At 47.3% G+C, this 922,746-nt stretch carries 766 protein-coding genes, 13 pseudogenes and 1 riboswitch (2 of these 780 cut by a window edge); of the genes and pseudogenes, 340 read left to right on the top strand and 439 right to left on the bottom strand.

All coding sequences use genetic code 11. The features are described from left to right. Nucleotides 1-507 carry the 5' portion of a CIS tube protein gene (locus tag SPB21_RS13355; protein WP_499062339.1) on the bottom strand. It extends 150 nt beyond the left edge of the window, so the window shows 507 of its 657 coding nt (coding positions 1-507); the start codon lies at nt 505-507; its stop codon lies beyond the left edge, outside the window. A 272-nt stretch (nt 508-779) separates the two neighbouring features. Then, nucleotides 780-2,759: an eCIS core domain-containing protein gene (locus SPB21_RS13350; protein ID WP_499866811.1), complete on the bottom strand. Its 1,980-nt coding sequence runs from the start codon at nt 2,757-2,759 to the stop codon at nt 780-782. Between the two features lie 411 nt (nt 2,760-3,170). Here SPB21_RS13350 and SPB21_RS13345 point away from each other — a divergent pair, with 411 nt between their 5' ends. After that, complete coding sequence (locus SPB21_RS13345) at nt 3,171-3,704, top strand: TetR/AcrR family transcriptional regulator (RefSeq protein ID WP_163698189.1); 534 nt, start codon at nt 3,171-3,173, stop codon at nt 3,702-3,704. Between the two features lie 135 nt (nt 3,705-3,839). Next, complete coding sequence (locus SPB21_RS13340; RefSeq protein WP_163668127.1) at nt 3,840-4,283, top strand: DoxX protein; 444 nt, start codon at nt 3,840-3,842, stop codon at nt 4,281-4,283. A gap of 77 nt (nt 4,284-4,360) precedes the next feature. On the opposite strand, the gene SPB21_RS13335 is transcribed toward SPB21_RS13340, so the two are convergent. The 18 genes and pseudogenes from SPB21_RS13335 to SPB21_RS13250 all read right to left on the bottom strand — a co-directional run bounded on the left by SPB21_RS13335 (nt 4,361) and on the right by SPB21_RS13250 (nt 21,471). After that, the gene (locus SPB21_RS13335; protein WP_499866810.1) at nt 4,361-6,289 is read right to left on the bottom strand and encodes an eCIS core domain-containing protein; all 1,929 of its coding nucleotides are present in this window, start codon (nt 6,287-6,289) and stop codon (nt 4,361-4,363) included. Continuing rightward, on the bottom strand, nt 6,282-6,674 hold the full coding sequence (locus SPB21_RS13330) for a hypothetical protein (protein ID WP_499866809.1): 393 nt from the start codon (nt 6,672-6,674) through the stop codon (nt 6,282-6,284). The genes SPB21_RS13335 and SPB21_RS13330 overlap by 8 nt, the downstream gene beginning before the upstream one ends. Then, a complete protein-coding gene (locus SPB21_RS13325) occupies nt 6,671-8,671 on the bottom strand; it encodes an ATP-binding protein (protein WP_499866808.1) in 2,001 nt (666 codons plus the stop codon). Before SPB21_RS13325 ends, SPB21_RS13330 begins: the two co-directional genes overlap by 4 nt. After that, nucleotides 8,668-9,900 carry a Pvc16 family protein gene (locus tag SPB21_RS13320; RefSeq protein ID WP_499062346.1) on the bottom strand — a complete coding sequence of 411 codons (1,233 nt, stop codon included), beginning with the start codon at nt 9,898-9,900 and terminating at the stop codon, nt 8,668-8,670. Before SPB21_RS13320 ends, SPB21_RS13325 begins: the two co-directional genes overlap by 4 nt. Before the next feature lie 3 nt (nt 9,901-9,903). Continuing rightward, nucleotides 9,904-10,755 (bottom strand): hypothetical protein, encoded by an 852-nt coding sequence (locus SPB21_RS13315; RefSeq protein ID WP_163695916.1) that lies wholly within the window; start codon nt 10,753-10,755, stop codon nt 9,904-9,906. Then, nucleotides 10,752-11,486: a T4 family baseplate hub assembly chaperone gene (locus SPB21_RS13310; RefSeq protein ID WP_499866807.1), complete on the bottom strand. Its 735-nt coding sequence runs from the start codon at nt 11,484-11,486 to the stop codon at nt 10,752-10,754. The genes SPB21_RS13315 and SPB21_RS13310 overlap by 4 nt, the downstream gene beginning before the upstream one ends. Nucleotides 11,487-11,492: 6 nt before the next feature. Next, the gene (locus tag SPB21_RS13305; RefSeq protein ID WP_006514820.1) at nt 11,493-12,014 is read right to left on the bottom strand and encodes a phage tail protein; all 522 of its coding nucleotides are present in this window, start codon (nt 12,012-12,014) and stop codon (nt 11,493-11,495) included. A 15-nt stretch (nt 12,015-12,029) separates the two neighbouring features. Continuing rightward, on the bottom strand, nt 12,030-13,961 hold the full coding sequence (locus SPB21_RS13300) for a phage tail sheath C-terminal domain-containing protein (protein ID WP_499866806.1): 1,932 nt from the start codon (nt 13,959-13,961) through the stop codon (nt 12,030-12,032). A 327-nt stretch (nt 13,962-14,288) separates the two neighbouring features. Then, on the bottom strand, nt 14,289-14,510 hold the full coding sequence (locus SPB21_RS13295; protein ID WP_499866805.1) for a hypothetical protein: 222 nt from the start codon (nt 14,508-14,510) through the stop codon (nt 14,289-14,291). A gap of 694 nt (nt 14,511-15,204) precedes the next feature. Further along, complete coding sequence (locus SPB21_RS13290; protein ID WP_250564776.1) at nt 15,205-15,747, bottom strand: DUF4253 domain-containing protein; 543 nt, start codon at nt 15,745-15,747, stop codon at nt 15,205-15,207. Between the two features lie 24 nt (nt 15,748-15,771). Next, nucleotides 15,772-15,870, bottom strand: a pseudogene (locus tag SPB21_RS13285) (toxin-antitoxin system toxin component, PIN family protein); the annotation flags it as partial. 148 nt (nt 15,871-16,018) lie between these two features. Further along, complete coding sequence (locus SPB21_RS13280; protein ID WP_163659687.1) at nt 16,019-16,561, bottom strand: opioid growth factor receptor-related protein; 543 nt, start codon at nt 16,559-16,561, stop codon at nt 16,019-16,021. Nucleotides 16,562-16,691: 130 nt separating this feature from the next. Beyond that, on the bottom strand, nt 16,692-16,895 hold the full coding sequence (locus tag SPB21_RS13275; protein ID WP_163659689.1) for a hypothetical protein: 204 nt from the start codon (nt 16,893-16,895) through the stop codon (nt 16,692-16,694). Nucleotides 16,896-16,961: 66 nt separating this feature from the next. Further along, a complete protein-coding gene (locus tag SPB21_RS13270) occupies nt 16,962-17,129 on the bottom strand; it encodes a PCP reductase family protein (protein ID WP_163659691.1) in 168 nt (55 codons plus the stop codon). A 158-nt stretch (nt 17,130-17,287) separates the two neighbouring features. After that, nucleotides 17,288-18,298: a hypothetical protein gene (locus SPB21_RS13265; RefSeq protein WP_499866804.1), complete on the bottom strand. Its 1,011-nt coding sequence runs from the start codon at nt 18,296-18,298 to the stop codon at nt 17,288-17,290. A gap of 198 nt (nt 18,299-18,496) precedes the next feature. Further along, complete coding sequence (locus SPB21_RS13260; RefSeq protein ID WP_499866803.1) at nt 18,497-18,907, bottom strand: DJ-1/PfpI family protein; 411 nt, start codon at nt 18,905-18,907, stop codon at nt 18,497-18,499. Next, entirely contained in the window at nt 18,814-19,122 is a 309-nt protein-coding gene (locus SPB21_RS13255; RefSeq protein WP_499868765.1) for a type 1 glutamine amidotransferase family protein, read from the bottom strand. Before SPB21_RS13255 ends, SPB21_RS13260 begins: the two co-directional genes overlap by 94 nt. 42 nt (nt 19,123-19,164) lie before the next feature. Next, the gene (locus tag SPB21_RS13250) at nt 19,165-21,471 is read right to left on the bottom strand and encodes a WD40/YVTN/BNR-like repeat-containing protein (RefSeq protein ID WP_499866802.1); all 2,307 of its coding nucleotides are present in this window, start codon (nt 21,469-21,471) and stop codon (nt 19,165-19,167) included. A 504-nt stretch (nt 21,472-21,975) separates the two neighbouring features. On the opposite strand from SPB21_RS13250, the gene SPB21_RS13245 reads away from it, so the two are divergent. The 3 genes from SPB21_RS13245 to SPB21_RS13235 all read left to right on the top strand — a co-directional run bounded on the left by SPB21_RS13245 (nt 21,976) and on the right by SPB21_RS13235 (nt 24,938). Beyond that, entirely contained in the window at nt 21,976-22,752 is a 777-nt protein-coding gene (locus SPB21_RS13245; protein ID WP_163661645.1) for a PspA/IM30 family protein, read from the top strand. 87 nt (nt 22,753-22,839) lie between these two features. Then, nucleotides 22,840-24,024, top strand: a complete 1,185-nt coding sequence (locus SPB21_RS13240; RefSeq protein ID WP_499062355.1) for an LL-diaminopimelate aminotransferase — start codon at nt 22,840-22,842, stop codon at nt 24,022-24,024. Between the two features lie 293 nt (nt 24,025-24,317). After that, on the top strand, nt 24,318-24,938 hold the full coding sequence (locus SPB21_RS13235) for a response regulator (protein ID WP_499866801.1): 621 nt from the start codon (nt 24,318-24,320) through the stop codon (nt 24,936-24,938). Here SPB21_RS13235 and SPB21_RS13230 read toward each other — a convergent pair. The 5 genes from SPB21_RS13230 to dacB all read right to left on the bottom strand — a co-directional run bounded on the left by SPB21_RS13230 (nt 24,896) and on the right by dacB (nt 32,850). Next, entirely contained in the window at nt 24,896-25,102 is a 207-nt protein-coding gene (locus SPB21_RS13230; protein ID WP_163659700.1) for a hypothetical protein, read from the bottom strand. The genes SPB21_RS13235 and SPB21_RS13230 overlap by 43 nt on opposite strands. Before the next feature lie 319 nt (nt 25,103-25,421). Continuing rightward, nucleotides 25,422-25,763, bottom strand: a complete 342-nt coding sequence (locus SPB21_RS13225) for a hypothetical protein (RefSeq protein ID WP_499866799.1) — start codon at nt 25,761-25,763, stop codon at nt 25,422-25,424. Between the two features lie 639 nt (nt 25,764-26,402). Next, nucleotides 26,403-27,893 carry an Asp-tRNA(Asn)/Glu-tRNA(Gln) amidotransferase subunit GatB gene (gatB, locus tag SPB21_RS13220; RefSeq protein ID WP_499866798.1) on the bottom strand — a complete coding sequence of 497 codons (1,491 nt, stop codon included), beginning with the start codon at nt 27,891-27,893 and terminating at the stop codon, nt 26,403-26,405. A gap of 123 nt (nt 27,894-28,016) precedes the next feature. Then, a complete protein-coding gene (locus SPB21_RS13215; protein ID WP_163695899.1) occupies nt 28,017-31,250 on the bottom strand; it encodes a glycoside hydrolase family 15 protein in 3,234 nt (1,077 codons plus the stop codon). Nucleotides 31,251-31,452: 202 nt separating this feature from the next. Next, nucleotides 31,453-32,850, bottom strand: a complete 1,398-nt coding sequence (gene dacB / locus SPB21_RS13210; protein ID WP_499866797.1) for a D-alanyl-D-alanine carboxypeptidase/D-alanyl-D-alanine endopeptidase — start codon at nt 32,848-32,850, stop codon at nt 31,453-31,455. Nucleotides 32,851-32,909: 59 nt separating this feature from the next. On the opposite strand from dacB, the gene SPB21_RS13205 reads away from it, so the two are divergent. The 5 genes from SPB21_RS13205 (at nt 32,910) to SPB21_RS13185 (ending at nt 39,026) form a co-directional block, all read left to right on the top strand. Next, nucleotides 32,910-33,485, top strand: coding sequence for a Uma2 family endonuclease (locus tag SPB21_RS13205; protein ID WP_499866796.1), 576 nt, complete (start codon nt 32,910-32,912; stop codon nt 33,483-33,485). Between the two features lie 1,080 nt (nt 33,486-34,565). Next, nucleotides 34,566-35,444 carry a hypothetical protein gene (locus SPB21_RS13200; RefSeq protein WP_499866795.1) on the top strand — a complete coding sequence of 293 codons (879 nt, stop codon included), beginning with the start codon at nt 34,566-34,568 and terminating at the stop codon, nt 35,442-35,444. A 4-nt stretch (nt 35,445-35,448) separates the two neighbouring features. Then, nucleotides 35,449-36,756 (top strand): YcaO-like family protein, encoded by a 1,308-nt coding sequence (locus tag SPB21_RS13195; protein ID WP_499866794.1) that lies wholly within the window; start codon nt 35,449-35,451, stop codon nt 36,754-36,756. Between the two features lie 145 nt (nt 36,757-36,901). Next, nucleotides 36,902-37,813: a SagB/ThcOx family dehydrogenase gene (locus SPB21_RS13190; protein ID WP_499866793.1), complete on the top strand. Its 912-nt coding sequence runs from the start codon at nt 36,902-36,904 to the stop codon at nt 37,811-37,813. A 16-nt stretch (nt 37,814-37,829) separates the two neighbouring features. Continuing rightward, nucleotides 37,830-39,026, top strand: a complete 1,197-nt coding sequence (locus tag SPB21_RS13185) for a hypothetical protein (protein ID WP_499866792.1) — start codon at nt 37,830-37,832, stop codon at nt 39,024-39,026. Nucleotides 39,027-39,108: 82 nt separating this feature from the next. Here SPB21_RS13185 and SPB21_RS13180 read toward each other — a convergent pair whose 3' ends face one another. From SPB21_RS13180 to fraC, 3 genes are all read right to left on the bottom strand, one after another. Further along, on the bottom strand, nt 39,109-39,891 hold the full coding sequence (locus SPB21_RS13180) for an ABC transporter permease (protein ID WP_163664253.1): 783 nt from the start codon (nt 39,889-39,891) through the stop codon (nt 39,109-39,111). A gap of 72 nt (nt 39,892-39,963) precedes the next feature. Next, nucleotides 39,964-40,959, bottom strand: coding sequence for a DUF5357 family protein (locus SPB21_RS13175; RefSeq protein WP_163664255.1), 996 nt, complete (start codon nt 40,957-40,959; stop codon nt 39,964-39,966). Continuing rightward, complete coding sequence (gene fraC / locus SPB21_RS13170) at nt 40,956-41,525, bottom strand: filament integrity protein FraC (protein ID WP_163664257.1); 570 nt, start codon at nt 41,523-41,525, stop codon at nt 40,956-40,958. Before fraC ends, SPB21_RS13175 begins: the two co-directional genes overlap by 4 nt. Before the next feature lie 177 nt (nt 41,526-41,702). On the opposite strand from fraC, the gene SPB21_RS13165 reads away from it, so the two are divergent. Both SPB21_RS13165 and grxC read left to right on the top strand, forming a co-directional pair. After that, nucleotides 41,703-42,836 (top strand): cob(I)yrinic acid a,c-diamide adenosyltransferase, encoded by a 1,134-nt coding sequence (locus SPB21_RS13165; protein ID WP_163671647.1) that lies wholly within the window; start codon nt 41,703-41,705, stop codon nt 42,834-42,836. A gap of 89 nt (nt 42,837-42,925) precedes the next feature. Further along, entirely contained in the window at nt 42,926-43,192 is a 267-nt protein-coding gene (gene grxC, locus SPB21_RS13160) for a glutaredoxin 3 (RefSeq protein ID WP_163664259.1), read from the top strand. A gap of 64 nt (nt 43,193-43,256) precedes the next feature. On the opposite strand, the gene SPB21_RS13155 is transcribed toward grxC, so the two are convergent. The 3 genes from SPB21_RS13155 to SPB21_RS13145 all read right to left on the bottom strand — a co-directional run bounded on the left by SPB21_RS13155 (nt 43,257) and on the right by SPB21_RS13145 (nt 45,707). Beyond that, a complete protein-coding gene (locus SPB21_RS13155; RefSeq protein WP_006514800.1) occupies nt 43,257-43,535 on the bottom strand; it encodes a hypothetical protein in 279 nt (92 codons plus the stop codon). 255 nt (nt 43,536-43,790) lie between these two features. Beyond that, nucleotides 43,791-44,063 (bottom strand): hypothetical protein, encoded by a 273-nt coding sequence (locus SPB21_RS13150; RefSeq protein WP_006514799.1) that lies wholly within the window; start codon nt 44,061-44,063, stop codon nt 43,791-43,793. A 399-nt stretch (nt 44,064-44,462) separates the two neighbouring features. After that, nucleotides 44,463-45,707 carry an FAD-dependent hydroxylase gene (locus SPB21_RS13145; RefSeq protein ID WP_499062365.1) on the bottom strand — a complete coding sequence of 415 codons (1,245 nt, stop codon included), beginning with the start codon at nt 45,705-45,707 and terminating at the stop codon, nt 44,463-44,465. Nucleotides 45,708-46,133: 426 nt separating this feature from the next. Between SPB21_RS13145 and SPB21_RS13140 the strand changes: the two genes are divergently transcribed. Then, complete coding sequence (locus SPB21_RS13140) at nt 46,134-48,506, top strand: tetratricopeptide repeat protein (RefSeq protein ID WP_499866791.1); 2,373 nt, start codon at nt 46,134-46,136, stop codon at nt 48,504-48,506. Nucleotides 48,507-48,897: 391 nt separating this feature from the next. Here SPB21_RS13140 and SPB21_RS13135 read toward each other — a convergent pair whose 3' ends face one another. Next, the gene (locus tag SPB21_RS13135) at nt 48,898-49,137 is read right to left on the bottom strand and encodes a hypothetical protein (protein ID WP_036020012.1); all 240 of its coding nucleotides are present in this window, start codon (nt 49,135-49,137) and stop codon (nt 48,898-48,900) included. Nucleotides 49,138-49,485: 348 nt separating this feature from the next. Here SPB21_RS13135 and SPB21_RS13130 point away from each other — a divergent pair. After that, nucleotides 49,486-49,914: pseudogene (locus SPB21_RS13130) on the top strand (transposase); the annotation flags it as partial. Nucleotides 49,915-50,236: 322 nt separating this feature from the next. On the opposite strand, the gene SPB21_RS13125 reads toward SPB21_RS13130, so the two are convergent. From SPB21_RS13125 to SPB21_RS13105, 5 genes are all read right to left on the bottom strand, one after another. Beyond that, a complete protein-coding gene (locus tag SPB21_RS13125) occupies nt 50,237-52,573 on the bottom strand; it encodes an NACHT domain-containing protein (RefSeq protein WP_499866790.1) in 2,337 nt (778 codons plus the stop codon). Nucleotides 52,574-53,901: 1,328 nt separating this feature from the next. Continuing rightward, a complete protein-coding gene (locus SPB21_RS13120; RefSeq protein WP_499866789.1) occupies nt 53,902-55,050 on the bottom strand; it encodes an ABC transporter permease in 1,149 nt (382 codons plus the stop codon). Nucleotides 55,051-55,112: 62 nt separating this feature from the next. Beyond that, nucleotides 55,113-55,982, bottom strand: a complete 870-nt coding sequence (gene argB / locus SPB21_RS13115) for an acetylglutamate kinase (protein ID WP_163664270.1) — start codon at nt 55,980-55,982, stop codon at nt 55,113-55,115. A gap of 61 nt (nt 55,983-56,043) precedes the next feature. Continuing rightward, complete coding sequence (locus SPB21_RS13110; RefSeq protein WP_490793481.1) at nt 56,044-56,610, bottom strand: shikimate kinase; 567 nt, start codon at nt 56,608-56,610, stop codon at nt 56,044-56,046. 51 nt (nt 56,611-56,661) lie between these two features. Next, nucleotides 56,662-57,243 (bottom strand): DUF3038 domain-containing protein, encoded by a 582-nt coding sequence (locus SPB21_RS13105; RefSeq protein ID WP_163664274.1) that lies wholly within the window; start codon nt 57,241-57,243, stop codon nt 56,662-56,664. Nucleotides 57,244-57,444: 201 nt separating this feature from the next. Here SPB21_RS13105 and SPB21_RS13100 point away from each other — a divergent pair, with 201 nt between their 5' ends. From SPB21_RS13100 to SPB21_RS13055, 10 genes are all read left to right on the top strand, one after another. Further along, nucleotides 57,445-58,683 (top strand): tetratricopeptide repeat protein, encoded by a 1,239-nt coding sequence (locus SPB21_RS13100; RefSeq protein ID WP_499866788.1) that lies wholly within the window; start codon nt 57,445-57,447, stop codon nt 58,681-58,683. Nucleotides 58,684-58,909: 226 nt separating this feature from the next. Beyond that, the gene (locus tag SPB21_RS13095; protein WP_163699508.1) at nt 58,910-60,331 is read left to right on the top strand and encodes a hypothetical protein; all 1,422 of its coding nucleotides are present in this window, start codon (nt 58,910-58,912) and stop codon (nt 60,329-60,331) included. Nucleotides 60,332-60,474: 143 nt separating this feature from the next. Next, on the top strand, nt 60,475-61,800 hold the full coding sequence (locus SPB21_RS13090) for an FxLYD domain-containing protein (RefSeq protein ID WP_499866787.1): 1,326 nt from the start codon (nt 60,475-60,477) through the stop codon (nt 61,798-61,800). 208 nt (nt 61,801-62,008) lie between these two features. After that, entirely contained in the window at nt 62,009-63,520 is a 1,512-nt protein-coding gene (locus SPB21_RS13085) for a UbiD family decarboxylase (RefSeq protein ID WP_006514782.1), read from the top strand. 58 nt (nt 63,521-63,578) lie between these two features. Continuing rightward, nucleotides 63,579-64,523 (top strand): bestrophin family protein, encoded by a 945-nt coding sequence (locus SPB21_RS13080; RefSeq protein ID WP_163664283.1) that lies wholly within the window; start codon nt 63,579-63,581, stop codon nt 64,521-64,523. Between the two features lie 501 nt (nt 64,524-65,024). Continuing rightward, entirely contained in the window at nt 65,025-67,076 is a 2,052-nt protein-coding gene (locus SPB21_RS13075; protein WP_163664285.1) for a c-type heme family protein, read from the top strand. A gap of 81 nt (nt 67,077-67,157) precedes the next feature. Next, a complete protein-coding gene (locus tag SPB21_RS13070) occupies nt 67,158-68,507 on the top strand; it encodes a response regulator (RefSeq protein ID WP_163664287.1) in 1,350 nt (449 codons plus the stop codon). A gap of 481 nt (nt 68,508-68,988) precedes the next feature. Then, the gene (locus SPB21_RS13065) at nt 68,989-69,540 is read left to right on the top strand and encodes a ferric reductase-like transmembrane domain-containing protein (RefSeq protein ID WP_250564925.1); all 552 of its coding nucleotides are present in this window, start codon (nt 68,989-68,991) and stop codon (nt 69,538-69,540) included. Between the two features lie 220 nt (nt 69,541-69,760). Next, nucleotides 69,761-70,945, top strand: a complete 1,185-nt coding sequence (locus tag SPB21_RS13060) for a WD40 repeat domain-containing protein (RefSeq protein WP_163664289.1) — start codon at nt 69,761-69,763, stop codon at nt 70,943-70,945. Nucleotides 70,946-71,108: 163 nt separating this feature from the next. After that, a complete protein-coding gene (locus tag SPB21_RS13055; RefSeq protein ID WP_163664291.1) occupies nt 71,109-71,435 on the top strand; it encodes a CU044_2847 family protein in 327 nt (108 codons plus the stop codon). Nucleotides 71,436-71,486: 51 nt separating this feature from the next. Here SPB21_RS13055 and SPB21_RS13050 read toward each other — a convergent pair whose 3' ends face one another. The 6 genes from SPB21_RS13050 to SPB21_RS13025 form a co-directional block, all read right to left on the bottom strand. Continuing rightward, the gene (locus tag SPB21_RS13050; protein ID WP_499866134.1) at nt 71,487-72,578 is read right to left on the bottom strand and encodes an IS481 family transposase; all 1,092 of its coding nucleotides are present in this window, start codon (nt 72,576-72,578) and stop codon (nt 71,487-71,489) included. A 57-nt stretch (nt 72,579-72,635) separates the two neighbouring features. Further along, entirely contained in the window at nt 72,636-72,797 is a 162-nt protein-coding gene (locus SPB21_RS13045) for a hypothetical protein (RefSeq protein WP_499866785.1), read from the bottom strand. 52 nt (nt 72,798-72,849) lie between these two features. After that, nucleotides 72,850-75,480 carry a DUF4132 domain-containing protein gene (locus tag SPB21_RS13040; protein ID WP_499866784.1) on the bottom strand — a complete coding sequence of 877 codons (2,631 nt, stop codon included), beginning with the start codon at nt 75,478-75,480 and terminating at the stop codon, nt 72,850-72,852. Between the two features lie 14 nt (nt 75,481-75,494). Beyond that, on the bottom strand, nt 75,495-75,890 hold the full coding sequence (locus tag SPB21_RS13035) for a hypothetical protein (RefSeq protein WP_163664296.1): 396 nt from the start codon (nt 75,888-75,890) through the stop codon (nt 75,495-75,497). A gap of 101 nt (nt 75,891-75,991) precedes the next feature. Beyond that, nucleotides 75,992-78,865, bottom strand: coding sequence for a tetratricopeptide repeat protein (locus SPB21_RS13030; RefSeq protein WP_499866783.1), 2,874 nt, complete (start codon nt 78,863-78,865; stop codon nt 75,992-75,994). 87 nt (nt 78,866-78,952) lie between these two features. Beyond that, nucleotides 78,953-79,498 (bottom strand): pentapeptide repeat-containing protein, encoded by a 546-nt coding sequence (locus SPB21_RS13025; protein ID WP_163664300.1) that lies wholly within the window; start codon nt 79,496-79,498, stop codon nt 78,953-78,955. A gap of 231 nt (nt 79,499-79,729) precedes the next feature. Here SPB21_RS13025 and SPB21_RS13020 point away from each other — a divergent pair, with 231 nt between their 5' ends. Beyond that, entirely contained in the window at nt 79,730-81,250 is a 1,521-nt protein-coding gene (locus SPB21_RS13020) for a SagB/ThcOx family dehydrogenase (RefSeq protein WP_499866782.1), read from the top strand. Nucleotides 81,251-81,303: 53 nt separating this feature from the next. On the opposite strand, the gene SPB21_RS13015 is transcribed toward SPB21_RS13020, so the two are convergent. From SPB21_RS13015 to SPB21_RS13005, 3 genes are all read right to left on the bottom strand, one after another. Further along, complete coding sequence (locus SPB21_RS13015; protein WP_163664304.1) at nt 81,304-82,176, bottom strand: NAD(P)-dependent oxidoreductase; 873 nt, start codon at nt 82,174-82,176, stop codon at nt 81,304-81,306. A 115-nt stretch (nt 82,177-82,291) separates the two neighbouring features. Continuing rightward, entirely contained in the window at nt 82,292-82,513 is a 222-nt protein-coding gene (locus tag SPB21_RS13010; RefSeq protein ID WP_499866781.1) for a hypothetical protein, read from the bottom strand. 162 nt (nt 82,514-82,675) lie between these two features. Beyond that, nucleotides 82,676-83,593 (bottom strand): formylglycine-generating enzyme family protein, encoded by a 918-nt coding sequence (locus SPB21_RS13005; protein ID WP_499866780.1) that lies wholly within the window; start codon nt 83,591-83,593, stop codon nt 82,676-82,678. 466 nt (nt 83,594-84,059) lie between these two features. Between SPB21_RS13005 and SPB21_RS13000 the strand changes: the two genes are divergently transcribed. Further along, a complete protein-coding gene (locus SPB21_RS13000; protein ID WP_499866779.1) occupies nt 84,060-84,671 on the top strand; it encodes a cysteine dioxygenase family protein in 612 nt (203 codons plus the stop codon). A gap of 111 nt (nt 84,672-84,782) precedes the next feature. On the opposite strand, the gene cutA is transcribed toward SPB21_RS13000, so the two are convergent. After that, nucleotides 84,783-85,124: a divalent-cation tolerance protein CutA gene (cutA, locus tag SPB21_RS12995; RefSeq protein WP_006514764.1), complete on the bottom strand. Its 342-nt coding sequence runs from the start codon at nt 85,122-85,124 to the stop codon at nt 84,783-84,785. A 41-nt stretch (nt 85,125-85,165) separates the two neighbouring features. Further along, nucleotides 85,166-86,095, bottom strand: a complete 930-nt coding sequence (locus SPB21_RS12990; protein ID WP_163664312.1) for a pentapeptide repeat-containing protein — start codon at nt 86,093-86,095, stop codon at nt 85,166-85,168. Nucleotides 86,096-86,414: 319 nt separating this feature from the next. Between SPB21_RS12990 and SPB21_RS12985 the strand changes: the two genes are divergently transcribed. The 7 genes from SPB21_RS12985 to SPB21_RS12955 all read left to right on the top strand — a co-directional run bounded on the left by SPB21_RS12985 (nt 86,415) and on the right by SPB21_RS12955 (nt 94,711). After that, the gene (locus SPB21_RS12985) at nt 86,415-86,843 is read left to right on the top strand and encodes a hypothetical protein (RefSeq protein WP_499866778.1); all 429 of its coding nucleotides are present in this window, start codon (nt 86,415-86,417) and stop codon (nt 86,841-86,843) included. A 326-nt stretch (nt 86,844-87,169) separates the two neighbouring features. Further along, nucleotides 87,170-88,726: an FAD-dependent oxidoreductase gene (locus tag SPB21_RS12980; RefSeq protein ID WP_499866777.1), complete on the top strand. Its 1,557-nt coding sequence runs from the start codon at nt 87,170-87,172 to the stop codon at nt 88,724-88,726. Nucleotides 88,727-88,922: 196 nt separating this feature from the next. Then, nucleotides 88,923-89,741: a SirB1 family protein gene (locus tag SPB21_RS12975; RefSeq protein WP_348917952.1), complete on the top strand. Its 819-nt coding sequence runs from the start codon at nt 88,923-88,925 to the stop codon at nt 89,739-89,741. Between the two features lie 137 nt (nt 89,742-89,878). Continuing rightward, the gene (gene hisA, locus SPB21_RS12970; protein WP_163664317.1) at nt 89,879-90,652 is read left to right on the top strand and encodes a 1-(5-phosphoribosyl)-5-[(5-phosphoribosylamino)methylideneamino]imidazole-4-carboxamide isomerase; all 774 of its coding nucleotides are present in this window, start codon (nt 89,879-89,881) and stop codon (nt 90,650-90,652) included. A 534-nt stretch (nt 90,653-91,186) separates the two neighbouring features. Next, nucleotides 91,187-91,840, top strand: a complete 654-nt coding sequence (locus SPB21_RS12965) for a hypothetical protein (RefSeq protein WP_163664319.1) — start codon at nt 91,187-91,189, stop codon at nt 91,838-91,840. Between the two features lie 656 nt (nt 91,841-92,496). Continuing rightward, a complete protein-coding gene (hpsE, locus tag SPB21_RS12960) occupies nt 92,497-93,546 on the top strand; it encodes a hormogonium polysaccharide biosynthesis glycosyltransferase HpsE (protein WP_499866776.1) in 1,050 nt (349 codons plus the stop codon). Between the two features lie 157 nt (nt 93,547-93,703). Further along, nucleotides 93,704-94,711: a glycosyltransferase gene (locus SPB21_RS12955; RefSeq protein ID WP_499060812.1), complete on the top strand. Its 1,008-nt coding sequence runs from the start codon at nt 93,704-93,706 to the stop codon at nt 94,709-94,711. Between the two features lie 42 nt (nt 94,712-94,753). On the opposite strand, the gene SPB21_RS12950 is transcribed toward SPB21_RS12955, so the two are convergent. From SPB21_RS12950 to ndhL, 13 genes are all read right to left on the bottom strand, one after another. Continuing rightward, nucleotides 94,754-95,728 carry a glycosyltransferase family 2 protein gene (locus tag SPB21_RS12950; RefSeq protein WP_163664325.1) on the bottom strand — a complete coding sequence of 325 codons (975 nt, stop codon included), beginning with the start codon at nt 95,726-95,728 and terminating at the stop codon, nt 94,754-94,756. A gap of 133 nt (nt 95,729-95,861) precedes the next feature. Beyond that, nucleotides 95,862-97,091, bottom strand: a complete 1,230-nt coding sequence (locus SPB21_RS12945; protein WP_163699479.1) for a glycosyltransferase family 4 protein — start codon at nt 97,089-97,091, stop codon at nt 95,862-95,864. Nucleotides 97,092-97,170: 79 nt separating this feature from the next. Then, entirely contained in the window at nt 97,171-97,938 is a 768-nt protein-coding gene (locus SPB21_RS12940; RefSeq protein ID WP_163699478.1) for a hypothetical protein, read from the bottom strand. Nucleotides 97,939-98,222: 284 nt separating this feature from the next. Then, on the bottom strand, nt 98,223-99,224 hold the full coding sequence (locus SPB21_RS12935) for a sulfotransferase family protein (RefSeq protein ID WP_499866775.1): 1,002 nt from the start codon (nt 99,222-99,224) through the stop codon (nt 98,223-98,225). A gap of 2 nt (nt 99,225-99,226) precedes the next feature. After that, the gene (locus tag SPB21_RS12930) at nt 99,227-100,444 is read right to left on the bottom strand and encodes a polysaccharide pyruvyl transferase family protein (RefSeq protein ID WP_163699474.1); all 1,218 of its coding nucleotides are present in this window, start codon (nt 100,442-100,444) and stop codon (nt 99,227-99,229) included. 18 nt (nt 100,445-100,462) lie between these two features. Then, nucleotides 100,463-101,323 carry an O-fucosyltransferase family protein gene (locus SPB21_RS12925; protein WP_163664335.1) on the bottom strand — a complete coding sequence of 287 codons (861 nt, stop codon included), beginning with the start codon at nt 101,321-101,323 and terminating at the stop codon, nt 100,463-100,465. A 169-nt stretch (nt 101,324-101,492) separates the two neighbouring features. Continuing rightward, nucleotides 101,493-105,116, bottom strand: a complete 3,624-nt coding sequence (locus tag SPB21_RS12920) for a beta strand repeat-containing protein (protein WP_499866773.1) — start codon at nt 105,114-105,116, stop codon at nt 101,493-101,495. A 57-nt stretch (nt 105,117-105,173) separates the two neighbouring features. After that, the gene (locus SPB21_RS12915) at nt 105,174-107,252 is read right to left on the bottom strand and encodes an OmpA family protein (RefSeq protein ID WP_499866772.1); all 2,079 of its coding nucleotides are present in this window, start codon (nt 107,250-107,252) and stop codon (nt 105,174-105,176) included. Continuing rightward, nucleotides 107,252-110,761, bottom strand: coding sequence for a TonB-dependent receptor (locus tag SPB21_RS12910; RefSeq protein ID WP_499866771.1), 3,510 nt, complete (start codon nt 110,759-110,761; stop codon nt 107,252-107,254). The genes SPB21_RS12915 and SPB21_RS12910 overlap by 1 nt, the downstream gene beginning before the upstream one ends. After that, the gene (locus SPB21_RS12905; RefSeq protein ID WP_499866769.1) at nt 110,761-111,735 is read right to left on the bottom strand and encodes a hypothetical protein; all 975 of its coding nucleotides are present in this window, start codon (nt 111,733-111,735) and stop codon (nt 110,761-110,763) included. The genes SPB21_RS12910 and SPB21_RS12905 overlap by 1 nt, the downstream gene beginning before the upstream one ends. 716 nt (nt 111,736-112,451) lie before the next feature. Next, nucleotides 112,452-113,249, bottom strand: a complete 798-nt coding sequence (trpA, locus tag SPB21_RS12900; protein WP_163668793.1) for a tryptophan synthase subunit alpha — start codon at nt 113,247-113,249, stop codon at nt 112,452-112,454. Between the two features lie 55 nt (nt 113,250-113,304). Further along, complete coding sequence (locus tag SPB21_RS12895) at nt 113,305-113,622, bottom strand: DUF3007 family protein (RefSeq protein ID WP_163668791.1); 318 nt, start codon at nt 113,620-113,622, stop codon at nt 113,305-113,307. A gap of 2 nt (nt 113,623-113,624) precedes the next feature. Then, nucleotides 113,625-113,855 carry an NAD(P)H-quinone oxidoreductase subunit L gene (ndhL, locus tag SPB21_RS12890; protein WP_006514742.1) on the bottom strand — a complete coding sequence of 77 codons (231 nt, stop codon included), beginning with the start codon at nt 113,853-113,855 and terminating at the stop codon, nt 113,625-113,627. Nucleotides 113,856-114,715: 860 nt separating this feature from the next. Between ndhL and SPB21_RS12885 the strand changes: the two genes are divergently transcribed. Further along, nucleotides 114,716-116,065 carry a Sll1247 family protein gene (locus tag SPB21_RS12885; RefSeq protein ID WP_499866768.1) on the top strand — a complete coding sequence of 450 codons (1,350 nt, stop codon included), beginning with the start codon at nt 114,716-114,718 and terminating at the stop codon, nt 116,063-116,065. Between the two features lie 44 nt (nt 116,066-116,109). Here the strand turns inward: SPB21_RS12885 and larC are convergent, their stop codons facing one another. Further along, complete coding sequence (gene larC, locus SPB21_RS12880; protein ID WP_499866767.1) at nt 116,110-117,486, bottom strand: nickel pincer cofactor biosynthesis protein LarC; 1,377 nt, start codon at nt 117,484-117,486, stop codon at nt 116,110-116,112. Nucleotides 117,487-118,036: 550 nt separating this feature from the next. Between larC and SPB21_RS12875 the strand changes: the two genes are divergently transcribed. Further along, nucleotides 118,037-119,359 carry a HetZ-related protein gene (locus SPB21_RS12875; RefSeq protein WP_163700677.1) on the top strand — a complete coding sequence of 441 codons (1,323 nt, stop codon included), beginning with the start codon at nt 118,037-118,039 and terminating at the stop codon, nt 119,357-119,359. A 293-nt stretch (nt 119,360-119,652) separates the two neighbouring features. Here SPB21_RS12875 and SPB21_RS12870 read toward each other — a convergent pair whose 3' ends face one another. Next, nucleotides 119,653-120,375, bottom strand: coding sequence for a response regulator transcription factor (locus tag SPB21_RS12870; RefSeq protein WP_006514738.1), 723 nt, complete (start codon nt 120,373-120,375; stop codon nt 119,653-119,655). Nucleotides 120,376-121,021: 646 nt separating this feature from the next. On the opposite strand from SPB21_RS12870, the gene SPB21_RS12865 reads away from it, so the two are divergent. After that, nucleotides 121,022-121,645, top strand: coding sequence for a CPP1-like family protein (locus SPB21_RS12865; RefSeq protein WP_163668783.1), 624 nt, complete (start codon nt 121,022-121,024; stop codon nt 121,643-121,645). 172 nt (nt 121,646-121,817) lie between these two features. Here the strand turns inward: SPB21_RS12865 and SPB21_RS12860 are convergent, their stop codons facing one another. Both SPB21_RS12860 and SPB21_RS12855 read right to left on the bottom strand, forming a co-directional pair. Beyond that, entirely contained in the window at nt 121,818-122,627 is an 810-nt protein-coding gene (locus SPB21_RS12860) for a hypothetical protein (protein ID WP_163668781.1), read from the bottom strand. A 223-nt stretch (nt 122,628-122,850) separates the two neighbouring features. Next, complete coding sequence (locus tag SPB21_RS12855; protein ID WP_163700671.1) at nt 122,851-123,939, bottom strand: Gfo/Idh/MocA family protein; 1,089 nt, start codon at nt 123,937-123,939, stop codon at nt 122,851-122,853. 154 nt (nt 123,940-124,093) lie between these two features. Between SPB21_RS12855 and SPB21_RS12850 the strand changes: the two genes are divergently transcribed. Then, on the top strand, nt 124,094-124,468 hold the full coding sequence (locus SPB21_RS12850) for a hypothetical protein (RefSeq protein WP_163668777.1): 375 nt from the start codon (nt 124,094-124,096) through the stop codon (nt 124,466-124,468). A gap of 194 nt (nt 124,469-124,662) precedes the next feature. Here the strand turns inward: SPB21_RS12850 and SPB21_RS12845 are convergent, their stop codons facing one another. The 5 genes from SPB21_RS12845 to SPB21_RS12825 form a co-directional block, all read right to left on the bottom strand. Continuing rightward, nucleotides 124,663-125,523 carry a tetratricopeptide repeat protein gene (locus tag SPB21_RS12845; protein ID WP_163668775.1) on the bottom strand — a complete coding sequence of 287 codons (861 nt, stop codon included), beginning with the start codon at nt 125,521-125,523 and terminating at the stop codon, nt 124,663-124,665. Between the two features lie 158 nt (nt 125,524-125,681). Then, complete coding sequence (locus SPB21_RS12840; RefSeq protein WP_490793660.1) at nt 125,682-126,398, bottom strand: ABC transporter ATP-binding protein; 717 nt, start codon at nt 126,396-126,398, stop codon at nt 125,682-125,684. Nucleotides 126,399-126,412: 14 nt separating this feature from the next. Beyond that, nucleotides 126,413-127,639: an ABC transporter permease gene (locus SPB21_RS12835; protein WP_163668770.1), complete on the bottom strand. Its 1,227-nt coding sequence runs from the start codon at nt 127,637-127,639 to the stop codon at nt 126,413-126,415. A gap of 157 nt (nt 127,640-127,796) precedes the next feature. Further along, a complete protein-coding gene (locus SPB21_RS12830) occupies nt 127,797-129,086 on the bottom strand; it encodes a glucose-1-phosphate adenylyltransferase (protein WP_163668768.1) in 1,290 nt (429 codons plus the stop codon). A gap of 426 nt (nt 129,087-129,512) precedes the next feature. Further along, entirely contained in the window at nt 129,513-130,895 is a 1,383-nt protein-coding gene (locus tag SPB21_RS12825; RefSeq protein ID WP_499060821.1) for a serine hydrolase, read from the bottom strand. 425 nt (nt 130,896-131,320) lie between these two features. On the opposite strand from SPB21_RS12825, the gene gatA reads away from it, so the two are divergent. The 3 genes from gatA (at nt 131,321) to ilvC (ending at nt 135,420) form a co-directional block, all read left to right on the top strand. Next, the gene (gene gatA, locus SPB21_RS12820; RefSeq protein WP_006514728.1) at nt 131,321-132,766 is read left to right on the top strand and encodes an Asp-tRNA(Asn)/Glu-tRNA(Gln) amidotransferase subunit GatA; all 1,446 of its coding nucleotides are present in this window, start codon (nt 131,321-131,323) and stop codon (nt 132,764-132,766) included. Nucleotides 132,767-133,228: 462 nt separating this feature from the next. After that, nucleotides 133,229-134,095: an Npun_F0296 family exosortase-dependent surface protein gene (locus SPB21_RS12815; RefSeq protein WP_163668762.1), complete on the top strand. Its 867-nt coding sequence runs from the start codon at nt 133,229-133,231 to the stop codon at nt 134,093-134,095. Between the two features lie 329 nt (nt 134,096-134,424). Continuing rightward, nucleotides 134,425-135,420 carry a ketol-acid reductoisomerase gene (gene ilvC / locus SPB21_RS12810; RefSeq protein WP_163668760.1) on the top strand — a complete coding sequence of 332 codons (996 nt, stop codon included), beginning with the start codon at nt 134,425-134,427 and terminating at the stop codon, nt 135,418-135,420. 169 nt (nt 135,421-135,589) lie between these two features. Here ilvC and SPB21_RS12805 read toward each other — a convergent pair whose 3' ends face one another. Together SPB21_RS12805 and SPB21_RS12800 are read right to left on the bottom strand one after the other, a co-directional pair. Further along, nucleotides 135,590-135,760, bottom strand: coding sequence for a hypothetical protein (locus tag SPB21_RS12805; RefSeq protein ID WP_163668758.1), 171 nt, complete (start codon nt 135,758-135,760; stop codon nt 135,590-135,592). 181 nt (nt 135,761-135,941) lie between these two features. Then, nucleotides 135,942-136,784, bottom strand: a complete 843-nt coding sequence (locus SPB21_RS12800) for an Npun_F0296 family exosortase-dependent surface protein (RefSeq protein WP_163700768.1) — start codon at nt 136,782-136,784, stop codon at nt 135,942-135,944. Nucleotides 136,785-137,445: 661 nt separating this feature from the next. Here SPB21_RS12800 and SPB21_RS12795 point away from each other — a divergent pair. The 3 genes from SPB21_RS12795 (at nt 137,446) to SPB21_RS12785 (ending at nt 140,094) form a co-directional block, all read left to right on the top strand. After that, nucleotides 137,446-138,816: a hypothetical protein gene (locus SPB21_RS12795; protein ID WP_499866766.1), complete on the top strand. Its 1,371-nt coding sequence runs from the start codon at nt 137,446-137,448 to the stop codon at nt 138,814-138,816. Between the two features lie 31 nt (nt 138,817-138,847). Further along, entirely contained in the window at nt 138,848-139,378 is a 531-nt protein-coding gene (locus SPB21_RS12790; protein WP_163668752.1) for a hypothetical protein, read from the top strand. Between the two features lie 68 nt (nt 139,379-139,446). Further along, the gene (locus SPB21_RS12785; protein WP_499866765.1) at nt 139,447-140,094 is read left to right on the top strand and encodes a hypothetical protein; all 648 of its coding nucleotides are present in this window, start codon (nt 139,447-139,449) and stop codon (nt 140,092-140,094) included. A 189-nt stretch (nt 140,095-140,283) separates the two neighbouring features. Here SPB21_RS12785 and SPB21_RS12780 read toward each other — a convergent pair whose 3' ends face one another. The 3 genes from SPB21_RS12780 to hisH form a co-directional block, all read right to left on the bottom strand. Further along, a complete protein-coding gene (locus tag SPB21_RS12780; protein WP_163668748.1) occupies nt 140,284-140,487 on the bottom strand; it encodes a hypothetical protein in 204 nt (67 codons plus the stop codon). Between the two features lie 98 nt (nt 140,488-140,585). Then, complete coding sequence (locus SPB21_RS12775; protein WP_163668746.1) at nt 140,586-141,305, bottom strand: M15 family metallopeptidase; 720 nt, start codon at nt 141,303-141,305, stop codon at nt 140,586-140,588. Nucleotides 141,306-141,310: 5 nt separating this feature from the next. After that, nucleotides 141,311-141,949 carry an imidazole glycerol phosphate synthase subunit HisH gene (gene hisH, locus SPB21_RS12770; RefSeq protein WP_499060267.1) on the bottom strand — a complete coding sequence of 213 codons (639 nt, stop codon included), beginning with the start codon at nt 141,947-141,949 and terminating at the stop codon, nt 141,311-141,313. A gap of 123 nt (nt 141,950-142,072) precedes the next feature. Here hisH and SPB21_RS12765 point away from each other — a divergent pair, with 123 nt between their 5' ends. The 4 genes from SPB21_RS12765 (at nt 142,073) to SPB21_RS12750 (ending at nt 147,133) form a co-directional block, all read left to right on the top strand. Beyond that, nucleotides 142,073-142,576, top strand: coding sequence for a pyroglutamyl-peptidase I family protein (locus SPB21_RS12765; RefSeq protein WP_163668742.1), 504 nt, complete (start codon nt 142,073-142,075; stop codon nt 142,574-142,576). An 89-nt stretch (nt 142,577-142,665) separates the two neighbouring features. Then, complete coding sequence (locus SPB21_RS12760; RefSeq protein WP_163668740.1) at nt 142,666-143,997, top strand: DUF3370 domain-containing protein; 1,332 nt, start codon at nt 142,666-142,668, stop codon at nt 143,995-143,997. A gap of 319 nt (nt 143,998-144,316) precedes the next feature. Further along, complete coding sequence (locus SPB21_RS12755; protein ID WP_163700775.1) at nt 144,317-145,633, top strand: response regulator; 1,317 nt, start codon at nt 144,317-144,319, stop codon at nt 145,631-145,633. Nucleotides 145,634-145,753: 120 nt separating this feature from the next. Next, entirely contained in the window at nt 145,754-147,133 is a 1,380-nt protein-coding gene (locus SPB21_RS12750; protein WP_499866764.1) for an Hpt domain-containing protein, read from the top strand. A gap of 184 nt (nt 147,134-147,317) precedes the next feature. On the opposite strand, the gene SPB21_RS12745 is transcribed toward SPB21_RS12750, so the two are convergent. From SPB21_RS12745 to SPB21_RS12730, 4 genes are all read right to left on the bottom strand, one after another. Continuing rightward, on the bottom strand, nt 147,318-147,953 hold the full coding sequence (locus SPB21_RS12745; RefSeq protein WP_499866763.1) for a DUF938 domain-containing protein: 636 nt from the start codon (nt 147,951-147,953) through the stop codon (nt 147,318-147,320). Between the two features lie 129 nt (nt 147,954-148,082). After that, nucleotides 148,083-150,083, bottom strand: a complete 2,001-nt coding sequence (locus SPB21_RS12740) for a dynamin family protein (protein ID WP_499866762.1) — start codon at nt 150,081-150,083, stop codon at nt 148,083-148,085. A gap of 175 nt (nt 150,084-150,258) precedes the next feature. Further along, nucleotides 150,259-151,767 carry a GMC oxidoreductase gene (locus tag SPB21_RS12735; protein WP_163668730.1) on the bottom strand — a complete coding sequence of 503 codons (1,509 nt, stop codon included), beginning with the start codon at nt 151,765-151,767 and terminating at the stop codon, nt 150,259-150,261. A 28-nt stretch (nt 151,768-151,795) separates the two neighbouring features. Continuing rightward, the gene (locus SPB21_RS12730) at nt 151,796-151,933 is read right to left on the bottom strand and encodes a hypothetical protein (protein WP_006514708.1); all 138 of its coding nucleotides are present in this window, start codon (nt 151,931-151,933) and stop codon (nt 151,796-151,798) included. Nucleotides 151,934-152,411: 478 nt separating this feature from the next. Between SPB21_RS12730 and SPB21_RS12725 the strand changes: the two genes are divergently transcribed. Beyond that, a complete protein-coding gene (locus SPB21_RS12725) occupies nt 152,412-153,197 on the top strand; it encodes a superoxide dismutase (RefSeq protein ID WP_163668728.1) in 786 nt (261 codons plus the stop codon). 101 nt (nt 153,198-153,298) lie between these two features. On the opposite strand, the gene SPB21_RS12720 is transcribed toward SPB21_RS12725, so the two are convergent. Further along, nucleotides 153,299-154,822, bottom strand: coding sequence for a phosphomannomutase/phosphoglucomutase (locus SPB21_RS12720; protein WP_163697613.1), 1,524 nt, complete (start codon nt 154,820-154,822; stop codon nt 153,299-153,301). Between the two features lie 268 nt (nt 154,823-155,090). On the opposite strand from SPB21_RS12720, the gene SPB21_RS12715 reads away from it, so the two are divergent. From SPB21_RS12715 to SPB21_RS12705, 3 genes are all read left to right on the top strand, one after another. Beyond that, nucleotides 155,091-155,666 (top strand): TetR/AcrR family transcriptional regulator, encoded by a 576-nt coding sequence (locus SPB21_RS12715; RefSeq protein WP_163697615.1) that lies wholly within the window; start codon nt 155,091-155,093, stop codon nt 155,664-155,666. A gap of 67 nt (nt 155,667-155,733) precedes the next feature. Then, nucleotides 155,734-156,516: an SDR family NAD(P)-dependent oxidoreductase gene (locus SPB21_RS12710; RefSeq protein WP_163668722.1), complete on the top strand. Its 783-nt coding sequence runs from the start codon at nt 155,734-155,736 to the stop codon at nt 156,514-156,516. Nucleotides 156,517-156,634: 118 nt separating this feature from the next. Beyond that, nucleotides 156,635-157,288, top strand: coding sequence for a cupin domain-containing protein (locus SPB21_RS12705; protein ID WP_499866761.1), 654 nt, complete (start codon nt 156,635-156,637; stop codon nt 157,286-157,288). Between the two features lie 57 nt (nt 157,289-157,345). Here SPB21_RS12705 and SPB21_RS12700 read toward each other — a convergent pair whose 3' ends face one another. From SPB21_RS12700 to SPB21_RS12685, 4 genes and pseudogenes are all read right to left on the bottom strand, one after another. Then, nucleotides 157,346-157,927 (bottom strand): antibiotic biosynthesis monooxygenase, encoded by a 582-nt coding sequence (locus SPB21_RS12700; protein ID WP_163697620.1) that lies wholly within the window; start codon nt 157,925-157,927, stop codon nt 157,346-157,348. A 144-nt stretch (nt 157,928-158,071) separates the two neighbouring features. Further along, nucleotides 158,072-158,359 (bottom strand): CDGSH iron-sulfur domain-containing protein, encoded by a 288-nt coding sequence (locus SPB21_RS12695; RefSeq protein WP_490795765.1) that lies wholly within the window; start codon nt 158,357-158,359, stop codon nt 158,072-158,074. Nucleotides 158,360-158,505: 146 nt separating this feature from the next. After that, nucleotides 158,506-158,652: pseudogene (locus tag SPB21_RS12690) on the bottom strand (ArsR family transcriptional regulator); the annotation flags it as partial. Nucleotides 158,653-158,796: 144 nt separating this feature from the next. Then, on the bottom strand, nt 158,797-159,351 hold the full coding sequence (locus SPB21_RS12685) for an NUDIX hydrolase (RefSeq protein WP_499866760.1): 555 nt from the start codon (nt 159,349-159,351) through the stop codon (nt 158,797-158,799). Between the two features lie 96 nt (nt 159,352-159,447). Between SPB21_RS12685 and SPB21_RS12680 the strand changes: the two genes are divergently transcribed. The 4 genes from SPB21_RS12680 (at nt 159,448) to SPB21_RS12665 (ending at nt 161,254) form a co-directional block, all read left to right on the top strand. Continuing rightward, entirely contained in the window at nt 159,448-159,864 is a 417-nt protein-coding gene (locus SPB21_RS12680) for a YeeE/YedE family protein (protein ID WP_163697622.1), read from the top strand. Nucleotides 159,865-159,869: 5 nt separating this feature from the next. Beyond that, nucleotides 159,870-160,316 carry a DUF6691 family protein gene (locus tag SPB21_RS12675; protein ID WP_250565118.1) on the top strand — a complete coding sequence of 149 codons (447 nt, stop codon included), beginning with the start codon at nt 159,870-159,872 and terminating at the stop codon, nt 160,314-160,316. Between the two features lie 259 nt (nt 160,317-160,575). Continuing rightward, a complete protein-coding gene (locus SPB21_RS12670; RefSeq protein WP_163668712.1) occupies nt 160,576-160,992 on the top strand; it encodes a DUF302 domain-containing protein in 417 nt (138 codons plus the stop codon). Nucleotides 160,993-161,035: 43 nt separating this feature from the next. Further along, nucleotides 161,036-161,254 carry a YgaP family membrane protein gene (locus SPB21_RS12665; protein ID WP_163668710.1) on the top strand — a complete coding sequence of 73 codons (219 nt, stop codon included), beginning with the start codon at nt 161,036-161,038 and terminating at the stop codon, nt 161,252-161,254. Nucleotides 161,255-161,762: 508 nt separating this feature from the next. On the opposite strand, the gene SPB21_RS12660 is transcribed toward SPB21_RS12665, so the two are convergent. From SPB21_RS12660 to SPB21_RS12650, 3 genes are all read right to left on the bottom strand, one after another. Beyond that, nucleotides 161,763-162,479 carry a hypothetical protein gene (locus tag SPB21_RS12660; protein ID WP_499866759.1) on the bottom strand — a complete coding sequence of 239 codons (717 nt, stop codon included), beginning with the start codon at nt 162,477-162,479 and terminating at the stop codon, nt 161,763-161,765. A gap of 135 nt (nt 162,480-162,614) precedes the next feature. Next, nucleotides 162,615-162,821, bottom strand: a complete 207-nt coding sequence (locus tag SPB21_RS12655; protein WP_163668706.1) for a DUF6444 domain-containing protein — start codon at nt 162,819-162,821, stop codon at nt 162,615-162,617. Between the two features lie 95 nt (nt 162,822-162,916). After that, nucleotides 162,917-164,125: a pentapeptide repeat-containing protein gene (locus SPB21_RS12650; RefSeq protein ID WP_163697633.1), complete on the bottom strand. Its 1,209-nt coding sequence runs from the start codon at nt 164,123-164,125 to the stop codon at nt 162,917-162,919. A 177-nt stretch (nt 164,126-164,302) separates the two neighbouring features. On the opposite strand from SPB21_RS12650, the gene SPB21_RS12645 reads away from it, so the two are divergent. The 4 genes from SPB21_RS12645 to SPB21_RS12630 all read left to right on the top strand — a co-directional run bounded on the left by SPB21_RS12645 (nt 164,303) and on the right by SPB21_RS12630 (nt 169,662). Continuing rightward, nucleotides 164,303-165,976: a tetratricopeptide repeat protein gene (locus tag SPB21_RS12645; RefSeq protein WP_499866758.1), complete on the top strand. Its 1,674-nt coding sequence runs from the start codon at nt 164,303-164,305 to the stop codon at nt 165,974-165,976. Between the two features lie 300 nt (nt 165,977-166,276). After that, nucleotides 166,277-168,544 carry an eCIS core domain-containing protein gene (locus tag SPB21_RS12640; protein ID WP_499866757.1) on the top strand — a complete coding sequence of 756 codons (2,268 nt, stop codon included), beginning with the start codon at nt 166,277-166,279 and terminating at the stop codon, nt 168,542-168,544. 106 nt (nt 168,545-168,650) lie between these two features. After that, entirely contained in the window at nt 168,651-169,142 is a 492-nt protein-coding gene (locus SPB21_RS12635; protein WP_499866755.1) for a hypothetical protein, read from the top strand. Between the two features lie 19 nt (nt 169,143-169,161). Beyond that, nucleotides 169,162-169,662, top strand: coding sequence for a hypothetical protein (locus SPB21_RS12630; RefSeq protein ID WP_499866754.1), 501 nt, complete (start codon nt 169,162-169,164; stop codon nt 169,660-169,662). Nucleotides 169,663-169,813: 151 nt separating this feature from the next. On the opposite strand, the gene SPB21_RS12625 is transcribed toward SPB21_RS12630, so the two are convergent. Continuing rightward, complete coding sequence (locus tag SPB21_RS12625; RefSeq protein WP_499866753.1) at nt 169,814-171,598, bottom strand: eCIS core domain-containing protein; 1,785 nt, start codon at nt 171,596-171,598, stop codon at nt 169,814-169,816. Between the two features lie 301 nt (nt 171,599-171,899). Between SPB21_RS12625 and SPB21_RS12620 the strand changes: the two genes are divergently transcribed. After that, complete coding sequence (locus tag SPB21_RS12620) at nt 171,900-174,173, top strand: substrate-binding domain-containing protein (protein WP_499866752.1); 2,274 nt, start codon at nt 171,900-171,902, stop codon at nt 174,171-174,173. Nucleotides 174,174-174,264: 91 nt separating this feature from the next. On the opposite strand, the gene SPB21_RS12615 is transcribed toward SPB21_RS12620, so the two are convergent. Next, nucleotides 174,265-176,052: a hydantoinase B/oxoprolinase family protein gene (locus SPB21_RS12615; protein ID WP_499866751.1), complete on the bottom strand. Its 1,788-nt coding sequence runs from the start codon at nt 176,050-176,052 to the stop codon at nt 174,265-174,267. A 77-nt stretch (nt 176,053-176,129) separates the two neighbouring features. Continuing rightward, entirely contained in the window at nt 176,130-178,250 is a 2,121-nt protein-coding gene (locus SPB21_RS12610) for a hydantoinase/oxoprolinase family protein (RefSeq protein WP_499866750.1), read from the bottom strand. Nucleotides 178,251-178,429: 179 nt separating this feature from the next. Here SPB21_RS12610 and SPB21_RS12605 point away from each other — a divergent pair, with 179 nt between their 5' ends. Beyond that, entirely contained in the window at nt 178,430-179,689 is a 1,260-nt protein-coding gene (locus tag SPB21_RS12605) for a Zn-dependent hydrolase (RefSeq protein ID WP_250565115.1), read from the top strand. A 190-nt stretch (nt 179,690-179,879) separates the two neighbouring features. After that, nucleotides 179,880-182,048 carry a response regulator gene (locus SPB21_RS12600; RefSeq protein WP_499866749.1) on the top strand — a complete coding sequence of 723 codons (2,169 nt, stop codon included), beginning with the start codon at nt 179,880-179,882 and terminating at the stop codon, nt 182,046-182,048. 52 nt (nt 182,049-182,100) lie between these two features. Here the strand turns inward: SPB21_RS12600 and SPB21_RS12595 are convergent, their stop codons facing one another. From SPB21_RS12595 to SPB21_RS12530, 14 genes and pseudogenes are all read right to left on the bottom strand, one after another. Next, a complete protein-coding gene (locus SPB21_RS12595; RefSeq protein WP_163668685.1) occupies nt 182,101-182,886 on the bottom strand; it encodes a PEP-CTERM sorting domain-containing protein in 786 nt (261 codons plus the stop codon). A gap of 317 nt (nt 182,887-183,203) precedes the next feature. After that, nucleotides 183,204-184,172: a lysylphosphatidylglycerol synthase transmembrane domain-containing protein gene (locus SPB21_RS12590; RefSeq protein WP_499866747.1), complete on the bottom strand. Its 969-nt coding sequence runs from the start codon at nt 184,170-184,172 to the stop codon at nt 183,204-183,206. Nucleotides 184,173-184,279: 107 nt separating this feature from the next. Continuing rightward, complete coding sequence (locus SPB21_RS12585) at nt 184,280-187,606, bottom strand: ArnT family glycosyltransferase (RefSeq protein ID WP_499866746.1); 3,327 nt, start codon at nt 187,604-187,606, stop codon at nt 184,280-184,282. Then, nucleotides 187,599-189,218, bottom strand: coding sequence for a tetratricopeptide repeat protein (locus SPB21_RS12580; protein WP_499866745.1), 1,620 nt, complete (start codon nt 189,216-189,218; stop codon nt 187,599-187,601). Before SPB21_RS12580 ends, SPB21_RS12585 begins: the two co-directional genes overlap by 8 nt. Continuing rightward, entirely contained in the window at nt 189,215-190,546 is a 1,332-nt protein-coding gene (locus tag SPB21_RS12575; RefSeq protein WP_499866744.1) for an efflux RND transporter periplasmic adaptor subunit, read from the bottom strand. Before SPB21_RS12575 ends, SPB21_RS12580 begins: the two co-directional genes overlap by 4 nt. Nucleotides 190,547-190,779: 233 nt before the next feature. After that, nucleotides 190,780-191,967: a glycosyltransferase family 4 protein gene (locus tag SPB21_RS12570; RefSeq protein ID WP_499866743.1), complete on the bottom strand. Its 1,188-nt coding sequence runs from the start codon at nt 191,965-191,967 to the stop codon at nt 190,780-190,782. Nucleotides 191,968-192,125: 158 nt separating this feature from the next. Beyond that, nucleotides 192,126-193,013 (bottom strand): glycosyltransferase family 2 protein, encoded by an 888-nt coding sequence (locus SPB21_RS12565; RefSeq protein WP_499866742.1) that lies wholly within the window; start codon nt 193,011-193,013, stop codon nt 192,126-192,128. 785 nt (nt 193,014-193,798) lie between these two features. Next, a complete protein-coding gene (locus SPB21_RS12560; protein WP_499866741.1) occupies nt 193,799-196,453 on the bottom strand; it encodes a fimbria/pilus outer membrane usher protein in 2,655 nt (884 codons plus the stop codon). A gap of 24 nt (nt 196,454-196,477) precedes the next feature. Then, a complete protein-coding gene (locus SPB21_RS12555; protein WP_499866740.1) occupies nt 196,478-197,233 on the bottom strand; it encodes a fimbrial biogenesis chaperone in 756 nt (251 codons plus the stop codon). A gap of 2 nt (nt 197,234-197,235) precedes the next feature. Beyond that, the gene (locus SPB21_RS12550) at nt 197,236-197,682 is read right to left on the bottom strand and encodes a hypothetical protein (protein ID WP_499866739.1); all 447 of its coding nucleotides are present in this window, start codon (nt 197,680-197,682) and stop codon (nt 197,236-197,238) included. Between the two features lie 63 nt (nt 197,683-197,745). Beyond that, complete coding sequence (locus SPB21_RS12545; protein WP_163668656.1) at nt 197,746-198,255, bottom strand: hypothetical protein; 510 nt, start codon at nt 198,253-198,255, stop codon at nt 197,746-197,748. Nucleotides 198,256-198,895: 640 nt separating this feature from the next. Next, a pseudogene (locus SPB21_RS12540) lies at nt 198,896-199,324 on the bottom strand (DUF8737 domain-containing protein); the annotation flags it as partial. Between the two features lie 104 nt (nt 199,325-199,428). Continuing rightward, entirely contained in the window at nt 199,429-199,896 is a 468-nt protein-coding gene (locus SPB21_RS12535) for a MarR family winged helix-turn-helix transcriptional regulator (protein ID WP_499866738.1), read from the bottom strand. A 222-nt stretch (nt 199,897-200,118) separates the two neighbouring features. After that, complete coding sequence (locus tag SPB21_RS12530) at nt 200,119-200,424, bottom strand: hypothetical protein (RefSeq protein ID WP_163700008.1); 306 nt, start codon at nt 200,422-200,424, stop codon at nt 200,119-200,121. 248 nt (nt 200,425-200,672) lie between these two features. On the opposite strand from SPB21_RS12530, the gene SPB21_RS12525 reads away from it, so the two are divergent. After that, the gene (locus tag SPB21_RS12525; RefSeq protein WP_499866737.1) at nt 200,673-202,466 is read left to right on the top strand and encodes a response regulator; all 1,794 of its coding nucleotides are present in this window, start codon (nt 200,673-200,675) and stop codon (nt 202,464-202,466) included. A gap of 30 nt (nt 202,467-202,496) precedes the next feature. Here the strand turns inward: SPB21_RS12525 and SPB21_RS12520 are convergent, their stop codons facing one another. After that, entirely contained in the window at nt 202,497-202,892 is a 396-nt protein-coding gene (locus SPB21_RS12520) for a hypothetical protein (protein ID WP_499866736.1), read from the bottom strand. Nucleotides 202,893-203,104: 212 nt separating this feature from the next. Between SPB21_RS12520 and SPB21_RS12515 the strand changes: the two genes are divergently transcribed. Next, nucleotides 203,105-205,018: a PAS domain-containing sensor histidine kinase gene (locus SPB21_RS12515; protein ID WP_499060216.1), complete on the top strand. Its 1,914-nt coding sequence runs from the start codon at nt 203,105-203,107 to the stop codon at nt 205,016-205,018. Nucleotides 205,019-205,029: 11 nt separating this feature from the next. Continuing rightward, complete coding sequence (locus SPB21_RS12510) at nt 205,030-205,410, top strand: response regulator (protein WP_163668647.1); 381 nt, start codon at nt 205,030-205,032, stop codon at nt 205,408-205,410. A 43-nt stretch (nt 205,411-205,453) separates the two neighbouring features. On the opposite strand, the gene SPB21_RS12505 is transcribed toward SPB21_RS12510, so the two are convergent. The 4 genes from SPB21_RS12505 to SPB21_RS12490 all read right to left on the bottom strand — a co-directional run bounded on the left by SPB21_RS12505 (nt 205,454) and on the right by SPB21_RS12490 (nt 212,610). Beyond that, nucleotides 205,454-205,822, bottom strand: a complete 369-nt coding sequence (locus SPB21_RS12505) for a response regulator (protein WP_163668645.1) — start codon at nt 205,820-205,822, stop codon at nt 205,454-205,456. Nucleotides 205,823-205,957: 135 nt separating this feature from the next. Continuing rightward, complete coding sequence (locus tag SPB21_RS12500) at nt 205,958-209,632, bottom strand: response regulator (RefSeq protein WP_499866735.1); 3,675 nt, start codon at nt 209,630-209,632, stop codon at nt 205,958-205,960. Between the two features lie 20 nt (nt 209,633-209,652). After that, complete coding sequence (locus tag SPB21_RS12495; protein ID WP_490794313.1) at nt 209,653-212,070, bottom strand: response regulator; 2,418 nt, start codon at nt 212,068-212,070, stop codon at nt 209,653-209,655. 303 nt (nt 212,071-212,373) lie between these two features. Next, nucleotides 212,374-212,610 carry a hypothetical protein gene (locus SPB21_RS12490; RefSeq protein WP_163668639.1) on the bottom strand — a complete coding sequence of 79 codons (237 nt, stop codon included), beginning with the start codon at nt 212,608-212,610 and terminating at the stop codon, nt 212,374-212,376. A gap of 374 nt (nt 212,611-212,984) precedes the next feature. On the opposite strand from SPB21_RS12490, the gene SPB21_RS12485 reads away from it, so the two are divergent. Next, a complete protein-coding gene (locus tag SPB21_RS12485; RefSeq protein ID WP_163668637.1) occupies nt 212,985-213,644 on the top strand; it encodes a GerMN domain-containing protein in 660 nt (219 codons plus the stop codon). A gap of 91 nt (nt 213,645-213,735) precedes the next feature. Here the strand turns inward: SPB21_RS12485 and SPB21_RS12480 are convergent, their stop codons facing one another. The 6 genes from SPB21_RS12480 to SPB21_RS12455 form a co-directional block, all read right to left on the bottom strand. Further along, on the bottom strand, nt 213,736-214,464 hold the full coding sequence (locus tag SPB21_RS12480) for an LOG family protein (protein ID WP_499060210.1): 729 nt from the start codon (nt 214,462-214,464) through the stop codon (nt 213,736-213,738). 27 nt (nt 214,465-214,491) lie between these two features. Next, the gene (locus SPB21_RS12475; protein ID WP_499866733.1) at nt 214,492-215,646 is read right to left on the bottom strand and encodes a hypothetical protein; all 1,155 of its coding nucleotides are present in this window, start codon (nt 215,644-215,646) and stop codon (nt 214,492-214,494) included. 401 nt (nt 215,647-216,047) lie between these two features. Next, nucleotides 216,048-216,515, bottom strand: coding sequence for an Hsp20/alpha crystallin family protein (locus SPB21_RS12470; RefSeq protein ID WP_499060208.1), 468 nt, complete (start codon nt 216,513-216,515; stop codon nt 216,048-216,050). Nucleotides 216,516-216,746: 231 nt separating this feature from the next. After that, the gene (locus tag SPB21_RS12465) at nt 216,747-218,303 is read right to left on the bottom strand and encodes a bifunctional aminoglycoside phosphotransferase/ATP-binding protein (protein WP_499866731.1); all 1,557 of its coding nucleotides are present in this window, start codon (nt 218,301-218,303) and stop codon (nt 216,747-216,749) included. Nucleotides 218,304-218,531: 228 nt separating this feature from the next. Further along, nucleotides 218,532-218,951, bottom strand: coding sequence for a response regulator (locus tag SPB21_RS12460; RefSeq protein ID WP_163668626.1), 420 nt, complete (start codon nt 218,949-218,951; stop codon nt 218,532-218,534). Between the two features lie 2 nt (nt 218,952-218,953). Next, nucleotides 218,954-221,512 carry an HWE histidine kinase domain-containing protein gene (locus tag SPB21_RS12455; RefSeq protein ID WP_499866729.1) on the bottom strand — a complete coding sequence of 853 codons (2,559 nt, stop codon included), beginning with the start codon at nt 221,510-221,512 and terminating at the stop codon, nt 218,954-218,956. Nucleotides 221,513-222,081: 569 nt separating this feature from the next. Between SPB21_RS12455 and SPB21_RS12450 the strand changes: the two genes are divergently transcribed. After that, entirely contained in the window at nt 222,082-226,284 is a 4,203-nt protein-coding gene (locus tag SPB21_RS12450; protein ID WP_499866727.1) for a chemotaxis protein CheB, read from the top strand. Between the two features lie 335 nt (nt 226,285-226,619). Here SPB21_RS12450 and SPB21_RS12445 read toward each other — a convergent pair whose 3' ends face one another. After that, nucleotides 226,620-227,045, bottom strand: coding sequence for a response regulator (locus tag SPB21_RS12445; protein WP_499060200.1), 426 nt, complete (start codon nt 227,043-227,045; stop codon nt 226,620-226,622). 17 nt (nt 227,046-227,062) lie between these two features. Next, nucleotides 227,063-228,247, bottom strand: coding sequence for a PAS domain-containing protein (locus tag SPB21_RS12440; RefSeq protein ID WP_499060198.1), 1,185 nt, complete (start codon nt 228,245-228,247; stop codon nt 227,063-227,065). A 1,063-nt stretch (nt 228,248-229,310) separates the two neighbouring features. Here SPB21_RS12440 and SPB21_RS12435 point away from each other — a divergent pair. The 4 genes from SPB21_RS12435 (at nt 229,311) to SPB21_RS12420 (ending at nt 235,587) form a co-directional block, all read left to right on the top strand. Next, on the top strand, nt 229,311-229,643 hold the full coding sequence (locus SPB21_RS12435; protein WP_163668610.1) for a hypothetical protein: 333 nt from the start codon (nt 229,311-229,313) through the stop codon (nt 229,641-229,643). A 340-nt stretch (nt 229,644-229,983) separates the two neighbouring features. Continuing rightward, complete coding sequence (locus SPB21_RS12430; RefSeq protein ID WP_250565113.1) at nt 229,984-230,646, top strand: potassium channel family protein; 663 nt, start codon at nt 229,984-229,986, stop codon at nt 230,644-230,646. A 163-nt stretch (nt 230,647-230,809) separates the two neighbouring features. After that, on the top strand, nt 230,810-232,315 hold the full coding sequence (locus SPB21_RS12425; RefSeq protein WP_499866726.1) for an efflux RND transporter periplasmic adaptor subunit: 1,506 nt from the start codon (nt 230,810-230,812) through the stop codon (nt 232,313-232,315). 5 nt (nt 232,316-232,320) lie between these two features. Beyond that, the gene (locus SPB21_RS12420) at nt 232,321-235,587 is read left to right on the top strand and encodes an efflux RND transporter permease subunit (RefSeq protein WP_499866725.1); all 3,267 of its coding nucleotides are present in this window, start codon (nt 232,321-232,323) and stop codon (nt 235,585-235,587) included. Nucleotides 235,588-235,694: 107 nt separating this feature from the next. On the opposite strand, the gene SPB21_RS12415 is transcribed toward SPB21_RS12420, so the two are convergent. Continuing rightward, nucleotides 235,695-235,943, bottom strand: a complete 249-nt coding sequence (locus SPB21_RS12415; RefSeq protein ID WP_499866724.1) for a hypothetical protein — start codon at nt 235,941-235,943, stop codon at nt 235,695-235,697. A gap of 373 nt (nt 235,944-236,316) precedes the next feature. After that, a pseudogene (locus SPB21_RS12410) lies at nt 236,317-237,001 on the bottom strand (phage integrase N-terminal SAM-like domain-containing protein). Nucleotides 237,002-237,419: 418 nt separating this feature from the next. Between SPB21_RS12410 and SPB21_RS12405 the strand changes: the two are divergent. The 7 genes from SPB21_RS12405 (at nt 237,420) to SPB21_RS12375 (ending at nt 243,789) form a co-directional block, all read left to right on the top strand. Beyond that, on the top strand, nt 237,420-238,724 hold the full coding sequence (locus SPB21_RS12405) for a hypothetical protein (RefSeq protein WP_499866723.1): 1,305 nt from the start codon (nt 237,420-237,422) through the stop codon (nt 238,722-238,724). A gap of 223 nt (nt 238,725-238,947) precedes the next feature. Further along, the gene (locus SPB21_RS12400; RefSeq protein ID WP_499866000.1) at nt 238,948-239,577 is read left to right on the top strand and encodes a hypothetical protein; all 630 of its coding nucleotides are present in this window, start codon (nt 238,948-238,950) and stop codon (nt 239,575-239,577) included. 250 nt (nt 239,578-239,827) lie between these two features. Further along, nucleotides 239,828-240,442 carry a HEPN domain-containing protein gene (locus tag SPB21_RS12395; RefSeq protein WP_499865998.1) on the top strand — a complete coding sequence of 205 codons (615 nt, stop codon included), beginning with the start codon at nt 239,828-239,830 and terminating at the stop codon, nt 240,440-240,442. Between the two features lie 33 nt (nt 240,443-240,475). Next, a complete protein-coding gene (locus SPB21_RS12390) occupies nt 240,476-240,622 on the top strand; it encodes a hypothetical protein (protein ID WP_499865996.1) in 147 nt (48 codons plus the stop codon). 134 nt (nt 240,623-240,756) lie between these two features. After that, nucleotides 240,757-241,374 (top strand): hypothetical protein, encoded by a 618-nt coding sequence (locus SPB21_RS12385; RefSeq protein WP_499866722.1) that lies wholly within the window; start codon nt 240,757-240,759, stop codon nt 241,372-241,374. A gap of 482 nt (nt 241,375-241,856) precedes the next feature. Continuing rightward, the gene (locus tag SPB21_RS12380; RefSeq protein WP_499866721.1) at nt 241,857-243,122 is read left to right on the top strand and encodes an AAA family ATPase; all 1,266 of its coding nucleotides are present in this window, start codon (nt 241,857-241,859) and stop codon (nt 243,120-243,122) included. After that, the gene (locus tag SPB21_RS12375) at nt 243,106-243,789 is read left to right on the top strand and encodes an RloB family protein (RefSeq protein ID WP_499866720.1); all 684 of its coding nucleotides are present in this window, start codon (nt 243,106-243,108) and stop codon (nt 243,787-243,789) included. The genes SPB21_RS12380 and SPB21_RS12375 overlap by 17 nt, the downstream gene beginning before the upstream one ends. Before the next feature lie 147 nt (nt 243,790-243,936). Here SPB21_RS12375 and SPB21_RS12370 read toward each other — a convergent pair whose 3' ends face one another. The 3 genes from SPB21_RS12370 to SPB21_RS12360 all read right to left on the bottom strand — a co-directional run bounded on the left by SPB21_RS12370 (nt 243,937) and on the right by SPB21_RS12360 (nt 245,059). Beyond that, a complete protein-coding gene (locus SPB21_RS12370; protein ID WP_499866719.1) occupies nt 243,937-244,116 on the bottom strand; it encodes a hypothetical protein in 180 nt (59 codons plus the stop codon). Nucleotides 244,117-244,120: 4 nt separating this feature from the next. Beyond that, nucleotides 244,121-244,774, bottom strand: coding sequence for an FMN-dependent NADH-azoreductase (locus SPB21_RS12365; RefSeq protein ID WP_499866718.1), 654 nt, complete (start codon nt 244,772-244,774; stop codon nt 244,121-244,123). Nucleotides 244,775-244,900: 126 nt separating this feature from the next. After that, nucleotides 244,901-245,059, bottom strand: a complete 159-nt coding sequence (locus SPB21_RS12360; protein ID WP_499866717.1) for a hypothetical protein — start codon at nt 245,057-245,059, stop codon at nt 244,901-244,903. Between the two features lie 301 nt (nt 245,060-245,360). On the opposite strand from SPB21_RS12360, the gene gcvA reads away from it, so the two are divergent. Further along, nucleotides 245,361-246,263 (top strand): transcriptional regulator GcvA, encoded by a 903-nt coding sequence (gene gcvA, locus SPB21_RS12355; protein WP_499866716.1) that lies wholly within the window; start codon nt 245,361-245,363, stop codon nt 246,261-246,263. 540 nt (nt 246,264-246,803) lie between these two features. Here gcvA and SPB21_RS12350 read toward each other — a convergent pair. Continuing rightward, on the bottom strand, nt 246,804-250,940 hold the full coding sequence (locus tag SPB21_RS12350) for a LamG-like jellyroll fold domain-containing protein (protein ID WP_499866715.1): 4,137 nt from the start codon (nt 250,938-250,940) through the stop codon (nt 246,804-246,806). A 1,278-nt stretch (nt 250,941-252,218) separates the two neighbouring features. Between SPB21_RS12350 and SPB21_RS12345 the strand changes: the two genes are divergently transcribed. From SPB21_RS12345 to SPB21_RS12315, 7 genes are all read left to right on the top strand, one after another. Then, entirely contained in the window at nt 252,219-253,685 is a 1,467-nt protein-coding gene (locus SPB21_RS12345; RefSeq protein ID WP_499866714.1) for a DUF1254 domain-containing protein, read from the top strand. A 657-nt stretch (nt 253,686-254,342) separates the two neighbouring features. Next, on the top strand, nt 254,343-254,825 hold the full coding sequence (locus tag SPB21_RS12340) for a hypothetical protein (protein WP_499866713.1): 483 nt from the start codon (nt 254,343-254,345) through the stop codon (nt 254,823-254,825). A gap of 572 nt (nt 254,826-255,397) precedes the next feature. Further along, entirely contained in the window at nt 255,398-256,066 is a 669-nt protein-coding gene (locus tag SPB21_RS12335) for a hypothetical protein (RefSeq protein ID WP_163699295.1), read from the top strand. 91 nt (nt 256,067-256,157) lie between these two features. Further along, the gene (locus tag SPB21_RS12330; protein ID WP_499866712.1) at nt 256,158-256,703 is read left to right on the top strand and encodes a GNAT family N-acetyltransferase; all 546 of its coding nucleotides are present in this window, start codon (nt 256,158-256,160) and stop codon (nt 256,701-256,703) included. 320 nt (nt 256,704-257,023) lie between these two features. Next, a complete protein-coding gene (locus SPB21_RS12325) occupies nt 257,024-257,464 on the top strand; it encodes a MerR family transcriptional regulator (protein ID WP_163699292.1) in 441 nt (146 codons plus the stop codon). A gap of 33 nt (nt 257,465-257,497) precedes the next feature. Continuing rightward, entirely contained in the window at nt 257,498-258,280 is a 783-nt protein-coding gene (locus SPB21_RS12320; protein WP_499866711.1) for a glucose 1-dehydrogenase, read from the top strand. A 14-nt stretch (nt 258,281-258,294) separates the two neighbouring features. Then, entirely contained in the window at nt 258,295-259,281 is a 987-nt protein-coding gene (locus tag SPB21_RS12315; protein ID WP_499866709.1) for a Vgb family protein, read from the top strand. A gap of 60 nt (nt 259,282-259,341) precedes the next feature. Here SPB21_RS12315 and SPB21_RS12310 read toward each other — a convergent pair whose 3' ends face one another. Continuing rightward, on the bottom strand, nt 259,342-260,406 hold the full coding sequence (locus SPB21_RS12310) for a hypothetical protein (RefSeq protein ID WP_499866708.1): 1,065 nt from the start codon (nt 260,404-260,406) through the stop codon (nt 259,342-259,344). Nucleotides 260,407-260,606: 200 nt separating this feature from the next. Between SPB21_RS12310 and SPB21_RS12305 the strand changes: the two genes are divergently transcribed. Continuing rightward, entirely contained in the window at nt 260,607-261,434 is an 828-nt protein-coding gene (locus SPB21_RS12305) for an AraC family transcriptional regulator (protein WP_499866707.1), read from the top strand. A gap of 57 nt (nt 261,435-261,491) precedes the next feature. On the opposite strand, the gene SPB21_RS12300 is transcribed toward SPB21_RS12305, so the two are convergent. The 3 genes from SPB21_RS12300 to SPB21_RS12290 all read right to left on the bottom strand — a co-directional run bounded on the left by SPB21_RS12300 (nt 261,492) and on the right by SPB21_RS12290 (nt 266,459). Then, nucleotides 261,492-262,325, bottom strand: a complete 834-nt coding sequence (locus SPB21_RS12300; protein WP_163702672.1) for an SWIM zinc finger family protein — start codon at nt 262,323-262,325, stop codon at nt 261,492-261,494. A gap of 12 nt (nt 262,326-262,337) precedes the next feature. Then, nucleotides 262,338-265,544: a DEAD/DEAH box helicase gene (locus SPB21_RS12295; protein ID WP_499866706.1), complete on the bottom strand. Its 3,207-nt coding sequence runs from the start codon at nt 265,542-265,544 to the stop codon at nt 262,338-262,340. A 246-nt stretch (nt 265,545-265,790) separates the two neighbouring features. Next, nucleotides 265,791-266,459 (bottom strand): HAD family hydrolase, encoded by a 669-nt coding sequence (locus SPB21_RS12290; RefSeq protein WP_499866704.1) that lies wholly within the window; start codon nt 266,457-266,459, stop codon nt 265,791-265,793. 631 nt (nt 266,460-267,090) lie between these two features. Here SPB21_RS12290 and SPB21_RS12285 point away from each other — a divergent pair. Further along, entirely contained in the window at nt 267,091-268,209 is a 1,119-nt protein-coding gene (locus tag SPB21_RS12285) for a DICT sensory domain-containing protein (protein WP_163668564.1), read from the top strand. 82 nt (nt 268,210-268,291) lie between these two features. Here the strand turns inward: SPB21_RS12285 and SPB21_RS12280 are convergent, their stop codons facing one another. The 7 genes from SPB21_RS12280 to SPB21_RS12250 form a co-directional block, all read right to left on the bottom strand. Further along, a complete protein-coding gene (locus SPB21_RS12280; protein ID WP_163668562.1) occupies nt 268,292-268,705 on the bottom strand; it encodes a carboxymuconolactone decarboxylase family protein in 414 nt (137 codons plus the stop codon). Then, nucleotides 268,702-269,112 (bottom strand): MerR family transcriptional regulator, encoded by a 411-nt coding sequence (locus SPB21_RS12275; protein ID WP_163668560.1) that lies wholly within the window; start codon nt 269,110-269,112, stop codon nt 268,702-268,704. The genes SPB21_RS12280 and SPB21_RS12275 overlap by 4 nt, the downstream gene beginning before the upstream one ends. A gap of 532 nt (nt 269,113-269,644) precedes the next feature. Then, the gene (locus SPB21_RS12270; RefSeq protein ID WP_163668558.1) at nt 269,645-270,865 is read right to left on the bottom strand and encodes a PQQ-dependent sugar dehydrogenase; all 1,221 of its coding nucleotides are present in this window, start codon (nt 270,863-270,865) and stop codon (nt 269,645-269,647) included. A gap of 59 nt (nt 270,866-270,924) precedes the next feature. Further along, complete coding sequence (locus SPB21_RS12265) at nt 270,925-274,113, bottom strand: efflux RND transporter permease subunit (protein ID WP_163668556.1); 3,189 nt, start codon at nt 274,111-274,113, stop codon at nt 270,925-270,927. Nucleotides 274,114-274,197: 84 nt separating this feature from the next. Beyond that, entirely contained in the window at nt 274,198-274,869 is a 672-nt protein-coding gene (locus SPB21_RS12260) for a GUN4 domain-containing protein (RefSeq protein ID WP_163668554.1), read from the bottom strand. 54 nt (nt 274,870-274,923) lie between these two features. Then, nucleotides 274,924-276,225, bottom strand: coding sequence for an efflux RND transporter periplasmic adaptor subunit (locus SPB21_RS12255; protein ID WP_499866703.1), 1,302 nt, complete (start codon nt 276,223-276,225; stop codon nt 274,924-274,926). 488 nt (nt 276,226-276,713) lie between these two features. Beyond that, nucleotides 276,714-277,574, bottom strand: coding sequence for an AraC family transcriptional regulator (locus SPB21_RS12250; protein WP_499866702.1), 861 nt, complete (start codon nt 277,572-277,574; stop codon nt 276,714-276,716). A gap of 163 nt (nt 277,575-277,737) precedes the next feature. On the opposite strand from SPB21_RS12250, the gene SPB21_RS12245 reads away from it, so the two are divergent. Together SPB21_RS12245 and SPB21_RS12240 are read left to right on the top strand one after the other, a co-directional pair. Then, a complete protein-coding gene (locus tag SPB21_RS12245) occupies nt 277,738-279,705 on the top strand; it encodes an ATP-binding protein (protein WP_163702683.1) in 1,968 nt (655 codons plus the stop codon). Between the two features lie 57 nt (nt 279,706-279,762). After that, nucleotides 279,763-280,407 carry a response regulator transcription factor gene (locus SPB21_RS12240; protein WP_163702684.1) on the top strand — a complete coding sequence of 215 codons (645 nt, stop codon included), beginning with the start codon at nt 279,763-279,765 and terminating at the stop codon, nt 280,405-280,407. A gap of 261 nt (nt 280,408-280,668) precedes the next feature. Here the strand turns inward: SPB21_RS12240 and SPB21_RS12235 are convergent, their stop codons facing one another. From SPB21_RS12235 to SPB21_RS12140, 20 genes are all read right to left on the bottom strand, one after another. After that, nucleotides 280,669-283,434: a protein kinase domain-containing protein gene (locus SPB21_RS12235; protein ID WP_499866701.1), complete on the bottom strand. Its 2,766-nt coding sequence runs from the start codon at nt 283,432-283,434 to the stop codon at nt 280,669-280,671. Nucleotides 283,435-283,521: 87 nt separating this feature from the next. Continuing rightward, complete coding sequence (gene fcl, locus SPB21_RS12230; protein WP_163668527.1) at nt 283,522-284,472, bottom strand: GDP-L-fucose synthase; 951 nt, start codon at nt 284,470-284,472, stop codon at nt 283,522-283,524. A gap of 433 nt (nt 284,473-284,905) precedes the next feature. Further along, complete coding sequence (gene ahcY / locus SPB21_RS12225; protein ID WP_499866700.1) at nt 284,906-286,291, bottom strand: adenosylhomocysteinase; 1,386 nt, start codon at nt 286,289-286,291, stop codon at nt 284,906-284,908. A gap of 401 nt (nt 286,292-286,692) precedes the next feature. After that, nucleotides 286,693-287,847, bottom strand: a complete 1,155-nt coding sequence (gene metK, locus SPB21_RS12220) for a methionine adenosyltransferase (protein ID WP_163702688.1) — start codon at nt 287,845-287,847, stop codon at nt 286,693-286,695. Between the two features lie 121 nt (nt 287,848-287,968). Then, nucleotides 287,969-288,724 carry a Uma2 family endonuclease gene (locus SPB21_RS12215; protein ID WP_499866699.1) on the bottom strand — a complete coding sequence of 252 codons (756 nt, stop codon included), beginning with the start codon at nt 288,722-288,724 and terminating at the stop codon, nt 287,969-287,971. Between the two features lie 202 nt (nt 288,725-288,926). Further along, nucleotides 288,927-289,298, bottom strand: coding sequence for a XisI protein (locus tag SPB21_RS12210; RefSeq protein WP_499866698.1), 372 nt, complete (start codon nt 289,296-289,298; stop codon nt 288,927-288,929). Continuing rightward, the gene (locus SPB21_RS12205) at nt 289,286-289,705 is read right to left on the bottom strand and encodes an element excision factor XisH family protein (RefSeq protein ID WP_163702691.1); all 420 of its coding nucleotides are present in this window, start codon (nt 289,703-289,705) and stop codon (nt 289,286-289,288) included. Before SPB21_RS12205 ends, SPB21_RS12210 begins: the two co-directional genes overlap by 13 nt. 167 nt (nt 289,706-289,872) lie before the next feature. Further along, nucleotides 289,873-290,481 carry a YdcF family protein gene (locus SPB21_RS12200; RefSeq protein WP_499866696.1) on the bottom strand — a complete coding sequence of 203 codons (609 nt, stop codon included), beginning with the start codon at nt 290,479-290,481 and terminating at the stop codon, nt 289,873-289,875. Nucleotides 290,482-290,611: 130 nt separating this feature from the next. Further along, complete coding sequence (locus SPB21_RS12195) at nt 290,612-291,370, bottom strand: glycosyltransferase family 2 protein (protein WP_499866695.1); 759 nt, start codon at nt 291,368-291,370, stop codon at nt 290,612-290,614. After that, a complete protein-coding gene (locus SPB21_RS12190) occupies nt 291,363-292,562 on the bottom strand; it encodes a glycosyltransferase (protein WP_499866694.1) in 1,200 nt (399 codons plus the stop codon). The genes SPB21_RS12195 and SPB21_RS12190 overlap by 8 nt, the downstream gene beginning before the upstream one ends. Nucleotides 292,563-292,695: 133 nt before the next feature. Continuing rightward, nucleotides 292,696-294,144, bottom strand: a complete 1,449-nt coding sequence (locus SPB21_RS12185; RefSeq protein WP_499866693.1) for a hypothetical protein — start codon at nt 294,142-294,144, stop codon at nt 292,696-292,698. Between the two features lie 122 nt (nt 294,145-294,266). Continuing rightward, entirely contained in the window at nt 294,267-295,025 is a 759-nt protein-coding gene (locus SPB21_RS12180) for an FkbM family methyltransferase (RefSeq protein WP_499866692.1), read from the bottom strand. Nucleotides 295,026-295,088: 63 nt separating this feature from the next. Continuing rightward, nucleotides 295,089-296,300 carry a glycosyltransferase family 4 protein gene (locus SPB21_RS12175; RefSeq protein WP_499866691.1) on the bottom strand — a complete coding sequence of 404 codons (1,212 nt, stop codon included), beginning with the start codon at nt 296,298-296,300 and terminating at the stop codon, nt 295,089-295,091. Between the two features lie 9 nt (nt 296,301-296,309). After that, nucleotides 296,310-297,176, bottom strand: a complete 867-nt coding sequence (locus SPB21_RS12170; protein ID WP_499866690.1) for a glycosyltransferase family 2 protein — start codon at nt 297,174-297,176, stop codon at nt 296,310-296,312. 219 nt (nt 297,177-297,395) lie between these two features. Beyond that, complete coding sequence (locus tag SPB21_RS12165; RefSeq protein WP_499866688.1) at nt 297,396-298,670, bottom strand: glycosyltransferase family 4 protein; 1,275 nt, start codon at nt 298,668-298,670, stop codon at nt 297,396-297,398. A gap of 735 nt (nt 298,671-299,405) precedes the next feature. After that, on the bottom strand, nt 299,406-300,554 hold the full coding sequence (locus SPB21_RS12160) for a polysaccharide pyruvyl transferase family protein (protein WP_499866687.1): 1,149 nt from the start codon (nt 300,552-300,554) through the stop codon (nt 299,406-299,408). A 17-nt stretch (nt 300,555-300,571) separates the two neighbouring features. Beyond that, a complete protein-coding gene (locus SPB21_RS12155) occupies nt 300,572-301,669 on the bottom strand; it encodes a nitroreductase family protein (protein WP_499866685.1) in 1,098 nt (365 codons plus the stop codon). A gap of 63 nt (nt 301,670-301,732) precedes the next feature. Then, on the bottom strand, nt 301,733-303,058 hold the full coding sequence (locus SPB21_RS12150; protein WP_499866684.1) for a flippase: 1,326 nt from the start codon (nt 303,056-303,058) through the stop codon (nt 301,733-301,735). 152 nt (nt 303,059-303,210) lie between these two features. Further along, nucleotides 303,211-304,500: a glycosyltransferase family 4 protein gene (locus SPB21_RS12145; RefSeq protein WP_499866683.1), complete on the bottom strand. Its 1,290-nt coding sequence runs from the start codon at nt 304,498-304,500 to the stop codon at nt 303,211-303,213. A 521-nt stretch (nt 304,501-305,021) separates the two neighbouring features. Then, on the bottom strand, nt 305,022-306,083 hold the full coding sequence (locus SPB21_RS12140; RefSeq protein ID WP_499866682.1) for a glycosyltransferase family 4 protein: 1,062 nt from the start codon (nt 306,081-306,083) through the stop codon (nt 305,022-305,024). A 2,480-nt stretch (nt 306,084-308,563) separates the two neighbouring features. Between SPB21_RS12140 and SPB21_RS12135 the strand changes: the two genes are divergently transcribed. Together SPB21_RS12135 and SPB21_RS12130 are read left to right on the top strand one after the other, a co-directional pair. Then, nucleotides 308,564-309,994 (top strand): polysaccharide biosynthesis/export family protein, encoded by a 1,431-nt coding sequence (locus SPB21_RS12135; protein WP_499866681.1) that lies wholly within the window; start codon nt 308,564-308,566, stop codon nt 309,992-309,994. A 70-nt stretch (nt 309,995-310,064) separates the two neighbouring features. Beyond that, a complete protein-coding gene (locus tag SPB21_RS12130; protein WP_499866680.1) occupies nt 310,065-312,374 on the top strand; it encodes a GumC family protein in 2,310 nt (769 codons plus the stop codon). A gap of 37 nt (nt 312,375-312,411) precedes the next feature. Here the strand turns inward: SPB21_RS12130 and dinB are convergent, their stop codons facing one another. Together dinB and SPB21_RS12120 are read right to left on the bottom strand one after the other, a co-directional pair. Next, a complete protein-coding gene (dinB, locus tag SPB21_RS12125; protein WP_499866679.1) occupies nt 312,412-313,473 on the bottom strand; it encodes a DNA polymerase IV in 1,062 nt (353 codons plus the stop codon). 106 nt (nt 313,474-313,579) lie between these two features. Beyond that, on the bottom strand, nt 313,580-314,590 hold the full coding sequence (locus SPB21_RS12120; protein WP_163702709.1) for an adenosine kinase: 1,011 nt from the start codon (nt 314,588-314,590) through the stop codon (nt 313,580-313,582). Nucleotides 314,591-314,896: 306 nt separating this feature from the next. Here SPB21_RS12120 and SPB21_RS12115 point away from each other — a divergent pair, with 306 nt between their 5' ends. Then, complete coding sequence (locus SPB21_RS12115; RefSeq protein ID WP_163702710.1) at nt 314,897-316,384, top strand: ammonium transporter; 1,488 nt, start codon at nt 314,897-314,899, stop codon at nt 316,382-316,384. A gap of 208 nt (nt 316,385-316,592) precedes the next feature. Here the strand turns inward: SPB21_RS12115 and SPB21_RS12110 are convergent, their stop codons facing one another. Then, on the bottom strand, nt 316,593-317,054 hold the full coding sequence (locus SPB21_RS12110) for a hypothetical protein (protein WP_499866677.1): 462 nt from the start codon (nt 317,052-317,054) through the stop codon (nt 316,593-316,595). Between the two features lie 585 nt (nt 317,055-317,639). On the opposite strand from SPB21_RS12110, the gene SPB21_RS12105 reads away from it, so the two are divergent. Both SPB21_RS12105 and SPB21_RS12100 read left to right on the top strand, forming a co-directional pair. Next, nucleotides 317,640-317,957 (top strand): hypothetical protein, encoded by a 318-nt coding sequence (locus SPB21_RS12105; RefSeq protein ID WP_499866676.1) that lies wholly within the window; start codon nt 317,640-317,642, stop codon nt 317,955-317,957. 106 nt (nt 317,958-318,063) lie between these two features. Next, nucleotides 318,064-319,710 carry a dynamin family protein gene (locus SPB21_RS12100; protein ID WP_499866675.1) on the top strand — a complete coding sequence of 549 codons (1,647 nt, stop codon included), beginning with the start codon at nt 318,064-318,066 and terminating at the stop codon, nt 319,708-319,710. On the opposite strand, the gene SPB21_RS12095 is transcribed toward SPB21_RS12100, so the two are convergent. The 3 genes from SPB21_RS12095 to SPB21_RS12085 form a co-directional block, all read right to left on the bottom strand. Further along, the gene (locus SPB21_RS12095; protein ID WP_250565072.1) at nt 319,704-320,066 is read right to left on the bottom strand and encodes a hypothetical protein; all 363 of its coding nucleotides are present in this window, start codon (nt 320,064-320,066) and stop codon (nt 319,704-319,706) included. The genes SPB21_RS12100 and SPB21_RS12095 overlap by 7 nt on opposite strands. Before the next feature lie 84 nt (nt 320,067-320,150). Beyond that, nucleotides 320,151-321,446: a S8 family peptidase gene (locus SPB21_RS12090; protein ID WP_499866674.1), complete on the bottom strand. Its 1,296-nt coding sequence runs from the start codon at nt 321,444-321,446 to the stop codon at nt 320,151-320,153. A gap of 404 nt (nt 321,447-321,850) precedes the next feature. Continuing rightward, nucleotides 321,851-322,444 (bottom strand): hypothetical protein, encoded by a 594-nt coding sequence (locus SPB21_RS12085; protein ID WP_499866673.1) that lies wholly within the window; start codon nt 322,442-322,444, stop codon nt 321,851-321,853. A 575-nt stretch (nt 322,445-323,019) separates the two neighbouring features. Here SPB21_RS12085 and SPB21_RS12080 point away from each other — a divergent pair. Then, nucleotides 323,020-323,955: a phosphodiester glycosidase family protein gene (locus SPB21_RS12080; RefSeq protein WP_499866672.1), complete on the top strand. Its 936-nt coding sequence runs from the start codon at nt 323,020-323,022 to the stop codon at nt 323,953-323,955. A 270-nt stretch (nt 323,956-324,225) separates the two neighbouring features. Here the strand turns inward: SPB21_RS12080 and psbA are convergent, their stop codons facing one another. The 4 genes from psbA to hemF form a co-directional block, all read right to left on the bottom strand. Beyond that, nucleotides 324,226-325,308 (bottom strand): photosystem II q(b) protein, encoded by a 1,083-nt coding sequence (gene psbA / locus SPB21_RS12075; protein ID WP_163667151.1) that lies wholly within the window; start codon nt 325,306-325,308, stop codon nt 324,226-324,228. Between the two features lie 261 nt (nt 325,309-325,569). Continuing rightward, the gene (gene hemN / locus SPB21_RS12070; protein ID WP_499866671.1) at nt 325,570-326,994 is read right to left on the bottom strand and encodes an oxygen-independent coproporphyrinogen III oxidase; all 1,425 of its coding nucleotides are present in this window, start codon (nt 326,992-326,994) and stop codon (nt 325,570-325,572) included. Nucleotides 326,995-327,091: 97 nt separating this feature from the next. Next, complete coding sequence (locus tag SPB21_RS12065; RefSeq protein WP_163667144.1) at nt 327,092-327,835, bottom strand: biliverdin-producing heme oxygenase; 744 nt, start codon at nt 327,833-327,835, stop codon at nt 327,092-327,094. Between the two features lie 191 nt (nt 327,836-328,026). Then, the gene (gene hemF, locus SPB21_RS12060) at nt 328,027-329,079 is read right to left on the bottom strand and encodes an oxygen-dependent coproporphyrinogen oxidase (RefSeq protein WP_499866669.1); all 1,053 of its coding nucleotides are present in this window, start codon (nt 329,077-329,079) and stop codon (nt 328,027-328,029) included. A 288-nt stretch (nt 329,080-329,367) separates the two neighbouring features. Between hemF and acsF the strand changes: the two genes are divergently transcribed. The 3 genes from acsF (at nt 329,368) to SPB21_RS12045 (ending at nt 332,042) form a co-directional block, all read left to right on the top strand. Further along, nucleotides 329,368-330,438 carry a magnesium-protoporphyrin IX monomethyl ester (oxidative) cyclase gene (gene acsF / locus SPB21_RS12055; RefSeq protein ID WP_163667141.1) on the top strand — a complete coding sequence of 357 codons (1,071 nt, stop codon included), beginning with the start codon at nt 329,368-329,370 and terminating at the stop codon, nt 330,436-330,438. A gap of 23 nt (nt 330,439-330,461) precedes the next feature. Next, nucleotides 330,462-331,277, top strand: a complete 816-nt coding sequence (locus SPB21_RS12050; RefSeq protein ID WP_163696512.1) for a radical SAM protein — start codon at nt 330,462-330,464, stop codon at nt 331,275-331,277. Between the two features lie 186 nt (nt 331,278-331,463). Beyond that, nucleotides 331,464-332,042, top strand: coding sequence for a TetR/AcrR family transcriptional regulator (locus SPB21_RS12045; RefSeq protein ID WP_163667136.1), 579 nt, complete (start codon nt 331,464-331,466; stop codon nt 332,040-332,042). A 78-nt stretch (nt 332,043-332,120) separates the two neighbouring features. Here SPB21_RS12045 and devC read toward each other — a convergent pair whose 3' ends face one another. Continuing rightward, nucleotides 332,121-333,296 (bottom strand): ABC transporter permease DevC, encoded by a 1,176-nt coding sequence (gene devC / locus SPB21_RS12040; RefSeq protein WP_499866668.1) that lies wholly within the window; start codon nt 333,294-333,296, stop codon nt 332,121-332,123. Between the two features lie 113 nt (nt 333,297-333,409). Next, a complete protein-coding gene (locus SPB21_RS12035) occupies nt 333,410-334,753 on the bottom strand; it encodes an HlyD family secretion protein (protein ID WP_499866667.1) in 1,344 nt (447 codons plus the stop codon). Nucleotides 334,754-335,047: 294 nt separating this feature from the next. Between SPB21_RS12035 and SPB21_RS12030 the strand changes: the two genes are divergently transcribed. After that, on the top strand, nt 335,048-336,403 hold the full coding sequence (locus SPB21_RS12030) for an ATP-binding cassette domain-containing protein (protein ID WP_499866665.1): 1,356 nt from the start codon (nt 335,048-335,050) through the stop codon (nt 336,401-336,403). Between the two features lie 159 nt (nt 336,404-336,562). On the opposite strand, the gene SPB21_RS12025 is transcribed toward SPB21_RS12030, so the two are convergent. From SPB21_RS12025 to SPB21_RS11995, 7 genes are all read right to left on the bottom strand, one after another. Next, entirely contained in the window at nt 336,563-337,939 is a 1,377-nt protein-coding gene (locus tag SPB21_RS12025; protein ID WP_499059784.1) for a fatty acid desaturase, read from the bottom strand. Between the two features lie 179 nt (nt 337,940-338,118). After that, complete coding sequence (locus tag SPB21_RS12020; RefSeq protein WP_499866664.1) at nt 338,119-340,452, bottom strand: alpha/beta fold hydrolase; 2,334 nt, start codon at nt 340,450-340,452, stop codon at nt 338,119-338,121. Nucleotides 340,453-340,548: 96 nt separating this feature from the next. Further along, nucleotides 340,549-340,824 (bottom strand): FeoC-like transcriptional regulator, encoded by a 276-nt coding sequence (locus SPB21_RS12015; protein ID WP_163667118.1) that lies wholly within the window; start codon nt 340,822-340,824, stop codon nt 340,549-340,551. Nucleotides 340,825-340,907: 83 nt separating this feature from the next. Beyond that, on the bottom strand, nt 340,908-343,226 hold the full coding sequence (feoB, locus tag SPB21_RS12010) for a Fe(2+) transporter permease subunit FeoB (protein ID WP_499866662.1): 2,319 nt from the start codon (nt 343,224-343,226) through the stop codon (nt 340,908-340,910). Further along, entirely contained in the window at nt 343,219-343,890 is a 672-nt protein-coding gene (locus tag SPB21_RS12005; RefSeq protein ID WP_163667113.1) for a FeoA family protein, read from the bottom strand. The genes feoB and SPB21_RS12005 overlap by 8 nt, the downstream gene beginning before the upstream one ends. A gap of 536 nt (nt 343,891-344,426) precedes the next feature. Beyond that, the gene (locus SPB21_RS12000; protein WP_499866661.1) at nt 344,427-344,666 is read right to left on the bottom strand and encodes a hypothetical protein; all 240 of its coding nucleotides are present in this window, start codon (nt 344,664-344,666) and stop codon (nt 344,427-344,429) included. Between the two features lie 412 nt (nt 344,667-345,078). Further along, nucleotides 345,079-345,318 carry a hypothetical protein gene (locus SPB21_RS11995; protein ID WP_006514548.1) on the bottom strand — a complete coding sequence of 80 codons (240 nt, stop codon included), beginning with the start codon at nt 345,316-345,318 and terminating at the stop codon, nt 345,079-345,081. 790 nt (nt 345,319-346,108) lie between these two features. On the opposite strand from SPB21_RS11995, the gene SPB21_RS11990 reads away from it, so the two are divergent. The 5 genes from SPB21_RS11990 to SPB21_RS11970 all read left to right on the top strand — a co-directional run bounded on the left by SPB21_RS11990 (nt 346,109) and on the right by SPB21_RS11970 (nt 352,388). After that, a complete protein-coding gene (locus SPB21_RS11990) occupies nt 346,109-347,155 on the top strand; it encodes a FecCD family ABC transporter permease (protein ID WP_499866660.1) in 1,047 nt (348 codons plus the stop codon). Nucleotides 347,156-347,157: 2 nt separating this feature from the next. Further along, nucleotides 347,158-347,985, top strand: a complete 828-nt coding sequence (locus SPB21_RS11985) for an ABC transporter ATP-binding protein (RefSeq protein WP_499866659.1) — start codon at nt 347,158-347,160, stop codon at nt 347,983-347,985. A 229-nt stretch (nt 347,986-348,214) separates the two neighbouring features. Beyond that, nucleotides 348,215-350,449, top strand: a complete 2,235-nt coding sequence (locus SPB21_RS11980; RefSeq protein ID WP_499866658.1) for a TonB-dependent hemoglobin/transferrin/lactoferrin family receptor — start codon at nt 348,215-348,217, stop codon at nt 350,447-350,449. A gap of 79 nt (nt 350,450-350,528) precedes the next feature. Continuing rightward, entirely contained in the window at nt 350,529-351,437 is a 909-nt protein-coding gene (locus tag SPB21_RS11975) for an ABC transporter substrate-binding protein (protein ID WP_499866657.1), read from the top strand. A 261-nt stretch (nt 351,438-351,698) separates the two neighbouring features. Next, nucleotides 351,699-352,388: a DUF8692 domain-containing protein gene (locus SPB21_RS11970; RefSeq protein ID WP_499866656.1), complete on the top strand. Its 690-nt coding sequence runs from the start codon at nt 351,699-351,701 to the stop codon at nt 352,386-352,388. A gap of 124 nt (nt 352,389-352,512) precedes the next feature. On the opposite strand, the gene SPB21_RS11965 is transcribed toward SPB21_RS11970, so the two are convergent. Beyond that, nucleotides 352,513-353,298, bottom strand: a complete 786-nt coding sequence (locus SPB21_RS11965) for an ABC transporter permease (protein ID WP_163666224.1) — start codon at nt 353,296-353,298, stop codon at nt 352,513-352,515. A gap of 377 nt (nt 353,299-353,675) precedes the next feature. On the opposite strand from SPB21_RS11965, the gene SPB21_RS11960 reads away from it, so the two are divergent. Together SPB21_RS11960 and SPB21_RS11955 are read left to right on the top strand one after the other, a co-directional pair. Next, nucleotides 353,676-355,634, top strand: a complete 1,959-nt coding sequence (locus tag SPB21_RS11960; protein WP_163666222.1) for an FAD-dependent oxidoreductase — start codon at nt 353,676-353,678, stop codon at nt 355,632-355,634. Between the two features lie 18 nt (nt 355,635-355,652). Next, on the top strand, nt 355,653-356,747 hold the full coding sequence (locus SPB21_RS11955; RefSeq protein ID WP_250565024.1) for an aromatic ring-hydroxylating dioxygenase subunit alpha: 1,095 nt from the start codon (nt 355,653-355,655) through the stop codon (nt 356,745-356,747). A 79-nt stretch (nt 356,748-356,826) separates the two neighbouring features. Here the strand turns inward: SPB21_RS11955 and SPB21_RS11950 are convergent, their stop codons facing one another. Then, nucleotides 356,827-357,924, bottom strand: coding sequence for a DICT sensory domain-containing protein (locus SPB21_RS11950; protein WP_499866654.1), 1,098 nt, complete (start codon nt 357,922-357,924; stop codon nt 356,827-356,829). Nucleotides 357,925-358,393: 469 nt separating this feature from the next. Between SPB21_RS11950 and SPB21_RS11945 the strand changes: the two genes are divergently transcribed. From SPB21_RS11945 to SPB21_RS11910, 8 genes and pseudogenes are all read left to right on the top strand, one after another. Next, nucleotides 358,394-359,161, top strand: coding sequence for a proteasome-type protease (locus tag SPB21_RS11945; protein ID WP_163671718.1), 768 nt, complete (start codon nt 358,394-358,396; stop codon nt 359,159-359,161). A gap of 694 nt (nt 359,162-359,855) precedes the next feature. Then, nucleotides 359,856-365,894 carry an RHS repeat-associated core domain-containing protein gene (locus tag SPB21_RS11940; RefSeq protein ID WP_499866653.1) on the top strand — a complete coding sequence of 2,013 codons (6,039 nt, stop codon included), beginning with the start codon at nt 359,856-359,858 and terminating at the stop codon, nt 365,892-365,894. A 115-nt stretch (nt 365,895-366,009) separates the two neighbouring features. Further along, on the top strand, nt 366,010-366,636 hold the full coding sequence (locus tag SPB21_RS11935) for a hypothetical protein (protein ID WP_499866652.1): 627 nt from the start codon (nt 366,010-366,012) through the stop codon (nt 366,634-366,636). A 25-nt stretch (nt 366,637-366,661) separates the two neighbouring features. Continuing rightward, the gene (locus SPB21_RS11930; protein ID WP_163696766.1) at nt 366,662-366,994 is read left to right on the top strand and encodes a DUF6572 domain-containing protein; all 333 of its coding nucleotides are present in this window, start codon (nt 366,662-366,664) and stop codon (nt 366,992-366,994) included. Between the two features lie 52 nt (nt 366,995-367,046). Next, a pseudogene (locus SPB21_RS11925) lies at nt 367,047-367,955 on the top strand (RHS repeat-associated core domain-containing protein); the annotation flags it as partial. Then, nucleotides 367,952-368,239 carry a hypothetical protein gene (locus tag SPB21_RS11920; protein WP_499866651.1) on the top strand — a complete coding sequence of 96 codons (288 nt, stop codon included), beginning with the start codon at nt 367,952-367,954 and terminating at the stop codon, nt 368,237-368,239. The pseudogene SPB21_RS11925 and the gene SPB21_RS11920, both read left to right, overlap by 4 nt. 369 nt (nt 368,240-368,608) lie before the next feature. Then, nucleotides 368,609-369,883, top strand: coding sequence for an ISNCY family transposase (locus tag SPB21_RS11915; RefSeq protein ID WP_250564713.1), 1,275 nt, complete (start codon nt 368,609-368,611; stop codon nt 369,881-369,883). A gap of 435 nt (nt 369,884-370,318) precedes the next feature. After that, a complete protein-coding gene (locus SPB21_RS11910; protein WP_163698492.1) occupies nt 370,319-370,552 on the top strand; it encodes a hypothetical protein in 234 nt (77 codons plus the stop codon). 29 nt (nt 370,553-370,581) lie between these two features. On the opposite strand, the gene SPB21_RS11905 is transcribed toward SPB21_RS11910, so the two are convergent. Next, nucleotides 370,582-370,779: a hypothetical protein gene (locus SPB21_RS11905; protein ID WP_499866650.1), complete on the bottom strand. Its 198-nt coding sequence runs from the start codon at nt 370,777-370,779 to the stop codon at nt 370,582-370,584. A gap of 877 nt (nt 370,780-371,656) precedes the next feature. On the opposite strand from SPB21_RS11905, the gene SPB21_RS11900 reads away from it, so the two are divergent. The 9 genes and pseudogenes from SPB21_RS11900 (at nt 371,657) to SPB21_RS11860 (ending at nt 377,033) form a co-directional block, all read left to right on the top strand. Beyond that, nucleotides 371,657-371,842 carry a hypothetical protein gene (locus SPB21_RS11900; protein WP_499866648.1) on the top strand — a complete coding sequence of 62 codons (186 nt, stop codon included), beginning with the start codon at nt 371,657-371,659 and terminating at the stop codon, nt 371,840-371,842. 33 nt (nt 371,843-371,875) lie between these two features. Next, nucleotides 371,876-372,655, top strand: a complete 780-nt coding sequence (locus SPB21_RS11895) for a hypothetical protein (RefSeq protein WP_499866647.1) — start codon at nt 371,876-371,878, stop codon at nt 372,653-372,655. A 192-nt stretch (nt 372,656-372,847) separates the two neighbouring features. After that, nucleotides 372,848-373,300, top strand: coding sequence for a hypothetical protein (locus tag SPB21_RS11890; RefSeq protein ID WP_163697316.1), 453 nt, complete (start codon nt 372,848-372,850; stop codon nt 373,298-373,300). Nucleotides 373,301-373,304: 4 nt separating this feature from the next. Then, a complete protein-coding gene (locus SPB21_RS11885; RefSeq protein ID WP_163697318.1) occupies nt 373,305-373,754 on the top strand; it encodes a hypothetical protein in 450 nt (149 codons plus the stop codon). A gap of 138 nt (nt 373,755-373,892) precedes the next feature. Beyond that, nucleotides 373,893-374,768: pseudogene (locus SPB21_RS11880) on the top strand (RHS repeat-associated core domain-containing protein); the annotation flags it as partial. 22 nt (nt 374,769-374,790) lie between these two features. Beyond that, nucleotides 374,791-375,594, top strand: a complete 804-nt coding sequence (locus SPB21_RS11875) for a hypothetical protein (RefSeq protein ID WP_499866646.1) — start codon at nt 374,791-374,793, stop codon at nt 375,592-375,594. 460 nt (nt 375,595-376,054) lie between these two features. Continuing rightward, a complete protein-coding gene (locus SPB21_RS11870) occupies nt 376,055-376,318 on the top strand; it encodes a tRNase toxin domain-containing protein (protein ID WP_499868701.1) in 264 nt (87 codons plus the stop codon). A gap of 21 nt (nt 376,319-376,339) precedes the next feature. Next, nucleotides 376,340-376,573 carry a hypothetical protein gene (locus tag SPB21_RS11865; protein ID WP_499866645.1) on the top strand — a complete coding sequence of 78 codons (234 nt, stop codon included), beginning with the start codon at nt 376,340-376,342 and terminating at the stop codon, nt 376,571-376,573. A gap of 187 nt (nt 376,574-376,760) precedes the next feature. Beyond that, nucleotides 376,761-377,033 (top strand): hypothetical protein, encoded by a 273-nt coding sequence (locus SPB21_RS11860; RefSeq protein ID WP_499866644.1) that lies wholly within the window; start codon nt 376,761-376,763, stop codon nt 377,031-377,033. Nucleotides 377,034-377,142: 109 nt separating this feature from the next. On the opposite strand, the gene SPB21_RS11855 is transcribed toward SPB21_RS11860, so the two are convergent. The 14 genes from SPB21_RS11855 to SPB21_RS11790 all read right to left on the bottom strand — a co-directional run bounded on the left by SPB21_RS11855 (nt 377,143) and on the right by SPB21_RS11790 (nt 397,992). Continuing rightward, nucleotides 377,143-379,404, bottom strand: coding sequence for a CHAT domain-containing protein (locus SPB21_RS11855; RefSeq protein ID WP_499866643.1), 2,262 nt, complete (start codon nt 379,402-379,404; stop codon nt 377,143-377,145). 231 nt (nt 379,405-379,635) lie between these two features. After that, nucleotides 379,636-380,817: a DUF8692 domain-containing protein gene (locus tag SPB21_RS11850; RefSeq protein ID WP_499866642.1), complete on the bottom strand. Its 1,182-nt coding sequence runs from the start codon at nt 380,815-380,817 to the stop codon at nt 379,636-379,638. Nucleotides 380,818-381,442: 625 nt separating this feature from the next. Further along, on the bottom strand, nt 381,443-381,802 hold the full coding sequence (locus tag SPB21_RS11845; protein ID WP_499866641.1) for a hypothetical protein: 360 nt from the start codon (nt 381,800-381,802) through the stop codon (nt 381,443-381,445). A 236-nt stretch (nt 381,803-382,038) separates the two neighbouring features. After that, nucleotides 382,039-383,508, bottom strand: coding sequence for a CoA-acylating methylmalonate-semialdehyde dehydrogenase (locus SPB21_RS11840; RefSeq protein WP_499866640.1), 1,470 nt, complete (start codon nt 383,506-383,508; stop codon nt 382,039-382,041). Nucleotides 383,509-383,556: 48 nt separating this feature from the next. Beyond that, nucleotides 383,557-384,189: a uracil phosphoribosyltransferase gene (gene upp / locus SPB21_RS11835; RefSeq protein WP_163663179.1), complete on the bottom strand. Its 633-nt coding sequence runs from the start codon at nt 384,187-384,189 to the stop codon at nt 383,557-383,559. A 68-nt stretch (nt 384,190-384,257) separates the two neighbouring features. After that, on the bottom strand, nt 384,258-385,508 hold the full coding sequence (locus SPB21_RS11830) for a URC4/urg3 family protein (RefSeq protein ID WP_499866639.1): 1,251 nt from the start codon (nt 385,506-385,508) through the stop codon (nt 384,258-384,260). After that, on the bottom strand, nt 385,508-386,773 hold the full coding sequence (locus SPB21_RS11825) for a GTP cyclohydrolase II (RefSeq protein ID WP_163663185.1): 1,266 nt from the start codon (nt 386,771-386,773) through the stop codon (nt 385,508-385,510). Before SPB21_RS11825 ends, SPB21_RS11830 begins: the two co-directional genes overlap by 1 nt. 148 nt (nt 386,774-386,921) lie before the next feature. Next, nucleotides 386,922-388,595 carry an SLC26/SulP family anion transporter gene (locus tag SPB21_RS11820; protein WP_499866637.1) on the bottom strand — a complete coding sequence of 558 codons (1,674 nt, stop codon included), beginning with the start codon at nt 388,593-388,595 and terminating at the stop codon, nt 386,922-386,924. 94 nt (nt 388,596-388,689) lie between these two features. Next, on the bottom strand, nt 388,690-390,609 hold the full coding sequence (locus SPB21_RS11815) for a heavy metal translocating P-type ATPase (RefSeq protein WP_499866635.1): 1,920 nt from the start codon (nt 390,607-390,609) through the stop codon (nt 388,690-388,692). Nucleotides 390,610-390,713: 104 nt separating this feature from the next. Continuing rightward, complete coding sequence (locus SPB21_RS11810; protein WP_163663194.1) at nt 390,714-391,100, bottom strand: ArsR/SmtB family transcription factor; 387 nt, start codon at nt 391,098-391,100, stop codon at nt 390,714-390,716. Nucleotides 391,101-391,188: 88 nt separating this feature from the next. Beyond that, nucleotides 391,189-392,010 (bottom strand): tetratricopeptide repeat protein, encoded by an 822-nt coding sequence (locus SPB21_RS11805; protein WP_499866634.1) that lies wholly within the window; start codon nt 392,008-392,010, stop codon nt 391,189-391,191. Nucleotides 392,011-392,086: 76 nt separating this feature from the next. After that, nucleotides 392,087-393,490 carry a multicopper oxidase family protein gene (locus SPB21_RS11800; RefSeq protein WP_499866633.1) on the bottom strand — a complete coding sequence of 468 codons (1,404 nt, stop codon included), beginning with the start codon at nt 393,488-393,490 and terminating at the stop codon, nt 392,087-392,089. Between the two features lie 199 nt (nt 393,491-393,689). Next, nucleotides 393,690-395,918: an endo-1,4-beta-xylanase gene (locus SPB21_RS11795; protein WP_499866632.1), complete on the bottom strand. Its 2,229-nt coding sequence runs from the start codon at nt 395,916-395,918 to the stop codon at nt 393,690-393,692. An 895-nt stretch (nt 395,919-396,813) separates the two neighbouring features. Next, on the bottom strand, nt 396,814-397,992 hold the full coding sequence (locus tag SPB21_RS11790) for a glutamate--cysteine ligase (protein ID WP_499866631.1): 1,179 nt from the start codon (nt 397,990-397,992) through the stop codon (nt 396,814-396,816). 482 nt (nt 397,993-398,474) lie between these two features. On the opposite strand from SPB21_RS11790, the gene SPB21_RS11785 reads away from it, so the two are divergent. The 3 genes from SPB21_RS11785 to SPB21_RS11775 all read left to right on the top strand — a co-directional run bounded on the left by SPB21_RS11785 (nt 398,475) and on the right by SPB21_RS11775 (nt 401,520). After that, nucleotides 398,475-398,672 (top strand): heavy-metal-associated domain-containing protein, encoded by a 198-nt coding sequence (locus SPB21_RS11785; RefSeq protein WP_499866630.1) that lies wholly within the window; start codon nt 398,475-398,477, stop codon nt 398,670-398,672. 404 nt (nt 398,673-399,076) lie between these two features. Then, nucleotides 399,077-401,329, top strand: coding sequence for a heavy metal translocating P-type ATPase (locus SPB21_RS11780; protein ID WP_499866629.1), 2,253 nt, complete (start codon nt 399,077-399,079; stop codon nt 401,327-401,329). Further along, nucleotides 401,326-401,520, top strand: coding sequence for a hypothetical protein (locus SPB21_RS11775; RefSeq protein WP_499866628.1), 195 nt, complete (start codon nt 401,326-401,328; stop codon nt 401,518-401,520). Before SPB21_RS11780 ends, SPB21_RS11775 begins: the two co-directional genes overlap by 4 nt. 69 nt (nt 401,521-401,589) lie before the next feature. Here the strand turns inward: SPB21_RS11775 and SPB21_RS11770 are convergent, their stop codons facing one another. The 4 genes from SPB21_RS11770 to SPB21_RS11755 form a co-directional block, all read right to left on the bottom strand. Then, complete coding sequence (locus SPB21_RS11770; RefSeq protein WP_499866627.1) at nt 401,590-404,385, bottom strand: ATP-binding protein; 2,796 nt, start codon at nt 404,383-404,385, stop codon at nt 401,590-401,592. Between the two features lie 20 nt (nt 404,386-404,405). Continuing rightward, nucleotides 404,406-404,789: a response regulator transcription factor gene (locus tag SPB21_RS11765; protein WP_163662974.1), complete on the bottom strand. Its 384-nt coding sequence runs from the start codon at nt 404,787-404,789 to the stop codon at nt 404,406-404,408. A gap of 54 nt (nt 404,790-404,843) precedes the next feature. Then, nucleotides 404,844-407,882 carry a response regulator gene (locus tag SPB21_RS11760; protein WP_499866626.1) on the bottom strand — a complete coding sequence of 1,013 codons (3,039 nt, stop codon included), beginning with the start codon at nt 407,880-407,882 and terminating at the stop codon, nt 404,844-404,846. An 87-nt stretch (nt 407,883-407,969) separates the two neighbouring features. Beyond that, on the bottom strand, nt 407,970-410,222 hold the full coding sequence (locus SPB21_RS11755) for a GAF domain-containing sensor histidine kinase (RefSeq protein ID WP_499866625.1): 2,253 nt from the start codon (nt 410,220-410,222) through the stop codon (nt 407,970-407,972). A 453-nt stretch (nt 410,223-410,675) separates the two neighbouring features. Between SPB21_RS11755 and SPB21_RS11750 the strand changes: the two genes are divergently transcribed. Beyond that, the gene (locus tag SPB21_RS11750) at nt 410,676-412,079 is read left to right on the top strand and encodes an HTTM domain-containing protein (protein ID WP_499866624.1); all 1,404 of its coding nucleotides are present in this window, start codon (nt 410,676-410,678) and stop codon (nt 412,077-412,079) included. A 4-nt stretch (nt 412,080-412,083) separates the two neighbouring features. On the opposite strand, the gene SPB21_RS11745 is transcribed toward SPB21_RS11750, so the two are convergent. The 3 genes from SPB21_RS11745 to SPB21_RS11735 form a co-directional block, all read right to left on the bottom strand. Further along, nucleotides 412,084-413,262 (bottom strand): TIR domain-containing protein, encoded by a 1,179-nt coding sequence (locus SPB21_RS11745; protein WP_499866623.1) that lies wholly within the window; start codon nt 413,260-413,262, stop codon nt 412,084-412,086. Nucleotides 413,263-413,388: 126 nt separating this feature from the next. Then, nucleotides 413,389-414,378 carry a ribose-phosphate diphosphokinase gene (locus SPB21_RS11740; RefSeq protein ID WP_499866622.1) on the bottom strand — a complete coding sequence of 330 codons (990 nt, stop codon included), beginning with the start codon at nt 414,376-414,378 and terminating at the stop codon, nt 413,389-413,391. Between the two features lie 92 nt (nt 414,379-414,470). Further along, nucleotides 414,471-414,743 (bottom strand): hypothetical protein, encoded by a 273-nt coding sequence (locus SPB21_RS11735; RefSeq protein ID WP_499866621.1) that lies wholly within the window; start codon nt 414,741-414,743, stop codon nt 414,471-414,473. 313 nt (nt 414,744-415,056) lie between these two features. Here SPB21_RS11735 and SPB21_RS11730 point away from each other — a divergent pair, with 313 nt between their 5' ends. Beyond that, nucleotides 415,057-415,257, top strand: a complete 201-nt coding sequence (locus tag SPB21_RS11730) for a hypothetical protein (RefSeq protein WP_163662953.1) — start codon at nt 415,057-415,059, stop codon at nt 415,255-415,257. A gap of 52 nt (nt 415,258-415,309) precedes the next feature. On the opposite strand, the gene SPB21_RS11725 is transcribed toward SPB21_RS11730, so the two are convergent. The 3 genes from SPB21_RS11725 to SPB21_RS11715 form a co-directional block, all read right to left on the bottom strand. Next, the gene (locus SPB21_RS11725) at nt 415,310-416,944 is read right to left on the bottom strand and encodes an ATP-binding protein (RefSeq protein ID WP_499866620.1); all 1,635 of its coding nucleotides are present in this window, start codon (nt 416,942-416,944) and stop codon (nt 415,310-415,312) included. Nucleotides 416,945-417,039: 95 nt separating this feature from the next. Continuing rightward, the gene (locus SPB21_RS11720; RefSeq protein ID WP_499866619.1) at nt 417,040-417,972 is read right to left on the bottom strand and encodes a phosphate/phosphite/phosphonate ABC transporter substrate-binding protein; all 933 of its coding nucleotides are present in this window, start codon (nt 417,970-417,972) and stop codon (nt 417,040-417,042) included. Between the two features lie 213 nt (nt 417,973-418,185). After that, nucleotides 418,186-429,246 carry a LamG-like jellyroll fold domain-containing protein gene (locus SPB21_RS11715; protein WP_499866618.1) on the bottom strand — a complete coding sequence of 3,687 codons (11,061 nt, stop codon included), beginning with the start codon at nt 429,244-429,246 and terminating at the stop codon, nt 418,186-418,188. Nucleotides 429,247-429,630: 384 nt separating this feature from the next. Here SPB21_RS11715 and SPB21_RS11710 point away from each other — a divergent pair, with 384 nt between their 5' ends. After that, nucleotides 429,631-430,779, top strand: a complete 1,149-nt coding sequence (locus tag SPB21_RS11710; RefSeq protein ID WP_163697164.1) for an MSMEG_0565 family glycosyltransferase — start codon at nt 429,631-429,633, stop codon at nt 430,777-430,779. Here SPB21_RS11710 and SPB21_RS11705 read toward each other — a convergent pair. Next, nucleotides 430,740-431,987 carry an amidohydrolase family protein gene (locus tag SPB21_RS11705; RefSeq protein WP_499866617.1) on the bottom strand — a complete coding sequence of 416 codons (1,248 nt, stop codon included), beginning with the start codon at nt 431,985-431,987 and terminating at the stop codon, nt 430,740-430,742. The genes SPB21_RS11710 and SPB21_RS11705 overlap by 40 nt on opposite strands. A gap of 136 nt (nt 431,988-432,123) precedes the next feature. Between SPB21_RS11705 and SPB21_RS11700 the strand changes: the two genes are divergently transcribed. Then, nucleotides 432,124-432,408: an MSMEG_0570 family nitrogen starvation response protein gene (locus SPB21_RS11700; RefSeq protein ID WP_163663135.1), complete on the top strand. Its 285-nt coding sequence runs from the start codon at nt 432,124-432,126 to the stop codon at nt 432,406-432,408. Nucleotides 432,409-432,427: 19 nt separating this feature from the next. Here SPB21_RS11700 and SPB21_RS11695 read toward each other — a convergent pair whose 3' ends face one another. The 4 genes from SPB21_RS11695 to SPB21_RS11680 all read right to left on the bottom strand — a co-directional run bounded on the left by SPB21_RS11695 (nt 432,428) and on the right by SPB21_RS11680 (nt 435,455). Further along, on the bottom strand, nt 432,428-432,751 hold the full coding sequence (locus SPB21_RS11695) for an ArsR/SmtB family transcription factor (protein ID WP_006514521.1): 324 nt from the start codon (nt 432,749-432,751) through the stop codon (nt 432,428-432,430). A gap of 251 nt (nt 432,752-433,002) precedes the next feature. Then, nucleotides 433,003-433,353 (bottom strand): DUF1257 domain-containing protein, encoded by a 351-nt coding sequence (locus tag SPB21_RS11690; RefSeq protein ID WP_163663137.1) that lies wholly within the window; start codon nt 433,351-433,353, stop codon nt 433,003-433,005. A 158-nt stretch (nt 433,354-433,511) separates the two neighbouring features. Continuing rightward, a complete protein-coding gene (ycf46, locus tag SPB21_RS11685; protein WP_499866616.1) occupies nt 433,512-435,020 on the bottom strand; it encodes a stress-responsive protein Ycf46 in 1,509 nt (502 codons plus the stop codon). A gap of 102 nt (nt 435,021-435,122) precedes the next feature. Further along, nucleotides 435,123-435,455 carry a slr0373 family blue light stress response protein gene (locus SPB21_RS11680; RefSeq protein WP_163663144.1) on the bottom strand — a complete coding sequence of 111 codons (333 nt, stop codon included), beginning with the start codon at nt 435,453-435,455 and terminating at the stop codon, nt 435,123-435,125. Between the two features lie 386 nt (nt 435,456-435,841). On the opposite strand from SPB21_RS11680, the gene recQ reads away from it, so the two are divergent. The 8 genes and pseudogenes from recQ to SPB21_RS11640 all read left to right on the top strand — a co-directional run bounded on the left by recQ (nt 435,842) and on the right by SPB21_RS11640 (nt 443,136). Further along, nucleotides 435,842-438,052 (top strand): DNA helicase RecQ, encoded by a 2,211-nt coding sequence (gene recQ, locus SPB21_RS11675; RefSeq protein WP_499866614.1) that lies wholly within the window; start codon nt 435,842-435,844, stop codon nt 438,050-438,052. A gap of 142 nt (nt 438,053-438,194) precedes the next feature. Next, nucleotides 438,195-439,334: a THUMP domain-containing class I SAM-dependent RNA methyltransferase gene (locus tag SPB21_RS11670; protein ID WP_499866612.1), complete on the top strand. Its 1,140-nt coding sequence runs from the start codon at nt 438,195-438,197 to the stop codon at nt 439,332-439,334. 279 nt (nt 439,335-439,613) lie between these two features. Beyond that, nucleotides 439,614-439,826, top strand: a pseudogene (locus SPB21_RS11665) (DNA methyltransferase); the annotation flags it as partial. Further along, the gene (locus SPB21_RS11660) at nt 439,826-440,818 is read left to right on the top strand and encodes a pentapeptide repeat-containing protein (protein WP_499866611.1); all 993 of its coding nucleotides are present in this window, start codon (nt 439,826-439,828) and stop codon (nt 440,816-440,818) included. The pseudogene SPB21_RS11665 and the gene SPB21_RS11660, both read left to right, overlap by 1 nt. Before the next feature lie 332 nt (nt 440,819-441,150). Continuing rightward, complete coding sequence (tumA, locus tag SPB21_RS11655) at nt 441,151-441,381, top strand: antitoxin TumA (protein ID WP_499866610.1); 231 nt, start codon at nt 441,151-441,153, stop codon at nt 441,379-441,381. An 84-nt stretch (nt 441,382-441,465) separates the two neighbouring features. Beyond that, nucleotides 441,466-442,119 (top strand): annotated as a pseudogene (locus SPB21_RS11650) (DNA helicase); the annotation flags it as partial. Between the two features lie 117 nt (nt 442,120-442,236). Next, nucleotides 442,237-442,440, top strand: a pseudogene (locus tag SPB21_RS11645) (hypothetical protein); the annotation flags it as partial. Nucleotides 442,441-442,554: 114 nt separating this feature from the next. Continuing rightward, nucleotides 442,555-443,136, top strand: coding sequence for a Uma2 family endonuclease (locus SPB21_RS11640; RefSeq protein WP_499056594.1), 582 nt, complete (start codon nt 442,555-442,557; stop codon nt 443,134-443,136). Nucleotides 443,137-443,429: 293 nt separating this feature from the next. Here SPB21_RS11640 and SPB21_RS11635 read toward each other — a convergent pair whose 3' ends face one another. Continuing rightward, nucleotides 443,430-444,302: a hypothetical protein gene (locus tag SPB21_RS11635; protein WP_499056595.1), complete on the bottom strand. Its 873-nt coding sequence runs from the start codon at nt 444,300-444,302 to the stop codon at nt 443,430-443,432. 269 nt (nt 444,303-444,571) lie between these two features. Here SPB21_RS11635 and SPB21_RS11630 point away from each other — a divergent pair, with 269 nt between their 5' ends. From SPB21_RS11630 to SPB21_RS11620, 3 genes are all read left to right on the top strand, one after another. Further along, on the top strand, nt 444,572-445,441 hold the full coding sequence (locus SPB21_RS11630) for an alpha/beta fold hydrolase (RefSeq protein WP_163697176.1): 870 nt from the start codon (nt 444,572-444,574) through the stop codon (nt 445,439-445,441). A 531-nt stretch (nt 445,442-445,972) separates the two neighbouring features. After that, nucleotides 445,973-446,293 carry a DUF1830 domain-containing protein gene (locus tag SPB21_RS11625; RefSeq protein WP_163663168.1) on the top strand — a complete coding sequence of 107 codons (321 nt, stop codon included), beginning with the start codon at nt 445,973-445,975 and terminating at the stop codon, nt 446,291-446,293. Then, the gene (locus SPB21_RS11620) at nt 446,290-446,508 is read left to right on the top strand and encodes a DUF2949 domain-containing protein (protein ID WP_163663170.1); all 219 of its coding nucleotides are present in this window, start codon (nt 446,290-446,292) and stop codon (nt 446,506-446,508) included. Before SPB21_RS11625 ends, SPB21_RS11620 begins: the two co-directional genes overlap by 4 nt. Before the next feature lie 167 nt (nt 446,509-446,675). On the opposite strand, the gene SPB21_RS11615 is transcribed toward SPB21_RS11620, so the two are convergent. The 27 genes from SPB21_RS11615 to nifB form a co-directional block, all read right to left on the bottom strand. Continuing rightward, nucleotides 446,676-448,055: an MATE family efflux transporter gene (locus tag SPB21_RS11615; protein WP_499866609.1), complete on the bottom strand. Its 1,380-nt coding sequence runs from the start codon at nt 448,053-448,055 to the stop codon at nt 446,676-446,678. A gap of 99 nt (nt 448,056-448,154) precedes the next feature. After that, nucleotides 448,155-449,075, bottom strand: a complete 921-nt coding sequence (locus SPB21_RS11610; protein ID WP_163697180.1) for a helix-turn-helix domain-containing protein — start codon at nt 449,073-449,075, stop codon at nt 448,155-448,157. Between the two features lie 311 nt (nt 449,076-449,386). After that, nucleotides 449,387-451,276 (bottom strand): molybdate ABC transporter permease subunit, encoded by a 1,890-nt coding sequence (gene modB / locus SPB21_RS11605; protein ID WP_499056599.1) that lies wholly within the window; start codon nt 451,274-451,276, stop codon nt 449,387-449,389. Between the two features lie 7 nt (nt 451,277-451,283). Next, nucleotides 451,284-452,084 (bottom strand): molybdate ABC transporter substrate-binding protein, encoded by an 801-nt coding sequence (gene modA / locus SPB21_RS11600; RefSeq protein ID WP_163697184.1) that lies wholly within the window; start codon nt 452,082-452,084, stop codon nt 451,284-451,286. A 197-nt stretch (nt 452,085-452,281) separates the two neighbouring features. After that, nucleotides 452,282-452,551, bottom strand: coding sequence for a hypothetical protein (locus tag SPB21_RS11595; protein WP_458789485.1), 270 nt, complete (start codon nt 452,549-452,551; stop codon nt 452,282-452,284). A gap of 13 nt (nt 452,552-452,564) precedes the next feature. After that, nucleotides 452,565-453,569, bottom strand: a complete 1,005-nt coding sequence (cysK, locus tag SPB21_RS11590) for a cysteine synthase A (RefSeq protein ID WP_499056603.1) — start codon at nt 453,567-453,569, stop codon at nt 452,565-452,567. Nucleotides 453,570-453,675: 106 nt separating this feature from the next. Further along, a complete protein-coding gene (locus tag SPB21_RS11585) occupies nt 453,676-454,347 on the bottom strand; it encodes a class I SAM-dependent methyltransferase (RefSeq protein ID WP_250564636.1) in 672 nt (223 codons plus the stop codon). Between the two features lie 23 nt (nt 454,348-454,370). Continuing rightward, nucleotides 454,371-454,901 (bottom strand): flavodoxin, encoded by a 531-nt coding sequence (locus SPB21_RS11580; RefSeq protein WP_006514499.1) that lies wholly within the window; start codon nt 454,899-454,901, stop codon nt 454,371-454,373. 66 nt (nt 454,902-454,967) lie between these two features. After that, nucleotides 454,968-455,219, bottom strand: coding sequence for a ferrous iron transport protein A (locus SPB21_RS11575; RefSeq protein ID WP_163659262.1), 252 nt, complete (start codon nt 455,217-455,219; stop codon nt 454,968-454,970). A 47-nt stretch (nt 455,220-455,266) separates the two neighbouring features. Further along, on the bottom strand, nt 455,267-455,566 hold the full coding sequence (locus SPB21_RS11570) for a 2Fe-2S iron-sulfur cluster-binding protein (protein ID WP_006514497.1): 300 nt from the start codon (nt 455,564-455,566) through the stop codon (nt 455,267-455,269). Nucleotides 455,567-455,651: 85 nt separating this feature from the next. Next, complete coding sequence (locus SPB21_RS11565) at nt 455,652-456,017, bottom strand: HesB/IscA family protein (protein WP_006514496.1); 366 nt, start codon at nt 456,015-456,017, stop codon at nt 455,652-455,654. Between the two features lie 28 nt (nt 456,018-456,045). Further along, nucleotides 456,046-456,264: a hypothetical protein gene (locus SPB21_RS11560; RefSeq protein ID WP_163659261.1), complete on the bottom strand. Its 219-nt coding sequence runs from the start codon at nt 456,262-456,264 to the stop codon at nt 456,046-456,048. Nucleotides 456,265-456,281: 17 nt separating this feature from the next. Beyond that, nucleotides 456,282-457,073, bottom strand: a complete 792-nt coding sequence (locus SPB21_RS11555) for a HesA/MoeB/ThiF family protein (protein ID WP_499866608.1) — start codon at nt 457,071-457,073, stop codon at nt 456,282-456,284. A 78-nt stretch (nt 457,074-457,151) separates the two neighbouring features. Continuing rightward, entirely contained in the window at nt 457,152-457,469 is a 318-nt protein-coding gene (gene nifW / locus SPB21_RS11550) for a nitrogenase-stabilizing/protective protein NifW (RefSeq protein ID WP_163659259.1), read from the bottom strand. After that, on the bottom strand, nt 457,466-457,687 hold the full coding sequence (locus SPB21_RS11545) for a CCE_0567 family metalloprotein (RefSeq protein ID WP_163700763.1): 222 nt from the start codon (nt 457,685-457,687) through the stop codon (nt 457,466-457,468). The genes nifW and SPB21_RS11545 overlap by 4 nt, the downstream gene beginning before the upstream one ends. 62 nt (nt 457,688-457,749) lie before the next feature. After that, the gene (locus tag SPB21_RS11540) at nt 457,750-458,241 is read right to left on the bottom strand and encodes a NifX-associated nitrogen fixation protein (RefSeq protein ID WP_250564635.1); all 492 of its coding nucleotides are present in this window, start codon (nt 458,239-458,241) and stop codon (nt 457,750-457,752) included. Next, entirely contained in the window at nt 458,238-458,666 is a 429-nt protein-coding gene (gene nifX / locus SPB21_RS11535; RefSeq protein WP_499866607.1) for a nitrogen fixation protein NifX, read from the bottom strand. The genes SPB21_RS11540 and nifX overlap by 4 nt, the downstream gene beginning before the upstream one ends. Nucleotides 458,667-458,688: 22 nt before the next feature. Continuing rightward, entirely contained in the window at nt 458,689-461,496 is a 2,808-nt protein-coding gene (locus SPB21_RS11530) for a bifunctional nitrogenase iron-molybdenum cofactor biosynthesis protein NifEN (RefSeq protein WP_499866606.1), read from the bottom strand. A 40-nt stretch (nt 461,497-461,536) separates the two neighbouring features. Then, entirely contained in the window at nt 461,537-461,857 is a 321-nt protein-coding gene (locus SPB21_RS11525) for a Mo-dependent nitrogenase C-terminal domain-containing protein (RefSeq protein ID WP_499866605.1), read from the bottom strand. Between the two features lie 6 nt (nt 461,858-461,863). Then, nucleotides 461,864-462,157 (bottom strand): nitrogen fixation protein NifZ, encoded by a 294-nt coding sequence (locus SPB21_RS11520; RefSeq protein ID WP_031294588.1) that lies wholly within the window; start codon nt 462,155-462,157, stop codon nt 461,864-461,866. 239 nt (nt 462,158-462,396) lie between these two features. Continuing rightward, a complete protein-coding gene (nifK, locus tag SPB21_RS11515; RefSeq protein ID WP_163659254.1) occupies nt 462,397-463,968 on the bottom strand; it encodes a nitrogenase molybdenum-iron protein subunit beta in 1,572 nt (523 codons plus the stop codon). Nucleotides 463,969-464,114: 146 nt separating this feature from the next. Beyond that, nucleotides 464,115-465,560: a nitrogenase molybdenum-iron protein alpha chain gene (gene nifD, locus SPB21_RS11510; protein ID WP_163698937.1), complete on the bottom strand. Its 1,446-nt coding sequence runs from the start codon at nt 465,558-465,560 to the stop codon at nt 464,115-464,117. Nucleotides 465,561-465,660: 100 nt separating this feature from the next. Then, the gene (gene nifH, locus SPB21_RS11505) at nt 465,661-466,539 is read right to left on the bottom strand and encodes a nitrogenase iron protein (protein WP_163659252.1); all 879 of its coding nucleotides are present in this window, start codon (nt 466,537-466,539) and stop codon (nt 465,661-465,663) included. 197 nt (nt 466,540-466,736) lie between these two features. Beyond that, complete coding sequence (gene nifU / locus SPB21_RS11500; RefSeq protein WP_499866604.1) at nt 466,737-467,609, bottom strand: Fe-S cluster assembly protein NifU; 873 nt, start codon at nt 467,607-467,609, stop codon at nt 466,737-466,739. 62 nt (nt 467,610-467,671) lie between these two features. Further along, complete coding sequence (gene nifS, locus SPB21_RS11495; protein ID WP_499866603.1) at nt 467,672-468,865, bottom strand: cysteine desulfurase NifS; 1,194 nt, start codon at nt 468,863-468,865, stop codon at nt 467,672-467,674. Between the two features lie 58 nt (nt 468,866-468,923). Next, complete coding sequence (locus SPB21_RS11490) at nt 468,924-469,316, bottom strand: 4Fe-4S dicluster domain-containing protein (RefSeq protein WP_499866602.1); 393 nt, start codon at nt 469,314-469,316, stop codon at nt 468,924-468,926. A gap of 106 nt (nt 469,317-469,422) precedes the next feature. Next, nucleotides 469,423-470,895, bottom strand: coding sequence for a nitrogenase cofactor biosynthesis protein NifB (gene nifB, locus SPB21_RS11485; RefSeq protein ID WP_163659248.1), 1,473 nt, complete (start codon nt 470,893-470,895; stop codon nt 469,423-469,425). A gap of 1,306 nt (nt 470,896-472,201) precedes the next feature. Between nifB and cysE the strand changes: the two genes are divergently transcribed. The 8 genes from cysE (at nt 472,202) to SPB21_RS11445 (ending at nt 476,556) form a co-directional block, all read left to right on the top strand. Further along, complete coding sequence (gene cysE, locus SPB21_RS11480) at nt 472,202-472,930, top strand: serine O-acetyltransferase (RefSeq protein WP_163659247.1); 729 nt, start codon at nt 472,202-472,204, stop codon at nt 472,928-472,930. Further along, nucleotides 472,923-473,192, top strand: coding sequence for an Asr1405/Asl0597 family protein (locus tag SPB21_RS11475; protein ID WP_006514478.1), 270 nt, complete (start codon nt 472,923-472,925; stop codon nt 473,190-473,192). Before cysE ends, SPB21_RS11475 begins: the two co-directional genes overlap by 8 nt. 44 nt (nt 473,193-473,236) lie before the next feature. After that, nucleotides 473,237-473,776, top strand: coding sequence for a DNA starvation/stress protection protein DpsA (gene dpsA / locus SPB21_RS11470; RefSeq protein WP_006514477.1), 540 nt, complete (start codon nt 473,237-473,239; stop codon nt 473,774-473,776). A 54-nt stretch (nt 473,777-473,830) separates the two neighbouring features. After that, nucleotides 473,831-473,974: a hypothetical protein gene (locus SPB21_RS11465; RefSeq protein ID WP_499866601.1), complete on the top strand. Its 144-nt coding sequence runs from the start codon at nt 473,831-473,833 to the stop codon at nt 473,972-473,974. Between the two features lie 121 nt (nt 473,975-474,095). Beyond that, complete coding sequence (gene nifV, locus SPB21_RS11460) at nt 474,096-475,238, top strand: homocitrate synthase (RefSeq protein ID WP_163698939.1); 1,143 nt, start codon at nt 474,096-474,098, stop codon at nt 475,236-475,238. A 100-nt stretch (nt 475,239-475,338) separates the two neighbouring features. Next, a complete protein-coding gene (nifT, locus tag SPB21_RS11455) occupies nt 475,339-475,542 on the top strand; it encodes a putative nitrogen fixation protein NifT (protein WP_006514474.1) in 204 nt (67 codons plus the stop codon). A 205-nt stretch (nt 475,543-475,747) separates the two neighbouring features. Continuing rightward, the gene (locus SPB21_RS11450; protein ID WP_499866600.1) at nt 475,748-476,395 is read left to right on the top strand and encodes a (2Fe-2S) ferredoxin domain-containing protein; all 648 of its coding nucleotides are present in this window, start codon (nt 475,748-475,750) and stop codon (nt 476,393-476,395) included. A gap of 2 nt (nt 476,396-476,397) precedes the next feature. Then, a complete protein-coding gene (locus SPB21_RS11445) occupies nt 476,398-476,556 on the top strand; it encodes a hypothetical protein (protein ID WP_163659243.1) in 159 nt (52 codons plus the stop codon). 27 nt (nt 476,557-476,583) lie between these two features. On the opposite strand, the gene SPB21_RS11440 is transcribed toward SPB21_RS11445, so the two are convergent. Then, complete coding sequence (locus SPB21_RS11440) at nt 476,584-476,931, bottom strand: hypothetical protein (RefSeq protein ID WP_163698943.1); 348 nt, start codon at nt 476,929-476,931, stop codon at nt 476,584-476,586. 39 nt (nt 476,932-476,970) lie between these two features. Next, on the bottom strand, nt 476,971-477,288 hold the full coding sequence (locus tag SPB21_RS11435; RefSeq protein ID WP_499866599.1) for a hypothetical protein: 318 nt from the start codon (nt 477,286-477,288) through the stop codon (nt 476,971-476,973). Nucleotides 477,289-478,104: 816 nt separating this feature from the next. On the opposite strand from SPB21_RS11435, the gene SPB21_RS11430 reads away from it, so the two are divergent. The 3 genes from SPB21_RS11430 to SPB21_RS11420 all read left to right on the top strand — a co-directional run bounded on the left by SPB21_RS11430 (nt 478,105) and on the right by SPB21_RS11420 (nt 482,124). Further along, entirely contained in the window at nt 478,105-479,700 is a 1,596-nt protein-coding gene (locus SPB21_RS11430; RefSeq protein WP_499866598.1) for a helix-turn-helix domain-containing protein, read from the top strand. A 98-nt stretch (nt 479,701-479,798) separates the two neighbouring features. Beyond that, nucleotides 479,799-480,533 carry a dinitrogenase iron-molybdenum cofactor biosynthesis protein gene (locus SPB21_RS11425; RefSeq protein WP_163659239.1) on the top strand — a complete coding sequence of 245 codons (735 nt, stop codon included), beginning with the start codon at nt 479,799-479,801 and terminating at the stop codon, nt 480,531-480,533. Between the two features lie 346 nt (nt 480,534-480,879). Beyond that, complete coding sequence (locus tag SPB21_RS11420) at nt 480,880-482,124, top strand: L-lactate MFS transporter (RefSeq protein ID WP_163698950.1); 1,245 nt, start codon at nt 480,880-480,882, stop codon at nt 482,122-482,124. A 34-nt stretch (nt 482,125-482,158) separates the two neighbouring features. On the opposite strand, the gene hcp is transcribed toward SPB21_RS11420, so the two are convergent. Then, nucleotides 482,159-483,808, bottom strand: a complete 1,650-nt coding sequence (hcp, locus tag SPB21_RS11415; protein WP_499056617.1) for a hydroxylamine reductase — start codon at nt 483,806-483,808, stop codon at nt 482,159-482,161. 226 nt (nt 483,809-484,034) lie between these two features. Here hcp and SPB21_RS11410 point away from each other — a divergent pair, with 226 nt between their 5' ends. After that, nucleotides 484,035-484,682, top strand: a complete 648-nt coding sequence (locus tag SPB21_RS11410) for a Crp/Fnr family transcriptional regulator (RefSeq protein WP_499866597.1) — start codon at nt 484,035-484,037, stop codon at nt 484,680-484,682. 19 nt (nt 484,683-484,701) lie between these two features. Here the strand turns inward: SPB21_RS11410 and SPB21_RS11405 are convergent, their stop codons facing one another. The 7 genes from SPB21_RS11405 to SPB21_RS11375 form a co-directional block, all read right to left on the bottom strand. Beyond that, on the bottom strand, nt 484,702-486,213 hold the full coding sequence (locus tag SPB21_RS11405; RefSeq protein WP_163698954.1) for a GMC oxidoreductase: 1,512 nt from the start codon (nt 486,211-486,213) through the stop codon (nt 484,702-484,704). 70 nt (nt 486,214-486,283) lie between these two features. Then, nucleotides 486,284-486,811: a cytochrome c oxidase subunit 3 gene (locus tag SPB21_RS11400; protein WP_499868699.1), complete on the bottom strand. Its 528-nt coding sequence runs from the start codon at nt 486,809-486,811 to the stop codon at nt 486,284-486,286. A 64-nt stretch (nt 486,812-486,875) separates the two neighbouring features. Next, a complete protein-coding gene (gene ctaD / locus SPB21_RS11395) occupies nt 486,876-488,558 on the bottom strand; it encodes a cytochrome c oxidase subunit I (RefSeq protein ID WP_499056620.1) in 1,683 nt (560 codons plus the stop codon). After that, nucleotides 488,551-489,468 carry a cytochrome c oxidase subunit II gene (locus tag SPB21_RS11390; RefSeq protein WP_499866595.1) on the bottom strand — a complete coding sequence of 306 codons (918 nt, stop codon included), beginning with the start codon at nt 489,466-489,468 and terminating at the stop codon, nt 488,551-488,553. The genes ctaD (SPB21_RS11395) and SPB21_RS11390 overlap by 8 nt, the downstream gene beginning before the upstream one ends. Before the next feature lie 17 nt (nt 489,469-489,485). Beyond that, nucleotides 489,486-490,115 carry a DUF2231 domain-containing protein gene (locus SPB21_RS11385; protein ID WP_163659231.1) on the bottom strand — a complete coding sequence of 210 codons (630 nt, stop codon included), beginning with the start codon at nt 490,113-490,115 and terminating at the stop codon, nt 489,486-489,488. Next, nucleotides 490,112-490,615 (bottom strand): DUF2231 domain-containing protein, encoded by a 504-nt coding sequence (locus SPB21_RS11380; RefSeq protein WP_163659230.1) that lies wholly within the window; start codon nt 490,613-490,615, stop codon nt 490,112-490,114. The genes SPB21_RS11385 and SPB21_RS11380 overlap by 4 nt, the downstream gene beginning before the upstream one ends. A gap of 419 nt (nt 490,616-491,034) precedes the next feature. Continuing rightward, entirely contained in the window at nt 491,035-493,827 is a 2,793-nt protein-coding gene (locus tag SPB21_RS11375) for a bifunctional acetate--CoA ligase family protein/GNAT family N-acetyltransferase (protein ID WP_499866593.1), read from the bottom strand. Nucleotides 493,828-494,696: 869 nt separating this feature from the next. Here SPB21_RS11375 and pflB point away from each other — a divergent pair. From pflB to SPB21_RS11340, 7 genes are all read left to right on the top strand, one after another. Then, entirely contained in the window at nt 494,697-497,000 is a 2,304-nt protein-coding gene (gene pflB, locus SPB21_RS11370; protein ID WP_499866592.1) for a formate C-acetyltransferase, read from the top strand. A 179-nt stretch (nt 497,001-497,179) separates the two neighbouring features. Next, nucleotides 497,180-497,947, top strand: coding sequence for a pyruvate formate-lyase-activating protein (gene pflA, locus SPB21_RS11365; protein ID WP_163702004.1), 768 nt, complete (start codon nt 497,180-497,182; stop codon nt 497,945-497,947). A 14-nt stretch (nt 497,948-497,961) separates the two neighbouring features. Next, the gene (gene adhE, locus SPB21_RS11360; protein WP_499866591.1) at nt 497,962-500,637 is read left to right on the top strand and encodes a bifunctional acetaldehyde-CoA/alcohol dehydrogenase; all 2,676 of its coding nucleotides are present in this window, start codon (nt 497,962-497,964) and stop codon (nt 500,635-500,637) included. Nucleotides 500,638-500,717: 80 nt separating this feature from the next. After that, entirely contained in the window at nt 500,718-502,811 is a 2,094-nt protein-coding gene (gene glgX / locus SPB21_RS11355) for a glycogen debranching protein GlgX (protein WP_163659226.1), read from the top strand. 153 nt (nt 502,812-502,964) lie between these two features. After that, nucleotides 502,965-503,585, top strand: a complete 621-nt coding sequence (gene hpf, locus SPB21_RS11350; protein ID WP_499866590.1) for a ribosome hibernation-promoting factor, HPF/YfiA family — start codon at nt 502,965-502,967, stop codon at nt 503,583-503,585. A 442-nt stretch (nt 503,586-504,027) separates the two neighbouring features. Next, on the top strand, nt 504,028-504,963 hold the full coding sequence (locus SPB21_RS11345; protein WP_499866589.1) for a phytanoyl-CoA dioxygenase family protein: 936 nt from the start codon (nt 504,028-504,030) through the stop codon (nt 504,961-504,963). A 336-nt stretch (nt 504,964-505,299) separates the two neighbouring features. Beyond that, complete coding sequence (locus SPB21_RS11340; RefSeq protein WP_006514450.1) at nt 505,300-506,061, top strand: SDR family NAD(P)-dependent oxidoreductase; 762 nt, start codon at nt 505,300-505,302, stop codon at nt 506,059-506,061. Nucleotides 506,062-506,134: 73 nt separating this feature from the next. On the opposite strand, the gene SPB21_RS11335 is transcribed toward SPB21_RS11340, so the two are convergent. The 6 genes from SPB21_RS11335 to SPB21_RS11310 all read right to left on the bottom strand — a co-directional run bounded on the left by SPB21_RS11335 (nt 506,135) and on the right by SPB21_RS11310 (nt 513,471). Then, nucleotides 506,135-506,734: a helix-turn-helix transcriptional regulator gene (locus tag SPB21_RS11335; protein ID WP_163659222.1), complete on the bottom strand. Its 600-nt coding sequence runs from the start codon at nt 506,732-506,734 to the stop codon at nt 506,135-506,137. Nucleotides 506,735-507,075: 341 nt separating this feature from the next. After that, nucleotides 507,076-507,654: a DUF3887 domain-containing protein gene (locus tag SPB21_RS11330; RefSeq protein ID WP_163659221.1), complete on the bottom strand. Its 579-nt coding sequence runs from the start codon at nt 507,652-507,654 to the stop codon at nt 507,076-507,078. Between the two features lie 160 nt (nt 507,655-507,814). Beyond that, on the bottom strand, nt 507,815-510,241 hold the full coding sequence (locus SPB21_RS11325) for a CHASE2 domain-containing protein (RefSeq protein ID WP_499866588.1): 2,427 nt from the start codon (nt 510,239-510,241) through the stop codon (nt 507,815-507,817). 145 nt (nt 510,242-510,386) lie between these two features. Further along, complete coding sequence (locus SPB21_RS11320; RefSeq protein WP_163659219.1) at nt 510,387-511,721, bottom strand: DUF1822 family protein; 1,335 nt, start codon at nt 511,719-511,721, stop codon at nt 510,387-510,389. A gap of 15 nt (nt 511,722-511,736) precedes the next feature. Next, entirely contained in the window at nt 511,737-513,266 is a 1,530-nt protein-coding gene (locus tag SPB21_RS11315) for a hypothetical protein (RefSeq protein ID WP_490795122.1), read from the bottom strand. A gap of 139 nt (nt 513,267-513,405) precedes the next feature. Beyond that, nucleotides 513,406-513,471, bottom strand: a complete 66-nt coding sequence (locus tag SPB21_RS11310) for an excalibur calcium-binding domain-containing protein (protein ID WP_348917895.1) — start codon at nt 513,469-513,471, stop codon at nt 513,406-513,408. On the opposite strand from SPB21_RS11310, the gene SPB21_RS11305 reads away from it, so the two are divergent. Continuing rightward, a complete protein-coding gene (locus SPB21_RS11305) occupies nt 513,448-513,648 on the top strand; it encodes a hypothetical protein (RefSeq protein WP_250564844.1) in 201 nt (66 codons plus the stop codon). The genes SPB21_RS11310 and SPB21_RS11305 overlap by 24 nt on opposite strands. A gap of 607 nt (nt 513,649-514,255) precedes the next feature. On the opposite strand, the gene SPB21_RS11300 is transcribed toward SPB21_RS11305, so the two are convergent. After that, entirely contained in the window at nt 514,256-516,928 is a 2,673-nt protein-coding gene (locus tag SPB21_RS11300) for a bifunctional diguanylate cyclase/phosphodiesterase (protein ID WP_499866587.1), read from the bottom strand. A gap of 967 nt (nt 516,929-517,895) precedes the next feature. Here SPB21_RS11300 and SPB21_RS11295 point away from each other — a divergent pair. After that, entirely contained in the window at nt 517,896-521,723 is a 3,828-nt protein-coding gene (locus tag SPB21_RS11295) for a VPS10 domain-containing protein (RefSeq protein ID WP_163701988.1), read from the top strand. Between the two features lie 42 nt (nt 521,724-521,765). Here the strand turns inward: SPB21_RS11295 and metX are convergent, their stop codons facing one another. From metX to SPB21_RS11265, 6 genes are all read right to left on the bottom strand, one after another. Continuing rightward, nucleotides 521,766-522,887, bottom strand: a complete 1,122-nt coding sequence (gene metX / locus SPB21_RS11290) for a homoserine O-acetyltransferase MetX (protein WP_499866585.1) — start codon at nt 522,885-522,887, stop codon at nt 521,766-521,768. Between the two features lie 520 nt (nt 522,888-523,407). After that, on the bottom strand, nt 523,408-524,691 hold the full coding sequence (locus SPB21_RS11285) for an O-acetylhomoserine aminocarboxypropyltransferase/cysteine synthase family protein (RefSeq protein ID WP_499866583.1): 1,284 nt from the start codon (nt 524,689-524,691) through the stop codon (nt 523,408-523,410). A gap of 246 nt (nt 524,692-524,937) precedes the next feature. Continuing rightward, nucleotides 524,938-526,557 carry a tetratricopeptide repeat protein gene (locus SPB21_RS11280; RefSeq protein WP_499866582.1) on the bottom strand — a complete coding sequence of 540 codons (1,620 nt, stop codon included), beginning with the start codon at nt 526,555-526,557 and terminating at the stop codon, nt 524,938-524,940. A 384-nt stretch (nt 526,558-526,941) separates the two neighbouring features. After that, the gene (locus SPB21_RS11275; RefSeq protein ID WP_163701984.1) at nt 526,942-527,478 is read right to left on the bottom strand and encodes a dihydrofolate reductase family protein; all 537 of its coding nucleotides are present in this window, start codon (nt 527,476-527,478) and stop codon (nt 526,942-526,944) included. Nucleotides 527,479-527,749: 271 nt separating this feature from the next. Beyond that, nucleotides 527,750-528,583, bottom strand: coding sequence for a sulfurtransferase (locus SPB21_RS11270; protein ID WP_499866581.1), 834 nt, complete (start codon nt 528,581-528,583; stop codon nt 527,750-527,752). Nucleotides 528,584-528,623: 40 nt separating this feature from the next. Further along, entirely contained in the window at nt 528,624-529,040 is a 417-nt protein-coding gene (locus tag SPB21_RS11265; protein WP_499868697.1) for a DUF6220 domain-containing protein, read from the bottom strand. A gap of 141 nt (nt 529,041-529,181) precedes the next feature. On the opposite strand from SPB21_RS11265, the gene SPB21_RS11260 reads away from it, so the two are divergent. Both SPB21_RS11260 and SPB21_RS11255 read left to right on the top strand, forming a co-directional pair. Continuing rightward, nucleotides 529,182-529,856, top strand: a complete 675-nt coding sequence (locus SPB21_RS11260) for a LuxR C-terminal-related transcriptional regulator (protein ID WP_499866580.1) — start codon at nt 529,182-529,184, stop codon at nt 529,854-529,856. 194 nt (nt 529,857-530,050) lie between these two features. Then, nucleotides 530,051-530,308 carry a hypothetical protein gene (locus SPB21_RS11255; RefSeq protein WP_499866579.1) on the top strand — a complete coding sequence of 86 codons (258 nt, stop codon included), beginning with the start codon at nt 530,051-530,053 and terminating at the stop codon, nt 530,306-530,308. Between the two features lie 18 nt (nt 530,309-530,326). Here SPB21_RS11255 and SPB21_RS11250 read toward each other — a convergent pair whose 3' ends face one another. From SPB21_RS11250 to SPB21_RS11230, 5 genes are all read right to left on the bottom strand, one after another. Then, nucleotides 530,327-531,061 (bottom strand): SDR family oxidoreductase, encoded by a 735-nt coding sequence (locus SPB21_RS11250; protein WP_163661585.1) that lies wholly within the window; start codon nt 531,059-531,061, stop codon nt 530,327-530,329. A gap of 95 nt (nt 531,062-531,156) precedes the next feature. Beyond that, nucleotides 531,157-532,350, bottom strand: coding sequence for a low temperature requirement protein A (locus SPB21_RS11245; protein ID WP_499868695.1), 1,194 nt, complete (start codon nt 532,348-532,350; stop codon nt 531,157-531,159). Nucleotides 532,351-532,457: 107 nt separating this feature from the next. Then, entirely contained in the window at nt 532,458-533,006 is a 549-nt protein-coding gene (locus SPB21_RS11240; RefSeq protein ID WP_163659208.1) for a hypothetical protein, read from the bottom strand. 60 nt (nt 533,007-533,066) lie between these two features. Beyond that, nucleotides 533,067-533,573, bottom strand: coding sequence for a GNAT family N-acetyltransferase (locus SPB21_RS11235; RefSeq protein ID WP_163659207.1), 507 nt, complete (start codon nt 533,571-533,573; stop codon nt 533,067-533,069). A gap of 126 nt (nt 533,574-533,699) precedes the next feature. Further along, a complete protein-coding gene (locus tag SPB21_RS11230) occupies nt 533,700-534,155 on the bottom strand; it encodes a hypothetical protein (protein ID WP_163659206.1) in 456 nt (151 codons plus the stop codon). 209 nt (nt 534,156-534,364) lie between these two features. Between SPB21_RS11230 and SPB21_RS11225 the strand changes: the two genes are divergently transcribed. Then, nucleotides 534,365-535,165 (top strand): sigma-70 family RNA polymerase sigma factor, encoded by an 801-nt coding sequence (locus SPB21_RS11225; RefSeq protein WP_499056643.1) that lies wholly within the window; start codon nt 534,365-534,367, stop codon nt 535,163-535,165. A gap of 112 nt (nt 535,166-535,277) precedes the next feature. Here the strand turns inward: SPB21_RS11225 and SPB21_RS11220 are convergent, their stop codons facing one another. The 3 genes from SPB21_RS11220 to SPB21_RS11210 all read right to left on the bottom strand — a co-directional run bounded on the left by SPB21_RS11220 (nt 535,278) and on the right by SPB21_RS11210 (nt 536,699). Beyond that, complete coding sequence (locus SPB21_RS11220; RefSeq protein WP_163659204.1) at nt 535,278-535,709, bottom strand: DUF2267 domain-containing protein; 432 nt, start codon at nt 535,707-535,709, stop codon at nt 535,278-535,280. Nucleotides 535,710-535,834: 125 nt separating this feature from the next. After that, entirely contained in the window at nt 535,835-536,392 is a 558-nt protein-coding gene (locus SPB21_RS11215) for a cysteine hydrolase family protein (RefSeq protein ID WP_499866578.1), read from the bottom strand. A 4-nt stretch (nt 536,393-536,396) separates the two neighbouring features. Then, nucleotides 536,397-536,699: a hypothetical protein gene (locus SPB21_RS11210; protein ID WP_499866577.1), complete on the bottom strand. Its 303-nt coding sequence runs from the start codon at nt 536,697-536,699 to the stop codon at nt 536,397-536,399. Between the two features lie 139 nt (nt 536,700-536,838). Between SPB21_RS11210 and SPB21_RS11205 the strand changes: the two genes are divergently transcribed. Next, nucleotides 536,839-536,982 carry a hypothetical protein gene (locus SPB21_RS11205; RefSeq protein WP_499866575.1) on the top strand — a complete coding sequence of 48 codons (144 nt, stop codon included), beginning with the start codon at nt 536,839-536,841 and terminating at the stop codon, nt 536,980-536,982. Nucleotides 536,983-537,219: 237 nt separating this feature from the next. On the opposite strand, the gene thrC is transcribed toward SPB21_RS11205, so the two are convergent. After that, nucleotides 537,220-538,617: a threonine synthase gene (gene thrC, locus SPB21_RS11200; RefSeq protein ID WP_163701962.1), complete on the bottom strand. Its 1,398-nt coding sequence runs from the start codon at nt 538,615-538,617 to the stop codon at nt 537,220-537,222. Nucleotides 538,618-539,313: 696 nt separating this feature from the next. On the opposite strand from thrC, the gene SPB21_RS11195 reads away from it, so the two are divergent. From SPB21_RS11195 to SPB21_RS11180, 4 genes are all read left to right on the top strand, one after another. Next, complete coding sequence (locus SPB21_RS11195; protein WP_250564632.1) at nt 539,314-540,390, top strand: potassium channel family protein; 1,077 nt, start codon at nt 539,314-539,316, stop codon at nt 540,388-540,390. Nucleotides 540,391-540,477: 87 nt separating this feature from the next. Next, entirely contained in the window at nt 540,478-541,191 is a 714-nt protein-coding gene (hetL, locus tag SPB21_RS11190; protein ID WP_163659200.1) for a heterocyst differentiation pentapeptide repeat protein HetL, read from the top strand. 721 nt (nt 541,192-541,912) lie between these two features. Continuing rightward, nucleotides 541,913-542,689 carry a biliverdin-producing heme oxygenase gene (locus tag SPB21_RS11185; protein ID WP_163701958.1) on the top strand — a complete coding sequence of 259 codons (777 nt, stop codon included), beginning with the start codon at nt 541,913-541,915 and terminating at the stop codon, nt 542,687-542,689. 112 nt (nt 542,690-542,801) lie between these two features. Beyond that, entirely contained in the window at nt 542,802-543,407 is a 606-nt protein-coding gene (locus SPB21_RS11180) for a 4Fe-4S single cluster domain-containing protein (RefSeq protein ID WP_163701956.1), read from the top strand. 33 nt (nt 543,408-543,440) lie between these two features. Here SPB21_RS11180 and ftsH read toward each other — a convergent pair whose 3' ends face one another. Together ftsH and SPB21_RS11170 are read right to left on the bottom strand one after the other, a co-directional pair. Continuing rightward, a complete protein-coding gene (gene ftsH / locus SPB21_RS11175) occupies nt 543,441-545,402 on the bottom strand; it encodes an ATP-dependent zinc metalloprotease FtsH (protein WP_163701954.1) in 1,962 nt (653 codons plus the stop codon). A gap of 200 nt (nt 545,403-545,602) precedes the next feature. Next, nucleotides 545,603-545,854 (bottom strand): hypothetical protein, encoded by a 252-nt coding sequence (locus SPB21_RS11170; protein WP_163659196.1) that lies wholly within the window; start codon nt 545,852-545,854, stop codon nt 545,603-545,605. Nucleotides 545,855-545,879: 25 nt separating this feature from the next. Between SPB21_RS11170 and SPB21_RS11165 the strand changes: the two genes are divergently transcribed. The 6 genes from SPB21_RS11165 to SPB21_RS11140 all read left to right on the top strand — a co-directional run bounded on the left by SPB21_RS11165 (nt 545,880) and on the right by SPB21_RS11140 (nt 553,214). Next, nucleotides 545,880-546,056, top strand: coding sequence for a hypothetical protein (locus SPB21_RS11165; RefSeq protein ID WP_499866574.1), 177 nt, complete (start codon nt 545,880-545,882; stop codon nt 546,054-546,056). Between the two features lie 108 nt (nt 546,057-546,164). After that, a complete protein-coding gene (locus tag SPB21_RS11160) occupies nt 546,165-546,875 on the top strand; it encodes an ABC transporter ATP-binding protein (RefSeq protein ID WP_250564631.1) in 711 nt (236 codons plus the stop codon). A 6-nt stretch (nt 546,876-546,881) separates the two neighbouring features. Next, nucleotides 546,882-549,245 (top strand): ABC transporter permease, encoded by a 2,364-nt coding sequence (locus SPB21_RS11155; protein ID WP_250564630.1) that lies wholly within the window; start codon nt 546,882-546,884, stop codon nt 549,243-549,245. 217 nt (nt 549,246-549,462) lie between these two features. Continuing rightward, nucleotides 549,463-550,872 carry an efflux RND transporter periplasmic adaptor subunit gene (locus tag SPB21_RS11150; protein ID WP_163701951.1) on the top strand — a complete coding sequence of 470 codons (1,410 nt, stop codon included), beginning with the start codon at nt 549,463-549,465 and terminating at the stop codon, nt 550,870-550,872. An 839-nt stretch (nt 550,873-551,711) separates the two neighbouring features. Beyond that, nucleotides 551,712-552,917 (top strand): formamidase, encoded by a 1,206-nt coding sequence (fmdA, locus tag SPB21_RS11145; RefSeq protein ID WP_499866572.1) that lies wholly within the window; start codon nt 551,712-551,714, stop codon nt 552,915-552,917. A 15-nt stretch (nt 552,918-552,932) separates the two neighbouring features. Beyond that, entirely contained in the window at nt 552,933-553,214 is a 282-nt protein-coding gene (locus SPB21_RS11140) for an FmdB family zinc ribbon protein (protein ID WP_163659191.1), read from the top strand. Nucleotides 553,215-553,281: 67 nt separating this feature from the next. Here SPB21_RS11140 and SPB21_RS11135 read toward each other — a convergent pair whose 3' ends face one another. The 10 genes from SPB21_RS11135 to SPB21_RS11090 all read right to left on the bottom strand — a co-directional run bounded on the left by SPB21_RS11135 (nt 553,282) and on the right by SPB21_RS11090 (nt 560,542). Further along, on the bottom strand, nt 553,282-554,019 hold the full coding sequence (locus tag SPB21_RS11135; protein ID WP_250564629.1) for a serine/threonine protein kinase: 738 nt from the start codon (nt 554,017-554,019) through the stop codon (nt 553,282-553,284). Nucleotides 554,020-554,270: 251 nt separating this feature from the next. Then, nucleotides 554,271-555,194 (bottom strand): malate dehydrogenase, encoded by a 924-nt coding sequence (locus tag SPB21_RS11130; protein ID WP_499866571.1) that lies wholly within the window; start codon nt 555,192-555,194, stop codon nt 554,271-554,273. Between the two features lie 36 nt (nt 555,195-555,230). Then, nucleotides 555,231-555,968, bottom strand: a complete 738-nt coding sequence (locus tag SPB21_RS11125) for an SDR family NAD(P)-dependent oxidoreductase (RefSeq protein WP_163659189.1) — start codon at nt 555,966-555,968, stop codon at nt 555,231-555,233. Next, a complete protein-coding gene (locus SPB21_RS11120; RefSeq protein ID WP_499866570.1) occupies nt 555,965-556,885 on the bottom strand; it encodes a PhzF family phenazine biosynthesis protein in 921 nt (306 codons plus the stop codon). The genes SPB21_RS11125 and SPB21_RS11120 overlap by 4 nt, the downstream gene beginning before the upstream one ends. 69 nt (nt 556,886-556,954) lie before the next feature. Then, nucleotides 556,955-557,248 (bottom strand): hypothetical protein, encoded by a 294-nt coding sequence (locus tag SPB21_RS11115; RefSeq protein ID WP_499866569.1) that lies wholly within the window; start codon nt 557,246-557,248, stop codon nt 556,955-556,957. 138 nt (nt 557,249-557,386) lie between these two features. Further along, nucleotides 557,387-557,998, bottom strand: coding sequence for a carbonic anhydrase (locus tag SPB21_RS11110; protein ID WP_163659186.1), 612 nt, complete (start codon nt 557,996-557,998; stop codon nt 557,387-557,389). 141 nt (nt 557,999-558,139) lie between these two features. Further along, nucleotides 558,140-558,553 carry a hypothetical protein gene (locus tag SPB21_RS11105; RefSeq protein WP_499866568.1) on the bottom strand — a complete coding sequence of 138 codons (414 nt, stop codon included), beginning with the start codon at nt 558,551-558,553 and terminating at the stop codon, nt 558,140-558,142. A gap of 153 nt (nt 558,554-558,706) precedes the next feature. Continuing rightward, nucleotides 558,707-559,297 carry a TetR/AcrR family transcriptional regulator gene (locus tag SPB21_RS11100; protein WP_163701935.1) on the bottom strand — a complete coding sequence of 197 codons (591 nt, stop codon included), beginning with the start codon at nt 559,295-559,297 and terminating at the stop codon, nt 558,707-558,709. 170 nt (nt 559,298-559,467) lie between these two features. Beyond that, entirely contained in the window at nt 559,468-559,875 is a 408-nt protein-coding gene (locus tag SPB21_RS11095) for an MAPEG family protein (RefSeq protein ID WP_499866567.1), read from the bottom strand. A gap of 127 nt (nt 559,876-560,002) precedes the next feature. After that, nucleotides 560,003-560,542 carry a redoxin domain-containing protein gene (locus tag SPB21_RS11090; protein WP_499866566.1) on the bottom strand — a complete coding sequence of 180 codons (540 nt, stop codon included), beginning with the start codon at nt 560,540-560,542 and terminating at the stop codon, nt 560,003-560,005. Between the two features lie 146 nt (nt 560,543-560,688). On the opposite strand from SPB21_RS11090, the gene SPB21_RS11085 reads away from it, so the two are divergent. Then, nucleotides 560,689-561,594, top strand: a complete 906-nt coding sequence (locus SPB21_RS11085; protein ID WP_163701930.1) for a LysR family transcriptional regulator — start codon at nt 560,689-560,691, stop codon at nt 561,592-561,594. A 127-nt stretch (nt 561,595-561,721) separates the two neighbouring features. On the opposite strand, the gene SPB21_RS11080 is transcribed toward SPB21_RS11085, so the two are convergent. From SPB21_RS11080 to SPB21_RS11065, 4 genes are all read right to left on the bottom strand, one after another. After that, entirely contained in the window at nt 561,722-563,752 is a 2,031-nt protein-coding gene (locus SPB21_RS11080; RefSeq protein ID WP_250565928.1) for an ATP-binding response regulator, read from the bottom strand. Continuing rightward, a complete protein-coding gene (locus SPB21_RS11075) occupies nt 563,749-564,183 on the bottom strand; it encodes a response regulator (RefSeq protein WP_006514402.1) in 435 nt (144 codons plus the stop codon). Before SPB21_RS11075 ends, SPB21_RS11080 begins: the two co-directional genes overlap by 4 nt. Next, the gene (locus SPB21_RS11070; RefSeq protein ID WP_163659179.1) at nt 564,143-566,446 is read right to left on the bottom strand and encodes an ATP-binding protein; all 2,304 of its coding nucleotides are present in this window, start codon (nt 566,444-566,446) and stop codon (nt 564,143-564,145) included. Before SPB21_RS11070 ends, SPB21_RS11075 begins: the two co-directional genes overlap by 41 nt. A 281-nt stretch (nt 566,447-566,727) precedes the next feature. Then, nucleotides 566,728-567,168: a response regulator gene (locus tag SPB21_RS11065; RefSeq protein WP_499866565.1), complete on the bottom strand. Its 441-nt coding sequence runs from the start codon at nt 567,166-567,168 to the stop codon at nt 566,728-566,730. Between the two features lie 482 nt (nt 567,169-567,650). Between SPB21_RS11065 and SPB21_RS11060 the strand changes: the two genes are divergently transcribed. Then, on the top strand, nt 567,651-568,079 hold the full coding sequence (locus tag SPB21_RS11060) for a RidA family protein (RefSeq protein ID WP_163659177.1): 429 nt from the start codon (nt 567,651-567,653) through the stop codon (nt 568,077-568,079). A gap of 73 nt (nt 568,080-568,152) precedes the next feature. On the opposite strand, the gene SPB21_RS11055 is transcribed toward SPB21_RS11060, so the two are convergent. From SPB21_RS11055 to SPB21_RS11030, 6 genes are all read right to left on the bottom strand, one after another. Further along, entirely contained in the window at nt 568,153-568,971 is an 819-nt protein-coding gene (locus tag SPB21_RS11055; protein ID WP_163701925.1) for an alpha/beta fold hydrolase, read from the bottom strand. Nucleotides 568,972-569,012: 41 nt separating this feature from the next. Next, nucleotides 569,013-569,459, bottom strand: coding sequence for a DUF3598 family protein (locus SPB21_RS11050; protein ID WP_163659175.1), 447 nt, complete (start codon nt 569,457-569,459; stop codon nt 569,013-569,015). Between the two features lie 35 nt (nt 569,460-569,494). Next, entirely contained in the window at nt 569,495-570,469 is a 975-nt protein-coding gene (locus tag SPB21_RS11045) for a quinone oxidoreductase family protein (RefSeq protein ID WP_499866564.1), read from the bottom strand. 8 nt (nt 570,470-570,477) lie between these two features. Next, nucleotides 570,478-571,902: an aldehyde dehydrogenase family protein gene (locus SPB21_RS11040; protein ID WP_499866563.1), complete on the bottom strand. Its 1,425-nt coding sequence runs from the start codon at nt 571,900-571,902 to the stop codon at nt 570,478-570,480. Nucleotide 571,903: 1 nt separating this feature from the next. Continuing rightward, the gene (locus SPB21_RS11035; RefSeq protein ID WP_499866562.1) at nt 571,904-572,944 is read right to left on the bottom strand and encodes a nitrilase-related carbon-nitrogen hydrolase; all 1,041 of its coding nucleotides are present in this window, start codon (nt 572,942-572,944) and stop codon (nt 571,904-571,906) included. A 196-nt stretch (nt 572,945-573,140) separates the two neighbouring features. Further along, nucleotides 573,141-574,619 (bottom strand): amidohydrolase family protein, encoded by a 1,479-nt coding sequence (locus tag SPB21_RS11030; RefSeq protein ID WP_163703362.1) that lies wholly within the window; start codon nt 574,617-574,619, stop codon nt 573,141-573,143. A gap of 313 nt (nt 574,620-574,932) precedes the next feature. Here SPB21_RS11030 and SPB21_RS11025 point away from each other — a divergent pair, with 313 nt between their 5' ends. Beyond that, nucleotides 574,933-575,745, top strand: coding sequence for an aspartyl/asparaginyl beta-hydroxylase domain-containing protein (locus SPB21_RS11025; RefSeq protein WP_163659170.1), 813 nt, complete (start codon nt 574,933-574,935; stop codon nt 575,743-575,745). A 74-nt stretch (nt 575,746-575,819) separates the two neighbouring features. After that, nucleotides 575,820-576,641 carry a DUF1838 domain-containing protein gene (locus SPB21_RS11020; protein WP_499866561.1) on the top strand — a complete coding sequence of 274 codons (822 nt, stop codon included), beginning with the start codon at nt 575,820-575,822 and terminating at the stop codon, nt 576,639-576,641. A gap of 43 nt (nt 576,642-576,684) precedes the next feature. On the opposite strand, the gene SPB21_RS11015 is transcribed toward SPB21_RS11020, so the two are convergent. From SPB21_RS11015 to SPB21_RS11000, 4 genes are all read right to left on the bottom strand, one after another. Continuing rightward, entirely contained in the window at nt 576,685-577,710 is a 1,026-nt protein-coding gene (locus SPB21_RS11015; RefSeq protein ID WP_499866559.1) for a VOC family protein, read from the bottom strand. Nucleotides 577,711-577,925: 215 nt separating this feature from the next. Beyond that, entirely contained in the window at nt 577,926-578,930 is a 1,005-nt protein-coding gene (locus tag SPB21_RS11010; RefSeq protein ID WP_499866558.1) for a zinc-binding dehydrogenase, read from the bottom strand. 3 nt (nt 578,931-578,933) lie between these two features. Then, nucleotides 578,934-579,332, bottom strand: a complete 399-nt coding sequence (locus SPB21_RS11005; protein WP_499866557.1) for a nuclear transport factor 2 family protein — start codon at nt 579,330-579,332, stop codon at nt 578,934-578,936. Between the two features lie 102 nt (nt 579,333-579,434). Further along, on the bottom strand, nt 579,435-580,061 hold the full coding sequence (locus SPB21_RS11000; protein ID WP_163669040.1) for a hypothetical protein: 627 nt from the start codon (nt 580,059-580,061) through the stop codon (nt 579,435-579,437). A 158-nt stretch (nt 580,062-580,219) separates the two neighbouring features. Between SPB21_RS11000 and SPB21_RS10995 the strand changes: the two genes are divergently transcribed. From SPB21_RS10995 to SPB21_RS10970, 6 genes are all read left to right on the top strand, one after another. Beyond that, complete coding sequence (locus SPB21_RS10995) at nt 580,220-580,375, top strand: hypothetical protein (protein ID WP_499868763.1); 156 nt, start codon at nt 580,220-580,222, stop codon at nt 580,373-580,375. 34 nt (nt 580,376-580,409) lie between these two features. Next, nucleotides 580,410-580,826, top strand: a complete 417-nt coding sequence (locus SPB21_RS10990) for a XisH family protein (RefSeq protein ID WP_163659075.1) — start codon at nt 580,410-580,412, stop codon at nt 580,824-580,826. Continuing rightward, nucleotides 580,814-581,149 carry a XisI protein gene (locus SPB21_RS10985; RefSeq protein WP_163659074.1) on the top strand — a complete coding sequence of 112 codons (336 nt, stop codon included), beginning with the start codon at nt 580,814-580,816 and terminating at the stop codon, nt 581,147-581,149. Before SPB21_RS10990 ends, SPB21_RS10985 begins: the two co-directional genes overlap by 13 nt. Before the next feature lie 102 nt (nt 581,150-581,251). Next, nucleotides 581,252-585,088 carry a magnesium chelatase subunit H gene (bchH, locus tag SPB21_RS10980; protein WP_499866555.1) on the top strand — a complete coding sequence of 1,279 codons (3,837 nt, stop codon included), beginning with the start codon at nt 581,252-581,254 and terminating at the stop codon, nt 585,086-585,088. Nucleotides 585,089-585,124: 36 nt separating this feature from the next. After that, nucleotides 585,125-585,364: a DUF4058 family protein gene (locus SPB21_RS10975; protein ID WP_499866554.1), complete on the top strand. Its 240-nt coding sequence runs from the start codon at nt 585,125-585,127 to the stop codon at nt 585,362-585,364. Nucleotides 585,365-585,419: 55 nt separating this feature from the next. Continuing rightward, the gene (locus tag SPB21_RS10970; protein ID WP_499866553.1) at nt 585,420-586,460 is read left to right on the top strand and encodes a Kelch repeat-containing protein; all 1,041 of its coding nucleotides are present in this window, start codon (nt 585,420-585,422) and stop codon (nt 586,458-586,460) included. 43 nt (nt 586,461-586,503) lie between these two features. On the opposite strand, the gene SPB21_RS10965 is transcribed toward SPB21_RS10970, so the two are convergent. Next, on the bottom strand, nt 586,504-587,460 hold the full coding sequence (locus tag SPB21_RS10965; RefSeq protein WP_499866552.1) for an aldo/keto reductase: 957 nt from the start codon (nt 587,458-587,460) through the stop codon (nt 586,504-586,506). 321 nt (nt 587,461-587,781) lie between these two features. Here SPB21_RS10965 and SPB21_RS10960 point away from each other — a divergent pair, with 321 nt between their 5' ends. The 5 genes from SPB21_RS10960 (at nt 587,782) to SPB21_RS10940 (ending at nt 593,433) form a co-directional block, all read left to right on the top strand. Continuing rightward, a complete protein-coding gene (locus SPB21_RS10960) occupies nt 587,782-588,222 on the top strand; it encodes a DUF1569 domain-containing protein (protein WP_163669034.1) in 441 nt (146 codons plus the stop codon). Between the two features lie 85 nt (nt 588,223-588,307). Further along, nucleotides 588,308-590,071 carry a peroxidase family protein gene (locus SPB21_RS10955; protein ID WP_499866550.1) on the top strand — a complete coding sequence of 588 codons (1,764 nt, stop codon included), beginning with the start codon at nt 588,308-588,310 and terminating at the stop codon, nt 590,069-590,071. Nucleotides 590,072-590,378: 307 nt separating this feature from the next. Continuing rightward, nucleotides 590,379-591,464 carry a universal stress protein gene (locus SPB21_RS10950; protein ID WP_163669030.1) on the top strand — a complete coding sequence of 362 codons (1,086 nt, stop codon included), beginning with the start codon at nt 590,379-590,381 and terminating at the stop codon, nt 591,462-591,464. A 127-nt stretch (nt 591,465-591,591) separates the two neighbouring features. Further along, a complete protein-coding gene (locus SPB21_RS10945) occupies nt 591,592-592,077 on the top strand; it encodes a hypothetical protein (RefSeq protein ID WP_006514376.1) in 486 nt (161 codons plus the stop codon). A gap of 228 nt (nt 592,078-592,305) precedes the next feature. Next, a complete protein-coding gene (locus SPB21_RS10940) occupies nt 592,306-593,433 on the top strand; it encodes a mechanosensitive ion channel domain-containing protein (RefSeq protein ID WP_163697372.1) in 1,128 nt (375 codons plus the stop codon). 167 nt (nt 593,434-593,600) lie between these two features. Here SPB21_RS10940 and leuA read toward each other — a convergent pair whose 3' ends face one another. After that, on the bottom strand, nt 593,601-595,310 hold the full coding sequence (gene leuA, locus SPB21_RS10935) for a 2-isopropylmalate synthase (RefSeq protein ID WP_163697820.1): 1,710 nt from the start codon (nt 595,308-595,310) through the stop codon (nt 593,601-593,603). Nucleotides 595,311-596,172: 862 nt separating this feature from the next. Here leuA and SPB21_RS10930 point away from each other — a divergent pair. After that, nucleotides 596,173-597,393, top strand: coding sequence for an MFS transporter (locus SPB21_RS10930; RefSeq protein ID WP_163666457.1), 1,221 nt, complete (start codon nt 596,173-596,175; stop codon nt 597,391-597,393). Between the two features lie 47 nt (nt 597,394-597,440). On the opposite strand, the gene rph is transcribed toward SPB21_RS10930, so the two are convergent. Beyond that, a complete protein-coding gene (gene rph / locus SPB21_RS10925) occupies nt 597,441-598,163 on the bottom strand; it encodes a ribonuclease PH (RefSeq protein ID WP_163666459.1) in 723 nt (240 codons plus the stop codon). Between the two features lie 453 nt (nt 598,164-598,616). On the opposite strand from rph, the gene SPB21_RS10920 reads away from it, so the two are divergent. Together SPB21_RS10920 and SPB21_RS10915 are read left to right on the top strand one after the other, a co-directional pair. Continuing rightward, nucleotides 598,617-601,040, top strand: a complete 2,424-nt coding sequence (locus tag SPB21_RS10920; RefSeq protein ID WP_499866549.1) for a PAS domain S-box protein — start codon at nt 598,617-598,619, stop codon at nt 601,038-601,040. A gap of 203 nt (nt 601,041-601,243) precedes the next feature. Further along, entirely contained in the window at nt 601,244-602,926 is a 1,683-nt protein-coding gene (locus SPB21_RS10915) for a multicopper oxidase family protein (RefSeq protein WP_499866548.1), read from the top strand. An 83-nt stretch (nt 602,927-603,009) separates the two neighbouring features. Here SPB21_RS10915 and SPB21_RS10910 read toward each other — a convergent pair whose 3' ends face one another. After that, a complete protein-coding gene (locus SPB21_RS10910; RefSeq protein WP_163666463.1) occupies nt 603,010-603,339 on the bottom strand; it encodes a hypothetical protein in 330 nt (109 codons plus the stop codon). Between the two features lie 111 nt (nt 603,340-603,450). Then, the gene (locus tag SPB21_RS10905; RefSeq protein WP_499866547.1) at nt 603,451-603,777 is read right to left on the bottom strand and encodes a hypothetical protein; all 327 of its coding nucleotides are present in this window, start codon (nt 603,775-603,777) and stop codon (nt 603,451-603,453) included. Between the two features lie 269 nt (nt 603,778-604,046). On the opposite strand from SPB21_RS10905, the gene SPB21_RS10900 reads away from it, so the two are divergent. After that, on the top strand, nt 604,047-605,192 hold the full coding sequence (locus tag SPB21_RS10900; protein WP_163699646.1) for a PEP-CTERM sorting domain-containing protein: 1,146 nt from the start codon (nt 604,047-604,049) through the stop codon (nt 605,190-605,192). A gap of 98 nt (nt 605,193-605,290) precedes the next feature. Here SPB21_RS10900 and SPB21_RS10895 read toward each other — a convergent pair whose 3' ends face one another. Next, nucleotides 605,291-605,695 (bottom strand): hypothetical protein, encoded by a 405-nt coding sequence (locus SPB21_RS10895; RefSeq protein WP_163699648.1) that lies wholly within the window; start codon nt 605,693-605,695, stop codon nt 605,291-605,293. A 359-nt stretch (nt 605,696-606,054) separates the two neighbouring features. After that, the gene (locus tag SPB21_RS10890; protein WP_163699650.1) at nt 606,055-606,450 is read right to left on the bottom strand and encodes an allophanate hydrolase-related protein; all 396 of its coding nucleotides are present in this window, start codon (nt 606,448-606,450) and stop codon (nt 606,055-606,057) included. Nucleotides 606,451-606,720: 270 nt separating this feature from the next. Here SPB21_RS10890 and SPB21_RS10885 point away from each other — a divergent pair, with 270 nt between their 5' ends. The 6 genes and pseudogenes from SPB21_RS10885 to SPB21_RS10860 all read left to right on the top strand — a co-directional run. Continuing rightward, complete coding sequence (locus SPB21_RS10885; protein ID WP_499866546.1) at nt 606,721-608,040, top strand: Zn-dependent hydrolase; 1,320 nt, start codon at nt 606,721-606,723, stop codon at nt 608,038-608,040. Between the two features lie 188 nt (nt 608,041-608,228). After that, nucleotides 608,229-609,419 (top strand): ABC transporter ATP-binding protein, encoded by a 1,191-nt coding sequence (locus tag SPB21_RS10880; protein ID WP_499866545.1) that lies wholly within the window; start codon nt 608,229-608,231, stop codon nt 609,417-609,419. 67 nt (nt 609,420-609,486) lie between these two features. Further along, nucleotides 609,487-610,797 (top strand): ABC transporter substrate-binding protein, encoded by a 1,311-nt coding sequence (locus SPB21_RS10875; protein WP_163665019.1) that lies wholly within the window; start codon nt 609,487-609,489, stop codon nt 610,795-610,797. Nucleotides 610,798-610,926: 129 nt separating this feature from the next. Beyond that, nucleotides 610,927-611,784: an ABC transporter permease gene (locus SPB21_RS10870; protein ID WP_499866544.1), complete on the top strand. Its 858-nt coding sequence runs from the start codon at nt 610,927-610,929 to the stop codon at nt 611,782-611,784. After that, nucleotides 611,781-612,593, top strand: coding sequence for an ABC transporter permease (locus SPB21_RS10865; protein ID WP_250564963.1), 813 nt, complete (start codon nt 611,781-611,783; stop codon nt 612,591-612,593). Before SPB21_RS10870 ends, SPB21_RS10865 begins: the two co-directional genes overlap by 4 nt. Nucleotides 612,594-612,608: 15 nt before the next feature. Further along, nucleotides 612,609-612,779 (top strand): annotated as a pseudogene (locus SPB21_RS10860) (transposase); the annotation flags it as partial. 193 nt (nt 612,780-612,972) lie between these two features. Here the strand turns inward: SPB21_RS10860 and SPB21_RS10855 are convergent. Both SPB21_RS10855 and SPB21_RS10850 read right to left on the bottom strand, forming a co-directional pair. Next, entirely contained in the window at nt 612,973-613,527 is a 555-nt protein-coding gene (locus SPB21_RS10855; protein WP_499866543.1) for a histidine phosphatase family protein, read from the bottom strand. An 809-nt stretch (nt 613,528-614,336) separates the two neighbouring features. Beyond that, complete coding sequence (locus tag SPB21_RS10850; protein ID WP_499866542.1) at nt 614,337-614,723, bottom strand: RidA family protein; 387 nt, start codon at nt 614,721-614,723, stop codon at nt 614,337-614,339. Nucleotides 614,724-615,737: 1,014 nt separating this feature from the next. Between SPB21_RS10850 and SPB21_RS10845 the strand changes: the two genes are divergently transcribed. Next, nucleotides 615,738-615,962, top strand: a complete 225-nt coding sequence (locus SPB21_RS10845) for a hypothetical protein (protein WP_499866541.1) — start codon at nt 615,738-615,740, stop codon at nt 615,960-615,962. Between the two features lie 230 nt (nt 615,963-616,192). On the opposite strand, the gene SPB21_RS10840 is transcribed toward SPB21_RS10845, so the two are convergent. The 3 genes from SPB21_RS10840 to SPB21_RS10830 all read right to left on the bottom strand — a co-directional run bounded on the left by SPB21_RS10840 (nt 616,193) and on the right by SPB21_RS10830 (nt 617,917). Further along, the gene (locus SPB21_RS10840) at nt 616,193-616,600 is read right to left on the bottom strand and encodes a nuclear transport factor 2 family protein (protein ID WP_499866540.1); all 408 of its coding nucleotides are present in this window, start codon (nt 616,598-616,600) and stop codon (nt 616,193-616,195) included. Between the two features lie 60 nt (nt 616,601-616,660). Beyond that, a complete protein-coding gene (locus tag SPB21_RS10835) occupies nt 616,661-617,077 on the bottom strand; it encodes an ester cyclase (RefSeq protein WP_163669341.1) in 417 nt (138 codons plus the stop codon). Between the two features lie 210 nt (nt 617,078-617,287). Further along, nucleotides 617,288-617,917: an NAD(P)-dependent oxidoreductase gene (locus tag SPB21_RS10830; RefSeq protein ID WP_499866539.1), complete on the bottom strand. Its 630-nt coding sequence runs from the start codon at nt 617,915-617,917 to the stop codon at nt 617,288-617,290. A 282-nt stretch (nt 617,918-618,199) separates the two neighbouring features. Between SPB21_RS10830 and SPB21_RS10825 the strand changes: the two genes are divergently transcribed. After that, nucleotides 618,200-619,003, top strand: coding sequence for a helix-turn-helix domain-containing protein (locus tag SPB21_RS10825; protein ID WP_163669337.1), 804 nt, complete (start codon nt 618,200-618,202; stop codon nt 619,001-619,003). Between the two features lie 32 nt (nt 619,004-619,035). Here the strand turns inward: SPB21_RS10825 and SPB21_RS10820 are convergent, their stop codons facing one another. Beyond that, nucleotides 619,036-619,497, bottom strand: a complete 462-nt coding sequence (locus SPB21_RS10820; protein ID WP_499866537.1) for a GNAT family N-acetyltransferase — start codon at nt 619,495-619,497, stop codon at nt 619,036-619,038. Between the two features lie 78 nt (nt 619,498-619,575). On the opposite strand from SPB21_RS10820, the gene SPB21_RS10815 reads away from it, so the two are divergent. Next, nucleotides 619,576-620,160 carry a TetR/AcrR family transcriptional regulator gene (locus SPB21_RS10815; protein WP_163669335.1) on the top strand — a complete coding sequence of 195 codons (585 nt, stop codon included), beginning with the start codon at nt 619,576-619,578 and terminating at the stop codon, nt 620,158-620,160. Nucleotides 620,161-620,205: 45 nt separating this feature from the next. Here the strand turns inward: SPB21_RS10815 and SPB21_RS10810 are convergent, their stop codons facing one another. The 3 genes from SPB21_RS10810 to SPB21_RS10800 all read right to left on the bottom strand — a co-directional run bounded on the left by SPB21_RS10810 (nt 620,206) and on the right by SPB21_RS10800 (nt 624,981). Then, nucleotides 620,206-621,177, bottom strand: coding sequence for an NAD(P)-dependent alcohol dehydrogenase (locus tag SPB21_RS10810; protein ID WP_499866535.1), 972 nt, complete (start codon nt 621,175-621,177; stop codon nt 620,206-620,208). 235 nt (nt 621,178-621,412) lie between these two features. After that, nucleotides 621,413-624,169: a winged helix-turn-helix domain-containing protein gene (locus tag SPB21_RS10805; protein ID WP_499866534.1), complete on the bottom strand. Its 2,757-nt coding sequence runs from the start codon at nt 624,167-624,169 to the stop codon at nt 621,413-621,415. Between the two features lie 164 nt (nt 624,170-624,333). Beyond that, a complete protein-coding gene (locus SPB21_RS10800; protein WP_163703473.1) occupies nt 624,334-624,981 on the bottom strand; it encodes a TetR/AcrR family transcriptional regulator in 648 nt (215 codons plus the stop codon). Between the two features lie 188 nt (nt 624,982-625,169). On the opposite strand from SPB21_RS10800, the gene SPB21_RS10795 reads away from it, so the two are divergent. The 8 genes from SPB21_RS10795 to SPB21_RS10760 all read left to right on the top strand — a co-directional run bounded on the left by SPB21_RS10795 (nt 625,170) and on the right by SPB21_RS10760 (nt 634,680). Beyond that, on the top strand, nt 625,170-626,582 hold the full coding sequence (locus SPB21_RS10795; RefSeq protein ID WP_163698335.1) for a flavin monoamine oxidase family protein: 1,413 nt from the start codon (nt 625,170-625,172) through the stop codon (nt 626,580-626,582). Nucleotides 626,583-626,597: 15 nt separating this feature from the next. Further along, nucleotides 626,598-627,326 carry a VC0807 family protein gene (locus SPB21_RS10790; protein WP_163669329.1) on the top strand — a complete coding sequence of 243 codons (729 nt, stop codon included), beginning with the start codon at nt 626,598-626,600 and terminating at the stop codon, nt 627,324-627,326. A 178-nt stretch (nt 627,327-627,504) separates the two neighbouring features. Then, a complete protein-coding gene (locus tag SPB21_RS10785) occupies nt 627,505-627,930 on the top strand; it encodes a hypothetical protein (RefSeq protein WP_163669328.1) in 426 nt (141 codons plus the stop codon). 139 nt (nt 627,931-628,069) lie between these two features. Beyond that, on the top strand, nt 628,070-629,449 hold the full coding sequence (locus SPB21_RS10780; protein WP_499866533.1) for an efflux RND transporter periplasmic adaptor subunit: 1,380 nt from the start codon (nt 628,070-628,072) through the stop codon (nt 629,447-629,449). Between the two features lie 40 nt (nt 629,450-629,489). Continuing rightward, entirely contained in the window at nt 629,490-630,719 is a 1,230-nt protein-coding gene (locus SPB21_RS10775; RefSeq protein WP_163698341.1) for an ABC transporter permease, read from the top strand. Between the two features lie 13 nt (nt 630,720-630,732). Further along, nucleotides 630,733-631,467 carry an ABC transporter ATP-binding protein gene (locus SPB21_RS10770; RefSeq protein WP_163669322.1) on the top strand — a complete coding sequence of 245 codons (735 nt, stop codon included), beginning with the start codon at nt 630,733-630,735 and terminating at the stop codon, nt 631,465-631,467. 441 nt (nt 631,468-631,908) lie between these two features. After that, the gene (locus tag SPB21_RS10765; RefSeq protein ID WP_499866532.1) at nt 631,909-633,447 is read left to right on the top strand and encodes a glutamate-cysteine ligase family protein; all 1,539 of its coding nucleotides are present in this window, start codon (nt 631,909-631,911) and stop codon (nt 633,445-633,447) included. 9 nt (nt 633,448-633,456) lie between these two features. Further along, a complete protein-coding gene (locus SPB21_RS10760) occupies nt 633,457-634,680 on the top strand; it encodes an ATP-grasp domain-containing protein (RefSeq protein WP_499866531.1) in 1,224 nt (407 codons plus the stop codon). Nucleotides 634,681-634,817: 137 nt separating this feature from the next. Here the strand turns inward: SPB21_RS10760 and SPB21_RS10755 are convergent, their stop codons facing one another. From SPB21_RS10755 to SPB21_RS10745, 3 genes are all read right to left on the bottom strand, one after another. After that, the gene (locus tag SPB21_RS10755; protein ID WP_163669314.1) at nt 634,818-637,244 is read right to left on the bottom strand and encodes an EAL domain-containing protein; all 2,427 of its coding nucleotides are present in this window, start codon (nt 637,242-637,244) and stop codon (nt 634,818-634,820) included. Nucleotides 637,245-637,407: 163 nt separating this feature from the next. Then, complete coding sequence (locus SPB21_RS10750) at nt 637,408-637,881, bottom strand: response regulator (protein WP_250565135.1); 474 nt, start codon at nt 637,879-637,881, stop codon at nt 637,408-637,410. Further along, nucleotides 637,862-641,491, bottom strand: a complete 3,630-nt coding sequence (locus tag SPB21_RS10745) for a PAS domain S-box protein (RefSeq protein ID WP_499868693.1) — start codon at nt 641,489-641,491, stop codon at nt 637,862-637,864. The genes SPB21_RS10750 and SPB21_RS10745 overlap by 20 nt, the downstream gene beginning before the upstream one ends. Nucleotides 641,492-642,014: 523 nt before the next feature. Between SPB21_RS10745 and SPB21_RS10740 the strand changes: the two genes are divergently transcribed. The 3 genes from SPB21_RS10740 (at nt 642,015) to SPB21_RS10730 (ending at nt 645,215) form a co-directional block, all read left to right on the top strand. Then, nucleotides 642,015-642,746 (top strand): class I SAM-dependent methyltransferase, encoded by a 732-nt coding sequence (locus SPB21_RS10740; protein ID WP_499866530.1) that lies wholly within the window; start codon nt 642,015-642,017, stop codon nt 642,744-642,746. Nucleotides 642,747-643,179: 433 nt separating this feature from the next. After that, entirely contained in the window at nt 643,180-644,496 is a 1,317-nt protein-coding gene (locus SPB21_RS10735) for a sensor histidine kinase (RefSeq protein WP_499866529.1), read from the top strand. A 38-nt stretch (nt 644,497-644,534) separates the two neighbouring features. Next, the gene (locus tag SPB21_RS10730; protein WP_163669308.1) at nt 644,535-645,215 is read left to right on the top strand and encodes a response regulator transcription factor; all 681 of its coding nucleotides are present in this window, start codon (nt 644,535-644,537) and stop codon (nt 645,213-645,215) included. 104 nt (nt 645,216-645,319) lie between these two features. Here SPB21_RS10730 and SPB21_RS10725 read toward each other — a convergent pair whose 3' ends face one another. Beyond that, nucleotides 645,320-646,183 carry a sulfotransferase domain-containing protein gene (locus SPB21_RS10725; protein WP_499866528.1) on the bottom strand — a complete coding sequence of 288 codons (864 nt, stop codon included), beginning with the start codon at nt 646,181-646,183 and terminating at the stop codon, nt 645,320-645,322. 297 nt (nt 646,184-646,480) lie between these two features. Here SPB21_RS10725 and SPB21_RS10720 point away from each other — a divergent pair, with 297 nt between their 5' ends. Then, the gene (locus SPB21_RS10720; protein ID WP_499866527.1) at nt 646,481-646,642 is read left to right on the top strand and encodes a hypothetical protein; all 162 of its coding nucleotides are present in this window, start codon (nt 646,481-646,483) and stop codon (nt 646,640-646,642) included. Nucleotides 646,643-646,685: 43 nt separating this feature from the next. Here the strand turns inward: SPB21_RS10720 and SPB21_RS10715 are convergent, their stop codons facing one another. Then, the gene (locus tag SPB21_RS10715) at nt 646,686-647,969 is read right to left on the bottom strand and encodes a DEAD/DEAH box helicase (protein ID WP_163698356.1); all 1,284 of its coding nucleotides are present in this window, start codon (nt 647,967-647,969) and stop codon (nt 646,686-646,688) included. 632 nt (nt 647,970-648,601) lie between these two features. Then, complete coding sequence (locus SPB21_RS10710; RefSeq protein ID WP_499866526.1) at nt 648,602-649,090, bottom strand: hypothetical protein; 489 nt, start codon at nt 649,088-649,090, stop codon at nt 648,602-648,604. Nucleotides 649,091-649,134: 44 nt separating this feature from the next. Between SPB21_RS10710 and SPB21_RS10705 the strand changes: the two genes are divergently transcribed. Beyond that, nucleotides 649,135-649,710 carry a TetR/AcrR family transcriptional regulator gene (locus SPB21_RS10705; RefSeq protein WP_163669299.1) on the top strand — a complete coding sequence of 192 codons (576 nt, stop codon included), beginning with the start codon at nt 649,135-649,137 and terminating at the stop codon, nt 649,708-649,710. A 165-nt stretch (nt 649,711-649,875) separates the two neighbouring features. On the opposite strand, the gene SPB21_RS10700 is transcribed toward SPB21_RS10705, so the two are convergent. The 7 genes and pseudogenes from SPB21_RS10700 to SPB21_RS10670 form a co-directional block, all read right to left on the bottom strand. Beyond that, the gene (locus tag SPB21_RS10700) at nt 649,876-651,084 is read right to left on the bottom strand and encodes a serine hydrolase domain-containing protein (protein WP_163698358.1); all 1,209 of its coding nucleotides are present in this window, start codon (nt 651,082-651,084) and stop codon (nt 649,876-649,878) included. A gap of 35 nt (nt 651,085-651,119) precedes the next feature. Then, a complete protein-coding gene (locus SPB21_RS10695) occupies nt 651,120-652,031 on the bottom strand; it encodes a carboxymuconolactone decarboxylase family protein (protein ID WP_250565134.1) in 912 nt (303 codons plus the stop codon). Between the two features lie 678 nt (nt 652,032-652,709). Next, nucleotides 652,710-653,186: a methyltransferase family protein gene (locus SPB21_RS10690; RefSeq protein WP_250565133.1), complete on the bottom strand. Its 477-nt coding sequence runs from the start codon at nt 653,184-653,186 to the stop codon at nt 652,710-652,712. 279 nt (nt 653,187-653,465) lie between these two features. Beyond that, the gene (locus SPB21_RS10685) at nt 653,466-654,191 is read right to left on the bottom strand and encodes an FkbM family methyltransferase (RefSeq protein WP_499866525.1); all 726 of its coding nucleotides are present in this window, start codon (nt 654,189-654,191) and stop codon (nt 653,466-653,468) included. 49 nt (nt 654,192-654,240) lie between these two features. Continuing rightward, nucleotides 654,241-654,642, bottom strand: coding sequence for a hypothetical protein (locus SPB21_RS10680; RefSeq protein WP_499866524.1), 402 nt, complete (start codon nt 654,640-654,642; stop codon nt 654,241-654,243). After that, the gene (locus SPB21_RS10675) at nt 654,639-655,172 is read right to left on the bottom strand and encodes a hypothetical protein (protein ID WP_499866523.1); all 534 of its coding nucleotides are present in this window, start codon (nt 655,170-655,172) and stop codon (nt 654,639-654,641) included. The genes SPB21_RS10680 and SPB21_RS10675 overlap by 4 nt, the downstream gene beginning before the upstream one ends. Nucleotides 655,173-655,806: 634 nt before the next feature. Further along, nucleotides 655,807-655,992 (bottom strand): annotated as a pseudogene (locus tag SPB21_RS10670) (hypothetical protein); the annotation flags it as partial. Between SPB21_RS10670 and SPB21_RS10665 the strand changes: the two are divergent. Further along, nucleotides 655,906-656,079, top strand: a complete 174-nt coding sequence (locus SPB21_RS10665; RefSeq protein WP_499866522.1) for a hypothetical protein — start codon at nt 655,906-655,908, stop codon at nt 656,077-656,079. The pseudogene SPB21_RS10670 and the gene SPB21_RS10665 overlap by 87 nt on opposite strands. A 145-nt stretch (nt 656,080-656,224) precedes the next feature. On the opposite strand, the gene SPB21_RS10660 is transcribed toward SPB21_RS10665, so the two are convergent. Then, complete coding sequence (locus tag SPB21_RS10660) at nt 656,225-656,623, bottom strand: RidA family protein (RefSeq protein WP_499866521.1); 399 nt, start codon at nt 656,621-656,623, stop codon at nt 656,225-656,227. A gap of 380 nt (nt 656,624-657,003) precedes the next feature. Then, nucleotides 657,004-658,449, bottom strand: coding sequence for a DUF1254 domain-containing protein (locus tag SPB21_RS10655; protein ID WP_499866520.1), 1,446 nt, complete (start codon nt 658,447-658,449; stop codon nt 657,004-657,006). Nucleotides 658,450-658,900: 451 nt separating this feature from the next. Here SPB21_RS10655 and SPB21_RS10650 point away from each other — a divergent pair, with 451 nt between their 5' ends. Beyond that, nucleotides 658,901-659,455 (top strand): shikimate kinase, encoded by a 555-nt coding sequence (locus SPB21_RS10650; protein WP_499061387.1) that lies wholly within the window; start codon nt 658,901-658,903, stop codon nt 659,453-659,455. On the opposite strand, the gene SPB21_RS10645 is transcribed toward SPB21_RS10650, so the two are convergent. Further along, nucleotides 659,450-660,691, bottom strand: coding sequence for a SidA/IucD/PvdA family monooxygenase (locus SPB21_RS10645; protein WP_499866519.1), 1,242 nt, complete (start codon nt 660,689-660,691; stop codon nt 659,450-659,452). The genes SPB21_RS10650 and SPB21_RS10645 overlap by 6 nt on opposite strands. A gap of 262 nt (nt 660,692-660,953) precedes the next feature. Between SPB21_RS10645 and SPB21_RS10640 the strand changes: the two genes are divergently transcribed. Continuing rightward, a complete protein-coding gene (locus SPB21_RS10640; RefSeq protein ID WP_499866518.1) occupies nt 660,954-662,129 on the top strand; it encodes a metal ABC transporter solute-binding protein, Zn/Mn family in 1,176 nt (391 codons plus the stop codon). A 103-nt stretch (nt 662,130-662,232) separates the two neighbouring features. Here the strand turns inward: SPB21_RS10640 and SPB21_RS10635 are convergent, their stop codons facing one another. Next, nucleotides 662,233-662,523: a hypothetical protein gene (locus tag SPB21_RS10635; protein WP_499866517.1), complete on the bottom strand. Its 291-nt coding sequence runs from the start codon at nt 662,521-662,523 to the stop codon at nt 662,233-662,235. Nucleotides 662,524-662,708: 185 nt separating this feature from the next. On the opposite strand from SPB21_RS10635, the gene SPB21_RS10630 reads away from it, so the two are divergent. The 3 genes from SPB21_RS10630 (at nt 662,709) to SPB21_RS10620 (ending at nt 667,328) form a co-directional block, all read left to right on the top strand. Next, nucleotides 662,709-664,196 carry an aminotransferase-like domain-containing protein gene (locus tag SPB21_RS10630; protein ID WP_499866516.1) on the top strand — a complete coding sequence of 496 codons (1,488 nt, stop codon included), beginning with the start codon at nt 662,709-662,711 and terminating at the stop codon, nt 664,194-664,196. An 80-nt stretch (nt 664,197-664,276) separates the two neighbouring features. Beyond that, entirely contained in the window at nt 664,277-665,224 is a 948-nt protein-coding gene (locus SPB21_RS10625) for a M14 family zinc carboxypeptidase (protein WP_499866515.1), read from the top strand. Nucleotides 665,225-666,005: 781 nt separating this feature from the next. Beyond that, nucleotides 666,006-667,328, top strand: coding sequence for an AAA-like domain-containing protein (locus tag SPB21_RS10620; RefSeq protein ID WP_499866514.1), 1,323 nt, complete (start codon nt 666,006-666,008; stop codon nt 667,326-667,328). Here the strand turns inward: SPB21_RS10620 and SPB21_RS10615 are convergent. The 3 genes from SPB21_RS10615 to SPB21_RS10605 all read right to left on the bottom strand — a co-directional run bounded on the left by SPB21_RS10615 (nt 667,325) and on the right by SPB21_RS10605 (nt 672,555). Then, nucleotides 667,325-667,711 carry a PleD family two-component system response regulator gene (locus SPB21_RS10615; protein WP_163698376.1) on the bottom strand — a complete coding sequence of 129 codons (387 nt, stop codon included), beginning with the start codon at nt 667,709-667,711 and terminating at the stop codon, nt 667,325-667,327. The genes SPB21_RS10620 and SPB21_RS10615 overlap by 4 nt on opposite strands. A gap of 345 nt (nt 667,712-668,056) precedes the next feature. Continuing rightward, on the bottom strand, nt 668,057-671,593 hold the full coding sequence (locus SPB21_RS10610) for a WD40 domain-containing protein (RefSeq protein ID WP_163669636.1): 3,537 nt from the start codon (nt 671,591-671,593) through the stop codon (nt 668,057-668,059). A 14-nt stretch (nt 671,594-671,607) separates the two neighbouring features. Beyond that, a complete protein-coding gene (locus SPB21_RS10605; protein ID WP_250565153.1) occupies nt 671,608-672,555 on the bottom strand; it encodes a glycosyltransferase family 2 protein in 948 nt (315 codons plus the stop codon). Nucleotides 672,556-672,681: 126 nt separating this feature from the next. On the opposite strand from SPB21_RS10605, the gene SPB21_RS10600 reads away from it, so the two are divergent. Continuing rightward, entirely contained in the window at nt 672,682-673,566 is an 885-nt protein-coding gene (locus SPB21_RS10600) for a sulfotransferase (protein WP_499866513.1), read from the top strand. Between the two features lie 21 nt (nt 673,567-673,587). Here the strand turns inward: SPB21_RS10600 and SPB21_RS10595 are convergent, their stop codons facing one another. The 3 genes from SPB21_RS10595 to SPB21_RS10585 all read right to left on the bottom strand — a co-directional run bounded on the left by SPB21_RS10595 (nt 673,588) and on the right by SPB21_RS10585 (nt 675,327). After that, nucleotides 673,588-674,352, bottom strand: a complete 765-nt coding sequence (locus SPB21_RS10595) for an SDR family oxidoreductase (RefSeq protein ID WP_499866512.1) — start codon at nt 674,350-674,352, stop codon at nt 673,588-673,590. A 143-nt stretch (nt 674,353-674,495) separates the two neighbouring features. Further along, nucleotides 674,496-674,867, bottom strand: a complete 372-nt coding sequence (locus SPB21_RS10590) for a VOC family protein (RefSeq protein WP_163669627.1) — start codon at nt 674,865-674,867, stop codon at nt 674,496-674,498. 109 nt (nt 674,868-674,976) lie between these two features. Beyond that, entirely contained in the window at nt 674,977-675,327 is a 351-nt protein-coding gene (locus SPB21_RS10585) for a winged helix-turn-helix transcriptional regulator (protein WP_163669625.1), read from the bottom strand. Nucleotides 675,328-675,537: 210 nt separating this feature from the next. On the opposite strand from SPB21_RS10585, the gene SPB21_RS10580 reads away from it, so the two are divergent. Genes SPB21_RS10580 through SPB21_RS10565 form a run of 4 tightly spaced genes read left to right on the top strand, consistent with a single transcriptional unit; the run spans nt 675,538 to nt 678,605 of the window. Then, nucleotides 675,538-676,380: an enoyl-CoA hydratase/isomerase family protein gene (locus tag SPB21_RS10580; protein WP_499866511.1), complete on the top strand. Its 843-nt coding sequence runs from the start codon at nt 675,538-675,540 to the stop codon at nt 676,378-676,380. After that, complete coding sequence (locus SPB21_RS10575) at nt 676,380-676,784, top strand: nuclear transport factor 2 family protein (protein ID WP_499866510.1); 405 nt, start codon at nt 676,380-676,382, stop codon at nt 676,782-676,784. The genes SPB21_RS10580 and SPB21_RS10575 overlap by 1 nt, the downstream gene beginning before the upstream one ends. A gap of 30 nt (nt 676,785-676,814) precedes the next feature. Beyond that, nucleotides 676,815-677,783, top strand: coding sequence for an LLM class oxidoreductase (locus tag SPB21_RS10570; RefSeq protein WP_499866509.1), 969 nt, complete (start codon nt 676,815-676,817; stop codon nt 677,781-677,783). Between the two features lie 24 nt (nt 677,784-677,807). Continuing rightward, entirely contained in the window at nt 677,808-678,605 is a 798-nt protein-coding gene (locus tag SPB21_RS10565) for an SDR family NAD(P)-dependent oxidoreductase (protein ID WP_499866508.1), read from the top strand. Nucleotides 678,606-678,748: 143 nt separating this feature from the next. Here the strand turns inward: SPB21_RS10565 and SPB21_RS10560 are convergent, their stop codons facing one another. The 11 genes from SPB21_RS10560 to SPB21_RS10510 form a co-directional block, all read right to left on the bottom strand. Then, complete coding sequence (locus SPB21_RS10560; protein WP_163669613.1) at nt 678,749-679,036, bottom strand: LuxR C-terminal-related transcriptional regulator; 288 nt, start codon at nt 679,034-679,036, stop codon at nt 678,749-678,751. 4 nt (nt 679,037-679,040) lie between these two features. Next, entirely contained in the window at nt 679,041-679,736 is a 696-nt protein-coding gene (locus tag SPB21_RS10555) for a DUF547 domain-containing protein (RefSeq protein WP_499866507.1), read from the bottom strand. 362 nt (nt 679,737-680,098) lie between these two features. After that, nucleotides 680,099-680,341: a DUF1816 domain-containing protein gene (locus tag SPB21_RS10550; RefSeq protein ID WP_163669609.1), complete on the bottom strand. Its 243-nt coding sequence runs from the start codon at nt 680,339-680,341 to the stop codon at nt 680,099-680,101. A gap of 189 nt (nt 680,342-680,530) precedes the next feature. Further along, a complete protein-coding gene (locus SPB21_RS10545) occupies nt 680,531-680,659 on the bottom strand; it encodes a VOC family protein (protein WP_499866506.1) in 129 nt (42 codons plus the stop codon). Nucleotides 680,660-680,703: 44 nt separating this feature from the next. Continuing rightward, nucleotides 680,704-680,982 (bottom strand): VOC family protein, encoded by a 279-nt coding sequence (locus SPB21_RS10540; RefSeq protein WP_499866505.1) that lies wholly within the window; start codon nt 680,980-680,982, stop codon nt 680,704-680,706. 681 nt (nt 680,983-681,663) lie between these two features. Further along, nucleotides 681,664-682,104 (bottom strand): VOC family protein, encoded by a 441-nt coding sequence (locus tag SPB21_RS10535; protein ID WP_163669605.1) that lies wholly within the window; start codon nt 682,102-682,104, stop codon nt 681,664-681,666. 49 nt (nt 682,105-682,153) lie between these two features. Then, nucleotides 682,154-682,525: a cupin domain-containing protein gene (locus SPB21_RS10530; RefSeq protein ID WP_499866504.1), complete on the bottom strand. Its 372-nt coding sequence runs from the start codon at nt 682,523-682,525 to the stop codon at nt 682,154-682,156. A gap of 325 nt (nt 682,526-682,850) precedes the next feature. After that, entirely contained in the window at nt 682,851-683,315 is a 465-nt protein-coding gene (locus tag SPB21_RS10525; RefSeq protein ID WP_163669603.1) for a glutathione peroxidase, read from the bottom strand. Between the two features lie 68 nt (nt 683,316-683,383). Next, nucleotides 683,384-683,611, bottom strand: coding sequence for a hypothetical protein (locus tag SPB21_RS10520; protein ID WP_163669602.1), 228 nt, complete (start codon nt 683,609-683,611; stop codon nt 683,384-683,386). Nucleotides 683,612-683,855: 244 nt separating this feature from the next. Next, entirely contained in the window at nt 683,856-684,605 is a 750-nt protein-coding gene (locus tag SPB21_RS10515) for a class I SAM-dependent methyltransferase (RefSeq protein ID WP_499866503.1), read from the bottom strand. A 6-nt stretch (nt 684,606-684,611) separates the two neighbouring features. Further along, nucleotides 684,612-686,213, bottom strand: coding sequence for an alpha/beta hydrolase (locus SPB21_RS10510; protein ID WP_499866502.1), 1,602 nt, complete (start codon nt 686,211-686,213; stop codon nt 684,612-684,614). Nucleotides 686,214-686,583: 370 nt separating this feature from the next. Between SPB21_RS10510 and SPB21_RS10505 the strand changes: the two genes are divergently transcribed. Further along, nucleotides 686,584-687,144: a TetR/AcrR family transcriptional regulator gene (locus SPB21_RS10505; protein ID WP_163698403.1), complete on the top strand. Its 561-nt coding sequence runs from the start codon at nt 686,584-686,586 to the stop codon at nt 687,142-687,144. 163 nt (nt 687,145-687,307) lie between these two features. Here the strand turns inward: SPB21_RS10505 and SPB21_RS10500 are convergent, their stop codons facing one another. Together SPB21_RS10500 and SPB21_RS10495 are read right to left on the bottom strand one after the other, a co-directional pair. Then, nucleotides 687,308-689,026, bottom strand: a complete 1,719-nt coding sequence (locus SPB21_RS10500; protein WP_499061319.1) for an adenylate/guanylate cyclase domain-containing protein — start codon at nt 689,024-689,026, stop codon at nt 687,308-687,310. A gap of 103 nt (nt 689,027-689,129) precedes the next feature. Continuing rightward, nucleotides 689,130-690,884, bottom strand: a complete 1,755-nt coding sequence (locus SPB21_RS10495; protein ID WP_163698407.1) for an adenylate/guanylate cyclase domain-containing protein — start codon at nt 690,882-690,884, stop codon at nt 689,130-689,132. 389 nt (nt 690,885-691,273) lie between these two features. Here SPB21_RS10495 and SPB21_RS10490 point away from each other — a divergent pair, with 389 nt between their 5' ends. After that, nucleotides 691,274-691,615 carry a GNAT family N-acetyltransferase gene (locus tag SPB21_RS10490; protein ID WP_499866501.1) on the top strand — a complete coding sequence of 114 codons (342 nt, stop codon included), beginning with the start codon at nt 691,274-691,276 and terminating at the stop codon, nt 691,613-691,615. Nucleotides 691,616-691,743: 128 nt separating this feature from the next. Beyond that, entirely contained in the window at nt 691,744-692,568 is an 825-nt protein-coding gene (locus SPB21_RS10485; protein WP_499866500.1) for a class I SAM-dependent methyltransferase, read from the top strand. 47 nt (nt 692,569-692,615) lie between these two features. Here SPB21_RS10485 and SPB21_RS10480 read toward each other — a convergent pair. Continuing rightward, nucleotides 692,616-692,838: pseudogene (locus SPB21_RS10480) on the bottom strand (IS1 family transposase); the annotation flags it as partial. Nucleotides 692,839-693,468: 630 nt separating this feature from the next. Here SPB21_RS10480 and SPB21_RS10475 point away from each other — a divergent pair. Continuing rightward, complete coding sequence (locus SPB21_RS10475; protein ID WP_499866499.1) at nt 693,469-696,120, top strand: protein kinase domain-containing protein; 2,652 nt, start codon at nt 693,469-693,471, stop codon at nt 696,118-696,120. Between the two features lie 604 nt (nt 696,121-696,724). Next, a complete protein-coding gene (locus SPB21_RS10470; RefSeq protein WP_499866498.1) occupies nt 696,725-697,498 on the top strand; it encodes a hypothetical protein in 774 nt (257 codons plus the stop codon). 89 nt (nt 697,499-697,587) lie between these two features. Here SPB21_RS10470 and SPB21_RS10465 read toward each other — a convergent pair whose 3' ends face one another. The 5 genes from SPB21_RS10465 to SPB21_RS10445 form a co-directional block, all read right to left on the bottom strand. Next, nucleotides 697,588-698,013 (bottom strand): universal stress protein, encoded by a 426-nt coding sequence (locus SPB21_RS10465; protein WP_163669584.1) that lies wholly within the window; start codon nt 698,011-698,013, stop codon nt 697,588-697,590. Nucleotides 698,014-698,028: 15 nt separating this feature from the next. Continuing rightward, nucleotides 698,029-699,588 carry an alanine/glycine:cation symporter family protein gene (locus tag SPB21_RS10460; RefSeq protein WP_499866497.1) on the bottom strand — a complete coding sequence of 520 codons (1,560 nt, stop codon included), beginning with the start codon at nt 699,586-699,588 and terminating at the stop codon, nt 698,029-698,031. 437 nt (nt 699,589-700,025) lie between these two features. Then, on the bottom strand, nt 700,026-701,411 hold the full coding sequence (locus SPB21_RS10455; protein WP_499866496.1) for an aminotransferase: 1,386 nt from the start codon (nt 701,409-701,411) through the stop codon (nt 700,026-700,028). A 271-nt stretch (nt 701,412-701,682) separates the two neighbouring features. Further along, entirely contained in the window at nt 701,683-702,405 is a 723-nt protein-coding gene (locus SPB21_RS10450) for a sulfite exporter TauE/SafE family protein (protein ID WP_499061324.1), read from the bottom strand. Nucleotides 702,406-702,407: 2 nt separating this feature from the next. Next, nucleotides 702,408-703,187 carry an SDR family oxidoreductase gene (locus SPB21_RS10445; protein WP_163669576.1) on the bottom strand — a complete coding sequence of 260 codons (780 nt, stop codon included), beginning with the start codon at nt 703,185-703,187 and terminating at the stop codon, nt 702,408-702,410. 913 nt (nt 703,188-704,100) lie between these two features. On the opposite strand from SPB21_RS10445, the gene ald reads away from it, so the two are divergent. Then, nucleotides 704,101-705,192, top strand: coding sequence for an alanine dehydrogenase (gene ald / locus SPB21_RS10440; RefSeq protein ID WP_499866495.1), 1,092 nt, complete (start codon nt 704,101-704,103; stop codon nt 705,190-705,192). Nucleotides 705,193-705,210: 18 nt separating this feature from the next. Here the strand turns inward: ald and SPB21_RS10435 are convergent, their stop codons facing one another. Beyond that, the gene (locus SPB21_RS10435) at nt 705,211-705,639 is read right to left on the bottom strand and encodes a hypothetical protein (RefSeq protein ID WP_499866494.1); all 429 of its coding nucleotides are present in this window, start codon (nt 705,637-705,639) and stop codon (nt 705,211-705,213) included. Between the two features lie 223 nt (nt 705,640-705,862). On the opposite strand from SPB21_RS10435, the gene SPB21_RS10430 reads away from it, so the two are divergent. Then, nucleotides 705,863-707,137 carry an ISNCY family transposase gene (locus SPB21_RS10430; protein ID WP_250564713.1) on the top strand — a complete coding sequence of 425 codons (1,275 nt, stop codon included), beginning with the start codon at nt 705,863-705,865 and terminating at the stop codon, nt 707,135-707,137. A gap of 37 nt (nt 707,138-707,174) precedes the next feature. On the opposite strand, the gene SPB21_RS10425 is transcribed toward SPB21_RS10430, so the two are convergent. Together SPB21_RS10425 and SPB21_RS10420 are read right to left on the bottom strand one after the other, a co-directional pair. Continuing rightward, nucleotides 707,175-707,570, bottom strand: a complete 396-nt coding sequence (locus tag SPB21_RS10425; RefSeq protein WP_499866493.1) for a hypothetical protein — start codon at nt 707,568-707,570, stop codon at nt 707,175-707,177. 37 nt (nt 707,571-707,607) lie between these two features. Next, a complete protein-coding gene (locus tag SPB21_RS10420) occupies nt 707,608-707,736 on the bottom strand; it encodes a hypothetical protein (protein WP_431732036.1) in 129 nt (42 codons plus the stop codon). A 455-nt stretch (nt 707,737-708,191) separates the two neighbouring features. On the opposite strand from SPB21_RS10420, the gene SPB21_RS10415 reads away from it, so the two are divergent. From SPB21_RS10415 to SPB21_RS10400, 4 genes are all read left to right on the top strand, one after another. Further along, a complete protein-coding gene (locus tag SPB21_RS10415; RefSeq protein WP_163669572.1) occupies nt 708,192-708,581 on the top strand; it encodes an SET domain-containing protein-lysine N-methyltransferase in 390 nt (129 codons plus the stop codon). 37 nt (nt 708,582-708,618) lie between these two features. Further along, nucleotides 708,619-709,506, top strand: a complete 888-nt coding sequence (locus SPB21_RS10410; RefSeq protein WP_499866492.1) for a formyltransferase family protein — start codon at nt 708,619-708,621, stop codon at nt 709,504-709,506. Between the two features lie 430 nt (nt 709,507-709,936). Beyond that, nucleotides 709,937-710,049, top strand: a riboswitch (glycine riboswitch). A gap of 44 nt (nt 710,050-710,093) precedes the next feature. Next, nucleotides 710,094-711,353, top strand: a complete 1,260-nt coding sequence (locus SPB21_RS10405; protein WP_499866491.1) for a D-amino acid dehydrogenase — start codon at nt 710,094-710,096, stop codon at nt 711,351-711,353. Nucleotides 711,354-711,552: 199 nt separating this feature from the next. Then, nucleotides 711,553-712,230 (top strand): dienelactone hydrolase family protein, encoded by a 678-nt coding sequence (locus SPB21_RS10400; protein WP_499866490.1) that lies wholly within the window; start codon nt 711,553-711,555, stop codon nt 712,228-712,230. 566 nt (nt 712,231-712,796) lie between these two features. Here SPB21_RS10400 and SPB21_RS10395 read toward each other — a convergent pair. Next, the gene (locus SPB21_RS10395; protein WP_499866489.1) at nt 712,797-713,564 is read right to left on the bottom strand and encodes an SDR family NAD(P)-dependent oxidoreductase; all 768 of its coding nucleotides are present in this window, start codon (nt 713,562-713,564) and stop codon (nt 712,797-712,799) included. Nucleotides 713,565-713,733: 169 nt separating this feature from the next. Between SPB21_RS10395 and SPB21_RS10390 the strand changes: the two genes are divergently transcribed. Together SPB21_RS10390 and SPB21_RS10385 are read left to right on the top strand one after the other, a co-directional pair. Beyond that, nucleotides 713,734-714,651 carry an AraC family transcriptional regulator gene (locus SPB21_RS10390; protein ID WP_163669558.1) on the top strand — a complete coding sequence of 306 codons (918 nt, stop codon included), beginning with the start codon at nt 713,734-713,736 and terminating at the stop codon, nt 714,649-714,651. Nucleotides 714,652-714,723: 72 nt separating this feature from the next. Further along, nucleotides 714,724-715,206, top strand: a complete 483-nt coding sequence (locus tag SPB21_RS10385; RefSeq protein WP_250565148.1) for a RidA family protein — start codon at nt 714,724-714,726, stop codon at nt 715,204-715,206. Between the two features lie 542 nt (nt 715,207-715,748). Here the strand turns inward: SPB21_RS10385 and SPB21_RS10380 are convergent. Next, nucleotides 715,749-716,066, bottom strand: coding sequence for a P-II family nitrogen regulator (locus SPB21_RS10380; RefSeq protein ID WP_006514274.1), 318 nt, complete (start codon nt 716,064-716,066; stop codon nt 715,749-715,751). 479 nt (nt 716,067-716,545) lie between these two features. Here SPB21_RS10380 and SPB21_RS10375 point away from each other — a divergent pair, with 479 nt between their 5' ends. Further along, nucleotides 716,546-716,791, top strand: a complete 246-nt coding sequence (locus SPB21_RS10375; RefSeq protein WP_163696104.1) for a hypothetical protein — start codon at nt 716,546-716,548, stop codon at nt 716,789-716,791. Between the two features lie 916 nt (nt 716,792-717,707). Further along, nucleotides 717,708-718,820, top strand: coding sequence for a sodium-dependent bicarbonate transport family permease (locus SPB21_RS10370; protein ID WP_490796116.1), 1,113 nt, complete (start codon nt 717,708-717,710; stop codon nt 718,818-718,820). Between the two features lie 241 nt (nt 718,821-719,061). Here SPB21_RS10370 and SPB21_RS10365 read toward each other — a convergent pair whose 3' ends face one another. Then, nucleotides 719,062-719,199: a hypothetical protein gene (locus SPB21_RS10365; protein ID WP_499866488.1), complete on the bottom strand. Its 138-nt coding sequence runs from the start codon at nt 719,197-719,199 to the stop codon at nt 719,062-719,064. A gap of 203 nt (nt 719,200-719,402) precedes the next feature. On the opposite strand from SPB21_RS10365, the gene SPB21_RS10360 reads away from it, so the two are divergent. After that, complete coding sequence (locus tag SPB21_RS10360) at nt 719,403-719,996, top strand: LysE family translocator (RefSeq protein ID WP_499866487.1); 594 nt, start codon at nt 719,403-719,405, stop codon at nt 719,994-719,996. Nucleotides 719,997-720,589: 593 nt separating this feature from the next. After that, nucleotides 720,590-721,873, top strand: a complete 1,284-nt coding sequence (locus tag SPB21_RS10355) for a ShlB/FhaC/HecB family hemolysin secretion/activation protein (protein WP_499866486.1) — start codon at nt 720,590-720,592, stop codon at nt 721,871-721,873. 29 nt (nt 721,874-721,902) lie between these two features. On the opposite strand, the gene SPB21_RS10350 is transcribed toward SPB21_RS10355, so the two are convergent. Next, a complete protein-coding gene (locus SPB21_RS10350; protein ID WP_499866485.1) occupies nt 721,903-723,006 on the bottom strand; it encodes a TIGR03032 family protein in 1,104 nt (367 codons plus the stop codon). A gap of 220 nt (nt 723,007-723,226) precedes the next feature. Between SPB21_RS10350 and SPB21_RS10345 the strand changes: the two genes are divergently transcribed. Beyond that, entirely contained in the window at nt 723,227-724,333 is a 1,107-nt protein-coding gene (locus SPB21_RS10345) for a hypothetical protein (RefSeq protein WP_499866484.1), read from the top strand. A 260-nt stretch (nt 724,334-724,593) separates the two neighbouring features. Here the strand turns inward: SPB21_RS10345 and SPB21_RS10340 are convergent, their stop codons facing one another. Next, on the bottom strand, nt 724,594-725,463 hold the full coding sequence (locus SPB21_RS10340) for a DMT family transporter (RefSeq protein WP_163669540.1): 870 nt from the start codon (nt 725,461-725,463) through the stop codon (nt 724,594-724,596). Continuing rightward, nucleotides 725,460-726,311, bottom strand: coding sequence for a methylated-DNA--[protein]-cysteine S-methyltransferase (locus tag SPB21_RS10335; protein ID WP_499866483.1), 852 nt, complete (start codon nt 726,309-726,311; stop codon nt 725,460-725,462). The genes SPB21_RS10340 and SPB21_RS10335 overlap by 4 nt, the downstream gene beginning before the upstream one ends. A 439-nt stretch (nt 726,312-726,750) precedes the next feature. Between SPB21_RS10335 and SPB21_RS10330 the strand changes: the two genes are divergently transcribed. Further along, nucleotides 726,751-727,194, top strand: coding sequence for a hypothetical protein (locus SPB21_RS10330; RefSeq protein WP_499866482.1), 444 nt, complete (start codon nt 726,751-726,753; stop codon nt 727,192-727,194). Between the two features lie 190 nt (nt 727,195-727,384). Here the strand turns inward: SPB21_RS10330 and SPB21_RS10325 are convergent, their stop codons facing one another. Beyond that, complete coding sequence (locus SPB21_RS10325) at nt 727,385-728,953, bottom strand: phytoene desaturase family protein (protein WP_499866481.1); 1,569 nt, start codon at nt 728,951-728,953, stop codon at nt 727,385-727,387. 768 nt (nt 728,954-729,721) lie between these two features. Here SPB21_RS10325 and rbp (SPB21_RS10320) point away from each other — a divergent pair. Continuing rightward, nucleotides 729,722-729,967 carry an RNA-binding regulator gene (gene rbp, locus SPB21_RS10320; RefSeq protein WP_163669526.1) on the top strand — a complete coding sequence of 82 codons (246 nt, stop codon included), beginning with the start codon at nt 729,722-729,724 and terminating at the stop codon, nt 729,965-729,967. 180 nt (nt 729,968-730,147) lie between these two features. Here the strand turns inward: rbp (SPB21_RS10320) and SPB21_RS10315 are convergent, their stop codons facing one another. From SPB21_RS10315 to SPB21_RS10295, 5 genes are all read right to left on the bottom strand, one after another. Next, complete coding sequence (locus tag SPB21_RS10315; RefSeq protein ID WP_163669524.1) at nt 730,148-730,483, bottom strand: hypothetical protein; 336 nt, start codon at nt 730,481-730,483, stop codon at nt 730,148-730,150. 103 nt (nt 730,484-730,586) lie between these two features. Then, entirely contained in the window at nt 730,587-734,648 is a 4,062-nt protein-coding gene (locus SPB21_RS10310) for a TIR domain-containing protein (RefSeq protein WP_499866480.1), read from the bottom strand. Between the two features lie 166 nt (nt 734,649-734,814). Then, nucleotides 734,815-735,273 (bottom strand): DUF2141 domain-containing protein, encoded by a 459-nt coding sequence (locus tag SPB21_RS10305; RefSeq protein ID WP_163669520.1) that lies wholly within the window; start codon nt 735,271-735,273, stop codon nt 734,815-734,817. 125 nt (nt 735,274-735,398) lie between these two features. Continuing rightward, nucleotides 735,399-735,620, bottom strand: a complete 222-nt coding sequence (locus tag SPB21_RS10300; RefSeq protein WP_163669518.1) for a hypothetical protein — start codon at nt 735,618-735,620, stop codon at nt 735,399-735,401. A 64-nt stretch (nt 735,621-735,684) separates the two neighbouring features. Beyond that, the gene (locus tag SPB21_RS10295) at nt 735,685-738,234 is read right to left on the bottom strand and encodes a sensor domain-containing protein (protein ID WP_499866479.1); all 2,550 of its coding nucleotides are present in this window, start codon (nt 738,232-738,234) and stop codon (nt 735,685-735,687) included. 419 nt (nt 738,235-738,653) lie between these two features. Between SPB21_RS10295 and SPB21_RS10290 the strand changes: the two genes are divergently transcribed. The 5 genes from SPB21_RS10290 (at nt 738,654) to arsH (ending at nt 743,406) form a co-directional block, all read left to right on the top strand. Beyond that, nucleotides 738,654-739,505: a sterol desaturase family protein gene (locus tag SPB21_RS10290; RefSeq protein WP_163669514.1), complete on the top strand. Its 852-nt coding sequence runs from the start codon at nt 738,654-738,656 to the stop codon at nt 739,503-739,505. Between the two features lie 106 nt (nt 739,506-739,611). Then, nucleotides 739,612-740,859: an adenylate/guanylate cyclase domain-containing protein gene (locus SPB21_RS10285; protein ID WP_163669512.1), complete on the top strand. Its 1,248-nt coding sequence runs from the start codon at nt 739,612-739,614 to the stop codon at nt 740,857-740,859. A gap of 102 nt (nt 740,860-740,961) precedes the next feature. Beyond that, nucleotides 740,962-741,396, top strand: coding sequence for an ArsR/SmtB family transcription factor (locus SPB21_RS10280; RefSeq protein WP_250565145.1), 435 nt, complete (start codon nt 740,962-740,964; stop codon nt 741,394-741,396). Between the two features lie 115 nt (nt 741,397-741,511). Beyond that, the gene (locus tag SPB21_RS10275; RefSeq protein ID WP_499866478.1) at nt 741,512-742,552 is read left to right on the top strand and encodes a permease; all 1,041 of its coding nucleotides are present in this window, start codon (nt 741,512-741,514) and stop codon (nt 742,550-742,552) included. Nucleotides 742,553-742,761: 209 nt separating this feature from the next. After that, the gene (gene arsH / locus SPB21_RS10270) at nt 742,762-743,406 is read left to right on the top strand and encodes an arsenical resistance protein ArsH (protein ID WP_163696130.1); all 645 of its coding nucleotides are present in this window, start codon (nt 742,762-742,764) and stop codon (nt 743,404-743,406) included. Nucleotides 743,407-743,532: 126 nt separating this feature from the next. Here the strand turns inward: arsH and SPB21_RS10265 are convergent, their stop codons facing one another. Next, nucleotides 743,533-743,709 (bottom strand): hypothetical protein, encoded by a 177-nt coding sequence (locus tag SPB21_RS10265; protein WP_499866477.1) that lies wholly within the window; start codon nt 743,707-743,709, stop codon nt 743,533-743,535. Nucleotides 743,710-743,978: 269 nt separating this feature from the next. Between SPB21_RS10265 and SPB21_RS10260 the strand changes: the two genes are divergently transcribed. The 4 genes from SPB21_RS10260 (at nt 743,979) to SPB21_RS10245 (ending at nt 750,439) form a co-directional block, all read left to right on the top strand. Next, nucleotides 743,979-746,600, top strand: coding sequence for a CHAT domain-containing protein (locus SPB21_RS10260; RefSeq protein ID WP_499866476.1), 2,622 nt, complete (start codon nt 743,979-743,981; stop codon nt 746,598-746,600). A 77-nt stretch (nt 746,601-746,677) separates the two neighbouring features. Then, nucleotides 746,678-747,520 (top strand): helix-turn-helix domain-containing protein, encoded by an 843-nt coding sequence (locus tag SPB21_RS10255; RefSeq protein WP_163696136.1) that lies wholly within the window; start codon nt 746,678-746,680, stop codon nt 747,518-747,520. 41 nt (nt 747,521-747,561) lie between these two features. Further along, a complete protein-coding gene (locus SPB21_RS10250) occupies nt 747,562-748,728 on the top strand; it encodes a benzoate/H(+) symporter BenE family transporter (protein WP_499866475.1) in 1,167 nt (388 codons plus the stop codon). Nucleotides 748,729-749,014: 286 nt separating this feature from the next. Then, complete coding sequence (locus tag SPB21_RS10245; protein ID WP_499866474.1) at nt 749,015-750,439, top strand: ABC transporter substrate-binding protein; 1,425 nt, start codon at nt 749,015-749,017, stop codon at nt 750,437-750,439. A gap of 98 nt (nt 750,440-750,537) precedes the next feature. On the opposite strand, the gene SPB21_RS10240 is transcribed toward SPB21_RS10245, so the two are convergent. The 3 genes from SPB21_RS10240 to SPB21_RS10230 all read right to left on the bottom strand — a co-directional run bounded on the left by SPB21_RS10240 (nt 750,538) and on the right by SPB21_RS10230 (nt 753,950). After that, nucleotides 750,538-751,152: a cytochrome c oxidase subunit 3 gene (locus SPB21_RS10240; RefSeq protein ID WP_163669430.1), complete on the bottom strand. Its 615-nt coding sequence runs from the start codon at nt 751,150-751,152 to the stop codon at nt 750,538-750,540. Between the two features lie 81 nt (nt 751,153-751,233). Further along, entirely contained in the window at nt 751,234-752,925 is a 1,692-nt protein-coding gene (ctaD, locus tag SPB21_RS10235) for a cytochrome c oxidase subunit I (protein ID WP_163696143.1), read from the bottom strand. A gap of 71 nt (nt 752,926-752,996) precedes the next feature. Next, nucleotides 752,997-753,950, bottom strand: coding sequence for a cytochrome c oxidase subunit II (locus SPB21_RS10230; RefSeq protein ID WP_250565432.1), 954 nt, complete (start codon nt 753,948-753,950; stop codon nt 752,997-752,999). Between the two features lie 638 nt (nt 753,951-754,588). Here SPB21_RS10230 and SPB21_RS10225 point away from each other — a divergent pair. From SPB21_RS10225 to SPB21_RS10180, 10 genes are all read left to right on the top strand, one after another. Further along, entirely contained in the window at nt 754,589-755,524 is a 936-nt protein-coding gene (locus SPB21_RS10225; protein WP_163696145.1) for a COX15/CtaA family protein, read from the top strand. A gap of 255 nt (nt 755,525-755,779) precedes the next feature. Next, nucleotides 755,780-756,745, top strand: a complete 966-nt coding sequence (locus SPB21_RS10220) for a heme o synthase (RefSeq protein ID WP_163696148.1) — start codon at nt 755,780-755,782, stop codon at nt 756,743-756,745. A 159-nt stretch (nt 756,746-756,904) separates the two neighbouring features. Further along, nucleotides 756,905-757,936 (top strand): ABC transporter ATP-binding protein, encoded by a 1,032-nt coding sequence (locus SPB21_RS10215; RefSeq protein WP_499866473.1) that lies wholly within the window; start codon nt 756,905-756,907, stop codon nt 757,934-757,936. Between the two features lie 87 nt (nt 757,937-758,023). Next, the gene (locus SPB21_RS10210) at nt 758,024-758,299 is read left to right on the top strand and encodes a BrnT family toxin (RefSeq protein ID WP_499866472.1); all 276 of its coding nucleotides are present in this window, start codon (nt 758,024-758,026) and stop codon (nt 758,297-758,299) included. Continuing rightward, complete coding sequence (locus SPB21_RS10205; protein WP_490793086.1) at nt 758,283-758,540, top strand: hypothetical protein; 258 nt, start codon at nt 758,283-758,285, stop codon at nt 758,538-758,540. The genes SPB21_RS10210 and SPB21_RS10205 overlap by 17 nt, the downstream gene beginning before the upstream one ends. 14 nt (nt 758,541-758,554) lie before the next feature. Then, complete coding sequence (locus SPB21_RS10200) at nt 758,555-759,430, top strand: ABC transporter permease (protein WP_163669441.1); 876 nt, start codon at nt 758,555-758,557, stop codon at nt 759,428-759,430. 14 nt (nt 759,431-759,444) lie between these two features. Then, entirely contained in the window at nt 759,445-760,071 is a 627-nt protein-coding gene (locus tag SPB21_RS10195) for a TRIC cation channel family protein (RefSeq protein WP_163669443.1), read from the top strand. Nucleotides 760,072-760,177: 106 nt separating this feature from the next. Next, nucleotides 760,178-760,516 carry a hypothetical protein gene (locus SPB21_RS10190; RefSeq protein WP_163669445.1) on the top strand — a complete coding sequence of 113 codons (339 nt, stop codon included), beginning with the start codon at nt 760,178-760,180 and terminating at the stop codon, nt 760,514-760,516. Between the two features lie 274 nt (nt 760,517-760,790). After that, a complete protein-coding gene (locus SPB21_RS10185) occupies nt 760,791-763,988 on the top strand; it encodes a valine--tRNA ligase (protein ID WP_499866471.1) in 3,198 nt (1,065 codons plus the stop codon). A gap of 42 nt (nt 763,989-764,030) precedes the next feature. Next, nucleotides 764,031-764,663, top strand: a complete 633-nt coding sequence (locus SPB21_RS10180) for a hypothetical protein (RefSeq protein ID WP_163696158.1) — start codon at nt 764,031-764,033, stop codon at nt 764,661-764,663. A 28-nt stretch (nt 764,664-764,691) separates the two neighbouring features. Here the strand turns inward: SPB21_RS10180 and SPB21_RS10175 are convergent, their stop codons facing one another. Both SPB21_RS10175 and SPB21_RS10170 read right to left on the bottom strand, forming a co-directional pair. Continuing rightward, entirely contained in the window at nt 764,692-765,315 is a 624-nt protein-coding gene (locus tag SPB21_RS10175; protein ID WP_163696159.1) for a dioxygenase family protein, read from the bottom strand. Between the two features lie 174 nt (nt 765,316-765,489). Next, nucleotides 765,490-766,119, bottom strand: coding sequence for a hypothetical protein (locus tag SPB21_RS10170; RefSeq protein ID WP_163669461.1), 630 nt, complete (start codon nt 766,117-766,119; stop codon nt 765,490-765,492). 678 nt (nt 766,120-766,797) lie between these two features. Between SPB21_RS10170 and SPB21_RS10165 the strand changes: the two genes are divergently transcribed. Further along, a complete protein-coding gene (locus SPB21_RS10165) occupies nt 766,798-768,648 on the top strand; it encodes a metallophosphoesterase family protein (protein ID WP_499866470.1) in 1,851 nt (616 codons plus the stop codon). A 74-nt stretch (nt 768,649-768,722) separates the two neighbouring features. On the opposite strand, the gene SPB21_RS10160 is transcribed toward SPB21_RS10165, so the two are convergent. Both SPB21_RS10160 and SPB21_RS10155 read right to left on the bottom strand, forming a co-directional pair. Continuing rightward, nucleotides 768,723-773,207, bottom strand: a complete 4,485-nt coding sequence (locus SPB21_RS10160; protein ID WP_499866469.1) for an HD domain-containing protein — start codon at nt 773,205-773,207, stop codon at nt 768,723-768,725. Nucleotides 773,208-773,210: 3 nt separating this feature from the next. After that, on the bottom strand, nt 773,211-773,513 hold the full coding sequence (locus SPB21_RS10155; RefSeq protein WP_006514213.1) for a Pepco domain-containing protein: 303 nt from the start codon (nt 773,511-773,513) through the stop codon (nt 773,211-773,213). A gap of 124 nt (nt 773,514-773,637) precedes the next feature. On the opposite strand from SPB21_RS10155, the gene SPB21_RS10150 reads away from it, so the two are divergent. The 5 genes from SPB21_RS10150 to SPB21_RS10130 all read left to right on the top strand — a co-directional run bounded on the left by SPB21_RS10150 (nt 773,638) and on the right by SPB21_RS10130 (nt 775,531). Beyond that, a complete protein-coding gene (locus SPB21_RS10150; protein WP_499866468.1) occupies nt 773,638-773,967 on the top strand; it encodes a hypothetical protein in 330 nt (109 codons plus the stop codon). Then, nucleotides 773,949-774,185 carry a DUF2283 domain-containing protein gene (locus tag SPB21_RS10145; RefSeq protein ID WP_499866467.1) on the top strand — a complete coding sequence of 79 codons (237 nt, stop codon included), beginning with the start codon at nt 773,949-773,951 and terminating at the stop codon, nt 774,183-774,185. Before SPB21_RS10150 ends, SPB21_RS10145 begins: the two co-directional genes overlap by 19 nt. Before the next feature lie 85 nt (nt 774,186-774,270). Next, on the top strand, nt 774,271-774,555 hold the full coding sequence (locus tag SPB21_RS10140; RefSeq protein ID WP_499866466.1) for a hypothetical protein: 285 nt from the start codon (nt 774,271-774,273) through the stop codon (nt 774,553-774,555). A gap of 129 nt (nt 774,556-774,684) precedes the next feature. Then, a complete protein-coding gene (locus SPB21_RS10135) occupies nt 774,685-775,185 on the top strand; it encodes a helix-turn-helix domain-containing protein (RefSeq protein ID WP_499866465.1) in 501 nt (166 codons plus the stop codon). A gap of 100 nt (nt 775,186-775,285) precedes the next feature. Next, nucleotides 775,286-775,531 (top strand): hypothetical protein, encoded by a 246-nt coding sequence (locus tag SPB21_RS10130; RefSeq protein WP_499866464.1) that lies wholly within the window; start codon nt 775,286-775,288, stop codon nt 775,529-775,531. Nucleotides 775,532-775,636: 105 nt separating this feature from the next. On the opposite strand, the gene SPB21_RS10125 is transcribed toward SPB21_RS10130, so the two are convergent. Together SPB21_RS10125 and SPB21_RS10120 are read right to left on the bottom strand one after the other, a co-directional pair. Then, nucleotides 775,637-777,664 (bottom strand): S41 family peptidase, encoded by a 2,028-nt coding sequence (locus tag SPB21_RS10125; RefSeq protein WP_499866463.1) that lies wholly within the window; start codon nt 777,662-777,664, stop codon nt 775,637-775,639. Between the two features lie 430 nt (nt 777,665-778,094). Beyond that, nucleotides 778,095-778,241, bottom strand: a complete 147-nt coding sequence (locus SPB21_RS10120) for a hypothetical protein (protein WP_499866462.1) — start codon at nt 778,239-778,241, stop codon at nt 778,095-778,097. A gap of 87 nt (nt 778,242-778,328) precedes the next feature. Here SPB21_RS10120 and SPB21_RS10115 point away from each other — a divergent pair, with 87 nt between their 5' ends. Then, nucleotides 778,329-780,041: a TAXI family TRAP transporter solute-binding subunit gene (locus tag SPB21_RS10115; protein WP_499058428.1), complete on the top strand. Its 1,713-nt coding sequence runs from the start codon at nt 778,329-778,331 to the stop codon at nt 780,039-780,041. 47 nt (nt 780,042-780,088) lie between these two features. Here the strand turns inward: SPB21_RS10115 and SPB21_RS10110 are convergent, their stop codons facing one another. The 6 genes from SPB21_RS10110 to SPB21_RS10085 form a co-directional block, all read right to left on the bottom strand. Further along, nucleotides 780,089-780,994, bottom strand: a complete 906-nt coding sequence (locus SPB21_RS10110; RefSeq protein WP_163669482.1) for a hypothetical protein — start codon at nt 780,992-780,994, stop codon at nt 780,089-780,091. 260 nt (nt 780,995-781,254) lie between these two features. Further along, entirely contained in the window at nt 781,255-782,079 is an 825-nt protein-coding gene (gene phnE, locus SPB21_RS10105; RefSeq protein ID WP_163696177.1) for a phosphonate ABC transporter, permease protein PhnE, read from the bottom strand. Nucleotides 782,080-782,190: 111 nt separating this feature from the next. Then, a complete protein-coding gene (gene phnD / locus SPB21_RS10100) occupies nt 782,191-783,084 on the bottom strand; it encodes a phosphate/phosphite/phosphonate ABC transporter substrate-binding protein (protein WP_163669486.1) in 894 nt (297 codons plus the stop codon). Between the two features lie 78 nt (nt 783,085-783,162). Next, nucleotides 783,163-783,927, bottom strand: a complete 765-nt coding sequence (phnC, locus tag SPB21_RS10095) for a phosphonate ABC transporter ATP-binding protein (RefSeq protein ID WP_250565139.1) — start codon at nt 783,925-783,927, stop codon at nt 783,163-783,165. Between the two features lie 231 nt (nt 783,928-784,158). Next, nucleotides 784,159-785,007 (bottom strand): YwiC-like family protein, encoded by an 849-nt coding sequence (locus SPB21_RS10090; RefSeq protein WP_250565563.1) that lies wholly within the window; start codon nt 785,005-785,007, stop codon nt 784,159-784,161. A gap of 132 nt (nt 785,008-785,139) precedes the next feature. After that, the gene (locus SPB21_RS10085; protein WP_499866461.1) at nt 785,140-785,649 is read right to left on the bottom strand and encodes a globin family protein; all 510 of its coding nucleotides are present in this window, start codon (nt 785,647-785,649) and stop codon (nt 785,140-785,142) included. A 150-nt stretch (nt 785,650-785,799) separates the two neighbouring features. Between SPB21_RS10085 and SPB21_RS10080 the strand changes: the two genes are divergently transcribed. After that, complete coding sequence (locus tag SPB21_RS10080) at nt 785,800-788,295, top strand: VIT domain-containing protein (protein WP_499866460.1); 2,496 nt, start codon at nt 785,800-785,802, stop codon at nt 788,293-788,295. Nucleotides 788,296-788,349: 54 nt separating this feature from the next. On the opposite strand, the gene SPB21_RS10075 is transcribed toward SPB21_RS10080, so the two are convergent. Both SPB21_RS10075 and SPB21_RS10070 read right to left on the bottom strand, forming a co-directional pair. After that, complete coding sequence (locus SPB21_RS10075; protein ID WP_490796175.1) at nt 788,350-789,243, bottom strand: cytochrome b N-terminal domain-containing protein; 894 nt, start codon at nt 789,241-789,243, stop codon at nt 788,350-788,352. Between the two features lies 1 nt (nt 789,244). Continuing rightward, a complete protein-coding gene (locus SPB21_RS10070; RefSeq protein ID WP_499866459.1) occupies nt 789,245-789,574 on the bottom strand; it encodes a PadR family transcriptional regulator in 330 nt (109 codons plus the stop codon). Between the two features lie 569 nt (nt 789,575-790,143). Between SPB21_RS10070 and SPB21_RS10065 the strand changes: the two genes are divergently transcribed. Next, a complete protein-coding gene (locus SPB21_RS10065) occupies nt 790,144-791,631 on the top strand; it encodes a S9 family peptidase (protein WP_499866458.1) in 1,488 nt (495 codons plus the stop codon). A gap of 90 nt (nt 791,632-791,721) precedes the next feature. Next, complete coding sequence (locus SPB21_RS10060) at nt 791,722-792,312, top strand: glutathione S-transferase family protein (protein WP_499866457.1); 591 nt, start codon at nt 791,722-791,724, stop codon at nt 792,310-792,312. A gap of 43 nt (nt 792,313-792,355) precedes the next feature. Here the strand turns inward: SPB21_RS10060 and SPB21_RS10055 are convergent, their stop codons facing one another. After that, a complete protein-coding gene (locus tag SPB21_RS10055; protein WP_499866456.1) occupies nt 792,356-793,540 on the bottom strand; it encodes a WD40 repeat domain-containing protein in 1,185 nt (394 codons plus the stop codon). 673 nt (nt 793,541-794,213) lie between these two features. Here SPB21_RS10055 and SPB21_RS10050 point away from each other — a divergent pair. Further along, the gene (locus SPB21_RS10050) at nt 794,214-796,958 is read left to right on the top strand and encodes a cation-transporting P-type ATPase (RefSeq protein WP_499866455.1); all 2,745 of its coding nucleotides are present in this window, start codon (nt 794,214-794,216) and stop codon (nt 796,956-796,958) included. A 224-nt stretch (nt 796,959-797,182) separates the two neighbouring features. Next, nucleotides 797,183-798,019, top strand: a complete 837-nt coding sequence (locus SPB21_RS10045) for a hypothetical protein (RefSeq protein ID WP_499866454.1) — start codon at nt 797,183-797,185, stop codon at nt 798,017-798,019. Between the two features lie 124 nt (nt 798,020-798,143). On the opposite strand, the gene SPB21_RS10040 is transcribed toward SPB21_RS10045, so the two are convergent. The 3 genes from SPB21_RS10040 to SPB21_RS10030 all read right to left on the bottom strand — a co-directional run bounded on the left by SPB21_RS10040 (nt 798,144) and on the right by SPB21_RS10030 (nt 801,460). Continuing rightward, nucleotides 798,144-799,304 carry a methyltransferase domain-containing protein gene (locus SPB21_RS10040; RefSeq protein WP_499866453.1) on the bottom strand — a complete coding sequence of 387 codons (1,161 nt, stop codon included), beginning with the start codon at nt 799,302-799,304 and terminating at the stop codon, nt 798,144-798,146. 134 nt (nt 799,305-799,438) lie between these two features. Further along, a complete protein-coding gene (gene comJ, locus SPB21_RS10035) occupies nt 799,439-800,041 on the bottom strand; it encodes a competence protein ComJ (protein ID WP_163696190.1) in 603 nt (200 codons plus the stop codon). A 285-nt stretch (nt 800,042-800,326) separates the two neighbouring features. Next, nucleotides 800,327-801,460: a saccharopine dehydrogenase NADP-binding domain-containing protein gene (locus tag SPB21_RS10030; protein WP_499866452.1), complete on the bottom strand. Its 1,134-nt coding sequence runs from the start codon at nt 801,458-801,460 to the stop codon at nt 800,327-800,329. Between the two features lie 375 nt (nt 801,461-801,835). On the opposite strand from SPB21_RS10030, the gene SPB21_RS10025 reads away from it, so the two are divergent. Further along, nucleotides 801,836-803,257, top strand: a complete 1,422-nt coding sequence (locus tag SPB21_RS10025; protein WP_499866451.1) for an NAD(P)/FAD-dependent oxidoreductase — start codon at nt 801,836-801,838, stop codon at nt 803,255-803,257. Between the two features lie 390 nt (nt 803,258-803,647). On the opposite strand, the gene SPB21_RS10020 is transcribed toward SPB21_RS10025, so the two are convergent. Next, nucleotides 803,648-804,004, bottom strand: a complete 357-nt coding sequence (locus SPB21_RS10020; RefSeq protein WP_250564923.1) for an urease accessory protein UreE — start codon at nt 804,002-804,004, stop codon at nt 803,648-803,650. Nucleotides 804,005-804,243: 239 nt separating this feature from the next. On the opposite strand from SPB21_RS10020, the gene SPB21_RS10015 reads away from it, so the two are divergent. Next, on the top strand, nt 804,244-804,657 hold the full coding sequence (locus SPB21_RS10015) for an ArsR/SmtB family transcription factor (protein ID WP_250564922.1): 414 nt from the start codon (nt 804,244-804,246) through the stop codon (nt 804,655-804,657). Nucleotides 804,658-804,758: 101 nt separating this feature from the next. Here the strand turns inward: SPB21_RS10015 and abc-f are convergent, their stop codons facing one another. After that, entirely contained in the window at nt 804,759-806,366 is a 1,608-nt protein-coding gene (gene abc-f, locus SPB21_RS10010) for a ribosomal protection-like ABC-F family protein (RefSeq protein ID WP_499866450.1), read from the bottom strand. A gap of 289 nt (nt 806,367-806,655) precedes the next feature. Beyond that, nucleotides 806,656-808,998 (bottom strand): ATP-binding protein, encoded by a 2,343-nt coding sequence (locus SPB21_RS10005; protein ID WP_499866449.1) that lies wholly within the window; start codon nt 808,996-808,998, stop codon nt 806,656-806,658. A gap of 249 nt (nt 808,999-809,247) precedes the next feature. Here SPB21_RS10005 and SPB21_RS10000 point away from each other — a divergent pair, with 249 nt between their 5' ends. Together SPB21_RS10000 and SPB21_RS09995 are read left to right on the top strand one after the other, a co-directional pair. Beyond that, nucleotides 809,248-809,706, top strand: coding sequence for a carboxymuconolactone decarboxylase family protein (locus SPB21_RS10000; protein WP_499058457.1), 459 nt, complete (start codon nt 809,248-809,250; stop codon nt 809,704-809,706). 12 nt (nt 809,707-809,718) lie between these two features. After that, complete coding sequence (locus SPB21_RS09995; RefSeq protein ID WP_163698541.1) at nt 809,719-810,660, top strand: RNA polymerase sigma-70 factor; 942 nt, start codon at nt 809,719-809,721, stop codon at nt 810,658-810,660. 120 nt (nt 810,661-810,780) lie between these two features. Here the strand turns inward: SPB21_RS09995 and SPB21_RS09990 are convergent, their stop codons facing one another. Next, nucleotides 810,781-811,569: an inositol monophosphatase family protein gene (locus SPB21_RS09990; protein ID WP_499866448.1), complete on the bottom strand. Its 789-nt coding sequence runs from the start codon at nt 811,567-811,569 to the stop codon at nt 810,781-810,783. A 517-nt stretch (nt 811,570-812,086) separates the two neighbouring features. Between SPB21_RS09990 and sir the strand changes: the two genes are divergently transcribed. Then, entirely contained in the window at nt 812,087-813,838 is a 1,752-nt protein-coding gene (gene sir, locus SPB21_RS09985) for a sulfite reductase, ferredoxin dependent (RefSeq protein WP_499866447.1), read from the top strand. A gap of 25 nt (nt 813,839-813,863) precedes the next feature. On the opposite strand, the gene SPB21_RS09980 is transcribed toward sir, so the two are convergent. Beyond that, a complete protein-coding gene (locus SPB21_RS09980) occupies nt 813,864-815,282 on the bottom strand; it encodes a LuxR C-terminal-related transcriptional regulator (protein ID WP_499866446.1) in 1,419 nt (472 codons plus the stop codon). Between the two features lie 149 nt (nt 815,283-815,431). On the opposite strand from SPB21_RS09980, the gene SPB21_RS09975 reads away from it, so the two are divergent. After that, nucleotides 815,432-816,382: a bifunctional helix-turn-helix transcriptional regulator/GNAT family N-acetyltransferase gene (locus tag SPB21_RS09975; protein ID WP_499058464.1), complete on the top strand. Its 951-nt coding sequence runs from the start codon at nt 815,432-815,434 to the stop codon at nt 816,380-816,382. 433 nt (nt 816,383-816,815) lie between these two features. Continuing rightward, nucleotides 816,816-817,061 carry a hypothetical protein gene (locus SPB21_RS09970; RefSeq protein ID WP_499866445.1) on the top strand — a complete coding sequence of 82 codons (246 nt, stop codon included), beginning with the start codon at nt 816,816-816,818 and terminating at the stop codon, nt 817,059-817,061. Between the two features lie 381 nt (nt 817,062-817,442). On the opposite strand, the gene SPB21_RS09965 is transcribed toward SPB21_RS09970, so the two are convergent. The 3 genes from SPB21_RS09965 to SPB21_RS09955 all read right to left on the bottom strand — a co-directional run bounded on the left by SPB21_RS09965 (nt 817,443) and on the right by SPB21_RS09955 (nt 820,437). Further along, complete coding sequence (locus SPB21_RS09965) at nt 817,443-819,125, bottom strand: ATP-binding protein (RefSeq protein ID WP_499866444.1); 1,683 nt, start codon at nt 819,123-819,125, stop codon at nt 817,443-817,445. Nucleotides 819,126-819,303: 178 nt separating this feature from the next. After that, nucleotides 819,304-819,519, bottom strand: coding sequence for a hypothetical protein (locus SPB21_RS09960; RefSeq protein ID WP_006514079.1), 216 nt, complete (start codon nt 819,517-819,519; stop codon nt 819,304-819,306). Nucleotides 819,520-819,957: 438 nt separating this feature from the next. Beyond that, a complete protein-coding gene (locus tag SPB21_RS09955) occupies nt 819,958-820,437 on the bottom strand; it encodes a host attachment protein (RefSeq protein WP_163664175.1) in 480 nt (159 codons plus the stop codon). Nucleotides 820,438-820,737: 300 nt separating this feature from the next. Here SPB21_RS09955 and SPB21_RS09950 point away from each other — a divergent pair, with 300 nt between their 5' ends. From SPB21_RS09950 to SPB21_RS09920, 7 genes are all read left to right on the top strand, one after another. Next, nucleotides 820,738-820,974 carry an SH3 domain-containing protein gene (locus tag SPB21_RS09950; RefSeq protein WP_163664173.1) on the top strand — a complete coding sequence of 79 codons (237 nt, stop codon included), beginning with the start codon at nt 820,738-820,740 and terminating at the stop codon, nt 820,972-820,974. A 105-nt stretch (nt 820,975-821,079) separates the two neighbouring features. Beyond that, nucleotides 821,080-821,472 (top strand): hypothetical protein, encoded by a 393-nt coding sequence (locus tag SPB21_RS09945; RefSeq protein WP_163664171.1) that lies wholly within the window; start codon nt 821,080-821,082, stop codon nt 821,470-821,472. A gap of 238 nt (nt 821,473-821,710) precedes the next feature. After that, nucleotides 821,711-822,391 (top strand): hypothetical protein, encoded by a 681-nt coding sequence (locus tag SPB21_RS09940; RefSeq protein WP_006514074.1) that lies wholly within the window; start codon nt 821,711-821,713, stop codon nt 822,389-822,391. Nucleotides 822,392-822,431: 40 nt separating this feature from the next. Continuing rightward, nucleotides 822,432-823,130, top strand: coding sequence for a hypothetical protein (locus tag SPB21_RS09935; protein ID WP_163698556.1), 699 nt, complete (start codon nt 822,432-822,434; stop codon nt 823,128-823,130). A 240-nt stretch (nt 823,131-823,370) separates the two neighbouring features. Continuing rightward, nucleotides 823,371-824,696, top strand: a complete 1,326-nt coding sequence (locus tag SPB21_RS09930; protein WP_163664166.1) for a PhoH family protein — start codon at nt 823,371-823,373, stop codon at nt 824,694-824,696. A gap of 98 nt (nt 824,697-824,794) precedes the next feature. Then, nucleotides 824,795-825,460 (top strand): hypothetical protein, encoded by a 666-nt coding sequence (locus SPB21_RS09925; RefSeq protein ID WP_499866443.1) that lies wholly within the window; start codon nt 824,795-824,797, stop codon nt 825,458-825,460. A gap of 84 nt (nt 825,461-825,544) precedes the next feature. Then, nucleotides 825,545-827,110 carry an ArnT family glycosyltransferase gene (locus tag SPB21_RS09920; protein ID WP_499866442.1) on the top strand — a complete coding sequence of 522 codons (1,566 nt, stop codon included), beginning with the start codon at nt 825,545-825,547 and terminating at the stop codon, nt 827,108-827,110. 102 nt (nt 827,111-827,212) lie between these two features. Here the strand turns inward: SPB21_RS09920 and SPB21_RS09915 are convergent, their stop codons facing one another. After that, on the bottom strand, nt 827,213-827,878 hold the full coding sequence (locus SPB21_RS09915; RefSeq protein ID WP_163664162.1) for a YdcF family protein: 666 nt from the start codon (nt 827,876-827,878) through the stop codon (nt 827,213-827,215). A 447-nt stretch (nt 827,879-828,325) separates the two neighbouring features. Here SPB21_RS09915 and SPB21_RS09910 point away from each other — a divergent pair, with 447 nt between their 5' ends. Further along, nucleotides 828,326-829,651, top strand: coding sequence for a S41 family peptidase (locus SPB21_RS09910; RefSeq protein ID WP_499866441.1), 1,326 nt, complete (start codon nt 828,326-828,328; stop codon nt 829,649-829,651). Between the two features lie 123 nt (nt 829,652-829,774). On the opposite strand, the gene ribBA is transcribed toward SPB21_RS09910, so the two are convergent. The 3 genes from ribBA to psaM all read right to left on the bottom strand — a co-directional run bounded on the left by ribBA (nt 829,775) and on the right by psaM (nt 832,351). After that, a complete protein-coding gene (gene ribBA, locus SPB21_RS09905; RefSeq protein WP_431732074.1) occupies nt 829,775-831,523 on the bottom strand; it encodes a bifunctional 3,4-dihydroxy-2-butanone-4-phosphate synthase/GTP cyclohydrolase II in 1,749 nt (582 codons plus the stop codon). A 76-nt stretch (nt 831,524-831,599) separates the two neighbouring features. Then, entirely contained in the window at nt 831,600-831,950 is a 351-nt protein-coding gene (locus SPB21_RS09900; protein WP_163664158.1) for a slr1601 family putative cell division protein, read from the bottom strand. Between the two features lie 305 nt (nt 831,951-832,255). Further along, entirely contained in the window at nt 832,256-832,351 is a 96-nt protein-coding gene (gene psaM, locus SPB21_RS09895; RefSeq protein WP_006514064.1) for a photosystem I reaction center subunit XII, read from the bottom strand. Nucleotides 832,352-832,820: 469 nt separating this feature from the next. On the opposite strand from psaM, the gene phoU reads away from it, so the two are divergent. The 5 genes from phoU (at nt 832,821) to SPB21_RS09870 (ending at nt 839,475) form a co-directional block, all read left to right on the top strand. Next, nucleotides 832,821-833,543 carry a phosphate signaling complex protein PhoU gene (gene phoU, locus SPB21_RS09890; protein WP_163664156.1) on the top strand — a complete coding sequence of 241 codons (723 nt, stop codon included), beginning with the start codon at nt 832,821-832,823 and terminating at the stop codon, nt 833,541-833,543. A gap of 583 nt (nt 833,544-834,126) precedes the next feature. Then, a complete protein-coding gene (locus SPB21_RS09885; protein WP_499866440.1) occupies nt 834,127-836,526 on the top strand; it encodes a ribonuclease R family protein in 2,400 nt (799 codons plus the stop codon). A gap of 7 nt (nt 836,527-836,533) precedes the next feature. After that, complete coding sequence (locus tag SPB21_RS09880; protein ID WP_490794632.1) at nt 836,534-837,202, top strand: flavin prenyltransferase UbiX; 669 nt, start codon at nt 836,534-836,536, stop codon at nt 837,200-837,202. A 72-nt stretch (nt 837,203-837,274) separates the two neighbouring features. Further along, the gene (locus SPB21_RS09875; RefSeq protein WP_499866439.1) at nt 837,275-838,081 is read left to right on the top strand and encodes a hypothetical protein; all 807 of its coding nucleotides are present in this window, start codon (nt 837,275-837,277) and stop codon (nt 838,079-838,081) included. A 125-nt stretch (nt 838,082-838,206) separates the two neighbouring features. Beyond that, entirely contained in the window at nt 838,207-839,475 is a 1,269-nt protein-coding gene (locus tag SPB21_RS09870) for a DUF4335 domain-containing protein (protein ID WP_499866438.1), read from the top strand. 21 nt (nt 839,476-839,496) lie between these two features. Here SPB21_RS09870 and SPB21_RS09865 read toward each other — a convergent pair whose 3' ends face one another. From SPB21_RS09865 to SPB21_RS09855, 3 genes are all read right to left on the bottom strand, one after another. Then, nucleotides 839,497-839,949, bottom strand: coding sequence for a ferredoxin (locus SPB21_RS09865; RefSeq protein WP_163664146.1), 453 nt, complete (start codon nt 839,947-839,949; stop codon nt 839,497-839,499). Nucleotides 839,950-840,050: 101 nt separating this feature from the next. After that, nucleotides 840,051-840,446, bottom strand: coding sequence for a DUF1257 domain-containing protein (locus tag SPB21_RS09860; RefSeq protein ID WP_163664144.1), 396 nt, complete (start codon nt 840,444-840,446; stop codon nt 840,051-840,053). Between the two features lie 73 nt (nt 840,447-840,519). Further along, nucleotides 840,520-840,732: a DUF2997 domain-containing protein gene (locus SPB21_RS09855; RefSeq protein ID WP_006514055.1), complete on the bottom strand. Its 213-nt coding sequence runs from the start codon at nt 840,730-840,732 to the stop codon at nt 840,520-840,522. A gap of 363 nt (nt 840,733-841,095) precedes the next feature. Here SPB21_RS09855 and SPB21_RS09850 point away from each other — a divergent pair, with 363 nt between their 5' ends. The 3 genes from SPB21_RS09850 (at nt 841,096) to SPB21_RS09840 (ending at nt 843,833) form a co-directional block, all read left to right on the top strand. Next, nucleotides 841,096-841,551, top strand: coding sequence for a nitrate reductase associated protein (locus SPB21_RS09850; RefSeq protein ID WP_163699617.1), 456 nt, complete (start codon nt 841,096-841,098; stop codon nt 841,549-841,551). A 143-nt stretch (nt 841,552-841,694) separates the two neighbouring features. Further along, nucleotides 841,695-842,252, top strand: a complete 558-nt coding sequence (locus tag SPB21_RS09845; protein ID WP_163664140.1) for a hypothetical protein — start codon at nt 841,695-841,697, stop codon at nt 842,250-842,252. Between the two features lie 12 nt (nt 842,253-842,264). Further along, on the top strand, nt 842,265-843,833 hold the full coding sequence (locus SPB21_RS09840; protein WP_163697312.1) for an Hsp70 family protein: 1,569 nt from the start codon (nt 842,265-842,267) through the stop codon (nt 843,831-843,833). A gap of 24 nt (nt 843,834-843,857) precedes the next feature. Here the strand turns inward: SPB21_RS09840 and SPB21_RS09835 are convergent, their stop codons facing one another. Next, on the bottom strand, nt 843,858-844,457 hold the full coding sequence (locus SPB21_RS09835; RefSeq protein WP_163664136.1) for a hypothetical protein: 600 nt from the start codon (nt 844,455-844,457) through the stop codon (nt 843,858-843,860). Nucleotides 844,458-844,648: 191 nt separating this feature from the next. Here SPB21_RS09835 and speA point away from each other — a divergent pair, with 191 nt between their 5' ends. Beyond that, entirely contained in the window at nt 844,649-846,628 is a 1,980-nt protein-coding gene (speA, locus tag SPB21_RS09830) for a biosynthetic arginine decarboxylase (protein ID WP_499866437.1), read from the top strand. A 71-nt stretch (nt 846,629-846,699) separates the two neighbouring features. Here speA and SPB21_RS09825 read toward each other — a convergent pair whose 3' ends face one another. Together SPB21_RS09825 and SPB21_RS09820 are read right to left on the bottom strand one after the other, a co-directional pair. Beyond that, on the bottom strand, nt 846,700-848,601 hold the full coding sequence (locus SPB21_RS09825) for a serine/threonine phosphatase (protein ID WP_163664132.1): 1,902 nt from the start codon (nt 848,599-848,601) through the stop codon (nt 846,700-846,702). A gap of 354 nt (nt 848,602-848,955) precedes the next feature. Next, complete coding sequence (locus SPB21_RS09820) at nt 848,956-849,603, bottom strand: pseudouridine synthase (RefSeq protein ID WP_163697308.1); 648 nt, start codon at nt 849,601-849,603, stop codon at nt 848,956-848,958. Between the two features lie 108 nt (nt 849,604-849,711). Between SPB21_RS09820 and SPB21_RS09815 the strand changes: the two genes are divergently transcribed. Next, entirely contained in the window at nt 849,712-850,026 is a 315-nt protein-coding gene (locus SPB21_RS09815) for a hypothetical protein (protein ID WP_163703425.1), read from the top strand. A 21-nt stretch (nt 850,027-850,047) separates the two neighbouring features. On the opposite strand, the gene SPB21_RS09810 is transcribed toward SPB21_RS09815, so the two are convergent. Next, a complete protein-coding gene (locus tag SPB21_RS09810; protein WP_163697306.1) occupies nt 850,048-851,007 on the bottom strand; it encodes a tetratricopeptide repeat protein in 960 nt (319 codons plus the stop codon). 561 nt (nt 851,008-851,568) lie between these two features. Between SPB21_RS09810 and patR the strand changes: the two genes are divergently transcribed. Next, entirely contained in the window at nt 851,569-852,672 is a 1,104-nt protein-coding gene (patR, locus tag SPB21_RS09805; RefSeq protein WP_163664126.1) for a heterocyst master regulator PatR, read from the top strand. Between the two features lie 59 nt (nt 852,673-852,731). Here the strand turns inward: patR and SPB21_RS09800 are convergent, their stop codons facing one another. The 5 genes from SPB21_RS09800 to hemW form a co-directional block, all read right to left on the bottom strand. After that, a complete protein-coding gene (locus tag SPB21_RS09800) occupies nt 852,732-853,910 on the bottom strand; it encodes a homocysteine biosynthesis protein (RefSeq protein WP_163671641.1) in 1,179 nt (392 codons plus the stop codon). Between the two features lie 17 nt (nt 853,911-853,927). Then, complete coding sequence (locus SPB21_RS09795) at nt 853,928-854,098, bottom strand: hypothetical protein (protein WP_163664124.1); 171 nt, start codon at nt 854,096-854,098, stop codon at nt 853,928-853,930. A gap of 17 nt (nt 854,099-854,115) precedes the next feature. Continuing rightward, complete coding sequence (prmA, locus tag SPB21_RS09790; protein ID WP_163697301.1) at nt 854,116-855,000, bottom strand: 50S ribosomal protein L11 methyltransferase; 885 nt, start codon at nt 854,998-855,000, stop codon at nt 854,116-854,118. A gap of 82 nt (nt 855,001-855,082) precedes the next feature. Next, entirely contained in the window at nt 855,083-856,663 is a 1,581-nt protein-coding gene (gene serA, locus SPB21_RS09785; protein ID WP_163697299.1) for a phosphoglycerate dehydrogenase, read from the bottom strand. A 202-nt stretch (nt 856,664-856,865) separates the two neighbouring features. Beyond that, nucleotides 856,866-858,059 (bottom strand): radical SAM family heme chaperone HemW, encoded by a 1,194-nt coding sequence (gene hemW, locus SPB21_RS09780; protein WP_163664118.1) that lies wholly within the window; start codon nt 858,057-858,059, stop codon nt 856,866-856,868. Between the two features lie 152 nt (nt 858,060-858,211). Between hemW and SPB21_RS09775 the strand changes: the two genes are divergently transcribed. Next, a complete protein-coding gene (locus tag SPB21_RS09775; protein ID WP_163664116.1) occupies nt 858,212-859,291 on the top strand; it encodes a PIN/TRAM domain-containing protein in 1,080 nt (359 codons plus the stop codon). A 69-nt stretch (nt 859,292-859,360) separates the two neighbouring features. On the opposite strand, the gene guaA is transcribed toward SPB21_RS09775, so the two are convergent. Then, nucleotides 859,361-860,908 (bottom strand): glutamine-hydrolyzing GMP synthase, encoded by a 1,548-nt coding sequence (gene guaA / locus SPB21_RS09770; RefSeq protein WP_499059254.1) that lies wholly within the window; start codon nt 860,906-860,908, stop codon nt 859,361-859,363. A 411-nt stretch (nt 860,909-861,319) separates the two neighbouring features. On the opposite strand from guaA, the gene moaA reads away from it, so the two are divergent. From moaA to SPB21_RS09745, 5 genes are all read left to right on the top strand, one after another. Further along, on the top strand, nt 861,320-862,339 hold the full coding sequence (gene moaA / locus SPB21_RS09765) for a GTP 3',8-cyclase MoaA (RefSeq protein WP_499866436.1): 1,020 nt from the start codon (nt 861,320-861,322) through the stop codon (nt 862,337-862,339). 561 nt (nt 862,340-862,900) lie between these two features. After that, nucleotides 862,901-863,785: a PhnD/SsuA/transferrin family substrate-binding protein gene (locus SPB21_RS09760; RefSeq protein WP_499868690.1), complete on the top strand. Its 885-nt coding sequence runs from the start codon at nt 862,901-862,903 to the stop codon at nt 863,783-863,785. Between the two features lie 20 nt (nt 863,786-863,805). Continuing rightward, complete coding sequence (locus tag SPB21_RS09755; protein ID WP_499866435.1) at nt 863,806-865,650, top strand: sensor histidine kinase; 1,845 nt, start codon at nt 863,806-863,808, stop codon at nt 865,648-865,650. Between the two features lie 183 nt (nt 865,651-865,833). Beyond that, a complete protein-coding gene (locus tag SPB21_RS09750; protein ID WP_499866434.1) occupies nt 865,834-867,105 on the top strand; it encodes a rhodanese-like domain-containing protein in 1,272 nt (423 codons plus the stop codon). Between the two features lie 24 nt (nt 867,106-867,129). Beyond that, nucleotides 867,130-868,425, top strand: coding sequence for a methylglyoxal synthase (locus SPB21_RS09745; RefSeq protein ID WP_499866433.1), 1,296 nt, complete (start codon nt 867,130-867,132; stop codon nt 868,423-868,425). Here SPB21_RS09745 and SPB21_RS09740 read toward each other — a convergent pair. The 4 genes from SPB21_RS09740 to SPB21_RS09725 form a co-directional block, all read right to left on the bottom strand. Further along, nucleotides 868,390-868,809: a hypothetical protein gene (locus SPB21_RS09740; protein ID WP_499866432.1), complete on the bottom strand. Its 420-nt coding sequence runs from the start codon at nt 868,807-868,809 to the stop codon at nt 868,390-868,392. The two genes, SPB21_RS09745 and SPB21_RS09740, sit on opposite strands and share 36 nt — an antisense overlap. Nucleotides 868,810-868,872: 63 nt before the next feature. Then, a complete protein-coding gene (locus SPB21_RS09735; RefSeq protein WP_499866431.1) occupies nt 868,873-870,108 on the bottom strand; it encodes a Hint domain-containing protein in 1,236 nt (411 codons plus the stop codon). A 506-nt stretch (nt 870,109-870,614) separates the two neighbouring features. Beyond that, complete coding sequence (locus SPB21_RS09730) at nt 870,615-871,022, bottom strand: DUF1499 domain-containing protein (RefSeq protein ID WP_499866430.1); 408 nt, start codon at nt 871,020-871,022, stop codon at nt 870,615-870,617. 75 nt (nt 871,023-871,097) lie between these two features. Further along, the gene (locus tag SPB21_RS09725; protein WP_006514030.1) at nt 871,098-871,397 is read right to left on the bottom strand and encodes a hypothetical protein; all 300 of its coding nucleotides are present in this window, start codon (nt 871,395-871,397) and stop codon (nt 871,098-871,100) included. Between the two features lie 283 nt (nt 871,398-871,680). Between SPB21_RS09725 and SPB21_RS09720 the strand changes: the two genes are divergently transcribed. Further along, the gene (locus SPB21_RS09720) at nt 871,681-871,938 is read left to right on the top strand and encodes a DUF4160 domain-containing protein (protein ID WP_163703371.1); all 258 of its coding nucleotides are present in this window, start codon (nt 871,681-871,683) and stop codon (nt 871,936-871,938) included. Continuing rightward, on the top strand, nt 871,898-872,224 hold the full coding sequence (locus SPB21_RS09715) for a DUF2442 domain-containing protein (RefSeq protein WP_499058505.1): 327 nt from the start codon (nt 871,898-871,900) through the stop codon (nt 872,222-872,224). Before SPB21_RS09720 ends, SPB21_RS09715 begins: the two co-directional genes overlap by 41 nt. 29 nt (nt 872,225-872,253) lie before the next feature. On the opposite strand, the gene SPB21_RS09710 is transcribed toward SPB21_RS09715, so the two are convergent. Then, nucleotides 872,254-872,655, bottom strand: coding sequence for a hypothetical protein (locus SPB21_RS09710; RefSeq protein WP_499866429.1), 402 nt, complete (start codon nt 872,653-872,655; stop codon nt 872,254-872,256). Nucleotides 872,656-872,786: 131 nt separating this feature from the next. Here SPB21_RS09710 and SPB21_RS09705 point away from each other — a divergent pair, with 131 nt between their 5' ends. The 4 genes from SPB21_RS09705 to SPB21_RS09690 are packed head-to-tail and all read left to right on the top strand — an operon-like array spanning nt 872,787 to nt 876,418. Continuing rightward, nucleotides 872,787-873,038 (top strand): helix-turn-helix domain-containing protein, encoded by a 252-nt coding sequence (locus tag SPB21_RS09705; protein WP_006514028.1) that lies wholly within the window; start codon nt 872,787-872,789, stop codon nt 873,036-873,038. Next, complete coding sequence (locus SPB21_RS09700) at nt 873,007-873,171, top strand: helix-turn-helix domain-containing protein (protein ID WP_499866428.1); 165 nt, start codon at nt 873,007-873,009, stop codon at nt 873,169-873,171. Before SPB21_RS09705 ends, SPB21_RS09700 begins: the two co-directional genes overlap by 32 nt. Nucleotides 873,172-873,215: 44 nt before the next feature. Next, the gene (locus SPB21_RS09695; protein ID WP_499866427.1) at nt 873,216-874,868 is read left to right on the top strand and encodes a hypothetical protein; all 1,653 of its coding nucleotides are present in this window, start codon (nt 873,216-873,218) and stop codon (nt 874,866-874,868) included. Continuing rightward, on the top strand, nt 874,865-876,418 hold the full coding sequence (locus tag SPB21_RS09690) for a tetratricopeptide repeat protein (RefSeq protein WP_499866426.1): 1,554 nt from the start codon (nt 874,865-874,867) through the stop codon (nt 876,416-876,418). Before SPB21_RS09695 ends, SPB21_RS09690 begins: the two co-directional genes overlap by 4 nt. Before the next feature lie 13 nt (nt 876,419-876,431). Here SPB21_RS09690 and SPB21_RS09685 read toward each other — a convergent pair whose 3' ends face one another. Continuing rightward, a complete protein-coding gene (locus SPB21_RS09685; RefSeq protein ID WP_006514026.1) occupies nt 876,432-876,758 on the bottom strand; it encodes a DUF433 domain-containing protein in 327 nt (108 codons plus the stop codon). Nucleotides 876,759-877,370: 612 nt separating this feature from the next. Between SPB21_RS09685 and SPB21_RS09680 the strand changes: the two genes are divergently transcribed. The 5 genes from SPB21_RS09680 (at nt 877,371) to SPB21_RS09660 (ending at nt 880,489) form a co-directional block, all read left to right on the top strand. Beyond that, entirely contained in the window at nt 877,371-877,595 is a 225-nt protein-coding gene (locus tag SPB21_RS09680; RefSeq protein ID WP_499866425.1) for a hypothetical protein, read from the top strand. Between the two features lie 324 nt (nt 877,596-877,919). Next, nucleotides 877,920-878,324: a DUF8631 domain-containing protein gene (locus SPB21_RS09675; protein WP_163664092.1), complete on the top strand. Its 405-nt coding sequence runs from the start codon at nt 877,920-877,922 to the stop codon at nt 878,322-878,324. Between the two features lie 333 nt (nt 878,325-878,657). Next, nucleotides 878,658-878,843 carry a TLTLP motif-containing protein gene (locus tag SPB21_RS09670; RefSeq protein WP_006514021.1) on the top strand — a complete coding sequence of 62 codons (186 nt, stop codon included), beginning with the start codon at nt 878,658-878,660 and terminating at the stop codon, nt 878,841-878,843. 104 nt (nt 878,844-878,947) lie between these two features. Continuing rightward, on the top strand, nt 878,948-879,457 hold the full coding sequence (locus tag SPB21_RS09665; RefSeq protein WP_163664090.1) for an inorganic diphosphatase: 510 nt from the start codon (nt 878,948-878,950) through the stop codon (nt 879,455-879,457). A gap of 156 nt (nt 879,458-879,613) precedes the next feature. Beyond that, a complete protein-coding gene (locus tag SPB21_RS09660; protein WP_348917943.1) occupies nt 879,614-880,489 on the top strand; it encodes an MBL fold metallo-hydrolase in 876 nt (291 codons plus the stop codon). 3 nt (nt 880,490-880,492) lie between these two features. On the opposite strand, the gene rbp (SPB21_RS09655) is transcribed toward SPB21_RS09660, so the two are convergent. After that, a complete protein-coding gene (gene rbp, locus SPB21_RS09655; protein WP_006514018.1) occupies nt 880,493-880,789 on the bottom strand; it encodes an RNA-binding regulator in 297 nt (98 codons plus the stop codon). Nucleotides 880,790-881,092: 303 nt separating this feature from the next. Here rbp (SPB21_RS09655) and SPB21_RS09650 point away from each other — a divergent pair, with 303 nt between their 5' ends. Together SPB21_RS09650 and cas6 are read left to right on the top strand one after the other, a co-directional pair. Beyond that, nucleotides 881,093-881,290, top strand: a complete 198-nt coding sequence (locus SPB21_RS09650) for a hypothetical protein (RefSeq protein ID WP_006514017.1) — start codon at nt 881,093-881,095, stop codon at nt 881,288-881,290. A gap of 239 nt (nt 881,291-881,529) precedes the next feature. Continuing rightward, nucleotides 881,530-882,396 (top strand): CRISPR-associated endoribonuclease Cas6, encoded by an 867-nt coding sequence (cas6, locus tag SPB21_RS09645; RefSeq protein WP_163702168.1) that lies wholly within the window; start codon nt 881,530-881,532, stop codon nt 882,394-882,396. On the opposite strand, the gene SPB21_RS09640 is transcribed toward cas6, so the two are convergent. Beyond that, on the bottom strand, nt 882,380-883,063 hold the full coding sequence (locus SPB21_RS09640; RefSeq protein ID WP_250564917.1) for a hypothetical protein: 684 nt from the start codon (nt 883,061-883,063) through the stop codon (nt 882,380-882,382). The genes cas6 and SPB21_RS09640 overlap by 17 nt on opposite strands. A 246-nt stretch (nt 883,064-883,309) precedes the next feature. Here SPB21_RS09640 and SPB21_RS09635 point away from each other — a divergent pair, with 246 nt between their 5' ends. Next, nucleotides 883,310-884,605: a DNA methyltransferase gene (locus tag SPB21_RS09635; RefSeq protein WP_499866424.1), complete on the top strand. Its 1,296-nt coding sequence runs from the start codon at nt 883,310-883,312 to the stop codon at nt 884,603-884,605. A gap of 160 nt (nt 884,606-884,765) precedes the next feature. Here SPB21_RS09635 and SPB21_RS09630 read toward each other — a convergent pair whose 3' ends face one another. The 3 genes from SPB21_RS09630 to SPB21_RS09620 form a co-directional block, all read right to left on the bottom strand. After that, nucleotides 884,766-885,428, bottom strand: a complete 663-nt coding sequence (locus SPB21_RS09630) for a phosphoribosyltransferase (protein ID WP_163702171.1) — start codon at nt 885,426-885,428, stop codon at nt 884,766-884,768. A gap of 48 nt (nt 885,429-885,476) precedes the next feature. After that, the gene (locus tag SPB21_RS09625) at nt 885,477-886,010 is read right to left on the bottom strand and encodes a CBS domain-containing protein (RefSeq protein WP_499866423.1); all 534 of its coding nucleotides are present in this window, start codon (nt 886,008-886,010) and stop codon (nt 885,477-885,479) included. 189 nt (nt 886,011-886,199) lie between these two features. After that, complete coding sequence (locus SPB21_RS09620; protein WP_499866422.1) at nt 886,200-887,798, bottom strand: DUF6930 domain-containing protein; 1,599 nt, start codon at nt 887,796-887,798, stop codon at nt 886,200-886,202. 200 nt (nt 887,799-887,998) lie between these two features. On the opposite strand from SPB21_RS09620, the gene SPB21_RS09615 reads away from it, so the two are divergent. From SPB21_RS09615 to SPB21_RS09600, 4 genes are all read left to right on the top strand, one after another. Beyond that, the gene (locus tag SPB21_RS09615) at nt 887,999-888,352 is read left to right on the top strand and encodes a HesB/IscA family protein (RefSeq protein WP_006514010.1); all 354 of its coding nucleotides are present in this window, start codon (nt 887,999-888,001) and stop codon (nt 888,350-888,352) included. A gap of 39 nt (nt 888,353-888,391) precedes the next feature. Next, nucleotides 888,392-888,814 carry a tetratricopeptide repeat protein gene (locus SPB21_RS09610; protein ID WP_163664073.1) on the top strand — a complete coding sequence of 141 codons (423 nt, stop codon included), beginning with the start codon at nt 888,392-888,394 and terminating at the stop codon, nt 888,812-888,814. Nucleotides 888,815-889,134: 320 nt separating this feature from the next. Further along, nucleotides 889,135-889,329: a hypothetical protein gene (locus SPB21_RS09605; protein WP_006514008.1), complete on the top strand. Its 195-nt coding sequence runs from the start codon at nt 889,135-889,137 to the stop codon at nt 889,327-889,329. A gap of 370 nt (nt 889,330-889,699) precedes the next feature. Continuing rightward, nucleotides 889,700-889,945, top strand: a complete 246-nt coding sequence (locus tag SPB21_RS09600) for a DUF8620 family protein (RefSeq protein WP_163664070.1) — start codon at nt 889,700-889,702, stop codon at nt 889,943-889,945. 56 nt (nt 889,946-890,001) lie between these two features. Here the strand turns inward: SPB21_RS09600 and SPB21_RS09595 are convergent, their stop codons facing one another. Continuing rightward, nucleotides 890,002-891,378 carry a gluconeogenesis factor YvcK family protein gene (locus SPB21_RS09595; RefSeq protein ID WP_163664068.1) on the bottom strand — a complete coding sequence of 459 codons (1,377 nt, stop codon included), beginning with the start codon at nt 891,376-891,378 and terminating at the stop codon, nt 890,002-890,004. An 89-nt stretch (nt 891,379-891,467) separates the two neighbouring features. Here SPB21_RS09595 and SPB21_RS09590 point away from each other — a divergent pair, with 89 nt between their 5' ends. Both SPB21_RS09590 and SPB21_RS09585 read left to right on the top strand, forming a co-directional pair. Continuing rightward, nucleotides 891,468-892,298, top strand: a complete 831-nt coding sequence (locus SPB21_RS09590; protein WP_499866421.1) for an ABC transporter ATP-binding protein — start codon at nt 891,468-891,470, stop codon at nt 892,296-892,298. Nucleotides 892,299-892,466: 168 nt separating this feature from the next. Next, nucleotides 892,467-893,828 (top strand): MlaD family protein, encoded by a 1,362-nt coding sequence (locus SPB21_RS09585; protein ID WP_499866420.1) that lies wholly within the window; start codon nt 892,467-892,469, stop codon nt 893,826-893,828. 38 nt (nt 893,829-893,866) lie between these two features. Here the strand turns inward: SPB21_RS09585 and SPB21_RS09580 are convergent, their stop codons facing one another. From SPB21_RS09580 to SPB21_RS09555, 6 genes are all read right to left on the bottom strand, one after another. Next, nucleotides 893,867-894,844 carry a DnaJ C-terminal domain-containing protein gene (locus SPB21_RS09580; RefSeq protein ID WP_499866419.1) on the bottom strand — a complete coding sequence of 326 codons (978 nt, stop codon included), beginning with the start codon at nt 894,842-894,844 and terminating at the stop codon, nt 893,867-893,869. A 183-nt stretch (nt 894,845-895,027) separates the two neighbouring features. Continuing rightward, nucleotides 895,028-895,543 carry a signal peptidase I gene (lepB, locus tag SPB21_RS09575; protein WP_250566207.1) on the bottom strand — a complete coding sequence of 172 codons (516 nt, stop codon included), beginning with the start codon at nt 895,541-895,543 and terminating at the stop codon, nt 895,028-895,030. A gap of 136 nt (nt 895,544-895,679) precedes the next feature. Beyond that, nucleotides 895,680-896,993 carry a Glu/Leu/Phe/Val family dehydrogenase gene (locus SPB21_RS09570; protein ID WP_163664060.1) on the bottom strand — a complete coding sequence of 438 codons (1,314 nt, stop codon included), beginning with the start codon at nt 896,991-896,993 and terminating at the stop codon, nt 895,680-895,682. 108 nt (nt 896,994-897,101) lie between these two features. Further along, on the bottom strand, nt 897,102-897,362 hold the full coding sequence (locus tag SPB21_RS09565; RefSeq protein ID WP_163664058.1) for a hypothetical protein: 261 nt from the start codon (nt 897,360-897,362) through the stop codon (nt 897,102-897,104). Between the two features lie 276 nt (nt 897,363-897,638). After that, on the bottom strand, nt 897,639-898,223 hold the full coding sequence (locus SPB21_RS09560) for a ComEA family DNA-binding protein (RefSeq protein ID WP_499866418.1): 585 nt from the start codon (nt 898,221-898,223) through the stop codon (nt 897,639-897,641). Nucleotides 898,224-898,240: 17 nt separating this feature from the next. Further along, the gene (locus SPB21_RS09555; RefSeq protein ID WP_163702180.1) at nt 898,241-898,636 is read right to left on the bottom strand and encodes a hypothetical protein; all 396 of its coding nucleotides are present in this window, start codon (nt 898,634-898,636) and stop codon (nt 898,241-898,243) included. A gap of 416 nt (nt 898,637-899,052) precedes the next feature. Between SPB21_RS09555 and SPB21_RS09550 the strand changes: the two genes are divergently transcribed. The 3 genes from SPB21_RS09550 (at nt 899,053) to SPB21_RS09540 (ending at nt 902,752) form a co-directional block, all read left to right on the top strand. Further along, nucleotides 899,053-899,991, top strand: coding sequence for a J domain-containing protein (locus SPB21_RS09550; RefSeq protein WP_163664055.1), 939 nt, complete (start codon nt 899,053-899,055; stop codon nt 899,989-899,991). A gap of 138 nt (nt 899,992-900,129) precedes the next feature. Further along, nucleotides 900,130-900,450: a DUF1825 family protein gene (locus tag SPB21_RS09545; protein WP_163664053.1), complete on the top strand. Its 321-nt coding sequence runs from the start codon at nt 900,130-900,132 to the stop codon at nt 900,448-900,450. A 91-nt stretch (nt 900,451-900,541) separates the two neighbouring features. Continuing rightward, complete coding sequence (locus SPB21_RS09540; protein WP_499866417.1) at nt 900,542-902,752, top strand: caspase family protein; 2,211 nt, start codon at nt 900,542-900,544, stop codon at nt 902,750-902,752. 3 nt (nt 902,753-902,755) lie between these two features. Here SPB21_RS09540 and SPB21_RS09535 read toward each other — a convergent pair whose 3' ends face one another. From SPB21_RS09535 to SPB21_RS09515, 5 genes are all read right to left on the bottom strand, one after another. Beyond that, nucleotides 902,756-905,617 (bottom strand): CHAT domain-containing protein, encoded by a 2,862-nt coding sequence (locus SPB21_RS09535; protein WP_499866416.1) that lies wholly within the window; start codon nt 905,615-905,617, stop codon nt 902,756-902,758. A gap of 162 nt (nt 905,618-905,779) precedes the next feature. Further along, the gene (locus SPB21_RS09530) at nt 905,780-909,358 is read right to left on the bottom strand and encodes a CHAT domain-containing protein (protein WP_499866415.1); all 3,579 of its coding nucleotides are present in this window, start codon (nt 909,356-909,358) and stop codon (nt 905,780-905,782) included. 178 nt (nt 909,359-909,536) lie between these two features. Further along, a complete protein-coding gene (locus SPB21_RS09525) occupies nt 909,537-910,844 on the bottom strand; it encodes a tetratricopeptide repeat protein (RefSeq protein WP_499866414.1) in 1,308 nt (435 codons plus the stop codon). An 11-nt stretch (nt 910,845-910,855) separates the two neighbouring features. Continuing rightward, nucleotides 910,856-912,196 (bottom strand): tetratricopeptide repeat protein, encoded by a 1,341-nt coding sequence (locus SPB21_RS09520; protein ID WP_499866413.1) that lies wholly within the window; start codon nt 912,194-912,196, stop codon nt 910,856-910,858. Between the two features lie 31 nt (nt 912,197-912,227). After that, nucleotides 912,228-914,150 (bottom strand): transglycosylase domain-containing protein, encoded by a 1,923-nt coding sequence (locus SPB21_RS09515; RefSeq protein WP_499866412.1) that lies wholly within the window; start codon nt 914,148-914,150, stop codon nt 912,228-912,230. A 659-nt stretch (nt 914,151-914,809) separates the two neighbouring features. On the opposite strand from SPB21_RS09515, the gene tyrS reads away from it, so the two are divergent. From tyrS to SPB21_RS09500, 3 genes are read left to right on the top strand one after another with little or no spacing between them, the layout of a single operon-like run. After that, the gene (tyrS, locus tag SPB21_RS09510) at nt 914,810-916,027 is read left to right on the top strand and encodes a tyrosine--tRNA ligase (protein WP_499868688.1); all 1,218 of its coding nucleotides are present in this window, start codon (nt 914,810-914,812) and stop codon (nt 916,025-916,027) included. After that, nucleotides 916,027-916,767, top strand: a complete 741-nt coding sequence (gene pyrF / locus SPB21_RS09505; protein WP_499866411.1) for an orotidine-5'-phosphate decarboxylase — start codon at nt 916,027-916,029, stop codon at nt 916,765-916,767. Before tyrS ends, pyrF begins: the two co-directional genes overlap by 1 nt. Then, nucleotides 916,760-917,494 (top strand): hypothetical protein, encoded by a 735-nt coding sequence (locus SPB21_RS09500; RefSeq protein ID WP_499866410.1) that lies wholly within the window; start codon nt 916,760-916,762, stop codon nt 917,492-917,494. Before pyrF ends, SPB21_RS09500 begins: the two co-directional genes overlap by 8 nt. A 32-nt stretch (nt 917,495-917,526) precedes the next feature. Here SPB21_RS09500 and SPB21_RS09495 read toward each other — a convergent pair whose 3' ends face one another. Further along, on the bottom strand, nt 917,527-918,228 hold the full coding sequence (locus tag SPB21_RS09495; RefSeq protein WP_499058572.1) for a uracil-DNA glycosylase: 702 nt from the start codon (nt 918,226-918,228) through the stop codon (nt 917,527-917,529). A gap of 171 nt (nt 918,229-918,399) precedes the next feature. Beyond that, nucleotides 918,400-919,512, bottom strand: coding sequence for an alpha/beta fold hydrolase (locus SPB21_RS09490; RefSeq protein ID WP_499866409.1), 1,113 nt, complete (start codon nt 919,510-919,512; stop codon nt 918,400-918,402). A 101-nt stretch (nt 919,513-919,613) separates the two neighbouring features. On the opposite strand from SPB21_RS09490, the gene SPB21_RS09485 reads away from it, so the two are divergent. Further along, entirely contained in the window at nt 919,614-920,498 is an 885-nt protein-coding gene (locus tag SPB21_RS09485; protein ID WP_499866408.1) for a LysR substrate-binding domain-containing protein, read from the top strand. A 94-nt stretch (nt 920,499-920,592) separates the two neighbouring features. Here SPB21_RS09485 and SPB21_RS09480 read toward each other — a convergent pair whose 3' ends face one another. The 3 genes from SPB21_RS09480 to SPB21_RS09470 all read right to left on the bottom strand — a co-directional run bounded on the left by SPB21_RS09480 (nt 920,593) and on the right by SPB21_RS09470 (nt 921,722). Next, nucleotides 920,593-920,796 (bottom strand): hypothetical protein, encoded by a 204-nt coding sequence (locus SPB21_RS09480; RefSeq protein ID WP_163699383.1) that lies wholly within the window; start codon nt 920,794-920,796, stop codon nt 920,593-920,595. Between the two features lie 51 nt (nt 920,797-920,847). Next, on the bottom strand, nt 920,848-921,153 hold the full coding sequence (locus tag SPB21_RS09475) for a hypothetical protein (protein WP_163664027.1): 306 nt from the start codon (nt 921,151-921,153) through the stop codon (nt 920,848-920,850). 149 nt (nt 921,154-921,302) lie between these two features. Further along, a complete protein-coding gene (locus SPB21_RS09470) occupies nt 921,303-921,722 on the bottom strand; it encodes a hypothetical protein (protein WP_163699385.1) in 420 nt (139 codons plus the stop codon). Nucleotides 921,723-922,098: 376 nt separating this feature from the next. Between SPB21_RS09470 and SPB21_RS09465 the strand changes: the two genes are divergently transcribed. Then, nucleotides 922,099-922,746: the beginning of a WD40 domain-containing protein gene (locus tag SPB21_RS09465; RefSeq protein ID WP_499866407.1), read on the top strand. Its footprint extends 3,186 nt past the window's final position; 648 of the gene's 3,834 nt are visible here — the first part of the coding sequence; it begins with the start codon at nt 922,099-922,101; the stop codon falls past the right edge of the window.

Genomic DNA, 922,746 nt, shown 5'->3' with positions numbered 1-922,746 from the left:
ACTGACTTTGGCCCGTACCGGATTTAAGAAAGAATCAAAGGCTTCTTCGGTAACGCTAAACTCTGTGAGGTTGACGGGCAATATACGCTGTTTTCCCCAAATAAATAACAGTAACGGGGCCTGCATTGGGGTAATTTCTAACGTTCCTGCCTGGGCCAAACGATGATTAGCCTGAAGTTGACTGGTGCTGGGGTAAATCAATGTTTCCAGCGCCGCTAACTGCGGATAAAGGCCAAATTCAACCGCATCCGGGTTCTGCTGCGGAAATTCACGCTGGTCCGCCGTATCAAATTCAACTTCCAAGTTAATGGTTTCGGCAGCAGGGCCTTTTAATCGCAGTGCTTCTGCCCGATTACTATCCCCCGACTCCACCCGCAGCACTTGCAAAGAACGACTGAAGGTTTCGGGATTAAATTGAAAATTGATCAGCCTTAGCAGTTGACCATTATCTGCATCAACCTGGGCAAGCCCGCCCTTTTTTAAGAGAGGTGAGATTGGAGTAGTCATTAAACGATTGTCTTAAGGGGCCAAGAACTTGCTCAAATGACTCTGAAAATGTAACCCTGGGAGCTGATGATCCTAGTTATAGGTGTAAACCTAAAATGCCATACAACTGTGTGATTTAACTTTACTCAGAAGCTACCGAATCTGCTTTAGAACAACAAACAGTGCTACAAATTTGACTAAAAATGAAACTTATTGAACAAATTCGTAACTTACGTTAATCAAGCAGAACAAATCATTGTTGCTGGTGTCGATTTCCCCTTTCTCGAAGAGTTTTACAGAGAACTCAAATCATCAAAATCCAAACTGATAGGCTGCTTTCGTCTCTTTTGTGTTAAGGCTCCTGGCTTAACCTGACGGAGCTTTAAAGCCTCAAATCCGTCTTTTTGACTGTTTTGGCAGGTTCTAGTGGTGCTCGAACTAGTTTCAGTGCCTGTCCCTTCAACATAAACTTTATTACGGCTTACAATTTTTAGCTTTTTCGGATTTTTGTTGTTGATGTGGGGGCAGTAACTAATGGTATCGTCACTCCTGTAAACCACAGTACAGAGTTGTTTGGCTATACCAGCTGGCAGAACTGAGAGAGTTGCCGTATTACAGGCATAGAGATTAATGACAGCCCCAGGTGCAAAATATGGCTTCAAATCCATGCCAGCGGCACCATCAACGCTCAGCGCATAGCCATTTACGAGACCTGTCTCATTAAAGTTAACCCTGGCTGTACTAATTGGCCTCTCATCTTCATCGCCATATTCGTCAATAATTTCTTCCCCAGGGGGAAAGATTTTGCCGCTGAGTGCCAGATAAGAGTCATTGCCATGACCGACGAGGTTGAGTTCAGATACGCCTTTTTTACCCTGGGCCTTAATCTTATCTGCCAACGCTTTAACGCTACCAATCACCTCTCCTTTCCCACCGGCTGCTGCTCGAAAATCCTCAGTCGATGGGCTCCATGTATGATCACCCACCATGGCTTTCGCTTCTCGATGTTGGTTGTTCCAGACAGCGGGTTTTTTGAAATCTCCTAAAACCCAGAGAGTCTTGCCCTGGCTGGCTGGTGGCATTTTGAAGTCAGGGCAGATGGTCTCCTCTGTTTCCTCTGCATCTTCTTGTGGTGTGGCAGTGTCTGTGGGTGCGCTGACATTGCCGAGCCTGCTGCAGACACCGTAGGCTTTGCCCTTATCCGTTGCGAGATCAAACGCTTGTAGTTTCTGGATTAATGCGTTGTCGGTGAGGCTAAAGTCTGAGTCGCCACAGAGAGATAGCAGGCAAATGCGGCGGGCACGTCTGGCTCGTAAACGGCGTAAGGGGCCCACTTTGAGGTTTTTATTTTCAACCTTGCGCAGCCATCCTGTCAGAATGGAGTGGATCAGGGGACGGCGGGCACGATTTAACTCCGTTTCTTCCTCTTCGCTTTGGGTACAAGTTGGCCTGGCGTTCGTATTGTCTGGGGCACGCTGTAACGTGTTGTGGGATGATGCCCCCTTGCCTTGCTGTAGGGTGTGAACTAACTCGTGCGCAATCAGGCTTTGTCCACCTGATGTGTGAGGGTTAAAGGCTCCTTGCGCAAAGGCGATGTGGTTGCCCACAGTAAAGGCGCGAGCATTAAGGCTGTGGGCGAGTTGGGGAGCTTGCCCCGTCGTGTGTATATGGACGCCTGAAAAGTCCTGGCCGAAGCGAGGTTCCATGAATGTTCGGACATTAGAAGGTAAGGGTTGTCCAATACTTTGCTGTATAGCCTGAGCCCCAGATTGAATGGCAGGTGTAGCATTGATTGATGGGTTAGAAGAACGTTTGGTCTGTAGGGTTGCGTCTTCCTCTTCCTCTTCCTCCGAATCAACCTGTCTTTGAATCAGAGGGGAAATTTGACCAGCGATGGGTGTTGCTTGCAGTGTTGCTTCTTTCTCCTCCTCAGGGCCTATTTGCCGCGGCAAACTAGGTCCTGGCATCTGTATAACCTGATCAGCAATGCGATCGGCTTCCTGTTCATATTTATCGTTGGGCTGTCCTATTTTCAGTCTGGACTGAGTTTTAGGACTGAGTGATGGCAACGCCTCATGCAAAATAGGTGACATTTTAGAGAACGCTGGGGGCCATACAGAGGGACGTTGTCGATGCTGCTGACTCTGAAATTGGCTCTCCTTCTCGGACACTCCCACTGACTGATCACAGCCACAATTCCGTTGCAGAAATCCTGGCGGCATAGGTGTGAAAGATGGTTGTTGTAAGGATTGAGCTTGAACAAGCGATCGCATGGGCTAGTCCTCCAGGCTATCTGTAGCCATCCCCTAACCTCCCCAATTAAATCAGGTTAGGTAGAGCGATCGCGTCATTCGTGACAAACCTTTGCCTATCCCGCCCAGTTGTGGATGGGCAGGAAGATGATTTCCCTAGAAAGGGATATCCTTGAATTAAGGCTAGTGGGCAATGCCTAACCCTAGTTCCATCTAACCCTAGTTCCATCTAAGTTTGTTTGGATAAAATAAGGGTGTAGAGTTTGGAGGTCAAAGACGATGGCCAAACGCAAGCAACGAAGGATAGCTGGGGATAAAACGATACCCTGAACGTCGAGCCTACGATAAAGTAAATCACTCCCAAATTATTGCCTTGCACTTTTTGGTGATCCACAGTAAACTACATACATGTAGATAGATACTGAAATCACTTTGAGCGATACGAGGACAAAAATTTTGGACGTGGCGGAGCACTTAACCCAATTAAAGGGGTTCAATGGCTTCAGTTATCTTGATTTGGCTGATGCTATCGGCATCAAGAATTCAAGCATACATTACCACTTCAAAGCTAAGGCTGACCTGGCTTTGGCGTTGGTTGACCGCGTTTATGAAGTCCAAAGTACCGCCCTTGATGCTTTCGATAACAATCTCGATACGCCACAACAACGATTGCAAGCAGTGGCCGATTCTTTTCAAGCCTACATTCAGGACGAGAAGTTCTGTTTGTGTGGAATGATGGCGGCAGAATTGCAATCAGTGAGTCCCGCCGTGAGAAGTCGCCTTACTCTGTATTTTAAGGACCTTCAAGCCTGGCTCACTAAGCAGTTTGTGGCAATGGGAGAAACCGATGCTCAAAATAGGGCACTCAGGTTCGTTAGCACAGCGGAAGGCTCCTTGTTGCTGGCAAGACTTGAGGGTGATCCTCAAATTGTTGGTCAAGCGTTGAAGAGTTTCATCTACGACTGATAGATTTTTTTGTCTCGTTTATCTACATACATGTAGGTCAGTCTTTGGCGCATACTTGGCGCATACTTTGTTGAAAGCTGGCCTCAAATCTTTTCCCTACCTCCCCCTAATTCTATGAGCCCAAAGGAGGCTATTATGAAAACCGACAAACCTTTAGAAATCTCTCTGTTCTTAATCCGCATTAGTGTTGCTGCCTTTTTCTTGGTTTGGGCAATTGGAAAAATAATTGCGCCTGGAATCACTCAAGCCGTTGCTGAATCTTACTACTCCTCACCTGTGACAGGATCTGTTTCGGCTGTTATAGGGATTCTACAGTTAGCGATTGTTCTAACTTTTTTGGCGGGTTTATTGAAGACCTGGACCTATGGCTTGCTGCTGGGAATGCATGCTGTTTCAGTACTCGTTTCACTCAAAAATTTGGTTGATCCATACACAGCGCCTAATTATTTATTCTGGGCAGCCATTCCCACATTGGCGGCGTTAATTGCGTTGTTTCTATTGCGTGAGCGTGATCAGCTGTTTGTCTTAGGTCGCCGTCATCTGTCTCAAGAGGATACAGCATCTCGCCAAATTCTATAGAGTTTATTGGATGCTATCTGGCATTCACCTGAAAATGCCAGATAGTGTCTATACAGACAATAATAGGGCACTTTTGTTTATTCAGACACTTCGTTAAAACAGCGTTCGGTATCACGTTTGCGCCGCGGCTTACTACATTCTTTGTCTCGACATTGCATAAATTTTTGGAGTTTTGGTGCTCGTTCAAGAATCCAGGAAAACTGATCGCCTCTCTGTGTCAAATTTGCAAATTCTGCAGACGCATCAGCTTTTTGCCTTGCCTGCCGGAGATCTTTGCGAAGAATCTGATTGACCTTTGTTCTGGTTGATTCTCCAACATTGGTCTTCTGCTGAATATCATCAATAATCTGAATAATTTTTACTTGGGGTTCTTCTCGAATGTCTTGAAATCCATAACATGGGTCGCTTGCACTCGGTCCAGATCTCTCAAATTGATCTAATTCTGCTATTTTGCCTTTGACATTCACAAGATTAAGCTCTTTAGGAGGTTCTTGAGCAGTAGAAAATCGGTTTCTTTTACAGGGATCCCTACGGGATTGAATCTTCTCTAGTAGAGTTTTCTCGCCCGGTGGATTAATGATATCTAATTTTTGAAGCGGTAGAGCCTGACCAGGGCATAACCGGTTACGTCTGGCCCAAGAGATAGCGTGAACTACCTCATGCACAATAGTGTCGACCAGTTCCAGAGGATTATCTCTGGCTGCCCGTATCTTCGGATTAATCGTCAGGATGCCACGTTTCTGATCGAAACCACCAAACGTCTGAGCACTATCGCTGAATGTACGACGTATACGCAGCTTGATTGGCCCGTGATCTCCTCTTTGACATTTACAATTTCCTAACCAGTCCCAAAGATTTTGGAATGTAGGATGGTTAAACAACTCAGTGATAACAAGCTCTTGCTTTGTATGTTTCTGTTTGTCGGGTTCATTCTCATCATTCTTCTCAGCATAACCAAGACGTTTCTTAAAGCGCTCTAGTGACAGCCGCATAATCATCGGTTTTGTCAACAGTGTTGGATGATGAGATAATGGTGGGTGAAATGTGGTGTTGTTTGCAGGCGTAGCGGTATTGTTATTCACATAAGCGGCTTCATCGTTTGCAGACGTAGTGTTATTGGTATTCACATAAGCGGCTTCATCGCGAGATTGCCTCACTCGCAGACGAGAATGTCCTCCAACTTGCTGTATTGTGTGGGTCAATTCATGAGCCAATAACTGTTTCCCGCTAGTTGTCTCAGGTTGAAACTCTTGTTGGTTGAAGAAAATATCCTGACCAAGTGTGAATGCTCGCGCATTCAGTGAACTGGCAATTTTGTTGACAGAGGGTTCGGTATGAATTCGTATGCCACTAAAATCCATGCCGAATCTTGGCTCATAGAATGCCCGTAAAGATTTTGGCAAAGGTTTTCCAAGGTTGCGCAGGGTATTGATTTGAGTCTGAGTGTTTGGTGTGACTTCAGGTGTACTGCCTGGTAATTCTTTTGTTTGAAGCGTCTCTTCATCTTCCTCCTCAGACTCGACTTGTCTCTGCATTAAGGGTGTCGCTTTTGGTTGAATCGTTTCCTCCTCTTCACACTGAGTACATTTGCACTGAATGGCAGGAGGCGTTTGCGCAGAACGGAGCTTGGCTTGAACAATGTCTTCATCAGCTTCCTCCAGGTCAACTTGGCGTTGAATCTGAGGTTCTGGCATCCGCATTACTTGATCTGCAATGCGATCCGCTTCTTGTTCATATTTATCATTCGGTCCCCCAATCTTCAGCTTCGGCTGAATTTTTAGCATGGGTGTTCCTAATAGCTCATGTAGAATTGGTGGTGCTTCTTTGGCTTCTGTTCGCTCGCTTGCCTGTTGTTTCAGTGTCAGTAACTGACCGCCAGACCCACCCCGATGCCCTAGCCCTGAAGACCTTTCACACCCACATTGGCGCTGTAATAGATGCGATGACTTTGAAGTCACGGACGGCTGAAATTCTGTCTTGATGTGTGTTTGTGCTTGCTTACCCATGGCCCAAGCCCTGATAAATCGATTGCGCAATGCGAGTCCCCATTACTCGGGGAGGGATATCTGTCGCCATTTCAAACGATCCCCCATTCAGTTGATTCATGCTTCTTCCCTGCTCTAACGCTCGCGGCATGCCTTGCTCAGCAAATAACCGAGCCAATTCTGCTTGCAGCGCTGCCCCAATGAGATCGCGATCCAAAGCCGAAAATCCATGCAGCGTGAGCCGATCAATATGCAGATTCAAAGAATAGGGAGGGAGGGATTGAGACTTAAACGTCTGTGATTCAACTGGCTGCCGCACCGACTCAAAGGAAGACCCATGGGAGCTGTCAACCATATTGCCCATATTCTCTACGGTCGGCTGTTGCCCCTGGTGGTCTCCGCTCATACCCATCCCTTCACTTCCGTATCTGTCAGTGTCTTTTCAAGCTTAGAATACTCAGTTTTCGCTGCTCGCAATAAATGATGCATTGTCACTGGTGTATCAGCATCTGCCGCTAGAAATGAAGCATTCAAGGCAATGTTACGAATATTGCCCCCAGTAATATTTAAGCGGGCCAGCTGATGAAAATCTAACCCGTGGGTCGGCATCTGCTCCGGGAAAATTCGCCGCCAAATCTCCAGCCGCTGTTCCACACTGGGAAACGGAAACTGCACCACAAAGCGCAGACGGCGCAGAAATGCAGTATCCAGGGCCTTCTTTAAATTTGTTGTCAAAATAGCTAGCCCTCGATAGGCTTCCATCCGCTGCAGTAAATAACTCACCTCAAGATTGGCATAGCGATCGCGAGCATCTTTGACATCACTGCGTTTACCAAACAGGGCGTCGGCCTCATCAAACAGCAAAATAGCGCCACCCGCTTCGGCCCCATCAAACACCCGCCGCAGATTTTTCTCTGTTTCACCAATATATTTATTTACCACCTGGCTCAGATCGATGCGATATAAATCTAACCGCAGCTCATGGGCAATCACTTCAGCTGCCAGGGTTTTACCGGTGCCGCTAGGGCCAGCAAACAGAACCGTAATGCCCAGACCATGGGAGCCCCGAGTGGTAAAGGCCCAGGTGTCGTATACCTTAGCCTGCTGCCTCACCTGGGCGGCAATTTCTCGCAGCATTTGTTGTTCCCGCTCTGGCAGTACCAATTCGTTCCAGGTAGCTTTAGGGATAATCCGCTGGGCCAGATCATTTAACTGGGGCCGGGTCTGTAGGCGACAGGTTTCCCAAAGTCTTGCATTCAAGGTTTCGGCCAGGTTCTCGGTGAGATTTTCAGCTAGATTCTTCGTTAAATGAGGCTTAGGTAAACGACTGACTTCAGCACAGACAGACTGGATATTCACAGCACTGAGCCGAAACTGAGAGACCAAACTATCCAGGTGGCCATTGACCTCTAAGGCGTGGGTATTGAGGGCTTGCTGCCATAGCTGTCGCTGCTCTGACCAATTCGACCTGGGTAGTTCCAGGTGAATCATAGCCCGATCGCCGATGACAACTGGATCGGTGCCGACTATCACCAGGTCTGTCTGTAAACTCTCTACAAATGGAATAACGGTTTGTTTTAAAGTGGTGGCGGGCAGCTGGCTACAGTCCAAAAGCAATATGCTCCGGCTGAGGACGGCTTCGCGTTCCCACAGTCTGGCCAGGGCTTCGCGCTCTGCGATCGCACCCGGAATATCCATAGCCCGCAAACGATACAGGACGGTGCCTAAGGCTTGACAGGCGGTGGTTGCGATCGCGCTACCCACATCCTGTCCACCCCATAGCTGAATGATCGGAACCGATAGCTGACTCTCCAACCAAATATCAGCCATTTCTTGGGCGATCCGTTGCTGAGACGGTAATAAATAACCAGGAGCCTGCAACCGATAGATCAGGCCATCTAAACGCTCATCCAGGTAGGGCACTCCGGTTAAATAATGCAGCACCCGTTCATCAATTCGTAAGCGACTCTGGGTCAAACTATCACTGTTAACCACCTCAATCAGCCGCCAACGGCGCAACGGTGACACAGGTGCCAGCGCGTCCCAGCGAGCCTCTGGAAAGGCCGCCAATGCCAGGCTAAACGTCGGGTACATAAATCGTTCACCCTGGGCTGCTCCACACAGTTGGGTCAAAGACGCACTCAGCTCTACCCCAGCACAGAGCAACAACACCTGGCGTTCAAAGTGAGTTAACCCAAAGGCATCACATAAATAATCCAGAGCAGATACCGGCTGATTGGCTGTAGAGTTCTCTAATATTTCTGTAGGAGCCGCTGTTTCCTGATTAACCGATTCTCCCTGACGCTGTTTTATGTAAGTCCGCAAACATTGACACACATCCTCTAACGCCGTGGCTAGACGGTGTTGATTGGTGGTTTGCCAGTCCTGGTCAGTCGGCATCATGGGCTTACAGTAACGGTTGGGGCAGAATAGGAACCTGTTTCCGGTTGTAATTCACTTTCAGCACCATCAATCCGTAACCGCACCAAATATTCACCTGGAGTGAAATCAGCCGGAATATCAAACGTCAGTGTCGTCGTTGGTAAAGCACCCACTAGCTGAAAATTAGAAATTGATTGATCGCCTAGAAGCAGCTGCACCTGTTGCCGCTCACTGACAGGGGTAACAACGGTTAGAGTCAATGATTGATTTTGTGCTACTGGGTCTGGATTAATGCTAAAAATCTCAGGCCTTAAAATAAAGGAAACCGTATTTGACTCAAAGCCTTCTCGCAAGTCTGCTGGATCTTCGTCATTGGGTTCGTAATTAATGTAGTGAACAACCTGGACGGTTTTTACGCCAGTTTGTAACGTATTGGGCAATTCAACAGAAATCTCTGTATCATTTATATTGTCTGCTGTTGGAGCTATCTGAGTGTCTCCATTAATTCGTACCCTGAGCTCATCTGCCTGCAAGTTGTAGCCTTGAATGGTGAGTGTCCCACTCGGATTAATCAACTGAGGTTGTACTGCATTGATTACCGGGCGCTTCAAAGGCATAACGAATACCTGGCTTTCCCGTACAGGCAGTGCTGAGCGAGTAGTGCGATCGCTTTCAATAAGTACTACAGAGACGTGATAAGCCACCGTTGGCCGATAATTTGTCTGAAAAGCTGACCACAGTTTTGAAATCTCTTCTGTACTCAACCCTTCAGGGGTGATTTTTATCATTTCAATTTGTTCTGCCAGGGTAGATGCAGCCAGAATATTTTCAGGAAAATTAACTAAGTCCGAAAGCCTTGCACTGATCAGCTCACGGGGGAGTACACTGGCTTCATGCAACACTTGCATGCCGTAGCCCAGCATCACCTCAGCGCGAAATGGCACCTGACTGTAAGCACTCAGCAAATAATGTAAATCTAGAGCCAGCGGTGGACAACTCACCCGTTCTCCCTGGGAATCCCTGGCTGGATAGCCAATATTTCGCCAGCCCACATTGGGCATTACCCGATAGAGAAACAAATTCAGCGTATCTGGCACATTCACTTCATTCGATGCCAGCACAGTGTCAGGTGGGAGTACAGAAACATCTGGCGTACTTCCCCCCAAGTTCCCCGAAACACTGGCCAGCCGATTGGTTAATACACCTCTAAGAACGGCTGTAACAGCACCAATCGCAAGGGCAGTACTCATGGCTTAAACTCCATGGCGCGAGCTATTTCGAGCCTTTAAATAATCCTGTAGGGACGGCTTCGCAGGGCGAGACTTAGATGATTTAGGCGGAGCCGATTTTGGGATAACAGCTCGCACATCAATGCGCCCAATGGTGACCTGAATAGTTGGGCCACTAGTCTCAGATGACGGCGGAGAAGATGCTCTAGAGAAAGAGCGAGGGGTGGAAAAGAATTCAGGAGCACCTAACGGTTGTGCAGAAGAGTCATCAGCGACGTTTTGGGACTGACTAAGGCCAACTAACAAGGGTTGAATAGGCTCAACTACAGGCTGCTGACTGATTTGTGTAGCTCCTTGAGAAGAAGCTAACGCTTGAGAAGAGACTAGCGGTGGTGGGGAATGTTGAGTTACCGGTATGCTTGCAGCTATGGGCCGAGGGAGACTCGTTTTGGTAAGGGGCTCAACGACGGGTGCTGAAGAAGGGCCTTCTGTTCTAGATACGTTTGGAGTAGGAACAGACGATTGGGACGGTAATGGTTCTGATAGAGTTCTGGGTTTTAAATCAGAGGGTGATACAGAAGCATCAGATATCGTCGGAGCCGTGGGTAGTAGAACTGATGGTTGAGATAATTGAGATGAGGGCGTAGAACGGAATGGGGCCACCAAACTAACCGTATTTGACTGGGGCTGCCTCAAGTTAGGCTCGCGGGTTATGGTTGGCCCACTCTCAGACGTCTCAGCTTCAGCCTCCATGGGGAACTGAGGCATCAGTGACACTGTATCCGCAGGTGGCTCAAACGGCGACGCCAAGCGAGGCCGCACTACGGATAGATGACCCATGTTTTTAGCGACGATGGTTTGGAGGTAGTGACTCATTGATGGATCATCTCCAAATAAAACTGTCGACGTTGAGGACTCATGGCTAAAATGTCGGCTTCTCGCCAACCGTAGGCAGATGCTAACTGATGAACATCTCGTAAAACCCGCTGTGCCCAGGCTGTTAACTCTTGCCAGAAAAAACTCAAAATGTCGAACGGGGCCTGCCATTGATGCCCACAGTCAGGACAACTGACGGCAAGTTGTATATCGGACGGCTGATCCACCTGTTCCATTTTCTCCAGTAAGGCTTGATTGATACGGGGTGGAATGTGATCTGGCAAAACCGACTGGCCCTGATAGTGCGCAGAGAGAATACAGCGTTCTAAAATCTGCTGCGCTGCCTGAGATACATCAGACATCTGTTCAACCGCATGCAGATCAAGACTATTGGGGAGTCTGAACTCGATTTCATAGTCTTCTGTTGCTAGCAGTAACCCTGAGGATGGCTCTAATATTGGCGGTTGCCGAATATCAGACACGGCAAAGTTGAGCTCTAAATTATTGTGACAGCTGGGACAATTTACAACACTAACCAGTTGTGAACCTAAGGTTTGTTCTCTTAAGGTGAGTAAATGGTTATCCCGCTGACCAATACTTAACTGAGCCAGTTGTTCAGGAGACTGATCTGGACAGGCCGCCATCAACAACAGCAACCCACGCTGAGCTGTACTTTGGGATATCCCTTGTTCCCATACCGTAAGCAAATTAGCCGCTGTTAGCCCTTTCATGGTCACCTATGGTTCGACAAAACTAGGCTCAGACGGTTCGACCACGTCAAGATCACGCTCAAATCCTTCATTTTGTAAGGTCACCATTTCAAAGGCAATGGCATTGGCATTGGCATCCAATTCTGGCAATGCTTGACACTCTGAAGGCCAACAGCGGTAAACCTTGTAAGCAATAGCCACCTGTCCCGCCTCGTTCATAAGTTCGATGATAATATCCTTGCGAAAATCCGCTAGCGATACCTCTGCCCCCAGACCAGAACCATAGTTCCACACCTTATTACACCACCGCTCAAACTCAAGATCGTGGGTCACACCGCGCTCCAGTGTAATCGCCTCAAACTTACTCTGGCCAGGAGACCTCCGCACGGTACTCGGGTCGCCACCCTCACGATGTTCTACCACTTCGGTAGTGCGTTTCAGGGCACCCACCTTACTCACACCTGCTACATATCGCCCATCCCATTTGACGCGAAACTTAAAATTCTTATAGGGGTCAAAGCGTTGAGCATTGACACTAAACTGCGCCATTGTAAACTCCTCCTATTAGGTTTGAATTTGGCCCGCCAGCTGTTGCAGTTTAATAAAGACAAATTCAGCAGGCTTGAGCGGTGCAAAGCCCACCAAAATATTGACAATGCCTTGATTAATGTCGTTTTGGGTGGTTGTTTCCTTGTCACATTTCACCAGATAGGCCTGGCGCGGCGTTTGACCCTGGAAGGCCCCCTGACGGAATAAATTATTCATAAATGCGCCAACATTGAGGCGAATTTGTGCCCATAGCGGCTCATCATTGGGTTCAAAAACAACCCACTTGAGACTTCTAAAGAGGGTCTCTTCAATAAACAACGCTAGCCGTCGCACCGGCACATACTTATACTCTGAACCAATGGCATCGGCCCCCTCTAAAGTACGTGCCCCCCAGCAGATTGTTCCATAGATCGGAAATGTGCGTAGACAGTTGATAGCCAGGGGATTCAGGGTGCCATTTTCCGCATCCGTCAACGAGGCATCCAACCCAAACACATTGCTGAGGGTAGCATCAGTTCCTGCTGGGGCTTTCCACACACCACGCTCACTGTCAATACGGGCATAAAGCCCAGCGATTGTGCCGCTGGCACCCACTGTGCGCAGCTTAAAATTATTCAATGGATCAGGCATTTTGACCTGAGGGAAATAGAGAGCAACGTGATCGGACCTGAGGTTGTTGTTAGCCCCTAGCCAGGCTTTAATTGCCTGGGGAGTACTCAGGTTGTTGGGTGTATCTATCAGAAACAGGGCTCGCCGTCTCCGACAATAGCTTTCGGCCATCGTCATCACCGCCCCGGCCTGCTCTGCTGTTAATGAGCCAGTACCGTCAACGATGGCACTGCGTGGGATGCAAAGCAAATTAAACAGATCCACATCTTCCAGGGCATGAATCCCTGTTTTTGCCGTTGGATCACCAATTAGCTCAGTGCTACCGGGTAAGGCTCCATTATCGCCAGCAGCTCCAGCAGTCTGTCCACTGCCAGCAATGGCCCCCCCCCCCAGAATATATTCTTGGATATTGGCGCTGGCATTGGGTGTACTTGTCAACAGTAAAGCGTCTGACGTGGCACCAGCCGTGAAACCAATTACATCGCGGGGGTTGCCTGGTCCGGCTAGGACCAATAAGCGATCTCCCACTGCTGTTACAGTTGCGCCAGCAAAGGCTGGCTCAGTCGGGTCTGTAGCCCGAATTGCAGCTTCTAAGGCAGGGGCAACTTCTAACAGTGAGCGACTACCGGTTTCAAGATTGAGAGAAACTGCTGCTGGAGTAGCTGGCAAGGTTGTGCCGCCATTACCATCAGGGCGGGCAATGGTGACCGTGACCGCTGGTGATGCTGGAATGGTTGGATCATCAGCATGGGCAGCAGAAAGTGTGCCATTGATCTCAGGTAACGATGCTCCGGACGCAGTTACCTGTATCAGCTGTGAGCCCGTATTGGCATCATTGACTACGGCATCTACAAAATTGTTTTGAGCTACAGTCATGGAAAGATTTTGGAAAACCTCTTGCCGCAAGGGCACCAGACCGCCATCAGCCGGATATTCTGAAACGATCAAGTTAAACTCATCGGCTGCCGTGCCCACTGGTTCAACTCGAAACCGAACATTATCTCCCCATGTACCGTGGCTAATGGCTTCAACAGTGAGAGCATTAATGACTGCCGTTGACGCACTGGCTGCATCCGTCGTCACCCGCACAGCCCATGCTTCTGTCCCGCCATTCAGAAAAAACTGCTGGATAGCGTAGCTAGCTTCGCTATTAGAGTTTAAGCCGCCAAACGCTCGATTAAAATCTCCTATATTAAAGAGTTGAACCGGGCTATCAACAGGGCCTCTGGTGAAGTAGCCGACAACGGCCAGGATAGATGTGGCGACACCTGTAATTGTGCGAATGCCACTGGGAAGCTCCTCAACATAAACACCTGGATAGGTTGGCGTAATTGGCATGGGAAGGAATCCTTGAATTTCAATTACAGCATTATTGTGGTAACCGTGATAAATGTATCAATTACACTTCTCTCTAATATGAAAAATCTACGACAAGATAACTTACAGTAGTTTTCTTTTAGGCGTAACGAAGGTAAATCTATGGGATATTTACTCTAGTTAACAAGTTTAGCTGACAAAAATCCCCATAGTTAACCTATTCAAAAGCTGATGCACCTTTTGATCTTAAGAAGTACCTCTCATTAAGAAATAGCGACACACATCTCTACTGAATTGTAGGAACTTGCAATTTATCGCATCAGTTTTAAATGACTCGTAATATTTTTGTTAGCAAATAATTTTTGCATTAATAATGAAGGTGTGATCGCTAGCTTGAAGGGCAACATTCATTTCTTTTATGAAAATTGCCTCTTTTACCCCTGCGTGGACTAGGATCTCTTCAATGCCAATGGTTTGATAAGTTTGGGTGATTGTTTTCTGTAGTGCTGGGCTGCCTTGTGTTTCTGTGTAGCCCAGCCAAGTTTGATGACGTTTCTGTATGCTGCCCATGTGGTAACGAGGACGTCATGCAGTCCGGTTCATTCGCTTGGTTATCAGCCGCAGCTTAGTCCTTGAGTATGTTTGCTTCTTTTAGCGATTCGTAAATGGCATCCGCATTTCGTGGGTCATGGCCTTGAAAAAAATCTTCTGTTGGATATCCGAGTTCTATTCGAATTTGATCTTCACGAAGGGGGATTCTATCGAATGATTGGAGATCAATGACTGGGGTGTTTAAAGTAATCGATGATAGGGATGTTATGAAGTTGCCGTAGTAAATGGGCTGACCTTTGGCTGTAAGTTGGAATGGATGTCCACTGACAAGATCTGGGGTTAACTTTGTTAAAAGCCGTTCCTTCACGCCTGACTTTAACGTGATTGTGTGGGATTCCCAGTCGTACGACGCGATGTTATTTGTCGTGATGAGTATGTTCCCATCAGACGAGTTGATTGAAAATAGAGAGAGTGATCTTTCTTTATTCGTGGATGGACTCTGTAGATCAGCGGTATCAGATATTGTCGCTTGATGATGACTACAGCCAAGGCAACCGAGAAATACTGTTACGATTACGAGACTCAATAATTTGCTCATGGTTAGGCTTATAACGTCTAAGAGCAGACGATCGCTGATGAATATAAGGTTTCATGCCGAAATCTCTCCCGGTTCGGCTGCATCCATTTGTTAGGCGTAGGCATTTCTATATCTTCAGTCCCACCAAAGATAAATGGCCTTCTCGCTTTTCAAATATTCGAGAATATCTTCCACATCTCCAGATCCTTGATCAACAATGTCTGGACAGAATTCATATATCTCCTCACCGAACGCTTGGAGATCCCCTGGAAGACTCTGAACTTTCATTTGAATCGTGTCACTTTCTGCCTGCCAGATATCCAGTTCCAAATCACGGTCCCAGGCCTTCAACTTCTCTATAATCTTTTCCGTTGTTAGATCGTAGTTAATTCCATCAGAAGCAGCCGCTCTCAAGATGTCGAATTTGTCCTTCGAAAGGATTACTACCAACTCATGCCCATTAACTTCTTCGTTAGATAGATTTCTTGTTGTCCCAATAAAAGCAAGCGCTCCTGCGGGTAGTACTTTCCTTATTTTTTCCAGTTGTGAGCGAGCTAATTCTTCGGAAACTATTACCGATACTGCATCAAAATACTTATCTCTTCCAAAATCTCTTGTTGAATAGTCTCTCACTGACTTATCAAGCTGTTCGCTCAAAATCGACTTGATATCTTCCATTTCAAGTGCCCTCGACTGAATCGGTGCATCTATGACCAAACCAGCAGCACCGCCCTGTTTGGTTAAGCCCTCAAATACAACGTTTGGATCAATCACAACCCGAAAAGATGAATCAGCACCCATGGCACTACTATAGCACCGTATTTAGTATCATGGCATTTATACAGTCATGAAAATAACTCCTAAAGTTGTTCTTAATGGGCAGGCTAAGATGGCTAATGTCTTTAAAGGGAACGATGTAGCGACCCAACAATCAATACAGCCCAGCACATTATGCAGAGTTAACCGCATCTGTCCAGTATTGAAATGTCTCACCACCAATCTGGTCGCTGTCTTCTTGATAAATTTTCTGTAGGCATTCATAAAATGCTTGAGCTTCCTGGATTAAGCCGAACGCTATTAAGCACTTGAGTATTCGAGTAATACGAAGATAGTTGTGGTTGAACATATTTACCCATTCTTGCTTACGATCCGGGTAGTTTTTCGATTTCTCCACAACTACCTTGCTTTGCTCATCTCTAGAGATCGCTAGCCCATAGAAATATAGCATCACAGAGAATGACTGGAGCAAGTTTTTCTGTAGATGAGGATTTTCCCTAAATGCTTGAATAATGTTCTCATCTACAACTGGAGCATGGGAATTAAAGTGACTTTTCTCGGCAATGGGAAATAACCATTGAATGTAATCGTGGGCACACTCTAGTTTCTCAAAATCCCATGCCCACATTTGTTGTATTTTGCGCCCCTCAAGGTCTGATTTTTTGCCCAGATAGAATGGCACGATCATTGCTGTGAGATTTTGTTCGGAGTACATCAAAAAATACCTCTGCAATTTTCAAATATTTGATGAGGGAAGAGGCCTAACGCCCATCTACAGTGGCGTGAGACTAACTATCCCGAAAAGTTTGCTATGCCTTAACCTAAGCGTCCGTTTCAAGGGCTATTCAGGCACTCACAGCTGTAACTGAATATCTGAGGTAAGCTACTGGTTTGACCAGTGTGACTCGAAGAGCTTTGATTGTTCCTTTGATCATAATTTGAGGATAGTTGCCACTCTTTTCTCGCTTAAGATAGCCAGAAACAATGAATTGGTAGTACTCAATTGTCGAGGCAGGGGCAATTCCACCAATAATTCCAACGGTAGGCATATTTAATTTTAAGATTGCTTAGAACAACATTGGCCAGGGAACGTATATAGATTTCTGAATATCGCATTACCCGAACTTCTTTTTGGCTTGCTCGTAGACTTCAATGGTAATTTGGGTAGCGCCTGACTCCTGAGCTAGCTTCTCAATCTTTTTGCGGGCAGCAGGGCGCACGAAAAAGGGAATTTCTTTCAAACGTGCTTTAGCTTCTGGGGTCCATTCAATGGAGTTACTCATGGGCGATCGCATACAGTGCTTTTTTACTTTACAGCTATAAATTCAGCTTTTGCATCGGAAAAGCATTGAATAGGAAAGAATCAGAATTTTCGTAAACTAGGTCATTGCTGAACTTAGCCGCAGATGAATTTCACCTGGAGTCGTTTTGCTCTACAACACTACAGGTTATCGAGAATTGCCTGAAGATCAGCAGCGGGATATGGAGTAGTCAAATCTGCCAGGAGTTGCCGATAGAAAGCTCCCATTTCCATGACCAAAGCCATTCTCTTGCTAAGGTAGGCGCGAAGGTCAACCGAAATAGCTGCATTCGAACCATGGTGCTCATTAGCCAATTGCTGTAGTGCTTGTCGCCAATTGTCTCTAGAATCATAGCAACTGACAATTGCATGGACCAGGCTAGTAATCACGGTACAGATATCAAAGTTTTGATGCTCATCGAAGAACTGGCATTCATCGGCGTCAAGTTGAAACTGGTTTGACAGGGCAAGGCCATAGTCTGCTAGCAAAAGTTGGTTACCATCGGTGAGGATGTTATTGAAGTGAGCATCCATATGAATAACGCCTTGAGAATTTATAAATGACAGTATGTCAGTTAATTGAGTCTCAAGGCTGGTGATCATTGAAATCGGATCTGTGCAATGTAATAACTGATGACGCAACCATTGGCTGAGCGTTAATGGGTAATGTTCCAAAAATATGACTACAGAATGAGTTGCTTTAAGCATCGAAGAGACCCGTTGATGGATCGCTTCGCAGTTTCCCCAGCGCTGCCGATCTATTCTGTCATCATAGCTAGTGCAGACAATGGGCAAAACACGCCAGTGGTGTAGCAATGGAAATTGAGCACATTGGCCTGATTTCACCCAGGTGTTTGCGACGAGGTGTGTTTCGATTTCGCGCCATGCGCCAAAACCGCAGCTGCCAATACGATACTGATAATAGGTTGGCAGTTGAAAATAGTTATCAGTCGATTGATAATTTTGACCCGACATTTCAAGGGTTGCTAACGGCACAAGTTTGACAAACACAGGGGTACGATCATTTAAAAATGATAGGGTGCCATGTCCTCTGACTTGTATTTGTGCGTCGTTGAGTAAATGCAACAGTCCTTCGTTACTCCAGCATTGAAGTTCGTCAGCAATTTCTCCATGGTATTTAAGGCGAGTCATGCAGGTTTCTATAGGGCTTGGATGCGTCAGTTTACGTTTCTCCGCTCCTTGAAATGACGAATCAGATTGAACGTTTTGACCTTGAGGACCCAACGTATTTTTAACAAGTTTTTTAAAGGATCCAGCTCAAACTATGGTGTGTTGAAAAATACAGGATTATTAGTTCTCGCCGCATGCTCAATGGCCTGGGATGCTAGCTTAGCCGTAGGATTCTCCTGACCAGTCGTATTCCATGTAGGTGGCCGTTTCTAAGGCAACATCCTTACCTAGAAGCTTGGCTACTAGATAAAAGGCCGCATCAATTCCTGCTGAGATACCACCGGAAAAGATGAGCTTGCCACTATCCACCACTCGGGCATTTGCCTTTACCTCCGCAGTCGGCGCAATCTGCTGCAGTTCGTCTAAGGCTCCATGGTGAGTCGTCGCAGCCATATTCTCCACTAAACTTGCTTTAGCTAGAACAAGTGCCCCTGTGCATACTGACAATATATGCTCAGATTGAGGATAACACTGATTTATCCAGGCCAAAAGCGTCTCATTATGCATCTCCTTACGAGTGCCAAAGGGGGTGCCATCAACATGTCTCCCCCCTCCGCCGGGTACAACCAAAATATCTGGTTGAGGACATGTGTATCGAGGGTATAGGTGGGATTAACACTGAGAGAATTTCTAGCGGCAATAGGCGTATGCTCCGCCACGGTGTAGACGTTAAACGGGTCCGAGCCATCTCGCTTGCCAGTCACCGAAAAGACTTCAAAGGGACCACAGAAATCCAGAACTTCTACATCGTCAAAAACGAGAATTGCCACATTACGCTGTTTCACTGATTCTCCTATTTATCGTCGTCGTTGGCACCATGGTGATGGCTAAATTTTTAGTAACACGACTAGAGCGACTACAAAGCTCACCATTGCTGTACCCAATTGTAGTAACCGTTGATTCAGCTTAATTATTTTGTCGAGGCGCAACAGTCGGACGGCAAAATAGGCCACAATCGCTACAATCACGGCTAGCAAGACCTTAAGGATTCTACCTCGATAGAGTTCTATTGCGATCGCGACCGTCTTAAGGGTGCTAATCTCAGTGGGGGCCTCCACATCGGGGGTTGCTAAAATCTCCCAGGTGCTACCCCCATCGAGGGAGCGATAAATGTCAGTATTCGCTGTCCCAAAGCCAAAGATGGTGTTGTCTTGGGCATAGTTAGGCGAAAACTCGATGGGACGTCCAGCACAGGGCACATTGTACATCCGAGAAAATGCCAGGCTGGCATCGCCAATGGGGGCAAAGGACTCTCCTTTATCCACACTTTTGTACAGTCCTTTGCCGCGTAAACTCACCATAACGGTGCCATCTGCGGCATAGTTAGGTGAGATCGCCACGCCTTCTAAAAAGGCTCGGTCGGGGGCAATATCTGCGATCGCAACTGACTGCCAGCTATCGCCTGCATCTGTAGTTCTAAACAATCCATCGTAGCTACTGACAAATAGGGTTTGGTCTTGGGGATAATCAGGCGAAATCTCAATGTGTAAATTGCCAGCTGTGGCGATGGGGCTAGCTTCCGTAGTGGACTGCCAGGTTTCACCAGCGTCTGTGGACTTGTAAACACCGGTCTCTGCAACCACATACAAGGTGCGATCTTCGGCAAACCCAGAGGAAATCACCATGGAAGGACTATCATTTCCTCGTTTCCAAGGCAGTTTTGCAACTTCTTTGAGCGTTTTACCCCCGTTGGTAGAACGAAAGAGTAGTCCCGCCTGGTTGCCAACATACATGGTTTTATCAGAGCCAAACTCAGGGGACAAAAGCAATGTTAGTCCGCGAGCTTCTTTCCCTAGGGCGTGGATAGACCAGGATTTCGCTCCATTGGTTGAGCGTAAAAACTTTGTCCATAGACCTGCCGTAAATACTGTTTTATCAGTGGCGTAATCAGGAGAAAAGGCGATATCAAAAAAACGTCGTGGATCCTGATAAGTCTCCTTAAAACTACGGTTTAACCGAGGCACTTCAGCCCCATTCATGGTCAGCTGCCAGGTTTTACCCTGGTCATTACTGGTCATGATTTTGCCCACATAGGTGGTCAAGGCCAGGGTACCATCTTCACCATAGTTCGGTGATATATCCATCGCGACCACCACACCCGGATCTAATGTGTTGATCTCTCGCCACCGTTGACCGCTTTGAAAAGAACGATAGAGACCGTTAAAGCCACCTAAAAATACGGTTTTGTCGTCAACAAAATTGTCCGATATAGCAATCTCACTAAAGTGATGGGTCTCAAACTCATCAGCTTGCCGATCTTTCTTTAGACCATGGGGATAATCAGTCCAGGTCTCACCACTATCCAAAGAGATAGAGATGCCCTGATCCCAACTAGAAATCATGACTCCCCTAGAATTACCCGGCAGGGTTTTCACATCCTGAATCCGTAAATCCTCTAACCCCTTATTGACCTCAAGGATTTCTAAGGTCCCAGGATTTAGTCGAAACACCCCTTTAGAAGCAGTTCCCACGTACACAACCGTGCCATTAGACGCAAGGGTTGTAATCGGGTCGTCTGCCACCGTGAGCAATGATTGCCAACTTTGACCAGTATCATCTGAACGGAACAGTTGCCCCGTCTCATCCCCAGCCCATAGAACGCCATCTGCATCAGTCAGCGCTCGAAATAGCTGGTTGGCATCCACAACCGAGGACCAGCTTTGACCACTGTCTAAACTTCGAAATAGTCCCCCTTCTGTCCCAGCAGCCATCATCACCTGAGGTTGGCTAGATAGGCTATGCACCAAGCCAATGTCCTGGGCCCCTAAGCCATCGCTAGAACGACGCCAACTTTCACCTTCGTCATTGGAGATGAAAATGCCATCACCATGGGTACCGAGGGCTAACATTTTGCCCTCAACTTGATCAATGGTCAGTGTTGAAAGCGGCGTGAGGGTATCTAGTCCCTGGACAATCCGTCGCCAGTGTTCGCCTTTATCAACGGACTTTAGTAAATTGCCCCGCACTACTGTGTAGACCGTCTGATCGGTGCTATAACTGGGCGAAAGCTTGACTTGGGTGACCACATCATGGGGCCGATGGGCCTGGACCGGTTGAAAAGATCCAATAATGGTTAGCAAAAGACTCAGAATCACCAAGCTTAGCCACGGCCTGAATAGGTTAGCTATAGCCATCCTTATGTCTGATAAACCAACCGGAAGGTGGCGTTTAAGGAAATGCATCTTAAAAGACAAATGTTACTAGCTAAATTTCTTCAGGTAGTGGATGCTACAAGACCCGTTGCCAAGCGCTGCTAAAGCTGGGTTTACCTGATTCCAATACGCTTAATTGCTTTGCGATTAAGCGCTTATAAGTACCTATTAAAGATGCAGGCCCAATATGTGGGGGCATTCATCAAGAATATTTCATATGTACTTAGTTACATTAATACCCAAAAACTAAGTCATCCTATAGCCCACACCCGTCAGGTCTAAAATTTTTTAATAAATCTGAGGAAAATATCATTTCTTTAGAGATCCTAGAAGATATGCATAGGCGCTTATCCACACCTCTGTGGTGCGGCAACGTGTGCTAAAACTAAAGCGCTAGGTGCCATTAGGTGCTGTAATATGGTCCGTCTGATCAACGCCCTATGCACTCAAACCCAAACACAAACTTATCAAGGACAAGGAAGACCAATGGGGTTATTTGATCGCGTTAGCCGACTTATCCGCGCAAATGTCAACGATGCCGTAAGTAAGGCCGAAGATCCTGAAAAGATTCTTGAGCAAAGCATCATGGATATGCAGGAGGATCTGGTACAAATGCGCCAGGCTGTGGCAGGTGCGATCGCAAGCAAAAAGCGGGTGGAGCAGCAGCAGGAAAAAGCTCAGTCAGAAGCTAACGTTTGGACTCAGCGCGCCCAGCTAGCCTTGCAAAAGGGTGATGAAAACCTGGCCCGTGAAGCCCTCGTCCGTAAAAAGAGCCATGCCGAGACAGCGGCAGCCCTAAAGACCCAGCTCGACCAGCAGACGGCTTCAGTGGATACCCTGAAGCGTAATCTGATTGGTCTAGAAAGCAAAATTTCTGAGTATAAGACCAAGAAAAACATGCTCAAGGCCCGTGCCAGTGCGGCTAAGGCCAACGAAAAGCTACAGCAAACCGTGGGCAATCTCAGCACCAACAGCTCCGTCGGTGCCTTTGAGCGCATGGAAGAAAAAATCCTTGAGATGGAAGCCCGTGGCCAGGCCGCTGCCGAGCTAGCCGGTGCCGACCTCGAAGGTCAGTTTGCGAGCTTAGAAGCAGGCAGCGATGTCGATTCAGAACTGGCGGCCATGAAAGCCCAGCTGTCGGGTGGTTCCGTTAATCAGGAAGCTCTGCCCCCCGCTGACGCCCAGCAGCCAGTAGATGCTCCGGTTAATAAAGCTGTTGATGCCGAGTTAGAGGCATTGAAGCAAGAATTGGACAATTTATAATTGGACCATCTGTAGGGTGGGCATTGCCCACCCTCAAGCCATTAGGCAATGGGTTTAAGATAAAACTATTGCCCACTCCCTTTTCCCATGCAATTTGCCAATCGCCTCGCCCCTCTTCAAACCAACGTCTTTGCCGATATGGATCGAGCTAAGGGCAGGGCGCGGGCGGCAGGTAAGACAATCGTAGATTTATCACTGGGGTCTTCGGATTTACCGACGCCAGTCCATGTTTTGGATGCGATCGCAACAGCTGTCCATGACCCGATCACCCATGGTTACAACCTATTTGAAAGTACCCGAGCCTTTCGCCAGGCAGCCGCCCGCTGGTACACCCAGAAGTTTGGTATTGCAGTGGATCCAGAGACAGAGGTCCTACCGCTCATTGGCTCCCAGGAAGGCACGGCCCATTTACCCTTGGCAATTTTGAATCCAGGGGATTTTGCCTTACTGACAGACCCTTGCTATCCCTCCCATGCAGGGGGTATTCACCTGGCCAACGGGCAAATTTATTCCATGCCGTTACTGGCAGAAAAAGACTTTTTGCCCGTGTTCAGCGACATCCCAGCAGCAGTAATCGCCCAGGCACGGCTAATGGTGCTGAGCTATCCCCACAATCCCACGACAGCTACGGCAACACCTGATTTTTTTGCAGAGGCCGTAGCCTTTTGCCAGAAACACGACCTGGTGCTGGTCCATGACTTTCCCTACGCCGACCATTGCTTCAATGGAAAACCTGCGCCGTCGGTGTTGCAAGCGGATCGAGACAAGACCTGCTCCATTGAGTTTTTTAGCTTTTCCAAGGCTTACAACATGGGGGGGTTTCGCATTGCCTATGCCATTGGTAACCCAGAGCTGATTTTGGCACTGCGTCAGGTCAAAGCAACGGTGGATTTTAATCAGTATCAAGGAATTTTGCGGGGTGCGATCGCAGCCCTAAACGGCCCACAGGACTGTGTGCGTGCCACCGTTAATACATTCAAAAACCGGCGTGATGCCATGGTTAACGCCCTCAATCACTACGGTTGGGCAGTGCCTAGCCCTGACGCCACTATGTACCTTTGGGCCAGGCTCCCTGAAGAATTTAACGACTCCATTGACTTTTGTGTGCGTCTGGTAGAGGCCACTGGTGTAGCACTAGCCCCGGGTAGAGGGTTCGGAAAATCTGGCGAAGGCTACGTTCGTTTTGCTCTCGTGCAATCCCCTGAGATTTTAGAACAGGCTGCTCAGCACATCGTTGAGTTTATGAATAGAAAAAATAAATTCAGTGTATAGAAACTTTACTGATGAAGAAACAAGCCTAAACGTATACACTTCAAACACCCCAGATATTACAGGTGATTATCCTTAGGTGTACCAAGTATTTTTATGACACGTATGGGTATGATTTATACGACGAAAAAATGGAGCCCAGTATTCGTACGTATATAGCAACACAGCAAATCATTACTGTGTCCTGTCAAATGAGGTCCTAGTTCAACCATTAAGAGATTTGTTTCAACCGGGTCTTGTAAATGTTACATCTGCCAATCAATGTTGATTAGCCTGCAAGTGCGCTGCAACTGCTTATGAATTTTCCAGAAGAGCAACGCCGTATATTACTGATCGAAGATGATTATGGTAACCGTGTGTTGTTTGCAGACTTTTTAGAGCAATGTGGCTACCGGGTATTGCCACTGGCTGATGGCAACAACTGTATTGAGATTATGCAGGAGTTTTTACCCCATTTGGTATTGCTAGATATCAAGCTACCTCACATAGATGGAGTCACGCTGATCCAGGCAATTCGAAACCATGCCCAATTTCACGCCATCCCTATTTTGGTTGTCAGTGGCTATGCGTTTCAAGCTGATCGTCGCAGGGCATTAGCAGCTGGAGCAACCGACTATATGGTTAAACCTATTTTGCCAGTCACCCTCAACAGCAAAATTCTCTCTTTGTTAAAGCTGCCACCCAAACCTATTTCTTACGAGAGGCTCTCCCAGGAGAATGCCTCCCAGGAGAATGTCTCCCAGGAGAATGTCTCCCAGGAGAGATCCCCTGAGGAGAATGTCTCCCAGGAGAGGGCCTCCCAGGAGAGGGCCTCCCAGGAGAGAGCCTCCCAAGAGCGGGCCTCCCAAGAGCGGGGGAGGCACGAGAGGAAGGGTCAAGACTCAGAACCTGGCTCATCATCAGGTTTTTGGCGCTGATCGCTAATAAATTCTTCTGTTGTGCGGCTGAGTTGTTGCAAAGAGACACTAATCTCTTCTACGGTTCCTTGCAGGTTTGATGAAAGCAGTGTTACTCGCTGAAGCTGATTAAGGGCATTGCCCATCATTTCGCGATAATACTGCTCAAATTCATCTAGAGACATGGCATTTAATTCGTTGACATGACTCTAGTCTCCGCTAATTCTGAGCTGAGTTGGATAAAAACTGCGAAAATACCCTGAATTTTTACGTAATGTTTGATACGTGAAGTCGTGGCTTTATACGGACATATAACGTAAGCCAAATATCTCAGATTGTTAAGACAATTTGCACACGTTGTTGAATTCTATGGGCTGTAAGAGAAACGAAGCAAGTAAAACATTTAGGGTAAGCTTTGATCTTTTGAAGGCGATGCATCTCTTGACATACATGCGTTTGATCCCTCCGTAGGGGGGACAAGCCTCCTCCTACGGAGGGATGCGTTCAATTTTTGATTAATCCTTCAAATTCGGTACGTAAACTCTGAAAATTCGCTATTCGACCCACAAGCAAACTGGTCTCTTCGGCCTGGGCCAACTCTTTCTTCCACTGGCTCACATGATCCCCAGCATTTAACCAAAAGGTTACCATTTCACTGACAACCTTATCCCAATCCCAATCCGGCTTTTTATAGATCAGCGATGTCGCCTCAATAAAGCCATCCAGGGTGCACTCGTAGCTACCCAAATAAGCACAGCTGCGATTAGGCGACTGCTCTACATACTGCTGATGTTTAAAGAAATTCCAAACTGGAGAGACTCCGACGATGTCAAAGTTATAAGTCATGGTGATTCTGAGAGATATCAAAAGGCTTAAAGCTGCCCTAGCCGTAGATACTAAAAAGGCACAGGAAAATTCCCGTGCCTAATGCATACCTTTGGGGCTAGAAAAATGCAGCATAACGTGCTCGTTATAGATAGATTTCACACATAGGTGTCATTGTTGAGCACCCCATAACTGAAGTCTTCACACAATGAAACCTTAAGGATTAGTTAAATTCTACCCGAGGAATAACCCTAAAAGAGTTCTCTGTTAACCTCTGTAGCGATCGAGACCTATTCTTTAGGGTGAGAGGTTTGAGTACAGCAGGGGGCTGCCGCTGCGACAAAAATCCTATATCTAAAAAAACTTTTGCCGCCAAAAAATACTCAAAAAAAAGGAGAGCTACAAGCTCTCCAACCATCAGGGTGCATCTACTTAACATAGTATGCCACGGATGGGATGTGGGGTGTAACCCCCTATTCGGTTTTTTTGCGAATCTTGCTAGAACTTTACAAGTATGAAGTCAGTGTAAAGTCAGTGGCTCAAACCATCATGTGGACGTTTTTGACCATCCTTAAAACCCTAAATGCGAGCCTAGAGCCTACGATAGGCGCTTTTCAATGTCCTGAAACAGGATAACCGCCCATCAACAACACGTCCAGTCTACCCATTTAGCTTTTTGCCGAGTAACTGATTGGTCAATTTAGGATCTGCTCTTCCACCGGAGCGCTTCATGACCTGACCCACAAAGAAACCTTGCAGCTTCTTCTTGCCAGCACGATACTTGGCTAATTCATCTGGGTTATCTGCCATGACTTCATCGATGATGGCTTCAATGGCAGCAGGGTCAGAAATCTGGACGAGGCCTTTTTCTTCGACGATGGCCTTAGGTGAACCACCTTCCTTGAGTAAGGTGGGCAGAAGATCTTTACCGATTTTATTGCTAATGGTGCCGGAGCTAATCAGAGTTACCATTTCACCCAGCCCTTCAGGGGTTAACCCAATATCGCCAATGGATAGCTTCTCAGCATTGAGGTAACCAGCGATATCGCCCATGACCCAGTTGGCAGATACTTTTGCATCAGCACCAGTGGCAATGGTGCGCTCAAAGTAGTTGGCAATAGAACTATCATCTGTCAACACACGGGTGTCATATGCAGACAGGCCTAGATCAGTTTCATAGCGATGACGTTTATCGGCGGGCAGCTCAGGTAGCGCAGCTTTCCAAGTTTCGAGCTGCTTTTTTGACACCTCAATGGGAGGCAAGTCAGGCTCTGGGAAATAGCGGTAGTCGCTAGAACCTTCCTTAGAGCGCATGCTCTTAGTAACCTGGGTGCTTTCATCCCACAGACGGGTTTCTTGAACAATCTCTTCGTCGCCACTTTCAACTGCTTCTGTCTGACGCTCAATTTCGTAATCAATCGCCTTTTGAATGGCGCTGAAGGAGTTCATGTTTTTGATTTCCACCTTGGTCCCAAAGGCTTCTTGACCTTTGGGGCGGATGGAAATATTGACATCGCAACGGAGCGAGCCTTCCTGCATGTTGCCGTCGCCAACGCCCAGGTAGCGAACAATGCGGCGGACTTCCTGGGCATACTCAGCGGCTTCTTTGCCCGTGCTCAAATCAGGTTCAGAGACGATTTCGACGAGGGGAACGCCTGCTCGGTTGTAGTCCACCAATGAATATGTGGAACCCGCAAGGCGATCGCTACCGGCATGGACCAACTTACCGGCGTCTTCTTCCATGTGTAGACGGGTAATGCCGATTTTCTTGCGTTCTACATTGCCGCTTTTTTTATCCACCAGTTCTATCTCAATCCAACCATGCTCAGCAATGGGCAGGTCGTACTGGGAAATTTGGTAGTTCTTCGGCAAGTCAGGATAGAAGTATTGCTTACGGTCGAACTTGCTATAGGGTGCAATCTGGCAATTCAAAGCCAGGCCTGTTTTGACCGCATATTCCAAAACCTTTTCATTGAGCACCGGTAATACCCCAGGCATGCCCACGGTGATGGGGTCAATGTGGGTGTTGGGATCTGCCCCAAACTCCGCTGAGCTGGGGGTGAAAATTTTCGTATTGGTGCTGAGTTGGCAGTGGATCTCTAAGCCAATGACGGCTTCGTACTCGGTCTTTGCAGGTGCCGCAGCGGTCATAGTGGACAGTGGGTGAAATAGAACGTGTCCTATTGTAGCGGCTGGCGGGAGATTGGGGGCAATGGTGTAGGGGCATTCCACGGAACGCCCCTACACCATTGCCAAAAACAATTTTGCAAAATACTACGTTGGCAATACCTCTCCCTCGTTTAGCTCAATCAAGAACTGCATTGATCGAGCAATGTATTTGGCGCAACAGTGGGGAGAATCTTGGTAAAATGAGCGCCAGGCTTTGGCCTTATCTTGAAGATAACGATGGGCGCGATGGTCGCCGCCATCGATCCAAGCGAGACGGACGGCGTGCCCGACGAGGACATCGAGCACGATATAGTCGTCTACCTGCCAGTCAGGGTTGAGGTCAAAGAGTTCTGAAAGTTCCATCAGGGCTTCAACATTGACTTGACGGTATTCGGGGGCCTGAATTTTATTGAACAGGTGCTCGATGCGGAGGGCAAAGTCTTTTTCTTCAGGGGTCGTATCGGACAAAACAAGCTCGCTGACGAGTCGATTACGTCGCTCTAGTTTGTCGCCGATGACGATGCCTTTACAGTGTTTCAGCAGTCGCCATACCCGTGGATAAAAGTCTTCGGGTACGCGATGTAGTCCACCTTCTCGCTGACGTTTGTGCAACCAGTTTTCTTCTTCGGAGAGGTCAGTTTCTTCAGCCAGAGGGAGGACCACCCAGTTTACGGATTGGGGTTTACGGGACTGAATAGATTCCTGGCGAAACAGATTGTTATCTAATCCTTCGTAACCTGCCAAGACCTGCCGCAGACGCATCTTGATTTCGAAAGGACTCATGGCCATGAGGGTTTCGTAGGCTTCATCCTGGGTGCAGTGTTGCTCACGGCAAATCTCACTGTTAATCAACAAGATTACATAGCTGATGCGTAGGGTGAGTAGGCCTTCGAACAGTTCGGGTTCTGAGGTGATGAGAACGCTGAGGTAAATCAGGATTTCTTGGGTGAGGGTGCGATCGCGAATATCCTCACCACAAAACTCATTGATCTTGGTCAGTAATTCCTTCGGCGATAGCGGATCAGTAATGAGGGAGGCCTCACTGTAGGCCTTACCCACCGCAATCTGTTTCTGACGCACCAGCAGTTCAGTGGCCGCATCCGCCAGACCAATGGCCATCTTATTGAGCAAACCTGCAGCCCTGCGCACAATGCCCCAAAGCTCTAAACGCCCGGCTTTGATATAAATCTCATTCAATAAATTGGCCAGGGTTACCGTTTCACCCGTTTCTGCCCCCCAGCCAGTATCAAAGGCCAGATTTTCTAAGCGACACAAATTACTGAGGAGTTCAATTTGCTCATACAGGTTGTCAGACGCTTTAAGAGATTGCAGTAGCCGCCAACCATCCGTTTCTCGTTCCAGATCTAGCTCCTGAATCTGACTGAGGGGCTTCGTATTGCTATCGGACAGGGGCAGATAGGCTGAAATCGGCATGGTGTAAGACGACAGCGTCTCACCTGAATTCGGCAAAGGCACATCTTCTATGCGCTCAGTGGCCGCCGTTAGCATCAGCTGAAACAGAGAGCCTACCTTAATGGGGACGCCATTACACTCACCATCTTTTAACTCAAAAATCAACTGTAGCAGCGGGGAATCATTGATGGCTTTATGCCCCAACTCAAACATGCGATGGGTCAATAGCAAGGTAACCGTCGGGCGGCCTGGCTCGTTCCAATGTTCATGAATGTAGGCCAGTTCGCTCCGAATCTGGGCCACCAAAAACTGATAGTCGAGGGTGATATAGAACTGACTGGGATCTAAAAAAGCTGGCACAAAGACAACCGTCTCGCGCTGAATGCGAAAGATGCGTGACGTGGTCAAACTGCGCAGACGACGATCAGGACGCCCCGTTGTTGCTAATTTCTCATTACAGCCAATTTGGGCATAGAGGTCGGCTAAATCGGTCGATGTTCGCACCTGAACCGGATCGATTTGTTCTAACACCTGAGTCTCAATGCCATAGTTGGCTAACTCTCGCTGTAGGTCACTGTCTTCTGATAGCAGCGAAACCTGCACAATGGGCTGACGATTTTGCCCCACCTTTAGATGCCGGGCCAACGGATCAATATCACCCAAGGTAATCAGCCCGTCCTGGAGCATTTGCCCCATGTAATAAAGACTTTGGGCCCAGACCAGGGGCACATTGTCATTGGGCTCACGAATTTGGCTGTGGGGATTTTCGCGCTCCGCTTCAATCACTGCCATGGGCACATAATAAAGCTCAGGTAACAGTTCTAAGCCATCTTTATTGAGCGCCAAAGCCTCCAGCCGCTCTCGATAGAAAGCCGCCTGAGCACCCTGATTACGGAAGAGACTATTGAGCAGCAGGTAGCAGAAAAATAAGGGCCACTCACATTCAATATGCTCAAAGGCCTTGAGTTCACCCGGCTCATAATGTAAGCGCTCAGCATCTTCAACAACAGATTGGTGCCCATCTCGCAGAAAACGCTTACAGCCATATTGTCCCTGTAGCTTCTCCACAATGGCATCGTGGGTCGCTTGCAATAGCTCAGGGTTATCAACGGCAAAGGCAGGAAAGCCAATCACACTGAGGAGGGCGGCATCGATTTCTTTAGAACCCGATTCCCTAGGCAGCAAAGATTCTAAAGTAATGCGAGTACGGGCAATTTCGTCAGGTAGAACATGGACAACTGAGCCGTGGCCGCCACGCACACCAAACAGGTTCAGGCCATTCATGGCTTCCAGGGCTGCTTTAGCCATACCGACTGAACTACCGTTCAACTCAGGCTTACCGTGGTTGAGTTTATTGCCCCGTTCCCAAATACCATAATCAGCTGTGCGATAGGCACGACCGATGTAGTAAACCAAATTTTGAACAAAGTCGACCTCGTCACGGGTGTAGATAATCTGTAGTCCCGAACTGGTCATCTGCGCCAGCATCAACAGATAAACCGAGGTGGCATCCAACTGTAGGTGGCCCCATTCATCATCGCCAACCACGGTGCTACCGGTGGGTGTATCGTACTTGGCATGGAGTGAATCCAATGGATCTTGTGTGCGTTTAAACGTTTCCACTTTGGCCGTTTGTTGCATCATGGCAAACAGCAAACCGCGCATAAGTTTAGTAACGCTTTGCTCTAGCTCGTAGGTACGCCCCAGGTTTTCATCAATTTTGCGATAGGCTAGGGCCAGTCCCCACACCGCCATGATGCTGTAGACATTGTCTCGAACCCAGGCATCCGTGTAGTCGCCGTGGGTATTAACAGCGGTACTCGCAGGCAGCAGACCTGTCACTGGATTTTGACGCGACAAAATAACCGTTTGAATCTGCTGGTAGTAATAATCGAGATGTTCTTGGCGAGAGGAAAAGCGAGACATGCGATGCTAGGGAATATCAGTAATTCCTTGCCTACGAATCAGCAGGGAACGTTAAGGAATATTTGTAGAGATAGGAACCTAAAAAAAGTATTAAGTAAGGTTATATATTAACTTACCCCCCTGCAATATTCCCAGGTGGCTGATGACTCTCGTCTAATTTGCCTGGACGGGGTCAGTATTTTCCACATTTTGGCTAGCCAGATTAGCAGTCATTCAATTGGGCAGCAACTTTGACGATGTCGTCGATATGTCGCCGCAGCACGCTGCCACGCTGATCCAAGTTATTGATGATGATACTGAGCACTAAGGGGTCATAGTTGGCGGGTTCTAGGTAACCAGACAGGGATGCATTGTGACTGACAGCCCCTGTCTTACCGGTAAAGCGAATGCCACCTAGACGATTGCGGAGGGTGCCACTGCTGCCCGCTACAGCTAGGGAGTTGCGATAGATAGTGGCATGGGGGGATTGGGCCATGGCCTGGAGGGTGTCGACAAAGGCTTGGGGGGTGGCCAGGTTATGGCGCGATAGACCAGAGCCATCGACAATTTCATAGAGTTCTGGGTTGACACCGGCCCGTTGCAAAATGGTTTCTACGGCCATAATGCCGGCGGCAGTGGCATCTTCATCACTTTTGGCTCCTAGGGATTTCAGCATGGCCTCGGCATAGATATTCTTACTGTTGCGGTTGGTGCGCACGATCCATTGAGCGAGGGGCGGTGAGGTCACGGCGGCTAGCTCTGGGCCATTGGGGGCTGAGGTTGTGAGTCTGCTTTGGTTAACAGTAATGCCCTGAAGGTTGAGGCTTTGGCGAAAGCGGTTAATGAAATAATCGGCAGGATTGGGGACGGCAACTGACGCGGTGTCAGGGGCGGCTCCGGAAATAAGCTGACCGTAAACTCGCAAAATGGGGCGGCTCAGGTCACGACCAATGTCGATATATTCTGGTTGGCCAGCGGCAACGGAGCGGGAAAAGTTGTCAATCTGCCATTGGCGCTGTAGGGCAGGGTCGTCCCATTCCACCCGTAGAGGTTGGCCGACCGCCTGAGGGTAAAGGGTGAGGCCCAGCTCATTGGCATTAATAATTAAGCTATTGGCAGGGGCTCCATAACCGGCCTGGACGTCTTCCCATTCCCAGTTGGGATTAACAGTGGGTCCAGCAAAATAGGTGTCATTGCCAAGGAGATTACTGATATTGCTAACGCCCTGGGTTTTGAGCTGGCTGGCCAGGTTGTTGAGTTGCTCGTCGCTAAATGTGGGGTCGCCTCGGCCCACCACTTGCAGACTGTTTGACTGGGGCTGACTGTAGACCGAGGTGCGAATGGTGAAGTTAGGCCCGAGACTAGATAGGGCTGCTGCTGTTGTGAGTAATTTAACGTTAGAGGCGGGCACGAAGTAGCGATCGGCATCGCGACTGTAAATGACCTGACCGGACTGGGTTTCAATCAGCACACCGAGGCGAGCTTTTTTGAGTAGAGGCTGGGCTGCGATGGTGTCAATTTCTCGGGTGAGGTCAGCACGACAGTAGGCGCTGGCTGAGGTGCTGGGAAACAGAACAGCGAGGGCAGTGATCAGGGTGACCCAAGGTTTGACATGCTTCATGGAATAAACCGATCTTCTATAATCTGAATCAGCAATGGCTAATCTTAGCGTTTTTGCCCATGACTGCTTTCACCATTACCCTTGACCCGGTTGGTATCCTGACAGACGAGGCGTTTTATCAGCTTTGTCGAGCCAACCCAGATGTGAAATTTGAGCGTTCTGCCCAGGGAGAATTGGTAATTATGTCCCCTACAGGTGGTGAAAGCGGTCGTCGTAATGCTGATATCACGACTGATTTGAATCTATGGAATCGACAGGTCAAACTGGGCTATACGTTTGATTCGTCCACCTGCTTTAAGTTACCTAATGGAGCAGAGCGGTCTCCCGATGCATCCTGGATTGAGCGTAGTCGGTGGGGAGCACTGAGTCCCGCAGACCGGGAAAAGTTTCCTCCCATTGCGCCTGATTTTGTCATAGAGCTGCGTTCTGTAACGGATCGATTGGCAACGCTGCAGGCGAAAATGGAAGAGTATCGGGAAAACGGTGTGCGGTTGGGGTGGTTGATTAACCCGCAGGAGAAAGCTGTGGAGATTTATCGTCCGGGTCAGACTGTTGAAGTATTACAAGATCCACAACAGCTTAAGGGCGGAGATATCTTACCAGGCTTTGTTTTAAACGTTGAGAATATCCTGTAGGGCGGGCACGGCCCACCATCCAACCGATTGAGCTAGCGTTCCCTGAGCGGAGTCGAAGGGAACGCCTACGCAGGTATGAGACCTGCCCCTACAGGAATGGTTGTTGTTCTATGATTTCATTCCTCGACCATAATCTTCTACTGGCATGGCCGCAAAGCTCTCACCCATGGGCGTAATTCGTGGTCAGCCCTCATTTCACTTTCTCTGGCTGTTGCTAAAAACTCATATAGCTTTGTCTTTGGCACCTGGGGAAATGTTAGACTTTGTTCCACTTCGTTATAGCCAGAGCCCAGTAGCTTATTCTATGAGAATTGGTATAACACCTGAATAAACCTGAATAAATCTGAATTTAAACCTGAATAAACCTGAACTTTTCAGGATTTTTTCCGCCAAGGATTTCTGTAATAGTTAAGTTGTCCAAAAGCACAGGATTGGAAGCTTATCCATCATGAGAAGAATCTTAGGCTATGTAGTGACATACAAAGGATTATTAACATGACATTTTGTCTTTGGACGGATTAATTTGCTAATGCTTCACTAGAGTGATTATCGTACTACTAAAATTGGAGTGATTAAGTTGTGAAAAAATTATCTACAATGCCATCTAATGGGGAAGTCGCAGGGACTCCAGAAAAGACAAAGCTATCATTGACCCTTGAATCTGTGGAAAAAAGGAATGGACCAGCATATATGAGTGAGAGACCTGTCGCTGCCGCCTGCTGTAGCTGCTGCTGTAGCTGCTGTGTAGGGGTGTAGGATAAGGTGGCTATAACGCCTCTATAACAACTTTATGAGGAAACTCACAAGGATTCTGGGAAGCTAAGACTATGTATGATTCCTTGAACCTGTGGAAAACAGGGCTGAGTGAGTATCTTCTACCGCTGTTCCCTGTCCTCTTGCTACACCTGTAGCTATTGTATTTGAAGGAATACTCCTTGTGCAGGTGTCTAATGTGCTGTGTTGTTGTAGCGGGTGTAGCCCGCTACAACAACACAATTAATGTGCTCCCACTGTGAACGTTGATGGACCACTAGTATGGTGTAGAGCGAATTTCTTCAGGTAGGATTGTTCTTTATTCAGATGACTAAATTACTAGCGTTGACTAACACTTCCGTATTTTCCAATGAAGATACGCTTTTCTTTTCAAAAGGCGATCATCAGTTAATGCAGGCGAAAGGTGAGCAAAGTCAGATCGTTGGGGACATCTTGCAGTATTTAAAAGATGAACCCAACCCTGATCGCGTTTTTGAGCAAGTTAAGCATAAACTCGATGACGACAAGGAGCTTTTTGTTCAAATCATAGATTGGTTAATTGCCAACGAAATTGTTACACCTGTTCAAGCTACTCCCTTTACCAAGGCGACCATTGGCATTTTCTCCACATTAGAAAATAATCATATTCTTTTCAATGCCTTAAGTCAGCGCCTACAAAAATTCGAATGGGTAAATATTGAAAATTTCGACACCGACTTAGAAAAAGCCACATTAACTTTGGTTGTCGCCCCTATATTTAAAGACTATAACCGCTTTTTACAATTAAATAAAAAAGCCTATAAAGACGGATTTACCTTGTTCCACCTGAGCATGGATAATTCATCGTTTACGTTGGGGCCTATTTCCGAGCCGAGGTTCAAGAGTCCTTGTTTGCAGTGTTACGCGAAAAGAAAAATCGTAAACTTTGAAAATCCAACCAAATATCTTTCCTTTATTGAAAGTTTTAACAAAAATTCGTTGCACCTATTTGACACAACCAAAACGCCTTACTTTGAAGCCGCGCTGAATTATTTAGACATCGAATTAAACAAATACTTCATCACAGAAGGGACATATTCGTCTTTGATCGGCAGAAGTATCACATTTGACAATTTCGATTTTCAGGTTTCCCGCGCTAGGGTATTAAAAATCCCGCATTGTGACGTTTGTAACCCCTATTACCATAAGACCCCTGTCAATATTTAAATCTATGCATTTTCGAAATGAATTGATCGAAAAAGAGGCGGGACTCATCAACGGCAAGTTGTACAGAATCCCTAATAGGAGCTTTTTGCCCAGCAATTTGTACCAAAGTGTCTGCGAGGGATCAAACCTTGACATGCTGGGCAGTAAACTATCAAAACTCACCGCTGGAGCGATTGCTTTTGGCGAAACTGACGCAGACGCCGCCGTCATTGGAGAATTCTATGAAAGATATTGCTCTACCATTTATGACAGCAGTATGTTGGTGCGTGGAGCCTACGAAGACATCGTTAAAATAGGCAATGCTTTGCATCCAGATGAAATAATACTTTATGCCGGTTTTCAATATGAGAAAGAAGGTTTCCTCACTTCAAGGCTGCGACCAAGCGACGAGATAAATTGGGTACTGTGCCATGACTTGATGTCTAATAACGAACCTTGTTATGTGCCAGCATTTTTAATCTTTTTTGGTTATCGCCCTGACTGTTTTGAGAGAGTTCATATCTTCAATACTACGACTACCGGATTGGCAGCTGGGCCTACTCCAAAGCATGCTATTGAGGGAGGATTTTGTGAATGTGCTGAAAGGCATGCCTTCTGCAATTTTTGGTACAACCAGAATAGATTACGGTTACCACAATATTCACCAAGCATGATTCTGGAGGCCTTTGGTGACGATCCGAAGATAGCCAATTTGTACGATAATCCAGCGGTGCAAATGAAAATATTTGATTTGTCGCCTATCTCTTGCATTGAGGCTGCTGTTGTTTTTATGTATTTTAAGTACAAGGGCAAAGTTTACCAATCGACGGGCTCAGCGGCTGCTTTCGATAAGCGCCAATCTTTAATGAAAGCAGCGCTAGAAGCTTATCAGGGGGTTGATTATGCAATTATGCTTTACAACAAGCAATTGTGGGGCGATCAAAAGAAGTTGAATGATTTTGACTCATTGGACAGTTTCGAAAAACATTTTGCTTACTACAATAATTTCCCCGAACACAGAAAAGAGGTGCCGGTTATTCGTGACGCCATGAATTTCGAGGATGTTAGTGATAAAATTTTCTTCAAGCCAAACGAGAAAAAAATAACCTCTTTACAGGATATTCTTGATAAATATCAACAATTTGATTTCAACAAAGTTCTATATTACGAATCAACCACGCCGGATGCGGCCAGTGTTAATTATTTCACGATGCGAGTTGTTGTGCCAGGATGGGCATACCTTACCGGCGTCCATAATTATCCATTTCTAGGCTCGGATATCTTCAACGAAAACAACCATTTATTTACACGCTTGCCCCATCCCTTCCCATGATTGTTGAATCTAACACCTTGGCTACGTTCAAATTTGGTGTTTGCCTATAGGAACACTCAAATTTTCACATTGGCGGAGTATAAAATTTTAATTTTAGGGCGTTCAAACGACTTTTAACCGTAAATTAGAGAAGGATGTAGACAACATGAGAGGTCAGAATAATTATTACCTTGTAGATGTTAAAGATAAACATCACAATGCATTTTATGACAAGCATTTAAGTCCAGAATCATATGACTTTATAGAAGTCTCAAAGATTACGCGATATAACGTTGATGATTTCGGTAAGCACGTTCATGAGATTACGAGTAACTCATATATTGTGCGACATATCTGCAACAATAGCGCAGAACTCAGCTCGTTCGAAAGTATACCTTTGCCAGACTTGTCAGACGACAACTCAGCCTGTGAGCTGTTAGATAGTCTACAGGAAATCTATCATCGTCGACAAAGCAATCGCCATTATTCTCCTGAAGGAATCACCTTTGATGAATTATCAAAAGTGTTGCAAGGCGGTTGTTTTATTTTAGACCCTGCGAAAAGAAAAGATGATGACAAACCGATTATGAGGGGCATGCCTGCAAGGCGAAACATAGGTTCTGGTGGAGGCCTATACCCAATTGAGTTGTTCTTGATCAGTTCAAATACGGTCGGTTTAGAGAATGGGGTTTACCATTATAATCAAGAGCAAGTTACTCTGGATAGACTTATGCCGAGAGGGGGCTTTCGGCATAACAATGTTAAAGAAATCGTCCAAGAGATTTTCTTTTCACTTAGTCGAGCTGATATGGATTTTGTGAACGTTTCTGGAATCATTATTCTGGCGGGATGCTTAAATCGAACTGCATACAAATATCAAGATCGAGGTTTGCGGTTTGCTTTGATTGATGCAGGTGCCATTACACAAAATCTGTACTTGACTTGTGCGGCCATGGACTTGGGATGTTGTGCTTGTGGAGGCTATTACGATGATGAGTTAAATGAGGTGTTGGGCTTAGATGGGGCTGATGAAACAGTTCTAAACGTCGTTTTAGTTGGCAAGAAGGACATCAGATAGACACTATATTGGAAATATGCAAGAAGCGCTAAATAAAAACTTTGAAGTTGTTTATATTGATTATGAAAACGATGCCTTGGTGCTGAGAAACCAGATCAATCAGGCAATTTTGCGCTTAAGTAAAATCGAATATGAAATGATCAAACAGTATGCTAAAACACCTGACTACCAGATAATTTTTAATATCTATAAAGATAAATTTGATTTTGATGTTGAATTTGTTGAAGAGCTTATAGGACATGCTCGCAGGTTGAAGTTACTGCTTAGCTTAGAGGAGCAAAGAAAACTGGCTGTAGATATTGCTAGGATGCAAAAAAAGACGATCTTTGACTATGCCTTTCTGAAATTAGCGGCGATCTTGAAAAAGAAATTCGGGCTGAATTTGAAAAGGGAAATGAGAGGTAATTTCCAATTTTTTAAGCTATTTTCAGTAGATTTAAAGGGGACCTGGCTGGAAAAGGCCTGTTCGAATAAAATTTTTCAGAAATTTTCAATACTGACTTATTTCTTACTTGTTTTAGGTAATATTTTACTGTTAGCTGCGAGAGACAACTATAACATTGAGTTTATCCACTTGGCGAGCCTCGTTACTCTCCCACAGGTACTTATTTCTTTGATTGTACTATTTTTAATTGCACTGACTACGTTTCTTCACGAAAGCGCGCACTATCTTATCTATAAATGGCTTGGGGGATACTCTAACAGCATGGGTTTGGCGCTTCTGCAAGGGATGATTCCTGTTGTTTATACATCAGTAGACTCGGTGTCTTTCTGGAAAGATAAAGGTAAAAAAATCAAAGTCTCGATTGCTGGCATCGCAATGGACATATTGTTGTTACTTTTGTTGGCAAATATGGTTTTTGTTAGGCAAGTTTTTGGGCCAGATATGTCTTTTATCTGCTTTCTTTTGCTATGTTTTATGGCACTTCGTGTTTTGATTAATGGAAACTTTTTTGTTCCTGGCTCTGACGGATATTTTGTATTTGTAGATGCTCTTGGTGTAGAAAAATTTTGCCAAAATTCTATGGTTGAAGTCAAAAGAGGCTTTAGGTTTTTAGTGTCTTGCAGGCCAGATAAGTTTTTGGCATCTTTTTCGATGAATTTGGGTAAATATTTATATGCTTCAATATCTATATTTTTCATTACTGTTTATTGGTTAATGATATTCGCAATTATTTTCTTTCCCACTATCTATCATTTTTTTTGGACCTAGTTGTAACCGTCCCAGGAAGTTAAAGAAAATTCTGGATAGTCGCATCTGGGAAGGAATTTAGGTAAATGAGGCCGCTGGGCTCTTAAAACTGTCGACGGGTAAAAATGTTACCGGCGATGAGGAGTAAAAGGGCTGTATAGATTAAGGCGTAGACCGCGTTTAGGGCTAGGGTGCCGGGGTCTGGCAGCAGTGTGGCCCCATAGACAGCTTCGTTTTTGAGGTTGAGGCGTTCCAGGTCGGGAATGACCAAATACATGGCTTCTATGGCTTTCTGGAAATTTTCGGATTCGGCTAGCTGACTGAGCTTGAGGAGGTCGGTGCTGAGGTGGCCGACCAGGTAGGTGCCAAATGAGAGTAATGTGGCGAGTAGAGAGCTGGTGAAGACGCCAAATACAATAGTGATGGCGATCATGAGCAGCATTTCGAGATACATGAAGGCGATCGCAACCAACATGCTCCCGGCTGGAAATTCAATTTGTTGAACGGTAAGCAGCACGATAAAAATGCCTGTCTGCACCAGCATTAGCACCCCGATCACAGCGGATAGCCCCAGGTGTTTACCCAGAATAATTTCAAACCGGCTGACGGGTTTGGCAATGAGCACCAGCACCGTTTTTTTCTCGATTTCTTTGTTGACTAAACTAGTGCCTACAAAGATCGCCACCACCAGGGTAAATAGGTTGATGGCTGCCATGCCCAGGTCTAGAAAGATCTTTTCCGATGTACCGGCTGCAACGGGGGGGAGCAATACTGAGGCAAGCACCATCAGTACGGCAAATAGCCCTGCTAGATAAAGGATGCGATCGCGAATGACTTCTAAAAAGACATTACGTGCAACTACGATGATGCGAGGCAGATTTAGCATAGGCGGATTTATCTCTCATTTAATTTTGTCACGTGGGGACGTTCCATGGAACGTCCCCACATATATCGGCATCTAGGTGGCCGCATCTTCAAGGATGCCCTGACGCTCAACCTTGGTGGTCTGATCAGCACAGGTTACCTGGGCGGTGGGGGTTGAATTCTGAGGAGATTCGTCATTGGTATTTTTTTTGAGAGTGCGGGGTAAAAGGGTGCACACTTTTTCAACGTAATAGCCATTTTGTTGGGCAGTGGGTCCTAGCCAGTTGGCGCGTAACCGTAGCTGATAGCCATTGGACAGAGATTTAGGACGGGGGGCATCCAGGCTCCAAAAGACGCCTTCATTTATCGCATTGAGGACAATTCCTTCGGCAACGGAATTAATACTGTTGTCCAAGTTCAGCAGCCAGCGCTCAACGCGGGGCCAGGGGGCATTATCCAACTCTTTAACTAGGGTATCCGCCGCGCTAGTTAACAGGATATTGGCCTGGGAATCGCTGTCCGTATTACTGCCAAGTCGGTAGACAAAGGCGCTGTTATCTAAATTTTCGGCAATGAGGCTAGGATAGTCGTTAAACCAATGCTGGATGCGAAAGTAAAACATGATCCAGCTGCTAAACAACAGGTTGATTAGCAATAGGACAATCAGTTCCTGACGTACCGGGGGCTTGGGTAGCTTCCACTCCAGTTTCCAGTTTGAAAATTTAGGAATCGCCACCAGGATCGTTGCGATCACTGGCCAGAGACTAATGGCTAACTGCAAACGCTCAGTCGTCCAGGGCCTGAACAGAAAAACACAGAGGACCGCTGATGTAATCCAGGGACTGATGGAAATATCCCCCAGCATCACCGGATTTTTGGCTAGCCCCCACCAGATGGCAACGGTTAAAAATAACCAGCTAAAGGCACTCAGTAAGGCCACTGTGAAGGGGGTGGCCTCAGTACTGTCAGCAATGGTTGCCATGCCCCAAGAAAATAAACTGAGCAGCAACAATGTTTGCCAAGACAGATAGCTAGGTGGGGTAATCAGGCCGCGAATTTTATTAATGGCATCCTTGAGTACGTCAATCATGCGACACCCCTCAGAACGTAAGACCGCAGTATCAATAATAGTAGGATGGCACTAAAACTCAGGGCATTGGCCTGGAGGACTGCGATCGCAAATTGAGAGGCAGCTTCCTTATATAAGGTTGTACCCGTTCGAGAGCGACTATAGCGTTCCTTACGGGTCAGATTTTTCGGCTTAGAGGGTAAGTTCCATTCATTGGCAGCTCTCATCATCAGCTCCAGTCCTTTGAGCTTCAGAATTAGCGTCATAAAGAACGCCACCAGGCCCATCACCAGAATGATCCATCCCATCTGGGGCTTGAGGGTATTGTTGATCAAGTTGTCAAACAACACATAGCTAATCACCTGGGCCTGGAGCCTGGGTTCAAACAACGGCTCGATCGCCAAAAAGGCCAACCAACCGACCACCACCGCCAGTAAATTAACCGCCGCTGCATATCGGATACTTTGCTTGTAACCAAGCCGTAGCTGTTGTCGCAGCACCATTCCTTCTAAGGCAATGGCCACCAATAAAAATACAATCTGGAACATTACCGCTTTGAGCGGAAAAACCGGTTCAAGTTCGCCCATAGACCCATCCGAGAATCTCAGACATTAGGGTATACCCAATTTGCAAATAAGAACATCTAAATATATAAATGATGCGTTTAATTTTGGGGCATTGGTGTAGAGACGTTGCATACAATGCCCCTACAACGTTGCCTAACGCTACAATCAAAGGCGGCCAACTATACTCCTAAGCTCCCCATGGTTCGTTCCGGTATCGGTATTCGTACCGCGCAAAAAAACTCAGAGCGCATGGTGGGGCAGATCCATGTCTACGATGGCGAAGGTAAAGGTAAATCCCAGGTGGCGTTGGGGGTGGTTCTGCGTTCCATTGGCTTAGGTATCCAAACTTTTATGGAAAGTCGGGTGCTGCTGTTGCGGTTTCTGAAAGGCCCCGGACGCACCTATGACGAAGATGCCGCCATTGAGGCATTGCAACGGGGCTTTCCCCACCTGATCGATCAGGTGCGTACGGGACGAGCTGAGTATTTTGGAGCTGACGACATTACTAAGTTTGATAAGCAAGAAGCACAGCGAGGCTGGGATGTGGCGAAGGGAGCGATCGCATCGGGCCTCTATTCTGTTGTGGTGCTGGATGAGTTAAACCCGGTCCTTGACCTGGGACTGCTGGACATTGACGATGTTGTCCGTACCCTGCGACGCAAGCCTGACTATTTAGAAATTATTGCAACCGGGCGTAGTGCCCCTGTCGCCTTGCTAGAGGTGGCCGATCTACACTCGGAGATGAAACCCCAACACTATGCCACCTCCGAGATTCCAGGTCTCACTGGCATTGAAATTTACACCGGAGACGGCAAAGGAAAATCCACCAGCGCCCTGGGCAAAGCGCTACAGGCCATCGGCATTGGCATCAGCCAGGACAAGTCTCACCGGGTGATGATCATTCAGTGGCTAAAGGGAGGAAAGGGATATACCGAGGATTCAGCCATTGCCGCCCTGCGTCAGAGCTACCCGAACCTGGTGGACCACCAACGTTGTGGACGGGATGCCATTGTCTGGCGCGGTCAGCAGCAAACCATTGACTATGTGGAGGCTGAGCGCGGCTGGGAAATCGCTCGCACAGCCATTGCTTCGGGCCTATACAAAACCATCATTTTGGATGAACTCAACCCCACCGTAGACCTGGAACTCTTGCCAGAAGAGCCCATTATCCAGGCATTATTGCGTAAACCGAAGGATACCCAAGTAATCATCACGGGTCGGTGCAAAAACCCCCCAGCCTACTTTCAATTGGCCAGTGCCCATTCCGAAGTATTTAACCACAAACACTATGCAGAGCGTGGTGTGGAACTCAAACGTGGTGTAGATTTTTAAGCCGCATATTTAACAGATTTCTGGCATGATTTCTGGCATATAGATGCGTTAGGATCTCACCAGCAGTTTTTATTTCCGGTATCTAAACTATGGCAAAGGTAGAGATCTACACTTGGATGACCTGCCCTTTCTGTATTCGCGCCAAGCGACTTTTAGACAGCAAAGGTGTTGATTATCTTGAGCATATAATTGATGGGGACGAAGAAGCACGGGATGCTATGGTGGCCCGTGGGTCTGATGGTAAACGTTCAGTTCCTCAGATTTTTATTAATGACGAGCATGTTGGCGGCTGTGATTCGCTCCATGCCCTGGATGCTAGTCAGAAGCTAGATGAGCTGCTAGCAGTCTCAGCGTAGATTATTATTGATAATAATTTTGTGATAGGGGCGCACAGCTGTGCGCCCCTACGTGTAAATACTTTCAGCTGCCTAGCAACATTTCTAAACGCCACAGACCAACAGCGCATAGATGCTGACAGTAGCGGCCAATTAAGCGCTTCTCCTCAAACGATGGACGGCAGTCAAGATGGCTGTAACGAACAACTGCAATTGCAATTTCTTTGGCGTGATCCTGGGGGACACCAACTCTCATCAGGCGCTGCCAATGCTTGATTCCTATACGCTTAAGCTTTGCTCGCTTAGAGCCTTTGGAAATGGATTTTGTTTTTCTTTCTAATAAAACAGCTGCTGGTGACTGCATAAGATCCCCCTCCACATAAGCGGGTAAGTGTGACTCAGGAAACAACAAATCTTATAGAACACCGTGGGACCGTTAGATTGCTGACTCCATGTAAAGCCTTTACAAAAACCGTGAAGACTATGTTTTTAAATTTATTCAACCTGTGAAAAGGTTGGTGTGATTTGCTCCCATATCTTTGGGGTGATTGATCACACAGACCCTGTGTACCCCGTCAATTCAATTGTCAACTACCTAAGCACAAGCGTTTGAACTTCCCTAAAATTGCAGAGATGACAATCTCGCAGCACAAATATGTTGCTGGTATTGATCAATTAAATATTTTTGTGTCTGGGATGGGGTGCTATCTAAATAGATGAAGTGAACAATTGCGATCGCAAGTTCCCTGGCGTCTTTAAAGGGCACACCTTGATTGATTAAACAACGCCAACAACGAGCTCCCATCCGCTGCATAGTAGATGCCTTAACAGCTGGCATTGGATAGTTGTTCGCTTGAAAGCGAGCAGGGTTAGGTAGAGATAAAGACTGCATAATGCGACGTTTTCCAGGTGTAGTGGTTGATGCGTAGGTAGAAATGACACGTCAGCCAAGTAAGGCCTGACTGCAAGTTGTTATCGTTAAACAACCGTTATTGACTAACACTGTCATTTGAAACACCCTTGATACAAAGAATAGGAAATCCACGCCAGCAAAACCATCAGCAATCCTAGTAATCGTTTACGCCAAAAAGCGTAATGTATATCCTGGGCTACGGTGGATACATATCAAATTAGGTTTATGCAGTCCGTAATACATTTATGAATATCTATTAAAACAGCGTTAAGTATAAGTCTCCTAACGCTGCTCAACTGGATTATTTAGGGTAGCCCTCACCTATATGACTGACTCCCATGTCTGCACTTTCAACTGCATCTTTGCAATAAACTTGCCTTAAATGGTGGGCTGTCGTCCAAAGAAACCGGTCATCACTCGCAAAAGCATGCGTTTGAGGGGGGCCGTATGTTCAATCACCCAGAACCCTGACTGACGGAGCCACCGCAGCGGCAGAATACTATTAGAAAACATCCGATTGAGAAGATCGGTCATGCCTAAAATCAGCCAGTTCTCAGTGCGCCGCCAACGTTCGTAACGCTTCAGTACTTGGATATCAGCAATGGATTCTTGGCGACTGTGGGCAGTCTGCAAAACTGTTGCCAGGGCCGCCGCATCACGAATCCCCATATTCAGCCCTTGCCCCCCCACGGGATGACAACAGTGCGCCGCATCCCCCACCAGGGCCAGACCCGGTTTTACATAGTGATGGCTTTGCATTAATTGCACGGGAAATATCATGGGAGGATTTAACATTTTCAAGTCGCCCATGTCGTCACCATAACGCCGACGTAGCTCAGCCATAAAGGCCTTTTCGGGGAGATCTACCATGGCTTGGGCTTCAGCATGGGGAGCCGTCCAAACCACCTGACACCGATTACCAGGAAGCGGCAGAATAGCAAACGGGCCACTGGGCCAAAACTTTTCGTAAGCCGTATTCTGATGGGACTTAGCTGGGGCCAATACCGTGGTGATACAGGATTGCCAATACGCCCATCCGGCGGTTTGAATTCCGGCATAGTTGCGAATTTGGGAACGGGCACCATCGGCCCCCACTAACAGGCGGGCACGTAAGACTTGTCGCTCACCCCCTCGCTCTAAGGTCAGCTCCGTCGCCGTTGGTGTTGATTGGATATCAACTACCGTCGTTTCATAGTAGGTTGTGATGCACTGAATGTGGGGTACTAAGCCCTGAAGAGCCTGAATCAAAACTGGATGCTCTGCGCTATAGTAAACCACCTCAGCTGGGCTATCACTGGGATAAAAATTAACCGCCTGGCCATGGTCTGAATCAGACATACGAACGCGCTGATAGTGGGTGATGTTGGGGCCCACCTGGTCCCATACCCCCAGCTGTTGAAAGATACGCGCCGACACGAGAGAAAACGCGTAGGCGCGATCGCGAGCAGCCGTTCCCGCCTGACTCTGAGTTTCAATAATGGTTACCGATAGCCCGCTATGGCGAAGCGCACAGGCTAAGGTCAATCCCACTATACCGGCCCCGACAATAGCAACATCAGTTTGGGCAATCTGCTGTTGATGGGCGGTTGTTTCGTTAGGGTAGCTAGCAGTAGAAGTGTTCAAAGTTACAGGTTATAACATAACTACTTATATTTTTGCGCGTTCATTTAATAGTGGCAACTTTAGTTTTGTTGGGTGCCCATCTTAGGCGAGACACCCTGAACAGTATGTGTGCTGATTTAAAGGATGCATCGGTCTAAAGCTATGGCTATTTCACGATGTTTTATGACTGATGTTTTATGACTAAAGTCATCCCGAGGATCAGCAATGCCATCCTAAAAATAGGCAGTAGCTCAAATTGGCCCATTTAGATACCCCCAAGCGGGTAGACCTCCTTCGTTTAGCCATTGGATTGTGCAGCAATATGGATTGAAACTACGGTGTGGTCGAGTATTTTTCGAGAATGCTAGAACTGCTAAGGGCAAAGCTCTGTGCTGTGTATTTTTGCTTTGTTTTTCAGTTATGTTCTCCTGAAGTTAGCCGTTAGTTATGGGTATTCAACAATTTATGTACCGTTACAGCCACCGTTGGTTGGCACTTGCCTGCTTGGGTAGTTTGGTCTGGTTGGGCGTGGCCCTGCCGGTGCGATCGCAATCTCCCCAAATGTGCATCAATGAGAAAAATGATTATCTGCGCTACCGGATTACTGAACGAACTGAATGGGGCCGTATCGCCCTGGGCAAAGGCTATATCCAGTCTGCCGTCGAGCATCTAACCCAGGGACTGGAGTTGTCGAAGGCCACTGATAGTAATATCAGAGCAGGGATTTTAGAGAATTTTATTCTTGAAAATGGTGTCAATATTGATGAGGGTATCCGTGAGGTGGATACTCTGATTAAGCTTGGCGACACTGCTGCCGCCCGCACTGTGCTGACATCAGCCAACACCTTAGTCCAGGGAATACCGGACGATTACAGGTTTGAAAAAAGTGGTTTGTTAACAAAAACCGCCGCAGGCTATGCCGCCCTGGGAGAGCAAACAACAGCTCTAGATCTACTCTCCCAGGCGCGACAACTTGCCGCCAATGTGCAGGGGGTAGGGCTGCAAACAACAGCATTAACGATGGTTGGCCGACAATATGCGGCTGTTGGTGCGGGTGCGATCGCGATCGAAGTTGCCAACCAAGCCTTACAACAGGCTGAGACCATTAACCCTCAGGACTCAGACAGGCAGGCTCAAACCTTAGCCGCCATTGCTGTCATTTACGCTGAAGCGGGAGATATAGGTCAGGCCCTACAGCTAGCGAAGTCTATCGAGCAGCCTTACGCCCAAGAAAATGCCATGGGCAGTATTGCCCTATCAGCGGCTCGACTGGGGCAAATGGACCAGGCCGCCGATCTAGTACAGCAATTGACACTGGACGAGCCGACGATCGAAGCATCCAAGAACATTGGTGTATACCTGGCCAAACGCGATGATCAGGCCCAGGCCCAGCTATATTTTGATCAGGCCATTACGGCCATTGCCAACCATGGTTATCCAGGGCCACTTTTTACCGAAACGATGCTGGATGCTGGCCTTTCTGAAACAACCATGAAGGCACTTGCAGTTGCTCCAGGGGATCAGTTCAAAGTTGATGGCCTCATGGATTTGGCCACCTACTATGCCAACGTTGAAAACAATAAAGCTGTAGCCAGCGATGCCTTGCAGCAGGCCATGACGGCAACGGCTGAGGTGGAACAGGATTACATGCAACGTGATCTGTGGGAGAAAATCTATAAGCGTGCCATTGAGCTAGAAAATTATGACCTGGCCCTTGCAGCCGTTGACATGTTAGTTGCCAAAGGTCTGTCATTTAACGAGATTGAAGATTACACCACCATTGCCGTTGCCGCTGCTAAGTCGGGGCAAATAGAATCTGCCCTCAAGGCAACTGAACAGATTGACCCCAGTTACATCGCCAACACAAATCGAGCCTGGGGTGAGATTGCCGTGGCCTATGCCGTTGCTGGAGACTTTGACACCGCCTTTGCCACAGTGGAGAAAACCAATTCTTTCCCTGGCCCTGATTATGTTAGAGCATTGGTCAGGATTGGCTTGCAACAACAACAGGGCGGTTTATTAGAAGCAGCGGATGTCACAGTAGAGCAGGCACATCAAGTGGCGCAGGCCATAGACAATGAACCCGATCAGTTGATAGCGTTAAATGCCATTGCTCTGGAACATGCCAGAATGGGGCTGACTGAAGCGGCTAATAACTTTTTGGAGCCGGTCTTGGTAACTCTAAAGGCGCAATCAACCGATGATTTGTGGATGTTACAACCATTGGTTGAGGCTTGGGCCGAAATTGGGGAATATGGCTTTGCAGTGCAGATGTTAGATGCAGTGCCAGAAGAGTATCCTGAAAGTCCTCGCTGGAAAACATGGCTGGTTGATCGCTTAATTGAAGATCAAGAAGACTATGCCACTGCGTTAGAGGTGATTGAATCCCGTGAGGATTCTGCCATTAAAGCGGCTGAAATGATGCGAGTGGCAGAACTCTATTTTCGAGATGGTAAGGCTGACCAAACTTTAAAGATTTTGAATCGGGTTGCTAATGCTTCTGAGGTCGGTGTAGATCAGTGGCTACGCATGGCTGAGTTGTATAGCTATCTGGGACAGACGGAGTTCATTGTGCCGCTGTTGGATCGGGCCTTTGAGGTGGCTAAGACAGTCCCTGGTGAAGAGTCTCAGGTGATTTATCTGCGTGAGGATTTGGCGGTTGATGATGAACAGGATCGGGGTAGTCTCTATGAGAAAATTGCGGTTGCCTATGGCAGGAACGGGTCGTACGATCGGGGCTTGGCTGTTGCGGAACAGTTGCAGGATACGCTAAATCGTAATCAGACGATGGATCGGCTGAATTGTTATCGTGATTTTTGAGGGTTTGAATGTTTTATAGGGTGGGTTATTGTCTGTGGTTGTGTGCGATCGCATTCCAACCCACCCACCCGTAGGTTGGGTTGCACCCCATCAAGATATGTCGCACCTTGCCAAAATTCCCATTAACCCAACATTGCCGACTTGGCACAGAATTTACATCAAGGTTGGTTGTGAAGCTCAAGACCACTCCTAAAGTTTATTTGGCAGAGATGAGAGCGCTCTCAAAGGCTTGGCGATACTTGGTTCCCCTTACCAAGGGGAACCGTCAGGGAGGGGTTTTCGAGACTTGGCACTAGTGGTCGAGACCCCTTCGCCTACGGCACCTCCCCTTGGTAAGGGGAGGACGTTGTTTAATATGCTTTTAGCCGATATTTCGTTACCCGTTCACTCCTCAATCCACTCGCACCCGCTTACTTAAAATTGCCATCATCTCATTGGGTCGCCCTGTGGGCAGCGGTTTACTCCAGTCGTTAGGCTCTGCATAGTGGAGCTTATGCAACAGGGCAATGGTATTGCGGATGGCGGTAAGGCTGCCGAATAGGGTGTGGTTAACGGTTTCGTATTGGTAGTCGGGCAGGGGATTGTTGGCAGGCGGAAGGTTAAACGCGCCTTGGGCGTTGTCTTGAAACATGGGTTCTGGTTCTCCGGTTGGGTATAGTGCCTCTGTACCGAGGCGAAGGAAAGCCAGAACCTAAGAACTCAGCCACCCCGCGAATTGTTTTGCTAATCGAGGTGACTGAGGCATAATAATGCCCAGACTCCAGATTGGCTAGTGCTTTCTGGGGGTTAGCCATCGGTACGGTGTTGCCGCACCTGCCGATGGTGCCAAATTATTAGGTTCTAGTGGGATAGTCGTGAGCGTCACGACATTAGACGAAAGTAGGACAAAAATCTGTTGGAGTCAAGATACAAAGTGTTAATCAGGCATCGAAGGTTTCATATTGAAAAAGGTTGATGAGTAAACCCTAGGGTGTCGATGATGCCGCGACCAAATCGTATCTTGTATTCTGGTTTTTGTTATCACATCACCATTCGGTGTAACAATCGAGAATTTCGTTTAACCCGTTACGAATGTCGCTCGGTGTTGCTCTATGCCATTCAAGAATGTCAGAAGAAATATGGGTTTAAGCTCTATGCCCTGTGCGTTATGAGCAACCATGTGCATTATCTAATCGAACCGCAACAGCCGGGGGAGTTACCCCAGGTAATGCACTGGCTTAATTGGTATACGGCCATGTGTTTTAACCGCATGCTTAATCGGACGGGACATTTTTGGGAGAAACGTTATCACAGCAGCGGGTTTCCCATGAATGACTATCGTCGGGCACTGAATACGATTCGGTATATCCATGCCAACCCGAAAGCGGCCAATATGCAGCGGGGCTTTTTCTATGATTTCAGCAACTACCGAGAAATTTATTGAGGCAAATAAACACCCGGAAAAGTAGGCAAATAGAAATAATGTGGGTGGGTGGGCAACATCCAACCGACACCGGCCATAATCATCGTCGATTTTTATGCTTGCCCATCATCATTGATGCTCTACGGCTGCTTTTACCGGAGCCGGAGGCTCCGGTGGGGTGGCCCAGGGGCTCCCTGGGCCACAGTAGAGTGGAATAAATACCCGGAAAAGTAAAATAGCCCGTTGGTGCCAGGTATCGGATCGTGGGAACCCTTGAAAATTGGTGGATCTGACACCTGAAATAATTGTTTACAAACGGCGAAAAGCCTTATCTATTACACTTTGCAAGCCTGGATGCGAGAGAAGATGCGAGAAAGATTATCTCCGCCTCATAATTAACCCAGAACCAAACACCACGACAATCAGCCTCACTCCACATAAAAACTGGGAGGCTCCCAGGCTTTTTTTCCGGTGATTCAAAATAAAGGTCCTTATAGTCAATCCATGTGTCATCTGCTCGCCAGCCCACCACATCGCCCAATTTCTTGCTTGCTGCTATGGCTGATTGAGTATCTTGGGCAAAGTCTAGCTTACCACCGACTTCTATCCAAATGCTTTTTTGGACACTGAAGCCGAATTTTTTATTACTATTCTGTAGCCATAAGTCATCAATACGAATCAAATCTTGACAAGGGAAATTTCGCAGTGTGTCAATCCATAAAAAACTACCCGATTCTCTTTTACACACCTGTACCATCACCTGATAAGTATACTCATCTGCTTTCCGCCATTCCCGGTTTTGCATATACCCTTCCAGTACCCCATAGCTCAGCTCCATCACGCGTTGATAGGTAGCTTCCGGCACTCGTCTCGGGTTCTCATACCAGCAATCATAGGCTAGTGTTAGGGCCTCCTTACCACCCACATCACATAGCCCCTCAATCAAACGGGTAGTAGGCGTGACTTGAGCCGCATACAGCAATACTGTCCCCCGCCAAGCTTCATTTTTCTCAATCAATAAATGCTCTAACGTCTGTCGCTTAATTTCAGCCGCTGTCAAATATTCCTGTAAACTCTTATGGGCAAACTGATACTCCCTGGGTTCTCGCTCCACCAATAGCTCACTCACCCGGATTACTTTTTTGATTAACTCCTCTACCGGCACAGCGCCATCCAGGTCAGCCACATAGTCAGTTACTAATGCCAGCAGCTGATCATAAGCAATAATCTCAACATCCCGCCGGGTCATCTCCAGCGCCAGGGTCTGTAATACCTGCTGAGCCTGCTCTGGGGACAATACCATATCAATCTGTCTCGCCCTGGGTCGATCTCCCAGCTGTAGTCGACAGATCTCTTGATACAGCTCCGCCCGCTTCCGGGGCAGTTCACTGCCCGGATAAAACCGATGAAACGTGGCAATCATATTCAGCAACAGTGGATTTGTCGCCATTGCCTGTAGTTCGTCTCGCCCTTCAATCTGTTGCAATAAATCCTCTGCTTTCTTATTGGCAATATCGATGACTGCTAAGGCATTCTCTTTGCTCTGACTGCGCCCATACCGTTCTTGGCAGCCATACCATTTCCGCACAAAGTCCTCTCGCTGGTCTTCGTTAAATGGGTTCACCAACAGATTTGTTTTGGGTTTCTCCGCCGTATATTGCTTGTAGCCCCCCGGACGAGAGGTGAGAATAAACACCGACTTACTGTAGTTGCGGATCTGTTCACTAATCCACTCGCTGATGGCGGGCCGGTCTGCTTCCGCCACTTCATCAAAGCCGTCGAACATTACCAGTAGCTTGCCATTGCCTAGGGCGTTCTTAGCCCAGTTTGTTGGAATAGTTAACTGATCAGCCCTTGGTAGGTTAGCAATATAATGGTTTTCAAGTAACTCGGGTAGTGTAGGTGGATTTTCCTGGGTGAGTACCTGTTTCCACTTGCGCAAAAAGAAGAGTGCCGGTATCAACCTGGGGGCTTTAGAACGTCTCACTTTGCCGGGATTGTGGGCATAGGTAAAGGCCAGATGCTTCATTAACGTAGTTTTGCCAAACCCACCCCAGGCCTGAATCGCAATGGATCGATAACGGGGATTGTGCTTTGCTTCAGAGAGAATATCCCAAATGGTCAGAGGGTCTTGCTCTCCCTGCTTTCCCATCAGTGCCTGAATCTCTTCGGATTGTGTCCCCATTTGAAAGGGCACCACATCCCCAGCGGTATTTTTACTAAAGCCGCTGCCACTAAACTTGAGGGGCACAAACACTTCTGCTAGCAACGGTATTTTAATGTCATCGGGCTGGCGGTAGCCTTCCGTTTCGCTATACAAACAGGCGGCGCTTACCCGCTCTAGATATTTGCCGTCAAACCCCGACAGCTGCCATTGTAAGGCCTGATCCATCCGATCTAGCTTGTTAACTAGCGCCTCAGCGTCTTGGCTACCGCGCTCACTAAAAATTTCCCGCAAACGCCCCAAAAAGCTTTCGGTATAGGCGGCCCAAATCCCCGTTACCGCCGTCACCGGAAACATGGCAATGGACATGCCCCAGTCCTGTTGCAATAGGAAATGTAAAAAGGCACTGCCACTGCCCCCCAGGGGAGCCCAGCGAATAAACTGATTTAGACCTTGCTCTATCCAACGATGCTCAGGACCCGGCGGTTGATCAGCAGCCATAAACCCATCAAGAATCAACTTTTATGAATATGGCATTCATTCCGAGAATATGCTGCAAATTATTGATTTTTGTAGTCTGCCCCATCAATACACAGCGAGGGCAAAAAATCTGGCAAAGGTGGGTAGGCGTTGGCACCCCGTAGGTTGGGTTGCCCCCCATCGACATGTGTCGCACCTTGCCAAAATTCCCATTAACCCAACATTGCCGACCCCCTATTGGCTATATTTTTCCTCCAGATAGTCCACATAGGAGTTATTCGTATCTTCTGAGGTAAGTTAGATAACCCCAACCAGGCGTTGAGTCCAGCGATCTAAGCCAGGGATTGAATTTGCTTCAGATGAAAGAGCAGTTGTTTGGGTTGGACGAGTGTCCTGTTGAATCGATGTCAACAATGCTTGAACCAAATACCAGCGCTGGTCAATGGGCAGGTGTAATGCTTGACTCTATAATTCTTGCCAGGTCAATGGGCAGGCGTAATGCTTGACTCTATAATTCTTGCCAGGTCATTGGACTACTCCTACGTTATAGGGGTTGCAGGTAGCGATTGACTCTAGGATAGCGTGCCTGTTATTTTGCCAAAATTCGAATTCAATGAGGATCGTAAATTGGCGATGATGTCGGAGGGGGCATCCACAAGGGAGTGCCCCTACGTGGGGTTTCTGTTTTTGCCCTGCATGAAAATCCCCGGTTCAAAATGAATAACCCTGTAGGGGTGGTGCCTTGTGCCCACCCTGGGATAACAGACGCCATTCACCAGAATTCCAGATCACAAATATCCTCATGACAATCCGGAATTGTGAGGATCGCAACTTGGCGATGATGTCGGAGGGGGCATCCACAAGGGAGTGCCCCTACGTGGGGTTTCTGTTTTTGCCCTGCATGAAAAATCCCCGATTCAAAATGGATAACCCTGTAGGGGTGGTGCCTCGTGCCCACCCTGGGATAACAGACGCCATTCACCAGAATTCCAGATCACAAATATCCTCATGACAATCCGGAATTGTGAGGATCGCAACTTGGCGATGATGTCGGAGGGGGCATCCACAAGGGAGTGCCCCTACGCGTGCCATCATTCATACCCGCGGTTCAAACCAACAACCCTGTAGGGGTGGTGCCTTGTGCCCACCCTGGGATAACAGACGTCATTCACCAGAATTCCAGATCACAAATATCCTCATGACAATCCGAATTCAACGAGAAACGCAACTTGGCAACCATATCGCAAGGGGCATCCACAAGGGAGTGCCCCTACGTCGTGCCATCATTCATACCCCCGGTTCAAACCAACAATCCTGTAGGGGTGGTGCCTTGTGCCCACCCTGGGAGATCATTCCTCCAAACTACGTGGATCCAACGCATCCCGCAGACCATCACCCAACAGGTTAAAACACAACACCGTAATCACAATCAACGCTGCCGGAGGCCAAATCAACCACGGATGCAACACCAAAATCGATGCATTTGTTGCCGAAGATAACATGTTGCCCCAGGATGCATCCGGTTGCTGAATGCCTAGACCAATAAAGCTTAGGGCTGACTCTGAGAGAATATAACCCGGAATTGCCAACGTTGCTGAGATAACCACATAGGTGGCTGTCTGGGGCAAAATGTGTCGCAAAATGATGTGCAACGACCGCCCCCCCATGGCCTGACTCGCCTGCACAAAGGTGCGTTCTTTTAACGACAACACTTCACCGCGAATAATCCGTGCTAGGCCCGTCCAGCCAATAAATGACAGAATCAAAACAATTAGTAAGAATCGCTGGGAACTGCTGAGGCCCGCTGGTAACACCGCCGCCAGTGTGACCAACAAGAAGAAGCCTGGAATGGTCATAATCATTTCAACCAGGCGCATGATCACCGTATCAACGGTACCGCCAAAGTAACCAGAAATGCCGCCCACCAATAGGCCCAGGGGGAACGTAATCATAATTCCCACAAGACCAATGCTGAGACTAATGCGACCACCGTGGATCAATCGGCTGAGCTGGTCTCGGGCTGACTCATCGGTACCAAAAATATTCCACTTACCTTCACCAACGGTGCCAAACACATGACGGTCAAAGGTAAGCCCTTTGAAGAGTTCTGTCTCTTCTAGCTGCATGGACTCTTCAAAGGAAATACTTTTCACAAAGGGTAGCTTTAGCTGAAACAGCTTATATTCTGACCCTTTAACCCACAACCGAATCGGTGACGGCTTTGAAAAATCTGTCGCAGTCACCCGTTCACCGGTTTCAATGTCTACCGGTCCCTGGGTAACCGGATACACATGGGGACCAATAAACTGCCCAGATACCTGATCCGTCCAATACACCGTAGTCGGCGGTAACAACGACCCACTGGGCTGCTGCTCGTAAGGATTATAGGGAGCCGTTATCTCTGCAAACGCTACCGTTAGGTAGAAAATAATCAGAACCGTAGCGCCAAACCGGGCCAGGGAGTTTTGTTTGAGTTTTTTCCACCAGGTAGCTGACATATCTAAGGTTGGAGGAATAGGGCGTAGGGTTTACAGTTAAACATCAAACCCTGCGCCCTATTCTAAGCTGTCTGATGCGAGGCGACTAGCATTGTGCCGATGCCAGAGTTGGTAAAGGTTTCGAGGAGTAGTGAATGGGGCACCCGTCCGTCAATGATGTGAGTACCGCGGACGCCCTGGGCCAGGGCGCGGACGCAGCAGGTGACTTTGGGAATCATGCCGCCGGAAACGATGTCGGCATCGATCAATGCACGGGCTTCTTGAATGTCGAGTTTGTTATAGAGCGTAGAGGCGTCGTGGTAGTCCTTGAGGATGCCGGGGGTGTCGGTGAGCAGAATCAGCTTTTCGGCACTGAGGGCGGCGGCTAGCTCACCGGCCACGGTGTCGGCGTTGATGTTGTAGGGTTGGCCATTGGTGTCGGCGGCAACGCTGGAAATGATAGGAATGTAGCCTGCCTCTACCAAGGATTTGACAAGCTGAGGTTCGATGCGGGTGACTTCGCCGACAAAGCCGATGCCCTCAGCCGCATGGGGGCGGGCGGTGATCAGATTGCCGTCTTTGCCGCAGAGGCCAACGGCGCTACCGCCCGCTGCGTTGACTAAACCGACCAGTTCCTTGTTTACCCGTCCCACTAGCACCATTTCCACCACATCCATGGTGGGGGCATCGGTGACGCGCAGACCGTCTCTAAACTGGGGTTCAATATTGAGCTTGCTGAGCCAGGTGTTAATTTCAGGCCCGCCGCCGTGAACGACAACGGGGTGAATGCCGACACAGGCCATAAATACAATGTCGCGAATGACGTCGTCCTTGAGGCTACTGTCTTTCATGGCAGCGCCGCCGTATTTAATTACAACGGTACGGCCACGAAATCGTTGGATGTAGGGTAGGGCTTCGCTGAGGATTTGAACGCGATTGGCAGCGGTTTCCATATGGATTGAAGGGATAGGGAACGGGGGTAGGGACGGTCCATGGAACGTCCCTGCAAAATGGTTAATGATCGAGGGTGGTGCTGGTGGCCGGGTTTTCGGTAATGACGGTTTGTAGGGTATCGAGGATGCGGGATGCGATCGCATCCACCTTTTCCCCATGCTGATAAACCACCGTCGCATCGGCCTGGGCATAACGAGCCTGGCGCTGCTCTAACAGCGTGGTGAGCTTATGGCGCAGATCGCCCTCCTTTAACAATGGACGGGACTGATCCCGACTCAGGCGAGCGATCAGTTCATCAACGGCCACATTAATCCACACCACCAGCCCCGATTGTAAATAGCTCCAGTTCTGCTGTTTAATCACCATGCCACCGCCCGTGGCGATGACCGTGTGGGTATAGGGCGCAACCTGGCCTAGCACCTGGGTTTCAATATCGCGAAAAGCCGCTTCCCCCTGCGCCGCAAAAATGTCATTGATGCTTTGCCCAGTGGCCTGCACAATCACATCGTCAGTATCAATAAAGCGGTAGTTGAGAAGTTTGGCCAGGTGTTTGCCGATGGTCGTTTTGCCAGAACCCATCATGCCTACCAGGTATAGGTTTGTACCCTTAAGCAGCTCTGTGGTCATGTGCCATGTGCGTTTTTTGACCCACCCATTATCGGCCTATTCGGGGTCAATCTATTCGGCCCGATCTAAAAGCGCTTGCCAAAGTCGCTGCTGGCCGCCACCACCGCTATAAAATAGCAAATCAATTAATAGCTGAAAGGCAAGTTTCTCCAACACATTGGGCTTCACATCCGCTTCCATCCGTTCAGTATAGGTATTGCTAAACCGATCGAGATAGTCGCCTAAAATCGCCACACGGTGGGGTGGGGTACTGTCTGCTGTCGCCTTTTCTAACGCGGTTACAGCCTGGTGAATGGCCTGCCGATGTTTGCTGGCTAGCTGGGCTGTGGTCAACACTAGCGCCCGCGCCTCATCCACATCCAGTTTTTTACGGCCCTGCCCTTTACGCAAAGGACTCGACTGCCGCAACCGCCAAAGGTTTACCCGATCCGATAGGAAGGTGTTGAGTCCGGCGGCTTTGGCCTGGTCTAAAATTGCTTCTGATCCAATGCCCACAAGTGTTTCAAGGGCAATCAGCACCAGGTCAAGCTGGCCCTTAATAGAACGTAGTTGATCAGGGGTAAGGTTAACAGACACCACTAGGCACAACGGGAACACAGTTGGACCGCAAGGAAAAACCAGAATCGGGCGCATCCCATTAAGATCGCACCCTGATCTAGATTAAACAGTCACGTTGTAGTTTAACGTTGCATCGTCTCTAGTTCGCTATCTATCCCTTGATGCCATTGCCCTAAATCATGGATGCACTGTAAAGACTTTATTGAATTTAGTCGAAACTTTATCCGTATCTAATAAGGCCCATTGCGAATTCATTAACAAGGGACGGGGTCAACCATGGGTTGGGTCAGCATCATTGAGACGATTTCCAATGATCGCTTGCCTACAAAACCGATTACGCAATCTACCCTCAGGCAATTGCTAAAACGGAGTACACTTATGGGTCGCGCTAGCATTATTGAAGCTTATATTCAACGGCTGCTTGAATTGAATCAGCCGGTGACACCAGCCATCCTCGAAGCAATTGCTAAAGAGGTCGGCATTACCAAGGGTGAAATAGAGGCTATCAATGTACAGGTTAAGGGACATCTTAGCCGTGGCCAGAACTATATTGAATTTGGCTACCTGGAGAAGGCTCTTGATGAATTTAATCAGGCTAAAGCTCTAAATCCGATCAGCCTGGACGTTTTGTTTGCTTTAGTGAAGATTTATAACCTTCGCTACAAACAGGATAGTGGTCTGGAAGATCGTCAGGAAGCAATACGTCTGGCTAAGCGATGCATAGAACTACAGCCCCAGAATAAAGAAGCCCAGGCACTGGTGCGGTCTCTACGGCGCAATGCTATTCCTGAAGCAATCTCGTTACAGTCAAAGCCAAACATCTTTATTTTGATTGGCTTTCTAGAAAATGTCTTTAGTCCGACAATGCTCTCTCGTCGAACTAAGACAAAAATTGCCCTGCTAATTCTCTTTCTACAGCAGCCGATTCGTACCCCAAATGCAGCGGCATTGGTCAGTCAGCTAGCACTGCTAGTGGGTAGTGTCGGAATCATTGGTATTGGTTTTATGAGTGTTAGCCGTTTGCCTGTCTTTTCTGACACCATCGTCGAGATCGATCCAGAAGACACATTTTCTGACACCGCTGGACCCACAACGGCCAGTACCGGTAGCTACACCTTTGACCCAGGCCCCAATGTACCGGTGGCCTTTAACTATCCTGGCCTACTGATTGAACCGAGGTTGTCGCGCCTGGGTGAGTATAAAGGAGAGCCTTATTACAAGCTCCATGGCATTGTTATTAATGACAGTGGCCAAGAAGTTATCAAGCTTGACCTGAAGGTGGAATTGTTAGATGGGAATGGCTTGCCGATTTCCATTATTCATCAAGTTAGTGTAACTGACACAAACACCATCATCCGACCTGGCGATACCCGGTCTTTTAGACTCTTTCACAAAATTACGCCAGACTTAATGAGCGTTCGTGTCACTGTGAATGACATTCAGCAGGTTGTTGGTCTCACCACCTATGAGTCCCCCAGTGCTGATAGTTCTACCTGGAGCGCATCTGTCCCCTAGGGCAACAACTTTAAACTGTTGGGTCAAACAGTTTAGTCGCAACCGAGAGAAAAATGGTTCAGATTAAACTGGGACAGGGACACCATCAGCGACAACGGCACCTTGAACAATCTTGATCAAGATCCAATTTGTGCTCCTACCACAAAGACTTTACTCAACTTAGTCACATTTTTATCCTTATTCACTCAGGGGATAGGGAATGCATTGAGTAGACACGGAGTAGATTATGGGTCGAGATCGCATCATTGAAGCTTATATTCAACGACTGCTGGCTTGGGAAAAACCAGTAACGCACGCAACCCTCGCAGCCATTGCTGAAGAGGTGGGGATTACAGATGCTGAGCTGGAGGCCATTAACAACCAGGCTCAGGCACACCTCACCCGTGGTCGTGCGTACATCGAATTTGGCTGCGTTGATGATGCTGTTAAGGAACTCAACCAGGCAGCCAATTTGGATCCGCTTAACCTGGAGGTGCTGCATTCCTTAGCCAATGTCTATAACCTGCGCCATAACCGCACCAAAGACGCCACGGATCGTCAGCGATCGCTCCTCGTTGCCAGGCGTTGTGTGGAACTTAAACCCGATGACAAGGAAGCACTGGTTTTAATTAGCTTTTTAGAGCATAACCCGGCAAAAGGCCCAAAAAACGCCTCTCAATGGACCCGGCAAAAGGTGGCCCTGTTAGCCGGTGGCGCTGCTACGGTCGGCATTGGGTTAATGGGTGTCAGTCGTTTACCCATGTTCTCTAAACCCCCAGCACCCATGGGGCCTGCCCCCGGCACCATCGTTCCAGGGTCAGCCCTGTATGCCTCCGGCGATGCTACCCAGGCCGCTGCTGATACCGCAGCCAGCACGGTAGAACTAGACTTTTCCGCTGATGTGGACATTCCCGTTTTCTTCGACCATGCGGGTCTGGTGCTAGAAGCACGGCTGTCGGAGCTGGGGGACTACGAAAACGAGGTTTACTATCAGCTGCAGGGCATTTTTATCAATGCCAGTGACCAAGAGTTTAGAAGACTTGCGCTGAATGTGGAGTTCCTGGACCGCAATGATGTTGCGATCGCATCCACCAGCAAAGAAGCCATTGCCACCAGCGATGCCATCATTCGCCCTGGTGATACCCACACCTTTAATTTGCTCCAAAAAATTCCCTCAGATTTAGCCAGTGTGCGTCTGGGCGTCACCCATCTAGAGCAGGCCCCCGCCCGCAGAACCTATGTGCCACCCACACCGATCAACTACAGCTGGGAATCCTTAGAATCTGACAGCATCCGCTTTGAACTCGCCAGTCGCAGTGAAGACGTTGGCGTATCCGATATGGCGATACCCACTAAACCTGACAATCTGGACCCGACCGCTAACACCACCGACAAAACGGACACCGATCAGAAAAAGCCGCCCACAGGTCCGAATACTTTTAATGCTGAATGGGTGATTATCAATACCAGCGATGTCCCCATTCAAAAACTCAAGCTCGAAGCCAACTTTTATAGCGCCAACGATCGGCTTTTACAGAAAGAAGACATCCTGGCCATTCAAAATAACGACGCCCCGCTGCTGCCGGGTGAAATCCGCCCTTTCCGGGTGATTAAACCCATTGTTTCAGGGTATACCCGCTATCAAGTTACCGTAGTGGAGGCAGAATAGGTCATAAAGCATTGGTTAACCGCAAACACATTCATGCAAAAGATAAATCAGGAATTACCGGCATTTTGTTCGTAATTCCGTGATTTATTGCGTATTGCTATGGTGTAGATGGTGGCGAAATAACCAGGTCAACGGAGTGCCCCATGGGTCGCGAGCAAATTATCGAAACCTATATTCAACGACTATTGGCGTGGGAAGAGCCCCTAACAGCCGATAAACTCAGTGCCCTAGCTGCAGAAGTTGGGTTGAGTTCGGAGGATGTGGCTGCTGTTCAGCAAAAAGCCCAGGACCATCTTGAACGCGGACGCAACTACCTGGACTTTGACTGTCTTGATGAAGCCATCACAGAACTCACCCAGGCAACAGCCCTGGATCCATTAAATTTTGAAAGCCTGCAAACTCTTACATACGCCTACGATCAGCGCTATGGCAAACACAAGCATATCGAAGACAAACAACAAGCCATTGCCCTAGCCAAACGTTGCCTGGAACTGAACCCCAGCAACGAAGACGCGGTCATGTTAATCAGCGCCCTGGAACATGAAGTCAGTGGTCGTCAGCGCCTGCTGTGGTTTGGTTTAGCTGGCCTGTTATTGTTGGGCGGCTTGAAATTCACCGTTGACACGATTGTCAAACGGTCCGAAATCAGACAGCTCACCCAAGACGCTGTCCTTGAGGCCACCCCAGGGCAACCCTCTAGCCAGACCCCAGATCGCCCATCCGCTGCTCCAAACACCGCTGCTGAAGATATTGCAATTGACACCCCAGGCACAGGTACCGCCGTCGATATTCCCATCAGCTTTGACCAGCCCGGTGTCGTTATTGAGCCACGGTTATCTCGGTTAGATAACTACACAGATTCCTCTTACTACACGTTGCAGGGCGTGGTGCTCAACGATAGCGATCAAGAAATCGATAGCCTACAGCTACAGATTGAGTATTTAAACAAAGATGGCGTTGCGATCGCAACCGACAGCACAGATGCCATTGCCGAGAATGACGCCACCGTCCGCCCCGGTGATTCCCACGCCTTTGACCTGATCCAAAAAATCACCCCAGAACTGACCGACGTTCGCCTAAACCTCACCACCATCGACGAGGTTCCCGCTCCGCCCAATTACGCACAAGCCCCCCCCATCGACTACACCTGGAGTTTTCAGCAACCCACCCAGGTCAAGTTTGCATTAGCCACCCGCAGCGAAAACTTCAACCTTTACGACCTCACCGACAGCGCCTTTTTCGATGCCGAATGGAGCGTTACCAACACCGGCGACAGTGCCATTCGCAAACTCAAGCTACAGGCCAGTTTTTACAATACCAACGGAGAACTAATTCTCAACCAAGACATCCTTGCCGTTTACGGCAGCGACGCCCCCATGTTGCCTGGCGAAGTCCGCCCGGTGCGAGTGATTAAATCGATTGAACAAGATTATGCCCGGTATGAAGTCACGGTATTAGAAGCGGAGTAGCCCTCATCTCCCACCCCCTTCTCCCCTGAGCAACCCCGCTCATCACCGTGCCAAATCATCCCACCCCGCTCATTTCCTCGCATAATAGAAAATGCGGCTTTACGTTTCGTAAACTTGCATCATCTACCGAGGACCCCCCTTGGTCCCCCCTTCTAAAGGGGGGAAATCTCTGCGGGATTCTCATTACCACAAAGACCCACTTACCCCCATGGCCCGAGATCTCCGCGAATTCATTAACCTAGTCGAACAACGTGGCCAACTACGCCGCATCAAAGCCCTCGTCGACCCCGAGCTAGAAATAGCAGAAATCTCCAACCGCATGCTGCAATGCGGCGGCCCCGCCCTCCTCTTCGAAAACGTTAAAGGCTCTCCCCACCCCGTCGTCGTTAATTTGCTCGGTACCGTAGAACGCACCTGCTGGTCCATGGGCATGGAACACCCCCAGGAGCTAGAAACCCTGGGCAAAAAGCTCGGCATGCTCCAGCAGCCCAAGCCCCCCAAAAAAATCTCCCAAGCCATCGAATTTGGCAAAGTTCTATTTGACGTCCTCAAAGCCAAACCCCAGCGCGACCTGTTGCCACCCTGTCACCAGGTCGTCCTCAAAGGCGACGATGTCGATCTCACCCAAATTCCCATGATCCAGCCCTACCCCCAGGACGGTGGTAAGGTGGTTACCCTGGGGCTGGTGATCACCAAAGACTGCGAAACCGGTATCCCCAACGTCGGCGTTTACCGTCTGCAGCTCCAAGGCAAAAACACCATGACCGTCCAGTGGCTGTCAGTGCGGGGCGGAGCCAGACATTTACGCAAAGCGGCTGAGAATGGGAAGAAACTGGAAATTGCGATCGCAATCGGCGTCCATCCCCTAATTATTATGGCTGCCGCCACCCCCATCCCTGTGGATCTATCCGAATGGCTCTTCGCCGGACTCTACGGCGGCAGCGGTGTGCATTTGGCTAAATGTAAAACCATCGATCTAGAAGTCCCCGCCACGTCGGAATTTGTTCTCGAAGGCACCATCACCCCCGGCGAAGTCGCTATTGACGGCCCCTTTGGCGACCACATGGGCTACTATGGGCCGCAAAATGAGCAGGCCCCACTGATCCGATTCAATTGTGTGACCCACCGCAAAGAGCCCATTTACTTAACCACCTTTAGCGGTCGGCCCCCTAAAGAAGAAGCGATGATTGCCATCGCCCTCAACCGCATTTACACACCCATTTTGCGACAGCAGGTTTCCGAAATTGTGGACTTCTTCCTACCCATGGAAGCCCTCAGTTATAAAGCTGCCGTCATTTCCATCAAAAAAGCCTATCCAGGCCAGGCCCGCCGCGCCGCCATGGCCTTCTGGACCGCCCTACCCCAGTTCACCTACACCAAATTTGTCATCGTCGTCGACCATGACATCAATATCCGCGACCCGCGCCAGGTGATCTGGGCGCTCACCTCTAAAGTAGACCCCACCCGCGATGTGTTTATCCTGCCGGATAACCCCTTTGACTCCTTAGACTTTGCCAACGAAAAATTAGGGCTGGGTGGCCGCATGGGCATTGATGCCACCACCAAGGTACCCCCCGAAACCGATCACCAGTGGGGCGACGAGCTGAAGTCTGATCCAGAGATAGCCGCCATGGTGGAACGCCGCTGGGCTGAATACGGTCTGGGGGATCTAGAGATGGGTGAAGCTGACCCCAATTTGTTTGGCTATGATATCCGCTAGCAATTGACCATTATCAATTAATAATTGTCAATTGTTAATTATCAATTTACCAATGACCATGGCAGAAGATCGTCGACCCTGGTTTAAAACCCTGTTTTGCCTGCGCGGTTCCGTGATTCGGGCGGTGATGCCCAGGGTCGGTATCTGTGTTGGGTTTGCCCTGATCGTAACGCTGTTGGATAACGCAGGCTTTGCCGTTTCCTGGCCAATTTTAGGCGGTGTTGTCCCCAGCATTGTTCTGGGGTTGCTGCTGGTCTTTCGCACCAATGCCTCCTATGAACGCTTCTGGGAAGGCCGCAAGCTCTGGGGCAACATCGTCAATACCACCCGCAACCTGGCCCGCCAAATCTGGGTGTCGGTGGATACCAGCCGCCAGTCTAAGGAGCAGGCGCTGAAATTACTGGTGGCATTTGCGATCGCAACCAAGCAACATCTGAGACAGCAGCCTTGCGCCCATGAGCTGAACCATCTAGTGACTCCCCCACAGCTAGAAAAACTCATGGGTATGAATAGCCCACCGCTAGAAATTGCCTTTTGGCTGGGGGACTATCTACAGGTGCAACAGCTTAAAGGTCGGATTAATGCCTATCAGCTCCAGGCCATGACCTCACAACTAAACAGTTTGGTCAATTCCCTGGGCGGCTGCGAACGCATCCTCAACACACCCTTGCCCTTGGCCTACTCGATCCACCTTAAACAGCTACTGGTGATGTACTGTTTGGCCCTACCCTTTCAGGTGGTGAGCGAGCTCAACGGGTGGACGATTCCGGTGGTTGCCCTGGTTGCCTTTGCTGTGTTTGGTGTGGAAGAAATTGGCCTGGAAATTGAAAATCCTTTTGGGTGCGATCGCAATGATCTGCCCCTAAATGCCATCTGTCAAACTATGGAGCACAATATCCAAGACCTGATAACCCTGACACCAAGTATCGAAAAAAACGAACAACAACCCTGGCAGATCACCACACTGTTGCCCATGGGTAAAGAAAAACAAAATGTCGAATAGTCGAGGGCCGATCTATCAGTTGCCCAATTTTAAAGCGACATAATTCATAAGAGCTGGTTATGACCGCTTTCTCCAGACCCATTCATCTGCAAATAAAGCAACGGTAATTTTACTGATAAGCCCTTCAATCTACAGATTTCATCAAAGCTAAATATTCAGCCTTGAGAAATAGGAACAGAAATTATATATCTCTCCAAAAAAGTAGCTATAACGGATGAAATGTACTCTATAGCTACGGTTCTATCCACCAGGAAAGAACCAAAATATTTTAGCGAATATCTACATACCCATAAATTATTGGTTTTACCGTTGAGCCATACTTTATTCCTCACCATGGCATAACACATAATCGACCCATAGAGGAATTATTGCTGTTGCTGATTTAAGGGATGAAGCGATCGGGCAGGATTGCTTTACATCAGTGTTTCTTAGATTGACCCCTGCCAAGGTCAGCAACACCAAATTATTTATATGCCTAACTTTTAGGGTGAGTCATACACTATGAGGTCTCAACGCCGTCTTTCTAGTCTTGGTAATCAATTTACCAGGATGTTAACGATTATTTTTTTCGTGGGCATTATTGCCAGTGGATTAATTCTCTCAGCTGCGATGCGTCAGAAAGCTGAGGGCGAAATCGTCCATCGGGCAGAAATATTAATCCAAACCATGAATGCGGTCAGAAACTACACCAGTGCGCAGGTAAGACCCCATCTGGCAGATGAACTGGCTGAAGCGACAGAATTTATTCCTGAAACCGTACCGGCCTATTCCGCCAGGGAAGTATTTGAAGGTTTCCGCGCCGCGAATGAATATGAGGATTTTCTATACAAAGAAGCAACCCTAAATCCAACCAATCCAAGGGATCAAGCAGACGAGTTTGAAACCCAAGTTGTCAATCAATTTCGAGAAAACAGCAAGCTAGAAGAACTCAAAGGTTATCGCAGAATGGAGGGTAAAAAGCTGCTGTACATCAGCCGCCCGCTCACCATTGAAAAAGAGAGCTGTTTAGAATGCCATGGCATCCCCTCAGATGCGCCACCCAGTATGCGGCAAACCTATGGTACTGAAAATGGCTACGGCTGGAAACTAGGAGAAACCGTTGCGGCTCAGACCATATACGTCCCCTCTAGCCAGGTATTTATAGAAGGAAATCAATATCTCTTACTCGCGGTTGCCATCTTTACCGGTGTATTTGCTGTCGTCATTGGCGTCATCAATCACCTGCTAAGAAAAACAGTGATTAGTCCCCTCGGCCAACTCAACAAGCTCATCCGCGACATCAGTCTAGGACAACGGGTCACCCTACCCACTAACTCAGACGGCACCACGTCCCTCAGCAGTTTGACATCCCGCACCGACGAGCCGGGGCAACTGGCTCGAGCCTTTGAGCACATGGCCAACGAAGTTGTCCTCAGGGAACAATCTTTAAGCCACGCTAAAGAAAGCGCTGAAGCGTCAACCCAGGCAAAGAGCGAATTTTTGGCCAATATGAGCCATGAGCTACGCACACCTCTCAATGCCATTATTGGCTACAGTGAGATGCTGGCTGAAGAAGCTGAAGACCTTTCTGTCGAAGATGCCCAAACCGATCTGTATCGTATTCAAGATGCCGGCAAACAACTACTGACCCTAATTAATTCAGTCCTTGACCTCTCCAAGATTGAATCAGGTCGCATGGAGCTATTCATTGAGGAATTCTCCATTTCCTTCTTAGTTGAACAGGTTGCTGATGTCCTCAATCCCCTCATTCAAAAGAAGGGTAATAAGCTAATTGTCCATCAGGGAGCTAATGTAGACGTAATTTCGGCCGATCACTCTAAAGTGCATCAGAGCTTGTTAAACCTGCTCAGTAATGCTAACAAATTTACTCAAGATGGAACCATTGCCTTAACAGTTAAATCAAGCATGGAAGGGGATCAACCATGGATTGATTTTATTGTCACAGACACTGGCATTGGCATGACATCGGAACAACAGAAAAAGGTCTTTGAAGCCTTTGCCCAAGCCGATAGTTCAACCACTCGACAGTTTGGCGGCACAGGACTCGGCCTGACCATCACCAAACAGTTTGCCAACATGATGGGAGGAGATATTACAGTAGAAAGTCAGTCTGATAGAGGCTCCCAGTTTACTCTGCGCTTACCTCAAGTGGTTCAAGGCAATCGCCAGCCCATCCAAGAAGAGCAACCATGGCTTTTAGTACTGCAAGCACGCGAAAAGAATGAAGAAGTTATTACTCGTATGCTGCAGCAAGAAACCTGGTTAGTTAAGTGTATTGACAATAGTGCCGATGCCTTGACGCTGGCTCAGGTAGACAAACCACCGACCCTTATTTTAATTGACTTAAGTCTGGAGTCTGATGCGATTCAGTGTATCAAGTCGCTGCGACAGACGTCGGCGTTTGAGGAAATTCCTATTATTGCGATCGCTAATTCAGTTATCGAAACAGAGATCAGCATCCAAATTGCCAATGATGTTCAAAGTATCTACTATCGCAACGATTTGAATTTGCAAGACTTTTTAGAAGAACTGCATGTTTGTGCTGCGGTCTAATTTTGCTAAGTCGGTTGGGCGACAGCTTAACCATGACGTCCTGACATCGTTGAGTGTTCAATCTATCCCTTATTATTCGCCATGCCTAAGGTTTTGTTAGTAGAAAACAATGCATTAAACCGCAAAATGCTGGAACGACGCCTGAAGCATTGCGGATACGAGGTTCTGACTGCAACCGATGGCGACAAAGGTGTATCACTGGCCATCGAAAAGCAGCCCGATTTAATCATCATGGATACGGATTTACCCGTGATGGATGGATGGCAGTCAATCAAAATCCTGAAAGCATCCACGGCAGCGGCACATATCCCTATCATTGCGTTAACAACTAACAATAAATCAGGTAACTGGAAAACAGCGTTAGAAGTTGGCTGCAACGACTACGATACTAAACCCATTGTACTTAAGCGTCTGCTAGGCAAGGTGAATACATTGTTAGGGGTGACATCCCCTGACAGCACATCGTCAGCAGCCAACCCCCTAACCTTCACAAAATTAGAATCTGCGCTATCTCAATTTTCAGAATTAGAAAGCGAGTTTTCATCATTAAAGACACAGTTCACATCTCCGCAGCCTAGCCGGAACAAGTCCTCTGAGGAGTCTCTAAAGGGGCGCTACGAAGTTAGCCGAGTGCTGAGTGAAAACACATTTGGCCAGCGATTATTGGCTAAAGATCTCGACAATGATGCCAAATCAGTCATCATCAATGTCTTTAACCTACCAGTCGGAAATTCTTCACTACTGCCCCTGGTGCGTGATGCCCTGGACTCAGAAATGAAGTTTCTCAAGGTGATCACTCGACAGGATGATATTGCCACTTGCCTAGATTCGTTTGAGCAAGATGATAAATTCTACTGGGTACAGTCCGATATTGTAGGCACATCCTTAGTCGATGAGCTCGACAGTGCGCAATCCATGGGCCACGTCTTGCAGCTAACCCACAATTTGCTTAGCAGCATACACCCCTTTCACCAAGGGAAAATTGTCCACTGTGAATGTCATCCCCAAAGCTTTGTACGTCGTCAATCGGACGATCGCATCATCCTGGTGGAATATGGTGTCCTCAAGCGGCTATTTGTCAATCTGCGGTCCCATTCATTGGCCTACCGCCAAGCAATTTTGAAACACCACAACTATCAACCCGTTGAGCAGCGTGCTGGTAATCCTCAGCTAAACAGCGACGTCTATTCCATCGGCATGATTGTCCTACAATCATTAACAGGACAGTCTCCTGAATGGCTCGTTAAGACCAGCAGCAAGGGCAAGCTAACGGATTTGGTCAAGGCAGATTCGAACATTATTAAACTTTTCGAGCGAATGGTCAGTCCAAATTACCATCTTCGCTTTGAGTCAGCGGGTGAAGCCCTTAAGGCGCTCCCTTTAGGACTAATACTGAAAAAGTCTAACTATCGGCAAGCTTTATCATCCTAAGCTAGCAAAATCGCCCTAAATAACTTAATTCAGCACTTCCCTCCTAGTTTGGCATTATTCAGATACTAGGGGGGAAGTTATGTTGTTAGTAATATGAAGACATAAAAGTCAAGTCATGATTTGACTCTCTACAGAATCTTTAGCAATTCATGGGGAAACTAGAAACTTTTGATAAAGTCTCCGGATCAATATGAGTGGGTGAAATTACTCCGTTCTAACATATATACGTTAGCAAGAGCATTTATTATTTCCCTGCTCAACTACATTTAGCAGGGATTTTTTCAAACGTATCTTGTTTGATCGGGGACACAATGGGTGCATCATTATTTTTCATTTAGTCTAAAGTCGGAGTCTTAAAAATGTTTGAAGCCTTGTTACAGCGTTGCAAGTAGACTCCGTACTCACAGACAATTCGACCGTTAAGGAGATTTCACGCCAACGTTTAGTTCGGTTTGGGCGTCTCCTAAGCAGCAGTTAACCGATGAGTGTTCTACCTGAGATGAGTCTATCGTTTGAGCCCGTGCCCCTTGGAAACCATCTGGGGTTTCTGGCACTGGTTGCCTATGTCGCCACTTTGGCACCAACCATTATCCGCGTTGTCTTTCCAGCTTTCAAAAGCCATAGCATTGTTCGCTGGCTACTCAAACAGCGACGAGCTATTGGCATTCTATCTTTTGTACTTGCGGTTGGTCATACCTACTTTGTCATTCGCAAACGTAATTTTGACTTTTTTGATTTCCATACCTACCGAGCCAGTGTTGAGGGGTTGTCAACACTCATTATTTTTACGCTACTAACAATCACCTCTAACAACTGGAGCATAAAGCGGCTCAAAAAAAATTGGAAACGCCTCCATACATTGACCTATGCCGCCATGTTTCTGCTGACCTGGCATGTCATCAATAAAATGGCAGGTCAGTGGACAATGGTTACTCCAATTGCTGCCATCTGCATTATCGCCATTACAGTTTTGTTCCTGGTTCGCAAAGGATCAGAATTTCAGAAAGACCTGGTTAAAGTCAGAATCAACTAATATTTACCTCATTTCATCGAACCTGGGGGTTCAAACATGGCCCAGCGGATGATTTGAGGTGCCCTTTGTTATTGATATACTCCCTCACTAAACACAAGAGGGGGCCCATTCGAGGATGTCTGTCCACCTCTTTATGGGCAGCAGCCATGGCTAAGGAGTTCTATGTCTAGCTAGGCATAGGCTTCTGTTGGAATTTATCAGTGGTGCCAGTATAAACGTCATGATCGTCACATCAAAATCTACCGAAGCTAAGAAAAGGAACTCATTTTTAAAAAATCTTGCCAGTAAAAAGCGTCAGCAACGCGAAAATCAACCATCTAAAGCTAAAAAATCCCGTAAAAAGAAGACATCCACCGCTGAAAAGCTGAGTTTAATTAGCTTAGTGGCTGCCTGTATCGCAGTGGGTATAGACATGGTTGCGCCACCGATGGCGACCCGTATGGGTGCCGTTAATGTAGCGTCAGGTGTCACCGATGCCCATGCCTCTTTTGGTTTTGATAATCGTTTTGGCTCACGACAGGCCTTTACAACCGATGCGGTGACCTATGGCAGCACCATGCATGCGGCCAGCCAGATTTTTGCAACGGGGCATTTTGATGGCACTATTTCGGTCTGGGATTCCGTATCTGGCAAGTTGTTGCAATCCCACCAAGTTCATTCTGATGCGGTCGAAGATGTTGTCTTGACTCCGAGTGGCAAGCTGCTGGCCAGCGGTAGCTGGGACAACGATATTCGCATTTGGAACTTAATGACAAAGCAACTGTTTCATGATTTGGTTGGGCATACCGATGATGTGAAATCGTTGGCCATCAGCGAAGATGGCAGCCTTTTGGTGAGTGGCAGTTTTGATAAAACTGTCAGAATTTGGGATATCTGGTCCGGTGAGCTGTTACACACGTTTGAGCACCCCCACGGAATTACGGCGGTGGCTATTAGCCCCAATGGCAAGACTATTGTCAGCGGGGATCGGCGCGGTATGCTTCACGTGTGGGATCTCAAAACTAAGATGAAGCTACTCACGCTGCATGGGCACAAGAGAACGGTGTGGGATTTAGCATTTAGCCCCGATAGCACCATGGTGGTGAGCGGTAGTCAAGATAGGACCGCGATTGCCTGGGATTTGCAAAAATTTGAACCTGTTTGTATGTTTGTGGGCCATGGGCGCGCAGTATATTCAGTGGCGTTTAGCCCCGATGGGCGCACGGTGGCCAGTGGCAGCTATGATCACACAGTGAAACTATGGGATGTGAAAAATCATCAGCGGGTGCAAACCCTGAGGGGGCACACAATGGCTGTATGGGATCTGGAATTTGCTGATGAGGGCAAGGTGTTGATGAGCAGCAGTGCTGATGGTGCAGTGCGCTTTTGGTCCGCAGAGTGGCTGACGAATAGGGCGGCGCTGTAGGAAGAGACGTTGCCGTAATCAGTCAAATTTTGGTTAAGTTTCCTGGAACATCCGAGTCACCTTTTAATGGGGGTGGCTTTTTTTTGCCTGTCGAAATGTTGCTGGTGGGTTGGGTAATTGTGGTACGAGCGTTATAACAGAGCTGATGTTTTAGCGCTTGCTCATGAATTACGAATCGGGCCAAACAGTCCCTGTAGAGTTAGACGATGGCAGCTTGATTTATGTCAAGGTAAAACCACCCCAAGTAACACGGGGTAATTCAGATAAGTTAGGGTCTAAGTCTTCGTTTGATAGGGTAACGTCTTCCATTGAGGGGATTGTGAAGGCCGTTGCAAAGCCGATTAATGCAGCGAAACCAACCAAAGCCAGTGTGACCTTTGGTGTGGAGGTGGAGGTGCAGGAGGGTCATCTGATTGCGGCGTTGGCCAGGGGAACTGGGACGACAAGTTTGGAGATTACCCTGGAGTGGGAAAAGGCTGAGGATGAGTAGTATAAGCTTGAATTATCTGTAATAGATCAAACTTCATCTGACAGAAGGGGGTTATCTGACACTTAGAGACTTGTCAGGTTGTGTTTGATTTTTTACACTCTTTTCTCCGTATTGATCTAATTGTTTTTCGTTTGCTAAATGCGCACTATCGAGAAAGGTTTGTATGGGCGTCTTGCCGTAACAATATCGACCTGAATGGGGTCGTTCCCAATTGTAATACTCTATCCATTCATCCACATCGTTTTGTAGGTCTTCAAGGCTTTGATAGACTTTTTTACGAAACGCAATTTGATAAAACTCCTCCAAAATGGTGCGATGAAAGCGTTCACAAATCCCATTGGTTTGGGGTGATCTGGCTTTCGTTCGCGTATGGTCAATGTCTTCAATGGCCAGGTAGAGTTGATATTCATGGTGTTCGACATTGCCACAATATTCGGTGCCTCGGTCCGTCAAAATCCTCAGTAATGGAATGCTCTGTTCCTCATAGAATGGGATTACTCGGTCATTGAGCGTATCAGCGGCCACCAGCGCATTCTTACGGTCATACAGCTTCACCTGAGCCACCCGAGTGTAGGTATCAATGAAGGTTTGCTGATAAATCCGTCCGATGCCTTTGATGTGACCCACATAGAAGGTGTCTTGAGAGCCTAGATACCCCGGATGATGGGTTTCTATTTCCCCATGGGCTTCCTTTTGTTCCTTCGCCTTTTCGAGGGCTTTTACCTGCGCTTCGGTGAGGATTAGGTTGTCTTGAGCCGCTTTCGCTTCCAGTGCTTTGAGCCGGAGCTTAAACGTTTGAAGGTCATGCCGTAGCCAAATAGAGCGAACACCGCCTGGAGAGACAAAGAGGCCGTGTTTCTTCAGTTCATTCGAGACACGCACCTGGCCGTAGGCCGGTTGGTCTGTGGCAAACGCAACGACGGCGGCTTCTACCTCTGGGTCGACTCGGTTCTTGACGCAGGGCTTTTTACGGTCAATGTCGCGTAGAGCCGCTTCTCCACCGGTCTCGTAGAGTTCTTTATAGCGATAGAACGAATCTCGCGATACGCCCATCACTTTGCATGCCTTGGAGACGTTGCCGAGGGTTTTGGCTAGATTTAAGATGCCTAAGCGATTCTTGACGATCTTGTCTTGGGTATTCATTGTGACACTCCTGATTCAGTGTGAGTTTACAGGTTGTGTCAGATAAAGTCTTAACTATTACAAATTATCGTTCAATTCTGCCTGACAGGTAGATACTATGTCCGGCTTCTTGACCATGTTGCCGATCGTCTCTTCTTGCAAAAGGTCAGTGGGGGCGATATTGTCATTCACCAGAGATGAACATCCCCCGTAGGTTGGGTTGATAACTTTATCCAACATTCTCTGCTCCCTTGCGGCTCTCCAAAACCCAACAATCCACTTCAACCCCAACCTACGGGTTAATCTGGCTCAAAATTGTTTTGTCTGTAATTTTTGTATCCTCGGCCAGCAAAAACGCCTTGCTCAAAATCAGCGCCAGGGTCTTATCCCCCTCAAAGGGCAGAAACACTTTATCCGCCGCACTCTTCCCTGCCCGCACAATACACAAATACTGATCATTCGGCTCCATCAAAATATTCCCACTGCCCAGGTGAATCTTATAGGTGCGAATATCCCCCCTCACCACCAAAAATCGTTCCTGAAACGAACAGCGGCTAGCAATCTTCTTCAACTTGGGCACCAAATTTTCCAACACTTGCCGTCGCGTCTGGGCAGTCGCCGATAGCTCCCCAAACGAATAATCATGCCAGTAGTCATAATACTGTCGTCGTCCTTCAGCGCCACCATCCGTCCAGTTTGGATCATTGCCCACACTGGCAACACCCACAAACAAATCTACATCCCGTAACACCTCTGTCAATACCAATGCCGGAATGTCACTCAACGGTATCGGCTCTGCTGGAGCATTACGATAGGTGCCATAACCACCACCACCCGCATGGGCAAAATTACTCGCCGCATCAATTGGGTAAAACCTCACCTGGTCCGTCGCTAAATAAAGATAGGTACCCGCCTCAGTCGTATCGCTACCGTAGTCATCCCCAATCCCTTCAATCCAAAACTCTGCCCGCAAATCCCACTTGGGCAATAGTAACCGTGCCGGTTCATAATCATCATCCACCATCAGCCTCAGCTGATTCTTCCAGCCCCGCTGACCACACAGCGCATTAAACTGATGCTGCTTAATAATGTGGGCTGCAAACCGATTGGAGTACACACGAGTAGTCTCTTCAGCCGCCGTGAGTAGATAAATCTCCCGGTGGGCCTGTTTAAACGGCTGCTGAATCCCATGGTTAACTAACCAACTGCGCCAGGCCTGAATGGTCTCAGTTGTTGCTGTAATCGGATGCCATAGACTGACGCGAGTTTTATGTGTCAACCAGTCAATGGGTTTTCCTTGTAGATCGACTAGATTTGTCTTCAAAGATGTTTGAGTCGTGTTGGCTATCTTGCCTTGGCCCCCTAAATCCTCCAAGTCTGGGGGACTTTGAGCAGAGACTTCCCCCAAGTTTTGGGAGCTGGGGGGACCGTTTTCCCTGTCAAACCAGAACCCTACAGCATGTTTTCCATCTTCTTCAAACTGCCAGAGAATCCGTCTCGCTAAAGTACCCACCAATGGATGATTGACATAACGCTCCTGCCAGATAGTAAAACCCCACGTCTTCTGCTGTAGATAAAATGCCTCGATGCGGTCTCTCTGGGCGGGCAACATCTTCTGAATATCTTTTGCTGCCTGTTTTAGCTCCTTTAGATCCTCACCGTAGTTATCCTTAACGGCCTTAGGCACTGACTTTTGCACGTTGCCATCTGCCTTAAGCCACCGTAGCACTGTGCTACTAGTGCCAGTCACCATCAGCTCAGCCGTAAACTCGCCCAATGTCTCTCGCCGCACGCCCACCTCACTCAACCCATAGGTGGGCACCGCCAACTCTTCAATTTCTTCTCGGGGTAGTCCCTCTCGCTCAGCCGCAGCTGTCAGTGCTTTTTCAATTCCCTTTTGGGCCGTGCCAAACTTTACCTTTACCTTTAACAATGCCAGCTGACCAATGGCATCCGCTGTGGGCATTTGCCCCAAGGCCCACACACAGGCATTGCCCAGCTTCACGCACCGTGGTCCAATGCCAGGAATTTTGCGATAGGCTGAAACTGCTAGTTTTCCCAAAGCACGCACCAACTCTTCCTCGGTTTGATCCGCACAGAGCCACACTAAACCTTTGAGAATGTCGGCATTTTTGTCTTGAATCACATCATCACCACCACGCCAACCGGGCAAAGGCTGCGTGCGGGGCTGGTCTACCAGTGGACACCACTCCACTAGATACTGTTGAAAGGTGTCTATACCTACAGCCTGGCGCAGAGGTTTGGCGCTTTTGAGCCACTTGGCGGTGGGTTTACCTCCAGAGGCTGTAGAGCAGGCTTCAATCAGTTGAATCCAGGTAGCTTGTTTGGTTTCGGGCAGTGCTTCGATAGTTTGTTTAGCTGCATCAGACCAGGGTTCTCCGGGGGTGACTGCCAGAGTTTTGGTCTCAGCGGAGATTAACAAGCGTAGTTGGTTGGCGGCTTTGGGTGCATCGCCGTAAAGTTGTGACCAGCTGTTGCAGGTTGCTTCAATAGCAGCTTGCAGCTCGGGCGTTAGAACATGGTCTTTGAGATAATCTCGCGTCAGCTTTTTGACAGGTGTATACCAATACCAGGTGCGCAGATTCCGATCTTGACAGGTGACTAGAAAGTCAATCACACCGTCTGCGGTAAAAGGTAGTTTGCGATTTAAGATCAGTAGCAACACATTGGCAATACCAGAGGCGTTGCCATAGGCATCACCATCGTCATTGTTAGTCGCCTGTTCCATGTGGTGCTTATAGGCTTGCACCATGGCAAGGGCTAACTCAGCTTGCTCAGCTCGATTGAGTTTAGAGATTTCTTCCCAAATGTCAGACTCTTTGAAGTTGTAAGAGGGACCTTTGGTTGGCTCTTGATGCTCTTGCAGAACTGCTTGGATGATATCAGCATTGTTGATGGTCATGGTTAACCTCCCAACTAACCGCCCACCAGGGGGACCAATTTCATAAAGGTGACCGAAGTCTCAGGGGCAATGGTGATCTCGTCTTCCAGCTCCGTCACTTGTTCGTCATCCACCAAAATGATAAAGCCGTTACTTTGAAAGGCGGTAATGGCTTTTTCAAACTGAGCTTCCCAGTTAATCTTGCGGGGTTTACGCAGTTTGTAACCGTTTAGTGTCTGTTCGGTTTCAGTGGGTTGCACCAATCCTGTAAAAACGTCCGGCTGCTTCGCATTAAAGTCTTTCACTTCTTGATAAACCCGACTGCGAATTAGCTCTCGCACCGTAATCTGTTCGGTTAAAAAATCTAGTACCAGCATGGGGCCATCATCACCCAGGGTGTTGGTATCTCGGATATTTAAGCGGTTTTTCATGGGCTTGAAATGAGATCGCTAAACCTAGCAGACTTAATGAGAGCTTACCCAGTTCCTTCTCGCGTATTTAGATTGTTGGGTTTCTCAAAATTCAACCCAACCTACGCCACTAACTCTTTGAACCAGTTGTCCTGCCAAATATCTTCAAAGCTTTCGTCTGCCTGGGCTTCTTCTTTATAGCGCGGATCAATCTGCACCGCTTTCTGCAAATTTTCTAGGGACTTATCAGTCTCCCGCTGTAGGGCATAACAAACGGCACGGTTGTAGTACGTCTTTGCATAGGCCGGGTTTAACTCCAGTGCTTTTTCAAAACTCTTGAGGGCATCCCGGTCTCGACCCAGCTTAACGAGTGCCAATCCGCGATTATCCCAGGCCTTGACTAAATCTGGCTTAAACCGTGTGGCCTGCTCAAACGACGGTACCGCATCTTCAAAGCGCTCTAGATCCAACAGTGCCAATCCCCGATTTAGCCAGGCCACACCGTCGTTTTCCTGAATCTTGACTGCCTTATCAAAGGACTTAAATGCTTCCTCTGGCTGTTGCAAAATACCGTAGGCCACTCCACGGTTCACCCAGGCTTCGTGGTAAGTGGGGTTAAGGGCAATGGCCTTATCAAAGGAAATAATTGCCTTTTCTCGCTGCTTGAGACGGCTGAGCACCATGCCCTTATTGAGCCAGGCTCTTGGGTCCGTATCATTGAGTTCAATCACCCGTTCAAAGGTGGTCAGGGCATCGTCATAGCGACGTAGCTCACGCAGTACTAGACCGCGTTGATACCAGGCTTCTTTGCGCTGGGGCTCCAGGTCAATCACCTTTTGCAACGCCGTTAGGGCCTCATCACGACGTTTCAGCTGGGTGAGGGGTTTACTGCGGGCTAACCACAGTTCTGCATTGTTTGGCTGGATGGCTAGGGCTCGATCGTAGGTTGCGATCGCATCTTCTAAATTACCGGCTTCAATCTGGCCTTCAGCCTCGGCCACAAGCTCGTCAATGGTCTCAAACAGCTCGGGGCGATTAGACTGTAGCCGTGCCAGGCGCTCGGTCAGGCTTTGCAGTTGAGTTTGAGCCGTATCCACAAACGAATCAGCCACATATTCAGGCGTCACTTCCCCTAACTGGCGCATAATCTGGTCCTTTTGCACCTTGGCATCAGTTTGCAAGCTATCCAGCTGCTCCGCAAAGCTCTGTTTTAGCTGCTCCAAATCAGCGGCTGAGGTAGACTGCTCTCCTTCAAACCGGGTTTTCAGGTCGTCAAGGGCTGTAGCAAAGCGCTCAACAATCACCATTAGCCGCTGCTGGGCTTCCTGCTGACGACCACGGGCGGCATTCGCCAGCTCATTGATCTGCGTCCCCAGGCTGGCATCAAACTGATCCAGCTTGTCGATCACCACGTCGCGACGGCCAAACACCACATCACGCACTTGCCCCAATTGCTGGGTAAACTCGCCCTCAAGCTGCTGCAGACTTTGCAACGACTCTTGCTGCTGCTGGGTCACACTGGACTGCAGCTCCGTAAGCTGACGGTTAAATTCGCGGGCAGCGCCATCAATAGTCTGCAGCGTGCGAGACTGCTGATCACCTGTTTCACTTTGCAACTGGCTGAGCTGATTGGCAAAACTGTTAGCTGTCTGCTGCAATGCTCGAAATGACTCATCTCGCTCGGTGCTGAGGTCCCCTTGCAGTCGTTCTAGCTGGTGCTTAAAGTTGGCGGCCACCTGGTCCATATCCCCTAACAGCACCCCTTTACGACCTTCCACATCCACTCGGAGGGTGGCAAACTGGGTCAAAAAGTCATCGGTGGACTGACGTAACTGCTGCATCAGGTCAGCTTTGCGGCCTTCAATATCGTTACGCAGCTGCTGAAACTGCTGTTGCAGGTCACCCACTGAACGTTCAATGGTCTGCAGTGCTAATTCTTTATGGCCCAGGGCATTAGCCTGCATCTCGTTCAGCTGCTGGGCAAATTCTCCCCGGCTTTGCTGCATTTCCTGGGTAAAGTCCCCCCGGTCCTGCTGCATTTCTTCGATAATGCTGTCCCGCTGCTGCTCCAGCTGTGCTTTCATGGCCTTACGCAAATCTTCTAGCTGGGGGCCAATATTTTTTTCCAGGCTGGTCAACTTTTCTAACCAGCGATCGCGCTGCTCAATGGTGTTGGCCTGTAGTGTACCAATCTCGTCAGAAAAGATAGATTCTTTGCGCTCTAGCTCATCGAGATAAATACCTTGGCGATGGTCAGCGGTGGCTTTAAGACCTGCCAAATGATTATCCAGGGTGGACTGGGCAGTATCTAACCCCTGAAATACAGACTGTTGCTGCCGCCGGGTATCGGCTTGGAGAGTTTGCAGCTGCTGAATCGTGGTCTGTTTCAGGTTATCCAGCTCTTGCAGAAAATCGGTTTGGGTCGTGCCAAAAGACTGGCGAGCATTATCCAGCTCCGTTTGCCAATCTTTAACGGTTCGTGCCTTCAGGTCAGTAATATCCGCCAGTAGCTTGGTTAAACTATTGCGCTGGGTGGTCAGGTCTCGCTGAAAACTGGTGGAGCGTTCCACCAGCTCATCGGCGCGGTCGTCAGCCTCAGCCAAAATGCCATCAATTCTACGGGTGGCAGCCTGGATCTTGCTCTCCAGGTTTTCGATTTCATTGAGCTGACCAAGGACGTTTTTAGTCACATTCTTGGTGATTTCTGTTTCCACCGCACTGCGCATTACCCAGAGCATGGCCATCCCCATCCCCAGGAGCAAGATCAAGGTGCCGATCAAAATACTCAGCAGCACAATGCTCCAGTCAGAAGAATCACCAGCATCGTCAGGACGCTGATTCACAGCCGTCGTCGCTTCAGCCGTGGAGCTGTTACCCAAGGATGTGATCGTGGTGTCCGTCTGGGCATGACCCGGTCGAATGGGAGCACACATTAAGATCAGCATGAGGGCCAACTTTGGCCAATTAGCGGATTTTGATGATGCGCTCACAGTCATAGAGGGGAAGGGCAGGACAGGTCTTAAAGACTGCTCATAGCATACCTGAGCTAGGGCGGCTTGTAGAGGCGTTCCACCGGAACGCCTCTACAATTCATTCTCGCTATTTTCTATAGGATAACCATCGGGACCAATGGTGGTGCGATCGCATATCACGTCACTTAAATCCACCTGCCGGGCCCGGAATAAATTAGCACCCCGCAAATCTACCTGGGTTAAGTTGGCCTGGGTTAAGTTGGCCCGACTTAAATTCACCTGACGTAGATCGGCTCCCGTTAAATCAGCCCCGGTTAAGTCAGCCCTGTAAAGGTTGGCCTGATACAACGTCGCGTCAGATAACTTGGCTCCCCGCAAATTCCCATAGGACAGGATGGCCCGCTGTAGGTTAGCTTGCGACAAATCTGAAGCCTGTAGTAAGGCATTACCCAGATTGGCATCCGTTAAGGTGGCCTCAATTAACCGCACCCGACTGAGCTTGGCATAGGGTAAATAGGCTCCCTGCAGGTGAGCACCCGTGAGATCACAGTTGCGGATATCGCAATCAAATAAGTTAGCTGCTTCTAGCACAATGTCTTGAAAGTCACGTTTCCCAGCTTGATAGGCCGCTAAGAATTCATCAACCGTCATACCCATCTACGTCAAAATTGAATTGGATACCTGCCACTTGCGATAAGGCCAGCCTCCAACTGGCTCAATAAATATTGCTATTGCTCCAGAAATGTTTGGCACCTGAAAGCAAGATGTTACAGAATGTAAATTAAGATACATATCGTAGAAAAAAGGCTTTCTTAAGCGTCACTTAAGATTTTCGGGGGCATCCTCGGCCTTGGGTATCCACTCAATCGATAGCTCCACTGCACAGCCATGACTAAGGCATCGCACTCTCTCGCCTATCACTATCACCAACGCACTAAGTATTTCCCCGATGCGCTGCCCCAAGGAACCCTAAACTGGGCTGACCAGCCTGAAGTTTACAAACGTTATCCCTTGGGCAGCCGGTTTGATCTACAGGGCTATTTAGGAGCGGTGGAACGTCCCAGCGATCAATGGTGGCAGCGGCTATCGCAATTCTTATTCCACAGCTATGGGTTAACGGCCAAATTTACCAGCACGATAGGGGATACGGTTTATCTGCGTTCGGCCCCATCTGCCGGTGCGCTGTACCCGGCAGAAATTTACTTGATTTCCCGGGGCACATCCCATCTGCCTGCTGGTTTATACAATTATCAGGTCAAGACCCATAGTTTGGTGCGGTTCTGGGACGATCATCCGTGGCAGCGATTGCAGGAGGCTTGTTTTTGGCATCCGGCCCTGGAGCACACTCACCTGGCGATGGTGACCAGCGTTGTGTTCCAGCGTTCGGTCTGGCGTTATCAGGCCCGGGCCTATCGTCGGGTATGTCTGGACACAGGCCATTTATTGGGCAATGTGGATCTGGCAGCATCGCTGTGTGACTATCGCCCCCATCTGATCGGTGGATTTGTGGATGATGCGGTGAATGATCTGCTGTACCTGAACCCAGAAGAGGAGGGTGCGATCGCGGTTTTAGCCCTGGCCGATTTGCTACAGGTCGAGCAGAACCTACCCCGGGGCTGCACCACATTGTCTAGTGATTTACAGGTATCTGAGCATGGGGTGACGGTAGATGACGGTCAGCTGCTGGCCGCACTGCATCAGGCCAGCAAAATTACCCCTCAGCCAGATAAAAGTCTGGAGCAAGCCCGGTTAGATCATTCGCCTCAACTCGCTGGCTCCCAGTATGCGTTTCCATTTGGCAATAACGCCAGTACCAAAGTAGCCCCTATCAGTTGGGGAGAAGGGCTGGAGTATTTGACTAAATCTATGCTGCACCGGCGTTCGACTCGCCGTTATCGGGGTGCGGCAATTTCCTTGGATCCTCTACGGCAGCTGCTGGATTTTACCTATCACCCTGAAAACTATAGCGAACAAGGGTTCGACCCGCAGCCCGACTATTTTGATTTGAGCCTGATTCAGACGTTTATCGTCGTGTTGGCCGTCAACAATCTGGATGCAGGCTGCTATTACTACGATCCGGCAGAAACCACCCTACGACAGGTGCGGTTTAAGCATTTCCGGCGCGAGCTACATCATCTTTGCTTAGAACAGCACTTAGGCCGTGATGCCAGTGTGGCCATTATGCATACGGCCAATTTGAAACAGGCCGTTGAGCGCCATTGTGATCGGACATATCGCTATTTGCACATGGATGCCGGTCATCTAGGGCAGCGGCTGAATGTGGCAGCCACACGCTTAGGTCTCGGTGTGAGCGGCATTGCCGGGTTCTTTGACGATCAGGTCAATGACGTCCTCGGCATCCCCGAGGATGAGGCCGTGCTATACATCACCACCATCGGCGTACCTTAAGCTCCTGATGCGGAAAGCGGGCAGGGTCCTCCCGTCCGATCTCCGTACACCCTTTAGATCCCCCCCATCTCTCGCAGACTGCGAGCAATCGCTGACATATCTTCATCCCCAAAGCCCTGAGCGATCAGCCCACTCTCAATCTGCTCCACATAGGCTGCCATGGGTAGTGGCAACCCCAGTTCGCGGGCTGCCTCCAGAGCAATGAGCAAATCTTTGCGGTGCAGCCGCATCCGGAACCCAAGGGGATAGGTATTATCGAGCATATTGCCAGACCGATTGGTAAAGGCCCAAGAACTAGCCGCACCACCACCCACGGCCTGGACGACTTTTTCCATATCCAACTCCGCTTTTAGCCCCAGAGCTAACCCTTCAGCAACGGCCCAAAAGGTACCTGCAACAACGATCTGATTAATGGCCTTGGTGGTTTGCCCAGCACCGATGGGGCCAACGTGGGTAATTGTTTTACCCAGGGCCTGCAGGACAGGCATCGCTTTAGTTAGTGCTTCAGCTTCCCCCCCCACCATGATGGATAGAGTGCCGTTGGTCGCCCCTTCTGAACCGCCGGATACGGGAGCATCCAACATGGCAATCTGCTGCTCAGCCAGCTCAGCTGCAATGGCTCGGGTGACCGTGGGGCTAATGGTGGACATGTCGATGACTAAACTATTGGGCTGTGCTCCTGAAATCACACCCTCAGGCCCGAGAAGCACTGCTTCAACGTCGGGCGTATCGCTAACGCAAATTACAATAATTTCAGCCTCTGTGGCAGCAGCAGCGGGTGTGGCGGCTCGCTGGGCACCTGCCTCGACCAGGGGTAATTCGCGATCGCGACTACGATTATGGACAATGAGCTGATGGCCTGTAGCTAGCAAATTTAGGGCCATGGGCATGCCCATAGTACCAAGGCCAATAAATGCAACCTTCATAGCAGTCTTCCTGTGGTGTTAGCTGTGGCACCGTCACCATAGCAAAAGCTTCCTGAAACTAATTTCAGGAAGCTGAATTTGTAAATATCCAGTTGTCTTTGAGCTGTACTAGACGTTAGCTGCCTGCACAGGGGTCAGCCGCACAGGGGTCAGCGGCACAGGGGTCAGCCGCACAGGGGTCAGCCGCACAAGGAGCTGCACAGGGAGCAACTTCTTCAGTGGGTGCTGCGCAAGGGTCAGCGGCACAGGGATTTGCGCCGCCGCCGCCGCAACCAGTTAGAACACCAACACTCAACACAGAAGCAGCTGCAACAGCCGCTAAATAATTAACTTTCATCAGAGGGCTCCTCTTAAAGCATTGAACAGATAATAATGCAGCCGAAACCAAATCGACAAATTAATCCGCGAATAATTATTCGCGATCAACCTTAATGTTGGCTGAGAAAAAGATACTAATTACCTGAAAAGTAAGGGAGTCTAGCTGATTTTTTAGCCAAAACTAGCGTTTTGGGTCCGAAACCAAACGAAATCCGAACAAAATATGACGATAGGTCGTAGGTCGGCCATGGCGATAGGCAGTCCGGCAAAATCCTGGCAGATCATCCCAGGCGCAACCTTTCATAATGGCCCGCTCCTGACCGTCCTGCACGTATACGGTTGATGTAAATTCAAACACATTGCCCGCCATGTCTTCCACACCGTAAGGACTCTTACTCAGGGGATAAGCACCCACACGGCTAGTTCCTTCGGGTCCGTTTTTCTGCCAGTTTGTAGCCTGCTCTTGCCATTCGCTACCCCAAGCAAAATAACGTCCATCCATCCCGCGAGCTGCTTTTTCCCATTCGTCAGCTGTGGGCAGTCGATACTCAAGCCCATCTTCCTGGCTTTTCCAAGCGGCATAGGCTAAGGCATCTTTTTGAGACACCAGCACAACCGGGTGTTGCGCTTTACCCGGAGGGAACTGGTAGCCCCGCCAAAAGTATGGGCGCAGGTCTTGATAGGAGTGCACCAGCATATTTTGCTCTTGGTAGTTCTCGGCAGTGATGCCAGGCTGATGATAACCAGTTGCGAGCACAAACTCTTGATAATCTGCGTTTGTAACTAGATTGCGACTAATGCAAAATGCTGCCAGACGTTGATTGCCAGCCTCAGGTTCAAAATCAAACCATCGCTGCTGGCGTAAACGAGTTTCTATATCCAGGGCCTCTTCTGGCGTAGTCGCTAAAGACTGGGCCGAAATACGATAGGCAAAGTCCCGTTCCTTTTGGTCGCTACCAGATATGTAACGGCCCCGTTCAACATATAAGGAATCTTTAGTGCACCGAATATCTTGACCATCTGGGCCAATATGAACGCTCGGATCCACCTGCGAGTTGGCTTGACCACATCCAGTTGCCAAGACAACTGTAAATAGCATCCAAGTTAAAGACCGACGAAGGTACTGTTTTGAGCGTGAGTTAAGCATATACACCAAAAGCGTTCCGGGGGCGTAAACGGAGTCGAGTTCTACTGGCTAAGATTCCCTAACGTTGGCACTATTTGCCCTGCCCAGTAAGTCACTTTGAGCTCTAAGGAATAACGCAGAAGATAATTGGTTTGACCTTGAAAATCACAAAAAGGTTTATGGCCATAATCCCCTCAAAGCTAAATAGCTTAAGTTTGCTCCGCCTATTAGCTGAATTAGGTTACAGGCAAGAGAATTTAACCCAGTGTCTAGGTGCGGACTGTAAGCACACCGCTGTTACAAGATGAAACGTTTCTTTCATATAACACTGTTACATTAGGGCAATGTTCTAAGTACCAGCGGATGGCTATATCTTTGTGTGTTTGAGAATCTAAGATGAAGCCATTAGTCTGATAAATCTACTCTTGCCCCTTTGCCCATGACAAACCATAACTGGTTAATTACCGATGACGGTCAGCCAACCACGTTTGGAGGCACGGATAATGTGCAGCCCCCAAAACGTGTTTATCGGCTGTATCGCTTTTTAACGGATTTAGAAGACATTTTGGCAGACGAGAAGGATGACAGTATTCGTATTCAGAAGATTGTGCCCCTTGTCCGTAAGCTACTAACTAGCTCCTACTGGTTACAAATGGAGTATGATGCACCGTCCCCAAAAACTGGATGGTCCGTAAAATTTCTGTATCGAGAATATGAATTTCCCCTAACAGTTCAAATGGTGGCCTGGGCACCTGGCCAAGTATCAACAATCCATAACCACTCAGCATGGGGGATTGTTGCTTTGATTGGTGGCGAGGAAAAAAATCATTTGTGGCAACGTTCCCCCACTGAAGACAAGCCCCATCGTCTAGAGTCGGCTGGGGAGATAGATCTAGTACCTGGCGACATTATTGGCTTTACACCAGGGGCAATTCACCAGGTACAACCCATAGGAGATGAACCGACAGTTTCCTTTAACCTCTACGGAGTCACTGACTACAAGACCCGGTACGAGTATGACGTGAAGGCGCAAACAGCGAAGCTGTTTTAAGGGGGAATGGGACTCAGGGAGTGGACAGTAGGGACGACTGCGCTATTTCTGTTGAAACGGAAAACTCCATCAAGATATCCCTTTCACAGCTGTAGCCCCACTCCCTAGTCCCTAGTCCCTACTTGCTCTCTCACCAACCTGTTCCCTCACCCACTGGCCGTAACTCTCAGTGCTCTCAACAATAGGGACTGCTATAATCTCTGGCAAATCGTAGCTGTGCTGGTGCTCTATCTGTGCGGCAATTTGGTCAAATAGCGCCAGGTCAGTTTTAATCGACAATTGGTACTCAGAGTCGCTGTGAACAGCCCCCTGCCAACGATAAATTGATTGAATTGGAGTCAAGGTGACGCAGGCTGCCAATCTAGACTCAATCAAGCTTTTAACAATTGCACGGGCTTCTGTTTCAGTAGCCGTAGTGACTAACACGAGACCCAGTTGGGAAGATGACGTCATATCTCAAAGCTAAAATCTAAACCAGACAACATTAAAGGGATCTAACCGAAACTGGAGAGAATAGTCCCATGGGCACTCTGGGCGCTATTACAGATGTCTGAGACTGAATGGCAGAAATACTTACTTACTGATTTTCGCGCTAATATCCCTTGATTTACGACTACAGTTCCTGGCTTGGATTTTTCTAGGGTTGTATGGGTGAGTATGACGCCTGTTAAATCTGCTTGATCAATATTGGCGCGACTAAGATCGACATTCACAAGATTAGCCCGTTGCAATTGGGCATAGTGCAAGTTGGCCCCAACCATTTGAGCCTGTTGCAGATTGGCATGTTGTAACTGAGCGTGGGAAAAATTGGCGGCTGTTAAGTTAGTTCCCTGCAAATTTGCTCCCTTCATATGGGCATGGGAAAAGTTAATGCCGTTCAGGTCATAGTCTTGAAAATTAAGGCCATTAAGCCGCGCCCCTTCTAAATGTGCGCCATTAAATTGCACAGCGGTAATGTCGGCACCATAAAGACGGGCATCGCTCAAGTTGGCCCAGGCAAGATTGGCCCCCCTTAATTGGGCTTCTCGCAAGTTAGCTCCAGCCAGGACTGCGCCGCAAAAATTAGCACAGTGCAAACGACTCTGGCGAAAGTTTACATGGGCCAGCTGAGCACCACTTAACCGGGCATGGGAGAGATCAGATTTAATCCAAAAAGTTCCACGACCCTCAATTTTGGTGAGATTGGCACGGCTAAAGTTACTCTCGCTCAGCTTGGCAAATTGCAAATTGGTTCGTTGTAGCTGAGCACCGACAAATTGTCCCTTGGTGAGAAAGGCTCGACTCAGGTTAGCAGCCGTCAAATTAGCACCGGACAAATCGACATTAACTAAAATGCAGTTCGACAGATCAGCACCGCTCAGATTAACTCCTTTAAAGTTTCGATGGCCTGATTCGTATAGCCGCAGGAACTCGTGAACTCTCATCTTAGGTTAGGACCCTAGCGTTTTAAAGATTGCCGCTGGCGAATAGGTGCTGGTAGGCAAGTCACACTGGCGACACTTCTATAGAGTAGACGGCACCTCGTACAATTAATGGGATGGTTGATGTTGGTTGATATACCAACTTAAAACTTAAGAAAATCTGAACTTTCAACACACCATAACTTTATGAAGATATCCGAGGAGGTTGCTATATCCCCCTCATTAACAGGGCAATGGCAGTCATTTTTCCTAGGAGCACTTTGGTTAGGTTTCGTAACTTATGCAGTCTTACTGGCACCACCCAGTACCCCTGGTACCTTAGATGTCATTTGTCAACTGTCAGCGGGGCAATGGGGCCAGATCAACCCATTGCCCCGTTGTTTTGTTTAATCTGATGGGGCTATGGCCAATTATCTACGCCAGTCTAGTCTTGACGGATGGACGAGATCAGACATTACCGGCTTGGCCATTTGTGGTGAGTTCTTTCGGCTTTGGAGCTTTGGCTTTAATGCCTTACTTGGCTTTGAGAAAATCGACTAACGCTCTGCTATATCGAGCACCAGATACTACACGGCTAAAGGTATTTAATCAGCGATTGGTAGGGATTGGGGGTGCGATCGCGACTATCCTCCTGATCGTCTATGGCATCCAACCAGGTACATGGAGTGAGAGTGGATATACATCCGTAAGACTGTTGGTGAGTGGCGAGGGTCATTTATTCAGTTTTCTCCAGACACTCCAAATGTGTTAAGGCGCTTGCGCTTAAATAATCACCCCATTACCCCATCACTCATCCAACCATCTATAGTCCCAACCTGGGTCTTTATTTTTGTGCAGTCCCCTAACCCTTGAAGAAGATCGGCCAGATCAGCACAGGTGTTTGGTGTTAAAACGCACTCCTAAGGGAAACCCAACTCACACCATGAAACGAGACCTGGGCTATCCCGATGCAGCACCCTACATCTCTTATGCTGGAAACACGGGGATAATTCTTTTGGGTAGTCTTTTGACCATTGAGTTTGGACTGCTTCTTTATTTCCGGTTTTTGTTGCCTCTACCTCCCCTGATTCTGATCTCATGTCCCCCACCCAAACCATTCTCCAAGCCATTCCTGGCAATCCCTATATTGGTCTCCAACGAGCTGATGCCCTATGGCATGACTATCGCCATGGACAGATTCCCACGCCCGATGTGGTGTCTACCCAAACTGAGCCCTTGGACCTAGAGAACCAGTCTGACACCTATGATGTCATCATTTGTGGTGGCACCCTGGGCATTCTCTTAGGCGCTACTCTGGCCCGTCAGGGATGGCGTGTAGCCCTATTAGAAAGAAATATCCTGAAGGGACGGGATCAGGAGTGGAATATATCTCGTAGCGAGTTAAGGACATTTGTTGAGCTTGGTCTATTAAGTGAGACGGAACTGGAGACTGCGATCGCAACGGAATATAATCCGGCCCGCGTTTACTTCGATGGTGGTGAAGACCTCTGGGTACGCGATGTGCTCAATGTTGGCGTTGACCCGGTTTATCTGCTCGATACCCTGAAACGAGTCTTTCTAGATGCGGGGGGTGAACTTTTGGAAAAGACCCCCTTCTCCAAGGCTCGGGTGGCTCCCGATGGCGTGCAAGTGACTGCAGGTGAGCGTACGTTTGTTACCCGTCTGCTGATCGATACCATGGGCCATTTCTCCCCGATTGTGCAGCAGGCCCGTCAGGGAGAGTCCCCTGATGCCGTATGTCTTGTGGTAGGAACCTGTGCCACCGGATATGAACATAATCAAACCGGAGATCTAATTGCCTCATTCACCCCGATTAAAAATCAGTGCCAATATTTTTGGGAGGCTTTTCCCGCCCGTGATGGCCGCACCACCTATCTGTTCACCTATCTCGATGCTCATCCCGACCGCATCACCCTAGAAGACCTGTTTGAAGACTACTTTCAGTTACTACCTGACTATCAAGGAGTTTCCCTAGAGCAGCTTCACTTTAAGCGGGCCTTGTTTGGGTTTTTCCCCGCTTATCGCAATAGCCCCCTACGTTTTTCTTGGGATCGGCTGTTGGCAGTTGGGGATGCTAGCGGCCACCAGTCTCCCCTCAGTTTTGGCGGATTTGGGGCCATGATTCGGCACCTAACGCGTCTGAGTGCAGGCATCAATGATGCTTTACAGCAAGATCAGCTGAATGCAGCCGCTCTTGGCTGGTTACAGCCTTATCAGCCGAATATTGCTGTTACCTGGCTGTTTCAAAAAGCCATGAGTCTTTCCATGGGTCAATCCCTGGATCAACACCACATCAACAGCCTACTAACAACCATTTTTCAAGATATGGCAGCCTTGGGTGAGCCAGTGCTACGGCCATTTCTCCAAGACGTTGTACAGTTCTTGCCCTTAGCAAAAACGTTACTGCGCACCTCTGTTTATCATCCGATGCTTGTCGCCAAAATTTTGCCCCAAGTAGGTGTTCCAGCGGTTTTAGACTGGACTGGACATTATCTCAGTTTGGCTATCTATAGCGCCCTCAATCAGATACTAACCACTCCTGCCAAAGATGCTGGCTACTATTGGCGACGGTGGAGAGAGGCCTTAATCTATGGCAGTGGCAGTGACTACGATGGGCCTTCAGCTCAACGTTAGAGGGAAGAGTTATGGGCTCTTAGTTCCTGGTTTCTGGTGTTGAGTTACCTGCGTATGCATGGATTACTCCTATCCACAGGCATTCACTCAACACTCAAAATTCAACTAACTCCCCCCTGCTCCTCTAAGACCTTTGTCGGTCCTTGTCGCCCCTGATCACCCCTCTCTCAAAGCCTTTTTAACCTCACCAATCTCCATGACCCTGCGCTTCTCCCAGGCCCGACAGCAGTTTCGCCAATTGATTGCTCAGCCCACTCGCAACCTGGCTGCAGCCGCACTCTGTCCGGCGCAAGAAATTTATCCTGAGCTTGATCCCGCCGAGATTCTGCAACAGCTGGATGCCATTGCAACGGCTATCAGACCTAACATTTCTACCTATCCCCTCAAGACCATTCAGGCCATTAATCACTATCTCTACAGAGAACTGGGCTTTAGGGGCAACCAAATGGAGTATTACGATCCTGATAATAGCTATCTCAATCGGGTGCTAGAAAGACGATTAGGCATCCCCATTACCCTGGCGCTGGTGTATCTAGAAGTTGCTCAGCGGTTAGATTTCCCGATGATTGGCGTGGGCATGCCGGGACATTTTTTAGCACGCCCTACGGTTGAGGAGATGGAGGTATACATAGACCCGTTTAATCAGGGAGAGGTCCTCTTTACAACCGATTGTCAGGCTATTTTTCATCGGCTATACGGTGACAATGCGGCTTGGAGCAGCCACTATCTTGCTCCAATTACCGATAAGTCCCTTCTAGCAAGGCTTCTCAATAATTTGAAGCTAATTTACCTGAATCGGCGTGACTTAACAAACACTTTGATGATCCTTGATTATTTGCTCCTGCTGCTGCCCAATGAGCCCAGCAACAGCCGAGATCGGGGATTAGTTCATTACCAATTGCAAAACCTGTTGGCTGCCCGCAGTGACTTAGAAACCTATCTGACCCATAGCCCCATGGCTCCAGATCGTGACCAGATATCACAGTTACTAGATAACATTACGGATAATCTCTAGGCACTGGAGTCTGATTGTTTACAGTAGCTAGAAGGTCAGGCATTCAAGGCTCTTACCCATGGTGCTAACGATTTCCTCTCCCCTTTTTCTGTACAATTTGAACCATTACTTACCCTATCGAACGGTAGATTTTTACTATGGATGTGATCCCTGCCATTGATTTACTCGGCGGTCGCTGTGTTCGCTTATTTCAAGGAGACTATGACCAGTCTCAGGTCTTTGGTGATGATCCGGTGGCTGTTGCTCGCCGCTGGGCAGAACAGGGAGCTTCTCGCATTCACCTGGTAGATTTAGACGGTGCTAAAGCGGGTAAACCCGAGAACTGGCAGGCAATTACCGAGATTGTTCAGGCCGTTGATGTACCGGTTCAAGTGGGGGGAGGATTACGCGATCGCAACCGTGTAGCAGAGCTATTTGAACTGGGCGTACAGTACGCCATCTTAGGTACTGTTGCCGTTGAGAATCCTGATGTAGTGGGAGAACTCAGTGCCGAGTTTCCAGGACGTATTTTCGTAGGGATTGATGCCCGTGATGGCAAAGTTGCTACCCGTGGCTGGTTAGAAACCTCCAGTGTTATGGCTGATGATCTTGCCCGCCGCATGGGAGATTTAGGGGCTGCTGCCATTATTTACACCGACATTAAACGGGATGGCACCCTCAAAGGACCCAATTTAGACGCGCTTAGAGATCTCGCTGGAAAAATTGATACCCCTATTATTGCGTCGGGAGGGGTGAGTTCCACAAGCGATTTACTCAGTCTGTTAGGCGTAGCCCCATTAGGTGTCAGCGGTGTGATTGTTGGGAAAGCCCTCTACACGGGTAATGTTGACTTATCAGAGGCCATCAAAGCGATTGGCCCAGGCCGACTTCAGGATGTTCCCCCTAACTTACAATCAACGCGGTGGGGATAAATCAATTGACAATTTCATAAAAGAAGAAAAACTAGTTCATCTGAACTAGTTTTTCTTCTTTTAAAGGGAGACTTGGTTCATCATTAACAGTTTGCATTGTTCTGTCTTCCTAAATTTTTAGAAAAATTTTGCTGATTCTTTCCCAGAAAATAATTAAGGGGGATGACTGCAAAAGCCCCCTCACCGAGGAGGCAAAAAAATCCTTCATAAAGCGCTCTTTAAAGCTGTTTCTCGTTAGTTGTCAAACCTGAAAACCTTTGTCATTAGGAGGTTGTAGCTTAAATGTATATGTTGTATCTTTTGCCGTTTTTGCCCAAGCAAACGTGACTACCCGTTGGATCTGATCTCGAAAATTGAGGTTGTTGGCGAGGCAAAAAAGCTGCCGATGATAATGCTTTTTTGTGTTTGGGTATCTTTTTGGTGTTAAAAACTTGTTGAATTAGTGCTATATGTTTGTAGAATTAAAAAACCAACGAGACTATCTTTCTCAAATATCACTCAAATTCATTGCAACAAAGTGAGGTTTAACCCGATATGGCTACCAATGTCCTTGATCAGCTCAAGGAAGTTGAATCCCAGTTGGCTTCTCAAGTTGAAGCACTAAGCGATCAACTCTCCGCCGCCGCAAAACAGCGCGAAGGCCTTTTGACTGTTATTAACATGTTTCAGTCAACCGGTGACACTAATGGTGTTGCCGCCAATGTTACTGAAATTCTTAGCAGCGCGGTTGCTACCGTACAAGAGGAAGAAGCGCCTGAACCTGCTCCTGCTAAGAAACCTGGCAAGCGTCGTGGCCGCAAGCCATCTGTTAAAACAGCTGCAAAAGCAAAAGCTGCCCCTAAAGCAAAAGCCCCTAAGGCCAAAGCAGCAGCAGCGGCAGCACCCGCTGCTAAGGCTACTCGCAAGCCCCGTGGAGGCAAATCTCCTAACTGGCAGCGCTATGTGCAAGATCCTTTCCGTAAGACACCTCTACCTGATGTTGTTGCTAACATCCTAAAGGCCCAGCCAGATGAGGCATTTAAAATTGCTGAGGTTATGGACGCTATTTTCAAGAGTGATATGCCAAAGGCTACGTTCTTGAAAGCACGTAACCGTGTTTCTAATATCTTGTCTGCTGGTGCACGTACCAGTGAGTGGTACCGTGGCCGCGGTGGTAAGTACAGCATGAGCAAGAAAGCATTGTCGTAACACATCACCAACATCAGGTTAGTGAAACGAGTAAAGGTCATCTAACTTGAATATTGCTGTAAACTCCCTTGGTCGTAGGTTCAGTTAACTCTATGGCCAGGGGAGTTGCATTTATATAAACTAAAGTCGAATGTACTAACTTTTGAGAATTAATGATTTTTGGGTATGGGGTATGCACTTTTTGGGAAACACTTAACTGATGGGTCCGTCACACGTAACTCCTCCTAACCAAAAGGGGGTAGATACTTTTTCCCAGACACTTAATGAAACGGTGATTTAATTGTAAATTTTTAGATTTTTGCTGATTTAGGTTACCTGGGGGTCACTTCTTTAGGTGGTACTGATTAGCTTTCGCAGTTATCTTGTAGTGAATACACTGAGGGCATTGCATGGTAGCAGATATATGGATAGCGCTATAACTGTATGGATATTGCTACGTCCCAGGTCTCACCCACTAGTATTACAACCGTCTATGTAATCTTCAATTACTATCCTACGTATTAATACGAATTTACTGTTGTCATCCGTGAGTTGGCTAAGTCATAGTTTAAACAATTCAATGTCAGGTAAATTCCTCAACTTAGCTGTGGTTTTAACTGAATTCAGTAAGATATGTTCCTATAGGTGCCCAGGCGACTGTAGCGTTACTCAAATCTATGATTGATTTTTCGGTTGCTATTCGTCTTTATAACGGTGCTTTAACATTACCTAAAATTCTAGATGCCCTCAGTCTCCAGGCTATTTCGAGCAGCATCAATTGGGAAATAATTATCGTTGATAATAACAGTGTTGATGGGACAGTTGATATTGTCCATAGGTATCAGCAAACATGGACGGCATGTTCGCTGAGATATGTATTAGAAGCGCGACAAGGGGCCTCTTTTGCCCGTCGTCGCGCCATCGTGGAAGCACAGGGGACGTGGATTGGCTTTTTGGATGATGACAATATTCCTGATTCCCATTGGGTACAGTCGGCGTATGAATTTGGCTGTATCCATCCCAAGGCAGCAGCTTTTGGGAGCCAGATTCATCCCAACTATGAGACCCCACCACCTGCCAACTTTGAGCGCATTGCCCCCTTTATTCCTGTGGTAGAGCGCCAGGAGGAGGTTTGTTTCACCACGGGATGGCGCGCTATGAGTAACTTAGTTCCCCCCGGAGCTGGCTTAGTGATTTTACGCCAGGCATGGTTAGATAATGTTCCCTACCCTTTGACACTGAGAGGTCCCGTCGGAAACTCTCTAAACTTGAAAGGAGAGGATGTGGAAGCATTGCTATATCTTAAAAAAGCAAACTGGGAAATCTGGTTCAATCCGCTGATGCACATCGAGCATCAAATTCCCAGCTGGCGATTTGAGAAAAGTTATTTATTGCGTTTTTTCCATGGCATTGGTCTGAGTAAGTATGCCACTCGTATGGTGGGTATATCCCCCTGGCGGCGACCGCTATGGGTACTCTTATTTATGGGCAATGACTGCCGAAAGCTATTGCTGCATCTGGTTAAACATCATCGTCACTTAAATAGGGATGTGGTGTCTGCAGCCGAACTACAGTTACTTATCAGCAGCTTGTTAAGTCCTTTTTATGCCTGGAAACAACGTCTGTATAACCGTGGCGAGTCTAGTTCTTCTGACTTTATACCAGCGCATGATCTGGGCAAGAAAAGTAAGCTGGGCAAGAAAGCGTCAGCATTGCCTAAATCCTAATGACTAGAAGCTTCTTATGTCCACGGTTTTAATTTATCGTGACCAGCTTTTACCGTACTCAGAGACCTTTATCCCCGCCCAAGGAGGTAACCTTTCGTGTTACAGGGCTATCTACGTAGGTACGAGCCGATTAAATCATAATTTTAATCATCGAGACATGGTTGTCTTGGGAGATCATGGCTTTCCCAGTCGACTGTGGAAAGGCTTGTACAAGTTTGGCGGCATTACGTCTCCTCGGTGGACAAAAGTCTTAAAACACTATGCCCCTAACCTGGTGCATGCCCATTTTGGCAGTGATGGTGGTTTAGTCTTGCCGCTGTGCCAGCAATTAAACGTTCCCCTGGTGGTTACTTTTCATGGCTATGATGCTACTTGGGAAACCCCTTCATGGACAACAGTCCGTAGTCAAGGGGATTTCTTTAGAGCCTTGTTATTACATAAACGAGACCGAGCATTGGCGGCTGCTAACCGTATCGTTACGGTGTCTGAGTTTATCCGTGAGCAATTGCTGTTAAGGGGGGGAGATGCCCATAGGATTGTGGTGCATTACATTGGTATTGACCGACAATATTTTCAACCCTCTCCGGATCTAGATCGAGAGCCCATGGTGCTATTTGTCGGACGACTGGTTGAGAAAAAAGGGGGAGAGTATCTGATACGAGCCATGGCAGCGGTGCAACGTCAGTTGCCGCCGGTAAAGTTGGTGATCATTGGAGATGGAGGGTTGCGATCGCACCTCCAAACCCTTGCTGATCAGCTTTCTGTACGGGGTCAATTTTTAGGCAAACAGTCTCCGGAGCAGGTTCGTCACTGGATGAATCGCGCCCAGGTATTTTGTGGCCCCAGTATCATCGCCCGCTCAGGTGATGCGGAAGGTTTTGGCATGGTTTTTGCCGAGGCCCAGGCCATGGGGCTACCGGTTGTGAGCTTTGCCACGGGCGGCATTCCTGAAGCCGTTATCCATGGCGAAACTGGGTTGCTGGCTCCAGAAAAAGATACTGAGCAGCTAGCCAAACATCTGCTCCGCCTATTGGAAGACACAGAATTGAGACAGCAATTCGCCCAAGCAGGGCAAGCCCACGTAGCAGCAAATTTTGATCTGCAAAAAAATACCCGCCAGTTAGAACGCATTTATGACGAAGTGGTTGCTCAATATCAGGGTTAGCCATTGCCCATCCATGACCACTGGAGAATAGGTAATGCCCGTCTACGAGCCCCGCTTAAATCCTTTTAACGTTCGCCGCAAATTGGGCACATTAGCAATCAGGTAGTCCACCCGTTTACGCCAATCTTGAAACATTTGCTTGCGGGCCTCGGGAAATGCGTCAAACAAACGATTGACTGTGGTCAAATCTTCAGCCGTCGTGGCACGATAAGCGGCAATGGCAGCATAGGTATTCAAAATACTTTCTAGTAGGGGACGGTAGCTTTCAGGACAGCTGCGACGCAGAGGTTCGGGCTCAAGTAACATGGGCCAGGGCGGTCGCACCTGATTCCAGACAGCCAGGTCAGAGGCTTCGGTGTGATACCACATAAGGGGCTGTAGATCCCGATAGATGGGATAGTTGAGAATCACCTGGAGCCACAGATAAATGTCTTCGCCATAGGTGCAATGATGCTTGTCATAAAACCCACCAAAACGATTGACGATGGTGCGATCGCACACAATAGCTCCTGAGTGGAGCACATCAATGTTGGGTTTAAATTGCTCTGGCGGTAACCCATGGGGAAGTTGCCATCGTCCCGATGTTAACCCCAGAGCAGATAGCGTTTTACACCAATCAGACCGATTTTTACCCCGATATTGACCCGTGACACAAAGGGCACAGTCGGGGTGCTGTCTCAAGTGATTAAGCGTTATTTCTAAGAAATTAGGTAGCCACTCATCATCAGCATCTAAAAAGGCCACATAGGTTGCGTTTGCTGCCAGCAATCCTCGATTACGCGCACTACCAGGACCTTGATTATCTTGGTAAATCAGCTGAATCCGCTCATCTTCCATCGCGTTTACCAAGTCTGGACCATCATCTGTTGAGCCATCATCTACAACAATGATTTCCTGGGAAGGATGAGTTTGCGCCAGAATTGAGTTTAGTGTTTGTTCAATATACGCGGCCTTATTATATAGAGGCACCACCACACTGACGGTAAGAGGTTCCTGGAGTACCTGAAGTTGAGGCATCTGTTTACATCAAAGCAAAAGCATAGATAATTGTTTGGCATTGCTGATCCTCGAGATGGCTTTAGTTGTGAGATACCTTCAAATAGCAAGGCCTCTAGACCAGTTCATCCCCTAAATTAGCAATCGCAATTTTTTATCTGGAAAGCTGTGTCAAAGAGTTCTGAATCTTTTGACCGACAGCAGTCCAAGTGTAACGTTTTAGAAAATAGCTATGGGCTGCTTCTGTCAATGCTTGAACCTTGCGAGGATCCTGCCATAGTCGCCGAACTGCTTCCACAATAGTGGCGGGGGACTCTCTTAAGAGTAAATGTTTCTCATCTTCTACCTCCAGGCCTTCAGCTCCCTTTGTTGTACTAATAACAGGGCATTTAGCAGCAAACGCCTCTAAAAGCTTGAGCCGGGTACCACTCCCTTTTTGTAAGGGAACGACCATAACCGCTGCTCTCGCTAAGTAGGGGCGAACATCATCCACTTGACCTGTAACAATAATATTTGCATCGGCTTGGGCCGCTTTCAGCATAGCTTCGGTCGGATCACATCCCACCAATAGAAGCTGACAATTGCCAACGGTTTTTTTCAGCAAGGGATAGATCTGGTTGAGCAAAATAGATGCGGCCTCAGCATTCGGTTGATACGAGAAACGCCCAAGATAGAGCAACGTTTTAGCCTTGTCGGACAATATAGTGTTTGACTGTACAGCTTTATAGTAGTCAGGATTAACACCATTAGGGATAACATAGGCCTTCTTCTCTTCCATCGGATATAGCTGATGTAAGTGACGTACATCCTCGTGACTACACATCCAAACTTGATCAACTGCTCGAATAAATCTTGCTTCGATGTGTTTTACTTGAGCCAATATCGTAGGAGTTATAGCGTCGCTCCCCTGGTAGCGGCGATCGTCACCCTCAACATTATGATTATCGAGAATTAAAGGACATCCAACTTGTTGCAAAATAGGCAGGTAGCGGTATAACCAAATCTCCTCAACGATAATGAGAGTTGGTTTAAAACTAGTAATTCTCTGACGCAGTTGATTAGCAGCATCTTGGGTGTATAACCAATCACTACGCCCATGACCGGTGGGTCGAAACCGCCAGAGGCGACGCTGCAACTTTTCCCAAATAGAACGTGATGGTGCCGATAGATCGTAATGCTGCCAAACAGCAGTCAATGGTAATGAGCCTGCATCAGCACTGCCCTTATAAAGGGAAAAAATAGCGATTGGCCCTCGTTGAGCTAAAAGGTTAATATTTTGCCAATTACGCAAAGAAACCCCACCACTTAACGGATAGGGTTTTACCTGTACAAGAAAGAGAGTGCGATGTTCCGTACCTACAGGCAAGGCGCTTGATTGGCGCATAGTGGTCATAAGCTCGAACGCCTCTGGTCAGCAATGGAATTACAACAGATGTAATTATGCTAGCGAATGAGCCCTGTCACTAAACGGTAGAAAGGACTGAACAAGGCTCAAGATAGTGATGGTAGGGAGTTGCTCTAAGATAGCTAATTAATTCATCATAGTTTTCTACAGATGCCTGTAGAGTCTGTGGCGACACCTTTTGATATTGACTCACCGCAGCTCTAGATTGAATCCCCAGATGCTGACAGATGGTATCAATGGTAAATTGATGCTGACTCTCATTAGCTAGATTTTTTTCGTAGGTCAATTCCAAATAAGGAATATCTCGCAATAAGGACAACTCGTACTGCCATAGCTGTTGACTTTTTTCTATCCAATCAACGACTGTCACTGGGTTGACGTGGATTTTATTTTTTTGGAAACCTTGAACTAACCGACTTTTATGAAAGCCAAAGTTCCGAGCGCGGATGTTAGAAATAGCATGGTCTAGCAAGTTTTCTCGTCTCAAGTAAAGAATATGAAATCCTGCTTGACTTAATTCATACAGAAAGTGTGATCCCTGTTGAATGCTATGTATATTTCGCAGTTGATAGCTTAGCACCTTACAACCGTAGACAGATGCCTGTGCACTTGCAGCTTTGGCTTTAAGGTATAGTTGGGGCCAAAGTACGGGTTGAGCTAAGATTTCACCGTCACAGCAAACATCAGGCAAACAATTGAGGAGGCTGACCAGGGCAGTGCTACCCGATCGACCTCTGCCAAAAATAATGAATTGTTTAGATGCCTGAGATGATGACGAACGAAGCAGATCAAGATAGATGCGTAACTGACTTTTAAGAGGGAACATTCGAGTTAAACCACGATTGCAGGGTGAAATCTGTGGTTTGGGGGTAAAATTACTGGTTCTAATAGTAGGACATTCAACAGTACAAGTCTAGAAAACTGGATACAGATAACGAATATGAACCTGATTTTTTTGTTAACTGAAGCAAAGCATAAAGAACTGACAAAATAAGTTGACTCTTAAGCTTTTAGCTTGTAGAAGAGCTTTAAGCCTGTATGAGTGCGATTATTGAAGCTAAGCTTTGCAAAACGCTGATATTTTGGTTGAACCGTAATTTTTGACAGAAATTATTCAGGGGCAGCACCGATATATTTCCCCGTCTGTATGGGCTGCTGCGCTACTTTTGTGCGCCAATACACCAGTTTTCGATCAAGTTTTACCCTCAGCTTTTCTAAAGTGAGAATAAAACGAGCATAGGCTTCGAATGTTGATGCACTGGCAAGGTAGCCATAATTGGCAGCATTAGGAAACGTTAATACGTCGATAATCTCAATTTGATGGTTAGCAAGCTCACGTTGCCATTTATGAATAGCGTTAGTAGATATGGGTTCTAGCACAGATTGTAAATGCTGAACAGCCCATCCCTGGCGATTGATCAGAGGATGATTGACTTCGGAACGGGCGGTTAACATCTCAAGTGCATATGTTTCACCTAGAAACTGACATAGCGTTGTGAGAGATTGTTCAGGCTGTTGTATAAGTTTTTCATATCGTAAGAGCATGACGCGGGAATCTCGTTGCCAATTTCGTTCAAAATTGCGCAGGCTCTCATGCCACTGCTCAGCATGAATGTGGATATAATTACTGGCCCAGGGCACCTTACTCAAAGAGGCTGCAACAGCTCTTGGATCTCTCAACATCCAAATAGCTTGAGCATTGGGGAACCAAGTGAACAGTTGATGTAGGTGTTGATAGTGCAGCGGAGTTTTTTCACCCCAACGGGGTTTGTTAATGGCGTTGGCATACTCCTCTAGCCAGCCTGCAAAAATATGCTGATGTGAAGGAGAACCTTTGGCTAAAATTCTCTCCCGTGTTTTGTTTGCATCAATCCCAAAATAGGAAAATCGCTGACTATGACTTAAGGTTTGCCAAAAAATGTCGAAATCTTGGTCAGAAGATAGCTTGAGGTTTTTATATTGCCGCATCCAGTAGCAAAGATAATGAGTTTCTGGGGCGATCGCAATCCTGGGATGGGTCGACAGCATACTAGTCAGGAGCGTTGTTCCAGAACGGGGCATGCCCACAATAAATATGGGCGATTCGCTGCTAGAAGAATGACTCATCACCATCGTCAGCTACCTAAAAGTTGGCATAACTTGTCTGCAACAGGTTCCATAGTTTGACGATAATCCTCAACTGCCTTGACGAGCTTAAGGCGATTTTCCGGTTGGTGAGTCAGCAGCTTTTCGAGACGGGGTTTGACCCTTTCCAGGGTAAACTGCTGCACGGCAATACTATTGAGCTGTTGGTCAATTTCTGTCATAAACCCAGAAACTTTTTTATCGTAAACGGCGGCCAATATGGGAATCCCCAAGCCTGCGGCTAATATAAGTGAATGAAGCCGAGTGCCAATGACTAAGTCAAATGACTGTAATGTATTGATCGCTTGTTCCACCGAATCAAACGCTTCGTAAACGTTAACCTGCTGTCGTTGTTGACATTGAGTTAATACGGTTGCGATCGCATCTTCATCATTGTCTTGAGGACGGCGCTGGGCTCTATCGCTGGGCGTATGGGTTTGAAAAGGTAGTAGCGAAACCGTTGCCCCTTGAGTGCCAATCAAATAATCGATGATCTTGGCCATTTCTCGATAAAAGCTTTGCTCAACATCAGCATCAAGCTCTGATGAGCGCCCCACCAAAGACCGAATGGAAATGCCTATGTTGAGAGCTGAACCATTAGAAGCCGATTGAGATAATGCTGTTTGAGACCTAGACAGTGATTGTGTTGATGTTATCTGAAGGGCTAAATCACTGATCACATGAATAGGGCGAATGACCCCCATCTGTTGCAGTTGCTTCTGAGACTGTTGATCACGCACAGCAATCAGGGTCACCTGATTTAAGGTTTTCACAATGGCCTCTTGCGTCTGAGTTTTCCAAACCTCTCCTACACTAATACCCAGAACAATAGTTTGACAGCCCAAAGCCATCGCACGTTGTAGCGGCCCTAACCAAACGGTGGCCACCTCCCGATCAGGGGAATCTCGCAATAAATCACCTCCCCCTAGTATGAAAAAATCATGTTGCCATAACGCCAGGGTGTGTTCAGCCCACTTGATCCACTGTTCACGACGACGACGGGGAAACTGATTCCGTAACGTAGCAACACCATGCTGTTTAGCAGTATCATCCGGATCATTAGAATAAACCGTGACCCGATGCAGATAGTCCGGCCCCAGACAACGTTTAAGTAAACACAACATGCCTACCAACATGGCCTCATCCCCTAAATTGTGATGACCATAAAAACCACAAATTAACAGGCGATGGCGTTTCCAGAAAACCATAAGGATTAAAACAATGGGTTAGGTGGTCAGGGCATTAAGAACAACTAGCTCTATATTCGAAATATTGGCAGCAACCCTTGAATAGGAACTCCAATAAGAACCATATATTTTTCGTGTTCGTGATAAGGCATATAAATCGATGACAGCGTCTTGCATGCCTTGTTCGCTGTTGCGATCGGTGGGGGCTAATTGGGTGATAATGCGATCTCCGAACTGGTCTAAAAGTCTATGCTTTATTTGTAGTGAATCCGATGCCAGATAAAAGTTACTATCTGCATTTTTGTTGATTTCTTGAGTGATGGCATTTATAAATAGGTCCAGCGGACTATGTCGAATAGCCTTGTCATGATCGCCTCGACGGATATGCAATCCAACAGTGTGTCTCCCAAACGCAGCCATACGTCTTTGAATGGCACTTTCTAGGGTTGGAATTGGTTTAAACACATCGTAGGTATTTGCCGAATCAAAACTGCGATCAGTCATAATCATCAAACTTTGATAATTAGCCAACGTTGCCAGCTGATCAGTTTTAATCAGCTTAATAGCTTCATCGTTATCAATGATTTTTTGAAAGTTGACTGTTTGAAATACCTGGGCAGAGAAAGATAGGAGTGTTCTTTTTAACGGACTAGAGATTTGAATAGATTGAGGATTTATATAAATTGATGTCAGCTGTGGCGAGATGAGATGAAGCTGGGGAATCGGCTGAAATAGCTTATTAAAGGGACATCGTAACTGAGACGTATTCTCAAGCCAGATCACAGTCAGCTGCTTGTGCAGTCTGCGGCTCAACCTTAATGCAGAGTCAATGGCTCTCATCCGATTACACAAACCGCCATGGGGAACCAACGTCAATTTTGAGTCAAATCTAAAAGCCATTGGCGCAAAATTATGTCCCGTGATAAACAACGGTATCCCACAACTATGCAACTTTTACTACCATCTAACTTGAGATTCCTCCTGATAAATACTCAATATCAAAGAGCTCTAGTTAGGTTTTACCCACACTAGAGCTCTTATCAGATATACAGAAGCTAATCTCCCTATCCTAGGGAAGTTGAATTTCGAAGCTGAAGGCTCCTACTTCACCCGTATCAACATTGAGACCAGAGTTAGGACCCCCAACAACTACGCCACCACCGGCACCGACACCGAGACCACCAGCGGGGACACCAGATGGAAAGGTTCCAGGTGCAGAGAGACAGGAAGGCTCTAGGGGAGATAGGGGAGCCCGTGCTGATAAGGGCCCAATATTAGAGAAGTTTAGGGTTGTTCCACCGATGGCAAGCGGTGTTGGCTGCGCCAGCCCCAAACTCGGTGGTTGCAGAACGCTCGGTGGTTGCAACTCATCACACAACTCTACATTTTCAGCGGTACCCAGTCCGGCATTGAAGAAGTAAACAGTGTACTCAACAACATCACCAGACTGTAACGATTGAGAGATATTCGCTAATCCCAAAGGTAAGCTGCTGCCCGATAATGCAGCCAGGGTGTTGTCATTAGAGTCACCAGCTTGATCATTGAATCCGCCAATACCAGGAATAGCCACTTCGTTACCATTGCGAGTAACGCGAGTGATGCGCTTCACAAGGCGTATATCAGGAGCAAACCGCACCCGTGTTGGGGTGTTTTCATTGCCATCATCGGCAGGATTATCTGGATCCGCTGGTGAACCATTATCTTCATTTGGTTCACCGTCACCATCCGGATCAACATCCGTACCACTGTCGGATAGATCGCTGGTTGTATTACCATTGGCGTCTGTTGCCGTAGCACTCACCTGATTATCATAGGGACCCGGCAAAGCAGGTGTAAGGTTTGGATTGCTAACATCCACATCCACCACTAGCTGGAAGGTACTAGTGGCACCAATTGCGAGGGTTCCAGTAGGCGTACCTGCAGCATCCGCTAGCAGAGTCGTGTTGCCGCCAGCGATGCCATCGAAATTAGGATCGGCAACCACCGTAGTCGCTCCGTTGACAAAGGTTACACTGACTACCTGGAACGTACCAGCACCGTAAACAGGGTTGAAGTCCTCATCTAATTGAACCTGCTCAAGGGGAACAGTACCGATATTGGCAACCACAATGTTGTAGGTTACCCGGGCTGTATTAGTGCCAAATGTACCTGATGGTTCAGGAACGGTCGATACGACCTGTTTGGCCACACCAATAACGGGTCTAGGTGGCAAGACGACGGGGGTGGGGTCATTTTCATTCGGGCCTCCACCTGGGTTCCCATCATTTGGATTAGCATCAGTATCAACGCCATCATCCGATACATCATTAACATTAGTCCCGTTGGGGGATGTACCCACCGCCTCGATTTGATTGACAAAGGTATCTGGCGTGGTGATCAGGTCACTTTCCACTTCCACGGTGAATTGAAAGGTGGAGTTTTCACCGACCTGAAGTGTTTGAGCCGCTGCCAGAATGCTGGTATCCCCAGGGGTGCCATTGGGTTCATCGGCATCAAAGTTAGCATTGGGCGTCAGTTGCACCTCATTGGCTAAGCCCCGGGCTGTAAATACGGGTGCACCGATAATGGAGAAAGCGCCTTCTCCGTAGGTGTCATCCAGGTCTTCGGTGAGCTGAACATTGTTCAATGTCACATTACCCAGGTTCTCCACCGTGGTTTCGTACACCACTTCAAAGTCACCATCGGCCTGGGTGATAGCAGATACCACTCGCTTGGATACACCAATGGCCGGGGTCTCTGGCGGTGGTAACTGTACCGGGGTTGGATCGTTTTCACCCGGTTCATTCCCGTTACCGTCTCCGTCTGCATCGGTTTCCAGCCCGTCGTCCGAATCGTCGTCCACATTAGTCCCGTTGGGGGATGTGCCGATTGCCTCAATTTGGTTAGTAAACGTTCCTGGTGTGTTGACCAGGTCACTTTCCACTTCCACGGTGAATTGAAAGGTGGAGTTTTCACCGACCTGAAGCGTTTGAGCCGCTGCCAGAATGCTGGTATCCCCAGGGGTGCCATTGGGTTCATCGGCATCAAAGTTAGCATTGGGCGTCAGTTGCACCTCATTGGCTAAGCCCCGGGCTGTAAATACGGGTGCACCAATAATGGAGAAAGCGCCTTCTCCGTAGGTGTCATCCAGGTCTTCAGTGAGCTGAACATTGTTCAATGTGACGTTACCCAGGTTCTCCACCGTGGTTTCGTACACCACTTCAAAGTCACCATCGGCCTGGGTGATAGCAGATACCACTCGCTTGGACACACCAATAGCTGGGGTCTCTGGCGGTGGTAGCTGCACCGGGGTTGGATCGTTTTCACCCGGTTCATTCCCGTTACCGTCTCCGTCTGCATCGGTTTCCAATCCGTCATCCGACGCATCATCAACATTAGTCCCGTTGGGAGATGTACCGATTGCCTCAATTTGGTTAGTAAACGTTCCTGGTGTGTTGACCAGGTCACTTTCCACTTCCACGGTGAATCGGAAGGTGGAGTTTTCACCGACCTGAAGCGTTTGGGCTGCTGCCAGAATGCTGGTATCCCCAGGGGTGCCGTTGGGTTCATCGGCATCAAAGTTAGCATTGGGCGTCAGTTGCACCTCATTGGCTAAGCCCCGGGCTGTAAATACGGGTGCACCGATAATGGAGAAAGCGCCTTCTCCGTAGGTGTCATCCAGGTCTTCGGTGAGCTGAACATTGTTCAATGTGACGTTACCCAGGTTCTCCACCGTGGTTTCGTACACCACTTCAAAGTCACCATCGGCCTGAGTTGTTGTTGAAACCACTCGTTTCGATACACCAATGGCAGGTTGTTCTGCAACAAGAGGAGGAGCCGTAAAGGCAATGTCACCGATGGCGATCGCATGGGGAGCAAGGTCATTACTCCCCGGGCCATTGCGGAATACCAGTGAAATGGTGTCAGCAGCAGCAGGAACATTTACTGTAGCAGTACCATTTGAAAAATTATTTGAGGTTTGAGGATTAACAGCAGCGGGGGTTCTCGGCGAATTGGCGTTCTGGGTAGGGTTATTAGGATCATCACCCGGTGCAACCCCCGTAATAATGACTGAATTACCTGCAACTACCTCCTGATTAAATATTCCTACGGGGTCAGTCTCACCACCCGCCGTAATACCAGCTACAGGCACCCCTCCTGAGGAAGCAGAGACAACAACTTCATCCTGCCAAGATACCGTACCGTTGTTGATAAGAATATCTAGATCATAAATGGGAAAAGAAGCCAGAGTAACATCAACAGGGGTGGTGGTGCCGGTTAAAAAGAATTCAACGGTGATGGTGGCTTCATCACCAGCATCGCCTAAAAGGTTAACGAGGAGGGCCTCGTCGGGGGGGGCAGGGCTAACAAATGCGGAGTCGGTAAGGTTGAGATTAGCATTGCCATTGTTGCCAACATCGCCGCCAACCGTGACGCGCACATCTACACCACTTCCTCCAACATCTGTATAGGTGTTTTGATTGCTACCCACGGGAAAGTCAACAGCTTCCCCTGCAGCGCCAGTACCCCAATCTAGGGCAGTAGCTACCTGTGCTTGTGCCGTAGGCGCAATAGATAAAAGGCAAACTAGGGGTAAGCTCCAGGCGAGAGCACGATCAATACCCCTATTCCAGGCTGTCCCAAGATGCCGGATACCAGCTTGAGAAAGACCTTGACAGCACTTTTTCTTTGAGTTGTTATGACAAAATTTCACGGTTAGATTCTCTACTAATACTGACGATACTGAAAAGTTGACAAGTCAAAGAAGGCCTTATTCAAGCTGCAAATCTGTTTCCAAATTTTCGTAGATAATGTCGAGACCACGAGTATCTGTAAAGATAAACTCGGTGCGGCGATCGCGGGCATAGTCAATGCGTCCGCTGCCACTCGATACCCGTTGTGTTTCTCCAAAGGAGCGAATGCGCATCCGTTCAGCGGCAATGCCTCGCTGTAGCAGATAATTTCTGGCGGCCAAAGCTCGGCGTTCACCCAAGGCCTGGTTATAAGCGTTGCTGGCTCGTGGATCGGTATGCCCCTGCAGTTCAACGGTAATGAATGGATACTCTTCTAAAACAGCAATAATCTCATCCATAATGACCGCAGATGCCGGGGAGATATCTGATTTATCAAGAGCAAAGTGAATATTGCGGGGAATACGCAAGACCAAGGGTTCCGGAGGAAGCTCTGGTTCTGGCTCTGGCGGATCTTGAGCAATTTCACAGCTGGGCATGGCCGGTGTTGTGGGGCCATCCTCCAATGTGCCAACGGCCGTAATGGCTGAGGGCTCAGATGTACCGTACACATCATCCGTGGCAATGGCACTCAACAACGTTCCCTCAGGGGCATTGACATCAACGCTGAAACTGCCGGTTTCATCTGCAGACACGGTGGTAACGTATTCGTTTAACGCTCCATAGTATCCTTGACGGTCGACAACCTTATAAATGTCAATGGCAGTGCCTGGATCGGCCACACCGCTAAGGGTTGCCGATCCACCGCTGCTCGGAAAGACATAATCGTCAAACTCAGGGGCATTGATGGCGGCATTGGCGGTATCTCGACGGCGCATTGACGAATTACGCGGTGGGTTGGGGCCGTCTTTACGCTGAAAATCTTGAATGCCGCTGTTGTCGTTATGGCCCAGGTCTACACTGAGGCCATCTAAAGCCGCGAATGTGTTGTTCCGAATAATGTTGCCTTCACTGCGGGGGTAAGATGCGATCGCAACGCCCGGTCCCGGCTGATGCTGAATCACATTTTCAGTCACCTCATGGCCGTTACCCATCAAATAAATGGCCGCCCGCCTAAAGCGCCGACCATTAAACCGAATATCGTTGCCATAGATCCGTGCGGAGCCCTCTGGCTTGAACATAAATACACCGCTACCATCGGTGCCGCAGATGAGATTACCGTGGATCTGGGCCCCATCAATATTGCCATCAAGACGAATACCATCGGGAATCCCTGCAACACCATTGGTCCGCATGGTATTTTCGGTCACATCCATGCCCATGGCCTGGGCAGCCGTGAGAATGCCGCTACCTTCATGGAATTCAATCCGGTTACGCTGAATGACCGTATCAAGACCATTAAAAACAACTACACCGAGGGCCGACATCTGCTCCACAGGGGGCATTTCACCAGACGGCGACATCCCTAACCAGTTGTCTTCAATCACCACACCAACGGGGGCATCTGAATCTTCATTGGGCAGCAAAGTCCGCCAACCAGGGGGATCAGGCAGCCCAGCATCCACAGGGGGAACCAAGTGGGTGATTAAGATATCTGCCGGTGGTGTTGTCTGCGTAGACCGATGTTTAGAAGAAAATCCATAGAGACTTAAGCCTCTCACGGTCACCGCATCAGCCGTAATCGTCAACCCTCGCAACACTTCGGCCCCCGCCGCTGGGGTTAAAGCGACCACTGGTGTAGGCACCGGGGTAACCATTGTATCGGTGGTAGACAGAGGCCCGTAACCTGGCTGGCTAGCACCATCGACCAATGTGCCAGCAGCCATAATTGGAGGCAGGGGCTCCACCAGCTCGATAGTTGGATCATCCGCCAAACTAAAGTTGATGGATGGGCTGGCAGCAGGGGTCACTCGAGCACGCTCAGCAGCACTCAGCGCATCAACCGGCAGAGTTCCATTCACCACAGAAATGGCTTCTCGCAATGTCAGCGCGTCATCAGGACGAATGTCACCGTCACCAGACGAGTTCACAATCACAGAGTAAGGCGTAATCTCTTGGGCACTGACCGTTTGGATAGCCACTGCCTGAGCCACTAATGGCACCGTGGCTGCCAGTGCAGCTGTCCCAACTAGCTTAGATAGATACATGGTTAATTTCATTACTCCTCACCCCCAGCAGTTGTCTGTGTACCCTCAGCCGCATTGGCTGCATCAACATTATTAACGTCGTTATCGTCAGCGGCGGTGGCTGAAGCCGGAACAACACTCACCGGTTCTGCTGTGGGTGAACCGTCTGCCTCCATTAGCGACTCTTCCTGTTGTTGGGGCGCTACCTGCTGGAGACCAAACTGATCCCACAGTTCATTGACCTTGAAGGTGACGCCAAGGTAGGGGCCATCATCGGAGCGGAAACCACTGCCTCCCAAGGAGCGATCATTGACGCTACCAAAGCTATACCCCACTCCCAAACGCAGCTCTGGGGTCAGGTAATAGCCCGCTTCAATTGCCATACCGACTTCGTCATAGTTGGTCTCGGGCTGAGTGATGTAACGAACTTCACCGGTAATATCCCAACGGTAGGCAAACCGGTGGGTGGCTCTCAATTGACCCAGATGAATCGCATTAGACGACGTCACGCCTAAGGAGTCTAAGTCGGCATTGGTGGCTCGTAGGGCATATTTACCGTAGAACTCCCAACGCCAGCTCGGAGCATAAATGCCTTCCATGGCCAAGGTATGCTCCTGAATAGAGTCTGAACCTGCACCCACTAAAAGAGAGTTGGGAGTACTGGATGGGTTAATGGCATATTCATAACTCAACAACGCGTTGAATTTATCGCTTTGAGGATTACGATACGCCAGACCTAATCGAGCACTGGTGGAACTATTCAGACGATCGGTAATGGTCTGGTTAGCAAAGTTAGCATGCTCAATGCGGGCCAGGGTGGTCAAAGCGTCTGAGAGTTTACCCGCAGCTGAGGCGGTGATGACAGTGTTATCACCATCATCCGAATCACGATGCTCAAACCGAGCGCTAGCCTGGAAGTCAGAACTATCCGTATATTCCAGCCCTAGCGTATAGGTTGTGCCGCTAACCAGACCCAGGGAAGCCGCTGATTGACCCACGGCATAGGGCTGTAGCACCCGGTTACCGCCAGTAATGGAAGAAAGACTATCACCAAAGATCCGCTGGAAGCCCAAGTCTACATGTAAACCAGGGCTGAGATTAATTCTATGGTTCAGACCGAGAGCTCCCTGGCCGCTCATGCCATTATTGGCACCCAAAATGGAGTAACGACCAGTCAGAAGCGTGTTGTCCGTTAGATCGTAGTTAACAAGAGCATCAACAGTAGTCAGGGCATCGGGCGTGACATCATCATCGTGGAAGAACCGTTGGGCAAATCTTAGGGTCACCTCTGGCAGTACATCCCAATCCAGGCCGACCACCGTCTGGCCTGGATAGGCATCATCTTCATCACTTAAGGCGATGTCTGTCTGGGCCCGGAAGGATAATTTCTCAGCCAGGGGCCAGGTCAACCCGGCAGAAATTTGGTTTGACTCGATATCATCGCCGGTGACCCGATCGTTGCGATCGCGATAAACCCAATCCAAATTCCCCGTTATCGACCCAAACTGTTGTTGGACACCTGCCCGCACTGTGGTGATGGAATTGTTCACCGTTGCTCCATCAGTCCGCACTAAGCCCGGATTGATCAGCTGGTCCAGAGTAGTGGGAATCAGATCTTCGTTACCCCGGTTGCGCTCACGATCAAACTGTAATTGCAGCTGAGTGTTACGACTAACGTTATAGCCCAGCTGACCGCCCCAGCGGGTTTGACCAGCCCTAAAACTCGTGGTTGCCGTATTCCGAAAGCCACTGTCAGCATCCCTAAAGTAGGCGGTACCCGCCAAATCAGGCGTAATCCGTCCCGTGGCCTCTACCCGAATCGCTGTTCCATCTTCATCAACCGTTGGATTATCCAATGAAGAGTGGGCAAGCTCAGCCACCAACTGGCCAGCATCACCCAGCTGTAGCAACGCATCTACACCGATTAAACTAAAGTCCTGAGCACCCTGGTCCTCAAAGATGGCCGACGCACCAACCCAGCTAGGAGACTCGAGACTGGTGTCAAAGTTATACTGCAGCCGCCCACCAAACAAATCGCCATCATCATCGTCACCGTCTATCTGATATGTGGCCACAATGCGACGCACTAGAGCCGGGCCAAACGGGTTAGCGTCAACGGCAGACACAGGGCTGTTAAACAGAATTGCCCCTCGGTCATAGTCAATGGTGTAATCGACACCGCGCGCTAGCCGCACTCGTTCAATCACTGTTCCTGGACGGTTGAGTTCCTCTATCTCAAAAAAGAGATCCTCACTACCGGCCAACACCAAACGACGAGACAAGAAATAGTAACCACTGGTGCCGTCAGGCACAATCGTGTCACGCTGTAGCGCTCGTAAATTGTTGGCATACAGTGCAGTGAGCTGCAAACCATTGTTAAAGGTGTAGTTCCCCTTAAAACCATGGAGTTGACGATTTAGCGCCGAGAATTCTTGAGAGAAACGAGAGAATTCTGCCGTATCATAATCCCCCCACATAAAGAAGTCAGGCTCATAGCCGACGATCTGAGAATCTCGTTCAAACCGAACATAGAAACTATCAATGGATGGTGTTAAAAAGTCGGTGGTTGAACTATCTCCATAAGTGGGGTAAGTTTGTTTACAATTTTGCACGTCCCGGTAAAGACGATTGTCGTTACAACGCTCGTTTAAGGCTCGCTCACTATTAAACGCTGCTGTCAACAACCAGCTACCAATGGTGCCTGTGGCAAAAATACCCGCATCAAGGTCAGCGTCATAATCTCCGATATCACCCGGATCGAGGAAGTCAGCATAGCGACCCCAGAAATCAGTTGCTCCAGGGCCAAATCGAAAGTCGACAACACCAGCCACCAAGGATGGGCGATAGGGTGTTGTGAAATTGACCTGGGTATAACCATCAACGTCAGCGGCGGGTTGTTGCGCGGTTGCATCATCACCCACCAGACCCAGAGCTTCACGAGCTTGTACACTGGCCCGAATGGTTACAGGCTGGGCATCAAGGGCTGAACGGAGTTCAACCTCAAATTCTCCCTGGCGAGCCAGTACTTGAAAACCACTGCGATCAATATCGTAGTCAGCCCCAATAAATGTACCTGCTGAAGATGTCAGCGTGACTACCACATCTTCACGCACAGGTCGCCCAGACTCATCCAAAATATTTCCCTGCAACCCCATGGTTGAGCGACCATCAGCAGGGATAAACGCATCACCCGTTGGAAAAATCTCCAGGGTCAACTCATCACCCAGTTCATCCTGAATCAGCGGTGGCAACCCACTGGGCACCTGACGAATAATCGTGCCATCGATAAATCCTTCAGCTTCACCAGGATCTTCTTCCACGGGTAGCGTATTCGAGTCCAGCAAATCGCTAGGCAAATCATCGCTCGCCTGGGTCAATAGCTCAGGCACATTAACAGGTGCCACGAGAATATCTGACTCAACAATTGACGCAGAATTTGTTGTTTCTTGAGCCGCTTGAGCTGGTTGCAGTAGAGCCACCACACCCGTCAGGGTAGTGAGCAGTCCTAGACAAATTGAGTTGGATAACAAACGCATCATCATTAGTTCTGGCCCTCCCCGAAGGTCGGTGTTACTGCAAAGTTCATACGTGCCAGACCACCTGGCTCTAAGCGAACCAGTCTAGACTGACTGTTATTTTCTAGGCGGTAGAGGTTGGGGGCCAAGGTGTAGCCTGGCAAACTGCTGAGGTCAAGCACACCTACACGATTACCAGAAACCACATTGGCCATGGAGAAGAGACCATCTGGGTCAGCAATGATGCGGTTACCATCATCAAGGTAGATGACCGCATTGGGTACACCCGCCTCGCCTGACTGTTGTTCACCATCAAAGTTCTTATCTACAAAGACCCGACCAATAATGGTGCCGCAGTCAGACAAGATACCGGGGCGAATGGTTAAGCTAAACTCAGCCTGAGCCGTGGGGAAACCAGGCGCTGAAGCAGTGGCTACGTTGACACCAGAACCACGTACAGAATCAGGCGTCAAGGTGACAGCATACAGAATCTCAAGCAAGGAGTTGGCAGCCAAAGAGTCAAACTGAAAGTTGAGCTGCCTACCTGCGACTTCAAAATTTGTCAAATTAGGTGGTATTGGGGCGCTGTTAACAGAGTCGTCGATGTACTCTAGGCCTCGCGGCAGATTATCCATGACAGTTAATGGAGTCGCTGCTACCGCACTTATGTTCTCCACCAAAAGCCGATAAATGACAATGTCACCAGGTTCAGCCGCTGACTTATCAGCTGTTTTTGTTATTCTCAGCAGTTGATTTTCAACTGGGGGAGTACCAATTGTTGTTGGGTTACTTGGTGCTCTCACCCTAGGTCGATTAGGGTTTGTCGGATCGTCGAAAGCACCAGACGCAGTGTTGGTAACTTGAACCTGCGCACCTACGGGCATCACAGGGGTATGTAAATAAACCAGCAAAGTGCTCAGCAGAACACCCACTAAAAAAAAACTTACAGCTTTAAACAGGTGTCGAATGACACCTTTAGGACGGCTTTTCAAAACTCTCATGACCCCTCACAGGCACCAACAACAAGACAAACGGCTAAACATTGCTTTTGATCTACAATCAACTCGAAGCAATGATTCGCAATTGCTTATGACCAAACTTGCGTATCGTCACAAACACAACGTGACCGAATCAAAATTTATCAGTAAAAACTCTAACCAGAAGATGGTTAAAGAGCTAGGAAAAACCACTTACTGCAACACCTAAACAATTTACAAATCAAAGAAGTTTGCCGTATTTATACGGTTATTCCTCTCTTTGGTCAAGGATTATGACACTCTGGTTTGGCTGAGTGCAATACCTCACAGCGACAGACAAAATTTAGGAGCTTATACTGAGGATTACCAAATCAGGAAATTTTGATAACGACACTAAGAAAATATCTAAGTTTTAGCGACTTTACCTAGCAAATTCATGGGGATCGCCGCTCCCATGTCCTGATTTAAGAGAAGTGTGACCCTTCATTGAAGATCAGTTGAACTAACATGAAGAATTATTGAAGGTTACATTGCTCAACATTTGTCAGCAAACGTTAACGATAGCCTGTTGCTGTTTGCATAATTCCCTAAGTTAGATCAAAAAAAATTGAAGTGTCCAACATTGTTCAACAATGTTGGACACTTCAATTGCTACGTCTATTCTTTTTTACAGATAGTTCAACAATTTAGTATCTGAACTTAGTATCTGAACGGCTTGGGTTGTGATTGTTAATAAGTCCTTATTTCAAAGCTGTCCTTAGTTGTTGACAAAAGCTCTCAACTTCTGAAACGCCATCACCTGAGCCATTGGCAGCTAATCTCTTGACAAAAGCACTGCCAACAATTACACCATCTGCACCCCATGTTTTGAGTTGGGCTGCCTGCTCGGGGGACGAAACGCCAAACCCAACCCCTACAGGCTTATCAGTAACCGTTCGGAGCTCTTGCAATAAATTATGAACGCGGTTACCAATTTGTTGACGCATGCCGGTTACACCGGTAACGCTAACTAGATAAATAAAGCCTTGGCACTGTTGTGCGATCGCAACAATTCTTTCTTTAGGCGTCGTCGGTGCCACTAGCAACGTCACCTCAATGCCAATTTCCTTAGCGGGTTTCAGCAGGACGTCCATTTCTTCAAGGGGTAAATCAGGCACCACAAGACCGCGGGCACCAGCCTGATAAATATCCTGCAAAAATTGTTCAATGCCTCGGTTGAGAATAGGATTGTAATAGGTGAACAGTACAATTGGCGCTGATAAGTCCGGTGATACCTCGGCAACTAAGCTTAAAACCGCATCTAAAGTGACACCCCGCTCCAACGCGCGAGTAGCTGCCGCCTGGATCACCGGACCATCAGCCAACGGATCGGAATAGGGAACACCCAGTTCAATTAAGTCTGCACCCGCTCGATCCAATGCCCGGAGAGCCTCTGCAGTGGTAGCTAAATCGGGGTCGCCAGCCGTAATAAATGGAATAAGCGCGCAGTCTTTGTGGTCACGCAATGTCTGAAATTGAGCTGAAACCGATTTACCCATCATTTATCTGTGTGAACCTGTGTTGTTTGCGGTGATCAATGTGGTAAGTAAAAATTTAGGAGGATGACTGGGATTTTTTCTCGGCGTCCAGTTCTGCCTGCAGCTGAGCTAGCTCCTCTTCAGACATCTCGTCCAGGCGTTTTTGCAAAACAGCATCTTCATAATCTTTGAGCTGTTGATTGTAAGTCATCTTTTTAGAAAACACCCGTGTCAGGTAAGTAAATACCCAGCCTAAAAGTCCGCCAGTGAAAATAACCTGACTCCATATGCCTGCCGAAAGCCCATCTAGGCCAGCCATTGAAAGGGCCAAGTATAGACCGCCACCAGCGACAAAAATTCCCAGCCCGACGCCAATTACATCAATACGGCGCATAGCTAAATCTCACGACGTTGGGGTCTAAAGTTAAGAAAGGGCGATAGCAACAACATCCCTGGAAAAAATACAAACACCAGTGAATAAATCAGCAAGCGCTCAATGGATGACGCCACATTCCAACGCTGCTTTAGATAAAAAAGCAGAATGCCAGGAACCACTAGCAAATAAAGACCCGCCAAACCAGCATATACAGCCAACGTAATCAAAAGTGAAATATCGAGGTTATCCATAGCCCTTAAGGTTTTTGCCCACGTCGTTAGTCATCATAGCGTTCAGGGGGTTGCACAGAGTACCACTTGGTGTTGGAATTAAACAGGAGTTTTGGTTAACCGGTTAGCGAAGGGTCGCTCCCCAAACTGCCGTTAGCAATAACTCAACTAAGGGGGCGTGGCGGAATGGTAGACGCTGCGGACTTAGAAAACTGAGCCTTAGTGGAGAAATCTGCTAAGTGGAAGCTCTCAAACTCAGGGAAACCTAAGTCAGCCTCAATCAGATACCCCAGGGTTATGGTTGAGGGGATATGGCAATCCTGAGCCAAGCCGTTTGATAGCAATGGCTATTGCCGTTCTTCAATCGGAAGGTGCAGAGGCCCGACGGGAGCTACCCTAACGTCAAGTCGAGGGTAAAGGGAGGGTCCAATCCTCAAAGCCCGCTGAGCGTGGCAGCAGCGAAAGTTGTGGGAGGGTGAAAATCCGCTGACCTTAAACGGTCGTGAGGGTTCAAGTCCCTCCGCCCCCATTTAAAAAAGTCTTTCTTAAGTCTTTTTTAAGTAACGCCAAATTGCTGCTGACCTATAATGCGTCTGTAAGTTTGTACGGAATGCAGCATAGATTGTGCCTAGATCCTGGCATGATAGTATCTAGACATCGATCAGCCGCTTATGCAGAGAGTTTCATTCTCTAGATTGAGTGTTAGATATTCATGAGTCAGTGGTGTTACGGAGGAAAATTCGGCGCAACTATACTTCCCAGTTTGGGTAATTTCTTGTTAAAAATTGAATATTCGAATACATCTTTTTGCTTCTTACACTATCTATCTAGTTAGCCGTGAATGCTAATGGCATGAGTTGCCCTGTATACCAGTAACTTACATGGTTGTTGATAGAGTTTCTGATTCGTTTAATCCCAGACGTCGAAATCAAGACGTTCAGCAGGCCCAGCAGACAATTTATGACTTCCTGCTAGAAATTGTTAAAGATTGGCCTTCAACTGATGTGCTCGAAGAATTTAGGGGCCTATTTCTGCAACATCAGGAAACGGTAAGTACAAATACTGCTCCTGCGTTGTATTCCATTCTATTTTCGAATAATAAGCAGGAATTCCACAACACGCTTAAGCGTTCCTGCTACATCTTAATTAATAATTGGGAAGTAGCCCGCGAGTATGGGGCTATTCGAAGCCTTATTCAACTGTTTACTGACCCGACAATTCGTAAGGTATCCCTTTCACCCACCATCAAGCGGTTGCGGCATTGGTTACAGTCCTTCGTTGATAGTGAAGACTTTAAAGACCTTAAGCTTTTTGTTCAAAACCGGTTTAGTAATGAGGCTCCCCATTGGTCGAGGCGTTATACGGCCTATTTACTGGCACCCCAGTATATAGACACCAGTAACCCGTTAGAACAGCGGGAAGCGGCCAGAGCTTTATCTCAGCGACTGAGGGACAAGTTCAAGTTTGATTTGGCCATGTATACAGCACATTTTCCAAAAGCCACTGCTCAACGAGAGCGTCGAGTTAATCCGACTATGCTGGGAGACAGTGCTTTACGGGTGATTAGAGCCCTTGTTGCCAAGCGTGGCATGTTTAGCCACCGCAACTTGGCTCGAATTTTCCAGCAGCAAACCCAAGGGCTAACCTACGGCAGCTACAAAAATAGTCTGGTTGAATACCTGCTCTTTTCTGCCATTAAAACTGACTTTGTAGTGACCCTTGAAACCCGTTTGCAAAAAAAGCTAAATGGCTTGTACGTCAAGTTTAATCACCAGCCGTTGGATGCTTCCCTGGCCTTGCTGACAAGCAATCGAGTGATTGACTACCTGATGACGGAGGACGAAGAAACTCCGTCATCTCTTTTTAGTTTGTTATTAACGAATGGTCGCCCCCTGACGTTGGCAATCGTGCTGCTGAAGCTGCTGTTGATTTCTCCCAGTTCCCATCCATATTTGGATGCTCGAATTGCTGATCTAATTCGTTATTACGAGCAATTTCCTCGGGAAGAGTGTCAGTGGATCATTAACTTTTTGGAGATATACGGGGTCACCTTAGCTATCTGCGGCAGCGACGTGCAGTACAACTTGGTGCAAGTTCAGCAGGATGATGCCCAGGCCAGTAATCCAGAAACAGCCTCATTGGAGGAATATCGCATCTTTTCTCAAATGATGCGAGAGTTGCATTGGGCACCTGTCCATCGTGCATCAGAGGATGTTAATGGCATCAGCTAGGTACCCAGACTACTTATGACATTCCTTTTATGATATTCCTTGGTTTATCGGGTGAGGTGAGTGGGTGTGTGGTCCCATTCCGCAGCCCTATATTCATCCTGATATATTGATTGGGCAGCGGCAATGGCAGCCCACTGAACTTGCTTCCAACCTATGGAATGTTGGCGAGCAAGCTGAGCACAGGTTTCATACTCAGGCTGTAGATTCACAACTGGGCCATTGGGTGTGGCGAGTCCCGCTTTAACCTGCACCGGACCGTAGTCAGTTGTAATGGATTGCCAGGACCGATAGAGCGTCTGACGTTGCTGCCCATGGCTGCGAATGCCCAACGTCGTCGTTTCTGAAAACAGCAAGGACTGACAGGCTGCAGCATTGGCTTCGGCACAAATAACCGTCAATAAAATGCCCGGACGATTTTTTTTCATGCCAATGGCTTGGGTAAATACATCCAGGGCACCAGCCTTAAACAAACCGTCATATAGATAACCGATAGCCTGGGGGGTTAAGTCATCCAGCTGGGTTTGTAGCTCCACAATAGCTTCACAATAGCCAGGAATAGTTTGCTGATGACCATGCTCAGGGGCCGACTGCTGGTGCTCTGCATGGGGATGGTCTGTGGGCTGAGGGTCTGTGGACTGGTCATGGCTATGGGCTGACTTGTGGGCTCCATGGTCGGTTGTCCGTGGCTGCGCTCCGGTCCCAATCCATAACCGCAAAATATTGGGAATGGGTAAGTCATGGCTGCCTGCCCCTAAGCCCACCTGGTTTAAGGTCATGGCAGGGGGAGGACCAAAGGCATCACTGAGGGTGGTTGCGATCGCAGCTCCAGTCGGTGTAACCAATTCTTTGTCAATACCATTGCTATAAATAGGCGCTTGAGCACGGCGGAGCAGTTCCAAAACAGCGGGGGCAGGTACCGGTAATCGACCATGGGCTGCCCTGACAGTGCCGCCACCTATCGGTAAAGGCGAACAGACCACCCGGTCCACACCCAGCCACTCCAGGCCTAAACAGGTCCCTACCACATCGATCAGGGCATCCGTAGCACCCACCTCATGGAAATGCACCTGCTCTGCAGGAATGCCATGGACGGCAGCTTCAGCAGCGGCCAATTCTCGAAAAATAGCCAGGCTCCAGTCCACTACCCGAGTGGGCAAGTGGGCCTGACGGATCAAGTTCTCTATCTCAGGTAAATGGCGATGACCACGGACAGCGTCACTGTTCAAACTGATCGTAACTGCGGTCGCTGCTTGTTCCTGACGCCTTACCTGAGTCACTGTAAATTCATACTCATCCTCTAAACCCAGGCGTTTGAGCTGATCCAACAAATTGTCTAAAGGCATCCCTGCCGCCAAAATTGCACCGAGGCACATATTGCCAGCAATGCCCGTTGGGCAATCGAAATAAGCGATCTTTTCCATAGCTTTACGGAATCTCCCCTGAGCGCCAAATTTCCCTACATACACTTCATCCAGGCCTCCTGTAAAAACACCGGACAGGCTCAGACATTAACGTAGCTATTAAATAGTGCAATACGTCAGGGAACTATTAGAATATTCGGCGGTTCATCAATTGTTATTGATGTATTGAGATTAATGGATAGAAACCCATAAATTTCATGTCAATCCCATGCAACTGTCACAAGGTTAAAAATGGACTTACGGGATAGACTATCTACTCAACTGTCACAGTCAAGGACATTGCCTTCACGCGTGTGTCATCTCGTTCGAGCTATCTACCAAATGATTACACAGTAAGTATTTTAGAGTTATTGATGCCCCATTCTTTCGAGCAGCATTCAGTCTTTCAGCAGACTTTTTGGCGATTTGGTTTGGATAGTGACACACTGGTATTCAGGTTCCAGATTGAGTCCCTTTACAGTGAAACTGTCCACTAGCGGACAGGCCTACAGCTCCAACTGCCAATTGAACAGCTCCTCGAATTGTAGGGGCGTGCATCACTAAGGGAATTATGAAAGCTCAATCTACCGCTACAAACGTATTAAACCTAACTAAGCCATCTAATAACGTCGTTCTTCATCCCACGGCTGGCTCTATCCGGTCAACTAAGGACGACACTGTGAATGCAAACCATGAAAATGAACTGTGTCCTGTTGATCAGGCCCTGGTCAGTTTTTTGGTTCAACTAATTCAAGAGCAGGTTAAAGGCAGTACTCGTACTGTCAATGCTGTGGCCAACCGTTTGGCTATCGAAGTGGCTCGTATTTGCCGCAAAAGCGACCGAATTCAAGCCTCTGGCGAAGTTAATGCTTGGCAACACTCCCTAGCGGAGAACCGGATTCAGAAGTATTTGGAGTACTACCGTTTAGGCTCTCGCCAGGGTCGGGTGGAACTACAAAGTCGACTGAGTGCGATCGCATATCGCTACATCGCTCCGGCTAAGACTCAGCTAGGTTTCCAGGGACGTTGCAATCTACTAGAGGATTTCCTCCAAGGCTTCTACATCGAAGTACTTAAGGCATTTCGTCGGGAAAATCACCTCGAAGCTGACTACACGCCTAGAACTCGCCTGGAGTTGGCTGAATATATGGCCTTCACTGAGCAGTACGCGAAGCGTCGAATTTCTCTACCGGGTTGTTACAACCAGCAGCTCTTGGTTCTACGGGCCCAAAGCTTTGCCAAACGTCTACCCGCTGAGACCTGTGTTGATATTGAAATGGCCGTTGATTCACCGAAGAGTGATGATGCCGATTCCCGTTCTTCAGCACTACAGCAAATTCGCGAGCAAATGGTGGCCGATGTCACTGACCCTGCTGAGGCGGTGCTACGCGATCGCATCATCCGCGAACTAGTGGAGTATCTCGAAGACCAGGATCAGTCCGCCTGCATCGACTATTTAGCACTACGTCTACAAGACATGGCTGCTTCTGAAATTGATGAAGTGCTCGGTCTGACACCACGGCAGCGTGACTATCTACAACAGCGCTTTAAGTACCATGTGGAAAAATTTGCCCAGTCTCACAACTGGGAATTGGTTCACCAGTGGTTAGGGGCTGATCTAGATAAAAACCTCGGGTTGTCCCCCAAAGAGTGGACCGCATTTACCGCCGAGCTAACCGCTGACCAACAGCATCTGCTAGCGCTCAAGCAGCAACAAATGCAAGATCCCCAGCGGTCTACTCCTTCAGATGCTGATATTGCTCAGCAGCTGGGGTGGACTCCAAAACGAGTACAGCGCCGTTGGAGTCAAATTGTATCGAGTGCCTGGAAACTTCGTAACACTAGCCGCTCCGCCAAGACTACAGCTAAACCTGTAGCGAAGGTAGAGCAGTAGGCGGCTCCTAAAACATTTCCTTGAGTGCACGTCCATGGCCTTCGCTTTGCGGAGGCTTTTTTGGGGAATGGGGAACTGGGCAGTGGAGAATGGGGAGTTCGCTACCCTAGGGCAGGGTGTAGGTGATTGTAGAGACCCATATAAATAGAAGATATAGAAAGAAAATATAGAAATGTATATGAATAAATGACGGCTACAGAATGGCTCTGTAGCCGTCAAAGGTGATGTCAAAAATTAGCGAGAATGGGGAGTGGATTAAGCCTTTGCGTAACAAGAGACCCACCCCCATGTTTTTATCCTTCAGCTACCTCAGCGCCTGTTGCAGGAGGCTCAAACTTATAGCCAACGCCACGAACAGTTTGAATTAATGTGGGCTGATTGGTATCAATCTCAATTTTTTTGCGAATCTGACCAATATGGACATCCACAACTCGCTGATCGCCGACATATTCATAGTCCCAAACTTTTTGAATCAGTTCGGTACGCCGCCATACTCGGCCAGGATGGCTAGCAAGGAAGTGCAGTAGGTCGAATTCCAACGCCGTTAAGGGAACCAACTGGCTTTCAAGGGTGACCTCTCGGCGGATTGGATCAATGGCCAGGGAGTTGAAGGTGAGACATTGCTGCTCAGCCGCTGTCACTGGTCGCTGACGCTTGAGAATTGCCCCGACCCGTACCTCAAGTTCACCTAAGCTAAATGGCTTAGTAATGTAATCATCAGCCCCTTGATTGAAACCATGAATCTTATCTGATTCATCGGTACGACTGGTAAGCATCAATACAAAAACACCTGTGCGTGATTGCATCTCTTTACACAGGTCGTAGCCATTGGCATCGGGTAAATTAACATCCAAGATGACTAAATCTGGATTGAACTGTTCAAACACAGCCAGAGCATGCTTCCCATCCTCAGCAGACTCCATTTCATAGGTCTGCTTCGCTAAAAATCTGTGAATAAGATTGCGAATGGCTGGGTCGTCGTCAACAACTAAAATTTTGGCAGAGGCCGTGGTCATAATCCTTACACCAAAAAATACGAATCTAGGTAAAAAGGTAAAAATAAATCTGACGTTGCTAATCCCAGAAAGACTTTAATCTGAGAAGGTCTGACAAACGGCACCCATTCTAGATCGATTCATTCTACAAATCAGCAACGGCATAAATCCTAGTAAGATTTAGACTGCCCGTGAAAGCACGTCTAAAGTCCTATTTCACAAGTTTTCAATAACTTCAGAGAAGTTTTACAGAGCTTCCACACCTTATCAAAGAATTCTGCTAAAAACAGCTGGTCAATTGGCACTATAGATAGCCACACCTATAAGTTTATTGAAATATATTGAACCTATCGATTGGGAATGTGAGCAGTGCATCATCAGCATGTGCACCAGTTCTCAATACAGGTACCGTAGTTGATAGATACCGTAGTTGCCAGTCATTATAAGGATGCGACCGTTATAGACAAAGAAACTTCTAAAAAGTTATCTGACATTTCTGTCATCCTCAGCTTGTTTTTTTTTCAGGATGGTTAAACTGATAGTTATTATTGGCAATGGTGCCAGTTGGCAATGGTGTTTTGATGTACAGTGCACTATTTGCCACAGGTGTACGTCATATCACTATTTGTAATCGTCGTAATGGCCACCGTACATATCAGGTGTCGAAATGAATGAGAGCAACTACAAAACGTTGGGATTAGATGAGTCCTCCTCCTTTGAAGAAGTGCAGGTTGCGCGTAAGCGACTTTTAGAAGAGTGCGATGAAAACAATCCCCAACAAAAGGAGGCCATTGAGGCTGCCTACGACGCCATTTTGATGGAACGGCTGCGAATGCGGCAAGAAGGCAAAATTAAGGTACCTGACCGAATTCGGTTTGCTGAAAAAGCAGCTGAGTCATCATCATCGTCATCGAAGGTATCTTTGCCTGCGCCCCAGCCTCCTAGTTGGCTTCAGGACTGGCTGGATACTCCAAGTCGGGACGATATTTTATGGCCATCGGTTACGTTTTTAGCTTTAGCAGCCCTAGGGTGGTTTTCAGCCAATAGTGCGGCGACTGCCTTGGGTTTCTCAGTGGCAGCGACTATTTACTTTCTCAATCGCAAAGAGCGTAAGTTTTGGCGTTCGTTTGGGTTTGCAGCTGGCGGTTTACTAGTGGGTGTTTTGCTGGGGCTGTTGATGATTAGCTTAATTGGTCAGCAAAGTCTGGGGTTAACACCAGAGCGCCTAAATGCGGTGGTGGCGATCATGACTATGACACTTTTGTGGTTTATCAGTAGCTTTCTGCGGTAGGGCTGATTTCAGCGTCAAGTTTAGGTCTAACCCAGGCATCCTAACTGATGGGAATGGATATCGAAGGGCATCCACAAGGGAGTGCCCCTACAAGATGGTTCATTCTCAGAAAATTTAGAACGTTAAAATGGCTGTTGAGCAATGATTAAGGTCTACTCAACAGCCATTTTTTTTAGACTAACTTTGCTGTGCGTTGCATGGCTGCTGCGATCGCTTGATTACTAGATTTGGCCACATAGCAATTGCCTGCATAACGGTCAATATGGCGAAAGATACCAATGGGTGACACGATGCGGCAGGTGTAGAATTCAACAGCAAACTTCCCATTCGGTAAGCTGTGTACCCTTGGAGTTAATGTTTTAGGCTGATCCATACGCCACTGCCAGTCCCGCTGTGAGGGGACAGTGCCGATCAGTCGATGATAATGCCAACGGTAGAAACGACCGCAGCGGCCAAATTCTTGCAATTCTCGCTGTAGAACAGACGCAATTAAAAAGGAACTCGGTGTGAAATTGCCGGTTATGGCATTCATATAATTATGCAGCGCCCCCTCTGGGTAGGGAGGCGTATTATGGTCACCAGCCAGGACTAAGGCGGCTTCCAGATGGGACGTGGTACTCAGTGCATTTGCCATAGCCCAGGTAACTGCACCACCATGGTTAGTATTGGCTCGTCTAATACGGTAGAGATAGGTAACTAGGCAGTAGTCAGGTTTGAGCGCAATGCCCGGTAGATTTTTAAGGGCAGTGCTCGCATCAGCGGTACTAATAAACCATCGACCATTGGCATTGGGCGTTGAGCCTTCAGTATGGACAATTCCCCCTTTGCGAAACAGGTTGCTTAAAGTAGCGAGTGAGTCAGGCTCAGGCTCGTCTGCAACTACAGCACTGGGCGCATGTTCACAAGCTGGTAATACCAGTTGCTGCTTAAGCGAGCGTCTGAGGGCTTGTACGGAACTAATGGGAAATTGTTGCGACGACATGGCTGTGGATGACCTGTATCCTCAACGAGCTACGCATCATCATCAATGTATATTACTCAGTACGTGACGGGTTATCCCGTTTAGTTAGGCCATTGTTGCCATAGGACAAGCCATGATCTAAAGAGATAGATAGTATGCGTTTTTGTAATGATCGAATTCTTTAGCTGGCTTGTCTAGATACTTTTGGCTCCAATACCTCAGCAATTTTCATTAGATAAATGAATTAATTGGGGACTGTTAGCCAAGTTTTTTGACTATGGGCCTGGTGGGTAAGATCCATCAGTAATTGTGAATAGACACCCTCTGCGAGAGAAGGAGCTAAAGATTGTTGCTTATCAATACATGATACCCAGTGATCCACTACCCGTATAAAAGGCGCAAGCCTGCCATCATCGTAAAGTTTGGGAAATGCAAGATGGTCTGGAATTTCCAGCTCAGTTAGGGGCTCACCCGCTTGGCTACCAGATAGTGTAAACCCATGAATGTAATCTTTTTGGTTAGCATTACCGAGTACCAAAGTACCCTTATCACCATAGACTTCAACCCAGTGCCCTCGCCCAGCCATGGCTACAGCGCTTAGGGTTACCTGCACAGGAGTCCCATCGGCTAGCTCCAGGCTAATGCTGCAGGTGTCGTCAGAATCAACGGGCTTATAGTCACCCGATACTGGATCAGGACGCTGGGTAATGGTGGTACTCAGATTGGCAGATAACCGTTTGACTGGCCCAAACAACCAGTCGACATAGTCAAACATATGGGAGCCAATGGACCCCAATGCTCCACCGCCTTGATCTTTGCGAGCATACCAGTTCCAAGCCCGTTCAGGATTGGCTCGACTACCGGCAATCCAATCTATTTTAATGAGACGCTTTTGCCCAACGTAGCCTGCTTGGAGAAGTTCTGCTAAGTGTTGCCAGGCAGGGATAAATCGAAACTCAAAGTCCATGACAGCGGCCACATTATGCTGTTGCGCTAGGGCATGGAGCTCTTGAGCTTCCTGAATATTAAGGGCGGTGGGCTTTTCTAACAGTAGGTGTTTACCCGCTTTTAGCACCGCTGATGCCATGGGGTGGTGGGCAAACGGTGGAGTCGCCACACTGACGGCCTGAACCTGGGGCAGGGAGACAACCTCCTCAAGGGTGTCACAGCCATGGGGAATGCCATGGTGTTGGGCAATGGCTTGGGCTTGGTTGCGATCGCGATGATACACCGCCACCACCTCGGTGCGGTGGTGAGCTTTAAACCCTGGAATATGGATTTTTTGGCCAAAGCCTGTGCCAATAACAGCAACGCCAATGGATGCCTGAGTCATAGTGCAACGAAAATTAGACAGTAGTAAAAGTTCAGAAAGGCAGACAACCTCTTTGACTACATAGCCTAGCGATAAGCGGGGACACAGCGCTAGCGGCCACTGCTGAGCGTATAATAAGGGTTATTAACAGAACTTTACACAATACGGCCTAGCCATGACCTACTACTACTTGTTTACGCCTCCCTACTTTTTTATGGTGGCCGGTCTTTTGATCGCAGTGACGTCAGGGGCCGCCTTTAGTGCCGTCCTCAAAGACATCGTAGAGGCCTGGCGTAAAACGCGTTCATCTGAAGTAGTTGCTAAGCTGGGTGGTTTGAATATTCAACTGCCATTTTTGGGGATTTGTGCTGGCACCGCCATCTTTTTGGCGTCAGGTTTAGGCTGTTTTGGTACCCCCATCTGGCTGTCCTATGCTACAGCGGCTCCTCTCACATTCCTGAGTGCAGGCCTGGTATGGCGACAGTTAAAGAGTAATCTGGCCCTATTGGAAAGTGGCCAGGCTCGTGCATTCGAGTTGGATTTCTTTTAGCTAGGCGATTGATTGGGGTGATCCCGTAGGGGCATCCCCTTGTGGGTGCCCCAGATTTGAAGGATGGGTAAACTATCACCCTTAGATCATTCTTGCCGACAACAGATTTTATTCACCAGGGCACGGGGGTAGCCACAAGGGCGACCCCTACAAAAACCGCAAAAATAGATTTAGGTGACCAATCAGGGCGGCTCCTACTGGCGGATGCGGTCTAGCTGGGCTTGAGTGTTAGTTATCCACTGGTTACGGCCCTGGTTAATGTATAAGCCAAGGGCCTGTTGCAAGACTTGTTCAGCTTCATCAGTCCGTCCTAGTTCTGCCAGGGCTAGACCTTTAGAATAGTAGGCATGGCCAAAGGTGGGATATAGCTGAATCGCTCGATCAAAATGTTCAAGGGCAACAGCTGATTCACCGCGACCAAAGTGGGTAATCCCAAGGTTGTAGTGAGCTTCAGGATAGTTACTATCCAAACTAATGGCTGTTTCAAGGGCTTGTACAGCCCCATCTAATTGGTTTTGTTGTAGGTAAATCAGCCCAATTTGATAGTGAACTTCTGGCGCTTGAGGACTGTACTCTACCGCTTTTAAGAATGAATCGAGGGCCACAGGTAGCTTGCCCTGGCGACGCTGAACTAACCCCAGGTTGTAATGGCCAATCCCCAACTGGGGTTCCAAGGTAACCGCTCGTTGTAAGTAGCTCTCTGCTTGCTCTAGATTGCCTCCATCCAGTAAGGCAGCACCTAGATTTACGTAAGCCATCGTAAACTGATCATCAGCCTGGGTTGCCTGCCAAAAGGCATCGGCCGCTGCCTGCATTTGGCTCTGTTCACGATAGGCAAGACCCAGGTTATAGTGGGCAATGGCTAATGTTGGATCAAGGGCAACAGCACTCCGGAAGGCTGAGATCGCATCGTCTAGTTGCCCCTGTTGCACATGGATAACACCTTGCTCTAAGGCCGCCTCAGCGCTCTGAAAATCCTGAGCAAGCGTTGGTTTGGCGGCAGTAATGCTTAATGCCATTAACAGTGGCAGTCCGTAGCGATGACCTAGGTTCATGATTCAGTCTCCCTGAGTTGCTACTTAGTGAGCAATATCGGTACACGATCTATGTCTTACAGTCAATCCTTACTTAAGGATATGAAATAATACGTGGGATGGTCCATAGCCTACCATCTAATCCTGATTACTCTACCTTGGTTTGTCAGTAATTTCCCTTACTCGACTAATGTTCCATAGCTAACATCGTCAGGGTTCATATGGGCATGAATAACTTCGCCGTCGCGAAACCAGACTACTCGCTCGGTTAGCCTGGCCACTGCCGGTTCGTGAGTGACCATCACCACCGTAATTCCACTGTGATTGAGCTCGGCAAAAATGGTCATCACCTCTTCAGTGGTGGTGGTATCTAGAGCACCGGTTGGTTCATCAGCCAGCAGCAAGAGGGGGCGATTAACAATTGCGCGTGCGATCGCAACTCGCTGTTGTTGTCCCCCTGATAATTGGCTGGGTTTATTATGCAGCCGATTGCCCAGCCCCACTTGTTTGAGAGCACTGGCTGCCCGTTCACGCCGTTCGGCAGCGGGAGTGCCAGCGTACACCATGGGCAGAGCCACGTTATCCAAGGCACTGAGTTGGGACAGCAGATGAAACTGCTGAAACACGAAGCCAATTTTGCGATTGCGAATCATCGCCAGGGTGTCATCGTCCAGCTGGGCCACATCCTGACCATCAAAAAAATAGTGACCCTGAGTAGGACGATCCAGACAACCAATCACATTCATTGCCGTAGACTTGCCTGAACCCGAAGGTCCCATAATGGCGCAATAGTCTCCCTGGGTAATGGACAGGTTGACATCCCACAGGGCTTTTACTTCCGTATTGCCACTGCCGTAGACTTTGGAAATGTTGCGAAGGTCGATGAGGGAGGGCATGGGGACAATAAATTTTAAATACTTCTCAGCGCCACAATCGGATCTAACTTGGCAGCTTGACGGGCAGGAATAACGCCGAAGAATAGGCCAATGCTGCCAGATACGCCGACGGCGATGACAATGACGCTGACTGAAGCGGAGGATTCGAAGGGGGTGAGGATACTCAGCAGACTGATGCCGCTGACGCCCAGCAGGGTGCCGATGATACCGCCAGCGGCGGAGAGAATAATAGCCTCGATTAAAAATTGCACGAGGATATCTTGCTGAGATGCGCCAATGGCTTTGCGGAGGCCAATTTCTTGGGTACGTTCGCGGACGGAGACTAGCATGATGTTCATGATGCCGATGCCACCAACCAGGAGAGAAATGCTTGCGATCGCAGCTAACATCAGAGTCAACGCGCTGGTAATCGTATCGGCAATGGTGAGCAGCGTATCCTGGTTTTGAATAAAAAAGTCGTCATCTTCAGGTCGAGTAATGCCATGGCGCAGCCGCAGCAGATTGGTAATCTGAAATTCTGCTGTTTGCATACTGGCGGCATCACGGGCTGTTGCTGAAATAAAACCAACCTCGATGCCGAAGGGAGACGTGCGGCCCACAAGGCGACTTGCTTGGGTAGTCAGGGGAACCATCACGGCATCATCATAGTTAACGCCCAAGTTCGACCCTTGAACCGCTAGTACACCGATAACTTCAAAGGAAACATCATTGATGCGGAGTGACTGTCCAAGGGGCACTTGATCGTCAAACAGACGGTTAGCCAGGGAGTTGCCTAAAACAGCAACCGCACTGGTACGCTCCATATCTAGATCAGAAATAAAGCGCCCTTGGTCTGTATCGAAGTTGCGGACATTAATAAAGGCTGGGTTAGTGCCAATCACACTGACATTGGCATTGCGATTGAGAAATGTGGCCAAGCCAGGGGTGGTGTTTTCAGCCGCAACATCAATCACCGAAGGGACCTGTTCTGCAATGGCATTGGCATCCTCCAGGACAAGGTTACGGGTAATTTCCAAACCGCCCAGTTCACGGGTTTCTCGGTTGCCTGGCAAGATAAATAAAATGTTGGGGCCTAAGCTTTGAATTTGCTCATTGATGTAGCGACGTCCCCCATCGCCTAACCCCACCATTGAGATGACTGACGCATTGCCAATGATGATGCCTAACATCGTCAAGGTACTGCGAAGCTTGCTGGCAGTCAGGGTTTTGATTGCCATTTTGAAACTTTCGCGAAGATCCATCTTTAAACCGTTGCAGGGTAGGCATTGCCCACCAAAGAGCTACACCACTAGAATAAACCTAAGATTCAATAACGACATTTATTACGAAAGGCCCCCAGTGATGGGGGCCTTTTTGCAACATTTAATACCCGTGAATGGTGGGCAGTCCCCACTACGGCTAAATAATCATGCCGTCAGGAATTACCGCATTTTTGAGAACAACGACGATACCACTACGGATGTAAAATCCGAGATCTTCCCGCTCAGCTTCTTGAATGTTTTCTTTATTGACAATTTTTACATTCCGGCCAATGCGAGCATTTTTGTCAACAATGGCCTGTTTGATAATCGTGCCTTCACCAATGCCCACCGGTACTTTGCCACGGGTCAAGTGCTGATGACTCTCAGTTGCAGACTCATAGTAGTCAGAGCCCATGAGTAATGCATGATCAATCTCACAGTTTGCTCCAATGCGCTGACGCAGACCAATCACCGTGCGATTAATCAGGCAATCTTTAAGGATGCAACCATCCCCCACAATGGACTCAGTAATCTTACAATCGAGAACTTTGCTCGGGGGAAGATAGCGAGCGCGAGTATAAATTGGAGCGTCTTCTTCGTAGAAACTAAATGGGGGTCGAGGCTGTTGAGTAAGCGCTAGATTGGAATTGAAAAAGGCTTCAATAGTCCCAATATCTTCCCAGTAATCATCAAACAGATAGGCCTGAATATTGTAGTCACGGGCAGCGCCTGGAATAATCTCCTTACCAAAGTCCGTCTGTTCGGGAGAACGGCGTAGTAAATCAATCAGTGTCTGTTTCTTAAATACGTAGATACCCATGGAAGCAATAAAAGGCTTCTCTTTTGCCTCTTCAGGGTTCAGACCGAGGGTGCATGTATTCACCTTCATAGCTTCCAAGGCATCACCCTTGGGCTTCTCATTGAAATCAACGATACGACCGGAGCCATCGATCTTCATTAGACCGAAGCTAGACGCAACTTTGTAGCCGACGGGAACGACCGAAAGAGTGACATCAGCGCCAGTGCTGCGGTGGCGCTCCACAAACAGACTGTAATCCATACGGTAGAGATGATCGCCTGAAAGGATGACAATTTCATCCACATCCCAGCTTTCGAATAGCCATAGATACTTACGGACGGCATCGGCAGTTCCTTGGAACCAGCTAGGGCTTTCAGGGGTTTGCTGGGCAGCCAGCACTTCCACAAAACCATCACTGAATTGAGAAAAGTTGTAGGCGCGAGTGATATGTCTGTTGAGCGATGCTGAATTAAACTGAGTGAGAACGTAGATTTTTAATATTTCTGAGTTGATACAGTTACTAACTGGAATATCAATTAACCGATATTTACCTGCTAGGGGAACTGCGGGCTTTGCACGAAACTTCGTTAAAGGGTAGAGGCGAGTGCCAGCACCACCGCCAAGAATAATTGAAAGAACTCTTTTCACAGGCTCGTCTCACTAGCGCAGTTTATTAATTCATTATTTAGTTTGAGGGTGTATCCAATCCTTGACAAGAGGCTGAAACAAATTATTTTTGGGTTTGTGTCCTGAGATACTCGATAGTTGGAATCACCTTAAGCCTATTCCTATCAACGCCATAAGTTGGGCAAATATATATAAAAGCCCTAAGCCTCACAGCTATTATTCCAAGCAGTGCAGCACTTTAACGATGGTTAACCTCAAGCGTCATACCTAGTCACTAAAACGGACAATTCACACCGCTGATAGCCAGTTTTTTCATAGAGAAAATGACTAGAAAAATTGATTTCTAGACATAATAAAAATGCCATAGCCCAAACATCTATGTTCTAATTTTCATTAGAACATTAGTGCCTTCTATGGGCTCAGCTTGAAAAAGTGAATGACTAATTTTTAAATTTTTTGAGCGATTTTAGAGGTGAATTGTTGATCTAAAGGACCATTATCTAGCACATGGCGAGCCGCATCTCGGATAATCTGACGCAGTCGGAATTGATTGGCGCTTTTATCAATGGTGACGGTCATGACATAGCGCTCTTCACCGACCTTGAACGCCACGGTGCTGCCAATTACTGAAGAGTTTTGCCCGGTTTTCTCACCAATCCAAAAAATATCGGGCTTTTCTCTAACTAGAGCTCGATAACCAAAGTCAAGGTCATACTGACCCACTAATGCGTTGAGAATCTCTTCATCGCTGGCTTTGGTAAAGCTGTAGATGCGCATCATCATCTGAGTTAGCTCATCAGCCGTGCTAACGTTTCGACCAGATCCCATACTTTTGGGAAAGGTGCTACTACCAACGAGTTTGTGGCCCACTGTAGTCTTTGTGAAACCTTCTGCTTTGAGGGCAGCGTTGATGGTGTCGTACCCCAGGTAATCGATCAGCTGATTGGTGGCGATGTTATTACTCTCAGTAATCATTCGCACCATCACCTCTCGCAGGGTGTAGGTCTTGTCAACAAAAATCTTGGCACCCTGGGCATTCTCTGTAAAGTTGCTGGGGTCAATGTAAATTTGATCGTCTAAATTTGCCTGACCGTTGGTGACCTGATGCATCAAAGCAACGGCAATAGGCAGTTTTACCAAGCTAGCCAGGCTCAGGGGAGGAACATCACCTCGATAGCCCCGACACTCGCTGGTGCCTAGCTGACACAGGGAAATACGGACAGTATTAGGATTGCCCAATGCAGACGCAATCGGTATCAAGAAGTCAGAACGCTGCTGCTCAATGCGACGACTCACAAATGTGGCAACGTTGCTATATTCCTTGAGCTTAGCCTGGGCTTGAGAATATTCTTCTGAATCACTATTGACGGACTCAAGTGCCCAAATTGCTTGTTGCCAGAGGGCTTTTTCCCGTTGGCTCAGTTCAATATTGCTGCCTTGTTTGCGTAGGGATAACGCTTCTTGGGCGAGGGCGATCGCACGCTCATAACCAGACCCCCATTGCTTCTTTTCCAAGACACGCTCCGTCAGACCATGGCTAAATCGGGTTAGAGCAATGTAAGGCCGCACCACCCCTTCTGGATTGATCTGGCCCACGGATGCTTGAGCAACCTGGATCGGCGCTGCTGTCGCTGTAGAGTCCGCTTCAATAACTGCACCATCCACGGTTTGTTCTGGAGACCCTGCTAGTGTTCCAGGTGCCACTGCCCATTCGGCAGGTAGTCGGGGGATAACCAGAAACATAACCCCAAGGGTACTGCCAGACAACAGCAACAGTCGCAGCCAGGTCTGACGCCAAATGGGCTTAGGAGTAGAACGAAAAAGGAGCATAAACGATTATGAAACAGAATCAACAATCGCGATGATTATCAGGGAAACAAACGGGGCCAGTATGGACGTGTCTTTGTAGGACTTAGTTACTAAATACACTAAGTATCCATTAAAGATTTAATAGAAAAATAATAAGAAAGATTGTACCTAGCTACACATTTACCTAAAAACATTCATGGGCAGCTTAGACCTATATCCAGGCTATTACGCTTAAAAGCATTGCTTAGAAAAGCGCTTACTACTACTTTAGTGAACCCACCAGATTGATCCGAAAAATTAACGTCGTCAGAGTAAATTTTCGTGGTAGAGACGCTATTTATCATGGGCATGATGAATTCTGTAGCTGGCTGACCCATTAGTCCCATTGCCGCCATTCCCACCTATACTGTTAGCTTGGAATTGCTAGGCATACTGAAGGAGCCCGAATGTCAGTCATCCGCAAGTTGCAGCGACAGCTCACCCAAAAAGAGCGTACTGCGGTTGAAATTACTCAAGCATATCTAGATCGATTGCAGGCGCTAGAGCCTAAATTACATAGTTTTTTGGCTGTAACGGCTGATAAGGCATTGGCTCAGGCCCAGCAGGTAGATAGTGCGATCGCAGCAGGCGAGGCCCTCAGTCCCCTGGCCGGTATCCCCATTGCTCTTAAGGATAACCTTTGCACTAAAGGCATTCGCACCACCTGTGCTTCAAAGATTTTGGAGGGCTTTATTCCGCCCTATGAATCGACAGTAACCCAGCGCTTAGCCGATGCTGGAGCAATTTTCCTGGGTAAAACCAACATGGATGAGTTTGCCATGGGCAGCTCCACCGAAAACTCTGCCTATCAGCTCACCGCTAATCCCTGGGATACAACCCGTGTTCCCGGGGGCTCTTCCGGGGGCTCTGCTGCTGCCGTAGCTGCTGATCAGGCCCCGATTTCCCTGGGGTCAGATACGGGGGGATCTATCCGTCAGCCTGCGGCCTATTGTGGTGTGGTGGGGATGAAGCCCACCTATGGGTTGGTGTCCCGCTACGGATTGGTGGCCTTTGCCTCATCGTTGGATCAGATTGGTCCCTTTAGTCGCACGGTGGAGGATGCCGCGATTTTGCTGGGTGCGATCGCAGGCCATGACACCAAAGATTCCACCAGCTTGAATGTCAAGATTCCTGACTATACCCAGCACCTAAAAACCGACCTCAAAGGCAAGCGCATTGGTTTGATTAAAGAAACCTTTGGCGAAGGTCTGGACGGTGATGTGGCCCAGGCCATGGAGGCGGCCATTGAGCAAATGAAGGACCTGGGGGCCAAGATTGTTGAAATTTCCTGTCCCAACTTCAAATATGGTCTGCCCACCTATTACATCATCGCCCCGTCAGAAGCCTCATCAAACCTGGCTCGCTATGACGGTGTTCGCTACGGTCAGCGGGCTGAGACCGACAACCTGCTGTCCATGTACAAACAAACCCGAGCTGAAGGGTTTGGCGCAGAAGTGAAACGTCGCATCATGATCGGCACCTATGCCCTCTCTGCCGGTTACTATGACGCCTATTATCTCCAGGCACAAAAGGTGCGCACCCTGATCAAGCAAGATTTTGAAGCCGCATTTAAAGACGTGGATGTGTTGCTCACCCCCACGGTACCCAGCACCGCCTTTAAAGCCGGAGATAAAGTGAACGACCCCCTCAGCATGTATTTGTCTGACTTGATGACAATTACAGTGAATCTGGCGGGTTTACCCGGTATCAGTCTACCCTGTGGGTTTGATGAGTCTGGGTTACCCATTGGTATGCAACTCATTGGCAATGCCCTGCGAGAAGACACCTTATTTGAAGTAGCATCGGCCTACGAACAAGCCACACCCTGGCATGAAAAGATGCCGCAGGTCTAGGGCAACAACGTAGGACTAAAAAGCTAGACATATCGGTTGATCAAGGGTAACCGGTGAAGAGAATCCACTCTTCACCGGTTACTCTTTTAATTTGCATAAATTGGTTTGAATAAAATTTATGCAATTAGCAAGGCTGACAAGAAACTGTGTCTAATCCGAGTCCGAAATAAGACGTAAGCCAATGCTATGGACTCAGTTAAGCTAACTAGAACAAACCTTTTAAGTAACTTGTTGGTTAAGAGGTTTTCTAAATATATTTACTGACAAATACACGATTGTTGTTTCAATTTAATGTTAATCCTAGAAAAACCAACTAAAGTTCTAATGCGCCTATTTTAGGGGTTTTTCCTGTTAGGGGTGGAGCCCCTTGCTGGTGATACTGATTGCATGCATGTAGCAGAAAGCACATCTGCGACATCCACTCTAAATCATTCATTCAGTATCAAATAAAGCACTCCCACTATGAAGCGTATTTACCAGATGTTGCTGGCTGCAACCGTTGCTGTAGCAGCTCCCCTAACAGTTGCGCCCCTGGCCCAGGCAGACGATTTTGATGATGCATCTTTGCCTGTTTACAGCGAGTTCACCATTGATGGCATCACCGCTAAAGTGACTAAGGGCGTTAACCTGCTCGATGACCCCAACGGTACCCTGGGAGCCTTTTCTGATTTCTATTACAACGAAGGGGTGGTTACCATTGATTTTAATGATCCCAGTGCTCGCGAGTCTGTGGCTGGCAAAGCCAATGCCTATACCTTTGGCGATGAGTCGATGATATTCACCTTTGATAAGGCCCTGGGTGTTGATAGAACAGATGTTAAAAGTGACAAATGGGCACCTACTGGTGCCAATGCTGAGAAAAATACCTCCGATTATTTAGCTGTTTTTCAAGGTAATTCGGTCACTGTTGATTTAGCAAGTAGTCTTAACTACTTTGGAATGAACTGGGGAGCCTTGAGTCCTGAGAACAAGTTTGAGTTCTTGAAAGTTGACGACAATGGCGTTGAAACTAGTCTAGGTTTGTTTGACTATAACAATGTCTTTGGTTCGAGTGACTCTAAGCTGCCCACCCAAGCAGCCCATCACAATAACGAGTACAACGGTTACGTTCACTTCTATGCCAATGAAGTAGACGGTCTGTTTAATCGAATCAAAATTACTCAAACTGGTGGTGGTGGGTTTGAGACCGATAACTATTCCTTCCGCTTTAGCGATAAGTCCTTTGACTTTGAGGAAGGGGAAGATACTGCTCAAACACCTGAACCTGGTATTTTGTTGGGGCTGACTGCTTTCGCTAGCCTGATGATGCGTCGTCGTTTGATGGCATAGGTGTTTTGATCAGCATCTAATAGATTTTTATCGACTGAAAAACCTGTGTGGCTTTGAATATCAAGGCCACACAGGTTTTTAGGGTTATAGCAACCTGCTCATGCATATCTCCACAGGAGAGGCTGCGCCCAGCCATAAATCAGTTCTCAGGGAAGCCTGTAGACATCATGCGTCAGCGACTGACGCATCTTCTAAAGACTTATGTGAATGGATATATCAGTGGCAGGTGGTTTGGTAGGATGAAAGGCTGCACTACTGATTCAGAATGCCGGCGCTGAATTGGGATCTTAAGTTTGGTTACCCGCCGCAAATCAAGGAGAGCTTTCACAATGGCCCAGATGTACTACGACAGCGACGCAAATTTAGATTTACTCAACGGAAAAACCGTTGCCATTATTGGTTACGGCTCCCAGGGACATGCCCATGCCCTGAACCTTAAAGACAGCGGCGTCAACGTCGTTGTGGGTCTCTACGAAGGCAGTCGCTCTAAGGCCAAAGCAGAATCCGCAGGTCTGACGGTTAAGTCCGTAGCGGATGCCGCTGCTGTTGCAGACATGATCATGATTCTGCTTCCCGACGAAGTTCAAAAGACTGTTTACAAAGAGAGCATTGCCCCTAATCTTTCAGCAGGTAACGTACTAGCCTTTGCCCACGGGTTTAACATCAACTTCGCTCAGATCGTTCCCCCCGAAGATGTGGACGTCGTTATGATTGCGCCCAAGGGACCTGGTCACCTTGTACGCCGCACCTATGAGCAAGGCCAAGGTGTACCTGCCCTGTTCGCTGTTTTTCAGGATGCTTCTGGTAAAGGTCGCGACATGGCCATGGCCTATGCCAAGGGCATCGGCGGTACTCGCGCTGGCATTCTAGAGACCACATTCCGTGAAGAAACTGAAACTGACCTCTTTGGTGAGCAGGTTGTTCTATGTGGTGGCCTTAGCGAATTGATTAAAGCTGGTTTTGAAACCTTGATCGAAGCCGGTTACCAACCAGAGTTGGCTTACTTTGAGTGTCTCCACGAAGTAAAACTCATCGTTGACCTGGTGGTTGAAGGTGGTTTGGCCAACATGCGCTACAGCATTTCCAACACGGCTGAATATGGTGACTACACTCGCGGACCCCGCATCATCACCGAAGAAACTAAGAAGGAAATGAAGCAGATCCTCAAAGAGATCCAAACCGGTCAGTTTGCCCGTGAGTTTGTCCTTGAGAGTCAGGCAGGTAACCCTGGGTTTAATGCTATTCGTCGCCGCGAAGCTGAGCACCCCATCGAAGAAGTGGGCAAAGATCTGCGAGCTATGTTTAGCTGGCTGAAAAAAGTCTAAAAACGACTGATCACAGCGGGACGTTTTCCCGAGGGTAGAAGTCAGGAGTCGGGGGGCAAAATATAGGGTCTCACGGACTTCTGACTTCCGATTCACCACCCAGCTGCGCTTTCCCAGTTTAAGTGGATGCCCCATTATTTTTTAATATCGGACGGCATCTTCTGTCCGATTAATATCGAGCGGCATCTTCTGTCCGATTCTGAAACTCTGATGATGTTTGAGTATCTTCCCAAACATCGATTAGCTTTGTGATTAACAAGACCAAACAGGCTAAAGACACACCTAACTTTAGCCAGGTGAACAAACTTGAAAGAATCTCACCATGGTTAAACACTGGCATGGGGTTACTCCTGTGAATAAGAGGCAAAACACTTAATGGCAACGCTGTTGCCTATCGCAGCCATTGAGTGCCAATGAATGAGATGAACCTGTTGGTTAGAAGATAAATAATCTCCTAACAGCTCTTCGAAACGGTTTATCTTTTGTTGATAATGATTTTATTTTTCGGCTGGTCAGGCTAATTAAGCACGGGAAAATCTACACCGTACTATAAACGCCCCAACCACTGCTAAACCTACTACAGTACTAGATTCAGGAACAGTTTCAGGCGTTTGAGGATTGTCGATGTCAGTAACATTGTTGCTCATTCGGAAGGAATGATTATCCGTTTCAAAGCCACTTAGTTGGGTTTGAGAAATAACAATTTGGTTAAAGGTGCTTCCTGTTGTATCGGTATAGAAGTGGACATAGCCATTGCCCTGATTCAATTGGTGGCCAGCTTTTATGGGCAGGATAGGCTCAATGTCACTGGCAGTGAAGGTGCTAATTTTTGTGCCATTATTGAAGAATGATAGCTGGTTGCCATCACTTAAAGATCCCCAATTCATGCCAAAGTAATTGAGTTCTTTGGCAAGGTCGATCGTCACTGAGTTACCTTGGAAAACCGCTAGATAATCCGATACGTTTTTTTCGCCATTGGCACCGGTGGGAGCCCAGCGGTCATTGTAAGTGCCACTATTGTAAATTCCTGTACGGTCACCTGACGTGGTGCTAAGGCTGCTTTCAAATGTGTAGGTAATCAAGTCGCTACCAAAGCTGTAGCTATTGTCTCCTACTTGTGTGGCAGCTGAATTGAAATCGATCGTTGTTGTATTGTCGTCATAAAAATCTGAGAATGCGCCTAATTTACCAGCGCTATCACCAGGGTTTATCCCTTGGGTAGTTTTGGCAGTAATGTCGCCAATGGTGGTCTCACCAAAGATTAAGAGAGCGTCATCGTCAAAATCATTGGCAAGTGCAATATTGCTAGGAGCAACGGATGCTAAAGTCGCAAATGTGCCCAGCGCGAAAGCCTTATAAATCATTTAGATTCTTTATGTGAAAAGCCAAATGCTGAAGATCTGCACCCGTCTCGGCCAGGCTAATCAATATTGAGTTGCTTAATTATGCAAACCTGAGTACTGAAAAGCCAAATGCTGAAGATCTGCACCCGTTTAGCTTATCGATACCCTGTTCAACCTAATCAGGGACAGCACAACGTTGGTTGAATCATAGCCATTAACGTTTTGATTTAGTTAAGGGAATGTAGCCAGTTTTTGATTTCAGTCTTGGCGCTACCACAATCATGATTTTGGTTGCTATAATCTTGAACTTTTCGACAAAAATCATAAAACCATCGAACAATGTGAACTTCTGTAGAGATACATGGCTCTAGAGCACATTAGTCAGCTGAGCTATACCTGGTATAGAAAATGACCCTGGCCGACTTAAATAATTAGCTTCATCTCTAACAATAGGCACCATCGTTCTAGCCATCGCTTTATGGGCGTAGGAAAGAACATTTCTCTCTTCCGCTGGTGTTTTTTAGTAAAGCATCCGGTTTTATTCACAAAGGATTATTGAGAACTATCCCGACCTTCCAGGCCTTTGTCTGAAAATTTCAAAGAAAATACGTCTGATTCAACGATTGGGTGTCTACTGCCATGCTTTGAACATTACACATATATTTGCTCGAGAACTAAAATTGTGTCCAAGCCCCAAAGTAAAGCCCTGCTCAGCTGTTTAACGCTACTTACAACCTATTCTTCAGCGAATTTAGGTTATGGTAAGGCCGCAGAAATCAATGTTGATGCCGATAATAGGTCCGGTGACGATGTACCGGATTTAACCGTTACTCAGCAATCAGATTCTGAGGATGTTTCTGGTGCAACCCTCCATGCCCAAAGCATTCAGCCTGATCATGAAGTACAGCCAGCATTTGCCTCTCAATCAGTTGCCATCACAGGCAATGAAGATATTTCAGCACATGCAACAATAGAAGATAGCAGAGCCGCTAGATTACAGCACCTGGTGGATACAACCACCCGTGATTTACCTTCTGACAACTCTCTGTTGTCAGAAGACATATTAGAGGACATTTCAGAAGATACAGCATCAGCGTTAGCACATAGTGAGGGTGCTATAGAAATCGCTGTTGCAACGGTTCCTGCGGAACAAACGCCTGTAGAGGTATCCACGATTGATGTATTCAATACTGACGCCGTTGACCGTAGTGGAGCCGAAGATGCAGTTGTTTCGGATGAAAATGTAGAGTCTGACTTAGATAGCTCCCTTGAAATTGCCCAATTGCCGCTTGAACCTCCCATTGTGACGCCAAGGTCCCAGGAGCAGAAAGTCATTGAGCAATTACTTGAAGGGGCTCCATCCAGTGCGGATATCCCTACTCCATATCGCAGTTCTCCAGCGATTACAATTTCTAACCCCTCCGGTTTTGGTGCGGATAACTTTACAGGGTTTATTGGCGTTGGCTATCAAGAAAGAACTCGTTTTGCTAACCAAGACGACGGGGGATTAGTCGTCGGCGTTGGTTTGGGTGATGCCCGTGAAAACATCGGTGTGCAGCTATCCTATACCGTGGCTAGTTTTGGTGGCAGTCGAGATTTTGGCACGGGTGGTTTTAATGCCAAGCTCCATAAGCGATTAGCCGATGATTGGTCAGTGGCGCTAGGCTGGGAAGGTTTTGCCACCACTGGATTTGTTGACTTTGAAGACTCAATTTATGGCTCTGTTTCCCACCTGATTCGTACCCGTGAAAGCATTACCCAGCCGTTTAGTCGCATCGCCTTAACGGCTGGTGTCGGCAACGGTCGTTTTCGCACAGAAGACGACGTTTTTGACGATCGCGATAGTGTTGGTGTCTTTGGTAGCGCAGCTGTGCGCGTGGCAGAACCCGTCAGTGCCATTGTGGAATGGACCGGACAAGATTTAGCTGTGGGACTGTCCATTACACCCTTTAAAGATATTCCAATTGTCCTTCTACCGGCTGTTCGAGACATTGCCGGAGCGGGGGATGGTGGCCGATTTGTCATGGGTGCTGGCTTGTCATTTCAACTTTAAATAAAGAGAACTATAGAGGCACGAAATCAACATGCTATTTCTAAAACAGTCAACATCAACGAGTTCCCTTTGGCAGCTTTTGTCAGCTGGTGTGGCAGCAAGCGCAATTATCTGTAGTCCCTCAGTTGGATTAGCCCAGAATCAATCAGATGTGACTGGCCCCAATTTGTCGGATATGACGGGTCCTAATTTATCGGATACCACCGGCACTAACCAGTCGGATACTACAGCGGTTGGTGGAGAACAAATCTTTAGAAATGCCAATGGAGAGTTTGTTAGCCTGGCTGAATTATTTGAAGATTTTTTTGACACCTATGGTGAAGAGCTGGGCATTGATAAAGATGCTAGTTTGTCTGACAAATTAAGGCAGGCCGTTCAAAGCTGTTCTGCTCAAGTGAACAGCGGCACTCGGCGGTTTGCCCGTGATCCAGGCTCTAGTATCCAGCCAGTTTCCCTAGCCTGTGAGGAGTTTAGTCGCTTGGTTCAATCCGCTCAACAATCTTTAAACCAATACAAACAAGCGCGTCCACAATCCAACACAGTGGATCAACGATTGTGGTGAGTGGTATTGGGGTTGCAACGATTACCCAAATAAGATGCATATAAACTTCTCAGAAGGATGATCTAACGATGGGAATTTTTTTTGATTTTATGGCCCAATATGGACGCCGTGTAGCTGTGGGTTTGCTAACAATAGCGGCTACATTGGGGGTGTCGTCGACCGCTACGCAAGCTCAGGAAAGCTTTGGCAATCAAGGCATCCGGCTAGACGTAGACACTATTGTTGAATTTGAGTTTTTAGAATCTAACGGTAGTTATCAATCTACCTTTGGCATTATCAATGTACAAACGGGTGAAAAGTTCCCTATCTACAGTGAAGTTAAAGGATCCGATGTGCCACAACCTGTAAATAAACCCTCGGATTACCAAGATGATGCCGGTGTGAACAACCGGGATGATTTCCAGGGAACTCCTGGTGTGACCGTGCCTCAACCTTTAGACGAGTTTCGATTAACAGCAAATACTGAGTATAGCTTTTACTTAGAGTCTTCATTTAATGGGCAACCTGCCGGCATTTTATATTCAACTACCCGGCAAAATGCTGGCAATCGTCAGTATGCTCGATTTGATGGCCCCATAGGAGATGTGATCGATGGTGGTTTGTTGCTGCGCTGGGAGGATGCGGGTGAACTTCTGGTTGGGGCAGAAAATGCCGATTATGACTACGATGATTTTATTGTTCGTATTGGTGGGTATTTGCAATGGGATCAGCCCTAAGGTGATGCAGAACCCCTCCCTGACGGTTCCCCTTACCAAGGGGAACCCTAAGCAGACTATTTGAAACTACTGAATCTTCAGGTTTTTGGCCATTCTCTCTGACTTATGTATACACCGTAGCCAGCATTGGGGGGTGCTCTAATCAAAAGATATTTCTATGATTAAGCAACTGTACTCAGGACTTAGGACTTAAGGCTTTTCTTCAATGATTGGAAAGGCATTGTAAACTTTATGAATGCCTTCCCAGCCGTCTTTTTTTCCGGCGTTTTGTCTAGCAATGTTTTCAGCTGCTTTAACACTGGTGGCGTGAACTGAAACGAGGGTTTTGGTGCCCCATTCGGAAACTACGACATAGTAACAAGAGGTGGGATTGGAAATAGATTGAGACAGCATCAGTGGTAGCCCATGCAACTATATATTCCTCTGTCTCTTGCCAGGGAGGTTATGCATATTCGCTGGCATCCGTAACGAAAGTTTAGCAATACCAAAGCCTATTCAGCGCGGCCATAGTAGGCAAACGCCTTTGAATTATTAGGGGTTTCGTCAACCGTCATCCCTAACCAGGCCCATAGCTGGTCGCCCAGGGAAAAGTGCCACCACTCGTTGGGGTGTTGACGAAACCCAGTCGCCTGCATTGCCTGGGCTAATACGGTGCGATGGTGATGAAATGTTTGGCCATCGAGTTTATCCGCAAAATAGTTGGGATAGGACCGTTCAGAGATTTCGTCAATGTCAGACCCCATATCCACCACCTGCCGCTGGGCATCTACCAGGGTGATGTCGATGGCTGCTCCGGTGCTATGGGGCGGTGGCGTTGCCATGTCATGGCTAGGAGCCGCCCAAAACTGATATACCTGAGCCATCAGTTCTTCCCTAGGTGCGTCGTTAGTTCCCCCCAGTTGCTTACTTTGCCACACCTGCAACAACTGTTCGTAGGTGTAGTTCACCATAAACTGCTGCACAGGAATGGGACGGTAGGCATCAAAGATTTGAATCCGCCAGCCAGGATACCGCTGCTGTAGGTGCACTTGAGCCTGCACTAAAGCCCGTAATACCCCTTCCCGCACATAGTAAGGAGATCGTTCTCCATAGGGAGCCCCCAACATCGCATAGGGATGAGGGTCAACAACTGCAAACTGTTCTAACGGAATTGGTACTAAAGATTCGCCGCATTCTTGAATGGGAATACGTTGGTAGGGCTTAGGGGCCATAAAACCTACCCAACCGCCACCGGCTGTTTCACCCTCTCAACAAAGTTCGCCAACAACTGTAGACCTGTCTTAGCAGACTTCTCAGGGTGAAACTGTACAGCCATCAGATTGTCCTTAGCAACAGCGGCTGTCACCGTTTGACTACCGTGGGTAACAGTGGCTGCAACAATGGAGGGATCGGTTGTCTCGGCATAGTAAGAGTGGACAAAGTAAACCCACTCGTTGGATGAAATTGTGGACCAGAGGGGGTGATCTGGTTGGGTTAGCTGTAGCTGGTTCCAACCCATGTGGGGAATGGTGATGCCGGGCTCGGGCTTAAATTTACGCAGGGTGCCCTTGAGTACACCAATGCCAGGCTCAACACCTTCTTCAGAAGCTTCAAATAAGAGCTGTAGCCCCACACAAATACCCAGGAAGGGTTTACCGCTGGCGATGACATCGCGGATTGGTTGAGCTAGGTTGCGATCGCACAAATGGCGCATCGCCGGGTCAAAGGCACCCACACCGGGTAGCACCACACCATCAGCCCGATGAATCACCTCTGGCTGATCAGTCACTATCGGCGTAGCCCCAGCAAACTCTAGCCCTTTACAGGCCGAGTGCAGATTACCCATGTCGTAATCAATGACAGCGATGGTTGGCATAGTCCCTCTGGTAGGCGATTACTGCTCTATAGTATCGGCTTGATTGAAGGATGGGTAGTTGGGGGGAGGGCAAAAGGGCAGGTATGTTTAAGAACAGCCCCCATTCCCTACTCCCCTAGACCAATGTCCGCGCCTATTCTGATCACCAGCTTCCGACCCTGGAAAGCACATCAAGGCCTCAATACCAGCGATGTCTTACTAGAACGTGTGGCGGCAAAACTGCCGCAGAATGCTATTTTTTTGCGCTGGCTGCCGGTTAATTTTGACCTGGCACCGATGCAGGTGATTAATCACATTGTTCAGTATCGGCCCAAGGCCGTTATCTGCTGCGGCATGGCGGAAATGCGTCAGACATTAACCGTAGAACAGTGGGGCACCCATGGGGACAATCGCCTGGCAACGCCCATTGATCTCAAGACCTTGATCAAGAATACAATTCACACCCACATCAGCAACGATGCTGGCAATTTTGTGTGCAATCGCCTTTACTACCGGGTGCTCAGACATCTTAAGCAACAGTCCGCTGCCGCCCTATTTGTCCATGTGCCGTTGATTACCCCAGCTAACCATACCGTCATTGAGTTTGATTTCCTAAAAATCGTTGACCATTTAAATTCAGCCTGTTGATAATCTTGTATAGTCCCCACCATCAATAGCTCCCAGACAGGTTAGGGGACGGAAAATGTACCTTCTATTTTGCCCCCACTGTTTGTCCAATGTTCTTCCCCCTCATTGCCCAAGCTCCTTCACCGCCGCAAATCGTCCGCCCCCAAGAAGTCAGACCCCTACCGGCTCAGCTAGATACGCTCCCTGTCTTTAATAGCAACAGTCCTGAGCTAATTGGCGAGCCAGGGATTTTACTCTCCACATTTCCACCCGAGGGCATGGAGCATCCAGAAGCCCATCTGGACTTTGCTTTTGAGGGACGATTTGATGTGTTTGCTCACCATGTCTATCGGGCAGATGATCCTGAGGATCTCAGACCAATGTATGTGGCCCTTTTGGTGCACAACCCTGGTGTGGAAACAGTGACGGTGAATGTGTTGGCTGGCGCTAGCTACTTAAGTCAACCAGATGCACCGTTTATCACATTGCCGAGTGCAATCCGCTTTTCGCCCCGTAATCCGGTGTTTGCTGGCCCCGGTAGTCGAGTGATGGGAGATTTGATCCAGGGGCGTCGTCAAGATCTAATCCCGTCTCAATTAGTTGTTCCCCCTGGGGCCAATGCTCTGCTTTTAAATGCACCCATTCCAGTGGCCGAGTTTGACCCACCCATTAATGGTCGCTCCACTTTAATTGAATTGGATAGCAGTGGCCCTGTCTATCTGGCGAGCCTGTCAGAAACCGCCAATGTGGACGGCAATGACCATGAGACTGCCCCCACATTGGCCCAGTGGGCGTCCATAGTAAAGAATTCAGGGTTGGCTGGACCTCGCGATCGCACCCCCACCCCCATCACCGACAATTCAGGTCAGGTGATTTATGGCCGTGTGGCAGGGGTCGCCCAAGGATCTAGCTGGACCGCCACCGTTACTGATGATGGCGCTGACGTGCTGACTATTCCAGCATCAAATACAGCCATTTCCTATGGCCTCAGTACCCTGCATGCAGGGCAAATGGGTACCAACCAAAACCAAAGTGCTCCCATGTTGGTGCGTTATGGAGACACCGCCTACCAAGCCCATGGTAATTATGGTGTGGAATACACCCTGGCATTTCCCTTACAAAACAGCACCGATAGTCATCAAACCGTCACCATTGCCCTGGAAACCCCCATTAAAGAAGACACCCTGTCAACAGCAGGGTTACAGTTTTTCGAAACCCCACCAAACCGCACCTTTTTCCGAGGCCCCGTCCAAGTCAGATATCGCGACGACGACAACCTCCCTCGTATACGCAATTTCCATCTAGTACAACTGCGCGGGCAACAGGCTGAACCCCTAACAACATTAACCCTAGCCCCTCAGGAAAAACGTCGAGTAGACATCATCTTGCGCTATCCCCCCGATGCCACCCCACCCCAAGTTATTACTATCCAAACAGAATAAATAGACCCAACACTTAATCTATGGTGATGATGCGCCATTTGTATTAAACCATGCTTTTATTGCATGGTTTAATGAGAAAATCACATAAACGTCCTTGAGATGTAACGGAACTTACAATCTGTGTCTTCTGAAATAAGGAAGATAACTTGAACTAGCATAACTTGCGGGTTATGCTCGTAATAGAAGACACAGGTGTATGCAATTCCAATACCCTATTGGTGAGTACATTGCTGAACTAGTAGAGGTTTGGGCCGATTTTAAAGAGGCTTTTATCGCAGTCTGTATTCAGCCCTTCTTCATGTAGGGGTAGAGCACAAGCATGTCAAATGTATTCATTATTGGTGAGTTAAATCACAAAATCCAGAGAGCTAAAGAGAGTCTGTTTACCGGAGTACTTGCAATAGGGACCCATAACGAGGTCGAATGGTTCCTATATTTTCTCGTTGGTCAAATTGTTTGGGCGAATACCCGCACCCATTCAAAACGCCGTTGGCATCGCCAATGCCTCAAATACTCTCCGGATTTAAGCAAGAAAGCAATTCATGACATTGCCCATCAACCTGAAAACTATAAAGTGATGGCGCAATTAGTTATGCAACAAAAGTTTAGTCGGGAGCAATTTTCTCAAGTCGTCATAGGCTGCATTTCTGAAATTCTGTTCGATATCATCTACCAGGCGACACTAGAGCTCAAAACCTCGCAAAAACTAATTTATAAAGTTAGCTCCCGCAACGGGGCTAACTTTCCTTGTATCGGCCTTCATCGAGAACCTATCTGGCAGCAGGTTCAACAAGATTGGCATGCCTGGCAACAGGCAAATCTAACTGATTACAATCCTAATCTAGCACCGAAGATTATCAGAGCTGATATTCTTCGGGAGCGCACATCAGAGGCAACATTTCGCGAGTTGGAAAAATTAGCTGATGGTCGGTTAACCCTGCGAGATTTAGCCGTGAAAACAGGCCAACCCCTGATTTTACTAACACAGTCATTGATTCCCCACATCCGTCGGGATCTGATGAAGTTGGTCAACGTGAAAGATTTATCATCTGCCCCCTATATCAAGCCAAGGACCCCAACATCTTTTGTACCGTCTTCTGGTAGTCATCATTCCGTAGCTAAAAAGAGAGCAGCCGTTACCTCTAGCATTAAGGCTAACCCGGTCAAGCGTCAAAGACCTTGTACCTGCAGTCAAGCAAACAATGATAAGGGTAAAGCTGTCGTCGCCTATGTTGACGACAACCTGGCAGATAGCCAGGCAATGGCCGATATTTTCAAAGAATCAGACTATCGCTATGTCAATATTTCTGATTCTTTACAGGCTCTCACCAAGCTGTTGGAGCTTAAACCTCAGCTAATTTTTCTCGATCTGGTTATGCCTGTGGTCAATGGTTATGAACTCTGTGCTCAGATTCGAAGAATCTCGGTACTTAAAGACGTTCCAGTCATCATCATGACTAATAACAACAGTATTCCTGATCGAGTACGGGCCAAAGTGGTGGGTTCCAATGGTTTTTTGGGTAAACCCATTAAACCCAAGCGAGTTTTGAAAGTGGTGCTCAAGCATTTACAAACTGAGCCAGTGACATCAACCAGTCCAGCGCAGTTTAGCAGGCTATCACCATCGTCTGTCTAACCGAGACACGGGGCAACACCGGAGACGGAAACAACTACAAAACAATAAATTTAGCTTAACAGAATAGATATCATCTATCCTTCTGTTAGGACACCATAGCGTTATATTCCTTAAGTCATCATGAGTTCTAATCAGGTCATCTTACAACCACCGCCAACCTATTTTCAACAGGAGGCTTCTCAATTACTTCAGCAAATAGGGGATGAGCTTCAATCTCTAAGTCAAAACTTTAGTATCCAGAAAGCGCATACATTGATGCGTTTAGCTCATACCCTGAAAGGGGCCGCAGCAACCGTGGGGTTAGATGTTATCAAAACCATCACCCAGGCATTAGAAAATGCATTTAAGGCATTGTGTACTCCAGATGCCAACCTAACTCCCACAGTAGAAGACTTAATTTTTGAAGGGTACAACTGCTTGGAACTGATGGTCTCAGTACGGTTAGCCAAAGAACCCATTGATGAGTCCAATATTTTGGCCCGGATAGCGACCATCGTCTCACAGCTACAGGAAAACCTAGGCGATCGGTTTGGTCAAGATAGCTATTTACCCACGTCCATTGAGCTTGGGGTTGATGTCACTCAGGCGATCTTTGAAAGTGGCGTCACCGACTACTTAAATGAATTAAGCTACGCTCTCAAAACGCCTGACCCTGAATCTTTAAAAGCCCTACTCCATATTCACGCTGATGTCTTCATTGGGTTAGCCGAATCACTTCAATTGCCAGGGTTTGGGGCAATTGCCAAAGCGACGTTAGCGGCCCTCAAACAGCATCCTGCCCAAACTGTTCACATTGCTCAAATTGCATTGGCCGACTATCGTGCTGGCCAGACAAAAGTACTACAGGGCGATCGCAACCAGGGGGGTGCCCCGAGTTCAGCTCTCCTACAGTTGGGCACACAGGTGCCCCAACGAACAAATCGATTGAAGGGCCTATGGCAATGGTTAAACCAACCGATAACAATACCTCGCAAAGCACCTCAAATTCAAGTTGCTCAGCCATCAAGCCCTCCGCCAACACTCCCCACAAAGCCCATCTCTGTGGTCAAAAAACAGCCCCTCAGTCAGGTATTCCTAAACTGTCAGGAGGACTTGAGTGATTTAACCAGACAGCATGATAAACCTGTTCTGGTGGAAATTCGAGAGAATGAAGTTCTCATTGACCAAGCCATCGCTCAGCGGCTATATGATCCGCTACTACAGCTGGTACACTATGCCTTCAAACAAGATCTTGAGATGCCTACCGTTCGACAGCAGCAAGGGAAATCAGCTCTGGGTAGAATTCAACTGGCGGCCAAGCAAGCAGAGCAGCATCTAGTGATGTGTGTTTGGGACGATGGATACGGCCTCAATCCAGAAACGCCCTGTCAGCAAGTGCGTCCTCAGATCGCCTCCTTACAGGGCACAGTGACTGCGGCCTATTCCCCTGGCAAGGGCACCTGTTTCACGCTGCGCATTCCCCTTAGCACCTGCCGTGTACACACAAGTGTTGGAAACTAGCGCGTTCGCGGTTGCCTCACCCCCTCTAGCTCCCCTGCCTCACCCCCTCTAGCTCCCCCTTACCAAGGGGGAGAACCGGAGTTTCCCCCCTTACCAAGGGGGGATTAAGGGGGGTAATGCAAGATTGTGAACGCCCTTTCGAGATGTGTGTACACGGTAGCCCTTCTAAGGCTTTGAGTAACGACTAAGGTTGTTTATGAAACACTAACGAAAGATTATTAGCAGGCATTTCCACCACCTCCTGCAGAGCTAGCTGATGTGCCTTAGCCGTCTCTTCAACAGTTTCTAAATCCCGCACGCCCCAATCAGGATTCTGTTCTTTCAGCCAGCCATCAAATATGGCATTACTAGGCGCTGTATGCTCACCATTACGCTTAAAGGGACCATATAAGTAAAGAACACCCTTTTCAGGCAGTACACGCCCAGCCCCAGCCATCAAAAAATCACACGCTTTCCACGGAGCAATGTGGATCATATTAATGGTGACAACTGCATCAATCGACCGCTTTTCATCTGCCTCCACAGGCCATGGGTCATGGCAAACATCGAGTTCTATGGGGGGGAGTAGATAGCGAGCATTGGTGGCCTGCTGCCAGGCGGCAATACTCTTCAGCATGGGCTCACTGATATCGCTGGGCCACCACCGTCGGGGTGCAAGTTTAGGGGCGAAAAAACTAGCATGCTCACCCGTACCGCTAGCAATTTCCAACACGGTGCCTGGATTGGGTAGAACGCGCTCTAGCACTGCGAGAATGAACTCACGATTACGCTCAGTGGCAGGGGCATAGAGACGACCGTCGTTGGGTTTGAAATCAGGCATGGGAGGGGGGACTTATTGGTGATTAGTTTTGAGTGTAGCAGGGCTGGCACAAGGCGCAGCCCCTACAAGACATTCATTAGGACTCAAGAACCAAGAACTAAAAACTAGAAACTAAGAACTAAAAACCCCCTAAACCTGACCATAAAGCTGTTGAATCACCTGATCTGCCTGCTGTAGCTGATTTAAAGCCGTCTGCAATTGGTCCAATTCATGTTGTCCCTGGTATTCTTGGTCTTGCTTTTGGGTCAGTAAGGTTTCTAAATCAGCCTTGCGAGCTTTGATGTCGGCATCCAGGCGACTGATGACGGATTGCTCATAGTCGCGAAAGTACTGAATAATGGCTGAATGGATAGGTTGCTGCTGTTCAGCGGCAATGCGGGGTAGGTGGGTTCTGAGTTCCTGGCGCGCCGCTGCGACTAAGGCACGACGGGTTTGGTCAATTTGGAAGGCCCCGATGCCCAGGCTGGCAATCCCTAGGGTAATGGGTCCGGCGATGGTGCTGATCAGACTGGAAGCTAAAAGGCTGGCACCGATGGCAGCGACTACGTTGATCAGAATGCTCTGCAGATCGATGCTGGCCAGAACTGCTTTAACTTCGGGGGTATCTGCCGGTTGGTTGAGGGCATCAATGGCCCATGCTGCCCAGCTGGGTTGGCTGTTGTCGAGGGGAAGCTCCACAAACTGACCGCTGAGGGTATTTAGAATTTGCTGGGTGATTTGGTTGTAGGAGGTACCGTAGTGGGCGGCTCGCTTAGACAGAGCTTGAAAAGCACTGCGTAAGGTGGGTTCCAGGGTGCGACTCCAGTGTAAAAGTCGATCGTTGAGATAGCGTTGAAAGGCCGTCTCTAGGGATTGGTTAAACTGTTGCCGACCGGCAGGGCTGACAAGATCTAACAGGGAGAGATCGGGTTGGTAAGGGGCAAAGTCTTTTTCAAAGGTGGTTTCCAGGCTAAGGATAAAGTCCTTAAAGGAGGAGGAGGTGGCTGTGGCATTGCGATCGCAACTCGTCCGAATCTCCTGCTGAAACTGATCGCGAATCACCACCAGCTGTTCAAACACCGGAGCCAGCTGCAAAATAGTTTGCTTCAGCTCAGCCACACTTTGCGCCAATAGAGTCTGACGCAGCTGCACCTTTTCCGTAAGTTCTGTCAGCGTACGGCGAGATAAGGCCACTACTGGTTGAAACTCAGCCTGGGTCCGCTCATGGGTAAGAAACTGATCCAGGGTGAGCAAAAACCGCGAAAATCCTGGATCGCGAATGGGCTCATCTGGAGTCTTAATCCGCTGACGTAGCACCTCCAAGGCAGAAATGGGAAATACCCGCTGGTCGTAGCGATCGCAATAGTCTTTAAGGGTACTGTGAAACACCTGATGCAGGCGGGATTCTGCCTGAGCCAATTCATCTGGATCATCGGGATCTAGCAAACTATCCTTAATGTGGTCCCAGGCATTCAGCAAGAAAAACAGCGACAGCCCTTTATGTTGCAAGTAGTTATTGAGATAGCGACGCTCAGCCAGGGTGCAAGGCTGTGTAGCCCGCAGCATAAACAAAATTGCATGACAGCTTTGGATATAGCCAAGGGAAAGTTTATTTAGAGCTTCAGTATCGTTGAGACCCGGACTATCAACAATTTCAACACCGTTTTCTAACAGCGATAGCGGATAGTGAATCACCGCATGGCTCACATGGGCAAAAGGTGGGGTACTGCCACTTTGACGCATATCAGCTGGATCGATGGTGTACCGTTGGGTAAATGTCTCCATGTCTAACTGCTCAGGCGGTCGGTCATCGTTGAAGTAAATCGTTGCTTCAGGGGTAGGACCATAGCGCAGCACCGTCAGTAGGGCCGTGCAAGGATTCACATTGCTGGGCAGTAAGGGTTCTCCCAGTAGCGCATTGAGAAACGTACTCTTCCCCCGTTTCATATCCCCTAGCACCATGAGGCGAAAGACTCCCTGGCGCAGACCTTCACTAGCAGCCGAGAGATCGATGAGGGGCTGGGTGAGATCAAACGTTTCTTGCAACGGCTGAAGCGTACTGATCATCGTCTCAAGCTGAACAGCAAGGGCTTGACGCAGATTAGAAACTTGGGAGAGATGGGGTAACAGGGACATAGGGAGACGATTCATAATATTCTCAAACGGCTTGACTCATGGCCAGTTGGCCACTTGAGAGTATTTCTATTGTAGGCAATGGTAGAGCAGACAGCTCCGATGCTTCTACAAACGCTGAGGAATGAGGGTTTATGATTTCTCGGTGTGGGAGCGTTCCATGGTTGATGTAGGGGCGTTCCATGGAACGCCCCTACATCAACCGCTCAATTAAATGGTCTCCTACCCGTAAGGCGTTGGCAATCACCGTCAGCGCCGGACTTACGCTGGCATTAGACGGAAAGAAACTGCTGTCCACCACATAAAGATTATCCACGTCATGGGTGCGGCAGTTAGGATTCAAAACCGACGTAGTCCGGTCATTCCCAAATCGGCAGGTACCGCATTGGTTAGCCATCACCTGAATAGGCACCTCACCACGGGGATGGGTACCGCGCTGAAACCCACCTAAGTCTTTTTCAAGGGTCTTTAGCACCTCTATCCAACGATAAACCAGGCGATCATGGGCCTCTAAATTATTGGGAGTATAGTCAATGTAGAGTTTGTTATGGTCGATGCGCACACGGTTGTTGAGGTCAGGTAAGTCTTCAGTTTGAATCCACCAGCCAATGGAGCGCGTGGCCAACTGTTTGAGGCCAAAATCAGGCATATATTTGGCCAGAATTGAGAGCAGTGGGGGAGCCTCAGCAAAAATAATGTCGCTGAGCAGGCCACCTGTATTGTAGATATGCCCCATCGGGTAGGGAAAATCGGTATCTCCCCAGTAAAAATCGTTAATGTAGACAGTTTTAGGAAAATCTCCTGAGTTAGTTTTATTCGTGAGCTGTACCACGGCTGTCAGTAAGCTTTTCATCAGATTACGACCCACCAGGTCAGAACTGTTGGCTAGACCACAGGGGTGTTGCTCATTGGCCGACTGAAGTAATAGAGCCGCTGAATTAACAGCACCACAGGATAGGACAACAATATAGGCAAAGAATAAGTAGGTTTGGTTGCCAATTTGGGTTTCCACCGCTTTGACCATCTGACCGGAGGGGTCAGTGTGGAGAGCGACCACCCTAGCTTCGGTTTTGAGGGTGACGTTGGAGTGGGTGAGGGCCGGGGCAATGCCGCTGACTTCAGAGTCGTTGGTGGGGTCATCGTCCTGGCGAGTAAGGCCCAAGGGTAGACAAGCGGGGTGGAGGTTCTGGGTTGCGATCGCAACCATTATTTCTTCAATCTCTTGCTCTTGGTTAATCGCTTCATAGGGATACTCTCGACTATGCCCAGGCTCCGTTGGATCGCCACCGAGGGTGCCATGCACCTTATACAGCCGCTCAGCTTCAGTGTAGTAAGGCTCAAAATCAGCGTACTTTAAACACCATTCCAAGGAAACACCTGTTTGATGTTCTACCCGCTCAAAGTCTCGTTCTCGCATTCTTAGCAAGGCAGCCCCGTAGATTTTAGTATTGCCACCTACGGCATAGTTCATCTGAGGGGAGAAGGGCTCGCCAGCAGTGTCGTACCATTGCTCGGGAGCATGGTAACGTTCTCGTTTAAAGACATCGACGTCACTGCGATTTTGTTCTTCGAGGGGCATAAAGTCTCCCCGCTCTAGGATCAGAATCTTTTTACCGGTGGGTGCCAGTTTACAGGCTAGGGTACCGCCCCCTGCACCAGTACCGACAATAATTACGTCATACTGCTGGTCATCAATAATCACAAAGTACCCCTTGCCACCAGATCATTTACTAAAACAGGGCACACAGGCCCGACACAGCCAATTCAGCCTGAACTTTAGTTATCAAAGCTGCAAAGATAATTATATTTAAGACAATTAACATTAAGAGCGCATGTACTTGCTCTTCACCGATTCCATCTAAATTCATAGTTGTCCTCCCATCTCAAGGCACGGTTAGCTATTGCATGGTCAAAACCATGGTACAAACATCGACTGATTCTGCAACTGCTATGGGGCTATGTCAAACGACGATTAGTCAAAGATTATGGAACAAATAAAACATTAATTAAAGAGATAATATCAATCCGAGTATTGCCCTGAAGCAATCCTTTTGCAGTGTAGCTACAAATACTTTTGAGGCAGATATTTGTCAGTAATTCTTAAAGCTTATACGGATATCTGCAAGTATCTTTTTTCATAGAGTTCCTTATTGTCTAGGAAAATCAGCGGCAATCTAAGTAAACGATCTTCAATCTGATAGATTTCCTGTCCAGAAGTTCCTGATAAGGTTTCAGTAAAGATTAAAAATTATTTTTTCATCAAGGTTCATTGTTCGTAACTCCAGTAATCATGGTGGGACCCTTGGCAGCGTGAATGAGCAGATGTGATTTCGCAGGGTATTCCCCATGAAACTTAAACGCTTATTTGTGTGGCTTTTTCCCGTTGCATTGGTAATGACTTTGCTATGGGGTAGCGCGCAGCCAGTGGCAGTTGTTGCGGCTACTAATGAAACAACAGGACAGATCCTGCCTCCTCTCAACAGGATTGCTGATCAAACCGCAACGAAGGAATTTACCCTTCCTCCGCTGCCCTATGCCTATGATGCACTGAATGACTATATTGATACCGAGACCATGACGGTGCACCATGACCGGCACCATGCTGGGTATGTCAGAAAATTGAACGGTGCGATCGCAAACTATCCCGAGCTACAGTCAAAATCTATAGAAGAGTTACTTAGTAACATAAATGACCTTCCCTTAAATATCCGTGCAACTGTGCGCAAGAACGGTGGCGGCCATGCCAACCACACCATGTTTTGGGAAATCATGACCCCCGACGGTCAGGGACGACCCACTGGAGCCATTGCCGCAGCTATCAATCAAGCATTTGGAGACTTTGAAACCTTCAAACAAACCTTTAATAGTGCCGGTAAAACTCGGTTTGGCAGCGGTTGGGTATGGCTAGTTTTAGACAGAAATGGTCGACTTACCGTGATGAACACTCCCAACCAGGACAGTCCTTTAATGGATGGCTACTACCCCATCATGGGCAACGATGTTTGGGAACATGCCTATTATCTAAAGTATCAAAATCGTCGAGGAGATTACCTCAACGCCTGGTGGAACGTCGTCAACTGGGATGAAGTCAATAATCGTCTGGAACGAGGCAAAGCCTATCTAGCAGGTTAAAAGGATTTATTCCCCCGATCTGTAGGCGATCTCCCCATAGCCCCAACGGGATGTACAGCAGTGCATCCCTACAGGTCTTTAAAATTGTTTAACCTACATTTTTAAGAAAAGGCCGATAGATCCAAAGACTCAATACCATTGAAGAATATCAGCAGTTGTTCAGTAATTTGGGCAACCCCGTCTTCTACATTAGACTCAATATTTAAGGGCAATACAGGGTCATGCAGAGAAAGGCGTAGTAAAAACCACCCGTCTTCTTCTGGAGAGGAACAGGCCACGCGGACACCTTCATAGTTATTCGGGACTAATGACCAATCATCCTGTTGTTCAACAAAGGTTTTAAGCTGACCAATGACACTCTCACCATAGGACTTAAACTCATTTACACCAATCTTGATACGAATCTCTCGACTTTCTCTTGGTTCTTTAAGAGTCGCGATCAAATCTGTCAGTGAGCGCCCAGCCTGTTTCACTTTAGCCAGCTCAATCAACAACTTACTCACCAGATACGCTCCATCATCAAGAAAGTAGTTCTCCCGCATGGCACCGTGGCCGGAGGTTTCAATCGCCAGCCAAGATTCTTCTCCAGTTTGGTTTAAGCGCACAGCTTCGGTAATGACATTTTTATAGCCACGCTTAAAGCGATGGTGTTTACCCCGTAAATCTTGTTCAATGAACTGAGCAAGCCCATCGGAGGTAATGGAGTCAGTCACGATGGTAGACCCTGGGTGTTCCTGTAGCACAATGGCAGATATCAGGGCAATCAGGCGGTTACGGTTCAGTTCCTGGCCTTGATGATCCACAGCAGCAGAACGGTCCACATCCGTATCAAAGATAATACCGAAGTCTGCTTCATTGGCTAATACTGCCTGGCAAATGGAAGCCATGGCATCGTGATTTTCAGGGTTAGGAATGTGGTTAGGAAACATGCCATCAGGCTCTAGGAACTGACTCCCGCTTGTGTCAGCACCCAGGGGTTCAAGCACTTTGCTGGCATAGAAACCACCGGCACCATTACCAGCATCGACAATAATTTTTAAGCCCTGTAAGGGTTGCTCAAAATGTTGAGGATGGTTAACGGCATTGCGAATTTTCTGAACCAGCTGATCGGCATAGACAGCAATAAAGTCACGGGTTTCAATAGTTCCAGCTCTGTCTACTAGTGAGAAGTCGTTTTGTTCAGCTAATGTCAGGATTTCAGTAATATCTGCCTTCGCAAGACCACCCTGGGCAGTAAAAAATTTCAGGCCATTGCGGTTAAAGGGCAGGTGACTGGCGGTCATCATAATGGCCCCATCACAGTCAAAGCCGGGGGTGACGGTGCTCATAAACATGGCGGGCGTAGAGGCCATGCTGACGTCATACACATTTGCACCAAGGCTAGCCATGCCATCCATCACACTTTGCATGAGAGTAGGCCCAGAGACACGGCTATCACGACCGACAGCAAGCTGCAGATCTGTCGCTGGCTTACTAAGTTTTGTGGCGAGCCAGGTGGTAAAGGCTTGCCCTAGCCGCTGAGCGATTTCTGGGGTGAGGTTAACGGGTTCGTTAGGAACACCGTCGATTGCAACACCACGGATGTCCGAGCCATTTTGAAGCTTTTTCCAGTTGAAATCTTGCATGGGAATGGGGGATCACTCAGGTTTGCATTGGGTCACCTTGAGTATGGCGGTTGGGATCGAAAATATGGAAAATTCACTGATTTTGTTAACTCGCGTAAGCTAAGTTGAAGAGACTCCCAAAAATCTCTTCCTACCATCTACAGCCCCAACCTGGGTTCTTATTTTTGTGCAGTCCCCGAATGATTAGGACTTGGCTCAACCTGGGTTGACCGCTTCATCCATAGCTTTATGGTTGACATCTATCTACTAGATGGTAGATACTTAAGCCATGGAAAAAAACACGGCTAAACGCATATTGGATGTTGCTCAAGATATGGTGCGTAATCGAGGCTATAGTGCCTTTAGTTATGCTGATATCGCACAGCAGGTTGGTATTCGCAAAGCTAGTATTCACTACCACTTTCCCTCTAAGGATGAGTTGGTGAAAGAGTTAGTCAAACGATATCGAGAGGAAATGGGAAAGGCGTGCGATCGCATTACCCAGTCCACGGCCAGCCTTGATCAGCAAATTGTCCAATTTGCCAATCTCTACCGCAATGGTCTAGAGGAGCATCAGATCTGTCTATGCGCCATGTTAGCAGCAGATTTCGAAGTTTTGCCCCAACCTATTCGGGAGGAGATTCAAACCTTCTTTAGCCACACTGAGAACTGGGTCATAAACTTGCTCCAGCAGGGATGTGACAGCGGACATTGGGACTGTCATCCCTCAGTTGAACAGGAGGCAAAGGGGTTGATTGCGATGCTCCAAGGGGCACAGCTACTGGCTCGTTCATCAGCGGACAGTGTGGTTACCTTTGAGCAGGTTGTTTATCCACTGCTTACAGCAAAATTTGCCAAAGCCTAAATTTTTTGTCCTGTTATCTACCTTCTGGTAGGTAGATTGTCCACTATTTCCCAAAAAGGAGCTCAACATGTTGCAGTCATTTGCAGATCAAAAACTCATTGTTATCGGTGGCACCAGTGGTATGGGTAAAGCCGTTGCCCGCATTGTTCTTGAAAATGGTGGTTCAGTTGTTTTAGTTGGTCGTCGTGCAGAAAAGTTGCAGGTCGCCGTTGATGAGCTGAAGGCCTATGGTCCTGTTATGGGAGAGCGTGCTGACATTTCGCAACCTGAGAAACTTCAGGCTTTAATTGCAAAAATTAATCAGGCCCATGCAGACGCTACATTGTTAGTTAATGCAGCTGGAGCCTTTCTCCCCAAACCATTCCTGGACTATGAAGCCGCTGACTATGATCTCTATCTAGATCTGAATAAGGCCACCTTCTTTATTACCCAGGCAGTGGCTCGAAACATGATTAAGCAAAACAACAAAGGTGCCATTGTGAACATTGGCTCTATGTGGGCTAAGCAGGCCATCCAGGCAACGCCATCTTCGGCGTATTCTATGGCCAAAGCGGGTTTGCATTCCTTGACTCAACATCTCGCGATGGAGTTAGCTGAGCACAATATTCGGGTGAATGCAGTCTCTCCTGCTGTGGTGGCAACACCTATTTATGAGGGCTTTATTCCCAAAGAGGATGTGCATGATGCCCTGCAAGGCTTTAACGGATTCCATCCCATTGGCCGCATTGGCACCCCTGAAGATGTAGCTGAAGCCATTGCTTTTTTATTGTCTGATAAGGCCGCTTGGGTAACCGGTGCTGTGTGGGATGTGGATGGCGGTGTGATGGCTGGGCGAAATCAATACAACTAAGGGTGCTGTAAGGGAGCACTAACCCGATGTGGGTTTGAGCCTCACCCTCTATCTTTGGACAAGACTATGTTCAAGGAACATGCGTTAAATAGCTTCTAGAAATCCACAGAAACCTATCATGAAAATCCATGCAGATTTAACAGAACGAGCCGTGGTCAATACTGAGAACCTACCCTGGATTAACTCTCCCATGGCAGGTGTACAACGGCGTATGATCGAACGCGATGGTGCAGAAGTTGCCCGGGCAACTTCTCTTGTTCGCTATGCTCCCGGCAGCTACTTTTCAGCCCACACCCACGGTGGTGGTGAAGAGTTTTTTGTTTTAGAGGGGGTGTTCTCAGACGAACACGGAGACTTTGGCCCAGGCACCTATGTGCGCAACCCCGTAGGTTCTAGCCATACTCCCCACAGTAAGGACGGTGCAACAATCCTGGTTAAACTGCGACAAATGGATCCAAACGATCAACAGCAAGTGACCATCGACACGAACAAGGCAGGATGGTCTCCTGGTTTAGTGACTGGTTTACACGTGCTGCCTCTACACAGCTACGGCACTGAACAGGTAGCGCTAGTAAAATGGGCACCCGGCACAACGTTTCAACAACATCACCATTGGGGGGGTGAAGAAATCTTTGTCTTAGAAGGCACATTTACCGATGAGCAGGGAGTGTATCCTCAGGGTACCTGGCTGCGAAATCCACCCGACAGTGTGCATATGCCCTTTAGCGAAGAAGGCTGTCTCATTTATGTCAAAACCGGCCACCTTCAATGATTCTCTAAATACGCAATATTTTCTGTCATGACCTGATATAAAATGTTTGACGCCACACTAGTTAACAACCAACCAACCCTTAAACCATCGAGTCAGTCGGGGCATGATCACATAGGACAGAAGAGCCACTGTAATTGCTACATTGACAGATACCTTAAGCAACCAGGGTAAGAAACTTAGCAATGGTGCCATCAGCGGACTCACCCCCAGGGACACAATCATCACCCCAACCCAGATTAAAATAGCCTGTTTGTAACGCCTTGGAGCTTTAGGTCCCGGCTGTTTGGGCAATTGAAACCAGGATTCTAACCCTGACAAAACCTGGATGGTTTCCTGGGCTTGAATCAGGGGTTTTACCCGTTCAATCCAAGTATGGCGAGTATCTGAGTTGAGCCAGGCTGTTAGATGACTACAGGCATCAAACTGAAGCACAATGACATAGTCTGGTGGTGTATCAGGCTGAGGTCGGAGAATACTCACCCCCAGATGCCCTTCAAATTCACGGGCTGCTGCTGAGATGCCTCTAATCCATTCTTCGTACCCTTCTTGCCGTCCAACTTTGACCCGATGGGTAATAACGGCTGTAACATGTTGATCGATGGCGTTGTCAGGGTCAATATCACTAACAGATGTATTCATTAATATTGTTCTTGGGAGTTTCTTGACACACTAGCTGACAAACTCTCTAAAAATCTGGACAAGATATTGCATCCGCCCCCATCATTTTCTTTTTCTTGTAGGGGCGTTGTCTGTAACGCCCCTACAAGAAAAATTTAATTTTTATTAGTCCCCAGGTGCTCGGTCTGTTGCCTCAAATCCAGCTTTGGCATGAGCCCCATCGCAAAAGGGTTTGTTACTCGATGCACCACAACGACAAAGGGCAACTTGTTCCTGCTTAGGATAGGGCTGTTTATCCCCATCGGTCACAGAAAATTCCCCTTTGACGATCAGTGGGCCATTATCTAAAACAAAAATCTCGGTATCCGCCATGGTTTTATCCTTTACACAATCTAACAGGTCAATCCCAAACCTATGGTTTAGAAACAGAAGCTTGGCATTGATGACTTTCATTGTGAATTGACTCTCCAAAAAAGACAATATGCTTTTCAGGAAACCGATTGTCCTTCAAAAAGAGACAATGTTTAAGTAATTAACCAGCAGCACAAAAGTATCGCCTTTATCGAAGTCACACTATGACATCCCTAAAAACGATATCCTTAGCGAGCTTGTCCCATAGCACCTAATGCTTCAAACTGTTGTGACTGCTGCTCAATATAACGGCTAACCACTCCTGCTTGGGTAAGCATCTTGAGATGCTTAGAAACATTCGCCTGACCCAACCTGGTAATCTCAATAATCTCCGTGTAACCGGTATAAAATGCAATCGGGTTTCTAGGAACCGTCATTTAGCTGCAATTAATGTAATTAATATAGTGCGACCTATAGACAATTCACTATATTGCCATAGAGTATTATGGTGAATGGCCTTCGCTTTTTCATATCACTGCCTAAACTGCACATTCCCTGGCTCTAGCTGCCCACCACTCTATCAATAGACATCTACATTGCAGACAATTTAGCCTTGCCAATAGCGCTTGGATGCCTGGTTCGGTAGTCGGATAAGTTGCTCCCAGTTTTTCAGACAATAGGGGAGCATCGTCACTGAGCTCAGCTACAAAACCATAGAGACGTTGATTTGAAAAGGAGCTGTTGATGAACCAGCCAGTTTGATTTAACGGTTTCAAGTGATGCAGGGCCGAGTCAGCAATACCCAACTCCCGCTGAAGAATTGTTTTTGCCGCATTATGGGGTCTTTGCCCATCAGGGCATCGCCCACCCGGAAAATCCCAAGTGGATTCGCCCACACCTGGACGATACATTGGCGGTGGTAACAGCAAATGCTGTTGGTACAGAGGTAAAACAATGACCGAGTCTGCTTTTTCAACACGCCAATAGTTCAGGGATTGGCCCTCGGGTGTCTCAAGTGTTTCGCCAATCAGCGTTAGCCAACGGTTTTTCAGGGCCAGAATCCGTTCTTTGCATTGCCAGATTTGCTCGCTCATTTGTTTATCAAAGGCAGATACAGTTTATCAAAGTCATGATATAGTATTACCATTTGGTTATATGATGTTTCAATCTCGTTTTGATGGACCCTTGCCATGGTGGAATTAAGTTGGGGAACAGCATTATTAGGTGGGGTATTGATTGGTTTGAGTGCAACAATTTTGCTGGCATTTAATGGTCGGATTGCTGGCATTAGTGGCATTGTTAACGGTGGCATTCAGGGGAATGAACCCTGGCGCTGGCTCTTTTTGGCGGGAATGCTCCTGGGTGGAATACTTTATGAATATGGCCTGGCACCTGAGCCTACTCCCACGCCATCCCTGACAGCAGGGACCATGATCTTAGGCGGTTTTCTGGTGGGGTTTGGCACTCGTCTGGGCAATGGCTGTACCAGCGGTCATGGAGTGTGCGGCTTGGGGCGGTTGTCGTTGCGATCGCTAGTTGCGGTGCTCACCTTTCTCACTACAGCCATGCTAACTGTCTGGCTGACTCGACATGGCATAACTGGATAAGCACTATGGAAAAAGTATCAATACAGCAAACACTAACGCTGAAGCAGAATTTGGTTGCCCTCTCATCTGGCCTCTTATTTGGCCTAGGGTTAGGTCTATCCCAAATGATTGACCGAGAACGGATACTGGGCTTTTTAGATATCACTGGCAATTGGGATCCCGCATTGTTATTTGTCCTGGGCGGGGCTGTGGGGGTCACTGTCATCGCATTCCGATTTGTTTTACGGTTACCCTATCCAATTTTTGCTACTGCCTTTAGATTGCCAACCTATAAAGAGGTTGACCTCCCTCTGGTGTTGGGGGCCGCTATTTTTGGTATTGGGTGGGGCATTGCAGGCTATTGTCCAGGACCTGCAATTGTTGCGTTGATCTTAAAATCATGGAGCCCCATGATTTTTCTGGCTGCTTTTGTTGCTGGTTCTCTCACCAGTCAGCTGATCAACCGTAAATAGGACCCGTTTTTAAGAAAGTTGAGCCAGTCTAGCCAAGCTGCCAGGGCATGGTCATTGGTCAACTTTACTGTAGAGGCCATACTTGCTTCATTGGTTAGCTCTACATAAAGCTCTGGCAAAAGCTTTAGGAAAAGAGACTTTAATATAAATTCAGAAAAATGGTTGATTAAATCACTATTTAGTTATATAGTAAATAAAGAGTCTAGACTTCACATTAGTCCGATACATTTCTCACAAATCAAGCCAACACACATCAGCCATGTATCATTTTAGTAAGACAATTAAAGCTTCCTTTGATGAAGCTATAGCCCAGGTCACTGAAGCACTTAAGGCTGAAGGAATGGGGATTTTAACCGAAATTGATGTGCAAGCGGCTTTTAAGAAAAAGCTAGGCGCTGATTTCCGTAACTATAAGATTCTCGGAGCCTGTCATCCGCAGGTGGCCTATAGCATGCTACAAACCGATGACAAAGCTGGGGTGCTCTATCCCTGTAATGTTGTTGTTCAAGAGCATGAGAATGGGCAGGTAGAAGTCTCAGCTGTGGATCCACTGATTATGTTTTTGATGATCCATAGTCCTCAGGCTAAAGAGATTGCCTTAGATGCCAGTCAAAAGATGCAAGCGGTCATGGATCGCTTGCCCGCAACGATGCCAGTTGCTGCCGGAGTTGTATAGAACAGATCACGTATTACATAGAAAATCAGGAGGGTTAATTCCCATGTTTAACAATGTTGGTACTATAGATCGTCTGTTGCGGACGCTCGCAGCAATCGTATTGCTATATTTCGGCTTGCTCATCTATGCCGACTCAACCTTAGGCATTGTATTGGATGTTGCCGGTGGTATTGCTTTATTCACAGGGGTCTTTGGTTCCTGTGCCCTCTATGGCTTGTTGGGCATTAATACCCGTAAATCTAACCAGGATTCTCCCACATAGATAGTTCCGAATCAACACTTTCCTCTCTTTCTTAAAGCAAACGCCCGTCTGGAGTTTCTATCAATACTCCAGCACGGGCTTTTTTAGTTGTTCTTATCGTCCACCGCTTGGTGTAATTTACTCAGCATCCATGTGGTCTACTTAGCTGATTGGAAAGCCAGTTTGGTGTTGGTTTTGAAGAGTGCGATCGCATCCCAAATCTGAATTCAGCTGTAACCCTACTTAAAAAAGGACACCCTGGTAGAGATTTCCTTACCAGGGTGTCCTTCGATATCGGACGCAGCTAGCCAGATTCTCTTATCAAACAGCAGGATAAGCTCGATGAATTACAACTTAAATAGTTGAGAATCAAACGGAGCTGAAGCTTATAAAAGTTTTTCTGGACAATGCCTACTGGGGCTAAAAGAGAATATTGGATATGGGATGGAGCGGGTTTAAAGTGGTGCGATATCATCGCACCCTACCTGACTAACACACCGGGGTTTTCTACATTCTGCATAACCCTTTACTATACTTGGTCGTCTAAATTTATTGCTGATAACCACGATTTCTCATGCTCAGATATAACCGCTATCAAACATATATTTTGATAAGGAAAAAGATAATCACATGAACCTATGATATCTTTCAATATCTTCCACTTTTTCTGATTGTATTTACAGCGAAGCTCAGATATACAAAAATCATATAAACAACAAGCACTATTCCAAATCCAGCTTGAAAACACATTAAATGAATACTCGATGACTAATTCACTAGAATTATCAGATTTTGTTGGATTTTGATCCCATAGCTTTGCACTCAATTTTTCCCAGTCTGCGTCTAAAAAAATCTGAGATAGATTTTCCCAGATAGATTCATCCATAGGGCTTGACCATGCTTCTCTAAAATCACAAGATAACTCCTTATATAACTTTTTCCACCAAAGTTTTTCCTCTATCTGACCTGAAATTTCCAGCTCTAATTCTTTAATAAGATACTGCTCGAATAATAATTCGATGCCACTGCCCATCAGTTCTAACGGTTTATCTAAAAGAAATCTTAAAGCGGATTCTATAGATGAAAAATGGTATATTTCTGGTCTTGTAAGGTTTATTGAAGTATAGAGATCATTAATTGTTTGATTCAAATCATCTAAATTATCTTTTTTTAATAGAGAGTTAGACCATTTTCTTGAGTAATCATTCAACATTAGTTCCTGCTGTTTTGAAAGACTATTAACCATGGGAAAGTGTACTATCTCGTTTCAAAGGTGGATACAACTTGTCTTGGTAAATGATAAAAAGCTACGCTTTACATCATTTTTCACTCCTCTGATCCAGTTCTTCTAAAAGAGATAACTCTACCATCTGGTGCAATATCAATCTTTCTTCTTCCGGTTTTTTCGATTGGCTTTGATGTCTTGTGATGGCGGTTTACTTGAATTCTGGCTGGTCTTTTTGGGACGCTTTTCTAACTCGTCTAAACGCTGACGTAACCGTTGCATTTCTTCCCATAGCATTCGTATCAGAGTATCTTTCGCCTCTGGACTTAACTGGCTTAGGTCAGGAAGGTCTTGCATACCCATACATTACGCATAAGCATCCAGGAAGACAATCCCCCGGAGGGGGAGTTGAGCAATTACCTGCCCACCACGATGATTGGCAGTCCTTGGTAAGCTGGCTAATTACAACTACGTTCGCTACCGTCTGGCATAATGGCACCGCAGAGATTGGTGCGAATATCAAACTTAATCCCTTCTAATGTAGCTTGCTGAAAATTCGCCTCAGCAAGATTCGCCCCAGAAAAATCCGTAAAGCTTAGATCGGCTCCTTGGAAATTAACCCCCCGCAGGTTGCTATTAATAAAATTCACCTGCCGCAGATTACTACCACTGAGATCAGTACCCCGCAAATCCAGATTGCTCAGATCTGAACCTGCTAAATCAGCATTAATCAGTCGAATGCCAGCAGGAATCACATCTCTCAGTTGGGATGCCGCAAATTGTGTATCAGTAAAGTCGGCTCCTTGAAGATTGGCTCTGGTGAGATCAATGCCGTCTAATGTGGCTTCGCGAAAGTCAGCAACGAGAAGATTAGCCCTACTCAGTTGCGCATTGGTTAGATCGGCTTGGGTCAACAACGCTCCAGTTAAATCGGCTCTGGTGAGATCAGCTTCAATGAGCGTGGCACTATCCAGGTAGGTCAATGCCAGATCAGCTCGGTTTAAATGAGCTCTAGAGAGATTCACTAGACGAGCATCTGCAGCCCGCAAACTACCATTTTGAAGCTGGCTCTCTGATAGATCTGCTGCTTGTAAATTGGCAATAAAAAAGCTAGTCTCGTCTAGCTGAGCCTGGTTGAAGAGACTGCCACTTAAAAATGTGCCTTCAAAGGTGGTGCCGGTGAGAATGGCCCCGGTCAAATCAGCACCCCGTAAATCAGCACCATCTAAGTTGGCCCCCTGCAAATCTATGCCACGCAGGTCATGCTCACCTAAACCATGGGTGACCAAATCCCAAACCAATCGCCAGCGGTCATCCATGATTGTACGTTCATCCACATGGGCATTGGCTAACTGTGCGCCTTCTAACCGAGCACCGAACAGGTTTACATTGCTGAGGTTGGCGTTACGCAGATCTGTGTCACGGAGATTAGCCTGAAAGAGAAAGGCTCCCTTTAAATCAACACCATTAAGATCAGCTCCTGCGAGGTTAGCTCGTCGCAAATTGGCTTGCTGTAGAAACATGCCTCGCAAATCGGCACCGCGCAGATCGCAGCGAGGGCACTGGCGGGTTTCTTGAAGCTGTGTGAGATCTTTTTTGCTAAAGGTGTAACCGGGTAGGCCCATCAGCGATAGAAGCATCGCTAAACCAATAAATAAGGGTTTCATAACAAGAAATCTCTATCTAACCTAAGGTGCCCGGTCATAATCCCGGATTCTCAACTTTGTCCTGCTTAAATCGCTGAATTCTAAATCTTGGCCAACTTTTCGTACATGGGCTTCCCTTGAGAATCCGGGGATTTAGCAGGGCACTCTAGCTGCACAGACAAAGATTGATATATTGTCATGCTGCTTCCATGGTTCAATCGCCTGATCCCCGGTCTTGTCGTCAGCACATTGCTCGTGACCATCACACCTGTGTTGGCTCAACCGGCATCCTTTGATGCCTTAGAAGATATTACGTATTGGACCGATCTGTGCCGTCTGCAAGCTACAGCAGAAGAGTATGAAAAAGCATTGGCAGCTTGTGAACAGGCGATTGCCCTAGAACCAGAGAACCCTGACATTTGGGCGCAGCATAGCGGTATTTTGATAAATCTAAAAGCATTTGCGGATGCGATCGCATCCGCAAATCGTGCCCTCACCTTTGATCCCGAAAATTCCCTGGCCATTGCCTACCAATGTGTGGCCTACACAGCCCTAGGAGAAAATGAAACTGCCCTGGATAAATGTAACAACGCCTTAAGAGTTAACGGCAATTGGGGGAGCGAAACCCCCACACTAGCTTGGTTCTATCGCGGTGAGATTTTATCCCAGGCTAAACAGTATGAGTTAGCGCTGGTGGCCTATGAACGTACCCTGTTGCAAGATCCCGAAAACTCCCTGGTTTTAACTCGCCAGTGCGAAGCCTATGTGGCCCTCGAACGTCCTCAAAGTGCTTTAGATGTCTGTGGGTCAGCCCTGTCTATCGATAAAAATTGGGGAGATATCGGGCCTGCCCTGGCCTGGACCTATCAAGGGCAGGCCCATAGCCAGCTGAATCAATACAACCAGGCTATTTTTGCCTACGACCAGGCCATTGGCCTTGACCCCAAAAACGCCCTGACCTGGGCGGCCCAGGGACAGGTACTAGAGACACTGCGCCGCGATCAAGAAGCGCTGGTTTCTTACAATCAGGCGGTTGCCCTCAAGGCAGATTACACCCTGGCACTGTTGGGGCAGTGTACCTTACTCAATCGGCTGGGCAGCTATGAACCCGCTTTGGCTGCCTGTGATGCTGCCATTGAGGGTGATGGGGATTGGGGGCACCAAACCCTGGCTAAAGGGTGGAATCAACGTAGTATTGCCCTGACCGGTGCACAACACTATGAAGAAGCCCTGGCCTCAATCAATCGAGCAGTGGGAATTCAGCCGGACTATGTGGCCGCCCACAATCACCGCAGTACAATTCTTTGGTATTTGGGACGTTATGCAGAAGCCCTTGCGGCTAATCAACAGGCGATCAACCTGGACAAAACCTATGCTCCGGCTTGGTTTACCCGAGGGGTGATTTTTCGGGCAACAGAACAATATTCCCATGCACTGGCAGCCTACAATCAGGCCTTAGCATTAAATCCCTTTAGCGATTGGGGCTGGACGAATCGCAGTCTTGTTCTCTGGGAATTAGAACAATACACAGAAGCTCTGCACTCTGCGGAACGGGCAATTGCACTGAGTTCAGAATCGGTTCAGGCTTGGTACAACAAGGGTGTGACCCTGGCAGCCATGGGAGAATATAGGGGCGCGATCGCCACCTATGACCAGGTGCTTGCCCTCGATGCCACCCACGCCAATGCCCTGACGGGACGTGGCATTGCCTGGTTTAATCTTAATGATTATGTTGCCGCTACCGCTGACTTAAAGGCGGCTCTCGCCCTCAATCCCGACAATGTGCTTGCCCAGAATACCTTAAAGGCATTGACAGCAACCCAATCCACTGAAACTTTATCAACACCAATACCACCGCCACCACCATCTTAATAGTTTGTAGACTTTACCCTCACCCAGGAATAATAGCTATGTGATACAGGCTGTGAGTTCAAGCTATTTTCAGTGAACACTATCTTAGCGATACGACAGTTGCCATGGCCGATCTCCAGGCAACTCTAGCGCTTAATGCCGATCTCCAGGCAACTCTAGCGCTTAATCCTGAAAACACCCTGACCCAATATACCTTAACTGCATTGACACCCAGCACCGACTAACGGTCATCTCTTTTTTTGTTTCTTTTTGTTTCGTATTTGTCTTCATAGAAAAGTCTATTTTTTATTGGAAATCATTATGGGCCGCCAGCGTAATCGCCAATCTTATCAGCCTTCTAAACAGGAAAAAAAAGAGACGATAACAGGACTTCAACCTCGACCCTTTCGGTCGGCGATCGCCCAACGTACGACTGAGACAACAGACCATGAATCAGCGATGGTCGAACCGAAATCCTCGGCGCAAGCAGGCTTTAATTTTGGTCAACTGCAACTCTTTTCGGAGGGGGATGCATCAGTCGATAGGCAGGCGTTCCCAATTCAGACCAAACTGACCTTAGGGAGCCCCAACGACAAGTATGAACAAGAAGCGGATCAAGTGGCAGCAGATGTGGTGCAGCGCATTAATGCACTTCAGGAACAACAACCAGATCCGATTCAGCAAGCATCAGCTGTCTCATCGCTCCAGCAGATGAAGGAGCCAGAAGAAGAAGGGATCAGGAGGACGTCTTTAATACAGTGTCGCAGCGATCAGACAGACGCCGTATCAAATAATTTGGAAACAGCCATTCATTCGGCACGGGGTCGTGGTCAAAGCTTATCTCCAGATATCCAGACACGGATGGGGCAAGCCATGGGGGCCGATTTTAGCGGCGTGCGTGTGCACACAGATGCCCAGGCCGATAACCTTAACCGCTCCATTCAAGCAAAAGCCTTTACAACAGGACGTGATGTGTTCTTCCGACAGGGAGAATATCAACCTGGGAGTCGGGCTGGACAGGAGTTAATTGCCCACGAGCTAACCCACACTATTCAGCAGGGGCAGTCCCCCACTGTTCAAGCAAAACTGCATAATGGCTCAACGGTGGTGCAACGAGATGTCACCACTGGCTTTCAGGAAGATACTCCCGATGACATTGTCGGCGATGTAGATCTGTCCGGTTTCACCGATCAGTCTACGAAAACACATCTGGGTGGCAAACAAGAGCTATTAGACGATCCAGAAACAACAACAACGACAAAGGTGGGCGACGGCACCGTCACAACCACAGAAACAAGTAAAAAGGGCTTTTCTGGTGTTGCGGCAGCAGCTCAAAAGATTTCTGAATCCGATGATACCAGTGTTAAGGAAGCCTTTCAGGCTCTAGCCCGAGCTGGGGCATTTGGCGAAGCCGCTGCCAAAAAAGTCAAAGAAACCTCTTCCGGTACCAAGATGGAGGTAGAAGGTAAGTCCAGCGGTTTTGTGGGCGGTGAAAGTGAAGTGGTCAGCACTAAAGTTGTTGATGTCATCGATGGGTTGACCATTATGGCACGGGCCACTACCAAAGCTGGTTTAGGCTTTGACTTAGAAGGGTTAGCCCAAATCTCTAAAGAAGTCGGTGGCATGGAGCTATCGGCTCAATTAAAGAGCAAATTAAGCGGCTTTGCCGGAGTTATGGCTGAAGCCAAAGGCAAACTCAATATTACAGCTTTTGGTATTGCAGCATCAGGTTCGGCTAAAGTCATGGCCGGTGTCAAGAGCGAAGGAGAGGTCACCGTTAATATTAAAGCGGGTGAACTAGGGGGTGAAGCACAGGGCAAATTTGAGGCCCTTGCAGGGGTCGAAGCTGGAGTTGAAGGACAAATTTCTGTAAGTCTGCTGGGTATTTCAGCCTCTGGTAAAGCGGAAGCATTTGCTGGTTCAAAAGTAAAAACCAGTGGCTCTGCAGCCGTGAAATATCAAGGACGCATTCTATTCAAGATTTCGGGAGAGGTAGAAGCCTCGGCAGGTGTAGGAGCGTCTATTGAGGGCACCTTCTCGTTCGAAAATGGAAAATTGGTCATTGGTGGTAAGCTCGCAGGGGCACTGGGCCTTGGCGGTGGCGGTGGTGTAACCTTGACGGTGGACTTCAAGGAAATTGGCCTAGTCATCAAGGAAAAACTCAAGAATGCTCTGACTCGGAAGGCTTTGGATAACACCAGCATTTCGGACCAAGATCGGAAGTCTACAGATGACTTAACACCTGAGCAAGAGGAAAATATGAAGTCTGAGTTGTTCGAGGCGGCCCATCCTCACTTGCTAGCTTATGCGAAGAAGAAGGAAACCCGTAAATCAAAAGGTAAAGCCAAAAATCTTGTCAAACGGGAGAATATCCAAGAAATCCTCGACAAAAAAGTGCGTAAGAACAGCAAGGTATCCAAGTATTTAGAGTATAAGTTCTCCGATGGAATTCTGGAGCAGGCCTGTCGTGCCGCATTTGGTGATCAGTTAGTTGACCCTGACGGCATTATTATCCAGGCTGGTGTCATTCGATCGTTCCCGCTGACCGTGGGTAGCACACCCAAGGATGGCTTTAAGAAGCTGTTCTAAATCGTCACAATCCCTCTATAAAATTGCTAATAATGCTAATTATAGAAAGAGGTTGGATCAACGATTTTACCGGCAACACCAAGAACTCGTTTAGAACATTGGCAATATGGCAGACGTATTACATTTTTTTAGTCATCAAACCCATGTCTCACTAGAGCTTCCTGTGGGCTGGGAAGAATTCTCAGAAGATGAACATAATGTCGTTTATTACTATGAAATTTATGATGAAGACGAGGATGAAGACGATTTTTCTAAAAATCCTCGATTGATAATTCAGCTGTTTCCATCTCCAAGCACAGACATTGATAATCTCCGTCAAGCCTCTGAGTCAGTGGTAGCTGTGCAGCGTAAAAACTTTGAACTAATTTCTCATCAAGAAGAAATTATCGATCAATATCCCGGATTGACGGATGTCTTTAGATATTTCGACGAGGATTTTGGTGCTCTGGCTGTTCGATACCAATCTTTTATCCTGGTGGATAATGTTCTCTTTAGTTTTGCTGGTGCTTGTCTGGCTCAACATGAGGATGAATTACTACCCATGTTTCGCAATGCTTTAGAGTCCATTCGGTTTATCTTTATGACTCAGGCTGTATAGTTTTTTGAGGTATTAACAGATGGCGACCCTTCCTGATATGGTTAGTTATTTTAATCAAGAGACTATGGTCTCTATTTTAGTGCCAAAGTCTTGGTCTGGAGCGATTGTAGATAGCTCAAAATTCCGTATCTTTGGCTTGCCAGAACCAGGATTTGAGGAATACTTTGACGAATATAAAGTTTCCATGAGCTATGAATTACAAAAACCAGATAGTTCTAATGATAGTTGGTTTGAATCTCTCATAGCGCAGAATAATGCCCTTATGCAGCAAGACTATAATGAGTACAAGCTATTACAAGAACAAACCTATGAATTAGGTGGCCACAAGACCTATTGTAAGCATTACTCCTGGCGAGAAGAAAATACTGGGTTGCGTTTATTTCAGATGCAGGCATTTATTGTAGGAAGCCCCTATAAGTTTTATCTAATCAACGCAGCTGTTTTAGAATCGTTGGAGCGCAGGTATATCCCTATTTTTGAAAATATTCTAAACTCAACAAGAATTATTCCACGTAATTAATAGAGCGCGATCACGTTTGGATGCCCCCATCTAACTGGGCATTTAGCTAAGGATGAACCGGTCTAGGGCCATTGCTGTTATTGGACGGTATCTCACATCAAGTCATCTCGAAAATCAGCAATACTGAATACTTATTCTGCCTAACTAGTATTTATGTATTGTCTTCAGTCGTATCACTGTCTGATACTTCCTCAGTTGACCAATCGAGCCAGATAACTTCTCCAAACTTCCACTTAAAGTCGAATTTGTCGTTGCGTGTGCCTTCTTTTGTATGGCAGTAGTCGTTTGACACTAACTCCTGAATAGTTACTTCGAACGTATAGCCTAATCCCTGATCATAAATTTTCATTTTATCGCCAGCAAACCCAAGTACTGCCATGGCATGGGCTTCTGCGTTACTCCACTGATAGTCTCTGGTTGGATTATGATTGACCCGCCTGCGGATCGAGTGCATTTTTCTTTCTTTAGCTTCTTCAGTGGGTTGTTGATCGATCTGATCTTTATAAATAGGATCTTTCTTCCATGTGGGATTGAGTCTTTTCGGGCGCTCTGAATTGATGACCACCGTTGTGTTGTTGATATTTGTTTGTAAATCTTTGAGTTTGCTAGTAGCTTCTCTCGGATCTCTTACTAAATCTAGAGATTCTGTCGATTTCCCTGTTAGCATACCTAATGCACGTCTCGCAGAATCTGATCCCAAATTTGCATAGCTTCCCAACCCCTTCTCAACCGCTAATGCTTTTTCGATAATACCTATAAGCCTGGCAGAGGAAGCTTTTGATCCTTTGCCTGCATAGAGTAACTGTTCTTGAGCCGTCACAGGTAGTTGTGTATCGACTTCAATCTCTTTAGGTTCTTCGCCACTGGGTGCAAGATTAGCTCCACTCTGATCGTTCATCGGATAGAGCTTAACTTTAAAGGTTTGTTTGATGTCATCGTCGATGGTATCGCTTGTGCCTTCCTCAATAGAAGCCAATAATTTCTCTGGTTTTGTATATCCCAACGCTATGATTGACGAAATTACCCAACAATCACCTAATGCGCCCTGTTTGCCTAGTTTTCTTAATTGCTTCCCTTCTATTTGTTCAGTGGCTTTGTCTAGGTTGATCTGGTAGCGTTTCCAGTTGTTTTCTTCATGTCCAGGTCGAACACCGATTTGTCCTTCTGGATCACGCTGAATACCGGAAGCGTTTGCTTGTTTAATTTGAGCAGATTTATCTACCCTTGTGGTCAATGGTTGACTCTTTTGACCAAACTCTTTTTGAGGTTGTCTTTGTACAGTGTTGCTATTTTGTTGTACCACATGGGTTAGCTCGTGGGCGATAAGTTCCTGACCACCTTTAGAGCCCGGGTTATAGGCTCCTTGTTTAAAGAAAATATCTTGTCCAGTGGTGAAGGCTTTGGCCTGAATTGATTGGCTAAGATGATCCGCTTGTTGATCAGTATGGATTTTTACTTGGCTAAAATTAGCTCCCATGGCAGATTCAAGTTTACCTTGAAGTTTGGGCTCCAGGGAGCTGCCACCGCTGCGTGCCTGGTTTAGTTGGGCTTCAAAGTCACCGTTGGCGACCCCAGTAATAACACCCCCATCACGCTGTATGGTCAGAAAACTAAAGTTATGGGAAAGGCTACGCTGTACGGTATCGTCTTGATCATCTGCTGCTTGCCCACTATGAATTTTTTTTACAACTTCACTGGCTACGCGATCCGCTTCTTGTTCATAAGGATCGTTGGGTTCACCAATGGTGAGTTTGGGCTGTAACACACTTACATCGGAAAAATTAAAATTTGTCGATGCAGTCGATGTATTAGATATTGGATTACTTTGGGGAATATTTGCAGCTTTGGCTGGTGAGGAGGGTGTTAGCTGACTATGGGTCATCTGTGTTTGAGATGCCTGATCGTCTTTTTCCTGAGCGCGATCGCAATCACCCATTGCCAGCCTCCTAACAGAGTTGTTGAACTAACTGCAGCTATAGTGCCCAGCAAATCTTATTGATATCAGCGAGTACTTCTCCAAGGCATTGTCTTCATTCAGCCACTTCTTTATCTTATTCAGATTTAGCGGCTTCAGTATGCCCATGGAGAACCGTATTCAAATTCATCAATAAAATCAGTATCGAGATCGCGATATCCTATTGGGGTATGCTAACAAACAAATAAATTTGTTCTGTTGGCTGAGGATCATTGTGATTATAGGACAGATCTCTAAACGCTTTCTCCGAAGCTATTTACTAATGCTATCTTACCAGGATCGGATCGAGCGATACCAAGACCTTATCGATGTAAAGTGGCTAAAGTCTGTCTTGGAAGACATTAAACCCGATGTTTTTCCTGAACCTCCATCAGAACAGTTGATTAAGGAGACTATTCCTGATCGTATTCAAGCACCTACGCCCTATTATCACCAATATCGGTGTTTGCAGGGAAATCCCTTAAGCTGTCAGGAATCAACTGTCAAAGAAAACGCTAGATGTGAGCAGTGTTATTTCCCGGCCTTACTGCCTACTGGTGGCCAGATCATTGGTAAACAAGGTGAATATAAAATTGGTCACAGTATAGGACGACGCGGCATTGGCAGACTTTATCAGGGGGTACGTCTTAGTTCCGAAGAATCCGTTGTTATCCAAGAATATTTGCTACCTGAGCGATACTTTAGCCCAGATGAACAGCGGCAATGCCAGGAATCATTCACTACACTAGCAGGATTGGCCTTAGCGGATGGTCGAGTGCAGGATGTGAGAATCGTGCTGCCATTAGAAGCGATCGCAGATTTGTCAGGTGAGCGGTGTTATTTGGTGACATCGGCTGTAGATGGTCAGCCAACGTTGAACCAATACTGTGCGAACCATGGCGCTTTTGGCAGTAAAGCAGTGTTAGCCATGCTCAATCAGGTGCTACAAACTCTGATGTTCTTGCACCAGCAAAAATTTACACTGCCAGCTGGACAGATGCAAACAGGAATTGTCCATGGAAATCTTAGTTTAGACAGTCTGCTATGGGTGAGTGACTCAAAAGAACAAGATTCTCAAGGGTTTGTATATCTGACTGATTTTGCCCTGTGGGAGAGATTTTTTGATCCAGCCCGTGTTGATCGAGAACAGCCCGACTTTCAAGACGATTTAGCCGCTCTGGGGCGAGTGGCATTTTTCCTCTTAAATGGTGCCACCTTAGATAACCAAGGACAGCTTTTAAAACCGCATCTGGATAGCAACTGGCCCGATGTTTATGCCCCACTTAAGCAATTTATCCTCAGGTTGATTGGTATTGAACCATCGTTTGCCAGTGCAGAAGCGGCTCGAACGGCATTGTTAGCGATACCACCTGAAGAGGAGGCAAGTCACTGGGAATCTCGGAATGCAGAACTAATACCCATTAAACCAGCCTGGTATAAACGCTTCATTCCTATTTTGGTCATAGCGGCGATTCTAGCGACGCTAGGCATTTTCGGCTGGTTATTGTTAAGGTCTCAGCGCCCCAGCTATGCAAATATCCCCTTAAATCTTTGCTGTTTGAAGGACATTGATGCTGTGCCTGTAGGAGAGTATCGCTACGGGATACCGGCTGCTGCCTATTGGTATCCGTTATTTCGTGTGGCGGCAGAACCGTCTCTGGAGGTATCTCCTACACTGTTTGAGCAATTACAGGCAACATTTCCACAGATGTCCTTAATTCCCCATGTGACCGGAACGTCAAAAGATGCGATCGCATCCGTTCAATCTGGCCACACCGACTTTGCTATTGTTCCATTAACAGCCCCGTTGCCTGCTGATATTACTAGTACTATCATCGCCTACGACAGTTTAGTGCCAGTGGTTGCTTTTAATTATCCTAAGCGTACTAAGGGATTGCCCGATGCCCTAAAGGGTGAGATTAGTTTGTCTCAGCTGAAGCAGCTTTACACGGGTGCCGTCGATAACTGGCAACGGATCAGCTCCCTTGATTTAGATGTTCAACGCTATTGGGTCAGTGACCCTACGGCCCAGGAAATTTTCACCCAGCGGCTTTTCCAGCCAGGTGAAATGTTGACTACTACTGATGCGGAGTCCTCTACTCCAACAGCCTCTAAGTCAACGTTTATTACGACAGATGGGGTAGAGGCCCTGCCAACACTCATGATGCTGCGCTGGATTTTGCAAGATTTTGAGAATACAACGATTGGTAGTATTGGTATTGCCCCCCTTAGTCAGGTTTTTGGTCAGTGTTCGGTATACCCTTTGGCATTAGCAGAGAAGCGTCAGACGGTTAGCCCCTTTGTGTTTAACAATGGTAAGGCGGTGGGGCCAGGGGGGGATTTGTGCGATCGCAAAGGCAGCTATCAGCCTAATGCTGAGGCTCTCCGCAGTGGGATATATCCCTTAGCCTATCCCCTAGCTGTTATCTACCCGTTTGACAACAGCCGTTCTCCCATCGGTAAGAAGGTGGCTGAGCTGCTATTGACTCAAGAAAGTCAGACGTATTTGCGATCGCGAGGCATGGTATCCGCCTATGCCCTATCAGATGCCCAGTAAGCATTATGCGATGGTTGATTTAGGGGATGAATCGGTAGAACTATAGTTATTTGGCGGTGTCTTACAACTAACGTCATGTAGAATCATGTCTCTATTGTCGTAATGACTCTGTTGTTATTTTATCGATTTCGAATGTGGCTGGATCAATCACCACTTTATAGTCCCGCTGAGCTGATTCAACGGTAAGGAATCCGTCTAGCACATCTTCTAAAACTAAAGCTGGATCACGCTCTAAGGGGTTACCATAGCCACCACCACAGGGACTGATCGTGCGTAGGGTATCACCAGGTTTTGTTTTGCGACAGGGAAACTTAGACGGTAAAACCTGCACCTCGTCATCCTCTGGATTGAGAATTTGTACACCCCCTGGTGTACCATCCTCTCCACCAAAGATGCCCCAAGGAGCATACTTATTGCCTTCCCCTTCTAAAGACATTTGACCCGGTGTGAGAAACTGAATATCTCGAATCGACCCCAGTCCACCCCGCCATTTACCCGCACCACTGGCATCTTCAATCAGCTCATAACGGGTGACCCTCAGGGGTAAATGGGCTTCAATATCTTCGATGGGGTTATTACGGGTGTTGGCATAGAGGGTATCTACCCCATCCATGCCATCCTTGCCATAGCGACCACCGTAGCTACCTTCGGTGATATCCATGTACACCCAATAATCTTCATCCATGGCACCACTGTAGGACACCACTTTGATATTGCCGATGCCACCACTGACATTTTTAGGAGCCACCTGAGCTAAAGCTTTCATCAGGGTATCAGCGACAATATTGCCTGGACAACAGCGGGCAATCACTGGTGCTGGATAGATGGGGTTTGCTAAACATCCCTTAGGAGCAACAATATGAATAGGACGGGTTAGACCAGAATTCTGGGGCACGTATTCCATCAATGCGGTATCTAGTAAGACAGACCGCAGGGTAACAAAAATAGCAATGTCCACCGTACCCACAAAGGGCATGTTGATGGGGCGATCATCCACCTGCGGTGCGGTGCCGGTCAGATCGATGGTCATATCACTGCCGTCGATGGTAACTGCAACAGCAATTTTTAAGTCTTTTTTACTGGGATCTGGATCATCCAAAAAACCATCGATAAAGCCTTCCGCCACGTAGGTCCCATCAGGCAACTTCTCAACAGCCTGACGAATCATCCGTTCGGAATAGTTCATCAAGACCTCACTGGCGGCTAATACCGTATCTAGGCCATACTGATCCACCAATTCTAGAAACCGTTGTTCACCCACACGGCAGGCGGCAACCTGGGCTTCGATATCTCCCACCACTACCTGGGCACTGCGAATATTTTGTCGCAGCATTCGCCAAACCTGACGGTTTTTGACACCCTTTTCATAAATTTTTACAGCCTTGAACTGTAGACCTTCAGCAAAGGCATCCACAGCATCAACAATGCCGCAGCTGCCAGGAGACGAGGAGCCAATATCCAGATGGTGGGCGGTGGTAAAGGAATAGCCGATCAGCTCTTCTCCACGAAAAATGGGAATGCCAATACCAATGTCTGGCCCGTGGGATGCACCGTAATAGGCATGATTATGCAGAATCACATCACCGGGGTAAAACTCTTCATCGTCTTCTTCCATGGCCTTGAGTACCCCCCGCATGTAGCCAGGGATAGGGCCTAACTGTAGGGGCGTACTGTAGGCGCATTCGGCTAGTTGCTGACAGTCGGCATCAAGAATGGCGGCCCCAAAGTCTTCGGACTCGCGAATAATGCTGGAGTAGGACATGCGGGCCAGCTTATGGCCCATTTCCAGGGCAATTCCGTTGAGGGCTCCAGCGATCACCTGAGCAGTAACTGGGTCGATTGTTGGGAGCTGGCGGTGTTGGGGAGGGGAAACGGTCATGGCAGGGAAAGGGGAAGGGGGAAAAACGTTCTCTCGTAGAGACGTTCCATGGAACGTCTCTACGAGGGGGAAGGCGATTATACAGATCCTTGGGCGATGGCGATGGCCATGGTTTTATCCACCAAGGAATCATCGGTTACGTGAATAACCAAATTACCGTTGGGTTCTACGGTGGTGCGGCTATGGGGGGGTAACAGAATTGTGGAGTCCTTTTGGAAGATGATAGCAGGGCCTTCGAGTTGGGCACCCACGGGTAATCGGTCTCGATCAAAGAATTGGGTGGAGTATTTTTCCAGCTGGCCATTGACGCGGAAATAGGTGACGGCTGTTTTAAGCCAGGCGTCTTGTAAGTTTCCTCCAGTGGGGGCAGAGAAGTTGGAGAGTTTGGGCATGGGTCCGGTGCCGGTGACCCTGAGGGTGACTAGCTCCACCGGGTTTTCTGGAAAGGCATGGCCATATTCGGCGGTATGGAGATCGTGGAACTGTTGCCAGACAGACTGCAGAGCGGTTTCGTCCAGAATGCCGCCGGGGACCTGAGCCCGCAGTTCATAGCCCTGACCCACATAGCGACAGTCGGCAAACCGTTGTAGGGTCATGTCCGTTGCACTAAAGCCGTCGGCCCTTAATTGTTCTTTAACCTGGTCTTCTAGAGATTGTAGGTCAGCGTTTAGTTTAGCCAGATTGGGTTCAGTGCTGAGGGTAAATTCGTTTTGAATCAGGTCGTGCTTGAGATCGGTGGTGAGCAGTCCCATGGCGGAGGTAATGCCGGGATAGCGGGGCACAATCACTTCAGGAATGCCAAGGGATAGGGCCACTTCAGCGGCATGGAGGGGGCCTGCACCTCCCTGGGCCACCAGGGCAAATTTGCGGGGGTCTTGCCCTTTCTGGATAGTGCGGGAGCGGATGGCATTGGCCATGTTGTTATTGACAATGGTGAGAATTCCGGCAGCGGTTTCATAGAGGTCTAACCCCATGCGATCTGCTAACGCTTGTACCGCTGCAAAGGCTTTCTCGGGGTAGATGGTCATTTCACCACCGAGAAAATACTCTGGATCTAGCCGATTGAGAACCACATTGGCATCGGTCACGGTGACTTCGGTGCCGCCTTTGTCATAGCAGACAGGACCGGGCGCAGCTCCAGCACTGCGGGGACCCACCCGAAATGCACCACCGGCATCGACGTAGGCAATGCTGCCGCCACCGGCACCGATGGTATGCACATCAATCATAGGCACCATGACGGGGTATCCAGCAATCCAGGTATCTCGCGCTGTGGCCTCGGCAAAGCCACGCTCGGTGACAATGCCAATGTCGGTACTGGTGCCGCCCATATCAAAGGTGATCAGTCGATCGCGATGAGATTGTGCACCAGCCGCTGCACCGCCTAAAACACCAGCTGCTAACCCTGATAACAACAAAGTAACGGGTTGTTCTCCGGCAACATCTGCAGTGGCCACACCACCGTTGGAGCGCATAATGTGCAGTTCGCCCCGCACGGCTTGTTCTTTCAAACTTTGACTCAGGTTGTTGATGTAGCGTTTCACCTTAGGTCCAACAAAGGCGTTAATACAGGCGGTGGTAAACCGTTCAAATTCTCGGAACTGGGGAAAGATGCTGGCGCTGGTGGTGATAAAGGCTTCGGGATAAAGTTCTTGGGCGATGGCGGCCACTCGTTCTTCGTGGCGAGCATCGAAGTAGGAGTTGAGAAAACAGATGGCGATGGATTCGACGCCAGCGGCTTTGAGTTCAAGGATGGCGGTTTTGGCTTCGGCCTCGTCCAGGGGAATGAGGGTGTGACCCTTGGGGTCAAGACGTTCGGAGACGACTTTGCGATCGCGCCTCTTCACCAACGGTCTTGCCTGCCAAGGAATATCCTGCATGATGGAATAATGCTGGGGTCTCTGGTGGCGACCAATATGGACAATGTCCCGATACCCCTTCGTGGTGACCATCCCTGTGCGGGCACCATCATAGGTAAGTAGCGTATTGGTGGCAATGGTGGTGCCATGGAGCACATGCTCAATATCACCGTAGTCAGCCTGGGCCATCTGACACAGGGTTTCAATGCCCTGCATCATGGCCCTGGAAGGATCATCCACCGTTGTTGGCACCTTGTGAATCCAGGTCTGCCGCTGATCCACATCCGCCAGGATCAAATCTGTAAACGTGCCGCCAATGTCTACGCCAATGAGTTTCATACTCGGTCCCCATGGTAGAAGCCATTCGTGAGATTTTACGCATTTACCCTTAGGTAAAGTGTTCAGTATGCACCATTTAACGGTTTCATAATACAAGGGTGAACAATCAGTCACAACCTGTAATGCTTGCAGTAATTTTAATAACAATTCCCTAACTTCTTTCCAGGGAGGATAGACCCATGCGTTTGGGTCCTCCTATGGTTACTGTTGCGTTACAAACCAATCACGCTCGACTCCAGAAACGATTGAGCGATCTGGCTACCATTGGTCAACTCTCCTCTGGTGGTGTACGGCGTACAGCCTATAGCCTCGAAGACTTGGCCGCTCGCCAGCAAGTGATTGCCGCCATGAAAGCGATAGACATGGACATTACCATTGATGCTGCTGGCAACATTATTGGTCGCTACAGCGGTATTCAAGATCTGCCTGCCCTGGCTACAGGTTCCCACATTGATACAGTACCTGCCGGTGGTCGCTATGACGGAGCGTTGGGAGTGCTGGCTGGCATCGAAGTTGTTGCCACTCTCCACGAAGCCGGACAGCGGCTTCACCATCCCATTGAGGTGATTGTGTTCACCGATGAAGAAGGTGAGATGATTGGCAGTAAGGCCATGGCAGGAGCAGCCCATGACACCGATCCTGAATGCTATCGTCGGCTGGATGGCACTTCGATTCAAACCTGTTTACATCAGATTGGTGGCGACTGGCATAATCTGACCACCGCGCAAAGAACATCCCAAGATATCGCTGCTTATCTAGAATTGCACGTGGAACAGGGTGGTGTGCTAGAAGCGAGAGAACGTCAGATTGGTGTAGTCCAGGGCATTGTGGGTCTACAGCGTTACCTTGTGACCATTATGGGGCGTCCTAACCATGCGGGCACCACACCTATGGATATGCGCCAGGATGCCCTCTATGCAGCTTCGTTGTTAGTAGCAGCAGTACATGATGTCGCCGTTGATATTCCTGGGAATCAGGTAGCCACGGTGGGATATTTAAACGTCATTCCCAACGCCGCCAACATTGTACCGGGGCAAGTAGATCTCACCATTGACCTGCGAGATTTATCGCTGGAGACCCTTGGGACTATGGTGAATGTGTTGCAGCAACGGGTTCAAGAAATCGAAGCGATTACGTCTACCCAGATCCAGTTAGAACGACAACATGCGGTAGATCCCACCCTAGCCAGTCCCAAGATTCAAGAGACCATTACAACTGTTTGTAACTCTCTACAGCTGAACCATTATTCCATGCCCAGCCGAGCTATCCACGATGCCCAGGAGATCGGTCGATTTACCCAGATGGGTATGATTTTTGTACCCAGTCAGTCAGGGGTGAGCCATGCAGAAGATGAATATACCTCACCGGAACAATGTGGCCAGGGAGCAGATGTCTTGTTACATACGTTGTTGCAGCTTGATGAACAGGGTGTAACGTAAGCAGAAGCTTTACCATCCAGAGATATTTGACGATTCTGATATTAACTATACCCACATGGCCCGAGCAGTTATGGGTGCAAAAAATATGGGTGTGAAAGATTTTGTATAGGCACTGATGCTACATGATTCAAGTAATATCGCTTGCTTGATCTTATGGGCATGCTAAAGCTTGCACAGGATAAAGCAAGGAATGAATACTCATTTTTGGGAAATGGTATATTCCAGCCACTATATACCTCACGGACATTGTTATTTATGGCAGCCATCGTTAGTTGGGCTCCATGTTGTTAGCAATGGGATCATTGCCCTGGCCTATGCCTCGATTCCGTTAACACTCTTCTGTTTTGCTTATAAACATCGCTGGGAAAATATATATCCATCTAATCAAGTCTTTTTGTTATTTAGCGCGTTTATTAGTCTGTGTGGAATGGGTCATTTATTAGACATTGTGACCCTGTGGTATCCGATTTATTGGGTTACTGGCTTTGTGCGTGCGTGCACAGCTTTAGTTTCTGTATACACAGCTTTTGAGTTACTAACGCTACTGCCCAAATTTTTAACTCTCACCAGCCCACTAGAACTCGCAGAAGTCAATCAAAAGCTCCAATCTGAGATTCATCACCGTCGCAATGCTCAAGTAGCTTTTCAAAGCTTAGTTACCTGTACATCCTTAGCCACAGGAACAGAATATTTTTCCACTCTGGTGATTAGTCTGGCCATGATTCTCAATGTGGACAGTGTGATTGTGGCTGAAAGGTGTGAATCTGATGCTTTAGCATTGAACATTCTAGGTATGTGGCATTATGATCAACACCCCATTGATAGCCTGATCTCAGCTGCTCAAACACCCTGTGTTCAGGTGCTTGAAACAGCAAAGTTGCACTACTGTTCTGATCTTGAATTACCGCCAGATCATCCCATGGGTAAGCTAACGGCGACTACCTACCTGGGAGCCCCCCTATTGGATGGAGACGGTAACGCGATTGGTATTTTATTTATTCTCCATAACGGTTTGTTAGAGGAGCTGGAACTGGCCAAGTCCTTTCTGCGGGTATTTGCGGCTCGTTCTGCGGCTGAACTCAGGCGTCATCAGGCAGAACAGGCATTGCAAAGAGCCTATGACAATCTTGAAGAGCGTATCCAGCAACGTACGATTGAACTCAAAGAAGCCAAGGAAACGGCTGAAATTGCGAACCGTGCTAAGAGTCTTTTCTTAGCAAAAGTTAGCCATGAACTGCGGACTCCTTTGAATGCAATTTTGGGCTTTACTCAGCTGATCAGCCAAGATCAGACGCTTTCGAAGGACCACAGCGAATCATTAGAGATTATTGACACCAGTAGCGCTCATTTACTGGATTTAATTAATAATATTCTAGAATTCACCCAGCTAGAAATTGGTCATGCCCAACTGCACACTGATGATGTGGATATCATTAGTGTGCTTTACGGGCTTGGCAATATGGTACGACTTAAGGCCAAAAAGCGTGGCCTCCAACTCAGGGTAGATTGTGACCCTAACATCCCTCGCTACCTACATATTGATGCTGGCAAACTACGTCAAATCATTCTCAATTTGCTCGATAACGCCATCAAGTACACGGATACTGGCCAAGTAGTCTTAAAAGCCTATGCCATCCCTTCAGACGATGTTTTTAATTTAGGCCTAGAAATCTCCGATACCGGCACTGGCATTAGTCTCCAAGAACAACAGCGAATCTTTAGTCCCTTCTATCAAACAGATGCCTCATCCACGGTGCATGATGCTAGTGATCAGGGTGTGGGTTTGGGGTTAGCCATTTGTCAAGGATTGCTCAAACTCATGGATGGCAGTATCCAATGTCTTAGTTACCCTGGTCAAGGTACCACATTCCATATTCAGCTACCGGTAGAGGTGATTCAGGCACCACAAAAAGCACCCCCAATTACAAAAAAAATCTCAACACCGCCCCAACAACAGTACAACATTTTAGTTGTCGAAGACGCTCCCACCAATCGACGACTACTCAAACATATCCTTGGCAATGCTGGCTTTATCGTGCATGAAGCTGAAAACGGTCAGCAAGCCATTGAACAGTGGCAGTCCCAGCGTCCAGACTTGATCCTGATGGATATCCAAATGCCTGTCATGAATGGCTACGACGCTACAGCTTATATCAAACAGCGGGATCCTAACTTGCCCATCATTGCAATCACAGCTAGTGTTTTAGATAACCAACTGGATAAGATTCTTTCTGTCGGCTGTAATGCCTGTATTCGTAAGCCCGTTAACCGTGAACATCTGTTATGCACCATCAACAATTGTTTAAACACGAACCATGGTTTCACACAACAGTCAAACCCTTCTCAGGTATTAGCATAAGATACAATGCAACCAAGTATGGCTTCACACAGGCAAGAGTAGCAATCCCTCTCTAACCTGGCTGTTGTTGGTAACGCCGTAGTAAACCTAGCCCAACCATTGCTAATCCCACTAAAGCTGTAGGTTCAGGTACAGCTGTTGCAGTGGAAGAGAGGGAGGAATTCTCTTTATGTAGAACAAGCTTGGCCTCACGAATAATCGCGTCATCCATGTAAATAAATGGAATGGCATGCTTCTCATTGGCAATGGTGTAATCTGACATCTCTCCAGCCCAGGAGTTAGGATCGTACCAGGTATTCGTGTGGTCAGTATCGTCAAAGAAAGCTGTCATGACATCATCTACAGTAAAGCCATGATCTAACAGACTTACTGAGAAGCTACCGGCTTCACCCACCTTGGGAATGCTAGCAACAGAAGGCACCTTAATCAGAGCGGCATCGGTAGGCGCTACTTCTGAACCTAAACCAAATCGCATGCCGCCAATGCCAGGAATACCCACCCAATCAGTGGTAACTCGAACGTTCGTTACTTCAATATCTAAAAAGATAAGTTCAGCGGAGACAAGGTCACTGCCATCTGCCAAAAATGCATCTAATAATTCTTGATTTTTATTAAAGTCAAACGTCCAACTAACACTCTCGTCAATACCGTTACCTACGGTTGAGTTACGACCGCTACGGCGAATTTGAAAATCTCGGGACTTAAATCCCTCACCGCGCCCAGCGTTTTCTAACGTTTGACCATATCCACTCTTCACCTGGGCATCAGCTTGAGCTGCACTAGCGGTGGAAAATGCAACCCCAATGGCTAACCCAGTGGCTAATATTTGCTTCAACATGACGATTCTTCTCAAGCCAACAACTGATAGGAGAGGCACCTGTTTGTATTCTTAGAGTACTGATGTAACAATAGATACGAAATCGGCTAATGTGCTCACTTTTACAGAGATGGAGATCTTCTATGGATAAGACATCTAGGTATTTTTGTGGAAACCCTGTAGATTGCCTATATGAAACGCGTATAAATCTCCTTAAAGTTCGGTACTTTCATAGAATCAGACTGTCTGTTGTTATCTTTTTACTTGAGTAAAATGGTCAATTTTGCGGACTTTTGATAACGACAACAGGTTGGTTAATCTGTCCTTAAACCCTTGCTTTACTTGCCTAAATTTAGGCCTTTGCTAATTCGTTGCCAATCAGAAGCATTTAACAACAAAATGATCCCACCAGGGATACTGAGGAGCCATCCCAATACGGTCACGGTTAAAGACAGTAATAGAGCCTCTTCTGCTCCCAAACCTACCCGACTAAACAGATATACCCACAAACCTTCTTTGAGGCCTAAACCCCCTAGGGAAATGGGTAATAGGGTAATGACGACGACGATGGGGATAAATACGAGTAGGGCTAAAAATGAGATGCTAATGCCCAGTTGGTGAGCAATGATCGTGTGATAAACCACTATGCCTAACTGCAATATAAGGGATAGGCCAATGGATGATGCTAACGCTGGGCGGTCCTTGGAAAATTGCCACAATAGGTGTTGGATTTTAGCAAACCGGGCTGCGATCGCAGCCAACCTAAACCGTCTTAACCAAGGGACTGCCCACCGTAACAACTGGGAGCTCATAATCAGCAGTACCGCCCCTACCAAGGCTCCCACCGCCCCTAAAAATAGAGCAATAATGTCCCAGCGCCCCACCAGCTGAAACGCGGGGGGCAACCCCATCACAGCGATGGCGGACAGGGCCGCTAACCCCGTAAACCGTTCTAAAAATACCGACACCAGGGCCGCTTCAGAATCTTGAGTTGCCTGGTTCACCTGATACACCCGATAGACATCTCCCCCCAGGGAGCCGGGTAAAAAGATATTTAGCCACATGCCCACAAAATAGCTGGACATGAGCTGCCCCATCGGCACGTTATAGCCCTGGGAACGCAATACAATTTGCCAACGCCAGCAGCTAAGCCACTGGAGAACGGTATAAAACAACAAGGCAAACAACACAAACGGTAATGATAAGGTGTGGAGCTGTTGCCAGGCTTGAGTAAAATCAATGTGCGTAAAAACAAATATGAGAAGAATTACACTAACAGTAATTTTAAGAAGGATAAGTGGTTTCATAGGTAAGGAGCAAGCCATCAATAAATTCCAAAATTTGGAAGTTAATTGATCTGATTTCTTAAGTAGATCAGGTCAATTCTTTGACAAAAAGAATCAGTCTTACCCCCCTAATATGCCCCTAAATCCCTGCCCTGCTCTGGCGTATGGGGTATCCATCCATCGGTGGGATCCCATAGCCGTAAGCTAGTACCAAAGCTGTCGTATACGGGTTTGCCCGTGGTTTGGATATATTCCAACATTTGGGCACTGAGACGGCTCTGGCGAGCATCATCGACATGGATCCAGACTCGCGGCGATGTTTCTAGTATGCGCTCCAGTTGATCTAAATTACTAATCACCACGCCACCGCCCCAGCGGTCTAGCAGGCGACCATCACGCCAGTACGTGGCATCAAAAAACCAGGTACCCATAAGAAAGTAATCGACCGGCCCAATGGTGATTGGTCCAAAGGAAGGGGTGGGGGAAATAATGACGTCTCCTGGCTGACGATGGTCACGGATATATTCAAAAATTTCGGTGTTGTGGCGACCAATGGCCTGGGAATAGCTCTGAGCTATGCGCCCGAGTTCTAAGTTGCTGATAAGTAGCAGTACTAAACAAAGACTCACCAGGCCATGGACCGGAAAGTGTTGGAATCGTCCCTGTTTAATGGTGTGGATCAGACCTTGGCTAATTGCGATCGCGCTATACACCGACAGCATGATAAATAGGGGATACACTGAGTAGGCATAGCGTTCAGCAATTTGATAGGTGAGCAGGGTTAATACCAACAGATTGAGCAGCACAAAGCTAAACAAATATAAAACCAGACCCGCTTGCCGACGAAGAAAATAAATTGCCCCAACCAGGAAAAATGCTGTGTAGAGAATCTCCAATCGGTTTGGCCCCACAAAAAAGCAAGCCAAAAACCCTGTCACGTTAAGTAAATGGGGTTTGAGATAAGACGACGTACTGGCAGACAATGCTGTCCAGGGGGTGAGGCACTTAATTTTAAAAAAGATAATGTCATAGGCAAAGATGATCATCACCATGATGGCGTTTAACCATAGCCGCCAGTCCGCTTGCCAACGAAATCGAGGGGCAAAACAAAGGTAACCCAATAAAAAACCTGGGGTAATGGTCAGACTGACTTCTTGAATCAGCAAGGTGGCTGTTAGGGCAATAAAAAAGACATATTGATAAAATCGCCCACCCCTGTTGATAAACCCTCGAATAAAGGCCCACAGGGCCAGCAGGGTTGTAAACTGCACCATTTGGTAAAACCGAATAAACCGAGAATACCAAATCTCCCAGGGGTTCAACGCCAGTATAAGTGTCACCACCAAGGCTATCCATACGCGACCCGTGACGCGCCGCGTAATCAAAAACACCAGCACCAGCACCCCGGTACCAAACATGACGGAGAAAAACCGGGCGTTAAAGATAGAGTCCCCCACCAGACGTAGCCAGAGGGCTAGTAAGTAGTGAAATATAGGCCCCCGCGTATACCAAATACCTGATGTGGCTAGGGGAGAGCCCGTGCGCAAAATGCCACGGGTGGCATCGTAGGAGGTGTTTTCGTCGGAGTCGAGGTCTTCCTTGGTGAGGCGATACAGACGTAAACAGAAACCGATAAAAACAATGCTGCCTAAAACTGTGGAACGCTGCCAGGCGGGTCCTGTTTCTAAGGTTGCCAACAGCTTAGAGCTCAGGTCCTCTAGCTGGCTTAGTAACTGCCATCGTATGGTGATGACCAGTCCCCCCAGGATGATAAAGATTAGCCATGGGGGCATGGATTGGCTAAATAACAATCCTAGTCCAAGGGCACTGGTTCCAACAGTTATTCCATAGCGCTGCCAGCGGGGACTGTCCCAGCTTATGAGGCTGAGCAACAGTACCAGCAGGCTGCCCAGTAACAAGGTGCGATCGCTCCCCGGTTGCGCAAACCAAATGCCCCAGGCTCCCTCACCATGGCGATGCTTGAGTAAGGTCATCCCCATCAACAATACTAACGATGGCAGCAGTACCTCAGCCCCGGCTACCAGAGAACCAGATGAGCCGCGTAACCACAGATGCCCCACTCCCCAAGCCAGGGCAAAACTGACCCCACAGCCCAGCCACCACCACATCAGTTGATGCCCCACATACCAGCCGATGCACTGCAAAAATGGATGGCCCAAAAAGTGATGAATAAACTCCTGGCCCATCACCTGGCGCACGATGACAACGGGTGTGTATGTTAGCAGTGAGGATTGGTTTTTCTCGGGGAGAGAAACGCCCCCATGCCAATCACCATCGGTATGTACGGCAGATAAAATCTCTTCCTGGTCAGACTCCGCCCAGGCATCGAGAAAAACGCTCAGGGACTCATTGCTAATATCCCTGGTCCAGGCCGATCCTCCAGATTGAGTTAAGGGCACTTCCCCCTGATTAGATTCCGCCCAGGCATCGGTAAAAATGCTTGGGGGTTCCTCATTGGTGTCTTGGGTCCAGGCATCATCCACCGGTTGGTTTAAATGGACGGCCACAATATTTTTGCCAGGTTTGACGTAGGCTGTCACATCAAACATGCGCAGCTGCTTACCCTGGGTAGAGGACTGAATATCCACCAAACGGTCATTAATAAACACCGCTGGCTCTCCTATGGCGGCGTAGCGTAACACACTGCGAGTTGCATGGTGGGGCACTTGCCAGGTTTGATAGAGCCATGGTGCTGATGTGGTAATCCATGAACCATGCACCGGTTGGTCAAATAAACGCTGGCTCAGGCGAGTGTAGGTGGTCTCATGCACAGGTCCCAGGGCCAAGGCCTGAGGCCACTCGGTATCGTCAAATTCCAGATGAAACCAGCGCACCGCTGATCGATTTTCAGCTAACGTAGCCATTTTCCACGGTGTGGCACCAGTGGAGAGATTGATGGGGGAGAATTCCTTCTCAGGTAAAACCTGTCCTTCTACGGCAATCCGAGGAGATTTAGTGCCTTTTTGCACTTCGATCGCAATGACATTTTTGCCCGCTCTCACATAGTTGGTCAGGTCTAAATACACTGAAATCTTCCAATCAGGAGAACTGGCCATCACGTAGTTTAGCCCGGTTTTCGCAGCGTAGGGGAGGGTGTCGTTAAACTCCTGCAACGGCACCTTACGACGATAGGCTAATCCTTTGGGACTATTCAGTGCCCCATTTTCACGAATGACCGATTGGCGACCGTTAATGTTAAAGACAAAGTCATCGTCGGCACTGATGCGTACCCAGGCGGCCTGAACACTCTCAGGACCATAGAAGGTGTGTCTGGTGTAAAATCGGTGGCTGGGCGCAGGGGACGTAATCCATTGCACATCGGGGGACCAGTGTACGGGGGTGAGTGGCCTCGTAGATGGCTGCCAGATTGAAAATCCCAGGCTTCCCCAGAGACAGCCTAACAGTAGCAAAACGGCTAACCAGCACTTACTCATGGGTCTTGGTCTCCTCGCCCCAGGCGTCAGAATCTACTGAGCGACGGTAGGACTCCCAAGCTGCATCCAGATCACCGCGATGGTAGGCTGCCCAGGTTTTGTGGACATGGGCCTGTCCCATCAGGCCAATATTGGGGGACTGAAAATAGGTTTGTTCGTTAAGAATGGTGGTTGCGATCGCAGCCGATGCCTCAAACTGTTGATCAATAGCCTTGACGATCATCAAATCGTATAGGGCTTGAATATGGCCAGGAAATATAATCAAGGCTTGCTCTAAAAACTCACTCGTACCGCCAGATTTACGATTATTGAGCTGACGTTGACTGTTGGGAGCAATGGGATTTAGAGGACTATTGGAGAAATTGGGGTAGTTGTTACCGTGGGGGGAAAACGGCAGCGTTGGCGCATTGAAGTACACGATGGCCTGATTAATCAGGGCTGCTGCCAAATGCTCTCGAATCACCCATAGGTGTGGATGCAGATGTAATGCTTGCCTTAAGTAGGGTATGGCCTGGGCAAAGTCGTGCCCCTGATAGTAGGCCATACCCTGATAAAAGGCTGTCAGCCCCGCATCTCCTTGACCACCATAATGTTGAGCTTTGCCATACCGCATCCAAGCATGGGGGTCCCCCTGAACGGGGGGATAAACGCGCATCAACCAGGGACTTTGTTGGATAACTGTTGCATAATTACCACGGGCATAGGCCACCTCCAAAGACCGATCCCAAAGGTTGGCTCCGATCATGTGGGAGAGCAGTAAGCATAGAATGAGCGCTACAATCGGTAGGCCTGTGCGCAGATCCTGGTAGAGAATCCCAAGACGTCCTTTTTCATCCTTAACCGTCCCATGTATGCCGTTGGCGTCAACTTCGCTCAGCCATTTTTCACAGCTGACATCTCCTGGTACTTCTGGGGCGATAATGCCAACAACTTTGCTTAGAAGGCGCTTATCCTTATCCTTATTCTTAACCTCTAGTTTCCTGGAGAGAGGTTTTAGATAGACTGCCAACAACAGAATGGTTAATCCCACAATTGTTAAGCTCCAGCCTTTACCAATAAAGGCAAAGAACCCATTGCCATAGCCCAACCCATCCAGTAAAACGTGATCCCATTGGGAAAGCTGAAAAAACCGACTATCCGGCATGTTAAACGTGGCTAACGTGGGGAGTGGCTGGAATTGAGCCAGTGAAATAAACTGTTTCCAGTGGTTGTGAACATCAGCAAAACTTGTTTCTACCTGGATATTGACCTGTTCCAATTGATGCCAATAGGACAGAGCTAAAAATGCTTGCTGTGGACACCAAGTCATCAGGCTATAGGGAAACAACAATGTTAGCCCCAGGGAACTCCACAATATCCATCGTAGGGGGGGGGGTCCGTGCCAGGGCATTAACCCAAAGCCTAGCCCCACAGCCAACAACACACCAGCCGAAACCAGTTGGCCCTCAGGCCAACTATTGATGTGTAACATTTCTAAATTCTCAGCAGGCAGGTGGTACCAGCTATAGCGGAGACTGATTAACAGGATGAGAAGTCCGACCAGTCCCGTTTGACGTCCACGGTTTAACCCCTGTATCAGGCGATATAGTGTCTGAACGCTATGCATAATCATGGTAAATCTTGAAACCTGGCAGCATCCGGTTTAACTGTAGTGGAAGTCACCCGATCGCCAGGCTGTAACACCCGTGGATCAAGAATCACCTGTTCTCCGATTTCTAGACCAGAGATAATCTCACGACTATTGTCAAACCGCTGCCCCACCCCTACCTGACGCACAACTGCCTGCCCACTTTCAATCACCATCACCATGGCTTCGCCCTCAGAAATATGGGTGATGGCTCGCTCTGGCACTTGAACCGCTCTCTGTGATGAATTAAAGGCGGCGAAACCCTGCAGACCAGGGGACATTGGTAACCCTTCCACCTTGATCCAAACTGAGTAGGTATATTGACGATTGATGCTAACCTTTCCCAGTCGAAACCCCTCAGTCTCAACGGCTGGATTGATGCGGACCACACTGCCACTAAATGTTTTTCCTGGATAAGCCACCAAACGGACAGTGACCGGATCACCGACACGAATAGTATCAAGCCGGACCTGATCGACAAATGCTTCGAAGGCAACATTCTGACTCAGGGTAATCAGGGCGTCTTCTCCAATTTCATAAAAGTCTCCGGCATCAACATTGACTTTGCTAATCAGGCCGTCACTCACCGCATAGAGTAGGGTTTTATCTAACAGCCCCTCAGTCTCATTAACGATCGCTTCAGCTTTTTCTACGTCTAATCGCAGGCTTTTCAGCGTTACTGATTGGGTTTGGCGCAAATTAGCCAGCTGTTGTTTAGCGGCTGATAAATCAAGCTCACGTTCTAGAAAAAAGTCACGGTTAATAAATTGGGAGTTCTGGTCTAAAAAATCTCCCCGACTAGCATTCTCAAATTCTTGTAATCTCGCCGCATACAGATCTTCCGCATCCAGTAGACGAAATTCGCTGACAGCTCCCTGCTTGTGCAGATAACGTATGCTTTCAAGACGTTCTCGTGCATTTTCTAACCGTACACGGGTTGCAGTTCTCTCTTGTTCAATTTGTTGCTGAATGCGGACGATGCTATCTTGCACTCTCGCTGTCGCAGTGTTGAGGCGATCCCTGGCCAGGGTGACTTCATCTTCAAGCAGTTGAATCGCTCCCTGGGCATCGACTTCCTGCTGGCGCAATTGGTTTTGCGATCGCGCCAGATCTGTACGAGCCTGTTGAACCCTTGCTAAAATATCATTCTGTCTCAAGCGGAAGAGCAATTGACCTTTACGGACCCAATCACCTTCTTTAACCAAGACACTTTCAACAACACCATTGATTTCAGGTCGAACATTCACATCATCGAGTGCCACTGATACTCCTGGCGCACCAATGGCATTGGTGGCAATTTGCTGACCTACCACAAATGTTTCTACGGCGATAGGTTTACCAGTCTGCCGCTGCCGTGCTGGATAACCGATCCTCGACGAGTATATACGCGAATTTGGATCCTTAAGTGTTGGCAGTAAAACCATCAACGTCAAGAAAAGCATACCTACCAACGGACCTACCACCAACGTAGGCAGCAGCCAACTCAAGACTGAAGGTCTAATCCCCCTGAACATAACCTACGTTACGAACCTTAAATGGTTCTCTGCTAAAGGACTCGTTGGTAGATGTCCTGCCACATGGCTATAATGCTCGACCAGTTAAAACGCGTTTGAATATCCGCTAAACCCTGATGTCCTAGTTGGGTTGCCCAGTCTGGCCGATCAAGCAACTCTGCAATTGCTTTGGCCAAAGCCAAGGAGTTTTTCTCAGGCACTAAACATCCCGTTTCCCCTGGCCTAATTACATCCGGGATTCCGCCAACGGCAGTAGCCACCACTGGTTTGGCATGGGCTAGTGCCTCAATCATGACAATACCCAACCCTTCGGTATCTCCTTTACTATCAACAATTGCAGGCAATACAAAAACATCGCATTTAGCATATTCGTCAGCTAGTTGTGCCTTAGAAACAAAACCAAGAAAGTCTACTTGTTGCTCCAATGCCAGACCTTGGACCTGTTCCTTTAACTCAGTTTCTATAATGCCTGTGCCGACAATCCGTAATCGTACATCTCGCTCAGTCAATAAAATTGCCAGTGCGTCCAACAGATAACACACCCCTTTGCGTTCATCTAAGCGACCCACAAATAGCAGGGTAGATATCTGCTCGGGAGCACGAGGTTCAGTCGGTTTGGCTTCTACAGTTAAACCGTAGGGAATCACCTGCAACGGACAAGGGCGTAATTTCTCTACTAGGCCCTTGGTAAAGGATGAATTGGTTGTGACGCCAACTGTGTGGGACAAAAGCCAGCGTAAAATATGGGCAACAAAACCAAACCGCTGAGCTAGCAATAGCTCCCCACCATGGAAACTAAAGACCATGGGAATTTTAAATAGCTTGCTAGCAGGCCAGGCCATTAACCCATGGGGAAAGGGCCAATGGACATGCAACAAATCGGGGCGAATTTTGCGGCAGAGCCAAACTAGTTGCCAGGTTCCTAATACTACATAGCAAACAGCCGGAATCAGGTTAAACGGCTGACGTTTTAACTTAGTCGGTGCACCATCTCGCACCAGTGTCTCAAATCGCTTCCAAAAATATCGAAACCGATAAACCTTGACTCCTTCCAGCTCATAGGATTGGCCACCCTCATAGGCAGGGGCAAACACACTAAACGTTGCTCCTGTTGGCTGTAGTCGCAGAATCGTTTCTCGAATAAATGCTCCATGATTCCCATCTGGAAAGAGGGGATAGACAGAGCTAAGAACAAGAATATGCTTTTTATTTAAGGACATCGACCACTATCCCCTACCCATAGGGCAAATACCTAGATAGTCGAAGATTGCCCAGTTAGTTGAGGACCCTCAACAGAAACCCAGTAATTTTTTGCAAGCCGTCCGCAGTTCAAGCGGGCTCTAAGGATATCTACAGATCAAAGCATTGGGTACTATTTTCAGGCATTGATTGTCTCGGCTAGAAATCTTTCTTGCAAGTAAGTATTGGCCATGGCTATGTAGCGAGAAGCCCGACCCAAGGGTCGCTCCAGGTAAAACCAGGTAACAACTTTCAGAAAGTCTTGGGCAGAGGTCATTAAGCGTTTCTTGCCAAATTTGCTAGTTCCAGCAAACCGTGGATGCCAATGGGTTTTAACTTCTTCTACTTGGTGACCTAACCCTGCTAAGACAGCCAACAAAAATCGGTGGGTAATCAGCTCAATAGGGAGTCCTACCAGGGCATCTCGACGCACTAATTTGATCCAGTTCATGTCGTGAATCTTCAAGCCAAAAGTCCAGCGGCAGGCACGGTTCGCCAATTGAGACGCTTGGGTTTTACCATCACCGCGTTGCTGCCGCCAACCAGCTACTGCCGTCATACCGGGTCGGTAAGCTCTGAGTAATGCTGGAATATCTGTTGCTGGATCAGACTCTAGATCTGCTTGACCCCAGAAAATCCAATCTGTCTTAACGTGTTCCAAGGCTGTTTGCCAGACAGCGGCAACACCACGACGTTGAGGATGTCGAATTACACTCAAGAATGTATGCTTTTCAGCCAACTGTGCCAGAATTTCTGGACTTTCATCGGTGCTACCGTCATCAATAACTAATACGGGTAGTGTCAAACTTAGCTCATCAAAAGCAATAGAGATTCGCTCAAAGAGCTTTTCTAGATTGCCAGCTTCATTTAAAGCTGGAATCACAACCGTTACTGCCCCTGCCTGAAGAGGATCATCGCTTGAAGCCTTAGAGAAGGTAAAATCAAATACCTTTGACTCGAAATTGTCGACGAATGCCAATTTACTTAAAGCTGTATCTTTCTTAGAAACGGCAACAACCATTGACATTGATCTCCATAAAAATAAGGAAAAAGCCTGTATAACCTAGTTAGAAACTTGAGCTTTCACCTCATTTACACCTATCCTTCTAGCTTTGAGCCGCGAGGTAAAATCTAGTAATTTCACTTGGTTGAGTACATCACAAATCTATCAGCTAAAAAAAGGTAACCCTACAGAGATATTACTGACAGAACATTCGTACATCAAAGCAAGTCGGTTCAACTAATCTTATTTTTTAAGGACAAATACAGATATTTTCAAACTCAAAACAATAATCTTTCGAAGAAAGTTAGTTATTTCCCAGGAAGACAGGTAAGGATTGATATTCGATGTTCAGTTTTATTGACTAATTTTGAGCATTTTTCAGCACTTTGATCACTTATTATCGAGATAATTTCGACAAATGGCTGAATAGTCTAAATAGTCGAATAATTGGAGCGCAGTTTCTAGCAATGTATCAACCCTAAAAATTAGGTTGGGAGCATAAAGGGTAGAGAGTGAATACCGATGGAGAGCAGCGCTTTACCCGTTACTCTTCATTGAACCTTCACCTCAAAATCAAGCCCTGATAGATCACTAATAAGAAGTATCCGATTGACTGAAATCTCCAACGAATAGCTTCAGGAATCAGTTCGTGGCAGACAATACAACCCAGTTCACGACTAGTACAGATGGAGGTTCCTCAAAAGATATGTAACGATCAAATGCAACGAAACATGTTTTGTTGGTAGGTAGCCGACGTCATTAACAATGGATTTGGCTAGTCCTGAACTAGAAACATCGAGCGTGCATATCTAAATATCATTTTGAGCTGCTGGTACAGTCTCAAAGAGCTGCAAAGTACCTATATCGAAGTTGCCTTGTTGCTGTTCAGGGATTTCAAACTCAAGATTTTCTCCATCATTTTTAGATAGATGGAGGCGATAGATACCAGGCTTTAAGCCAGGCGCTACAAAACGACCAGTGCGATTAGTGAAGAATTCAATAGCAGGCCAGTTAGAATCCGACAAAGACTCTATCCATCCTTGCTGTAGAGTAACAGGTTCCTGTCTTTGGTCAACTAATACACCTCGCAAAAACACAGTCGCTTCAGTTCCTGTTGTAATCAACGTACCGCTACGATAGGTGGGTAAGAGTTGATAACTCGTTTGGCCCAAATCTTCTCCTAGACTCAGGCTAGGTGCATCCAGAGATACCTCAGTTAAGGTATAAGGTGCCATGGAAAGAACAGCAGGTCCTGTGCCATTAGCCTGTGCCATATCGCCAGATAACGTAGGATTGACCTTGATAGTTTCTCCTACGGCACTTCCCTGACGGCTGATCAGAGCAAAACTGTTGTCAATGGGGCGAGACCATCCCCAAATACCGTCCACAAAAGCAATTGCTGTCCCCCAAGTCACTGTGGAACTACTTTCAATGGAGTCTTTTTGATCACGAGGTAGCGTAAACTGATGGTTTAACCCTACGCTACTGCGGTAGCCCTGATACTGTAAACGTCCATTAAGTCCATAACTTTGCGGCGACTGTGTCAGGGTTAAATTTGGAGTTATTGCACCTAATGTGTGATTTGGAGAATAACTCCAATTGAGAGAATTTTGAGGTTCTAATGTATTGTTAAACTCTGTACGTGTATTAAATCGTTGACCTGAAAAGGGGAGTGCCCCATTAAAGCCAATGCTAAAGCGATGGTTCGTTTCACTTGAAGAATCTTGCCCATAGTGATAACCGAGGTTAACGTTCAACCCTTGTGCGAATGGACGAGCTAAACTCACACCAATGTTATAGGCATCACTTCCTTCTCGCTTTATTTGATATTCACCATTAAATCTAGCTTGAATATTCTCGAAGAGAGTCTGTTGATATGCAAAGGATACGTTTAGCGCAGTCTTATTCTGGGGAGTATCTTGTCCCAAAATCGAAAAATCTTCACCTCGATACTCTAGTGCTAAACGTAGTTGTCGATTTTGAGACGAGTTCTGAGATGCTTCTAGCCATTCATAAAAGAGCTTGCCTGCTATATCTACCCCATAATCAGTATGGTTACTAGCGGCCATATCCCAGCCAAAGTTACCCACTGTAGTTGCCCAGGTACCATTTAGGCCAGCCATTTGTTGAGTAATATCTCCTTGTAAGTAACCACCTAACGTTAAATTAGGAGTAAAGCCTACTCGGTGAAACATGGATAATGTAGGCCGTGATAAATCATAGGATTTTAACGGTTGCTGTTCGATGGTAGGAAAGCCAGCGTTGTATGCAAACTGGTGAACACCTTCAGCTAACAGGTCACCAGCGATCCCAGTGGAGAAGTTAAGGGTTTCTGTCTGTCCTAAATCATTTGCAATTTCTAAGCGAATATCGTTAATACCCGTCTTTAGAGGTAAGTCGCGAATATCCTGTGGACCAGCCTCTAGGCGTAGTGTTGTTATTAAATTATCATTAACAAATACTTCAACCGTTGAGGGCCGTTCCAAAAAAAAACTATAGCGGCTAGTGGGGCGTGCTACTCGAAATGGCTGTAGCGAAAAATTACGAGCAGCAGAAACTCCCAATAGTGATGGGCTCATTTGGTACCCTGCTGTGGGTACGGACAAATCCCCGAACGTATAGCGAATTGCTTGATCAGGCGCATCTCGAACAACACTGAGTCGATCAAATTGCCATGACTGGCCTACTGTAGCTTGACCATAGGCTTCTAATACCCAGCCCTGCCAATTAATTGCACCATCAAATTGTAAACCCAAGGGTTCTAGCCTAGTGTCATCTGTCCAATTAATTTTCTGATTGCCCCTGAGATTCAGATACCCACTCAGCTGGCCGGGTAACGTTAAGGCAAACTCACCAGGATTATCTGGGGGGACGTTAAGGCTATGAGTATTGGTGAGCCTTAGCTCAGAAGGTACATTAACTTGAAGTTCTAAACGTCTGCGGTCAAAATTGACTTCTAACCCTTCGCTCTGAAGAATTGATAAACTTAGTTGATCATCCGCAGCAATAGCCAATTGCACATTCTTTTGTGTGCTTTCTCCCAAGCTATCTTGCGCTAATGTCAAAAATGCGTTGCCAGCTATCGTTATATGGACAACTTCATTGTGGGGATGAACAAAAATATTCCCAGCAAAGCGACCATTAAGGATTAGGGGCACTTCTATTTGAGTAGAGTAGAGCTCAGAAGGTTGTCCAAATACCTGTTCAAATAGTTGAGCTTCATCCAGTACAGCATTATCTGGAGATTGAGAAATTGTTTGTGATCTAGTGTGAGGATGATCTGTTTTTATATTCTTTTTTGAAGAGAAGAGAACAGCTGATTCTTGTACCTCAATCACCGATAAGGACTGTTGGTCAATATTCTCTTTAAATAGTTCTCCGGATAACTCAGGGTTAACATTGGCAGGAATAGGGCTTACGTCTGCGGGAACAGCAGCAGACGTATCAAACACAAGCGGGAGCATGGCAAAGCCAATCAACTTATAGAATTAATTTTCAAACTGAAAAGTAGCCATTACATCCCCAATGGGCAGTCCTTCGGGCCAGGGAAGATCAAACTGCCGCTGTTGTCCCGGCAGTATTACTCGGCTATTCATTTCTTTTGCTAAAGCAGGAGTAAGCTGCACCGTTTGCCCTTGACCAGCCACTTCTAACTGCCAGTCACTTAACCGCGCATTACCATCTCCTTGATTTTCAAGAACGACAGATAGCTTGGTCTCACCTGAATCAATTACGGTTGGTTCTACCGATACCAGGCTGACATCAGGAGCTACATTTTGGGGGCGAATAAACACGCTAGATATGTAGCGAAAAGAAAGTTTTATCTCTCCACGGGTTTCGTTAGGAATTGGTGCTTCAGGATCCACCAAATGAATAGGCAGTTGTTCTGCAATTAAGCGATAGGTCAATTCCTGAGTCGGGGTTGGATCACCCAGCCATGTCACTCGCACCATTTGTATTTCATCAGGTGCTAGAATCATTTGTGGAGGATAGACTAAAAAGTCATCTTCCGCAGGGGTAAAATTCTCATCTCCTGTCAAGTCCATTTCGCTCAGAACGACAGAAACTTCAACGGCAATGGGCTCATCTGTATCATTAACGATCTCATAGGATTGCGTAGCTTCTGAACCCGTTGGAGTAAATACCTGGGATAGAGGATTGAACTGAAATGCGAGGGATGGACGTGCAGTACCTAGTAATAAACAGGTGGTTAACGTTAGAGCTGAAGAGAAATGTCTGAACACCGTTAATTATCAGTAACAGAAAGGTCAACAGAACTGGTATAGCTGCCAGGATCTTGAAATGGCAAAGGGGTATAGAGAATATACACATCTCTATTTTCGGTTCCGACAGAACCGGTTACATAGGTGTAGTTATTGCCAGAGGGGGTTGAAAAATCTCCACTATTGGGAGGTGAAGCATTGTCGGTCACAGTAGTAACTTGGAATAATATGGGTTGACCACCGATGCGATCAATATCTCCTGATGAGATAGTCAAGGTTAATCCTGAACTATTATCAGTTGAAAGCGCTATATCAGCTACTTTCACCACATGGGTCGATGCATTACCCTCACCATCCAAATCCAACTGCCCTGCGTTGATAGTCGGAGTGGTAGTTAATGTAGGTACAGCCTGAGCAGGTAATAGATATACGCTCCAGAGTCCTACAATTAGGCATCCTGTTCGGATCACGACTAGCTCCACCTCCGTCAATAGTGTCTAGGGATTAAGTGTCTAGATATTGTCTAGAGTGCTTTAGAGATAGCTTTCTACAGTCATGGTAATGGTAGAGCTATAAGTATCAGGATCTAAGTACTCTGGACCATCGTACTCAATGTATAGGTCTTGATTAGCTGCGTTGCTGGAAAAGTCTGTATTATCTACATTTACAGTATCTGATGTAGCGGAGAAAGCCCCAGCTGCTGGTGCTGTGGCATTATCATCAACAAGTTTCACTTGATAAGCCAGAGTGACACCATTAGTACCACCAGTCAAAGCACTATCAGCTTCAGCCTTTAACTCAACACCCTCTGTGTTGTTAGACGTAAGGGCAATATCAGCTACTTTGACAACAACATCGGCCGTAGCAGTCCCTTCACCATAAAGGTTAAGGCTGCCGGCACCAGCCGTGGCCGTCGATGAGATAGTGCTGTAGTTAGACACTGTTCCACCAAGGTTAATCGTATCAGCGAATGCGGCGGCACCACTGAATGCTAGAGTACCTGCCACCAAGCCAGTGGTCAATGCAAAACGACGCATAGTCATAAATGAAATACTCCAAAAGTCAATAAATGATTCTCACGAATTCTATGCTTGTGCACAAGCATAGAATTTAAGCCAATGATGAGAGAAGAAGTAGCAATTTTCAAGAACTCAACAACTCTAGATTTTTCACAACCATAAGAGGTTTTACTAGATTTATTAAGCCTTTCCTTGCTGTCTCTCGCTTACGAGTTTAGAGATTCTTCTGTGCAAAGTCGTCACCATTCTCACGTATCTTTTTTGACATAAATCTCCGCAAAAATGTTGAATCAAAAGAATTTGAATATCCGCAAAAAATTAAAGATTTAGGTGATGAATTTCAAAAATAAGCGATATAACGCGCTATAAGACTACAAATCCCATTAAATTCAAAATTTAAAGTTGTCGTAAATAGCACAATTATGATTTAGAAAAAAAACGGAGGAGTATAACTTTGACCCTAGTTAATTTTGCGGAGACGATTAATTTATAGCTCAGCCAATTATCCTAGAATTTTAGGCACTGGTGCGTAAGCAAGATCCAATTATCATGATTTCGACTTGCTTGTATCAACTTTATGGAATGCACCTACTGACGCTGGCAGTAGGTGACTAAGCCATGACCAGTACACTTAGTATTCTCAGTCTAGATAGAGCTGTTTTACTTAGACGTTGAGTGCCGCCACTTGACGAGATTCACCTAGGAAGGGAACCACAAATATTGGAATATACCAGGTTGCCCCGAAATATGGCACAACCTCCGTCTGACAAAAAGCATTTATCAAGTCCCCTGCGCCAACAATATTGAAGAACCAGACCAATGGTAGCGAAAATCTCCAACCAGCTCACAGGGTTATCAAGAAAAAGAGCGCCAGCAAACCACTTATAAAATCCCCATAGGTAGCGGCATTAGCAGAAGATCCAGGCAGTGGTTGGACCACTAATTGGGGTATTAAAAAGGCTAATCCTAAATACCGAAATGCATGGGGAATAATTAGCGGGATTAATGCTTGGTTGATGAGTTTCTTGGCAAGCCACGGCATCAAGTACCACTTGGCTAAGAGAGCATAAACAACAAGGCTAAAAACAAATTGAAGACCAAAAACTGTTAGGCGTGTCCATAGAACTACCTCTCAATGGGTGTAAAAGTAAATCTTGTATTTTAAAAAGATGCATATGCACATATTTCGACAAAAAATCAGGTTGCTGCAAATTTGATTGAAATCTTGCTGAGTTCCGCTAAAAGTTGGTGCACATTGGTTTTGCCTAGAAGTTCTTCAGTTTGACTTTGAGCCTTTTTCCAGGCAGGAAATGCCCCTTTCAGCCGCTGATGACCATCGGTTGTTAGGGATATTTCCTTTACCCGACGATCCGTTCCAGGCTGTACTTGAATCAATCCCTGGCGCGCCAGGGATGCTAAATTACGGGTCAACGTGGTTCGATCTGTCACCGTACATTCAGCCAGAGTTTTCTGATTAACAGGCTGCTGTAGCCGAATGGCAATGAGAAGGGTGAACTGAGTTGACTTCAATCGGTGAGGTCTGAGCATTTCATCATACAGTTGCATAATAATCCGATCTGCCTGACGCAAATGCTTAGACAGGCAGGTGTCTCTCACTTCAAAGGCCGCTTCGACTTCCAGGGAATTAAGCGTTGATTCAATCATATATGTGCATATACACCTTTTGCTTCGATGATATATTTCAAAATCAGTTTTGGGATGGCTTTTGGGCTCAGACCACTACATGTGCAGTAATCACTACATGTGCAGTAATGTTTGTGGGAAGTTTAACCCGCTTGGATCTTGATACTTTAGGGCTTACAGGTCATAGACTTACAACTATGATTTAGATAGCTCATTTCTCACATCCCTTCTTTGGCTAACAGATCAGTCTTTAAACTGCTCTACTATTTCGGGACTGATTGTTAAAGATGGCTCGATTTCTTCTTCGCCTGATAGTTTCTGTATTTCTTGCTCAAGCTGGGCATTGCCAGCTTCAAAAAACCGTTGTGCACTGTTGGGATAGGCCAGATCAGCTACCAGTCTTGCCAGGGTGGCCTGATCCAGAGTTGCTGGAATCGCTGAACTCGGTACAGATTGGGCCATGGCAGTGGCACTTCCACCGACAACAACAGTTAATATAACAACTGTAGTGCTAATGATATAGGGAATTGTTACGGGAGGTTGTTGCATACAGTCCTCTGCTTAACCTACAGTTAGAGGGGGTCTCTATAATTAGAGAGGGGTCTCTACAAACCTTACTTACTATTGTAGAAATTTCTTCTAGAATTGTGTTGAGTCGCTCCAACAAACTAACTAAGATGCTTTATTTACTTTCTTTGGGGTAAATAATTTTTATAAAAGCTCGTTCATATACAAGCCGTTTCCGACTTATATAGATAGGTAACGTTTCCCATAGATAGGTTTCCTATCTTGTATCGATGCGCATATTGCTGGTAGACGATGATGAAGCGCTGATGGATGCATTGGCTAATCACCTGATTCATCATCGCTATGCCGTGGATATTACAATCGATGGTCAAAGTGCTCGAGAATATCTCGACATGTTTAACTATGACCTGGTGGTACTCGATCTTGATCTGCCCGATGGCAGTGGTATTGAGTTTTGCCAGATCTTTCGGAAAATGGGGTATGAGCAACCGATTTTGATGTTATCGGCAACGGATACCCCAGCTCAAAAAGTAAAAGCCCTAGATGCAGGGGCTGATGATTATGTGGTCAAGCCCTTTGATTTAGATGAACTGGATGCCCGCATTCGAGCGTTACTGCGACGTGAACAAGTAGGATTGCCGACTGTATTGCGGTTAGGAGGGATTAATCTAGACCCGAGTACCTGTGAAACCACCTACAACGGAACGCTGGTGCATCTTACCCCTAAAGAGTTTGCACTGTTGGAATTGTTTTTACGGCGGCCTAATCGGGTCTACAGTCTAGATGCCATCATTGATGATCTTTGGGCCTTTGAGAATCCCCCCAGTGAAGATGCTGTCCGGACCCATATTAAAGGGTTACGGCAAAAACTGAGTGCGGTGGGCGCACCTAAAAATTTAATCAAAACGGTCTATGGTTTGGGCTATCGACTCAATGTCAGTGAGTCGACGGAGCCACCCACACCAAAATCCACCACTACTGCTGCTGTGGAGCAGGCCTGGCAAAAGTATCAGGGGGTGATGCAGGAGCGGGTAGCGGTGCTGGAGAAGGCTGCGATCGCAATCGAGCAAGGTACCCTGGGCAGCGAGCTATACCAAACCAGCCAAATGACGGCCCATAAGCTCGTGGGGGCACTAGGTAGTTTTGGCTTTCCCATGGGGTCCACCCTGGCACAACGGTTAGAAAAACTCTTACAAATCACTCCATCCACCAATATTCCGTCGATGCAGTTTAATCAGCTGGTGCAGCAGTTGCGCCACGAAATTGATGAAACCTCGGTGGAAGATGCCACTGAAACCTTAGCGGCTGGGGCTCCCCTGCTGTTGCTAATTAGTTCTGACAGTATTTTGGTGGAGCAATTGAGTCTAGAGGCAACACAGCAATCCTTACGGGTCCGTCAAGCTAATAGTTTGATCCACGCCCATCGTTTGCTCCAAGCCCTTAAACCTCAGCTGGTTATTTTTGATATCCTGGCATCCCTGCAAGGGGAAGAGCTGCCAAATCAACTGCTCAACGATATTGCAACCTTTACCGATCAATTTACCGGCCCCTTTTTGCTGCTCCTGCCACCCCTGCCCGCCCAGTCACGGCTCCAACTCGTACAACAGGGGGCCAGTCAGCTACTGGATCGAACCCATCCACCCGCCCAGCTGATGACAGAAGCTCTGCAAATCATGCGGACTAAAACCACCCCCGCCAAAATCATCATTGTTGATGACGATCCGCAAATCTTAAAACTGCTACAGGTTAGCCTGACACCCTGGAATTTTGATATTACCCCCCTCACCAATGCCAAACAGCTGTGGGAAGTTCTAGAAAAAATCCAGCCAGATGCCTTAGTGCTGGATGTCACCATGCCAGAAATGAACGGCTTTGAAATCTGTCAGTTACTGCGGGCAGATCCCCGTTGGCGCAACCTACCCATCGTGTTTCTCACCGTTCATGAAGCAGAAACCACCCGTGGTCGAGCATTTCGCTTTGGCGGGGATGATTTTATTAACAAATCAGTTGCTACTTCTGAGCTGGCCATCCGTATTCTCAATCAAATCAATCACCATACATAGGTGTGTCTGAATAGCTGAATACGTTGGGGGCTATACCAAACTGGGCGGATAGTATCCTAACCCCTCAACAAAGCGGGCACAGAATTCATGCAGCTCTGTCGGGTCAGGCACCCCATGGGAAACCACAACCACCTGATACTCACTCATCACTTCAGTGGGCGTTTTACCCTTGTCCAAAGCACGGAGGGTATCCCGCAACTGCATAGATGGCTTATGGGGCATGCCATTTTCCATCAGGAAAGCGATTAAGTTTTTCTCTGCATCAGCGCCCAAGGCATTCCTTAACTTAAGACGCAGCACCCACCGATCAACTAGATAGATAACCGTCACAGATTCTAAGGACAGACCAATCATCTGCGATAACCGATCCATCACCCTTAGAATTAAACTTACGTTTGCGAAGCTGTAGAGATATTGCATTGCCATTGCCTCCTAACGTCTACACCCTACGGGAAAATTCTGAAGAAAATGTGAGGATTGGCAATTCATATAGGTTTTTGTTGGCTAGCAAACCCTTGATTCTAAGGATGGTCTGTAACAGCGTGTAAAGAACTAGGCCCAGGTATCAGTGTTCCCGAAAAGGATCGCTAGGATAGACTCGGGATCACCCTTTCGCATTGAGGTGGCGGACGTTGTCTATGGTCAGCTCTGAGCATCATCAAGCTAAGCCACCCTTGTTTGGGCAAAACCTGGAATTATTCTTTGCCATCACACCAAGTCTGCTGTGCATTACTGATTTTGATGGCTATTTCAAGCACGTTAATCCTCAATTTTCTAAGGTTCTAGGGTATTCCTCGCTCGCTTCTATCACCCAGCCTTTGATCGAGTTTGTGCATCCCGATGATCGTGAGGCTACTCAACATGCTTTGGATGCGCTAGTCCATAACCACCAGGCGATTACCTTTGACCATCGCTATCGCTGTGCCAATGGTGGCTATCGCTATTTGGTATGGAATGCGATCGCACAGGGCAATCTAATCTACGCTGCCGCCAATGATATTACTGAGCAAAAGCAAACCGAACAGACCCTATTCCAAGAGCGCGATTTTTCAAAATCCATCCTGGCGACGATCAATAGTATCAATGAACATCCTCGTTCCCGTATTACCCAGCACTATAGTCAACAAACCCTAGAAAACATTTTTGACCTGGCTGGAGAAGCGATTATCTGCGTTGATCAGCGCCAGACTATTCGTCTATTTAACCAGGCGGCTGAACGTATTTTTGGATACATGGCGGCTGAAGCCATCAACCAACCCCTTGATTTATTGCTACCGGCGGCATTTAAGGTCATTCATCGGCAGCATATAGATAAATTTGGCAAGTCCTCTGTGCCCTCACTGCGGATGGGTGAGCGTCGAGGTAACGTGAGTGGCCGCCGTAAAAATGGCGAAATTTTTCCGGCAGAGGCGTCTATTTCTAAAAGTAGGACCAAGGACGGGCTGGTATGGTACACCGTTATGCTGCAGGACATTACTGAACGGCTACAGGCGGAAGCGGCCATTCGTCGTAGTGAAGAGCAACTGCGCAAAACAACCAATGCCCTGCCAGTATTGATTGCCTACATTGATGCGGAGGAGTGCTATCGCTTTAATAATCGTGCCTACGAAGATTGGTTGGGGGTACCTTATGAAAGCTTAGAGGGGCAATCCTTAGCCACAGCCTTGGGGCCTGAGATTTATGGTACTATTCAGCCCTATTTACGACAGGCGCTCGACGGCCAAAGTGTCACCTTTGAGGTGGAGTTTCCCGGAAGTGATAGCCCTTACCGTTGGGTGAGTGTCAGCTATCAACCGGATATTCATGATGGCAGAGTGAGGGGGTGTTTTGCCATGACCCAAGACATTAGCGATCATAAAGCAGCTGACCAGCTGAAAAATGAGTTTGTTTCGGTGGTTAGCCACGAGTTACGCACGCCCCTTACGTCCATCCATGGGGCGCTGAAGCTTTTAACGACAGGGCAGTTGGGGCAGCTACAGCCCCAGGGCCAGGAACTGCTTGAAATTGCTCTAAGTAATACGGAGCGGCTGACGCGGTTGATCAATGATGTTCTCGATTTAGAGCGCATTGAGTCGGGTCGCATCAAGATGATTAAGGTACAGTGTCAGGTGGCGGAGGTGTTACAAAAGGCGGCACAGGCGATGATGCCCATGGCTCAGACTCACGGGGTGACGGTACAGGTGTTGCCTATCGATACCTATATCTATGCTGACCCTGACCACATTGAACAGACGCTAACAAATTTACTGAGTAATGCGATTAAGTATTCACCTCGGGGGGAAATGGTTGTTCTCAAGGCTGTAGACCATCCGCAACAGGTAGTTTTCAAGGTGGTTGACCATGGTCGAGGGATTCCTGAAAATAAGCTGGAGACAATTTTTGAGCGGTTTCAACAGGTGGATGCATCGGATACTCGCAAGCATGGTGGTACGGGTCTGGGGTTAGCAATCTGTCGTGAGATTGTGCAACATCACAAGGGTCGCATTTGGGTGACCAGCGTCCATGGTGAGGGGAGTACATTCTGTTTTTCTTTGCCTAAGACGTTCACCTAAGAGAATCCATCATGACTTGTCGTACGGTTTTGTTGATTGATGATGAGACTGATATTCAGACCGTTGCCAAAATTGGTCTGACGTTGAATACGGATTGGTCTGTGACGACGGCGAATTCGGGTGAGGCGGGGTTGGATGTGGCGATCGCCACTCTCCCTGATGTGATTTTGTTGGATGTGGCGATGCCGGGTATGGATGGTCTGGCGACGCTGGCGGCATTGCAGAAGAATCCAATAACGGCAAAGATTCCGATTATTTTTTTAACGGCGAAGGCCCAGGCGTCAGATCGACGACGACTCTACGAAGCGGGCGCGTCTGGGGTGATTACGAAGCCGTTTGATCCGACCACCTTGGCGAGTCAGATTGCCGGTTTTTTGGCATGGACGATATAGGGTTAACCCACCCCGTTACCCTTCTCGTACCCCCCTATATTCCCTACCAATCCAAAATTTCAGCAATTTGATCCGCCAACAACATTACCTTAAATGGCTTCGTAATAATGGCCGTTACCCCCAGGCTCAAAAACCGCTGCTGATCAGCCGCTTGAGTTTTGGCCGTCATCAACAGCACAGGAATATCCTGAATTTGCGACTCAGCCCGCATGCGCTTAAACACTTCAATGCCATCCATATCTGGCATCATGACATCGAGTAAAACAACATCAGGGGGATCTGCCTGCATCTGGGCTAATCCCTCAGGTCCTGTGCTAGCAGTTGATACACGCCACCCCCCAATGGTTTCAAGGGCAACCTGAGCGACATCACGAATATCGTCTTCGTCATCAATAATTAGAATGTGTTTCATAAAAACTGATACTTAAAATGGTTATCCCATTGATGATTTTAGCGTTGCTGACTCAGGGGACGAGTCGATCCGACATAGTTGCACTCAGTCCAGACTTTTCATATGGCATCATACCGAGGATCAGCAACACCGATTTTACCCAATGGGATCAGTAACACGATGGATTAATTGCATCACTTGTTTTTCAAAGTCATCGGGGGAAACACGACCTTTGGTTAAAAATAAAGTTTGCCCCAGGCGCAGGCGCTGTCGCTCGGTATCATCCAAATCTTGAGCAGTGTAGATAACCAGGGGAACACGGCAGAGCTGGTTATGTTGTCGCAACCAGTCAACAACGGCAAACCCATTGCTTTCAGGTAGGGCCAAGTCGAGGACGAGTAGATCGGGGGTGACCTGCTGAATCAGATGAATCCCCGTTTGTCCTGTGGCAGCATGGTGTGAGGTAATGCCGTGACGTTCAAAAATAGCTGTGAGCACCTGGGCCAGATCCAGATCATCTTCGATGATCAATACCTGAATCTCTTTTCGGGATGATGCTAATGCCTGTTGTAGAGCCTGAAATAGGCCATCTTCATCCGGAGGCTTCACAATCCAATCGCTGATATCAGAATGCAGCGAGCCCCCTTCTTCAGGACTGAGACCGCTGAGGATAATCACTGGGATATTTTGGGTTTGCGATCGCGCCTTCAACGCCGCCAATGTTTCCCAACCGGTCATTTCCGGCATCAGTAGGTTTAACAAAATCACATCAGGTTGTTGCTCTATGGCTTGGGTCAATGCCGCTTGCCCTGATTCAACAGCAATCACACGATAGCTATGCTGCTCCAGCATAGCTTCCACGACCATTCGTATGGATGGGTCATCATCACATACCAGGACCAGGGGATGATGTGAGTCATCATCCAGCACTGGTGTAGGCGGCGGCAACACCGGCAGACTGACAAAAAAGGTGCTGCCCTGCTCCAGAACACTTTCAACCCAGATGCGACCACCATGGTGCTGAACAATACTGCGACACACCGCCAAACCTAAACCAGTGCCTCCCCGTCTACGGGCATCAGATGCATCCACTTGCTGGAAGCGACCAAAAATTGTCGTGAGTTGATCGGGAGGAATACCCCGACCCTGATCCCTCACTTGAAACTGTACCCGTTGGGTTGATACCGGTAAGGCTGCACAGGGAGCTGCTTCTGGGGCATCTTCCAGATTGGCCGTAAGTTCTACGGTTGTGCCCTCGCCGGAAAACTTAATGGCGTTGCTGAGGAGATTGGTGAAGACCTGAATAATTCGATCGGGGTCAGCCCAAATCCGCACAGGCAGTGGAGTCACGACAAGCTGGATACCCGATTGTGTGGCTAGGGTGTGAATTTCATCCGTTGCCGTTTGCATGAGTTTGGCCCCATCACACACCTGCTTATTTAGGGTCATCTTGCCGGACTCAATGCGTTCAATATCCAGCATGTCGTTAATCAAACGCACCAATCGATCGGCATTGTTAGCCGCAATCTGTAGCATGCGCTGTCCTTTTTCAGGTTGAGTGCTTAAGACACCGCTGGCCAAAAGATCTAACGATCCTAAAATCGAGGTCAGAGGTGTGCGTAGCTCATGATTGACAACGGAAATAAATTCATCTTTGAGTTTTTCTACTTCATGGCGATCGCTAATGTCAATACAGGTGCCGATATACCCAGCAAAACTGTCGTCAGATCTAAACCTGGGTACCCCACGACTCAATAACCAGCGGTATTGGCCATCTTCCCTATGCAGACGATATTCCAGCTCAAAGGTGCTACGGGCATCAAAGGCTTTAATGTAGGTGTCAAGAAAGTGATCGCGATCCTCAGGATGAATGCCCTCAGTCCAACCGTTACCTAATTCTTGTTCTAGCTGACGACCGGTAAACGTCAGCCAGGTTTGGTTCAGAAACGTGCAACGGGTATCGGTGCCGGTCATCCACAACAGCACTGGTGCACTGTTGGCCATCATACGAAAACGGGCTTCACTCTCTCGCAAGGCTTCTTCAATCGCTCGCTGTTGTTGCTGAGCGAGATCGGTGGCCAAAAATCGGCCAATGCTCTGGGCCATCAACTCAATAATCTCTTGTTCATGGCGAGAGAACTCATGCTCATGAATCTGGGTAGATGAGAAGTTGAGGGTGCCATATATCTCGCCATTCACCCAAATGGGCGTGCCGAGATAGCTCTCCAGATGAAGGTTTTGATAAACCGGGTGCCCTTTCATCACCGCATGACCACCCACATGCTTATAGGTAACGGTTTGTTGCCCCTTAACGACCGCTGCACAGTAGGTGTTGCTCAGGGTAAAGGATTGATTGGCCACTAGAGAGTCTAAGTCTGACTGCACTGAGCGAATGGTATAGGTTTGCCCCGTCACCTGACTAATGATGCCGGTTTCTAATCCGAGAATTTGCCGACCGGTTTCTAGACAATCGGCAAATAATGCATCAAAGGTTTCATAGTGGGTTGTGTTGATGCGGTGTAGATGCTTGAGGTTGGCACTAAACTGTTTGAGGTTTTCTTCTGTGATTTTGCGGTCGGTAGTATCTCGGGCCACCGCGTAGAGTAGACCGGTTTTGGTAGCAGGGAAAGCGGCCCAGTGTAGCCAGCGGTAGCTACCGTCACGACACCGATAGCGATTTTCAAAACTCAGGGTGGCCTGGCCATTCGTCAGGCTTTCCATTTCAGTCAGGGTGGATGCCTGATCATCTGGATGAACAAAGTTGATAAATGGTTGAGAGAGAAAGACCTCTGTCGGATGACCTAGGGTTCTTTCAAAAGCGGGATTAATGTGTTTAAAGTAGCCGTCCGTGCCAGTGACACAAAGTAAATCCACCGATAGACTAAAGAATCTTTCTAAATCTTGTTCAGCTCTCTGGCGTTCAGTACTTTCAGTAACCAGTTGCTGGTAGCGTTGCTGAGATTTTTGGGTTAGCCAAACCACCCATGTAGCTAACCCGGACAGCAACAAACCACTGACTAAAATCACCGTGGGTAGGGGAGACTGTTCATGGGCCAATAGCGCTGATGTTGGCCAAATTTCTAGCTCCCAAATAGTGCCATGGATGTCAATTTCAGCATGCTGACTCCAGCGATTTCGTAGACTCGTGGTCGCCGATTGAGGTGTGTCAGTCGGGAGATGGCGATAAATCTCAGTGCCATTTTGTTGGATTGCGATCGCATAATCATCAGTCACCTGATCGCTCAAAATGGTATCGACCAGATGCTGCACCCGAAACACCCCTAAAATAAACCCATCAAATGATTGATCAGAGGCGAGGAAGAGGGGCGAATAGACCAAAACCCCTTTCCCACCCTGCACCAAATCCACCATGGACGACACAGTCATGGTGCGAGTTGTGCGAGCCAATTCCAAGGTTGCTTTTCGTTCAAGATCGGTAACGAGGTTAAAATCTTGGGCGGCTTCATTACCCGCCATGGGAACAATCCAACGGACATATAAATTTGGATCAACCCACTCAATGGCCTGATAACCAGGGTAGTCATGCAGCAGACTCTCGGCATCAATCGTCCAGTTTTCCTGTGAAAGTCCGTCTTGGGTCTCCCACCGACGTGATAACCGCATCAACGCCTGGATGCGGTTGTCAGTCTGAGAGCGAATTTCCCGACTAATACTGACTCTGGCAAAATCCACCTGTTGGTGAATGTGAGTTTGTTCGTGGATCTTGAGAGATTGCCAAAAAAACAAGACAATGGGAAGCGTACCAGCTCCCACCACTGCGGGTAACCACGTCGCTTGCCAGAGAGCAGATCGTCGTAATAAGCGCCACATAGGGGGAATCTCCCTGACTTTTAAACCGATAAACTATGGCCAGGCTGGGCTCGCTCTAAACGTTTCAGCGCCTTAATCACCAGACTGACATGATCACCCACGGGCCAATTATCTGATAATGCCTGGTCCTCTGACGGATAGATCGCTAAGCCAGCACTAAAGCTGATGGGTGATAGATAAGGTTGAGGCTTTTCAGTCGACTGATCTCTAGAAAATTCGCTGTTTCTCTGTTGAGGCAGTGGCACCTGATGAAGCTGTTTGCGCACGGTGCGTAACCGATGCATGGCCTCCTCAATGGTGAGACCATACATGGCCACGATAAATAAGCGTCCCGCCCAGCGCCCTACCACATCATCACCCACAAACGTTTGGTGGAGAAGATGGGCAAAATGTACGAGCACTTTGTCACCTAAGTCATAGCCATAATGGCGATTAATGGCATCTAGATGATCGAGGGATAGCATCGCAATGCACACCCTTTGATGGTGTTGTTGGCCTTGCGCTAAGGCCTGGGTCACGGTCTGAATCGCCTGATGACGATTGGCCAGGCGCGTTAACGTATCAATCTCTATCTGAGATTGTGTCATCCTTGCCCGTTCTAAACGATTCAGGATGCGGGTGACAAGTTCTGGCCCAACAATGGGTTTGGAAACATAATCGTCAGCCCCCATCTCAAATACCTGGTGCTTGGTGCCAACATCGGCATGGGCGGTGAGAAACAGAATGGGAATATGGCACCATCGTAAGTCGCTGCGGACCACCTGGCATAGGGCCAAACCATCCACATGGGGCATTTCAACATCGAGCACCAGCACATCCGGTTGGATTTCATTCAAGACATCCCAAAACAGCCGTGGGTCCACCAAGGTAAAGACTTTTAACCCCCAGGGTTTTAAAAGACCTCCCATGGCGTCTAGAATCTGGGGGTCATCATCGACGACCAAAACCTTAGCTATGTGGGCGTGGGAGCGCATCCAGAGATCAATGACGGTCTCCACAACGGCTGATGCAGGTGTTGTCGATGGAATAAATCCCCGTCCCCCTAATTGGGAAGCCTTGACCCGATCTAGCAGGCTACCGTGCTCGGTGCGCAGTAATACTGGCACAGGGGGAGTTGAGGCCTGTAGCTCAGCCAAGAAGGCCACCATATCAGGGCTGAGGGATACCGTTTCTGGATGATCATCGGTCGCTGACAAATCTAAAATAACCACATCTGGGCGATGGCTATTCAGCAGCGTCAGGGCCTCAATGGGATCGGCTTGCAACTGTAGTGTCCAATCAGTGGCCACATTCGCTAATGCGGCTGCACATTCGGCCTGGAAGTCTTCATGCGGGCTAACAATCAACAAGGATGCCGTATGGATGGTCAAGGCAGCGCCTTGGGGCGGTGCTGGTTTGGGATAAAACAGGGTGGGGGTGTCACTATGTACAGCACGTTGGACCGTATGCCGTAGTTGACCAATTAAGTCGGCCAGTTGCGTGCGCTCATGATCAGGGAGCGTTGGCCAGTTTTGGAAGGCCTGTTCAGCCTTGTGGGCTAGCTTTGAACCCAGATCAAAATTGAACATGCCTAAGGACCCCGCTAGCTTGTGGGCCTCTGTCTCGGCTTGCTGTCGCAGGTCTTCAGCTAGGGTATTGCTAACACCGGCAGAGGTGGCTTTTTCAATGACCGCAATGCGCTTGCTCAGGCGTTGTTTAGCTCGTTCCCAAATTGCCATGGTCGCCGCATTAGCCTGGCTTACCACTTCAGACGATAGTTCTGATGTTTCTGCATGGAGTCGATAGCCAATACCGTACACCGTTTCGATGGGGTCATGGGGTACACCAGCTGCTTTTAAATGCTGCCGTAGCCCCTTGATGTGGGCGGTGATCGTTTCTTCACCGGGGGATCCTTCAAAGGACCACAGGTGATCGAGAATGGCCCCACGACTAAACACGCGTTGGGGATTACGCAAAAAAAGTTCTAGTAGATCGTATTCCCGTGGCCTTAGATAAATGGGCTTACCCCGATGGGTGACTTCACGGGGGCTAGGGTCCAGGGATAGTTCTTCCCAGGTCAGTACCGGCAGCAGCGTGCCCGACTCCCGTCGCTGTAGTGCTCGAATACGTGCCAGCAGCTCCGCCAGGTTGAAGGGCTTGGTCACGTAGTCGTCAGCCCCGGCATCCAGCCCCAGTACTTTGCTGCTGCTGTTGTCCTGGGCCGTCAGCAATAAAATGGATGTCTGAATGCCCTGGGCCCTCAATTTACGACAAAGGCTCATGCCATCCAGTTTTGGCAACATGACATCTAGCAAAATTAAGTCATAGACGTCAACGGAGGCCAATTCCCAGCCTGTTTGACCATCAGTCGCTACGTCGACAGCATAGTGCTCTGCTGTCAAAGCCCTAACCAATGCTTCTATTAAAATAGTGTCATCTTCAACCAGGAGAATCTTCACGCTTAACTCCCCTACTGCAACTACCACACCAAAAATTAGCGCTATCAGGCCACTATTGGGTCATGGGTCTATTGGCCCACGCTAACGCGAGTTCAAGATGACTTAGACAGGTGTTTGTAAATTGCAACACTCATGGGAGAGGAGTGAGCAAGAAGCGACGGCGTTTGAGGGAGTGAAGTCGTTCTATGCACGGGTTTTTTAAAGCTCTGTGGACCCTACTAATCATAGATAAAACCATTAAGTTTATTTTTTAAATAAAACTTAATTTTATAGGGCTCCCGGCCATATATCACGTTAAAAACTTTAGTTAGAACATTGGGGACTCAGGGATGACGCGGCAGGCGTTGATGGCTCATTGAGCAATCTGTTATCGGATTCAGACCATGCCGGGATACGGCGTATTATTGGCATAATCTCTTGTTTTGCCAAAATTTGACCATTTTCATCAATTTTAAAGTCCCGTTCGGGGATGTATCCGGCCAGGGTCAGTGTGAGTAGTAACTGATTGACTTCAGCCTTAGTGAGATGACGTATTGCCATGATGGAGGCGAACATTCCTTAACTTTGCTTAATCCTAGCCTAATAAGTAATTCTGAAAATGTGGTGAAACAACTGTTCAGAAGTCTGAATTAAGAGGCATCACTGTCTACATAAAATCCTCAAATTGTTGAGTTAGCTTGAAGACAATGGTTAAGCTCAATAAACACGCTTGATAAATTCTGGGGTGTTGCTGATTCTTAAGAAGATTTAAGCTCAAAAATCCTGATATAGGGCGATCTTGCCAGATCGATTCATTCTCTAAATCAGCAACGGCAATAAATCAGCAACGGCAATCCTGATTGGGTTTAGTCAATATCTGCCATAGAAATATCTGTCGTAGATGAATATCAGAACAGTTGTTTCTGGAGCAAGCTATGAGCGCACAAAAGACCTTACATCCCTTCAATTGGAAAACACTAGAAATGTATCTAGTGGCCATTATCTTGGGTGGTTTGGCAGGCTGGGGATACTGGTGGACGTCTCAACAAACTGACTATGTGTCAGGGGGGATAACGAGGGTAGAGAGTCTAGATTTGTCGGATGCGATCGCAAGGCTCAACTCGTCCTTACCAGCGGAGCTGGCTGCCTTAGTCATCGTGCAGCCCCAAACCTACTGGGTGAGCATTTCCAATCAGCAAGAGCAGCTCTTACCTCAACCGCTATCAGTAGAAGCGCAAGCATCTCCAGCAGTGATGCTGACTGAAGCCATGGAAATGTTGCTGGCAGGCTCAGTGAAGATCGACGATGCCTTCACCGCTATTCCTAAAAACACCCAGTTACTCAGTTTGACCACCAATTCTAGGGGTATCTATGTGAATTTATCCCAGGAATTCACCTATGGTGGGGGCTCCAGTTCAATGATCTATCGAGTTGCCCAGGTCATTTATACCGCCACAAGCCTGGACCCCAATGCAAAAGTCTATTTATCAGTGGCAGGGCATCTAATTGATGACGCCCATCCACTGGGGGGTGAAGGTCTTGTATTAGAACAGCCTGTCACCCGTCAGTCTTTTGCTAAAGAGTTTTCTTTTTAGGTGATAACAAACCCTTAGAACAACCATGCTTTTGAGGGTTTCATGCGATCCAAGGAGATTTTATGATGAGGGCTAAACTTACACCAATGGTCTAAGCGGCGGGGTGTGCCTGCTGCCAACGTTGCTGAGAGGCCCGGAGGATCGCGATCGCATCTTCATACCGCTCCACACAGCGAGGGATAGCCATATCGGCTGGATCAATCATGGGCGTTTGCTCATCAAGCATGCTGGTCTGGGTCCAGTCCAATAACCCTTTCCACATGGAACCAACCAAAATAAACGGTGTTTGATCGAGTTTACGCACTTGCAGTAGCTGCCAAATCATCAGCGCTTCTAAGGTTGTGCCAATACCACCTGGCATCACGACAAAAGCATCCGACATTAGAACAAAGTGGTGTAGTCGAGAGAAAAATGTACGATGACAGTAAGCCTCTTCCACAAATGGGTTAGTGGCTTGCTCGTGCTTTAAATCAACTCGAATTCCAATGGATTTGACCTGATCATTGGGGTCGGCTAAGACACTGCCCTCATTCGCTGCCTGCATTAAACCAGGGCCACCCCCCGTGACAATGTCACAGCCCAGTAGGGTTAATTCACTTGCTAACTGCTTAACCTCTTGATAGAGTTCGCTCCCTGGTGCCATACGAGCCGATCCAAAAATTGTGACCCGATAGCGAGCTCGCTTAGGAGGACGTAGGGCTGTTAAATTGTTCACCACCTCCCACAGACCTAATATTGATTGTTCTACGACTTCGAAAACAGCTTTGCTATCTGTTTCTATGGCTGTTGATAAACCCCTGAAATGGTCCGAATCAGCCATTAGGCATCTCCAGTAGCGACCTATCCATTATGCCCAAACATCGTCCATTTCGGGTATTTCCAATAAATCGGTCTGGTCACTATCGGATGAACCATTATTTAAGGCAGTTTGTTTAAGTGGAGGATGTTTCGCCAGGGATAGACTGGGTTTAATTTCATGTGTCTGACGATAGCTAGGCTGCTGGCTAGTATCTGGATTATTTATTATGGGAGATGGCGGCGCAGCATCTAGACGAGTTTTAGTCACTTTCCAGGCAGTCTGAGCACCAAGTTTACCAACTTTTACAAACGTCCATGTACCTCGCTGATAGATTTTGTCTTTTCCATGGCACTTAGGCTTAACTCCAATCAGTTGCTCAATCTCGTCAGTGGTCAGCAACCACTGTGCTGTTGCCGCCCGCTCTAACACATCCATATACCACAGTGGGTTTGTCGTATGGGATTGAGCCATAATGGTTTGATTGAGTTGGTGTAGCGCCTGTGATATTTCAGAAATTGCATCCGCCAGTTGCTGATTCACCTTGAGCTGTAATGACGTGGTCAGCGGCTGTGTGGACACTATCGGCTGTGATGGGCTGTCGCCTTCATCTTCGTTAGCAACGTCCTTAGCGTCTGCCACCTTAGAACTCTGGTCTGTATTTTCTGTTGCAGAATCAGCTGTTTTCAAGGGTACATGGGAAGACTCTTTTTGCAGCTCAGGCTGAAAGGCGTGAGCTGCAATCCATGCTTGGTTGAGCTCATCTGCCAGATGTTGTAAATAGTCGGCTGACTCATCTGATCCTTGTTGTTTAAGTTGTTGAACCACCTGTTGCATCTGATGGACCAACCCTGGTCCAATTAAATCATGGTGCTTGGCTAACAGATGTTCTTTATCGTCTTCTGAAGAACTTAACAGATCCTGTATCAGGGCTAAATATGCCTGGGACTTATCATCGTCCAGTTTGGGTATTGGCGTTTCTTTAACTAAAATATGGTGAAGTTTTGCCGCCCAATTGTGTAAAAAAATAGCAGCCTGGCGATTGCCCTCTCGCAACAGTTGTGAGGCCACTTGTTCCATGACTTGAAGCAGCTCAGAATCCACTAAATGCTCATGCTGCTTAAGCCGAATCCATTCTTCACCTTTGGGGCAGGTTAACAGTTCTTGAATAAGATTCAGATAGGCGTTGAGACGACGCTGTTGCATGGAAATATCCTCTTGATAATTATTGGTAGGGGCGTACGGTATTACCCCCTCTGCCTTTAGAGGCTACGGTGTACACACATCTAGAAGATAATGTCCCAAAAGGTATACCTGACCTTGAATTAGCCCTCATCCTAAATCCTTCTCCCCCAGGGAGAAGGACTTTGAGGCCAGGCCCCCCTTCTCCCCCAGGGAGTAAGGGGTTGGGGGATGAGGGCTCGATACTTGGAGCCACTCTCCGACTTCTGTATACACCGTAGCTGCCTTGAGAGGGGGTATCGATCGTCAGGGCTATATCTCGATACCCCCTCCCCAATGGTCCCCCTCAGCACTTTGGACAGGCTTTGCCAACGTCAGGGAAACCACATCGCCAAGCCTCTGGAGATGGGAGACTGTTAACCCTTTTAAGTGGCTTTAATTTTTACGGTTTTAGAAGCTGCAACTTCCGATTTGGGCAGCACCAGGCGAAGGATGCCATTGTTGTACTCAGCTGAAACAGCATCTTTGACAATATGGCTAGATAGGGGAATCACACGCTCAAATTTGCCATAGTGAAACTCAGAGCGAGTAATGTTATCTTCTTCTGTCTTCGACTCAGATTTGCGCTCGCCTTTAACGGTAACCGCTGTATCAGTTACCTCAATATTGAGATCATCCGCTGTCATGCCAGGGACTTCAAACTTAAGATGGATTTCAGTATCGGTTTCGTCCATCTCAGCTGATGGCATAAAGCTAAAACTAGCTTGAGCGTCAGAGGGACCAGGGGTAAATTGGGCAAACAATTTATCCAGCTCTTTTCTCAGTGTTTCCATTTCGCTGAAAGGTTCCCAATGTTCGATTTGACGGAATGGTTGCCAGTGCGTGAGTGTCATAGTAAACCCTCTAAAAAACATTTTTTTATATGGTCAGCCCTGGTTGGTCATAACTCCATAACCTCCAGGCCAACCCTTAACTTTATGGTAGGACGCAAAATTGAGGAATTTATGGGGCCAAAACATAGAAGGTCGGAGGCCAGAGGCAAAAGTCAATGGGCATATATTCTGCCTCCTGCCTCCTGATGCCCCACCCAGCCGAGATTTCCTGGCTGACGTTGATGTCCAGCCTTAACACTCAGGGCTCTCAGCAGATGATGTGTAAGCTGTCACAGAGCCCATCTTGGCTGCTAGAGCTTGAATGCTTTCCCTTAAATTCATGTTGGTGTCAAGATATGTGGCTAGGGATTCTTCTTCGTGAGTTAATGCTTCTGCAGTTACTTTTTGCTTTGTCAATAACTCGCTGGTCGCATCAGAAATGTCATCTTTGCGCTGTTGCAGTCGCTGGCAAATGACACCGAAAGGCGCTTGGCACACAAGAATCGAGACGGGAATCCTTGACGCTTTGGCCTGAGTCAGGACAGTTTGCCGAGTAGCGATGCGATCGTATTTTGCATCGAGAATAACAATATGCCCGAGTTTTGCTAATCGGATACCTAAATCACCCAAGCGATCATAGGTTCTTTGGGTCATCTCTGACGTGTATAGATTCGCATCTCCTCGCTGATGGAGTGACATCCCTGCCAGGTGTTTACGCACGGCATCAGAACGAATATGGAGTGCATTGGTGAGCAGGGCCAACTCCTGGGCTACGGTGCTTTTACCGACCCCAGAAAGCCCTGACATCAGGACTAGTTGTCCTGGGTGTAGCTGGGTATAACGCCAAGCCAGGGTGTAGTAGGCTTGGGACTGGGTTTGGATCTGCTCTTTTTTCTCAGTATCAATGGTGGGATCGTCCAAAAGAAACGAAGTGGTTTTTGCTCGAACATAGGCTTGGCGACTAAGGTATAGCGGTAAAACCTCTAACCCTTCCCAATCACCCGTTTCCTCTAGATAGGTATTAAGAAAGATGTTACCCAGGTCATAGCGTCCATGGGCATCACAATCCATCACTGTAAATGCCACGTCATACATGGTGTCTACGTATCGAAATGCTTCGTTGAACTCAATACAATCAAATAGAAAGATACGGTCTTGCCATAGGCAAATATTTTTCAGGTGCAGATCGCCATGGCATTCACGAATCTTTTGTTGTTGGATACGCGTTTGAAAGCGCTCTTGATGCTCAGTAAAAATTCGATCCGTATACTTTTGCGTGTCTTGTAGCTGCTGTAGGGTTTGACCACGACCAATATACGGTAGGCTCTGGGCATAGTTTTCATCAAATGCCTGGCGAATCTTGACAACAGTGCCAAATGACTGAATGTAGTCGCTAATCATAGCGCGCTGATGGAAGACCGCCACTTGATGGGCAAGTCTTTTGATCAACGCTGGAGTTAATGTATCCTGAGCCAATAAATCAGAAAATAGAGAACCCGAGGGGAACTGATGCATTTTGACTGCATATTCAACCGGTTCTCCCTGCTCTAAAAGACTGAACTGTTCTCCCCGCTGATAAATGGGGATAGCGGCTAAATAAATTTCTTGAGCGGTGCGTTGATTTAACCGTAATTCTTCTGCCACATAGTGTTTGCGAGCTGCCAGGGTCGTATAGTTAAGAAAGCCATAGTTCACTGGCTTTTTGACCTTATAGGCATAGTTTCCTGTCAATAGGACATAGGCAGTGTGGGTTTGTACCAGTTCAATCTTATCTTGCGTCCAGTGAGGATAGAAACTGGGCCATAGCATTTGTTGAATAAGAGGAGGAAGCCCCTGAGAGATCACTGCATACCTACCTATGAAAAGCCTACAGATATTTATTGCCTCGCTATACTATAGGATAGTAGAGCAATAATATGAGTATGTTGTGAGGGCAGAGAAAAATTAAATATAGGTCTATAGATCATCACTAGTGCTATGACCTAACATAGGTATTAAGAAAATATAAGGCTAAGAGCCTGAAACTTTGGGTCGAATCTAGCGATTTTCTAAGGATGGCTGTCGATTCGCTAAACACTGGTTAATAATGTCTACTAAGTGATCGGGGGCAATTGGCTTGTAGAGAGTTATATTTACACCTGTCCGTTTGGCGAGTTCTAGAGGCGTAGATTTGCTATAAACTCCGGGCTTGTATCCACTTACCCCGATGATATAAGGTGAGCCGTCATACTCCATTTTTAGTCGGGCTAGAAGTGTCAGCCCCCCTTCTGGAACAAACCGGCCATTCTGTTTAATCATCATGTCCATAATCACTATATCGGGCTGAATAGCTGTTGCGATCGCTAATGCATTTCGTATAGTTGTGCAACAGCAGACGTAGTGATTATAGGTTTCTAGTAACTGTCGCCATTGCAAGGCCAAGGCCATGTTGTCTTCAAAAATAAGTACGGTAGCCATAATCAACTAAGCAGGTCACTAACGAGTTTTTCTAACTTTGATTCATCAATGGGTTTTTTTAGGAGCGGCACCGACTCCAAGGAATTGGGAAGAGCGTGCTTGGAGTTATAACCTGTGGTAAAGGCAAACGGTATACCTTGTTCAAGCAGGAAGTTAGCGATTTCAAAACTTGTTTCCTGTTTCAGATCAATATCCAATAAACAGAGCTGATAGCTTTCTTGCCGCAGATATTTAAAGGCGCGAGCGACGCTGGGGGCTGAGGTGATCGATTCTAATCCAATCTTTTTTAAAATACTTTCCATCTCCATCGCAACTAACAAGCTATCCTCTACCACTAATACTTGAATCTGTTCCATGGGCTTGAGTCGGTCAGTTTCTGGTACATTCGCCAAAGGACTAGGCTTTGTACCTCCTGCTTGACCCCACCGAATAAGATTATTGGGCAACCAAAATTCAGCCCTGATTCCAGAGGATAGAAAGTGGATCGTAGCCTCGCCCTCAAATTCATAGGGAATAGCTCGTTCAATTAGATCACGACCGAACCCCCGTCGCTGGGGAGGAGTCACGGTGGGGCCCCCCGATTCTTGCCAGATCAGCTTAATCCCACCATAGTGTTCATACCACTGCACAGTCACATTGCCTGATGTAACTGATAAAGCACCATATTTAGCGGCATTGGAGGTGAGTTCATGGATCACTAAAACAAATGTTGGGACAAAATTGGCCTTGAGACCAATCACGGGACCCGTCAGGGTTACCCTAGGGACTATATCGCTCAGGTAGGGGCGTAATTCAATGGCGAGTAAATTGCGTAAATTGGGCCATTCTAACCCATAGCCTGTGACTAGATCATGGGCGGCGGACAACGCGGCGATGCGGCTTTTTAGGGTTGTTGTATACTCTTCTAGAGAATTTGTAGACATTTCAGTTTGGCGAGCTATTGAGCGAATTAACGCCAAAATGTTTTTAACCCGGTGATTCAGTTCTGCCACTAAAAGATTTTGTTGACGTTGTTGAAAGTCTTGGATTTTAATTCTGGCTAAACGAATCAATTCAGTTCGTATCTCTAGGGCAATATTCAGATCCGAAGGTGTCCAGGGGGCACAATGGTCCTTAACAATTTGCTTGTACTCTTCAAAGGAGCGTCTTGGGCGTAACTTAGGTTTAGGGCTATCTTCTACGAGCTCTTTACTCTCTGGATTACCTGCCCAGCGAATATCGCTAAGAATCTCATTTCTGAAGAAAATCAGATACAGAGGGGCATCGGAAGGAATTGTAAAGCATAGGCCCCCGGCACTACTGCCCCATGTTTTCACATCAGGCATATCAAGGTCCTGTAGACACTCAATAGTCGTGATATCGGTCTGCCCATGGTCATTATGGTGGTTTGCCAGGGCTAGAACTGTTGAAGTTGAGGGACTATTCCCGTAGCTCGCTAATACCTGTTGCTCACTGATAAAGGCTACGCCATGGGCCGATAGCAGCTGACAAAAGGGTTGGCTAGCTTGAATGATGATCTTGATCCAGTCTTTGGGTGTGGCTTGATCCGCTTGAATAGAGAAAAGCTTGTCTAGTATGGATGCTGCTTGTTTGCGATCGCGAAATCGTTCTTCAGCCAAGATTTGCTGGAACTGTAAGGAAAATAATTGCCTAAATAGTTCAACAACAGTGCGAAGATCGGGGGGGATTACCTTGGATTGTCGGTGGTGTAGGGCAAACAATCCCCACAGTTGCCCCTGCACTGTAATGGCAATGGCCATACTGGCAGTGACCCCCATATTCTTTAAATATTCACCATGGATCAACGATGAACCCCGAATTAAAGCCAGAGACAAGTCGAGGTCAGCTTCTGTTTTATCCAATGCCAGGATCGGAGCCATAGGGGCATGAACATCTGCCACAACACGAACACCTGTTTTCCAAAACAGACGACGGGTGGTATCTGGAATATCAGACGCCGGATAGCGTAAGCCTAAATAGGACTGAGCACCTGGACTGCTGGCTTCTGCGACAACTTCTCCGGACCCATCTGGTAAAAAGCGATAGGCCATCACCCGATCAAACCCAGTGGTGTTGCGTAACTCCTTTACAGCGAGAGCCAGCAATTGCTCTGAGCTAGACGTTTTCTCGAGCATTAATTGAGCTCGCATCAGGAGTGGAGTATGGGTATCCAGGTTTTCAGTAACAGGCTCTAGCTCAATCAAGGTGTGGGTGGAGCTGCAATGGACACTCACATCAAGCCAGCATCCATGAATCTCATAAATTCCTAATCGATGGCGTTGAGTGGTAATTGTCGATAATCCGCAGGCATTATTAAGGTCATGAACGAGCGTGTCGGGTAAAATCGTATCTAGCGGCTGTCCCAAAACATCAGCACTTATCTCGTCAGTCTCATGTCCCAAGAGGTTACTCAGGTTATCGGAAACGTGGGTAATATACTCTAATGCACGGTCAGTGGCTAATAGTGCGCCAAAAGACTGAATTACTCCTGGGCTATGAATAGGTTCCTGAGCACAGGTAGTTAGCGCAATCTCCCATTGTTGAGCAAGGTCAGCAGACATAAGGTAACTCGTCTTTGTCGCGCAAAGTGTTTATTAATACATTTCACGTTATATCGTCCCAGTCTATTCGTGTTCTTATGAATTATTTTCAAATTTCTGGAGTTATGCCCAAGGGTAAGGTCATTGTTTGACATATGTTTGACCCTACAAAAAACATAATTTTAGACATAAGTAGGTTGTCACCATTAGCTATCCGATATCATAGCCCCCTTTTCCCAATTCTGGGGGAGACCAAGCCCAAAGCCCTCAGAATTAGGGTTTGGGGGTAAACTCGCAGAAATCAAACAACTGGTTGGCAGTGTATAAGGAACTGAGCTGACCTACTTAGGTCTAAACTTTAACAACTGCATGTCAAGAAAAAATTAGGTGATTGAGAAGATTTCAATCATAAAAGAATCATAAAAAGCTCTAGGTTTGATCAACCAAATGTTTCTTGCTCTGTTACGCTAAAAAGCTAAGGAAGAAAAAAGAAAAAATAATAGAAATATTCCGAGAATATACTGAGGTGCCATTAGAAACGTTCCTATTATTTTGAGAAATTGTCTGTCCCCCCTGACTAGAACACATCAATGGTAGATACGATTGATAGACAAACTAGCACTAGCTTTTTGATTGTCGGTATTGGTACGTCTGCAGGTGGGTTGCGTGCCCTCGAAGATTTTTTTGGGAATATGCCCAGCGATAGTAACGCTGCTTTTATCGTTGTTCAACACCTGTCACCTGATTACAAAAGCTTAATGAGTGAACTGCTCAAACGACATACCGACATGGATGTTCAACAGGTGACAGATCAGGTGTCCCTATGCCCTAATACTGTTTTCTTGATACCACCGGGTCAAAATATGGTACTCAAGGACGGATGTTTGCATCTGACGCCACAGGAACGAGGTCGGGGTCGTCAGCCTAATTTACCCATCGACTTATTTTTTAAATCTCTGTCTTTGGAGAGTCGAGAGAAGACTATCAGCGTGATTCTATCAGGAACCGGCAGCGATGGTTCACAAGGGATTCAGGAAATCTCAGAAAAGGGTGGCATTGTCCTGGTCCAGGCTCCAGAAACAGCTGAGTTTGACGGCATGCCCCAAAGCGCTATCTCCACCGGAGTTGTTGATCTAATCTTGCCTGCCAGTGAACTGGCTCAAACGACGTATCAATTAGTGACCGCCCCGAACGGGTTGCAAGACCTACGGGATAATCTGCAAAACCAGCTAATCCCTATCCAGCTACAAAAAATCATCAATATCATTGAGCAACATGATGATATTGATTTTGGTCATTATAAGCCCAGCTCGATTACTCGACGTATTCGACGACGATGTTTGATTGCAGGTTATCAAGATTTAGATAGCTATATCAGTCGATTAAACGCCTCAAAAGAAGAGCGCAACTGCTTGCGTAATGATTTATTGATTACTGTCACACGTTTTTTTAGAGATGCAGAGGCGTGGCAATTTTTAGAAAACAATGTTCTACCTGAACTACTTGACAGATTTTCCTCAGGACAGACGCTGCGTATTTGGATTACAGCTTGTGCCACGGGGGAAGAGGCCTATTCCATGGCCATCTTAGTCAGAGAACTGCTGGATCAACGCCAGCTGTCTATCGAAGTTAAGATTTTTGCTACGGATCTGGATCAAGTTGCTTTGAATAAAGCATCTTTAGGGATTTATCCAGCACCAATTGTTAATGAAATCGGTGAAGCTCGTGTCAGTCGCTTTTTTACCTCTAGGAATGATGGCTCCTTTGAGGTATCGCGAGCAATTCGAGAGATGATTATTTTTGCCAATCATAATTTGGCTAAAGACGCGGGATTTACCCAGGTGGACTTGGTGACTTGCCGTAATGTCCTGATTTACATGCAAACTGATCTTCAAGCTCAAGTCTTGAGAAATCTGCATTTTGCCCTGAACGTCAATGGTATTCTGTTCTTGGGTGAGTCAGAAACCCTAGGCATTCTTGAAGAAGAGTTTGACACTTTACACCGGAAGTGGAAAATCTATCAGAAATTGAGAGATGTCAAGCTATCCTTATCCACAGGAGCGTTTGCGGCCTTAAAGATCAATAGACCCCAGCTTCAAGTTGCTCTTTCAGATAAAAACTCTCGCTTTGATCCGCTGTTGGAGCAAGCTTTCAAGACTCTCTTAAATCAACGTGAAGCCACTTGTCTACTAGTCGATCGACAGATGCAATTGCTGTATGTGTGTGGTGACACATTAAGTCTCTTAAGGGTGCCCGATGGCAGACAATCGAATGATCTAATCGAGATGCTTCCGCAGTCACTACAGCTACCGCTCAGTACTGCATTGCACCGCATCTGCCAGGGAAGAGACAGTAGAGTTTGCTATAACAGTTACCAGATTAAAGAGCCTGAATACGAGTGTTTGACGGTAAATGTAGAAGTGAGCCGCCAAGCTGCCAATCGTAAGACAGGTGAGTTTTTTTTAATAGTCATTTCTCAGGAGAGCGGGCCTGACACCGCCCTACCTTCAAACCAGTTTGAGACCAGTGACGATACTGCTCAATATGTGTTGCAATTAGAGAGAGACTTGCAGCATACCCGCGAAAATCTTCAGGCCACTATTGAAGAATTAGAAACAACGAACGAAGAACAACAAGCCACTAATGAAGAACTAATTGCATCTAACGAAGAGCTGCAAAGTACTAACGAAGAACTACAGTCCGTTAACGAAGAGCTTTATACTGTCAATGCTGAGTACCAGTCTAAAATTCAAAGTCTCACTGAGCTCAATAATGATTTAGATAATCTGCTAAGCAACATTGAGGTTGGCGTCATTTTTCTAGATAATGGGCTGCGAATTAGAAAATATACGTCTGCGGCTACTGTTGCCTATAACCTGGTTGCCAACGATGTGGGTCGACCCATTGGGCACTTATCTCACAACCTGGAGAATCTTGATTTGCTGGTTGTGCTAGAGCAATTTAAAGAGCAGAGAAAGACTATTGAACAAGAGGTTCAGGTCAAGCACCAGGGACCCCATTTACTGATGCGGATTCACCCGTACTTGGCAGAAAATCAAACAGTTGATGGGGTGATCCTCACGTTTGTCAATATTGATGAAATTAAACGCACTCAGCTACGCTTAGAGGCCGCTGAGACCAGGTTAAGTCAATCCAATGAGATTCTAGAACAAAAAATACAAGGGCGCACCGCTGAATTAACCGCCAGTCAAGAACGCTACGATCTGGCGGTTAAAGGGGCTCGGGTGGGTCTTTGGGATCGGAATCTTCTAACCAATGAGAATTATATATCGCCTCAATATGGAGAAATTCTGGGGTATGAAGACGATCAAGATGAACTTCAAAATTGGCATACTGCATTTGAATCGAAGCTGCATCCCGATGACTATGGTCGGGTTATGGAGGCCTTGAATAACCATCTACAGCATCGGGTTCCTTATCAGGCAGAATACCGCATGCGTAAAAAAAACGGCGACTATTGTTGGGTTTATGCCAGGGGGCAAGCTATTTGGGATGAATCGGGCAATCCGGTACGGCTAACGGGTTCAGTGATTGACATTAGCGATCGCAAAGCTGCCGAAAAAGAGCTACAGGATAGCGAGGCACGCTACCGCAACCTGTACGAAAGCACTCCAGCAATACTATGTTCTATCAACAATGAAGACGAATTAGTTAGCATCAGTCATCACTGGCTGCAAACGTTTGGATATGACCATACCGAGGTGATTGGCCGTAAATTTACAGAGTTTCTGACTCCAGAGTCTCGTCAATACGCTGTAGATGTGGTTATGCCAGATTTTTTGGAGAATGGAGTTTGTCACAATATTCCATATCAATGGATATGCAAAGACGGTAGTATTCGTGATGTATTACTATCTGCAACCGTTGAACAGGGTACGTCCGGCATCTTGCCTCGTTCCTTAGCAGTGCTGAGCGATGTCACAGAACACAACAAATCTCAGGCCGAGCTTGTTCGCTACCAAGAGCATTTGGAAGAATTAGTTGAAGGCCGAACTACTGAAATTAAACAAGCCAACCAGCAACTACAAGCCGAAGTTCTAGAACGGCAACGAGCTCAAAGTGAACTGGCCAACCGTGCCCAAGCCTTAGAACAGTCCAATGCGGATCTAGAACAGTTTGCCTACGTCGTTTCCCATGATTTACAAGAACCACTGCGGGCCATGACTGTTTTTGCACAACTGCTAGAAGGGGATTATGGTAAGCATCTAGACGCCACGGCCCATGACTATATTGGTCATATTGTCGAGGGTGGCATCCGCATGCATGGGTTAATTAATGGCATTTTGGCCTTTTCACGGGCTACCCATCGTGAGATTACCTTTACAGCTGTGGAGCTTGAGCAAGTATTGACCGCTGCTATCAAAAACTTAAGTTCTGCCATTGAAGAATCTCAAGCGGTCATCACCCATGATGTCCTACCCAGCCTTAACGTAGATGAACCCCAGATACTACAGCTATTTCAGAACCTGATTAGCAACGCCATTAAGTTTCGAAGGGCTGAACCTCCCCGCATCCATATGGGTGCTGAATGGAAGAACAATCAATGGACTTTTAGTCTGCAAGACAACGGCATCGGTATACCCAAAGAACAACAAGAGAGAACCTTTGGCCTGTTTCAACGTTTGCATACCCGCGAAGAAAAGGAAGGCTATGGCATCGGTCTAGCCGTCTGCAAAAAAGTTGTAGAACGACATCAAGGCCACATCTGGCTAGAGTCAGAACCCGGACAGGGCTCAGCCTTTTATTTTACCCTTGGAATGCCAAAGGGTTAGTTGTTACATAAAGCACCAGCTATTTTCTCGACGCCCGATGCCCCATTCCCTAACGTCAGCACCTGTAGTATCCCCTTCGTACTCACAATGGTAGCAACCTTTCAGGCTGTCTTAATATTTAGGCAGTTCTACCCCTAACAACAGTAGATACAATAATCTTGTATACGAAACAAAGGTAGTAGACTTAGTATTTTACAGGATAGGTACTCAAGTCTTTTCACGGCAGATGCCTTACTTCGTATATTCCATTAGCAAATACTCTCTAGTAGCTATAGGTTTTGGCTGCTAGAGGGTATTTTTTATAGGAGTGTTTAAGTTACTACCATATACATCACCTATAGCAACTGTACCTTGGCAGTTTTAAGCCAAAAATCATAGATATGCTGAGCCGTTAATTTATACTCTTCGAGAACAATTGGTTTAGCAATATAGGCGTTTGCATATAGCTCATAGCTCTTAGCAATATCATCCTCCCGCGAAGAGCTAGAAACAATAATTACTGGGATCCTTCGCAGCTGATGATGGCCCTTGATTTCCTGTAGCATTTCATGGCCAGATTTACGGGGTAAGTTGAGATCCAACAGAATTAGCCGAGGTAAATCGGCCATCCCATTCCTGAGCAACTGTTCCAGCCAGTTAAGGGCTTGAATACCATCCTTAACAATCTCTATATGTCCCGCATAACCAATACATCTAAAAGCTGTGAGCATAATAGCCGCATCTGTCGATGAATCTTCCACTAGAAGAATAGGAGCATCCATGAACCAGAACCACCCTCTTAAACACCCATAGCATCATTCATTCTAGTAATCAGCAGCACCTTAATTCGCACTAGATTTGTAGTCGGGTGATGCTCCCCCAAATTCTCTTCAAATAGAGCTAATGCCTCCTGATAAAGAAACTTAGCTTTCTTATAACGACCTTGATTATCATACAGTGTGGCAAGCTGATAAACATTTGCCATTACATCAACATGGTCATTGCCTAAGAGCCATTTACGCATCATCAAGGTTCCTTCTAATAGGGAAACCGCTTCATCTGGCTGATCTTGTTCGAGGTGAAGGTTGGCTAAATTAGAGAGCATACCAATCGCAATGTAGTGCAGCGCTGATCGAGTAGCATCCTGGCCCTGCTGGGATGTGTGGGCCAACTGCGTTTTAATACTCATGTCGGTTTGACAGCCCACCAGACGGTAAGCAACACCGGCTAAATCCCACATGGCTGTTGCCCGGGTTAACACCCAAAGATAATCCCCATTTTGATGTTGAATGCGATACTCACAATGAAATGGGGATTGCTGCTGCTGCTGCAAATAATTATTTAACTTTTTATCAAAGAGATCTTGATCCTCTGGATGAATGCGCGATAGCCATTCATCAGGGTTGTCACTAAGGGGTATATGTTCTAGCCCCAGGAGGGATTTCCACTGGGGAGAATAGTAAATAGAGTCTGTTGTTAAGTTCCAATCCCAAATGCCATCGTTCGCTTCCTGAGCAATTAATGCGTAACGTTCTTGATCTTGATTGAGTCTTTGGCTAGATTCTGTTCGCTTAATTGCATACTGAATACGTTGAACAAGTTGATGGCCCACATTAACATAGCCTAGTTGCTTTAGGTAAGCTGGAGAGAAAAAATCGGATTTGACCACATAATCCTGAACGCCTGCTTGAAGCGCGGCCTCTACAATCGTTTGATCCTGGAGGCCCGTGAGCACAACAATAGGTGTCTGAGGTGCCAACTGCTTTAATCGTTTAATTAGAGATAAGCCTTCCCCATCCGGTAAATGCAAATCTAACAAAATAATATCAAAGGTATTAACTTCTAATACAGTCAGTGCCTCATTAAAGCGACGAACATGATGAAATATAGGCTTGTCAACACTTGCTAAGTTGATAATTTTTTTCACTAGCTGAGCATCAGAGGGGCTATCCTCCACAAGGAGTGCATCAATAGTTGATTTCATAGGTTGCGACGAAACGGTATATATACAGAATGATGGGTAACAATGATCCAGATTTCTGGATAAGCTGTTTAGAAAAAGGGTTTTGAAAAAATGTTTGAGTATAATTCAATCTTTGCCTGATAACACCTACTGTTTAGCGGTTAATTTAACTAAAAAAGTTAAATTAAATATTCTTGTTATAGATTACCCACATTATCAAGAACACTATCGAGATTGTTAGTTAGGGGCGTATACAAGGCAGAGAAATTTAGATGCCGCATGTGCCATCTTAGAAGATCTCCTCCTGTCGAAAAGTTCTAAGACTCTAAAACTCCTCCACCTTGTATACCGTGGTAATATTCCCACGCTCATTTACAGCTACCCTCATCAAATCCTAATAAAACATAAAGAAGACCTAAAGGTGTTAATCTCATTTTTCTCCTATCCACTGTCAGTAGAGAGCTTTCATAATATTCATCCGAAAATTTATATATCAACCTTTTGCATCGTTTTATCTGTGACCATAGTAACTATCTATGAAAGTTGATGCGTCTCGTAAATTTTCGATACCTCGTGATACTAGGGCGCTATCAGCAAAAATCAAAACATAGCCTAAAGGACCATTAAGGTAGGCGGTCCTTTATTGGGCTAAGGGGATTGAGATTGAGAGCTGATAAAATAGGTTGCGATCGCAGCTATATCAATTACCAGAGAGCGGTGGATTGAGGGCAGTTCCGAGAAAACTTGCGCAATTCCGCTGAAGAGTTGCGCTAATTTGCCGTAGATCTAGAACTTTGAATATTTGAACGTATTACATAGTGGAGTCCGCAGTTCTAAACCATGGGTCTATGTTTTCCCATGTTTCCAGGTGAGCGGCTCTGGTTAACATCCCTGAGCCCTGCCAAATCATGCTGGTGGGTGAGCGGCTCTGGTTAACATCCCTGAGCCCTACACAAATTATGCGGGTGCAGGACATACGTAACCACAGGGTTAAACGGTTAAGGTCTCTGGCTCAATAGAGTTACTTGAACGTCAGTGACATTGCTCTCAATAGCTGCGTAATTGACACAAAATATTAGGTCCCATGTCTCTAAAATCTGAATGGCAAGCATCGGCACTACCCAGTTACAAATTCAGTAGTTTTACAGTGGGAGTTGATCTGTCTCCGTTCTTGGATTGGTGGATACAAAATCGAGAAAACTTAAAAACAGAATCGGAGCCTACACCAGATTTGGGCTGCAACTGGTACTATAGTGAACCTGATATCAACAACTTGGTGCGCGTCCAGGTTCGGAATGAATTTTTTTATGCCCCCCAACAGGTAGCAGAACAGCATCAAGCGGCTGTAGCTCAGGGAGGGACTCAATGGCAAGAAGTTTTACAGAGATATTCCAACGTTATCAGGTCACTGAACTGATCGTCCTGACCTTTTAGTTGTCGATAAGACTAACTGACAACAATCCCAAAGAACAGAATTAATGCACCCAGGGTAAAGCCAAAAGCTAAAAGCTAATACCCAATGAAAGCCCCTAGAATTTTGGCTTTGGCAGCAAACTCGCAGATGTTACACAGCTCGCTTGCATTTTATAAAGGCTTGAACTGACCTACTGAAGGATTCAGAGTTTACCAACCCCCATAGACATTCCTACTTAGATTACTTGATATCGACTTCAGCTATATTATGATGTTTGGCAAATAGCTGCTACTTAGATTACATCCTCCATTAATATCGGGGTATTCCAGAGTTAATGCCCTGTATGAAATCTCTTCAAGAAAACAAAAAGCAAAAATATCGACAGTTGCTAATTGTACTGGCGATAACCTTTGTGGTATCGCCATTTTTGCAGGCTGGGATTGGTAATATTTTCCTGATTTCGCTGCTGTTGTATACGATTATGCTGATCATCAGCAGCTTTCCACTACCTCGAAAGTTATTGGCCATTTATGGCGCGATCGCAATTATTGCCTTCTGTTTAGAAGTTATTTCTACCCTAAACGGGGGCTTTTATCTGAATCAAACATTTAGCCTCATATCTCAAATTGTTTTTGCCATTTACTTAGCAGGAGCCGCTTACTGGATTGGTCGAGATATCTTTACTACGCCTGAAGTCACCATAGATATTGTGCGAGGTGGTATTAGTGTTTATTTATTGATTGGGTTTGTCTGGGCGTTGTTGTATGGCATTGTGAACACTTTAGATGCTAATGCCTTCTCTCAACCACTTGTACGAGTAGACTCTTATCTCAGAACAATACATTTTAGTTTTACCACCCTGACTACTTTGGGATATGGCGATATTGTGCCTTTAAGTGAAGTTGCCCAAGTATTAACAAATTTGGAAGCTATTATAGGCCAGATGTACTCTTCTATTTTTATTGCTATTCTGATCGGTAGCTATCTCAGTCACCGCTCCAATTAACATCGTTAACACGATAAAACATGACATTAGGTGACCTGAAAATCAGATGTTAAACTCTGTGTACTTGTGCTTTGTTGACTAGCATTCAGTAAATTTATTTGGCAACATTAGGCAAATCTAATCCGGGACGTTCCATAGTTACAGTTTCGCAACTACCTACTCTATGTCCTCTGACGGTATCAGCCCTCAACCGCCGATTGAGCAGTCATCCAATAATTCATCAAATACTAATGTAGAGACGGCAGTCGAAACGCCTCCCCCATCTACAGATACGGCTTCTCAATCCAGTGCTTTGCCAAAATGGCGTAGTAAGTCTAAGAAACCGCTGTGGCCAGCCGTTGCCCTGGCTATGTTAGTGGTAGCTGGATTTGTGGGTGTAAAAGCCTATCAAACATTGACAGCCGCTCCCCCATTAGAAGAAACAGACGATGCAACCAATCAATCTCGTTTACCCATAAGGGTGCTCAGGGCGCAAAAAGGGCCAATCCAGGGATGGGTGTTTGATGAAGGTTCCGTTTGGCCAGTCCGACGGCGGATACTTAACTTTCAGGCCAGTGGTGACATTATTTATGTGGCTAAGGTCGATGGCGTCGAACTGCGAGAAGGAGATTTTGTCTCCCAGGGGCAGCTGCTGGCCACCATTGATGCCCGCAGACAGGAATCTAGCATTGCTACCGCTGAGGCGGATATCCAAGTTTCAGAAACCCAACTAAACCAGTCCAGAGCCAGTTTATTGCAATCCCAGGCGAATCTAGAAAAGGCTAAGTCGGACCTGGCCCTGGCTGAGACTGAGTTACAGCGTTATGAGAATTTATTTGAGCAGGGGGCAGTATCGGAAAGCGATCGCGATGCCTACATCAACCGAGTAGACCAGGCCGCCGCCGCCCTGAAGACCGCTGAACAAGATGTCCGCTCTGCCGGCGAGAGCATTCTTTCTTCCGAAGCAGGGGTGAATGCGTCAGTGGCTCGCCTTAATCAAAGTGCCGTTGACCTAGAAGATACACAGTTAGTCTCTCCATTGGATGGAGTGGTGGCTTATATCAACATTCGAGAAGGTGAGTATTGGAGCACCCAATATCTCAATACAAGCAGCCCCCAAGATTTGATTGAGTCTGCCCCCATCGTGGTAGTTGATCCTCAATCCTTTGAAGTGGAGATCGAACTACAGGCAGGGGAAGCCGGAGAGATTAAGCCCGGTCAGCGAGCCTATGTTGTCTTAGAAGAAGAGGTCAGTGCGCTCCAGGCAGCTGGAGCTAACTCCCAGGGATTACTTGATATTGCTAGACAGCGGGGTAGTGGTGGTCAAGTATTTGCGGTTAGCCCTTCCCAAACACCTGGCAGTCGGGGCACTGAAATCACGATTCGAAACCTGGAACAGGTCGGTAATTTAAAGGTAGGGGGCCGGGTTTATGTATGGATTGAAGTGGCTCGCGATAACGATGCCGTGGTTTTACCCCTCGGGGCTCTAGTCTCCAGAAATCAGCAATATTATGCCTTTGTCGTCAATGAAACTGATGGTACCGTCCAACAGCGACGCATTACCGGCGGGATTGAAGGATTATCTGGCGTAGAAATTCTCTCTGGTATTGAACCCGGTGAGCTGGTGGTCATCGAAGGCCAAAACCGTCTGGTAGATGGCACCCCCGTCGAGATTGTTGACCGAAATTAAGCACTATGCAAATTGACGAGCGCGTTACGGCTGCTCCTGAAACTGAGAAGGGTGCTGATATCTCGTCAGTTCCCGCCTGGATGGAATTCTTCTTTACTCAGCAGATCTTTGCCATTCTCCTCTGCTTTATGCTGATGATGGGGGGCCTGATGGGCTATTTCTCCATGGTGAAGGAGGGCGATCCCGAAATTAAAATTGCTCGGGCCATGATCACCACCACCTGGGGGGGGACCGATGCCGAGACCCTCGAAAATCAGGTCACAGACAAGCTAGAAGAAGAAATCAAAAGTCTTCAAGGTCTAGATGACTTTACCAGTGCCACCTTCAATTCATTTTCCATTATTAATGTTGCCTTTAAGGCAGAATCTCCCGTTGCAGAATCCATTCAAGAACTGCGGGGTAAAGTTGACGACGCCGAGACAGAACTCCCTGAAGAATCCACCGGACGTGAAAAGCCAGATTTTGAGCAGCTATCCCAACAGGATTCACCGGTTCTCACCCTGGCGCTAACAGGAGAGGGGTTAGACATTGGCTTACTCAGTCAGGCTTCAGAAGATTTACAAGAACGCCTGGAATCTGTTCAAAACGTACGAGAGGTAAATCTAGGCGGTCAGCGCGACGAAGTGATCCACGTACAAATGATTCCCAGCCGGTTGACCACCTTGGGGATTGCCGCCACCCAGGTGCGCGATGCCATCCAGGGGGGCAATATTGACCGCTCTTGGGACCTGGTGCGGGATGATGAAATTGGGGCCCAGGTGCGTCTATACGGTCGTTTTCGTACCCTGGAAGATTTAAAGAATTTGCCCGTAACCCGCTTGGATGAGAATCGGGTGGTCTTGCTGTCGGAGGTGGCCGACGTCTACCAGGGACTGGAGCGGGAAACCCAACGGGCCTTTTTAAGCTGGGAAGGGAGTGAGTTTAGCCCCACCATCAACCTGGAGGTGGTCAAAGTTGCTGGTAGCGACACCATTCAGGTAATCGAAGACGTCCTGGCAGAAATGGAGCTGGTGAAAAATGATCCCAGTATCTGGCTCCATGGCATGGATTATCAGGTGCTCACCAATGATGCCGACACCATTCGCAGCGACCTGGCAAATTTGGGTAGTAACGTCCTACAAGCATCGCTGTTAGTCTTTGCCATTTTGTTTGTGGCCCTGACCTGGCGAGAGGCACTGATTGCAGGTTTAGCGATTCCCATGACCTTTGCCGGGGTGTTGTTTATCCTCTGGATGCTGGGCTACACCCTCAACACCATGGTCACCGTGGGGATGATCTTAGCCCTGGGACTCTTGGTGGATGTATTTATTCTCATGTTAGAGGGGCTGCACGATGGCATTTTTGTACAGGGTTTGAGCTTTCCTAAAGCGGCGATTAAAACTGTGCAAACCTATGCATCGCCTGCCTTTACCGGACAGCTCACCACCATTTTGGCCATGGCTCCACTGATGGCCATCTCCGGCACCCTGGGTAAGTATATTCGGCTGATTCCCATTAGTGCCATTACCTGTTTAGTGATGAGCTATGCCCTGGCCCTGTTGGCGGTGATTCCCTTATCCAGATTTCTGCTCGGTAATCAAGGTGGCAGCGGTGAGTCTAAAACCTACGTCGACCGTCTAACGGAAGCTGCATCTGAAAAGTTTTCCCACTGGAGTTTACGCATGACCATTCCCAATCGTCATGTGGCTCGTATGTGGACAGCTGGTGCGATCGCGCTGTTTGTCTGTGCCATTCTTTTATTTAGCCAGCTGCCCAGTTCTCTGTTTGCCGTTAGCGACGACAATAAACTCAGCCTCAATGTGGAACTGCCCCCAGCCGCTACCTTAGAAACCTCTCAAGAGGTAGCCGATCGCATGGGTGAAGTGGTGCGCAACTACAGTGACCCCAATGGGGAGAAGGTGTTTGAAAGTGTGGTGAAGCTGGTGGGAAAGCGCAGTAACCTGGTTGCTACCAGCGAAATTAAACCGGGCAATGCCGATTATTTTGTCGGTCTGTCGGCAGTCTTAGTGGATCGTAACCAGCGGGCACGAGATTCTTTTAAATATGCTTACGACCTCAAAGTTCAACTAGAAAAAGAGATTATCCGTAACTACCCAGGGGCTGTATTGAGTACAGGGTTTCCACTGTCTGGTGGTGGGTCTGATCCAATTCAAATCGAGATTTTTGGTGACGACTTACAAACCCTAAGGGAAATCTCCAGCGAAGTACAACAGGCACTAAGAGAAATTCCAGGCACCATGGATGTGCGTGACGACCTGGGTAATCTACGAGAAGATTATAAGCTTGTGCCTAAGCGGGAGTCTCTTAACTTTTATGGCATCAGCCAGGATGAAGTGGGTTTGCAGGGACGTTATCTGATGATCGATAACGATGTGGGTGACTTCTCCATTGGCAGTGGTGAAGAGGATCTTGAAATTCGCCTAAGTACCCAGTGGCCATCTCAACAGGGTCGGATTGGTGGCCCTTCTCGCCTGGATGAATTTGCCACGATGCGGTTTATCAATTCAGAGGGTGAAGCCATATCGCCCGATGCCCTGTTGGAAGAGGTACCAGGCGCTGTCCCCCTGGCGATCACCCACCGTGATACTCAGCGCAGCGTAACGGTACTGGCTAAGGTGATACCGGGGCAGGACTTCTACGACTCCCAAATCCTGGCTGAACTGACGCCGAAGCTAGAGGCAATGCAGTATGACCCCAACGATGAGGGCAATGCTGACCGCTGGCCTCGGGGGTATTCCTATCGGTTTGGTGGCGATGCAGATACCAGCAGTGAGACCTTTGGTTCTGCGGGTCAGATGCTGGTAGTGGCCATCTTCTTGGTGTTTGCGGTGCTGGTGTTGCAGTTTGGTTCCTACACTCAGCCGTTGATTATTATTCTCACCATTCCCTTTGCCTTAATTGGTACGTTGTTTGGGTTCTTCTTGTTGAGGCTATCGTTCTCTTTCCCGGCCATGATTGGTGTGATTGCGCTAGTCGGAATTGTGGTAAATGATGCCATTGTCATGGTGGAGACGATGAACGAGCGACGGAAAGAGGGGCTGGATGTACGTCATGCGGCAGCGGCAGGGGCCAGCGATCGACTACGACCAATTTTGACCACATCGATTACCACTATCATTGGTCTGTTGCCGTTGGCGCTCAGTGATGCTCAGTGGTTCCCGCTGTGTATGGCGATTATTTTTGGGTTGTTGTCGGCGACGTTGATTGCGTTGCTGGTGGTGCCAGGGCTTTACTTGCAGCTCACACCAACCAATTCCAAAGCTGTTTTGTAAATGTTCTGGCATTAAGGCGTACATAGACCCTCAGCCAGTCTCTAAACTGGGTGCGTAATGGACCGTTAAAAGCTGCGATCGCAAAACGCACCCAGTTTATACCTCGTCTATTGCTTGATGGCCAACCGTTTGGTCAAAATGGCCATCACTTCATTGGGCCGTCCGGTGGAGATGGGTTTACTCCAATCGTTGGGCTCAGCGTAGCGTTTTTTGTGCAGGTCTTGAATGGTCAGTCGCACGGCGGTAAGGCTGCCAAACAGCAGATGGCGAACGGTTTCGTATTGATGGTCGGGCAACGGTGCGGTGCTAACAGGTAATGTGGACGCAACAGCGCCCTGAGTCATATCGAGAAACATAAGCTTTGGTCTCCAAACGTAGGGTTGTTAAACCGTTGCCGCGTTTGAAAGCTGTAGCTAAAGAACTACAGTCTGGCGGCTCGGTAAGAAACCAAAGCTCAAATTTAGCCGCCCCGATTATGTGATGCAAACCGGGGCAGCAATAGGATAAAGTATCCCAAGCCTCGGACTGCTGGTTCAGTCGGGGGTCAGCTGGCGGTTCGGTGTTAGCGGCACCTGCCGCCAGTGCTAAATATTGAGCTTTGTAGTCATGCCCCGAAGGGCGTGAGAACTAAACTACCGCTAAGACATTTCTCACGTCAAGCCATAGATATAGCTTTGCGCACATAGTTCACAACAGAGGTGATTGCTAACAACCTTACATAGCCGTTGATTACGAATCCAATGGACTCCGTACTCCACGTCCACCGCGATTAAGACATGGGTATAAATCATTGTGGTCTTCACATCCTTGTGGCCTAATAGCTCTTGTACGGTGCGGATATCATAGCCATCTTCCAAAAGAAAAAGAGTTGTAATGGACCAACTAGCGAGTTCGGCACCATGGTAAGGCGATCTTTTTGGCCTTTGCTATCTCGCACTGTAATTTGGTGGTACTCAAAGTCTAAATTCTTAATACGTAGACGTAGCCCTTCCATCAAGCGCATGCCCGTTCCGTAAAGCAGACTGACTATCAGATGTTGGATGCCGTCTAGGTTCGTTAAAATTCGCTTTACTTCTGAGCGGGTAAATACAACCGGTAAGCGCTGAGGTCGTCTAGCTCGTTCAATATCATCTATATACGGTAATTCTATATCTAGAACTTGACGATATAGAAATAGTAGGGCGCTTAAAGCAACGGTTTGCGTTGATGCCGCCACATTACGGTGAATCGCTAAATGTGATAGGTAAGCCCTGATTTCAAGCGCTCCCATATCCTTGGGATGTCGCTTGTTATGAAACAGAATGAAATCCCGAATGTAGTGAACATAGGACTTTTCAGTTGAAAGGCTGAAATGCTTTAAGCGAGCAACTTCCCTAACTTGATCTAGCAAGCGCGGCGGCTTGGGTGGTGCCATGGTAAATGCTGTATAACTCCCGTATAGGGATGCTTATCTAGCAGATCTGCTAGATAAGATCCCTATTTCCTATACTTAACTGTCAGAAGTGCTGGATAACACCCTGGATTCCCGGAGTTATACAGCAGAAATTCGGTATAAGTTCTATGAATAGGGATGTTATCACGCAGATCTGCTGGATAAGATCTAGAGGGTTGGATCTTATCCAGCAGATCTGACACTGAATTACAAGTTAGCCAGCAAAACAAGCTCGTCTCCTGAGGCGGTCAGCTCATAGATATTGCTTGGCAAAATCAAAAAGCAATGCTAATAGTTAAGAAAAACTAACGCTGAGGGATATGATTCAACTGCTTTTGATTGATTGAAGGAAAATTACTTCCTCAGTACTTTGAGCCACCAATTTAAGCTAGAAAATTCAATGTACGAAGCTTTGATGATTATTAGTAATAATGAGTATCAAAGAGTCACAGCAGATCAGGTAGAACATCATGACTTTAAAAGAGTTTTTCAATGTCCTGAATGTCATGTAACACTTACACTAAGAGAAGGTCATACCAGAAACGGTTATAACGTACCTGCTTCATTTGTTCACCCTCGGCATGGTTCACCATGCAAGGAGCGCGTTGAATTTGATTTTGTCACCAGAAAGGAGAGTACACCCTTTGACTTGATTAAACGAGGCCAAAATAGTAAAAAGCTTGAAAGATCATTTATACGCTGTTTGAAATACTTCGCCATAGGGACGCTTTCTAGCACTAAAATTCCTCCTATGTTAAGCACATATACGATCTTTCGAGATTATTCTTGTCTTAGGCCAAATGATCTTTCTATATTTGAGCATCCCTTTACTGAAAATTGGATACAGACTAACCATAACCTTAGAAAAAAGATTGAATATAACCAGGGTAGTGGAGTAATACACAATAATCCTGAACTTTTGATAGCAGCAGCAACGAGAATATTAAGTTCAAGAAAACTAGACAGCTATTTCAACCAAGAGGCTAAGCGAGTTAAAGAATCCATTCTGTCCGATTCTCAGACAATGAACTTCTTTGTGCAAAAAAAGGAGTCTGACTGGTGGAGAAAACTTTATGAAAGAGTTTATTCTAAAAATATAGATGTTCTATCACCTGAAGACTTGTTAAATGAGCATATTGACCATCTTAATGGCTTATTGAGATACATACGTAGAGGCATTTCTCCTGACGGGCAAAAAAAGGTTTTTGAACTGCTCATATTTGGAAGTTTTGATCTTCCTGTATCTATAGATATTGTATGCACTCAGGAACAGAAAAGTGATTATGAGAGTAGGATAAAGACCCATGCGTTTTATCGTGAAGCTGACAAGTTACTACACGAAGCAGGACTTGAAAAGTTAAACAAAAGCTCCTTTGTTGGTTCGTCAAGCGACTATCCAAAGGATATACGTAGGGAAGCTTGGCTCAAGGCTTGTTCTGATTACGAGAATACATTTTTAGAACATAAAAGTAGCGTTGAAATTAAGCGGGAGAAATCGATAGAGTTTTTGAGTGTATTTAGTGAAGAACTGCTCAATTGTCTTCTGGGCCAGAAAAACTTAAACCATGCAATTTCTGAATTCTATAGTGAAGAGGTATCTCCAAACAGTAGATTCATAGAATTTTTAGCTTCTGCACAAATTTATCTTATGAAAAAATATGATTGGTCCGTATTACCTCTTTTCTATGAAGATATATATTTTTGATCGATGCAATTAACTATTGGTCTTTCATTTGGGATGAATTTTTGGTTCTAAGTTTTAGAACTATCTAATATTTGAGCACTGAGATGCTTGGCTAACATAACGCAGGAGCGGACGGACTTTACAATCCAGACAGCGATGCAAAAATATTGGCCGCCGCTCAGCTCAACGTTATCTAGTGGCTCCCGAATCGCTATGCTCCAATGCAATTACCAATAGGGTCAATATGAGCAATTGGACTGAGTTCGAGGCTGAATTTAAGATAGATTATCTTGTTCGCAGAATAGAGCACTATATTACAGAAAGAGGCAACTCTCGCAGAACCAATGCCGATATCACTTGCTTTTTGAGCCATAGTGGAGATGACGCAAAAGAGGTGACTCAGTTCGCCAGAGCACTAGAGGTAGACATGAGAGCGTTAGGTATCGAGGTGGAGGTATTCAACACGTCGGACCCTCGATACCGCTTCGATGAGTTCAAAGGTTACCGCTTCGATGAGTCCAAAGATTTTCTGAAGATGGGGGATGCCTTACAAGAGATACTGACGCGTCCTCTTGATGCACTGGCGCAGTACTTAGCCGACAACTTGATTGGATCCAGATTCTACCTCCTCTATGTAACTGAAAACAGCATCGCAAAGCGCAGTGCTTGGATCACATTCGAGATACACATGGCGAGACGCCTCGCTATCCAAAGTTTAGAGGGAAAACCACTGGCTTTCATACCTTGCGTGACTGCCTCCAGCTCATTCGCAAAATTGCCAAAACTCGCGATTTCCTTCCAAGGTATCGACCTCGCGTCAGAGCCTAAGAAGCTGTCGCAAGAGATGGCTCGGATCCTTAGCCACGATACTTGATCGGCTCTCATTAATGATTGAACAGGGTTATTTGCTACACTGCTCCCGAGACTTGTACTACACAGGTTATTGGAATATGCATTGCAAAAATCAAACGCCAGCTAACAGACACATGTACCAGGGCCGCCAATCTTAGCCAGATTTAAGTGGGGCATCGCCAGCAGCAGTGACTTGGTAATGTTGGGCGTTAGCCGACGTTTACAATCACCATATATGTTATTTGTTTATTTGCTTTCTTAAGTGTGTCAGTATGAATACCCCTCCACATAGCGGTACTTTTTTAGCCCAAGCAGACAACGATATCTTAAGTGCTGCAGTGCTACAGCATTATGACCAATGGGTTCACTCGCTATATCATGGTGTACAAGCCATCGAAAAATATTTAAAGGCTAAATTCATTGCTTTCCATGAAAAAAGAGGTGAGAACGGATACGAGGTCTACAATCAAAATAAAAACTTTTTGAAGACACACAATATTATCAAGCTTTGGAATAAAATTGAGTCGCTTGAACCAAGTTATAAAAGTTTTCCTTGGAAACAAGAGCTTCCAATGTTGTCTGAATTTGATCAGCTTACTCGCTACCCATACGTTGAACAGAAAGTTCATAATGGAATGTGTTCTTCTGACTTAGAGCTATGTCTTTTGGTTTCGTTACAGGTGCGACCGAACACTGTGATTCAGCAAGATAATTATCCCCTTGCAAGAGCACTCCGTGGATACTTAATGGAAAATCCCACAGATGTTAAGCCCACTCCTGCTGCACAAATTCTGAAAGATTATTTTCCAGATGCGAATGCACTGGTATGGTGGCCCAATAAACCACCAGGTGCAACACTTGTGCGCCGCATGCCCTACATCAGGTAGAGTTTCTCACCGAGATTTGAGAGAGAGGATAAAATGTATTCTTTGTATGATGCAGTCAGCTTTGTTTTGCTGAGCCAGCGCGACATGACTGATACGCTGACAACTGCCGTCACTTTGAGCAGGGGGGGTAAGATTGTTGCCACCACCCAGCTAACACTGCGTTGCAACGGCGGAGCATGAGGAGTTGAGCAAAATTCAAAGTTACTACTGCCGTTGAACTCCAACGTTATCCGTCAATGCATTCACGGCATTAACCTTCTTCTTGTTGACTTATCAAAACCTAATACATTGAACGCAAAAGCAGGTATTCTACGATGATTGAGAGTTGGAACGATTTCTACGCTCGATCCCGAGTTGAAATCCAATGGCCAGAACTAGAGAAAGAACTAGATGCGTTCATGCATGCTATCGGTCGCGTTTCTCTGGAGTGGAATGCACTGGAAGAGTTATTTTTCACTTATCTGACATTCAGCAAGGTGCCAAACGGAGTTGCTCGATACCTCGGGTTCAAAATGAACAACAACGACAAGATGGAGGTAATGCAGGTTCTCGCCGAGGAATTCGAGACTGGTGATCCAGATTCGTACGAGCGCGCAAGAACATTTTTCCGGTATGCTCGAATTTGCACAGATAACCGTAACTTTTTGATGCACTCAATCATTACGGGACCCGATGAATTAGTATTTTCACTCCGTAAGAAGTCGCGAAATTCTGTAGGAAACTATGTGATCGCCAAGTTCGGACTGACTGAAGTGCGTCAAATGGCTCAAGATATAGCTAACACTACACAGTTTGCTGGGCGATTGCAGATGGTAATGTTCTCGTTTCCACAGCGTTTGGCACAGACTGCAGATGGACAAATTCTTGCCGTCCCGCTGTTGGATCCTCCGCCCGAGCCAATAAACTGGCAGTCTTTCAAAGTCGATGCATAAACTACGCAGACATTGCCCGTCAGACAACAAAAGTATGCTCCGAGCAATGATTCAGGAGCCTTTAAAGAGCAAATCATCGCCACCGGGTGATGCCAATCGTTATCTAGGTTAACTTAACCATGGCAAGCCGCTAAAAAATGAGCGCTACAGGATTTAGGCACTATACAAAGTAGTCAGCATAGGCATTGGTGAATCCGAATAGTTTTAGTGCCACTCTAAACCGACACCACAAACTTTGCCATACCAGAACTCGTATAAAAGGATAATGGCAAAAAGGTATCTCAGGATACCAAGCCATGAACTCACATTTTGGGTTTCTATCAATGCGTAAGTCCTCAGTGACTGGAATCTTTAGTACGGATTCGACACCTATGTACGGCTTGAGAAGGTCATTCTTCCCAGATTTAACCTGAGTTTGTGCAGTATAATTGCACATATAGAAACTTATCCATCTAAAAACTTGAATCCAAAGTTGCCAATCCATGCTCGTTGAATTCCGCGTTGAGAATCATCGTTCTTTGCTCGAAGAGCAAGCGTTAACGCTTGAGTGCTCGCGATTTGGCAAATCATCTGATAAACGTCCAAGGCAAATCGAAGGTCATTCTGAAGCACTTTTGCCCGTCTCTGCAATCTATGGAGCAAATGCAAGCGGCAAAAGCAATATCCTGAGTGCATTCGATTTTATGAGGGAGTCCGTTATCAATTCCGATCGGCGCTGGGAACCGGATGCTGGCGTACCTCGAATGCCTTTTGCATGGGCTGGAGGTGCAGACACACCATCTACGTTCGAAGTTACATTTGTACAACGCGGCACCAAATATCAATACGGTTTTTCTGCCAATGATGAGGTGATTGAAGAAGAATGGCTTTTTGCTTGGCCAAATAAACGGAAACAGGTTTGGTTTGAACGCGATCACGACGAATACAAATTTGGTGATAATTTAAAGGGCCCAAATGAAGCCGTTAAGGGGTTAACACGACCAAACGCCTTGTTCTTATCGGCTGGAGCGCAACACAATCATCGACAGTTACTAACTCTTTTTTCGTGGTTTAGGAACATAATTTTTACAAGTGCGAGTGAGTACTCCAACCGCAATTATCTTCGATATTCACCACGATATTTCTCAGCCAATTTTGGACAGCTTTCGCTGTTTGGTGATGATGACAATCAAGATTTCAGTCGACTGGGTGAACTTCTCCGAGCAGCTGATACAGGTGTGGTAGATATAAAAATAGTGGAGGAAGAGCGTATGACTAGGAGGCGTTCTCGCTCTTCATATCGAATGATGCTCCAACATCAACTTGGGAACGACTCTGCTTGGTTAGATTTGGAAGATGAATCTGAAGGTACTAAGACTCTTCTCAGAATGGCTCCGTTGCTTTTTCGCGTACTGGATCGTGGCTCAGTCCTCATTGTTGACGAATTAGAATCAAGCTTGCACCCTTTACTAGGGCTTAAAATCCTAAATTTTTTCAACAACCCAGAAATAAATTCAAGAAATGCGCAACTACTATTCACAACACACGACACAAATCTTCTTGGTACAACCTTAGGTGAACCAGCTCTCCGTCGTGATCAAATCTGGTTTACTGAAAAAGATAATGCAGGAAGATCATACCTTTACCCGTTAACCGACTTCAAGCCCAGACAGACCGAAAATTTAGAACGGGGATATCTTCAAGGGCGCTATGGAGCGATTCCATTCTTGGACGACGTTAGGTGGGCACAATATGGCCAAGCGAAATAGAGAAAGGAAAAAAGCTCGACGCGCACCTTATAGACAAATAAAACCCATCATTCTTGTTGTCTCAGAAGGAAAAGTCACTGAACCGAATTACATTAGTACATTTGCAAAATATCACAGAAACTCGCGTGTAGAAGTTGAACTGCATGGAGGAATTGGTGTTCCTAAAACAATTGTTGAGTATGCGATAAATCGTAAAGCTGAAGCTGAAAAAAGGGCGAGAAGAGAAAGGGATGAGAACTTAGTGTTCGACGAAGTCTGGTGCGTTTTCGATATTGATCAACATCCAAATATTCCAGAAGCAATTCAAATAGCATCCTCAAACGGTCTTTGCCTCGCCATTTCTAACCCATGTTTCGAGCTTTGGTTGTGGTTGCACTTTGCCCCGCAACCTGGAATGCAAGATCGTCATAAATTACAGTCAATGCTTCAAAAATACATACCGAGTTATGACAAACATGTGGATTTTGCAAGTATCGCAGATGGCTACAAGGATGCTGTTTCTCGTGCAGAGCAATTAGAGAATGCCGCCTTGGAAGAAGACGAGCGTGGACGAAATCCGACAACAGGTGTTTGGCGGCTAACAGAAAGTATCATTTGTCAAGATGAGTCTGATGAACATGCAACAGCACTTGAAACGGATAACATAACGCAGGAGCGGACGGAATGAGTAATCTAGATGTTGATGCAAGAACATTGGCCGCCGCTCAGCTTCTCGTTATATGGCCTGCTTTTAAGCTGATGTACATTCAAGTTGCAGGATTTGTGCGCTGAAACCCAGTCAGGCCATGAATCGGTCTGGAAATTTAAATGCTGATTAGCTTATGAGACCCGTATTCAAAGTCCTACAGACAGGAAATAACTGAGCTTCTGGCACAAACCCTGTTTCAAAGGCTGCCCAGTGAGCTGTCTGGTCGGCTGACCAGTTCAAGCTAGCAAACTGTGAATTAATCAACGCCTGGATGGCAGATTTGTCATCTGGCTGAGTTGTCATCATCGATTTAATTTTTTATCTTTTGTGTGATCTGTTGCACCAAGTCTGGAATTGCACCATAGGCCGATTGAATCGATTTCTGATGGCGATCGTCCCCAAATTCCTGGTATTCAATTCGAATAACGTGGTGTTTGCTAACTCCAAACAGTCTTGAGGCAACCACAATGTGAGGATCAAGGTGGTTTATTGCCGCATTAGCACCACCAAGTTTAAATCCACCTTCTCCTGATGCAGATAGAATCACTAAAGTCTTGCCAATCAAAATAGGTTCGATTGGCTGTTCACCACGCGCCAAATCAAAGGAAAAGGTACGTCCAATCCGAATCACCTGGTCGATCCAGGCTTTCAGAGATGCTGGCATACCGTAGTTGTACATCGGTGTACCGATCACAATGACAGCAGCAGCCTCCAGTTCATCAATCAGTTGATCAGAAATCTTAAGCACTTCTATTTGTTCAGGCGCACGCTTCTCAGGTGCAGTGAAGGCAGCGGCGATCCAGGCTTCGCTCACGACTGGTGGGGGATTAAGTCCTACATCGCGTGTAATGACAGTATCATTAGGTCGAGACTTCAACCATTGTTGTGTAAAAGCCGTCGTTAATCCCCGGCTCAGGGAACGAGTGACACGCGCGCTGGCGTCAATTTTTAGAATAGTAGCCATGATTGTAAGTTTCTAAGAAGGGTGAGGGAACCAGGCTTCGGGTTCCGGTAGAAAGTGTTGGAGAGTGAGGATGCCGTAAGTGCTTGAATGGGGGCTAAGCTGGCTTCCATCATTGTTACGATCGATTCAGTGATGGTGGTGCTTTTTGTCATCTGGAGAGTCAGTGGCTGAGGTAGTTTTAGCATAAACACCACCATCAAAAACTCCAGTCATTGCAACAGAAAAATTCGTCGCATCGATCGCGCGAATATTGGTTGTTCCACCAATGGATAGAGTGTCAGACATGATAGTCCTCCTGATAAGCTGTAAAAGTTCCTTGAAATAGGAAGAGTGACCTGTTTTCAATGCTCCAAAATCCAACAGACTTCGCTGAGCACAATGTTCACTGCACACACAAACGCGATTGTTTAGTTGGGACACATCCAAGGAGTTTGCTTAGATACGTAGCTTTAGATGAGTTTTATGCAGGTCTTGAGCGATTGAAAACCTGTTTTATTCCCTTAATTTGAAGAATAACAAGGGATAGAGGAATATTGCAAATTCAATATATTCAGGCTTAAGATGAAAGAAATTCACCCACAAGCCGATGCGATCGCTTCCCCCACTTAACGCTTTGCATACCTTTGAAGTGGCAGCGCGGCATCTGAGTTTTCAGCAAGCGGCTGAAGAACTGGATGTCACCTCGACGGCAATTAGCCATCAAATCAAATTACTAGAAGATTACCTGGAAGTTTCTTTGTTTCGCCGACGTCCTCGCCCTCTGTCGCTGACAGAAGCAGGTCAACTTTTATATCCGGTTGTACGTGAAAGCTTGGATTCAATTGCTGAGGCGATTACCCAATTAAAGCAAGTTCCAATATCCACGACGTTAACGGTAAGCGTGACAACGGTGTTTGCAGCTAAGTGGCTAGTTCCTCGTTTAGCTGAGTTTCAACGGACGCATCCTGAAATTGATCTACGACTACAAACCTCAAACGATGTGGTAAATCTACAGCGGCAAACAGTCGATTTAGCCATTCGCTACGGCAAAGGGAATTATCCAGGACTAGCAGTTCGCCCGCTGATGTCTGATAGGTTCGTGCCCATTTGTAGTCCACGTTTGTTGGAGAACAACCATCCAATTAGAAAACCGGATGATGTCGTGCATTATCCCCTGCTGCATTTTGAGTGGATTCACTTTGGAATCGATGCTCCTGATTGGAAAAACTGGTTTAGCGCTACGGGATTGAACACTGTTGCCCCCGACCACGGACTGAAATTTAACGAAGAAAGTTTAGCCATTCAAGCAGCGATCGCAGGTCAAGGTATAGCATTATGCAGCACTGTTCATGTTGCAGATGATGTAGCGTTAGGTTTTCTTGTGCAACCCCTCAATGTGACGCTAGACGGGTTTAACTATTCAGCAGTGTATCTAGAAAATCACCCGAAAGAAGTGCTGATTCTGAAGTTTATAGATTGGTTAGTGGAAATGGCTGGTCATGTCTCTTAAACCAGAGTCTTAAGGTAAAATGGAGTTTTTCGATCGCCGTATAACTACTCAAATGCAGCGGACGGTTGAGAGTCGTTGGTGTGGAGTTTGAGGTTATCTGCGGCGGGTGATTGGGAACGTTGTCCCTCACTTCGAATCTCAAAGCCATTAAGAATTCTGCAAGAAAGCTAACACCGGATCTTGCATCTGCCTAGCCGCAGGAAAGCACAAAGTGAGAATATGGAAGCGCCAGCGACGAGATTTCGGAAAGAGCTTATCTTTTCAGCCACTAGTAACATCAGATAAATTTCATACTGGCTGGGTAATTCAGGGTTTTACCGCTTTGTTCAGTGTTTGAGACTGCTATCATATTCGACGCCTGGGGTTAATAAAGTTTGTGGGAAAGCTTGAAAATATAACCAAAGCGCCAGAACCTGTACTGACCAATCATTCTCTGCTTAGAGTCATCATGGTCGTCCTGGTTCCAGCGTTTGGCATGTAATCTTGTCAGTGGTCCTCTAATTATTGGTCAGAGGTTGTGCCAGTTCTTCTCCCGTTCACTTACAACTGTTGCTTTAACTCAGCTACATCATTTTGTAGGAACTGTATATTGAAGATTGTTGTAGAAACACCCGAAACAAGATTTATGATAAACATCGCAGACAAGGCTGCAAACTCAAACTTAGGACTCTTAATAGCTCGCAGAAAGGCAAACGAACCCGGTAGCATCCCTAGCACTTCATTGGCAATTGTACGCTTTTTGTCTTCTTTGACAGTGGACAAATATTTGCCAGCTAACCCGAGTTCAACCCAAGCGAGCACGGTGGAAAGTTCTATTATCGGTGCTGTTTTATCAAGAAGTCTAGTGGCTCGTCTGAGTCTCTGTCTTGGAAACTTATCCTTATCGATCCCAGAGGCCTGAGCACCTATAGCGCCAATTACATAGACGATATCTATGCCCAACATCGCCGTTCTCCATCCCCACAGAACGCGTTCCCAGTACATTTCCTCCTCTTCTTTCTTGGACTTGCTAACGTTGTGTTTCTTTTGTCCGATGGCGTAAGGGTAACCACCGGGTTCTACTTTAGAGCTGGGGAAACTTCCCAACCAGCTAACGCCACTCAAAAAGAGACTCATATACTCGAAGAAAATCGGACCTTCTTCACCGCCTTCGGGGATTAAATCCATCTTTGTGCTGATGAAAGCATTGACGACATCGGCTGCGATCGCAATCCCACCAAAAGCCTGCATCTTGAGTATAGTGTTCTCGATATCAATCCCATCCTCATTTGACTGAACAGAAAGAAGCTGTTGATCGGACGCTACTATCTGTTTTGTGGAAAACTCAGGCTCTGGAACATCCCCTAGGGAAACCTTCCCAAACATCAGTTTTGTCATTACCGTAGCCGGAATAGATACCAATAGACTGGTGAGATTGAGGATAGTCAGCTTACCCGCACCTAGCATCTTAAACAGAGCAGAAACGAGAGGAATCCGAATTTCCGCATTCAGCAAATCCTGGAACAGCTCAATCGCCGCTACAACAATATCAAGGAAGATGAAGATGATATCTTCGCCCAAGTCTAAGGTCCCGATACCCACATCTCTAAAGGTGTCGATGACAGTGGCCAGGGCCAATTCTGGTCGGTTCGGATTGGCAATGATGGTTTCAACGGTGCCAATCAGTCCGTCAAACATTTCAAGCTTGATATTCACAGCCGTTTTAAGCGCTTCTAGAAAGCTTTCAAAAGCCTGCTGCATCGCCGATAAGGCGGTCCGATCTTTCTCTGCCAAGTCTTCCTCGGGGTTGGTTTTACTGTCTGAACGTTTTGAACCGCCTAAGATTTTATTGAGCAACCACTCAGCCGCTTCGGGTAAGTCAAAACTAGACCCTTTATCCACCTCATCAGGCTCAACACCCAAGGCTCGAATTAAGTCATCGGCTCCTTTATTTAAGCCGTCTTGTAAATCATCTACAAAGGCTGATACATGACCTTTAGCAGAAGCAACCAACCCACTGGCAGAATCCAAAGCAGAGTTGATCGTTTTGACCAGCAGGCGATGAGTTGCCAGAATATCGTCCCAGTTGAACAAAAACTGTAGAAACTCGATGAACTGTTTGATGGACTTCACCACCGTTTCTACCACCCCTTCAACAAAGTCAGCTACCTTTTCAGCGGTGTCCACCACAAAGTCAATGATGCCTTCAGCGGTTTTGACAATCACATGCACAATGTCTTTAACCTTGCCAATGACAACCGATGTGGCTTTTTTGATTGCCTTTTTAAATTTTCTGCCGAGGCGGCGGCCAAACTTTTTGGCAGAGAAGACCCTGGCAGTACCCAGGGTAACTGGACCGTTAGCCTCTGGACTATCCTCTTCTTCAGCGGGTGCGGCTTGGGTAAGCAGTTTTTGCCATTCATCCGAGCTAACCTGTCTTTCTGCGATCAGAGGTTTGGCAATCACCGATCGTCGACCATCACCCGGTCGAGCAGGTTTAGCGCTTCCTGTAGCGCCCAGGGTCAGCTCCCATGGCTTGTCGATAGTCGTGCCAGAGACAGCCCGATTGGCTGACTGAACCCGGTTTTTCCCTGTAGGGGTATCCTCACCATAGTTCACGGTGGCCATTACCCGTTTGATGGTGTTTTGGGCGCTGGCGACCTCTGCTTTGCTATGGGCCTTGCGATCCACAATGAAGTTGCCTTTAGCATCTTTGGCATTCCACAGTGCGCCATCCTCTAGTTCAGCGATTTGCTTATGGGCCTCTCGGTTGGGGAAAATCACCACCCGCTCATTGGAGGCCATGTCGCTGGTGCGAATCTTCAGACCTGGGGTGTTGAGGCCATCGGCCTCGGAGGTGATCATAATCTGATTTAGCTGATTGGGGCTGAGGCTGACCGAGCGCTCTTCATCGATGTCATAGGTGGTGCCGTCAACTTCGATTTGGGTCAGATCAGTTGCTGCAATCTCGATCTCACCAGCGCCGGGGTCAAACCTCAGAGTCGTACGATAGGACGAAAACTCTTCTAGGTTATCCCCCACCATGCGATAGTCTTGGCTCAGTTTGGTTGTATAAGAGGTAAAAACATCTTCAGGGGCAATCGTTCTAAAGATTTGAATCGAGGAAATCGTATCATTACCGATCTGCCTATCACTCAAGCGTGGAACGTTTTCGACGATATCTTCAATCTCTTCTTCCCGTTTATCGTCAGCGGCCTGATGGTCGAGGTTTTTAAATACTGTCACCCCCGTATCTGGACCTAATCGAATGGATGATGTTTGATCATTTAAATCGTGAAAGTCTTTCAGGTGTGTATACTTACCTGAAGTATATTTGTCACTATCAGACAGGATCCAGGTTCTCCCATAGTAGGCTCTATGCTTATATAGGGCTACTTCTCCCGGTGCTAGTTCTCCCACCTGGCCTTCATTGTCTGCCATTTTGGCCACACGGATGAAAATGGCACGGTCTTCCTTTTGCCCGGTCCAGTCGAATGTGTTGTCTTCAACGAGTGCTAACCATTGGTTATTGGCCTGATTGATAATCGAGAACTCATCTTTGAGATGCTCTAAATCATCAACAAACAGATGGGTGGGGTCCTCCCCAGGAGATACCTTCAACAAGGTGCTTTCTTGATCGGAGCCAGGAATGAGCTGAAGCTGATTTCGCTGTAGATTGTAGTGGAATCTAAACAGCTCGTGGAATGACCTTCGGGGCGATGTGGTCAGGACAGATTTAGCCAGGCTCAAGAACTGACCTTTGGGCGCTTTGATCACCCACTTGCCAGTAAACGGCTCTTCGATAGCTGGCCAAATCCGGATTGATTTAGGAAAGTTCTCCAGTCGTGAGAGCCGGATATCCGGCAGGTCTGCATAGCACTTTTGCGCTGTTCCCCTAAAATTATTTTGCTGATATAGGGTAACGCCGGTATTGTGACCCACCCGCAGCTGCTTAAAGCTACTGGAAAAACGGGATAGATCCTCAACATTTTGAGTAAGGATAACGGCGGCGTTATCGGCACCCACCAGTTCAATTTCACCGTCGCGCAGTGGTGGATTTGCAGGTGGAACCAGGGCTTGAATCTCGGCATCGCTGAGAGCTGTGTAGTAGATGCGCAGGTCTTCGTATTGGGCGTTTGGAGTCCCTCGTCTGGAATGACCCAGCTTCACATCGACGTTGTTGTTAATGTTGGCCACACCTGTTTTTGATTCGGCTTCCGCTGCGAGTACCCCATCAATGTAGATCTTGATGGTGCGTCCTTGTCTAACAACGGCTACATGAAACCAGGTTCTATTGGGCATCATCGATAGGCGCTTAGTTGCAACTTTCACATAATGCTTGGCCTTACTATTTTCATCGACGTGGAAAAATATTCTTCTATCAGATAGCCGCACAGAGAAAAAATTACCGTGCCCCTGCATCACCTGGTCACCGATAATGTCTAATTCATTATCGCCATGGGTACTGATATTCCTCATGCCAAACGCCACGGTAAAGTTGCTGGTGCCAAATTGACCCACCTCTTTACCCAAATTGACATGGGAGTCTTTGCTGAGTAAATGAATGGCATTGCCAATGCGGCCATGTCCCTTGAATGCAGCCTTAAAAAGGCGTGATTGAACACTGTTTACGGTATCTACGGTTGTTGTTCCTTGTCTCTCATTAAACTGCCAGTGGTATTTAGGTCGAACTGTCATGGTATTTCTGTTGTGAATTGGTGTGAGCTATAAAAATTTGAACCTTGACCACATCAAAACCAGCGTCTTCCCCGAAGAAAACTCTCAGGCTTGAAATTGAGTTTGGCTTACATAAATTGGTGCACTCTTTAGAGGTATTTAGGTCCTTAAAGAGCCACGCAGAAGGTTACTTCCATTTATGTTGTTTGGATTCCAGAAACCATGAGCAAAAAAATTTAGAATCTAGAGTGAGAAGGGTTTAATCGGTAGATCTTTCTTTCTAAGCAGACTAAAAACAAAGTTTCAAGGGGATATTGACACACTTAAACGCCTTTGTTAGAGGGTCATAAGTGTTGTTTCAACTATTCTTTTTTAGGTAGAGCACAAAAATAGACAACCAATTGCTTTTCAATGGCAATCCCATACGTGGGATACGAACACAATTGATTGTCAGTTATGGATACGAATAATAGTTAAACAAAGCAAGCGCTCTATACACCAAGCCTTGACATCCAACGTGAACCTCCTCATATCAATCAATATTTGACTATTTGACTATCAATACGAATGAGGGGGCAATTTGGATGAAAAATATGCCGTTGCTGATTTAGAGTATGAATCGATCGAGTAGTGATGTAATTTTGCAGAATCTTCCAGATAAAATCATCCCGAGGATCAGCAACGCCAAAAATAGTTAAATTGATCTAAAAGCAAGCCAGCTGTAAAGCACTTTATTCTCGCATCCACTATGCTTCGTTCAAGACCTTGGATAATGTGGGTCATCTGTCACAATTGGAGGCACCGCAGATCGTCTTAGAGGAGTTCGTAAATTTTTTGTCAGACAAGCGAACTGATTAGTGAACCGAGACGTTAGCCAAAAAACAGCTAGCCGTTGGGCATACAGCTAAGAAATGAGCATCAAATAACTTCCTAACGCTCTAGCTCTATAAAAGCAGCCCTCATCCCCCAGCCCCTTCTCCCGCTGGGAGAAGGGGCACCAGTGTCACAGTCCCTGGTATCTACACTCAGTAAGAGAACCTGTGTCTGTTGTTGGTATCTCAACTGAACTCGATATTCCAGATCAAAAGTTCCGACAATCAACAGATATAAACCTTTGGCACTTATGCAAAAAGTCATTGTTGGTGCATGAAAATCTTCCTCGCTCTGTATTACGTCTGACACTTCGCAGACGTGGGCGATTTTCATATATTGGATATGAATCATAGACTTACTGGTTGCCATTCAGCTTCACCATCAGTTTTCTATGTTCATTGAATACTACATAAAGGAGAATTTAGAATGATTGGTTCGTCTACACTGACTCCACAAGAAGCCCGATTGATCACGAAAGATGCGTTTATTTACGCCTATCCAATGGTGGACAGTTATCGGATTCTTTTTGCCTACTTTCTTTGGCCCAATAATGCCGAATACAAGGGACCCTTGAATCAATTGCTTGGCGAAGCACGACTGTTTACGCCAGCGGACAAAACAATTCAGACACCGAACGCGGATACACCTTACTGTGTGGTTGGCGCAGATCTTCGGGCGGAACCTTTAGTGTTGACGGTCCCAACTATAGACCCTAAACGATACTACTCTATCCAACTCATTGATGCTTACACTCACAATTTCGAATACGTTGGTACTCGAACGACGGGCAATGGCGGAGGCAAGTACTTGCTGGCGGGTCCTGACTGGACGGGGGAGATACCGGCTGGAATCACTGCCGTTATCCGTAGCGAAACCAGTCTTGCCCTAGCTTTGTACCGCACCCAGCTTTTCGACTCAGATGACTTAGAGAATGTCGCAGACATCATTAAGAACGGTTATGAGGTGCAGCCGCTGAGTAAGTTTACAAAGACGGAGTCACCGGCGGAAATGCCAGCGGTGAAATACCCAAGACCCGTAAAACTGGACGAAGGCGAAACGTCACCCAGAATATTTAGCCTGTTGAACTTCCTGCTGACGACGTTTTGTTCAACACATGCATCGGAAACAGAATTGATGGCGCGCTTCGCTAAGCTCAACATCGGACCTGGTCTGATCTTTAATCCGACAGAACTCTCTGAGAAATTGAAACAGGCCATCGAGCAAGGCATAAAAGACGGTTGGGAGACTTATCTGGAGCTGAAGAAGACTAAACTTGCCACTCAAGACGTCACCGCCGCCGACCTATTTGGCACCCGTGAACACTTGACGGCAACCGGTAACATTTATCTATACCGCCTGGCTGGCGCGATTCTTGGCATCTGGGGCAATTCTATTGAAGAGGCCATGTATCCTTCCTACTATAACGATTCAGACGGCAACGAATTAAATGCATCAGGCGACGTCTGTTATACGCTACGCTTTGAGCCAGGTGGATTGCCACCAGCTGACGCTTTCTGGTCGGCAACGATGTATAACCTCCCCGAGCAACTCCTTGTCGAGAACAAACTCGAGCGCTACCTGATTAATTCAACGATGTTGGACAACAACGAACTCGTTCTCGACGAAGACGGGGGACTGACGCTTTATATCCAGCATGCTCAACCCACTGAAGACAAAAAGAAGAAAAATTGGCTGCCTGCACCAAATAAGGGCTTCTTCATAACCTTGCGGCTTTACTTACCGCAACAAGATGCGATTAATGGCACATGGCAAAATCCACCACTAAGGAAAGTAAAGCCCACACTGCACTGGACAATCAGGCTTAAGCGTATCTTTTTAGCTCTCTTTCGTGCTGGTAACTCCCCCTCGTTAGAGCCCCGGTCCCTAGGATGAGAGTGCGTGACAGAAGTGGGAATGTATATGGTTTAATGCGATTAATACGGTCATAAAGAATATTAAATGCATATTACTCCTAAGAAACACAAGCTAATCAACCCTAAAATAGACTGATTGTCGACAGAATCACGACAATTGTGTTTCTTGCCGGTTGAGCGAACAGCCCTACTGTTCGTAAAAGGCTCAGATCTTGCACTAAGGTCGGTTGTGAAGCTCAAACCCACGTTGGGTTCAAAACCCAACGCTAATTGAGGGCTGTCCACTAAAGGGACAAGATTGGCTGGGCCGCTCTAAATATAGAGCTTTTAGGGATTCTTTAACCGCTTGAGCGGTTTTGAGCCAGTTAGCCTTGCGACTTTGAGTCCAAGGTGGGTTAATGCTTCCTTGCCAGGTGCAAGATCTCAGTTAACCTACCGCCGCTGCGTTATGCCAATAGGCTGTACTTTCAGAACCTTATTCTCAATCAGGAAGCTGCAGCCGTGCGATCGCTCCACATCATCCCAAATATGTCATCATAACTGTATGCGTTTCACTTGCTCCTAGTCTGAGGCTAGCTTGAGCTTCTCTCAGGCTGAAAAGCTGGAAGAGGTTAAAGAAAAACTAAAAGAAATGCACACTATTCAAGCATCTGAGTCGATCATAAGGTGAATAAACATGCCGTTTTCTGCTCGCAAAGTGATAAGTGCGATCAAACACTTCTTCACCGAAAAGAACGCCGTCGCAGGAGTTTCCGACGCATTTTCGGTCGTCACCGTTATCAACAGCTTCATGATGGTGAACGGTCTCGATACACCGAAAGAAGGACAGTTTGCTTACGTTCATCTCCTGATGCGGCTGGGAATCATCACAGGGATCTGGGTTGTTTTCGATTTTTCGTACACCATCTCATCAACCAAAGAGTTCTTTCGGGACCTGCGAGCTGGGCTCGGTCGGTACATTCGCCACAACGTGTATGACGAGATCGCAATCACCTATACATCGTTGATCGTCCTCCTCTGTATCGCCGGATCGACAAGCCTGTTTCCTCTTCACGGCGGGCGCGGGCTCTATCAGGGATTGTTGTTGCTGTTTCCCGGCGTCTGCGCAGGAATCTTGGCGACCAAGGTGCTGGGAAAGAAGGACGAACCCAAAACTTAAGCTGCACCGCGCCGGTTGGTGGTCCAACTGCTCGGCCACGGGCTGTTCCTATGCCCAGGGTTTACACCGCGTCAGCGTGGCGGCGACTCCGTTGTCGGAACCTTTCAGTCAAGCATCTGGAAACGTGCGATCGCTCCACATCGAATACATAGTTATGCAGCGTAATCACCCTGTCTTTCAAACTAGACTCCTTTAAGGGAATCCTTGCATCTGACATAGAGAAAACTATAACTTATGCCTTGAGCATGACCAATCAACACGAAGACAAGGATCGGGTTTTGGATGCAGTGCAAAATCTTGCACATGCTGCTAATGGCCATCTCAACTTAGTTTCAGCAGTATCTGAATATATAAATGCAACCTCGTTATTATCTGTTTCCAAGCTAGAGTATTGGGAAAGAACCTTCCGTTATGAGATTTATGTAGAACCGCACTCAAGATCCAAGTCATTCTCGCTCCGTGAACGGCGTTTACTAATTCCTTGGTTAGATCATTGCAACGGAGACGGGTATCTACGAGAAAAAGCATTGCGCTCTTTACGTGAAGGTGCACCGAATGGGTTCCTTTTTGCTATGATTCTTCGACGGTTAAACGATTGGGTTCCTCAAGTACGAGCTGCAGCTCGTGAGCATGTCCCGCAGATAGCAGCTAACACCAAACCTGAGTTCATACTAGAAACACTCTGGGCAATTTTGCCATACCTGCATACCTGGGGACGCTTACAGGACGAGGATCTAGAAGTCTTGATAAGTCTTCTTTCTATAGATGGTATACCGTCACGACTGGCATCGAAGCTTGTTGAGGTGACCGCCGGTCCGGCTGCTTCAATTCTTGGACAAGCAGGTCGCAAGCCCGTGCTCGATAATTTTTTACCGACTATCTCTGAGGAAGCAGTTCAACCAGCAGTCCGCGCCAAGGCGTATCTTAGCCAGTTAGAGGAGCGTATGGTATGGTTCGAGGGTCGAAAATGGGTATGGACAGATATTCGTTGGTGTGAAGGACGTCATGAGCCAGTTCTTGGTGAGAGGGCAATAAAGGTCAATCGATCGTTCTTGGAAACCCTTAAAAAAGCAGCTAGAGACAGTTCTCCGGTAGTTCGAAGGGTGGCCGGGAATGTGCTCATTGCTAAGCTAGACAGTATTGGCACGGAGGCTTTACCCATTGCTGAGATATTGTCGAAGGATTCATATCCATCAGTTGTGGAACGGGGGAAATTCGTGCTGGCAAGACTCAAAGCTTGAATTGTAGTTGTTTGAGGTATATCCAGTGTATTGCTCTTCAGTCAACATTCAGTGCTGTTTCGCATAAGATCGAAATAATCAATCCAATACCATGCAGTCTTTTCAAGATATCAGGTCAGTAAGTGTGCGCGCACTCACCTCCGCCAATGCCGAGGCATATCATGCCGTACGCTTGTCTGCGCTCTGTGAACAGCCACCCGCTTTCGGTTCTCTCCCTGAAGACGAACCGAGCCTCTCCGAAACTGCCGTTAGGCTGGCAGAAAGCGATGACCGTTGCTTCTTCGGAGCATTCCAAAACGAACAACTCATTGGGATTATTCGGATTTCTCGCTATTCAGCTTCCAATGAGAAACATCGTGCATATTTGGCGGGACTCTATGTCTTTCCCTCGTTTCGTTGTCACGGCTGTGGCAAAGCGCTCATCCATAAAGCGCTGAATTGGGCAGCAAATGCCAAAGATATCAGGAGAATCTATCTAACTGTTGTCACCCAACAAGAAGCGGCGATCCATCTTTATCAGTCATTGGGCTTTCGCACATATGGTACTGAACCGGAGACCTTTTCGAAAGGTGGACAGTTCTATGATGAGTACCTGATGACCTTGGCACTCAGCTCGGATAATGACCGCAACGCTTAACCATCGCACTGCACCTAGACGTCAGGATATGGTTGATTGAGTCCCAAAAGATGTTTGCGTCCGGTGAGCGTGATCGTTAGCCAGAATATTCTCAGCACTGTGAGAAAATGGCTCAGAGCATACAGAGTTACTTTGAACTTGAGCAAACTGTATCTGCCCAACAAGGACGCTACGTAATTGAATCGGCACTCAACCAATGGGGTGGGTAATGAGGCAGCGGGCAATCTAATTACGTGCATCACCGAACACCTTGGACTGAGACAGTATTGATGCGAGCCGGCTATTGACCTAGAGCGCACTCTACCTTTTATAGTTGCGGTATGACGACTGAATTAACCATCCGACAAGCTGCTGAGGCAACAGGGCTAAGTATCCACACTTTACGTTATTACGAAAAAGTTGGGCTTTTAGCTCCGATTTACCGAGCATCTAATGGACATCGACGGTACTCCGCCGAAGATATTGCTTGGCTAGAGTTTTTGGTGCGTTTGCGGGAAACCGGAATGCCAATCAAAAAAGTGATTGCCTTTGCAGATTTGGTGCGTCAGCATCCCAATGAAGTTAGTGAACGACGCGTGTTACTTGAGGAACATCGCAATCAGGTCAAACAACACTTAGAGGAACTCACCCATCACTTGCAAGTGATTAACTTGAAAATTGAACACTATCAACAACTGGAAGCAACTGGTGAAAACGATCACAACTGCATTTTCTGGAAGCATCATCTTGAAAAATCTCTAGACAGCAAGTTGAACAAATAATTTTCACCTCAACCTAAATTAGGAGACTCAGAAATGAAGTTTCAAGGCAAAGTAGCCCTCATCACTGGGGGTAGTTCTGGCATGGGTCAAGCGGCTGCGATCGCATTTGCCAAACAGGGTGCAACAGTGATCATTGCAGCGCGACGTGAAGATCAAAGCCAAGATGTGATTTCTCAAATTCATGCTTTAGGGTGGAAGGCTCACTTTATTAAAACAGATGTGGCAAATTCTGATGAGATTCAATCACTGATCGAAAAAGTAGTCGACTATCATGGTCGCCTGGATTTTGCCTTCAACAACGCTGGAACAGAAGGTAAATTTGCCCCCATCACCGAGCTAACAGAAAGCGACTGGGAACACACAATCACGATCAACCTGAAGGCAGTTTGGCTCTGCATGAAGTATGAAATTGAACAAATGCTCACACAGAAAAGCGGAGGCGCGATTGTCAATACATCGTCTTGGCTAGCAAAAGGTGGGTTAGTCGGTTCTACGATCTATTCAGCCAGTAAAGGTGGACTGGATGGCATGGTCAGACCTGCCGCGTTGGCGTACGCAAGTCACAACATTCGCATCAATAATATCAATCCCGGCATCATTGATACGGCGATGTTTCGTCGCTTTGGCAATCCCGACGATCCAAATGATGCCGTTGTGCAAGCCTTCACTCACCACATTCCACTCAAACGGTTAGGTAATTCTCAAGAAGTGGCAGAAACCGTATTGTGGCTCTGTTCTGATGCCGCCTCATACATCACTGGACAAACCATCTCTGTGGATGGTGGATATGCCATTCCCGGACACCGCGTCGCTTAAAAGGGAGTAATGCAATGAAACGACGAGAATTTCTTTTAGTTTTAGGATGTGCAGGTACGATCGTGCTGTCCTCCAACCAACCGATTGCCGCCTCTGCAAGAGAACTAGAGCCGATCGAACTACCTGCTGGTTTTCAGTATCCCAATGGTATATCCCATGGCAGCGACGGCACACTCTATATTGGCTCCATTACCAGTGGACAGATTTTGCGCATCACGCCTGATGGCAAAACCGAGATAGTTTTCCCCGGTAATGATGAAGTATTTGCCGCCACCGCATTACGACTAGATGAACCACGCGGTATTCTCTGGGGCAGTTCACCTGATTTCCTGGGAACCCGTAGCGCCAATGGGGAGACCGTTCATCGCCCACCGCGCATCTTTGCCATCGATGTTCGTTCTGGTAATGTGCTACAGGTCATTTTGATGCCGGAGGGTGGTTTCGGCAATGATCTGGCCATTGATCCAGACGGCGGCGTTTACGTCACCGACAGCACCCTGGCTCGGATTCACTACCTGGCTCCGGGAACAAGCCAGTTGCAGACTTGGGCAGTCGATGAGCGGTTTCGGGCCGAGCACATTGGACTGGCTGGCATTGCACGGCGATCCGATGGCGTCTTAATTGTGGGACATTATTCTAACGGTACTCTCTTCAAAGTGATGCCTCAACTTGACGGATCTCCAACGGTTGAAGAGATTTCTTTGGAAAGATCGCTAGAGAATCCAGATGGCATGCAATTTGCCCCCGATGGTTCGTTGATTCTCACCGAAGGCGCAGCTACCAGCGGTAATGGTCATCTTTTACGTATCCATAGTTTTGCACCTGGCACAAATCCAACGCCAATTGAGACATTAGCCTCTGATCTTAAGTCACCCGTCAATCTGACGCTGGTTGGACAAGAGATTTGGGTTACTGAGTCCCAGATCCGTCATCGTCTGAGGCCGGGGCAAGAAACCCAAGTTCCCGATCGTTTCTTCGTGCATCGATTTAAGCTGTTGTAAAGATAGGCAATCGCCGCCGCACAATCGTAATCTATCGACGGCGATAACAGTCTGCGCGATTCATCGTCCATTCAACCCATCAGTTCGCCACTGCCGCCACTGCAGTAGCAACCAAGCTCGATGCTGCTTGAACAGCGTATAAAAGTAGATTGCCAGAATCGCAACAAGGCAGACTGTGCCCAACGTGTTATACGTGTTGATAATTTGCTGGTGGCTCCAGCCATGACCATAGGCGAGCCTCTCCATGTCGCCATCACCGCCCCACATTGAGCCCCACGGAATCTCCTGCAAACCACGTCGCACTTGCCGCCAGTTCCATAGGCTGCCAAAAAATGTAAACGATGCACCAACAACAACAGGGTAGCGGTACAGTCCCCACTGAAAATACTGCGGGAGTGGAAAATAGTAGCCCACAATTAGCAGAGCACAAATCAAAAACTCGCCACCAATGCCACCGAAGTACAACAACATATCAAACGTATTGGCCGACATTAGCCAGGTCATGCCAAACTGTATGACTGCTAGAGAGATAGCTAACAGCCTGGGCCAGCGCTTCTGTTCCCGCTGCCCAGCCCAAAACAGCAATCCCAACAGGAGCAACACACCAACATACACAAAGAAAGACCGCTCCGGATTGACTGGCGTAAACCCAATGGGCAAGGGAATAGCGCGCCGTCCAGACATCCAGGCTACGACCGCATGACCGAACTCGTGAAACCAGATATCAATGCCCTGCAGCAGCCCTCCGATGGGCGCAAAGGCTTTTAGAAAAATACCGGTCAGTACCATTAATGGAAAATAAAACACCGCGCTAAAGCGGTTGTCAAAGGACATTAGATCAGTATCAGCCTTGGTAAGTGGCGCGATCGCAAACTTCTGTTGCCAGGCTGCCTGCTTTGGTGCCGTCAAACCATAAACATGCACCACCCGCACATCCGCCAGTCCCAGTTCAGCTAAGTCTATACGGTAAAGCAACGTCCGTAGGGTATTGGTCGCAGGCTCCGGGATTGGCGCATCGGCTATCGTCAGACCGATATATAAATGCTCTCCGCGTACACTGACCTGGGCCGAGAGCCCAACCTGCGCGATCTCAGCTACCAAAGCATTGAAGCTATCCGGCTGCATAGGCTATTTCACCGTATGAAACTAATGCTAGCGTTCCCATTCTTGCAAGTTGGGCAGGGTGCAATAGACATCAAACTTATCGGTCTGATCATCAAGTAACTGGTACAAGTTTATCAGGATCAACCTGAATATGTTCCTTGGAAAACGTCCCGATTTGATTTGATACCCTATATTTCTTCTATTTTGTTTGGATCACGACAGTGCGCATACTAGCCATTGAACCCCATCCTCAACTGCGACCCTATGTGCTGAGCTATAGGATGGTTGAAGACAAGCTGGGAGAAGTTGCAGGGACACCTATTTGGACCTGCCCGGAACCCATTGGTGTGTTGAGCGCAAACTTTGGGAAACGTTCGTACCATGAATCGGGCAAGATTCACCCTAAGGTTGGTTTGCTAGGGGTACAAACGCGCACTCGTAAATGGATCTCCCAGCCAGAGACTTTGTTTGTCATGGCCATCCTGACCATCCCCGGCATGATGATCTTGTTTCCAGATATCGGCCAAGATTGTGCGGATAACCTGCTTGATATGGCAGATTTGTGGGGTGAGCGAAAAGCAGGAGAATTTTGGCGCTGCCTTCCCCATGAATTGCCACCCGATGATGTCAAAAGTGCACTGGATGGGTGGCTCCTAAACTTGTTCAGGGCAGTGCCGGTTTCTGTTGTGCAGCGTCGTTTGCAGTTACATCAGGCGCTGACGTCCAATAGGCGCATTGATACAGCCTGTGAACAACTGGGAATAACTCCGAGATCGCTACAGCGTGAATTTCAACGCCATCTTGGCATCAGCCCCAAGCAAGTGATGAACCTGTATCGATTACAACGCAGTGTCAGGGCCAATGTGGAGACTATAGCCCAAAGGCCGCTGCAAGACTTTGCAGATCAAGCCCACGAAATACGCGCGTGGCGTCGATATCTGAGCCGAACGCCTGGCCGATATAGCACTGAGAATAGATCGATGCTGGCTGAAACGTTTGCGTCTTCAACCCAGGGAGTCAGCCTGGATCCAACTATTTTCTACCTATAGATGCCGCATCTATAGATGTCGCAAATGTTCAATACACTCAACAGTGATTGCTTGCCTTTATAACTGTCCCTTGGCTTTTACCTGCTCATACAACGTCTCCATTGCTTCAATAAACGAATTATCCCGATCCCAAAAGCCCGGAAAGTCTCCTTGTTTTTTTACTGGAATGCCTGACACTGGATTATCGGGTAAAACCTCCATTGTTTGAGGCAAACGCTTGGCTCCATGCCAAAAGTCTCGCAACTCAGTTTTTGCAGGTACTTTGATTGTCTCTAGTGGCGCGTAGTAAGAGTCTACTGGTTTAGGAGGTTGCTGTTCTAACTGTAATTCCGCTGACAGCGCCTGTCCTAAGGGAGATTTTGCCAGTTCCTGTAATAACTCCTCCCGTGACAAGCCCCGCAGTTCAAACAATAAAAACGGATCTTGATCGAGTTCTGCCGCGACCAAATAGTAAACACCGGCAATATGTTTGCATGGATTACTGTAGTCTGGACAAGAACAGCTGGTTTTGAAGTCTCTGGCACTTGCTGGTAGCAGATTGAGGTTTAGCTGCTTAAATGTATCCTCAATATTGTCTGGAATCTCGTTGAGCAATAAACGAGAAATCAAACTTGCTTTGGAGGCAATCAGTGCGATCGCAGCTGACCACTTGGCCTTACTCAAAGGCTGGAACTCAATCGTTGTGAAATACAGTGGTTCCTTATACACTCCAAAGTAAGGATTCACTGAACCTCGGACCTGTGCGGTGACTCGCCCACCCTCAATGTCAAAGCTTTTAACCTTATTGCCCCTGGCATAGGAGCGCCCACGACTGAGGCGTCCTGGGTCGGTTAGCTTTTCAATGGCTTGGATGAATTGTTGTCCCCACCAGCTGCGACTAAATTGGCTCATGATGCTTCCCTCTTACTCCATGATCGCACTTTTGTTCAACGAAATCAGCTGCCTAAACGCATCGTTATCCAGCTCCGTTAACCAGGATTCATCGGCCCCAACAATTGAACCCGCCAGCTTCTTCTTATCTTCGATCATTTCGTCTATGCGCTCTTCCAGGGTGCCCATGGCTACAAACTTGTGGACAAACACATTTTTCTTCTGACCAATTCGAAAAGCCCGATCTGTGGCCTGATCTTCCACCGATGGATTCCACCAACGGTCAAAATGGAAAACATGGTTAGCTTTGGTCAGGGTAATGCCTACACCACCAGCCTTGAGCGAAAGCACAAATACCGACGGCTCTGTTTCCGGATCTTGGAATTCAGCAATCATTGCCTCGCGTTTTTTTCGTGGGGTGCCGCCATGGAGATAGTAGGTATTACAGTGAAAGGTGTGGCGCAGGTATTTCTCCAAGGCTGACCCCAGCTCGGTGAATTGGGTAAATACCAAAAGGCTATCCCGCTCCTCCATGGCCTCTTCCACCATTTCGGTAAGGCGGGTGAGCTTATGGGAGCGCACCGCCGTAAACTCACTATCATCCTGTAAAAACTGCCTTGGATGATTGCACACCTGCTTCAACTTTGTCAGCGTTGCTAAGATCAATCCCTTGCGGTGAATGCCTTCTGCGGCCTGTAGCTGAGTCTCCACATCTTTGACCACGGCTTCATAGAGCGATGCCTGTTCTTTCGTCAGGTTACAGAACAGTTTTTGTTCCACCTTATCCGGCAGGTCTTTGATGATTGATTGGTCTGTTTTTACCCGCCGCAGAATAAAGGGCTCCACCAGTTTTTTCAGGGTGGCCGACTGACGCGGATTGTTACTTTTCTGAATCGGTACCTCAAAGCTTTTACGAAACTGGGCCTGGGTGCCTAAATAGCCGGGATTTAAGAAGTTAAAAATGGACCAGAGATCCAATAGACGGTTTTCAATTGGGGTGCCGGTGAGGGCCAATCTGTGAGGCGCAGAGAATTTACAAATGGCTTTGGTTAACGCTGCTTTAGGGTTTTTGATATTTTGCGCCTCATCCAGCACAATGCGGTGCCACTCGACACCATTAAACAGCTTGGCATCTTTGCGAGCTAACGCAAAAGAGGTGATCAAGATGTCATGCTCTCGACAGGCTTTTTTGAAGGTTTTAGCATCCTTGGCACGGTCGCTACCGTGATGCACGGCGGCCTTAATTTGGGGAGCAAACTTTTGGATTTCCCGGAGCCAGTTGCCGACCACAGAGGTGGGGGCAATCAGCAGCGTAGGCGGTACTTGGATGGCTTCTATTGTTTTCTTTTTACGGCCTTTTTTAGGTTTAGGAGGTTGCCGTTCTTGCACCATGCGGGCAATCACCTGGACGGTTTTACCCAACCCCATATCGTCGGCCAGACAGCCATTGAGACCCAGCTGTTCTAGATACTGTAACCAGGAAACGCCTCGCTTTTGGTATTCCCGCAGCTGACCTTGGAATGTATCGGGGTTATCCACGGGTTGGAGCTTATTTTTGTCGCCCAGTTTAGTGAGCATATCGGCGAGGGTATCTTTGCGATCGCACTCCACCTCCAAATCATCCTCACCCGCCGCCGTTAGCTTCATAAAGTCCAACAGTGACAGCTCTGGATTCTCCTGCTGATGAGTTTTCCAAAACTCCAGCATCTGCTGCATCTTGTCCTGGTCCAGTTCCATCCATTGACCGCGAAACTGCACCAATGGCGTCTTAGCAGTGACCAGCTGGTTCCACTCCTGTTCCGTGATCTTTTCTTCGCCAATGGCTAGTTCATATTGGTACTCCACCAGGCTCGCAAAGGAGAAATAACTCTTGGATTTATCGTCACCTCCTGACAGGGACTTTCCTTTGGCCTTGAGCCGCACCTTCGCCCGCTGTCGTCCCTTGGGGGTCCACCAGGCGGGCACAATCACCTTATAGCCCGCATTTTCTAACACCCAGGCCGACTCTTTGAGAAAGTTAAAGGCTCCATCCAGAGTGAGCTGAATGCCAACGGGCTGGTCGGTTTCCATGCCCTGCCAGAGATCGGGATAAATCCGAGCAGCATAGCCTAAGTTTAGCAACAGGTTTTGCTCAAACTCTCCCCCCAATTGGTCTTTTATCTGTTTCTGTTGCTTAGGTCCCATGCGCCAATAGTTATCTAAGGCTAGCTTGAGGGAGGGATCATCTTTAGGCGCAACCTGAAACTGTAGCTGCCAGGGGTCGTCTGGTTTGAATGGGTCTTGGAGATGAAAGTACAGATAAAAGGGCTGATCGGTCTGGGTGCGGACAATGCGATCGCGCCAGGCCTGCCATTGTTGATATTGCTCTAACCCTTCAGCCTGGGGCCACACATCTAGATCTAAACAGTCCGTCAGCACTGAATCTTTGATGGTGTTTTCAAATGCTTTTGTAAACTGAGTATGGGCCACAATTTCAGTCAGTAAGCATTCTGAGAAATGCCGCAGGAGAGACAACCGATCGTAAAACTGAGGTGTTGTAAACGGTTCCGCAAATCCTGCTGCACACATCAGGGGCATGTGCTCCACAAATTCCTCCAGGGTAGTCCCATAGTCTTCACCAATAAACTCCCACCCTGAATAAATTTCAAAGTTGTCTGACCGCTTAGATGACTGACGTTTCTTGATGGGGTCTAGCGAACGGTATTTGAGGGCAGGAACATAGTGATCTTTCCAAATAATCCGTTTTAACGCTTGGGTAAAATGGAACCAAAATAGCAGGTCTGCCCCTAGCTGGATCTCACTCAAATTGTGTAGGGCAAGAAAATGAAGCTCATTGAGTAAAGGAATAACAGAATTTGGACCTGCTTTACTTTTAACAGCGGCGGCAGCTGGGATAGAACAACAATCAATTTGCCAATATTCAAATTTAAACCGATCGGGTAAGTCAATCTCCAGGTAGCGCGATAGCTCTAAAGACGGCAGTGGCTGATTGTCAACCGTCGGCAATAGGAAGTAGCAGGGAGTGATCAGCTCCTCCAACGGATATCGATCGGGGGACTGAATCTTAAACTCATTCGCTAGTAGGTCAACTAAATCTGCCGCCACTAAGTGTCTAGGATGGCATGGCTCTGCCTCCTGAAACGCTGTTTCTGCAATAGTTTCAACCCATAGGTAAAATTCACCCGATAGAATAAAGTCAGCCCCAGATTCAGGAATCCAGGTACCGTGAAGGATTTGCATGGCAAGTCACGGAATAGAACGTAGATATGGCCCAAGTTAGCGCCCATACTATCGCGTTTGGCTTTGCTGTTACAGCTAATTGCTTGATGTAACGTAACACTATCTCCACATAAGCGTGTTCCTTGTTACATCATTTTTATGGATACTTAGGAAATACTGTTATGAGCGTTATTCCTTAATATCTAAGTCCCATGACCACCTATGAATGTCCTGACTCTGAGCTTTTGGCTAAACAGTAAACCAACATCACAGTTCACCATTTAAAATCCAATCAACCAGCTCTTCTACACCAGCACCGCGATATTGGGTGGTGACGCGGTCAGCCATATCCTTAACGGCTGGCAGAGCATTGGCGACGGCGACGCCCAAACCACAGCTTTTAAGTAAGTCAAAATCGTTTTCCGCATCACCGATCCCAACGACTTGATTAGCCGTCAGCCCCAGCTCAGTCAATGCCACGTTGAGCCCCGTCGCTTTGGTAACGTTGGCAGGCAACACCATGACAGCCCGCTTGTTCATAATCACTCGGGATGCTAATCCCATGGATTGAATGGTTTGCTGCACCACGGCTCCATGGGGTTGCCAGGTGGATACAATTACCCGTCCTGTGTTGATCGGGCTAACGTGCTGAGCCTTGAGGGTGGCGATAAATGCGTCAGGGGGTGGGTCCGCCAACAGTTGAAGCCGCTCACTGGCGGGGTGGTAGAAAACCGCACCATTCTCAACAACGACACCATCAAAAATGGCCAGGGCTGAAAAAGCGTTTTGTAGATCTGTCAACTCTCGCCCAGTTACCATTAATAGCAAGCCCCCTGCTTGCTGATAACGCTTTAGAGCCGCCAACGTGGTGTCGGCAACACGCCCCTCGGTGGCTAATGTGCCATCATAGTCGGTTGCGATCGCACGATATTTCATACCCCTCCTCCAAAAAAATATTCTCGTCAGTTGTCAGCCTATGTGCAAGCAATTCCAAGTTATTGGTGTAACATCCCTCAGCAACTGTGCCTTAGAACACGTCGCTAGATATCATCTATTGGTACCTGTTGGTATCTGTCATTTATCCTATTTTAAGAACACTTTTATAGGCTAACCCATTGAACTCCTAGGAAACATTCCCTGAAGTCAATTGAATACGTTATCATCCTAGTAATTGACAACAAGCGTTATTCGTCCAATTTCACCTCTAAATTGACTGTTTCTGTGTGTTTTTGACCTCAACTGTTAGAGTGAATAGTCAAATGTCTAGTATTCTTCTATCTTTAGAACATTCCTGGCATTTGAGTCAAAATGTTGAGCGGTGGAATATTTAGTGGCAAACGCTAGAGTAGTGTAAGAGTGAACTCATCAATGAATAGAGTCTTGTGAAACTCTTTTCATTGCTTATGTTTACAAGGACATGTACAACTAAAAATAGCCAGTATTAACGATGTCAAGGCAATAGTTTCAATAAGATTTGAACTATTGCCAGGTACTCAATGGCACTGGGGGCATCTATGTTGTTGTTGTTTAGGTTTGTCTACTAGTAGGTTCAGCCTGCGTATTTTTGATGGATATATCCCTCTTTCGCTCACTTGCAGGGCAATACGACACCCTGCGCTTTACGCGCTCGGTTGAAATGATGAACGTGATCAGTCAGCAGATTGAAGATCAGATTCTTCAGCATCAATTGGCGGTTGATTTTTACGCAGGTTTCCAGCGCTTTTCAAATTTTCCCGAACAAATGCGCCGTTATAGCCGGTTAGGCTCAGTTTGTCGACGGGTCTATGTGTTCGGTGTGCCAGATTGTCAGCCACCTTCAATCCAAGGGGTAGAATTTATTGAGCTGAGTCCTACGTCAGCTCTGGCACAGGAATGGTTTTTGTTTGTTGACACGTCTGAGTTTTGGGCGACCTTAGTGGCTCAAGAAACTGAAAACCAGCCTGGTACCAGTGGGCGTCAATACGATGCGCTATGGTCCTATGACGAAGCTGTGGTAGATCGCATTGCCTTGCTCATGTCCCAGGTAATGGAATCCATGTATCGCCCCGTGAAGGAACGCCTCTACAGTCAGCAGTATATGCACATTGCTGAGATCAACAGTCGCATGCTGGAGTTGATTGAGCAAACTGACAAGGTGAGCCAGCGACGCTGGCAACAGCTTCGTACTGTGCACAATATTGCAGAAATGTCATCTAACAGCCCATCAAAACTGTTGCAGAATACGGCTATTATTTTGCAATCTGTCTTTGGGGCAGCTGGCGTAGCCATTTCGTTCAAACTTGATAACGATTACTACACCGTTCCGGTGCTTGTGGGTGAGGCCAATGGTAAGGGTCGCAAAATTTCCTTGGCTAAGGGTATCAGCGGACAGGTCATGTGCCAGGGACGTCTGGTGCAGATTCGAGATACTAATCAACGAACGGACGTAGACGTGGTGATGCCCACAGCCCAATCATTAATTGCGGCACCGCTCGTCTGTCGTAAAATTTCAGGGGCAATTTCCATTGGTGCACCTGAATCAAATCATTGGAATGATGAGGATGCTAAAACGCTGATGGCCATTGCCAAGGTTGTTGCGTTGCAATTTGAGCAGCTATTAGTTAAAAAAAATCAGCCTAATAGTACAAAAAACTCCAACTCAGCTCCTGTCCATGGGGTGCCGCACCGCATAGATATGGCTATTTAACGATTGACGCTGCTCATATCGGGATAACGTTTGGTGCCGGGAATGGGAACAATGGCATCGCCGTTTTCGAGTTTTCATGGGTTTATTCTCCAGTTAGGTGGATATTGCGCTCTGCAAAGACCTGCTTAACGGCGGTAATGCCATTGAGAGCAGCGGGGAATCCTGCATATACGGCCATCTGCATCACAACTTCAACAATCTCTTGGGCGGTACAGCCGACATTCAGGGCGGCGTGAATGTGAACTTTGAGCTGCGGTTGGGCATTCCCTAACGTTGTGAGGGCGGCGAGGGTGGCAATTTCTCGGGATTTTAGATCTAAACCCGGACGGGTATAGATATCGCCAAAGGGAAATTCAATGACGTAGCGGGCTAGATCGGGGGCGATGGATTGCAGACTATCGATTACTTTTTCTCCGGCTTCGCCGTCAATGGTTTTGAGCATTTGCCAGCCTTGCTGGTAACGGTCAGAGGGTGCAGACTGGGCAACGGAATTCATAATGTTCTCTGGGGTGATGTTTGCACAGGTGTTTCGGACAGTTTGGTTTCAATCTCTTTATAGTGTTGAATTTTCCAGTCGATTACGGTGAGGTTTTCTTGTAGCTCCTGTAGTTGTTGCACAACGGTTTGGCGATGGGCTTCTAGCAAGGCGCGCCGTTCTTGTACGGCGTCAGGATGTTGGCGTAGCAGTGTGGCATATTGCTGAATTTGACGAATGGGCATGCCGGTCATGCGCAGTTTGGTGAGAAACTGAATCCAGCGGATATCCTGCGCTGAGTAACGACGGTGACCGTTGCTGGCCCGATGGATGGGGGCAATTAGGTCACAGCGTTCGTAGTAGCGCAGGGTGTGGGTGCTCAGGCCGGTGGCTTGGGCGACTTGTTGGATGGTGAGTGCCTGGTCCATAAGCCTAGGTTAGGAGTTAGAGTGGGCTCTAAGTCAAGGGAGTATTTTGGGGGTATTGGTAGAGGGTTAGAGGGGGGGCTCAGGGCTTTCCTCCTTTCCGGAAATTTCTAAGCTAGTCTACCTAGGCCTACTGGGGTTTACCCTCCTAATGTGGGGGCCTAAACTCCCTTGTTCGAAGCCACATCAGCTACACCACTTAAGCAAGCTGGGGTTTCCCCCGACAGGGTGATCGCTTAGCGCAAACATTCTGGTGAAGGTTGGGTTACGGCGAGGTCCGGGTAAAAGGTATCTCTGTTGTACGAGATCTTCTTTGGTGTCAAGAATCTTTAGGTTCTCAGGTTGTTTCCAACATCTCTAACACCAAATGTGAATCATTCCCCTTCGTTTAAAGGAGATATCTCGTAGGGGCTGTGCCTTGTGCCAGCCCCCGAATCAAAGGCTAATCACTAACGGCTACACCAGAACACCATCACTCAAAACTCAAAACTTACATACGCCCCAATAACCAATCACTCCCCCTTTCTTTAGCCGCCTACCCTGGCTCTAACCGAATAAGCCGCCCGTTGGGTTCATCGGTCAAAATATAAATCAGTCCGTCCGGCCCCTGGCGCACATCCCGCACACGCTGGCCAATGGGGATAGGTGTTTCACTGATAACCATGTCAAGATCGTCCAGGGCAATGTGTCGCACATCTTGCGAAACCAGACCGCCGGCGAATAGGTCACCTTGCCAATCAGGGAAGCGATCGCCCTGGTAAATGAGTAGACCAGACGGTGCGATCGCAGGTGTCCAAACCACCAGAGGATCGATCATGCCCGGTCGCGATCGCTCCGATGAAATTTCGCCACCGGTATACTCACGACTGTGGGTCACCACTGGCCAACCATAGTTCTCCCCTGGGTCCACCCGATTCAGCTCGTCGCCACCCCGTGAGCCATGCTCTGTGGCCCAAGCCTGACCAGTGATGGGGTCTACCATCAGTCCTTGAATATTTCGATGGCCATAGCTCCAAACAGCGGGATCAGCGTCTGGCGTATTGGCAAAGGGATTATCCTCTGGCACGGACCCATCGTCGTTAAGGCGAAGAACTTTACCCAAATGACTATCCAGCTTTTGCGCCTGATGCCGAATCAGCTCACCCTCTAGCTGTAGCGGTGGATTACCGCCATCGCCAATGGAAATCAGCATTGTATTATCCGGCAACCAGCTAATGCGCGAGCCAAAATGCTGGCTACCCTGTTTGGTCCGATTCACCTCAAAGATGACGGTCCAATCAGAGAGGGTATCACCATCAAATTGTGCTCGGGCTACACGGGTCTGATTTGCCCCCGAAGAACCAGCGGCATAGGTAAAATAGACCCACTGATTTTCAGCGAACTGAGGATGCACTGACACATCCATTAAACCGCCCTGGCCAGCGGCAAATACATCAGGCACACCCGATACGGGGGTGGGATCCAGAAAACCACCTGCCTTAATGAGCCGCACCCGTCCTGGACGTTCGGTCACCATCAGGGTGCCATCCGGTAGCCAAGCCATTCCCCAGGGATGCTCTAAGGGTTCTACCAGAATGGTTTGTTGTAGGCTCTCTGCCTGGACCTGGCTGGAAGGATCTGAGTTATTAGACAATGCAGCCTCTGCCGGAGCATCAGGTGAGGTCGCTGACTGCTCTGGATTAGACGTCGCACAGCTCAACACCATGGCCCCAGCCATGACAGCTCCAACGATGGAACTTAATCTATATCGGAGCATTGCCATCTCTCCTGTTTGTAATTACCTCAACGATAGACAAACATCTGCCGATTGTGTGTTTATTTGCGAGCCGCAAGTGCCATCTCAGGTGTCGCTTCTGTAGAAACCTCTGGTGGCATCGGTGATAGGTCACGACAGTTATCCTTAAACCGGCAAAAGAAACTGACAATGACGATATAGAGCACTGGCACAACAAACAGGCTCAACACTGTGGAGACGATCATGCCACCAAAAACAGCAGTGCCTAGAGATTGACGACTAGCGGATCCGGCTCCTGTGGCAATGACTAGAGGAAAAATCCCCAACAGGGTGGAAATGGCAGTCATGATAATGGGTCGCAACCGTTGCTGAGCAGCTTCCACAGCTGCACGTACAATGGATAAACCTTCATCTCTTAGCTGATTAGCAAATTCCACAATCAGAATTGCGTTTTTACTGGCTAAACCAATCAGCATTACCAGACCCACCTGGCAATAGACATCGTTTGGCAATCCCCGCATAGAAATCGCCAGCAGTGCACCCAACATGGCCAGCGGTACCGCCAACAAAATAATCACTGGGTCAATAAAGTTCTCATATTGGGCCGCCAGCACCAAGAAAACAAAAATAATGCCCAAACCAAAGATAATCGGAGCCTGGCCACCGGATTCTAGTTCTTCTAAAGAGATACCGGACCATTCAAACCCCATGGATGTGGGCAGGATTTCACTGGCGATGCGTTCCATAGCTGCGATCGCTTGTCCAGAACTGTAGCCTGCTGCTGGCGAACCATTGATTTCAATAGAACGAAACAGATTGTAATGATTGATGGTTTGGGGTCCCGTAGTGGGTGAAATAGTCACCAAAGTATCCAGAGGGATCATCTCCCCAGTCTCAGACCTTACATAGAGATTGCCAATATCGCTAGGATTCGAACGAAACTGGGCATCAGCCTGCATGTAAACCCGATAAGTCCGGCCAAAGGCATTGAAATCGTTAACATAGCGCGACCCCAAAAAGCCCTGTAACGTATTGAGAATCTCATCAATATTCACCTGCATCGCTTTTGCCAAACTGCGGTCAATATCCACATCTAACTGCGGTGCATTGGCCGTGTAGGTAGTAAAAACATTCTGCAATTCTGGAGCTGCATTGGCTGCTGCCACCAGTTCATCCTTGGCCTGCATAAATGTTTGCAGATCGTTATTGCCCTGGTCCTGTAGCTGAAAGACAAAACCGCTAATGCTGCCTAATCCCTGAATAGTCGGGGGATTAAAGGCAATCACATTGGCTTCCTTAATCTGACCAAACTGTGGCCACACCTGACCCAGTACAGCCTGGGCCGATTGCCCTTCCCTCGGGCGCTCACCCCAGGGAATCAGGGGAGAAAAAATCACACCGTTGTTGGGAATATTACCGCTAAAACCAAACCCGCCTAAGGAGAAGGTACCCTCCACTTCAGGAATACCAAGATACGTTTGATCTACCTGTTCAATGATGTCACTGGTGTAGTCTACCGAAGATCCTTCGGGTCCCTGTACCAGGCTAATTAAATAACCCTGGTCTTCCTCTGGCAAAAATGCTGTCGGTACTGAGGTATAAAGCCAGGCTGCCACACCCAGGGCGGCAACAAACAAAATCAGCACTGTTGTTTTTAGGCGAGTGAGGCGTCCCAAACTCACTTGATAGCCATGACGCATAGCATCAATACCGCTATTTACCCAACCAAAAAATCGCCCCAGCCAACCACCAGGCTGTTGCCCTGAACGAATTAACAGCGCCGATAGGGCAGGCGTCAAACTCAGAGCATTAAACGTGGAAATAGTAACAGCAAAAGCAATGGTTAGAGCAAATTGGCGATAAAGCTGTCCTGTCGTCCCCGGAAAAAAGGCCACTGGAATAAATACAGCTAACAGCACTAGCGAGGTGGCAATCACCGCCCCTGTCAGCTCACGCATGGCTTCAATCGCAGCCAGGTGGGGCCGCATACCCTTATCCTGGATTTTGCCAGCAATGTCTTCTACTACAACGATGGCATCGTCCACCACCATCCCTGTCGCCAGAATTAAACCAAACAGGGTGAGACTGTTGATGGAGAAATTAAACACTTTAATAAAGGCAAAGGTGCCGATTAAGGCCACCGGAATCACCACCGCAGGAACAATGGTGGCGCGCCAGTTTTGAAGAAACAAAAACAGTACCAGCACCACCAAAATAATTGCCTGAAGCAGGGTACTGACGACCTCTTTTCTAGATTCCACTACAAATAACGAAGGGTCGTAGGGGACTGCATAGCTCAACCCTGGTGGAAAGTCTTCTGCCAGATCAGCCATGGTGGCTTTAACCGCATTGGCAGCTTCTAGAGCATTGGTGCCGGGTGTTTGTACAATCTGATAGCCAATCGCCCCCTGCTGTCGATAGCGGGCAAACGTGTTGTAGCTTTCTGCCCCTAGCTCGGCTCGACCAATATCGCGAAAATAGACTAGATTGCCATCATCTTCAGTTTTGATGACCAGGTTTTCAAACTCGCTCACCTCTTCTAAACGACCCTGGGTGCGCAGGGTTAGCTGATAGCTGAGGCCATCTTCCGTCGGCGGTTGACCAATACTGCCTGCCCCCACCTGCAGGTTTTGTTCTTGAATAACATCCACCACATCTTCGGTGGTAATATCACGAGCCGCCATCCTAGCTGGGTCAAGCCACAGTCGCATAGCATAGCGCCGTTCACCAAACGGCTGTATCTGAGCCACACCTGGAATTCGTCGTAGGGCATCTAGCACGTAGAGATCAGCGTAGTTACTAATAAAGTTGTCGTCGTAAAGACCTTCCTCTTCGCTGTAGATGGCCATCCCCACTACCACGCTGCTGGATTGTTTACGCACCGTAACCCCGGTCCGCTGTACTTCCTGAGGTAGCTGGGGGGTGACAATGGAAACCCGATTGAGAACGTCGACAGCTGCAATATCGAGGTCGTAGCCCTGACGAAATGTGATGGTAATTGAACTCGTGCCATCATCACTGCTGGTGGAGTTCATATAGCGCATACCGCTAACGCCGTTAATCTCACGCTCCAGCGTGGTGGTTACGGTTTCTTCCACCACTTCAGAGCTGGCACCAATGTAGTTAGCGCTGACAACCACCTGCACCGGACTAATGTCAGGATACTGTTCCACAGGCAGCGTCGGAATCACGATGGCCCCCACCATAAAGATGATGATAGAGAGCACCATGGTGAGCACAGGGCGGCGAATAAAAGTTTCGACAAACATGGGGCGATCAGGGGAGGGGGGAGAAGGGGAAAAATCTTGTAGGGGCTGTGCCTTGTGCCTGCCCCGCTATGCCGAAATTTTCTTCTACATATCGCAGGTAATTAAACGATTGAGAAAGTAATTTGTCATCCGAGACCCGTAGGGAGAATTCCACCAGCGAGATGGATGGCACCCCTTAGGTGCGTTGAGAGAAAAATCCAATTCATCACATTTGCGCCAGCGATTCCCGGTAGGAGTTTGTTCACTAACGCCTTCACGCCAGCCCAAAGCAGCACCCCATCGCTGGGTAAGCTGCAGGTCTTCACCGATGGTGCTTTCCAGGCTACCGCCTAACTCCTGGTAAATTTGCAGCTGCACACTAAAGCCAAAGTGTCCTTCGCTGTAGGTGGACCATAGACGGTCAATTACTTGCAGCTCACCACAGGAGAAGCTACGAATTTCGCGGGGGCTGAGGTCTTCTAAGTCGGAGACACCAGCAATATCGGCAATCAGCCGAACAGTTTCTTTGTCAGCAGCAAACCATTCCTGATTGGATAGCTGTTCGTGCAGGGTTTCGTATCGGTAGAGATCGCCCACCACCATTAAGCGACGTTCGATCTGGCGCACCTGTTGGGGCAGCTGGGATAGCTGACTGATTTCTTCACGCAGCGCTGAGATCTCACCCATCATTTTCTGAATGGCGAGGAGTTCTGGACTGGGTGAGCTGTCAACGGGGGTGGTTTGGGAGGGATCCTGTTGGGAGTTGGGGGAGGTCATGGGGAGTGGGGGAGAGTTTTGAATTGTGAACGGGGGCTCCAGGCTAAGTGCCTATTAGTTGGCTGAGGTGGAGTTGTCCGCAGTGACGGGTGCGCCGTCGGATAGGCGTAAAATGCCGGCGGTGATAATGGTTTCTCCTGTGTCTACACCGCTGATGATGTGATAGCGATTGTTATCTATGGTGCCAAGCTGGACCGGGCGTTGAACGGCAACAAATTCGCTATCACCTTCTGTGGCCGATTCCATCACGAATACAAAGCTTTGGCCACCGACACGGGAGATGGCGGTGGTGGGCACCATAACGCCGGGAGATTCGTCCCAGATAACATTGGCGCGAACAAACTGTTCATCCCGCAGTTGTCCATCGGGGTTAGGGAAACTTGCCTTAGCCAGGATGGACTGGGCTCCTGCTTCCACCCGCTCGGCGACAAAGCTGATGCGCCCTGTTACTAAGGGGTCTAAACCTTCCTGGGTACGAAGTTCTACGGGTAAACCTGCTCGCAGTTCGTTGCTACGTTCTACCGGAATCGAGAGACGCAGATCCATAGTTTGATTGCTGGTCAGGGTTGTGATCATCTGTCCGATGTTGACGTAGTCACCGACTTTGACGGGTAAGTCACCAACAACTCCATTGATGGGGGCGACAACCTGATAGTCGGATAGGTCTTCAGTGGCAACAGCAGCATTGGATTCTGCTCGACTTAAAGAGGCACGGGCTTCTGCCAGGTTGGCACGGGCAGTTTGAATACGACGCTCGGCTGCTGCTAGGGCTGCGATCGCAACATCCCGATTTCGCGCCACCTGGTCCAACGACTGCTGCGCCAGAGCCCCCGCATCTACTAAAGATTGTGTACGCTGATATTCAGTGTCCTGCAACGCCCGTTCAGCGATAGCACTATCCCGATCCGCTTCTGCCTCTAAAATTTCTGCCTGGGCTGCACTGCGTGAGGCGCGAGCCACTTCAATGTCAGCAATAGCTCCACTGACAACCGCTGCGGGACGGTCTGGGCTGAGCTGCAAAATCGGCGTCCCCGCTGACACCCGATCACCTGCCACCACCAGTATTTGAGTAATACGGCCCTCGACTTCAGGCTGCAGCATTACCCGTTCCTGAGCTTCCAGCGCGCCAACAAATTCTGAGAATTCTTTTACGGGGGCAGAGCGCGCTGTTTCGGTTTCAACGGTGGTGGATTGGGCTGCGATCGCGCCAGGTACTACATCCTGCTGAAATCGGCTCCATAAAAACCATCCACCCGCCAGTCCTAGAAATCCTACTAATAACCAGAGCCATCCTTGATGACGGTTACGGCCAAGACCAGACGATGCGGTTGGTGTAATCGCAGATTGTGTTTCCATGACTGTCTTTGCTCTGAAAGGGTGGATAAAATTGCAATAATTTTGTTGTGAATGCAAAAAACACTTTCTTTGACAATTTTCGACAATTAGACAATTAAAGGATCTTAAACAACCTAAAGTAACGTTAGCAGATCTGAAGCAACTGTGGAGGAATCCCTCAATACATAGGTTACGTCCCTGACTGTAACCAGTAAGTGTGCAGTGTTACCAAGTTTTTATTACAAGAAAAGAAATATAAATTTGGCCAGATTTTTGACTATCACTCAAAACTGAGTCAGATCATTTCCATCTAAGTCATTACCAACTCAAGATACTAAGCGTTCTCGATCATGGATAGAAGATTCTTCCATAATTGCAATAAATGATACGAGTGGTTGAGCCAAGAGCTTGGCATCGTGCTCAAACAGAAAGGCTTAGCTCTGACCCACACAATATCGAAGAATATCAAACCCTAACATCGAAGTCTTGAACATTCTTGCGGTTTTTGATCATTTTTGTCGCAAATAGCGGCCTGGCGTCACCTGCAAGAATCGCTTGAACTGCCGTGTCAGGTGACTTTGATCGGAAAAACCAGCATCTTCGGCCACTTGCCTGAGTGACAAGCCTTGGTGTAGCAACTGTTTCGCGCGGTTAACCCGAGCCTGGATCTGATATTGATGTGGGGCCATACCCACCTCTTGCTGAAAGATATGGTGCAGGTGGTAAGGACTGAGCCCAACCAGCTGGGCCAGTTGATCAAGCGATACATTTTCAGTTAGATGGGCCATCAGATAGTCCTGCACTTGCTGAACACGGTGGCGATCTCGCTTAGGTATCTGGGGTACAACGCGTTGTTCTGCATGCCGTTGGATCAGCTGATTGAGACATATCGATAGTAGGGTCGTGCGTTCAAGGGTGCTAGTCTGTTGTTGAAAGGTGCCAAAGAACTGCAAAAATTGGGTGGCTAAGGTGGGATCATAAATGACTGGGTTATCAAAAAAAGGTAAACCAGTAGAAGACCCTGATAAGGCCGTAAAAACCTCAGACAACCGATCAGGATGAATGTAAAGCATCCAATAGGTACGATATTGTTCGAGCCAGGTCTGTTTACGAGTGGTGGCATGGACCTCCCCCGAATGCAGGAGACTAAAGTGCCCCATCGGTACCGGATGTCCCCCGCCTCGATAGAAGTACCCTCCGTTGGTATCCTGACTAAACCCCAGTTGATACTCTGGATGACAATGTTTGGGAATGGGGCCAGCGGGTCCGGGCACCAAGTGATACCATTCCAGCAAAACTCCCTCAAACTGCCATGTTTTAATGGTGTGTTTCGCATTGGTAAGATTGGTTTCAAAATGGTTTTGATGCATACATAAATTTTCGAGAAGGGCATGTATATCATTCATCAAACCTAGCGTTGGGGAAATGTTCTAGACAGGAGTACCATGTTTTTACCTTTGCAGAATCGGGCAATCTGATGGCAAGCCAATGCTTGGCCAACTATTGTGATCTGAACAAAACCAATCTGTGGGTATGCAACATCTTTTAATTATCGAAGACGACCAGGGAAAGCGTGCCGTCAATTTATATGCTGATTCTGGATCCATTGGTCGCGATGTCAGCAACTCAATTGTTCTCCATTCTAAAGAAGTCTCGCGTCAGCATGCCATTTTATTGCGAGTGCCCCATCCTGGTGAAGATGACTACGGGTTTCAGATTATTGATGGCAATTTACAGGGAAAACCTAGCACTAACGGTTTGTTTATCAATGGCCGACGCTGCGATTCTCGTAATCTGCGCCACGGTGATGAAATTGTATTTGGGGCCAATGTGAAGGTGCGGTACCACACGGCTGCTGATAGTGAGGATGTGCAGTGGCTGCTCTCAGGCAGTGATGAAGCAGAAAAGTACATGGCCACACTCATTGCCGCCCCTGTGGATTCATCGCTCATGGCTGAATCAGATCGCCCCCAAGATGCTGTTATTGCTCGCCTGGCGTCGTTTCCTCAACTGTTCTCCCATCCAATTATTGAGCTTGCTCTAACAGGGGAGTTGACGTACCTCAACCCGGCTGCCGTTAGCCAGTTTCCTACCATTAGTTTGGCCAAACTCAGCCATCCGATTTTAGAGGGAGTGATTGATGCCGTTCAGGCCGAGGAAAAACAACAATTTGTCCGCCATATAGCGGTCGGCGATCGGATTTTTGAACAGGCATTTCACTATATTCCCCAGAGCGATCTAATTCGCTGTTATTTAGTTGATATTACTGAGCGTAAACGGGCCGAAGCTGAGCTTCAAGCACTCCACGATGGCTTAGAAGCTCAGGTCAAGGAGCGTACCAGCCAGTTATGGGCAACCGCTGAGCATCTAAAACAAGAACAAAAAGCTCTACAGGCCAGCTATGCCACTAATCGAGCCTTACTCAATGCCATTCCAGATCCCATGTTTCGCATTAGCGACAAGGGTCAGATTGTGAACTTTAGTGAACCCAAACACCATACGTTGCCCTTTTCTCCCAGTGCTTGCTTAAAGCATTATTTAGCTGATGTGCTGCCCCAGCCAGTGGCCGCAGCTATGCAGCAATGTATTACTCGGGCATTAGCAACTGAAGAAATTGAGGTACTGGAGTTTCAGCTAGCCCTTGACAGTGAAAATCGTGATTTCGAGGCACGTATTGTTAACAGCTCCCCGCAAGAAGTCATGGCAATTATTCGTGACATTACGAAGCGAAAACAGATTGAAACAGAAATTCGCCACACCCTGGAGCGAGAACGAGAACTCAATGAGATGAAAACCCGATTTGTGTCGATGACATCCCATGAGTTTCGCACACCTCTGACAACAATTTTGTCATCGGCAGAACTATTGAAATATTATGGTGAACAGTGGGAGATTACCAAGCAACATCAGTATTTACAAAAAATTCAAACAGCTGCCACCCATATGACTGAGCTATTAAATGATGTGCTATTAATCAACAAAGTGGAGGCTGGTCGGATGGAGTTTAATCCGCAGCCGCTGGTGCTTAGTGAGTTTTGTCAGGAAATTATTGAAGAATTGCAAATTACGACGGATCGCCACAGTTTGGTGTTGCGATCGCACCTGCCCAACACATCCCATCACATTGACCGTAAACTCATGCGCCATATTCTGACTAATTTGTTGAGTAATGCCATCAATTACTCCCCTAGCGGTGGTGAAATTCTGGTTACCCTGGAGACCACAGACCATGATCTGACCCTATCGGTGCAAGACCACGGCATTGGTATTCCAGAAGCAGCGCGTCCGACACTATTTGAATCATTTGTCCGGGGGCCTAACGTTGGCACAATTTCAGGGACCGGTCTGGGGTTGGCCATCATCCAAAAATCCGTAGAATTGCACCATGGACAGATCACCTTTGACAGTACCGTTGGTCAAGGAACGACGTTCGTGATTACGCTGCCTGTGATTTCTCTGAGTAACCCAACCACATTCTCGGGCAACCTAATAAATGCCTAGGGCTCTGTATTTATCTATCCATCAGTCGAACATATTAGGTCTACCCGAGAAAACGTAATGATTAAAATTTTAGTAATCGAAGACGAAGTAGAAATTCGTTCAAACCTTTTAGAATTACTGACATTAGAAGGCTACAATGTTGTTGGAGCAGACAATGGCATGACTGGCTTACTAGGAGCCTTTGAGCATTTGCCAGATTTAATTATCTGTGATGTCATGATGCCTGAACTTGATGGCTATGACGTGCTACGGGCCCTACGTCAGGAACCTAAAACCATAGCAACTCCCTTTATTTTTCTGACCGCCCTGGCAAACAAAGGAGATGTGCGTCAGGGGATGGTGCTGGGGGCAGATGATTATTTGACCAAGCCCTTTACCCGTGCAGATGTGTTAACTGCCATTAAAAGTCGTTTGCAAAAGCAGGCTGCTTCACAAGCTCAATTGTTAAAGTTGCAGCAAGAGATTCAGCTATTCCGTGAAGGTCTTAGTGGCAATCAGGTAGAATTACTGACCAATATACGGCAACACATGAAGGAGGCAGCCACCAAATTAGAGATTGTTGTCAATATCCTGAAGGCATTACCCCCTAGTGAGCAACGAGAGCGTAGCATTGCCCTTGTCCAGAATGTCTGTGCTTCCGACATTAAAATATTGTCTCAAATTCCAAATTTTGAATATTTATTAGAGACAACATCAATGTAATGTACATCAACAATGTGTTGATCCCTGTAGTTAAAATATTCAGCTAAACTTAGCTCCAATAATAGCAACAACAACAATAACAATGATTAATGCAGCTATCATCAAAAATGCAGTTGTATACATAGGACATTAAAAGATAAACTGTATCGGATCACACACTTTATCACCATATCAGTATTTTGTTCGATTTTCAGGAAAGGTGGTAAAGTTCACCTTTTTTTGACAGTTCAGAGTTTTGAGTTCCCTTGAGGTCGCAGACAACTAGGTATTCTCTTCTCCAAAAGAGGCAAAATGCTCAAGCAAGAGTCGATGCATAAATATATACCCACCCCCCACTTTTTGGAGAAAAATGCTATCAGCAGCGTAATCCAGGAACTTACGGTAGTTCCAGGGAGTCGTGCCACTCAGGGTTAGAATTATTCGGAGCAGGGTGTGTTTGATCAAGGCTTCACCGCCACCCGCAGCAAAGCCAAAAGCCAAACCGGTCGCAGCCCAAAATGAAGCTTTGGTATTGCCAATTAGAACACCAGGTACGTACAGCGTAACCATGGATATCAGGGCAAATAAGGTGGAATTACGGGCTGATTGCCACATACCATCATTGGGACGACTGGTATTGCCTATGCGTTTGCCGCTGAAGCCACGAATCAGGCCAAATGTGAGACCCAGGGTGGCCCCAAACGCCAGACCGATCAAGCTATGGTTGGCGAAACAGGTGCCATTACGAAGGCAAGCGCTATCGCCAAATATAAACCCGAAGCCCACTTTGAGACTCCAGCCAATTAAGGGGCCTAAACTCAGCCCCAGCAATAAGTTATTGCGAGCTTGTCGCCAGGACCAGCGCAATGTCTCAGCAGGGGTGATGCGATAAACACCAAAGATGCGGCTACAAATCAGGCTACCTAAGCCAACGGCCAACAGTAGTCTGTCCCAAGCGAGCACCTGAGCACCCAGGAGAGTGGCGATCGCAAAAAAGCTACACCACAGTCCAGCCACATAACAACGTCTCAGCTTTGGGGCCAGCCAATCGGGTTGAATCCGTTCAATGAGAAGAACAGTTTGGGATGTGAGCACCAATCGCTGTGCCAGAGACGTTAACCAGCCCTGGATTTGGGTCGTGCTGTAGAGAGGGTGCCCAGGGCGATGGGTCAACATCCGCTGAATGTAGGCATCAAACAACTGATGTTGATAATCTCCATGGTGCGGCTGATGGCCCAATCGCAAAATCTCGTCAGACGATACTCCCTGATAGGTGAGCACCATAATATTCAAAATCAGTGGCGAACGGGCCAACTCCATCAGAGAGGTTGTGGCATCTTGAACAGCGGCATTTTGTTCTAAAAGAGATTTTAAGCCAGTTAACCCCTGCTCAGGACGATTTAGATACGCTAAAATCTGTTCATCGGTGAGGGGGCGCAGGTAAAGAGCAGCCTGAAATTCAAGCTTTTGGGGTAGTTGCTCATAGTCACGAATGCGACAACAAACCACCATTTCAGGACCATAGTCTCGATGGAATTGGTTTAAAGCCTCGATACAGGCGGTGCGACGGTCAGGTGCCACTTCATCCAGGCCATCTAACAGCAATAACAACTGTTGTTGATCTACCCAGCGTCGACCAATGGCCTGAGGTACCTGATATTTGCTGTTGAGTTCTTTAACCAGCCATGGAGCAATTGCGCCACTGCGCCATGACGAGAGATTGAAGATCACCGGTAACCGCTGTTGCTCTTCAGCCCGATCGAGCAATTTGCGGGCCAAACTCAGCAGTGTGGTGGTTTTGCCAGCTCCTGGTTCACCCAAAATTAAGAGAGTGCGACCTTCGCCAATGGCATCAAAAACATGGCTGACCTGGGTACCTGCTGGCAACGGTTGGGGCGACTGGCCAGGAGTCGCGTAGGTAATTTGCCAGGGAAGTGAGATCGCATCGGGTCGTTCTTCTAACCCTAAATTCAACAAAACTTGACCGTGGAGAGAGCGATCCAGAACACCCTCAATCCAGAAACGGCGAACCTTATTGCGTAGAGCCTGACGATTCCGATGGGTTTGTTGGGAGTACGAATTGGCGAGAGCGAAGTTAGACGTGCCCTCCACCGAACGATGAGAAAGCGACGTAGGTTGGGTTGCCCCCAAGAAACCCAACGTGCCTTCACCTAATGCCTCCTTTCCTGGCAAAGGGCTCGTCGGCAACACCGTCGGCCCAGACCCAGACGCTACCTCCGATGTTTCTAGCCCATCAAATAGCGTTTGAAACACCTGTAGCGCTTCCCCCGCAGTCCCATACCGTTCACGATGGTCCAAATGCACCAACCGGTCGATAAACTGGGCCAGCTCCTGGGGGACACTGACCCCCACACGGGCACAGGTGGCAGGGGTGCCAAAGCCCATAGGATGCCGCCCAGATAGCGCCTGGAGCATCACCATCCCCAGGCCATATAAATCACTGCCAAAGCAAGGATGGGCCGCTTGCTGCTCTGGAGCCATATAGCCCAAAGAACCAATGGCAACGGTCAAGTCTGGGTTGGGTGATGCTTGCAGTGCTTTGACCGCACCAAAGTCAATCAGCACTAGCGGACCTGCGGGTTGATCCGGCTCCTGCCGTCGCAAAATATTGCTAGGTTTAATATCGCGGTGAATGACCCGCTGGCTATGGACGGCAGCCAATACCGTCAGCAGGCCTTGCAGATCCTGGATCACCTGCTCCACCGCCATGGGGCCAAGGGCAAATTCGTCCGCCAGGGACTGCCCTGGAATATATTCTTGTACCAGGTAAAGTTCGCCCGCTTCTTCTATGTGGGCGAGTAATCTTGGTATCTGGGGATGTTCCCCCAGCCGATAAAGGGTTTCAGCCTCCAGGTTAAATAGCCGCTTAGCAACCTCAAGGGCATCCGTGTGGATGGGATTGAGCTGTTTAACCACACAGATAGGATGGCCGGGCAATTGCTCATCGTGGGCCAAGAAGACTGTACCAAAGCCGCCTTGACCCATAGGTTTATCGATGTGATAGCGATGCGCTAGGCGCTGCACCATAGTGATTTGTGGCGTTGCTGAGCCACGATGGTAGTCAATCTGTCAGCGTCTGACAAGTAGATACCATATCAGCTGTAGCGCCCTTGTCTATGCGCCTACGCCCCGTAGGGATTCATAGTGCAGCTGGAACCAGTCGTAGGTTTTGGCAATGCCCTCCTGTAGAGAGGTTTGGGCCTGCCAGCCCAGGTCAGTAAGCTTAGAGGGGTCCATGAGCTTACGGGGCGTGCCATCGGGTTTGCTGCTGTCAAAGACAATTTCGCCGCCGTAGCCCACTACATCCTTGATGGTTAGGGCCAGCTCTTTAATGGAAATTTCCTTGCTGCTACCAATGTTGACAAACTCAATGCCCTCATACTTGTCCATCATGAATAACAGGCCATCGGCCAGATCATCCACATAGAGAAATTCCCGTAGGGGGTTACCGCTGCCCCACACATCTGCCGTGGGTTGGTTGGCGAGCTTGGCTTCATGGAACTTGCGCATCAAGGCCGGTAGGACATGGGAGTTGGCCAGGTCAAAATTATCGTTGATGCCATACAGGTTAGTGGGCATGGCGGAGATAAAGTTGACGCCGTACTGACGGCAGTAGTTTTCACACAGCTTGAGACCGGCAATTTTTGCGATCGCATAGGGCTCATTGGTGGGCTCCAGAAACCCCGTGAGCAGAGACTCTTCGCGCATGGGCTGGGGCGCTAGCTTGGGATAAATACAGGAAGAGCCCAGGAATAATAGCTTTTTGACACCCGTTTTGTAGGCACTATGGATAACATTGGCCTCAATCATCAGGTTGTCGTAGAGAAACGAGGCACGATAGGTGTTATTCGCATGGATACCACCGACCTTCGCCGCCGCCAGAAAAACATAATCTGGTTTAGTCGCTTCAAAAAAAGCTTCAACATCAGCCTGTCGGCAAAGATCCAGCTCCTTACTACTCTTAAGCAATAAATTTGTATAGCCCCGATCTTTGAGAGCACGGACAATAGCACTACCCACAAGGCCATTATGGCCAGCGACGTAAATCTTGGCGTTAGTTTCCATAATGGTTAAGTATGCGAAAAAAAATAAAAGTGTCTAAAGTGTCTATCGTTCTAAGTGTATCCTTAGCAGCTTAAATAACTTTAATCAACGCCAAGGAAACGGCACCCAGTTACTTTATTCACCCTTCACGCTTATGACTAAACTTCAGAACATTTTTATAACCAGACTGGCATTCTAATGAAAAGAAATTGATTGGAATATGGGCGTTTTTCACCCGTGCTGAATATACCCCACTCATCTTTCACTATTCACGTATCCCCATAGCGATAATCTGATAAATCTCATTTCCGTTGGTGTTGCTGTTGCCGTGATATCACCACGAACAACAAGAAAGTTAAAAACCCAGTTAGCCTTTAGCATAAAAGGCTAACTGGGTTTGAAGCATGGTCAGATTAAACCAGACCAGATCTCACAACCTGGACCGTATTCAACCTTAGTACTTGTAGCTATCGGTCTTGAAGGGACCTTCTACAGACACATTGATGTAGTCAGCCTGGGTTTTAGTCAGCTGAGTAATCACACCGCCAAAGCCTTCAACCATGTAGCGAGCAACTTCTTCATCCAGGTGCTTAGGTAAGACATCTACCGTAATGGCATTGGCCTTATCTGCATCGGACAGATCAGCAAACTTGCGCTCAAACAAGAACATTTGAGCCAGCACCTGGTTAGCAAAGGAACCATCCATAATACGAGAGGGGTGGCCAGTGGCATTACCCAGATTCACCAAGCGACCCTCTGCCAACAAGAGCAAAAAGTCTTGGGGGTCATCGCTACGATAAATCTTATGTACCTGGGGCTTTACTTCTTCCCACTGCCAGGTTTTACGCATGTAAGCAGTGTCAATCTCGTTGTCAAAGTGACCGATGTTGCAAACCACTGCGCCGGGCTTTAACGCTGCCAGCATGCTAGCGTCACACACATTGACATTTCCCGTTGCGGTGACCAACAAATCAGTGGCTGCCAGCAAATCTTTGTTGAGGTTAGCGCCTGTGCCATCGTTGACACCGTTATTGTAGGGTGACACAACTTCAAAGCCATCCATGCAGGCCTGCATAGCGCAGATGGGGTCAACTTCCGCCACCTTAACAATCATGCCTTCTTGACGCAGAGAGGCCACTGACCCCTTACCCACATCGCCATAACCAATCACCAGGGCCTTTTTACCAGCCATCAAGTGGTCAGTACCGCGCTTAATCGCGTCGTTTAGACTGTGGCGACAGCCATACTTATTGTCGTTTTTAGCTTTAGTGACAGAGTCATTGACATTGACAGCAGGAATCTTGAGTTCGCCCTTCTCTAACATTTCATAGAGACGGTGAACACCTGTCGTGGTTTCCTCGGTCACACCATGGACGTTGGTGAGCATTTCAGGATAGGTCTCGTGGATGTAACCGGTCAGGTCACCGCCGTCGTCCAAAATCATGTTGGCATTCCACAGCTGACCTTCAGGGGTCCGGCAGGTCTGCTCAATGCACCACATATATTCGTCTTCGGTTTCACCTTTCCACGCGAAGACGGGAACACCCGCTTCAGCAATGGCAGCGGCGGCATGGTCCTGGGTAGAGAAAATATTGCACGATGACCAGCGCACCTCGGCACCCAATTCAATCAAGGTCTCGATGAGCACGGCTGTTTGAATGGTCATGTGAATACAGCCGATGATCTTAGCGCCTGACAGGGGCTTGCTGTCGCTATATTTTTTGCGAATAGCCATCAGCGCTGGCATTTCGCCTTCTGCGATCGCAATTTCTTTGCGGCCCCAACTGGCCAGACTAATATCAGCTACTTTGTAGTCTCTTGTAAGTGTTTGTGCGCTCATGGGCTTCCTTATGGTGAGTGACAAGTTTATCTGACCAACCTATTCATTATGCCGTTAGAGGATGTTCTAGGCATTCTACTTTCCAAATGCTGGCTTAAAGCAGATATTCTCCTTTTGGAGGGGGCCTGATTCTTTTGCAGAAGCTATTTCTATGATTAAGCGACTGTCAAAGTGGCTAACGGTTGTTCAGGCCCCCTTTTATGGAACTATTTGCATTCGCCTAATTAGGCATACTGGGGATTCCCTCAAAATCCGTCTCCCTAGGGGAGACGGATTTTGAATGTAGACGCCAAAGCGGCTTCTCGCAGAGTGGGCTCAACTTTCCGAGTGATCTATTCGGTAACCTTGAGCAGCAAAGGACAGCCCATGCCAGGCTCGCATTTCAGGAAAAGCAAGCTTACCTAAAGTGCGGCTTTTAGCAAATCAGCCTTATCGGTTTTTTCCCAGGTAAAGTCAGGCAGTTCACGGCCAAAGTGGCCATAGGCAGCCGTTGGTCCATAGATCGGTCGACGGAGGTCGAGCATATCGATCAGACCCTGGGGGCGCAGGTCAAAATGCTCGCGAATGAGCATGGCAATTTTGTCATCCTCCAGCTTGCCAGTGCCAAAGGTATTGACTGAAATAGACGTGGGTTCAGCGACACCAATGGCATAGGAAACCTGGATTTCGCACAGTTCTGCCAAACCAGCTGCAACAATATTTTTGGCCACATAGCGACCGGCATAGGCCGCTGAGCGGTCTACCTTAGAGGGATCCTTACCGGAGAATGCGCCTCCACCATGACGGGCCATGCCGCCGTAGGTGTCAACAATAATTTTACGACCGGTGAGGCCACAGTCACCGACAGGGCCACCAATGATGAATTGTCCGGTGGGGTTAATGTGGTACTGCGTTTCAGCATGTAACCATTGATGGGGCAGCACGGGCTTGATGATTTCCTCCATGACGGCTTCACGGATATCGCCCAGGGAAATGTCCGGATCATGCTGGGTAGAAAGAACTACGGCATCAACAGCAACAGGCTTACGGTTTTCGTAGCGCAGGGTGACCTGGCTCTTAGCATCAGGGCGAAGCCAGGGCAGCACCTTATTTTTGCGTAGATAGGCCTGGCGTTCTACTAACCGGTGGGAGTAGTAAATAGGGGCGGGCATCAGCACATCAGTTTCGCTGGTGGCGTAGCCAAACATTAGACCTTGGTCGCCTGCACCAAGATCTTTGTTTTCGCCTTCGTCGACGCCCATGGCAATATCAGTAGATTGCTTACCAATAGCATTGACAACGGCGCAGGAAGCTCCATCAAAACCTAAGTCTGAACTGTTATAACCGATGCCGATAATGACATCACGGACGATATCTTCAAGATCAACATAGGTGCTGGTGCGAACTTCACCTGCGATGATGGCCATACCGGTTTTTACCATGGTTTCCACGGCAACACGGGAGTGGATATCATCCCTTAATAGGGCATCTAAAACGGCATCGGAAATTTGGTCGGCCATTTTATCGGGGTGGCCTTCTGAAACTGATTCTGAAGTGAAGGTGCTATATAAACTCATGGCAAACGCTAATCGCAGATACGAAAACTACCTAGGGCGAGCAATAGGTATAATGGCTTAACTATATTAGTTGATGTGCATACAATCGTTAATGCCGTATTTGGTGGTCATAAGTCGTAGATCACACAATATCTGGATCAATTCCTTGAGATCGCAACATTTCAGCCAATCGCTCAGCCCGTTGGTGCTCTTGTTCAGCTCGTTGCCGTTCCTGGTCAGCTTCCTGGGTAACTGCCGCTACTTTTTCTACGGCCCAGGGAAGTAACTGTCCATTGGCATCCCACCACCGTAGCCAATAGCCATCTCTTTCTTCTTTTTTGCCGCGCCAGGTTCCTAAAAAGAACCCCATGGCTTCTAACCAATATTGACCTTCTGGGTTAGGTTGTTCTAGTTCATAGCGTCCATTGGTCAGATGATAAACTTCTAGAAGTCCACCTTCTGGTTCAAAAATCACATAGGTAGGTACTTTTAAAATCTGTTCATAAAAAAACCACTTGCCGGGTGGAAATGTTTGCTTAGATGAATATTCTTTGCCATCTTCATCTGAGAGAAATTCCATCACCACGGCTGGTGCCTCACCGTCTAAATTAGGTGTATAGGCTTTGCGTGTCTGTCCAGGTTGATTAACTCGGGCAACATAGAGCCAGTCGGGGGCTTTGATTACCAGGTTGTCGTTCATCGTGGCACACAGGCCAAAATTAGATGCAATCAGCATTTCTGGTTGAATCCAGCTACTGAGTTCTAGGGGTTCGCGTAATGCCCCTGCAAGCAGTGGTTGACTAGTACTTTCTAAAGGTTTTTCGTCCAGATTGAAGTCCTCTGGTAAGGGGTTCCAGGTAATATGCAGCTCTGCTAGCTTAATTGAGGCAGCAACCATCACATTTTCCTTAGGAACTATCGCTTCTTATATTAGGATGACTTACCGAAATAAGGGCTTGTAAAAATTAAGCTCATGGTTTTGACTATGGCTCTTTTGTCTAAAAGCAAATGGGATACCCTCTCCTTTTAGAATTTTGGCACACTGCGTAAAATTCTAAACCACCTCACCCAATACCTAATACGCTATGGTATTTCTGGGGTTAAGCGCTGAGAGGAGTATGTTGCTGGCTTGCATGGCTATCGCCATATCCTGTATGTGGTCGAACTTCTGGTGACTGTAAACCTAAAACGATATCTTTGGCAGGAATACCTATTTCTACTAATTCTTCTGCTATGAGGCGATCTGTGTTGTTGGCTTGAATCCAGACTTGGCCATCAATAATGTCAATGTGTATGACTATATGATGTATGCGCTGTCCTTTTGACCAGCCTAGAGACAAAAGTATGTAGCGGTTGTGTGTGTTATCGAAGAGAACCTCGTTATGAATGTCGATTTCATTGGCTATGGGAATGTTTGCATAGTCATTGAGCAAATCCATAACTATTTGCTTATAACGCTCTAGGGAATCCATTGCACAATCTCCTGATTTTGTGGGTCAAAAATAATTAGCTTGAACCGGTCGTTGTCTAAGAGAATTTTGGCAAATTGGTCTTCTTCGAAAAGTTCTTTATAGGCGACTAATGGCATTGCCAAATATAGGGTTCTGTCTGGTTCAACTTGTTTCAGAATGTCATCATATAAGATGAATTGCCCTAACGCTTGCTGTAAATCAGCTACTCTTGATTCTCTAATAAAGCTTTTGATTTCGACAGCGATTTTACGACTCGCTTGTTGGGCTGCTAAAAGTTCTTCTGCACCTAAATCTACTGACAGAGTACGTTTTGCCCATTTAAGCTGATAAGGGTCGTGGGTGATTGTCCAGCCTGCATTGATGAGGAGCTTTTTAACGACTTGATGATATAAATCTTTAGCAGGCATTGTTGGCAGTCTTCAGCTTATTTAGACTTATTTACTCTTAATTATAGTCGACATGGATGCTGGTACGAATTAGAAAAGCCCACAGAGGAAGGCCGTGCTGCAATTACGTTATCGCCAAAAGTTGGTCGCTGCAAAGGAGGCAATGCTGATGGAATCAACAATGTGTTCTAAGCATTAGGCTGTGATTTTTTAGATGGTCTAGAGGGAGGGTCAGGATCGAGGCTGGAACCAGTGCGACCGGTGACTAGCCACAGCCAACTGCGGGCGATATCTCTCACAATTTTATGCTGAGGCTCGGACGGTGTGTTGGAGGGAACAGAAATTGGGGTGTAGGCAATGCCGCGACTGCCAAGGACCCAGAAGGCGATGGCTTTGGAGCGGGGCATATGGAAGTCTGAGGTGACTAAATAGATGTGGCGGATGTTGTGGGCCTGGAGTTGGGCTACCAGTGTGGTGAAGTTGGTGACGGTATCGGTGGCGCTATAGTCCAGGTTGATTCGCGTTAGGGCGACGTTTTGGGCTGAGAAAATTTTATGGGCTTGGGTGGGGTCTAAGCCGCTGGATACCCACACTGCTAGTGTTGGGTTTTGGGTGGCTAGTTGGGCGGCGGCGAGTTCTCGGGTATTGCCGCCGCCGAGGACTAAAATGGCTTCGGGGTCAGGGGATTGATGGGCTGAAACTATTAGCCTGGCTTTGATGGCTAGGATGATTAGAAGGCTGGTGGTTGTGAGTGCGATCGCGCCGCGAACTAGCCACTGTTGCCAAAGCTTAACCATGGTTCTGAATACTGCAACAGTAGATTGACACTACTGTACTTTAATCCAGACGGTTAGTTAGTTGCCACTGTGGTGTTGGAATTGATTGGCTAAACGAACGTCTTCGGGCAAGCAATTGTTTGTTCTTTGCTTATGCTTCTTTTTCAATTAACCGCAATGATAGTAGTAGCTCAGCAAACATTCGTTGAAATGCGTAGTACCAGCCACGCCAACCGTCCAATACTCCACCTTTGAGAATCAAACAATAAATGAAGATTACAAAGGGGGCTAAGACTTTTTTCTTACGGATGCGATCGCCCATGCTAAGTTCATCGTCTGATGTCTCTCGTAGCTTTTTGACTTCAATAAGCATGTATCGATCCTGCGCCCATAGCCAGCGGCTAAGAGCTTTGCGATCATCATGATGGATGTAGTTTTTAAGATGGCCTGAGTCACCTACGACCTGTAACAGTTGGGTATGTCCATCATTAATATATGAGCTACGGCCTTTGCGTGAAAGAATCTGGCGAGGAGGTAAAATTGTCCCTCGCAATGGTTTCCCAAAAACACAGTATTTGAATCTAGCAAAGTAGCCGTCAATGTTTTTTTCGGGCTTCAGCTGTTTAATTTCAGCTATTAAGTCATCAGGTAAGACATAGTCTGAGTCTAATGAGAGAATCCAATCGGTTTCGACTTGGTCTAATCCATAGTTCCATTGAGGTGCGTAGCTATCGAACTTGCGCTTGAAAACATCTACTTTTGGGTATTTCACAAGAATACCTAAGGTGTTATCGGTGCTGTAACTGTCGATAACAACAATTCTATCTGCCCAATCAAGTTTTTCTAGAATCCGTTCAATGTTGGGTTCTTCGTTATATGTAAGAATAACTGGTGTAATTTGACTAAGCATAATCAGAGACAGATTGAGTATCTACAATATTCTGATAAATCGTGTTTAGCTCTGTGGTCATCCTAGACCAGCTGTAGTGCTTGCTTACAAAATTGTAGGCTCGACTACTCAGGTTCGTTTTAACTTCTGTAGGAGCTTCTAAGTAAGCGCTTAATGCTTTAGCAATATCAACATTGTTTTGAGGTATTACGTATCCTAACTGATGCTCTTGCACTTCGTGGGCTAAGGCCACACCAGGGGTTACTAGGACTGGTGTACCGGCTGCAAGAGCTTCTAATACGGCAACACCAAAGTTTTCAGAATAGGACGTTAGCACGAAGATGTCTGAACCCTGCAGCAAAAGCTCCTTTAGTTCTCCTTCAACAAACCCAGGCATAATAGTTTTGTCTTGCAAGTTATTGTCGCGTATTAATTGACGGACTTCTTCCTCATAAGTAGGGTCGCCATTACCTGCGAGTATGAAAGTAAACCGTTTAGAAACGATGGATTTAAGTGCAGGAATTAGATAATTTAACCCTTTTTTAGGATGTATGCGTGAAAGAAATAAGATAATGGGTTCATCATCGGGAAGTTGAAAGTGCTCACGGAGCGTTGTTCGCGCATGAGTTATTTTTTCAGTAAGATTCAATCCATGGGGAAGAATAAAACTTGTACTCTCTAGCCCAAGTTTATTAAATTCTTCTTGCTCTTGATATGAGGTCAGATGCACTTTTTGAGAATTATTTAGATTCCGTCTTTCAACTAGATTAAGGTATATTTTCTTGCGCCGTGCACTTTGCGCTAGAGACCATTCACACAGTTGCCCTAAGGGCCGAACAATATAAGGCACCTCTCTTTTTCGGGCAATTACCATTGCTATTGTTGGTGGATATGAAAAGATGGCGTGAACATGAACTAAGTCATAGTTCTGGATGTTTATCCACAGCCATTTTGTTAGGGCGAATGAAAATGCAAATTCGCGAACAGGAGGGATATTTGGAGAAAATCTAGGAAAAAACCAGACATTGACTCCGTTATATTTAGTTCTTGTGTGTAGGGGTACGTTGAGTAGATTTGGCCCATCATCGTTTGTAGTTGCAATTTCAACTTCAATACTTTTATTGCTTTTGAGTGACGCAACCATTTCAAAAATTGCTTTACTGGGGCCACCTCGTATAGATGAAACAGAGGGAATTACATGAAGGACTTTCATCAACTGAATATAAAAATGAATGCTAATAAATGAGCACAGAGCAGTTTACTTATTCCGTAAAACTCAAAATAAAGTGATAAACTCATCCTCTTCAACACGAACCTACAAACTAAGCTTGTCAATCGAATTTGAATCAAGAAGTACGAAAATACGTTCTTTTATCTAGCGATGACAGCATCATTGCTATAGCAATGAAAAATAAAAACTCATTAGATCTAAAGAAAAAATTCATTGCTAAAAACATTAAGAATGCACTGTGAATACCTTCGATGCTCCTTATAGAAAAAAATACATATTTTCTAATGAATCTGAATATAATAAAACAACCAACTAATCCCGACGAAAAAACAGTTTCAATTAGGATATTTCTTGAGAAAGGTGATACTAGTCTGTCTATGTTTGATTGTGAATATTGAGAAGCAACAAAATCAAAGCTTAGATTACTAAACGCCCCGAAACCTAGACCATGCAGAAAGACTAATGGATATTTTAGTAAATTGAAGAAAAATGCACCATCTTCTGGATCAAGACTTTTATATAAACTGTCAAAATCTAATGCCTCAAAAAAAGTGCCTAATCTTCGATAAATTGCAGCATCTAGGAATGACGAAGTAATTTCAATAGATTGATTTTGATAAGTAGTAATGGCAATTGTCAATATTAAAATTAATAAGTAAGATATTAATAATCGTATTTTGCTGATTTTTAGATATAGGACATTGGTTATAATTCGCCAACTAATAATTACAAAAACTGGCAAACAACTGATAAGACCACTACCAGAAAAAGTTAGTAAAATAACCAATATCGATAACCATAGGGTTTGACACATATACTTATCGATTTTATTTAAAAATTTCCCTCCTAAAACACGAGTTTTACAATAATTTTCCCAATACAGTTTAAATATAGCTAAAAAACTAATTAAAGAAGCGAACCCTTTAGGCTCATGTGCAATAGAATTAATTCGTAAGAAACTCCTTCCAGCAAAGCTTACCGTTGCAGAAATGTATCTGAATTCTGTACTTCCAGTTCTAATGATTGGAAAAATATCAATTCTTGAAATCTGAAATACTAATGCCTGGATTAAACCTAACAACTCAGCAAGGCAAAGACCTATAACTAACGAATATAATAAAGCATCAAAATAATACTTACTTTGTCTTGAAATAATAAAAAAATAAACAGAAAATATTAGGTAGGTGACGTATTTAATGCCGCGTTTTAATGTGAAAGAGTACGTTTCAAATAGTTCTGAATTAACTTGATGTATATCTATTAAAAATGGCTGTATTACAGTTAGAAATAGCGTATAAAAGACTAGGATAAATATCCAATAGTATTGCTGTAACGCATTAGAGATTTGATATTTCTTATTCGTTTTGCCAGGGAGTAGTAGGATCCATATTAGTCGTACTAACGCTAAGGTTATTACTAACCAATCAGTTTGGAAAAGGCTTCTTCCTATGATTCCTCTTAGTGCTGCATCAAAGATAAAGTAAGGTGCAATAATGACAGCTGTAGCACATATTAGTAGGTCAAGGTTCCACTTGAATTCACTAGAAGAACGCAAGAAACTCATTGGGACTATTTTTGTAGTATGCAAAGCCTTACCTCATATTTGAATTTAGTGCGTTTGACCCAAAAGTGGACTCAGAATAAAATATAAATAAGTTTTTTTAGTAATTCAGCTTATTCACAGTATTAGGCACTCTTTTGAAGGTTTGAATTAATTATCTTCCGAATAAGGCTTTGTAGAGGAGCTGGCATATATGTCTTTGTGAATCCCTTAATGAAAGGAATAACGCTCTTGGCAGAAGCTGATATCTTAGAAAAATTCGTTACTAATGAGTCACTTTTGTGTGCGTACCATTCATTACAACCGGTTCTTTTAAATCGTCTGTAATTATGTTTGAGAAGATGATTCTGGACTGAATAATCTACCGTCACATCATTATCTTCAACAATAATGATCCTTGGTTTGTACTTTTCTAGGGAGAATCCGTGCAAAACTGACAATTCATCTCCTTCCACATCTATACTAATGAAGTCGATATTCCTTATTCCTTGACTTTCAAGAATTTCATCTAGAGTCATAGCTTTAACTATTATCTTCTGAGTCTCAGCTCCAGCAATTTGAATTCGCTCTAAATCACTCTCTCTTTGGCTACTAGTAGATAAAACTTCTACTCCTTCAGCTATGAAGAAGTCAATTTCTCCAGCTTGAGAGCTTGCCGCTGCCTCAACAACTTTGCACTTACGTTCTTGCCTAATTTTCTCACAAAACTTAGGCATAGGTTCTACGATAGTGCAATCCCAGCCAATACGTTCAAAAAAGAGGGTATTGCTTAAGTTGACTCCATCATATCCACCAACTTCAATGCAAGTGCCATGTCGTCTATTAAAGATTTCTGCTAAGAGAATATCTTCGCCATGCTGTGCAGTAAAAATGTTCTGATTCATAATATTCCTAGTAAAGTATGAGGATATTGGTATATTCAAGGTTACAACCATCTAAAAATATTTTCAGGAGTGATAGATAGATATTTCTTCTCTATATGACAGTTTTTGCCATGGATTAAATGGTCTTTCATGTGTATTTCCAATTGAGTGTTCTATAATTTGAAAAAAATGCTCAGCTGCAACTCTAGGGCGAATCATTTCACTATATTCACTAGATTTACGTTTAAATGATTCCAAGATATCTGTTGTCTTTGTTGAGACAACACGGATAGCTTCAGCTAGTTCTCCTACATCTTCTGATTTAAATAGAATGCCTGCTCCACTAGTTTCAACTAACTTGCTTGCCCCTAAGCGATCGCTAGCAATAATAGCTAATCCGCTTTGAATTCCCTCGTTGATCCTGATTCCCCATGGTTCAGCAATACCTGGGCAAACAAGGACATCAGATTGCTCAATAACTTCATTGAGGGCTAAATCAGAAATAAATCCGTGAAATTTTACGCATTCTTGTATTTTTAGTCGCTTAGTCAAAGCTTCGAGCTTTATTCTTTCAGGGCCATCCCCAATGATGTTAATATTGCAGTTACTGCCTAGTTTTTGAGCCATATAAATGGCTTTTAAAAGTAAATCAACACCCTTATATTTGTGCAATGTGCCCATACATAAAAGTTGACATCTTTCTCGTTCATTAGAGCTTTGAAGACTGACTTTAACATCCTTTGCTTGGGGAAAATATCCAAACGGGTATATCTTTTCTATTGGCCAACCAACTTTTAATAAAGTGTCATAGCTGTGACCAGAAAGGCATGCAAAAAACTTACTTTTCTCTTTAACTAAAGATGTTCTTGCTCGGACTACAGTTTGAAAATAAATGTTTTTTGAGAAACTTTTCCAACTAAGATCAAACTTGATCGGGGCCTCTGCCATAATGCCATATGCAATATCCTGGGACTTTGCATATGAAATTATCTGTCGGTGTAATGGAATTCTTTGATAACCACCAATGACATGGAAAGATTGAGACTCTTCTATGAGAATTCTTTCTACGTCTCTCCAGCGATTATTAACTGAAAGGACTTCAAACTCTGCGTTGCCTGCATAGTCTGCTTGCCATCCGAACTTACGCCGATTAGAACCAACTTTCTCTTGTACAATAATTCGAACACCGTGAGTACATAATTCGGCTAACTCTCGGACTAGTGGCATAATTGACCGGCATGCTGTTGGCCACCAAAAAACTAAACGCAGTTGCTGAATCTTACATGGTTGCTGCATATTAAATAATTAAGAAAACAACTTTAGACTTTTTTGCCATTGCTGATTTTGATAATAAGCAGTGTGAATTCTTCCTTCCCAAAATGCTACAGAAATTATCGAAGAAAGTTTATGCATGGTATCAGAAACTTTGATATCGAAGTCAGAAATTTCATGTCGTTTTTGTATTTCAAGTGCTTCTGCTTCTCTCTTTTTAGTGACAACTTTTTGTTTGTCATCGTCTTTATCCTTAAATAAATGACCACTTACTTTTGCTTGTTCATGAAGGCGTAATCCCCAAAAATAGTTTGCACTCGTTGTATACTGAACACCATTTTTGGCAAATCTTAGCCATAGTTCGGAGTCCATTGCGTAGTGAAGTGTTTCATCTAAATGTCCTAGTTCGTCGATTAATTCAGCAGAAAAAAAAGAACTTGGAGAATAAACTGATACTAGGCCACGTTTTGTCATAAATTTCTTCCAATTGCGAGCTTTTGTACAACGTAGAATAGATCCATTCTTATCTAGCCATAAACACCCACCAATAATCCATCGTTGCATTGGATCTGGGATTGAAATGGCCTTATTAGCAACCGAGCTTAGAGTTCCAGGTAATAGAATATCGTCTGAATTTGACCAAGTTAATAAGTGACCAGTCGCTTTTTCAAAGCCCTTATTAATAGCATTACTTTGCCCGCTATCTGGCTCACTAACCCAATAAGCTAATTGTTCCGAGTATTTTTTTATAATTTCGACAGATCCGTCGGTACTACCTCCATCAATTATAATAAGTTCCTTATTAGGATAATCTTGAGAAAGTACAGATCTTATAGCTTCATCAATATAGGCTACTTGATTGAATGAAGGCATAATGACTGAAATTTTCAAATCTTTCATAAAAAGACAGATTAAAGAATAAAAGTGATTTTAGAGACTTTTTTAAAACTATATACTTAACTAAAATTATATAGATTATAGTAGCTATTTAATGATAAAAAACAAATTTTTTAGAGTATAAATTCTCATAGATAGAGGTACTAAAACACAGTAAGGAGTGGGTAATAACTTAAAAAGTATCGTACTATAAAGTCTTATTATCATCTCTGCATCTAACATCTATAATGAGGCACTTAATAGCTCTAGATAGAGTTGGTGATAAGAGTTTGCCTGACGTTTTGTAGTGAAGCGATCTTCTACAGACTTCCGTGCCTGCCGCGAAAGCTTAGTATGACGCTCTGAATCCTCGCAAACCCATCGAATACCATATGCCAAATCGGCTATATCAAAACACTGAGCACGATACCCTGTAAGTCTATGATCAACAATATCTTTTAACCCTGTTGAATCAAACGATACGACAGGAGTTCCACATGCCATAGCTTCTATAGCTGTTTTACCAAATGCCTCTTGTATTGATGGCACTACCATTACATCTGCAGCGGAATAAATCAATGAAAGAGCTATATTGTCACGTAATGTTCCCAAGTAAGTTGGCTTAAAGCCTAAATCTACTTTTTCGGTAGGTTCTAGAGAGCCAAAGATAACTACTTCAAATGATTCAGAAAATCCTTCGTCAAAAAGCTTCTTTAAGGCTTTTGCTAAATATTGAAATCCTTTGTTCTTATTTTTAAGAGCATTTATTGCTCCAAATGCAATGACCTTTTTATTTAGATTTAAGGATAAAGCTTCTTTAGAGAAACTCTTAGATAGTGGCTTAAATTTATTCTCATCAAGCGCATTATGAATAACCCTTATTTTTTTATCTCTAAAAAGGCTACTACTCTTAGCACAATCTGCTAACCAGTTGCTGATTGCCACTAAGTTTATTTCACTGCTATCCCAAGACTTACGCTTACGTAACCATAATTTTCTAGAAATATCATTTTCGGATCTTGAGCCGAGAAGAGGACACTTTCCACAACTATTAGTATATTCAGTACACTCAATAGCATAGTGACACCCACCAGAAAGAGGCCACATATCTCGCAATGTCCAAACAATCGGGACATTAAACTGCTTTAGACTCTCTGGTTTCAAGAATCCTTTATTAATCCAATGTAAATGAATAATATCAGGACTTATTTCTCTAATGGCTCTGTACACACCTGTAGAAGATGTACATGAAGGTGAAAAGAAATTACCCTCAGAATTATTAAGTCTATCTCTGTATAGAGATAGGGTAATATCATCAATTGAATTTTTAATTCTATCGAATTTATAAATAAGGCTATTTCTAGATGCACTTACAACAGTTGGATCATTACTTGTCTTTCTCATTACAAGAATATTTGAATCAACTCCTTTTTGAAGTAACCCTTGATGCAACCAGTAGGTTCCCCGGGAAGCGCCATCACCTAAATCAACAGTGTTAAGATGTAGAATTTTCATCATTTTCAAATGCTATGGTTGTAGATTGATGAAGATCAATGAGTCTAGAAACAATACAAATATATCTGTCTAGTCATGCTCAACAGAATTTCTGGAAAGAAACAAGAATTACTCAAGTGCTATACATTTTCCTAATAGGAGACAAAAAACGATAGATTTTTCTAGATTTTTTGAATTGTATTTACCATCGATATGTCGATATCTTTATCTTAATATCTTTAGCCATCTGTCAAGATTCGTAGTAAGCCAATATTAAATGGTGAAGTGATCTATCTATATTCTCTTTTTGAGCTAAAAAACTACGGTACTGATTAAGTATAATTTCAAAAATATCACAATGAACAATGCTTACTACACACATACCTGAAGCACTCATCTCAATTAATACAATTGTGATACACATTCCTCAGTATCACCAGTTGAAAAGGTAAAACTAGTTGTAGAAGAAATATATGCTGTAATAAGCTTTTTGCACCATTTCTCTAGTACTAAGAAGTAAAGCTTTCACTAGATTCAATCCATGCCAATTTTACTTCTTGAGGCATATTAAATTTATTGCAAGAGAACTCTAAAAAAATATCCCTCAAAAGAGACGTTGAAGAAGATCACATATCCTTGTATTAAGTTGTCGGAATTTGATTCGAATTAGTTACAGTCTCTTAGAGCTAAGTTGGCTATCTAAAACAATCCAACATAGCTCTAGGGATTGATATGCGTGAGCAAACTTCAAATACTTCTTCATGCATATGCAACATTCTTTAACGCGATCCACATCTCAGTAGATAATATTTTCTGATTTTCTGCCGAAGCTTTAATACACTTAACTACCTTCTCTCTTTGAGGCCCTTCGAGCAATATTTCAAGCTTTTCCAATATGCGAGCAATTTCATCATTAAAATCAATCAAGAAGTTGGCACAACTATATTCATCAAACAACATTTGATACTTATGACTCCATCCAGTGCCTAAACAAGGAATCCCCTGGGACAATGAACTAATTAACCCATGGAATCTAGAACCAATAACTAGGCTGCAACCACCTAGAATTCCCTTTAGATATAGTGAGTCTTCCTCTTGAACAATTTCAATATCGCCCGAGACGAATTCCTGTAAGGTCTTGGCAATTTTAATGTCAAAAGTTTCATGGACCAAGATAAAAGGTTCCATCCCTTTATCTTGTAGTGACTTAATGCAAAATGATAACAAGTTTAGATAGTTTTCTTTTACTGTAGCCCCTGTTTTGTCTAACATTCGAGTGTTGGGAATAATGCAGGGGCGTCCTGATAGTTTGTTTGCATAGGTAGGAATCTTAGGCTTAAGCAAATTGGTGAAATCAGGAGCAAGTTTTATATTATGTGAACTGCCAGCGATTTTTTGTACATGCTCTAATGATTCTTTATCTCTGGCAAAGACTAGATCTGATAGCTCTAATACCTGTTTGAACTCTTGCTGGATATCAGGTGTAGTAAATGGGCCAAACGCTTGAGGCAATAATACAATTTTCTTGCCTCGCTTTTTCCATTTCTCAAATAATTGTCTTTTTAGTTGAGTTGGCTTTACACCCCACTGGTCACTGAAGCAAAAACCCGAAGCATCTAGAACTACATCAATTTCTGATTGTAAGACCACATTCAGTTGTTTGCGAATAGGCTTAGGTAGTGTGCGGCAGAATGCGTTTAGTGATGGCTCTACCCAAGGGAACTTAGCCGACTCATACTGAATAAGGTGCTTTACATGGGCGTTGTTTCTTTGCTGAACACTTCCTACTCTTAGTTCCATAGAAACAGTATTATCTCTATGCCATTCACTAAGCTCTTGTTGAATCGCCAAGAGCATTAATTCTGCACCTTTATTATGGAAATTAGCCCCTTCAACCAAGTAGTTCATATTAGATGACATGGTAACTAGTTATATTTGCGAATTTGCTCTAAAGGTTTCTTACTAGAGTACGGAACTAACGCTTCTGGGTCAGGATAACCAACAGATATAAGCATAACTACTCTTTCGTTAAGTTCTAGTGACAAAAGCTCTGCCATTGCTTTTTCATTTTGCTCAACATCAGGCCAATTAATAGCACAGGAGCTTAAATCTAGAGTTTCAAGTGCATACATAAGGGACATTGAAGCCAAAGATCCATCAATGTAAATTACATGTCGATCTCTCTCATTGAAGTAAGCGCTTAATTTACCTACGACTGCGATAATTGCCGGAAAGTTGTGGTGAAAGCCCTTGGTTCCACCAGGAACGGCTGCGACCTTTTGTACCAATATAGGGTCGTCAAAAATTCGAAATTCAAAAGGTTGACGATTACAAGCGCTAGGCGACAATACTGCTGCTGTAACTGCCTTATCTAACAATTCGCGAGGTACTTTTTTTTGCAGATACCAACGGACGGAACGTCTACGATGACAAAGCTCTAAAAAGCTTTCATAACTGACTGAAACAGCCTTGTTTAAATCTCGTTTGTACGGAATCTGCGCTGGCTTTTTTGAATGAGGCGTTGCTAACTTCAAAAACTGTTCTTTAGCTGCATCCACAACCGCATGCGAACCTGCTACTTCAAAGTAGTTTGTCAAGACGTCGTTTGCCCAGTTGAGTTCTTTATTATCTGGGCTCAGGCCACCAGTGTTTTCATAAACATGGCAGTAAGTATCAACGGTCTCTGCAATATAGCCAGTAGCAAACACATCCCGACGAGGCCGCATGATTAACCCTTTCTCTAAGCGATGAATATTTCGCCTAAGTAAATAAGGATTGCTTTGCTTCAGTTTCAGATTTTGATAGTACTTATATCGGCCATATACGGTGGCATGCTGCTCTCGTCTAAACTGAGACGAAATTAGAAAATAGTAGAGGCTACTTAGCGTTGGAGACAGAATAACAAACCGTAGCAAAAAGGTGTCACTTGAGGACCGCAATTGATTAAGCTTGTTATAGATATCCCTAGCAATAGTTAATCCACTTTTAGGAATTATCTGTTTTACGGTTAATAGGCTAGTCATGGTTTAGTTCTATATTTAATAAATAGTATCAAAATCCTAATTAACGTCTCTCAGCTATGCTGGTCATTGCCAATATCGATAGCCTAGCGTTGGAAATAACAAGAGAGACTTTGTCATCATCCAAAAAACAGGCCTACTTTTCTTATGAAAGAATAAAGCAAAATATGACGCTGTCGCGTAGGAAACCAACGTAGCTAAAGCAGCACCATAACCACCTAGTTTTGGAATTAGCAGTAGATTTAGAAGAATATTGATAGTTCCACCTAGCCCTTGGGTAATGACCGACAGGAACAGCACGTTTTCCATTAAAATCCATCTATTAAAGGCAGCACGCATAAAGATAAATAAACCAGCCCAAATGTGAACAGCTAATATTCCGGCTGAATCGATGTATGTAGGCCCAAAGGTTAATAAAATCAGCTGATTCGAGGCTAAAGCTATGATGACAGCAAAAATAAACGCAATAAAGAGCAGTAAATCTACTAACTGTTGAAATCTGAAAAGATATTTTTTAGTTTCAGACTCACGTAGTTTAATAAGCTTTGGGAACACAGCGACAGCAATTGCATTAGGAATGAAGTACCATATTTCGGATAGGGTACTAGCTACGCTGTATATGCCTACTTCCTTTGAATCGACTAGCCATTTCAGCATAGCCTGGTCAATTTTTAGATATATGATTGCAAATATAGACCCAACGCAGATTACCCAACCTTTTTTAAGCAAGCTTTGGCTCATATCCTTAGATATTTTCCATGTTTTTACTGGAACATTAGACTGTTTTTGATAGAAGAAAATCAAGCATCCAGTAGCTACTAGAATTTGAATTAAACTTGAAAAGCCAAAAGCCAATAAATTTGCTGCAGTAAATACTAAAAATAGCCTAAAGCTATGGTTGCAGACCATAGCAATTGTATTCGAAATAGTCTGGTACTTAATTTTAGTTTGTGCTTGAAACCAGTAAGTTACAATCTGAAATGGCTGAACTAGCAGACTAAGAGATGTAATGATAAGCATCCAGAATTCAGAGCTTCCTGGTCGTTCTATAAAAAATATAGCGCCAACGAGAATTAAAAAAGCGAGAATGACACTTAATGATTTAAGGAAAAAAGTAGAGCCTAAAATTTCATCATTTTGGTCTGGGTATTTCACTAGCTCTTTTACAATTAATCCATTGAGACCTGCATGGCTAATTGCAGTCGCAATACCGACAATGGAAGTAGCGTAAGCTAATACGCCAAAATTTTCAGGCCCTAGATATCTCGACACTAAAATTGCTGTAAAGAAACCAACAACCATTTGCAGCACTTTTTCAATCATCATCCAAAATGCATTGAAAAAGTAGCCTTTGAATCGACTAAAGATGTTGGTTACTCTTAAGAGTTGCACTGGATTAAGCCTCGTAAGCTGCTAAGTATTTATAAGCTGTTTCGACATAAAAAGAAACTGAAATGGACTTTAAAGATGGTTAAAATCACAGCTTATACGGGCATTAAATAAGTGAAAAAATATGCAGCTTACTTATTGCCTCTTTTTATAATCTATTCAAGGCTCAGGGCACGCAGATATTGACGGCTGATAACTTGTGGTGTGAAATGCTCATTCATTGCTTGTCGAGCATTTATTCCCATGGTGGTTAGTAGATTTTGATCTTGGGAAAGAAGATATAGGAAGTCTGAAAGACCTTCACCATTACCATTTCTAAACGCAAGACCACAGTCGTTTTTGTCTACTAGTCCTTCTAAATAAGTTCCTTCCGGACAAATCACCGCAATTGGCCTCCCCGCCGCCAATGCCGGATACAACTTACTCGGAGCCACCAGGCTTTCCATCCCTTCACTCACACTAACCAACGACACATCACAGGCCGTCATCGAATACGGAAGATCCTTCTTATCCTGATACGGCAAAAACAAAAAGTTCTCCTCCAAACCCTCCGCCTTTACATCCTCAATCAGCGTCTCACGCTTTGCCCCGCCACCAATACATACAAACTTAATTGGCTCATTCCGTAACAGTTTTGCCGCCTCAAAAATCGTCGCAATATCATGGCAGCGGCCCATATTCCCCGAATATAGCACCGTAAACGTATCCACTAAGCCATGCTTACGGGCAAACCAATTATCCTTCTTTTCCATCGGCTTAATCAAGTCTGGGTCCGCCCAACTATGGATCACCTCCACCCGGTCAGCAATATCCGGACAATGACCCACCACCCGCTCCTTCATCGAAGGGCTCAACACAATTAACGCCTTTGCCCGTCGCCATACCCGCTGATTTACCCAACGCCACAGCTTAGCCACCGGATGATTGTAATCTACTACACCCAGCTCCACCGCAATGTCCGGATACAGATCATACAAAATCACCACATAGGGCGTATTAAATAACAGACTAATCAAATACCCCACCACCGGCAAAAATGGCGGAGCCGTTGTCAGCAACAGCACCCTATCCTTTTGCCAACCATGGTGCAACAAGTGCAAAAAAGCACGAATTACAAATAACAAACCATTTAGCGCCTTACCCCGCACCCGATTAGACCACAGCTGAGTCATCCGCGAACGATGTATATCTAAATTGTGAATTTTCTCCCTGCGGGGAGCCTCGGCCTCACCATAAGCATAGCCCGGCTGGCCCGTAAACACCTCCACCGGCATGCCTTGCTTTGCTAACTGCCTCACTAGCTCATCCAGCAGCTGTCCCGTGGCAGCATAGTCAGGGGCAAAAAATTGAGTAACAAGTTTAACCGTTTGCTGCGTCGACTGAACGTCAGATTGGTCGTCAAAGGAAACTGCTTGAGTAGGTGGGTAGAGTTTGCCAGGAACCATAAAGCGTGAGCATTAGTAAACTATAGAGCAGTGAAACAAAACTGTTGCCAAAAATTAGTAAGTAGGTAATCTCAGATCTTGCACTAAGGTCGGTTGTGAAGCTCAAACCCACGTTGGGTTCAAAACCCAACGCTAATTGAGGGCTGTCCACTCAAGGGACAAGATTGGCTAGGCAGCTCTAAATATAGAGCTTTTAAGGATTCTTTAACCGCTTGAGCGGTTTTGAGCCAGTTAGCCTTGCGACTTTGAGTCCAAGGTGGGTTAATGCTTCCTTGCCAGGTGCAAGATCTCAGTAATCGTGAAGATCTACAGCGTCTGAAGACCATCTTTTTCCAATACTAGGAGAGACTGAATCCAAGCCCCCAAAGTTGGGGGTTTGGGGGCCTGAATAACCTGAAACCACTTGGGCAGCTGCTTGAACATAAAAGACCTTTTAATAGGCGAATTCACCCTATCCAGGCTTCGACATGAGGCTTCGACGTGACCTCAGCCAAGAAGGCCTGTGAATAACAGTTGCATTTCTAGGAAACCTGCGCCACTCGCCAGGCTCGCCAGGAAGCAATGCCAAGGATGGGTGTAGAAATCACCATTGCCAAAATGCCATTGGGAATCGGAGCCAGGGTAAAGGCCCAGCTGCCAATCCAAAGGCTGAGGGCATAGATAAATAACACAGCACCACGATGGGAAAAACCAATCTTCAATAACCGATGGTGTAAATGGCTTTTGTCAGCAATAAAAGGAGACTTACGCCGCAGCAACCGTGAAATAATCACCAGTGTCATATCAAAAATTGGCACCGCTAATACAATCAATGGAATTGTAACGGCAGTTGCCCCTTTTACCAGACCGGTCACGCTAATCACCGCCAACATAAACCCAATAAAATAAGATCCCCCATCACCCATAAAAATACAGGCCGGGTTAAAGTTATAGACCAAAAAACCACACAGGCTACCCACCAAACACATGGCCAACAACGCCACCGACGGTTCGCCAATAAATAAACAAATCCCCACGGTGATCAGGGCAGCAATGGCGCTCACCCCCGAAGCTAAGCCATCTAAACCATCAATCCAGTTAATGGCATTCACCATCCCTGCAATCCATAACAACGTAATGGGCAAGCTTAACAATCCTAGATGTACCAGACCTATGCCTGGCACATTAAAAAAGTCAATGCGAATGCCGTTTTGCCACACTAGGGCTGCGATCGCTAACTGACAGACTAAACGAAACTTAGGCGAAAGTCCTTTTAAGTCGTCACAAAAGCCCAATAGAAAATAGCCACTGCCCCCCAGTAAAATAATTGCTATTTCTCGTTGGGCCATCGGCAATAAATAGCTAAAGCCACCTAATCGCCAGAGACAGATGGCGGCTGCCAGTGTACCCAGAAAAATACCAATCCCTCCCAAACGTACCATTGGAACTTGATGAACCTTGCGATCGTCGGGCAAATCCACATGGCTGCAACGAATTGCTAATGTCCTAACAATGGGGACACTAACAACAACAACAACAAATGCACTGATAAAAGCAAAAAAATAAAAACCGTAGCCAAAAAACAACGCTGACAAATCAAGCATCACATTAATGCCAACATAGATCTAACAAGTAATAGATGTTGGTATTCGCAAACAGCACGCTCTTCAGGTCTTAAATCAATAACCGTCAAGCAATTTCGATGCAACTTCTCTTAGTTAAGGCGTTTTCTTGAAAAGACTATACCGGCTAAAAGCCCCCAATCAGACATAACCCTGATATTCCAACTAGGCATACTAGATTTTTCTAAATGCTAGGAGAAATAAACCTCAAAGCTTCCCAATGGTGGAGGGTTCAGGGGCATAAAAATAGGTAGTTTCTTTATCAGAAATATCCTCAGTAAGTTGCAGATAACATTCTTGGTAGAGCCCGCTTTTTGCTGAAATACAGCAGATACATTGACTTAGGAAGCGGCAAATAAATAAAGTTCCCATACTACAATTTGTCACAGGCACTTTTGTCAAGCATATCCCTGATGTGGACACGTTATCCATAAAAAACAATTATCGATAACATGTGGTTTCTAAAGATTGTTCGTAAGAAAGAGCGCATCGTCAGCTAGAAAACCTATGAAAAAAATACTGCTACCATCCAACAGCCTCGGGAGTAAGAGGCCATTAGACATAGAAAATAAACAGACAGTTCAAAGAAACAATACTTTACACCAACCGACAAGATCGTATTTTTACATCACCTACCTAAACACACAATTGAAAAAACATAGCACTGTCTCAAGGTAAGCGATTACTGATTTAGAGGATAAACCGGTCTAGAGGCATTGATACTTGACGGTATCTCACAACTAAAGTCATCCCGAGGATCAGCAATGCCCCAGTTAAATAGCCTTGATGACGTACTGAGCAGATCTACTTGATATTTCCCAATTAAGTTACTGGTAACATTGTCATATTCCGGATGAAATAACCACCTATTTTTGATGGAAATCCTTTCCTAATAAAGGATACAGCCACTCAGTATAATCACGGGCAGGGGTAGTTAATCAAACGCAGCATGGGGGAACCCCCAGTATCCTAATTAGGCGAATGTAAATAGTTCCACAAAAGAGGGTCTGAACAATCTGAACCCACTTGGTCTGCTGCTCACCCACAGAAATATCCTGAGAAGGAAACTGTCCTACAAGATCATCTCATGCTGTTTTTTTGTTATAAAAATAGGGCAAACTCTAAAATGCCAGGTTCCTACTATCAGTGCTTCAGAGCTAAATATTTATATATAATCAGCAAACTCAAGCATTGAGTAAATTTTCACAGAACGATAGACTAAATCAAAGCTATTATGCGGAGATAGCCTCCAGAATCTCGAATAATAATACTATCAGGTTATATTTTTGTCAATCGACCATTATCGACTGGCCGATAGTCTCAATTCTCTCTCAGCCATTGAATTTTCCTTTGGCAAACGATTGAATATTAATAAGATTCCAATCGTGAAATTGTGTAGCCCCCTCCCTTACCAAGGTCTACGGTGTATACATAAGTCAGAGAGAATAGCTAAAACCCTTAAAAATCCTAGGTTTCAATATGGCCTGCCAGGGGTTCCCCTGACGAAGGGGAACCGTCAGGGAGGGGTCTGGATAACTAGCGCTAACACCTGTAGACCACTCCGTTGGTTCCCCCTTCGTCAGGCTACAGTGTCCACACAAGTACTGGAAACTAGCGTTCGCGGTTGCCTCACCCCCTCTAACTCCCCCTTAGTAAGGGCAGGGTTGTTTCGTGTTCACCAGAGAAAATCTGTAAGGCTTATTACTTCATTCATGCTGAATCGAGAGATGATCGGAGGGAGCCAAAACCGGTTGCTTGGGGTCCCTCCGAGTTCCCCGAACCCCCATGGTTAGGGCCGGGAGGCCGCCCTAAGGACCCAGCCTACTAGGTTGTCCTCAATGGCATTAAAGTAGGGGTTACGGCGGGGTCAATTAATCAGGTTATCGCATTGTTGTTTGGCCCACCTCCAAGTAGGGCATGTCTTTCCTCAAATGAGCTTTCAATACCTTCAGATTTTCTGTCTAGACAATGAAACAGACCTGCTCCTGGGAGGGGACAAGGTATTCCCCTCAGCCTAAAGAGCAGGCTTCGCCAACTTAAGGGAACAGACCTCCAACATGTCTCAAAACAGTACATTCTTTTCATGCAAAAGTCTTAGTCCTACAGTCCAAATTCTTGATGAGGACTCGTAAAAAACTATACTCATCTCTCCGTCTTTCTACTATTTGCTAACTATATAAAATAGATATATAGCAATGCCATAAAGTTCAGGATTTTCCGGATATTACGGGCCATCGACAGCATTTCTCTAGAGGGCGATAACGGCTTCTCTGACTATTGTCTGCGGTGTTCAGGTCTACCTACATTATTGTTAAACGTTTCAGTATTTGCCATTGCTGATTTAAAGGATAAACCAAACTGTTAAAAGCGGCATATCTCAGCATCTTTCGATAAAACCATCGTTTGGTTCAGCAACGCCCAGTATTATCTTGCATCGTTTTTAGCCTTCTATATGTCCTGCAATGACTAGCTCCAGATATTTGAAAACGGTAATTCGGACAGCCCTAATAACAGGGTTTGCCCTGGGAACTGCTGTCGGTAGCCCAGCCCTGGCCGTACTGCCTGACATAACAGTTTCTGCTGCATCCGTTTCATCCCTCAATGATATTTATTTATTGGGACCGGGGGATTTGATCACCGTTGATGTGTTTAATGTACCTGAGTATAGCGGTGAGCAGCGAGTGTTGGCCAATGGCAACATTAATTTACCCGCCGTTGGCCAGGTATCGCTAAGTGGTTTGACCCTGGCTCAGGCAGAATTAGCTATTAGCGAGAAATATCGATCAGAAGTCCGTTATCCGCAAATCACTGTAAATCTTTTAACACCCCGTCAGCTCCGTATTGCCCTCACAGGAGAAATTCATACGCCCGGTCAATATACCCTACCCGTGGGTGGCGAAGGGCAGTTTCCTAGCCTGATCGAAGCGATTAAGGTAGCAGGCGGGATTACCCAGGCAGCTGATTTAAAGCGAGTGGAAATTCGACGCCGGGTGGAAAATGGTGGCACGCAACGGGTAGTTAGTGATTTATCTGCGCTTCTCACCCAGGGGGATCTGACTCAAGATTTTCCTTTGCGTGATGGTGACTCCATCACCATCATTGAAATGGATGAGATTGACGTGCAAATGTCAAGACAGATTGCCCTGTCTAATATTGGCCCCGATGAGGAAGAAGCCATTAGTGTTGCTGTGGTTGGTGAAGTCTTTCGTCCAGGCACTTACAACTATGCCTCGCGCTCTGGGTCGGGTCAGTCTATTACTAGCAATAATGCCACTGCCACCAGTGTGCAGCAGCCGGGTCGGCTGACGGTAACCCGTGCCTTGCAATTGGCTGGTGGGGTAAAACCCCTGGCAAATCTTCGCCAGGTAGAGGTCAAGCGAACAACGCGTTTGGGTGAAAGTCAAACGATTTCCCTCGATTTGTGGCAACTGGTGGAATCTGGTGAACGCGAACAAGATTTAATTTTGCAAGAAGGTGACACCATTGTGGTGCCAACTAACCTGACGGCCAACTCAGAAGATATTAGTCTACTCACGGCTACGAATCTGTCGCCAGATTCAATTGCGGTCAATGTGGTGGGTGAGGTCGAAAGCCCTGGCCCTGTTGCTGTGGCGGCTAGCACCACCCTCAATCAGGCTGTTCTGGCGGCGGGTGGTTTTAATCGTCGTGCCAAAGAAACGGTGGCCTTGATTCGCTTAAACCCTGATGGGACTGTTACCCAGCAGTCGTTTGAGGTGGATTTAGCCCAGGGGCTTAATGCTGACGAGAACCCCATACTGCAACACAACGATATTGTTGTTGTTGACCCCAATGCGGCGGCTCGCCTATCGGATGGGCTGAGTAATTTTCTTGGTCCCTTTCTTCAGATTCTACCGTTTGGCAATCTGTTCTAACCGGCTCAATATACTCATTTTTCCTACTCTTTTATCCTCATTAGACTCCTAGTTTCTTTGTAACCGCCCTATGGATAATCTTGCTTCAGCCAACGGTGCGTCTGTTAACAGCCTGGCCAAAGCGTACCAACTACCTCAAATGCCATGGGCTCAGGATGACGATGAGCTAGACCTGGCTCAACTGCTCACCGTGCTGCGGCGACGATCCCTGCTGATTACGGGGGTGGCTGCCGGTGTGATGGGCACGGTCATGTTCAATACCCTGCGCCAGGAACCAGTTTATGAAGGGAGCTTTGAAGTTCTGGTAGAGCCGGTTAATGCCGATGATAATCTCTCGGACTTAAGTGGTCTTCTGGCAGAAGCTGCCCCGGTCAAACAGTCAGGCCTGGATTATGAGACTCAGGTGCAGGTGTTGCGTAGCCCTGAATTGATTGCTCAGGTGATCGCAGAGCTAGAAACCATTGATCCAGATCTTAATTATGAACGTCTGTTAAAAAACCTCACTATCAGACGGGTGGGGGAAACTAAAATTATTGAGGTGAGCTACAAGGGCAATGACCCGGTCGAAATCCAGGCGACCTTGGATGCGCTTTCAACGGTTTATTTAAAGTATAGTTTGGATGAACGCCAAACGAATCTGCGCCAGGGGATTCATTTTGTTGACCGGCAGTTGCCTGAGTTAAAAGAGCGGGTTAATGAGCTGCAAAGCCAGCTGGAAAGATTTCGTCAAACCTATAATTTCATTGATCCAACGACGCAAAATCAACAGATTACCACACAGGCTCAGCAACTTAGCACCCAGCGTCTGGAAATTGATCGACAGCTGGCTGAGGCGATCACTAACTACGAGCTATTACAGAGTGAAGGGGGCAGTGAAGTTGCGCTGCAAAACGCACCGGTTTATCAACAGCTGATTCAAGAGCTGCGCCAGGTGGAAACAGAAATTGCCACTGAACTGACTCGTTTTCAGCCGGGAAGTCTGGCTATTCAAGTTCTGGAAGATAAGCGAGAGAGAATACTTCCGGTCATTGAGGCAGAGGCCCAGCGGGTATTAAATGCAAAATATGCTGAAGCTGAAAATGCCATCGAATTGTTATCCACTCAAAATGTCACCATTGCGGCGGCTGAAGCCCAGTTGCAAAATACGCTGACTCAGTTACCGACCCTGGCACGAGAGTATAGCGATCTACAGCGTGAGTTAGAGATTGCCGTTGGTGCCCTCAGCCGTTTTTTGGAAACGCGCGAACAATTACAGATTGAGGCGGCCCAAACCGAAATTCCCTGGGAAATAATCGAAGCACCCAGTCGGCCAGAAACTCCCATATCGCCTAATCCAAGACGTAGTTTTGTGTTGGGCATTGTTGCCAGTCTGTTGATTAGCGTTGGGTCAGCGTTGCTGCTGGAAAAAATAGATACTGTTTGCCGCACCGTTGATGAGATTGAAAAGGTCGTAAAACTGCCGTTGTTAGGCACAATTCCCTACCATGGGGAATTTGACACTGCTCCACAACAATCTAATGGGGCGGGCCAGTGGCTACAGCAACGTCTTGGTAAAAAGGGTACGGGGGCCACCGATGGATACTATGGCTATGGTGGCTCGCAGTTTTTGGAATCAATGCGGTTGTTGCACACAAATCTGTCGTTGATGGGGGCCGATCGTACCATTCGCTCAGTAATTATCAGTTCGTCCATGCCCAATGAGGGTAAGTCCACCGTTGCCCGCCATCTGGCGCAAACCGCTGCCACCATGGGCAAACGAGTCTTGCTAGTGGATGCAGATCTGCGGCGACCTACGGTTCATCAGCGTCTTGGGTTAAGCAACAAAACAGGTCTTAGCGATCTGCTCTCGGGCAATGTTACGAAGGGCAGTGGGATACTACAAAAGGTCATGCCCTTTCTGGATTTCTATGCCATTACAGCCGGTACTGCGCCCCCCGACCCGGTTAAACTACTGGCATCTAAGCGGATGCGACTGTTGATGAATCAGCTAGAAAAACAGTTTGACTTGGTGGTTTATGATACGCCACCGCTGGTGGGTCTGGCGGATGCCACATTGATTGCGGCTAACACCGATGGTCTGATCCTGGTTTCTCGGTTAAATGGTTGCGATCGCAACATCCTCCAGCATGCCATGGACAACATCAGCTTCACTAAGATTCCCGTCCTGGGTCTAGTCGCCAACGGTGTCTCTTCCAAAGGTAATGGGTACAAGTACTATTCCTACGGTGACTACGGAAGCCAAGCGGAACCAGACAATCCCCCAACGGCTGACACCACCGATGAGGATGCCAACGCCCTGGCCGCCGCCGCCAGTAAAAATGGCAGCTCATCCCACCAAAATGGCCTCAGCATATCCGACTTCTTAAATGTCAAGAAATAGCAAGACAACCCATAAAATAGTCAAAAAACAAACTCACCTAAAGCAACGACAGTTGCTGAAACCCCACCGTTTCAGCAGGCACCAAATTTGCGATCGCCACCCCCAACAGTCTCACCTGCGGTTGAGGCTCAAGGTGATGCTCCAACAAAGCCTGAGCTAACGGCCCCATGTCAGTGGCCCGCTGCATCGGCACATCCACCGTACGACTGCGAGTAATTTGGCGATAGTTCGCATATTTAACCTTAAGGGTGAGGGTATAGCCCATCTTTTTTGCCTTGAGCAGCCGTGCTTCCACCTCATCCACAATCGTAGCCAGCGCCTGGCTCATGGCCTCTAAAGACCGCAGATCTTCAGCAAAGCTGCGTTCGGCCCCAACCGATTTACGAATACGGTTAGGATCAACTCGGCGATTATCCTGGGCATTGGCCACACGAAAATAGTGGCTACCGATTTTGCCAAATTCTGCCACCAGATCAGTCTCACGCCAACGTTGTAAGTCGGCTCCCCTAGCAATACCCAGCTGTTTCATTTTGCGGGCAGTGGCCGGACCAATGCCATGAAATTTTTCGATGGGCAACGTGGCAATAAAGGCCATGGCCTCGTCGGGCAAAATCACATACAGTCCATTGGGTTTATTCACATCCGAGGCCATTTTGGCCAAAAACTTATTGATGGAAACACCGGCAGAGGCCGTCAGCTCAGTGGTCTTTTGAATACGCTGTTTAATGACTTTAGCCGTTGCGATCGCCGATTCACAGCCAGTCACATCCAAATACGCTTCATCCAGGGACAGGGGTTCAACCAACTCTGTATAATCCCGAAAAATTGTCCGAATTTGTTCGGATACTGCCCGATATACATCAAATCGAGGTCGCACAAAAATCACATGGGGACACCGCTGCACCGCAATGCGTGATGGCATTGCCGAATGAATTCCATAGCGCCTAGCCTCATAGCTAGCGGCGGCTACAGCCCCTCTCTGTTCTGGACGACCACCCACCACCACCGGCTTGTCCCGATACTCAGGATAGTCCCGCTGCTCAATGGATGCATAAAATGCATCCATATCAACATGGAGGATTTTACGATGGTCCACCATCTCCCTTATGGTTGTCGTCAGCCCTAGCTTACAAACACTCTTTAGTTTATGTAATCAGCCCTGAACATCGATCGAGACTCTTTTCAACCAAGATCACCCATAGCCCCTACTCCCCAACCACCTGCTTCAACACCGCCTGCAATTCATCCGTTCCCATTCTGGCTCCATAGGCGGTTACCAACTGAGCGGCTGCCGTGGAGCCCAGTTTGCCAGCCTGGGGCCAGCCCAATCCGTGGGTAATGCCGTAAAGCACGCCCCCGGCATACATGTCGCCGGCACCGACGGTGTCAATGGCGGTGACTGGATGGGGAGCAATTTCCCAGACCCGTTCGCCATCAAACAGAATCGAGCCTGCGGGACCACGGGTAATGGCAAAGGTTTTAGCTAGGGTTTTGGTGTGTTCAATGGCGGTGGCAAAATCATCCGTATCTGCCATTAAAAGCGCTTCGGACTCATTGGCAAATAGCATATCTACGCCGTCACCAATCATTTCTAACAGCCCTGGCCTAAAAAATTTCACCATGTTGTAATCCGACAGAGACATGGCGACTTTGCGGCCTGCGGCTTTGGCTAGATGGCTGGCTTTAATGGCCGCTTGCTTACTGTTTTCACCGCTGACTAAAAACCCTTCCATATACGTATATTCAGCAGCGGCAATGGCTTCGGGATTGAGGTCAGCCTCAGACAGCTGGGATGAAATGCCCAGAAAGGTGCCCATGGTACGGTCGGCATCTGGAGTAATCAGCACCAGACACTTGCCCGTAATCCCCGGTTCAGGGTCATGGCTGGTCAAATTGGTGTCCACACCACAGTCCACTAGATCTTGCGTGTAAAACTGACCATATTCGTCATCGGCGACTTTGCAGCCATAGAAGGTTTTGCCGCCAAGTTGGCTGATGGCAATGATGGTATTGGCAGCAGAGCCACCACAGATACGTTTGGTTTGATGGCTATTGAGCTGTGCGATCGCATTATTCTGCACGGCTTCATCCAAAAGGGTCATCACACCCTTATCCATACCGATGGCTGCCAGCGTTTCCACTGACAGGGCGCATTCTATATCCACCAGAGCATTGCCAAGGCCATAAACGTTGTACTTCGGTGGATTGTGGGTCATGGGAGTGATTGGAGATCAAATGATTTTGCTCGCTTATTATCCCGCTGATTACGATGGGTGGCAATGAGAAGCTATACAATTCTGCGCCACAGGGTGAGTCATGATCCAGGGTGAGTGCCCATTGCCCACCCCGCTCGATAGTCTCCCATGGTGTCAGTTTGGCAAGATTTTAAAGAATCTGTCGGGGTTCGAGCAACATTCCGGACAGTTTTTACCGGGTATCGAAAAGTTGAGGACTTCAGCCTCTTGTAGGAGATTGCAAGTACCTAAAATCAGCGAACCATAGAACAAAAAACCTGTAGGACTATGAATATTTTGCACCATGGATTATCAAAATACTGGTCCTTTATCACGTTACTGATAGTAGCTTTTGTTATAGCGATATCGCCTCAGACGCTTGCCCAAGAATTGACTCCCGAAATCCCCCTCACTACGGAACTGTTTTCAGGGATTAATACTATCTGGATGCTAATTGCGGCGTTACTCGTATTCTTTATGAATGCCGGGTTTGCCATGCTTGAAGCAGGAATTTGCCGAACTGAAAATGCAACAAATATTTTAGCTAAAAACTTAATTGTTTTTTGCGTCTCAGCTACAGCGTTTTTTGTTTTTGGGTTTCGCTTTATGTTTGGCGACAGTGGAAATCCTATTTTTGGACAACTGGGAATTTTTGTAGACTCTCTCTTTCCATCGGCAGCCAATGTTAACCCTTTCCCCCAAGGTTTTGAGAATTTAAGAACCTTTTGGGGTAATCGCTCGTTTGCTGCCATTTTCTTTTTCCAGCTATCGTTTGCCGGAACAGCAGCCACCATTGTGTCTGGGGCCGTTGCAGAAAGAATTAAATTCTGGGCGTTTATCCTTTTTAGCTTTGTGCTGGTGGGTTTTATCTATCCTTTAGTTGGCTATTGGGTATGGGGGGAGAACGGTTGGCTGGCCAGCACCCTTAACTTCCATGATTTTGCTGGTTCAACCGTGATTCATTGTGTGGGTGGTGCGGCAGCGTTGGTGGGGGCTTGGCTATTGAAACCCCGAGATGGCAAATTTGGCTATGATGCGGAGACCGGCAGTTTCCCTTACGGTGAAGAAGAAGAAGAAATATTTAGGCCCTGTAACCCCGGCTTTACCACATTGGGTTGTTTAATTTTATGGGTTGGCTGGTTTGGCTTTAATGGTGGTTCAACCCGGTTTTTAGACTATGTCCCCCATGTCATCATTACCACCATGTTTGCCTCTACGGCTGGAGGTTTGGCAATTCTCTTCTATAGTCCTCTGGTTACAGGGTATAAGGTCAAACTGTCATCGATTATTAATGGCATTTTAGGGGGGTTGGTGAGCATCACAGCATCGTCAGCCTATGTTGATATTTTAGGCGCGTGCATTATTGGTGCGGTGGGAGGCATTTTGGTGCTGGTGGGTGAAAGCGTTTTGGAATCAAACCTCATGCGGATCGATGATCCAGTCAGTGCTGTGCCCGTACACCTCTTTTGTGGTGCCTGGGGAACAATTGCCGTTGGCATGTTTGCCCAGGGGTTTTCCCGCGAGTTCAACAGCGTTTATTCAGCAGCTCAGCAAACCCTGTATCAATGCCTAGGCTGTGGCTGTATCATTGCTGTAACGTGTCTGTTGAGCCTATTGGCCTGGGCAATGATCGGGCTATTTCTCTATTACCTGCGCCCGAGCATTTCATATCACGACTCAAAAGAGGCCATTGATATTTTTGTCATGGTTAGACGGGGATTGAGAGTCACTCTGGAAGATGAAAAAGCCGGTAGCGACGCGACAATTATTATGTAAGTCCAGGTTTTCAGCCCCTGGCTGATGGCTGCCAATGTAGAGGGGCTGGCATAAGGCGCAGCCCCGACAAGATTATTCATGATTCCAATGTAGAGGGGCTGGCACAAGGCGCAGCCCCGACAAGATTATTCATGATTCCAATGTAGAGGGGCTGGCACAAGGCGCAGCCCCTACGAGATTATTCATGATTTCTACACCGGATAGTTCACTAATTATTGCCTGCAAATATTTCTTTTGCCGCAGGACAACTCTCACTAACGGTTTCGTAATTTTGGAAGAAGTTTTCTAATAAAGGTTTGATTTCCTGAGATTCACCAGACGTATTACGGTTTTCTTCCCAGATACTAAATAAAAATCGAGCATCTTTGAATATTTCTGAATCAGGCCTTTCCGGGATTTGGCAAAGGCGAATAAATGATGTGTTAAATCGCCCTACTGCTGCTTTGAGAATAGCTGTTTCATAAAGGGCGCTATCTAATCGATCCTGGCAAAAACTTGACCAATTATCACCCATACGATTTTTGAGGTCTGATAGCCTTTGTAAAAGAACCTCCTGATCCTCAAAATTTTCTTGACAATAACTATCTGGCGTTGGGCTACCCTCAACAGCCTGTTGCTGAGAGCCAGATCTAAATAAAAAATACGCAAAAATAGCTAGTGCTGACAACATGAGGGCAACTGTCGATAGAAAGATAGAGGGACCAGAGGCATCTCGTTTGATGTCTTGTTTGCGCATTTTTTGACTATAAATCTAGTGGGATTTCAATGTTGAGACTATAGCTTTAAGGTCTCCTAATTCCGTATAAGAAGTACCCGTTTATTTGGTAAGGATTACAGAATTTGGATGGTTCTATTCGCCACAATAAATAAATCAAAAACATAAAGTTTTTACCAATTAAAACTCTATATTTTTGATTTATTTTTTAAGCTAAAAATTAGCTTATATATTGTGTGAACCCGTGATCTTACGGAACCGACGTCCTAACAATGCGACACCTGATCGTTGGGATTATATGTATTTACCACTCTAAACATGAGAATCCGCACATGAAAGCAGTTTTTGTATAAAAATGTGTTCAGTCAAGGGTAGATTCAAGCTTTTGTCGACACCACCATACCTGTGGCATTCTTTATATATCTGCTGTCTCCCCATTTTGAAGGAACCATGGGTTTGGAGTTCAAGTTTTTTTAAGGTTGCAGGTGCTCAAAACTGCGCATATTTTGGTAAAGAAGCGGTTGGTCCTTTGCAAAATCTATGAATTCTGATCATCAATCTAAAGAACAAGAACTCAAAAATCTGGAAGCAGAGCTCAAGGAACGCGAAATAAAGGTGCGGATGCGTGAGCTTGAATCTGAGATAGAGACGTCGACGTCGGTAAAACCTACGGTTAAACACAAGGGAGCCGTAAGCTTTGGCTGGTATAACCGTTTACCGAAACTTGTACAGTTTGGTGTGCTCGTTGTGGGTGTGATTATAGCTATACGAGTGGCCACCTGGTTGTCTGGCGTATTGTTACTGTTTGCCGTTGGCTGGGTCCTCTACAAGCTGTTTCTAGAGCGCTCTAGAAATTAATTTCTAAAGCGCGATCGCAATTAGGTTCTAGGGCGCGATCGCAATTAAAATTTCACCAGGGCCTGAGGTGGGCCATCCCACTGTCCACACCATAGCTCCCTAACGTATGGCCGCTATTACATCACATTTTCCGCTCATCAACTCCCTGAGAAAAGCGGTAGGCCTGCTCGACCCAACGCACGCTGCATTGAAGGCCGATGTGTTATATCAATGCGATCGCATCTCCCATACCACCCTACGCATCACCGTCTTTGGCCCCTTCAACTACGGTAAATCCACCTTACTCAATGCCCTCCTCGGTGAGAAAACCCTGCCCATTGATCTCGTCCCCACCACTGGGGCCGCTATCACTGTCACCCATGGGCCTGCATTGGTCAGCCGCATCACCCTCACCGATGGCACAGTCCTAGAAGAACCTGGAACAGACCTGTTGCAACGTTACGCCATTCTCGATGAGCAGCGGCAGATGCAGGCCCATGTGGCAGCGGTGGCCGTGACCTGTCCCCACCCGTTTCTGCAACCAGGCGTAGAGCTGGTGGACCTGCCGGGCACCGACGATCGAGAAGCGCAAAATGAGCGGGTGTACGCCAAACTGATGGAGACCGATGTGGTGGTGCAGCTCTTGGATGGTCGTAAGCTCATGACCCTGGCAGAGCGAGAGCATCTGCGGGACTGGCTGATGGACCGAGGCATTACCACAGTGCTATTTGTGGTGAATTTTCTCAATCTTATGGAACCTGAGGAACGCAAACAGGTCATGTACCGTTTGCGATTGCTAGCCCAAGACTTTCGAACAACACTGCCGGATGGTGTGAGTAATCTCTATGCGGTGGATGCTTTACCAGCTCTGCGGGCACGCCTTAAAGGAGATATGGCTGCTGCCACCCAGGCCGGGTTACCAGCATTGGAGTCGGCTTTGCATAGGTTGGTACAGGTCCGTTTACCGGAGCTGGCTGTTCATCGTATACCGCGATTGTTGCCCTTAGTGTGCCAGGTGCACCAGGCTCTGCAACAACAGCTGCAATCTCTTAATGCAGCCCCCCAACCCGATGCCCGTCGTATGGCCATTCAACAACGGGCTCAGCAGCTGATACAAAAGGGGTTTCAGCAAAGTGTGATGGATTTGCAAGATTGGCTCAGCTTAGAGAATCTGTTAAATCAATATCAATATGTTTTTGCGGCCTCTCTTCAAGCGGGCACGGCCCCCCTATGGTTAGAAGAGAGATTACAACCTGTCTGGAAACAAAAAAAGCGAGCGGTTGCCGACTGGGTTTATAAAGCCTGTGATTTTTTTGAGCAGCCACGTCCGGTGGATCTGTGGGTCGGTTGGCAGCGACCCGATGAGACTGTGCAGCCGACAGCCGACCCCAGTGAACCGGAGACAAGTCAGGGGGATGGGATGGCGTCGGTGGCGATCGCCACCGGCCTGGGCTGGGTGTTAGCAGGTCCCATGGGGGCAGCTGTGCTCGGTGGCACCAGCCACTTGCTCAATCGCGCCGGGCGTACAAAGAAAGCGTCGGAACCAGAGCCATCCGTGTCACCCCAGGCTAGCCGTGAAGCTGCCCGTGAGTACCTGGCCCATTTTTCTAAAACCGCCCTGGATGCCCTTGCCTCCTATCAAGAGCGGGCTCAGCCAGTTATGCAGATGGCCATTACAAAACCAGTGTCCGTAGACCAACAGGCTGGCCAACGGACACTACTGGAAAATATTTTGATAGAACTGCAACAGCTACAGGAAGAATTTAACTATTGAACGTCAGAACCGGGTGGCGGTAACGTAATTGTTCTATCTACCTCAACGGAGTCAACACCGGTAACCTCAGACAACGAAGACATGCTGTCTGAGGCTACTGAGCCGGTAACAATGCCGAGGGTTGTCAAGGTTTGCTCCACGTCAAGGCCTGCTGCCTTTAGCTGTTCAGTGACCTCATCAATCTGTTCGATGTGAGCGTCATCGATTGATACCGTTACCTTGACCTTATCCATGTCTGCTCCTGGGTTTGCATTTATAGCGTCTGACCCTTGGGGCCAACAGCCCACTAGGCTGACTGTCACGATGGCAACAATTAGCCAATGAATCAGTTGTCTAGCCCACCTAGTGTTTCTCATATCTCCCATTGTCGCTGCTGATCTCAATAAAGAATAAAGATCAGCAGCAATTCTACAAATGTAACAGCGCTAATAACAATAACGTTACTGCAACGGTGCCTGGACTAATCCGATGCCAACATCGGTACCAGCTAGGCCCAAGCGTTGGGCATCACGCATTAGCCAGGCCCAGAGTTCCATGCCCCGTGCCCCAGTGGCCTCGGCATAGAGAGCGGCAATGCCGGATACGTGGGGCGTAGCCATGCTGGTCCCGCTAATCTTTCTATAGCGATCGGGCATGGGCCATGTGGAATGAACCGCAACTCCCGGTCCAGCAATATCCACTTGGCCACCGTCCAGATTAATGGTGCCGTTGGAGAAGGGTGCCACCTGGAGCTGATTGTCTAGGGCACCCACCGCCATTAAAGATGGCGCATTGGCTGGGTAACCCACTGGATTAGGTGGATTTAGGCGTCTACCAGTGGCGCGGTCTCTGCTTTCATTACCGGCTGCCGCAATAATTAGAGAGCCACGATTCAAGGCCCGTTGTCCCACCCGCTCATAGATGGGTGAGTAGGTATCTCCTGGGCGGGTGGGTGCCCCCAGGGACATGGAAATAATGGCGCAACCGTTATTGACTGCCCATTCAATACCAGCCAGAATGCCACTATCTGAGCCTGAGCCACGATTACTTAAAACCTTACCGGCATAAATTTCAGCGTTATAAGCTACGCCGTAACGGGGTAGTTCCGGCGGATCCTTAGGACCACAGGCTGTACCAATGCAATGGGTGCCGTGGCCATTGGCATCCTGAACAGCCTCGCCAGCAATAAATGACCGGCTTTGGATGATGCGACCAGCAAAGTCAGGATGATTGAGGTCCATGCCTGTATCTAGCACAGCGACTTTGATTCCCAGGCCACTATGGCCTGAGTCGATTACCCGAGTTGCCTGAAGGCCCCAGGTGCTCTTGCAGTCTTGAAACTCTGGGGCCGAACCCTTATGGGCACGGGCAGCCAATGCCCCCTGGTCTGGGCCTGCTTGCTCATATAGATGGGTGGCGGCGTCGCTGTAGCCCCGTAAATAATCTGTGGATAGACCCTGACCGATAGCGTAGACGACTCGTTCTGGCTGAATTGCCAGCACATTACCATGGGCAGCGGCACTGGCTCGTACGGATTGTGCCTGATCAGGATCAAGGGGAACGACAGCGACTCCGAGATTGTCAAAAACTGACGCATTGGGGCTATCGAGTTCTGCAGACGTAAAGGCGTGACCTTCAAAATCTGCGGCTCTGGCCACACCTTGAATACCCGTTGCGCTAGATAATGCTTGAATACCCGCGTTCACATCTTCGTCGGGCAGAAGTACAAGATAGCGCCCGGTAGTTTCTATAGACATAATTCACCCTTTGATTATGTATAAGTGGTCTTAGATTCAGTCTGCGATACGATTTTGTCGCATCAAATGTCACACTTAACTCCATACAAGTTGCCAAGAAGTTATTACGGAATGGGAAAACCGAAATGTAAATTAAAGAAGAGTTTGAGTGTGGAGAAATTAGCTGGCTAATATTCGTATAACCCTTGCAGAGAAAGCTTTTTAGGATATTTTTTAATTTGTCCTAAAAATGATTTGAGAGTAAACAATCTTTTTGAAAATTCAAATATTATTAGGGCTCAAACTTTTATTTTCTGACGTTCTATGGCTAAAAAGGCTGTTTTGACCCATTAAATTGATCTAAAGCTTAAAAAATATAACTAAAAACTGATTTACTCTTAAAAATAAGCGTCTCTATTGCTCTTCTATTTTTGGAGTTCTCTTTTTATGTCACGCTGCCATTGGTGATAGGCCCACGTCAGTCCTTGTTGTGTAAACCAGAGATAGAGGGCTGTGCATAACCCCAGACCGATGGCGATCGGCCAACGTTGAGTGGTGGCGGCGGCCCAGGTCCAGCTGCTGAGGCCAAACGCTGTTCCATAGGCACAGAGGCTGCTGATCAGCGCGATCGCAACTTGCCAAAACCCTTGACGATGCCCTGTGCAAACTCCCACCCACCCACCTACAATCAAACCCGCAATAGCGCCGATCAGCACCCCTTCAGCCTGGTGTCCGCTCAACTCTCCAAGGCTGAAGGCCGCCAAAATGGCGATGGATGATGCGCCGCTGACTAAGCTAGTTAATCTTTGGGGAATAAAGTTAAGAGACTGCATCCCTACAGTGGCTCCAGCAATGGCTAAAAAGCTACCGAGGATAAGGGCCAAACTCCATTGGGGACTGCTGGGAGCCAGACCCAAGACGCCGAATAGTAAGCTGCTGAGGGCATGGAACGTGAAGAGTGCGATCGCAGCTAACCCAGCTACACGTAGCGTCATTTGCCAATTGTGACGATGGGCCATAAACAGTGACTTTTCCTAAGGAACGTGTTTAGAGTAGCTACAGACTAACCCAAACCCATGCAACCCAAAAATGCTCTAAATGATCTAATAAATACATCTACAACAACAAACTTATACGGAGATACGTTTCTCACTGAGACTAATGGAACAGATTACCCCTCCCCCTGGTCTAGCTACGGTGTACACACAAGTGATCGAAAATGGCGATTACATTGCATCACCCCCTCTAACTCCCTCCCGTGTATACATAAGTAGGAGAGCTAGCTCTAGATTTCGAGCCCTCATCCCCCAACCCCTTACTCCCTGGGGGAGAAGGGGGGCCTGGCCTCAAAGTCCTTCGCCCCCAGGGAGAAGGATTTAGGATGAGGGCCAATTCAAGGACAGGCCTACCTTTTGGGACATTAGTCTTCTAGATGTGTATACACAGTAGTCTTAACAAGAGGGGATTAAGGGGGGGTAAGGCAGGATTTTGAGCCATCTGCCGAGATGCATGTACACAGTAGCCTGGTCCAGGGAAACAACGGCTTGGTTGAGGTGAAAATAAGCAGATAGCAGCGTTTGTGCAATAAACATCTATGTCTCGTTGGCGTCACCTAAAAACAGGATTACTTTGGTTCGCATTCTTGCTGCCAATTGCGCTCCATGGCTCCACGGTATGGCGTCGCCCTCACCTCACTGAAATTAATCGCCAGCCACTATTTCAGGGCATTATTTACAGCCGCCGTACCCGTGAGCAACCGCGACCCAATATCATTCACATTATCGATATTGATCTGACGACTGCTGGATTGCGACCGTTGGTCACCCCCGTGAATCCGCAGGCAGATCTGAAAAAATATGGTACGAAAAGCCATAGAGCGGTGGGGCAAAAAACGTCAGCATTTTTACAAACCCACGGACTACAGCTAGCCGTGAATGCTAACTTCTTTTCTCCATTTAAAGAGGTTACTCTCTGGAACTATTACCCTCGTCCTGGAGAACCGGTCAATTTAATGGGGTTATCAATGTCTAACGGCAACGTGGTTGCCCCAGCAAATCCTGATCAGCCACCGGTACCGACGCTGTGTTTTATGAATCAGCGAGCCGTTATCAACGCCGATGGCACCTGTGAAGACAACACTCAACAGGCGGTGGCAGGCAATCTGATGTTGTTGGAAAATGGTCAGATCACCACTCAGCTGCAAGACCGACTCCAGTATGAAGGGAAAAAGCCCTACTCATTTACCGTGGCAGCCTTAGATGCCACGGGTGCTCGTCTATGGCTGGTCCTGGGTGATGGCAAGCAGCCTTTTTACAGCGAAGGGTTGACCGTGGGCGAAGTGACCGCCCTGGTACAAGAGTTGGGCGCTGATACAGCTTTGCGCTTAGATGGTGGTGGTTCAACAACGTTGGCCGTGTCGTCACCCAGGGGTCCCACCCTACTTAATACGCCTATTCATGGCAAAATCCCTGGTCAAGAACGACCGGTCGGTAATCATTTAGGCTTTTTTGCTGACCCCATAGAACCGTAGAGGGCATGAGTTCTGAACCCATTAATCAGGAGAAAGCCAGCTTACGGTACGCACCTTGTCCAATGCCAAAACTGTAAGCCCAGGCTTGATATTCCCTACAAAAAAAAGGGAGGGAGTTTCCCCCCTCCCCTATAGGTAACGAATCAAATCTCAACCAATTGAAACTCTGGCAATTGCTAATTTAGGGGCTGCACTAGTCTAGAGCTCTTGCTATTTGACGGTGTTTTACACCTAACGTCAGCCCGAAGATCAGCAATGCCCAACCCAGATTTATGCGGCGATAGCGGGTGCTGTCAGCGCAACGGGAGCGGCTTCTCCAGATGCCAAATCCAGGGGAAAGTTGTGGGCATTACGCTCATGGATGACTTCAATGCCTAAATTGGCGCGATTCAGCACATCGGCCCAGGTATTCACCACTCGCCCTTCACTGTCTAGAATGGACTGGTTAAAGTTGAACCCATTGAGATTAAAGGCCATGGAGCAGATGCCCAGGGAGGCGAACCAAATCCCGACCACCGGCCAGGCGGCCAGTAGAAAGTGCAACGAGCGACTGTTATTAAACGAAGCATATTGAAAGATCAAGCGTCCAAAGTAGCCATGGGCGGCGACCAGGTTATAGGTTTCTTCTTCTTGACCAAAGCGATAGCCAGCATTTTGGGATTCAAGTTCGGTGGTTTCCCGCACTAACGACGAGGTGACCAAGGAGCCATGCATAGCCGAGAACAAGGCCCCCCCGAAGACACCGATGACCCCCAGCATATGGAAGGGATGCATGAGAATGTTGTGCTCGGCTGTAAACACAATCATAAAGTTGAAGGTGCCCGAGATGCCGAGCATCAAGCCATCTGAAAAACTGCCTTGGCCGATGGGGTAAATCAGTAACACAGAAGTAGCCGCTGCCACTGGAGCCGAATAGGCCACGGCAATCCAGGGTCTCATGCCTAAGCGATAGCTCAGTTCCCACTGACGGCCCATGTAGGCATAGGCAGCAATGAGAAAGTGAAAGATAATCATCTGGTATGGGCCACCGTTGTAAAGCCACTCATCTAGACTGGCGGCTTCCCAGATGGGATAAAAGTGGAGGCCAATGGCATTGGAGGAGGGCACCACGGTGGCGGTAATCATATTGTTGCCGTAGAGCAAGGAGCCGCTAATGGGCTCTCGAATCCCATCCATATCCACGGGGGGTGCCGCCACCATGGCCAGGACAAAAACAACCGTAGCGACCAGGGCTGTGGGAATCAAAAGGGTCCCGAACCAGCCAACATATAATCGATTTTCAGTGCTGGTGATCCATGCGCAAAAGCGTTCCCATGGACTAACGGATTGATACGGTCGAAGTGTATGCATCATGAATCCATTTGGTATGTAGCGAAACAAAATTAAAAGCGCTCATTGAGCTATATAAATATATAACTGAATGGTTATCTAATTGTCAATTTTTTTTCTGACATTTTACGAGTTTTTTGTTGGCGTTATCCCTTAGAGGCTAGTCAGGCCCTTGACTTAGCCTCTAAGGGATAAACATAAGCACAAAGCCCGATGAAGCGTTTGGATGGGGCGATGAGTGATGAGTAACGGACGGTAATCTAGCGGTGATTTAATGGCAAACGCCTAAACTGATTGAGAGAATTGACGAATTTTGCGATTTCTCAAATAGGTATCAAATACAGCGGCAATGTTTCTGATCAGTAAACGCCCCGCTGGTGCCACTTCAATGTGGTTAGGGGTGAGTCGTACCAGACCATCTGCGGCCAAGGTTTCTAAATCCCGACGTTCGCGGGCAAAATATGTATCAAAATCCTGCTCAAAATTGAGGTGGTATTTATCTTCAATCGCGGCTTTCGATAGCTCAAACTGACACATTAATTCCATGATGATAGCCCGCCGCAAAATGTCGTCCTTGCTAAGAACAACGCTGCGTTCAATGGGAAGGTGTTTGGCTGTGAGCTGATCCGTCGGCGATGGTGCGATCGCATCATAAAACCCCTTCAGCCGTTTATAATTCTGGGTATAGACATTTTGAAACATACTAATGGCAGTTATGCCAAAGGATAGAAGATCGGATTCAGGCTGAGTGGTATATCCCTGAAAGTTGCGATGTAGCTGACCAGTTTGTTGCGCCAGGGTCAATTCATCATCAGGTTTAGCAAAATGATCCATGCCAATAAACTGATACCCATGGTGAGTCAGCTGATCAATGGACATATGTAAGATATCGAGCTTTTCCGATGGGGATGGTAATGTAGCCGGATCAATGTGTTTTTGCTGCATTGGTAATAAATGCGGCAGATAGGCAAAGTTAAACACTGCAATCCGATCTGGGTCTAGCGCCAGGGTTTTAGTAATGGTATCGCTAAATGTGGTTAGGGACTGGTATGGAAGGCCATAGATCAAGTCAACATTCACACTATCAAAGGCCGCTTCTCGCATCCAATCCATCACCTGGAAAAGCATGTCTTCTGGCTGTAGACGATTAATCGCCACCTGCACCCGGGGGTCAAAATCTTGAATGCCAAAGCTAATGCGGTTAAAACCAATCTCTCGCAAGCCTAGTATATAGTCACGGCTAAGGGTGGCAGGATTCACCTCAATGGAAACCTCTGCATCTTGAGAAAAGGAAAACTGTTGGTGCAAAACTTGCCAAAGTCGATCCACCTGCTCAAGGGTTAGATAATTGGGAGTCCCACCACCCCAGTGAAGCTGGTTGACCACTCGTTGTGAATCGGTTAAGCTTGCAACCTGCTCAATATTACGAATGAGAGCGTCCAGATAAGGATTTGTCACCGCTGTATTTTGGGTGACAATTGTATTACATCCACAGAAATAACAGGCGCTCTGGCAAAAGGGAATATGACAGTAAAGGGAAAGCGGTGTTTGTTTGTAGTTCCCTGTGGCAAACGCTGCATCCACCACATGGGCATTGAATTGATCCGTTAACTCAGTCGCTGGAGGATAGCTGGTATAACGGGGTAAGGGCTGATTATACTTTTGAATTAAATCGGCATCAAATTCAACGGTTTGAAGCAAAGATTTCATGTCTATCTCAGATTGAAGAGCGAAAAAACCCCCCGCAAAAGGGGGGACATGGAGGTTCATACAAGAGGAGATTTCTGAAGCTCAGCAGCTAGTCTGCTTATACCATTTCAGGAGACTGGTGATGGTGGCGATGTTCTGTACTGCCAGACTTATCTTGGCGAGTGACTAGATCAAAAACATGATCACCAATAGCCTCCTTCACCAACGGTTCCAGTTCATGCATAACATCTCGATTAATCTGAAAGGCTAAATTCGCTTCATCCACAATTTGCTGTGCCAGACTGGTTTCGATTGGTAGAGAATTGAGGTTGTTTCTATACTTTTCCTTGAAGGCTCGTCGAGATTCCACTGTGGGGATATCTAAAAATTCGTAGAAGGCTGTTCCCACACCATTTGGCAGATCCAGGGCGGAGCGAGTAATGGCCTTTAACCCTTGCCCACCAGAGAGATCACCCATATAGCGGACATAGGAATGGGCTATGAGCAACGCAGGATTCTGTTTAGCCACCTCACGAATGCGCTCTACATAACGAAGCCCTTCGGGAGATGCAGCAATTTCATCACGCCAATTATCACCATAGTAGAAGGCAAGGTCTTTTTCTAATTGAGGGACCCGCTCTAATAAGGGAAAATACATGGGACCCACCACAGAATGTTGAGCATGGCCACGCATTTCTTCTTCCAAGGCACTATAAACAAAGTACAGATTAGCCATCAATTTCCGAAAGGGTTCCTTTTCAAGAATCCCTTTGAGAAAACATTTCATAAACGCTGTATTTTCCGCCAGGGTATGGGATTGTTGGGTTCCTTCTCGAAGACAGGATGCTAAATTGTGATCCATTGTAAATACCTCAAATGATTAATATTGATCAAGCGGAGACAATCTTAAACAGAACGATTGGAAGAGAAAAGGCAAGGGATAGGCAACGTACTCAGGAGTTTGGAGCCTTCCTGAGTAAAAGTCTCTCTAGATGATTAGTGTAGTTGGAGATCCCCATTGTTATCCCTTGCTGAGCAGCTTTGACAATTAAATCAAGGCGTTGGCACCCAGTTCACCCAATCCTGGGGCTTGAGAAAGAGATTAGTCAGCTCAGCTTCTGGTGTATCGGCTTCGGTCTTATAGCCATACTGCCAGCGAGTCAGAGGCGGTAGCGACATCAAAATAGACTCAGTTCGACCATTGGTCTGTAAGCCAAATATAGTACCCCGATCATAAACCAGGTTAAATTCGACATAACGTCCCCGACGATAGAGCTGAAACTCGCGCTCGCGCTCACCATAGGGTTTATTCTGATTACGCTCTGCAATGGGTAGATAGGCTGGCAAAAATGCATTGCCACAACTTTGCACAAAGGCAAACCAATCTTCCCAGCTGAGGGTCACTGGACCTACCTGCTGGCTATAGGCGGCCGCATCTCCACTTAAATTAGGACCTGAGTAGAGATTGCCACGGTAATCCAGATAGTCAAAGAAGACACCGCCCACACCCCGCGATTCTTGACGATGCTTAAGATAGAAGTATTCATCGCACCAACGCTTAAAAGCAGGGTAGAACTTCGGATGATGAGCATCACAGGCCCGTTTTAAGGTGGAGTGAAATTGGATCACATCCTCAATCGTGGGATAGTAGGGGGTTAGATCCACACCGCCACCAAACCACCATACAGAGCCAGCTTCAAAATAACGGTAGTTGAGGTGCACTGTGGGCACGTAGGGATTACGCGGGTGCAACACCATGGAAGTACCTGTCGCATAAAATCCATTCCCTGCAGCTTCTGGGCGTTGACTTAAGATACCGGGGGGTAAGGTATCTCCCCACACTTCTGAAAAGTTTACGCCACCCTGCTCAAAAACTTGCCCATCCTGAATCACCCGGGTACGACCACCGCCACCGCCATCACGCTGCCAGTTATCTTCTTGAAATTTTGCTTTGCCGTCTAATTGCTCTAGGGCAGAACAAATATCATCCTGCAATGTTTGCACATATTGCTTGAAGCGCTGACGCCCATCGCTGGGTGGCAGAACTGGAACATCAGCGGCAGACGCAGTTGCCTTAGCTTTTGGTAGGTTGACTTGAAGACTCATGGATCAAATCTTTCTCAACGGGTTTAGCTTTAATCACCGTATAGCGATTAAGCAATTTAACCTTATGTTTGTTTTCAAAACTTTACTTTCTAAGGATAGTTTGGGTCTCTGGGACGATCACCAAACCATAGTTACCCGAGGGAAAAAAATTGATGCATCTAGGGTTAACGATGTTGCTAAAAGAATTCGAGAAAATAAAAAAATATGACGTCTATGTTATCTGTACTGAATCAGCCTATGCTTTTAATAGCTATAAAGCTATGAATGATATCTGAGGAAAAAAATTGTATGGTCAGCACTGCATCATCCCCTGAGAACATCGCCACAAGCCGAAAATCCCAGGTTGAGGAAAATTTACTGACCCCTCGTTTTTACACCACTGACTTTGAAAAAGCTGCCAATTTAGATCTTTCTAGCGGGGAGGAGGATCTGAAAGCCATGCTGTCAGAGATGAAGGCTGACTATAATCGCCATCACTTTGTGCGTGATGATGCCTTTAAGCAAGTCTGGGATCATATTCAAGGGGAAGAGCGGGAGGCCTTCATTGATTATTTAGAGCGCTCCTGTGTTTCAGAGTTTTCAGGGTTTCTGTTATTTAAAGAACTGTCGCGTAAGCTGAAGGGACGCAGTCCGATGCTGGCAGAGATCTTTGCGCTGATGGCTCGAGATGAGGCTCGCCATGCTGGTTTTCTGAATAAAGCCATGGCGGATTTTAATATCTCATTAGATCTCGGTAAGCTCACCAAGAAACGTAACTATACGTTTTTTCCAGTGGAGTGGATTATCTATGCTGTGTATCTATCGGAGAAAATTGGCTACTGGCGCTATATTTTGATCCATCGCCATTTAGAGCAGCATCCTGAAAATAACTTTTATCCGCTGTTTAACTACTTTGAGAGCTGGTGTCAGGATGAGAACCGCCATGGCGATATCTTTAAGGCATTGTTGCGATCGCAGCCCAGCATGTGGAACACCTGGAAATCTCGCCTCTGGAGTCGCTTCTTTTTGCTATCGGTTTTTGCTACCCACAGCCTCACCGTCCACGAGCGCACCAAGTTTTACGAATCCCTGGGTCTCAATGCCACCCAGTTTGATGTCGACGTCATCCGAGAAACCAACAACACCTCAGCCCGTGCTTTTCCCGTGATTCTCGATGTGGATCATCCCGAATTCTTTAAGCGCCTCGATCGATGTGCTGCCCGAAATCTAAAAATGAAGACCATTGCCGAGAGTTCAGCGCCTAAGGTATGGAAGTTCTTGCGAAAAGTTTCCCTGGTGGCAGGTACTGTAGGAGATTTATTGCGTCTATATATGCTCCGTACCATCGATACTGAAGCGATGAAAGGGACGATACGCTAGGGTAACAATGAAGGCAAAGCATCATGGCTTCCACATCGTTTAATCCCATTTATGGTCCAGTACCATCATGGCAGTTTGGTCAATCTTTAGGGATTGATCCTGTTGGACCCATTTCAACGTGTTCCTTTAATTGCATCTACTGTCATCTGGGCAATATTCAACACAAAACGAGCCAGCGTCAAATCTTTGTGAGTACCCCGCAAATTTATCGAGCCCTTACAGACTTGCTGCCCTTGGGGGCCATTGATGTTGTCACCCTCAACGGCAGTGGAGAGCCCACATTAGCGCTCAACCTGGGTGAAATTATCGCCTGTATTAAAGAACAGACAATGGTGCCGATTACGGTTCTAACCAATGGTAGTTTGCTGAGCGATCAGACTGTTTGTGCTGATCTACAGTTAGCCGATCACGTTGTTGTGAAGCTAGACGCCATATCCCAGCAGCAACTTCAGGGCATCAATCAGCCTGTTGCACGGCTTCGTCTGAAATCTATTTTTCAAAGCCTTTGCCAGTTCTCTAACAGCTATTCAGGCAAACTCACCCTCCAAACAACACTCTCGAATCTGTGGGACTCACAAAGTCAAGCTAAGTATATTCAGATGATCCAAGATATTTTGCCCGATACGATTCAACTGAACGTGCCCGCTCGACCTTGTTTAAAGAGACAGCAGCAAAATGCCAGGGAAAATCAACTGTCCATCACCACATTCAATGCAGAACCAACGCTCAAATGTATCAGTACAGAGTACTTAAGGGAGTTTGCAACTAAAATTGAAGCCTGTTTAGGCATCCCCACAAACTATCCAACCATTGATGTGGAAGAACTTAGATCTAACTAATACCCAATGGCAGAAATTTGGCAGCTATTGCATCCCCCCATCACCCCATATTGCTTGCCTTTTTGCAGATTTGAGTCACACGCTTTTAAGCGGTGCAGTTATCCAAGGAGCCAATTTATCCCAGACTAAATCGTTTACAATATACAGACCTGTCTACACGATCGGAACTAACTGGTTATAGCGCCTATGCCGCCTCGTACTAAACGCCCATCTGCTCGCGATCGCATCCTGACGGCTGCTTCTGAACTCTTCTACAAAGAAGGCGTTCAAAACGTTGGCATTGACCGCATCATTGCCGAGTCGGGTGTTGCCAAAATGTCCCTCTACAATAACTTCAAGTCCAAGGATGCCTTGATTGCAGCCTATCTTCAGCAGCAGGATGAAAGTTGGGGCAACTGGTTTACACGCCGGGTAGAAGAAATTACCACCGAGCCTCGCGAACGTCTGCTTGTTGTCTTTGATGTGTTGCAAGAATGGTTTGAAGCACCCAACTTTCGCGGCTGTGCCTTTATCAATTCTGCTGTCGAACTGGCCGATCCAGATCACCCTGGCTACCAGGTATCCCTCAGACATCAGCAAGTGATTAAAGATTATCTGCTCAGCCTGGTCAAAGCAACGCAGCATCCGAATCCAGAAATAATCACACAACAGCTGGTGATTTTGATCAATGGAGCAACCATTGTCGCGATGATGGAGCAATCTTCAGACGCTGCCCAACAGGCAAAACAAGCCGCAACTCTTCTAATAGAGACTGGGTATCCCTAAAGAGTCAGGATATTCGTGATGTCAAACAAGATCGACCGCTGCTACCACATTGATGAGTGGAGTGATCATCAGCAACCCCTAGTTAAAAACGTCTACGGGATTTGCTTCTTTCAATTTATTTGTTGCAATAATTCCAGAAACTGTACAAATAAAGAAAATTACGAACAGGACAAAAGCTGCTATGTTGAAGCTCATTAGAAACTTCATCTTAGTAGCTGCAGATAACGCATCATAGACAAAACAAGAAGCAATAAAACCAGGAATGTAACCCAAAATAGCGAAAACGAATACCTGCTCCAACACAATTTCCACCAAAAATCGTTGACTATAGCCAATCGCTTTTAATGTTGCATACTCCTTAGCGAACCTTGATATGTTTTGATAAAGAACTTGGTATAGTACTACAATTCCAATTAAAATCGAAAAAAGCATTGCGAAGAGAATAACTATGCCCATGGGCGAGCTAGTTTCTATAAACGCCTTGTCTTCCCTGATGAGTTCTTTCCGAGACATAATCTTCACATCGTCAGGCAGATAACTTTTTATTCGAGATATTAATTGAGGAACATCAACTCCGGGTTTGACATGAACTAAACCAGCAATAATTTCTCCTTGACCTAGGCCAAAAATTTTCAAGAAATTAGCTTCACTGGTGATTAAGTTACCATTGTAGAAGGTGCTTGCACCCATCTCAAATAAACCCACAAGATCAACTTTTTTTCTTTCAAAGCCAATACTTGTTATTTCAGTGCTCACTCTACCATTATTTTTTATTTCAGCAATTAATGAAGATAGTTCTGGACGCGACCTTCCATCCAGTAAGAAAAAATTATCATCTTTTATCTTGTCTAAATTTTCTGCCAACCCTGGCACATCCATCACATTGGGTTTGAGGGGGAAGGCAATGACTTGCATAGAAGACATGAACTTAGGTTGTTCTTCCAGCCTTTTTACGAAAATCATTGTGATATAGATAGGCGTTACCGATTCCACCTCTTCAAAGGCTAGAACTTGATTTAAGCGACGTTCCGAAAACGGTACGGCAACCGAAAAAGCTATAGAAGAGCTACTGATTAGAACAATATCACTTTGGAAACTAGCAGGAAGTTGAGTACTACTCTCTAAGAGACCTACACGGAATCCAACCTGCATGAACAGTAGAATTGCAGTAACAGCAACGCCCAGAATCGTAACAATTGTTTGGACCTTTTGGTGCAATAGTTGAGCCCAAGCGACCGAGAATGTCCGAAACATATTGAAACCTCAGAAATATGAGGGACAGGATGAAAATCTAACCTGCACAGTATGCCCTCATCAAACAGTAGCCTCTACTTACTCCTGCCCCAATATATTAGGAAAGAATTGTCTTATCCAGGGGTTTTAATTACCGTTTCAACTCTCAAATTGGTCATACCTGAAACTTTTTGACTATCTTCTGGATTAAGACGGATTTTGACTTCTACCACCCTAGCATCTACATCAAAAGCGGGGTTAGTACTAAATACTTCTTGCTTACCAATTTGTAAGCCAATTTCATCGACAGTCCCCTGCAATGTGTAGGGGATAGCATCGCTCGTAATAGCTGCTTTCTGTCCTATATGGACTCGACTAATATCTGTTTCATAGACCTCAGCGATCGCATACATTTGCTGAGTTTGACCTAGCTCTAAAATGCCTTGATTGGAAATAATTTCACCTGGCCGGGTGCTAATTTTCAAGACCTGACCTGCTCTGGGTGCCCTGACATAGGCAAGCTCAAGCTCTGCCTGAGCTTGCTCAACACCAACCATTGCATCTGCTAATTCAGCCTGGGCAAGGGCAATATCCACGTCACGAACTTCAGAACTCTGGTCGAGGGTAGCTTGAGTTTCCGCTTTCTGGTATCGCATGGTGTTAATTGTTCTCTCAAGTTGTGCTTCTGCCTCTACTATTTGTTCTTGACCACTATTGATAATGCGGGTTAGTGTAGCTTCAGACTCAACTTCTTGCTTGTAAGCAATCTCTTTTTCTAAACACTTCAAGGCATGCTCAGACTCTGAAACTGCTCCTTGAGCATGTAAATGCTCAAACCGCGTACATTCGGCTTCAGCATTTATAAACTCTGCTGAAATCCGATCGTTAACTGCTTTTTGAGCTGCCATTTTTCCGGCTAAGTCTGCCTCTAATCGTTTAATGGTCGCTTGTTGGACAATAATTTGACCTTGCAGTTCAGCGTCTAAATTTTCCAGTTTAGCTGCCAATGCATTAATCTCTCCTTCTTTGGCTCCTGCTTCCACTTGCAAAAGCCTGGAGCGGGCTATGTTGACTCGGGCTTTAGCCTTCTTCAAAGCGGCTTTCAAGCGAGGTTCATTATCAAGAACTGCAACTATTTGACCCGCTTTAACGTGTTCTCCTTGAGACACTAGTAACTGATCAATCCGCGCTCCCTGAGGTGAAACAGCTCCTGATATATTGGTCACCTCATCTTCAGGTTTCAAAAAACCTAAGGCAGAGACTGACGCTGGTTCAGCATAGTCATTTAAAGCCCCCAAGGCAATCTGACTAGCCACATTGTCCTCCCGGCCAATGCCACTAATCAAAAAAGCACCAAGGGCCGATGCCATCGTCATACTTAACAACGCAATCATCCAAAGCTTAGGGTGTTGAGTGAGTTGCTTTCGGTAAGGTTTTGTAAAATTATTGTTGAAAATATGTTCGATGAAAGTCCGCATAGTGAAAACTCCGCTTGAGCAGATTGATGCAACTAAAGTTGCTTACACGTTGAAGCCGAGGTCCGAACGCTGCTGATCACGCACTTATGGGGCGAGTTGTCATGTCCATTGGCTTGAGAATGAGTTATTTTGTCAGCCTTAATAGAGTTCCCTAAGGCTGGCAGGTAAACCATTAGAGCCCAAAATAAAAGCGCCCCATTGACTCTTTCAGTAATCTCCACTACCTTCGGCAAGTTGTATGAGTAGATTTAATTTTGCGTAGGCATTTACCACAATTCTGAAGTACTAAAAGCAATGGCATTAGAATCCACCATTGTCGCCAATCAGCTAAGCCATTATTACGGTGCAGGACGTCTCCGCCGACAAATATTATTTGATATATACCTTGAGATTCAGGCGGGGGAGATTGTCATTATGACAGGACCTTCTGGATCTGGTAAAACGACATTACTCACCTTAATGGGCGGATTACGAACCGTTCAGGAAGGCAGTTTACAAGTCTTAGGGCAGGAAATGAGAGGGGTCAGTCATGGTCGTTTAGAGAAAATTCGTCGCCAAATTGGCTTCATTTTTCAGGACCATAATCTATTAAGCTCTCTAAACGCCATCAAAAATGTCGAAATGGCGGCAGCACTATATCCAATTTCAGCCAAGAGATCCAAAGCCCAAGCAAAAGCTGCGCTAGAGGCAGTGGGTTTAGGAAAACACCTATACTCACGCCCCGAGCAACTATCAGGAGGACAAAAGCAACGGGTTGCCATTGCTCGTGCATTGGTTAATAAACCTCAAGTCATTTTAGCCGATGAACCCACAGCCTCTCTCGATGGACACACAGGGCGTGAAGTTGTAGAACTGATGCAACAATTGGCAAAGCAGCAAGGTTGCACAATTATTTTAGTGACGCATGATAACCGTATTTTAGATATTGCTGATCGTATTATTAGTTTGGAAGATGGACGTTTGTCTATTTCTAAAGGTGAGTTTTTGCTTGGTTTAAGCAACCTGACGTCATTTATTTTAGAAACAGATGTTAATGCGATTAATAACCTAATCTCTCCTCTATCTGCATCTCAATTCTCTGATTTTCTAAATAAACTTAATCACGAATTAGAACAAGTCGTGAGTTCAATGAATCTGCTTAGGGATCAATCCTTTAACTCTAAGCTTCAAATTACTTTTCAGGCGATTTCATTAAAAATTGCTCAATTGCTTCAAGCTGAACAAGTCACCTTTTTTGTAGTTGATCATAGTCGCAAAATTTTGTGGTCAAAAAATGCGCGCGGCAAAGATGATCAGTTAATCAGTATTGAAATCCCTATAGATTCTGGCATTGCAGGATATGTGGCCACAACGGGAGAAATTTTGAATATTGAGGATCCCTACAATGATGCAAGATTTAATCCTCAAGTTGATCGTGATACGGGTTGTCTCACCCGGAATATCCTCTGTTTACCTATAGTAAATGACAAAAATGAGGTTTTTGCAGTAGTTCAAGCCTTAAATAAGATAGGCGATTCATCGTTTAATCATAACGATGAAGAACATTTCTTTGAGTTAACTCAGTCCCTCGGGTTTACGGTGAAATCTAGTATTTTATATACTCAAAAAATGTATCATTCAATGACTTCATCTAACCATACATCCAGATGAAACGAGGGAAAAAATATTATTTCACGCAGAGGTGGGACTCAAGGGAAATAATATTCTTACCATCAGGCAAACTCTATCGTGCTCGATATTTTTATCCTATGCTGAGGTGCGTGAGTTGTGATGGTCCCCTAAGCTGGAGCAGCTCCACATTTTACTCTTTTAGGGAAGCCCCATTTTTGTGATATGCCTTTGAAATGAGCGATGAACCTCAAAAAATGTTGTTGAAATGTATGGAATATCATATTTGTCGCATACACCTTTAACGATTGGGCTTATCTTTTTCAGTAAGCTTGGCTTAAAACTCGGAAATAAATGATGTTCTATGTGGTAATTAAAGTAGCCATAATGAAATTCGATAAAGGATAGTATCCAGTTAGTTGGATGCCAATTACCAGATGTTCTGACTTGAGTTTCAGCCCATGAAAACTTCTTATGATAAAGATTTATATTTTCATTTACTGCTAAAACATTATGGGTTTCTTCGTGATCATTGTAGAGCAAGATAAAAGCAAAAAATGAGTAAGATATCGAATATATGGTTAATAGAATCAGCGCATTCCAAATACTACTGATGTATCCACAATAAGCAATAAGTGAAAGAAAGACTAATTTGGCAAAAATATGGGCGATCACCTCATATTTATAACGCACAAACTCTCTATTTTTAATGAGCCAAATAGTGCCCATGGGAAAAACACGAAAATGATAAAATAAAATCCCTATCCAAAAATAAATATATTGATATTTGTGGTACTTACCATGCTTTACATACTTATGAATACGTATGGGGGCGTATTGATTAGTTTGATAATCTATGGATGAATGGGGTTGATTATGGTGGGTTTGATGAGAAATTTGCCATTCTAAACATGAGTATCCGCCCAAATCCATCAGATACAAAGCGACGAAATTTAGTAACTTATTTCTCGTGAAGCCAAAATGCGCAACCATATGGGACATACCAGCTGACACACAAACCATATGGAATCCCAGTAATGTCGCTGACAAGATTGAGGAATTTATCCAGGTGAAATATGATAAAAGTACAAATATACTGGAATAGTATAGAAGATAGAAAATTCCCTCATGTGCAGAGTAATGAGTCGATTCATCATTCTCTATCAAGTATTCATGGACCTTGGCTTTTAGCTCCAACCAAAATTCATCATTGCATAGTTTCTGATAAACGATTCTATCTAAATATTTGTTGTCATTATCTTTGTATAAGTAATCTTGGGTGACGTCAAGTTTGCCTACTAGTTTTATGTCATTTTTCTGTAAAAAATGCTCATTCTCCATGAGGTTTTCTACATTCGTGCGAACATGTGCAGACGAAAAAAAACCGCTACAATCTGTCCCTAAATTCCCTCTAAAGGTGTCACCAAAAGGGTGTTTGGGGATGAAATCCGTAATGTCGTAAACAAGCCCATTAATGGCAATCCACGCATCTGAATAAGTGGAATGTTTTTTTAATTCCTCATAACTAATGCAAGTTTCTTTCGGCAGAAACTTGCATTCATGTTTATGATTAATCATCTTGGCAATAGTTCTTTCAGTAAAAGGAGTATGCCCTAGATGGAGTATGCCCTAAACAACACAAATTGATTGATCAGTCCAAAATTCATGTAAGCATATCTTAATGATTAATCAGATTATGGTGTCAAAGGGCATCCACAAGGGAGTGCCCCTACAGGATTGTTCACTTTTAATGACGTTTACTCTTCAACCTTGGGGGCAACGAGTTCTTGCCCTGATTGATAAAGCGTCAGACCGCTAACGGTTTCTGCTGTTGACACATCGAACTGAATAAAAATATCGGCGATGCGGGCAAAGAACTGGGTCTCGGACGCAGGGTAAAGGGGAAAAGATTCTTGGCCTGTGGCCTGAGCGATCAGCTGTTCTTCTTCTACGCGAATGTCGAGCTGCATATTGGGTAACAGTTGGTAGGTACCGACATAGCGCTCATACACAGCGGGATCAACGGCAACCTCCTCAGGCTCTGTGGAAGCATCTGCCGTAACAGTGGCCACATCAACGGTTAAAGCTGTCAGCTGAGCCTCTACTTCTGTAGACATCTCCGGCTGATAGCGCCCACTCAGGTGCTCGGCGAAAAATCGTTCTAAGGCTGCCGTCATGGCTAGATTGTTAATCTCTTTCCGAAAACCATGGCCTTCATCGGGAGCTACCAGGTATTCGACAGGTCGGTCTAGATCTCGCAGGGCTACCACAATTTGATCGGACTCAGCCTGTTTAACGCGGGGATCGTTCGCGCCTTGAATCACCATCAGCGGTGACTGGATCTGATCAGCGGAAAATAAGGGTGACTGTGCTTCTAGCCGGTTGCGATCGCTTGGGTTATTGGGGTCACCCAAACGCAACGCAAAGGTAGCTTTTAGGGACGCCCAATAGGGGGGAATTGAGTTTAACAGGGTGATCAGGTTAGACGGCCCCACAATAGATGCACCGGCGGCATAAATATCAGGGGTAAAGGCTAATCCAGCCAGGGTGGCATACCCCCCGTAGGAGCCCCCCACAATCCCCACCCGTTCTGGATCGGCAATCCCGGCCTCAATCAGGTACTGCACACCATCGGTGATATCGTGCTGCATCGCCCCTGTTCCCCACTCGTTATTCCCCGCATTGAGAAACTCTTTGCCATACCCCGTGGAACCGCGAAAATTAGGCTGTAGCACCCCATAGCCACGATTAGCCAGAAACTGAACAAAGGTGTTATATCCCCATGTGTCCCTATCCCAAGGCCCTCCGTGGGGCAGCACCACCACCGGCAAGTTTACAGGCTCTACCCCCTGGGGCAGGGTTAGATAGGCGGGAATCTCCAGGCCATCGCGGGCGGTGTAGCGGATCGGCTGCATGGTGGCCATGTGCTCCCTTGGTAGCTCTGGCCGAACATCGTATAGTTTTTCCAATGATTGAGCATTGCGATCAAATAGGTAGGTTGACCCTGGATTGACATCGCTGTGGGCTGTGATCAGAACCAACTGATCATCCTCGGTCGCAGACTGCAACGAAACATCCACATCGGGCAGCTGTTGCTGCAGAAATGCCAAATCAGTGGCCACCTGATCGGTTTGCGGGTAGAGACGGGTGCGATCGCCAATGTAGTAAGTGGCGATCAGCTCGTCCGTGGCCTCTGAAAACAGGGCCCCCCCCAGGTCTACCTGGTTTTCAGGATCGATTTCTATAACTTGGGTTTGTTGGTTTTCAAGATTCAGCAGTTCCAACTGGATCAAGTTTTGATCGCGGTTGCTCATCAGATACACCTGTTGTCCATCTGGGTGAAATCGCAACGGAATACAGGTTTCTTCAATACGACAGGTATAGACAGGGGTTAATCCATTGTCGTCCACCGCTAAAATCTCAGTTCCTCGCTCCAGGGTCTGACGATACCCCAAACGCACATTACCAGCTAAATCCGTTGTCCAAGAGCCAATATTGTCATCGTTCTGGAGCAGTAACGTGCGTTCGCCTGTGGTTAAGTCCAAGCGATAGATATCATGGAACTGCGGATTGCGATCGTTAAGACCCACAATAATTTGATTAGGCGTTTGCTTAGGGACCGCATAAATTTGAGCCGCAATACCCTCAATGGGGGTCAAATTACGGGCTGTCGGAACAGTCTCATGCAACGAGCCGGGTTCAACCGCGTAAATGTGGAAATTCTCATTGCCCTCTTTATCTTGACCATAGAGAATGTAGCGGCCATCGGCACTCCAAAAGTAAACAATGATTGGGCTATCCGTATCCGCTGTCACCGGGCGAGCGGCCTCCATCGGCTCATCGATGCCCTTTACCCAAACATTGATCACCCCGTTTAAGGGCTTTTGAAACGCCAGAAACTGACCATCAGGAGATAGCTGTGCCCCTGTAATCTCTGGATTAGCAAAGAATAACTCTCGCTGAACTAACGGAGGTAAACCAGCTTGAGCTTCAGTGGCTGGTTGGGCAGTGGCTGACAACTGTAGGCTAGCCCCCCCCATAAAACCAACGGATATCACCATTAAACCTGCACCAAGCCAACGTTTTTGCATAACTGATAAATTCCTCTGGAGCTTCCTATGGTTCAAGCGTATCCAGGGTTTAATGTCACGACTATGGCGTCAGGTCATGGGGATAAATGACAATTGTCATGTCTTAGTACAGGTGTGCAAAGCAACAGAATCGGCTTTGCACTGAGGTCTGTCGGTATTGCCTATCCATTCATAAAGCTTGAGGCTATCTTGGGAACAGGCTGTGCAACCACAACATTTTATCGGCATCGGCAGTTCTTGAATACGTCCCTTGCGTCTCAGTTTTTGGAGCATTGGCTGGAGCGCATAACTATCCGTATGAAAGTGCAGCGCTAGATCCGCCATGGAGACTGTGTGTTTTTGAGCAATGTAAGTCTGGATATCCTTGAGCATTGTGAGGTTCGATTCATATGAGACGTAGTTTGTTTAAGACCACTAGAGGGAGCGATAGATGACTCCATCGCTCCCTCTGTCGTTTACTGACCCTCAAGGGTAAGTCGTCGTCGCCGTTTGGTTCGTGAAGAGAGTCCCATGATCACTATGGTTGCGATCGCAACAACTCCCAATCCCACAATCCAGGCCAACGCACTACGGGGATGTTGGCTAAAGGTCATGACCTGGTAATAGGCTACGGCGGTCCAATAGGCTAACCCCGTGGTCCAGAGACCCACAAACGCGGTCCATCCAGCATTGGTTTCCCGATATACAGCTCCCATGGCTGCAACACAGGGGAAGTACATCAACACAAATAATAGATAGGCAAAGGCGGCCACCCGACCGTCAAACCGCAGCACCATTTGACCAAAGGTGGTGTAGGCCACCTCTTGTTCGTCGGCTGCTACCTCAAGGCTACTAACATCACCGACCGCCAGACCTAGAGGGTCTAAAAAGGTACCGGAAAGATCAGCCAGATTGGCGGGAATAGTGGCAAAAGCCTCTCCGATATTCCCCCAGAAATCAAACGATTCAGTTTCAACCTCTATCCCAGAGGCCATGGCCGCATCATTGCCTAGCTGGCCATAGAGAGAATCCAGGGTGCCAACAACCGCCTCTTTGGCAAACACCCCGGTAAAAATACCAACGGTGGCAGGCCAGTTATCTTGGCTAATGCCCATGGGGGCAAAGACTGGCGTGATGCCCTGACTCAGGGAACTGAGCACCGAGTTTTCGCTGTCTTCATTGCCAAAGGAACCATCAACACCAACGGTGTTTAACAGACTCAGCACCATCACCATAATCACGATTACTTTTCCTGCCCGCAGGATAAAGCTTTTGAGTCGTTCCCAGGCTCGCAGTAGCACCCCTTTGAATGTGGGCACATGATAGGTGGGCAGCTCCATCACAAATGGATTGGCCTCTCCCTTAAGCAGGGTGTATTTCATGATCAGCCCAGTGATGATCGCCATGGCCATCCCCACCAGGTACAGCAAAAACACAATATTCTGCCCAGCCCTGGGGAAAAAGGCAGCGGCAAATAGGGCATACACCGGCAGTCGTGCGCCGCAGGACATAAACGGATTCATTAAAATAGTGAGGATGCGATCGCGGCGACTCTCCAAGGTGCGCGTGGCCATAATCGCAGGCACATTACAGCCAAATCCCACTAACATGGGCACAAACGATTTACCCGGTAGCCCAACAAATCGCATAAAGCGATCCATCACAAATGCAGCCCGTGCCATGTAGCCGCTGTCTTCTAGAAATGCTAAGCATAAAAACAAACAGCCAATCACTGGGATAAAGGTGGCCACCGTTTGAATGCCCCCTCCCATGCCGTCTGCCAATACAACCTGGACCACTTCCGGCATACCAATAGCGGCTAATAAATGGCCCAGCCCGTCAACAAACACGGTGCCAAAGAGAATGTCAAAAAAGTCGATAAATGCGCTACCAACATTGATAGCCACCATAAACAACAGATACATCACCCCCAGGAAAATAGGGATGCCTAGCCAGCGGTTTAACACCACTTGGTCAATCTTATCGGAGGTCGTAACACCAAGATTTTGCGGCTGGCTAACCACATCACCCACTAACCGATGGACATAGCTATAGCGCCCATCGGCCACCACAATATCAATATCTTCGCCTAACACCTGATGGATACGGTGACGATGCTCTGACACCCGCTGTAGAACAGCTGAAGAGATATTCGGCACAGCCGCGTCATCATATTCCAAAAGTTTTAGGACCGACCAACGCCCATGGGACTCTACCATGGGCAGCAGCTCCGTCACCGCCGATTCGATCAAGGACGGGTAAACCACCTGGGACTCAGGCAAGTATGGGGAGGTGAGAAAGGTATCTAAACAACGGCGCAGGTCATCTATGCCCTGTTCTTTAGAGGCCACCATGGGGATTACTGGACAGCCCAACCGCTGTGACAGCAGGGTAGCATTTACCTGGGCACCCTGGTCTGACGCCACATCCGTCATATTTAATGCGACTATCAACGGTAGCCCCATTTCCAAAATTTGTGTTGTCAGATAAAGGTTACGCTCCAGGTTTGAGCTATCTAAAATATTGACGACAACCTGGGCTTGCTCCGAGAGCAAATAGTTACAGGCAATTGTTTCATCGATAGAGTTACCATCATCACTGGTGTCGATGGCGTAAATACCTGGCAGGTCAACCACATTGATGGTCTTCCCACCATATTGATAGCACCCTTCTTTGCGATCTACAGTCACCCCTGGCCAATTACCCACATGCTGGTTGGCTCCAGTTAGGGCGTTAAACAAAGTTGTTTTGCCACAGTTTGGGTTTCCCAATAGGGCAATGGTCAAGTTATCCATGGCGTTCCTCCTCCACCTCAATGACTTCGACTTGTAGAACAGCTGCTTCTCCTTTACGCAGGCTCAGATGCATCCCTCGCACATTAATTTCCATGGGGTCTCCCATCGGAGCCTGGCGAACAACCACAAACTGGGCACCCGGTGTTAATCCCATAGACAGGAGCTTGCCGCGATAGGTTTGGCTGCCAGGCTGATAGCCTAGAACACGCCCTGACTGCCCCACCTTTAAATCACTTAACGTTAAACTAGCGATCTCTGACGTCATGTCATTCTCTCCATTAATTGACTGTGTGGGCTGCCGAGATACAGCCCCGTTAGTTGTGTTTGCCGTTGTCACCATGACCCGGTGGGCCATACCAGCCCCCAAACCAATCCGACATCCTTGCAGGGCAACAACTACTGATCCACTGCCTGTTCGACTTGCGACGGTAATTTCCTTTCCTGGCACAATCCCCACCTCTGTTAGGCGACGAACCATCGATTGCCCTCCGTTAAGTTGGGCAATCCACACCCGATCCCCCACCGTAGCCATGGCAAGTGGCAAACGGGAGCCATGACCAGGCTCAGACATCTCGGTGTCTGAAGGAGGCTCTTGCAAATCAGCTGTGCCACCGATATAGGTAACATTCCAGCCGTTATTAGTGTTATGGATACTGTCAGACATCACTCTGCTGGCTGAGGGTAACAATTAAACTGTTTTAACTAACACGAGATTGTCTTATTAGGTCCTAAAGGTCCGTGCCCTTGAAATCTAGTAATGACCACCTTGTTTTGGGGATGATTATTAGCGTTAACAGGCAGGTGCAGCGAACAAAAACGAGAAGCATTCTTAATAAGTAGCAGAGATTTCCTAGGTACTTTTACTACTATGGCATACTTTAACAAACCCTTGCAAAACACTATACTTATGTGACTAGATGTTACTCAGGATGTTGTTTTCCTTAAGATACCAGTGTTTTATAGGGAGCATTGACATGTGCCCTTGTGGTGTATCCTCAATACTTCTCAGGTGATCTGACGGCCAGTCATCTCTTTTGTAAATGTGAATTAATGTCAGCAAATTTGGAATAGTATCTAAAATTAACGGGTCATTTTTGGTCAGGGGTTTTACAAAAAAAAGCCCGCATCATGCGGGCCAATGGTTAGCTAAAGCAATAAATGTCTTTAGTGACTGAGCTTAATCAAGAGCTTGTCAACAGCTTAAATAGCGATGGGCACAAACTGATCACACGCCATGACAGGAGAATCTAGCGAACCATTTAGGGCACAATCTGACTTGTCACAGAAATAACAGTTGGCCTGCCGATAGCTATTGCAAAACTGTACTGGATACTCTGCAGCACCAGCCATAGGACAATTGCGACTTAAACAGGCGGTGCAGTTGGCTTGCCGGGGTGCAGTTTGTGTGGGTGAAACTCTCTCAACAGTTGCATGGGCCATTATTCAATCTCCTTAGCGAAGCTAACGTTAGATAGCTGTTTTGTTGCGTTTGAGCTATCTCCTATACAGTAGCGCCAGATGCACCATGGCGCAGCAGACGCCATTAAACAATAGCTAGTAGTTAATGGCAAATAGAATTCATCTCTAACCCATTAAAAGGTGACAAAACACTGGTCAACCTCTTTTCGTTCTTACTTTAGGAAAAAAGTAAAAAATATCTTGTTCAACGTTCTTGCAACTAGCATCTGATAACTTGTTACAATTCTTTATGCATGGTCTGTCTCCGCATTGTATTTATGGGGAACAACAGATAATCCTTCACACAAGAAAAGCCCGCATAGTGCGGGCTAATGGTTAGCTAAAGCAATAAATGTCTTTAGTGACTGAGCTTAATCAAGAGCTTGCCAACAGCTTAAATAGCGATGGGCACAAACTGATCACACGCCATGACAGGAGAATCTAGCGAGCCATTTAGGGCACAATCTGACTTGTCACAGAAATAACAGTTGGCCTGCCGGTAGCTATTGCAAAACTGTACTGGATACTCTGCAGCACCAGCCATAGGACAATTGCGACTTAAACAGGCGGTGCAGTTGGCTTGCCGGGGTGCAGTTTGTGTGGGTGAAACTCTCTTAACAGTTGCATGGGCCATTATTCAATCTCCTTAGCGAAGCTAACGTTAGATAGCTGTTTTGTTGCGTTTGAGCTATCTCCTACACAGTAGCGCCTGCTGCACCATGGCGCAGCAGGCACCGTTAAACAATAGCTAGTAATTAATGGCAACTAGCCTAAACACCTGAGATGTTCCACTGCGTAGTCTGCTCTTGTTGTTCTAAATTTAGGCAACAAAGAAAACCAATAGGGTTCAACGTTCTTGCAACTAGTAACTGATAACTTTTTGCACTTCTTTACATATAGCCTGTCTCCGCATTCTGTCTCCGCATTCTGTTTCCGCACTGTATTTAGAGGGAACAACCTGTAGCCCATGGAGAGTTGGGTAGCCCTGGCCAGGGTTGACAAGAAAAAGCTGTCTAGTGAGAGGAGAACAAAGACAGCTTAAAGGCATTATTTCTGGCTTATGTTGAGCAGACTTGACATTCCCCCTGAGACGTTCGCATCTAAAAAAAGTGGAGACCACAAGATGACGCAGATGTAGTCTCCCGGACGAATCCCTACTTAATTGACTTTCATTTGCAATTAAGCTCCTGTTTTATCGAGTATATATCAAAATCAAGTTATTGAGAAAGATTCTTTTTAATTTAAAGAAGATAGTAAACGGCCACCTGATAAAGCGTTACTAGTATGGGCTCTGAATGGATATTTTTCTTTATGTAATTAAATATACTTGACATCTATTGTCATTAATAGAATGATTCTTCTAAGTAATTACCCGTATTTATTGCTCATTTTTAATGGGCTTAATTGCAAGTAGTATGGCGGACATGGGTTCAGTTCGTTCGAAAGCACATCTAACCAAGGCATGGCCAGTGCCTCATCGGCGACGCTACAAGGTAGTGCTGGTGAGTTTAATGCTGATCTTAGGGCTGTTGTTAGCGATCGCAATATCCCTATCCTTCGGCTCGGTTGCTCTGACGCAGCCAGAGGTGTGGGCCGCCCTCAACAGGGAAGGTAGCAGCATTAACCAAACCATCGTCTGGGACCTGCGACTGCCCAGGGTGCTGATGGCCATTGTGGTCGGTTCAGCCCTGGGCATGGCTGGCGCATTACTCCAGGGCATGTTGCGCAATGGACTGGCTAGCCCCTTTTTGCTGGGGATCTCCTCTGGTGCTGGGTTAGCCGCTGTGCTGATCGTGGGCCTTAATATCTGGGATATTTGGTTGCCGTTGGGGGCCTGGCTGGGATCGGTGATCGCCATGGCCATTGTGTTTGGCCTGGCTAGAACCAAGGGGGAAATCTCAGTGGAGCGGCTGATTCTGGGGGGGGTTGCCGCCAGTACATTATTTGCCGCGTTACAAACCATGCTGCTATTGCTATCTGCGGACGGTCGGGTGCAGGCGGCACTGACCTGGTTGACCGGCAGCCTCAATGGCCGTGGCTGGCAAGAATTAATCATTGTCAGCCCTAGTTTAGTGGTGGGTTTGCTGGCGGGGTGCCTATTGGCACGCCAGGTAAACCTGTTAAGCCTGGGGGATGATTTAGCTGTTGGACTGGGGTCGTCATTGATGCGATCTCGACTGCTGATTGGCGCAGTTGCCACCCTACTCACCGCAGGAGCCGTCAGCATTGCCGGGTTAGTGGGCTTTGTCGGTTTACTGGTACCCCACGGTGTTCGACTATTGGTGGGCAACGATTACCGATTAGTGCTTCCCTTCTCTGCCATTGGGGGTGCCCTGGTGCTTTGCAGCGCCGATTTGCTAGCCCGACTAGGCCCCATTGAACTACCGGTGGGTATTGTCACCTCCATTATGGGAGCCCCTGTATTTATGTGGCTGCTGTATCGTCGTAGTGGAGCTATTACAAGGGGTTAGCCATGGTTTTAGAGGCACAGGGTCTACAGGGCGGCTATGGCAACAAAGCGATTATTGAACAGGTAAATTTAACCCTGCATCAAGGCGAATGGCTCAGCATTCTGGGGGCCAACGGCTCTGGTAAATCCACCCTGCTGCGATTGTTTGGTCGTATTCTCTCCCCTCAACAGGGCTCTATTTTGCTCAGCGGTCACGATATTCAAAATCTGTCGCCCACAGCAGTGGCTCGCAAGCTGGCCTTATTGCCCCAACAGCAGATTTTGCCAGCGGGTCTCAGCGTCTATCAGCTGGTGAGTCTGGGCCGCTCGCCCCACCAGCCCTGGTGGCAGTGGGATCTCACCAGCCGTGACCATAAACACATCGACCAGGCCCTGATCTGGACTGACATGGACCAGTATCGCCACGAACCCGTTGCCAATTTGTCTGGCGGTCAACGACAGCGAGCCTTTTTAGCCCTGGCCCTGGCCCAGCAACCCAGGGTATTGCTGCTGGATGAACCCACCACCTATTTAGATATCCACTATCAGCTACAGCTTTTAGAGTTACTCAAGCAGCTCAATCAACAAGAACAGCTAGCTATCATCACCGTATTGCACGACATTAATCTGGCGGCTCGCTACAGCGATCGGCTGGCCTTTATGCGCCAGGGCAAGCTGTGGGCCATTGGCTCAGTCCATGACACCCTCACCCCCGACATTGTGACCCAGGCATTTGATGTGGATGTGGCCATTTTAGACACCCCCGTCGGCCCACAGATTTGTCCCCTGGCAGCAACCTCACACACCCCACCCAGCAAAACCACCGAACTAGCCTCAAACGCCATTAATTAAGGTCAACCAGGCTCACGGTCTTTGCTTCTCGGTTTATTGCTTAGCTTTTCAATCAATTCCTTCTTCTGAAATGAACCCTATGCGCTTATTGAGATTTTTTCTTTTTAATATCCCTTTTTTTGCCATTCTAATAGCTCTCAATAGCACTACCCAAGCTAGTAATAGATGTGACTATTTAGCCACCTCAGAAAACGCTGAATCTTTTTGTAGACAAGCAGTTAAGTCCCCATTGACAACCACGTCAGAGGCGACATTTATAGCTCAGGGAGAATCGTCAGAGGAGTCAGAAGAATCGGAAGAACTTATCGATAACGATGATGATGGTCTGCTGCGCATTACCGTCACAGGCACCCGCACACCCCGAACGATTCAGACAGCGCCTGCCACGGTCACAGTGATTGACGCCGATGATGTCAATCGTCGCCTGATTCGCGATATTTCTGACCTGATTCGTTATGAGCCTGGGGTATCAGTCGGCAACAATCTCCAGTTTGGCCTCCAAGACTTTAATATTCGCGGTATCGATGGCAATCGCATCCTAATTCAGGTGGATGATATTCGATTGCCCTCAGCTTTCCAATTTGGGGATGCCGTCACCGTTGGCCAGGGGTTTAATTTAGGCCGAGATTATTTTGATACGGAAATTCTTCGTACAGCTGAAATTCTGCGGGGGCCAGCCTCCACCCTGTATGGCAGTGATGCGTTAGGTGGAACAGTCAGCTATTTTACCCTGGACCCCACCGAGCTGATTGAAGCCGTCGGTCGTGACTCAGCTGCCACGGCTTCAACCAATTTTGATAGCCGCAACACTGGATTTACCAGCACATTTGTGCAGATCAATCGCTTTGAAAATATTGACACGCTGTTGGCCTATTCTCGCCGTGATGGTTCTGAAGCTGAAAACCTGGGTGATGACCAAGATAGCCAACGCAACAGCCTACTGGGCAAACTGGTTTATAACCTGGATGAAAGCAGCGCCGTCGACTTTACGGTGGAGGTGTTTGATAACGACGTCGACACCACCACATCGGCTGAAAATTTGCCTTTGATTACAGGTACAACCACACGATTTGAAGAGGAAGTCGATACGACTCGCACCCGGTTAAGTTTGGCCTATAACTATGACAATACCGAAAGTCGCTCTTTTCTGGATTTTGCTCGGGCTCGCCTTTATTTTCAAGACTCTCGCACCCAAGAAGAGAACGAGCGGGAGCTGTTGGGATTTGACTTTAGAACATTTCAGCGATTTCCAACATTGCGAGTGAGTGAAAACCGCTTTGTGGATCAGGTGTTTGGCGGTGATGTGCAACTGCGCAGTGACTTTGACTGGGGGAAGACCGACCACCGTCTAACCTACGGTGTGGATATTTCTAACACCTTTAATGCCCGTCCCCGGGAGCGCGTTCAAACCAACCTGATTACGGGGGATACCACCCAAAATGCTATTCCTGACGATTTTCCCACCCGGGACTATCCCAACTCAGATACCTTCAGGGTGGGAGTTTATCTCCAGGATGAAATTGAGTTTGGCGATGGCACCTTTAGCGTTATTCCCGGCCTACGTTATGACTATTACGATCTGAACATTTCCATTGACGAAGACTTTGAGCGTAATGGGGCAACGGCAACGGACTTTAGCGATAGTTCATTCTCTCCCACCCTGGCCCTGGTCTATCAGCCAACGGATACCCTCAGCTTTTACGGTCGCTATGCGCGCGGTTTTCGAGCACCGCAGTATGACGAGATCAACAGCGGTTTTACCAATCAAATATTTGGCTACCGTACGGAGCCCAACCCTGACCTGGAGGCAGAGACCAGCAACAGTTTTGAAGTGGGCATGCGGGGAAATTTTTCGAAATTTAACGTTAGCTTGGCCGGTTTCTATAATCGGTACAACGACTTTATTGACAACCAGTTGGTGGATACCGAATTTAGCGGCGGTCGCCCCCTATTGGTCTTTCAAAACGTCAACATTGATGATGTAGAGACCTATGGTGTAGAAGCAAAAGCAGAGTATCAATTTACCCCAGGTCAGGGAGGATTTAGTTTACTCGGAGCCCTATCCTGGACTGAGGGCAACAATCTTACCTCTGATGAACCGCTATCTACTGTAGACCCGATTGAGGCCGTCTTAGGATTGCGCTATAGCTCGCCCAATCAGCGCTGGGGTGCAGAATTGGTCAGTACCTTTGTGGGTGAAGCCAGGGGGGAAGGGTTTGAACCCGAGGCCGACCAGGATCCCTTCGTCCCCGATGCTTACTCAGTGTTTGATCTGATTGGCTATTATCAAATCAATCCTAATCTGACCTTTAATTTAGGATTGTTCAATTTATTTGACACGGACTACGAGCGCTATTCTGACGTGCGCTTTTTAGATAGCAATGACAGTTTATTTAATTTAAGGCGGGCTCGTTTTGAGCAGCCAGGGTTAAACCTTCAGGCTGGTGTGACCTGGCAGTTTTGAGCCAGGGTAGCAATGTACCAGGTACCTGGGCATGCTGCCTGAGGCAACAATCATTCATTGGTGTATTAGGAGAAGAGACATGAGCGAAAAAACTATGGGACAGCGGTGGAGACGATGGGGGGTGTTTGCGATCGCCCCCATCCTCATGGGTCTTGCCTCCTGCGGCCCCAGCGCTTCCCCCCCATCCAACACCCCGACCCCCGAGACCACCGCCTCTCCTGAAACCACCGCCCCAACAATCCCAACAATTGTTGCCCTCACCTCCATCAGTGCCGACATTGTCCATAGCTTAGCCGCCGATAGCCTGGTGGGCATTCCCGGTAGTCCGTTGCTCAGTAACGATCCCCGTTTTGAAGGATTAACCACCGTGAGCAGCGGTCGCACCGAGCCCGACCTGGAAAAAATTGTGGCATTAAAACCCGACCTGGTGATTGGCGCTACCGGATTCCATGACCGAACCCTGGAGCGGCTTACGGATCTAGACATCAATGTGTTATCCGTCGACATTAAAGGGTGGGATAGCCTTAAAGCAATGACCCAGGGCTTAGCCACCCAGCTGAATGCAGATCCTACAGCGCTGCTGGAACGCTACGATGCTTGCCTGGCCAAGGCTGATGCTAGCGGCCCCACAGCCATTGTGCTCGCCAGTCGAGAACCGTTGTTATCCCCCAAAAGTGAAAGCTGGGCTGGGGACTTTCTACAACAGTTTAATGTTCAGAATCTGACCGCTGACTTGCCTGGTCAAAGCGAATTTCAGGGCTACATTACCCTATCCCCAGAGAAGATCTTAGAACTGAACCCACAGCAGCTATTGTTTATTGATGCTGGCGGCGGACTTGACAAAGAGATTGCCCAACTGAAAACCGATCCATTCTGGAGTCAGCTAACAGCGGTGCAGTCAGATCAGGTATACCCCTTTAATTACCACGGCTTGATTAATCCAGGCAGTGTTCAAAGTATTGAACAGGTGTGCGACAGCTTGGGTTAACGCTCCATAGCCTCCATACTTGGGGTTGGTAGGGCTGATTCTCTGTAGCAGCCCTGGGTAAGTGTGTACCTACATCTAGCCACACCGATTGTTAACCTAATATTAAACTGGTTAACCTTGCGTTAAACTAATCCTTACCAAAGCAGGCAAACGCAGCGGCTATGTGATCTTGCTTCACTGTTTGCTGCCGTTTGTCAATGCTGACAGATGTAGGAGCGCAAGCTTAACGTGAAACTTTCTGTATCCTCGAGCACGTCCGACTTGTCTAAGGACAAATCCCATACTGGGTGGCTGTTAAAAATTCTCTTAACAATCAACACCCTGGTGGTTGTGCTGGCGGTATGGACCGGTATCAATAAAGGCAATGTACGCGCTTATTTTGATGAGGAGAGTTTTATTACCTCCCTATCAACCGCGTATCTGATAGCCATTGCCCTCCTATCCATGGGAGTGTATATCAGACGCTCTAGAAAAAATTGGAGTTGGCGTTCCCCTGCCTTCGTGTGGTTGATCATCGCTATGGGGTTTGTCTTTTTGGCCACCGATGAGCATATGGAGATTCACGAACGGTTCGATATCTGGCTCCACGGTATTTTAGGCATCGAGGAAAATGCGATTACCGACCGCATTGATGATGTCATTGTCGGTCTATACGGTATGGCTGCCGCTGGCTTAGTCTATCGCTATCGTGCTGAGATGAAACGCTACAGAAATGTGCTGCCGCTGTTGCTGACTGGTTTTGCCTTTCTTTTCGCGATGGTCTTTTTAGATCTGTTGACCAATCGACCCGATATTCTAGCTTTCCTACTGGGTATGGATATGGGCTTGATTATGCAAACTGCGCTTGGGGTCCTTGAAGAATTTTGTAAACTGACCGCATGCACCGTATTTGTAGGCAGCCTGTATCAGGCGTTTAGAACTGCAAAACCCCTAGCCATTGATCCAGCCTAGGTGTCAGTGGTACATAAAGACCTGTCTAATAACAATTCCCGCAAATTCAGCCATGGACTCCCGGCGTCACATGCTTTGATACCAAAGACTGCCATTATTCAAAACTCAAAACTGGCACCAGTGCTTATAGCTGACGCTCAAGGTTTAACATCCGCCGATAGGCCAGCCAGCCAGCCACCACCATCGCCAGGGCAAAAATGCTAAGGAAGGCAATGTGTTCGTTTGCCGGTTCTGCAGCCATGACCAGCGTGAGGGCTTCCGTCATGTGAAAAATTGGATTAAACCGTGCTAGCTGTAAAAGGGAGTCGGGAAAAATCGAGGTGGGCATAAAGGCTCCACCCATAATCAGTAACGGTACACCAAATGCAGCCACTAGGGCGTTGACATCTTCAGTGCGGCGAGCAAACTGGGTGCCAAGGATAAAGCCCACCCCCACATAGGCCAGAATGCTCAGCAGGATAATCAGCATCGCCAGGGGCCAGGAACCGGGAAAGGTGGCCCCCAGGGTAAGTGCGATCGCAAACACCAACAACGCCTGGCCTACACCAATGGCACTGTGGGCCAAAACAATTCCCAAGAAATAAGACACTCCCCGCAGTGGCGATAAAAACAGCCGTTTGAGGGTATTTTGCTCGCGCTCCGCAACAACGGTCGCAACACTTCCCCCCAGGCAACTAAAAAACAGAGCAGCCCCCACTAGGGTAGGTGGAGCAACGACCTCCAACGCATCAGCCAAATCTAACTGAGCCCGTTCTGTCGTAATGACCCCATTTAGCAATAACAACAATGTGGGGAAAATAGCCCAGAAAATCAGGCTGCGTCGCCGTCGCACCAGCTCTAACAAAATTCGCTGCGCGACCGCCAGAATTTCCTGCCAATATCGGGTAATTTGAGCCATCAGATAGGCCATAAATGGTTCACCGCTGTAGTGCTTTATGGTTTAAGATTTGTACCGAAAATGATTTATATCAGGTTTGGGTAGGGTTTCGCTAGATCTGTAAGCTTAGCCAACAGTCTGTAGTTGATATTCCGAAACGCAGCAATGCCAACAGTAGTTTTATAGGTATTTATTTAAAGGCTGATTACCATGCTCACCTGTCAATAGACTAAATGCACTCATCAGACTAAATGCACTCATCGGCAATCCATAGGAGCTGATGTATCCGTAGCTGTTTAGGGACTCTATCACCAAAAATCGGCTAATCCAGTTTGTGATTCAGCTCTTTTAACAAATTTTCCCTCTAATACTAGTCTTCCATAACCAATTACCGAGTATTTCCCTTTTTAATGAATCCATTCCCTGAGACCTGGCAAACCCCTGATATTTCACGACGGAGTGCACTTAAATTATTAGGCGTTGGAGCCGTTGGCGGCACCCTAGGCTACACCCGTTTTGCCAAACCTCAACCGACGCTACATCAAGTTGACCGCCTCGATTTACCTCAAACGGTGGGGCGCGCCACAAAAGCTATTATTGTCGGTGGCGGCTTAGCGGGTTTAGCCACTGCCTATGAGCTGAGTAAGCGCGGCATGGCCGTCACCCTGCTAGAGCGTTCTCCCCAACTCGGGGGTAAAATTGCCAGCTGGCCGATCCAAGTTGGCGATCATGAACTCCGTATGGAACACGGGTTTCATGGCTTCTTTCCCCAGTATTACAATCTGTTTAGCCTGGTGGATGAGCTCAAGGCTCAGGACAACTTTCAGTCGCTCAACTTTTACGCCGTCCTCTATAAAAATGGCTACAAGCCTGAGGCGTTTTACCCCAGTAATGCCGCTTTTCCCTGGAACATTGTGGACCTGGCGGTTTCCTCAGAAAACCGGCTGAAATGGGGTATCAACCTCACCAAGCTCAAACATTTGGAAGTCTTTCGGGAGATTACTAGCTTTCGGATGCCCCAAACCTATGAGCGCCTGGACCATCTGTCGGTGGAGGAGTGGGGCCAGGGACAGTTTCCTAAAGGTTTATACGACCTCTATTTCCTACCTTTTGCTAAGTCTAGCCTGAATTCACCGGATGTGCTCAGCGCCGGGGAGCTGATGCAGTTTTTCCACTTCTACTTTTTTGGCAACCCCGAGGGTTTGGCCTTTAATGGCACCTGTGAGGACATGGGTCGTTGCCTGGTGGATCCATTGAGTCATGCCATTGAAACCAATGGTGGTCAAATCCTCACCGGGGTAACGGTTAGCCAGATTAATTGGGCCGATGGCAAAATCGCTAGCGTCGATTACCAAAAAGGAAACATCGCGGTGAATCCGGTACCCTTTTGGTGCGATCGCAACCCTCTCCTCAGCACCGATACCACCGAATATTTTGGCGCAGGCGACCGACTCTTTGTTGTCGACGCCAACAGCGATCAGGCCATATCGCTCACCTGTACCCACCAAGGCTGTAGTGTCCACAAAGAAGTTGCGGCCAACGGCGATGGCTTTGTGTGTCCCTGCCACGGTGCCACCTATGCTGGTGACGGTCAGGTAATGAGCGGTCCGGCCCAAGAGAATTTAGCCCAGTTTAAGGTACTCAAACGAGAGAACAATCGCATTCAACTGATGGCCGCTAACCCCGTCAAAAATGCGGAGGGTCTGGCCGACAGTTTGGAGGCCGACTACTTTATTTTTGCCGCCGATATTCCCGGCATCAAAAATCTCTTTGCCCTCTCCCAGGGAGAGCCCAATTCCACGGTGATGGCTCAGATTAGTCAGCTACAGGTGGCCGATCCCTTTGCGGTGGGGCGTTTCTGGCTAGACCGTGACTTTGAATGGGAGCACAGCTGGTTTACCTCTCTTTCTGGCTATGATCTGACCGATAGCATCACCCTTTACCATAAGGTACAAGGAGACTACACCCAATGGGCGGCAGAGACCGGCGGCAGCGTTGTAGAACTGCATGCCTATTGCTACAAAGAGAAAGAGTTTCCCACACAGCAAGCTTTATTAGACACCTTTAAGAGAGAACTTTGGGAGATTGTTCCAGACTTAGAAGGAGCCAACATTTTGCACCAGGAGCTGGTCAACCAAAAGAACTTTGCCGGGTTCCCACCGGGCAGCTATCCCAACCGTCCCAGCAGTGCCACGGCTGTTCCCAACCTCCTGTTTGCTGGCGACTGGGTTAAAATGCCATTTCCCTGCGGTTTAATGGAACGAGCCGTCAGCAGTGGCTTACTCGCCGCCAATGAAGTATTACATAGGGAAGGCAGTGCTCGCCGTCCGCTCATGTCGGTCAATCCCGAAGGTGTATTTAAGGTATAAATCAGGCTCCTATTACCCATGGACTCTCTCTCCTCCCCCGCTTCCTTGATCTCTCCGGCTGTCTCTACGCCATCTCCCCCGCCCATCGACTCTATTCGCCGCGCCCCCATTAACCTCAACCATTGGTATGTGGTGGCCCAAAGCAGTGAACTCACTGATCAGCCCTTGGGAGTGGTGCTATGGCATCAGCCCATAGTGCTGTATCGAGATCGCAACCAGGTGATCCATGCGTTAGAAGACCGCTGCCCCCATCGGCAGGTACGTCTGAGCCACGGTCAGGTCCATGGCAATCAGCTGGAGTGCGTTTACCATGGCTGGCAGTTTAATGGCGCAGGAGCCTGTGTGGAGGTGCCCTACTTAAGCGCTAAACAAAAGCTGCCCAGCTGTCGTCTACGCACCTACCCAGTCAAAGAACAGGATGGCTTTATCTGGCTATTTCCAGGGGACGCAGATCAGGCAGACACCTTAGCTCCCATGGGATTACCTGAATGGGATCACATTAATTACATTGCCTCCTATACCACCATCGACACCCCGTCCCATTTCTCATTTCTCATCGAGAATCTGATGGATATGTACCATGGACGACTGCATGATAATTTACAGGCCTGGGCAAATCCAGTACTGCGTGACATTGAAACCAGCCCAACTCGGGTAGACGCCCATTACGACGCCGAGAGTTATTACAAGATCGACAAGATTTATTCTGTCGGCCAGCTGTTTATCCCAGCCATGCGCAAGCTACGCCCCACCAATTTGGATGTTAGCTATGTCTATCCCCACTGGCAATCGGTTCTAGGTAACGATTTTAAGATTTACTGTCTCTTTTGCCCGGTGAGTGAAACCCAAACCAAGGCGTATCTGGTGCATTTTGTTTCCCTAGGAGCCTTTCATCGGTTACATAAACTACCCATGGGCTTTCGTCGCTTTGTTAAAAATAGTCTGTTTAATGCAGCCCGTGGCCTACTGGCTGGTCTGGTGGTGCAGGATGTCCTCATGATGGAAGATGAGCAACGCGCCTTTGAAGCCATGCCCCATCGCAAAGGTCCAGAGTTTAACCAGACGATTGTTAAGGTACAACAGCTGATTGATTATCAGGCCCAACAATCGTAGGAACCAAGCTCGAATAAGGTGTCTATGTCCTGAAGAACGAATGTCGGTGCGCCCTTACATAGGAGTCTGTTTAAGACTGCTACATGGTTTCCTGTTGCTGTTGCTGTTGCTGCTGAGATTTTAGTTTTGACTGGACATGCCGGACAAACTGTCTGATGCCGATAGCCATAAATCGGCCTGCTGTTTCTAGCATATCCAAATCTTCTTCATCCCACATATTAGGTGTCGGATGTCCCAGGGCAACCACACCACTTTGTTTATGGTGATGAATTGGAGCCGCAATTAAACACTTGGCCGTGGGTAGCTGTGAGTCAAACCGTTGGCTGTGGCTAATATCTTGATAACGAACGGGACGGCTTTCTCGAATGGACTTGCCACAGATGCCATCGGTAAGATGTACTCCCCAGCCTTTACCCATGGCCTCTCCAGCTGCAACAACAACTTTATAGCTATCGTTATCCACCTGGAATGCGATCGCAACCCCCGTTGCTCCAAAAACCTCCAGCAACACCTTGGCCGATTCTTCTAGAAACGGCATCAACCGTTGCGCAGAGATGGCCGAAAGAGCCTGCAACGTTTGCAACCGCGACCACCGTCGTTGGCTCAGCTCATTAATGCCCTCTATCTGATTTACCATACTGCTGTTCATTTCAGAAATATGGAAATTTTGCCGGGCATAGTCTCGATCACGGATCGGCTGGTACGGTTGCTCCATCATCTGGGAAGTCAGCAAAGCCACACGCTCCACCACCTCCACATCGTAGGACCAGACCGCATCAAAGCGCCGGCTCTTGGTCACCGGATCTTGCCCATCCACCTCACGAGCCACCAGGGTGGCCCAAAAAGTAGGCGTATTTACCAATAAAAACCATTCCTGAGCTAACGATGAAGCTGGGGCCAATTCAAGAAATTCTAGACCTGAAATTGCAGGGGGCTCACAGTCTGGAATGCCAAAAACATAAACTCGACGACAAACGGTCCCTAAGCGGCTATAGCGACGTAATTGCTCGGGAAAATGAGAAAACCGCTGAAACCCTGCAAAAAAATCAGCCGTAATCTGATGGTTAATTACCTGATCTTCAATCTGATGACTAATCAGATTCATAACCGGAATGCTATTTACTCGTCGCAGCGATTCATACTGATTTTCGATGGAGAGAAATAAAGAAATGCCCATGTGTAATACGCCCTAACTGGCATTCCATAACAGAACAACAACGTTGCTATTCCCATGGAAGCCAGATCCCGAAATAACGCTAAATTAAGCAACCACATCAATAAGCATTGACTCTCATCAATGCTTATTGATGTGGTTGCTTTTACTAATTAAACTATAGAAATCAAGCGATGTTGGAGCGTGCACATTATCTCGTTACGTATCGAAATAGAATGTCCGGCATTCCGGCAGATCTCTCAATATAGACGCCTATTTTCACCATTAATTTACCCCTTCTGCTCCATGCTTGCTGTCCCATGGGGAAACTGCCCCAGCCAACAACCCAGTATTCTTAACACCAGACAGAATGCCAGAAGGTTGGGTTTAATACCATCATGATATCTTGACAAGGCATCAGATTTTACAAACGACCTGGTGTGTGCATATCTGTATTCAGTGCAGCTGCTAAATGAAAGAGGAGTCGATATCAGTGACCTATTGTTTAGGCATATCCGTCAAAGAAGGATTAGTATTAGCAGCTGATTCTCGCACCAATGCTGGTGTGGATTATATTTCGTCTTACCAAAAGTTGTTTGACTTCTCGATTCCGCGAGAGCGGGTGATTGTGGCCTGTGTGTCTGGCAATTTGTCGGTTACCCAGGCGGTGATTCATCAGTTGGGTCAGGATATTAAAAACGGGGCCAAGGACTCGCTACATACTATCCCCACCATGTATGAAGTGGCCCGCTACATTGGGTATGAAATTCGTAAAATTCAAGATGAGGATCGCACCTGGCTAGATCAGGATGGCATCAAGTTTCAGTGTAATTTTTTGGTGGGCGGGCAGTTGCCAGGGGAAGCACCGGAGATCTATCTGGTCTATAGCCAGGGTAACTGTATTAAAACCACACCGGAAACGCCGTTTTTGCAGATTGGGGAGACAAAATATGGTAAGCCGATTTTGGATCGAGCGTTAACCCATGGGTCGTCGTTGGATGCGATCGCAAAATGCGCCCTTCTTTCCATTGATTCCACCATGCGCTCCAATATTTCCGTCGGTCCGCCCATCAACATGGTTCTGTACGAAGCCGACAGCTTTGAAATACGTCATCGGGTCCAGCTCCAGTCCAGCGACCCCTATTTAGCGAAGATTCGCAAATATTGGGAAGGCACCCTGCGGGAAGCCACCAATAATATGCCCACCCCCGAATGGAATCGCGTTTCCATCGATGCCGAGCCCGACTTTTCCATTGAATAACCTAAAAACTAAGCCCGGCCATAACGCGATCAATGGAGACTGTAACAACAATAGATAACTACAGTGATACATTGTCGAGTAGTTGTACTATAATTTCAACATACGCAATTACTACATTGTTCACCGTTTCCCTGTTTATCTCCTCAGCTCTGACCAGGGGGGATAAAGAACCGTTTTTACACGCACTTTTTTGCACGCACTTTAAAGAGAAAAATGCTTAATAACGTTGGTCTTGCAGATCGGCTAACTTCGATTAGTTTTTGCAGGCGTCTTGCTGTAATTAGGGATAGGTGTTTACCAAAACACTATTAGACAAGGAATGATATTTTGGGGATACTAGTATCCCCAAAATATCCCCATGGATGCTCCTTTGTTACCCTGACGACAACTCCTCAATTTCCTCACTGGAGCTGTTGTTGTCAGCACATTATTTCCTGGAACCTTATCCGTTAGTTAATTAAAACGGGTACAGGTGGAACTAGCATGTGAATGCATCAAACTCTCCAATTGGAGAGAACACGAGCCGCGTACAGGGTAAACGCCTGGGTGGGCTATTTTTTGCAAGTTCCCTAAAACAACTGAACAGGTAATAGAGTATCGCAATGTAAATAACCGATTCCATTCGGTTATGGAAAATGGCGGGGACACGTCAACAACTACGATTTTTTATACCTCATAATTAGGAAGTTATCTCATGGTGGATCATAGCTATGATCAGTCTTCTCTATTGGAGACTAGTCATCTAGACGGCAGTCACCTCAACTTGGCAACATCTGAATCCCCATTGGGTCCGGTGTTGCCAAGATCTTCCCAGTCAGCAGGCGCGATTGCAGTAGACGCACCGCCACCCATTGATCTTGCACCAGCACCCTTGCTTGGTGAGGAGAGCGCTGTTCTGTCTGAAGTCTCTTTAGACGCTGAAACTCACACAGCCCATGGCAGTACAGTGCAGCAAGACAGTCTGACGGGATTGAGAGAAGACAGCGATCCACTCGTGAGTGCATTTATCGGCATCGGTTGCATCTTTCGAGTGCCAGATTTAACAATCGCCCCCGAAGCAGAGCTGCGTAGTAATCCGGATGGGACAGTCACGGTGAGCTGGGCCGTAACCAACAACCGCACGAGAACTCAATGTGCCGATGTGGCGGCCAACAGTTTTTTCAATCGGTTTTGGCTCTCTTCTGATCCAACTTTAGATGTTACAACAGACACTGCAATCCCCGTGGTTGGCGGTCCGAATATTGACGACACTTACTACACCAATCAGCAGGCGATTGCCGCAGGCGCAACCTCTGCTTTCCGTGAAGAAACATTGGTGCTGAGTGGCGATCAACAGTATTTAATACTGTCTGTCAATCAGCCGCAAAATATTGGGGAATCAGACTATAACAACAATATTTTTGTGTTTGATTTACAGGGGTTGGAGCAACCCATAGGGGCTACACCGCTGGGTGATACCAGCTTTAACCAAAGCAATAACTGTGCTGCTGAATTTGATGTCGACGTCAATTCCAGAGTTGAGATGCACTCTGGGGCATTGACAGAGACCCACACCCTGACGGCCTATCAATCCCAGGGCCGAGCCCGAGCCCTTACCCTGCACTATGACTCTACCGCCGCTGACGTTCGCCCCATTGTGCATTTTGCCTATGAGAACGTGCAAGATGCGCCGGGGACACAGTTGATGATTGCAAAAATGAGTATCCAGGCCGGAGATACAACCATCGCTCTGCCAGGGTACACGGGCGATCAGTTTGGCTTAACCGGTGGGGAGAACTTTTGGAGTGTGCCAGATCAAGACAATGCGGTGGTGCAGGGAGCTCTCCAGGCCGATTTGCGAAATCAGGCTTCGGGGGTCTACACCTATCAGGTTGAGCGAGACATTCAAACCTTTGACCCGGCGGGCACCTTTGACCCTCTGCGGCACACCACCACAGGCACCTTTACGGTGGTGAACCGAGCGGGCAGTCCTTTCGGCAATGGCTGGAGCCTGGGGGATTGGCAGGAAATTGTGGTCAATGCCGACAATTCAGTGCTGCTAATTGATGGAGACGGTACCCACCAGATTTTTCAGGCCCCGACTGAGGTCGGGGGCGTCTACGGGTCTCCTGCGGGCGACTATTCACGGCTGGAGCGGCTTGCTGATGGTACGTTTCGTCGCACCCTAAAAGATCAAACGGTGACAACCTTTAACGCGCGCAATCAGCTGGCGACCGTGCAAGATCGCAATGGCAATACCCTCACCTACCTCTATGACACCGAGGGCAAGCTCACCACCATGCGCGATGCGGTGGGGCTAGAAACAACATTTACCTATACCGAGGGTCGGGTCACGACCATTACCGACCCCGCCGGTCGACAAACCCAGCTAGCCTACGACCCCGCTGGCAACCTGCAAAGCATCACCGACCCCGATGCCGCCGTTCGTACCTGGGAGTATGACAACAACTTCCGCATGACCGCAGAGGTCGATCAGCGGGGCCATCGAGAAACAACTGAGTACGATGGCTTTGGTCGTGTTGACCGCTCGATACGCCGGGACGGCAGCGTCATCGACATTGACCCAATTCAGGTGAAGGGGCTGTATCTACCCAGTCAAACGATCGATCCCACCACTGCGCCCCTGGCATTTACCCCCACGGCCACAGAAATTATTACGCCCACCGCGACCCAGACGGATGGCCGGGGAAATGTGGAGGTCTTTACCCTAAACAAGGCCGGCAATCTGCTGAATCAAACCGACGCGGTGGGCAACGTGCTCACCCTTGAGCGCGACTGTAGCTGTGGCCGGGTATCTGCCATGGTGGATGGCACGGGAGATCGCACCACCATTACCTACGATGACCAGGGTAACCCTAACCAGATTGTCGATAGTCTTTCTGGGGCCGCTGGCCGCCAGCAGGTCTTTGATTCCCAGTTTAATCAGCTGATTCAAGCCACCGATGAACTGGGCCGCCAGACCCTGCATGAACTGGATGCCACGGGCAATATTATCGAGATTCGTCAGGTGGTGGGCGAAGTGGGTGGCACGGACGACCGGGTCACCAGTCTGACCTACCTGGGTGACGGGCTGGTGGATACGGTGACGGACGCCCTGGGGCGGATTACCAATTTTGACTATGACGCACGCGGTCTGGTCACCACAATTACCACGGCCCAAGGCACCGCAGACGAGGCGGTTGAGCGCTATGAGTATGACAGTGCTGGCAACCAGAGCGCCTTTATCGATGCGCGGGGCAATCGCACCACCTTTGAGTACGACGGGCGCAATCGCCTGATTGAAATGGTGGAGGCCGACCCCGATGGCGATGGACCGTTGACCACCACGAGCACCCAGTACTTCTACGATGCCGCTGGCAACCGGGTGCGGCGGGTAGATGGGCGGGGCCATGAAACGCTCTATGCCTATGACACGATGAATCGCCTGGAGCGCATCACCGAGGCCGACCCCGATGGGGCCGGGCCGCTGACATCACCGATTACCAACTTTGGCTACGATGCCGACGGCAATCTGACAACGCTCACCGACGCACGGGGCAATGTCACCACCTATGCCTACGATGCCCGCAATCGCCAGACACAGGTGACCGAGGCCGACCCCGACGGCACCGGGCCACTGGCCGCACCCGTGACGCAGTACGCCTATGACCTGGACAACAACCTGACCGCACTGACCAACGCACGGGGTGTGACGACCCAGTTTGAGTACGACGCCCGCGATCGCCTGATTCGCACCACCTCCGCCGACCCCGACGGGGCTGGAGCACTGCCCGCCCTGGTGACCGACTACCAATACAATGCGGTCGATTTGCTAACCCAGCTGACCCGCCCTGGCAATCGGACAACGGCCTACCAGTATGACGAACTAAACCGCCTGGTGGAGGTGACGGAGCCAGATCCCGATGGGGCTGGGGCGCTGACGGCACCGGTGACCCAGTTTGGCTACGACCTGGTGGGCAACCAGACCCAGATGACTGATGCCCTGGGGCGGGTGACCAATTTTGGGTACGACGCTCGCAACCGGCTGACCCAGATCACCGATCCTGACCCCGATGGGGCTGGGCCGTTGGCTGCTCCGGTTACTGGCTACACCTACGACGCGGCCAATAACCAAACGGCGTTCATCGATCCCCTGGGGCGCACTACCACGTTTCAGTACGACGGGCGTAATCGCCTGATTCAAACCACGAACCCTGACCCCGATGGCGCGGGGGCACAAATCGCGCCGCTGACCCGCTACAGCTATGACGCGGTGAGCAACTTGACCGCCACCAGCGATGCCCTGGGCCAAACAACGCAGTATCAGTACGATGCGCTCAATCGCCAGATTGCCATCATTGACCCGTTGGGGCAGGCCACACAGTATGGCTACGATGCGGTGGATAATCTGGTGTCGGTGACGGATCCGCTGACCAACCAGACGACCTATGCCTATGACGGGCTGAACCGGCTGATCCAGGATACCAACGCTCTCGGCTTTAGCCGCAGCTATGGCTATGACGCGATGGATAACCTGACGCAGATGAGCGATCGCAACGGGCAAACGCGACAGTTTACCTACGACAATCTTGACCGTCGCACCAGTGAGCAATGGCTGAGTGCGACAGATGCCGTGCAGCGCACCTTGGGCTATGGCTTTGACGAGCTAGGGCGACTGACCCAGGTACAAGATACCGATGCGCTTACCGACACGGTGTTGAGCCTTAACACCTATAGCTTTGACGCCCTCGACCGGCTCACCTCAGAAAGCATCACCACGGCACCGACAGTGCCCCAGGTGGTATTTGGCTACACCTATGATGCGGTCGATAACCGGACCCAGACCACCGATACAATTGCCGGTACCCTCAGCGGTACAACGGATTATACCTACGATGCCCTGGACCGCATGACCCAGGTGCAGCAGGGGGGCACAGCGGTGCAGCCCAAGCGGGTCGAGATGGGCTACAACGTTGCCAGTGAGTTGACTTCCCTAGCACGGTTTGCGGGAGCCGATGGCAATACCCCCGTTGCCAGCACTAGCTACAGCTATGACGGTAGCGGACGGCTGAGTCAGCTTACCCATGCCACAGATGCTGCCACCATTGCTGACTATCAGCTCAGCTATGACGCCGCCAATCGCCTGACCACCCTGATCTCGCCAGACGGGACGGCCACCTACACCTATGATGACCGGGACCAGTTAACCGGGGCAGACTATACGGCCCAGGACAATGAAGCTTATACCTATGATGCCAACGGCAACCGCACCAATGCGGGCTATCAGACGGGGACCAATAATCAGCTCACCACTGATGGGGTGTTTAATTACGAGTATGACAATGAGGGTAATCGCATTCGGCGGACCCGCATTAGTGATGGCACGGTAACCACCTATGAGTGGGACCATCGTCAGCGGCTAGTGGCGGTAAGCGAGGGCGATGGTGCTACGGTGACTCAGCGCGTCACCTATACCTACGATGCCTTTGACCGTCGCCTCAGCCAGTCGGTTGACCTAGATGGGGACGGCCCTGCCGCTGCAACCACGGAGCACTTTATCTATGATGGCGACCACATTGCCCTAGTCTTTGATGAAGCGGGCAACCAAACCCATCGTTATTTGCATGGGCCAAATGTGGACCAGATCTTAGCAGAGGAGACGGCGGATGGAGCGGTTCATTGGGCGTTAACGGATCATCAGGGCAGTGTCCGCGATGTGATCGACAACAGTGGCAACATCCTCAATCGCATTGTCTATGACAGTTTTGGGCAGGTGACGAGTGAGACGAATCCTGATTTCGACTTCCGCTTTGGCTACACCGGCAGGGAGCGGGATGACGCGACGGGGTTGATGTACTATCGGGCGCGGTACTACGACCCGGCGGTGGGACGGTTCCTCTCGGAAGACCCGCTGGGCTTTGACGCGGGCGATGCCAACCTTTATCGTTATGTCTTCAATAGTCCCACCAACTACACCGACCCCAGTGGGGAAATCGCAGTTGTGCCTGTGGTTGTGGGTGTCATTGCCATTGGGGCCGTCGTCAATTTGCTCGTACCGCCCCCGCCGGTACAGGCACCCACAGACTGTGATGATTTTTATGACGATGAATATTTCTGGCAACGACTGGGTGCGGGGCTAGCTGTGGGTGCTGCACCAGGTCTAGCACAAGGCTTGGGTCGATCAATTACCCAACAGTTGCCACAATTTCTTGATGACGTTGCCAGAGGAGCAGGCAGTATCGGTGATGACATCGGCAGAGCTTTAGCAGGTTCTGGGGATGAGCTAGTCCCAGCACTACCAGGTGGAGGCAGACTGCCAACCAGGGCAGTCGATGACCTTAATCCGGCGGCTCCGCTACGATCTCAAGGTACTCCAGGTAGTGGAGGTGCAAGTAGTGCGAACAAGCAAAGCAAGTTAAATCAACTAAACAAGAATAAAGCTCAAGGAAATGCTTTCGAAACGCTGGCAAAACAAGAGTTCCAGAAAACAAATGTAGGAGTTCAAACGCAAGTTACAATTAAAGCCCCGAGTGGAACTAGAACAAGGGTTGATCTCATTGGCCGCGATACAAAGACCGGGAATATTACTCTCGGAGAGGCTAAAAGCTCCCAAACAGCACCTCTAACCAGAAATCAGAAGAAAGCTTTTCCTGAAATAGCAAAGTCTGGGGGGGTAGTAGTTGGGCAAGGTAAACCTGGTTTTCCTGGTGGCACCCAAATCCCTCCTACGACAGTTCAAATTATACGCCCTTAAAGAAAATTCAAACAAATGAATGGGATAGAATGTTAGAGGGAACTCTTTCAAACTTTGAAATAACTGGAATATCTCATAAAATAAATATTCCAGTTATTTCAAGTGGTCGACTCAAATGAGCAAAATTAAAACGCTACTTTTTGAAAAGATGAAACCGGAACTAGGGCAAGCTGGCTTTAATCTTGTTAAGACACGGAATTGGTTCATAAGAAAGCAAAACCAAAATGTTTCTTTTGTTTTTTGGATAGTATCTTATAAGGATCAAGGGAATATCAGGATTACTCCAACAACTGGAGTCAGGTTCAATAATATAGAAGACATTTTTCATCAATGCGCTGGCTTTGATGAAAAGTACAAGAAATATACACTTACACTCGTTTCTGAAATTTGGCGATGGAAAAAGACTGAAACCTCTTATCAATACATATTAAAATCAGAAGATAATGTTCAAGATATAGCTATTCAGATTGTTCATGATTTTTGGGAAGATGCGCTGAAATACTATGAGAGTTATGCAACCTTGTCTCAGGTAGACTCAGAACTCAATAACGATCCTTCTGGAGAGTGTATTCATCAGATAATGGATTTTGCACGATGCTCACGAGGTATAATTGCTGCAAAGCTTTGTAACCGACATAACTACGAAAAGTTGGTTCAGATATATCGTGAGAGAATGTTAAATCAGGATAAAGGTTTTTACTTAAGTTCGTTTGATTGTATCGTCAATCTTCTTAGTTGCTGATGAATCTGTATTCTGGGAGTTTATAGTGTCTATTCAAAACTTGGACGAGGTAGACTTAATAGGTGTCAATAAAGAGATAGGAAGGATCGAGTTGGCAATCATTGATGACTTAGATTGGAACGATGTAAAATCTCATCTCCTAATCTTGCAAGATAAAGTTAATGCATATTTGGGATTTATTGAAAGTGGCCAGATATATGAGTCCTATCCTGAGGCAAGTAGCTTTCGCCCTGTAATACAAGTACTTGCACAATACAGCCTGCCTAAAGAGGGTCGAGAGTTTATGGAAAAATTAAAGATTTTTTTGGATGAGGTCGGTTATGACTTTGAGTTCAAAATGGCTTTGGTGCGTGAATAAGGTATCTGCAAAGCCATAAGAGCCGGTACAGTGTAGCCCAAGCGGCAGAGAGCGTGATGACGCGACGGGATTGATGTACTACCGGGCGCGCTACTACGACCCGACGGTGGGACGCTTTATCTCAGAAGACCCGCTGGGCTTTGATGCGGGTGATGCGAATTTTTATCGTTATGTCTTCAATAGTCCCACCAACTACACCGACCCCAGCGGGGAAGTTGCCCTTGTTACTCTAGCAGCCGTAGACGGCGTCAAAGCCATTAAAGCCGTAGGCAGCGTCAAAGCCATTAAAGCCGTAGGCAGCGTCAAAGTCATTAAAGCCGTAGGCGGCGCTGCAATCGCGCTAGGGGCAGTCAATCTCAATAACCAACTGCAATCAGAAGAGACCCGCGAGGCCCTTGAAGACTTCGCTCAGTGGTGTCTGGAAACTGTCACCAGTGGCTACAATCCCGACTTCGACCCCAACCGACCCATCTGGGACAATTTGCCTCTGCCACAAGTCGATTGGGGTGAAATCTTGCAGACGCCACCCGTCAATCCGGAAGATCTGTACCCTGGGGGCTTTGGGGAAGGACCGCAGCCGGAAGTTGATTTAGATGATTTATCCGATATATTGAGACGAACTCGAGACACTTCTCCCACCCCTCAATTAGACTTGAGAGATTTTATCTTTGATAGCTCTTCTGATCTGCCTAATAACTTGGAGGAATACTTAGAAAATTTATCCAAACCACAACAGAGATCGGTTCGTTCATTAAGTAAACGTCTACGAGAGCACGAAGAAAAATTAGAAGCATATAAAGCCAACCCTGAGGCATTTGACAATAAAAAAATCCTCAAAAACGCACCAAATGATGTAGTCAGGCAAAAAATCATCGAGGGTAGAATTAGACATCTAGAAGCCGAAATAAATGCTTTCACCAAAGGTATCATGGACATCATAGAGTCAGGAGACGAACAATGAAAATAAGCATAGATTCGCTACAACAGTGTACTGAAGTCTTATTCAATCACTTGAAAGAACTGGGTATAGATTCAATCGAATTGGATGAAGATTTCTATTGGGAAATCGTAGATGATAATAGATATAATCCCTACGAACAGCCCAAAGAATTTAGTTTAGGAGAGTTGTCAAGTGACTGGAAAAATCTCGAAAAGATAGTTGCAGGTGAAGAAGAGCCAATTGGCTATGGCTTTGTTTGGCTCTCTTCTCTAGTGAAATTGTTAGGAAAAAAAAAGCCTACATAGTTACGTGCTATATGCCTTTATCCCAAGCAGTATAAATAAAGTCAGGTAGGTGCGATATCATTGCACCACTTTCAACCCTCTCCATCCCATAATCAATACTCTCTTCTAGCCTCAGCAGGCATTGTTCATCAATACTTTTATAAGCTTCAGCCCCGTTTTATCTCAACTATTGAAGTTCAGCAATTCCAAATTCCGACTTAAGAACAGGTGTCTGTGTCCTGGAGCTAGCAATCGAGTTGTGCACAGCGTGCCCCTATCCGATACAGTCAATTCATTCGAATGGGTCTTGCCCTTGGCAAGATAGTCGTCATGGTCTCAAGTGTGCTCGGATTCGACAGTGTGCTCGGAAGTCTGACCTCATGCATAGGAATGATGAAGGATGGACGTCAGCCTAGTAACGCGACTCGTTATAGCCTTCAAGATGCGGTCTTAGGAGCATTTAGTGCGTTTTTCATGCAAAGCCCGTCATTCTTAGAGTACCAACGACAGTTGCAAAGCCGTCATGGTCAAGACAATGCCCAGAGTCTATTTGGCTTGACCAACATTCCGAGTGTCGAACAAATTCGTAATATTCTCGACCCGCTTCCTGCGAGGGGGCTATCGGGTGTGTTCATCTTGAATTATCAGGATTTAGAGAAACAGGGATATCTGCGTGGGTTTGAGGTACTTGGCAAGCATCTATTGGTCACCCTAGATGGAACCCAATACTACAGTTCGCATGAGGTAAGTTGTCCGTGTTGTTCAATCCAGACGCATCGCAATGGCCAGGTCACCTACAGTCATAAAGCTATCTTGCCAGTGGTGGTGTCGCCGAGCCAATCATCGGTGATTTCGTTGTCCCCTGAATTTATTTATCCTCAAGATGGTCATGAGAAGCAAGATTGTGAGCAGGCTGCAGCTAAGCGTTGGATAGCGACTCATGGACAGATGTTCGCTCAGCGAGATGTGATTTTGCTCGGCGATGATCTATACAGTCGTCTACCGATGTGTGAAACAGTCCTAGCTCAGGGAATGAGTTTCATCTTCGTGTGTTTACCGGAGTCGCATCCAGTGCTCTACGATTGGATTGAGTTCAATGCGGCCAAGGGTCAGGTCAAAACCATCGAGAAAACGCGAACTCAGGGTAAGGAGAACGTCCACTATCGGTACCGATATTTAACCGATGTTCCATTAGGTGGCACCCCGTCGGACCGGGTACTGAATTGGTGTGAGGTCACCGTCACTCGACAACGAGACGGCAAGCGACTCTATCACAACAGTTGGATCACTCCACTAGAGCTCAATACCCCGCAGCAGGTCATTGCTGTAGTTGAGGCGGCTCGCAGTCGTTGGAAAACTGAAAACGAAAACCACAATGTCCTCAAAACGAAGGGCTATCATTTAGAGCACAATTTTGGCCATGGGCAACAGCATCTAGCCTCGTTCTTATTGACCCTAAATCTGTTAGCATTCCTGTTTCATACCATCTTGGGATATGTAGACGAACGCTATCAACGAATTCGACAGATTCGAGGTACCCGAAAAGGCTTTTTTCAAGATATTGTCGCCTTGACCAAGTACCTCTGGTTTGAGAGTTGGAACGCATTGATTGAGTTCATGCTCGATGATACCAAGCCGACGGGTCCCTTTCGAAATACCTCTTGATTCTCATCGTGACTGACATCCTCAACAGGAGTCTCTCTTACATACCACTCCTGTCCGTACATTGGAATTTGGAATTGCTGATTGAAGTTGTAATTCATCGAGCTTCTCCTGCTGTTTGATAAGAGAATCTGACTAGCTACTCCCGATATCGAAGAACACCCTGGTAGGGAAATCTCTACCAGGGTGTCCGTTTTTAAGTAGGGTTACAGCTGAATAAGATTTGGAAAAGGACGTAGCAAATGATCCGTCAACGACCCTCGGGGCAGATAGGTTTGGGAATACTTGGCCCGCTAAAAATCTACCTGATGGCAGACAAGTATGGGTTAGGACTCGTAACGGTGTCATTAATGAAGGAGGGGTAAATGTAACACCCAGATCATTTAATTCTCAAACAGGGCTCAATCGAAGTACACGACCTCAAGGAGGCAAATAAGTATGGAAGTTTTGTTGAGTGAGAGAGAAGCTTATACAGCAATGTATGCTTTCTTAGTCAAGCTATATGATAGAACTCAGTCTGATGATTTAGGGGGATTGCTAGGCGATATGAGCACTCTAGAAGATGGAGATCCAGCAGATCCTGCTGTTTGGAGCGAGTGGATAGAATGCATTGAGAAAACGAAGAATGGTCAAATTAGTACTCGAATGGAACTGAGCGCACCAAGTGATTAGAAATGTCTCTCAAGAGCAGATTATCACTATCAATTTTGCTTAGATAGAGTCATTTCTCTTCTCAAGACCTCATTGACCACATCATTGAGGTCAATCCCCTTTTTATCTGCCATTTTCTTTACAAAAACCTGCACGTCCTCATCTAGATAGATAGGCGACTTAAACGTCGCACTAGGTGGGTAGAACTTTCCCCGTTCCGCCTTAGAAAAATCATACTCAGCCTTCATAAATCTCCCTCCTGATGTGGAGTTGGGTCTTTTGCTAGTGTAGCTACGAAAACTTTAGGAATGCAAGGCTTGCGAGCAGCAGGAACACGCGTAGGAATCAACACACTAGGAAGTGCTGCTGTTGGAGCGTCCACAAGAGTTGCAAGAAATGCCTTCTACGACAGATGCTTAAACGATGGCGTATTACTCGATGCTGGTTTGGGAGCTTTGTTTGGTGGCATCGCATCAATTGCAGAAGAGAGTTTGTCAGCTGTTAGCACGAGCCTCAGATCCAGAGCAATTCGATCCAGAGGCAGCCACTTGACACCTAGAGCAGACTATCGGCTCCCTTACAATGGATTAGATTAGATGTACCTGAAAGCTTTCCTCGCTCTTCTGGCTCCTACTTCTACCCAAGCAGCAATAGTATTACTCCAAGATACAACCCTCGACTTCTACCACTCGCTCCAGTCTTAGGGCCAGTAATCTCTAACAGCAGTCCGATGCTAAATCTCTCATCTCCTCCAGAAGGAGATCTATGAATCCCAAAATGAGATAATCCCAAAGAGCTAGGTGAGCAACAACATGCTGAATATTTATATTACGTTAGCATATATTCTAATATCTGGTTTTGCAGGTTTTGTTGCTGGACTCCTAGCTCTAGTTATTTTCTTTCGTGATGCCAATCCTGAACAAATGTGGTTCGTTATCTATGTATCGACAGGAGGATTTGCCTGCACAGGGTTTGTATCTGCTCTGATAGAGACTCGATTCTTTTCGTCGCTTCTGAGGTTGTTGTTGCTCCTTTTTAAGAGCAAAAGATAAAGTCTGAAAACAACAGAGAATGTAGTCAACAAGCACAGGGTGCGTTCTTGATGGTTTAGATGACCGGGACCAGTTGACCGGGGCAGACTATACGGCCCAGGACAATGAAGCTTATACCTATGATGCCAACGGTAACCGCACCAATGCGGGATATCAGACGGGGACCAATAATCAGCTCACCACTGATGGCGTCTTTAATTACGAATATGACAATGAGGGCGATCGCATTGTCATACTCGCAGTAGCGATGGCACTGTGAACCACCTATGAGTCGGACCATCACCAGCGGCTAGTGGCGGTAAGCGAGGGCGCTGAAGGTGCAATAGACTATCCTCACCAAGAGGTGAATAGCAGTTTTTGGAATGGAGGACTCCTTATAATTGTTGAAACTGGACTTCAAACAGAATTTCTGGCAGGCCCTGGAATATTTGTAGATAATGGTGTGGATAGAGGCAGTCCAACCTATGTCATTCTTAACTATTCATTGCTACGCCTTGATCCATACATGATTCATGATGAGTTACGTATTCCATACGGTAGGAGAAGAAACGTGTGTTTACACATCATAATCCTTAATAAGGATCAAGAAACTTATAGGATATGGACAGATGCTTTTAGTCGACTCTCAAAAATTTCTGTCGTCAATTCAAATTCGACATTTAGCCAATACTTACCGACTTTGGATGCAGTTTTAATGTTAGGAATTTCTGCACATGAAAGATACGGAGGTGGTCCGAGGCCGAATGAGTCGCAAATTCTAGATACTCAACGCCTGGATGGTATGTCACCTTGGGTCGTTACTGTCCCATCAACTTTTACATTTCTTGAAAGTGCTACCACCCCAAATAACGTACTACACACTCAAATCAGTCATGGAAAAATCGAGGATAGATACTACCTTATATTCAAGAAAATCTTCGAATCAATAGAGAAATTCAACTCGTCTCAAGAAATAACAAAAATCAAAAGTTTAGGTGTTGACCTAGCCTACATCAAAGTGACATCAACTCATGCTTTAGAAAAAATCAGAGGTTTCAAAAATGCATATAATGATGTCTATCTCCACTCCTAGCAAGCGTAGGGTAGGCACAGCCCGCCAAGTCTCCCAATCATCCCCGACTTCGACCCCAACCGACCCATCTGGGACAATCTGCCTCTGCCGCAAGTCGATTGGGGTGAAATCTTACGGACGCCACCCGGCAATCTCGAAGATCTGTACCCTGGTGGCTTTGGGGAAGGACCACAGGAAGATTTATCAGACATATTGGGAGAAGCAACAAATCCATTCCCTATACCACAGATAGATCCTAGAGACTTTATTTTTGGTTCTTCTCTGCCACAACCCTCTCTTGAAGATATTACAGTGGGTCCACATGGACCAGATAGACCAATTAGCGACGTCATAGCAAGAGCAAGAGGAGATAGAAAGCCACAAGGAAGATGGTTATCAAGCGAGGCAGGTGAACGCGCTGTCAGTAGTCTTGATACATCTAAAATGAGAGTTGGCCAAGCTTTTTCCGTGCCGATTGCACCAGGAGATGGAATGGTTATTAGAGCTTATAATGATTACCCACCTAGTAATCTTCCAACAAGTGAAAAATATATATCTGATTCAGCTCATAAAGCTGTAGTCATTCTGAGAAGGGATGGATCAATTCATACATTTCCAATAGGATCAGAACATCCTGCATATAATAGACCTGCACCAATGAAATAATCTTATGACAAAAAAGATTAGTCTTCATGTAAGTTATGAAATAAATTCTCTTGGAACATTAGGAGAACTAAATCCACATGGGCTAATGAATGAGCTATTAAGGAAAAACTACAAACATATCGAAATATCTGGGAAGCCAATAGCCAAGATTGCAGATATAATTCCACTTTCTGTTGAATGTGATGCTGAGTTTTTGGTTGAAGGTTATCTTTCATTGAAAGATAACCTTATAAAGGGAACACACAGCTTCGAACATTTTTGTTATCTAAACGATGGAGTTTTAGAAATTCAAGCAAAGATAGATAACTCAAATGTAACGGTGACATATAGCTATTGCCCTAAATTAGATATCATTAATTTAGTTACTCATACCGAGAAGATAACCATAGAACAATATCAATATTTATGGAGGGGAATTGTTTGTGATTTATTATCTGTTCTTAAGAGTATTTAGCTTGCATTAGATTTAATTCGGAATAAATTCACCATTTGACCCAGAAATCGGCAGCCAGCAGGTAGATACTGTTCTAAATCCTACTTGTCAAGCAGGTAGGGTGGGCATTGCCCACCAACATTCCTCCACTTTAGCTACACCGGCAGAGAGCGGGATGAAGCGACGGGATTGATGTACTACCGGGCACGCTACTACGACCCGACGGTAGATCGCTTTATCTCAGAAAACCCGCTGGGCTTTGACGCAGGCGATGCCAACCTCTATCGTTACGTCTTCAATAGTCCCACCAACTACACCGACCCCAGCGGGGAAGCCACCTTTGTTCCTCTCATAGTCGTAGGCGCTGTACTCGCGCTAGTGACAGAAGGCGTCCTTCTCAATAACCAACTGCAATCAGAAGAGACCCGCGAGGCCCTTGAAGACTTTGCTCAGTGGTGTCTAGAAACTGCCACTGGCGGCTACAATCCCGACTTCGACCCCAACCGACCCATCTGGGACAATCTGCCTCTGCCAAAAGTCGATTGGGATGAAATCTTACAGACGCCACCCGTCAATCTCGAAGATCTGTACCCTGGTGGCTTTGGTGAAGAGATTCAAGATCTTGGGTCATTTTCATTACCTCCTTTTGGAAGTGGATTAGATTCAGTTGATCCAACAGATTTTGTGTTTAATGCAAGTGAATGGGCTGAGGGAGTGGCTCAGCATTCATGGGAAAGACATAATGGTGCAGATTTCAGAAATATAGGCATTAACTCTGAAAGTCAGCTAGCAGAGTCAGTAGATAGCACCATCAACTTTCCTGATTTAATAGCTAATGACCGAGTAAGAGATGATGCTACTGGATATTGGAGTGGAGTAGAACGTATAATTGTGATCGAGCATCCTAATAGTTCTAGTAGTCCTTCAACCGCTTTTCCTAAGACTTCTGAAGCTGAGGCCCAAAGTATTTTATTCGCGATGGCTTCCAAGATGTGGGGCCAGGGTATTAATTCATTTCACTTAAACTTGAATTAGAATAATTAAGGCAGGCAAGAAAATGAAATTATCAAGGCAAGAACTTGAGCTTTTAGAAGACATTCAAAGTGTAATGAAAGAGTCTTCTATAAAGGAAGATTTTCTAGGGCGAACGGGATTTTCGCTCGACGAAATGAAGATTGAGGTTTCAACTGGAAATCAATTAGAATCTCAAAATGAGATTCAGTTTATTCTATCCCTTCTGAATGTGTTTCTAAGTGACTATGAGTGGCTCCCAAAGAGAGAAGGAAAACATTTAGAAAAGTACTCTGCTGACAAACTCATGCAAAAAATTGAGCAAGTTTACAAAAGTACTCATCAGAAGACTAAGCAAACCTTACATAAATCTTGGCCATTCATGATTACGGAGGAAATTATAGCCTCCCTGAATTTAAGTTCATCAGCTTTAGACTCAGATGAGTTATATTTTTCGTTTAGAATCTCGCCTGTAGGAGATAAAAGGCTCTATTATGTAGACTCTCACAGAGTTCTTATAGGTAAAAGTTCAGACTTTAATCGTGAAGTAGAACACTTGATAGATTTCTTCAGTGCTATTTTAGAGCATGATATAAATGTAGAAATGATTCACACTATATATGGTTATAATGCTCTTTATTTTGTAAAAGTGCAATTTGCAGATGATTTCTTTTCACATTTGTTAGGTTCTCGTGAACTCCTAATGAACTTTATGTTTCTCCCGCATAAGCTTAAAAAGCTATCGAGAAAGTCCTATATGGGTTGTTTGATAGTAATAACTTTTGAGGATATCGCGAGAGCCATAAGAGCTTTGAAGAATATTTTAGAAGAACGTATAGAACAACCATAGATAGCAAGTGTAGCTGGATAAGGTGTGCACGTTTAGCAGACAGTAGTAGACACTGTTCTAAATCCTAGTTGTCAAGTAGCTGGCAAAAGTTGATTGGGGGCAAAGGGTTTTCCAGATTTGAGTACCCCATAAATGGCTCTGATAGGCTTATGCATCAGTGCTCCTAACACTTGCTTTGCGCTTGCCTGCTGCCAATAGACGCTCACGAAATGCCTGTGAGCTTGGAGACAGCGTTGCAACAAAACTAAAGCCGGAAAATACAGCCAGGTAGGGAGCGTGACTAACGCACTATTTCCAAGCAACAGCCAGGTAGTGCGATGAACCTTTTCCGGCACTGCCCCGTGGAGGCAGACTTCCAACTGGGACAGTCGATTACCTTAATCCTGCGGCTCCGCTACGATCTCAAGGTAATCCAGGGCTAAACAATACTCCCAATCTCCCCGTAGGAGGCACGGGAGGAATAAACGCAAGATCCATAGATGAATTATCGAATGCAAGAAAAGTAACGGATCCTAGGCGTCCCAATTTTACTAAAGCAGAAGGGTCTTTAAATAAACATGGACAAGGTAAGAGGGCTGGCAATAGTAAGTTTCCTGCTCCAAAAGGGAATCCATCTAAAATCAACCAAACAGCACAAGATCAACTAAATGAAATTTTGACGGATCCTGGCACAATGTGGTTTTTAATGAGGCAGGTGATTTTCTGTTCTTCAAAGAGTAGTTGAATTAAAATAAGGAAATTTAAAGTGGTGCTTAATGTTTCAATTTCAAGTCCTCCTGATAGAGAATATTTGGTTGCGGACATAATGTTAGATGATTCACTTCAAATTGCAGAAGTCAATATTGAATCAGGAACTTTAGAAATTGAGATCTATGAACACCCTGAAAGAATTCCTTGGTCTCTCGACTTTGAGGAATTTTATACAGCCATGAAACAGGCAAAATTAAGCCTACAGGAAGTGTATGAGAAAAATGATTAAATCTCTCTGAATAGTGGATACCCTGGTAGGGTGGGCATCGCCCACCAACATTTCAGCCAGAGCGTTGACTCGGATGGCGATGGCCCCGCTGCTGTGACCACGGAGCACTTTATCTAACGGCGACCATATTGCCCTGGTATTTGATGAGGCGGGCAATCAAACCCATCGTTATCTGCATGGGCCAAATGTGGACCAGATCTCAGGCGATCGCAAGTTGCTCAAAGTCTTTGACGCAGATGATCGGCTAGTGGCGACCCTGGGCTACAAACGGGCATCACGTAGCCAATACTCAGGCACAATAACTGGCTATGACGCTGATCAAGGGATAGCGATGGTGGGCATTCCGACTGGTGGAACGGTGTATGCAAAAAGCATTACCACCAGTGCCCAGCAAAGTGTAGCGGTGTCCCTGCCCTTGCTCCTCCCGACTGATAGCACGGATGCTAAGCCAGTGCTATAGCCATCCCCCTAACCCTCACCCCGGACAATACGCTGGGGGTGGGGCTGAAGGTCATATTTAAGCCACAATAATTAAAAAGATGCAGACTCCTTTCTGTGTATGCTTTTGCTTACCAAGGACTGCCAATCATCGTGAAGCCAGACCAATAGTAGGGGTGAGAAAAATCAATATGTTCTAACTGACTCAGTTCGGCAGGTAGAGGCACGACACTGCGAGATGCCTCACTGAGTAACTGGCCCGACTCGATCCGAATGTCAGCCTTAAGCATGGCTAACTGACTTGCGCGTAAGGCTTCTGACTTTATTGAGGTTTGCTGTAGCTGATGATAAAACTCATTCATTAATGCGAGGGTCCCCACATCACTCACTGTCCAAAGGCTGGCCAGGGCTGAATTTACCCCTGCTGCCACAGCTAAACCAGCAAATCCCATCTCAGCATTGGCATCCCCCAGGGCGGTACGACAGGCGGAGAGAACAAGTAAATCGACCGTTGGTTGATCCCAACCCAGGGTGTGGATGTCGCTTAAATGAAGCTGTTCATCCCAAAGCTGAATATACGATTGGTCAGCATTCCCAGCGTTGAACTCAGCATGGGTGGCTAAATGAATAATTTGGGCAGGCGTTTGCTGCTGCTGATCGATAAGATTTTTACGGGTGAACGTTTCATTGAGAAAGCCTCGACTTGGCCATAGCTGTTCAATATTTTCTAATTCCGCAGGGACAGCAGGGAGAGGCTGTAATTCTTGAAATAAGCTTGCTCCCATGGCTAATACCTGAGCTTTGCCCAAGGGTTGATAATTGGAGCGCATTAGCCCCAGGGATGGCACCATGCCTAAACTATATTTTTCAATCAAAAACTGCTGGCCATCGTGCAGAGCCGCAATGGGTAAACTCCGCAGGCCCGAGTCCATAGAAAATAGAATAGTATCGATTTGCTCGGAACCCAACTCATCTTCAATCGGTTGAATCAACCATTGATAAAGTTTTTGCGCCGATGGTAAATACCGTTTAGATCCCGTTCTTGCTGAAGCAATTAAAGCACGTCGAAACTGTTCAACTGTTGTGAAGAGTTCTTCTTGACTGACATTAGAAATCTCTAAATTAATCGGCTCCCCAACAGATTTAAAAATCAGGAGTTCTAGCTTTGTGGAGGTTTGCTGGGTAATATCTATCGCGAGTTTTGGCGTCTTAATATAGACAACCACTGATTGATGCCCCGTTTCCCCATGGATCTGGGTTAACAGATGTTGAATTTCCGGTAGTGTTAGTTGTTCAGCTTGTAGATCACGACCAAAATAGTTGGAGAAGTCTTGAGTACGCTGGTCTTCCACATCGGCTAGTGCTGCGCTGGCGTTGGCGGTATTTAATACAGTGCGATGAAAATGATGTGTAGCGATCCTCGATTGAGAGGGTGCCCGGTGATTCTCACCAGGTTTGGCGGTGGTAGTTGATTGATGGGATGGAGCTTCTCGATTATAAATGTCGCCATGGGGAGAAGAGTCACCTAGATTGGCAGATAAGGACGATGATTCTGAGGGGTGATGCGCGAATAAATTAGTAGGGTTTAAAGCGTGCCCTGGTAAGGCTGTGGGCAGGGATGAATCAGTTAAGAGAATCTGGCCATCAGTGTTGGTAATAATTTGACCCGCATGCTCCGCCCTACCACTTGTCAAAAGATTTGGTAGCATTGTCAGGCTACCGTTAACCGAGTTGTCCTGAAATGCTTCTCCAGAAAGCTCCAGACTTAGGAGAGAACCTGCCTGGCTGACTTGAATTATCTGTCCTTCAGAGATTTCTTGGATTTGAATATTGTCGGCGGTGAGAGTGCCAGTTTTAATAACGGTGCCTGCTAATAGGGTAAGTGATTGTCCAGGTAATAGGGTTAAATCTCCCTGGTTGTGAATCGTGCCTGATGGACCAAAGGCAAATGCAGTAGGACTACCGATCAATGTACCGTAGCTATGAATGCCTGTGGCATTAAACTGGCCATGATTAAATTCGATATGGTTTGCAGTTGTTGCCGTCAGGCTTGCCGGTAAATTTAAGGTGGCATCAGGGCCAAAGATAATTCCAGCAGGGTTGAGCAAAAAGAGATCTGCTTGGCTTCCTGAAATTTTTAATTTGCCGTTAATAAAAGCTGTGTTACCTCCACTCACCCGCGCAAAAATTCTCTGAACTGACGGGTTGGTTAGAAAGTTAGCCGTATTTTCACTGGCCAGCTGAAACGTCTGAAAACTATGGAACAAATTACTGCCATCTGCAGATAGACTACCTGATTCAATATCAAAAGATTGGCCATTGGGGGTGACAGTGGTGCCTGTGCCATCGGTTGCAGGGGTAATACCTTGTGCGCCTACAGCATTAGGCTGCACTATTCTCAGCAATAGGATGACCAGGCACGTAGTAGGTCCTATTGCTGTGTATCTGCCTAAATGTATCATGTCACCCTAGGATGGATTGCTGCGTACAGCGGCCTCCATGCTAAGGTGCCCAGCTCTCAAAAGAGGTCAACACTAACTAGGGTTTGCTATCTTGGTTATGGTCTGAAACCACATCCAATATGATGCAATTTAATCGCATACAGATTAAACGAGCTCTGACGGTTAAGAGTGGCCAAAATCTGCTCTTTGATGAGCCCCCAACTTCTTTGCTGCTAGAGACTCATATAATCCGTAATAAAGAAAGCCAGATAATAGATGCTGTATAAAGATGCCTCTAACCATAACACCAATTAAACTTAAGCCTACAAGAATAGATAAAGGCCGTAAAAAATTATAGTTTACTGTTTTTACATTGCGATCAGCATAAAATAGCCCTAATCCAATGACAACAATTTGGACAAAATAAAGCAAATAAAACTGAGTACTAATGCCGAACCAATTAATAGGATCTATAATCAGCATTGAGCAAATCAGGAAGTATATAGACAGCATAAGCCATGGTAAATGCCTGTCAGATATTGGCTCTAGATAGCACCAAATTAAGGCGCAGAACAAAAGAAATGCAACCATTGATGGATAGTATATCGCTGGATTCCCTCTAAAAATAAAATCTGAAGCCGTTAAAGCAGAAACAACATATAGACTGATAACAAAATGAAAAGCTGTTCCAGCCAGCAAAATCAAAGATAAAAATTTCATTCGCCATGGATTAGGGACAACGACCATAAGTGATGAGGACGAAAGATAATTTTGACGTTGACGAACAAGGGCAAGAAGGCATAAAAACATACCGATAAGTTCAGAGCCTTCTTCCATAGCTACTCTGATACCTGATAGCCAGTAAGGCCATTCAAGGGCATGCTCAAAGTATTCCTGAACAGCAACTAACCCGAATATTGTAAAGCCTAGCAAAATGCAAGTTGCCGAAAAACGAGATTGCTTCTCTCGAAAAAGTAGTATTAAGGCATAGGTCAACAAAACAACCGCGGCAATGGCATACGGCAGGAGATTAAACCAACCTCCCACCCTTTCATGAAAAGAGCCTAATTCATCTGCAGATAGAGCAATGAATAAAATTGCCAAAACCCACCAGGCACTACGGGTTTTTGCCCTTAGATGGCAAGAAACTTCATAGGCCAGGCATCCTACAACAAATAAATTAATACTGCTCCACCAGACTGCTAGGTTGTTTTCTCCCCACAACAAGAAATGGCCTAAGTAGCCTCTTGCTGAGAAATCAGGCAAATACTTGTATATCCCTGTGTTTAAGATCAGGAGAAAATCAACACCTAATATCCATACCCACCAATTTATTGGTTTCTTTTGAATCGCTGATATTGTCATCTTAGTTATTTATGTTGAGGTGATTTCTATCGAGAATTAGCCTTGGCTCATAAAACATAAAGCAAGTAACTCTGGCAGGCTCAACATGCTCACTAACGTCAAAAGACTTGAGCCATTAACCCTTTTAAAAATTGTTCTTTTATGGAAAAGCTGTTAGTTCTCAGCTATGCACTTTTTTCTTGATTCTTGCCCATTGACTCGCAAAGCTTTAAACCTTGCAGAAAATATACCCTTTTGAACAGAGGTTAGCATTCATCTTTTAACCTCAATTTAATGTTTATATAAAGTTGCTTTAAACTTTTCTTAACCTTAGATATCCAGACCTACTACAGCTGTGTATTCACTTTGAATAACAGCTGCTGACATAGATGGCTCAAGGGTTATGTATGCTTCAAGTTTGTCAGTACTACAACATCTGTATGGCTCTACTCATTGACTGGGTTGAACACTTCAGTAATGTCCGCCTTCCTCCAACGGTGATACTCACTGATGTGCTCATTAAGGGCTTCAGAAACGGCGAACATATCCCTACTCCAGCGCAATGTTAGTTAACACTCCACTGGATTATTGTTAAGAAATTAAACAACCAAGGTTTGCTACTTTAGCTGTGGTTTTAGTTTCTTCCTTATTCGTCATCATCCCCTAACTCAGTTGCCAGCTCAGCAGAAAATCGGGCAAACGAAATCAACGCTTCTAGCTCATTTTCATGGGGGCCATCCTGACATTCACCCCACTCCCATTCCCAAAACCAGCTACCCGGATTATCGTTGTCTTCAAATATCTCCAGTCCTGGAATCGCATCAGCCGTTTTAGCCGGAATTTGTTCATAGGCTGTGCGTAGCAAGATATTGTTGATGGTAGTCGCATTATCATCTGGCTGATTTTCGTCGATATCTTGCTTGAGACTTATGGCCTGGCTCAAGATGCTATTGAGGGTATCGTTAATATCTGCCTGATTTGCGCCTGTATCTTGATTAGGATCCATTAGATATTTAGCGAAGGTACACTATCGAAAATTAGACAACACAAAGCTTAAAATCTGATTTAAACCCTCCGTTTACACCATCAGAGATTAACTTAAATCGAGGAATCTTGCCCCAGTGAGGAGTCAAGAGCTCAATGGGCAATTCTGTAGGGGAATCCTTTGTGAATGCCCTTCGATTCGGGACACTATCAACCAGGATTTCCTATGATGGCTATCCTCAGAAAATAGGCTGTTAATTAAAACTGACGTGACCATTCTTTAGGCCAGCGTTCAACAACAACTTTTGTTTGGGTGAAGAACTCTACAGCATGTTGACTCTGGCCATGGAGATCTCCGTAGAAACTCTCTTTCCAACCACTAAAAGGGAAAAATGCCATGGGTGCAGCCACACCAATGTTGATGCCAACGTTGCCGGCCTCTGCCTCATAGCGAAACTTACGAGCCGCTGCCCCGGAGTTGGTAAACAGACAGGCCATGTTGCCCCAGCGGCTTTGGTTTACTAAGGCAATGGCATCATCCAGGGTATCGGCATGGAGCATGCCTAGCACTGGACCAAAAATCTCCGTGGTAGCAACTTCACCTTGCAGGGGAATATCTTGCAGCAGAGTGGGGCGAACAAAGCTGCCCTCCTCGTAGCCAGGAATTTTTGGATTACGACCATCAACTAGGAGTTTACCGCCTTCATCAATGCCTGTTTGGGTTAGGGCTTGGATGCGATCGCAACTGCCCTGATTGATTACCGCCCCCATCTGCACGCCTTCATCCAGACCATTGCCTACTACACGCTGCTGGGCTGCCTCAACAATGGCATCCGTAAAATCAGCTTTTACCGAACCCACAGTAATCGCCAAGGATGCCGCCAAACACCGCTGTCCCGCACAGCCAAAGGCACTATCTGCCACAATCCGTGTCGTCATTTCTAAATCGGCATCGGGCAAAATCACCACCGGATTTTTTGCCCCACCCTGGCACTGTACCCGCTTGCCATTCTCCGCTGCTCGACGATAGATATACTTGGCTACGGGGCTAGACCCCACAAAGCTAATGGCTTTGACTGTGGGGTGGTCTAGCAGAGCATCCACCACCGTCTTACTACCATTGACCACATTCACCACCCCTGCTGGTAATCCTGTCTGGTCAACCAGGTCCATGATTTTTTCCATGGTCTGGGGCACCTTTTCAGAGGGTTTAATGATGCAGGTGTTACCGCAGGCAATGGCATAGGGAAAAAACCAAAATGGAATCATGGCTGGAAAATTAAACGGGGCGATGACACCCACCACACCCAGGGGCTGACGAATCATACTCTCGTCAATGCCACGGGCAATATCTTCTGAGTTGTAGCCCTGCATGAGGGTGGGGATACCACAGGCCACTTCAACATTTTCAATGGCTCGCTGTAGTTCTCCCTGGGATTCTTTGAGGGTTTTGCCACATTCTTCTGTGATAGTTTTGGCAAGATCTTCGCGGTGTTCTTCTAAAAGAGTTTTGAGTTTAAACAGATACTGAATTCGTGAGGTGGGTGGAATGCGTCGCCAGGAGGAAAAAGCTTCGCTGGCAGCTGTTGCAGCCTGGTCGAGTTCATTAGCCAGGGATAGAGGGACCTCTGCGAGGAGAACATTGGTGGCAGGGTTGATCACCCCAAGGTAGTCAGTGGTTTTAGATTGTTGCCAGGTACCGGCAATGTAATTTTTCAGTTGTTTCATGGAAGCTAAACCCTAGAACTTTAAATGTGCATCGTTCTCTGACGCCGTTTACTGAGTCCCAAACATTCGATCTCCAGCATCTCCTAGGCCTGGCAGGATGTAACCATGCTCATCAAGTTTGTCGTCAATGGCGGCGGTGAAAATGGGCACGTCGGGATGTTCCTCATGGAAGCTTTTGATGCCCTCTGGTGCGGCGAGAAGACAGACAAACTTGATGGACTGAGGTTGGGTTTCTTTGAGGCGGTGGACGGCTGCGATCGCAGTATTACCCGTTGCAATCATGGGGTCAACAATCAGCATATCCCGCTCACTGACATCCCTGGGCACCTTAAAGTAATATTCCACTGGCATCAGCATTCTAGGGTCGCGATAGAGACCAATGTGGCCCACCCGTGCCGAGGGAATAAGCTTGAGCATCCCGTCTAAAATTCCCTGGCCAGCCCGCATGATGGAAATTAACACCAGTTTCTTACCCGTCAACATGGGGGCTTTCATGGTGGCAAAGGGTGTTTCGATGGGCACCTGCTCCAGGGGCAGCCCACGGGTTACCTCGTAGGCCAACAACAGGCTAATCTCTTCTAACAACTGTCGAAACTTAGCCGTACTCGTATCTTTCTGACGCATCAGAGTCAGTTTATGCTGAATCAGGGGATGTTCAATTTGCGTTACCAATTTTTCCATCAGGTAATCCCATAGAAGCCACAACGGAGGGTGGACAGGGACCACCCTGAGAAGAATTAAGAATACCCCTAAAAGACAGTGCCATCGCTTTGAATTGCAATGGGCGGCACACCTGCCGGTCGTAGTTGTTTGGCAATACGTCGTCCAGCGGCCCAGGTGCCACCCTCTAGCACTTTGATTAACGGCAATTCTTCAGAAGATTTGTTAAGCAACTGGCGAACACAGTCACCAATCTTGTCCAGCATCACCACCGTTAAAGCTCGCCATTCAACCACAACGGGTGAGCCCGGCAGGTGGGGTTGGCCCATAACCTCAGAATGTTTAGGCACCAGTAGCCCTAAATCTACACACAGACCACCATTGCGATACTCGGCTAACCCCGTCAGTGCATCTAAGTTGCTGATGGTTATCCCTGCTGCGGTTAACGGCTCTACTAAAGAATAGGTCAACCACTGGGAGAGCTTATGAAACGGCACCAAGGTTGTTCCAGGACCTTGGTCAGTAAATGCGGGGTGAGACCACACATCCCCCAAGTTGGTATCTGCCAAAGCGACTCGACCGGGCCAAATTGAGCCAAAGCTTTCGATCACTTCAGTGAGCAAAATACCCGCGTCGAGAGTTTGACCATAGCGCTCAGTCAAATAGTTTAGTAAATTGCCAGGCCTAGCTGGGTTGGCCCCAAACCGCTCCGGTTGAGTTGCCAAAGCAGCGCCTAATTGTTGCAGCAACCTCAGTCGACCGGGCAGCCCCACCAAAGGGTTCTCTTCGCTCACCTGAAAAGCCTGGGCTAAATCTGCTTCCGTTAGATACTGCAACGCTGTTGCATCTACCTGATTTAGCAGCGTTGGATCAGTGGAGAAAAATCCCTGCTCAAATGCACGCAGGCTGGCAACCGCTAACCCTTCTGAACGTCCTAAGGTTTGATTTGTCGCAAAATCCTGATACTGCCACTGACTGCCCGCACCGGCATCTAGAAGCACGCTAATAATGGCCAGGTCTAGCTGTGATCTAGCGGCCTCTATCTTGGCTGTTGGTGCCGTTTGAGGCGGCAGTTCCCCTGGGGCGGGGCGGGGAACTAGTAACGGGCTCAGCCGTGGACCAAAGTGACGCCAGCGGCTGTGAAACGGTACGTCAAAATCAGGGTATAGCTGCTGGGTCGTCTCGACAACATACTGCGCTACGACTCCTAACTTGGAGAGATCGCAAGCGAAATGGTCAAGCTGATCGGCCTGGCAAAGATCAAATAGTTGGTGGGTGCGATCGCGAATTGCCTGGGGCTTTCTCAAATAGGCAATTGCCGCCTGTTCTTCAGGGGTCATTAGGCATCCTCATACTGGCGACCAATGGTTTGAGTGAGAACGGTCTCATCAGGCACGTCACCCTCGGTGTAGTATCCAGCTGCTTTTTTCGCTTTCATTTCCACTTGGGCATCGGCTGGAATCAGGCCTTCCGGAATGGAAATGCGTTCGACAATTTCAATTCCAGATTGGGTAACCGCGTCGTATTTAAGGTTGCTCATGGAGACAAACTGATCAATCCGGGTAATACCCAGCCAATGCATCACATCGGGCATCAGTTCTTGAAAGCGCATATCCTGCACCCCGGCCACACATTCGGTACGGGTGAAGTACGTATCCGCACGATCGCCGCCTTCCTGACGCTTGCGGGCGTTGTAAACCAGAAACTTGGTCACTTCACCCAGGGCCCGACCTTCTTTACGGGCATAGATAATCACACCAGCTCCCCCAGCTTGAGCTGTTTCGAGGGCTACCTCAATGCCATGCACCAGGTAGGGACGGCAGGTGCAAATATCTGAGCCAAAAACGTCTGAACCATTGCACTCGTCATGGATGCGCACAGCTAAGGGACGGTCTGGATCAGTAATGGCCTCAAGATCGCCCAGAATGTAAACCGTGTGTCCGCCAATGGGGGGTAAGAATACCTGCAGGTCCGGGCGGGTCACCAGCTCTGGAAACATACCACCGGTCTGCTCAAATAGGGTACGACGCAGGTCACTTTCCTTCACGCTAAACCGCTTAGCAATGCCTGGTAGATGCCACGCCGGTTCGATGGCCGCCTTCGTAACCAGTAGCTCACCACCGTCTTTCAGAATTTTGCCATCAACGTGAATGCGGCCCTGGTTAACGGCCTCTTGCAGTTCTGGAATATTGATGTGGGCCTTCGTAATGGCAATGGACGGGCGAATGTCGTAGCCTTCTGCTCTGAGGTCCGAAAACAGCTCTTGATCCAATGCACCAAACGGATCGAGGGAAATAATTTTGTCCGGCACGGTCCAACTGGCATGGGGACCAATGGACACTGTTGGGGCCGTATTGGTTAAATCAGCACGGTGATCCCGCTCTAAACTACCACTGGCAACGGCCAATGCTCGATATACGGCATAGCCACCGGAATGGGTGCCAATCACATTTCGATGGGCGCGGTTGCCCAGGGTGGCAATGATGGGACCGCGCTCATTTGGGTCTGCCTCACCCCATTTAATCTCGATGGAATCTTGGCCAAAATTGCCAGGATGAGACGTTAGAACAATATGCTTGTGCCGAGGAGGCTGTACTGTTGCCATGGTAGAACCCGTTTGTCAACGAATCCTAAAATTATCCTATTTTTCGGTAAATGGGACTGTAATTGAAGTATCAGTCTAACAATGGAGTAACGTTTGGTTTCAAGAATAGAGATTTATAAATAGTTGGCTCGGTTTATGCTTAAATCTCTTATTTAAATCGATATCGGTCTTCAAACCCACGAATCGCTGTTTTGAGCGTCGGGTAGATGCGTTCATTACCAATGAGATCTCGCAGTCCAGAACGTTTGAGCTGACTATACAAATCTTGTTTTACCCGCGCCAGGGCAAAGACAATCCCCTGGTTACATAACTCTTGGTGAAGCTCTACCAGCATATCGGCGGCAGTGATATCGATTTCGGCAATGGCTTCTGTATTCAGCACAAACCACTCCACCCGTTCTTGTTCAGCTTCAATCGCCGCCATCGCTCGTCGTTTAAAATTCTCAACATTGGCAAAACAAATGGGGGCATCATAACGATAGATGACCAATCCTGGAATCGTTGTCGCATCGTCCCAATCGTCAATGTCATGCCAGCCTGCTAGGCCCAGCACTTGACCCAAAACAGCATCATGGGGTCGGGCGACACGGGCAAAAAGATCAACGACAGAAAGACTGATTGCGATCGCAATTCCCACCAACAGATCCGTTGCCAGCACCCCCAGGGTGGTAATTACAGCCAGGGCAAATTCAGTGCTCCTAAAGCGCAGCAGTCTAACAAATTCTGACATCTCAATGAGTCGAGTAGCCGCATAAATCACCAAGGCCCCGAGGGCGGCCTGGGGAAATAGCGACAACACTGGTCGCATAAATAACAACACCCCAACCACGGTCACCATCGCCACCAGGGAAAAGAGCTGGGTTTTGTTACCAAGAGCATTGCCCAGCACGGTGCGACTGCCGCTGCTGCTAATGGGAAATCCCTGCATGAGACCGGCTCCAATATTGACAGCTCCTAAGGCAAGTAGTTCTTGGTTAGCGTTAATTTTGTAGCCATTACGGGTGGCAAAGGCCCGGGCCGTGAGCACATTGTCGGAATAGCCGACCACAGCAATACCAATAGCTGCCGCCATTAGGGGTGTCACCTCATTCATCGACAGGTTGGGAATGTTTAGCTGAGGCAACCCCGCTGGAATATTTCCCACTACAGCCACCCCAAGCTGGTCAAGCCGCAATACATTCACAGCCACTGTTGCTAGCAACACCGCCAATAATGGCCCTGGTGCATTGGGCCATCGCGCCTGCACAACAAATAAAAAGACTAAAACGGCAAGGGACAAAATCAATGTGGGACCATGGTACTGACTGAGATGGGTGACAAACGCCTGAATCTCTCCCAAAACAGTGTCTGCATCAGTGGGAACACCGCTCACTTTGCTCAGCTGCCCCGCTATCATAATCACGGCCACACCGGCCATATAGCCAATCAAAATAGGTTTAGACAGTAAATCAGCAAGAAACCCCAGTCGTGTCAGGTAGCCCAGAATATATATCCCCCCCACTAGCAGGGCTAATAAAGCGGCCAGGATGGCATAGTCGCTACCGCCGGGCGTTGCCAAAGGAGCAATGGCAACCGCTGTCATCACAGCGGTTGTGGATTCTGGGCCGACCGACAACTGTGGCGATGACCCCAACAAGGTGTAAATCACCATGGCAGGCAGAATCGCCCATAGCCCAGCCACAGGTTGAACTCCAGCCAATTCACCATAGGCCATACATTGGGGAATTAAATAGGCCGCCACCGTTAGCCCAGCCAATATATCTCCCCTTAACCAGGCTGACTGATAAGACAACAATTGCTTGAGGCCCAATGGCATCTCCATAGTTCATTTCACGTGTACTGGCAGATGTCTCTATCCTAGGAAATTTCCATAATTCCCATCATGGTGGCCATGGTGGCTGCTGGTGGTTAAAAATTTAACTTTTCAACACTCGTCCAGCATTTAAGATAGCGAGCAAGGCCACTCCAACATCGGCGAATACTGCTTCCCACAGGGTGGCCACCCCCATGGCTCCGAGGGCAATAAAGAAAAGTTTTATCACCATTGCTAACGTGATGTTTTGCCAAACAATCCGCAGGGTTTTTTGAGCAATTTGAATGGCCTCCGCCACCTTCGAGGGGGCGTCGGTCATGATCACGACATCGGCGGTTTCAATGGCAGCATCGGAACCTAGACCGCCCATGGCCATGCCCACATCAGCTCTAGCAATCACGGGGGCATCATTAATGCCATCACCCACAAAAGCCACTTTGCCTTTTGTCTGATTTGCACGATGTAAAAACTCTTCTAGGGCATCCACCTTATCTTCAGGCAACAGCTTTGCGTGATATTGATCCAGACCTAGCGTGTTAGCAATGCTATCGGCAACAGATTGACTGTCCCCTGTCAGCATGGCCGTTTCTAACCCTTGGCAATGGAGCAACCGAATTGCTTCAACGGCATCCTCCTTCAGCTCATCTGCAATTATGATGCGTCCACTGTACTCACCATTGACAGCCACATGGGCCACAGTCCCATCAACAACACAAACATCATGGGCAATCTGTTCTCGATGCAGCAGGCGATCGTTACCCGCTAATACCGTACTGCCTTTCACCTTGACACGAATACCATGGCCCGAGATTTCTTCATAGTCTTGAATATCGGTAACATCAATCGATTGACCATAGGCCTGTCGAATGGATTGTGCCACCGGATGATTGGATTGAGCTTCCGCCTGGGCAGCCAGTTCTAGTAACTGCTGCTTACTCCAACCATTATGGGTAACCACATCAGTCACCCGAAAATTTCCCTGGGTCAGGGTACCCGTTTTATCAAAAACAACTGTCTTTACCTGGGCCAGGGCATCCAGAAACTTTGAGCCCTTTACCAAAATGCCGCGTTTAGCAGCTCCACCCACACCCCCAAAGTACCCTAACGGAATACTGATCACTAGACCACAGGGACAAGAGATCACCAGCAACACCAGGGCGCGATAGGTCCAAACCGCCTGGGTTGCCCCTGCCATAAACAGAGGTGGCAGGATCGCCACGGCCAACGACAGAAACACTACCGCAGGGGTGTAATAGCGGGCAAAGCGGGTAATAAACTTTTCAGTATCAGCCTTTTTACTACTGGCATTTTCCACCAGGTCCAAAATTTTAGCGATCGATGACTCCCCAAAGCGTTTTGTCACCTTCACCGTCAAAACACCAGACTGGTTCATCATGCCCCCCAAAACTGGTTGACCAACCGTAATGGTTCGGGGCACGGACTCTCCAGTCAGGGCCGAGGTATCCACTAGAGATGTACCCCCTAAGACATCTCCATCCAACGGCACTTTCTCGCCAGGGCGTACGACAATAATGTCGCCCACATTAACAATCTCAGGGGAAACGGCGCGAATAACACCATCAACCTTGAGATTAGCGATGTCTGGCCGCACTTCTAGCAGAGCCTTGATTGAGCGGCGGGAGCGCCCCACAGAATAATCCTGAAATAGCTCCCCCACCTGGAAGAATAGCATCACCGCCACCGCTTCTGGCACCTCATGGATGGCGATCGCACCCAATGTCGCAATCGCCATTAAAAAGTTCTCATCAAAAACCCGCCCTTTGAGAATATTGCGCCCTGCCGTAGTCAGCACCTGCTTACCACTGATGAAATAAGCTGGCAGCAGCACCGCATATTCTGCGATCGCAAATGGCGTATTGTGAAGTGGCTGATAAAAAACAAAACCAATCAAAAAAAGAATGGCCGCAGCCACAATAGGCATCAACGCCTGACGCACATTGAACTCCTTTAAATCATGACCGTGGCCATGGCCACAACACCCATGGGAATGAGATCCCGCCATAGTAGTCACCAAGAGATCTGAATATCTGAACGAATATTCATATATTACACAATAAAAACAAATCTCAGGCCTGAGCTCTGGCCTCTAATGTCTATCTCCCCCCGTTACTCATCTAAATGGTCAGCAACTTCCTGGTAAAGCGCGGTAACATGTCCATCCGCCAAACTATAAAAAACATTACGTCCCTGGCGACGATACTTAACCAACCGATGAGACTTCAGCACCCGCAGCTGATGAGAGACTGCCGATTCCCCCATTTTCACTGTTGCCGCTAAATCACACACACATAGCTCCTGCTGAGCCAGAGCCGACAGCAGTTTTAAGCGATGGGGATCGGACAGCACAGTAAAAAATTCTGCCATCCGCTGGGCCTTTTCCGTTGCCAGCACCTCCGGCTGCACCTGACGCACACTCTCTAAATGCACAAGAGACTGATCACAGCCAGGGGCATCCGCTGTCGTTCCGTTATTTTTTCGACTTGAAGCAGGCATGTAAAGGGTAACCCTCAGCATCATATTTCTATGATACTGAGAATCATTACCACCTGAAAGCCTGTTCAACTATTCTTGGTTTACTTGGCTAAGGTTGGGCGTCCATCTGCCGCTGCACCTGATCCATGAAACCCAGAGTCATCTGATAGCTTTCCTGGTCCCCCCGATTTTGAAATAGAGTCGCCGCCTGTTGTAGATCGGCCATGGCCTGTTGAGAGTTACCAAGGTGGTGGTTTAACAAACCACGGGTACCATAGGCTTCTGCCAGCTCAGGATCTAAACGGATGGCCGTATCACAATCAGCCAGGGCTGTCTGTGCATCCCTGAGGCTAATGTAAACCTGGGCGCGATTGTAATAGGCATCAGCATTATCCGGCTCCAGGGCAACCGCTTGCTGGAAATCAGTCAGGGCGAGGGAAAACTGTCCAAGTTCAGCTAAAACCGTACCGCGATCCATATAGGCTTGGGTAAACTCTGGATCTAGTTCAATGGCCTGGGTCAAGTCCGCAATGGCTGCATTCACATTGGACGTATGCAGATAGGCTTCACCTCGATGGTAGAAGGTTTCTGGGTGATTGCTACGGAGTCGCAGAGCTGCTGAAAAATCATCAATGGCCTGGTTAATGTCGCCGACATCATGGTAAGCAATGCCCCGTTGCAGATAGGCTTCAGCATTATCAGCGTCGGTTTCAATCAGTTGGGTATAGGTTGCGATCGCAGCCGCTAACTGTCCTTGCTCCGCCTGTTGCTGACCCCGTTCCAACAATTCGTCAGCATTAGTTGTTGCCATCAGCGGCACTGCGTGAGCGGGCTGCACTGCGTGAGCAGGCTGCATCGCCAGGCCTTGATAGACTGATGTCACCGCTAAGGTTGTCCCTAAAATAACTGCAAAACGTCTGTGATTTACCATGGCCAACGATCCCAACTGCGGTGTACTATCCTTAGCAAATAATTGCTCTTTTTCAGGGTAGGGTAGATTTTTCTATTTAGGAGATTTCCACAATGCCCATCATGCCCTGATCTTCATGATCCAGAATATGGCAGTGATAGACTGTACGCCCCACAAAGTCTTCAAACCGAACACGGATAACAACTGTCTCATACCCTTGAAGACTCACGGTATCTTTCCATGCGAGCAGCGGTTCAGGCTGGCCATCACGTTCAATCACCTGAAAACGGTTAGTGTGTAAATGAAACGGATGATCAATACTGGCCTGGTTAATAAGTTTCCAATCTTCTATCTGATTTAGACGAACCTGGGTATCTACCCGACTCATATCGAAGGATTTGTTATTGATAATAAAACTACTGGAGCTATCACCGATCCCATGGTTCAACACAAATTCTCGTGTGGTAACCGGTGTAGACAAGGCCTCAACGGGAATTAAGTTCTGAGGTAGCGGTAGCGGCTCAGCATAGTCGCTGGGCTGATAACGCAGGGTGGCAAGAGTGGTTTGGGTAGGCTGAACCACACCTGGCATGTATTCAACAGAGTCCCCCAGTGCCTCCACCACAGCGCCAATACCGCGATCATCAGGGAGGCTAATGAGCTGATAGTCTCCGGGTTCTTGTTGACCCGGTATTAGGAGTTCGGCACGTTCACCGGGGGAGAGTCGTAGGATCTCAATTGCGGTGGGAGTTGCGATCGCGCCGAACTCCGTCGCGATCAAAAACCAGGGATGATTTTGCAGTTGCAGCTGATAAATCCGAGAGGCTGACGCATTGATCAACCGTAGTCGCAGCAATCCATTTTGAGGTATGGTCACCGTAGGATTACGCTGACCATTGGCTAACAACCATGAACCCTCACGCCCCCACTTTTTGCCCAGAGCATGGAGTTCCAATGGCTGCAGTGTAGGCTCAAAATCCTGTAGTACCAGCACAGTCTCATCCGCCTGCTGTAGCTCAGGAACCTCATCCAGGTCTCCGCGAACAATCAACGGACCTGCTAAGCCGCCAAATACTTGTCGCGCCACATCCAGATGGTAGTGAGGATGATACCAAGCTGTAACAGCCGGATGGTTAGATGGGATTTGAAATTCATAGGTGTAGCGCTCACCAGGGGCCACCTCTCGAAACACATTATCAATCTCAGGTGAGATGTGTAGGCCGTGATAATGGAGATTGGTGGGTCTATCTAGCTGGTTGACTAGGGTCAAACGCACCGTATCCCCAGCCCGTACTTCAATCATAGGGCCAGGCAGTTGACCATTGTAGGCCAATAAATGGGTACGCTCATCTGCGATGACCTGTGTTTGAGCTTGGGCTGTTAACGATAGCTCTAACACCCCATCCTGACTCGTGACACGACGTGGAGCACGGGCACATTGCGAAAACAATGGCGCGCTAGCGGCAATGGCCATACAGCTAAGAAATTGACGGCGATACATACAACTCAGTCCAATAGACACAAATTGCCATTTAGATATCGAAGCCAAATGGTAGCATCTATTCACAATACCGTTGCGTTTGAAATATAAGTGCACTGTGCAGTGGCCTGAAGCTATGAGACTTCAGGCCACTGTGTGAACTTTAATCAGCTCTCTTTGAAACAGAAAGATTCTCCAAAAGCTGATAGAGACTAAATTTCTAGCCTACGGTCGTGAAATCTTCAGCTGTCAAACTTCCTGTGAAAGAGGTTAGGCTAGCCAAGGTATCATTACCTGCCGACAGCCAGGTTTTACCATTTCTAGTCGACTGGTTCAGATCATCAAAGCTCAGGCTACCGATTTCGATCTTATCGATACCTTGTTCAAAGTCTCGGATGATCAAATAACCGCGACCTTCGTTCAACACAAATGTGTCGCTGCCGCCTCGACCAAAGGCAATATCGTATTTTTTAGCCGTACCCAAGTTCAGGCGGTCGTCACCGGACCCTGCTTTCACCCGGTCATCGCCTGAACCCGTGAGAATGTCTTTAGACCCATCGGATCTCCCATTATGCTTGGTCATGTAAATAAAGTTATTGCCATCACCCGCATCAACAGTATCGATCCCTGTTCCTAGACCAATTTTGTCATGGCCTGCCCCAGCGAGAATGGTATGGTTGCCACGTCTGAGCTTAATTTTGTTGTTGCCATTACCCAAATCAAGAAGGGTACTGTTACCACCACCGGGGTTACCAGGATCAGGCGTATCAGGATTTGAGGGTGTATCCGCGATATCAGATACGGTCACGCTGAGATTTTGAGTTGCAGTTAAGGAATCAGAGTCAGTGACGGTAACCTTAACCTTATAGATGTTGTCACCGTTAGCATCACCAGGCTTTTCAAAATCAGGTGCTGCCTTAAAGTTCAAAACACCGTTCTTATCGATGGAGAACAAAGCAGCATCTGCTCCACCGTTCAGACGGTAGGTGAGCCCATCTCCCTCACTGTCTACATCATCAGTACTATTGATATTGAGTACCGCAGTTTTATTCTCAGCAATGGTTACTGAAGAAGATGTTTTGATGGTTGGAGCCACTTTGCTGGGTTCGCTCGGATTGTCCGGTTCATTGGGTTCGCTGGACTCGTTAACATCTTTAATTGTGACGCTGAGATTTTGAGTTGCAGTTAAGGAATCAGAGTCAGTGACGGCAACCTTAACCTTATAGATGTTGTCACCGTTAGCATCACCAGGCTTTTCAAAATCAGGTGCTGCCTTAAAATTCAAAACACCGTTCTTATCGATGGAGAACAAAGCAGCATCTGCTCCACCGTTCAGACGGTAGGTGAGCCCATCCCCCTCACTGTCTACATCATCAGTACTATTGATATTGAGTACCGCAGTCCCATTTTCAGAGATTGTCACTGCCGAAGGAGTTTGAATGGTTGGAGCCACTTTAGCGGGTGGTTGATTGGGGGATGAGTCACTCTGGAACCCATCTAAAAGACCCTCATAAGCAAGTTTAGGCTTGTAATTTTCATCGAAAATATGGGCATCTCCAAAGCCCTTGAAGAAACCAGGTATCCATGAATAGCGATCCGTGAATCCCCAGAGAGTCACTGAACTACAATTGTCTGCTTCTAAACAAGTTTCAACAATCTGTTCATAGATCGCCGCTTGATTGCGTACTTCTGCTTGAGAAGCTGGTTTTCTAATGCGCACGTCAGCTTCTGTGACCTGAACTTCCAGGCCAAGGGCACCAAGGCGGCGCATGTTGTCGGCAACACTCTTAAAATTACGAGGATCTTCCTCTGGCATATGCATCTGGAAGCCAACACCATCAATGGGTACACCGTCTGCCTTCAGGTCTGATACCAACCGATAAATACCGTTAGATTTTCTGTTGACTTCAGAATTTCTATAATCGTTGTAGATAAGTGTGGCATTGGGGTCAGCCTCATGGGCCCATTTAAAGGCAAGTTCAATGTACTCAGGGCCAATCTCCTTGAGCCAGAATGAATTTCGAAGTGTTCCGTCTTCGTTAACAGCCTCATTAACAACATCCCATACAGGTATCTCCCCTTTATACCGTCCCACAACTGTTTTGATGTGGTTTTCGAGGATACCCAGCAGCTCTCGGCGGCTCCAGTTCCCATTTTCTATCCATTTTGGAATTTCTTTGTGCCAAACGAGGGTATGCCCCCTTAAATCCATATTATTTTTGCTAGCAAAGTTCACTAGTGCATCAGACTGACTAAAGTCAAAGCGACCTCGCTCAGGTTGTAGGAACCTGAACTTCATTTCATACTCAGCCGTGATGCTGTTAAACTCCTTAGCAATAGTTTCTCGGTAGCGGCTATCACTTTTCAGGCGACGAGCTTGAACAGCAGTTCCGATCACCATATTTTGTTTTTTGGCTGCGGAACGTAACGTACGATCGTTGTTGTTCATAATGAAGTGAATTAGATCTCATGATTTTCTGAAGCCAGCAAAAACGTTTACTACGACATCACCAATCTCTGCGACCGTGAGGTTTCTCACGATCACAAGATTTTGATCGTTAAAATTGTTACCTACAACAGGGGTATGTTTAGTGAAACTACGAACTTTGAGAGTTCCTGTTCAGGTGCTCTAAGTTACTTCAAACTAAAGAGAAGCGCATTGCAAAACTTCCCTTACCTTAGAGGTAACACGTTGTTGGAAGATGAAGATCGATATGTTGCCAATGATTTAGGTTTGTATTCAAGTTTTCAAAGCACCTTTAATGCTTTGTTGTATGACTATCAGAACACACTTCACATAAGGTATCTCGGATAGGGGCAATATGGCAGCCACCTCTAATGAAAAGATTGTGAGTATTTGATGAAGAAGATCGTTTACAGGGCAGAAAACTGCTTCTGGAATCAAAAAAAGTAAAATTTAGCGGATATTAAAGTTTATGTTTGAATTACTTGGATGGACTTGAGTTAAAAGCACTTCTCTTGAAAATAATAAATAGCTCAAGGTATATGTTTTGAACTATTAAGGGGAGAGAGGTTTATAAAGTGAAACTATATATAGTGTTTGTCCCACGCATTGAAAATGCCTTTGATCATCACTCATTTACACCACCAGACTGTATGCATCTCAACGATGAGCTGTTATTGCAACATACGCTAGACAAAGATGTTTCAGACTATCCATCAACATCTTTGTCCGCTTTAAAAAATCAATGCTCCAGCCACTTATGATTTAGGGAAATCAATCGATCTAGATAAGATGGCTCTACATCAATATTTCCAGATTAGATCCTCCGGAATATCGACAACATCTGGACAGTTTACTACTGGCTGTATTAGAGGCTGTATTAGAGCTGAGGCGCTAGCTGATGGGTTGCTGGGACCGTGTACTCCTTGATGTAGCCAGACCTCAGTACCTCTGCTAAGCTCGCTTTGGCTTGCCATTGCTCCACCATAGCTTGGGCAGGTGTTTGCTTTGTATGAACAAAATTCCATAGAGGCTGTAATAATTTTCTCTCATGGCTTTCCCCCAGAGATTGTTCAGCAGCTGTTAAAAGTGCGATCGCATGTTCATAGATCTCAACATCTTGGAAACCATAGATCGCAGCCCGTTGATGCTTCTCTGCATCGGGTACTAAGGCTGAACCAGATAATGTTGTATCTAAGACAATCCCTTTCATTAAAGCCAGGAGACTACCATAAAGCTCAAAGTCACCACAGCTATCGCAGGCTTTAAACTCAATGCGTCCTATTTCTGCTGGCAGACGGGCAATTTTTGTGAGGGAGGGTGAACTGGCGATCAAGTCTGTAGGTTTTTCGACAAACACCATCGCAGCCGGTCGTAGCCCTGTGCGTCTATGGGTCCGCACCGATAGGCCCGACCATAGTTGTTGCCCATAGAATGGTGAACTAAAACTAAACGGCACCATAGCAGGACTATAGTAAGTTAGTTTTTTACCGGCTTGGATCAAGCTAGCAGTAGAAAGACCACGAATCGAAAAATTAAGATCTGGACCATAGGTCAACATGGGAATATGCGCCGTCTGTTTTTCTGGTGACGCCTCCCGTCGGCTAGTCTCATAGTTGTTAAGGGGTGGCTTTGGCGTAAATGTTGTTTGCACCGGGTTAAAGCTGGTTAAAACAGGAATTAACCCCGTGGGACGAGCTACGTCCCACAGCTGGATAAAACTCTCTCGTAGTTCTTGAACTGCTCCAGCGATCGTTGGCTGAAGTGTGGTACGAATTTCAATTCCTTTTGGCATACAATCAACAAGTTCACCTGTTTCAGAAAATCTCTCATAGCCTTCGATGTACCAACGTTTACGCTTTATTCCTGCATCCCCAATTCGCAGTTGAGGATAGTCGGACTCATAGGTGGGCAACTGTTCTACCAACTGCTCAAATCGCTGAAATGAAGTATTGGAAAAATCAGCAAATTGATGTGTTCGCTGATCCCAAAAAGCAACTTCATGTTCTAGACCAAATTGATAGGGACTTATCGGTTGATTAATAGATGAATGACTCATGCTAATGCACCCTAAGGTTCAAAGATTTCTTGCCAATACTGGCAATATAGAGATCACTTATGATGCGACAAAATGTCAATAGCACTAGGTTTTGTCAATAACCTGGTGTGAATAAAAGTAGATCATGGAAAAATATTCATGAATATTTAGGCCTTAAATACAAAGAAAGCATTCAAAGGCCATATGAAGGATAATTTCATTATTGATGAGTGTTAATAGTAATCAATATCATTAAAAACCAAATAGAATTGGATGATGCATACAGCTGCTGCCTTGTCTTGTAAGACATCCCTATTGCCTAAAAGTCCCTTGGTGTGATAGCAAGAGGGCAATGGGTTATTCTGTATCGAATCCTGGCAGAGGCAGAGATAAACGCCCATCACGATATGCCCATTAAGTTATATAAGTAAATAAAGCCCCCCCCTAGACTCTCTAGTTAACTAGAGGGTTTAGACTAAGGCTAATCCATCAGAATCAAGATCATGGCACTTCAGTTAACGGTTCCCAACATGGCCTGTGATGTCTGCGCAAAAAACATCACAAATGCTGTACAAGCATTAGATAGCAATGCCGCTGTCACTGCCGATCCTAAAACCAAGCAGGTAGATATCGAAACAGAAGCGGCGGAAACCTCTGTACGAGAAGCCCTCGAAAAAGCAGGCTATCCCCCAGTTGCTTAGAAATCAGAGGCTAAATCTTCATCACCGAGTCCTACTAAGACCGAGTCCTACTAAGTCGGGGTTTCTTCCCTCCTGGGAGGCTGCCGTGTATACACATCTAGAAGATAATGTCCCAAAAGGTAGGCCAGGCCTTGAATTGGCCCTCATCCTAAATCCTTCTCCCTGGGGGCGAAGGACTTTGAGGCCAGGCCCCCTTCTCCCTTAGGGAGCAAGGGGTTGGGGGATGTAGAGCTTTGCTCTTCTCGCAGAGTGGGCTCGAAACTGTAAGCAACTCTCCGACTTATGTATACACGGTAGTCCTGGGAGGGCATGGGATGTCGGTTTGTTAAGTACTGCATTGCCCCCAGTGTTCGCTTCCCCACCCGCTGCCAGCCTATTCCATGGGTAGACCCCAGGAGACCATCATGACTACCGCAACCTTAGTGCTCAAAGGTATGAGCTGTGCGGCCTGTGCCAACAGTATCGAAACGGCTATTCAACAAGTACCAGGGGTGAACAAGGCCCTGGTCAACTTTGCTAGCCAACAGGCTAGCGTTGACTATGACGAGCGTAGTACTAGCCTGGATGCTATTCAGGCAGCTGTTGCTGATGCAGGTTATGGGGCGGCGGCTGTTAGGGAGATGAGTCTGGAGGCTGATCGTATCGAACAGCAAGCAGAACAACGGGCGCGTTTGTTGCGAGTGGTGGTCAGCGGCATGATTGGTATTGTGCTGATGTTTGGCACCATGCCTGCCATGTTGGGCATTCACATTCCTGGATGGCCGATGTTTTTGCACAATGCCTGGCTACAGTTGGTGTTATCAACACCGGTTTTGTTCTGGTGCGGTCAGCCATTTTTTGTGGGTGCATGGAAAGCGTTGACCCATCGAGCGGCCAACATGAACACCTTGGTAGCGCTAGGGACGGGCACTGCCTATATTTATTCCCTATTTGTCACCCTGTTTCCCAATGTGCTCACTGCTCAAGGGCTAAAGCCTGCGGTATATTATGAAGCCGCTGTGGTGATTATTGCGCTGCTACTGTTGGGGCGATATTTAGAAAATCGGGCCAGGAGACAAACGTCGGACGCGATTCGTCAGCTGATGGGGCTGCAGCCCAATATAGCTAGGGTTGTCCGTCAGGACCAAGAAATGGATATCCCCGTTGAGGATGTTGTTGTGGGCGATATCGTGGCGGTGCGCCCCGGTGAGAAAATACCCGTGGATGGGGATGTGGTGTCAGGCCTATCCACCGTGGACGAGTCTATGGTGACGGGTGAACCGATGCCTGTGCAAAAACGGGTTGGAGACGAAGTCATTGGCGCAACCATTAATAAAACGGGCAGTTTTCGCTTTCGTGCGGCACGGGTCGGTAGAGATACGGTCCTCGCCCAAATTGTGCAGCTAGTGCAGACAGCCCAGGGGTCAAAAGCACCAATTCAAAAGCTGGCAGACCAGGTGACTGGATTATTTGTACCGATTGTTATTGCGATCGCACTCCTCACCTTCACCCTGTGGTTTAATCTCACGGGCAACACCACCCTATCCCTACTCACCACCGTCGGCGTCTTAATCATCGCCTGCCCCTGTGCCTTAGGACTGGCCACACCCACATCGATCATGGTAGGTACCGGTAAAGGGGCTGAAAACGGCATTTTGATTAAAGACGCCGAGAGTTTGGAACAGGCCCACAGGCTACAGACGATTATTATGGATAAAACCGGCACCCTCACCCAGGGCAAACCCATGGTGACGGACTACCTGACGGTCAGGGGAACGGCCAATCGCAATGAAATTAGACTACTCCAGCTAGCTGCCGCCGTTGAGCATCAGTCAGAGCATCCTTTAGCGGCAGCCATCGTTAACTATGGGCAGGCACAGGGTGTCGATAACCTACCAGAGGTCCAGGAGTTTGAGGCCATTGTGGGCAGCGGTGTCCAGGGGACTGTCCATGGTCAGCGGGTGCAAATTGGTACCGAACGCTGGATGCAGAGCCTGGGGATTAATACCGAGCACCTACAGTCTCGACGACAGGCTTGGGAGTCGGCTGCTAAAACCACCGTATGGGTTGCAGTGGATGGTAAAGCAGAAGCGCTGCTTGGCATTGCCGATGCCTTGAAACCATCGTCTGCAGAAGTCGTGCGGCATTTACAGCGCCTGGGTTTAGAAGTGATGATGCTGACGGGGGATAACCCGGCAACGGCTGCCGCCATTGCGCAGGATGTGGGCATTCGCCGATATATTGCCAGCGTGCGGCCCGACCAAAAAGCCGCCCATGTGCAACAGCTGCAGGCTACCGGGAAACGGGTCGCCATGGTGGGCGATGGTATTAATGATGCCCCTGCCCTGGCCCAGGCAGATGTGGGAATTTCCATTGGGACAGGGACGGATATTGCGATCGCAGCCAGCGATATTACCCTAATTTCAGGCGACCTCAGCGGCATTGTCACGGCCATCCGTCTCAGTAAAGCCACCATGGCCAATATTCGCCAAAATTTGTTCTTTGCCTTTATTTACAACGTGGTGGGCATTCCGGTGGCCGCTGGGATTCTTTATCCCATTTTTGGCTGGCTGTTGAACCCCATGATTGCTGGGGCTGCCATGGCCTTTAGCTCGGTCTCTGTGGTGACCAATGCGCTACGGCTGAGAAAGTTTAGACCGCAAGGGGTACGACTATGACATTCAAATCTTTTTTGCTGAGTGGTTTATTTTGTCTGGGTTTGATTGCCAGTACAGCATCCCTGGCCAGTGCAAACGTTGGCAGTATTCAGGCGATTGAACAGCCATTGGTGGTCAAATTTGGGGTGACTGTCGCGGGGTTAGGATTGCTTGCGTTAGAACTGTGGTGGTTTCTTGGCAAGAAAAAATAAGGGACAAATAGATTGTTTTCCTTTGTAGGGGCGCACTGCTGTGCGCCCCTACTATTCGCCCCTACGGGATTACGTGGGTTCTGTGGGATTCGAAGTGTCTGTAACCTGGGACATTTCTACCATGATAATAAAGATAGTCTCTAGACCATTATCAAAGCGCAGCGTATTCACGAGATCATGCTCAATGGAAATCGCTGAATCGACAATAATCATATCAGGCTGAAGTGCCAGAGCCTTTGCAATGCCTTCTTTACCCGTCGTCGCTTCGGTAACGGTATACCCCCTAGATAGCAACACATCCGTCAGATTTTTAGTGGTGGAAACATCCATGTCAACCACCAGCACCTTACGGTTTGACGTGCCCTGGTCTAACAGAATTTTAATATCGCGAAGCAGCGCCTCTGTATCGATCGGTTTAGTGAGATAGCGATCGATGCCAAGACGATAGCCCCGCTGTTGATCTTGAATAATAGAAAGAATAATGGTGGGAATGCCCATGGTAGCTGGGTTGTTCTTGAGCACAGCAGCCAAGTCAAAGCCGTTGATGGTGGGCATCATCACATCAAGGATGATTAAATCCGGTGGCTCTGCCTTGACTTGATTGAGGCCATCCATACCATCGTTAGCCGTTTTAACCCGATAACCAACTGCTTCTAACTCCTGGCGCAACAGTTGACGAATATGGGGTTCATCATCCACCACGAGAATTGTTTTCTGAGACTTTTCCGTTGGAGTAACGGCTCGATCTACGTTTTCTTTGAGCCGCTGTACCAGGGACTGTAAATTGACGCTAGTTGCTTCACTCTCCTGCGATGCATTCACAGGCAAGGTAAAGGAGAAAGTACTACCCTGCCCCTGCTGGCTTTCAACCCAAATTCGCCCTTCGTGATGTTCAACGATTTGTTTGCAAATTGGTAGCCCTAGACCGGTACCCTTAGGCTTGTCAGTCATTATTTCACCCACCTGGGTGAACTTTTCAAACACTTTTTCGAGATCGTCTTCGGAAAGACCAATACCCGTATCAATAATACTGATAATAATTTCAGCATCTTGTTGATAAATACGACATGTGACGGAACCACTATCCGTAAATTTGATAGCGTTAGAAAGTAGGTTAATGAGCACCTGAACCAAGCGATTGCGATCGCATATTACCTCTGGCAACCCTGGTTCAACCTCACGAATCAGATCCAAACCACTGGCTTGAAAGAGAACAGACGTGGCCGAAATTGCCTGATCTAGAATCTCAGCCACAGATGTCGGCTGCATGTTCCATTCAATTTTGCCTGCTTCAATTTTAGAAATATCCAATACATCATTAATCAAAGATGTTAAGCGCTCACCCTCAGATACAATGATGCCGAGGTTTTCCCGCACCTGGCGTACCGCTCGATTCGTTTTCTTAGTTTCAGCACTCACCGCAGGCAATACGGTGTCTTCTAGCTTTTTTTGAATCAATTTAGCAAAGCCTAGGACCGAGGTCAGGGGTGTCCTTAGCTCATGGGAAACCGTCGAAAGAAAGTCGGTTTTCATTTGATCCACTTCTTTCTCAGTTGTAATGTCACGAATTAAAACAACAGAACCATGAGCTTTTCCAGGCTCAGAACTTGCCGTTGTCTCTCGGTTGGACGTGATCGCTGTCACCAGGGCTTGCCCCACTCGCTTTTCTAACAAATTCACTTCAACACTGAGATTTATGTCTGGAGCTGCTTGGTTCTGAACAATCAGGTCCGTAATCGACCGATCAAACACGTCTTGCATCGGTCGACCACGCAAGGGGGTTCCATTTAACCGAAACATCTTTCTCAGGGCAGGGTTAGCTCGGGTAATCTGACCTGCGGCATCAATAACCAATAGCCCGTCCCCCAGGGTATCAATAATGGCATTTAGCTCTTGGGCTCTGGTTTCTAAATCCTGTTGAGTTGTTCTTAGGGCATGGGTATAGGCACCCACCCACTCAATGAGCTGATTTAGAGACTGGGCTAAACTGCCAATTTCATCCTGATTGACCACCCCCGCTCGCAGGTTAAAATTCTCATCCCGTGTGACTTGTAAGGCAGTTTCTTCAACCGCGCGCAGTGGTTGACTGATGGTACGACTGATGAGGTAGGCCAATAGGCTAGCAAATATAAGCGATAAAATAACACTGATGGTAATCACCTGGGCTTGCAGTCGCGCAGATTCTTGAACAATTTCCCTGGATTCCCTCAGTTCATCTTCTTCAATGAAGTCAGCCAGAGCTGCTAAATTTCGTGCAAATTCTTCCAGCTCTAGTGCAGCAGGACGGCGATTTAAATCCACGAATTCCTGACGAGCTACCAGGAGTTCTCGATCCTGTAGATCGCTCAGATCCATCCCTTTTACAAATTGATCAAGCTCTTCTAAATTAGTTTCAACAACACCATCGTAGTTCTCAACTAATTCATCCAACAGTTCCAGCTCATCTTCGGTTTCTTCTACACCGCTTTCAATATCATCGTCATATTTCTGTTGTAAACTCAACCAATCTTTTTGAAAATCTCTACCACTCGAGCGATAAAGATCATAATTGATTAGAAACTGGTCTGGATTTTCAAGCCAGGTAATCAGCTGACGCTCATAGGCAATAAATCGATTCAGGGATTTCTCTAGATTCCGTAGACTTAAAATCTCCTCAATAGCATCTTCATTGCCCTGGTAAGCCTCAAACTCATAGCGCCGAGCAATACTAATACCTGTGCCTGTACCAGCAACAACAATACCGACCACCAAGGCGTATCCCAAACCAATTTTCTGAATTACCTTCAGGTTGCGCAACCAGCTTCTAACCTGGGCTGGTAAGATGCCATGGGAAGAATTAGCAGATGACGATGGTTGGATACTCATATAAGGTTCTATAGGGCATTCTATAGGGCAATAGCTAAGACTTCCGCAGCTTTTTCTAGGATTTCGTCAGGGTCAAACGGCTTGGTCATATACAAGTTAGCCCCCACTTCACGCCCCTGTTGCTGATCAAATTCCTGCCCTTTAGCCGTCAACATGATGATGTAGGTATCGCGCACCGCAGCATCTTCCTTCACCGCCTGACAAACCTCAAAACCATTCAGTTTCGGCATCATCACATCTAAAAAAACCAAATTGGGCTTCTTGGTACGAATTAGGGTTAAGGCGTCCATGCCGTTAGTTGCCGTCAACAGCTCTACGCCTTCGTCTTCAAGATCCTCCAGGGTTTGTTCCATCAGCACCCGGATATGCACTTCGTCATCAACAATTAAAACAGCTTTATTCATGGAATTACTCCAATGGATTAGTGGGAGAAAAGGTCGACCATCAAACAGCTGACATCATGCAGAATTAGCTGAATCCGGTGGTGATATAACTTGAGAATTTTCTACCATAATGAGAAAAATATTCTCTAAGCCATTGTCAAATTGTAAGGTGTTGACCACCTCATGTTCCATGGAAATGGCCGAATCGACAATGATCATCTCGGGCTTCAGGGAAAGGGCTTTTTCAATACCGTCCTTACCAGTGGTCGATTCAGTAACGGTATAGCCCTTCGACAGTAAAACATCCGTCAGGGTCTTGGCCATTGATGTATCTATATCCACCACGAGTACCTGACGATTGGATGTGCCCTGGTCCAATAAAGTTTTAATGTCCTTGAGCAGCACCTCTGTGTCGATGGGCTTACTGAGATAGCGATCTACACCCAGACGATAGCCCCGTTCTTGATCTTGAACAATAGACACCACAATGATGGGAATACCCATGGTCGCTGGATTATGCTTGAGGATAGCCACCAGATCAAAGCCGTTAATGTTCGGCATCATCATGTCCAACACCATCAGATCTGGGGGGGATGCCTTAACCTGATTGAGGGCATCCATGCCATCTTTAGCCATCTGGACTTTATAGCCCACAGCTTCTAGTTCCTGGCGCAAAAGCTGCCGAATATGGGGTTCATCATCAACTACCAAAATTGTTTTCTGGGGAGTGTCTGTGACCGGTGCGGCGGCCACGGTCTGTCGTACATTTTCTTTTAGCTGCTGGACCAGGGTCTCCAGATTCATGTTTGTTGGCTTGGCTTCTAGATCTGCGGTCAAAGGCAGGGTAAAGGTAAAGGTACTCCCCTGACCGAGGGCGCTTTCGGCCCAAATGCGACCGCCATGGTATTCAATAATTTGTCGACAGATCGGTAGTCCTAACCCCGTTCCCTTAGGTTTATCGGTCATGACTTTACCTACCTGGGTAAACTTCTCAAATACTTTCTCTAGGTCATCTGTGGACAGGCCAATGCCCGTATCAATGATACTGATCGATAATTCAATATCTTGATGCCGCACAAAACAGGTGACAACTCCCTCATTGCTAAATTTGATGGCATTGGAGATCAGATTGATCAATACTTGGATGATGCGGTTGCGATCGCACACCACCTTTGGCAATTCGGGTTCAACATCAAGAACAATTTCTAAGCCATTGTTTTGGGCCAACACCGATGTCGCTGAAATGGCTCGCTCAATCAGATCCGAGATAGATGACGGCTGCATGTTCCACTCAATTTTGCCCGCCTCAATTTTAGAAATATCGAGCACATCGTTGATCAGGGAGGTCAGACGCTCCCCTTCAGAGATAATAATGCCCAGGTTGTCACGGACCTGTCGCACTGCCCGGTCCGTTTTTTTAGTCTCAATCTTTACAGCGGGCAATACAGTATCTTCCAGTTTCTTTTGGATCAGTTTGGCAAACCCTAAAATCGACGTCAGGGGTGTCCTTAGCTCATGGGAAACCGTCGAAATAAAGTCGGTTTTCATTTGATCCACTTCTTTCTCAGCCGTAATATCACGAATGAGAACAATGGAATCAAAATCTCCCCCCGGAACGACGTTGCTATTATTGCTCACAACAGCAGTGACCAAGGCCTGACCAATGCCATTATTAGGCAGCTCGACATCGGTAATCAGCAACTGGGTCGGATCAGCCTGGTTTTTGGCAATGAGTTGAGACAAATCCGTCTGAAAAACTTCATGACAGGGCGATCCCGTAACGGTTTTGGCATATAGATTGAACATGTGAACCAGCACAGGATTGCAGCGAATAATAGTGCCAGTTGAATCAATCACCAACAGCCCATCACCAAGATTATCGATGATGGCATCAAGTTGTTCTGTACGTTCTTTAACCCGCTGTTCCAGGTCCTCCTGACTTCGCTCTAACTCTTCCGTATACTGCCCTATCCAGGTGATTAACTGATTGAGAGAGTTGGCTAACAATCCTATTTCATCTTGATTGTTAACCTTGGCCCTCAGTGCAAAGTTACCCCCATGGGTGACCTGCTGAGCCACCTGGGTCAGATGCTGAATTGGACGAATGACACGGTTAGCCACATAGGTCGTAATTGCCCCAACAAGAACAGCCGTCAGCCCCGTCCCTAGGGCAAAAATGCGCAGCAGCTGATATTGGGGGGCAAATGCAATTGCAGTATCAGCAGTAATCAGAGCACCAATAGACTCAGAGTTTACACTGTTGCTAAGATTTACGGGAGCATAGGCAACCAGTTGTTTTCTGTTATCTTCTTGACTATTGGCAAAGACTTTAGCCTGAGACCGTCTACTCTCAAAGATCTCCATTAAACTTGGATAGTAGCTCTCAACAGTCTGGGCCAGGTAATTTTGTCGAGCACTGGCAAAAATCATGCCATCGGAATTAAAGAGATGCCAAACTCGTTTATGCTCTTCAAAAATCTCGAAGAGTTCACTCATATAATGCCCTGGCACACGGGCTCTAATAATATAGATTGAGTTACCGGTTTCTAGGTCTTTGACGGGAACAGCGTATTCCACCCGGAGGAGGCCTGAACTAGACGACAACCCGGGGCCATTCATTGTGGACTGCCCAGTTTTTACAGCCGCTTGAAAATACTCACGATCCCCATAGTTACCAACAAAAGGTTTGCCCGTAGTCGCCTGTGCTACTGGATTTCCATCCAGATCAAACAAAATAATGCTGTCAAAATAGTCAAGGCTATTGGCAAATTCAGTGAGTAGTAATTGTTGCTGATTGGGAGACGAGTCATTGCGCAGCGTTGCTTGGGTCAACACTGGGTTAACGGCTAAGGATTCCACCTCACGCAGCCGACTGACCAGAAACTGATCTAACTTATCGCCCATGACTTCCGTACGCTGGCGCTTTTCTTGAATAACTTGTTGAGTTATGGAGCGACTGGCAAACAGATAAGCGGCACTACCGATGAGCACAACAGGCAAGGTACTAAGGGCAATGGCAAATACCGTGACCTTATGTTGTAATTTATGCCGTTTACCTGATGCTGCCGTTGGTTGTCCCAACCATAGCTGTGATGACTGTGAGCCATTATCCATAACTATTACCCAAGGAATGGAGCATGCCTAAAATTGCGTTAGCGTCAGCTGGATGAACCTGAAACAAAAAAGGACTAAAAACCTTGTTTAATAAGGTCTTGATTGACGGCGCTTATCTATGTTGTCTCTAGCATTGTTCATTTCAAGATCATCCTGTTTAACTGGAATTTCAAGCAAAAACGTCGTCCCCCGACCTAACTCAGACTGACAAACTAAGCGACCTTTGTGGCGTTCAGTAATAATCTGATAGCTAATTGAAAGACCTAGCCCCGTACCTTTACCCACATCCTTGGTGGTGAAGAAGGGATCGAATAGCTTATTTCGAATTTTGGCAACAATTCCCGGGCCATTATCATGAATCCGAACTTGAATCCGGTTTGGGTGAAGTTGCAGCGTCGTAATCGTAATTCTCGGTGCATGGTAATACGGTGGGACTTCCAGGACATCAATGGCATTGGCCAAAAGATTCATGAAAACCTGATTGAGCTGGCTGGGGTAGCAGTGAACCAAGGGTAAATCGCTGTAGTGTTTAATTACTTCGATACCCGGAAAATCAGCCTGGGCTTTGAGGCGATGACGCAAAATCAGTAAGGTACTGTCAAGGCCCTCGTGGATATCAACGGATTTAAACTCAGATTGATCGGAACGGGCAAAGTTCTTGAGCGACAGTACAATATCGCGGATGCGTTCGGTACCGACGGCCATGCTATTAAGGGTTTCCGGCAGGTCTTTTAGCAAAAAGGGCAGCTCTACATTCTCAATGGCCTGCTGTAATCCCTCAGAGGGAGAATGATACTCTTGCTGGTAAAGTTTTACCAATTCCACCAAGTCTCGAGTATATTCCTGCACAAACTCCAGATTTCCATAGATAAATGTGACCGGATTATTAATTTCGTGGGCCACCCCTGCCATCATTTGACCAATACCCGACATTTTTTCACTCTGGATCAGCTGTAGCTGGGTTTGTTGTAGCGTTTTTAGTGTGGCAGCCAGTTGTTGAGCCTTTTCCTGGGCCAATTGGGCAGCACGACAGCTGTGCTCATAGAGTTCTGCTTGATCAAGGGCAATGGCCAATTGGTTGGTCACCGCCTGTAGTAGAGCCACCTCACTGTCGCTCCAGGTTCTAGCCTCCTGACTGGTGCCACAGCAAATTGCCCCAATGTCACCCGAACGAGTCTTGATAGGAACGGCCAATAACGACGCAAAGTCGTGAGCTTGCAAAAACGTTCGGGTGGGGACATCCTCTAGGGCACTGACATTATTGATCTTGACTAAGGACTGCTGACCCAACCATTGGGCTAGACTGCCCACTGCATCAGCGGCATATTCACCCACCAAGGGCAGCATTTGGCTGCGTCTAGATTCGGTGACCACTTCTAAGCCACCAATGCTGGGTGAAACCGGACAGGACCCATGGAGCGGGCCTGCCAATTTAGCTGGCGTTTGAACCCAAAGGAAGCAACAGCGATCTGCATTGAGGGTGCGGTAAATTTCGCTCACCGCTGTGGTCAAAATGATGTTGAGTTCCAGGGATTCTCGAATCTGACTGGAGAGGCGAAAGATTAAATCATTCTGACGGCTTTCTTTGAGCTGACGCTCATGTAACAGCGCGTTGATCACACCAGCTACTTGAAATGTCATGGTGGTCAATAGCTTTAGATCTTCGGCGCTGTAAGGATTGGTAACCGATCTGCTAAGTGCGATCGCGCCAATTACAGACTCCTTACTTTTGAGCGGCACACACATCAGCGCAATCGTTTGCTGCGATGGGCATCGCACGTCTGACGCCACATTATTAACAATCTCACCGCGCCCAACCTGGGCAATCGTGCCAATAATGCCACAGCCCACAGCGATGGTTTCTTGAAATAAGTTCCCCTTACCAAACCGAGCAATGCACTCCAGCGATTCCGCATCCTGCATTAGCATCAGGGTGCCCTGGTCCGATTTCAGCAGTTGGCATGCCTGCTCTAGCGCCAGAGAAGCCACCTCCTGAATATCTGAACTATCGATAATTTTTTCTGACAGATTGAAGAGCAGGGAGATTTCCTTATACTTCCCCAGCAACTCGTCAGCTAACGATCGTTTTTCTGATTCTCGATAGGCCAATTTAGAGATCAGGTGGGCAATGGCCTGGGCCTTTTCATCACCCTTGACCCACCCTAACGTGTATCCATCTAAATCAATGGGATAGCGCTTGTGCCCATTGGCACTATTGCCTAGTAGCTGCTGTCCATCAGCCGTTTCAATAATGACGCTAGAGGCCGTAGCCTGTAGCACATCCTGAATTAGGGAGTATTCCTTTTTAAGAACTATTTTCTTTAAATCAATACTCACCATCAAAGGGGACATCCCTGAAGTTATTAGCTTCTAGCCTTTAGCTACGGTTTTTTGAACCTGGTCTAGCAGCATATCCTACCAACCAGCATAAAACCTGCATACGTTCTGAGAATTCCCGTTATACAGGACATCAATAGCAAATTACTTAAACATATGCCGAGATTTTTAATTTTCTATACCAATTTATTTATGCCAGACAGCAAACATTGAGCACCAGGTTCACAAATCTTTCCGTATTAGTCATGTAATAATCCGGACCCAATCCAGAGATTTGTAAATCCACCCCAAAGTTGTCCTTGGCAACGAATTTTTCTCGTATGACTCATCTCAGATTTAGTAGTCTTTGACTTATTTTCATATCAATCAAAGATGAAATGTGCATGGCAACCCACTTGGTTTAGGCCAAGGTGGATTGGGCTATAACGGTAACGAGCTCAATACATCCTGTAAGTTATGGGAAGCCCCCTCACTGTTGATAATCCTAAGTCGCAACGTCTTTTAAGATATCTGCAAAAACCGCTTTGGCGTTCTCTATTTGCCCCAGTGGATATTGCCGTACTGGTTTACTTTCGCATGGCCTTTGGCGGCATCATGCTCTGGGAAGTGTGGCGGTATTTTGACAAGGGTTGGATCGCCCGCTACTGGATCGATCCTATTCTCAATTTTCCTTACTTTGGCTTTGAGTGGTTCCACCCCTGGCCAGGTCAGGGCATGTATATCCACTTTGTAGGTCTCGGTATTCTGGCAGCTTTTATTGCCCTGGGCATCTGGTATCGCGTCAGTGCAGTGCTATTTTTTCTAGGGTTTACCTATATTTTTTTATTAGAGAAAGCGCGCTACCTCAACCACTTTTATTTAATCTGCTTAATCAGCTTCATCCTGATTTTTATCCCCACCCACCGCGCCTTTTCCTTTGATGCCTGGCGACGACCCGGCATCCGTACTCAAACGGTTCCGGCTTGGACGCTGTGGCTCTTACGCATCCATGTGGGGATTCCTTATTTTTATGGAGGCTTGGCCAAGATTAACGGTGACTGGTTGCAAGGGGAGCCGATGCGTATGTGGATGGCGGCTCGCACAGATTTTCCGCTCATTGGCTCTTTTTTTACTCAGGAATGGATGGTTTACTTTCTGAGCTATGGGGGACTGTTGTTGGATTTGTTGGTGGTGCCCTTTTTAATATGGCGACGCACGCGGCCCTATGCGTTTGTCCTGGCACTAACCTTTCACTTGATGAATGTCCAACTGTTTAACATTGGCATTTTCCCCTGGTTCATGATTGCGGCAACGGCTATCTTTTTCTATCCTGACTGGCCCCGGCGTTTGGTAAGACAAAGATTTAGCGATCGCAACCAGTCTGCTCCAGCCCGCTTGACACCCAGGCACATAGCGATCCTGACTTTGTTGGGCATTTACCTGGCCCTACAGTTACTCTTGCCATTTCGCCATTATCTCTATCCAGGTGATGCGAACTGGACCGAAGAAGGTCATCGGTTTGCCTGGCATATGAAACTACGCTCAAAAGATGCCGATGTGAAATTTATTATTACCAACACGCGGGACAATTCGGTGAGCGCCTTAGACCCATACGATATTATGCCTCGCTGGCAAGTGCGTAAGATGGCGGCCCGACCGGATATGATTTTGCAGTTAAGCCATATGATTGCTGAGGATATTGGTGGGGACGATAAAGACTCAATTGAAGTGAGAGCTGAAGCCTTTGCTTCTCTTAATGGACGAGAAAAACAACAACTGATTGATCCAACCGTAGATTTGTCGAAGAAGCGGCAATCGTTGATGCCAGCAGATTGGATCTTGCCGTTAGAAATACCATTATCTGAGCAGTTAACAGAATAAACCCCTACGAGGACCTCAACATTGTCTTGGAGAAAATAATCTCATCCACCATTTCCATTACATCTTCAATCACATCTTCTGCGGTTTCAGCATCATTAATGTACTGATTCAGCGACTTAAACTTTTCAGGCGCTATCCCCCCCATCAGCGACCGATCCCAATTTCTCAGCATTTCATCAAATACCCGCTTAGCATCCCCATGGGTACACACAATGGGAAGTACCGGAATGCGTTCCTGTCTGGCATACTCATAGGTCTCATAGGTGCCACCAATACCCCCTAACAGAATGACTAAATCTGACCGTTGTAAACAATCCAGCCATTCATTCACACCAGATTCCGTATACTGCACTGCACCCCCCTTAAACACAGGCTGCTTTCCTCGGGGAACAATTTGTGTGAGCTTGCCCGTTAAACGTACATTATCCTGAGATAGCTGTTGAGCAAATGCATCAGCAACAACATAGTCCACGCCTTCCCAACCGCCTGTAATTAAATGGTAGGTGTGTTCTGCGATTTTCTTACCTAGCTTTTGGGCACACCAGTTAATCTCAGCAGGAAGATGAAATTTACCTGTGCCTGCCACCAAGATAGATTTTGTGCTTCTCAGCTGTTGAGAATCTTCTTTAATATTGCCAATGAGGTGATCAATAAACTGATCAAAGTTCTTAGCAGGGTCGATGCTCAGTTTATCTCTAACAAACTGGATAAAGTCATCTACATGAGTGGCAATCTCGGCAATTTTATTCGCCACATCAACCATGGCCGAATATTCATCGGACGGATTAGGACCCATCAGGGCCGATAGCTGCTCTTTTTTCGTTTGCCAATGTTGAATATAGTCCACCTGTCCTTCACGGCTATAGATATTAGCATCCGATAAAACAACGGGGAAAACCCTCTGCTGGTCGTCCTTACGTTTCATTATCTCCAGCGCTTCAAACATACAATACTCAGAGCGCAGGTACTTATCGCTAATGACCAGGATCACATAGTTACCACGACCAATTTCCCGCATAAACTTTTCAATGCTTTGGCCCAGGGTGAGGTGGTTGCGATCGCGAATCAAGTTATACCGTCTGGCCAGTAGTACGGCGCAAATCCGATCGACTAACGCCTCTCGCTGACGTCCCTGCTCGGTTTTATTATCTTTCCACGCATAGGAAATATATATCTGGTTCATTTTTCCTAGGTATCATCGCCTAGTAAGCCATTCAAACATTTATGCCCAAAATCCGGCTCAGTTTAATGACGCATCTAGGGTGATTTTTCATACTAAAGTATTGAGTTATCCCATTGATTTAGCCCTTTATGGGGAGTCTAAAAGGGCCACCAATGAGCCACCGCTATGGAGTCGACGAATGGTTTCAGCAAACAGCGGTGTTGTATCTAAAACCGTAAGCTTGGCCGTCACCTCACTGGCCGTCAACCGGAACGATGGAACAGTATCGGTGATAATGATGTTCTCAAGGTCGGGAATCGCCAAAATATGGTTGGATTCCTTGGCAAAGACACCATGGGTAGCGGCGGCATAAACGGCTGCAGCACCTTGACTACGACAAGCTTTTGCCGTGCGAGCCAGGGTGGTCCCACTACTGATGAGGTCGTCAATGATGATGGCCGTACGGCCTTGAATCTCGCCAACCAACATACTGCCAGACACAACACCCGAGCTGCGATGTTTTTCGGCAAAGGCAATGGAGATATCACGCTGAAGCTTCTGGCTAAGTTGTTTACGAAATGCTTCGGCCCGTTTAGCGCCACCAAAATCTGGAGACACAACCACTATGTCACGCTCGTCAAGTAGGGACGCAAAGTGATGTACGAATGTGTTTTTTGCCTCTAAATGCTCGGCAGGACAGCGAAAAGCATTTTGAAAGGCTGCCAGGTTATGGACATCAAGGGTAACGATGCGATCGCAACCAATTGACTCTAACAATTGAGCAATATATCGGGTCGTTACCGGGTCCCGAGACTTTGTCCGGCGGTCTTTACGGGCATAGCAAAGATAAGGAACAATTGCAGTCACACGTTCAGCTGAGGCATCCCTCAAGGCACCCATAAAAAACAGCAGTCGACAGAGTTTATCATTGACGCTGATTCCAGGTTCACCATAGAGAGACTGGATCACATACACATCCTGACCTCGCACATTAACTAATGAACGCGTCTTATGTTCACCGTCTTCAAAGTCTCTCTCTTCATGATGACTCAGGACAAGGCCCAGATGAGCTGCAACCCTCTTCCCAAATTCCCGACTGGTATTTAGGCTGAAAATTTTGATAGCCCGATCATCCATAGCAGCACCTCTTAACCACCCCTAGCATAGGCTAAAAAAACGTATCCTCCCATAAAACCCTGGTGCAGCATTCCCTACAAAAGATCAATAGTTTAATTTTGGTGGGTAGAAGACAGGTTGCTTTCATCAGACTGATTGTGCCGATTGAGTTCATCAATCAGGGCATCAGCCAGGTGCACAGACCATCGAGCAATCTCCTGCCCTCTGGCAAAATGACTTTCTCCATAGCCATGGTGGGCAATTAATCCCTGCATAATCATACTGGCGAAATGCTCGCGCTTGGTCATGCCGTTAGTCACCTGCCATTCTTCAGGCGCTTCACGCTTGTAGAGTGGATAAATATTATCGTTGGCCTGTACAGTCATCGTTCATCCACCTTCACCTGAACAGCTTCTTCTATAGCCCCTGAGACCTTCCCATCTTCAAGGTACACAGACAAGTTGAGGATCCTGTGAGGCTAGACTAGTACTCTGTGGTGTAAGTTTGCCACTATCAAATGTGAATGGGTGGATGGGTGGATGCAATTACTGCCAAATTTCTGCCATCGGATACTAGTGCTGCATTCCCCCATAAAATCTTCACATCATTTACATACAATCGGTTGTAATACATACAATCAGTTGTAACCACAGAAGGAAACGACAGTTAAAGTAGACCACGTTTAGGGAAGGAGTGACCATGACGACCCAGGAAAAAGAGCTCAAAACCATTGCTAGCCATCTATTGGCAGGTATGCTGGCTAATCCTCACATTTACACCATGGTTAGTGAGGAAGAAGCCAGGGGACAGCAAGAGCAAATTCTTCTCTCGAATGCCATCATGATGGCTGAAAAATTAATTAGCAGAGTTGAACACTCCTATAAAAATCAACCAAAATGAAGCTACCCCGTTAAGAGAGCCTTTTGACACCTCAGTGTGAAACGGATGACACTTAGGTTGCCAATGGTTGACTACTGGGAATTTCGATTAAGAACTCTGTGCCCTGCCCAGGGATAGACTCGCATGTGAGCTGCCCTCCATGTAACTCTGTGATGATTTGATAGCTAATGGCTAACCCTAAGCCGGTGCCTTTGCCAACGGGTTTAGTCGTGTAAAACGGATCAAAAATGCGTGACTGTACCTCTACAGACATGCCCCCAGCATTATCTCGAATTTGAATTAGAACATGATCGTTATCGGTCATCGAAGTGCAGATATAAATCTGTCGCTGACTTGTTTTCTCAGAGTTCAATTCTAACGCTGGGTCAGGTTCTTCAAACGCATCAATGGCATTGGCAATGAGATTCATAAATACCTGGTTGAGCTGTCCTGCAAAGCATTCAATTGCAGACAACGTGCCATAGTCCTTTATGACCTCAACTGTAGGGCGGTGACCTTGACCCTTAAGGCGATGATCTAAGATAACTAATGTGCTATCAAGGCACACATGTAAATCAACCGCTTTACAAAGAGCTTCATCCAACCGTGAGAACGTTTTGAGAGAATTAACAATTGCAGTAATGCGCTCAGACCCCATGTTCATCGAGAAGAGTAATTTTGAGATATCTTCTTTTAGGAAAGGTAGATCAATGGCGTCTTCTTCAGCTAAGATCTCTTCATGGGGATTGGGATAATGTTTCTGATAAAGCTCAATTAAGTTTAACAGATCTGCTACATACTCTTGCGCAGGCTCTACATTACCCTGAATAAAGGTGACTGGATTATTGATTTCATGAGCCACACCCGCCACCATCTGACCCAAACTAGACATTTTCTCCTGTTGAATAAGTTTCTCTTGAGTCTTACGAAGTTCTCCTAGGGTTTGCTCTAATTCATTAGCTCTGGTTTGAGCCATCTGTCTACTGTTTTCTAATTCATTGGTTTGCAATTTCAGTGATTCAACCACATTATGGAGTTGGCCACTCATGTGATTAAACGCATTTGACAGTGTCGTTAGCTCATCATTGGTTTGGAGGTTAATGGTTTGTCCCCATTCCCCTGTAGATATCTGTTTCGTAGCTGTAGTCAGCTGTTGGAGAGGCTTGGTAATCGAACGACTCAGCAAACGGGCTAATAGGATGCTGATAATAGCAATGATGACAGCTGCCATCAGTCCTTCTAATAAAGTCTGACGCAGTTCTGTTTGTAGTGGTTTAGTCGAAAAACCAATGCTGACTGCACCAACAACGTCTTCCCCAACCAAAATGGGTTTACCAGCAATTAATTTCTCATCCTGCCAATCTAAAACCAGTTGTTGACTAGCAAGAATCTTCTGTCCTAAGGGATCTGGCTGGAGACTCAGGACTTTATAGTCTTCGGTAAAGGTATCTGAGATGACACGTCCATCCTTTTGGTAGAGTCGAGCAGAAATTATTAATCGCTTACTTTGAGAGTTCTTGTCAAGGTTATTGATGATCTCTCCAGCTTCATCAAATTTATTAAAATAAAGAGCATCACTGTTAGCTGCTGATAATGTATCCAGAAGCAGTTCAGCCTGTTGTTCTAGATCTTTGCGAAAGCTGATGCGTTCACGTAACAATGCAGAGCTCCCCACAGTCAGCACTCCCCCCACAGCCAAACAACTCATAGTGAGTGTAAGTTTGTTGGTAAGCGAACCATTTTGGTTGTGCAACCCGATGAATCTCCACATGTATTGAAACGCTTGTACTGAAGCAGTCTTTGTTAGAATGTTAGATCATAGAGCTCCTTTAAGCGTTCTATGGATTGTTCCACGGGAAAATCATCAAATTTGACAGTATCTTCAAAGCTTTCTAATGTTGTTTCACCTTCTGGCGATTTATCCATATCCAGTAAAAGTGCCTCTATGGCATTTATTTGCTCAGTTGGTAGTCTGGGGCTTGCTAGTACAATATGTCGAGCAACAAACTCAGTCTCTAAAATGACTTTCATAGAGGACTTGACATCGTCTGGCAGTTCAGCAAACGTACCACTATCAACTGCCCCAGCATCGACTTTATCCGTGAGGATCAGTTCAACGGTATTGTCCTCATCTCCACTAAAAATGAATCCAACTTCATTAACTTGAAGGCTTTTATTGTCTAGCGACTCTTCAATATCTAGCGACTGCTCAACTAGGATCAGACCTGCTTCTTTGAGATATGCCAGCGGCAACATATAACCTGATGTGGAGATATTGCTTTCTAATGCGATGTGCTTCCCTTGCAAATCTGCTATGGTGTCGATATCGCTGTCATTACGGGTGAAAATAATGCTGTTATATTCAGCAACACCCTTTTTCCAACGCCGCAGGATGGGAGTAGCGCCTGTTTTGATGCTAACGACTATAATAGGGTAAGGACTATCGAAGTAAAGGTCCACCTCACCAGATTCTATCCAGGTTTCCATCGTTTCCAGGTCAGGGGCAATTTTGACAGTTGCTTTTTTAATACCGACGTCTTCTAAACGATTTGCTAAATAATTAGCCAGGGGCTGGTATCGTTCTATTTTTTGGGTGGGTTTTTTAGAGATATCACCCAGAATAAGGACTTCATTAGCCGTTAACTCAGAAGCACTTGAAGTACTTACTGATGCACTTTCGGTTGAATCAGTCGTTGATTTGACCGAACCACAGCCCACCAATAATAGTCCTAACATTACGCTAAGTAAAGAGAAGGATCTTATACGTACAGGCAGCATACTTAACAAGTTAACTCTATGGTTCTGAATATTCTTTATCACTTCCCCCTTGGACAAATTCTAACAGGAAGAATTTTCTAAATTCATAGAAAAAAGTTACATTGCAAGATAAAGCGCGTACTGTTCTGATGTCAGAGCAGTACGCTACGGCCCTCCTAAGGCGGAGATTTCCTAGAGTCTAATGGCAAAGTTTTGTCGCACTTCAGTCTGGCTTAGGGCTCGGTTATAGATGGCTACCAGATGAATTTTGCCTAACCAGGCGCGTGCTCCTGAGAGTTCATCACCTAGGGCAAAGCGGAAGCTATTATCCCAGCTGGCAGCAAAGTTTTCGGGAATCTGTTGGCGACTGACTTCACTGCCATTGAGATAGAGAATGGCCTCCCCTGTGGTACTCGTGGTATAAACCACATGGATGGTTTGGCCTGGGGTGATGGTGCCCCCTGCCAGAGGTTGATCTGTACCGTTCTCGTCAGAGGTGTTTGTCCGCAGCCTGACTACATACCCATTATCATTTTGTCCTAGGGTGAAATTACGGTTGGACGCATCTTCTGAGACAGTGACAATACGAGCCGGTATTCCCTCACCAGGCGTCACTTGGGTAGGTTCGAGCCAGGCTTCAATGGTGAGTTCGTTGGTGGACCTAGTGGCGGTCACCAACTTTGTTGCCGGAGTTTCTGTGGTGAGGAGAGTGGGTTGTGCGATCGCAATTCCTGGCCCATTCTCCAACCACTGAATTGGCTGGTCAGCTGCAACAAGATTCAACGGCTCTCCCACCGTGGAGATATCCTGAACAACACTGCCCGTACCCTCCTCAAAGGTATACAAAGACTGCAAGCCTGCGGTGATCCTTGGCGTCACCAAAAGATTGATTTCATCGCTAACAGCAACAGCCCCGTCATTGGCTGTTAATTGCAACACATAGCGGCCTGAGGCTGGTACGGTTGCCGTGGTGCGGCTAACATTCTCATCGGCAAATGTCACAGGCTGGGGGCCACTCAGCTGACGCCACACTGTAGTTGGTGTCAATAGTGGCTGACCATCATCGGCAACAACACCATTCAGTTCGACCGTGGCCGGAATACCATTTTGTACCGTGCCATCGGGCTGAACCGTAATGGGCAGCGTAATCAGCTGGTCTGGGCCTGCATCCACCAAAGGTGCCTGGTTAACAATGATGGTCACGTCATCACTCACCGCAACAGCGCCGTCATCTGCGGTGAGCCGGAGCACATAGGTGCCAGTCTTAGAGAATTGGGCCGTGGTAAAGTCAGCCGCAGCATCGGCAAATGTGACCTCTCCTGGACCGCTCATTGTGGTCCATTGAAGAGCAACACGGCCAGGAATAACAGGAAGACCATCGTCGCTAATGGTGCCATCTAATTCCACAGTGGCGGACCCCGTAACTGTTTGATCGGGGCCTGCATCCACTAAAGGTGCTTCGTTGGCCACAATTATGACATCAACATTACGAGAGAAATGGCCGTTATCCACCGTGAGCCGTGCCCCATAGTTGCCGCCAACGGAGAATGTGGCAGTGGTTTCCAGGGCATTGACATTGGCAAAGGTCATGGTGCCAGGGCCACTCAGCTGACTCCAGGTCGCGATAACAGTTTCTTCGGGGTTACCCAGCCCGGTGGAGAGAACTGTGCCCGTCAGGATAGCTGCTGCTGGCAGAGTCACCAGCGGCTCCGTGGTGGCCGTCATGTTAGGCGCTTGGTTTGCATAAAATGTGGTCTCTGCCTGGGTGGTGAAATGACCGTTATTAACCGATAGCCGCAGCACATACTCTCCCAGCTGAGTCACGGTAATTGTGGGTGTCAGGCTCGTAGGACTGCTAAAGCTCACGGGGGCTGGCCCACTCACCTGCTCCCAATCAATGGAGACTTGCCCTTGTTGGGGCGCACCGAGACCGTCATTGAGGATTTGTCCAGTCAATTCAACGGTGGCAGACCCCTGATCAGAGAGATTAACCGGTGGCAGACTGCCGGCATTAATCTCGGGGGCCTGGTTCACAATAACGGTAATTTCATCACTGGCAGCCAGAACAAATTCATCGGAGATAGTGTCTCCATCGGTGACCGGTTCTGTTGCTGTTATTTGCAACTCATAGCGGCCATTGCGTTCAAAGGTAACCGCAGTGTTGAGGACGTTGGGGTTGGCAAAAATCACCCCCGTTGGCCCTGATAGCTGCGACCATTGCACCGTCAGTTCTTCCGGTAGCAATCGCTCATCAAACACGGCCCCCTGAAGCTGCGCATCCTCTGGGATATTGATCACCTGGTCTTGCCCTGCAAACACAATCGGTGTGAGATTGGTATCTGCACCAAATTGGTAGTTTTGTTGTACGTCTATCGCACTGAGGGCACGGCTGTAGAGTGCTACTAAGTGGAAGCGACCCAGCCAGCTGCGATTATCCTGCAGTTCTCCCTGTTCACTTCCCAAGCTCAGGGCAAAGTCGGAGGCCCAGGTGGAAAAGTCTCCATCAATTTGTCGGCTAGCAACTTGTTCACCATTGATATACAGCTGGGTGAGACCCGATAGCTCACGGGTGCAGACCACATGCATGGGAGCATCCGTAGTGACCACACCGCCTGCCAGGGCCTTATCGCTAGCGTTGGCATTGGTGGTGCTGGTGCGTATGCCAACATGGATGCGATTGCCGGTTTGTCCCAGGATAACGTTGCGTTCAGTGGCTCCGTTGGACAGGGTGAATATGCGAGCGAGACCGGTATGGTTTTCCACAGCAGGGGTAATCCAGGCTTCTAGGGTGAGGGCCTGACTGGCTTGCATAGCGGCTACTAAACGACGGGTATCAGTTGCCTGAAGCTGGCTGGGGGCCTGTAGCTGCAGTGAACCGGTACCCCAAGTGACCGCGGTGGGGGTGGCAATGGTGAGATTGAGGGGGTCAGCCTCGATTTGAACATCTCTTACCTGGGTACCTACACCTTCATCAAAGGTGTAAAGCACCTGCAGCTGTTGCGACACTCTCTCCGCCACCGAGACTGTAATGTCAGCACTGGAGAAAAGGGAACTGTTATCGGAGGTCAGCCGGAGCATATAGCTGCCGCTGCGCTCAAAGCTGGCGGTGGTGCGTAGTGCTTGGGGGTTGCTGAAGGTGACTGGCCCCGGTCCATTTTCCAGGGTCCACTGGACGCGGACTTCCCCTTGTGCTGGATCGCCCAGACCATCGCTAAGGAGTTCGCCCAGCAGCTCCACCGAACCGCCGGGGCCAACCTCCAGATCATCGCCGACGTTTAGCACGGGCGCTTCATTTACCAAAACGGTGAGATCGTCACTGGAGGTCAGTAGACCGTCGCTGGCGGTTAAGCGCAGTCGATAGAAACCACGCTGGCTAAATTGGGCAGTGGTATTAATGGCGTGGATATCGTCAAATTGAACGTTGCCAGGGCCATCAATCTGGGTCCAGGTGACAAAAAGGGCACTGTTGTCTAAACGATCATCTGCGATCGCACCCTGCAGTTCCACCGTCTCACTTAGGGCAATCACCTGATTTACCCCGGCATCCACTACCGGAGCCCGGTTTGGAGCCCGCCCATCCGTCAGTTCCGGCAGCTCACCGCTGGGGATAATGCTGTCTTCTTCAGTAATGCCATAGTAAAGCTGCATAAACTGCACAATGGCATCGGTGTGGGGCTGCAGGGCTGGGAAGTAGGTGGCCACTGCCGTGCGCACCGCCCGCACAAAGGCCGGGAAGTTATTAATCTGGTCGATTACATAGGGTTCTAACCGACGAATTAGCTCATAGTTACTGTCAATGTTGAGGGTGGGCAGCGCCTGCTCTAGGGGGGGCATATTGGGGTCACTAAAGCGGGGCAAAATGCGACTGATATAGGTAATGCGGTGCATCATTCGCCAGCAGGGGGGCTGTTCGGTCTGTTGGCTGGCCTGTCGCAGGGCTGCCGCATTGGCATCGTTGCTTTGCTCTAGCCAGATGGGGTCTACCACCTGGTTAAAGAAGGTGTCAAAGTTGTTGCTGCTGGGTTCCAGGTAAAACGACAAGAAGCGATAGGCATCCACTTTACCAGCCTGCCGCACCGGGCGATTGGGATTAAAGGGGTCATTATTTTCGGTAATAATTCGGCCCGTTTCATCCCGCAAGAACAGATCGCCCTCCACACCGTCCAGATTAACATCCAGGGCAAAGGTGGATTCCGTTTCTTGGGATTTGGTAACCGTGAGATTTAGATGTCCACCAAATAGAGCCTGGAGGGTAAATCGAGTGGCTACTTTACTGATGGCAAACGCTGCTGAAACATCGACACCGGCCAGACCCCGGAAAGAATAGTCTCCTCCTGTGGTTTCTTGAACAATGTCTAAAGTCTCCTGGGATTCAACAAAGGTGCCACCATCAGCGGTCCAGACATAGTTATTGACGATATTACGTTTTTGCACACGCGGCAGTTGCTCTACTGTGCGTCCGGTGGCCAGGTCACCACTGGTAAAGTTGAGGGCATTTTGACGCCGACCAATAGCTCCGGCATCATACTGCTGATAAAATGCGGCAATTTGTTCTTCTTCGCGCTGGATGCGATCGCGCAGATTATAGGCCTCAATTGGTTTGAAATAGCTGCTGTCTGAGCTATAGGTGAGGGCATTAGGATAGTGGGTGTCGGCCTCTAACCCGACTTTTCCATCCAAGGTTCCCTGCTTGGTGTAAGTGGGGTTAATCGGGAAGGTAATAATGTTGCGATCCGGTGGAATATCGGGATTGGGACGCATCTGGAGAGAGACCAGGGCGTTGTTATGCTGCAGCCGCAGGGCAAACACATCCGCAGTTTCTGACTGCACCAGGGCAAACCCTACATTCTCTGGCACAAACCGACGACCGATACTGTGGGCCACCTCATCCACATTTTCCACCCGGCCCCGCAGCTCTAAACGACTGATGCGACCGGTGGTACGACCACTGCCCGTGGTTGCACTTTCCAGCCAGCTTAGGGAGTTTTCAAACTTGGCCCGCACCCCCACTAAAACCCGTGTATTCTCAACACTAGAGAGGAAAAAGGGTGTACCCGCCTGCGACTGAGAGATAGAACCAAAGGATGCGGAGGTTTCAATTTCTGTATCAAAGCCCCGATCCTTAGAGGCTGCATAGGTGAAGATTGTGCTATCCACATCCGTAATCTCGACGGCGGTGGCGCTGTTATAGTCAGCAAACTCTCCCAAGACAGTGCCAGTGCTGGTCAGGTTTTCACTGGGGACAGGGGGCGCTCCCTCAATGTAGCCAATCAGCTGGGGATCAAACTGCACCTGGCCAATCCATTCCGTAATCAGATCGCCCACCGCAAAGCCAGTAATCAGCTGCCATTCATGATTGCGAATGGTGGTGTAAGTCCGCTTAAAGACACCAATTTGATTGTTGTCGGCGTCGAACTGTAGATCGCCATATTCAGCAATGCCCGGCTGACTTTGAATGGTGCCATGGAAGGTGGTGCGAATACCTGCTAAGGCGCTACGTACCTGGGGTGTCTCATCACTGATGGGGGCGGTTGACAGCACATAGGTGCTGTTGCTAACCGCTAAGGTATTGGCCTGTAGTGAGCGATCCGACAGCTGTAGCGATTGGGCCGTTTCACCCCGCTCAGGGTCAAATGTGTAGTAGGCCACCAACCGTTCGCGATCGCCCTGTAGCCGACGGAACAGATTATCCTGAATCTGTTCAACCGTTCTCACCTGTCGCCAGATTCGCACCTCTTCCATCTCTCCTTGGAAGAAGTCCCTTAGGCCACTGCGACGACTTGCCCCCAGGGTAAATTGAGTTTCTAAGCTCACCCAGTTAGATTGGTCAACAGGGGTTGTCTCTACACTCACGCCATCACGGTAGACAATTAGGGTGGAGCCCAAGGGGTCTGGGTTAGCCACCCAGTCAAGCTGTCCTCGCAGTTGGGCATGGTTGTTGCTTCTAGCGTCAAACGCTACGTTGCCATCGTTTTCTTCTAAACGCCACCAGGAAACCAAACCGGATTCATTACCCTGAATCGTGACCCCCACGTTATCCCCAGCGCGGGCGACATTCCAAATTCGTATCTCACTGATGCGACCGGCCATGGGAAATACAGAAAACCCGGTCGCAGCTAGCTGTCGTATCCGCTGAATACTACCAGCATTGGGATTAGTAGGAATGTTATCGGGAAGACCGAGCAACCGTGCTGCACGCCTTAATTTATCACGCTCTTCCAACAGCAAGGTATCGTTATCATCGTCCGGCAGCCCTGGCTCATTGTCGGAGTTGACGGTCAGCTGGCGAAATCGATTGGTATCAAAGAAATATCCGGAGCCAATTTCTGCTGACTGATTATTCGACCCAATGTCACGGGGCTGACCGCTGCCACTGCGATAGCTATGACTACCCACAACTCGACCATCAATGTAAAAGGTGACATCGTATTGAGTATTAACATCCACAGTCGGCAAGCCAGCGTCATCTTCTCCTTCCTCCGTTGTCGTCTGTCGTTGGCGAGTGACCGCTAACCGATAAAACTGATTTGCCCTAACAGTTTCATCTGAGAAGAAGGCATGTTTGATGTGGCCAGAATCCTCAAATACAAAGATCAGTCGGCCCTGAGTATTGACATAAAACGTATAGGGAACCGCCTCATCTTCAGTTACACCATCGAGCCTGCCCTTAGTGATCAGGCTGTAGGGCTGGTTCAGGTTATCTAGCTGTACAAATGTCTCTAAGGTTAAATCTTGGGTCAGGTCTAACGTGGAATTGTTACTACAGTCTAGAAAAGAGTCGGAATTACCGCTAAATTCTAAACCGTAGGACTGATTGTAGACTGTGGCCCAATGGGTCCAGTTACCGCCAGGGACGACCTGATTAACCTGGACCACCTGATTCCCAGTGCCGGTAACCAGGCGATACCCTGGAATTGGTGACGATGTTTGAGCAGGCTCACCCAGAATAGTGCCGTGATTTTCATGGCGAGAGAAGTCGGTGGCAGCAGCGCCATCAAAGTGCCAGTAGCCAGCTAACCCGCGCTCTTGTCCCCCAAGCCGACGGTTCATATCCTGCCGAATATCGGCTGCTGTCCGCACTCGCTGCCAGATGCGTACTTCATCAATATCGCCGTCAAACTGTCGTTGATTGTTAGTAGGATGCCCACCAATGGCCCAGTCGGCATTGACTGGAATCGCACCGACTTCTTCTTCTGTGCTGCCGATTGCTTCCCCATTGCGATAGAGACGCCAGGTGGTGCCATCATACACTCCCGCTAAATGCACCCAGGTGAGGCCATTGGCATCTCCCTCAGGAATATCAGCCGCCGTAAAGTGATCAGTACCGTTAAATGAACCCACCTGATATTGGCCCTGGTTAATCCGTAGATAGACCTCAGCATTGGCGCTAATGCCATGGACCACTAGATTACGAATGCCGTTGGTGGCGTTGGCACTGGTCCTTACCCAGGCTTCCAACGTAATCTCTCCAACAAAATTTAGATGATCTTGGTTGGGAATTCTAACTTTGTCGTTGGTGCCATCAAGATTTAACGCAGATTGCAATTCAGCCGATTCTAAGCCCATCAGATAGCGGCTGTTGGTCGACCGGTGATGGATCACGTTGGCCCGCTCATCCACCTGATTGGGCTGAATCCAGGCTTCCAGGGTTAAATCTCCTTCTACGGCAAACCGTTCGGGTTGGGCCGAAGTAGCCACGCTGGTGCTGCCGTTAAAGGCCAGGGTACGTCCCGGTGCTGCGGCCACCCAGCGAGACGAGAGGGTGGGAGCGGGTTGCACTGACTGACTAACCCGCAGCCTATCTCCATCGTCAGTATTGACAGCGGCCAATAGCAGTGATCCGTCTAGCAAACTGGCACTTTCCTGGGTGGTACTGGCGTTAACTTCGTAATCGTAGGGCAGATAGAAAACAGGACGATTCTCCTGGGGGGGATTGATTACATTGCTGTCGATCAGCAGCTCAATTGTTTCGGAAGGGGCGGCTGTCCTCAGGGTGACTCGAATGTCCCCCACAATCAGGGTGGCACCCTCCGGCAAAGACTGTTGAATACCGCCCTCCACAATCAAACTGTCGGCACGTCCGGCTGTTACCTGAAGCGAACCTGAACCCACGAAGATTCTGTCACCGGCAAACCCATTGAGCACATCGGCAAACTGTTGTGGCTGACGGGGGACGGATCGCCAGGTTTCCACCGGCTGTAGTTCTTCCACACCTGTACTCTCGTTAAGCACCATAAAGCCAATTTCAACGGTGCAGGTGTCAGGGGTAGATTCTTCGCTGAGATGAATAGCGAGGCGGTCAAATTCTGCTTCTACCGACCGACTGGCACAAATAACCGTAGTGATGGCTTGATCGTCGCTGAGCTCAAACCGGGGGCGCTGGGTCAGGGTGTCGTAGTAGGTAACAAAAAACTGATCATCTGCACCGCGAAAATAGAGGGCCAACCGACCTACGGCACTGTCGTACAGTAGCGGTGTATCGACAGTCCAGGCAAAGCCGAGAATGCCGCCAGACACCGACAGCCCGGTGCGGTCTGTGTGGAGCAACGGCATTGGTACAGAAACACCGTTATCTAGCAGATCGCGAATGCTGTTTTGTTCTTGTTGGAGACTGGCCAGCGCCTGCTGTGCCTCGTTACGACGCTGCTGGCGCTGGTTGCGGGTGCCCAGTAAAGCCTGACGGATGTTGTTGAGATCAAATTCAAGATTTGCGATCGCATCCTGCAATTCACTAATCTGCTGCCCAATCTCCTGGAGTCGAATTGTAAAAGCAGAGCTGGTCTGCACCAGTATGTTAGAAATCCGGTCGTTCCAATCTCTACCAACATTGGACACACTGCTGGCAATCAATCGAGAGCGACCACCCCGATTAACATGCTCATAAACAATTACCTGGAGCGGTGATGGTTCTCCCGGTAGGGCGGACGGTAGGCTAATGGCGGTAATTTCGTCATGCAACCCCCTGGAATTTAGGTCATTGTAGCCAACGTCACCCAGGCCAAAGCTGGCCCGTCTGCCCCGAAACCCGCTGTGTTGATATACGGTGATGCGGGCGGAGTTGCGATTGTTGATCAGAACTGATTGGGTTTGCTGTAAGTCGCTGAGGGTGTTGCGATCGCTAATCAGCTGCTCAAACGCCTCCAGCAGTGTCAGGTTGCTGTGGGGGCTGCGCAAATTGGCACTTAGATCCTGCAGGCGCGCCTGGTCCAGGTTCTCATTCCCTGCTGGAATCGGGAAAGTACTTCGATTCTGGGGGCTAACTACGCGCTGAATGCTATTAGCCGCTTGATTGAGTTCATCAATGGAGTCTCCCAGATTGGTAATCTCCTCCTGTAGACCAATGATTCGCTGTTCGCGATCGCTAATTAGATCCAGCTGTTCATTAACAGATAGCTCGCCCTCTTCGGTGGCATTGATGACGGGTAAGCGCAGATTGTCGGGTATCTGGCTAAGCATCCCGCTGGCAGAGATACCAAAGTCCAGGGTGGCAATCTCATTACGAGTTGGGTCATCTCCCTGGGTGGCCACAGCCAGCATTACTCGGGCACTCTGCTGGAGAGGTTTCTCTTCCTGGTCATAGCCAGTGGCCGCATTCTCCTGATAGTAGTAAAGCAGGGCTGATAGACCCGACTGCACCGTACGCCGAATAAATTGTTCTTCTGGGCCATTATCGGTCGTAACAACCCGCCGTTCCTCTAGCTGAAAGCTGCTGCGGTTGATGCTGGAGTTGTTGCCGATGGGGGCCGTGGAAATCACCCAGTCAGGACCGCTGATGGTGCCGGGCTGGGCATTGCCAGTTTGGTCATAGACCCGATCGCCTGAGCCCTCATCCAAACGCCAATAGTGCAGCAAATCAGACTCCTGACCCGTCAGCCGCTGGTGCATATCCCGCTCAATTTCAATGATGGTGCGGGCCCGCTTCCACAGACGCACCTCGTCAATGAGACCGTGGAAGGCAGCCGTGGGAGACCCAATAAAGCTGAGCGGTGTAGCACTTGGATTAGCGCCGCTAAAGGTATCGACGGTGGTGCGGAACCGCAGCTGCCCGTTGACATACACCCGATAGACCACACCATCAAAGGAGACGGCCAGATGATTCCAGCGTTGGGGAATCAAAATACCGCCGGTAACCACGGTGTGAAATGCTTGCCCGTCACCAAAGCCCGCACGGACGCGGGTATTGCCCTGAATCCATACGGAGGGCGGCGCGTTGACAGCATCGGGCTCACTGCCGCTGAGTAGAGCCTGACCCAGCTGATTATCAGGGGCCGAAACCGTTTCTTGGGGAAAGATCCAGGCTTCTTGGGTGAAGGTGGGGGTTTGGATAATGCTGGCGGGCAGGGAGATGCGATCGCTATTTTGGTCAAACCGCAGCGCCGACTCCGCAAAGCCTGAATCGGTGCCTGCCTGGGTACCACGGGTGTTAAACAACCCTTCTGCGGAGCGCTCCACATTATAAGCATCGATTTGCCCAGTGCGACCGTTATAGGCAAAAATCTGCCACCGCTCCACACGCACCACCTGGGTCGGCAACAACAATACCGAGAAGCGCCCTTCCTGCAGATGCCGAACAAAGGTTAGTTCCTGGGTGGGTTCTATAAAGGGCCGTTCTTCCATATCCACTGCCCCTAGAGTGTCTTTATTACTCTGGGGTCGGGTGCGGCTGCGGCTGCGGCGAAACCGTACCTCTCTCCGGGGCTGGAGTTGATTGCCAGCTAGCACAAATCGATCTAACAACAGAGTGTTATCAACAATGGGAACTGGTTCGCCCTCTAAATCCGTGACCAGATTCCCCTCTTGATCCAGACGATTAACACTATCAGGATGCTTGGCGGCCACGGCCTGTCTAAATACGTAAACATGACGCCCATCTGAAAGCACCTGAAATGGAGCCTCTGCCGTTAAACGAGCCGTTGATGATAAAAATGTATCGACTTCCTCAGGGGGCACTCGCACCTCAGGGGGCACTGGCGTCCGATTCCCCTGTTGAACCGTGGGTAGCGCATACTGATCCGCGATCCCAAACCCAACTTTAGAAATTTCAGTGGGGAATCTCAGCTCCACTGGGTTTTCTGACCAGAACTCCACATCTAAGGTGCTATCAATCTCGGAATTCTCTAAATCTAGGACCGAGTAATAGATATGACGCTCCGCATCCATTGCAAAAGCAATCACGGTACCCTCGTGCCGCAACATCGTAGTGTGAAGGTAGGTGCGGTTGGCGTTATAGGTTCTGATAAAGGTATCTAACATAGTGAGAAAAGAGAGAATAGAATTTATGAATTCGGAATAAGCTTAGACATTGAGCCAGCTCAGTCAAGCCACCAGCAGTAACCGACCCGAACGTGATTCTTTAGCAGCATTGAAGCGTTGGTTATGGGAGTCTATGCAGGCTACAGAGCGCCAGATGAAGATTCCCTAAAACAAGCTTTGGGCCTTAGCTAAGAAAATCCTGAGAAGAGAATGAGAGTTTTCTAAAACCCTGCCCTAGTAAAAGTTTTAAGCGCAAACGAATAACGTCCAACAGTCTCTTGCAACGCTGAGTTCAAATAACATGGTAAAAAATGTAAAGAAATATCTAAAGATACCTAACCGTGTCTAATGGCCGGTCCTAACATCATCGGGTGAACAAAAACTATGGCTCTCCGCATTGCACTCCTCACCTACTCCACCAAGCCCCGTGGCAGCGTCATTCACACCTTAGAGCTGGCTCAGGCATTGGCTGAACTCGGTCACCATCCCTGCGTTTTTGCCCTGGACAAAGATGGACAAGGGTTTCACCGGCCAACCGCATTCCCAACCTGCTCTGTACCGGCTGCCCCCTGTGATGCTGGTATCGATCAGCTGATCCAACAACGCATTGGTGAGTTCGTAACGTTTTTCCAAAGCCATCCCCAGCAATATGACATCTACCATGCCCAAGACTGTCTCAGCGCCAATGCCCTAGCCATCCTTCAACAACAGGCTCGTATTCCCCATTTTGTACGCACCGTTCACCACATCGAAGACTTCCAAAGTCCCTACTTACAAAATTGTCAGGAGAAATCCATCCATCAGCCCGCCCGCTGTCTGTGCGTCAGCGATGTGTGGCAGCAGGTGCTTGCAGAAGACTACAATATCCAGGCCCATCGAGTGATTAACGGTGTGAGTAGGCGGTTCTCGGCGAATCCTGATGGGTCTGAAACGGCCTTAGCCAATAGCTATGGCATCCGCAGTGGCCCCGTATACCTGACGGTGGGGGGCATTGAACCTCGCAAAAACTCAATCAATTTACTTAAAGCATTTCATCAGGTGAGGCAGGTGCAACCCCAGGCACAGCTGGTTATTGCTGGGGGGGCAACGCTGTTTGACTATCAGGCCTACCGACAAGCGTTTATGGCTCTGGTGGAGGCCTATGACCTGGCCGATGGTCTGGTGCTGCCCGGAGTAGTGCCTGACAAGGACTTACCAACGCTCTATCGTTTAGCCAATGTTTTTGTATTTCCCTCTGTGCAGGAAGGCTGGGGCCTGGTGGTGCTAGAGGCGATCGCATCTGGATTGCCGGTACTCACCTCTAATCAAGCGCCGTTTACTGAGTTTTTGTCACCCCAGGAGGCCAGGCTAGTAGCGCCCGAAGAGGTGGGTGCGATCGCAACAGCCATGCTTAATCTTCTTAACCCTACTATTGCCCAACCACTCATCCACCACAGCCAGCCTATTATCAGCCATTACAGCTGGCAACAGTCCGCTAAAATGCATCTGGAACTTTACAACGAGTTGGTCTCAGGGCTTAACAATATACGCTGAGTATGGGTCTCAGCAACAATCTTCCCGCGTTTAATCACACGACGTTCTATGGGGGCAGTGCCAATGACCTCAGAAGCGGAATTTGCACCGATTAATATCAGGTCTGCCATATTCCCAGGAGCAATACCGTGGTTGCTAACACCAATGGCCTTAGCCGCAGAGGTCGTCGCCATCTCTAAACATTGGATATGACTCTCAGCCGTGCCCAGTTGCAACGTTTGGGCAAGCAGGGTGCAAATCTTTAACACATCCCCATCCCCAAAGGGAGTAAACAGATTTTGGATATTGTTAGTGGCGATCCCGACGGTCACCCCATCATTCATCAGCTGATCAATAGGGGCCACGCCACGCCGCACATTGTGGCTATCTTTTCGCCCCATCATATAAAGATCAGTGGCAGGCAGGGCCAAAACCGAGATACCCGCATCTCGTAACATCGCAGCCATTTCTCGCAAAATCTCGGGTGTGAGTCCGGCTAGCTTTGTCATATGCCCTAAACACACCCGACCTTGCCAACCACGCCTTAGGGTTTCTTCAACAACTGTGGGCAACAACAACGGCGAGTCATCATCCAAAAAGTCCAGGTGAAAATCAACATCACAGTCAAACTCCTGGGCCAGATCAAAAATGATGCGAATATTTTGCTCTGGATCTGGATCAACATAAGGGGCCGAACCAATCACGTCCCCCCCCATGGTCATGGCCTGTCGCAATAAATCCACCGTGCCCGGCTGATGGGTAATGCCCTCCTGGGCAAATACAGCCAGCTGTAGCGTCAATCCCCAGGCATACTCATGCTTCAACGGGAGTAATGCTTCCATCGCCGTTAGCTGTAGTATTGGATCAACCTCGACATGACTGCGCATGAGGGTTGTGCCAAAGTTAATCTCGCGTTTGATCACATCGCGAGCCCGCGATTGGATATCCTCAATGGTGAAACGCTGTTTAAGATTCCCCGTTTCTGCCAACGCTTCTTGAAATGTGCCAGTTTGGGCAGGGCGTTGAGTCAGCAACAGAGCCTTATCCAAATGTAAATGGCCATCCACCAAACTTGGGATTACTAACCTACCCTTAGCCTTTAAGGTGAGCTGGGCAGAGGCCTCGATCTGAGGTGCAACCTCAGTTATGACACACCCTTGCATGGCGATTGACCAGCGCCCCTCTCGTCCCGGCAATGTGGCATCGACGATTTTTAGCGTTATGACCATCTGCTATCCCCTGCCTGAGCACAACTCAAATGTCTGTTACAGATGATAGAAAACAGTTTCCGTTATCGTGGTTATATGAATATATATGCCAATTTAGGCAGTTCTATACTCTACTCCCCCATCTGTTATAAGCATCATGCCTGAGATCCGATTTCATATCCAGTGGCCAGACGGTCAGCAGGAAAGCTGTTATTCTCCTTCACTGGTAGTACAAGAATACTTTCAAGTAGGTGAATCTTATACCATCACTGAATTTCTACAGCGCTCTCGAGACTCTCTTCAGACTGCTAGCGATCGAGTTAAGGCTAAATATGGTTTCCCCTGTGGCCTAGCCATGGGACAGTTACAAAAAATTGAAGACACTGCTCAGCGGTACTTAGAACAGCCTGACAGTAAAGTCACCGTTCTCAAGTTTCAATAATGATTTATTCAACCATGGTTTAACTTGGACAATTGCGTGCAGGAAGAATTGGACTTAAGCGTCGAAACTCTGATACATACTGCTCCAGTACCACAAACTGGGGTAAGTTTAATCGATAGTAAATCCAACGTCCTTCCTGCCGACCCTGGATTAGTCCGGCTTCGCGCAGCGTTTTGAGGTGAAACGAGAGCTTAGAGGCGCTAATACCTAAATGATTCGCGATATCGCAGGCACATAGTTCGCGTTCGCGCAATAACTCAATTACTTGTAAACGGTAGGGTTCTGAAAATGCTTGAAAAAGTGGCAGAACGTCATTAGAAATAGTCGCGGCAGTCGTCTTCATGATCCTTTGTATATCTATTTGAAATCATAGCGCTTAAGAGAGAAAGCAAGAACTTAAAACTATTGAATTTTGCCATCAAATTGATAAGCATGAGAGACTTCTCATTAGCTGATATCTCACAGTATTTTATTCTCTAATAATTCTCATTATTTTTTCACTCATCACCACACCAACAAAAAAGCTGGCTCTCAATGAGCCAGCTTAACACTGCGCGGGAACGCGTATAGGAAGCAGCAGTAGTAGTAGTCTTGCTACTGAAGTACTAGCTTCACGTTCGCATTCTGCAACCCAGGGCGCTTAACCTCAGCTAAAGTGCGGTTAACGGCATACTTCTGGTTAATGGAGTTGATTAGCTCAGTTTGATTATGCTTCTTAGCAACACCCCAAAGGTCAGCAATTAGATCAAAGGAGCCGTCAGTATTGCGGGACCAGCCTAGATCATACTCACCTTCTAGAACAGCTACGATGTCAGCACGTACGCGCTGACCGTTGTAGCCACGAACATCCGCATCAGTCTTAACAGAGATGCCGAGGTCCTTCAGAGAAGACGTGAGAATTTCAGCTTCAGTGATCTTAGTGCGTAGAGTACTAAAATGAGACATTGGTGTTTCCTCCAGTAGGAAAATGAGAGATACAGAACTAAAAACGCAAAGCCAATAGATTAACAAATTAAAGATGGTTATTTGCTAAGCCATTGCTTCAAAAACTGCTAACCCTTAAGGTTAGCCCTTTGCCAGGGGGAACCCCTAACAAAAGCCTGTTAAAACTCCATCCGCTGATATTCAGCGACGGATGAAGCTGCGGGGCGAGCACGTTGTCGTGCCCAGTCGCGAAGCGCCGTTACCTGTTCATTCATGGTCTTAGATAACGGTAAGGTCGCCCGAATAGCGGCAATAATATCGAGTTGATTAAACTCACGACCTTGGGCAAACGCTTCATACATTGCAGAGATTAAACCCTGTTCAATCTCCGCCCCCGAAAAACCTTCACATACCTTAGTAAGCTGATCGAAATCAAATCGTTCGATATCGCGGCGGCGCTTACTGAGGTGAATTCTAAATATTTCCTTACGTTCTTCTTCATTGGGTAGATCTACAAAGAAGATTTCGTCAAAACGACCTTTACGCAAGAACTCACTGGGTAACCGTTCTACCCGGTTAGCCGTTGCCATGACAAACACTGGCGAATTCTTTTCTTGCATCCAGGTCAGAAAGCTACCAAAAATACGGCTAGAGGTACCACCGTCAGAATCAGCAGAACCGGCACCACCGGCAAAGGCTTTATCGATCTCATCAATAAAGAGAATTGCTGGCGAAATTGATTCAGCTGTACGTAACGCACTGCGCAAGTTGGCCTCAGAACGACCCACCATGGAACCGTCATACACTCGGCCAATATCTAACCGCAACAGGGGCAGGCCCCACAGGCGAGCCGTTGTCTTGGCAATTAGAGACTTACCACAGCCGGGAACACCCAGAATCAACATTCCTTTTGGCTGGGGCAAACCATACTCACGCGCCCGCTCAGTAAATGCATTGGAACGTTGCCTCAACCAGCGCTTCAGCTCTTCTAAACCACCAACCGAATCAAGGGTCTCATCCTCGTCTATATATTCCAGGATACCGTTGCGACGAATCAGCTGCTTTTTCTCAGACAGAACGATGTCTACCTCTGATTCAGTCAGCTTTCCTGAAACGACTCGGGATTTACGAAATACTTTCTCCGCTTCATCTTCCGTCAGGCCTAGGGCTGCTTTCAACAGCTTTTCCCGTACGTCAGTTGTAATGTTGGCACTGTGGGCCTTAGTCAATTCCGCAGTCAGTACCTGATTCAATTCACCCATGGTGGGCATAGAAAAGTCCAGGACTACCACTTCTTTTTCTAGCTCTACCGGAATCTCCTGCACTGGAGACATCAGCATAATTGTCTTATTGGTGCCTTTGAAACTTGCGATCGCATCCCTCAAACATCGCGTCACCGCTGGCGAGTCCATAAATGGGTGCAGATCTTTAAATATATAAATACCCGGATCTTTCTGACGGATCACCCAATCAATGGCAGCCTCAGGAGAAACGGTGTTGCCATTTTGAGACCCCCGAGTTTGACCGTATTCAACAATACCGTGGGTCACTGTCCACGTATACATACGCCTCTGGGGCTGCTGCTTAGTAATCGCCGCAATTGTCCGCTCCGCTCTTTCTTCCTCGAACGTGAGCAAGTAAATCAGAGGATACTGAGCCTTAATTAGGACCTGGAGCTCTTCTTTCATAATTTTTATCCTCTCAACGCCGACCGATACCAACAGACTAACTAAACCCAATAGAAATACGGTTACAACTTAAAACCGCAACTCAAGGGCTACAGATTTCACTTAACAGGGCACCAACTCCCCTTCGTCAGAACGCACCGAGCTAGGCACAACGTCAGGCACCTCAGTCAAAGATTCTGCATGCAAGTCGGCGTGAGCATCAACCGCCATCAGGTCACCATCTCTCAGCACCACAGAAGTCGTACAAGCGGGGCATTCGTACACCAAGTGGGCGGAACCCTGAACCCCTTCGACAACATCGGAGTGATTCAGATAAAACCCAATTGCCCGCTCAGCCAAGGTAGACATGGGTTCTCCATCTACCGCAGCGCGAATCTTGAGCTGACGGTGCAGGTCATCGTGCATATAAAGAGTGACCTTCTGCTTACCTTGCATATCAACCTTAATAAATAGAAGTTAATTCGTGGGGCATCTTACCCATGGAGTAAACATACCGACCTTATTTGATGCCGTCAAGCCGTCAAGCCGTTTTGACGTCAAAACGTTCACATTGCTTTACAAAGTAATGAAAAAAATGAAGGGTAAATATAGGGAAATCCCTTAGATATCAAGGTATTTTGCTGGAAATGTAGGGAGCAGGGGGTAGGGAATGGGGGATGGGGAGTGGGAGAAATCCCTTAGATATCGACTCACTTCGGCAAAAGCACTGACTTTTAGAATTCAGACGTGAACCAGTATCAAGTTCTAATTTTAGTCAACATCCCCCGTTGGCATTTACCCCACGGCGACTAAAATAAATAGCCGATGAATTCTATGCATCTATGGCTAGCGCACCGACCATCGCATCGTTTCCGTCTTTAGAGGCTGCTCTTAAACACTTCTTTGGCTATGACGACTTTCGCCATTACCAACGCGTCATCATTGAGCAAGTCCTAAAAAATCAGGATGTGTTGGTAATTATGCCCACAGGTGGAGGTAAGTCTCTGTGTTATCAGCTACCGGCCCTACTGCGTTTAGGGGTCACGATTGTGGTCTCTCCCCTGATTGCCTTGATGCAGGATCAGGTGCGTAGCCTGGCGGACAATGGCATTGCCGCTACCTTTCTCAACAGTAGTTTGACCTTCAACGAGGTGCGCGATCGCGAGCAGGCGCTACTCAGGGGCGACATCAAGCTGCTTTACCTTGCCCCTGAGCGCCTGATGAATCCCAGTTTTTGGCCATTGTTGGAACAAATACAGCAAACCGTTGGCCTCAGTGCTTTTGCCATTGATGAAGCCCACTGTGTTTCAGAATGGGGTCACGATTTTCGACCGGAGTATCGCCAGCTTTTTCAGCTGAAGCAGCAGTTCCCCCAAGTGCCTGTCATGGCATTAACAGCCACCGCCACTGAGCGCGTTCGGCAAGACATTATTCAACAGCTACGCCTCAACGACCCTCAGGTATTTGTCTCAGGGTTTAACCGACAAAATCTGTATTACGAGGTAACGCCAAAGACAAAACAGAGTTATGACCATTTATTGAAGCTGGTCAAACAGCAGTCGGGGGCCGGTATCATCTATTGCCTGAGCCGCAAACGGGTTAATGAAATTGCGTTTCGGCTTAAGCAAGATGGGATCTCTGCCCTGCCATATCACGCTGGTCTGAGTGCGAAGGAACGCCAGGGAAATCAAGAGCAGTTTATTCGAGATGATGTGCGCATTATTGTGGCCACCATTGCCTTTGGCATGGGCATTAACAAACCCGATGTGCGATTTGTCATTCACTACGACCTGCCACGTACCATCGAAAGCTACTACCAAGAATCGGGGCGAGCCGGGCGTGATGGCGATCCCGCTAACTGTAACGTTTTCTTTAGCTACGCCGATGTGGCTACCGTTGAGTATCTAATTAGTCAAAAGCCTGATGAGCAAGAACAGCGGATTGCTCGTCAGCAGTTGCGCCATGTGATTAACTATGCTGAGAGTGCGGTCTGCCGCCGTAAAATTCAGCTCAGCTACTTTGGTGAGAGTTTTCCTGGAGACTGCCAGAACTGTGACAACTGCCTGAATCCTGTACCGCTAGAAGATTGGACCATTGAAGCCCAGAAGTTTCTCTCCTGTGTCGCTCGCTGCCAAGAGAGATTTGGCATGAATCACATTATCGATGTGCTGCGCGGTTCTCGCAAAAAGAGATTGGTGGAGCTGGGGCACGATCGGCTTTCTACCTATGGCATTGGTCAAGACCATAGTGTGGATGACTGGCGACAGCTATGTCGGTCTCTTTTACACCAGGAACTATTATCAGAAACAACCGATGGCTATTCTGTTCTTAAGCTGAACTCAGGTAGCTGGCAAGTATTAAAAAAAGAGATCCCGGTCAATATTCACGTCTTTAAACGAGCTGAATCTACCAAGGCCACTAAGGCCACCGACGAAGTCCAGCTTAACGCTGACGAAACTCTATTGTTGGAGCAACTACGCGGTCTACGTAAACGGCTAGCTGATGAACAATCGGTGCCCCCCTACATTGTCTTTGCCGATGCCAGCCTCAGACAAATGGCCCAGCAGCGACCCGTTACAACCGATGCATTCGCCACCATCTCCGGTGTGGGCAGACGTAAGCTTGAGCAATATGGTCAGGTGTTTACCCAGGAGATCCAGCACTTTTGCCAGTCCCATAATCTGACACCCAATAACAACATTACTGGCTCCCCTGCCATACCAGAGACACGCCGATCGTCTAGCGAATTAACATCCACCTATATCATCACCCATCAGCTCCACCAGCAGGGGCTATCTCCATCCGAAATTGCCCTGGATCGAGGGTTACGCTTGGGCACAATTATCGAACATCTAAATCAGCTAATTGAAATGGGCCAAGATGTTGATCTCAACGCCCTAGTATCACCAGAACGCCAGGTGCCAATCTTTGAAGCCATTGAAAAAGTAGGCTCCCATTCCTTAAGAACTATCCGTGATGAACTTGGCGAAACCTTTGACTATAATGAAATTCGTCTAGTTAGGGCTGCATGGGAAAGCCAGCATGGGACTTAAATTAGAACCTGTTGAGATATTGGCTATGACGAAGGTCCCTGATTGTAAGCAAAGGGCAAAATTCATATAAAATCTCCACGATCCTAAGGCATGATTGATAGGCTTCACCTATTATTTGGCGCGTTAAGACGCCTGTGCCGCTATGTTGTTCAACTGTTTTGCTACCGTAGCCCGTGGTCTAGAAGAGCTGGCTGCCCAAGAACTTGAGCTACTGGGCGCTGAAGGGGTAGAGCCTGGATTTTGTGGGGTAGCTTTTCGGTGCGATCGCAAACGTCTCTACAGCATTAATCTATGGACCCGATTATCCTTTCGGATTTTGGTCACCGTTGCCCATGTGCCCTGCCGCGACAGTGATGCCCTTTATCGCGGCATCCAACGTATCGACTGGGAGCAGTACCTATCACCTGCCCAAACCTTGGCCGTAAAAGCCACCGGTAAAAACGATCGTTTGAACCATAGCCACTTCACGGCACTACAGGTAAAAAACGCCATCGTCGATCAGCAGCAGGACCGCCATGGAGAGCGTTCCGATGTGGATACTGAAATTCCTGACGTGCAGATCAATGTTCACATCAAAGATAATAAAGCCACCGTTAGTTTAGATAGTTCTGGCAGTAGTCTCCATCGCCGTGGCTACCGACCTGCCATGGGTACAGCACCTCTAAAAGAGTCTCTTGCAGCTGCTCTAGTGCAGTTAACAGAATGGTCTGGCCATGGGGCATTTCTTGACCCCATGTGTGGTTCGGGGACATTGCCCATTGAGGCGACGTTACAGGCCATGGGGATTGCGCCGGGGTTGTTTCGTGATCAGACAAGCCAGGGGTTTGGGTTTCAAACCTGGCCTGATTATGATCAGCCGCTCTGGCAGAGGGTGGTGGTGGATGCAAAGAAACGGCGGAAGACAGAACTGGGGGTACCCGTAGTGGGATGCGATCGCGACCTGGATATTCTCACCGATGCCCGCACCAATGCTGACTATAGCGGTGTGGCTGAGCATATTGAATTTAACTACACTGACTTTGCCGATATTGAAGCTCCTGCCGACAGCGGTATCCTGATCTGCAATCCCCCCTATGGAGAACGTCTGGGCCAAGCTGAAAATCTGGCCCCATTTTATAAACTCATGGGGGATATTCTCAAACAGCGTTTTAAGGGTTGGACCGCTTATATTCTCAGTGGCAATAAAGCACTAACCAAGTGTATTGGTCTCAGAACAGCCCGAAAAATCCCCATCTATAACGGTTCTATTCCCTGTCAGTTTTTGAAATACGAAATGTATTAAAAGACGCTGTACCAACTAATTTCTTTCCCTGAAAGCCCTATTAGATGTCTGAATTGATACAGCATGCAACATGATTACGTAAGTTAGATGGCAGAATCTCTCTTAAAACTTTGAGATAAAAGCCAACAAAAGTTGTTTCTTTAGTGCATGATATCGGACAGACAACAAGTATTTATATTTTTATGTGTCCGTATGACGGATCAATTTTTTGACAAGCCGATTCTCAATTCTCCTTACGAATACCCTTGAAGTGAACCCCTGATTTTGGGGTTCACTTCAAGCTTCTTTGTCCGCCATGCATATTTCTTAGGCGCTAGTGACCCGTACAAGTCACTTAAGACTACCCTAAAAGCTGAGATCGACACCGAAGCTTGGGAAAGCTTATATAGTTCGACCTCTCGTCCATTTGATAAGCCCAAATCAGCGCACATCGCCGTAAAAGTGATAAACCACCTCGGCGACGAAGTCATGAAAGTGTTCAGCGTAGATTGATGTATTCCCAACTCCTAGAACTTAATGCAAGACCATTAATCAAAGGTGACGAAATGATCCGGAGTCAATTCAATAATTTTAGCAGAAAAACAATTATTTATAGTTTCAGTATAGTTGCCGCTATGTTAGCTTGGTTCTCATTTTCTTTGAATGCTCTTGCTGATAACCCAAAAGATGTTAATCAGCTTGTGTCTAGTAATAGTTGCTATAAGTGTGACTTAACCAATATAGATCTAGCCAAGCGAGAATTTAAATCTGCATATTTAGTCGAATCCAATTTATCAAACATCGTTTTATCAGAAGGTTCTCTCAAATCAGCAGATTTATCCCGAGCCAATTTGCAGAATTCTCAACTTTATAAGGTCAATCTTGTCAATGCTGACCTAACAGATGCAAATTTAACAAAAGCCAACCTCAGAAAAGCGATCCTCAGTAATACCAATTTCACGCGTGCTAACTTAACAGGAGCTGATATCCGAGAAGCCCGTTTGTGGGGTTTTGCAGGTAATACCAACATGACCTTGGCGAATCTAAGCGAAGCAAATCTTTCAGGTAATTTACTAAACGATATTAGTTTTTTAGGTGCCAACCTTAATCACGCCAATCTGAGTGGAGATGTCCAGTTAATGAGGGCAGATCTGCGTAGAACAAATCTTGAAGGCACTAACTTATCGGATGCCGTTTTATCAGGAGCAAAACTCAGCCACGCTAACCTTAGAAACGCTAATTTGGCAAATGCAAAGTTGACACGAGTTGATTTGACGGAATCTGATTTAACAGGCGCTAATCTGCGAGGAGTCGACCTGAAAGATGCGGTACTGACTGGAACATTGGGTCTTGATCCCTACGGAAATGATTTGCTGACTCAGGCGGAAACATCTGCAAAGATGGGGAATTTTCAAGAGGCAATCGAATATCTCGATAAGGTACCGTCGCAAACTCAAGCTTACTCACAAGCACAAACCCAAATTTTAGAATACATGGCACAATAGAAAGCTAATTAATAACAGCACCTTCCTTTATTTTAGGAATAGGCAATGTTATACAGCTTCCAAAACTGCCTTACAAGCTAAATTCAACATCAAACTCTGGGAAACTTTTTTAGAGAAATCACGCGCTCCTTACTAAGCCTAAATCAAACCGCATTACGGTGAAAATCATCAATCATCTTGGTGATAAGGCCATTAAGGTTCTTAGTGTGGAAGTGAAATGATACCTGTTCCCACCCCCATGAAAAGGGGCCGTTGAAGTCGCAGTAAAACTTTACTTCTGTAATTAAGGGGGGACTTTGATCTGTCTGATAACCTCAACCAGGGAAAAGATTATGCGAAAACAGATTATCGAATACACTTCACCACTAGACGCTTTAGTTGCTCTTGCAAAGCAACTCTATGAGTATGAAATCAAATACAAAATGGACTCCGCAGAGTTCTTTACCCAGTACAGCCAGGGTGAAACTTCCGACGATGAGGTGTTTGTCGAGTGGGCTGGTAACTACCAACACTATCTCGCTTTGCATCAGGAACTAGAAACCAAGCTGCAAAATGTCGCGTGATATCCTGCTAGCCTACTTTGATGAAGTTGAGCAGCAACTGCTTGCTTTACCCAACATCTATGTTGAGCTGTTTAACGCTGTCATTCTGACACCTTCACCGATAGCCTCAACAAGCTCACCGGGCAAGAACCGAAGGCGGTCAAAACCACTGCCTTTGACCTACAGCTCAACCCAGCCAGCCCCGGCCTCCGCTTCCATAAACTCAACCAGACAAAAGACCCCAGCTTCTGGTCCGTCAGCGTTGATATGGACATCCGCATCATCGTCCACAAAACCGCTGCCAGCCTTATGCTCTGCTACGTCGATCACCACGATGACGCCTACGCCTGGGCCAGCAAACGCAAAATCGAACGCCATCCCAAAACTGGTGCAGCTCAACTAGTCGAAGTTCGCGAACGCATTGAAGAAATAACAATTCAAACTCCCGTCATCCAACCCCCACAACAAAAACCTCTCCTATATGGCGAAGTTCCCGACGATGACCTGCTCGCCTATGGTGTCCCCACCGACTGGCTAGACGACGTCCGCTTAGCCACCGAAGACACCCTCTTTGACATTGCCGAACGCTTACCCCAAGAAGCTGCTGAAGCCCTACTCGAACTTGCCACAGGTAGCAAACCCACCCAGCCTACTACCATTTCCGTAGACAGCGACCCCTTCACCCACCCCGACGCCCAGCGCCGCTTTCGGGTCATGTCCAACCAAGAGGAACTACAGCGAGCCCTCGAATTTCAATGGGCCTACTCCAGAAATCGAAATTTGCGATGATGCCGACGCAGAGATCCAACTGGTGAGTGAGTGGATTGTCGACCGACTAGGCCATGGCATCCAACCTGATGAGATAGGGGTCACTACAATCTGATTTACCACCAGTACCGTGACCCTGGTGAGGAGCCCAAATTACATTTGTTGGGTCAGCTTAAGCGAATTACTCGCCAGTGGATGAAAGGTTACTTAAAGCTGACAGGCAACACCCGAACAGCCCAGCTGATGTATCAAGATATTGCGAATAAGGTTTGTGAGTTAATTAAACAAGCCATTAAGATGGGCATTTGCGGAGTTTACAGAAGTTTTTGAAATTGAGGCGGATTTTAGTCGTTTGATCGAGACTAAGTTTGGGCGTTTGATTAAGACGACGCTAAAGCAGGTGACCGATGTAGGAGGAATTAAGCTATGACCGTTGCAACTGTGGCTAAAACCTATACGGCTGAAGAATATCTGGCCCTAGAAGTCGACGCGGATACGCGCAGTGAATTTCGTGATGGGGAAATTGTTGAAATGACAGGGGGCACACCGGAGCATAACGAAATTACTGGCATGTTCATTTTTTTGCTCAAGGCTAGTTTGCGTAAACAGCCCTACAGTATCTTTGTGACCGATCAGCGACTGTGGATACCGGCGCTGAAACTCTACACCTATCCGGATGTGATGGTTGTCCCCAAGCCACTAGAACTACATCCTGGTCGCAAGGATACGGTGATGAACCCTATTTTGATTGCGGAGACGCTCTCAAAATCTACTCAAAATTATGATCGGGGTGACAAGTTTGAAGCCTATCGCACTATCGAAAGTTTTGAGGAATATGTGCTGATCGATCAGTATCGGCCCCAGGTGGATCACTATGTCAAGCAGTCGGCAAACCAATGGTTATTGACTAAGTATCGAGGGTTAGAGGCTAGCTTTCGGTTGGAATCTGTTGGCGTGGAGATAGCCCTGGCGGAACTTTATGAGGCGGTGGAATTTGATGAACAATAATGCAGTCCGCCACCGACAGTCTCTAATCCCTCCCTTTTTAAGGGGGACTTTGAGTTAGCAAACACTCTCAACTAGGAGAAAAACAAGGCGAAAACAAACCTCCACAACAAAAACCTCTCCTTTATGGCGAAGTTCCCGATGATGACTTACTCGCCTATGGCGTCCCCACCGACTGGCTAGATGACGTCCGCCTCGCGATCAGTTACTCATTACAGGTGTTGATCCAACATCAGAATTCCTAGATGACCTAGATGCATAGTGTCCTTTATGAGCCAAAATATTAAGGATTTTCGTTATTTGCAAAGCTCATGAAATACAAAATTTATGAATGTATCGGGTTGGGAACGCCGCCAGCTGTTAGCTTGCTCCATTGCCCTTAAAATTCGATGTTTCCATTGACTGCCAAAGGTTTTAATGTGATAGAGCCAGCCTGATTTTTTCATCACACATTTTTGATGCACAGGGAGCCAGCATCGATGTCTTGAAGGGTGGGGTTTGTTTAGCTTTACCTTGATGGCTTCGTAGTTTGGATGTCTGCCATGAATAATTTTGACCGACTGATTTAGGGTGAAGAAGAACGGTGTTCTCGCATTCCAGGCATGGGAAAGAACATAGATTTTAGAGGTTGATTTTAACCAGGCCTCCATGAAGGATGTTTGGTCGTTTTCTTTGCCCAGGGTCGATTGCTTTAACTTCGTCTGGTAAGTTTTTAGCCAATGGTCAAATAGGTGATCATTACGCTCATTTTTTGTATAAAGAATCACTCCGGTATTGTACAGATCCGAAGCTTTTAAGCGCTGTAGGGATTGGGGAGATTTGGCTCGATTTACATCTGTTGGATCTTGTGCGATCGCAACATCAAAAAAATCTAACAGATCAAATATATGGCTAATATTTTCACAAATATAGGTATCACTATCGATAAACAGAGTTTCAGTGTAGGGAGACGAATGGTAGAGATGCTGAACTTTGTACAACAATCCATGATTGTAGGTTTCAGTGGTGGTGGGCCGTACAATCACCTGATCAAAGGCATCACTCTCAATCGGCTGGTCTGTCACCAAGGCAATCTGAGCATTTTCATCGACATGCCTTAAACTTCGGGCGGAACCTATGGCTTCGCGAACAAATCGCTCACCCGCTGCTACGTACAAATACCCTTTCATCAATTCCAATTCCCTAGAGATGTTGTCAAACTAAAAATATCCACAAAGTAGTGGGCCTCGGCACATCACAGTTTACCCTCAGCAGAAGGCCGTAGTTTCTCCACGGTTCCATAGGCATAGGTCAAGCATGGGGTTGGGGACAATTCTAAGACGTTAAACAGCTTATTTGCATTTGACAAAAGAGTACACTGACCTACTGACTACTGACCTTCGATGCCCTTTAACATACGGTCGCCCCAATATAATGGAGGAGGTTGACGGTTATTCCCATGACATTTTGGACTACCTGGCAAGACTACAAGAATACTCAGAAAGAAGTCGAATTGCCTACCAACACCGCAGCTCACATTCCAGTAAAGATTCGCTATGTGGATGTGGGCACCGATCAAACCGGCACCATTCTGTTGATGCATGGGATTCCCACGTGGGGCTATCTTTACCATGAGGTGATTCCACCTTTGGTCGAGGCTGGCTATCGAGTGATCGCTCCCGATTTTTTAGGCCATGGGTGGTCAGATAGACGCGATCGCTTTGACCGCTCATTTCAAGATCAGGCCAGAATGATCCTTGAATTATTAAAAATACTGGCACTGTCTCAAGTCCATGTCGTTGGTCACGATACGGGGGGAGCCGTTGCGCTAATTCTGGCGATCGAACATCCCCAGGTAGTCAACCAACTGGTGATTAGCAACTCCGTCTGCTATGACCGTTTTGATGACGACATGCTCGATTTTGGTCATCCGCTGCGATGGAAACCACGCCCCATTGACGACTTAATCGCTGCGCTAGAAGAAAGTCTGGCCATGGGCCTTTCTCACCCTGACCGATTAACCGCTGACTTTAGAGAAGGCATCATTGCCCCTTGGGCTAGCCCAGAGGGAAAACTTAGTCTGCTGCGCAATGCCTCAGCCTTGAATGCTAATCAGACGATGGCCCTTGTTGATCGTCACGAAAACATTGCCGCACCGACCATGCTTCTTTGGGGAATGGATGACCCCTGGCAAAAAGCAGAGGATGGTCAGCAGTTAGCAACAGAGATTCCAGGTGCCGTCTTTAAACCGATCGAAAATGCATCCCATTGGATACAGCAGGATGCTCCCGAAGAATTCACCTCAGCCCTACTAAAATTTCTGTGGTAAAAGTCATACTGTCGCATTTTATTTTTGGATCTGGGATACGGGGGATTACCGTCGGACTATACAAACAATATCTTTACAAAAGTTTACAAATATTGCTCATGTTAAGCAATATTTTTGTTGTTAAAGTAGTGACTATTACTTTAAACAAAGGTCATGTTGTTTAAAGTGAGGTACCAGGCTCAATAGTTACACCTGTCACTCGACAGGTGTGGATTGTTAGAGTACTATCCCCAAATGGTGTGAGACGTTTTGTGATCGCAGCAAAAGTAGAAACATTTTGTTCGATCAATCGATCAGATTATTGTTTTTCAGTTATTGCAAAGTTAGTTGTCAAAATCCATCAACACCCAATCCATACATTTTGACTTAGGGTTAACCCATTGGTAGTCAACGGTTCTACCATATCCTTCCCCTAGTCAGCGTGCAAAAACCACCTCACTGAAATTGCTTGTTCCATGTCTTCTTAACGCAGAAAACCGCTGACCTATGTTTTCTTGCTCGCAAGACTGGACCAGCAACTGAGAGAACATTATGAAAGTAATTCAAAAAAAGCGATTTAATCCAACCATTGCCCAATCGTCCTGCCAAGGAAAACCACCATTAAACTACTCTCAGGCAAGCGAACAGATTCAATGTTGTTACATCAACAGCACCACACAATTTCAGATTGTTCGGGTGGCAAATGTCTCTAGTAATTTTCTCGAACGAATGGTCATGCCTCAGACCAGGCTTATCTTTGAAGCCGATCGAAATGATCACTTAGAAATTCATACGGGCTCTCCGATTAGCTCAATTTTGTCTGACAAGATTCCTTGTCACCGTCTAGCATATCAAGGGGACCACAACCGATGAAGATATTTCCGAATACCCGGTTGCTCAAATTTTTACGGGAGGAGCTTGCTGTTCCAGAGAAATCTATCGCATCAGCGTTACAACAAAGCGATCAAGATACCAGTCTCTTTCCCATAGTCCTATGGCAGTATGGGTTGATTAGCCTGGAGCAGCTTGATCAAACCTTTGATCTGCTGGCCTCTACCTATGGCGCTGGTAATAGGGCCCAGTTTTAGGAACGTTTTCTGGGTGATATTGCGGGTCGTCCTGCATTAGGTGTACTCATGCATCTAATGCAGATGGCTGGTGGCTAGTCGACGTACACTTGTGGATGAGTCGATGGGTGGATGCAATCGCTGCTAAATTTTTGCCATTGGGTGCTTGGCTCTTTAATGTTGTTTTCTTAAGCAACAGTCGTCTTACTAGCTTTTTTAGTAACTAATCGCTTAAAGCGCCAGATATAGATCGCAGCAGCCGTGATACTACCCAAGTAATAGCCGCTCCATAGCCCCACACCACCAAAGCCGACAATAAAGCCCAACATATAGCCGCTCAGTAAGCCGACGCCTAAAAACGCAGCGATACCGACTATTGCTGGAATATGAGTATCTTGAAGACCATAGAGCGCACCTAATGTGGTCTTTTGCACGGCGTCAAAGATGTGACCAATGGCCACTACGATGAGCATCGGCACCGCTAGTTGTAGAACTTCTCTGTTCTCAGGCTCGCTAACGTCTATGTAGAGTCCGATGATCGGTTCGCGAAAGATTATTAAGGCACTGGCCACTAAGACTGCTGTCACAAAGATAATGCCAATGCTAGTGCGCTCTGCTCGCTCAGTTCCCTTTAGATCGCGGCGACCAAACCACTGACCGACCCGGGCAGTTGTTGCAAATGACATACCCAGCGGAATCATGAAAACCATCAGCCCCGTCTGCAGCGCAATCTGATGGGCGGCTAAAACATCCGTACCTAGAATTCCCATCAGGTAAGTTATTGCTAGAACTAGACCATACTCAAAGAAAATAGAGACACCAATGGGTGCCCCAACCACGAGCAGCACTTTCAACAGATCTATTCTCAGGCGATACCACGTTTGAAATAAACGGTAGGCTTTTAGTTCTGGATGCTTGAGTAAATAGATGATCAGCGCAGCGAACATGCCCCACCAGGAGAGCGCACTCGCTAGGGCTAATCCTGCTAGCTCCATCCGTGGAAAGCCGAACTTACCAAAGCCTAGAACATAGTTGGCCATAATGTTGAAGAGTGTCCCGCCGATCACGATCACCATAATCATGCGAGCTTGGGACAGTCCGGATACTACGCCTCTGAGCATCGCAAAACCAACGGCAGGAAACAGACCCCACAAAATAAAGTCGAGGTAGCTACTCGCTAAGGTGACTGTCTCTGGTGTTTGCCTTAGCCATAGCATAAGGGTGTTGGCCTGGGAGAGTGCCCACATCGCTAAAACCGATACGCCTACTGTCAACCAAAGCCCCTGTCTCGTTACCTGCTCTATGCGAGCTTTGCAACCTGCACCATAGGCTTCAGCCACTAGCGGGCTTACCCCCATGACCACGCCGCTGAGTGTGTTGAGAACCACTTGGAAGGTGAAAGAGGCAAGGCCGCCCGCTGCTAAAACTTTCCATCCCAAATGGCCCATCATAACAGTATCGACGAAGCCAGTCGCAGCCTGGGCCATTTGGGCACTCACGAGGGGAATGGCCAGCTTGAATAGCGATCGCACTTCAGTTCGAACCGAAGAAGATAAAATAATAGCCACGATGTCTCTAAAGTTTGTATCTAAGTATGGTGTGTCTTTAAGATACGAACCTTAAAAAGACGGGTATATCAGCTCTTCGCGCTTTTTATCAGGTTCTTGCTATTGCTTGAGAAACCGCTTCGGTGTAGTGCCAACGTGACGTCTAAAGTGCTGTGTCAAGTGACTCTGGCTGGAGAACCCAACTGTCAGTGCAACGTCTGCGATGCTTAGCTTCCTTTGGAGTAACAGCCGCTTGGCCCACTCAACGCGACACCTTAAAACGTACTGATAAGGGGAGCACCCCAAGGACTGCTTAAACAGTCTAGAGAAATGGTGCATGCTCATACCGACCATTTGAGACAGCTCGCCGAGAGAGAGATCTGTCGCTAGGTTTGTATAAATATAGTCGACCGCGAGCTGCAGCTTGTGTTTGGGCAACCCATCTGAATAGTCTCGGATCACTGGCAGTTGTGATGAGTATGTCTTGATCAAGTGAATGGCCAGTACTGAGGATATGGACTCAGCTAACAGGCGAGTCTTGTTAGCTTCTATTGCTGATGTATCAACGTGCCTACTTTCTAGTTCCGTCTTGAGCGAGAGACCAAGCTGTTGAATTAGCGGATCTCGGATATTAGGTTGAGGCAGAATTTCTAAACGATCTGCATCAAGCGATTCATGGGCAATTTGCGAAAATAGTGTAGGGGTGAGGTAAATCTCAACATATTCTGCATCTGCGTTCCAAGTCTCTTTGAGTGAGTGAGTTGTTGGATAGATGCTAACGCTACCATAGGTTTGAAATTCGTTAGTAGCGAGTCCGTTTTTCCAGGTCTGCTGTAGGGTCAGTGGCTGACCGAGATGGATGCTGATCAAACACTGCTTTGGCCGATACTCTGGCGTCTCGTGAGGTGGTTGACAATAGTAGCCAAGATGAATTCCTTGCCAAGATAAGTCTTTGCTAGAAAGCAGGGGTTTATCAGGGTAGACATCAAGTACAGATGTCTCTTGAGTAAAGTCAATGGCTAGCGTTCGGCGGTCAGTCACAGGATCTAGCGGGTTACAAGATTCATGATGCCCTACAGGATACAGCGATTTAGCGTCTAATACCTAGACTTAAAGAGGTAGTCTCACGTTAACAGGTCTTCAGGTTAGGAGTTGTTAAGAAACAATTTTATGGTTTGAAGAGTTTAACCTTTCCCCTAACTTTGCCGTAACCCATACCACGCCAATATCTCTAAGGTAATCGACATCTTAGGAAAACTAGCCATAATCAAACGATGAGCTTAATCTTCAACAAGTCCTTACCTATTATCCATATAGTACGCTTGAGCTTACAATAACCCGCTTTGCTAATCTCAATTTTCCCCTTCCAAGAGAATCAACCGCAGAGGGTCTAAATGAACTGTCCAGGGCATGGGCTGATCTTTAAGCACCGCCCATTTTTCTTTAAATACTTCAGCCTGTAAATGATAATCTTGCTTCCCTGTTGAAGGATGATGGAGTTTTAAGTATAGGGTCATCCGATGGGGAGTTTCACTGGTGGCAGCCAGCCAGCAGGGGAACGTGTTGGCATGGGGTGTGGGGCTGTCTACAGGTTCTCTGCCAAATCCTTGGGCAAGAAAATCGATTTGGTGAGCGCGGATACCAATTTGGGTGAGATTTGCAGACAGCGGTTCAACGGTTTCGAGAATACACTGCCAGTGACGGGCTTCAACATGATGTGTGCCGTGGGCAATGGCGGGTGAGAAGTTTTTGCAGCCTGTGAGCTGAGCGACACCAACGGTGCGCGGCTGCTCAAAAATGAGATGTTTGGGGCCATGGGCAATGGCATTTCCTCCATTTAATACCAGCAGCCGATGACACATGCGATAGGCTTCTTCTAAATTATGGGTCACCAGTAGGGTAATGCCGCGATAGCTCTGTAGTCGGTCGATGAGCTGATGTTCAATCTGGTCACGTAGATGGGTGTCGAGGGCAGAAAAGGGTTCATCCAGCAGGAGGACTTCAGGTTGACTGGCCAGGGCACGGGCTAGGGCCACTCGCTGCTGTTGTCCACCCGATAGTTCATGGGGATAGCGGTTTGCCAATGTCCCTAGATGAACGGCTGCTAGCTGCTGGGCAACAACTGTTTGAATTTGATCCGGTGGCAGCTTGCGATGTAGACCAAAGGCCACATTTTGCCCAATGGTCAGGTGGGGAAACAGGGCATAGTTTTGGAATAGAATACCGATTTTGCGATCGCAAATAGGTACATTAATGCCGTTTTCTGAATCAAACAATACCCGACCGTTTAACACAATTCGACCGGCATCAGGGGTCTCAATACCTGCAAGACAGCGCAAAATCAAACTTTTGCCCGCCCCCGATGGTCCCAATAGCCCTAACGGCTGATCGTCCGTTGTGAACGAAACATTGAGGGTAAAGTTTGGCAAGTGTTTTGTGAGGTTGACAGAAAGCGTTGGTGCATCGGCAGATGAATAGGTAGATGGATACATCAGCGGACTGGGAGAGGTCCGATCTGTTGTCTTCCCTGTATCATCTACTTCGTTACTTTTGAGCTTTACACTCTCTTCTCTCTTTTTTCCTTTTTTACTTAGCCCTGGCTGCCATTGATTGACTAACACCAACGCCCCTAATGCCACGATCAAAATCACTCCGGTCCAAATCGCCGCTTCATAAAAGTCTCCCCCCTCAACCGCAAAATAGATGGCCATGGGTAGGGTTTGGGTTCGCCCTGGAATGTTGCCCGCCAGCATCAGTGTGGCCCCAAATTCTCCGAGCGCGCGGGCAAAGGCGAGGGTGGCCCCGGCAATCAGCCCCGGCAGTGCCAGGGGTAGAGTGATGCGCCAAAACACAGTTAGCTCCGAAGCACCCAGGGTGCGAGCCGCCTGTTGTAGATTACTATCAATTTGCTCGAAGGCCCCCAACGTCGTTTTATACATCAGGGGTAGCGCCACCACCGTTGCTGTTATAATCGCCGCATACCAGGTAAAAACAACGCTAATGCCAGCATTGGTCAACAGCATCCCCAGTGGACCCCTTTTGCCCAGCAATATGAGTAGTAAAAAACCGAGCACAGTGGGCGGTAGCACCATGGGCGCTAGTAAAATGCTGTCTAGCAAGGCGCGACCGCGACCGCGATAGTGGTGCATAAAGTTGGCCGCAGCAATGCCCACAAAAAATGTGACAGCAGTGGCAATCGTCGCAATGCGCAACGATATCCAAAGGGGAGAGAGATCCAGCATGGGATTGTTATAAACGAATTGCGTTAAAGCCAAACTCTGTAAACATTGTCTGAGCGGTCTCGGTTGTTAAAAAGTCAATAAACCGTTGGGCGGCGGCAGGCTGAGTGCTATTGCTGACAATGGCAATTGGATACACAATCGGCAGATGAAATTCTTCGGGTACCGTGGTTAATACTTTAACCTGGCGGGATAGCGCAGCATCGGTGGCGTACACAATTCCTAGTTCAACATTGCCGCTTTCCACAGCTGCTAAAACACTGCGGACATTATTGCTAAAGACAAACTTAGATTGCAATGTGTCTAACAGCTCTAGCTGTTGAAATGCCTGCTGCGCATATTGACCCGCTGGCACACTGCGAAATTCTCCGACGGCAATGCTGTTTATATCCGTGGTCTTAAGCTCAGCGATATCGGTAATGTCTAGGGCTGAGTCAATGGCAGTCACTAAGGCTAAACGATTGGTTACCAAGTCTTGACGAGAATCAGGCAAAATTAGCCCTTTATCTGAAAGCGCATCCATTTGTTGAGAGGCGGCGGCAAAAAAGATATCAGCCGGAGCCCCCTGCTCTATTTGGCGCTGAAGTGCCCCTGAGGAGGCAAAATTGTAGTCTATGGCGATATCGGGATGGGCTTCAGTAAATGGGGCTATAATCTTCTCTAGGGCATCTTGTAAACTGGCCGCAGCAGAGACCGTAAGGGTTATGGTGCTACCAGAGCCGACGGTTTGATCTTCACGACTACAGCCCACGGCAACTGACCCAGAGACTAGACCCGTGAGAAAGAGGGTGAGACATTTACGGCGTTGCATGGTGAGGGCGCTGGGTGATGGGAACAAGAACGTGGACTACGGTCATTATTAACAATTGAGTAATTGTCGATTTAGGGGATGAATCGGTCAAGGGCCGCCGCTGTTTAACGGTTTCCCATCACTAAAATCATCCTGAGAGCAGCCATGTCACAATTAAAACTGTTTACCAAAACTCAACGCCCCGAGTTCAAAGTCTCTTACGCCTGGGGTTGGGTCTGTGGATAGAGACCTAGCTGGTGAGCCAACTCACGGGCAATAAAAACGAGAAACTTAGCGGCATCAGGATTGTCTTGGTGGGCAAAATAGCTGGCAGTCTGCATTAGAGCCTGTACAAATCCGGCATCTAACAGGTCAGGGTCAGCATTAAGAATCTCGGGTTCTTCTCCGTTAGGGCAGGTGAGCAGTCGGTCAATTAATCCCAAGTACATTGCCTGACGCGGCTCGGGTGGATTGGGTGGAGTGTTCATAGGTTTCTCTGGTTTAGGCAACAGGGGTAGGGGCTTGGTACGCGGCTGACAGACTGTCAGGTATCAGGGCCGGGTAGGCCGGAGCGAGCTCTTTAAATAAAACAGTACTTAGATACCGTTCGCCAAAGCTGGGTTGAATGATGACAATGAGCTTGTCTTTATTTTCAGGACGCTGTCCGACTTGAACAGCTGCAGCCAGGGCTGCACCGGCAGAAATTCCAGACAGTAGCCCTTCTTCTCGAGCAAGACGGCGGCTAAAGTCAATAGCGGCTGCATCGGTGACGGTGACAGTCTCGTCGATTAAATCGACCCGCAGCACCGGGGGGATAAACCCAGCACCAATGCCTTGAATTTTGTGGGGACCGGCACTGCCACCCGATAGTACAGGACTGTTAGTCGGTTCTACGGCAATGGCTCGAAAACTCTCTTTTTTAAGTTTTAGTGCCTGGGCAACACCGGTAATTGTGCCGCCGGTACCAACACCGGCCACTACCATATCCACCTGGCCATCGGTATCATTCCAGATTTCTTCCGCTGTGGTTTCGCGATGGATTTGTGGGTTGGCTGGATTTTCAAACTGTTGGGGCATAAAGGCATTGGGCAGCTGAGCCGTAATCTCCTGGGCCTTTGCGATCGCACCGTTCATACCCTGACTACCCGGCGTTAACACCAGCTCTGCCCCATAGGCGTTGAGCATGGCCCGACGCTCCAGGCTCATGGTATCTGGCATTGTTAGGATGAGGCGATAGCCCTTGGCCGCAGCCACCATGGCCAGGGCAATGCCAGTGTTGCCGGAGGTGGGCTCTACTAGAACAGTCCGATCAGGTGCGATCGCACCTGATACCTCAGCCGCGTGGATCATATTGGCACCAATGCGATCTTTAACCGATGCTGCCGGATTCATGCCCTCTAGCTTCAGTAAAATCTTGGCAACACAGCCCTCGGCTTGAGGAATTCGATTCAGCTGTACCAGGGGGGTTTGGCCAATCAGCTGGGTTACATCTTTAGCAACCTTCATAAGGGGGGTCTCCTATTCGTTGGGACAATCCCTTGATAATAGTCTCTTATAGGCTACATCAGTGTTGGTGAAACAACTGTACACCTCTAACTTTTTTCAGAAAACCCTATCGTTTGCGGGCAACAATATTGTACAAATGCCAGTGCTTTTCCTCGCCCAGTGCGGTTTTGCCAGGATGTTCCTCTTCATCTAAAAGCTCCACATTGAAATAACTTAGCAATTCTTCAATCTGGGAGCGCGTGTGAAAATTTATATCGCCATAGATGGTCCAAGAGTCGCGATCGCCAAACAAATGTCCGCAAAATCGACCGCCTGGTCTTAATGCCATGACAATTTCTTCCCAAAGCGTTGGGAAACAGTCTGGTTTACACATGGGTAAACAAAAGCTAGCGTTGATCAAATCCACGTCCGGTGGTAGCGTTAGCTCTTCAAATTGCTGTACGCGAGTTTCTAAATACGTTCGATTAATATCCGAACGCCGCCGTAGTCGAATAATCGCTTCAGATTCTCCGTCAATGGCAATCACTCGCCAATTCTGTCGCAGCAGTTCCACCGTGTCACGCCCGTCACCACAGCCTAAATCCACCGCAGTCCTACGCGCATTAGCCAACGGCTCAGCCGAGAAACGTTCAAGGGCCGTTAACAATGTTTCACGGGGAGGGCGACCGGCAACGGCCTGATAATAATCGGCCCATCTACGGTGAAACTGGGTTGAATTAGTGGTGGCTGATGGCCCAGGGTTTATGGGCCATCGATTCAAAAAGTCAGACATGATCATAGGTGTGCCCACGGGAGCATCAGTTAAGCAGCCAAGACTGGAAAGTCAGCTTTTAATAATTCTAGCCAATCGGCAATTCGTTGTTCTGTTTTATCGCTCTCATTGATTTCATCGAGGGGCAAGCCAACAAACTGACCGTCTCGAATGGCAGTGGACTTCTCAAATGAGTAGCCTTCAGTAGAAACAGCCCCCACCAGCTTTGCTCCCAAGGCCTTAAACTGATCATAGAGAATTCCTAGGGCACCTACAAAGTGCTTACTGTGGCCTTCACAATCACCTGGGCCAAAGAGCGCAATAGTTTTTCCAGAGAAGTTGGGCTTGTCGACTTCCATATCAAACAGGGGTTCACGCCAATCGTTTTGCACTTCTCCAGCCCCCCATGTAGAGCAGCCGAGCAGCAGGTAATCATATTTCAGCAGGTCATCCACATCATCAAAGTCTTCTTCCATATTGTACAAATCGCAGATATCTTCGCCAATTTCTTCCTGAAGTTTTTCTGCAATTTCTTCGGTGGTACCCGAGGTACTACCATAAAAGATGCCAATCTTTGTCATGGTTTCAACTCCTAAAATTTGCAAAGTATTTAAAATAAACTAGACCAAAGTCAGGTATCAGACCTCTTAGGAGACTTTGGTCCGTACGTAAACCGACTGAATCATAGCCTGGGTCAGCGGTACTGTACCCTGGCGAGTGCGAACCACAAATCGGGGAGAGCGCTGCTCTAAACTTAAGGAGGTGCCCGGAGACAATCCTGATTTTCTGAGCTGGTCGGCAACGGCTGGGTTAATGCCCCTAATCCGGGAAATAACGCCACGTTCACCAACTTTTAATGCCTTAAGAGAAGCCCCAGATACAGTAAACTTAGTAAACATGGCCAATCTCTAGTCTCCTAAATAAGTTAATCTTCAGCTAACCGTTACTAAACTAAATACGCCTCCATGTGGGTTTTAATCGTGCAGTCCGAACGGGGATAAGCAACACAAAGTAAAACAAAGCCTTTATCGATTTGTTCATCCTCTAAAAACGACTGGTCTTCTTGATCAATTTCGCCTTCGACAATTTTCCCGACACAGCTAGAACAGGCTCCGGACTTGCAGGAAAACGGTAGCTCAATATCGTTCTCCTCTGCTGCATCTAGAATATATGTATCGTCATCGACAGGAATTGTAATATCAATTTTGCGCTTTTTGTTGATGAGGTGAACCTGATACGTTGTCATAACAAGTCTCCTTAATAAGTGAGGGTGAGAATTGGATAAGATGAGAGGTAGATACGAGAAAAATCAATTGTCCTTCTCTGCTTTTCTAGGAACAGGGAGTCCCAGCGGGGCCACAGTCTGCCGCTTGGAAGGACTTACCGCAGCCACAGGTATCAGTAGCATTGGGGTTGGTGAACTTAAAGCCGCTTTCCAATAAACTGTCAATGTAGTCCACCACCACCCCATCTAATAGGGGAGCACTTTTCGGATCAACAAAAACTTTGAGGCTGCCTGATTCTGTAATCTCATCATCAGGATTTGGAGCATCAGCTATTTTAATAGCGTATTCGTAGCCATTACAGCCGCCGTCTTTCACCGCCAGACGAACACCTCGCGTTGGGGTATAGTCAGGAGTGCCACGAACAAACGTACGAAGACGAAGTTCGGCGAGTTCGGTAAGGGTAACAGTCATGGTGGTGAGTAAAAGTGAGTGGACAGGTCTAGCTGAAATTACGATTTTGAGCACCCATGGGGGGCGTCAGCAGCAAAACTAGAAGAATTAAACTTTTTAAGAGAATCGGGGCAATGGCTAAACCGACTACGAGACAAGCTACAGCAACAAGACTAGCGATAAACCGAATAGCTTCGTCAGAGACAAACTTTAGGAGCTGCCAGAAGATGAAAGTAAGGCCCAAAAAGATGAGAGCAGTCCAGGGCATGGTTCAAGATAACAAGTTCAACAGGATGAAATGGGAGTAGCCGTAAGTGAATCAGCTACCTGCGTCATCTGGCCACAGGTAGGGCAGTTGGGATCGTGATAAGAGCGACGTTTAGCAAATTCGGCACGGGCCAAATCCATAGTTAGCAATTGCCCTAGCAAAGGTTCGCCCAAGCCAGTGATCAGTTTAATTGCCTCCAGTGCGGCCAGACAAGCAAGGGTCCCTGACACCGCGCCCAATACTCCAAATCCCCAGCGATCCCAGTCTGGCTTTTCAGGGAAGAGACAGGTAAGACAGGGTGTGTGTCCCGGCACGATGGTGGTGAGATAGGCTTCCATGCTGTTCATGGCAGCTTCCACCATGGGCTTTTGCCATCGCACACAGGCACTATTGAGCAAGTCTCGTTCTTTAAAATCAAAAGCGCAGTCTAGGGCGATATCGGCTTGCTGGACGAGTACGCCAATGTTGTTGTCCCTAACGTATTCGCACACAGCCTCAATCTCGATGTCAGGGTTGAGATTGTGCAATGTTTCCTGGGCTTTAAAGACACGAGGCTTACCTACCCAATCATCGGTCATGAGAATTTGTCGATTGAGATCGTCCCGTTGCAGGTTGCCACCGCGTACCAAGATCAGCTTACCAACTCCGGCTACGGCCAGATAGAGAGCGGCTGTTCCCCCCAAGCCACCCACCCCCGTAACCAGGGCCGTAGTGTTTTTTAGCTGGCGTTGTCCAGCTTCACCCAGCCCAGGCAACATCATTTGGCGGCGGTAGCGTTCGAGTTCGGTGGGGGAGAGGGAGAGGAGCATGGTGGCAGTGGGCGGTGGGCAGTGGACAGTGGGCAGTGGGGGAATGGGGGAATGGGGGAATGGGCAGTGGGCAGTGGATTACTCCACAGTAATATCGGAGAGCATGACTACGTTCTTCGGTCTGTCTTGGAAGACTTTGAAGAGTTTTTGTTCCACGGAAGAGGAGGTTAAAAACAAATCGTAGGCGGTTTGCAGGGCCTGGCGATAGGCTTTCAGCTTTTGTTCTTCGGGTTGGGCTTTATCTTCGTCTTTGACAAGCTGGGCAAATTTCCGCAAGATATGCAAACGATTGACATTGACCACCTGCGGGTCATAGGCCAAGCCAAAAAACTGAAAATAGTCTTCAGCGTCTTTGAGCTGGTTAAACTGGGCTAAGGTACGAGTTAATGTTGTCATTGATCGGCCTCCAAGGTTTTGAGTTGCTCTTTGAGTTCACGCAATTGACAATAGATGTCATAGGTGCGAGCAGCAGCGGTGGGCAATTCTTCTAAATCAGTAGGTAAGCCTTCGGCAATGTCATGCAGGTCCATTTTCATCTGGCCCGCTTTGCTATTTAGCCTTCTGATTTGTTTTTTCAGATCGTCAAGGGTGGTCGGTGTCGTAGTTTCGGGCATGGGACAAACGAATGATAAAGGAAAGGTAGGGGAGAGCGGCCCCTACCCGGCTGCAGGCTTGACTAAAGGTTACAAACGGCGGGAAACCGCTGGGCTAGATCAATACCTTTTTGGACCAACTTCTCACCTTCAGTATTGAGTTTTTCGAGGGAGTCAAAGCCGAAGCGTTGGGCATCTCGTAAGGTTTTGGACACTAGAATTAGGCGGCCAGAAAAGATTAGCGCCCAGCCGAAGCCTTCGTGACTGAGGTCGACTACCACTTGAGAGAGCTGACCGGTTTCTTGCTCAATGCAGGCTGCGATCGCACGATAGAATGCCATAATCCGCGCCATGGTAATCGGATCAACGTCCCCTTCCACCGGAATTTTCCGACGCTTTTTCTTAGGAATGATATAGGGCTTCAGTAAAATCTCATCGGCCCAGTTCCGATAGGTGCCATAGGCATCGTTAGCACGAATCTGCTGAACAATTGCCTTGAGGAATAGGGAACTATCAATCACTAATGCGGCATCTAATTCAGTCGTTTTTGGGTCAGTGGCAGCAACAGGACTCATACAATTACTTCCTCTTCAATGGTTTCAAAGTCATCATCAAACGTTAAAGCAGGTTTGTTTTTACTCAAAGCCTTACGTAGCCATGGTGGCGGGCTATGCTTGAGAGATTGCACCAGACGGGCCAGTACATCCCCAATTTCATTGTTGCCAGAGCCGGTCTTGATCGGAGTAATATTTTTGCAAATCAGACGGGCAGCAGCACTACCCCCAATCGCAGAAACATAGACAATGGTGCAGTTTTGCAAAGCTTTAACCTTGGGCTCTAGCTTATCTTCGTTACCGTCTTCCTTGAGATCACCCTCAAATTTCAGCGCTTCTAGAAAGGTGTAGCCAGTGGTATCCACCTCATAAACATCGATCTGTCGGGCCCAACCAAAGTGGGCATTGATGTGTAACGAATCTTGGGTAGCAAAGGCAATTCTCATCGTTAAATCTCCTTGTGCATACTTACACGTGACCTTCTCGCCAGGCATGAACCTGGGCATGGGCATCCGTTTCATCGACCTCCATAAAAATGTTGCCGATATCAAACAAAAGCTGAGTAGTGCCGTCATAACCGACGGTGTAGCGTCGACCGTTACCAAGCCGGTCAAATACTGGGAAGCCAAGGCGATAGAGGGGAATACCCAGGCGCTTTGACATCGCTTTGGCATTGGAGTTGGCAATTAACAGGTCTGCCCCCTGGGCGAGATCTTCAAAGTCTTCCAAATCGCCAATCGTAACCGTATCAGCTGGCAAGTTTTTGAGTAGTTTGGATGTAGTTGTCGTAACAGCCGCATGAATCTCAGCCCCCGTGGTTGTCAGCCACCAGGCAATCCTATGCAGCAGGTCAGGCTCCAGCGCCAGGGCCACTCGCTTACGACCAAAGAAAAAGTGGGTATCGAGGATGGCATCCTGTAACTGCCGACGCTGGTGACGGAATTTTTCAGGCACAGGGCGACCGCTTAGCTCTGAAAGCTCCTGTAAAAAGCTGTCCACAGCCCCCAGACCGGTGAGGCTATTAAAGAGCCTGAACTCAGTACCAAAACGCTGTTGCAAAATTTCAGCCGCCAGCTTCATACTGTTGCCAATTGCCAGGGTGAATGAAGAATAGGCCAACGACTTCAGCTGATTAAGCGTGGTACCTCCATTGGTGAGACCGGAGTAACTATCGGCTAAATGGCCGTCAAGAGACTTAGATAGATCGGGAACAAACACTGGATTGAGCCCAAAGGCCGTCACCATGTCTTTAACTGCCTGTACATCGCCAGGAGCTAGGGACGAACCGGCCAGGACCGTTACCTGGGAAGGCATACCAGGTACAGCGTAGGTATAGAATGAATCGCTACCCTGTTGTCGCAGTTCGTCTTGCCCACTATCCGGAATATCCCGTACCAGTGCCTCTACAGCGGCGGCATAGCCATCCTGTAACGCTCCTTTAAAGTCTGGCGTCGATGCAAATGCAATGGGCAGTGAGGACAGCTCGGGGTGACGCTGCCGGAATTCCTTTAAGATTCCCTGCATATCATCGCCTCGGGTTTCCGTCAGTCCGGTTGTACACAAGCCGATAATGGCTGGCTTGGTTTTCTCCAATAGCGTTAAGATTGCTGTCTCCACATTGCCTTCGCCGCCTAGAATTGTGGTGACCTCTGTCATAGCAGTCGTAGACATAGGGACCGCTTCTCGGAAATGGCGTACTAACATGACCTTGGCAAATGCGGTACACCCCTGAGAGCCATGGAAGAGCGGCATCATGCCTTTGATACCTAAGTAGGCCAGAGCTGCACCTAGAGGCTGGCTTTGCTTGAGGGGATTAACAGTGACGGATTTTCTACGGGAGAGAACTTTGGTTGAAGCCTGGGCAGGATGAGCCAGAGAGGCTCCAGGCTGATCCCAGGCTCCGCCAACGCTATCCCATGGGGCTTCACGTCGCACCTGTTCCCAAATGGGGCTATGCAGAGCTTCATCCAGCTCTTTTGCCATCTCAATCATCCCCAGATAGCCCGCATAGGGATGGTGGCGTTCCTGGTTGATATCAAGGAAGGGAATTCTCGCTTTTAGAGCCGTGTACTGATTACGACCACCGGCAATCAACATGTCAGCTTTAGTTTTGGCAACCACCCTCAGGAGTTCCTGAGCATTGCCTTTGTTCATCATGATGCCGTCTTTACCCAGCAGATTTTTGATCCGGGCCTTATCTTCTTCGGTACTCTTTTTGGTACTCGTGGCCACGACATCAATGCCTAGATCCTTAGCAGCAGAGATAATCGACCAGCTTTTAACACCCCCTGTATAGAGAACAACTCGCTTACCTTTGAGGCGTTGACGATAGGGAGCCAGAGCAATGTCCAGTTTACTGGTCTCTTCTTTGATTAAAGTCTCAACACGGGCCTGTAGGTCAGAGTCACCTAGTTTAGCCGCGATCTCTCGCAGCAAACGATTCATATCTTCAATGCCATAAATTGACTCTTCGATGTAAGGAATCCCATAGCGTTCCTCCATCGTATGGGCCATATTGATCAAGGCTTTAGAACAAATCATCACGTTGAGTTTGGCCCGGTGGGCACAGGCCACTTCGTTATATCGGGCATCACCGGTAATCTTCGCTAGCACTCGAATTCCTAGCTTTTCCAACAGCGGTAACAGGCCCCACATTTCTCCGGCAATGTTATACTCGCCGATTAAATTTATGTCATAGGGTGTGGTATATTCAGGTTCCCGAGTACCGACAACATGCTCTAGCAGTGCTTCACCCCCAATCCGGTTACCAAGATTCTTACTACCCACAAAGCCAGGAGAACTGACCGGCACGACAGGAATGTCAAATTTTTTGCTAGCCGCCTGACAGACAGCATCCAGGTCATCGCCAATCAGCGCTGTCACACAGGTGAGATAAACAAAGATTGCGGCGGGGCTGTAGCGTTCTTTAACGTCATGAATTGCCTTGTAGAGCTTGTTTTCACCACCAAAGATAATGTCGTTTTCACTCAGATCGGTGGTGAATCCCATTTGGTAGATCCTGGGACCAGAGGAAAGACTGCCACGACTACCCCAGGAATTACCTGAACAAGCAATGGGTCCATGGACCAAATGGGCCACATCGGTGATCGGCACCAGGGCAATACTGGCCCCGTCAAAGGCACATCCTCCTTGGGCAGCACCAGGCTGTGCCTGCTGTTGACAGGCTTTTTTCTGGCCCTTACCATCTTTCTTATGGTTGTGCTCACAGCCAGGCTGGGTCAGGAGTTCATTGATTTTGCCAGAGGTCATTTTCATGGCGATAAAGAAGGAGGAGGTTACAGTGTTTTGGTATCCCTTAGCGAATATAGGTGGAGATATTTTCGCCACAGGTATCCATCAGGTAGGTCAATGCTCGTAGCCGCAGATCGACAATTTCCTCGTAAACTGGGTTAAGTCTACAGAGGGCCGGGATATGAATGGTGTACCCAAAAAGAGAAATATCTCGTTCAAACGGACAATGACTGGGAATGACTCGACAAATTAAATGGGCAGTCCGGGAATTGGTAATCTGAATCTGATTAATCCAGCGACGTAGTGGGCCAAGGAGACTGGTGCGTTGAGACGTTTGCTCCAGGACGGGGTTGGGTTTTTGGGGGTGAGAGGTGAGGATAGCCATTGGTTCTTACCAATCTGGTTGTTCAATCAAGGGCGGGCGCTCTTCTGCTAGATCGAGTTCTTTTTTAAGACAGCCGACGACATAGTTGGTTTCTAGAAAATGCACAGAATAAATATAAGCCCGTTGTAAATAGGTGCCGATGCCAACGATATAGCCGATATCGCCTTTTTTAGCGAGATGAAAACCGATATCTTTGCCAGGAAAGGTGCCGTCGTTGCGGATAAGCTTGCGAACACGGACGCGATCGCCCATGTCGAAGCAGGGGGGGGAGTCGATTTCGATTTCTTCGCTGAGTTTCATGGGGAGGGGAGGGGGGGAGTAGGGGCTGGTCTTGTGCCTGCCCTTGGTCATAGGGAGGAGCGAAAAAAGAGGAGGGAAGAGGGAAGAGGGAAGAGGGAGGAGGGAAGAGGGAAGAGGGAAGAGGGAAGAGGGAAGAGGGAAGAGGGAAGAGGGGGGGATGAGAGAGTAGAGGGTTAGGAGTTATAGACTTACCCATCCACCTATCCACTCCTTCTGTCTTCCCATCCACCCATTCGCCTTTAACGAATCAGATCAAAGGAGATATCCGTCTTGGCGGGCACATTGGTCTTGTGGTCCAGATCATCTAGAACTGTGTTGATGATCCAGTTGAACTGGTTGATGGCACCTTGGTAGCCAAGGGTGGCATAGCGGTGCATGTGGTGACGATCAAAGATGGGATAGCCGATGCGCACTAGGGGAGTGCCGGTGTCGCGCCACAGGTACTTGCCGTAGGAGTTGCCGATCAGTAGGTCAACGGGCTCAGTGAACATTAGCGATCGCAAGTGCCACAGGTCCTTCTTACCCCAGATAGTTGCCTCCTGGCCGTAGGGACTGTTGGTCAGCACCTCACGCAGTTCCGCCTCAAAATCATTGTTGGAGTTGGTAACCACGATATGCTTAGGCTCAGCTCCCATTTCCAACAGAAACTGGGTAATGCCAAATACATGGTCCGGATCGCCGTAGAGAGCAATGCTCTTACCGTGAATCCAGGCTTGAGAGTCGGTGAGGGCATCCACAGCGCGACCCCGCTCCTGCTGCAGTTCCAGGGGAATGGCTTTGCCCGTAATCGCAGAAAGGGCCATCAGGAATTCATCAGTGCCCTTGATACCAAAAGGACGGAAGTTATAGGTTTTTTGACCCCATGCTTCGGCAAGGTATTCCTGAGTCTTGGGGGTGGTGTATTTCTGGAAGAAGAACGTACCCTCAGCATTGAGAGAGTCTGCTGTCTCTTCTAACGTAGTTAACCCGTTATACATCTTAAACTCACCCGTATTCGGGGAATCAAAGGTGTCCGAATTATCCGAGAGAATGGTGTAGTCGATGCCAAACAGGCCCAAAATCCGCTTCAGTTCACGGATGTTGCCAATATAGGGATCAAAGCCCAGGTTAAAGTTAAATTTACCGTTACTGGTCTCGGTCTTCTCTTTACCGGCGGTTAAGTTGGCCAATATGCTCTTAAGCATATTGTCATAGCCAGTAATATGAGAGCCCACGAAGCTAGGAGTATGGGCATAGGGTACCGGTAATTCCTCTGGAATATAGCCCTCTTGCTTAGCGGTGGTGATAAACGCCCCCAAGTCATCGCCGATTACCTCTGCCATACAGGTGGTACAGAGGGCAATCATTTTGGGCTTATAGAGTTCGAAAGAATTCTGTAAACCCTGCTTCAGGTTGTTCAGCCCTCCAAATACTGCTGCATCTTCTGTCATAGAAGACGACACGGCCTGGAAGGGTTCTTTATAGTTACGGGTGAGGTGGGTGCGGAAGTAAGCCACACAGCCTTGGGACCCATGGCTATAGGGTAATGTCCCTTCAAAACCAGATGCTACAAAGAGTGCACCCAAGGGCTGACACGCTTTAGCCGGGTTAATGGTGAGAGCTTCGCGCTCAAAGTTCTTTTCACGATAGTCCCAGGTCTTGGTCCATTCAGCTACCTCAGCCACTTTTTCACGGCTGTGGGCACCTTCAAATTGGCGCTTATATTCAAAAATGTCCTGGTAGGTATCTTCTTGAAATAGATCAAAATGGTCTTTAATTTTGCCGGGGTCTGGAGCGGTTTCCGGCACTTGGGGCGTATTGTTCTCAGTCATGGTGGTCTCCTTCTTGGAGAGTGGATGGGTGGATGAGAGTAGGAGGGGTAGTAGATGAAAAACAGGGTAGATGGGTGAGAGGTAAAATCGGTGAATATTAGGCGTGATCGGAAATGGCACGCATACCCATCCCCCCATCTACTTATCTACTCAGCCCAGGGAGCTTTGATTAAACCCCAGGTAGGATTGTTAATGGCCAAATCCATGTCGCGGGCAAAGACTTCAAAGCCTTCATAGCCGTGGTAAGGACCGGAATAATCCCAGGAGTGCATCTGCCGGAAGGGAAGGGCCATCTTCTGGAAGACATACTTCTCTTTAATGCCAGCCGCAATTAAGTCTGGCTGTAGCTCTTTGGCAAGTTCTTCAAACTCGTAGCCGCTGACGTCGTCGTAGATGACCGTGCCTTCTTTCACATAGTCGGCGGTGCGCTTGTAGTCATCACCATGGCCAAACTCATAGCCAGTACCGATCACGTTCATACCCAGGTCTTCAAAAGCAGGGATCACGTGACGAGGCCGTAAACCACCCACCATCATCATCACTGTCTTGCCTTCTAACCGGGGGCGATACTTGGCAACAATGGCATCCATGCGTTCCTGATGCTCGGCAATCACCGCTTCAGCTTTGGTCTGAATGGTCTCATCAAACTGTTCGGCAATCTTACGCAGAGACTTGGCAATCTGGGTGGGACCAAAGAAATTGTATTCCATCCAGCCAATACCATACTTCTCTTCCATAAACCGGCAGATGTAGTTCATCGACCGATAGCAGTGGATCAGATTCATCTTGGCCAGGGGCGTCATCACCACTTCGTTAAAGGTGCCATCCCCTGAGAATTGGCAAATAACACGGAGACCAATGGCTTCTAGCAGTCGGCGGCTGGGCCAGGCGTCTCCACCGATGTTATAGTCGCCAATGATGTTGACATCATAGTCACCCACTTCATACCCTTCGGGCAGTTTGCGATACTCGTCGGCCTTGGGCAGTACCCAGTCGCGCACGGTGTCGTTAGCAATGTGGTGACCTAAGGATTGAGAAACCCCTCGGAATCCTTCACAGCGGACAGGAACAACTGGTTTGCCGGTCTCTTTAGCTTTCTGTCTGGCAACGGCTTCAATATCGTCTCCAATCAACCCTACGGGACATTCCGATTCAATGGTGGTGCCCTGACTTAGGGGAAACAGTTCTTCTAGTTCATCAATGATTTTGGCCAGTTTCTTATCACCGCCAAAGACAATATCCCGTTCTTGGAAATCGGAGGTGAACTGCATGGTACCAAAGGTGTCCACCCCGGTGGTGCCCACATAGTAGTTACGGCGACCAGACCAGGAGTAGTAGCCACAGCCCACTGGCCCATGACTCAGGTGAATCATATCTTTGACAGGTCCCCAGACCACCCCTTTGGCTCCTGCGTAAGCGCAGCCACGAGTTGTCATGACGCCGGGAACAGATTTCTTGTTAGATTTAACGCCGCAGTCAGAAGCGCCTTCTTCTTTGACATTCAGGTGCTTGGAGCGTCTCTTTTGGGCCTTCTCAGGGTAGGCTTTCAGCACCTCCTGGATCAGCTCTTTTCGATCTTCTACGGTGGCCATGGTGTCCTCTCATTTAGGCTAGAGAATAGGATGAAGCGGATGGGCAGCACGCTAGGGGTAAATCTCACGGGTTGGAGACTCACCCACCAGCGGCTAGCCTTTAGACAGCAGCGACAGCAGCAGTATCAGAGGCTAGCGCTTCTTGATACTTTTCATCACTATCTAGGATGCCGAATTCAATCAGGAGTTCTTCCAGTTCGTCCATGCTAATGGGCGTCGGAATCGTCAGTTTGGTGTTGTTGATGATCTTATCGGCGAGTTGAGCATACTCATTGGCTTGGTTGCACTCTGGGGCATACTCATTTACAGTCATCCGGCGGAGTTCAGCATGCTGTACCACGTTGTCACGGGGAACAAAGTGAATCATTTGAGTATTGAGCTTGTCGGCTAGGGCTTCAATGAGCTCAATTTCCCGGTCTGTATTCCGGCTGTTGCAAATCAAGCCGCCCAGCCGCACACCGCCAGATTGGGCATACTTCAGAACGCCTCGGGCGATGTTATTGGCCGCATACATGGCCATCATTTCACCGGAGACAACAATGTAGATTTCTTGGGCTTTGCCTTCCCGAATGGGCATGGCAAAACCGCCGCAAACTACGTCACCGAGTACGTCGTAGGAGACGAAATCAAGATCTTCGTAAGCCCCTTCTTCTTCTAGGAAGTTGATGGCGGTGATGATGCCACGACCGGCACAGCCGACGCCGGGTTCAGGACCACCGGACTCGACGCACTTAACGCCGCGATAGCCTTCTTGCAGCACCTGGTCAAGTTCGACATCTTCAACGGCACCGAGTTCGGCAGCCAGTTGTAGTACGGAGGTTTGGGCTTTGCTGTGGAGCATCAGGCGAGTGGAGTCAGCCTTCGGGTCACAGCCCACAATCATGATGCGTTGGCCTTGCTCAGCCATGGCGGCTAGGGTGTTTTGGGAGGTGGTGGATTTACCGATACCGCCTTTTCCGTAAAATGCAATTTGTCTCATGAATTGGATTCTCCTTAGGATGTTAGTAAACGCTAGGTCTAGATGTAGCGATACAGAGCGGTGCGGTTTGTCGAGGGTCCGTCAGAGGCTCTGCTCTCTGGTAATTGACGGGGGGAGGTGAACGCTCGACCATAAGGGTCTGATGGAGGGGTTTCATAAGGCACGTAAGAGATGAGGTGAGAGAATGGAGGTGAGTTTTATACAGCGATAACGGTTAATTCAGATGAAACCTGGGACTGTAGCCGAGTTTCAATTGCACCTTTGAGGGTGGCCGTGCTGCTATCACAAGAGCCACAGGCACCCTTGAGCTGCACTTGCACCACATCGCCGCTGACATCGTAGAGTTCAACATCACCGCCATCAGCTATCAGCATGGGGCGCACGTCTTCGGTCAGGACTTGTTGAATCAGATTAATTTTTTGGATGGGGGAGAGGGGGGCCGCAGTCACTTCTGCTTCTACCCTGGCGGCTGTTGTTGATCTGTCTCGCTGCACTTCGATTAAAATATCTTCAATGCCGGCCAGACAAGAGCCACAGCCGCCACCCGCTTTGACATAGTTGGTGACTTGTTCAACGGTAGTCAGATCGTTTTCGATAATCACACGTCGGACGCGGGGCTCGGTGATACCAAAGCAGGAACAGATTAATGTGCCTTCATCATCGTCGTGGTGCTCCACTTCAATGCCGCGATATTTGTAGATGGCGGCTTCCAGGGCTTCTTGCCCCATCACAGAGCAGTGCATTTTGGCTTCGGGTAAACCACCCAGAAAGTCAGCAATGTCTTTATTGGTAATCTTCAGGGCCTGATCAAGGGTTTTGCCTTTGATAATTTCAGTGAGAGCAGAGGAGGATGCGATCGCACTGGTACAGCCAAATGTCTGAAACTGTGAATCCAGAATGGTCTCGGTCGATTCCTGAATCTTCAGGTGAAGTCTCAGGGCGTCACCGCAGGCAATGCTACCCACTTCACCATAGACAACGGCCACATCGGGTTCGTTGGCATCTGCGATCGCACCCTGATTGATCGGGTTATAAAACAGTTCAAGTACCTTTTCGGAATAGTCCCACATGGTAGTTTCTGGAGGTAAAGGAGCAAGAAGAGAGAGAGGTAGGGGCTGGTCCTGTACCGGCCCTATGCGCTATGGACCAAATCGCGGCCCTGTAACCAATCTGCCTCGTCGTTGTTAAAGGGTGAAATCGCCCGCAATTTTTCCACAATGCCAGGCATGACATTGACAACCTGTTGGATATCTTCTGCAGTGGTGAATCGCGATAAGCTAAAGCGAATTGAGCCGTGGAGAATGGTGTAAGGCAGTCCCATGGCGGTGAGAACATGGGAGGGGTCTAGAGAACCGGAGGTGCAGGCAGACCCCGAGGAAGCGCAGATACCATGCTGATTTAGCATAAACAGAATGGCTTCGCCTTCAATATATTTGAAACCAATGTTGGTGGTGTTAGGCAGACGTGGGGTGCCGCCGCCATTCACGTCACAATCGGGGATTAACTCCAGCAGTTGGGTCTCTAGCTGGTCCCGTAGCTGACGCTCCCGATCAACAGCAGCGAGATGTTCACGGGCCACTGCGGCGGCTTTACCCAGGGCAATAATACCGGGAACATTGTGGGTGCCCGCCCGCCGTCCGCGCTCCTGGTGTCCGCCCAGAAGAAAGGGACGGAAGCGGAAACCGCGCCGAACATATAGAGCACCCACCCCTTTAGGGGCATGGAGCTTGTGCCCAGAGAGGGTGAGCAGGTCAATGGTGCTGTTTTTTAGATCAATGGGTAATTTGCCAACGGCCTGGACGGCATCCACATGGAAAGTGGCACCGCATTCTTTTGCGATCGCGCCAACCTGTTCTATCGGGAAAATCACACCGGTCTCATTGTTGGCATACATGGTGGTGACCAGTGCCGTGCCGCCAGTCATGGCGGCTTCCACTTCCATCAGATCAAGCTGACCGCGTCGGTCCACGGATAAATAGGTAACGGTATAGCCTTTTTTCTCCAGATGCTTGCACACATTGAGAATGGCCGGATGTTCAACAGCAGTGGTGACAATATGACGTTTCTCGGGTTGGGCCGCCAGGGCCGCATGGATGGCCGTATTGTTGCCCTCACTGCCGCAGCTAGTAAAGATAATCTCAGTATCTTCTGCCCCTAGGAGTTCAGCCACCTGGACTCTGGCATCCTGAATGGCAGTACCGACCTGTCCTCCAAAGCTATGCATCGACGATGGATTACCGTAGAGGTCGCTCAAATAGGGCAGCATTGCATCCAAAACATCGGGGTCAACCCGCGTGGTCGCATTGTTATCTAAATAAATGACCATTACCTCATCTCCGCGATCAATAAACAATAAAGGACAGTAGAAAGAATCAGAGCAGGCACTACGGCATTAACGGGACATTTGTGTCAGCCTGGGCTCTCAAGGTTTGTAGGGATTGGGAATACCGGTCAAACCACTGTCGCCAGTATCCAGGCTGCTGTGAGGATTTAAGCCGCGCGATCATGTGGCTATAGTTGGTAAACCAAACATGCCAGTAATCTGTTGTTGTCTCAGCCTTTAGAGCGACAGCTGTGGTTGCGGTGGATAACGGCACACAGCCTTCATTCGTTGGGCACACAGACCAGCATTGAGCGACGCCATGGGAGCCTTGACACTGGTTACAGCGATTCACATCTATCCAGAATGTGGACCCATCGGTCTCAATGGCCTTGGTTGGGCAGCTAGAGAGACAGCGTTGACAGGAGATACAGTCATTAGTGATGGTGTAAGTCATGGTATGGGCCTCGCTGTTAGGGTTAGGACAGAGAGAGCAAAAGAGAGGGGAGAGTTAGGGGCAGAAATTCTGATAAATCTCCCTTTTTCCTGTATCCTTTCTTCTTTTATCTCTCTAAAACGTGTTCGTCATAAAACCGCCGTGCAACAGTTTCAATCACGTCATAGGCTTCAATGACGGTCAGCCCGGCTTTTTGTAAGGCCTTTTGGGGGCAGGGGCCTACTTTGGCCGTCAGTAGAGCCTGACAGTCAATAATTGTATTGATGATGCCTTTCAGGGCTGCCTCTTCGCCGTAACCGCCCTGGCAGTAATCGGCAACTTTACGATGACCAACAAACTTGGCTTCCGTTGCATCTACTTCATAAATCATGAATTCTTTGGCATGGCCAAAGTGTTGATTGACAAGTCCTCCCCCCTTAGTTGCAACCGCAACCAGGACTTTAGTCGACTCCGTTCGACGCTTATTGACAGATGCTTGTTTTTTCTCCGCTACAGCGGCTTTGGTTTGCTCAATGCCCAGATGAACTGCCTGACGTTTTTCCAAACTGTAGTCCGCCGACATATCCATAAACTTCTCCTTGGTGAATTCCTGACTACGGTCTTCACCCAGCAGACCGACAGCATCGGCTCGACACTGACGACAGTGGCGCATCATTTTCATGTTGCCAGAGCAATTATCTTGAACGCGCTTAAGTTCTTTGGGATTTGGACCCCGCTGACCATTGAGACCAAAGTACGTGCCATGCTCTGGGGCCGAGATCAGGGGCATAATATTATGGAGAAATGCACCGCGATCTCGAATCGCCTTATTCACCTCTGGCAGGTGCTCATCGTTGATGCCAGGAATCAGCACCGAGTTTACCTTGCAGAGGATATCAGCTTCCTGAAGCGCCTGTAGACCTTCCATCTGCCGCTCGTGCAGGATCTTCACCCCCTCAATGCCACGGTAGCGACGACGACGGTAGTGAACCCAGGGATAAATTTTCTCCCCTATTTTTGGGTCCACCATATTAATAGTGATCGTGACATGATCCACATTCAGCTGCTTAATCCGATCAACATGCTCAGGCAACATCAGACCATTAGTTGAGAGACAGAGTTTGATGTCAGGAGCTTTGTCGGCAATTAGCTCAAAGGTGCGGAAGGTTTTCTCTGGGTTAGCCAGGGGGTCGCCGGGACCCGCAATCCCCAAAACTGTCATTTGTGGAATTTTACCGGCCACCACCAAAACTTTGTGGGCAGCTTCTTCAGGTGTGAGCAGTTCGCTAACAACACCAGGACGGCTTTCATTGGCACAGTCATATTTACGGTTGCAATAGTTGCACTGAATGTTGCAGGCTGGAGCCACCGCAACGTGCATACGGGCATAATGGTGGTGAGCTTCTTCGCTGTAGCAAGGATGTTTTTCAATGCGAGCCTTTAAAGACTCACTCATACCACTAGGAGCATCATTTTTAGTGCTACAGCCACAGCCGCCGCCAGACTTCTTGACTGTAGTTTTTGTTTTAGTCAACGTTATGTCCAGCTCAGGCGTCGTCGTGGGCGCGGAGACAAGGGCAGTAGGAGGCGGAGGCGTCATTGGTTTAAGGAGTTAGGGAATAAGGTATCGATATGAAATAGCGGCACTGCATTGGCTGAGCCTGTAAACACAGTTGGTTGTTCTGCACGATAAAATCGGAGAATCGGACTGGAGGGTAGACAATGCAGTGCCAGAGAGCGTGCGAGCCTTAGAACTCAGTCAGGTGATCAGCAACTTCCAGGGTGTGTGGATGGAGATGTGCTTGTTTGTCTGGGTAAGATAACGAGGACATCTCAATAGGGTGAATACGCCTGAAATTGGTCTGTCACCTACCGCCCAATGGTGAACCTCTAACCAACAAAGGCTTAGCAAGATACGTGAGATCTAGCTGGACCTTGTTGCTTGAGTTCACCAACGTGTGTTAACTGAGTGTTTGGCGATGCAAGAGTTATATCAACGGCTCTAGAAGTTCACTAGAACAACGCCCCCATAGGATTTATTAGATAATTAACGCTGTACTCATCGACTACAGCCCTTGATAATTCAAGAAAAAATATTTTTTCTAGGTTAGGGTACGGGCATTCCCCAGGGTACGGACTAGTATTTTGTCACCCCCGCTCGATGATTACTGTACTCAGTCGCATCCATTATCATAAAAGGGATGGACTCGACTTTGATGGGTTCTAGATGACAAGTTTTTGAGTACTCAATAACAGATATTTTGCTAAATTAGATACACAATTTACCGCTGTGCTACATAGGCCAAAAAGGTGTCTGTATCATTGTTTTCAGTTTAAACCCAATTTCGGTAACGGATTTTACTATTTCACATTAAATAATGTTAAACAATAGGAGAGTTTTAAGCTGGAACACTATCTTGCTTTTGATGATCCAGATGACGCTGATGCTCACTTTGAGGTGGGCTCATTAAACTGGATGTTCCGTAACAGTTCACCGCTAGGATCGACCTATTGGCGAGTTGTTAAGGATTGCTGAAATTAGTCGAGGCAGTTCTGCATCAGTTGTTACAGTTTCTGTTGCTAAGCTGTGGGTTCGCCGATCAAAAACCAAGTTTTGAGTACATCAAACAAGTTTTTATAAGACTGTCTAAAACCCAGGTCTAAACACTATATATAAAGGCTTTGACGTGAGTACAGAATACCTGCACCCACCCTTAGAAATACCTAACCCTGGGTATCAAAATACTTGTACCCTGTCCCTAGAAAAATTCTAAATGCTTTACCAATAAAGGTTTTAGCATTTGAGTGTAAAGGTAATAGTTATAGTAAATCTGGATTGGGCCGTTGCGATCACCCCCCCTCAGTTGTAACTGCTATAAGCAGGAAAACAACGCCCCACCAGACCCATGTCCCTATTTCTGCAACACTTTTCTGTTCGGCATTTGTTTTCGTCTGCTGAACTGCACCGGCTTTTTCCCTGTGTGGCCGATTTCACAATCATTTTTGAACGGGACCCGGCGGCTCGCAGTTGGTTAGAGGTGTTGTGCTGTTACCCTGGTTTACATGCGATCGCAGCCCATCGCCTCGCCCACTGGCTACAAAATCACAAGATTTCCTTTCTCCCTCGCTTTATTTCTCACCTGGCTCGCCTCTTTACGGGAATTGAAATTCATCCCGGGGCCACCCTCGGTAAAGGGGTTTTTATCGATCACGGTATGGGTGTTGTGATTGGGGAAACTGCTGTGGTCGGAGACTACACCCTGATCTATCAGGGGGTGACTCTAGGGGGGACAGGTAAAGAAACGGGTAAGCGCCATCCTACGGTTGGCAGCCAAGTGGTGATTGGCAGTGGTGCCAAGGTGCTTGGCAGTATTACTATTGGGGACCATGCCCGCATTGGAGCGGGTGCTGTTGTATTGAACAGTGTACCGACCAACTGCACGGCTGTTGGAATTCCCAGCCGTAATGTTTGCGAATGCAACACCCTAACAACTCCTTTGGAACATGGTCAGCTTCCCGATGTTGAAGCCACTACCCTACGTCATCTTTTGGCTCGCATTGACGCGCTAGAAACCCAAGTACAAAGTCTCACTTGTTCATCCCTTTCAACGTTGGAGTATCAATCCTATGGATAACCCCACACCCACTGTTCCCGGTTGGGGGCAAGTTGTCGCAGTGCCTCGCGGCGAACGTTGGTCGATTAATCGTCGCTTGCAAGAACTTCATATCTCGTGTAGCTGTCCCACCGATGGCACACTACGAGTTGATGTCAACGATGCATTAGAGCTGATGTTAGTTTGCAGCGTCATCAGACAATTCACATCACCTCGCCAGTCTAGTATTGGCTGGCTAGAACGGTGTTGGCAAACTCAGGTGAGCTGTACTACAAATCATTAGCCGCTTACTTTCTGTTCATCCTACCTATTGATTGGAGAAATTATATGACTACTCAAACCCTTGTCCGTGCTTTTGGTGAAGTAGGTGATAATCCTGTCGGTCTTGAGAAGGAGATTACTATCACCGTATGCGAAGGACTGAATTTGGTTTACGCCAGTTTTCAAGCCCTTTATATGCAATATCAAAAGCATCATTTTGTAATTGAAGGTGCAGAATTTTACGCTATTCATGAATTCTTCCAAGAAAGCTATGGGGCTGTTCAGGGAGATGCCCATGATGTTGCTGAGCGTTTAAATGGTCTAGGCGGCATTCCCGCAGGCACCTTTGCCACCCTGGCCGAACAATGCTGTTTTACTCCAGAATCAGAGGGTGCCTATAATTGTCAACAGATGATTGCCAATGATCTTACTGCTGAGCAGTCGATGATCACTCTACTTCGCCGACTAGCCACTCAAGCCGAAAGTGTGGGAGATCGAGCCACTCGATATCTCTATGAGCAAATTCTCTTAAAGACAGAAGAGCGGGCTTTTCATCTTGAACACTTTTTGTCTGAAGATAGTCTTACTTTTACCTTTTTGAAGTAGGGCTATGCAGTTCAAAATTTCGTCTATTGCTCAAATAGTCAGGAGGCGCTTACTATGTTGACCACCCTTATGATGATTGGTCCTTTTATTATCTTTGCTTGGGTTCTACAGTATTTTCTCAATCAAATCATTGCAGAAGATATTGAATCCTTCAACGGAGACCAGTCTCAGTCAATGGACGATGCTTCGTTAACTTAAGACAGCTGTTCGTCAAGTCTAATCCAGTAGGCAAATTTTGAGGGTGAGACTATACACGGCCCTCAGCTCACCCTCTTCCCTCTTCTCTCTTCCCTCTTCCACGTTTACGGAGGCCGCTACGATGACACCACCCCCCCAAATATATATTAACGATACGACCCTCAGAGATGGTGAACAAGCCGCAGGTATTGCCTTCAGTTTGGACGAGAAGGTTGCGATCGCAACGTTTCTCGACACCATTGGCATTCAGGAAATGGAAGTTGGCATTCCCGCCATGGGGAGAGATGAAGCTCAGGCCATCCACACAATTGCCAATCTGGGCCTAAATGCTCAACTCCTAGGGTGGAATCGCGCTGTGTTGTCTGATATTCAGGCGTCGATTAATTGTGGCCTAAAGCGCATTCACATTTCGGTGCCAGTTTCAGATATACAGATTCAAGTAAAGTTTCAAGGCCAGTGGGCCAAAATGTTTAAGCAGCTACAAGAGACTATTACCTTTGCCCGCGATCACGGTCTAGACGTAAGTGTTGGAGGTGAAGATAGTTCTCGGGCTGATGAAACATTTTTACTCGAAGCTGCACAGTTTGCCCAAGAAAACGGCGCATTTCGTTTTCGTTTTTGTGACACTGTGGGCATTCTGGACCCGTTTACCACCTTTGAAAAAGTTCGAAAACTGGTTGCCGTCTTAGCCATTCCAGTGGAAATGCACACCCATAACGACCTGGGGTTAGCAACAGCCAATGCCCTGGCCGGTATCCGAGCTGGTGCTGTCTCTATTAATACTACTGTTAATGGGCTAGGAGAAAGGGCTGGCAATGCGGCTCTTGAAGAAGTTGTCATGGCCCTACGGCAAATCTATGGTCTCAAAACCAATATTCAAACCGAGCGTCTGTTAGAATTGTCTCGCTTTGTTGCTAAAACCGTCAATTGCCCAGTCCCTCCCTGGAAGGCTATTGTTGGAGCCAATACCTTTGCCCATGAGTCCGGTATCCATGCCCATGGAGTGCTGCATAATCCCAGCACTTACGAACCGTTTGATCCCAAAGATGTGGGTTGGCAACGGCGTTTTGTTGTCGGCAAACACTCTGGTCGTCACCTGTTGAGTCAAGTTCTACAGAACTATGACATACATCTGGATGCCAGCAACAGTCAGTTACTGCTCAATGCCGTCCGCGATCTGTCTACTCAGCTAAAACGTAGCCTTACCGTTGATGAATTGCTCACCTTAGCCTCGCAGGAGGGGTTAGGTGTGGCGATTATATAATTCGCACAGGGGGCAGGCACAAGGTTAGCCCCAATAGACTTTTCCCATGGAACAGGTACAAGGCCAGCCCCTACAATGCTCTTTATCTTAAGGAAACACTATGAAAGTCATGCTGCATACAGATCGTGCTGGAAAGCTAATGGTCTATGTTGCCAAAAAGGATCTAGAAGAAGTTGTTGTTAAACAAACCACAGTCGATGATGCCCAAGTTCTGACCCTAGCCAATGGCTGGGAGCTATCAGTGACCGGATTGGATAATCCCATCAAAACGCCTCAAACCGTTAAAGCTAAACGCTTGAATTAAATTCTATTTAAGCCGAGAAAGCTTGAGTAGATGGAAAATTAGGCGGTAGGAGGCAGAAGTCAGTGAGATCCTGCATGCTGATTTCTGCCTCCTGAATTATATCCTTGGGAAAACGTTTCGCTCTGAATTCATACCCCACAAAACGGTAAATTATTTGCTGGCATATCCCTAAATACTGTTGCCTCACTTCACAGGAGATTTTTCCATGTCACCGCTTAAACAACTACCTCCATATATGTTTATCCTAGAGGGAATCTTTCTAGGGTATCTCAGCAAGAAAAAGAGAAAGATCAAAGCTCTTGCCCTTGAAGTCGAGCAGGAGCAAGTGGTAATTAAGCTGCCTAAAGAGGTGCGAGATTCTATACAAGATTATCAATTCCAGCCCGGAGACCAAATTCGCTGCATTGGTCGCAGTCAGGTTGATTTTACCACAGGTACCATTAAGCTCAGAGCCTATCAGGTTTTGCCACTACTTCCCCCTAACGAAGAGGTGCCTCTCACAACTGCACCCCAGGCTCCAATGTCAACAACGGCTGAGGTTTCTCAGGTGCCAACGTATCCCACGGTTGCTGTTGCACAAAAACCACCTAAGATCTTGATTTGTCGCAAGTCAGGCTGCCAGAAGCGAGGTGGCCACCAACTGATCTCAAAATTAGAGAGTATCTTGCAAGAATATCAGCTCCATGACCAGGTAGAAATTCAATATACAGGCTGTCAAAAACGCTGTTCAAAGGCACCAACTCTGACAATTATGCCGGGCAAACATCGTTACGATCGGCTCAGCCTTCAAAGTTTATCTAACGTTGTAGAGAAACACTTTTTCCCCTCTAAACCATGTTCACTTGAAAGCTAATCATGAAAATAAAATATCGCCAACTGGTGCTTAAGCTATTTGCTTGGTTCATCGCTGAAATTACACTCACCTATGTCGGTCTAGATAATCTGGCCGATTACAGCGAATACCTGAAGGAACAAAGCACTATCTCGATAGCTATGGCCTATTCCCAGAGTTAAGGGTACTAAAGTGTTAGAACGATTTGGCTAAACAGAACGTTCATCAACTCGCATGTCAAACGGTGCTTCCATTTGTGATGGGGGATGGACTCTGATTTTGGCACGGGGACTCAATTGAGACAGATATTCAGCTAGCCTGGTCATACGGTCCAACACTCGCCAGTTTTTTTCCTGATCAGAACAGTAAATATGTAAGATTACGACCTCAGTAATATTGATGGTCCATCTACAGAGCATCAACAGGGATTGAGTAGATCCATCACAGGCTTCGAAAAAGTGCCGACAGATAGCTCCTTCTAATTGCCTTTTCAAGGCTGCGTCCAAGTCTGTTATTAACTCTGGTGGGAGATCTTCCGGCGAGAGTGAATGAACCATTATCAATCCTCAAAGCTAGCCACTAAGGACTGGACTCAATCATACGCTATGCCCAGCTCGCTCCATCGTAATGACTTGAGCAATACGCTCAGGAAACTCTTCTAAATCAGCATCTTCTTCCTTAGGCATTGGGGACACAAAGGTATAGCAGGGATCACACTGCCCCGTATCAAATACTTGTAACACCCACTTGTCGGGAAGTCCTTCTACTCCTATTTCTACGACATACCATTCACTACCCGTCTCACGGGTAGCCAGAATGGAGAAGAAATCTTGATCAATATCTGGAATTTCCAAATCTTGCATCAAAAAATTCCTCGCGACCATACTAGCATCAGTCATCGATAAACTTAGCATTGTCAAAGGTCTCCTTTATATCTACCAGTTGAAGATATTGCTCAGAGACTGCAATATCTTTCCAAGTCTGGACCGCCGCCACTAGCAGCAGCATCTACAGAGAACACGGCGGCCCTATTTTTGGAGTCATTACTCAGTGTGCCAATAGTTACAAGGGGACTGTTCCTGTGAACCAATCCATATCATTCAAAACCAACTATGCTTCAGTCCATCAAGATAGAACTGGCGTTGCAGAGTCTCGGGAGGATTTAATCTAAAAAATAACGATCCGGGACAATTCAGCCCGATCAATTCATTCCCTAAATCAACAACAGCATAGAACTAAAGCTGTAGGGCTAATCAAAAAAGCTGGAGTCGCACACTCTCTATACCCTATTACCAAAGATCAACACAAAATATTCTGTATCGCTCAACACCAAACCTCCATTAGCAACAGTCTTTAACATTTTAAGAGATTGACCATATTTTTCTGAGTAAACCGTTATTGTAGAAACAAAAAAACGGCCTCAATAGTTCATTCTGAACATAATGTCTTGTCAATTAGGAAGAAAACATTAAACCGTATCAGGTGACATAGAATACAAAATTTTGGATTGTTATGTCTAAGGGCATGACTTTCCAATAAATTGTCCACTCTCCATCTCTGTAATCTAGTCCTGATGGATTCGTCATTCCTCTTTCTCTGTATAAATCTTCTGTTTATTCGGAAATCTAATCATTTATGGCTTTTATAGAAGGTTTGAGAAAATCAGGTTCGTTTTTTTCAGTCGCCAATTTTTCCTCACCTATCGCTCTATTGATAGGCCTGCATTGTCTATGGCTTACACTATCAAAGACGGTTGTATCTCTTGCGATAGCTGTCGGCCCCAGTGTCCAACGGGAGCCATTAAACCTCAAGCAAAATGGGAAGGCTATTGGATTGACCCTACCCTGTGCGATGACTGTCAAGATTTAGAGACACCTCTCTGCTTAAATGCTTGCAATATTGGCTCCCTATCCCCTCTAGTTCCCAAAAAAGGACGCCGTAAAAGCACCCTCCTGCCAGCAGCAATTGCTGACATTTTTCTCAGTGGTAAGACGACTCCTTTTGCATCTTCCATGGTGATTTGGGAAGCCTGTAACGTTTTAGCTCAGCGTCAGCATCTGCCTTGGCAAATCGATGCTGACGGAAAATTTTGTTACCATCGACCGGTCCATCGTGGTCGAGGAGAAGTTCGCCTTCGATTAGCCACAAGTCCCGAAAGGGATATCCCCATAGCAATGCCTGCAGATGAAGCAATGGAGGTCATGGCTCAATTTGATATTCGTGCCACCTGTCTTCATCTGATTTTTGCGGCCTATGCCATCACCCTCAATTCTCCGTGGGAAGAAGCATTTGTAATCAATGACCAGCACATTGAACAATATTTAGATCTCAATAAGCGAAAAGATCTGAGCAAGCTAGACAAACTCACGTTGATCAAGCATTTAGTATACCAAGTCTGTCAGTTACTGGTTGCTTTGGACTGGCCACGTCAGGGAAAGGTTAAAGCCTTTTCCTTTGATGAGCAGCCGATTTGGCATCTAGTCAACACTGAGTATTATTTTGAAAAAGATCACCAGGGAGGTCGTCACTTAATTGGGTTAAGCTTTACTATCCGCCCTGGGATTTGGGCCAAACACTTTCTTAACAAACAAGACTATCGTAATCAAACGGCTTTTTATCAATACGGTACCCTACCTAAGTCATTATTAACTGAAGTGATGAGCAACTGGCAACAGCATGAGGGTGCTGTTCGTCTACTGTTGTGGCTATTATTCAAGCTGAGGTTGGGGGGTGACCATCGGCTGACTGTGCGCACCCTACTACGTATTGCCTATGGAGAAGATCGATTAATAGAGGCTACCACTGTCCGGGGGGCACACAAACGTCTGCTGAAAACGTTTGAGAGCGATCTGGAAACAATTTATTACTATGGCCTCAAACCGTTGTTTGATCCAGAGACCTATCCCGCCGATATACAGCCACTATGGGCTAAAGTCATTGATATCCCCAACGATGTTGACGATGCTCTTGAATTTTGGGTAAATGATGCCAATCAGAGCCGGAGCTTAACGGACACGGCCCCCCGAGACAAATGGCAGCGACTGATCAATGCTCGATTGGCCGGCTTTGAACTATCGGAAGAATGGCAACAAACAGTGCGTCGTCGAGCCCCTAAGCGGCGGCGTAAACAATCTCAAACAACTCAATTAGGCGCACTCTCTGGTGATGTTATCAAGGCAGCACGCCAACGTCAAAACTTGACTCAACGCGCCTTAGCCAAACATTTAGGGAAAAGCCAGAGTTGGGTGCGAGATGTGGAAAAAGGTCGATTTCGCATCAGTACCGAAGACTACCCCCGTTTACAACAAACACTGGGACTTAAATAGATAATATATGCAAGATTTTGTCATTATCCCCAAACAAACATTCCGCATTAAGTTGTCCCCAAAAAAGATTTCCATCAGATACCTTTAGGAGAATACCCATGACAGAACAACAACCCATTTCCAATGAAGTTGCTTTGAGAATTGCCTTGGCAGCTAAGGCTTTACCCAATGTCTCTATAAGAGAGTTAATCGATGCATTACAAACCAATCTCGACGATAACATTACGGAAGAATCGCTAAGTACCCTAACCGTCACCCAGCTCAAACGTGCCTTTGGCAATATTTACGATGTGGATGAGGGCGAATGGGAAGGCGAAGATGCCAATAATCAGGAGATTGCTGCCGTTAAAGAAGCGGTGCGGATTCTCTGGGGAGAACAGACAGAGTACGATCATCCCTTACCTATCGAGCCTGATCAAGGCGATATGCCTAACTCAATTCGCATAGCGGTTGCATCCAATACAGATGAGCAATTAGACGGCCATTTTGGCTCCTGCCATCGATATTTGATTTATCAGCTATCGGCGGATGCTATTAAGCTGATCGATGTGCGCTCTGCTCTGGAGGCAGACCTGAGCGATAACAAAAATCAGTTCCGAGTGAATTTGATCAGAGACTGTCCTGTGCTCTATGTTGTGTCCATTGGAGGGCCTGCCGCCGCCCAAGTGATTCAAGCGAATATTTACCCCATGAAAGTGGAAGCTGGAGGAGCTATCCGGGAGATTCTTGCCGATTTACAACGGGCGATCGCAACATCACCCCCTCCCTGGCTGGCAAAAATCTTAGGCATTGGAGCAGACCAGCGGGTAAAGAATTATCAGGCGGTTGGTTAGGTCAACGATGAATATCCAACGACATAAATAACGCATTCAGACAATTCAAACAATCACGGGTCTTCGGCCTACCCATTTTGCCGATCTAATCCGAGTGGCACAACTTGTTTATGATCCCAGTGGTGGAATTTCAAGTTGCTCAACCAGTGATATATCTGATTGATTGTGAATACTTGTAGCATCGATTATAGACATCGAGGAACTAACCTATAATAATGTTCTCGCAAAGACACCGGTCTATTATTGTTATTTAAACAAACAATTAATAGAAAAATTGCGATCGCAGCCACAAGTATTTGTATTCGTTCATTAGGCGTTTCCGGCCTGGATAGTATTGCTGAAACCTATGGGAATTAACCATCGCTCAGAGTTAACCGTGCTTGGATTACCCGCAGAACGGGGTAGGTGGTTGTTAATTCCCTTGGGCACAGTCGTTTTAATGTGTCTGGGCACCGTTTATTCCTGGAGTATTTTTAGAACCCCCTTGGAAGGTGAGCTAAATTTAAGTGCGACTGAAAGTCTTCTACCCTATACGGTTGCACTGGTTTTCTATGCGGCTCTCATGCCAGTCGCAGGTTTTTTCATTCCTCGCATAGGCGCTCGCATGGTGGCGGTAATCGGCGGGATTTTCCTGGGGGCGGGCTATATTCTCTCCAGCTTTGCGACAAACATTGGCATGCTCGTCCTCACCTATGGAGTTATGGCAGGGACAGGCGTAGGCGTTACCTACGGTGTGCCCATGTTTGTCGTTGCCCGATGGTTTCCTGAGAAAAAAGGCCTAGCGATGGGAGCAACAATTGTCGGGTTTGGGCTATCGCCGCTCATTACTGCTCCGTTAGCCAATCGATTAATTGATAGTTACACCGTAAGGCCAACGCTGTGGATCTTAGGCAGCATCTTTATGATGATTGTTCTAGGCATTGCCACCATCCTAAAATTACCGCCCAAGGGCTGGCATCCCCAACAGAATTCTGCTAAGCCAACAGTCACAGGGTTCCACAGTTATCCCAAAAAGCTGCTCAAAAGCCAGTCATTTTATGGACTGTGGGGTTGTTATGCCATTGGCACCCTGATCGGCTTAAGTGCCATTGGTATCTCAGGTCCGGTAGGGGAAGAGATTATTAAGGTTAATCCAGAGACGGCAGCCATTAGCGTTTCTCTATTTGCCCTCTTCAATGGCTTCAGTCGTCCTTTATTTGGGTGGTTAAGTGACCGTTTTAAGCCTCAATATGTGGCAATCTCATCGTATACGCTGGTACTGATTGCCTGTGTGCTAATGATGAACGCACAAGAGGGTCAGTTAGCGACTTATTTAATTGCCTTTTGCCTGCTTTGGTTTTGTTTAGGAGGATGGTTAGCCATGGCTCCTACCATCACCCTCCGATTTTTTAACCCCGATCAATATGCTCAAAATTATGGCATTGTGTTTACCGCCTACGGGGTAGGTGCCCTAACGGGCACCCTGGCCATCGGACAAATTCGAGATTGGTTTGGCACCTATACCTACGCGTTTTATCCCATGGCCCTATTTGCCATCATCGGCATTGTGGTTGCTAGTTGTCTGCTCAAACGTGAGCAGACACGATCCTAACCCAGATGCCTTACGGATACGTGCTTGCTCAAATCTAGGCTAGACAAGCGGCTAAATCTGCCTCGGGTATGGTGATGGGTTGGAGATTATAGGTGTCCGACAATAACTTCAACACATTAGGTGAGATAAATGCAGGCAGCGTGGGTCCCAAGCGAATATCTTTGATCCCCAGGTGCAGCAGGGTCAGCAAAATAGCCACCGCTTTTTGTTCATACCAGGACAAAATCATTGACAAGGGGATTTGATTAACATCGACCTCAAATGCATTGGCTAGTGCGATCGCAATCTGAATTGCAGAATAGGCATCATTACACTGGCCCACATCCAATAACCGAGGAATACCTTCAATAGCCCCTAACTCTTGATCAAAGAAACGGAACTTGCCACAGGCAAGCGTGAGAATCACACAGTCCTCAGGCACTTTCTCTACCAGTTCAGTGTAATAGTTACGATCAGGTTTAGCCCCGTCACAGCCCCCAATTAAGAAGAAATGACGAATTTTGCCAGCTTTAACCGCTGCAATCACCTGGTCAGCGACCCCCAGTAGCGCATTGCGGGCAAAACCAGTGGTTACCTGCCGGGGAGTCCCTATTTCAGTGAATCCAGGTAACTCCAATGCTTTCGTAATCACGGGGGTAAAATCAGGCAGCCCATTGGGCTGAGCGGGAAGATAATTCAATCCTGGATATCCCACAGGACCAATACTAAACAGCTTGTCCTCATAGTTTTCATGGGGTGGCATCAGACAATTTGTTGTGATCACAATGGCCCCTGGAAATTTGGCAAACTCCCGAGTTTGGTTTTGCCAGGCCGTACCATAATGACCATAGAGATGGGGGTAGGTTTGTTTTAGACGCGGATAGCCATGGGCGGGTAACAATTCTCCATGGGTGTACACTGTGATAGCGGTTCCCATGGTCTGTTTTAGCACCGCTTCCAATTGGGGAATATCATGGCCAGACACGAGAATAGCTTTACCCACTCTGGTGTTGAGGGGCACCGATGTGGGCACCGGATGGCCATAATTACCCGTATGCCCGGCATCTAGCAACTGCATCGCCAGCAAATTGATTTCCCCAACCTTCAAGGCCAGAGTGACCCAGTCTTCCAGACTCAGATCTTGACGCTCCAATGCAGCTAGGGCCTCATAGCAGAATTGATCAACCCGTTCATCGGTTTGACCCAACTCCTGGGCATGGAATGCATAGGAGGCCATCCCCTTAAGACTGTAAAGAACAGTGAGTTTAAGGGAGAAAATATCAACATTGTTTTTCGATTGACCAATAAATTGCAGGGCGATATCCTCTCCCTGAGACGCTAAACTATCCTCAAAGTTGGGTTCATAGCACGTGATATCTGGCCAACTTTGGTCAGATTTTGTAACCTGTTGCACTTGAGTTTTGAGGTGTTCTCGATAGGCCAGCGCTCGACGAATGTAGCTGGTAAATCGTTTTTGATCAAAGTTGACATTGGTCATGGTGGCAAAGATGGCTTCACAGGTGAATCTATCGACCTCATCGGTGGAGATCATCAGATCACGGGCACGGAGAGCAACTGGGGCAAGGCCACGCAGAATATAGATCAGCAGATCTTGCACAGCATTGACCTCTGGACTTTTGCCACAGGCTCCCCATTGATGGCAGCCTTGTCCACTCGCAGTTTGTTCGCATTGTTCACAAAACATTGTCAGATCCTCTTGGGAAGCAGCTGGGTTTACTGTAGGAGAGGAGAACGTTCAATGCTTTGACTTAAGTCAAGGGAAAGGACTAAGGGTAATAAACTTTAGATTTTCTTCTGTATTTCTTGGAAACGGCCCATTAGTCTGAAGTTATAATAGATCTCTATCTCTCACTACAAACTGTGACTATCCAATGGTGTTGTCTCCACTCTCAAATTTTTTGAGTCAGACGATGATATTCCAGGATTTACCATTGGATCAGTTAGAGGATCTTGAAGGTTTAGTAGTTACCAAATCCTATGGCAAAGGCGAGGTCCTCTTCCATCAGGGAGATGCTGGAATTGGATTTTTTGTGATCCAATCGGGGCGTGTAAAGGTATTCAAACTATCGCCCCAGGGTAAAGAGCAGATTTTGCATATCTTTGGGCAGGGAGATCATTTTGCTGAAGTGCCCGCTCTAGATGGCAAGTGCTTTCCCGCCTCCGCAGCGGCCCTTGAGTCATCGGAGCTTTTATTCTTTCCACGTCAGCCTTTTTTAACCCTTTTAGAACAGCGTCCATCCCTTGCCATTAATCTGCTCAAAAGCTTTGCTCGACACCTTCGACGGTTTTCGAACCTGGTGGATAGCCTTGCTCTACAGGACGTTCCAGCTCGCTTAGCTACCTACTTGCTAAATTTGAGTGGGGAATTGAACAACGTAGATATTATCAAGCTTGATCTGCCCAAAAATCAGCTGGCGGCCCGATTAGGAACTATTCCTGAAACTCTATCACGGGCTTTTTCCAAGCTAAATCGCGCTGGTTTAATTTCGATGGATGGCATTGAGATTACATTGTTAGATTTAGAAAACTTAAAGCACCTGGCCAATTGCGATCGCTAGTCTGATCACCTCTTACCCCTTACTGCAACCGCTGTATCAAATGTTCTCCCACTCGCAACGCATTGGCCATTACCGTTAGCGCCGGGCTAACACTGGCGCAAGAGGGGAAAAAGCTGCTGTCTACCACATAGAGATTGTCAATCTCATGGGTGCGGCAGTGGGTGTCTAACACTGAGGTGGCTGAGTCAGTGCCCATGCGACAGGTTCCACTCTGGTAACCTACCACCTGAATTGGCACTTCTCCCCGTGGATATACACCACTGCGCTGCAGACCTTTAGACGTTTTCTCCAGGGCTTTTAACACCTCAATCCATCGGTACACCAGACGATCATGGGCTTCTATATTGTTGGGCGTAAACTCGTAGCGTAGTTTCCCATTTTGAAAATATATTCGATTGTTGGGGTTTGGCAATACTCCCGTTTGGGCTCGCCAGCCAATGGACCGCATTGCTAACTGTTTTAAGCCAGCCCCCGGCATAATCTTGGCAGCCACTGACAGCAATGGCGGAGATTCGGCAAAAATGATGTCTTGCAACAGTCCGCCCGTATTCTCAATGTGTCCCATGGGGTACTCATAGTCACCGTCACCCCAATAAAAATCATTGATGCTAACACTTTGGGGGAATGTCCCTGAATTGTTGGCGGCACTGCGCTCAACAATCATGGTCATCTGGTGCTTCATCAAGTTGCGCCCCACCTGGCCTGAGCTGTTGGCCAATCCCTCGGTGTGTTTGGCATTGGCAGAACTCAGCATCAACGCCGCTGAATTGACTGCACCGCAGGCCAAGACGACGATATCGCCAGCAAATAACATGGCCTGATCGCCAATTTCTGCCTGCACTCCTTTGATTTCAGTACCCGTTGGGTTAGTGTGCAGGCTAACAACTTTTGCCGACGTTTGTAGCGTCACATTGTCATACTTTAAAGCTGGATTGATACCAAAGACTTCAGCATCTCCCGTGGGATCATCATCCTGGCGGGTCAGACTGACGGGTAGGGGAGCCGGGTGCAGTCCCTGCTGTGCGATCGCTTCGACAATTGGCTGCATCAGCGGCTCATGATCCACAGCCCCATGGGGATATGCACTACTGTGGGTAGGCTCTGTTGGGTCTTTACCAGGATCACCATGTACCTGGTAAAGCTGTTCAGCCGCCGTGTAATAAGGTTCTAAATCTGCATACTGGATGGGCCATGCGGGGGCCACACCATCCTGGTATTTGACTGCTCCAAAGTCGCGATCGCGCATTCGCATCAGAGAAGCGCCATAGATTTTAGTATTACCGCCAATGGCATAGTTGGTTTGAGGAGAAAACGGCTCACCGGACTGGTCATACCATTGCTCCGAAGCATGGTATTTTGTCTTTTTCAGCACATCGACCCCTGCGGGATTTTGCTCTTCGAGGGCCATACCGGTTCCCCGCTCCAAAATCAAAATCCGTTTCCCCGTAGGTGCAAGTTTTTGTGCCAGCGTTCCCCCGCCAGCTCCAGTGCCCACAATGATGATGTCGTAGTGCTGGTCATCAATAATCATGGATTTTTCCTCTGCCGGTTACCAATGAGGGTTTTTAAATAATTAAGGTCTTGTATTGTCACGATTAGAGCTATTGCCAGACATAAATCAAGATAAACAGCACAATCCAAATGACATCGACAAAGTGCCAAAATAGTGATGTGGCAGCAACACCATACTCACCGCCAGCATAGTTATTGGGAATAAACGAACGGGCCAGCATAATACTCTGCAGCAGTACCCCAGTTAAAACATGCAGTCCGTGGAAGCCAGTCAACAGATAAAAGGTGCCGCCAAACACCCCTGACTTAAAACCAAAGGGCAGACTCATCCACTCCACAGCTTGACCATAGAGAAAGAAACTCCCCATGGCCATGGTCAACAGCCAAAATGCCCGGAACCCCCACAGGTTATCTCGGTGTAAGTAGCGCTCTGCCAAGTAGATCACAAAACTACTGGATACCAGGACAATCGTATTAATAAATGGCTCTCGTACCTCTAAGCCCTCTACCCCCGCTGGCAACCAGTCGGTGACATTGGTCTTGTAGACAATGTAGCCCGCAAAAAAGCTTAGAAAGATGACGCTTTCAGACAGTAGGAAGACAATGAAGCCAAACATACGATGGTCTTCTTCTTCATGTCCTACACCTTGGACAACCTGGGTATTAACAGTCTGATCAAGCTTAGCTGTGCTCACTGGCCAACTCCTTTGTTGGATTATTTTCAACTAAAGGTTCATTGCTGCCGTAACCATAGGGAGCCGACACAACAACCGGAATCTCATCAAAGTTCTCGTGGGGAGGTGGAGAGGATACCAACCATTCCAAACCAATGGCCCGCCAGGGATTATCTCCAGCTTCCTCACCCTTCACCCAAGCACTCAAAATATTCAAGATAAAGGGCAGTGTTGATACCCCTAATAAAAAGCCACCGAGGCTCGCTAGAACATTCCAGAAGGCAAACTCTGGATCATAGGAAGCCACCCGCCGGGGCATGCCCTGCAAACCCAGGGGATGCATGGGTAAAAAGTTGAGATTGGTGCCAATAAAGGTGAGCACAAAGTGCAATTGACCCAAACCCTCGTAGTACATGCGCCCAGTCATCTTGGGAAACCAGTGGTAAATGGCAGCATAGAAGCCCATCACAACGGCTCCATAGATAACGTAGTGGAAGTGGCCGACCACAAAGTAGGTATTATTAACGTGGATATCAAAGGGGGCCGACGAGAGCATAATGCCGGTAATTCCGGCAAAGAGAAACATAAATAGGCCGCCTAGGGCAAACAACATGGGTGTTTTTAGCCGGAGCTTACCGCCCCAAATCGTCGCCACCCAGGCAAATACCTTGATCCCCGTGGGTACGGAAATCATCATGGTGGTAAACATAAACAACATGCGCATCCAGCCCGGAGTGCCACTGGCAAACATGTGGTGGACCCAAACAATACCACTCAGCCCAGTGATGATGAGGGACGATAGGACAACAATCTTATAGCCAAAGAGGGGTTTACGGGAATAAACTGGGAAGACCTCTGAGAATATACCAAAAATTGGCAGAATAATGACGTATACCGCCGGATGTGAATAGAACCAGAAGAAATGCTGATAGAGAATTGGGTCACCCCCGCGGGAGGGCTCAAAAAAGCTGGTGCCCACCGTCAGATCCAGCAGTAACATGACGGCACCTGCCGTTAGTGCTGGCAATCCAAACAACTGAATGATCTGAGCCGAAAACACTGTCCAGCAAAAGGCCGGCATTTTAAACCACCCCATCCCCGGAGCGCGCATTCTAAAAATGGTGGTAACAATGTTGACCGCACCCATAATCGACGATACTCCCGACAAGGCTACGGCCAATAGCCATAGGGACTGACCATTGATCAAGTTGCCGGTAGGATTCTGCAAACTGACCGGCGGATAGGCCCACCAACCCGATTGGGACGGTCCACCCGGCACAAAGAAGCTGAGGGTGAGAATGACCCCGAATATCGGCACCAACCAAAACGCAGCAGCGTTTAGCCGGGGAAACGCCATATCCCGTGCCCCAATCATTAACGGCACTAGATAATTGGCCAGGCCGTTGAGCATGGGAAACGTCCACATGAACAGCATAATGGTGCCGTGCATGGTGAACAGTCCGTTATATACGGTGCGATCCACCAGATCCGCTTCGGGAGTAATCAGCTCTCCCCGCATGATCATGGCCAACAAGCCACCAAATAAAAAGAAGACAAACGCAGTGACAATATATTGAATCCCGATGACTTTGTGATCGGTACTAAAACTAAAAAATCTGCGCCAGTTATCCGGGGCTCCCGGTTGGGGTTGGAGATTGGGGGGCGTCACCTCCAAAGATGCATTACTCATGGAAATCGTCCTCTGAACTGGCGTAATTTACAATCGGAGCAGGAGCTGGCTTAACCGTCTTCCACCCTAAACCAATAGGGTTTTGGGTGGTGGTGCGGTTGAACTCTTCATAGGCCACATTCTGGGCTGGCGTGGGGGGCAGAGAGGCCACTGTTGTCAGCCATTGTTCGTAGTCTTCGGCAGACTCCACAACGACGTTGGTTTGATTGGCTGCAAAATAAGTGCCACTATATTCTGAATCTCGCAACCGATAGCGCCCTTCTCGAATGGGGGTAAATTCAAATCCGATCTCCTGGCCTGGGACCACATCCTGTTTGACTCGAAAAGCGGGGACAAAAAAGCCATGGAGAACATCCTCTGAGGACAGCAGTAGCTTAGCCCGCTGATTCACCGGTAAATGCAGCTCGGTACTGCGAATATTGTGTGCTGGATAGTGAAATTCCCAGGCCCACTGCCGTGCATAGACATTAATGGGAGACTGTTCAGCCTCGGGGGATGCAACAGGTGCAGCCTCTGCCATCGACATCCCCATGGCCTTATGCTCCATGGGGCCAAGAATACTCATACGGTCATAGGTTTGATAGCTAAATGTACCAATCCAGATCACCAACAGGATCGGAATCGCCGTCCAAACCACCTCTAGGGGAATGTTGCCTTCAATGGGGGGGCCGTCACTGGCATCATATTTAGCCGCTCGCTGAAACAAAATTGCGTATAGCAATGCCCCCACTACACCTAAAAAGATGAAGCTACCAATGGTGGTCATAAAGCTAAACAGATTGTCTACTAGTACGGACTCCGCCGAGGCTTGGGGCGGCATCCAGTGATAGGCTTGTTGACCCACCCAAAGGCTAATAAAGAGATCGGCAATGGCTAATCCCATTAAAATTAAAATCGTGCGTCGATTCATCGGTGTCAGGGTTCCTACTATTTGATGGAGAGATTCAGTTGGGTATTGGGATCAAGTCCGGCTCGAATCACCCGATCTGCACTGATGTGAAGACCAAAATCGGCTCCAAGATGTGCTCCTAAGGTGCCATGAACAAACATCAGTACAAAGATGCCAAGACCAGCAATTAAATAGCTCCACTGCACCTGACGTGCTCGATCCTGTCGCCACACATACCGCTGAAATCCACGCCAGACAGTCATGGCAACAATCAGACCTAACAAAAGTACGCCGCCAACACCGTGCCACACCATGGTATCCATTGCGCCCAATCCCCAAGGACTGACCATGTCCTGGGGAGGATCAGCTAACAGAATTTCGTAAAACCCAGCCGCTACCGTAAAAAAGGTAATGATCGCCGCTGCCAGCATGTTGTACCAGCCAACGTCGTAAAGGTTTGAGCTGGTGGCTGGAATGGCGAGAAATTTAAAGATTGCCTTTTCAAGGGGAAATAGGGCAGCCACAATATCAAATGCGATCGCAGCAATAAACAACCCCAACGTCAGATGTACCAGATTAGGATGGATTGGCAAACCATAGGGTAAACCATTGACTCCCATAGCGAACACTGGCGTTACAAGCTCACCGTTGAACAGTTCAAGGGTCATTGCAACAGACCTCCCCGTGCCGCCTCAACCACAGCTTCAGTATGGAGCCCATAGATCCACACCAATTTGTCCCCCAGATAGGTTTGAAATAAGACAATTCCTGTCAGGACAAGATTCATCCCCATGTAGGCCATCGGTAATGTATCTGGGGTACGTAGTCGAATGATATAGCGCCAACCCGTAATGGCTGCCAAAATACCAGAAAGGGACCAACCCAGCAGGGTGTGCAGATTTAGATCTCCAGTAGCCACTGTGTAGGGCGTAGCCAAACCAGCTTCAATTTGGCCAAAAATAACGGCAATAAAAATAGAAATCGTCGCAAACATCATATTCCACCAGCTGACCTCATACAGGCGAGTATTTTTGGTGAAATACCCAATCACATCACAAAGAACAGCGAATAACACCATGGCGATAACAAAATGCACCACGATGGGGTGAATAGTATCGGGATAGGGCAGATTGTGATTATTGAGAGGGGGTAATAGATTTTGGAACACTGGTTGCCTCTATGCGAAGAAACGAAGTCAGCTCTTTCTGTATAGAGAATACTCTCTACTTCAAATTAGAATTGTCTATTGAGGAATATCCTCTTATCCATTAGGGCGCACAATTCGTCAATTGAGGCTGAACTTTCAACTCATTTTTATATCTTGGTCAATTGCTACCAAAAGACCCATGGTTTTATGAAAAACGGCTTAGGCACGGAACAACAAATATGAGATTTCTCTCATAAACAACAGTTCTTCTGGAAGGATACGGGCCTGGTTGATCCTTAAAAAAGTCTAAATAAATTCACCTGGATCGGGTGTCAATTCCAGGCGGGACGTTGTTCTAACGAGAGTTATGAGAAGTCAAGAATCAAAAGTCAGGAGGGGATCAGGCCCTCTCTGACGCTTAACTCCTGACTCCTGCACATCTAAAGATCTAGATAGGCTCGCAATTCACCTTGATCTCGCTGAAGGGTAAATCCCAGCTTTTTACAAAGATGCTGCATTGCCTGGTTCTCTGGCAAGATATCGGCTGAAATACGAGTGAGTTCTTCAGCTTGACCGATATTGATTAGCGATCGCAAGAGCTCTGTCCCCAATCCTCGTCCTTGATATTGGTCATTGATCAACATGCCAAATTCTGCTTCATTGAGACCATGAAGTCGGCTGAGGCGAGCTACTCCCAAGATGGTTCTTTGCTGCGTAGCTGGAGCATGATATTCAGCCACTAGCGCCATTTCCCGGTCATAGTCAATAAAACAGATACGGGTCAGACGTTCATGGGCAACCCGGGCCTTTAGGTTGATCAAATGAAAATATCGAAAGTAAATACTCTCTTCTGACAGGGTTTTATGGAAATCGACAATTAATGGCTCATCTTCAGGCGAAATGGGTCGAATTGTCACTCCCATGCCATCAGGTAGTGCCCAAGGCTTAATGTATTGTTTGGGATATGGGCGAATTGCAGGCTTGGGCAACTGATCTTCTGGTATATCGGACTCATGGAGCACCACGCGTGCATCCAAAGCCAGTAGCTGCTCTGTAGATGCCAACAGCGGATTGATCTCAATCTCTTTAATTTCAGGATAGGCCACCACCAGCTGGCTAAATCTCACCAACAACTGTTCAAGGGCAGCAAGATCAATACTTGGCTGACCACGTACCCCCTTAAGCGCTTTATAGATCTGGGTTTTTTCCATTAGACGCCGAGCCAGGGTGGTATTGAGCGGTGGCAAACCGAGGGCGCGATCGCAATAGACTTCCACCAGCTGTCCACCACTGCCAAATAGCAAAACGGGGCCTAGCTGTTCATCAACGCTACTGCCCAAAATCAGTTCATAGCCAGTGCGCAGCACCATGGGCTGTACCGTCACACCCAAACAATCTCCCGGTTGGCCAATGGCCATAATCAACCGATAGGCTGCCCGTACTGCCATTTCGTCTGGCAAATTGAGCTGTACACCGCCCACATCGGTTTTGTGAGTGATGGTATGGGAGTGCAGCTTCAGCACCACTGGATAGCCAATTTGTTCAGCCAGGGTTACCGCCTCATCTACTGAGGTAGCCAGTTTAGTGGTAACAGTGGGAATTCCGTAGGCGTTCAGTAACGCTTTAGACTCCCACTCACTTAACAGCAAACGGTGCTCTGCCCTCGCACGGGTCAATAACTCACTGATGGGGGTGGTATCAAACGTTGGCGTTGTTGTGAGGCTAGGCGTTTCATAGAGAGCATGGAGATTATCACTGTAGCGGGCCATTAACGTAAAGACCTGGGCCGCAGCATCAGGATACGGCAAGGTAAAGATACTACTCTGATTGAGTTGAGCTTCACCTGTAGCCACCACATCTGTGCCCATCCAGCTAGCCAACAAGGGTCTATCTTTCCAATGACCTACCCTTGACTGTAGCTGGGCCGCTGTTTCAGCGGGCTGGGTCATGGCCTGGGGCGTTAGAATAACCAAAAGACCATCACTGTTGCGGTCTTGTGCCAACACATCGAGGGCCGCACCATACCTTTCTGGGGTAGCATCCCCTAAAATATCGATGGGATTCTGACGGCTCCAATGGTCGGGCAACAATGTATCGAGGGTCTCTACGGTTTCAGCACTCAGGGAAGCTAGTTCTCCTCCACTGCGAATCAGGGCATCTGTAGCCAACACCCCCGGTCCTCCAGCATTGGTGAGAATTGTTAGCCGTTTACCCCGAGGACGGGGTTGTTTGCCTAAGACTTCTGCTAAATTAAACAGCTCGTCAATGGTGTTAACCCGCAACACACCACAGCGCCGAAATGCCGCGTCCAACACCTCATCGCTACCGGCCATAGCACCTGTATGGGAAGCAGCGGCCTGGGCTGCCAACTGGGTACGCCCTGACTTGATCACAATAATCGGTTTACTCAGGGCCACTTCTCGAGCTGCCGAGAGAAACGATCGGGCATTGCCTATGGTTTCCATATAGATAACAATGCTGTGGGTAGCCGGATCGTCACCCAGATAGTAGATTAAATCTCCCCAGTCGATATCCAACATTGATCCGATGGAAACAAAGGCACTAAAGCCAACATTTTCCCGGAGACTCCAATCCAAGATTGAGGTGCACAGAGCGCCACTTTGACTAATAAAACCAACGCTGCCTGGATTGGCCATGGTGCCCGCAAACGTGGCATTGAGACCGCTGATGGGACACATTAGACCTAAACAATTAGGTCCTAGCACTCTGAGTTGGTGACGTCGAGCTGTAGCTAAAACAGCCGCTTCTAAAGCAGCACCTGCTTCACCCACTTCTCTAAAACCTGCAGAAAGAATAATTACGCCTGCAACACCTGCGATCCCACATTGTTCAATAACCGCAGGTACACCTTGAGCAGGGATGGCTATAATGGCTAGATCGACTTGCTCAGGTACATGACCAATGGTGGGATAGGCCTTAATGCCAAGGACATTGGTCCGGGTTGGGTGAACGGGAAAAACAGTGCCTCCAAAAGAACTACTAATGAGGTTCCAGAGCACGGTGCGCCCTACACTACCGGGACGTTCAGTAGCACCGATAACGGCGACAGTTTGCGGCGCAAAAAAAGGTGAGAGTGGCTGATAATCGTAGCGGAGAATATCGTGGGCAGGATCTGGACAAAGAAGCTGATCTAACTGAAGAGAATTTTGATCTGTTTTATGGGGTATCGTTTCTGTTTCACCCATATAACCACTGACATTGAAGCTAGTCATAAATCGATAATGCCCCAAATACATCTAAAGGTTTAGCTGATTTCACGAGCGAGGCATGCTAGTAGCCTATTTCTAGTAGTAATCCCGAATGGTCTTCTTGGACTATCAATAGCTCAAAGTTTTCAAAGTTCTCAACTCTGAAAACTTTATGAAGATAATGTCCCGTGACATTTGAACTTATAAAGTGTATCTTTTTTTTCTATGGATTATATTAAGCAGATATATAAATATTCTTGTTCTTGTTAAAGGTGTTTCTCAACACAAAATTCTTTCGAAATTGGTAACCCCGACAACATTATTCTCCGGCAAGAAGTTTGGAAACAGGCAGGTTGTTTATTAAGAATGTTTCAATACATCATGATGTTTTTTAGAAACGTAACATAACCGTATCAGAAATACCTTTAGCCTCTATTTTTTTTGCTATGATGAACGAGTAAGCAAGATTACTCATTAAGTGTCGTCTGGGGGCTTTTTCAGATTTTACAGGTTGTAGATAGCTAATTTCTTTTCAGTTGTTTTAGACAGTCTTAGGTATGTAGGCATACGTAGTACGTAAGTAGCATTGAGGATTTATAACTAATCATTAGAATCTAGCTATCAGCATCAATCAATCAACCATTGGGAATTCTTGCGTGGTCAAAGGTGGAGATTGTCTATCGTACGTAAATTACTGAAATTCTGATTTTTTAACTTTGTGAATTTAGTTTTTTCCTTAGCGTAAGGATAACAAAGCGTTATGGAGGAATAAGGCCATGATATGGCCAGGGTTGTCATTTCTGACTATTGTTCACAAAATCAAGCATTTCATCATTCCATAACTAACATCAGTTATGGTTCAAAACAGTACTGTTGCGAGGAGATCGTAAATCATGAGTGTAGCAAGCACAGTCAACCCTAAAAAACAGGCGACATCGGGTGTTGAAGCTATTCCTTCTTCGACTGAACCTAAACAGCCATGGCGTCAGTTTTCCATGGGGCCATGGGGCGATGAGATTAATGTTCGAGATTTTATCCAGAAGAACTATTCTCCCTATGGTGGGGGTGGAGAGTTTCTAGCTGGAATTAGCGATCGCACCCGGCAGCTGTGGGAGAAAGTTACCGTGCTAATGCAGCTGGAGCGTGAGCGCGGTATTTTAGAGGCCGATAACCAATTACCCACCGGAATTACGGCCCATGCACCGGGATATATTGATCAATCCCTGGAACAGATTGTTGGGCTACAAACCGATAAACCCCTGAAGCGGGCCATTATGCCCCTGGGTGGCATTCGGGTGGTGAAAAAGTCTTTAGAAGCCTATGGATATCAGCTTGATCCCCAAACCCACGAGATCTTTACCAAGTATCGCAAGACCCATAATGACGGTGTGTTTGATGCCTACACCACAGAGATGAAAAGGGCCCGGCATTCAGGCATCATCACGGGATTGCCCGATGCCTATGGACGGGGGAGAATCATTGGAGACTATCGGCGGGTTGCCTTGTATGGTTGCGATCGCATTATTCTCGATAAGCACCAGCAGCTTCAATCCTTAGAGGTAGATACCCTGGATGAATCGATTATTACGCAACGGGAAGAGATCTCTGAGCAGATTCGTGCCCTACAAGAATTGCGCCGAATGGCTGCATCCTATGGCTTTGACATTAGCCAGCCAGCTGTCAATGCCAAAGAAGCCGTACAGTGGACTTACTTTGGCTATCTGGGGGCGATTAAAGAACAGAACGGTGCGGCCATGTCCCTGGGGCGGATCTCAACGTTCTTAGACATTTATATTCAACGGGATCTGGCCAATGGCGAGTTAACAGAGCCCGAGGCCCAGGAACTGATCGATCAGTTTGTAATGAAACTGCGAATGGTGCGATTCTTGCGCACGCCGGAGTATAACCAGCTGTTCTCCGGAGATCCGGTGTGGGTAACTGAATCCATTGGTGGCATTGGGTTAGACGGTCGTCCTTTGGTAACAAAGACCAGTTTCCGGTGTCTGCAAACCCTGTATAACCTGGGACCCGCTCCAGAGCCAAACCTGACCGTGCTGTGGTCAGAACGGCTGCCTCTGGAATTTAAGCAGTTCTGTGCCAAAGTCTCGAAAGATACCAGCTCCATCCAGTATGAAAACGACGACCTGATGCGGGCCGACTATGGAGATGACTACGGCATCGCCTGCTGTGTATCAGCCATGCCCATTGGCAAACAGATGCAATTCTTTGGTGCCCGGGTGAATTTAGCCAAAGCCCTCCTATATGCCATCAACGGCGGTAAAGACGAGAAGTCTGGAGAACAGATTACGCCTGCCTATGCCCCTGTGACCGGCGATATTCTGGACTATGACGAGGTCAACGCCAAGTTTGATGTGCTGATGGCCTGGCTGGCAAAACTCTATGTGAACACCCTCAATGTGATTCACTATATGCACGACAAGTACTGCTATGAAAGGCTGGAGATGGCCCTGCACGACAGAAATGTCTATCGCACCATGGCTTGTGGCATTGCTGGCCTATCCGTCGTAGCAGATTCGCTCTCCGCCATCAAATATGGTCAGGTGAAAGTGATTCGTAATGAGGCTGGCTTAGCCGTTGACTATGATGTCCAGGCTAATTATCCTGCCTTTGGCAACAATGATAATCGGGCAGACGATATTGCCTCCGAGCTGGTGCAGCGCTTTATGGATCACATTCGTCAGCACAAGACGTATCGCAACGCTGTTCCCACCCAGTCTATTTTGACCATTACGTCCAACGTGGTCTACGGGAAAAAGACTGGCAGTACCCCCGACGGTCGTAAAGCTGGTGAACCCTTTGCTCCCGGTGCTAACCCCATGCACGGTCGCGACACCAAAGGTGCGATCGCAGCTTGCGAATCAGTGGCTCAGCTACCTTACCAGCATGCTCAGGACGGTATTTCCTACACCTTCTCCATTGTGCCTGCTGCCCTGGGTAAAACCGAGACTGATCAGATTAACAATCTAGTCGGTTTACTGGATGGTTATTTCCACAACACAGGACAGCATATTAATGTCAATGTGCTCAACCGTGAAACGTTGTTGGATGCCATGGATCATCCTGAAAAATATCCTCAGCTAACCATTCGGGTCTCTGGCTATGCGGTGAACTTTATCAAACTCACCCGTGATCAACAGATGGATGTTGTTAATCGGACATTCCATAGTCGGTTCTAATGAGTCGGATGTCTCTCCTTCTCTCTAATGGAGAAGGATTTTAATCCCCCCTTCTCCCATTAAGGAGAAGGGGGGATTAAGGGCTCGAAACCTGGGACTACTCTCCGACTTGCTGGATACACGGTAGCCTTCGCTCGGAGAGGAGGGCTGACAACTCTTTAAAGCCGATATTGCCTGCTATGTTAATTCCTCAACCAGCTACAGTTACATCCACATCCACATCCACAGGTCGGATTCACTCTGTTGAAACCTGTGGTACCGTCGACGGGCCGGGGATCCGGTTTGTTGTCTTTACCCAAGGGTGCCCGCTACGGTGTCTGTATTGCCATAACCCCGACTGTCGAACGGTAGAAGGGGGCCGTGAAGTGACTGTCGATGAGCTGGTGACAGAAATTCTGCGCTACCGCACCTACCTGGAACTATCCGGAGGAGGGGTTACGGTCACGGGTGGAGAACCATTGCTACAGCCTGAATTTGTGGCTGAACTGTTACGTCGCTGTCAGGCTGAAGGATTACATACAGCTTTGGATACGTCAGGCTTTTCTGACTTAACAGCGGCTCAACAGGTTTTACCCCATACCAATCTCGTACTGCTTGACATTAAATCCTTTGATCCCGATCTATATCGTCGCGTCACCCACGTTTCCCAAGAACCGACCCTGCGTCTGGCTCGCTATCTCAATGATATTCATAAACTCACCTGGGTGCGGTTTGTTTTAGTGCCAGGATTGACCGATCCACCTGAAAATGTTGAGGGACTTGCTATATTTGTTGCAACCCTTACAAATGTTGAGTGGGTAGAGGTTTTACCATTTCATCAAATGGGGGCCTACAAGTGGGAAGCCCTGGGTTATGACTATCAATTAAAAGACACTCTGCCCCCCAGTCAGGAAAACATTGAACGCGTTAAAGCACAGTTTCAACGCCACGGTTTAAACATTCGCTAGAGGACTGCTCTATTATGACTTCACCATCTTCTCCTGCTAATGTTCGGGTAGATACGCTACAGAGCCTCGAAGAATTGGCACTGCGGGTGAAAAACGCTCAAGAGATTTATGCCAATTTTAATCAGGCTCAGGTTGATTTTATTTTCAAGCAAGCTGCGATCGCAGCCAACAATGCCCGTCTCCCCTTAGCTAAACAAGCGGTGGCAGAAACAAGCATGGGTGTGATTGAAGACAAGGTGATCAAAAATCACTTTGCTTCGGAATATATCTTCAACAAATATAAGCATGCCAAAACCTGTGGCGTCATTTACTCCGATGTTCACTACGGCATTCAAAAAGTGGCCGAGCCCATCGGGGTGATTGCTGGCATTGTGCCCACCACGAACCCCACATCCACAGCCATCTTTAAAGCGTTGCTCAGTCTCAAAACTCGCAACGCTATTATTTTCTCTCCCCACCCCCGCGCTAAAGCCTGCACAATTGCTGCGGCTAAAATTATTCGCAATGCTGCGGTGCAGGCTGGGGCACCCGCAGACTTAATTAGCTGGATTGATGAACCCACCCTGGAACTCTCCCAGGCATTGATGCAGCACCCTGACATTAAGCTAATTTTAGCCACGGGTGGACCCGGCATGGTCAAAGCCGCCTATTCCTCCGGTCATCCTTCACTGGGGGTGGGGGCTGGTAATACCCCCGCTTTAATTGACGAGACCGCCGATATTCAGATGGCGGTCAGCTCTATTTTATTGAGTAAGACGTTTGACAACGGCATGATCTGTGCGTCTGAACAATCCGCCGTGGTGGTCGACGACCTCTATGAAGATGTTAAACAGGAATTTATCAAACGGGGGGCCTATTTCCTCAACCCTGAAGAACAGGCAAGGGTGGGTCAGCTGTTACTGAAAAATGGACGACTCAATGCTGAGATTGTGGGTCAGTCCATTACTCAACTCGCTCAGCTGGCAAACCTGACCGTCCCCGAAGGCACTAAGCTGCTAATTGGTGAAGTTAGCACCATTGGCACTGAGGAACCCTTCTCCTATGAAAAACTCTCACTGATTTTGGCGCTCTATCGGGCCTCAGATTTTGCCGACGGTTTAGACCAGGCAAAACGATTGGTGAATTTTGCGGGACGGGGCCATACCTCAGTGCTGTATACCCACCCAGATAATCGCGATCGCATCACCCAGTTTGAAGACGAACTTGCCACAGCTCGTGTGTTGATCAACACCCCATCCTCCCAGGGGGCCATTGGTGATTTGTACAACTTCAAACTTGATCCCTCACTGACTTTAGGCTGCGGCACCTGGGGTGGCAACTCTGTTTCCGAGAATGTTGGGGTACAGCATCTCCTCAACATCAAAACAGTGACCGAACGGCGAGAAAATATGCTATGGTTTCGGGTTCCTCCCAAGGTTTACTTTAAGGCGGGCTGCATTCCCGTAGCCCTTGGGGATCTCGCCCATAAGAAACGAGCCTTTATCGTTACCGACAAGCCCTTATTTGACATGGGGTTCACCAAAGAGATTACGGACACCCTCGACAGTCTCAAAATTGAGCATCACACCTTCTTTGATGTTGAACCCGATCCCTCCCTCTCCACAGTGCAGCGGGGTCTGGCGATCATTAATAACTTCCAACCCGATGTGATTATTGCCCTGGGCGGTGGTTCACCCATGGATGCCGCCAAGGTGATGTGGCTGATGTATGAGCATCCCGAAGTGAAGTTTGAAGGTCTGGCAATGCGGTTTATGGACATTCGCAAACGGGTCTATGAGCTGCCGCCCCTCGGCGAAAAAGCCGTTCTTGTGGCCATTCCCACCACATCGGGCACCGGTTCTGAAGTCACCCCCTTTGCCGTGGTCACCGACGATCGCGTTGGGATTAAATATCCCCTGGCAGACTATGCCTTGACGCCCACCATGGCCATCATTGACCCGGAACTGGTGCGCCATATGCCCAAAAAACTCACCGCCTACGGTGGCATTGATGCCCTCACCCATGCCTTAGAAGCCTATGTTTCTGTGTTGGCCACTGAGTTTACCGACGGTTTAGCTCTAGAAGCGATCAGCTTGTTGATCAAGTATCTCCCCCGTGCCTATCACAATGGCCCCAACGATCCAGAAGCCCGCGAAAAAGTTCACTATGCAGCCACCATTGCTGGTATGGCTTTTGCCAATGCATTTCTGGGCATTTGTCATTCTTTGGCCCATAAGCTAGGGTCCACCTTCCACGTTCCCCACGGTCTCGCCAATGCGTTAATGATTTCCCACGTGATCCGCTACAACGCTACGGATGCCCCATTTAAACAGGCGATTTTTCCACAGTATGAGTATCCCCAGGCAAAGGCGAGATATGCTGCGATCGCAGATGTACTGAAGCTGGGTGGTGACAGTGATGACGACAAAGTTAATCGGCTCATCGCAGCGATCGAATCGCTCAAACAACAAGTAGATATACCTGGGAGTCTGCGAGCAGTGCTGAGCGATGATGAACATACGTTCTTCGAGCATCTTGATCTGATGGCAGAACAAGCGTTTGATGACCAGTGTACGGGAGCCAACCCTCGATATCCCCTCATTCAAGACCTCAAAGCGTTGTACATAGCCGCTTATCGGGACGATCTCCCACTGTCGTTATCAGAAGACAGCTCCCTATCATCACCCCCCATGCAGGAGGTAGCCCATTAGATCCTTGGCTGGTGGCACGTAACGGTGCCACCAGCCATCATTAGTTAGCCGTGAGTGGTGTTAGGACCGAGCACAATGAGATGACCTTCAAAATATTGTTAAATGAGCACCCTCAATTTGGCCTAACTGTTCAGCCAGGAAACAGTTATCCACTGGGTGCCAGAGTACGTGACGGGGGGATTAACTTTTGTCTCTATGCCCGCGAAGCAAGAACGGTGGAGCTGTTGTTATTTGCCACACCCGAAGATCCTCAGCCCCAGACAACAATTCGCCTAGATCCAAAAATCCATCACACCTTCCACTTTTGGCATGTCTTTGTCGTAGGGCTAAAAGCGGGGCAAGTATACGCCTATCGAGTTGACGGCCCCTACTATCCAGAAACCGGTCTTCGTTTTAACCGCAACAAGGTGCTACTCGACCCCTATGCACGTTCGGTTGTCGGGTGGCAAAACTATTCTCGCCAAGCTGCCATTGATGGCTCTGATAACTGTGCCCAGGCCCTTAGGGGGGTTGTGGTAGACCCACTCCCCTATGACTGGGAGGGCGATCGCCATCCTAAAACTCCCTACGCTGAGACAATCATTTATGAACTACATGTAGACGGGTTTACCCAGCATGCCAGCTCTGGTCTTGTGCCAGAGAAACGGGGGACCTATGCCGGTCTGATGGAAAAAATTCCATATTTACAGTCCCTGGGGATTACGGCTGTAGAGTTGATGCCCGTGCAACAATTTGACCCCAGCGATGCACCATCTGGAAAAGTAAACTATTGGGGGTATAGCCCGGTAGCCTTTTTTGCCCCACACCGGCAGTACAGTTATCGCCAAGATAACTTAGGGCCAGTGGATGAATTTAGAGATTTGGTTAAAGCTCTCCATCGGGCTGGCATTGAGGTGATATTAGATGTGGTATTTAACCACACCACCGAAGGCAATCACGAGGGACCTACCCTATCGCTGCGGGGGTTAAGCAATGAGTCATACTACATTCTTGAGAACGACAAGGCCTACTATAAAAACTACAGCGGCTGTGGCAATACCCTGAAGACCAGCGCCATCAGCGGCTATCTCATCCTAGACTGTCTGCGATACTGGGTCTCCGAGATGCACGTGGACGGCTTTCGCTTTGATCTGGCCTCAGTCCTCTCCCGTGATACCACGGGAGAGCCCTTACATAATCCACCGATTTTATGGATGATCAACACCGATCCAGCCTTAGCAGGGACCAAAATCATTGCGGAGGCCTGGGATGCAGCCGGACTATACCAGGTAGGACATTTTGCCGGGGAGCGCTTTGCTGAATGGAATGGCCCTTACCGTGATGATGTCCGTCGCTTTGTACGGGGGGATAATGGGGTTGTTCGTGCCCTGGCAGATCGCATTGTTGGTAGCCCCGATCTCTATGTGCAGTCACAGCGAGATCCCAACTACAGCGTTCACTTTGTCACCTGCCACGATGGGTTTACACTCTACGATTTGCTCAGCTACGACAGCAAACATAACTGGGCTAATGGGGAAAATAATCGGGATGGGACCGATGCTAACTGGAGCTGGAACTGTGGCGTGGAAGGCCCAACCCAAGATCCAACCATTCAATCATTGCGATTAAAACAGGCAAAGAACTTCTTTACGCTGTGGACCATGTCCCAGGGGACACCCATGATGCTGATGGGGGATGAAGTGTTGCGATCGCAACAGGGAAATAACAATGCCTACTGTCAAAACAATGAACTCAGCTGGTTTGATTGGAATGCCGTCATCACCCAAGGGGATTTTCTACGCTTTGTAAAAGGGTTAATTGGCTTTATTCAATCCCTACAGGTCTTCAAGCACGACCATCCGCTCATTGTCACACCCCAGTCAATCTCAGAGCCAGCTATCATTTGGCATGGAGTGAAGTTGGGGGCACCAGACTGGAGCTATACTTCCCACAGTCTGGCGTTTACCCTATCTCATCAAGAATATGGTGAATCGCTACACGTGATGTTAAACGCCTTTCATCAACCACTGATTTTTGAACTACCCCCTCTGCTTGAGGGACAATACTGGCATCGCATTGTCGATACTGCTTTAGCAGCGCCAGAGGACTTTTGTGAGCCAGACATGGCTCCAAAAGTGAAACAATCTTTTTATCAACTAGAACAATATTCTTCAGTCATCCTAATAGTACAATGAGTAACTAATACCAATTCCTGAAACTGTAGCTACAAATCTCAAGCCAAAACGCCTTTGCACAGGCGGTTTCCATACCTCAGAATTTAAAGCTCAAAACTGAGGACTGGTATAACATCTCCATCTCCAACAATCACTGCAAAGGAGACTTATCAAATGCAAACAGTTATCCAAGGTAAAAACGTTGATATTACTAATGCCATCCATGACTATGCCTATCAAAAAATCAACAAGGCTGTGCATCATTTTGAGGGGTTGTTGACCAAGATTGATATCACTTTATCTGTTCACAATAGTGCCCGAAAGCAAGATCAACAGACAGCCGAGGTCACCCTTTTTGCAAAGGGGACAGTTATACGGGCCGTTAAAAAACATAGCGATCTTTACACCGCTATTGATTTAGTAACCGATAAAATCACTCGACAATTGAAAAAATATAAGGAGAAGCAACAGCAGCGAATTCCCGTTTCCACTGTTCAAGATGATGGTCTTGAGCCATCTATCAACCCTACAACCATTATCAACGAACAAAGCCCCACGCTGCCTCCCATGGTTGTGCGAAATAAATTCTTTGCCATGCCCCCCATGTCAATTCAGGCGGCTTTGGAACAGCTAGAACTCATTGATCATGACTTTTATATGTTCCACAATTTAAGCACTGGAGAGATTAACGTGCTCTATGAACGAAATCATGGTGGCTATGGCTTGATCCAACCCCATCAAACCTCTGAGCAGACTACCGTCAGCCATCATAAGCGATATATAGCAAGCCACTAATGTCTATCTCCAAAGGAGAGACTGCACCAACAGCCGTTTGCTGCACCATCCTAAACAATAATGCACCTCCTACAGGTATCCATACACTCAGCATTTACCTGTAGGGGAGTTTGATCGTACCAGAGAGATCTGTATCTGTTGTTACCATTGAATCTTTGAACGTTATTCATCTTTGAGCATTTCAGTATTATTTCAGTAATAATGAATACAGCTTCCCCAGACCTTGCGTTGCATACTCTGGACATCATACGTCGATAGCATAGGCAATCCCTACTTTTAGGGAAAGACCTCGCTGACCAAAGGTCCCTGAACTACTAAGGAACCAAAATTAGTTAGGCTCCACTATTGGATGCACAGACGTTGCATGCAACGTCTTTTCAGTTCTCTCAATTAATTGGTATGAGGATGGTTATCACACTCCGTTTTTAGAGAATTATTAGCTATGCAGTCTGCAACCCTAAATCCAGATGCCCTAGGGCAATTACTCTCTCCATTAGAAATTACGCCTACTCAGATCAAACAATTTCATCAGCAGGGATATTTTATCTTAGATAATCTATTGACTGCTAAACAAATTGCAACAATTGTTGAACGGTTCAATTCTCTTTTTAACACTCAGTTTGAGACCGGAGCTTCTCCTGACGAATGGTATGGTCGTCCGGGAGTAAGCCAGCCCAATGCGACCCAGCAGATGACTGGCTTATGGCGTTGCGATCGCACCCTTGCCAGCTTTACCCTATCTGCCAAAATTGCCCAACTCAACGCCTCCCTCATGGGTTGGACCTCGGCCCGCTATGGCCTTGATACCTGCTGGATCAAGCCTCCCAATGCTCCCGAAGTTTATTTCCATCGCAATAATACCTACACCACAGCCATTGCTCCACCAGCTACCGTTACCTGTTGGATCGCCTTAAGCGATGTTGCCATGGAAACCGGCTCGTTAGAAATTGTGCCTGGTTCCCATTTTTGGAACTGCACCGATAAGATCCGCGTTCTCCACGCTCCCCGTGAGGATTATCGCGAGCCCCTTTGGCAAGCTGCAAAACAAGCAGGTGTAGAATCCCCCCAGATTGTTCCCATTGTTTTACCCCCTGGCAGTGCCCTCTTTCTCCACGGCAATCTGTGGCGTGGATCGGGTCAAAACCGTAGCGGCAGCAAAACACGCCGCAGTCTGGCCATCAGTTCTCTAGCCGGTCATGCCCGGTTTCAACTACCTGGCATGGGAGATGGCTATATTTTTGAACGCTACCGTCAGCAAGGAAGTTTAGACCTTGACGAAAGCCATTACCCCATATTGTGGTCTCAGGATGGCTATCGCACTCCCTTCTTAGCCGACTATTGTCCAGATGCACTGGTGGAATCCGACAAACAAGCTTAGGTATTCGCTCGTCTCCTGAACAACAGACATTTGAGCCTTGATGGGGTGGGCGGCGACTCACCACACGGTGTCAGCCATGCCTCGCCGTAGGACATTTCATATCCCAAATGTTAAGTTTTCCATTGTTGCCATTGCTGATTTACCCCATGACTCAATCGAAGCATGAGATTTAATCCGCCCCTCTTCAAGACCACACCCGACTGAGACTCAGCAACGCCCTAACGTTAGATCATCGTCAAAACATCAGTGAGTAATCACTGATGTTTAAGCTTGCCAGCCTACGTACCGCATCTGTCTTAAAATTTACCTGGACAGAGCATAAGAAGGGGCGAGTACATGCGACTGTATAAAAAGGTAAGTTTGATTACCGGTGCTGGGTCTGGGATTGGTCGTGCCACTGCTGAATGTTTTGCTCGTGAAGGTGCCACTGTTGTGGCGGTTGATGTGAATGCAGATGCAGCCCAGACAACGCAGGAAGTGATTGAAACAGCTGGGGGTAAATGCCTGGGGCTGGGGGTAGACGTCAGCGACGAAGAGCAGGTGATGGGTGCGATCGCAGCAACAGTTCAGAATTTTGGTCGTCTCGACATTCTCTTCAATAATGCAGGCATCTCTATGCTAAAACCCATTACAGAAACCACCGAAGACGACCTAGACAAACTCTTGGGGGTCAACCTCAAAGGTGTCTTCTTTGGCTGCAAACATGCCATCACTCAAATGTTGACTCAAGATGGAGGAATCATCATTAACATAGCATCAGAGCTAAGTTTAGTGGGTCAACCTCTCTATAGCGGCTACTGTGCCACCAAAGGTGGTGTGCTCGCCTTAACCCGAGCACTATCCACCGAGTGGGCAGCTCAGAATATTCGCGTTAATGCTATTTGTCCGGGTCCCATTGACACACCCATGATCCATACGGAGTTTAATTTGGGTCATGATCCTGCTGCCGAAGAGAAAGCCACCATCGCTACAATTCCTGCCGGACGTTTGGGTAAACCCAGCGATATTGCCCGTGTCGCCTTATTTTTAGCCACCAGCGATGCCGACTTTGTTCATGGTGCTGCCATTGTGGCAGACGGAGGCAAAACTATTATCTAAATGCTAGACATCTAAATTCTAACCAATTACTGATAAATCTCCTCAACAACTGACTGGTGTCAACATCGTACTACTAGCTCGCTATTGAATCTTGTTGAAATTGATAAAACTTGAGTTTGCTGCGGATGCTTTTCACATGCTTTTTAACCGTGTTGAGACTAATGTATAGCTCAGCTGCAATCTCTTTATAGCTACGGTTGGCGCGCCTAAGCAACCAAATCTCAGTTTCGCGAGGTGTTAAACCATACTTTTTTGACTCAGTAGTTGCCAGACTATGGATAGAATGATTTTGGTCTTCTAAGACAATCAAAACCAGAGGTTGTTCATAGGCATCTAACTGCAAGAGTCGCGCTCGAATCCGTAGAATATTGTCATCCCCATCCCTAATTTCAGATTCAATTACCACAGGGTTGTCAGGATATAACTCATAACCATCAACGATAGCCTGATAGATCCGTCGCAGTTCTTGCCCCAGGATTTGAAATTGATTTTGAGTCTGAGTCAACCTCTCGATAATTTTTTGAGCATTGCTGTTGACATGGAGAAATTTGCTCTGCTGAGTCAAAATCAAAACGCCATCCATAAGCCCTTCAAGCACTCCCTTCACCAAAATACTATTGAAATGGCCACCGTGAGCTTTCAGATTTTTAAGTGCTTCTATGAAAGTATCCATCTAGCAGACCCTCTGTTTATATCCGCACAGCTGCTACATCACAGCTCCATATATCAGTAGATGTACGGATTTTGAGGTTATGCAGTTAGCCAGGCCTGAACTATGTGCGTCAAGCTATATTTCTTCGGTTTCAAGCTCCCTCCCATAGGTATAGTCCCTCCCATAAGGAGGGATTGAATAAACGATCAAAAAAGCATACACAACCGTTTATCCCCCAACTAACTTAAGAGAAGTCTTGTGTATACTTTTTTAAAGTAAATAAGCCTTAAAGAGTAATGGTTGGCAAGATTCCAGCTACAGAGTTTAAGGCTACATTTCTCCAGCAGAACATTCTAAGAAGACTACATTTTGAAATCCCATTCGAAGACTCTATTGTATCCTTCATCCATGTTCTTGCTAATCGTTACGATGAAATCCATCTCATTATCAGGATTTTCAAACTTAATGGTAACATGCACAATTTTTCCGTTAACAGTTTGACCCACGAGTTTTGACCCAATTCTCTGTTTGAACCGACCTTTGTTTTTAGTGTGCTCTTCCCATTGTTCCTTAAGTATGTCTGAAGAGAACTCACTTTCTTTAGAGGACACTAAGTTTTTCCAGGCTCTCGTGTAATTACCTTTGCCTAAGTCATCCACAAACTGTTCAGCAACTAATCGAGTAACCCATACATCTTCGTCGTCTTTAAAGATTGGTAGTTTAAACATCCTTTGCTTATCCTTTGATCCATCAACAGGGTCATTGGACTTTCTGTTTCGAGGGACCCATGGCTTCTCCCCATCACGATCATTGTCATGGGATCTTCGCTTCCCCTCTGAGCCATCAACAGAGTCATTGGGTTTTGTGTTTCGAGTGACCCATGGCTTTTCACCATCATGATCATCATCTTGAGATCTTTGATTCATTAAGGACTGAGACATTTTCTAATTCCCTCCCAAGGAACTCACAGAATAGATTGATGATTGAGAATAAGGAATAGCCGGAATACTACTACAATCATATAAGTGTGGGCAGATAATGCTTATGCAGTTTGCCCCCTAGAAAGTAGTAAAAAGTAGCATATTGTTAAGGGGACTTAGGTTACTTTTTCTGAGTAATCCCAACGACATAAATCCAAAATACACTTGATGGAAATAATAGAGGAATCAAAACATTAGCCCAGATATAAGCCTGTAATCCCCAAAATCCATAAAGCCCTGTCGTGATTGATAATGCAAATAGCCATTTTTGACGTTGATGGGCTTGCTGTTGAGTTAACGTTAGGGTTGCCCATTTTCCTAGTAGTGATGCCATAAGAATCATCCATAAGTCTGGGATACGAGCTACTTGATAGGATGATAATAAATGGTGAGTTGTGTAGGCATGAAGTTCGCCACCAGTAAATGATTGAGGGCAATCACTCTGGATATCTGTTTCTCGATATTTTGAGTTACACCAGTAGGTCAGAGCCGGTAATGGAGGATGGTTATCGCTAGCATCCACATATCCACCAGACGCGATAATTGCAATTTTTGGGTTGAACGTTTTTGGGTTTTCTGAATAGGTCAAAAACTTCCAAGCCGGAATCAACTGGTAAATCTGATCTGGTGAAATGGAGTAGTCAATAATAAGCGGTAAATTGAAGGGTGAACGAACTATTTTTAAAAAAGCACTGATGTCACTAGGTTCATCGTTCTTGGCTGTATCAAGAAAATCATGTATTTGTTGCTGTAAATCAGCTTTATTCTCTAAATTAGGTTGGGGAGGATTAAGTTGAGAGTTTTCGCTTAACGTATCGACGAGTGCCAACGTATAGGCAAAAGGGCATGTTTGAGCGCAGGTTTCATCATCAGGCAGCTTAACTTGCCAGTATCGAGCATAGGCATCACCATGTAAGCTCCACCGAGGGTCTGCGATACTGTCACGTGGCCGCAGGGAATCTCGTTCTCTAGTTGCAAATACAAACCAAGTATTATGGTGCACTATTGCTTGATGGATACTATCCACCAATTTGTCTTCTCTGGGTTCCTGCGTATCTAGAAGATAATCGATACCAATTACTTGGATAGATGAGCCTGATAACTGCTGAATTAATTGAGCAAGGTATTCACGATCCATTGGATGAAGTTGAAAACCGTCTATTTCTTTATCAGCCCTATTAATAGATTCTTGATCAATGGCAATCAGGAGTATAGGCGGAGCGTCATTCTTTTCAGTTTGACTGGTGCGCTCTCGGTACATCGACTGCATCCACAGCCGTCTATCCAGAAGGTCTGACTGAATAGAAGATACGGAACTCAGAAATATGGCGGTTGCAATTAGGAGAGCTTCTTGCTTTGTGGGTAAACATTGCTGAAGTTGACGTTTCCAACCAAACGGCTCAATGCGATAGGCCTCTACTCCAGAAACACCAAATAATGATGGAATCAGATAAGTAGAAGGATAGGCAAATTTTTCAGCTGATTGAAGATGATGACTAGCGGTTAGCAGCGCCCTATGAATATCACTGTGGGCTGCTAACTCTTGACAGAGAGGTTTGAGGAAACTTTGGGCTACATCGTTACGGATGGGTTCGCGCATCACGACGACTTGCAGTCCCAATGCAACCAAGGAATCAGCAATGCTCAGACCGCTACAAGAGTTAAAAATCGCTAGCTGTAGCCCATTTTCCCTTGCTTGAGTCAAGTATTCTTCAATTTCGCTAATGGATAAGGAAATATTGGGAGCAATGGCTATACGTCCCCCAGTCACAGTGGTTTCATGACTGTGACCAGCAAAGAATAAGATATCCCAGCCGCGGTTCTCACAGATTTTAGCGGCAAAGTTTTCTTTAATTTTGGTAGCACTATCCTTGGGTTGCCAGAGAAATCGTTCGATAGTGGCAATGGGTGCAAGCGATCGCACTGCCTTCCAGTCCTCCTGCAATGGCAACCCAGGATCATCGCCTAAAACAGTGAGGATACGAGGCTTACCCAATCGTGATGGTTTCACCCAACTGCCGCCAGGCTCATCCATGACTGTACGGATGATGCGCAGTGAGCCAGGGCGAATAATCTCAGAACCCAATGCCCATGCCCATGCCTCCCAAGGCAGCCTAGCCATCTCATCAGATTCACAGGCCAGGAAAATATCCACGCCCGACTGTTCCAAGACTGCTTTTTCGGATTTTGGATGGGCGGGCGTCAGTCGTATTACCTCATCTCGAATCTGCTGCTGAATAGCGCGTAATTCCACCGCGCCTAACCAGCGTTGAAGCGCTTGAACTAATTCTTTTTCTGCTGCCATCAGGTCATGGGCTAGATCACCTGAACCTGGATTAATGCGACCACTATTGCTGGGGTGGGGTGGGGACGTTAACTGATAAAATCTGTAGTACCAGCGTCGCCATCGCTGATAACATTTTTCGATATCTTTAGAGGAGGGCAGACTAGCGTTGAGGTGTTTTTTGCGATTATCCCACAGCAATAGAAAAGTACAAGATTGTTTATCTTGCCGATGCCAGATCTTTAATTCAAACGCTGTACGCATTTCACTTTAGGTGAGAAATTCAGGAATAAACCAGGAATAAACATAGACGTTATCAATCTGCCAGCATGCTCTATCAAGGGTCAATCCAGGAAAGAGTCGCAAAACAGTAAGCTTCTTAAAATAAGTCACTTATCGTTTTTACTTATTATTCTATGGCAATGGCAGTGGTATCAAAACTATAGGACTCTGCTGGCAATATTTGCCCGGTCGGTGAAACAATCGTTGCCACAAGTTTTGTGTTTTGGGTAGCATTCACCCGAACGTAGACAAACTCAGTATCTAGGGCATCTTCTTCTTCACCCAGGGTCCCTGTCAGATCGGCAACGCGGAGCTTGAGGCCATCGGGCAAAAAATCCCCCATTTGGTTTCGCAAAATTAATAATAAGGTCCAGTGTGGACTTGGATCGGGGGTGACTGATGCCCAAGTCGCTGCACACAGCTGCAAGAGATCACCGTCACATTCAACCGTTTGGAACATAGGCCGCAACTCAGACGGCATCTCCATACCTTGATATCTGAGTTCATCTATGGCCACCTTAAATCTATCGGCTGAGCGAAACTCAGGTGCTGCTGCTAACACTTGGTTAGAGAACCAACCCAGGCTCTGGGATAATTCGTCAAACTCTGCACTCAGCCATTGGGCCGTGTTAATCGTCTGCTGGGTCAAAAGGGTAAAGATTTCGGTGATGTGGATACGTTGGGATGTTGGTTGTTCTGGAGATTGTTGCCATTGGTGGAGCATTCTTAGCAACTCAGGTCTTTGTAGAAGTGAAGCGCCTTTTGCCCAGGGGAGGAGTTGCCAGAGGCATTGTTGAGATGAATGGGGTTGGGACAGAATAGTGTTGAGATCGATCTGGGTGATGGTGGGTAAGGGGGGCTTGGGGAGCACACCTGACAATGCCATCGCCGTAGGATCTAGAAGGCGTACATTAAACAACAGGTGATTGGGTTCTGTATCAAACAGAAATAAGGGAAAGGCATAATTCCAGCGCTTGTCAGCCGATAAATTAATAAGGTGTCGGTAGCTCACAAGTTGATCATAACGACCATAGCCTCGCACAACAACTTGTTTTTGCTCTTCTTGAACCTCAGTGAGGACATAGAAATGGGCTGAGAATTCAGGCAAATCGATCGCTGCTGCAGGTATTGAGATCGTCTCGTTCAATAAATTCTCAGCGGCAAGTAAGCACAGTTTGAAGCCACCGATCCTCAGATTACAAACAGCTGCGATCGCACCAGCATACTCGGGTTGTAAAAGAGAACAGTTTTCCTGATTGACAACAATACTTGACTCTTGCTCAGCAATCCATTGGATAAATCCTTGGAGTCCTAGAGCATTCAAATAGGTTTGCCACTGACAGCTTTCTCCAAGGACCTGGTCGCTCACATGAACGGCCCGATTAAAATAATCTGGCTCCAGGTCAATGACTTCCGGTGCTACCAGCCTCAAGTCATTAAAATCAATCGAAGAACACGGCATCTTCTGAACTCCTTGCTAGTTTTCTAGGTAGTGACGCAACCGTTGAGCGTACAGACTATTCATTGAACGGTTTTTGGCCGTTTTGATTTCTGCAATCGCTACTTGGAACGCTTCTGCATCGACAAAGGCTTCGATGTGCTGCATTAAATTCTGCAAGTAGTCTGGATCTGTCGATAGGGCTGCCAGATTTAGACTACTGACCTTTGTCGAAAGTACTTTAAAGAAATGATCCACAGTCCAATAACGCACGCGATTGAGCAGTGTGGTGGGATTGAGAACACGGCTTACTTGTGATTGATTTTTCATGCCTAATAGATCCGCAACTTTACTTTGAGATTGTCCCTGACAGTAAACCAGCTTTAAGATGGCAGTCACCTTGGATGCAAATATGGTGTATCTTGGCCGCTGATGCAAACTTTGAATATGCTCACGAATGCCTTGATTGATGGCCCAGTCCAAACATTCGATCAGTTGCTGAGCACAGAACTCCCTCAGTTCTTGCTGAGCGATATGGTCAAGATCGTTTGTTGAATGAGGATCACAAAACTCTCTTTGCAGACCAGAATACGGATCGGCGGCCTCTAACGATTCTGATTGAGGCGCACCGTTTTTGCTCCAGATGGCATACTGACGCAGGGTCTGGGCAATCTGCCTAAGTTCTGTAATCAGCTTCGATAGGTTAATGGTGATTCCCTGGGCTTGCAACTGTTGTTGCATTTCGTTGAGTTGGGTCGGGGTTGGGGCTGGGCAAGATTTATGATTGTGTCGTTGCTGGCGTCGATCGCGACGGTAGACAGCATGAAAAGCATTGATAATGTGGCGTTGGTGTGGGGAAAAACTCTCTAACTGGGGTTGGCGGGCTCGATTGAGTAATGCCCAGTCAGTTAATTTGTAAAATCCTCGCTCTGACAACACAGTCTTCAGGTCTTGATTTTGACGAACTTGCAGGTGAATCCAGTTGTCTAAGCTAGCGACCCGTTGACCATTGGGATTAAACTTGCGCAGGGCTTCGACTGAAAATCTCTGATAAGCAGAGGGCTGGGGCTTACCGCTACCGTTGAGCACCAGTTGATGTTTCGGGTCTTGGTCTAGCACAATTTGGATTTCCCCATCATCATCGAGAACGTAGGGCAGCAGATCCTTATGGGAGAGTTGTCCTGTGGCAGCAAACTTGCTTGCTAGAACTTTGCACTCCGCCACAATGGCATAGGAGACATATCCCCGCAGGCATAGGCCAGCTTTGGCTCGATTCTGTAGGGATACGGCAGAGGACTGGGTTGTAAATTGGCGATGGAGTAACGTCTGAATAGTGCGATGTTTTTGAACCAGGGGTTGCGATCTCACCTGCACTGGCGCATCAGCCAGCACCTGAACTGACGCACTCGTTCGCACGGATCGGTCAGCTGGCACCGCCGATTCGAACAGGTCAGCAAGCTCCGCTTGGAAGAACTCAGACGCTAGAGGCAGCACCTGTTCCTTATATCCACGTCCTTCACCACCAGGATCGATTCTCAAAATTACCCAGTATTTTGATAGAGGCCCCATGATTCATTACCCTGCAGTGGAACCATTTTCCCAGACCTGATTGGGTTGTGTAGTACCCAAGAGGGTACTATTGCTCAGGATTTGCGCCTACATTGCATGGCTAATGCGGCCCTTCATCCTCGTTTTCGCATCTAACCTTCTACCCCTCACACGCCACCCCATCCTTATCGCCGTCCAACCGATGCGGGTCCTCGCCGATGGTCACCACGGTAAAGTTTCTGTCTTCGATCTCCCCACAATCAACGTCATCCGCCCTCGTCTCGTAAACCGGGATGCAGGCACCGGAGTAGTGCGGATCGCATTCTGGTTGCTGTTGATCCGGCTGGAGTTGGGGCTGGTTCTGCGCGATCGCAATCCCCGAAAGCAACTGCGAGGCGATTAATGCGGAAAGGATGAGTCTCATGGGGCCTGTGTACGTAAATGTACTATATATAGTACACGTTGAAATTGTTCGGCCTTCTTTAAAGAAAGCCGAATAACCATACAAGACCGTACTCACAACCGTGCTACTTTGAAACTTAGCATGCCATTGAGAGGTAGATGCTTCAGGTAAGCAATCGCCGCAAAGTGCAATGCTTTATTCAGTCATGATTCATACCTTTCAAATTCCGGGAAGCCCTTGTCGTCGACCCATAGCATTGGAGTATTAGAAAAAAAGGGCAACTATAAAAATACACAAATCCATTTCAGATACATTGTGTAGTATGCATAATACAAAAAGTTTATGGCATTGAGTTATTACCCATGACCTGCTTAGAACGTCTTGCCATGGACTATCAAGGTGTCTTTGTATTGTTGCCGTTGTTGATTTAGGGGATGAATCGATCTAACAAGATCGATCTAACAAGATTGTCCTACACTGGTATTTTCCAAATTAAATTCTTCCGGAGATCAGCAACACTATATTTTCTATAGAACTCTGGAAAAGGAGTTAGACCATCACAGCCGGGAGCATTGCCAATTATTTCTTTGCAGTCATTGCTAAGTCGTCAAGGGGTGATGGCATCAGGCCACATACTACTTCCATTAAGAATATTACGATTCAGAAGTTTTGATATTTCAGCGGAACTGACGGGTTTGCTAAACAGATAACCTTGTGCAGTCTCACAACCAAATTTTTGAAGTGTATAATATTGCTCCGCAGTCTCCACACCTTCGACAATAATCTTATGTTCTAGGTTGCGGCACATTTCTATCATGGAGCCAATCAAGACCCTTGATTTATTATTGATCAGCATATCATTAATGAAATATTTATCAATTTTCAGACAATCAACCGTCAGGTGTTTGAGAGAGGCAAAGGATGAATACCCCGTCCCAAAATCATCGATTGCCAGTAGTACACCTAGATCTTTCAACTCTCGAAAAATTGAGAGATTCTGCTGATCCGTCTGCACAACACTCTCAGTAACCTCCAGTTCTAGTTCCGATGGTACCATTCCTGTCTCATCAATAACACGCTTAATTAATGACACAAAATCCTTATCAAGAAAATGGATGGGAGAAATATTAACTGCCATGCGAATGGCTGGCAAACCTGCCTTCTTCCAGGCAACTGCTTGATTGCAAGCTGTTGTCAAAACCCATTCGGTCAGGGGCTTAATCATGCCTATTCTTTCGGCTGTGGCAATAAATTCGATGGGCGAAATCTGACCTAATTGTGGATGATTCCAGCGTGATAATGCTTCAACACCAATAATGTTGCCAGTGAGTATCTGAATCTGAGGTTGATAAACCAGTGACAACTGCTGTTTTTCGACTGCCTCCCTTAAATTTTGTTCCACGCGAAACTGATACTCTGCTTTTTGAGTCAGCTTAGACTTATAGAACGCATACTGATTTTTTCCACGTTCCTTTGCAGCATAAAGTGAAGTATCAGCTGCTTTTATTAAGGTTGAGAGGTCTTTTCCATCATTAGGGTAGTGAGCAATTCCAATACTGCAAGCCGGAGTGAATTTCCTAGCCGATAGCTCGACTGGCTTTGAGATCACTTCAAGGCAACGTTGAGCCATATGGGCAGCAGCATAATCATCATCTACATCATCATGCACAAGAATACAGAATTCATCACCACCAAGGCGTGCAACAAAATCAATTTCACGGGTGACCGCTTGCAGTCGTTTGGCAATTTCCTGCAGCAGTAGGTCGCCAGCATCATGCCCTAAACTGTCATTCACACTCTTAAAATTATCTAAGTCGATATATAGAAGACCCAGACGAGAGATATTTCTATCAGAACGTTGGATCGATGCTTCAAGATTTTGATAGAAGCTAGCACGACTGGCAAGCCCTGTGAGTTCATCAGTATACGCTAATTCTCGTATACGCTTCTGAGCTTGGTCTCGCTCCATAACAATCCCAGCTAGCCTTGCTGCAGACTTAAGATCGTTTGACTCCTCTTCATTGGGCAGCGCGGGATAGTCATAATACATGCCAAATGCTCCTAATACCATGCCTGAGGAATTTTTAATCGGTTCAGACCAACAGCAACGCATGCCATGGGGAAGAGCCACATGTTTGATTTCAGCCCATTTTGGATCTGTTTCAATATTCTCAACAAGAACACGCTTGCCGGTATAGGTCGATGTGCCACACGAGCCTACATTAGGACCGTTTTTTAGACCGTGAACTGCTTCGCAGTATTCCTTTGGCAGACTTGGGGCTCCTCCATGCATGAGTCGACCATCTTGTAATTCAAGCATTGAGCAGCGTAATCCAGGATGACGTGCTTCATACATTAATGCGATTTCTGGATAGATCTCTGATGCGGGTTTTCCGGTGGCGATCATCTCCAGAATTTCGGCATTTTTGTCATCAAATACTTCTGTTTTCTTTCGGGTTGTTATATCAACGTGGGTGCCCACCAGGCGAACTGCTTTTCCATCAGAACTACGATGTACCAGAAATGCACGGGATAGCACAAAAATTTCATGCCCTGCTTTATGCTGCATACGCATTTCAACATCAAATGAATCAACTTTACCGACTAAGTAATCTTGAACCATTGTCAAAACCCTGTCTTTATCATCTGGATGAACCAGGTTTTGCCAAGCATTTAAATCATTGGTCAGTTCATCATTTTGATAACCCAGCATGCTTTTCCAGCGTGGTGAATAATAGACTTCATTTGTTTCTAAGTTCCAATCCCAAAGCCCATCGTTGGCTCCGCGCATAGCCAGGGCAAACCGCTCCTCACTTTTCTGAAGTTTTTCCTCTGATTCTCTACGGGCAGTAATATTGCGTCCAATACCTAGTACGCCGATCAGGTCCCCATTGTTGTCATACATGGGAAGCCTTCTTATTTCCAGAAGCTCGCGGTGTCCATCATTGGCAAAGGTCATCCATTCTTCGTTTATGGATGAGGAGCCTGTCAGCAATACTTCTTTGTCGTACTCTCGCAATAAGTCTGCCAACTTAGTATTCACAAAATCGTAATCGGTTTTATCAAGTATCTCTTGTTCAGAGGCTCCGAAAAAATCTTCGAAACGATGATTGCAGGCTAGATACCTGCCATCAGAATCTTTCAACCATATGAGATCAGGTAGAGTGTGGATAATGGTGCTGTAAAATCCAATGTCTTCTCGGAGTTCTCGTGTTTTTTTTTCTGAAACAGAAACTTCCTCAAAGCCAAGGGCTAGAAACGATTGAATCTTACATCTCATGACAGGTTGTTATATGCCTAATATTTAGATATTTTCTGGGTTATACCTACAATATAGGTTAGAATCATAATCGGAATTCGTACTTTGACTGAATAACAACCATCAGCAATTGTGAGTTCCTGATAAACCATCTCTACAACCAAGCAAAAATACTGAAACCCTAGGTGTGATTTCCTGCACTATGCATGTGCACCACAAGTCCCTTCGTAGCTAACGTTGCCCATCATCCGCAGCGCGGGTAGCCTTTGCCTCACAACCGATCAATTTTTAGCATGTCAAGTGCGCTCGGAGGATCAACAAACTGGAAAATGCATTCGATTAATCTTGTCTCAATGAAGTCTCCCACTATCAATCTGCGTGGCAATACCTCACCATTATCTTGCTGCAATTAACACTGGAGTTGAAATATACCGAGAACAAGGTTATGTCAGATTGTTAGTCACTTTGACTGGATTGTGACATGTTCCATCATGATGACCCCTTCCTGCTTCACCCTGTTTACTGATATTCCTGTTGTACTACATCGTTACAAATGTTTAAATCTTATTCAACTTGTGAGGTGGGGGTAGAGAATTTACGTAGATCTTGTGTGTAATATGAATTTTACGTGAATACACCCACTCATTAGTTTCCATCATCTCAGTAGGCAGTATCCTTCATCGTAAGTACTTTATGAGTACTTTTACATCTTTATAAAGTTTACTCTGTTCTGGATATTACTCGCAGATAGTCCACAGATATCTGACGTAAAAGTCCTGACTGGTCGTTTAGCGGTGAATCTATGGTGCTGAGCCTCTACAGAGTTGAGTAAAGCTGTTAGATAAAGTTTTATAGCTAGTATCGACCTCCTGGTTAGAAGGTCATACTTTTGGGTCTTGACAGTTATTTAACCGTTTGAGGTTTCTCGTAGTTGCTTGATATAGATTCTGACTTGAATGTGATGGGGTTCTCGATAACGAGGTTTGTAATGAAAGAGATGATTACTCGCTGGTCCTCTACGCTTTCAAAAGCTCTGTTTTCTTGGATATTCTGCCTCCTGATAATTCTGGTGGCGTGGAACATGGGGGTGCCACCAGCGTATGCCCATCGGCCCCATGATGTTGTTCCACAGGTCGTTGTTTCGCCCAACTATGAGCAAGACAGTACGGTCTATGCGCTGGTTCGTAAAAATCTACTGCGGTCCAAAGATCAGGGTGAGACCTGGTTTCGTTTGAATAATGGTCTGGATAATCATGAGGCTTTAGTGGCCCTGGCCATTGCCCCTGGCGACCAGTCAACTCTCTACCTGACAACAGCTGGAGATGGCATCTATGGTTCCAAGGATGGTGGTAATACGTGGAAACCCTTTAATGCAGGTCTAGATGATCTGGATTTACAGTGGGTTGAGGCGTCTCCTGTGAATGCCCAGCTAGCTTTTACTCAAAGTCATGATGGTCGTCTCTACCGCACAGACAATGGTGGAGAGCAGTGGTCGATGGTATTGGCCAATGTTGCAGCCACTGAATTGGCGTTTGATCCAGAGAATCAATTCCTGCTGCTTGGGGATGATCAGGGGCAGATTTGGCGCTCGGAAGACAATGGCGTTACCTGGACAACGCTCACTCAAATACCAGACACCGGTATTGTTGAAGCAATTGCCGCTAGCCCATCAGTCATTTACGTTGGTACTGAGTCAGACGGTGTTTATCAATCCACTGATAATGCCAAGTCTTTTTCTCCTGTAAGTGATGGCCTCTTGGATCTGCGCACTCAGGATCTGGCGTTTACTCCTGACGGTAACCTATGGCTATCCACATGGGAAGCGGGTACGTGGCAGTGGGATCCTACAGAGAAGGTGTGGATTACCCTGGCCCAGGGATTGACTCGGGATCAGCAAGCCGACGACATGGAGGTGCCTCATTTTGAGGAGTTGGCTGTTTCCCCTGGCTATGCCAAAGACAGCACGTTGTTTTTGGGCGGGTTTGATGGACTATTTCGCAGTCAAGATAATGGCCAGCATTGGGAGCAGCTAGAGGTGCTGTCCTTGGGCACTGTAGTCAGTATGGCAGTATCACCCACATTTGCTGAGGATCAGACGGTTGCGATCGCAACCTACGTGGGTGAACTTTACATCAGTAATGATGCCGGTAACACCTGGCAAAGCATTAACGAGGGACTACACCTGCCTCTATTTACCAATAGCTTTAAGCCCTTGGATGCAGCCACTAGTGAGCAAGATCCCCGCCGCTTTTTTGACATTGCCCTTTCTAGTAACTACGCCGACGATCAAACCCTCTTTTCATCGATTCTCTACACTAAAATTCTACGGTCAGCCAACGGTGGTCAGAACTGGTCTGTGCATCCATTAAGTCAGGAAGTCCGAGGTGTCAGTTTGGGCGTTTCCCCCAACTTTAAGGCGGATCAAACGGTCTTTAGTACCAACCAGAAGGGACTTGTTTTTCGGTCTCAAGATGCCGGTAAAACCTATGAACGTGTCGGCCAGCTAGACAAGCAACTGGGCAATGATTCCCCATCCCTGGTGATCTCACCTGACTTTGCCAATGATCAGACCCTTTTTAACACGGGAATTCGCGGTGTTTATAAAAGTGAGAATGCCGGTCAGAAGTGGTCGCTGTTAACAGAGAATACTGATTTAGAAGAGCTACCGTTTGCACAGATAGCTGTTTCTCCTAACGTTGCTAGCGATCAGACCCTATTTGTGGCCTCAGGCAAGGGCCTATATCGCACTGAAGACGGAGGCAAAACTTGGGAACATCTAGACGGTAAAGGCTATGGAGCCAATCCCTTTATCGAAGCGGTGGATATCTCCCCCAATTACGTCAACGATAAAACTGTGATCGCTAGCGTTCGCGGACGGGGTCTCTTCAAAAGTGAAGATGGCGGCAATTCATTTAAGGCCATCGGCGATCCCAATCTGGCGTTCTCACGATATACCCATGTTCCCTGTGCGGGTCGGGCGCTTCAGTTTTCTCCAAACTATGCAGAAGATAACACCATCTTTGGTTTTGGGGCCGTTGACACCGCCATCTATCGATCCACTGACGGCGGTGAGAACTGGGATGTATTGTCTGTGCCTCGGCTCAAGATCGCTCAAATTGCGGCCCCCAGTACGCCGGAAACCGTGGGCATGTATCTGCGTCTGAACAAACGTAAGCTAACCGGTTTTGGGGTACTGGCAATCTTGGCAGCCAGCGGCATTGCCCTGTTCAAGCGGATTTCGTTTGAGCGCATCTCCACACGTAACATTCGCTTAATCATTTGTCTAGCAGGTGTGGTGGGTGCAGTTGGCTGGGTTGCCTTTGAACGGCTGTTTGCACCGCAACAGTCGGCAGAAAATGGCTTCTTTATCTGCCTGGGATTTGCCGCCGTTTCCTGGCTGGTCACCAGTCCCTGGTTTGTCCGACGTTTTGTTCCCGAAACCACTGCCGAATCCTTGGCCGCAATTCGCATTGTTAGCTGCGGCACGCTAGTACTCATGACCCTGTGGATGGAGGATCTGCCTAGCAGCGCCCTCCTGCCAATTGAGATTCGTCATTCCATGGGGGTGATGGATTATTTCTACAATATTCCTGGATTTGAGGCGTTCTCTCGCCATCAGCCCAGCCTCCAGCTTTTTGAGTGGATAACGGCCCTGGTACTGATCTTAGGTACCATTGGCTTGAAGACTCGCTGGGTACTGCCATTGGGAGCCCTTTTCTATCTGGTTTTGGGCGGTATTTTACGACAGTACACCTGGTTTTACCACACTGGGCTGCTCCCCGTTTACCTGCTGGCCGTCCTCTCCTTTGCACCGTGTAATGATGCGCTATCGGTTGATCGCTGGTTAAAACAGCGGCGCGGTGAGCCCGTGCCCGTCGCCGATGAACCCGCGCCCATTTATGCTTGGGCACGCTATGCTTGTTGGCTAATTTTGGGGGTTTCGTATATTCAGGCTGGGCTGAGTAAGATTTACTTCTCTGGATTCTACTGGTGGGCCCCCCAGAATCTCAAGGCCAAACTACTTTCTACCACGTTAGAGCCACTGCAAACTGACTGGACTATTTCCCTACATTTGGTTCATGCCCCTGACATTGTGTTTGGCTTTTTGGGCTTTGTGGGGATATATGGTGAGCTGGCCTATGGTTTAGTTCTCTTCTCCCGCTGGGCCCGCTGGATCATGCCAGCTGCCATGGCTGCCATGCATGTGGGCATTATCTTTCTGCAAAATATTGTCTTCTTTGATTTAATTCTGGTGCAGCTAATCTTTTATGATTACACGGCGATCCGTCGTTGGTTGAATAGGCGTGGCTGGTTTAAGTTTGCCCAGAGTAACTCCCCTAAAGGAGAGACCTTACGTCCCAAGCGGATATTTTTCTATCCGATTTTAGTTTCGGTGCTGATTGTTACCATGTCATTTATCTGGGTGAAGCATCGGGAGTATTACCCACTAACATCTCTCCAAATGTTCTCTGGCTATGACGACTCAGGTATGGTTGGCTACAATAAGCTGATTGCCCATTATGATTCTGGGGAAAAGGTGCATGAGCCGACTCATAAATTTATCTATGCACCCATGAATACTCGCTATCGTTTAACCTTTAGAGACTGTCATCAGGAGGTTACTGCCAAGGTTAAAAAGTGCGACAGCCTACTCCAGGCATTTGGCGATGTTCATAATCAGAAAGCCCAGGGAGAAAATAGGATTACTGCATTTGAAGTGCAACGATGGGTTTGGGATTACTTTAATAATCCATCTGATCCCAACTATGGCAAATTAGAGAAAACGCATTTTTATAAGTACAGACCACGGAGCTGATCAGGTTCTCGCAGCCTATTGCCCTAAAAATGTGGCATGGTCTCAATCCAAAACAAACTGGATATACGGTGCATAGAGATCTGGCTCTAGCAAAAAGGAATCATGGCCTTTATCAGAATGCACTGTAATGTGTTTTACATTCATCTGAGCTGCTTTCAATGCCCTGACAATGACCTTTTGTTCTTCTGGGTAAAAACACACATCAGAATCGACGCTAAAAATCAGATACTGCTGGTGGGCACATTTTTCAAATAAGGCTGGCTGTTGTGCATTGAGGCTAAACCGCTGCCACATATCCATAATGCGCAGATAGCTATTGGCATCAAATCGCTCTGCAAATTTTTTGCCCTGATGGAACATATAGGACTCAATCGGGTTAGATAGTTCGTAAAACTGTCCAATGGGCTGGTCTATCGTAATTTCTTGCCGTGCCCGTTTTTCCATTACGGCCAGTGACACAAAGGTTTTATGGGAAATAATCCGAGCTAATAACAAACCTTCTTTGGGTGGCTCTGTATCGTAGTAGTCGCCGCCTTGAAATTTGGGATCATTACGAATTGATAGAATTTGCTCAAAGTTATGGACCCGATGGAGCACCGTGGTTTCTAACCCGGTTGCGATGGGCAAAACATTCTTGACCCGGTGGGGGCAGCGGGTGGCTAACAAAATCGAAAGCATACCGCCCATTGACCCACCAATCACAGCATGCAAACAGTCAATACCCAGAAAATCCAGCAACTGTAGCTGACTGCGGATCACATCCCAGGCACTTACCTGGGGAAACTGGCTGCCGTAGGGCTTACCCGTGCGTGGATTAAGAGAGCGTGGCCCTGTTGACCCATAGCACCCCCCCAAGTAGTTAGCACAGATAACAAAATAACGATTTGTATCCAGGGCCTTACCTGGGCCAATAAAGGTGTCCCACCAGCCAACAACACAGTCATCTGTCCACAGGGACTCCGCCCCTGGTAATGTTTTGTTGATACCAGCGGCATGCTGACTACCCGTTAGGGCATGTAGAACCAGGATGGCATTACTGGCATCGCTGTTGAGGGTGCCATAGGTTTCATAGGCCAGGGTGATGGCGTCAAAAGATTCTCCTGAATCTAAAGGAAAAGGTTCGTCTAGGTGGAAAAACTTGGTCTGGACTGAGCCAATACTCATTAGGTAAGCGATGGGAGAGAAGAGTTGAAAGGGGATGGTGGAGGCTTGAAGAGTTGATGTGTTAAGCCATGGGACTAATGTTTAGATTGCGCAGAAGAAACAAGACATTCTTATAAAACTACTTTATTTACATGCTTTCCTGCAAACGGAAAAATGAATCAGCCCTACCTTTAATCCCTTTAATCCCCCCTTCAAGAGCCACGGTGTACACATATCTCGGCAGAGAGTTCAGACTCCTGCATTACCCCCCTTAATTCCCCCTTGGTAAGGGGCTACGGTGTATACACATCTCATGTTGAACCTCAATCTCCTGCACTACCCCCCTCAATCCCCCCTTACCAAGGGGGGAAGCTCCAGTCCTCCCCCTTACCTTAGGCTTTAGCCCATGCCTGGAGGGCTTTAGGGGGAGTTAGAGGGGGTGAGGCAATCTAAAGGCTATTGACGAGCACTTGTGTGTACACCTCCCCTTATGAAGGAGAGGATAGTCCGATGGCACCTTCGTAATCAAGGCGCATGTACTCTATGCGGCTAGGGCTTGTTTGAGGTCATCAATAATGTCATCGATGTCTTCAATGCCAATGGCTAGACGGATCAGTTCGGGAGCGATGCCGGCACTTTGCAGGTCAGACTCTGACAGCTGCGAGTGGGTTGTTGTGGATGGGTGAATGGCCAGACTTTTCGCATCCCCTACATTTGCCAGGTGAGAGAATAACGTCAGCTGCTCAATGAACTTCTTGCCTGCGTCAGCTCCCCCTTTGATGCCAAAGACAACCATGGCTCCAAATCCATTTTTCAGATACCGTTTGGCAGTGGAGTGGGCTTTATCGGTTTCTAGGCCAGGGTAACGCACCCACTCTACAGAGGGATGCTGTTGCAGAAACTCGGCCACGGCCATGGCATTTTCACAATGGCGCTGCATGCGTAAATGCAGGGTTTCTATACCTTGGAGGAATATCCAGGAATTATCTGGGGAAATGCAGGCTCCTAGGTTACGTAGGGGCACAAGCCGCATACGCAGGGTATAGGCGATCGGGGTCAAGGGGCCCAGGTCATGGGCATATCGCAAACCGTGGTAGCTGGGGTCTGGCTCACTCATGAGGGGAAACTTGCCGGAGGTCCAGTCAAATTTGCCGGAGTCTACCATGATGCCGCCGATGCCTGTGCCGTGGCCTCCTAACCACTTGGTTAGGGAATGGATCACAATATCGGCACCATGTTCTATGGGGCGAATTAAATAGGGTGTTGTAAAGGTACTGTCAACAACAAGGGGCAGGCCATTTTCATGGGCGATCGCAGCGATCTCATCTAAATCCGATACTTCTAACCCTGGGTTACTGACCGTTTCACAGAACACCAGCTGGGTCTTATCCGTAATCGCGGACCGGAAATTCTCTGGATTGCGGGGATCGACAAAGTTCACCTTGATGCCAAACTGGGGCAGGATGTCCTTGAACATGGTGTAGGTCCCGCCATACAGCGTATTAGCGGAAACAATTTCATCCCCAGCCTGGCAAATGTTAATAATGCTATAAAAAATAGCGCTGGTTCCAGACGCCACGGCCAGGGCTGCAGCTCCACCTTCAATGGCAGCAACCCGCTTTTCTAAAACATCCTGGGTAGGATTCATCAACCGCGTATAGATATTGCCCAGTTCTTTCAGGGCAAACAAGTTAGCTGCGTGTTCAGTATCCCGAAAGGCATAGGCGGTAGTGCGATAGACGGGCACAGCGCGAGCCATGGTGGTGGGATCAGGCTCTTGACCTGCATGTAGACACTTTGTCCCCAATCCGTGTTCTGCACTCATGAAAAACCCTCTTTACAGTGATAAATCGTCATGAAATTCTAGCTCAGGCAAGATAATCCCATGAAAGTCGTCGGTGGATTCTTTACGACCTGACTGCAGTTAATCACAAAACATCTCAAAACATTTCAGACTGACAATAATATTAGAGGGGACCTGGGCAAGAACTGTTACGGTACAGCTAGAACAGCGACGCGACAAAGGTTGTCACGGTCAAAGACCTGTCATCGTCGGCATACTGGCTACGAGCTAGGAATCTGTTTGAATTAGAGCCAGGGCTTGGTCAAGTATGTCAACGGCTTCCTGGGTTTCAGCAGGGCTTAACCAGGCGCGCAGGGGATAGGGCAACCGTTGTACAAACCGGCCCCAGGCTGAATGGTTGGATGGGTTGGTATGTTGGGCTGCGATCGCAACCAGCACAGCAGCCTTAGTCTCAGGTCCGGTCACTGTCTGCGCCACTTCCATGGCCTGATCAAACTGTCCTTGTCTTGCAAATGCAGTGGCCGTACACTGACGGAGCCAAGTTACAGGGGGAGAGTTTGTTTCGCTCAAGTACTCAAACAAAGGCACCACACGCTCCGGTAGTTCCATCCTACAATAGGCGCTGCCAACCTGGGGCAGAAAATCTAACATGTCAGGCTGCTTGGCCAGGCGTTCAGCCTCAGCATACTGTTCAGTTTCTAAATAGGTACGGATCACATCTTGTATAGCAAAGTCAGGCATCCCTATGGACTCCACAAGGCCATTGGCATCCTCCACCAATCCAGCTTTAGCATAGGCCACCGCAATTGCCCCATAGGCCCGTTGTCGTGCACTACTATTCTTTATGGTCTCTGCCAAGGCCAGGGCTCGCTCAAAGTCTTCTGACTCTGAGTATGCTCTTACCAGTGCACCCCACGCCGATGACTGCTCATGGGAATTAGGCATTTGCTCTACAATTGCTCTGGCTTTTTCCCAGGTACTCTCGGCCTGATCACTGCCCAGCCTGCTATATAACTGTGCTAAATCGATCCAGCTATGGGCCTCATCTAAAGGAAACCTTGGCGAAGGCTGAATAGTCGGTCTCGTTGCGTCTAAAACAGCGAGTGCTTGTTGCGTCTTGTCAATTTCGATTAACAGTCTTGCTAAACCTAGCACCTGGTAGGTTTCAAAGTTATCTTCAAGAACATCGGTACCCTTATCTTCGAGGAAAGAGAGTATTTCACTCTTTTCTATGACCAATTTTGCCAGATCTTTCTGCTCTTCAAGGATCAACAGACCTGTTGCTGCCAAAAATAGTTGGTTAGCAGTGACGACATCCACCAAGTCTTCATTTTCATACTTCTTCATCTCAGCAACAGCCTGGGCAATCATTTGTTGCGCTTGTCGCGGTTGACCGGCTCGCTCATACTCTGCCGCAATCTCTGCCATTGCCAGGGGGTGTGACCAAGCCTGCACCTGTTGAACCAGGTGCACAGCTAACTCTAAATGGCCCGCTTCAGCATATTCAACCGTCCGGTTAAGCAGTGATTCACTGGGCGATGTACCACTAGAGGCGCATTTTCCTTCGGTGTGATCGATAGCAGTCTCCACTGCCCGAGTTAGAAATGTTTCGGCTTTACTGGACTGGTTTACGGCTCGATAACCCACTCCGATTTTTAACCATGCGTTGCTTTCAAAGCAGTCTCCTCCTGCGTATGTAGCGGCTTGCTCCAGCAGTGGAATAGCTTTGTTGGGTTGGTTTGCGATCGCATAGCCAAATGCAATATCTGCCAGCTGTTTAGCCTGGCTAAAATCGGTCGATTGTGCCAGGGCAGAGTGGCCAGACGAAAGCAAAGCAATGGAAGCAATGCCACTACTCAAGAGCGATTTCAAAAAAAGAGTTGACATAATAAGGTATTTAGTAAGGGAATGATCTATTGACAAGTAAAGGAGTTATCTATTGACAAGGGTTTTATGGTTGAAAACCATAGCTATAAACTGTTGATTTGCACTCAAGCTAACAACACCTAATTTGTGTATGTGTTTGTTATACGGATCTTTTTCTAAATTTAAAGGTTGTAAAATATCGATCTCGACAGAAATAGAGATATTTGTGGAAACGCTCCTAAATACTCGTCTCAACCCGAAAAGATGGCAAGTTTACAAAACGAATATATGCTTGGAAAGCAAAATCAATTAACTTCCAAATTTTGAATGTACAGACGTTCCCTGGAACGTCTCTTCAACAGTTACGTTTGGATGTTATTTATGGCTTGCTCCTTACTACAAAAATCATGCTCTAATGCGACTGTAAGCACTCTTCACCAGCATATTGTTAAATAGCTCAGTCTTGTTATGCCTAAATTGCAGTTTATTTATAAGTTTGTCAAATAGTGGAATGCCATCGCCTAGTAAGACAGGGACTCTGGTGATAATCATTTCATCAATCATGTCCTCCGCCAGGAAACTTTGGATGGTGCGACCGCCATCAATATACAAATTGTGGTACCCACGTTTATCCAACTGTCCAACCAGTGTTTTGAGATCGTTGCCACTGACAATTTCCACACTGTCTACTAAGTTATCAGGAACATGCTTTAAGCGATTACTCAAAACAAAAACCAGCTTTTCATAGGGCCAAGTACCAAATGAGAGAACCTTCTCAAAACTGTTTCGTCCCATTAAAATGGCATCGACACGCTTGATAAACTCACCGTAGCCAAAGTCACTCTGATCAGGATTGGGGATGTCGTCAAGCCAATCAACACCACCGTCGGGTGTAGCGATAAATCCGTCGAGGCTGGTTGCAATATAGACGTAGTTGGCCATCGCTTAAAAATCTCCATCAATATCTGGGACTTGGGCTAAATTGCCGATTATCAAGCTCAGTTAACCAGCAACAGCTCAGCTCCAGCTCCAGCTTCCATGGTTAGAGGCTAACTGCCTGGTAGCTGAATACTGCCACCTTACCGTAGCCCATGGCCATTGTGCAGAACCATCCCTCTTGCCCACCGAATCCAGCCGAATCGGTGGGCAGCAAGATCATCGTTGATCGGATCTCCAAACTCAAGTATAGATATATAGAGGTCTACATAAGGGTCTATGGCTCTGTTGGCATACCCGGCAAGCGGCTCCACTGATTCCATGAGCCATCGTAATTACGTACATGTGGATACCCCAACAAGTATGTCAACACAAACCAGATAAACGCCGAACGCCCACCAATGGCACAGTAGGGAAACACCTCTTTATCCGGTGTAATGCCCCGTTGGCTATAGAGATGCTTGAGATCATTAAATGATTTAAATGTGCCGTCATCATTAACCGTATCGGTATGTTCCACATGCACAGCCCCAGGAATATGCCCTGCCCGTTCCTGTCCCTCCGGAGGCTTCATTATAAAGATCTCACCACGGTACTCTTCAGGTGTGCGCACATCCAACAAGACTTGATCAGACTCCTTTAAAGAGGTTTCTACTTCGGCTTGTAAAACACGCAATTTAGAATTCAGGGGTTTAGCCTGATACTGAGTAGGTGCAAACGTAGAGAACTCAGTCGTAACTGGGCGAGATTCTGCTATCCATTTCTGATGACCACCGTTTAAAACCTTGACATTTTCATGGCCGAATAGGGTCAGTAACCAGAAAACAACGCCACCTATGGCGATATCACTGCCATAGGCAACAACTGTTGTCTCAGGGCTAATGCCAGAGCGTGAGAGTACGTTTTCAATGGTTTCTTGATCCAGCTGGATACTCATGTCTGGCTGACTTAAATCAGGAAAAATACTCCAAAATACAGCTCCTGGAATATGGGCGTTTTCCAGCAGATCTGGGCCCATGGCAAGTTCAACAATGCGCACGTTGGGATCATCCAGGTGATCGGCTAGCCATTGGGTATCGACAAGAGTATCAGGACAGGCGTAATCAGTCATGGTTTTCTCCTAGAAACTATCTGACAATCTTCTACCTAGCCTAAATTTCAGCTACTTTTCTCGGTGAGACAATTCGCCATGCCCGATGCACCAGCGTAGAGGAAACAGAAACCAAAAAGAACCCCACTAAGGGATGCACAATGGCTAATGACAATGGCAAAAATGGTGGATGCCAATGAATTGTCAAAAACTGAACTCCTAATAAAATAGGCATACTCACTGTCAGGATACGAATACGCCTTGAAAAAGCAGCCCCATAGGCCCACATGACTAGCACCAGAGATAAACCACTGTATCCCCTCACCAGCCATACATGGGCTTGCCACCAGCTAGGATTCTCAAAATAGGCTACACCCGCTGTCAACAGTTGCACCCCCAAAAGGAGGTTAAACACAACAGTTACGACATAAAACCCAACAACACTAAATCTTGGATTCGGGGTTGTGTCAACAGCCATTGGCAGCGCATCTATCGTCTTAGATAAAGAGGATGAAGGCATAATTATTTTGCTTGCTACCCTCCTACCCTAAGGCGGCTATTTTCTGACGCCTAGACCTCGATCGGGTACACTTTTGTCTAGCGGCAAAAAGTGAGTGCCATGGAACCCCTCATCAAAGCTCCTCTACAAAGCTTGTTTCAGACAATTGTCCAGGCACAGACGGAAGCTGAGCTGCGTCAGGTGTTTATGGCAGAGGTTGGGCAGTATTTTGCAGCTAAGCGATGGAACCTGTATTTTCTAGACCAATTGCCAACCCTTGATGACCGTACGCCACCATTGCTAAAAAAAGCTTTATCCTTGGATCATAATCCTGTGCTGCGCTACTTGATGCAAAATCATGCAGCGGTTCATGATGAAGTGATTTTGCCCCCTGGTGTATGGCAAACGATTTGCCCTCGCGCCGATCATGGTCATGTTATGGTTGGCCCCATTGTCAGCCAGGGGCAGCTGGTGGGCGGCATCGCTGTGACTCGCCATCGCCAGGACCCCAAGTTTACGACTGAAAATCTAGCGGATTTAAGTGCTCTCTGTTTACATGTGTCTACACGATTGGCTGTTTTACAGGCTAAGCCCGCGCCTATTGTGTTTCACAACAACTGCCTCACCCCACGGGAAGCTCAAATCGCAGAGCTGGTTGCCCGAGGGATGACTAATAAAGAAATTGGTACTGAACTGTGGATCACAGAAAACTCAGTGAAACAGGCATTAAAGCGGATGTTTCGAAAGTTAAAGGTTTCATCTCGAGCTGAGATGGTGGCACAGTTGGTGTCTTGATTTAGTCTTTGGTGTTTCGAGGCTCTTGCTGCTTTGCAGAAAACTACAAAGCTACATCGCGCTTTTTAGTCAGAAAGTTGGTGCATTTGATCATTTCAAAAATATTTGTAGGAATTTAAAGTGAGGACATTGAAGCATACAGAGACTTCAATAAACGTCGGTTATTTTTCTGCCACCCGTACGAGGAAAAGCCAATGTCACCTGCAGTTCTTGTTTTTCTACCGTTTGCATTACTGCTTCTGATGGCCAAGGGAGCCGGTGCTAATTCAGAAACTCCAAAGAAAGAGAAAACGTCCTCCGGCAAAATCATGGGCATTTTGACAGAGCAAGGCGATTTCATCCCTTTTTCAGCATTAACTGACCACAACGTTCTTGATTCTGACAACAATGGTATTGTGCTGGAACAGAATGGCAAGCGCTACTTTTTAGCCGCTGCTAGCGAGCAAAATTAGGTTTACAAGGGGGCAGAGCTATCTTCCCCCGGCTACTTCAATAAACGTACCGGTTGTATAGGACGCTTCGTTTGATAACAGCCACAGGATAGCCTGGGCCACTTCCACCGCTTTCCCACCCCGTTTCATGGGTAAAAATTCTTTCACTCGATCCACACGTCCTGGCTCGCCACCATCGCCATGAATGTCCGTATAAATAAATCCTGGACGCACGGCATTGACTCGAATCCCTTCTTCGGCTACTTCTTTAGCCAACCCTAGGGTCATAGCATCTATCGCCCCTTTAGATGCAGCGTAATCTACATATTCACCTGCCGCCCCTAGACGGGCGGCGACTGAAGAGATATTGACAATGGCCCCTCCTGGGCCGCCGCGCTTGGTAGACATGCGTTTGATGGCTTCTCGGGCACATAGAAATGCCCCGGTGACATTGGTTGCCAAAACTCGATTGAGGCGGGCGGCATCTAGATTCTCTACGCGGGTTTGTTGTTCTAAAATTCCTGCATTGTTGACCAGGGCTGTGATTGTACCTAGCTGATGATCTACTGCATTGAAGAGGGCGATCACCTCGGCTTCTACTGCGATGTCAGCTGCGATCGCAACTCCCTTACCCCCTTGTTGTCGAATCTTCTCAACAACCGCATTTGCTGCCTGATGGTTCCGACGATAGTTTACACACACCGCATAGCCACGTTCTGCGGCTAAAGACGCCGTTGCCGCCCCAATGCCACGGCTGCCTCCAGTAATGACCATAACCTTGTCTGTGTTCACGACATGTATGCCCTAATAACAAATACCCCGTCGGGATGCACGGCGAGGCATCCCTGCATTCTGTGTGCCCCAACATCCTACGCTGCCTTTAAGGACCCAGGTTTACCCTGATAGAGATCAAGCCCCACTTGCACAATTCCCATCAGGGCAACAAAACTCATTACCCCCATGGCGGAGAGCTCAGTCCCCACTAGTCCTACACCTAGCATAGCGGCCATACCCACTAATCGATGGCGGGTTCGGGCCTTACACATGAAAATCACCCCCATGCGATGTAGTACGGCCAATGAGCCATAACAAAGTGCCACTGACCCACACAACAGCCATCGTTCTGGAGTGGCTAAAACTCCAGCATGGCCAGCCGATAAAATACCTTTTTCCACACCGATCCCGGTTGCTGCTAATCCAATCACCAGGGGTAAATGGATATAAAGCCACAGCTGTAAAATCTGGACGCGGCCAGAGGTGCGGGCAGTTTCTAGGGCAGAGCCGGACACATTTTCAAAGTATAGCCACCAGAGAGAAAAGGCGATGGTGAAACCTGCGATCGCACATAGCGTACTGGCAAACTCCCAATGCATCTCAGACACGCCGTTGACCACCGCAATAATAGCCTCGCCCAACACAATGATGGTAAACAAACCAAAACGCTCAGGCAGGTGCTCCGGATGTGGCGGCAGCTGTTGCACCATGGTCCTCGCTAACATGGGTGTGATAAAATCCACCGCCAGGCCAACCGTCCAGAGCACGAAGCGAAGCGACAGCGGTACAAAGGCCGAAATTAGCCATAGCAGTGCGCCTACACTAAACCCCACAGCGTAGCGATTCGTTAAACCTCGCGCTTGCGGAATATGCCAGCCAGCCCAGAGGTATTCCAGCACCAACATCAGTCTAGACGCAACATAGGCCAGGGCAAAGCTACTGGAACTGTCATCCAGGCCATGGTGCACATTGACGGCCAGGGCCGCCACCGCCAGCATTTGCAGCCCCATTAAAATACGCCGGACCACATCGTCATTATCAAACCGGTTGGCATAGAAAGTTGTGCCAATCCAGACCCACCATAGGGGCACAAACAGGGCTGCAAAACTTAGAAATCCATAGACTGAAACATCTACGCTGAGTTTGTGTGCCAGCTGAGAAATGGCTACCACAAACACCAGATCGTAAAATAGCTCTAGCCAAGTAGCATGGCGGGGCTGTTCGTCGCGGGGCTGTTCGTCTGCGGTCTCACCTACCCAGAGGCGAGGGGGGCGGAGCCAGGATTTCATCATGGTGGGTTCGAGTAAAACAGAACTGTGATACAAGCATCTTAGATCTGATTCAAATCAGTTTGAATTCTGATATATCCCCCAGGTACACTGTGCTCACCAATGGCTCAATAGCCAAAGCGATTACGAATCTTTTGAGAACTCCGCTGTAGCTGATCGATAATGGCTTTAACATGGGGTCTCTCCAGTTCAGGAATGCCGGCTGCTGTGGTATCAAACACGCCAATTTCTGCCCGTAAAAATTTACCAATAACAATCTGAATATTTCGTATTTCGATCCATTGTTCCAGAGGGATGGAACCTTCGTAATTTTCTTCTAGCAGCTCAATAAGATAGTTGTGATATCCCCAAATCACCTTGGCTGTCGTGGGTGTTAGCAAAATGGCATGGGCAGAAATCCACTCATCATATTGGCGTTGAAATTCGATGAGCTGTTGTTTGTCGGGCGAACTATATTCAATTTTATGGTTGAGCTGATTCAGGGCCTTAAACAGAACAGGATAGACCTCTAAGCGTTTGTCAAAGAGTGACGTTGTGTAGGTCTGTTCTAATTGTTTCGTCAGCTTGCGGAATTCAGTACGGGATTGATAAACCGCGATTAAGGACGATGCCAACAATGTAATTAGCCCCGATACGATAGCTATTACCAATTGCATAATTCTTGCTTATCTATCCTTTCTGATGGCAGCGTTAGTGAGGCTAACATAACTCGAACACTACTCCCGATTCAAACTGTCCCAACCCTCTCGATTGAGGCGATAAACAAAACAGTCACTGCCTCCAAACTGACGACGCTCGATTTGCTGAAAGCCTAGCCGTTCATAAAAACGGTGGGCTCGGGTATTGCTAACCAATGGATCAATCAGCACAGCCACCACAGCTGAGTCGGTAAAACAGCGGGTCAGTGCCAGACGCATCATCTGCGTTCCATAGCCTTTGCCCAGGTCAGAAGCCGCACCAATCCAAAGGTCGATAGCCCTCAAATTGGCAGGCACATCGCCCCAATAGTGACTCTCTTCCAGGGCTGGATCAATAATCTGAATACAGCCAATGGGTCGCCCATCTAGTTCAGCAATCAACTGCTCACGCCAGGTCGGTGAGCGGCTGAGTTCTATCTCCCACTGCCAGTCATCATCAGGATCGGAGGCGATTACATGGGGCTGTTCGTCCCAGTGACGCAGTACAGCTAAATCGTCAGATGTGGCAGGACGTAGAGTAATCATTGGGATAACCTTGGCAAAGTGGATCAGCTCCTGGGTACTTGGCCAGGCCATCGCCTATCGCCCAGACTGGGTTGACGACTGTTACAAAAGTGCACCATCTCCATCACTGGATGCTAGAGCCCTCGATTAACTCCATGAGACCGTGAAATAAATCATATTGCCTTGGGGATCAAGATCGACTGAGCCAAAGCCAGCTCCACCGTTGGGGCTAATGGTATAGCGAAATTTGCCCGACTCCAATCGGGTCCCTTCGTCTAAATTCAATCCTGGCGAGTCTTGAATCCACTTTTCTAGAATCGAACGCTCAGCGGAAAATGAGCCCTTAAAGGTTCTAGAAAATGAGCTACCCGACGTCATAATCTGCAAATCCGTCGCCTCGGGTGGGATAGGCGCAAAATTTCCCCATTCCCAGGCCACATCGATCATATGTTGCTGCATGAACGGGTTATGGTTTTCGACCCAGTTAGGAGCCAAGAGCCATAGACTGCCGAGGCCGATGATAATTGCAAGCATGCCAGCACACCCCAAGCATCCTAGCTTTAGTCCATGACTTTTGGGATTAGGCTGATTCAGAACAGTCATTGGGCTATCAACAAATGGGCTGCTACTCTCGACGTGCTGACTAGAGCTTTGATTCAAACACATCAAAATCCATAAAAACTTACCACTAACTGCCTTATCCTCCTAACTAAAATATTTCATTCGATTTGGCAACTCACTGGCCATGGCGAAGTAACCTTTTTGGACTACCCTGCCACTATTTATTAGCCAGTTAGTTTTATAGAACAGACATGCCTGAGGAAAACGATCAGGAATTAATTTTTCTAGTACGGCAGGGAAATAAGGCCGCATTCGGTCAGTTGGTATTGCGTTACCAACCGATGGCCCAACGTCTGGCAAAACGTTTAGTGGGCAATGATGATTTAGCTCAAGAGTTAGTGCAAGAGGCCATGTTACAGGCCTATCTGTCTCTAGAGAAGCTGCGGGAGCCAACCCGTTTTAAGAGCTGGCTTTACGGCATTGTGTTAAACATCTGCCGCAATCACCTCAAACGCCATAAAGTTATCTGTTTTTCCCTTGAAACCATGGTTCAAAAGCTAATGGATGAGCCATTGACTGGTAGTTCAGCCTCTCCTCAGAAAATTGTTGAACAAGAGGAACTGCGCATTACTGTTCTGAATGCAGTTGAGCAACTATCTGAAAAAAATCGATTAGCCACGCTGCTGTTCTATGAAGAGCAACTCAGCTTAAAAGAAGTGGCGGCTCACTTAAATATTTCAGTGGGTGCTGTCAAAGGACGGTTGCATAAATCACGTCATCAACTCAAAGAAAAATTATCGTTGCTACAGCCCCAATCTGTTTTCAATATGGAGAATAAAACAATGTCCACTAATCATGCTGCTCAGATACCCACAAAATTTTGCTGCTCATTTTGTGGCAAGAATCAGACTGAAGTTAATTTACTGATTGCGGGGTCAGCATTAGATGCAATACCTGCTTATATTTGCAACGAGTGTATTGATATATGCAATCAAATTATCAGTTCCCATACAGATTCAGAAGGTGTTTCTACATCAAAAGTATCTGGCTAAAGGGTTGCTCTGATAAAATCTACAGAGATGTTAAACCATGGTTTTGTTCTTTTGTAAAAGGAGAGAACTAGCGCAAGACAAAGGGCAGGCGGCGAGGCCCGATTTTAGGAGCCTATAGCTGTTCCCACAAAACCTTAACTCCGTCTGGGAGGTAACCAGAAATTTCTTGCACAATTTCTGTGGGCAGTTCATTTCTTACGGTTGAAAAGACAGCGATGGTCACCCCCTGTGGAGTGACATCTTTGGGAACACTGCCTTCTTGGGTAATGCGACGCATAAAGATTTCGGAATCAATTTTAAGTGGGGGGCGCAATCGACTAATTAATCTCACAATCGGATTGTCGTCTCGCCAGAGCTTAGCAATCTCTTGATTGCTAAAGGCCGCCTCAATACGATCAGATGCTTCAGTCGTCATCATGTCACGCATGGTTCGAAACACAACAACAGTGGTGTCACGAGCATCATAGATGTCGGGGAAATTAGCCTTTTGCATTATCTGCTCTAAAAAGCCCTTCTGAGATTCATTGATAGCTGCTCCCGCCATGACATCCTCCTGATATTATCGATTTTAATTTTCGATAATACTCACTAGCTATTGCTAATAACATCTATTTGATTATAACGAAACTTTTGGCGATTGATTGTATGGAAGATTTCAAACAACAAGAACTATATGCTATCTAGTATGGTTGGGGTGTCGATTACTGTTGCGTACTCTTGATGCATATTGGCTAAGGCAAGGGCATGTACTCGCTCAGCTGGGTGCAGATTTTGCTCTAAATCGAGTTTGTCAAACGTCGCTGTGGCATCTGAAACAACATAGGTATCAAAATTAAGGTTACCTGCAACTCTAACAGTTGCCTCAACGGAATTGTTTGTGATGACTCCTGTGACTATTAGGGTCTGATAGTTATTTTGTCTTAGCCACTGTTCTAAATCGGTACCAATAAAGGCACAATTTACGTGTTTGCTAACAATCTTCTCACCACGGTTAGGAATCACAATATCCTTAAAATCGCACCCTTGCTGCCCTGGACGGTAGGTGGAGTTAGGATCAGTTGAAAGATGACGAACATGAACAATTGGACGCTGAGTAGCCCGCCAGGCACTTAGCAGTTTTGCAATATTTGCCTCAGCTTGTTGATTATTGCGTCGTCCCCAACTGGAATGATCAATAGCCTTTTGCACATCAATAATAATGAGGACGCTATTGGACGGAATCTGCATCAACTTAACCTCCGTAGGGCTCTAGGTGACGCCAACTATGAAAACACCATGGGCATTGCTTGGCTGTGGGGGTACGGGGTACTTTTGCGCAATTGGGGCATCGATTTAACAAGGTAGGATATTCTCTGACAATGCGATCGCGCAATAATTCTGAAAAAGCTTGCTCGCCCAGCTCAATCAATGCTACAGCGTTGGGTGCAGTTACTTGACTTTTTTGTTCTAGAGTAGTGGCTATTTTTCCACCATAGAGTTGGGCTTTTTTCCTAAGGCGGAAGTGTGACAGTGCTGCCAATTCAGCTGTTGTCATTACGGATGTACAATGCTGTGAGACATATCCTAAAAGGTGCTCTTGTTCGTTGTATTCCATAGAGCTTATTAAGTAAGCTTCGGCTAAGGCTCAACGATAGCGTAACTATCGGTTAAAGCCATGCTCCAGGGGGGGATAGGTGAGCAAGTTGGTGCCTAGCTTACAGCGACGGGCCGCCATCGGGTTTCGGGGTCTCGGCTCCAGAGGTTGTATTTGGTTTGCCGCATGGCAATGGGATGATCCTAGCGGCTCGATGTCGGGGGGCGAGCCCGGCTTTGAGTAGGCCTATACAGCGGACTTTGCCTGCTGGGATTTTGGGTGCGATCTCGCCAACGCTGACCTGTCAGGTCGCACCCAAAATCCGATTAAAAATGGACAATCCTGTAGGGGCATTCCCTTGTGGATGCCCTTCGATACCGAAGGCTATCAATCAGGATTGCGTATCAGAAGTCAGTAAGGGGCTAGATTCTAACCCCTGATTCCTCTTTTTGGAAAACGTCCCGATTTAAACTGTTACCCCTTATCTTGCTCCCAACGTTTCTTCTACAAACGCTTTGACGGTTGCCCGGTCATTGTCTAGCACCGTAAATTGCTCTTCTCGCTCAAACAAATCACTGAGGAAGTCGGGCAGATGGGGGAAAACATCTACGGCCCCCTTAATGGCATCGGGGAATTTAGCTGGGTGGGCGCAGGCGAGGGAAACATGGACGGCATCATTGGGTAACTCCTGCAATAAGTCGGGGGCGCAGGCAATGGCCGTGTGGGGATCAATCAGCTCACCCGTGGCGTGGTAGATTTTCTGAATGATTTGAGCGATACTGTCATCATCAAATCGTCTACCGGCAAAGGTTTTGCGCAATTCTGTCAGCACATCGGGCGATACGCTAAAAATGCCGGTTTTCTTAAACTCAGCCATGGTTTTCATGACATGGTCTGCGTCATTTCCATAGGTATGAAACAGTAGCCGCTCAAAATTGCTGGATATTTGGATATCCATACTGGGTGCGATGGATGGGGAAACGGCATCGGTGCTCATTTTGCCAGAATCGAAGAAGCGGGCCAGAATATCGTTTTTGTTGGTCCCTATGGCTAGCTTACTAATGGGCAATCCCATACGCTTTGCGACATAGGCAGCGAATACATTGCCAAAGTTACCGGTGGGTACGGCAAAGGATAGGGTGCGCTCAGGGGCACCTAGATTCAGTGCGGCATACACGTAGTAGACGACCTGCGCCATGATGCGCGCCCAATTGATGGAGTTTACTGCTGACAGTTTATATTTGTCGCGAAAGTCTAAATCGTTAAATAGCTCCTTGACAATTGTCTGGCAATCATCAAATGGTGCGTTTAGTGCAATGTTATGGACGTTTGTCGAGAGCACCGTCGTCATTTGCTTACGCTGAATCTCGGAGGTGCGATTGTGGGGATGGAGAATAAAGATGTCAATGGTATCTTTGTCGCGGCAGGCTTCAATGGCAGCGGAGCCAGTGTCTCCAGAGGTTGCACCAAGGATGGTAACGCGTTCGCCTCGTTCTTGTAACAGGTGGTCGAATAGCTTACCGAGAAACTGTAGTGCGTAGTCTTTGAATGCTAGCGTTGGGCCGTGGAATAGTTCCAGTAGAAAATGGTTGGTGTCTAGTTGCTTGATGGGGGCAATTGCTTTGTGGTGGAAGCCTGCATAGGCTTCATCAATCAGCGTTTTGAGTGCATCTGGCTGGATGGCATCGCCGACAAAGGGCTTCATTACTTCGTACGCCACCACTTGGTAGGGCTTGCCGCGTAGTTGTCGCCATTGCTCTACGGAGAACTGTGGATAGCTCTCTGGCACATATAGACCACCGTCTCTGGCTAGACCGGTGAGGACTACATCGGCGAAATCAAGAACGGGGGCTTGACCACGGGTGGAGTGGTATTTCATTTATTCTCCTGGAAAAGTGATATTTGTGTATCTCGCTAGCATATTTTATATGTTGAGCGTGAACATCAGTGGTTTAGTTCAAAACCATCAACAGGGCAATGGGTTAAGGAGTTGCCGTAATGGGGATTGCACAAAAATAGAGCCCCAGCTTTGGGTTGTGGATGAGTGATGGGGGAATTGGGTGATGGGGGAATCGGTTGATTAGTTAAGCGCAGTGTGTAACTAATGACGCCTATGGGTAGGATCGTTCCGCCGCCCCATGTATGACCCAACGTACTAGATTATTCCTACTCACCACTCACTTACACAACCAGACTGTATTCAGTTGCTCCCGAAGTGTTCTTTACTCTTGATCAGCAGTACGATGGTCAAACTGCCAATGAGTTTGAATGTTTCAACAGAATTGGCCTGGTACTCTCGCAAAATCTGGGGGCCTAAATTGTCAAAGATCTGAAAAATGTTTAGTGCGGGATAGTGGGGTGGAACAACTTTTTTTGATTGTTGAGCATCTTTTCAAGACAACAAGTTAATAGACTAGATTCTCTCTTGGTTTATGAGAGAATCTTCATCAAGCTAAGGCCGTCCCAAATTTGATAGAAAAAATGCATCGTGATGATAGAAATGTGCGTGGCTTGTTAGAACCTTATGGGTTGCAGCTCTTAGTTTAGGCTGGTTAAATTAAGTAAAAAAAGCTTTATGCCAGCGCGTTTACCCCGCTCATCCCTGTCGGATGCATTTATTGAAGAAACCTATCAACGGACACGGCGACATTTATTGGGAGGTGCGATCGCACTAGGCTGTGTTGTCTTATCAGGTGTGCTTTGGTACCGGGTGATTGAGGGCTGGACCTGGCTAGATGCGACCTATATGTCTGTCATTACCCTGGCAACGGTAGGGTTTGCAGAAATTCAACCGTTAGGGGCCAGAGGTAGACTATTTACTATTATCTTAATTTTAATGGGCGTTGTTGTCATCGCCTATATCTTAAATTGTTTTACAGAGGCTCTAATTCAAGGTCACCTACAAGCCGGTATTCGTTTGAGACAACGGCGTAAACTTATGAAATCTTTGGCAGGTCATTATATTATCTGTGGGTTTGGCCGCACAGGTCGGCAAGTCGCAACAGAATTTGCGTTCGAGGCTATCCCCTTCATTGTGGTTGATTCCCATGAAGCATCTGTACAAGCCGCTCAGCAGATGGGATTCATCACCTTTCAAGGGGATGCTACCCTAGACCAGGTTCTCTTTCATGTGGGTATCGACCGAGCCCATGGTTTGGTGGCCGCGCTCCCATCCGATGCCGAGAATCTATATGCCGTCCTCTCAGCCAAAACTCTGGCCCCCGGCATTCGCACCATTGCTAGGGCCAGTACTGAAGAAGCTGTCCAAAAACTCCAGCGCGGTGGCGCAGATGTGGTGGTTTCTCCTTATATTACAGGAGGCAAACGAATGGCGGCTGCGGCTATTCGTCCCCAGGTGGTTGACTTTTTAGATGGTATTCTCACCGGAGCAGATCGCACTGTTTATATAGAAGAGTTTCTGATTTCTCCAAAACACTGTCCTCAAATTGGCAGAACCCTAGAAGAGGCCCAGTTAAGAGTAAAATCTGGAGCTTTGATCCTGGCAATTCGTCGCGCGGATAGCTCACTCATTGTTGGCCCCAATGGTGATACTTTACTTTGTTCTGGAGATTTGGTAATTGTCATGGGCTCATCCGATGAACTGCGGCGACTTAATCAAATTCTTGGCCCCATCCATCGAAAATATCGATAAATCTGAATTGATACACCAAAAACAATCTAATCTTCATTTAAAGGCATAGAATAGATATAAATCTATCAGAGTCCCCTTACAGGTTTAATGAATAATAAAGAACTGCTAAAGGCCTATGAGGCTGGCGAGCGTGATTTTTCTGGGTTAACACTCTTAGAGTTAGAGCTACTTCAGCTTGATTTAAGTGATGCAAACTTTAGTCAATCTGATTTACGGCAGTCTCGCTTAGGTCGAACGCACTTCTGTCGTGTAAATTTTGAAAATTGTAACTTAAGCGAATCGATTCTTTGGGGTAGCGATCTTCGCAGTGCTAATTTAAAGCAGGCACAGCTACGAGAAAGTGACTTAAGCAGTGCCCTATTAACGCAGGCCAACTTAGAAAAGGCAAATCTTATCAAAGCCAGCCTTTGTGGAGCTAATCTCAGCGATGCAAATCTTGCTAATGCTTGTCTGTTGGATGCCGATTTGCGCTCTAATTCTGACCAGAGAACGGATCTAGGACAGTCTAATTTGAGTGGGGCTGATTTAAGCTATGCATTTTTAAGCGGTGCCATTTTACGGGGGGCCAATTTAGCCCAAGCGAAGCTGTGTCGCGCTAAATTAGGCAAAGACTATCGCCCTGGAGGATTTCCCTCCGATCTCAGTGAGGCCAACCTGCAAGGGGCTGATCTTAGCTATGCTGATTTGACAGGCGTGAACTTGAAAGAGGCCAATCTAAAAGGGGCTGACCTAACGGGTGCAGTATTGCATCAGGCAAATCTCTACCATGCCATCATGCCCGATGGTCAGCCCCATGGCTAACCAAGGACTTTTTAACGTACGCTCTCTCCCATAGACACTGAGGCTATGGGAGAGAGCAAGGACAGCCGCCGCCGCTCTCCCGCAAACATCTATTGATAACTTTCTAGGTATAAATACCATAATATAGTGCATCCATGCCGCCACAGGCATCATATTTTGTAAGCCATCAGCCGGTCAGACCAAAGGGATATACGGCAGACTCATCCATAGGTTAGAGCTGCAACTCAGCAAAACGAAGCAATACTAAAGATTCCATGCCGTTTTTCTAGAATTTAAGACTTACCATAAAGCGTAAAGTTTTGAAAATAGGGATCCAGTAATCGTTTAATCGCTATATAGTAATTAAAGCTAAGCCTAACGTTTTTAGCCATGAGTCTTCAAGCCAATCTACCGCAGGCAAATGCAGATGTCGCTTCTCCCCTTCACACATTGGCAATATGGTTATGGGCCCACACCTGAGACGCCAGAAGCAGAGCTATCGAGCCTCCTTCTCAAATCCCAAGACTGGGTGGGCTGGGTCTCAACATCTTGATATTTTCTAAGTTATCTGACAAGTTTTCTGGCAAGAAATATCAATGAGTATCTCCAACTACTTAGAGGTATGCACGTCACAAGGAGGGCTCCTAATTCGTGCCTATGCTCCAATCAGCATTATTTCTTGCCTTTTTTCTTCTTTTAGGCTCCACAGCCAGCTCGATGCAGCAATCATTGAGGGTATACCATGAACCACAACTTAGCTATGCAGTTGCGGGAAGGGACACAGAAGTCTCATGCACTGGCAGAAAACACAGCATTTATGAAATGCTTTCTCAAAGGTGTTGTTGAAAGGGACCCCTTCCGTCATCTAATCGCTAACCTATACTTTATTTACAGTGCTCTAGAAGAGGAAATGCGACGGCATGCCCATCATTCTGTCGTGGGTACCCTGTATTTCCCTTCCTTAGAGCGAGTGCCACAATTAGAAAAAGACCTTGCTTTTTACTATGGCAAAAATTGGCGTGGTGGGATTATGGCGTCCTCAGCCGGTCTCCACTACATAGAACGCATTCATCAGGTGGCTAACCAGAATCCATCCTTATTGGTTGCCCATGCCTATGTGCGCTATATGGGTGATCTCTCCGGCGGGCAAGCTCTAAAGGCCATTATCCGTTCTGCTTTACAACTACCGGAAGGCTATGGGACGGCCTTTTATGAATTTGACGATATCTTTGACGATATCTCTACTGTGGAAGCTCGACGGGCTTTTAAGGGGCAATACAGAGATGCTTTAAACTCATTGCCCATTGAGATGAGTCTAGTACGAAAAATTGTTGACGAAGCAAATGTAGCATTTCGACTGGATTGTAATATTGTTAATGAGCTAGAGCCTCTGGTGAAAGCAGCCATTGGCGAACATGTCTTTGACTTGATTACTCGCCAGGATACACTTGGCCGTACAGAATACCATCATCGGTCACCGACAGTATCTACTGAACTCGTGTCTTCAGTAACTGTCTAATCATTGACTTGTTCATCGGCTACCTCCTCTTCTATGAACCTCCATATCCCCCGCAAGGGGGATTTTTTCATAACTGCTCGATTGACCATATCCAGTAACTAGGAGAAATACGATGCCACTAGCCGAGAAAGATACAACTATACCGCCCAATCACCTCAATATTATGGGGTATGTAAATCGCTCTGAAGTCAACGGTCCAGGGCGTCGGGCCGTGGTATGGGTACAGGGCTGCTTACGAGAATGTCCAGGATGTTTTAATCCGGCCTCCTGGTCTTTTGAACCTAACCAGATAGTATCCATTGATGAACTGGTCAGCCGTATCCTGAATGATCCTGAAAACGAAGGGGTGACATTCTCAGGGGGGGAACCCTTTTGGCAAGCAACTGCCCTGGCAGAAGTAGCCCGACAGGTTAAAAAACATGGGTTAAACGTCATGTCGTTTAGCGGGTTTACATTAGACGAATTACAGAAAACTGATGCCCCTGAAGGTTCCCAGGCACTGTTAAAACAGTTGGATATTCTCATTGATGGTCCATATGTTGAGTCCCTAGCCATCAATGAACCCACTTCACCGGTCTCATCTCGCAATCAACAAGTACGGATCTTTAATCCGGACCTAGCCAATCGCATTACATGGGCCAGTGATCAAATAGAAGTCCATGTTTTCAAGGATGGCAGTCGCCTGGTTACGGGGTATCAAGGCTATTCATATGAATAACTGCGTTGAGAAAAACTAGGGTGTGACTCCGAGCTAATAGGTCGTTTCATAGTGTCGTTCTTTTTGTAGATATGGCTGCAACCCCTGATGGCCTGGATTTAGCCAAGCGTGCACATCGGTCAATGGTTGAATATCAGCCAATAATGTTTTCAGAGTGTCACCTTCAAGGCTCTCCGCCGTCAGCAGTTTTTGGGCAATTCGTTCTAAGACTGCTTGGTTCCTCGCTAAGAGCGCAGTGGCCATTTGATAAGCATGATCAATTAGCTCTTTGATTTCACCATCAATAGTCTCCGCCAGATGAGGACTAATGGGGCGACGAGGCTGTCCAAATCCGTCTAAAAATTGTGCTTGGTTACGTTCTACAGCCATGGGACCTAGGGTTTTGCTCATGCCATAAAGCGTGATACAGCGTTCGGCTAAGTCTGTTGCTTTTTGGATATCATCACTGGCCCCAGTGGAAACCTTGTTGAAAATCAATTCTTCGGCGGCACGTCCCCCCAATAGCATCATCAATTGGCCTCGAATCTCATCTTCCATCATTAAGAACCGATCGTCCTCTGGTAGCTGGAGTGTATACCCCAGAGCAGCCACACCTCTAGGTACAATTGAAATCTTCTCAATGCTCCCAGTGCCGGGCATTAGGGCACCGATGATCGCGTGTCCAGCTTCATGGTAGGCCACTGTTTGCTTCTCTAGCTCGCTAAGGATCCGTGACTTTTTCTCAAGCCCGGTTAACATTCGCTCAATGGCTTCATTAAAATCAGCCATTGTTACAGCTTCACGGTTTTTGCGAGCAGCTAATAAGGCTGCTTCATTGATTAAGTTGGCTAAATCCGCCCCAGCAAAACCGGGGGTACGGGCCGCTAGCTTAGATAACACAACATCATCTGACAGCTGCACCGTCTTAGCATGAACATCTAGAATGGCTTTTCGTCCCTGGCGATCAGGGCGATCCACGACAATACGACGATCAAATCGACCTGCCCTTAACAGTGCTGGATCTAACACCTCAGGGCGGTTGGTGGCTGCCAGCAGAATCACACCCGCATTGGGTTCAAAGCCATCCATCTCCGCCAAAAGCTGATTTAATGTTTGTTCCCGTTCATCATTGCTAGCGAAAGGGCCATTGGCAGTCCGCGATTTACCTAAAGCATCTAGTTCGTCGATAAATACAATACAAGGGGCTTGTTGTTTAGCCTGCTCAAACAAATCTCTTACCCGTGAGGCCCCGACACCCACGAACATTTCAATAAATTCTGATGCTGAAATACTGAAAAAGGGCACTCCGGCTTCTCCAGCAATGGCTCGTGCCAGCAACGTTTTACCGGTTCCTGGCGGGCCCACTAATAAAACTCCCTTGGGAATTTTGGCCCCCAGGCGAGTATATTTTTTTGAATCCTTTAGAAAATCAACAATTTCTTGGAGTTCGGCCTTAGCCTCGTCTACGCCAGCCACATCGTCAAAGGTAACGCTATTCCCACTTTGGGAATATATGCGTGCTTTGCTTTTACCAACACTGAGGGCTGCGGGGCCTGCTTGCATTCTATTGGCAAAGCTTCCCCATAGTATCCACACTATCAATAGTGGAAATAATAGGCTCCAGAGACCCCCTACCCAACGACCATTGGTTGGTAAGGCCGTAATCTCAACGTCATGTTGTCGTAGGATGCGAGATAAATCTGGGTCGGCGGGTAAGGGCGTTGTCGTTGCCACCTCTGGTTGAGTAGCCGCTTCATCGTTGAGAGATGTATCAACGGGTATGAGCGTATATTCAATTTCATGTTCGCTGATTTTTACGGTGGCGACCTGACCGCTTTCAACCTGGGTGAGGAATTCACTGTAGGGAACTGCCTCAGGGCGTTCTGGCATACGAGTCATCGTAAATACCATAATTAGCAGCCAGACCATAAGCCAGCTGAGGTTAATTAGCGCAGGCCTCCAACCGGTTGGATTGTCTTTGGGTGGAGATGAACGAGGAGGGGTACGGTTTTGCATAGCATTGCACGGATAAGTGATGATGTTTACAGGCTTGATCCCGAAGCATTTGCAGCCATATTGTTCAGGGCCTAATGCCACATACTTTGAGTGTAAACAGCTGATTTGAGGAACTTATGAGTATGATCCCCGTGGCGAGACAGGCCTGTCTCCTCGTGCAGTTATCGCCCATTACTGAATTACTATCTCCTGAGCCCTAATTACCCACCTAACTCAAATCTCCCTGCATCACTATCTGACTTTTCTAGGGTCTCTTCTGCACGACTCAGCATTGTTTCCTTTAAATGCTCGGTTGTCTGGCGTTGTTGTGTAACATGTTCACGTTCTTCAGCAGCCACTGAATCCTCAGTATCCAAACTTTCTACTGCTCGATTTAACATCTTTTCGTCTAACTGCTCTGCATGCTGACGCTTTTGAGTGTTAGCGGCTCTAGTTTCCTGTTCAATATTCATGGTGGTTTTTAACTGTAATTAAGCCATGGATAGAGTAATCAAGCATTCTGAGGAATTTGTGAGGATTGAGGCTGCCCTAGGGTGTGCGATCGCAACTAAGCATCGAGCTGACGGCAATCATGTCCGGTGCGATCTCATTAACGTGTTGTTACACCCCTCACAAATTCCTCAAGTTTTTTGTCTAAGATCACCACAAGAGTAACAGTGACGCATTTTTACGTTTATTTAATTTGAGTAACTGCCGATAGAAATAATTCCTTGTTTACTAATAGCCAGTATGGTGGCAAATTCAACGTCAAATCCAGCATCCATGATGCCTCCTGCCGTCTTTCATATGGAGCAGGTCAGTAAGGTCTATGTAATGGGCGAGGTCAAGGTGCATGCACTGGAGTCAGTGGATTTAGACCTTTACGAGGGAGAGTTTGTCGTACTGCTGGGACCATCAGGTAGCGGCAAGTCGACACTGTTAAATATTTTGGGCGGTTTAGATGTCCCCTCCGGTGGCCAGGTTTATTTTCGCAACCAGGCCATGAACAAAGCTAATGAACAGTCTCTGACTCGATTTCGTCGCCAGTCGGTGGGGTTTGTGTTTCAGTTCTATAACCTGATTCCCAGCCTGACAGCCAGGGAGAATGTGGCCCTGGTGACAGATATTGCTCGCCATCCCATGAAACCGGAAGATGCCCTAGAGCTAGTCGGTTTAGCCGATCGGTTGGATCACTTTCCGGCGCAGCTGTCGGGGGGAGAACAACAGCGGGTTGCGATCGCCCGTGCCATTGCCAAACGTCCCGAAGTTCTCCTCTGCGATGAACCCACCGGAGCCTTAGATTTCAAGACTGGCAAGCGAGTATTAGAGACCCTGGAACGAGTCAACCAAGAATTTGGCACCACAACGGCTGTAATCACCCACAATGCGGGCATTGCCGCCATGGCAGATCGCATCGTCCACATGCGCAGTGGCAACATTGCCGATATTAAACGAAATGAACAGAAAGCGTCTCCGGCGGAGTTGGAGTGGTGAGGGGATATGGCACTGAAAGCCTTAGACCGTAAACTATTTCGAGATCTCCTGCGTATGCAAGGGCAGGTGCTGGCAATTGTCCTGATTGTCACCTGTGGCATGGCCAATCTGATCACCATGATGAGCACCCACGGGTCACTACAGCTCACCCAGGACACCTACTACGACCAGTACCGGTTTGCCGATGTATTTGTCCAGCTAAAGCGCGCCCCCAAAAGCCTGACCGCCCGGTTTGAGCAAATTCCGGGGGTGGGGGTTGTGCAAACGCGCGTGGTCCAGGATGTCACCCTGTCCGTGGAGGGCCTGGCGGAACCGGCTACCGGACGATTAATCTCGATTCCTGAGCACCCCACCCCAATGCTCAACGATCTGTTTATTCGCAAAGGGCGCTATCCAGAACGAGGGGATGAGGTGCTGGCCAGTGAAGTCTTTGCTGAGGCCAATCACCTGGAACTCAACGACACGGTTGGGGCAATTCTCAATGGGCGCTGGCAAACCCTACGGATCGTTGGTGTTGCCCTATCACCGGAGTATATCTATGAGATTCGGGGCACGGAAATTGTTCCCGATAACCAACGCTTTGGCATTCTCTGGATGCAGCAGGAGGCCCTGGCAACAGCGTTTGACATGGATGGGGCCTTTAACGATGTCAGCTTAAGGCTGATGCCAGGTGCCAGTGAAGCCGAGGTGATCTTTCAGCTAGACCAGCAGTTGGAAACCTATGGTGGATTAGGGGCCTTTGGTCGAGAAGATCAAATTTCCCATACCTTTATTTCCGATGAGATTCGTCAGCTGTCGGCCCATGCTGTCTTTGTACCCAGCATTTTTCTAGGAATTGCCGCTTTTTTGTTAAATCTGTTGCTCAGTCGGTTAGTGAGCACCCAGCGAGACCAAATTGCAGTGATGAAAGCGTTTGGCTATGACAACTTTATGGTGGGGCTGCACTATCTAAAACTCGTACTGATCGTGGTGTTGCTAGGTGTCGTTCTAGGCAGCGGTCTGGGTTGGTGGATGGGGCAAGGTATGACCCGCTTGTATGCGGATTTTTATCACTTTCCGGTGCTGCAATATGAGGTGAGACCATCGGTACTGGTGACGGCGCTATTGGTCAGTGGTGGTGCCGCAATATTAGGGGCGTTTCTGGCGGTACAGCGTGCGGTGTCGCTTCCACCAGCTGAAGCCATGCGGCCTGAACCTCCGGCCACGTATCGGCCTACATTAGTGGAGAAACTGGGCCTACAGCGGTGGTTTTCTGCGCCTAGCCGCATTATTCTCCGGAATTTGGAGCGACGTCCGGTGCAGGGATTGTTGTCGGTGGTGGGCATTGCGGTTGCGATCGCAATCCTGGTACTGGGCCGTTTTTTCACCGACGCCATGGATGCCCTTGTGGATATCCAGTTTCGCACCATTCAGCGAGAAGACATTACCCTGGTCTTTAACAATCCCCTATCGAGCCGCGCCCAGTTTGACCTTTACAGCTTGCCAGGGGTATTACGGGCCGAACCCTTTCGCACGGTGCCCGCTCGGCTGCGCTTTGGTCACTATCAAAAACTCAGCGGCATCAATGGTGTGGAGCCCGGTAGCGAACTCCGTCGCCTGCTGGACCGCGAGCAGCGGCCAGTAACATTACCGCCTGAGGGAGTTGTTTTATCCACAAAGCTGGCGGACATTTTACAGGCCCACCTGGGAGACCAAATCACAGTGGAGGTGTTAGAAGGAGAGCGTCCCACGCGCACCGTGCCAGTCACCGGCATCTTTGACGAGCTGGTGGGCATTTCCGCCTACATGGATATCCATGCCCTCAATCGCTTAATGCGAGAAGGATTTACCCTTTCCGGTGCCTATTTACAGGTGGATGAACACGAACAACAGCAGCTTTATGCCGAGCTTAAACAAACTCCTGCCGTGGCCAGCGTCGCCATGCGTCAAACCACCATTGATCAGTTCAACGACATTCTCACCAGGAGCATGGCAGGATTTACCATGGTATTGGTAGGGTTCGCGTCGGTCATTGCCTTTGGGGTGGTGTACAATGCCGCCCGCATTGCTTTATCAGAACGAGAACGGGAACTGGCCACCCTGCGGATCATTGGATTTACCAAAGGTGAAATTGCGTTCATCTTATTAGGAGAACAGGCGGTGCTATTAACGCTATCAATTCCCATCGGGTTTGCTCTGGGCTTTGGTATGGCGGCACTGATGACTGAGATTTATGACTGGGAGCTGTTTCGCTTTCCTTTGGTGATTACTCCAGCCACCTATGCCTTTGCTTTTGTCGTGATTATGGCGGCAGCGTTGGCTTCTGGCTTACTGATTCGACGGCAGCTGAATCGACTGGATTTGATTGCTGTTTTAAAAACAAGAGAGTAATAGAAGTTATGAAAAGAGCGCACAGGAGATAGGGGCAGCAGAGGATACCGGGGGGAAAGGTTTATTATTAACCACTAATTCTTGGAGCAAAAATCAATGCAGTACTCTTATATAAAAGCTAAAACTTGCTTCCCTCCTGGGATGGCAACGGGGTCGGTTGTCCACTAACACTCCTCAAAACCACTCATCAAGTTCCTCTGCCTAAGGAGATCTCACTATGACTCAGGCCCAGAAACAAACGGTCAAAAACTTGTTTCGACGGAAGCCCAAGGATCCGTCGACTCCTGCGACCCGACGGCAACTTCGTTTGCCTCGCTGGTTGCCCTATGGTCTAGCTGGTGTAGGTATTACTGTTCTGGTGGGTCTCGCCTTTCGACCTACCCCCATTCCCGTGGACATAGGAACCGTGACAACTGGTCCGTTGCAGGTGACTATTGATGCTGAGGGAGAAACGCGGGTTAAAGATCGATATGTGGTCTCAGCACCTGTGGATGGACGCTTACGGCGAATCGATCTAGAAGCAGGGGATCTGGTGGAGGCCAATGCTGTTGTTGCACAGCTTGATCCATTGCCCCTAGATAGTAAAGTACAGACGGCCCAAGCACGATTGCAGGAGTTGCAGGCTGAGCTGGTGGGGGTGGATACCCAGCGACCTAAGGCAGAAGCTTTGGCCCAGGCGTCTGCTCGACTACAGGCGGCCCAGGCAACACAACAGGCTGCCGCCGCAGAGGTGGAAGAGACTCGGGTGGAGCTGGAGCAGGCACGTCGCGATCGCAACCGGGCCCAAGATTTAGAAACACGGGGTGCCATCTCTCGTCAGGCCAGAGAGACGGCTGAACTAGAAGAAGATCGTCTGACACAGGAACTGGCAGCCGATGAGAAACGGTTGGGCAGTGCGATCGCAAATGTGACAGCTGCCCAGGAAGCCCTAGCGTTGCTGCGAGAAGAACAACGCGACCCTGATTATTTAGAAGATGCCTACCGCGCCCAAATAGCTGGGGTGGAGGCAGAGCTAGCCAACCTGGTGGATGAGGCACAACGCACAACAATCTCGGCCCCCATTAGTGGCTCGGTGCTACGGGTACCCGATGAGAGTGCTCGTTTTGTTCAAGCCGGAGACCCCTTACTAGAGTTAGGAAACCCAGGTGATTTGGAGTTGGAGATTGATGTGCTGTCTACAGACGCAGTGCAGATTGAACCTGGCGATCAGATTATTGTTGATCAATGGGGTGGCCCCAAGCCACTGGCAGCTACCGTCAGCTATATTGAACCTGCGGCCTTTACCGAAGTGTCTGCCCTGGGCGTAGAAGAACAACGGGTCAATGTTATTGGCACGTTGACTGAACCTACAGCCAATCCTTTGGGGGATCGGTATCGCATTGAAGCCCAGATTGTCACATGGGCAGACAAAAATATCTTACAAGTGCCAGTTAGCGCACTTTATCGCTGCGGTGAGAGCTGGTGTGTGTTTGTTGTGGAAGATAATCAGGCCCAGCCCCGTGAGATTAACATTGACCACCGCAGCACTATGGCGGCTGAGGTGACGGAGGGATTAAGGGATGGAGAACAGGTGGTGCTACATCCCAGTGAGGAACTTGAAGCTGGACGTCAGGTTAAGGAGAGATAGCTGACTGGCTGAAAAAAAAGTTGCCCAGACTATGAAATAAGAAGATATCGAGAGTAATTCTACTGAATTTGGAGATATAGACGATGAAGGTTTTATTCACCTTGATTGATGACAATCTGCCAAATTTATTCCCAGGTAACAGCACTAAAAGAGTCTGAGGATAATCACTTGTACCTGCGTCATTACAAATAAGAAGTCCCCCATAATCAATAAGACTTATGGAGGACTTCGGTTTAGAGATAGGGGGTTAGTTGATAGAGTGTTCTATCGACCAGATATTGGGTTAGACATAGAGAGTTTGCAATAAAGCATGTTAGCCGTTTGGAGCCACTCTATGCCAGCATGGTTAATACAGACACATGTGAGGAGCAGTCCCAACTCTGTTTTAATATAACCATCAATTTTTCTTGGATTGTGTCTCAGATCACAGCATAGAACTCCGGATAGTGAGGCTCATCAAGGCTTGAACAACTAGCCGTATAAAACATCACGGTCTTCAATAAACAATGGGCTCAGTAATCTAAAGCCTTTATAATTTCTAACGTTGAGCGATGGCCGGCTCAATTTTAACAACAGATCAACCGCTACAGATCCGTTGGTAGTTGCCATATGCTTCTTAAAGCAGCTCAATTTTTACATCAGAAACGTAACAGAAAAATCTTGTCTAGAGTAGCGATTGTTACATACTGAGTAAAGTGATAAAAGCTAGTGTCAGAGTACGTAATTACGCCAGAACGAAATATCGAATACCCAATACTAAATGTTGAGTGGATCCATGAGTCCGCTAACTAACTGATCCAAAATTTACGTCTACCTCGTTTATCAGGGAAGTCAACAATATGCCTCAAACATTGTTTAAGGTGGATCTGACAAAATCCATGTCAGAACAAGAATTGCCGGGTCATAATCGCTGGCATCCAGACATTCCAGCCGTTGTTTCTGTCAGTCCTGGGGATGTGTTTCGGATTGAGTGTAAAGACTGGACAGATGGGCAAATCAAAGATAATGATAGCCCTGACGATATTCGAGATGTTGATTTAACAGTCGTACATGTGCTCAGTGGTCCTATTTGGGTCAATGGCGCAGAGCCAGGGGATATCCTGGTGGTAGATTTGGTCGACATTGGGGCACTGCAAGGAGATGAGTGGGGATTTACTGGCATTTTTGCCAAGAACAATGGCGGTGGTTTTCTAACGGACCATTATCCTGAAGCTGCTAAAGCGATTTGGGACTTCCAGGGGATTTACACCACATCTCGCCATATTCCAGGGGTAAAATTTGCCGGGATTACCCACCCAGGTTTGATTGGTTGTGCGCCATCCCATGAGTTGTTGGCTACATGGAATAAGCGAGAGGCAGAATTGGTTAATACTGCCCCCGATTTACGTACCTACGGTACTGGGCTATCGGGCGATCAGCCAGTGTTGGCAGCCTTGCCGAATCCAAACAATGCCATTTTAGGCACTGTATCAGCCGCAGAGTTTGATCGAATTGCTGCAGAAGCAGCTCGTACGGTTCCACCCCGAGAACATGGGGGAAACTGCGATATTAAGAATCTCTCTAGAGGCACCCGCATATACTTCCCGGTATATGTGGAGGGTGCCAAACTCTCCATGGGAGATATTCACTTTTCCCAAGGGGATGGAGAGATTTCTTTCTGTGGAGCCATTGAGATGTCTGGGTTTATCGACCTACATGTGGATATTATCAAGGGTGGCATGGACAAGTATGGCATGGTTAACCCCATTTTTAAGCCAGGTCCAGTCGAACCTCACTATTCAGAATACCTGGTGTTTGAAGGTATTTCTGTCGATGAGTATTCAGGTAAACAATATTACATGGATGTGCATATTGCCTATCGCCGTGCTTGTTTGAATGCGATTGAATATCTGAAAAAGTTTGGTTTTACAGGTGAGCAGGCCTATTTATTGTTAAGTTGCGCCCCTGTAGAAGGTCGAGTCAGTGGCATTGTTGATATTCCTAATGCCTGTTGTACGTTAGCGATTCCGACGGAAATCTTTGACCAACCTATTTTGCCAGTTTAGCAAGGAGAAAAATATATGCCACTTTACGATTATAAGTGTGCCGACTGTGGCCCCTTTGATGTGTGGCGAAAGATGGCTGAGGTGAAAATACCCCTGCCCTGCCCTGGCTGTGGTGTGATTGCCACCCGAGTTTTTACAGCACCTAACATCAGTCTCAATACAGGCAGTTTAAGTCGAGTGAGTCACTCCGCTGAACCTCGGTTTGTTAAGCGCCAAGATGTACCACCGACGCCCACTAATCAAAGCTCCAAAGGGGGGCGTCCTTGGATGATTGGCCATGCATCTCAACGCCTTTAAGTTAACTAAGACCAAAACAAAAGGTATAAATTCATAGCTGTGGTGTAGGCCGATTAATAAACGGCCCCTAAGCTTTGCGCTTTAGCAAAACGCGTAGAAATCGATAAACCCCCCGACTGATGTCCAGTAAGGCGAGAGGAATACGAACCCTTAGAGGCGAGAGAAAAGGTCTATAAACCCAATAGTAAAATGTCTTTAGATCGTCCCAGGCTAAACCAGAACCTGCTCGCAGAAAGTCTGAAATATCAACAACAAGGCCCCGGCCTTGTTGTATCATGACATTTTTACCATGGACATCGTGGGGGCGTAGTCCTCGACTGCGAGCATAGTCTAAAGCTTGATCAATATCTAAAATCACCTGTTTAGGAATGCGTCGACCCTGGTGTAGACAGTTATATAAGGTGATGCCCTCTAGGCACTTAAGGACTAAAAAATTATCTCGGGCGTAGAAACATTGAGAGAAAGCGGGATGAATGCCTATTCTGCGATAAACTTCGGCTTCATCTTCAAAACCAGGGCGATCTGGGGCATAGATCTTGACGGCTAAATCGGCATAGTCGGGATGGGTAAATACCGCCGCATAGTTGCCCGTACCTAACAACTGCCACGGAGCCGGAATATGCTTGACCTCAATGGGGTCATGGGGCCTAATACTTTTAAGGCTAACCTGAGGACGCAGTTCTTGTTCAATCATCGCCACCAGAGTCTTAATCGACTGGTTGAGCAGCACATTATCCACAACAGGGCTGCTGGTTGAATAATCAGCTCTGTCATACAAGAACATCTTGCTGTAGTGATTATGCATGGCTGACCAGATCGATATGGGGGCATTGAAGCCATTATATAGGCCACGTTCTAAAGTTGGAGCTAGCTGATTGCGCCCATATATAGATAGTAAGAATAGATAAAACTCTTTGCAGGTTGTCTAAGATGGTCACCTTTGATCAAAGCGAATAGGATATTGGATTGAATCTCTGGCTCTATATCCTCTCCAGAATATCGTGGTTTCCATTAACTAACCTGAACGTGAAATCTTTAAGAGATATCTTTACCAGTTTATAAGTGCACACACTGGATTTGTTGTTGAACCACTCGCGCACAATTCTGGAAAGCCGATACCTCCGCCTCATTCAGTCGAGTTTCCAAACGATAATGAACACCCTGGCGGCCAACAACACAAGGCACACTGAGGCAACAGTTAAATACATCACAGTACCCATCGATTAATACCGTCACTGGTAGGGTATATCGCGAATCCTCTACGATACTGCGTACAATCATCTCCATGGCTAAAGATACCGTGTAATTGGTATACCCCTTAGCTTTGAAAATAGTCCATGCTGATTGTTTCGCCTTTTCCACCATCTGTTGGCGTAAAGGATTGGCATCAATTAATGCACCACCGCTTGTAGCCGAACTGAGAGCGGCAAATTGGCTGTCTCCGTGTTCTCCTAAAATATAGGCGTTGATATCGGCAGGGTGGATGCCTAGTTGAGTGGATAACAGATCACGAAATCGGGCTGAATCAATAAGTGTGCCAGTGCCAATTACCCGTTGCCAGTTGATTTCCTCAGACTGTTGTCGAGCAATCTGTAAGATTTGGTAAGTTAATGCGTCAACGGGATTGCTGACATTCACAAAAATAGCGTTCGGGCTATAGCGCGCCAGAGGCGGGATCAACGTTTGCATGATTTGAGTGTTTTGCAAGTACAGCTCATTGCGGTTTATCATGTTTTTAGGCATCGGGGCACTGACTGCAATGACAATGATGTCTGAACGAGCAGTGTCTTCTAATTCACCATCTCGGACCACAAGTCGATAGGGGGTGAGAGCTACAGCTTGCTGAATATCGATGGCTTCAGCATGGGCAATTTCTCTGGTGCGGTTATATAGCACTAATTCGGATGCTAAACCGCCTTTTGCTAAAACAAAGCTAATGGTTGAACCGACTTTACCGATGCCAATGACAGAAATTTTCATGGCCTGTAGTTTCCTGCATACACTACTTAATTCTACTCACCACTTTTCAGTGGAAGGACGAATTTCTACATCAAAGGACCAGGCTGATCGGGGTTGATGGGCGATGTGAAATGTTTCTTCGGCAATATCAACTGGTTGGCAGAAGAACTCTTTAGAAATTGTTATTTGTTGGTTCAAAGGGTGAGTGTTGAGGCCTTGAACAGGTAGATCTTTTGACCAGGGGGTTGCGATCGCAGCATCAATGGTCAGATAGGCTACATGAATGCCTTTGGGTCCCAACTCGCGGGCCAGGGACTGCGCTAAAATCCGCTGTGCCGCTTTCGTGGGGGCAAAGAGAGCATAGGTGGGAATTCCTCTATGGGCGGCTGTGTTGCCAGTCACAATAATGGTGCCACTACCCGTTTGCACCATAGTCGGTGCCAGCTGACGCACCAGGTAAAGCAGAGAGGTCGTATTGACTCGAAAATTATGTTCTAATGTCTCCGGCTCAGCGTTTAGAAACGTTCCAAACGTAGCGCTAACGGCATTGTGAATTAGCACAGAAGGGTGTCCCATCTCTGCTTGGATATGTTTTACGGTGGTGAGTAATTCTTCTAAATTACTCACATCACAGCCATAGGCGTGAGCCTGAGGGATTTCCTGCTCAAGTTTCCGGAGCCGCTCGCGGTTACGGGCAAGCATGGCCAAGCGATAGCCACTTTTAGCAAATCGGCGGGCAATTGCGGCTCCTGTCCCCTCTCCCACCCCTGTAATTAAACAAATTGGCTGGGTCATGGGTTGTCTCCTGATGGAATGGTTATCTCTCCCTGGCTGACTTGAACTGAATTTCCACCAACGCGAATGGCAGATATTTTGTTACCGTCTTTATCTGCCTCAATGTCTAGAAAGCTGGGCCGTCCCATGTCAAATCCCTGTTCAATCACCCAGCGTAATTTTCCAGGTTTTGCAGTTTGGCCCAGATAGCCTGCAAAAGCGGTGGCGGCGGCTCCAGTGGCTGGATCTTCTTGGATACCCATGGCGGGTGCAAACATCCTGGCTCGAAAATCGGAGCCTTCTAATTCTGGATCAGGGGTGAACAGATAAATGTGGGGAGCCCAATAGGAGGCTAATGTTGCTTCCCATGTGGTGAGATTGAGTTGCGCTTTGGCTAGGGTGATGCGATCGCAAATCGGAATAAACAAAAATGGTACCCCACAGGATAACGCCTGAGGCGTCCAGTTATCTGCGTGTAAATCTGACGGTTGGAGAGACAGCATAGAAGCTAGCTTAGCCAAAGGGGGAGGCTCTGGGCCAAACTCTGGCAGTTGAGCTGCTGAAAACTGTGCAAAGGTGGGTTGACCATTGGTGCTATGAATAACAACTGGAATATCGCCAACGCCTTCTTCGAAAATAATCGTTGTCTTATCTTCGCTTAAAGGCACCTTGCCGATAGCTGCCAGTACATAGGCCGTACCAATGGTGGGATGTCCGGCAAAGGGTAACTCAGTGCCTGGGGTGAAAATCCTTAGGCGATAGGTTCCCTCGGTGGTCTCTGGCGGCAGAACAAATGCAGTCTCAGATAAATTAAACTCATTGGCAATCCGCTGCATTTGCTCTGGTTTTAACCCGTCTGCTTCTGGAAAAACAGCCAGGGGATTACCGCCAAAAATATGTTTGGTAAAAACATCAACGGTGTAAAAACGGTAACGCATAGAGCACTCCGGTAGGTAAGGATTGTTTGTTGAGCAGAGGAGCCAAGAAAGCGAGATTCCTGGACAATTTTATCGATAATGTCGTTGATCTAACCAGATACGAACCTCGTTTTCTGAGCTGAAGTAGTACATTTTCTCATCCAGCGGATCGTAGATTCGGTAGTAGCGCTCACCGTTTCTATCCTGGTGTTCTGAAACCAAGGGTTCAGTGCTCACGTGATCGTGTAAAAGCTGCGCCAAGGTCTGAGCCATTGCCATAAAGGCTGCTTGAATTCTGTGTTTAGTTGAGGTTGTCGGAGTCTTCTGATGGGATCTGCTTTTAGCAGAATCCGCCAACCGATTTAAAAATGAGGAGGACTTCATGACTGTCTCCTTAATCAGGATGACTAATTGGTATAGTGGGGTGAAATTTAGACTATGGAAAAGAGTTGAATGATGACAGCGAGGGTGAGTGCGATCGCAGTAATAACAACAACTTCTCGATCTGTCTGTTTCATAGCTTTAGGGGTTGGCTGTGACCAATCCTTTGTCTTCTACAAGCTTTGTCAGCCCATGGGTATCAGTGTTGTAGACATAGCCGTAGATGTTGACATGTTTGGGTGTACCTTTCGATTCCCTGACTAAGCGAGTGTCGTACTTTAGTGATGTGGCAAAGTCACCAATGGAGATGCTGGCCCGCTCATAAAGAGCCGCAATGTCCTGATGATGTTCACGTTTATAGGCCTCGATCAGCCCATCCGGTGTGAATGTGGTGGCTCCGCAATAGGTATGATGGACGATGACAATATTCTCAATGCCAAATAAATGTTGTGCCACCGTAATTGAGCGCAGTGCATCCACGGCTCGCCCCCCGGCCACAACAACTTCAAAGAGAGTGGCCGACGAAGCAACTTTATTTCCCTGGACATCGGTGACAATAGTGCCCGGATACACCTCGTCAAATTCTTCTGCCACAGCGATGGGAATTTCAATCACCCTGGGATCATAACAATAGACCACAATTGTTCTCAGATTTGGTACGGCCTTGGCAAATTCCTGACGTACCGTTGGTTCATGGTAGTTAGGTTGTTTTGAGAAGATGTAAGCATCAAAATTTGGTACTGTAGAACTCATGATGTAACTCCTTTGGGTTAATAAATTTTCTCATTTGAGCTGAACTAAGCCCTGGGCCTAAATATGAAGCCAAAACCTAATCCCTTTCTGGGATGGGAAACGGGGTGGGTTAACCGCTAACACCTTAAATTGCTCCCCTCATTACGCCAATTTTTCAACAAAAATGCTGTTGTCATCTTTCGGATTTATTTTCCCAATCCGCATCACCTGATGAATCCGCTTATCCACTTCGTAGACTCGAACCCACTCTAGATCTCCAGCCTGTTTTAATAACCCAGAATGGGGCGATCGCACCGTTTGCCTGTACTGCACCTGAGTCATGCGGCAGGCTTGGCCACCATAGCGATAGAGGTATCCAGTGGTCCCTTCTATCACCCAACGAGCCTGATACAGCTTCCAGAACTGACCGTCATGTTCGTAAATATCAAATGTCATCTCATACTGACTCTCTATTTGAAGATGCCAGGGGTTCCCCTCGATCTTTTTCCAGTCAGTAACCAGACTGCCGTCTTCAAATTCTTGACCTGGAATTTTCCATTGCAGTGTGTTTTTCATGATTGTTGTGTGATTAAAATACGACCAGTCGTCTTAAAATAACGACAATTTCTCAATGTAGGGTCGCACAGCTGGGCGGCCAATGCAGGATATTCGCTATTTATCTAAATTTGGACACACGCAGGTGCGTTCTTGCATGGATTGTGGAGAGGTTTAGGGAGCCACTAAATAACTGTTGAGCAACTGCCATAATTTCCGGATGGGTTCTACCGATTGTTCGACCTGCATGCGCAGTAAAGCGCCTTCATAGGCATTGATCAAAAAATCTGCAAGGTCTTCGGCAGAAATATCATGCCGAATTGAACCTTGGGTCTGGCCCCGCTTCAGGGTTTGGAGAAACTGGTTTTTCATGGCGGCAAATCCCTCAATCATGGCCTGTTGGCATCGCTCACTGCTTGCCCCCAACTCTGCTCCTAAATTACCGATAATGCAGCCTGCTTTCACCTCCTGATGTCGCTGCATTTCTTGCTCAAAAAACTGTTCAAGGGCAATCAGTGCGTTGTCCTCTGAACCATTAAGCCAAGCGGCCATGTTTGTCACAACCCACCTGGCATAGTGCCGAATGACATCAGCCCCAAACTGTTCTTTGCTGTCAAAGTAGTTGTAGAAAGACCCCTTGGGAACCTTGACTAAATCCACAACTTCCTTGATGCCAGTGCCATGATAGCCCTGATCCATAAACAGCTTAATGCCTTGGTCCAGTAACTTTTCTCGAGTATTGTCGTTGCGTTTTGGTCTAGCCATGGGCTTATTATATGACCGGTCGTCTTAAAAGTCAAGTGACTGACTCATGGTTGTCAGGAACTTTGTGGGTGGCAACTGGGTATTCATCTCCTTGTAGGGGGCATAAAGAAGACGAGGCAAGGGGTTTGAGTGTGACATGTATAATAGACAAACCACTTGCCCATTGATATTTAGAAGACAACTTGAGCGCCAATAATCAGTACTGCAGCCCAAGAGACTAGGTAGGTGGGGGTTCTCAGGTAAGGGACACCCAGAATGTAAACACTAGCGTGGAATATTCTGGCCCAGAAAAAGACAGCGGCCCAACTGTTAACAATGTCGTTGTTAGCATCGGTTAGATAAGCTGCAAGCACGACAGCGGCAAAGGCAGGTAAGGTCTCAACCATGTTGAGGTGGGTGCGTTGGGCCCGTTCTGCCCATACTGGAATTGTCGGGGCTTCGGCTGGGAACTTTTTGCTGGGATAGTTGCTGGCAAATGCTGGAATGCCCCATACAAAGACTCGATTGAGAATATAGGGGGTCCAAAGGAGGACGCACAGCATGCCGCTGGCAGCGAGATAAAACAAGGATGAGTTCATGATTTTCTCCTGATGAGTTATCAGACTGTGATCCTCTCACATACAGAGGATCACAGTCTTCTGTTGAATTAATTCAGAGAAGGGGATTGTCCGATCAGCTGATCATCGATCAATAAGATTTCTATGGCTATTCAGTGCCACGGAAGGGATAGTTGTTGGGAATGACGTATTCCAATCCCTGAATTAGGAAGTCAAAGCTGATGCGGGAAAAGGGATGGGTGCCCAAGTTAGCTAGGTAGATATGACCGTTGGGTTTGATCAGAAAAAGGGCGGGTTCACTAAACAGAGTGGGCTCATTATCAAAATGTCCCTTACTTAGGTATAGCCCCCAACGGCGCATATCGTCATAGGTTAGGCCATATCCCAGCGTTAGCTGTTGTGAGTTAGTTTTTGCTTGCAATTGAGCCGCCTTCTCCTGATCATCGCCACTAATGGCAATAACGGTGACACCGAGCTGACTAAAGGCATCGAGTTTTTGTTCTAGTTCGCTGATGTATTGGACGCAAACAGGACAATGCAGACCTCGGTAGAAAACTATCATCGTGTAGTTTTCAGGCGTCTGGTCAGCCAGATTCCAAAGGCCATGGCTCAATGTGTTCACTTCCAAAGCGGGAGCTGGATGCCCCATGACCAGTTTGGCAGAGGTTCCATTTACAGTGGCTGTCATAATTGTTGTTTGAGTTTAATGTTCGCGTTGTTAAGGGATAAGGGCTTTGAGAAGTTATCGTTTGCCCTTGTCTCCTCAATGGTGTCCCAGGTTAAACTATTCAACAAGGCTATTCTGAGTATAAAACCTATAGAAGGTACCTATAGATGGATTTATATCAAGTGCGTTATTTCCTAGCAATTGCTGAAACAGGTACATTTTCACGGGCGGCTGAGCGGCTTTATCTGTCCCAGCCCTCTCTCTCCACCGGGATTAAGAAATTGGAGCAGGAGTTGGGGGTATCTTTGTTTGAGCGCGGGGGGAGGCGCACGGTGCTGACGGCGGCAGGGCGATCTTTTATGGAGAAAGCCCAGGTGATTATGGATCAGTACCAGGCGGCTTTGCATGAGCTGAAGGGATTTAATGATGAGACTACGCTGCGTCTGGGTGTTTTGAGTACGATGCGCGTTGCGGTTTTGGCTAATTTAGTCAGTTCCTTTCAGCAGCATTACCCCCATATCACGGTTGAGTTACACGATGGCACGCTGGAGACGTTGCAGGATGGGTTAGAGCGAGGGGATGTGGATGTTGTTTTAACGGTGTTGAGTTTGCGTGGGGTATCTCAACCGGTGGTTCATGCTGATTCTCAGACGTCTACTGTGCTCTTTCGGCAGCCGTTGCGGTTAGCGGTGCCGCTCAGCCATCCGTTTTCTCAGCGGACGTCAGTGCGTCTGGCGGAGCTGGAGGGGCAACCGTTTATTGACCGGATTAATTGTGAGTTTTTTCCCCAGGAATGTCAGATGTTGGATGCTGCTCATATTCGTCCTAAGGTTGTTTATCGGGCGAGCCATGAGGAATGGGTGTTTTCGTTGATTCAGGCAGGATTGGGGCTGTGTATTATGCCTTACTGGCAGGGGATACCGGGTATGGTGTATCTACCGGTTTCAGATTTGGACTTTGAGCGCACCATTGGACTAAAATGGCGGCCACATCAGCAGTCTGAGCTGGTGCAACAGTTTTGCCATTTTGCTGCTAGCTATGATTGGCAGTCAAAGGAGCATGCTGCTCTTTAGTTTTTGGTGGGGTGAGTTTACAGTCGATGGCGGCTTTGACGCTGCATTCGACGTTTTGAATGTATGCCTTGAGGCCCTATGTTACCTGCATATTTTGCAGCCACTAGTGGCTGTTCTTGGGATGAACTCATCCCTGGGAGACGAGGACTTTTTGCAGCAGCATGAGTAGATCTCGGGTAGTAAACGGTTTATTTAGGGTGCCATCTAACCTTAATTCGTTCGCCACCGAATCTGCCTGCGTTGGGATAATCGCTCCAGTCATGGCCACCACCTTCACCTCAGGCTGAAGCCGTTGCAACAGCGGAATAGCAGTTTGACCATCCATATCTGGCATCATCAGGTCGATCAAAATGCAGCGTACTAAAGCGCGGTGTTCGGCTAGCATTGCGATCGCACCCAATCCATCATTAGCAATCAGCACCTGATACCCATAGGTCTCCAACGACAGCCGCATTACCTTACAAATTGCCGGATCATCATCCACCACCAGAATCACCTCTTGGTGACCGCACAACAACTCTAACGGTGGTGTTGGTACCGAAACAGAATTGGGATCAGCGGGCAGATAAACATGAAACTGACTGCCCTCCCCCACCGCTGTTTGCATGGTGATAAAACCATTGTGGCTTTTCACAATATTGAGCACAGCGGCTAACCCCAGCCCCGTACCCTGACCGGTGGATTTGGTCGTAAAAAACGGATCAAAAATATGTTCTTGAATTTCTGGTGCAATCCCTGTGCCCGTATCTGTCACGGTCACCATCACATGGGGACCCGGCGTAGCATCACCATGCATTTGTAAATAGGGCTCATCAATCACCAAGTTTTTTGCAGAGACCCGCAAGATGCCCCCCTCGGACATGGCATCTCGGGCATTGACACAGAGATTCATGAATACCTGGTGCAGCTGTGTCTCATTACCTTTGACCAACCATAGATCGGCAGGCACCTCAACATGAACATTTATAGACTGAGGCAAGGTTTGTTTTACAATCTGATTTGTCTCTGCTAACAAATCGCCGATGGATAGGACACTGCTAACACTCTTGCCATCTTGGGCAAATGAGAGAATTTGCTGGACGAGTTTGATCCCCCGCTGAGCACTACAGTTTAAGGTTTCAATCAGCTGCTGCGACCGTTCGTCGATGGTCTCCAGGGTAATCGGTAATAATTGCCCAGCGGCCAAAATAGGAGTCAAAATATTGTTAAGATCATGGGCAATGCCACTGGCTAATGCCCCTAGACTTTCCAGTCGCTGGGCCTGCAAAAATTGGGATTCCAGCTGTTTCTTTTCAGTAATATCCAAATGGATGCCTAACATTCTCAGGGGTTTGCCATCCTCCCCGTTGAAAATGCGACTGCTGACACTAATCCATCGAATACCGCTGGGGTGGGAGATTCTAAACTCACTGTTGAGACCCTTGCCCACGGTGACAGAGCGCCATAAATCTTGCTCGACCCGAGACCGGTCTTCACTGTGAATTGCCTTGATCCAATTATCATAGGACCCATCAAAGTCACCCCGAGATACCCCATAAAGTGCCTCTAATTCTGCACTCCAGGTAACCTCGTTGGAGCGAATATTCCATTCAAAAATGCCGGTTTTACCCGCCTTTTGGGCCAGGGCTAGCCGCTCCTGCACCGTTTGACGATAGTTGACCTCCTGGCGTAGTCGCTGATTGGCCAGCTCTAACTCCCGCGTCCGTGCCTGCACCCGATGTTCTAAGGCTTCATTGGCTGCCCGTAGTGCCTCGGCCTGCTGCTTGCGCTCAATGGCATAGCGGAGCGATCGCACCAACACCTCATGGTGCATTTGTCGTTTAATCAAATAGTCTTGCGCCCCTTGGCGCACAGCTTCAACCGCAAGCTCAGGATTGTTGGTATTGGTTAAAACCACAATCGGAACGCTGGGTGCCTGGTGGAGGAGCGCATTCAGTGAACTCAGGCCATCGCTATCGGGCAACGTCAAATCCAACAAAACAACATCATAGGTGTTGTCCTGTAGCTGCTGTAGCGCCTTACCAAGACGTTCCACATGGGTCAAGAGAAACTCATCATATAAGGTTTCCCTGAGAAACTCTTGTAGAAGTCGAGCATCGGCAGCGCTATCTTCAATCAATAACACTCGGGTGCTAGTCCCTAGTCTAGGATCGGTCAAAGTTTGGGTAGCGTAGCGGTTTTCAGCCAAAACTCTTCAATTCCTTGGATGATGGTAAATAGCTGAGCTAAATTACGAGATTTAGAAATGTAGCAGTTGACATGTAAGTCATAGCTATTAAGAATGTCATCTTCATTGCGCGATGTCGTTAATACGACCACTGGAATATGTTTAAGCTTGGGATCAGCTTTGATTTCGGCTAAGACCTCTCGACCATCTTTTTTAGGTAAATTGAGATCAAGAAGGATTAAATCAGGCATCTTGACTTGCTGAAAGTCGCCCTCGCGACGCAGGTAGGCCATAGCTTCTACACCGTCTCTAGCGACAGCAATATCACAGGCGGTACCCGCGTGTTTGAGGGCTTCTTGAATCAGGCGAATATCGCCCCGATTATCCTCGATCAAGAAAATAACTTTGCGTCCTGCGTCCACTGGTACGATCTCGACCTCCGACTGGCAATGTGAAATAGAATGTCGCGCCTTGACCTACTGCAGAGTCCACCCAGATACGACCTCGGTGACAGTCAGCAATCTTCTTGCAAATGGCTAAGCCCATACCTGAGCCAGGATACTCATCACGGGTATGTAACCGTTGGAAAATGACAAAAATACGTTCAAAAAATTCAGGATCGATACCAATGCCATTATCCCGTACTGAGAACAGCCAGCTATCTTCCTCACGGTCTACACCCACATGAATGGTGGGAGACACTTCAGAACGTCGAAACTTAATGGCGTTACCAATCAAATTCTGGAATAGCTGCATCAGTTGGGTGCCGTCAGCCACTAACGTCGGCATTGTGTCGTAGGTGACAACTGCCCCCGTTTCATGAATTCGTCCCTGTAGATTCTTTAAAGCTTTCTCTAAAGCTACATCAACTTCTGTTAGGGCACAGTCTATCCCTTGGATATCCACCTTGGAGTATAGCAATACGTCATCGATCAGGGTTTGCATTTGGTGCACACCCCCCACCGCATAGTTGATAAATTCCTTGGCGTCCTGGTCCAGTTCTTCGCTATAGCGCATTTCCAATAGCTGCACAAAATTGGCTACCTGGTTCAAAGGCTCCTGTAGATCATGGGAGGCGATGTAGGCAAACTTTTTTAATTCCGCATTAGATCGCTCTAGATCTTGAGCCAATAGGGCAAGTTCTTCGGCCTGGCGTAGAACTACATTGACAACAGCCTTGCGCAGTTCTAACGCTGCTTTAATTTCGATTGGTTTCCAATGGAGTGACTTGCATCGCACAGTCTCTTTCCACAGGGCAAACGACTGCCGTGGCGAGAGCTTTAGACCCTGTTCAGATTCTTCTACAGCATAGGCATTGTTAGGGTCACCGCCCCAATTGACCGTTTGAATCACCTCTGGACGGAACCAGAGCACATAGCTGCGCTTAGAAATGGGAATAGCCAATAACCCACTGGCTAAATGCTTAAAACGCTGGGCATCTGAATAGATTAGGGGTAAAGCATCGGTGTAGAAAATATCATCATCTAGCTGTTTCCCTAACCATTGGGTTAAATAGTTCAGCTCATTTTCTGACGGGGTGGCTCCCACTAAAGTCCATCGATTACCAAAGTAAACGGCTGTCCCACTAGCGCCAACCAGCTCCAGCAGGCTGGCTTGATCGCCTGTTAAGCCCTCAACAAAATAATCCGCCTGGGACATAGCCTCAATCAGGCTGGATTGGACATTGGCGATCCGAATACGGTGGGCATGATCGGCAACTTCCTCTCGGGTGGCAATCTCGGAAAAGATCACCCGTCCTAAAAACTCACAAGCTTTACGGAGTTCGTAGGGAACATATTTAGCGGTTCGATGATGGCAGGCAATCAATCCCCATAGCTTGTTATCCTTCATCAACGAAATTGTTAATGAAGCCCCTACACCCATATTGTGGAGATATTCCAAGTGACAAGAATAGGCGCTACGCAGGATCGAGTGCGTTAAATCCGTAGGCTGTTGCGTCACCGGATTTTTAGCAGGATAGAGATCCACCGCAGTAGCCGCTGCGTCGGGAATTACCCGAATCCAGTTGGAGAGAAACATCTGGCGAGCTGTTTTGGGGATGTCCGATTCGGGATAATGCAGCCCCAAATACGGCTCCATGTCCTCACATTTTTCTTCTGCTACCACCTCACCGTGACCATCATCATCAAACTGGTAGAGCATAACCCGATCAAACCCGGTCACCTTGCGCACTTCTCGGACAATGACCTGGCAAAACGCATATAGCTCCGCTGTAGATTCCAGCTGATTAATTGAGGCCCTAGCCAGGTGATAAAAGCTTAAAAAAGGAATATTTTCTTGGGTAAGGGCAGGCTCAAGTTCAAGCACTAAAAAGCCATCGTTGCTGCGATGAAAGACAGCATCAAATACCTGATAATCATCCCCTTCTCTGCGTACCCATATCTTGACCGGATTAATAAAATCTAACTTCTCTTCTGTCAGTCCTACCTTAAATTGATCAACTTGGAAAGGATCGAGAATTTCATCTAAAGGCCTGCCGATGACGTCCCTGACGTCCAAGGCAAATTCATCAATTGTGTTGGTACTCGCCTGCAATACGGTCAGGTCATTGGGGTCTAGCACCAACACAACCCCATGGGGCTGAATCTTTGTCAGACTGGTGATTGATGGCTGTTTTAAGGCTGCCAGGTTGGGACTTGATTGAGTTAGATTTGTATGTATCATACTGTCCTCCGTAGATGATCAGTGAAGTGAACACCAAACGAACGATCAGCACGGCACTGTTCGCTAGGCGCAACGCCATCAATTATTGACAGCTACCTTGCAGAATATCCCAGGTCTCTCTCTGTGCCTTGTTTGAATTGTTAAATAAATAGGGAGTTCTTGAAATGCTGTCGTAGTCATGTGTTGAGGCGACTAAACTACTCTCTCAATCGCAACAATTATCATGACTTTTTACACATAAATAGATGCTTAATTGGCTTAGTTCATTTTGGCTGAAGTGTTTACTCCAGTGGCAGCGTTACAATGTTAAGCCAGAATGATTCAATCACCTGTATGACATCGGTCAAACTTGTTAAATCCTGAGGTTTAATCACATAGCTATTACACTGCAGTTGATAGTTACTGATGACGTTAGTCTGATCAGCTACAGGGCTGAGAACAATCGTAGGAATACGACGGAGAGACACGTCTGTTTTCACCTCTGAAAGAACAGCCTGGCCTTTGCCATCTGCTAATTGTGGGTCCAGTAAAATTAAATCAGGGCGCGGCACCTGAGGATAATCTCCTTTATGCCGCAGAAAATCGATGGCCCGATGGCTGTCAGCGATAGAAACGATGTGACAAGGAACAGTGCCATTGGTGAGGACCTGTTTAATAATTTGTAAATGCTCTGGCTGATCGTCAATTACTAAAACCAGTCGCTCGCGTTTACGGTCATCCATAGCAATCCTAGCTCCCCATACCTTGACGCCCAACTGGGCAACAAAATTGTTCAGATACTAGCTTTGATTCATTGGCTATGACCTCCCATAACTCATCTAGCACATTAATTTTCATGATTTTTAATGTACTAAGATGCCAGTCAATTGGTTGGGTAGGCAGTCTTTTCTTTCTGATTCCATTCCCAAGGATAGTGGCTATGAAAGGGCGGTATCCACGGACGATAGGAAATGTGGGGATTACCGCCATGTACTAGGGCAAAGTATCTTGTTTCTGTATAAGCGGGAGCATGGGGTATAAAGGCTGGCTGCCAAAAACACAGCCTAGGGTCATCTGTCTAACCTGGGTAGTCAGGCTTCCTTGGAGAACAAATTCTTCTTCAGGCATAGGATGATACTCGGATTAAATTGTTTCCCAGGGCACCGTTTATAATCAATTCAATCATTACAATTCAGCCACTAGAGACCGCTGTGAGGATTTTGCTATGGGTACTAAGCGCGAGATTATAATTCCTGAAGGAATGGAAATTTTGTATGAAAAATATCGCTATTGTCCTGGGATAAAAGTGGGAGATACCTTATATATTTCAGGGCAAGTGGGAAGAGATGAAAATATGCAGGTGGTGGAGGGCACAGAAGCTCAATTTGACCAGGCATTTAAGAATGTGGAAAAGGTTCTATCATCAGCAGGAGCCACGTTTGATGATGTGGTGGAGATGATTACGTATCATGTTGTTGATACTCCGATAGAGAATCCACAGGATTTAAAAATTCCTCACTTGTTGTTGTTTATTCAGGTAAAAGATCGTTATTTCACAAAGAACTTCCCTACATGGACTGGTATGGGGATTGTGGCCCTATCTACACCAGGGCTGATTGTTGAGATTAAGTGTACGGCGGTGTTGGGGAGTTAGTTGTTGGCGGTGAGGGAAGATTGGTGATGGAGTAGGGGAGTGTTCCATCACCCCATCACTCTATCACCCCTCATTAGACTGCACCTTTCAAAAAATCAAGTACCATATTCGCAATCTCTTCGGCCATCTGATTCATCATGCAGATAGTTCCCTCGGGAATGTCGATCACCTTACCATGGGGGATTACCTGGCTAACAAAAAATCTGTCTTCTGGTTTGGAGAGACCCAGTCTTTCGAATTCTTTGACATCGTCTAAGCCCCAGAAGATCAGGGTGGGGCATTTGACCTGTTTTAATCTTTCCTCAGCTTCTAGACAATATTGTGCAACTGCCCAAACAGCGTACAGGGGGTGACCAAAACATTTGAGGTCGTCCAATACCCAGCGATGGTTGAGCTCAGACGTGCCGATATAACGTGAACGGGCCTGCCATCGTTGCATGAGATGGGAGCCATCGTCTTGGATCTTAAAGCCCTGTTCAAATAGTTCCATGAGTCTGGCTTTGCCCTGTTCTCCAAAGCCAGGGACATTACCTAAGATCAGTTTGTTGACCCGCTCAGGGTGGGCGGCGGTGACTTCTCCGGCGATAAAGGCACCGGTATGGTTGCCGAGAATGTTGGTTTCTTGAATGTCTAATTCGTCCAGTAATGCCATTACGGTTTTGGCATAGTCGTAAATCGTGTACATTCTGGGGGGTTTATCGGAATCACCAAAGCCCATGGCGTCCATGGCAATCACCTGATAGTGTTGCCCCAAAATTGGCATCAGTTCTCGGTATTCGTCGCTGCTGCGGGGGTTCATGTGGAGTAGTAGGAGTGGTTCGCCTTCGCCGCCGATGCGATAGTGAATTTGGCCATCGGCGGTATCTAGAAAGGCTCGTTTGATGGGTTGCATGGGGTGTCTCCAGGAATCAAACACGTGTAAATCTTCTTTTCTTACTGAATTCGTGCTTCTTTGATTAGTGTTCGTTGATAGATTTCTCCATTTTTAAACCAGTGCCAGGTGCGGGCGCGATGGTTGTTGCACTTACTCAGGTGGATCATTTCGTAGACAAAGGCATCTGGGATTCCTTTGTAGGCAAACCAAAGGATTACAATGGAATCGTCTGCGTCCCAGGCTTTGCCTTCGATGCGTTCGGTGTCAAACCAGAGCTTGTTATCTCGATACATACCAGGGAACTGATATTCTTCTACTTTGCCGTCGGCCCAGGTGTAGCGATTGGTTTGAAAATAAGGATGGGGCTGGTCGTCTGGAAACTCGCAGGTAATCAGACATTGGTGTTGATCGAGAATTTTTCCATCATTATCAACCACTGTGTAAGTTCCGGTCCATTGGCCTTCATGGCGAGTGAGAACGGGCATTCCTTCTTTGATTGCAGACATTTGACTGGCTCCTAATTTAGCGAAACGACCTAAAATTATGGAACGATAACAACTTTTCCCATAAGATAATTCTGTTCCATTTGTAATAATATTTGTGGCACACACTCCAGGCCCTGAACTACAGTGATGGCAGGCTGTACTTGACCGTTAACAATAGCGGGAACCACCAAATCACGCAGGGTGGTTAAGGTGGTTCGATAATGCTGGTTATACCAGAGGGCAATGCCAAATAGCTGTACATTACGACCGATGAGTTTGACCAGCGGCAGCGTTGCTTCCACACCTGTTGTATATCCATAGGAGATAATGCGACCTTCATTGGCAACAGCTGTTAAGCATTGGGGCAAGGTGACCTGGCCGCCGCCGTCTAGAGCTACCTGTATACCTTTATTTTCTGTAATACGTTGTACCTCTGTAACAACATTTTGCGTGCGGTGGTTGAGGGCATGGTCAACGCCTAAATCCTGTAAATGGGTGATTTTTGATTCAGAGCTGGCAGTGGCAATAACGTGGGCTCCTAGCAATTGGGCAAGTTGGATGGCGGCGGTGCCTACACCACCGCTGCCGGGATGGATTAAGACCCACTCACCTGCCTGCAGATTTGCTTTGCAAACCAGGGCCATTATGGCTGTGAGATAGGCGATGGGGAGACTGGCAGCCACCTCAAACGGGATAGTCTGCGGCAGGGGGAGGAATTCGGCAGCGGGTCCCAGGGCAGTCTCGGCAAAGGCTCCACTAACATGGCCGAAGACCCGCATTCCAGGGGTAAATTCAGTGACACCAGACCCGATAGCCTCAATTTCTCCGGCAGCCTCCTGTCCCAAAATGTGAGGTAATCCTTGATGCCCATACCCCCGATAGGTGCCATGGGTGGTTTGCAGGTCAGAGTTGTTCAATCCTGCTGCCCGCACTCGGATTCTAACTTGATCAGGACCAGGCTCTGGCACATCTATCTGATCAACTTGAACAGATGTGGGACCCTGATAATGATGAATACGACATGCTTTCATAATTTTCTTTAAAACCACCAGGGATCGTGAATCGAGCTGGTTTTAACTAAAAAGACCTGTTTGCGCATAAATCGCTGAATCGAGGCGGGTCCCATGCGAGATCCCCCCAGTCCCGATAACTTGAAGGCATTTTTCTCGCCTTCGTGGACCAGGGCGGTTAATCCGGCGTCGTTGATGCTGATGGCCCCGGCCTGGATCTGTTGGCCAACGACCTGGGCCTCATCTGCTGAACCGGCAAATACGGCAGCGCTGAGGCCGTAAACGGTATCATTAGCCAGCTGGATGGCTTCATCTATGGTGTCAAACGGCATGATGGGCATAATTGGGCCAAAGGTTTCTTCTGTCATAATTTTCATGGTGTGATTGACCTGGGTGAGCACGGTGGGGCGACACCATAGACCACCCTCCAGGTTTTCAACGGTACCGCCACAGTGGACAATGGCTCCTTTGTGGCGGGCATCTTGTAAATGATCTGCGATCAGATCGGCCTGTCTGGCGGCAATGATGGGGCCGATTTGACCGCTGTTGGGTTTGGGATAAGCCAGGTTAAGCTGTTTCGCTTTTTGGACCAGGGTTTCAACGAAGCGATCGCAAATCCCTCTATCCACATAAATTCGCTCAATGGACAAACAGGACTGTCCGGCATTCACCACCGATCCCCACAGTAATGCGGTGGCAGCCTGGTCCACATCGGCGGAGGCTAAAACAATGGCGGGGTCTTTGCCACCCAGTTCTAAAAAGGCGGGGATCATGCGTTTGGCAGCGGCCATGGCCACGATTTTGCCAGTGGCGACACTGCCGGTAAAGCACACTAAATCCACCTGCTCGATCAAGGCTGCGCCGGTTTCCCCTGCCCCTTCAATAAAAGTGAGAACGGATTGGAGAGCGGGGACGGCTGCGATCGCAGCCATCATCACCCGAATAAAGCGGGGGGCAATCTCACTGGGTTTAACAACTACAGCACAGCCCGCCAACAGTGCCGGCACCGTATCAATGGTGGCTAGCAACAGGGGAAAATTCCAGGGGCTGATCACCCCCACCAGGCTGTAGGGCACTAACTGGGGACGCAGTTGGATAAAGGGAATCGCCGCTGTTTTAGTTGGAGTGGGTGCGATCAAGTTCGGGGCCAGCCCACACCAGCGGTCCAGCCCTGAGAGAAATGAGTCCACTTCCAATATAGATTCCGAGAGTCGGCCCGTATCTGCCACAATTGCCTGAATTAAGGCGTCTTTGCGGTCCAGCAATGCTTGTTTCCATGCCTGCAAAGCCTCAATCCGATGGTTCACTCCTTTGGTGTGCCAATCTTGCTGGCCCTGGCGTAGATGTCCACAGGTGGTGGTCAACTGTTCAGACGTGGGGGGAGTCATCTCATAATCTAGTTGGCCCGTGCGGGGATTGCGTACGGCGATGGTGACTGTGTCAAAGGTGACCATGTCAAATAACCCCCAACTGCGTTAATCGTTCAAGGGCTGTTTTCTGGGTGGCGATAAAGTGACTGCGCTCCACCCCACCGGCTGCCATGGAATTGGCCGGGTAAATGGAAGACTGACTATAGAGTGTAGTATAGGCATCCAGGCGCTGTCGGGACAGCAGGTTCTTGATGCTGGGGCGTTGCCGGTACCGACGCAGGGCCTCTAGATCAATGTCGCCATAGGCGGCCATACTTTCTCCGGATCCAGTTTCCGCTAACACTAATCCCCGGTAGTCGATAATCTTCGATCCCCCATCCACCGAGGCTTCTAAAATAGGCGTATTGGCAATGCCAGCGGTATTGGCCGAGACCACATACATCATATTTTCCACCGCCCGAGAGACTTTGGCCGCTTCCTTGGGAGCCCGCGCATTGCCGTACACTTCAGAGGTGGGATGGAGCAGAATCTCAGCCCCCCGCAGCATTAAACAACGGGCCACCTCAGGAAAAAGAATCTCATCGGAGGCGACAGCGGCCAGATTACCAATGGCGGTTTTGGCCACCGGAAAAATCCCTTCAATGCCGTAGATATCGAGGTATTTGTCCCACACATCATGGGGTGTGGGGGCATACATAGAATTAATGCGACGATACCGCAATACCATGTCCCCTGAGGGATCTAGCACAAAACAATTCTGAAAGTAGAGATCGGGGAAATTAGGATCTAATTCGTAGGCATTGCCTGCCAGAAAAATCCCCTGTTTTTGGGCAATCGCTCCCAATGTTCCATACATGGGATCATCCATGGTGAGACAGGCCTTGGTGCCCCATTCGATAATCGATTCTCCCATGGGGAAGCCGGTGAGCCAGTATTCTGGCAGTACTACCAGACGACAGTCAGCACCGATAAAGGCACGGGCAGCAGCGATTTGAGGACCCAGTTTTGCGATCGCGCCTTCCATAATTGCCCGTGCCTCGGACGAAGTCCTTGCCCGATTAACCGCTTCAGACTTTAGCTGCATAGCTAAGGCCGTAAATGCATTTGAAGTAGATGGGGATGCCATAAAGAATGAATTCTTAATCCTAAAAGATTTCCAATTACATCCCCTCTCGGTAGGGATGCTGATCAGCCGGGGTGAGTTAACCGTTAGCGCTACTGATCGAAACCCATCCCGTTGCCCTTTCCAGGAGGGGATGAAGTATCGAACTTCGTTATTACAGCCTGCATCAGTAAACCTCCGAATTCTAAAAGAGACTAATTTACGAGAGTGCCAGGGGCCGTTTCAAATACTTACCCTGGGGTGTTCCCATCACCTGACCGCGATCATAAATTAACTGCCCCCGTAAAAACGTTTGTTTTACCCGTCCGGTTAACTCCACCCCTTCGAAGGGGGTATATCCCTGTTGCGATGGGGATTCATCCGCCTGGACAACAAATGTCTCATCTGGGTTTAACAACACCAGATCCGCATCATAACCAACCGCAATATCTCCCTTACAAAACAGTCCATATCGCTGTGCTGGATTCCAACTCAGCAGCTCCGCCATCCGATGATAAGGCAGCCCCCGCTTACTACCTTCGCTAAACACCCCTGAGAGTAAATATTCAGTGCCACCAAAGCCTGATTTAGCCAGCCAAATATTCTCCGGGTCCTTAAGACTGGCTTTTTTCTCCGCAGAACAGCAGGCATGGTCGCTGACAACCCAGTCCACCTGACCCGCTAATACCGCGTTCCAGAGAAATTCCACATCCTGCCGAGACCGGATCGGGGGATTTACCTTGGCCCACTTACCTGCTGGTGCATCCACATCCAACAACAGATGGCCCACGGTCACCTCCCGTCGAAAATTAATGTGGGGAAAAGTGCTCTGCATCATTAACGCGGCTGCCAATGCTTTCTGGGAACTCAGATGTAGCAAATTAATGTTGACACAGTCTGTCTCATGGGCCAGATAGGACGCGATACAAATGGCCAGTCCCTCAGAGTGGGGTGGACGGGCAGCACTGTAGGCCTTCAAGCCAGAGAGACTAGTATCTTGTTGTACCAGTTTAGTGTAAGCATTTAAAATCTCGGCTACTTCGCAATGAAGACTTAAACTCAGGCTATCCTGTACTTCAGGATGCGCTTGCCGCAAACGGGTCAACCCCCGCATAATAAATTCAAAATGGGCAAAGTCGTAGCGATCTTCCTTATTGATCATCAAAAACAGACTTTGCTGATCGGAAAGCCCATGGAGACCATAGCCACCATAAAACATAAAAATCTTAAATGATGTCACCCCCTGGTCCAACAGCCACGACATTTCATCAATGTGATGGGGACTAATGGGGGCCAGATGATAACCATAATCCACAAAAAAGTTACCCTCTGACCGTGCCAGTACCTCTGGAAAAAATGACCGGTAGGGACCCCCCTTGTTCAGATAATACTGCCCTGTGCGCATATAGTTGAGACTGGTGGTCACACCTCCCATGGCCGCTGCCTTACTTTCCTCGACAGCATCCTGTTCCAGGGGTTGATAAATGCCGATATGCATATGGGCATCCACACAGCCAGGAAATCCTAGCCAGTGTTGGCCATCAATGACTTCCTTTGCCTGTTCAGGACTAATCTCTGGAGAAATTTGGGTGAATTTCCCATCTTTGATGCCCAAATCCAGTAGTTCTACTGATGACTGATTTGGACGCACCACTCTCACATGCTTGATTAATGTATCTAGCCCTGATATCTCAGTCACAGCGCCCCTCGATCTGAATCAAAATCTGAATCCATCAATTCGTTATGATTAAGGGTATCAACTCAAAGCGAAATGTTTTTCTCAGGATAGAATTAAAAATGCAGGGAGTCAGAATAGCTCCTCACTGATTTCTGGCTTCTGACGTCTGATTCCTGACTTCTGACTCCTGACCAGAACAGGAGTTTCAGCTTAAGTTAGTACCCATGATTAATCTTAGATAGGTGAACTAATTTTTAATGACAGCAAGACCACCAAGATATTAATCTTCTATTTTCTTAACAAGTAACAACATACAAGGATATGTAAGAGGGATATGCAAGCACTTAAAAAAGATTTTAGCGACTATCATCAAGACCCCCAACAGTTTCCATTTCTGCATGGTTTGCAGGCAGACTGGCAAGCTATTAGAGAGGAGTTTTCTAATTTTATGGCCCAAAGCTCGGCTGCTGAGCAATCCATTGCGGCCCAGATGATGGGACCCCAAAGCAAAACCATTCGAACGAAGGGGGCAAAAAAGTATAGTGCCTTCGGTATTCTATTTCAGGGACGGCTGATTGACGACTATATTCGCACGTATCAGATTGGTTACCCGGATTGTACTACCACCAATGCTGCAAGCAAAGTCCAGGCGTTAAGAGAAACCTATTTTCCAAAATTGACTCAAGTTGTCACCCAAGTTAATCAGACAAACGCCAATATTCTTAGAAACGTTTACTTCGGCACGTTTCATCCTGGTTTAGATATTCGGCTCCACACCAACGATAATCCCCACATGTATCGGGGATATCTGGGATTGATTGTACCCAAGGGCGATGTGGCAATGAAAATCTGTCATGACAAACTCCACTGGCACGAAGGAGAGTTTATGGTGTTAGACCATAGCTATCCCCACTGCCCCCACAATCATACGGATTATGACAGAACGGTGCTGGTGGTGGACTTTTTTAAGCCTGATAAACCCAGGGAAGAGGTGATTGAGTTTGAACAAATCCAGGTGGCCCAGCGGATGCAGGCTAATCTTTATAGTTTGGGAGTATTTGGACAAAGTGATAAAGCGAGCGAGGCTGACTTTGTTAAGTATGGGTTGGCCCATCAGCTGGAGTGGGATAAAGCATTGGGGAGTTAGAAGGTAAAGGAGCGAGATTTTTGCGAAAATCGATCCAAAATACCTATAATCGTCCTTGCCGTAACCCTAAATTTATGACTACTAAAGAAATGTTCGAAGCCCGCGACTGGGTTAAAGTCCGCAACACAACAACAGGAGAGCAAGCGTTTCTCACCTGGAGCGGAAAAGTCTATGCCTTCTCGCCGGGTGAACCGAAGATTCATCTGTTCAACATTGTTGGTATGAACGTGAGTCGTTGTCTAGACAACCCGGATAAGGAGGAAAGCTGGAATTTTGTTTCACGGGAGTTGACCTATTATCTAGATCCAGAAACCGATGAGATTTTGAATAGCTGGAAAAATCCTTGGACAGGGGAGACTGTGCCGGTGATGCATGTGGCTAATAGTCCGGTGCAAGGTCGGCAGCCATTTGAAGGGCAGTATGGGGCGAAAGTGGATGGAGATTTTACGACATTTGCATTTGATTTGTTTACGTCTTATCCAAATCCATTAGGGAATGATGAGCGTTTTGTGGAGTATAGCCCTCAGTCGCTTTATCAGGCGGTGGAGTTGTTTAAGTTAACGGTGCCCACACGGGAATTGAGAAATCCTGAGTCGACGTCTATTGCCAACGTAATTTTGGGGTGGGATCGGTTGGGACCATGGGTGCCCTGGATGAAAATGGGGGATCGGGCGGGGCAGCTGATTTATAGCGCTAGTGGGCGTAAGTTAACGGGGTTTGAAGAGTTACCAGAGCTTTTGCAGGAGCAGATTAAGACGCGGATTCCGTCCTATCGGCATGCGCCTGAGGCTCGGATAGAGGGTGATAATGTTACTTCATGGCGATATTTTAAGCGGCATTTTGAAGGGTATTTGGCGGGGAAGGAGTTTCCGTTGACGGATGTGGAGGGTACTTAAGGGGACTGCACTTTCTCCTTCGACCTACCCCCTAAGTACAGTTTTACTGTTCGATTAAAGTCCAGAAATAACCGTCTGGAGCTATAAATGAAAAGCTTTGTTTCCCAAACTCATTGGTGACAATATCAGTAACGTGTATAGCTGAACTAGAGTGAATCCGAACTCGGTACTCCTCCAGACCCTTTACCCGATAGGTATACAACGACAGTCCCAATACCCCTGGTCGGGACTGTTCTGAAAAATCCGGCAACTCCAAATCCTCAGGAAATCGCACAATATATAACCGGCCCGATCTCGCTGCTTGCCAATCGGTCTTTGATGAACGTGGATCATCAAAGGCGGTTACCCAAAACCGTTCCCCTGGTTGCAGATCAAAAATCTGTCGCCCACCCCGCGCTGTTTCATAGGTGCTCTCCAGGGCATCCTGCACCCGCAGCAATCCCAATACCTGATCATAAAATTGCAGAGTTTCCTGGCTGTCGTCCTGTACCACCAGACCCATGTGGGTCACTTGACTCGCCTGAAATGCAGACCCTAATTGGGGCCGACCATAGTCCGGCACCGTATAGTTAAACCGCTCAAACATCACCTGTCGTGTCAGGGGTTGCAATAACAGCATTTCCCTCACACCCACCAACGGATCTAAAAACGGTCGTCCCTGGGCTGTGGGGTAAATCACCGTCCACTGGGGTGGCCCATAGCGAATAGGTAAACCATTGGCTTCTGCTTCTGCCGCATGGTTCCACAGATTAGTCACATCCAGGGTTAAACTGGTGGCCCAACGATTGCCCTGTGCCTTCATAGGGGCCATGCTTAATCCTTCATTGATGGGACTGTCCCACACCATTAACCGAATCAATCCATGGTCTGCCGTCTGGTGATGTAACCGTATGGACTGCACGGATGATGCTACTCCATAAAGTCGCTCAGCATCAGCGGCGGATAGTTTACCGGTTTCTCCAACGGTATAGCCAAACTGTTGCCAATACTGAATTAATGGTTGGGCATCTCTGACGCCGATACAGACTTCATAGATACCTTGAATGGAGTGGGATGGGGTTTGGGACATTGTTTAAGGGTCAGGCAAATAAAGAGAATATTCGTTTGACATATTCGTTTGACATTATGTTTTAGGATGTCCTCCCCTTTAGAAGGGGAGGTGCCGTAGGTGGAGGGGTTTCGACTGATAGCGCCAGTGTCGAAAACCCCTCCCTGACGGTTCCCCTTACGAAGGGGAACCAGATGTCACTAGGCCTCTAAAAGGGTACATTTTTCCACACATTCCTAAAGCCTGACAACAACTTTACCGCAGTTTTGACCGCTGAGGAGATAATTGACAGCCTTGGGAATGGCTTCAATTCCATGGAAATCAGTAGGATCAATGGCTACTTTGAGTTTGCCTTGTTCAAATAGAGCCAGAAGTCGATCGCAAGCCTCCGGTACGGCCTCACGATACTGGGGCAACAAGAATCCTCGCACGGAAGCTGCTTTCCAAAAGAGTTTTTCATAAATGCGGGGTTGGGAAACTATCTCTAACGATTTGCCATATTCGGAGATAAATCCCACAATTACAAACCGTCCCCGCACAGCTAAATGGTCTACGCCAGCGTCAAACATGTGTTTACCAACGCAGTCAAACACCAGGTCGATGCCATTGGGGTATTCTCTGGCCAGGACATCACTGACAGATTCTTGGTGGTAGTTGATGATGCGATCGCACCCCAAGTCCCTCAACAATTGCCCTTTAGCCGCTGACCCGCAAGTCCCAATCACATGGTTACCTGCCAATTTAGCCAGCTGTACCGCAATGTGCCCAATCCCCCCCGCCGCCGCCGTAATCAAAATGATCTCTCCACTCCCCATTTCTCCCACCCGTTCTAAACCCACCAGGGCCGAGATACCTGTGGGCATCAGTGTCAGAATCTCGGGAATAGCCTCAGATATTTTAATCGCCAGTTCGGCATCAATTACCTGATATTCCCGGTACCCCCCTCCTCTGACAGTTGTTGCCACAGCATCGCCGACGGTAAACCGGTTCACCCCAGCCCCCATGGCGACCACCTCACCCACCGCTTCCACCCCCAGGTTAAAAGGGGGCCGAAAATTCACATAGGGCACCTCTCCCCGGCAAAGCAACGTATCAAACCCGGCATTCACACCAGCAAACCGATTCCGAATGAGCACCTGGTTAGCCATGGGTTGTGGTATGTCCTCTTCCACAATGTCAATGGCAGATTGAAAATCATGGCTAAGCTGTCGAGCCACTAGTTTGCGATACTGTTTGGCCATGGGTTATCCCCCAATTTGAAAGATTACACCCAGGTATTCCCGGTATCCACAAACCTTGTCACCGGTTATATCAAAGGAAATAGCCGCCTGGTTTTCATAGGGATGACCCAACATCAGTCCCTGAGAACGCACTTCAAATAGAACCGTATTGCCACTGCTAAACGTGCGCTCTAGGGTTAGGGTCAGCCCCTCTGGAAAGACTTTTGAAACCATGGCAAAAAAGTCTGTAGCCTTTTCTTTGCCAGAATTTAGACCTTTGAAGGGACCTGCTGGGAACCAGAAGGTAAAATCATCACTCAGCCAGGCTAAAAAACGAGACCAATCTCCCGTTGATAGCCCCTGGGAAAAGTCTTGGAAGGCGGCTTCGGCAACGTTAAGAGTTTTAGGGCTGGCAGTTGTCATCAGTAGTTATCCAATTTACAAATCAACTGTGGCTAGACTATCAACGAAATCAGGTTGTCAAAACTGTTGGGAAAACTTATAGCAGTGCCTATATTTCTATGCTTAGGCTGTATGTATAGACTCTTCTTCAGTTAAAAATGGTAATGACAAAATACCCAAAATCTTGTCAATCTCTTTAACGTAGTATTCTTCTAAATCAATGGCCACAATTGGATAGGTCAAACGCAAGAATTTCCAGATAACGCCAGTGGTCACCACCCCATAGATAGTTGATATCTCCTCTTCTTGCTTTTGATTAAACCTATAGGCTGCCACCATTTCAGCAATACACTGCCCCAAACCACCTTTAATATCTTCATTTTTGGCTTCTACTAAGGTAACCACTGGAGAGCGAACCTCATATAAGTCTGCTGATGCTGTCAAGATATAGTCGCAGTAACCAGATAGACCCGCATCGGGATCAACCGTAAACTCAGTCCCTGAGAAAAAACCTACTTTACCCTTATATTGTCGCCTGAGTTCTAGCAAAATAGGGGCAATGATTAGCTCAGAGCGGGCTTTTTCGGTATTAACTGCATTGGCAAGCGGTAAATAGTCTTGCAAAGTCTCCTTTAAACGAAGATCTGGCTGCAGAGGTTTTACATCGTTGAAAAGTCTATGGTGTTCGTCAAGGGTTAAGTCAAAGGCTGCTTCTACCTGGCTGAGGGTTGTGAATTTGCTGTAAGGCATATTGCTGACTTCCCTTGCTCAAAACATTCTAAGCTAATAGTAACGTTATTAATAGTAATGTACTACTCCCATATCTATAGCAGCAGGTATGCTCGCAGACTAAGGAGCCACAATATTAAAATTCGCTAAAATTAAGGGGCTGCCATGGGTCTTAATGAATGCCACGGATTGTCCTAGTTGCTGGGTTTGAAGCCTTTAATACACAGCTATATCAGCAGGTGGCGGATATGGCTCAGAAGCGCTGTCCTGAGTTGGACATTCGGGTATTTTGCGATTTGCCTAATGAACCTTATAAGATCGCATGTATTAATTGAACTAATATCACAGAGATAGCTGAATAAGAGGATAATGGCAGCCAAAGATCGATTTCATGAAGTCGTTAAAATTGCTCTGGAGAAAGAACAATGGACAATTACTGATGATCCATTGCGACTTGACGTTGGTGGAACAAAGTTTGAAATTGATTTAGGTGCGGAACAACTTTTAGCAGCAGAACGAGGAGCAGAGAAAATTGCGGTTGAAATTAAAACCTTTTTAAGTGACTCACCACTAACGGACTATCATGCTGCGTTAGGGCAATTTTTGAACTATAGACTTGCTTTGGAGATCAGTGAGCCGCAACGTATTCTCTATTTGGCAGTACCTGTTATAGCCTATGAAGCCTTCTTTAAACGGGAATTTGCACAACTTTCAGTGGAACGATATCAGATTAAGCAAATCATTTATGACCCTATTCAAGAGGTAATTGTTCAATGGATAACATAACGTCTTATCGAAATACAATTCAAACATTATTGACTGAGTATGCAGCAATTCCAATCTCCAATGGCGAGATTGAATGCCATACCGTTTTTGATATACAACAAGACCATTACCAGGTGATGAATGTGGGTTGGGACGGTCACCGACGAGTGTATGGTTGTGTGCTGCACCTGGATATTAAAGCAGGAAAAATTTGGATTCAGCAGAACATGACTGAGATTAGAGTAGCTCAAGAACTGGTTGATCGAGGAGTGCCGAGAACGGATATTGTCCTTGGGTTCCAAGCTCCTGAGATGCGGCAGTATACTGACTATGCAATGGCTTAGCCGCCAAAGAGTATTTAGCCAATTTTGATGGAGAGATATGGGCGGCTCAGACCAAACCATTAAAACTCGTTAAAATTAAGGGGCTGCCATGGGTCCTAATGAATGCCACGGATTGTCCTAATTGCTGGGTTTGAAGCCTTTAATACACAGCTATATCAGCAGGCGGCGGATATGGCTCAGAAGCGCTGTCCTGAATTAGACATTCGGGTATTTTGCGATCGCGACCTCACCACCCAACCTGACACCATTGCAACGGCCTTAGATGGAGCCGACGTATTCTTCGCCAGCCTAATTTTTGACTATGACCAGGTCCTCTGGTTGCGGGAGCGCGTGCAGGATATTCCCATTCGCCTGGTCTTTGAATCCGCCCTGGAGCTTATGGCCCTCACCCATCTGGGTAAGTTTGTCATTGGCGCGAAGCCAAAAGGTATGCCTAAGCCGGTCAAGTTTATCCTCAGTAAGTTTGGCAGCGGCAAAGAAGAAGACAAACTGGCTGGGTATATTAGCTTTCTCAAAGTTGGCCCCAAGCTACTGAAATATATTCCCGCCAAAAAAGTACAGGACCTGCGCAACTGGCTGATTATCTACGGCTATTGGAATGCAGGCGGTACTGAGAATGTGGCCTCCATGCTGTGGGTGCTGACAGAGAAATATTTAGGCCTGACCGTCGGAGAGATCCCAGCGGTGATTGAGACGCCGAATATTGGATTATTGCATCCGGATTATGAAGGATATTTTGAGTCGCCGAGGGCGTATGTAGATTGGTATCGGGCTAACTCCATAGGAGACGCTATGCGAACGACTTCGCTCAGCCCCCCGTTGACTGAGCGGAGTCGAAGTCAACCCCGTGTTGGCATTCTCCTGTATCGCAAGCATGTCATTACCAAGCAGGCCTATATCCCGCAGCTGATTCGCTACTTTGAGGAAGCAGACCTGATGCCGGTGCCCATATTTATCAACGGTGTGGAAGGCCACGTAGCCGTGCGGGACCTGATGACCACCGGATATGAACAGGCCCAGCGAGCCTTGGGCAATGTGGAATGTGCCTCTCTTTCCAACGAAGCGGCACAGGTGGATGCCATTGTGTCTACCATTGGCTTTCCCCTGGTAGGTGGTCCAGCAGGGTCTATGGAAGCTGGGCGTCAAGTGGCCGTGGCCAAGAAGATTTTAGGGGCAAAAAATGTGCCCTATTTTGTGGCAGCACCGCTGTTGATTCAGGATATTCACTCCTGGACTCGTCAGGGGGTGGGGGGACTGCAAAGTGTGGTGCTGTACGCTCTACCGGAACTGGATGGAGCCATTGATCCGATTCCGCTGGGGGGCCTGGTGGGAGACCAAATTTATCTGGTACCGGAACGGGTGCGTCGTCTGACTGGACGGGTGAAACAGTGGATTGCACTGAGGCGGAAAGAGCGGTGCGATCGCAAAGTCGCCATTATTCTCTACGGATTCCCCCCAGGCTATGGAGCCACCGGTACAGCCGCGCTTTTGAATGTACCAAAATCTCTCCTAACCCTTTTACAAGCCCTAAAAGCCCAGGGATACCAGGTGGGAGAACTCCCCGAAGATGGCGAGAAAATCATTGACTGGGTGAAAGCAGCCGACGATGAAAATCAATGGATGACTCCCAAACAGGCAGAACAAATAACCAATAACGAAGAACTCCCCCCACTCTCCGTCCCAGCCACTGTCAATGTCAGAACCTTAGAAAAATGGTTGGGCTATTTGAAAACCTCCAAAATTGAAAAACAATGGCAGTCCCTTACCAAAAGCGGCATTAAGACCATCGGTGAAAATTTCCATGTGGGTGGCATTCAGCTGGGCAATGTGTGGATTGGGGTGCAGCCCCCCTTAGGCCTAGCGGGGGATCCCATGCGGCTGATGTTTGAACGAGATTTAACCCCCCACCCCCAGTACGCAGCGTTTTATACCTGGCTGCAAGAAGAGTTTCAGGCGGATGCGGTGGTGCATTTTGGCATGCATGGCACCGTGGAATGGCTACCGGGTTCCCCATTGGGAAATACGGGCTATTCCTGGTCTGACATTCTGTTGGGCAATCTTCCACACCTATATGTGTATGCAGCCAACAACCCATCAGAGTCCATTTTAGCCAAGCGGCGAGGTTACGGAGTGCTGGTCTCCCACAATGTGCCCCCCTATGGACGAGCAGGGTTATACAAAGAACTGATTACGCTGCGAGAGCTGATCGCTGAATTTCGAGAAGAGCCCCAGGCAAACCGAGTTTTGCAAGATGCCATTCTCACCAAGATTACCGATACAGGTCTGGCCACAGATTGTCCGCTGCCGGAGTTAAAGCAGCAAGGATTAGAGTTTACCCCAGAGCATGCCAAACTGTTTAGTAATGCCGTCTTAGATGCCTACTTTGTCACGGTATATGAGTATCTGCAAGTCTTAGAAAATCGTCTATTTTCCAGTGGCCTCCATGGGCTGGGTCAATCGCCTACGACAGAAGCTATTACCAGCTATCTTGCTGCCTACTTTGGAGAACGCCTGCACCCTGAGCTAATAGAACACATCGCAACGGATACCCTACCGGAGAAACCTCAGATCGACGTCCTGAACAAGCGTTATCCAGCCAGCGCGCCCATCACCGCAGCGCTATTGGACGAAGCCAGAATTATTCGTCAGGGCCTGATGCAAACCACGGATGAACTCACCAATCTGTTGCGAGGCCTTAACGGCGAGTACATTCCTCCAGCCCCCGGTGGCGATCTGTTACGGGATGGTCCCGGTGCTCTCCCCACAGGCCGAAATATCCATGCGCTAGATCCCTATCGTATGCCTTCTCCAGCTGCCTATGAGCGGGGACGTGCCATTGGACGGAAGCTGATCGCTCAGAATGTGGAGGACTCTGGTGAGTATCCTGAAACTGTTGCTGTGATGTTATGGGGACTGGATGCCATCAAGACTAAGGGAGAATCTTTAGGGATTTTGCTAGAGCTGGTGGGGGCGGAACCGATTAAAGAAGGTACGGGGCGGATTGTGCGCTATGGGCTAATCCCTCTAGAGCAGATGGATCATCCCCGCATCGATATTTTGGGCAATCTCTCCGGCATCTTTCGCGATAGCTTTGTGAATATCATTGAGTTGTTGGACGATCTGTTTCTCCGCGCTGCCGAGGCTGATGAACCCCCAGAACAGAATTTTATTCGTAAGCATGCCTTAGAGCTGAAAGCCCAAGGGGTGGAGAATGTGTCGGCTCGATTATTTTCCAATCCGGCTGGGGACTATGGGTCGCTGGTGAATGACCGGGTGACGGATTCTAACTGGGAGTCGGGGGAAGATCTGGCGGATACGTGGCGAGATCGCAATGCCTTCAGCTATGGTCGTAGCGATAAGGGACAGGCTCGCCCAGACGTGCTCAATACTCTTCTACAAAGTACAGGCCGCATTGTGCAGCAAATTGACTCTGTGGAATATGGCCTCACCGACATTCAGGAGTATTACGCCAACACCGGAGCCCTCAAAAAGGCTGCCGAAAAACGTCAGGGTAAACGAGTGACTGCTAGCTTTGTGGAGAGTTTTTCCCAGGACACCACCCCCCGCAAGCTGGAAGAGGTATTGCGCATGGAGTATCGCACCAAATTGCTTAATCCTAAGTGGGCTGAAGCCATGGCAGACCAAGGTTCTGGTGGAGCCTATGAAATTTCTCAACGGATGACGGCCCTGATTGGCTGGGGAGGGACCACTGGCTTCCAAGATAATTGGGTCTATGACCAGGCCGCCCAGACCTATGCCTTGGATGAAACCATGGCGCATCGACTGAGGGAAGCCAACCCAGAAGCATTCCGTAATATCATCGGACGGATGATTGAGGCTAATGGACGTGGGCTATGGCAAGCCGAAGAAGAAACCCTGGAAAAACTACAGGAGCTTTATGATGTCGCTGATGAGACCCTGGAAGGTGTAGGGCTATAATGGCCATAATTAAGGAAATTGCCAAATCACTTGACCATGGCATCACCGTTTCCAGTTGGGAATCTATTTGCCTTCAGCTTACAACAGACTGTTCCCCCTATTCCAATTCCGCTGTTGCCCGGTGAATCAGATGTTTTTCTAGAGCTCCAGCCATTACTCGATCAGGTGTATAAAAAGGGCCGATATCATTTGGCTATTGACTACAGTCAACCTCCTAGTCCTAAATTCACTCCTGAACATCAGCAGTGGGTGTTGGAACTCATAGAAAATCAATAACTGAAACTTGCTTATGGTAAGGCTTACTCGAAGATTTATTTCTGTTGGACTGGCTTTGACAATTTCTATTTTTCCGGTAGTAGCTTGTACCCCGCAGCAGCAGACCGCGCAAAGAATCAGCCAAACCCCAAAAGACTCTCCCTGGCAAGAAATTGGTCAGTTGCCAACGCCTTTAGAATCCCACCAAATGATGGTATTGGGTGACTATATCTATGTGATTGGTGGCTGGAATGAGACCAAAGGCATTCATGAGGATGTCTTTTTTGCGCCCCTAACGTCAGAGGGCACATTTGGTGACTGGCAAGACACAACGGCTCCGTTGCCTCTAAAGCTACAACACCATATGGTGGCTACCCATCAGGGTGCTTTTTATGTGTTTGGAGGAGATAATGGCTTCTGGGATGGCAGTGAGGTTTCTAGCCGAATTCTGCGGGCGGTTCCTAATCAGCAAGGTGATATTACAGAATGGGTAGATGTAGGAGAGTTACCAGAGCCACTAACAATCCATGCCGTTACTAGCCTGAATAATCAGCTTTATATTCTGGGTGGCAGCAATACATTTCGCCCCAACAACACGACGGTAATTGATAAAGTGTTTACAGCGACCTTTGCCGCCGATGGAACGGTGGGAGATTTTCAAGAACTGGCCCCCTTTCCCACACCCATCGGCTGGGTAACGGCAACAACTGTGGATAATCGAATTTTTGCAGTGTCTGGCACTGCCCAGTTTAGACCGAGTGAATTACTTGATCAGGTTTGGGTGGCTGATGTTCAAGTGGATAAAACCCTGTCACCGTTTGAACCGGTGGGGACAATTACAGCACGACAGCGACATGCAACTGTTTTGGTGGATAGAACATTGGTTGCGATCGCAGGTGGTGCAACCAACAAAGTTCTCTCCACCGTCGAAGCCGCCACGGTTGATGACCAAGGTAATCTCGGATCCTGGACAGAGCTACCGCCTTTACCCGAATCCCGCTATGCCCATGCTGCCTTTGTCCATAATGGTTACATTTATGTGTCCGGTGGTTTCATAAAATATGGTAGCAATGAGACCAGTACTCAGATATTTAGATTACCTTTTGAGCAGGGGTAGTACCAATTGTTAATGCATGAAAATGGACGTTTACAGCGTTAAATCACAAATCCCACAGGGCGGCTAGGGTATACGGTCCACCGTCCACCTGCCAGAAAGTGCCGTCCACATAGCGACGGTTTAAATCTAGCTCGGCTATTGTCTGCATGTCGGCGGCAGTTAGCGACAAGTCAGCAGCGGCCAAATTTTGCTTAATACGGTCAGGATTAACTGACTTAGGAATCACTGCGGTGCCTCGCTGCATGGCCCAGCTCAGCAGCACCTGAGCGGGTGTGGCTCCATGGTGTTTAGCAATGGTTGCAATGGTTGGATTTTCCAACAGAACAGGTTCGTCATCGGCCTTCAAGCTATCAGGCCGATCCGCTGACCCCAACGGTGAATAGGCCGTCAGATAAATATTGTTTTCTTTGCAGAAATCCAGCATTGAGGTTTGCTGTAGGTAAGGATGCAGCTCAATCTGGTTCATTGCCGGCTTTAAGCGGGCGTTTTCCAGTAAATCCTGTAGTTTGGCCATACTGAAGTTAGACACCCCGATGTGACGGCATAGCCCCTCATCTGCCAAACCCTCCATTTCACTCCAGGTAATTAAAATGGGCAATACTTCCAGCGAAACTAATTTTTCGGGCGTCAGGGGAAACGTTGCCCCCTTTTTCAGGGCAACAGGCCAGTGGATAAGATACAGATCCAGATACTCTAACTGCAAATTCGAGAGGGTTTCCTTCAGGGCAGGCCGCACATCCTCCGGCGCATGGGAATCATTCCATAGCTTTGAGGTAATCCACATTTGCTCACGAGTAACCACGCCTTCACTAAATGCGTCTGACAGAGCATGACCAACTTCGGCTTCGTTGCCATAGATGTGGGCACAGTCAATGTGGCGATACCCCGCTGCAATGGCTGCCTTAACAGCCTTATACACGTCGCCAGGTGCAGACTTCCATGTGCCTAATCCTAAAATCGGCATCTGGTCGCCGTTTTTAAATTTAAATGTAGTTACCATTTATCTGCTCCGAGCGATGAACATTTTCCATCCTGTCTTTTCATCAAAGTAGCAGGGAAAATTAAATTTGCGTCAAACTCAGCATTTAATCCTGTGATTAGGGGCCTTAACCTGCCTGATTTCAAGACGGCGTTTTCAGGCAATAATCACTAACATATTTTACTTTTACCCAACGCTGAAGCATCAAGTTGTAAAGCTAACGGCACGTTGCTATTGGAGTGATGTTAACGTCATGGGAGATTCTCACAACTCAACCTGGGTTGATGTTTAGAATCCTCCCAAAACTGAGACGCATGAATGAAATTTGGTAATAGGCCTACTATGTTAACAATTTCTTCAGCATTAGAAACTATAGCAAGCCTTAGCAATCGACCTCTACACAGTACAGGAGCATGGCAACCCTATGCAATTTTGACCCACTGTGCCCAGAGTGTTGAATGTTCCATGGTGGGATATCCCATACAACAACCTGAAATCTACAAAGCCACGGTTGGTAAGCTAGCTTTCACCCTTTTTTCCGCCCTCGGTGCCATGCAGCATCCCTTAGATGAACCCATTCCTGGTGCCCCAGAATTGGAAGCACATGGCAATCTCAAAAAAGCTTTGGCTCGCTTAAAAAAAGCTTACATTGATTTTGACAACTACACAGATTCCCTGGCTCCTCATTTTACCTATGGAGACCTATCAAAACAAGACTATATCCGTGCCCATGTGATGCATTTAAATAATCACCTTGAGGAAATACGAGAATATTCAGCTTGATTCACCATCAGCATCCTTAAGGTCAATTCAAGAGCAATCCGAGCGCAATTACTGTTAGCCCCCTCGACGACTGGAGACTATTGTTATGTTTGATAATTTTTGGCACAAACTGCCGACTCCGCTGGCGTTGTTGCAGTTATTAAAGCTTCGCAATGATCTTAGGGAGAAAAATCTCCACGACACCTCTCAGCTGCCTGATAGTGGTGAATTGCCCAAACCTCACCCCAGCTCTGATGGGAGTCACCTAACTGCTCGTACAGCAGACGGCAGCTTTAATGATTTGCAACAGCCCCAAATGGGTATGGCGGGTACCCGCTTTGGCCGTAATGTTGCGCTGGGTGCCGTTGAAGCTGAAGCAGCCCCTAAGCTGATGACGCCAAATCCGCGTGAGGTCAGTCGCATATTGATGACGCGCGATCGCTTTCAGCCTGCCACCATTCTTAATCTGTTGGCTGCGGCCTGGATTCAGTTTGAAAACCATGATTGGTTTTCCCATGGTGATAATGAGCCTGACGATAAGCTGGAAATTCCTTTGGAGCCCAATGATCCGTGGCCAGAGGAGCATCGCCCCATGGCCGTTGGCAAGACGCTGGCAGACAAGTCTCGACCGGACGGTGCCAGACCCAAAACGTTTATCAATACGGTCACCCACTGGTGGGATGGCTCTCAGATCTATGGCAGCGACCCGGAAACGGTGGATAAATTGCGATCGCACGTCCATGGCAAACTTACTATTCAGGATGACGGTCTGTTACCTGTGGATCCCGAGACTGGCCTAGATGTCACCGGTTTTAACGATAACTGGTGGATTGGATTATCCATGTTGCACACTGTGTTCACCAAAGAACACAACGCTATTTGCGATCACCTAAAACAAGAATATTCCCATTGGTCCGACGATGTTCTCTTCAACCATGCCCGGTTGATCAATGCAGCACTAATGGCAAAAATCCACACCGTTGAGTGGACACCTGCGATTTTACCTCTGCCGGCAACGGATATTGCGCTGAATGTGAACTGGTCTGGTTTCCTGGGAGAAGACCTGAAGCAAGTTTTAGGCAGCGTCGGTGAAGGAGAACTCACTGATTTGTTGTCGGGGATTGTGGGGGCTGAGACGGACCACCACACCGCACCCTACTATTTAACTGAGGAATTTGCGTCTGTGTATCGCATGCACCCGCTGATTCCTGATGAACTCCAGTTTTATTCTCTAGATAATAATCGGCCATTACAAGCCGCCGACTTTTTCCAAATCTCAGGCAAACGCAGTCGGACATTGTTAGAATCAATCCCTATGCCGGATCTATACTATTCGTTTGGTATCGCCCATCCTGGTGAAATTAGCCTTCATAACTATCCGCGTTCCTTGCAGCAGTTGGTGCGAGACAATGGTGAGGTCTTCGATCTGGCAGCGGTGGATATTTTACGCGATCGCGAACGGGGAGTGCCCCGCTACAACCGGTTCCGAGAGCTTATTGGTAGAACTCGTGTGAAATCCTTTGAGGAAATTAGCAGCAACAAACAATGGGTCGAAGAAATGCGCCGAGTCTACTACAACGACATCAACAGCGTAGACCTGATGGTCGGTCTGTTTGCTGAAGATAAACCTGAAGGCTTTGGCTTTAGCGATACCGCCTTCCGCGTGTTTATCCTCATGGCCTCTCGCCGCCTGAAAAGCGATCGGTTCTTTACTAAAGATTATCGGGCTGAAGTTTATACCCAGCTGGGCTTAGACTGGATTGCCAACAACACAATGGTAACTGTTCTACAGCGCCATTTTCCCACGCTAGCTCCAGCGTTGTACGACATTGACAATGCATTTAAACCTTGGCGTCGCATTGGCACCTAGGGTGCGGTGGGTCCTCAAGCTCTTTGCACTGCCACATAATCGCAAGGGTGGGTCAATCAGTGTTGAGCCAGGAACTTCTCAATCATAGATAGCCCAATGATAGAGAGGCATGGATAATACTAGATATAAAGTCTCCTAATATAGACCGACAATCTAAAGAAAATATGGGGAAGAGTAACGTTGCCCAATGGCCCAACCAGTCTTTGCTACTCCTCATAAGTTCCTCAACTTGTTTTGTTACGATCAAGAAGGAAGAGATAAAAATCTTCCACATTTGTTGATCCAACAATATATCAGGAGAAAGCGAATGATTCGCAAAATTGTGGTTGGCTTGGATAGTTCTGATTTAGGGTTGAGGGCCTTACAAAAGGCGATCGCATCTGCACTTAGCTACAATGCAGAGCTAAAACTCGTTCATGTTTTAGTAGATAGCGAACCAGGCGCGCCAAAATTTAGTGGTTATTTTGGCGGACCTCTATACCCCAGCGTTAGCGCCACCGTAGTGGAATCCTACCAAGTTGCCTGGAATCAGTTTGTAGATCATTCGCAAGCTTTACTGAATCAGCAGATTGCCGATGCCCAAAATTATGGCATAGAAGCATCGGGCACCCTACTGTATGGCAATCCAGGCGCACGATTGTGTGAAGTCGCACAAACCTGGGAGGCCGACTTAATTATTGTGGGCAGTCGTGGCCTATCGGGAATGAGTGAATTTCTAATTGGCAGCGTTAGCAACTATGTGTTGCACCATGCTCCCTGCTCCGTTTTAGTCGTACATGCTAAGCAACAACCCGTTAAGGATATTCCGATTGCTCGCAAAAATGAGCAGACTGACACAGCATCCAGCGAGGGGCCCAAGCAGATTTTGGTGGCGCTGGACAAGTCAGAAATGGCTCAAAAGGCAATGAAAACTGCCATTGAACTGGCAAAGCTACATCAGGCTGAACTCAGGCTACTTCACGTCATTGACGAAGATGAACCAGGTTTGCCTCAAAAGCTGATTTTTAGCGATAGTCAATACATATCCCAACATAGTGAGCTCCTATTTGCAGAGTACCAGCAGGAATGGAACAAATTTGTCAGTGGCTGGTGGCAAACCTTACAACTCTATGTTGAAGAACTGGAAACTGAAGGCATTGAAGCCATTTGTGATGTCATGCAGGGACGCACGGGGCAGCAGATCTGTGAAGTCGCTAATGATTGGCCTGCCGATCTGATTGTCATGGGCTGTCGCGGATTGTCAGGGCTTAAAGAGTTACTAGTGGGTAGTGTCAGCTACTACGTCAGCCATCGAGCTCCCTGTGCTGTTTTCGTCAATCGACCTAAGTCATCTACGTCAACAAAGGCGCATCAAGAACAAGAAACACGCCAGGTCGCCCAAACTAGAGGGTAAATGGTGAAATTACTCCCGAACCAGGCTTAAACCGAGTTTGGGAGTAAGGTTCTTCATAATTTCCTCAACTTTCTCCACTAGCGTGAAATTATTGCTCAGACACAGGTGGCATCCATCAAGCACGCTTATGAGACCTGATGTAAAACCCAGACTCAATGTCCATGTAGGTTTACCTCGGATTGTCCTGATTAGCGCCTTTCGCGTCAGTATGGTCTGGGATTTGCTCACTACATTTTTAGGGAGCCTGCTCATTCTAAATGGTATTCATTTCATTGCCATTGGCTTAAGTCTAGTCGGTACTTTAATTGCAGGGGCCTTTAATTTCTCGACTCGTCCTATATGGGGACATAATCAAGGCAAACAGCGTGAAATTTACCTGCTAAGACTTGCTTGGATACTCGCTATTCTTTTTGACTTTTGGACATCATTTATCTGTAACGTCACCTACGTTGCCTTAGGACGATTTGAGTTAGGCCGAGCGGCTACCTGGGATTACATGGCTCGCATAACATGGGATCAGCATCTGATCGTCCTAGTGATCACCATCTTCACAGTTATGAGTCCGATGATGGTTGGCATCATTAGAAAGCGCAATCCTGAATTTTTAGCTTAGATTCGACTGCGGGGTGGTATTAAGGCAGAGCGGGAAGTTTTCCCAAGGATAGAATTCAATCGTCAGACGTCAGGACTTCACTAACGTCTAACGTCTGACTCCCTAGCCAGCCAAGCTTTTCTGGCGTAAGTTGATGCCTGGTAGGTGCAACTTGCCAAAGGCGATTGATCACGGTATCTATGAAATATCTATGTTTAGATAACTCTATTAAATCAATCGCTAACTGTTGTGAGTGCAGCCTTAAACGTCATTACGATTACCAATATCATTAGTGTTGTCGTACCCATTGTCATTATCTTGGGTGCGTTTTTTCTAGGAATAATTGTTGAACGTCAAGGGTTAAATCGCCTGCAGGCGCTCTCTTCCAGGATAGGTTGGGGTGGTGCTGATGTGATTATCAGCTCCCTCAAAGGATTAATCCTGTTTTGGTTTACTATTGGCGGTATTTTTGCAGCGATTCTGACGCTGCCCATTGACAATAATTTATTTCTCACAATTCAAAGGTGTCTCTTAGTAGCCGCTATTGCCTCTGGTACCTTAATCGTTGCCCGTTTATCTGTAGGCTTTGTCCGCTACTTTTCTGAGACAAAAGGGGCAGGTAATCTGACATCTCTATTTGAGATGCTGACCCAAATTGTGATTTTCACCTTTGGTGTACTGATCACACTGCAGTCCCTTGGCATTGCCATTACACCTTTACTCACAGCTTTGGGTATTGGTGGTGTTTCCCTTGGTCTAGCTTTTCAGAGTACCCTAACTAATTTTCTGTCAGGCTTAAACCTAGCCACATCTAATAAATTAAGGGTTGGGGACTTTATCCAGTTAGATTCTGGTGAAGAGGGATACGTGGTGGATATTGCCTGGCGGCACACTATCCTGCAAGACATTCGCGACAACATGGTAGTGGTACCCAATACCCGAATCCTCAATAATGTCTTCAAGAACTATGGTCTACCAGATAAAGAAGCTCTGATTATCCTTGAAGTGGGTATTAGCTACGATACGGATTTAGAGAAAGTAGAACAAGTCGCCCTTGAGATCGCCAATGAGGTGATGAATGACGTTGTTGGAGGCGTGCCCAATTCTGACCCCTGGATTCGCTTTAAAGAATTTGGTTACTTCGCGATCACCATGACGGTTTACCTGCGCATTCGCGAATATTTTGACCATCTGGTGGTGCGCCACGAGTTTATCAAACGGCTGCATAAGCGTTTTCGCAACGAAAATATTCCCATGCCGTTTCCGATTCAAACCTCGTTAATTCCTATTCCCCATGAGCAAACGCCAACCCCTAAGCGTAGTGCATTAAGCCATGATGGTCTGCCAGATCTACCCTTTTTAAATGACGAGCAGTAATCTCTTCGTGAACACAGTCACTCATACCAGTTTTTAGTCATTAGGTTTGAATGATAAAAGTCTTTCACAGTCACGTATTTGAGGTTGATGGTTGCAGTTAATTTTCTAGGGATTGATATTAGCCATCGTTCCCTAAGCTTTACTCAGGGAACGATGGCTGATGGTGATTAAACGCAGAGGCTAAGCGATTGCTGATCTTGCCCAGCTTGATCCTGTGCATTCAGTAAACGGTTAAGACCATTAAGCACAGCCAAGATTGAGGCTGTTGTGATATTGCGATGGGTACCCACGCCATAGTATTTCTGTGACTGTTCCGGACCAGTAACGGCAACTAGGGCAATGGCCTCGGCCCCACTGCCTGCATGTAGCGCGCGCTCTTCATAGTCAGCAATCTCGATTGCCAAGCCACCAAGCCGTAGAGCTGCCACTAGGGCATCGATGGGACCATTGCCAGCCCCTTGCAAACATAGCGGTTGGTTGTCGTAGTTAACCTGCATCACTAGCTGTTGCACCTGGTCATTGTCACCTGCCGTCTCTAGATGGTGGGATTGATAGACCACTGGCCCCGGTGCTGTGCCATAGGTGCTACCAAACAACTGCCAAATTGCAGACGATGACATTTCGTAGCCAGTACTATCCATAACCTGCTGTACTATCTGGCTAAATTCCACCTGTAAAGCCTTGGGTAGAACAACGCCATAGTCTCGCTCTAGCAAGAAGGCAATGCCCCCCTTTCCTGACTGGCTGTTAACCCGCACAATGGCCTCATAGGAGCGACCCACATCTGCCGGGTCCATGGGCAAATAGGGAATCTCCCAGTAGTCCCCCGGCTGTCGTTGAGCAAATCCTTTTTTGATGGCATCTTGGTGAGACCCAGAAAAGGCTGTAAAGACCAGATCACCAACATAGGGGTGTCGTGGATGAATGGGCAACTGAGTACATTGCTGAACGACTGCGGCCACCTGATCTATTTGCGAAAAATCTAGCCCCGGATGAATGCCCTGGGTATAGAGATTCATTGCTAACGTCACCAAATCCACATTGCCGGTACGTTCGCCATTGCCAAACAGACAGCCTTCCACTCGGTCAGCTCCTGCCATTTGGGCCAGCTCTGCTGCGGCAACACTGCAGCCTCGATCATTGTGGGGATGGACACTCAGGGCCACTGCATCACGGTAGTCTAACTGGCGATGCATCCATTCCACCTGATCGGCAAATATATTGGGTGTAGCGACTTCAACGCTGGCTGGTAAGTTAATAATCGCTTTGGCGTCGGGTGTGGGTTGCCACACGGCCAAGACTGCATTGCAAATATCTCGGGCAAAGGGTAGTTCAGTTGAAGTAAAGACCTCAGGAGAGTATTGAAATCGCCAGACTGTTTCTGGTTGTTGTTGGGCCAGCTGCCGAATCAGGGTGGCAGCTGACACAGCTAGTTCAATGGTCTCTGTTTTGTTATTGCGAAAGACAACTTGTCGAAAGACGGGAGCTGTCGCATTATAGACATGGACAATTGCTTGTTTTGTTCCTCGCAGTGCTTCAAATGTTCGACGGATAAGCGATTCCCTTGCCTGGGTGAGGACTTGTATGGTGACATCTGCGGGGATCCGATCTTCTTCAATCAGTCGTCGGACAAACTCAAATTCTGTTGCCGAGGCTGATGGAAACCCTACTTCAATTTCTTTAAAGCCAATGCGCACCAACAGTTCAAAGAAGTGCAGCTTTTGCTCAATCGACATGGGTTGAGCCAGGGCCTGGTTGCCGTCACGTAAATCGGTGCTGAGCCATGTGGGGGCTTGGGTAATGGTGCAACTGGGCCAGGTGCGGTCAATCTGAATCGGCTGAAACGGACTATATTTCTGAGCAGGATGCTTCAACATAATGGTTTTTGTGAGTGCTTAATGGTTGGTTGTTTAATTCCTTTTCTCGGGAAGAGCATGCAAAGGATGCTGTTGCGTTTCCCTCTTGGGAGGGGTGCCCAACGGGCGGTGTGGGTAAAGTCTGCGAGCAACAATGTTTACAGGCAAAAAGACTTAAACCTCTCAAGCCACAACAATTCCTTTAAAAAGCAGAAGGATTGATGTTGAGAGCTCGAAAAATTGCGCAAGGGAAACCCACCCCGGAGCCCCTCCCATGAGGGGATAGGGTATCGATAGACGTGGGAGATTTTGGAGATAGGCAGGCTAGGGAGACAACCTAAGAGAACGCTTTCATTTCAGCAATGGGGCTCTTCCAAAAGTGGAAGAACCTGGGTGAAATGATCGTCCTATGATTTCAGGTATGACATCCAAAACTCAAAGATTCTCGTATATCAGAAACGTTGGGTAATGGATGGGTTAGAAAAAGCCTGCCTATCGTATGGATTGGGGTGAAATCTAGTTAGTATGCGCCAGGCGCAGCAGCAGTCCTAGCCCACCGAGGCTAGTTAGACTGTGTAGTGATAGCTGCTTGACTGCGTTCATGACAAAAAAAGTTTGTGAAAAACTCAATGACGAGATTCTAGCTTACTCTTTTTTAGACCGTCAACTAAATTATTGGATGGTTATTGGTTCCTGGTTCTTAGTTCTTGGCTGCTCATTCTTTGTTTTGAGGCATTGTCTCCCATAGTTTGTTAATGACTTAACGTGTCTAACTTAACTAACTAAGAACTAAAAACTAGTAACTCAAAACAATTCCTGATTAGCGCTTAACCAGGCATCCTGATATTCTAACAAGGTTACAAAACTTTACGTCTTTGCTTTTATGGCTGCCAAGTCGCGCCTGCCGCTGCAGTTTTGGATTGTCACGTTGGTGGCATTCATTAACTCCGTCAGTTTTACCATCATTATTCCAACGCTGTACCCCTATGCTAAAGAGTTTGGTCTCAGTGATCTGGCGGCGAGTCTTCTGACCACGGCGTTTTCCTTGTCCCAGTTTTTGGGTACCCCGATTCTGGGGCGGCTATCGGATCGCATTGGGCGTAAGCCGTTGTTGGTAATTAGCTTATTGGGCACGGTGGTGGCTAACCTGCTGGCGGCGGTCAGTCCCTTTGCCTGGTGGCTGTATCTGGCCAGGATGCTGGATGGTCTAACAGGGGGTAATAATTCTGTAGCCCAGGCGGTGGTCAGCGATATTACGACCCCGGAGCAGCGGACCCAAGCTTTTGGAATTTTTGGCGGCATATTTCGACTGGGGTTTGTCGTGGGGCCGCCACTGGCCTATTTTGCCCAGACTTTACCCCCGATACCGGGTATCACGCCTTTGGGTATGAGTTTTATGGTGTCAGCCCTGATGGCCCTGGTGGCAGCGATTCTCTGTTTTGCGGTATTGCCGGAAACACGGCCATCGTCAGAGTGCGATCGCAAACTCAACCTGTCCCTAAATGACTTTGGTTTTGGCCGCCTGGCCACCTCCTTCCGCAAACCGTTGGTCGGTCGCATTTTCCTGATGACCTTTCTCAATGGGGCCACATTCACCGTATTTACCTTTGCGTTTCAGCCCTTCTTCTTAACGGTGCTGGGGCAAGATACCAAGAATCTGGCATTTGCGTTTGTATTCTTTGGCGTTCTAGCGTTTTTATCCCAGGTGTTCTTATTAGGGCCTCTGCGGAAACGGATGAATCTTGTCACACTGCTGGTGACTGCCCTGATTATGCGGGGAATTTTGCTGATTCTTTATCCGTCGTTCCCCACCATTGAAGCGTTCTGGGTATTGCTATTCTTCTTTGGTATTGTCAATGCATTTCCGATGCCGCTGATCGATTCACTCCTGTCGCTACGCACGTCTAAAGATGAACAGGGTGAAGCCCTCGGTACCAATTCTTCTTACCTGAGCATGGCCAATGCCATCGGCCCGGCTGTTTCCGGCGTACTGGTCACCTTTGGGTATGGCATGCCTTTTTTGGTGGCAGGTGGGTTAACTATAGCGATCGCAATCTTTGCGTTTTCCCTAAATTTGCCAGACAATAAAGCCCCGGCAGTGTGATCAATGAATAGAACCAGCGGATGGGCATTGCCCATCCGCCGATTAAATTAATCTTGCAATAGCGCTTCTTTTTGCAGCACCATCAGCTGCTTAATGCCCACTTCTGCATAATCCAGCATCTGATTTAGCTGTTGACGATTAAAGCTTTCAGCCTCAGCAGTTCCCTGCACTTCGATATACCCCAATTCCCCATTGAGCACCACATTAAAATCAATGTCGGCTGCAACATCTTCTGGATAATTGAGGTCGAGAAACGCATCGCCTTCTAACAGACCGACAGAAACAGCGGCAATCTGATGCTTTAAAGGTGAGCTTTGCAGGGTGTTTTTGGCCATGAGTGTGGCGATCGCATCTTCTAAGGCCACATAAGCCCCCGTGATCGCCGTCGTGCGAGTACCGCCATCAGCTTGGATCACATCCGCATCTACCGTCAGCGTTATTTCCCCTAACGCTTCTAAGTCTAGGGCAGCCCGCAAACTGCGACCGATCAGCCGCTGAATCTCTTGGGTACGACCCGATAGTTTCATCAGCTCTCGCCTTGTCCGGGTGTGGGTGGCACTGGGCAACATCCGATATTCTGCCGTGAGCCAACCTTGCCCTGAGTCCTTCAGCCAGCGAGGCACGTCTTCAGACGCTGACACCGTACATAGCACTTGAGTATTGCCGCAGTGGGCTAAGACTGACCCAGCCGCATAACGGGTAAAACGTCGCTCGAACTTAACTGGACGCAGTTCATTCGGTTGCCGACCATCAGGACGCTGCCAAACCATAGTGTCAATGCTCTGTATAACTATTTTCCAACATACCTAGTCTGCCGGAGTGTTGAGGACTTACCACCAGTTTTTTTAGGGTTTGCTTAGATGTCCTTACAAAAATACTTTTATCAAAGAATTATCAGATTTGTTCGCTAATTACCTGAAAAATATAGAGCGATGGAACCTAACTACCTCAGATCATCGTCTTAATAGAAACATGTCGGCATTGCCCCCTCTGCTAAAGCCCATTAAACATCTATGTTTTCTAAGTGATTGGGCTTTAAATCTGCTGCCTATTGCAAATAGGCAATCCCCCCTTAAGAACCTCTTGGCTGTCAAACCACATTGAGGTGATGATTATATTTGCGATAGGGAACTATTGAAAAATGAGTGCTTTGCAGTAAAACTGCTAGTACCCAATGTGTAATAAAACCGTATGACAGGCCCACAGAGCTATCGAAATCACCCATGTTGGATAGTGGTAAAATCCTAACTGTTGACGATAGACCTGAGAACTTAGAGGTACTCACAGAGGTCTTAGCTTCAGCTGGGTATACGGTAGCAGCATCCATTAGTGGCGAGCGGGCTATCCACCGTTTACGGTCTTTTGTGCCAGACCTGATCCTGCTGGATATTGAAATGCCAGGACTTGACGGCTTCGAGACTTGTCAACAAATTAAAGCCAATCCCAGTACATCCCACATTCCCGTTATTTTTATTACGGCCCTATCAGATACTGAAAGTATTGTCAAAGGCTTTTCAGTGGGAGCAGTTGACTTTATTAGTAAACCATTTCAAGAACCGGAATTATTAGCCAGGGTTGCCACTCATTTACAACTAAGGCATGTTAATCAGCTCTATGAATTAGAACAGAAAAAAACAGAAGAACTGACTAAACTCAATAACAAACTTCTGCTGACTCAGTTTTCAGTTGATAATGCAGCCAACGGCATCGTTTGGCTGGATGAAGATGCTAAATGTTTCTACGCTAACACAGCGGCTTGCAACATCCTGGAGTACTCATCTGAAGAATTCACAACCTTATCAGTACCCGATATTGACATTAATTTCTCGCTGAAGCATTGGAAAAAGCTTTGGAACACCATTAAACAGAAACAAAGCGTTTCTCTTGAATCTCAACACCTCACCAAGAGTGGGCGGGTTTATTCAGCTGAAATCACGGTTAACTATCTTTCTTTTGCAGAACGAGAATGCAGTGTTGTTGTGTTTCGTGACATTAGCGATCGCAAACGGGTTGAAGCTGAACTTCAGTTAAGTCAGGCCCGTACCCAGGCAGCATTTGAGCAAGCGGCTGTGGGCTTTGCTGAAGCCAACATGACCACTCAAAAATTTACGAATGTCAATACACTCTTTTGCCAAATGATCGGCTATAGCCGAGAAGAGTTATTGCAGATGACATTTGGTGATCTCACCTATCCAGAGGATATCCAAGCGTCTCGTCAAGCGATGGAACGTCTGTATAGCGGGGAGGTAGATAGTTTCACCCTGGAAAAGCGATATCTACGTAAAGATCGCACCTATTTTTGGGCAGAGACAACCGTCTATTTGGTCAAACTGCAGGGGGAGCATGCGATCTATACCTTAGGTCTAATTCAGGATATCAGTGAGCGTAAAGCCACTGAAAAAGCACTGAGCCTGGCCAAGTTTGCCATTGATCATACTGCTACCAGCTGCTTTTGGGTGAATAAGGATGGACATTTTCTCTCGGTCAACAAAGCGGCCTGTCAAAAATTGGGCTACTCTCAAGCAGAATTAACCACCATGTCGGTGTGGGATATTACCCCCACATTTTCTCAACGTGAATGGCCTGCCCATTGGCAAGCCCTCAAAGAGCGTCATTACCAACGGTTGGAAACGTTTCACCAAACGAAGGATGGGCATATATTTCCAGTGGAAGTTGTTGCTAACTTTTTAGAGTTTGAAGGCGAACAGTACAATTTTGCACGGGCAATCGATATTACCGAGCGCAAAGCGGCTGAAGTCAAAATAAATCAACAGAATCAAGAATTGGAACAGGCGCTCAGACAGCTGCAAAACACTCAGCTACGGCTGATTCAACAGGAAAAAATGTCCGCCCTCGGCAATTTAGTGGCAGGTGTTGCCCATGAAATCAATAATCCAGTTGGTTTTGTCGGTGGCAATGTTACTGAGCTCAAACGCGCGCTATCGGATCTGATGGAACATCTAACCCTCTATCGTCAACAGGCCCCTACGGAGAAAATAGTTGCCCATGCTGCCGCCGTTGAACTGGATTACCTATTAGAGGATGTTCCTAAAATGCTGACATCGATGGAAACGGGATGCGATCGCATTCGTAACATTAGTGTTAGTCTGCGCTCATTTGCCCGTGCCGATAAAGAAACCAAGGTCGCCTTTAATTTACACGAGGGCCTGGATAGTACCCTACTAATTCTCAAACACCGCCTGAAGGCTAATAAACAACGGCCAGCCATTCAGGTGCATAAGCATTACGGTACCTGTCCTGAAATCACTTGCTTTCCAGGGCAGTTAAACCAGGTCTTTATGAACCTTTTGGCCAATGCCATTGACGCACTAGACGAAAAAAGCCAATACCAAGATTACGCAGCCCTGGAAACCACCCCTAACCAGATCACCATTAAGACCGAATTCAACCAGGGGAAAATCATCATCCATTTTATTGATAATGGCGCAGGCATGCCTGAGGACATTAAGTCGCAGATTTTTGATCACCTCTATACTACAAAAGAGATTGGCAAAGGAACCGGCCTGGGGCTAGCCATTGTGCAACAAATTGTTGTCGAAACCCACGGCGGGCAAATTACGGTTAACTCTGCCCCTAATCAAGGTACAGAATTTACGCTGACTCTACCGACCTCTGTAACGGAGTGATACCGCTAAAGATTGAGTTTTCTCAATTTTTCTACGCCATTGTGCCCATAAGCGGTTAAAACAGGCATATAAGACAGCAAACCATCTCTAGACCTGTAGTTTTTTGTAAATGAAAACTACAAGTCTAGATGTGGTTTGGTTTTGGCTCAGGGTTAATTTTTATCCCCTATAGAAACAAATTTAGAAATACAGTGGAGGGTCAGATGGACTTCACACGACGGGATGCGTTGCGACTAGGACTACTGGGTGCTGGCAGCTTATTTGCTTGGGGTCGAGGCGGCTATGCCCTGGCCGCTGCTGGAGACTGTGTCCCCCATGGCATGGGAGAACCGCCAGGACCTTTCATCACTCCTCGTTTTAGTCCTGATCTTCCTCTTTTTGATCGTCCTTTTGAACCTATGCAGGTGCTGCCGTCTAAGTCAGTCACATCTGGCTTAGATGGCTATACCATCACCATGCAAAAATCCCAGGTGGAGATTTTACCCGGTAAACCAACCACCATGTGGACCTATAACGGGCAAGTGCCAGGGCCACTGATTCGACAACGCCAAGATACGGGGGCTGTAGTACGTTTTGTTAATCAGCTGGGCAATGATGATCAGGGCAGGGGCATCAGCACCGTCATTCATCTACACGGTGTAGCATCGTTACCTCAATACGATGGGTATGCCGAAGATATTATTCCAACCCAGCACTATAAAGACTATTATTACCCTAACGATAGAGCCGCTACATTCTGGTATCACGATCACGTTATTGAGCACACGGCCCGCAATGTCTACATGGGTTTAGCCGGCATGTACATTGTTGAGTACGACGCCCAAGACTTCTGTAATCCGGATGACCAACAACTGCTCCCCCAAGGAGACTATGACATTCCCCTAATTATTCAAGATAAGCGTCTGACCCCCGAGGGTGAGCTTGTATTCAACGACAGAGCCCATCGAGGCATTTATGACGATGTTGTTCTGGTTAACGGCGTACCCTGGCCCAGGCTAGCGGTGAAAAATCGTAAATACCGGTTTCGAGTCTTAAATGGCGGCCCATCACGCACCTTAAGTTTAGAGGCTCGGGTCAAACATAGCGATGGTTCCCTGGAGCCCGTGATGTTACAGGTGATTGCCAGTGACTCCGGCTTATTGAGTGCCCCCGTTACCACGGATAACCTGCGGGTAGGGGTGGCTGAACGGTATGAGTTTGTGATTGATTTTGCCGACTATGCAGGTAAAGAGGTACTGCTAGTCAACCCAATTTTCTTTGGCAACATAGACGGTAACCTGCGCAGCACTCAGATCATGTGCTTCCAGGTGAGTGGAGGAGCCCAAGACAATCCTCCATTACCAGAGCGGCTGACAACATTGACCCCCATGGCAACCCTATTATCCGAAGTGAAAGCGGAACGGAACTTCCGATTTGATCGAGCTGGTCGCTGGTTGATTAACGGTAAAGCCTGGGACCCCCATCGAGTCGATGCCTTTGTTGACCCCTGTGCCACGGAAATTTGGCGATTCACCGCAACCGGGGGTTGGGTCCATCCCATCCATATTCATTTGGGTCACTTCCGTTTACTGAGCCGCAGCCGTACTCCGGTTGCCCCCTATGAGCAGGGGCAAAAAGACACATTCTTTGTCAATGACTTTGAAACGGTGGAAATGATTGGTCGCTTTGGCCCCCACGAAGGCAAATACATGATCCATTGCCACAATCTGGTGCATGAAGATCATGACATGATGACTCAGTTTCAGGTGGGAAGCAACGGCTGTGAACCCTGTGCCGAGCCCGCCAAGCCATTACCAGCGCCAGCTAACTTTGATGCTCCACAATGTGTGCCCCCCCCTGAATGTGTCGTCGAGATGGACAATGGTGGCGCAGCCACCTGTGGATAAGGGGTAATTGATAAATACTCGTAGGGGTAGTGCCTCGTGCCTACCCCAAACAACTTGTGACTATCTTGCAATATTCGATCTATCTATTTAGCTCGATGGTCACCGGCATCAAATCGTTTAAGTGCCTTCATATCGTAGGGGTTAAACGGTTTAGACTGAGAGCGCTCAGACGATTGCTGCTCAGTTGTTGTCTGTTTAGGGGGTGTTTTCTCAGCAGCAGGCTGCGTGTCTTGTTGATTAGTATTCTTTTGACTGGGTTGTTCTTGGGGAACGTTGGCAGAAGATGTTTCCATTTGAGCGATCCAGTGTGTTGTCAGTGTGGCGTCAGGCGAAGCGAAGGCCCACTGGGGACCCAAAAACACAGCTACTCCCACAATTCCGATTAAACAGAGAAGAACGAGTTTTTTCACCATGGCCGTTCACCGGATACAGAAACAGCTGGGCTTAGCCATCATGCCTCGATCTTATGCAGTGTTTTTATCCCCCACGGCATCTTGTTACAAAGCTTACGCTTGCTTAGAAGGTTATTGGACGATGGGCGCGAGCATCATCAGTTCAGCATTGCCATCATCGGCTACGGCAGGCTGCAACAGATCGAAGAGATCAGGATATTGCTCGGCAATTTCTTGTTCGGTTAATGCAGCGTTTAGAACGGCACCTGACTCGTCAGCGACTGAGTAAAGGTATCCCTTGGGGTGGGAGGTGATCGTTACGGTGCGATCGCGAAGTTGAAGTTGAGCCACCACCGGCATCGTCTCAGGCTGACGTGTCACATCTTCTGCTAACGCTAACCCGGTCAAACCAGTTACAGATACAGCCGTCAATAGGGCTGCCATTGCAAATCGAGCCATCAAACTGACCTCCCACATATGAACATGCTCCAAGCCTATCGCAATCCTTTAGGAATGGCGGGAGGTTACGAACAGCGAGTGCTGTGTCAAAGCGAAAAATATGTAATGAACTGCAACTGTAACGAACAGTAACAGTCGTCGTTTAACTAAAGCTTCAGGAAAAACCAGGAATAACTTCTAAATAACTTCAAAGTAATTTAGTTACGCTAAAGGCGAATATGGGGACACCTGGAAACCGTAATCTGCTTTTACGTGGAGACGTGAGCACTTTGAATAAGATAATCATTACTGCTGGAGCCACCCTTTCAGCCATAGGCCTAATAGCTGGTGCACCTGCCCATGCAAGCACCCTATCCTTTAATTTTCAGCTAGATACATCTGCCGACGTAGGAGTTAGCCCATTTTTAGCAGGGCTCACATGGGCGGGCGTTACCTTACCAGACAGTTTTAATATTGATGCAGATGATGTTACAGGCAGTTTCATCGTTTTAGATGACCCCGATCAATTTACCGATGGTGAGATCGAGCTTGGCTATGACTTTATCGGTGCGGCACTAGGTAATTCCTACGAAGCCACACTGGACTCTTTGCTGGGTGACTTTGAACTGACATCTGAGCAAGCTCTACAGTCCATTGATGATCTCTTTACCATCACTCAATTTACTGGCAAAGGCATCCTCAAGTCTGAATCTTTTGACGTAGCGGGTAACCCCAAGAATCCTAGCCCGTTTAATATCACCTACGACAATCAGGCCAATTCTGTGCTCATTAATGGTTATTCAGAGAAGGTAGCCAGTAGCTGTTTGTTAGCTGACTGTAGCCTAACGGGGAATGTTAGCTATGGCATCGGTGTTGTGCTCAGCGAATTGGTTACCGTTACGGGTGATTTGCTCGCTAATTCTGCAATTGAATTTAGTGAAGACACCAGCAATGCTATCCGTGGTCTCCGCCAGGCTGCATTACTTGTGCAGCAGATCAATCCATCCTTAGAAACCTTGAGTCTGGCAACGGTCAACACTACTTTTGCCGCCAACACTGAGTTTCTAAGCTTCAATCCCAATGGTTCAGCGGATGACATATCGTTTGATGTCACTGGGGGCACACTGAGTGCCAGGGCAACAACGGATGGTCAGGAAGAGCAGCTTTTTACTAGAGCTTATGCCACCGAGGAAGAGGCCACTAAGGAAGAGGTCACCGCGACCGAAAACTGGACTGCCACAAAGTCAACTTCAACGGCCACACTAACTGGTGTAACGTCTTCACCCACGACCTCTGTATCATCAAGTACTCCACAGCTATTGGCCACAGTTGATGATAGCGATGTGCAGGATGTGCCAGAGCCGTCAATTGTTCTAGGTTTCTTAGGGACTGCTGCCTGGATGGCTAAGCGGAACCGTAGGAAAACGGTTGCTTAATCAAGTTTTACAATCAGGGCGGATATACCAATTACAAAAACTTCTTTGGGGGCGCACAGACTGTGCGCCCTTTTCTTATATTTTCTTATATTTGTTAGCTAGAAGCCGCCTGAAGAACGTCTGCCCCTATCTACTGGGGTCTCAGGAGTTAGCGGGTCACTTAGAGATAACACCTTTAGATAGTGGGAATATTCATCCACTACCTTTTTGTAGGTTTCCACAGCTTGTACATCATTTTTCGATGGAATATCAGTCTCATATAGGACCTGAGAAACAATAGTTTTTGCGTTTAAGAGGATCAGCGCTTCGTTGTCAGACTCAATTAATTGTTGATTTAACAGCTTTCTGTGTTCGTAAAAGCTAATTTCACGCTCACGTTGGAAGACCCCTTCCTGGGTCATGCGCGCACACATCATCAGATGTCTAATGGATTGAAGTTTCCCGTCACTATGGTTGTCATCCTTTTCCATGACATGCAATGCGATTTCCTTAGGAGTCTCCATAAGCCCTTGTGACCAGAACGATTGTAGAAATTACACCGTGTACTTATCCGCCTTTATTTTTATAAAACCTGCCTGGCAGGTTTTATAAAAATCGACCTGAGGCGGCACGGCTAAGATACTGTCCCATACCAGCTTTCCCCAGCCAATCATCTCCATCAACGATCATCTCTCCTCTTAAAAAGACTTTTTTCACTTTGCCCTGCACTTCACGGCCCTCAAAGAGAGAGTAGTCTACCAGGAGTAGTCGTCAACGGCGGTGACGATACGGCCACCTTTGATGAGTACTTTGCTCATGTTTCTTCTACGAGAGATCTGTTTTTAGATGGCTTTGAATGGCGTGGGCACCCCCCACCTTCCGATTACGGTTGAGAGGCTTTGTATGCAGTCCAGCTGCCGTGGTGAGAGATGTCGGGCCAGTTGTTTTCTTCGATAAGAGCTTGGGGGTATAGCATTGCGATCGCACGTCCTCCACCCTCCAAACTCACCTCTGCCGGATACATGTTCGGCGGCTCCGTAGACACCAGATAGTCATATTGCTCCGCCGTTAATTCGTACAGTTCACCGGGAATCGAAATGCCTCCCGAGTCCACGGCATAGATGCCTGGATGCCATCCATCTTTGATAGAATGCAGTCGATAGCTGGCTGTCGTTTTCGCCTCTCCTACAAAGGTGGCAGCTTGAAGATTGCCATGATCCGGCTGTCCCCGTAGGGCTGAACCACAAATAAATACGACTTTAGTTTCGCTATCAGCCATAGATGCTCTCTCCTTAAATTGTGACCACAGTGTTAGCTGTTTTATTAAACCCCATAGGGTTTCATTTCAAGGAAAACCCCATGGTGGGTGAAGTGCTCTAATCAATTTCTCAACCTGTACTGGGTGGGGCCACCATCATCTCGGGGTAACTGGCGTTACAGATACCTGACATAAGCATTTATAAAATAAAAATAATTTAAACAAGTTAAGGTTGGGGTGATCACTCACTGCTACTAGCTTGTCGAGTTTATTTGGCTGGACACACCACTTATGTTGAACATCATTGCATCTACTCACATCGCACCTGCCGATACACTGACGGTCAATGGGGAGCGCCTCATGCAAATGATGACCGATGTAGGAGCCATTGGAGCCTTACCCAATGGTGGGGTACGGCGACTTGCCTTTAGCCCAGAGGACCGTGAATGCCGACAACTAGTCCGCAGCTGGATGGAAGCGGCAGGCATGACCGTCACCATTGATGCGGCAGGCAATATAATTGGTCGCTACGCAGGCCGTTTTCCTCAAGCCCCGGCTCTGGCAACGGGCTCCCATCTGGATACGGTGCCCAATGCCGGTATTTACGATGGCACCTACGGCGTACTGGCGGGTGTAGAAGTTGCTCGCACTCTGTATGACCAGGGCATTCGTCCCGATCATCCCATCGAAGTGATCGTCTTTGCCGATGAAGAACGCACCATGATTGGGAGTAAGGCCATGGCGGGTAAAGCCAATCTGGAGCCGAGCTTTTATGAGCATCCCCACTATGAACCCATTGATATGGGGGTGAATTTTATTGGTGGAGACTGGGCACAACTGCCCTCAGCCAAACGCGATACGGATGGTCTGGCTGCATTTGTAGAGCTTCATGTTGAACAGGGACCCGTGCTGGAGGCTGCTGGCAATTCCATGGGTTTAGTCACTGGCATTGTGGGTCAGCGTCGTTATTTGATTACGATTGATGGCACCGCTAGCCATGCGGGGACAACGCCAATGCCCATGCGCCAAGATGCGTTGGTGGCCGCCTCCCAAATTATTTTGGCGGTGAATCGCCTCGGTAATAAAACCGGTGATGGCTACGGTGAACAGGTAGCTACGGTCGGTGCCATGCAGCTATCACCCAATGTGGCGAATACTATACCGGGTCGGGTGGAAATGACCCTGGATATTCGGGATCTGTCGAATCAACGGTTGGATGCCATGGTGGCAGAGTTGGAGGAAGCAATGGATGCGATCGCCACCCAAACCCAAACCCAAATTCACATCAAGCCACAACTCCGCAACGAACCCGTTCCCGTTAATTCCCACATTTACAATGCCATTGCCCAGGTGTGCGATGAACTACGGCTACCGGCTCAATCATTGCCCAGCCGCGCCAGCCACGATGCCCAAATTATCGCTAGCATTACCGATATGGGTATGATTTTTGTCCCCAGCCAGAACGGCATCAGCCATTCTGAAACCGAGTACACAACGCCTGAACATTGCATTCAAGGGGCAAATATTTTATTACATACTTTGTTGAAGTTAGATCAACATTATCGTTGCCCAGAATATCCTCCAGCCATTAGAACAGAATCTAAAGTTTAATGGAACTTTCCACCTTCTGAAGGCAGCTATTGGTACGTTTTTACCCAGCTGTCTCCTAAGTTACATTCACTGTTGTCCCATGTTCACTGGTAACAGTTATTACTAACCTTCACGGCCCATAGTTGTATTCAGATTAAACATTTAGCTTCAATTTCGCACCCTTCTCATCCCTATAGGAGACATCCCCCATGGCGGTTAGCGCTGATCGGCCCTCCCCGATAGCCCCTCAAGAGCAGCCTCCCAAACCCACCATAGTATCGACTGAAGCTGCAGCAGGTGTTTCACTGCGCTCCGTCACCAAAAAATATGGCAATGTCATCGCCATTGAAAACATGACCCTGGATATCCCAGCAGGCATTTATTGCTGTTTGCTAGGACCCAGCGGATGCGGTAAAACCACTGCCCTGAGGATGATTTCAGGCCATGAGTCAGTCACCAGTGGCCAGGTCTTGATTGGAGATCGCTGTGTCAATGATTTGCCAGCCGCAAAACGGAACACCGCCATGATGTTCCAAAACTATGCCTTATTTCCCCATAAGACTGTCTGGCAAAACGTTGAGTTTGGCCTCAAAATGCAGCGTGTTCCTCTGACAGAGCGACGGGAACGTGTGGCAGAAATTTTAGAGTTGGTTGGTCTCAGTAATACCGCTAAACGCAAGCCTCATCAGCTAAGTGGTGGACAGCAGCAACGCATTGCCCTGGCACGGGCCTTGGTCACCCGACCCCAGGTATTGATGCTAGATGAGCCCCTCAGTGCCTTGGATGAAAACCTCCGAGTGCGGATGCGAGGAGAACTCCGTAATATTCAAAAACAGTTCGGTCTCACATTTATTCAGGTAACTCACCATGTTGAAGAAGCCTTTTCCCTATCGGATCAAATTGTGGTGATGAACCATGGTCATATTGATCAAGTGGCCACACCGACTGAGCTGTTTAATCAGCCCGCGTCTCGGTTTGTTGCTCGATTTATCGGCGACAACAATATTTTCTCCGGTAAGGTCTTAACCTCCACTGCCCAGGCCAATGGTAAGGATCTCATTCGCCTTGATGTTGAGGGCATAGGCTTACTGCACGCCATTGGTCACAGCAGTCAGCCTGGTGCTAACGCTGCATGTTCTGTGCGCCCTGATCTTCTCACCCTAGGGAAGCCAGATTCTCCTACTAATTCTAAAACTCTTCCTACTAATACGCTGACCGCCCGCATCATCCAGGTGGAAATGACTGGTTTCGTCACCCGTGTCACCCTCATGGCAATCGCCACGGGTCAAACTCTACTGCATACCCTACGGACAGTAGACTTCCACAACCTTGCCCTGCAAGAAGGCCAGACTGTTTCACTCAAATGGTCGGCCAACGACTGTGTTTTCCTAGCTAATTAGATGGGCATTCATCGCTGATCTAATCGAAGTCACAGAACTCACATGAATTTGTTTCTAGGACTAATCTATGACTAAAATCACTCGTCGTAAGCTACTTTACACTGGTTTGGCCGCTGGGGCTGCCGTCGCGACCACACGATGCGCGTCCTCTGCACCAGAAGGCACCCCTAACAATCCGGCTCCCGGCCCTGAAGTCAACACAAATCAAACTAAAGACGTCACCCTGCGCCTCATCGGTACTGGCGTTTCCCAGATCAACGAAATCCGCGATAAGGCCCAAGAGGACCTGGGCTTTAAGCTAGAAATGCGGGCTTTGAGTACTGAAGAAAACAACCAAATTGCCATCACCCAGCCCGACCAGTATGACATCTTTGACGGCGAATACTTTAGTTTGCCCCTAGTGGTTCCCTCCGGCAACCTGCAACCCATTGCCGTCTCTAAAATCAAAGATTGGGATAAGATCGTTCCCTTCTTCACCAGTGGCAAATTTGAAGGCATGCCGGTGGAAACGTCCCAGGGTACGGCTCCTTACAGAGTGATGTATCTGACTGGGGCAGATTCCAAAGAATTCTCAGCCACGCCCACAGATTTTGCCACCCTGATTCCCTTCCAGTACAATGCTGACACCCTGGGCTATCGTCCTGATCTTGTGGGTCGTAACATTGAAAGCTGGGGAGAACTCTTTAACGAGGAATTCAAGGGCAAGACCTCCATTCTGGATATTCCTCAGATCGGCATCATGGATGCGGCCATGGTGGCTGAAGCCCTGGGTCTGATGACCTTTGGTGACAAGGGCAACATGACCAAAGCAGAAATTGATCAGATTACCGATATCCTCAAAGAACAAAAGGCCAAGGGGCAGTTCCGTGCCTTCTGGAAGACCTTTGATGAGTCAGTAAACCTGATGTCCTCGGGTGAAGTTGTACTACAATCCATGTGGTCTCCTGCGGTGACTGCGGTGCAGGCGAAAGGCATTGAGTGCATCTACGCCCCCCTTAAAGAAGGCTATCGCGGCTGGGGTGGTGGCGTTGGCCTTTCCAAGAACCTCAGTGGCATCCAGCTAGATGCGGCCTACGAGTATATGAATTGGATGCTAGAGGGCTGGGTTGGTGCCTTCTTAGGTCGTCAGGGTTACTATAGCGCTGCACCAGAAAACGCTAAGAAGTATATGTCTGCTGAGGAGTGGGACTTCTGGTACGAGGGTAAGCCCGCCGCTGTGGATATGGTAGACCCCTTTGAGAAAACCCTAGCCAAGGCTGGGGCTGTTCGTGACGGTGGTGCCTTCAAGGATCGCTTTGGCAACATCGTCTGCTGGAACTCCACCATGGAAGAGAACACTTACCTCGTTCAAAAGTGGAACGAGTTTATTGCGTCGTAGTCGCCCTCACCCTAAATCCCTCTCCCCAGGGAGAGGGACTTTTAGTTCCCCTTCTCCCCAGGGAGAAGGGGGTAGGGGATGAGGGCCAACGTCTGCCAGCCAACCTTTTATTCAAGGCCCTATAGACCCATGGCTAAAGCCTGGACTAACCTAAAACCCTATTTCCTCGCAACGCCCCAGGCGCTAGCGCTGGGGCTATTCTTAATTTTCCCCATACTACTCATTGCGGTGGTCAGTTTCTGGGAGTTTAATGGCTACTCCATGACCCCCGCCTTTACCCTGGATAATTACATCGGCATTTTTACTTCCGATGTCACCCTTAAAACCTATCTCAACACCTTTAAATTTGTTGGGCTCACTTGGCTGTTTACCCTGCTCATCGCCTACCCCGTCGCCTACTTCCTGTCATTTCACGTACCCAAGCTGCGCTGGCAGGTATTGTTGTTTTTGGTCTGTACCATCCCGTTTTGGACCTCGAATATCATTCGTATGATTTCCTGGTTACCGCTGCTAGGAAGAGAGGGGCTGGTTAACCAATTACTTCTAGGGGCAGGCATCACCCAGGAGCCGCTGGAGTTTTTACTATACTCAGACTTTGCGGTGGTGCTGGGCATGGTGCACCTCTATGTGATTTTTATGATTGCCCCTATTTTCAATAGCCTGATGCGCATCGACCGCACCCTAATCACCGCTGCAGAAGATATGGGTGCATCGGGGGTTGAGGTTTTTAGGGAAGTGATTTTTCCCCTATCAGCACCGGGCATTGCCATTGGTTCGATTTTTATCGTCACGCTGGTGATGGGGGAGTTTGTCACGGTGCGGCTGATGGGTGGGGGGCAGGCAGCTTCCATTGGCAAGCTGATTCAAACTCAGATTGGCAGTTTGCAATATCCCCTAGCAGCCGCCAATGCCATTGTGCTATTGGCCGTGACGTTACTAGTGGTCATTTCGATTTTGCGCCTTGTGGATATTAGAAAGGAATTATGAAAAAACGCTCTCTCTCTTTTTATCTGCTAGCTGCATTTTTTGGGCTGTTTGTTCTCTTTCTTTATGGCCCGATGATTACCATCTTTATCTTGTCCCTCCAAGGGCCAGATGGGACACTCACCTTTCCTGTCCGCAGCTTTGGCTTCTACTGGCTTGGGCAGGTTTTCCAAGAGCAGCGAGTGGGTAACTTTGTGGAGCCATTTAAGCGATCGCTAGTGCTGGGCGGTTTGGTAACCGCCTTAGTGGCTAGTATGGCCATTTCCGCAGCTATGGCCTTCCGACAACGGTTTCGGGGTGCAACTATACTGTTTTACTTGAGTATTGCCAGCCTAATTGTACCCAGCATTTTGGTTTCCCTGGGGCTGGGCGTCATGTTCCAAGTCATGGAGTGGCCCACCAGATGGTATAGCTCAGGTTTGGGAGCTCACCTGACCTGGACCTTGCCCATTGCATTTTTGATTATGTTGGGTATCTTTAATCGGTTTAATCCGTCCTATGAAGAAGCGGCCCGAGATCTAGGGGCCAGCGATGCTAAAACATTTTTGGAAATTGTCTTACCGCTGATTGCCCCTAGCCTCATCGGGGTGAGTTTATTAACCTTCACCCTTTCATACGATGAATTTACGCGTACATCGTTGGTGTCTGGACAGTACAATACATTGCCCTTGGAAATCTTTGGTATGACGACTAATGTTACGTCCCCGGCACTCTATGCATTGGGCACGTTGACCACTCTGTTTTCGTTTAGCTTAATTATAGTGGCCTATGTGCTCTATAGACGTTTGTCAAAGCAACGTCTGTCAGAGTGAAATGAGTAGCTTAGCCGAAAACCCGTCCCGGAGATGGCCAAACAGCTCATGGGGAAACTTTTTGGTGATAAAGGCTATGTGTCTCAGGCATTATTTGAAACCCTCTGTCAGCAAGGGTTTACCTTGATTGCCAGACGACGGAAAAACATGACCAATCGCTTAATGTCCCTTCTGGATAAAGTCCTCTGAACTCACGTTGCTTAGATTGTGAAATGCGCAGCCTAACAACACTTCAAGTGGTCGGAGCAGGCCTGGAGTTATTTGGAGACTCATCACAAATGAGAGTCTCTCTATTCTGATTAGATGACATGATGGTGCATAGTTGCGTTCTAAGCAATATCACGTACATGCCACTAGCTTAAAATATTCAGCAGATAACTCAACGGCTATAAGTTGTACATCCCCAGTGTTCCAGTTTTGGCATTTGGGGACCATGCCATCCTCGCTTTTTTAACTCTCTAGCAATAAATAAGTTTGTGATGCCATGACCCACCAGGACTACAGACCCAGTCTCATAAGATTTTTGTTCTAATAATTCAGTGGCTTTTCTAACTCGTTCTTTGTTATGGGTCTGAGATTGAGAATAACCTAAACTCAATAGCAACCTATCAAGAAAAAGCCACATATGAAATGGTAACCGAATATTGAGCGGACACTCAAGCCAAAAGTCTACTTCACGAAAGATAGGATTCCTAATAGGGAGAATGGTAGGTTCAAGGATTTGAGCAGAGTGTATAGAACGAGGAAGATCGCTCGTGAACACTAGCTTTGCTGATTGAACTAGCGCTTGAATAGCTTCTGGAGGGAAAGAATCACTTGCAATTCTGGCTGATTGATAATGACCAATGACCTGTGATAAATCGGAGCTATTGATCCATCCTTGTGGTGTAATTGCTGGTTTCCCATGCCTAATCAAGGTGATAGTTGTGCTCATTGCTTAGGATTCAAAAGTTCACTATCAAAGATGTGCTAGCTAACTATTATGCATGCGGAAAGCTTCTGGATAACACACCTACAAGGACATTATCTAGAAGTGTTTTGCCCAATCCCCTGATTTACTAAATTAGGCAGCCATCGGCCAACCTACCATAGTGACCTAGTCAAACCCCATGCCAGTAATTCAATACTATGCATACAGAATTCATTCAGATCATTGCTCGATCTTGGAATTTGCGAGGGGGTAGACTGCAAGGGCTAGTTAATGAGGTCAAGAATGACTTTTTTAAAGTTGATATGTGCAGCGGGTAGTCTTGGATTCGGGATTATTGTATTGACGGAGGAATCCACTCCACCATCGGTTAAGTCAGCTATTTTAGTGTTGATTTCACTCCTCTTCTTGAGGCTTTATTGGCCAGCTAAGTTATCTTAGGAGCACCGCACAAGTGATGTGAAATCGCCCTCTCAAGAACCGGCTTCGAGATAATTTGAGTAACGCCAGCAGCACGATCAACAGCCAATATAGTAAGCCGTTTGAACACGTTACTGACGTTAGTAATGCGATTTGAGTTTTGAAGATTACGCCGTAAAACCCCTTTCTAGCCAACTTTCATGATGGCAGGGGAGAGCGGCAGCGGTTGGTTCGAGATTTGAAAGACGTCTGTGGTGGCTACTTACTGTTGGCGTTTTGCTGCTGCCTGCATATTTACTTGGAATCATTTTTAGCTGCTACATCCTTTTCAACCAGGTTTTCAACACGCTACCCTATTGGAGGGCAGCGTTTATCATAGTTCGCTAACCAGGGGACTATGAGCGGTAAGCGATGACACGAATCTCCACTAATGCACCTTCAGTGATGAGTTCGGAAACACCAATAGCTGACCAAGCAGGATAAGGATCTTTCACATACTCATCCTTGACCTTCGTAAAGGTGTCAAAATATTTACGTAGAGAAACATGGTAGGTTGTCATTTCTACAACATCATCGAAAGAAAGCGTGGCTTCTGTCAAGTATAGTAGAACCGTTTCAAAAGCCTCTCGGAACTGCGCCTCTGGGTCGCTTGAGATACTACGATCAGGACGTGTTCCTGTAGCACCTGAAAAGAATACGAACTTGTCAATTTCGACAGCAGGTGCGAAGTGCCAGTCGTTGTAATAATGAGAGAACTCTTTTGGAATAATCGGCTTTTTCATGTTTTACCTCTCGGAACTAAAGGGAAGGGTGGAATAAGTCCTTCAATCCAAGCCTATAAGCATTCACCCCCTACCCCTACCACGATAGCCTTCCATCAGCCTGGGAATGCTAATGAAGTATGAAGTATGCGCTAGCACACAACGCCCTTATCCGTTAGGGCGTTCTTTTTTTGAAAAAAAATCCCTCAGCCATTACCAGCCAAGGGATATGAAAAAGTGCATTTAGATAGAGTCCGGTAGTCCCCCTTTTATCTTGTGTAATACATGAAATTGACTACCGAATGTCTTTAAAAGTTGCAAAAGAATGCTCAATGGATGGTATTGAGGGAGGTTAGCCGAGCTAGTGCTCGTAACCGTGCTGGTGACCGTTACCTTCTCTGTAGCGGCTTTAATAACAGGTTTAGCCCCGTACCGCTGGTAGTAGCCCAAACAGGAAACCCGCTAATAGTTCAATGGCACACATTAGCGGGTGATAACTTTATGTGACTCTCTGTGCTAACGAAAAGTTCAGGCTCATGCAGGTAAAAGTTCAGGTTTGTTCAGATCTAATAGGGTTGAGTGAGCTAATATTCAATATGCTGTGATATTGATGTGACCGTGTTTTCAACAAACATTGATGTGCTCACACTCCAAAGGAAGATCCATATGAAACACCAAGTTTTTGCACTAAATTAGAGTTAGCCTTAATCCACTAAACCCTGATGCATTAATGAATAATCAGGGAATCGCATTTGCGACTAAGCCATAGTTGGTGCATGCTCTGGCCAAGATATGTATCAACTATTTATTTAAGAGCATCAGGGTACCCCGCATATACCCAAAGAATTAGGGTGGGGTGAAGCGATCTTATTCTCCAGAAGTATTATTTATAGCTCAACTGTACCGTTAGCCTGTAGAAAGGTTGGGGCAATCTTATAAATGACTTTGTCAACAAGGCATTGAGTTTTGTGCAACACAACATCTAAAAGAAGGTCTATGAAGTACATATTGTGTACATTATTTTTGACATTGGGATTGGCAGTTTCGCCTGCCACTGCTCAGGTAGAAATCATTGAAGAAGAGGTAATCCTGGAAGAATATGTCGAAGAAGAGGAAATCTATGAAGAGGAAATCATTGAAGAAGCAGTAATCCTGGAAGAATATGTCGAAGAAGAGGAAATCTATGAAGAGGAAATCATTGAAGAAGCAGTAATCCTGGAAGAAGAGCTGATACTTGAAGAAGAAGTATACGTTGAGTAATCAACCCTCTCTCTAGGGCGGCGATGGGTCTGTTGAGGGTAGATTTTACGCCGTCAGCATTACCGAATACAACCACCTTTTTTACCAATATTTCTCCCTTTTCAGATCACCATCAATCCATTATGCCAACGGCAATTGCCAGGCTGCTACGCTAATGGCTGTTGTGATAAAGCACTGAACCATGAAAAAACTATAGATACATTAGATCAACTTTTTTCACTGGATGAGCTCTATTTATCTTGGTCCTTATCTGAAAGCGTGTAGTGAAAAACTTTTGAGATGATTGTCCACTGACTGTCTAAGTAAATGAGAGATAGCAGATCGATATAGTTTTTGGAGAACATAGAGCTGCGAACTTTCGCGATCGCAGTTACTGCACCTGCAAACTCAATCGAATCAATGGAAAACCCATAGGGCTCACCATTATGTTCTGGTGAAACACGGGTTTCAACCATTGGTAAATAGGTATCCATATCAAGATGTAACAGTTCTCCATCGGATGCTGTGAAATATTGTGCCTTGGGATGAAACACCTTTTTTAAGAGCGATACATCACATCGATATAGACCGTCATAATACCGCTTGAGCAAGTCAATTACAGCATCATATTGTTGTTCTAGGATCAGATCTGGGAGCATGGTTGCCTCCTGTTTATAGTTACAGCTTGATATACGTTTGCGAGCTAAATCTATTGTGCTTTATGTGGGTAGAGAGAAAAAGCCAAGCTGTTGAAACATTGCCAACTGGTCTAAAATTTCCCATTCCTCGATAATTTTATCTGCCTTAAAACGGCTGAGAATCATGCCGTGGACGTTTACTGGTTTGCCAGTTGCAGGGATTCCCATCAGGTCGCCATTATGGGTTCCGGTTAACGTAAAGCAGGTCACAACCTTGTTCTTTTCAGTGGCCAAGTCATCAACCTGTATCTTCAGGTCAGGAAAGGCTGTGCGAAATGCTTCAATAAAGCCCTTTAACCCATCGGCTCCCTGGACTTCTTCACTGGGACTACCAAAGATATAGTCTGGATGAACAAACTCCTCTATAGCTGAAAAATTGCCTTTATTGATCACCTCTTCAATGTAACGACGGATGATTGCTTGGTGAGTATCAGACATAAAGTTCTCCTCGATTAGGTGCCAATGTTGAAGCTGTCAGCCTATTTACTCGGACCCTTTAGCTGCGAACGTGGATAAGGTTTAGCTAAAGACATAGGGAAAGGGTGAATACAGCTGCGGCCAAAAAGGATGCTTCTGTCCGCACATGGTCCAATGTAGAATTCTGTAGGGGCAAGCCTTGTGCCTGCCCTAAGATAGCGAATGCGTTCTTCAGTAAGACAAACTTGGTGCTTGACGAAGATAGGTATCATTGGACAACTGCTTCAAAATAAAATCCGCCACATCCGCGCGAGTAATTTTCAATTTCGAAGTTTTATCGGTGCCTGGAAACCCATGGCGGTATTGTCCTGTTCGACCACCCTCAATCAATGCCCCAGGTCGAACAATGGTCCAATCCAGGTTGCTTTGTTGCACATAACTCTCCTGTAGCTCATGATCTGCAAACACATGGCGCAGAATAAAGCCAAACATAATGTACTTCCAGAAGACGTTCAGGCTACCCCAGCTATCTCCGGCACCAAGAGTGCTTTGACAGATAAATCGTCGTACACCCGCGTGTTCCATGGCACGGATGATCTGCTGTGTTCCTTCTGAGCGAATATTACTTTTTAGCTGCTGACCAGACCCGAGGATACATACAACCGCCTCTTGACCTTGGACGGCCTGCTTTACGGATGATAGATCCATCACATCTCCCTGAGCCACGTTAAGGTTGGGATGCTGAATATTCAACTTAGCAGGGGTCCGGACAAAGGCTGTGACCCTATGCCCCTGGTCCAGTGCCTGTTCGACAACCTGACGCCCGGTACTGCCTGTAGCTCCGAAAATAACTAGTTTCATGGTGTTTGCTCCTAAGCAATGACACCCTTAGCTTAGGCAGGCGATTATTTCTGGGCTTTTTATTTCTTGCGGCCCTGTCACAATCTTGCGGGGAGTTGTCAAATGTGGACATGAAACGCAGAAGAGGCAGAGAAAGGCTGAAATCTAAAGTATGTAAGCGAAGTTACCTGATTACAGTTAGATAACCGATATAATTAGGTGCTGACGTCATGGGCTGACTCCGTGCAAGAACCTGCTATACCATCGGTTCAAACAAGTTCTTCGTTCGACCAGACACAGGACGTGGAGCCTATTCGTATCACACAACTCCTAAATCCCCCTGGCGAAGGGCATTATCACTGTGGGACTAAACACACGCTGTTTATGTCCCTTGTGCCTCGGCCTATTTACTATTTGCAAGCACAAGATGGCAAAACCCATACGGGATTGTACAAAAAAGGGGATATCTCTATTACTCCAGCGAGTACCCCATTTTTTGCTCGGTGGGAAGGAGATGAAAATTGTTTACAGATTCAGCTGAGCGATGCCTTTGTGAAACGTATCGCTCAAGAGACGATTCAGCAGGATTGCGATCGCATTCTCCTTCTTCCCCAATTTCAAACCAATAATCCCCAGCTTGAATCCATTGCCACCATGCTCCTCACCGAGTTCAAGCAAAACGCAACAGGCAACAGGCTATACCTGGATTCCCTAGCTAATGTTCTGGCGGTCAATTTACTCAGACAGCACACCACCACCAAAACATCAGTTCCCACCTATGGGGGTGGCTTACCCCAGTACCAACTGCAGCGAGTTTTAGACTATATCGATGCCTATTTGGATCGCGAGATCAAACTGGCGGACCTGGCCCAGCTATTAGACATGAGCCAATTTCACTTCAGCCGCTTATTTAAACAGTCCATCGGCATTTCTCCTCACCAATATCTGGTACAACAACGGGTAGAACGAGCTAAACAATTATTGAAACAAACAGACCGTCTCATTGTTGATATTGCCTTAGAGTGTGGATTTAACAGCCACAGTCATTTAAGCAAGCAGTTTCGTCAAGTGACTGGCATGAGCCCCAAAGCGTTTAGGGCAAGCTAATCATCAGACTCAGTGTCTTCAAACATCTAACCTCAAAAATTTAATAATTTACGATAAACAATCTTGTCAGCGCCTGCTTCATAAAAGTCACGAATGCACGCTTCTTGCCCATAACCACACTTAAGATAAAACGCTCGCGTCCGTTCGAAGCTTGCTAATGTCTCCACCAATAATAAGTGCGCCCCCCGTGCCGCCAACGTTTCTTCAACATGGCGCACCATTGCTGTACCCCGCCCTTGCCCCTGTTGCTCGGGATGGACAGCGAGAAAGAGTAGATTCCAGGTCCCATTGGTCATCCGCTCAGGCGCACAGTAGGCCGCCGCCACTAGCCCGTCATCATCGTCCGTCAGCCAAAAATGATCGCCATTTTCACCGCTAAAATAATCATTCAGGCTTGCTTTCAATTCCTCCAACTCCTCTGGTGAGAAGCCAATTGCCTCACTAGCTAAGGCAAGTAGCGCAGCCGTGTCATCGAGCGTAGTCGATCGAATCATTACATCACAACAGTTGTTATGTCGCTCAAAACATAACAACTGTTGTGATAACCTGTCAAGGTAGAGTTGCTAAACGCTATGGGTCATGAAGATCGCCGGATTGAGATTGCCAAAGCTGCATGGCAAGTGATTGTGCGGGAAGGGTTAGACCGGACGAGTATGCGTGCGATCGCACAGGAACTCGGCTCCTCAACCGGTGTGGTCACCCACTACTTTCGCAATAAGGAAGAGCTCACCCTATTTGCCCTAGAGCAAGTGGTGAAAGGCACCCTTGAGTATATGGAAACCCGTGCTCAAGGGTTAGACGGAATCAGCAGATTAGAAGCAATGCTTTTCTCGGCTCTACCTTTGGAGGTTAGTGATAGAGACGACTGGACAGTATGGATAGCATTTTTAGGCTATTCCATTGGTCGTGAACACCTGGTTCAGGCGCATCAAAAACGCTATAGCCAGATACAACAGGTGCTCAGAAAAGAGCTATCTGATTTGCAAACCGCCAAATTAATTCGAGCCGATCTTGATTTAGCACTTGAAGCTAATGCGCTGATTGCCCTAGTCGATGGCATTGGCATCGGAGTCGTCATCAACCCTGATCAGGTCTCTATAGAGCAGCAAAAATATCTCATTCAGCAGCACATCCATGGTTTACAGATAACAGCCTGAACTGGGTTAAGTAGGGTCTAACAAATGTTGAATGCGCCTAAGGAGTTAGGCGTTGCTATGGGTATCCCAAGTAATCACCACTTTCCCCTTAGCGTGCCCCTCCCCAAGATAGCAAAGGGCTGCTGCTGTTGCCTTCAATGGATAACATCGATCTATCACAGGGACGACTTTGCCAGATTCAAGCAGTGCCCCAATAGCGGACAGGTCCTTTTCCTCTATTTGCGCTACCCCCATAAATGAGAGTTTTCTACTGTCAACGTTGGATAATATGGGTCCCACAAGCAATGCCTGCATAATTTGAGCCAGTGCTCCCCCAGCCGCAACATAGATGCCTTTAGGGCATAATGCCCTATGGTAATTAAAAATCGAGTTATAGCCATTGACCGCAAAAATCAGGTCATACTGCTGCCCATGGGTGGTGAGATCGTCTTGTGTGTAATCGATAACGTGATCTGCGCCAATTGAACGGGCAATATCAAGATTTCGGGTGCTACATACAGCCGTTACCATTGTCCCAAAAGATTTAGCTAGCTGCACGGCAAATGACCCCACGCCCCCAGAGGCTCCATTGATGAGAACTTTTTGACCTGGGTGAATTCGACCTTGCAGCGCTTGCAGCGCTGTCAGAGCTGCAACAGGCGTAGCGGCTGCGGCCTCAAATGATACGTTGGTTGGTTTCAGGACCAACTCATGTTCGTCAGCACAGGCATAGTCTGCGAATGAACCTTTGGCGACTCCAAAAACCTCATCCCCTGGCTGAAACGTTGTTACGCGATTGCCCACAGCCTCAACCCGACCTGCTACATCCAGGCCCAGTGATATCTCTTTGGGCTTAAACAGTTCACCGTTAAGTAAACGGATCCCCATGGCCCCTCTTAAACGATGCCAGTCCAAAGCATTGACAGATGCCGCATAAACCTTGACCAAAACCTGATGATCACTGGGTACCGGTTGCTCGGTCTCGATCAGTTCAATGACATCCGGGGAGCCATATTTTGTGTACACAATCTTTTTCATTCAGATCTCCTTCTGTTCAACATTTACCCCTTTAACAACAATGAAAACCAGAGCATTGTTTCACGCATTCTGGAGGGCAAGACTCAAAGATCCCAGAATGCGGGGGGCTGAATAATTGAACTTCTTTTCTAAAAATGTCCTTATCACCCACATAAGTAGCTTATGGGCAAGACGGGACAAGCGTCATACCACCCAGGTATTAATTGAGGAGTAATTACCAGGGGAAACCTGATTACTATGTTGACGACAAAATGCCGAAAACACGGGCTTTTGCAACAGCATCGGCTCGATGATGGGCATCGAGTTTGCCATAAATATTTCGCGTATGAACTTTCACTGTATTCACCGAAAGGCAGAGATTGGCTGCAATTTCCTGATTGGTCTGACCCTCGGCTATCAGGTGGAGCACTTCGATTTCTCGCTTGCTCAAGGGTTCGAGCAAGGTGGTTGCTTGAGACTGTGTTGTGAATGATTTTTTAGGCCCTAATGCGTTCGGAGGAAACGCAGCTAACACGCGCTGCACATAATTAGGGTTTATTTTGTGAGAAAGAGCCCCATAGAGCAAACGGGCCATGGGCTGACCTTCATTGACAAAGATACGCAGGTAACCTTCAGTTTCTGCTAGTGTGAGCGCGCGTTCTAAAAATTGGAGCGCACACGGGATGTTTTCTTGGGCTTCATTGATGAGTGCTTGTAAGACAACAATCTCAATCATGCTGCCTAATCTACCGCCTGTTTCTGCCATCGAGTATAGTTGTTTCAGCAGTGATATTGCTGTTTGCAACGTTTCATCTGTTTGGTCATGTCTGTACTGAGCAATGAGCACTCTGGCAAATGTAATGTACTCAAATTCTTGCAAATAACTGAGCTCATTTTCAACAGATAAGCCTTGTCCACGCAGCCAACTGAGAGCTTCGGCCAGTCTATCTTGACGGAGCCATATCCGTGTCTTTAATGCGGCTACAGAACAAACATTAGGAACCGGACTTTTTTGGTATATCTGTTCTGCTTGGTCGAGTAATGTGAGGGCATCATCGAGTTCTCCCTGTTCAGCTTTTAATTGAGCCTGAACGAGATATAACCCATAGGGCCATTCTGGTAATGCCGCTTGTTTCCCAAGTGCCAGACATTTTTGAAGCTGCTGTTGAGCAGCTTCTTCATTGCCCTGTTCATGGTAAAGCTTGCTCAACCCCAGATGTAAGTCAGTTGTGCCCACTGGTTCGCCCTGCGCTGTCGCAAACCGTAAGGCCTCTGTGTAGATATTGGCTGCATCAAAGAGACGGCCCTGGGCGATCTTAATGCTGGCCAATGTATAGGAGCCACTGATGGCAAACAGTATATGTCCTGTGGTCCGTAAGCGTGCGATCGCATCAGTCATATACTGAGCCGCTGTCTCCAAATCTCCATTTCTCCAATAGGCCAGACCTAGCAGAGAGCTTGCCAGGCCAGCTATATAGTGATTTGTCTCAGTCAGCAGGCTGAGGGTTTTCCGGGCATATTTGATCGTGCCAGCATGATCACCAAGGGCTTGGGCATAAAATGCCCAGGCCAGGTCCAATAACTCTTGTGGTGACTGGACTCTGCTCTCATCTTGACTGCTTAACGAGACCTCCAAAGAATCTCTGTTGTTGGCTGCCAATAAACGACTTGCATCCTTTAGTCGGCTCTCTGCAGCCTGCAACTGACCTGAAAAAAGCAACTCCCATGCCAGGCCAATGCTGAGCGTTGGCCGCGTTCGGACTAACTTATCCGGCAAGGTCTGCACCCATTTTGTCCAGGTTGCATTCTGATAGTAGGAGCCAATATTCGCTGACCATTCCCATTCGATCAGATCCGCCGCCCGCTCAAACTGTCGCGCAGCAAGGGCATGGTGGATCGCATTGAGTCGCAAATTATTTTGCTCGTACCAGGCACATGCCCTTAGATGTAGCTCGGCTACATTGCCCGGCTGAAGCTTAGCTAAGCGCGCCTGTAGAACATCCTTGAAAAGATGATGGTAGCGATACCACTGGCGTTTATCATCGAGCGGAATCAACAACAGATTTGTACGTTCTAAAGAGTCTAAGATTTCTTGGCCTGATATGGAAGATTGTGGCACAACAGCATCACAAAGAGACCCACACAGTTGGTCAAGAATGGATGTGAACAATAGAAAATTCTGGATGCGTTCAGGTTGTTTTTCCAGAATCTCTTCCACCAGATAATCTAGTATAAAGTAATGGCTACCGGAGAACGATTGGATAAAGTTGCTTGTGTCCCGATGGCCTTGTAAAGATATGGCTGCCAGGTGTAGTGCGGCAATCCAGCCTTCAGTGCGGGTTTCAAGTGCGGTCATATCGTCTGCCGACAAGTTGAGCGCCATTACCCGGTTAAGAAATTCCGCCGTTTCGATTGGGGTGAAGCGCACATCAGATGCACGCAACTCAGTTAGTTGATCACGGGCACGCAGTCGTGCCAGGGGCAGTGGTGGGTCTTTGCGGGTGGCAATAACAAGGTGTATGGAGGATGGCGGCAGGTGATTGACCAAAAATTCTAGTGCCTGATCCACCGGTGCAGATTTAATCAGGTGATAGTCATCCAGGACGAGGATAAAATTCTCAGAAACCGCTGTAATTTCATTGATCAATGTCGTTAGAATTGCATTGATTGGAGGCAGTTGGGGGGAGTTTAGTGAACTTAAAATCCTCTCACCCAGTGGAGCCTCCCCCTCAACCTTGCTGAAGGTGAGCCTTTGCAAGGTAGACACAAGATAAACCAGAAAGCGAGTTGGATCATTATGCTCCTCATCCAGTGATAACCATGCCACCGGATGTTCACAGACCGCAACCCATTCGCTGAGTAACGTTGTTTTGCCAAAGCCAGCAGGGGCGGAGATGAGAGTGAGTTTTCTGTGTAACCCCCTATTTAACTGTTCAAGTAGCCGTGGACGCCGCACAGCATTGCGTCGTGGGGGTGGGATATATAGTTTGGTGGTTAAAATCGGCCTGTACATTATTAAATTATGTACATTACTCAAAAAATGATCCCGTGAATTTGATCCCGCCTCAACGTGAGTGGAATAGTGAGTCTACCGTACCCATCATCACTATCAAGCTCTTCCTTGTTTATGCCGCTCATCTGCTGGAACCCAGCCACGATTTGTTAAACAGGGTGTTTCTAATCCAAGTATTGTTGAAGATAGCTGAGGGTAAGCAGCTTAGTTTCTGCCACCAGTTCTTGACGGAATTCCTGATCTCCACTGAGGGAAATCCATAAAAGTTCAGTAATTGTTTTAGTAATAACCATAGCGATGCGCTCACATTTTGTTATTGATAAACTTGGCTTACGCGCATGGAAGAAGCGAGCGAGTTCATTGATTACCTGATATTCAAAGTCATCGATTTTTTCAATGGCAGACCAGGTGATGGTGTCTAAAAGCTGTTCAAAAATAGCGCGTGACCCCGGATAGTCTGTGTAGAACTGATCAAACACATCAATCATCCGATCAACATAGCTGCGTAACGTTAGGGTGACTGTGTCGGGGGTATGCAGATCGAGAAATCGCTGATATTGCGTCTGCATATAGCGAATGGCCAGGGCCTTAAGAATAGCTTTTTTGTCGGGAAAGAATTGGTAAAGTGAGCCAACTGACACCTTGGCACGGGCTGCGATCGCACGCGTTGTCGTTGATTCATACCCAACCTCCAAAAATAGCTGCTCGGCAGCATCCAGAATGTGCTGGACTCGCTCCTGACTACGCGCCTGTTTAGGCTGTCGTCGCATCTTATTAAGTTTGGGTGAACTAGAGGAATCCGGTAGGGACATTGATTTTGGCTGTTGCTGATTGCGAAGACGGATCGACTGGGTAGCAGGCATCTATCTATTCAAGATGAAATCATACCGAGGATCGACGGCAACTATTTTTTTGCTAGGTTGACAAAACATGAATATTATTCGTATTTTTGAAACATGAACATTGTTCAGTTTTCTGCTTCTTTGAAGGCCCATTTCCCATGCGAACTATTACTCGGCGCATTCTGGTGTCCCTGCTAGCGGCTATTCCCTTCCTAAAAAAAACTCGTCAACCCATTGCTGCGCCAGCGTTGCCAGATCAAACCCACTATGACACCATCGTGATTGGTGCAGGGGCGGCAGGGTTAGCCGCCGCTCGGACATTGCAGGAGGCTAACCAGTCTGTACTCCTGCTTGAAGCTCGCGATCGCATCGGTGGCAGAGTCCATACAAATTACGATTTTGCCTCGCACCCCATTGAATGCGGTGCGGAATACCTCCATGGTGACAACATTGTGACCTGGGACTGGGTGCGTCGCTACCGGCTAGGGACATTGCCCGTATTTGATGAATATCGACACCAGTTCATGTACGTCAACCAAAAGCTGCTTCCGTTCAGACGTTGGTCAGCCATTCCTGGCATGGAAGTGCTTGATTGGATGGATGACTCGCCCATTGATACATTGATCACCTCATGGATTGATGCTGGCAAACCCGATGTCAGTCTGGCGCAGTTTCTCTTAGACGCTCAAGTCGAGCTGTCAACCGATGTGCGTCGCATCATGGACCATTTTTTCAGCGGTAGCTATGCAGCTAATCTCGATCAGCTGGGAATATATGGGTTGGCGGAGTTGACCTATGCCGGCGACGGCGATCGCTATTCTCGGCTAATCGAGGGATACTCCCATCTATTTGAGCAATTTGCAGCCGGACTCAAGATTCGCTATAAAACACCAGTCACACGCATTCACTGGCGTTCATCGGGGATAGAGATTCATACAGAAACCGGCAAAACTTACACCGCACAACAAATTGTGATCACACTGCCCCTGGCTCTATTGCAAGAGAATGCAGTGGAGTTTGAACCTGAGTTGCCCGATGCCAAACTCAATGCCATTCACGGCCTCGCTGCCGGACAGATTACCAAACTCATTCTGAAATTTGATCAGCCCTTCTGGTCTAGGGAATTAGAGTCTTGCCTGACCACACTGGATACTCAACTTTGGTGGAGACCGGGCTGGAAACGCCACCATGAGGCACCTGTTTTAACAGCCTTTACAGGCGCAACCGGAGCCAATAATCTGGGGCAGCTTGGACAAGCAGGCGCGGTTCAAGCAGGCTTACAAAATTTAGAACAGATGTTTGAGATGCCGTTGGCAGATCGATTAGTGGATGCGCTTTTTGTTGATTGGCAAGCAGATCCCTATGCCCGGATGGCCTATTCCTATGTTCCTGTAAATGGGGTGGGGTTGCGATCTCAACTTGCCCAGCCAGTCAATCAGGTCCTTTTCTTTGCTGGCGAAGCAACCCATACAACCCGTGCAGCCACCGTCCACGGCGCGTTAGAAAGTGGTATCCGGGCAGCTAATGAGATTCTATCTTTGAATACCAACGAAAATAAAAAAAAGAAATAGGAGGACAACTAAACCATGAACCGAAAACTAATACTCGATATCTTTATGGGATCTGTCATCCCTATCCTGGTCCTAAGCAGTCTGAATGAACAACTCGGAGCAGAAATGACCTATGTTGTTGCTGCCCTTGTTCCAGTAGGCTGGGTGTTTATTGATTTATTTTTTATCACTAAACGATTTAACTTTATTACCAGCTATATTGGCACGTTTGCGATTATTCGTGGTCTGCTAGCATTTTGGTTTGTCGATGGTATTCAGTTTGCCTTTAAAGATAGTGTTGGGTCTATCTTTCTGACCGTGGTATTTGGTGCTTCAATCATCATTCGCAAGCCGATCATCTACTATTTTCTGATGCAAGGCTTTAGTCCGGAGTCGCCGGAGCAAGAAAAATCATTAAAAGCATTGCTTACAGAGTCAAGGGTCTATCGGTCACTTGTCAATGGCACAATAATTATCTTGATGGTTAATCTATGGACAGGTATTGCCAATTTCTCTCTCAATCTCCGGATTGTGGTAGCCGATTTTGGCACAGCTATGTTTAATCAACAAGTGGCACAGGTGAATGCTATGACCCGCATCGCGCTGGCGATACCCGAGTTTATCGGATTTGTGATTGCTATTGTGGTGATCCGCCGGGCGATGTTTTACTATCTTCCTAAGGAGAATGGTAAAGAGCACAGTGAAAGTGATTTCTGGGATCTCTTACAACTACGCGAGGCTCAGAAGATCACGACAGACCCATAAAATCTAAAATGAGGGACTAAGAACTGCTATTGGCGTTAAGTCAATCCTCCTACAAGAAAACGTGATATATGTCCTATGCGATTTATGAAGTTTGCTACAAGCGTTCAGCAAGCCAAATTGCATAGGATGGGCATGTTCCAGCCAAAGAAACAAATTAGTGACTCATTGGAGCATCCCCATGCAATTTCAAATTACTCGAAAACGAATTGTCAACACTGTGTTGATCGGCACTCTAGCCCTGGGTCTGGGGAATTTTAATGGTCAGCCTGCTACAGCCCAACTTGACCGCAGTACCTTTCGGGAAGTAGCGCAAGAGCTTGACTTAAGCCGCTCTCAGATGAGACAAGTGGGCGGTATTATGCGAGACTTAAACTCTGAACTCGAAGAAATCCTCACCCCTGGGCAACTTGAGACACTACAATCTGCACGGGAACAGCAGGAGTCTCAGGACCCTCAGGACCTACAGGAAGCCTTAAATTTAACAGATACTCAGTCGGAACAGCTTGCTGTGGCCCATGCAGAGACGGTGGCTGAGCTACAAGAGGTTCTGACACCTGAACAGCTTGAAGGAATTATGGAAGTAACTGCCTTCAATCGGCTCTAAAAGACCATCCTAGCTTATACTACATCACTAAACTCACACTTCACCACAGGGCTCCTCTTAAGCTGATTTAAGAGACTAAGGGGGGCTTTTTCTCATTGCTAATTATGCGTTCGACCTGAATCAAATATTCAGTCTTGCTATGGATGATCACACTGACGCGACTAGTACACTAGCGATCGCAACCGAAGCACTCCATGCCACATCCCCCATATCATCTGAGAAAAAAAGGCCTCGCCGTTGGTTTCTTTGGCTGAGGAGAGCACTGTTCCTCAGCTTACTGTTACGTCTGGGGGTGGGCATAGTATTACGCTTGCCATCTATGCCTCGCGGCCATAATCAGGCAGGGTCACTGGAATCGTTGACGGTACCGGTAACCCATGGGCCTCTAGCAGTGAGGATTGAGGGTAATGGCACGGTCATTTCAAAGGACACCGTGAACCTCAGCCCAAAAACAACGGGTCGTCTGGCCAATCTCGATGTCCAGCAGGGTGATCGCGTGGAGGCAGGTCAGGTGGTTGCCCGCATGGAAATCGGGAGTTTAGCCGCTGAGCTACAGCAACGAAAAGCACAGCTTGATCAGGCTCAAGCTGATTATGCCAGAATTGTAGCCGGTAATCGAGAGGAAGATATCCTTCAGGCTGAAGCTCGTTTGGTGGCAGCCCAATCCCAGGTTGATCTGACGACAACTCGTCTGGAGCGGTTTGAGGATCTAGCCCGTCAGGGGGCGATTTCCCAAAATGATTTAGATCAGTATGTGAATGAAGCCCAAAGTGCTGTGGCAAATTTTAATGAAGTACAACAACAGCTTAAGGAAACCACCAACGGCTCGCGTCCCGAAGACATTGCAGCGGCAGCAGCCAATGTAGCAGCGGCTCAAGCGCAAATTGAGGTGATTGAAACGGAATTGGCAGACGCGAATATCCTGGCCCCCTTTGCTGGGTATGTAACCCAAACCTATGCCACCATTGGCGCAATTGTCACACCTACCACCACCGCATCCGCCACCGCATCCGCCACCTCCAGTTCCATTTTGGCCTTATCCTCAGGTCTCGAAGTTGAGGTGGATATCTTAGAGGCCAACATTGGCCAAATTCAGGTGGGCCAATCAGTGGAGATTGTCGCAGAGGCATTTCCCAACCAGGTCTATACAGGTCGGGTGCAACGGATTGCTCCAGAGGCGATTATTGAAAACAATATCACCACATTTCAGGTGGTTGTTGAGCTATTGACGGGCACTGATCAACTGCGATCGGGTATGACGGTGGATGCCACTTTTATGGGTGAGACCTTAACAGATGCTTTAATGGTGCCAACTGTTGCGATCGCCACCCAAGACGGACAGCTGGGCGTGCAAATGCCAGATAGTGAGGGCAATGCTGAGTTTCAACCGGTTACTGTCGGTATCACCCAGGCAGGGAGTACTCAAATTGTTGAAGGCCTAGAAGCAGGGGAGCGAATTTTTCTGGAACTGCCACCGGAGGAACAACGCCCTGGTCAATCTGGTTTTCCTTTACCTTAGCTGGTGACAAATTCAATTCACTCTCACACCTTTGAAACCAATGGGACTTAATGTTCTTGAAAATGCCAAGATGGCCTTTAAGACCCTGGCGGCCAACAAACTGCAAAGTGGTCTTACCATGCTAGGTATTATCATCGGCAACGCCTCTGTTATTGCCATGGTGGCAGCCGGAGAAGCGGCCCAAGGGTTTGTCACGGCACAGTTTGAATCCTTAGGCACCAATCTGTTGTTTATTACCCCTGGTGATGCCCAGCGGGGGCCGCTTGCCGGTACAACTCAGGCAGATACCCTGACGCTGGCGGATGCTGAGGCGATTACTCAAGAAGTATTGGCTGTTAGTGCGATCGCACCTCAAAAAAATACGCGGTTACGCATTACCCAGGGGGCCGCCGAGACCCAGGCCAATGTGACAGGAACTACACCAGACTACCAGGTTGTGCGAGATATCCAGATCGCCCAAGGACAGTTCTTGAATCCCATTGATGTCCAAACTAATTTACGGGTCGCTGTTCTCGGTAGTGAAACCGCTCGCACATTATTTGGAAATCAAGATCCGGTCGGTCGCAAAATTCGCATTAGTAACCTGAGCTTTACGGTTAGCGGCGTTGTGGAAGAGCGCGGTTCTTCATTTGGCCAAAACCAGGATGAGCTAGTCTACATCCCAATCAATGTGATGGTGAGCCAGTTGACAGGGCAAGAGACCGGCAAGATTAGCCCAACGGTGCAGGTGATTTCAATTTCTCTGGAAAGCCCAGACACAACTAATGCAGCCGTTTATCAAATTAGAAATTTGTTGCGTCTGCGCCACAACATTTTGCAAGGAGACGACGACTTTGCAGTACAAAGCCAGCAGGAATTGTTGGAGAGGTCTAGCAGCATCACAGATATTCTGGTGCTAGTGCTGGGGTTTACTGCCGGTATCTCCTTGTTAGTCGGGGGCATTGGCATCATGAATATCATGTTGGTTTCGGTGACAGAACGCACGGGGGAAATTGGTCTCCGTAAGGCAATCGGGGCCACTGGGACAGATATTCTGGCCCAGTTCACCATTGAGGCTGTTATCCTGGCGGCAACGGGCGGCATGATTGGTATTGGTGTGGGGCTTCTTGGAGTGGTGGGTCTGACATTGTTTAGCCCCTTGGAGGCTGGGGTCAGCCTGAACGCTGTGATAGTTTCGTTTACCGTGTCGGGCAGTATTGGTTTGATTTTTGGCATTGCGCCTGCCCAGAGAGCGGCAAATCTTGATCCGATTGTGGCCCTGCGGAGTTAGAACAACACATGCTATGAGCCATCTTATTCAACTGCAAAACCTATCTAAAACCTACGGCATAGGCGATCTCCAGGTGTATGCCTTGAAGGCTGTTGATCTGACCATAAATTCAGGAGACTATTGCACCATTATGGGGCCATCTGGCTCAGGAAAGTCAACGATGATGAATATGATTGGTTGTCTTGATCGTCCTACCCAGGGGGACTATTGGCTGGATGGTGTGAAGATCTCACAACTAACTGCTAAGCAATTGGCTGGCATTCGTAATCGTAAAATTGGTTTTATTTTTCAACAGTTTCATTTGCTCCATCAGCTGACAGCCGTAGAAAATGTTGTTCTGCCCATGGTCTATGCGGGGGTGCCTGCTGGCGAACGGGAGTCACGGGCCATTGCGGCATTGCAGCGGGTGGGTCTAGGGGACAGGCTAGGCAATCGGCCTAATCAACTCTCTGGCGGACAACAGCAACGAGTAGCGATCGCACGGGCCATCGTCAATCAACCCAAATTGCTCCTGGCCGATGAACCGACGGGGGCTCTGGACTCTCAGATGAGCCAGGAAATCATGGATATCTTTGCCGAGCTGAACCAGCAGGGCATGACCCTGGTGATGGTCACCCATGATCCGGAAGTCGCCCAGCGCTGTCGACGTACCATTACCTTTCGGGATGGGAGTGTTTTACAGGACTCGCACCACCAACCATCTCGCTCTATTCCCAGTGATTTAGCCCCAGGGCCATCTAATACCTAAGTCGAACTTTTAAAGACAGTCTCTGGGCAAACGCATCTTCATTGAGGCTCAAGTGGCGGGGAATATGACCTGTACACTGGCCTACCTCGAATTTTTGCAATCTCAGTTTCCAGACCAATGCTTGATTGTGTTGTGGCATGGTGCCAGTTACTATTGGGGGGTATGGGCAACGAGCTCAATTCAAGTCTGCCAGCCCCCAATAGCGGATTCATTTCATTCGCTTTGCCCCCAATGGTCCAAATCAAAATCCGAGTCAACACATGTGGTTGTAGGCAAAGACTTGGGTCAGACATATAGCTGAATTGAAACCTCTATTTACAGTGCTTAATGCCCTTTCTGGATATTTTTGTGCACCCGAAATCTTTGATTTTCCGAACATGTAAATATACGAGATATTATCACCAACCAACTAGGTAGAGGCTATACAGAAGACGTGTAAAAATGACAAGTGTAATTTATCTCGAAGAAAACGGCCCATGGTTATCTAGTTTGGGCGATGTTTATGAGTTTTATGAACAATCTTTATCTAGCAATACGGTTAGTCCACAAACCTATGGTTTTGAGGTAGAGTTCTACGCTTTACAACAGCAAAGCGATTATGCAGGACATCTGGCTAATGTCGCTCAAGTTCAGCGTGTATTAGATGATTTAAAGGTTTCGAATACGGATTCCAGCGATGCTGTTTATACACTAGACCTGGCTCAACAATTAGAATTTGCCTCTGCCCCCCGCGATTCTATCACTGCGCTCTATCAGCATGGTCAAGAAGCCGAGCAATTACTGCAAAAAACAACTGAGCGTCATGGCCTTAGACCATCAGCATTATCTGTTCACCCTAGCGCCAATTGGTCCGATCCAGACTACATTAACCATATTGATCAAGAGCTAATTTCTGATGAACGCACCCAACTAGTCATTCCATGCTTTCAGCGTAGCATCGACAGTGCAAAACAACCGTACTCTGCCCATGATCTTTTGGCAACCTGCGGTATCCATACCACATTTGCGATTCACAACAAAATAGTACTCGAAGAAACACTAACCCTTGTTGGTGCAGTAACCTCACTCATTGCTGCGGCCAATCATGCTAGTCCGTTTTCCTATTTTGAGAATGCACAAAATTCTGTCCGTGAACTCTTATGGGATGCAAGCCTCACTCGCAGTGATAACCGTTTTGGTTTGCCACCGCAGCTTTCTGGTGCAGTGACCCTCGATGATGTCATCACACATATCATCAATCAACCGATGTGGTATGGCATTGACCAATACAATAATCTTCATGAGATTGCTAGACCAGTTACATTTGCCGATCTCATACGAACTGGCGGTATACATCTCGACGATACGTTTATTGCACCAACATTAGAGCAATATATCAATCATTCCCGCACCTGTTATAACAGTTACCGTGTGAAACCAACCTTTGCTGCTGATGGCATGATGTGTCTCACGGAGTTCCGAATTCCCGACGGTGGTGGTATGGGCAAAGCTGTCATGAATGTGGCGCTTATTCATGGCTTGACCCATAGTGCCGAAGCCCGTGGCCAATTCCGTCAGATTTTAGAGCGTTATGGTTTGCTTGATGTTACAGATAGTAAACAAGATGCGTATGAACGCAATAAGATTTTGCAGCAGAACTTATTAAAAAATAGTCTCTACGGAACAACTTTACCCTACAGAGGAGAAACTGCCATCACAGTTTGGCAAGAAATTATTGATTTGGCCTGTCATGAATTATCTGCTAAAGAAGATACACCAGAAATTCAACAAGTTTTGAACAAACTACAGGCAACAACCTATGTGAGTGAAGCAGAACAGCATCGTAAGTCCTTACAACGACTCGATATCGATCCGCAACAGCTTAGTAAACCGCACTATGCCGACAAGTTAGATCTGTTAACGGGCTATGCCCAGTTTGGGGAATACTACGAACTACCGCCTGCTCGTGTACTCTATCATCGGGCCGGGGACGGGCGGTAATGGTTTTCTATGACCCACAAAGTCTTTATCTTTGATTCCATGATGCAGAAAAATGTGTTATTCATCACTGACCCTATCGATTCCTTAGAGCCAGGGCACGATACCTCATTGGGTTTGATGGAAGCTGCCATTAAACATGGCGATCGAGTTTTTGTCACCACCCCTAAAGACTTCGTGATTAACTCCGACAGCCATGTTGGTAATATATATGCCGCTGTTCGAGAAGTCACTAGCTTTGCGCAACAGCAACATCCAACCAAAAATAAAAGGGTCTCAGCACCTGTTACTAATGGCACTGTTGTCAATATGACACTTAATTACCCACCTGGAAGCAGCGCAGGTAAAAATTCTATTGCGGCACCAGTTGCGGTTTTGCAGCGGCAGGATGACCGTAGTGACTGGTCAACCCAGCAAATTGCCACCAGGCTACATCCCAAGATTTGTGTCCTCAATGGTGGTGAAGCCACTTTAAGCACAGAAGACAAAATTGCAATCGTCACAGATTTTCCAGATCTTTGCCCACCCAGTATGATCACTGCCGACGCAGATAAACTGATTGGGTTTGCAGAGCACATGAAGTATGAAGGTGATCAAAAACTGGTGCTTAAGGCGACCCAGAGTTATGGTGGCAACGATGTTAAAATCATTCAATTAACAGATGTAAATTGGCAGCAGCAAATACGAGACTATACGCAGGAAAAAAACGCAACTAAACGTCCTATGATTGTTGCCCAAAAATTTCTGTCCGATGTTAAGAATGGCGATATGCGTATTTTCTATATCAATGGTAAACCCATTGCCGCTGTAAATCGTGTCCCCTCCCATGAAGAAACCCTAGCAAATATGGCTCAAGGCGGCATTGGCATTGCTGTTCCGCTGAGAAATATCTCACCAACTACTATGGCAGCCGTGCATCAGGTTGTTGACTGGGGTAAAAGACAAGGGATTGTTATTGTTGGCGTTGATGTAATTGGGCAGGACAGACCCTATATTACTGAGCTTAACCCAGGTTCGCCAACCGGACTGATTGAAGCTCAGGAACAGTTGGGCCAAGATGTATGTAGTGAAGCTTGGGTTGCGGTCAAAGAAGCTATTCATGAGCATCAAATAGCCCATGGAAATCTTTTATCCTTACACTGGCAGTTTATCTCAGAGCTATTTCAGCATCCAGGTTCCTACCTTGCTAACGTTGCTGCGTTAGCACAGCGATGGCTTATTACAAGGTTCTCTTAGACGTTTGCTAGCTTTTAAATCTTTAAAGAAATCACATGAAAAGGTAGATGTATACCTTATACGAACACCGTTTCACCCATAATCATTGGTGCGCTCTGCTCGGTTGATTGTCACTAGTGCCCATGGGATGAGAGAGTTTATGTACAAGCAATAATTTGTGCTAGATAACTTTCTACCTTTGTCGCTGGTAAGGGTTTAGAAAATAGATATCCCTGGCCTGCATCACATCCCAGTTCATGTAATTCAGTCAGCTGCTCATGGGCTTCAACCCCTTCGGCAATGGTGTTAAACCCTAATGCTTTAGCCAGGTTTACAATCGCACTCGTAATTCTAAAATTGCGATCGCTATTATTTAACCCATCGACAAAAGAACGATCGATCTTAATTGTTGAGATCGGAAATTGTTGCAAATATCGCAGAGAGGAAAACCCAGTGCCGAAGTCATCAAGACTCAGTTCAATACCTCGATTACAAATCAACTTCATAATTTCAGTGGCCGCTTGGGTATTTTGAATGAGACTACTTTCAGTAATTTCTAATTTGAGACATTGTGGATCCAATTGAGTCTCTGTCAGGATAGTATCAAGGGTGTAAATTAGAGACGGATTCCGAAACTGTTGACCAGACAGATTAACACTTAAGTATACATCCATCGTCACCTTTCCCTTGGCTTGCCAGGTTTTTAACTGCTTACAAGCATTTCGTAAAACCCATTCGTCTATGACATTAATTTGTCCTGTTTCTTCAGCAATGGGGATGAATTCAGAGGCTGGGATAAGACCTTGGTCTGGGTGATGCCAGCGCAATAGAACCTCAAATCCTTTCAGTTGATGGGGAGGATTAAGATTGACCAGGGGTTGATAATACAAGCAAAACTCTTGTGTTTTTATGGCTTTTCGCAACGCTGTTTCGATTTCTACTAAACGCAGGGTTTGAAGATACATCGTTTGATCAAAGATGGCGTAGCTTGATTTTCCCTGGCTTTTAGCCCGATACATAGCAATGTCGGCATCGCGGATAATGTCATCAACTGATTGATACGATAAATTGGAAAAAACAACACCAATACTGGCACTGGTAAAGATTTCCCGAGCCCCCAATTGAAAAGATTTTTGTAACTCCTTTTGTAGGCGATATACCGTCTTTAAAGCATCATTCAGATGATCTAGTTTTTCTAGCAGAATCAGAAACTCATCACCCCCCAAGCGCGCCACGCCATCTATCCCTCTGACTACCGCCTTCAGCCTTTGGGAGACCTGAATCAGTAGCTGGTCACCCACCAGATGCCCAAGGCTATCATTGATATACTTAAAGTTATCGAGATCCACAAACAGAACCGCAAAATGTTCATGGGGCTGCCGTTTCTGGTGCTCGATGGCAAGTTCCAGACGGTTTAAACAACAGACTCGGTTATCCAAGCCAGTTAAACTGTCGTGTAATGTTTCGTAAGTTAAACGGGCTGCAGACGCCTTGCGTTGAGTAATATCGCGCCCACTACCGTACAATAAATTCTCTTGGGGGAATGGCACTAGATTCCAGGCTATCCAATGATAAGTTCCATCTTTTGATCGCACTTGAAATTCCAGCCCATTGATGTCTTGTCCCTGGGCTAGAGTATCCTGTAAATCCTGTTTACTATGCTGATCTTCGGGAAGCATGAATTGCCAGAAAGACTGGCCTAACAAATCATCAGCCGCATAACCCAATGTAGCCAACCAGGAAGGATTGATGCGCTTAAATACACCGTCTGCGTCTGCAATAAATAATAAATCAATCGCAAGGTTGAAAAAACGATCGCGTTCTAGCTCAGCTTGCTTACGTTCGGTAATATCATGAATCATGCCAAATCGTAGGGTTTGTTGTTGCGCTTTGACCCACGATTCAGACAGTAACACGGTTCGATCTAGCCCTATGGAAGATTCCAGGGACAGCTCAGTTTTGAATGTAGAGTTTTTTTGTGTTTGACGGTTTTGGTTTCCCTGGGATAACAATTGTTGCAATATTGGAGATTGCAGTGGGTCTAGTGGTTGTCCCAATGTTGGTTTAGCTGGGTGGGTGCAAAGTTGTCTGAGGGATTGATTTAAAAACAGTAACGCTCCCTCTTCAGTCGCCATATATACACCATCATGAATACTCTGAAGCACATGGGTTAATAAGCATATTTCCGCTGCCGCTTGAGTGCGTTCTATCGCATGCAAGATTGAACGTTCCAGGAGTGGGCCGGTCAACAGGTTACCTTTAACTAAATAGTCTGAGGCTCCCATCGCCATACATTGACGATCGATATCGTAGTTGCTTAACCCTGTCAAAAGGATCACTGGCTTACGTAGACCAGATTCTACAGCGGCTTGCAATAGCTCTAAGCCAGTTTTTGCCCCTAAACGATAGTCCAATAAATAAACATCATAAAAATCAGCATGTAGGGCCTCAAGGCCAGCTTGAAAAGTATTTACCCAGTTCAACTCAAAGGATGCTTGTTCTGAGTCTTGTAATAAGTCTCGGGTAACAATATAATCATCTTCATCGTCGTCGATTAGTAAGACTTGGTATGACAAATCACTCATTGTTATCATTTTCCTAAGATCCGTGACGATAAGAGTTGAGTCTTTAAGATGGATAACCTTTGATAGGAAACCTTTCAGTACTTTAGATTTCTAGCGCTCTTAAGAGGTTGCAAAGCTGAATGCATAAGGTATAAAAACGTTGACATGTACTTCAAAGAGTGTCTTAAGGCCTTGATGCTGAGCTGACCTCATCTGGCAAATGTACGATTTGAAACCAGTATGTACCAAGGGTTTTCATGATATCAACCATGGATTGAAAGCCCACAGGTTTAGTAATAAATGAGTTAGCACCCAAATCATAGGTTTTTAAGATATCTTCTTCGGCTTTAGATGTGGTTAATACTACGACTGGAATACTGCGTAGTACAGGATCCTTCTTAATCTCTTCCAGGGCTTCACGACCATCTTTGCGAGGCATATTCAGGTCCAATAAAATTAACGTGGGACGGGGTGCAACATCAGGGTCACTGTAGTTTCCTCGTTGATATAGATAATCCATCAGGTCTTCCCCATCTTCAACGAAATACAGCTCGTTAGCAACTCGATTTTCGGCTAAGGCTTCCTGGGTAAAAAGGCGATCGTCCTCATCGTCGTCGGCCATTAAAATAATCGCAGGTTTACTCCGTTGTTGAGACATTCTCCTCTCCTTGGGAATGATGAACTGGTAAGGTGGCGATAAATGTGGCTCCTTCTCCAGGCTGACTTTCTGCCCGGAGTATTCCCCCGTGACGGTGAATCACCTTACGACAAATTGCTAAACCAATACCACTGCCCTCATAGGCTTTGCGTCCGTGAAGGCGCTGAAATGGCTGAAAAATGCGATCGCAATACTTAACATCAAAACCTATTCCATTGTCGATTACTCGTAATTCACAAAATTCTTTTCCTCCCGTAAAATAACTCCGCATCCTCACCTGAACCTGGGGTACTACATTTGGTTTATGAAACTTGAGGGCATTCCCGACAAGATTTTGAAAGACCTGTTGCATTTGCATGCGGTCAGCATCAATGATCGGTAACGGGTCCACATCTACGGTAGCCCCAGTTTGCTCAATGCGAACCTCTAAATCCGATAAAACCCCTGCCATAACTTGTGATAAGTCTGTGGGGGTAAAGGGTTTAGCCTGCGTTGTCACCCTCGAAAAGCTAAGCAAATCATTAATCAGCGCCTGGGCACGCACTGCCGCATTTAGCATTCGTGCCAAATAGTCTTGCCCTTTCTCAGAAAGCCGATCTTGACAGGTATGGCTTAAGCGATCGCCAAAGACTTGTACTTTCCGCAGAGGTTCCTGGAGATCATGGGAAGCCACATAGGCAAAATCCTGAAGTTCTTGGTTACTTTCCCCTAGGCGTTGGGTAGTAAGTTGCAACGCCTGAATCACTTGCTGACGCCTTTTGACTTCGGCCTTAAGTTGATCCTCTGCCGCCTTACGGGCCGAAATATCTCGCATAATTTTTGAGCCCCCAATCACCTGGCCAGTTCGATCCCTTAGGGGGGAAATGGTCAGCGACACGTCTAAAAGCGTACCGTTTTTATGACGACGAACCGTTTCAAAATGGTCAATGCTCTTGCCCTGAGTGATCTGTGCAAGAATATAAACTTCTTCAGAAATCCGATCATTTGGGAAAAGCATGGTGATCGGTTGTCCGATTGCTTCTGATGCTGAATACCCCAGAAGTTTTTCTGCTCCTACATTCCAACTGGTAATGGAACAATTGAGATCCTTGGTAATGATGGCGTCTTCGGTAGACTCCACCACCGCAGCCAGCAACCGAGCCGTTTGTAGCGATCGATAATGCTGCATTGTGTGCCAGACCAGATTGGAAATCAACTGCACCGTCTCAACATCCATATCGGTGTAGCTGCTGTCCTTGTTGCCAACTCCTGTGAGCATCACGACTTTGCCATTTTCAATGACAGGAATACTCAGGAGGCAACTAAGGTGCTCATGATTTTGCAATAATCCTTGTGTTTGAAGAAAGTCTTGTTCTTGTCGAGCGGGACCACAGGCATAATTGCAAATTATAGACTTGCGCTGATGTAGAACATCAGCCAAAATCCCCGCCTGATTAATTGGCAGACCAGCCTTAGCGACGGTATTACCAAAGTCAGTTAAGGTTTGCTGCCCCCCACCCATCAATTCAAAGGTTGCTTGATCCTCATAGACAAGATAAAGGAATGCGACCTGACTACCCGTCAGGTTTTTGGCAATGTCCTGGGCCTGTTGTATAAATTCATGTTCATTCAATTGCTCAGCTAGTTGAGATAGCTCTAGCAAAGCCTCCGCCCGACATGTCTGGTGGGTCAGGGCTAACTCAGCTGCATGGATTTCTGAGATATCTCGCACGCTGACGACAGCCCCGGTAATCGTTCCATCTACTTCGTGATAAGGGGCATAGGTAACATCCAGATACTGCTGTTGCTGTCGCTCATCAGGCAGGGAAAATAGACTTTGGTAGTGAACTGTTTCCCCTGCAAAGGTGCGATCAAGATTAGGTTTAATAGTTTGCAAAAATACGCCCTCGCCCAGAAGCTCTGCTACGGAATGACCAATAATCTCGGCTTTGGATTTACCAAATTTTTGAGCATAGGCATCATTGACCATGGAATAGATGTAATGGCAATCCACAAATGACATATGGTCGGGTGTAGTACACACCGCACGCTCATAGAGACGCAGCATTTCTTCCGTTTGTTTGCGAGCAGTGATATCTTCTATCACCTCAATAAAATAATCCGGCTCACCATTCTGAAGCCTTACCAAGGAAACCGTCACATGGGCCCACATAAGAGTTCCATTCTTTCGGATATAGCGTTTTTCCATGGAGAAGGTCTGAATCTGATTTGTAAGAACCTGCTGTGTATAGTGCAGGTCATGCTCCACATCCTCTAGGTAGGTAATGTCTTGAAACGTAAGGTTTAAAAGTTCTTGTTGTGAATAGCCAAGAATTTCACAGTAGCGCTGATTAAGACGAATAAATTGCCTGGTGATAGCAAGATGTGCAATGCCTACCGCCGCTTGCTCAAACGTGTTTCGAAACAAGGCTTCTTTTTGCGCAACTTCATCTGTAGCAGCTTTCAGTCGAAGTTCTGTTTGTTTACGCTCGGTAATATTAGTCAGACATCCTATATAGCCGATCACTTCATGGGCGTGATCGAACTCTGGGACCGCTTTTTCATATACCCAAGTCACTGGGCCTGATGGATTTCCAAATCGATATTCCACTTGAAAGGGAAGATTCTGGCTAGTAGCGTTATGCCATTCTGCCAAAATAACGTCTCGATCCTCTGGATATATAGCCTGAATCCATCCTGCTCCTAACATTTTCTCCGAGGGCAACCGAGCAATCTCGCATAAATGTTTGTTGACATAAATACAACTTCCCTCAGTATTTGCCCGAAAAATGCCTACGGGAGCCGTAGTCGCAAGGCTAGCAAAGCGTTCTTCACTCGCCATCAACTGGTGTTCGGCCTGTTTACGATCGGTGATGTCGTAGTTTGTCCCAATCATACGAATAGGGGTTCCCTCGTCATCCCGTTGCACCAGGCCATCCGCTTTCATATAGCGAATTACGCCATCGGCATGAACTACCCGAAATTCAATGTCATAGACGGCTTCATTGCGTAAAGCACGCTGTATAGCAGCTTCTGCATGCGGTCGATCCTCTGGATGAACACGCTTTGCCCAGGCTGAGTAATCTCGCTCAAACGCTTCCGGTGTAGTGCCATAGAGTTCATAGAACCGACTATCCCAGATCAATTTATTGTGAGTGATGTTCCAATCCCAAATACCAATGCCCACTGCCTCCAGCGCTAAGTCTAGCCGGGTCGATAATTCTCGTAGCTCTACTTCAGCTTGTCTACGCTCAGCGATTTCCTGTTCCAATTGTTGATTTAAGGCTTCTAGCTTAGCTGGGGTACGTAAGTCTAGAGCTTTAGGTAGCATGGGGATGAGGGCAATCGCAGTATACGTAGAAATACCGGCTGTCACCGCTTTAAGAACACCAGAAACCCAATAGTCTGAATGCCATAGGGTCCAGACCTCAACTAAATGTGTGGTGCCACATAAAAAAATACATGCTGCAAAAAGCAGAAATATTTTATAAAAGGGGATACTCTCACGCTTTTTCAGGAAACAGATTAAGGTGATGGCAATAGAATAGTAAGCCAGCCCAATGAAAGTGTCTGATACTAAATGTAAGCCAACTAGACTGGGCCTCCACCCATAGCAGTAGCCATGGGGCATATATTGGCTAAGCCATGAAATACTCAACATTTTGGAGAACAACCCTTGACTTTCTCAAATTGAACTCAATACGCTCCTAATTATTAATTTATTTTGATTAATATTCCCATCTTCAGACAGCCTATACTTGTCTATACCAATCTCATAACACGTCAACTTTTTCGCTAAAAAGCCAGAATTAGCCACCTTTTCAGCCTTCCAAGAAAGCATTGCCTACCCTTGCAAGGAATTAAAATAAATTCACAAAAGGATTTTATTCGTCTTATTCGTTTGTGGAGAAGATTCAATGCCTTTGGCGTGTATACTTTTGAGGGTGAGAAAGAACATAAATCTGTTGCTGCCCTTCAAGAACAAAACGTTGAATACTTGATGAGATTGGCACTTATACCCTTTAGGTTGATTACATTCAAGAAGCTTAGTAACTATGGTCGTAGTGTGAGTCATGCACCGCTTATCCTCTTTGGTAGGTACTAAACCCATCATTTGATGAGACTATGATCTGAAAAGTTAAAGGAGGAATCTGATGGATTACTTTCTCCAGATCTATGGAACCTTGCCGCGAGCTGGCCCTGGCTCCAACGAGCTGACTCGGAGAGCCTTCGAAATGATGTCGAATCTCCCTGAGTTACCCAAAATCCTGGACGTTGGCTGTGGCCCTGGTATGCAGACAGTCGAGCTTTTGCGTATCACATCGGGTACAGTTGTCGCCCTTGACCTCCTCCCAGAAATGATTGCCCAAGTAAAAGCTAGAGCTGAAAATGCTGGGGTCTCTGATCGCCTCGAAACATTAGAGCAGAGTATGACGGAGATGGCTTTCCCAGAGTCGAGCTTTGATGTTGTTTGGTTTGAGGGCTCGATCTATTTCTTAGGTTTCGAAACGGGCCTCAAGAAAGTTAAAAATTTCCTTAAACCAGGTGGCTACGTAGCGGTCAGCGAGGTGGTGTGGTTAAAATCTACCCCCCCGACTGAGGCAGTTGAATTCTGGAAAGAGTATCCCGAGATTGATACTGTAGCTGCGAAACTTGACGTTATTAAGCGCATTGGCTACGAGTCCGTCGGACATTTTGTATTGCCAGCTACCGCATGGACTGAGCATTACTACAACCCAATGGAGGAGCGCATTGCTGAGAAAACAGCAGAGTGGAGTGGCATACCGGAGGCAGAGGCTGTCCTGGAAGAGGCGAGAAACGAGATCTCAACCTTCCGCAAGTACTCTGACTACTTCAGCTATGCATTCTTCGTCATGCGTAATTGAGTGTATGCCTTACCAGGACTATTGTCCTACCGAAAGTCCCATAGAATTAGGACTTAAGTGACTGGGCGGCTCAATTTCGCAATGGTAAGTTAGGAATTATTTCAAGCAATGCCCTAGGTTCAAGATGCTCTAACCCAAGATTCCCCTTGACTAAGGCTACCGTGTATATACATCTCGGAAGTGAGCTCAAAATCCTGCATTACCCCCCTTAATCCCCCCTTAGTAAGGGGGGAAATTCCAGTTCTCCCCCTTACTAAGGGGGAGTTAGAGGGGTTAGTGCAACAAAAAACGCTAGTTTCCAGTACTTGTGTGTACACCGTAGCCTTGACTAAGGGGAACCGCAACTGTCGTCATCAGGCAACGTCGCATAGAGCTGTATACAGGCTAGCCTGAACCCTAGAGAGAACCCCTTTGTGTTAAGAGTTGAAGCCTAATGGTCCTAAATCCACCCTCCCGACTGTTCCCAGATCTCACAGTCACCAGACCCTTACGCATACTGCTGCATATTGAGTGGATTTTGCTCAGTATGGGTGTGCTGGTTAGCATTACGGCCATGGTTTTCCATCGGACATTTCAGGTTACCTGGCTAGAACTGCTCTTGTTTGGTTTGATTGGCGTCATGGGGCTTTATCTACCGCTGACTCAGTGCCGGGCCAAGATTCTTTATACCGCAATCGAGCTTAGCCTCTTCGGTATTTTGGTTCTGCGTTGTTTTGATAATCCTTTGATGGTCAGGATTATCCCACTGCTGGGATTGGTCATTATCATCCGTAGTTGTCAAATCTTTCACACACGAGGGCGACTCGTAGTGGCCGGCATTACGTTTGGCTCACACTTATTTTTATCATTAACCTTGGGTCAAACGGCCATGAGCCGAAATCTATCCCGACTGATGTCAACCCCTGAGGCATGGCAGGTGAGTGTGTTTCAGACCAATGCCATTATTCTCTTTACCCTGGCGCTACTGTTTGTTTTTTTACTGGTGGATGCTTTGCTCAGTCTTCATAGGAATCAACAGAAACTGGAGAGCGCCCATGGTCAATTACAACAATATGCGCTACAGGTGGAAGGCCAGGCCGCATTACAAGAACGTAATCGCATCGCCCGCGAAATTCATGACTCCCTCGGACATTCCCTGACCGCTCAAACTATTTTGCTAGAAAATGTCCTCCTCTTTTGGGGACAAGATAATGGACGGGCAAAATCCTATCTGCTTGAAGCTAAAGATTCATCTTATCAGGCGCTCAAAGAGGTTTCACGGGCTGTTGCGGCTCTGCGCGACTCTCCTCAAACGGATAAATCTTTGCAGGTGGCGATTACCGAATTGGTTAATAAGGTCTGTCAATCCACACCGATAACGCCAGCGTGTGAGATTAATATTACGGCACCGCTGTCCGATGAGCTGAGTCTGACCGCCTACCGGATTGTGCAGGAAGCCCTCACCAATGTGGTGAAACACGCCCAAGCCACACAGCTATCTGTGCAGCTATCGACTAAACCACAGAGTCTCTATGTAGAAGTGTTGGATAATGGCAAAGGGTTTGATCCTAGCAAAAATACGACCGGATTTGGCTTACGGGGCATGAAGGAACGTGCGATCGCACTTAGTGGAACCTGCCAAATCTGGAGTGCATCAGGGACTGGCTGTCGCATCAGCGTAGTTTTGCCTCTTCCTCAGACTCTAGAGTCTCCTCTACCTCTACCAAATTTGAATTCAGTATCGGTGACAGGTGACCAGAACTTTATATGAGAGATTGATGAATGGGGAGATCTAAGGAGGTCAAGAGGATGATTCGTGTCTTACTGGTGGATGACCAACCCATTATTCGACAAGGTTTGGCCAATCTGTTGGAAAATCAACCTGATTTACAGGTAGTTGGCGACGCAGCCAATGGTCAACAGGCGATTGATCACGTCTCAACACTCTATGGCACCTCCAATCAACCTGATGTAATTTTAATGGATGTGCGGATGCCGGTGGTGGATGGTGTCGCGGCAACAAAACAGATCTGTGCCGACTTTCCAGCGGTAAACATTCTTGTGCTCACCACATTTGACGATAGTGACTATGTCCAGCAAGCCATGGGTTGGGGGGCTAAAGGCTATTTGCTTAAGCAAACCCCTATTCAGGACTTGGTGATGGCTATTCGAGCTGTCTATCAAGGCTATACCCACATGGGACCTGGTCTTTTTGAAAAGACGTTAGGCGCTTCTCAAGCACCAGGAGCACCTCTTGTTCATGCTGAAACTGCACTTCCTGAAAAATTGAGATCGCTATCCCCCCGCGAACAAGAGGTGCTCCAATTGATTGTTACAGGACTCAATAACCGCGAAATTGGAGAAAACCTTTTTATCTCTGAGCGCACCGTTCGGAACCATGTCACCAGCATTTTGAGCCAACTCCAACTGCGCGATCGCACACAAGCAGCTTTGTATGCCAGTCAATTTTGGCCCCAGAGTATGCGCTAAACCTATACAGCCTTACAGGCTACTTCATGATTGATTTAAAAAAGGACTATAGAGAACGAAAGATTAGAGTCAAGGCACACCAAAAATAATATGAGTACATTCCGTTAATTCAAATCCCAATTTGATATATCCAAACTGTATTCAGTTTCTAAGCGATGACTATCGTCCTTTAGCATCGCCCGAATGAAATCTTTTTGCGCATCTGTTAAAGGGGGGACTTTACCCTGATCCTGATTCATCAGTGGCCTCGCTAGCACATTACGGGCATTGTTCTTGATTGAGTCAGGGAATATATTTTTGAGCGGATTTAAATATTTGGCCTCCCTTAAGTAATGCCAAATTGTGTCAGTCCTGTAGGAGTTTTTGGAATTATGTATTTTTCCAAGGGAAAATTCGAATGATGGTTCTATCTCCAAAAAGGGACAGATTTTACATTTCAAAGTCATAGAAATAACGTCTTTCTTTAGTTCATCTGTTTTTAGTAAAAGTATTTGCTCCCTTGAAAAGTTGCGTGTAAAAGCATCAACTATTGCTGCATAGCTAACAGATTCAATTACATTTAACGGCAAACTGTTTGGTGTTTCTTTTGCCAAATGTTTAGCATACCAGCCTTGATAAATACCCTGCTTCCTCATAGATTCAATTTTTTGGACAGGGTCTCTCAAGATATAAATAAACTTATACCTGATGTCCACTGTTTTCATGCGCTGAATAACTTTTCTGACATTATTCAGAGAACGAGTGTAATTTGGTGAGGCTTCTAATGCCGTTAAATGTTTGTTTAAATCCCACGCATATAGGTTCTCGTAGTAGTCAATACCTTTGCCCCACTTACTGTCTTTTAAGAAGAAGTCAGTTTCTTTCATCTTCGACTTTGATACCTGTGGATGCTGAGATAGATAATTAAATAAACTGCTTGTGCCGCCTTTTTGAGTACCAATAATTATACTGATTTTACTGAATTTCATACTAGGGCTCGATATTGAGTTTGCAGTTTACAGGGGGATGCTCACTTTCCAGAGGAAGAAGATCTCTGACGGCGCTATCCCTTAATAATTCTAAGGAAATAAAATAAATTAACGTCCAAATTTTGGACGTTATGGATGGCTTGCTCCTAAGTGGAACTTACTGGCCTCCTGATCACTGGCATCATCTGTCGCACGAGCAATACATATGTCTTGTGGATACCGTACTGTGTCTAAGCATGTCGTCATCGTTGATGAAAATTGGCTTCTAACCTCAGCAGCCTAACCTGTACTCACTCAATGGGCCACTCGCTCACGTCCTGCCTTCACACTCAGCACTTTGTGCCAGTAGCCTGTCCACTGGCACAAAGTGCGATCACTGGCCTCGATCAAATGCCAGGTGATAGGGCAGCGGTTGCATTGATGAGTCGCCTCAAACCGCCTCTGATTCCTAACCAGTAGCATTCTTCTTGAAACCTGCCTGTTTTTATAAACGGTTTTGCAATTAAGCCTTACGGAGCCGTTTACGGTGGTTACCGGTGGGAGACTTTTTACCCTGGGCAGGACGTGCTTGAGTGTTGGATGAATTGTAATTTCTCCGACGTGACTTAGAGCGTTGACGCTTTGGTTGCTCTCCCTGATGATTAGGGGCAGCCGTTGGTTCATAACCGGGAAGGACAGACTGAGTGAGTTTGCGCTTGAGTAACTTTTCAATTCTCTTTAACAGAGATTGTTCATCATTGGAAACTAGCGAAATGGCTTGGCCTTCATTACCAGCCCGGCCAGTCCGACCAATCCGGTGTACATAGTCTTCCGGCACATTGGGTAATTCAAAATTGACGACGTGGGGAAGCTGGTCAATGTCTAACCCCCGTGAGGCAACATCGGTTGCAACCAGCACTCGCACCTTACTTTGCTTAAAGTCTCGCAAGGCACGGGTACGAGCGGCCTGACTTTTGTTGCCGTGAATGGCAGCTGTTTTCAAGCCATCTTTAGCCAATTGTTCGGCCAGACGATTGGCACCATGTTTGGTACGGGTGAAGACAAGCACCTGTTGCCAATTGTTAAAGCCAATTAAATATGACAGGAGTTCTCGCTTACGCGTGCGATCAACGGGATATACGAGTTGTTCAACTTGTTCAGCCGCCGTGTTACGGGGGGCAACTTCAATCTGCACTGGATTGTGTAACAGCGTGCTTGCTAGTTTCCGGATAGCCTTTGAAAATGTGGCGGAAAACATCAGGGTCTGCCGCGATGCAGGCAGTTGTGCCAAAACCTTGCGAATGTCATGGATGAACCCCATGTCCAACATGCGATCGCACTCATCCAGCACCAGCATCTCGATCTGAGATAGATCAATTGTATGTTGACTAACATGGTCCAGCAAGCGACCTGGAGTTGCGACCACAATGTCACTCCCCTGCTTCAACGCTTTAATTTGGCGCACAATGCCGACGCCACCAAACACCACCACTGATTTAATGGGCAGGTATTTGCCGTAAGTATTGACACTATTGTTAACTTGAGCAGCCAATTCACGGGTGGGAGTCAAGATTAGAGCCCGTGGGGCTCGTTGCGTTTTGGTAGGGGGATTGCTGCTGAGGCGTTGCAGCAAGGGTAAGGTAAACCCTGCTGTTTTCCCCGTACCCGTCTGAGCACTGGCAAAAATGTCATTTCCTTGCAAAATGGGAGGAATTGCCTGCTCCTGAATCGGAGTTGCTGCTGTGTAGCCTTCCTCAGCCACAGCACGTAGGAGTTGGGCCGTAAGACCTAGCGTCTCAAATGTCATGGGTTTTTAGTAGCTCCTAAATGCGCCCCTAACCCAAATGCAATGCTGGGACCAGTCTTAAGAGCAATAAACGTATGGTTGCGTTGGATGACTTGGGTCAACAAGTACCAAGGCTGCAACAATAGACCGGAACTAAGTTGCAGTTTATTACCCTAACACACACTGGATGCTTAGATAGATGTTTCAAATGGCATAGCCCTCATTACGCAATGGAGTTAATGGCAACCGCGATCCGCGGCTTTGGCTGGTCTAGAGCTCTTGGTTACGATGCTGGCTTTCTTGCTTGCTGGTTTGCAGAGCTATGTGTACGCGTTGCAGCCCTAATCTACGCAAAAGACTACAGATACCTGTCATGTCAGCTTTGAAAGCTTTAGCAATTTGGATGACAGTGGCTTTCGTGAGCCGATCCAAGCAAATTGTTATAGCGTCTATCCATCACTTTTATAAATTTGTTTTGAGGATTGATGCAATCTCAACCATTAATCTCTGACGACTTCGATCTCCTTTTATATATTCAAGATTTGCAGACCAATTTAGGATATCTATCATAGTTTCTCTTAATTGAGCTGAATGCACCTCGTTGGTTGTTACAACTGCCATGAAGTATTGGGTGGCTGATGCGCAATTAGAACTTATCTTATAAAAAGCAACAGATCAAACTCTTGGCGGATATCCAAAAGAGAACGATCAAGCAACGGCTCAAACTCAAGAAATGGCAGCAGTTTTGGGCGGTTGCGAGTTTTAAACCAAATTGGAATTAATTCTAAAAGTACCCCAGGAAGCACCCTCAAAATTGCTCCGTACAGCCACAGCGAGCCCTTGCCTCTGATCATATCTTCATACATCACATCAACGGCAGGGGAGTTTTTCATCTTTAAGTACACCTGAAACGTACATTCACTCGTCCACCAAAATAGCGGCAGAATTTTTAGCTCATCGTACATTCCTGTATCACAACCGTAAATCACATGCCCTACATCGTGCGATCGCAAAATTTTGCCGAAGTCTGAAGGTTGTGTCGCTGGATCAGTAACGTGTGGATTGAGAGCATAGTACTCCGCTAGACCTGCTCGTAAGGTTTGAGTACTGTGCTTGTTCATGTAAAGAGGTTTTTGGAGCATAGCATTTACGATACGGTACGGTATCGTAAATTATAATAGCATCTATGAACGATACCAAAAAAAAATCTCCCGGAAGACCTCGTAGCGCAGCCTCTCACCAGGCAATGCTGAAAGCCGCGCTAGGTTTGTTGTCAGAAGTCGGCTTTGAAGCGATGAGTATTGAGGCGATCGCCTCTCGTGCTGGAGTTGGCAAGACCACCATCTACCGGCGTTATAGCAGTAAAGATGAACTAGTTGCTGATGCAATTGAAAGCATTAGGGAAGAGGTGTTAATTCCTGATACAGGAAACCTTTGGAGTGATATAGATGCACTTATTGAAAATGCAGCACAAATAACCCTTACTCCAATTGGGCGGCAGGCTGTTGCCATGATTATCAGTAGTGCATCAAGCAATCCTGGGTTTGCTCAAGTTTATTGGGAGAAGTATCTACAACCCCGTAGACAAGCCTTCGACATTGTCATCGAACGGGCAAAAGCAAAAAACGAAATTTCAACAGACTTAGATTCAGGTTTGGTTTTCGACACAATGAGCGGCATCATGCTCTATACATTGATCTTCCCGCCGACAGAATCTTGGAAAGTCTATATCCGTCGTGCCCTAAGTTTACTTCTCAAATGAACTTCAACTGAATTGGCTCCAATTGCTCACAAACAACCTTTAGGTCACTATCTCCGCATAATTAAACCGTAGCAAAGTTTACGAGTTACATAACCCCATACATCGCTTTTGCCCGCTTAGCCAGTTCGTCTCAGCGAGTTGTGAGCCAGCCGAACCCGCTTGCCATTACTCACTCGGTAAGGAGGCAATGAAGTCAGCAACCAAGTTTATGAGCTGTTTTTCAGATTTCCAAGCCTTGGCATTATGTTCCAAGAAGAAGGGATCACCGGTCACAACAATCACCATATTAAACTTATCCAAAACCGCGATGACCTGTCCGCCATGGCCCAAAGCCGCATGATAGTGATGTTCACCTGATTGTATAGCCCACCACTGGTATCCGTATCCTGTCCTATTGACGTTGCGGCCTTCCTTGGGCCATCCAACAGATGGATTTTGGGTATAGTTCTGTAGGGAATCGTGCACCCATTCAGAAGAAATAACCTGCTTTCCATCAAAAATGCCATCATTTAGGTAGAGCAACCCAAACTTAGCCGCATCACGCGCAGTCATATGCATCGTGCCGGTACCCATTGGGTATCTATCATCGGAGGCTGTTGTATACCATTCACCCAACTCAGCTCCTAGAGGAGTAAATAGTTGTTCCTCTGCAAAGGTTCTGAGATCTGTGCCGCAAGCTCGGTCAACGATAACACCAAGATAGTGCGAGGAGAGATTACTGTAATGGAATTCTGTGCCTGGATCGTTAATGAGAGGGACGTGAACCATCAAGCCAAGAAAGTCTCCCGCGACGAAAACCTCCCAGAGATCCCTATCGGATTCCTCCCAGGGATAACCGGAGCGCATCTGTAGGAGATGACGAATAGTGATCTCCTGCTTTCTTGGATCTTTGATCAGGTTAACGTATTCCGGAAAGTAGGCTAAAAACGGTTGATCTAGACTGGGTAGGCAACCCTGCTCGAAGGCAATACCCACAAGGGCAGAGGTAAAGCTCTTACCCACCGACTGTAGATTTGACTTTAGGTAAATGGAGCCATCATTGAAATATTTCTCGGCAACCAGGTAGCTGTTCTTGACGATCAGTAGGCTATAGATGGAATTCAGTTTGGCAGAATCATAATACAGCTCTGCCACCGTATCGGCATCGAGTCCTTCTGCTTCCGGTGAGGAGACTTCCCAGTCATCGCCAGCTAAGGGAATGTAGTTCAGAGCGGCGAGATCCTTGGACGACGGACCGCAACCGAAAAGGGTGGTTAGGATCAGGGCTGAACTGGTGAATATGAAGGAATGATTCTGATGGTGATGAGATTTTCTCAGCACCCGCTGCAGAAACTTCTGCATCATATTAATCCACTGTCGGTGGTCAGTGTTCATAGGCGTTATGGGGGGACGAGCATAGCAAAGTAGCTCTACCCTACGTTGGCAAATACCTCTCGTGCAGTTGTGATACCGTTGAGAGCCGCAGGAAAGCCTGCATACACAGCCATTTGTTGGATCACCTCAACGATCTCCTCTCGTGATGCCCCGACATTAAGGGACGCATTGATATGCACGTTTAGCTGAGGTTGTGCTGTACCTAAGGCGGTCAAGAGGGCAACAGTGGCCAGTTCTTTTGAGCGAAGATCCAGGTCTGGACGGGCAATAATATCGCCATATGAAAATTCGATGATGAACCGAGCAAGATCTGGAGCGATATCCTGTAAGCTTTGCACAACGTCAGCTCCCGAACCGGCACTCACTTGCTCAAGCGTTTGTAGTCCTCGTTCATACCGATCATTCCCAGTAGGGCTAGAACTGGGCGTGAAGGCAACTCCGCGTTCTTGAAAGACCTCTCGGGCAGAAAAGACACCATTGAGTGCTGCTGGAAATCCAGCATAGACAGTGCTCAGCAAAATTGATTCAATCACTTGGGGTGGTGAACAGCCGACATTAAGGCATCCGTTGATATGATACTTAAGTTGCGGCTGTGCATTTCCTAGAGCAGTAAGCGCCGCGACGGTTGAGAGCTGGCGAGTCTGTAGGTCGAGCGCATCTCGTGACATGACATCTCCGTATGCAAACTCTACAGTGAATCGCGCAAGGTCAGGGGCTATATCGCTAAGGCGATTGATTGGTCCATCATAGTTTTCGCCCCCGACTTGTCTCAGGACTTCAATGCCAACATTGTATCGATCTGACCATTCGTTTATCTGACCCGTTGTATTCAATGTGGAATTCGCTGTTCCATATTCTGTAAGTGTGACAAGAAGTACCATCAAAACGATCAAACTAACTTTGAGATAACGACCTGTGAGCATACGGCCTCCTTTGGTTTTACTCATGGAACTAGACTGATGTATGAGGTTCTAGCGACTGGAGATGCATCACGATGTCATGCGCCCGATACCAGCTTTGATTTGATTGAATTGGCCAGAAGGCATTTGAAGGGGTCCCTAGTTAAGGCCCCTATATCATGATCAGTGATTGTTCGATTTGATGAGAATAATCACTGGTGACTCAGCAACAGTGATTTAAGATTGAAAGACGGAGATATTGAACCTGTAGTTTGGGCTACTGGTTGGATAGCCTGTTCCTATTCCATAGCTATACCCTAGAAGTTAGAGCACGCTCTAAGTCAAGTCGTTTTTGCGATCGTAATAAATCCTGTTACAAATTACCTGTTCTTACTAGGAGGACTGACCTCGTTCAAAGTGGATTCGCTTGCAATGATCCAAAAGCCGCTACACTTCCCAATATAACTAGAACAGAGATAATAATATACGCTTTTAATGAACCAACTGTTTCTTTCATCACCCTATCTCCATCAGAACAACTGATTCACGGCTATCTCGTTTCAGTCAAAGCTTGGTTCAGATGTCAGCAGTGGGCACGAATTTTTCGGGACGGTCAACCACAAGATGAGAGATTTGTGGTGACAAACAATGAGAGACTCCCTAAAAAAATATGCCGACACCCACTTGACATGTTCGCGGCTTCAGCGTCGATGAATTCGGGGCTGCCTAGAGCCAGCGACGTACAGATTCCTTGTAGTCGAGATATTCGCTACCGAACTTGCCCTCAAGGTAAGCCTCCTCAGGACGAATGGCCGTGATCTGGACGATTAGACAAGAAAACGCTACCAGCAGCACAACCCAGAGGTTGCCCAGGCCAATACCGATGGCAATCTGGAGTAGTGCTAAGCTCAGGTACATCGGATTACGCGTAAACCGGTAGACGCCCGTCTGAACGATCTCCGGTGTGGCAATCCACGGTTCGGGGTTCTGCCCTGTGGCCCAAAAGAGCTTCAATGCCCCGGCCACTAGTACAATGCTCGGCACGGCAATCGCCAAGGCGATCGCAAGTCGAATACTAGCACTGAATGCGAAGGGCAACGGCCAGATGAATTCATTCAGCGCGATGCCTACAACCCCTACCACCAGATGCAAGAGTGGTGGCGGCACCAGCACCGCAGCACCATCGGTTGTTTCATTGTTCATCGTCTGATCGTTTTCCCCTGCGGACACGAGCGTCACCTAACTATGTATATATTCAGCGTCAGATCTGACGGATAAGATCCAGCCTTCCAGATCTTATCCGTCGTTTTTACCTGATAACACCATTTTATGATTCAGCAGCCAAAATGACAGCTACGATACGAGCATTATTGGTTATGGCAGTATCGGTGGGTCGTATCCCTTGCCTGGCTATGGATAGTTATTAGAACGATAGCCTCTATAGTTGTTTAAGCCTTGAATCTTGTTCGAGTCCACTCAACATTATTTGGGTTTCCGCTCAAAAATCAAAGTTGGTTTGTACCAAGCAATATTTTGATAACCTTTATCAATCAAGTATTGATAAAGAGCTGTTTTGCTAATTTGCTCTATAGTATTGCCAAATTGCTCAACTGCAATTATTTGTGGTTTATATTGGTTCCAGTTGTTACTCTTCAATACCGCAAGGTCATTTCCTTCAACATCTATATTGAGGAAATCAATAGTTTTATGATCTGGACAGTGATCATTAAGTAACTTACTAAGAGGCTGGGCTACTAATTCTAAAATCTCGGGAGCCTTTCCGAATCTTTTAGTCAAAGCATTGATCTGCGCCGCATTCATGCTGTTTTCTGAGTTAATTCCCCAAGCGTGGTATTGCACCGAAGTTTCCTGATCTGATACCACAGCGTGGATATTTATGTCCCGTTTTCGCACTTGATTAAATAGCGTTACACAGTTGAGATTTGCCTCAATATTGATCCCTACCCAACCTCTATATTTATACAGAAAGTAGGTATTGGAAAACTGGCGAGGGTGGTAAGCACCAATATCAACGTAGAATCCGTTTAACTTATCTTTAAAATAATCACGCAGGAAGAGATCTTCACCAAACTGGGAATAGATTATTTGCTCATAGCCTAAATATCGATCTATTTTGAGCCTAACTGTGTCGATGAAGGTATAACTGAAAAGTTTTTTAGTGAGTGACTTTATAGTATCAGATAGCATTACAGACCGATTCTCCACACACTTGAGTCTCTCGAAAAATCAGCCTAGATCAATCCTCATGCCTTCTTGCTAAAACGACTGCTCCACCGCCGCCTATTGCAGCAAGAAGCATGTTGATAATCGTCTTAGGCATATCGTTGTCTTTCGTTATACCTGAGTACAGTAGTGAAGATAAAACAACCGTAAGAATCACACCTAAGATCGCAAATGTGATTCTTTGTCGTCCTATTTCTTCTCTATGTCGATTGTCTTCTTTCGTCACAGCTAGTGACAACTTTTTCACTTCTATGCTGTTTAGCTGCGTACTATATTCTTCTAAGAATTGAGCTAAACGTGCAGGTTCCTGGCGTAATACCTCTATGTCTTCATGCGAAATAGGTGCTTTAGTTACGCTAATATCCGATGTATCGGGCTCAGGAGGCTGTGGATCATCTCTATCATTGGGTGTCATGAAGCTCTCCCTAAAGCCTCATCCAATACCGATGCAGCTATATACGCTGCGGCGTCTAATTCGCTGCCTTCAGGAGATAAGATATACTCTAGGTCGTCTGAACTGGCCGATCTAATCGGTGTTAAAATCCACCCAGATTTTTTTACTTTTTCTTTGTAAGCATGAAGATCATGTCGTTCCTTCTCATTAGAAGGGACAGGAAGCGAAACTTTATAAATAGAGGTATCCTTGACATCCTTCTTAAAATGCCCAGGTTTTTTATCAGAAGGCATAGTGTCTTCGGGGTTTGACCTTTGCTGTTTGAAAGTACCTACCCGCGAGCTAAACTCCTCTTCTGTGTTCCCCTTATCTTTTTTCCGATACCAAGAATCAGTACCATTTGAATAATTTTCCGTAGAGATACCGTCATTATGATATTCATCAAATTTGGATGAAAAATTAGAGTAGTGAGTGACGTTATCTACAGGGACGGAAATTCGTTTATCAAAGACACATTTGCTGATAATTCTTTTCAGAAAGTTATCCTTCACGGGCTCTTTCGTAAATAAACATTCATAAACCTCGCCTTCCCATTGACTGTAGGTACGAATTGTGTTTTTAACTACAAATTATGTCCGCTACACAACCATAGCTCGGGTAAAAACCCTATGTAACCGTATGTCTCCATAATATTTACCCTTTAAAAAAGCAAACGCTCTTTTTTTACCTACGTATTTATACGTAGGTAATGATACTGAAAATCGTTAAAATATACGCAGAAATACTTGTCTGCTGGTCAAGACAAGCACTTTGTATAAATTTTATAATTATAGGTTTCAAGAAAGTAATTATGTTAAAAATCGAACAATCAACTTTTTTTGATGTCGCATGAAATTTTTATTTCATGTACTACATAGCGATTCGTGCGTTAGATGCACAGTTATCTTGTCTTGATAGCGTCTGATGGAACTGGTAGGTATAGGCTCAATATACTCTAGGGAAAATTGCTTAACCGTTTTTAGGTTGGAGCATCCTTAACGTAACTTGGGCATTTTGTGAGGATTTACTACACGGTGTATTAAGGTCTACTACCGATAAACATACGGATAACTATCCGTATTATGCAGTTTTAGATATTGGAGTTGTCTAATTACTACATAGGTGACTTCAATGCAACGAGCATCGTCTACTTTCATTTTGTAACTGGATGGGCTGCTCATCCATGCAGAGCACCGGACGTTTCGAGTCGTAGGGTTAGGTATAGACATCCAGCACGGCTTCTATATGAGCCACAAACTCAGCATCGGCTTCCGGAGGAATGACCCAATATTCTATCTTCCGGTTGGTCAGGCCATTTTTTTTCAGCGTCTGAAAACCCTTGCTCCACTAGGCGACGACGTAGATTTTCTACGGTTTGACGACAACGGCAGTGATACGCCTCAGCTATTCCCTGATTGACCGCCTGCTTCTGGATCGAATTTCACTGGCGAGCATTGCTCGTGTGATGCAGTGCTCAGACGATTGTATCCAACGCTATATCAATCAGAAAGCCAACACCGTCACCACTCAAATCGATGACTGCTTATCTACATTCATTAGTCACCTATCTAACGCTGGCTATTGCCTCAACCTCAACAAGTGTGGATGGTGATGCGAGGGAAGCTACACCGATACCGGTCACCGATGGACGAGACTCACCTAAGAAGTCAGAAAGAATAGGGGCAACAGTTTCCATATGTTCTCCAAGTTCACCTCGGATATATACGCGAACTTGTAATAGTTGTTCAATCGATGAACCAGCTGCTGTTAGAGCAATTTTAAGATTTCCAAGCGCCTTTCTCATTTGGCCTTCGATCGAGGTCTCTGTGGTCTCAAATTGATGATTCCAATCAACCTGACCAGATACAAAGACTAGTCCCAAGTCTGTCTCAACAGTAGCCTGAGACATACCAAATGCAGCACCATCATACAGTTCCTCTGGATTGATTAGTTTTTTGCTCATGTTGTCCTCCTAACTGATTTGAGTAATCCCTAGCAGCTATGCTAATCCATAGAAATAGTTCTGAGCTGGGTACTAGACTCTCCTACCTGTCCGCTCCAGTGCAATACTAGCCTATGGGTAGTATATTGGCTGGGTCATGTTATCGAGCTTTATTGATGCTAGCTTTCTATGAGCTATATCCTTAAACAACATAATAAGTTGTCAGTTTTGGGTAAGGCTAAAATTTCTTATTGCTCATTGCAAATTGGCTTAGGTCATAATTAGAGAGATTTAGCTAAGTTTAAGAAATACGCAAGCCATTATTGGAACCTACTTCTACAGTCAAAAGAGACTATTTATCCCTATATTGGTTGATGACTTAATTAGCATCGAAGATACCCTTAATGGGGGTAGTCACCGGCGCGAAAGAGAGCTAGAAAGATACGCTTAAGCCTGATTGTCCAGTGCAGTGTGGGCTTTACTTTCCTTAGTGGTGGATTTTGCCATGTGCCATTAATCGCATCTTGTTTCGGTAAGTAAAGCCGCAAGGTTATGAAGAAGCCCTTATTTGGTGCAGGCAGCCAATTTTTCTTCTTTTTTTCTTCAGTGGGTTGAGCATGCTGGATATAAAGCGTCAGTCCCCCGTCTTCGTCGAGAACGAGTTCGTTGTTGTCCAACATCGTTGAATTAATAAGATAGCGATTGAGGTCGTTCTCGACGAGGAGCTGCTCAGGAAGATTATACATGGTTGCCGACCAGAAAGCGTCAGCCGGTGGCAATTCACCTGGCTCGAAGCGTAGTGTATAACGGACATCACCTGAGGCGTTTAATTCGTTGCCGTCTGAATCGTTATAGTAGGAGGGATACATGGCCTCCTCAATGGAATTTCCCCAAATACCACGAATCGCGCCAGCCATGCGATATAGATAAATGTTACCGGTTGCCGTCAAGTGTTCACGGGTGCCAAATAGGTCGGCGGCGGTGACTTCTTGAGTGGCAAGTTTATTCTTCTTCAGCTCCAGATAAGTCTCCCAACCGTCTTTTATGCCTTGTTCGATGGCCTGTTTCAATTTCTCAGAGAGTTCTGTCGGATTAAAGATCAGACCAGGTCCGATGTTTAGCTTAGCGAAGCGTGTCATCAATTCTGTTTCCGCTTCGTGTGTTGAACAAAATGTCGTGAGCAGGAAGTTCAACAGGCGAAATATTCTGGGTGACGTTTCGCCCTCGTCAAGCCTTACAGGTCTCGGGTATTTCACCGCTGGCATTTTTGCTGGTGGTTCCGTATTTGTAAACTGGCTTAGCGGCTGAACCTTATACCCGTTCTCAATGATGTTTTTGACATTCTCTAAGTCATCTGAGTCGAAAAGCTGGGTGCGGTACAAGGCTAGGGCAAGACTGGTTTCGCTACGGATAACGGCGGTGATTCCAGCCGGTGTCTGCCCCGTCCAGTCAGGCCCTGCCAGCAAGTACTTGCCTCCGCCATTGCCCGTCGTCCGAGTGCCAACGTATTCGAAATTGTGAGTGTAAGTATCAATGAGTTGGATAGAATAGTATCGTTTAGGGTCTATAGGTGGCACCGTCAAAACTAAAGGTTCCGCACGAAGATCTGCGCCAACCACACAGTAAGGTGTATCCGCGTTCGGTGTCTGGACTGTTGTATCCGATGGTGTGAACAGTCGTGCTTCGCCAAGCAATTTATTCAAGGGTCCCTTGTATTCAGCATTATTGGGCCAAAGAAAGAACGCAAAAAGTATCCGATAGCTGTCCACCATTGGATACGCGTAAATGAACGCATCTTTTGCGATCAATCGGGCTTCTTGTGGAGTCAGTGTAGACGAACCAATCATTCTCAATTTTCCTTTATGTGGTATTCAATGAACATAGAAAACTGATGGTGAAGCTGAGTTGCAACCAGTAATTCTATGATTCATATCCAATGTATGAAAATTGCCCATTTCTGCGAAGTATCAGATGTAATACAGAGCGAGGAAGATTTTCATGCACCAACAATGACTTTTTGCATTTATGCACAAAATTGATATCTGTTGACCCATGGTTCACTCAAACTAGAGGGTTAAGGAATGCACCACCCACCAGTTTTCTTTTAATCTTGGGAGATTCTATCTAGTGCAGGGATTCCTCCCCACGCCCCACAGGAGTCAGCAACCCACCTAAATCCGCTGCGATACCTGCATAGCAGGTAACGGACACAAGTAGTGATTATCATTTTCTTTATTCTTATAAGCTATTTCAGCGAAACATAAGAAGGTAAACTTTTAGGACCTTACAAAACCACCGATGCCCTCAGACATTATTCTTATTGGCCCCCAAGGGGTTGGCAAATCGACTGTTGGAGAATTATTAGCACAACAATTAGATCTGCCACAATGTTCCATGGATGAACATCGATGGAACTATTACAACGAAATTGGCTATGATGACGCCATCGCTAAACAAAAGCGGGAAACGGAAGGAGCTTGGGGCATTATTCGCTATTGGAAGCCATTTGAGGCCTATGCGGTGGAGAGGTTACTGTCAGAGCATACAAACTGTGTGATTGATTTTGGTGCAGGTCATTCCGTCTATGATGATCCGCTGCTGTTTCAACGGGTAAAACGAGCGTTAGCCCCCTATCCTAATGTTGTTCTTTTAATGCCATCACCGGATTTAGAAGAATCGCTCGATATTTTGAATACGCGTAACCACAAACTGCCAGAGGATATTCGCAGGACTAATGAACATTTTGTTAGACATCCTTCAAATTGCACTCTGGCTAAATTCACGGTGTATACAAAGGCTAAAACACCAGCAGAAACCTGTCATGAGGTATTGCAAGTGGTGAATGTCTCATGAGCAACGATGCAGACCCACTTGTTTAATGAGTGCAGGCACAATGCGATCGCAACACAATTTGCCACCAAACAAATTTCGGGCCACTGGCCCCACCTGTAATGCCGCCCATGGTCCCATTAGAAACAAATCGCATCCCGGCCATCGCAGATGTTTATCCAAAACAGGTACCCCATTGACTATCTCTACCGGATAGCGAGCCATCACATCTTTGAGTAACGGCTGATTTGCAACATCAAGCTGGTTGCCAGTTGCCAGCCAAATGCGATCAATCGACTGATGATTTAAACAATCATGCACCGCGTAATTCTGACAGTGCACTTGCCAGGCATTCCCCGTCCAAGCCAACTCTTTCACCTGACAATGTTCGTACAATGTCACCTTATCCTCACGGGACAAACGCCTGAGCTTGGTCAACATATCGGGCGTTAAGGAACCACCGTCTCGCGCTTGTTGAATCATCTGACTGCGCTGATGCCAGTCAGTTTCCGCATGAAATCCCTTGAGATATTTTGGTCCGAGCCAGCCAGGAGCAGCATCAAAAATCTTTTCTTGAAATCTGCGGCGAGCCATTAACAACACCCTGGCCCCTCGCTTCACTGCCCCTATGGCCAGGTGGCCACTGGTGAGCCCGCTGCCCACAATCAAAACAGTTTCTCCTTGTAGTGACGGTAAATTACGAAGATCCACCGCTGTACTATGGCATAGACGACCCGGTGGGGCATCCACTGAAACTGCCCAGTCGGGTAACTTGGGTATGGCATTACCCACCGCTAGCACCACCCGTCGAGCGATCACCTTTTGCCCATTGTCTAACGTTAGTGCAAACCGTCTTCTCTGGTAGATAAGCTCCGTCACCTGTGCTGGTAAAACCCGATCTCGTAATTGCCAGCCCTCAATCACCCTCTCACAAAAGTCTCGAAACAGAGATGTCCCTGGACGATTGTAGGGGTTGTGCAGTTCCAGATAACGCCGGTCTGCAAAATTCAACAATGCTTGGGGTTTAGGGTCTGGATGGTGAACGGCAGGAGAGCGCAAATGGGGAATTTCTTGAGCCGCAAATTGTCGATGCCACTGGGTCAACCACTGACCGCTGGGGTCAAAAACCTGAAACCGCGATCGCATCGTTTTTTTCTTTTGCAACAAGTGGGTTACCAGGGTTAACGCCTGAGGTCCAGCTCCAATGATGGCAATGTCCAAAGGCTTATGAATAGATAATGGATTCAAATGACTACTCAACGGTCCTCCGGCTCAATATTTTAAATACTATGAGAATGATTATCATTCTTTCAAATTATTTTTGTTTATAGTCAAAGAAAAATAATCTTTTTTAACCCTCACAAAGAGTTTTGGCAGTATGCCTTGCACCAGGGGCACTCTCCTCTCTTGGATTGACAGATAGATGGAGACGCTTTAGCATTCTTTTGATATGAAAATGATTATCATTTCTTTGAAAGACGCATCGCAAAATTACCAGTATCAGGTTTCAGGAATCCTAAAAATGTTGAGCAATCATCAGGTTTTGAGTTCTAACAAGCGAGGTTCTGGCCTGCTACGTATCAGCAAACTGGGTTGGATAGCCTCCGTATCTATGCTGGTGGGGCTAGTGGGCTGTGCCCAACCGGCTACACAGAATGACACGGCTGCTTCAGGCGATAACACAACCACAGCAGTTAATTTGCCTCAGGTGGTCGCCACCACCAGTGTGCTGTGTGACCTAACTCAACAGATTGCTCAAGACACCGTCGCCCTCACCTGCTTAATGGAGCCCGGGCAGGACCCCCATACCTACGCCGCCGCCCCTTCCGATCGCAAAGCCATTGATGAAGCTGACCTGGTACTTTACGACGGTTATGGGTTTGCCCCTCAACTCATTGCCATGGTCGAAGCCAGCACGAATACGGCCCCCAAGGTAGCGGTTTATGAACAGGCAGTCCCCAATCCCCTCCTGGCTGATCCCCATGACCATGACCATGGCCATGGCAAAGAAGACCATGGTGAAGAGACCCATGCAGACCATGGCGAAGAAAACCATGACCATGAGGCCCATGCAGACCATGGCGAAGAAAACCATGGCCATGAGACCCATGCAGAAGGAACAGGCAAAGAAGAACTCGTTGCGGATCCTCACATTTGGCATAATGCGCTCAACACCAGCAACATCACCGAAGTCATTGCAGATCAGCTGCGACAGATTAATCCTGACCAGGCGGATCTCTACGGCCAAAACGCAGCACTGCTCACGACTCAGTTTGCGGAGCTACATACCTGGATAGAAGCCCAAGTCACCACCATTCCCGCCAGCAATCGTAAACTGGTGACCACCCATGAAGCCTTTAACTATTTTGCCGATGCCTACGGTTTAGAGCTTGAAGCGGCCCTGAGTGGCATCAATACCGAAACATCTCCCTCGGCTTCACGGGTGGCCGACCTGGTGGATGACGTAAAAACCTTAGGTGTCCCTGCCATTTTTGCGGAAACCACCTCTAATACCCAGCTGATTGAGACCATGGCAAAAAATGCAAATGTTAAGGTGGCCCCTAATCCGCTCTTTGTGGAAGGACCTGGCGGACCAGGTACCCGTGCAGAGACCATGCAAGCGATGTTAGTCTCCAACACCTGCACGGTGGTCAATGCCCTGGGAGGCACCTGTGTTGAGGCTGATGCCCCTCTGTAAGTCTCCTGTATCCCCCTTTAGGGACCCTCCTGGTAGCCCCCCCTTGTAAGTAAGGGACCCCTTGTAGGGACCCTGTAGAGCCCCCTGTAGGGACTATCCGTGACTATTGATAATATCTCTCTTCCAGCCAGACCCGGACCTCTGTTTCTGATAACCCGGCTATTGTGTGTTGAGTGCTCGGGTCATAGATGCTGTAAGAGATTTGGCCCCTGCGATCGCATTGTTTGTGAATCATGGGTTCAGACGACCCTGTCATCAATTTCAAAACAGATGTCCAGACCTCTTTTGGCATTGACGTGAGACAACGCCCTAATTCTCCGGTTAAGGACCACCGGGGTGGCTGTTTTTGTAGAAAAACAAAATGGGGCTCAGATAAACGACGCTGAAACTTCATGGGACAGACCTCCATTCCCGGTGAACACCCCCTTAAATAGGGCATGGCTATATTTTTGCGAAAAACATCTGACCAGAACAGACTCAGTTGGGCTAAATTGTTATGGGTACAGTTCCAATAAGGCAAACTGTTCTGGTTTTTTGACGCTTAACTGTACCGGTGCCCACAAAGACAGAGTCACAACCATGTCCACCAGCCCTATTCCCCAGCTGTCTCCGCTACAAACCTCTACTGACCAAACCCTTTATGAACAGGTGGCTGAGCGTATTCAGGCCCTGATCCGTGAGGGTACCCTGGAACCAGGGGATCGACTGCCATCGGTACGCCAACTCAAGCAGCAGCTATCGGTCAGCATGTCTACGGTGCTGGAAGCCTATCGCTTACTGGAAGATCGGGGCTTTATTATGGCTCGCCCCCAGTCAGGGTATTACGTCAAGACCACGGCACTGGCGCTTCCTAACGAACCCTCCCAATCTATGCCCACCCTCCAGGTGCGTCCCGTTGATATTTCCCTCATGCTGCGGCTGCTAAGGATGGACCTTTCCCCCGAGACCATCCACCTGGGGGCCGCCGTTCCTGGTGTGGAGCACTTTCCCGTTAATACGCTCAACCGATTGATGGGGCAGGTGATGCGGAATAATCCGATGGCGGTGCATACCTATAACACGGTGCCAGGGTGCGAACCTTTGCGGCGAGAAGTGGCCAAACGCATGCTGAATGCGGGCTGTTCCATTACGCCGGATCAGATTGTGGCAACGGCGGGGACCACAGAAGCCTGTTATATCGCCCTGCGTACCGTGACCCAGCCCGGAGATACGGTGGTGATTGAGTCTCCGGCATACTACGCGGTCCTCGAAGCCATGAACTCCCTGGGTTTAAATGTCCTGGAGCTGCCCACCCACCCACGGGACGGGATTTCCCTAAGTGCCCTACAGTCTGCATTGGAACATCAACCGGTGGCGGCCTGCATGTTGGTGTCGAATTTTAGTAATCCCATTGGTAGCTGTATGGGCGATCGCAAAAAGAAAGCCCTGGTGGATCTGCTCAACCAGTATGACGTGCCCCTGATCGAAGACGACATCTATGGCGATCTCAACTTTGAGGGCAGTCGCCCCAAGGCCATCAAAGCCTTTGATACCGAAGGACGGGTGATTTACTGCTCATCGGTCAGTAAAACCCTATCTCCAGGGTTACGGGTAGGCTGGTGTATTCCAGGTCGCTATCAACAACAGGTAGAGCATGTGAAAGTTGTCGTTAGCCACATGACGGCGACAGCCCCACAGCTGGCCGTGGCAGCATTCTTTGCCAATGGTGGTTACGATCGCCACCTGCGCAATTTACGCCGTGCCTATCAACAACAAATGAACCGCATGCTCCAGGCGATTCTAGATTATTTCCCGGCTGAGACCAGGGTCACCCGTCCCTCGGGAGGCCATGTTCTTTGGGTTGAAATTCCCGGTGGTTTTGACGCGCTAGAGTTGTTTGAAGACGCCATTCAACATCACATTAGTATTGCCCCTGGCCCCATGTTTTCGGCCTCCAACGGCTATCGTAACTGTTTTCGTTTGAATACGGGGTTACCTTGGTCGGATGCCATTGACCAGGGGATGAAAACGTTAGGAGATTTGGCAAAGAAACAACTGGCCCGCAAAATTTTAGCCAGCTCACTATAGCCATGATGGCCAGACTGAAAAACTCATACCTGGTAGCCAGATAGGTTTTAATTCTTCACCCATATTCACGCCCCATCGCTATGCTGAAGAAGAATCTTATGGGGGCTGTGATGGAATGGACCGATATAACGCGACTTAACAGTCTCATTAAAGCTACGGAAGCTGATGGCACCAAGCTTGAAGAGATCGGGGTTTCTGGTGAAGGTCGACCGCTGTATGGCATTACCATCGGCGATAGTTCTGCCCCCTACACTGTTGTGATCATAGCTGGCTGCCATGCCAATGAAATTATTGGCCCACTTGCGGCTGTATCAATGCTGCACCGTCTCACTCAGCAGTTATTTCCAACGGTGAAATTTGGCATTGTGCCGGTTGCAGATCCAGATTCTCTAAGTCGCAATGCCAGTGAGCTACCGTCAAAACCCACATTATGCGATCTCCTCCGATTAAACCACTGTCGCGATTTAGAAGGATATTTCATAACAGATACCTATCCTGAGTGCATTGCCATCCGTCAATGGCTACAGCGGTTTGCCCGCATAGATGCTTACTTTTCTCTGCACTCAGCCGGGGTGATCTCACCAGGCCTCTTTTTTTACATCGGTCAGGGTGTCAATCCGAGCTACATAGAGCCTGTGGCAAACTCCATTGCCACGGTGTTGCCCAAGGATCTACCACTATTATCCCATGACCCCACAGGACTCTCTCAAGTAGCTTTATCTCCCGGTTTTTTCGAGCTATCCATTGCCAATGGTAATGTGGGAAACCGAAAATCTCCCGGCAGTTCACTGGCTTTTGTTGCTCAACACTTTCAGCCCCAGTTTATGGGGGCAACAGAGCTGCCTTTAGCCGTATGTCCTGCATTAAAAAATGGCTCTCTCTTAGCCATTGAACAATACAATCGTGAGTTCCAACAAACTTGTCTTGCACAGTATCCATTTCGAGAAATCGACTTAACTATGCAACTATCCATCATGCAGGCATTTATAGTTTCTGTTGCCCAATGCGTTACTGTTATTCATACCTAAGCCATGAAAATCGCAGCCTAAAGCCCAATGCGTTACTGCCATTCATACCTAAGCCATGAAAATCGCAGCCTAAAGCCCAATGCGTTACTGCTATTCATACCTAAGCCATGAAAATCGCAACAGCATTGGTTTCAGGCATCCTAAAGAGGCGTTACAACAAAATCATCCCAAACTGATGAAGCGGTTTTGTGGAGAGTGAGGTTTGTAGAGTCATGATAAAACAACGCATTATCGCTGTGATGGCCGCTTTGTCCCATCACAAGGGTATCCCTATTTAGAAAAGCGGAGGTCCTCTCTGGTAACGATTGGGATCACCCCAGCGATCACAATCCAGTCGCTGCATTGTTCACAGATTATGCATAAAGTCCCTTACCCCTGTGAGGCTTAACCCCTCATACTAGAGATCTATACTTAATAACTAGTTCTTTTTGAAAAATTAAATTATCATTCAGTGCTGGTTTAATTTCGGTGCGATCGCATCCATAGGATACGATCGTTGGAAACACTAGCTTAAAATTTGTCATAGAGGGGGCAAAGTGCCCTAAAGCATGATGCTATATGGGCTGTACAGATCAGCTAGACCTATGGATAGTGAATAAGGCTACAATTATTGATTGGCATAGGTTTCAACGGTTTTCTGTATCAAAAATACACATTGAATCACAAAATAGAACGCAAATGGCCTGATATATTAGTGGCTTCCTAATGTCCAACCATTGTTAATAGGAGAGACATCCACTGATAGTGATTTTCTATACTTTTGATTAATGGTGGTGGCCCTATGTCCCCTGAAGATGCCATCACGCTAGTTGATAAACTCCTTTCACCGTATCGGCTGACGGCTATTCAAGAAGTCGTTTTTCGGCGATGCTGGCAAGGTTCAACCTATGCGCAAATTGCAGCTAGTGAGGGCTACGATGCTGACTATGTTCGCGTTACAGGCTCACGGCTGTGGCAAAAGATCTCCCAAGTACTGGGAGAGCGAGTAACAAAAAAGAATATTCATGCAGTGCTGCGTCAGCAAGCCTATCAGCTGCATCAGCCCAATACACCAGGGCCATGGTGGCCTGGTGCCAATCAATCAGACACCACCTTCCCCGGCAGCCCACTTCCCCTCGGGTCTCCGCTCTACATCGAACGGCCTCCAGTAGAGCAGCAGGCCATGGGGGAGTTGATCAAGCCAGGTGCGCTGCTAAGAATTCGTGCGCCGGAACGTTGGGGTAAAACATCCCTGGTGAATCGCCTGGTCGCCCAAGCTCAAACCTTAAACTTCAGAGTTGTACGGCTTAACTTCCGCCAGGCCGATAGCTGTGTCTTGGCCAATTTTGATAAATTTCTACGCTGGTTTTGCGCCAATATTACCCAGCAGCTGAAGTTCACAGCCCAGCTGGATGATGTATGGAATGTCGACTTAGGCAGTAAGGTCAGTTGTACTAACTATATGCAGAGCAGCATTTTAAATCCGCTGCAGCAGCCACTGTTACTGGTGATTGATGATCTCCAGGCAGTCTTTGAGCACCCGGCCATGGCCCAAGAATTTTTGCCCATGTTGCGGGTGTGGCACGAAGAAGCCAAAAATCTCACCGAATGGGGGTACTTACGCCTCCTGGTGGCCTATGCCACAGAAGCATACATTCCGTTACAAATTCACCAATCTCCGTTTAATGTGGGGTTGCCCCTGCGGCTACCTGCCTTTACTCTGGAGCAAACCCAACAGCTGTCTCTGCGTTATCGCATTGAATGGGACGATAGTTTGATCTCACTTCATACGTTGGTTGAAGGACATCCCTATCTAATTCATTTGGCGCTGTATAACCTGAGCGTACACAAGATGGAACTAAAGCAGCTGATTGATGAAGCCCCTCAGCAAAGTGGCATTTATAGCGATCACCTGCGTAGCTATCTGGCAATCTTTGAAGCGGAACCTAACCTGGCCCGTACCTTTTACAAGGTAATTGAACAAGATACGGCCACAGAACTTGAACCAATGACCGCCTATCGCCTGGAAAGTATGGGGCTGGTTACCTTAGCAGGCAATAGGGCAACCGCTAGCTGTAGCCTCTACAGACAATACTTTGGCGGACGCTTAAGCGTCGATGCTTAAACATCACCCCAGGCTGAGCCGACGACGCTGTCTGACAAGAGGGCAGATAGAGGACGTAGGACCTGAATATTCGCAAACACGTCCTCAGCGGTGTAGGGAGAATAGAGGTAGGCATCAGCACTCCCTTGGCCGAGCATACGGTCGGCACACACAATAACGGGTACGTTGTCTAACAATGAACTATGCTTGATGCGATCGCAAACCAGTTCAGCCGTGGCCACTGAGGGCTCAATAATAATTAACTCAGGTGAAATAAAGCTCAGCAGAGATAGCAAAGCCTCATTTTCATCGACCTGAAAAACGGATAGTCCATGCCAATGCAACAAATCGGCTAGCAGTGTTTGAGACTGAGCAGTACTTCCAACAATTGCAATAGCCTTCATAACCTTATCTCCTGTGATCCTGCAAATCGCGTAGTAATACGGATGGCGATATCTGGACGGCTCTGGGAACGTGGCCAGAAAGTCTTACGAAATAAACCGAAATTGAACAAGCACAAAAAACAAAAACTGTTGAGCATAGGCCCCCTTTAGAGACCTTTGCCCAGCATTGATGTAAATATTATTATTGCTCTAACTGACTACAGACGTGGACGCAACTAGCCTTCGGTCAGTCGAAATTGAATAGACTAGATTGCTATGAAAGCAATTTAAGGGAAAACACGGAAGATGTGTAAGGTGAAAAAAGTAATTTAAAAGAACTTTCTCTTAGTCTTCCTAGATACCCTCCTAAATCCCCCCGCTACATAGCTGACGATCCGCATCAGACAGGTTATCTCCATGGGCAAGGTAATTGTCGAGCCAACGACAGCCATCCTCTAGCAATTGTTCAAAGCTACGGCTATCCTGCCAATCCCACAGGATGATTCTCCGATCATGACCGCTAGACAGCAGCGTTTGACCGTCAGCACTGAAAGCGACCCCCCAAGTAGAACCGTTGTGGCCATACAGGGTTGTTACAAGGGTACCGTCCTGTCGCCAGATACGTACAGTCCGATCGTAGCTGCTGGATGCCAGCAGCTTGCCATCCGGGCTAAAAGCTACACTGTGAACCCTGGCCCGATGACCGTCTAGGGTGGTGATCAGACGCCCTGAAGTCGACCAAATTTTGATCGTATGGTCAGCGCTAGCAGTGGCAATCAGCTGGCTATCAGGGCTGACGGCCACTCCCCAAATGGGGGCTCGATGGCCATGGATACTTCTCAGCAGTTGCCCTTGCCGACTCCAAATTTTGATGGTGTGATCCCACCCTGCTGACACTAGATAACTGCCGTCAGGACTATAAGCAACACCATAGACCCGATCTTGATGACCCCGTAACGTGCGCAAAAGTTCTCCATCCAGCGTCCATAGCTTAATGGTTTGGTCCCAACTGGCCGATGCCACTTCATCGCCCTCGGGGCTAAACGCGACTCCCCAAACCCGATCTTGGTGACCTCGCAACGTTTGTAATGGGTCTCCTTTAGCAGTCCACAGCTTGACAGTTTGGTCCCAGCTAGCAGAAGCAAGCGTTTGACCATCGGGGCTAAAGGCCACTTGCCAGATCCGGTCAGTATGGCCCTCTAGTGTAGATTTAAAGTTACCTTGCCAGCTCCAAAGCCGAATAGTCTTATCCCAGCTACCGGCAGCAATCGTCTGTTGACTGATGGCTAGATTGGTAGCCGGTCCCTGGTACCCATGCAGGGTTTGCGGAATTTTATCTAAGCGCCATAGCCTGACGGTTGCATCATCGCTGCTGGAGGCTAAGACGTCTCCAGTAGGGCTAAAATCTATGCCCCACGTGCCAGAGTCATGGCCATTTAGCGTAGTTACCAGAGTGCCACTACTGGTCCATAATTTAACGGTGTTGTCGAGGCTAGTCGAAGCAAGTTGACGACCGTCAGGGCTAAATTTCACATGCCAGACACGGTCCTGATGCCCGTCCAGGGTAATGGTTGAGCTCTTGCCAGACTCTCCCTTTTTAAGACTGCCATCGGGGTTAACGTGCCACAGTTTAATGGTCCGATCATCACTGGCAGAGGCTAAGACACGACCGCTGGGGTTAAAGGCCAGGCCATATACCGGGGCTTGATGTTCTTTGAATTCGTTTAATAACTGTCCGCTGGTGGCATCCCACAATTTAATGGTGTTGTCTTCACTGGCGGTGGCCAAAATGAGACCATCGGGGCTAATGGCAGCCTGCGTGACCCTAGCGTTATGGGCGGGAATATCTAGCAACAACTTGCCCGTCCGATCCCAAAATCTTAGGTGGCCATCGTCACTACCGGTCACCAACGTTTGGCTATCCAAGGATATATCGACATCATTGACTCGTCCCTCGTGCCCCGTTAACGTCACAGGGGGCGCAACCACAGAGAGAATGTCACTATCATCGCTGATGGGCCAAATTTTTGCGGTGTTATCGGCACTGGCTGACACCAAATATTCACTGTCAGGACTAAAGGCCACATCCCACACAGCATTGGTATGTCCGCTCAGGGTGGTAATCAGCTGACCATTGGCACGCCATAGCTTGAGGGTATTATCCCAGCTAGCTGAGGCTAAATAGTTACCATCTGGGCTAAAGGTTACCCCATACACAGGTGCACCATGGCCCCGCAGCTGGTTAGCTTCGGTAATACTCTGAAGAGTGCGGCGGAGAGTTTGTTCTACCTGTTGTTTCACATCGGGTGCAGGCACCGGTAAGCGTTGTAGCTGTTGAGCAGCTCGCACCGCTTCTAGCAAAGATTTCAGACGATTATTCTGGTTAAACAGGGCGTCAGAGTAATAGCTAATGGACAAGGCCTGATTGTTTTCGTTATCTTGCCGAGTTAGCATGGTTTGGCGAGACTGGCGATAGGCCAACATGGCAATACTCGTAATGCTGAGAAACGCCACTCCCATACCCACCAGTAGAAACCGCTGTAGGGTGACATTGCGCTGCTGCGCCTCCAGGCGAGCTTCCAACTCCTTTAGTCTCTCGGATTCTAATGCCTGTTGTACCTCTTGCCGATCAACGGCAACACTGTCTGCTAAAAATTTATAGTCCAGGTCGCTGAGCTGTTGTTCCTTGGCCCAGACCTGGGCTTCAGTGAGAGACTGCCCGCGCAACAATCGGGAACGATCTTGTTGACCCGAGTTAACCCAGGCTTCGAATGCTTGGGAATAGGGACGTAAACGTACCAAATGGTAGTCTACCCATTGGGTGTTAAACACCTCTGAATAAATTCGATTACGAATACTGAGGTGACCTGATTGTTTGACCACCAGGCCTGAGAGTAACAGTTCTTCTTGGAGGTGATTGTCTTCTAAAGATAGGGTTTGACCGGATAACAGTTTTTTGTAACGCCCCAGTAGTCGACTAATCAGCTGCGGGTGAGCCAGTAACCGATCCTGGATAATGCGCAAATGGGGGGGTTCATCTTGGGATTCCCAGTTTTTGATCAGCTGCGATCGCACTAAACCATCCACCCAAGCCTGTTCAACATATATCTCTGTGCGGGGGGCCAGTTTAGCAACTACCAACTGGCACAGCTTCTGCGTCAGGAAAGGCTGACCATTGGTCCAAGCTAAAATGTGCTCCAGGGTCTCAGTGGCATTCTCCACCGTTGGTTTTAACCAGTAACTAAGGGATATGGCCTCTGCAGTGGTAAACCCACTCAGCTCGATGGCTGTACCAATGTTAAATGGGGTGCGGTTAGGATTTTGGCAAAGGTCGGTGGGCGTTGCCACACCAAATAAGGCAAACGTGAGGCGACGGTACTCTGGGCTATCGACTCGCTGGTTATAGCAATAGCGAATCAGGGCAAACAGATCGTCAGCCGCAAACGGTAGTCCCAACACGCTATCAATTTCATCGATAAAAATAACAATCCGTTTCGCCGCAAGCTGCCGCAAAATCACATCCTTTAAAAAGTGATCCAATCGCTGCACGGCAGAAAGACCATCCCCCTGCTGCCACCACTCTTGGAAATCACCGTTTAATTGCAAGCTGCGCCATAGCTCTGCCGCAATTCCCATGTACCACTTTTCAGCAGTAACATTGTCACTACCCAGGTTGGTCAGGTCAATAGATGCACAACAAACACCGTCTTGCTCCAGGCGATATTTTGTTCTCACCCGCAAGCTCGATTTACCAATTTGTCGCGTATTAAATACATAGCAAAACTCACCTTGTCCTAGACTTGCGTATAGGTGATCATCCGCCTGTCGTTTAATATACGTAGGTGCCTGGGGATGAAGACTACCGCCAACTTGGTAAAAAGATAAGGATGTGGTGGTGGCCATAGGAGTTGCGTAATTTATTCAAGCACTAGCTTAGCAATGGGGGGCGTGGACTTTTGCTTGCGAAAGTTAACAGCCTGTTGGAGTAGTTGCCAGGCTTTAGGGGAAAAAATGGCAGGAATGCCAAAACTTAGGGCGCTAGGGATTTGTTTTTGTTTGAGGGCGACGATCATCCAGTGCAGGCTGAGGTATTGCCGAATCGTCTTCAATGTCGGCAGCTTGTCTTGATGTTTGGGGCTAACGTGCTGGTAGATGCGTTCTTTAATCAGGACATTAGTGTCGAGACGACGCTGAAGCGTGATTTTTTGGTCGTAGCCCCCTGGCCACACAGTACGGTAAGTCAGGCATTTATTGATAAATAGGGCATCGCCGTAGTCGGCAACACGAATCCAGGAGTCAATATCATCAAAGCCGGTCATGCCCAGGTCCCAGCCGCCCGATTTCATAAAGGCATCGCGGCGCACGGCCACCTGAATGGGGGTGCCGAAGGGGACTACCTCTAAAAACATGCCGTAGTGGATGTCTACCTGGGGAATATAAAATGCCTGACCTGGACCGGTCACAGGGGTGCGACTCAGTTCTTGCCCCTCGCCATTCACCTGGGCCGCCTGACAGGAACAAATCACCGCTTCAGGACGCTGCTGAATCGCCCTGATCAGTTCTTCAATACAGTTGGGGGCCAAATAGTCATCGTCATCCACCAGCTTAATCCAGGTGCCCATGGCTCGCTCTACACCTGCATTGACAGCCCCGGAGTGGTTGGCATTGGTAGGATTGCGATGGTAAAGTACCTGATCGCCCAGGCTTTCGACGTACGCCTGGGTACCGTCAGTGGAGGCGTTATCGATCACGATCACCTGACATGGCACGGTTTGGTCAAGTGCGGTTGCGATCGCACGTTTCAACAGCTCCACCCGGTTATAGGTCGTAATCACAATACTGAACGATAGCGATTCTGAATCCATGATTCCTGGTCTTTTTAAGCGCTCTTCGCTATTGTGCCAAATCTGAGGGGAAATGGGCTTACTAGATTTAGATAGGCATTGGCCACCTTTTCCCATAAATGCCTATGGGTTGATACGAATACCTTAATGAATCTTGCTAGCAGTCAAATTTTAGCCAATACGTTCAGGGCTAATGTTGCCGATAGAGAAATAGATATCCGCCTTAGTCTTAGTCTTAAAAGAGAGTTTTGGGTCTCTAAGGCCAATGCTGTTTTACCAGCCAGTAGAAAACGTTGTTTTCATGCTTACTGTATTGGTACACCAAGGAGCGGTACCCATTCCATAGCCCACATGTTTCAGCACCACTATGGTGCATTACATGAGCCCCATGCGTATTATGCCATCTACCATTTACTCAAATGGGAAACGGGCCAGTATTCCTATGCGGACATTCAAAGTGTGCTCAAGTGGCGTGACAAAAAAATGTCTTTGGAGCTGGAAGCTGCCCATTATCTACATCATGTAGCTGATGTGTTGGCCAAAAGCTTTCCACAGGCCAAGTTTATTTTTACCGTTAGGGATCCCCTCAGCTGGCTAGAATCAGAAATTAATCGTAATTATGGTAGTCGTCATAAACCGTTTTGGAGGGAATTAGAAGATTATCGCTATGGTCGCTACAGGCATCCATTTACAAAATATGACGCGGCCCTAGGGCAAGCAGGACTTTATCCTGTTGCTAGCTATTTATCCTATTGGAGAGACCACAATCAATTTGTCATCAACTCAGTGCCTAAACAGCAGCTTTTAACGTTGAAAACAAAAGAAATTCGTTCAAAAATTGAAGAGATTTCCAGTTTCCTTGGTATAGATCCTGATACTATTAATATTCAGAAAGCCCATGCCGATAAACGAAAGAAAAAATTAAAGTTAATTGAGCTGGTGGATCCAACCTATCTATACCAGCAGCTAGAAAAACTCTGTTCTGACCTGATCGATGAAAAATTTCCTACGCTAAAGCGCACTTGGTCTTAGTCATTGCGTAAATAAGCTTGATCACACGCGGTTGATGGATACACCACCATCTACCAGCATGGCTGACCCCGTGGTGAAACTAGCAGCATCTGACGCCAGATAGAGAGCTGAAGCTGCTATTTCATGGGGTGTTGCCATGCGCTTCAGTGCATGGAGATTTTGTACAAAGGCTAAGGCCTCTGGCGTATTGGCAAAATCACGTCCCATGGGTGTATCGGTGCCCCCTGGCAGTAAAGCATTGACCCGAATTTGTTGCTTGCCGTATTCAACAGCGAGCACCTTCGTAAGACCAATCAAACCTGCCTTACTTGCTGCGTAGGCTGCCATTCCCGGCATGCCTACAGTGTAGCCAACAAAGGTTGAGGTAAAGATCAAAGAACCGCCACCGCGATTGACCATGGCCGGTAACTGGTATTTTGCCCCTAAGTATGAACTGGTCAGGTTAGTGGCAAGGATATTGTTCCAATCATCAAGGGATAGATCAGTTACAGCGCCAGGTATGCCGGTAATCCCTGCATTGTTAAATGCGATGTCTAGCCCTCCGAATTCTTTTAGTGCTAGCGTCACTAGAGCTTTAGCAAATTCCTCATCTTTCACATCTCCTGCCAAAGCAACTGCCTGTCCACCCGAGTGACCAATAAAATCAACCAACTCATCGAGCTTATCCTGCCGTCTTGCTGCAACAACAACTGCAGCTCCTGCTTTAGCAAAAAGTTTGGCAGTTGCGTAGCCAATACCAGCACTAGCACCTGTCACAATGGCAACCTTGTTAGAAAGCACATTCATGATGTCGTCCGTATTGATTAAACGATACAGACATCATTTTCAAACGTCAGACAGTCATCAACAATCCAAATCTTGCTATCTTGCCACTGAGCCATAAGGTATGAATTCTCGCGATAGATAGTATTTCTCAATCACCCACGTGATCACCCATTGTTTGAGTGTAAAGCAATCAGATTTCCCTCGGTATCTTCGAATTCAGCCACCCACCCCAACTCCCCAATCGATGTTTTGGGATACGCCACTTTTCCGCCTACAGCGACTACCCGACTCAGGGTAAGGTCAATGTTAGTCACCGAAAAGTAGAGCCGTGGCCCTTCTTTTGAAGGAACATAGCTTTCTCCCTGAGCCAGTGCACCCGATATACCTTGACCCTCTTCCGTGACTGGAAACAGTGCCATGTTTACACCGTCGATCGTCGTGCGTTCCAATGTATTGGAGAAAACAGTCCCATAGAAAGTGACTGCTCGATCTATATCGGTAACAGGTATCTCAAAATATGAAACAAGGGAATTCATTGATGCGTAGATGGATGCGATTGTAGATTTAAGGGATGTACCGGTCTAGAGCTATGACTATTTATGGTGTTTCACCACTAAAGTCATTCTAAGGAGCCGCAATGCCAGATTAATTGTGTTCTGCTTCTTCGGCAAGCCGACGGGCTTTAAATGCATGGCCCCACTCCTGCATGACAACGAGGATGGGCTTCAGGGATTGCCCAAACTCTGTTAGCTCGTACTCAACGCGAGGCGGAACTTCGGCATAGACATGCCGCGCCACCACGCCATCTGCTTCTAACTCGCGTAGTTGTAATGTGATCATGCGCTCTGTTGCGTTAGGAGTGAGGCGTCGCAGTTCACCAAAACGCTTGCGCCCATCTAGCAGATGGCAAATGAGTATTGGCTTCCATCGACCGCCAATCACACTCATTGTTGCTTCCACATCGCAACCTGTCTTCCAGTTATATTTCCGCGTCATTGTTGGGTGCCAATACGTTCAAAGATCTCCATTACTTACAAAAATGTGGGTACTTGTCAATATCGTTTTAAGTGACATAGGCTGATGCTGGAACAAAGATGCATCCAACGGAGAACATTGTGTCCTAGCTTACTCCCCCTTCAAGACCAGGTAACTAGCAAAGCCAACTTTTTGACAAAAGCGAACCCTGTAGCCTCTAGGAGACACCCAATGAAAGATAATTTCACTACTTTCAACGTTAAGGTTGAAAATGCGATCGCATGGGTCACCTTTGATTATCCACCCGTGAATATTCAAGGCTTGCCTATGCTTGCCGACCTGAATACGTTGGCCCAAAGATTGGAAACAAATCGCGACATCAAGGTTGTTGTATTCCAATCCGCCCACCCAGAGATTTTTGTAGCCCATGCTGATACGGACTTCCTTAAGGAAATGTCCGCGACTGTAGTCTCCCGTGACGACGTTAAACTGCTCGATCTGCAAACCACGCTAGAACGGATCAGTAAGCTGCCCCAGGCAACCATTGCGAAGATTGAGGGCTTCGCCCGCGGTGGTGGTCACGAATTTGCCCTTGCCTGCGATATGCGCTTTGCCGCCCGCGGCAAGGCAACGTTCATGCAGATGGAAGTCGCCATGGGTATTCTGCCCTGTGGTGGTGGCGCGTCACGCATGGCCCGTCAGATTGGTCTAGGGCGTGCATTGGAGATTATCCTGAGCGCCAGAGACTATGATGCCAACCAGGCCGAGGCCTATGGCACCATCAACAAGGCGCTCGACCCCGAAGAAATCGGCTCGTTTGTTGAAGCGTTGGCTAACCGCATTGCCCTTTGGCCCGCCGAGTCGATCAATGCTTGCAAACAGGCTGTGTATGCCTCCATTGACAAGTCCATTGAGGCAGCGCTAAAGGAAGAGGCCTATTGGCTCTATCAGGCAACAAGTCAAACCCCAGCGCTGAAGCGCTTTAAGTGGGCCGACGACAACGGTGCTCAGTTCGATATGGACAATCAGCGCGGTTGGGAAGAGGCTCTCATTAGTATTCAGGAGATTAAATAATGAGTATCGAAGATAATAAGAGAATCGTCGCTGATTTCTTCGAATACTTTTCGGCAGCAGACGTACCAGGCGCTCTTGAATTGCTCGATGATGATGCCATCTGGCGTGTGATGGGTCGTGAAGGTGGGCTGCCCATGTCCGGTGAGATGAATAAGGAAGCCATTGGCACGCTGATGGGTAATGTCAAGGCTGCTATCCCAGATGGTATGACGCTAACATCTACTGGATGGACAGCTGAAGGCGATCGGGTGGCCCTGGAAATAGAATCCTACGGCAAAATGGCTAATGGCAATGTTTACAACAACCATTACCATTTCTTGGTCACGGTCTTGGACGGTAAAATCACCTCGCTTCGGGAATATATGGATACGTACCAAGTCAAACGGCTTTTTATTGACGCCTAGGATCACGTTCTTTTTGAACAGAACTCAAAAATGCTCAAACATATTGAAGAGATAAGGTTTCAACCCATCAATAGAGGATATAATTCCGTGTTTCGGCCAAATCGGTTGAGCCTTGGATTGGTGGTGCCAATTGAGACCTATGCAAAGAGTCCGGTACCGACCATGGCCCGTCACCTGGAACGTATCCAACTTGCAGAAGAATTAGGATTTTCCGCCGTCTGGTTGCGTGATGTTCCATTCAACGTGCCCTCATTTGGAGATGCTGGTCAGATTTATGATCCCTTTGTTTATCTAGGTCTTTTGGCAGGCCAGACCGAGCGGATTGCCCTGGGTGTGGCCAGTATTATTCTGCCGCTGCGACATCCGGCCCATGTTGCCAAGGCTGCGGCCACCGCTGATGTACTTTCTGGGGGGCGGCTTATTCTGGGGGTGGCTTCCGGAGATCGACCCGAGGAGTATCCGGCACTCAATTTGCCCTTTGCTGACCGTGGTACACGATTTCGCGAAAGCTTTGACTACATTAGACGCATAGGCGAAGATACCCCATCTTTTGAAAACCGCTATGGTAGCCCTAATGGTGGCATGGACATGCTGCCTAAACCAGTGCCTGGAAAACTGCCGCTGCTGATTACGGGAGGCAGTCAGCAAACTCCCGAATGGATTGCACAGAACGGAGACGGCTGGATGATGTATCCGCGCCATACTGACTTGCAGGCAAAAATCATTTGCGATTGGCAGGCGCGGGTTAAGGCAGCGGGACGATCTACAAAGCCGGTGATGCAACCGCTCTACCTTGATCTGACTGACAATCCTGAGACACCCCCACAGCCGATCCATTTAGGTTTTCGGCTGGGCACGCGCCACCTGCGTGCTCATCTAAAATTACTGGAAGAGATTGGTGTAAATCATGTGGCGTTGAACCTACGGTTTAATCAAGCAGCTATGGAGACAACGCTCAAACGTCTCGCCGATGCCATACTGCCAGACTTCGCTGATTAGAAAAAAAGACAAGGAAACAAAATTATGACAAAGACTATTCTGGTGACGGGAGCAACCGACGGCATTGGCCTGGAAACGGCCAGGATGTTAGTCTCATTGGGTCACAATGTCTTGTTACATGGGCGTAACCGAGCAAAACTGGAAGAATTAGCAAAAATCCTGGCTACAGACAAAGGACAGGTTGAAAGCTATGTGGCTGACTTCTCTCGTATGGCTGATGTGGAGGCTCTCGCGGAGGTTGTTACTGAACGACACACAAGGCTTGACGTATTGATCAATAATGCAGGTGTCTATAGCACATCCAATCCGGTGACGCAGGATGGTCTGGATGTACGGTTTGTTGTTAATGCGATCGCACCCTATCTGTTAACGCAAAAACTGATGCCACTGATGGGAGCATCCGGAAGAGTTGTTAATGTATCCTCTGCTGCTCAAGAACCCGTTGAGCTAGAGGCATTAACGGGCCAGATTAGGCTCAACGAAGACTTTTCAGCCTATGCCCAAAGCAAATTGTTACTGACGATGTGGTCGCGCGCGCTTTCCCGCAAAGAAAATAGTCCGACCATTATCGCAGTCAATCCTGGATCAATGCTCGGTAGCAAGATGGTGAAACAGGCCTTTGGTGTAGCAGGTGGTGATATTCGCATCGGAGCTGAAATACTCACTCGTGCAGCATTCTCAGAAGAATTTGGCACTGCTTCTGGCCAGTATTTTGACAATGACTCAGGTCAATTTGCTGCGCCCCACTCGGATGCACTTGACCCACAAAAATCTGAAGAGATTGTAAGTGTTATTGAGAAGATTTTGGCTGAGATACCATAGGAAGTGAAATTGCCGTCAAATTTCCACAGTTCCAAATCGCCTTTTATCCACCTGGTCATTGGCTTTCTATGGGGTATGGATGTTTTTGAGTGATGGCTGAGGCAATTTTGCGAAGATGTGCACTAACGTCCCTTGCCAACTGCTTACTCCTTGTTTTTAAGGATCTGGATTAGGGGAGATTCTTTACTGTATCTAGTAACTTTCTGTTGGAGACGGAGAATATATTTCTCAATATTGTGACGGGTTGTGCCTAATTGCTGTGCGATTTGCAGATTATCTCGCCCTGCTATGATCAACCGAAGGATATCGGTTTCTCTTAGGGTAAGACCAGGGGGGAAAGAGTCATCTTTATAGCCCACCGCTGTGGGTCTGGTGGGTGGCGGCGGCGGTGGCGACTGGACTTCCGTCAGTACATGAGCTTTTGGGTCCATGGATTTAATTCCCATTTAATTCCCAACTATAGGATAGGTAAACCACTTTGAGCGTAGTCGGCAGCTGGGCGGCAGTGTAGTAGCGATCGCAATACTCTACAATCGAATTCGCTGTCGTCAAAAAATCTGCCTTGTACCACTTGAAAATCTTGCTACAGTACAATGTTCTGTTAGCAGCATCGTAGTGAACTTTGTCTGGGTTGTTGATAAAGCGATCGCAATCGTCCCCCAGTTGATCCATCAGCATATCTGGCGTGTAAGCCTCCGCTCTTAGCAATGGGCAGCCAATGGACGCACACACTAGGGCAAAGTGGATACGCGGATCGAGAAACTGCTGGCGCAAAATGTCGTGCTCAATAGTATTCAAGCTCAGAGATTGACCGTTTAAGGTATAGACTCTTTTGGTGAAAAACCGTAAAAAAGCTAGCCAGTTAGGGATGCCTAGAAACTTAGGTCGAATGGAATCGATGGGGTACTCATAAAGCACCTGTCGGATCGTCAAGGCATTGTATAGGTTTAGGAAAGTTGCGATCGCCTGCGCCCTTTCCAATCCTCGCAGGTCCACACTGCTCATCTCTGCTAGCCACTGCTCTAGCACTGGCAGTGATGTTTGCCGCCAGCGGCTATAGGCTACTCGGCCTTGACCATCCACATATTTCTGTAGCAGACTGTCCCAGACAGCAAAATTGAGTTGAGTCATGGGGTGAGCCTTCGCATTTTTACCACATTTTACGGTGATACTACATCTCCCTCGTTAGGATCATTCTCAGGACATCCACAAGGGGGTGTCCCGACAGGATTGTCCACATTTATTCAAGCAAGAGCCAATAGTTCTCATAAGCATAAATACTCATCTGCTTCGATGAGTACTATACACATAACAAGTAAATGAGTATTTATGCTTAACACTTAACAAACCTACTTATTCCTAAAGTCTTTGTACTACAAGGTTTAGGAATAAGTAGTTGATGTTTTGGTAAACCGGAACGGCTATCTAGAGCCTGTTCTTCCGTAGTAGCCTGGAGATACAAAAAATACTGTAAGAAAAGAATATTGCGTCAATTAAGCCGCCTCAGAGTAATTCACCATACGCCTTTTGGGGGCCTGACGGCGGACAACCGACACTAGTAAAACTTCACGTCCCTGGTGTTCTAGAGCTTTTACGTAGCGCAATTGTTCCTGTAGCGCTTCGCTTTCTGAATTAAAGGGACCGAAAAAATATCCACAACTTGGAGATGCAGCCATTATTTCCAGCCACCAAGACTTGTTAAGCAGGTCAAACACCTGATTGATAAGGTTCGCCATAATGATTAGATGGGTCAGTGAGATAAACGTAGCTATGTGTTCTTAAGAACACATAGCTTTTCTTATACTGTGCTCAGTGTCTCATGCCTGTCGGCTTTGATACTTTATGCTACCTAAAAGTCACAGGACTTTAATTTGGATAAACTAATACAAACTATAGAACATCTATCAAAATTTGTCAGATGTGATTTAATTCACTTCTTGGGCGAATTCAACAATGTTACCGTCAGGATCCTTTACCATAGCAATTCTGGTCCCGTTGTTCAGCTGTGTAACGGGTAGCGCAATAGAGATGTTTCGAGCTTTAATCTTGGCCATAATGACATCTAGCTCAGCAACGAGCAGGGTAACATATCGGTAGCCTAGAAATTCTGAGATATCTGTTGGGCCGGGCTTAGAAGGGGGGGGTGTAACTCCACTAGCTTAATTAGGGACTCGCCATGCTGGAGTTGCACCATACGCCCTTTACCAATGAGTGAGGTTGTTACCTCTGCAACAACTAACATCCCTAATAAGTCTCGATAAAAGCTGAGAGAGCGCTCTAATTTAGCAACAACAATGCCAATATCAACCCCAATACGGACGATTTTAGCTGTTTGTATCGAGCTATCTGTATTCATCGGTGCCCATGCCGCTTGCATAAATAATTAAAATTTGTGTCTAAATAATATCGACATTGCTCATCCTTGGGATGCCTTTAGTGGTGAAGCATCGTTAAATAGCCATAACTCTAGACCGGTGCATTCCCTCAATCAGCGATCGCATCATACATATCTTGCCTGCTGCCCAAGACTCCTGAAAATGCTTCGGCACCAGGTGCTTATCAACGTATACCTAAACCATCCCAAGGGCACATTTTCAATTTTTCAAGGCAAACAGAGAGGAATCATTGTCAAATCAGAATTATTCTGATTAAAATATAGCTAACTCAGAATTATTCTGAGTTAGCTATGACCCAAAACATTTAATTATCTATGGCAATTCTCTATGGGTTTCTCAAGTTCCTAGAATTATTGGAGTATATCGCTGAGCATGTTGACTGCTTGACTACACCAGCAGGAAAGACAATCTGGGTGTGCTTAGTAAGCTATCAGATCTGTCTTATGACTGGCTATCACGAATTAACGGCTGCCATGATTGCGGGGTTGATGTCTCTAACGCTGCATTATGAGGTGCATCATTCTGAGTTTTAGGCCATAGATTGTTTGAGAAAATCCATAAAAGCTCGAACTTTGAGGGGGACATAAGCGCGCGAGGGATAGCCCCGCCATTGAATATTGGACTTACGCTACTGCATAACAACTCATTGTTCAGTTATGTGGCTAATAACTCAGAGCGACTTTTGCCGATGAGTCATACACTTTAGAGCTATCCTCAAACGATTTAAATTCTAGTGGGTTGCCACTATAGTCCAGCACAAACATGGTGGACTGCTGTGCAGCTTCCCCTGGATAACGCGTTTGAGGTTTAACTATAAAATCAATGTCAGCAGCCTCTAGCTTCTGTTGTACATATTTGAACTGAGCTTTACTCAACAGACATCCAAAGTGAGGAATAGGCACTGATATGCCGTCGACATTGCCGCAGTAATCAACGTTTGTACTGACGTCACCTACGTGGGCAGAAAGCTGATGCCCAAAAAACTCAAAGTCGACCCAGCTATCGGTTGAACGACCTTCTCGGCAACCTAAAATCTCTCCATAAAATCTCCTTGTGCTGTCAAGATCTTTTACCTTGAATGCATAGTGAAAACTGTTAGTCATAAAATCGATGTCCCTACTGATGGAGAACACATATTATACCTAAATAGCCTTAGATCCAAATGCCATTTTGGGCAGTCTTCTCTCCAACAGTATCTCCTGTGTTAACAACTCCCCGAGGTTCAATGAGTAACATATGACATTCTTTTTCAGCATGGGGTTTATGTTCTATCCCTTTGGGGACAACAAACATTTCTCCTGTAGATAGCTCTACAGCACCATCTCGAAATTCAATGATCATTTGACCATCGACAACAATAAATACCTCATCAGTATCTTTATGAGCATGCCAAACAAAGTCACCCTTTACTTTAACTAGCTTAAACTGGTAATCATTCATCTCAGCAATGACTTTAGGAGACCAGCGATCGCTAAATTTAGCCAGCTTTTCTTGAAAATTGAGCGCAGTGTACTTTATTTTCATTGGGAAAAGGGGGGATAAGAATAGAGTCTGAAACCTCGTCAGCCTTGTTCTTAAATTCTATAGGCCGTTTTCTATCTGCCTCGCCTAATTATGTTTTTATTTTGGAGAGTGCGGCTGAATTTATATTCTCAGGAAAGAGATTTTTAAGATATCCGGTTATTTTGTAGGGGCGCACCGCAGGGCACCCTGCGGTGTATAGGCAAATGGTTTATCTTCTGCATTGGGCACATATCAATACGCCCCTACGGATTATCCGATTAAATAAAAATGTAAACCCCCTCTATCCAGTTAAGGATAAAGGGGGAAAGCAATTTAAACCTTAGGTTTAACCTAGAGCTTCCTCAATAGCAGCCTTGAGTTCAGGTGCATCAGGAGCTGTCTTAGGATCGAAGCGAGCAACGACATTACCGTCGCGCCCTACTACAAATTTGCCAAAGTTCCAGGTGATATCGTCGCCGTCGCCCACTAGAAACTGGTATAGAGGACTACGATTAGCACCATTAACGTCCTGCTTTTCGAGCAGCGTAAACTCTACATCGTATTTAGTCTTGGTAAAGTCCTTGATTTCATCAGGAGTGCCAGGCTCTTGAGCGCCAAACTGGTTGCAGGGTACGCCTACAACGACGAGTCCTTTGGAGCCATATGCCGTGTCCAGCTCTACCAAGCCGCTGTATTGGGGGGTTAAACCGCAAGCGCTGGCAACGTTAACGAATAGTACAACTTTATTTGCGATCGCATCTGGGGACAGGGGAGTACCATCCAGAGTCGTCAGATTAGTGGGTACAGGCATAATGGATTAACGTTTTTGACAACGCTTTCTATTATCAACCATCCTTGCTCTGACAGGTAAGCCGCATTTTAGTTTCTATGGGTGAGGCTGTCGAATGGCAAAACTGCATCATCGGTGCAATCATCGATCGTCATCTTAATGGCTGGTTCGTCATGACAGGGCTCGGCAAAAAGATATGCTGACGAAAAACAGATATTCAGCTGCAAACAGTTGAAGTCATCACCATGGGCGGGTACAGCTAAGTAGCCCAAAAGGCTAACTATTCCTAAAGGAATAGATTGAAGGCACCTATTCATAAAAACAAGTGAGAGTTTAGAACTGATAGTTTCTAACTCTAAGTCGGCTAGTCAAACCTACCATCAGAATAAATGCGTAAATAGGGGGCATATCACCCAACGATTTACAGTCTCCTCAGCATATGCACGGAAGCCTCACTGCGAAAATGTGGCAGTTCTCGGTTGGGATCAATAAAACCTGGTGGTAAGTAGTGAGTAGTGACTATGGGCAGGGTGTATCAACGCCAATGAGAAACGCGATGCGTTACTGATGACATATCCTGTTGCTCTGACAGGCAAAGATAACAGAAGCCGGCTTACCCGTTTTGGGATGTATCGGTTCAATTAAGTCCTGCAACATCAGGCCACTTTTAGAGAGAAGACCGATCCAGCTTGCCATTGTTCGAAAATACCAAGGAGCCGGGTCTACAAAGTCTTGACTAAAGCTAGCCCAGGAGCCTGCACGCCAGCCATCTTTATAGGGTTGGTCACCACACGCCATGAGCGGATGTAGTGTTTGGATTATAAAATGACCACCAGGACTGAGTAATGTCGGCACCTGTTTTAAGAGCGCGGCTACAGATTCATTGCCAAATAGGGAAAAGTTACAGACAACAACATCGAAGGTGTCTTGCAAGCAGGTGTCTTGCAAGCAGGTGTCTTGCAAGCAGGTGTCTCGCAAGAAGATGTCTCGCCATTTGCCCGCACTAATCTCTTCATAGGACATCACATCGAACCTGCCATCTCCCTTGGCCCTGGCTTGTTTCACCAGGGCTGGAATCCCATCCACACCGTGAACCATAACGTTATGGGCATGTAACGCCCTGGCTAACCAGCCTTCACCACAGCCAATATCCAACACCGTCTTTGGTGAATAGGACACTACGGTTTCTACAATTGCCTGGTTGGTAACTAGCTGACGACTCTCAATCTGTTGTTCACGGACAGCCACCGTCCACGGGGCAGCATTCTGTTGCCATGAGTGGAGAATCTGTTCTTCATTGGAAAAAATCATGGTCGCTTATCGACTGGCTTCTAACGTTTCTAAGGAGACATCCTGCACCAGCGTCAAGGGTAAAGACTCTCGGCTTAAATATTGGGCATAGCCTGCTTGCAAAAATTGGCGATAGTTTGACTGCCCAGCCACATGGGTTTGCATAAATGCCAGACCCAGGGCTTTAAGATATTCGCGGGCAAGGGTCGGGTCGGGACCCGATAGCTCATCAGGCAACGTCTCAGACTGGGCATAGTTATGGTGACCTCCCTGCATGAGCGCCAGGTATTTATCCGACGGCGTTAACCAGGTAAACGGTTGAATTTGTTCCGTTAAGGCCGGAGCCACCGGATCGGCACTGCCTCCCACCATCAATATCGGCGTACTGAGCTGCCCCAGCCCGGCTTCTCCAAACACTAAGCTGGTAATGGGGTTAAAAACAAACGCTGCTTTGACTCGCTCGTCTTGAAGGGGGTGTTCAAACTGACTTTGTAGGGCTAGACACTGTAAAGGTATGGAAATATTAACCGAGTCTGCTTCAATTAAGTCGCTGGTGCAACGGGTTTCTAACTGTTCAACATTAAGCTGAGCACCAGCCAGGGCCAGGGCTGTATACCCCCCAAAAGAATGTCCTATAACACCCACGCTATTGAGGTCAAACTGATGGGTCAGCGCTCCTCTCGTTTGGGTTTCCAGGTAGTCTAACAAATAGGAAATATCCTGGGGGCGATCTACAAATTCGTTGGGGGCCATTGCAGCTGAGGCATTGCCCGCCAGTAAATTTTCCACCTGCTGAAAGTTGCTACCAGGATGCTCAATGGCTGCCACAGCAATGCCATAGCTCGCCAGATGCTGGGCCACATCGACAAAGTTAGTGCGGCTGGCGGCAAACCCATGGGAAATAACCACCAGAGGAACGGGTGCATTGCTCTGGGGGATATACAGATCCACAGGCAATTGGCGATCGCGTTGTAAGTCTCGCAATTCTAACGTTTGAGTTCGCCAGGAGGCTGGCCCCTCCTGGGTTAGATCAGGGCGTTGGGCATAGTCGATGGGCTCTGTAGCGGCTATTTCGGTATTTGTTTGGGTGTGGAGCATTGCGATCGCAGTCTCAGTTTGGTCCAGCAGATCTACCACTGTGTTAACCACATCCAAAATCTCAACCGAGTTAATCCGCAGCGTGGGTGTAGGAAACCGGCGTATCAGATTGAGCAGAGTCAGCCCTCCCTCATCATCAGCGGCCAAAATCAGGGCACCCCGCAGTCCCCGCGCCCCATTTTGTCGCGACGCTGTTTGAATGACGTTCCCCAATCGATCTAACCAGAGTTCTCCTAAGGGATCGTAAAGTACCTGGGATAGGGTGACCGCACTCACATCCAGTGGTGTCGTCAAAATCTCTCGCAGATCGCGACGTTCTTCTTCATTGAGAAACTTAAGATAAAACTCTAACTCCTCGCTAACTTGGTTGTCAGTGGCATAGCCTTCCAATGAGGCCACTGATACTGATAGCTCTAACAATCCATAGGATAGGGTGACATCTTCCGCAGCCAGGGTAGGAGCACTGAACACCAGCGGTGCAGCACCGCCTAGAAACAGGGCTAAGTTCCGAAACCAGTGAAGGGCTTTCATAGTTGCTAATAGAGCCTTTAAAAAATAAGCAATTAAATCAGAGAACCGTCAGGATAATAGACGGATAGAATGGACCTGAGTTCGGCACCAAAATCAAGGTTGAGATAATAGTATTGTATGAGTTTTGTCGGAACCCTTAGCCTGGGCAAAGAATTGCCAGACATACACGTCCCTAGCGTAGATACCAGCTCCAGTTATTAGGGTAAACCAGCAATAAATATACACACTTGTCTAAGATAAGACATCTTTGTCTCATTAGGCTATACTAGTAGCCGATGGTAAAAATTTGGCGCTATTGCATCCACCCATCCATCCATCGACTCATTCCCATGTGATGGTGGGCAAACTTACGCCATAAAGTACTAGTCTAATGAGTGGTCAATCGTCTCGAAACGCATCTAACAAGCAGGCTATTTTACACGCAGCTGTTGCTGTATTAGCGAAAAATCCAGGGGTTTCTCTCAGTGATGTTGCAGGCAAGTGCGGTGTTGGGCGAGCGACGTTATACCGCCACTTTTCGTCCCGTGAGGCCCTGATCCGTGAGATCGCCTTCGAAGCGATTGAGGCCATTGATCAAATCACAGCTCACATTAGGAATCAAAACCTATCGGCTGCCGATGCCCTACTGGCGTTTCTAGAGGCAGTGGTGCCTCTAGGTGATCGGTTTCACTTTTTGGTAGCAGAATCATCAACCTATACCGACCCAGATATTAATGCGGCCTACGCCCGACAAATGCAAGAACTAAATGACTTTGTAAATGTCCTCAAACAAGATGGGGTGATTGCCCTCGATGTCCCCAATGCATGGGTTGCCACCACCATTGATGCCCTGATCTGGGCAGCATGGTCAGCCATACAAAGTGGTGATATTGCCCGCAATGATGCCGCCAAGTTAACCTATCGAACCCTGATCCAAGGTTTAAAGCATTAGGCATCGTTAAAAACATTCCCGGTCATTATTGACAGTGCCCGTCAATACGATCAGGGCGCAGCATCTGAGGAGGTCAGGTAATCAACGGATAAAACGCGATTGTGTTCATTACACTCGGCAACCCCAAGCCCCTGTCCGGTGATCCTAAACGTTGTTAGAAAATTTATTTTATATGGACATGCTTTGAAGAACTGCTTGACGTTATTAAATTGAGATAATACGTTGAAGGTCCGTCGTCTGGGACTATGTCTAAACATGCCTGAAACCTTGATATCGCCTCTTCACCAGACATATTTCGATAGACTTCTAACGCCGTCTGAAAACAATCTCGCAACAGAATTAACTTATGATCTGTGCTACCAGCAATACCTAGCAGTTCATAAATAGACTCAGGTTCTCCAGCGAAGGCAATCCGATCAATTTCCCTAACCTCGATGGTATTACCCGCTAGTTCTCTGGTTTTAGCCGTCATCAAAATGCGAGTCCCGTATACCTTATTTAAGGTTTCTAGTTTCTCCGCCAGTTGGGTCACTGGCCCAATAACCGTGTAAGACTTAGATTGTTCAGAGCCAATATTCCCAGCTAAGGCCTCCCCCGATGCCAAACCAATGCGAATATTAATCTCTGGCAGACCTTTTCGAATACCCAGTAAGTCTGGCAAACTACGCCGTAGCTTAGTAAGCTGGTCAAACTGCTCTAGGGCCGCGTAACAAGCCAGCTTGGCATGATCTGCTGGATCTACAAAGGGGGGAGCCCAAAACGCACTGACCGCATCACCAACAAACTGATTAATCACTCCATGGTGCTCCTTAATGGGAGCAGAAGCCAGGGTGAAATATCGATTGATCAGGGTGACTAACCCCGTTGGTGTGAGCAGTTCGCTAATGCGGCTAAAGTTGGCCATGTCCGAAAAGAACAGCGTCATCATCTGCCGTTGACTCCCTTCAGTTGGGTTGGGTTGTCCCAGCAGCGTTTCTACAATGCGTGGGTCCACATATTGACCAAAGGTGGCTTTGAGCTGTTCTTTTTCACGAATCTTGCTGACCATGTGGTTAAAAGATTCTGTCAGCTGACCAATCTCATCACTGGAGTAGACAGGGACTTCCACATTCAGGTTACCTTGTTCAATTTTCTCGGTATTGTTCACTAAACGTCGCACGGGGCGTACTAGTCCAGCGGTAACCCAAGCAGAAAATAGGAGACCAATACCGCTGGCAAGACCGGTTAACCAAAAGCTCAGGTTTAGTGTGCGTTGTTCGGTGGCCTGGGCGTGTTTTGCAGATTGTTCAATAAAAGCAGTGAGCTCAAATAAAATATCCTGAATTCGACGATCAAAATCGTCTTTAAAATCGGTAATTTGATCAATTAGTAGGGTGGCGGCCTCTTGATCACTCGCTTTTAGGCGGTCAATAATGTCCAAGCTATAGTGGTGGAGGTTTTGGTGCTCGGATGCAAGCACTTCTAACAGTGGGCGAATGCGAGCAATTTCAAGGATATCTTCAGGAGTGTGGGCCGCTTGAGCGGCCTTGTCAGCAAGGGCGATGGCGATAGCAATATCTTGTTTAACCCGTTCCCCCCGTTCCTTAAAGGCCTCTTCTTCGGCGTTGACTTTAGCGCTGCCGATACCGTCGATTTTGTTGTTGCTAATGGTGTAATACCGAACCATGCGTTCAAAGTGAATCTCCTCTTCAAGCACATGGACGTTAATATTGGCGATATCTTCTGTCAGGGGAGCTAGGTAGTAGGCAATGTCAATCAGTTCATAGTTAACCTGGCGAATGCGGACATGGTTGAGATAGGCCACCCCTAACAGTAGACCTAGCATGCTGCTGGCAATACCAAAAATCTTAGTGCCAATGGAGAGAGAAAAACGGGACTGCATGGTAAGTGTGGTGGAGAGGGACTCTGGGGTTGAGGAAGAACGGAATTTTTAAGGAGATTATTGCTGTTGCTGATTTATGGAAGGATCAGCAATGGCAGATTATTTATTTCTGGGTTAGCTGCCATACTCCGTCCCAGCTGGTGTCAGGTGGATTCGCCTCTAGTTGGTCAACCCGATCTAGATAGAGTAGGGCGGGACGGTCGCCAGGTTTTTGGGCCAAACATTGATTAAAGTGCTGGCGGGCCTGGTTCCATGCCTGTTGTCGATAGGCTGCAAGACCCTGGGCAAAAGCTGCGATCGCAGCCCCATCTGTAGTCGTTAGAGTATTTCTATGACCCAGTAATTCATAAATGTGGATAGGATCTTCTTTGCCCACCACTCGAATCAGGTCTAGCTCTCGGGTGGCCATGACATCTGACACCTGTTGCTGGGTGGCCTCATTGATCACAATGGTCACTCCGTACTGTTGGCTCACACCCTTGAGACGGGATGCGGTATTTACGGTATCTCCCATAACGGTGTACGCCTTAGCCGCCTCTGAGCCCATATTGCCCACGACTAAGGGACCGGTGGAGAGACCAATGTGGAGATTTCCGGTGTGCGTAATGTCTAGCTGGGACAGTTTGGGATATAGCTGGGTAAGCTGGTCAATGCTGGCTAGGGCCGCCTCACAGGCCAGGCGAGCGTGACTGGCCCCATCGGTGAAGGGAGGTCCCCAAAACCCCATAATCAGGGTGCCAATAAATTTGTCGATTACCCCATCATGGTTACTGATGGGGGCCGACATCAGGCTCAGGTAGTCGTTTATGATCCGCTCTTGGTTTGTCGGTGTTAGCGGGGCCAAACAGGTTTCTATACCTTGCACCTGGGCAAAAAAGACGGTCATCACCTGGCGTTCACCATCGGTGGCAGCGGTGTCACTGCTCTGAACAAGGGATTTTACAATGCGCGGATCGACATACTTGCCAAAGGTCTCTTCTAGACGCGCCTTGAGTCTTAGCTCATCCACCATAGTATTAAAGGTACGGGCCAGGGTGCCCACCTCATCGCGGCTGGAGGTGTCTAAGTGAATGTCCAGGTCACCGGCTTGCACAGCGGTAGTACCCACTTTAAGGGAACGCACAGGCCGCACTAACCCTAGGGTGACCAGGGTGGCATAGACCAAACCCACCAAGGTGGCCAAACTTGCCACTGATGCACTGAGGGTTTGCACTACCTGCTGGTGATGTTGTCCCGCTTGGGCCGCTTCGACAGTAAAGGCTTCTAGCTCCAAAAAAATATCGTTAATTGCCTGGTTAAAGTTGGTCTCTTGGGCAATCAGCTTTTCTTCCAGCTGATGGGCAGACTCTAGATCTCCGGCGGCTAACAGCTCCAAAAGCTCACTAGCATGGGTTTGAAACGCTTGATGCTCGGTTTCAATGGCCCTTAACCTGGGGGCAATATGCTGCCATTCGGCCTTGGCTTGGGGAAGAGTCGTCTCATCAATGGCGGTTTGCACCAGTGCGATCGCAGCTTCAATTTCCCCATCGACCTGCTGTCCTCGCTCTGCAAATCCCATTAGCTCTGACTGCAAGCGCTCCTCATGTAGGGGCTCAATTTCATACAGCGTTTGCACCCGCTCAAAGTGCAGCTCCTGTTCCAGCACATGCACATCAATTTGTGCCACCCGATCAGTAATGGGAAGGGCATAATCCGCCAGATTAATAATCTCTTCGTTTACCTGTCTCAGGCGTCGAGTGGAGACCGCCACCACTATTACCATCAGTCCAAGTAAGCTGGCAGTCAGGCCAAATATTTTAAGACCGATGGGGAGGCCCCGCCGATGCGTAGATGGGCTGATGGGCTCAAGGGCGGTCATGGGACAATAAAATAGAGGTTGCTAGTTTAAATTTCCCCACTGACTTTAGAAGAATCAGCTTAATTTGTTAAAAATTTGACCTACAACCATCGACTACATGCCCTAGCCCATAGCCTGCCAAATTTAGTTAGCGAGTAGAGCTTTTAAAATATATTCACATCCCTGATTTCAATCCGTTAGGCAGCAATTCTGCTGCAGTCTCTTGTTCAAACTCCTTAGCTATGTCAGCCAATAATTACCATAGAATCACGTTCACGCGGCTGAGTAAGATTCCTCCGAACGCAATCATTGACTTGATGAACGATCCCGCAGTCCGGCGGCACCTGCCACTGGCCCAGGATGAGTTTGGATATGTTGAGTGAGATCGCTTTGTCGCCATCAAAGAACGAATGTGGGAGGAGAGAGGCTTGGGACCTTGGGCCTTTGTGCTGGATGACGAGTTCATCGGCTGGGGTGGCCTGCAGCCGGAGGGTGATGATGTAGACTTGGGTCTGGTCCTCAATCAAAAGTACTGGGGAGCAGGACCTGCTCTCTACCGGAGGATTCTGAAACATGCATTCGAAGAGCTCTGTGTTGACTCTATTACTGCTTTGCTGCCCCCCAGTAGGAAACGGGTCGCAGCGCTGCGGCGGCTTGGTTTCCACAAAGATGGCGAGATTGTGATCCAAGACCAGCGCTTCATCCGCTACCGGCTCATCAGAAGCGAAGTTACCCAGAGTGTAATACGTTGATGATGTTTATTGGGCAGATGAATCGAGAAGATGTTGAAGAATATGGAGATGGCATGTTTTACGCTTTTCTATGTAAGGCATGTGGTATTGCCTGTACTTGGTATCAACAGACCTAATTAGTGGATTATATGGCCGACTCGTCGAGCAATACATACAAGCAACAAGTCCTGAATGACTTTAATAATCGCATAAACTATGAGAACGAATTTCATAGGCGGGCTGCTGCACGATTGGTAGAGCTTTCAACATTACGGCCAGGTCAGTATGTTTTAGATGTTGCCACTGGAACTGGCTTGGCGGCAATTGCCGCAGCTCAGATAGTTGGCTCCACAGGATATGTTCTGGGAACTGACTTTTCTATTGGCATGTTACGCCAAGCGAAACAAAAGCTTGAGACTTTAGGACTGAAAAATATTGAGTTTGCACAAGTAGATGCGGATGAACAAACATTGCCAGAGAAGCGGTACGACGCTATCTTGTGCTCATCTGCAATTGTTTACTTGACGGATATTCCAACTGTACTTCATCGATGGTATCGAGCGCTGCAACCACAAGGAATAGTCGCTTTTTCTTGCCTGGCAGAATCTTCTCCTAGTGCATCTGTCTTATTCAGACAGGTAGTTCGCTCATATGGCATCAATATTCCCAATCCGAATGAATTGCTTGGGTCCCATGAACGATGTCGTGACCTGCTTGAAATGGTCGGCTTTAGGGATATTTCGCTCATAACTGAGCAGTTTGGCCGTTACCTTCAAGATATAGAATCTGTTTGGACTGGTAATGCCAGAAGTGCATTTGGGCTTCAGGATGTGGAATGGTCTAACAAAAAGTTGGAACAGTGCAGGCAAGAGTATTTCGCAGAAATAGAGAAAGTTTCAGATAAAAAAGGGTATTGGAATGATGTCACAATGTTTTTTGTAACAGCTCGAAAACCGAATGAAGTAGTGACATAATAAGTCAACCTATTCCTTTTTGGATATAGTGGTTTTGACGTCTCCGAACTCACTGGGCTGGTGGCTATAAAGGGATGTTCCCGCTTAAGCCACATGACTCGGGCTTGCCTTGAGATCCCTTGATCGTCATAGCGCCTCTAGTCCCTCAGTCCAGACCTTTCGATAGGGATAGGTACCGGTAGTGTGACACGTCGGTAGATAAACACTCGCCAGTTGCCATGGGGTATTGCCATACCGTCTCTCCCCCTTAGTAAACCACTGAACCATAGACTGAATCTACATTCTAGTCTAGCAATCACCCTAACGATTTTTTAAGTGGTATGGCCCATTCCTTAAAGGGTATTCCTTTGTTCATGCCCGAGCTTAAGAATATAAGGAGCACCGCTTTACCATGGTTAATGGAGCTCTGTTTTCTTCCTTTTTCTTCCTTATCCTCTCTCCTTTGCAAGTATACTCACATTCCTAACAAAAAAGAGTGGCATTCAGGTAAGTTTGTTGAATAGCCTTGTTCACGCTACCGATGTCTCCAACTCGGCATTGTAAAGATTTGAATTTAGATTGAAAATCAATCGAGAATAGCATCCTAAGACAATCAAACTAGTTACTTGGGTATAATACAGATTGAATCAGATACAATTGTCCCACTCGATATGCATCAGGACGTTTGCTATAACCAAGGTAGTGTAATAGTTTGGTTTGGAGAATAGGAAATTGGTGGGCACCATAAGGACTGTTGGGCAATTCACTAGCCTGCAGTTCGTAATATTTGCAGCTATTGTTGTAGCTAGTTGTGACCAAGCTTTATAAGACTGAACTCCTATGGCTTATTGCTTGAATCCTCAGTGTTCTGCACCACAAACGCATCACCCTAACATAAAAGTCTGTCCTAGCTGTGGTTTCGTGATTGGTCTTCGAGCTCGTTATGTTGCCATCAAACCCATTGGTCAGGGTGGTTTCGGTAGAACGTTTTTAGCAATTGACCAAGGCTTTCCCACTAAACCTCGATGTGTCATTAAACAGTTTTTCCCAGCGCTCAGGTCAAGCAAGCATCCAGATACAGTTACTAAGCTTTTTTATCAAGAAGCCAATCAACTTAAGAAGCTAGGCCATCATGGGAACATACCCAGACTCATAGACTACTTTGAGCAAGATAATCATCTTTATCTTATTCAGGACTATATAGAGGGGCAAGACTTAGCCCATGAGCTACAAAAGACAGGCACCTTTTCTGAAGCGCAAATCTGGCATGTCCTAAATCAGGTATTGCCCACGTTAAAATTTATTCACAATCACAATATTATTCATCGTGATATTAAGCCTGCCAATATCATTCGTCGCGCCACTGACCAGAGCCTGGTATTGGTAGATCTGGGGGCAGCAAAACATGTCACGGGTTTAGCCCTGGCCCAAACGGGTACAGTCATTGGCAGTGCTGAGTATACAGCCCCTGAGCAGGCGCGGGGAAAAGCTGTTTTTGCCAGTGATATTTATAGTCTGGGGATTACCTGTATTCACCTACTGACAGCTGTTTCTCCTTTTAGTCTCTATGAGACTGGAGAGGGAAGATGGGTTTGGCAAGACTATTTACAGCAGCCCGTCAGCCCGAGACTCGCTCAATTGCTAAATAAGATGATCCTCATGCCAACAAATCATCGTTATCAAACCATTGAGGAAATTCAGACATCTATCGATGGGGAGAATGCTCAATCAGGTCCCGCATCATTCCTCAAGACTCCCGAATCCAAAGCACCCTATGGCAGGGGAAAAAGATCTTCTAATCGCTTCAAGAACAAAGAAGCTTCCCCATCACCTCAGCCGTTTATTGCTAAAACTCCGGAAGAAAGTCCCCTCGCTGTCCCCTCACAATCGTCTGAATTATTAGATACCGATCAGTACACACTCTCATTAGATGCCAGCGATCAATACACACTGCCTAATTCTACCCTCAAGACTCCCGAATCCAAAGCACCCTATGGCAGGGGAAAAAGATCTTCTAATCGTTTCAAGAACAAAGAAGCTTCCCCACCACCTCAGCCATTGATTGCTAAAACTCCGGAAGAAGGTCCCCTCGCTGTCCCCTCACAATCGTCTGAATTATTAGATGCCGATCAGTACACACTCTCATTAGATGCCAGCGATCAATACACACTACCTAAGTCTAATAATACCGACAGGCAAGTTACTCGAAATAGTGCTAATCCATTTAGCTTTATAACAACAATTTCACTTGGCTTACTAGTAGCGTTTTTTGGGGCGGTGGCGGTGGTAATATACTATCCTTCTCTACTCGAAAGTACTTTTCAGCGACATGAAATCACAGGCTGGCTTAATTCGGAAGAGAGGAAGTCGATGTCGACTGATGCAGATATTGTTATTAACAGCGAGGGTTTAGAGCTAGGGCAACCAATCATCAGTAGAGATGGAAAATTGTTGTATGCTATTTCGGGAACTATCGAAGGTTTATATGTCAAAGTCTGGGAACTTGAATCTGGCAATCTGGTAGATGATATTCCTATAGAAGAATCCCATATTGCAATGAGTTATGATCGACATCAATACCTATTAGCAGGTCATAATTATCAGGGGCTAACAATCTTTGATACGACTAATGGGCAGATATTTACATCGGTTGATGATTTTATACCTGCAGGAGGATTTTCTCATAGCCCATCTTTTGGTGACTCGCGTCTTGGACTAAGTGAAAATCAATCCTTCTTAGTAGAAGATGCAGTAACTCAGACGGATCAAGGGGACCCCTTACATAGCACTAGTGTTTGGGATTTAAGGTCACATAAACGATTGATCCATGAAGAAACAATTTATTCATCCGATAATCTCTGGGTAGGGGTTTCCTGGTCTTTGTTATCTAGTAACGTTCATCATAGTAGCCACCTATTTAGTGCTGATAGTCAACATGTTGTTGTTGACAGGCAAAATAGGGTTGAAATTTGGAATGTGGATTCTGGTACCCGATTCTTTTCATTAGAGGCAGATGCTGCTAGCTTTACCACAAAAGAGAATATTCTCATTAGTGAAAAACATAGAGAAGTTGTGGTAGGAAATGATACTACTTCATTTTCTAGGCTAGTTCCCTATGACATTACTGTTTGGGATAACAGCCAGCAACGTCCTATTTCAGTGTTAGGCGAAGGTCGCATTAGCTTTACTGGGACTGGAGAACGATTTGTGTTTTATGATAACCAAACAAATCAGCTCAGCTTATTTGATACCCAGTCAGGAAAAGAAATTCGTGAATTTTCCCAATATGACCTATCTGCAAATAAGCATATCTCTCATATTGCACTCAGTGATGATGGTGATTTACTCGCCACTATTGTGTCCGAAGATCGTGTTGATGCTCTACACACTCGGAAAAAGCACCTGATATGGTGGGATGCTAAAACAGGAGAGGTTTTAGGCAAGCCTCAATCAGTTGATATTGGTTCTTATGATTACAGCATTGTTCAATTTACCCCTGATGGTCGTTATCTTGTGATTGGTGAAGGGTTTGATGCCCCATTGCAAATTTGGAAGACGCCGAAGTGGGACTGAGAAATTTAAGCACCCGATATACCAGGTCACCCTATAGGTGACACGCCTCCCTCGCTTGGTAATGTTTTTTACTCCACACTCAAGTGCAGCAAATGCCCTCGGCCCAACACATCGTGCGAACAGTCTTGTAGCATTTATCCTCATCGATTCACTTGGAAAGCATTAGCATTGCTGGGCTGACGGGAGGCGGCATGCCCTGACATACCCTGCTCAACTTGAATTTAGCACCCTTCCTGAAGCAGCTATTGAGCCATTGTATATAAGCTGTGTAAATCAAGGTGTTATCACCACGAAAGTGGCGGATAAGATCCAGAATTATGGGCCTGATCTACCAAATCTAATGCTGAATATATAGCTATTTCGGCACGCAAGGTATGCCTGTTAGGGCTTGGGAAACCTGCTTGAAGCGTGCAACATAGTAAATCACTGGAGCCGACGACCCCCGCTAGCCGACGGCAGCGTACTCGGCAGTGTTAGCGGCTTAGCTCAATCGTTGGACGGCAATTGAAAGTCCGCTACCAGAACAATCAAACTTACACTTTCTTTCTGGAAGCGATAATTACATCGCTCCACCACTACCCTAGTTCGCATTTAGGAGGACAAGATGATCAATTGCTACTTGCTGTTTCATAAATGTGGGAATAACTACATCCAAAATGTCCATCGCATCGATAAAAAGACTGGGTTTGTCAAGAGCGTGCAGCCTGATAAGGCTGACAGTGTAGGCGGCTACGACAGGCCTGGGAGCGTGGTGAACATCCGTTGTCGCAACTTCGGTTCCGAGGCACTCGAAGCAACGGGCCTCCTGGGTGTCGAGTCAACGAGGTTCTTAATTTTTACGCGGGATCCGGCGAGTTTTATCTTCAGCGCAGCGAAGTACCATTTGCGAGGTGGTGAAGCATGGGCGGTAGAGAAAGCTCATGCAGCTCTCGGCGGACAGACTCTGACGCAAGTTCTCCGGGACGCAGAATCTCTTGACGAACAGCATATTGCCATCATGAGGCAATTTGATTGGCTATATGAGCGCCAGGTGTCGCTTCTCGAACACCTGACCGATTCGAGGTTCATGCGAGTTCGCTGTGAGGACATCTTCACTTCGACTGAGGACGCTTACTTCGCCAGAATTGCTAGCTTCCTGCGCTGTTCGGCACGACCGTCGATTCTGGACAGGTTGCTCCGTCAAGCCAGCAACGAGCCACGTTTTCTGAGCGCCCTCAAAGCCGCGTCACCCGCCTTTAAGCAAAAACTTCCGAAGCATTCGACAGGTGCCTTCGCTATCGAGAGACCTTATCATGCGTTGGGGCCCAAAGCGAAGCGTTATTACGATGCTCATTGGCAAGGGTACGCGCGCGCGCTGGGCTACGACTGTGGCGGCTGAGTGGGCTAACCGTCTTACGAAATGTTCTGTTACGAACATCCAGTCATACGAGATTCACCCCACATGCTGAATTAACGTTGCCAAAAAGTTTACTTCAGAATCAACACTGGACAATGAGATAATCGCACCACTTGTTCAGCCACCGACCCAATCAAAAAACGACTGACACCTTTGCGTCCATGGGACGGCATGACAATTAAGTCCGCATCTATCTCTTGGGCATAGTCCACAATTTTTGACGTAGTGTCCCCAATGACCACCTCAATGTGAAGCTTGTCGTAGCCCATTTCGTTAAGCTTTTCATGGGCAAAGGCCTGGACTTTTTGCTTGCGGTCTTCATCACTGACTGTGTCCCACATGGCGGCTGGATCGGCAGGGTGCAACGGTGCAAGCACATGAATCAGTTTCAAAGATGACCCATCGTCCACAAGTTCTTTGGCAGGCCCCAGTGCCTGATAAGAAAGGTCAGAAAAGTCTATGGGAATCAGAACAGATTTTCGCTTAAGCCAACTCATCTCAGTTACCTCCATTTATTTAAAGACTGTTTCCTGAGCAATTGGAGTCTGGGGTAGCATTTCTCCCGAATTGAGCCGCTCCATATAGCTCTTCAACTCCCTAGCAATCAGTCCAGACATCAAGAAGCAACCCAACAGATTAGGCAGCGACATTGCCAGGGCCATAATGTCGCTAAAATCAAGCACGGGACCTAAGTTAACCACTGCACCGACAAAGACACAGAACAAAAAGATGCCCTTGTAGATGTTAACAGTGCTGTCACCAAACAAAAATGCCCAGGATTGTTGTCCATAATAGCTCCAGGAAATCATGGTTGACAGGGCGAACAAAAATCCGGCCACTGCAATCACATAGGGGAACCAGCTAATAACCGTTTCGAAGGATGCCGCCGACAGCTGGGCCCCATTGAGATCAGCAGCGGTGGGATCGGCATAAACCCCAGTAAGAACAATTACCAATGCTGTCAAATTACAAATAAACATGGTGTCGATAAAGGGTTCTAGCAAAGCCACAATCCCTTCTCTAATCGGTTCATCTGTCTTGGCAGCAGAGTGGGCAATAGCCGCTGAACCTAATCCTGCCTCATTGGAGAATGCTGCCCGCTGAAAGCCAATCACCAGGGCACCAATCGCTCCACCTGCCACTGCCTCTGGGCTAAAAGCTGTCGCAATAATTGTACCAATGGCACCGGGAACCTCCGGGAGTTTGACTAACATCACCCAGAAACAAGCGATGGCATAAACCACAGCCATAAACGGCACGAGAACGCCGGCAACAGCACCAATCCGTTCAATACCTCCCAAGATAACCAAACCCACAATCAGAGCTAAGACAATACCAAATAGCCAGCTAAAACCGTTTAGAAATGGCAACACATTAGAAACAGCGGCAAAGGCCTGGTTGGCCTGAAACATGTTGCCAATGCCCAAGCTACCAATGGCACAAAGAACAGCAAAAATGACTGCTAATGCTTTACCCACCGGAGCCATGCCCATGGCCGACAATCCCCGAGATAGGTAATACATGGGACCGCCACCCACGGTGCCATCAGGTTTGATGACGCGATACTTTTGACCCAGGGTACATTCGGCAAATTTACTCGACATGCCTAGAAAGCCTGCCATGGTCATCCAGAATGCAGCGCCTGGACCACCGAGACGAATTGCGATCGCAACACCCGCGATATTACCAATCCCTACAGTTCCTGAAAGCGCCGCTGCCAGGGCCTGGAAGTGAGAAACATCGCCTTCGTCCTCCTCACTGTCGTATTTGCCCCGCACCACATCAATGGCATGTTTAAAGGCGCGAATATTGATGAATTTAAGCCGGAACGTGAAAAAGACAGCGCCAATCACCAGCCAAAGAACAATAAATGGCATACCATTCTCGCCACCAATCTTGAAGTAAAAGATCAGGTTGAGAACATCTACGACACCCTGAACACCAGCTTCAATGGAACCTAAGAGACCAACGGAGGCAGTATCGTCCTGGGCAAAAGCAACCTGGGGGAGAAAGATAAGTAAAAATGCCAGGGCATAGAGATAGTGTTTCAATCTGAACAGTGGTGTTTTCATGGTATTAACTCCAAACGAGAGAGATAATTGAGAATACTGATTGTCCCATCGTCTTTTTTGAGGAGGACTCAGTGAAAATTTTGATTGATCGAGCTACAATGAGATTGCTGCAATCTTTCCTCTGCTAATAAAGAGGGTTCAATTCATTGGCTAAAACCTTATATTGAGATTGGTTGGATACCTTGAACCCGCATTGGGTGCAGAATTCAATGCTAATTGAGAATTGTTGCTTTAGCAGACAACCTGACTATGGGGCTCTATACATGGATCGTTTACCGATCGCTCAACCCCTTTAGCGAGTTTTAATTTGATCAGCCTTGTGACTTTAAGTCCCAGGCAGGATATCGCTACCCCGCCTGGAGTAAAATATGAGCTAGAGGAACTAGATTAGTGACACCATCTTAATTTAGAGACTTTAGGGATCTAGTGAGACAACATCAGGAACTGGATAAAGCAAAAACAGCATCACAGAGAGTATCTGCTAGCCGATCGGCGTCTTCTCGACTCATCACCAACGGTGGAGCCAGAATTAGCACATTGGTAAAACCAGGAATTGTGTTCGTGTTTCGACCAATAATCATCTGCTTGTCCATGCAGTATTTAGTTACCGAAGCAACGGCATCGCTATCTAAAGGTGTTTTGCTGGCCTTATCTTTGACTAGCTCCACACCCAGCAGCAAGCCTTTGCCTCTAACGTCACCTACATTGGGATGCTCTAACAGCCGTTGCAACTTTTCAAGCAGATAATTACCCATCTCAGCCGCACGCTCACACAGGTTTTCTCTTTCTAGGATTTCGATACTTCTTAGACTGACTGCTGTGCAGACAGGGGTGCCGCCATAGGTAGTAACATGCCGAAAATGGCTATCACTGCCAGGATCGTCTAAGAAAGCTTCGAAGATAAACTGTTTTACCACTGTGGCAGAAAGGGGCATATAGCCACTAGTAAGACCTTTTGCAAAGGAGATAATGTCTGGCTCCACACCCCAGTGTTGATGGCCAAACATTTTTCCAGTGCGACCAAAGCCGTTAACGACTTCGTCGTAGATGAGAAGGATGCCGGTGCGATCGCAAATCTCTCGCACACCTCGCAAATAGCCTTCTGGCGGCACAATCACACCACCCCCAGAAATGATCGGTTCCACAATCACCGCTGCAACAGATTCAGCCCCTTCATAGAGAATTGTCTGTTCCAGTTCTTGCAAACAGGCGGCATTGTAAACATCTTCCGGCTGTCCATCACCAAACCGATAGTAGTAAGGTGGGCTTACATGAAGAAAACCAGGAACTAAGGGCTCATACTTGAGCTTACGTTCAGCCTGTGCCGTTGCGCTTAGCGCTCCCATGGTGTGACCATGATAGCCTCGATAGCGAGAGATAATTTTGTAGCGTGGGCCTGAGCCAGCAGGAGCCGTCTGAGCATGGTACTGACGAGCAATCTTAAAGGCTGTTTCATTGGCCTCTGAACCGCTTGTGGAGAAAAACACCTTACCCTCGTAACCCAATAGCTCCAATAATTTATGAGCCAAACGAATGCCCGGCTCATGGCTCATGGTGAGCGGGAAATAGGCCAGATCGACCATTTGCTCATAGGCAACTTCCGCCAACTCTTGACGGCCATAGCCAACATTGACGCACCATAAGCCAGAGATACCGTCGAAATATTCGATTCCGTTTGTATCAGTCACATAACACCCCACACCCCGTGTCATACACTTGGGAGGCTTCTGAGAAAATGACTTATGTTGCACTAATGGATGCCAAAGTGATTCAGCATCCATTGTTCCTAAATCAGCCTTTTCTGGACTCAAACTAGCAAACATTAAAAATGATCCTTAAAGCGAAAGAGCATTTTCCAAGAGCCAAGTTACTTTTATCGTGAAGCGAATTCATGGGATGTTTTCAACACAATAAAAGTATTTAAAAGCTCTCTTCTGTATATTTACACACGATTCAATAAAGTTTTCCTATTAAGAAAAACCAATTCGAAAGCAATGCTCGTTAAAGAAAACATGTCTATTTCATGACAGCACAAAATAGACAGCAAGAACAATGACTGAAGAACTTTGCTGCCCTTTTGAGATTTTTATGGATTTATAGATAGATGCCAGAGAGAATAAGCCGCACTCCAATAATTGCTAATAAAATAGTGATAATTTTTCGAAAAACATTAGGGTCAAACTTCTTTGCAAGTATGACACCTAACAATAATCCCAGCATTACACTCGGTACAGCCATTAAAAACTGACGAATAATATCTGCCGAGAGTCGATTTTGAAAGCCATGCCCTACAACAACAATCGCCACACTCACCCAGAAAAAACTGGTGAGGTTGCCTTTGAATGTTTCCGGAGACCAGCGTTGACTCGTGCCATACAAAATGACTGGTGGTCCTGGCAGATTAAAGCTGCCCAACAAAATACCTGATGTGAATCCAGCCCCATAAGCCCACAATTTAGACTTCAAAACAGGCACCGCTGGACTCCTTAAGGAATATAGAGCATAGGCAACAATGATCAGCCCCAGGGTAATCAACATCAGTCCTGGAGGAATGTAATCCAAGGCTAGAAAGCCAATGGGAATCCCTAGGACGGATCCCAACAACAAGTGGGTGACCACTTTACGGTCAAACGATTGGCGGTAGTAGATACACAGTATGAGATTGTTCGTTAATGTGGTGAGGGCAACAAGGGGAGCTGCTGCCTGAATACTGGTTATGCCAGACAAAATTGGCATAGCTACCAATGCAAACCCAAATCCCGAAATCCCCTGGATAAAGGCCGCTCCAAACACCGTGATGACAATGATCAATGCCATCGTTATACTGAACTCCGATGAACATGGGTGACCGAAGACTGATCCGTCGGCATGACAAAAATTTCACTGATATTGACGTGGGCGGGACGAGTGACTGAAAACAAAATTGTGTCGGCAATATCATCGGGGGTGAGGGGCGTCATTCCCGTATAAACTGAGTTAGCCTTATCATCATCGCCTCGAAACCGCACATTACTAAACTCAGTTTCCACTAACCCTGGCTCGATGTTAGTCACCCGTACAGGCGTGCCTAGCAAGTCTATTTTTAACCCTTCTGATAAGGACTTCACTGCTGCTTTAGTAGCACAATAGACGCTGCCACCCATATACGTTTGCCGGGCTGCAATGGAGCCAATGTTAACCACATGTCCCTGGCCCCGTGTCACCATGCCGGGTACGACGGCACGGGTGACGTATAACAGACCTTTAATATTGGTATCAATCATCTCCTCCCAATCTTGAATCGGGGATTCATACTGTTTTTCCAACCCCCGGCTCAGACCAGCATTGTTAATCAAGATGTCAATGGTTTTCCACTTTTCAGGCAGCCCTTCCATGGCAGTCATGACTGCCTGGCGATCTTGCACATCTATGCACAGTAGAAGGGTTTCGGTCTGATAGTGCTTTTGTAATTCATCCGCAAGCGCTTGCAGTTTCTCTTTACGACGAGCCGCCAGGATCAGGCGGGCACCTGCCTGGGCAAATAATCGGGCACAGGATGTACCGATACCGCTGCTAGCGCCAGTGATGAGAGCACATTGTTCAGTTAGAGATAGTGCCATAGGGAATAATTACTCCTGGTATTGCCTGTTGTTTAGTCATCTTATCCCCCCCAATTCTGGGGGGCTAGGGTGGCCTCGATCACCGATGGCTTCTTTACCGGTTGTCTTGTTATGGAAATATTCTTCTGCAAAAGAATCAACCCCACCGCCGATCCACACCATGCAGCGATCCCAAGACCAACACCAAGTATCTCCCCACCCAGGAATGCTTAGCGCTGGCAAAGGTCAACCTTCCCAATCTGCCCCACATTTTCGGAATTGAGAGGTCTAAGCCCCAGGTAAATGACCTGGAAACATGGTCAGTATCAACAGATGAGAACAAATATTGTACAGGTGCTGCCTCCAACACCAACCGTTTGAAAAGCTTACTGTTAGCCGCCTCAAACTTTCCACAGCTTCCGCTGGAAATACGCTCGACCTAGAGTTAAACGCAATCACTGTTTGGTCATTATTGACCAACAGCTTTAAGCTCAGCGGATCTAAACTGTCATGTAGGCTTACACAAACACTCCAGCGTAGGGCGAACCGACGCCGTTCCATTTGAGCAAGTGCTTATGAAGCCTCCCTTCTTTGAGATTCAAATTAAAGGGCTCATGACTCGGGCTTAGAGATGAAAAGTAGATAAATAGCACCACCATCTTTTGAGGCCTATGTAGCGAGTCTTCAATGCTATAACTCTAGCAAGGGATCGTCATAGTTTTTGTATAAAAATCTACTTATTGAGGTTTTTTACCATTTGTTATCAACAGGCTACAAATTCTATTGATCAATTATCAAGATTAATGCTACCGTTCAATCTGTCAATACTGAAATGAGAGCGGGTGGCTTTCCCCACATCCCCACCTTATATTTCAGCAAGTATTACAACAACAACGTTAGGACACACCCCCAACCGATAGGAGGTTAATTTGTTATGAGAATTGGACTGCCCAAAGAGATTAAAGATCAAGAATTTCGAGTTGGATTAACGCCTGCGAGTGTTCATGCCCTGTGCCAACGGGGACACCAAGTCGTTGTTGAGGAAAATGCGGGACATGGGGCTGGGTTTACAAACGTGGATTATGCTGCCGCAGGAGCGACCCTGGTAGCTGACGCTGTTATCCCCTGGTCTCAGGATATGGTGGTCAAGGTTAAAGAACCCCAGCCCTCTGAATATAGCTACTTTCGGCATGATTTATTGTTGTTTACCTATCTGCATTTGGCAGCAGAACCTCAGTTAACTGAGGCATTGATGGCCAGTGGGGTGAGTGCGATCGCATATGAAACCGTCATGACCAGCGACAGCAAACTACCGCTGCTGACACCCATGAGCATTATTGCAGGGCGATTAGCCGTTCAGTTTGGAGCCCGATATTTAGAAAAACAACAGGGTGGTCGCGGTGTTCTCCTCGGGGGTGTTCCTGGTGTACAGCCAGGACGTGTGGTGATTTTAGGTGGAGGCATTGTTGGTACGGAAGCTGCACGCATTGCCGTAGGTATGGGGGCTCAAGTGCAGATTTTAGACATTAACATTGAGCGTCTTGCTTATCTGGAAACCTTGTTTGGGTCACGGGTTGAGCTGCTTTATAGCACCTCAGCTCAAATTGAGCGTGTTGTTCCTGAGGCTGATTTATTGATTGGTGCAGTCTTAATCCCAGGTCGCAAAGCCCCTACCCTGGTTGACAAAGCCTTAGTTTCTAAAATGCGTCCCGGCTCAGTGATCATTGATGTGGCTGTGGATCAAGGGGGGTGTATTGAGACATTGCGACCTACCTCACACACCCAACCCACCTATATTGAGTCAGGTGTTGTGCACTTTGGTGTGCCTAATATGCCAGGAGCAGCGCCATGGACAGCCACCCAGGCATTGAACAATAGCACCTTACCCTATGTGCTCAAGCTAGCTGACCAGGGACAGGATGCGTTATTAAAAGACGCCGCTCTGGCCCAAGGATTAAATGTCGCTAATGGCAAAATTGTTCATCCAGCTGTACAAGAAGCCTTTCCTGTGATGGTTGCGGCATAGGGCCTAAGCTCACATCGCTCACCAAATTAATGGCATCGGTTCATTTTTCCAAAAGAGCCATCGACGTGACTCTAAATGGTGATTGGTGCCAATTTGGTTAGGTGCTGGGGTACCTGCACCTAACTGAATAATCGAGAGAAACCCGGCATAGGTAGAAACAACAAGAGTTTTGCCATCCGAGGATAAGTCCATACTACTAATAGCAGAGCCAATAAATAGCTGCCATCGAAAGTCTCCAGCAATGCTAAATGCTCGGATATAGCCAGAGGCATCACCCACAATCAACTCATCCTGGTGGCTCACTCCAGCATATACTCTGGCTCCATCCTCTAGTTGAGCAATGCGATTATCTTCCTCATAGAAGTCAGTCTTCATCCCTTTTAAGGCATCGGTAAGTATACCGATTGTTGTGCCGTTATAGAAATGACAAGCATTGAATGCCACCATACGCCCATCTGCACTGAACAGAGCATAGTGTCAGCAATTCCAAATTCCGACTTAAGAACAGGTGTCTGTGTCCTGGAGCTAGCAATCGAGTTGTGCACAGCGTGCCCCTATCCGATACAGTCAATTCATTCGAATGGGTCTTGCCCTTGGCAAGATAGTCGTCATGGTCTCAAGTGTGCTCGGATTCGACAGTGTGCTCGGAAGTCTGACCTCATGCATAGGAATGATGAAGGATGGACGTCAGCCTAGTAACGCGACTCGTTATAGCCTTCAAGATGCGGTCTTAGGAGCATTTAGTGCGTTTTTCATGCAAAGCCCGTCATTCTTAGAGTACCAACGACAGTTGCAAAGCCGTCATGGTCAAGACAATGCCCAGAGTCTATTTGGCTTGACCAACATTCCGAGTGTCGAACAAATTCGTAATATTCTCGACCCGCTTCCTGCGAGGGGGCTATCGGGTGTGTTCATCTTGAATTATCAGGATTTAGAGAAACAGGGATATCTGCGTGGGTTTGAGGTACTTGGCAAGCATCTATTGGTCACCCTAGATGGAACCCAATACTACAGTTCGCATGAGGTAAGTTGTCCGTGTTGTTCAATCCAGACGCATCGCAATGGCCAGGTCACCTACAGTCATAAAGCTATCTTGCCAGTGGTGGTGTCGCCGAGCCAATCATCGGTGATTTCGTTGTCCCCTGAATTTATTTATCCTCAAGATGGTCATGAGAAGCAAGATTGTGAGCAGGCTGCAGCTAAGCGTTGGATAGCGACTCATGGACAGATGTTCGCTCAGCGAGATGTGATTTTGCTCGGCGATGATCTATACAGTCGTCTACCGATGTGTGAAACAGTCCTAGCTCAGGGAATGAGTTTCATCTTCGTGTGTTTACCGGAGTCGCATCCAGTGCTCTACGATTGGATTGAGTTCAATGCGGCCAAGGGTCAGGTCAAAACCATCGAGAAAACGCGAACTCAGGGTAAGGAGAACGTCCACTATCGGTACCGATATTTAACCGATGTTCCATTAGGTGGCACCCCGTCGGACCGGGTACTGAATTGGTGTGAGGTCACCGTCACTCGACAACGAGACGGCAAGCGACTCTATCACAACAGTTGGATCACTCCACTAGAGCTCAATACCCCGCAGCAGGTCATTGCTGTAGTTGAGGCGGCTCGCAGTCGTTGGAAAACTGAAAACGAAAACCACAATGTCCTCAAAACGAAGGGCTATCATTTAGAGCACAATTTTGGCCATGGGCAACAGCATCTAGCCTCGTTCTTATTGACCCTAAATCTGTTAGCATTCCTGTTTCATACCATCTTGGGATATGTAGACGAACGCTATCAACGAATTCGACAGATTCGAGGTACCCGAAAAGGCTTTTTTCAAGATATTGTCGCCTTGACCAAGTACCTCTGGTTTGAGAGTTGGAACGCATTGATTGAGTTCATGCTCGATGATACCAAGCCGACGGGTCCCTTTCGAAATACCTCTTGATTCTCATCGTGACTGACATCCTCAACAGGAGTCTCTCTTACATACCACTCCTGTCCGTACATTGGAATTTGGAATTGCTGGCATAGTGTGGATATTCACTGTGGGGACCAATCTCACTGATCAGGTTCAGCTGAGCATCAAAAACTAAGTGACAACTGTTTTGCGCACCCACGGCAATCAAGTGACCGTCTTTAGATAGCGTCCCATGCTCCATACTTAAGTCCAGAGATAACTCGTCATCTGGGTGATTCTCCTGTAACAAATGGATAAACGGTTGATGCGCTGGTGGCCATTGCTCCCTCAGTCCTACCCAATCACCTGTCTGATTGGCCTGGCGTATAGCCTCAATGGCGGCATTCGCCAAATGCTCACGGCCCGGTTCTTCAGATTCCTCCCCAGCCTTGTCCCAACTGGCTTGCAAACCCACTTCCACAAACGCATTAATTGCCGCAATATATTGCAGCGTTTTTTCACACCATTCTGCTTGAGAAGATACCTAATTCATGAAGAAAGGTTGCGATCGCGCCTCGTATCATCACAACAAGATCTGACGGTTTATACACTACTGCATTCCCCATCAGTAGTGCTGGAATAAACACATTTGAACTCACAAAGTAAGGATAATTCCAGGCTGCAATATTAGACTTAAAAAGTAATCAATCGAGGGATATCCAGCCTTCGGGTCGAGGTTGAACATCAGAGTGGTGGCATCAAACGCTGTCAGATTTTGGTGCAAAAATTCCGTAATCGGGTTGAGGCATTTGTGGCTGATGTGATGCAAACAGCTTGCGGACTTCACAACGTTCATTTAGAGTTACGTACGGATGTTACGCTATAGCGGGGTAGACGAAGAGGGCAGAGCAAAGCTGTAGATGCCTTTCTCTAGTTCCGATAATGTCTAATAGTTATCGGGTGAACTTGAGCTCGCTTGGGGACTTGCGAGATTTCTATTAAAATTTAGTGCGTTTCTATTCTCTAAATCTGAGATGTAAGTCTTCTACAAAAAATAGGTTGGGACATTATAAGAAAAGTCAAGCAATATGGGGCCTAGACAATGACCTGCACAAATCTATTAGCTATAGAATCTATTGCCATTAAAGGGCGCGGTGTGGTTACTACAAAAGCCATTGCTGCTAACACCGTGCTTGAAATTGCTCCCGTTGCCTCATTTCCATCAACAGAACGTAAAATCATTGATACAACTCAAATTGCCAAATATTACTTTGTTCAACCAGAAGCCTATCAATGCAATCATGAGGTTGATGGGTATTTTGTTTTTGGTCTTGCTTCGCTATGCAATCATGACAGCACTCCCAATTCAAAAGTTGAGTGGGTAACCGATGAAATTGGCCTATGGTCACATCTCACGAGTATTAAAGATATTGCATCAGGTGAAGAAGTAACCTTGTATTATACCAATATAGATGAGTATGATTTCTCATAAGTATCATTGAGATATATCGAGAATCAGAACAATATAGATGCAAAAAATGGGTTTTTATTTGCTGACTGATGCAAGTATTTTATGTAGTTACTTAACCAGCCACTGGTGGACACAATTTGAGAAACATCCTGAATTTCGCGGTGTTGTGGTCAGGGAAAAACGTCCAGATGTATCTATATTACAAGCACGCCATGCGTTTCATACGCGATATGCAGGACAACATAAACTCTCGGCAGATCAGTGGCAGGAGCTGATAGAACTGTATCCAAAAATCAGTGAAGCAGAACAAGCAACAATACAGGCCATAGTAAACACGCATGGCCTTTGTTCTGATGCAGTTAGCCATCATCCAGACACAATCTTTCTTGATGATGATGTAAACAGCGAAACTGCTCGACAATGGCTACAGTCAATTACCCAAACAGGGTCATTACCTTGGCTGTTTAGCTGTATCGGGCAACTTTTCAAACCTCAGTGGGTGGATACACTGCCTGGGTGTTTGGTGAATAGTCACACTGCTGTGTTGCCCTATGCAAGAGGTATTTACACAATTGAAAATATAGCTGCAACACAAGATATTGTGGCATTTCGGCAAGCTGCGGGATTTACCATTCACTATATAGATGCACAAGTGGATACAGGGGCAATTATTCGTGCCGAACGTGTTGTTGATCCTTTCAGATTTAAAACTTTATGGGATTTAAAGGCATACCTTTATATGAGCAGTTTCGATTGTTACATCAATACAGCTGAGGTAATGCTAAATTGTTCTGAAACTGTTCCTGCTGGTATTATTCCTGACCCGGCGTTGCGTGGCAAAAATTTTAAGAGCAAAGATTTTTCTGCGGCTAAGAGACATGGGGCCGAAACAGGTTACTTAGCAATGAAGGAAATAGTTCAGCTATCTGCCTGCTCGGTGCCATGAGTTTTGGGCTTTAACTAATCTGGGAATAGTGCTAGGGATTTGGAGGGTTGTAGGGCACTGGCGCTACTCCATTACTCATCTACCCATCTACAGCCCCAACCAGGGCCTTTATTTTTGTGCAGTCCCCTATGTGCTGTTGATGGCCATGGAATTGCATAGCTCCCGATATTTTTGATGCAGGCGCACTTAGACTCTAGTGAATTAGCGTCTATTCTCCGATCCGAAATTCCGATCCGAAATAACGAATACTCCCCTTTATATTCTATTCTAAAGTAGTGCTAAGTTTCAGATCGCTATCAAGCTAAGTTAAAATTTATTGGTAGTGTATACATATTCAGGTTCATGCAGGAGAGTCTTGGTAGGGTTTATCCCCTGCACTGACACCGAAGGCGCATTCCCAAAAACGCTCAGGTCGATTTACTGCTGAACTGTAGGAAAATCTGGAGAGTGCTGTTTTAGGCAGCCACCGAAGGGGCAAGCAGAGTAGACCTAAAACTAGGACTACTCTGTGAATCTCTCAGGTAAAAGGACAGAGAGGGGCGTTATCGAATGCTGTCTTTTTGCGGCGATTTGCCGAGAGGTTTCCCATGGAAGTTTGTGTCTTAGGGGCTGGTGTTGTTGGGGTGACTACGGCATGGTTTCTCCATAATGCAGGGTTTGACGTTACGGTTATCGAGCGGCAGCCAGCCGCCGCTTTGGAGACTAGTTTTGCCAATGGTGGACAAATCTCCGTTTCCCATGCTGAACCTTGGGCAAATCCAGGTACACCCGAGAAAATTCTCAAGTGGATTGGCCGTGAGGATGCTCCCTTGTTGTTTCGGTTACGGGCCGATGTGGGCCAATGGTGTTGGGGATGGCAGTTCTTGCAGGAATGTGTGCACTCCCGAGCCCGTCATAATTTGATCCAGCTGTTGAATCTGGGCACATTTAGCCGTAGCGCTTTGCAAGCCCTGCGCTCAGAAACAGGCATCACTTACGATCATCTCACGAAGGGCATTCTGCACTTTTATACTAGCCAGCGAGAGTTTAAGGCGGCCATTAAGTCGACCAAGATTATGCAAGACTTTGGCTGTGATCGTCAGGTGGTGACAGCGGAGGATGCTGTTCGTATTGAGCCAGCACTTAAAACTGTTCAGGACAGAATTGTGGGGGCAACCTATACCGACGCTGACGAGTCTGGAGATGCCCATCGGTTTACGCAAAACTTAGCTCGACTATGTGAGCAGAGAGGGGTTAAATTCTTGTGGAATACCCAGGTGCATCTGCTGGAAACACTTGGTGAGAAGGTGGATGGATTGCAAATTTCCCAGGCAGATGGCAGTCGCGCCACCCTTAATCCAGATGCTTGCGTAGTCTGTCTGGGTAGCTACAGTCGACAACTGGTGAAACCGTTGGGTATTAATTTGAAAATTTACCCAGTTAAGGGGTATTCAGCCACATTTCCAGTGGAATGTGAGGATTTAGCCTATACCACCAGTCTTACGGATGATGAGTATAAGGTGGTTTTCTCTCGACTGGGCAATCGGCTACGGGTGGCTGGCACAGCAGAGTTGAATGGCTATGGGTTAGCGTTGAATGCAGCCCGTTGCAATGCCATTGTTGATCGGGTGATGGAGCTATTTCCGGGGGCCACTAATCCAAAGCTGGCCAAGTTCTGGACTGGCTTACGCCCCTCAACGCCCTCTAATGTGCCCTATATTGGAAAAACTCGTTACTCTAATTTATTTGTCAATACAGGCCATGGCACCCTGGGTTGGACCCATGCTTGCGGTTCTGGTAAAGCGATCGCAAATATCATTTCAGGTAAAAAACCTGAGGTGAACTTTCAGTTTACTCAAACGCTATAGAGAAAGTTTTTGATGAGTGTACTCTAGGGATTGAACTAATTCAACTGTACCTGACCCAAGGGATTTTCAGCGTTCTACCTATAGATGTCGCAAACGTTCAATACATTCAACTCTAAAGGCTCTACGCTCGTAGCGTTACTTTTGGGAGCCTACAGTGAACTCAATATCAACAAATGCAGCAACATACGAGTTACATGGAATGGAATTCGATCTGTACGTTGCCCAACCAGAACGCGTGACGAAGGCTCTGCCGGCCATTTTTGTAGCCCATGCATGGGATGGTTTGAACGAGCCTATGGAGAATATCACCCAACGTGTAGCACAACTGGGATATGTCGCCGTTGCCGTCGATGTGTACGGTAAGGGTATGCGCGGTGATCCCACGGGTGACAACTCGCATTTAATGATTCCCCTGCTTAAGGATCGAGGTGTTTTGCGAGATCGCTTACAGGCTGGTTATGCGGCTATCAGAGAGATAGAGACGGTGGATACTACCCGAATTGGTGCCATAGGGTATTGTTTCGGCGGCTTGTGTGTACTCGACTTGGCGAGGTCAGTGCCAGATGCCCTTCAGGGTGTTGTTAGTTTTCACGGCGGACTGACTAGAAACAGTCTGAAGGATACGAAGCCAATGAAGGCAAGTATTCTCATCGAACATGGTTGGGATGATCCGTTAGTACCCATCGATGATTACCTGGCATTTGCCCATGAGATGGACGAACGTAAGGCTGATTGGCAGGCGCACATTCATGGTGGCGCAGTACACGCGTTTACGTTTGAGGGTGCAAATATGCCAGAGAATGGCCTGCAGTATCATGAAGCAGCGGCTCGACGTTCATGGAAATCTATGATTGATTTTTTTGATGAAGTTTTCTGAGGCTGCTGTTGACCAAAGACGAACACAACAGTAGCTGGGACCATGGGAGCCCGATACCATTGGCCTGCTAGCGAATGCCTTTATTTCCGATTAAGTCTATTCTCTACTTTTCAGTTCAGTATGGAGCATTGGAAAGCAACGGTTTATGGATGAGTATTAGCAGTTTTTAGGATTATCTGTAAATGTCACAGCATAATAATCGCGTTCAGAAGATCGAACTGAAATTTCAGCTTTGGGGATGGGCTTTATTTATCCTATCGGCAAGCTTTTTTATGGCGGCGAGTATCAGGGTGGGAGATGTGTTAAGTCTCTTGGGTAGTTTATTTTTTCTCTTTGCTTGTATCTTGTTTGTGATTCCCCTAGTTATTATGAGAAAGTCATGAGATGTGGCACAAGAAATAAGCTGCCCGTTAGGGCAACAATTTGATTTGAAAGGGGGAAATGCCTAAGCGGCCTCGTCGTCGTTATTTCCATTGAAGATCCAGCCCAACGGAAGGTTCAGTCTGTTTTTGGACCGTTTTCCGGTTTTGGGCTGTTTGGATAGGTGTGGCTAAAACTGATTTGCATTACAGAAACATGCCGCCAGAGACTTCGATTCTCTGCCCGTTAATCCAGCGGTTGTCCTCAGAGAGTAAAGATGCGATCGCACCGCCAATATCATCGGGTACCCCCACCCGTCCAAGGGCCGTTTGGGATGCAATGAAATTATTGAGTTCCTTATTGTCGCGGACGACACCCCCACCAAAATCCGTCTCGATCGCGCCAGGGGCCACAACATTTACCCGGATTTGTCTGTTACCCAACTCCTTTGCTAGATATCGGGTTAATACCTCAATCGCCCCTTTCGCGCTGGCATAGGCGGAGTACCCTGGCAAGCTGAACCTTGCTAGCCCTGACGAAAGATTCACGATGTGTCCGCCATCTTTGATCAAGGGCAAGAGTTTCTGCGTGAGGAAGAAAACACCTTTGACGTGAATGTTGAACAGGCGATCAAAGCCATCTTCAGTGATCTCAGTAAATGGCTGATTGAATCCAAACCCTGCATTATTGACCAGGAAATCAAAGCGATCCGTTTGCCAGGTATGTTGCAAAGATTGCTTTACCTGTCCGACGAAATCTTCAAACATTTGGGTATTCGAACTATCCAGTTGCAGGGCAACTGCCTCACGCCCCATCTCCTTAATGTCAGAGACAACTGCGTTGGCTTTAGCCTCATTGCTGTGATATGTCACGATCACATCGATGCCTTTCCGGGCCAGGGTCAATGTGGTGTTTTTACCTAACCCTCGGCTCGATCCAGTCACTAATGCAATTTTTTGATTGTCCTGTGGCATGGTTTTACCCTTTCTGCGCTTGCTTGGGTTGATCGTAGGTCGGGATACATTGGCTCTGAATGCCCAAATCTGGCAGGTTATTGCCTAATCCTCTCAACCTAGATGTTGGTCGAGAAGCTATTCTCTACAATGAACCCGTAGGCAACGATTGCAGTCGTCCAAACCCAGCATGCAGACTGAAACGATTTACCACGATCAGATCGCTAGTCGCTGTGCAGAACTAGCGATCCGGGCAGCACGACACACGGATAGTCAGGGCAATGGCGTTCACCTAACTGAGATCGCTCAACTGGCATTCATTCGAGACGATGCTTCCACGATGGTATGCAATGTTTATGAACCGGCACTTGCCATCATTGTTCAGGGGAAAAAGGAGATATTGCTCGGTGAAGAGACTTATCACTACGGTGTTGCTCAATATCTGATGGTTTCTGTTGAACTACCCGTCAGAGGATTCATCGTGGAGGCAACGCCCGACAAGCCATATTTAGGTTTTCTATTAAAACTCTCCCCCTTTCAACTCTCTGATATTGCTACCCAGGTTCAACTCAAAACAGATGCCAAAGACAGCTCCTGTCGAGGGTTGTTCGTCGGCGATGTCGATTTGCTCCTGATTGATGGTGCGCTCAGACTGACCCAGCTTTTAGATACGCCACAGGATATTCCATTTCTAGCACCGATGATTATCCGCGAAATCTACTACCGTCTGCTCACAGGGAAACATGGTGAAGCGATACGTCAAATTGCCACCTCCGGTAGCCACATGCAGCGCATCGCCGGAGTTATCGAACGGATCAAAACTGACTTTACCCAATCGCTACGGGTTGAAGCGCTGGCACAGCAAGCTAACATGTCTGCTTCATCCTTACATCGTCACTTTAAAGCAGTCACCTCAATGAGCCCGCTACAGTACCAAAAACAATTACGATTGTTAGAAGCGCGTCGCCTGATGCTAACTGAAGACGTCGACGCGACCCATGCTGCCTATCAGGTGGGATACGAAAGCCCCTCGCAGTTTAGCCGTGAATATTCCCGTATGTTTGGGGCACCCCCCATCCAGGATATTCAGCGGTTACGGATAGCCTGATTTGTATCCAAGGGTACACAGTCTTCCTCGCTAACTACCTACACTCGTCTTGGTGTGACCAAGCTCAACTGAATGAAACCGATTGCTTTTTCAATGCTTGCGATCGCAACCCTGGGAATACTATCAAGTCCAGTGGCTGCTGACGATCATGTATCTCCTAATGGTGTTAGAACGTTAACTCCTGAAGGCGGTATTATTCCAACTGCCACATGGAGTCTGGGGACCCGTGCCGGAGACTATATCTTTGTTGCAGGGATGCGGGGGATTGATCCCGAACTGAATGCCCTGGTTCCCGAGGCTGAAGGTCGTGTCCGACAAGCATTTTTAAACATGCAGCTGATTGCTGAATCAGAGGGAGCCAGCCTGCGGGATGCAGTACGTTTAGTGGTGTATGTGACAGATATGTATCGCTATCGCCCAATTGTCAACCAGATTCAGCAAGAACTCTGGGGAGAGGGTCCCTATCCGCCCCGCACGATCATTGAGGTAGATCGGCTTAATCAAGACGATATTGTTGAAGTCGAAGGCACATTCTACGCTCCTATCGAAGAATGAGTAACCCCTAAGCTCCTAGCTAATACAATGTCAGTTGTTGTTGGCCAAGGTGCTAACGGTGATGTCAGGGGTGATAATCTTACAACCTTTGCTAGCAAAGGTTGTAAGATACCGTAGATATTTGCAGGCGTACAAGCAAACCGTTCGGCTGTAATCGAGAGAGAATTTTGCCAAGAGACAGATCAATGTTGGAGCAATCGTCTGTCATTACTGTAGTGTAGTCAGCTATCTCACTTGCGATGATCGGTTTTTAGTGATTTATAAATGGGATGGGTGCAGGTTGCGATTGTGGCAGCCTCCGCCAATAATTTTGCCCCGCACACAACGTTAGAGCGGCCTGAGCAAAAACGATCAGCTAAGAGTTAAAGGTACTGCACAGCCGCACAACTCTGCCCCAGCGAAATCTTCCGAAAGTCTATACCTTGAAGCATTATCAGCAGGCTCGAAACTCTCGGATTGAGTTCTTAAAGGTGGTGACGTTCCCATGATGAGACCATTGACCATGGACGACAGAGTTTTCTGCACCACTAAGGGATTTGGAGTCAGAACTTGTGCGCGTACAGTACCTCCATCACGTCACAGAGATAGGCAATGCCCGAATAATCGTCGAAAAACTTTGCTGCAACCTCATCTGAAATCTTCACGGCCATCTCCCGACTTGGGGTAAGTACCTCGAACTTTACATTGGAGTAAGTGCCAGAAACGGTGGGTTGTCCCGACGAGCGCACATTGCGACTGCCTTTACCGCCAGCGTCCACCACCGTATAACCGGGGGCCCCGGCTTCGTCGATGATCTTGGCGATCTGTTTCAGCAGCAACTTTTCCGTGACGATGACGAGCTTGCTGGCTTGCTGGGTCATTTAGGTTACCTCTTGATGCGTTTTGTTGTGATAATTCAAGATAAGAATCTATGGTTTTATCTTGAACCATATATTTAAGTTTATGACAAAGATCGACCAATCCACTACCCTCTTTTGAGTAAGATGGGCTCAGATTAGCGGAAGCATTTTATAAAAAACACTTATCCTTTTGGATGTGGGCTTTGTATCGTTGACGGCTTGTGTGCCGATTGAGGTCGTAAGAGAACAAGGCTTCTTCACTAACTTTGAAAAAAAATGTGGTCGTCGAAGCAAATCTAAGTATAGACTTAAGAATATCGTTCAAGGTAAAAGCATAGACTTTTGTCTTTCGTTCGACATCAATGTCAAGTGTGAGCGATCCAGTCTCTCTCCTGGAGAGTATCTCCAGTCACAGGTGAATTTCTGACAGGTGTTTGCGTAACGACGGGCACTTGTCTGCCACCGTCATATATATATTTGATCAGCATGGAACGGACACCATGAACAAGTTTGACTCAACTAAACTGCGGACCAAGTTTGACAACACCAGCGAAGGCTGGCTAGTGCAGGTATATAGCGGTGATCGCCGTTTGCTCTGTGTTTTAGACGCCTCCCACGGTTGGAGCTTCTTGCTCGGTTGCGGTCTTGGTTTACTCCTTTCAGTAACTTGGATAAACGCCGCTCGTTACAGTACCCCCTTAGAGCCGACCCCACCAACAGAACTACCCGCATTGCAAATGGATTGATACGACCCATCCTAGGGATAAGATATTCGCCTTGAGGCATCGTCATTGGACCTCAAGGCGCTTGTGGAGCTACCCATCACAAAGACGGGGTGGCCTCAGACCCCCCATATTCGGGGGTATAGATGGGGCGAGCAAATTGCTAGACGAGAAGAGACAAACACTCTCTGGTTGCACAGGATAGATGGGCGAGTGGATCTCACCTGCCTCGCAAGCCAACCAATTCAGCTGTTGCCGATTGCTAAATATTTGGTTGGGTCCAGCCCAGATAAAGGTGAGATATCAGAAATTTGGTTGTTGGACAGCGACATTAAGGCCTCAAGGGAGGCTAGCGGCGAGATATTAGAAATTTGGTTAGGTCAATAGGGCTCAGGTTTCGAGCAGTTTCAGTGCTGATAGCGGCGGCAGGTCAGATCGCTATGCATACCCCTCGGTCAAGTGCTTAATTGAGGTTTCGTTAGTGGATGTTTGCTAGGCGGATAGGCCCAATATTCTATTGACAAGGTGGGATGGCAGTTATTTGACTCTTGGGTCAAGGGTATGTCGCCTTGAGAAAACTCTGCGATCGCAATTTACATTAACCAGAAGCGAAGATCACCAAACAGAAAAAAGAAAAACTTATGATTGGAATTTGACATTGCGTTCCAAATCCTTGTTGAGAGTGCGCAAAAATCTGTGCATTTCAGGATAGACTTAAATACATAGAGATTTAGATTTTAATAGATCAAAATCTATAGAAGGTAATGCAAAATAGCAGTTATCTTCCAGCCCTGTTTGGAGAGTGGCCCTCTCTGAATACTCTGTCGACAGGTTCTCGCGTAACACCTGTACTTTAGGGGTGAAGCGCTTTACCCCTACTTTTTAAAGCTCACTTATCACAATAATCATTCCTCGTTAGAGGAGGCGGAAGGAGGTATTAGTGGATTTCTTGTCCGATTTTTTGACGAACTTCCTGGCGAAGTTGCAGTCCCCGACACTCGGCTTTCTAATTGGTGGTGGAGTTGTTGCCGCCCTCGGTAGCCGACTGGCAATTCCGGATGCGGTCTATAAGTTCATCGTCTTTATGCTGCTCATTAAAGTCGGCCTGAGCGGCGGCATTGCGATCCGCAATGCAAATCTGGCGGAGATGCTTTTGCCGGCAGCGTTTGCCATGGCAGTGGGCATCCTTATCGTGTTTATCGGGCGTTACACTTTGGCCAAGCTGCCAAACGTCAAAGTCGTGGATGCCATTGCGACCGCAGGCTTGTTCGGTGCCGTGAGTGGTTCTACCCTCGCCGCCGCCCTGACACTAATGGAAACGGGAGGTATGCAATACGAGCCCTGGGCCGCCGCACTCTATCCATTTATGGATATCCCAGCGCTCGTGACTGCGATTGTCTTGGCCAGTGTTTATCTCAGCAAGCAGCGCAATGCCGCAGACGAGCATCTCAGCAAGCAGGAGTATCTCGGCCAGCAAGAGTATCGCGCCCAGCAGGGAGGAGGTACTGCAGTTGAGTATCGTAGCAAGCAGAGCAGTGCCGCAAATAATAAGGTCAAGATATGGCCCATCATTCAAGAAAGTCTCCAGGGCTCTGCTCTATCGGCATTGCTGCTCGGTATTGCTCTAGGTCTCTTGACTCGGCCAGAAAGCGTCTATGAGAGTTTCTTCGATCCCCTCTTCCGTGGTCTGCTTTCGATCCTGATGCTAATCATGGGTATGGAAGCCACGGCAAGAATTAACGAGCTGCGTAAGGTAGCCCAGTGGTATGCCGTATACGCCCTGGTGGCACCGCTGCTGCATGGCTTCATTGCCTTTGGTCTCGGCATGATCGCCCATGCTGTTACGGGCTTCAGCCCTGGAGGCGTCGTCATCCTTGCCGTCATCGCCGCCTCCAGTTCAGATATCTCAGGGCCGCCCACTTTACGAGCCGGCATCCCATCGGCCAACCCTTCCGCCTACATCGGCTCGTCCACAGCTGTTGGCACACCGGTTGCGATTGCCTTGGGAATACCGCTCTACATCGCGCTTGCCCAGGCGCTGATGGGCAGCTGATTCTAAACGGGTTGCGGTCTGCCGGTGCTCCCCTAGTCCGGCGACCAACGCTAAGGCTATGTCAAGGTCTGCGGCATCTTCATTCAACAGCCGCGCGGGTCCATAGGTCTGGGCCAATGACTTCTTTGCTGGCGTTAATGTCCCGCAGGTACACAACACAGCCACCCAAAAAGCCGGGTTCACGCCCCGGCTTTTTGGGTTTAATCGTCTGGGTTTTGTGCTTAGTGGTGCAGGTACTCGATCAAACGTTTAGGATATAGAGTCGCAGTGCCTTGCCTGCACTATCAGAGAACAGAGAACAGCTGCAATTGTGCTTGGGGACAATTATGTTGTCGTTGTCGTCGTTGTCGTCAATACCCATGTCCAAATTAGTGCTCATTTTGGACTGCTTAAATCTCTCAATTAACTGTCTGAAATAACTGGGTCAACTCCTCTAAAACTGCATGAGAATGGTGTGATTCTTGTCGAGAAAATTCGCATCACATTGGAGTGGTTTTTGGAGATTAGTTATATTGTTAGTATTAAGATATCGTTCGGGATTCCCTTGCAATGAGCCTTATAGAGGTCACTACGCTTTTTACAATGATGGCTGCTTTAGCAGCTTTGCCAAGTGCAAGTGTTGCATTGGTTGTTACGCGTGCAGCGACTTTGGGCGTTAAAAGTGGGATTGCTGTGGCTATGGGGATAGTTTGCGGCGATCTTGTATTTGTGGCCCTGGCAATCCTAGGTCTGTCTGTTGTTGCTGAAACAATGGGTGGTTTTTTTATACTTGTCAAAGTGTTGGGCGGCATGTATCTGATTTGGCTCGGAATATCACTGTGGCGATCCAATGATGAACCTGTTGACATCGCAACGTGTAGTATAGGTAATGCCAAGCGGGGGCTGACAACAAGCTTTGTCTCAGGCTTTATCTTAACCTTGGGAGATGTCAAAGCAATTTTCTTCTATGCCAGCCTATTACCTATGTTTGAAGATCTATCAACGTTAGCAGTCTTTGATCTGATAACTATCGTGTCAATAATAGTTTTTGGAGTTGGTGGCGTAAAGATTTTATATGCTGTGTTTGCTACCCATGTTGCACTTTTTCTGGAACGAAGGAAACTTCAAAAAGTGTCAAAAAAGGTTGCAGGTGGTTTAATGATTGGAGCTGGTAGCTACCTTATACTCAGGACCTGACATACTCTAGAGAAAAGCATATAAATAAGCACCCATTAACCAATGCCCATTTGTGATCGAACGGGACGGCGGTACCAGACCCTTCAGTATCGTGGTCATTCGCCTTGGGGCAGACTATCAGCGGTCTTTTTGACGAGCTGTTTCTAAATTACGACCATCCATCAGCGTATTGCAGAGGGACTGTATCCTGCCCATTGGTGCCAGGATTAGAGGCCAGTGATTGCTCATGATGCTGAGGATACATGGCTCGAAGGGGTACGTTAGGGAAACTTTATGGAAAGTGGTGCGAGATTTCAGTCACCGTAAAATCTCTGAGGTTAGAAATCTAAAAAAATGGAATAGTCTGGTAGAAAACCTGATTAAGTCTGGTGTTTAGTCTTTTAGTCTAACAACAGTTTCCTCAGAAAAAGCTACAGATACAGTCAGATTATTTCTTGGTAAGAATATATTTTCAACCATGCTAGCTTTGAAGTCTGTGCTCTCCAGCCGTATTCTATTAATTCCGTTCCTGGGTGTTTTATTTCATCTGCCAACTGCCCAAGCCCAATCAATTATAGCGGATAGTAATGGAGCGCAAACCATTGTCACAATAGATGGCAATCAATACAATATCAATTGAAGGCAGTATTGGTCAGATTCAAATTGAAGGCAATCAACAAACTCAAACCCATTATCTAGAGCAGCGCCTTGGTCTGGGAACCGAGACCCCTGTTCAACTGGGGGCGATAGAAGATCAGCTCAGGTTATTACAACTTAATCCTCTGTTTGACTCTGTGGAAGGCACCCTGCTCCCCGGAGAAGATCTGGGAGAAAGTGTTCTTGCAGTTACCGTGGATGAGGCGAAACCGTTTAATGCGGATCTCTCCATCGATAACTATTCACCTCCCAGTGTGGGGGATGTACGCATGGGTATCGGTCTAAGTTACCGCAACCTGACCGGTTGGGGAGACCAGATTTCCTTGGCCTATCATCGTTCCACCACTGGGGGGTCTAACCTGTACGATATCGGCTATCGAATTCCGTTAAATGCCATGGACGGAACGCTGCAGCTACGGACGCTGATTAGCGATAGCACCCAAACCTTGACCAGTCTGGATGTCAGCGGTGACTCTGAGTTTTATGAAGTTAATTTTCGCCAACCCCTCGTGCGTACACCACGGGAAGAATTTGCGCTCTCTTTAGGATTTGCCTATCGTGAAGGCCAAACCTTTCTGTTCGGTTCTCCTTTTCCCTTTGGTAGCGGCCCGGATGCCAATGGCATTAGCCGTACCAGTGTGATTAAATTTGGTCAGGATTACATCCGGCGAGACCCCTCTGGCGCGTGGGCGTTTCAATCTCAATTCAGCCTGGGTACTGGCCTATTTAACGCGACCAATAATGGCTCCCCCACTCCCGATAGTCAATTTCTCAGTTGGCTAGGACAAGCTCAGCGAGTTCAACGGTTAGATAAAAACAATTTGCTGATTATACAAGCCAGCGGTCAACTAGCCTCTGATAGTTTACTGGCCTCAGAACAGTTTGTTATTGGGGGTGGTCAGTCCCTACGGGGATATCGTCAAAATGTTCGTTCTGGGGATAATGGTTTTCGTCTATCAGTGGAAGACCGAATTACCGTGCTCCGCGATCAAGACACTCAATCATCCATCCTCCAAATCATGCCATTCCTGGATATGGGATATGTATGGAATCAAAACGGCAATCCCAATGTACAACCCTCTCAGCGTTTTTTGGTGGGAGCAGGTCTCGGCGTTGCCTACCAACCCTTGGAGGGGCTTAGCCTGCAGCTGGATTATGGATTACCGTTAGTCGACTTGAATGATCGGGGTGACAATGTCCAGGATGATGGCTTTTACTTCACTGTGAACTATCATTATTAACCTTGTTGCAATTGATCTTGGCATACAGGTCAACGTTTTTGATGCTCGGCTGATGCAGTTGTAACATTGACTTCTGCAAGGGCTTCATCCGGCAAAACAAATGAGTTGCGCAACAATGTCTCATCCCAGGCAATCACCTCAGGGAAATAAATCCCCGGTAGTATAGAAACACCAAAGATTTCCTGAACAGCATCCTCAAATCTCAAAAAAGCCAAAATCGTGGCAGTTTCTATATTAACAACCCAAACACCACAGTTCCTTTCTTGTAACCGTTCAGTAATGGGGAGTCCACTAAATACGGCAGTTTCTCTTACCTGTGACAGCCCTACAAAAGCCAGTGGCCCCCAGAAATCCAACCCTCTAGTAAATCCAGGCAATTGCACAACCGCATTTAATTGTCCTGTTTTTAGATCGACTGTTGATAAATTTCCCTGACCTGATTCTAAAACCCATAGCTGATCGCGATACCATCGGGGAGAATGGGGCATTGAAATGTTCTGTGCTAACAGCTGATTGGTGGTAGTGTCCACCACAATGCCGCCATGGGCCTTATGCTCACGCCAACCGTTAGCTGTATCTGTGGGTGCCAAGGCTGTCACATAACGTGGTTGATGATCACGTATACCTAACCCATTTAAGTGGCAGCGATCATTAATATCATAGGCACTGACAAATGGTGGTCGCCAGCGGGGCATAAAACTGTTTTTCCGATCCAGAGTACATAAACAAGAAAATCGAGTGTTGATAAACCATAGTTCATCACCAATATAGGCCATTTCATGAATGTCAATATCGCCTGTTATATGACTGTTGCGAGGTAGATAGCAGGCATCATGTTTATTAGGCGGATCAAGGGTCTGACCCACTGCTGGAACATTACGAAATTCCCAAATTTGATAGCTTGTTCCTAGGGCCATTTTCTCAGGATCGGCAGCCAAACCCATGGGTTGATCAAAAACGCGAAAATGGGTATTTACCACATTGCCATCGGCACGAACCACAATCAGTTTGCCCGCTTGATAGGTAGATACTACCAGTGATATACCACATTGAGTCAGTATTTCCGTTAGATTTTGGGTGTGAACACTTCGCAAGGGCTTAAGAGACACAGTGTCGGAAGAGTAAGATGCCATAGGCATAGGTGAGTTAGGAGATAGAAAAATCTCATCTCCTAACCATAGCGTGTTTGAACACTATCTGAAAAGAGTGAACTTATTTTTCTAATGGAATTGGCGACAGCTCTAATATCTCGGTCAGAAGTCACACAAACTCGGTCATGATTTCGGTCATCCGATTGTTTTGATCAATGTAGATCACTTAGGCCGCATTTATTTTCAAGGAGAAACAAGTCTTATGGCTAACTATAATGTAGGAGCATTACACGATCCGATCGTTAGTTACACCAACTATAGTCTTACCCAAGGCGACCCAACCGATGTCTTTCGATTCAGTGTCTTTGGTGGTTTTATGGGTAATCGCGAAATTGGCATTCGCTTACACGATATTAGTGCTGATGACAATGCCAATCTATCGCTGTGGCGAGATACAAATAATAACGGTACCATTGATGCTTCCGACGATTGGGTTGCCTTGGCTTTGGCTCCCAATAATGATGATGACACTATTAGCTTTAATGCTTCAGCAGGTAATTACTTGCTTCAAGTAAATCGTGTAAATGATAGCGTTGGCAGTGTCAGCTATGACCTGGATCTACAGGCCACCCACAGTGCTGGTACACTCGGAGGATCGGTTAAAAGTTACAGCGGTGGTTATCTCAGTAACACTAATCCAAAAGATGTTATTGAGTTTACGACAAATCACCCTTTTCAGAGAAACATCAACGTAGCCGTTGACAACATTACCAATGGCGGCAATGTTAGTTTACGAATGTACAGAGACAATGGCAATGGTGTTTTTGATGCGGCAGATACCCTTGTAGCTGGGGAGTTGTACTCTTCGGGTGAAAATAGTCTGAACTATAGAGGAACTGCGGATACCTATTTTGTTGAGCTAGAGTACTTCAGTAGTGATAGTACCTTCTTTGAGTATGACCTCAAGCTCTCTAGAAGCAATAGCAAAGCTAGCAATTTGCTTGTCGGTGAATTTGATGTTGGTGACCTTACAGGTTTTGGCTATAGTAACGACGGCGTGGTAGGCAATGGTTTCACCACTGATACGTATGAGTTTAGTTTGGGACTATACGAAGGGGTGGATATTACGCTGACAAATTTGACAGGTGAGGCCTATATGCGCCTGATCAAAGATAACAATAACAATGGCATTGTGGATTCTGGAGAGGTGATTGCTGCAGTAAGCTCTGCAGGCGTCCTTGACAAACACATCAACGATATAACCACGTCTGGAGATTATGCTCTGCAGGTTGTTATGGGACCTGGCGGCGGTAACGGCGGTGTTAACTATACTGTTGATCTCAATCACTTTACGACACCTTATCCTTAGGGCATACGGATAGGTTTAGAGCCGTAGTTTGAGATTACTCCGCTGCGGCTCCTAAAAAGACTTTAGTTGCCTGCCCATTTTCAAAAGAGACAATTATGCCACCATAGATCGAGCCAGCTACTAACTACTGATGGGGCTGAGTACCCCTGGTACTAATGCCGATACACAGTTGTTTCTCCTTGGCCTACCTCTCTCCGAAGATTCGTGGTGATGGGCTTTCCTCATAACTAACAGTTGGTTCTGCCAGGCCTTTGATAACTTTAGTGTGTCGTAGGGAACAGATCATTGGCAATAGCTGTTCCCAACAGCACCAGCCCACACCCCAAAATCATGGACGATGTTACGGCTTCTTGTAGGACAATGGCCCCCCACAGCATGGCAAACATGGGAATCAAATAGGTAACGGTCAGCGCCTTGGTGGAACCAATATTTTGAATCAGTCTGAAGTAGAGAATGTAGGCAAAGGCGGTAGATAATACAGCTAGGGCCAGAACAGCTAGGGCAACACCTGCAGATGGCACCTGCTGAGGAATCGTGAAGGGGAGGGCTGGAATGATTACCAAAGCGGCTCCCAGTTGACTGCCTGTAGTCACAACTAATGATGGAACACCAGCCAGGTTTTTCTTAATGTAGGGAGCTGCGATCGCGTACATTAATGCAGCGGATAATGCTGCAACTACGGCCACTAAAAAACTAGGGGTGGTGTCGACAGCTTTCCAACCGACGAGGATAACAACACCAATAAAGCCCAGCACAAATCCCACCTTGCGGGATGGTGTCAGTCTCTCGCTCAACCACACCGAGGCTACCACCGTTCCAAAGAGCGGGGCTGTCCCATTCAAAATAGACGTAAAGCCTGCGGGGAGCGATACGGACGCGAAGGCCAACAGCAAAAATGGAATTGCGGAATTGAGGCACCCAACGATCAACAGGGGCATCAGCTGACGACGCATTGTTCCCATAAGACGTAGCCGAGCCAGTACTGGTAACAGAACTAGGCCTGCCAGCAAAACACGAAACTCAATGAGCCAAACGGGTCCTAACACGGGCGCTGCAATCCGCATAAACAAAAATGAACCACCCCATAGGGCCGCCAGCAATAACAGTTCCAGAATATTTGATAGCTTCATGGCTGCACCTCTGCCTGACTAGCTTCCCAACCTAACAGTGCAGTCTTTCGGTCTAAGCCCCAACGATAGCCACCGATCTCTCCTGAACCACGAATCACTCGATGGCAAGGAATCAGATATCCCACCGGATTACGACCAACTGCATTGCCAATGGCCCGAGCTGCTGTGGGTTTGCCAATGGCCGTAGCTAAGCTCTGATAGGTGGTAAGCCCCCCAAACGGGATTTGTAATAGGGCACGCCACACTTGAATCTGAAAATTTGTGCCTTTGACATGGAGGGTTAAGGGAGACTGCTGATCAGATTGAAATATGCGATCGCACACGACCTCAGTCTCGTTTTGATCGCTGATAATATCAGCCTTGGGCCATTCTGCTTGCAAGTGCTGTACAGCAGGGGACTCGTCTACATTATCGAGAAAGTGTAAATTGCAGATACCCCGATCAGTAATCGCGATCAAACAGCCGCCAAACGGTGTGTCATGAATGCCATAGCGAATCTGTAATCCTGCACCTGATGCTTTATATTCCCCCGGTGTCATCGCCTCCAATTGCACAAACAGATCATGTAAACGACCTGAACTTGACAAGCCTGACTCTAGCGTTAGTTCCAACAGGCTTTTAGTTTCAGCAATTTTAGATTTCGCATATTCAAGGGTGAGGTATTGCAAAAAACGTTTTGGACTAATACCAGCCCATTTTGTGAATAACCGTTGAAAATGATACTCACTAAGATTTACATGCCGAGCAATCGTGGCCAAACTCGGCTGCTCCAAATGATTTTCGCGAATGAACGTAATTGCTTTGGCTATTTGCCCATAGGTGTGTGCGCTATAATCCGTAGCCTTCATTAATAAACTCATGCTGTCGCCTTGATCATATGCTAGTTGCATTTCATCAAGGTATCGATAACAGCAGGGGCCTACCACCCGTTTCTTGCTAACTAGACTGACAATCCCATGGTTCGCTATTAAGATCTGGCATTACTATCTCACTATCCTATAAAAAAGAACCCACCCCATAGAAAGCCCACTGCAAGGCGAGGTAGATCCCAAAAACGCCAGTATAGAAACCAACAACGGCCAACGCTATTTTCCACAATTTCCACCCCCAAACTTTCCAAAACTTTACCAACACAAAAAAACTGTAAAGCGCCAGGAATTAAAGCATTTCTCCGTGGAATTACCCCTAACGCATCTACGACGGCCTCCGGGTACCCTAAAGTCGTTTGCCGCCTGGTGCACCAGGCTTTTATTCCTACCTCTAGCACTGAACAACTAGTGCTTAACCATGGCCACACTCAATATTCGTGGTCTTATTTTTCTTATGACTGCTGCTATTCCTGGCCACCTAATCAGTTACTTTTCCTTCGATTATGTGCCACAACCAAGATTGGGCTTTGCTAGTATTTTTATGGTTATCATCGATCTTGTCTATCGCGCCCGACAAGATAACTTAAACAAACAAATTCCTATGCAACCAATTGATATCCTACCACCTGAAATTGCATCACAAATACCAAATGAGGCCATACCTTATATAACTGAAGACATGGCTCGACAAGTGGTCGATGCTCTCAGCAACAATCTATCTGTTTCTCCGGAAAGGCAAGCTAGGATTGATGCACTTGTGGACGAGAAAAATGTTGAGTATGACGAGTGGTTACGAGAGAGAAGAGCAGAAGGCCTTCCTGACCCTGAGATACATGAAGTAGTGTTTGTTGTTCCACAATAATAATGGTAAGCAGACTAACTTGCCTTGACGATATAATATTGGAGAATGGCTTAATTTCAGTTTCTAAGAACTGGGGTTTTTCTTCACCCGACTCACACAGGGAAGCCTATGTCTTTGAAACAGACTTTGATAGTGTGCTGAGTGCATTAGATAGCACGCTTGGTATTGAGCGGCATCTCTCAACTGTCTATTATATTGAGACTTTTTCTGGAACGTTGGCGGGTGCTTGTTTGTGCTGGATTGTCCGACCTGTGAGCAGCTCTACCACATCCATGCCGTTAATTATCACACCGGGTACGCTGGGATAACCGGCAGTGGCCCCCACCAGGAACAGGTTTGGCAGCTCTGTGGTATAGCCCATACGGTGCAGACCCACCTGTTTAGGAATCAGCTTAGCGCCATAAATATTGCCTTGGGGCTGGCCCAGGTAATACTCACTGGTGGTGGGTGTCCCATACACTTTCATCCGAGCATAGCGGTCCACATCAGGAATCAAGTCGCGTACGCTGTTCATAATCTGTTTATACAGCTCACGCTTTTTGGCTTTGTAGCCTGCTTTATCGTATTTATGTAACTCTCCAAACGGCTGATAGGGACAGACAGTGGCAATTTCTAAAACATGATGTCCCGCTGGAGCCATCCCAGGTTCACTGGATTTTAGGGTGGGGCAAGAGAGAAAGATCCAGGGATGACTGAGATCGCCAGCGAGTTGTTTCTGATATTCCTGGTTTAAATTGCCGGTGGGGTAATACCAAATATTCCAGTTACCCAGACCATAGCGCTCTGGTTCAAAGCGGCCATCTAAGCCCAGATAGAGGTTAAAGGCACTGGCAGAATAATCATAGCCGGTCAGACGCCTGGTTTCTTGCTTACTGAGCACGCCAGGAATGTGCATTAGCTGTACCGTTAGCTTCGGGTCTAGATCGCTGATGTAGGCCTTTTCCGCGTGATAGATGTCTCCGTTGGCCGTAATCAGCTGCTGCACTCGATGATTGCTGACCTCAATATGTTCTACGGGGGTGGATAGCTGCACCACCCCACCGCCAGCGGTGATGGCTTCTACGATGGTATCGACAAAATGTTTGAAGTGATGTTTGGGATAATAAGCCCCTTCTGCATAATCTGACACTAGAGAGGTGTGGGTCATCAGGGCAATTTCGTTGGGGGGCAGGGCATAATCACCGCTTTGGCCTGCCAACAGATTCTGTAGTTTGGGGGACAGCCCCACATGGTTGTACAAATCTTGCAGGGTCCAGTTACGCTTACTGTAGAGGTTCCAGTATTTGGGCAGCTTTAACCAGTCAGACCACTTGCGGTCATACCAGTTAATTTCGTTGGTCAGGCCGCGAATTTCTGTGTGCAACTGATGAATCTCATTACAGTAGCGGTTAATGGCCGTTTGCTCATCTGGAAACGTAGCGAGAAGACGCGATCGCAACGCCTCCCAATCCAACGGAATCTTAAAATCCACCTCCGGCGTAATCACCCGATCAATACCTTCTGGATCCAGCGAATTAAACTCCACGGGCCGCTCAATGTAGCTAAGAAACTGACCAATGGCCTGATCCGGCGCACACTGAGAAATGTAATGCACGTCTGCACAGAACCGATAATCGCCAAAATCAAAGGTGTGACAACATCCCCCTGGCAAATAGTGTTTTTCTAAAACAGCCACCCTATGGCCCTGACGTGTTAAACAAGCTGCCGCAGAAAGCCCTCCTAAGCCAGCGCCCAAAACAATGTAATCAAAGCTTTCCATAATTATCTCCCAAGCGTATGTTATTCAGTTTTTTTAACGTAGGGGCTGACCTTGTGCCTGTGGGCGTTCCATGAAATGCCTCTGTACAGCCATGACTTAGGACCTTATAAAACCCTCATCCCTAAATCAGGTCACAACAGCCTTAAGTTCTCTCTTTTTTCTTACAAAGAGAACTTACTAATCAATCAGCTGCCCAATACCTATATTGTTATCGAAATTTTAGGTATTGGTTTCACTCCCTACACATTTCCTCACTAACGAGAGCGGTAATGACCAAAGGTTTAACAACTAGGGTAAGGAATATCTGTACGAGGAAGCATTGTTAACTTTAAGGGAATGTATTGTAGCTGAGAATACCTTTCCAAGAGCTTTGGAGTGATGAATAAATTGACGATTTCCCAGTAGGCCTATGCTTCTGGCTAGCTAATCAACAACCTGGCAACATCACACATTAAAGTGCCATTAGGAGAGGGAACTAAGCTGCTAAGGCTACTTAAAATAGGAACAAGTAAGCAAATATTAAATATTCGTTTCCTAGATAATTTCCCTAAAATCATTATAGATGAAGTATACCCAAGCCCGTGGGATGACAGAGTCATTTAACGACTGAGTCCGAATTCTCTTCAGATTTAAATTTTGCTGCATTTCCTCTATTATCCTGAATCCCGTGTTAGCGTTTTGCCTATGGCTTATTTTCGGTTATGCAATTCGTCTAACCAACGGTTCTCCGAATTTAAATCTGCACACGCTTACTATTGGAGAAGTTCGATGACGATTTATGTTGGTAATTTATCTTTTGACGTCACACAAGATGACTTAAATCAGACTTTTGCAGAGTACGGCACCGTGAAAAGCACCCATTTACCCACCGACAGGGAAACCGGTCGGAAGCGTGGATTTGCTTTTGTTGACATGGCAACAGAGGCAGAAGAGACGGCTGCTATTGAAGCACTGGATGGCGCTGAGTGGATGGGCCGTAATCTGAAAGTCAATAAGGCAAAACCCCGTAGATAATGCAGCTCATCCTGTTTGGCTGATTTATTGGCTAATGAGTACGAGCTAACGATTTCAACTACTTTAAGCGGCTCTAACTTAGCGGTTCAGGGCCGCTTAAAGTTGTATTGTATGTAATTGACTGTCGACTATTCCATAGGGTTGTGGAGAACGCAGGGGATATTCAGTGCTGACTCAACGCTAACGCCCGGTCGCAAACAACCGATACCCAAACGCCATTGATGCCGTGGCAACAAAGAACTGCCAAAGACTGGTCGGGTTCAGAATGGCTCGACTACTCACGAAAATACAGAGAATCCCACCAGCAACGAAAATCCAACCTAATTGCTTCATAAATCCCAATGGCATGAACACCAACAGGCAAATGCCAGCACACAGCAAGAAAATTGATGCATCAGCCGCAATGCCGCGCCAAAAGTAGGGATTCACATTGGTGGTGAAAAAGATGTTTCTGCCTAAGTAATAAATCCCTAGCAGCATCAGGACAAGGCCAATGAGTTGGACGAGTAATCTCATGTTGAGGAGGATGAATTTGTTGTTAGATACGGTGAGCTTAGCAGAGGTATGCAGGGGGTGAGGTGCGATCGCACGCCTAAAAAGCTCTTCACTAAGACAATTATTAGAACTGACACACGCTACTCACCGCATCCGCACTGGGCGAGCGAATGTCTGCATCGTCTGACGTTACAAGAGCATGCTTGCGAATGCGCTCGCACCCCCACCCCACCCAATCTTGCAGGCTGCCCCCTTCCCAACGTCGCAGAAAGCCATCACTGTTGGCACTGAGGATCCATTGGCCATCGCCACTGAATAAAACCGTGCTGGCGGTGGCATTATGGCCTGTTAATGGATTGCCAATGGGCTTGCCGGTTAAATCCCATAGCCGTAGGGTCTGATCTCGGCTGGCGCTGACAATATAGTCACCATCAGGGCTAAAGGTAACGGCTATCACATCGCTAAGGTGACCTCTAAACGGCTCGTCTACCATAGGGCGACCGTTGCTGTCCCAGAGTCTGAGGGTGCGATCGCGACTGGCCGTGATAAACATTTGGCCATCGGGACTAAAGGCAATGGCATTCACATCATCCGTGTGCCCTTGGATGGGGTCGCCAATGGGGGTGCCCTCTAGATCCCACAGGCGAATGGTGCGGTCGTCGCTGCCGCTAATTAGCCGCTGGCCATCGGGGGTAAACACAACCGTATTCACCTTATCGGTGTGCCCTTCAATGGATTGCCCTACAGGATTTCCCTGCAGATCCCATAGGCGGATAGTGGTGTCGTCACTGGCGCTGGCCATCAGCGGTTGGGTGGGATGAATCGCGACTGCATTGACGGGTGCCTGGTGGGCGGTGAGGGTTGCAAGCCCATAGCCCTGACGATTCCAAAGTTTAACAACGTTGTCTTCACCGCCACTGGCAAAGGTTTGTCCATCCTGACTAACGGCCACCGATAGAACTGCATCGGTATGTCCTTGAAACGTAAGGGCTCTGCCGCCGTTTGGCACCAGGTTGATCTTGCCGTCAGCCCCTGCCGTCACCAGGGTTTGGCCATCACCGCTAACTGCCATGGCATGCACCGCACCATCGTGCAGCTGGGTGGCCTGGCGCAACAGGACAGTTTGCATATCCCATAGCCGCAGTGTCTGATCTTCACCACCGCTAAGAATAGTGTTGCCATCGGGGCTAACGATAACAGAATACACATAGTAATCGTGGCCATTCAGGGGTGGTCCCACTGGCTGCCCATCTCGGCTCCACACCCGCACAGTGTTGTCGTCACCACCGCTAATCAACCATCGGCTATCGGGGCTAAAGGCCAGGGAGATGACATTATCGGTGTGGCCCTCTAGCTGGTGCCGTAGATTGCCCTGACGATCCCATATCCGCACAATGTTATCGTTACCACCGCTAGCGATCAGGCTGCCATCGGGGCTAAATACCACCGACATAATGGTACCGGTATGCCCTCGCAACGTTTTCAACAATTGCCCTTGAGGACTCCAAACGTGAAGCAGCCCATCTTCGCGACCGCTGACAATTTGTGTACGGTCCGGACTAAAGGCCACCGACCAGACCGTACTTTGGCCATCTGCCTGAAACGGTGGGTACAACAGTCGGCCTTGTCGATTCCATAACCTGACAGCCCCCCCCTGATCACCACTGGCAATCCAGGCCCCATCTGTACTAAACGCAACGGTCTTCACATGTCCCCAATGTCCTGCCAGTGGATTCCCCAACGGGTTGCCCTGCAAATTCCATAGCCGTACCGTTTGATCAGAACTGGCACTGGCAATGGTTTCACCGTCTGGACTAAACGCTATGGACCAAATATCATCCGTATGGCCTGCAAAGGGTTGACCAATCACATTGCCGTCTTTGTCCCACAGTCGAATAACAGCATCGAAGCCGCCGCTGGCAATGATCTCCCCGTCTGGGCTATACACCGCTGCCCAAACCGCATCTTGATGCCCTAGCAATCGGTTTTTTTCCACCGTCGCACCCATGGCATTTCGCAGGGTAGAGCGCACAGAAAGACGCAGTCCGTTCAGGTGGGCGCGGCTTTTGCCAACCAACTTGAGAGAGTCCAACAGCCCTTCTACAGGTTTAGTAATCAGTAACCGGCTGGTCTCCGCTGCGTTCTCATCTAGCACCAAACGACTGTTGTTCCTAAAGGCAATGGCACTGGCTCCCGCTGCAATCACAAACAAAATACTCACACCTGCCAGCAGAGATTGGGTAATTCTCATACGTCGTTTTTCACGACGTGTCTCGGCTTTAGCGGCATTCTGACTGGCGGTGATAAAGCTCTGTTGCTCTGCTGTGACGGCAGGTTTTTTCTGCTTTTGTTGTGTGTCTTGCAGCCATTGGGTTGCGATCGCACTCTCCGCCCCCCGCAATAGCAAATCATGACTCTGCTCTTTTTGCTGCCATTCCAGGGCGCGCTGGAGCCATTTTGTATGACTCTGCACATGGTCGCGATCCGTATCCAGTGTGCGGATGAGGTGATTAAAATGGGTGGTGAAGTTGCCCCGTTGCTGGCTAAAATCTAGCCACTGAACCTGGGCCAGTTGGGGATGCAGGTCAGCCGTCTCTATAGGCTGATGCAAAATAGTCACAAACCGCTTGTTAAAGCGGGCTCCATGGTCTACCTCTAATTTGCAATAGGGTGAGTTGACGGACCGAGGGGACAAAATAAACAAAAAATTGTCAGATACCTCAATGCCCTGGTAGATCTCTCGCTGAAAGTTGGCAGTACCTGCGGCAATACTCTCCTGGTCAAACCAGGTGGTTTTACCTTGGCTTTGCAAAGCGCCATTGATCTTACGGGCAATATCGGCATCGGCACTGGAATAGGAGATAAATACATCGATGGAAGACAGTGGTGGCTGGTCTAAACTGGCCTGGATAAAGTCATGGTGCAACGTCATTGCTGGCTGCACGGTTCGCCCAGTCGCTGTTTTTAACCAGGCCTCTGCATGGCTTAGATCATAGCCCCGCAGCAACACACTAGGATTCTCCTGTTGCCGTTTCCACTTTAAGGCTTTGGTCAAGAGAATTTTGTGCTGGTTATAATAAACCGCATCCTGGTTAAGGGTCTTAATCAACCCGTTTTCGTCCAGCTGATAATCGTCTTGATTTAAGTTATCCGTTAAATCGATATATTGCAGTGAGGCCAGTTCCGGTGGGCTCTCAGCGGACCCCAGGGGCCTGACTAAAATAGGAATAATTCGCTTGTGAAGGGTCAGGGCATACTTCAATTCATACTGGCAATATTTGGACCGAAGAGAATCGGGCGACAGCAGATACACCATGGAATCAGCTTCTTCAATGCCCCGATCCACAGCCCGTTTAAAGGCCTCTCCTGTGGCGATATCCGTCTGATTACTCCAAACCGTAAACCCCTGACGTCGCAGCGATCGCCGAATGTTGTCCATAACGTTGGCATCCGCCTGGGCATAGGCCAAAAACACCTGAGTCATCATGTTGTTAGCATTTTTAATGCTTTCAGTAATGAACTCACAATGCAAGTCGGTGGGCTCACAGGGAGCCTGTTCGTCTTTAAACCGTTGTTTCAGCCAGGTTTCTGCTAGCTGTCGTTTTTCTCCTAATAGTAAAAACTCCGTTTGCTTTTGTTGTCGCTCCCACCCAAGGGCCTGATTTAAGAAGTGAGTGTGATTCTCCACATAGTCTTGATGACGATGGAAAATCTGATGGAGGTCCGTTAAAGATTTTTCAAACTCATCTTGCTCTGGCCGCATGTAAACCCAATTGATTTTCCCAATCTGGGTGTTCATGTTGGGAAAGCTAGAATGCAGTCCCCTGGCCTGATAATCTTGCCATTGTGCATCGCCGCCGTGGGGATTTCGCTGTTGCCAGATTTCTCGATTAATCTGCTCTACGTGCAATATGGGGATAATCCGTTTTTGATGACGCAGGGCAATTTCAATTTCTTTACTACAATAGTCTGAGTTGACGGAGTGGGGTGAAATAATAAAGAGAAAATTATGGGATTTTTCAATGCCGCTGTCGATCTGGTTCTGAAAATCTACGGCCAGGGGGATATCGTTAAAATCACACCAGATGCGATAGCCAGCATCCGTCAGCCGTTTACCCAGGTTGACAACAAATGCCTTACTGTCAGCACGACCATACGAAATAAAGGCATCGTAAACGTCACTCATAACAGACTCTAAAATATCGAGTTACTGGTGGTGATATACCCTGGTGATGATACACCCAGGGTATATGCCCTCAATATTTTATCTAAGCAAGCTGTTTGAATTCTTAGAATCTGCCTCACCCCCCCTTAAAATCAGGGGGATAAGTTTAATTTATCTAGAAGTTGCCTTAAAAATAGCTGAGTTCAACCTCGATCCTGTTTTCTGCGCCTGCTACCAAAAACACAGCGTCTCCAAATTCAGGTGGCCCGGTTAGCGCTTCTGGGTTTCTGGAAAATCCAAACCCCTCGGCAGGCATGCCGACAAAGTTGCGGTTAAACTCATTGTCGTTGTTAGCATCATGGAAGACTGAAACCGCATAGCTACCAGGGGCCAGATTCTCAAAGGTGGCTACGGGGGGGGAGTCCTCTGTCAGCGTTAAACATAGGCTTTCCAGGGCCTCTTCTCGATCCCCAGGAAATCCATCGCTGCTATTAAAGAGGTTAAGGCAGACCTGTCCTTGGGGGGTATTGACACCACTGATCTCTACTGCCAGCTGGGTGTGCTCAAGTTGCCCATGGGCCGGATAGGCTAAGCTGCCCACCGTGGTCATCATCAGAACACCAGCTACAACATGGCGATTATGCATTTGTAACCTCCTAATGAACGTTTAGTTAGTGAGCCGATTAACTCTACTCATTCCCTATTGTGCTATCCGCATTCTAAAATCGGCTGCGTCTATTCTGCGAAGCTTTGGTAAACAATTGTCTGGAATTATTCAGGGGATAAAAAGCCCTGGCCCCAGATGGGATCATAGCCAGTGGTCAGATCTGAGGCTAAAAACGCCTCTAACGATAGACCGTTTGCGATCGCACTTTCCGTCACGCCCCTTACATCCATCAGCATTTGCCGATAGGCCTCTAGCTCAGCCCAAGGGGAAAGGGCACCATGACATCGATAAACGGATAGACCCCATTGAAAGCGATCCAGTCTCATGAATGTGACTCATTAACGATTTAGTTATATGTAGCACATTTAACAAAAAACAAATCAAAATTAATTATTCAGACGCATCCCTGGGAAAATGAGGCCGCTGGAAAGATTGCTCTTGAGCTAACAGATCGGTTGCTTCCTCTACCCCCATCGGTTCAGCACAATAGTCTCCTTGTACCGCATTGCAACCTATTTCTTTTAGCCAATGCAGTTGTTGCCGTGTTTTTACACCTGCTGCAATCGTTGTCAATCCCAAAGACTGGCACATGGTAATGATTGACTCTGCAATAATCTGATTGACTCCGTTTAATTCCATTGAACTCACAAAGCCTTGGTCAATTTTGAGGGCTTTTACAGGTAGCTGATGCAAATGGCGTAGGCAGGAGTATCCTGCTCCAAAATTATCAATAACAACGCCCACACCAAAGTGCTTGAGTTGATTCAGCAAAGGTTGGGTGGTTTCATAATCCTGCACCAGCATGCTTTCTGTTATTTCAATCATTAAACTGTTGTCTACAGGTCTATGGACGGCTAAAACTTTCTCAAGCTTGACCAGTAGCGATTCCTTGAGGTGTTCACCTAAAAAATTGATATTGATCCCTGGAGAATGTTCAGGAAAATGAGTTTGCCAGAGCACTAACTGCTGACAGGCTGTTCGCAACACCCATTCGTCAATAGGGGCAATCAGCCCAATCTCCTGGGCAATGTCAATAAATCGATCTGGCAACATTAGTCCCTCTTCAGGATGCTGCCAGCGGAGTAGGGCTTCAAAGGCTTCTATTTTTTGAGTTTTCAGATTAACAATGGGTTGATAGTAGAGTGAAAATTCTTCATTTTCCAATGCCCTGTGCAACTTGTTCTCAAGGTGCAGTCGCTGCACCACCTGTAGATGCATGGTGGAATCAAAGACAACATACTGCCCTCGCCCCCTACGCTTAGCGTCATACATGGCGACATCGGCATCGCGCAAAAGTTCAGAGGCTATGTAATGATGTTGTTGTCTGGATAGGGCAATACCAATACTTACCCCTGGAAATAACCGTTGGTTCGCAATGTTAAGCGGTGTTTGCAGCACTTCTAAAACGCGCTCTGCCACCATGGTGGCTTCTGCCAGGTCTCCAATCTCCTCTAGGAGAATGACAAATTCGTCGCCGCCCAAACGGGCGGCTAAATCTGTTTCTCGAATGACGCCCTTGAGTCTGGTGGAAATTGCCAACAGCAGCCTGTCTCCCACGGAGTGACCCAGGCTATCGTTGATGACCTTAAAGTTGTCTAGGTCTAAAAACATTACGGCCAGCTGGGTTTCATGGTGTCGCTTGATTCGTTTAAGGGCCAACTCTAAACGTTCCATCAACAGACTACGGTTGGGCAAGCCCGTTAGCGCATCGTGAAACGCATCATGTTTTAATTTCTCTTCTGCTTTGATGCGATCGCTAATATCCTGAATAACAGCCAACGTATGTTGAGGATTACCTTGGGCATCTTTTACAATGGATACTCCTGTATTGGACCAAAAAAAGCTACCGTTTTTTCTTAAATAGCGTTTTTCATGAAAAAGGTAAAGTGCTTCATTGGTAAATAGCCTATGGGCCATAACCTGAGTCTGGTCTCGATCATCCGGATGGGTAATCTCGCTAATGGGTTTGGCCAGTAATTCTTCGCGAGAGTATCCCAGCATTTCACAGAAGCGGGGGTTGGCATCAACAAATTTGCCATCGAGCGTGCCATTGGCCAACCCAACAGCGGCTTGATTATAAATACTGCGATAGCGTTCTTCGCTGTCCCGTAGGGCCTTCTCAGTCTGGCAGCTCTGGGTAATATCGACGGCCATCGTAATGGCAATGCGTCGACCATCTGCCAGCTTTTCTAACGGTGCGGAGCTAAACTGCCAGATCCGCTGCTTGCCTTTGGCAATATTGATAGTTTGTGTGTCCTCATCTCCACGAGATGCCAGACTATAGTTCTTCGCAATGACAGTTTCGAGCATCTCAGTCGCCCTCTCACCATAGGCTAGCTGGGCCCATACTTGAGTAGTGGGCAGATCCTTCTGGGTAAATCCTGTCAGCTCAGTCCAAGTACCGTTGATATGCAGGACCTCACCATCTTCGGCATGGATCATGATCGGAAATGGAGCCATTGCGATCGCACGGCGAAACCGTTGCTCACTCATCTGTAGACGGGCCTCTGCCTGTTTGCGATCGCTAATATTCTGCACCAGCATCAACACTTCATCTGCACTACAGGGAACAACCCTAACCTGCTCGATTTGTTTGTTGCCATCAATCAAAAGAGTGTGTTCATAGGTTTCAATCGATTGGGTTGCCAACGCCTTTTGCAAAGCCTCTAACCGTTTTTGAGCGATATCTGGCGGTAGCCGATCAGTGATATGGGTGCCTACCCAATTTTGTAGTTCACCGAGGACGGGAAAGTCGGGGGACGCTAAAAACTCAAGATAGATGCCATCGCGATTGATGCGCATGATCAAGTCAGGTAAGGCATTAATGAGGGCCCGATGGTGGGCTTCACTGGCCAGCAACTCGGCCTCAACCTGCTGGCGACGCTTAACCTCTTGGTTTAATCGATAATTTTGTATGGCAACCACAATCAAACTGATCATCGAGCTGCCCAAAGCTAGCATCAGAACCGTTTGCTTTATTTCCAAATCAAGCTGTAATGTGAGCTTTGGCCAGCCAAGCCACTCTCCCCAAAAATAGAATTGTAATCCAATTGAACTACCCTCAAGCATACTCGTAGATTTCTAACTTTAGTACAGCGTTAAAAAGCCTCTGTACTCGAATACTGACGTTCTAATGGCTCTATTTGTGGCCTCTAATCGACTCTAAGAATATTAGAAACATTAGTGTTGATTCATAACCATTATCTTTTTTAATTCAAAAAATAAATAATCATACAGGTTGCTGAACAAAGTGCCCCATCTATGTCAAGAGGAGACCTAGACAAAGTGCCCTATTTGTGTGACGAGGAGACCTAGACTAGATATAGATGGCCTGCTCCATACACTAGAGGACATATAGAATGATGATCGGCGAGCTACAACTGTTGGAGTATGAGTTTACGATTCGGTGTGGCTTTTTCTTCGGCATACTTATGTTGATGCAACTATGGGAAGCCATGGCCCCTTGCCGGCATTCCTCATCTCCCAGGGTAATGCGATGGTTTAGCAATGTTGGATTATTGACCCTGGGTACGATTGTGTTACGAGCCATCTTTCCCTTGGCATCATTAGGTGTTGCTGCCATTGCTAAGGAACAGCAATGGGGAATATTTTACACGTTGCCTCTGACGCACTGGCAGACTGTAGTGCTATCTGTTATCTGTCTGGATTTCATTACCTACCTAAACCATGTCCTGTTTCACGCCTTGCCAGCACTGTGGCGATTCCATCGAGTGCACCATGCTGATCTCGACTTTGATGTGACGACAGGCCTAAGATTTCATCCCGTTGAAATCTTGCTATCAATGGCCAATAGAATGATTATCATTTTGTTGTTAGGGACACCCATCGTTGCTGTATTGATATTTGAAATCATTCTCAATGCAACATCAATGTTCAATCATGGCAACGTTCGTTTACCTGCCCCATTAGAGCGCTTACTACGGCTGTTTGTAATCACTCCAGACATGCATCGCATCCATCATTCTGCCATCACCAAAGAAACCAATAGCAATTTTGGCTTCAATATTCCCTGGTGGGACTACATCTTTGGAACCTATCGCAGACACCCTTTGGCTGGCCATCAAGAGATGGTCATTGGCCTTGTTGAACACCAGCAAGATTTACGGGTTGTGCAGTTGCATTGGATGCTGGTTTTTCCTTTTCTCAACCATTTATCAAAGACTGAAGAGCCAGTCCTTCGTACCCGCTAAGACATGGGCACGGGAGATATTGCAAAGATCCAAAAAATGGAGCGCTAAAATTAGTTAGATCCGTTGGGGTGCTGCTGAATACGTAGTTTTATAGGCAAAGGAATATATGACGAAGCCTAAAGAGGCCCGTTTTAGGCAACCTACAGTCCAGCCTATTCAGGCTGCTGTTCATCAAGTCATTGCCAAAGAATCCCTTAGCAACGAGCGTAAGGTTGCCTATGTCAAAGTAGTGGTGGTGCTAATTTCAAGCATTCTAGATGTGCTCGTTTTCTTTTTCCCACAGCGCATCATCGGTGAAGCCTCTGTTTCGCCTACCGTTGCTCTGATTTCTGTTAGTGCCTGCATCATATATAGCGGCTTTCTCCTGGCCCTATGTCAGCCGACTGCCTGGCGCTGGCTACCCAAGCTACAGATTGCCATTCCCCTGTTTGATGGCCTGTTACTCGCACTTTTCATTACCAATATTGCAAGTGTCTTAGGGGAAACTCAACCCAAAATTGTCACTAACGTTGCTGCATTTTGTTGTTTACTAGCGGTCTCTGGCGGTATTCGTATTCGCCGTCAGGCGTCAGCGATTACCACCGTTTTAGCCCTTGCCAACTTTACCTATGCTATTTTTCTGTTTCAGTTAAATCTAGCAATCGGTGTGTTTGCACTGTTTACCATTCTGGGTACCGGGCTCATGGGCATGCTCACCTCTGGCATTGTCCGCCGCCAAGGCAAAAATGAAGCGGGCCGTCTATTGATGCAGCAGTTTCTGCCAGCGAATGTTGTTGACGCGGCGTTTGAAACACCGACAGATCTGATAGAAGAGCCCATGACCTTTGATGTCACGGTTATGGTGACTGACCTACGCGGCTTTACTCACTATGCGGAAAAACTTGAACCCGCTGATGTATTTGAGTTTCTGAATCAGCTCCAGGGTCTTTTGTCCACCATCGTCAAACGCCATGATGGTTGGGTTACCACCTTTATGGGGGATGGTATGCTGGCCGTCTTTGGTGCGCCAAACGTGTTAGACAACCACGCAGACCATGCAGTACAGGCGGCCCAGGCAATTTTGTCAGAGGTCGAACAACTGAGCCCTTTGCCCATTGGCATTGGCTTACATTCAGGCTCCATCGTTGCCGGTTGCCTAGGCACCGATGGTCATCTGGAATTCTCTGTGATTGGAGATACGGTCAATGTTGCTTCTCGACTGGAATCCTTAACGAAGGAAGTGGACTCTTCTCTATTGATTAGCAAAACTACTCAGCAACGCCTCAAAAGCCTATCCCTTAAATCCCTAGGCCAATTGCCTATCCGGGGGCGTGATCAGCACATTGAAGTGTTTGTGCTGCCTTCAGGTGAATAGTTTGTTGACAATATTTACGATTGCTGGTCTGGAAGAAAAACCCGTCTAGTGCCATTGCTATTTGACGGTATCCCACAACTAACGTCATCTTGAGGATCAGCAATGCCCAATATTTTCTGGGCCCTTGACAAAAACGTGTATTTTGATGATCATCGAAATATGTCAGATAGCCAATCGCGTTCCGTCGAAGAAATAGCCGCTGCCTTTGCGGCCCTTGGACAGCCTTCACGACTTAATATCGTGCGGCTTCTTTTATCGGCCCATCCCCAAGGTTTACCTGCGGGCGAAATTCAACGGGAGCTAGGGATTACGGCTTCAACGCTGTCTCACCATTTAGATAAACTGCGTCAGGTTGGGCTGGTGCAGGCTGAGAAGGATCGCCAATGGATTTGGTATAGCGTCCAGTCTGATGCCCTTAAGTACCTGATTGATTTCCTTTTTGAGGAATGCTGTACCCGTAATCGAGTTGTTGATCCTGAAACCTTTGAACTAACTGACGTCGCTGAACCTTTGCCTTGTCCTGATCGTCCGGATTGATTTTTGGTGGGCGGTGCCCACCCATTGGTCGGGGCATTCCATGAAATGCCCCGACCAATGAAAAATTTTTGACCTTTATTTTGATGTTTTTCGAAATACCGAAGGACTGCCCGTCATGACTTCAACTGTCTTCAATCGCTTTAATCGCAGTGTTCAACAGCTAGATAAGGTTTTTATCACCATTGTCCTTATCTTTCTTGCCTTGGCTATCCTGGTGCCGCCTCAGTTTTCTGGTAGCTTGGGCTTCCTGGTCAGCAGCCTGGTGCAGGTGTCTCCCTTCTTGCTACTGTCTATCGGGATTGCGGCCTATGCCCAGGCCAGTGGTGCAGATAATCTGATTGCCAAGGCGTTTCAAGGACGTATCTCGGTAATGATTGTTGTGGCTTCCCTATTTGGAGCACTTTCGCCCTTTTGCTCCTGTGGTGTGATCCCACTAATTGCGGCGCTCCTCTCCGTGGGGGTGCCGGTTTCAGCGGTGATGACTTTTTGGCTATCTTCCCCACTGATGGATCCGTCCATGTTTATCCTTACCGTGGGTACTCTGGGATTGCAATTCGCCATTGCTAAAACCCTAGCGACAATTGCCACTGGTCTGCTGGGCGGTTTCGGTACGCTGGCCTTGATGAACTCGGGCGTATCGACTGTAGCCTTCAGAAATCCTTTGCGTGAGGGAGCCGGTAATGGTGGCTGTGGCGGTAGTCGCGTACGGAATCCTAAGCCGGTTGTGTGGAAATTTTGGCCTGAGGCGGAGCGCCGCCAGAAGTTTTGGCAGGGAGCACGTAACAATGGCTGGTTCCTGGGTAAATGGCTAGCGCTGGCATTTTTGCTGGAGAGTTTAATGCTGGTATATGTACCCAACGCCTGGATTCAGACGATTGCAGGAGATGGTAGTCTGTTGTCCGTGGTGGGTGCAGCTCTGGTGGGGATTCCCGCTTACCTGAATGGATATGCAGCGTTACCTCTAGTCGCGGGTTTAGTGAATCAAGGTATGGCACCGGGGGCTGGTATGGCATTTTTGCTGGCAGGTGGGGCCACTAGTATTCCAGCCATGATTGCAGTCTTTGCATTGGCTCGTCGCCCAGTGTTTTTGGCTTACTTAGGCTTTGCCTTTATCGGTTCGGTGACAGCGGGCTTAGCCTATAGTGTGATGTTTTAAGGAAGAGGTCGGGAGTCAGGAGATAGGGGAGAGAATTTTTCTGACTCCTGACTCCTGAAATCTGTCTCCTGAAACTTCTGACCACAGCTCGTTTACTCAGTATCTTTTACGTTATCCAACCATCCCCATGCATCATCGTCACTAGAGTAAACGGTTTTATTTCTCTACCCATTCACTTTCATTTTCTCCCTTTCCTTCTAATTTTACCCATGACATTTGACCACAAACCACGCATTCTTTTTCTTTACGGCTCTCTTCGTGAACGCTCTTACAGTCGTCTTCTAGCGGAAGAAGCTGCTCGTATTATTGAAGACTTTGGAGCTGAGGTAAAGTTTTTTGATCCTCGAGGATTACCCCTCCACGGTGCAGAACCGGATACTCATCCGAAAGTGAAAGAGTTGCGTGACCTCTCGCTATGGTCAGAAGGACAGGTATGGTCGAGCCCTGAGATGCACGGCAACATCTCAGGGCTAATGAAAACCCAAATTGATTGGATTCCCCTAAGCATGGGAGCCATTCGCCCTACCCAGGGCCGTACATTGGCTGTGATGCAGGTATCTGGCGGTTCCCAATCCTTTAATGCGATTAATACCATGCGAATTTTGGGACGCTGGATGCGGATGTTTACCATTCCGAACCAGTCCTCTGTGGCTAAAGCCTATCAAGAGTTTAATGAAGACGGCACCATGAAGCAGTCCGCCTACCGAGATCGAGTGGTAGATGTGATGGAAGAACTCTATCGGTTTACCCTGCTACTACGAGACAACGTAGATGAACTCACCGATCGCTACAGTGAACGTAAAGCAACTGCAGCGAAACAGCTAGAAGAAACGGCGAAAAACGCTCTGACCTGACCCATAGAGAGCCAATCCATAGGGACCCATGCCTATGGGGCCTGGGATACGGGTATGCAGCCAAATCTTTTGTAGGGCGCACGGCTGTGCGCCCCTACGGAGATAACCCGATGTAATTTTGTTTTTTTAACTTTTATCCCTCCGATCGCGATTGTAGGTAACCACTTCGTGGAGGGTGACCCTACCATCTTCGTTTAGATCGGCAATGGGGTTGCCAAGACCTACCTGGGCAGCACTGGCCGCGCTAGCCACTGCCCCCATGGACATCAAAACTGTTAGTGTGGATAAGAAGAAGCGTTTCATTTCAAAAACCTCGATGCAATGCAAGGTGTTAACCAACGGGTTATCACCTCTGACAGTTTTTAAGATAGAAAGCTCGTCTGAGTCTCACCGCATACTTGGTTAAGATCCAGCTGAGAGTTAAATGAACAAAATTAATCTTCTTGAGAGAATGAATGATAGTCAATGTAATACGGACCTGTGCAACGTAATCTATCGAAATCCGTAAATAGCCAGAATCTCAACGTATCCTACCTTTAGAGGCTAGTTATATATATTTCTTCCAATAACCCATGGCTCTGAAGCCAACATCCCGTAAAATTCTTTTTCTGGCGGCTAATCCTAAAGACACCAGTCGATTACGGCTAGATGAAGAAATTCGGGATATTCAAGAGGGGCTCAAACTATCAACAGGCAGGAATGCTTTTGAAGTTATTACTCAATGGGCCGTGCGTACCAAGGATTTGAGGCGAGCTTTACTGGAATATGCTCCACAAATCGTTCATTTTTCTGGCCATGGGGCAGGTGAATCGGGCCTCATTCTAGAAAATGAAATGGGGCAGGCAGAGCCTGTGGCCGCCACCGTGCTGGTTCAATTGTTTAAACTTTGCCCGAGTGTAGAGTGTGTAGTGCTCAATGCCTGTTATTCCCAAGTACAGGCATTGGCCATTGCCCAGCATGTTCCCTATGTGATTGGCATGAATCAGGCCATTGGCGATGTTATTGCCATTCAGTTTGCGGTGGGATTTTATGATGCCCTGGGCTATGGTCGCTCCCTGGCAGAAGCCTATGAGTTTGGCATGGCGGCGATTGCCGTTGAGCCCATTGTGATTTATCGAGATGTATCTATCCATGCAGAATCTGCAGGGGTAGCCGAGCCTGTAGCTCCCGTCTTGATTCAGTTGAAACGGGCACCGAGTTTACCCCTGAGGCAGCCCTCAACAGCACTTTCAAAAAAAGCATATCGCGATCGCAACGCCCTGCTCAATAAAGTCAAAAGCTATTGGATCAAAGGTGTCTTAGAGCATTCGCTTCACCATCAGGTGCTGATTAATTTAGGACTAGAAGAACGAATAGATCTGGCCGATCCATTTAACATTGCCCTTGGGATAGTAGAAAACACCCAACATACTTTGCCTGCCAATAGCAAAATTATTAATATCTTCGATGATCTGGGTATTGGCTGTAACTTACTTATTTTGGGAGAGCCAGGTTCAGGAAAAACAATTACTCTGTTGCAATTGGCCCGAGATTTGTTGATCCGTGCAGAGCAGGATACAAGTTATCCTATGCCAGTGGTTTTTAACTTATCCTCTTGGGATGGTAAACAAACTATTTCAGCCTGGCTGGTTTCAGAATTAAACTTGAAATATCAGATCCCAAGGGTAATTAGTCAACCCTGGTTAGAAAACCAAGAAATCCTAATATTGCTGGATGGCCTTGATGAAGTACGAACTAACCTACGAAATGACTGTGTTGCTGCAATAAATCAGTTTCAACAAAAACAGGGTACTGAAACAATTATCTGTAGTCGCATAAAAGACTACAAAGCCCTTTCTCAACGTCTGATAGTACAGCAGGCTATTTATATACAGCCATTACAACCCAATCAAATTGATCGTTATCTCAATCAACTGCATGTTGACCTCACCGGGTTACGCCAGCTTTTGATAACAGATAGTGCTTTACAGGAACTGGCTAAATCTCCACTGATGTTAAATATTTTAATTTTGGCCTATGAAGGTATCAGTGTAGAAGACTTTCCTCAAATGGATGTAGAAACCTATCATCAAGAGATATTTAACACCTACATCGATCGGATGTTAAAACGACGTAAAAGCGATATTCCTTATTCACCAACGCAAACGTTACGCTGGTTAAGTTGGTTAGCCCAACAACTGGTGAATTCATCCCAAACCATTTTCTTGATTGAATGGCTTGATCGTAGTTGGCTTAGAACAAATTCTCAGCTATGGCTGTACGTTATTCTCAGTTCACTTCTTACTGGGCTAATGTATGGTTGTATTTTCTCTGTTAGTACTGAGCATAATTATCGTGGTTTGTCGGTGGGGCTTTTGATTTGGGTGCTCTACAGTGTTCCTAATCTAATTATGGAACGAACCATGATTATGATTGAACGGAGGCAACCCAGTCCTAATCAGATGTTTTTACAACGCTTGACCGACTGTCTCTGGACAGGATCTTTAGGAGGGGCAATATTTGGAATGTATGCTGGCCTCTTGGGAACACCTGAAATAGGTATTGTTATTGGGATATTAACAGCATTAGTTATAGGAGGGCTTGACTGGTACATTGGAGGCACTTTAAGCATAAGTATCCTCAAGCCTATCGAGTCTTTCAAATGGTCTTGGATAAGTATTAGACGATATTTACTTGTTGGCGTTATTAGTGCTGCACCATTTAGTTTGTTAATTGGTTTCATCAATAGCCTAGAACATAGCGTGCTAGAAGGATTACTCTTTGGGGCATTAGAAGGATCCGTGTTTGGCTTGTTGGTGGGGCTCCGCACGGGGACTGAAATTGAAACCCTTCCCATACCAAATCAAGGAATTTGGCGATCTATCAAAACATCCGTAACTATAGCCCTTCTCATCTCAATTTGTTATGCCCTTGGTATTTATCTAATCAATAATGTTAGTAGTGAAATTGTTACTTCTCCACATCGAGGCGTATTTTTCGGGCTATGGATGGGGGCGTTAATGGGTGGCACTGCTTGTATTGTGCATTTCAGTCTACGAGTGGTGTGCTTTCTGTATAACCGTATACCCTGGAATTATACGCATTTTCTTGATCATGCCGCTGAGTTAGTATTCTTGCAGAAAGTAGGCAGTGGTTACATTTTTATCCATCGCTCATTAATGGAACATTTTGCCCAATTAAAGTCTTCTTCTTAACCGCTGGAGGTTAGCTATGGTAGCCATTCAACAGTCAGCTCAACAAAAGTTTGTTCCCGTTGCTCAGGTTTCGGAAAATGAGCACACAAACTGACTCAGCACGTCTTTGGAAAACAGACCTGCCAGGTGTTGAGCTGTTTGAAGCCCAACTTCACCAGCATCGATTTGGTAAACATTTTCATGAGGCCTACACCATTGGCTTTAATGAAAGTGGTCAAGGCTGCTGCCTACACCATGGTGAAAATCGTATTCTGGGTTCTGGTAGTTTTAATTTGATTAATCCAGGTGATATTCACACAGGGCAGGTTGCTTCAACGGAAGGCTGGGGTTTTCGCAATATCTATGTGGAGTTTTCGCAAATCGAACAGCTCTTAACCCAGTTGGACTGGCCAGGACATGACATCCCTTACTTCAAAGCACCGATCGTCAAAGCGCCCTCTGTACAGCCCATTTTTTATGAGCTGTTTCACTGTTTAACAACACCAAGTTCTCAGCTAAAACAACAGTCTCTGCTACTAGAACTGTTGTCAAAACTCTTCCAGCTCAATGCAGAAAATTCATTTATTGTTAGGCCTGTCCAACCAGAATCAACAGCGGTTGCCCATGTGCGCACCTACCTTGAAGCTCACTATGCCGACAATGTCTCCCTGGATAAGCTAGCTCAGTTAGTGAACCTGAGTTCCTATTATTTGATTCGTTGTTTTCGTCAGCAGGTGGGCTGTGCGCCCCATCAGTATCAGCGTCACTGGCGACTGATTCAGGCAAAGCGAGCGCTACGGAATGGCGGATCGCTGACTGAGATCGCAACCGACCATGGTTTCTATGACCAAAGCCACCTCAACCGCGCCTTTAAGAAAACCTACGGTGTCACCCCTGGTCAATATCAAAAGGGCAATTCCGTCCAATACGGTTGGGGGTAGTCATTTTTAACCTGGAAGCCAGTCGTGCATCTAGGGATATCATGACCTTCTTCAAAGATTTCTCACTATCTGCGGTGATTTCAGGCTTTGTTAGCATCCTGGTGGGCTTTACCAGTGCCGCCGTGATCGTTTTCCAAGCTGCACAGGCGTTAGGGGCAAACCCTACCGAAATCGGCTCCTGGCTGTGGGCCTTGGGCTGGGGCATGGGGTTGACCGGCATTATTCTCTCCCTGCGCTATCGTGCCCCCATCGTGATGGCCTGGTCTACACCGGGCGCAGCCATGTTGGTGACCACCACCGCCGATGTCACCCTGGCAGAAGCTACGGGAGCCTTTATTATCTCCGCTGGGCTGATTGCTCTATTTGGCTTTACTGGCTGGTTTGAGCGGCTGATGGATCGCCTGCCCCTATCCCTGGCGTCAGCCATGTTAGCGGGAGTGCTCTTGCAGTTTGGCCTAAACGTTTTTACCGCGATGCAAACCCAGTTTTTAATGGTGTTTGCCATGTTTATCGCTTATCTGATCATGCGGCGCTATAGTCCGCGCTACGCTGTGATTGCCGCTTTGGTTTTAGGGATCTTGCTGGCGGGTGCTCAAGGATTATTGCAACTGGAGACTGTTCAGCTACAGTGGGCTCGACCGGTTTTTATTGCACCAAAATTTTCGATTAACGCCCTGGTTGGCATTGCCCTGCCCCTATTTATTGTCACCATGGCTTCACAGAATGTGCCGGGCGTGGCCACGATTCGGGCTTTTGGCTATCAGGTGCCCACGTCTCCCCTGATTAGCTGGAGTGGGATGGCGTCATTAATACTGGCCCCCTTTGGTGCTTTTGCCATTAACCTGGCGGCCATTACGGCGGCCATTTCCATGGGACGAGAGGCCCATGAAGACCCGGATAAACGCTACGTTGCGGCGGTGACGGTTGGGGTGCTTTATATCGTGATCGGATTATTTGGGGCCACAGTGGTGGGTATTTTTTCAGCGCTGCCTGGCGAGCTGGTAGTTGCGATCGCAGGGCTGGCCCTCCTTGGGACCATCGGTAAAGGATTAGTCAGCGCCTTAACCCAGGAAAAAGAACGCGAACCCGCCCTGGTCACCTTCCTGGTTACAGCATCAGGCCTCAGCCTCTTTGGCATCGGTTCCGCATTCTGGGGGATATTAGCTGGCGGTTTAGCCACACTGATTGTTCGGTTCAATACACCGTGAGGCTTGACGTCATCAGCTATGCTCCTGGGAGGCCATGCTATCAATATGCCTGAATAACACGAGATGACCGGTATTCATGAAAAGGAGGTGTACTTGTTATTACCTATCTCAACTTTCTAATGGTTCTAGGTGTTTCGGTAATTTGCCCATATGAATAAACTGTATGGTGTGTTAAAAACGCAAAACTTTTCGTGTATGTTGCCTTGTATTGACCTTGTTTATGAGTTAATTCATCTGCAAAAAAATAGTTGAACATTCATGACTATCTATCCCCACTTATATTGCTATGACACCCGACGGTGGAGGTGATTTCCGGAAAACGGAAACAGGCCAGGATCTATTTAGTATCAAGGTATTTTTAGTGGCAACGGGTATCCTGGGTGCTGCTTTCTTAGGACTTACGTGGATCAGTCGTGGTGAGTTAGGTCTAAGCGATGGCACTGCGCAGACGGCGTCTGAAGAAATTCAGCTTGAGACACCTGAGTCAGACGCGTTGAAAGGGTTTCCCAGCCAGCTGAGTCAAGGTGAGCAAATTTTGCTGGCCACGTCGGCGCTGTCCATTAAGCAGGAAGGGGCGGCAGCCATCGCTTCTGGAGACTACGGTGCTGCCGTTACGGCCTTTGAACGTGCACGTAGAGCAGATGTTTCTGACCCGGAAACATTGGTTTACCTGAACAATGCTCGCATTGGTGAGCAAGAGGCCTATGGTTTAGCTATTGTTGTCCCACTTAAGTCAGATCCCACAACAGCTTCAAGCCTGTTGCGGGGGGTGGCCCAGGCTCAGACAGAAATCAATCAGGCCGGTGGCATTCAAGGGAAATCGCTGCGGATTTTCTTGGCTGATGATCAAGAAGATGTTGCGATCGCTCAGCAAATTGCCAATGATCTCAGCGAATTCCCCGATATTGTGGGTGTGCTTGGTCACAATACGACAGAAACTGCCAATGCTACATCGGAGATTTACACGGCCAGTGCTCTGCCCTTTGTCTCCACCAGTGCAGGTGCCAGCCCGGCCATTAAGCAACTACTGGCCAACGATTTGCCCATTGCAGATGCCTTAGCGTTTTACATGGCAAGGCTAAACCACCGCACTGCCATTCTTTTCTACGATGGCAATAGTGACTCCAGCCTTGCCTTTAAATCTAATTTTGAAAAGGCTCTTCAGGCTAATCAAGGCACGATGACAGCTGAGGTGAACCTGGCTGAATTATCCGCTAGTCCCCCCACTGAAACACCAACGGCAGAAATCTTTGTTCTATCACCAGGAGATAGTCCCCTCAAAACTGCAACGGAATCCATTGAAATTATCCCTAACGATCAGGTTGACCATTTTTATCGTCACGTTTTTGGCGGACATGAGCTCTTTAGCCCAGAGGTCTTAAATCTATTTGGGTCAATGGCTACCGGGACTATTTTGGCGGTGCCAGAGGCCCTTTATCAAAGTGCTGCATCTCCCTTTAGCGAACCAACCCAAGACCTTTGGGAAAAATCAACAGATTGGAGCACCTCTGCCAGCTACAATCTGACTCAGGCAGTGATTACGGGGCTTAAGCAGTCGCCCACACGGCAAGGCGTTCAACAGGCCATCGATAGTAATACCAATGATGCTGTGCGTTTACTTAGGGTTAGCATCAATCCCGATACTAGAACGGGTTATGAACTCCTTTCCCTTGGGGTCATGACCAAGGACGGGTTTCAGCCAGAAGGGTAGTTAACACAATCGGCTTTACAGCAAATCCCTGATGGATAGGCTATCTACCAGGGATTTGCTGTGAATTCTAAAAATTTAGCTAGCGCCACAGGTTTTAGCTAGCGCCACAGGTATAGCAGGGCAAACAAGATAATCCAAATGACATCAACAAAGTGCCAGTAAAGTTCTGTCGCCTCGATGCCAAAGTGATTTTCATAGGAGTAGTGGGCCGCCTTTCGAGAACGGAATAATACCGCCAACATCATCAGTAAGCCAAACAATACGTGCAAACCGTGAAACCCAGTCAATACATAGAAGGTACTGGCAAAAATATTGGTCGTTAGTCCAAACTCTAGATGGGTGTACTCATAGATTTGTCCACCCAGGAAGACGGCTCCCATTAAAGCCGTGATCGCAAACCACTTACGCATGGCACTGACATTGTTTTGCTTAATGGCTGTGTCAGCGTTGTGAATCACAAAACTACTGGAAATCAAAATGATGGTGTTGATCCCCGGTAGTAGTAGCTCTAAACCTTCGGTTCCTTCTGGGGGCCAGGCTGGGGCCATCAACCGAAAGCTGAGGTAAGCGATAAACAGACCGAGAAAGATCATGCTCTCGGCACAGAGGAAGACAAGCACACCGAACATTCGTAAATCGGGATGTTCGTCATGGGCGTGATCACTATGGTCGACGACAACAGTATCGGCTTGGTTAACAGCTGAGCTTTGCATAGGAGGAGAGTAACAAAGAAGAATCCATCTAAACCAAATCTTTTCTAAAATCATCCCCTCCTGGGAGGGGAAAGTTATCCATTAGTGCGCATGGGCCACTGCCGCTGCGATCGCTTCTTCGTAAATGTCAGGATCGTCTTTCACCGGAATGTAACCCAGACCATAGTCATAGGGACCGGTTTTGAGTTCAGGTACCCCTTCAAAGTTTTCATGGGCTGGAGGAGACAGCGTTTGCCACTCTAACGTCAGTGCCCGCCAAGGGTTGGTCGGCGCTTTTTCACCCCAGTGCCAGCTCCAGATAGCATTGATGATAAAGGGCACCGTAGATACTGCCATCAGGTAGGCACCAATAGTGGCCAACACATTCAGGTCTGTAAACTCGGGATCATACAGGGCGACACGTCGGTTCATGCCCTGTAGCCCCAGCTGGTGCATGGGCATAAAGGTGAGGTTCATGCCGACAAAGGTCAGGATAAAGTGCACCTTGCCCCAAAATTCATTCAACATCCGCCCAGTCATCTTGGGGAACCAATGGTATAGGGCCATGTAGATACCAAAGATGGATGCCCCAAACAGAACGTAGTGGAAGTGTGCTACGACGAAGTAGGTGTCATGAACGTGAATATCAAAAGGCACCGCTGCCAGCATTACACCGCTAATACCGCCAATCACAAAGATGGCAATAAAGCCAATGGCAAACAGCATGGCACTGGTATAGGCAATCTTGCCTCGCCACAGTGTGGCAGTCCAACCAAAGACCTTAATACCCGTTGGCACCGCAATGGCCATGGTGGTGATCATAAAGAACATGCGCAACCAGGGTGGAGTACCGCTGGTGAACATGTGGTGGGCCCACACAATCAGACCCAAGAAGCTAATCACCAAACTGGAGTAGGCAATGGCACGATAGCCAAAGATGGGCTTACGCGCATGGACTGGTAGCACATCGGAAATTGCTCCAAACAGAGGTAGTACAAAGATGTATACCGCTGGGTGGGAGTAGAACCAGAACATGTGCTGATAAACAACGGGATCGCCCCCGCCTGTGGGGTTAAAGAATGCGGTCCCAGCCACCAGGTCAAACATAAGCAGAATCAATGCGCCTGCCAAAACCGGTGTACTGATCAAAATCAGCAAGGACGTAGCAATCATGGCCCAGCAAAACAACGGCATTTTGAGCAGCGGCATACTGGGCACTCGCATTTTCAAAATGGTGACCAGGAAGTTGAGAGCACCCAAAATCGATGCGGTTCCACCGATGAGGATACTCATAATCCATATGCCCTGGCCCAACATGCCATTGGAGAGACTCAGTGGGGGATAAGATGTCCAGCCAGCCTGGGCCGGTTCGAAAAAGAAACTGGCCACTAACATGATGCCGGAGGGGGGGATCAGCCAAAATGCGATCGCATTAATTCGGGGAAAGGCCATGTCTTTGGCCCCGATCATCAACGGAATCAAATAGTTAGCAAGTCCGGCTCCCGCTGGCACAATCCACAAAAACAACATAATGGTGCCGTGGAGCGTCAGCACCCCGTTATAGGTCTCAGGAGTAATAAAATCCGGGGCCGGTGTGGCCAACTCCGTACGAATCACCGTCGCCAGCGCTCCACCGATCAGGTAAAACACAAAAGACGTCACCAAATACTGAATACCAATGACCTTGTGATCGGTACTAAAGGTAAAAAAGTGAGTCCACTTACGCTCATTACCCAAAGGTTGTTGAGGAGACGGTGAGGGATCAGGTGTTTTTACAGCCTCTGCTTGTGCCATGTGAATCGTCAAGGAAGAATTGGAAAAAGAAAAGGAACGTTCTAAGGATGGAGGGTTGGCAATGCCAACCCCTAAGGCATCAACGCCATATCCATGTGGGAATGGGGCATAGGCTCCGCTGGCATATGCAGAGAATCTTTAAAGTGAGCCAAATACTCAGTGTCGGTTTCAGCTGGTTTTTGGCTGGCGGCTGCAATGGCTGTTGAAAGGTCGATGGATCCACTAGCAATACGTTTCTGTACCCATTCGTCATACTCTTCAGGAGAATGAACGATCATTTGGGTGCGCATGCCGCCATGGTAAGAGCCACATAGTTCAGCACAGACAACAGGGTACGTACCCTCTCGTGTTGCCTTAAACACCAAAGTTGTTTTCTTCCCCGGAATCATGTCTTGCTTAATGCGAAACTCCGGCAGCCAGAACGCATGAATCACATCCTGTGCTTTGAGATTTAGCTTTACCAATTTGCCAACGGGAACATGGACCTCACCATCCACAATGCCAGTGTCAGGGTACGTCATGACAAATGCAAACTGCAGGCCCAGTACATCAATATTGAGGGTATCTTCAGCTAATTCACCGGGAGCAGGCGGTTTACCCAAACCAGACGCTGCCACCATGGGATAGCTGGATGTATCTTCATTCGATGATGCGTAGGCAAGCTGGACTGCCTTAGAGGAATGATGCTCCATTAAATTGAGACCGCCCATCTCGGTATAAATTTCAAAGCTATATACCGAGAGACCTAACACAATAATGGCTGGGATCGCCGTCCAAAGAATCTCCAGGGGAATGTTGCCCTCAATGTGAGGACCGTCGGTTTCATCCCCTTTCTTACGACGAAATCGAATCAAGGAAATCACCAGGGCACCCTCAACAATGAGAAACAGCCCGGTACCAATGGTCATCATTAAGTTAAATAACTGATCGACCTCACTGGCTTCGGTGGATGCGGCTACAGGCATCAAACCGTGGTTTTGACCGTACCAAAGACTGATCAGCGTAACGGCAACGCCGATCAGCATGGTGACAATAGAAGTAGGAATACCGTTCACGATTTGAACACTCTCCTGTGGGGTGGTCCGTTGTATAAAAATAGAATGGGTTAACGATGGAGTGGAGAAAACAGATTAAGGACGCTTATTTTTCTTTGGACACAAGAAAATCTACTTGTTCTAAAGTGCAGCTACCTAAGATAGGGTATTCTCGACAAATTGTCGGCCTCAGGTAGTAAGCTGTATCAATTCATTAACCTGTAACTGAACGTAACGTTCATGGGGTTATTGGGGTGAACCGTAGAGCAATATCAATAGAATTCAAAAGACGGATAGAAAGGATTTTCTAAAACTCCCCTCAAGGTAACGCTATCTCTTCGTAAATGACAGTCTTTGTAAAGTTGATTTTAGCTATTTAAGGATTTTCTTCAGATTCTTTTTGTCTTTGTGTATGTCAATGTGGCTAAAAGCCCTGAATAACAAGTGTTTCTGGAGTTTTTGCCTGATGGAGAAGACGTTATCATTTTAAGGAAATTTTATAAATCACACCAAACGAGAAGAAATGCTAAATGTATTTCATCGAAGGTAAAAAAATTTTCTACTCTGTAGAGAAGTGTTTCTGTTAATCGGTTTCAACTTCTCAATTTCTTAAGAGAGTTTTTAGATTCATGGCTCATTCCTCGTTATCCGCTCTCCATGCAGACAGTGTCTCTGGGTTTGATCCAGTGCGTTATCTGCGCCGCTGGGTGTGGAAAATGGCTATAGCAACTCTAATATTGATGGCCATTGGCAGTGCTACTCGTGTGATGAATGCAGGGTTAGCCTGCCCAGACTGGCCACTGTGCTATGGGCAAATTGTGCCTAGCCAACAGATGAATTTACAAGTATTTCTAGAATGGTTTCATCGCCTGGATGCTTCGCTGATTGGCCTGATGGCCATTGGTTTAGTAGTACTCGCTATGCGGTGGCGTGAATCCTTGCCAAATTGGGTACCTTGGGCAGCTTGTTTTGTTCTTTTTCTAGTTATTTTCCAAGGTGTTTTAGGTGGTCTTACGGTGACACAGTTGTTGCGGTTTGATATTGTTACCGCCCATTTAGGGACTGCACTTTTGGTGTTTTGCACTCTGTTGGCCATGGGCATGGCACTTTTGCCCTATCAGGCTAAGGGAACTGCCGGTAAATTATCCTGGCTGAGCGGCCTAGCGGTGGTATTCGTTTATGCCCAAAGCTTGTTAGGTGGTTTGGTCGGTTCCCGCTGGGCGGCCCATCAATGTTTTGGGTTGGCGGAGTTATGTAATGTTGTAAACGCCCACCTGATTGGCATAATTCCTGCTAGCCTAGCAGTAATTTTATTGGCTGTTTTTGTCTGGCGCACGCCTGCTTTGGATAATGTGTTGAGATCGCAAGCTCAACTTGCTTTTGGGCTCCTGATTCTCCAACTCATTCTCGGCCTTGCCACCTTCCGACTTCATCTGCAAGTTGAGACCCTAACGGTCTGTCATCAAGCCGTAGGTGCTGGTTTATTAGGCACCTTAGTTTGTTTTACTGTCCTCTCCATAAGGGATAGATTCTTTGAAAGCGGCCCCTTGTTAATTAAGTCTTAGTTTTTTTTGAGCTTTGCTCTTCTCAGCTGACTGAGTATTTTGAGTGGTACGCGGTCAGATTTTTTACGCGACGCTTTTGGTGTCAACACTGATCGTCAACAAATAGATCGTCAACAAATAACTCAAAACTAAGATATTGATGCTGTTGCTGATTTAGGGGATGCATCGATCTTGCAGACTTGTCCTCAGCCAGTATTTTCCAGATTAACGTCTCCTTTCTCCTACGGACTCCTTCATACTCTTTTTTGATCCCTTATGCAGCCCTCCAATATTGCTTCTCAGGTTCACCACGAGAACATTAATCAAGTCTTTCGCAGTTATTATCAGCTCACAAAACCTCGCATCATTCCTCTACTGTTGATTGAAACAGCGGCTAGTATGTGGGTGGCCGCGCAGGGGCATCCAAACTTACTGCTGGTGTTAGTCACACTGATCGGCGGTTGGCTGGCGGCAGCATCTGCTCAGGTCATCAACTGTGTATATGATCGCGACATTGATTACGATATGGAACGTACTCGCGATCGCCCAATTCCTTCCGGGCGGATTCAAGTACGGGATGCACTGATCTTTGCAGGGCTACTCGCGCTGTCATCTTTTACCCTATTGGCTGGATTTGCCAATCTGCTGGCGGCCTGTTTGGCGATGGCCGGTATTGTTGTTTACATCGGTGTGTATACCCACTGGTTAAAGCGGTCTTCACCCCAAAATATTGTTATTGGTGGTGCTGCCGGGGCGATTCCTCCCATGGTTGGCTGGGCTGCGGTTACTGGCCATATAGGCTGGGCCGCCTGGATCTTCTTTGCCATCGTGTTTGTATGGACACCCCCTCACTTTTGGGCACTGGCCATACTGATTAAAGATGACTATGCCAAGGTGAATGTGCCCATGTTGCCAGTGATTGTAGGTAATGAAGAGACTGCTAAGCAAATTTGGCTCTATACCATTCTTTTGGTGCCCGTGACGTTACTCATGGTGTGTCCGACGGAAGCTTGCGGTTGGCTATATGGTCTGCTGGCACTATTGCTGGGTGGGTTATTTCTACAAAAAGCCTATGATTTAAAGCAGTGCCCTTGTGATCGCGACTTGGCTCGAGGTGTCTTCAAATATTCCATCTTTTACATGATGCTATTGTCAGCAGCTATGGTGGTGGATAGCCTGCCTGTAACACGGTACACGGTGCAAGCCCTGGTCGGTTTTTTGGGTGGCACTTTCATTAGCTGATCGGCATTGCTGATCCTCGGGATGACTGTGATCCTCTACAGGACACTTGGCCTCACCTGGCCAAGATTTCCCAACTCAAGCTGATACCCTAGGCTACGAATCACAATTACAATGTAGTGTGATTCGTCAGCCCCAAAGGGCACCTACGTGAGGTTTAGGATGTCGCAGCCGCTTGCAGTTGTCATTGAAAGCCTTCAAAAACGCTATGGCGATGTCTTAGCGTTGAAGGATGTATCACTACAGATTGAACCTGGAGAAATCTTTGGTTTACTTGGCCCCAATGGTGCCGGTAAAACTACGACGATTCGCTGTCTGTGTACCCTGGCATTGCCCGATGCTGGCAATCTAGAGGTGATGGGGATATCAGTTATCCAGGATCCACGGCGGGTGCGACAGCGACTGGGCTATATCGCTCAAGAAGTTGCTCTAGATAAGGTCCTGACTGGCCGAGAGCTGCTGGAATTGCAGGCGGCAATTTATCATCTGCCCACTAAACTGGCCAAATCCCGCATTGACCAGATGGTTGAGTTGCTGGAGTTAACCGACTGGGCTGATCAGAAAACGGGCACCTATTCCGGTGGGTTGAAAAAGCGTCTGGACTTAGCTGCTGGTTTGCTGCATCAGCCGGATGTATTAGTTTTAGATGAACCGACAGTGGGTCTAGATATCGAAAGCCGCTCAGCGGTATGGCGATTTTTGCGCCAGCTACAGGCAGCGGGTACAACGATTTTAATTACTAGCCATTATTTAGAAGAGGTTGACGCCCTGGCAAATCGAGTTGCCATTATCGATCAGGGTCAGGTGATCAGCTCCGGTACCCCTGCTGAGCTTAAGTCTAAAGTCGGTGGTGAGCGCATTACTCTACGCATCCGGGAGTTTACTCCTTTGAATGAGGCAGAACAGGCCAGTCAGATGCTTCAGGGATTGCCTGTGGTGCAAGAGGTGATCGTCAATAGCGCCCAAGGGAATTCCCTAAATCTGGTGGTAGAGTCTGAGGCCGATGCTCTAATGACAGTGCAAAAAGCCCTCAAAGAGGCAGGTTTACCCACCTTTGGCATTGCCCAGTCGCAGCCTAGCCTGGACGATGTGTACCTGGCGGCAACGGGGCGCACCATTATGGATGCGCAAATGGCCGCTGCTAGTAAGCGGGATATGAAAAAGGAAATGAAACAGCAAAATATGAAACGTTAGCTGGTAATTTTGCGTGTTGCGTGTTGCAGAGCGTTATTAGTTCGTGCTTGCTAAGTATTTTGAGGTGGAGATGTACCCTTTTTAAGTATGGAGTTCGAATGGGATCCTGATAAAGCCGCAGCTAATTTCGAGAAGCATGGTGTTTCATTTCAAGAAGCCGCAACTGTCTTTAATGATCCGCTGTCTATCACATTTCCAGATCCAGATCATTCAGTTGGAGAAAATCGCTACATTATCATTGGAGCATCAATTATTGGATTACTCTTAGTTGTTGCACATACGGATCGAGATCAAAGACTCCGAATCATCAGTGCTCGAAAAGCTACTCGCAAAGAGAGAACGTTTTATGAAGAAGGATTCTGACAATAACCTAGAGGATACCCTCAGACCTGAGTATGATTTTGCCCAAATGCAGGGTAGTGTTCGTGGAAAATATCTTGAAAGGTATCGTCAAGGCACTAACCTAGTACTGCTAGATCCTGATGTTGCTCAAGCCTTTCCCAAGGCTGAAGACGTTAATGATGCCCTACGTTTATTGATGAAACTAGCCCAGCGGCAACAGGCTCTAATCCAAAACTTAGACCTTAAAACTCACAACTCATAACTATATATCTAGAAATGAGCAGTTCCAGTATTCAAAACAGTCAGCTACAGCAGTGGAAAGATGATGCGATCGCAGCCCCTGGCCTCAGCGAATTTATCCAAGAAACCTTAGCTCTAACCAAGCGCCTATTTATTCAGCTACAGCGCCGACCCTCTACACTGGCGGCTGGCATTATCCAGCCTTTGATGTGGCTGATTCTGTTTGGTGCGTTGTTCCAAAACGTGCCCCAGGGATTGTTTGGCGATAGTGTTAACTACGGACAGTTCATTGGAGCTGGCATCATCGTATTTACGGCTTTTGGTGGGGCACTAAATGCTGGATTGCCAGTGATGTTCGACCGAGAGTTTGGCTTTTTGAACCGGTTGCTAGTGGCTCCACTGGTGTCTCGATTTTCCATCGTGATTGCCTCAGCGCTGTTTATCGCCGCCATGAGCATGGTGCAAACCGCTGCCATTGTTGGCCTCAGTACATTTCTCGGTGCGGGGTTGCCCAGTGTTGCTGGTTTAGGGCTGATGGTGGCCATTATTTTAATGCTGGTGCTGGGCGTAACCGCCTTTAGTCTAGGGCTGGCATTTGCGTTACCGGGGCACATTGAGCTGATCGCCGTTATCTTTGTGACTAATTTGCCGCTGCTGTTTGCAAGTACAGCATTAGTGCCCCTATCATTTATGCCCCGCTGGCTCAGCATCATCGCCAGCCTAAACCCCCTCAGCTATGCCATTGAGCCCATTCGTTACCTTTATCTCCACAATAACTGGAGCTTTAGCAACATCGTCATGCAGGCTCCCTGGGGTGATATTTCCATGGGTACGTCCATCTTGCTGCTGGCCGGTTTTTGTAGTGGTGCCCTAGCGTTGGCGTATCCATTGATTAATCGCCGTATTGCCTAAGCTTGGTATAGACAGTGATTCTGCATATTCTAGATTTAGTGGGTGTTGCTGTCTTCGCCATCAGTGGAGCCTTAGCAGCGGGACGCAAGCACCTGGATTTGCTAGGTGTGGTCGTGATTGCAGTGGTTACAGCCATTGGTGGCGGGACTGTACGGGATATTTTACTAGATCGGCATCCGGTCTTTTGGATCGAAAGGCCAGTGTATCTATCTGTAATTTTAGGATCAGCGTTGCTGACGGTGGTCTATACCAAATTTTTTAGTCCTCCCCATAAATCCTTGCTAGTCGCCGATGCCTTTGGACTTGCCTTATTTTCCATTAGCGGTGCCCAAATTGCCGAACAGGGCAACCTGGCAGCCTTACTCGTGATCGTCATGGGCACAATTACCGGTGCTGCTGGTGGCGTTCTGCGGGATGTCTTGTTGGTGAATATTCCAGTGATTTTGAGGCGAGGTCGAATTTACGCAACCGCTGCCATCGTCGGCATTATGGTCTATCTGGCGTTACAAAGGTTGGGTATGGTGCAGACCTGGGCCGCTCTGGTGGGGATGACAATAGTCGCTGGATTGAGGTTGGCTGCCATTATTTGGGGGTTGATGCTACCAATTTTTAGCCTTTCGGATCCCCCACTAGAGCATTAGCCCAGTTAGCCAATTAAAAAAATTGCCTACAGGTGTATCAACCCTAAATAGTCTTGCTAAACTATGGGCATAATGCATAGCAAATAAACTCACAGTAACCTTTCCTATGGCAAGCATCCTTAAAAATGTATTCGCTTCTGTAATAGGTCTAGGTTTGGTCCTAGGTTTTGCAACCGTTCCAGCACTAGCTCAATCCAATGGTGGGTTTGAGGATTTAAGCGGTGATTCTGATAATAATGAAGTGTTCGGTGGTAGCGGCGTTAGTTTGACTGACCTGCTAAGCAATGCTCGTCGCGCCGATGGTCTAAGTCAGGGTGAGTTTAGCCAAAAAACCGATCGCGATATTGACGAAGCCGCTGCTGATTTTCGTCAGCGTCAGCAGGAAGCCATTGGCACCCAGCAAGGTGGTGTGGTAGGCACACCTGAGTTGGAAGAGCAGCTTTAGTCTTTAAAGGGAATAGGGCATAAGCAGTAGGGATCAGCCTACTGCCTAGGTGAAATCCTTAGATAAAGAAGCCTTCGGGGGTAGCATTGCTACCCCCGTTTGTTTTAAGAAAATGACTATTGCCAAGCTTGAAATTTCCCCCCATTGCCCACTCCCCATTCCCTATTTCCCAAAATTTCAAGCCGATACAGCACCAGTCCTGCGACACTTTCCGGTTATGGCCTAACATTGGTTAGTTAGTCATTAATATCGCGCTCAAGGTACCCCTAAGGAAATGACCGCCCCTAATTTATCGAGCCAGTACGATCCTTCCCAGACCGAATCCAAGTGGCAGTCCGCTTGGGAAGACAATGCTGTATTTAAGGCCGATCCAGACCATGGTGGCGATCCATTTTGTGTGGTGATTCCACCACCGAATGTCACTGGTAGCCTACACATGGGTCATGCCTTTGAGAATGCATTAATTGACACCCTGGTACGCTACCAGCGAATGAATGGGCGTAATACCCTGTGGTTGCCAGGAACCGACCATGCCAGTATTGCGGTGCAGACCATTCTTGAAAAAGAACTGAAAGCCCAGGGCAAAAACCGTGAAGATGTAGGCCGTGAAAAGTTTTTAGAGCGGGCCTGGCAATGGAAAGAAGAGTCTGGCGGCACCATTGTTAACCAACTGCGCAAGTTAGGTGTATCGGTAGACTGGACCCGTGAGCGGTTCACTATGGATGAAGGCCTATCAAAGGCTGTATTACAAGCGTTTACTAAGCTCTACGAAGAAGGACTAATTTATCGCGGCAACTATATGGTTAACTGGTGCCCTGCCAGTCAGTCAGCGGTGTCCGATGTTGAGGTTGAAAACAAAGAGGTAGATGGTAATCTCTGGCACTTCCGCTATCCATTGACCGATGGGTCTGGCCATGTGGAAGTTGCTACCACACGTCCCGAAACCATGCTGGGTGATACGGCAGTAGCGGTTAACCCGGAGGATGAGCGCTATCAAGAGATGGTGGGTAAGACGCTAACGTTACCGTTGGTAGGTCGTGAGATTCCAATTATTGCTGACAACTATGTGGACAAAGAATTTGGGACCGGCTGTGTCAAAGTGACACCGGCCCATGATCCCAATGACTTTGCCATGGGTGAGCGCCACAATCTGCCCATGATCACCATCATGCATAAAGATGGGTCGATGAATGAAAACGCAGGCCGCTTTGAAGGCCTTGATCGGTTTGAAGCGCGTCAGCAAGTTGTTGCGGCTTTGGATGACGTGGATGCGCTAGTGCGTATAGAAGACTATAAGCATAGCGTTCCCTATAGCGATCGCGGCAAGGTGCCGGTCGAACCGCTGCTATCTACCCAGTGGTTTGTCAAAATTCGTCCCCTGGCCGATAACGCTCTGGATGCGCTGGATAATCATCAGTCTCCCCGGTTTGTTCCTGAGCGTTGGACCAAGGTATACCGTGATTGGCTGGTAAATCTGCGCGATTGGTGTATCTCTCGTCAGCTATGGTGGGGGCACCAGATTCCTGCCTGGTATGCTGTGAGTCAAACCAATGGTGAAATTACCGACACCACACCATTTTTTGTCGCTGAGTCAGAAGCAGAAGCTCGCGCTAAAGCAATTGAACAGTTTGGCGAAGGCGTGCAGCTAAAGCAAGATCCCGATGTTCTTGATACCTGGTTTTCCTCCGGTCTGTGGCCTTTCTCAACCATGGGCTGGCCCGATGAAAATGCCAAGGACTTCCAGGCTTACTACCCCACCACCACCCTGGTCACCGGGTTTGACATTATCTTCTTCTGGGTGGCCCGTATGACGATGATGGCGGGACACTTTACCGACACCATGCCCTTTGAAACGGTGTATATCCATGGTCTGGTGCGGGATGAAAAAAACCAGAAGATGTCCAAGTCCAAGGGCAACGGCATCGATCCGCTGGTGTTGATCAACAAGTACGGCACCGACGCTCTGCGATACACCCTGATTCGTGAAGTGGCTGGCGCGGGTCAAGATATTCGCCTGGACTATAATCGCAAGACTGATGAGTCATCTTCGGTGGAAGCGTCTCGAAACTTCACCAATAAACTGTGGAATGCCTCTCGGTTTGTGATGATGAATCTGGGGGGCAAAACTCCAGCGGATTTGGGTGAGCCTGAACCTACCAAGTTAGAACTATCAGATAAATGGATTCTCTCCAAGTTTAACCAGACCATTACAAATACCCGAGAGTATCTCGACAAATATGGCATGGGTGAAGCTGCCAAGGTGCTGTATGAGTTTACCTGGGGAGACTTTTGTGACTGGTACATTGAGTTGGTGAAACCCCGTCTTTATGGAAAAGATGAGGATTCAAAGCTGGTGGCACAACAGACGCTAGCCTTTGTTCTTGACGGTATTCTCAAGCTGTTGCATCCGTTTACACCCCACATCACTGAAGAGGTTTGGCATACACTGACTCAGACGGGTGAGGATAGTTATCTGGCGGTGCAGCCCTACCCCACCGTGCGACCTGAGCTAGTGGATGCTGAGTTGGAGAAAGACTTTGACCTACTAATTGGTACTATTCGCACCATTCGTAACTTGCGGGCTGCCGCAGGTGTCAAACCTTCGGCCAAAATTGAAGCGATTCTTAAAACCGATGATGCCAATGAAGTCCGTATTCTGAATGCAACTCAGGTGTATCTCAAGGATGCGGCCAAGGTTGAGACGCTAACAATTGGTAGCACCACGTTGACAGCAAAGACCTTAGCGGTGGCAGAAACTGCTGGTGAAGCAACATCGCCAGATACCTCTAACGATTCCGAGAAATCTGAGTCTGGTGAACTACCAGAAATTGACTGGGCGGATGGTATAGATGCAGTGCAAACTCTTCTAAAGCATCCCCTCGGCTATATGGGACAGGCATACAAAGCCGCTAAAAAGCCTGCATCTGTTCTACTGTTTCTGGGGTTAAGTGCTCTGGGGTTGAGATTGGCGGCAGCTGTGATTTCTGGCATCAATACAGTGCCATTCGTTGGTCGATTTTTCCAGATGATTGGTGTGGGTTACACGGCTTGGTTTGGTGGTCGCTATCTGCTAAAAGCGGCCAACCGTCGACAGCTTTGGGATAACACAGTTGGTCTCTGGGATGAAGTGGTCGGTACCTTTAGCAAGGATGAGAGTGCGCCAGAATATGATGCAGAACTCACACAGAAGCTTGTAGGCATCAGAGACACTCGACAGATGTTTGCCGGTGTATTTGGTACTGTGCAGGTGCTGATTCCGCTGACGGGTCTGGTGGATGTGGATGCGCTGAAGCAAAAGATCGAGAAGTCTCTGGCTAAGGTGGAAGGGGAAATTAAGTCCATCAATGGTCGTTTGAGTAATCAGGGCTTTGTCGCTAAGGCTCCTGCCCATGTGGTTCAGGAAGCTCGGGACTCTCTGGTTGAAGCAGAGACCCAGGCAAAACTGCTGAGAGAGCGGTTGGCAATGCTGTAATTGTGTTGTTCCAGCTGTTGTTAATTACAGAGGCATAGGCGTATGGCGCACTTCCCAAGGTTTAAGTACGGTGTGTTTTTACTCGGTGCAATAACATTCTTGGGCAGCTGCGCAGCCGCTTCTGGGCCAGCTGATCGTCAAGACAGTGTTGATCGTGTCGCTGATGACGTACAAGTGCAAGATGAATTGGTTCAAGAGGATATAGCTGCTGAGGGTGCGATCGCACTAAACCCCGACTCTAATCCTGACAAACTCAATCCAGTAACAAAAGCCCCCTCAGTTGCTAGCCAACCCGTTTCTACCGATAGTGGCCAGGTCTTATTTTCCTGTCATACCGCTGAGGATAAGCTGATTGCCCTATATGACCGGGATACCGTCATCAAGTATGTGTTTGGCCCGGAAGAGCAGCCCGAACTTGTACTCGACGTGCCTCGCGAGGAAGCATCCACATTTCAGTGGCAGGGGATTGGCCGGTATGAAAATTATTCCATCAGCATTCCTAATAAAGACACGGTTTATATAGTGTCTTGGGCACGGGATCGTTTAGACATTAATCAACCGGCTGAGGCTGGCGTAAGTGTCGAAATTGATGGCGAATATATCACCACCGTAGACTGCGTTTCGGATATTATTCACAACATGATCGGCGTGGATTTATCGCCGACACAGCTTTAATCAAACCAGCTAAACTTAATTACAGCATCTAAGTTGTTTCCAGGACAAAGTTAAAGGCAGCTTTTTTACGACCATCGCTATCATCTACAGCCATTAAAAGAGCTGGGTTAAAGAGAAAATCTCCCTGATTGGCAGGCTCCCCTGGAAAGTAAAGCTGAGTGGTAAGAATAGGTTGATTGGGAGCTTGTACCTTGATATGGAAATGACGGGTGCGCCCAGGGTAAATACCGGGCACGATGGTTTCAATGCGGTAGCGTCCATCTGTGTCTGTAAACTGATGACCGCGAAAGGTGTAGCCACGATTGTCGTATTCACCTTGGTTATTGGTGTGCCAGCAGTCTACTAAAGCACCAGCAACGGGCACACACTGCGACGAGAGCACCTGACCTGTAATTAACACGGGCGTGCCCGGCAACCCTGGCTCTAATAAAGATTGGCGTTCTGGGGAATCAGGGGTATAAAAAGGACCTGCGGTTTGGGATGGTGTGGTTGCATCATGACCGCAGGCGGGGGTGGGTGACAGAGCCTGGGCCGTCTGATGTGTAGTGTTTTTGGTCAATAGTGAGCGGCTACAGGTGGCTGATAGAAATGAAACGAGGGTGGCAGGGCCGATTTTCAGAAGCGTGCGACGATTTAACCGTGTATTAGGCATGAGGGACCACCATGGTTTCGGTATTTGATTTTATGGTAAACCTGGATTTTCCAAATCGACTGCCTGTAGCCATAGTTAATCCTTCTAACCATTAAAAGCATTGGTTAGAGGGACATGGGTAGGTGCGATCGCACCTTATATTCGATCAACTGTCACTTTTCGCGAGCAGTGTCTCTACGATGCTGGCTGTTCTCCTAACTCTTCAGCATCTCCAGCCGCTTCTGTGGAACTTTCCGTTAGATTGGTGCCTTCATTGGTATCCAATAGCATCTCAGCTGTTGGAACTCCTGTTTTTTCCTTTTGGAACAAGGCTTCTACGCCATCTTTCCAGTTTTGATATAGGTTACTGATCCGGGTTCTCCATTTCTCACGATTCTGTTCTGCTTTTTGTGGAAACCAGGAGAAGATTAGCAGGTCAAGTACAAGCTCTATACTTCTGACTACGGTCAATATAAAACCTGTTAGGAGTTTGTAATGGATTAAATAGTAAGGTGTAAAAAGAACTGCGGAGAACCAGAGAAGATTATCAAAGACTTCTTTATCTAGATTAAAAGAGATGCTGACGTGAACACGTAAAAGGGTGTACCACAAGGAAATAACAACCAGAGTGCTGACGGTAAACCCTATAAATCCTTCGGTTTTCTGCCATAGGAACTGAACTAAACTCTTTGCTGTTGTCCAAACGACACCTGCCAGTGCCAAGGCTAATACACCGTAGGTAGCAATATTTGTCCAGTCAAATTCACTAAGGTCACCGAACATTGAGATGTCGATCTGCTGCAGCCAATCAATTAGAGATTCCATAATTTTTCGTTCCTTGGCAAGGATGCTTCACGTTGCAAGATAAGGAATTTTCAGCGTTGCCTTTCATCGATAGCGTAACGTCTACATATCGTTCTGTAACGTACGGTTTTCACCATCTATCTGGCCTTTACCTACAGCATCATCTGAGTAGATTCCTGCTTGATTTATGATGTTTCTGACTAAGACTTGTTTGAACGTTTGCCAATCAGTGGAGTGTGTTTCATTCCGATGTCCACCTCCATCATGCAGAAAAATTTTCTAAATGGTTCCCTTCGACTCCGCTCAGGGAACGGCGACTGACTCTCCTCAGGGAGTAGAAATCTACTTGGAACTAACTATTCGCTCCCCTCGACTCCGCTCGGGGAGCACCACCAAACTTTTTGTGAAGGCAAGCCAACAGACAGGCTAACCGCGTAAAGTTTCCTTGAAGATAAGCTTCTCTTAAAAGAGAAAGACCAAGTTAATCAACTTCAGTTAATCTTTTATTAAAGTTCTTCTCATTTGATCTTCATTACTGGCGTATTTTTCGCCCGCTGAGAAGCCTCCTTCCAGCCTTTACCGCTGCTGGGATGAACCGATCTGGAAGATGCGCTATTTAGCCATGTCTTTCAGCTGAAATCATAGTTCGGATCAGCAATGCCCCTGATTTAAAGAACATCACATCTATCGCTTGAGCTTATGCCCTCAAATCGTTTTAAGCTGTTTAGCCATGCTCTGTTAGCAACGCTAAGCACGAGCCTAATGGCTGTCTTGCCCGCCCAGGCAGCCACCTTTCGTGTAAACCCCTATTTGCAACAGCCGTCTTCCGACGGCATGTACTTCACCTGGTTCACTGAAGCAGACATTGCGGGTACCCTCACGATTACTGGGGCTGATCTCACTACACCCCTCACATTCACTAGCAATCCTTCCTTAGAACCCGTTTTGGCTTACACCAATGCCGAAAAGGGTCAGGAAATTGGTGATCTGGGGCAAGGTTCCTGGTTACTGGGTGATAATAACTACAAGCACACGATTGATGTACGTGGCTTAGCACCCAACGCCACTTACGATTACACCGTTGCTCTGGGTGACAATATATTCAACTCTACCTTCAAAACAGCCCCCACTGCAGCTGATTGGGATAGCATTCGCTTTATTACCTTTGCCGATAGTGAAACTCAACCGGCAGGTCGTCTCATTGGTCGTGATTGGCAGCAGGGAGCTTTAGCACCAGGGTCAGCAGCTCGTCCCGATCCAGAGAGCAGCCTGTGGACTGAGACCTTTGGCACAACCGGTACTCGCCTCCGCTATGCCCTGACTGAAACAGAAGGGTATGCGGCTAACCTCGCTATTGTCAACAGTCGTCAGCCCGACTTCTTGATGATGCCTGGAGACCTGATGCAGGGTGGCGGCTATCAGCCTGGCTGGGATGAGTTCTTCCGTCACAATGCGGGTGAGGTTGATAGTGGTTTATCTGAGTATCCATTGCTGCCTGCCCTAGGCAATTGGGAGAACTTTGGTGCTCTCAATGGTGGCTATGGTATTGATGCCGATGGTCGCTTTGGGCCTAAGTTTGGCCGTGATAAGTTCCACACGTACTTTGATGCGCCTGACAATGGCACACCTGAGCATCAAGACAACTACTACCGCATTGACTACGGCCCGATTACTATTCTCACTTTAGATAGTTCTAATGGTGAGCCTGACGATATCCGCGATAACTATGGTGGCGAAGGCCAGCCCCCGAAAATCAGCGGTCTGGAATTTACTGGCCCCGGTACTGATACTCAGCAAAACTATACTCGTGAACAGTATGAAGCAGCTGGTGGCACTGACTTAGCTGACTTTAATCCTGGCAGCCCCCAGTGGAATTGGGTAATTGAACAGCTTGAAGATGCCCGTGCCAATGGTCAAATCATCTTTGCTCAGTTCCACCATGCCCCTTACTCTAGCGGTACCCATGGTTTTGCGATGAATCATGAGCTTTCCAGTGGTCAGGGGGGAACGCCCTTGCGTCAGTACCATCCCCTATTTGAAGAGTATGGTGTTGTTGCTGTTTTCTCAGGTCATAGCGAGATGTTTGAGCGCAGCTTTGTTGACGAAGATGGCGATGGCGTTGGCGTGCAATACTACGATGTGGGTGTTGCAGGGGACGGTCTGCGTGGCGAAGTTCGCACAGAGGATGGCCAACCCCTAGGGTATAACGCTTTCAGCCAATGGACGGCTGACCAGGATGAACCCGAGCTGTGGCAAGAGGTTGATGGTGTTTTACAGATCATTGAAGGGGGTAAACACTACGGCCATCTTGAAGTGAACCTTGAGCGTCAGGGAGAGAATACGGCAGTCACCTTTACTCCAGTGTATAGCTTTCCGCTGCTTGACAGTGACTACAGTTTGCTAGGCACTGAGCGGCGTGTATACAGTGATGAGATTTCATTATTGCTTACTTCAGAAGGAACGATTGCTCCAGTTCCTGAACCGGGTGTAGTGTCTGCGCTGGCGTTATTTGGCCTGTCTGCGCTAGGACTTAGAAAGCGCATTTCTTAAGCCTTAGAGTCAATTAATTAATTCCAATGCGAACAAGCGAGAGTATGGAGAGAAGCCTGCTCTCGCTGCTAGTTTTATGTATTTTCACAACTTTCAGGTAACTTTAAATTTAGGATTTCTGAAAATAGGGACAGCCTACTGATTATCTCTGAGTACGATTCGTCTAGAATCAAGGCAGCACCTAAAATCCTCGTAATATGAATGCTTTCGTTTTGCAGAACATCTTCAGAATTATCCAAGTATTTTCTAAGTTTTCTTGAGATAACGACTAAGTTATCTTCATCCTGCATCAGATCATCTAAATGAGAAAAAGATATTTTTGGAATCTTAAAACCCAAGGATTCAAACTCAGAAAAAAACGATACAATCTCTGAGCTTCTTTCTTCAAACGAGGCGGCAAGGTATACAAAATCAGAAACTTTCAGGCTATTAGCTGAACTACCATTACGAAATAAACGTGATAAATACTTATAAAACTCATCTGAAATCTTCTGTGAGGCAACTAAACTAGATGAATCAATAGATGTAACTCTTAATCCAAAACCCTCATACTTATTCAAAAGCTCAACGACATCTTTGGGAGTGACATCCAAATACTTTGCAATAGCTAGAATACGACTAATGTCAATATTTTCTTTGTCCCAAGGTGCGACACCATCAAAGTTTATAGAGAAGATATTTGACTTTTCGCTAAGATGATTTAGGCTTGAATGATCGTCTTTTAGCGAAGGGATTATCAGCCCTAAAGATTCAAACTTCTTAAGCCGGTTATATGATTCAAAAACACTTTCATTAAGTTTTTGGGCTCCGAGAAGTAACCTTCCAAAAGAAACAAAATTCTCTTCTAAAGGCTGTTCCCCATCAAGTTTACTGGAGAGTAATATAACATCTTCTTGTTCAATCGATATGTTCTCTAGTTTCTCAGGATCTATTTCTGGCACTTTTAGCCCCAACGCTCTAAATTTATAGAACCTCTGATATACTTCGGGAAGAGATTCACTTAATTTTATCGCCAATAAAACTAATCGAGGTATTGAGATGCTATGGCTTTCTAATGGTGATGTACTAAATTTACTTAGGTTATTGGAAAGGGCTATTATATCCTCATCTGATATTTCTACGTTGTCTATTTCCGAAGAATTGTAGGTTGGAATCTTTAGGCCCAGTTTTGAAAAGTTTTCAAATCTTTTAACTGTTTCCTGAATTGATTCTCCATTCTTTGATGCCGCTAGTACAATATGGGCTGGCGAAACAGTTTCATGAATCAGATCAGGGAATCCATATTCCTCGCCTAATGTTATACACATGGAATCTTCGGAGCCTAGTTCTGGACTATTGTTGGAAAATTTTTCTAAAACTTCCCGTCTTGAACCTACGAAAAGATCTTTTGTTACTTTAGATTCACTCCAAAGAAACAATCGATATGGCAGAACCCACCATGGCATTTGATTAGCAAAAAAACTTAATGAAGTAAAGCCATTTCTGAGCCAACTTATTCTTCTGTCAAGGTAAAAGCATTTTGTTTTTGAAATATTAACTCGATTATCTTTTAGGAAAGAGTTCTGATCTATTTCGATTAGTTTATTAGCTTGACCTAAGATTTCAACTATGGAGGAAGTGAACTTTGGATACCTATTGGACATTACCCAAAGCCAACTCATGCTCAAGTTATCCCAATCCAATAACTTGACTAAGCTACTTTCAAGGCACTGTTTAACCCAGCTCTTATCCCAATTAACAATATCTTTTCTATCTACAGTAAGTTTTGGTCTGTACTGACCAAATAAATTAACTATAAAACCAGGTTGACGCTTTTCTGTCTTAATTCCATCAGCTAGTATCCATCCGTTTGCCCTAAACTCATCAGAAGGGACCCACCACAATTGCATATTTTCATTTGTGCAACTAATACAGTCAGATTCCAAGATTTGAGGATGTTTAAGCTTTCCCGGTTCCCAAATGTCTCGTCTACCAAATTGGTAGGCTTCCATTTCAAACTCTGCAACCCAGACTAGTTGGCGCAAAGTCTCTATACAGGAAATCAGTTTTCCTTTGTGGTGAGAACGATTCAAATACAGCCTAATAGTTGTCCCAGATCTTTCTCCATTACCCCTACTACGTACCCGAAATAAACCGCTGCTACCTGGAATTTTGACATCAAAATATTCACCAACATCGCCTTGTCTACTAAAACGGCATGTAGAGATTTCGATCTCATCAGCTAGCATAAAGTAGCTAAGTACCCCTACTCCAAACTGACTATTTGGATAAAGCTTTACACCATATTTGGACCATTCTGCCTGTTCTTCTATAAACTCTGGCAAATCTGAAAATTTCTTGCCGGCACGAGCAAAACACTGAGATATCTGCTGCATGCTCATGCCGATACCATTGTCTTCACACTCAATATAAGCTCTACCTTCTTTGTCAATGCTTTGGCGAAATATAATCTTTCCTTCCCAACTTTTCTCTTTTTGTTGATTCTCATTAGTAAGCTTCAGGTATTTTAGACGCGCTTCTTTATAACGACATGCATCCAAAGCATTTTGGTAAAGTTCTCTGATTGCTAATGTTGGATCACCATAAAGCTGCTCTCCCATAAGCAATTCCCTAACTTCGTCATGGGAAAGCTGAAAATTAATATGAGGCGTTTGATAGGCAGGCTCTCCATTATGGAGAATAGGTTTAATCCCATCCGGCAAAACATACTTAAGTAAGCCTGATAAACTCTCTAGTCCTGAAACATTATTAACAACTTTCTGTAGTACATGAGCTAGCGCATCGCTACAATATTCAACATGTTCATGTAATGCAAGATCAACTGCTTGATGCCCGCAATCAATAACAAGTTTTCGACCTTGACCAGCAGGCCTCCAACTAGCTTTTGAAATCGTTTCAAGTGTTTCTTCTAAAGAAAGTGGATCAGACAGTCCTACATGATCAACAATCACCTCTGATAATGTTCGTACGTCAATTGCTAATGAAGCACTTAGCTTTAACAAATAGGCAATAAGTTTTTCTCTGATTTTTTGTTCTTCTCTATAGCTACGGCCAACAACAGAAACCTCTGTTTGCAATGATTCAGGTCTATCACTACGATCAATTCTCTCAAAATTTGACAGCATACATCTTGAGAGTTCAATCAATCTATCCTTGGTTAAGGTGTCTCGAACCAATCTCTGATTACTTTTCTCTGCTTGATGCAAGCCTTGTAAAAGCAAATCAGATATATATCCACCTTCAGACTCAGGCTGCCAAATCTCTAAACATTTTACTAAACAACGATGCATCAACCACGACATGACAGCATCTTTTGACGCAAAATCTTTTTGTTCTTTTAATCGCTTAGCCTTTCTTATAAATCGTGGCTGAGCCTGATGTAAATTATCTAATTGGATGCGTAATTTTTCTCTTTTGCAATTTGCCTCTAAGGATAATGCGTCATTCTGAGACGCCTTTGCAACACCACTCGCTAAAAGTGCTTCACATACAAAAGGTACTGTTACAATCAGAGCAACTTCAGCTAAGCTAAGCTCAAGCGGTGGATCAGAACGTGTGATTAAAAGATCAAGACGGTCTAATACCCTTACTGGAAAATTTTCATCTCTCCAGGCATCATTTGGCAGCAGATCCTTTGTCCTTTTCCACTGCTGCCAGCAAGCTGCTAGAATTTCTGAAACTTGTTTTTTGAGCTGATAAGCTGTTGACTTTTCGTCGTTAGCTTCTTCTGGCCATAAGGGTGCATCTAGTACAACAATAGACCAAGGATCAAGACTACTTTCAGAATCTTCGTCAGGCTGAATTCCTTCACAGATAACGCGTTGAAGTGTGTCGTCTTCAATTTCACTTTCCAACAGACGACGAATTTTTTGTGGCCTTCTACTATGAGTCTCAATAAGATTGTTTAGCTCATTCTGGGTAGCCTCTAAAACTTCACTGAGATTACTAGCTGGATGTTCAGCATCTAATGCTTGAGAAAATGCTTGGGTAAATAGGCTAAATCCATCTTCACCGCGTACATATTGGCTAACCTGCCCTGCTCCACAGGCAAATACTAAAATATAACTGCGATGTGTTGCCTTTCTAACATCACCTTGGCTCCATTTAGTTAAACCAATCTCTTTAACACCAAGTTTGACTCCATGACGACAAGCATCCACAACAAACAAAACAGTTTTGGCATTACATTTGTCTATGGCATCATTTAATGTGTCTAGAGCAATTAGATATTGGGCAAAAACAGGATCATCAGGATAGTCAAAATCAGCGTCTGAGGGGATCAGATAATCCTTACCCTCATAATGTATGCCATGTCCCGAAAAATAGAGCAGTAATACATCTAATCCCTTTGCATTACGTAATTCCTTACGAAGTGCCTTCAGGATTTTGTTTTGACCAGTCTGCTCAATACCTTCTGACCCAATTGCTCCAACGCTATATCCAGTATTCTCTAGCGTAGAGTGCAGAATTTCTAAATCACGACGTACGACCGGCAAATCCTCAAGTGCATCACTTTCATACTCAGGAACCCCAACCAATAATGCTCGACGCTTTTTCATTCACTACTCCGAAAACGTTAACGTAATTGCACCTTTGCCACCCAATTTAGCCGTACCAATCAGCTCGACACCACCCTCAGCAGTGACTTCTACCTGAATTTCAACCTCCTTTAACTTAAAGTCACCAACTTTCTTAATATCACCAAGTGCTGATGCTACACTCTGGCACACGTTATTCAAATTTTCACGAAGCTTTTCAACTGGAATATCCCGTGCAACGACGTCCCTATCCAATGAAAACAAGCCTTTGACATCGTCATCCACCTCTTCATCGGGTTGAGTAACCAAAAATGGGATATTTTCCATAATTTATCTGACCCTGGCTAGTTAAAAGTTTGCATTATCAATTAAGCTACCCAAATATAAACGAAGCTTGATAGATAAGGCTTCAGTGGATGTAAACTAACTTAATCTAATCACTTTAGAGGCAATGAGCTGTTCATTCTATTGCCCATATTTAAATGCTGACATTGAACTCAGTGACGAACGAGAGCAGCACATCATTGATCGTCATCCAGGCACTTTGCCCGACTATTCAACTCAATTAGCAGAAACCCTTAGCAATCCCGATCAAATTCGTCAAAGTACTCGGGATGAAAAATCCTTACTATTTTCCAAATGGTTTGAAACAATTCGCACAGGCCGTTACCTGGTTGTAGTTACCATTAGCGATAATGATCCTGTAAGGCACTGGATTATCACAGCCTATACAGCTCGTAGACTTTCAGGAGGTGAAAAAATATGGCCGACCGACGCTTAGTCTTTCGTTACGACCAAGAAGGCGATATTTTGTATATCGATCAATGCCCTCCCTACCCACAGCAAGAATCCGAAGAAATTGGTGATGAAATCATCGCTCGCCTCAATCCAGAGTCAGGTGCAATAGAGAATCTGGAAATCTTATTTTTCTCTAAACGGTTCACTGCAAACGAGCAGATAGAGCTACCTATCGAGATGGATTTGCGCCTAGCTAGTTAGACATTAAGAGAGGAGAAATTAATAAAATCCATGGTCCTCAAAACGACGATTAGAGGACTGACCGGAGTCACATGGCCTGGTGGATATGAGCAAACCTTTCCTAACACCGCTCAAAGCATCGCTTATCATAGGAGATAAGTTGTCACCGTCCTCCATGGTTCAATCCGACCGCAGAACCTATCTACCCCCTAGCACTGAGTTACCCGACTCAGACGATATCCCATTCGAGCTTTACAAATTAATAGATAACATCTATCAACTACAGCTAGGCGAACCATTCTGGATGCCCGAAATCAACCTAGCCATTGACCGCTATCAAGGCACAGCAGGTGGCATTCAGCAAGAACTACTTGGCTGGTTAGATACCTAAGGCAAACGCTACCTAACCCCAGAAGAAAAGGCCGAGCGCCTGGCTGCTCGACTACGGGAACTCGGAGAAGACCCCGACCAGATTTAATACCCTATGGTTAGCCACAACTAATTCACCACCCCTTCCTCAATGACCATCAAACCTGGTAGCAAATACTATCCGCTGTTTGAGCATTTGCAAAAATGCAACGAGGATGCAATTACGCTTACATTTGCCAAAATCGAAGCGGTGTTGGATAACACCTTGCCCACTTCAGCATTTAACAAAAAAAATTGGTGGAGCAATCGTGATAGTTCCAGCGCCCTTCAGGCCAAAGCCTGGGTTCATGCTGGCTATCACATCGAAACTGTTGATCTAGCGCAACAAACAGTTACCTTTCGTAAATTTCAGGCAGAATACAACATTCAGAAAAAGGATGGGGCTGTTGTTTGGCAACAGGATGCCATTAAGGCCCTGCGTAAGCACATGAGCCTGACCCAAGCCCAATTTGCCCAAGAGTTAGGTGTGCGTCGACAAACGGTTAGCGAATGGGAAAACGGCGTCTATGATCCCGATCGCTCAAAAACAAAATTTCTAGAACTGATTGCTAAACAATCCAATTTCCAGAAAATGTTGTCAGAACAACAATAGTTGTTTGACTTGTGTCCGGTTAGCGGTCAAAATAAGTTATGCGATCAGGTGTACTCCTGGCGCAAGTTTTTGATCATTACTATTTCGGAGATTACAGCTGATGCTGACCGATCCAACCAAGGGGGCAACTGCGCCCACAGTTCCGCCTGCTTCAGAACCGCTAGCTGAACATCAGTTTGAGATTGTTCGCCATATGCTCTTTGGTAGCCTTACCAGTGTGCACCGGACTATCCAAGAGCTGCATAGTAAGCATTATGCTGAACCCAATGATTGGAGTAAGCCTATGTCTACTGGACGGCCTAATGAGGTGATGGCGATTTTGACGAAGAAGGTGAGAGTGGCCTAAAAGAGCAGCTTTTGGTATAGCTCGATGGGGAGCTATCTACAAAGGAGTATGCTACTGACAATAGAGCATACTCCTCTGGCTTATACAGTCTCTAAGCAACAGAGACTAAAGGTCTAACATCCTGGATGCCACGTATTCATTCGCGTTGAAACCTGCCAACTCTAATAGCATTGCTCCAGCTGGTAGAGAGACTTCAATGGACTGAATACCGTCTGTAACTTCGAAACTCTCAATCGGACGACCATCAACATAGATGTCAACACGGGTAAGCCCCAGGGTTTCTACTTGAAGGGTAAGCGTGTTTTGATTCAACGTAGTTGTCACATTCAACCTACGCACAGACATCCTCGATAGGATCTCTCCAGCCTTGTTAAGGAGATCGATATTGCCTAATAGCAAATCATTCTTTGTTATGTGGTAGCGGGAATCTGGTGTGATCCCTAAATCTTCCACCGGGGTACCTGCTTGTTTGCCAACCCGGAGGGTACGGCGGATAGCAACCCGCATATTAGCCCCGCCGGGTAAGTCCTCATAGGGTGTTCCATCATCCGGTGGACTAGGAAAGCGTAATAATGCTTGCAACAGACCATGGGTCCAAACATTGGCACCGCCCGCTCCCGTATTATCATCGATGCCAAGTACATGGCCAATGTCATGATCTTGGAAGCCTGCTGCAAAAATATCGGTTGCACTGTAACAACGGGCATCGGTGATCAGTACTACGGGGCCGTGATATCTCTGGCCGATTTGATTGGCAAAATCAACGGGCGTAATGGGAAAACCACCTGAGTAGACAGCACCCGTTTTTACTGAACGACGAATTGAAGGTACCCAAGCTCCAAGGTCAATTTGACCGGTGGGATTGGTTTCATGTCGCTGACAAATACGTAGGTTGAGAGACGTATTAACAAACTGAGTAGGCTGTGGTGCTATATCGACAGGCGTTAGCACCTGTAGCAGGCCTTCACTGGCCCAAATGTGCCCCCCCCCATTGCCCCGAACATCCAGAATTAAACCATTCTGCGGTAGTAATTCAACTAACCGAATAAACTCGTGAATAAATGCCCCTGGATCATTCACACTAAACGTAAAGATCCGAATGTGTCCAAACTCTCCAAAGGTTGTGTTCACACTTTTTGCGTGGAAAACACTACCCATGGTGGTTGGCACTGTCTGCCCGGCAACCGCTTTTTGGGTGGATAGTTTGGTTTCTTTCGTTTCTGCTGCCAGTACTTCTGGCGCAAACAGCATTTTCTTTGTTTCTTGAGTGATATGAGCTTCTAAATCAATCCCCTGAGAAGCTGCGCTTGTACTCAATGAATCTGCATTAGCCTCAACAAACGTTGGCGGGGAGGACGTCACAATCCAATCTTGCTTAATTTCGCGATCAATACCGTCAAGATCGGTGTAACCAATCACAACCCACAACGCGTCTGGTGGTAATGAACGTACTAAAGGACGAATAGTGAGTCCATCAATTCCACGAACATGGCGGGCTGCTAAATTACTGCCTGCATGTAAATCTCCAGATAATGCAATGGCGCGACCAATCGGCACCCCATTCCAAAGCTTGATTTCTACACCCGTCTTAAAGTGTGGATGCGAGAATCCCTGAACAAAGTGAGTGGCAATATAATGTGGCTCACCGTTTTCAAAATATTCTTCAATCTGGAAGGGTAAGAAAGCAATCTTGCCTGCAAATGGAAAAGGTAAAAGATAGTTTGTATGTAGATCCCGAACAGAGTTGAAAATATCCAATATTTCACTGTGAAATGTCAGTTCACTCTCTAATTCGGCATCCGTTTCTTGTTCAAGGCGATGTTTGATTAGACGCAGTTTTTGAATAGGATTGACCCCATGCATCGATTCCTTTAAAGGCAAATGAACAAAATTATCCTCAAAAAGAATGAGAGCTTGTTCAACGATTTGTTTACGTTTATCGAGACTTAAGACACCAGCAGCCGTCTCAAGAAAAGTTTTTAGGTCAGTTGCATCAGCTAACTGTTGTTTAATAGCAGGATGAACGCTATTTAAAAAAGTAAGACCAATCTTTTCCTTATCATGACCATTCAACTTGGAGCTTCTTGTCGCTGACGTGATTCTTTTTGCTCGTTTTGTATCTAGTCGCACCATGGTTTTTCTCCCACGACATTATATATTACGGTTGACAGACATCTTTTTGCAGAGTGTCTGCGTAGAGTGTCTGCAGAGTGTCTACAATTCGCGCAATCGTTGACTATTCGGCTTCTGAAAAACACTTTCTATTGGCTTGTTTGCTTGTCTAAACCCCTTAGCATAAGCTTGAAAACTTACTAGAAATTGGGCTAGCTAGTTAGCTCTTAGAGAAAAAGATCATCTATGTTCCCAGCATGATACCCTAGGCGGAAAAACCTCTGCCTAAGCTCCAAAATCGTGACGATTAGGTCGTAAAGTTGACAATTCAATCTAAGAACTTAAGTATAGTCACCATTTTTAAGTTCGCTTTGATCTATTTAAAGTTTATTCATCATTCCGTCTTAAATTTTGATGCTTTAGTGTTGGTTGAGATCGCTAATAATGGCCTTTAATCCATGCGTACTACAGCCTTTGAATCGATTACTAACATTCCCGGATAGGGAATACTCTTTTTGCCATTCCGTATATAGGCCATCGTTTCTTCACTACACACGACAGCATCAAATTGCTCTGCTTCAAATGTTTTTGGGGCCATAAGAAGTTCTACTGTATACCTTAGGCCAGACTCGCCGATTGCTGGCCAAATAGCCATAATAGACCCAATGTACAGCAGGTATTCTTGATGTCTCAGCCTGAAACACCTGAGAAGCAAAACTGGATTGATCGCCAGCTAGATCAGTTGCTCAAGCTGTTAAACGATCGCCTGTTTAAGCCCCTGGATCAACTGACGATTTTGCTGCGGCTATTTCTGGTGATGGCTCTGACAGTATGGTTTGGTTTTACGGCTGTCGACCTGTGGCATTCGGTCAGTTTTAATGTCACCCATCGGCCAATTTATCATGTCAATTTTGCTGTGGGTGGCTCTGGGGGAGAAAGCTATATCCTGGGTAAGGCCATCAAACAGGTGGTTGAAAATTATCATCCCAATATTCGTCTGGATTTATTAGAAACCGTAGGCTCTGTCGATAATATCAACCGGTTAGACGCCGGAGAAGCTGAGCTGATTACGGTGCAATCTGACATTACCCCTGGTCCCAAAGCCCAAGCTGTTGCCACGCTTTATCGGGATTTATTCCAGCTACTGGTACAGGATAAAAGCAGTATCGACGAGTTTACAGATCTCAGAGGGCAACGTATTGGTGTACAGCGAGAGAGTGGGCAGTTTCTATCATTTTTAGAAGTTGCCAACCATTTTGATCTGACGGCTGAAGACTTTGATTTTGTTGGGGTGGATGATGACGAAGCGGCCTTTGCCTTTGAGACGGATCGGGTGGATGCAATTTTTCGGGTGCGGGCTCCTGGTAACTGGATTATTCAGGATATGGTGCAATATCACCGGGGACGCTTATTGCCCATTGAACAAGTCTCAGCCATGAAGATTAAGCACCCGGCATTTAAGGCGGCGACCATCCCTAAGGGGACCTATCACGGTAGTTTCCCCATCGTGCCCCCCAAGGATATTCCCACCGTGGGTGTGTATAAGATGTTGTATGCCAGTAAGCAGACGAATAAGCGGGTGGTGCAAGCGATCGCAACCATTCTGAAGGATCATCATCAAGAGATTTCGAACGCTATTTCACGGGATACGGTTGAGGTGAAACCATTGGTGGCCAACATTGGTCGGCCTAGCAGCAGTTTTGGCATTCCTATTCACCCTGGAGCCGTTGCAGCCTATAAGCAAACCAAAACAAATCCGTCTTTTGTTGCAAGGAACTTTGATTTTTTGGCATTGTTGTTATCTATTGTTGTACCCATTGCATCCTGGATTTGGGAGTTGCGATCGCGAGCTGAAAAACGTGGTAAAAGCCTCTGTGAAGGCTACATCAACGATGTGATCAAAGTTATGGATGACGATGACGACGCTGCTCCTGAGCAAACCCTGGAAGAACGGCAGAGTATGCTGTATCAAATTTTTGACCGGGCTGCAAAACGGTTAGTGGATGAAGATATCTCCCAAGAAGCATTTCGTACATTTAACGAAGCCTATAAAACAGCCTGTGAGAAAATTGAACGGGATATAGAAGCCAAAGCACAGCACCATCAGTCTATCCAGCAACATCTAACGGCCCAGTATATTCAGGACCTGGTGGTGATTCATCAGGCCGATACCCTATCTCACCAAGACAGTTCGCAGCAAATGGAGCGGGTACTGCAGCGTGTGCTGGATGATTTGGCATGCGATCGCATCTCCCAAGAATCTTTTCGTACGTTTATAGAAGTCTATAACACGACAAAAGAGTCTCTTCAGCAGAATGGTAGAGAAGGCTTAGAGGAGTTAGACGCAACAGGAGAAATCAAAAATATTTCCCTACAATCAACAAAGATAATCTCGTAGGGGCTGCGCCTCGTGCCAGCCCTGCAAAGCCTACTCAGGCTACGTCATTATCTTGTCCAGACGCTGCCACCAAATCCCCCAGTTTTACGAGTGGCGCTCAATCGTCCAGCTGAGTCAATCTGCAATTCCATGTCACCGGACTGGTTAATGCGGCCCTTGGGCACATCCGACCATTCTCCAACCACCCGATTTCCCTGAATTGTACCGTGGAAGACATTGGTCCAGGTTGAGCCACCATCACCACTTTCGCCGTACCACCAAAGAGTGTTACCAATCTGGTTGAGGTAATAGGTACCCCCATCATTTCCTCGCCACTGCCCAGATAGGTTTTGGGTTGTCTGAGGTGAGTCTACCTGGGGTGAGTCTGTTAACCCTTGACTAAAGCGAAAATCATCTACATTGATGTGCCCCCAACCACTAGACGATTCATCCACAATGCGAATCACGCCAGCTCTGCCAGCATAGGGGGTTAAATCCCAGGTAACGCGCTGCATAGTCTCACTATTCTGGCCAGAGGCCATTAACTGGGGCTGACCGTTGACCACCAGTTCAACACGGGTTTGAGGGCTGCTGCCACCTCCGACCAAAAAGCTTAAGGTCCCCGAGGGAATCCTAAATCTGGCTGAGGTCAATGTGCCTTGAGGCCTATCTCCCTGCACTGCTCCCGGACGTTGCCCTGGTCGTCCTTGATAGTTTTCATAACCGCCAATCCAATATTGCCCCTGGTGTTGAGAAGCTTGGCCCCGATTGCGAGCAGTCGGATTGTCGCCCAGGGTGGGCTGGTTAGCAAAGGCTGTTCCCGTTTGCTGCCAGCCCTGTAGGTTGCCCTCCTCAAAGTTGAGGGTAAATGGCAAACTTGGATTCGCCTGAACCCGCCCTTGCATAAGCAAAGAGGCGCTAGCGGTTGCAATCATCAAGCCAATGCCAAATTTACGACGCCATTGAGCGGTCATAGGTATAATCTCCTCGATTACGGTTAGGTGTGTTACGTCATTCGTCTCTAATGCTGCCTTTCCTTGAAGCTGCAATATCACTACATAAAGCAGCATCAGAAAACGTGCGTTATCCGTAACTCAGGGGAGAATGAGCCAAATTATGCAAAAGGGTAGAAATTTATAGCAGTGTTCGATTGGGATGGGTGTATTTCGATGGTGTTAGGGAGCGGGGAATAGAGAATTGGGGGTGTTTTGGGGCGTTTGCAGAACTATAGCGCTTACTCAATAAAGCCTTTGCGTAGATAATTGCTGAAGCCATCCACCAGGGTGACCATCGCTAACACCACGATCAGTAATGCTGAGACCTGTTGATACTTGAGAATACGTAAAGCGCTGATAATTTCTAACCCAATTCCACCTGCGCCAACGGCTCCTAAAACCATGGATGCTCGGAAGTTATATTCCCAGCGATAAAAGGTGACATCGGTCATCTGGGGAAAGACCTGGGGCAAAATGCTATGGACAATGACCTGGGGGGCAGTTGCACCTACGGCGCGGGCGGCTTCGACTGGGGCCTGGTCGCTAAGTTCAATGGCTTCAGCAAAGAATTTACCCACCATACCAACCGAATGTAAGCCTAAAGCCAAGGTGCCTGGGAGCTTACCAAAGCCGACTGCTGCCACTAAAATCATGCCTAAAATCAGCTCTGGGATGGCACGGGTAATATTCAAAATGGTGCGAGCACTGTGCAAGGCAATGGGATGGGGGGTAGTATTTCTGGCGGCGAGTAACCCCAGGGGTAAGGAGAGGCCAAGGGCAAGGGCAGTGCCAGCAATGCTCATGGCCAATGTGTCAAAGATCGGCTCAATCCACTGGGGAAAACGGCTAAAGTCAGGTGGCAACATCTCCCCCATCAGCTTGAAGATAGCTGGAATGCCGTCAGCCATGCGTTCGATGTTGAACAGTTCGACACTGATAAAGCTGATGATGATGAGACCGAGGAGGAGTAAGACTCGTATAGTGTGTCGGAGCCATCTGCGTTGGTGTTGTCGCAGGATGCTATTGAGTGGAGAAGAGTCAGGGGGTTGACTGTTGGTGGTCATAGGGGAGAACTTCCTGTGATGGAATTGTGTTTAGAACTGTCCTCCCCTTTAGGGGAGGTGCTGCAAGCAGAGGGATTCTAACCGCTAATGCCAACACCTAACGTTAAAGACTCACTGCACAAACTCTCCTAAATCCAAGTTCAAAATATCGCCTGCCTTACGAATGCCGTTGTAATCTTTGTCTTCCATCGCCGCAAATCCATCGGCCTTAAATGGTCCCAATACGGATTCATCATTCAGCTCCAAAAATGCTGTGCGAATGTTTTCCTTCAGGGCTGGATCTAAATCAGAGCGCATGGTCCAGGGATACTGAGGTATGGGTTCTGATTCGGCAATAATGGTTACTTTCTCAGGGTCAATAGTGCCCTCCTCTACTAAAGACTCAAAAATGGGACGGCTCAGGCCCCCTGCTTGGGCATTGCCATTCTGTACAGCCAGGGCAACGGCATCGTGGGCACCTAAGAAAACGGCCTCATAATTCTCTCCTGACTTGAGACCCGCTTCAGCTAAGGTCAACTCAGGAAATAATCGGCTGGAGGTGGAAGCTGGATCGCCTAAAGCAACGGTTTGGCCCTCAATATCAGTAAACTCATCTACTCCAGCCGCTACATTGCCAATAATGATGGATGTATACATTGTTGAGCCACCTTTTAGGCGGGCGGCAAAGGGCTCTAGATCACTCTTGGTTTTGGCTAAAACATAGGATAGGGGACCAAAATAGGCCAGGTCTAACCTCCCATTACTTGCGGCTTCGATCATGGATGAATAGTCTGTGGTAACAACTAGCTCAATCTCTTTGTCTAGGGCTGCTTCTAAATGCTGGACCAGACCCTGGTTGTCTTGGATGATCGTAGCGGCGTCTTCGTCTGGCAATAAGGCAACAACTAATTGAGATGGATTCGCTTTCTCGGCGGTTGATGAGTTTGAACCAGTGCATCCAGCTAAGGTAATCACTCCTATTAAACCAATACTGGTCATTCCTTGTTTCAACTTGATGCTAACCATGATGTTTTTCTCCAACAGATAACAACTTATAAATGGTTGCGATTACATGCTTGCGATCGCACCCCTCGCCAATCGCCCCTACGATACAACCGCCATTGTCTGGTCAGTATAGATTTCGTCCAACGTGTGGTGCTCTAGCACAGACGGCGGGCCATCAAATATAACGCGACCATGGGCTAAGCCAATAATGCGATCGCCATACTGTTTGGCAAAATCCACCTGATGCAGGCTCAGTAACGTGGCAATCCCATCGGTTTTACAAATGGTGCGCAGTAAAGACAGCACCTTATGGGCACTCGTTGGATCTAAGCTGGCAATCGGCTCGTCTGCCAACATGAGCTGGGGCCGTTGTGCCAAAGCACGGGCGATACCAACACGCTGTTTTTGACCGCCACTCAGAGCCTTGACCGGTGTAAGCGCCTTATTCATTAACCCCACTCGCTTCAAACAATCTACGGCAAGTCGTTGATCTGTCTGGGGTAGAGGAAATAAGCTACGCCAAAATGAATGGTAAGCCAATCGCCCCATTAGGACATTCTGTAGAGCAGAATGCCGCTCAATCAGCTGATGCTGTTGAAAAATCATACCGGTACGCTGACGATGCAACCGTAATGCTTGGGGCGTGGACAGTTCTCCCATCCCATCAACCATTACCCGTCCTTGGGTTGGGGGCGTTAAATGGTTAAGCGTTCGCAAGAGTGTTGATTTTCCAGCGCCGGACAAGCCCAGTACCACTACAAACTCACCACGATTGAGCTGTAATGATACAGATTTCAGTGCAGTGACACCGTTCCCATAGGTAACACCCACATTCTCAAGACCAACAATTGCAGCTCCTTGCATTGACACGCCCCTTCTGGCTATAACCCCATTGCTGAATTAGCGATGGACCATTGCTTAATTAGCATGGACCATTGCTTAATTAGCGATGGACTTACGCCCATGTGGGTGAACCAATAGCATATAACTACAGAGGTAGGGTTGATTATTTTGCAGAGAAAAATCCCATCAGCCAGTTTTTGTAGAGGCGATTAAAGGGATGCCAGGTTCCCCTTTTCTCTTACTGAATAGATTTCACATTGATGCAGGAAGATGGGCTGGCAGGAGAGAGATCGCCGTAATCGCGAGAAAAAGAATAGATGAGAGAGTTTCCAGGCTCGCTACATACTGAATTTGAGCTGCTTTATACCAGTCTTGCCAGCCGATAACCAAACAAAATCTGAGTAACGCTATGCTAAATGCTGACGCTGTAACGGGAGCCAGCCAATTGCAATAACAAAGTGTTGCAAGCGATAGAATAGCGATCGCATGGTACACAATGCCTGGCATTAATGCTGCTGTCCGGGTTTTACGCAGCTTGACCGTGAAGATAGCACTGCCAAAAAAGCAGGTGTTTAACAGCCATAGGCCAACAATGGCAGCGGTGACAGTACCCGTTGTGGCGATATAGGCAAACGGTGCCGTCAGGCACACAGCAGCAAAGGTGAGGAGTTCATTGGCAATGGACCGGTGTTGCCGCTGGAAAACTGCGATCGCATCTAAAATTAACGTTGCGATCGCAGCCCCATATAGCCACCAAAGCATGGGGGATTTCAGCGCCAGATAAATCGCAATGCCCAAGGCAAGGCTGCCATATAGCCCACCCCAAACCAGAAAACGAGGCTTCCAACTACGCCGTTGCCGGATTTGTAACACCAGTGGATGTTCCGCCTGAAAGCCAGCAAAGGCACTGATCAGCACCAGGGTTGTCGTCCAAGTCCACTGCTGTGCTGCCGCTGCTCCCGTCAGAAATGACACCAAAAGCACGACATACACCCCATGCTCTGGCGAAAGAATTGGATGGTGCCAGGCTGGAACGTGGGAGCCAGCCTTAGGAGCTTGGGACGTATCAATAGTGGGGTTACTGGAATCAGAAAACGTCATAGCCTTATCCCCTGAAATGGTTCACTTAAAATGGCTCACTGCCCTTAAGACGAGGATAGTCTCATAAACATCAACGTAGCTGAAGCCCACGGCAGGTGCAAGCTCACTGCCCTGCCAGGGACACGATCTAAATTAAACCGAGACTGTGTTTTTAGGATTGAGAATTTCCGCAGGATAATCCGCACCTTCTAACATAATTTCAGTAATCGCTGCATAGGCCTCCGCCCAGGCAGCTGAAATCTCGGGTGTCCAATTATCTTGCAAGATAGTCTCCATGGACTTCAGTAATGTACCACCTACCATCGGGTAGTGCTCCGGCAGTACTCCATACTTAATATGACGAGTGCCCAAACCTTGCAGTGCTGCTGTTAATACATCAGGTTTAACAAGATTCTCCACCACCAATACCAGAGAAGCAAACAACTTTTTAGGTTGCTCCTCCATATTCGTATGGGCAAACAGAGGCTTTACCTGAGGATAGTCCGAAAAGAGTGTGCTGTAGAAAAGGTCACTAAACGCAGATTGATCTTCCTTTAGGAGAGTAAAGCTAGTCTTTAGCAAATCAGGGTTTAAGGCCATTGCAGAAACAATCTCTACTGTTGTTACCTCAACAGTCTGCCAAGATACCCTGCGCATCACCATGAGCTACCTCATATAGGGAATAGGGAAGCGATACACTGAGTCACTGAGTCACTGAGTCAATTTACTGAATCAATTTACTGAGTCCAAAACTGAGCATATTTTGCCTGTGAGCTTGCCTAATCTGGAGTCAGTTCAACTCCTGGAGGTCTTATGGTACAAACGTTACCCCGAAAAACTGCTGGCTTATACGTGCAGGACCAACCCCTGGCATTTCCGCTGAAGCATACCGATGTGAAGGCCCAAATCAGTGGCAATCTTTCCCGTGTGGAGGTGACCCACAGCTTTGAAAACCCGTTTACGACAGCCCTGGAAGCCACCTACGTTTTTCCACTACCGGATGAAGCTGCTGTGGATACGATGACGATTCGGTTGGGCGATCGCACTATCCAGGGCCGTATCGAAAAGCGCGAAGACGCCCAGGCCATCTATGAACGGGCTAAGCAAAAGGGGCAAACCGCCGGACTGCTAGAGCAGGAGCGAGCCAATATCTTTACCCAGTCCCTGGCCAATATTCTGCCAGGGGAGCCGATCGAGGTGGTGATCACCTACAGCGACCAGCTGCCCTACAAACAGGGGGCCTATGAATTTGTCTTTCCCATGGTGGTGGGGCCACGCTACATCCCTGGTAATCCCATCGCTGAGGCAGACACCACCCACGGCTCTGCAGCCGCACCGATGACCCTGAATCAAGATACGGATTTAGTCCCTGATGCCAGTCGCTTAAATGGACCAATTATTCCGTCAGATATGCGGTCGGGCCACGATATTCAAGTCACCGTTCAGATTGAAACTGAAACAGGGCAATGCCCATGCGATCGCACCAAGTTGCAATCCCCGTCCCACCAAATCGTGGTAGATACAACAGAAAACCTGACCCGGATTACCCTCGCCCCTGGCGATACTATCCCCAATAAGGATCTGATTTTGCGCTACCAGGTGGCTACGGAGACAACTCAAACATCTCTCCTGACTCAGTTCGATGAGCGCGGTGGCCACTTTGCGGTGTATCTAATTCCGGCCCTGGCCTACGACACCGATGCCTATATTCCTAAGGATATGGTGTTTTTAATTGACACATCCGGCTCTCAGTCAGGGGCTCCCCTGGCCCAGTGTCAGGCGCTGATGCGTCGGTTTATTGAAGGACTGCATCCCCAAGATACGTTCAATATTGTTAACTTTGCCAACACGACTCAGCAGCTGTCTCAGGTGCCCCTGGGAAATACGTCCCGTAACCGTCAGCAGGCGCTGAACTATGTTGATCGCCTACGGGCCGGTGGTGGGACCGAGATGTTACGGGGGCTAAAAACTGTACTCAATTTGCCTCAGCCCAATTCGGAGCGGATTCGCAATATTGTGCTGCTGACCGATGGCTATATTGGCAACGAAACCCAAATCTTTGCTGAAGTGCAGCAATCTTTGGGCCTAGCGACTCGCCTCCATAGCTTTGGGGCCGGTAGCTCAGTCAATCGCTTTCTGCTCAACCGTGTAGCAGAAATGGGCCGTGGCATTTCCCGGGTGGTCCGCCATGATGAAGGCATTGACCGCATTGTGGATAAATTCTTTGGCCAAATCAACAATCCGGTATTGGGCAATCTCTCCGCTCATTGGGAAGGCGCTGGCGAGACACCCAGTCTCTATCCCATGGCCGTTCCTGATGTGTTTGCAGAACAACCCCTGATGCTGTTTGGTCGTAAGACGGATAAACAGCCAGGTACTCTCCACATCTCTGGGATAGCAGCCGGGGGAAAAACGTTTAAGCAATCTCTGGCTGTTGCCTTTGACTCAGCCGGGAATCCAGCCATTGCCCAACTGTGGGGACGCTCGCGCATCAAAGAGCTGATGAATCAAATGGTCAGTGGTGAAACCACCCATGGCGTACAGGCGGTCACCGAAACAGCCCTGGTCTATCAGCTGTTGTCGCAGTACACCGCATTTGTGGCCGTGAGTGAAGAGAGCCGGGTTGCCCACCCCAATAATTCAGTTTCGGTGAATGTGCCAGTGACTATGCCAGAGGCCGTTAGCTATGCAGGGGTATTTGGGACAGTGGCTGCAGCACAACCCATGAGAAAACGTGCCGCACCCCCTAGAAGTGCTGCGCCTAAAGGTCGTCACGTTACCCTATTTAGTAAGCAGGCAGCTCCCCCACCGATGCCTGCTCCCAGCATAGACGCAGAAAGCAGCGCTGATTCAAAGGCTGATTCTATGTATGAGGCGCGTTATATGTCTCCTTATATTGCTGACGATCAGGATAGTAGCGATGGGGTTGCAGAGACCGTTGATAGTGCTCCAGTCAGTGCGTCAGCGGATGAAATTGTTCTTCCTGGAGCTGCTCCAGCAGAGGTCGGTGCAGGCTCCGATTCACCCCAACAGATGCAAGTTGTTAAGGCAGAAGGGCTGAATGATGCTGCCCTAAAACAGCTTAAACACCATCTTCAGCAGCTCCAGTTGGCCAATCCCCCAGCTGGTACCCTCATCTTTGAGCTGGTGATTCAACGGGGACGGGTCAAACGGGTGATGTTAGATATGGAGGCGTCAGAACTCAAAGATCCGTTTGTGGTCTCTCAGCTGCGACGGATGCTGATGGCGTGGCAGTGTCCCCAAATTGTGGCTAAACCTTTACGTTTAGAGCTACGGGTGCAGCCTTAGACAGTGTTCTGCCTAACCTATGCAACCGATCTAAACCGTGCAGTTCAGCTAACCTTAGCTGGACTGCGTTTCTTTAGGTTGGCACTGTTGTTCTTGCAGAATTAGGGTTGCTAAGTGCGTAATGGAGAGGAAAATAGCTGCGATCGCAAGTACATAGCTGTGCAACATGTACATATGCTGCAGGGTAAAGCTACTGATGCCGCTACCGCCAGATAGCACATCTCGCAGTGTGGGACCCACTAGCGGCAATGACCCTAAAATATTGAGTTCAATCTTAAACCGCCAGAATCCCGTTTGCTCCCATGCCAATACAATGGCGGTCCAACTTAATGCCATAGCCGTCAGGGCCAGCAAAATACCACTAATCCAGGCTGTCAGCCAGGGCAGTAGAAACTCTCGCCCCAAAAACATAACAACAATTTGAATCAGAGAAAACACAATCAGACCATTGCCCGCAACATCGTGCAAACTAAGGATTAGAGTGCCATTAGCCACGTTGTTCGCAATCATACTGAGCGAGGTGTGTGCACCTAAAGCGGTCGGCTGGTAATAAAATGCCAGCATCACACCGGTTAAGGCAGCCATGCCACAGAGTGTCAGCTCTACAATTGCTAAGAGGGTGGCAACGCGCTGAAGCCTATAGCGATAGGGTTTATGTTGCCCAACAACAACGCCCCTCTCAGGCGTTTGCCAGGTTCTCGATGGGAAATAATCTTTTATTCGATTCAGCAGCCACCTGAAAAAGATGCCGCTAGCCACATAACTGACAAAGTAAAACAGACGCCAGCGAAAGATTAACGTCGCTTGCCAGGCTGGATACTGCTCCAATAGCCCTGGTCGAGACGACATAATTGCCCTGAGCCAGTCTTGATATTCTTGCCAATCATCAGGAAAACGGTTGATAAAATTTGCAATTTTGCCAGCTAATGCCACATCCTTATCAGCCATGTCATACCCCCTTGGGCTCCGGAATCCAATGAGCTACATCCTCTAACTGCTGGCGTTTTGCATCCAGCGCTTGCACCCCTGTGCCCGTAATTCGGTAATACTTCCGCCGAGCCCCCGTGTGCTCCTCAGGCAGTTCATCACCCCATTCAGATTTGACAAAGCCTTTCTGCTCAAGCTTTTTCAAATTGGGGTAGAGCGAGTTAAACCCAATTTGCTTACCGCCACTGTTTTCAATCGCCTCTATGATTTCTAACCCATAGCGTCGGCGCAAACGCAGCGCTGACAAAATAATTTCCTGGTTAGGAGTCAGGCTCAAATTTTGATCACCCATGGCCACCATGCTGGAATATATTATCTAATTGTAATTGTATTATCTAATTAATGGATATATATATATTTAAAGTGACCATTGAAGATGCAATGGATGCCATCAATACGTCTAGCTATTCTCCGTAAGATAGCTAGGCCTAATTTTTTTAGAGGTATATAAAGATTTTCAGTGGGAGCACTCAGCTCGAATTATCTCTTAGCCTCAGAAAATGCACGGAGTCATGCGAAAGTAAAGGATGTCTATCACAGTTGGTTGAAGCTTGTCTCTTTCCAGACATTTTTCCTGCATTCTATGAATATGGTTATGGAAGTTATGTCCGAAAACTGAATTTAGGCCATTGTATAAACATAGAGAGCAGACATACTGCTTCTTCATTCTATAGCCAGCTCACTATAACGAAACAGCCCCCGGTGCCTGTGGCATTGGGGGTTATTAAATGTAAGCTTGCGCCCATGGTTGATAACAACTCTGATGACAAACGTCATTTTTCACCATGACTTTCCGATATGGAAACGCGTTGATGCAGTCTGCTAAATTTCAAACGCTGTTCCACTTTTGTGGTAAATCCCATGAACCGACTACACCTCAGCATCAGTCTGATGATAATCTCCGCTAGCCTGGTGGGGAATAGTGTTAGCCGGTCATGGGGATCGCCGATTCATCCAGAGATAAGCGCCAGGATGGCGCATTCAGCAGTCAGCGATCAGAAAACGTTACCTCCCCTGATGGATCGTGAGTTGTTTTTAGCTGATCCTGAGATCATTGGAGCTCAACTCTCTCCTGATGGCAACTTTATGGCGTTTCAAAAACAGCTAAACGGTGTCATGAACGTTTGGGTTAAAGGCATTGACGAGCCGTTTTCTGCTGCGTATCCGGTCACGTCTGACACAGAGAGCCCAATATTCTTTTACTTTTGGAGTGCCGATGGTCGCTATATTCTCTACATTCAAGATAAGGGGGGGAATGAGAATTTCCATCTCCATGGGGCAGAACTCGGCACAGCCCTGGGTGAGACGCCTGTTACTAGAAATTTAACGCCGGTGGATAATGCCACGGTACAGCTCTATGGCATTCCCCAGCAGACGCCCAATGAAATTGTTATTGGGCTTAACGACCGCGATCCAAAGTTTTACGATGTTTATCGTCTCAACTTGACGACAGGAGAGCGTTCGTTAATTATCCAAAATGACGAGACTATTGCTGATTGGACTGTTGACCAGGGGGGGACTGTGCGGTTGGCCCATCGTCAATCTTTAGCAGGGGGTAACGAACTTCTCAAGGTTGAGAATGGCAATTTTCAACCCATTTATAGGTGTGCATTGGAGGAAACCTGTGCTCCAGTGCAATTTCATCCTAACGGTCAGCAGATATATCTGAAAACCAATCGAGATACAGATTTGACTCAATTAGAACTGCTTGATTTGGAGACGGGGCAAAGTCGATCCTGGGGCAAAGGGGTGATGCAGCACGATGTCACCGATGGAGTACAGTACCTGATTGACCAAGGTATTGCTGATCCAGAACGTATCGGCATTACAGGGTTCTCCTATGGGGGGTATGCGACCCTGGCCGGACTAGCCTTTACACCTGAGCTTTATGCGGCTGGGGCTTCTCTGTCGGGTCCCTCAAACTTGATTACCTTGATGCAGGAAATACCACCCTACTGGGTGCCGATTCGGGATAGCTTAAGCTTACGGGTTGGCAATCCGGATGATCCTCGCGATCGCAACCGTCTCATGACCCAATCCCCGTTATTTGCAGCCGATCAAATTCAGGCACCGCTATTGGTTGTGCAAGGTGCTAACGATCCACGGGTTCCCAAAGCTGAGTCGGATCAAATTGTTGCTGCGTTGCGAGAGCGTAACCGCCCGGTGGAATATTTGGTGGCCCTGGATGAAGGCCATGGCTTTCGTCAAGAAGACAATATATTTGCCACGACCGCTGCCCTGGAGCGATTTTTTGCCGACCATCTCGGTGGACGCTATCAGGCAGAACTTTCTCCAGAATTACAAGCTCAGCTGGAGATTTTGACGGTGGATATTGAAATAGTGCAGTGATGTGAGTTTTTGGTTTTTGGTTCTTGGTTCTTGGTTCTTGGTGGCCGAGCTTTTGTGTACAGACATTCTTGAATAGATGATGGGAGCAGTATGATCAAGCTTTATCACAATCCGATGACGCGCTCTTTGCGGGTGCTGTGGCTGTTGGAAGAACTTGGGTTGAGCTATGTGTTGGAACCGGTGGAGCTGAAGCTACCCGAGGACGGTAAGATTTTTGCCCAGGACACCCCAACTGGACGATTTCCCACCCTGGAAGATGGTGCCATTACCATGGGTGAGTCAGGGGCGATTATTGAGTATTTACTTGAATGCTACGGTGGCGGTCATCTCGCTCCTACCAAAGGGGCTCCTCTACGGGCTAACTTTTTGCAGTGGATGCATTTTCCAGAAGGTACCCTGAATCCCTATATCAATGCTATTCGTCGGTTTGAAAAGACTGCACCAACTGTTGTAGCTGCCATGAAAGAGGAATTGGATATTGCGATCGCATGTGTTGATCATGAGCTAGTTAACCAGTCCTATATTGTTGGTGATTCATTTACAGGGGCCGATATTATGGTGTCCGTCAGTTTACTGGCCATCAACATGCTCGGTCTGTTATCCGACCAACACAGCAATATTGCGGCCTATTTAGAACGATTAAAACCAAGACCGGCTCTCATCAGAGCGATGCAGCGTTAAGCCTCGTAGGGGCTATGTCTTTTATTAGCCCAATGCATGTCGCTTAATTGTCTACACGGGCTTCATATAAATCAGTACGAGAGACGTTATTAGGAGAAACCGTAATGGTGTCTCCATGCGGTGATATCCCCCCAAAACTACCAGGCAATACAGCAAGCTCTTCGCCGTTAAGACTATATATATGGGTATAGATTGTTGGGTAAGGAGATGAATCGGTGAGTTGAGAAGTGGATGTGATAACACTGTTGTACTCAGGCCAAAACTGTCTAAATTCGCCAGTATAAGTCGCGATTTCAGTTCCATCTAATGTGTACAGAGTTGTTGTTTGCACGTCATGGTTAGTTATGACCACCCCTGCTCCATTCGGTGTAAACTCTCTGAATAGGCCGGGTAGAACCGCTACCTCAGCATTGTTGAGAGTGTATATTCGAGTTTCGGCACTCTCAAATGATCGCGTTATGATTCGCTGATTATTAGGAGTCAATGTAGGAAAGGTACCTACATATGATGCTATTTCTTTGCCATCAAGACCAAGCAAACGAGAGGTGTTTACTTCTGTAGAAGAAATGAAAATTCCCTGACCGTCAGGTAGAGCCCCAGTACCATGCCCTGAATATGTTGCTAATTCCACTCCGTCATAACGAAACAGGCGTGTTTGTCCATTTCCGAAAACAAGGACTTGTTGTCCACCTGGCATTGCTTGCCAGCCTTCAATGTCACCTGGGAAAGAAGCGATTTCTTGTCCATCCATGTCGTATAGATAATATCGACCTTCAGTTTTGGAATAGGTGACTAAATCTTGCTGTGTTAGAGATTCGCCGAAGTAGCGCCCTCTCAATGTGGCAATTTCATGGCCTTCAAAGGTGACCAAACGGGAAATGTCGTTGGGGATATCATGGATTACGAGCAGTTGCTCATTAGGGACAAACGTGGTGGTGGCCCCTTGAAGCTGAGCAATCTCTACTCCATTCAGAGTCATTAATCGAGTGGTGTAGTCTACATCTGAAGATGCCCTCAAACTTCCTGGTGACATCAATGCCATGATTTGTCCCTCAGGAGCAAACCCGATACTGGTGTCTGTAAAGGCCATCCGCTCTGTGCCATCTAGGTTGAATATGCGAGTCTGGTTGCTATCAAAGTCATAGGTGACTAGACCTTGGCCATCGGGAGTAAATCTCTCAAATCTACCGGGGAACCTCGCCCCTTCTTCAACAACTAGGGACGTCATCTGAGTGTTTTGCTTTCCTCTATTTGCTAGGGGGGAGGGAAGCAAAGGATCATTTGTGAGTGCCACCACCGACCTGTTTATGCATCCTTGCAAAACAAATACCAGTGTAAATATCGCTAATCTTCGAAAGCCTAAAACCTGCATTGCAAAAAATCACACCGTCAGAATTAAGATAGCAAAGCAATAAGTATTAGGACGATGCCTGTCCAAGTGTTAATGCGTATCGTGCGTCGGGGTGATTGGAAACTATTATGAGATATCGAGACAGTTGTTTATACCCGTCATCCGTCAGTTTATTCTAAAGTACACAACAGAAACCACATTTGTTCAGCGCTAGTGATGAACTTTTGTCAATGCATAACTCCTATATTTAAATTAATCTTAATAGATTTGAGTGTATCAAAGACTAAAGACTATAGATTTTTATCTATAACAACATGTTGTTGTCATTAAAAAACTCTAATGCAGATGCTAATCAATCACACATCCATTAGCAAGCTATTAAGTCTAAAAATCCCTATTATTACGATGTACATCTTCTATGTGTGATCGTAAACATCAAGATTCTGTTTTGCTAGCATCAACCCATGCGGGTGTAGGCAGATGAGAGTATCCTTATTTTGCCTTGTTAGCATCAGCTCATAGAGAATCTTCGGGTAAATCTTTAAACGTTATGGTGCAATCTCAGCTGAAATCTCGTTCCAGTCATGAACTTTCTGTTCATGAGGCCATCAAGCGATTGGATAGTGACCTGACTCAGGGGTTGACAGCAGAAGAGGTTGCCAGGCGCTACGAGATTTATGGTTGGAATGAGCTGCCTGTTAAACCAGGAAAACCGGCCTGGTTGAGATTTCTCCTACAGTTTCATCAACCACTCCTCTATATTCTGTTGATTGCAGGCGCAGTTAAAGCATCTTTAGGGTCTTGGACTAACGCCGCCGTTATTTGGGGCGTAACCGTCCTTAATGCCATCATTGGCTATATTCAAGAAGCTAAAGCAGAAGGGGCAATTGCCTCCTTGGCAAAGGCTGTGACCACAGAAGCAACGGTTATCCGAGAGGGGCAAATGTTGCAAGTGCCATCTCAGGATTTGGTGCCCGGAGACATCGTTTTGCTGACATCAGGAGATAAAGTTCCGGCAGACTTAAGATTGCTCAAGACGCGTAATCTACAGGTGGATGAGTCAGCTCTCACAGGGGAGTCTGTCCCCGTGAGCAAAGCTATTCAGCCGTTAGGGGATAATACACTGTTGGCAGAACGGATAAATATGGCCTACGCTGGCAGTTTTGTTACCTTTGGTCAGGGTACAGGCATTGTTGTTGCCACAGCAGATGCGACCGAGGTTGGCAAAATTTCCCAATCCATGGAGCAGCGGGTCAACCTGAGTACGCCCCTAACGCGAAAATTTGCAAAATTTAGTCGTCTGTTGCTCTATGGCATTTTGACCCTGGCAACCCTGACGTTTGCCATTGGTCTGGGGCAAGGAGAGTCCTGGGAATATATGTTTGAAGCGGCGGTGGCCCTAGCGGTGAGTGCGATTCCGGAGGGCTTGCCCGCAGTAGTAACCATTACCCTGGCCATTGGTGTAAACCGCATGGCTCGCCGTCATGCCATTATCCGTAAGCTGCCCGCTGTTGAAGCCCTGGGTGGAGCAACGGTGATTTGTTCTGATAAGACCGGCACGCTGACAGAAAATCAGATGACGGTCCAGTCAATTTATGCTGGTAAGTTTTATCAGGTGACTGGCACAGGCTACAGTCCCAAGGGGGACATTACCATAGAGACTGATCACGGTACGGTCAGCCCATTTGAGACTGGCGTGCCAGTTGCCTTAGAGAGCTGTCTCACGGCTGGTGTGCTTTGTAATGATGCACGTTTACAGCAAATGAAAGATGACACCTGGTCAGTGGTGGGGGATCCCACTGAGGGGGCATTGGTCACAGCTGCAGCTAAAGCCGAATTGAGTCAATCTGGGTTAGCGGCCATAAAACCTCGGTTAGATTCAATTCCGTTTGAGTCTCAGTATCAGTACATGGCAACGCTACACGATGCCCATCCCCGAGTCATTTATGTCAAAGGCTCAGTCGAGGCTATTCTTGCTCGCTGTTCCTACATGATGGATGCCTATGGCAACAGGATTCAGCTGTCATTATCCGAAATTGAGCAAGCGGTAGATTCCATGGCAGAACATGGATTACGGGTGTTGGCATTTGCTCAAAAAGAGGTGGGTGAACATCACCATGCCATCGATCATGACGACATCGATACAGGGTTAGTTTTTCTAGGGTTACAGGGCATGATTGATCCGCCCCGACCAGAGGCGATTGCAGCTATTCATGCCTGCCGCTCCGCTGGCATTCAGGTCAAGATGATCACTGGCGATCATATTGCCACGGCCCGTGTGATTGCTCAACGCATGGGTATTCAGAAATCTAAGCAGGTGATTGCCTATGAGGGGCAACAACTGGCTGCCATGGACGATGGCCAGCTGACCCAAGCGGTTGATGACGGTGATGTTTTTGCGAGGGTTGCGCCCACTCAAAAATTGCGGCTGGTGGAAGCGCTACAGCGTAAGGGGGAAATCATCGCTATGACGGGTGATGGTGTCAATGATGCCCCAGCGTTAAAGCAAGCGGATATTGGCACTGCCATGGGCAAGGGAGGTACAGAAGTGGCCCGAGAAGCCGCTGATATGTTGCTGACCGACGACAATTTTGCCTCAATTGAAGCGGCTGTGGAAGAAGGTCGCACGGTTTATCAAAACCTGAGAAAAGCGATCGCATTTCTCCTACCCGTCAATGGCGGTGAATCCATGACCATTTTGATTAGTGCCTTACTGGCCAGGGATTTACCTATTCTTTCGCTTCAGGTGCTGTGGCTGAATATGATCAATTCCCTCACCATGACCGTGCCCCTGGCCTTTGAACCAAAGTCTAACGGGTTGATGCAGCAACCGCCTCGCAATCCCAAGGAACCGTTGCTAACCAAAAAATTATTACGACGAATTTTAACCGTTTCGTTGTTTAATTGGATTTTAATTTTTGGTATTTTTGAGTGGGCAAAAGCAACGACGGGTGATATTGCGGTGGCCCGGACAATGGCGATTCAATCCCTGGTCGCCGCTCGGATTATCTATCTACTGAGCATTAGCCAACTGGGGGTGAGTCTGTTCAACTACGTTAGTCGTCGCTCTAATTCGGTAACCAATGCACCGATCTTGCTCGTAGGCATTATTGGAGCTGTTGCACTACAGCTAGTCTTTAGCCAGGTGCCTCTGATGAATATACTCTTTGAAACTGCACCGTTGACCTGGAACCAGTGGCTCATTTGTTTGTTACCCATGATTCCTATGATTCCTGTTGCTATCTTGAGCAACGTCATTGACCCACACCATAGCAAAGCTATCAATCATCGATGACTCCTCCGCACCCATAGCTAAGGCACTTGCGCTTAAATAATCCCCCCATTACCCCATCACTCATCCACCCATCGACAGCCCCAACCTGGGTCTTTATTTTTGTTCAGCCCCTTAAGGACTATTAATGGCGTTAATGGCCTCACAGGTTTCTCAGATTATTTAATTAAGTTGAGCATTAGGCAGCATCTGGTAGCTGTCTATGCTCATATCTGAGAGGGATTGCCATGGGTAAGCATACACATAAGATTACGTTACCTATCAGGTATCCCCTCAAGCTTGCCTACATCCTTTCCCTGATCATTGCGCTGGTGGTGGCAATAACCTCCATCACGGGCGTACTCTACGGTACGGTTGTCTATCCAACCGATGACCTGTTTCAGGCATTTATGCCCAATGATGTGGTTAATCTTTGTCTCGGTATACCAATATTATTGGGTTCAATGTGGCTTACCCGACAAGGCCAGATGATCGGTTTGTTATTTTGGCCAGGTGCGATTTTTTTTGTACTTTACAACTACATTGCGTATATTTTTGCCCTTCCTCTCAATATCATGTTCCTGCTCTGTCTGATATTGGTTATGTTGAGCACATATACTCTGAGCTACCTGGTTGCAAGTATTGATGGACCAACTGTTAAACAACAGCTGGTCGGCGTTGTGCCGGAAAGGGTCAGTGGCTCTACCTTAGTGGGTTTTGGGTTGTTGTTTTTCTTGCGAGTGATTGGGGTTATGGTAAATGCTCTCGTTAGCCAAACTCCAATTGCTACAGCAGAATTTTCAGTGTTAATCGCTGATTTTATTATTACTCCAGCTTGGATTATCGGTGGTATTTCGCTGTGGCGGCGTCAAACGCTGGGCTATATGACAGGACTGGGACTGCTCTTCCAGGCAAGTCTGCTATTCATTGCCTTGCTTATGGTGATGTGCTTGCAGCCTCTCTTAACAACAGCTTCTTTGAATGTGGCTGATATTGTCGTTGTCGCCACCATGGGTACAGTTTGCTTTATTCCCTTTATTCTTTTTACCCGTGGTATTATCTCACGTCATTACTCACAGGTTTGAAACCTTTGTTTACAAGTACAGCAATAATAACGCACACAAGTATGCCCTTCCTTTCTTATGTGTGCTGTTGCTCTTTTTCTCTGGAAATTATGTCCTTTAGCCAGTGCAATCGATAATTCCCCCTTTACCGTATACTGATTACCTGATCGAAAAAAGATCGTCTTATCAAAGAAACGTAATTATTATTTCTTTTTTTCTGAGATATTGGGACAAAAGAAATATTATAGTCGCCCATGGCAGGCATTTTTATGTTCTTCCATTCCCTATAAATGCTTTTCAATGCATTGTATAAACCCATGTCCCCAGACAAGAAAGTGCATTTATTGCTTGGACTGATAAAAACAATTCCGCTGGAATTATCGTATAGACCGTATCCAGGTGGTTTACATTTAAAAAATGCGCGCAAGTCTTTTATTGATAAAAAACAGTAAAAATCTTTGGGGAAAGAAGCCCATACCAACGATTTGGATGAGTGGAGCTCTTCTAGGTCATCAAACAGAGGGAGCCTTTCCATCTGCGTAAGTACCGGTTGTATGTCTGGGCGACAAGGCCAAATCTTTACTTTACTATCAACGGTATCAATAGGCATAAAGCCTGAAATACCCACTATTGATCCGGTTATCAGGTTTTCTTCACTCTTGTTGACTTTAAGCAAAGGTGTCCACCCTGCATGGTGAAGCGGGAATAGGATTAGCCCTACTGTATCAAGCTGATCTATCCAGTAGGGGGATAAATCCATGCAACCAACAGTTGCTATAATCCTATCGTACGGGGCTTTTGGTGAGAATCCCTTCAAACCGTCGCAGCACACTACTCCTATCTCTGAATATCCAGCTTTTTTCAATAGCCGATGGGTTTGCTCAACTACATCAGCCTGGATATCCAGAGAGGTTACAAGACTTTGAGCACCTACTATCTCAGCCAATAAAGCAGCGTTGTATCCTGTTCCTAGACCAATTTCTAAGATATTTAACCCTGGTCGTAGCTCAAGCTGCTCTAGCATTCGGGCCATCAGTGATGGTTCAGATGATGAGCTTGATGCGGCAGTTTGCTTAAAACGAGTAACAAGAGAGCTATCAGAGTAAATAGTTCTCCATATCTCCTGCTCCATTTTGTCGCTTACAATGACTAGTTCTTGCTTGTTAACCCTAGAAAGTTGAAAGCTCTCTAGCAATAAATGCCTTTGAACAGATCGAAATGCGGCTTCGATAGCTATAGTTTTTATAGCACCTTTAGTAATCAAGTCTTCGATTAGACCTTCGACGTAACTTGAGATTGAAGTCATTTCTATCCAAGCATTGGGTGGGTTTGAACTGATTTAACATACTCGATGAATGTTGCCTCGGTTTAATGCCGAATAAATACAACCGTTGGTAGTGAGGTGAGATTATCTCAGTCAACTACCTAATAAAGTTTGTCCTATAGTAAATTATCAAACATAATTAAGGTTTCAGGAACCAAAGACTCAAGAGAAATCAATCCCTTTTCAACTTGTTTGCGAAATTCCCTAGGAATATGCCAGGGTGTAAATCGCAAGAGTTTTGGTTCTATTCTTTCAGCAGTTGGGGTAAATGTCAGTGTGCACAGCTCAGGTGGTTCTAAAAAGTCTTTATCTGCTTGCTGCGGTCTAAAGTTGGAATACTTCTCAGTTGTAAAGATTTCATCTTCGGTTAATAGCCTGAGTTCAAATAAGAGTTGGTATTGTCCAGTGGGTATATCTAGTCTAGTGACATCGAAATTTCCAGTTATTTCAATATAGCCATCCCCAGGTACGTTAAAAGGAACAAGAATAGCCCGAGTGGTCTCAGGCTGTATCTCTAACTTCTGGGAATGGTAAACCGTCAGCCAGCTGTCACCATTGGCAAGGTCAAAGGTCACACAATTTGGGTACCAGGCAAACCCTTGAACATCCCGTGCATGATAGCCTTCGTTTGGCATATCACCATAAGGACCTGATGGATGAACCACCATAACATGTCTGGTATGTGCTGCATAAAAAAACTTATCCTCAATTAGTTGCATGATGCAGTGACTCTATATGTAGGTCCTATCATTGCCAATGCCATTAATGACAATGATACTACTCATTACTCTGAGAAGTGAGCAGTAATTGTCTTGCTACAGGTTCGGGTGACAAAGCACCAACTCAATTAATTGTTCTTTAAGTTTATAAAACAGAATCGCTATCACACTACAGGTTGTCGGTGACCTGCCACCTCAACAAATGAGGTGGCCGCTTAATCAAGTAAACAACATAGACATAAAGCGCTGAGTAACGTTTACCTGGTCGCCAATAGCAAGAATATATTAATTGCTCAAGTCAGTATCTCCATGGCTGATGCATATTTGCAGCCTGGTGTTCATCTTTTCCATATCATTCAATAATCTGCCGGGGTCCACGAGGTGTCCCATCATCCAGAGGCCGGTTTTGCGGATCGAACCGTCAAGATATTGATGCAAACAGGCAATTACTGGAATTACCGTAAACTCATAGGCACTGTCATGTTCAGAAATAATATCAATTTGTTGAAGGTGTCCGTCCTTTTTGCCTTCAGCTTTTAGCAAAAAAACAACGCCCTTTGTGGGATTGGAAAATGTATTAATTCCAAAGGCCAGCATCTTTGCCCAAAAACCCCTAAGAAACCCTTTCTTGATCTGTTGTGAAAGCATGATCAGTGGAAAGATCAGGTAGTCTGTAAACCAATTAAATCCTGTTGTATAAATCCCCGTTTCCTGCAACCCTAGACTTTCTGGCAATGATTTGATTTCTACCATATCGATGGGCATGCTACTGCGCACACCAAACTCAGGCCCATAATCAATATTGATAGCGTCTTGATAGGTGCCAATTTTCCATTGACCATTTTGATAAATTTCAGGTCGATAATCGGCTACCATATCTACTAACTCATAGAGAGACTCAGAATTGTCAAGCCGAGTATTCATCACAAAAGCGACGATCGCTTTGTCATACTGATCAAAATAGTCAGCCCCATGGCGAATAACGGTGGCTGGTAGTCCAGGATGAAAGCCCGCCTGGGTAATAAAGCAGCATCCAGCCGTCGTTATCTGGTGTTGCAGAGTTTCTAATATGGGATATACAGTTTGTTGAAAGTAGATATCTAAATAGTCAGTATGGGTTGCAATGGCTGCTTCTGCGATCTGCTTTGCCCATGGTGTGGTAGTAGCAGCCACCAACAGAAGATCAATATCATGGAGAGCGCTATGCAGACTCGCTACATCAGATGCATCGACATAGCGAGCCGCAATTCGTTGGGGTGAAAATTCTTTTTTTAATTGATTGACAAATTCTGTGGCTTTTTTGAGCCTCCTACCTGCAACGATAATGTTGACGTGGGTTTCTTGGAGGAGATGGCGACAAAACAGTTTTCCTGTTCTTCCATATCCTCCCAGAATTAATATGGTTAGATTATTTTTCATGATCGGCCTCAGTCCCAAGCCCAGGACCTATGCTAACCATCCTACTTTGGCTACTTGCATACGGCACAGTCAAACCGTATCTAGCAGCTTTTTATTTATCTCAAGTATTTCAATAGATGGGCTGAATTCGGCTAACAACAAAGCTTATATGTATCACAAAAGCTAGCTATTTATTGCATCAAGCTATGTTTTCAATAAGTGCAAGCTTTTTTTTAACTTTTCTATTATTATGAGCATATAACTAATCAGTAATTAAGGTCAGAACTTCTTTACCCTGTAGTATCTCGTCCCTTGCTCAGTGAATTCGTGCGGTGGTTGAGGGCAAGCTGTGCAGTTAGTTGAGCCAACTTTGAAGATAGAGGATTGAATTTAGCTATGGCAAATGTTGTTGTCATTGGGGCAGGTCTAGCTGGACTGCCTGCAGCCTATGAGTTACGTCACTTACTTCCCCACAAACATACAGTGACGTTAATCTCTAATGAGCCTAAGTTTACGTTTATCCCAGGCCTGATTCCGGTCGCCCTAAACTTGAAGCTGCTAGAGCATGTTCAGCTTGATCTTGCTCGTTTAGCAAAACGTCATCGCTTAAATTGGGTGCCTGGTAAGGTGACAGATCTTAATCCGCAAACGCAGACTGTTACCGTCGAAGACAACCTTGTTGTTCCGTATGACTACCTTGCGATCGCAACCGGGTCATCCCTGGCCTTTGATCAAATTCCTGGGCTAGGTCCCCATGATGGCTATACCCAGTCTGTGTGTACTCCAGATCATGCTATGGGCGCACGTCAGGCCTGGCTTGATTTTCTCAAAGATCCTGGCCCCCTGGTGGTTGGAGCCGCACCTGGTGCAGGCTGTTTTGGCCCAGCTTATGAGTTTGCCCTCATGGCTGACCATGAATTGCGTCGTCATGGATTACGGGAACAAGTCTCCATCACCTATGTCACGCCAGAGCCATACGTCGGACATTTAGGGGTCTCTAATGTGAAACATGCCAGAGAGTTGACAGCAGACCTGATGCAAAAACGTGGCATTAACTGTCTTGAGAATACTGCCATCACAGCCGTAGATAACAGGCACATAACCGTGGCCAGCGGTCGTCAGCTACCTTTCAAATACGCCATGGTTTTACCGGCTTTTTACGGGTCTAATTTCATTAAAACGGTTCCGGGTCTGGGCGATGAAAAAGGCTTTATTCCCATCTTGCCAACCCAGCGCCATCCTGACTTTCCCTCGATCTATGCGGCAGGGGTCAGTGTTAAATTACGGCAGCCCGATCAAACCCAAATACCCATTGGATTACCCAAAAGTGGTCAAATGGCAGAAGCTATGGCGACAGCCGTAGCCCACAATATTGCCGTTGACCTTGGCGCTATTCAATCTTCCCACCAGGTTCCTACCTTAGAAGCTCTCTGCTTTGCTGAATTTGGCGATACTGGCATTGCCTATATTGCTGCCCCCGTCCTACCTGATCCTAAGACTGGTAAACGAAAATATTCCTATGCTGTACGTGGCCCCTGGATCGTCTGGGTCAAGGCTGCATTCGAAGCCTATTTTATGGCCAAAATCCGTACTGGAACGGGTATGCCCTGGTTTGAGAGGCTAGGCCTACGCGGACTATTTGGGCTCAAAATGCTTAAGCCTCTTCCAATCACTTCCACACCTGATTTAGGAGAAGAGATTCATGCTCGTCGCAGTTTCCAGCATCATACTCCTCAACAACATACTGACTCAGATGTTGTTGAGGAGTGTAGTGATAATCTGCATCATCACGTGTCATCTAACAATCGTCTCGGTTGAGACACCTCCGTTGGCCAAAAAGGTTGTGATGATCAAACAGCACATCTATCAATGATAGAAATATAAGCGATCGCTCCTGCGATCGCTTATATTCACCTAGGGGTTGTTAAAAATTAAGCTCGTGGTTTTATAGCTTGAGCACTGGTTGGGTGTGAAAGATGTTGCTTGGGGTCCATCCGAGTTCCCTTTCCGGAAGTAATCCAGTTATCTCAACTAGGCCAACTGGGCTTCCCCATGGTTAGGGCCGAAACGCCTCCCTAAAAACCAACGTATCGATTTCTGCGGAAGATTTAGAGTGTGAAACTCAAATCATGAGGTTATTGCTTAACGGATCCTTATTATTGAGTTAAGCCTTGAATAATTATTGAGTTAAGCCTTGAATAGCTTAGGTTACTGTAAATCAGCGATCAATTTAGACAGACGTGTCATGATTGCCGAGATATCATCAGGTGTTGCATTCTCCATTCCCATTGCGATCAGAAAAATGCCTAGTTGAACAGCATCCTCTAGTTCAAGGATCATTCCTAGTTCTTTAGTCTCTTCTAAAACTGCAGCCAGGCGGCTGGGCTGATTTACATCAAAGTCCACATGTACCGTTGAGGGACTTTCCTGCTCATGCCCTGGAATTTTTTCGAGTCGAGAGATTTTATTTGCATTAACGGTCACACTGGTGACATTGCTAATGACTGTGATATCACCAGTCTTAAGGGGCTGAACAAGTAGTTGTTTGGCATTCATTTGAGTCATGACCTTGGATTACTACTGTTTAGAGAAGGCTTTATTGATTAGCTGATTATATCACTGTCTAGTTATATTTTAGACAAAGGGTACACTTCGTTATCAAAGTCATGAGTTCATTAGTTCGTACGCTTCTTCAAAAGTAAAGTTTTGTGTTTAAAGTGCACTATTAAAAGTGAGTTGAATCAATTGTTAACTACTATCTGGCAATATAATGGAATAACCTGTCTAGATTCACCCCTCCTTCGATGCCAAAAAAAGCAGCTCTTTCTAAGAAAAACTTGTCTAATGTCGCTCAATTAGCCGATTGTGGAGTGGCTAAACTGTCGCCTGCAGCACTGGGTTTAATGGCGGATTTCTTTAAGATGTTATCTGAATCTAGTCGACTACAAATCGTGTGTGCTTTAAAGGCCGAGCCTAAGAATGTTACCGAGATTATTGCAATTACCGGTTTAGGGCAAGCCAATGTCTCTAAGCACCTGAAAATGTTGGCTCAGGCTGGGATTGTTTCCCGTCAGGCTCGGGGAGTTTGTGCCTACTATCAAATTTCAAATCCATTTATCTTTGAACTTTGTGAACTGGTTTGTGATGCGCTTTCAATTCAAATTGATCATCAAAACGAACAGTTCGAAGCACTGGGTGTAATGTTGCAAGATGTTTGAACCCGATGGGGTTTGAGCCTGTGGCTGATGGTTATTTAAGGAACTGGCAAAGCTGGAAACCTCTTCTACTCAAAAAAACAAGCCTTGACAGGCTACCGGTTTTATGCAGTTAAGCTACTGCGGTAATGGGCTTTTTCCTTGGGAAGATATGCGGTTTGTTGTAAGGTCCTGGCTTTGAGTTGAAAAGAGCGGTTGATACGAATGCGGCTTAAAAAGTCTAAATCATGGGAGATCACCCAAAGGGCACTGTGGTAATTATTGAGGGCTGTTACCATCTGATCGACGGTAGTTATGTCTAAGTTGTTAGTGGGTTCATCTAGAATCAGCAGGTCAAGTTCTGAAATTGTCAGCATTGCGATCGCAAGCCTGGCCAATTCCCCGCCACTCAGCACTGAGGCCATCTTATGGGCATCATCATTAAAAAATAGAAAATGCCCCAGCTGTTGTCGCAGCAGCTGATAGGTCAGTGTGGGATTGGCCCGTTGCATATTTTGCAAAACGGTTTGAGTGCGATCAACTAGATCGTAGGTTTGGTCTAAATAGACTGTGCGCATATTGGCTAAATGAATATTGCCGCCTTGCAAATGGGCTGGGGTGTCTCTGACATCTAGGATGGCTTTGATGAGGCTGGATTTCCCTGAACCGTTGGGGCCAGCAATGGCAATACGATCGCAACTGCTGACCTGTAGCTCAATCGCTTGGAGTAATAATTGCTCTCCGACCCAAAGATCAGCTTTCTGGATATCAATTAGATTCCTATGTTTATGGCCATTTTCCTCTAGCTGAATACTCGTTGTCTTATGGGTTTTAATTTTGGTGGTGGCTACTTTTTGAGTCGCTGCAGTGACTGCCTTGTCATGTTTCTCTTTCAGTTTGCCTGCAGCCACTTCAGCCTTACGCTTTAAGTTGCCAGCAACAATGCGAGGCATGTTGCCATTGAGGGCTTGTCGCCGCCCATTGCGATGAGACTGACTAGCCCGTTTTTGCTCCCTGATGGCAGTGGCCTTAGCCCGTTTTAGTTCCTTCCGTGCCGTCTCATGGCTCCTGATCTTGGCTGTTTCTTCCAGCTGTTTTTGTTCTCGATAGTACGAAAAGTTCCCTCCGTAAACGTGCAGACCTGTCGCCGTTAGCTCCCATGTGGTTTTAGCTACTTGGTCTAGAAATGATGGTTTGTGGGAGACAACGACAAATGCCCCTTGATACTGGTCAAGGACCCGAACCAGCTCTTCTAAGGCCAGGTAATCGAGATGATTAGTGGGTTCATCTAGCAAGAGTAGATCGGGCGATTGGGCCAGACCCATGGCTAAAAATAGCTTGGTGAGTTCTCCGCCGCTCAGACTTTGCATAGATAGAGATAAATCCAGATTTGTGCTGAAAACAGTTGCCAGCAGCTGTTCAATTTCCCACCATTCATCAGAAATGGTATTGAGAAAGTCAAAAACAGACTCTGATCGCAGTGACGCTCTAATTGTGTTGAGCTGTGGCAGATAGTAGATGGCACCATGGGTACTCACGGTGCCTTGAGTAGGCCGAAGTTGACCCCCTAAAATCCTCAGCAGGGTTGATTTTCCGATACCGTTAGGACCGACTAGAGCAATGCGATCGCCCAGCGTGATACTCAGAGAAATCCCTTGAAACAATGTTCGTGTGGATTCTATTGCGTAGCCTAAGCTCTCCGCAATGACATAGGGCCTTTGAGGGTTAGACATCCCTTAGCTCCTTGCTAATGCATTACTGAATCTTTGTAAAAGACTGAATCTTTGTAAAAGACTTAATTTTGAAAAGACTGATATCGAGGCAAAACTGATACTGAACTTGCCTCAGCCAGTGATGTAGCCAGACGTATATTGATTGCTGCCGGTGAAGAGAACCGGCATGGCACGCTTACAAAGCTAATGTCTTGGCTTGTTTCACTTAAGAATACTACTTCATTAATCTAGAGCTAGAGCCTAACGGAGTTTTGACTAGGATAGCGCACCCGTAACGAAAATGTCCAAGTTATGAATTTCTATTGCTTAGAAGTTGTTGTATAAGCTGGTCCAGCTGTTTGAGTTTAACCGGCTTACTAAGATACTCATTGGCCCCAGCCTCAAGGCAGCGATCGCGATCGCCCTCCATGGCCAATGCCGTTAGGGCAATGATGGGAATATGGGCAAGGGCCGGATCACGGCGAATATGGCGTATTGCCTCTAGACCATCCATCTGTGGCATTTGAATATCCATGATGATGACATCAGGCTGTTGGGATTTACTCAGGCTAATGGCCTCTTCACCGTTCCTGGCAATGATTAAATGGTAGCCTTTGGCCTGGAGATAATTGGAGAGTGTTATAACATTGGCCTCATTATCCTCTGTCAGTAAAACAATGGGACCACGCTCGTTTACCTGAGTAGGTTGTTCGATGCCGGTATATATACTGGCATCAGTCGTGTTTGCGATTTGAGTTTCGTTAGCACAAGGCAGGGTGATGCTAAAGCAGCTGCCATTGTCGACTTGGCTCGTGACCTTGACTTCGCCACCGTGCAGCTTAACAATCCGCTTGACTAAGGAAAGCCCTAATCCGGTGCCATTGTATTGGCGATTGAGGGCACTGTCGATTTGAATAAATGGTTGAAATAGTTTTGGAATATTTTCAGGAATAATGCCAATACCGGTGTCAATAACGGAAATTTTTAAGCTGTTGGCCACTTTATAGCTGTCTTGTGTCGATATAGGTAAGGGTGGACCTGACTTAACCATTAATGTGATACACCCACCATCAGGAGTAAACTTAACTGCGTTATCGAGCAAGTTAATCAAAACCTGGCGAATCCGTCGTTCGTCAATAAACAACAGGGGAGACTTATGCGGTAGTTCGGTTTTGAGATGGATCTGTTTTCTCAAAGCTCGCTCTTTAATAAAAGCAAGGCTAGAGTTGCAGAGAGGGGCAATGGCAGTGGGATGACAATCTAGAGCGACATGGCCAGATTCAATTTTGGATAGGTCAAGAATGTCGTTAATCAGTTCTAGGAGATGTTTACCACTGCTCTCGATAGTGCCCAGGGCCTTATGTTGTTTCTCATTGATAGAACCAAACACTTGCTCCTGCAACCCATCTGCCATACCTAAGATGGCATTAAGAGGTGTGCGTAACTCATGGCTCATGTTAGCTAAAAATTCAGTCTTGGTGCGGTTAGCCTGGTGGGCCGCGTCCTCAGCTTCTTTGTAGTGGGTAATATCTTGGAAAATGCCAATGACCCCCATGACTTCCCCGTCTAAATTCTGAAGGGGGATTTTATTGGTTTCTAACCAGCCCTGTTTACCCTTGCCGTTAGACATCGGTTCGATAATGCCAAACTCAGGTTCCTTAGACTCTCTGATTCTGCGATCGCACTCAATATAGAAACTGGCTTCTTCCTTGGCCCACGGCATATCATAGTCAGTCTTTCCGATGATTTCCCCAGGCTCTAGACCAGCTACCTCAGCAAAACTTTGATTGCACCCTAGAAATGTATTTTCTCGATCTTTCCAAAAAATTGATTGGGGTAGGTTATTGATCACCAGATAGAGCAAATTTTGAGACTCAGAGAGTTCTTTAGTGCGCTCTTTTACTGTGTGCTCTAGATTTTGAGAGTAATTTTGTAATTCCTTAAAGGCTGCCTGTAGTTGGAGAATTCCGTGGTTGGAATGTAAGTTGGGCTGAACCACTAATGACCGCGCTAACCACCCCAGTAAAGGTAGGGCAATCAACCACATAACGCCCAAAATGCCCCCTGCAATGATAAAAACACGCACCGTGTTTTGACCGACAGACGTTGCATCCATTTCAATTACCAGGATGCTATCAGAACGCCTTAGCTGACTTTGAATTGGGGCATATCCATGTAAAACGGCTATGCCTTCTCGATTGGTACGGATAGTTGTTTCAGTAATCGGTGCTTGAATCTTAGTCTGCTGTTGTAAAAGATGGGGTAAGTCAGAACACACATCTCCGACCCTAGTCGGAGACTGGGGAAGACGATTTCCCCCAGGACGATAGTCTGAGGTAACGCTGTAGTGGCCATTGCGAAGTTGCACGATGTAAAGACGAACAATCCTGGGCTCCGAGGCTTGAATATCTTGCAATATTTTCTGATTAACAATAGGGTCAGAGTCAGTATCTTTAGGCTGATCATTGACAGATTGATAAGCACTATCAATCTGTAGGGCAGCTAAGCTAACGGTTCCCAGTAACCGATCTTGTAATTCTGCCCGTTGAGATCGCTGTAGCTGCCAATAAATTCCTACAGATAGAGCACCTGCCATCAAAGCAAGCAGACCGGAATAAGCAACGACAAGCTTGGTACTGAGATTCCAACGCATTCTCTTCCCCTACTCCTTTGCCTAAGGATCTAGCCCAAGCTAGTTTGAATAACCTCAGCCTAGCCAATTTTCACAGTAAAGGGGGCATAATTCACACTATTAACGGCAAATGGATAAGTAAAGTTACCACAGGCCTAAAATTTGTCGGTGTTCCCATCCAAAACTTCCCAGCAGATTATAGAGTACCTGTCACATTTCTAGTTCCCATCTCGTCTTCTCTAATGAAGACCTTTGATCGGAATATCCCCCATGACGACACGATTTGAATTTCAAAAAGTGGCCCCCGCTGCCTTCCGAGCCATGATGGAAGTAGAAAACTATGTTCGTAAAAGTGGCCTGGACAACTCCCTGGTGGAATTGGTGAAAACCCGAGCATCCCAAATTAACGGCTGTGCTTTCTGCATTGATATGCACACTAAAGATGCCAGACATGCAGGTGAGACAGAGCAGCGACTCTATGCCCTCAGTGCATGGCAAGAAACGCCCTTTTTTACACCTCAAGAACGCGCGGCCTTGGCCCTTACCGAAGCCGTCACCTTGATTGGAGAAAATGGTGTGACTGATGCAGTATATGAAGAGGTAAACCGCCACTTTACACCTGAGCAAATCGCCAACCTGCTGATGGCGATTGTTGCAATCAATGCTTGGAATCGCCTTAGCATTACAACCCAGATTTTACCCGGCAGCTATCAAGTTCAAGCAGCATAGGATAAGGTGACCATGATTACCGTAGCCAAAAACGACCCCATCGATCGACTTGACGTGTTTAATCAATATCGTTCGCTTTTGTTTGCGATCGCATATCGCATGCTTGGCAGTGTCACGGATGCCGAAGACATGGTGCAAGACACCTTTCTCCGATGGCAACAGGCATCTGAGAAATCCATCAAATCGACCCAAGCCTATCTGACTACAATCATTACTCGCTTGTGTATTGACCGGCTACGCTCTGCCCGTGTCCAGCGAGAACATTATATCGGGTCGTGGCTGCCTGAACCGATCGTCACTGAATCCACTACCAACTCGGCTACTGACCCCATGACAGTGGCTGAGTTGGCAGACTCTCTAACCATGGCCTTTTTGGTTTTACTAGAGCGACTATCACCATTGGAGCGGGCTGTTTTTTTGCTACGGGAAGCCTTTGGCTATGATTACAACGAGATTGGCCAGATTGTCGAGAAAAAAGCAGCCACTTGTCGTCAAATTTTTCGACGGGCACGTCAGCACCTGGCTGATCAGCGGCCACGCTTCCAGACCTCGCTTCAGCAGCAAGAACAGCTCACCTATAAATTTATGCAGGCCTCTCAGCAGGGTGACGTCCAGGGACTACTCGACCTACTGGCTAAAGACATTACGCTTTGGTCCGATGGTGGTGGTCAGGTTGTGGCTTGTCTGAAGCCGCTGCACGGTGCAGCTAAGGTGGCCGGATTCCTACGGGCAATCTACCGTCGGGCTCAAAAACTTGGCTGGGAATATGAGGTTGAGCTGGCTCAGATCAATGGCCAACCTGGCCTGGTTTACACCCGTGACAACACTATCGAAACTGTTGTGGCCATTGAGATTGTTGATAATCGCATTCAGTCTCTTTATTTTATGAGAAACCCGGACAAGCTAAAACAGAGTTTTTCAAAAGCCATTGCTGAGATGGTGAGCCTGCGGTAAAAACACGATTAAGTGGAGAACACCCTACTATTCAACCCTCATGTGAGAACTGATGAGAACTGAGAACACCAATAGTCTGGAGGCGTAATAGGGCGTATCTTTCTGCATGGGACTGTCCTTTTAGGTCTTTAAATAACGCTGATATATCTCCTGGGCAACATGTTTGTTAGCACTGGCGACATATCGAAAGTTGTAGGTGCGAAGTTTTTGCAGCCCCCCCAATGTCTGAAATACATCTGAGCACTCGGTAAAGTCTTGCCCGGTGGCATCAATCAGGGCTCCACCTTTCTGTTTAAGAAATGCGATCGCACCACAGACATCCCAAAAAGAGCCCTTACCCATCAAGGCAAAGTCTAACCGTGGGCGTTGACGATGGCGAGAATCACAGCACCACATCAACGTAGGCACAGCCGCCCCTAACTGTCGACGTTTGAGCGTTAATCCGTGCAAGGGTTGATTTTCAAACGTGCTGTCGATACCGTAGAACTCAGCTGAAGCTAAGGTCTTTAACGGTTTCATAATCGGCACACTGTCCTGGCTAAAAAAGAGTTCCCTTGTAAATGGCAATGAGATAATTCCACTGCTGATGGCACCATCTTTCACAAAGCCAATGGAAATGGCCCATAGAGGAATGCCTGCCTTAAAGTTGGCGGTACCATCTAGGGGATCTACCAAAAACCAGGTGCCATCTTGGGATGGTTTATCCTGTCCGATTTCTTCAGCCACGATACCAGAGGCGGGAAAGTCTTTTTCAATGGCTGCTAAGAGGATGCGTTGCGAGCTCATATCCACGTCAGAAACAATGTCAAACTTGTCTGTTTTAGTCTTAAAGACAATGTTTTCATCCATAAACATCTGTTTCTGATACTGGGCCACCTCTGAAACGGTTGGTATCAGGCTTTCAATCATAAATCAGGCTAATGCTCTATGGTTAATGTTTACTGTCGGTGCCTCTGTCTAAGCCTCCTCTATCTAAGCCTCCTCTATCCAAACATCCTCTATCTAAGCCTCCTTCTATGGAGGTGCTGTCAAGATGATTGTACGGCACCTATGGGTATCTGACGATCATAGTCATTAAAGTCAACCTGGGTCACCTGGCACTAACAACAAACATTTGCCCTGGCGAAATCCATAGGTATAAACCGTCACTGGCTGAAAATTACCCATAATTCAGGGGTGAAACCCTGGCAAAATCAATAGTAACCCTGTTGTATATGGCCGCTGTTTGCTTAAGCTCGATTACTTGACGTCCTGGTCTGCATAGACTGTGGACAATATTGAAATTCACAACCAGTCTCGCTTTAAAACCGTTCTCAATACTCCTAAAATATAGGGTTACGGTGCCTACTTCAGTACGCTTAAGCTGTAACAGAATTCGGTTTGGATATGACCATATCTGAACTATTGTTTCTCGGTCTAGAAGAAGATGGGCGCTCAAAAATCCTCTAAAGGAACCTCTCAGAGAAAACTCTCGAAAATAGAAAAGATAAAGGCAAATAGTAATTTTTTGCGCGAACCCTTAGCAACAGAATTATTACAAGATACGAACCATTTTAGTGAAGCTGCCCAGCAAATTCTCAAGTTTCATGGTTCTTATCAACAGGATAACCGTGATAACCGAGTCAAAGGGCAAGGGAAAGACTATCAACTGATGCTGCGCACACGAACGCCCGGTGGAATTGTGCCCCCGCAGCTCTATTTAACGTTAGATCATTTATCAGAGAGTTACGGTAATCAAACCCTGAGAGCAACAAGCCGTCAAGCCTTTCAAATGCATGGGGTACTCAAGCAAGACTTGAAAACTGTCATTGCTGATATTATCAACAATATGGGCTCAACCCTGGGGGCATGTGGTGATCTGAATCGCAATGTGATGGCCCCTCCCGCTCCGTTTACACAGCGCTCAGACTATCAATATGCTTGGGAATATGCCAATAATGTGGCTAATTTATTCACGCCACAAACAGGGGCATACTATGAGATTTGGCTAGATGGCGACAAGGCCATCAGTGCTGAAGAAGATCTCAACCCAAACGCAGCTCGACAACAAGTTTTAAATAATAACGGCAGCTCTAACATCACTGAACCTTTCTACGGTCCTCACTATTTACCCAGAAAGTTTAAGTGCTGCGTGACCGTACCAGGGGATAACTCTGTTGATGTGTATACCCACGATATTAGTCTAGTTGTCATAACTGATCAAAATGGTGAGCTGGAGGGATTTAATGTCCTAACCGGTGGAGGCATGGGGCGTACCCATAATAAAGAAGAAACCTTTGCTCGTCTGTCTGATCCCCTGGGCTATGTCCATAAGGATGACATTTACTCCTTACTTAGAGCCATTGGTGCACTACAACGAGACTATGGCGATCGCACGAATCGGCTCCATGCCAGAATGAAATACCTGATCCACGATTGGGGCATCGATACGTTTAAGACTAAGGTCGAAGGCTATTTTGGCAAACCTTTACAACCATTTAAGTACCTTCCTCCCTGGCAATACCAAGACTTTCTTGGCTGGCACGAGCAAGGAAATGGCAATCTATTTCTTGGCCTCTTAGTTGAGAATGGACGGATTCAAGATCAGGGTAGCCTGAGGTTAAAAACGGCTTTGCGGGAAATTGTAGGACAGTTTAACGTCCCCTTGCGGTTGACCCCTCACCATAATGTTCTCCTCTGCGATATTCAGCGATCTCAGCGCCATGTCATTGAAACAATTTTAGAAAAACACGGTTTGACTAGTCATCCAGATCAACTCAATGGCCTGATTCGCTATGGTATGGCGTGTCCAGCATTCCCCACCTGTGGTTTAGCCATCACTGAATCAGAACGAGTATTTCCAGCGGTTTTGCAGCGAATTAATCAATTACTAGAAACGCTAGATCTGGCAGATGAACCCCTGATCATTCGTATGACAGGCTGTCCCAATGGCTGTGTCCGTCCCTATTTAGCGGAATTAGGTCTAGTGGGCAAGGGACCTGGCAGCTATCAGGTTTGGCTAGGCGGAACTCCTGATGGAACAGCATTAGCCCAACCCTATGGCCCAAGCCTACAGATTGAAAACTTAGAAACTTTTTTAGAACCGATATTTCGTTATTTTCAAGCCAATCGCAAACCCGGTGAACGCTTTGGGCTCTTTTGCAATCGTATTGGGCTGGATAGGTTGCAGGCTGTTTAAGGAGAAAAGAGATGGCTGATGGCTCTCACAAATTAAGTCCATGGGTATTTATTAACTGATACAGTGCCTGCAATCGGGTTTTGGCTTTGACTTTAGCTAAGATATTATTGATATGAAACTTGACGGTACTGTCGCTAATGTGGAGCTGCTCTGCAATGTCGCGATCGCGAAATCCCTGGGTCAGTAATCCAATCACCTCCTGTTCTCGATTGGAAAGCCGCAGTTGTGGTTGACTACCCTTGTTGCCAAGACCCCATTCCTCTCCTTTTATGACTGCTTCTACAGCAACTCGTAGTTGGTTGGCTGTGGTGGAAAGTGTGACTTGGGCATTGACCCCATCCGGTCTGATGTTGGCATTGTGATGAAGCCAAATGATGCGATCGCAACTACCGACTAAATCAACCTGATCCGTTAACAAAGGAATATGACGTTCCTGAGTCATCTGTACTGTGATCCCAGCCAAATGTGCTAGTTGGGTAAAGCCAGTTTGCAAGAGTGGTAAGCGACATTGAATGTTCAGCGATACTTCTGGAAGACTCACTACCGCTGGAAATGCCAGGGATATGTGCAGAGCATTAATGCTAGTTTCGGCATTAATCTTCAGGGAGCCACCAAAATAGGTAGCAATTGAGGTTAAATTCCCAAATACTAAAGCTTCCCAAGCTTGTTGTTCCTGGTACATCAAAGATGTGGTTGTCACTATTGCCTCTAAGGCTACCGACTCGATGTCATAGGTTAAACGACAGTAGGTACAATCGAGGGTTTTAAGAATTTCAGCAACCTTGAGGAATAGTTGAGTTTGGGACAAATCGAGGGCGCGCTCTGTTCCTAAAACTGTCAACTTTATCGGTCCCAGTGTCTGCGCAAGGCCATCAGAGAGTGAAAACTCGGCAAGGGGATTCACTGGAAGAGTTACAGAGGAAGGGTGAGTTTCTTTTTGATGTAGTGAGGCCATCTCTAACGCCACCGTTAATGTGGTACAAAACCCCAACAAAACTTCTAAAAATTCTGCCCCCATGGGATGATAGCCAAAGACGGCCAACACGCCAATCACCTTGTCAGCATGGGCTAAAGGATAGCCAGCAAAGCTAGTAATATCATTAGCGATCGCCCATTCAGGATATCGAATCCAGGATTCCTCGGCTAAGTGGTTGCTCAAGAGAGCGACACGATTTTGCGCAATTTTGCCAATTTTTAATTCCCCCATGGGGATACGGCTAAACGAACCGTCTGTGCGCGTATACAGCCCCGAGGATGCCACCAGTCGCAACAGTTTACGATCGGGCTCAACCAACCAAATTCGCGCAAAGGCACAGTTAAACTGCTCTATTAAACCCTCTGTGGCTATGCGGGCAATGTCCTCTTGATCAAGAGAACTAGAAAATCCCTGAGCAATTTGAGTGGCCCGTTGTAAGTCCCAGACTAACCGTGCATCGTCCAGCATATCAGCATTTTCCTTGATGCTACATCCCGGTGAATAGCCATTTTCCCATAAGCAATAGATTACAAAACCTTAACTGGAAATTTGTAAGTCGATATCAGAAAATGGCTCTACATTATTATGTAATCAATTACGTAATTACCTTCAAGGTTATGAATTTTTATCAGCAGGTGGGCAAAATGGCCTTGGGAAGTCGTCTCCGCCGCTTAGGGGAAAAGCTGCTGGAGGATGCTACCGAAGTCTATGCTCTATACGATGTGGATCTTGATCCCAAATGGTTTCCTGTTTTTTATGTGCTTTCCCATCAGCCAGGTGCTTCCATTACGGAGATCGCTCAAACCATTGGTCATTCCCACCCATCAGTGAGCCAGATTGTCAAAGAAATGAAGAAAAAAGAGTTAGTGATTACCGATAAAAGCCAAAAAGACGCCAGGGTAACTATTGTTCGCTTATCTGAAACAGGCAGGCAGTTAATCCCCAAGATAGATAAGCAATATAGTGATGTTGCTCAGGCCGTTGAATCTTTACTTTCAGAAACCCAATTCAATCTCTGGAAAGCCTTGGAAGAGGTTGAATTTTTGCTAGATGAAAAGAACTTTCTTGTGCGTGTGCGAGATGCCCGTAAGCTACGTGAGCAGCAGCAAATTGAGATTATTGACTACAGGCCAGAGTTTCACGACGACTTTAAGCAGCTAAACTACACCTGGATTGAGTATTACTTTACCGTCGAAGAGTCAGATCGCCAGTATCTAGAACATCCTGATCAAAAAATATTGGCACCAGGGGGGCACATTTACATGGCTCGATATGAGAACAAAATTGTCGGTACCTGCTCTCTGGTAAAAATAGATGATACTCGCTACGAGCTGTCTAAAATGGCTGTTGCAGCAGATATGCAAGGTAGAGGTATTGGTTGGTCATTAGGTCAAGCGGCCATCCGTAAAGGTCATGAATTAGGTGCGAAAACGCTTTATATAGAAAGCAATACCACATTAAAACCAGCCATTAGCCTTTATCAGAAACTGGGATTTCAAAAGATTGTTGGTCCAGCGTCTCCCTATGAGCGTTGCAATATTCAACTAGAGCTGTCGTTAGAGCCCTAACCATTGATAGCGTGGCGCATAGTGACAAGTATCATACAGCTTAAAGAAATAAGTCATTGTGCAATCTAATGTTTGCTGCTATTCCGTTTGACAATTTGGTAGCAGGCTCTTTGATACAGACCTAATTTGTGCTGTCTGCGACACTGGTTGGTGTTCTAAGTAGTGAAATGCTAAACGGCGTGTTAAGAGTCACGTTTTGTTAATATTTATCCTTTGCAAATAAAGCTCAAAGTCAATCCACAAGCTTTTTACGCTGTCATTGATAAAAATTAATCTGAATAAACTGTTGATGAAAACTGAATAAACATGAACTTTTCCGGATTGTTTATGTCAAGGATGACTGCAACAGTGAATTTGTTGCACTGTGCAGATAGATTAAACCATCATGAGTTCTAAGTTTTGTCCAAAGTTTACGATAGCTACTGCTTATCCTATGATGTTTTCCTCGGGTGATCTAAAGCACATTGAGTCTGAAATGCTCCAGGTTATTTTTTCTGAGTCAAACTCTACTTCTAGGAATTTATCTGAGCCGTCGAGTAATTATTTTTTTGACACCATTGAGACTCCAACTGAATTATATCGTTGGGTCCAAAATACTGAGTCTCAACGGTTGCATCAATTAAGGCAGCTAGAGCGGCTTTGGCAAATCGAGCCAGAAGACTTCTCTAAAAGAGGATAAAACAATCCAGGGAAGACTTAGTTGGTAGTTATTTGTTTCAATGTTTCGTAGCTCACAAGTTTGCTACAGTTTGCTACATATAGTTCCTGGCTTAGCTTATTTATATAAATGTGTCTAAATCGTCCAACTAATGGATTCCTATTAGTTAGAACGAGGTTATTAAAGACAGTGCAGTTCTGAGTTAGTTTGATGATGGTTAAAGGGTGCGATCGCACAACCGTCTGATCGGTGTCTGTCTATACTGGGCCCAAACATCATCATTATCAGAGTAGAGAGTAGCTTCGCTTTGTAGTAGATTCGGCTAGATTGAGCATTTTTATCAGTAGCGATGGGCGATAACTATGCTTGTAACCTGTAGCTTTAAAGGACCCTTATCAAGAGTTAATTAGTTTCAGCCATCCTAAACACCACCGATATCACCGTCCCTGTTGCTGCCGTCGACTCAATCGTAAAATACCCCCCATGGGCCTCCACAATCCGTTTTACAATCGCTAAACCCAATCCTGTACCTGTAGATTTTGTCGTAAAAAATGGCTTGGTCAACTTGGGCAACACATCTGGCGGAATTAGCTCGCCGCCATTGTGAATACGTAAACACACCTGACCGGGCTCTGTCTCCAAATAGCAAGTCACCGCACTGCCTGGCTCAATTGCTTCACAAGCATTACTCACCAAGTTGATCAACACCTGTTTCAACTTGTCTGCATCCCCCTGGATGATTACCTGTTTGTCAGTGGTTTTTAACACCATCGATCGACCTGTTGCAAGGGGTTGAACCCTGAGGGTGTCTAACACCTCAGTTGTTAACTCAGTTAGATTAACGTGGGTAGTTTGCAATTTTTGTGGTTTGGCATAGAGTAAAATCTCGTTTAACAGGGACTCTAAACGCTCAGCTTCCGCAGCGGCCAGGTTCAGACGCATCGCATTTCTCTCGGAGAGATCAGCGTTACGCAGGGCACCTAACCCCATCTTGACCGTGGTGAGGGGATTACGCACCTCATGAACAATCATGGAGGCCAATTCCCCCACTTCTGCCAACGCCGCCAGGGCCTGTTCGGCACGTTTGCGATCGCGAATATCCCTGACAATCGCCACCACACATATCCGCTCGGCATACTCTATCGTCGAGGCAGAAATTTCTGCGGGTACGGTGATACCAGATTTGGTCAGACAAGTGAGCTGATCCGTCCAGCCTTGACCTGTTTGCAACACCGATTCGGCAAAGGCCAAAAATTGTGGCATCTCTTGGGGATGAATACTGGAAATGTGAACACTCTCCAGTAGTTCTTGGTGGCTGTAACCAAGTAGTTGCGTGGCTTGAGGGTTCGCTTCCAAAACGCGATCGCTAGTGGGATCAATGACAAAAATAGCGTCGTTTGAAGCATCGAAAATTCGGCGTAAGTGCTCTTCACTGTCTTTAAGCTGAGCATTCAGCTCTGTCAGTTCCGCCGTACGCTGGAGCACCCGTTGCTCTAATTCAGCATTGATTGTCATCAGTTTAGACTGGGCTGCACGCAGCTCCTGGGTCCGTTTGATCACTTCTGCTTCTAGCGCTTCGTTAAATTTCTGTTGTTGTTGCCATAGTTGATGATTATCAATGGCCGTTGCCGCTCGCTCAGCAAAAAGCTCTGCCATACTGATGAGCTCGTTAGAAAACGGTCGTGGTTGTTGGCTAAAGCTACAAATTGTGCCAATGGTCTTACCCGTCACCGTCCGCAGTGGGACGCCCAAATAGGCAGAATATCCCTCCGGTCCTTCACCATGGTTGCGATCGACAATAAAGTTTTCCACCGTCAGCGGACATCCCGTTTTCACCACTTTGTCCGTTAGGGTGCCATGCAATTCATACACAGCTTCTGGATCGTCGTTTAAGTCAAGGGTACTGGCCAGAATTCGTTCTGAATTATCCCAACAAAGGGTGACCACAGCCCAGTCTGTCCCTAAAATACTCTGAACTCCCTGGGCTAATTGATTTAGATAGTGGGTAAGATTGCGATCGCGGTAGCTTAAATTTGTGAGTACATCAAGAGTTTGCTGAGCTAGAACATACTCGGATTGAGACATAGCAAATCAGTTACAGCCAGGGAGTTCAGGCAACTACGCCACTTATTTCAGAATACAACATCCTTTAAATGCCTAAAACAAAGCTGTGATCTTACTTAAAGCATCGATCACAGCTTTTGGTTTCAGACTTTAAATCACGGTTTTACAGAAAAATCAAACCTGCAATGTTTACGGGTAGCTACGATGCTGTTGCTGTTTCAGCATCCAAACTATCCAGTAAACCAGCCTCTAGTTTGTCCAGTAGACTACCAGCAGACTCAGATGTTTTATCAGTGACGGATGGGAGTTCTTCAGGAATTTCAAATCGACAGCTGCCACAGCGTAAAAAAGAGCCAGATTTACTAGCATGACGTAGTAATTGAACGCCACAGCAGGGACAGGATTCCATCAGCATAAAAAACCTCATTAACAACAGCTTTAAATCAACAATTTTCTGTCAGTAATCTAGGCTACTGACAGAAAATTGAGGGGTATGCGTTGCGTGAATAGCTAGCTGATCGATGCCCAATAGCAACAACCAGCATTAGACGCTGTAGCAGACTGTATTTTTGGACAGCCTTAAAGGCGTCTATCATTCCTTCCATACCAAACAACGGGCGACATTCGTGACATGCTAAATACTCTAAGCATGGTTAAGCCCTGTAAAGGGATTTTGCACACATTGTCTTTACAATAACAAGTGTAACTATTTATTGCCATGTCGCTGGCAATAAAATGTGTCGCCTGTAACTGTCAAACCCTCATGGACAGTAGATCTTAAAAAGGATCATCCACAGGGAAAATAATGATTTAAATTGATCGAATACTTTAAAGACTTGGCATGGGGCTGTTTTTATTGACTAGCCATGCGTTTGGGACCAGGCAACATCTGTTTGCTGGTCAGATATTTGTGGAGTTCATGGGCATTTAAACGGCAGAGATCTTTGGATAACTCGTTAATGGTCATTGTTCCTGGCACATAGTTTTGAACAGACTCACGTAACGTTCCTAAAATATGAGGCTCTGCTACCAATACGAGGTCATAGCCAGAGAAGCTTTGGGCCATGCTGCCAATGTGCTGTAAAACCTTACTGGCAAAGCGGCGATTGGTTTCTGTAAACTGTGTTGTTTTTTCGTGGCGATTGCCGTGGTGTTTCCGCCCAATTAGATTGTTGCTAGGCCCTTTGGTGGTTATGGGCTTTTCGGCATTATTCAGGCTACTGTGCTCGGTTAAATGGGGGCCTGATTGTCCCTGATCAGAAAACTCAGTTCCGTTAAGGGTAAAAAAACGAGCTTGGGCACCATCTACAACCGCGACAAGATATGAGCGCATACGTAGTCCTAATTGTTTGTATTTGGAATCACATTGATTCTAACAGCGTAATCTTCTTGGCTTAACAGCCCTGCTCACACCTTTAACAGCGTGACTTATTTATTAATACTTTAGAAAAATATGTATCATTCGCTTAATTGTTGAAGCATAAATTTTTCTGGTTAGAATTAAATATAAAGAGCTGCTATGGAAACCTCGTGAAGGCTTTATTAGCAAATGACTACTAAGTTAGGGACTCAACTCTCTCCAAGGTCTATTTCTCTGAAAAGACTGCGATGGAGCGGATTAATGCTGATACCAATGGCTTCTTTGATACTAGGAAGCCCTGGGCAAGCGCAGCAAGTACGGGTGATCCAAGCTCCAGCTCCTTACAATGCCTGTAATTTGCGCAGTCAAGGGGGCATTCAATACCGTGTGATTGGAACCTACAGAAATGGCAGACAGGTGACATTGCTGGGGGAAGCAGGGCGCGGTTGGTACCGAGTTCAGATTGGAGAGCAGATTGGTTGGATGGCTCGGCAATGTCTTGGCCTCTAGGGCCAACAGCGGGGTATTGAGCTATGTATCTGACCAGAGTAAGTCCGTTCAATGGTGTTTATAATGTATGCTCGCGGTGATTAGGCGTTTAGATCGACTTGAGTCATGAATTTTGATACTTTTACTGAGTTTATTCAAAAAAGTTTTCGGGTTTCTCTAGGGGCAGCAGCGTCTGCAGTCGAGGCTATTCAAGATCCTCAGGCGTCTGCTAACAAATTTTCTGATATTGGTACAGATTTTAATCGGCTCACCGATGAGTTAGAAGTAAAAGGCGCGGTCACCGAGAAAGAAGCGCGTGAGTTTGTTGATAGCGTTAGTAGTAACTTTAACGATCAGTTCCCTAATCCCTTTGCCCCGTCTTCTGCTAGCAATGCTACTGTCAATACAGTGGCTAAGCCTGTGACAGACAGCGGTATTCAGGCTGAAATTAAGGCGTTGACTGAGCAATTATCGGCCATTCGTCAAGAAATTGAACAGCTCAAGGCTCAAGGGTCATAGGTGATAGCTCCAGTACGGAGTGCGGGCAATCACCGTGATTGGAGAGTAGGCCATTGAGATTGTTCAACGGATGGCATTCTCCCTGCTAAAGCCCGTTAATAAATTTGTTTGACAAAGCGTCAGCATTGCTAACAATGCTGACGCTTTATTTTTAAACACCGGACCCGTTCGAAATTTTTAGTGAGTGCTTTGTAGCTTTGGCTGGGAGTATTTCTGACGTTATTCCGGTGAGCATCATATGAAGCATTTTGCTGTCTTGATTCAGTTATTGCGCGATCGCAATCAGTTTCTTGAGGATATTCGGCGTGATGTCAAACTGGAGCGTAAAATCTTTTCGTTGCTGGTCGTCAGCTGTATATTCTTTGGGGTGTATGGAGCCATCATTGGTTCATCCAGCAGCTGGCTACAGATGATGGCATCGGCGGTTAAACTACCCGCTTTGTACCTGATTACCTTAGCCATTTGTCTTCCCACACTTTATTTCTTTGATATTCTCTTTGGCTCTAAGTTAAATTTTCGCCAATATAGTGCCATGCTAATGACCACAGTGGCTGTGATTAGCGTGCTGCTGTTCAGCTTTGCCCCCGTGGTCTTATTCTTTTTGATTTCAATTCAAGGGTATAACTTCTTTTTGCTACTCAATGTGGCAGTGATGGGCCTAACCGGTGTGATTGGCGTGCGTCTGTTTTATCAGGGGATGCGCCAGGTGGTGGGCGAAGATGCAGCAGGTAGTCAGCTGCGCAACCGTTTATTGTTAGGTTGGCTAGGTTTGTATGCGTTGGTCGGTTCACAATTAGGATGGACGCTGCGTCCCTTTTTCGGTGCCCCTAATGAACCGTTTCAGATATTTCGACCCGAAATTGAGGGGAACTTCTACGCTCAGATTTTGACAAGTCTGGGGTCCCTATTAGGTCTGTAGAAACGTTCTGTGGAACGTTTCTACAGGATCGGAGACAGACATGAGCGACGTGAATCTGGATAGTTTGCGGATTACAAATCGTGATTTGGACGAGCTGACGGGGCTGGATATTAGCGATTTATCCATGGGGTGGGGGACCCGCTTGTCAGTCTTTCGGCGGCCACGGTTACGCTGGGCCTGGTTGATAAATCAAGGGCTGGTGCTGGCTGTGGCGCTGGTGCTCTGGTTGCCGGTGTGTTTAGTGCTGGGCCGCAATGTGGCCCAGCAGGCGGTGGTTGTGTTTATGGGTATTGGTGTGGTGGGTGCGATCGCCACTACCCTTGCCCATGGCAGTTATGGCATTTACAAAGGCCGGCAACTTAAGGTGCTCAGCCACCTACTGGATGAGGTGGATCGCTTTAACGAAATGATTAAGGCCGTTGAAATTTTAGAAGAATTACGTCAGGCCGATCGCACATCTAGACGTTTGGCATTAGATAATCCCGATGCTGTCAAAGAAGCATTACACCTTACCCGCGAGAGTTTAGTGTGCGGACTTACGAGCGATAAGATTATGCGCAAACACCAGCGATTTATAGCGCGTCGCCATGAACTATTTGCCAGCATTGAGACTAATCTCTCCAGCCTACAGTCCCTCCAGGCCTCAGAGATGGCTGGAGACTATGCTCAACTTCTCAACGAAGCCCTGCAGGTAGGAACCAGTGTCCATCAGGAACTCAGAAGGATAACGCCTGATTAACGGCTAAATTCAGGTGTTGCTGATCGTCGCTATAGCCGTTAGAGCATTCCCTTATTGGGGACACTAGTCTAAGTCAAGGGCTAAATGTGAGGGAAATATTAAAGTCATTTTTACGGTAGTTTGCTACTCAAACCGATGCAGTTTAATAGATAATAGTACATATATTTCTGATGTCATTTAGTTGTAACGAAGTTCCTGTCCAATCTGGATTTTAAGGAACTTCAAGGGTGATTCTTATTTATGAAAAAGACGTTTGTCCTCGATACTAATGTGCTGTTGCACGATCCTAAAGCCATCTATCGTTTCGAGGAAAACGACGTCATCTTACCCATTGCCATCGTTGAAGAACTCGATCGGTTTAAAAAGTCCCTGGATGAAACTGGCCGTAATGCTCGTCAAGTGTCTCGTACCTTAGACAAACTGCGCGGGCAGGGTAGCCTTACTGAAGGGATCTTTTTGGAAGGGGACGGTACTCTCAAGGTCTCTTTGTGTCATCAAGAAACTCTCTCTTCATTGCCCCTAGAACTTGAAGGCGATAAGGCCGACAATGAGATCTTAGCCGTTGCCCTAGAGCACAAACAAACCTGTCAATGCCCTGTGGTTTTGGTCAGTAAAGATGCCAACCTTCGCATTAAAGCCGATACCTTAGGTCTGGCTGCCGAAGATTATGAAACCGACAAAATTGATATTGACGATCTGTATTCTGGGACAGGGGAGCTACTGGTTGATGCAGAACAACTGAGCCAACTGTTTCGTGGTGGAACGTTGGAATTAGATGGCAAGTTCTATCCTAACCAGTCTCTCACCCTTGTGGATGTTAACAATCCAGCCCACACTGCACTGGCCATGGTGGAAGGGGAATCAGGACGTATTGTTCCCTTGCCAAAAGTGCCCTATGCCGGAATCTCTCAAGTACATCCCCGTAACCGAGAACAAAAGTTTGCATTAAACTTGTTACTAAATGACACTATCCCTCTGGTTACTTTAGTAGGTAAAGCCGGTACGGGTAAAACTCTGTTGGCCATTGCGGCAGGTGTTCAAAAAGTATCGGAGGAGAGATCCTACAGTCGGTTGTTAATATCTCGCCCAGTGGTACCCATGGGACGAGATATTGGTTATTTGCCTGGGGATATTAACGAGAAACTGACGCCTTGGATGCAGCCGTTATACGACAACTTTGATCTAATTTTTGGCACTCAAGATCCGGTTGGTCAACCCGCCCATTGGCGCAGGGGACATGAAGAACTCATGGAAATGGGCCTATTGCAAATCGAGGCGTTGACCTACATTCGCGGACGAACGTTACCGAAACAGTTTTTGATTGTTGATGAGGCTCAAAATCTGACTCCCCACGAAGTTAAGACTATTTTGACCCGTGCAGGAGAGGGCACCAAAATTGTTTTGACGGGTGACACAGCACAAATCGACAATCCCTATGTGGATGCCGCTAGTAATGGTTTAGCTTATGTGGTAGAGCGGTTCAAGCATGAGCCTTTAGCGGGTCATATCTTGCTAACCCGGGGTGAGCGCTCAGCGTTAGCAGAGAGATCTACGGAATTATTGTAGAGGTGTCCCATGGGACACCTCTACAATAATTCCCGACAATGGTGGGTAGTCAGTTGGGAAAGCTAGAATGGATTTGTTTGATCAGCGTTCAATCAACCATGGCTATTCAGCAGGGCGACTATGAAAATCTGCTTGCAAGGTGCAGCAACTACCGAGGGGCATTAGCCATGCTCAAGCAGTATCGCCCCTATCTAGAAATGTTGCCCAGCATGCGCCGCCCCCAGGAAAGCATTGTCACGATTCCCTTACCTAATATTAGTATTCGACGCGCTATTGATAGTCCCGTCGGCCCCTTGAATAAACGCCGAGAGGTGGTCACGTTACCCTGCGATTTGGCCATCCTCATGTGTGACCCTGAATGGAAAATCAAAACTGGTGTGGATGTGCTTCTTTTTATTCACCGTCCAGATGAAGATTTTTCGGAACTGTTATCTCGGTGGCGACAAACCCAGATATTGCTGTCGGAAAACTATGAATGGCTCATGCCAGCACGGCATGAACATCTGATGAATGAGGGCTCAGAGCAGCCCTATCCGCTGTTTGTTACCTTTCCCAAAACCCCAGAGCGCATCATCCGTGGATTAAAGGGTGCAGAATTACCTGTAATTATCTATACCCCAACCCTGTGGAGCGATCCAGAAGAACGTTCAGAGCTGGTAATTTCACCCCAGTTCGAGTCTGAGGAGCTGATTGACGACGGAGACGAAGCCCTGCGGGATTGGGGCATTGATATTGAAGCGGCGGATGATGGGGTGGAACCCTAGGAACGACCCGTAAAATCGAGTGTGAGACCATAGCAAAGAAGAGTAAGGGAGGACAGGTGCCCTAGAATATTCTGGTGCGCACATTTGAGTAAGCGCTTCAGTGGCTTCCCGGAGGGTATTTTGAGTTTTAAATTAAAAGGCTCACTGCAGTCCCATCCTATTTTGAAGGCACCCTGGCTTTTAAAAGCACCCTGGCTTTTGAAAGCCCCCTGGCTGTGGCTAATGTTACTAGCCCATATTGTTTATTGGCTGACGGCGTTTCCCAATCCTGATGAGGCTTACTACTGGCTGTGGGGTCAGCGTTTAGATTGGTCCTACTACGACCATCCACCGTTCCATGCCTGGGTGCAGGGGCTTTTTTCTTATTTAGGACATTCCCAATTTGTGTTGCGGCTACCCACAGTGCTAAGTAATGGGTTATTTTTCTGGGCTTATTATCAAATTACTCGTTATATCTATGGCAGACGCTTCTATACCCCATGGGTTGTTACCATCCTGTGCTGTTGGAGTAGTCCACTTTATTTTTTATTTTTAACATTGGCCTGGCACGATCAGTGGCTAATTGCATTCTCTCTACTATCGGCCTACTGGTTTGTACGATTTTTAGATGGGGTGTGGTTAACGGGGCAGGGCAACAGCAGATATCTCTATGGAGGAGCTGCTGCCTTAGGGGTGGCCGGTTTGTGTAAATATACGGCTGTATTTGTGGGCATAACGGTTCTGGGTACGATTGTCAGTCAGCCCAAACTCCGCTGGCTTTTGCGGGATGGGCGACTGTACGGGGGAGTTGCGATCGCATCTCTTTTCAGCCTACCGATTTTAATTTGGAATTTTCAAAACGACTGGCTGTCGTTTCAGTATTACCTCACCCGCAGCGTTGACAGTGGCGGTGGTCCCACGTTGCGGCCCGATGCCGTTTTGTTTTTTTGGCTAACAGCGGCGCTGATTTTATCACCCCCTTTAGTTTGGGCCATGGTACGGTCTGTGATGCGCAAACGTCCCTTAAACTCTCCTACCTATCGCATCATAGCCTTAGGATTATTCCTCACATCAACAGGAACGCTTTCCTTAGTGGGGCTGTTTTCCACTGCGCTCTACTACTGGAATATTTTGGCCTACCTGCTATTGATACCGCTAGTCCCCACCTTTTTCCTTGATAAGAATCTTGAAACCCTGCGTCATCGAGACTGGCTCAATGGCATGCAAATTTTAGGAGTAGTTGTCGCCTGGCTACTGGTGATTAACTATTGTCTGTTACCAGTAACTGCTCTATTTGGCCCAGACGGCGATCCCGATGGGCGTATGTCGTTTGGATGGCACCAGGTAGCAGCGGTTGTCGAAGACTATGCCCCCCAGCACAATTTATTGTTGACGACCGACTACCGCTCTGCCTCTGCCCTGGCCTATGCGCTTAATGACGATCGTGTTTTAGCCATATCTGATCGCATCGATCAGTTTGATGTTTGGGCTAGCAAACGAGCTTTGATTGGCCAATCGGCCCTGGTTGTAGCCGACGACTGGCATCCCTTTGGTGCAGGACCGCTGACGCTAGCGTCTAACTGGGAACAAGTAGCGACAATTCCGGTACAGCGGTTTGGGGTGAAGATTAAGGACTATTACTTATATTCAGGTGTGGTGGAGAGTTATTAGGTCTTAGGTATTGGATATTAGGTCTTAGGCGTTTACTAGTGCGTACCCCTTAAAAAGCAACTCACTAATAACCAATAACCAATAAAAAAACTCAAAATTCCTTCAACTTCCCTCAATCCCCGCCTGATGCTCACACTTAAACCCCTTTTGCCGCCACTGCTCTAAGTTCACTGCGGTCAGAGGGGTTAACCGATGGCAGGTAGGCCTATGGACTTGAGCGACGAATGCCCACAGCAAACTACGGCTGATATCAAGGGTACTTTTCAGCGTCGTTTCTTGATTGCCAGGGATGCCAATTTCATCCACAATCAGGGGCTCAACCCAAATTCCCTGGGCTCCAAACAAAATACGGGCCAGGGTGACAGCTCGAAATGTGTGGCTGCCAGAGGTGACTAGAGTGACATGACGAGCTCCCCAGCGCTCTAGAATAGGGACAGAATAAACAAAATTACCAAAGGTAGACTCAGCACAGTTCTCTAGCCAAACCTGATTTAGAGACGCCGTTGCTTGCTCAAATAGCAAACGAATGCAGGGGTCAGCAGAACCGGCAGATACCAAAATGGGTATCTCGGTTGAAAAGGTACTAGCTAGCTGAGCCATGTACATTTCTCGGCGAATGCTACCGCCTAAAACCAGGTAAGCATCTGTGGGGCGCTGGCTGGCTGGCCATAGACTACTGAAGGCAATCAATGTAGCAATCGTAACTGCCACTAGTAATCCCAGTCCGACGTGCCTTAAACGTCGTTTTAACGTCTTGGCCTTTGACATAGTAGATAGCTCTCGCTGCAGGCTTCAGTAAATATACTCCTGTAATTCCCCGGTCCAAAGCATACTCTGTAGATGGACTATGAGTCTTTGAGGACGTAGTATTTAGATAATTTGATTGGTCTAGTTAAAATCTTTAGCAAAACCTTTCAGATATCACTGTTTCTGCCCATAACAAAAGTAAGGTTTGAATAAAGATACTGCAGTTTTACGTAATTGACCTGTTTCGTGCGCTAGATTTAAGTCCAGTATTTATGCTGAAAAACTCAGTACGTAAGGGGCTGATTCTAAACGGTTGGTTACTTTACGTTAATATTGAAAATTTGTAGCTGCATAATTTGAAAATTTATTTTTGTTAGCGTTCATTTTGATCCTGGGCTAATCTACTCCTCCGTTTAGATTCTTACATTGCTTGCAAACATCTCATTACCCCCTGCCGCAACTGTTTCAATGAAAACCACATTAGAGTTACTTCGGTCGACTGGCGCGATCGCAACAGTTATTCTAGCACCCGCATTTTTTACCTCATTTCCAGCTGAGGCGGCATTTACGGACGGACCTAAGGCGATTCTTGACGAAGCGTGGCAGATTGTATATCGCGAGTACGTTGACGATTCCTTTAATCGCACCGATTGGGTTGAGGTTCGTCAGGAGCTGCTAGGACAAAACTACACGTCACGCCAAGCCGCTTACACAGAGTTACGTCGGGCCCTACGCCGCCTGGATGATCCCTACACGCGTTTCCTAAGCCCTAATCAATATGCTGAGCTCACTGAGCAAACTTCTGGTGAGGTCTCTGGCATTGGTATCCGCTTGAATCGTGATAACGAGGCTGGGGCCATCGTGGTTACTGATGTTGTGGCAGGTTCCCCAGCTGAGCAAGCAGGGCTGAAGGTTGGGGATCACATTTTAGTGATAGACGGACGGGCCACCGACCTGCTAAGTGCAGAGCGGACGTCCCAACTGCTGCGAGGAGATGCAGACACCCAGGTTACGCTGACCATCGAACGCAATAGCGAATCTCAGACATTGGTGCTTTCTCGGGCTCGAGTAGAAATCCAAACGGTTAATGCCAAGCTGGAAAATCAGAACAATATCAATGTGGGCTACATTCGTCTGGATGAGTTCAATGCCCATGCTGCAGAACAGATGCAAGCGGCTATTGCTGAGCTGAGTGAGCAGGGAGCCGAGGCGTTTGTGTTAGACCTGCGGGATAATCCCGGTGGCCTGCTACAGGCGAGTATTGATATTTCTCGTATGTGGTTGCGGCGTGGCCCCATTGTGCGCACCGTGGATCGCAGCGGCGACAGTGAAGCTATTTCGGCAAACCGAACTCATCTGACTGAGTTACCTTTGGCGGTTTTAGTCAATGGAGAATCGGCCAGCTCCAGTGAAATTGTCACCGGAGCACTGGGGGATAATGATCGTGCCATTGTGGTAGGCAGTCCAACATTTGGTAAAGCCCTGGTTCAATCTTTGCACGGTCTTTCTGATGGGTCTGGAGTTGCTGTCACTGTAGCCCATTACTTTACACCCAATGGTACCGATATCAGTAGTCGAGGCATTACCCCTGATATTCAAGTAGACCTGTCCTCCGATGAACGTAGTACCTTAACCAGAAACCCTGATTTGATGGGTACCGCAAGGGATCCACAATTTGCTGAAGCGGTATCTGCCCTGGTGCCTGAAGTGGCTGCTGCCAAACGTCGCCAGCAGCTTTCTACGGTGTCTTCCCCGGTACCACGGGTGCCCCAATTGGGGCGACGCATGCCTTAGGCGACGTACGCCTTAGCGACGCACGCTCTAGCGACGCACGCTCTAGCGACGCAGCCACATCAATAAAACGGTTGAGACGATCCACAAAGATGCAGAGGCGTTCCATGGAACGCCTCTGCATCTTTAATCATTAACGCTGTGGCGAGAAAAGCTGTAGATCCTTTGCGTGCTGAGCTGTTCACCAATGACATCGGGGGACTGCCAACTAAATATCTGTCGATCTAACCCTACCTGCAGTGTGGTGAATGGGTCACTGCCATTGGCAATAAGCAGGTCTAGCTCTTCTAGATCGGACCACTGAATGAGCTGTTCCAGTAAGGTTGCGATCGCACCACGATATTGATGATCAGGCTGTTGATACCAGTTGCTAACCACCGGTTCCGCCAGTCCCAGGTTAACAATCAGGGCTTGGGGACTAAACAGTGAAACCGCAATGGAACGAGCCTCTTCCTGCAACAGCAGACCTGAATTATGGGCTAGCTGCCGCAGCGAGTTCACCTTTTCATAGCGCTCGGCCGATGGCAACGGTTGTGCCCAGTGGAGGGCCAACGTCCCTAAATACGACCGTAGAAGCAAATGCCCTAGTTTGTGAGCCTTCGTAGAAAGATAGTCTGAGTTGTACGTATTGGCCTCGATCAGCAATGGCATCCGGTCCACCATCTCTAGGCCATAGCCCTTAAGACCGGCAATCTTACGGGGATTGTTAGTAATCAACTTAAACTGATGGACCCCAAGATCGTTCAAGATTTGAGCACCAATGCCGTAATTCCGCTGATCCGCAGGTAGTCCCAATTTTTCATTGGCCTCAACGGTGTCAAAGCCCATATCCTGCAAAGAATAGGCCTTGAGCTTATTGACTAAACCAATACCCCGCCCTTCTTGACGCAGATAGACCACAATACCGGTCTCTGCATTCTCAATCATTTTCAACGCTGTCTGTAGCTGTAGCTGACAGTCACACCGCAACGAACCCAGAGCATCCCCCGTCAAGCATTCTGAATGGACCCGCACCATGACAGGTTGAGTCCCAAAGGTGTCTGGGTTGCCCTTAACAATGGCCACATGCTCGGAATTATCCAGCAAATTACGATAGGCATAGATTTGAAACTTCCCAAACTGGGTGGGTAAATCAGCCACCGCTTCTCGCTTAACCAACCGTTCGTGACGCAGGCGATAGCTAATTAAATCGGCAATGCTAATCAGTTTCAGGCTATGGTTTTTAGCATAATCAATTAGCTCTGGCAGTCGTGCCATGGACCCGTCAGCATTCTGAATCTCACAGATAACGCTTGCAGGGTAAAGTCTTGCCAGTTTGGATAAATCCACCCCAGCTTCTGTGTGGCCTGCCCGCTTGAGGACGCCACCTTCTTTGGCTCGCAGGGGAAAAATATGTCCCGGTCGGCGTAAATCTTGAGGCTTGGCCTCTGGATTGATGGCAACTTGAATGGTACGCGCCCGATCTTCTGCCGAAATACCTGTGGTTACGCCCCAGCTCAAACTAGCGTCAATGCTGATGGTAAAAGCCGTTTGCTCATTTTCATCTTCAAACCCATTGCCACTGACCATCAATGGCAGATCGAGCTCATCCAGGCGATCGCCCGTCATGGCAAGGCAAATCAAACCCCGAGCTTCAACAGCCATAAAATTGATCATATCGGGGGTGGCAAACTGAGCTGCACAAACCACATCCCCCTCGTTTTCGCGATTCTCATCATCGACAACAACAATCGCTTTACCTGCAGCCAAATCTGCCAGAGCTGCATCGACGCTGTCAAACTGAAATTCCGCCAGTTTCTGGTCTATGGTCTGACTGGCTGCTTGACTGGCGTCCGAATTGGATGGAAAAGAAAATGGATTAACGTTGGCAACCACGGATTCCGCCTATTGACTGTCAATTGACTGCCCATAGATTGTAGTGCGTTATTTCCTAGATTGCTGAAGATAGCCGTTAGGGAGATGATGGCTGAGAATTTTGGAGAGGATCGATCAGAACAATTGAGTGTCGGCTAGGATCCTCTTGGCCACTTTGTTCGCGCATGATGCGGCTCGATTGTTCCGGATCAAAATTATGGCTAAAGTCCTGCCATATACCCGCATGTTCTCTCTCTAAAGAGAGAATAGAGTGGTTGAGTTGCTCTAGCTCAACTTTTTGCTGACGATAGTAGGGAAACAACTTAGCAATGGTAGATGTGGCAACCACTGCCAGCAGAATATTGACGGTGAGCTTTACCGTAGACTCCAAAACCAGCGATTGGCGAGCTTTGCCCCTGATAACCATTGGTTTTGCCCGTCGAGTCATTGATATACATCCCCAGCACGTTGTTCAGCTTGACCATATTATGGGGCTATTGTTTCATTTGCACCACAAATTCATCTTTTTGCGATAATTTTCCTTTGATTGTCAGGGAACGCCCTACAAAATAGCCCCAGGCATAGTCTGCCCGAGGCCACTATAAACATTGCTCTAAAGAATTGGTTATTACGCCCACAAGGCTCAGAAGGAAACTGGTGCTTCAATCTATGGCCCAAAGCAAAACACTAAGGCCCAAAGCAAATGGCTTGCAGGGCCGCTTGAAATCAGTCAGACGTACTTCTGACGTGCTTCTACTTATAGAGTTCGGTGCCAAGACGAAGGGCCAAAACACCGGGAATTAAAGCAATCAGCAAAGCGATGATGATTTGAGTGTCAGATAAAGCCATAGAGTGCCAAGTTCCTTACTAAATATTAACTACTATGCTCTTAGAGAATTGTTGACTAAAATTGGCGCAATCAGACGCTTCGCAGTTAATCTGTTACAGTCTTTAACAACTGATTATCAAACGTATTCTGTGCTAAGCCTTGACTAACAAGAGATTTGTAACTGTCAAGGGAGCTATCTGTATGAAGATAAGCACTTTATAAAGCTTCATAGCTGTTTATATATCGATGTTTATATACGGTGAGCGGGCGGGTGTTACACCCTATCGGGTGGTGCTAGAAATTAGTCATACATTGACAGGCTTCATAAACTTCTCAAACTATCTTAAAAATAGTGATTTGCCTGAATTAGAATGTAGCTTTGACAACACCCCTATCAATAACGAATGCGCTATCACTACTAGACATCACCATTGAATAAAATCAACCGTTTAAGAACTGCCTTCAGTGCAGTTACTTTTGTATTAAGCGATGAATACAGCCTCCTCTGACGTCGAAAGCATTAATCCGACTGTATCAAACAATATCGAGCAACCCCTGAATGTGTCTCCAACATTTCGTTCAGCTTTAGATCTTAAGTTGACCAGGCTTCAGAGGGATGTGCTGCGTATGGGGGCTTTAGTGGAAAGTTCTTGCTTGTTGGCCAGGGAAGCACTATGCGATCGCAACATTGATGCCGCAAAAAACCTGAAGAAGCACGATAAACAAGTTGACTATCTCTACCGACAAATTGAAGTAGATTGTATCAACCTGATCACTCTAGAATCCCCTGTTACCAGGGATGTGCGTCTGGTCAGTGCGTTGATGCAAATGATTCGAGATTTAGAACGCATCGGTGACTATGCCAAGGATATTGGTGAGGTATCCCTAAAACTATTTCCCTATCCCCCCCACGACGCTATAGAGCAGATTCAGGTGATGTTGGATCGGTGTCGCTCAATGGTTGCCTTGAGTTTATTATCGCTGTCAGAGCTTGATGTAGACGCTGGCCGAGAAATTAAAGAAAAGGATGACGTTGTCGATGATGACTACGAACGTCTCTTTGATCTTTTAGTTCAATCTCCTACCGCTGCTAGTAATGTTGAGCCCACAGTCCTGTTAGTCTTGGTTATTCGTTATCTAGAACGCATTGCCGACCACGCAACAAATATTGGTCGGCGAGTCGTGTTTGTGGTCACTGGAGAACGACATTAGGAGTAAGCCATAAATACTTCCAAAAGTAAATGGTGAAGAGACGGTCCATGGAACGTCTGTACATCCAAAGATTGGAAGTTAATTTATTTTGATGCCTGAGTGCATGAGAATAGGGATTGGGAAGTAGAGTTTCCTGAATGGCGAAGAGGTCAGGAGCATTCCTCCTATTGCCTACTCCCCCACCCCCTATCGCTAAGTCTCTTGCCAAAATAAATAAATTATTTGAAACATATTTGACATAATGGTCACTTTAAGGAAAACTTGTACCGTTCATATGCTAATTTTCTTGAGCGTGCTCGAATAGGTACGATTTAGATGGCATACCATACTGTATAGCGGTAGTTCGGAGTGATTTTTCAGGGATGCGTCTTGGGGGAGTGCCCTCGTACCTTGTAAATTTGCTGGTTGCTAGATGGTCTGGTCGTCATACTAACGTTCTTCAGGGCAACGTTTGTCATTGGCGTTTGGGTGTTGTGAAGGATGCAGCTTTTGGAGGTTTCTTAGGAAGCAACGCGTTCTATGCCCAGTCTCTGGCCAAGAAACCAGTGGCATGTCTCAACTAATGCGTAGGATTCATCGCTACATGAATTTTTCAATTGCTTCCCTGCTGGCTAATTTCTCAAACGATAAGCTCGTTACGACTAAGACCCTCGAAAAAAAGCTCAATTGTGCTGACGACGACCAGGTTAAGGATCTGGGCATTGCCCTAGACGCATTGGAACGCATTGGTGTACTGGAAAAGGAGCGTGGCAAATACCGCCGTATCCATCAAGATGGGGTGATTGAAGGTAAGCTGCGCTGTTCTAGTAAGGGGTTTTGTTTCGCTATTCAAGATGAGGAAGAAGCCGACGATATCTATGTAAGAGAAGCCCATCTTCACCATGCTTGGAATGGGGATCGAGTCTTGGTGAAGGTGACCAAGGAAGGCAATCGACGTCGGAGTCCTGAAGGCGAAGTGCAATTGATTTTGGAGCGAGCAAATTCTTCCGTGCTGGCGCGAATTAAAGAGCCTGAAGAGGGTGATCGTCTACAAGCGGTGCCTCTAGACGATCGATTGCTATTTCAGCTCGATCTCAAAAATCAAGATAACGACGAATTAAATCAATCAGATTTGCAGTCAGCCATAGACCACCTGGTTCATGTAGAGATTTTGCGTTATCCCATTGGGCAATACTTACCCCAAGGTAAAGTGGCTCAAATTTTGGGTAGCGATGCCGAAGCGGCAGCTGATATCGATATTGTTTACTGTAAACACGATCTGCCCCGAGCGTTTCCTGAGGAAGTCATGATGGCGGCTAAAGCGCTGCCCAATCGGGTGCGCAAAGCTGATATCAAAAAACGCATTGACCTGCGCGACCAGCCCACCGTCAGTATTGATGCGGATGGTGCCCAGGTGATTGATGATGCCCTCACCCTGGAGCCGCTAGATGATGGTAATTGGCTATTAGGAATTCACGTAGCAGACGTTTCATACTACGTACCATCCAACAGTCCCATTGACCAAGAAGCCTATCGCCGTGGGACTTCCGTATATTTGGCGGATTCACCGGTGCCGTTGCTGCCACCACCGTTATCCACATCGTTGTGTGCACTGCTGGCAGATAAGGAGCGCCTGACTATTTCGGTCATGGTCATTCTCTCGTCCGAAGGTGAGGTTTTGGCCTATGAGGTACAACCCTCCGTCATTTGTAACGATCATCAGCTGAATTATTATCAGGCCCAGGCCATACTGGCACGGGACGACAAGGATGCGATGGAAGCCCTGTCGTTTAAAAAACGTGATTTGACTAAGTTCAAAGAGAGCTTTGAACTCATTGATCAGCTGTTTGAAGTGAGTAAACTTCTACAGGAACAACGTAATCAGCGTGGCTCCTTTGACTTAAATTTACCTGACCATGTCTTTCCTGAAGAAGCAGGAGAAGAACTTTCCCATTATCTCTCTCCTAAATTTCAACATGATGATGAGGGTGGTCTCGGAGTCATGGTGGTTTCGGATTTGTTGCCTGCGCGACGTATTGTTACTGAATGTATGTTGCTAGCAAATCAGCTAGTGGCCAAGCATCTAAAAGAGTTAGGTGTGCCAGCTATTTATCGTCTCCATGGCACCCCTGACCCTGGCGATGTGCAAGAGCTGATTAAGCTAGCCAATAACATGGGACTCAATCTACAGCTGGAAGATGAGGAGTCTGTTTCACCCAAGGATTATTTAGGATTTGTTCAACAGTTTAGCCAGTCTAAGGCTGAAAAAGTACTCACCTATTTGCTGTTGTCGACTTTAAAACCAGCTTCCTACAATAGCCATTCCGATGGTCATTTTGGTCTGGCGTTAGAAGATGGGTACACCCACTTTGCTTCTCCTGTTAGACGTTATCCCGATTTATTGGTACATCGGTTGCTCCATGCGGTGTTTGACGAGGGTCGAGATCGCAAGACCACCCGTTCCAGAGACCGGGTGGATTTACGCAGCAGCAGCAGCCATGGCAATGTGAGCTGGAGCGTACTGCCACCCGATATTCACAACGAGTTTGAAGAACTCTTCACCCATACAACCACCCATCTGACGGAGCGAGAGCGTCTGGCTCAGGAAGCTGAGTCTGATTTAGAAGGCCTTAAAAAAGCTGCCTTTATGCAAGCCCATACGGGTGAGGTTTTCCATGGCTTAATTACAGGTGTTCAATCCTATGGTTTCTTCGTGGAATTAGAGGAACTTCTGGTAGAAGGGCTGGTGCATGTTAGCTCTCTTAAGGATGATTGGTATGAATATCGTTCTCGTCAACAAAAGCTCATGGGTCGTAAAAATCGCCAGCAATATCGTTTAGGCGATCGGGTGGAAGTTCAGGTGAAGAGCGTAGACTACTACCGTCAGCAGATTGATTTAGTGGCTGTGGGTGGGGGTAGTGAAGCCATTGATGACGATGACGATGATATCAATAATGTTGAGTCTATGAATGGTGATGACATCTTTGATGACGGAGAAGAGTAGCTTAGTGATGCCACAAGATGCACAGGCCGCATCCGCTTCTCCGTCATCTCGTCCCCTGGTTTTAGGCATAACCGGAGCCTCTGGTTTAATCTACGCCGTACGAGCTATCAAACATTTACTCACAGCAGGCTACCCCATAGATTTGGTAGCCTCTAAAGCTGTTTATATGGTTTGGCAGGCTGAAGAACAGGTGCGTTTACCCGGGGATTTAGATCAACAGGCCCTGTTTTGGCGAGAGCGGGCCGGGGTGCCAACGGCGGGTACTCTACGGTGCCATACCTGGAGCAATGTGGGAGCGAGCATTGCCAGCGGGTCGTTTAAGACTCTGGGTATGGTGGTTATGCCCTGTAGCATGAGCACCGTCGGAAAATTGGCGGCAGGCTTAAGTTCTGACTTGCTAGAGCGAGCTGCCGATGTGCAACTCAAGGAAGGCAAGCCGTTAGTTTTGGTGCCCCGTGAAACCCCCCTAAGCTTAATTCATCTACGTAATTTAACGACCTTAGCTGAAGCGGGCGCTAAAATTGTCCCAGCGATTCCAGCCTGGTACCATCAGCCCCAGACCATTGATGATCTGGTGGATTTTGTTGTTGCTCGGGCTCTGGACCAGTTGGATATTGACTGTGTGCAATTAAATCGCTGGAAAGGGCACGGTCAAGAGACTCAGGTGAATGGCTAAGGATTAGTTTTGAGTGATAGGGGTAACTTTTAATTCAAAACTCAGGGCTCAAAACCTTTGAGGAGGACGGTGATGGTTCAGCTGATGGCGTTGCTACTGATAGTGGCAGTTCTGGTGATATTGGTTGTACAAAATCTCAGTCCTGTATTGGGGCTAGTGATTTTAGGGACATCAGTGGGGGCTTTGCCATTCTCGGTTTGGTTACTAGGTGCGATCGCAACGGGAACGGCCTGCACATTATTGATCTATCAGCTAGTTCCTCAAAAACGGGCTTATCGACCCATCGGTCAACGATTGAGCGATCCCCCCCCTGGCCATGACCCCACGCGATTTGCAGATGATCCCCCCAATGAACGGTATCGCAGCGGATCAGCCAGCCGCTTTCAGTCTTCACCTCGAAAACCTGAGCGCCAAAATCCCTATGATAATGATTGGGAAAATTTTAGAGCTCCAGAACAGTGGGACGATTGGGGACAACAGCAAGCCTCTGGTGCGGCTCCCCAATCGAGAACCTCTGTAGGGGATACTATGGGTCGGGATACTATGGGTCGGGATATGGTTGGCGATACCGTCCGAGATATTGAATCCGGCTGGGGTGACGATGATTACGAGGCATCGTCACGATACGTATCCAGGCAGAAATCAGACCCAGACATTGGCTGGGATGATGGCGGTAGCTACTACAGTTCAGATGGAGCCGACGATCAGCCATCGCCACGGACCTATGAAGATGGCTGGCTATATGGCGATGATTCCCCTGACGAATCGTCGGGGACACCTGAAGCTGGTGAACCACAATCAGATGAGGATGAGGATGTGTATGATGCCAACTATCGGGTGATCATTCCTCCTTACGAAGCTAAAGATAAAGACGATTAAATACCGGCTCCCTTGGATATGGTTCAAACAAACTCCAGGGGGGTGGATCCGTTTCTCTAACGGTAACCATCCTGGTCGCTATGGGGTTAGGCTAGTAAGCTAGAACGGTAGCGCTCAGTCTGTTCATGTCCTCGGTTTTACCCATTGATACCCAGCGCTATCAGTCTGGCAACTACACGTTGGAGGTGATGGCCCATGCTTCATCGCTATCCCAATGGAGCGATCGGCCAGTGGTGCGTCAGCTACGCTTTAGTCTCTGGTCAGAACAGCCAGAGCGACATCAATTGGCCGTGGGCAACCAACTGCAGCTGATGACCCTCAGTAATGCGGTTGAAACCTATGTACAAACTCACCTGAGTCAGCAAGCTTGGCCCCAACAAACCCATAGCATCAAGCTGCTGGATAAGGATTTAGCATTCAGCACACTACAGCTGTTTGATTTAGCAGAAGTGCTCAATGCCTGTGGACAACGCCAGGTTATTTTGCCCGTAGCGGTTGCCCAACGTCGCCAACCACGTCGTCGTCGCCAGTGGTGGACAGGGTCAGCAGCGGCTTCTCTCTTGGTAGCTGTTGGTGTCACAACGGCCTATCTTCACTACAGACCGGCTGCCTTTAACGAAGTGGCCACTACCCAGGCCCCTGAAGCTGTGTTTGACGATGCGGTGGAAGAGAGCACATCTGGGGCAAATGCCATACCTGAAGGTAACTCTCCACCCTTAACAGCACCCGCACAAGAAGAACGTGCCGCCGCTGATAGTGTAGAAAGCTCCGAAGACATTAACGCGCAGGAAAGCCAGGAGCTGGTGCAGCAACCACTCAACTCAGAAGAGCTGGAATCTGTCAGGGTGACTCGACTGCCGGCAGAATCCCCAGAACCAAGCGCTGATGTGAGTGAAGCCGCCCCCCCGACTGGCGTTACTCAAGCACCCGGGCCAGCCTCCCCTGAGTTTGACACCATTCCTGAGGCGATCATCAAAGATGCTCCGGCTCCGTCATCACAGCCTGCGCCAGCGGAAACAAGTCCTGCTACTGAGACGCCTCTAACAGTTGAAGAGCAAGAAAGTTTAGGTAGTGCTGATTTCAGTGCTGCCAGCAGGATAGAACGACGATCGCAACCCTCTACCGACCATGCTGCTAACGTAGCCGATGGCGAGGAACTATTGAGTGCGATCGCAACCCAACTAGCCCCCTATAAGCCAGCAGATGCCACCTACCCACTGACGTATCACATCCAAATTGCTGCCGATGGTACCATCCTTAACCTAGAACCCATCAGCCCAAACGCGCCAATCCTCAACATTCCTACAGATGTCATTCACCTAACGCCTGGACGCTTACTACAGTTGGAGCTGATCTACACAGGCGCGGACCAACCGATCGTTCAAGAACGTTAGCAGACACTATAGAAACTACCCTCAATCTGACGAAGACTTTGGTGGTTTAGTTTTCTTCGCTACGCGGTTCTTGCGTTGAATTAAACCTTGATTAACCGGAAAGCCCGTCACAGGAATTACTTGATGGCGTCGTTCTTCTTCCAGCTTTTGTAGCTTTGTATAGTCAACCCAATGAATACAGTCCACGGGACAGGTATCGATGGCCTCCTGAATCAGCTCTTCGCTATCTCCATCCTGCCGCACTGCCCGTGCCCGACCATGCAAAGGCTCCAGGTAAAAGGTGTTGCGGGCCACGTGCACACAGTTGGTACACCCAATGCATGTCGTCTCATCGACGTAGACACCCTTCTGACGAAAACTTCCCCCTAATTCAGGCTCTAGGCCACTGCGATTGCCTGTATCCCTAAGTAATCCACCGAGTTCAGGCTCTAACCCCGAACGTTCATCATTAGGAGGTTCGTTTTGCAAAGTCATGATGATTACTCCAATTGCATGGGATATGCCCTAAAGCAACAAGGACGACGTTGGAACTCTCAACGTCGTCCTCCTAATCTGGTCAGCGATTACCGTATAGACTAGTTTTGAGCCCAGCGCTGTAGAACTAGACGGATGGCTCCATCCTTAGTAGTCTGTTGCTCAGCTACCTGGAAACCTTGACGGGACGTTTCACCCAGCACGGTGTGATACGCATAGCGCTGGGTAACTTTATTCAAAAAGCCATCTACAGATAGAGACTGTTGCCAATACTGCATATCAGCTACCAGCTCATAATCTCCAGTATCAGCATTGTGCTTAAAACCAAGGTCATAGCCATTTTCCTGCTCAATGACTACTTCAGCAGTTTCAGTCTTTCCCTGATAGCCACGTACTTTTTGCGGACCCGCTTTCCAGTCGGTGCCTATATCGGTTAAAGCAGCTTGCAAAGCAGGTAGATTACGGATTTTGGTTTTAATCTGGCTAAAGTGCGACATCGTAAACCTTGCGTTTTTAAGAAGTTGACAATAGGGCCATTGGGCCGATTCAGCAGTAATAAAGCTAATGTCCTTACCAGCTGCTGTAGTTCGCCTGGGAATCAGTCTGTTCAGACGTTAATTGATTGTCCTGGGCATAGAACTCAGACGTGTTCTCCTGGGATAAAACCTGGCCTAACTGAGCCTCGACAGCAGCAGTCACTTCAGCGCAAGAGCGACCGATAATACCGGTCACAAGCTCTTTAACTCGGCCATCAGGATAGATAACAAATTCCAGTGTTTCCAAAGGGATTTACCTCTTAGGTCGATCGCCACACTAAAAAAAGGGCGAACGTAGACAAACAATAACTAAAAAGTAGTTAAAACTCCATACAAAAAGTTAATACAGAGTATTGAAATAGGGAGTGCCTGCGCCAGTTATATGGATTAGTGTCGCGCAACTTTCTAGAGCCGTCAAGGAAAGCCTCGGACGGGATCTACCGTCACGATTGATTGTTACAAAAAGCAATACTTTGAAATGATTTTTGGCTTGATTGCATGGTGCATTTCAATTTAGGTGATGATGCCTTCTATTAACTGAGTGACTGATTGGCAACAGATTAGATTATTCAAAACCGTTAATAGTGAGCAAATTAAGTGAGGTAACTATATGGGATCTAAAGGTTTTCAGTTTGAGCAGGAATTTATTGATTCCCTGCGATGTATTCCAATGATTGTGCGGTTGAAATTAGATACCTGCGGTGTGAAGCTTAAACTCAATCATTGGCACCAATTTACTCAGGCTGAACGCCAAATCTTGGTAACCATGCCCTGTGATACGCCAGCAAATATTCTGACTTATCGGCAGCATTTGCAAGGGCTGGTAACTGACTACACCGGTCAACCAGCCAAGGAAATAGACGTGGCGATCAATCCACCCTGGCTAGGGTTAATGGTGCCTGAGCAGGTGCAGACCAAGGCTGCGACCCATAATTTAAAGATTTCCAATGATGATTGGGGGACGTTAACGCCGGCCCAGCGATTTGCTTTGATTAAGCTCAGTCGCCCCAGCCATGAGAATCGAAATTTTATCCCAGCGATGCAGGAGTTTGGCCTGGTGGATTGAGCTGACAGGCGGTGGACGGCATTTAGCGGGTTGTGCCGAACATAGCTGTTAGCATATGGGGCTTTCAGCGATCACCAAAGTTGTGAACTATGTGCACCTCGCTATAGTATCAATACCAGCGCGGCATATCGTTTTTGGTTTCAATGAGTAAACAACCGCTAAATAATCAGAATTTTCCGTTTAAGAGGCCTAGGCGCAGGGGCAGAGTTCAACCTTCTACGACTCCCCCTTGGCCGTCAATTGCTTTAGTTACAGCCCTGCATACGGTGGTGGGGATCTTTTTATCGGTCTTTTCACCCCCCTTCTGGGTGTGGCCATTGGCCTTTGGCGGAACATTCATACAGACATTAGCTCTAGCTGGGCCGGAAGCGCTATCGTCCCTAAAGGGATTTCGTATCATAGTATGCCGCTCTTTAACCTGCTTGGGAACTGCCCTATCGGTGGTGGCCCTGGCGGTGGCAGTCGGGTTTGGTGGCACCAACAATATTGACGATATTCGCTTCGGGCCCATGGGGATGACGCTGTTCTTTGTGAATTTAGGGGTTTTGGTGCTAACCGCTGTGTGTAGTTTGCTAATTGCCCATGTGGGCGATCGACTACTAGCAGGAATGGGGCGGATCCGCTGTAGCCTGGCGCTCCTGAGCGTTTGTTTGTTGGGATTATTTATTGGTGGGGCGTTTGGACTTGCGATCGCAAGCTAGAAATGGAATCTGATGGTATTAGCAATTGACTTTGGCACCAGCAACACGGTGCTATGCCGGTGGAATGCCGCGACTCTCTCCTCCGAAGTTCTCACCTTAGATGCCATTGCTCAGCGTGCATCGGGTCCAGCGTTAGTGCCTAGTTTGCTCTACGTTGAGGATGCACAGCTGGATCAGGTGCTGATTGGTCAACCTATTCGCGATCGCGGTCTAGAACGCTCGGAACGCTGTTTTAAAAACTTTAAGCGGGGTATCGGCACCTCCATTCAAGGCTTTATGCCAGACTTGGATGGTCGTAATCTCTCATTTGAACAAGTGGGAGACTGGTTTTTAACCCAGGTAATTGACCAGCTCAAGCAGCAGGAAGAGAGCCTTGATGAGGTGGTTCTAACAGTTCCTGTAGACAGTTTTGAGACCTACCGCAATTGGTTAGGCACCCTGTGTCAAAGCTGGGATATCAATCGCGTCCGCATGATTGATGAACCCACGGCGGCGGCTTTAGGCTATGGTCTGACCGACAATGAAATCGTATTGGTGCTCGATTTTGGTGGCGGCACCTTAGATTTGGCCATTGTGCAGCTAAGCGGCGGTCGTTCCCAAGCGTTGGGATATATTCTCAAATGGGGTCAAAAGGCCATGGGCAAGTCTGCCCAGCAGGTGTCAACCGCTAAAGTATTAGCTAAAGCAGGGGAAAATCTGGGGGGAGCCGATATTGATCAGTGGGTGGCCCAGCATTTGTCCGAGCAGTATGGAATTCCCCTTTCACCCCTGACCCTACGCCTGGCAGAACAACTCAAGATTCAGCTATCTAATGCCCTCAAGGCCAACGAAAGCTATTTTGATGATGAAACATTTGAGAGCTATGATCTCACCCTAGAACGGGAGCAGCTTGAACAGGTGCTGCAGAAGCGGGATTTTTTTGAGCGTCTTAATGCCCGAGTTGATCAGGTATTGCAGCAGGGGCGTCGACAGGGCATAGGACTAGACGACATTAACGCGGTGTTGCTGGTGGGGGGCACCACTCAAATTCCAGCGATTCAAACCTGGGCAAAAAATCGATTTAATGGCACCAAGGTGTGTGGTGACAAGCCGTTTACCGCTGTTTCTGCCGGCGCACTCCAGCTACAGCAGGTAAAGCTGACGGACTTTCTTTATCACGGTTATGGTATTCGCTTTTGGGATCGGCGCAATAACTGCCATGGTTGGCACCCGATTATTCCTCAAGGTCAGCCTTATCCCATGGCCCAACCAGTGGAATTGGTGTTGGGGGCTGCCAATGAAAAACAGCCAAGTATTGAACTGATTATTGGTGAACTCGGGCGCGAACAGGGGAGCACCGAAGTCTATTTTGAGGGCAACCGTCTGATTACGCGCCAGACAAAGGCGGGGCAAACCGTAGCCCAACCGTTAAACGATAAAGCCCCCAATATTGCTAACCTTAATCCTCCTGGGAGGCCAGGGGAAGATCGGGTACGCCTGAGTTTCACTGTGGATCAGGACCGACTGCTGCGAGTCACTGTCGAGGACATGCTAACCGAAGAAGTTCTGGCTAACAATCAGGCAGTTGTGGAGCTATCTTAGAACGCCTTAGATGCGCCAGGCTACTTACTGATCGTCAGCTGTAGGTTCATCTCCACCTAAACGCTGTCTCAGCTCTTGACCAGCCTGCTCAGCTTCAGCCTGGGTCTTAGTAATGATAAAGGTTTGGGTAGCCAGCAAAACAATGACAAAAAGAATCCCTGATAGTGTGAAACTCAGTTTGGTGGATGGAATGCTTTGCCCCAGGGCATAAATTGCGATCGCAAATACAGCTGCCAAATAAACCTTAGACATAACCGGCATTGCCGACGCTGACCAGCAGAGGGCCACTAAAATCGCATTAAAATATAAAGCCAATAGACTCAGGTGAATGCGGCGGGCATAAATCTGCTGTGCCCGTTTACGGCTACCCGCAAACGGTAGCTTTAATCGATTACCCGCTGCATTGATGCCATCCATTGCCATAAAAAAGACAGGAATGCTCAAGCTGGATAGCACCACCAAAAATCTAGGAGGAGCCTGTAGCGTTTGATTGATAGATTCCGATGACAACGCTAAATGGACGGCTTGACTAAAGATAAATGCAGCAATAGCTGCCACCAGTAAAATTATCGAGTCAACGCCCAGAACAGGGCCAACCGGTATCGGGGCTGTGCGTGTCTTCATAAACCGAATATATTCCTTTGTACAAATATGCCTAATTCCAGTGGATCAACCGAGTATATCTACGTAGAACTATCTCGTCGCAATGTCTAAATTATGCAGACTTCTAAATTATGCAGACTGTCTAATTGCGAACAGATAGGGTAGGGATAAATTTAAACTATCATTACATCTTTGTTAAAGGAAACACTTTGATGAGTTCAGCTCCAGTTTCAATCAATCAACAGCCAACAAATGTGTCTGCTGATCCTTGTGTCTCATCTGAAACAAAACTCTCTTCAGGGGGCGTGCCATGGACCATCGAAGACAGTGAAGAACTTTATCGTATTAATGGCTGGGGAGAGCCCTACTTTTCCATTAATTCTGCAGGTCATGTGATCGTCGCTCCCCAGGGGGAGCGAGGTGGTTCTCTTGATCTACACAGTCTGATTGAAGCCCTACAGGCTCGCAATTTATCACTGCCGATTCTTGTTCGTTTCTCTGACATTCTTGAAGATCGTATCGAACGACTCAATTCTTGTTTTGCCAAAGCTATTACTAAGTATGGCTACGATGGTTGTTATCGAGGTGTTTTTCCGGTCAAGTGTAATCAACAGCGCCATTTAGTTGAAGATTTGGTGAAGTTTGGTGAGCCCTATCAATTTGGTTTAGAGGCTGGATCTAAACCTGAACTAATGATTGCCCTGGCCACCCTCAAAACACCAGGAGCTTTGCTAGTTTGCAACGGATATAAAGATCGCGCCTATCTTGAGACAGCCATGTTGGGTCAAAAGCTAGGGCAAACTCCTATAATCGTTCTAGAACAACTCAATGAGCTGCCCTTGGTGATCGAGGTGAGTCAGCAGCTATCCATTCGCCCTCGGTTGGGGGTGCGGGCCAAGCTCTGTACAAAGGGTATGGGACGCTGGGGCGGTTCAGCGGGAGATCGTGCCAAGTTTGGTCTGACTATTCCCGAGATTTTGACCGTGGTTGAGCAACTGCGGACAGCGGATATGCTGCCATGTTTACAGCTCCTCCATTTTCACATTGGGTCCCAAACCTCATCCATTAGCATTATCAAAGACGCTCTTCGAGAAGCTTGCCAAATCTATGTAGAATTGGCTAATCTTGGGGCCAATATGCAGTATTTGGATGTCGGTGGTGGTCTCGGTGTCGACTATAACGGATCTAAAACCAATGTCCCAGCCTCTAAAAACTACAGCATTCAAAACTATGCTAACGATGTTGTTGCTGAAGTTAAAGAAGCCTGCTCTTCCAAGAATCTGCCTGTTCCCATCTTGATCAGTGAAAGTGGTCGAGCCATTGCCTCCCACCAATCGGTGTTGGTATTTGATGTGCTGGGCAGCAGTGAAGTACGTCCCCAGGAGCCATTCCAGCCAACATCTGAGGATCATGCCATTCTCAAAGAGTTCTATGAGGCCTACCAAAGTATCAACTCAAAAAACTATCAAGAGGTTTTTCATGATGCTGAACAGTTTAAAGGAGAAGCTGTCAGTCTCTTTAACTTTGGCTACCTGAGCTTAACTGAGCGGGCAAGGGTGGAGAATCTCTTTTGGGCCTGTTGTCAAAAAATCATTCAGGTACTTCGTCAGGAAAGCTACATTCCCGATGATTTAGCGGATCTAGAAAAGATGATGGCCTCCATCTACTACATCAATTTATCTGTCTTTCAATCAGCACCGGATACCTGGGCAATCGACCAGCTTTTCCCCATCATGCCCATCCATCGTCTGGATGAAGAGCCTACCTGTCGGGCGACTCTGGCGGATTTGACCTGCGACAGTGATGGCAAGATTGATCGGTTTATTGATTTACATGATGTCAAATCGGTTTTAGAACTCCACGATCTCCAAGCAGGGAACCCCTATTACTTGGGGATGTTTCTCACTGGCGCGTACCAAGAGATCATGGGCAATCTCCATAACCTCTTTGGGGATACCAATATGGTTCATATCGATCTAACCCCCCAGGGCTACACCATCGAACACGTGGTCAAAGGAGATACCATGAAGGAGGTCTTAAGCTATGTACAGTACGACTCTGAAGATCTGGTGGAACAAATTCGACTCCGTTCGGAAATCTCTCTGAGGGAAAAACAAATCACCCTACCAGAGGCCCAATTATTATTACAAAACTACGAAGAGAGCTTGAGCCGATACACCTATTTGTCATAGGTTTTGTGGGATGCATTTTTTTGTAGAGGTGTTCCATGGAACGCCTCTATGAAGGTAATCCATAAAAATCCCTAAACTGATTGGAGTTTGGAGAGATCGGGTTTCACCTTAAGTTTCACCACCAAGGCTGTGATATTGTCATGGCCATTTTGCTCATTGGCGAGTTCAATCAAATCCGCCACACCTTCTTCAATCCCTTTATGGCCCCTCAGAATTGGCTCAATATGTGTGGAGCAGTGGGTCTCTAATAGTCTGTCGTCACTTAAACCATCGGAACACAGCAACAGCAACGTGTCTTCAGTTAGATTCAGATAGTTAAAACTGGGATCTAGCACATCTTCACCACAGGGACCTAGGGCCTGGGTCAGCTGATACGCATCCGGTCTAGCATAGGCAATGGCCGGTTCTACACCGCGCTTGATTTCGCGCTGTCCCACTTCGTGGTCAACAGTAATTTGTTGTAACCCAAGACGTTTGGTATAGCGATAGAGGCGACTATCGCCCACATGGGCAGCCACGGCCTGGGTGCCTTTGACCAGTAACATGACCAGGGTAGTCCCCATGCGAGCACTCCCTGTACGTTCCTCAGATTGATTTTTCTCGTAAATCACCTGGTTGGTCTGGCCAATGGCATTGCGCAATTCTGCTTCATTGGGTAAATCAGACTGCCAATGGCCATCAAGATACTCACGCAGGTTATCAACCGCTAGCTGGCTGGCCACTTCACCGCCGGAGTGTCCCCCCATGCCATCACAAAGAATGTAGGCGCATTTGGCATCCAACGTCTGGCTAGACAGGGTTTCCTGACGGCTGAGGGCAGACTGAATAAAATAGTTGTCCTCGTTGTGATCTCGCTGTTGACCCACATGGGACTGTCCAGCATCCTCTAGCCCAGTCAGCTTCATTGGCAGCACCATTGTCGGTGAATCGATGCTGTCCATACTGGCATCTTCGTTAATATCTAGACCTTCTAGGCCAGGAATATCCAAATCTGCTAAGACGTTTGTCTCTGAAGGAGTTTCAGAAATAGCGGTTGAGATATCTGTACCTAATTGATATTTATCTGCAATCGCAATCAGCGCTTCTTTGAGTCCTTCAATGTCATCAAACTGCCCTTCGATGACCTGGGCCGCAAGGTTAATCAAATCAGGTAACGACTGACCATTGGATTGGAGCAGCGACTGCCAAAGCAGCCCCATATCCGCCAGTCGATAGTCATTACGATAGGGGCCAGGCTCAATGTAGCGCAAACACACAATCTGGTCTTCATCCATACATAGATTGCTGATATTCAGCAAACTGCCCTGACCTTTAAAGACCGACATTGCCTCCCACAGTTCAACCATGACGTAGAAGCTGTGGACCTGCTGTAACGGATCCAAGGTTTCCTGCTTCCAAATAGTCAGTAAATCTGGCAAATGTCGACGATCTTCAACAATTAAAACGCTATGGTCACTTTCAACCCAAGCCTCCTGTAGTTCGGGAATTGATGGGAAAAAGCGACTGTGCAGGGCTAAATAGGGATAGGCACTCAAGGGAAATAGCTTTTTCTCACTGGTATGTCTCAACTCAGTCAGTGAAAACTGATGCCGTTGCTCTACCAGGGAAGACGCAACATCATTGGGCTTTGTATCGGTTACCTGAACTTCTAACGGTTTTTCGCTGTCAACATTTAGCTGTAGTGCCTCAATTAACTGATAGCGCTGCTGAGGCCCTAACCAGTCATTGGCGTCGCGAGTGCCCAAGGTCACTGGATCAATGGGCGTTAATGTATTAGCGGTTACCTGTTCCCAGATATCGGTGTCTTCACCGGGCTGAATACCCTCAGGAGCCTGGATTTCACTAACAGCCAGAGCGATGGAAGACTTGCCTGGAAAGATAAAGGCCCTCCATTGCTGCAATGGCGATCCACATGACTGGCAAAACTTGTGCTCGGTAGGGTTATTAAATTGGCAGTATGGGCAAATGATCATCAGTGGATAGAAAACGTCCGTTGACAGTTACCGCAGATTATTAAAATGAAAGCGTTCCTGATTTTAGGGATGAATCGAGCCGTAGGCTGCTGGTAGATAACCCTTGTCCATATCCAGAACTTTAGGGTTTTCCCAGGAAAAATACAACATTCTTAGTTGGACGTGGTCAAGCAAATCTGACACATAAGTTGAGATTTACCCTCAGCAACGCAGTTAAACGTCACTGTAATTTACTATTCCCAAAGTTAAAAATAGTCTTAGCGCTTAAAATCATTAGTATGGGAAGTCTTATCAGTTAAATACAGTTCAGCATAGCCGATAAGCATGGCAGATGTTGGTATAAACGCAACCAAATCAGCGGCGACGGCGGCGACGGTGCGAACGGGAACGCCTGATCTGCATGGAATCAGGCTGGTCACAACCTTTTGTTAACTTCCCTAATTGTCGCTGTTCATGGGGTGTGAGGTGACGCCATTGTCCGGGGTGTAGCTGACCCAGATGCAGCTCACCAATGCTCACACGTATCAGTCGTAACGTCGGAAAACCAATGGCAGCTGTCATCCGTCGTACCTGACGATTTTTACCTTCATATAGGGTGAGCTGTAGCCAGGCGGTTGGAATATGCTGACGGAATCGAATCGGGGGTGTGCGTGGAGGCAGTGCGGGTTGCGTTGTCAACAAGGTCACTGCCGCTGGTCGAGTTTTATAGTCGCGAATGGTCACTCCCTGGCGCAACTGCTGCAAACTATCAGGATCAGGAATCCGTTCTACCTGGGCCAAATAGGTCCGGGGATGGTGGAAACGGGGATGACACAGACGATGCTGTAGCTTGCCATCATCGGTGAGCAATAGGAGGCCTTCACTATCCCGGTCAAGCCGACCTACAGGGTAGACATCCGGTACTGAAATAAAGGATTTGAGTGTAGTGTGGCGGCTATCGGTATTTGTGAACTGACTCAGGACATCGTAGGGCTTATAAAAAATCAGATAACGATAGTCCATTAGCGATGGGCAGATGCGGGTAATTCTTGAAGCTGTATTGAGAAATAGTGAAGTTAGTTAACTCGCCAGATATCCTGAATAGATTCGATGAGTATGAGTATTGGCAATATGAACAACGCCTCTAAGTACCGGTTTGTTTGCACGTTGACCTTTGGTGATATCTATGGCCAGATCATTGTCTGGCTCATTGTGCTGTTTTTGAGTTTGGCAACTGCCCTGGCTCTCATGGGGTCTAGTCGTCCTATTTATGCTCTGGTTTGTGTTGGGTTGATCCTGGTCCTATCATTGCCATTTTTGCTATTTGCCTTTGTCACCACTCTGATCAACCATATCGAATTCAGTGAAATGGATGCGATCGCATCAGAGGGCAACCAAAACCGTGCTTTTAGTAACCAGCCAATGTCCAGTCAAACGGCGTCCTAATTAGCGGCTTAACAAAAAGCGCTAATTGGCGTCTGATTCAACCGCTTCAGGGGCTTCAGCCGGTTCAGGTGTAACAGTTTCAGGAGGGGCTTCAGCAGGTTGGTTAGCTGGGGCCTCATTTAGGCTAGGAACATCTTCGCTAGGGGGATTTTCGATGGCCTCACTAACAGGGGGTTGATTAATCAGCTGCTGGATCCGGTCTTTAAACTGAACCGGGGCTAGGGACAGCGCCGATTCAAATAGAGGCTGGGCTTCATCTTCGTTGCCCATCTCCCTGAGAATAAGACCTTTGGCAAGTATGGGGCGAAAGTCTGGTGTGCCGCTGACTGTTTGAGCATCCTGGATAGCCGTATCGTAGGTTGCGATCGCATCTTCAAACCGGGACTGGTCAGCATAAATCTGACCTAGAAGCAATTTGACCGCAATCACATCAATGGTGCCGGGCTGAATCTGATTAGACTGCTCAGCTGTTTTCAGAGTGTCCTGCAGCAAACCAATCGCTGCCTGGGGGCGTTCCTGCTGCACCAGTAAAGCAACCAGACCCTGTAGTGCCTCCATATTGCCAGGTGTGGAGGTCAATACACTGCGGTAGGTTTGGGCAGCCCCTTCTAAATCATTGAGCTGTTGCTTAGTCTGGGCTAACAAGACGGAATATCGCGGCTCTTGGGGATTCAATTCTGCCAGGCGAGCTAATGGCTCAGCCGCACCCGCCAAATCCCCCAGAGTAATGCGGGCTTCCACCAGTCCCTCAAGGGCCGCCTGGTTATCCGGTTCACGTTCCAAAACTAATTCATAACCGTTGGCCCGACCTTCTAACTCGGCCCGACGATCGGTCTCCGTGGCCGTGGGTACACTGTTGTCATAGCCAGGATTCTGATTAAATGCCGCCTGAATTAAGGGTCCAAGTGAGACCGCTAACAGTGCAGCAACAGCTAGGAATAAAATACCGCCAATCAGCCAGCGATTGCGTTTGACAGCCACAGGGCTCCCCTCCTTCAAAGCAACTTGCCCATATTAAACCCAAATGAGTCAGGACCGCTTGGCCCCTGATACACCCCATGGGTAGTGTTCGTACAACTGACTATCCGCTCTAAACTGTTCCAACTGATCATGAACAAAAAATAGTAAATATTTCCTTAGGAATTGCCCCAACTATCTTTAAAGTGCGTCACATCATGGGGAACAAGGTTCAAAATATTTGATCAGACAGAATATCCTTAAATTGAGCTGACATCTGTCAAAATCTGTGAATGGTAACGTAAAAGCGACCATGAACTTAATTGTTTAAGTCACGATTCCAACTATTTTTTTCTAGATAGACTTGGTTTATTTATCTAAAAACTGTTAGGTTCAACCAAACGGCAATTCAATGTCAATTTTATTTTTATGATTTCTAGATAGATACAGATACAAACCAGATATAAGTAATTAGTCAGATGTTAGTTAGATATCTAAATCTGTAGCGACTTATAGCTACCCCCTAAACTATTGTTCAAATTGTTAAGTAAGCCGATTTTCCTGATTGAGGAGGTTTCGAGATTAATGAGTTCTGCAGACAGTCGCCCCCCTGAAATGTCCAATACTTCATCCGATCACAATTCGGATGCTAGCGCAGCTGCTAACTCTAATAGTCCTGCTCTTAAGAAGCCACCTAGACGACCAGCTAAGCCTGTTGCCCCCGTTGAAGAGTCTCCTAAAAAACCCACGATTGAAGCAGTTGCCTTAAAGAAAGCAGATGCCCTTGAGCCAACGCCAATCGTGTCCGAGCCAGGCCCCAAGCCTACGGAGAGTGAGCCTACTGAGTCATCAGTAGCTGAGCCACCAGTAGACGATACGCCTACTGAGCCAGAAACGCCTCAACCCAGGTTGCAGCCGATTGCACCGCCTAGTGAGCCCATGCAGTACAGAGCGATTGGGCTGTTAAAAGGACGCTATGAGCCCTCAGAAGAAACGTTTAACCGGGGTAACATTGTTAACCACGATGGCACCACAACCTGTGCTGTGCTCTTAGGACGCACAACCAGCTTGGTTAAAAAGCATCTAGATTTAGAAAAAGATCACCTCTGGGTGGTTTATCCACGCACTATTTTCCAAGATGATATTGGTATTGCCGTACAAATCGTCGGTGTATGGGAGCCAGAGACCTTGGGCGATGAAGAGGATGACGTGCTCGAAACACCCGCTGATGCAGTGCAGCCCGATTACTTTTCTATTCGCGGTGAGGTCATCAAATTCGATGAGCGGAAAGAGGAGATCACCGTTAGTATCGTGCAAAAGATGCGCACTGGAAAACAGCCCAAACGTCCCTTTAAGCTAGTGATCAATGGCAACATTAGTGTTAAAACCATTGGCTACTTTTGGGATATGCATGTGCAGCGGCAGGGAAACCAGTTGATCTTAACTGATGGTAGCTATGTCGGCGCTGTCCCCCCGAAAAAGCGTTCTAAGAAAAAGCCAATGGGTGGCGGTGGCGGTAGTAAGCGGCGGCCTCCATCATCAAAGCGTGGAGGACGTCCTAGTCCTAAACCTAATCTGGTTAAGGATGATACTGCCAGGGTGGAAAAATCCAATGCAGATGCACCTAAGGTGGTCAAAGTGGGCAACAGCAATGAGGTGGCTGATGCCGCCGAGCGCTCAGAGGGTTAAAGCGGCTGCATCTTCCCAGCTGTATCCCCCAACTATGCCCTAGCGATGCAATGTTGGCCTCAGTTATTCTGGGGCAGAAAGGCTGTTTGTCTCGGTAGGGGAGCAACCGGCTCACTGAGTTGAAACTTACCTTGAATAATCCAGTCTTTTAGGGTGGTCGCAACCTTGCGCCCAAGATAAAGGCTGGATAGGGGAGCTGTTCTCACACGGCTCCCGTTGATGGTAAGACGACCTGATTTAAGTTGCTGATAGCTGACCAAGCCGAAACTGGGCCGGACCCGGCGGGGAATTGAAAAATCAATCACTGGGGCCAGGATATCTTTATCTTCAACGGCACATTTCTGTAAAACAGCTTCATCTAAAACGGGTATGGGGACACCTACACCCAGCATCAGGGACGGTCCATAGCCAGTAAAGTAGCAACCACGAACCCATTCAGGTTGCATTTGTTTCGCATCTCCGATCAGGGCAACGGTGGCAGAGGGGCCAACGGGCGTACCGTTAGGTAATCGTTTTTGTAGAGGGAAGTGTTGAGTCCCTTCCCAAGCTATGTAGCCGGGGGCTCCTCCCACAAATAACCGACTGCCAATGCCAATCGTCTGCATTTGAGGATCGTTCAGCATGGGTGAAAGTGCCCCGGCATTGGCATAGACAGCATTCCCGAGAAATGGCTGTAGTGGACCCAGGTAGGTGAGTAGAGGGCGGTCACTGCTGTTAACCCCGACAATAAAGTTTTGGTAAAGGTTACGGGGATTGAACAGATAAAATTGATTGATCGTATCTCGGGTAATGGAGATATCTAGGGTGGAGCGGGGATAACAGTCGCTGACTTGACCGATGGCTCGGAGATTGACCGATTTGCCGGCAATCAAGGTAGAAATGACGTGGCCTCCACCCCGTTCGCTCGTGATATCGTTATTTTCTGCTGTATCTCCCCAACGATTATTACTAACGGCTTGGCTAGCCCCAAGATAGAGATCAACTGCACCAAAACCGGCATAGGCCTGTACCCCATCCAGATAACATTCTCGGATGTTAATGGGGGGATCGGTATGGCCGAGATTAATAATCGCCCCGGAGGACTCCATGGGTTCAAAGGTGCCGGTGGTGACTACATCCACCGCTTTAGTGGCCGCCTCTAGGCCGAGTTCTGCCACGTTGACTTTAGTTTCTTCGACGGTCCATACGGTGACGCTGCCGTCGTTGATTTTTTGATTAATTTCAGGGATGGTGCGGATGGTGGCCATGGCAGACGTTATCGGCTCCAACGACTCAGAAGCCAGCCGCCTAGAATAGCTGTTGGAAGTAAGACAAGAATGAGTGCAATGGATTCGGGAGGCGCGATCATTGGCCCTATCCATTTAATTAAGACACTGAGTAGGGCGGATGCGATCGCAATTTTCAACACATACAACCCGCTATCCATAATCATTACTCCATTCTTTAAGGACGCCGAATATTCAAACAGCACCAATCTTCACGTCGCCAGAGCGTAGCTACCGTCCAATTATGCGCTTCGAGGGTATCGGCCACCCACTTCGATTGTTCCAACAAAACACCGCTCAAAATCCCCCAGGTGGACTCTTTGGCAATGGCATTAAAATGCGGAATCAGCTCAACGATGATCTCGGCCAAAATGTTGCACAAGATGCCGTCGACGGGTTCACTCACCTTGAGGCTGTCGATACTCCCTTGGGCAACCTGAATGCGACTCGCATCCATACTGTTGAGAGCCCGATTTTCACCCGTTGCCTTAACAGCGAGGGGATCTGTGTCAACAGCATAAACCTGTTGAGCACCAAGCAGAATTGCGCCAATGGATAGAATGCCAGACCCACAGCCAATATCTGCCAGGGTCACTGGTTGAGCGTCGCTCAAACGCATCTCCAGCGCTTCCAGGCACAGCTGGGTGGTTGGATGGGTACCAGTGCCAAAGGCGGTTCCTGGGTCCAGCTTGAGCACTAAACGCGACGAGTCAGTAGGGGGATCCATCCAAGCCGGATTAATCAATAGCCGATCACCAATCGGTTGAGGGTGCCAATATTTTTTCCAGCTTTTGGACCAATCCTCATCTTCAATCAGATGCCAGGTGACATCGGGTAGTTCGTTGATACCCAAACATAGAGCATCTTGCTGAAACCGCAAGGCTAGGGCGGCCAAATCAACATTACAAAACTGCTCTTGTGGAAAATAGGCTTTCACTCGGCTTTGTTGCCCCCAGCGCTCGCTGGCGGTGCCGCGCCCATGCCAATCTTCAAACCGCCAGAAGATCGTATCCTCAAGCAGTGGGGAGCAGGTAACTTGTATTTCCCACCAAGTGTTTGCCAAGGCTTTCGTAAGGGTTATAGAAATCAGCAATAACTGTGTTAAGCACTTGGAGTGTCCTTAACACAGTCATGGTTAACCCATTTTATAGGGCGACGGTATACGCATCGCGAATGCCAGGCACTTTTGTGATCTCTTCGAGAATCCCATCGGGTAGCGGATCGTCAATGCTCAACACCATAACGGCATCACCGCGCACAATCTGGCGTCCCACCTGCATGCTGGCAATATTGACGTTAAAACTCCCTAGTAAAGACCCGATTTTGCCAATAATGCCTGGCATATCGCGGTGCAGGGTGAATAACATGTACTTCGTGGGAGGCACGTTGATGGGAAACTGATTGATGTCAGTAATACGTACTTCACTGCCACCGAGAATAACGCCCGTTACTGAATGCTCACCCAGGGAGCCCTGGGCAGAGACATAAAGGGACCCCGTGAAGTCCTTGATACTCGCATCACGAGTCTCAATCACTTTAATGCCCCGTTCCTTAGCCTCAATGGAGGCATTAACATAGTTCACCCGTTCTCTCAAAGCATTTGTTAATAGGCCTTTGAGAGTGGCGATGACGATGGGCTTACTATCTTGATTTGCCAGCTCACCCTGGAGACGAATTTGCACTTGCTCTACACGTCCACCGGCTAACTGACCTACCAAGTTACCTAAGGTTTCAGCCAACTGTAGATAGGGGCGCAGTTTTTCTAGTACATCGGGGCGGAGGCCAGGGATGTTTACAGCCGACCGGGCAGGGAGTCCCAACAACACATCGCGAATCTGTTCAGCCACATCCACCGCCACATTAATTTGGGCTTCGGTGGTGGAAGCGCCCAAGTGGGGAGTGAGAACAACAGATTTGCCAAGCTCTCGCAGAGCGCTCTCTCCTAAGGGTTCCGCTTCGTAAACATCGAGAGCGGCACCGGCAATGACGCCATTTTTCAGGGCGTCATACAAAGCGGCCTCGTCAATGATGCCGCCGCGAGCACAGTTAATAATACGGGTAGTTGGTTTCATCTTGGCCAGCGCTTCAGCGTTGATCAAGTGGGCAGTTTCCTTAGTTTTGGGAATGTGTAGAGTAATGTAGTCGGCCTCTTGGAAAAGGAGGTCTAAATCCACTAAGCTACAGTTTAATTCAGCCGCCCGCTCCTTAGAAATGAAAGGATCGTAGGCCAGAATAGTCATTCCCATTGAACGGGCAACCGTAGCCACATGGGAGCCAATTTTACCGAGACCGACCACGCCGAGAATCTTTTTGTAAACTTCTACGCCGGTAAACTGTTTACGATTCCAAGCAGACTCTTTGACTGATTTATCGGCTTCAGGAATGTTGCGCGATAACGACAGCATCATCGCTAGGGCATGTTCTGCTGCGGCAATGGTGTTGCCCTCGGGGGAGTTGACCACCACAATGCCGCGACGGGTGGCGGCAGCTACATCGATATTATCGACACCCACACCAGCCCGACCGATAATTTTGAGCTGACTTGCCGCCTCAATCACCTCGCTGGTAACCTTAGTGCCCGAGCGAATCATCAAAGCATCGTAGTTGGAGATTATCTGAACAAGCTCCTCAGGCGGAAGCTTGGTTTTCACATCAACTTGGGCCACCTGGGCCAAAATATCGAGACCAGCTTGGTCAATCGGGTCGGAGACAAGTACCTTCGGCATAGCAGGGAGGATTTTTTTTCACAAGGACTCATCGTACTGCATCACTGCAAGGGGACAAATCCTTTCTTTGGCAAATTATGGATCGCAGATATGGTTGCCAATGTTACAAAACGTTTAAGTTTTTTGGAAGTAGGCAAGGCCTTTCTAGATAGCGATCCCTCTTGTGGAGACGTTCCATGGAACGTCTCCACAAGAGGGATCGCTACTTTTCGGTGAGTTGTTCAATCCCATGAAAGAGATCTGCTAGCACCGTATTCGATATGAGAAAGCCATCGGGATCGCTGAGGCGAAGGCGGTTGTTTTCAAATATGGCTTGACCTGACGTTACATAAGGGTGCAAGCGACTATTCAACATGCCGATAAAGGCCGCACCAAATGCGTTGATAAAAGCGCTAATATCGATACCTTCTGCCAGGCGCAACCCTACCATCAAACTATCGGTCAGTTGTTCAGTGACCGGTAATGAGGGTTCATCTAGAATGCCACCGGCTTGTTGATAATTGTTAAGCCACTGTCGGTAAGTCTTTTGGGTGCGGGGGCGGGCAAAACGCTGTCCCTGGGTGTAGCTAGTGGCTCCCATACCAAAGCCATAGAAGGGGCGATTTTCCCAGTAGGTGCGATTATGGCGGCATTGATGCCCCGGTTTGGCATAGTTAGAAATTTCGTAGTGCCCATAGCCCCCGTTGGTCAGAATCTGCTGCCCTAGCCGGTACATGTCAACGGTGGCTGCTTCGGTCGGTAGCGGTTGCTCCCCTGCCTGATACTGCTTACCAAAGGGGGTTTGGGGTTCGATGGTGAGATCGTAGATGGAGATGTGATGGGGACGGATTGCGATCGCCCTCTCCACTGCCTCCTGCCACTGCTCCAAAGTTTGATAAGGCAATCCTGAAATTAGATCTAAGCTCCAACTTGGCACCTGACTTTGATGCATATCATCCACGGCTCGATGCACATCCACCAGGCGATGGAATCGCCCACATCGCTCCAACAAGCCATCGTCAAATGCCTGCACTCCGAGGCTAATGCGATTCACACCTCGGGCACAGTAGCCTTGTACATGGGACAAATCAAAGGTGCCCGGATCCATTTCCATGGACGTTTCTGCATCGGTCGCTATGCCAAATTGCTGATCAAGAGTCTGCAAAATCTGCTCAAGCTGAGCGACAGATAGCAACGATGGCGTCCCACCGCCAAAGAAAACCGTCTTCAGCGCAGGCCCCAAAACGGGTGTAGCCTTGATCTCCTGGCATAGCCAATCGACATAGGTGCTAATGGTGCTAGATGTTTCTCCGCGTTTTCGGTTACCAATGACCGAAATGGGAAAGTCACAGTAAAAGCAGCGACGCCGACAAAACGGAATATGAACGTAGGCCGATGTGGGGGCCGATAAGGGCATGGGGCCACTGGAGAACATAAAAGCATTCAGGGAGGAACCCAATCGTGGGGAACATCAGTGATTATAATGTCGTTGTTTGAGCCTTCCCAGGGATGGTGTATGCTTCACCATCATCACATCAATAGATATACCCTAAGGGCGACATCATTCGAATGCTAGACGCATTAATCATAATTTCATTCATTTTTGCAGGGGCGGGTGTTGGTTTTTACAGTGTTGACCTGCTACCGCCTCAGGTTTTAGGACAAGTTAACAACATTGAAGGTCTCGGTACCGTCATGGCCGGGTTTGGAGGCCTGATTGGTACTGGCCTAGGAATTGTTGCCCAGACCAGCTATCGGCGGTTCGAGAAACAAATCCGCACCCTGCCCCCCGACCGCATTTTTGCTCGGGCCATTGGCTTAATTTTGGGTCTACTCATTGCCAACTTGATTTTGGCCCCCGTGTTCTTGTTGCCGATCCCCAGCGAGTTTAACTTCATCAAACCCCTGGCAGCTGTCATGAACAGCATTATATTTTCAGTCTCGGGGATGAATCTGGCTGACACTCAAGGACGGGCATTGCTGCGTTTAGTCAATCCTTCCAGCGTAGAGAGCATGCTGATTGCAGAAGGCACGCTTAAACCAGCTACCTCAAAGATTTTGGATACTAGCTGCATCATTGATGGCCGCATTGAAGGGCTGCTAGAAACCAGCTTTTTAGAGGGCCGGATCGTTGTTCCTCAATTTGTTTTACAGGAACTACAGGCCGTTGCCGATGCTGCCAACGACCAAAAACGAGCCCGGGGTAGACGGGGGTTGGATATTCTGAATCGTCTGCGGGCGGCTTATCCCGACCGGGTTGTTGTTGATCCTGCCGATTATTCAGACATCACAACTGTAGACGCTAAGCTCGTTAAACTGGCCCAGGAAATGAATGCCATGCTCATTACCAATGACTACAACCTCAGCAAAGTAGCACGGGTGCAGCAGGTAGGCATTTTGAATATTAATGACCTGGCTAAGGCAATTCGCCCGGCGTATTTACCCGGAGACGATATCGAGATCAAAATTCTTAAGGAAGGAAAGGAAGATTTCCAAGGTGTGGGCTATTTGAATGATGGCACCATGGTGGTTGTGGAGTCAGGGAAAGGCTACATCGGCAATAATGTTTTGGTGGTGGTGACTGGCGCCCTACAAACGTCAGCGGGACGCATGATTTTTGCACGCCCTAAAGGGACGGCGACGGCTTAGCGGCAAAAACCCAAACCCCCGGTTGCTAGCAACCGGGGGTTTGAAAAGAGCCTGCGGCTCAAGCGCAGCTTATTCCCACTCGATGGTGCCAGGGGGCTTGGAGGTGATGTCGTAAACCACTCGGTTAACTCCGTCCACTTCATTGACGATGCGGTTGGAAATAACCTCTAGCAAATTGTAGGAAGGCCGAGACCAGTCAGCCGTCATGCCATCTTCACTGCTAACAAGACGCAACACAATAGGGTGTGCATAGGTGCGCTGATCGCCCATGACGCCAACGCTACGAACCGGTAGCAATACCGCAAACGCCTGCCAAAAGTCGTGATACAGTCCTCGATTACGGATTTCTTCCCGCACGATATAGTCAGCATCCCGCAGAATATTGAGCCGTTCCGCCGTCACTTCACCCAGGATACGAATGGCTAAACCTGGGCCGGGGAAGGGCTGACGACGTACAATTTCATTGGGAAGGCCAACGGAGCGACCCACATTACGCACCTCGTCTTTGAAGAGCTTGCGCAGGGGTTCGATTAGCTTAAATTGCAAATCCTTAGGTAGACCACCCACATTGTGGTGGCTCTTGATTTTGACCGCTACCCGTTCACCGGTTTTGGGATCAACGTTAGTGTCTGCAGACTCAATTACATCGGGATATAGTGTACCCTGGGCCAGATAATCAAAGGGTCCCAGGCGTTTTGATTCCTCTTCAAAAACACGAATAAATTCGTGGCCAATGCGTTTCCGCTTTTCCTCTGGGTCAGTAATGCCCTTGATTTTCTCTAGGAAGCGTGTGCGAGCTTGGACGTATTCAACTTTGATATGAAATTGCTGATCAAATAGCTCTACCAGACGTTCAGGCTCCCCCTTACGCATAAAGCCCTGATCAATAAACATGCAGGTTAACTGGTCGCCAATGGCCTGATGGAGTAAAAATGCCAGTGTGGATGAATCTACACCTCCGGACAGAGCCAGTAAAACCCGTTTAGTGCCTACCTTGGCACGTACTTCACGAATGGCCTCTTCCACAAATGCTTCCGTGGTCCATGTGGGCTCACAGCGGCAGATGTGATATACAAAATTACGAATTAAGGCCTGACCATCAACGGAGTGAACCACCTCTGGATGGAACTGCACACCATAAAAGCCTTGGTCATGATTTGCGATCGCAGCACTGGGTGTATTGTCCGTATGGGCTAGAACTTCAAACCCCTGAGGCAGCCTAGTGACCGAGTCACCGTGACTCATCCACATAGTGGAACCGTCACCCACATTGGTTAGCAAATCGGTTGGATCATCAATGTGCAAGGACGCTTTGCCATATTCACCCCGTTCGGCGGTCTCTACTTGCCCCCCCAGCTGTTGCACCATCAACTGCATGCCGTAGCACACACCTAGTACAGGAATCCCCAGATCCCAAATGGCAGGATCACACTTGGGAGCGTGGTCAGCATAAACGGAACTAGGCCCACCGGACAGAATAATGCCCTTAGGATTAAGCTGACGAATTTTCTCAGCTGAAGTGCGGTAGGAAAGCACTTCTGAATAAACTTGAGTTTCGCGAATGCGTCGAGCAATTAGCTCAGAATATTGGGAACCAAAGTCAAGAATAATTAGCATCTGACGGTTAAACTCAGATGGTTTGGTAGATACGTTATCGGTAATAGCGGGAGTTTGTGCAGTCACGGATAGGTCCTGAAGCTCTATTGGGTGGGAAAGCAGGTGTAATTTTCGTATTCTAATGAGCTGCTTATTAAACGCGAGTAGCTAAATCCTGGCATTTAATAACCATTGATTATGGGTAGAGGGTGTGCCGCTCCAGACGTATATGGAAAATTATTTTAACTAGAGTAGCAAACCACGGTATTAATGCTTCATTCTCTAAATTGCTTGTTCAGAATTTGATGTATGCAACTGCGTCAGGCAATACGACTCAATAAGATCGCAGCCGCTAAGATAGAGGCAACCTTTTCCCCACGTGTTCAGCTCCCAACCCCCTGATATATGGGGGGCTTTGAGTTCAAAAACCACATGAATCCTATTGATTATCTCCGTATCAGCCTGATTGACCGTTGCAATTTTCAATGTGTGTACTGCATGCCGGAGGGAGCCGACCTTAATTATGTATTGCGAGAGCTTTGGCTAAGTCATGGGGAAATTTTGAGCTTGCTGAAGGGGGTATTTATTCCCTTAGGATTCACAAAATTTCGGCTTACGGGAGGAGAGCCACTGCTACGTCCAGGAATTGTCCAGCTGGTGGATGAGATCTCCCATTTGCCAGAGACAACAGATCTGGCCCTGACGACTAATGCTTTTAAGCTAGAGAAGTTGGCTAAACCTTTATATGATGCAGGGTTACGACGCATCAATATCAGTTTAGATTCATTGCAGCCAGAGACATTTGAGAAAATTGTGGGCCCACCGGCTACTCGTGATTTAACATCAGAGACCGCATCAAAATATATGCGTTGGCAACAGGTATGGCAAGGCATTCAAATGGCCCACCAGGTAGGATTTGACCCCCTTAAACTTAATGTTGTTTTGATTCCGGGTGTCAACGATCACGAGATTTTAGATCTTGCCGCATTAACCCTGGATAGGAATTGGCATGTGCGATTTATTGAGTTTATGCCTATTGGTAATGACGCGCTATTCACAACTAGGGGATGGATTGATTCTGAGACAATTCGCCAACAGATCCGAAATCGCTGGGGCTTAGAAGAATCAAGCATTCGTGGCAATGGCCCTGCAGATGTTTTTAAGATTCCAGGTGCTAAAGGAACGCTCGGATTTATTAGCCAAATGTCTGAATGTTTTTGCGATCGCTGCAATCGCATGAGACTCTCTGCGGATGGTTGGCTACGGCCTTGTCTGTTAAATGAAACGGGTCAACTTAATTTACGAGATGCCTTGCGCAGTGGAGAAGCCATTGAAACTATTCGTGATCGCGTCGGCGCTTTAGTGGCGGATAAACCAGAGATTAATTTCAAAATGCGAGAATCTGGCACTACTGGAGCCTATAGCCGCACAATGTCTCAGATTGGTGGATAAATACATGAGTTTGGCGTTTACATTGGGCTAAGCTAACCGTAGATATTATTAGGGGGACAGCAAGCTTTCTTTTCTGCCTAAAATTGTCTCCAATGGCAGCTATGTCCTTAACGAAAGCAAGAAGCTTCGTAAGCGCATACCTGACAAATAAATTACGTTAACTAGCTATTCTAGGGAGGCTCAATTAGCTGAATCTCCCTAGAATATACTAATTAGCCTGAAATCTTGTATATGCTCACTTAACCCTATAAATTCCCTATAAATTACGGTTAATCAAGAGGGTTTCCCAACTGCTCTTAATCCTTAAAATAAGAATGCTTGGTTTTCTGTGAGTCCAAAATAAGAAATATAAACTTTTTTTAAGGCAAAGATTTGTTTTGTTGTTTATTTGGGTTTATCAAGTCTTGTAGGTTTATTTTTAGGGGTCAATCTCGTTTTAAGAAAAGTTTAGAGTGGTTCAGAATTAAGCGCGTAGTCCAAGGATAGTTTGGGCAATATGAAGGTCAAACGGTGCTGTATGCAGGTCAAGCAGTACTGTTAGCCTTCTTGCTTGTGGCTGCTATGGTAGGTCGTCGTTTTTTTCTGGGGTATAGTTTGTTGTTTTTAGGGGGCTGTGGTCTAGCTAAGACAAACTCAACAACCAATAGTCAGTTTGATTATCCTAATAAACTCCACTTCGCTGTGACCGATCTAAGTGGTTCTGATGCTTTAGAGCGAGACTTTGGTGCATTTCGACAAGTTTTAGAAGAGACCCTTCAGCTACCCGTTGTTTTTTTTGCAGTTGAAAACTATTCTGCGGCGGCACCAGCACTCCTTGCCGATGAGTTGGATTTTGTGATGGCGGGACCTTCTGAGTATTTGCTACTGAGGGCGCGGGCAGGGGCTATCCCCATCATTGGCATAACTCGTCCCAAGTATGCGGCCATGGTGATGACCCGAGTAGATAGTGGCATTGATCAACTGAGTGATTTGAAAGGCAAGACCATTGCCATGCGAACTGAGGGGTCAACAGCAGGGCATATTATGCCGATGAAAATGTTGCTAGATGCGGGAGTGCCACCTGAAGATTATCAGGTGGTCATGCTTAATCGCCAAGGCTTTGAAGCGCTGCAGTCTGGTCAGGTAGATGCCTGGAGTGATTCCCATGATCGTTATGTCGAGTATGTGAAAGCACCGGGTTTGGAAGGGACTGACATTCAAGTCATTGCTGCGAGTGATCATTTGCCCCCCGATGTATTTGTTGCCAATCCTAGTCTGGGGCCACGGTATTTAGAAGAACTGAGAAACCACATGCTTGACCATCAAGAGACATTGATAGCAGCGCTTTTAGCATCTGAAGCCAACCAGAAGTATAAAACATCAGAATTAGTGGCGGTAACTGATGCTGATTATCAAGTCCTACGAGATAGCTATTATGCTATTGGCCAGGGCTCAGCAATTGAATAAGTCTGAGAGGGCTAGGGTCGATGATTACATTGTTATCCCATGTAGTCTCTAGCTTTAGTAAACGGCTGGGTATCCATCGCAGTATTTCTAAAAAGATTAGTTGTGGATATGCCCTGGCTTTGGGAACAGCTGTTTTGGGCACTACCGGTGGTCTGCTGGGAGGGCATTATGAAGCCTTCTCTGCTCGCAAACAAGCTGAGAATACACTGCGTAAAAAGCAGTTGCTCAATGAGCTGAATACTCAAAACATGAGTATTCAGATGCATCCTCAGCGGTTACTTGCGATCGCCGGTGAAAGCCGGATCTGGGTGCAGTATGAAACCAATCAATTTAATACAGAACTCCGTCAGCTCCGTCACCAACTAGAGACAATTGAGCAACTTCCCCATACAGCATCTGAAACCCAGCTAACCCTGTTGATCAGTGGCTATCGGACTAATTTGCAGGAGTATGAGCGCTTTATTCAGTACCTTTGGTTTGATTTAGAGGGGGTTGATAATAAGCGAATTGCCTTAGAAGTAATTTCGATCGCCCTTAGTAGTCGAGATGCCAATCAACTGTCCACCACCTTTGAGCAACTGTCTGAAGACTTAACGCGATTGCAACAAACGGCTGATCGGCAGTACCACCAATCCATTGTGCAGCTACAAAAGTCTGAGCAATTACGACTGATCATCATTTTGGTCAGTATGGTCTGTTCCATCGGTTTAGCCATTATCCTGGCTGTGATCACTAGCCGAGCCATTGCCCGGCCCATTGAGCAGCTTACCCTGACTGCACGACGTATTACCCAAGCGAATGATTTTCAGCTACACGTTTCGATTCACACCCAGGACGAGGTCTTGCTGTTGGCAGAGGCATTAAATCAGTTGGTCAGCTGGGCTGGACAATACACCATGGAACTGGAAGACGCTCGCCAAACATTGGAGGTTCGCGTTGTGGAAAGAACCCAGGCATTGCAACAGTCTGAAGCTTCTCTACGGCAGCAGGCTGAGGATTTACAGCAGACATTGGTGGAACTGCGACAAACCCAATGGCAATTGATACAAAGCGAAAAAATGTCGAGTTTGGGACAATTAGTGGCTGGAATTGCCCATGAAATTAACAATCCCGTTAGTTTTATCTATGGCAATCTCAAACATGCGAGTGACTATGTCAACGATATTGTTATGCTGCTGGATCGTTATCAGCAGCATTATCCTGACCCGGCTACTGAAATCCAATCTGCTCTCGAAGAGATTGATCTGCCATTTGTGCGAAAAGATTTTCCAAACCTGATGCAATCCATGGCAGAAGGAGCAGTCCGGATTATCACGATTGTTCAGTCTTTACGATCATTTTCTCGTTTGGATGAGGCGGCTGTTAAATGGGTAGATATCCATAAAGGCATTGATAGCACGCTGACAATTCTCAATAGCCAAATTACGGCTACACCCGGTCAGCCAGGAATTGAGATCGCGCGTGACTATGGTCCATTGCCCTGCATTGAATGCTATGCCGGACAACTAAATCAGGTGTTTATGCATATTCTGAGTAACGCCATTGATGTGCTGCGCTGTTCGCCACCTCAGGGGATGGCTAAGATTGCGATCGCAACCCGCATATTGGAGCCTGATTGGATCTCGATTGAGATCAGTGACAACGGTCCTGGCATTCCTGAATCATCGCTTATACGGCTGTTCGACCCGTTTTATACCACCAAGGCCATCGGCACCGGCACCGGCATGGGCCTATCCATTAGCTATCAAATTATTACCAAAACCCATCAAGGCTCATTAGAATGCCACTCACAGCTAGGACAAGGGGCAAAATTCACGATTAAATTACCCATCAAACTAAATCAAGACGAGACACAAAGTCTCTAGTTAAGACCTATGTTGAGTCAAATCAGTCTTAAAGCAAGATAAGCCAATAAATAAGTAATGGGATAATAAAAGACGTGTGTTAAATCTTGGTCTCAATTCGAGATTAAGCACATCTTAAGTGGACTTAAGGTGAGTCTATTAATCTCGACATAAGATTGTATATTCTTTATCTATGGCATGACTATGGGGTCGATGTATCGTCAAGGGCGTAAACTTTTGTGGGCCGCATGTCTGTGTCTCCAGCTGGCAGCCTGTGGGGCTATGGCTGAAACCAGTGCTCCCATTTCTCAGCAAGCGTTAGTTGCTCAAATCGAAGCTGGCACTGCACCGCTAATTTTGGATGTGCGTACGGCAGAGGAGTATGAGGCGGGTCACATTCCGGGGGCGATTAACATTCATTTTCGAGAGATTGGCGATCGGATTGACGAGATCACCCACAGTGGTCCGATCGTGGTGTATTGCGAGCGGGGTATACGGGTCAAGATTGCAGAAAGAACGCTACGGGACGCTGGCATTACCTCAATCTTCCATTTAGAGGGTGATATTTCTCAATGGAGAAAGAACAATTTGCCGCTTGAGCGCAATAATCTCTTTTCTGAGACCATCAATGCAACTGTGGCAGCGCCAGAATTAGCGGCATCTTTAGAAAACCGGTGGATTATCAGTGCACCGGAGGCAAAACGGCTGATTGATCAAGGGGTTACCCTGCTGGATACTCGCAAACTGGCTTTCACCAGGCTACAGGGGGCCGTTTATGTCGACTGGCGACAATTTTCTCCGCAGCAGGTAACCACTCGCGGCAGACTGCTAGAGCAGGATGCCTTGCTAACCCAGCAGCTGCAGCAAATGGGAATTTCAAAGGACAGGCCTGTGGTGGTTTTTGCTAACCCACCGGGGGGCTGGGGTGAAGATGGTCGAATTGTTTGGATGTTACGTACGCTGGGACATGCTCAAGTGGCCATGGTGGATGGTGGTTTTGATGCACTGGTGGATGCGGGGGTATCTGTACAACAGGGCACGAACAATGCACCGCCATCTGGAGATTTTGTTGTTGAGCGCAATGTTACATGGGAGATTCAGCAGGAGCAGCTAAAAGCTGAGCTAGGTAACGACAATCTTGTGGTGATTGATACCCGTGAAGCGCGGGAGTTTGCTGGTAAGACCCCCTATGGAGAACAACGGGGTGGCCATGTACCCGGAGCCATTAATCTCTACTTCAAAGAGTTTTTGGGGCAGGATGGCAAACTCCTTTCCCAGGATGATATCCATGCCAAATTACTGGATGCGGGCATTACACCAGACAGCCAAATTGTTGTGTATTGCACGGGGGGAATTCGTTCTGGCTGGCTGGCATCGGTTTTAGTCACCCTGGACTATCAGGTTAAAAATTATGCTGGCTCCATGTGGGAGTGGTCAGCTTCCCCTGCGGATAGCTATCCTTTGGAAATGCTTTAAGACCATGCTTGGGGAGATAACACCATGCCCGACTGCCTTGCCTTGATTGCCCATGACACCAAGAAAAATGACATGGTAATGCTGGCAACCAACTACAGGCATGTGTTGGCTCGATACCATTTGATTGCGACTGAAACCACAGGACAGTTAATTGGAACGGTTACTGGGCTACCTGTGGAGCGAATGGCTGCGGGAGCCCAGGGCGGAGAATTGCAGATTGCAGCTCGGGTAGTGTCTGGTGGAGTGGCAGGGGTCTTTTTTTTGCTAGATCCGGTCAGTGTCAATCCTAATGAGCCGGATATTCGGGCGTTGCTGCGGGTGTGTACCTTACACAACGTTGTGCTGGCCACCAATATGGCAACGGCTGAGCTGGCGATTCAAGCGGTTGCAAAGCGGCGAGATGCCTATTTGATTTTTAACCCAGTGGCTGGACAGGGCAACCCAGATCGAGATTTGGCCTTAATTCGCCAGATTTTGGCACCCCAGGTTAATTTGCATACGATTTTTACGCAGCCGGATGTGGATCCCATTGACCAGGCAAAAGCTGCGATCGCAACCATCCAAGCCAACCAAACCGAGGATGATACCGGATTTATCATTGCCTCCGGGGGCGATGGGACAGTATCTGCGATCGCAGGTGTGACCATAGACACCGGTATTCCCCTGGGGGTGATTCCGCGAGGGACTGCCAATGCGTTTTCGGTAGCCATGGGGATTCCCACTGACATGAAGCAAGCGTGTGAAGCCATTGCAGCCGGGAATACACGGGTGGTAGATGCCGCCTACTGCAACGATATCCCAATGATTTTGCTGGCAGGTTTGGGATTTGAGGCGGAGATGGTAGACAATGCCAACCGAGAATTAAAAAATCAGCTAGGAACTCTGGCCTACGTTCTATCTGGTGCACAGCAGTTTTTTTCCCAAGAGCTATTTAAGGCAAAAATTGAAATTGATGGAGAGACCATTGAATTTGATACGGTGGCCGTGACAGTGGCCAATGCCGCCCCGGCCACCTCTGTGGCAGCCCAAGGGTTTGGCGAGGTGATTCCCGATGATGGGCTGCTGGAAGTGACGATTCCTCTGCCCCAAACACGATTACAAGGGGTCAATGTAATGGCCACGTTGTTTACTTCTGCCCTGGTTAAATCCCAAGTTGAGCGGGAAGATGTGATTTGTCTGCGCACCAAGCGGCTTACGGTAACCACAAATCCACCGCAGAAGCTGGTTGTTGATGGGGAGTTATGGGAGGCAAATCCGATTGAGTTTACCTGTGTGCCAGGGGGGTTAACTATTTTTTCGCCGCTGTTGACGGTGGGGTAGCAAAAATAATAAACCCCAAGCCAACCACAGGGGTAGGGTGATGATGAACTCGTACAGTAAAACCCCGAACAGATTGCTATAGCGGCTTGTCATGCCTACCCAAATTGCGCTAATTGCGAAGTAAAGCGAAATCAGGCTAAATGCTCCAACTGCGAGTCGACCGTGATTAACCTTGATCCACCGAAACCGGGTGCAGAGACCAATGATTATGGCCTCTATCGCTGCCCCTAACTGCAGCGGGACAGTATATATGGCGAGTGCCAGGGACCAATCTTCAAGCGCTATCTCACCTGGGTTATAGGGGCCATTGATTCGATAATGTATCCAGGCTGCGAATCCTACCAAAATGAGTCCCCCCACAAGGCTAAGCAGTCTGAGGGTCATAGTGCGTAACAGCCTGGAAAAATGCATAGCGTGTAATTGCAAGGGATTAACAGAGACTCAATTTTAATCATTCACTTGTGAGAAATCATAAAGCTTCTCAATATCCATCAAAGAGCATTGTTTAGCCGAGTCTATCTTAATCTTCCAATATTCAGTAAATGATCTGGAATAGGCTGCTCCACTTAGGACATAGCCTTGAGATGATAGGGCAAAATTGATCAGCTCAGCGTTGATTTGAAGCTTAAAAATATAGCTATCTTCTTGCTGGCTACGGCTTAAAGGCACCACCGTTTGTAACGTTGGCTGATAGACAATATCGAAATTATTGCCAAATGCATCCTGAAAGATTGTCCTTTGCATGTCGTAGAATGGCTGGTCTACATAGTCAGCCATTTCATCAAACTTTTTCTGAGTCCAATCTTGTTGATACTGGACAAACACTTGAGAGACTAAATCTATCAGCTCAGCCTTATCAATAAAGTCTTGATATGTTGTCTCTGCTACCTCCTGAGAAGGACGTATTTTTATCCAAGGCTCATTATCTTCGGTATATCGAACAGAATAAACATTTTTGAATTTTTCATTGATGCTTTTCGTAAATTCAATCAGTTCAGCATCATCAGTGAACGTCTTATTTCTGAAGCGAATTGAATTATAAATCTCTCTCAGGAAGGCAAAAGGTATCAGACCGGCTATTAGGAGGAATAGAGATAGTATCAACCTCGGTAGGTTTTTGTCATCAAGACCGACTGCTCCGTTGGCTTTTCCATAAGCACCGCCACTGCCAGCAACACCGCCACCGCCACCTTTGTTGTGAACTAAAATACCGTCCGCATAGAAATTATGGGATGGCGTAATCTCCACCAGGTTGTAGATTTTGAGGGGAGCCTGAATATGTTGGATGCTAGAAATCTCAACTGAAGCATTGTTCTCTCCAGTGAGATGGTCGCCAATTTTGAGATTGTGAACCTGGACAAGCTCTAAGCCTTGAGTTGTTTGCACATAAAAAGGATGGGAGCCGGTCACCTGAGTAGCATCATTAATCAGGTAATAATCAGACGTTTGTGCTATTTGGATATCGCCAATGGTTTCTATTTCAGTCTGACCATTAGACACATCTAGGCCCACAAGCTGGTCGGTGATAGCGATTTGTTCTATGGGTTTATAGCCATCTGGAGTCAAGATCGGAGTGCCAGCACCAAAACAGCCCCCACGGGCATAAGCTGTGCCCGTGCAGCAGCAGAGCACCAATAATAACGAGACCAGTCCAATTTGTATGGCTTTAATTGCTCCGGTCATAAATTTAATCAATCGCCGCAGAATACCCTATTTACCGAAGTTACATCTTCAACACTTGGATCAGCAGGAATTTGTACAAGTTTGTACCCTACGTCTGAAGCCGGTACGTCGATGATAGTCAGCGAATAGACGGTTTGTGTTTCTTTAAAGGACTGAAAATGCAATTGCTACCTAATCAGTGCTGAGTTTTGAGGATTGCATTTTGAGTTATGGAAGTCGGCTGTGGCGAGTTGATCCATTTCGTCTTGTTTTGAGACTAAATGGATCAACATAAGTCTCAAGTTGAGCATAATTCGTCTTGATATGAGAAAGTTGGGTGCTGCCAAGTTTGGTCTCAAAGCACCTAGTTTAAGATGATCAATTTGCCCAGGGCTGGTCTTGTGCCAGCCCTGGGCAAAAGGTGGCAATCTGCAGATGTCTCATAAGACATCTGCAGATTGTTGCACCTAGGAGAATGAGAATTCCAGGATCTATACCTGTAGAGGCGTTCCATAGGTGCCTGGGAATTAATTATCCGTTTGAAATTTTTCTCGGATGGTTTCGGCTCGTTTGCGATTGACACCTAGATCTGACTTGCCTAATCGGGCGGCTGACCGAACATGGATCAGACCAGAATCGACATAAAATTCCATGTCATCGACAAAGCCCATGAGCTTACTGGCAAATTCAGCGTAGAGATAATTGTCAGTGGCTTCGTTGATTTGGGAGCGTTCCATCCCTTCGATGATGATTTTGAGTTTTGCGATCGCATCCCCAGGTGCTTTATCAGTGGCAATCGGTTCAATAAAGTGCTCCTGATCGCTAGCATCAGTTTGACTGCTGACGCAGTTAGGAGTGCCGGGGCAGGTCAAGAGCTTGCCCTGCTTAACACCTAGATTATCGGGACGTTTGCCTGAGAATGAAAAGAGAGGCATAGAAAACACCCTTGAGCGCAACTTTGGCTTAAAGTTTAGCTTCATTATGGCTAGCCGCAGCCAATATCTCCATGGCTACAGTGCTTCCACTTCAGTCAATAATCCTTCAACAAATTTTTCAACATTCTCCAGCAGATCCATTTCCCCTAGGGCCTGCCATTCGTCCGGGGTGTATTGTCCGTCATTGCCAATTACGTCTTGTACCCAATGGGCCAGGTTACCGGTATCGTGAAATAACTCCTGGGCTTTGCTATGGGCGTTGCCATCTATTTTGGCGGCCAAGCAAACTTTTAATAGCTGGCCTAGGCGGTTTTCTGGCGTGGTGGATAGGAGAACGGTAATGGCAGTGGTGACGGCTGCTTGATTGGGAGTCATGGTTGTTGGTCCAAAAATATGACAAGTTAGGCGGTCGAGCAAATTAATATATCCCACGCCAATTTATCTACGTTCAAGAGTTGCCGATACAAAGCAGGAAAATTGTGTGTTGGTGTTGAAGCATCCAGTCTGGAACGCTACCCGTCAGTGCCCTCTTAAGCGAAGCCGAAGGGGGCACTGACTTTTCTAAAGGGTTTTGGTGTAAGAAATCGACTGTTTACGGTATACATCTGGCAATGTGCGATATTTACTCAATGCTGATGTCTCGATCAAGTAAACGTAAATGGTCACCATTGCCCGGTTACGCGGAATGGATTTACTGATTTATTCAAATGATCACAACCCCGCTCATGCCCATGTTCGCAAAGGTGGTGAATGGACACTCAAGATAGAACTGGGCAAAGAAGGATGTGCATCTAAAATTAAGGAGGATGCTTATTCTGAACTCGTTGCTGCTAAGTGGCGCAAACTGGCTATTAAGCTCGTTGAGGATAATCTAGATGACTGTTGGGATACCTGGAAGCGATTTCATAACGATTGAGAAAAGTCGTTTGACTCCCCTTGAGTTGTGGGCGTTTACTACGGATGAACCATTGGTGAAATCTATCGAGTTTGATGAGGAACACCGGGTTTACAAGGCTGTTTTACGGGACGGGCGTCATGTTGAGTTTTCCTTAGAGCTTTTTGCTGAGCTGAAGGATGCGACGGGTGAACAGCTTCATGATGTTGTTGCGGTAAATATGGGCTCTGTGTTGCAGTGGTCTGAGTTAGACGTGCATTATTCTGTCAGCGGATTGTTAATGGATATGCAGGTTGGTAAGGGTTAAATGAAATCCAAATAAGGGTGGTTTGGGTATCAAAAACTTGTGGTTTGGTTTATGAATTCTCGCTGGGTATATCGTAAGACGTCACCCGGATCAGGCCGGATGATAACGCCTGCTTCGGAGAGTTGAATGGGTTGACTCCAGATGATGCGTTCGAGGTAACCCAACAGATGTAGGCGGTCAATGGCTTGCTGGGTATCGGTTGGTGAACCTACCAGATAGTAACGTAGGCGATGGCGATGGGGGGCATTTTCCATGGGGATATTGTCAGTGTCAAAGGTCATGAGGAATGGGCTTTGGGGGATGAGATATTGCAATGTGGCAAGGTATTGTTCGGCATCGGTGCGGCGTTGAAATCGAGCAACGGCAATGTGCCGAAAATTGGGCAGGCGACGATAGATCACCCACGGACGTGGTGAGTCGTAGAGTTGCATGATGGCGGTAGAATAAGGCACACGAGTAAGACAGCCCAGCTTAGGTTCGGCTGCTTACAAGCGTTTGATTGCATACGCCATTATGGCGTGCCATTGATTAATGCGTCAATATGACGTGTCATTTTGTCTTAATGAAAAAAGACAGGCGGCCCCAGGAAAGTCAATCTCCCATTGAGGTATTGCGCATTCAGCGTACGGAATTATCACAGGTTGAATTTGCTGTTAAGTGTGGCATTCCTCTACGTACGTATCAGCGCTGGGTGTCTGGACAGACTGAGGCGAAATTGACCCCACCACAATGGAAGGCGCTAATGATGCTTTTGGATATTCAATCTATAGAAGATATCCCTGATGATTTTGCTGAGGCCGATGAATCAGCTTAGGCATGTACAGGTTTCAGGCGAATCGCCGCTTAAAAAACTTCGAGAAGAGTTGAATATGTCCCGGGAGGGGGTTGCACGGCAGATTGGTATGTCTGGCCGAATCATTAGTCGTTGGGAAAGAGGCCTTCTTTAATTGGAATTGGGCCATAATCTGGAAAAGTGCAGCAGTTAAGGCCAATGGTAGAGGATATTTTCTTAGCGCGAACCGAGGAGCAGCAGCAGTTTCGTCGGATGCTACAGGCGATGTTACCCAAGGGGGTGCAAAAGCATTTTCCAACGTTTTCGAAACCGTTTGCCAGGCTGACGTCTGGGGCAGAAGATGAAGCCCGTGCGGCGATTCTGCTGTTTTATGGGGCGGGGGGTATGGGCAAAACGTCGCTGGTGAAGCAGTTGCGAAAGCTGGTGACAAAGGAGTTTAAAGGGCAGGTTAATAGCTTATTTCTAGATTGGGAAGATGAGCAGAAGCTGACCCTGGATTTGCAGGTGGGGCATGATTTTATTGAGCCGGAGGCAATGCTAAATGTGTTGCATCGTACCCTGGTAAAGGCGGGTTGGGGTAGTGACCTGAAGGACTATGAGAAAACGATTCAGGCATTGCGGGCTACAGAATCTAAGGTGGAGGATGCGATGAAGGCATCCCAAGCGACCAGTGATCTATCGGATAAGGTAAGTAAGCTGGGGGCCAAGGGGATGGCGACGTTAATCCGGTTATATCCGGGGGCGGGGGCTATCGATCAGGGGAAATTGGAAGCCACTCTGGATACCACATTTCAGGTGGGTGCGGAGGGGTTGTATCAGGCGCGGCAGTTTGTGCAAAAGTCGCTGACGCCGAAGGAATATGAGATTTATGCACAGCCCAATGAGCAACTGGCGGAAGCGCTAGGGAAAGGTATTGCCAGGGTGGCGGAGCGGAAGCCGCTGGTGTTGTTGTTTGATACCTATGAGATTGTGGATCGACCTGATTGTGACTACACGCTGCGGCGGGTGATTCAAGTAAGCGGTGGGCGCACTCAATGGGTGGTGGCAGGGCGGTCGAACCTGTCGGATAGTGGGCATCGGGGGAGTTTGTACTTTCGGGGGTACAAGCGAGACTTTGCGGAAACGCAGCTGTATGCGAAATCGCTGAGTGAGTTTGGTTTGGAATTGATTCAGGAATACTTTGCTGAGGTGGTGCCAAAGCGACCGCTGAGCGGACAGGATGCGGATGCGGTGACGCGGTTTAGTTTAGGTATTCCGTTTGTGATTCGGCAGGCGGCGGTGATGTATCGAGAAGGGAAACCCCTGGCAGAAATTATTGCTCCGGTGGAGAAAGCACCCTTGGGCAGTGATATTTCTGCTTATGATCGGGTGGTGACGGAAACCAGCGAGCGGTTTTTGATGCACTGTTTTAGTGCCAAGGAACGGGAAAAGGATTTACAGGCGATCTATGCGCTGGCACTGATGCGACGTCCGGATGCAGCTTTGCTAAAAGCTATGTTAGACGAAACAGACCTAGAGCAGCGATTGCAAACGTTGCGGGAGAGGTATTCGTTTATTTTGGTGGAGCAACTGCGGCTGGATGAAAAGCTAAATCGTTTTTTTCAGGGGTATTTGCTTAGCGATCTGCGGCGCACCAGTGAGCGGTTACAACAGCTGAATGACAATGCTCTGGCATGGCTGGAACTACAGACAGAGGAGAAAACAAAAGGAATTACTGACACGGCAGACAAGCTGGATGGTGAAGCGATTGCAGAGCTGATGTTGGATTTGGCGCACCATAGTCTATGGAAAGATGAGGACTATGGCTGGCGATATTTGGTGCCGCGATTTGTGGAGGGAAGGAAGCGTTGACCATATGTACTCAGGTGGAGAAAAAATTGCCTGGGGAAGCAGTGACTTTGAAAAAAGATCTGGCTAATGTCTTTGAGGAAATCGGTTGGGCGTTTTCAGTAGTGCAAAGCAAAGCTGTTCCTTCACAAGAGGGAAGAGATGCTTTGGCTAAGGCTATAGGACTAAACCCTGATAATGGGTCTCATTTAATTGCTTTGGGAGTGGCTCAATATGGTCTCAAGCAAAATGAGCAAGCTATTGAAAATGTGTTGGCAGGGATTGAGTTAGAAGGAGAGAAAAATTATTCCCTAAACATTCTTGGCAATGCTTACAGGGACCTGAAGCGCCATGATGAGGCGATTGAAGCGTATCAAAAAGCGATTGAACTCAACCCAGAATATGCGACCGCTTACAACAATTTAGGCATTGCTTACAGGGACCTGAAGCGCCACGATGAGGCGATTGAAGCGTATCAAAAAGCGATTGAACTCAACCCAGAATATGCGACCGCTTACAACAATTTAGGCAATGCTTACAGGGACCTGAAGCGCCACGATGAGGCGATTGAAGCGTATCAAAAAGCGATTGAACTCAACCCAGAAGATGCGACCGCTTACAACAATTTAGGCATTGCTTACAGGGACCTGAAGCGCCACGATGAGGCGATTGAAGCGTATCAAAAAGCGATTGAACTCAACCCAGAAGATGCGACCGCTTACAACAATTTAGGCAATGCTTACAGGGACCTGAAGCGCCACGATGAGGCGATTGAAGCGTATCAAAAAGCGATTGAACTCAACCCAGAATATGCGACCGCTTACAACAATTTAGGCAATGCTTACAGGGACCTGAAGCGCCACGATGAGGCGATTGAAGCGTATCAAAAAGCGATTGAACTCAACCCAGAATATGCGACCGCTTACAACAATTTAGGCATTGCTTACAGGGACCTGAAGCGCCACGATGAGGCGATTGAAGCGTATCAAAAAGCGATTGCAGCTGATGTGAGCTACATCTATCCTCACGTCAGCTTGGGGTATGTGTATCGTGAACTGAAACAGTATGACGTTGCGATCTCTTGTTTAGAGGAAGCCGTTAAGCTCAATCCAAATTACGTCTACGCTCACACCCAATTAGTCAAGCTGTACCGTGAGCTAAAACGTTATGAGGAGGCAATCTCATCCCACGAAAAAATAGCCGAATTAGAACCTGACAGTGCCTATTCTCACACTGAATTAGGCTTAAGCTTTGCCCTCAACAACCAAATAAATGAAGCCCAAACAGCATGGCAAACAGCAATAGACCTATTTGAAGATAAAGAACTGGATCACCTCCATAAGGCCCTTTATACACTGACCCTTGGTGACGAGACATTAGGGTTTGAACTGCTTGATCAACTATTTCAAACTGACATAGACCCTAAAAATATTGATCTCGTTTTAACAGATGTGGATTTACTAGCCCAATGTCAGGCTAAACCTTCAAGTTTAGTTGATTTTGCAACCAAACTCAAAACCAAGAAATCAGAACTCGAAAAACAATCTGATCTAGGAAACCCTTCATCTGAATAAAGTCGAGCCATGGTTATGCTGCCGCTTGTCGCTGAATAGCAGCAGTAATCTCATCTATGTGAGCTGTGGCATAGAGCCAGGCATTAGCCAGATCAGTCGCTGTTAAGCCTGGATAATCTTCAAGCAAATAGGCTTCCGTCGCTCCCTGGTTACGTAAGCTCACCAGCAACCAAACCGGAATTCGTGTTTGACGAATACAGGCATCGCCCCCCATCACCCCTGTTGTTTTTTTAATGCCAGGCCAACTGTTAGTAAGACTGGCAACCAATAAATTGATCGCCTGGGCTTTTTCGTCTGGCGATAGGGCTAATAATTGAGGTTGAAGTTGCTGGAGCGTCATAAAGGTACTTTCTGGGCCAGGCTCAGGGGGCTTAACCCTATTCTAGTCAGTTAATTTTCAAAATCTGATTAGGTGGAGACGAGCGTCAGGAACTCAATGAGTATGAACATATTGAACATCTACCAGGAGGGGATGAGGTATCGGATCATACATTGAATACTGCATTTAACCTATATGACTAGTTGCGTACACCGCAGCCAATCAAAAACTCAAAACCATCTAAATTCAATAACTTTAGAGGCACCTAAAGGAATATGGACTAAAAATGGACTAAATTTCGAGAGCTATTTTTAGGTCAAAACATCCTTTAAAGTCTGCCGCACCCCTAGGATACCCCTATCCAATCTATAGCTGGGAATTGCAGTATTTGCGATCGCAATCGACACAAATAACCTGTAGTTTATGGCAACACTCCCAAAAAAGTGACCTAAGTTTACTGCGTCTCTATCACCTTCAAGAGATAGATTCACAATCATAGGCATCTTTCGTGTCTTAAAATAAGACTCACTAACTTAATGTGAGTCTTGAGATTGCGATCTTGATCTTGCCTTGAGACAAAGCGTTTCTTACAAATATGACCGCTGCAACAGCATTAAACTATCCAACGTAAAAATGGCTGCCATCAATGCAAGTACAGTCGAGTCAGGCACCTATGACTATTTCACTGAGGCTATTGTTGGTGAGTCAGAGGTGGTGGGGTATGTGCCATTGCCCAACGAAGTTTACAACCTGGCTTTTGATCACTTTACTGATAAGCGCATCGGCACAGCTTTTGGTGGAGAAGCACCCACTAGTCTGACAATTGAGGCGTTAGTCAAAGTAGAACGAGAGCTTTAGGCAGCCTGAGTCGGCAGTTAAATCACACACTCTGTTGACATCCTGACACAACTCCAATGGGGTAGCTGGGAGCAGGAGAGGTGCGATCGCAAATTAAATCTCAAAACAAGACTATATAGCTTCAAAATAAGACCAATTAAAAGACTCTGAATCTCAAATTAAGACTTCCATGTAGCCCCACCATCACATGTTGCAAAAAGCTAGGCAGTCAAGCCCATGAACCACTAAGAACCACTCATTGTCTTAAAAATAGACCCTAAGTATTGACATGAGGCTCAATATGCGTAGAGTGTGTCTAGCCATAAAACAAAGATTGGTTTCCCCATGTCCGACATAACCAATGCATTAGACAGTGTCACTACAGCCATTAATACCCTCGAGCCCCACGTTTCCGTCGAAGCTGACACCCATAACCTCATGAGTGTGGAATCAGTGCAAAAGGTGCTAAACCGTTCCCGAGCATCGGTTTATCGCTATGCCAACACCGATGCTCTAATTCTTAATCCCCCATTTGACCATAAGCGTCTTAACCCTGAATCAAGACATCATAAAGAAGAGCCGCTGATGTTCCATCCCAACGAAGTAGCCCGCTTTGCTCAAGATGTTTTAGGGATTAAACAGGTCACCATTGAAATTAGCCAACCAGCAGAAACCATTACCCATCAACTTCTACGCCAGGTACTGGCTGAACTGAAGGTGATTCGAGAGCTGATAGAACAAAGCCATTAGACTGCCCCATAGTGTTGGACAAGCCATGAACTTGGATACGGCTTATACTTTATATTTTAAGCTGCGTCTAGATCCACAAACCAGTGCTAACCTTGGATCAAGTGAGCATTGTCAAGATTTGCATTTTGACATATACCGGCAGGAATTTAGCATGGCCCCGTTGATGTTTACCCTAGTGGATGTCGGCAGTTAGCACCCATCACAAACTACTCCTTTATGAACAGACCACCATAGGGTCACTTAACATCTTTAAATTCATACCCTCCAAGGCCTATACGTCAATGAGAGCAACGTATACCTTAGTTTTTTATCATTTTTTGCATATCCTCCAGCATGGAATCTGCCAGTCAGTTAGAGTCTAATTCTGAACCCCCTCATAGTCCACTTGTAGAACTACTAGGTACTTTTATTGCCTTAGCAACCCTGACATTGCCCCTATTTACGGTAACTTATTTTTCATCAATACCCATCGATACCCTGAATGGTTTACCTTACTCGGCAATACAAACAAACGAATAAGATCTAACCACTCCGTGGGTGCTGTCTCCCTTTTCTCCTAAAATGCTATCGGGATAGACGGTTTACGTTTATCCCGACTGCTCATTAATAGTTGGAGAAGTATCGTGGATTTATCTCGTATTCCTGCTCAGCCTAAGCCAGGTCTGATCAACGTATTGATCGAGATTACAGGCGGCAGCAAGAATAAGTATGAGTTTGATAAGGATATCAATGCATTTGCCCTAGATCGCGTCCTTTTCTCGTCTGTTCAGTATCCCTATGACTACGGTTTTGTACCCAACACATTAGCTGATGATGGCGATCCCCTAGATGGCATGGTCATCATGGATGAACCCACATTCCCTGGATGTGTGATCGCAGCTAGACCTATCGGTATGCTCGAAATGATCGACGGTGGCGATCGTGACGAGAAAATTTTATGTGTTCCTGACAAAGATCCTCGTTATGCAGGTGTTAAAACTCTAGATGACATTGCATCTCATCGTTTAGATGAAATTGCAGAATTCTTTAAAACCTACAAAAACTTGGAGAAGAAAGTAACCGAAATCTTGGGTTGGAAAGGCCTGGATGAGGTGCAACCTCTTGTAGAAAAGTGTATTGCTGCTGCTAAGTAGTCCGGTATGGAGCTAGTAATCTCCGAATAGTGGATTAAGCATTATAGGGATACATCACCGTATAAAATGTGTCCCTATAATGCCTACTAGTATCCTTGAGGTTACAGGGGACAACCAACCTTACATGAGCATGCGTACAGTTTGGGGATACACACCGTGAGTGTATCTGCCTATATGTCAGGCACAGAAAGCACACTACAATTTCAATCGGGCCTCTTGATTAAATTTTGGGGGGTGCGTGGCAGCGTACCAACACCAGGTGCAGCCACAGCCTTCTACGGAGGCAATACATCCTGTATTGAGGTTTTGGCCGATCAACAGCGTTTTATTTTTGATGGTGGCACCGGTCTTAGGGTGCTAGGTGAAACCTTATATCAAACGTCAGTGCCTGTGGAAGGCCATCTGTTTTTTACCCACACCCAATGGGATCGCATTCAAGGATTTCCATTTTTTTTACCAGCCTTTGAAGCGGGCAATCACTTTCATATCTATGGTGGAATAGCTGCTAATGGGGCTTCCATCAAACAGTGTTTAACAACACAGATGCTTAAACCAGGGTTTTCGCTTCCCCTACACACCATGCGGGCTAATCTCACATTCCATGACATTACCCCTGGTGAAACCCTGCAAATTGGCAATGTTCAAATTGAGCCCATCGGCTTAAATGTTGACAATAATGCCCTTGGATACCGACTGAATTATCAGGACAAGTCGGTGGTATATGCCACAGATACTGATTATGAGCATCTTGACGAAAATCTACTATTTCTAGCCCATCACGCAGATTTACTCATCTACGATGGCCTATATATAGATATGTGCGATCAGATCCAAATTCCGTCTTCCCAGAAACCATGGCAAGCGGCCATTAACCTGGCCCAGGCAGCCCAGGTCAAACGACTTGCCATGGTTCATTATGGTCCTCGCCAAACTGATGCCATGTTAAAGGCCTTCGCACATCAGCTTAAAGATGTTGAGCCTCAAGTTTTGCTGGCCCATGAAGGGATGGTGATCAGTTTGGCGAAAAACTAAACATTAAAGAGGGTTACGGGAAAAGTTACTGTTGCGGCTGGGGCGGCGGCTGTCATCACCTTTGGGTTTAGCCTTATTCACCCGTAGCTCACGTCCAAGCCACTCGGCACCATCTAATTCGGCAATGGCCAAATCTTCTTCCTCATCTTTGACCATGTTGATAAAGGCAAAGCCACGACGTTTACCAGTTTCACGGTCAACAGGCAGTGTAATGCGGGCCACTTCACCGTACTCGACAAATACATCCCTAATATCATCTTCTGTGGCTTGGAATGACAGATTTCCAACGTAAATAGTCACGATTACTCTCCGATGCTTACGTGCTCAGCTGCTCTCAAATGCTTGGTAGTAAACAGCCTACTCGGGTGATATCATACCGCACAGCTTTTCGTTCAGAGTGCGCAAACGGTGTTTTTTCATCTTCAAATTATTAATTTCTCACGTTCTCATAGCTGGGCTCAGGCTTCATGTTTCTAAAACTAGTTGTGTCGAACTACCAAGATTCATCAATTATTTTCGGCTAACTCATCAGTGATCCTAGATTGACACAACATACTTGGGTATTCGCCGATATTGCTACCCGGCGGATAAGGAGAGCCCATCATGCACACATTTGAAGTGTTCGTCGATATTAAAGAATGTGCTGGGAAAAATCATGCCAGCAATCGTATTATGGCGACTCGCTATGAAATAGATGCCAGTGGTCGCACAGATGCCCACGACACTGCACTATTTAAAGCAGGGCAAGAATATCCTAAAGCAACTGAATATGACATTCGGATCACTCGTCTTCTTAAGTAAACGGTAAAACTCAAGGTTTCAGCCGGTGCTTAGGTCGATCATGCCCCAAGCATCTTTATCCATATATGGTCTATAGTCTGCTGTGTCCCAGTCTGGTCGTAGAACTAGACTGGGATTATTTGTTTTTGGGCTTGCCGAGCTATAGTGAACACCCTGACTTCCCCGACGATAACTGTCCTGGACATCACTATTACATCTAGAAGAAAGGGATATCTACCACGGCCAAGAGCCCCAACGGCATGCCAGAAAGTCTAGTGATTAATCTAGTTGCGGAATCAACTATCCCGTTCCAATATCTTCGAGGATATCATCTACACCGATTGTTTTTAGCCCTCATTAGTGCCGTTGATGTAGACCTGAGTCAAACGCTACAAGCATATAGTTATCGAGCGTTTGCTTTGAGTCCGTTACAGATGGCGTCTCAACCTCAAACCACGTCAGCCCGCAACCTTAAATTTTTACTCCCGCGTCAGCAGTTAGAAACCACTACATTTCAATATGCGAATAGTTCAATGCCCGCCGGATCTCACTGCTGGTGGCGGATTGCTCTACTAGATGATGGGCTGTTTAAGCACATCAGCTCACGATTGGAACAGGTAGCTGCCCGTAAACCTTGGTATCTGGGACCTGCGCGGTTACACATCACAAATTTTGCACCGGCCAATATTCCAGAATGGACCAGCCATATTAGTTATCAACAACTGTATAAGCAAGCGTCTGACAGTAACCGTCACTTGACGTTTCAGCTCATTACACCTGCGGTTTTTCGCCAGGGAGAACAAGAGTCTCCACTACCCACACGCGATGCTGTTTTTCACGGTTTGCGCAAGTGCTGGAATCGCTACAGTGGACTGGTATTCGCCCCTGACACCATTACCCCCATTGTTGCAAAAACCTTTGATTTGCGTACGGTCACAGTGTCCATTGGTGGTAATAAAACAATTATTGGCTGCCTCGGTGATTTAACATTTCAAATTTCAGGTACAGCGGATCCGTTGATTATTAAGCGTATCAACGCGCTGACGAACTTTAGCCGTTACTGTGGTATTGGCAATAAAACATTTCTCGGTCTGGGTATGGTACGAGCGATCACGGCGACCAAATAAACTGCTCAATGGTGTGGGCTAACCGTCGCAGGTCAAACTTATCCAACCGTTCCATAGAGTTACGAGAAACAATCCTGCGACCAATTTCAGTAATGGGTAATCCGTGGGGAATATCAATGAAAGACCAATCAACGGCAGTGCGTCGACCCAGATGATAGCGAACGGTCTTAGATAGCAGCTGAATGGGGCGGGCACCCGTTTGAATCAGCACCTGATCTGACCAGCCATTGACATGGATAATTGTATTGGCTGGGGACGACACTCGGATGATCATCACGTAGTTCAAACGCCATAACCCCACTCGCTGACGATACACTTGCACTTGCTCAATGTGGCTGAGGTGATAGTGATTAACCCGTCGCTGACGTTTTCGACCCCGAGGAATTTCGTGGACAATGGTGAACCGATTAAATGCTTTGTTGAATATACAGGTGGCTACCTCAGGATAGAGTGTTGGCACAAAGGGCTCTACCAAGATCAATAAAATGCCTGCTGCCATCAGCACCACCCACAGTAATGGCGCTTGACGATACCCCAGCCAGACGACACTAACTAAGCTAAGTGACCCCAGTCGTGCCAGATTCGTAACGCTTCCGGCAATGTGATGACGCCCTAAATTTGAGAAGCGCAATACTAACTCACGCTTATTGTGTCGAAGCTGTCTCACGTGATTTGGTTGACATCCTTAGAATGCCAAATTACACCAATACATTCAGCCGAGCTCTATGCGACACTTTGTTATACCCGTCATAATAATTCATTTGTACTGAAAGACAACATCCGTTATACTGCCCCTGGCCCATATTTGAATAAGGTATCAAACTCTTAGTCCAACACTTACGCTAATCTGCGCTGAATTTAAAGTCTTTATATTTTGCATGGGGCCAAGCCAAGCGTTTTATCACAGTTACTAATGGCATCTCTTACGTTGTCTGACTCAGATCTTTTAGACCTTGAAATTGGTCGTAAAGCCCGTAACCAACTGAGCTCTAAGGATAGAGCTATCCATAACTGGTATCGGTTTGTCTTGTCTTTTCCGCCTCACTTAGTGAGACATTATTTACATCGACTGCAAGCGACTGAACAAACTGTTGTTTTAGATCCGTTCTCTGGAACAGGAACCACTGTCGTTGAAGCGAAAAAACTTGGTCTACCTGCCGTTGGGCTAGAAGCAAATCCAATGGCGCATTTTGCATCCTCTGTAAAACTAGATTGGTCACCGCTACCGGAGCATTTGTCCCAAACCGCTGAGGTGATTGCGGCAGCCGTGCGGGACGAGTTAGATCTATTACCAAATTTTGCCCCAAGCTTATCTCCAGAAGCGGCTGGCTTATTGTTTAAAGATGCCATTAGTCCCCGGCCGCTCCAAAAAGTTCTGACGTTGTTAGGGCATATTGATCGGGACCGTTCTAGCGTCGCTTGGCGACATTACCGCCTTGCCTTAGCAAACTCAGCGGTATTTGCGAGCAATCTACGATTTGCTCCGGAGGTAAGTGTTGCCCGCAAACACAAGTCCGATGCTCAGGTGGTTGCTCATTGGTTACAACAGGTCAACATAATGGTCCAGGATTTGAGTGCTTTAGGGAATGCATTTTCACCAACCCAGTCTGCTGTTGTGCATTTGGGGGATGCCCGTCAGCCCCATCGTCATATTGCGCCCAACTCGGTTGATGTGGTGATCACATCACCTCCCTATCCCAATGAAAAAGACTATACCCGAACGACTCGTCTAGAGTCAGTACTCCTGGGATTTTTGGAAAATAAGGCTGGTTTGCAAGCAATTAAGCATGAACTGGTGCGATCTAATAGCCGTTGTGTCTATCGTGATGACGATGATGATCGATGGATTCAAAACTATCCTCAGATTTTAGAGATTGCCGATACCATCAATCGACGACGGGAAGAACTGGGTAAAACGAGTGGGTTTTCTCGACTGTATGCGCGGGCAACAACGCTTTATTTTGGTGGGATGGCTTGTCATCTGGCTAATTTGCGATCGCGACTCCGTCCCAATGCCCGATTAGCCTACGTTGTTGGGGACCAGGCATCCTACCTACAGGTGCATATCCCCACGGGCTCCCTGCTCGCCCACATTGCTCAAGATCTCGGTTATGAACTGATGGGTATCGACCTTTTCCGCACAAGACGTGCGTCTAAGACCGAAGTAGATCTTAGAGAAGAAGTTGTTTTGCTCCGTTGGCCCGGTTAAAACATCTCTTTGGGCGCATGTTATACGTAGCTGTTGCACAACATATCACCTGCCCAAAAGCTTGCTTTAATGGTGTTGTACAGCCTGATATAAACATTGTTGTTAGTCGCCGAAATCTTTTTAATTCAAGAGTTTAGTTGGATCTCTCTAAATTCAGACTTTACCCTGGTAGATTGTGCGCAACAGTCAAGCGATCCAGTAAAGTACAAACCTGTTCATCCGTGACCTGCTCAAAATTGTCATACCACAGCCCAATGGCAAACAGACGGTTGGGAATACACAAACACACCAGCCGATCTACCTGCTTTTTAAGTTGTTGGTATGCATTTTGAGACGCAATGGGTACAGCTACAATCAACTGCCTTGGATATTGAGATCGCACCCCCATCACCGCCGCCCGCATAGTTGCCCCAGTGGCTAACCCATCGTCAACCAAAACAACAATGCGATCATAGACATTGACTTTAGGGCGATTACCGCGATACACCTGTTCTCGGCGTTGTAACTCTTGCTGCTCCTGGGCCGTAATCTCTTCAAGCTGCTGTTTAGTAATTCCCAACCAGCGGACAACGTCATAGTTAATCACCCGTGCACCATTTGCGGCAATGGCTCCGATGGCATGTTCCTTATTATCGGGATCTCCTAACTTGCGTACCAAACAAAGATCCAGGGTTAGGTTGAGGGTGCGGGCAATCTCGTAGGCCACGGGCACCCCACCCCGTGGCAGGGCTAACACTAAAACATCCGCACGATTGGCGTAGGCTTGGAGCTGTAGCGCTAGTTTCTGGCCTGCCTCGGTGCGATCGCGAAATCGAGTGTTCATGCTTTTTCCCATAGCCATTACCCCTACTCCACGATAGGTACATCCCCATTAAACCGAAGTAACCGTCTGGGGTTTCATGGTTTCAAGTACTTGCCAGGCGATGTCACATTCTTGTTGAATCTGAGCATCTTCATCATCAATGATTCGAGCATGCTGTAACGCTGATTGTACTCGTTGGGAGAGTTCATCCCGAGACAGGGCACCTGGGTGTCCTTTCATCAGCATGTCCGTCAATGAAATAATGCCCAGTAGCTGGTCATCCTCAATTACCGGAGCTCGATGCACACCTGTGGCTGAGAAAATTTGGGCCGCTTCCTGTAACGTGGCATTCATGGGCATGCGGATACAAGGACGTCGCATTATATTGCTAACCCGAGTAAAGTGTGGAGAGCTGCCCTTAGCGATCACCTTATAGATAATATCTCTCTCAGTTACAATCCCATAGGGACCCTGACCTTCAGCCTCTTCTACAATTAGCGATCGCACGCGCTTAGTCCGCATCAGCCAAATTGCATTTTCTACCGTTGCCGAACTGCGAATGACAATCACAGGCTTGGTCATAATGTCTTTCACAAATAGCATGTCGTCCTCCCTGAACAATGACTCCGCCGTCCATAGTTCCTCCCATACCTTTTGTAGGTAAAGAATCTGAGGAATTTATGAAGGGGGATCGTAGTGCATCACGTTCAAGATTTACAGACTACTAGATGTGCATCCGTTTTCAGGGTTGAGTTGTGAAGATTGAATGGCGACACTAACGTATACCCCACATTATTCCAAGGCATAGCTCAAGACTAGGGGCTCCAAATTGAGGGCTTCAGGGGGACAAAAATTAACTTCTAAAAAGGCCACAACATCTTTTTCCTGGGGATTTCCCCGATTTCGTCCCGTCACCCCTGCCGCAATCATAACGCCGCAGCAACCATGACTTTTGATTTGCTGTTGATGCCATTTATCTAGGGCAGTGCGATGTTGACCATCGCTCACGTCATATTCATGGAATAGGTGAAAACTATTATCACCAGCTTGCCAAATGCCCAATTGAAATGTGAGCTGACTAAACGGATCATGACCAGGATTGAAACACATGGACTTAATCCCGCCTATTAACTCGATGTGCTCAACCAGGGCCATGGCTTTAGGGCGAGATGTTTGAACAATTACCACAGGCCAAGCGGCTTTTTTGGCGCTAGCTTTAACGCTAGCAACAGGCTGATAGTACATGTTGCCAGTGCGCAGTTGCTTGAGGCGGTCTGGAGGTAGCTTGGTCAGTAAAATCAGAGCGCCATCAGGGACAAGATCATCGTGCAAGATAGGACCACTGGCAAAATTCTCTCCTAGATCCAACATGCCCTCAGTTTCTGCCATCAAATTAGTCGAAACCTCTGGCAGTGACTTCACGTTTACCGTGCATTGTTTAGGATGGCTGCCTTCCATAGGGTTAGGCACTCGGAAGGTTTTTTCAATGGGCTCTAAAACATTAAGGGGATCGGGCGCTTTTTTAAAAAAGCGATGCAGGGCCTCTAATGCCACGATCAACGTAGCGGCCTCCGCCTCATCTAGTTCATGGCGCATCCCTTCAAGGGGGTGGATACTGCCAAATTCATAATCATCAGGTTCTGGCTGGCGGGGGCGTTCGACAACGTAGTTTAGAAAAAAGCAGTCCTGCGTCAGAAAAATTTGCTGTAGATCCTGGGGAGACATAGACATGGGTAAATCGGCGCTGATGCTATCGCAATCCAGAACGCGCTCACGAAATTGCAATAGTGAATCCAAATTGCGATAAAACAGCAAACCATAGTCCACATCGGCCATGCCTAAAATAGACACATACAGCGTGTCCACATCCCATTGATTTAACTCAATCGCCAGTAGTTCCTGCTCACTAAGTTGATACCAAGGCGCTTCATGCCACAACGCCAGCGCTTTTTGACGAAGACTCTCGCTGTAATTTGCCGGCAAAGAGGAGGACGGTACGGAGAAGTGGGACAACACATGATCAAAAATTTCGTCTACCCAAGGCAGCTTAGCCCCATAGACAACATCGATCTCTAAATCCTGAAGCACACCCCGCAAAAAAAACTGTAACTCTCGATCGTTGACAACAACTCTCTGGGGACGGCTTGGTTCAGCAGGTCCTTGGGGATGTTCTATCGCCTGCAGTAAACTCCGCGCTACGGCGTCATACCCACTATTGGCAGAGATCAGATCTACACTGCGTACATACCCCTGATTGCCATCAATCCACAAAATACAGTCACGCTCATCTTCCTGGGCTTCAGGCATAGAAAAACGTCCCCCCTCCCAAACACTATCCGTTTGGGGTAGCTTTTGAATACGACGGCGGGTAAACGGGCTCAGTGGAGGCATAAATATGGGTATATAAACAGCCTCTATTGTGGAGAAGAATCAAACCATTGGCTATGTCCCGATAGATTTGTTCAACTATTGAAGGTAATAAACGTGGCTGTATTCAATGATTGCCATTGAAGCTAGAAAAGCGCTCTATCAGTCCCTGAAGCTACACTATATAAGTATTAACGGCAGAATTTTAGTTAACCACACGACCCATGACCCAAGCTACTCAATCGCAACAGGGAATCATGATGACTGAGGCGGCTCTCTCCCACCTCCTCGCGTTAAAAGAGAAACAGGGAAATGACCTGTGTCTGCGAGTCGGGGTACGTCAGGGAGGCTGCTCTGGCATGTCTTATATGATGGACTTTGAAACCCTTGGCAATCTTGGCGAGCACGACGAAGTGTTTGACTATGAAGGCTTCAAGGTTATCTGTGATAAAAAGAGCATGCTCTATCTCTACGGACTGGTGCTCGACTATAGCGATGCCCTCATCGGTGGTGGCTTTCAATTTACGAATCCCAACGCTGACCAAACCTGTGGCTGTGGCAAGTCGTTTAGTGCCTAAGGCGGCTTAAAATGGGAAGGTTTTCGATAAAAACTTCCCATGAGCCAAACCATTGATGAACTGTTTGAAGAGGGGTTGAACCGCTACCAGGCAGGTGAAAGTGTCGATACTCTGATTCCTATGTTCAAGGAACTTAGCGCACAGGCACCCAAAAATAGTGCTATCTACACATGCCTGTCATGGCTCTATTTACTGGCGGAGAAACCTACTGCTGCCTATAAAGCTGCTCAGAAAGCCATTAAGATCACACCTCAAGACCCTCAAGCCCATATCAACATTGCGATCGCAATTCTTGATAGCGGTCGTAAAGGAGTACGGGAACATATCGAATTAGCAACTCAACTTGTGATGTCAGTTGAGGAGGTTCAAGACGATATACGGCAGAATTTTAAAGAAGGATTAACTAGAAAACCCGATTGGGCCAGTCTTAAAAAAGTAGAAAACTGGATTTTCAATAGCTGAAATCCCTGTTTGTAAAGGGCATGTGGCGTCAACGTACGATCCACTTGGGATACTTTAAGGGTTTACAGAAATTTATGAATTTTTGTTTTTTTGCCCTAAAAACATCAGGCGCTACCCCCCCCTTAACAAACGTCGGGTAGTGGGTGTTCGTTAGCTTTTTGTAAGGGTTGCGGGGCAATGATCCCCGCTTTTTTTTTGCATTTTTTTGAGGTCAGATAACTTAACGCTCGGAATAAAAAGGAACTGATAAGCTTAAGAAAAGATTCCAATAAGATTTTCTTTTTGTTGGAACTCACCCCGTTGCAAGGAGTCTTAAAAAAATGGATAAGCATGCTGTAGAAGTTAAGCCTGAAACTAGAAACCACAAGGGGTTCTTTGTTCAGGATGGGCCCTATGAATTGATGGGAATCGAAAAGTCTGGTTGGGCTTTAATTTGTATCGATGATTCAGTTTGCCACTACGTTGATCCTGACAATTTAAAAGCTTCTCAAGGACTTGATGTTGATGCTGTGTAGGGCTTTACCCCTCATCCCTTCTGTTGTTCACCGTCGGTAAAACTCAGCTTCTACAGTATGGCTATCCTGATTGGATCAGCCATATTTTTTTGTCTTTTTGCGATGCCAATTTCAAGGTCAATGTGCATCTTAAATATGACTAATAAGAGGCTGGTACTTGACTGTTTCGGTGTTTGTTAGAGTGTTAAGAGTTTCCTTTTTAAGACATTAAACTTTACTGAGAAATGTCATCATATTTGCTATCTCCGGGCGATCTACTGATGACTTTGGGGCAAATATTCAGTCAAGTCTGCTCCGATTGTGCTCGATTAATTGCCCTTTAGGGTTGATAATCTGACCTATTAGACCGTAAGTCGCTTTTGTTGTCTGAATGAAAGATCGCTTAATCAACTGGTTAAATACAGCATTAACCATCAACCTTTTCTTTGTGCTGCTCAGTTTTGGGTGGTTTGTAGTGTCCTTAGCAGGCAAAGCTGCCCATATTAATTTGGGGTTCGACATCTGGTACAGCCTGTGGGACCCCCTATTTATGCCCTCCATTGGTATTTTGATGGCAGGGGCCATCGCCATCGGTGTGATTAACTGGGTATCAAATCGTTTTTTTGCTAAGGGATAATTATGTGGAGACGTTCCATGGAACATCTCCACATAATTGTTTGACCTACATAATGATCAATAAACCCTGGCGTGCCAACGCATGAGCACCTTAGCCAGCCGTGGTGGGTCGTGGCGAATGGTGCCCTTTTCGGTTTCATGCATGACATTGGCGATGACAATGCGGCGACCTGAAGCGATGACGGCATCTCGATCAAACACCACTCGCTCTGCCCCCTCTTTGCGATAACGCTCTAGTGCCGCTGTCGAGGGTGAACGTTTTTGCACAAGGACAGCATCAAATAACCGGCGACCGCAGGCTCGGTCAATGGCACGAATATGCTCAGAAACACTGTAATCGTCGGTTTCACCGGGTTCGGTCATGATATTGCACACATATACACGGGGGACCTGGGCAGATGCGATCGCATCTGCAATATCGGGCAACAGTAGATTCGGCACAATGCTGGTATAAAGGCTACCTGGGCCAATGATGATATAGTCAGCTTCCTTAATTGCTTCGATGGCTTTAGGCAGAGCTGGTGGCGCAGATGGAGTACAGCCAATATTGACGATGCGGCCCCGCGCCTTCGTAATATTCGACTCTCCCTCAATCCGCCGACCATCGCTGAGTTCTGCCCACAGCTTGACATCGCTGAGGGTGGAAGGCAGCACTTTACCCCGTACCGCCAGTACCTGGGAACTGGCCTCAATGGCCTTTTCCCAGTCGCCAGTTATTTCGTTCATGGCGGCCAAAAACAGGTTGCCAAAACTGTGGCCGCTGAGACCGCTGCCGCTGCTAAAGCGATATTGAAAAAGTTCAGTGACCAGTTTTTCTTGATCGGCCAGGGCGGCCAGACAGTTGCGAATATCGCCAGGGGGCAGACCGCCCATTTCCCGCCGTAGTCGCCCTGATGAACCGCCGTCATCTGCCACGGTCACAATGGCAGTGATATTAGCGCTGTAACGTTTTAACCCGCGTAGCATGGTAGATAAGCCCGTTCCACCGCCAACAACCACAATGCGGGGACCGCGATTGAGTTTACGATGGGATGCGATCGCATCCCATAGGCTACTTTCCTGGCTGCCCGGTAGCAAAACTTCCGTAATTGACCCCAGGGTACGACTTTGCCCCCAAATAATTAGGGATAATCCAAAGATGATGGCCAGCGGTCCACTAATGTATCGGGGTATCAGCTGAGTGATCGTACGCAGTACCGTAGATACAAATCGAACGGTCAAAAAGACGGGAGTTAATCTTAACCAAATCATGGCCCCTAGACCCACCAGGAGCACCCCCACTGTGCTTAGAAACAGCCAGCGTTTGACTAAAAGACCCGGTAGAAGCCAGCGTACCCAGCGCTTGTTCACTGGGGTTAAATCCTTTGTTTCTTGCCAAACAAATCGGATATTACGCTTTAAAAACTTCCTAATTGAACCGATCCACAAGAGCATAGGCTTATCTCTCACGCCCTTTTTATAACCTTGGGTTATCTTGTCATAAGCTGTCCCCAGCTCGTTAGCGAGTTATAGCAACCACCGCCATGTCTGTCCCAGAACCTAACGCGATTGTTCCCCAGTCTCCCTGCGGAGGGGATATCCCAATTCTTGAACTCAAGGGTATTTCTAAACGATTTGGTAGCAATCAGGTACTTGACAATGTTGACCTAACTGTTGAGCCCGGTGAAGCCGTCGCCCTCATCGGCCCATCAGGTACGGGAAAATCGACTATTTTGCGTATCATTGCGGGGTTGCTCGCTGCTGACAATGGCGATGTTTTTGTGGCTGGCCAGCAGCGCCACGGGTTGATTGAAGATGCGACAAACGATCCGGTCAATATTGGCATGGTGTTTCAACAGGCAGCCCTGTTTGATTCATTGACAGTACAGGAAAATGTCGGGTTTTCCTTATATCAAAACTCTGATTTAGCAGAGCGTGAGATTAATGAACTGACTAAACATGCCCTGGAGATGGTGGGGCTACCGAACATTTGCGATCGCTACCCAGCCGAACTCTCAGGCGGTATGCGCAAGCGAGTAAGCTTTGCCCGCGCCGTCATCAATAATCCCCGTGAGGCCGAAGAAAAGCCAACGGTTTTGCTCTATGACGAACCAACTGCCGGATTAGATCCCATTGCTTCAACGGTGATTGAAGATTTAATTCGTGACATCCATGGCAACCGGGGCTGTAGCACTTATTTAATTGTCACTCACCAGGACAGCACAATTCGTCGCACCGCCGATCGTGTCGTTATGCTGCACAAAGGCTCCATTCAGTGGATGGGACCTGTTGAAGACATTGACTCTACCCCTAACCCCTATGTCCGACAGTTTTTTAGTGCCGCCATCGACGGCCCGATTCGAGTTACCAATTGATTCTGTTAAATGTAGCGAAATTGAAACCGCGCATTTCCCTGGATCAGAACAATATTTCTGAATATGGGACGACTTTCTAGATATAGACGAGGTTTAGACTCCCCTTTATAATTTTCCCCAGGGTGTACGACTGGCTGTACTATCTACCGTTAATCCCATAGGAAACTAATGCGTGCAAGAACCATTCGTGAAGGCTCTGTTGGCCTGCTAGTGCTAGCAGGTGTGGCCCTCTTTGGCGGTCTGGTTATATGGCTAAGAGGTGTGAACTACGGTCAGCGTAGTTATCGCCTGTTGGTGGATTTTGAAAGCGCCAACGGTATCCTGGAAGGCTCCGCCGTTAGTTATCGTGGTGTGCAAGTCGGCCAAATTACTCGCATGACCCCAAGCTCGAATACAGTGGTAGTCGAGATTCAGATCAATAAATCAGACCTGCGTATTCCCGCCGAGTCAGTCATTAAAACAAGTCAGTCGGGACTCATTGGTGAAACGACGATTGCCATTCAACCGCCATCAGACGTCAGTGTGAACGACGATTCCTTACCTGAGCCCATTGCACGCGACTGTGATAGTAGCGTAATTCTCTGCAATGGCGACCGGGTGAATGGCTTGGTGGGGGTGAACTATGAGGATTTACTGGAATCCTCCCAGGAGATTTCTGAGGCCCTTGCTGACCCTGAACTCTTGGCAGATGCTAGGGAAATTCTGGACAATACTCGCCAAATTTCGGGTAACGTCGTTGGACTGACCGATGAAGTGACTTTGATGGCTCAAAGTCTACGCAATGAAATTCAACCCCTATCCGTATCAGCACGCCAGACCTTGGCGTCTGTATCGGAAGCAGCTAACCAGCTAGAAGCAACCACTGTACGTACATCTGAGCAATTAGATGTCACATTGACCCAGGTCAATACGATGCTGGCCAGCAACCAAGATGATCTGGCCATTACCCTTGACAACATTAGTGCTAGCACGGGGCAGTTGCGTTTGGCTTTAGATACCCTCAGCCCCGTCATCCAGGATGGCACTCTGGTGAACAACATTGAGCTTTTAGCCACCAATGCTGCCGTTGCATCCCAGGATTTGCGGGATATTTCTTCGAGACTTAACACCAGCGAAAACTTAGTCCTGCTACAGCAAACCATCGAATCCGCCCGCGATGTGTTTCAGAGCGCCCAAAAAATCATGGCCGATGTGGACACCTTGACCGGCGATCCCACCCTACGCAGTAATGTGCGGGATTTACTCAACAGCCTCTCCAATCTGGTGTCCTACACAGGGGATTTAGAAGACCAAACTGAGGTGGCTGCCCAGCTTAACCATCAGGGGCAAATTGTCACAGATCTGGAACACAGTCTGGAAGAAGAAGCATCCATCCTGGATGCTCCCGCTGACACAACTGAGCCTGAAATGGATGAAGCGGTTCCTGTCCTGCGATATAACGGTGAACGCTACGTCACAGACTTAGCCAATAGCGCGCCCCTTTCACCCGTTAATGACCCCACAAAAAATGACCCCACAAAGAGCGAGTAGGCAATGACTCTACTCGCTTTTTGCTAGCTAGTTACAGCCTACAGCCTGACATTTTGCAACTCTTGTCGGGGGTTATAGCTGCGTACATTACGCAGTTGCTCGTACAGAGCACGCTCTTTATCAGTAACGCTTTTGGGCGCTTTAATCATCACCGTTACCAGCTGATCGGTGCGACTGCCCTTGGGTTTGGGCCATCCTTTACCTCGCAAACGCAGGGTTTGACCAGAGCGAATCCCGGCAGGAATATTGACATTAACACTACCGTCAGGGGTAGGGACGTCAATTTTGGCCCCTAATACGGCCTCATCGGGAGAGATAGAGACTTCGCACACCAGGTTATTGTCGCCATCAAACTGGAAAAAAGAATGGGGTTGAATATCTACCGTCAGGTAGATGTCGCCCCGCTGCTGGGTGTAAGGATTCATTTGTCCCTTACCCCGCAGACGGATTTTGCTACCCGGTTTTACACCGGCTGGAATTTTGACTGTCAGTGCATCACCACCGATGCGAAACTTTTTCTGAGAACCATTAAACGCATCTGACATGGCCAGAGTGATGCTGGCTTCTTGGTCAAACTGGGCACTATTATTGGCCCCAGCGGTTTCAAACCCAAACCCTGGGCCGCCACCGGTGGACTGACGATAGGTCGTGCGGGCTCCACCGGGGAAGCCGCCGCCTAACCCTCCCAACAGTTCATTTAGTAGCTCATTAAAACTGCCGTAGTTGCTAAAGTCGAAGCCACCAAAATCGCCCGGGGCTGCGCCTGCACCTGCACGCCCCCCCTGTTGCCAATAACGGCCAAACTGGTCATATTTTCGACGTTTTTCCGGATCCGATAAGATCTCGTTTGCTTCGTTGATTTCTTTAAATTTGGCTTCAGCTACTTTGTCGCCAGGGTTAACGTCTGGATGATATTTACGAGCGAGCTTGCGAAAAGCACGTTTAATGTCGTCCGTGCTAGCGGATTTACTGACCCCCAGAATTTGGTAATAATCTTTGAAGTCAGTTGCTGCCATAGCCAAGCTCCTCGTTGCGATCGCACAATGCCGTTACGGTATTTTCTTGATTAGCCTAGCAAAGCTTGTAAGGGAAAGAGGTTCGGTATTCCGCCGTTAAAACCTAATCCTTTTTCAAGACTAGAGCTTTGCCATTGCGCCCTGCGGTCCATGTCTGTTCTTTTGAACCAGTTACTTACTACTTCAAACCGTTCCTAAGTCATCCGGGGGCCAAAAGCGTACAGTAGCATGGCCGATTATATTTTCTATGGGTAAAAAACCCCAAATGTGACTATCATTACTGTCGTTACGATTGTCTCCCATGACAAAAACAGTATTGTCTGGCACCGCGACTGGGGTCATCTCATAGTTAGGAGCAGCCAGAATATAGGGTTCTGTTAGGGGCTGATCATTGCGATAGACCTGACCTTGACGGACAGCTAATGTGTCACCAGGCAAACCCATAACCCGTTTAATAAAGGCCTGCTCAGGCCGATAGCCAATGGCCTGGAGCTGTGGCGGTGGTTCAAACACCACAATATCGCCATGGTGCGGTGGATGGAAACGATAGGAGAGTTTTTCGATCAGCAACCGATCGCCAATATGTAAGGTTGGATCCATCGAGTTAGATGGAATAAATCGAGGTTCTGCAATAAATAGTCGAATGACCACGGCGATTGCCATAGCAATGGCCACCAATCTGGCATTGGACTTCACCATGGTTTGCAGTGATGTTCCCAACGTGGTTTCGGGAGAAGATTTTTCAGCGGTCATTCCAGGCCTAATAATGTGCCTAGCAATTTTACCTTCTCCATACCCTATGTAGGGGCGTTCCATGGAACGCCCCTACATAGGGTTATTCTCTATTCCCCGACACATAATCCGCCCGTGTGCCCCGTGCATCCATGGCTGCACCTAAGCTATTCAGGGCATGGATATAGGCCGCCGTGCGCACCGATGTTTTGTGGGTTTGGGCAATGTGCCAAATCGTATCGGCCGCCGCCACTATTTGTTTCTTCAGGCGTTGATTAACTTCGTCGAGGGTCCAATACAGACCGCTGCGATTTTGCACCCACTCAAAATAGCTCACGGTCACTCCCCCGGCATTGACCAAAATATCGGGAAAGACGGTAATGCCTTTGGCCTCTAAAATGTCGTCGGCGTCGGTACTGATGGGCCCGTTGGCCACTTCAAAGATATAGCGAGCTTGAATCGCATCGGCGTTGGCTGCGGTAATTTGGTTTTCCAATGCCGCTGGAATCAAGATATCCACATCTAAGCTGAGCAACGTATCGTTGGTAATCACTTCGTGCTCAACAAGATTGCACACACTGCCATCACAGTAGACGGCTTTAACAGAGCGGGTATCAGCCTTGAATTTTTGAATACTGGGAATATCTAGTCCATTAGGGGTATAAATGCCCCCACGCGAATCACTCACGGCAACAATGGTGTAACCTGCGTCAAATAGATGCCGAGCGACCACCGCACCAGCATTACCAAAACCTTGAACGGCAACAGTTTTTGGAGAGGATGGCTGTTTGCCTGATCGTTTGTTTGACAGATGCTCCATCATGGCTTCTAGCACGTAAAACGCACCAGTCCCCGTCGCTGTAGATCGACCTAAACTCCCCCCCAGGGCCACAGGTTTACCGGTAATCACTGCCGGGCTGCGCTGCTGGCGGATGATGCTGTACTGATCCATCATCCACCCCATGATCATGGGATTTGTGTAGACATCGGGGGCCGGAATATCTGTATCAGGACCAATAAAGTTTGCGATCGCATCAATATATCCTCGGCTTAACCGTTCCAACTCTGCTTTGGAAAGCTCTTTTGGGTTAAGGGTAACGCCTCCCTTGGCCCCACCAAACGGGATATTGAGCGCCGCACATTTAAACGTCATCCAAAACGCCAGGGACTGAACTTCATCCAACGTCACCTGGGGGTGGAAGCGAATCCCTCCCTTTGTGGGTCCACGAGTGTCATCAAAATGCACACGGTATCCTTCAAAAACCTTCAGGGATCCGTCATCCATACGCACCGGAATAGACACCTTAAGACTTGCTTTGGGGGCTTTTAACCGCTCCGCCGCATCCTCAGAAATCGTCACGTACTTGAGTGCCCGATCCAGGCGACGGCTGGCATCAGTCAGTAGAGATTTAGTCATAGTCCCTATGGTATGGGAGCCAACGCCGGATCCAAGGATATTGTTACGGAACGTGCCCAAAATCGCGGTCAGCTAAATCTAATGCAATAAATGTTAACCTACAGCTGTTCACTGATGGCTGTAAGCCTTGGTTCGGGAGCTCAGTAAGAGTGTTGCTAAACTCTCTTGGGAGTCTTGCATGTCCTGCGTAATTTCTTTATCAGCTTGATGAAGTTTTAAAATAGCCTGTATCTGGTGTCTTAATACCTCTCCGCTGTTTGCCTGATTCTCAGCGGGCATGGCTGCGTAAATTGTAGCGATCGCAATCGTCATTGCAACAGCTGTGATCCCACGATGAATTGCCTTACTGACCTTTGTTAGTCCCTGCATGGTCCCGACTCTATACTTATCTCAACCTACTCAATTCCACGGACAGACCCAGGATATTCCCGTAGAATTTGCAGACAACTCAAGTAAACTCCGCGTTTTACAAGATTGGTGTGAGTCTCATCACCATAACTTGATATACCTATCACCAAGTCAACTCAACCGTTTTCCGCACAGTACCCGACCGGATGAGAGATTTTCAGATTAAATAGATTTCCCTTCAGCCGTTTCTTATCGTCCCAATGTCTACATAGGCAAGGGATACAGCGTTCATTCACCTTAAAAACGCAAATAGTGCAATAACTCTGTTATCACATTAGGAGGTAGCTGTAGTCGCCGTTTTAGATCTAACCAATCCCTGTAGGGACCATAGCGATGACGACCGTAAACCAACCGCTCAGCAAGTGCTAGATCAATACTCGGAATTGTTGTTAACTCCCTAGCACTTGCCTGATTAATCAGCAGCTGTCTGGGCATAACCTCACTATCGAGATCGTAATAATAAAACTGCACCATACCCTCAAATGCCTGCAGGTGCTGTAAACCGATGCCAGTGATGGCTGCAACATCGTCCCAACAGGTTAGCAGCGTGCCCGAACGACTGAGTTCCACCAAAGACCTCGCCTGATGAATCGAAATACCTGGCAATCGTAACCAGTCATCGACAGTGGCGCGATTGGCGTCAATCCGCACTCCCAACTTTGCTCCCAATTGCACTTCATCAACTGAGCTAAAGCGATAGTAATTATCCTGAGCCAGCTTTTTTCTCAAGGGAGTAAGCCCAGCTTCTAGGGCATCCAAACCTCGCAGGGCCTGTTTAACCCAAAAACGTCGCCATGACTGTGGGGATTTCTGACGGGTCACTCAAGGCCTCCATTGCATCAGGGTATTTGCTCTAGCAAACTGCGTCGTTTTTGCTCAAACTCATACTCTGACAGCAGCCCTTCCTGCCGCAAATGCTCGATTTCTCGGAGGCTATTCGCCACACCTTCAACGGCTTCACCCAGGTTAGGGATGGGTGAAGCCCTCTGGTTATTATGCTGCCAAAGCCTTTGGAACAGAGGCTCAGTTAAATACCAAATGCTTTCAAGCAGGCAGGCAAACCGTGGTACCTGGGTTGCCCCCAAAAGCAAATAAGCCATCCCCCAGCCATACTGACCTAAATAAAACTTATGAATCCCAGCAAAAGGAACCGGAGTTGGCTGAATTGCCCCTATAAATGCGAGTAAGGCTGCGATTTTTCTATTTTTCTGATGATTAGTTTGATGATCATCCATAAACAGCCTTGGTTTTAACTTGAAGGTACGACATCGCGAATTTTAGTAATTGAGCACTATAGAGGGTGCCTAATTTTCCAATGAAACAGCTAGAATTTGATATGTGTTTATATAACATGATGCATCCATCATGCTTGACCCCAAGGGATATTTTGACTGGAGAATCTAGAATTTATAGAGGTATCCATACCTCATCCATCCAAAACGTTTGTGCTTATAGACTGTATGCTTTTTGCAAAGTTAGTTTGTGCATTCTCCTGAAAGTAATCCCTAAGGTCAGAAATCAAAACTTAAAACGCTAAAAATTCGGTTACTTTTATATCTAACGGACGGTTCAAATGTTAGTAGTCGCCGGAATTTAGCAATCTCGTGTTGTTTATGAATTGTACGTGAGCCAATTCTTAGCCTCCTGTTGCATGACCAACGCCAAGTCATTTCAAGATGAATGGATCACAGTTGCTGAGAAAGATCCCTACGCTGCCCTAGGCCTCTCTCTAAATGCTGAAGATCGTCGCATTCTTAAGCGCTATCGCCAGATAGCAAAACTTCTTCATCCCGATGTTCAAGCGACTAACCCCACTGCCATTAGTCAAATATCTGAGCAGCTGATTGCTAAGGTCATCAACCCTGGCTATCAACGGCTTAAGCAAGAGAAGAATCGCTCCGAAGTTTTGGCCAACATGCGGTTTCGCGCTAGGCAACTCGATCGTCAAGGCAAACTCGCGCCTTCTTTTGAAAGCGCTCAACAGCTTTTGCGTATTCCAGAAGCAGAAGTGGAAGTTTTTTATGAAAATACGGTTAATCAGCTAGTAACAACCCAGTTCAGCTCGACCGATGAGTTTGCCATGGTGCTGTCGGGTCTAAGTCAGCTCAACCTAGCATTTCTACACCGTAAGATCAGTAAGCCTATTCGACCTAAGCGTACTGGCTTAGTTGCCGTTGACCATACCCCTTCAGAAGAAGAAGAAAAGAAGGAAGATCCTAAACCGCCGGAACCCCCTGTTATCAACTACGCTGAAAAATATGGTATTCGAGCTCGGACATATCTGAACCAGCGTAATTACAATCTAGCCATTCAGGAGCTGAGAGAAGCGCTTAAGATCGCACCCAATGGGATTGAACTTCACTCAATGCTCGGCCAAGCCTATTTGATGAAGAAGTCTTACGGCATGGCCCGTGCCCATTTGAAGCGTGTTTTAGAATTAAACCCCAACCATTCCGTAGCGTTGAAATATAGTCAAGTTTTAGAAAAACGCATGGCTGAAAAGCGTAAGGCAGCTAGTCAGGTGGTTCCACCAGACCCTAAGCCTGAGTCAGGGCAACAATCTTGGCTTAAGAAATTACTGGGTCGCTAGGTGATCGCTAGTAGGTATTAGGTGGGGATATCTCACCTTTGCGTATATCGAAACGAGCTTTTACTCTGAAAGAGTAGTCAACGTTAACGCTTACAGATAGCGCGCAGCCAATGAAAGTAAGCCCCTGGGAGTAGATGTATGAGCTTTTTTGATTCAGAGATCGTGCAGCAGGAAGCCACGAAGCTCTTTCAGGATTATCAGGCCCTCATGCAGCTCGGTAGCAGCTACGGCAAATTTGATCGCGATGGCAAGAAGCTATACATCGAGCAGATGGAAAGCATCATGGATCGATATCGCGTCTTTATGAAACGATTTGAGCTGTCCGAAGATTTCACAGCTCAACTTACGATGGAACAGCTGAAAACCCATCTGGGTCAATTTGGGATGACACCACAAAAGATGTTTGACCAGATGCAGATGACCCTAGACCGCATGAAGTCTGAAATCAAAGAGACATAACCTGTTCGAAAGTGGGCATTGGATATCCTGCTGCGGTATGCCTGAGCAGTTTCTATTGCCCACCCTACGGGCTGCTTGAAAGGGATACCTTATGCCGACATTTAACCGTCGCCGTTTTTTACAGTTTGCCGGGACCACATTGGCAGCTTACGGGCTAAGTGAGCGGCAACTTGTTTCCCACGGTCTACGCTACGGTCAGGCATTAGCCCAACCGACGACTCGAAAATTGGCGTTGCTAGTCGGTGTCAATCAATATCCTGCTGGTAACAGTCGCTTTACAAATTTACGAGGCTGTACAACGGATGTAGAGCTACAACGCGAGCTACTGATACATCGCTTTGGATTTCAGGCCAGCGATATTCTGGTCCTTAGTGATGATGCGGCACATAAGCCTACCCGCAGCAATATTCTGGCAGCCTTTGAAGAGCATCTGATCCATCAGGCTCAGCCTGGGGATGTGGTGGTTTTTCATTTCTCGGGCCATGGTTCCCAGGTGTTAGAGCCCAATTCCCCTGATGGTGATGGGCTTAACAGTACTTTTGTACCTGGTGACATTCAAGAAAATGGCACTGACGTTGATGACATCATGGGACGGACGTTGTTTTTGCTGACGTCGGCGTTATCAACGGACCAGGTCAGTGTTGTCTTGGACAGCTGCTACGCCGGCGGCGGTACCCGTGGGAATGTGCGGGTGCGCTCAGGTTTTGATGGCAATTCGTATCAGGCGAGTGCAGCAGAGTTAGCGTATCAAAGCCAGTGGTTGCGGACGTTAGGTGTAGATGTTCCGACTCTGCAAAATCGTCGCAATATTGGTGTGGCTAAAGGGGTGGTCATCGCTGCTGCCCAAAAAGATGAAGAAGCTGTTGATGTAGGCTTTGACGGGTTTTATGCGGGAGCCTTTACCTACCTGCTCACCCAGTATCTGTGGCAACAGACCGATAGCAGTCAAGGTACTGTGGTGCGCATTACCCGTGATATGAAGGATTTGTCTGGTCAGATTCCTTTTCTGGATGCCCCATCGGAACAAGCCCAGTCAGATATCTACTTTGTTCCTGAGAAAAAACAAATTCCACCGGCTGAGGCCGTTGTTACTCAGGTGGATGGTGATCAGGCCACCGTATGGCTTGGGGGGATCGACCATGAAAGTATTACCACCTTTGGTCGGGGGGCTAAGTTTACCCCGGCAGGCTTTGAATCACTGGGTGAGGTGGAGCTATTGTCACGCCAGGGTATGCGGGGTGTTATCCAGCTCCCTTCGGCAGTGCCAGCAGGAACATTGCTACAGGAATTTTCTCGGGTGGTATCGCCTGAGTTGCAGCTACGGATTGGCATTGATCCGTCTTTGGGTCTTTATACTAGCCGGATTCAGCAGCAGTTAGGTGCCATTCCTCGGGTGGTTGGGGTCCCTCACCAGGGGAGCAATGTTCCCTACGAAAAAGAGGTGCACTACATCCTCAGTCGAATGACGGCTGGATATAAGCGACGGTTTAAAGATAAAGCGGTCCCCAATACGGACAGAATTGGCCTATTTTCCCAAAGTCTTGATGAGTGGATACCGGGCTCCTTTGGCCGTGATGCTGCAGAGTCAGCTACGGATGCCGTGACACGCCTCACCCCCAAGCTTCAGTCCTTACTAGCCGCCCGATTAATCAAATCTCTACTCAAAGCTAATTCTGCCCGGTTGAAGGTAGACGCCTCCATTATTGGTGAAGTAGCTGAAGTAGCTGGTGAACAGGTTGAACTGATTGCCTCAGCCTTCACCCCCCGTGGTGAATCGGGTGAGGCACAGTCAGGGGGTACTCACCAAATTTTGCTAGATCAAGATTTTCGATTTCGGGTAGTTAATCACGAGCCTGAGCCTCTGTATATCAGCATTGTGATATTTGTTACCGATGGGCGGATGTTTGTGGTTTTGCCGCGTCCTCAAAAGGGCCGTGAACAACAGATTGCTGAGAGTCGTCTGGAGGGCAATGGTACAGAGCTTTATGCCCCATCTTTGTCAGAAAAAGAAAAGCCGCTCTATGGTCAAGAACGGGGTCGGGCCGAGGCATTAATTATTGCAAGTCGAGAGCCGTTTGTGGAAGGGTTGGCCCAGCTGCAAACGCTAGCCACGCTGCAAGCCCTGGGTGAGCGTAGTGACAGTGAGTCGGCTGAGCTATCGTTGAGAGCGGTGAATACGCTGCTGGGTGAGATCAGTTCTTCCCGGAGTGCACCGTTGGATAATACAGCGATGACGGATGAGCTGCCCCAGATTCAAACCGCTGATATTGCAGCATTTTCGATTTCGGTTGAGGTGGTTTAGTGGCTACAGGGTATTGCCGATTAACGTCATCGGTGCCCAATAGTAGGGATGGGCAAACAGTGTTGAGCCATTACCTTCAGTTTCGCGTTGGCCAATAATGCGATCGCCACTGGTTGTTATTGAGTCTGTACTCTGGATAAAGGCAATTTGGGCCGTTTGTAATGCCTCAGCTTTAGTGACGGGGTTAGCTGCGGTGCTTTGGGCCAAATTGGTGTAAAAATTTTGCATCAACACGTTAGTACTTGAGTCATTGACGTTCCAAAGAGAAGCCATTACCGCATCAACCTGACTTTTTAGAAACCAGTAGCTCAGACCCACCACTTCTATTTCATCTTTGTCATCCCCACCCAATGCAGTTTGACAGGCGGACAGGACAACTAAATGTACATCTTCCAAATAGCTGCTTAGATCATCAATTTTTGGGGTAGGTAGCCGTTGTCCGTCGCCCATAAGCAAGTAAGGATCGTCCTCAGACGCTACCCATTCACCATGGGTGGCCATATGGAGAATTTGTTGACCACCAAGGGAATCTCGCAATGTCTCAAATGTAAAATCATCATCAAGTAACTGTTGCCCAGGGTAAATACCTTTGGTGTCGTTGGGGTTGTCTTCTTCACGGATAATGGCATCTAGCTCAATGGGCACATTAGGGAGAGCGTTAAAGTTTCCAATTTGTTGTGACACACCCACACCCAATATCGAAACACCATCGGTCCCTACCGGAGAGCGATCAGTCACATCCGTAAGCGCAGCCGATAAAATTGTGCCAACAGTATATTTTTCAATTAAATATTGTTCACCATCGTAAAGGGCCGCCAGGGGTAAATAACGGATTACCCGATCTGGAGAGAAAACCAGGTGTTTTATGTCCTGGTTACTGGCAAGCTCTGTTTCAAAGGGGGCAATTAACCAGTCATAAAGCTGTTGTCCCAGGCGCTGAATTTCTTCGATGTCAGAATTGCGATTTTCCACCAAGGTTCTAAACTGAACCACGGTCTGGCCAACCTCCTGACGGCTCACAGGCAGTTCTCGTCGACCAATGACACGACCATCGGCAGCCCACAGCAACCACAGTTTGTCTTTAAGCACCAACGGATAAATAACAACGGTGCCAGGTTGCTGATCAATAATATCTTTGGCCGTTGTCGCAAAGTTCTCAGGATCTAACAAAAGGTTAGATTTGTCGCCCTCTGCCAGGCGATCGCCAACAAAGGTGTTGAGGCTGTTGACGGCTTCTCGATATTGACGAAACTGATCGTCCCGTTGAGATCTCAAATCTCCTAATTTCTCACATTTAGTCGCTTCACAGTCCTGCAGCTGTTTACCAAATTCCACCAATGAGGAGTACTGCTCTACCATTTCCTTTTCCTTTGGTAGCAGCGTCACTTTCGCATCGCTATCGCCAGCCCGTTCGTCCGTATACTCTGTTAACTCCTCAACTTTAAGTAGTTCCAATACCTCCTGGGCTTCGAGAACTCTCCCTTGCTCCAACAGTAGGCCAGCTAACGTACGATAGCTATCCGCCACCGTATCCGTGTAGGACTGTAGCAAAGCCTGATCTGCGATATCCTGACGAATATTTTCCCGTACCGTGACCGCCTCCTTAAAAAAGGCAATGGCTAATTCCGGTTGGTCATCTGCCTGAAACGCATAACCCAGGTTGCTTAGGGCCAGTCCGGCTTCGTGGCGATCGCCACTTTCACCACTGATGGCCAGAGTTTGACCAAAATACTCAATCGCCTTTTGAGATTGCCCCAAACGGCCATAGACATGGCCTAGATTTCCCAAAGCTCGGCCTTCTCCAGGCAGATCTCCTAGCTCACGGGCAATCACTAGCTGCTGTTCTAAAAAGTTGATGGCCTGATGCCACCGACCTAAACGACTGTAACCATAGCCTAAATTACCTAAGGAGCGACCTTCATCAACGCGATTACCTAGTTCGCGTGCGATCGCAAGGGTTTGCCCATAAAAATCAATCGCCACCTCAATTTGATTCAACCGGGAATAGGCATTGCCCAAGTTACCTAAGGTCCGTCGTTCCCCAGGGCGATCGCCAAGTTCTCGGGTAATGGCCAGTTGTTGTTCCAATAGGTCAATGGCCTGCTGGTACTGCCCCAGGTCAATATAGACATTCCCTAAATTTCCCAGGCTACGACTTTCCCCAGCTCTATAGTCAAGTTCACGGGCGATGGTCAGTTGTTGTTCTAATAGGCTGAGGGACCGTTGATACTGGCCCAGGTTGTCGTAGGCAATGCCTAAATTACCCAAAACCGAGCTTTCGCCGAGACGATTATCGTTTGCACGCACCAAAGGCAGTACTTGTTCGTAGTATTCAATGGCCCGTTGATATTGGCCTAGATTCATATAAGTACTACCCAGATTACCCAGAGCAAAGATATGTGCCTGGGGCTCGAGGTTAAGCGCCAGAGCTTGTTCATAATGGTCAATGGCTTGTGGGTATTGACCGAGCATGTCATATACCTGGCCCAGGCCGGTTAAGGCTCTACTTTCTGCGGGGATATTATGAAACTCTCGGGCAATGTCGAGGGATTGTTGGTGATGGTCAAGTGCTGGTTCAGCCTGGCCCAAGGTGCGAAAAAGAATTCCTAGACTGTTGAGGGTATTGACCTGGTTCTCACGGTTACCGGAGGCTTGAAAAAGTTCAAGGGCCATTTGCCAGGAGATGTATGCCTCTTGATATTGACCGCGATTAAACTGCTCCAGGCCTTGATTATGCAGCTGTATGGCCTGATCTTCGTCGGTGATAGGTTCAATGGTTTCTTGGGCGACTGCCTGCGGCATTGGCAGGGCTACAGGTGATATGAGGGCACCTATGACAATCAAGGTTTGGAGAAAACGTTGCATAGGCGCAGCTCAAGGAAGGATTATTTGTATTTACAATTCCCATTTGGGTGTTTCGGAGAATAATCGTGCCCTTCGACTCCGCTCAGGGCACGCTGGCTGAGATTGTTGGCTTCGACTTCGCTCAGCCAACGGTATCGGTAGAAATCTCCTAATCAGCAAGACCTACAGACCATTACCAATCAAAATAAACGGAGCCCAATAATACGGATGCAACAATAACGTACTCCCCTGTTCTTCAGTCATTCGCTGACCAATAATCCGCGCCGTATCCGCCGCCAACTCCTCCCCAGACCCAATCCACATTAACTGAGCCTGTCGCAACGCCTCAGTTTTAGACAACTCACCCGTCGCCAAATTCCGATAAAACTGCTGCATCAGCAAACTCGTGCTCACATCACTCACCCGCCACAGCGACACCAGCACCGACTCCACCCCATGGTCCAAAAAGAAATAACTCATCCCCTGAATTTCCAAACCATCCGCCTTGGCACCCCCTAAACCCGTCTCACAGGCCGACAGCACCGCCAAATGCACATCCTCCAGATAATCCCCCAAAATCCGAATCTCCGGAATCGGCAGCCGCTCACCATCTCCCAACAGCAAATAAGACTCATCCGAACGGCCCGGCACAAACTCACCATGGGTGGCAATGTGCAAAATGTTCTGCCCAGTTAACCCATCCCGCAAACTATTAAACGTAAACGCCTCATCCAACAAACTGGTGCCGTCATAAATCCCGTTCGTATCCTCACCGTCCTCTCGCACAATGCCATCTAACTCCACCGGCACATAGGGCAACGGATTAAAATCCGCTGTACCCGCTGAAACCCCAGCCGCTAAAACGCTTATGTCAGCAGGAAAGCGATCGCGCCAGTCCGTCAGCTCCTCTGACAAAATGTGACTGATGCCATATTTCTCAACCAGATATTGCTCCCCATCATGCAGAACCGCCATGGGCACATAGCGCAGGTTACGGTCCAGGGCAAACACCAGATTTGTAATGCTCCCCGCCTCTAATTCTTCTTCAATGGGTTGAACTAACCACTGATAAAGTTGTTGCCCCGTCGCTTGTAGGGTCTCAATATCCGACCTGGGGTTATCCAACAGTTGACGCATTTGCACCACCGCATTGGCCACCTCAGAACGACTGACTGCAATCTCCCGACGACTGACCACTCGGCCTTCCGTAGCCCACAGCAACCACAGCTTATCCTCCAGCACTAACGGATAAATAACCACCGTACCAGGCTGTTGTTTAAGGATTTCCCTGGCCTGACCGCCTAAATCTTCTGGGTCTAATAAGGCCTGATCAGCCGCCAACTGCTCACGAATAAAGCTAGACAGTTTATCCACATTATCTTGATAGGCCCGCGCCAGATCATCGCGCTGATTGCGAAGCTTGCTGAGCTGGTCACAGCGGCTCTGTTCACATTGAGAAACGGCTTTACCAAATTCCACCAGGCTGCCGTGGCTGATTAACAGCGATTCTTCCTGGGGCAGTAGGGTAACACCGCTAGCACTATTAACAGCCCGCTGGTCATCAATATAGTTACGAATTTCTTGGACCTTTAACAGTTCTAAGACTTGCTGCGCTTCCAGAATGCGTCCCTGCTGCAATAACAAGTCTGCTAGAAACCGATAGGTGGCTTCCACACTTTGCACATAGGATGCTTGCCGGGCCAGGGGAAGTGTTTCCAATTCGTCCCGTAGGGCTTCGCTAACAGTCACCGCTTCTTTGTAAAATGCGATCGCAATTTCCGGTTGATTTCGCTGGAAATAAACATAGGCAAGATCTCGCAAGGTCACCCGTGCCTGAAAGCGATCGCCTGTTTGACGATGCAGGGCCAGGGAGTTCTGAAATGCCAGAGTGGCTGCTTCTAGCTGGCCCAAACCCTCATAGCTGAGACCAACCATACCCCACGAACTGGCCACCGCTGGGATATCCCCCACCTCTTGATGGATAGCAATCGCCTGATGAAAGGCCACAAGGGCATTCTCATAATCATTGTTATGGTAAGCTTCTAGCCCAATAGACGTATAGGCGTAGCCCTCCTGTTGCTGACTGCCCAACTCCTGGGCGGCGGCCAATTGTTCCTCGGGTGACAGATTAGCCAAGTCATCTTCTGGTGCCTCAAACAACCCGATACGATACTCTCGCCGCTGAGATCGCACCTCCTCCGCTTCAGCTGATAATGTCTCTTGTTGAGCAGACTCGCCTAGCTCCAGAGAAATATTAGCCAGACCATCCAGGGCCATGCTCTCGGTAAACGGTTCATAAAAGTCTCGACCGATGGCCAGAGCTTTCTCTAGAGATGCGATCGCATCCCCATAGCGCGCCAGTTTCTCATAGGTACGCCCCAAATCTAGATGGGCATAGCCCAGGGAACGCTTTTCTTCTAGGGTGGCTAACGGTACTTGAGACAGCGGTGCATAAATTTCCTCAGCCCGGCGATAGTCTTCTAATGCGGTGGTATAGTCTCCCCGCTGATAAAAGACATCTCCCCTGAGTAGTAACGCCTGTCCCACTTGATAAGGGGCCCCTAAAATCTCTCCATAGGGTGTTTCCAAAAGGGCTTCATAGGTGGCCAAGGCCTGGGTCTCCAACTCAAAGGCCCTATCATAGTCACCCACAAAAAAATAATTTTCCCCCAGGCTCAGCTGATATTCTGCCACCTTCCAGGCATCACCAACTGCTGCCATGGCGGCCATGGCCTGTTCTTGAAACCGACGCGATTGTTGCTGAGCCTCCGCCTCGGTCTGCAACCCGACATCGTTTGGTTCAGCAAAATAGTAAATTGAGCCAATACTCTGTAACATCTGACCTGTCCAGTGGCCGTAGTTCAAAGATTGAAAAGTGGCCAGGGCCTCCTGACAGTACCCTAAGGCAGGTTGAGACGCGCCCACAAAGCTATAGGTTTCACACAGATAATGTTGTGTGGTGGCGATGCCGGTTGTGTTCCCTAACCGTTGATACTCAGCATAAATGGTTTCCAGACCCTCAATCACCTCGGTCAGGATCGTAATAGCAGAGTCAAAGTCATTGTTAACAAAATCCACCAGACCCACGTTTCGAGTTTGTAAAACAACCTGCAATTGGTCTTGCAGAATAGCCTCGACAGGACTGTCTGGATCAGGATTATCGACCAGTTGCTGATAGTTTGCGATCGCGATTTTAGCCAGATCCCTGGCAGCAGCATACTGTTCCAGTCGAAATTGAATAATTGCCTCGGTACGGCTGATATCTGCCTTTAGGCTTTGTTTAGAGCTGCTAGAGCCATCTGACAGAGTCTGGAATAGCCGTTTTGCCTGCTCTAACGTTTCAGAGGCCAGCGTCTCGCGTTCAAACAATAGATAGACATAGGCCAGTTCAGTCAGAGTGTCAGCCTCTCCCAGGGGATTATCTGCCGCTTGATACTGGGTTTGGGCTTGTTCTAAATAGGGAATTGCATTGACAAATTGCCGTAGTTGACGATAGAGGCGGCCTGTTTGGTAAGCGGCTTGGGCTTGTTGTAAGGCTGTACTCTCTGAATTTGAGAGAATAGTTTTGTAGGTTGCGATCGCGTCTAGCCATTGACCCTGACGTTGCTGAGTCTGGGCTTGGGCAATAGCATCGTCGATAACAAAGGCAATAGATGTGGTTTGGGAGCTATTCACCGGTTTGGCCCACCCTCCTACGGACTGAGCAGAGAAACCACCCGTAATTAAAACCGTAGCCAGTAATCCAGTTGCTATTCCTGCCATCTTGGTTTGCCCCCAGCAAGATCGTCGACTCCCTTAAAGAATTTAACTGGCTTGAGCAAACGTGACTGTATTAGGGAGAGGTCTAAATAACTAGCGCCAACAACCACAGACCCCTCTGACTAAGGCACCTCCCCTTTTCAGGGGGAGGAACAATTTCATAACAAAAATATACAAGCCCCTAACCCCCATCTAATCCCGCCAACCAAACCTCAATAGTCTCCAACCATCCCTCATCCATTTCCAGCGCCCTATACAACACTTGCGCCGCCACCAACCGCTGCCGCACCAACGCCTTATCCTGCTGCATTGCCGCCACCTTAGCCAACCCAACCCAGCCCTCAGCCCGCGTCCTCACCCCACCACTTTCATCCGCCAGTGCCACCGCCGCACCATAGTGCGTCTCCGCCAACCCAGGTAGCCCTACCCGCAAATAACTCTCCGCTAATAACCGATGCATCTCTGCCGAAGCGCCGCCCGCTTCCACTACCGGTCGCAGCGTGGCAATCACCTCCCAAAACAGTCCCTGCTCCAGATGCACATAGGCCATTAGTAACACATCGCCATCCGTCAGACTAGCAGTAGCAACACTAACCTCTTCCTGTTTCTCTACTGCCAGTGCCTGAAACGCCACACTGTAGTGCAACTCAGTCCCAGCCATCACCTGAAACCGATACCGCTCCCCCGGCTCATATTCAGGGCCGTCATACACCAGATTGTTGCCTAACACTGTCGATTCCCACACCACCGTTTCCACCAAATCCGTTGGCGCAAAGGTAAACGCATCCTCCGATTCCGGCTGCACATACTCCTGCTGTAATAGCTGCACCTGATATTCATCCACACCTACCAAGCCAGGCCAATAAAACCCTGGCACCGTGTCTAAAACCTGTGGCTTATAGGGAAACTGCCCTGCCAGCAACTGCAACAAATCATTGTCATTACGCGGATCCGTCGACCGGGCCAAATCCGGACAAATCACCCGCATGCCCGAACGTCGTCCTGCCGTTGCCCGTCGCCTGGCTCCACTGGGGCACTGCACCCGCACCCGTGTTTTGCGATTGGGAATAATTAACGCATCCCCTGGATTTAGCTGTGTTCCTACTCTTCCTTGCACATAGCCAGAACTGCCTCGACGCTGTACCTGAACGGTTCCTCGTTGAATGCTAACAATGCGGGCAGAGGCTAGAGCCGCTGTTGGAAAGAACCCTTGTAGTATAAGTAGAAAGGCGAGAATACCGAGGTTGCGGTAATGGAGAAGAGTGGGTTGGTTAGGTATTTTGTTATATGGTGAGGGTTTGGGGGCCTGAACACCCTCTGCCTCACCACCAGCCGCTACTGACCTCCCCTTTAGAAGGGGAGGTGCCGCAGGCGGAGGGGTCCCGACCAATGGCGCAAGTATCGAAGACCCCTCCCTGACGGTTCCCCTTGCCAAGGGGAACCAGGTATCACCCAGACTCTTCAGTCGGTCGATTACTTCCTTCCGCATCTCCCTACCCGTCATTCACCCGTCTCTTCTACATCCTCAGCCTGTAGTCTCTGCTCATAAATCCCTAACCAGGTATCTTCGTCAGGGTAGCCCGGATTCGCCTCGCCCACACAGGTTTGCCAAAACCCATCCGCTTCATCCGGCAGTTCTTGAGCATCCAACACCTGGGCCATCAGGCAATATGCAGCTCCGCGATGCAGCTCTTCTTCTGAACCTGGAGGCAGGGACTCAACCCAAGGAATCAGCTCTTCCTCTAAAACCAGAATTGCGTCATCCAGGTTTGTTTCAGCATCTAAATAGCGTTCCTGCCCTAATCGAGCCCAGCCCAGATTCTTCAGCAGCCTGTACTTTACCTTCGCAAACTCCAGGTTTGGTTCTGCCGCATCTTTTAGGACTTCTTCAGTTCCTCTCCACAAAAAATCAACCGCCGCCCGATAATCTTCTTGCAAAATGTATAGCCTACCTAAGTTGTTATTCGCCTCTAACCAGGTTTGCAACTCAACAACCTCAGGACCTCTCTCTACTACAAACTGATACGCCTCAATCGCATCTTGCTGCTGTTGTAGATCTTCATACAGTACTCCCAGGTGGTAGTACGCCTCCGCATAGTCAGGGCTTAAGTTAAGGGCCACCTGATAGTTTTGCAAGGCACTGGCCAACCGATCATTTTCATAATCCTTCAGACCCCAGCCGTTGTACCAGGTGGCAAACAATGGCATTGATCCATGGATGCCTGCCACTGCCAAAAACACACCGCCCGCTGCCCCACAGCTCCATTCCTGCCAGTGGTACTCAGGCACACCACGCCGCTTCAAAATTTGCTCCCAAGCCTTGCGTCCGGAGTCTGTCAGCGCCCCTTTTCCTACAATCAGTGTCAACACACTTTGGGCTGCCACTGCTAGCGTCCCCGCTGATGCAATGCCGCCACTCCAAAACCGCGATGCCGTATTCAAAATCAAACTGGCTGATACGGTTAAAAAAACAATCGACAGACCATTCCAAAGCCAATTGTAACGACTTTGCTGTTTAGCATCCTTCGTGGTTGGATACCACCACCATGCATCTGACTGCGGCTGATAGAGCTCTCGCCATCGTCCCAGGTCTGACGCTTTACTAAAGGAATTTTCGTGGGTTTGTAGCTGGGCATCCAACTGATCTAGATGTACCAAACCTGGAGCATTGAGGGTGCCATCTTTTAATAAGCTTTGGATGCGATCGCGCACCAACAACGTTTCCAAAATCACCTGGGGGGCATAGCCAGACGGCTCTAAAGCAGCAATGGCCTGTTCATATTGCTTGAGCAAGCCATGCAGCGACTCACCTGCCTCGGTAACGTTATCCCCATCAAACATATGTCAGCCTATGCTCTCGTTTTTGCCCACCCTACGGACGAATGAACTCTGACGGACGACGGAAGTTCTGAACCGGCTCATTGCGCAACGCTTGGACCATATAATCTCGCCAGATGGGAGCCGCATAGCTGCCGCCCGTTGCCCCTCGGCCCATGGGGCTATTGTCATCGTTACCAACCCATATCGCCACTGCTAGCTGAGGCACATAGCCCACAAACCAGACATCTTTTTGGGAGTCAGTGGTGCCCGTTTTACCCGCCGCAGGTCGACCAATGCGAGCATTGGTGGCCGTGCCTCGCTCAAGGACGCCGCGCAACACATCCGTGAGGGCCGCTGTTGCCCAAGGATCCAGCACCAGCTGGGGTTTAGGCGTGTTGTCAAGTAGCACATTGCCATCACTGTCGGTTACCTGGGCAATCAGGGTTGGGTCAGAGTGCCAACCATTATTGGCAAAGGTGGCATAGGCTCCAGCCATTTCCATGGGGGTTAACTCTGCTGACCCCAGGGGCAAAGAAATCACCGGATCCATGGGGCTCTCAATGCCCAGGGTACGGGTTACGTCAATCACCCGCGAGATGCCCACAGCCTGTCCCAGTTTTACGGCGGGAATATTACGGGACAGCTCTAATGCACGCCGAATCGGCATACTTCCCATAAAGGAACCACCATAGTTTTTAGGTGAATAGTAGCCAGACCCATCGGGATACGTGACCGGTGTGTCCCCCACGATGCTATCAGGGGTGTACCGACCTGAGGCAAAGGCCGCATAGTAAACAAAGGGTTTGAAGGCTGATCCTGGCTGACGACGCGACTGAACGGCCCGATTAAACTGGCTGCTTTCATGGTCCACACCACCGACGATGGCCTTTACAAAATGGGTGCGCGGGTCGATGGCAACCAGAGCCATTTGATCGGCGATGGCACCGTTGCCAAAGCGGTTAGCATGGGCCGATTTTACGGTTTGTTTAGCTAAGGACTGTAGCTTAATATCAATGGTGGTCTGCACTCGCATGCCACCTTTGAGTACGGCTTCTTGACCAAATTGTTCCTGTAGCTCCTGGACAACCGCTTCAGTGACGTAGGGAGCCTTACTGGAAACAAAGGACGTGACTTTACCCAAGCGCAGAGGTTGTTTTTTCGCAGCCTCGGCTTCGGCTGGGGTAATCCACCGCAGCGTTTGCATCCGCTCTAGGACGATAGACTGCTCTCGCTTTGCGGCCTGGTAGTCTACAAATGGACTCAGGCTTTCAGGCGCTTTAATCAATCCCGCCATCATCGAAGCCTCAGCCAGGGTTAAGTCCTTGGATGACTTATTGAAGTAACTCTGGGCAGCGGTTTCAACACCATAGGTATTGTGACCCCAATACACCTGATTGAGATACATTTCGAGGATTTCATCTTTCTCGAAAATTTGCTCAAGGCGCAGCGATAAAACCACCTCAGCCACCTTACGGCTAATGGCTTGCTGGGGGCTCAAAAATAAGTTCTTAATCAGCTGCATGGTGATGGTTGAACCACCCTGCACTGTATTGCCTGCCTGGAAGTTGGCTAGAAATGCTCGGCCAATGCCCACAGGGTTGATGCCGCTGTGCTCGTAAAAGTCACTATCCTCAATGGCCAAAACCGCGCGCTTGAGGTGGGGGGAAATTTCGTTGAGGTCTACCACTTCCCGGTTAGCTTCGTCGTGCAAGCTATCGAGCAGGGTGCCGTCTACGTCGTAGATGTAGCTGGTTTCGGTGGGGATGTAGTTGCGTAGCGATCGCACATCGGGCAAATTTCGAAAGCTAATGGCTAAACCCACTAAGCCACCAGCTGAGATCGCACTACATAGCATGGTTGCCGTCAATAGTGTCGCCCCGCTAATCTGAAGCACATCTTGAATGTGCTTCATCAGCTTAGGTTCACCAGTAAACTGCAAAGGAACTCGGGTTTGACGAATGGTATTAAATGCCACGGATACGCTACATCCTTACGGAAATACACGGCAGGCCAGATTAGTGAGGCGCGGCTGATCTGAGCGATGATTTCGTCTGAAAAATGCCGACTTATAGCATTTCTAACAGATCGACTCCTCCTCTAAATCAGCACCCGTAATTATAAAGCTGCTGCCATAAACAGAATTTAAATCACATCCAAATTAAACACGTAATACTTCCCAAATAGAAAAACCGTTGTTTCAGATGTGGATGCGGTTGATGTCGAAATTAGAGTCAGACTTCCCAGATCGTACTCAAAACGTCTTTAGGAACAACAAGCCCCTAGGACCGATTCAGTACCGAGGAATGTTCCAGCTGATCCATAGACCAGTAAAATGATTTGCGGCAAGCGCATCGGACGAATGACGTACCTATAATCTGAAAAAATTGGGTGGATAGGTCGTTGAGGACTCAATGTGTGCCGTTAAATCTCCCTAACCACATGATGCAGGCACAAGGGCCTTATGCATCCATCAGAAAAGGGAGATAATTTACCCGCTACTATAGTGGATTCCGGGCAGATGTCTAGGCAAGTTTGAAAACTTAGGCAGTCTTACGGAGTTATCAGTATTTATTTTTGGCGGTTCACTGCGCATTTTTACACCAACACACTATGACCGAGGCTTCTAATTTTGTAATGTCGGCCATCCCTGAGGAGTTTGCAGGGATCTATCGCGGCGTCAGTGAAGTATTTCCCCATCAGCCCGAATCAGACGATCCTAATGAAAGTTTGTTGGCAAGATTACAGCAAACTGACCGGCCACTCCGGATCAAATTAGGGATTGATCCCACGGGTTCTGAAATTCATCTGGGTCACAGCATTCCGGTGAGAAAGCTGCGGGCGTTTCAGGATGCAGGCCACACGGCGGTCCTGTTGATTGGCGACTTTACGGCTCGCATTGGGGACCCCACTGGTAAGTCAGAGGTGCGCAAACAGCTGACGGAGGCTGAGGTTAAAGCTAATGCAGAAACCTATATTGAGCAGGTACGCCCCATTCTCGATTTTGATACCCCTGGCCGTTTAGAAATTCGCTATAACTCGGAGTGGCTAGCGAAGTTGGACCTGGGCAAAATTCTGGAGCTGCTGGGTACCATGACTGTGGGTCAGATGCTGGCCAAGGAAGGCTTTGCCAAGCGTTACGAGCAGGGCAATCCGGTGTATCTCCACGAGTTTTTATATCCCCTGATGCAAGGGTTTGACTCGGTGGCGCTTAAGGCCGATGTAGAACTGGGGGGCACTGACCAGAAATTTAATGTGGCGGTGGGACGAGATTTACAGCGTCATTTTGGTCTGACGCCACAGTTTGGCATGATGCTGCCGCTGTTGCTGGGCACCGATGGCAGTCAGAAAATGTCTAAATCCTTGGGCAACTATGTGGGGCTGCAAGAAGATCCGCTATCCATGTATTCCAAGTTAGAGAAGGTGCCTGATGCCCTGATTTCTGACTATTTTGAGTTACTGACAAAGCGGTCCCTGGATAGTCTGCCGGAGAATCCACGGCAGGCTCAAAAGCAGCTGGCTTTAGATGTTACCGGTCAGTTCCATGGTGAAGCGGCTGCGCAGCAGGCGCAAAAGGACGCCATTAACCTGGTGCAGGGGGGCTCGGGTCAGGCAGAGGCGGTGCCGGAATTCTCTCTAACAGCGGTGAATTTCCCGGCCAAGGTCTTTTATTTGCTAGGGGCAACGCCTCTATGCAGCAGCAGCAGCGATGCTCGCCGTCAGATTAAGGGCGGTGCGGTGAAGTTGGATGGGGAGAAGGTCAGCGACCCCAATGTGGAATTTGCTGGCCCCGATGAGCTGGTGGGCAAAGTGCTACAGGTGGGTAAGAAGAAGTTTGTGAGGCTGGTGGCATAATGGCCCAAAAATTGACCACGCAATCAGCGGCGGAGCGGATTATTGTGCCGTTAGATGTGCCAACGATGGAGGATGCGATCGCACTCGTCGATACCATTCCCAACGTTACCTTTTGGAAAGTGGGTCTAGAGTTATTTGTCAGCGCTGGGCCTGCCATGTTAGAACAGCTAAAACAGCGTCAAAAGCGCATCTTTCTTGACCTCAAGTTCCACGATATCCCTAACACTATGGCGGGAGCCTGTCGAGCTGCTGCTGGTTATGGTGTGGATCTGATCACGGTCCATGCTCCGGCGGGTAAAGTCGCCCTACAGGCGGCCCAAGCGGCTGCTATGGAAGGGGCTGCCGCCACAGGCTGTGTCCCCCCTAACTTAATTGCGGTTACCTTGCTTACCAGCATTAATCCCCGGGCTCTGGCGTTTGAGCTCAAGGTTTCTCTGGAGCTACAGGACTATGCATTGCAGATGGCTTTGCTGGCCCAGGATAGTGGTCTAAGGGGTATTGTTTGTTCTCCCCAAGAGGCAGAAGCTTTGCGCCGTGTGTGCGGTGATGAGTTCTTGTTGGTGTGCCCTGGTGTGAGACCTGCCGGTTCTGCTAAAGGTGACCAGCAGCGGGCCATGACGCCCAGTCAGGCCATTGCTGCTGGAGCTAGCTATCTGGTCATTGGTCGTCCGATTACTCAGGCTGAAAATCCTGCCACGGCATTTCAACAGATTTGCGATGAAATTACGATAAATGGATAATCTCGTAGGGGTGATGCCTTGTGCTCGCCCTGAACTATTGCATGCTACCGATCAGAATTTAGGATTAATCGTAAGTGGTGTGTTAGCGATCGCACGAATGGCTTCTTTTATGCCCAACCTGTATTCCCAAAGGTTTTTGGGAAGCGTCTGCATTGTGTTGAGTTTTGCCCTGGGTAGTTCGCCCGGCCTGGCCAAGGTATCAAAGTCCTCCATCGAACAACCTACTCTTAAAGAGGAGTCTGAAAGCGATACCCCTTATATTCGTCCCCAGGCTAGCTGTCCTCAAGATTTTGCAGCTCTCTCGACTCTGTTAATTCGAGATATTCCTAGCTATACCAACCGGATTTTGCAAAGCAGTGTGGCGGATATTCGTTCTGCCTATCGGCCAGCTTATGTGATTACGGCTAGTCAGCCAGATCGGGTTCCTTTGGAGATTAAAGATCGGGTTTATACCACCCTGCCTGATGACGGCCAGGATTTGCAGCAGCTGTTTTTTACGACGCTTGAACGTCAGTATTCGGAGTCTGAGGCTATTTCCATCAGTCACTTTCATTGGTTGTTTTTAGCGCCTGATGAAGCGGGATGGCAAATGGTGTTTATGTTTTCTGCGATCGAGGCTGAGGATGAAAACCTGTTGCCGCCCCGTGATAGTAGTCAGGGAAGTGTGGGGCAGGCGGTGCAGCGTTGGTTGCAGGATTGTCAGGCAAGGGCGATACAACCTATGTAGGGGATGGCCTTGTGCATCTCAACCAGCAACTACTATGCTTGTTGGCTGTTTACTTCATCGAGCTTTTTTTTAATTTCCTGAATGTCCTGCCACATGAGCCATTTAGGTTTGCCTTTTTCGCGGGAGGGGTTTCGTAATAAGTAGGCTGGGTGGAAAATGGCCATGCAGTTTCGACCTTCCCATTCCATCCAGTTGCCGCGCACTTTAGTGATGCCTTGTTTGACGCCGACTAGGCCTTTGAGGGCGGTGCCGCCGGTGAGCAGAATGATTTTTGGATCTACCAGACGTACCTGTTCTTTCAGGTAGGGGATACAGGCGGCGACTTCACCTGCGGTGGGGGCGCGGTTACCAGGGGGACGACATTTGACTACATTGCAGATATAAACGTCGTTTTTGATGTCCAATCGGACGGAGGCCAAAATTTTGTCCAGCAGCTGACCTGATTTACCGACAAAGGGCAATCCCTGTTCGTCCTCGTGCTGCCCCGGCCCTTCTCCGATAATCATAATGGCGGCGTTGGGGTTACCTCGACTAACGACCACGTTGGTGCGACCACCAGCCAGGTCACAGCGCTGACACTGATTGCAGTGCTGAGCTAGTTGTTCTAGATTTTCGTAGGTGCCCGAGGGAATGGGGATACTGGCACGGGTGGGAATTTGCTCCCAGGTTTCTGGGGATAGGGCATCAACTTCGGAGGGCAGCTGATTACTAAACAGGCTAATCTGCTCTGTCATGAAAGGGGCAAGTAGCAAAGGATACAAGGCTCTAGTTTATAGGAAACCTTGGACCTGAAATCTCCTAGTTAGCCTTTAAACCCAAAGACACCGACCTTCTGTCGATAAGCTGAATTCTACGTTAAGAAAGAACATAAGTAAAAATTATGGGACGGTCGCTAAAAATGTGAGTCAGTCTAGCAAGAATATCAATACCTCTTGAATAAAACGTTCACGTCCCCGTTCTGGACGATCGTTGAACAGGTAATGGGTTGCATCTGGAATTGTTACCATTTGCACAACTGGAGCATTGATCAGTTCTGTCTCCAATATTGATAAGTCTTCTGGCCGAGACCAAAAATCTAACTCTCCCCGAATGCCAAGGGTGGGGGTATAAATATCTTCTGTGTTCCAGTATCGATACCCCTGAGCCAGGTTAAAACTTTCTTCTCGATAGGCGGTAGGAATACGAGCACTTGGCGGTGTGCGAGTTGCGCTGGTGGGGTCGAGTTCAACGGCTGTGCGAGCATAGGCATCAGCGACGGCTGGGTCTCGCCATTGAGTTTTGTTATCGATAGGAATTGAGTTGTCCCATCCCCGCAGAAAGCCGTCGTAATCAACCAAGCGATAGGCACCCCCATCAGGGTTAAACCTGCCGGGATTATTAGGATCTTCAAAGCGCTCAGTCAGTACCCAGGGGGCATTCACGCTGTAGAGGCTGTTTAGCATAATGAGATGGCTGACGACATCATTATGCCGACTGGTGTACATACCGGCCCAATGGCCACCAGTGGCCCAACCAACCAGGGCAACTTGGGGTTGCGTGGTGCGATCGCGGATCCAGTCCACTACGGCACCAATATCACGGACTGCTTCCTCAGAGTTAACTAGCGGGGGATTGCGATCTGCCGGTTCATCTAGACCATCGGGCCGAGTCGAATCTTCCCAGCCGCGTACATTCATGACATAAACAGGGTGCCCGGCCTGGGCAAAGTCCGCAGCCAGCGAGTAGTCTGGTACGTCTAAATCAAAGGATGCCAGACCTCCCGGACCACCACCATGAATCAAGAGAATGGGCACTCCAGTGGATTCTGACTGGGTTTTGACCTCTCGCACAGAAATTTTAATGCCCGGATCGCTCTCAACGCGAAAGTCAGTGCGCGATACTGCAATGGCAGAGACTATTTCTGTAACAGCAGGGGAAACGGTGGGTGAGATCGCGCCCTCGGCTTTAACGTCAGTGACTGCTATGGTTAGCCATCCTAGAATCCATGCCCCTTGGCTTAGGTGTTGATGAAGTGCCATATTCGTCGAATACCCCGTAACGCTCTATCTGCCACCATAGAAAAAGCCCATATGAACGTCCAACACCTCTTTTGTTCATAATTAGCACCTAAAAGGTTCAAATGGAGTTACGCCACCTGCGCTACTTTTTGATGGTTGCCGAGGAGCTGCATTTTGGCCGTGCAGCCCATCGTCTCCATATGGCTCAGCAGCCCCTGAGCCGACAGATTCGTAACCTGGAAGAAGAATTAGGGGTGGAGCTTTTTCATCGCACCAAGCGTACGATGTGGTTAACGGAGGCGGGCAAGGTGTTTTTGCAAGAAACACGAAAAACACTGGCTCAGGCAGACCATGCAGTGATGATGGCTCAGCGGGTTGGTCAAGGTGTGGCCGGACAATTCAATATTGGTTTTACTGGCCCCATTCTCAATAGTGTTTTGCCAAAAGTTGTGCGTGAGTTCAAGCAGAGATTTCCAGCAATTCACCTGGACCTAAAACGGTTGCAAACCAATGAACAGGTGAAGGCACTATTAGCTGAAGAGATTCACGTAGGCTTTCTACATCCTCCGATTAATGAGCCTTTGCTAAGTCAGGAGGTGATTTATAGAGAGCCTATGATGGCACTATTACCAGATATTCATCCCTTAGCGAAAAAATCTCCTGTGCCAATATCAATAGCATGTTTAGCGGACGAGTCATTTATTTTGTTCCCTCGTCAGGTAGGCCCTGTTTTGTACGATTCCATTATTAGCTTTTGCCAGCAGGCCAATTTTAGCCCAAGGGTGATCCAGGAAGCGTTTCCACAACAAACAATTCTTGGGCTAGTGGCAGCAGGCTTGGGAGTGTCGCTCATTCATGCGTCTATTCAACAGATTCAACAACAGGGTGTGGTGGCTAGACCTTTGATAGAACGGTCTCCTATACTTGAATCAGCCGTTGTCTGGCGTTCAGATATATCTCATCCCGCCATACCTAATATACTGAACCTTGTGAACGAGCTTTTTTAAAGTAGCTCAAGGCACTCTTTTGGGGAGTCATGTATGATCAGCGATCGCAACAGCTGTTGTGATCGCTGATCATTTGTAACCATAAAGTACAAGTCTATTGCTTCTCAGAATCAAGCTGAGCGATCAACCTCACCAAAGAATGTAACGAATCAATCTCCAAAACAATAGGTGTTTTATCTCCTATGGATAAATTCACTTCATTCAATGCGCGATCTGGCATATCACTAGCCTTACCCAATAACTGCTTGGTGAGCGCGATAAACAACAAGAAAAATGTCACAATCGGGAAGATGGCCATGGCTTTACAATGTGAGCAACAATGTGAACAACTTTGACAGGTGGTAAATCCTTAAATAGACTCCTTAAGGCAGGCACAGGCAAAGACTAAAAACGTCGTAGCTGCAAACAGTTTGAAAAGAGGTTGTACCTGAAAGTAGATAGTTTCTGCCAAATTTTGAGAAACGACCCAACCTACAAACAGTGTTAAGAGAGAAACCCCCATACCAAATAAAAACAACCAGCGAAATAACTGAAATGCTATGCGCATGATCAAGCTGTAGCGTCGACGTTGCCTAAATCGCCTGGGAAGCCTATTACCAGGACGTTTCTGTAGTAGTCGAGCCAGCACTGTATGCGTTTGAAACTTAGCAAACATGAGATGTCCCCCGAGGTTATTACCAAAAACCAAGGCCAAGGAAAGCGCTCTTCAGCACCCTCCTCGGCCTTGGTAATCTCTCCATAAACCGAGCCGTTTTTAATTGTTTTTGAACCTATGGGCTGCCGCTCCCCAGCATACCCATGGAATTAAAGATTCATCGCTTCTTGAGCTAAATACAGTTGATACGATGGCGCACCATGAATGAGAAAACGTTGCTGATGGTTTTTCCGCTCCATCTCCAGACTAATGTGGCCATACTGTGTACCTTGTTCACCCAAAATGGTGTGCAGGATTATTCCCAGCATGTCCCAAAGCCTTTGACTAATATAATGATCTGGGAAGTGTGGTCCGCTCCTTAATAACTGTTGTACCTCATCTAGACTAACTGCGTAGAGATCGTAAACTGTATTCTTAACAATGATTCTAACGGTCTGACGATCTGCAGGGCTAAACTCTAACTCCACGTTACCAAAGCCAGTATCTAAGACCGTTTGTCGGATGCTCTGATCAACGGACGTTAACACCTGATAGAGGTCCATTCGCCTAAAGTGTGAGTGATTAAACATAGATGCCCCCTTATGTGAGAAATTTATGGAGAAAATATCACTTCCGCGTAGCGTTTAACCTCACATAGATAAAAGTAGCGATAAAGTTAGATGCTGTCAATAACCAGCCTCAAGTGTTGCCATCTAAGATTCAGGTCATAATAATGTCTGCCCATCATGATTATCCTTAACCTATCTCACTTCAAAAGCTAGAGCAGAGTAATAAGAACCATGAAGTGAGGGTTTTTCTGTTTAAAAATAATAAGCCAGGGTTTAGCTCCTCACTTATGTGAGGTAACCTATCAAATACAGTTAGTGTTTAACTATGGCTAGGGATCTCGGTGGGTTCCCCTCGATCATCGTTATTGCATGGTTTTAATCTGAGGATGTGGCGTTTATGGTGGAGCCCGATATTTCTGAAGACTTTCTGACCTCAGAAGCTAAGGCTCACGGAGTCACTGAGGCTGAAAGGCAGGCTTTGATTCTAGCGGTGAATGGTTTATCGACAGCTGACATCGCCAAACAGTTAAAAATTAGTGATGCTGCAGTGCGTAAGCGTCTTGGTGAGGTATATCGTAAATTTGAGATTGCGCGGAAAGGGCCAGGCAAACTTGCTATTCTCAAAGTCAAACTGCTCAACGCTCAATCTGAACGTGCCCAGAATCAGAACCAGAACCAGGACTGCATTGATTTAGGGAATGCTCCCAAAGTAATCTCATTTACTGGCCGAAAAAGGGAATTACAGCATCTAAGCCAATGGATTCGTAGCGATCGCTGTGATCTAATAGCGGTTACCGGTATAGGTGGCATTGGCAAAACAGCCCTTGTCTTAGAGTTAATCGACCAAATAAAGACCGAGTTTGATTGGGTTGTCTGGCGCTCACTACGACAATTTGATTCATTTCAAGCTCTGCTTGAGTCATTACCTGAAATACCTGCCAATGCCTCCATTAAGGATTTGTTCAAAATATTTAAACAAAAGCGATGCTTACTTGTATTAGATCAGTTTGACCAGGTTTTTGTTTCTGAGACTAATCCTACGAAG

Origin of the sequence: Leptothoe sp. ISB3NOV94-8A, assembly GCF_043421595.1 — a bacterium.
Taxonomy (GTDB): Bacteria; Cyanobacteriota; Cyanobacteriia; order Phormidesmidales; family Phormidesmidaceae; genus Leptothoe; species Leptothoe turfae.
Note: the sequence above shows the minus strand (reverse complement) of the source record. Positions and strands in the feature narration are given on the sequence as shown.

Bases quoted from the DNA above. Each gene is read 5' to 3' on its own strand.
- SPB21_RS13350 (WP_499866811.1), bottom strand. From the start codon at position 2,759: ATGCGATCGCTTGTTCAAGCTCAATCCTTACAACAACCATCTTTCACA.
- SPB21_RS13340 (WP_163668127.1), top strand. From the start codon at position 3,840: ATGAAAACCGACAAACCTTTAGAAATCTCTCTGTTCTTAATCCGCATT.
- SPB21_RS13335 (WP_499866810.1), bottom strand. From the start codon at position 6,289: ATGGGTAAGCAAGCACAAACACACATCAAGACAGAATTTCAGCCGTCC.
- SPB21_RS13330 (WP_499866809.1), bottom strand. From the start codon at position 6,674: ATGAGCGGAGACCACCAGGGGCAACAGCCGACCGTAGAGAATATGGGC.
- SPB21_RS13325 (WP_499866808.1), bottom strand. From the start codon at position 8,671: ATGATGCCGACTGACCAGGACTGGCAAACCACCAATCAACACCGTCTA.
- SPB21_RS13320 (WP_499062346.1), bottom strand. From the start codon at position 9,900: ATGAGTACTGCCCTTGCGATTGGTGCTGTTACAGCCGTTCTTAGAGGT.
- SPB21_RS13315 (WP_163695916.1), bottom strand. From the start codon at position 10,755: ATGAGTCACTACCTCCAAACCATCGTCGCTAAAAACATGGGTCATCTA.
- SPB21_RS13310 (WP_499866807.1), bottom strand. From the start codon at position 11,486: ATGAAAGGGCTAACAGCGGCTAATTTGCTTACGGTATGGGAACAAGGG.
- SPB21_RS13305 (WP_006514820.1), bottom strand. From the start codon at position 12,014: ATGGCGCAGTTTAGTGTCAATGCTCAACGCTTTGACCCCTATAAGAAT.
- SPB21_RS13300 (WP_499866806.1), bottom strand. From the start codon at position 13,961: ATGCCAATTACGCCAACCTATCCAGGTGTTTATGTTGAGGAGCTTCCC.
- SPB21_RS13295 (WP_499866805.1), bottom strand. From the start codon at position 14,510: ATGGGCAGCATACAGAAACGTCATCAAACTTGGCTGGGCTACACAGAA.
- SPB21_RS13290 (WP_250564776.1), bottom strand. From the start codon at position 15,747: ATGGAAGATATCAAGTCGATTTTGAGCGAACAGCTTGATAAGTCAGTG.
- SPB21_RS13280 (WP_163659687.1), bottom strand. From the start codon at position 16,561: ATGTACTCCGAACAAAATCTCACAGCAATGATCGTGCCATTCTATCTG.
- SPB21_RS13275 (WP_163659689.1), bottom strand. From the start codon at position 16,895: ATGCCTACCGTTGGAATTATTGGTGGAATTGCCCCTGCCTCGACAATT.
- SPB21_RS13270 (WP_163659691.1), bottom strand. From the start codon at position 17,129: ATGAGTAACTCCATTGAATGGACCCCAGAAGCTAAAGCACGTTTGAAA.
- SPB21_RS13265 (WP_499866804.1), bottom strand. From the start codon at position 18,298: ATGACTCGCCTTAAATACCATGGAGAAATTGCTGACGAACTTCAATGC.
- SPB21_RS13250 (WP_499866802.1), bottom strand. From the start codon at position 21,471: ATGGCTATAGCTAACCTATTCAGGCCGTGGCTAAGCTTGGTGATTCTG.
- SPB21_RS13245 (WP_163661645.1), top strand. From the start codon at position 21,976: ATGGGGTTATTTGATCGCGTTAGCCGACTTATCCGCGCAAATGTCAAC.
- SPB21_RS13240 (WP_499062355.1), top strand. From the start codon at position 22,840: ATGCAATTTGCCAATCGCCTCGCCCCTCTTCAAACCAACGTCTTTGCC.
- SPB21_RS13235 (WP_499866801.1), top strand. From the start codon at position 24,318: ATGAATTTTCCAGAAGAGCAACGCCGTATATTACTGATCGAAGATGAT.
- SPB21_RS13230 (WP_163659700.1), bottom strand. From the start codon at position 25,102: ATGTCTCTAGATGAATTTGAGCAGTATTATCGCGAAATGATGGGCAAT.
- SPB21_RS13225 (WP_499866799.1), bottom strand. From the start codon at position 25,763: ATGACTTATAACTTTGACATCGTCGGAGTCTCTCCAGTTTGGAATTTC.
- gatB (WP_499866798.1), bottom strand. From the start codon at position 27,893: ATGACCGCTGCGGCACCTGCAAAGACCGAGTACGAAGCCGTCATTGGC.
- SPB21_RS13215 (WP_163695899.1), bottom strand. From the start codon at position 31,250: ATGTCTCGCTTTTCCTCTCGCCAAGAACATCTCGATTATTACTACCAG.
- dacB (WP_499866797.1), bottom strand. From the start codon at position 32,850: ATGAAGCATGTCAAACCTTGGGTCACCCTGATCACTGCCCTCGCTGTT.
- SPB21_RS13205 (WP_499866796.1), top strand. From the start codon at position 32,910: ATGACTGCTTTCACCATTACCCTTGACCCGGTTGGTATCCTGACAGAC.
- SPB21_RS13200 (WP_499866795.1), top strand. From the start codon at position 34,566: ATGACTAAATTACTAGCGTTGACTAACACTTCCGTATTTTCCAATGAA.
- SPB21_RS13195 (WP_499866794.1), top strand. From the start codon at position 35,449: ATGCATTTTCGAAATGAATTGATCGAAAAAGAGGCGGGACTCATCAAC.
- SPB21_RS13190 (WP_499866793.1), top strand. From the start codon at position 36,902: ATGAGAGGTCAGAATAATTATTACCTTGTAGATGTTAAAGATAAACAT.
- SPB21_RS13185 (WP_499866792.1), top strand. From the start codon at position 37,830: ATGCAAGAAGCGCTAAATAAAAACTTTGAAGTTGTTTATATTGATTAT.
- SPB21_RS13180 (WP_163664253.1), bottom strand. From the start codon at position 39,891: ATGCTAAATCTGCCTCGCATCATCGTAGTTGCACGTAATGTCTTTTTA.
- SPB21_RS13175 (WP_163664255.1), bottom strand. From the start codon at position 40,959: ATGATTGACGTACTCAAGGATGCCATTAATAAAATTCGCGGCCTGATT.
- fraC (WP_163664257.1), bottom strand. From the start codon at position 41,525: ATGGGCGAACTTGAACCGGTTTTTCCGCTCAAAGCGGTAATGTTCCAG.
- SPB21_RS13165 (WP_163671647.1), top strand. From the start codon at position 41,703: ATGGTTCGTTCCGGTATCGGTATTCGTACCGCGCAAAAAAACTCAGAG.
- grxC (WP_163664259.1), top strand. From the start codon at position 42,926: ATGGCAAAGGTAGAGATCTACACTTGGATGACCTGCCCTTTCTGTATT.
- SPB21_RS13155 (WP_006514800.1), bottom strand. From the start codon at position 43,535: ATGCAGTCACCAGCAGCTGTTTTATTAGAAAGAAAAACAAAATCCATT.
- SPB21_RS13150 (WP_006514799.1), bottom strand. From the start codon at position 44,063: ATGCAGTCTTTATCTCTACCTAACCCTGCTCGCTTTCAAGCGAACAAC.
- SPB21_RS13140 (WP_499866791.1), top strand. From the start codon at position 46,134: ATGGGTATTCAACAATTTATGTACCGTTACAGCCACCGTTGGTTGGCA.
- SPB21_RS13135 (WP_036020012.1), bottom strand. From the start codon at position 49,137: ATGTTTCAAGACAACGCCCAAGGCGCGTTTAACCTTCCGCCTGCCAAC.
- SPB21_RS13125 (WP_499866790.1), bottom strand. From the start codon at position 52,573: ATGGCTGCTGATCAACCGCCGGGTCCTGAGCATCGTTGGATAGAGCAA.
- SPB21_RS13120 (WP_499866789.1), bottom strand. From the start codon at position 55,050: ATGTCAGCTACCTGGTGGAAAAAACTCAAACAAAACTCCCTGGCCCGG.
- argB (WP_163664270.1), bottom strand. From the start codon at position 55,982: ATGGAAACCGCTGCCAATCGCGTTCAAATCCTCAGCGAAGCCCTACCC.
- SPB21_RS13110 (WP_490793481.1), bottom strand. From the start codon at position 56,610: ATGACCACAGAGCTGCTTAAGGGTACAAACCTATACCTGGTAGGCATG.
- SPB21_RS13105 (WP_163664274.1), bottom strand. From the start codon at position 57,243: ATGCGCCCGATTCTGGTTTTTCCTTGCGGTCCAACTGTGTTCCCGTTG.
- SPB21_RS13100 (WP_499866788.1), top strand. From the start codon at position 57,445: ATGGGTTGGGTCAGCATCATTGAGACGATTTCCAATGATCGCTTGCCT.
- SPB21_RS13095 (WP_163699508.1), top strand. From the start codon at position 58,910: ATGGGTCGAGATCGCATCATTGAAGCTTATATTCAACGACTGCTGGCT.
- SPB21_RS13090 (WP_499866787.1), top strand. From the start codon at position 60,475: ATGGGTCGCGAGCAAATTATCGAAACCTATATTCAACGACTATTGGCG.
- SPB21_RS13085 (WP_006514782.1), top strand. From the start codon at position 62,009: ATGGCCCGAGATCTCCGCGAATTCATTAACCTAGTCGAACAACGTGGC.
- SPB21_RS13080 (WP_163664283.1), top strand. From the start codon at position 63,579: ATGGCAGAAGATCGTCGACCCTGGTTTAAAACCCTGTTTTGCCTGCGC.
- SPB21_RS13075 (WP_163664285.1), top strand. From the start codon at position 65,025: ATGAGGTCTCAACGCCGTCTTTCTAGTCTTGGTAATCAATTTACCAGG.
- SPB21_RS13070 (WP_163664287.1), top strand. From the start codon at position 67,158: ATGCCTAAGGTTTTGTTAGTAGAAAACAATGCATTAAACCGCAAAATG.
- SPB21_RS13065 (WP_250564925.1), top strand. From the start codon at position 68,989: ATGAGTGTTCTACCTGAGATGAGTCTATCGTTTGAGCCCGTGCCCCTT.
- SPB21_RS13060 (WP_163664289.1), top strand. From the start codon at position 69,761: ATGATCGTCACATCAAAATCTACCGAAGCTAAGAAAAGGAACTCATTT.
- SPB21_RS13055 (WP_163664291.1), top strand. From the start codon at position 71,109: ATGAATTACGAATCGGGCCAAACAGTCCCTGTAGAGTTAGACGATGGC.
- SPB21_RS13050 (WP_499866134.1), bottom strand. From the start codon at position 72,578: ATGAATACCCAAGACAAGATCGTCAAGAATCGCTTAGGCATCTTAAAT.
- SPB21_RS13045 (WP_499866785.1), bottom strand. From the start codon at position 72,797: ATGTTGGATAAAGTTATCAACCCAACCTACGGGGGATGTTCATCTCTG.
- SPB21_RS13040 (WP_499866784.1), bottom strand. From the start codon at position 75,480: ATGACCATCAACAATGCTGATATCATCCAAGCAGTTCTGCAAGAGCAT.
- SPB21_RS13035 (WP_163664296.1), bottom strand. From the start codon at position 75,890: ATGAAAAACCGCTTAAATATCCGAGATACCAACACCCTGGGTGATGAT.
- SPB21_RS13030 (WP_499866783.1), bottom strand. From the start codon at position 78,865: ATGACTGTGAGCGCATCATCAAAATCCGCTAATTGGCCAAAGTTGGCC.
- SPB21_RS13025 (WP_163664300.1), bottom strand. From the start codon at position 79,498: ATGGGTATGACGGTTGATGAATTCTTAGCGGCCTATCAAGCTGGGAAA.
- SPB21_RS13020 (WP_499866782.1), top strand. From the start codon at position 79,730: ATGACTAAGGCATCGCACTCTCTCGCCTATCACTATCACCAACGCACT.
- SPB21_RS13015 (WP_163664304.1), bottom strand. From the start codon at position 82,176: ATGAAGGTTGCATTTATTGGCCTTGGTACTATGGGCATGCCCATGGCC.
- SPB21_RS13010 (WP_499866781.1), bottom strand. From the start codon at position 82,513: ATGAAAGTTAATTATTTAGCGGCTGTTGCAGCTGCTTCTGTGTTGAGT.
- SPB21_RS13005 (WP_499866780.1), bottom strand. From the start codon at position 83,593: ATGCTATTTACAGTTGTCTTGGCAACTGGATGTGGTCAAGCCAACTCG.
- SPB21_RS13000 (WP_499866779.1), top strand. From the start codon at position 84,060: ATGACAAACCATAACTGGTTAATTACCGATGACGGTCAGCCAACCACG.
- cutA (WP_006514764.1), bottom strand. From the start codon at position 85,124: ATGACGTCATCTTCCCAACTGGGTCTCGTGTTAGTCACTACGGCTACT.
- SPB21_RS12990 (WP_163664312.1), bottom strand. From the start codon at position 86,095: ATGAGAGTTCACGAGTTCCTGCGGCTATACGAATCAGGCCATCGAAAC.
- SPB21_RS12985 (WP_499866778.1), top strand. From the start codon at position 86,415: ATGTCATTTGTCAACTGTCAGCGGGGCAATGGGGCCAGATCAACCCAT.
- SPB21_RS12980 (WP_499866777.1), top strand. From the start codon at position 87,170: ATGTCCCCCACCCAAACCATTCTCCAAGCCATTCCTGGCAATCCCTAT.
- SPB21_RS12975 (WP_348917952.1), top strand. From the start codon at position 88,923: ATGACCCTGCGCTTCTCCCAGGCCCGACAGCAGTTTCGCCAATTGATT.
- hisA (WP_163664317.1), top strand. From the start codon at position 89,879: ATGGATGTGATCCCTGCCATTGATTTACTCGGCGGTCGCTGTGTTCGC.
- SPB21_RS12965 (WP_163664319.1), top strand. From the start codon at position 91,187: ATGGCTACCAATGTCCTTGATCAGCTCAAGGAAGTTGAATCCCAGTTG.
- hpsE (WP_499866776.1), top strand. From the start codon at position 92,497: ATGATTGATTTTTCGGTTGCTATTCGTCTTTATAACGGTGCTTTAACA.
- SPB21_RS12955 (WP_499060812.1), top strand. From the start codon at position 93,704: ATGGTTGTCTTGGGAGATCATGGCTTTCCCAGTCGACTGTGGAAAGGC.
- SPB21_RS12950 (WP_163664325.1), bottom strand. From the start codon at position 95,728: ATGCCTCAACTTCAGGTACTCCAGGAACCTCTTACCGTCAGTGTGGTG.
- SPB21_RS12945 (WP_163699479.1), bottom strand. From the start codon at position 97,091: ATGCGCCAATCAAGCGCCTTGCCTGTAGGTACGGAACATCGCACTCTC.
- SPB21_RS12940 (WP_163699478.1), bottom strand. From the start codon at position 97,938: ATGTTCCCTCTTAAAAGTCAGTTACGCATCTATCTTGATCTGCTTCGT.
- SPB21_RS12935 (WP_499866775.1), bottom strand. From the start codon at position 99,224: ATGGTGATGAGTCATTCTTCTAGCAGCGAATCGCCCATATTTATTGTG.
- SPB21_RS12930 (WP_163699474.1), bottom strand. From the start codon at position 100,444: ATGGTTTTCTGGAAACGCCATCGCCTGTTAATTTGTGGTTTTTATGGT.
- SPB21_RS12925 (WP_163664335.1), bottom strand. From the start codon at position 101,323: ATGGCTTTTAGATTTGACTCAAAATTGACGTTGGTTCCCCATGGCGGT.
- SPB21_RS12915 (WP_499866772.1), bottom strand. From the start codon at position 107,252: ATGAAATTAACCATGTATCTATCTAAGCTAGTTGGGACAGCTGCACTG.
- SPB21_RS12910 (WP_499866771.1), bottom strand. From the start codon at position 110,761: ATGATGATGCGTTTGTTATCCAACTCAATTTGTCTAGGACTGCTCACT.
- SPB21_RS12905 (WP_499866769.1), bottom strand. From the start codon at position 111,735: ATGAGAGTTTTGAAAAGCCGTCCTAAAGGTGTCATTCGACACCTGTTT.
- trpA (WP_163668793.1), bottom strand. From the start codon at position 113,249: ATGGGTAAATCGGTTTCAGCTCAATTTCAGACATTGCGTGACCACAAA.
- SPB21_RS12895 (WP_163668791.1), bottom strand. From the start codon at position 113,622: ATGCGCCGTATTGATGTAATTGGCGTCGGGCTGGGAATTTTTGTCGCT.
- ndhL (WP_006514742.1), bottom strand. From the start codon at position 113,855: ATGGATAACCTCGATATTTCACTTTTGATTACGTTGGCTGTATATGCT.
- SPB21_RS12885 (WP_499866768.1), top strand. From the start codon at position 114,716: ATGGTTGTTGATAGAGTTTCTGATTCGTTTAATCCCAGACGTCGAAAT.
- larC (WP_499866767.1), bottom strand. From the start codon at position 117,486: ATGGAAAAGATCGCTTATTTCGATTGCCCAACGGGCATTGCTGGCAAT.
- SPB21_RS12875 (WP_163700677.1), top strand. From the start codon at position 118,037: ATGAAAGCTCAATCTACCGCTACAAACGTATTAAACCTAACTAAGCCA.
- SPB21_RS12870 (WP_006514738.1), bottom strand. From the start codon at position 120,375: ATGACCACGGCCTCTGCCAAAATTTTAGTTGTTGACGACGACCCAGCC.
- SPB21_RS12865 (WP_163668783.1), top strand. From the start codon at position 121,022: ATGAATGAGAGCAACTACAAAACGTTGGGATTAGATGAGTCCTCCTCC.
- SPB21_RS12860 (WP_163668781.1), bottom strand. From the start codon at position 122,627: ATGTCGTCGCAACAATTTCCCATTAGTTCCGTACAAGCCCTCAGACGC.
- SPB21_RS12855 (WP_163700671.1), bottom strand. From the start codon at position 123,939: ATGACTCAGGCATCCATTGGCGTTGCTGTTATTGGCACAGGCTTTGGC.
- SPB21_RS12850 (WP_163668777.1), top strand. From the start codon at position 124,094: ATGACCTACTACTACTTGTTTACGCCTCCCTACTTTTTTATGGTGGCC.
- SPB21_RS12845 (WP_163668775.1), bottom strand. From the start codon at position 125,523: ATGAACCTAGGTCATCGCTACGGACTGCCACTGTTAATGGCATTAAGC.
- SPB21_RS12840 (WP_490793660.1), bottom strand. From the start codon at position 126,398: ATGCCCTCCCTCATCGACCTTCGCAACATTTCCAAAGTCTACGGCAGT.
- SPB21_RS12835 (WP_163668770.1), bottom strand. From the start codon at position 127,639: ATGGATCTTCGCGAAAGTTTCAAAATGGCAATCAAAACCCTGACTGCC.
- SPB21_RS12825 (WP_499060821.1), bottom strand. From the start codon at position 130,895: ATGCTCCTTTTTCGTTCTACTCCTAAGCCCATTTGGCGTCAGACCTGG.
- gatA (WP_006514728.1), top strand. From the start codon at position 131,321: ATGTCAGTCATCCGCAAGTTGCAGCGACAGCTCACCCAAAAAGAGCGT.
- SPB21_RS12815 (WP_163668762.1), top strand. From the start codon at position 133,229: ATGAAGCGTATTTACCAGATGTTGCTGGCTGCAACCGTTGCTGTAGCA.
- ilvC (WP_163668760.1), top strand. From the start codon at position 134,425: ATGGCCCAGATGTACTACGACAGCGACGCAAATTTAGATTTACTCAAC.
- SPB21_RS12805 (WP_163668758.1), bottom strand. From the start codon at position 135,760: ATGCCAGTGTTTAACCATGGTGAGATTCTTTCAAGTTTGTTCACCTGG.
- SPB21_RS12800 (WP_163700768.1), bottom strand. From the start codon at position 136,784: ATGATTTATAAGGCTTTCGCGCTGGGCACATTTGCGACTTTAGCATCC.
- SPB21_RS12790 (WP_163668752.1), top strand. From the start codon at position 138,848: ATGCTATTTCTAAAACAGTCAACATCAACGAGTTCCCTTTGGCAGCTT.
- SPB21_RS12785 (WP_499866765.1), top strand. From the start codon at position 139,447: ATGGGAATTTTTTTTGATTTTATGGCCCAATATGGACGCCGTGTAGCT.
- SPB21_RS12780 (WP_163668748.1), bottom strand. From the start codon at position 140,487: ATGCTGTCTCAATCTATTTCCAATCCCACCTCTTGTTACTATGTCGTA.
- SPB21_RS12775 (WP_163668746.1), bottom strand. From the start codon at position 141,305: ATGGCCCCTAAGCCCTACCAACGTATTCCCATTCAAGAATGCGGCGAA.
- hisH (WP_499060267.1), bottom strand. From the start codon at position 141,949: ATGCCAACCATCGCTGTCATTGATTACGACATGGGTAATCTGCACTCG.
- SPB21_RS12765 (WP_163668742.1), top strand. From the start codon at position 142,073: ATGTCCGCGCCTATTCTGATCACCAGCTTCCGACCCTGGAAAGCACAT.
- SPB21_RS12760 (WP_163668740.1), top strand. From the start codon at position 142,666: ATGTTCTTCCCCCTCATTGCCCAAGCTCCTTCACCGCCGCAAATCGTC.
- SPB21_RS12755 (WP_163700775.1), top strand. From the start codon at position 144,317: ATGTCAAATGTATTCATTATTGGTGAGTTAAATCACAAAATCCAGAGA.
- SPB21_RS12750 (WP_499866764.1), top strand. From the start codon at position 145,754: ATGAGTTCTAATCAGGTCATCTTACAACCACCGCCAACCTATTTTCAA.
- SPB21_RS12745 (WP_499866763.1), bottom strand. From the start codon at position 147,953: ATGCCTGATTTCAAACCCAACGACGGTCGTCTCTATGCCCCTGCCACT.
- SPB21_RS12740 (WP_499866762.1), bottom strand. From the start codon at position 150,083: ATGAATCGTCTCCCTATGTCCCTGTTACCCCATCTCTCCCAAGTTTCT.
- SPB21_RS12730 (WP_006514708.1), bottom strand. From the start codon at position 151,933: ATGAATTTAGATGGAATCGGTGAAGAGCAAGTACATGCGCTCTTAATG.
- SPB21_RS12725 (WP_163668728.1), top strand. From the start codon at position 152,412: ATGAAACTTAAACGCTTATTTGTGTGGCTTTTTCCCGTTGCATTGGTA.
- SPB21_RS12720 (WP_163697613.1), bottom strand. From the start codon at position 154,822: ATGCAAGATTTCAACTGGAAAAAGCTTCAAAATGGCTCGGACATCCGT.
- SPB21_RS12715 (WP_163697615.1), top strand. From the start codon at position 155,091: ATGGAAAAAAACACGGCTAAACGCATATTGGATGTTGCTCAAGATATG.
- SPB21_RS12710 (WP_163668722.1), top strand. From the start codon at position 155,734: ATGTTGCAGTCATTTGCAGATCAAAAACTCATTGTTATCGGTGGCACC.
- SPB21_RS12705 (WP_499866761.1), top strand. From the start codon at position 156,635: ATGAAAATCCATGCAGATTTAACAGAACGAGCCGTGGTCAATACTGAG.
- SPB21_RS12700 (WP_163697620.1), bottom strand. From the start codon at position 157,927: ATGAATACATCTGTTAGTGATATTGACCCTGACAACGCCATCGATCAA.
- SPB21_RS12695 (WP_490795765.1), bottom strand. From the start codon at position 158,359: ATGAAAGTCATCAATGCCAAGCTTCTGTTTCTAAACCATAGGTTTGGG.
- SPB21_RS12685 (WP_499866760.1), bottom strand. From the start codon at position 159,351: ATGAGCGAGCAAATCTGGCAATGCAAAGAACGGATTCTGGCCCTGAAA.
- SPB21_RS12680 (WP_163697622.1), top strand. From the start codon at position 159,448: ATGGTGGAATTAAGTTGGGGAACAGCATTATTAGGTGGGGTATTGATT.
- SPB21_RS12675 (WP_250565118.1), top strand. From the start codon at position 159,870: ATGGAAAAAGTATCAATACAGCAAACACTAACGCTGAAGCAGAATTTG.
- SPB21_RS12670 (WP_163668712.1), top strand. From the start codon at position 160,576: ATGTATCATTTTAGTAAGACAATTAAAGCTTCCTTTGATGAAGCTATA.
- SPB21_RS12665 (WP_163668710.1), top strand. From the start codon at position 161,036: ATGTTTAACAATGTTGGTACTATAGATCGTCTGTTGCGGACGCTCGCA.
- SPB21_RS12660 (WP_499866759.1), bottom strand. From the start codon at position 162,479: ATGGTTAATAGTCTTTCAAAACAGCAGGAACTAATGTTGAATGATTAC.
- SPB21_RS12655 (WP_163668706.1), bottom strand. From the start codon at position 162,821: ATGGGTATGCAAGACCTTCCTGACCTAAGCCAGTTAAGTCCAGAGGCG.
- SPB21_RS12650 (WP_163697633.1), bottom strand. From the start codon at position 164,125: ATGAAACCCTTATTTATTGGTTTAGCGATGCTTCTATCGCTGATGGGC.
- SPB21_RS12645 (WP_499866758.1), top strand. From the start codon at position 164,303: ATGCTGCTTCCATGGTTCAATCGCCTGATCCCCGGTCTTGTCGTCAGC.
- SPB21_RS12640 (WP_499866757.1), top strand. From the start codon at position 166,277: ATGGGCCGCCAGCGTAATCGCCAATCTTATCAGCCTTCTAAACAGGAA.
- SPB21_RS12635 (WP_499866755.1), top strand. From the start codon at position 168,651: ATGGCAGACGTATTACATTTTTTTAGTCATCAAACCCATGTCTCACTA.
- SPB21_RS12630 (WP_499866754.1), top strand. From the start codon at position 169,162: ATGGCGACCCTTCCTGATATGGTTAGTTATTTTAATCAAGAGACTATG.
- SPB21_RS12625 (WP_499866753.1), bottom strand. From the start codon at position 171,598: ATGGGTGATTGCGATCGCGCTCAGGAAAAAGACGATCAGGCATCTCAA.
- SPB21_RS12620 (WP_499866752.1), top strand. From the start codon at position 171,900: ATGCTATCTTACCAGGATCGGATCGAGCGATACCAAGACCTTATCGAT.
- SPB21_RS12615 (WP_499866751.1), bottom strand. From the start codon at position 176,052: ATGACCGTTTCCCCTCCCCAACACCGCCAGCTCCCAACAATCGACCCA.
- SPB21_RS12610 (WP_499866750.1), bottom strand. From the start codon at position 178,250: ATGAAACTCATTGGCGTAGACATTGGCGGCACGTTTACAGATTTGATC.
- SPB21_RS12605 (WP_250565115.1), top strand. From the start codon at position 178,430: ATGCGTTTGGGTCCTCCTATGGTTACTGTTGCGTTACAAACCAATCAC.
- SPB21_RS12600 (WP_499866749.1), top strand. From the start codon at position 179,880: ATGAATACTCATTTTTGGGAAATGGTATATTCCAGCCACTATATACCT.
- SPB21_RS12595 (WP_163668685.1), bottom strand. From the start codon at position 182,886: ATGTTGAAGCAAATATTAGCCACTGGGTTAGCCATTGGGGTTGCATTT.
- SPB21_RS12590 (WP_499866747.1), bottom strand. From the start codon at position 184,172: ATGAAACCACTTATCCTTCTTAAAATTACTGTTAGTGTAATTCTTCTC.
- SPB21_RS12585 (WP_499866746.1), bottom strand. From the start codon at position 187,606: ATGAGTAAGTGCTGGTTAGCCGTTTTGCTACTGTTAGGCTGTCTCTGG.
- SPB21_RS12580 (WP_499866745.1), bottom strand. From the start codon at position 189,218: ATGATTATGCATAGCGTTCAGACACTATATCGCCTGATACAGGGGTTA.
- SPB21_RS12570 (WP_499866743.1), bottom strand. From the start codon at position 191,967: ATGTCCTTAAATAAAAAGCATATTCTTGTTCTTAGCTCTGTCTATCCC.
- SPB21_RS12565 (WP_499866742.1), bottom strand. From the start codon at position 193,013: ATGTCAATGGTTGTTGCCGTTTCTAAGAAAGATACAGCTTTAAGTAAA.
- SPB21_RS12560 (WP_499866741.1), bottom strand. From the start codon at position 196,453: ATGCTCCCGCTTGTGTTTGATACGTCTGCTGCTGTTCCCGCAGACGTA.
- SPB21_RS12545 (WP_163668656.1), bottom strand. From the start codon at position 198,255: ATGACTATGCGTCGTTTTGCATTGACCACTGGCTTGGTGGCAGGTACT.
- SPB21_RS12535 (WP_499866738.1), bottom strand. From the start codon at position 199,896: ATGATTGAATCAACGCTTAATTCCCTGGAAGTCGAAGCGGCCTTTGAA.
- SPB21_RS12530 (WP_163700008.1), bottom strand. From the start codon at position 200,424: ATGCAACAACCTCCCGTAACAATTCCCTATATCATTAGCACTACAGTT.
- SPB21_RS12525 (WP_499866737.1), top strand. From the start codon at position 200,673: ATGCGCATATTGCTGGTAGACGATGATGAAGCGCTGATGGATGCATTG.
- SPB21_RS12520 (WP_499866736.1), bottom strand. From the start codon at position 202,892: ATGGCAATGCAATATCTCTACAGCTTCGCAAACGTAAGTTTAATTCTA.
- SPB21_RS12515 (WP_499060216.1), top strand. From the start codon at position 203,105: ATGGTCAGCTCTGAGCATCATCAAGCTAAGCCACCCTTGTTTGGGCAA.
- SPB21_RS12510 (WP_163668647.1), top strand. From the start codon at position 205,030: ATGACTTGTCGTACGGTTTTGTTGATTGATGATGAGACTGATATTCAG.
- SPB21_RS12505 (WP_163668645.1), bottom strand. From the start codon at position 205,822: ATGAAACACATTCTAATTATTGATGACGAAGACGATATTCGTGATGTC.
- SPB21_RS12500 (WP_499866735.1), bottom strand. From the start codon at position 209,632: ATGTGGCGCTTATTACGACGATCTGCTCTCTGGCAAGCGACGTGGTTA.
- SPB21_RS12490 (WP_163668639.1), bottom strand. From the start codon at position 212,610: ATGGCAATACGTCATCTCACTAAGGCTGAAGTCAATCAGTTACTACTC.
- SPB21_RS12485 (WP_163668637.1), top strand. From the start codon at position 212,985: ATGAGCGCACAAAAGACCTTACATCCCTTCAATTGGAAAACACTAGAA.
- SPB21_RS12480 (WP_499060210.1), bottom strand. From the start codon at position 214,464: ATGGCTGATTCGGACCATTTCAGGGGTTTATCAACAGCCATAGAAACA.
- SPB21_RS12475 (WP_499866733.1), bottom strand. From the start codon at position 215,646: ATGCAACAGCGTCGTCTCAACGCCTATCTGAATCTTATTCAAGAACTG.
- SPB21_RS12470 (WP_499060208.1), bottom strand. From the start codon at position 216,515: ATGACACTCACGCACTGGCAACCATTCCGTCAAATCGAACATTGGGAA.
- SPB21_RS12465 (WP_499866731.1), bottom strand. From the start codon at position 218,303: ATGCTATGGCCCAGTTTCTATCCTCACTGGACGCAAGATAAGATTGAA.
- SPB21_RS12460 (WP_163668626.1), bottom strand. From the start codon at position 218,951: ATGGCTACCGTACTTATTTTTGAAGACAACATGGCCTTGGCCTTGCAA.
- SPB21_RS12455 (WP_499866729.1), bottom strand. From the start codon at position 221,512: ATGTCTGCTGACCTTGCTCAACAATGGGAGATTGCGCTAACTACCTGT.
- SPB21_RS12450 (WP_499866727.1), top strand. From the start codon at position 222,082: ATGGTAGATACGATTGATAGACAAACTAGCACTAGCTTTTTGATTGTC.
- SPB21_RS12445 (WP_499060200.1), bottom strand. From the start codon at position 227,045: ATGGATGCTCCTATTCTTCTAGTGGAAGATTCATCGACAGATGCGGCT.
- SPB21_RS12440 (WP_499060198.1), bottom strand. From the start codon at position 228,247: ATGAAATCAACTATTGATGCACTCCTTGTGGAGGATAGCCCCTCTGAT.
- SPB21_RS12435 (WP_163668610.1), top strand. From the start codon at position 229,311: ATGTCTCTAAAATCTGAATGGCAAGCATCGGCACTACCCAGTTACAAA.
- SPB21_RS12430 (WP_250565113.1), top strand. From the start codon at position 229,984: ATGAAATCTCTTCAAGAAAACAAAAAGCAAAAATATCGACAGTTGCTA.
- SPB21_RS12425 (WP_499866726.1), top strand. From the start codon at position 230,810: ATGTCCTCTGACGGTATCAGCCCTCAACCGCCGATTGAGCAGTCATCC.
- SPB21_RS12420 (WP_499866725.1), top strand. From the start codon at position 232,321: ATGCAAATTGACGAGCGCGTTACGGCTGCTCCTGAAACTGAGAAGGGT.
- SPB21_RS12415 (WP_499866724.1), bottom strand. From the start codon at position 235,943: ATGTTTCTCGATATGACTCAGGGCGCTGTTGCGTCCACATTACCTGTT.
- SPB21_RS12405 (WP_499866723.1), top strand. From the start codon at position 237,420: ATGTACGAAGCTTTGATGATTATTAGTAATAATGAGTATCAAAGAGTC.
- SPB21_RS12400 (WP_499866000.1), top strand. From the start codon at position 238,948: ATGAGCAATTGGACTGAGTTCGAGGCTGAATTTAAGATAGATTATCTT.
- SPB21_RS12395 (WP_499865998.1), top strand. From the start codon at position 239,828: ATGAATACCCCTCCACATAGCGGTACTTTTTTAGCCCAAGCAGACAAC.
- SPB21_RS12390 (WP_499865996.1), top strand. From the start codon at position 240,476: ATGTATTCTTTGTATGATGCAGTCAGCTTTGTTTTGCTGAGCCAGCGC.
- SPB21_RS12385 (WP_499866722.1), top strand. From the start codon at position 240,757: ATGATTGAGAGTTGGAACGATTTCTACGCTCGATCCCGAGTTGAAATC.
- SPB21_RS12380 (WP_499866721.1), top strand. From the start codon at position 241,857: ATGCTCGTTGAATTCCGCGTTGAGAATCATCGTTCTTTGCTCGAAGAG.
- SPB21_RS12375 (WP_499866720.1), top strand. From the start codon at position 243,106: ATGGCCAAGCGAAATAGAGAAAGGAAAAAAGCTCGACGCGCACCTTAT.
- SPB21_RS12370 (WP_499866719.1), bottom strand. From the start codon at position 244,116: ATGATGACAACTCAGCCAGATGACAAATCTGCCATCCAGGCGTTGATT.
- SPB21_RS12365 (WP_499866718.1), bottom strand. From the start codon at position 244,774: ATGGCTACTATTCTAAAAATTGACGCCAGCGCGCGTGTCACTCGTTCC.
- SPB21_RS12360 (WP_499866717.1), bottom strand. From the start codon at position 245,059: ATGTCTGACACTCTATCCATTGGTGGAACAACCAATATTCGCGCGATC.
- gcvA (WP_499866716.1), top strand. From the start codon at position 245,361: ATGCGATCGCTTCCCCCACTTAACGCTTTGCATACCTTTGAAGTGGCA.
- SPB21_RS12350 (WP_499866715.1), bottom strand. From the start codon at position 250,940: ATGACAGTTCGACCTAAATACCACTGGCAGTTTAATGAGAGACAAGGA.
- SPB21_RS12345 (WP_499866714.1), top strand. From the start codon at position 252,219: ATGATTGGTTCGTCTACACTGACTCCACAAGAAGCCCGATTGATCACG.
- SPB21_RS12340 (WP_499866713.1), top strand. From the start codon at position 254,343: ATGCCGTTTTCTGCTCGCAAAGTGATAAGTGCGATCAAACACTTCTTC.
- SPB21_RS12335 (WP_163699295.1), top strand. From the start codon at position 255,398: ATGATTCTTCGACGGTTAAACGATTGGGTTCCTCAAGTACGAGCTGCA.
- SPB21_RS12330 (WP_499866712.1), top strand. From the start codon at position 256,158: ATGCAGTCTTTTCAAGATATCAGGTCAGTAAGTGTGCGCGCACTCACC.
- SPB21_RS12325 (WP_163699292.1), top strand. From the start codon at position 257,024: ATGACGACTGAATTAACCATCCGACAAGCTGCTGAGGCAACAGGGCTA.
- SPB21_RS12320 (WP_499866711.1), top strand. From the start codon at position 257,498: ATGAAGTTTCAAGGCAAAGTAGCCCTCATCACTGGGGGTAGTTCTGGC.
- SPB21_RS12315 (WP_499866709.1), top strand. From the start codon at position 258,295: ATGAAACGACGAGAATTTCTTTTAGTTTTAGGATGTGCAGGTACGATC.
- SPB21_RS12310 (WP_499866708.1), bottom strand. From the start codon at position 260,406: ATGCAGCCGGATAGCTTCAATGCTTTGGTAGCTGAGATCGCGCAGGTT.
- SPB21_RS12300 (WP_163702672.1), bottom strand. From the start codon at position 262,325: ATGAGCCAATTTAGTCGCAGCTGGTGGGGACAACAATTCATCCAAGCC.
- SPB21_RS12295 (WP_499866706.1), bottom strand. From the start codon at position 265,544: ATGCAAATCCTTCACGGTACCTGGATTCCTGAATCTGGGGCTGACTTT.
- SPB21_RS12290 (WP_499866704.1), bottom strand. From the start codon at position 266,459: ATGAAATATCGTGCGATCGCAACCGACTATGATGGCACATTAGCCACC.
- SPB21_RS12285 (WP_163668564.1), top strand. From the start codon at position 267,091: ATGGATATATCCCTCTTTCGCTCACTTGCAGGGCAATACGACACCCTG.
- SPB21_RS12280 (WP_163668562.1), bottom strand. From the start codon at position 268,705: ATGAATTCCGTTGCCCAGTCTGCACCCTCTGACCGTTACCAGCAAGGC.
- SPB21_RS12275 (WP_163668560.1), bottom strand. From the start codon at position 269,112: ATGGACCAGGCACTCACCATCCAACAAGTCGCCCAAGCCACCGGCCTG.
- SPB21_RS12270 (WP_163668558.1), bottom strand. From the start codon at position 270,865: ATGCTCCGATATAGATTAAGTTCCATCGTTGGAGCTGTCATGGCTGGG.
- SPB21_RS12265 (WP_163668556.1), bottom strand. From the start codon at position 274,113: ATGTTTGTCGAAACTTTTATTCGCCGCCCTGTGCTCACCATGGTGCTC.
- SPB21_RS12260 (WP_163668554.1), bottom strand. From the start codon at position 274,869: ATGACCTCCCCCAACTCCCAACAGGATCCCTCCCAAACCACCCCCGTT.
- SPB21_RS12255 (WP_499866703.1), bottom strand. From the start codon at position 276,225: ATGGAAACACAATCTGCGATTACACCAACCGCATCGTCTGGTCTTGGC.
- SPB21_RS12250 (WP_499866702.1), bottom strand. From the start codon at position 277,574: ATGCATCAAAACCATTTTGAAACCAATCTTACCAATGCGAAACACACC.
- SPB21_RS12245 (WP_163702683.1), top strand. From the start codon at position 277,738: ATGCAACATCTTTTAATTATCGAAGACGACCAGGGAAAGCGTGCCGTC.
- SPB21_RS12240 (WP_163702684.1), top strand. From the start codon at position 279,763: ATGATTAAAATTTTAGTAATCGAAGACGAAGTAGAAATTCGTTCAAAC.
- SPB21_RS12235 (WP_499866701.1), bottom strand. From the start codon at position 283,434: ATGGTGCAGCGCCTAGCGCATCGCTATCACATCGATAAACCTATGGGT.
- fcl (WP_163668527.1), bottom strand. From the start codon at position 284,472: ATGGAAACTAACGCCAAGATTTACGTCGCTGGCCATAATGGCCTTGTG.
- ahcY (WP_499866700.1), bottom strand. From the start codon at position 286,291: ATGAGCGCACAAACACTTACAAGAGACTACAAAGTAGCTGATATTAGT.
- metK (WP_163702688.1), bottom strand. From the start codon at position 287,847: ATGAGTTTATATAGCACCTTCACTTCAGAATCAGTTTCAGAAGGCCAC.
- SPB21_RS12215 (WP_499866699.1), bottom strand. From the start codon at position 288,724: ATGGTTGCTGCCTCAATTAAGCTAGCAGAGCTGCATATTACCTGGAAC.
- SPB21_RS12210 (WP_499866698.1), bottom strand. From the start codon at position 289,298: ATGGATTCCCTAGAGCGTTATAAGCAAATAGTTATGGATTTGCTCAAT.
- SPB21_RS12205 (WP_163702691.1), bottom strand. From the start codon at position 289,705: ATGCCTGCTAAAGATTTATATCATCAAGTCGTTAAAAAGCTCCTCATC.
- SPB21_RS12200 (WP_499866696.1), bottom strand. From the start codon at position 290,481: ATGGTTAAGCTTTGGCAACAGTGGCTAGTTCGCGGCGCGATCGCACTC.
- SPB21_RS12195 (WP_499866695.1), bottom strand. From the start codon at position 291,370: ATGCTTAGTCAAATTACACCAGTTATTCTTACATATAACGAAGAACCC.
- SPB21_RS12190 (WP_499866694.1), bottom strand. From the start codon at position 292,562: ATGAAAGTCCTTCATGTAATTCCCTCTGTTTCATCTATACGAGGTGGC.
- SPB21_RS12185 (WP_499866693.1), bottom strand. From the start codon at position 294,144: ATGAGTTTCTTGCGTTCTTCTAGTGAATTCAAGTGGAACCTTGACCTA.
- SPB21_RS12180 (WP_499866692.1), bottom strand. From the start codon at position 295,025: ATGAATCAGAACATTTTTACTGCACAGCATGGCGAAGATATTCTCTTA.
- SPB21_RS12175 (WP_499866691.1), bottom strand. From the start codon at position 296,300: ATGCAGCAACCATGTAAGATTCAGCAACTGCGTTTAGTTTTTTGGTGG.
- SPB21_RS12170 (WP_499866690.1), bottom strand. From the start codon at position 297,176: ATGAAAGATTTGAAAATTTCAGTCATTATGCCTTCATTCAATCAAGTA.
- SPB21_RS12165 (WP_499866688.1), bottom strand. From the start codon at position 298,670: ATGATGAAAATTCTACATCTTAACACTGTTGATTTAGGTGATGGCGCT.
- SPB21_RS12160 (WP_499866687.1), bottom strand. From the start codon at position 300,554: ATGAACTACTTGGTTGAAGGGGCTAATTTCCATAATAAAGGTGCAGAA.
- SPB21_RS12155 (WP_499866685.1), bottom strand. From the start codon at position 301,669: ATGACTAGCCTATTAACCGTAAAACAGATAATTCCTAAAAGTGGATTA.
- SPB21_RS12145 (WP_499866683.1), bottom strand. From the start codon at position 304,500: ATGGTTCCTGGCAAACTCTACCCACCTACTCAAGCAGTTTCCTTTGAC.
- SPB21_RS12140 (WP_499866682.1), bottom strand. From the start codon at position 306,083: ATGCTTGATTTGTCAGCGTTGTTTTTTGGCTACGGTTTTTATTTTTTT.
- SPB21_RS12135 (WP_499866681.1), top strand. From the start codon at position 308,564: ATGACTAGCTCCAGATATTTGAAAACGGTAATTCGGACAGCCCTAATA.
- SPB21_RS12130 (WP_499866680.1), top strand. From the start codon at position 310,065: ATGGATAATCTTGCTTCAGCCAACGGTGCGTCTGTTAACAGCCTGGCC.
- dinB (WP_499866679.1), bottom strand. From the start codon at position 313,473: ATGGTGGACCATCGTAAAATCCTCCATGTTGATATGGATGCATTTTAT.
- SPB21_RS12120 (WP_163702709.1), bottom strand. From the start codon at position 314,590: ATGACCCACAATCCACCGAAGTACAACGTTTATGGCCTTGGCAATGCT.
- SPB21_RS12115 (WP_163702710.1), top strand. From the start codon at position 314,897: ATGAATATTTTGCACCATGGATTATCAAAATACTGGTCCTTTATCACG.
- SPB21_RS12110 (WP_499866677.1), bottom strand. From the start codon at position 317,054: ATGTTGTCAGCACTAGCTATTTTTGCGTATTTTTTATTTAGATCTGGC.
- SPB21_RS12105 (WP_499866676.1), top strand. From the start codon at position 317,640: ATGAATTCTGATCATCAATCTAAAGAACAAGAACTCAAAAATCTGGAA.
- SPB21_RS12100 (WP_499866675.1), top strand. From the start codon at position 318,064: ATGGCCGCTATTACATCACATTTTCCGCTCATCAACTCCCTGAGAAAA.
- SPB21_RS12095 (WP_250565072.1), bottom strand. From the start codon at position 320,066: ATGAGAAACACTAGGTGGGCTAGACAACTGATTCATTGGCTAATTGTT.
- SPB21_RS12090 (WP_499866674.1), bottom strand. From the start codon at position 321,446: ATGTCTATAGAAACTACCGGGCGCTATCTTGTACTTCTGCCCGACGAA.
- SPB21_RS12085 (WP_499866673.1), bottom strand. From the start codon at position 322,444: ATGGCCCATCGTCACAATTGGCAAATGACGCTACGTGTAGCTGGGTTA.
- SPB21_RS12080 (WP_499866672.1), top strand. From the start codon at position 323,020: ATGTCTCGTTGGCGTCACCTAAAAACAGGATTACTTTGGTTCGCATTC.
- psbA (WP_163667151.1), bottom strand. From the start codon at position 325,308: ATGATGCATACACTTCGACCGTATCAATCCGTTAGTCCATGGGAACGC.
- hemN (WP_499866671.1), bottom strand. From the start codon at position 326,994: ATGAAATCTTTGCTTCAAACCGTTGAATTTGATGCCGATTTAATTCAA.
- SPB21_RS12065 (WP_163667144.1), bottom strand. From the start codon at position 327,835: ATGGATCACAATTTAGCATCCTGTCTTCGAGAAGGAACCCAACAATCC.
- hemF (WP_499866669.1), bottom strand. From the start codon at position 329,079: ATGAGTCTTCAAGTCAACCTACCAAAAGCTAAGGCAACTGCGTCTGCC.
- acsF (WP_163667141.1), top strand. From the start codon at position 329,368: ATGGTCAGCACTGCATCATCCCCTGAGAACATCGCCACAAGCCGAAAA.
- SPB21_RS12050 (WP_163696512.1), top strand. From the start codon at position 330,462: ATGGCTTCCACATCGTTTAATCCCATTTATGGTCCAGTACCATCATGG.
- SPB21_RS12045 (WP_163667136.1), top strand. From the start codon at position 331,464: ATGCCGCCTCGTACTAAACGCCCATCTGCTCGCGATCGCATCCTGACG.
- devC (WP_499866668.1), bottom strand. From the start codon at position 333,296: ATGTTTCGGACATTCTCGGTCGCTTGGGCTCAACTATTGCACCAAAAG.
- SPB21_RS12035 (WP_499866667.1), bottom strand. From the start codon at position 334,753: ATGCGGACTTTCATCGAACATATTTTCAACAATAATTTTACAAAACCT.
- SPB21_RS12030 (WP_499866665.1), top strand. From the start codon at position 335,048: ATGGCATTAGAATCCACCATTGTCGCCAATCAGCTAAGCCATTATTAC.
- SPB21_RS12025 (WP_499059784.1), bottom strand. From the start codon at position 337,939: ATGATTAATCATAAACATGAATGCAAGTTTCTGCCGAAAGAAACTTGC.
- SPB21_RS12020 (WP_499866664.1), bottom strand. From the start codon at position 340,452: ATGCAAAAACGTTGGCTTGGTGCAGGTTTAATGGTGATATCCGTTGGT.
- SPB21_RS12015 (WP_163667118.1), bottom strand. From the start codon at position 340,824: ATGCTCAAGGATATCCAGACTTACATTGCTCAAAAACACACAGTCTCC.
- feoB (WP_499866662.1), bottom strand. From the start codon at position 343,226: ATGGATAACTTGACCATTGCCCTATTGGGAAACCCAAACTGTGGCAAA.
- SPB21_RS12005 (WP_163667113.1), bottom strand. From the start codon at position 343,890: ATGTCTGACAGTATCCATAACACTAATAACGGCTGGAATGTTACCTAT.
- SPB21_RS12000 (WP_499866661.1), bottom strand. From the start codon at position 344,666: ATGGCCCATGCAACTGTTGAGAGAGTTTCACCCACACAAACTGCACCC.
- SPB21_RS11995 (WP_006514548.1), bottom strand. From the start codon at position 345,318: ATGGCCCATGCAACTGTTAAGAGAGTTTCACCCACACAAACTGCACCC.
- SPB21_RS11990 (WP_499866660.1), top strand. From the start codon at position 346,109: ATGGGTTCAGTTCGTTCGAAAGCACATCTAACCAAGGCATGGCCAGTG.
- SPB21_RS11985 (WP_499866659.1), top strand. From the start codon at position 347,158: ATGGTTTTAGAGGCACAGGGTCTACAGGGCGGCTATGGCAACAAAGCG.
- SPB21_RS11975 (WP_499866657.1), top strand. From the start codon at position 350,529: ATGAGCGAAAAAACTATGGGACAGCGGTGGAGACGATGGGGGGTGTTT.
- SPB21_RS11965 (WP_163666224.1), bottom strand. From the start codon at position 353,298: ATGGCCTATCTGATGGCTCAAATTACCCGATATTGGCAGGAAATTCTG.
- SPB21_RS11960 (WP_163666222.1), top strand. From the start codon at position 353,676: ATGAATCCATTCCCTGAGACCTGGCAAACCCCTGATATTTCACGACGG.
- SPB21_RS11955 (WP_250565024.1), top strand. From the start codon at position 355,653: ATGGACTCTCTCTCCTCCCCCGCTTCCTTGATCTCTCCGGCTGTCTCT.
- SPB21_RS11950 (WP_499866654.1), bottom strand. From the start codon at position 357,924: ATGGGCATTTCTTTATTTCTCTCCATCGAAAATCAGTATGAATCGCTG.
- SPB21_RS11940 (WP_499866653.1), top strand. From the start codon at position 359,856: ATGGTGGATCATAGCTATGATCAGTCTTCTCTATTGGAGACTAGTCAT.
- SPB21_RS11935 (WP_499866652.1), top strand. From the start codon at position 366,010: ATGAGCAAAATTAAAACGCTACTTTTTGAAAAGATGAAACCGGAACTA.
- SPB21_RS11920 (WP_499866651.1), top strand. From the start codon at position 367,952: ATGAAAATAAGCATAGATTCGCTACAACAGTGTACTGAAGTCTTATTC.
- SPB21_RS11915 (WP_250564713.1), top strand. From the start codon at position 368,609: ATGATGAAGGATGGACGTCAGCCTAGTAACGCGACTCGTTATAGCCTT.
- SPB21_RS11910 (WP_163698492.1), top strand. From the start codon at position 370,319: ATGGAAGTTTTGTTGAGTGAGAGAGAAGCTTATACAGCAATGTATGCT.
- SPB21_RS11905 (WP_499866650.1), bottom strand. From the start codon at position 370,779: ATGAAGGCTGAGTATGATTTTTCTAAGGCGGAACGGGGAAAGTTCTAC.
- SPB21_RS11885 (WP_163697318.1), top strand. From the start codon at position 373,305: ATGACAAAAAAGATTAGTCTTCATGTAAGTTATGAAATAAATTCTCTT.
- SPB21_RS11875 (WP_499866646.1), top strand. From the start codon at position 374,791: ATGAAATTATCAAGGCAAGAACTTGAGCTTTTAGAAGACATTCAAAGT.
- SPB21_RS11850 (WP_499866642.1), bottom strand. From the start codon at position 380,817: ATGACAATATCAGCGATTCAAAAGAAACCAATAAATTGGTGGGTATGG.
- SPB21_RS11845 (WP_499866641.1), bottom strand. From the start codon at position 381,802: ATGGATCCTAATCAAGATACAGGCGCAAATCAGGCAGATATTAACGAT.
- SPB21_RS11840 (WP_499866640.1), bottom strand. From the start codon at position 383,508: ATGAAACAACTGAAAAATTACATTGCCGGTACCTGGCAACAATCTAAA.
- upp (WP_163663179.1), bottom strand. From the start codon at position 384,189: ATGGAAAAATTGGTAACGCAAATTGAACATCCCCTGATTCAGCATAAA.
- SPB21_RS11830 (WP_499866639.1), bottom strand. From the start codon at position 385,508: ATGACCCCTGAAGAACAGGCGGCAATTGCCTATTTGAGAAAGCCCCAG.
- SPB21_RS11825 (WP_163663185.1), bottom strand. From the start codon at position 386,773: ATGGCAACAGTACAGCCTCCTCGGCACAAGCATATTGTTCTAACGTCT.
- SPB21_RS11820 (WP_499866637.1), bottom strand. From the start codon at position 388,595: ATGGAGATGCCATTGGGCCTCAAGCAATTGTTGTCTTATCAGTCAGCC.
- SPB21_RS11815 (WP_499866635.1), bottom strand. From the start codon at position 390,609: ATGGCGGGATCTCATTCCCATGGGTGTTGTGGCCATGGCCACGGTCAT.
- SPB21_RS11810 (WP_163663194.1), bottom strand. From the start codon at position 391,100: ATGCCTGCTTCAAGTCGAAAAAATAACGGAACGACAGCGGATGCCCCT.
- SPB21_RS11805 (WP_499866634.1), bottom strand. From the start codon at position 392,010: ATGGTAAATCACAGACGTTTTGCAGTTATTTTAGGGACAACCTTAGCG.
- SPB21_RS11800 (WP_499866633.1), bottom strand. From the start codon at position 393,490: ATGTATCGCCGTCAATTTCTTAGCTGTATGGCCATTGCCGCTAGCGCG.
- SPB21_RS11795 (WP_499866632.1), bottom strand. From the start codon at position 395,918: ATGAACAACAACGATCGTACGTTACGTTCCGCAGCCAAAAAACAAAAT.
- SPB21_RS11790 (WP_499866631.1), bottom strand. From the start codon at position 397,992: ATGAGTCATTCATCTATTAATCAACCGATAAGTCCCTATCAATTTGGT.
- SPB21_RS11785 (WP_499866630.1), top strand. From the start codon at position 398,475: ATGGCACTTCAGTTAACGGTTCCCAACATGGCCTGTGATGTCTGCGCA.
- SPB21_RS11780 (WP_499866629.1), top strand. From the start codon at position 399,077: ATGACTACCGCAACCTTAGTGCTCAAAGGTATGAGCTGTGCGGCCTGT.
- SPB21_RS11775 (WP_499866628.1), top strand. From the start codon at position 401,326: ATGACATTCAAATCTTTTTTGCTGAGTGGTTTATTTTGTCTGGGTTTG.
- SPB21_RS11770 (WP_499866627.1), bottom strand. From the start codon at position 404,385: ATGAGTATCCAACCATCGTCATCTGCTAATTCTTCCCATGGCATCTTA.
- SPB21_RS11765 (WP_163662974.1), bottom strand. From the start codon at position 404,789: ATGAATAAAGCTGTTTTAATTGTTGATGACGAAGTGCATATCCGGGTG.
- SPB21_RS11760 (WP_499866626.1), bottom strand. From the start codon at position 407,882: ATGGATAATGGCTCACAGTCATCACAGCTATGGTTGGGACAACCAACG.
- SPB21_RS11755 (WP_499866625.1), bottom strand. From the start codon at position 410,222: ATGGTGAGTATTGATTTAAAGAAAATAGTTCTTAAAAAGGAATACTCC.
- SPB21_RS11750 (WP_499866624.1), top strand. From the start codon at position 410,676: ATGGGAAGCCCCCTCACTGTTGATAATCCTAAGTCGCAACGTCTTTTA.
- SPB21_RS11745 (WP_499866623.1), bottom strand. From the start codon at position 413,262: ATGAACCAGATATATATTTCCTATGCGTGGAAAGATAATAAAACCGAG.
- SPB21_RS11740 (WP_499866622.1), bottom strand. From the start codon at position 414,378: ATGGATGATCGGGCTATCAAAATTTTCAGCCTAAATACCAGTCGGGAA.
- SPB21_RS11735 (WP_499866621.1), bottom strand. From the start codon at position 414,743: ATGACTGTACAGGCCAACGATAATATTTATCCACTCTACAAGCGTGAA.
- SPB21_RS11730 (WP_163662953.1), top strand. From the start codon at position 415,057: ATGACGACCCAGGAAAAAGAGCTCAAAACCATTGCTAGCCATCTATTG.
- SPB21_RS11725 (WP_499866620.1), bottom strand. From the start codon at position 416,944: ATGAGTTGTTTGGCTGTGGGGGGAGTGCTGACTGTGGGGAGCTCTGCA.
- SPB21_RS11720 (WP_499866619.1), bottom strand. From the start codon at position 417,972: ATGTTAGGACTATTATTGGTGGGCTGTGGTTCGGTCAAATCAACGACT.
- SPB21_RS11715 (WP_499866618.1), bottom strand. From the start codon at position 429,246: ATGTTAGATACCTTTATCAGAACCTATAACGCCAACCGCACCTACCTT.
- SPB21_RS11710 (WP_163697164.1), top strand. From the start codon at position 429,631: ATGGCTCTCCGCATTGCACTCCTCACCTACTCCACCAAGCCCCGTGGC.
- SPB21_RS11705 (WP_499866617.1), bottom strand. From the start codon at position 431,987: ATGGTCATAACGCTAAAAATCGTCGATGCCACATTGCCGGGACGAGAG.
- SPB21_RS11700 (WP_163663135.1), top strand. From the start codon at position 432,124: ATGCCTGAGATCCGATTTCATATCCAGTGGCCAGACGGTCAGCAGGAA.
- SPB21_RS11695 (WP_006514521.1), bottom strand. From the start codon at position 432,751: ATGAAGACGACTGCCGCGACTATTTCTAATGACGTTCTGCCACTTTTT.
- SPB21_RS11690 (WP_163663137.1), bottom strand. From the start codon at position 433,353: ATGTCTCATTTTAGTACTCTACGCACTAAGATCACTGAAGCTGAAATT.
- ycf46 (WP_499866616.1), bottom strand. From the start codon at position 435,020: ATGAAAGAAGAGCTCCAGGTCCTAATTAAGGCTCAGTATCCTCTGATT.
- SPB21_RS11680 (WP_163663144.1), bottom strand. From the start codon at position 435,455: ATGCAAGGTAAGCAGAAGGTCACTCTTTATATGCACGATGACCTGCAC.
- recQ (WP_499866614.1), top strand. From the start codon at position 435,842: ATGGCTAGCGCACCGACCATCGCATCGTTTCCGTCTTTAGAGGCTGCT.
- SPB21_RS11670 (WP_499866612.1), top strand. From the start codon at position 438,195: ATGTTGTTCAACTGTTTTGCTACCGTAGCCCGTGGTCTAGAAGAGCTG.
- SPB21_RS11660 (WP_499866611.1), top strand. From the start codon at position 439,826: ATGTATTCCCAACTCCTAGAACTTAATGCAAGACCATTAATCAAAGGT.
- tumA (WP_499866610.1), top strand. From the start codon at position 441,151: ATGCGAAAACAGATTATCGAATACACTTCACCACTAGACGCTTTAGTT.
- SPB21_RS11640 (WP_499056594.1), top strand. From the start codon at position 442,555: ATGACCGTTGCAACTGTGGCTAAAACCTATACGGCTGAAGAATATCTG.
- SPB21_RS11635 (WP_499056595.1), bottom strand. From the start codon at position 444,302: ATGAAAGGGTATTTGTACGTAGCAGCGGGTGAGCGATTTGTTCGCGAA.
- SPB21_RS11630 (WP_163697176.1), top strand. From the start codon at position 444,572: ATGACATTTTGGACTACCTGGCAAGACTACAAGAATACTCAGAAAGAA.
- SPB21_RS11625 (WP_163663168.1), top strand. From the start codon at position 445,973: ATGAAAGTAATTCAAAAAAAGCGATTTAATCCAACCATTGCCCAATCG.
- SPB21_RS11620 (WP_163663170.1), top strand. From the start codon at position 446,290: ATGAAGATATTTCCGAATACCCGGTTGCTCAAATTTTTACGGGAGGAG.
- modB (WP_499056599.1), bottom strand. From the start codon at position 451,276: ATGCTGGATCTCTCTCCCCTTTGGATATCGTTGCGCATTGCGACGATT.
- modA (WP_163697184.1), bottom strand. From the start codon at position 452,084: ATGCAACGCCGTAAATGTCTCACCCTCTTTCTCACGGGTCTAGTCTCT.
- SPB21_RS11595 (WP_458789485.1), bottom strand. From the start codon at position 452,551: ATGAACACTCCACCCAATCCACCCGAGCCGCGTCAGGCAATGTACTTG.
- cysK (WP_499056603.1), bottom strand. From the start codon at position 453,569: ATGAAGGTTGCTAAAGATGTAACCCAGCTGATTGGCCAAACCCCCCTG.
- SPB21_RS11585 (WP_250564636.1), bottom strand. From the start codon at position 454,347: ATGATCATGTCTGACTTTTTGAATCGATGGCCCATAAACCCTGGGCCA.
- SPB21_RS11580 (WP_006514499.1), bottom strand. From the start codon at position 454,901: ATGACAAAGATTGGCATCTTTTATGGTAGTACCTCGGGTACCACCGAA.
- SPB21_RS11575 (WP_163659262.1), bottom strand. From the start codon at position 455,219: ATGTTTACTAAGTTTACTGTATCTGGGGCTTCTCTTAAGGCATTAAAA.
- SPB21_RS11570 (WP_006514497.1), bottom strand. From the start codon at position 455,566: ATGACAACGTATCAGGTTCACCTCATCAACAAAAAGCGCAAAATTGAT.
- SPB21_RS11565 (WP_006514496.1), bottom strand. From the start codon at position 456,017: ATGACTGTTACCCTTACCGAACTCGCCGAACTTCGTCTTCGTACGTTT.
- SPB21_RS11560 (WP_163659261.1), bottom strand. From the start codon at position 456,264: ATGCCCTGGACTGCTCTCATCTTTTTGGGCCTTACTTTCATCTTCTGG.
- SPB21_RS11555 (WP_499866608.1), bottom strand. From the start codon at position 457,073: ATGCTCCTCTCCCTCTCCCCCACCGAACTCGAACGCTACCGCCGCCAA.
- nifW (WP_163659259.1), bottom strand. From the start codon at position 457,469: ATGACAACATTAACTCGTACCTTAGCCCAGTTTAACCAGCTCAAAGAC.
- SPB21_RS11545 (WP_163700763.1), bottom strand. From the start codon at position 457,687: ATGCCCGAAACTACGACACCGACCACCCTTGACGATCTGAAAAAACAA.
- SPB21_RS11540 (WP_250564635.1), bottom strand. From the start codon at position 458,241: ATGAGTCCTGTTGCTGCCACTGACCCAAAAACGACTGAATTAGATGCC.
- nifX (WP_499866607.1), bottom strand. From the start codon at position 458,666: ATGAGAATTGCCTTTGCTACCCAAGATTCGTTACACATCAATGCCCAC.
- SPB21_RS11530 (WP_499866606.1), bottom strand. From the start codon at position 461,496: ATGAAAATGACCTCTGGCAAAATCAATGAACTCCTGACCCAGCCTGGC.
- SPB21_RS11525 (WP_499866605.1), bottom strand. From the start codon at position 461,857: ATGGCTATCCTCACCTCTCACCCCCAAAAACCCAACCCCGTCCTGGAG.
- SPB21_RS11520 (WP_031294588.1), bottom strand. From the start codon at position 462,157: ATGAAACTCAGCGAAGAAATCGAAATCGACTCCCCCCCCTGCTTCGAC.
- nifK (WP_163659254.1), bottom strand. From the start codon at position 463,968: ATGACTGAGAACAATACGCCCCAAGTGCCGGAAACCGCTCCAGACCCC.
- nifD (WP_163698937.1), bottom strand. From the start codon at position 465,560: ATGGCCACCGTAGAAGATCGAAAAGAGCTGATCCAGGAGGTGCTGAAA.
- nifH (WP_163659252.1), bottom strand. From the start codon at position 466,539: ATGAGACAAATTGCATTTTACGGAAAAGGCGGTATCGGTAAATCCACC.
- nifU (WP_499866604.1), bottom strand. From the start codon at position 467,609: ATGTGGGACTATTCCGAAAAGGTACTTGAACTGTTTTATAACCCGATC.
- nifS (WP_499866603.1), bottom strand. From the start codon at position 468,865: ATGGTCATTTATTTAGATAACAATGCGACCACGCGGGTTGACCCCGAT.
- SPB21_RS11490 (WP_499866602.1), bottom strand. From the start codon at position 469,316: ATGACTTACACCATCACTAATGACTGTATCTCCTGTCAACGCTGTCTC.
- nifB (WP_163659248.1), bottom strand. From the start codon at position 470,895: ATGACGCCTCCGCCTCCTACTGCCCTTGTCTCCGCGCCCACGACGACG.
- cysE (WP_163659247.1), top strand. From the start codon at position 472,202: ATGTCCCTATTTCTGCAACACTTTTCTGTTCGGCATTTGTTTTCGTCT.
- SPB21_RS11475 (WP_006514478.1), top strand. From the start codon at position 472,923: ATGGATAACCCCACACCCACTGTTCCCGGTTGGGGGCAAGTTGTCGCA.
- dpsA (WP_006514477.1), top strand. From the start codon at position 473,237: ATGACTACTCAAACCCTTGTCCGTGCTTTTGGTGAAGTAGGTGATAAT.
- SPB21_RS11465 (WP_499866601.1), top strand. From the start codon at position 473,831: ATGTTGACCACCCTTATGATGATTGGTCCTTTTATTATCTTTGCTTGG.
- nifV (WP_163698939.1), top strand. From the start codon at position 474,096: ATGACACCACCCCCCCAAATATATATTAACGATACGACCCTCAGAGAT.
- nifT (WP_006514474.1), top strand. From the start codon at position 475,339: ATGAAAGTCATGCTGCATACAGATCGTGCTGGAAAGCTAATGGTCTAT.
- SPB21_RS11450 (WP_499866600.1), top strand. From the start codon at position 475,748: ATGTCACCGCTTAAACAACTACCTCCATATATGTTTATCCTAGAGGGA.
- SPB21_RS11445 (WP_163659243.1), top strand. From the start codon at position 476,398: ATGAAAATAAAATATCGCCAACTGGTGCTTAAGCTATTTGCTTGGTTC.
- SPB21_RS11440 (WP_163698943.1), bottom strand. From the start codon at position 476,931: ATGGTTCATTCACTCTCGCCGGAAGATCTCCCACCAGAGTTAATAACA.
- SPB21_RS11435 (WP_499866599.1), bottom strand. From the start codon at position 477,288: ATGCTAAGTTTATCGATGACTGATGCTAGTATGGTCGCGAGGAATTTT.
- SPB21_RS11430 (WP_499866598.1), top strand. From the start codon at position 478,105: ATGGCTTACACTATCAAAGACGGTTGTATCTCTTGCGATAGCTGTCGG.
- SPB21_RS11425 (WP_163659239.1), top strand. From the start codon at position 479,799: ATGACAGAACAACAACCCATTTCCAATGAAGTTGCTTTGAGAATTGCC.
- SPB21_RS11420 (WP_163698950.1), top strand. From the start codon at position 480,880: ATGGGAATTAACCATCGCTCAGAGTTAACCGTGCTTGGATTACCCGCA.
- hcp (WP_499056617.1), bottom strand. From the start codon at position 483,808: ATGTTTTGTGAACAATGCGAACAAACTGCGAGTGGACAAGGCTGCCAT.
- SPB21_RS11410 (WP_499866597.1), top strand. From the start codon at position 484,035: ATGATATTCCAGGATTTACCATTGGATCAGTTAGAGGATCTTGAAGGT.
- SPB21_RS11405 (WP_163698954.1), bottom strand. From the start codon at position 486,213: ATGATTATTGATGACCAGCACTACGACATCATCATTGTGGGCACTGGA.
- SPB21_RS11400 (WP_499868699.1), bottom strand. From the start codon at position 486,811: ATGTTTGGCTTCATTGTCTTCCTACTGTCTGAAAGCGTCATCTTTCTA.
- ctaD (WP_499056620.1), bottom strand. From the start codon at position 488,558: ATGAGTAATGCATCTTTGGAGGTGACGCCCCCCAATCTCCAACCCCAA.
- SPB21_RS11390 (WP_499866595.1), bottom strand. From the start codon at position 489,468: ATGAATCGACGCACGATTTTAATTTTAATGGGATTAGCCATTGCCGAT.
- SPB21_RS11385 (WP_163659231.1), bottom strand. From the start codon at position 490,115: ATGACCCTTGAACTGTTCAACGGTGAGCTTGTAACGCCAGTGTTCGCT.
- SPB21_RS11375 (WP_499866593.1), bottom strand. From the start codon at position 493,827: ATGACTAGCTTCAATGTCAGTGGTTATATGGGTGAAACAGAAACGATA.
- pflB (WP_499866592.1), top strand. From the start codon at position 494,697: ATGAGTGTAGCAAGCACAGTCAACCCTAAAAAACAGGCGACATCGGGT.
- pflA (WP_163702004.1), top strand. From the start codon at position 497,180: ATGTTAATTCCTCAACCAGCTACAGTTACATCCACATCCACATCCACA.
- adhE (WP_499866591.1), top strand. From the start codon at position 497,962: ATGACTTCACCATCTTCTCCTGCTAATGTTCGGGTAGATACGCTACAG.
- glgX (WP_163659226.1), top strand. From the start codon at position 500,718: ATGACCTTCAAAATATTGTTAAATGAGCACCCTCAATTTGGCCTAACT.
- hpf (WP_499866590.1), top strand. From the start codon at position 502,965: ATGCAAACAGTTATCCAAGGTAAAAACGTTGATATTACTAATGCCATC.
- SPB21_RS11345 (WP_499866589.1), top strand. From the start codon at position 504,028: ATGCAGTCTGCAACCCTAAATCCAGATGCCCTAGGGCAATTACTCTCT.
- SPB21_RS11340 (WP_006514450.1), top strand. From the start codon at position 505,300: ATGCGACTGTATAAAAAGGTAAGTTTGATTACCGGTGCTGGGTCTGGG.
- SPB21_RS11335 (WP_163659222.1), bottom strand. From the start codon at position 506,734: ATGGATACTTTCATAGAAGCACTTAAAAATCTGAAAGCTCACGGTGGC.
- SPB21_RS11330 (WP_163659221.1), bottom strand. From the start codon at position 507,654: ATGTCTCAGTCCTTAATGAATCAAAGATCTCAAGATGATGATCATGAT.
- SPB21_RS11325 (WP_499866588.1), bottom strand. From the start codon at position 510,241: ATGCGTACAGCGTTTGAATTAAAGATCTGGCATCGGCAAGATAAACAA.
- SPB21_RS11320 (WP_163659219.1), bottom strand. From the start codon at position 511,721: ATGCCGTGTTCTTCGATTGATTTTAATGACTTGAGGCTGGTAGCACCG.
- SPB21_RS11315 (WP_490795122.1), bottom strand. From the start codon at position 513,266: ATGGGGCCTCTATCAAAATACTGGGTAATTTTGAGAATCGATCCTGGT.
- SPB21_RS11305 (WP_250564844.1), top strand. From the start codon at position 513,448: ATGCGGGTCCTCGCCGATGGTCACCACGGTAAAGTTTCTGTCTTCGAT.
- SPB21_RS11300 (WP_499866587.1), bottom strand. From the start codon at position 516,928: ATGAGATGTAAGATTCAATCGTTTCTAGCCCTTGGCTTTGAGGAAGTT.
- SPB21_RS11295 (WP_163701988.1), top strand. From the start codon at position 517,896: ATGAAAGAGATGATTACTCGCTGGTCCTCTACGCTTTCAAAAGCTCTG.
- metX (WP_499866585.1), bottom strand. From the start codon at position 522,887: ATGAGTATTGGCTCAGTCCAGACCAAGTTTTTCCACCTAGACGAACCT.
- SPB21_RS11285 (WP_499866583.1), bottom strand. From the start codon at position 524,691: ATGAGTGCAGAACACGGATTGGGGACAAAGTGTCTACATGCAGGTCAA.
- SPB21_RS11280 (WP_499866582.1), bottom strand. From the start codon at position 526,557: ATGTCAACTCTTTTTTTGAAATCGCTCTTGAGTAGTGGCATTGCTTCC.
- SPB21_RS11275 (WP_163701984.1), bottom strand. From the start codon at position 527,478: ATGGCCAACTACGTCTATATTGCAACCAGCCTCGACGGATTTATCGCT.
- SPB21_RS11270 (WP_499866581.1), bottom strand. From the start codon at position 528,583: ATGACTGATTACGCCTGTCCTGATACTCTTGTCGATACCCAATGGCTA.
- SPB21_RS11265 (WP_499868697.1), bottom strand. From the start codon at position 529,040: ATGGCTGTTGACACAACCCCGAATCCAAGATTTAGTGTTGTTGGGTTT.
- SPB21_RS11260 (WP_499866580.1), top strand. From the start codon at position 529,182: ATGGAACCCCTCATCAAAGCTCCTCTACAAAGCTTGTTTCAGACAATT.
- SPB21_RS11255 (WP_499866579.1), top strand. From the start codon at position 530,051: ATGTCACCTGCAGTTCTTGTTTTTCTACCGTTTGCATTACTGCTTCTG.
- SPB21_RS11250 (WP_163661585.1), bottom strand. From the start codon at position 531,061: ATGGTCATTACTGGAGGCAGCCGTGGCATTGGGGCGGCAACGGCGTCT.
- SPB21_RS11245 (WP_499868695.1), bottom strand. From the start codon at position 532,350: ATGAAATCCTGGCTCCGCCCCCCTCGCCTCTGGGTAGGTGAGACCGCA.
- SPB21_RS11240 (WP_163659208.1), bottom strand. From the start codon at position 533,006: ATGCAATTGGTAATAGCTATCGTATCGGGGCTAATTACATTGTTGGCA.
- SPB21_RS11235 (WP_163659207.1), bottom strand. From the start codon at position 533,573: ATGATTACTCTACGTCCTGCCACATCTGACGATTTAGCTGTACTGCGT.
- SPB21_RS11230 (WP_163659206.1), bottom strand. From the start codon at position 534,155: ATGACTGTTCTGAATCAGCCTAATCCCAAAAGTCATGGACTAAAGCTA.
- SPB21_RS11225 (WP_499056643.1), top strand. From the start codon at position 534,365: ATGCCTGAGGAAAACGATCAGGAATTAATTTTTCTAGTACGGCAGGGA.
- SPB21_RS11220 (WP_163659204.1), bottom strand. From the start codon at position 535,709: ATGGCGGGAGCAGCTATCAATGAATCTCAGAAGGGCTTTTTAGAGCAG.
- SPB21_RS11215 (WP_499866578.1), bottom strand. From the start codon at position 536,392: ATGCAGATTCCGTCCAATAGCGTCCTCATTATTATTGATGTGCAAAAG.
- SPB21_RS11210 (WP_499866577.1), bottom strand. From the start codon at position 536,699: ATGACAACAGCTGAATTGGCAGCACTGTCACACTTCCGCCTTAGGAAA.
- thrC (WP_163701962.1), bottom strand. From the start codon at position 538,617: ATGAAATACCACTCCACCCGTGGTCAAGCCCCCGTTCTTGATTTCGCC.
- SPB21_RS11195 (WP_250564632.1), top strand. From the start codon at position 539,314: ATGCCAGCGCGTTTACCCCGCTCATCCCTGTCGGATGCATTTATTGAA.
- hetL (WP_163659200.1), top strand. From the start codon at position 540,478: ATGAATAATAAAGAACTGCTAAAGGCCTATGAGGCTGGCGAGCGTGAT.
- SPB21_RS11185 (WP_163701958.1), top strand. From the start codon at position 541,913: ATGAACCACAACTTAGCTATGCAGTTGCGGGAAGGGACACAGAAGTCT.
- SPB21_RS11180 (WP_163701956.1), top strand. From the start codon at position 542,802: ATGCCACTAGCCGAGAAAGATACAACTATACCGCCCAATCACCTCAAT.
- ftsH (WP_163701954.1), bottom strand. From the start codon at position 545,402: ATGCAAAACCGTACCCCTCCTCGTTCATCTCCACCCAAAGACAATCCA.
- SPB21_RS11170 (WP_163659196.1), bottom strand. From the start codon at position 545,854: ATGAATATTGAACAGGAAACTAGAGCCGCTAACACTCAAAAGCGTCAG.
- SPB21_RS11165 (WP_499866574.1), top strand. From the start codon at position 545,880: ATGGATAGAGTAATCAAGCATTCTGAGGAATTTGTGAGGATTGAGGCT.
- SPB21_RS11160 (WP_250564631.1), top strand. From the start codon at position 546,165: ATGATGCCTCCTGCCGTCTTTCATATGGAGCAGGTCAGTAAGGTCTAT.
- SPB21_RS11155 (WP_250564630.1), top strand. From the start codon at position 546,882: ATGGCACTGAAAGCCTTAGACCGTAAACTATTTCGAGATCTCCTGCGT.
- SPB21_RS11150 (WP_163701951.1), top strand. From the start codon at position 549,463: ATGACTCAGGCCCAGAAACAAACGGTCAAAAACTTGTTTCGACGGAAG.
- fmdA (WP_499866572.1), top strand. From the start codon at position 551,712: ATGCCTCAAACATTGTTTAAGGTGGATCTGACAAAATCCATGTCAGAA.
- SPB21_RS11140 (WP_163659191.1), top strand. From the start codon at position 552,933: ATGCCACTTTACGATTATAAGTGTGCCGACTGTGGCCCCTTTGATGTG.
- SPB21_RS11135 (WP_250564629.1), bottom strand. From the start codon at position 554,019: ATGCATAATCACTACAGCAAGATGTTCTTGTATGACAGAGCTGATTAT.
- SPB21_RS11130 (WP_499866571.1), bottom strand. From the start codon at position 555,194: ATGAAAATTTCTGTCATTGGCATCGGTAAAGTCGGTTCAACCATTAGC.
- SPB21_RS11125 (WP_163659189.1), bottom strand. From the start codon at position 555,968: ATGACCCAGCCAATTTGTTTAATTACAGGGGTGGGAGAGGGGACAGGA.
- SPB21_RS11120 (WP_499866570.1), bottom strand. From the start codon at position 556,885: ATGCGTTACCGTTTTTACACCGTTGATGTTTTTACCAAACATATTTTT.
- SPB21_RS11115 (WP_499866569.1), bottom strand. From the start codon at position 557,248: ATGAAGTCCTCCTCATTTTTAAATCGGTTGGCGGATTCTGCTAAAAGC.
- SPB21_RS11110 (WP_163659186.1), bottom strand. From the start codon at position 557,998: ATGAGTTCTACAGTACCAAATTTTGATGCTTACATCTTCTCAAAACAA.
- SPB21_RS11105 (WP_499866568.1), bottom strand. From the start codon at position 558,553: ATGAAAAACACACTGCAATGGAAAATTCCAGGTCAAGAATTTGAAGAC.
- SPB21_RS11100 (WP_163701935.1), bottom strand. From the start codon at position 559,297: ATGGCTAGACCAAAACGCAACGACAATACTCGAGAAAAGTTACTGGAC.
- SPB21_RS11095 (WP_499866567.1), bottom strand. From the start codon at position 559,875: ATGAACTCATCCTTGTTTTATCTCGCTGCCAGCGGCATGCTGTGCGTC.
- SPB21_RS11090 (WP_499866566.1), bottom strand. From the start codon at position 560,542: ATGACAGCCACTGTAAATGGAACCTCTGCCAAACTGGTCATGGGGCAT.
- SPB21_RS11085 (WP_163701930.1), top strand. From the start codon at position 560,689: ATGGATTTATATCAAGTGCGTTATTTCCTAGCAATTGCTGAAACAGGT.
- SPB21_RS11070 (WP_163659179.1), bottom strand. From the start codon at position 566,446: ATGATACATACAAATCTAACTCAATCAAGTCCCAACCTGGCAGCCTTA.
- SPB21_RS11065 (WP_499866565.1), bottom strand. From the start codon at position 567,168: ATGGATGACCGTAAACGCGAGCGACTGGTTTTAGTAATTGACGATCAG.
- SPB21_RS11060 (WP_163659177.1), top strand. From the start codon at position 567,651: ATGGGTACTAAGCGCGAGATTATAATTCCTGAAGGAATGGAAATTTTG.
- SPB21_RS11055 (WP_163701925.1), bottom strand. From the start codon at position 568,971: ATGCAACCCATCAAACGAGCCTTTCTAGATACCGCCGATGGCCAAATT.
- SPB21_RS11050 (WP_163659175.1), bottom strand. From the start codon at position 569,459: ATGTCTGCAATCAAAGAAGGAATGCCCGTTCTCACTCGCCATGAAGGC.
- SPB21_RS11045 (WP_499866564.1), bottom strand. From the start codon at position 570,469: ATGAAAGCATGTCGTATTCATCATTATCAGGGTCCCACATCTGTTCAA.
- SPB21_RS11040 (WP_499866563.1), bottom strand. From the start codon at position 571,902: ATGGTCACCTTTGACACAGTCACCATCGCCGTACGCAATCCCCGCACG.
- SPB21_RS11035 (WP_499866562.1), bottom strand. From the start codon at position 572,944: ATGGCATCCCCATCTACTTCAAATGCATTTACGGCCTTAGCTATGCAG.
- SPB21_RS11025 (WP_163659170.1), top strand. From the start codon at position 574,933: ATGCAAGCACTTAAAAAAGATTTTAGCGACTATCATCAAGACCCCCAA.
- SPB21_RS11020 (WP_499866561.1), top strand. From the start codon at position 575,820: ATGACTACTAAAGAAATGTTCGAAGCCCGCGACTGGGTTAAAGTCCGC.
- SPB21_RS11015 (WP_499866559.1), bottom strand. From the start codon at position 577,710: ATGTCCCAAACCCCATCCCACTCCATTCAAGGTATCTATGAAGTCTGT.
- SPB21_RS11010 (WP_499866558.1), bottom strand. From the start codon at position 578,930: ATGGCCAAACAGTATCGCAAACTAGTGGCTCGACAGCTTAGCCATGAT.
- SPB21_RS11005 (WP_499866557.1), bottom strand. From the start codon at position 579,332: ATGACAACTGCCAGCCCTAAAACTCTTAACGTTGCCGAAGCCGCCTTC.
- SPB21_RS11000 (WP_163669040.1), bottom strand. From the start codon at position 580,061: ATGCCTTACAGCAAATTCACAACCCTCAGCCAGGTAGAAGCAGCCTTT.
- SPB21_RS10995 (WP_499868763.1), top strand. From the start codon at position 580,220: ATGCCACGGATTGTCCTAGTTGCTGGGTTTGAAGCCTTTAATACACAG.
- SPB21_RS10990 (WP_163659075.1), top strand. From the start codon at position 580,410: ATGGCAGCCAAAGATCGATTTCATGAAGTCGTTAAAATTGCTCTGGAG.
- SPB21_RS10985 (WP_163659074.1), top strand. From the start codon at position 580,814: ATGGATAACATAACGTCTTATCGAAATACAATTCAAACATTATTGACT.
- bchH (WP_499866555.1), top strand. From the start codon at position 581,252: ATGCCACGGATTGTCCTAATTGCTGGGTTTGAAGCCTTTAATACACAG.
- SPB21_RS10975 (WP_499866554.1), top strand. From the start codon at position 585,125: ATGGCATCACCGTTTCCAGTTGGGAATCTATTTGCCTTCAGCTTACAA.
- SPB21_RS10965 (WP_499866552.1), bottom strand. From the start codon at position 587,460: ATGGTAACTACATTTAAATTTAAAAACGGCGACCAGATGCCGATTTTA.
- SPB21_RS10960 (WP_163669034.1), top strand. From the start codon at position 587,782: ATGTTAACAATTTCTTCAGCATTAGAAACTATAGCAAGCCTTAGCAAT.
- SPB21_RS10955 (WP_499866550.1), top strand. From the start codon at position 588,308: ATGTTTGATAATTTTTGGCACAAACTGCCGACTCCGCTGGCGTTGTTG.
- SPB21_RS10950 (WP_163669030.1), top strand. From the start codon at position 590,379: ATGATTCGCAAAATTGTGGTTGGCTTGGATAGTTCTGATTTAGGGTTG.
- SPB21_RS10945 (WP_006514376.1), top strand. From the start codon at position 591,592: ATGAGACCTGATGTAAAACCCAGACTCAATGTCCATGTAGGTTTACCT.
- leuA (WP_163697820.1), bottom strand. From the start codon at position 595,310: ATGTTGAAGCATCCTGCTCAGAAATATAGTCCGTTTCAGCCGATTCAG.
- SPB21_RS10930 (WP_163666457.1), top strand. From the start codon at position 596,173: ATGGCTGCCAAGTCGCGCCTGCCGCTGCAGTTTTGGATTGTCACGTTG.
- rph (WP_163666459.1), bottom strand. From the start codon at position 598,163: ATGGTTTGGCAGCGTCCTGATGGTCGGCAACCGAATGAACTGCGTCCA.
- SPB21_RS10920 (WP_499866549.1), top strand. From the start codon at position 598,617: ATGTTGGATAGTGGTAAAATCCTAACTGTTGACGATAGACCTGAGAAC.
- SPB21_RS10915 (WP_499866548.1), top strand. From the start codon at position 601,244: ATGGACTTCACACGACGGGATGCGTTGCGACTAGGACTACTGGGTGCT.
- SPB21_RS10910 (WP_163666463.1), bottom strand. From the start codon at position 603,339: ATGGTGAAAAAACTCGTTCTTCTCTGTTTAATCGGAATTGTGGGAGTA.
- SPB21_RS10905 (WP_499866547.1), bottom strand. From the start codon at position 603,777: ATGGCTCGATTTGCAATGGCAGCCCTATTGACGGCTGTATCTGTAACT.
- SPB21_RS10895 (WP_163699648.1), bottom strand. From the start codon at position 605,695: ATGGAGACTCCTAAGGAAATCGCATTGCATGTCATGGAAAAGGATGAC.
- SPB21_RS10890 (WP_163699650.1), bottom strand. From the start codon at position 606,450: ATGGCTGATAGCGAAACTAAAGTCGTATTTATTTGTGGTTCAGCCCTA.
- SPB21_RS10885 (WP_499866546.1), top strand. From the start codon at position 606,721: ATGTTGAACATCATTGCATCTACTCACATCGCACCTGCCGATACACTG.
- SPB21_RS10880 (WP_499866545.1), top strand. From the start codon at position 608,229: ATGGCGGTTAGCGCTGATCGGCCCTCCCCGATAGCCCCTCAAGAGCAG.
- SPB21_RS10875 (WP_163665019.1), top strand. From the start codon at position 609,487: ATGACTAAAATCACTCGTCGTAAGCTACTTTACACTGGTTTGGCCGCT.
- SPB21_RS10870 (WP_499866544.1), top strand. From the start codon at position 610,927: ATGGCTAAAGCCTGGACTAACCTAAAACCCTATTTCCTCGCAACGCCC.
- SPB21_RS10865 (WP_250564963.1), top strand. From the start codon at position 611,781: ATGAAAAAACGCTCTCTCTCTTTTTATCTGCTAGCTGCATTTTTTGGG.
- SPB21_RS10855 (WP_499866543.1), bottom strand. From the start codon at position 613,527: ATGAGCACAACTATCACCTTGATTAGGCATGGGAAACCAGCAATTACA.
- SPB21_RS10850 (WP_499866542.1), bottom strand. From the start codon at position 614,723: ATGAAAAAGCCGATTATTCCAAAAGAGTTCTCTCATTATTACAACGAC.
- SPB21_RS10840 (WP_499866540.1), bottom strand. From the start codon at position 616,600: ATGCTCCCAGATCTGATCCTAGAACAACAATATGATGCTGTAATTGAC.
- SPB21_RS10835 (WP_163669341.1), bottom strand. From the start codon at position 617,077: ATGTCTGATACTCACCAAGCAATCATCCGTCGTTACATTGAAGAGGTG.
- SPB21_RS10830 (WP_499866539.1), bottom strand. From the start codon at position 617,917: ATGAAACTAGTTATTTTCGGAGCTACAGGCAGTACCGGGCGTCAGGTT.
- SPB21_RS10820 (WP_499866537.1), bottom strand. From the start codon at position 619,497: ATGATTCGATCGACTACGCTCGATGACACGGCTGCGCTACTTGCCTTA.
- SPB21_RS10815 (WP_163669335.1), top strand. From the start codon at position 619,576: ATGGGTCATGAAGATCGCCGGATTGAGATTGCCAAAGCTGCATGGCAA.
- SPB21_RS10810 (WP_499866535.1), bottom strand. From the start codon at position 621,177: ATGAAAAAGATTGTGTACACAAAATATGGCTCCCCGGATGTCATTGAA.
- SPB21_RS10805 (WP_499866534.1), bottom strand. From the start codon at position 624,169: ATGTACAGGCCGATTTTAACCACCAAACTATATATCCCACCCCCACGA.
- SPB21_RS10800 (WP_163703473.1), bottom strand. From the start codon at position 624,981: ATGTCCCTACCGGATTCCTCTAGTTCACCCAAACTTAATAAGATGCGA.
- SPB21_RS10795 (WP_163698335.1), top strand. From the start codon at position 625,170: ATGCGAACTATTACTCGGCGCATTCTGGTGTCCCTGCTAGCGGCTATT.
- SPB21_RS10790 (WP_163669329.1), top strand. From the start codon at position 626,598: ATGAACCGAAAACTAATACTCGATATCTTTATGGGATCTGTCATCCCT.
- SPB21_RS10785 (WP_163669328.1), top strand. From the start codon at position 627,505: ATGCAATTTCAAATTACTCGAAAACGAATTGTCAACACTGTGTTGATC.
- SPB21_RS10780 (WP_499866533.1), top strand. From the start codon at position 628,070: ATGGATGATCACACTGACGCGACTAGTACACTAGCGATCGCAACCGAA.
- SPB21_RS10775 (WP_163698341.1), top strand. From the start codon at position 629,490: ATGGGACTTAATGTTCTTGAAAATGCCAAGATGGCCTTTAAGACCCTG.
- SPB21_RS10770 (WP_163669322.1), top strand. From the start codon at position 630,733: ATGAGCCATCTTATTCAACTGCAAAACCTATCTAAAACCTACGGCATA.
- SPB21_RS10765 (WP_499866532.1), top strand. From the start codon at position 631,909: ATGACAAGTGTAATTTATCTCGAAGAAAACGGCCCATGGTTATCTAGT.
- SPB21_RS10760 (WP_499866531.1), top strand. From the start codon at position 633,457: ATGACCCACAAAGTCTTTATCTTTGATTCCATGATGCAGAAAAATGTG.
- SPB21_RS10755 (WP_163669314.1), bottom strand. From the start codon at position 637,244: ATGAGTGATTTGTCATACCAAGTCTTACTAATCGACGACGATGAAGAT.
- SPB21_RS10750 (WP_250565135.1), bottom strand. From the start codon at position 637,881: ATGTCTCAACAACGGAGTAAACCTGCGATTATTTTAATGGCCGACGAC.
- SPB21_RS10745 (WP_499868693.1), bottom strand. From the start codon at position 641,491: ATGCCCCATGGCTACTGCTATGGGTGGAGGCCCAGTCTAGTTGGCTTA.
- SPB21_RS10740 (WP_499866530.1), top strand. From the start codon at position 642,015: ATGGATTACTTTCTCCAGATCTATGGAACCTTGCCGCGAGCTGGCCCT.
- SPB21_RS10735 (WP_499866529.1), top strand. From the start codon at position 643,180: ATGGTCCTAAATCCACCCTCCCGACTGTTCCCAGATCTCACAGTCACC.
- SPB21_RS10730 (WP_163669308.1), top strand. From the start codon at position 644,535: ATGATTCGTGTCTTACTGGTGGATGACCAACCCATTATTCGACAAGGT.
- SPB21_RS10725 (WP_499866528.1), bottom strand. From the start codon at position 646,183: ATGAAATTCAGTAAAATCAGTATAATTATTGGTACTCAAAAAGGCGGC.
- SPB21_RS10720 (WP_499866527.1), top strand. From the start codon at position 646,481: ATGGGCCACTCGCTCACGTCCTGCCTTCACACTCAGCACTTTGTGCCA.
- SPB21_RS10715 (WP_163698356.1), bottom strand. From the start codon at position 647,969: ATGACATTTGAGACGCTAGGTCTTACGGCCCAACTCCTACGTGCTGTG.
- SPB21_RS10710 (WP_499866526.1), bottom strand. From the start codon at position 649,090: ATGCTCCAAAAACCTCTTTACATGAACAAGCACAGTACTCAAACCTTA.
- SPB21_RS10705 (WP_163669299.1), top strand. From the start codon at position 649,135: ATGAACGATACCAAAAAAAAATCTCCCGGAAGACCTCGTAGCGCAGCC.
- SPB21_RS10700 (WP_163698358.1), bottom strand. From the start codon at position 651,084: ATGAACACTGACCACCGACAGTGGATTAATATGATGCAGAAGTTTCTG.
- SPB21_RS10695 (WP_250565134.1), bottom strand. From the start codon at position 652,031: ATGAGTAAAACCAAAGGAGGCCGTATGCTCACAGGTCGTTATCTCAAA.
- SPB21_RS10690 (WP_250565133.1), bottom strand. From the start codon at position 653,186: ATGAACAATGAAACAACCGATGGTGCTGCGGTGCTGGTGCCGCCACCA.
- SPB21_RS10685 (WP_499866525.1), bottom strand. From the start codon at position 654,191: ATGCTATCTGATACTATAAAGTCACTCACTAAAAAACTTTTCAGTTAT.
- SPB21_RS10680 (WP_499866524.1), bottom strand. From the start codon at position 654,642: ATGACACCCAATGATAGAGATGATCCACAGCCTCCTGAGCCCGATACA.
- SPB21_RS10665 (WP_499866522.1), top strand. From the start codon at position 655,906: ATGAGCCACAAACTCAGCATCGGCTTCCGGAGGAATGACCCAATATTC.
- SPB21_RS10660 (WP_499866521.1), bottom strand. From the start codon at position 656,623: ATGAGCAAAAAACTAATCAATCCAGAGGAACTGTATGATGGTGCTGCA.
- SPB21_RS10655 (WP_499866520.1), bottom strand. From the start codon at position 658,449: ATGATTGGTTCGTCTACACTGACTCCACAAGAAGCCCGATTGATCGCA.
- SPB21_RS10650 (WP_499061387.1), top strand. From the start codon at position 658,901: ATGCCCTCAGACATTATTCTTATTGGCCCCCAAGGGGTTGGCAAATCG.
- SPB21_RS10640 (WP_499866518.1), top strand. From the start codon at position 660,954: ATGTTGAGCAATCATCAGGTTTTGAGTTCTAACAAGCGAGGTTCTGGC.
- SPB21_RS10635 (WP_499866517.1), bottom strand. From the start codon at position 662,523: ATGAAGTTTCAGCGTCGTTTATCTGAGCCCCATTTTGTTTTTCTACAA.
- SPB21_RS10630 (WP_499866516.1), top strand. From the start codon at position 662,709: ATGTCCACCAGCCCTATTCCCCAGCTGTCTCCGCTACAAACCTCTACT.
- SPB21_RS10625 (WP_499866515.1), top strand. From the start codon at position 664,277: ATGCTGAAGAAGAATCTTATGGGGGCTGTGATGGAATGGACCGATATA.
- SPB21_RS10620 (WP_499866514.1), top strand. From the start codon at position 666,006: ATGTCCCCTGAAGATGCCATCACGCTAGTTGATAAACTCCTTTCACCG.
- SPB21_RS10615 (WP_163698376.1), bottom strand. From the start codon at position 667,711: ATGAAGGCTATTGCAATTGTTGGAAGTACTGCTCAGTCTCAAACACTG.
- SPB21_RS10610 (WP_163669636.1), bottom strand. From the start codon at position 671,593: ATGGCCACCACCACATCCTTATCTTTTTACCAAGTTGGCGGTAGTCTT.
- SPB21_RS10605 (WP_250565153.1), bottom strand. From the start codon at position 672,555: ATGGATTCAGAATCGCTATCGTTCAGTATTGTGATTACGACCTATAAC.
- SPB21_RS10600 (WP_499866513.1), top strand. From the start codon at position 672,682: ATGAATCTTGCTAGCAGTCAAATTTTAGCCAATACGTTCAGGGCTAAT.
- SPB21_RS10595 (WP_499866512.1), bottom strand. From the start codon at position 674,352: ATGAATGTGCTTTCTAACAAGGTTGCCATTGTGACAGGTGCTAGTGCT.
- SPB21_RS10590 (WP_163669627.1), bottom strand. From the start codon at position 674,867: ATGAATTCCCTTGTTTCATATTTTGAGATACCTGTTACCGATATAGAT.
- SPB21_RS10585 (WP_163669625.1), bottom strand. From the start codon at position 675,327: ATGACGCGGAAATATAACTGGAAGACAGGTTGCGATGTGGAAGCAACA.
- SPB21_RS10580 (WP_499866511.1), top strand. From the start codon at position 675,538: ATGAAAGATAATTTCACTACTTTCAACGTTAAGGTTGAAAATGCGATC.
- SPB21_RS10575 (WP_499866510.1), top strand. From the start codon at position 676,380: ATGAGTATCGAAGATAATAAGAGAATCGTCGCTGATTTCTTCGAATAC.
- SPB21_RS10570 (WP_499866509.1), top strand. From the start codon at position 676,815: ATGCTCAAACATATTGAAGAGATAAGGTTTCAACCCATCAATAGAGGA.
- SPB21_RS10565 (WP_499866508.1), top strand. From the start codon at position 677,808: ATGACAAAGACTATTCTGGTGACGGGAGCAACCGACGGCATTGGCCTG.
- SPB21_RS10560 (WP_163669613.1), bottom strand. From the start codon at position 679,036: ATGGACCCAAAAGCTCATGTACTGACGGAAGTCCAGTCGCCACCGCCG.
- SPB21_RS10555 (WP_499866507.1), bottom strand. From the start codon at position 679,736: ATGACTCAACTCAATTTTGCTGTCTGGGACAGTCTGCTACAGAAATAT.
- SPB21_RS10550 (WP_163669609.1), bottom strand. From the start codon at position 680,341: ATGGCGAACCTTATCAATCAGGTGTTTGACCTGCTTAACAAGTCTTGG.
- SPB21_RS10545 (WP_499866506.1), bottom strand. From the start codon at position 680,659: ATGGCCAAGATTAAAGCTCGAAACATCTCTATTGCGCTACCCGTTACA.
- SPB21_RS10540 (WP_499866505.1), bottom strand. From the start codon at position 680,982: ATGCAAGCGGCATGGGCACCGATGAATACAGATAGCTCGATACAAACA.
- SPB21_RS10535 (WP_163669605.1), bottom strand. From the start codon at position 682,104: ATGACTAACAGTTTTCACTATGCATTCAAGGTAAAAGATCTTGACAGC.
- SPB21_RS10530 (WP_499866504.1), bottom strand. From the start codon at position 682,525: ATGAAAATAAAGTACACTGCGCTCAATTTTCAAGAAAAGCTGGCTAAA.
- SPB21_RS10525 (WP_163669603.1), bottom strand. From the start codon at position 683,315: ATGCCTGTACCCACTAATCTGACGACTCTGGATGGTACTCCCCTGTCC.
- SPB21_RS10520 (WP_163669602.1), bottom strand. From the start codon at position 683,611: ATGAATAGGTGCCTTCAATCTATTCCTTTAGGAATAGTTAGCCTTTTG.
- SPB21_RS10515 (WP_499866503.1), bottom strand. From the start codon at position 684,605: ATGATTTTTTCCAATGAAGAACAGATTCTCCACTCATGGCAACAGAAT.
- SPB21_RS10510 (WP_499866502.1), bottom strand. From the start codon at position 686,213: ATGAAAGCCCTTCACTGGTTTCGGAACTTAGCCCTGTTTCTAGGCGGT.
- SPB21_RS10505 (WP_163698403.1), top strand. From the start codon at position 686,584: ATGAGTGGTCAATCGTCTCGAAACGCATCTAACAAGCAGGCTATTTTA.
- SPB21_RS10500 (WP_499061319.1), bottom strand. From the start codon at position 689,026: ATGCAGTCCCGTTTTTCTCTCTCCATTGGCACTAAGATTTTTGGTATT.
- SPB21_RS10495 (WP_163698407.1), bottom strand. From the start codon at position 690,884: ATGACCGCCCTTGAGCCCATCAGCCCATCTACGCATCGGCGGGGCCTC.
- SPB21_RS10490 (WP_499866501.1), top strand. From the start codon at position 691,274: ATGTGGGAGGAGAGAGGCTTGGGACCTTGGGCCTTTGTGCTGGATGAC.
- SPB21_RS10485 (WP_499866500.1), top strand. From the start codon at position 691,744: ATGGCCGACTCGTCGAGCAATACATACAAGCAACAAGTCCTGAATGAC.
- SPB21_RS10470 (WP_499866498.1), top strand. From the start codon at position 696,725: ATGATCAATTGCTACTTGCTGTTTCATAAATGTGGGAATAACTACATC.
- SPB21_RS10465 (WP_163669584.1), bottom strand. From the start codon at position 698,013: ATGAGTTGGCTTAAGCGAAAATCTGTTCTGATTCCCATAGACTTTTCT.
- SPB21_RS10460 (WP_499866497.1), bottom strand. From the start codon at position 699,588: ATGAAAACACCACTGTTCAGATTGAAACACTATCTCTATGCCCTGGCA.
- SPB21_RS10455 (WP_499866496.1), bottom strand. From the start codon at position 701,411: ATGTTTGCTAGTTTGAGTCCAGAAAAGGCTGATTTAGGAACAATGGAT.
- SPB21_RS10450 (WP_499061324.1), bottom strand. From the start codon at position 702,405: ATGGCATTGATCATTGTCATCACGGTGTTTGGAGCGGCCTTTATCCAG.
- SPB21_RS10445 (WP_163669576.1), bottom strand. From the start codon at position 703,187: ATGGCACTATCTCTAACTGAACAATGTGCTCTCATCACTGGCGCTAGC.
- ald (WP_499866495.1), top strand. From the start codon at position 704,101: ATGAGAATTGGACTGCCCAAAGAGATTAAAGATCAAGAATTTCGAGTT.
- SPB21_RS10435 (WP_499866494.1), bottom strand. From the start codon at position 705,639: ATGGTGGCATTCAATGCTTGTCATTTCTATAACGGCACAACAATCGGT.
- SPB21_RS10430 (WP_250564713.1), top strand. From the start codon at position 705,863: ATGATGAAGGATGGACGTCAGCCTAGTAACGCGACTCGTTATAGCCTT.
- SPB21_RS10415 (WP_163669572.1), top strand. From the start codon at position 708,192: ATGACCTGCACAAATCTATTAGCTATAGAATCTATTGCCATTAAAGGG.
- SPB21_RS10410 (WP_499866492.1), top strand. From the start codon at position 708,619: ATGCAAAAAATGGGTTTTTATTTGCTGACTGATGCAAGTATTTTATGT.
- SPB21_RS10405 (WP_499866491.1), top strand. From the start codon at position 710,094: ATGGAAGTTTGTGTCTTAGGGGCTGGTGTTGTTGGGGTGACTACGGCA.
- SPB21_RS10400 (WP_499866490.1), top strand. From the start codon at position 711,553: ATGGAATTCGATCTGTACGTTGCCCAACCAGAACGCGTGACGAAGGCT.
- SPB21_RS10395 (WP_499866489.1), bottom strand. From the start codon at position 713,564: ATGCCACAGGACAATCAAAAAATTGCATTAGTGACTGGATCGAGCCGA.
- SPB21_RS10390 (WP_163669558.1), top strand. From the start codon at position 713,734: ATGCAGACTGAAACGATTTACCACGATCAGATCGCTAGTCGCTGTGCA.
- SPB21_RS10385 (WP_250565148.1), top strand. From the start codon at position 714,724: ATGAAACCGATTGCTTTTTCAATGCTTGCGATCGCAACCCTGGGAATA.
- SPB21_RS10380 (WP_006514274.1), bottom strand. From the start codon at position 716,066: ATGACCCAGCAAGCCAGCAAGCTCGTCATCGTCACGGAAAAGTTGCTG.
- SPB21_RS10375 (WP_163696104.1), top strand. From the start codon at position 716,546: ATGAACAAGTTTGACTCAACTAAACTGCGGACCAAGTTTGACAACACC.
- SPB21_RS10365 (WP_499866488.1), bottom strand. From the start codon at position 719,199: ATGAGCACTAATTTGGACATGGGTATTGACGACAACGACGACAACGAC.
- SPB21_RS10360 (WP_499866487.1), top strand. From the start codon at position 719,403: ATGATGGCTGCTTTAGCAGCTTTGCCAAGTGCAAGTGTTGCATTGGTT.
- SPB21_RS10355 (WP_499866486.1), top strand. From the start codon at position 720,590: ATGGCAATCAATACAATATCAATTGAAGGCAGTATTGGTCAGATTCAA.
- SPB21_RS10350 (WP_499866485.1), bottom strand. From the start codon at position 723,006: ATGGCATCTTACTCTTCCGACACTGTGTCTCTTAAGCCCTTGCGAAGT.
- SPB21_RS10345 (WP_499866484.1), top strand. From the start codon at position 723,227: ATGGCTAACTATAATGTAGGAGCATTACACGATCCGATCGTTAGTTAC.
- SPB21_RS10340 (WP_163669540.1), bottom strand. From the start codon at position 725,463: ATGAAGCTATCAAATATTCTGGAACTGTTATTGCTGGCGGCCCTATGG.
- SPB21_RS10335 (WP_499866483.1), bottom strand. From the start codon at position 726,311: ATGAAGGCTACGGATTATAGCGCACACACCTATGGGCAAATAGCCAAA.
- SPB21_RS10330 (WP_499866482.1), top strand. From the start codon at position 726,751: ATGGCCACACTCAATATTCGTGGTCTTATTTTTCTTATGACTGCTGCT.
- SPB21_RS10325 (WP_499866481.1), bottom strand. From the start codon at position 728,953: ATGGAAAGCTTTGATTACATTGTTTTGGGCGCTGGCTTAGGAGGGCTT.
- rbp (WP_163669526.1), top strand. From the start codon at position 729,722: ATGACGATTTATGTTGGTAATTTATCTTTTGACGTCACACAAGATGAC.
- SPB21_RS10315 (WP_163669524.1), bottom strand. From the start codon at position 730,483: ATGAGATTACTCGTCCAACTCATTGGCCTTGTCCTGATGCTGCTAGGG.
- SPB21_RS10310 (WP_499866480.1), bottom strand. From the start codon at position 734,648: ATGAGTGACGTTTACGATGCCTTTATTTCGTATGGTCGTGCTGACAGT.
- SPB21_RS10305 (WP_163669520.1), bottom strand. From the start codon at position 735,273: ATGCATAATCGCCATGTTGTAGCTGGTGTTCTGATGATGACCACGGTG.
- SPB21_RS10300 (WP_163669518.1), bottom strand. From the start codon at position 735,620: ATGAGACTGGATCGCTTTCAATGGGGTCTATCCGTTTATCGATGTCAT.
- SPB21_RS10295 (WP_499866479.1), bottom strand. From the start codon at position 738,234: ATGATCAGTTTGATTGTGGTTGCCATACAAAATTATCGATTAAACCAA.
- SPB21_RS10290 (WP_163669514.1), top strand. From the start codon at position 738,654: ATGATGATCGGCGAGCTACAACTGTTGGAGTATGAGTTTACGATTCGG.
- SPB21_RS10285 (WP_163669512.1), top strand. From the start codon at position 739,612: ATGACGAAGCCTAAAGAGGCCCGTTTTAGGCAACCTACAGTCCAGCCT.
- SPB21_RS10280 (WP_250565145.1), top strand. From the start codon at position 740,962: ATGCCCAATATTTTCTGGGCCCTTGACAAAAACGTGTATTTTGATGAT.
- SPB21_RS10275 (WP_499866478.1), top strand. From the start codon at position 741,512: ATGACTTCAACTGTCTTCAATCGCTTTAATCGCAGTGTTCAACAGCTA.
- arsH (WP_163696130.1), top strand. From the start codon at position 742,762: ATGACATTTGACCACAAACCACGCATTCTTTTTCTTTACGGCTCTCTT.
- SPB21_RS10265 (WP_499866477.1), bottom strand. From the start codon at position 743,709: ATGAAACGCTTCTTCTTATCCACACTAACAGTTTTGATGTCCATGGGG.
- SPB21_RS10260 (WP_499866476.1), top strand. From the start codon at position 743,979: ATGGCTCTGAAGCCAACATCCCGTAAAATTCTTTTTCTGGCGGCTAAT.
- SPB21_RS10255 (WP_163696136.1), top strand. From the start codon at position 746,678: ATGAGCACACAAACTGACTCAGCACGTCTTTGGAAAACAGACCTGCCA.
- SPB21_RS10250 (WP_499866475.1), top strand. From the start codon at position 747,562: ATGACCTTCTTCAAAGATTTCTCACTATCTGCGGTGATTTCAGGCTTT.
- SPB21_RS10245 (WP_499866474.1), top strand. From the start codon at position 749,015: ATGACACCCGACGGTGGAGGTGATTTCCGGAAAACGGAAACAGGCCAG.
- SPB21_RS10240 (WP_163669430.1), bottom strand. From the start codon at position 751,152: ATGCAAAGCTCAGCTGTTAACCAAGCCGATACTGTTGTCGTCGACCAT.
- ctaD (WP_163696143.1), bottom strand. From the start codon at position 752,925: ATGGCACAAGCAGAGGCTGTAAAAACACCTGATCCCTCACCGTCTCCT.
- SPB21_RS10230 (WP_250565432.1), bottom strand. From the start codon at position 753,950: ATGCTGATCGGCGTTGCCGTTACGCTGATCAGTCTTTGGTACGGTCAA.
- SPB21_RS10225 (WP_163696145.1), top strand. From the start codon at position 754,589: ATGGCTCATTCCTCGTTATCCGCTCTCCATGCAGACAGTGTCTCTGGG.
- SPB21_RS10220 (WP_163696148.1), top strand. From the start codon at position 755,780: ATGCAGCCCTCCAATATTGCTTCTCAGGTTCACCACGAGAACATTAAT.
- SPB21_RS10215 (WP_499866473.1), top strand. From the start codon at position 756,905: ATGTCGCAGCCGCTTGCAGTTGTCATTGAAAGCCTTCAAAAACGCTAT.
- SPB21_RS10210 (WP_499866472.1), top strand. From the start codon at position 758,024: ATGGAGTTCGAATGGGATCCTGATAAAGCCGCAGCTAATTTCGAGAAG.
- SPB21_RS10205 (WP_490793086.1), top strand. From the start codon at position 758,283: ATGAAGAAGGATTCTGACAATAACCTAGAGGATACCCTCAGACCTGAG.
- SPB21_RS10200 (WP_163669441.1), top strand. From the start codon at position 758,555: ATGAGCAGTTCCAGTATTCAAAACAGTCAGCTACAGCAGTGGAAAGAT.
- SPB21_RS10190 (WP_163669445.1), top strand. From the start codon at position 760,178: ATGGCAAGCATCCTTAAAAATGTATTCGCTTCTGTAATAGGTCTAGGT.
- SPB21_RS10185 (WP_499866471.1), top strand. From the start codon at position 760,791: ATGACCGCCCCTAATTTATCGAGCCAGTACGATCCTTCCCAGACCGAA.
- SPB21_RS10180 (WP_163696158.1), top strand. From the start codon at position 764,031: ATGGCGCACTTCCCAAGGTTTAAGTACGGTGTGTTTTTACTCGGTGCA.
- SPB21_RS10175 (WP_163696159.1), bottom strand. From the start codon at position 765,315: ATGCCTAATACACGGTTAAATCGTCGCACGCTTCTGAAAATCGGCCCT.
- SPB21_RS10170 (WP_163669461.1), bottom strand. From the start codon at position 766,119: ATGGAATCTCTAATTGATTGGCTGCAGCAGATCGACATCTCAATGTTC.
- SPB21_RS10165 (WP_499866470.1), top strand. From the start codon at position 766,798: ATGCCCTCAAATCGTTTTAAGCTGTTTAGCCATGCTCTGTTAGCAACG.
- SPB21_RS10160 (WP_499866469.1), bottom strand. From the start codon at position 773,207: ATGAAAAAGCGTCGAGCATTATTGGTTGGGGTTCCTGAGTATGAAAGT.
- SPB21_RS10155 (WP_006514213.1), bottom strand. From the start codon at position 773,513: ATGGAAAATATCCCATTTTTGGTTACTCAACCCGATGAAGAGGTGGAT.
- SPB21_RS10150 (WP_499866468.1), top strand. From the start codon at position 773,638: ATGAGCTGTTCATTCTATTGCCCATATTTAAATGCTGACATTGAACTC.
- SPB21_RS10145 (WP_499866467.1), top strand. From the start codon at position 773,949: ATGGCCGACCGACGCTTAGTCTTTCGTTACGACCAAGAAGGCGATATT.
- SPB21_RS10140 (WP_499866466.1), top strand. From the start codon at position 774,271: ATGAGCAAACCTTTCCTAACACCGCTCAAAGCATCGCTTATCATAGGA.
- SPB21_RS10135 (WP_499866465.1), top strand. From the start codon at position 774,685: ATGACCATCAAACCTGGTAGCAAATACTATCCGCTGTTTGAGCATTTG.
- SPB21_RS10130 (WP_499866464.1), top strand. From the start codon at position 775,286: ATGCTGACCGATCCAACCAAGGGGGCAACTGCGCCCACAGTTCCGCCT.
- SPB21_RS10125 (WP_499866463.1), bottom strand. From the start codon at position 777,664: ATGGTGCGACTAGATACAAAACGAGCAAAAAGAATCACGTCAGCGACA.
- SPB21_RS10120 (WP_499866462.1), bottom strand. From the start codon at position 778,241: ATGGCCCCAAAAACATTTGAAGCAGAGCAATTTGATGCTGTCGTGTGT.
- SPB21_RS10115 (WP_499058428.1), top strand. From the start codon at position 778,329: ATGTCTCAGCCTGAAACACCTGAGAAGCAAAACTGGATTGATCGCCAG.
- SPB21_RS10110 (WP_163669482.1), bottom strand. From the start codon at position 780,994: ATGACCGCTCAATGGCGTCGTAAATTTGGCATTGGCTTGATGATTGCA.
- phnE (WP_163696177.1), bottom strand. From the start codon at position 782,079: ATGACCACCAACAGTCAACCCCCTGACTCTTCTCCACTCAATAGCATC.
- phnD (WP_163669486.1), bottom strand. From the start codon at position 783,084: ATGGTTAGCATCAAGTTGAAACAAGGAATGACCAGTATTGGTTTAATA.
- phnC (WP_250565139.1), bottom strand. From the start codon at position 783,927: ATGCAAGGAGCTGCAATTGTTGGTCTTGAGAATGTGGGTGTTACCTAT.
- SPB21_RS10090 (WP_250565563.1), bottom strand. From the start codon at position 785,007: ATGACGTTTTCTGATTCCAGTAACCCCACTATTGATACGTCCCAAGCT.
- SPB21_RS10085 (WP_499866461.1), bottom strand. From the start codon at position 785,649: ATGGTGATGCGCAGGGTATCTTGGCAGACTGTTGAGGTAACAACAGTA.
- SPB21_RS10080 (WP_499866460.1), top strand. From the start codon at position 785,800: ATGGTACAAACGTTACCCCGAAAAACTGCTGGCTTATACGTGCAGGAC.
- SPB21_RS10075 (WP_490796175.1), bottom strand. From the start codon at position 789,243: ATGGCTGATAAGGATGTGGCATTAGCTGGCAAAATTGCAAATTTTATC.
- SPB21_RS10070 (WP_499866459.1), bottom strand. From the start codon at position 789,574: ATGGGTGATCAAAATTTGAGCCTGACTCCTAACCAGGAAATTATTTTG.
- SPB21_RS10065 (WP_499866458.1), top strand. From the start codon at position 790,144: ATGAACCGACTACACCTCAGCATCAGTCTGATGATAATCTCCGCTAGC.
- SPB21_RS10060 (WP_499866457.1), top strand. From the start codon at position 791,722: ATGATCAAGCTTTATCACAATCCGATGACGCGCTCTTTGCGGGTGCTG.
- SPB21_RS10055 (WP_499866456.1), bottom strand. From the start codon at position 793,540: ATGACGTCCCTAGTTGTTGAAGAAGGGGCGAGGTTCCCCGGTAGATTT.
- SPB21_RS10050 (WP_499866455.1), top strand. From the start codon at position 794,214: ATGGTGCAATCTCAGCTGAAATCTCGTTCCAGTCATGAACTTTCTGTT.
- SPB21_RS10045 (WP_499866454.1), top strand. From the start codon at position 797,183: ATGGGTAAGCATACACATAAGATTACGTTACCTATCAGGTATCCCCTC.
- SPB21_RS10040 (WP_499866453.1), bottom strand. From the start codon at position 799,304: ATGACTTCAATCTCAAGTTACGTCGAAGGTCTAATCGAAGACTTGATT.
- comJ (WP_163696190.1), bottom strand. From the start codon at position 800,041: ATGCAACTAATTGAGGATAAGTTTTTTTATGCAGCACATACCAGACAT.
- SPB21_RS10030 (WP_499866452.1), bottom strand. From the start codon at position 801,460: ATGAAAAATAATCTAACCATATTAATTCTGGGAGGATATGGAAGAACA.
- SPB21_RS10025 (WP_499866451.1), top strand. From the start codon at position 801,836: ATGGCAAATGTTGTTGTCATTGGGGCAGGTCTAGCTGGACTGCCTGCA.
- SPB21_RS10020 (WP_250564923.1), bottom strand. From the start codon at position 804,004: ATGACTCAAATGAATGCCAAACAACTACTTGTTCAGCCCCTTAAGACT.
- SPB21_RS10015 (WP_250564922.1), top strand. From the start codon at position 804,244: ATGCCAAAAAAAGCAGCTCTTTCTAAGAAAAACTTGTCTAATGTCGCT.
- abc-f (WP_499866450.1), bottom strand. From the start codon at position 806,366: ATGTCTAACCCTCAAAGGCCCTATGTCATTGCGGAGAGCTTAGGCTAC.
- SPB21_RS10005 (WP_499866449.1), bottom strand. From the start codon at position 808,998: ATGCGTTGGAATCTCAGTACCAAGCTTGTCGTTGCTTATTCCGGTCTG.
- SPB21_RS10000 (WP_499058457.1), top strand. From the start codon at position 809,248: ATGACGACACGATTTGAATTTCAAAAAGTGGCCCCCGCTGCCTTCCGA.
- SPB21_RS09995 (WP_163698541.1), top strand. From the start codon at position 809,719: ATGATTACCGTAGCCAAAAACGACCCCATCGATCGACTTGACGTGTTT.
- SPB21_RS09990 (WP_499866448.1), bottom strand. From the start codon at position 811,569: ATGATTGAAAGCCTGATACCAACCGTTTCAGAGGTGGCCCAGTATCAG.
- sir (WP_499866447.1), top strand. From the start codon at position 812,087: ATGGGCGCTCAAAAATCCTCTAAAGGAACCTCTCAGAGAAAACTCTCG.
- SPB21_RS09980 (WP_499866446.1), bottom strand. From the start codon at position 815,282: ATGCTGGACGATGCACGGTTAGTCTGGGACTTACAACGGGCCACTCAA.
- SPB21_RS09975 (WP_499058464.1), top strand. From the start codon at position 815,432: ATGAATTTTTATCAGCAGGTGGGCAAAATGGCCTTGGGAAGTCGTCTC.
- SPB21_RS09970 (WP_499866445.1), top strand. From the start codon at position 816,816: ATGATGTTTTCCTCGGGTGATCTAAAGCACATTGAGTCTGAAATGCTC.
- SPB21_RS09965 (WP_499866444.1), bottom strand. From the start codon at position 819,125: ATGTCTCAATCCGAGTATGTTCTAGCTCAGCAAACTCTTGATGTACTC.
- SPB21_RS09960 (WP_006514079.1), bottom strand. From the start codon at position 819,519: ATGCTGATGGAATCCTGTCCCTGCTGTGGCGTTCAATTACTACGTCAT.
- SPB21_RS09955 (WP_163664175.1), bottom strand. From the start codon at position 820,437: ATGCGCTCATATCTTGTCGCGGTTGTAGATGGTGCCCAAGCTCGTTTT.
- SPB21_RS09950 (WP_163664173.1), top strand. From the start codon at position 820,738: ATGGCTTCTTTGATACTAGGAAGCCCTGGGCAAGCGCAGCAAGTACGG.
- SPB21_RS09945 (WP_163664171.1), top strand. From the start codon at position 821,080: ATGAATTTTGATACTTTTACTGAGTTTATTCAAAAAAGTTTTCGGGTT.
- SPB21_RS09940 (WP_006514074.1), top strand. From the start codon at position 821,711: ATGAAGCATTTTGCTGTCTTGATTCAGTTATTGCGCGATCGCAATCAG.
- SPB21_RS09935 (WP_163698556.1), top strand. From the start codon at position 822,432: ATGAGCGACGTGAATCTGGATAGTTTGCGGATTACAAATCGTGATTTG.
- SPB21_RS09930 (WP_163664166.1), top strand. From the start codon at position 823,371: ATGAAAAAGACGTTTGTCCTCGATACTAATGTGCTGTTGCACGATCCT.
- SPB21_RS09925 (WP_499866443.1), top strand. From the start codon at position 824,795: ATGGCTATTCAGCAGGGCGACTATGAAAATCTGCTTGCAAGGTGCAGC.
- SPB21_RS09915 (WP_163664162.1), bottom strand. From the start codon at position 827,878: ATGTCAAAGGCCAAGACGTTAAAACGACGTTTAAGGCACGTCGGACTG.
- SPB21_RS09910 (WP_499866441.1), top strand. From the start codon at position 828,326: ATGAAAACCACATTAGAGTTACTTCGGTCGACTGGCGCGATCGCAACA.
- SPB21_RS09900 (WP_163664158.1), bottom strand. From the start codon at position 831,950: ATGACTCGACGGGCAAAACCAATGGTTATCAGGGGCAAAGCTCGCCAA.
- psaM (WP_006514064.1), bottom strand. From the start codon at position 832,351: ATGGCTTTATCTGACACTCAAATCATCATCGCTTTGCTGATTGCTTTA.
- phoU (WP_163664156.1), top strand. From the start codon at position 832,821: ATGAATACAGCCTCCTCTGACGTCGAAAGCATTAATCCGACTGTATCA.
- SPB21_RS09885 (WP_499866440.1), top strand. From the start codon at position 834,127: ATGAATTTTTCAATTGCTTCCCTGCTGGCTAATTTCTCAAACGATAAG.
- SPB21_RS09880 (WP_490794632.1), top strand. From the start codon at position 836,534: ATGCCACAAGATGCACAGGCCGCATCCGCTTCTCCGTCATCTCGTCCC.
- SPB21_RS09875 (WP_499866439.1), top strand. From the start codon at position 837,275: ATGGTTCAGCTGATGGCGTTGCTACTGATAGTGGCAGTTCTGGTGATA.
- SPB21_RS09870 (WP_499866438.1), top strand. From the start codon at position 838,207: ATGTCCTCGGTTTTACCCATTGATACCCAGCGCTATCAGTCTGGCAAC.
- SPB21_RS09865 (WP_163664146.1), bottom strand. From the start codon at position 839,949: ATGACTTTGCAAAACGAACCTCCTAATGATGAACGTTCGGGGTTAGAG.
- SPB21_RS09860 (WP_163664144.1), bottom strand. From the start codon at position 840,446: ATGTCGCACTTTAGCCAGATTAAAACCAAAATCCGTAATCTACCTGCT.
- SPB21_RS09850 (WP_163699617.1), top strand. From the start codon at position 841,096: ATGGGATCTAAAGGTTTTCAGTTTGAGCAGGAATTTATTGATTCCCTG.
- SPB21_RS09845 (WP_163664140.1), top strand. From the start codon at position 841,695: ATGAGTAAACAACCGCTAAATAATCAGAATTTTCCGTTTAAGAGGCCT.
- SPB21_RS09840 (WP_163697312.1), top strand. From the start codon at position 842,265: ATGGTATTAGCAATTGACTTTGGCACCAGCAACACGGTGCTATGCCGG.
- SPB21_RS09835 (WP_163664136.1), bottom strand. From the start codon at position 844,457: ATGAAGACACGCACAGCCCCGATACCGGTTGGCCCTGTTCTGGGCGTT.
- speA (WP_499866437.1), top strand. From the start codon at position 844,649: ATGAGTTCAGCTCCAGTTTCAATCAATCAACAGCCAACAAATGTGTCT.
- SPB21_RS09825 (WP_163664132.1), bottom strand. From the start codon at position 848,601: ATGATCATTTGCCCATACTGCCAATTTAATAACCCTACCGAGCACAAG.
- SPB21_RS09820 (WP_163697308.1), bottom strand. From the start codon at position 849,603: ATGGACTATCGTTATCTGATTTTTTATAAGCCCTACGATGTCCTGAGT.
- SPB21_RS09815 (WP_163703425.1), top strand. From the start codon at position 849,712: ATGAACAACGCCTCTAAGTACCGGTTTGTTTGCACGTTGACCTTTGGT.
- patR (WP_163664126.1), top strand. From the start codon at position 851,569: ATGAGTTCTGCAGACAGTCGCCCCCCTGAAATGTCCAATACTTCATCC.
- SPB21_RS09795 (WP_163664124.1), bottom strand. From the start codon at position 854,098: ATGGATAGCGGGTTGTATGTGTTGAAAATTGCGATCGCATCCGCCCTA.
- serA (WP_163697299.1), bottom strand. From the start codon at position 856,663: ATGCCGAAGGTACTTGTCTCCGACCCGATTGACCAAGCTGGTCTCGAT.
- hemW (WP_163664118.1), bottom strand. From the start codon at position 858,059: ATGCCCTTATCGGCCCCCACATCGGCCTACGTTCATATTCCGTTTTGT.
- SPB21_RS09775 (WP_163664116.1), top strand. From the start codon at position 858,212: ATGCTAGACGCATTAATCATAATTTCATTCATTTTTGCAGGGGCGGGT.
- guaA (WP_499059254.1), bottom strand. From the start codon at position 860,908: ATGCTAATTATTCTTGACTTTGGTTCCCAATATTCTGAGCTAATTGCT.
- moaA (WP_499866436.1), top strand. From the start codon at position 861,320: ATGAATCCTATTGATTATCTCCGTATCAGCCTGATTGACCGTTGCAAT.
- SPB21_RS09760 (WP_499868690.1), top strand. From the start codon at position 862,901: ATGGTAGGTCGTCGTTTTTTTCTGGGGTATAGTTTGTTGTTTTTAGGG.
- SPB21_RS09755 (WP_499866435.1), top strand. From the start codon at position 863,806: ATGATTACATTGTTATCCCATGTAGTCTCTAGCTTTAGTAAACGGCTG.
- SPB21_RS09750 (WP_499866434.1), top strand. From the start codon at position 865,834: ATGGGGTCGATGTATCGTCAAGGGCGTAAACTTTTGTGGGCCGCATGT.
- SPB21_RS09745 (WP_499866433.1), top strand. From the start codon at position 867,130: ATGCCCGACTGCCTTGCCTTGATTGCCCATGACACCAAGAAAAATGAC.
- SPB21_RS09740 (WP_499866432.1), bottom strand. From the start codon at position 868,809: ATGACCCTCAGACTGCTTAGCCTTGTGGGGGGACTCATTTTGGTAGGA.
- SPB21_RS09735 (WP_499866431.1), bottom strand. From the start codon at position 870,108: ATGACCGGAGCAATTAAAGCCATACAAATTGGACTGGTCTCGTTATTA.
- SPB21_RS09730 (WP_499866430.1), bottom strand. From the start codon at position 871,022: ATGCCTCTCTTTTCATTCTCAGGCAAACGTCCCGATAATCTAGGTGTT.
- SPB21_RS09725 (WP_006514030.1), bottom strand. From the start codon at position 871,397: ATGACTCCCAATCAAGCAGCCGTCACCACTGCCATTACCGTTCTCCTA.
- SPB21_RS09720 (WP_163703371.1), top strand. From the start codon at position 871,681: ATGGTCACCATTGCCCGGTTACGCGGAATGGATTTACTGATTTATTCA.
- SPB21_RS09715 (WP_499058505.1), top strand. From the start codon at position 871,898: ATGACTGTTGGGATACCTGGAAGCGATTTCATAACGATTGAGAAAAGT.
- SPB21_RS09710 (WP_499866429.1), bottom strand. From the start codon at position 872,655: ATGCAACTCTACGACTCACCACGTCCGTGGGTGATCTATCGTCGCCTG.
- SPB21_RS09705 (WP_006514028.1), top strand. From the start codon at position 872,787: ATGAAAAAAGACAGGCGGCCCCAGGAAAGTCAATCTCCCATTGAGGTA.
- SPB21_RS09700 (WP_499866428.1), top strand. From the start codon at position 873,007: ATGATTTTGCTGAGGCCGATGAATCAGCTTAGGCATGTACAGGTTTCA.
- SPB21_RS09695 (WP_499866427.1), top strand. From the start codon at position 873,216: ATGGTAGAGGATATTTTCTTAGCGCGAACCGAGGAGCAGCAGCAGTTT.
- SPB21_RS09685 (WP_006514026.1), bottom strand. From the start codon at position 876,758: ATGACGCTCCAGCAACTTCAACCTCAATTATTAGCCCTATCGCCAGAC.
- SPB21_RS09680 (WP_499866425.1), top strand. From the start codon at position 877,371: ATGGCTGCCATCAATGCAAGTACAGTCGAGTCAGGCACCTATGACTAT.
- SPB21_RS09675 (WP_163664092.1), top strand. From the start codon at position 877,920: ATGTCCGACATAACCAATGCATTAGACAGTGTCACTACAGCCATTAAT.
- SPB21_RS09670 (WP_006514021.1), top strand. From the start codon at position 878,658: ATGGAATCTGCCAGTCAGTTAGAGTCTAATTCTGAACCCCCTCATAGT.
- SPB21_RS09650 (WP_006514017.1), top strand. From the start codon at position 881,093: ATGCACACATTTGAAGTGTTCGTCGATATTAAAGAATGTGCTGGGAAA.
- cas6 (WP_163702168.1), top strand. From the start codon at position 881,530: ATGCCAGAAAGTCTAGTGATTAATCTAGTTGCGGAATCAACTATCCCG.
- SPB21_RS09635 (WP_499866424.1), top strand. From the start codon at position 883,310: ATGGCATCTCTTACGTTGTCTGACTCAGATCTTTTAGACCTTGAAATT.
- SPB21_RS09630 (WP_163702171.1), bottom strand. From the start codon at position 885,428: ATGAACACTCGATTTCGCGATCGCACCGAGGCAGGCCAGAAACTAGCG.
- SPB21_RS09625 (WP_499866423.1), bottom strand. From the start codon at position 886,010: ATGCTATTTGTGAAAGACATTATGACCAAGCCTGTGATTGTCATTCGC.
- SPB21_RS09620 (WP_499866422.1), bottom strand. From the start codon at position 887,798: ATGCCTCCACTGAGCCCGTTTACCCGCCGTCGTATTCAAAAGCTACCC.
- SPB21_RS09615 (WP_006514010.1), top strand. From the start codon at position 887,999: ATGACCCAAGCTACTCAATCGCAACAGGGAATCATGATGACTGAGGCG.
- SPB21_RS09610 (WP_163664073.1), top strand. From the start codon at position 888,392: ATGAGCCAAACCATTGATGAACTGTTTGAAGAGGGGTTGAACCGCTAC.
- SPB21_RS09605 (WP_006514008.1), top strand. From the start codon at position 889,135: ATGGATAAGCATGCTGTAGAAGTTAAGCCTGAAACTAGAAACCACAAG.
- SPB21_RS09600 (WP_163664070.1), top strand. From the start codon at position 889,700: ATGAAAGATCGCTTAATCAACTGGTTAAATACAGCATTAACCATCAAC.
- SPB21_RS09595 (WP_163664068.1), bottom strand. From the start codon at position 891,378: ATGCTCTTGTGGATCGGTTCAATTAGGAAGTTTTTAAAGCGTAATATC.
- SPB21_RS09590 (WP_499866421.1), top strand. From the start codon at position 891,468: ATGTCTGTCCCAGAACCTAACGCGATTGTTCCCCAGTCTCCCTGCGGA.
- SPB21_RS09585 (WP_499866420.1), top strand. From the start codon at position 892,467: ATGCGTGCAAGAACCATTCGTGAAGGCTCTGTTGGCCTGCTAGTGCTA.
- SPB21_RS09580 (WP_499866419.1), bottom strand. From the start codon at position 894,844: ATGGCAGCAACTGACTTCAAAGATTATTACCAAATTCTGGGGGTCAGT.
- lepB (WP_250566207.1), bottom strand. From the start codon at position 895,543: ATGGTGAAGTCCAATGCCAGATTGGTGGCCATTGCTATGGCAATCGCC.
- SPB21_RS09570 (WP_163664060.1), bottom strand. From the start codon at position 896,993: ATGACTAAATCTCTACTGACTGATGCCAGCCGTCGCCTGGATCGGGCA.
- SPB21_RS09565 (WP_163664058.1), bottom strand. From the start codon at position 897,362: ATGCAGGGACTAACAAAGGTCAGTAAGGCAATTCATCGTGGGATCACA.
- SPB21_RS09555 (WP_163702180.1), bottom strand. From the start codon at position 898,636: ATGGATGATCATCAAACTAATCATCAGAAAAATAGAAAAATCGCAGCC.
- SPB21_RS09550 (WP_163664055.1), top strand. From the start codon at position 899,053: ATGACCAACGCCAAGTCATTTCAAGATGAATGGATCACAGTTGCTGAG.
- SPB21_RS09545 (WP_163664053.1), top strand. From the start codon at position 900,130: ATGAGCTTTTTTGATTCAGAGATCGTGCAGCAGGAAGCCACGAAGCTC.
- SPB21_RS09540 (WP_499866417.1), top strand. From the start codon at position 900,542: ATGCCGACATTTAACCGTCGCCGTTTTTTACAGTTTGCCGGGACCACA.
- SPB21_RS09535 (WP_499866416.1), bottom strand. From the start codon at position 905,617: ATGCAACGTTTTCTCCAAACCTTGATTGTCATAGGTGCCCTCATATCA.
- SPB21_RS09530 (WP_499866415.1), bottom strand. From the start codon at position 909,358: ATGGCAGGAATAGCAACTGGATTACTGGCTACGGTTTTAATTACGGGT.
- SPB21_RS09525 (WP_499866414.1), bottom strand. From the start codon at position 910,844: ATGCGGAAGGAAGTAATCGACCGACTGAAGAGTCTGGGTGATACCTGG.
- SPB21_RS09520 (WP_499866413.1), bottom strand. From the start codon at position 912,196: ATGTTTGATGGGGATAACGTTACCGAGGCAGGTGAGTCGCTGCATGGC.
- tyrS (WP_499868688.1), top strand. From the start codon at position 914,810: ATGTCGGCCATCCCTGAGGAGTTTGCAGGGATCTATCGCGGCGTCAGT.
- pyrF (WP_499866411.1), top strand. From the start codon at position 916,027: ATGGCCCAAAAATTGACCACGCAATCAGCGGCGGAGCGGATTATTGTG.
- SPB21_RS09500 (WP_499866410.1), top strand. From the start codon at position 916,760: ATGGATAATCTCGTAGGGGTGATGCCTTGTGCTCGCCCTGAACTATTG.
- SPB21_RS09495 (WP_499058572.1), bottom strand. From the start codon at position 918,228: ATGACAGAGCAGATTAGCCTGTTTAGTAATCAGCTGCCCTCCGAAGTT.
- SPB21_RS09490 (WP_499866409.1), bottom strand. From the start codon at position 919,512: ATGGCACTTCATCAACACCTAAGCCAAGGGGCATGGATTCTAGGATGG.
- SPB21_RS09485 (WP_499866408.1), top strand. From the start codon at position 919,614: ATGGAGTTACGCCACCTGCGCTACTTTTTGATGGTTGCCGAGGAGCTG.
- SPB21_RS09480 (WP_163699383.1), bottom strand. From the start codon at position 920,796: ATGGCCATCTTCCCGATTGTGACATTTTTCTTGTTGTTTATCGCGCTC.
- SPB21_RS09475 (WP_163664027.1), bottom strand. From the start codon at position 921,153: ATGTTTGCTAAGTTTCAAACGCATACAGTGCTGGCTCGACTACTACAG.
- SPB21_RS09470 (WP_163699385.1), bottom strand. From the start codon at position 921,722: ATGTTTAATCACTCACACTTTAGGCGAATGGACCTCTATCAGGTGTTA.